Source organism: Phaeacidiphilus oryzae TH49 (assembly GCF_000744815.1).
In the GTDB taxonomy this organism is placed as follows: domain Bacteria; phylum Actinomycetota; class Actinomycetes; order Streptomycetales; family Streptomycetaceae; genus Phaeacidiphilus; species Phaeacidiphilus oryzae.
In genome coordinates, this window is record NZ_JQMQ01000005.1 from 2,393,725 (window position 1) to 3,316,470 (window position 922,746).

Sequence of the window (922,746 nt, forward strand, 5' to 3'; positions counted from 1 at the left end):
AGGGCAGGTCGGAACGCATGGTAGTTTCGTTGTACGGCAGTGGCGGATGTATGCTGCTCCGGTTGCCCGGCCCAGGCCGGGCGTTCATACGCAAGTGCATCTGAAGTCTTTGGAGTTTCCCGTGGCTGCCAACTGCGACGTCTGCGGCAAGGGGCCGGGCTTCGGCAACAACATCTCGCACTCGCACCGTCGCACTCGCCGTCGTTGGAACCCCAACATCCAGACGGTGCGTGCCACGGTCGGGCGCACGCCGAAGCGGCTCAACGTCTGCACCTCGTGCCTGAAGGCTGGGAAGGTCTCGCGGTAACGTCCGCGGGGGTCCTCCCTCTTTTCGGGCTTTCCTGAAGGCCGGTTCCCCTCGCGGGGGGCCGGCCTTTCTGGTTTCCTGCCCCGGCCCCGCCCCTTCCCGTTTCCCGGGGCTGCGCCCCGGACCCCGCTCGGCTGCCCCGGGATGAAGCCCGCAGGGCGAATCCAGGGGCGCGGGGAACTGCGCGCCCGGCCAGGCACTCTGCCGCACTCGGCAACGGAGTTCGGGATGCAGCCCAGTAGCCGTTGGCGAGTGCGGCGCCGTAGCTGGCCGGGCGCGCAGTTCCCCGCGCCCCTGAAGTTGCTGCGCAACTTTGCGGGGCTGCTCAGCGCCAGCGCCAGGCGTGGTCCACCGGGCCGATGCCCTCGCCGAGGGGGAAGCCGGCGGCGATCGCGCCGGTGATGTAGGACTTGGCGGCGGCCACGGCCTCGGGGACGGCGTCGCCGAAGGCCAGGCGGGTGGCGATCGCGGAGGCGAGGGTGCAGCCCGTGCCGTGGGTGTGGCGGTTGTCGTAACGCGGGGAGCGGTACCAGTGGACGGCGGTGCCGTCGGTGAGGAGGTCGGCGGCCTCGCCGTCCAGGTGGCCGCCCTTGATGAGGGCCCAGCGGGGGCCCAGCGCGAGGATCGCCTCCGCGGCGGCGGGCATGTCGGCCTCGGTCCCGACCGTGACGCCGGTGAGCTGGGCCACCTCGTGGAGGTTCGGGGTGACGACGGTCGCGGTGGGGAGCAGCCGGTCGCGGACGACCGAGACCGCCTCGGCCGCGAGGAGGGGGTCGCCGTGCTTGGAGACGCCGACCGGGTCGACGACCACCGGGGCCGGAGAGGCGGCGAGGAGGTCGGCGACGGCGGAGACCAGGGCCGGCGAGGAGAGCATGCCGGTCTTGACCGCCTGGACGCCGATGTCGTCGACCACACTGCGGTACTGCGCCACCACGGCTTCCACCGGCAGCTCCCAGGCGCCCTGCACGCCGAGGGAGTTCTGCGCGGTGACGGCCGCGACCACGCTCATTCCGTGCGCGCCCAGGGCGAGCATCGTCTTGAGGTCGGCCTGGATTCCGGCGCCGCCGCCGGAGTCGGAGCCGGCGATGGTCAGGACGCGTGGTGGCACGGGGGCAGTCATCCCCCCAAGTTAGTTCAGCCCGGTCAGAGGACCGCCTCGGCCTCCCGCCAGCGGTACTCGGGGACGGTCTTGAGCCGGGCGACCGCCTCGGCGATCGGCAGCCGGTGGATCTCCGTGCCGCGCAGCGCGACCATCTGCCCGTAGTCCCCCGCGTGGACAGCCTCGACGGCGTGCCAGCCGAAGCGGGTGGCGAGCACCCGGTCCAGGGCGGTCGGGGTGCCGCCGCGCTGGGTGTGGCCGAGGATCACCGGGCGGGACTCCTTGCCCAGCCAATGCTCCAGCTCCATGGAGAGCCGGTTGCCGATGCCGGTGAAGCGGCGGTGGCCGAAGGCGTCGGTGGCGCCCTGCTCATAGTTCATGGTGCCGGGGGCCGGGTGGGCGCCCTCGGCGACCGCGACGATGGCGAACTTCTTGCCGCGGGCGAAGCGCTCCTCGATCATCTGGCAGACCGCCTCGATGTCGAAGGGCTTCTCCGGGATGAGGATGCCGTGAGCGCCGCCGGCCATCCCGGCCTCCAGGGTGATCCAGCCGGTGTGCCGGCCCATCAGTTCGACCACCATCACCCGCTGGTGGGACTCGGCGGTGGTCTTCAGCCGGTCGATGGCCTCGGTGGCCACGTGGACGGCGGTGTCGAAGCCGAAGGTGACGTCGGTGCCGTCGATGTCGTTGTCGATGGTCTTGGGCACGCCGACCACCGGCAGGCCGTTCTCCCAGAGGAGTTGGGCCGCCGTCTGGGTGCCCTCGCCGCCGACCGCGATCAGGGCGTCGATGCCGAGCGCGGCGGCCAGCTCGGCGGCCCGGCTGGTGACCGCGTCGCGGAGCTTCTCCGGGGGGACCCGGGCCGAGCCGAGGATGGTGCCGCCGCGGGTGAGGAGGCCCTGCACGTCCTCCAGGGTGAGCCGGCGGGAGCGGCCCTCGATCAGGCCGAGGAAGCCGTCCTCGATGCCGACGATCTCGTCCTCGTGGTCCGCGATGCCGCGGTGGACGACGGACCTGATCACCGCGTTCAGGCCGGGGCAGTCCCCGCCGCTGGTCAGAACGCCGATGCGCATGGTCGACTCCGTCGGGACGAGCGGTTCCGGTACGGGGGTCAGACTATGCGGTTCGGCGGAGTTCGTCGCTTTCGCACCGATTGCTCCCGCGCGTCGGGGTGAGTCGGCGCGGGAGGGGCGGCGGGATCAGGGCGCGTTGAAGTGGTCCCAGCCCGCCGTGTCGGTCCAGGCCGCGCCGTCGACCGTGACGCCGCCCTGGCGGGAGAGCCCGGCCGGGCGGGTGACCTCGCCGATCACCCGCCAGCGCGCGGGCAGTTGGACGTCCTGGGGGAAGGTCGCCACCAGGGCGTGGTCCTCGCCGCCGGAGAGCACCCAGACCAGCGGGTCGACGCCGACCGCCTGGCCGATGTCCTTCATCTGGGCCGGGATGTCGAAGAGCTCGGACCGCAGGTCGATGTGCACCCCGGAGGCGACCGCCACATGGGAGAGGTCGGCGACCAGGCCGTCGCTGATGTCGATCATCGAGGTGGCACCGAGCTTCGAGGCGGCGGGGCCCGCGTGGTACGGCGGCTCGGGGCGGCGGTGCGCCTCCACGAAGGCGCGCGGGGAGCGGAATCCGCGGGAGAGGACGGTGAACCCGGCGGCGGACCAGCCGAGCCAGCCGGTCACCGCCACCCGGTCCCCCGGCTTGGCGCCGGTGCGGGTGACCGGGGGCCGGCCCTCCAGGTCGCCGAGCGCGGTGATGGAGACGGTGATGGCCTCGCCGCGCACCACGTCCCCGCCGGCCACCCCGGCGCCGGCCACCTGGCACTCGTCGCGGATGCCGTCCATCAGCTCCAGCGCCCAGGTGGCGGGGAGTTCGGCCGGGGCGACCAGGCCGAGGAGGAGGGCGGTCGGGACCGCGCCCATCGCGGCCACGTCGGCCAGGTTCTGCGCGGCGGCCTTGCGGCCGACGTCGTAGGCGGTGGACCAGTCGCGGCGGAAGTGCCGGCCCTCGATGAGGACGTCGGTGGTCGCCACCACGCGGCCGTCCGGCGCGGAGACCACGGCCGCGTCGTCGCCGGGGCCGAGTTCGACGGCCGACCCGTGCGGCAGCCGGGAGGTCAGCGCCCTGATCAACCCGAACTCGCCCAGCTCCCCCACGCTGCCCTGCATCTGCTGTCGCCGTCCTTCCCACGCGCTCGCTGCGCCCGCGCGCGCCGTTGCCGCTGTGCTGTGTCCTGCCGGTGTGCCGTGTGCTGCCGGTGTGGTGCGTCCTGGTGTGCCCGCTCGCGTTCCCGCGCGCAGCGTACGCCCTGCCGACGCGGGCCGGGTCTCCCCGCCGCAGGCGACCGCGCGGTAGGTTGGCCTCCCGCCGCAAGATCCCCGCTCGTGAGCCGCCGGGAGGACGTCCGTGGTGCAGGCATACATTCTGATCCAGACCGAGGTGGGCAAGGCCTCCGCGGTGGCCGGAGTGATCTCCGGGCTGCCCGGGGTCATCCAGGCCGAGGACGTGACCGGTCCCTACGACGTGATCGTGCGCGCCGAGGCGGACAGCGTCGACGACCTGGGCAAGATGGTGGTGGCCCGGATCCAGCAGGTGGAGGGCATCACCAGAACACTGACCTGCCCGGTGGTGCATCTCTGAGCGCGGATACCATCGGCGGGTGACCACCACCCAGTCCCCCGACACGGCCGGGGCCGCCTCCGTCTCCCCGGCCGACGAGCGCAGGAGTGCCGAACGGCGGCGGCTGCGGAAGTACCTGATCGTCTTCTTCGTGCCCGTCGTCGTGGTGGCGCTGTGGGTCTGCTGGTCCTTCTTCGCCGACCGGCTGCCGGTCGACGCCCCGAAGCTGACCGGCGCGACGGCGAGGACCTGCGCGGCCGTCCACTCGGCGCTGCCGGGGAAGCTGCTCGGCGAGGACTCGCGGCCGGTGAGCGCCGGGTCGGGGTCCGCGGACGCGGCGGCGGCCTGGGGGGATCCGGCGATGGTGCTCCGGTGCGGGGTGGGGACGCCGGCCGTGCTGGACCCGAAGAGCTCGTCGTACGACCCGACGGTTCAGGCCGAGGACATCAACGGGGTGTGCTGGGTGGATCAGAAGGGGAAGGCGGGCGGGACCGTCTTCACCACCGTCAAGCAGCGGGTCTTCGTCGAGTTGACGGTCCCGGCCTCGGCCGCCGGGGGGAACTCTCCGCTGCCGGAGCTGACGTCGGCGATCTCCCGTAACGACCCCGTGGACCCGGCGAAGCAGTTCGACTGCGCGTAGCCGCCGCGGGTCGGGCCGCCGCGCGTCGGCGTCCCCGCCCTGGGCCAATTCCCCGCGCCCCTTCAGCGCGCCTGCGGCGCGAAGGGGCGCGCGGGGTCAGCGGAGGCCGGTGGAGCGGGACAGCGCCGCCTGGAGGAGGCGGTCGATCAGCTCCGGATAGGGCACGCCGGTGGCCTCCCACATCCGGGGGAAGGCCGAGATCGGAGTGAAGCCCGGCATCGTGTTGACCTCGTTGACGACGTAGCCGCCGTCCTCCTGGAGGAAGACGTCGACCCGGGCCAGGCCCTCGCAGGAGAGCGCCTCGAAGGCCTCGACCGCGAGCGCGCGGAGGCGCCCGGTCTCCTCCTCGGTCAGCTCCGCGGGGATGCGGACCTCGTTCGAGTCGATGTACTTGGCCTCGAAGTCGTAGAAGTCGTAGCCCTCGGCGATCCGGATCTCCGCCGGAAGGCTCGCGCGCGGGCCGTCCTCGAACTCCAGGACGCCGCACTCGAGCTCGCGCCCCGCCACCCCGGCCTCGACGATGATCTTCGGGTCGTGCTCGCGGGCGGCCTCGATCGCCGCCGGCAGGTCCTCGACCGAGTGCACCTTGCTGATGCCGATCGAGGAGCCGGCCCGGGCGGGCTTCACGAAGACCGGGAAGCCGAGTCCGGCGATCCGGGAGAGGGTGGCCTCGCGGCCGTCCGCGGTCTCCCACTCGCGCGGCCGGACCACCGTGTACGGGCCGATCGGCAGGCCGAAGGAGGCCAGCACCCGCTTGGTGTACTCCTTGTCCATGCCGACCGCGCTGGCCAGCACGCCCGCGCCGACGTACGGCACCCCGGAGAGCTCGAACAGGCCCTGGACGGTGCCGTCCTCGCCCCACGGGCCGTGCAGCAGCGGGAGGACGACGTCCACCTCGCCCAGCGCCTTGGGCACCGATCCCGGCTCGGTGTAGACGAGTTCGCGGGAGGTGGCGTTGGCCGGGAGGGCCACCTCGCCCTCGGCGGACTCGGCGATCTCCGCGACGCTCGGCAGGCGGCCCTCGGTGATGGCCATCCGGGCCGGCTCGTCCGCGGTGAGCGCCCAGCGCCCGTCCAGGGTGATGCCGATCGGCACGACGTCGTAGCGGTCCCGGTCGATCGCGCGGAGCACGCTGCCGGCCGTGGAGACCGAGATGGCGTGCTCCGAGCTGCGGCCGCCGAAGACCACCGCGACCCGCGGCTTGCGACCGGCGCGGCCGGCGCGGCCGGCGGCCCGGGGCCGTCCCCGGAGGGGGCGCTGTGGGAGGTAGGGGCGTTGGGCTCGTTCGTCATAACCCGGCAGAGACTACCCTGCGGTACTGCCGGGGCCTAGCGTTCGGCCTTCGCCGAGCGTGCCATGAGTTCCTTGACCGCCACCAGCGGCGGCTTGCCCTCGTGGACGATGTCGACGACGGTCGCGGTGATCGGCATGTCCACCCCGTGCCGGTGGGCGAGTTCGAGCACCGACTCGCAGGACTTGACGCCCTCGGCGGTCTGTCGGGTGGCCGCGATGGTCTGCTCCAGGGTCATCCCCCGGCCGAGGTTGGTGCCGAAGGTGTGGTTGCGGGAGAGCGGCGAGGAGCAGGTCGCCACCAGGTCGCCCATCCCGGCCAGGCCGGCGAAGGTGTGCGGGTCCGCGCCCATCGCGATGCCGAGCCGGGTGGTCTCGGCCAGGCCGCGGGTGATCAGCGAGGCCTTGGAGTTGTCGCCCAGGCCCATGCCGTCCGCGATGCCCACCGCCAGGGCGATGACGTTCTTGACGGCGCCGCCGAGTTCGCAGCCGATCACGTCGGTGTTGGTGTACGGGCGGTAGTAGCCGGTGTGGCAGGCCGCCTGGAGGTTCCGGGCGACCGCCTCGTCCCGGCAGGCGACCACCGCGGCGGCCGGCTGGCGGGCGACGATCTCCTTGGCCAGGTTGGGCCCCGAGACCACCGCCACCCGCTCCGGACTGGCGTCCGCGACCTCCGCGATGACCTGGCTCATCAGCTTCGCCGTGCCGAGTTCGACGCCCTTCATCAGGGAGACGAAGACCGAGTCCGCCGGGAGGAGCGGCGCCCAGGCGGCCAGGTTGCCGCGGAGCGTCTGCGAGGGGATGGCGAGCACCGCGAACTCGGCGCCGTCCGCGGCCTCCGCGGGGTCGGCGGTCGGCTCCACCGTGTCCGGCAGCCGCAGCTCGGGGAAGTACTCGGGGTTGGCGCGGGTGGTGCGGATCGCTTCGACGAGTTCGGGCCGGCGGCCGTAGAGCGACACCTGGCAGCCGGCGTCGGCGAGGATCATCGCGAAGGCGGTGCCCCACGATCCGGAGCCGAACACGGCGCAGCGGGTGGTCACTGGGCTTCCTCCTCGGGTTCGCCGGTCACGGTCTCGTCGGGCTTCGGCTCCGCCTCCGAGGGGGCGTCAGCCTGCTGCTCGGGCACGGCCGTCGGGGCCGTCGGGGCGGCCCCCGGCGCCGCGCCGGCACCGGCGCCGGCGCGCGGGACGCGGGTCTTGCGGCGCATGTCCCAGCGGCCCTCGGGGGCCTTCTCCCCGCGCAGCTCCTCGAGGAGCTCGGTGATCGCGTCCATGATGGCGTCGGTGGCCTGGCGGAGCAGTTCGGGGGTGACCTCGCGGTCCTGAAAGCGCGTCAGGTCGACCGGCGGCCCGGCGAGCACATGGACGGTGCCGCGCGGCGGGTAGTTGAACCGGCGGTGGCCCTTCCCGCCCTTGGCGTACGGCGGCATGATCAGGTGGCCGCCCCACTGGGCGATCGGGATCACCGGGGCGCCGGTCGCCAGCGCGACCCGGGCGATTCCGGTCTTGCCGGTCATCGGCCAGAGTTCGGGGTCGCGGGTGAGGGTGCCCTCCGGGAAGAAGGCCACGCATTCGCCGGCGTGCACCGCGTCGACGGCGCCGCGGAAGGCGTCGGTCGCGGCGGCCGTGCCGCGGTACACCGGGATCATTCCGGTGCCGTTCATGACCCACTTCAGGCCCGGCACCCGGAACAGCGCGGCCTTGGCGAGAAGGCGGGCCGGGCGCCCGGTGTTGTACTGGAAATGCGGATAGACCACGGTATCGAGATAGGAATTGTGGTTCACCGCGGTCAGGAAACCGCCTTCGGCGGGGATGTTCTCCAGTCCTCGCCAGTCCCGCTTGGCGATGGCGATCAGCGGGGGCTTGGCGATCACAGCCGCCAGGCGGTACCAGAAGCCGTATCTGCGGCGGGCCACCGAAGTCCTCCTCGTCCTCAGCGGCCGGTCGGGCCGCGCACTGGGGTCCCCCCGGCCCGAAGGCCCGGGGAGCAACCGCACAAGTGTCGCCCCGGTCCGGCCTACTGTCGAGAAAGTGACTCGGCAGCGGGTCCGGGCGTGACGCACAGCACTCGCCGCGCGGTGGCGCGGCCGGTGCGGCCGTGGGCGGCAGGGGTGGCGGTGGACAATGGCGGGGATGAATCCGCAGCCCGCGCGTCCCGCGCCTCCCCCGCACTCCACTGGCGCCGGCGACTCCGTTGGCGGGATCGGTCATACGGTACGCGCCGCGAAGCGCGGAGACGGCGGCTGGGCGCTGGTGCTGCCGGTGAAACGGCTGGCGGTGGCCAAGAGCCGGCTGGCGGCGACCTGGGGGCCGCACCGGCCCGAGCTGGCGCTCGCCTTCGCCCTGGACGCCGTCTCGGCGGCGCTGAGCTGCCCGGAGGTCCGGCGGGTGGTGGTCGTGACGGACGATCCGAGGGCCGCGCCCGAGCTGGTCCGGCTGGGCGCGGCGGTGGTGCCGGACGAGCCCGGGGCCGGTCTGAACGAGGCGCTCGCGCACGGCGCGCGGGAGGCCCGCTCGCTCGGCGTGGCGCGGGGGGTGGCGGTGATGAGCGCCGACCTCCCCGCCCTGCGCGCGGACGAGCTGGGGCGGGTGCTGCGGGCCGCCGAGGCGCATCCGCGGGCCTTTCTGGCCGACGCCCACGGGATCGGCACGACTCTGCTGGCGGCCTCGGCGGCCGGGGTGCCGCTGGAGCCCGCCTTCGGCGGGGAGTCGCGGGCCCGCCATCGGCGGTCGGGCGCGGTGGAGTTGGCGCCGGCGGGCGGGGCGGCGTCGGTACGGCTGGACGTGGACACCGCGGAGGATCTGGCGGCGGCGGAGCGGCTGGGGGTCGGGCCCCGGACCGCCCGGGTGCTGGCGGCCGCGCGGGCGGGGCGGCGGGCGCGGGCGGCGGCGGCGCGGGTGGATAGGGTGGCGGCCATGCAGGCGACGGCTTTCACCTTTGACGCGGCGACGCGCAGCGGCTCTGTGCTGCTGGACGACGGGACGCCGGTGGAGTTCGACGCGGCGGCGTTCGACGCGGGCGGCCTGCGGCTGGTCCGGCCCGGGCAGCGGGTCCGGATCGAGGTCGCGGGCGAGGGCGACGCGCGGCGGGTCACCTTTCTGACGCTGCAGACGCTGTAGACGCCTTAGACGCCGTAGGCCTCTCGGCGCGAAAAGGCGCCGCACCCGGCGACGGTCCCTGGGGTCGGTTGCAACCCCAGACTCCGTCGCCGAGTGCGGCACCTCCGCGCGCCGGCCGCCGGGCGGCCGGGCCCTGCCGTCAGCGCGTGCGCCGAGTGGCGGCCTTCTTCGCGGGAGCCTTCTTGGCGGTGGCGGTGGCCTTCCTGGTGGCGGGGGCCTTCTTCGCGGCCGGGGCCTTCTTCGCGGTGGTCTTCTTCGCCGCCGGGGCCTTCTTGGCGGCGACCTTCTTGGTCACCGTCTTCTTCGCGGCGGTCTTCGCCGCCGGCGAGGTCTTCTTCGCCGTGGTCTTCTTGGCCGCCCCGGTGGTCTTCTTCGCCGCGGGGGCCTTCTTGGCGGTGGTGGTGGCCTTCTTCGCCGCCGTGGTGGTCTTCTTGGCCGCGGTCTTCTTCGCCGCGCCCGACGCCGCGGCGCTCTTCTTCGCCGCCGCGCGCTTCTTCGCCGCGGTGCCGCCGGTGGTGGTGCCGGCGGACAGCGAGCCCTTGGGAGCCTTCTTCACCGCCACGTCGTTCTTCGGCAGCTTCTTGCTCCCGCTGACCAGGTCCTTGAACCCCTGGCCCGGACGGAAGCGGGGCACCGAGGTCTTCTTGACCCGGACCCTCTCCCCCGTCTGCGGGTTGCGTGCGTAGCGCGCGGAGCGGTCGACCCGCTCGAAAGTCCCAAACCCGGTGACGGATACGCGGTCGCCCGCGACCGTCGCCCGGACGATGGCGTCGAGCACAGCATCCACTGCTTCAGCGGCGGTCCTTCGACCACCGAGCTGCTCGGCCACCGCTTCGACAAGCTGTGCCTTGTTCACGTCTTCCCCTTCGGAAACCGATGCCGGATGGTTCGATCCTGGCTTTTTGCACATTAGGCAGGCATAAACGGCAAATCAATTACCAAAGGAGCGAATCACCCTTGTGTCGCAATGGATTCGACTTTCAGGACGGCGGCTGCGGTGGCTGGTCGCCTGCGTCGAGCTCGTCGACAAAACGACTCAACCGCCGTGCCGCTTCCGGCAGATCGCGTTTGGACGCCTCGGTCACCTGAAGCAGGCGGCGGGTCAGCGCCGCCCGCGTCTCGGCCGACACGTCCAGCGCGCGGACTCGCGTGTGTGCCTGCTTCAACCGCTCGGCGACCAGTGCGTAGAGCGCTGCGTCCGCCGGGCCCGCCGGCTCTTCCGGAACCGAGGGGTGGTGCGCGGCCATGGCTTGATTCTCTCAGGTGACCGACCTTCGGCCAAAGCCGGGTGCGGCTGTTCGGGTTGACCGGGCGTCAACGGGAAAGGCCCGCCCCGGCCCCGAAGGGGTCGGAACGGGCCTTTCTGAGCGGCTGTTCGGCCGTTTCGCGAGTTGGCGCCGGATCAGGCCGCAGGCTGCGTACGGGGCTTGAAGGCCGGTCGCTTGGCCTCGTAGGCGGCGATCGCGTCCTCCTGGTCGAGGGTGATGGAGATGTCGTCCAGGCCGTTGAGCAGACGCCAGCGGGCGTTCTCGTCCAACTCGAAGGAGGCGGTGACGCCCTGGGCCCTGACCTCGCGGTTCTCCAGGTCGACGGTGATCTCGGCCTGCGGGTCGGCCTCCACGAGCGCCTGCAGCGCCTCCACGGTCTCGGCCGGCAGAATCACCGTCAGCAGGCCGTTCTTGAGCGAGTTGCCGCGGAAGATGTCCGCGAAGCGCGGCGAGATCACGGCCTTGAAGCCGTAGTTCTGCAGCGCCCAGACGGCGTGCTCGCGGGAGGAGCCGGTGCCGAAGTCGGGTCCTGCGACCAGGACGGTCGCGCCTTTCCGGACCGGGTCGTTGAGGACGAAGGACTCGTCCTTGCGCCAGGCCTCGAACAGGCCGTCCTCGAAGCCGGTGCGGGTGACCTTCTTCAGCCAGTGCGCCGGGATGATCTGGTCGGTGTCCACGTTGGAGCGGCGGAGCGGGACGGCCCGGCCGGTGTGGACGGTGAACTTCTCCATGATGGTCAGGCCTCCACAGCCACGCGGTTGTCGGACAGGTCGGCGGGCGAGGCGAGGTGGCCCAGCACCGCGGTCGCGGCGGCGACCTGCGGGGACACCAGGTGGGTGCGGCCGCCCTTGCCCTGGCGGCCCTCGAAGTTGCGGTTGGAGGTGGACGCGCAGCGCTCACCGGGCGCCAGCTGGTCCGGGTTCATCCCCAGGCACATCGAGCAGCCCGCGTGCCGCCACTCGGCGCCGGCGGCGGTGAAGACCTTGTCCAGGCCCTCCTCCACGGCCTGCAGGGCCACCCGGACCGAGCCGGGGACGACCAGCATCCGTACGTCGTCGGCGATCTGGCGGTCCTTCAGGACCTCGGCGGCGGCCCGCAGGTCCTCGATCCGGCCGTTGGTGCAGGAGCCGACGAAGACCGCGTCCACCTCGACCTCGCGGAGCGGGGTGCCGGCGGTCAGGCCCATGTACTTCAGGGCGTTCTCGGCGGCGACCCGCTCGCTCGGGTCGGCGTAGTCGGCGGGGTCCGGGACGCTCGCGCCGAGCGGGGCGCCCTGGCCCGGGTTGGTGCCCCAGGTGACGAACGGGGAGAGCTCGGCGGCGTCGATGACCACCTCGTGGTCGAAGACCGCGTCCTCGTCGGTGCGGAGGGTCTTCCAGTACGCGACGGCGGCGTCCCAGTCCTCGCCGGCCGGGGCGTGCGGGCGGCCCTTGAGGTACGCGAAGGTGGTCTCGTCCGGGGCGATCATGCCCGCCCGGGCGCCGGCCTCGATCGACATGTTGCAGACCGTCATCCGGGCCTCCATCGAGAGCTTCTCCACGGCGCTGCCGCGGTACTCGATGACGTAGCCCTGGCCGCCGCCGGTGCCGATCCGGGCGATGACCGCCAGGATCAGGTCCTTGGCCGTGACCCCCTCGGGGAGTTCGCCCTCGACGGTCACCGCCATGGTCTTGAACGGGGCCATCGGGAGGGTCTGGGTGGCCAGCACGTGCTCGACCTGGGAGGTGCCGATGCCGAACGCCAGCGCGCCGAAGGCGCCGTGGGTGGAGGTGTGGGAGTCACCGCAGACCACCGTGGTGCCGGGCTGGGTCAGGCCCAGCTGCGGGCCGACCACGTGCACCACGCCCTGCTCGACGTCGCCCAGCGGGTGCAGCCGGACGCCGAACTCCGCGCAGTTCTTGCGCAGCGTCTCCAGCTGCGTGCGGGAGACCGGGTCGGCGATCGGCTTGTCGATGTCGAGGGTCGGGGTGTTGTGGTCCTCGGTGGCGATGGTCAGGTCCGTGCGGCGGACCTTGCGGCCGGCCAGGCGCAGGCCGTCGAAGGCCTGCGGGCTGGTCACCTCGTGCAGCAGGTGGAGGTCGATGAAGAGCAGGTCCGGCTCGCCGTCGACCCGCCTGACGACGTGGTCGTCCCAGACCTTTTCCGCGAGTGTCCTACCCATCGCTTTTCCTTCCGTGGACGCGAGCTGGAGTGAGCTCCGGCCAAGAGTGACGCAAACCTCGGAATCGTGAACTTGCGTCTCGCGATCTGAGATTGCAATATCGGTGCATGGACAACTCTAGCGGCGTCGGCGTTCTCGACAAGGCTGCTCTGGTGTTGGGGGCGCTGGAGTCCGGCCCCGCGACCCTGGCAGGCCTGGTCTCCTCCACCGGTCTCGCGCGGCCCACCGCGCACCGGCTGGCGGTCGCCCTCGAACATCACCGTCTCGTCACCCGGGACATGCAGGGACGATTCATTCTCGGGCCCCGGCTGGCCGAGCTGGCCGCCGCGGCGGGCGAGGACCGGCTGCTGGCGGCGGCCGGGCCGGTGCTCACGCATCTGCGGGACGTGACGGGCGAGAGCGCCCAGCTGTACCGGCGGCAGGGCGAGATGCGGATCTGCGTGGCGGCGGCGGAGCGGCTCTCCGGGCTGCGGGACACCGTGCCGGTCGGCAGCACCCTGCCGATGAAGGCCGGGTCGGCGGCGCAGGTGCTGCTGGCCTGGGAGGAGCCCGAGCGGTTGCATCGGGGCCTGCAGGGGGCGCGCTTCACCGCCACCGCGCTGTCGGGGGTGCGGCGGCGGGGGTGGGCTCAGTCCATCGGCGAGCGGGAGCCGGGGGTCGCGTCGGTGTCCGCGCCGGTTCGCGGGCCGTCGAACCGGGTGGTGGCGGCGGTGTCCGTGTCCGGGCCGATCGAGCGGCTGACCCGGCATCCCGGGCGGCTGCACGCGCAGGCGATCGCCGAGGCGGCGAACCGCCTCACCGAGGCGCTGCGGCGGGCGTAGCCCGACCTTTTTTGGCCCCGGCCCCGCCTGGCTGCCCCGCGAAGTTGCGCAGCGACTTCAGGGGCGCGGGGAACTGCGCGGGCCGCCGCTTACGGTCCGCAGCCGGCAGCGGAGTTCGGGTTGCAACCCGGTGGCTGTTGCCGGGTGCGGCGCCGTAGGGGGCTGGTCGCGCAGTTGCCCGCGCCCCTTACTTGCGCCTGCGGCGCCGCATCCGGGGCGCGGCTCACGCCGTCTTCGTCGCTCGTTGCTTGGCCCACAGGGCCAGGACCGCTGTGGTCGCAGCCGCGAGGACGCAGGTGGTGGCCAGGTGGGCGGCGGTCGGCGCGTGGAGGGTGGTGACCAGGGGGCCGGCCAGGACGACGATCGCCACCCCGGGACCCGCCGCGTACCACGCGGCGAAGAGGAACGGGCCGGCGCTGCCGCCGGGGACCTGGGCCGTGGTGAGCATCAGGTCCTGGCGCGCGGGACCGCGGCACGCGTTGACCAGCGCGGCGGCCACCAGCGGCGGGACGACGGCCACGGCCAGGTAGGCCGCGGGGGCCGCGCCGAGCGCTGTGGCGAGGATCGCGGCCAGCAGCATCCCGGCAGCGGCCGGGAGCAGGCCGTGCCGCAGCATGAGCGCCGGATACGGGTACGGCGACCAGCCGGAGCGGGTGGTGTCGTCCGCCTCCACCCGCGCCGGCTCGGCCAGCTGCGCCACCGAGAGGTAGCCGAGGACGAGCGCGATCACGGTGAGGACGAGGCTGGTGAAGCCCCGTGCGGCGGTGGCCGGGAGGCCGAGGAGCATGGCCGGGGCGGCGAAGGCGACCGCCTTGCCGATCCGGCCGGGCGCGCGCAGCAGGCCCACCGCGTCCCGCCACGGGATCACCGCCCAGGCCCGGCGCGGCGCCGGCAGCCGCAGGCGCGGCGGCCTGGGGACCGCCGTCGCACGGTCCACGGTCTGCCGCGCGGTACGGAGTTCGGTGGTGCGGAGGGAGGCCGCCACGTCGGCCGCGGTGCGGGAGCGGCGGCGGAGCTCGGTGATGCTGATCCGGCCCACCGAGCGGTCGGCGAGGAGGAGGCCGGCCGCGGTGGTCAGCAGAAGGAGGAGAAGGGCGAGTTGGGGCAGCGCGTGGCGGGCGGTGGTCGGCGCCAGGGCGCAGAGCGCCGGCCAGCCCCACGGCCCCGACCACATCTCGGCCAGTTCCGCCGGGCGCAGCCGGTCGCCGGCGGCGGCGAACCCGCTCTGGGCGGCCAGCAGCAGCACCAGCCCGGTGACGTACGGGGTCGCCCGGCCGACGAAGCGGGCGGCGCCCTCGAAGCGCTCCACCCCCAGCGCCGCGGCGGTGGCCAGCAGGGGGACGCAGACGCCGCCGGCCGCGCACCAGCCGAGGGTGAGGAGCGCGGAGGCGCGGTCGGTGAGCGCCAGGAGCACGGTGAGCGCCCCCGTCCCGAGCAGCCCCGGCAGCAGCGCGAGGCCGCAGGAGACCCAGAACCACGGGCGGACCACCGGGGTCCGTTCCACGGGATGGGCCAGCAGCCAGTCCACGGTCGCCCGGGGCGGCACCACCGGTCCGCGCCAGAGGGCGTCCCGCGCGGCCAGCAGCAGGGTGCCGAGGGCGAGGGCGGTCAGCCCGGCGGGCAGCGCGGCCAGGACGGCCTGGCGGTGCACCGTGTAGTCGGCGCCCAGCGAGGCCTTCTGGAAGAGGCCGAGGGCGAACAGGCCGCCCCAGGAGGCGACCAGGAGCAGCCCGGCGTAGAGCGCGTAGCCGACCTGGACCAGGCGGGAGCGGCGCTGCGGGGCGCGCATCTCGCCGAGGAGGCGGAGGGTCTCGGCGGTGAAGTCCTCGACCGGGGCCCCGGCGTCGAGTTGGGGGTTCGTCACAGGAGGAACGCCTTCGGGATGACCTCCTGGGGGTCGCCGGAGAGCAGCACCGCGCCCTCGTCGAGGAGGACCGCCCGGGCGGCGACCGAGAGGGCCAGCTCGGGATGGTGGGTGGCGAACAGGACGGCGACACCGTCGGAGAGTTCGCCGCGCAGCAACTCGGCGAGGCGGTGCCGGGCGCTGGGGTCGAGCCGCTGCTCGGGTTCGTCGAGGATCAGCAGGTCGCGCGGGCGGACCAGGGCCGCCGCCAGCTGCATGGCCTGGAGTTGGCCGGAGGAGAGGGCGGCGGGCAGCGCGTCGCCGTGCTCGGTGAGGTGCTGGAGCTCCAGGATGTGGTCGATCCAGGAGAGGGGGTCGTCCACCCCGTGCGCCACCGCCACCAGCGCCAGATGCTCACGCACCGTCAGATCCGGGTAGTACGCGGTGGTGTCGCCGACGACGGCGACCCGGGCGCGGACGACCGGGTCGTTCTCGTCCATCGGGCGGCCTTCGAAGCGGGCCGTGCCGGTGTTCGGGGTGTCCCGTCCGGCGGCGATCCGCAGCAGGGTCGATTTGCCGGAGCCGTTGTGGCCGAGGAGGGCCACGCACTCGCCGGAGTCGACGGCCAGGTCGGTCGGGTGGAGCGCGGTGCGGACGCCGTAGCGGCGGCTCACCCGGTCCAGCTGAAGCAGCATGCGGACTCCGTCGAGGTGCATGACGTGCGGTTAAGCGTGCGGGGGTGCATGAAGAAGGCCCCCGGTCCCACTGAGGGACCGAGGGCCTGAGCGTACCCCCGACCGGATTCGAACCGGCGCTACCGCCTTGAGAGGGCGGCGTGCTAGGCCGCTACACAACGGGGGCGCGAGAAAGATCCCGAAAGAGTGCCGATCAGGATCCGTACCCCCGACCGGATTCGAACCGGCGCTACTGCCTTGAGAGGGCAGCGTGCTAGGCCGCTACACAACGGGGGCTTTGAGTCTTCTCGCGAGACTCGCGCTGGGCTACCAGGACTCGAACCTAGACTAACTGAACCAGAATCAGTCGTGCTGCCAATTACACCATAGCCCACCGGAACTCAACCCCTCGGCGGGGTTTTCGCTCGGTATACGCTGCTCGGTCGGTCTCGGCGGGGGCTCTCGGCCCTCGCTTCGCTCCCTCCCGGGCGGCGCAGAAAGAACATTACCCGATGGGGGGCTTGGGTCCCAAATCCGTTCCCCGACGGGCGTTCGTGCTGGTCGCGCGGCATGTCGCGGGAACGTTCAGGCCCCCGCGCCCCCGTAACCCGCCTGCGGCGGCGGCTCCGGGGCGCGGGGGCCGATCGCGGCTCAGGAGCAGCGCTCCAGCGCGCCGGCCAGCCTGCGGAGGGTCTCCTCGCGGCCGAGGAGCTCCATCGACTCGAAGAGCGGCGGGGAGACCCGGCGGCCGGTGACGGCGACGCGGAGGGGGGTGAAGGCGTGCTTCGGCTTGAGGCCGAGGCCTTCGACCAGGGCCTCGCGCAGCGCGGCCTGGATGGCGTCCGGGTCGTCGAAGGCCGGCAGGGCCTCGATCGCCTTGATGGAGGCGGCCAGCACCGGGGCGGCGTCCGGGGTGAGCACCTTCTCGGCGTCGGCCGGGTCGAGGGCGAAGTCCTCGGGCGCGACGAAGAGGAAGCCGAGCATCCCGACCACCTCGCCCAGGACCACCATCCGCTCCTGGGTCAGCGGCGCCGCCTTCGCGAGGAGGGCGAGCTGCCCGGCGGTGGGCTCGGCCGGCAGCAGCCCGGCGGCCTGGAGGTACGGGATCAGCCGCCGGACGAACTCCTCCGGCGGGAGCGCCCGCAGGTGCTGGGCGTTGAGCGCCTCGGCCTTCTTCAGGTCGAAGCGGGCCGGGTTGGAGTTGACCTTGCCCAGCTCGAAGGCGTCGACCATCTCCTCGACGGAGAAGAAGTCCCGGTCCTCGGCGAGCGACCAGCCGAGCAGCGCCAGGTAGTTGAGCAGCCCCTCGGGAAGGAAGCCGCGCTCCCGGTAGAGGTTGAGCGAGGCCTGCGGGTCGCGCTTGGACAGCTTCTTGTTGCCCTCGCCCATCACATACGGCAGGTGGCCGAAGGCGGGGACGTGGCCGTCGCTGACGCCGATCTCGCCGAGCGCCTCGTAGAGGGCGATCTGGCGGGGGGTGGAGGAGAGGAGGTCCTCGCCGCGGAGCACGTGGGTGATCCCCATCAGGGCGTCGTCCACCGGGTTCACCAGGGTGTACAGCGGGGCGCCGTTGGCGCGCACGATGCCGTAGTCGGTGACGTTCTCCGGGGTGACCGTGATCTCGCCGCGGACCAGGTCCTCGAAGGTGATCGCCCGGTCGGGCATCCGGAAGCGGACGATGGAGCTGCGGCCCTCGGCCTGGTAGGCGGCGATCTGATCGACCGTCAGATCGCGGCAGTGGCCGTCGTAGCCGGAGGGCCGGCCGGCCTTGCGGGCGGCCTCGCGGCGCTCCTCCAGCTCCTCGGTGGTGCAGTAGCAGCGGTACGCCCGGCCGGCGGCGAGCAGCTTCTCGGCGACGTCGCGGTAGAGGTCCATCCGCTGCGACTGCCGGTACGGCGCGTGGGGGCCGCCGACCTCGGGGCCCTCGTCCCAGTCGAAGCCGAGCCAGCGCAGCGAGTCCAGCAGCTGGTTGTAGGACTCCTCGGAGTCGCGGGCGGCGTCGGTGTCCTCGATCCGGAAGACGAAGGTGCCGCCGTTGTGCCGGGCGAAGGCCCAGTTGAAGAGGGCGGTCCGGATCAGGCCGACATGCGGGTTGCCGGTCGGGGAGGGACAGAAACGGACCCGGACCGAGGGGTCCTTGACGTCAGCCACGCTTGATCACCTTGTTGGCGAGAGTTCCGATGCCTTCGATGCCGACGGCGACCTCGTCGCCGACGTTGAGCGGGCCCACGCCCGCGGGGGTTCCGGTGAGGACGACGTCGCCGGGGAGCAGCGTCATGGCCTCGGTGATGAAGGAGATGAGCTCGCCGATCGGGCGGATCATCTGGGAGGTGCGCCCGGACTGCCGCACCTCTCCGTTGACCGTGCAGGTGATCGCCAGGTCGGAGGGGTCCACGTCGGTCTCGATCCAGGGGCCGAGCGGGCACGCCGTGTCGAAGCCCTTGGCCCGCGCCCACTGGCCCTCGGCACGCTGGGCGTCCCGCGCGGTGACGTCGTTGGCGCAGGTGTAGCCGAGGATCACCTCGTGGGCGCGGTCGGCCGGGACCTCGCGGCACATCCGGCCGATCACCACGGCCAGTTCGGCCTCGTGGCTGAGCTCGCTGCTGAACGGCGGGTACGCGATGTTCTCCGAGGGGCCCACCACGGAGGTGGAGGGCTTGAAGAAGGTGAGCGGGGTCTCGGGGACCTCGTTGCCCATCTCCTTGGCGTGCTCGGCGTAGTTGCGGCCGACCGCGACGATCTTGTTCGGCAGCATCGGCGTCAGCAGCCGCACCTGGGAGAGCGGGTGGTTCACACCGGTGGGCTGCGGCGGCTCGAAGGGGTGTCCGGCGATGGCGTGGACGACGAGCGTCTCGGGCTGGGCGGGGTCTCCCTGGACCACTCCGAAGGAGACGTTCCCCTGGTGGGAGAACCTGGCGATGCGCACGGGCGGATGCAACCCCTGTCTGGTTCCGGTGGGCGTATTGGCTTGTCAGCCAAGGCTACCGGGGGCGGCACGCCGAGCCCCCGACGGCGGTCTTCGCGCCGCCGGGCGCCGGGGTTCGCGCCGCCGGGCGCGGGACGGGGGCGGCCCCTCGGGGCCTAGCTCCGGGGCGTCACCTGCGGCGCGACCATCAGCTTGGTGCGGCGCGGGTTCGCGGTGGCGGCAGGGAGCTCGCCGGCGTCGGGGCGGACCGCGGCCGGCTGCGGCTGGAAGGCGTCCTTCGGCACGTCGGCGAGGGTGGTGCGGCGGGGGTTCGCCGTCGAGCGGGCGGACAGCGTGGACTTCATCTGGCTCAGGCCTCTTCTGCTTCTGCTCTGCTACCGGGACCGGCCTTACGTTAACGGCCCTGACATGCGCCGCATTCCACAACAGCCCCTCGGCGCACCAGATCGCATGCTGTGATTTTGGTCACTCCTGATACGACATTCCGTACTATCTCGGACATTCAGCGGCACTCTGCCACTCCGACATCAGGGCTACTTCGGACAAATCCATCACCCTGCGTCGCGCCACGGGGGTGGCGCAAACCCGTTCGCTGTCCGAAACGTGCGGTATGCACGGAGACGCAGGACACCGACGGTTACCGAGCGCATACGGTACGCACAAGCGGAGAGCCCCGAGTGACGCACCTTGTTGCGGGTCCGGCACTGTGCTGGAATGCCACGGACCGCCGGAGGGCACCCCTCCACCGCGTGCTGATCGTGCTGACCGCGCTGATCGCGACGGTGCTGTTGTTGAAGCGGCGGACTCAGGGGCAGATTCCGGCCCAGTGATCCGGCCAGGGAGGCCGGAGAGGAATGCCTACCGAAACTCGACACCGTCCCGTCCGCCTCGGTGCGGGGGGACGCCTGGTCCAGAGGTTGCGACGCTAGTGCAGGGACGTTTCAAGAGGGGTGGCGGAGCCGGCGATCCGGCCGACGACCGACCCGCTGTCCACCACCAGGCACCGCCGACAGGATCCCCGGTGCCTCCGGGGGACGCCGCCACCGGCCACGCCCAGGACCCGGGTACGGGTGGGTCCGCGGGGCCTGCGCGCGGAAGCCAGGCGGTGGCGGCGGCGGCAGCCCGAATAAGCAGCGCTGCCCCGCCGAAGATCACCGGCATGCGCCGATGGGCGCTCGGCAACCTGCGCATCCGCACCCGCCTGGTGGTGCTGCTGGTACTGCCGGTGGTCGCGGCGATCGTGCTCGGTGCCCTCCGCATCAACACCGCCCTCGCCAACGAGGCGGCGCTGACCAAGGTCTCCGAGCTGTCGAACGTCGCCCAGGCGGCGACCACGCTCGCCGACCAGCTGGAGAACGAGCGGGACGCCTCGGCGATCCCGCTCACCCGCACCGGCAACCTGAACGACGACGGCGTGCGGGCCGCGCAGCAGCAGACGCAGCGCGCCCAGCAGGCCTTCGTCCAGGTGACCTCGTCGATCGACCTGGCCGGCCTGCCCGGTGGCGGTACCGACATCGCCACCGAGCTGAAGGACCTGCAGAAGCTGCCGGACATCCGCAAGTCCGCCTTCCCCAAGGGCGGCGGCAACGGCGGCATCCAGCTGACGGTCAACCAGTACGACTACCTGATCCAGGGTCTGATCTCGCTGACCCAGGACATGGCGCTGGGCTCCGACACCTCCTCGCTGATCACCTCCGGCCGCGCCCTGGAGCAGTTCTCCACGGCCAAGGAGTACGCCTCCATCGAGCGCGCCATGCTGGCCGGCGTGCTGGCCACTCCGGACCAGAAGATCTCCCCCAACGACCTGGCCTACCTGAGCCACGCGAACAGCCAGATGACCAACTCGGTCACGGCGTTCAAGTCGGTGATGGCGAACAGCCAGGCGACGGACATCCTCAACACCTTCGAGAACAACAACAACGTCAAGACCTCGCGGCAGTTCCTGAACGAGGTGCTGACCACCGGCCAGCTCTCCGGCGCCGCCGACGGGATGACCGCGCAGACCTGGTACGACAACGCCAGCACCCAGGTCACCGCGATGACCTCGGCCGAGCAGGACCTGGTCCACCGCCTGGACCTGCAGGCCAAGCAGCTCAAGACGGACGCCCAGGCCCAGACGCTGATCAACTCGATCGTGATCGCCCTGGTCCTGATCGTCGCCGTGCTCGGCGCCATGCTGGTCGGCCGCTCCATGGTGCGGACGCTGCGCCGGCTGCAGAAGTCCGCCGAGGACGTCGCCCAGCACCGCCTGCCGGAGCTGGTGCGGACCCTCTCCGAGGCGGACCCGCAGGACGTGGACGTCTCGGTGGCGCCGATCGGCATCAACAGCCAGGACGAGATCGGGCACGTGGCCCACGCGTTCGACAAGGTGCACAGCGAGGCGGTCCGGCTGGCCGCCGAGCAGGCGCTGCTGCGGGGCAACATCAACGCGATGTTCACCAACCTGTCCCGCCGCTCGCAGGGCCTGATCCAGCGCCAGATCTCGCTGATCTCGGAGCTGGAGAGCCGCGAGGCGGACCCGGACCAGCTGGCCTCGCTGTTCAAGCTCGACCACCTGGCCACCCGCATGCGGCGGAACGGCGAGAACCTGCTGGTGCTCGCCGGTGAGGACCCGGGCCGCCGGTGGACCCGGCCGGTCCCGCTGGTGGACGTCCTCCGCGCGGCCGCCTCCGAGGTGGAGCAGTACGAGCGCATCGAGCTGGCCTCGGTGCCCACCACGGACGTGATCGGGCGGGTCGTCAACGACCTCGTCCACCTCCTGGCCGAGCTGCTGGAGAACGCCACCTCGTTCTCCTCCCCGCAGACCCGGGTGAAGGTCACAGGACACGCGCTGCCGGACGGCCGCGTGCTGGTCGAGATCCACGACACCGGCATCGGCCTCTCCCCCGACGACCTCGCGGACATCAACGAGCGGCTGGCCAACCCGCCGGTGGTGGACGTCTCGGTGTCCCGCCGGATGGGCCTGTTCGTGGTCGGCCGGCTGTCCCTGCGCCACGGCATCCGGATCCAGCTGCGCCCGAGCGACTCGGGCGGCACCACCGCGCTGGTCATGCTCCCGGTGGACATCACCAACGCCGGCCGCCAGCGGGCCGAGAAGCCCGGCCAGGGCGGACCGGGCCCGCTGGGCCGCGGCCCGGCGGGCGGCCCGGCCGGCAACGGCAGGGCGCTGCCCACCCGCGGTGGCGAGGGCGGGGCCGGCGGCCTGGCCGCGGCCTTCGGCGGGGCGGCCGGTGCGCGGGCGAGCCAGGGCGGACCGGGCGCGGGTGCGCCGGGCGGCTCGGCGCTGCCCGGGCGCGGTGCGGCCGGGGCCCTCGGCCCGGGCCGGGGCGCGGACATGTTCGGGGGCGCTCAGAACGCTCCCAGCGCTCCCAACTCCCCCAATGCGCCGGGCGCGCCGAGCGCTCCTGCGCCCTCCTCCGCGCCGGGTGGCGCGGGCGGCGGGCGCGGCGACCTCCCCGTCCGCGGGCGGGAGCTGCCCTCCCGCGGCGGACAGGAGAGCGGGCTGCCGACCGGCGGTCTGCCGACCCGCGGCCAGAACGGCGGCGGCCAGAACGGCGGCGGTCTGAACGGCGGCGCTCCGAGCGCGGGCGGCCTCGGCGGGGACACCGGCGAGTGGACCCGGCCGCAGGACCCGGCGGCCAACGGCCGGGTGCCCGAGCAGGGTTACCCGACCCCGCCGCAGCCCACCGGGTACGCCCCGCAGCAGCCCGAGCAGCCGTCCGAGTGGACCCGCAGGGCCGACCCGGCGCCTGCCGAGACCAGCCCGTTCGCCGAGCGCACCCAGCATGCGGCGGCCGGCCCGGACCCGCGGCAGTCGTCGCCGGAGATCGCCCCGCAGGGGCTGCCCTCCGGGATGCGCGGCTCCCGCTACCCCGGTCAGGACCCGCAGCAGGGCCAGTTCGGCCAGCACAGCCAGGCGGGGCAGCCCGGCCAGGGGGGTCAGCCCGGCCAGCCCGGCCAGCCCGGTCAGCAGCGCGCGGAGAGCACCCTGCAGTTCTCCCGGCCGCTGCCGCCCGCGCCGCCGGTGCCCGAGCCGGCCCAGCCCCAGCAGGCCCAGCCCCAGCAGTCGCAGGCCCCGGCCCAGCAGATGCCGCAGCAGATGTCGCAGCAGACGCCGCAGCAGCAGCGCGCTGCCGAGGAGAACGACCCGCTGACCGGACGGATGGCCCTGCCGCCCGCGGAGTCCGGCGGTTCGCCGATCTTCGAGGCGATGGAGAGCACCTGGTTCCGCTCCGGCCGGGCCGACCGGATGCGTGCCGTCCAGGTCACCTCCGGCTCGGACCGGTCCCAGGGCGACGCCCGCGACCAGCAGTCCCCGGCCGCGCCCAGCGCGCCGGCCGCCCAGTCCGGCGGCGTCCCCAACGGGGCCACCGGCAGCGGCAGCTGGCAGGCCCGGCAGCAGTCGGCCGGGGCCTTCCCGGCGCAGCCCCAGGCGCAGGCGCAGAGTCAGGCCGCCTACCCGGCGGCCGCGCAGGCGCCGGGGATGCAGGACGCGCCCTGGCGGCCGTCGGCCAACGACGACCGCTGGCAGCGCGCCTCGGCGGTGCGCTCCCCCAGCACCTCCGGCACCACCCCGTCCGGACTGCCCCGCCGGGTGCCCAGCGCCAACCTGGTGCCGGGAACGGCGGAGGCGGCCTCGATCGGCGGCACCCAGATCGAGGGCCCGCAGGTCGACCGCTCCCCGGACCAGGTCCGGGGCCGGCTGTCCAGCCTTCACCGGGGTGTCCGGCAGGGCCGCCAGGCCCGCGAGGGCGGCAACGAGTACGGCAACAACAACGGCGGTAACGGTCCGTACGGTCCCGAACGTCAGGAGCGTTGAGTCCGATGACCCAGATGTCCCAGATGAGCCATGCGGCCAGCAACCTGAACTGGCTGATCACCAACTTCGTGGAGAACACCCCCGGGGTGTCGCACACGGTGGTGGTCTCCGCGGACGGACTGCTGCTCGCGATGTCGGAGGGCTTCCCCCGGGATCGCGCGGACCAACTCGCGGCCGTGGCCTCGGGTCTGTCCTCGCTGACCCAGGGCGCCTCGCGGATCTTCGAGGGCGGCGCGGTGAACCAGACCGTGGTGGAGATGGAGCGCGGCTTCCTCTTCATCATGGCCATCTCTGACGGATCGTCACTTGCCGTGCTGGCAGCACCGGACAGTGACATCGGTCTCGTCGGGTACGAAATGGCCCTCCTGGTGGACCGGGCCGGTGATGTACTCACCCCGGCGCTCCGGGCCGAACTCCAGGGCAGCCTGCTCCACTGATCGAAACTGCTCGAACACCGAACCACGGTCGCCCTGGGGACCACAGCCCCGGGGCATCCGCCATCCTCGAGCGGACGTCGGCCGACTCAGCGTTCCAGCGCAAGGAGGATCCATGAGCCCGCTCCCAGGCACGGCCGGTCCGTACGGGGACCCGTACGGCGGCGGCTTCGGTGGCAACGGGTACCGGGGGGGCTACGCGGGGCAGCAGCCCCCGCAGCACGGTCAGCCGCGGCACCGGCAGCCGACCGGCCCCGGCCCGATGAGCGCCGGCGCGGGTGCGATGGGGGCCGGTGCGAGCGCCGGCCAGCCCCCGCAGCAGCCCCTGGTGCGGCCGTACGCGATGACCGGCGGCCGGACCCGGCCCCGGTACCAGCTGGCCATCGAGGCCCTGGTCTCCACTACCTCCTATGCGGACCGCGCGGGCGGACTCCTTCCGGAGCACCAGCGGATAGTGACGCTCTGCCGCGAACTCAAGTCCGTGGCCGAGGTGTCCGCGCTACTCTCCATACCTCTCGGGGTGGCCCGGATCCTGGTGGCCGACCTGGCCGAAGCCGGGCTGGTCGCCATCCACCAACCCGCTGCCGCCGGGGCCGACGCCGGCGGACAGCCCGACGTGACACTGCTCGAAAGGGTGCTCAGTGGACTTCGCAAGCTCTAGCGGCGCAGCCTCGACAGGCTCCGCGGCCGCCGTCCCCGGAGCCCGTACCACCACCTCGGCGAAGATCGTCGTCGCCGGCGGCTTCGGCGTGGGCAAGACCACCCTCGTCGGCGCCGTCTCCGAGATCAACCCCCTGCGCACCGAGGCCGTCATGACCTCCGCCTCCGCAGGCATCGACGACATCAGCAAAGTCGCCGACAAGACCACCACCACCGTGGCCATGGACTTCGGCCGCATCACCCTCGACGAAGACCTCATCCTCTACCTCTTCGGCACCCCCGGCCAGGACCGCTTCTGGTTCATGTGGGACGACCTGGTACGCGGCGCCATCGGCGCCGTCGTCCTCGTCGACACCCGGCGGCTCGCCGACTGCTTCCCCGCCATCGACTACTTCGAGAACAGCGGACTCCCCTTCATCATCGCGCTCAACAACTTCGACGGACAGCAGCCCCACACCGCTGACGAGGTCCGCGAGGCGCTTCAACTCGGGCACCACATCCCGATTCTGAGCACCGACGCACGCCGCCGCGACTCCGCGAAGGCGACGCTGATCACGCTGGTCGAGCACGCGCTGATGGCGCGGCTGCGCTGACCCACTGGCACCGGCGGTGCGGAAGTTGACCGCGGTGCGCAGGAACCGGATGGGTTCCGTCGCTTCCATAACAGTTCGGTAGGCAATTCCCCGGCCTTGATCACCGAGAGCATCCGCAGGTGTGCGGAGGGCTCGGACCAGGCCGGGGTTTCGCCACTCCCGTGGGCCTATGCCCCTTTTGTCGAAGCAATCCGTCCATGAACCAGGTGTTTGGCCCCGCACCGGCAGGCGTGCTGGAATTCGTGCGACCCCAGCACTCGCAGGGCTCGAAACGCCGCTGGGTCGTCGATGGCCGGACCACGGCCGAGAGGTTGTTGTCGTAGTGAGGCAGAAGAAGACAAACTCCGGACAGCGCCAGGTCGACCAGGGGTCGACCGGGCGCGGGTCGCGCCCTGCGCAGGGTTCGGGCCCCGGCTTCGCCCCCTTCGGCGCCGCGCCCGGCGGTTCTGCGTCCTCGGCCCCGGCCTCCGCACGCGGCGCCTCGGCCTCCGGCGCGTCCTCGTCGCCCTTCGGCCCCGGCCCGGCGCCCGGCCCCCGGCCGGGCGGGAGCTCCGCCGCGGCGGCACCGCCCGGACGCGGCTTCCGCAACTGGCGGGTGCGCTCCCGGCTGACCGCGATCCTGATCGTCCCCGTGGTGGCCGGCCTCTCCTTCGCGGGGCTGCGGGTCGCGGACGAACTCCAGACCATGTCCGACGCGGGTAAGAACGAGCAGGTCTCCAACCTGGTCTCGCTCGCCACCACCGTCGTCGACGATCTGGAGCGGGAGCGCGACGAATCCGTCCAGCCGCTGATGAAGGGCAAGCGGAACGACCCCCAGGTCGCCGCCGACCGGCAGCGGACGGACCAGGACATAGCCCGGCTGGACGCGATGTCCGCCCAGGTCGCCGGGACCGGCGGGGGCGCCGGCGAGGACCATCAGCTGACCACCGAGCTGGCCCAGTTCCGCGCGCTGCGGAACGGTAAGGGCAGCATGAAGGTGAGCGGCAAGGACGTCCCGGTCCCCGGCCTCCAGCAGCTCCGCGCCGTCGCGTACGGCAAGCTCTCCCCGCAGGAGACCCAGCTCGCCTACTCGGCCTACTTCTGGCCGCTGATGGCGCTGGACAACGAGCTGTACTTCGGCAGCAACACGGTGAACAGCCGCGGCCGCGAGCTGTACGCCCTCACCCTGGCCAAGGCCTCCTACTCCACCGAGCGCAACCTGGTGATGATCGGGCTCGTCCGCGGGCACCTCACCCAGCAGGAGGCGATCGGGATCCAGGTCGCCAACAAGCTGACCGAGACCGCGATGAACCAGGTCACCACCGGCGGCATCCCGGCCGACCTGGACCTCTACAACCGCGTGGTGAGCTCCCCCGACCTGGCCAGGGCCGACGCCGCGGAGAACGCGATCGGCCTCCTCGGGCTCGGTGGCCGCTCCCTCTCCGCCGCCGGGGTCAGCCCCGACGAGTGGTACCAGCTGGCCTCCGTGCGGGTCGACAAGGAACGCCAGGTCGAGCAGGAGATCACCGACTCGATCGGTTCCGAGGCCAAGCAGGCCAAGACCGACGCGCAGACCCAGGTGTACATCAACTCCGGGGCGGCGCTCTTCGCCCTCCTCCTCTCGATCCTGCTGACCGGCGCCTTCTCCCGCTCGCTTGTCCGCGGCATGCGGACGCTGCGGAACAGCGCCCAGGACATCGCCGCCAACCGGCTGCCCGCGGTCGTCGAGCACCTCTCGCAGAACACCCCGGAGCGGGTCAACACCAAGGTCGATCCGATCCCGCTGACCGGCCGGGACGAGGTCGGCGAGGTCGCCCGGGCCTTCGACGACGTCCACCGGCAGGCCGTACGGCTCGCCTCCGAGCAGGCCATCCTGCGCGGCAACGTCAGCGCGATCTTCAGCAACCTGTCCCGCCGCACCCAGGGCCTGATCGAGCGCCAGATCGCGCTGATCACCGACCTGGAGAACAACGAGGGCGACCCGGACCAGCTGGAGAGCCTGTTCCGGCTGGACCACCTGGCCACCCGCATGCGGCGGAACGGCGAGAACCTGCTGGTGCTCGCGGGCGAGGAGCCCGGCCGGCAGTGGAACCAGCCGATCCCGCTGGTCGACGTCCTCCGCGCGGCGGCCTCCGAGGTGGAGGAGTACGAGCGGATCGAGCTCAGCGGCATCCCGGAGACCGACGTCGTCGGCCCCGCCGTCAACGACCTCGTCCACCTCCTGGCCGAGCTGCTGGAGAACGCCACCTCGTTCTCCTCCCCGCAGACCCGGGTGCGGGTCACTGCCACCCGGCTGCCGGACCAGCGGGTGCTGGTCGAGATCCACGACAAGGGCATCGGGCTCAGCGCCGAGGACTTCGCCGAGATCAACGCCAAGCTGGCGGCCCCCTCCACCCTGGACGCCTCGGTCTCCCGGCAGATGGGCCTGTACGTGGTCGGGCGGCTGGCCGCCCGGCACAGCGTGCGGGTGCAGCTGCGGGCGTCGACCGAGGGCACGGGCACCACCTCGCTGGTGATGATCCCGGACCGGCTCACCCAGGCCCCGCAGCCGATGCCGGCCGAGGAGGAGTTCACCGTCTCCCGGATCGTCGGCGAGGCGGACGCCTCCGCCTACGCCGACCCGACGCGGGATCAGCAGCCGCGTACGGCCGGTGAGTTGGGCTTCGACGAGTCGCGCTGGGCGGCAGGTCAGGCCGGGCAGATGACCGCGCTGGACTCGGTGCGCCGCTCGCTGGAGGTCGACCGCAGGCGGCGGGCCACCACGGACGGCCCGGAGGGGCAGCAGTTCGGCGACCCCCAGCAGTACCCGCAGGAGCAGGCCTACCCGCAGGGGCAGGCGTACCCGCAGGAGCAGCCTTTCCCGCAGGGGCAGCCGTCGTACCCGCAGGGGCAGGCGTCCTACCCGCAGGGGCAGGCCTACCCGTCGGAGCAGCAGCCCTTCGCGGCCGAGTCGCGGTTCCAGCCGGGCACCCCGCAGCAGTCCGAACCGCAGGCCCTGAGCGGGCAGCCGGAGCAGCGGGCGCTGGAGTCCGGCAGCGGCGCCCAGGCCCCGAGCGGGTGGTCCGCGGGCGCCCCGGGCGGCGGGCCGTCCTCGTACCCGGCGCCGAGCGGCTACCCGGCGCCCAGCGCCTACCCGAGCGCCCCCGACCAGGCGGGCGGGTACGAGCAGGGGCAGGGCCTCGGCGGGCAGCGGCCGTACGGTGGCCCGGCCGCCGGCGGCGGCTACCCGTCCGGCGGCAGCGCCTACCCGGCGCCGCAGGCGCCCAGCGCCTACCCCCAGTCCCGCCCCTACGGCTCCGACTCCGAGGCCGAGGAGCGCGAGCAGGCCGCCGGGCAGGAGCCGGCCTCGGCCGCGCTGGAGCGGGCCGAGAACGGGCTGCCGCTGCGGCGACCCGGGCAGACCATCGACGCCGGCTCCGGCATCGGCAGTGCGGCGGACCGTTTCGGCGGGGACGAGCGCGGCGGTGAGCGCGGGGAACCCGCCTCCCCCGCCCAGTCGGTGACGCCGAGTCAGTTCGCCCCGGCGACCCGGCCCGCGACCGGCGGGCCCGCCTCGGGCCGGCCGGCCGGCGGCGGCGGGGGCGGGCAGCCGAACTGGTTCAGCCGCAGCTCCGCCCGGGTGAGCGGCCCGGCCTCCACCGGCGGGTCCGTCGGCTCGTCCACCGGCTCGTCCACCGGCTCGTCCGTGGGCGGAACCGGCGCCGGAGCGGCCGGCGGCCGGGAGGAGAGCGGCTGGCGTTCGCCCGCCGACGACTCCTGGCAGCAGGCCTCCCAGGTCCAGCGGCCGGCCTCCGGCGGCACCACCTCCTCGGGCCTCCCGCTGCGCGTCCCGCGCCAGAACCTGGTGCCGGGCAACGCGCCCACCGTCGAGGAGTACACGGGCCCGCAGATCTCCCGGGACCCCGGCGAGGTCCGCGGCCGGCTCTCCAGCCTGCTCCGCGGCGTCGAGCAGGGGCGCAGCACCAGCGCCGAGACCGAGACTTCATCCGCTTCTCCCGATCAGCACGGCGGCACCGATTACTTCGGCGACCCCCACCCCCAGGAGCGTCAGTGACCCAGATGAGCCAAGCGGCACAGAACCTGAACTGGTTGATCACCAGTTTTGTGGAGAACACCCCGGGGGTGTCGCACACGGTGGTGGTCTCCGCGGACGGACTGCTGCTCGCGATGTCGGAGGGCTTCCCCCGGGACCGCGCGGATCAACTCGCGGCCGTGGCCTCGGGATTGACTTCTCTGACCCAGGGCGCCTCGCGGATCTTCGAAGGCGGCGGTGTCAACCAGACCGTGGTGGAGATGGAGCGCGGGTTCCTCTTCATCATGGCCATCTCCGACGGTTCGTCACTCGCGGTGCTCTCCGCCCCGGACAGTGACATCGGTCTCGTCGGATACGAAATGGCTCTCCTGGTCGACCGGGCCGGTGATGTACTCACCCCGGCGCTGCGCGCCGAGCTCCAGGGCAGCCTGCTCCACTAGGCGCCCGACGGTCCCGGCGCCGCGTGCGCCGGGCCTGATGCACCGTCACCATCGGCGCCCGGCCGGCGCCTTGGCAGCACCACCGTGAGGAGGAACAGTGACACCGCCCGAGGACCAGCACGGTCAGTTCGGCGTCCCCTACCCCGGTGCGGGCCAGGACGCCTTCGGCGTGCCCGGCGCCGACTCGGCCCAGCGGGATTCGCGGTCGCCCCAGGGGGCCCATGCCGCACACGGCGGAGGGCCCGGCGAGGCCCCGCCGTCCTCGATCTACCCCGACGGAGGTTCCGGCCCGAACTGGGCGGACGCCGGCGCGGCCTTCCGCACCCCTCCGCGCGCCGGTGAATCGGCGCAGCTCAACACCGCCGAGGAGTACGGCGGTTGGGACAACGACCCGTGGGGACTGCAGACCGCCCCGGTCTCCGAGCCGCACGGTGAGCAGGAGTCGCTGATCCGCCCGTACGCGATGACGGGTGGGCGTACCAAGCCGCGGTACCAGCTGGCCATCGAGGCCCTGGTGTCCACCACCGCGCATCCGGACCGCATCGGCGGGCTGCTGCCCGAGCACCAGCGGATCTGCGACCTGTGCATGGAACTCAAGTCGGTGGCCGAGGTCTCCGCCCTGCTGCACATGCCGCTGGGCGTGGCCCGGATCCTCGTAGCCGACCTGGCCGAATCCGGCCTGGTCGCCATCCACCAACCCGCTGCCGCCGGGGCCGACGCCGGCGGACAGCCCGACGTGACACTGCTCGAAAGGGTGCTCAGTGGACTTCGCAAGCTCTAGCGGCGCAGCCTCGACAGGCTCCGCGGCCGCCGTCCCCGGAGCCCGTACCACCACCTCGGCGAAGATCGTCGTCGCCGGCGGCTTCGGCGTGGGCAAGACCACCCTCGTCGGCGCCGTCTCCGAGATCAACCCCCTGCGCACCGAGGCCGTCATGACCTCCGCCTCCGCAGGCATCGACGACATCAGCAAAGTCGCCGACAAGACCACCACCACCGTGGCCATGGACTTCGGCCGCATCACCCTCGACGAAGACCTCATCCTCTACCTCTTCGGCACCCCCGGCCAGGACCGCTTCTGGTTCATGTGGGACGACCTCGTACGCGGCGCCATCGGCGCCGTCGTCCTCGTCGACACCCGGCGGCTGGCGGACTGCTTCCCGGCGATCGACTACTTCGAGAACAGCGGACTCCCCTTCATCATCGCGCTGAACGCGTTCGACGGGCAGCAGCCGCACACCGCAGACGAGGTCCGCGAGGCGCTCCAGCTGGGACCGGACATCCCGATCCTCAGCACGGACGCGCGGCGCCGGGACTCGGCGAAGGCGACGCTGATCACGCTGGTCGAGCACGCGCTGCTGGCGCGGCTGCGGTAAGAAGCACACCGGGGGGACGGCCCCCCCGACCCCCAACGGCGCGGCAGTCGGTGGCGGAGACCGGGTTGTGCGACCCAGTGCCCGCCGCCGAGTGCGGCGCCGTAGCCGTTCCGGGCGCGCGGCCTACTCCGCGGGGGTCTGGCCGGCCTTGAGGAGGCCGTAGGTGTAGGCGTCGTCCAGGGCCTGCCAGGAGGCGGCGATGACGTTGGAGCCGACGCCCACCGTGGACCACTCGCTCTTGCCGTCGCTGGTGGTGACCAGGACGCGGGTGACGGACTCGGTGCCGTGCCGCTCCTCCAGGATGCGGACCTTGTAGTCCACCAGCTCGAAGGCGGCGAGCTGCGGGTAGATCCGCTCCAGCCCGGCCCGGAGCGCCCGGTCGAGGGCGTTCACCGGACCGTTCCCCTCCCCCGTGGTGACCAGGCGCTCGCCCTTGGCCCACAGCTTCACGGTGGCCTCGTTGGCCTGCTCGCCGTCCGGCCGCTGCTCGACGATGGCCCGCCAGCTCTCCAGCGCGAAGAAGCGCTGGGGCAGGTCGCCCGACTGCTCCCGGAGGAGGAGTTCGAAGGAGGCGTCCGCGGCCTCGTAGGTGTAGCCGGCGTTCTCCCGCTCCTTGAGGACGTCGACGACCCGGCCCACCAGCTCCCGGTCCCCGCTCAGGTCGAAGCCCAGCTCCTTGCCCTTGAGCTCGACGGAGGCCCGGCCGGCCATGTCGGAGACCAGCATCCGCATGGTGTTGCCGACCAGCTCCGGGTCGATGTGCTGGTAGAGGTCCGGGTCCACCTTGATCGCGGAGGCGTGCAGCCCGCCCTTGTGGGCGAAGGCCGAGACGCCGACGTACGGCTGGTGGGTGGCCGGGGCGAGGTTGACCACCTCGGCGATGGCGTGCGAGATCCGGGTCATCTCGGCGAGCCGGCCGGCCGGGAGGACGCTGCGGCCGAGCTTCAGTTCGAGGGCCGCGGTGACCGGGAAGAGGTTGGCGTTGCCGACCCGCTCGCCGTAGCCGTTCGCGGTGCACTGGACGTGGGTGGCGCCGCCCTCGACCGCGGCCAGGGTGTTGGCCACCGCGCAGCCGGTGTCGTCCTGGGCGTGGATGCCGAGCCGGGCGCCGGTCTCGGCGAGGGTGTCGGCGACGATCTCGCGTACGCCGGACGGCAGCATCCCGCCGTTGGTGTCGCACAGGACGACGACGTCGGCGCCGGCCTCGTGGGCCGTGCGGACGACGGAGAGGGCGTACTCGCGGTTGGCCCGATAGCCGTCGAAGTAGTGCTCGCAGTCGATGAAGACCCGGCGGCCCTGCGCGCGGAGGAACTCCACGGAGTCGCGGACCATGGCGAGGTTCTCGTCCAGGGTGGTGCGCAGCGCCAGCTCCACGTGCCGGTCGTGGGACTTGGCGACCAGGGTGACCACCGGGGCGCCCGAGTCGAGGAGCGCCTTGAGCTGCTGGTCCTCGGCGGCGGTGCCGTTGGCGCGGCGGGTGGAGCCGAAGGCGACCAGCTGGGCGTGGGAGAGGTCGAGCTCGGTCGCGGCGCGGGAGAAGAACTCGGTGTCGCGGGGGTTGGCGCCGGGCCAGCCGCCCTCGATGAAGCCGACGCCGAACTCGTCCAGATGGCGGGCGATGGTGAGCTTGTCCGCGACGGTCAGCTTGATGCCTTCGCGCTGGGCGCCGTCTCGGAGGGTGGTGTCGAAGACGTGGAAGGCGTCGGAGGTGGGCTGGGTAGTCATCGGGGTGCTCCTGTCTCCTGTGCGGAGGGGTGGCCCAAAACAAAAGACCCCTCGCGGGTGCGAGAGGTCTGCGCGCGGGTCTGGGACGCGGTGGGCGGACGGGGTCGTCACCGCGGACCGGCGCGCCTGGCGGTAATAATGCTGAGCCGCTCGGGCATGTTCGGCAGTTTGCCACAGCGCGGCGCGCACGGGGACGCGGTCTCAGTATCCGGTCACCGTGGCGGACGGCCGCCGCAGTTCCCCGCGCCCCTGGATCCGCCCTTCGGGCCGCATCCGGGGCGCGGGGGCCGCCGCGGGCGTCAGGCGATCGGGTGGCGCCAGCCGTGGGGGTCCTCGGCGTTGCCGGTCTGCAGGGAGAGCAGCGCCTCGCGGAGCCGGAGGGTGACCGGCCCGGGCTCGCCGGAGCCCTGCGTCCAGGCGGCGCCCTTGGTCTTCACCTCGCCGACGGGGGTGATGACGGCGGCCGTGCCGCACGCGAAGACCTCGGTGAGGCTGCCGTTCGCGGTGTCCTCGCGCCACTGGTCGACGGAGATCCGGGCCTCCTCGGACTCGTAGCCGAGGTCGCGGGCGAGGGTGAGGAGGGAGTCGCGGGTCACGCCCTCCAGGAGGGAGCCGGTGAGGGCGGGGGTGACGATCCGGTCCCCGTACACGAAGTACAGGTTCATCCCGCCGAGCTCCTCGACCCACCGGCGCTCGACCGCGTCCAGGTAGGCGACCTGCGCGCAGCCCTGTTCGGCCGCCTCGGCCTGGGCCAGCAGGGAGGCCGCGTAGTTGCCGCCGGTCTTGGCGTCGCCCATGCCGCCGGGGACGGCGCGGACGCGGTCCTGGGAGATCCAGATGGAGACCGGCTTGACCCCGCCCGGGAAGTACGGGCCGGCCGGCGAGGCGATCACCAGGAAGAGGTACTCGTTGGCCGGCTTCACGCCGAGCCCGACCTCGGACGCGATCATGAACGGGCGGAGGTAGAGGGAGGCCTCGCCGCCGTGCGGGGGGACCCACTCCACGTCCTGCGCGACCAGCGCGTCGCAGGCCTCGATGAAGGTCTCGACCGGGAGCTCCGGCATCGCCAGGGTGCGCGCCGAGTGCTGGAAGCGGAGCGCGTTGCGCTCGGGACGGAAGAGGGCGACGCCGCCGTCCGGCTGCCGGTACGCCTTCAGGCCCTCGAAGATCTCCTGCGCGTAGTGGAGGGTCATGTTCGCCGGGTCCATCTCCAGCGGTCCGTACGGGACCAGCTGGGCGTCGTGCCAGCCGCGGCCCTCGGTCCACCGGATGGTCACCATGTTGTCGGTGAAGTAGCGGCCGAACCCGGGGGCGGCCAGGCGGGCTTCGCGCTCGGCGGCGGGAAGCGGGTGGGCGGAGGGCTTGAGTTCGATCTGCATGTTCGGGTTCGTCCTTCACCTGTCGTCGTGACGGGACGTGCGCCTGCCGGGGTTTCACCGCACTCGCGCGGGGGCTGGCTGAAACTCTCGGTACTCGGACGTCCCAGTATCCAGGGTCGCATCCCCGGGCGGCAGCCGAACAGCCTCCCCGCCCCGTGGGGACGGCGGAGGAAAGCACGGAGCGGCCCGGAGCGCGGGTCCGGGGAGCCGGGGTCGTGGGATGTGCTGACCAGCCGGTTCGGCCTGCGTAGCTCCGGGCCGCTCGTGGCGGACCCGTGGGGAGGGGATCCCCCCCTCTGCGTGGGCCGGCTGGTCAGCCGGCTACTCGGGCGGCGAGCGCGTCGCCGATCTCGGTGGTGGAACGGGCGGCGGCGCCGCGCTCGGCGAGGTCCGCGGCGACCGCGTTCTCGACCTTCCGGGCCTCCTCCTCCAGGCCGAGGTGCTGGAGGAGCATCGCGACGGAGAGGACGGTGGCGGTCGGGTCGGCCTTGCCCTGGCCGGCGATGTCCGGCGCGGAGCCGTGCACCGGCTCGAACATGGACGGGAACTCACCGGTGGGGTTGATGTTGCCGCTGGCGGCGAGGCCGATGCCGCCGGTGACCGCGGCGGCCAGGTCGGTGATGATGTCGCCGAAGAGGTTGTCGGTGACCACCACGTCGAAGCGCTCGGGCTGGGTGGTGAAGAAGATGGTGGCCGCGTCGACGTGCAGGTAGTCGGTGGTGACCTCGGGGTACTCCTGGCCGACCTGGTCGAAGATCCGCTTCCACAGCCCGCCGGCGTGCACCAGCACGTTGGTCTTGTGGACCAGCGTCAGCTTCTTGCGCGGACGCGCCTGGGCGCGGGCGTAGGCGTCCCGGACGACCCGCTCGATGCCGACGGCGGTGTTGAGCGAGACCTCGGTGGCGACCTCGTTGGGGGTGCCGCCGCGGAGGGTGCCGCCGTTGCCGGTGTACGGGCCCTCGGTGCCCTCGCGGACCACCACGAAGTCGATCTCCGGCTGGCCGGCCAGCGGGGACTTCACCCCGGGGAAGAGCTTGCCGGGACGGAGGTTGACGAAGTGCTCGAAGGCGAAGCGGAGCTTGAGCAGCATCCCGCGCTCCAGCACGCCGGACGGCACCGAGGGGTCGCCGATCGCGCCGAGGAGGATCGCGTCGTAGCCCTTGAGCTCGTCGAGGGTCTCGTCGGGGAGGGTCTCGCCGGTGCGGTGGTAGCGGCGGGCGCCGAGGTCGTACTCGTTGGTCTCGAGCTTGGCGTCCTCCGGGAGGGCTGCGCTGAGGACCTTGAGGCCTTCGGCCACGACCTCCTGGCCGATTCCGTCACCGGGGATCACTGCGAGGCGAATGGTGCGCGACATGGCGGCGAGCCTACTCCCCGTCCCACTTTCTGACATCGCCGGTCCAGCATGCGGACGACCGTTTCGGGCCGCGAAGTCACCCGCCGCACCCGGGTTTTGCACAGGAACCGTACAGGCGGGGTGGGCGTCCGGTAAGTACGGGGATCTGACGCCTGCCTAACTCGTGAGCAATGCGTGAACTGCTCTTACCGCTGCGAGGAACGCGCCGCTCTATCCTTCTTCGGCATCGACCTCTCGTCTCGGGGCAAACCGGGATGTTTCAGGAGGCGCTTGCCCCATGTGGGTGTAACGGGTGTGGGTTCTCTTGGAACGGGGGGGCGGAATGGCGGGACTGTCAGGTCCGCTGACACGGCGTCAGGCGATACGGCTGGGGGGTGGCGCGGCCGCGGCGGCGGCCTGCGCGGGGGGCGCCTGGGCCCTGGTGTCGAACGCCCTCTCCGGGGGCGGCGGGGCGACCGCCGGGTCCGACGGAACCCGGCCTCCGGTGCTGGCCACCGGGGCCCTGGCGGCCGACGGGCGGCACTCCTACGTCCATGTCATCGCCCACGCCGACGACGGCCTCTACTTCCAGAACCCCGAGCTCGAACTGGCGCTGCGCAGCGGCCGGCCGACCGTGACCCTCTGCCTGACCGGCGGCGAGTCCAACGGCATCAACGCCCCGGACCGCCCCGGCGGCCGCCGCCCGCTGGGGGTGCGGGGCAACCGCCAGGCCTTCGTCCGGGCCCGGATGAACGGCATGCGGCGGGCCTTCGCCTGGATGGCCACGGGGGACGAGAACAGTCCCTGGAGCATCGAGACGATCTCGCTGATACCCGGCTTCGAGGCGGAGCTGAACACCCTGCGGGCGGCCCCGCACATCCAGGCGATCTGGCTCCAGCTCTGCGAGGCGCGGGCGGTGGCGGTGCCCAACCCGTTCTCGCTGAAGTCCCTCTGGGTCGGCGAGGAGAACCGGCTGCCGACCCTGCCGCCGGAGGAGAGCCCCGTCCAGCGGGTGCAGTTCTACCGGCGCGAGGACGTGGTGGCCTCGATACGGGCGGTGCTGGACGAGTACCGGCCGACGGTCGTCCGCACCCTCGACCCCAACCCCGAGCACAAGCTGCGGCAGCCGGCCGACTGGGCCGCCCCGCACCACCGCCAGGTGCCGCCGCTGCTGCGGCTGCCGGTCTACCTCGACCACCAGGACCACCAGTACTCCGCCTACTTCGCCCAGGAGGCGCTGGCCGGCTACTGGTCCACCCCGCAGGCCCCGCCCGGGACGGTGGAGCACTACCTCGGCTACGTCAACGGCATCCTCCCGTTCAACCAGGACGCGCCGACCACCCTCCACAAGGAGGGGGTGATGGAGGTCTACGGCTGGGCGGACGGCCACGGCTGCGGAGACCCGGCGGGCTGCGGGGACCGCAAGGTCGGCGTCCGGGGCGCGAAGGGCCCCTGGGCCCGGTCGATCCGCTACCGCGCCCCCGGGTCCAACGGCTGGGTGCGCCGGCTGCGGGACCGCAGGCTGGCGGCGTTCGCGCTGGTCAGCGGGGCCCCCGCGTGCTGGACCGAGACGGCGCCCGGCAGCGGGCGGTGGACCGGCCCGCACCGGCTGCGCGGACCGGCCGGCCCCGGCGGCGGGGCCCTGGAGGGCCAGCTGTTCGCGCTCGCCCAGCCAGACGGCCGGCTGCGGCTCTTCGGGGTGCGCACCGTGCTGGCCGCGGCCACCGCGGAGCACCGCAGGGAGGTGGTCACCGCGCTCCAGACGACCACCCAGAAGCCCGGCGGCCCCCCGGAGTTCGGTCCTTGGACCGGCCTCGGCGCCCCCGACGACGTGATCGGGGGCGAGGCCGCCGCGGTCAAGTCGATGGAGATGGGCTACCCGGTGGCGATCCTCGACGGACGGCACCGGATCCGGCTCTTCGCCAGGAACTGGGAGGGCGGGGTCTCCACCCGCACCGGAACCATCGCCCCCGCAAGCGGAGCGGCCACCTGGGGCCCGTGGACCGCGCTGGCCACCGTCCACCAGCACCGGGCACTCACCGGGGTGATGGACGGCCTGGGTGTCGCCCGGGGCGGCGACGGGCGGCTGCACGTGCTGGCCGCGGGCGCGCGGGGGGTCGTCCACTGGGCCTCCGTGCTGCCGGACGGCCCCTGCGGCCCCAGCCGACGACCGGCCTGCCGGTCTCCGCCGGGCCGATGAACGCCGTCACCCTCTCGGACGGGACCGTCCGTGTGACCTACCGCGAACCGCTGAGTGCCCGAATCGTGATGGGCGACATCGGTCCCGGCAGCAACGGCTGGCGCGTCACCGACGTCTCAGAGGTGGGCGGGTTCGGTCTGGTGGCCGCCGGAGCGGCCGGCCGCAGGACGGTGCTCGCCGCCCGGGACGACCAGGGACTGGTCGCCTTCGGGGCGGGTACCGGCTGGGTTCAGGGGGGTGTGCCGCTGGTCCACACGCCGGGGCTGGCCGAGGACGCGCAGGGCCGGTTCACCGTGCTGGCGCTCGGCCCGGACGGTGTGCTCTACACGGCACGGCAGACGGCCTCCCGGCCGGACGCACCGCTCGGCGCCTGGAGCGCGGCCGCGGTGGCCGCCCGGCTGCCTGGCTGATTTCGGTCCCGTCCAGCACCAGAAGGCACGCCGCGCCACGGAATGGGGGAACGGGCGCGCGGTCGGGGAGCCGAACGGGTCAATCTCACGTGACCGGCGGCACATTCGGGACACCCAGATGAAAATGCGTCAAGGGGCTTGAGGAGAAGGGGGCCTACGAGTGAACGGCTCACAACCGGCTTTTACTCGAAGAGTGGACGATGTCCGGCGGCACCCGGCCGTGGAGGCGTCCGGTGCCCCGGAGAAGCAGGAGTACGGGTTGTGAGCACGACCGCGCAAGGGCGCACGAGCAGCAGCAGCGGCCCCCACCCGGCCGGCCCTTCGGCCGCGCCCGGGGTGCGGGTGCGCCGCCTCGGCCTGCGCCGCCCCGGTGCGGAGTCCGCCGCCGCCCTCCTCGCCGCGCTGGCGGCGATGGCCGCGTTCTGCATCGGCACCGCCAAGCTGAACACCTACCCGTTCGGCTCGCGCGGGCGGGCGATCAACGACCTGGGCAACCAGTTCGTGCCGTTCCACGCCCATCTCTGGGACCTGATGCACGGCGCGCCCGGCGCGGGCGACCTCCTCTTCAACTGGAACAGCGGCTACGGAGTCCCCTTCCTCGGGGACTTCCTCACCTACCTGGCCAACCCCTTCTCCTGGCTGACCTACTTCTTCCCGCGCGACGAGGTCGACCTCCCGGTCTTCCTCACCACCCTCCTCTCGATCGGCCTGGCCGCCGCGGTGATGACCGCGTTCCTGCGCCGGCTGCACCCGGGCTCGCCCTGGCTGCGGGCGCTCCTCGGCACCGGTTACGGCACCTGCGCCTGGGCCCTCAACGACGCCTCCGCGGACCCGATGTGGCTCTGGGGCCTGGTCGCCATCCCCATGCTGGGGATCGTCCTGGACCGGGCGCTGCGCGGGCCGCTCCGCCCGGGTGGGTGGATCGGCGGGTCGCTGCTGGTGGCGCTGGCCTGGTTCGGCAACTTCTACACCGCCTCGATGGCCTCGCTCTGCGCGGTGCTGGTGTTCCTGGTGCGGCTGTGGCTGGCGGGCGGTGACCGGAGGGAGAAGTTCCGGGCACTGCTGCGGGCCGCCGCCCTGATGGCCACCGGACTGGTGCTGGCACTGCCGGTGCTGCTGGTCTGCCTGAAGTCCAGCCGGCTGGCGGTGCCGGGCGGGGTCACCGGCTACAAGATCCTCAACCCCCTGGACTTCGCGGGCCAGTTGCTGCCGGGGACCCGGGCCACGTACGGGGTGCCGTATGTGGCGATCGGGATGCTCGGACTGGTCCTGATCCTGGCCTTCCCGTTCATGCGGCGGATCCGCGGACTCGAGCGGACGCTGTGGTGCGGGCTGCTGCTGGTGGTGGCGGCCTCCTTCGTCTGGAAGCCGACCATCCTCCTCTGGCAGGGCTTCGCCATCCCCAACGGCAGCCCCTACCGGGAGGCGTTCGTCCTCAGCGCGCTGGGCACGATGGTCGCCTGGCTGGCGCTGGCCCGCCGGCCGCGCCCCCTCGAACTCCTCGGCGGGGCCGTGCTCACCGCCGTGGTCGCGCTGGTCGCCGCCACCCGGCCGGACACCAACAAGTACAGCTGGACGGCGGTGCTCGGCTTCGGCACCCTCACCCTGCTGGCGCTGCTCGCCCTCCATCTGGCCCGCGGGCTGCGCTCGCCGCGGCGCCGGCGCTGGGCGCTGCGCGGGACCGGCGCGGTGCTCGGGGTGCTGGTACTGGGCTGCTCCACCCTGTCGGTGTACGGGATCAACGCGCTGCGGAACCGGGTGCCCTTCTTCGCCCCGCACGTCACCATGGACGCCGCCAGCGAGGCGGCCCACAGGTCGCTGCTGGCCACCGACACCTGGCCGAAGGCCCGCACCGAGTCCGGCCCGCATCTGTTCGCGGACAACGACCCGCTGCTGCTCGGCGGCGAGGGCGGCGCCTACTACAGCTCCTATGTGCCGGACGTGACCGCCCAGACCTTCTACGACCTGGGCATGGGCTGGTACATGAACGGGCGTCACCTGCTGAGCCCGACCGACCCCGGCTCCCGGGCGATCTTCGGGGTCTCGCACGCCCTCTACTCCCACGGGACCGCGAAGGAGACCGTGCAGAAGGCCGTCGGCGCTTACTCCCCGCTGGTCACCGTCCACCACGGCGGGGACACCGCCCGGCTGCGGATGGACGACCCGTTCGCGCTGCAGAACCTCCTCCTCGGCAAGGCGGTCTGGCGCGCCCCGGCGGTGGTCCCGACTCCGTCGGCGCCCAAGACCCCCTCGGCCGCCTCGGCGCCCACCGCCACCCGGCTGGCGAACGGCGAGTGGTCGGTGCCGAGCCACCCGGCGGGCGGGCCCTGGGTCCGCTTCAGCGGCTCCTGCGCCGCGGGCGACGGCATCTACGTCAACGCGCCCTGGTACCGCGGGGCCGCGACGGCCAAGTCCACCGCGGGCCGCGTCCTCGGCGAGACCGCGCTGAACGGCCGCGCGCCGCGGATGACCGCCAATCCGCTCCGCCGGATCGGCACCGTGCCGGCGAACGGGCGGTTCACCGTCGCCTTCGGCTCCAACCGGGCGCAGACGGTGCCGGCCCAGCCGGTCGGCTGCCTCTCCCCGCGCGCGCTGTCCGCCGCGACCGCCGCCCAGCACGCGACCGGGGCCACCCAGGTCACCGCGGGCGGCCACGGCATCGCCGCCGAGCTGCCCGCGCACAGCACCGGCACCGCCGTCTTCGCCACCACCGCCGTCACCGGCTGGAACTGCACCACGACCGCCGACGACGGCCGCCGGACGACCCGTCCCGGGGCCTCCTACCACGGCCTGCTGGCGGCCCCCCTGGGCGCCGGCTCGAACGCGGTCTCCTGCTCCTACACACCGCCCGGTCTCCGCACCGGGCTCGCCGGGACCGGGGCCGCGCTGGCCGCCCTGGTCCTGGTCCCGGTCGGCGCGGGACTGCGCCGGCGTCGCGGCGCCGGATCCCCCGGCGCCGCCGCCACCCCCGACTCCGCCGACGCCGCAGCCGCCGGCCCGGCCCCGAAGAAGTGACGTCGCCCATGAGCATGAGACTCTCCATCGTCGTCCCCTGCTACAACGAGGAAGCGGTCGTCGAGCTCTTCGACGCCAGGATCCGCGAGACCCTCGCCGACCTCGACGTCGACTACGAGCTCTGCTACGTCGACGACGGCAGCCGGGACGGGACCCTGGACCGGCTGCGCGCCCTCGCCAAGGCCAGCCCGGACGACACCCGGTACGTCTCCTTCAGCCGCAACTTCGGCAAGGAGGCCGGGATGCTGGCCGGCCTCCGCGAGGCCACCGGCGACGCGGTGGTGCTGATGGACGCCGACCTCCAGCACCCGCCGCACCTGATCGGCCGGATGCTGGAGCTCTACTCCCTCGGCCACGACCAGGTGATAGCCAGGCGGACCCGGGACGGCGACAAGCGGGTCCGCAGCGCCCTCAGCAGGCTCTACTACCGGATGGTCAACCGGGTGGTGGACGTCGAACTGGAGGACGGGGTGGGCGACTTCCGCCTCCTCTCCCGGCCGGCCGTGGACGCCCTGCTGTCCATGCCGGAGTACAACCGCTTCTCCAAGGGGCTGTTCTCCTGGATCGGCTTCGACACCGTCACCTTCGACTACCAGAACGCCCAGCGCGAGGCCGGCGAGACGAAGTGGCGCTTCGGCTCCCTCCTCAACTACGGCCTGGACGGGCTGATCTCGTTCAACAGCCGCCCGCTGCGGCTGGGCATCTACCTCGGCCTGACGCTGGCCTCGATCGCGGTGGCCTACGCCGTGGTGATCACCGCGCTGGCGATCGTCAACGGGCCCACCGCGCCCGGCTACGTCACCCTGCTGGTGGCCGTGGTCGGACTGGGCGGGCTCCAGATGGTGATGCTCGGACTGGTCGGCGAGTACATCGGCCGGATCTACTACGAGAGCAAGCGCAGGCCGCACTTCCTGGTCAAGGAGACCAACGTGCCGCGCTCGGTCTTCCCGGCCGGGAACCGGGTGGATACTCGTGCGGGCGCCCTGCTCCAGCAGGGCGAGGAGACCGGGCGGGGAGAGCGCTGAGGATGCCGACGACCGTGCAGAGGCTGCGCCCGCAACTGGCGCAGATCGTCCGTTTCGCCCTGGTCGGCGGGGTGAACACCGGGACGTTCTACGTCGGCTACCGGCTGCTGCTGCACACCGGGATGCCGTACTTCATCGCGTACACGCTGGCGTTCATCATCAGCATGGTCGGGTCGTTCTTCATGAACACCTACTTCACCTACCGCACCAGGCCGACCTGGCGGAAGTTCCTCTTCTTCCCGCTGACCAACCTGACCAACTACGTGGTCACCAGCGTGGGGACGCTGGTGCTGGTCAACGGGCTCGGCCTGGACAAGCGGTACGCGCCGCTGCTGGCCGCGGTGGCCGCGATCCCCTTCACCTACCTGCTGTCGAAGCGGATCCTGCTGCGCGGCCACACCGACCCGGCCACGCCGGCCGAGGGCGCCGGCCCGCCGGCCACGGTCGCGGGGGCCACCGCCTCGGCGGCCGCCCCTTCCGCGCCTTCCGCGCCCTCTTCGCCTTCCGCGCCCTCCGCAGCCAAGACCAGGGCGTCTACTCAGCCCTGATCCTCCGGGGCGCCGTTGTCCCTGCGGTCGAGGGCGCGCTGGAGGGCGGCGGCGGCGTTGCGGCGGGCCTCGGCGGCATCGGCCCGGCGCTGGTCGTCTGCGTGGTAACGGTAGGGCTTGTGCATGACACGGCTCCCCTCGCGACAAGGCGAAAAAGCGCATCTGCGCGCTGCTGGCGGGAACTGCTGGTGGAGACCGGGTGCGAGGGTGGGCACCGGGAAGCGCCGGATCGCGCCTGTGCGGCGGGCAGCAGGGATCGCCTGCGCGGCATCGCCTGACGGCGTCGGCTTCGCTTTTCTCACGGTACGACGGCGGGCCGTCGCTGTCTGCACAATTACTCGGACTTCCTACTATCCGAGACGGCAATCACCCGGACGGGGCGTGCGGCGCCCCGTCCGGGTGAGTTGAGCGTGCGGCGGACCGGCCGGCTCAGGGCCGGCTCAGTTGGCCAGGTCGACCGAGCGGGCGAACTTGGCGCCGATCTCGCCGACGATCTCGGCCAGCACCGGCTGCGGGATCTCCCGGTCGACGGTCAGCGAGACCAGCGCGTCACCGCTCTCGGTGTCCGGGGAGACCTGCATCCCCTCGATGTTGATCTCGGCGTCGCCGAGGATCCGGCCCAGGGTGCCGACCACTCCCGGCCGGTCCTGGTAGCGGAAGAAGGCCATGTGGTCGGTGAGGATCACGTCCACGTCGAAGCTGTCCACGCCGACGATCTTCTGGATCCGCTTCGGGCCGGAGAGGGTGCCGGAGACCGAGACGGTCCGGCCGTCGTTCAGGGTGCCGCGGACGCTGATCACGTTGCGGTGGTCCGGGGACTCGGAGGTGGTGGTCAGCCGGACCTCCAGGCCGCGCTCCTGGGCGAAGAGCGGCGCGTTGACGTAGGAGACCGTCTCGGCGACGACGTCCTCGAAGACGCCCTTCAGCGCGGAGAGTTCGAGGACCTTGACGTCGTGCTGGGTGATCTCGCCGCGGACCTCCACGTCCAGGCGGACGGCGACCTCGCCCGCGAGGGCGGTGAAGATCCGGCCTAGGCGCTCGGCGAGCGGGAGGCCGGGGCGGACGTCCTCGGCGATGACCCCGCCCTGGACGTTGACCGCGTCCGGGACCAGCTCGCCGGCCAGGGCCAGGCGGACCGACTTGGCCACCGCGATGCCGGCCTTCTCCTGGGCCTCGTCGGTGGAGGCGCCGAGGTGCGGGGTGCAGACCACGTTGTCGAAGCCGAAGAGCGGCGAGTCGGTGCAGGGCTCCGAGGAGTAGACGTCCAGGCCGGCGCCGGCCACCCGGCCGTCCTTCAGCGCGGAGATCAGGGCCCCCTCGTCCACGATCCCGCCGCGGGCGGCGTTCACGATCCGGACGGTGGGCTTGACCTTGTGGAGGGCCTCGTCGCCGATCAGGCCCAGGGTCTCCGGGGTCTTCGGGAGGTGGACCGTGATGAAGTCGGACACCTCGAGCAGTTCGTCGAGGGAGAGCAGCTTGACGCCCATCTGGGCGGCGCGGGCGGCCTGGATGTAGGGGTCGTAGGCGACCACCTTCATGCCGAAGGCCGACATCCGCTGGGCGACCAGGACGCCGATCCGGCCGAGGCCGACCACCCCGAGGGTCTTCTCGGCGAGCTCGACGCCGGTGTACTTGCTGCGCTTCCACTCGCCCTGCTTCAGGGCGGCGGTGGCGGCCGGGATGTGACGGGCCGTCGAGATCAGGAGGCCGCAGGCGAGTTCGGCGGCGGTGACGATGTTGGAGGTGGGGGCGTTCACCACCATCACACCGGCCTTGGTGGCGGCCTGGACGTCCACGTTGTCCAGGCCGACGCCGGCGCGGGCGATCACCTTGAGGTTCTGCGCCGCCGCGATGGCCTCGGCGTCCATCTTGGTCGCGGAGCGGATCAGGACGGCGTCCACCTCGGCGAGGGCGGGGAGGAGCTGGGCGCGGTCCGCGCCGTTGCAGGTGCGGATCTCGAAGTCGGGGCCGAGGGCGTCGACGGTCGCGGGGGAGAGCTCTTCTGCGATGAGAACGACAGGCTTCAACGGTGGTCCTAACCTCGCGGGCGGGTTCTCGCGGTGCGCGCTTCGCCGAGCGCGTACCGCCACAGTAGCCACGAGGGGTGGAACGCTTTTCGCCTGTTTGGCAGGTGCGGAGGGGACGGCCCTGCCGGACTGGACAATCCGCCCCGGCCCCCGGAGGTCAGTGGCCTGCCGAAGCGCGCGGTTCCCCGCGCCCCTTTCCGGCCCTTCGGGCCGCTGCGCCCAAGGCGCAGAAAAGGGGCGCGGGGAACCGCGCGGCCAGCCCGCTACGGCGGGAGAGCGGCCGACGAGCGGTCAGTCGACGCCCGTCACGCCTCTTCGTCGACCCAGGACATCAGCTTGCGGAGCTTGCTGCCGGTCTCGGCGAGGAGGGAGGACTCGTCGGCCTTCTTGTACTCGTTGTACTTCGGGAGGCCGGCCTTGTACTCGGCCATCCAGGCGTTGGCGAAGGAGCCGTCCTGGATGTCGCCCAGGATCTTCTTCATCTCGGCCTTGGTGGCGTCGGTGATGACCCGCGGGCCGGAGACGTAGTCGCCCCACTCGGCGGTCTCGGAGACCGACCAGCGCATCTTCTCCAGGCCGCCCTCGTAGATCAGGTCGACGATGAGCTTCAGCTCGTGGAGGCACTCGAAGTAGGCGATCTCGGGCTGGTAGCCCGCCTCGACCAGGGTCTCGAAGCCGGCCTTGATCAGCGCGGAGGTGCCACCGCAGAGCACGGCCTGCTCGCCGAAGAGGTCGGTCTCGGTCTCCTCGGTGAAGGTGGTCTTGATGACGCCGGCGCGGGTGCCGCCGATGCCCTTCGCGTAGGAGAGGCCGAGGGCCAGCGCGTTGCCGGAGGCGTCCTGCTCGACGGCGACGATGCAGGGGACGCCGCGGCCTTCCTCGTACTGGCGGCGGACCAGGTGGCCCGGGCCCTTCGGGGCGACCATGATGACGTCGACGTTCGCCGGCGGCTTGATGAAGCCGAAGCGGATGTTGAAGCCGTGGCCGAAGAAGATCGCGTCGCCGTCCTTGAGGTGCGGCTCCACCGACTCCTTGTAGACGTCGCCCTGGATGGGGTCCGGCACCAGGATCATGATGACGTCGGCCTCGGCGGCCGCCTCGGCGGGGGTCACCACGCGCAGGCCCTGCTCCTCGGCCTTGGCGCGGGACTTCGAGCCCTCCTTCAGGCCGACCCGGACGTCCACGCCCGAGTCGCGGAGGGAGAGGGCGTGCGCGTGGCCCTGGCTGCCGTAGCCGAGGACCGCCACCTTCCGGCCCTGGATGATGGACAGATCGGCGTCGTCGTCGTAGAACAGCTCGGCCACGGTGGGCGTCTCCTTCTTCTTGCGGTTCCTGCGGGGCAGCGTACGCGCCGCGCGGGGTTGATCGTTCGGGATGGTCGGGTGGTGAGACGAAGCGCGTCGGGCCGAGGCCTGCTGAGCCCCCGTGGCCCTTCCCGCACCGGTGGACCGCGCCTGGCAGGGTGGGCCGGCGGCGGTCTCGGCGGGGTGCCGGCGAGCGGGCGGGTGGCCCCTCGCGCGGCGTGGGTGAGCGGCGTGGGTGAGCGGCGTGGGTTACGCGCTGCGGTCCAGCGCCCGGAGGGAGCGGTCGGTGATGGAGCGGGCTCCGCGGCCGATGGCGACCATGCCGGACTGGACGAGCTCCTTGATGCCGAAGGGCTCCAGCATCCGGAGCATCGCCTCCAGCTTGTCCGAGCTGCCGGTGGCCTCGATGGTGACGGCGTCCGGGGAGACGTCGACCGTCTTGGCGCGGAACAGCTGCACGATCTCGACGATCTGCGAGCGGGTCTCGTTGTCCGCCCGGACCTTCGCCAGGACCAGTTCGCGACGGACCGCCTGCTCGGGGTCGAGCTCGACGATCTTTATCACGTTGACCAGCTTGTTGAGCTGCTTGGTGACCTGCTCCAGCGGCAGGTCCTCCACCGCGACGACGATGGTCATCCGGGAGATGTCGGGGTGCTCGGTCGGTCCGACGGCCAGCGATTCGATGTTGAATCCGCGGCGGGAGAACAGGGCCGCGATCCGGGCCAGCACGCCGGGCTTGTTCTCGACCAGGACGGAGAGGGTGTGCTTGGACATGTTCTGACGCTCTCTCACTCTTCGTTGTCGCCGAAGTCGGGGCGGACGTCGCGGGCGGCCATGATCTCGTCGTTGTTGGTGCCGGCGGCGACCATCGGCCAGACCATCGCGTCCTGGTGGACGATGAAGTCGATGACCACCGGGGCGTCGTTCAGCGAACGCGCCTGCTCGATCACCGCGTCCAGCTGGTCCGGGGACTCGCAGCGCAGCCCGTGGCAGCCCATCGCCTCGGCGAGCTTCACGAAGTCCGGGATCCGGGTGCCCTGGGCCGGCTGCTCCTTGCCGTCGTGCCCGGGGCCGGAGTGGAGCACGGTGTTGGAGTAGCGCTCGTTGTAGAAGAGGGTCTGCCACTGCCGCACCATGCCGAGCGAGCCGTTGTTGATCACGGCCACCTTGATCGGGATGTTGTTCAGCGCGCAGGTGACCAGCTCCTGGTTGGTCATCTGGAAGCAGCCGTCGCCGTCGATCGCCCACACCTCGGTGCCGGGCTGACCCGCCTTGGCGCCCATCGCCGCCGGGACGGCGTAGCCCATGGTGCCGGCGCCGCCGGAGTTCAGCCAGGTCGCGGGGTGCTCGAACTGGATGAACTGGGAGGCCCACATCTGGTGCTGGCCCACGCCGGCCGCGTAGATCGCGTCCGGGCCGACCAGCTGCCCGATCCGCTCGATCACCTGCTGCGGCGTCAGCAGACCGTCCGGAGCCGGGTCCCAGCCCAGGGGGTAGGTCTTCCGCCAGCCGCCCAGCTGCTCCCACCAGGCGGTGTAGTCGCAGGCGCCGGGGGTGTGGTCGAGCTCGTTCTGGACCGCGACGATCAGGTCGGCCAGCACCTCGCGGGCGTCGCCGACGATCGGCACGTCCGCGGCCCGGTTCTTGCCGATCTCCGCCGGGTCGATGTCCGCGTGGACGATGGTCGCGTACGGGGCGAAGCCGTCCAGCTTGCCGGTCACCCGGTCGTCGAAGCGGGCGCCCAGGGCGATGATCAGGTCGGCCTTCTGCAGCGAGGTGACGGCGGCCACCGTGCCGTGCATCCCGGGCATCCCCAGGTGCTGCGGGTGGGAGTCGGGGAAGGCGCCGATGCCCATCAGGGTGGTGGTCACCGGGGCCTTGGTCAGCTCGGCCAGGATCTTCAGCTCGGCCGTGGCCCGGGCCTTGAGCACGCCGCCGCCGACGTACAGCACCGGGCGCCTGGCCTGCGCCAGCAGCCGGGCGGCCTCCCGGATCTGCTTGCCGTGCGGGCGGGTCACCGGGCGGTAGCCGGGCAGCTGGTGCTCGACCGGCCAGCGGAACACGGTCTGCTTCTGCATCGCGTCCTTGGCGACGTCCACCAGCACCGGGCCGGGACGGCCGGTGGCCGCGATGTGGAAGGCCTCCGAGATCACCCGCGGGATGTCCGCCGCGTCGGTGACCAGGAAGTTGTGCTTGGTGATCGGCATCGTGATGCCGCAGATGTCCGCCTCCTGGAAGGCGTCCGTGCCGATCGAGGTGGAGGCCACCTGGCCGGTGATGGCGACCATCGGCACCGAGTCCATGTAGGCGTCGGCGATCGGGGTGACCAGGTTGGTCGCGCCCGGGCCCGAGGTCGCCATGCACACCCCGACCTTGCCGGTGGCCTGCGCGTACCCGGTGGCGGCGTGGCCGGCGCCCTGCTCGTGGCGGACCAGCACGTGCCGCAGCTTCTCGGAGTCCATCAGCGGGTCGTAGGCCGGGAGGATCGCGCCGCCCGGGAGGCCGAAGACGGTGTCGACGCCGACCGCTTCGAGGGAGCGGATGAGGGACTGTGCGCCGGACATGGTCTCGGCGACGGTCGGTTGGGCGGCGCCGGCGTCTGCCGATGCCTCCCCGCGATGGTGGGCGGCGGCCTGCTCAGTCATCTGCCTGTCTCTTCTCGGCTGAGGGTGGCGGGTTCGAGAGGGGGGTGCTGGGGGCTGGGGCCCCGTCGGGATCCGAGCGGTCCGAGCGGCGAGGCTGCGAACCCGTTGGAGCAACAAAAAACCCCTCGTGCCTGAGGCATGCGAGGGGGGCGCGTCGGTGGGTGGTGGTCAGCCGACGCGCTTGCCAAGTACGAGAATTCGGGTGCGCATGGCCTTGACCTTCCTCCTGGCCCCTGGTCGCTGTCAAGCTCATGGGACGCGGATCTCACCATTCGGACCAGTGCGGGGGCAGCGGGGAAGCCCGCGTCCGGGCAGGCGTCTGCGCAGCTCGGCGCAGTGATGAAGGGCACTTTCCGGGGTCTCTCCGCGGGGTCGGCGGGCGGCGCGTCTCACACCCCGTCAGGCGCGGGCGCCGGCCGCGGGGGGCCGGCCGGCCCGCCGGGGTCCACCGCGGGTGCCGCGCGTCCGGGGCTCGCCGTCTCGGGGCTGGCCGTCTCGGGGCCGGCCGATTCGGGGCTCGCCGCTGCGGGGCTCGGCGATCGGGGGCTGGGCGGCCCCGGGTCGGCCGGATCCGCCGGGCCCGCGGGTGGCTCCGCGGCCGACCGGGTCGCCGGGGCTGCCGGGGTCGCCGGAGCAGCCGGCGTTCCGGACGGTGCCGGGGCCCCGTCGGGCTCGCAGGCCGGGAGGGGGAACGGGCGGCCGACCACCGCGGCCAGCCGCGCGTCGTCCAGCGTCCCGGCGAAGAGCCGGCCGGTGCCGCGGGCGCAGCCGGCCGCGCGCAGCACCGCCGCCTGCTCCGGCAGGTCCACCCCGTCCGCGACCGTGGTGAGCCCCAGCTCCCGGCCGAGGCCGAGCAGCGAGCCGGCCAGGCTCCGCAGGAAGCCGGACTCGGCGATCCCCTCCACCACCCCGCGGTCCAGGGTGAGCTGGTCGAGCGGCAGCCGGCGCAGCCCGCTCAGCGGGGCCGCGCCGCCGCCGATGCCGTCCAGCGACAGGCCGACGCCGAGCCGCTTGAGCGCCAGCATCCGGCGCACCAGCTGGTCGAAGTCGCCGACGCCGGGCTCCCCCGGCTCGTTGCCGGTGAGGGCGAGGACCAGGGTGCGCGGGGGCAGCGCGTGCCGGCGCAGCGCCTCCGCCACGGTCTCGACCAGGCCGGGCCCGGCCAGCCGGTAGCCGGGCAGCCGCACGGTCACCGGGTACGGCCGGCCGTCTCGGCGGCGGGCCCGGGCAGCCGCCCTGGCCACCGCCTGCTCGACGCTCCACCGGGCCAGCCGGGCCGCCCGCTCCCCGCCGCCCGCCGTGCGGAGGAACTCGGCCGGGGTGATCAGGCCGCCCTGGGCGGTGCGCCAGCGGGGCTGCGCGGTGAGGCCGGTGACCTCCCCGGTCGCCAGGTCCACCACCGGCTGGTGGAGGAGGGCGAACTCGCCCTCCCGCACGGCCGCCCGCAGCCGCTGCTCCCGCTCGGCGCGGCGGACCAGCTCGGCCCTCAGCTCCGGGGTGTAGACGTGGACCCGGCCCTTGCCGTTGCGTTTCGCCCGGTACATCGCCAGGTCGGCGTTGCGTACCAGGTCGGCGGGCTCGATGCCGCGCTCGGCGTAGGCGATGCCGATGCTCGCGGCCACTCCGCGCTCCTCCCCCGCGATCCAGTACGGGGCGGAGACGGCGGTGCGCAGCCGGTCGGCGATGTCCCGGACCTGCTCCCGGGTGACCCGGCCGCCGATCAGCGCGGCGAACTCGTCCCCGCCGAGGCGGGCGACCGTGTCGCCGGCGCGGACCGTCTCCTGGAGCCGGCGGGCGGCGTGCACCAGCAGCTCGTCGCCGACCTGGTGGCCGGCGGTGTCGTTGACCGCCTTGAAGCCGTCCAGGTCGAGGTAGAGGACGGCGGTCGCCCCGGCGGCGTCCGCCGGGTCGCCGCCCTCGGCGGCACGGATCGCCTCGGCGGCCTCGGCGGCCGGCCGGTCGTCGGCGCGGCGGCCCTTGAGGGCGGCCCGCACCCGCTCGGTGAACAGGGCCCGGTTGGGCAGGTCGGTGAGCGGGTCGTGGTACGCGTTGTGCTGCAACTGGGCCTGCAGCCGCACCCGTTCGGTGACGTCCCGGCTGTTGAAGATCAGGCCGTCCTGGTAGCGGTTGACGGTGGACTCGACGTGCAGCCAGTCCCCGGTCCCGGAACGGATCCGGCACTCGATGCGGGCGGTGGGCTCGTCCTCCGGTCGCTTGGCGAGGTAGCGCTGCACCTCCCACAGCACATGGCCCCGGTCGTCCTGGTGGATCAGGTCGGTGAGCTGGGTGCCGACCAGCTGGCCGGCGTCCCGGCCGTAGACGCCGGTGGCGGCGGCGGAGACGTAGTGGAGGACGCCGTCCGGTCCTGCGATCATGATGACGTCCGACGAGCCCTGCACCAGGGACCTGAAGTGCCGCTCCTGGGTGGCGAGTTCACGGGCCAGGTGGAGGTTCTCCAGCAGCACCACCCCCTGGCGGACCAGCAGCGCGAAGACCACGGTGCAGCCGCAGACCAGCACGAAGCGGTCCATCGGGTGGTCGCCGAGGGCGTTGAACAGCAGCCCGACGGTGCAGACCGCGGCGGCGAGGTACGGGGTCAGCGCACTGAAAACGGTCGCCACCCGCCGACGCGGGGGGAGACCGTCCGACCCGTTCCCGCTGTCCGCGGGATCCGCCGCGGCAGCGGGGCCGGCGGCCCAGGGAACCCCGCGGCCGGCCCAGGGGGCGCGCGCCAGCAGCATGCTGCCGGCGAACCAGCCGGCGTCCAGCAGATGCCCGGAGTGGTACGAGCCGTTCACGGTGGCGTTGGTGAACAGCCCGTCGCAGAGGACGGTCACCGCCAGCGCCAGCGCGACGGTGTGCACCGCGGCCCGGTTGCCGTCCCGGCTGCGGAAGCGCAGCCCGAGGACCATGCTGATCAGCAGGATGTCCAGCACCGGGTAGGCCAGCGCCAGGGCGACATGGAGGGTGTTGCCTGCGCCCGCGGCGGCCCGGGACAGGGCCAGACTCCAGGAGAGGGTCAGCAGCGATCCGGCGATCAGCCAGCCGTCCAGCAGCAGGCAGAGCCAACCGGCGGCGCTCCGCGGCCGGTTGGCCAGCAGAAGGAGGCCGAGGATGGCCGGCGGCGCGAAGAACAGGAAGGCGAAGTCGGCCAGCGACGGGGTGGGGACGGAGACCCGCAGCACCACCTCGTACCAGCCCCAGGCGCCGTTGCCGACGGCGACCATCAGGGACGAGAAGCCGAAGCAGAGCCAGGCCGCGCGGGCCCTGGCGCGCGGCAGGCAGCCGTACGCCAGGCAGGACAGGGCCGCGATCAGGGCGCCCGCGGACAGCCCGAAGTCGCCCATGAAGTCGGCGAGTTCGAGATGGCGGCCCCAGTCCGTGGCGGAGCCGAGGCCGTAGCCCAGGCAGATCAGGAACAGCGCCAGCACGGGCAGGCCGGGGGCTCTGGACGACAGTCGGCCGGCGGGTCCGCGTGGGCGGCGGGACGGGCGGCGGCCGGGGCCGGCGGGGACGGCCGTGCCCAGGACCTGGTCCTGGGCCTGCCCCCGGGCACGGTCCCGGACCTGGTCCTGGCCTTGGGCGGCCGGGGCGTCGGCCGGGTCGCCCAGATAGTCCGGACAGCCGGAGCGGAGCGCGGCGCTGGGCAGCGCGTAGGCGTCCGCGCGCTCCCCCGGAGCCGGGCCGGCCTCGGCGGCGTAGGGCGCCCGCGGGCCGTCGGCGGCGCCGTAGGACTCGGCAGGCGAGGCCGAGCGGGCGGCGGGGACGGCGGGGACGGCGGCGGTCGTGGTCGCTGCGCTGTTCGTCGGGGTTGCTGGGGTCGTCTGTCCGGCCTGCCGGCCGGTGAGACGGCTTGTCGGTCGGCTCGTCGGGACCGTCTCCGCGGCGACACGGCGTTCCCGCCGGGTCTCCCGACGGGAACGGTCGTCGCGGCGAGTCGCGGCGGTCAGCACTGCGTCAGTGGTAGTCACCCGGGATCTCCCCCTCCGGCCCGGGTGTTCGCGGCGCAGGGGACACCGAGAATCCCGGGCCACACTCCTGCGGCCCCTCCTGCGATTGCTCCCCCCGAAGTACGCCTGGCTACGTGCGTTTCGGGCGTGACGCGCGCGACGGATGCGCCGGGCGTGCCTCGTGCTCCGGGGTTGGACGATACACCACAATCGTCACTCAGCGACATGCACACTCAACTCAGAGTAATGGGTAGGTGCACGGGCGCGTCGACCGATCCGGAAAGCGCCGGTTCACCCCCTGGCGACGAGGCCGGGCGGCTCCTCCCCCGCCTGATAGCAGAGCACCTGACGGCGCAGCAGGCGCAGCGCCCGCGGCAGGAAGGCCGAACTGGGGCCCCCGACATGGGGGGTGATCAGCACACCGGGCGCCTGCCACAGCGGGTGGCCGGCCGGCAGCGGCTCGGGGTCGGTGACGTCCAGGGCGGCGCGGAGCCGGCCCGACTCCAGCTCCGCGAGCAGCGCCTTGGTGTCCACGATCGGGCCGCGGGCGACGTTGACCAGCAGCGCCCCGTCCTTCATCGCGGCCAGGAACTCGGCGTCGACGAGGCCGCGGGACTGGTCGGTGAGGGGCAGCACCAGGATCACCAGGTCGGCGTCCGGCAGCAGTCCGGGGAGCTCGGAGATCGCGTGCACGCGCCCTGCGGGTGCTTCGCGCGCGGAGCGTGCGACGCGGACGATCTCCGCGCATTCGAAGGGGCGGAGCCGGTCCTCGATCGCGGTGCCGATCGATCCGTAGCCGACGATGAGCACCCGGCGGTCCGCGAGGGAGGGGTGGAACTCCTGCTTCCACAGGCCCTGTGCCTGGTTGCGGACGAACTGCGGGACGCCGCGGAGGGAGGCGAGGGCGAGGGTCACGGCGAGCTCTGCGGTGCTGGCGTCGTGGAGGCCGCGGGCGTTGCAGGCGGCTACGCCGGGGGGCAGGTGCGGGAGGAGGTCGTCGACGCCGGCGGTGAGGGTCTGCACCAGGCGCAGGGCCGGGAGTCGGGTGAGGAGGGGGACGGCCTTCGCCGTCCTGAGATAGGGCAGGCAGAAGAACTCGACGTGGGCGAGGGCCTCCGGGGCGGGGGGCGGGGTGCTGCCGTCCCATACGGCGACGGGGAGTTCCGGCGGGAGGCCGCCGATCTCCTCGGGAGGGTAGGGGAGAAGGTAGCGGGCAGGTTGATCGGTCGTCATGGGTTCGACTGTAGGACTGCGGCGTGCCGGGTGTTCCTCTTCGCCCCCGTCCCGCCCCGGGTCCTGCGCCGGGCCCCGGCGAGCCCGAGGGGCCCACCGGGGCGGGGTTCAGCGCTTGACGGCGAGGACGCCGTGCAGCGGGAGCGGGGACGTGGGTGTCGGCGCGAGGTCCGGGCGCCACTTCCCGACCGGGACCAGGCCGGGGGCCACCGGGACGCAGCCGGCCAGCAGCGCCAGGACCTCGGTGGGGGTCCGGGGGTGGACGCCGCCGGTCGACGGCCGGTAGATCTCATCGGCCACCGCCGCGGCGGCGGACCGGGGTTCGCCGTCCGGACCGTCCCGGACGCCGTGGCTCAGGACGATCACGCTGCCCCGGGCCAGCGGCCGCAGCAGCCGCTCGACGATCCGGCGAGGCTGCGCCTCGTCCTCCACGAAGTGGAGGACGGCGCAGAGCACCAGCGCGACCGGCCGGCCGAGGTCGATCACCCGGGCCAGCTCCTCCGCGGCGAGGATCTTCTCGGGGTCCCGGAGATCCGCCTGGAGCACCCCGAGCCGCCCGCGCTCCGCGGCGGCCGGCAGCGCCCGGGCGTGCACCGGGACGATCGGGTCGTTGTCGACGTAGAGCACCCGGGCCGCCGGTTCCACGGCCTGGGCGATCTCGTGGGTATGTCCGGCCGTGGGGATGCCGGTGCCGATGTCGAGAAACTGACGAACCCCCAACTCCTCGGCGGCGTAGCGGACCGCGCGCTGCATGAAGGCCCGGTTGGCCACCGCCACCGAGCGCACCTCCGGCTCCGCGGCGAGCAGTCGCTCGGCCGCCGCGCGGTCCACCGGGAAGTTGTCCTTGCCGCCGAGCAGGTAGTCGTAGACGCGCGCCGGGTGGGGGATGTCGGCGCGCAGTTCTGCGGAGGGAGCGGGCCCCGGGAATTCTCCGGAGACCCGCATCCAATCAGTCGACATGTCGGGATCGTAGGGCGAAGCCTTCACAGCAGTGACGACTTCGCGCAAATACCGAGAAGAAGCGGTCGGGATCAGCCAGGAAGCAATCGCAGCCGGTGTGCCAGCGCCGCGGCCTCGCCCCTGCTGCCCACGGCCAGCTTGCCGAGGATGTGGGAGACGTGGACGCTCGCCGTCTTGGGCGAGATGTACAGCTCCTCGGCGATCCCGCGGTTGGACCGGCCCTCGACCACCAGCCGCAGCACGTCCCGTTCCCGGCGGGTGAGGCCGTACCCGTCCAACGGGTCCGCGTCGGCGGCCTCCTGGCGCTCCGCCGGCTTCGGCTGCTGCTCCTCCAGCGGCAGCCGGGTGCGGCCGGCCAGCAGGAGGATCTCGCCCTGGAGGTGGAGGTCCCCGCGCCGGCGCGCGACCTCGTCCGCCCGGCGCAGCAGCCGCGCGGCCTCCTCCCGCCGCTCCTGCCCGGCCGCGGCCTCCGCCTCCGCCGCCCGGTAGAGGGCCTCGCAGAGGGGGTAGAGGAGCCCGGTGGCCTCCAGCAGCTCCACCGCCCGGTGGTAGAGCCCCGGCTCCGACGCGCCTTCCGCGCGGGCGAGTTCGGCGGTCAGCAGCGCCGACCAGGCGACCGTGACCGGCCCGTGCACCGGCTGCGCGGCGGCCGCCTCCCGGATGCGCTCCAGCAGCACGGCCCGCTCCGCCGGTCCGCCCTCGGCGCCGGGCAGGCCCCGGGCGTCGGCCAGCGAGGTGGCGCCGTGCACCAGCAGCGGCCAGGTGTAACGGGCCTGGCGGCCGCGCGGGGCGTAGTCCAGCGCGCGCTCCAGCTCGCCCCGCGCCTCGGCGTACCGGCCCTGGCGGGTGTGCAGCCGGACGGCGACGTCGAACAGCGGCAGCAGATACTGCGCCTGTTGCAGGACCACCGACTCGCGGGCCCGGCAGAGCGCCGCCGCGGCCTCCTCGACGTCGCCGCGCAGCAGCGCCAGCTCGGCGCGCAGCCGCTCGGGGAAGGTGGTGTGCTTCCGCGGGCCGGCCGGGACCTCGTCGCGCGCCCTCTCCAGCAGCACCGCCGCCTCCTCCACCCGGCCCAGGCTCAGCAGCGACTCGGCCTGGTTGCCGAGGAGCACCAGCAGGTCGGGGCTGGACCGGCCGAAGGCGGCGACGTACGCGGCCCCCTCGGCGGCCAGCCTGGCCGCGTCCTCGGAGCGGCCCAGCCCCTCGTAGACGTCGGAGAAGTTGACGTACGCCCTGCTGACCACGTCCGGGTCGGTGGACTCGCGGGCCCGGCCGAGGACCCCGACCAGGTCGTCGAAGCCCTGCACGGCCTGCCCGAAGTGGGTGCGCAGCACGGCCAGGGTGATCCGGGCGTGCAGCTCGGCGCGCTCGTCCCCCACCTCGCGGGCGATCTCCACCGCCCGCTCCGCCGTGACCAGGTCCTCCTCGTTCGGCGCGTCCACCATCTCGCAGGCGGCCAGCCGGCTCAGCACCTCGGACTGGACGGCGCTCGGCGGCAGCGCCGCCAGCAGGGCGCGGGCGCGCTGGAGTTCGGGGCGGCCGTCGCTGCGGCCGGTGGAGCCGGCCATCCGGGAGCGCTGGTACCAGAACCAGGCCGCGCGGACCGGGTCCTCCCGCTCGTCGACCAGCCGCAGGCCCTCCTTGGTCAGCACGTAGCCGCGTTCGCGCTCGCCGGAGAGCCGGGCGGCGACCACGGCCTCGGCGAGGGCGTCCAGGTAGTTGAGGGCGGAGTGGTCGTGCGACGGGTCCTCGCAGGCGCAGGCCGGGTACGACTCGGCGTAGTCGATGTCGCGGAGGCCGGCCAGCACCTCGTCGGGCACCAGGTGCCACAGTTCGAGGGCGCGGCCGAGCATCTGGAACTGCTCGGCGAAGGCGTTGCGGCGGCGGGCCGCGCGGGCCGCGTGGAGGGCGTGCGGAAGGGCGCGCGAGGGGTCGCCGGCGCAGGTCCAGTAGCGGGTGAGCCGGGCGGCCCGGGCGTCGGCGGGGACCAGCGACGGGTCGGCCTCGATCGCCTCCGCGTAGCGCCGGTTGAAGCGGCCGGACTCGCCGGGCAGCAGATCGTCCGCCACGGCCTCGCGGACCAGGGCGTGCCGGAAGCGGTAGCCGGCCCAGTCGTCGGTGGGCCGGATGATGTTGGCGTCCACCGCGCTCCGCAGCGCGGCCGCGAGCCGGTCCTCGGAGAGGTCGTCGAGGACGGCGGCGAGCAGCGCGTACTCCACCGAGGAGCCGCCCTCGGCGAGCACCCGCAGCATCCGCTGGGTGTCCTCGGGCAGCCCCTCGACGCGGACCAGCAGCAGGTCGCGGAGGGAGTCGGTGAGGCCCGATGTGCAGCCCTGCTGGTGGCTGACGGCGAGCTCCTCGACGAAGAACGGGATGCCGTCGGAGCGGCGGTGGATCCTGGCGGCGAGGGGCGCGTCCGGGGCGCTGCCAAGGATGCCGGCGAGCTGGGCGGCGACCTCGGCCCGGCCCAGCCGCGGCAGTTCGAGCCGCTGGACGGTGCGCAGCCGCTCCAGCTCGGCGAGGAACGGGCGGAGCGGATGGCGGCGGTGGAGGTCGTCGGTGCGGTAGGTGCCGACGATGACCAGGCGGTAGCCGGTGCGGATGGAGCGGATGAGGTAGAGGAGGGTCTCCCGGGTCGAGCGGTCGGCCCAGTGGAGGTCCTCCACCGCCAGGACCACCGTGCGGTCGGCGGTGATCCGCTCGAAGAGGCGGGCCAGGTGGTCGAAGAGCCTGGCCCGGCCGTACTGGTCGTGCGGTTCGGCGACCGCCTCGCCCAGCTCCGGGAGGAGGCGGGCGAGATGGCCCTCGCTGCCGGAGAGCGCGGCGTCCAGCTCCGGGCCGAGCGCGCGGTGGAGCGCCCGCAGGGCGGTGACCAGCGGTGCGTAGGGCAGGCCCTCGGCGCCGATCTCGACGCAGCCGCCGAGGGCGACGAACGCTCCCTCGGCGGCTGCCCGGGCGGTGAACTCCTCCAGCACCCTGGTCTTGCCGACGCCGGCGTCCCCGCCGATCAGCAGCGCCTGCGGCTCGCCGGCGGAGGCGCGCTCGCGGGCGGCCTCCAGCGCGGCGAGTTCCGCCGAGCGGCCGACGAAGACGGGGCTGACCGGTATGCGCTCCACGTTCTGGAGCATGCCATACGGGTCCGACAGGGCTCGACGCGTTTTCACGCCCGCAGCCACCTGCGCAGCAGGGGGCGGTGGGAGGGATCCGGTTGGGACTCCGCCGGGGCGCTCCTGACGGGCCGTACGGGGGTCGTGCGGGCCTCGGCGAGGCGGCGGGCCTGCTCGGCGCGGGCGCGGAGCTCGGCTTCCCGCATCCGGAAGTACATGATGTCTGCGGCGACGCTCATGGTGTGGGGTCAACTCCTTGGTCGGTGTCTGGAGTTGATCCTGCTCGCTGAGGTGGGGCCGGCGGATCGGGCGAGATCCCTAAGTTCCCCCCGCGGGGGGCCTTATTCCCCGGGCCCGCCCCTTCCCGAGACCGGGGGGAGGCCCCCCGGACCCCCTTAGGCCCCGGGATCTGCGCAGCAGATCAGGGGCGCGGGGAACTGCGCGGCCCGCGCGCAACGGCGCCGCAGCCGGCGACGGGGGCCGGGTCGCAACCCGTGGTCCGTTGCCGAGTGCGGCGCCGTAGGTATCCGGGCGCGCAGTTCCCCGCGCCCCTGATCTGCTGCGCAGATCCCGGGGCGGGTGCGGGCTAGACGCCGAGCTTCTCGAGGATCAGCTCCTTGACCCGGGCCGCGTCCGCCTGGCCGCGGGTGGCCTTCATCACGGCGCCCACCAGCGCGCCCGCCGCGGCGACCTTGCCGCCGCGGATCTTCTCGGCGACGCCGGGGTTGGCGGCGATGGCCTCCTCGACGGCGGTGGTCAGCGCGCCCTCGTCGGAGACGACCGCGAGGCCGCGCTTCTCGACGACCTCGTCCGGCTCGCCCTCGCCCTTCAGCACGCCGTCGATGACCTGGCGGGCCAGCTTGTCGTTGAGCTTGCCCTCCTTGACCAGGGCGGAGACCCGCGCCACCTGGGCCGGGGTGATGGGCAGGGCGGCCAGCTCGCGCTGGGTCTCGTTGGCGGTCCTGGACAGCTCGCCCAGCCACCACTTGCGGGCCTGGTCGGCCGGCGCGCCCTCGGCGATGGTCGCCTCGATGAGGTCGACCGCGCCCGCGTTCACCGCGGCCTGCATGTCCTTGTCGGAGAGGCCCCACTCGGCCTGCAGCCGGGCGCGGCGCACCCGGGGCAGCTCGGGGAGGCCGGCGCGCAGCTCCTCGACCCACTCACGCGAGGGCGCGACCGGGACCAGGTCGGGCTCAGGGAAGTAGCGGTAGTCCTCCGCCTCCTCCTTCACCCGGCCGGAGGTGGTGGTGCCGTCGTCCTCGTGGAAGTGCCGGGTCTCCTGGACGATCGTCCCGCCCTCGTCGAGGACGGCGGCGTGCCGCTCGATCTCGTACCGGACCGCCCGCTCGACGCTGCGCAGCGAGTTGACGTTCTTGGTCTCCGAGCGGGTGCCGAACTTCTCCCGGCCGATGGGGCGGAGGGAGAGGTTGACGTCGCAGCGCATCTGGCCCTGCTCCATCCGCGCCTCGGAGACGCCCAGCGCGCGGATCAGCTCGCGCAGCTCCGCGACGTACGCCCGGGCGACCTCGGGGGCCCGGCGGCCGGCGCCCTCGATCGGCTTGGTGACGATCTCGATCAGCGGGATGCCCGCCCGGTTGTAGTCCAGGAGGGAGTGGGAGGCGCCGTGGATCCGGCCGGTGGCACCGCCGACGTGGGTCGACTTGCCGGTGTCCTCCTCCATGTGGGCGCGCTCGATCTCGACCCGGAAGACCTCGCCGTCCTCCAGCTGGACGTCCAGGTAGCCGTTGAAGGCGATCGGCTCGTCGTACTGGGAGGTCTGGAAGTTCTTCGGCATGTCCGGATAGAAGTAGTTCTTCCGGGCGAACCGGCACCACTCCGCGATCTCGCAGTTGAGCGCCAGGCCGATCTTGATCGCGGACTCCACGCCGGTGGCGTTGACCACCGGCAGCGCGCCCGGGAGGCCCAGGCAGGTCGGGCAGACCTGCGAGTTGGGGGCCGCGCCGAGCTCGGTCGAGCAGCCGCAGAACATCTTGGTGCGGGTGCCCAGCTCGACGTGGACCTCCAGGCCCATCACCGGGTCGTAGGTCGCCAACGCGTCGTCGAACGACACCAGGTCGACGGTACTCACAGGAAGTGCAACTCCTTCAGATCCTTAGGAGCGGGCTGACGACGGGTCAGTCGGCCAGGATGTCGTCGTTGTTGAGGTTGCGGAGCTCGCGGATCACCAGCAGCGAGCCGGTGATCAGGGCCGCGGCGCCGACCACCGCGTTGATCAGCTTGAGGGTGTCCCGCTCCGACTTCGCCCGGCGGATCTCCTGGGTCGCCTTGAACCCGCTGAAGGCGCTGCCGCCGAGGGAGAGCAGCAGGCCCGGCTTGGAGTGCTTGAAGCCCTTCAGCGCCTGGGCCTTGCCGCCGCTCCTGGAGCCGGAGCCGGCCTTCTCGATGTCGGCGGTGCTGCCGCTGCCGTTGAACTCGCTGTGCTCGCTCTTCACAGTGCCGGTGCCTCCTCAAGCAGGGGGTGTCCCCACTTCTCGGTGAACGCTCGTTCCACCGCCGCACCTACCCGGTACAGGCGGTCGTCGGCCATCGCCGGGGCGATGATCTGAAGGCCGACCGGGAGATTGTCCTCCGGCGCCAGGCCGCAGGGCACGGACATCGCCGCGTTGCCCGCCAGGTTCGACGGAATGGTGCAGAGGTCCGCCAGGTACATCGCCATCGGGTCGTCGGCGCGCTCGCCGATCGGGAAGGCGGTGGTCGGGGTGGTCGGCGAGATCAGCACGTCCACGTCGGCGAAGGCGCGGTCGAAGTCGCGGGTGATGAGGGTGCGGACCTTCTGCGCGCTGCCGTAGTAGGCGTCGTAGTACCCGGAGGAGAGGGCGTAGGTGCCCAGCATGATCCGGCGCTTCACCTCGGGGCCGAAGCCGGCCTCGCGGGTGAGGGCGGTGACGTCCTCGGCGGAGCGCGTGCCGTCGTCGCCGACCCGGAGGCCGTAGCGCATGGCGTCGAACCGGGCCAGGTTGGACGAGCACTCGGAGGGGGCGATCAGGTAGTACGCCGGGAGGGCGTAGGTGAAGGAGGGACAGGAGACCTCGACCACCTCGGCGCCCAGCTCGCGGAGGAGCTCCACCGACTCGTTGAAGCGCTGCATGACTCCGGGCTGGTAGCCCTCGCCGCCGAACTCCTTGACGACGCCGATCCGCATGCCGTCCACGCTGCCGTTGCGGGCGGCCTCGACCACCGGCGGGACCGGGGCGTCGATGGAGGTGGAGTCCAGCGGGTCGTGGCCGGCGATCGCCTCGTGGAGGAGGGCCGCGTCCAGCACCGTGCGGGCGCAGGGGCCGCCCTGGTCCAGGGAGGAGGAGAAGGCGATCAGGCCGTAGCGGGAGACCGCGCCGTAGGTCGGCTTCACCCCGACGGTGCCGGTGACGGCGCCGGGCTGGCGGATCGAGCCGCCGGTGTCGGTGCCGATCGCGAGGGGGGCCTCGTAGGCGGCGAGGGCCGCGGCCGAGCCGCCGCCGGAGCCGCCGGGGATCCGGGCCAGGTCCCAGGGGTTGCCGGTGGGGCCGTAGGCGGAGTTCTCGGTGGAGGAGCCCATCGCGAACTCGTCCATGTTGGTCTTGCCGAGGATGACCACGTCGGCGTCCTTGAGACGCTTGGTCAGCGTGGCGTCGTAGGGCGGGATCCAGCCCTCGAGGATCTTGGATCCGGCGGTCGTCGGGATGCCCTCGGTGGTGAAGACGTCCTTGAGGGCGAGCGGGACGCCGGCCAGGGGGCCGAGCTTCTCGCCGGCCTCCCGCTTGGCGTCCACGGCGCGGGCCTGGGCGAGGGCGCCGTCCGCGTCCACGTGGAGGAAGGCGTGCACCTTGCCGTCGACCGCGGCGATCCGGTCCAGGTGGGCCTGGGTGACCTCGACCGCGGTGACCTTGCCGGCGGCGACGGCCTCGGCGGTCTCGGCCGCGGTCCAGCGGGTGATGTCGGTGGCGGGCATCGGGTGTCAGTCCTCCCCGAGGATCTGGGGCACGCGGAAACGCTCTTCCTCCTGGGCGGGGGCTCCGGAGAGCGCCTGCTGCGGCGTCAGCGAAGGACGCACCTCGTCCTTCCGCCAGACGTTGGTGAGCGGGAGGGGGTGCGAGGTCGGCGGGACGTCTTCTGCGGCGATCTCGCTGACGCGGGCTACCGCGTCGACGATGTCGTTGAGCTGGTCGGCGAAGTGGTCGAGCTCTTCGCTCTTCAGCTCCAGACGCGACAGCCGGGCGAGGTGGGCGACCTCCTCGCGCGTGATGCCAGGCATGCGGCGATTCCTCAGGGTGAGATCTCGGGTGTGGTCCGGCCCCCATCCTACGGACCCGCGGGGGCGGGCTGCGCGGGGCTTTCCCGGGGGTGCCCCGGATGACGCCCGACGGGCGAACCGGCGGCGCCCTACGGGCTCATCGGCGCGCTGTTCGCGCGCACCCGGAGCCAGGCCGTCGCCTGGTCGGCCGGCAGCGCCGCGGAGACCAGCCAGCCCTGGACCGCGTCGCAGCCCATCGCGCTGAGCCGGTCCCAGGTCTCGTCGTCCTCGACGCCCTCGGCGACCACCGTGAGCCCCAGCGAGTGCGCCAGCTGCACCGAGCAGCGGACCACCGCCGCGTCGTGGTCGTCGGCGACCATCCGGGAGACGAAGGAGCGGTCTATCTTCAGCTCGCCCACCGGCAGCCTGCGCAGCCGGACCAGCGAGGAGTACCCGGTGCCGAAGTCGTCCAGGGACATCCCGATCCCGTGCCGGCGGAGCTCCTCCAGGGTGTCGGAGGCGAGTTGCCCGTCCTCCAGCAGGAGCCGCTCGGTGATCTCCAGGAGGAGGGCGCACGGCGGGAGCCCGTAGCGGGCGAGGCGGTCGGCGACCGAGGCCGCGAAACCCGGACGGAGCATGTCGCGCGGTGAGACGTTGACGGCGACCTGGATCGGCAGGCCCTGGCCGTGCCAGTCGGCGAGCTGCCGGACGGCGGCGTCCAGCACGTAGTCGGTGAGGTGCGGCATCAGGCCGCTGGACTCGGCGAGGCCGACGAACTCCTCGGGGCTGACCGGGCCGCGCCCGGCCCGGTCCCAGCGGACCAGCGCCTCCAGGCCGACGACCTGGCCGTCGAAGGCCACCTTCGGCTGGTAGTGGAGCTCGACCTCCGCGGTGTCCAGCGCCCGGCGGAGGTCGCCGAGGAGGCCGAGCCGGAGCGGCGTCTCGGCGTCCCGCTCGGGGGCGTAGCACTCGACGCCGCTGCGGGCGCGCTGCGCCTGGCCCATGGCCACGTCCGCGCGGCGGATCAGGGTCTCGGCGTTCTCGGCGTGGTCCGGCCAGGCGGCGACGCCGGCGCTGGTCTCGATCACCAGGTGCAGCCCGTCCAGGCTGAGCGGGGCGGCGAGTTCGGTGGAGAGCGCCCGGGCGGTGGCCTCCAGGGCCGGCAGGTCGGGGACGTCCGGCAGCAGGACGGCGAACTCGTCGCCGCCGAGCCGGGCGGTGAGCGCGCCGGGGCCGACCGCCTGTCGCAGCCGCTCGCCGATCCTGACCAGCAGCCGGTCGCCGGCCGCGTGGCCGAGGGTGTCGTTGAGGGCGCGGAAGCGGTCGACGTCGAGGAGGATCAGCCCGACCCGCTCGTCCTCCCGTTCCCGCGCCTTGGCGCGGGCCAGCGCACCGCGCACGGCGGCCAGCATCGCCTGGCGGTTGGGCAGCCCCGTGAGCGGATCGGTGAGCTGGTCGCGCGCCCGGCCGCGGGCGATCCACCAGGCGGTGACCAGCACCGCCAGCGGTACCGCGAAGAGCGGCAGCAGGCCCGGCGCCGAGGCGCCGACCACGAGCCCCAGCGGGATCAGCGGCGCCCCGCCGAGCACCAGCACCAGCGCTCCCAGCAGAAGCGGCCCGGTCGCCGTCCCGTCTCCCACACCGTGCACCAGCCACAGCGTCGCCGCCCGGGCCCTTTCCCCGGCAGCCCCCCGAAGTCGCCGCATCCACTGCCTCCGTCCGCCCCCTGCAGCACGCCGCCGTGTCGCCGGGCGCAGCGACGGCTCAGCTGCGCGGCATGCAGCCAGCAGCCGCGCACCGCCCCGTGGGGGCAGGCGACCGAGGACGCCCGGCGGGCGGCGGACGGACCTCGCGGGAGCCGACCGGCCTGCCGGGCACCCGCCGTACTGAGGAGTCCCCGCGCCGGTCCGCACAGCCCGGCGTCAGCCCGCTCGCGACGGGCTGTCTTCAAGCGTAAAGCCGCACTCCCCCGCTGCGCCCCGAATCGGACAGACGCGTCCGAGCGCTGACGCTACCGGCCAGTCGGTCGTAGGATGCGCACCCCACGCGCCCATTTGCCCAGAGGGCGCGCGAAGCAGCGGACGCGGAAGGGGAACTGACGGTTCCTCACCGCGGCCGGGGCGCTACTCGCCGGCCTCGCCGGTGCCCGCCTCGCCGGCCTCGTCGCCGGCCTCGTCGCCGCCGCCCCCGGCGGGCTCCTCCGCCGCCTCCGCGCGCTCCTGGAACCAGGCGAGGGCCGCGTCCGGGCCCTCCTCCAGGAGGACGTCGAACCCGTCGTCGTCCAGCACCGGGCGGCCGAGCTGGACCGCCTTGTCGTACTTGGTCCCGGGGTTCTCGCCGACCACCACGAAGTCGGTCTTCTTGGAGACCGAGCCGGTGACCTTGGCGCCGCGCTGCTGGAGGGCCTCCTTGGCGCTGTCCCGGGTGTAGCCGGTGAGAGTGCCGGTGACCACGACGGTCAGGCCTTCGAGCGGACGGGGCCCGGTGTCCTCCCCCGCCTCCTCCTCCAGGCGTACGCCGGCCGCGCGCCAGCGCTCGACGATCTCGCGGTGCCAGTCCTCCGCGAACCACTGCTTGATGGAGGCGGCGATGGTCGGGCCGACGCCCTCGACCGCGGCCAGCTCCTCCTCGCTCGCCTCGGCGATCCGGTCCAGGGAGCGGAACTCGCGGGCGAGTTCGGCCGCCGCGACCGGGCCGACGTGCCGGATGGAGAGCCCCGCGATGATCCGGGCGAGCGGGCGCTCCTTGGCCGCCTGGAGGTTGTCGAGGAGGGCGGTGGCGGTCTTCTTGGGCTCGCCCTTGAGGTTGGCGAAGAAGGTGACGACCTTCTCCTCGCCGGTCTTCTCGTCCCGCTTGGGCAGGCCGGTGTCCGGGTCGCGGACGACCACCTTGATCGGGAGGAGCTCCTCGATGGTGAGGTCGAAGAGGCCGCCCTCGTCGGTGAGCGGCGGCTCGGCCGGCTCCAGCGGCTGGGTGAGGGCGGTGGCGGCGACGTAGCCGAGCGCCTCGATGTCCAGGCACCTGCGGCCGGCCAGGTAGAACAGCCGCTCGCGCAGCTGGGCGGGGCAGGAGCGGGCGTTGGGGCAGCGCAGGTCGACGTCGCCCTCGGACATCGGGCGCAGCTCCGTACCGCACTCCGGGCACTCGGCGGGCATCACGAACTCCCGCTCGGAGCCGTCCCGCAGGTCGGCGACCGGGCCGAGGACCTCGGGGATGACGTCCCCGGCCTTCCGCAGCACGACGGTGTCGCCGATCAGCACTCCCTTGGCCTTGACCACGTCCTGGTTGTGGAGGGTGGCGAGCTCGACCACCGAACCGGCCACCTTGACCGGCTCCATCACCGCGTACGGGGTGGCCCGGCCGGTGCGGCCGACCGAGACCCGGATGTCCAGGAGCTTGGTGTTGACCTCCTCCGGCGGGTACTTCCAGGCGATCGCCCAGCGGGGGGCGCGGGAGGTGGCGCCGAGCCGGCCCTGGAGGGCGATCTCGTCGACCTTGACGACCACGCCGTCGATCTCGTGCTCCACCGAGTGCCGGTTCTCGCCGTAGTAGGCGATGAACTCCTTCACCTCGGCCAGCGACCCGAGCACCTTGTTGTACGCCGCGGTGGGCAGGCCCCAGGCGCGGAGGAGGTCGTAGGCCTGCGACTGGTACTCGATGTCGAAGCCGCGGCGGGCGCCGATGCCGTGCACCACCATGTGCAGCGGGCGGGTCGCGGTGATCCGCGGGTCCTTCTGCCGGAGCGAGCCCGAGGCGGAGTTGCGCGGGTTGGCGAAGGGCTTCTCCCCGGCCTCGACCAGCTGGGCGTTGAGCCGCTCGAAGTCCTCCAGCGGGAAGTAGATCTCGCCGCGGACCTCGACCAGCTCCGGCACCGGGTGGCCCTGGTCGCCGCGGAGCTGCTCGGGGATCTCGGCGATGGTGCGGACGTTGGCCGTGACGTCCTCGCCGGTGCGGCCGTCGCCGCGGGTGGCGGCGCGGACCAGCCGGCCGTTCTCGTAGACCAGGTCGATGGCGGTGCCGTCGACCTTGAGCTCGCAGAGGTAGTGGAAGCCGGTGCCGGCCAGCTCCTTCTGGACCCGGTCGGCCCAGGCGTCCAGCTCCTCGTCGGCGAAGGCGTTGTCCAGCGAGAGCATCCGCTCCAGGTGCTGGACCTCGGCGAAGTCGTTGGAGTAGGTGCCGCCGACCCGCTGGGTCGGCGAGTCGGGGGTGCGCAGCGGGGGGTACTCCTCCTCAAGCCCCTCCAACTCCCGCATCAGCGCGTCGAACTCGGCGTCGCTGACGGTCGGCGCGTCCCGGACGTAGTAGCGGAAGCGGTGGTCCTCGACCTCCTGCGCGAGCTGGGCGTGCCGCTCGCGTGCCTCGGCGGGCACGTCGGGCATCTCCCGCAGTGCCGAGCCCTTGCCGTCCCCAGCGGCCACCGCTCCTCCTCCGTCGAAAGGATCCTTCACTCGGGCGCGTCCGCGAGGCTGCGCGCCGCCCGCACGCCGTGCGCCAGCGCGCGGCGGGCGTAGGCGGGATCGGCCCCGGCCAGCCCGCAGGTCGGGGTCACCACGACACGGCGCGCCAGCAGCCCCGGGTCCAGCCCGAGGCGCTTCCACACCGTCCTCACACCGCTGACAGTACCGGCCGGGTCCGACAATTCCGCCGCTCCCGGGCCCGGCACGGCGGGCACCACACCCGCGAGGAAGACGGTGCCCGCCTCCACGGCCTCCCCGACGGAGTCGTGGTCGCGCGCGCGGAGCAGCGACCAGTCGAGCGAGACCGCCGAGGCGCCGGCCCGGCGGAGCATCCCGATCGGCACCCCGGGGGCGCAGCAGTGGACGACGGCGGGCACGCCGAGGGCGCCGATCAGCTCGCGCAGCCGCTCCTCGGCGACCGACTCCTCGACCGCCCGGTGCCGCTGCCAGCCGCTGGCCGTCCGGACCGTCCCGGCCAGCACGGCGGGCAGCGAGGGCTCGTCGAACTGGAGCACCGGCCGCCCGCCGGGGATCCGGCGGCGGAGCTCGTCGAGGTGCGCCCGCAGCCCCTCGGCCAGCGAGCCGGCGATGTCCCGGCAGGCGCCCGGGTCGGCCAGGGCCCGCTGCCCGTTGTGGAGCTCGACGCCGGCGGCGAGCGTCCAGGGGCCCACCGCCTGCACCTTCACCGGGCCCTGGTACCCCTGGGTGAACTCCTCCAGGGCGTCCAGGTCCTCGCCGAGGAAGGAGTGCGCCCGGCGGGTGTCCCGGCCGGGGCGGTCGCCGAACCGCCAGCCGCTGGGCTCGACCCGCGCCCACAGCTCGACCAGCAGGCCGAGGCTGCGGCCGATCATGTCCGCGCCCGGCCCGCGGGCCGGCAGCTCCGGCAGATGCGGCAGCGCGCTCAGCTCGCCGGCCACGGTACGGGCGGCCTCGCGCGCGTCTGTGCCGGGCATCGAGCCGACGCCGGTCGCGCCCTCCCCCTCGGCCAGCTGCGGAAACGTACTCTCAGCAGTCACACCGGCAGCCTACGGGAACGACCGGCGCCGGCTCAGCGGCCGGGGCGGACGGTGAGGTCGGTGACCTCGGCGTCGCGCGGCAGGTCGAGCGCGGTGAGGACGGTGGTGGCCACCGACTCCGGGTCGATCCAGGCCTCCGGGTCGTACGAGGAGCCCTCCTGGGCGTGCACCTTCTCCTGCATCGGGGTGGCGGTCCGGCCGGGGTAGACCGAGGTGACCCGGACGCCGTTGCCGTGCTCCTCCGCGCGCAGCGCGTCGGCCAGCGCCCGCAGCCCGTGCTTGGAGGCCGCGTACGCCGCCCAGTCGGGGTTGGCGCGCAGCCCGGCGCCGGAGTTGACGAAGAGGACCTGGCCGCAGGCGGCGCGCAGGGCCGGCAGGAAGAGCCTGGTCAGCTCGGCGGGGGCGACCAGGTTGGCGGCGAGGGTCTCGTTCCACACCTTGGGGGTGAGGTCGCCGACCGGGCCCAGCTCCACCACCCCCGCGACGTGCAGCAGGGAGTCCAGCTCGACCGGCTGCTCGGGCTGCTGGCCGAGGGCCCAGGAGAGGCGCTCGGGCTGGGCCAGGTCTCCGACCAGGGTCCGGGCGCCGGGGAAGCGCTCGCGGAGCTCCGCCGCGCGGGCCGCGGAGCGGGCGAGCAGCCAGAGCTGGTCGCCGCGCTGGGACAGCCGCCGCGCCACGGCCGCGCCGATGCCGGAGCCCGCGCCGGTGATGAGGTGGTTCGCCATGGGGAAGATCCTCGCACGCCCGGTGGGGTACGCGGGGCTGCCGGGTGCGGCGTGGGAGGGGGCTGCGCACGGTGGGGGCGCACCACTAACCTGACAGCGCGTCAACCTAACGATCGCAGGGGGAACTTCACGTGACCGCGCCCACCGGACACATGATCGTCTGCGGAAACGATCCCCTGACCCATCGCCTCGCCCTCGACCTGGTGCACCTCTACAACGAGCGGGTCGTGCTGATCGTCCCCGCGCCGGAGTCGCTGCACGGGCCCCAGCTGATCCAGCTCGCCGACGAGAACCCGGACACCGTCCGGGTCGTGGAGGGCCGCGCGCCCGACGAGGAGGCGCTGAAGGCGGCCGGCATCGCCTCCGCCGCCGCACTGGCCCTCACCATGGACGACGACCAGGAGACCATCCACGCGGCGCTCCTCGCCCGCGGCCTCAACCCGCGGATCCGGCTGGTCCTGCAGATCTTCGACCGCACCCTCGGCCGCCGGGTCAAGTCGCTGCTGGACCGCGCGGCCGAGCGCACCCTCCACCTGCCGCCGGTGGGCACGCCGGGGGCGGCCGCGGCCGGCCTGGACGGACCGGACGCCTACCCGTCCACCGCCATCCTCTCCGCCTCGGCCACCGCCGCCCCGGCCCTGGTCGCCGCCGCGCTGCCGCGGCACCGGCATCTGATCCCGGTGGACGGCGGGATGCTGACGGTCAACCAGTTCCACCCCGGCGAGCGGCCGCCCCCGCGCGACCAGACGATCGCCCTGCTGCTCTCCCGCCCGCACGCCGACTCGGCCACCCCCGCCCCCCGCCTCCTGCCGGACGACGACGAGGCCCGCGAGGCCCTGCGGGCCGGCAGCGCCGTCCGGGCCGCGCTCACCGTCTCCCACTCTGCCACCGCCCAGCCGCCGCGCGGCCGGCTCGCCTTCCCGCTCGGTGCCCTCTTCCCGCGCCGGCTGCGGCTGGCCGCGGCCGCCTTCGCGGTCGTGGTGGTGGTGCTGGCGGCGGCCAACTGGCTGTTCGCCGGGGCCTCGCCGGGCGGCGCGCTGTACCGGGTGCTGATGGACGTCGCCGACATGAGCAATCCGGAGAACGGCGCCTCCCCGGCCCGCAAGCTCCTCCAACTCCTCGCCGCCTACACCGGGATGGCGATCACCCCGCTGATCCTCGCCCTGGTGCTGGACGCGCTGGGCGCCCTCGGCACCACCTTCCGCCACCCGCCGCGCCGGATGACCGGCCACGTCATCCTGATCGGCCTCGGCAAGATCGGCACCCGGGTGCTGGACCGGCTCACCAGCCTCGGCGTCCCCGTCGTCTGCATCGAGCGCGACCCCAAGGCGCGCGGGCTCCAGCTGGCCCGCCGGCGGCAGGTGCCGGTGGTGGTCGGCGACGTCTCCTTCCCCGAGGTGTACGAGCAGGCCCGGATCGGCCGCAGCAGCACGGTGCTCGCGCTGACCAGCGACGACCGGGTCAACCTGGAGGCCGTGCTGTACGCCAGGGACCGGCATCCGGCGGTGGGAGTGGTGCTGCGGCTCTTCGACGACGAGTTCGCCAGCACGGTGTACCGCGCACTGCGGGCCGGTGACCCGCCGCAGCTGGCGGCGGTCCAGCGGGAGGACCGGCCGACGGTCAGCCGCAGCGTCTCCTTCCTGGCGGCCCCCGCGTTCTCGGCGGCGATGCTGGGGCGCCAGGTGCTGGCCTCGATCCCGGTCGAGCGGCAGGTGCTGCTGGTCGCGGTGGTGGACGTGCACGGGCAGCCGGAGCTGGGCGGCCGTACCGTACGGCAGGCGTTCCGGCCCGGGGGCTGGCGGGTGATCGGCATCGTCAGCGGCTCGGACCGGCGCCGGCCGCTGGACGGCTCCGGCCCCGAGGCCGAGGGCGACACCCTCGGCCGTGGGGTGGCGCTGCGCCGCCGCCGGCGGCGGAGCCTCCTCCCGGCGGGCCTCCGCCGCGCGCAGGGGGCGGGGGCGGCCCCGGGGCCCGAGGAGCCGGGGGCCGAGGAGGGGCGGCCGGTCGTCGACTGGCAGCCCTCGCCGGACGAGCGGCTCCAGGAGGACCAGCGGGTCGTGGTCATCGCCACCCGCGAGGGCCTCGGGCATCTGCTGCAGCGCCGCGGGGCGGACGGCCGGACCACGGCCCCGTCGGCGACGCCGCCGCAGCCGGCGTCCTCGGAGCGGGCCCCGGCGCCCGAGCAGGCCCCGGTCCCAGAGCAGCCCGGGCCCGCTGCGGAGCCGGTACCGGCGACCACCGCCGCCGTCGCTCCGGCGACGGGCGCGGCATCGGAGCGGGCGCCGGAGCGGGCGCCGACGGCGCCGGTGGTGGCGGCGCCCGCGGCGGTGTCGGATCCCCGGCTCGGGGCGTGGGGGGCCGGTCCTGGCCCGGGCGCCCGCACCAGTCCCACCCAGCCGCTGGGCGGCGCCGGAGCGGGCACCGGGGCCAGGACCGGCGCCCCACGCCCCGAGCCGGACGCGGAATCGGCCCCGGCCTCCGCGGCCGCCCAGGCCCCCGCCGCAGCCCCGGCCTCCGCGGCGCAGCAGCCGCGGCCCGCACGGCGGTCCCGGTTCCGGCACTCCGAGGGGAGCAGCGCGGTCCTGTCCGGGGGCCGGCAGTCGCAGCGGCCGCCGCAGCCGCAGCCTCGGCCGCAGGCCGCCGAGGCGGAGCACGCGCAGCCCTCGGACGCGGTACCGGCGGCCTTCGCCGGGGCGCCTTCGCGCGCGGAGCGGGAGGAGATCGGCGACCAGCCGACCGTGCCGCTGCCGCAGGCCCCGCGGGCGCTGCCGAGTGCCCCGTACCGGCCGGGCGAGCGCCTCCGCCGGGCGCGGCGGCGGGCGCCGGAGGACGCGGAGCATCCGTTCGCCGCGGCGGAGGCGGAGGAGGAGCAGACGGCGACGGCACCGCCGCCGCCCTCCGACGCGGAGCCGGGCGGCGCCCGGGGCGAGGACCGGCCGGAGGCGGCCGCGCCCTAGCGGGCTCGGCGCGCGGTCCCCGCCCCAGAGCTCAGCCCGAGGGCGCTCAGCCCGCCGGCGTCAGCAGGTCCAGGACCTCGGCGGGGTCGGAGGTGAAGGCCGCCAGCTGCGCGGACGGTATGGGGAGGAAGCCGTCCACGTCCATCCGCCGGAGCTGGGCGCGCAGGCCGTCGTAGAAGCCCTCGGTGTCCAGGAAGACGATCGGCTTGGCGTGGTGGCCGTGCTTCTTGAGCTCCAGGATCTCGGTGACCTCGTCCAGCGTCCCCATCCCGCCGACCAGCACCACGATCGCGTCCCCGCGCCCCAGCAGCTGGCCCTTGCGCGCCCCCAGGTTCGGCGTCACCACCATCTCGTCCGCGCCTTCGAAGGCCTTGTGCGCGAGGAACTCCACCGTGATCCCGACCAGTTTTCCGCCGGCCCCGCGCACCCCCCGGGCGAGATCGCCCATCAGGCCCGAGTCGGACCCGCCCCACACCAGGGTGTGGCCGCCCGCGCCCAGGAGCCGGGCGAACTCCAGCGCCGGCCGGGTGTAGCGCTCCTCGATCTCGTTGGCGGCACAGAAAACGGTGATGTTCATGGCACCACCATGCCCTACCGGTCCGACGGGCCCCTAGGCGGGCGCCGGCGAGGCCGTGCGCCCGGTGCTCGCGATGGTGGCCGAGCCGACCACCCGGGTGCCGTCGTAGAGCACCACCGCCTGCCCCGGTGCGATCCCCCGCGCGGGGCTCTCCAGACGGACCGTCAGTTCGCCGCCGTCGGCCGAGAGTTCGGCGCTGACCGGGATCTCCGCGCCATGCGCGCGCAGCTGTGCCCCGTACCGCCCGGCCGAGCCGGCCGCCGGCGCAGAACCGCACCAGCGGGGCTTGATGCCGGTGAGGAGGTTCACATCCAGCTCCTCGGCCGGGCCGACCGTGACCCGGTTGTCGACCACCGAGACGTCCAGCACGAACCGCGGCTTGCCGTCCGCCGCCGGGCGGCCGAGCCGCAGCCCCTTGCGCTGGCCGACGGTGAACGCATACGCGCCCTCGTGCTCGCCGAGGACGTTGCCCTCGGTGTCGACGATCTCGCCCTTCTCGGTGCCGAGCCGCTCGGCCAGGAAGGCCCGGGTGTCGCCGTCGGCGATGAAGCAGATGTCGTGGCTGTCCGGCTTGCGGGCGACGGCGAGGCCGCGCCGTTCCGCCTCGGCCCGCACCTCCTCCTTGGGGGTGTCGCCGAGCGGGAAGAGGGAGTGCGCCAGCTGGTCCTCGTCCAGCACCCCGAGGACGTAGGACTGGTCCTTGGCGGGGTCCGCGGAGCGGTGCAACTCGCGGCTGCCGTCCGGGAGTTCGACGACCCGGGCGTAGTGGCCCGTGCAGACCGCGTCGAAGCCCAGGGCACGGGCCCGGTCCAGCAGCGCGGCGAACTTGATCTTCTCGTTGCAGCGCAGGCAGGGGTTGGGGGTGCGGCCGGCCGCATACTCCGCCACGAAGTCGTCGACGACGTCCTCGCGGAACCGCTCGGCCAGGTCCCAGACGTAGAAGGGGATGCCGATCACGTCCGCCGCCCGCCGGGCGTCCCGGGAGTCCTCCAGGGTGCAGCAGCCCCGGGCGCCGGTGCGGAAGGACTGCGGGTTGCTGGAGAGGGCGAGGTGGACGCCGGTGACGTCGTGGCCGGCTTCGGCGGCGCGCGCGGCGGCCACCGCGGAGTCGACGCCCCCGGACATGGCCGCGAGCACGCGGAGCGGTTCAGTATGCATGGCGCCTCCCAGGGTACGGGTTCGGCCGCCGACCGCCGCGGGCGGCCGCGTCCTACCGCTGTCCGCCCAGGTACGCCCGGGCCCGCCCAGGGACGCTCGCGCCCGCCCTACCGCCGGGCCGAGGCGTACCCCGCCGCGCGGGCCCGCTCGACCGCCGCGGGCAGCGCCGCCAGCAACGCGTCCACGTCCGAGTCGACCGAGGTGTGGCCGAGTGAGAAGCGCAGCGAGGAGCGCGCCGACCTCGCGTCCCGGCCCATCGCCAGCAGGACGTGGCTGGGCTGCGGGACCCCGGCCGAGCAGGCCGAGCCGGTGGAGCACTCGATGCCCTGGGCGTCCAGCAGCATCAGCAGGGCGTCGCCCTCGCAGCCGGGGAAGGAGAAGTGGGCGTTGGCCGCCAGCCGGCCCTCGGCGGCCGGGTCGCCGTTGAGCACCGCGTCCGGCACGGCCGCCAGCACCCCGGCCACCAGCCGGTCGCGCAGCGCGGCGACGGCCCGCACATGCTCGGCCCGGCGGGCCGCGACCGCCTCGGCGGCGGCGGCGAAGGCGGCGGTGCCCGGCACGTCCAGGGTGCCCGAGCGGACGTCCCGCTCCTGCCCGCCGCCGTGCAGCAGCGGCACCGGGTTCACCCCGCGCCCCAGCAGCAGGGCGCCCACCCCGTACGGGCCGCCGATCTTGTGCGCGGTGACGGTGAGGGCGTCCACCCGGCTCTCCGCGAAGTCCACCGGCAGCTGGCCGAAGGCCTGCACCGCGTCGGAGTGCACGGGGATGCCGAACTCCGCTGCCACGGCGGCGAGTTCCGCCACCGGCTGGACGGTGCCCACCTCGTTGTTCGCCCACATCACGGTGACCAGGGCGACCGTCTCCGGCGAGTCGCCGATGACGGCGCGCAGCGCCTCGGGGTGCACCCGGCCGAGCCCGTCCACCGGCAGCCACTCCACCCGGGCGCCCTCGTGGGCGGCCAGCCATTCCACCGCGTCCAGCACGGCGTGGTGCTCGACCGGGGAGCAGAGCACCCGGACCCGGGCCGGGTCGGCGTCCCGCCGGGCCCAGTACAGGCCCTTGACGGCCAGGTTGTCGGATTCCGTGCCGCCGCCGGTGAAGACGATCTCGCTCGGACGGGCGCCGAGGGCGGCGGCCAGGGTCTCCCTGGACTCCTCGACGACGCGGCGCGCCCGCCGGCCGGCGGCGTGGAGGGAGGAGGCGTTGCCGGTGCTGCCGAGGTGGGCGGTCATCGCGTTGACCGCCTCGGGCAGCATCGGGGTGGTGGCCGCATGGTCGAAGTAGGGCATGGCGCGGCAATTCTATGGTCCGGGCGGCCTCCTTCCCCACCGGCGTCCGCCCCCGGTGCGGACGATCTTCCCAAGGACCGTTGTCCCGGCGTGCGGAGATCCTTAGGATCCGCTCAACGCGGGGGGTCGGAGGGGGGCCGAAGGATGTCGCAGACGGTGGACCGGGCGCTGACCGTGCTGGCCTCGCTGGCCGAGGGTCCCGCCTCGCTGGAGGACGCCGCCCGGCGGATCGGCGTCCACAAGTCCACCGCGCTGCGGCTGCTGCGCACGCTGGAGGAGCACGGGCTCGTCCACCGCCAGCCGGACTACCGGTACCGGCTGGGCGGGCGGCTCTTCGCGCTGGCCCAGGCCGCGCTGGAGAACCTGGACGTCCGGCAGGTGGCGGCCCCCCACCTGGCCGCGCTGAACGAGCGCTGCGGGCACGCCGTCCACCTGGCCGCCTTCGACGCCGACTCCGGGGAGATCCGGTACGTGGACAAGCTGGAGGGGCACTATCCGGAGCGGCTGCCGACCCGGATCGGCCGGCCGGCCCCACCGACTGCCACCGCCGTCGGCAAGGTGCTGATGGCCGACCGCACGGCGGAGCTCACCGGGCCGGCCCGGCGGCTGCTGGCCGAGCGGCTGGAGTACCCCGCGTACACCGCCCGCTCGGTGCGCACCGCCGACGAGTACCTCGCCGAGCTGGACCGGGTGCGGGCCCGCGGCTGGGCCGCGGACCGCGCCGAGCACGAGGAGGCGGTGCACTGCGTGGCGGCGCCGATCCTGGGCACGGACGGCAGGGCCATCGCCGCCTGCTCGGTCTCCGCGCCGGCCGTGGCCGCGTCCATGGACGAGCTCCGGGAGCAGGTCCCGGAGCTGCTCAGGACCACGGCCGCGGTCTCGGCGGAGTACGGGGCGGACGGCTGACGGCCGGCCGGGTGGCCGGCCGGCAGGCTGGCTACTTCTCGACGCCCATGCCGGTGATCGAGACCCGGGCCCAGCCGCGGCTGTAGAAGACGTTGGTGAGCCGGGGGTTGAAGTAGTTGAAGTTCTGCTCGTCCACCTCGGGGATGTAGACCGCCTGGTCCATCACGATGTGGTCGATCTGCTGGTAGTCGGCGGCGACCTTGGCCGGGTCGGTCTGCCCGCTGGCGTCGTCGATCAGCGAGTTGATCTTCGGGTCGTTGATCTCGGCGCCGTTGTAGTTGCCGCTGGGCAGGATCTCCCGGCCGTCCACGATCGGCCGCAGGAAGCCGGACGGGGTCTGGTAGTCCGCGCCCCAGCCGCTGATCTGCAGCCCCCAGCCGTGGGCGCGGACGTAGGCGGGCGTGCCGACGGTGCCGGCCTCCTGCGCCTGGTCGTACTCGTCGACCTGGGCCTTGATGCCGACCGCCTTGAGCGAGGACTGCAGGGCGACCGCGCTGTTGATGCTCTTCTGCTTGTTGTTGCCGGTGACGATCGTCGTGCTGAAGCCGTTCGGCTTGCCGCAGAGCTTCAGCTCCTGCTTGGCCTTGGCCACCTGGGGGTGCCCCTGCTTGAGGTCGTAGGGGTCGTAGGCGTCGTGGCCGGAGAGGGTGCGCGGGAGCATCTCCTGCTCCAGGGCGCCGCCGCCGAGGGGGCCGCCGCGGGCGGTCTGCATGGCGGTCGGGTCCATCGCGTAGGCGACCGCGCGCCGGCAGTGGATGTTGTTGAAGGGCGCCACCGTCTCGTCGATGGTGAGGAAGCGGATGACGCCGGTCGGCACGTCCAGGGTGTTCCGCTTCAGCGCCGGGTTGCTGATCGCCTTGGCCTGGCTGTCCTGCTGCAGGCCGACCTGGCCGATGTCCAGGTCCGCGCTGTTGCTCAGCAGCTGCGAGTCCAGCATGTTGTCGTTGCTGGTGACGGTGAAGTCGATCTCGTTGGGCAGCGCCGGGTGCTCCGGGTCGTCGGCCGCGTTCCACTGGGTGTTGCGGACCATCACCGCGCCCTTGCCGGGCGTGATCGACTTGAACTTGTACGGGCCGCTGGACTCGGGGTGGAGGGCGTACTTCGCCCCGGTGTCCATCTTCGGCTCCACGGGGGCGGACGGACCCATCGTCAGGTAGTACGGGAAGTCCGCGTCCGGCTTGGCGAGGTTGAAGACGATGGTCTGGGCGTTCGGGGTCTGGACCGACTTCAGACCCATCTTGTTCGGGTCCTTGTCCTTGTACGGACCCTGGTACTTCTGGCCCTCGTCCAGCGCCTGCACCAGGTAGACCGGGCCGCCCGGCAGCACATCCTGGGCGAACAGCCGCTCGATCCCGTACTTCACGTCCTGCGAGGTGATCGGATCACCGTTCTCGAACCGCTCACCGGACTTCAGATGGAAGGTGTACGTCTTGTTGCCGTTGCTGATCACCGGCATCGCGGAGGCCAACTCCGGCACCAGCTTGTTGCCCGCCGCGCCGGGGAGGTTGGGGTAGGTCACCAGGGTCTGGGTGAACTGGTGCTCCAGGTCCCAGGCGAAGCCGTAGTAGGAACGGGCCGGGTCCCAGGAGTCGACGTCCTGGTTGGACCAGAGATCGAGCGTTCCCCCCTTCTTGGTCGAAGGGTTGACGATGCTTGTGGATGCCGCCGCCATCGCCTGGCCGCCGGCCGCAGTGCCGCTCGAACCGCCGCTCTTGCTGCTGCAGCCGGCCGTCAGCGCCAGTGCGCCGACGGCCGCCGCCGCGAGCACCGCCCGGGATCTCGTTCTGTCGTGCATAGCTGGAACGCACCTCCGACAACGTTGTTCTGTTGTCGGAGACTGTCTCTCACCGCTGTGATCGCGAAAAGACCTCGGACGTTAAGACTTTTCACTCCTGTCCCGCGGCCACCGTCTCCGTCTTCGCCGCCGACGCCGGGGCGTCGGTGTTCTCCGGGAAGTGGCAGGCCACCTGATGGCCCGTCCGAAGCGCCACCAGCGGCGGCTCCTGGGTCTTGCAGACCTCCTGCGCCTTCCAGCAGCGGGTGTGGAAACGGCAGCCGCTGGGCGGGTTGATCGGGGACGGCACATCGCCCTTGAGCAGGATCCGCTCCCGCTTCTCCCGGCGCTTGACGTCCGGCACCGGCACGGCCGACATCAGGGCGACCGTGTACGGGTGCATCGGGGCCGCGTAGATGTCCTCGCGCGGGGCGATCTCCACCACCTTGCCGAGGTACATCACCGCCACCCGGTCCGAGACGTGCCGCACCACCGAGAGGTCGTGGGCGATGATGACGTAGGTCAGGCCGAACTCGTTCTGCAGGTCGTCCAGCAGGTTGACCACCTGCGCCTGGATCGACACGTCCAGCGCGGAGACCGGCTCGTCCGCCACGATCATCTTCGGCCGCAGGGCGAGCGCCCGGGCGATGCCGATGCGCTGGCGCTGGCCGCCGGAGAACTCGTGGGGGTAGCGGTTGTAGTGCTCCGGGCTGAGTCCGCACAGCTCCAGCAGGTCCTGGACGGCCTTCTTGATCCCGCCCTCCGGCTCCACGCCCTGCAGCCGGAACGGCGCGCCGACGATGGTGCCGACGGTGTGCCGCGGGTTGAGCGAGGAGTACGGGTCCTGGAAGATCATCTGGATGTCGCGCCGCAGCGGCCGCATCTGGCCGGTGCTGAGGTGGGTGATGTCCCTGCCCTCGAACTCGACCTTCCCGCCCGTGGGTTCGAGCAGCCGGGTGACCAGCCGGCCCATGGTGGACTTCCCGCAGCCGGACTCCCCGACGACGCCGAGGGTCTCCCCCGGCATCACCTCGAAGTCGATGCCGTCCACCGCGCGGACGTTGCCGACCTCGCGGCGCATCAGGCCCTTGATGATCGGGAAGTGCTTGGTCAGCCCCGTGACCCGGAGCAGCGGCTCGGCTTCGGAGGCCTGCGGGCTCGCCGCCTCGGTCACGTCCGTGCGCGGCTGCTCCGGCTCCTTGTCCCCAGCCTTGTCGGCGACGTCGTCGGCCATGGTTGTTCTCTCGTCTCCTCGACGTGACGTGCTCGTGCGAAGGGCCCGAGGGCCCGTTGGCCCGCTGGCTCAGAGCCGGGGCGCGATCTCCTCGGTGAAGATCTCGTGCCGGGTCTCGGCGGACAGGTGGCAGGCCACCTGGTGGCCTTCCGCGACGGTCAGCAGCTGCGGGACCTCCGTGCTGGAGGCACCGCCGGTGCGGTCCGCGTACGGGCAGCGCGGATGGAACGCGCAGCCGGACGGCAGGTTGATCAGGCTCGGCGGAGAGCCCTTGACCGGCATCAGCCGCTCCTGGCGCTCCCGGTCGATCCGCGGCATCGAGCCGAGGAGGCCCCAGGTGTAGGGGTGCTCGGGCGACTCGAAGATGGTCTTCGCGGAGCCCTTCTCCACGCACTTGCCGCCGTACATCACCAGGATGTCGTCGGCGAGCTCGGCCACCACGCCGAGGTCGTGGGTGATGATGATGACCGCGGAGCCGAACTCCTCCTGCAGGTCCCGGATCAGGTCCAGGATCTGCGCCTGGACGGTGACGTCCAGGGCGGTGGTCGGCTCGTCGGCGATCAGCAGCGAGGGGTCGTTGGCCAGGGCCATCGCGATCATCGCGCGCTGCCGCATGCCGCCGGAGAACTGGTGCGGGTAGTCGTCCACCCGCCGGTCCGGCTGCGGGATGCCGACGCGGCCGAGGAGGTCGACCGCGTGGGCGCGGGCGGCGCGCTTGGAGGCGTCCGGGTGGTGCACCCGGTAGCCCTCCATGATCTGCTTGCCGACCGTGTAGAAGGGGTGCATCGCGGTCAACGGGTCCTGGAAGATCATCGCCATCTTCTGGCCGCGGAGCTCGCGCACCCGCTTGGCGTCGGCGCTGATCAGGTCCTCGCCGTCGAGCCAGATCTCTCCGCTGACGCGGGCGCTGCGCTCACTGCCGAGGCGGTGGAGACCCATGATGGAGAGCGAGGTGACGGACTTCCCGGAGCCGGACTCGCCGACGATGCCGAGGGTCTTCCCCTTCTCGAGGGTGAAGCTCAGCCCGTCGACGGACTTCACCAGCCCGTCGTCGGTCGGGAAGTGCACCCGCAGGTCGCGCACCGCGAGGAACTCCCGCGGCGCAACGCCCTTGCCCGCGGCGGCGCCGTCCAGCACCACCTCGCCTCCGGCCTCGGCCTTCACGGCCTCCGCCGCGCCATCCGCGACACCCTTCCCGGCACCCGCCTGCGCCTCCGCCTTGGCGGCGTCAGCCTTGCCAGAGGCCTCAGCCTTGACGGCGTCAGCCTGACCGGCGGCCTCAGCCTTGGCGGCCTCAGCCTTGGCGGCGTCAGCCTGACCGGCGGCCTCAGCCTTGGCGGCGTCAGCCTTGCCCGCAGCCTCCGCCTTGGCGGCGTCAGCCTTGCCCGCGGTCTCAGCCTTCGCGGCGTCAGCCTGGCCAGCGGCCTCAGCCTTCACGGCGTCAGCCTGACCAGCGGCCTCAGCCTTCACGGCGTCGGCCTTGCCCGCAGCCTCCGCCTTCACGGCGTCAGCCTGGCCAGCGGCCTCAGCCTTGGCGGCGTCAGCCTGACCGGCGGTCTCAGCCTTGGCGGCGTCGGCCTTGCCCGCAGCCTCCGCCTTGGCGGCGTCAGCCTTGCCCGCAGCCTCAGCCTTCGCGGCATCCGCCTGACCCGCCGCCTCAGCCTTGGCGGCGTCAGCGTTGCCCGCCGCCTCAGCCTTCGCAGCGTCAGCCTTGCCGTTCGTGGCGGCCGTTGCGGTGTCCGCCTTGCCGTTCGTGGCGGCCGTCGCGGCGGCCTTGTCGGTGGTCGCGGGATCGGTCTGGTTCTGGTTCTTGCTCATCCCAGCCTCACCCGGGGGTCGACGACGGCGTACAGCAGGTCAACCACGAGGTTGGCCATGACGATGAAGAACGCGGCGAACAGCGTGACGCCCATGATGGTCGGCACGTCGTTGGTGCTGATGCCCTCCAGGGCCTCGTACCCGAGTCCGCGGAGGTTGAAGGTCTTCTCGGTGAGGATCGCCCCGCCGAACAGCGCACCGAGGTCCAGGCCGAAGACGGTGAGGATCGGCGTCATCGTCGAGCGCATCGCGTGCTTGAAGATGACCATCCGCTCGCTCAGCCCCTTGGCCCGGGCGGTCCTGATGTAGTCCTCGCCCATGACTTCGAGCATGGTGGCCCGGGTGAGCCGCGCATAGGTCGCGGCGTACAGGAACGCGAGGGTGATCCACGGCAGGAGGAGGAACTCCGCCCACTGCGCCGGGTTGTCCGTGAAGCTCACGTACTGCCCGGACGGCAGCCAGCCGAGGTCGTAGATGAAGATCGCGGAGGCGACCAGACCGGTGAAGTAGATCGGCAGCGAGACGCCGGCCAGCGCGGTGACCATGCTGATCCGGTCGAAGATGCTGCGCCGGCGCAGCGCGGAGACCACGCCGGTGGCGGTGCCGAAGAGCAGCCAGATCACGGCCGCGCCGAGGGCCAGCGAACCGGTCACCGGAACGGCGTTGATCAGGGTCGGCCAGACGGGCTGCTCGTTCGCGAACGAGTAGCCCAGGCACGGGGCCGCGCAGTGGGTGACGTCCGGGCCGTTGTTGTAGTCCCGGCCGGCGAAGATCCCCTTGAGGTACAGCCAGTACTGGTCGGGCACGGAGTGGTTGAAGCCGAGTTTGACGCGCAGGCCTTCGATCGCCTGGGGACTCGCGTTCTTCCCGACGTAGAGCATGACGGGATCGGTGCCGCTGATCTTGGGCACCATGAAGAAGATGGCGAAGGTGACGATCGAGATCACCAACAGCATCACGACGACGTTGGCGAGCCGCCGGAGGATGTAGACGAGCACTGCGCGCGGTCGGTCCGCGGCCGGCCGCGCTCCCGGACGACGGGGTTTCCGTCGCCCGGGCGGCGCGGCCGACCGCGACCGGCCTTCACCTGCCCTTCGGACTAACTGTGCTTACGGGGAGGGCGGTTGATCACTTCTGGACGCCGAGGGCCTGGAAGTCGACCATTCCCAGCTCCTGGATGATGGTGACGTTGGTCAGGCGCGGGTTGCGGTAGTTGAGCGCCTGGTCCCACACCGTCGGCACGTACAGCGCGTCATCCATGATCTTGTGGTTGACCTGCTGGTAGAACCCGGCCGCCGCCTGCGGCGAGGTGGCCGCGAGGCCCTCGTCGAAGAGGTGGTTGATGGTCGGGTCGTTGGTCATCGTGTAGTTGTTGTTGCCCGCCGGCAGGATGAACCGGCCGTCGACCAGCGGCTGCAGGAAGCCGGAGCCGGACGGGTAGTCCGCGCCCCAACCGAAGACGATCAGGCCGTAGCCCTTCTTCTTCACGGTCGCCGGGGCACCGATGACGCTGGAGGCCTGGGCCCCGTCGTACTCGTCGATGTTGGCGGTGATCCCGACGGCCTTCAGGGCGGCCTGCTCGGCCTCGGCCGACTTGATCTCCTTGTCCTTGTTGTTGCGGACGGCGATCGTCGTCGAGAAGCCGTTCGGCTTCCCGCAGGCCTGGAGCTCCTGCTTGGCCTTGGCGACCTGCTGCTTGCCGGCCGTCAGGTTGTACGGGTCGTAGTTGTCGTGACCCGGGATGTTCGGCGGCAGCATGTTGCCGGCCAGCGCGCCCGCGGTCGGGCCGCCGCGCGCGGTCTGCAGCGCGGTCGGGTCGGTCGCGTACTCGATCGCCTTGCGGCAGTGGATGTTGTTGAACGGCGCGACCTGCGGCTGGATCGAGATGTACCGGGTGAAGCCGTCCACCGCGTCGTCGGTGTTGGACTTCAGGTCCGGGTGGGTCAGGACCTGGGCCTGGGCCTTCTGCTGCACGCCCACCTGGCCGGCGTCGATGTCGATCTGATTGTTGATCAGACGCGAGTCGAGGTCGTCCTGGTTGGTGGTGACGGTGAAGGTGATCTTGTCCGGCAGCGCCGAGCGGATCGGGTCCGTCGCCTTCGACCAGTTCGGGTTGCGAACCCAGACGGTCTCCTTGTTGGGCGTGTACGACTGGAACTTGTACGGGCCCGAGGACTCCGGGTGCTTGGTGTAGTTCGCACCGGTGTCCATCTTCGGCTCGACCGGAGCCGCCCCGCCCATCGCCAGGATGTTCAGGAAGTCCGAGTCCGCCTTCTGCAGGTGGAAGACGATGGTGGAGGAGTCGGGCGTCACCACCGACTTCAGCCCCATCTTGTTCGGGTCCTTGTCCTTGTACGGACCCTGGTACTTCTGGCCCTCGTCCAGGATCTGCTGAAGGTAGACCGGACCGCCCGGCAGCACGTCCTGCGCGAAGACGCGCTCGATGCCGTACTTGATGTCCTGCGAGGTGATCGGGTCGCCGTTCTCGAACTTGATGCCCGAGCGCAGCTTGAAGGTGTAGGTCTTGCCGCCGTCGGTGACCGTCGGCAGCGCCGTGGCCAGGTCGGGCTGGAGCTTCAGACCCGCCGCACCCGGCTTGCTCGGGTAGGCGACCAGCGTGCGGGTGTAGAGCCGCTCGAAGTCCCAGACGAACGCGTAGTAGCCGCGCGCCGGGTCCCAGAAGTCGGCGTCCTGGTTGCCCCAGAGGTTGAGCGTTCCGCCCTTCGCGGTGGACGGATTGACGATCTTGGTGGCCGCGGCGTTGAATCCGGCGCCCTTGCCCGAGGCGCTGTTGCCGTTGTTCCCGCCGCACGCGGTCAGAGCGATCGCGCTGCAGGCGGCCACGGCCGTCAGGGCCATTGCCTTGCTGCGATGTTTCACTTCTCTGTCAACCTCCGAGATAGCCCAGGTCCCCGCGGTCGGGCCCTGGCAGACGTGGTGTGGACGCCGGACTACGGCTCCACCCGGGTTTTCCGCCGGCCGGTCAGCTGCCCTTCGGGTCGAGCGCGTCACGCAGCCCGTCGCCGAAGAGGTTGAAGGCGAGCACGGTGATGAAGATCGCCACGCCGGGGATGACCATGTAGGCCGGGTCGATCGTGTAGGTCTGCAGGGCGTCCGACAGCATCTGCCCCCACGACGGAGTCGGCGGCTTGACGCCCACCCCGAGGTAGCTCAGGGCCGCCTCGGTGAGGATGTTGGTCGGGATCATCAGGGTGGTGTAGACGAGGATCGGCGCGACCAGGTTCGGCAGCAGCTCCTTGATCAGGATCCGCCCCGGCCGGGCGCCCAGGCTCTTCGCCGCCTCGACGAACTCCCGCTCACGGAGCGAGAGGGTCTGGCCGCGGACGATGCGCCCGATGTACGGCCAGCCGAAGAAGCCGATCACGACGACCAGCACCCCGATCCGGGGCGCGCTGCCGCTCATCCCGAAGACCTTGTCCGGGAGCACGGAGATCAGCGCGATGGAGAAGAGCAGCTGCGGGAAGGCCAGCAGCACGTCCATCACCCGGCTGATCACCGCGTCGATCCAGCCGCCGAAGTACCCGGCGGCGCTGCCCAGCAGCGTGCCGAGGACGACGGCGAGGGCGGCCGCGAGGAAGGCGACCAGCATGGAGACCTGGGCGCCGTAGACGATGCGGCTGAACACGTCGCGGCCGAAGGTCGGGTCGACGCCGAGGAGGTGCTTGCCGCTGATCCCGCCCAGTGCCCCCTTCGGAGTGCCCAGGTTCGGGTCGATCAGTGATCCGTTGGGCTGATCGACCGGGTATCCGAGGAAATGGGTGATCACCGGCGCCAGTACGGCGACCAGGATCAGCAGGATGACCACGGCGCCGCCGGCGAGGGCGACCTTGTCCCGCTTCAGGCGTTCCCAGGCGATTCGTCCCGGGGATCTGCCCGCGATCTTGACGGCGGCCGGGGCCGGAGCTTCTACCGAAGCCTCCAGGGTGGCGCTTCCGCTGTCATGGAGTGGCGCTGTCATGGTGTTAGACCCCCAAGCCGGCGGTGACCGGCACACGGTGCCCGGCCGCCCTGCGGTCGGCGTGCCCGGTCGGGCAGCCCGCCGGCGCGCGCAGGTCGCTGTTCACGATTGGTGCCAGGTTCATCGGTGGTGCGGCAGTGCTCTCTGCTCAGTGCAGTGGTACTCAGTCGTGCGAATGATGCTGCGGTTACGTGCTGGGTACGTGCAGGTTCTGATACTGGATCTGGACTGCTGGTCGAACGTCAACTCTGCTGGTGATGCTCACCGGTGACGCTCCGCCAACTTCGCCGGAGGCACCGGGCCGCCGACGCGGGTACGGCGAAGAGCCGGGACATTCCGCCCCGGCCACGCCGGCAGCTCTCTATTGCGCGGTAACTCTTCAACGGGACCGGGGAGCCCCGCCAGTCCTCCCGGGCAAAGGTTGCCCAACCGTGACCTGCCCGATTTCAAGCCCGCGAGCAGCGAATACCTGCTTTCAGAGCGGGTTCGGCGGCATCTCCCCAGGTGAGGCGCGGTATGCCACCACGGACATGAGTGACAGTCCTCGCCGAAGCCGGTTACGGCCGGCCCGGAGCCCTTTGTGCGGAGAAGTTCTGCGGTGAATTCAGGTAATCACGTTCCGTGACGAAACGGCTCTCACCGGAGTCTCACCCGGCACCGCCGTCCCATCCGGAGGAAAGAATTCCGGCTGCGGCCGGGGACCGTGGAACAGGACTGTCACCGGCGGTAGAACGGCGCCGGTCCGGCGGCCATCCAGAGGGCCACCGAGTCGTCCTCGTCCGGGGCGGCCAGCACCGCCACCCGGCAGTCCGCGGGGGCGGCCTCGGCCAGCGCGCGCCGGACCATCGCCCGGGCGTCGTCGGCTGAGGCGTGCGGATCGTCCAGTTCGAGGCCGATCGCGAGATACGGCTCCCCCAGAGCGGGGGCCACCCAGGCGCGCCGCAGCGCGCGCAACCCGGGGACCGCCCGGGCACCGCGCTTCAGCGCCTCGTAGAAGGGCTCGGCCGCGACGGCCGGTTCGGAGATCTCCAGCGGCCCGGCCGGCAGCCGGTCCAGGCCGAGCGCCACCCTGCGGAGGTCCGCCCAGGGGACGCCGACGCCGCCGCCGGCGGCGTGCGGATCCAGCCACAGGCCCCACCGGCTCGGATACAGCACGGCGGCCAACTCCCGCCCCCCGCAGGCCTCGTGGGCCCGCTGCCAGCCGGAGGCGGCCAGCTGGGCCGGGGAGCTGACGGTCGGCACATAGCCGTAGCCGGCCACCTCCATGCTCCCGTACTGGGCGTCCGGGGAGCCCGGCTCGCCGTGCCAGAGGAGGGCGTAGAGGGTGCCGTCCGCGACGGCGCGCAGCAGCGTCTCGTACGCCTCCAGGCGGGGGCGTCCGGGAGGGGCGGACCTCAGGGCGTCGACCGCGGCGCCGAGGTCGGCCGCCGCCCGCGGCGGTCCCGGCCGTTCGTCCGACGCCACGTCGGGGAAGCGGTCGCCTGCTGCGAGGCCGCCGGCCACGGTCGTCCCCTTCCTCTGCGGTGCGCTGATCCTGCCAGCAGGGTAGCGCCGGGCGAAACCCGGCCCCGGGACCCGTCAGCCGCGCGCGAAGAAAGGCGCCACCTCGGCCAGCAGCCAGTCGCCGACCGGGTCCTGGGCCACGTCAAGCAGCACGATGTTGACCTCCCAGGGCAGCGGGACCGCGCCCAGGGCGCGCCCGAGGGCGAGGGTGGCCGCCTCCTGGTCCGCCGGCTGCCAGCCGTCCAGCTCCACGCCGACGTACATCTTCTCCGGCTCGCCCTCGGCCGAGGCCAGCGCGCGCCGCGCGGTGAGCACCACCGGGACGCCCGCGAACTCGCTCGCCGCGGCCGCCAGGAACTCCACCGGGTCCTCGTGCGAGGCGGGCTGCCGCAGCGACACCCGGGAGCCGCCGCCCGCGCCCGGGCGCACCGCACCCTCCGGGTTCTCGTGCTCCCCGCCGCCGCAGAGCGTCCGCACGCCCTCGGCCGGAATCGGGATGCCGATCACCCCGCCGGGGTTGACCGCGATCCCCACGCCCACCGGCAGCCCCCGGGCGAACTCCCGCACCGGGGCCACCACGAACGGCATCGACGGATCGGAGCTGCCCGTCCGCAGCTGCGTCTCGGAGCTGAAGACCGGCACGAAGAGCTGGCCGGCCAGCTCCATGCTCGGCAGGTTCAGCTGGTCGCTGGCCGGGTCGCCGCCGTTCGGCAGCGGCACCCACACCCGGCTGCGGCCGAGCACCTCGACCACCCGCGGGGTCGCCCCGGGGTCGCCGCTGGCGAGCGAGAGCACCTGCTCCAGCTCGTTCTCCGGCCAGCCGCCGAGGCTGCCGCCGGAAGTGTGGGAACCCGCGTACGCGCCCGCGGGAGCGGCGTGCTGCTGCCCGGGGATGTGCGCGTGGTCGACGGGCATTCCTTCTGGCGGGTAGGTCATAGCGGGCACCCTAGCCCACGTGCAATCATGAGCGCCGTCTTCAATTTCACATAGGCCGCTCGAACCCGTGCGGGAGAGTCCGGACCTCCGCCAGCCCCGCCCGGGGCCGGCCGCGGCCGGCGCCGAAGGAGCAAGTCCTCCCCGGAATCTCTCAGGCCCACCTACCGCACGGGCGAGGCAGATCTGGAAAGCGGAACCGCCTGCGGTTCCCACCCACGGTGCAAGCCCCCGCCCGCCCGGGCGCGCGGTGAAGCTCTCAGGTCGAGACGACAGACGGGGAGCCCCTGCCTACGCATGCCCGGAAACGGCATGCCCCGAGACGGGAGCACCGCCCCGATGAGCACCACCCGCCGTACCGCGCTCGACGCCCGCCACCGGGCGCTCGGCGCGACGATGACCGACTTCGCCGGCTGGGACATGCCGCTGCGCTACGGCAGCGAGCGCGAGGAGCACAACGCGGTCCGCACCCGCGCCGGCCTCTTCGACCTCTCCCACATGGGCGAGATCGCCGTCGCCGGCCCGCAGGCCGGCGCCCTCCTCGACCACGCCCTGGTCGGCTCGCTCTCCCCGCTGGCCGTGGGCCGCGCCCGGTACACCATGATCTGCCGCGAGGACGGCGGGATCCTGGACGACCTCATCGTCTACCGCACCGGCGACGAGGAGTACCTGGTCGTCGCCAACGCCTCCAACGCGCAGACCGTGCTGGACGCCCTCACCGAGCGCGCGGCCGGCTTCGACGCCGAGGTCCGGGACGACCGGGACGCCTACGCGCTGATCGCCGTGCAGGGCCCGGAGGCCGCCGGCATCCTCAGCGGCCTGACCGGCGCGGACCTGGACGGCCTCAAGTACTACGCCTCCCTCCCGGCCACCGTCGCCGGGATCGAGGCGCTGGTCGCCCGCACCGGCTACACCGGCGAGGACGGCTTCGAGCTCTTCGTCGACCCCGCCTCCGCCGAGGCCCTGTGGGACGCCCTGACCGAGGCCGGCCGCGAGGCCGGCCTGGTCCCCTGCGGTCTGGCCTGCCGGGACACCCTGCGCCTAGAGGCCGGGATGCCGCTCTACGGCCACGAGCTCTCCACCGAGCTGACCCCGTTCGACGCGGGCCTCGGCCGGGTGGTCAAGTTCGAGAAGACCGCCAACGAGGGCAGGTTCGTCGGCCGGGCCGCGCTGGAGGCGGCGGCCGAGCAGGCCGCGGCCGAGCCGCCGCGGGTGCTGGTCGGCCTGGTCTCCCCGGGACGGCGGGTGCCGCGGGCCGGCTACTCCGTGGTCACCGCCGAGGACGGCGCGGTGATCGGCTCGGTCACCTCCGGCGCCCCCTCGCCGACCCTGGGCAAGCCGATCGCCATGGCGTACGTGGACGCCGCGCACGCCGCCGCCGGCACCCAGGTGGCCGTGGACATCCGCGGCAGCCGGGAGCCGGTCGAGGTCGTGGCGCTCCCCTTCTACAAGCGCGCCCGCTGACAGCTCCGCATCCCGCAGACTGAACCGGGTCGTACCCGCCGGGCCCCGCCAGCTGACGGGGCGCCATCTCAGGGAGTGGAACACCCCCGCTCCCCGTTTCGTCGTACCCCTCCCCCATCCTGGAGAATTGCCGTCATGAGCAACCCGCAGCACCTGCAGTACAGCAAGGAACACGAGTGGCTGACCGCCGCCGAGGACGGTGTCTCCACCGTCGGCATCACGGCCTTCGCCGCCGACGCGCTGGGTGATGTGGTCTACGTCCAGCTGCCCGAGGTCGGGCAGGCCGTGACCGCCGGCGAGAGCTGCGGCGAGCTCGAGTCCACCAAGTCGGTCTCCGACCTCTACTCGCCGGTCGACGGCGAGGTCACCGAGGTCAACCAGGCCGTCGTGGACGACCCCGCGCTGGTGAACTCCGCCCCCTTCGAGGACGGCTGGCTGTTCAAGGTCCGTCTGGCGGGCGCCCCCGAGGGCCTGCTCAGCGCGGACGAGTACGCGGCCCACACCGGCAACTGACCCCACAGCCAGCCCCCCGGAGCGCCCGAGCGCACCACGGCAGGAGGCCCATCCGCATGTCCGCTTCTTCTTCCCTGCTCAACCAGTCGCTGCACGAGCTCGACCCCGAGGTCGCCACGGCGGTCGACGCCGAGCTGAACCGCCAGCAGTCCACCCTGGAGATGATCGCCTCCGAGAACTTCGCGCCGGTCGCGGTGCTGGAGGCGCAGGGCTCGGTGCTGACCAACAAGTACGCCGAGGGCTACCCCGGCCGCCGGTACTACGGCGGCTGCGAGCACGTCGACGTGGTCGAGCAGCTGGCGATCGACCGGGTCAAGGAGCTGTTCGGCGCGGAGGCCGCCAACGTCCAGCCGCACTCGGGCGCCTCGGCCAACGCGGCCGCGATGTTCGCGCTGCTCAAGCCGGGCGACACCATCCTGGGCCTGGACCTCGCCCACGGCGGGCACCTGACCCACGGAATGAAGATCAACTTCTCCGGCAAGCTGTACGACGTGGTCGCCTACCACGTGGACGCGGAGACCTCGCGGGTGGACATGGCCGAGGTCGAGCGGCTGGCCAAGGAGCACCGGCCGAAGCTGATCGTGGCCGGCTGGTCGGCGTACCCGCGGCAGCTGGACTTCGCCGAGTTCCGGCGGATCGCGGACGCGGTGGACGCCTACCTGATGGTGGACATGGCCCACTTCGCCGGGCTGGTCGCGGCGGGCCTCCACCCGAACCCGGTGCCCTTCGCGGACATCGTCACCACCACCACCCACAAGACCCTCGGCGGTCCGCGCGGCGGCGTGATCCTCTCCACCGCCGAGATCGCCAAGAAGATCAACTCGGCGGTCTTCCCGGGGCAGCAGGGCGGCCCGCTGGAGCACGTCATCGCGGCGAAGGCGGTCGCCTTCAAGGTCGCGGCGAGCGAGGAGTTCAAGGACCGCCAGCGCCGTACCCTGGAGGGCGCGAAGCTGCTCGCCGAGCGGCTGTCCGCGGCGGACGCCCGGGAGGCCGGGGTGAAGGTCCTCTCCGGCGGCACCGACGTCCACCTGGTCCTGGTGGACCTGGTCGACAGCGAGCTGGACGGCAAGCAGGCGGAGGACCGGCTGCACGAGATCGGCATCACCGTCAACCGCAACGCCGTGCCGAACGACCCGCGTCCGCCGATGGTCACCTCGGGCCTCCGGGTGGGCACGCCCGCGCTGGCCACCCGCGGCTTCGACGCGGAGGACTTCCGCGAGGTCGCCGACGTCATCGCCGAGGCCCTGAAGCCGAGCTGCGACGTGGCGGCGCTGCGGACCCGCGTCGAGGCGCTGGCCGCGAAGCACCCGCTGTACCCGGGGCTGTAGGCCCCGCGCCCCGAGCGCAGCGCCGCAGGCGCGAGCAAGGGGCGCGGGGAACTGCGCGGCCCGCGCGCAACGGCGCCGCACCCGGCAGCGGAGTCCGGGTTGCAGCCCGGTGGCCGCTGCCGGCCGCGACGCCGTACACGGCGGGCCGCGCAGTTCCCCGCGCCCCTCACTACGGCCCTCCGGGCCCTCATCTCAACCCACGGGAGGTGCTGACCATGGCGCTCAGCGTTTTCGATCTCTTCTCCGTCGGCATCGGCCCGTCCAGCTCGCACACCGTCGGCCCGATGCGCGCGGCGCGGATGTTCGCCCGCCGGCTCAAGTCCGAGGGCCTCCTCGCCGGCACCGCCTCGATCCGCGCCGAGCTCTTCGGCTCCCTCGGGGCCACCGGCCACGGCCACGGCACCCCCAAGGCCGTCCTCCTCGGCCTGGAGGGCAACTCCCCCCGCACGGTCGACGTCGAGGCGGCCGACGCCGACGCCGAGCGGATCAGGAGCGAGCGCCGCATCCGCCTCCTCGGCGTCCACGAGATCGACTTCGACCCGGACACCCAGCTGGTACTCCACCGCCGCCGCGCCCTGCCGTACCACCCCAACGGGATGACCGTCTGCGCCTACGACGCGGCCGGGGTGCCCGTGCTGGAGAAGACCTACTACTCCGTCGGCGGCGGCTTCGTGGTCGACGAGGACGCCATCGACGAGGCCGACCGCATCAAGCCGGACGACACCGTCCTCCGCTACCCCTTCCGCACCGGCGAGGAGCTCCTCCGCCTCACCCGGGAGACCGGCCTCTCCGTCTCCTCCCTCATGCTGGAGAACGAGAAGGCCTGGCGCACCGAGGCGGAGATCCGGGCCGGCCTGCTGGAGATCTGGCGGGTGATGCGGGAGTGCGTCCACGCGGGCCTCAGCCGCGAGGGCATCCTCCCCGGCGGGCTGAAGGTGCGCCGCCGCGCCGCCACCGCCGCCCGCCAGCTCCGCGCCGAGGGGACCGGGCCGGCGAACGCGATGGAGTGGGTCACCCTCTACGCGATGGCGGTCAACGAGGAGAACGCCGCCGGCGGGCGGGTGGTCACCGCCCCGACCAACGGCGCGGCCGGCATCATCCCGGCCGTCCTCCACTACTTCCAGGACTTCGTGCCCGGCGCCGACGACGACGGGGCGGTCCGCTTCCTCCTCGCGGCCGGCGCGATCGGCATGCTCTTCAAGGAGAACGCCTCGATCTCCGGCGCCGAGGTCGGCTGCCAGGGGGAGGTCGGCTCGGCCTGCTCCATGGCGGCCGGCGGTCTCGCCGAGGTCCTCGGCGGGACGCCGGAGCAGGTGGAGAACGCGGCCGAGATCGGCATCGAGCACAACCTCGGCCTGACCTGCGACCCGGTCGGCGGCCTGGTCCAGATCCCGTGCATCGAGCGGAACGGGATGGCGGCCGTGAAGGCGGTCACCGCCGCCCGGATGTCACTGCGCGGCGACGGCCGGCACACGGTCTCCCTGGACAAGGCGATCAAGACCATGAAGGAGACCGGCGCCGACATGAAGGTCAAGTACAAGGAGACCTCGCGGGGCGGCCTCGCGGTCAACGTCATCGAGTGCTGAGCCGGTCGCGGCGGCGGCGCATGGGCCCTCCGGGCTAGGCCGAACAGGGGGATTTTTCACTTAACCTTCATGTTGTGCCCGGCCCATGACCTTTCGGTGCCCATCATCCGGGGTGTCACCACCCACCTCGGAGGATGAGGAATGACGAGAATCCCTCGGGCCGGGAGGCCTCGAGAACGAGCTGGCATGCCTGCCCCCCGGCAGCGCCGCCGGCTTTCGATCGTCGCCGCCGTCGTCGGCGGCGCGCTCGCGATGACCGGGGCCGCGATGCCGGCCCTGGCCGCCACCGGGGGCCACCTCGGTCACACCCGCCCGGCGACGGCGCACCAGGTCGCCGGCGACACCGCCGCCCACCGGGCGCTGCGCTGCGGACCCGGCTGCGGCGCCGCCGCGCCGGTGCCGATGCCGGTCCCGGTGCCGGCCTCCGGCTGCACCGCCGGCTGCCCCACCGTGCCACTGCCGCCCCTTCCGGCGCCCACCCTCGCGCCGCCGACGGTCCCGCCGGTCCCCTCCGGATGCGGAGCCTGCAACCCGGGCACTCCGCCGCCCACCTCGCCGCCGCCGCTCCAGCCGCACCTGCATGTGCACAAGAGCGCCGACCGCACCGTCGCCTTCCAGGGCCAGGTGGTCACCTACCGGGTGGCGTTCACCAACACGGGGGCGGTTCCGTTCCCGGCCGGGCAGCTGCCGGTGGTCACCGACCACCTCGCGCAGGTGCTGGACGACGCCGACCTGATCCCCGGTTCGCTCTCCGCCTCCGTCGGCAGCGCCTCGTACCACGCGGCGGGCCAGGAGATCGTCTGGCGCGGGCAGATCCAGCCCGCCGAGCAGATCGACTTCACCTACCGGGTGCGGGTGCACAACCCCGACACCGCCGACCTCAGCCTGGACAACGTGGTCGTCGCGCCGCACTCCAACTGCGCGGCCGGGTCCATGGACGACGAGTGCCGGGTGCACATCCCCGTGCCCACCCCGCGCACGCCGGGGCTGCGCGTCCACAAGCAGGCCGACCGGCCGTACTACCTGCCGGGACAGCGCGTCCACTACACGATCACGCTGACCGACACCGGCGCCGCCCCACTGCGGCACGTGGTCGCCACCGACGACCTCACCGGCACCTTCGACGACGCGCGCTACGACAACGACGCGAGGGCCACCTCGGGGACCGTCTCCTTCCACCGTCCCCGGCTGACCTGGACCGGTGACATCGCGCCGGGCGCGACCGTCACCCTCACCTACAGCGTCACCGCGGACAACCCCGACCGCGGGAACCTGCGGATCGACGACGCGGTGACGGTGCCGCACAGCAACTGCTCGGTGGGCACCGCCCCCGGCTGCTCGGTGCACCTCAACTCGCCCCGCTGGGTGGTCGACAAGCGGGAGGACCGGGACGACGTGGTGCCCAACGACGTCATCCACTACACCATCACCGCCCACAACACCGGCACGTTCGACTTCACCGGCGCCTACCAGGCGTCCCTGGAGGACGACCTCTCGCAGATCGTGGCCGACTCGAACTCGATCTACGACGCGGACGCGACCGCGAGCACCGGCTCGATCAGCACCCACCTGCCGTACGTGGTCTGGCGCGGTGACCTGCCGGCCGGCCACACCGTCACCATCCACCTCTCGATCCGTGCCGAGGGACTCCACGCGGGCCAGCGCGAGCTGACCAACATCGTCCGCGCCCTCTTCCCGCATCACGGCGGCACCGACCTGAGCCACCCGCTTCCGGCACTGGCCGCCTCGACGCGGGCACTGCCGGCCGCCGGCCTCAGGTCCATGCCGCTCGCCGCCGCCCCGAGGGCGGCCGCACCGCGGGCCGCCACCGAGCCCGGTGCCACCGTCGACCCGGCCAACGGGCAGATCACCGCCTGCAAGGTGGACCCGGTCACGGACAGCTGCTATGTGGACGCCGACGAGCCGGCCTTCCGGTTCGTGGTCGCCAAGCACGCCGACCGCACCACCGTGCGTCCGGGCGAGACCATCACCTACACGGTGGCCTTCGGCAACACCGGGGTGGACCGCTTCCCGGCCGGCGAGCTCCCCGTCCTCACCGACGACCTGAGCGGCACCCTGTCGGGCGGTCGGCTGGTGGCCGGCTCGCTGCACGCCACCACCGGTGACGTCCACTTCGACGCCGCCGCCCAGGCGATCGTCTGGACCGGGCAGCTCGCCTCGGGCCAGCACGGCAGCTTCACCTACCGGGTGCGGATCGACTCGCCGTACCACGGGCCCGAGACGCTCAAGGACGTCATCGTCTCGCCCGGGTCCAACTGCCCGGCCGGTTCGATGAGCGGCAGCTGCGTCGTGCGGGTGACGGTCACCGGTCCCGGTGCGCCGGCCACCGCCGGCCTCTCCGGGCTGCTCGCCCACACCGGCGCCGACGAGCACTTCGGCGCTCTGCTGTGGGCCTCCGGCGCGCTGACCGCCGCCGGCGGCCTGGCCCTGGCCGGCCGCCGACTCCGGGCCCGCCGCAAGGCCTGACCAGAGGAGACAGCAGCCGACGCGCAGAACGGCGGGGCCCCCGGTGGTGATCCACCGGGGGCCCCGCCGTACGCGTCGGCCGGAAGGTAGCGGTGGGGTAAGAGTCACACGTGAACTCCGGGCCGTCGGACCAAGGTTGGTGTGGCAGCATCCCGCGCCATGACGATCGGGCAGGTGCGGCAGGAGACGGAGGCGCCGGGGCACCCGCGCCACCGGGGGACGAGGGCGGCGGGCGGCGCGGTGAAGGTGCCCGAGGTGACACCCGCGTTCTGGGTCACCAAGGTGCTGACCACCGGCATGGGCGAGGTCCTCTCGGACTATCTGAACCATGTCCTCAACCCCTTCGTCGCGGTCGGCCTCGGCTTCCTCGCCTTCGTGGCGGCGCTGGCCGTGCAGTTCCGGTCGCGCCGGTACCGGGCCGTGACCTACTGGTTCGCGGTGGTCATGGTCAGCGTCTTCGGCACGATGGCGGCGGACGTCCTCCATGTCGTGCTGGGGGTGCCCTACCAGGTGTCGACGCCGTTCTTCGCGGTCGCGCTCGCGGTGGTGCTGGGGCTGTGGCGGTGGACCGAGGGGACGCTGTCGATCCACAGCGTGGTCTCCGGGCGCCGCGAGGTCTGGTACTGGCTCACGGTGCTGTGCACGTTCGCCCTGGGGACGGCGGCGGGGGACCTCACCGCGTACACCCTGGGGCTGGGGTACCTGGCCTCCGCGGTGCTGTTCGCGGTGGTGATCGTGGTTCCGGCCCTCGGGTACGGGGTCTTCCGGCTGAACGCCGTCTTCGCCTTCTGGTTCGCGTATGTGGTGACGCGGCCGCTGGGCGCCTCGCTGGCGGACTGGATGGCGGTCTCCAAGGCGCGCGGCGGGCTGGCCTTCGGCCTCGGCGCGACGACGGCGGCCTGGACGGTGGCGATCGTCGCCTTCGTCGGCTATCTGGCGATGTCCCGCCGCCGCGAGACCGCGTAGCCGCCGGTACCGCTACGGCAGTTCGCGGCGCGGGCGCGGTTCGCGCACCCGCAGTTCGAACCAGACGCCCTTGCCGCGCTGCAGCAGGTCCGCGCCCCAGCGGTCGGAGAGCTGGTCGACCAGGAATAAACCGCGGCCGGCCTCGTCCACCGGTTCCGGCTTGATCAGGCAGGGCAGCGCCCTGGACGGGTCCCGGACCTCCATCCGCAGCCAGCCGAGCCGGCGGGACAGGCTGAGCACCAGGAAGCGTCCGCCGGTGTGCCGGACCGCGTTCGCCACCAGCTCGCCGACGAGCTGCTCGGCGACCTCGCCGTGCGACTTCAGCAGCCCCCAGGACTCCAGCGCCTCCAGGGTGATCCCGCGCGCGGTGGCCGAGGACTCCGGCCGGGCGGCGAGATGGACCTCGCCCACACACGGGCCGTCCCCGTTGAAGACCGCCGGAGGCGCGGTCCGCCAGGCGATCGCCATGCCCACCGCGACCTCCCTTGCGACCTCCGGCGGGCATACGCCTCCGGCCACTGCGCCGGAGGCCAGGTAACGCTGCTGCTCCGCTTCGCCCCGGCCCGCCATGCTCCTATCATGGCCGGTTTCCGGGGCCCCGGGGGAGCGAAATCCAAAAGGATCACCCACTCACGTGGCATATGCCGTGTGTCTTCACGGCAAGTTGACGAACCGTTAGGAGAGCACGTGCAGCCGCCCGTTCGAGTGCACGGGCGGCTGCACGTGCGTGGCGGATCGTCGACGGTCGATCGACGCTCGGTCACGGTTCCGGCCCCGATGGATCAGCGGAACTTGGCCTTCCCGGGACCCTCCTCGACGAAGGAGCGCATGCCGATCTCACGGTCCTCGGTGGCGAACAGTCCGGCGAAGTGGTTGCGCTCGATGGCCAGTCCGGTCTCCAGGTCGGCGTCCAGGCCGCGGTCGATGGCCTCCTTGGCCGCGCGGAGGGCGTACGCCGGCCCGGCGGCCAGGCGCGCCGCGTACGCGTGCGCCGTCCGATAGACCTCCGCCGCCGGGACGACCTGGTCGACCAGGCCGATCCGCAGCGCCTCCTCGGCCTTCACCTGGCGGCCGGTGTAGATCAGGTCCTTGGCCTTGGAGGGGCCGATCAGCCGGGTCAGCCGCTGGGTGCCGCCGGCGCCCGGGATCAGCCCGAGGAGGATCTCCGGCTGGCCCAGCCTGGCGTCGTCGGCGGCGATCCGGATGTCCGCGCAGAGCGCCAACTCGCAGCCGCCGCCCAGCGCGTAGCCGGTCACCGCGGCGACCACCGGCTTGGGGATCCGGGCCACCGCGGTGAACGAGGCCTGGAGCGCCCCGGCGCGCTCGACCATGTCGGTGTACGACATGTCCCGCATCTCCTTGATGTCCGCCCCCGCGGCGAACACCTTCTCGCCGCCCCAGAGCACCACCGCGCGGATGTCCGGGCGGCCGGTGATCTCCTCGGCGAGGGCCTTCAGCTCGTCCTGGAGGACGCTGTTGAGGGCGTTCATCGGGGGGCGGTCGAGGCGGATCGTGCCGATCCCGTCCTCGACGTCGAACTGCAGGAAGCGCTGCTGCGAGCTGTCATCGGTCATGGCTCGCACAGTAACGGGTGTGGCCCGGCTCCCCCCAGGAGAGCCGGGCCACACCGGGCTGATGCTACGTCAGTCGTCAGCTGCCCGAGGTCCACTCCGACCAGGACATGTTCCAGCCGTTCCAGCCGTTGTCCGGGGCCACGGTCTTGTCCGGCGAGTGGACGACCTGGACCACGTCGCCGATCAGCGAGCTGTTGTAGAACCAGGCCGCCGGGGTGGACGGGTCGCCGCCGCCCTGCACGTCGTGGAGGCCGACGCAGCCGTGGCTGGTGTCCTCGCTGCCGAAGACGGAGAGCGGCCGCCAGTAGTTGCCGTGGATGAAGGTGCCGGACGGGGTCAGCCGCTGGGCGTGCGGGACGTCCGGGATGTTGTAGGCGTTGCCCAGGCCGACCGTCCTGGAGTCCATGTTGACGGTCCGGTCCTGCTCCATGATGACCATCTTGCCGTTGTACGTGGTGTGCCCGGGGGCGCCGAGGCTGGCCGGCAGGGTGCGGATCAGCTTGCCTCCCCGGTAGACCTTCACCGTCTTGGTGTGGTCGTCGGCGACGCTGACCTGGCTGCGGCCGATCGAGAAGGAGACGTCCTTGTACTGCTGGCCGTAGGTGCCGCTGGAGGTCTTCACCCCGTCCAGCCTCAGGTGGAGGGTGCCCTTGGTGCCGGGCTGCCAGTAGTTCTCCGGACGGAAGTCCAGGCGCTGGTCGTTGAACCAGTGGCCGACCACCGGGACGCCGTTGGAGGCGGTCACCGTGATCGCCTTGCCGACCTTGCTCTCGTCGTCCACCGGGTACTTGAAGTTGAGCGAGACCTCGATGCCGACGCCGTAGGTCTGGTTCGGGTTGATGTTGAAGTACGCCACGTTGGTACGGCTCGGCTTCAGCGTGGTGAAGCTGGTGCTGGTGCTGGCGGCCAGCCCCTTGGCGTCCACCGCCGTGGCCGAGACGGTGTACTTGGTGGCGGTGCGCAGGGTGCCGCTGGGCGTCCAGGAGGCCTTGTCCGCGGAGAGGGCACCGGGCACCGCGGTGCCGTCCGGCGCGGTCACCGCGACCTTGGTGAACTTCCCGGAGGCGACCGCGAGCTTGACCGCGCCGCTGGTGTCCACCCCCTTCGCACCCGCCCCCGGCTGCACGGTGATCTTCGCGGCGGACCGCTCAGGAGCCGCGGCGTGCTTGCCCCCCGATGTTGTGCTCGCGCTGCTGCTCCCGCCGCAGGCGGCGGTGAGCGCGAGCGCCGATCCGACCACTGCGGACAACAGGCCGCGCTTGACGAGCTTCGCCGATATCAACCGTCTCTCCCCTCCCGGTTCCGGACCCCGCTGCGACGCATCTACTAGAACGCACGGTCGCACCGCGTCAGTTGCGGCTGAGTGCAGGATTCTCGTGCAGACGCCCGCGCTGCCAGTAGACGCCCGGCCAGAACGGCGGGGGGCGTCCCGCGTAGTGCGGTTGCGCTGCGGTGATAGTGAGAATATCCGGCTTTCCCGGGCATGGGGGCGCCGGATAAGCGTGGAGAGGGTTCGGGACCGAGTTGTTACGAATCACGGAAACGGGAGGGCGGCCGGCGAGGCCGGAGGACGGGCGCCGCCCCTCCCGGCCCGGGTCCGCACCCGCGTCTCCGCCCCCGCTTCCGGCCCGCACGCCACCGCTCGGCGACGGCCCGGGGGTGAGGACACGTCAGCGCGGGAACCACTAGGTCACAGGCGGGGAACGGGACCCCCGCGGGCGGAGGACACCGATGACGGCGTGGCAGGGTGCCGAACCCACCGACGGACAGACCCCGGCCGACCGCTCGCCGCGGCCGTCCAGCCCGCCGCTCCCCCCACCGCACCCCCAGCCACCCGCCCGCCCGCAGCTGCCCACCGGGCAGCCCCGGCTGCACCTGGTGCCCCCGGCGGAGTTCGACACCGGCCCCGCCCGGCCGCCCGGCCAGCCGCCGGACCCGTACGCCCCCGGCGACCCGCCGTGGCCGGGCAGCTGGCAGCCGCTCGGCGCCCGCTACCACCTCGGCCCGGACGGCCGGCCGGGCACCAACTTCGCGCTCTGGGCGGCCGGGGCCGAGGAGGTCGAGCTCTGCCTCTTCGACGAGGAGGGCCGGGAGACCCGCTACCCGCTGACCGAGCAGACCTTCCAGACCTGGCATGGGCACATACCCGGGGTGCGCCCGGGCAGCCGCTACGGCTTCCGGGTGCACGGCCGCTGGGACCCCTGGACGGGGGCCCGCTGGAACCCGGCCAAGCTGCTCCTCGACCCCTACGCCCGGGCGGTGGACGGGGACTTCGCCCTGCCCCCCGAGGTGTACGGGCACGTCAGGGACTGGCCAGAGCAGGAGGTCGCGGACACCGTCCGGGACGACCGGGACTCGGCCCCGTTCGTCCCCAAGTCGGTGGTGGTCCACGACGAGGACGACTGGTCGGACGACCGCAGGCCGAAGACCCCGTGGGCCGACACCGTCCTCTACGAGCTGCACGTCCGCGGCTTCACCAAGCGGCACCCGGACATCCCGCCGGAACTCCGCGGCACGTACGCGGGCCTGGCCCACCCGGCGGCGGTCGAGCACCTGACCCGGCTCGGGGTGACCGCGGTGGAGCTCCTCCCCGTGCAGCAGTTCGTCAGCGAACCCCACCTCAGCGAGCGGGGGCTGCGGAACTACTGGGGCTACAACACCATCGGCTATTTCGCCCCGCACGCGAGCTACGCGGCCACCGGCACCCGCGGGCAGCAGGTGACCGAGTTCAAGCGGATGGTCCGCACCCTCCACGCGGCCGGGATCGAGGTGATCCTGGACGTCGTCTACAACCACACCGCGGAGGGCGGCCAGCTCGGCCCGACGCTCTGCTTCCGCGGCGTCGACAACGGCGCCTACTACCGCCTCAACCCCCACGACCGGCGCGGCTACGCGGACTACACCGGCTGCGGCAACACCCTGGACGCCCGGCTGCCGCCGGTGCTCCGGCTGATCACCGACTCCCTCCGCTACTGGGTGGCCGAGATGGGGGTGGACGGCTTCCGCTTCGACCTGGCGGCGGCGCTGGCCCGCGGGCCGCACGAGGTCGACTTCCTCACCCCCTTCATGGCCTCGGTCTCGCAGGACCCGCTGCTCAGCCGGGTGAAGCTGATCGCCGAACCGTGGGACATCGGTCCCGGCGGCTACCGGGTGGGCGGCTTCCCGCCGCTCTGGACGGAGTGGAACGACCGGTTCCGGGACGGGGTGCGGGACTTCTGGCGGGGCGCCCGCCGGGACGTCCGCGAGCTGGGCTACCGGCTCTCCGGCTCCTCCGACCTCTACCAGCTGGGCGGCCGCCGCCCGTACGCCTCGGTCAACTACATCACCGCCCACGACGGGTTCACGCTGCGCGACCTGGTCTCCTACAACCACAAGCACAACGAGGGGAACGGTGAGGACAACCGGGACGGGACCGACGACAACCGGTCCTGGAACCACGGCGCCGAGGGCGAGACCCGCAACCCGGCGGTGCGCGGGCTCAGGCGCCGCCAGCTGCGCAACCTGATGAGCACCCTGCTGCTGGCCACCGGCGTGCCGATGCTGCTGGCCGGCGACGAGATGGGCCGCACCCAGGGCGGCAACAACAACGGCTACTGCCAGGACAACGAGACCGGCTGGATCGACTGGTCGCTGCGCGAGGACCCGGAGTGGGCTGCGCTGCTCGACCTCACCCGGCGGCTGGTCCGGCTCCGCCGGAACCATCCGGTGCTGCGCCAGCGGGCCTTCTTCTCCGGCCGGCCCAGCCATCCGGGAGGGCTCCGCGACCTGGCCTGGTTCACCCCCGCCGGGACCGAGATGACCGAGGAGGACTGGTTCGCGCCCGGCCGGACCATCGGGATGTTCCTCTCCGGCCGGGACATGAGCGAGCCCGATCCGCTGGGGCGGGAGGTCAGGGACCGCTCCTTCCTCCTGCTGCTGCACGCCGCCGCCCACCAGACCCGCTTCACCCTGCCGGACGCCCGCTGGGCGGACGGCTACGAGCTGCTGGTCGACACCGCGCGGGAGGACCAGGCCGAGCCGCCCGGCGACCGCCATCCGGCGGGCGCCAGGATCGCGCTGGCCGCCCGCTCGGCGCTGCTGCTCTGTTCGCTCCCGGCGGCCGGGGACGGCGGAGGAGACGACGGCGCGGCGGGTTGAACCCGAAGTGACCGAGCGGCGTACTGAGGGGCGTGGAACAGTCCGCCGGCAGAGGACCCAACGGCCAGGCCTTCCTGTGCGCGCTCTACGCGCAGCACGGCCGGGTCCTGCTCGGCTATGTCCGGCGGCGGGTCGGCGGCGACCACCAGCGGGCCGAGGACATCGTCCAGGAGACCTTCCTCCGCGCCTGGCAGCACCGCGACTCGCTGGACACCGAGCGGGCCGGGCCGTGGCTGCACACGGTGGCGCACAATCTGATCGTCTCCTCGTACCGGCGGGCGAGCGCCCGGCCGACCGAGACCCCGCTGGGCGAGGAGGAGCCGGGCGGAGCACCGGGCCGGCCGGTCGTCGACGGCGACGAGCAGCTCGACCGGATGCTGGAGGCCTGGCAGCTGTCCGAGGCGCTGCGCGGGCTGCGGCCCGAGCACCGGGAGGCGCTGATCCACGTGTACTACCTGCGGCGGACGGTGGCCGAGACCGCCGAGGAGCTCGGCATCCCGCCGGGGACGGTCAAGTCCCGCTGCTACTACGGGCTGCGGGCGCTGCGCAATGTGCTGGAGGAGAAAGGGGTGACGTCGCGATGAGCACCGGCTACGGCGAGGCGGGCGGCTGCGCGGAGAGTGTCGCGCTCGGCGCGTACCTCCTCGGAGCGCTCTCCCCGGAGGAGCGGCAGCGGATGGAGCGGCATGTCGCCGGCTGCCCGATCTGCCGTGCCGAGATCGTCCAGCTGGCGCCGCTGCCGGGCCTGCTGAGGCACACCCCGTTCGAGGAGCTGCCGGAGGCGGCCTCCGCGGCGGGCGCGCTGCACACCCCGGCCCGGCCGGCCGCGCCGCCACCGGCCGCCGAGCCGGCCGGGCCCGGACCTGGGCCCGGCACCGTCACCGTCGCCACCCCCGGCCCCGGTCCTGGCCCCAGCCAGCACCGGCGACCGGCCCGGCCCTCGCGCCGGGTCCTGGTCGGGGCGGGGCTCGCGCTGGCCGGCGCCGCCGCGGGCGCCGGACTCTTCGCGGGCCTCGCCGGCCACGGCTCGAACGGCAGCCCCGGCCAGGCCGGCGGACGGGTCACCGCGACCCTCACCGGCACCGACCCGAGCACCCACGTCTCCGCGACCGCCGCGCTCTCCCCCGAGGCATGGGGCACCTGGATGAAGCTCACCCTCAACGGCCTCCCCGCGGGCACCACCTGCCACATGGTGGTCCACTCCCGCGAGGGCGGCACCGAGACGGCGGGGACCTGGGGCTCGGGCTACTCCTCGTCGGCGACGGTCCCGGCGTCCACGTCCATCAGCCCGTCCGACATCAGCTCCCTGACCGTCCTGGACGCCACCGGCAGGACCCTGGTGACCCTGCCCCAGACGCCCGCGGGCTCGTAGCGGGCCGGGCCCGCGACCGCGCCGCAGGCGGTCGGCGGCCTCTCAGCCGTCGCTGCGGCGGCGCTGGAGGACGAAGGTCTCCAGCGGGGCGATCGCCCCGTCCGGCTGGGCCACCGTGTAGTAGGTGACGTGCAGCCGAGTGGTGTCCCCCGGCCGCACCCCGGGGTCGAGGGTGAACGCGGCGAAGCCGTAGGAGTGGTCCGCGTCGCGGACGCCGACCCACGGGGCGTCCTCGTAGGTGAAGACCGACGGGCGCTTGCCGTTGGCGCCGACCGGGCCCACCGAGGTGATCACCTTCGCCTTGGCCGGGGAGAAGAGGGTCTGGTTGCTGGGCGCGTTGGTGCCGCCCCCGCCGAGGACCATGTGGACGGTGCCCTTGCCGGTGTCCATCACGTCGGTGGCGGTGGAGACCGGGTCGGGGGTGAGGGTCTCGCTGCCCCTGACCACGCCCCGCACCGGCAGCGAGCGCTCGTAGTGGTGCTCGTGGCCGCAGACCACCAGGTCCACCCCGTACCGGTCGAAGAGCGGGCCCCACTGCTGACGCACCCCCAGGTCCGCGCCGTTGAAGTCGGCGGAGGAGATCACCACCTGGTGCATGCAGACGACCACCCAGTCGATCGAGCGGTCGGCCCGGGCCGCCTTCAGGTCGCGCTCCAGCCAGGCGCGCTGGGCGCCGCCGCTGTACCCGTGGACGTAGGAGTCGCCGGCGTCCTGGAGGGCCACGTCGTCGTTCTGCAGCACCACCACGTGGACCGGGCCGACGGTGAAGGAGTACCAGAGGCCGGCCAGCTCGGGGGCGGTCGAGCCGTTCCCCGGGAGGGCGAACCGGGCCTGGTAGCCGGCGTAGCCGATCGGGCCGTTGCCCTTCTCGTCCTCGTGGTTGCCGGCCGCCGGCATCCACGGGCGGAAGCGGGCCGAGCGGGAGTTGTTGGCGTGGAAGGCCTGCCAGGTGCGCAGCCGGTCGGCGTCCAGGTTGGCGTAGCAGAGGTCGCCGTTGAGGAGGTGGAAGAGCGGGTCCACCTGCTCGATCCCGGCCACGATGTCGGCCGAGGCGGGCGAGCCGATGGCGGTGTCGGTGGCGCTCCAGCCGCCGCTGCCGTTGGACTTCCAGGTGGTGTTGGGCACCGACTGGTCGCCGAAGCTGGTGAAGGTGAACGGCCGGCGGCCGGTCGGCGCGGTGCGGAAGGTGCCGGCGTCGGCCCGGCCGCCGTCGTGGAGCGCCGCATAGGTGTAGTAGGTGTCCGGGCTGAGCCCGGTCAGCCGGGCGTGGTGGAGGTGGACCGTGCGGCCGCTGGCGCCGTCCGTGTAGGTCACCGTCTCGGCGGCGACGGTACGGCCGAACCCGCCCTCCGCGGAGCCGTACCGCACCCTGGGCCGGCGGACCGGGCCGTCCGTCGACCAGGAGGCGGTCATCTCCCGGGCCGGGTCCTGGCCGAAGGTCAGATGGAGGCCCTCCACCGGCGGGGCGCCGAGCGCCTCCGGCCGGGTCAGCAGCAGCGGGCTCCGCGGCGCCGCCGCCTGTGCCGGGCCGGCGCCCGCGGCGACCGCCGCGGCCCCGCCGGCCCCCGCGACGAGCAGCCCGCCCGCCAGCCTCAGCGCGGACCGCCGGTCCGCGACCGACCCGTCCCCCGCGCCCTGCGCGCCCTTCGCGTCCTTCACGTCTTCGTCAGCCACGCCCGTCACGGTAGGAGCGCCGGTGTGAAGGCGGGTGAACTCCGGACGACGTCCGGTCGAACAGCTCCGCCCCGGGAAATTCTGTGGTGACTGTCAGACCCCGGTCGTACGCTCACCAACGATGTCCTCTCTTACGCAGACGCCGCCGCCCGCAGGAGAACCGGCCTCAGAGGGGAGGGACGGGGGAGATGCCCAGAGCGAGGAAGGACGACCGGCCGCCGTAGTCGGCCACGGCCTCACGCCGGAGCAACGCCCGGGCACGGTAAGCGCGTTGCGCAGGCTCGCGCCGTACGCCCGGCCGGCCAGATCCCGGATCCTCGGCTCCGGCACCGCCGCGCTCCTCGCCTCGGCCGCCGGACTGGTCGTCCCGCTGGTGCTGAAGCAGCTGATCGACGGGCCGATCGCGCACGCCGGCCGCGACTCCCTCCACGGGCTGCTGCTGCCCGCCCTGCTGGTGCTGGGCCTCGGGGTGGCGGAGGCCGCGTTGTTCGGCCTCCGCCGGCACCTGACCGCCCGCGCGCTGCCGCGGGTCGAGGCGACCATGCGGCAGGACCTCTACGCCAAGCTGCAGCGGCTGCCGGTCGCCTTCCACGACAAGTGGCCGTCCGGGCAGTTGCTCTCCCGGGCGATCAGCGACCTGGCGACGATCCGTCAGTTCCTCGCCTTCGGGCTGATCTTCCTCTTCGTGAACGGCACCACCTTCCTGATCGGGATCGCCGTGCTGCTCGCGCTGGCCTGGCCGCTGGGCCTGGTCACCACCGCGTTCGCGATCCCGCTGGTGTGGCTGTCCGCGGTCTTCGAGACCAAGTACCGGGTGGCCACCCGGCGCTCCCAGGACCAGGTCGGCGATCTGGCCACCCTCACCGAGGAGTCGGTGCTCGGCATCCGCGTCCTGAAGGCCTTCGGCCGGCACCGCACGATGGCCCGCCGGTTCCTCGCCCAGGCCGAGCGGCTGCGCCGGACGGAGCTGTGGAAGGTCCGGCTGATCGCCTCCATCTGGTGCGTGATCGTGGTGCTGCCGGAGACCGCGATCGGCGTCGCGCTGGCGATCGGCGTCGCCCAGGTCGCCCACGGTGCGCTCACCACCGGGACGCTGGTGGCGTACTTCTCCACGGTGATGGCGCTGCGCTGGCCGGTGGAGTCGATCGGCTGGCTGATCGCCCAGGCGAACGACGCCGCCTCGGCGGCCACCCGCTACTTCGAGGTGCTGGACGAACCCGAGCCGTTCAGCGAGGACGAGGCCTACCAGGAGACCGGCGGCGACGCCTCCACCGCCGGCGCCCGGCGGGGCGTCCTCGCCTTCCACGGCGTCGGCTTCCGCTACCCCGACGCCCCGCCGGACAGCGCGGACCTGCTGCGCGACGTCGACCTGGAGATCCGCCCCGGCGAGACGATGGCCCTGGTCGGCGCGACCGGCTCCGGCAAGACCACGCTCACCTCGCTGATCCCGCGGCTCTACGACCCCACCCGGGGCCGGATCACCGTGCACGGCGCGGACGTCCGAGCGCTGCCGCCGACCCGGCTGCGCGAGCTGGTCTCGGTGGCCTTCGAGGACCCGGTTCTCTTCTCCGCCAGCGTCCGGGACAACGTCGCGATGGGCGCCGCCGACCCGGACGAGAAGGCGGTCCGCAGAGCCCTGCGGATCGCCCAGGCGGACTTCGTGGACGAGCTGCCTGAGGGTCTGGACACCCAGGTCGGCGAGCAGGGGCTGAGCCTCTCCGGCGGGCAGCGGCAGCGGCTCGCGCTGGCCCGGGCGGTCGTCGGCGCCCCGGAGTTCCTGGTCCTCGACGACCCGTTGTCCGCGCTGGACGTCCATACCGAGGCGCTGGTCGAGGAGGCGCTGCGGCAGGTGCTGGCCACCACCACGGCGCTGGTGGTCGCCCACCGCCCGTCCACCGTGCAGCTGGCGGACCGGGTGGCACTGCTGGAGGACGGGCGGATCACCGCGGTCGGCACCCACACCGAGCTGCTGGCCTCCTCGGCGGCCTACCGCACCCTGATCACCACGCCGGAGTCCGGCCGCCCGTCCTCCCCCGACGCTCCCGACTCCCGCGACGCCCCCGGCTCCTCCGACGCCCCCGACCCCCTCACCTCCCTCGCCGACCAGGAGTCCTGACCGATGTCGACCGCCGTCGCCACCGCGACCAACAAGGCCTGGGAGGACCAGGACGTCCCCAAGCGGCGCGGCCTCGCCGGGGCTCTGCTTCGCTCACTGATCGGCCCGCACCGCCGGGCGGTGACCTGGGCGGTGGTCCTCGTCCTGATCGAGGAGGCCGCCGCGCTCGCCGGTCCGCTGCTGGTCTCGCTGGGCATCGACTGGGCGCTGCCCGCGCTGATCCGGCACGGCGACTACCTGCCGCTGATCGCCACCGCCACCGCGTACGTCGCCTGCGGGGTCGGCAGCGGGCTGCTGAAGATGTCCTTCATGCGGCTCTCCGGCCGGGTCTCCCAGGACGTGATGATCGACCTGCGGGCCCGGATCTTCCGGCACGCCCAGCGGCTCAGCCTGGACTTCCACGAGCACTACACCTCCGGCCGGCTGATCTCCCGCTCCACCAGCGACCTGGACTCCCTGCAGACCCTGCTGGACATGGGCCTGGACGGCCTGGTCACGGTGGTCCTGACGGTCGGTTACACGGCGGTCCTGCTGGTCTTCCTGGACTGGCGGCTCGGCCTGGTCACGCTGGCCTCCTTCCTTCCGCTGTGGTTCGCCACCCGCTGGTTCCGCCGCTACACCCGGACCGTCTACCGGCGCAGCCGGGTCGCGGTGGCCCGGGTGATCGTCAAGTACGTGGAGACCATGAACGGCATCCGCGCCGTCCAGGCCTTCCGCCGCGAGCGGCCGAACGAGAGCGAGTTCAAGGAGCTCAACGAGGCCTACGCCAAGGCCAACTCGGACTCCATGGTGGCCTTCGCGGTCTACTCGCCGGCCGTCCGGCTGCTGGGCAACCTCACCGTCACCGGCATCCTGGTCTGGGGCGCCGTGCGGGTGGTCCACGGCTCGCTCGAGCTCGGCACGCTGACCGCGTTCGTGCTGTACATCCGGCGGCTGTACGACCCGCTGGACCATCTGGCGATGTTCCTCAACGCGTACCAGTCGGCCTCCGCCGCGCTGGAGAAGATCGCGGACCTGCTGGCCGAGGAGCCGACCGTGCCGGAGCCGGAGCGCCCGCTCTCGCTCCCGGCCCGCGCGGAGGGCTCGGCGCCCGGCCGCGAGCTCCTCTTCACCGACGTCTCCTTCTCCTACGACGCGGGCTCCCGCGAGACCCCCGTACTCCCCCGCTTCGACCTGCGGATCCCGGCCGGCCAGACGGTCGCGGTGGTGGGCGCGACGGGGGCCGGGAAGTCCACCCTGGCCAAGCTCCTCACCCGGTTCTACGACCCGGTCGAGGGCCGGGTCCTGCTGGACGGCGTCGACCTCCGCCGCCTGGAGACCGCCGAACTCCGCCGCGGGGTGGTGATGGTGACCCAGGAGTCCTTCCTCTTCTCCGGCACCATCGCGGACAACATCGCGGTCGGCCGGCCCGGCGCGACCCGCGAGGAGGTCGTCGCGGCGGCCGCGGCGATCGGCGCCCACGAGTTCGTCGAGGCCCTTCCGGAGGGGTACGACACGGACGTCCGCAAGCGCGGCGGCCGCATCTCGGCGGGCCAGCGCCAGCTGGTCTCCTTCGCCCGGGCGCTGCTCGCCGACCCTGCGGTGCTGGTCCTGGACGAGGCGACCTCCTCGCTGGACATCCCCGGGGAGCGCGCGGTCCAGTCCGCGATGCGCACGGTGCTGGCCGGCCGCACGGCGGTGATCATCGCCCACCGGCTCTCCACGGTGGAGATCGCGGACCGGGTGCTGGTGATGGCCGACGGCCGGATCATCGAGGACGGCACCCCGGCCGAGCTGATCTCGGACCGCGGCGGCCGGTTCGCCCGCCTCCATCGCGCCTGGCGGGAGAGCCTGGTGGCCTGACCGGCCCGGCGGACCGGGCAGCGGCGGCCTCCGGGTGCGGTGTGGGGGGGAGGCCGCCGGTCGGCACCGTCTTGACCATGCACGTCTACGTACATAGCCTGCGTACACATATATGTACAGCGTGGTCTCCGCCCCTCCGTCCGCGCACCACCCCCGGAAAGGACCACCCCGTGGCCGGCACCGCCAAGCAGCCCACCGTCACCGAGTTCTCCGTCCATCCCGTCGCCGGGCACGACTCGATGCTGCTCAACCTCTCCGGTGCGCACGGGCCGTACTTCACCCGCAACATCGTGGTCGCCCGGGACTCCGAGGGCCGGACCGGCCTCGGCGAGGTCCCCGGCGGTGAGGCGATCACCCGGACCCTGCGGGACGCCGAGCCGCTGATCATCGGCTCCCGCCTGGGCGACTACAAGCAGGTGCTCCGGCGGATCGGCGAGCGCTTCGGCGACCGGGACGCCGGCGGCCGCGGCGCCCAGACCTTCGACCTCCGCACCACCGTGCACGCCGTCACCGCCGTCGAGTCCGCGCTGCTCGACCTCCTCGGGCAGCACCTGGAGGTGCCGGTGGCCGCGCTCCTCGGGGACGGCCAGCAGCGCGAGTCGGTCCGCGTCCTCGGCTACCTCTTCTACGTCGGCGACCCCGACCGGACCGATCTCCCCTACCTCCGCGAGCCGGCGGCGGCCGACCTCTGGCACCGGATCCGCCGCGAGAGGGCGCTCACCCCCGAGGCGGTGGTCCGTCTCGCCGAGGCCGCCGAACAGCGCTACGGCTTCCGCGACTTCAAGCTCAAGGGCGGGGTGCTGCCGGGCGCGGAGGAGGTCCGGGCCGTCCGGGCGCTCAAGGAGCGCTTCCCCGAGGCCCGGATCACCCTCGACCCGAACGGCGCCTGGTCGCTCGCCGAGGCGGTCGAGCTGTGCCGGCCGCTGCTCGGCGTCCTCGCCTACGCCGAGGACCCCTGCGGCGCCGAGGACGGCTACTCGGGCCGGGAGATCCTCGCCGAGTTCCGGCGGGCGACCGGGCTGCCGACCGCCACCAACATGATCGCCACCGACTGGCGCCAGCTGACCCACGCGCTGGCCCTGCAGTCCGTCAGCATCCCGCTCGCCGACCCGCACTTCTGGACCATGCAGGGCTCGGTCCGGGTCGCCCAGCTGTGCAACTCCCTCGGGCTGACCTGGGGTTGCCACTCCAACAACCACTTCGACGTCTCGCTGGCGATGATGGCCCACTGCGGGGCGGCCGTGCCGGGGGCGTACAACGCCCTGGACACCCACTGGATCTGGCAGGAGGGCGCTGAGCGCCTGACCACGGCTCCGCCGGAGATCCGCGGCGGCGAGGTCGCCGTCCCCGCGGACCGGCCGGGGCTGGGCCTCACCCTCGACGAGGAGCGGCTGGCCGAGGCGGAGGAGCTGTACCACGCGAAGGCGCTGGGCGCGCGGGACGACGCGGCGGCGATGCGGTTCCTCGTCCCCGACTGGGAGTTCGACTCCAAGCGGCCCTGCCTGGTCCGCTGACGGGCGGCGACCGACGGCACGTCGGCGTCTGCGGCGCCGTAGTCGGTTGCCCGGGCCGTTCCCCGCGCCCCTGACCTGCCCCTCCGGGGCGCGAATCAGGGGCGCGGCGAACTGCGCGGCCCGCCGTCCGCGGCCTCGCAGACGCGCACGGACGGAGCGTTGCCGCCCGTGACGCGCCCACTATCCGCTACCGCAACACCCCCTCCGACATCCCCTCCGTCTCCGGCGGGAACGCCACAAGACCCAGCTCCGCCGGCGACGCCAGCGCCGGATGCGAAGGGAGGATCCGGACGGTGTAGCCGAACGGCCCGGTCCGGTTCAGCTCCAGCGGGCCCTCGTACAGGCAGCGCCCGTCCAGGTCCGGCCGCTCGGCCGCCGGCTTGAGCGAGACGACCGCGCCGTCCTTGATCCGGTCGGACTCGTCCACCCGCCCGGCGACCACCTGCACGTCCACGTCCCCGGGCGTCAGCCCGGCGAGGCTGACCCGCACCCGCAGCGGCAGCGAACTCCCCAGCTCCGGCGAGTCCGAGCCGCCCGCCGACTCCACATGGTCGACCCGCACCCCCGGCCAGGCCGCCCGCACCCGCGCCTTCCACGCGGCCAGCTCGCCCGCCCCGGCGTACCGCTCGGCGGCGAGCGCCCGCTGCGACCGCGCCGCCGGAGCGTACAGCCGGTCGACGTACTCGCGGACCATCCGGCCGGCCAGCACCTTGGGGCCGAGGGTGACCAGGGTGTGCCGGACCATCTCGATCCAGCGCCCCGGCAGGCCGTCCGCTCCCCGGTCGTAGAACCGCCTGGCGACCTGGTCCTCGACCAGGTCGTAGAGCGCGGCCGCCTCCAGGTCGTCCCGCCGCTCGGGGTCGAGGCCGTCCTCGCCGCCCGCGGAGCCGACGTCGATGCCGTTGCCGCCGGCCCCGTCCGGGCCCAGCGCCCCGCCCAGGCCGGTGCCCTCGGCGGTCGGGATGGCCCAGCCGTTCTGGCCGTCGAACCACTCGTCCCACCAGCCGTCCAGCACCGAGAGGTTGAGGCAGCCGTTGAGCGCCGCCTTCATCCCCGAGGTGCCGCAGGCCTCCAGCGGGCGGAGGGGGTTGTTCAGCCAGACGTCGCACCCCGGGTAGAGCCGCGAGGCCATGTCCATGTCGTAGTCGGGGAGGAAGACGATGCGGTGCCGCAGCTCGGGATCGTCGGCGAACCGGACCATCTCCTGGATCAGCCGCTTCCCCCCGTCGTCCGCCGGATGCGCCTTCCCGGCGACGACGATCTGCACCGGCCGCTCGGGGTGGAGCAGCAGCTTCCGCAGCCGCGCCGGGTCCCGCAGCATCAGCGTCAGCCGCTTGTACGAGGGGACCCGGCGGGCGAAGCCGATGGTCAGCACCTCCGGGTCGAGCGCCGAGTCGATCCAGCCCAACTCGGCATCCCCGGCCCCCCGCTGGTGCCAGGAGACGCGGAGCCGCCGGCGGGCCTCCTCGACCAGCTGGGCCCGCAGCCGACCGCGCAGCCGCCAGACGTCCTCGTCGTGGATCCCCTCGATCTCCCGCCAGCTGCGCTCCCCGCCGACGACCATCGCCTCCTCGGCGCGCTCGGCGCCGATCTCGCGGGCGCCCAGCCGCACCACGGCCGGGTCGATCCAGGTCGGGGCGTGGACGCCGTTGGTGATGGAGGTGATCGGCACCTCCTCGGGGTCGAACCCGGGCCACAGTCCGCCGAACATCGCCCGGCTGACCTTCCCGTGGAGGGTGCTGACGCCGTTGGCGCGCTGGGCGAGCCGCAGGCCCATCGCGGCCATGTTGAAGAGCTCGGGGTCGCCGCCCTCCCAGGTCTCCTCGCCGAGGGCGAGCACCTCCTCCACCGGGACGCCCTCCAGCGCGGCGTCCCCGGAGAAGTGACGCCGCACCAGCTCCCGGTCGAACCGGTCGATGCCGGCCGGGACCGGGGTGTGGGTGGTGAACACGGTGCCGGCCCGGACCGCTTCCAGCGCGGCCCCGGTCTCCAGACCGCGGTCGGCGACCAGCTCCCGGATCCGCTCCACGCCGAGGAAGCCGGCGTGCCCCTCGTTGGTGTGGAAGACCTCGGGGGCCGGATGGCCGGTGAGCCTGCAGTACGCGCGGACCGCGCGGACCCCGCCGATGCCGAGGAGCATCTCCTGGAGCAGCCGGTGGCCGCTGCCGCCGCCGTACAGGCGGTCGGTGACGTCCCGTTCGGTGGCGGCGTTGGAGTCCACGTCGGAGTCGAGCAGCAGCAGCGGGACCCGCCCGACCTGGGCCCGCCACAGCTGGGCGGTGAGCCGGCTGCCGCCGGGCAGGGCGAGGGAGACCGTGCAGGGGCTGCCGTCCGGCTCCCGGACCAGGGAGACGGCGAGCTCGTCGGGGTCGAGGACGGGGTAGCGCTCCTGCTGCCAGCCGTCCCGGGAGAGGGACTGCCGGAAGTAGCCGTGCCGGTAGAGGAGGCCGACCCCGATCACCGGCACGCCGAGGTCGCTGGCGGATTTGAGGTGGTCCCCGGCGAGGATGCCGAGGCCGCCCGAGTACTGCGGCAGGGCCGCGGTGATCCCGAACTCGGGCGAGAAGTAGGCGATGGCGGACGGGAGCTCGGTGCCCTCCTGCTGGAGTCTGTCCTGCTGGGCGCGCTGGTACCAGCGCTCGCCGAGGAGGTAGTCCCGGAGGTCGTCGGCGGCGTCCTGGAGGCGCCGGAGGAACCGGCGGTCGGCGGCGAGGGCGAGCAGCCGCTGCGGCGGCACCTCGCCGAGCAGCCGCACCGGGTCCTCTCCGGTGGCGGACCAGACCTCCGGATCGACCGAGCGGAACAGCTCCCGGGTCTCGGGATGCCAGGACCAGCGCAGGTTGAGCGCCAACTCACCGAGCGCGTGCAGAGGTTCGGGCAGGACTGTGCGGACCGTGACACGACGGATAGCCTTCACCCGCCCGAAGATAGCCGTGCCGGGCGGGGGCGGGTCGAGAGTGCCCCGCCGGACGGGGCCCACACCTACACATCCGGCGGAGCCCGCTACCCGCCCATGGGGTGCGCGGGGGCGTACGCCGGGGCGCATTGACTCCGGGCACGCGACCCGAGACGGTGGAGGAAACCTGCTGCGCGGGTCACCGCGCGGTGCGAGGATCAGGAACCGCGGGATCTGTCGCACCGTCGGATCCCCGTACGCCCGTCCGGCCTCGACTGAGCGCAGGACACACCCCGCGTGTCCCCGGACCCGGTCCTCTCGTTTGGCAGTTCGGACGCGCCGAGCCCGGCCCACCCGCCCGGGGTCGGCCCGGTCCGGCCGCGTCCGCGGGCGGCCGGTCGCCGCCAGGGCATGCCGGGACTCCGGGCGTGCGGGCGTACGGGCGTGGGAAGGCTCTCGCAGTAGTCGTGGAGGGACCCTTCCGTACCCCCGTCCGACGTACCCGTCCCCCGGCACTTTCCCGTGCGGCCCGACACGCGGGCCGTGCGGCGGAGTCCGCCGCCGATCCCGGGCAGGAGAGCGGCCATGCAGCGACACCCCCATCAGCGGCCCGCCCATGAGCAGCGCCCGGCGGGCGCCGAGGCCGGACCGGAGGAGCCGGCCGGCGGGCCGGACGCCCCGACCGGGAGCCGGCCCGTGCCGCCGAAGTCCCCCGTTCGGAGGCTCCGGTGACGCTCGGTGACGGTTCGAAGGGCGGAAACGGACGATCGGCGCCAGGGTGTGAGGTAGCTGAAAGACCGGAGCCACCGGACGCGCCGTCGGCCGCACCCAGACCGAAGGCCGCCGGGGCGTCCGAGGAGCCCGCACGAACGGCGCGATCCGCGCGACCCGTGCGGCGGAAGCCCGCCCAGCCCCGGACCGGGGCCGGCGCGCGCTCCCGAAGCCAGTCCCCGACCGGGAGTTCAGCGAGCGCAGTGACCGCAGTGACCGCAGTGACCGCAGTGTCCGGAGCACCCGCAGCCGGCCCGTCCGCCACCCGAGCGGCCAGGGCCGGCCGAGCGGCCTCCGGGAGGCCCGACGACCACGACGACCACGAGAAGACACCCATGATCGGCCGAATCCCCATCCTCGACGTCGCACCGACGATCACCGTCGACACGGCGTCAGGTCCCGCGCCCCGCCCGGCGAAGGCGGTGACCGGCGAGCCCTTCGAGGTCTCCGCCACGGTCTTCCGCGAGGGCCATGACGCCATCGGCGCGAACGTGGTGCTGCGCGACCCCTCCGGACACTCCGCGCCGTTCACTCCGATGAGGGAGCTGGCGCCGGGCACCGACCGCTGGGGCGCGACCGTCATCGCCACCGCCGAGGGCGACTGGACGTTCACCGTCGAGGCCTGGTCCGACCCGATCGCGAGCTGGCGGCACGCCGCCGAGATCAAGATCCCGAACGCGGTCAGCGGAGGCCCGGGCGGAGACGTCGCCGACGCCGAGCTCACCCTCGAAGAGGGCGCGCAATTGCTCGAACGTGCGGCACAGAACGTCCCCAAGGAGGACGGCCGCCCGCACCTGCTGGCCGCCGCCGCCGGGATGCGGAACCGCTCGGACTCCCTCGCGGCCCGGCTGGACGCCGCCCTGGACCCGCGGGTCTCCGGGATCCTGGCCCGCCACCCGCTGCGCGAGCTGGTCACCGCGACCGCCCCGAAGCCGCTGCGGGTGGACCGCCCGCGGGCCCTCTTCGGCAGCTGGTACGAGCTCTTCCCGCGGTCCGAGGGCGCCACCCTGGACCCGCCTCGGAGCGGAACGTTCCGCTCCGCCGCCGAGCGGCTGCCGGCCGTCGCCGCGATGGGCTTCGACGTGGTCTACCTGCCGCCGATCCACCCGATCGGGCAGTCCTACCGGAAGGGCCCCAACAACACCCTGTCCGCCGGCCCCTCGGACGTCGGCTCGCCCTGGGCGATCGGCTCCCCCGAGGGCGGGCACGACGCGGTCCACCCGGACCTCGGCACCATCGAGGACTTCGACGCCTTCGTGGCCCGGGCCCGCGGCCTGCGTCTCGAGGTCGCCCTGGACTTCGCCCTCCAGTGCTCCCCCGACCATCCCTGGGTCGAGAAGCACCCGGAGTGGTTCCGGCACCGCGCCGACGGCTCGATCGCGTACGCCGAGAACCCGCCCAAGAAGTACCAGGACATCTACCCGCTCGACTTCGACCGGGACATGGACGGCCTGGTCGAGGAGTCGCTGCGGGTGCTGCGGCACTGGATGGCGCACGGGGTGCGGATCTTCCGGGTGGACAACCCGCACACCAAGCCGGTGGTCTTCTGGGAGCGGGTGCTCGGCGAGATCGCCAGGACCGACCCGGACGTGGTCTTCCTGGCCGAGGCCTTCACCCGGCCGGCGATGATGCGCACCCTCGCCAAGGTCGGCTTCCACCAGTCGTACACGTACTTCACCTGGCGCAACGACCGGGAGGAACTCACCGAGTACCTCAGCGAGTTGGCCTATGAGACGGCCGCGTACATGCGGCCGAACCTGTTCGTCAACACGCCCGACATCCTCCACGCGTATCTTCAGCACGGCGGGCGCCCGGCATTCGCCGTGCGCGCGGTGCTGGCTGCCACGATGGCCCCCTCCTGGGGGGTCTACGCGGGCTACGAGCTCTTCGAGAACGCGCCGGTGCGCCCGGGTTCGGAGGAGTACCTGGACTCAGAGAAGTACCAGCTGCGCCCGCGCGACTGGGGCGCCTACGAGGGCCCGGAGGCGGAGGGCCGCACCCTCGCGCCGTTGCTGGCATCACTGAACCGGTTGCGCCGCACGCATCCGGCATTGCAGGAACTGCGCAACATCCGTTTCCATCACCCCGACAACGGCCAGATCATCGCCTACTCGAAGCGCAGCGAACGCGGCACGTTCCTGGAGACCCCCGCCGACCCGGTCGCCGCGGCGGCCCCCGCCGGGGACACCGTGCTCGTGGTGGTGAACCTCGACCCGCGGCACACCCAGGAGACCACCTTGACCCTGGACATGCCCGCCCTCGGCCTCGCCGAGGACGACCGGCTCACCGCGCGCGACGAGCTGACCGGTGCCGTGTACGACTGGGGCCGGCAGAACTACGTCCGGCTGGACCCCACCCAGCAGTCCGCACACATCCTTACGGTTCGGAGGGCCCCTAAGTGATCGTGAACGAGCCGGTCCCGGACACCTTCGAGGACACCCCGCAGAAGGACCGCGACCCCGATTGGTTCAAGCGCGCGGTCTTCTACGAGGTCCTCGTCCGCTCCTTCCAGGACAGCAACGGCGACGGCATCGGCGACCTCCGAGGGCTCACCGCGAAGCTGGACTACCTGCAGTGGCTGGGGGTGGACTGCCTCTGGCTGCCGCCGTTCTTCGTCTCGCCGCTCCGCGACAACGGCTACGACGTCTCCGACTACACCGCCGTCCTGCCGGAGTTCGGCGACCTGGCGGACTTCGTCGAGTTCGTGGACGCGGCGCACGCCCGCGGCATGCGGGTGATCATCGACTTCGTGATGAACCACACCAGCGACCAGCACCCGTGGTTCCAGGCCTCCCGCAAGGACCCGGACGGCCCGTACGGCGACTACTACGTCTGGGCGGACGACGACAAGCAGTACGGCGACGCCCGGATCATCTTCGTCGACACGGAGACCTCCAACTGGACCTTCGACCCGGTCCGCAAGCAGTACTTCTGGCACCGCTTCTTCTCCCACCAGCCGGACCTCAACTACGAGAACCCGAAGGTCCAGGAGGAGATGCTGGCCGCCCTGCGGTTCTGGCTCGACCTCGGCATCGACGGCTTCCGGCTGGACGCCGTCCCCTACCTCTACGCCGAGGAGGGGACCAACTGCGAGAACCTGCCGGCCACCCACGAGTTCCTCAAGCGGGTGCGGACCGAGATCGACGCGCAGTACCCGGACACCGTGCTGCTGGCCGAGGCCAACCAGTGGCCGGAGGACGTGGTCGACTACTTCGGCGACTTCGAGGCCGGCGGCGACGAGTGCCACATGGCCTTCCACTTCCCGGTGATGCCGCGGATCTTCATGGCGGTCCGCCGGGAGTCCCGCTACCCGGTCTCCGAGATCCTGGCCAAGACGCCGAAGATCCCCAGCGGCTGCCAGTGGGGCATCTTCCTGCGGAACCACGACGAGCTGACCCTCGAGATGGTCACCGACGAAGAACGCGACTACATGTACGCGGAGTACGCCAAGGATCCGCGGATGCGCGCCAACGTCGGCATCCGGCGCCGGCTCGCACCTCTGCTCGACAACGACCGCAACCAGATCGAGCTGTTCACCGCACTGCTCCTCTCGCTGCCCGGCTCGCCGGTGCTCTACTACGGCGACGAGATCGGCATGGGCGACAACATCTGGCTCGGCGACCGGGACGCGGTCCGCACCCCGATGCAGTGGACGCCGGACCGCAACGCCGGCTTCTCCTCCAGCGATCCCGGCCGGCTCAACCTGCCGACGATCATGGACCCGGTCTACGGCTACCAGGTCACCAACGTCGAGGCGCAGATGAGCAACACCAGCTCGCTGCTGCACTGGACCCGCCGGATGATCGAGATCCGCAAGCTCAACCCGGCCTTCGGCCTCGGCACCTACTGCGAGCTGCCGTCCAGCAACCCGGCGGTGCTGGCCTTCGTCCGCGAGTACGGGGACGACCTGGTGATGTGCGTCAACAACTTCTCCCGCTTCGCCCAGCCGACCGAGCTGGACCTGCGGGTCTACGAGGGGCGCCACCCGGTGGAGCTGATCGGCGGGGTCCGCTTCCCCGCCATCGGCGAGCTCCCCTACCTCCTCACCCTGGCCGGCCACGGCTTCTACTGGTTCCGGCTACGCCGTCCGGAAGCGGGGTAGGCGCCCACACCTCGGGGCCCGGGCGGGGAACAACCGCCGAACGCACCCGCGCGCCGCACACGATCACCCGCCCGCAACGGAGGAAACTGGACAAACTCCGTAAAACCGGCAACGCCCACACCCCGCGGAAGGGGAGCCATGTCGTCCCACACCGACAACCCCCGCACCACCGCCACCGCCACCGCGACCCCCGCGCCACGGCCCCCACCGCCCCGGACACCGGGAGCGAGCTGACCCGCCGGCTCGCTCCCGCCCTCCGGGACTGGCTCCCCGGCCAGCGCTGGTTCGCCGGCAAGGGCGCGCCCGTCACCGCCGTCGTCCCGCTGTCGGCCGGCCGGCTCGGCGCCGGCCTCCAGCACCTGCTGGTCCGCGTCGAACAACCCGGCCGCGCCCCGGAGACGTACCAACTCCTGGTGGCCACCGGCTCGGAGACCCCGCCGGGGCTGCCCGACCGGGCCGTGATCGGCCGGCTTTCGGACGGCCGGCTGGTCTACGACGCCCTGCACAACCCCGCGCACGCCGAGCGGCTGCTCGCCCTCCTCCTCGGCCGGAGCCCGCTGCCGGCCGGCCTGGCCGCCGGGCAGCTGCCCTCCCCGCCGCCCGGAGGGAGCACTCCGCCGCTGCGCGCGGGCGCCCTCGCCCCCCGGGTCAACACGGCCGAGCAGAGCAACACCTCGGTCGTCTACGGGGACCGGATGATCGCCAAGCTCTTCCGCCGGGTCACCCCGGGCACCAATCCGGACCTGGAGCTCACCCGCGCGCTGGCCGCGGCCGGCTCGACCCGGGTGCCGACCCCGCTGGCCTGGCTGGAGACCACCCCGGCCGGCCCGGAGCCGCCGGCCACCCTGGCACTGCTCCAGCAGTTCCTGCGCGGCGGCCGGGACGGCTGGGAACTGGCCCTCTCCCGGGCGGCCGAACTCGCCCCGCAGAGCCCCACACCGGCCTCCGGCACCGCCCCCACCGGGAACTTCGCTGCAGAGTCGTTCCTGCTGGGCCGGGCCACCGCCGAGGTCCACCTCACCCTCGCCCGGGTGCTGCCCACCGCCCTCCTCGGCCCCTCGGACGCCGAGCTGCTGATCGGGGCGATGACGGACCGTCTGAACGAGGCCGCGGAGGCCGTGCCGGCGCTGCGCGAGTACCGCTCGGCGCTCCTCGCCATCTACCGCGACCTGGAGGACCGGCTCCGCTCCGGGCGCCCGCTGCTGGTCCAGCGGATCCACGGCGACCTCCACCTCGGCCAGTCGATGCGCACCCCGCGCGGCTGGGTGCTGCTGGACTTCGAGGGCGAGCCGGCCACCCCGCTGGCCGAGCGCCGCCGGCTGCAGCCGGCCGCCCGGGACGTCTCCGCGATGCTCCGCTCCTTCGACTACGCCGCCGCCCACCGGCTGCTGGGCGAGGAGACCCGCCCCGACCCGGAGGCGGAGCAGCGGGCGGTCCGCTGGTGCGCGCGCAACCGGGAGGCGTACTGCGCGGGTTACGCGGCGGCGGGCGGACGGGACCCGCGCGCCGACCCCGCACTGCTACGCGCCTTCGAGACCGACAAGGCCGTCTACGAGGTGGTATACGAGGCCCGCAACCGGCCCGCCTGGCTGCCCATCCCACTGGCCGCCATCCGCAGGCTCACCGCGGCACGCGGAGCCGCCGCGAAAGAGGGTGCCGGCCCCGCCGCCCCCTACTCGCCGAACGGCCGGCTCGGTTGACCGGCCGTCAGGCCGGCCCGCGGGCCGGCCGCCCCGCTGTCCCCGCCCCTCCGAGGAGGAACCCCAGGTGACCCCGCTCGACCCGCCGCCCACTCCCCGTCCGCTGTCCGGACCGCCCTCCGGCCAGGTGCCTCCGACCTTCCGGGCGACCGGTGCCACGGCCGCCTCCGGCGGCGCCCGGCGACCGCCGGCGACCACCGGTCCGGCGAGCACCGGTCCCGGGGCCGCCGCAACCTCCGGCGAAGAACCGGTTGCGGCCGCCGGCGCGAGCTCCGGCTCGCCCTCCGAGCGTTCACAACCCACCCGCGGCCAGCGCGCCCCCCGGTCCGCGCGCACCACCCACAGCCCGCGGACCCCCCAGTCCCCCACCGGGCCCGGCAGCCCGAGCGGCACCGGCACCGGCGACCCGTCCCCCGCAACCGGCGCCGGCGGGCGCAGCGGCCACAGCGGCACCGGCACGAGCAGGGGCGCCGGCACGAGCACCAGCACCAGCACGATTACCGGCACCGGCGAGCGCGCTCCCGCCCGCCCCCCGCGCGGGCTCCCCCACCCGGCCGACGACGGCTCGGAGCGGATCGCCTCCACCGACCCGGGCGGCCCCACCGGCGGGAACGGCAGCGGCGGCGGCCCCCGCCCCGGCGGCTCCGGCGGCGGCAGCGGCTCCGGCGGCGGCCCCGCCCGCCGCTCGCCCCCGAGGCCCCCCTCCCGCCCGCCGAGATCGCCCGGCTCACCTCCGGCCGGCACCACGACCCGCACAGCCTCCTCGGCCTCCACCCGGCCGCCGACGGCCTCGTCCTCCGGGTCCTCCGCCCGTTCGCCGAACGGGTCGCGGTCGCCGTCCACGGCACCGACTCGCCGTCCGCCCGCTGGGAGCTGACCCACCAGCAGGACGGGCTCTTCACCGGCCTGCTGCCGCTGCCGGCCGCCCCCGGCGGCTACCAGCTGCTGGTGACCTACGACGGCACCGAGCAGGTCCAGCAGGACGGCTACCGCTTCCTCCCCACCCTCGGCGAGACCGACCTCCACCTGATCCGCGAGGGCCGGCACGAGCAGCTCTGGGAGGCCCTCGGCTCCCACCCGCGCACCCTCGACGGGGTGGCCGGCACCGCCTTCGCGGTCTGGGCCCCGAACGCCGCCGGCGTCCGGGTGGCCGGCGACTTCAACTGCTGGGACGGGACCAGCCATCCGATGCGCTCGCTGGGCGCGGCCGGCGTCTGGGAGCTGTTCGTCCCCGGAGTCCACGAGGGCGCCCGCTACAAGTACGAGATCGCCACCCGCGACGGCCGGCTGCTGCAGAAGGCCGACCCGATGGCCCAGGCCACCGAGGAGCCGCCGGCCACCGCGTCCGTCGTCCACGCCTCCCGGCACACCTGGCAGGACGCGGCCTGGATGTCCCGCCGGGGCGCCACCCCGGTCCACGAGGCGCCGTTCTCCGTCTACGAGGTGCACCTCCCATCCTGGCGGCCGGGGCTGACGTACCGCCAGCTCGCCGACGTCCTCCCGGCGTACGTCCGCGACCTGGGCTTCACCCATGTCGAGCTGATGCCGGTGATGGAGCACCCGTTCGGCGGCTCCTGGGGCTACCAGGTGAGCAGCTACTACGCGCCCACCTCCCGGCTCGGCTCCCCGGACGACCTCAAGTACCTGATCGACGCCCTCCACCGGCACGGCGTCGGGGTGATCGTCGACTGGGTCCCGGCGCACTTCCCCAAGGACGACTGGGCGCTGGCCCGCTTCGACGGGGAGCCGCTCTACGAGCCCGGCGACCCGCTGCGCGCCGAGCACCCGGACTGGGGCACCCTGGAGTTCGACTACGGCCGCACCGAGGTGCGCAACTTCCTGGTGGCCAACGCCGTGTACTGGTGCCAGGAGTACCACGTGGACGGCCTCCGGGTGGACGCGGTCGCCTCGATGCTCTACCTCGACTACTCCCGCGAGGACGGCGCCTGGTCGCCCAACGAGTACGGCGGGCGGGAGAACTGGGACGCCGTCGGCTTCCTCCAGGAGATGAACGCCACCGTCTACCGGCGCTGCCCCGGCGTGGTGACCATCGCCGAGGAGTCCACCGCCTGGGACGGCGTGACCAGGCCGACCGACTCCGGGGGCCTCGGCTTCGGCCTGAAGTGGAACATGGGCTGGATGCACGACTCCCTGGAGTACATGCAGCACGACCCGATCCACCGCAAGTGGCACCACAACGAGATGACGTTCTCGATGGTCTACGCCTACTCCGAGAACTACGTGCTGCCCATCTCGCACGACGAGGTGGTGCACGGGAAGCGCTCCCTGGTGTCCAAGATGCCCGGCGACTGGTGGCGGCAGCGCGCCAACCTGCGTGCCTACCTGGGCTTCATGTGGAGCCACCCGGGCAAGCAACTCCTCTTCATGGGCACCGAGTTCGCCCAGGGCGCGGAGTGGGACCACGACCACGGCCCGCAGTGGTGGGTACTGGACGAGGAATGGCCGGCGCACGCCGACCACGAGGGCGTGCGCGAGCTCGTCCGCGACCTCAACCGGGTGTACACGGACTCCCCGCAGCTGTGGCAGCTGGACACCCGGCCGGAGGGCTTCGCCTGGATCGACGGCGGCGCCGCGGACGACAACGTCTTCTCCTTCGTCCGCTACGACGCGGCGGGACGCCCGCTGGTCTGCGTCTCGCATCTGTCGCCCGCCGTACGGGAGGACTACCGGGTGGGGCTGCCGCCCTCGCCGACCGGCTCCTGGCTGGAGATCCTCAACACCGACGCCGAGGTGTACGGCGGTTCCGGGGTCGGCAACCCGGAGCCGGTCAAGTCGGAACCGGTGCCGTGGAACGGGCGGGAAGCCAGCGCGGTCCTCAGGCTGCCCCCGCTGAGCACCATCTGGCTCTGCCCGGCCTGAGCCCCCGGCGCTTGGCGCCGCCATCGAACTGACACATCGTCAACACCCTTGCCCCCGGTCGCGGACGACGAAATCCGCAATCGGGGGCGCCTCATTTTTCGAGATCCGTAGATTCAGCCATCCTGCAAACGATTCTCGCCAAACCGTTGCCCTGGGTGCATGCGATTCGGCAACATTTGGCTGACATTGAGCAGCACTGCGACGCCTGAACCGTACTGAGAGACACGGTAGACGCACGGCAGCACAGCCGAACCGGGGGAACGAGCACCGCACGCGCACCATCGCACCGCCCCGCCCGCGACCGCGTTCCGTCCCCCCGGAGAGGCAAGAGGCACCGATGAGTCCGACCCGCGCTCGCCAGGCGGCGCAGCAGGCCGAGCGCCCGCACAGCCGGGCCCTGCGCGCCGACGTCCTCGGCAGCTTCGACACCATCGTGATGGCCGTCGCCGGCAGCGCCCCGGCGTACACCCTGGCCGCGACCACCGCCGTACTGGTCGGCGCCGCCGGACTGGTCAGCCCGGCCGCCCTGCTCGGCTGCGTGATACCGATGCTGGGGATCGCCTGGGCCTTCAACCACCTCGGCAAGGTGGACGTCAACGCGGGCGCCAGCTACTCCTGGGTGGGCCGGGCGCTGCACCCCTCGCTCGGCTTCCTCTCCGGCTGGGCGCTGGTGGTCTCGGCCACCATCTTCATGGTGGCCGGCGCCCTGCCGGCCGGCTCGTACACCCTCTCGCTCTTCTCCGCCTCCGCCGCCGAGAACACCTGGGCGGCGACCGGGGTGGGGGCCGTCTGGTTCGTGCTGATGGCGCTGCTGGTGCTGGTGGGGGTGCGGATCACGGCCCACGCCCAGTGGATCATGACCGGGATCGAGGTGCTGATCCTGGTCGCCTTCGGCGTCTCCGCGCTGGTGCACGGCGCCGGGCAGCAGCACCCGGCCGCGCTCTTCTCCTGGTCCTGGCTGTGGGGGTTCGGCCACTTCGGCGGGGCGAGCGGCTTCGCCGCCGCGGCCCTGGTGGCCGCCTTCTACTTCTGGGGCTGGGACGTCACCGCCAACCTCTCCGAGGAGACCAGCAACAGCCGGCGCAACTCCGGGCTCGGCGGGCTGGTCGGGGTGGTGATGGTGTTCGCCCTCTTCGAGATCGTCACCATCGCCGTCAACCTGATCCTCACCCAGAAGCAGATCCAGGCCGACTCGGGCGACCTGCTGACCGTGCTCGGCGACGCGGTCTGGCCGGGCTGGGGCGGCAAGGTGCTGGTCCTCGCGGTGATGCTGTCCACCATCGCCACCCTGGAGACCACCCTGATCCAGGTCACCCGCTCGCTCTTCGCGATGGGCCGGGACCACACCGTCTCCCCCGCCTTCGGCCGCTCCCACCCGCGCTGGCAGACCCCGCACATCGCGGTGGCCACCGTCACCGTCGTCTCCCTCGTCCTGTTCATCGCCTCCAACGGCCTCGGCTCGGTGAACACCATCCTCACCGACGCGGTCAGCGCGATCGGCCTGCAGATCGCGTTCTACTACGGCCTGGCCGGCTTCGCCGTCGTGGTCGCCTACCGCAGACTGCTCTTCAAGTCCTTCTCCAACGCGTTCTTCATCGGCCTCTGGCCGCTGGTCGGCGCGCTGTTCATGCTGTGGATCCTGGTCGAGTCGCTGACCACGCTCAGCGGAGAGGTGATAGGCATCGGCATGGGCGCGCTCGCCCTCGGCCTCCTCCCGATGGGCTGGTACTGGGCCAAGGGCAGCGGCTACTACCGTCCGGCGAGGCTGGACGCCGCCAACGCGGCGGCGGTCGCCGCCGAGTACGGCGAGGAACCGGACCTGGTCGCGGCGGAGACCGGCGGCCACGATGTACTCCCCACCGACCTCTGACCCGCCCGACCGGCCGCCCGCCTCCCGGCGGCCGCGACAGCCGCCCCCACGTCACCCTCACCCCCCACACACCGTCTCGCCCATGCCCAGACGACGCCGGCCCCAGCCATCCCGGTACGACCCGACCTTCGGCGACCGGGGGCTGGTCGACGCGCGCCAGGACCTGGTCGTCGGCCGCTGGCAGGGGGCCCGCGACCTCCTCGCCGCGACCGGTTCGGACTGGGACCGGCGCAGCCACCGGGTCCGGCTGCTGGCCGACGTGGCCGCCGGCAACCGGACCGTCGAGACCTGGCAGTCCGGCGAGCCGAAGAACCCGGACGCGCTGGTCGTCCGCGCGGACACCGAGGTGATGCGGCTCTTCACGGCGCTCGCCCGGCAGCGCGAGGACGGCGCCGAGGGCCCGCGCCCGGACACCTCGGCCGACCAGCTGGACCGGGCGCTGCTGGACCGGGCGGCCCGGATCTGCCTCCAGGCGGCGGAGGCCGCCCCCGCCGACCCGATGCCCTGGGTCTCCCTGATGACCCTCTCCCGGCTGTACGGCGGCGGCCACCAGCACACCTGGCACTGGTGGCGGGAGCTGACGGCCCGCGACCCGTACCACCGGGAGGGCCACCACCAGGCGCTGCGGCACCTCTCCGCGCGCTGGCACGGCTCGCACGGCGAGATGTACAACTTCGCCCACGACACGGCGGCCTTCGCGCCGCTGGGCTCGCCGCTGCCGGCGCTCACCCAGGCCGCCCGCGTCGAGCACTACGTCCACCGCGTCGCCACCGAGGGCCGGGCCGCGATCGGACTCACCTACCACTGGTCCCACGACTCCGCCCGCCAGGCGCTGCGCACCACCCTGAACCGCTGGATCACCCACCGCGCACCGGTCGAGCACGCCCAGGACGTCGCCGACCTCAACCTCCTCGTCCACGGCCTGGTGCACGCCGGCATGATCCCCGAGGCCGTGGAGGTCTTCCCCCTCCTCGGCGACCGCCCCACCCGCTACCCCTGGGCCCACACCGGGGACCCGGAGGCCCTCTTCAACCACTGGCGCACCCAGTTGCTGGCGTGACCGTGACCGGTGGGCCCGCGGCGGGAGAACCCGACTCCGAAGGCGGGTCAGACCTCGGCGGACAGGTAAGACAAATGCGAAGGTATGGTCATAGAGACGCGGCGTGCGCCAGCGAAGCCTCGCGCCGGCATCTCCTCCCCCCGAGAAGCCCAGAATCGGAGCACCCCCCGTGGCGCGCAGTGTGTACGTGACCGGTATCGCCCGTGGCGACGGCCGCCAGGCCGTGGAACTCGGCGTCATGGAGCTGCTGACCCGCCAGGTCGACGCGGTCGGCGTGTTCCGCCCGCTGGTCCACGAGGCCCCGGACCCCGCGCAGCCCCCCGGGGACCACGTCCTCGACCTCCTCCGCTCCCGCTACCGGCTGGAGCCGGCCCGCGCCGCCTACGGCATGACCTACACCGAGGCCGCCAGGATCCAGGTCGAGGAGGGCCTCGAAGAGCTGATCTCGCTCCTCGTCGACCGCTTCCACGAGGCCGAGCGCGGCTGCGAGGCGCTCCTCGTCCTCGGCACCGACTTCGCCGACACCGGCATCCCGGACGAGCTGGCCTTCAACGCCCGCCTCGCCAACGAGTTCGGCGCCGGGGTGCTGCCCGTGGTGGGCGGCCACCGCACCCCCGCCGACACGGTCGTCGCCGAGGTCCGCAGCGCCGTCCGCGCCCTCGACGACCTGGGCTGCTCGATCCTCGCCGCGATCGCCAACCGGGTGGCCGGACGCGACAAGCAGGAGGTCGGCCGCCGCCTGACCACCCTCGGCGTCCCGCTCTACGTCCTGCCCGAGGAGCCCGCGCTCTCCGCCCCGACGGTCTCCCAGGTGGTCGCCGCCACCGGCGCCGAAGTGCTGCTCGGCGACGCCTCCGGGCTGGCCCGGGACGTCCGCCGGTTCGTCTTCGGCGGCGCCATGCTGCCGAACTTCCTCGCCGCCCTCTCCGAGGGCTCGATGGTGATCACCCCCGGCGACCGCGCCGACCTGCTGATCGGCGCCCTCGCCGCGCACGCCGCCGGCTCCCCGCCGCTCGCCGGGGTGCTGATGACGCTGGGGCAGCATCCGGGCGAGAACGTCATGCGGCTCGCCTCCCGGCTGGCCCCCGGGACGCCGGTCGCGGTCGTCCCGGACGGCTCGTTCCCCACCGCCGCCGGGCTCTCCACCCTGGAGGGCCGGCTCACCGCCTCCTCCCCGCGCAAGATGGAGACCGCCCTCGGCCTCTTCGAGATGCACGTGGACGGCGCCGAGCTGACCGACCGCATCCAGCTGAGCCGCTCGGACCGGGTCACCCCGATGATGTTCGAGCACGAGCTGCTGGAGAAGGCCCGGGGCAACGGGGTCGACCTCAAGGACATCGTGCTGCCGGAGGGCACCGAGGAGCGGGTGCTCCGCGCCGCCGAGGTGCTCCTCCGCCGCAACGTCTGCCACCTCACCCTCCTCGGCGATCCGGCGGCGATCCGCAAGCGGGCCGCCGACCTCGGCCTGGAGCTCGGCCTGGACGCCGCCGAGAACACCTCGGCGCACAGCACCGGAGGCGCCTCCGCAGGACCCGCCGCCCGGGCCCGGATCATCGACCCGGTGGAGTCCCCGCTCCGCGACCGCTTCGCCGAGCTCTACGCCCGGCTCCGCGCCCACAAGGGCGTCACCCTGGAGCTGGCCCACGACGTGGTCTCCGACGTCAGCTACTTCGGCACCCTGATGGTGGAGGAGGGCCTGGCCGACGGCATGGTCTCCGGAGCGGTGCACTCCACCGCGGCCACCATCCGCCCCGCCTTCGAGATCATCAAGACCAGGCCGGGCGCCTCGATCGTCTCCTCGGTCTTCTTCATGTGCCTCTCGGACAAGGTCCTGGCGTACGCGGACTGCGCGGTCAACCCGGACCCCGACGCCGAGCAGCTGGCCGACATCGCCGTCCAGTCGGCGGCCACCGCCGCCCAGTTCGGCCTGGACACCCGGGTCGCGATGCTCTCCTACTCCACCGGCACCTCGGGCAGCGGCGCGGACGTCGACAAGGTCCGCGCGGCCACCGCCCTGGTCCGCGAGCAGCGCCCGGACCTGCTGGTGGAGGGTCCGATCCAGTACGACGCGGCGGTCGAGCCGGCGGTCGCCAGGACCAAGCTGCCGGACTCCGCGGTGGCCGGCCGGGCCAATGTGCTGATCTTCCCGGACCTCAACACCGGCAACAACACCTACAAGGCGGTCCAGCGCTCGGCCGGGGCGATCGCGGTCGGCCCCCTCCTCCAGGGCCTGCGCAAGCCGGTCAACGACCTGTCCCGGGGCGCGCTGGTGCAGGACATCGTCAACACGGTGGCGATCACCGCCATCCAGGCGCGCGCCGAGAAGCACGCCGACCCGGGGGACGCCCCCGCACCCCCGGCCCGCCCCCCACCGAGGCGATGTGATCCGTCATCAGCACGCCGGCAGCCGCACGAAAGGCACAGCAGAAGTGAACGACGCCACCCGGGTCCTGGTCCTCAACTCCGGCTCCTCGTCGGTGAAGTACCAGCTGATCGACATGGCCGGCGGGGACCGCCTGGCGACCGGCCTGGTGGAGCGGATCGGGGAGCCCGCGGGGGCCCTGGTCCACCGGGCCGGGGACGCCCGGCGGACCGTCGAGGAGCGCTACCCCGACCACACCGCCGCCCTGAAGGCGGTGGCCGAGGAGCTCAGGAGGGACGGCCTCGGCCTGGACTCGCCCGAGCTGGCCGCGATCGGCCACCGGGTGGTGCACGGCGGCACCCGGTTCACCCAGCCGACCCGGATCGACGACGCCGTGCTCGAGGCGCTGCGCGGGCTGGTCCCGCTGGCCCCGCTGCACAACCCGGCCAACATCACCGGCATCGAGGTCGCCCGCGCGCTGCGCCCGGACCTCCCGCAGATCGCCGTCTTCGACACCGCGTTCCACGCCACCATGCCGGAGCACGCCTGGCGGTACGCGATCGACAAGGAGACCGCGGACGCCAACTCGGTCCGCCGCTACGGCTTCCACGGCACCTCCCACGAGTACGTCTCGCGGCGCACCGCCGAGCTGCTGGGCCGGGCCCCGGAGTCGGTGAACGTGATCGTCCTCCACCTCGGCAACGGCGCCTCCGCCTCGGCCGTGCGCGGCGGCGTCTGCGTGGACACCTCGATGGGCCTGACCCCGCTGGAGGGCCTGGTGATGGGCACCCGCTCGGGCGACCTGGACCCGGCGGTGATCTTCCACCTCCACCGCGAGGCGGGCCTGGGCGTGGACGAGATCGACGCCCTGCTGAACCGCCGCAGCGGCCTGATCGGCCTCTGCGGGGCCAACGACATGCGGGAGATCGCCCGCCGAATGGGCGAAGGCGACGCGGACGCCCAGCTCGCCTTCGACATCTACGTCCACCGGCTGAAGAAGTACGTGGGCTCGTACTTCGCCGTCCTCGGCCGGGTCGACGCGGTCGCCTTCACGGCCGGAGTGGGCGAGAACTCGATCGCCGTCCGCGAGGCGGTGGCCGGCCGGCTCTCCGTCCTCGGCATCGAGCTGGACTCGGTGCGCAACGGCGTCCGCGGCGACAGCCCCCGCCTGGTCTCCGCCCCCACCTCCCGGGTGGCGGTGGCCGTGGTGCCCACCGACGAGGAGTACGAGATCGCCCGCCAGGCCTTCGCCCTCCTCCGCCAGGACTGACCTGTCCACCGGCAGTTGATCGAAAATGCCGGGCGGAACCGAACACATAGAATGAGCCATATGCGCCGAGCAAAGATCGTCTGCACTCTGGGTCCCGCGACGGAGAGCCTCGAACAGCTGAAGAAGCTGATCGACGCCGGTATGAACGTCGCCCGTCTGAACATGAGCCACGGCTCGCACGCCGAGCACGAGCAGCGCTACCAGAACGTCCGCGCGGCCGCCGACGCCGTCGGCCGCCCGGTCGGTGTCCTGGCCGACCTTCAGGGCCCGAAGATCCGCCTCGGGACCTTCGCCGATGGGCCGGTCACGGTGGAGAACGGTGACGAGTTCATCATCACCGCCGAGGACGTCCCCGGTGACCAGCACATCTGTTCCACCACCTACAAGGGCCTGCCCGGCGACGTGAAGCCGGGCGACCCGATCCTGATCAACGACGGTGTGATCGCCCTGGAGACCGTCCGGGTCGAGGGCCCGCGGGTCTACACCCGGGTCGTCGAGGGCGGCGTCCTCTCCAACAACAAGGGGATCAACCTCCCCGGCGCCGCGGTGAACGTCCCGGCGCTGAGCGAGAAGGACATCGAGGACCTCCGCTTCGCCCTGCGGATGGGCGCCGACATGGTCGCCCTCTCCTTCGTCCGGAACGCGGCGGACGTCGAGGACGTCCACAAGGTGATGGACGAGGAGGGCCGCCGGGTCCCGGTCATCGCCAAGATCGAGAAGCCGCAGGCGGTGGCGGCGATGGAGGAGATCGTCCTCGCCTTCGACGCGGTGATGGTCGCCCGCGGCGACCTCGCGGTCGAGTACCCGCTGGAGCAGGTGCCGCTGGTCCAGAAGAAGCTGATCACCCTCTGCCGGCGGAACGCCAAGCCGGTCATCGTCGCCACCCAGATGATGGAGTCGATGATCAGCGCGTCCCGGCCGACCCGCGCCGAGGCCTCCGACGTCGCCAACGCCATCCTGGACGGCGCCGACGCGGTGATGCTCTCCGCCGAGTCCAGCGTCGGCAAGTTCCCGATCGAGACCGTCGCCACGATGAGCCGCATCGTCGAGGCGGCCGAGACGGACCTGCTGGCCAAGGGCCTGCAGCCGCTCAACCCGGGGCGCAAGCCGCGGACCCAGGGCGGGGCGGTGGCCCGGGCCGCGGCCGAGCTCGGCGACTTCCTGGGCGGGGAGGCGCTGGTCGCCTTCACCACCTCGGGCGACACCGCGCGGCGGCTCTCCCGCTACCGCTCGCCGATCCCGGTGCTGGCCTTCACCCCGAACGCGGAGACCCGCAACCAGCTGACGCTGAGCTGGGGCGTGGAGGGCTACTGCACTCCGGAGCCGTCCAACACCGACGAGATGATCGCGCAGATCGACGAGGCCCTGATCAAGCTCGGCCGGTTCTCCGTCGGCGACACGGTGATCATGACCGCCGGCTCCCCGCCCGGAGTCCCCGGCAGCACCAACATGGTCCGCGTCCACCACCTCTCGGAGCACCCGAAGGGGGCGTAGCGTCCGCCGACCGCGCGCCGCGGTCGGCAACGCCGCGGCAGAACGCGAACGCCGCACCCGGCAGAGGCCGGGTGCGGCGTTCGCGTGTGGCGGGCGTCAGCTCACAGGTTCGTGGCGTAGCCGTGGATGCCGGGGATGGTGAGGTTCCCGCCGGTCTGGCCGGCCTGGTCGATGTCCACATCGTCCAGGGTCAGCTGGAGCTTGGCGTTGAGGTTGCCCACCAGGTTCCACAGCCACTCCGGCAGCGTGTCCGGAGTCAGCGTGACCCGCAGGATCGGCGGGAGGGGAATCCCCTCGATCCCCGCGATGGTGCCGGTCAGGCTCTCCACGTACATGGTGACCGTGCCGCCGCGCATGGTGGAGGTGGAACCCGGCCCGCCGTCGATGTGCTGGCGCTGGGTGCCCTGCTTCACCGACATCTGCAGGTTGTCGATGTCCACGGCCTCCGCCGTGAACTTCAGCACCCGCTTCGGTCCGCCCGCCGTCTGCACCGTCACCACGCCGTGGAAGACGGCGTTGTGCAGGCGCAGCTGGCTCGCCTTGAGGTTCCAGGCGTCCGCCGGGAACTCGCCCGGCGTCAGGTCCATCGGCGCCGCGACCTTGCTGGTGTCGCAGACCTTGCTCGCGCCCACCGAGTCGATGCCCGCCTGGCCGGTGGCCCGGTTGACGGAGCCCGCCGCGGCACCGGCGGTCTTGGTGACCGCGCCGGTGACCCCGGCCACCGCCTTCTCGGCCCCCGAGACCAGGCCGCCCCCGCTGGACGTGCTGGTCGAGGAGGAGGACGAGGACGGGGAGCTCGCGCTCGACGTGCCGCTGGACGCGCTCGGCGTCGAGGACGCGGAGGGCGTGGCGGAGGACGAGGACGAGGAGGACGAGGAGGACGTGGACCCGGAGAACAGGTGCAGCGGGTCCAGCGCCCCCAGCAGCCCGCCGGAGGACGAGGACGACGAGGAGGCGGAGGACGACGGCGACGACGAGGGAGAGGACGCCGTCGAGTTCGTCGACTGCTTGCTGCTCGTCGGCGCCGACGCCGACGTGGAGGAGCCGGACGCCGAGGGCGAGGACGAGGCCGACGCGGACGGCGTCCTGCTCTTGTCGGCCGTCGCCGACGAGGACGCCTTGGCGCTCGGCGAGGAGGAGGAAGAGGACGCAGAGGACGAAGCCGTGGGGCAGGAACCCGTACCGCTGGTGGTGGATCCCGACGGTGTCGAGGTCGCACTCGCCGTCGACGAGGAGTCGGAGGCCGAGCTGGTCGTCGTCCGCTCGGTGGCGAACGCGGCCCGCGCGGTCAGCGTGGTCCCCATCAGCAGCGCGGTCGGCACCGCGGTCAGCGCGAGTGCCTTGCCGACCGGCATCTGCAGGCGCAGCAGCACCGGCTTGCGCCGGGCGGCGTGCCGGCCGCCCGCACGGCGCGGCTCGGCCGCGGTGCGGAGGTCCCCGGCGGTTCCGTCCTCGAGTGCTCCCCCGTCGAATGGGGCTCCGCTCGACTCACTTGCCATGGCGTCCGCCTCCCGTGCGGCCGCGGGTACCGAAGAAGAACTCCGGCCCGTAGGACTGCTCGTCGCGGTACCGGGGGGCACCGTCCTCGGCCCCGGTGTCCCCGCCGACGACGTCGCCGTCGTCGCGCTGGGGGAGCAGCCCGGGGGCCTGGGCGGCGGGCTCGGCCGTCTCGGGGGCCCCGGCGGTCGGCTCGGAGCCGGCCGCGCCGCGGCGGCGCCGTCCGGTTCCGGGCGGGGGTACGGTTCCGGTCCCGCCGGCGCCCTCCGCGGCGGGTTCACCATCCGTCTTCAGCGGCGCCCAGGCGATGGCGAGAGCCCCGCCGATCAGCCCGAGCAGCAGCCCGAGGAAGAAGCCGCCGAAGTTGGACACCGGAAGCGAGACCAGCGACAGCAGGATCGCGGCGACCCCGCCGAAGATCTTGATCTGCGGCTGGAACCACATGCAGATGCCCAGCACGATCAGCAGGATCCCGATGACCAGGGACCCCGCGCCGGCCGTGGTGGAGATCGCGAGGTTGAGTCCGCCCAGCGACAGATGGAAGTAGGGGAAGTAGAGGATGGGCAGCGCGGCCAGGATGAGCAGCACGCCTGCCCAGAACGGGCGCACCTTGCGCCACATCCGGAACTTCCGCCGCGTCCGGGCAAAGCCGCTTTCGATGTCGTCGGGCCGCGCGTGCGCACTTACGCTCGTCACGTGGCAGCTCCCATGGGGGTAGGCAGGGCATCGGCGGGCGGTGGGGAGAGGGGGACTGGAGGGATCCGCCTCTCCCCACCCCTGGTCCGATCCGGGGACAGTCCTGGGCTCAGAAGCAGTCGTGCTGTCCGGCGGACATGCTCAGGTGCATGCCGGCGAGCGCGAAGGTACCGGCCGAGGTGGCCCAAGCGGTCTGCTTGACACCGGACAGGTCGGCGGAGTCGGACTCCTGCGCGAAGCTGTTCGGATCGACCTTGTCCTGAGAGTTGGTCTGACCCTTCGTCATCGCACCGGCGGCGACGCCGATGTTGATGTTGTGGAAGGTCGCCGTGGACGCCTTCAGGTCAGTCATGTCGATGAACAGATTCTTCGCCGTGACGGGCTGCGACCCGCCTCCGGCCTTGATCTGCATCGTGTAGGTGCCGAGCGGGCCGAGGCTCACCGGAACCGACTGGCAGAGGTTGTGGATGGTCGCGTCCTTGAAGGACGAGACGGCAACCGGAACCTGCTTGCCGTTCTTGGCCACGTCGACGGTGCCGTACTGGCCGAAGCCGTCACCGTGCAGCGAATCGGCGGAGACCTTGAAGCTCTGGCCGGCGATGCTGAACGACGCGGCGAGCGCGCCCTGCGCCATGGAGACGCCGATGGCCGCGGTGGCGGCGACGGACGGCACCATGACGACGGCGAACCGCTTCCAGCGGGTCTTGCCAAACGTCTGGGACATTCTTGTCTGGTCCTCCTTCTCGGACGTACATCTCCGGCCGTGCCCGGGGCGGGTGCTGGCCTGGGATGGGGAGAAGAGCTACGTCCTCGGGAAGGAGAGCGCCGTCTGCCGAAAGTACCGATCGGCCCGTCCGCGACTGTGGGACGCGGGCAGGCTCTTCAAGCGCACTGGTAGCACTGGCGATCACCCCCGAGCGACAACCACCGGCCGCGATGGCTGCGCGGCCGAAGGAGGACAGGCATCACCGTCGAGTGAAGACCCCCCTGCCCTCAAGGAACCGACCGGAGCCGGAACCTGCCCGGTGGGGATTCCGCCGCCGCCCTCCGGCCGGCTGCCGGATGGGTGGGAAACGGACCGAGCGTGCCCGATCGTGCTCGAAACCTGCCCCGGACACAAGTGGTTCATTACCGAGGAGTAAGCGGTCTGTGAAGCAAGTGGATGCAGATGCACGCAACTTGACCATGATCCGTCACCCTCTGTCGATGACTGCCCGTCAGTTTTCCCATCAAAACCGGACAATGCATACGGCCAGGGTCGCTGCTCGCGACCATGGCCGTAACACATCAAGATTTGATAACGCGTCTCGATTGACGACCGAATGTCGTCAAATCGCCCCCCACCCCGACCGTCTCGGACGTCCCGAAAACCCCAGGCGCACCATCGGCCCCAGGGGCGGTCGCCCGCCCCTGCGGCAACAGTCCGCGGCACCGGCCTAGAAGAGCACCCGGGCCAGCGCACCGCGGGCCGCGGTCACCCGCGGGTCGTCGCCGCCGACCACCTCGAAGAGCTCCAGCAGGTGCTTCCGGGCGGTGTCCCGGTCCTCGCCCGCGGTCCGGGCCACGGTCTGCACCAGCCGGTCCAGCGCGTCCTCGACATGCCCGCCGACCATGTCCAGGTCCGCCGCGTCGATCTGGGCCTCGACGTCCTTGGGGGCGTCGGCCGCGGCCTTCCGCACCGCCTGCGGGTCCTTGCCCGAGACCCGCTGCAGGAGCTCGGCCTGGGCGAGGCCGATCTTCGCCTCCAGATTGCCCGGGCGGTCGGAGAGGACGTTCCGGTAGGCCTGGATCGCGCCACCGAGGTCGCCCCGGTCCAGCGCCTCCTGGGCGGCGTCCAGCAGCGGGTCCTCGGGGGCGGCCGGACGGGCCGCCGGGCCGTCCTCGCCGTCCGCCGCGCCCGCCCCGGCGCCGGGCACTCCGGTGATGCCGAAGCGCTGCGCGGCGACCTGGATCAGCTGGTCGAGCACCTGGCGGACCCGCGGCTCCGGCTCGGCGCCCTGGAAGAGCGGCACCAGCTGCCCGGCGACCACGGCCATCACGGCCGGGATGCCCTGGATCTGGAACTGCTGGGCCAGCATCGGGTTGGCGTCGACGTCCACCTTGCCGAGGAGGAAGCCGCCGTCGTACTCCTCGGCCAGCCGCTCCAGCACCGGGCCGAGCTGCTTGCACGGGCCGCACCACTCGGCCCAGAAGTCCAGGACGACCGGAGCCTCCGCGGACCGCTGGACGACCTCGGCCTCGAAGTTGTCGTCGGTTACATCGAAGATCAGCGGGCCGACGGCCGGGGCCCCGCCCTCGGCCGCCTGGCGGGCCCGCTCGGCGCGGGCCTGTTCGGCCTTCTCGGCCGCCTCCGCGGCCTGCTTCACCGCTGCGAGGTCTACCGCCCCGCGCAAGGACATGTTCCGTGGCTGCTGCTGCATGCCCTTATCTTCCCCCGTCCGCCCATCGCTGTGTTCTTCGAGGAGGGTCGAGCCGTCCCCCGGCGAGTACGCGGGTCCCCACCCGCGCGGCGTGGCTGCCGCTCTTTTCGCTACGCCACGTAGCGTATACGCACGTGCGGCCCCGCCGTCCACTCGGACAAGCCCTCGGACCAGTGAACTGCGCCACGTTACGGCGCACCCTTGATCGGATAGCCTGCGGTGCCATGTCCGATTCGCCCCGGCGCCGAGGCCGCCCGCGCAGTACCGACGCGGATGCGGCGATCCTCGACGCCACCCGGCGGGTGCTCGCCGAGGTCGGCTGGGACGGGCTCACCATGGCCGAGGTCGCGGCGCGGGCGGGGGTCGCCAAGACCACCCTCTACCGCCGCTGGCCGTCCAAGCACGAGCTGGTGGTGGACGCCGTGGCGGCGCTCTTCGCCGGGCTGGCGCTGCCCGACCTGGGCTCGCTGCGGGCCGATCTGGAGGAGGTCGTCGCCCGCTTCGCCGCGCTGCTGGCCCGGCCGGAGGCGCAGGCCTCGCTCTACGCCCTCTTCGCGGAGGGGACGCGGGACGCGACGCTGCGGGCGCGGATCCGGGAGGCGGTCATCGCCCCGATGAAGTCCCTGGTGCATCAGGGGCGGGCGGCGGCGCAGGAGCGGGGAGAGCTGCCGCCGGACGGGTCGCGGGCGGCGGCCGCGGCGGAGGCGGACCTCATCTACGACGCGATCGCCGGCACGGTCGAACACCGGGTCCTGGTCACCGGCGAGCCGGCGGACCCGGCGTGGATCCGCCGCTTCACCTCCCTGCTGCTGCTGCCGCTGGGCGCGGGGTGACTGCCCACGCGCCCCGAGCGCGGCGCCGCACCCGGCTGGGGGTCCCCTGCTCGAAGAGCTTGGGGGAGGCCACCGGGTGGCAACCCGAACCCCGCTGCCGAGTGCGGACCGTAAGTTGCGGGCCGCGCAGTTCCCCGCGCCCCTGATTCGCCCTTCGGGCTCATGCGGGGCCCGGGGCGGGAGAACTAGAAGCCCGCAGGCTCCGTGTAGACGCCCCACTCCGCGCGCAGCGCGTCGCAGATCTCGCCCAGCGTCGCCTCCGCGCGGACCGCGGCCAGCATCGGCGGGATCATGTTCTCGCCGCCCCGCGCGGCGGCCATCATCGCGTCGAGGCCGGCCCGTACCGCGGACTCGTCCCGCTGGGCCCGCCGCTCCGCCAGCGCGGCGACCTGGTCCCGCTCGACCTCGTGGCTGACCCGCAGGATCTCCAGCTCCGAACTGACGGAACCGGTGTGGCAGTTGACGCCGACGACTCGCTTCTCGCCCTTCTCCAGCTTCTGCTGGTACTGGAACGCCGCCTCCGCGATCTCCCCGGTGAACCACCCGTTCTCGATCCCCCGCAGGATCCCGGAGGTCATCGGCCCGATCGGGTGCTCGACCCCCGCGCCCTCGCCGCCGCCCATCCGGAGGATCTTCTCGAAGATCTCCTCGGCCTCCGCCTCGATCCGGTCCGTCAGCGCCTCGACGTACCAGGAACCGCCCAGCGGGTCGGCCGAGTTGGCCACCCCGGTCTCCTCCATCAGCACCTGCTGGGTGCGCAGCGCGATCTCCGCGGCCTGCTCGCTGGGCAGCGCCAGCGTCTCGTCCAGGGCGTTGGTGTGCAGCGAGTTGGTGCCGCCGAGCACCGCCGCCAGCGCCTCCACCGCGGTCCGCACCACGTTGTTGTAGGGCTGCTGGGCGGTCAGCGAGACGCCGGCGGTCTGGGTGTGGAAGCGCAGCCACTGCGCCTTCTCGGTCTTCGCGCCGTAGCGGTCGCGCAGCCAGCGGGCCCAGATCCGGCGCGCGGCACGGAACTTGGCGATCTCCTCGAAGAAGTCGATATGGGCGTCGAAGAAGAAGGAGAGCCCCGGGGCGAAGGCGTCCACGTCGAGCCCGCGGGAGAGCCCCAGCTCGACGTAGCCGAAGCCGTCGGCCAGGGTGAAGGCGAGCTCCTGCGCGGCCGTCGAGCCGGCCTCGCGGATGTGGTAGCCGGAGACCGAGAGCGGCTTGTACGCGGGGATCTCGGCCGCGCAGTACTCCATCAGGTCGCCGATCAGCCGCAGATGCGGCTCGGGGCCGAAGAGCCACTCCTTCTGGGCGATGTACTCCTTGAAGATGTCCGTCTGGAGGGTGCCGTTGAGCACGGCCGGGTCGACGCCCTGCCGCTCGGCGGCCACCAGGTACATGCAGAAGACCGGGACGGCCGGGCCGGAGATGGTCATCGAGGTGGTGACCTCGCCGAGCGGGATGCCGTCGAAGAGGACGTCCATGTCGGCGGCGGTGTCGATGGCCACCCCGCAGTGCCCGACCTCGCCGAGGGCGCGCGGGTCGTCGGAGTCCCGGCCCATCAGCGTCGGCATGTCGAAGGCGACAGAGAGCCCGCCGCCGCCGGCGCCGAGGATCATCCGATAGCGCTCGTTGGTCTGCCGGGCGTTGCCGAAGCCGGCGAACTGCCGGATGGTCCAGGCCCGGCCGCGGTAGCCGGTCGGATAGAGGCCGCGGGTGAAGGGGAACTCACCGGGCCAGCCGATCCGCTCGGCGAAACCCGGCGGCTCGTGCCCCGGCTCGGGGCCGTAGACCGGCTCGACCTGGTCGCCGGAGAGGGTGGTGAAGTCCGCGTCCCTCTTCCGCGCCCGGTCGTACCTCTCCTGCCAGCGCCGCCGTGCTTCTTGGGCTTCCATGCCGCACTTCCCGTCGACATACGTCAACTACTCGGACGTCCGACAATTTAGTCGGACGTCCTAGTAGTTGTCGACGGTGCCTGGTCAGGGGCCCGGCGGGCGGGCGCCTCAGGCGCTGACGGTCTCCTCCTCGTCGGCCCCGTCCAGGGCCGCCCCGCGGGCCGCCAGCTCGGCGGAGATCTCCCGGACGACGCGGCGCTCGGCGAAGAACGAGCAGGTCGGGATGGTGCCCGCGAGCAGCACCAGGATCAGCTTCTTCAGCGGCCACTTGAGCTTCATGCCCAGCGAGAACGCGACCACGACGTAGGCCATGTAGGCCCAGCCGTGGATGGTGCCGATGATCATCACGGAGGACGGGGCCACCCCGAAGCCGTACCAGACGATCATCGAGATGCAGAGCAGCACCAGCCCCACGCCGGTGATGTACGCGAGAGCCCGGTAAGCCTTGAGCAGGGGGGTGGAGTTCTTCACGGCGTTCGCCTCGCTCGCCTCAACCGATGGTTCAAGAGGAGAGCGTAACCGCCGCAAAATGGATCACTCGGACCGGCCCGGCGCCGCCGGTGCCCCCTCGCCGTCCGCGAAGTCCCCCGCGGCGATCCGCAGGGGCCGGAGTATGTCGAAGATCTCCCGGCACTGGTCCGGTCCGTAGCCGTCCAGACCGAAGTCCATCGCCATCAGCTCGCGGCTGGCCGACTCGACCACCCGGCGGCCCTCCTCGGTGATCGCCGCCAGCACCCCTCGGCCGTCGTCCGGGTTGGGGCGGCGGGTCACCAGGCCGGCCTTCTCCAGCCGGTCCACGGTGTTGGTGACGCTGGTCGGGTGCACCATCAGCCGCTCGCCGATCTTCGAAAGCGGCAGCTCGCCCTTCTGACTGAACGTCAGCAGCACCAGCGCCTCGTACCGGGCGAAGGTCAGGCCGTAGGGCTTGACCACACCGTCCACCTGCGACAGCAGGATCTGCTGGGCGCGCATGATCGAGGTGATCGCGGCCATCGCGGGCACCTCGCCCCAGCGGTGCTGCCACAGCTCATCGGCGCGGGCGATCGGGTCGAACGGAAGACTCAGCGGCTTCGGCACGCCCTTACCGTACCGTTCAGGCCGCCGAGGGCTGGTCGCCCTCCCGGCCCGTGGACACCGGGGACTCCCCGGTCTCCGCGGGCCCGCCGGCGAGCTCCTCCCGGGCCAGCGTCCGCTCGGCGAAGAACCCGCCGGTGGGCAGTACGGAGAGGATGAACAGCCAGGCGGCCCGGCGGAAGGACCAGCGCTGGGTCTTCCAGCCGTCCAGCCAGAAGAGGACGTACAGGATGAACAGGATCCCGTGCACCCAGCCCATCACCGGCACGGCGTTGAAGCTGGTGGTGGACTTCAGCACCACGCAGACCAGCAGCAGGATGAAGGAGACCGCCTCGGGCATGGAGACCAGGCGCAGCCGGTGGACGGAACCGCTCTTCATGGGGACCTCAGGATCGTTCGGGCGACACACGTCCCCCCAGTATCCGCCGAGGGTCCTGGCAGCCGATCAGCGCCTCCCCCTATCCTCAGGGCTGCCGACCGACCACCGGTCCGACCGTACGGGGGGGCTGCAACGATGGCCTGGAACTGGGACCGCCGCGCGTGCTCGCGCCGCGGGCACGTCACCTACGCGCCCGACGAGGCGCATCTCGTCCCTCGGCTGCGTGCCGAGACCGCGCACGGCGAGGCCTGGCGCTGCCTGCGCTGCGGTGACTTCGTCCTCGGCCCGGCGCGGGCCTCCGGCCCGGTGGCCGGGGCCCCCGAGGTGCCGCGCGGCAAGGCGCTGCGGGACCTCTTCATCCTGCGGGTGCTCTCGGTGGAGCGGGTGCTGCGGGGGCTCTTCATCGTGCTGGCCGCGGTCGCGGTGTGGAAGTTCAGCAACAGCCAGGACTCCGTCCGCGAGTTCTTCGACGACAACCTGGCGCTGTTCCGGCCGATCGCCGAGCACTTCCACTACGACCTGGACAACTCGCCGATCGTCGGCAGCATCCAGAAGACCTTCCACTACCGGCACTCCACGCTGGTCGCGGTGGCGGGGGCGCTGCTGGCCTACGCGCTGATCGAGATCGTCGAGGGCGTCGGCCTGTGGGCGGCCAAGCGGTGGGCGGAGTACCTGACGGTGGTGGCCACCGCGGCCTTCCTCCCGCTGGAGGTCTACGAGCTCACCGAGAAGGTCAGCTGGCTGAAGCTGGTCACGCTGGCCATCAACATCCTGGCGGTCCTCTATATCCTGCTGGCCAAGCGGCTCTTCGGGCTGCGCGGGGGCGTGCGGGCCTTCGAGGCGGAGCGGCGCGGCGAGTCCCTGCTGGACGCCGAGCCGCCGGTGCGGCCGGAGGCCGGCGCGAGGCCCGCGGTGCCCGCCGCGGCGGAGCCGTCCGGGGCCGCCCCCGGGGCCGCTTCAAATGTTGTACAAGATTAAACTTTTCTTGGGTATCCTGGAGACATGAAGACCCGCTCGCCCGAAACCGGCGCTCCCTCGGAGACCCCCTGGCTGACCGAGGAGGAGCAGCAGCTCTGGCGCGCCCACCTAGAGGTGACCAGGCTGCTCGACTACCAGCTGGAGCGCGAACTCCAGCCGCTCGGGCTGGCCCTGAACGACTACACGATCCTGGTCGAGCTCTCCGAGTCGCCCGACCACCGGCGGCGGATGACCGACCTGGCCGCCGCCACCCTGCAGTCCAAGAGCCGGCTCTCGCACCAGATCACCCGGATGGAGAACGCGGGCCTGGTGGTCCGCGAGGACTGCCCGGGCGACCGGCGCGGACTCTACGCGGTCCTCACCGAGCAGGGCATGGAGACGATGCGCCGGGTCGCCCCGCACCATGTGCGGAGCGTCCGCGAGCACTTCATCGACCGCCTCGACGCCGGCCAGATCCGCCAGCTCAGGGACGCCCTCGCGCCGATCGCCGAGCACCTCAGGCGGCTCCGGGGACGGGGTTGACCAGGGCTGACCAGGGCTGACCCCGGTTGAGCCCGGTTGACCCCGTCCCGGGAGGCGCCGGTCAGCCCAGGGCGTCCCGCAGGAGGCGGGCGTTCCTGATCGTCAGGCTCGACCCCTTGCGCCCGGCCACCGCGTCCAGCTCGGGGAACCCGCCCGGCCCGGCCGGGCCGCCAGGGCCGCCCGGTCCGCCCTGCGCCGCCGTCCCGCAGCGCGAGACGCACTCGGCGGCGAGCGCCAGCAGCCCCGCCACGCCCCTGGCCGGCGTCCCGCGCAGGAGGCCCGGCAGCGCCGCGGCCAGCACCGCCCAGACGGTGCCGTACGCGCCCGTCCCGGCCGCCGCGCGGAGGGAGTCGGCGACCCGGTTGGGCTCGGCCCGGCCGGACCGCAGGAGCATGTCCAGCTGCCGGCCGAGCATCCCGGCGTCCAGCCGGCCGCGGGCCGCGAGGACCAGCAGGGCGTCCACCGTCGGCTCGTCCCCGTGCGGATTCATCGCCGTGCCCTCGGCCAGCGCGCGGTGGACGGCGTACCCGGCGGGGCCGCCGGACTCGGCGACGAAGGGCAGCACCCTGGTCCGCCGCCGGCCGCCGGCGTAGACGCTCCTGGTGTAGTCCCGGGCCGTCACCTCGTCGTGGTGGTGCGGCAGTTGGGCCCACCAGAAGGTCATCGGCAGCTCGGACAGGGACCTGCTCGCCCGGGTCGGGCCGACCAGCGCGGCGGCGGCCGGCGGGAACCAGGGGTCGAGGTCGACCCCCGGGCGGGCCGGGGCCGGCGGGGCGTCCGGCGACTCCGGGCGGTACCAGTCGGCCGGCTCCGAGTCCTGGTGCGGCAGCCCGCCCTCGCGCAGCCAGCGGGCCAGCCGCCGACCGGCCTCGGAGCTCAGAGCCTCGGCGGCGGCCGCCACCTCCGGGTCCTCGGGGGGCGTCAGCCGCAGCAGCGCCTGGGCCAGGTCGACCGGGGCCGCCTCGACGCCCAGCCGCTCCAGCTCCGCTGTCCGCTCGACCAGGACGGCGGCGTCCAGCGCGCCCGTGCTGTCGGTCGGCACGGCCAGCAGGAAGGGCTGCGCGCCGGTCTCGACGAGCTCCATCGCCTCGGTGAGCCGGGCCGCGAGGAGCGTGCCGGCCAGCGAGAACTCCTCCGGCCTGTGCCGCTGGTAGACATGGAAGGCGAACTCCCTGGGCGGGTCGCCCCTGAGCGCCGCCGCCACGTCGTAGACGTCGGCGGGACGGCAGTCGCTCCACCCCCGCGACCTGCTGCGCATGATCGGCCGGAGCGCCTCGGCCAGGCCGGCCCGGTCCCGGTGGGCGTGCCGGACCAGGCCGTCCAGGGCGCGCTCGAAGGCGGCCACGCTCTGGTCGCCGGCGGCGACCGCGGCCACCTCCTGCACGACCTCGGCGAGGCTCGCCGCGGGCGCGGGCACCGGTCGGGGCGCGGTATGGCGGGGAGCACCTCGGCGTACTCCGCCCGGGCCGGCTCGGCGGGGCCGCGGTCGGCGCGGTCGGGGCGGTCGTGGTGGCGGACGGGAAGGCGGTCGTGGTGGCGGACGGGGCCGCGGCGAAGAGCTCGGCCGCACGGGCCGCCAGCGCCGGGCTGATCGATTCGGCCGCGGCGCGCAGGCCCGGCAGCACCTCCTCCCCCGCCGCCGGCAGGTGCCGGGCCACCAGGTCGAGGGCGCGTTCCTGCAGCGCGGCGTCCCCGTGCCGGAAGGCCTCCGCCGCCACGGCGACCGTCTCGGCGGCCCGCCCCGGATCCCGCCGGGCGGCCTTGTCCAGCGCCGTCAGCTGGGCCCGGACCAGCTTCTTCTCCGGGCGGAGCAGCAGTCGGCGGCCGGCCTCGGCGAAGGCGTCGCCCTCCAGCAGCCCCGCCTCGTCCAGCCCGGCCAGCACCTGCTGCGCGTGGCCGGCCACCGTCGAGGCCCGGTCGAGCAGCGCGAGGTAGTGGGCGACGCACCGGGCGTTCTCGGCGGCGGTCGGGGCCAGGGCGTTCAGCAGCGACAGCGCCTCGGCGGTCTTCTGCCGGTCCTCGTCCTCAAGGAGCCCGTCGAGGACGCTCTCGACCAGCGCGGCCCGTTCGCGGCTCATCGCCGCGTGCTCGGCCGGGCTCAGTGCCAGGGCCTTGAGCACCTGGGCGGCCTCCCGCGGCCAGAGCTTGGCGTTGGTCCACTCCTTGGCGCTGGTCAGCTGCGAGAAGACGAGGCGGACCAGGGCCTCCCGGTCGATGCCGGCGCCCGCCGAGAGGCGGGTGGCGACCGCCGCCGCCCGGTACTCTCCCGCGCCCACCGCCGGAGGGGCCGACAGCCACGCCGCCACCTCGCCGAAGGCCTCGGCCGGCAGCAGGCCCGCCCCGTCCACGGCGGCCAGCACCTCCGCCGCGTACTCGGCCGCCGCCGGGGTGGAGCGGCGGAGCAGCGTCACGTACTCCGGGACGAGGAGCGCCTCCTCGGCCGGCGTGGGCGCCAGGGCCCGCAGGAAGTCCAGCCGGCCGGGTATCCCCTTGCCGCGCCAGTCGCCGCGGATCCCCTCCAGGCAGTGCCGGGCGAGCGCGGTGCGCTGCTCGGAGAGCCCGGCGTGCTCCTCGGGGGTCAACGCCAGGGCGCCCAGGACGTCCGCGCAGTCCTCCGGGGGCGGGGCGGCCTCGGTGAACTCGGCGAAGATCCGGCGGATCAGGGCCGGGCGGTCGACCGCTCCCTCGGCGGCAAGACAGATCAGCGCCCCCACCTCCATCCGCGGCAGCCCGAAGGCCTCCCGGCAGCAGCGGAAGCCGTGGATGCCGATAGACACCGCCCGGTACTCGACGACCAGTGGGAGCAGCGCGGGGGCGAACTCGTCCTTGCGCAGCCGGTCCAGCAGCTCCTCCCCCGGGACTCCGGCCAGCAGCCCCTCCGGCAGCGTCTGCGGAAGCCGGCGGTCGGTCAGCCAGGCGGCGACGAAGCCCTCGGTGGTCGGCAGCGGGCAGCCGGTGGTCCGGATGACGTGCTCGGCCGGCGGGAACCAGAAGGCCATCCGGCCGTCGGCGATCTCGCCGAGCCGCGCGACCAGCCGGGCCCGCCACTCCGGCGGGTGGAGCTCCAGGAGCGCCACCGTCCGGTCGTGGGCGGGCAGTCGGGTGTTGTGGGCGGTCAGCCAGTCCGCGACCCCCTCCGGGGTGGTCCGGCAGCCGAGGTCGGCGAGCCGCTGCGCGGTCAGCCGCGCCTCGTCGTACTCCTCCCGGGCCGCCTCCACGGCCTCCAGGCGGGCCGTCGACTCCGGGGCCAGGTCCGCCCGTTGGGCCTGGGTCAGGGCGGCCAGGGCGGCCAGCACCCCGTCGGCGTCGCCGGCCTCGGCGAGCTGGAAAAGGTTCATCGCGCGTCCTTCGTCGAAGAGTCCTGGATGATCCGCACCGCCAGCACATGCCGGCAGGGGCCGCGGCCGCCCCGGTACCTGGCCCACCACTGGCAGGTGCAGCCGAGCCGCCCGTTCGGCCGCCCGGCGGCGTCGGCCTCGGGGCGCACCAGGTGGACGCGGTCGCCCGCGCCGACCCGGGCCAGCGGGCCGTCGAACCGCACCGCGCCCGCCGCGACCAGCTCGCGGGCGGCCCGCAGCCGCGGGTTGAACGCCTCCGGATCGCCTGCGGCCCAAGGCAGTTCGCGCCGGAAGTAGGCCTCCTCGGCCAGGTCGTAGCCGATCCGGCCGGAGGCGCCGAGCGCGGTCAGGGCGGCGCGGACGCGGTCGGCGGGCAGGCCCGTGCGGCGGGCCAGCTCGGCCGGGCCTGCCGGACGCTCCCAGTCCGGCAGGGCGGCGAGCAGCTCGGCGTCCTCCTCGGCGGCGCCGGCCGCCAGGTCGTCGAGGACGCCGCCCTCGCCGGAGAACCCGCGGCGGGCGTCCTGGGAGAGCAGCAGGAAGAAGCGCATCCCGGGCAGGCGGAGCTCCCAGCCGACGGGGGTGGGACCGTCCGCCGGGCCCCCCTCCGGCCCGTCCGCCGGGGCGTACAGCCGGACGCTCTCCGCCCGGCGCAGCACCGGCCGCAGCAGGGAGAGCCGTTCGGCGCCGGGGAGGCACACCGCGCCGGGCGCCGGGCGGCTCGCGGGGCGCAGCCCGCCGCCGGCCGGCAGCACCCAGCGGGTCGCGGCGGCGGCCTGGCGGGTGGGCGGGGGCAGCGTCCCCAGCAGGGCGGCGGCCTCGGCCGCCGGGACCTCGGCGCGCGGCACCAGGCCGGCCGCCAGCACCTGCGCCTCGGCGAACCCGCGCAGCCAGCGGCGCGGCAGCGGGACCCGCTTCTCGACGAAGCGGCCGTCGAAGGTGGCGACCTCCAGCGCGTCGGGGCCGACCGTGAGGCGCAGCGGGTCCAGCCCGGCGAGCAGGGCGAGCGCCCGTCGCAGCGGCGGGTTGACGTCCACGTTGGTGGTGCCGCGGCCGGGCTCGCCGCCGTCCAGGCCGGACGGGAGGACGTCCAGACGGGCGTAGACGCCGCCGCAGCCGGAGAAGGACTCCAGCCGCAGCAGGCCGCCGCCGGCCGTCACCACCGGGTCGCGGGAGCCGCCCGGCCCGCGGTCGAAGCGGGCCGCCGCCACCTCGGCGAGGGTCAGCAGGGCCGCCGCGGCCGGGACCGGAGCGGTCAGGAACCCGTCGAAGAAACGCGGATGGCCGGAGCCGCTGGAGGTCTCCAGGGCGATCGTGCGCTCGGCGCCGGCGCCGCGTAAGGCCGAGGGCCGCAGGTAGGTGTATCCGAATGACTGTTCCATGGTCGGCACGCGCAGCACTGTATGGGGCGGCACCGACAGTCCGGCCGAAGACGGAGGCTACTGAGCTTCACGGCGCGATGTCGCGGCCCCGGGACGCAGCGCCGCAGGCGCGCAGCGGGGGCGCGGGGAACTGCGCGGCCGGCGCCGCACGCTGCCGCACCCGGCCACGGCGCCTGGGTTGCAACCCGGACTCCGTACCCGGCGGCGGCGCCGTAAGCCGCTGGCCGCGCAGTTCCCCGCGCCCCTTGCTTGCGCCTGCGGCGCTGCGCTCGGCTCAGTAACGGCCGGTGAGAGCCGCCAGGAGTTGGTCGGCGGCGGCGTACGGGTCGAGTTCGCCCTCCACGACGCGGTGGGCGAGGGCGCCCAGCCGCTCGTCGCCGCCGAGGTCGCCGATCCGCTCGCGGAGCGCGGTGACCGCGATGGTCTCCACCTCGCGGGCGGCCCGGGCGCGGCGGCGCTCGGCGAGCACCCCGTGCTCGTCCATCCAGGCGCGGTGCTTCTCCAGCGCCTCGACCAGCTCGTCCACGCCCTCCTGGCGGGCGGCGACGGTCTTCACGATCGGCGGGCGCCAGTCCCCGGGCTGCCGGGCCTCGCCGAGGCCGAGCATGTGGTTGAGCTCGCGGGCGGTGGCGTCGGCGCCGTCCCGGTCCGCCTTGTTGACCACGTAGACGTCGCCGATCTCCAGGATCCCGGCCTTGGCCGCCTGGATCCCGTCGCCCATGCCCGGGGCGAGGAGGACCACGCTGGTGTCCGCCTGGCCGGCGATCTCCACCTCGGACTGGCCGACGCCGACCGTCTCCACCAGGACCACGTCGCAGCCGGCCGCGTCCAGCACCCGGATCGCCTGCGGGGCGGCCCAGGCCAGGCCGCCGAGGTGGCCGCGGGTGGCCATGGAGCGGATGTAGACCTCGGGGTCGGTGGCGTGCTCCTGCATCCGGACGCGGTCGCCGAGGAGGGCTCCGCCGGAGAAGGGCGAGGACGGGTCCACGGCGAGGACGCCGACCCGCTTGCCGCGTTTGCGGTACGCGGTGACCAGGGCGGAGGTGGAGGTGGACTTCCCCACGCCGGGGGAACCGGTCAGACCGATCACCTGGGCGCGGCCGGTGTGCGGGGCGAGGGCGGCCATGACCTCGCGGAGCTGGGGCGATGCGCTCTCCACGAGCGAGATCAGCCTGGCCACTGCACGCGGCCGGCCGCTGCGCGCGGCGGCGACGAGTTCTGGAACGTCCACCATCTCTCCCGGCTCCTCCTGGATCTCTTCGCCCCGGTCCCGCCCTTTCACCGTTTCCCGGGGCTGCCGCCCCGGACCCCGGTAGTAGGCCCGAAGGGCCACTTCAGGGGCGCGGGGAACTGCGCGCCCAGCGGACTACGGTCCGCAGACGGCTACGGCCACCGGGTTGCAACCCGAACTCCGCTGCCGAGTGCGGCAGAGTGCCTGGCCGGTCGCGCAGTTCCCCGCGCCCCTTGAGTCGCTGCGCAACTACGCCCGCGGCACGCGCAGCAGCAGCGCATCGCCCTGGCCGCCGCCTCCGCACAGCGCGGCAGCGCCCAAGCCGCCGCCCCGCCGCTTCAGCTCCAGCGCCAGGGTCAGCGCCAGTCGCGCGCCGGACATCCCGATCGGGTGACCCAGCGCGATCGCACCGCCGTTCACGTTCACCTTTTCCGGGGACACCCCCAGGTCCTTCATCGACTGGACGGCGACCGCCGCGAAGGCCTCGTTGATCTCGATCAGGTCGAGGTCGTCGACCGACGCCCCCGCCTTCCCCAGCGCGTGCTTGATCGCGTTGGACGGCTGCGACTGCAGCGAGTTGTCCGGACCGGCCACGTTCCCGTGGGCGCCGATCTCCGCCAGCCACTCCAGGCCCAGCTCCTCGGCCTTGGCCCTGCTCATCACCACGACGGCCGCGGCACCGTCGGAGATCTGCGAGGAGGAGCCCGCGGTGATAGTCCCGTCCTTGCTGAAGGCGGGCCGCAGCTTGCCCAGGGACTCGGCGGTGGTCTCCGGCCGGATGCCCTCGTCCTGGCTGAAGACCACCGGCTCGCCCTTGCGCTGCGGGATCTCGACCGGCGCGATCTCGGCCTCGAAGACGCCGTTCTTCTGCGCGGCGGCGGCCCGCTGGTGGGAGAGGGCGGAGAACTCGTCCTGCTCGGCGCGCTGGAGGCCGAGCCGGGTGTTGTGGTGCTCGGTGGACTCGCCCATGGCGATGCCGTCGAAGGCGTCGGTGAGCCCGTCGTACGCCATCGCGTCGAGCATCTCCACCGCCCCGTACTTGAAGCCGCTGCGCGACTTGGGGAGCAGGTGGGGGGCGTTGGTCATGGACTCCTGGCCGCCGGCCACCACGATGTCGAACTCGCCGGCCCGGATGAGCTGGTCGGCCAGCGCGATCGCGTCGAGGCCGGAGAGGCACACCTTGTTGATGGTGAGCGCCGGCACGCTCATCGGGATGCCGGCCTTCACCGCGGCCTGCCGGGCGGGGATCTGCCCGGCGCCGGCCTGCAGCACCTGGCCCATGATCACGTACTGCACCTGCTCGCCGGCGATGCCGGCGCGGTCCAGGGCGGACTTGATGGCGATGGCGCCGAGCTCGGCGCCGGAGAAGCCCTTGAGCGAGCCGAGCAGACGTCCCATCGGCGTGCGGGCGCCCGCGACGATCACGGAGGTGGTGGCGCTGTCGGTCATGATGGTGGGCCCTTTCGTTCGGACCAACTTGAGGGTTACCGCTCACGGTACTGGTGCGTAACGTAGGCGTCACCGGTGGCCCGCCGGGATGTGATCCGCGGCACCCTTCCAACCCGCCTGCGACTGCGGTGGACTTGTTCGCAGGTGAACCTACCCATCCGGCCGGAGGCCAACGTGCTGACCCGTATCGACCACATCGGCATCGCCTGCTTCGACCTGGACAAGACGGTCGAGTTCTACCGCGCGACCTACGGCTTCGAGGTCTTCCACACGGAGGTCAACGAGGAGCAGGGGGTCCGCGAGGCGATGCTGCGGATCAACCGCACCGACGACGGCGGTGCCTCCTACCTGCAGCTTCTGGAGCCGGTCCGGGAGGACTCGGCGGTCGGCAAGTGGCTGGCCAAGAACGGCGAGGGCGTCCACCACATCGCCTTCGGCACCGCCGACGTGGACGGCGACTCCGAGGCGATCCGCGGCAAGGGCGTCCGCGTCCTGTACGAGGAGCCGAGGCGGGGCTCGATGGACTCCCGGATCACCTTCCTCCACCCCAAGGACTGCCACGGCGTGCTCACCGAGCTGGTCACCGCGGCGCCGGGGGCCGCCGAAGACGATCACTGAGTGAGAAAGGCCGGCTTCCCGCTCCAGATCCGGCCTGGTCCATGAGAAAATCCCCCGGTGCCAGGGGCGCGTGACGGCAGCGGCGGGGCGGGCTGGGGCGGGGCGGGAGGCGGACCGCTCGCCCAGGACTCTCCAGGATCTGTCACCATTCTCCAGTACGGCATGAGTTCGCCCCGGAGCTCACCCGGATGGCGGAGGGTTGTCCTCCGGCGTCCAGGCGGCCGCCGGGGCGTTGCAAGGACCGGCTTCTGACGCGCCGCCGACCCACCGTCGGCGGGGGCGCCGAGGAGAGGGCTGGTCGAAGTCGCGACCAGGAGATGGATGGGACCGCGGAGTGCGGGGCTACGACCGCTACGAGGTTGATGATCACCTCTCCAAGTTCGAAGCCGAGATCGACCGGTTTCGCACGGAGCGGGACAAGGCTGTCCAACACGCCGAGGACCTCGCCTACCAGGTGGAGGTGCTCCGGGCCAAGCTGCACGACGCCCGTCGGCAGCTCGCCCAGCCGCGCGCCTTCGACTCCGTCACCAGCCAGGCCGAGCACCTGCTGCGCACCGCGCAGGCCGAGGCCGAGCAGATCCGCGCCGACACCGCCCGGATGCAGGCGGAGGCGCAGCGCCTGGCCGCCGAGACCGCCCAGCGCAGGTCCCGGCTGGACGCCGAGCTCACCGCCGAGGAGACGCAGCGCCGCCGGCTGATCGAGGACGAGCTGGCCGAGCTGCGCCGGAACGCCGAGCGGCATGTCAACGAGAACGTCTCCTGGGCCGAGCAGAACCGGGCCGGCAGCGAGCAGGAGGCCCGGCGGATCCTCGAGGAGTCCCGCGCCGAGGCCGAGCGGCTGGTGGCGAACGCCCGCGCGCAGGCGCAGGCGGTGCTGGACCGGGAGCGGGCCGAGGCCAGGACCGAGGCCGAGAACATCCGCAAGGACGCCGCCGACGCGCTGGCCCGCGCGCAGGCCCAGGCCGAGCGGCTGATCAGCGCGGCCACCGCGCAGGCCGAGGAGGCCGGCGCCACCGCCGAGCGCGAGCGCACCGAGCTGCTCGCCCGGCTGGAGCGGATGCGCAGCGAGCTTCGGGCCGACTCGGAGCGCCAACTCGCCGAGGCGCAGGCCGAGTTGGCCGAGCTGCGAAAGACCGCGGAGATCTCCAGGGAGCAGGCCGAGACGGCGCTCCGGGAGGCCGAGCAGCGCCGGGCCGAGGCCGAGGCGGAGGTCGAGCGGCTGCGCGCCGAGGCCGCCGAGGAGACCGAGCGGCTGCGTACCGAGGCGTCCGAGGACGCCGAGCGGCTGCGCGCCGAGGCGGTCGAGCGGGGCCGCAGCGAGGGCGCCGAGAGCGCCACCATCCACCTCGCCAAGGCGGCCAGGACCGCCGAGGACATCACCGCCCGGGCCGGCCGCGAGGCCGAGACCACCCGGCAGACCGCCGCCGAGGAGGCCGAGCGGATCCGCGCCGAGGCCAAGGCCGAGGCGGAGCGGCTGCGCGCGGAGGCCCAGGAGGCCGTCGAGCAGGCCCAGTCGGTGGCCCTCGACGAGACCAAGGACATCCGGAGCCGTACCGAGGAGCTCCAGCAGCAGGCCGCCCGGCTGCGGGACGAGGCCGAGGAGCAGCGCGCCCAGGCCGCCGCCGAGGCGGAGCGCGCCCGCAGCGAGGCCCGCCGGCAGGCGATGGCGCAGATCGAGGAGGCCGCCCGCAGCGCCGAGGAGCTGCTGGTCAAGGCGAAGGCCGACGCGGACGAGCTGCGCGCGGGCGCCGCCGAGGAGGTCGAGCGGATCCGGACCGCCGCCCAGGAGCGGGCCGCCGAGGTGCAGGGCCGCGCCGAGGCCGTGCTGAGCCGGGCGCGGGCCGAGGCGACCCGGCTCACCGACGAGGCGGAGGCGCTCCGGGAGGAGATCAGGACCGAGGCGGAGCGGAAGGCCGCCGCCCTCGCCGAGGAGACCCGCGCCGAGCGGGAACGCGCCCTGGAGGAGGCCCGTACCGAGGCCGAGGCGGTGCTCGACCGGGCCCGCGGCGAGGCCGACCGGGCCACCGCGGACGCCCGGGCGATCGCGGACCGCACCACCGCCGGGGCCAGGGACGAGGCCGAACGCGAGCTGGCCGCCGCCCGGGAGACCGCCCGCGAGCTCAACTCCCATGCCGAGCGCGAGCTTTCGGACGCCAGGACGGAGGCGGAGCGGCTGCTCGCCGACGCCCGCGGCGAGGCGGAGCGCACCACCTCCGGCGCCCGGGCCGAGGCCGAACGCGAGCTGGCCGCCGCGGGCGAGGCCGTACGCGAGCTCAACTCCCGTGCGGAGCAGGAGCTCTCGGAGGCCACCGCGCGCTCCGAGCAGCTGGTCGCGGAGGCCCGGGACGAGGCCGCGCGGCTGCGCGAGGAGGTGCGCGCCGAGACCGACCGGCTGCGCGCCGAGGCCGAGGCCGGGGCCGACCGGCTGCGCGAGGAGTCGCAGCGGGCCTTCGACGAGGCCGCGGAGGAGCTGCGGCGGCAGCGCGCCGAGGCCGCGGAGAACCAGGCCGCGGCCGAGCTGGCGCGCACCGAGGCCGAGGCGTTCGCGGCCGAGCTGCGCGAGCGGGCCGCCGCCGAGGTCGCCGAGCAGCGCGCGGCCGCCGAGGCGGACCTGGCCGGGCTGCGCGAGGAGGCCACCCGCGACCGCACCGAGGCCGAGGAGCTGCTGACCCGGGCGCGTACCGAGGCCGAGGAGCTGCTCGCCGGGGCCCGCAGCGAGGCCGGCGAGGTGGAGTCGGCGGCGCTCGCCGAGTCCGAGCGGCTGCTCACGGAGGCCCGGGAGGCGCTGGAGAGCGCCCGCGCCGAGGCCGAGCGGACCACCGCGGAGGCCGGGCAGCAGGCCGCGGAGAAGCTGGCCGAGTCCGCCCGCAAGGCGGACGAGCTGGTGGCCGTCGCCGAGGAGGAGGCCGCCGCCGTACGGCAGTCGGTGGCCGGGCTGCACGAGGCCGCCGAGCAGAGCACCGCGCAGCTGCGCGAGGAGGCCGAGCGGGAGGCCGGCGAGACGCGGGAGAGCGCCCGCGCCGAGGCCGAGCGGCTGCGGCGGTCCGCCGCCGAGGAGGCCGAGAGCGTCCGGCAGGAGGCCGAGGCGCTGCGCGAGGAGGCCAAGTCGGAGGCGTCCCGGGTCCGGATGGAGGCCGCGGAGACCGCCGACGAGCTGCTCGCCGAGGCGCGCCGGGAGCGGGCGGCGGCGACCGAGGAGTCCGAGACCCTCCGCGGTGAGGCCGACGCCTACGCGGAGCGGGTCCGCTCGGAGGCGGAGGCGGAGGCCGAGCGCCGCCTGACGGAGGCTCAGGAGTCCGCGGAGCGCACCGCTTCGGAGGCCGAGGCGACCGCGCTGTCCATGGCGGCGGCGGCCGAGGAGCAGGCCGACGCGATGGTCGCGGCGGCCCGCGGGGAGGCCGACCGGCTGGTCGACGAGGCCCGTACGGAGGGCAACGCGCTGGTCGAGAAGTCCCGCGCCGAGGCGGACGAGATGCTGGTGGAGGCCCGCCGGGACGCGTCCGCGATCCGGGAGCGCGCGGAGGAGCTGCGCGCCCGCGCCGACGCCGAGGTCGAGGAGCTCCACGAGCGGGCCCGCAAGGAGGCCGCAGACCAGATGAAGGCCGCCGGCGAGCGGGTCGACAGACTGATCGCGGAGACCCAGGACCAGCTGGCCGAGATGGAGCAGCAGGGCCGGGAGGCGCTGGCCGAGTCCGAGCAGAAGGCGGAGGCCGTGGTGGCCGAGGCGGAGGCGCGGGCCGCGGAGCTCACCGCCCAGGCCGAGACCAGGGCCATGGAGATCTCCTCCGAGGCGTCCTCGGAGGCGAGCAAGGTGCGTCTGGCCGCCGTCAAGCGGGCCGAGACGCTGATCAAGGAAGCCGAGCAGCGCCGGACCGAGTCCGAGAGCGAGGCCGAACGCCGCCTCGCCGAGGGCGAGTCGGAGCTGCGGCAGGCTCGCGAGGACGCCGAGCGGACCCGGTCGGAGGCGACCGAGGAGGCCCGGCGTATCGTCGAGGAGGCGCGGGCCGAGGCGGAGCGGGCGACCGAGGAGGGCCGCCGGGAGCTGGACGAACTGATCCGGCGCCGCGGCGACATCAACACCGAGATCGCCCGCGTACAGGATGTGCTGCAGGCTCTGGAGCAGTTCGAGGCACCGTCACCGGCCGCCTCGGGCAAGGGCGTCGGGTCCTCCGGCAACGGAGGCAACGGGGGCAACGGCAAGCCGGGGCAGCAGCGCGGAGGCGGGAAACCGGGCGCTCCCGCGGGAGCGTCGGCGGGTGTCACGGCGGGAGCCACCCGTGCGGGTGGCAAACGGTCCGAGACACCACCACCCGATTGAGCGGACATTCTCCACTCTTCATCGGGATTGGGTCGATGACACTCCGGTTTCGTGCCAGGATTCCCCCTATCACCTCACCGGGCATACGACAGGAACTCCACCCCCATGAGCGACACACACTCTCCGCACGGCTTCGATGTCGTGCGCCGCGGGTACGAGAAGGCTCAGGTTGACGAGCGCATCGCCAAGCTGGTCGCTGATCGTGACGGGGCGCTGGCACGCATCTCCGCATTGGAGAAGCGGATCGAAGAGCTGCATCTGGAGACCCAGAACGCGCAGGCCCAGGTCCAGGACCAGGAGCCCTCGTACGCGGGTCTCGGAGCGCGCGTCGAGAAGATCCTGAGGCTCGCCGAGGAAGAGGCCAAGGACCTGCGCGACGAGGCGCGGCGCGCGGCCGAGCAGCACCGCGAGCTCGCCGAGGGCGCCGCCCAGCAGGTGCGCAGCGAGGCCGAGTCCTACGCGAAGGAGCGCAAGGCGAAGTCCGAGGAGGAGGGGCAGCGCATCGTCGACAAGGCGAAGAGCGACGCCTCCCAGCTCCGGGCCGAGGCCAACAAGGACGCCGCCGCCAAGCGCGAGGAGGCGGACGCCCTCTTCGAGGAGACCCGGGCCAAGGCCGCGCAGGCCGCCGCCGACTTCGAGACCAACCTGGCCAAGCGCCGCGAGCAGTCCGAGCGCGACCTGGCCGCGCGCCAGGCGAAGGCGGAGAAGCGCCTCGCCGAGATCGAGCACCGCGCCGAGCAGCTCCGCCTCGAGGCCGAGAAGATGCGGACCGACGCCGAGCGCCGGGCCCGTCAGACCGTCGAGACCGCGCAGCGCCAGGCCGAGGACATCGTGGCGGACGCCAACGCCAAGGCCGACCGCATCCGCAGCGAGTCCGAGCGCGAGCTGGCGGCGCTGACCAACCGCCGCGACAGCATCAACGCCCAGCTGACCAACGTCCGCGAGATGCTGGCCACGCTGACCGGTGCGGCGGTCGCCGCCGCCGGCAGCACCTCGACCGGCGTGGACGACGACGCGCTGGGCCGGGGGGTTCCCGCGCAGCAGTCCCGCTGAGGCCTGCCGGCTACGGCGCCGCGCCCGACAACGAGAGCTGGGTGACAACCCGGACTCCGTTGCCGGGCGCGGCGCCGTTTCGCGCTCGGGCTCCGGGGCGCCGGGGCCGAGACGGCGGGGCGCCGGGGCCGAGGCGGCGGGGCCGGCGCGGCCGGGAAATCCCGTCGTAACGCGTGCCCCCGTACCCTGGGAGGCGAAGCCGCGGCCACCGCTGTCCGCTCAGCACATCCCCGGACAGCGTCAGGAGCTCAGTGGCCCGCACCCGTGACCCCGCCCGCACCGCGCCCGCCTGGCTCGCGCACGCCGTGACCTGGCAGCGCGGCCCCCTGCCGTACCGCACCGCCGCCCGGGCGGCGCTCAGCATCGGCCCCTCGCTGGCCGTCGGCGTCCTCGCCGGCAGCCCAGGGCTGGGCGTCCTCGCCGCCCTCGGCGCCCTCTTCGTGGTGCTGAACGACCGGATCGGCGCCCACCGCACGGCCCCCTTCAGGCTCGGCGGCCCCGCGCTCGGCGGCGCCCTCGGCATCCTCTACGGCTCCGCGCTGGCCGCGTACGGCCCGGCGGACTCCCCGCTGGTGGCCGTGGTCGGCCTCGCACTGGCCGGGCTGGCGGCCGGGGCGCTCGGCGCGGTCGGCCCGGTCGCCTCGGCGGCCGGGACCCAGCTGCTGGTCACCGCGGTGCTCGGGGCGGCCATGGCGCTGCCCGGTCCGGGCTGGCTGCGGGCCTCCTCCTTCCTGGCCGGCGCGGGCTGGGGGCTGGCGCTGCGGCTGCTGCCGGCCGTGGCGCTCCCGGGGCGCTCGCTGCTGGGCGCCGAGCGCGCGGCGGTCGCCGCCGCGTACGACACGGTCGCGCGGGCGCTGACCGCCGCCGGCACCGACGGCGCGCAGGCCGCCCGGGACCGGATGGCGGCGGCGCTCAACCATGCCCAGGAGTCCGTGGGCGGCCCCCGGCTGCACCTCCACCGGGCCGCCGAGGAGCGGCTGCGCGCCCAGTTCCGGGCGGTGAACAGCCTGGCCGAGGCGGCCGCCGCGCTGCTCTGGGAGGGGAATCCGGTGCCGGACCGGGCGGTGCTCGGGGTCCGGCGGCTGGCCGCGGCGGTGCGCAGCGGCGAGCGGGTCGGCCCGGTGCCCGCGCCGGTACGGGCGGACGCGGGGCTGCGGGCGCTGGACAACGCCCTGCTGAACGCGGCCCTCTCGTTCGCCGACCCGGGGCCGGAGGCGGGCGCCGCCGGCGGCCTGGCCTACCGCCAGGGCTTCCGGGCCGACCTCCGGGAGGGGCTGCGGCGGGCGCTCGGCCGCTCCGGGCAGGAGTACGGGCTGCGGGTGGCGCTCTGCGTCGCGGCCAGCGCCGCGGTCGCCACGCTGCTCCACCCCGACCACTGGTACTGGATGCCGGTGACCGTGGCCTTCCTGGTGAAGCCGGACCTGGGGCCGCTGGTCTCGCGGGTGGCGAGCCGGGCGGCCGGGACGATCGCCGGTGCGCTGGCCTTCGCCGGGGTGGCGGCCGCGGCTGGCGGCGGGACCTGGGTGCTGCTGGGTCTTGCGGCGGTCTTCGGGACGCTGGTGCCGCTGCTGTCGGCCCGGCACTTCGCCGCGCAGACCACCGCCGTCACGGTCCTCGTGCTGTCCTTCGTCGGGCTGGCCGGGAACCCCGGTCCTGCGGCCTGGACGCGGGTGGTGGACACCCTGGCCGCGTGTGCGATCGTGCTGGTCGTCGGGCATCTGCCGATCCACGGCGGGGCGCGGCCGCGGGTCGCCGTACGGGTGGTGGTCGCGGTGCGGGCGGCCGGGCGCTACCTCGACCACGTGCTGAACCGGCCCGACGAGCGGGAGCAGCGGCTGCTGCTGCGGCGGGCCGCGTACCGGGCGCTGGCCGAGGCGCGGGCGGCGGTCGAGCTGACCGCGGCCGAGCTGCCGACGCTGGCCCGCGGGGTGCCGGGGTGGGCGCCGGCGATCGGGGCGCTGGAGCGGGTGGTGGACGCGACGACGGCCTGCGCGGTGCGGCTGGACGCGGGGGCGGCGGGGGTGCCGGAGCGGGCCGTGCGGGAGGCGCTGGTCGCGGACTTCGACGCGCTGGCGGAGTCGTTCGCGGGCGGCGGGCGGGCGCGGCTGCGCGCGGCGCCGTCCGCGGAGTGCGCGACGCTGTCCGCCGTCGCCGAACACCTCCGCCACGCGGCGCGGGCGGCCTGACCCTCCGGCAGGTGGCGGAGCGGTCCGAGGGGCGCGGGCAACCGGCGCGCCCCTCGGGCCGCTCCGTACTTCCGCGGGACGGCTACGGCAGCTGGCGGAGCCACCCGCGGACGGCGTCGTTGAAGGCTTCCGGGACCTCCAGCGAGGAGAGGTGGCCGGCCCCCGGCAGGATGGTCAGTTCGGACGCCGGCAGCGCCTTCGCCATCGCCCGCGCGTCCGCGACCCCGGTGATCGCGTCGTCCTCGCCGACGACCACCAGCGCCGGCACCGTCACCCCCCGCAGGACGTCCAGCGAGTCCCCTCGCGCGGCCATCGCCCGCTGCGCCCACGCCACCGATTCCGGCGGCGCCGCCTCGGCGATCCGCCGCACATGGTCGACCAGCTCCGGCCCGCGGCGTACCGCCTCGGCGCCCAGCAGCGGCTCGGGCAGCTGCTCCTCCACGACGACCCGGACGCTCTTCTCCTCGGTGACGGTCCGCGCGATCCGCTCCCGGTTCGCCTTGGCCGCCTCGTCGTCCGCGGTGGCCTTGGTGTCGGCCAGGATCAGACCGAGGAGCCGCTCGGGATGCCGGCGGGCGAAGGCCATCGCCGTGTAGCCGCCCATGGAGAGCCCGCAGAGCACCGCCCGGTCGATGCCGGCCCGGTCCAGCATCAGCGCCAGGTCGTCCGCGAGGAGGTCGAGCGAGGGGGCGTCCTCGCCGAGCGGGGTGCCGCCGAAGCCGCGCAGGTCGACGGCGATGACCCGGGCGTCGGTGCCCTCCCGGCCCGGCAGCTCGTCCAACTGGCTCTGCCACATCGACGAGTTGAGCGGAAAGGCGTGCAGCAGGACGAGCGGCGTGCCGGAGCCGGATTCCCGGACGGAGATGCGGTCGGTCATGCCACCACGTTATCGGGGCCGCCAAGGGCGCGCCGGGACCTCCCCGCCGAGCGTTTTGCCATAAGTTAGCACTTAATGTGCGGTTTTGACGGAGTGTCATCGGCGGCGGACGGGAGCGGTGGATGATCGAGCTGGACCGGCTCACCAAGCGCTACGGCGGCAAGCTCGCCGTGGACGCGCTCACCTTCTCCATCCCGCCCGGGGTGGTCACCGGCTTCCTGGGGCCCAACGGTGCCGGGAAGTCCACCACCATGCGGATGATCCTCGGCCTGGACCACCCCACCAGCGGCCGGGTGACCATCGACGGCCTGCCGTACGCCGGGCTGCCGCGCCCGCTCACCTCCATCGGCGCGCTGCTGGAGGCCAAGGCGGTGGAGGGCGGGCGCAGCGCCTACCACCACCTGCTGTGGCTGGCCCGGAGCAACGGGCTCCCGCCGCGCCGGGTGGACGAGGTGCTGGAGCTGGTCGGCCTGCGGGAGGTGGCCAGACGCCGGTCGGGCGGCTTCTCGCTGGGGATGGGGCAGCGGCTCGGGATCGCGGCGGCGCTGCTGGGCGATCCCCGGATCCTGATGTTCGACGAGCCGGTGAACGGACTGGACCCGGAGGGCATCCTCTGGATCCGCAATCTGATGAAGGGGCTGGCGGCGGAGGGCCGCACGGTCTTCGTCTCCAGCCATCTGATGAGCGAGATGGCCCTCACCGCCGACCACCTGATCATCATCGGCCGCGGCCGGCTGCTCGCCGACGTGTCGATGCGCGAGTTCATCGACCGCAACGCGCGGAGCGTCGTCCGGGTCCGCACCCCGCAGCCGGACCGGCTGGCCGGACTCCTCTCCGGGGCGGGGATCCGGGCGGAGGCCGGGCAGCGGGATCAGGCCGCGCTGCTGACCGTCGAGGACGCCGACGAGCGGGTCTCGGCGCGGATCGGCGACCTCGCCGCCGAGCACGGGGTGCCGCTGCACGAGCTGAGCGTCCAGCGCGCCTCCCTGGAGGAGGCGTTCATGGCGATGACCGCCGAGTCGGTGGAGTACCACGCGGGCAGGACGGCCGCGGGCACGGATCTGCTCGGCTCGGCCGATCCGCGGGCGACGCCGACGGGTCTGGGCCCGGGCGCAGGGCCGGCGGACAGCCAGGAACCGGCGGACAGTTCGGGCGCGGCGGGCGGCTCCGGTGTGGCGGGCGGCCCCGGCGCGGCGGGCGGACCGGCGCGGGGCGGCAGCTCCGCCGCTTCGCCGCCGGCCGGCTGGGGTGCGGGCTGGGAGCAGGGCCGCCGCGCAGGCCGGCGGCGTTCGGACGAGGACGAGAAGGACGGTTGACGCCATGTCAGGTGCCACCTCGGCGGCGCTGGCCGCCGAATGGACCAAGTTCCGCACCGTGCGCGGGCCCCGCTGGACCGCCCTCGCCCTCTTCGTCGCCACAGTGGGCCTGGGCGCGGTGATCTGCGTCTTCACCGCGAACGACTTCCAGTCGGTGGTCGGCTCCAGCGGCTACTTCGACCCGGTGAGCACCGGCTTCGGCGGGCTGATGCTCGGTCAGCTGGCCGCGGTGGTGCTGGGCGTGACGGTGATCGGCGGGGAGTACGCGAGCGGGATGATCCGCGTCTCGCTGGCCGCCGTGCCGGTACGCGGGAGGCTGCTCTTCGCCAAGGGCGTGGTGCTGGCCGCCGGGGTCTTCGTGATCGGCCTGATCACCGCGTTCGTGACGTTCTTCCTCGGGCAGGCGCTACTCGGCGAGCACGGCACCACCATCGGCGCGCCCGGCGTGCTCCGCGCGGTGATCGGCTGCGCCCTCTATCTGACGCTGCTCGCCCTCTTCTCGCTCGGCGCGACGACGATGCTGCGCAGCAGGACGCTGGCGCTGGGCATCCTGGTGCCGTTCTTCTTCATGGTGTCGAGCATCCTGCAGGCGATCCCGGGGGTGAAGGCCTTCGCCAAGTACCTTCCGGACAAGGCCGGTCAGCGGATCATGGACGTCCACCAGCCCAGCGACGCGTCCTTCGGACCCTGGACGGGGATCCTGATCACGGTGCTCTGGGTGGCCGCGGCCCTGTGCGGAGGCTGGCTGGTACTGCGGCAGCGGGACGCGTGAGACGGCTGTGACGGATGGGGGCCGGTCCTGCGAACCGGCGGGCGGGCGTGATTGGGTGGACACCTGAAGCATCCACGACATCCGCCAGGGGGAAGGAAGCGACGGATGATCGAGGCACGCGGCCTCACCAAGCGATACGGCTTGAAGACCGCCGTCGAGGATCTGAGTTTCCGGATCCGCCCGGGGGTGGTGACCGGATTCCTCGGGCCGAACGGCTCGGGGAAGTCCACCACGATGCGGATGATCCTGGGCCTGGACGCGCCCACCTCCGGCACGGCGACGGTCTGCGGGCAGCCGTACCGCAGCCTCTCCAACGCGATGCGGACGGTCGGCGCGCTGCTGGACGCCAAGGCGGTGCACGGCGGGCGCAGCGGCTACCGGCATCTCCTCTCGCTGGCGCAGCTCGGCGGGCTCTCCCGGCAGCGGGTGGACGAGGTGCTCGCCCTCGTCGGGCTGAGCGAGGTCGCGCGGCAGCGCAGCAAGGGCTTCTCACTGGGGATGGGGCAGCGGCTCGGGATCGCGGCGGCGCTGCTGGGCGATCCGCAGGTGCTGCTCTTCGACGAGCCGGTGAACGGACTGGACCCGGAGGGCATCCTCTGGATCCGGAACCTGATGAAGGGGCTGGCGGCGGAGGGCCGCACGGTCTTCGTCTCCAGCCATCTGATGAGCGAGATGGCCCTCACCGCCGACCACCTGATCATCATCGGCCGCGGCCGGCTGCTCGCCGACATCAGCGTGGAGGACTTCATCCGGCAGCACTCGGTCGGCGGCTCGGTGCGGGTGCGCACCCGCACCGAGGACACCGAGCGGCTGGCCGGACTGCTGCGGGAGGCCGGCGGGCAGGCGGCGCCGGAGCAGGACGGCGGGCTGGCCGTCACCGGGCTGGACTCGGAGCGGGTCGGCGGGGTCGCCTTCGACGGCGGCGTCCGGCTGCTCGAACTCACCCCGCGGCAGGCCTCCCTTGAGGAGGCGTACATGCGGCTCACCCAGCACGCGGTGGAGTACAGGGCAACGGCGGGCCCGACCCAGCCGGCGGGACCCGCGCCGGCGCCGGCGCCCTGGGGGCCGCCGCAGCAGGCGCCCGTCGGGGGATTCGCGCCCGGTCAGGGGTGGGGCGGCACGGGGGAAGGCGGACGAGGATGAGCACACCACAGCAGCCGCAGCAGCCACAGCAGCCGGGGCAGCCGCAGCCGCCGTTCCAGGGCGGCCAGGGGTGGGGGCCGGGCGTACCGCCGCAGGCGCCCGTCGCGCCGCAGCCGGCCCCGCAACCGCCCTACGGCGCAGGGGGTTTCGGTGGGCCGCCGCCCGGCGGCGGGTTCGCGGGGCAGCCGCCCGCCGGGTACGCGCCCGCGGCGCCCGCGCCCGCCGGTTACGCGCCTGGGGCGCCCGCGCCCGCCGGCGCGCCGGCCGCATACCCACCCGCCGGTTACCCGCCGGCCGGTCACCCGCCCGGGCCGTCCGCCGAGCCCGGCGGCGGGTTCTTCGGCGCGGTCGCCGCCGAGTGGACCAAGCTGTGGAGCGTCCGCTCCACCTACTGGTGCCTCGGCCTGATGGCCGGCCTGGTGCTGGTGCTCGACCTCGGCCTGGGGGTCGCCATCAGCGGGCGCGACAGCTCGCCCTTCACCTTCATCCGGGTGCTCATCCCCGGCGTGCTGCTGGGCCAGCTCGCGGTGGTGCCGCTGGGCGCGCTCAGCATCACCTCGGAGTACAGCACCGGGCTGATCCGCACCACCTTCGTCGCCGCGCCGGCGCGGCTGCGGGTGCTGGCGGCCAAGACGCTGGTGCTGCTGACGGTGCTGCTGGTGCTCTGCACCTTCTGCACCACCGTCGGGATGCTGTTGAGCGCCCTCCTGCTGCCCGGCGACAGCACGGGCGGCGGCGCCGTCCCGACCGGGATGGACCGGCTCGACGCCAGCCTGGGCGCGGGGGTCTTCATGGCCCTCCTCGGCATGCTGGCCTATGCGATCGGGACGCTGATCCGGCACTCGGCCGGGTCCATCACCATCGTGCTGGGGCTGCTCTTCCTCCCTTTCATCCTCGGGCTGATCGCCGTCGGCTTCTCCGGCACCCGGCCGGTGGGCCAGAAGCTGCTGGAGTACTCGCTGCTGGACGGGCTGGTGGCGCAGTTCGGGGTGCCGTTCATCGGCGGCGGCCCCGGGCCGTGGACACTGATCTCGCTGCTGGCGGTGGTGACCGCGCTGGTCCTGGCCGGCGGGCTGGCCGCCACCGCCGCCCGGGACGCCTGAGCCGACCCGGCCGACCCGGCCGGCCGTCAAGTGCCGTACGGCGCCCGGCGTTTCCTTCGGGTGATTCAGTAGCGGGGCGCGTTCCGGGAGCGCTGAACGGCGGCTCCGCGCCGGTCGCGCGCGTTCCAGCACGCGCCGTGCCAGTGCCGCCGGTCCTCCACGCCGGCGTGCTCCGGCCAGGCGACGAGATGGCCGACGCCGGGACGGATCTCCTGCTCACAGCCGGGGCAGCGGTACACCTTGCCGCTGCCCCCGTCCACCGGCCGGACCTTCCAGTCCTCCCCGCGGAAGCGCTCGGTGCGCTCGAGGTACCAGCCGCCGAGCGAGCGCGGGCCGTCCTCGCGGTCCTCCTCGCCCGCCTTCCCGGTGCCGTCGGCCCGCCCTGCGGAACGCCCGTTGCGCTTGGGGGTGTTACGTCGGGGGGACACGAGCGGTTCCTCTCGCCGGAGCTGCGGACCCACCCAGGGTAGGCTGGAGGCGGCTTCGGGAGCGAAACCGGATCAATATCACGGCGCGTCCGATCGCGCCCATGGTTTCGGCGATATGCACTCGAACTCAGGTCAACTCTCCCGACTCGCGTGCCGCTGGCACATGACATGGGTTACTCCGGAGGGGTAGACGCGGGACCGTAGTGCCCCGCGGGACCTAAGGAGTGACACGCCATGTCACTGTCGCCCAGACATGACAACACCGCCCTCGCCACTCCGGTGGCGGCCGGCGCCGTCCAGAGCGCGCAGGCCGCCCCGATCCGCGGCGAGGAGCAACTGCCCATCGGCGTCGGGGTGTTCCTGCTCGCCGCGCAGTTTCCCGGGCAGGGGCACGCGGAGGCGCTGGACCGCGCCGTTTCCGCGGCGGTCGCCGCAGAACAGGCCGGGCTCGCCGACGTCTGGCTGGCCGAGCACCACTTCGTCCCGTACGGGGTCTGCCCGTCCGCGACGACGCTTGCCGCGCTACTGCTGGGCAGGACCCGGCGGATAGGGATCGGCACGGCGGTGAGCGTCCTGCCCAACCAGCACCCGGTGGCGCTGGGCGAACAGGCCGCCCTGCTGCACCTGATCTCCGGCGGCCGGTTCACCCTCGGGGTGGGCCGCGGCGGGCCGTGGGTCGACCTCGACGTCTTCGGCACCGGCCTGGAGGCGTTCGAGAACGGCTTCCCCGAGGCGCTCGACCTCCTCCTCCGCTGGCTGCGCGAGTCGCGGGTGGGGGCCGAGGGTCCGCGCTACTCGTTTCCGGAGGTGGACGTCGTCCCGCGGGCCACCGAGCAGCCGCTGCCGCAGGGCGGGCGGGACGGCCTGCCCGGCGGGGCGGGCGCTCTCGGCGGTCTCAGCGGGTTCGCCGGGGCCGAGTGCCCGACGGGGCCCGAATACGCCCCGTACAAACCGCTGTTGGGCCCGCCCGGGCGGCGCGGCGGCGGCGCGCGGCGCGCGGCCGGCGGTCCGCGCGGGTCGCGCGGGATCGGCAGCCGGTTCCCGCGCCCCGGCCGACCGCCCCGGCGCTCGGGTGCCGGAGGCGCGCCGACCGGGGGCGCCCTGGGCGTCCCGTTCGCCGAACTGGCCGGCCACGGGGCCATCGACGGCATGGAGGGCATCGGCGGGCTCGCCGAAAGCCTGGCCGAGGTGGGCGGATCGGCGTTCCCGCGGGAGTCCGGACAGGCCGGTCCGCCGGTGATCGTGGCCTGCACGTCCAAGCCGACCGTACGGCTGGCGGCCGAGCGCGGACTGCCGATGCTCCTCGGCATGCACTCGGGCGACGACGACAAGAAGGAGATGCTGGCCGCTTACCGCGCCGCCGCGCGGGCCGCCGGCCGGACCCCGGACGAGATCGCGGAGGCGGAGCGGAACCATGTCGCCGCCGGGGTCGCCCAGGTCGGCGACACCGTCGCGGAGGCCCGGCGGACCCTGCTGCGGTCGATGCCGGACTGGTTCGACCACGGCCTCAGCGCCCACCGCACGGTGGACGGCCGGGAGCGACGGATGCGCGACCCGCACGGGTACACCGAGCTGCTGTGCGACCTCCATGCGGTCGGGCCCGCCCGGCACTGCGCGGACCGGCTGGCGGCGACCGCCGAGCGCACCGGGATCCGGCGGTTCGCGCTGCTGGTGGAGGGCACCGGCGACCGCGCCGAGACCCTCAGGAACGTCTCCCGGCTCGGCGGCGAGGTGCTGCCGCAATTGCGATGACCTTCCCCTGGCGACCGATCAGGAGGCGTGGTGGTCCGCCGACCCGTGACGGCCGGCCGCGCGGCTCGGTGATCGGTCCCCGGAGGGCCCGTCGGGGGCGTCGCCGTGCGGCGTCCGGGCCGTTCGGGTGCGCCCGTTCCCCGGCGTGGTCGGCCGGGGAACGGGCGGTGCCCGCCGACTCAGCAGTCCCGCAACTCCGGGGACTGGTTGAGCAGTTGGGCGCGGATGGAGGTGAAACGGGTGTACCGCTCGTCGCTCCGGGGCCCGGGGGTGAAGACGGCCACTCGATGGCAGTTCTGGAAGGCGAGCCGGACGCCGAAGTGACGCTGCAGGGCGCCGCGTATCGCGTCACTGGCCATCGCCCTGAGCAGCTGCCCCCTGGCCTGCTCGGACGGCGGCGGCACCTGGTTGTCCGCGAAATCCGAGCCGTCCACCTTGGTCTGGGCGACCAGTGAGCTGATCAGCTCCCAGGCGTAGGGCAGGGAAGTGCGGACGCAGTCGACGAACTCGCGCTCGTCGACATCGCCTCGCTCGGCCTTGTCGAGCAGGTCCGGTGAGACGTCGAGCGACATGGTTTCTCCTCTCGCGGACCCGGCGACGGCGGATTCCGTCCCCGGGAGGTGCGGTGATCGAATGGCGCTGTGTGCTGCTGCGGACGGGCAGCACTGCGATCCACCGATCCGGCGGCATTGCTTCTGCGTGCTCGTGCAGGTGGCTGCCCCAAGCGGTTCGTGCCGACGTTGAGAACCCTGAGAACCCTGTTTGCCTTGAGACCTCGAGAACTCCGTTGCGCTTCAAAAGCCGCGCGACGCCCGCCTGCCGGGTCCCGACGGCGTCCCCGCCACCCGGGCGGCGTCCCCGCTCAGCCCCGTTCAAGCCTGCCAGGACCGCAAGGCCACCCGGGGCGGAATACCTGACTCCGCTGGGCACGAACCGTCGAGGACCCCCACCTAGCAACGCATCTGACAACCCATCAGCAATCTCCCTCCGAAAGCCTGGCGGCGTGACACACCGTAAGCCAACGTGTACGGGTACACCAGGGTTCGACTACAGGATCCGGCCATCGTCGTTGCGGTCGGTGCACGCGGAGGCGCGTACTCCGCGTACACCACGACTACACCCACCGCTACGTTCCGGCGTACGACTCCCCGCCCCCTCCACGGGGTCGTCGCGAGAATCGCTCCGATTGGCCCCCGTGGGCTAGCGTGGTCGACCGTGCGTCTCGTAATTGCCCGCTGCTCTGTCGACTACGCAGGGCGGCTCACGGCCCATCTGCCCAGCGCCCCCCGGCTGATCCTGGTGAAACAGGACGGCTCGGTCTCGGTGCATGCCGACGACCGCGCCTACAAGCCGCTGAACTGGATGTCGCCGCCGTGCACCCTCCAGGAGGCCGAGGGTGCCGACGGCGCCGAAGCCCTCTGGACGGTCGTCAACAAGGCCGGCGAGAAGTTGATCATTACTCTCGAGGAGGTGCTCCACGACTCCTCCCACGAGCTGGGCGTCGACCCCGGTCTGGTGAAGGACGGAGTGGAGGCGCATCTGCAGGAGCTGCTCGCGGACCGGATGGAGGTGCTGGGGGCCGGCTGGTCGCTGATCCGGCGGGAGTACCCGACCGCGATCGGCCCGGTGGACATCCTCTGCCGGGACGCGGACGGCCGGACCGTCGCCGTGGAGATCAAGCGCCGCGGCGAGATCGACGGCGTCGAGCAGCTCACCCGCTACCTCGAACTCCTCAACCGGGACCCGCTGCTGGCCCCGGTGAAGGGCGTCTTCGCGGCCCAGCAGATCAAGCCGCAGGCGCGGGTGCTGGCCCAGGACCGCGGGATCGACTGCGTCGTCCTCGACTACGACGGCCTCCGCGGCCTGGACGACGACAAACTCAAGCTCTTCTAGCCGCCCGGCGGCGCGGCCCCCCGCGCCCGGCGACGGGGACCGGGCGGCGACCCGGGTGCCGTCGCCGGGCGGGGCGGGCCGCGCCGCCGTGGTGCGCGGCTCCGAGGGCGCTCAAGTGGTGGGCGCCGTCGACGACTTGGTGGTGGTGAGGGAGGGCGCCGCCGCCGTGGTCGGCGAGTTGACCGTCGGATTCGCCGCCGAGGTCGACGGCGTGGTGGTCGGTCCGGCGACGCTCGGCGGGGGCTTCGTGGTGGGCGGCGCGGTGGTCGGCGGCGCCGTGGTCGGAGGCGGAGTGGTCGGCGGCTTCGTCGTCGGGGGCGCCGTCGGCGTCGGGCTCTTGGTCCTGGTCTGGGTCGGGCGCGGCGTCGTCCCGCCCGTCGTCGGACGGACCGTCGTCGGCCGCGATCCGGAGGTCGGCCCCGCCGGCGGCGGCAGCACCCCGCCGGTACCGGAGGCCGCGGGGCCCGTCGTCGGTCCATAACCGCCCGCGCCCCCGCCGCCGAAGGTGGTCGGGTTGCCGGCGCCGCCCGTGGTGGCGCCGTTGCCGGTGCCGTTCCGGCTGCCCGGTGCGGACGGCGAGGGGCTGAGCCCCGGCGTCTTCTGCCCCGGGGTGCTCGCCGAGGGCACCGGCGCGACGTTCAGCGGGGCGTTGTCCGAGCCGTTCCCGTGGGTCCCCGCGCCCAGCGCGACCACCGAGGCGAGCGCCCCCAGCAGTACCGCCCCGGACGCCGCCGCGGCCATGTTCCGGCGGGTGATCAGCCCGTGGCCCCAGCCCGAGGGCTCGGGGACGGCCGGCCCGGGGAAGTCCGGGCCGCCGCCGGGCGCACCCGGCGCACCGGGCCCGCCCGCGCCGGGAGCCGTCCTCGACCCGGGCGCGGGCGGCGGCGCCGGCACGCCCGCGCCGGCGCCCGCGCTCCGGCTCCGCCCCGCGCCCGCTCCGCCGCCCGCGGACTGGAAGACCCCGAGCCGCCGCGTCCGGTGCTGCGGAAGCGACCCCGCCGGCAGCCCCTGGGCGGCCGTGGAGACCCCCAGCAGCTCCAGCACGGTCCTGCCCGCGGCCACCCCGCGGGTGTCGCCCAGCGCCCCGCGCAGCGCCACCGCGGACTCCAGCTCGGCCCGCGCCCGGTCGTACGCCCCGACGCAGAACGCCAGCACGCCCAACTCGTGGTGGAACCAGGCCTCCTCGGCCACCGCGCGGTTGGTCCTGGCGGCCTCCAGGCCGTACCGCAGGGTGCGCTCCCAGGCGCTCCAGCGCAGCGCCAGCGCGAAGCAGGGCGCGGCCGAGCGGGCCAGCCGCACGACCGCCCCGTGGCCGCCCGTGTCCCGCACCGCCTGCAGCGCGGCGAGCAGCACCTCGGCCTCGTCCGAGACCTGGTCGGCCATCACCGCGGAGTGCCCCGTCCACCAGGCGAAATGGCGGACCGCATCCTGGACGGTCCGGACCGACTCGACGTCCTCGACGGCGTCCCCGGCGAGCATCTCGGCCACGCCCTCGGCGAGCCGCAGATGGGTGCCCACGCGGGTGGCGAGGCCGCACTCGACCAGCTCCCGCAGCGCGGCCTCGCCGTGGCCGACCTCGGCCAGCGCGGCCAGGTGCGGGGCGGCGGGGCACTCGCCGCCGAGCGCGGCGGCCAGCCGCAGCGTCCGCCGGGCCTCCGGGCCGAGCCCGGCGGCCAGGCGGAGCGCAGGCGGGGCGCTGTCCGCGATGTCCGGCAGGGGACCCAGCAGGTCCACGGAGGCCGCGGCCGCCGCACGGCCGCCGGAGTCCGCGGCCGCTCCCCCGCCCGGGCCAGGACCGGCCATCGCGTCGAAGAGTCCGCCCGCGAAGCCCTCGGGCACCCCCCGCGCCCGGTAGCCCGCCCGCGGATCCCGCGGCAGCACCGGCAGCGGCCTGGTCGGCCCCTCCGGGTCCACCGCGGCGGCGCTCCGGTCCGCCCGGGCCGCGTCCCGGTGCCGCAGCACCGCCGCGGCCTGGACGAAGCGCAGCGGCAGCCCGCCGGACTCGAACCACAGGTCGGCGGCCCAGGCCTGCTCCTCGTCGGTGAGCGGCCGCCCGGTCCGCTCGGAGAGCAGCCGCAGCGCGCCCTCCCGGGAGAGGCCGCGGAGCACCGCGTCCTCCATCCGGGAGTCGGGCACCGGCGGCGGCACGTCCGGGGTCGCCGAGACCAGGAAGGCGCACTCCGGCGCGGTCTCCAGCAGCTCCTCCAGCAGCTCGCCGCCGCACTCCAGGTCGTCGATCACCACCACCGCGCCCACCTCCCGCAGCAGTACGCGGAGTTGGGCCCGGTCCGGGCGGAAGCGCGGCCGGCCGGGGCTGCCGTCGCCGCGGAAGAGCGGCGGCGCGGTGGCCGCGAAGAGGTCCTGGAGGAGGTCGTTGACCGTGCGCCGGTACCCGGCCAGCCGGACCACCCCGTTGGGCGCCAGCCCCTCCGCCGAGGCGGCCAGGAGGGACAGCACGGCCGACTTGCCGGAGCCGCGCGGTCCGGTGACCCGCACCGAGCGGCCCTGCGCCAGCAGGGTGCTGAGCCGCCGGCATTCGGCGACCCGCTCCAGCAGCGGCCCGTTCTCGGCCTCCGCAGCGCCCGCCACGGCCTGCCCGCGCAGCCCTGGCTGCCCTGGCTGCCCTGGGGCGAGCGCGGGCAGCGGCACCGTCTCTGGTTCCTCCCAGCCGGCCGTGGAGAAGGCGTCGGCGGAGGCACCCGGGCGGCGCTCCGGCGGGCAGGGCTCGACGGTGGTCCCGCCCGGTGTGTCGACGGTGAGCAGCAGGTCGCCTGAGATGACGGCGGCCGGTCCGGTCAGCCCGCGCGGGCCGCCGCTCTCCGCACGCGGGCGCACGGCGGTGACGGCGGTCGAGGTGACCGGCTCGCCGGCGCCGGCGGGTCCGTCGTCGGTGCCGGCGGTGGATTCCGACGGTATGTACTCCCGGTGCTCCGGAAAACCCGATGCGGTCTCGTCCGAGCGCGACTCGTCGTCACGGCCCGCGGCCGACCCGTAAGCCCCCCCGACGGGTTCTCTCCCGCTGTCCCCGGGTCCACCTGTACGTGGCTTCATGATGTTGTTCCGCCCCCCATCCCGCACTCAGCAGTGCCGGGATCCCAACGCTAGACCTACCCGGCGTCCGCACCAAGGGGTGGGAAAGCCGGTACGCCTGTCCCGGTTCCAGTGTGACAGCCCGTCAGACGGGCGGCAGCGAGTTGGCCGGAGAGCGCCGGAGGCGTGGTCAGAGGGCCGCGTGCGCCGCGCCTGCCGGCTGCGGCTCCATCCCCTCGATGGCCAGGATCCGGTGCAGCTTGGTCGCCACGAGCAGCCGCTGCAGCTGCGGCGGCACCCCGCGCAGCACCAGCCGGCGGCCGCTGCGGCCGGCCCGGCGGTGGGTGCCCATGATGACGCCGAGGCCGGTGGCGTCCCAGGACTCCAGCGCCTTGAGGTCGAGGATCAGGTCTCCCTCGCCGCCGTCGACGGCGTCGTGGAGGCGAACCCGCGCGTCGGCGGCCGTGCGGACGTCCAGGCGCCCCTCGATGGCCAGCTCGGCCCGGTCGCCAGTGATCCGCATCCGCTGAGTCCCTCCGCTCGCCACCGTTGTGACCGCCGTGCGCCGTCCCGGGCTCTCCGGCTCTCCGTCCCGGTCCGATCAGCCTGCCGCTCGAATGGCCGACCGTCATCTCATCTCATCCGACGCATGTCTGACGCCGAACCAGGTACTGAGGTTGCGGTACTCGACCAGATCTGGGGCTTTTTCACTCGTCCGAGTGAGAATGCTCGTCCGGTACCGCGAGCGCACTACAACAGGCTGCCCAAGAAAGCGGTAAAACTCCACGGTTCCACGCCGACGTGAGGAAGTTCACTGGGCGCGAGGCGCCCAACCGGGCGATCTCCCGGGGCACTTCCCCCGGCTGAATTCCCCCCGGACACAATCGGCCTCTCGGGTAGAGAATAGAACTCAAGATCCAAACCGACCGGGGGACGACGCCTATGTACACCGACAGTCCGCTGGCCGCTCTCGCCCTGCCGCTGATCGTGGTCGCCGTGCTGTTCCTGCTGCTGCGCTGGACGTGGTCGCGCAGCCGCTCCTCGGTGGCCCACCGGCAGTCGCGGCGCGGCGCGCCGGGCGACTACGGGCTGCTGACGCCGGTGGCCGCGCCCGGGGACGCCGAGGAGGCGCGGCGGATGTCCGGCCGGCTGCGGGCCGCGGGCATCCGGCACACCGTGGCCAACACCACCGAGGGCCCCCGGCTGATGGTCTTCGAGGCGGACGCGGAGCGCTCCCGCGAGGTGCTCGGCCTGGTGGAGCCGGGCGACTCCTGACGCGGCCGGAGCGCCGGACCGCCGGACCGCCGGACCGCCAGTCCTTCGGCCCTTCCGCACGTCAGCCCTTCCGCACGTCAGCCCTTCCGCACGGCGTACTCCAGCACCTCGTCGCTCAGCAGCGACTCCAGTACGTCGAGCCGGTCCAGCGCCGACCGGACGATCTCGTCCACCGGCTCCTCGGCCAGCACCCGCCGCCCGATCTCGCCCAGCACGTCCCGCTGCGCCCAGGCGATCTGACTCGCCACCAGGTCGGTGCGGACGTCCTCCGGCCCGGTGCCGAGCTCCTCGTGCAGCGCGGCGGCGAAGGCCTCGGCCATCTCCCGGCCGATGGTGTGCATCCGCAGACTCAGCGAGTCGGAGGCCAGCACCATCCGCATGAAGTGGGCGAAGTGCCCGCTCAGCCCGAGCGTCGGGTCCCGGTTCTCGATCTCCTCGCGCAGCCCGCGCAGCACCGCGCGGGCCGCCGACTCCCCCGGCCGCCGCTCGCTCAGCAGCCGCACCAGGCGCTGCCGCTGCGCCTCGCCGCGGTCCAGGCAGAGGTCCTCCTTGCTGGGGAAGTAGTTGTAGACGGTGTTCACCGAGACGTCGGCGGCCCGCGCGACGTCCGCGACGGTCACCGTCACGAACCCGCGCTCCAGGAACAGTCCGGTGGCGATGTCCGAGATCCGCTGCCGCGTCTCCCGCTTCTTCCGTGCTCGAAGGCCCTCCTCCATGCCCCCAGCCTAACTGGGATCACTTGAATTTTGGAGTGGTTGCAGTTTTCTTCCGGCTCTGCTTATGTGGTCCCATGGCCCAACTCCGCGCCGCCTCGACCGCCCTCTCCTCCGCTCCACCCCCCGCCCTCGACGTCCACCGCCTCCGCTGGGGCGGCGCCGGGCGGCCGCTGGACCTCCGGCTGCTCCCGGGCGAGGCGGTGGCCGTGGTGGCGGCGCAGGACGAGCCGGAGAGCGCCGAGCGGGCGCGGGGACTGCTGCGGGTGCTGGCGGGGGCCGAGCCGGCGCTGGGCGGCCTGTTCGCGGTGGCCGGCCGGGAGCTCTCCGGGGACCGGGCGGAGGCGCGCTGGCTGACCGGTCTGGCCGGGCCCCCGCCGTACGGCACGGCCGCGTGGGCCGGCGACACGACGCTGGGCGCGGCGCTGGTCTCGCACGGCCAGCTGATGCGCCTCTCCCGCGGCCAGGCCCGGGACAGGGCCGCGGAGTTGGCCTTCGACCTGGAGCTGGTCCCACTGCTCGAACTGGGCTGGGACGAGCTCACCCCGGGCGAGCTGCTGCGGGCGCGGATCGCGCTGGCGATGCTCCACCGGCCGGCCGTGCTGCTGCTGGACGACCCGGCGGCGGGGCTCTCCCCGCAGGAGGGCGAGGAACTGCGGGCGCTGCTGCGGATGCTGCGCGACCCGGCCGGGGCGGACGGCGGGGTCGCCGTCCTCCTCACCACCCCCGACCTCTCCTCGGTGGCCCTGCTGGCCGACCGGGCGGTGCCGCTGCCCTAGGGGGTGGGAACCCCCAGGGGGCGCTGCGCCTCCCCTAGCGGTTCTCCCCCGGGACCCAGAGGACGTCCCCCCGCTCCTTGTTGGCCGTCCTGGCCAGGATGAAGAGGAGGTCGGAGAGCCGGTTGAGGTACTTCGCGGTCAGCGGGTTGACGCCGTCGCCGTACTCCGCGATCGCCGCCCAGGTGGAGCGCTCGGCACGGCGGACGACCGTGCAGGCGAAGTGCAGCTGGGCGGCCGCCGGGGTGCCGCCGGGGAGGATGAAGCTGCGCAGCTTCTCCAGCTCGGCCAGGTAGCGGTCGCAGTCCGCCTCCAGGCGGTCGATGTACGACTGGAGGACGCGCAGCGGGGGGTACTTGGGGTTCTCCACCACCGGGGTGGAGAGGTCGGCGCCGACGTCGAAGAGGTCGTTCTGGATCCGGGTCAGCACGGCGACCACGTCCTCGCCGAGACCCCCGCCGGCGACGGCCACGCCGATGGCGGCGTTCGCCTCGTTGGCGTCCGCGTAGGCGTTCAGCCGCGAGTCGTTCTTGGACGTCCGACTCATGTCGCCGAGTGCGGTCGTCCCGTCGTCCCCGGTCCGGGTGTAGATACGGGTGAGATTAACCATGCCCGACAGCGTATGGCCGCCCGCGATCCACGGCCCCCGTGGGCGGCGGACGACCGCGCGGGACGGACGTGGGCTAGGCGACGTTGACGCGCTGGCCGGGAGGTGCCGCCTCCAGCCACGCCAGGAATCCGGTCAGGGCGTCCTCGCTCATCGCGAGTTCGATCGGCTCGCCGTCGACGCGGGCGCTCAGCACCACCGCGCCGGACAGCAGGGCGAGCTCCTCCTGCCCCTCCGGCGTCCGCCGGGACACCACCTCGATCAGCGGCCGCCGCAGCACCCGCCGCGGCCTCGGCGAGTAGCTGAAGACCCGGAACCACTCCAGGTCGTCGCCGTTGTACCGGGCCACGCCGAAGACCCAGCCCTTGCCGTCCCCCGCCGACGCGGCGGCCTGTTCGGCCCCCGACTCGGGGACGTCCGAGGGCGCCTCCTGCGCGGCCGCCTCGGCGGCGGTCACCGCCGCGATCTCCGCGGCCTCCGGCATCCGCAACCGCAGCGAGCAGTCGAAGGTACCGCCCACCCGCTGGATCAGCCGCCTCCGCACCGCGAAGGCGCTCAGCCCCGCAAGTGCGACCACGACCACCACCGCGGCCACAACCAGGGCGAGGACCATGCCCACCGACCTCCTCGCCTACGCGAACGACCACCGACAACAGATCAACAGACCTACCGCGTCAACCGATGCAGCGGTCCCGGGGTCACTCTCGTGCCCCGGGACCGCTGTTCCGCTCGACTGCCTGTCCGCCTCCGGACGGCCGCTTCGGCGCGTCAGCGCGACGTAGCCACCGCCTACTTGGCGGTGTTGGCCGCCGCCAGAAGCCGCACCTCGGCGCGGCGCTGGGCGCCCGCGTCGGTCTCGGCCTTGGCGCGCTCCAGCGCCCGCTCCGCCCGCTCGACGTTGATCTCGTCGGCGAGTTCGGCGATCTCGGCGAGGATCGACAGCTTGTTGTCCGCGAAGGACAGGAAGCCGCCGTGCACCGCCGCGACCACGGCGCCTCCATCGGCCTGCCGGATGGTCACCGGGTCAGACTCCAGCACGCCCAGGACGGGCGTGTGGTTCGCCTGGATACCGATGTCACCGGACTTGGTGCGCGCCAGGACGATCGTGGCCTCACCGGCCCAGACCTTGCGGTCCGCCGCGACCAGCTCGACGTGCAGCTCAGCCAACGTAGGCTCCTCGGGTACTGAAGCCCGCCCGTGAAGGACAGGTTTCGGGAAAGTTTAGCGGTCCGCCCCGGCCGCCCCGAAAAGGGGAGGCCGGGAACGGGTCGGGTGTCCGGTGGGACTTACTTGTCCAGCAGCTCGCGAGCGTTGCGCTCGAGGTCGTCGATCCCGCCGCACATGAAGAACGCCTGCTCGGGGACGTGGTCGTACTTGCCGTCCGCGATGGCGTTGAACGCCGCGATGGTCTCGTCCAGCGGGACGGTCGAGCCGTCGACGCCGGTGAACTGCTTGGCCACGTAGGTGTTCTGGGACAGGAAGCGCTCGATGCGCCGTGCCCGCTGAACCGTGATCTTGTCCTCCTCGGACAGCTCGTCCATACCGAGGATGGCGATGATGTCCTGGAGGTCCTTGTACTTCTGCAGAATCCCCTTGATCCGCATGGCGGTGTCGTAGTGGTTCTGCGCGATGTACCGCGGGTCGAGGATGCGGGACGTCGAGTCCAGCGGGTCCACGGCCGGGTAGATGCCCTTCTCCGAGATCGGGCGCGACAGCACGGTGGTCGCGTCCAGGTGGGCGAAGGTGGTGGCCGGCGCCGGGTCGGTCAGGTCGTCCGCGGGGACGTAGATCGCCTGCATCGAGGTGATCGAGTGACCGCGGGTCGAGGTGATCCGCTCCTGCAGCTGGCCCATCTCGTCGGCCAGGTTCGGCTGGTAGCCCACCGCGGACGGCATGCGGCCGAGGAGGGTGGACACCTCGGAACCGGCCTGGGTGAACCGGAAGATGTTGTCGATGAAGAGCAGCACGTCCTGCTGCTGCACATCGCGGAAGTACTCCGCCATGGTCAGCGCGGACAGCGCCACCCGGAGACGGGTCCCCGGCGGCTCGTCCATCTGGCCGAAGACCAGCGCGGTCTTGTCCAGAACGCCGGAGTCCTGCATCTCCTCGATGAGGTCGTTGCCCTCACGGGTGCGCTCACCGACGCCGGCGAAGACCGACACACCACCGAAGTTCTCGGCGACGCGGTAGATCATCTCCTGGATCAGCACGGTCTTGCCGACACCGGCACCACCGAACAGGCCGATCTTTCCACCCTGCACATACGGGGTGAGGAGGTCGATGACCTTGATGCCGGTCTCGAACATCTCGGTCTTCGACTCGAGCTGGTCGAACTTCGGCGCCTGGCGGTGGATCGGCCAGCGCTCGGTGACCTCGGCGTTGAACTTCGCCTGGTCGACGTTGAGCACCTCGCCGAGGGCGTTGAAGACCTTGCCCTTGGTGATGTCGCCGACCGGGACGGAGATCGCCTCGCCGGTGTCGGTCACACCCTGGCCGCGGACCACGCCGTCGGTCGGCTGCATCGAGATGGCGCGGACCAGGCCGTCACCCAGGTGCTGGGCGACCTCCAGGGTCAGCGTCTTCTTGCCGGTCCCGTCCGGGGCGTCGATGTCCAGCTTCAGAGCGTTGAACAGGTCCGGCATCGCGTCGACGGGGAACTCCACGTCGACGACCGGGCCGATGACCCGGGCGACGCGGCCCGTAGCCGTGGCCGTCTCAACAGTGGCAGTCATGTCAGTCACTCCCCGCGTTCGCGTCGGCCAGGGCGCTCGCGCCACCGACGATCTCGCTGATTTCCTGGGTGATCTCGGCCTGGCGGGCCGAGTTGGCAAGCCGCGAGAGCGACTTGATGAGCTCTCCCGCGTTGTCGGTCGCGCTCTGCATGGCCCGGCGGCGGGCGGCGTGCTCGGAGGCGGCCGACTGCAGCATGGCGTTGTAGAGCCGCGCCTCGACGTACCGCGGCAGCAGCGCGTCCAGCACGCCCTCCGCCGACGGCTCGAAGTCGTAGAGCGGGAAGGGCCCCTGGACCTCGGCCTCCTCCGCCGCGCGCTCGATGCTGAGCGGCAGCAGACGGGCCTCCACCGGGTTCTGGGTGAGCATGGACACGAACTCGGTCGAGATCAGGTGCAGCTCGTCGACCCCGCCCTCGGACGTCTCGGTGGTGAAGGCGTCGATCAGCGCCGACGCCACCTCCTTGGCGTCCGAGTAGCTGGGCTTGTCCGAGAAGCCGGTCCACGACTGCTCGAACGCGCGTCCGCGGAAGCCGAAGTAGCCGACGGCCTTGCGGCCCACGAGGTAGTGGACCACCTCCTTGCCCTCGGCCTCCAGACGTGCCGTCAGCTCCTCCGCCTTCTTGATGGCGTTGGAGGAGTAGCCGCCTGCCAGGCCTCGGTCAGAGGTGATCAGCAGCACCGCGGCGCGGGTGGCCTCGGGGTTCTCCTGGGTGAGCGGGTGCTTCGCGTTGGACCTGGTCGCGACCGCGGTCACCGCCCGGGTGAGTTCCCGGGCGTAGGGGGTGGAGGCCTCCACCGCGCGCTGGGCCTTCATGATGCGCGCGGCGGAGATCATCTCCATCGCCTTGGTGATCTTCTTGGTCGCGGTGACGGACCGGATCCGGCGCTTGTAGACCCGAAGCTGTGCTCCCATGGGTCAGTTCTCGCCTTTCTTTCGGTTCCGGCCTGCCGTCAGCCCTGCTCGCCCAGGAGCTTGCCGGCCGAGGTGGTGAACTCGCTCTTGAAGGCGGAGATCGCCTCCTTCAGCGAGGTGACCGTGCCCTCCTCGAGCTTCCCGGTCTCCACGATGGTGGTCAGGATGCCCTTGTGCTCGCGGCGGACGTAGTCCAGGAACTCCCGCTCGAACTTGCGGATGTCCTCGACCGGGACGTCGTCCAGCTCACCGGTGGTGCCGGCCCAGACCGAGACGACCTGCTCCTCGACCGGGAACGGCGCGTACTGGCCCTGCTTCAGCAGCTCGACCAGGCGCGAACCGCGGCCCAGCTGGGCCTTGGAGGCGGCGTCCAGGTCGGAGCCGAAGGCGGCGAAGGCCTCCAGCTCGCGGTACTGGGCGAGGTCCAGACGCAGCCGGCCGGCCACCGACTTCATGGCCTTGATCTGCGCGGAGCCACCGACTCGGGAGACCGAGATACCGACGTTCACGGCCGGGCGGATACCGGCGTTGAACAGGTCGGACTCCAGGAAGCACTGGCCGTCGGTGATGGAGATGACGTTGGTCGGGATGTACGCCGAGACGTCGTTGGCCTTGGTCTCGATGATCGGCAGACCGGTCATCGAGCCGGCCCCCAGGTCGTCGGAGAGCTTGGCGCAGCGCTCCAGCAGACGCGAGTGGAGGTAGAAGACGTCGCCCGGGTAGGCCTCGCGCCCCGGCGGGCGGCGCAGCAGCAGGGAGACGGCGCGGTAGGCCTCGGCCTGCTTCGACAGGTCGTCGAAGACGATCAGGACGTGCTTGCCCTGGTACATCCAGTGCTGGCCGATGGCCGAACCGGTGTACGGAGCCAGGTACTTGAAACCGGCCGGGTCGGACGCCGGAGCCGCCACGATGGTGGTGTACTCCAGGGCGCCGGCCTCCTCCAGCGCGCCGCGGACGGACGCGATGGTGGAGCCCTTCTGGCCGACGGCGACGTAGATGCAGCGGACCTGCTTCTCCGGGTCGCCGGAACGCCAGTTGTCCCGCTGGTTGATGATCGTGTCGATGCAGACCGCGGTCTTGCCGGTCTGCCGGTCGCCGATGATCAGCTGGCGCTGGCCGCGGCCGATCGGGGTCATCGCGTCGATGGCCTTGATGCCGGTCTGCAGCGGCTCGTGCACCGACTTGCGGACCATGACGCCCGGGGCCTGCAGCTCCAGCGCGCGGCGCGAGTCGGTCTCGATCTCGCCGAGGCCGTCGATCGCGTTGCCGAGCGGGTCGACGACGCGGCCCAGGTAGCCCTCGCCGACCGGGACCGAGAGGACCTCGCCCGTGCGGCGGACCGTCTGGCCCTCCTCGATGCTGCTGAAGTCGCCGAGGATGACCACGCCGATCTCGCGCGTGTCGAGGTTCAGCGCAAGACCGAGGGTGCCGTCCTCGAACTTCAGCAGCTCGTTCGCCATCGCCGAGGGCAGGCCCTCGACGCGGGCGATGCCGTCCGCGGTGTAGACGACCGTGCCGACCTCTTCACGCGAGGCGGCGTCCGGCTGGTACGACTGGACGAACGAGTCCAGCGCGTCCCGGATCTCCTCCGGCCGGATCGTGAGCTCCGCCATCTGGGTTCCCTGCTCTCCTAGTTGCGATCCTCGGCCCGCCCGTGGAGGGCCGCAAGTATTCGACTCTCGGCCGGCTTCCCGCGGGAACTGCGTCCCGCGGAGGACCGGCCGTCCTTCCCGACCGAGGGTCGGATGCTGCTCCGCTCTCCTGCGGACCTCAGCCCGCGAGTCCCTGTCGTGCGCTGTCCAGGCGCCCCGCGACGGTGCCGTCGATCAGCTCGTCGCCGATCTGCACCAGCACCCCGCCGAGGACCTTGGGGTCCACGTCGGCGTTGATGTGTACCCGCCGGCCGTACAGCTTGGCCAGCGAGGCGCCGAGCCGGTCGCGCTGGGCCTCCGTCAGCGGAACCGCCGTGGTGACCAGCGCCACCACCCGGTCGCGCCGCTCGGCCGCGAGTCGCATGAACTCGTCCAGCCCGGCTTCCAGGCTACGGCCACGCGGACGCGCGACCAGGGACTCCACCAGGCGCACCGTGGCGGGCTTGGCCCGGTCCCCGAGGAGCCGCTTGACCAGCCCGGTACGCGACTCGGCGGGGGCCGCCGACTCGGTGAGCGCGGAGCGCAGCTCCGGGCTGCCGGCGACCACCCGGCCGAAGCGGAAGAGCTCGTCCTCCACGTCGTCCAGCTGGTCGGCCCGCTCGGCACCGATCAGCTCGGCCAGCGCGGCCAGCTGCTCGGCGGTGTCGGCCAGGTCACGGGACTGGATCCAGCGCGAGCGGACCATCCCGGAGACCAGGTCGACGGTGTCCGAGCCGACCTTGCCGTCGAGCAGCCGGGCCACCAGGGCGGCCTTGTCCTGGCCCTCCCGCGAGGGGTCGGCCAGGGTCCGGCGCAGGGCGGCCTCGTGGTCGAGGAGCCCGGTGACCGCGTTCAGCTCGTCCGCCAGCTTGGCCGTGTCGACCGCGGGGCGGTCGGTCAGCGCGGAGAGGTTCTCCCGCGCCGCGGCAGCGGATTCGCGGCTGGCGCCGATCACTTGACGGCACCTTCCGCCGCGTCGGCCTTGGCGTCCAGCTCGTCCAGGAACCGGTCGATGATCCGGCTCTGCCGGGCCTCGTCCTCCAGGGACTCCCCGACCACCCGGCCGGCGAGCTCGGCGGCGATGCGGCCGACGTCCTGCCGGAGCACCGTGGTGACCTGGCGGCGGTCGGCGTCGATCTGGGCGTGGCCGGCCTCGACGATCGCGTCGCGCTGCCGCTGGCCCTCCTCGCGCATCTCCGCGATGATCGTCGCCCCCTGCTCACGGGCGTGCTCGGTGATCCGAGCGGCCTCGTGACGGGCCTCGGCGAGCTGGGCCTTGTACTCCTCCAGCGTGCGGTTGGCCTCTTCCTGGGCCGCCGCAGCGCGCTCCAGGCCACCCTCGATCGCGTCGCGCCGCTCCTCCAGAGTCTTCTGGATGTTGGGCAGGAGCTTCTTGCCGAGAAGGCCGAAGACGATGAAGAAGCAGATCAGGCCGATGATGAGTTCCGGCATGGAGGGCAGCAGCGGATTCTGCGGCCCCTCATCCGCCAAGAACTGAATCATGTCCGAACCTTTCGTCGAGCGTGGCTACTGGTGGTCTCTCGGCCTCAGCTGCTGAAGATGAACGGAACGACGAGACCGATCAGGGCCAGAACCTCACAGAGGGCGAAGCCCAGGAACATGTTGGTGCGGATGATCGGCATGGCCTCGGGCTGGCGGGCCATGGCCTCGATGGAGTGGCCGAAGACCAGACCGATACCGACACCGGGGCCGATGGCGGCGAGACCGTACGCGACCGCACCCAGTCGGCCACCAACGGTGGCGCCGGCGGCGAGCTCAAGAGCAGCAGACATGGTGACCCTTGTCTTCCTTGTGATGCGATCCGATGGGGGGCTTCCCACCGGAAGTCTGATGGTTGGTCAGGGCCTCAGTGGCCCTCGATCGCGCCCTGGATGTACAGCGACGCGAGCAGGGTGAAGATGTACGCCTGGAGGAACTGGATCAGCAGCTCGAACGCGGTCAGCGCGATGGTGAGGACCAGCGACGCGCCGGAGAACAGCGCGAAGACCGAGGGGGTGAGCATGTACCAGCAGGCGGCGCTGAAGATGACGATCAGCAGGTGGCCGGAGAACATGTTCGCCCACAGCCGGACCGCCAGCGTGAACGGCCGGGTGATGACGTTCTGGATGAACTCCAGCAGGACGATCAGCGGCGAGATGCCCTTCGGCACGCCGTCGATCCAGACCAGGTTCTTGATGCCGCCGACGAACCCGTTCTTCTTGAAGGTCAGGAACATGTAGGTGACCCAGACCAGCAGTGCCAGCGCCGCGGGATAGGCGATCCGCGAGGCGACCGGGAACTGCGCGAACGGGATGATCGACATGATGTTCATGATCCACACGAAGAAGAAGATCGACGTGAGGAACGGAACGTACTTCTGGCCCTGCTTACCGATGATGTCGCGAGCGATGCTGCGCGAGATGAAGTCGTAGCCGATCTCGCCGACCAGCTGGAGCTTCCCCGGCACCAGCTTCGGCTTGGCGAACGCCAGCCCGAAGAAACCGACCACGATCACCATGCAGATGAGCGCGAGCAGCATCGGCTTGGTGACGTCGAGGCTGCCGATGGAGAAGATCGGCTTGAAGTCGAAGGAGTTGAGTCCGGGGGCAGGGAAACCACAACCAGAGGGTGTGATGTGACACCCGCTCGCGAGCATCGTGGAGGGGTTACTCACCCTTGACTCCTTCGTCGTGAAGCATCAGAACGGCAACCTGGTGTCTCGGAGCGCCCACCCGCAGCGTTTTCGGCTGCGCGTGATCGCAAGTCGGCACGTGGATGAGGGAGTTGGCCGGAGCGGCGGTGCGGGAACCGTGATTCGACAGGCTCCGCGTTGCGCCGGGCCCCCGGTGATCCGGGTACACCCCAAGCCGAGGCGACGGTGCTCTCCGCACGTCGCTGCCTCGGCCGGATGCGCTTCCGGACCTTAGCAGACCTTTACCTGGGGCTCCGGCAGCACCCTCGTCCGGCGGTCGGGGGCGGGTGCCTCGCCGTCGGCGGCCCCTCATGACGTGGCGCCCGGATCGACGTAGAAGATCTTGGCCTTCATGGTCCAGTAGACCTGTCCGGAGATCCACGCCAGCGCGGTCGCCAGCAGGGTGAAGCCGAACGCCCGCCCGTCGAAGAGGGTGGTGTGCTTGAAGGCGACGGTGAAGATTCCGACCAGCAGGATCTGCACCGCGTAGACCAGCAGTCCGGCCATCATGGCCAACTGCGGGTTGTTGCGGGTGATCCGGGCGAGTGCGGCGAGACCGAGGCCGAAGAAGAGGAAGACGACGACCACGCCGACCACTCCGCCGATGGCGCCCTTCCCGCCGGCGAACACGGCGCTCAGGATGATCCCGATAGCGCCCACGGGCCCAGCCGCCAGGGCGGCACCCCTGAGCATCCGGGCGTCGTTGGACAGCATCGTGGCAGCTCCGTCACGGTGTTGTTGGGTGGAGGTCAGCGATCAAGGCAGGCGACGTATCCACCGCGGCACCTTGGGGGCCACAGGGCCGAAGGCCCTCTCCCATAGGCCATTCGGCGCATCGCCTGATGTCGTGAACGCTATCACAAGGTATTTGGGAGAGTCTTTACCCAGCCGCTGTGCTCCGTGCCACACCTGGCGCGCGAGTAAGAGCTACTGGTGGTTTCGTCCCGGTACGTCCGAATGACGGCGCAGCGCGTGCGAGCCGCTCCCTATGCGTCGCAGCAGGTCCTCGTCGTCCGCGGAGAATTCCCCGCCCTCGGAGGTAAGAACTTCTCTTACCTTTACCGAAGTTGACGCTTCGTTGACCCGCACGTCCTGACGGTCAGTCACCGCATTCGCCTCAGCAGAGAGTCCGGCGCCCTCTGCGCCGCCCTCAGAGACAACGTCCCCGACCGGCCTGCGGTAACGCGGGGGGACCATTCGGGCCAACAGCCGCGGAACGTGCGGCTGGAACCTCGGGATCAGCAGAACCACCAGGCCGACCGCGCAGAGGGCCAGCAGGATCAGCACCGCCATCAGCCCTCCCCCGCTCACCGAGAAGGCCACCGTGCCGAAGGCGATCAGCGCCGCCCAGAAGTACATGATCAGCACGGCCCGGGCGTGCGAGTGGCCGATCTCCAGCAGCCGGTGGTGGAGGTGCTGCTTGTCCGCGGCGAACGGGGACTTCCCGGCCCAGGTCCGCCGGACCACCGCCAGCAGCAGGTCGGCCAGCGGCAGCGCGATCACGGTCAGCGGCAGCAGCAGCGGGATGTAGACGGGCACCAGGGTGTGGACGGCGTCGGTCTGCGAACCGCCGTTCTGCGCGGTGATCACGTCCGGGTCCACCCGGCCGGTCAGCGAGATCGCCGCCACCGAGAGCACCAGGCCGATCAGCATCGACCCGGAGTCGCCCATGAAGATCCGCGCCGGATGCAGGTTGTGCGGCAGGAAGCCGGCGCACATCCCGATCAGGATCGCGCTGAACAGCACGGCCGGAGAGGCGTCCTCGATCGAGTAGCCGTACCAGAGCCGGTACGCGTACAGGAAGAACGCCGCCGCCGCGATGCACACCATGCCGGCCGCGAGGCCGTCCAGGCCGTCGATGAAGTTCACCGCGTTCACGGTGAACACCACCAGCAGCACCGCGATCAGCGTCCCCTGCAGCGGGGAGAAGGAGACGTTGCCGTAGCCCGGGATCGGCAGCCACAGCACGGTGACGCCCTGCCAGACCATCACGCCCGCGGCCACTATCTGGCCGCCCAGCTTCACCAGGGCGTCCACGCCCCACTTGTCGTCCAGCACGCCGAGGATCCACATGATGGTTCCGCCGGAGAGCAGCGCGGCCACGTCGTGGCTCTTGACGAAGGTGTCCCCCGCCGTGTTCAGGTTCCCGGCCACCAGCAGGCCCGCGCAGAGTCCGCCGAACATGGCGATGCCGCCGAGCCGCGGAGTCGGCTCGCGGTGGACGTCGCGCGCGCGGATCGGCGGCATCGCGCCCGCGGCGATGGCGAACTTCCGCACCGGGCCGGTGAGCAGATAGGTCACCGCAGCGGTCACGAAGAGCGTCAGAAGGTACTCACGCACCGGCTGCCTCCCGTGCACCCTCGGCTGAAACTGGTTCGGCGTGCCTCACGGCACCACACCTTATTCAGTTGGACGCGCAGGAGGTGCATTGCGGTTTTGTCGATACGGCGGATTTGTGCCCTCCGCCTCCGGGAACCGCACCCCCCGCACTCCCCTCCGGCACCGTCCCGGGTCAGTCCGCGCTGGTCGGGGCCGCCAGTTCGGCGGCCGCCGCGGCGAGGTCCCGCGCCCGCGAACCGTCCGCGTCCGCCAGCGCCGCCGCCAGCAGTTCGGCCACCCGCGGCATCCGGTCCGGCGTCATCCCCTGAGTGGTGACGCATCCGGTGCCCATCCGGATCCCGGCCGCCGCCGACGGGGGCGCCGGGTCGTGCGGCACGGCGCAGCGGCCGACCAGGATCCCGGCCCGCTCCGCCCGCAGCTCGGCCTCCCGGCCGGTGATGCCGAGCCCCCGCAGATCGGCGGTGACCAGGTGGGTGTCGGTCCCGCCGGTGAGCGGCCTGATGCCGTGCCCGGAGAGCGCGACGGCCAGCGCGTGGGCGTTCTCCACCGTCCGCTCCGCGTAGGCGCGGTACTCCGGGGTGGCCGCCTCGCCGAAGGCCACCGCCTTGGCGGCCACCTCGTTGAGGCTCGGGCCGCCCTGCACGAACGGGAAGACCGCCCGGTCCACCCGCTCGGCCAGACCGGTCGCGCAGAGCAGCAGTCCGCCCCGAGGGCCGCGGAGGAGTTTGTGTGTGGTCGCACACACCACGTGCGCATATGGAACGGGAGACTCCAGAACCCCGGCCGCGATCAGCCCGGTGATCTGCGAGACGTCCGCCAGCAGCGCGGCACCGGCCTCGTCGGCGACCGCGCGGAAGGCCGCCCAGTCGATCGCCCGCGGATAGGAGATCCCGCCGGCCACGATCACCTTCGGCCGCTGCCGCAGCGCGAGGGCGCGCACCTCGTCCATGTCGATGCGGCCGTCCTTCTCCCGCACCCGGTAGCCCTCCCCCGCGCGGAACCACCGCCCGGAGAAGTTGGCGGCCGAACCGCCGGTCAGATGGCCCCCGTCGGCGAGCGCCATCGCCAGGATCCCGTCCCCCGGCCGCAGCAGCGCGGCGTACGCGGCGAGCATCGCCAGCGTCCCGGAGTACGGCTGGACGTTCGCGTGCTCGGCGTGGAAGAGCTCGCGGGCGCGCCGGGCGGCGAGCTCCTCCAGCTCGTCCGCGACGCCGCAGCCGGTGTGGTGCCGCCGCCCCGGGTACCCCTCGGCGTACTTGTCCCCGAACTCCGACCCGAGGGCGCCCCGCACCCCCGCCGATGCGAGGTTCTCCCCGGCCAGCAGCTGGAGCGCGCCGCGACGCCGCGCGCGCTCGGCGCGCACCAGCGCATCAACCTCCGCGTCCACCAGGGCCATGCCGCCAACATAAGCCGGAAACGTCCGGCAAGCGCGTGGGCGCGCCCCGGACGCGGCCGCGCAGAAGCGTTACGGCAGAGCGGGCACCCCGGTCAGCGCCGTCACCACCGCGTCCACCGCGCCGAAGATCTCCTCGCCGCAGGCCCGGAAGACCGGGATCGGCGCCCCGTACGGGTCGTCCACCTCGTCCGCCTCCGGCGTGGCCGCCAGCAGCCAGCCGCGCAGCGCCGCCGCGGCCCGCACCAGCGCCCGGGCCCGCTCGGCGATCTCCCCCGGCGCCCCGCCGGCGGCCGGCAGCGTCGCCGGGTCTATCGCCGCCAGCAGCCGGGTGAACTCCTTCAGCGTGAAGGTCCGCAGCCCCGCCGCGTGGCCCATGGAGATGACCTGCGCCCGGTGGTCCTGAGTGAACGTCAGCACCAGGTCGGCGTCGATGACATGCTCGTCCAGCAGCTCGCGCCCGGTGAAGGAGGAGCTGTCCGCCCCGTACTCGGCGAGCACCGCCGCCGCGTTGGCCTCCATCGGCGCGCCCTCATGGCCCCAGGTGCCGGCGGACTGGACGTCGATGCCGGTCGCGCCCTCCCCCAGCCGCTGCCCCAGCTCGCGCCGGGTCATCCGCTCGGCCATCGGCGACCGGCACACGCTCCCCGTGCACACGTAGAGGATCCGGAAGGCACCGTGGGTCCGCCGGGTCGAAGGTATGCCGACGGACGCCGCCGGGCGCACCAGGGCCCCTGTCACGGCGTTGTGCAGCTGCCCCCGCGGCGGCTGCGTCTGCATCCCGACCCGGTCGGTCAATTCCCGGCCCCCGGAGCCTCCAGGTCCGGTACCACCTCGCGCAGCGTGTCAGCGGTGATCGCGCCGGCCCGGAGGAGGCGCGGGGTCTTCCCGGTCACGTCCACGATGGAGGAGGGGACGGCGTGCTGCGCGGGCCCGCCGTCCAGGTACACCGACACGGCGTCGCCCAGCTGCTGCTGCGCGGCGTCGCAGTCGGCCGGCGAGGGACCGCCGGTCAGGTTGGCGCTCGACACGGCCAGCGGGCCGGTCTCGTTCAGCAGCTCGATGGCGACCGGGTGCAGCGGCATCCGCACCGCGACCGTGCCCCGGGTCTCGCCCAGGTCCCAGCGCAGCGAGGGCTGGTGCCTGGCGACGATGGTGAGCCCGCCCGGCCAGAAGGCGTCGACGAGCTCCCAGGCCTGCTCGGAGAAGTCGGTGACCAGGCCGTGCAGCGTGGTCGGGGAGCCGACCAGGACCGGCGACGGCATGTTCCGCCCGCGCCCCTTGGCGGCGAGCAGCTCTGCCACGGCGTCCTTGGAGAACGCGTCCGCGGCCAGCCCGTACACCGTGTCGGTCGGGGTGACCACCAGTTCGCCGCGGCGGATCGCCGAAGCCGCCTCGCGCAGCCCGGTCTCCCGATCGGCGGCGTCGGCGCAGTCATAGCGGCGGCTCATCGGTACCTCTCTCGGTCGTCTGCTCGGTCTTCTTCTGAGTGGTGCGCCAGCCCCCGCGGTCCGCTCACGGCGCGGCCCGCCGCGCGGTGGCGAACCGGGGGCGGTTGTTCAGATCCCGGTGGTCCGCGGCGTCCACCCAGCCCTGGTCCTCCCGGAACAGCCACGGCACCTGGCCGCCCTGGGTGTCGGCGTGCTCCACCACGACGACCCCGCCGGGGCGGAGCAGCCGGGCGGCGACCCGCTCGATCCCGCGCAAGGTGTCCAGCCCGTCCTCGCCGGAGAACAGCGCCAGCTGCGGGTCGTGGTCGCGGGCCTCGGGGGCGACGTACTCCCACTCGGTGAGGGGGATGTACGGGGGGTTGCTGATGACCAGGTCGAAGCGGCCCGCCGCGGACGGGTCGTCCTCGAAGGCCCGGGTGGCGTCGCCCCGCAGCAGGGTGATCCGGCCGGCGTCCGGGCTGGCCTCGATGTTCCGCCGGGCCCAGCCGTGGGCGCCGTCGTCCAGCTCGACCGCGTAGACCCGGCTGCGCGGCACCTCCTGCGCGATGGCCAGGGCGATCGCCCCGCTGCCCGTGCACAGGTCGACGACGACCGGCTCGGCCACGTCCATGTCCCGCAGCGCGTCTATCGCCCAGCCGACCACGGACTCGGTCTCCGGCCGGGGCACGAAGACCCCGGGGCCGACCTTGAGCTCCAGATACCGGAAGAAGGCGCTGCCGGTGATGTGCTGCAGCGGCTCGCGGGCCTCGCGGCGGGCGATCGCCTCCCAGTACCGGGCGTCGAAGTCGCCGTCGCCCACGGTGTGCAGCTCGCCGCGCTTGACGCCGTGGATGTGCGCGGCCAGTTCCTCGGCGTCGAAGCGGGGTGAGGGCACGCCGGCGTCGGCCAGTCGCTGGGTGGCCTGGGCCACCTCGGCGAGCAGCAGGTTCATCCGGGGTCCCTTCTCAGCCGTCAACTCTGCTGCGCGGCGGCCAGTTTGGCCGCCGCGTCGGCGTCCACGGCCGACTGGATCAGCGCGTCCAGATCCCCGTCCAGCACCTGGTCCAGGTTGTACGCCTTGAACCCGGTGCGGTGGTCGGAGATCCGGTTCTCCGGGAAGTTGTAGGTGCGGATCCGCTCCGAGCGGTCGACGGTGCGCACCTGGCTGCGGCGGGCGTCGGACGCCTCGCGGTCCGCCTCCTCCTGGGCGGCGGCGAGCAGCCGGGCCCGGAGGATCCGCAGCGCCGACTCCTTGTTCTGGAGCTGGCTCTTCTCGTTCTGGCAGGAGACCACGATCCCGGACGGCAGGTGGGTGATCCGCACCGCGGAGTCGGTGGTGTTCACCGACTGCCCGCCGGGCCCAGAGGAGCGGTAGACGTCGATCCGCAGGTCGTTGGGGTTGATCTCGACGTCGACCTCCTCCGCCTCGGGCAGCACCAGCACCCCCGCTGCCGAGGTGTGGATGCGGCCCTGCGACTCGGTGGCCGGCACCCGCTGCACGCGGTGCACCCCGCCCTCGTACTTGAGGCGGGCCCACACGCCCTGCCCCGGCTCCGCGTTGGCCCGCGCCTTCACCGCGACCTGGACGTCCTTGTACCCGCCCAGGTCGGACTCGTTGGCCTCGAGGATCTCGGTCTTCCAGCCGACCCGCTCGGCGTACCGCAGGTACATCCGCAGCAGGTCGCCGGCGAAGAGGGCGGACTCCTCGCCGCCCTCCCCGGCCTTGACCTCCAGGATCACGTCCTTGTCGTCGCTGGGGTCGCGCGGGACCAACAGCAGCCGGAGCCTCTCGGTGAGCTCCTCGCGCTGCGCCTCCAGCTGCTTGACCTCGGCGGCGAACTCCGGTTCCTCGTCGGCGAGTTCCCGGGCGGTCTCGATGTCCTCGCCGGCCGCGAGCCAGGCCCGGTAGGTCTCGGTGATGGGGGTCAGCTCGGCGTAGCGCTTGGACAGCCTCCTGGCGTTCGCCTGGTCGGCGTGGACGCCGGGGTCGGCCAGCCTCTTCTCGAGGTCGGCGTGCTCCGCGAGCAGCTCTCCGACTGCCTCGAACATGGTCTGACCCTTCCCTCTCCCAGCGAAGCGCTCAATGCCGCAGTGTCAACGCGAACGGCGCCGACCGGAGGCGCCCCGGGGGGACGCGTCCGATCGGCGCCGGTTCGTCGCTACTTCTTGCCGTAGCGGGCCTCGAAGCGGGCCACACGGCCACCGGTGTCCATGATCTTCTGCTTGCCGGTGTAGAAGGGGTGGCAGTTGGAGCAGATGTCCGCCCGGATCTCGCCCGAGGTCTCGGTCGAGCGGGTGGTGAACTCGTTGCCACAGGTGCAGGTCACCTTGGTGACCACGTACTCAGGGTGAATGTCGCGCTTCAAGGTCTCTCCTAGGTTCGGGAGGGCACCGGGTCATGCGGCTCGTCTGCACGCATGTGAACCGGGGCCGACGCACCAGTTTGCCAGTTCCGGTGGCGTTCTCCCAAACCGGCCCCCGGCGACGATTATTCCGTGTACATGATCGGCCGGTGCTCAACCCGTGACGGGGTTGGCCGGCTCGTTCCGCACGACCGACTCCGGCACCGGCCGGTCCTGCTTCAGCGCGCCCCAGAGCTGCTTGGCCAGCACCGGGTTCGCCTCCAGCCGGTTCGGGTCGGAGACGGCCGGCTGGGTGGGCATCGTCACCATGGTCAGCTTGCTCGCCGAGATGCCCTTGACGCTCTCCCCGAAGGAGACCAGCGAGGCCACCGAGCCCAGGTCGGAGTCGGTGGTGACGGACCGGGTCGCGTCGTTCGCCAGCGAGTAGAGCTTGCCGGGGTCGCTGAGGAGGCTGGAGGCCCCCGCCTGCTTGGCGATCGCGGCCACCATCTGGTGCTGGAGCTCTATCCGCCCCAGGTCGCTGCCGTCTCCCACGCTGTGCCGGGTGCGGACGAAGGCCAGCGCCTGGGTGCCGTTCAGCCTGTGGGTGCCCGCGGGCAGCCGGAGCTTGCTGTCCGGGTCGTCGATCTGCTTGGTGGTGGTGACCGTCACCCCGCCGATGTCGTCGATCAGCTTGGCGAAGCCGGAGAAGTCCACCTCGACGTAGTGGTTCATCCGCAGCCCGGTCATCGACTCGGCGGTCTTCACCGCGCAGACCGCCCCACCGGTCTGGTAGGCGGAGTTGAACATCACCCCGGCCGCGGCCGGCTCCGGGCTGTGGCCGTCCGTCCCGGTGCAGGCCGGGCGGTTCACCAGGGTGTCCCTGGGGATCGACACCACGGAGGCCGCGCTGTGGTCCCGGTCGATGTGGACGACCATCGCGGTGTCCGAGCGGGCCGTGCCGTCGGTGACCCCGCCGGCCATCGCGTGGTTGCTGCCGGACCGCGAGTCCGAGCCCAGCACCAGGATGTTCTGCGAGCCGTCCGTGGCGGCGGACGGGCGGTCGGTGCCGAGCTGGGCGTTGATGTCGACGCTCTTCAGATTGCCGTCCAGCTGCCAGTACGCGACGCCCGCCGCGGCGCCGACGCCGACCACCACCACGCCGGCCGCCGACCAGGCGGCGATCCGCAGCCGGCGCCGGTAGCGCGGCCTGCGGTGCGCGCCGCGCAGGGCACGGTCACGCGCCGTTCGGTCCTCGTCCATCTCGGGGGTTCCTCATTCAGCTCGGGTGTTCCGTCCTCGCCCCCCTCACCCTCTCGGGCACGAAGAACCGACTGTACGGCACAAGGACGAAAGGCCCGTTTTCCTGTGAAATCCACCACGAGCCACCACCCGAACGGAGCCGGGGACGCCGACGGCGCCGCCCCCGCACGGCCGGTCGGCCGTCGGGGCGGCGCCGTCGGCGGCCGCGATGAGTCGCCCGCTACTCCCCGGGGGCCGGGGTGGTCTTGGCGATCTGCATCAGGAACTCGCCGTTGCTCTTGGTCTCCTTCATCTTGTCCAGCAGCAGCTCGATGGCCTGCTGCTGGTCCAGAGCGTGGAGGACCCGGCGGAGCTTCCAGACGATGGCCAGCTCCTCGCTGCCCATCAGGATCTCCTCCTTGCGGGTGCCGGACGCGTCCACGTCCACCGCCGGGAAGATCCGCTTGTCGGCGAGCTTCCGGTCGAGCTTGAGCTCCATGTTGCCGGTGCCCTTGAACTCCTCGAAGATCACCTCGTCCATCCGCGAGCCGGTCTCGACCAGCGCGGTGGCCAGGATGGTCAGCGAGCCGCCGTTCTCGATGTTCCGCGCCGCGCCGAAGAACTTCTTCGGCGGGTAGAGCGCGGTCGAGTCGACACCACCGGAGAGGATGCGGCCGGAGGCCGGCGCCGCCAGGTTGTAGGCGCGGCCCAGACGGGTGATCGAGTCCAGCAGGATCACCACGTCGTGGCCCAGCTCCACCAGCCGCTTCGCCCGCTCGATGGCGAGCTCGGCGACCGTGGTGTGGTCCTCGGCCGGGCGGTCGAAGGTCGAGGAGATGACCTCGCCCTTCACCGACCGCTGCATGTCGGTGACCTCTTCCGGACGCTCGTCGACCAGGACGACCATCAGGTGGCACTCGGGGTTGTTGTGGGTGATCGCGTTGGCGATCGCCTGCAGGATCATCGTCTTGCCGGTCTTCGGCGGGGCGACGATCAGACCGCGCTGGCCCTTGCCGATCGGGGTCACCATGTCGATGATCCGGGTCGACAGCGCCGTCGGGTCGGTCTCCAGGCGCAGCCGCTCCTGCGGGTACAGGGGGGTCAGCTTGCCGAACTCGGCGCGGCCGCGGCCGTTCTCCGGGTCCATGCCGTTCACCGAGTCCAGGCGGACCAGGGCGTTGAACTTCTCCCGGCGCTCGCCCTCGCGCGGCTGGCGCACCGCGCCGGTGATCGCGTCACCCTTGCGCAGCCCGTTCTTCCGGACCTGGGCCAGCGAGACGTAGACGTCGTTCGGGCCGGGCAGGTAGCCGGAGGTCCGGACGAAGGCGTAGTTGTCCAGGATGTCGAGGATGCCCGCGACCGGGATCAGGACGTCGTCCTCGGAGATCTGCGGCTCGTTGGTGTCGAAGTCGCGCCCGCGGCCGCGGCGGTTGCGGTCCCGGTAGCGGCCCCGGCGCCGGCCGCGGCCGCCGTCGAAGTCGTCGTCGTCCTGGTTGTCGCGGCGGTCGCGGTCGCGGTTGTCGCGGTCCCGGTCGCCCCGGTTGCCGCGGTCCCGGTCGCCCCGGTTGCCGCCGTCGCCGTCCTGGGCCGCGTTGCCGCCGCCGGCGTTGCCGCCGCGGTCCCGGCGATCGCGGCGGTTGCGCCGGCCGCCCTCGCCACGCTGCTGCTGGTCGCCGTCGTCACCGCCCTGGCCGCCCTGGCGGCCCTCGCCGGACTCCGCGTTCTGGCGGTCCCGCTGGTTGCCGCGGTCCCGGCGGTCGCGGCGGCCGCCCTCGCGGGTCTCCCCGTCGCGGGTCGGCTGCTGCTGGATCTCCGTCACGGTCGCGGTGGCGGTGGCGGAGCCCGCCGTACCGGTCGCGGCCGCGGCGCCGGAGCGCTCCGACGGGGCCCGGCGGGCGCGGTGGCCCGGCGGGACCTGCGGGCCGGCGCGGCGGCGTCGCCGTTCGGCTGGCCCGGGATGTCGATCTGCTGCTGGGCCGCGCGCTCGGCCTCATCGGCCGACTCGCGGGTGACCCGCGAACGGCGGGTCGAACGGCCCTCGGACTCCTTCGCGGCCTCCCCGGCCCCGGCGCCGTCCTGCTCAGCCCCCTTGGCGGGCGCGGACCCGGCGGCCAGCGCGGAGTCGGCCACCTCGGCGCCCTCCGCGGCCTTGGCCCGGGAACGCGTCGGACGCTTCGCCGGCGCGGCGGTGTCCGCGCCGGCCGCGAGCAGCGGGTCCCCGCCGCTCTTCTCCTTGATGGCGTCGATGAGCTGCTGCTTGCGCATCCGCCCCGTACCGCTGATGCCGAGGCCGGAGGCGAGCTGCTGGAGCTCGGCGAGCACCATGGCGTTCAGCCCGGTGCCCGTGGTCCGACGGCGCTTCGGCGCCGGGGCGACGGCGGAGTCGGACGCCTCGGCGTCCGGGCGCGCGCCCATCAGATCGGTGGTGTCGCTCACGAAGGGTCCTTCCCTGGAGCGGACGTCGGCCATCTGGCTCGGCGACCGGTTGTGCTGTCCGTTCCTGCGGTTCCTGTTGTTGCAGGCCGGGGTCTGTTGAGCTGAGCGGAGCTTGGGCCCGCCCGCTGGCGGTGACTATGTTCCGCCGGTTGGCGGCGTGTTGACGTGCACGTCTTGCCTGGTCAGGCCGGCGGTGCTCGTCCGGGCCCAGTCGCGCCGGTCCGGCTGGCCCGGCACGGGATTGGAGAGATCACATGCGGGACTCAGACACCGGCACGGCTTCGGGATGCGGCCCCGTACGCGCAGGCAGGCTGCGTACGCGTGGGGGAAGGCTCCCGGAGAATCGTCGTCCCGGCCGAGCAGTCACCCCGGCGGACTAAAGGAGCACGACTGAAAGCGGCTCGGGACACGGAGCACCCGGCCCCGGGGGGCCCTCGGTGCAGCCATGAGGTTAACACTACTGGACCCAACAAACATTCCCCCACCCCGTCGACGTCAATCGTGGGTCATTCCGGCGGAACCCCTAATTCTCCTGGGGCGACGCGACGCCGCCGGCGCCCGTTCCGCCGCCGGTCAGCGGCAGGACGGCGGCTCCGTCGAGATCGATCCCCAGTCGGTGCGCGGACCACTCGCCGCCGGCGAAGCCGAGTACCTTCTCGACGACGGCGTCGGAGGTCTCCTCCCCGCTCCCCCGCTCTCCCCCGAGCAGCGCGAGGACGGTCGGCCCCGCGCCGGAGATCACCGCGGGCACGCCCTCCGCCCGCAGCGCCCCCACCAGCGCGGCGCTGCCGGGCATCGCCGGAGCGCGGTAGTCCTGGTGCAGCCGGTCCTCGGTGGCCGGGTAGAGCAGCCGCGGATCCCTGGTCACCGCCGCCACCAGCAGCGCCGACCGGGCCGCGTTGAAGGCGGCGTCCGCATGCGGAACCTGCTTGGGGAGCAGGCCGCGCGCCGTCTCCGTGAGCACCTCCTGGGAGGGCACGAAGACCACCGGCACCAGCCCGTCCGCCGGCTCCAGGCGCGCCGCGCGGGCGCGCTCCGAGCCGTCGGAGTCCGTCCACGCGATGGTGAACCCGCCGAGGAGGCAGGGTGCGACGTTGTCCGGGTGCCCCTCCAACTCCGAGGCCAGGGCCAGGAGTCCGGCGTCGTCGAGGCGCTCGGGTCCGCCGATGGTGACCGCACGGGCGGCCATCAGTCCGGCCACGATCGCCGCCGAGGAGGAGCCGAGGCCCCTCCCGTGGGGTATCCGGTTGGCGCACACCACCTCGAGACCGCGCGGCTGGCCGCCGAGCAGGTCGAAGGCGGCGCGCATCGAACGGACCATGAGGTGCCGTTCGTCGCGCGGGAGGGTGTCCGCGCCCTCCCCCGCGATGTCCACATGCAGATCGCTCTCCGCGACCCTCACCACCACGTCGTCGTAGAGGCTGAGGGCGAGGCCGAGCGAGTCGTAGCCGGGGCCCAGGTTCGCGGTGGTCGCGGGAACCCGGACCCGTACCGCGGCGGCGCGAAAAGCGGGACCGGCCATGTGTCGTGAACTCTCCTGGAGCGCTCGCCGGAGGAACGGCGGGATATCGGCGGTACTGCCCCCTGGCGGGGCTTTCGGGGATGTGCCAGCGGCGTGTGCGCGGCTGACGGGACTCAGCGTATCGAAGATGGGTTCTGCGGCGGTACACCCCCGCTGACAGCGAGCTTGCGTGTCTGCGCACGGCCGCTGTCGACGGCGGCGCCGGGCGCGGCGCGGCGGGCGGCGCACCCGCCGCGCTGGGCAGCGCAGACGCCGCGCCGGGCGCCGCGGTCGCCGCCGGGCGACCGGCCGCGCCGCCGGGGCGGGAGGCCGCTACACCAGGCCCAGCTGCAGCGCCGCCGCCTCCGCGTCCGCCCGGATGACCGTCGGCTGCGGCGCGCCCGCGACCGCCCAGTCGGGGTCCTTGAGGCCGTTGCCGGTGACGGTGCAGACGATCCGCTGCCCGGGGTCGACCAGCCCCTCCTCAGCCTTCTTCAGCAGGCCCGCCACCGAGGCCGCCGAGGCCGGCTCGACGAAGACGCCCTCCTGCGAGGCCAGCAGCCGGTACGCGGAGAGGATCTGGCGGTCCGTCACCTTGTCGATGAGTCCACCCGATTCGTCCCGCGCGGCCTCGGCGAAGTCCCAGGAGGCGGGGTTGCCGATGCGGATCGCGGTGGCGATCGTCTGCGGGTTGCGCACCGGCGCGCCGTCCACGATGGGCGCCGCGCCATGCGCCTGGAAGCCCCACATGCGCGGCGTACGCGTGGACATCCCGTCCTTGGCGTACTCCTGGTACCCCTTCCAGTACGCGGTGATGTTGCCCGCGTTCCCCACCGGGAGCACATGCAGGCCGGGCGCGTCGCCGAGCATGTCGACGATCTCGAAGGCGGCCGTCTTCTGCCCCTCGATACGCGCCGGATTGACCGAATTGACCAGGGCCACCGGGTAGTTGTCGCTCAGCCCGCGGGCTAGCGTCAGGCAGTCGTCGAAGTTCCCGTCCACCTGGAGGATCTTGGCGCCGTGCACCAGCGCCTGGCCCATCTTGCCCAGGGCGATCTTGCCCTGCGGGACCAGCACCGCGCAGACCATCCCGGCGCGCACCGCGTACGCCGCGGCGCTCGCGGAGGTGTTGCCGGTGGAGGCGCAGATGACCGCCTGCGCGCCCTCCTCCTTGGCCTTGGAGATGGCCATGGTCATGCCCCGGTCCTTGAAGGAGCCGGTCGGATTGGCGCCCTCCACCTTCAGGAAGACGTCGCAGCCGGTGCGCTCGGAGAGGACCTGCGCCGGGACCAGCGGCGTGCCGCCCTCCAGCAGCGTGACCACCGGCGTGTCCTCGGTGACCGGGAGGCGGTCCCCGTATTCGCGGATGAGGCCCCGCCACTGATGGGTGTGCGCCCCGCGGGACGCGTCGACGACGGCGTTCATGGCTGATTCCCTTGTCCGGTTCTCTCAGTTGCTCGGCGTTACTCGCCCTCGACCCGCATGATGCTGGCCACTGCGCGTACCGAGTCCAGCTTCTGCAGCTCGGCGATGGTGGCCGCGAGAGCGGCGTCCTTCGCCCGGTGGGTGACCACGACCAGCGAGGCATCCCCTTGACTGCCCTCGCGTCCCTGCTGGCGAACGGTGTCGATGGACACACCGTGCTCCGCGAAGACCCCGGCGACCTGCGAGAGGACACCGGCGCGGTCGTCCACGTCCAGGCTGACGTGGTAGCGGGTGACCACCTCGCCCATCGGGCTGACCGGCAGCTGGGCGTAGGCGGAGGCGCCCGGGCCGACCGCCCCGGCCAGCTTGTTGCGGCAGACCGCGACCAGGTCGCCGAGGACGGCGCTGGCGGTGGGGGCGCCGCCGGCGCCCGGACCGTAGAACATCAGCCGGCCGGCCGCCTCGGCCTCCACGAACACCGCGTTGTACGCGCCGCCGACATTGGCCAGCGGGTGGCTGCGCGGGATCATCGCCGGATGGACGCGGGCGGTGACCGCCGTGCCGTCGGGGGTGCGCTCGCAGATCGCGAGAAGCTTCATCACGCAGCCCATCTCCTTGGCGGAGGCGATGTCGGCGGCGGTGACCTCGGTGATGCCCTCGCGGAAGACGTCGTCCGCGGTGACCCGGGTGTGGAAGCCGATGCCGGCCAGGATGGCGGCCTTGGCGGCGGCGTCGAACCCCTCGACGTCGGCGGTCGGGTCGGCCTCGGCGTAACCGAGGGCGGTGGCCTCCTCCAGCGCCTCGGAGTACCCGGCGCCGGTGGACTCCATCTTGTCCAGGATGAAGTTGGTGGTGCCGTTGGTGATCCCGAGGATCCGGTTCACCTTGTCGCCGGCCAGCGACTCGCGCAGCGGGCGGAGCAGCGGGATGGCGCCGGCCACCGCGGCCTCGTAGTAGAGGTCGACGCCGGCCGCCGCCGCGGTGGCGTGGAGGGCAGCGCCGTCGGCGGCGAGCAGCGCCTTGTTGGCGCTGACCACCGAGGCGCCGTGCTCGAAGGCGGTGGTGATCAGGGAGCGCGCGGGCTCGATGCCGCCGATCACCTCGACCACCACGTCGATGTCGTCCCGTTTGACCAGGGCGGTGGCGTCGGTGGTGATCAGCTCGGAGGGGATGCCGGGGCGCTCGCGGCCGGCGCGACGGACGGCCACCCCGGCGAGCTCCACGGGGGCGCCGATCCGGGCGGCGAGGTCGGCCGTGTGCGTCGTCATGATGCGGGCGACCTCGGTGCCCACCACACCACAACCCAGCAGCGCCACCTTCAGCGGCCGCGTACGCATCATCCGACTCCGCTCATCCGTTTGCGTGTTCCGACCCAGTCTCGGCGAGGTCGCGTGACGATCTCCGCGCCTTCCAAAATCTGAGACCGGAGGTCTTCTCTAGTGTCCGACGTCCAGGCGCAGCAGGTCCTCCTCCGTCTCCCGGCGGACCAGGACCCGGGACGTGCCGTCCAGCACCGCGACCACGGGGGGCCGCAGGGCGTGGTTGTAGTTGCTGGCCATGGAGCGGCAGTAGGCGCCGGTGGCGGGCACGGCGAGGAGGTCCCCCGGGGCGGTGTCGGCGGGAAGGAAGGCGTCCCGCACGACGATGTCGCCGGACTCGCAGTGCTTGCCGACCACCCTGGACAGCATCGGCTCGGCGGCGCTCCGGCGCGAGGCCAGCGCCACCGAGTAGTCGGCGTCGTAGAGGGCGGTACGGATGTTGTCGGACATCCCGCCGTCCACACTGACGTAGGTGCGCAGGCCCTCCAGCGGCTTGACGGTGCCGACCTCGTAGAGGGTGAACGCGGTCGGGCCGACGATCGCCCGGCCCGGCTCCACCGACAGCCGGGGCGGGGTGAGATCGGCGGCCACGCACTCGCGGCGGACGATGTCGGCCAGCGACCTGGCGATCTCGGCGGGCTCGCGGGGGTCGTCCTCGCTGGTGTAGGCGATGCCGAGGCCGCCGCCGAGGTCGATCTCGGGCAGCTCCACGCCGTGCTCGTCGCGGATCTCGGCGAGGAGGCCGACCACCCGGCGGGCGGCCACCTCGAAGCCCGCGGTGTCGAAGATCTGCGAGCCGATGTGCGAGTGGATCCCGGCGAGCTCCAGGGAGTCCAGGTTGAGGACCCGGCGAACCGCCTCCGCGGCCTGGCCGCCGGTGAGCGAGAGACCGAACTTCTGGTCCTCGTGGGCGGTCGCGATGAACTCGTGGGTGTGCGCCTCGACACCGACCGTGACCCGGATCAGCACCCGCTGGCGGACGCCGAACTGCTGGGCCGCCCAGGCCAGGCGGGCGATCTCCTCGTAGGAGTCCACCACCACGTGGCCGACGCCGGCCTTGACCGCCTGCTCCAGCTCGTGGCGGGTCTTGTTGTTGCCGTGGAAGGCGATCCGCTCCGGCGGCATCCCGGCCGCCAGGGCCACCGCGAGCTCGCCGCCGCTGCACACGTCGAGGCTGAGCCCCTCCTCGTGCAGCCAGCGGACGACCGCCCGGCAGAGGAAGGCCTTGCCGGCGTAGTAGACGTCGGCGCCCTCGCTGCCGGGGCGCTCGGAGGCGAAGGCCTCCCGCCAGGCACGGCAGCGGGCCCGGAAGTCCGCCTCGTCCAGGATGAACGCCGGGGTGCCGTACTCCTCGGCGAGGGCCCGCACGTCGAGGCCGCCCACCTGGAGCGCGCCGCCCTCGGCGGCCTCGCCGCGGACCACGGTCCGCGCCCACACCTTCGGGTCGAGGGCGTTCAGGTCCTCCGGCGGCGCGGCGTAGTGGCCCTCGGGCAGCACGTCTCCGTGCCGGGGCCCGGCGGGGTGGGCGGAGCGGCTCATCTCGGTGAACTCCTGGGTGTTTCGCTGCCGGGCTCGGGGGCCGGCTCGTCGGGCTTCCGGGGTCGGGGTTCGGGGGTCGGGCTTTGGGCTTGGGCCTCGGGCTTTGGGCTTCGGGTTTGGGGCCTCGGGCCTCGCGCCTCGGGCTGGGGTGCTACATCCGCTCGGGGGCGGAGACCCCGAGGAGGTCGAGGCCATTGGCGATGACCGTGCGGGTGGCCTCCGCCAGCCACAGCCGGGCCCGGGTGAGGTCGGTGACCTCCTCGTCGCCGCGCGGCAGGATCCGGCAGTTGTCGTAGAACCGGTGGTAGTCCCGGGCCAGGTCCTCCAGATAGCGGGCGACCCGGTGCGGCTCGCGCAGCTCGCCGGCAGTGGCCAGCACGCCGGGGAACTCGCCGAGCCGGCCGAGCAGCTGGTTCTCCCACTCGCTGCTCAGCAGCTCCGGCTTGAAGTCCTCGGCGGCGCCGCGGTCGATGCCCAGCTCGGCGGCGTTGCGGGCGACCGAGCTCATCCGGGCGTGGGCGTACTGCACATAGAAGACGGGGTTCTCGTTCGACTGGCTGGTCAGCACGTCGATGTCGAGGGTGAGGGTGGAGTCGGTGGGCACCCGGGCCAGGGAGTACCGGGCGGCGTCCACGCCGATCCAGTCCACCACGTCGTCGATGGTGATGATGTTGCCCGCACGCTTGGACATGCGGACCTCCTCACCGTCCTTGAGCATCTTGACGAACTGGCCGATCAGCACCTCGATGTTGTGCGTCGGGTCGTCGCCGGCGCAGGCCACGATGGCCTTGAGGCGGCCCACGTAGCCGTGGTGGTCGGCGCCCAGCATGTAGACGGCGGTCTCGAAGCCGCGGTCCCGCTTGTCCAGGTAGTAGGCGGCGTCCGAGGCGAAGTAGGTGGTGTCGCCGTCGGCCTTGATCAGGACCCGGTCCTTGTCGTCGCCGAAGTCGGTGGTCCGCAGCCAGACCGCGCCGTCCTGGTCGTAGACGTGGCCCTGCTCCCGCAGCCGGTCGACGGCCTTGGCGACGGCGCCGGAGTCGTGCAGCGACTTCTCCGAGAACCAGACGTCGAAGTGGGCGCCGAAGTCGGCCATCGAGCGCTGGATCTCGGCGACCATCAGGCGGAGGCCCTCGGCCCGGAAGCGGGCCAGCTGCTCCTCCTCGGGAAGGTCGAGGAGGCCGGCGTTCCCGGGCTCGGCGAGGATCTGCTGGGCGATGTCGTTGATGTACTCGCCGACGTAGCCGTCCTCGGGGACCGGCCGCCCGTGGGCGGAGGCGAGGAGACTGGCGCCGAACTTGGTGATCTGCACGCCGGCGTCGTTGATGTAGTACTCGGTGGTGACCTCGGCGCCGGAGGCCCGGAGGACGCGCGCCAGCGAGTCGCCGACGGCGGCCCAGCGGACGCCGCCGATGTGGATCGGGCCGGTCGGGTTCGCCGAGACGAACTCCAGGTTGAGCTTCTGGCCGACGAAGGTGTCGTTGCGGCCGTAGTCCTTGCCGGCCTCGACGATGGTGCGGGCCAGCTCGCCCTGGGTGGCGGCGTCCAGGGTGATGTTGAGGAAGCCGGGCCCGGCGATGTCCACCTTCGCCACCCCGGGCAGCTCGCGCAGGCGGACCGCGACCAGCTCGGCGACCGCGCGCGGCGGCTTGCCGGCCGGCTTGGCGAGGACCAGCGCGACGTTGGTCGCGAAGTCGCCGTGGTCGCGGTTCTTCGGCCGCTCGACGTTCACCGTCTCGGGGACGGGGACGGTCAGCTCGCCTGCGTCTACGGCTGCGCTGACGGCGGTCTGGACTGCCTGGGAAAGCTCTGCGGGGGTCACGGTGCAAGGGTAGGCGACGGAGGGGGTCGCCCCGCCAACGGGTTTGACCGGTGAGACGCGCGCGGCGCGGGGAGCGCGCGGGGGGCGCGCGCGGGGTGCGCGCGGCCTACGCGCTCTCCGCGTCCACCGACTCCCGCCCGGCGCCCGGGGGCTGCTCGATCAGCCGGCGCACCAGCTCGATGAGGTCCGCGGGCTCGAAGGGCTTGCCCAGGTACCCGTCCACGCCGACCGACTGGCCGCGCTCCAGATCCGCCTGGGTGCAGGCGCTCACGATGGCTATCCGGACGTCCCGCGTCCGCGGGTCGGAGGCCAGCCGGGCCGCCGTCCGCAGGCCGTCCAGCCTGGGCATGACGACGTCCAGCGTCACCACGTCCGGGCGCACCGTGTGGACGACCTCCAGGCATTCGGCACCATCGGCCGCGGTCACCACCTCATAGCCCTCGAGCTCGAGGTTGACCCTGATCAGCTGCCGGATCACCGCGCTGTCGTCCACAACGAGGACCCGACCGGACAAGCCAGGCACATCACCCAGAGTAGAGACCCGAGGCACCCCCCGTACCCGCTTTCCGAAGATCGGCCGCCGATTCACCCCGGAGGAGACCCACCCGGAACCCGGTCACAACCACCCCTCCCAAGCTGGTAATGTTCTTCCCGTCGCAAGGCGATCGCCGAGCGGACGCCCCCGTAGCTCAGGGGATAGAGCAACGGCCTCCGGAGCCGTGTGCGCAGGTTCGAATCCTGCCGGGGGCACGTACTGGTCAGCGCAGTAATCACGCTGCTGACCTGCACGTGCCGGATGAAGAGAGGGCCGGACCCAGTCCCACTGGGTCCGGCCCTCTCTCGTTGTCTGGCGCTGCTCACGCGTGAGTAGCGAGTGAGTGCACCCCGGGCCGGCCCTACTCGTTCACCATCAGGTGGGCCGGGTAGTAGCAGCTCCCCGTCTCGTTCACGTGCCGCTTCTTCCGTCGTAACAGTTCGTCCAGCGTGATGCGGGCATCAAGCACACAGAAGAGATCCGTCCCCTCCATGGTGAGGAAACAGGAGCCTTCGCTGTAACGGCGCTTGACCCCCTGCGTGAAGCCGCCAACGCTGATGAAAAGCCCAAGGGCGTTCTTCCCCTTGCGGCGCACCTTCTCTACGAAGCTGTCAACCTGCTGGACCTCGATGGGCCCCTTCCACCACTTCGCCTCGACGATGTAGTCATCGGTGTCATACGTGATGGATCCGTCAATCTGCTCTTCTGGGAGCACATAGGACAGTCTCGGCTCAAGGTCAAATAACCGGAAGAGTCGGTTCAGAAAAGACTCAAACTCTCGTCCGGCTTTCTGCCGGTCCGTCTCACCCTCCAGTCTCAGGAACTCAGCCCTGAGACTCTGAAGCCGCTCGGCAAAGCTTCGGCGCGTCTCCATGACTACGCGGTGGGCAGCAAGGTCTTCGACAAACCGTTCCTGCTCGGCCACCAGCCCCCGATGGCGGCCTACGCAGCCCTTGAGCTGGCCTACGGCCTCTCGCGCTTCAGCAAGCAGGGACTCCGCGTCTTCGTGACGCTTGAGCGCCGGGAAGCTGGCCATCTCCGAGATCTCGACCATGAGGCGAAACGTCAGGTCCCCATAGTCGGACTCGTCGGCCTGGAGCCTGTCCACGAACTCATCAGCCGTGGCCCACTTGTAATCGTCGAAGTCGAGGCCATCCAGCAACTCCGGATGCCCCTTTGCCCAGCGACGGATGTACTTCTCCAGGTCGCGCTTGTACCAGAAGATCGATTTCAAGGCTACTGAGAGCGCGCCGTATGCCGCCGGACTGATCGGCTTCGGCTGCATCGACTCAACTGCCACGTCCCCACCGTTTCTCCCGCCGGCCACCCAACATCACCACCCTGGGCAGATAATCATGCCAGTGGATTCCGGAGGCGGGGGGCCATAGCGCCCGAAGTCCCCACCCCGCGAGGAGAGTTCGGAGTACTACAGGCCATCCACCGTCCCATCGCACGGGCGATCCTCTGGTTGTTCGCCCGTCGATGCAACCCTCATAGCGGCGATGGGTGGCCTCCGGCGAGTTCCCTGTGCGCCGCGCGACTTCGACTGTGGGCACTCCGGCGTTGAGCAGGGTCGTGATGCACGCGTGCCGCAGGGCGTACGGACGCCTGCCGAGCGGGGACGCCACCTTGTCCGGCGGCAGCGCATACGCGCGGGCTTCCTGCCAAACGCGCCAGTAGCTCGGTGTGCCGCGCACATCTCCCCGCTCGTTGGGAAACAGCTGGCCGTACGGCGCAGTGCCGAAGTCGGCCGCATGGGAGCGGAGTGGGGCCACCAATGGGGCAGGATGGGTGCCGGGCGGTCCGTGTTCGCCTCGCCGGTCTTCAGCTCCAGATGGTTGTGGCGCTTGCCGGGGTCGGTCCACCCACCCCATCCCACCAAGAAACCCCATCACGATCGGTAAGACAAAGCCGGGAGCCATTCCGAGTCATACGGCGGCCACCCGCCCGCGTCCCGGCACCGGCACGGGCCACGCATCGTGCGCCCCTCCGGCCCCACGCGCACGCAGGGCCCCACCGCCCGGCCCCACCCTCCGTGACCGCAGAAGGCTCCGAGCCAGTGCCGCACCCGAACCTGGCAGCGACCCCAAGGCAGGAGCGCGGGTCAGCGGGTTCCGGTGGCGGTGTCGGGGCGGGGCAGCTCGTCCAAGTCGAGGGTGAAGGTGCGGCCGTCCGCCAGGGGGATCGGGAGCTTTCCGGTGCCGTAGGCGTGGGTGTGCGCGGCGATGTACCCGGCGCCGGTGGGCTGGGTGTGGACGACGACCTCCGCGGCGTACGGATCCACGACGAGGTAGACCGGGATGCCGTGGCGGCCGTACTTGGCGGTGCAGTCGTCGTAGTCCTTGCGCGCTGAGGAGACCGACACCACCTCGGCGATCAGCAGGACGTCCTCGAAGCTGTACCGCTTGCCCTGCCTGCGCGCGTCCTCACGGAGGATGGCGAAGTCAGGGGCCGAGTTCTCGTCTGCCGGAAAGTCGAGGTACACGTCGGAGGTGATCTTCGCGTGACGGCCCAGGGCGAGGGAGTCGATCTGCATCGAGCGAATGGTGCTGGAGTGCTCCTCGCTCTGCGGAGTCATGATCACCTTCCCGTCGGCACCGAAGAAGACCGTGTATCCCTCGGGGAACTCGGTGTGCATGATCGCCTCGACGCTCATCAACGGCTCCTTCCCGTCACCAGACAGAATACGGATCTCCTCGCTTCCGGCGCCGTACGCCCGGCGGGTCGGAGCGGTTCACATCATCTGATGAGTCCGCGTCTGGCCGGGGCTGGGAGCTTGTCGAGTAGCTGCCACAGGGGGTGGGGGCCGGCGGCCCAGCGGGCGAGGAGGCTGCGGTCTACGAGATGGATGCGCTGGGCCTTGGCGAAGGCGGGCGCCCTGGTGGAGAAGCGGCCGTTGGTGACCGCGACGACTACGTCCGCGCCGTGCACCGGGCGGGCGGTGCCGTTCAGGCGCTGCAGGTCGGGCGTGCCGACCGCGGAACCCGCGAGTCCGTCGCGGCGGTGCTTGGCCTGGAATATCCACACCCGCCCCAGCGGGTCGACCGCGCGTACGTCGCAGCCCTGGTCCCCGGCGCCGCCGGTGCGTTCGGCGCGGGCGCCGTCGCGGCGCAGCAAATCGCGTATTGCGTACTCGAAGCCGTCGTGCCGCAGCGCGTCCAGCTCGGCCAAGTGCAGACGCAGCGTCCGCAACTGCTCCGCCGCTCGCGCCCGGCGCTGCCGGCGGCCCTGCCACAGCGCGACGCCCCCACCGCCGGCCGCCAGGCCGAGCAGGAGCAGCAACCACCAGTGCACGAAGAGGAAATGCACCACCGCGTAGGCCAGGACCAGTGCCACCACGCCGGCGATCAACAGCGCCGGCTCCCCCGGTGAACCGGCCGCGGCCCGGCCTCGGCGCCTGCGCCGGGCGGCCATCAGCCGCGCCCCTGCAGCGATACGGCGAAGGCCAGGGCGGTGGAGGCGGGACGCGGCGAGGCACTGCCCGCGGGCGGCACGGTGACGGTGACGTTGTGGCTGGCCATCCCCCACAGGACAGCCAGGAAGACCAGCAGCCCCGCACCGCCACCGGCGGCTGCAGTCCTCGGGGCGGAGCGCGTGTGCGCGCTCACCTGGGTGCTGTCGCGCTTGGTGTAGGCCCGGACGTCGACCATGATCCCCCCTGCTGCGGTTATCGTGATCCGAACAGCCCCTCCACTGCAGTACAGCAGAGGGCACTGACAACGCCGCCCGGGCCCGCAGCCGGGGCGCATCGCGGCGGCAGCGGCAGGCGCACCCGGGCTCTCGGCGGTCAGTCTTCGGCAGGCAGGAGTTGGACCAGGCCTACCCAGGCTGTTTCGCCCAGCTCACTGTGGATGGCGCGGACGTGCCAGGTGCCGCAGTCCTCCCAGTCGGCGGTCTAGTCCGTGAGGAGGGCGTGGGCGGCCGACAGCAGGGGGCCTCCGAGTCGGCTGCGAGCCAGCAGAGGAAGGCGCGGTGTTCCGGCAGGTAGCAGCTGGTCGCCGGCTCGTCCGCCAGGACCAGGGCCTGGGCGGGGCCGTCGCCGACCGCGATCACCCCCGCGAGGCCGTCCACCGTGCAGGCGCGGTCGTAGTCATCGGGGGCAGCGCCGCCGATGACCAGCCCGTGGAGAGTCCCGCCGGCCCAGGCGTCGAGGGCGGAGACCGGGACCGCGATCAGCGGGCCGCCCATCGACTCCACCCAGGCGCGGGTGGGCGGCGGGCATTCGGGACCGGGCGACTTGTCCACGGGGGCATTCTGGCGGGCCCGGGCTGAAGGTTCGTTCACGGCGTCGGGGTGGCGGAGGCTGACGCTGCGCGGAGGGTGCGGTGGGCGGTGGCCGGATCGTCGGCGGCGAGGTGGAGGTGGCGGGCGCGCAGGGTTGAGCTGTCGGCCAGGCGGAGTTCGAGGGGGGCTCGGAGGGTGAGGCGGAGTTCGGCGGTTCCGGTGACGTTGCAGATCACCGAGTCCGCTCGGCCCGGGACGGGACGCAGGCCGCGGCCGCTGACCGAGAGGCGTTCGCGGCGGACCGTCTCGATGTCGGCGAGTGGGACGGTGAACTGGTCGAAGAGGCCCGCGCGTACGGTCAGTGCCGTGGCGGTCAGACGATGCGGGTTGCGGCGGGTGACGGCGCCGAAGGCGATCGTGCCGTCGATCAGCAGGGCCAGCCAGAGCAGGTGGAACGGGCGCCAGGCGGGCGGGAGCATCGAGACGTCCATCAGGCCCTCGACGACGGCCTCGGCGCCCACCAGCAGGTAGGCCATCGTGCGCAGTTCCGCCGAGTGGCCGATGGCGGTCTCGGTCGGGGCCAGGATCGGCCGCCGGGCGTAGCCGGCGAACATGTCCCGCAGCGCGGCGGCCAGCAGCCGCTGCGGACCCTCGGGGCGAACCGTGACCGCACCCATCGGTGCCTCCCAACTGCCGACCGTGCTCACTGGATTACATGCTATTGACGTGCTGTCAGATGAGAAGGGCGGATGTTGGTGGTGCTGCCCTGTGGAGGGCTGTGGTGAGGGCCTGGATGGCCGGGTGGTGGGTGGCGCCGGTGCGGTGGGCGATGTGGGTGCGGCGGTGGAGGGGGAGGGGGGCGAGGTGGACGCCGGGGGGTGGGGTGAGGGCGGCCAGGTGGGGGACGAGGGCGATGCCCTGGGCGGCGGCTGCCAGGGAGAGGACGGTGGCGAACTCGTCGATCTGGTGGCGGATTCGGGGGGTGAAGCCGGCGGCCTGGCAGGCGCGGAGAGTCAGGGCGTGGCAGAGGGTGCCGGGGGTGGCGGTGATCCAGGGGGACTCGGCGGCCTCCGGGGGGAGAGTGGGGGCCGGGGCGGAGAGGGGGCGGCCGAGGCGAGGTACATGGGCTCGGTGAGGAGGTGGGCCGTGGTGATTCCCGGTTCGGGTGGCAGGGGGACGTGGTCGTACTCGTGGACGAGGGCGATGCCGAGGTCGCCGGCGCGGAGGGCGGGGGCGACGTCGGCCGGGTCGATCTCGCGGACCATCGGTTCCAGGCCGGGGTGGTCGCGGGCCAGTCGGGAGAGGGCGGCGGGGAGGAGGGCGCGGGCGGCGGTGGGGAAGGCGCCGATGCGGAGGGGGCCGGAGAGGCCCCGGCGGGTGTCGGCGAGTTCGGCCGCCGCCTGTTCGAGGCGGGCGAGCACCGCCTCGGCGTGGCGGACTAGATTCTCCCCCGCCGGGGTGAGGGCGACGGTCCGGCCGGTGCGTTCCAGGAGGGGGACGCCGGCCTCCCGTTCCAGGGTGCTGAGCTGCTGGGAGACCGCCGAAGGGGTGAAGGAGAGGGCCTCGGCGACGGCGGCGATGGTGCCGCGCAGGGAGAGTTCGCGCAGCAGGCGGAGGCGTCGGACGTCGAGCATCGGCTCAGCTTACGAGTAGAGGAAGGAAAGCGAACTGGACCTGATGGTGGGGGTCGGGCCAGGGTCGGGCCATGGAGAGCTTCGGGATACGTGGGGTGCATGTGCCGCTGGTGACGCCGTTCGGGGTGGATGGGGGTGTGGATCTGCGGGCCCTGGAGGGGCTGGCGCGGGAGGTGCTGGAGGCGGGGGCGGACGGGATCGTCGCCCTGGGGACCACGGGTGAGACGGCCACGCTGGACGCGGGTGAGAAGGCGGCGGTCGTGGAGGTGTGCGGGCGGGTCTGCCGGGAGCGGGGGCGGTGCTGACCGTGGGGGCCGGGGGCAGTGATACCCGGGCCACCGCAAGGGAGTTGGCCGCGCTGGGGAGGCAGGGGGCGGCGGATGCGGCGCTGGTGCCGGTGCCGGCGTTCACCCGGCCGTCGGCGGCGGGGGTGCGGGCGCATTTCGAGCGGCTGGCCGGTAGCAGTCCGCTGCCGCTGATCGTCTACCACGTGCCGTACCGCACGGCCCGGCCGCTCGGGGCGGCGGATCTGCGGGCGATCGGCGCCCTGCCCGCCGTACGCGGGGTGAAGCTGGCCACCGGGGCGATCGACCAGGAGGTGGTGGATCTCCTCGGGGCTCCGCCGCCGGACTTCGCGGTGCTGGCCGGGGACGACGTGCTGCTGTCGCCGATGCTGGCGCTCGGCGCCGCCGGCGGAATCCTGGCCTCGGCGAACCTGGCCGCCGCCCCCTTCGTGGAGCTGGTGGGGGCGTGGCGGCGGGGCGAGGGCGGCCTGGAGCGCGCCAGGGCGCTCGGTGGCGCGCTAGCGCGGCTGTCCGCCGCCGCCTTCGCCGAGCCCAACCCGGCCGTGATCAAGGGCGTGCTGCAGGCCCGCGGGCGGATCCCGACAGCGGAGGTACGGCTCCCGCTGCTGGCCGTGCGGCGGGAGTCGGTGGCGAAGGCGCTGAAGTTGCTGGCGGAGTGGGGCTGGTGATGGTTCGTCAACTGAGGGGACTGAGCTTCGCAGCGTGATGTCGCGGCCCGGGTTGTCGCGGCACAGCCGCACAACCAGGGGCGCGGGGAACTGCGCGCCCAGCGGCTTGCGGCGTCGCAGCCGGGTACGGAGTCCGGGTTGCAACCCAGGCGCCGTTGCCGCCTCCGGCGGCGTGGGCGGCTGGGCGCGCCCACGCGGCGGAGCCGCAGATGGCAGAGCCCCGCGCCTGAGATTCGCGCCTGCGGCGCTGCATCCGGGGCCGCGGGTTTCAGCGCTTGGTGGACGTCGGGCGGGGCAGGTAGCGGCCGTTGGCTTCGCCGGTGACCTTGCCGTCGGCGTAGATCCGGCGGCCGCGGAGGAAGGTGGAGTCGACGGTGGCGCCGATCTCCAGGCCCTGGAGCGGGGTGTACTCCTGGGCGGACTCGGAGTCGGCGGCGTCGACGGTCCAGGAGCGGTCTGGGTCGACCAGCACCAGGTCGGCGTCGTAGCCGACGGCGATCTGGCCCTTGGTGGCGCCGAGGCCGAAGCGCTTCGCCGGGTTCCAGGCGGTCAGCTCGGCGGCCCGCTGCGGGCTGAGCCCGTGCGCGCGGCCGGCGCCGACCAGGCCGGGCAGCAGGTACTCGGTGCCGCCGAAGCCGGACTTGGCGGCGAAGACGTCGTCGGCCGGGTCGCCGAACTTCATCTCCTCCTTGCAGCAGGCGTGGTCGCTGACCACCCAGGAGATGTCGCCGGCCACCAGGTGCTCCCAGAGGGCGTCCACGTCCTCCTGCGGGCGCAGCGGCGGGTTGACCTTGCCGCCGACCCCGGAGGCCGTCTCGATGTTCGCCAGCAGGTGGCCGATGGTGACCTCGCGGCGGAAGTCGACGTGCGGGAAGGTCTTCGCCATCAGCATGGCCGCCTCCACCGCCTTGCGGGAGGAGAGGTGGAGGAGGTTGATGTTGGGCAGGCCGGTCTCGTGCGCGAGGTACGAGGCGATGGTGACGGCCAGGCCCTCGGAGTGCGGCGGGCGGGAGGCGCTGTACGCGGCCAGGCCTTCCAGGCTGCCCTCCTCCTCGACCAGCTTGGTGTAGGCGGTCATGATCTCGGCGGTCTCGCAGTGGAGGGAGAGCGAGATCTCGTCGGCGCGGTCCGGGAAGGCCTCGCGGGCGGCCTGCACCCCGCGCATGACGAACTCGAAGTGGGCGAGGTCGTACCGCTCCCCCGGCGGGATCATCAGGAAGTCGTTCTGCGAGGAGGAGCGGCCGTGCAGGCCGTGGCTGCCGTAGAACATGAAGATCTTGAACGAGGTGACCCCGAACTCCTCGACCAGGCGCGGGAGTTCGTCGATGTGCGACTTCTGCATGGGAGCCAGGTGGAAGCCGTAGTCCACATGCGAGAGGCCCTCAGCACCCTCCAGGACGAGGGGGAAGACCTCCTGGTAGCTGCCGCCGCGGTTCATGTAGTACTGGCCGGTGCGCATGTAGGTGAGGGCGGTGGTGACGCCGCCCTGGGCACAGGCGCGGCTCTCCGAGACGGTGTCATCGGAGAGCGGGTTGTAGATGCCCCAGTGCTGGTGGGCGTCGACGACGCCGGGGAAGGCGAGGAGGCCGCGGCCGTCGACGACCTCGCGGGCGAGCTCGGGGCGGATGTCCGGCTCGATGCGGCGGAAGACGCCGTCGGCGATGCCGATGTCGGTGGCCGGGGTGTCGGGGGCGTCGTGGTGGACCAGGCGGACGTTCTTGACCAGCAGGTCGAACTCGAAGTCGGAGCCGGTAGCGGAGCCGGAGCCGGTGGCGGAGCCGTTGTCGCTCATCGTGCGGTGCCCTTCGTCAGGTGCGGGTTGGGTACGGAGGCGGCGAGGTGGCCGGCCGCGAGCCAGGCCAGGCCGAGTGCGGGGAGGAGGCCGTTTCCGGCGAGGTAGCCGTCGGCGCCGTGGCCGGAGATGCCGTGCGCGGCGCCGCCGGAGGCGTACAGGCCCGGCAGGGGGGCGCCCGCGGCGTCGAGTACGCGGGCGTGCTCGTCGACGACCAGGCCGCCCTGGGTGTGGAAGAGCGCGGGGACGACCTCCACGGCGGCGTACGGGGGTTCGAGGGGGGCCTCGAAGAAGGCGCGGCCGTACGGGTCCTGGCGGCCGCCGCCAGGACCCGTACGGCCGCGCGCGCCGGCGGACTGCTGGGCGAGCGAGGCGCGCAGGGCCTCGGGGGCGCAGCCGATCCGGGCGGCCAGCGCCTCGGCGTCCTCGGCCCAGGTGAGCGCGCCGGCCTCGACGGTCTGCCGGAAGTCGGTGAAGGAGCCGCAGAGGTCCTGGATGCGGCGGTCCAGGACGATCCAGCCGCGGGCCTCCGGGCGGGCCGCGAGGGCGGCGGCGTACTCGGAGTAGCCGCAGGTCTCGTCGCCGAAGCGGGCGCCGGAGGCGTCGACCATGATCGCACCGTGCATGATGGTCGCCCAGCCGACCAGGGTGGCCGAGCGGCGGGCGAGGGCGGCGTGGCCCTGGTAGGCGTCCAGGTAGTCGGCGGCGGCGCCGTGCCGGAGGCCGATCGCCAGAGCGTCGCCCCGGGAGAACTGGCCGCCGTGGTAGGCGGCCTGGGCGATCTCGGGGAGGTGGCGGGCGACCAGTTCCCGGTCGGCGCCGTAGCCGTTGGTGGCGAGGAGGACGGCCCGGGCGGGGATGGTCTCGCGGCGGCCGTCGGGGTACTCCAGGACGGCGCCGGTCAGAGCGCCGTCGGGGCCGCCAGGGCCACCGGGGCTGTCGGGACCGCCGGGGCCGCTACCACCGGGACCGCCGACGCCTCCGCCGCGGCCGTCGGCGAAAACGACGTCGACCAGCCGCGCCGGGATCAGGAAGTCGATCGACGGGCTGCGGCGGGCCTGCTCGTACAGTCCGCGGAGGAGCGCCGAGCCGTGCCGGCCGGGGACGGTGTGGAGGCGGTCGGCGGAGTGGCCGGGGTAGCTGAAGTCGCGGACCAGCTCGATGGGCAGGCCGACCCGGTCGGCGAGCCACTCCACCAGCGGGGCGCCGGCCCGGGCGAGGGCGGCGGCGAGCCGCGGGTCCGCGGCGCCATGGGTCTTGGCCTGGACGTCGGCGAGGAAGCGCTCCGGGTCGTCCTCGACGCCGGCCTCCCGCTGCCAGCGGGAGCCGGGGCCGGGGATCATCGCGGTGGACATCGAGGTGTTGTTGCCGCGGAGGAACTGCTCGTCCGGGTCGACGACCAGGACGCTGAGGCCCTGCTCGGCCGCCCGGAGCGCCCCGGCGAGTCCGCCGCCGGCGCCGGCCACGACCAGGTCGACGGCGTCCTCGTGCAGGGCCGCCGCGACGCTGTCCTCGTTGCGGGTCACAGGGCGGCTCCGGCGGCGAGGAGGGAGAGGGCGAGGGCGGCCGGGTCGACCAGCCGCACCCGGTGGGCGGGTCCGGGGTCCACCGCCGAGCAGCCGTTGACCACGGTGCCGACGCCCCGCGCGGCGAAGTCGTCGAGTGCGCCGCGCACCGCCCGGTGCCAGCGTCCGGCGTCGGCGACCGCGTCGAGTTCGAGGTCGAGGACGGTGACCCCGGCGAACCAGGCGTCGAGTCCGTAGTCGTGGACGCGTTTGGCGAGGGCTGCGGCGATGGCCGGGTTGCGGGTGACGGCGCCGAAGCGCTCACCGCGGGCGGCGAGGTGGGCGGCGGCGATCCGCAGCATGCCGACCGGGCCGACGGTGTCCCCGGCCGGCTCGGCCGGCACCCCGGGATCGAGCACGCAGTCCGGCATCCGTACCAGCCCCGGCCCGGCCGGCTGGGCGTCCAGGGCGGCGGTGACCAGCGCGGTGGAGGCGGCGATGTCGGCGGCGGTGGCGAGTTGACGCGGGCCGTGCGGCGGCAGGGGGTCGAGGGCGAACTCCACGCCGGGCGGGCAGAGCCGGGCGTAGCGCTCTCGCCGCCGTTCGAGTTCCGCCTGGTCGACGACGATGGGGGTGACTGAGGTGATCTTCATCGGGTTCGGATTCCTTCCGCGGCGAGCGGGCGGAGCAGTTCCCCCGCGTCCGGGGCCCCGGGGAGGGCGGTGGCGGCGCGGGCGAAGGCGTCGACCGCCGCGCGGTCCCCCAGCAGCCCTGCCAGCATCGCGGACAGTGCGGCGTCGTCGAAGGGCCGGTGGTCGCTGTCGCCCACCGGATTGGGGGCGCTCAGCCGCAGGCTGCGGCCGTCGGCCAGCCGGGCGTGCAGCTCGGCGGCGCGCCGGTCGGGCAGCTGCGCGGTGAGCGCGGGGTCCTCGCCTACCGCCACCCGGGCGGCCAGCCTGCGCAGCAGCGGGTCCTCCCGCGGTCCGCGGTCGGCGGTGGCCGGGGCGACCTCTCCGTAGAGCAGTGCGGCGGAGACCGCGTACGGGACGGAGAACATCGCCGCGAGGGGGCTGTCCCAGTCGGTGCGGTCCAGTGGTGCGGCCAGCGAGTGGGTGGCGACCGCCAACTCCTCGACGCGGTCCGCGATCTGTTCCGGCGTCAGGCCGGTGAGATGGCGGTCGCGCAGTTCGATGGCGAGGTCGGCGGCGGGGTGGGTGTAGGAGCAGGAGGCGTGCCGCTTGAAGTAGTTGCCGAGGATCAGCCAGTCCGCGCCGAGCCCGGCGGTGAGCCGGTCCGGTGCGAAGCGGCCGAGGAGGGTGCCGAGGGTGAGGGCCGCGGTGCCGCTGTTGCGGACGACTCCGGCCTGGGCGAGCCGGGCGGCGGTGAGCCCGGAGAGGGCGCCGGCGCCGACCCAGGCGTCCCGGACCCGGTGGCCGTCCAGCGCGCTGTCGAAGCGGCCGGCGATCGGCAGGCCGGCGGCGGTGTCGATGGCGGCGGCGACCGCGGCGGCCGGCAGGCCGAGGAGTACGGAGCAGCCGGCCGCCGCCCCCGCGATCCCCCAACTGCCGTGCGGGTGAACGCCGTTGTGCAGCACTGTGGCCCGCCCGAAGCGGGCCGCCACCTCGTAGCCGGCGAGGAGTGCCAGCGCCGTCCGCTCGCCGGACGCGCCGGAGTCGGCGGCCAGCGCCAGGATCGCCGGAAGGCTGTGCGCGGCCGGATGGCCGCGGGCGTACTTGTTGCCCTCGTCGAGCTCGCAGCAGACCAGCGCGCCGGCGTTGAGGAACGCGGCCGCGTCGACCGTGGTCAGGACGCCGGCGCCGAGGACCGGGGCACCGCCCGGCGGTTGCGGCCAGCCGGCCCGGATCCGGGCCTGGTCGGCGGTGCGGGCGCCGGCCGCCGTGACGGCCAGGGTGTCCAGCAGGACGGCGGACAGCCGCTGCCGCACCTCGGGCGGCACCTGCTCCCAGCGGAGCGCTGCGATCCACTCGGCGAGGGCGGCCACCTGCTCGGCGGCGATGCGCTTGTCGGTCCTGAGCGAGTCCGACACTCTGCGCCTCCCCTCTCTCGAATTCGTTCCGGTGAACGGAACGGGAAGATGGAAAGATGATTTCAGGCTATCGGCGGCGCGGTCAATACCCCCTGTCCCCCGATAGGATTCCCGGTGTTTGCAGCAATTTCTCCCCTTGACTGGCCCCGGAAGCGGTGCTTCCCTGATGTACCAGTGAGCGGTACGGCTTCAATTCTCATCCGGAGCCCCGCACACTCGGGCGGATAGGAAAATGAGTCCATGACAACGCCATCCGGAACCGAGACCGCAGGCCGAGTGATCGACGTCCTGCTGCTGTTCACCGACGGACCCGACGAGCTCGGCGTCTCGCAGATCGCGCGCGAGCTCGACCTCAGCAAGGCCGTGGTGCACCGCATCCTCCAGACGCTGACCTCCCGGGGCATGATCACCCTCGATCCGGAGTCCCGCCGCTACCGCCTCGGCTCCACCACGGCGGCGCTGGGAGCGCGCGCACTGCGCGGCCTCGACCTCCGCTCGGCGGCCGCGGGGCCGCTCGACCGGCTGCACCGCACCACCGGCGAGACGGTCACCCTCAGCACGGCCGTCCCCGGCGGCCGCGTCTACATCGAACAGATCGTCAGCACCCAGGAGGTGAAGATGACCGTCGAGCTCGGCAGGCGCTTCCCCCTGCACGCCGGAAGCTCGGGCAAGTGCATCCTCGCCTTCCTCCCCGAGGCCGAGCGCGAGGCCGTGCTCGGCGCCGGACTCGACGCGCTGACCACCACCACGCCCACCGACCCGGAGGCGCTCCGGGCCGAGCTGGCCGAGATCCGGGCCTGCGGTTTCGCCGCCTCCGCCGGGGAACGGCAGGCCGACGCCGGGTCGGTCGCCGCCCCGGTCTTCGGGCTGGACGGCGAGGTGCGCGGCGCGGTCTCGGTCTGCGGCCCGCGCTGGCGCGTCACCTCCGAGTTCGTGCACGACTACGCCGGCGGGGTCGTCGAGGCGGCCGCGGAGGTCTCCACGGCGCTCGGCTGGGCCGGCCCGGCGTCCGAGAGCCGGGCTCCCCTCCCCGCCACGACCCAGGGACGGACATGACCACACCCAGTACCAGCAGCACCGAAGCGCAGCCCCGCCCCGCCCTGTCCGGGATACGCGTCCTGGACGTGGCCACCCTCTTCGCCGGGCCGCTCGCCGCCACCCTCCTCGGGGACTACGGCGCCGACGTGGTCAAGGTCGAGCACCCCAGGGGCGACCCGGTCCGCCACCACGGCGCCAGCAAGGACGGGGTGGGGCTGTGGTGGAAGATGCTCTCCCGCAACAAGCGCGGGATCACCCTCTACCTCGGCAGTCCCGAGGGCCAGGAGATCTTCCGCCGGATGGTCCGGGACGCGGACGTGGTGATCGAGAACTTCCGCCCGGGGACACTGGAGCGCTGGGGGCTCGGCTACGACGTCCTCTCCGAGATCAACCCCCGTCTGGTGCTGGCCCGGGTCACCGCCTTCGGCCAGCACGGCCCGTACGCGCAGCGGCCCGGGTTCGGCACCCTCGCCGAGGCGATGAGCGGTTTCGCCGCCATCACCGGGCAGCCGGACGGGCCCCCCACACTCCCCCCGTTCGGGCTCGCCGACGGGGTCTCCGCGCTCACTGCGGCCTTCGGCATCATGACGGCACTGCACGAACGCGAGCGGACCGGCCGCGGCCAGGTGCTCGACCTGGCCATCATCGAACCGATGGTCACCCTCCTCGGACCGCAGGCCATCACCTGGGACCAGCTGGGCGAGTTGCAGCCGCGCACCGGCAACCGCTCGGCGAACAACGCCCCGCGCAACATCTACCGGACCAAGGACGGCAGTTGGGTCGCTGTGTCGACCAGCGCGCAGTCCATCGCCGAGCGGGTGATGCGGCTGGTCGGCCGCCCCGAGTACATCGACGAGCCCTGGTTCGGCTCCGGCGCCGAGCGGGCGAGGCACGCGGACGAGCTGGACGAGGCGGTCGGCTCCTGGATCGCCCAGCGCACCCGCGACGAGGTGACCTCGGCCTTCGAGGAGGCCCAGGCCGCGGTGGCGCCGATCTACGACATGCGGGACATCTTCGAGGACCCGCAGTACCGGGCACTGGGCACGATCACCGAGGTGGAGGACGAGGAACTGGGCCCGGTCCGCTTCCAGAACGTCCCCTTCCGGCTCAGCCGCACGCCCGGCGCGGTCCGCTCCTCCGGTCCCCGGCTCGGCCGGGACACCGCTGCCGTCCTCGGCGAGTACGGGGTGGACGAGGCGGAGCTCGACGAGCTGCGTACCCGGGGGGTCGTATGAACGGCGAGAGCGCCCCCGTCCGCTCCTGGCTGTACGTGCCGGCCACCCGGCCGGACATGCTGGCCAAGGCGATGGCCGGCGAGGCGGACGCCGTCGTCCTCGACCTGGAGGACGCGGTGCCCGCCGCCCGCAAGGAGGAGGCCCGGCGGTTCGCCGCGCGGGCCGTGCGGGGCGAGTGGCCCAAACCGCTGTGGGTGCGGATCAACCCGGTCCGCTCCCCGGTGGGCACCGCCGATCTGGAGGCACTGGCCGGGCTGTCCCCGGACGGGCTGCGGCTGCCGAAGTGCGAGGCACCGGACGAGGTGGCCGCGGTGCGGCGGTATGTGGAGGCCCCACTGCACGTGCTCATCGAGAGCGCCCTCGGTGTCGAGGAGGCCTTCCGGCTCGCCCTCGCCGACCCGGCGGTGCGGCTGCTCTCCCTCGGCGAGGCCGACCTCAGGGCCGACCTGCGGGTGCGCAGTTCGGCAGGGCTGGACTGGGCCCGGGACCGGATCGTCAACGCGGCCCGGGCGGCCGGGCTGGACAGTCCGGTGCACAGCGTGTGGACGGACGTGGCCGACACCGAGGGCCTGGCCGCCGACACCGAGGCCGCCAGGGACCGCGGCCTCTACGGCCGCTCGGTGGTGCACCCCCGTCAGATCGCCACGGTGAACCGGGTGTTCTCGCCGCGCGGCGAGGAGGTCGCGCAGGCGCACCGGTTGATCCGCTCCCTCCACACCGCCGACGGCGAGGGGACGGGAGCCTGGCTGGACGAGCGCGGCCGGCTGGTCGACCCGGCGGTGGTGGCGCAGGCCCGCTGGGTGCTCGCCCAGACCTCCGGCTGAGCGCCTTGCTGATCGCTGATCGCTGATCGCTGATCCGAGAACCGAAATCCGACCGACGAAGGCAGGAAATGACCGCCAGCAATCCCACCCTCGCGAGCGTCCTGGACGCCCTCACCGCCGAGCCGCGGATCGTCGAACTGGGCCAGCCGCTCTTCACCGGCATGCCCTGCTCCCCCAACCACCCGGGCTTCCGGATGACCCTGGCCCGCCGGCACGGCGACATGGTCCGGCCGGACGGCGGCTCGGCGGCCAACGAAGTCATCATCACCGGCGGCCACGTCGGGACCCATATCGACGCCCTCTCCCACGTCAGCCACGAGGGCCTGCTGCACGGCGGGGTGGACGCCGCCGAGGCCCAGGCCGGCGGCAGCTTCTCGGAGCACGGCGCCGAGCGGACCCCGGCGATGGTCACCAGGGGCGTCCTGCTGGACGTCGCCCGGGCGCACGGGGTGGACACCCTGCCGGGCGGCTACGGGGTGACCGCCGAGGACCTGGCGCAGGCCGCCGAGGCCGGCGGCGCGGAGCCGGGCCGCGGCGACGTCGCCCTGGTGCGCACCGGCTGGGCGCGGAACTTCGGCGACCCGGCGAGCTACCTGGGCGCGGAGACCGGGGTCCCCGGCATCACCCCGGAGGCCGGGTGCTGGCTCGCGGACCGCGGCGTACGGGCGGTGGGCGCGGACACCACGGCCTGCGAGCAGATCCCGCCCGGGGCCGGACACCGGGTGCTCCCGGTGCACCGGGTGCTGCTGGTGGACGCCGGGATCTACATCATGGAGCACCTCGCGCTGGAGGAGCTGGCGGAGACCGGGCAGAGCGAGTTCCTCTTCGTGGTCGCGCCGCTGCGGATCACCGGCGGCACCGGCTCCCCGATCCGTCCGATCGCGGTGATGCTGTGATGAGCGGCCCCGCGATGACCACCGCCACCCCCGCCCAGCGGCTCGCCGGCTTCGCCGTCCAGGTCCGCGACCACGGGCTGCCGGCCGACATCCGGGAGAAGATCACCGGCCATCTGCTGGACCTGCTGGGCAACAGCCTGGCGGCGGGCGCGGAGAAGCCGGGCCAGGCCGTCCGCGCCCTGGTCGCCGAGTGGGGCGGGACGCCGACCGCGACCGCGATCGGGGCGGCCGAGCGGCTGCCCGCTCCTTCCGCCGCCTTCGTCAACGGGACGCTGGCGCACAGCCTGGACTTCGACGACACCCATCTGCCCTCCGTGCTCCATCCCTCGGCGGCCGTACTGCCCGCGGTGCTGGCCGCCGCCGAGGCGGTCGGCGCCTCCGGCAGTGCGGTGCTGGCCGCCGCGGCGGTCGGCGTCGAGGTCACCTGCCGGCTCGGAATGGCCCAGTACGACGAGGAGTTGGGCAACTCCGTCTTCTTCGACCGGGGGCTGCACGCCACCGCGATCTGCGGTGCGGTGGGCGCGGCGGTCGGCGCCGGGATGCTGCGCGGACTGGACGCGGAGCAGCTCTGCTCGGCGATCGGCATCGCGGCCAGCATGGGCTCCGGGATCATCGAGGCCAACCGGACCGGCGGCACGGTCAAGCGGATCCACTGCGGCTGGGCCGCCCACGCCGGGGTGACCGCCGCCGACCTCGCCAGGTTCGGGCTGACCGGTCCGCCCACCGTGCTGGAGGGCCGGTTCGGCTTCTTCCAGGCCTTCTGCGGCGACCGCTTCCACACCGCCCCGCTGACCGAGCGGCTCGGCGAACACTGGGAGACCGCACGGCTGTTCATCAAGCCGTACCCGTGCAACCACTTCACCCACGCCGGGGTGGACGCGGCGCTGCGGCTGCGCCGGCAGGGCGTCGAACCGGACGCGATCACCCGGCTGACGCTGGGCGTGCCGGCGCCGGTGCTGCGCACCATCGCCGAGCCGGCCGAGGAGAAGGCGCACCCGCGCTCCGGCTACCACGCCGCGTTCAGCGGGCCGTACACCGTGGCCGCCGGCCTCCTCGGCGGCGGCGGACTGGGCGTCTTCCACGAGGACTTCACCGACGAGGCGGCCCGGGACCCGCGCCGGCTGGCACTCGCCGCGCGGGTGCGCTGCGAGGCCGACGAGGAGGCCACCGCTCTCTTCCCCCACCAGTTCCCGGCGGTCCTCACCGCCGAGCTGAAGGGCGGCAGGACCGTCACGGAACGGGTGACGGCCAACCGCGGCGGACCGGAGAACCCGCTCTCCGCCGACGAGCTCACCGCCAAGTTCACCGCCAACGCCCGGATCGCGGGGACGGAGAGCGCGGCACTCCGCCTCGCCGACGCGGTCTGGAGCCTGGACCGGGCCGCGGACCTGTCCGCCCTGGTCGGGGCGCTCACCGCGCTCTCGCCCGGCGCGGGCGGGGCGGACGGGGCGGACGGGGCGCCCGGCGCGGGCGGCGCAGGTCAGGCAAGAGACTCCGACACACCGTGAGGTCACGATGAAGAGAACCCGCTACCGGTGGCTGATGCTCGGGCTGATCGTCACCCTGATCGTCATCAACTACATCGACCGCAGTGCCGTCTCGTACGCGATCGAGCCGCTCACCAAGGCGTTCGGCATCGACAGCGCGCAGTACGGCCTGATCAGCAGCGCCTTCTCGATCGGGTACATGGTCTTCGCGTTCACCGCGGGGCCGCTGGTCGACCGCTACGGCCCGCGCCGGATCCTGCTGATCGGGGTGGTGATCTGGTCGGTGGTGACCGCGGTGACGCCGGTGTCCGGCTCGTTCGCCGGCCTGTTCGTGCTGCGGGTGCTGCTCGGGGCGGGTGAGGGGCCCGGGTTCCCGGCCGCCACCCGCATCGTGAGCCGCTGGCTCCCGCAGAAGGAGCGCGGTCTCGCGCTGGCCATGGTCGGCGGGGTGGCGGTCTCCGGCAGCCTGCTGATCGGCGGTCCGCTGGTCACCCAGCTGATCGCCGGGGTGGGCTGGCGCGGGATGTTCTGGGTGCTGGCGCTGCTCGGCGTGGTCTGGATCGGCGCCGCGACGCTGCTGCTGCGGAACACCCCGCAGGACCATCCGCGGGTCTCCGCGGCCGAGCGCGAGCACATCGCGGCCGGCCAGACCGAGGAGGAGCGGGGGCGGGCGGAAGGCCCGGCGCGGATCGACTGGCGGGCGGTGCTGACCAGCCGCAACCTGTGGATCATCGGGATCGGCTACTTCGCCTGGGGGTTCATGTTCTGGGGCTTCATGTACTGGCTGCCGGACTACCTCGGCAAGCAGTACCACCTGAGCATCTCCGCGGTCGGGCTGTTCTCCGTGGCGCCGTGGGCCGCGGGGGTGGTCGGCGCGCTCCTCGGCGGGGTGCTGACCGACCGGGTCTTCGCCCGCACCGGGAGCGTGCGCAGCCGGTTCGTCATCATGGGCGTGGCGCTGCTGCTCTCCGGCGCCTCGCTGATCCCGATCTTCGCGGCGCCCTCGCTCACCGTGTCGGTGGTCTTCATCTCGCTCGGCGTCGGGCTGGGCTTCGTCACCGGCGGGATCTGGTGGGTGGCCGCGATCGACGCGGTGCCCTCCCAGCCGGGCGTGGCGGCGGGGTTCGCCGACGCGGCGTTCGCGCTCTCCGGGATCGTCGCCCCCTCGGTGATGGGCTTCATCGTCTCCGCCACCGGCGACTTCTCCTCCGGCTTCGTCGTGATGAGCGCCCTCGCGGTGATCGGCGCGGGACTGATGCTGACCTGCACCCGCGCCCCGAGGCGCCCGACCGGGACCCGCACGGAGAGCGAGGAGCACCAGCCGGCCTGAGGCGCGGGCGCGGGCGCGCGCGGGTCGGGAAGGATCGGCTCAGCGGTCCTCGCTGCGGCCGAAGCGGAGGTAGGCGAGGAGGCCGAAGAGGCTGCCGAAGGCGCACAGCGCCAGCCAGGTCTGCGGCGGGAACCGGCGGGTGTGCGGGTGGCGGGCGATGTCGGCCATGCAGATCACGGCGGGGACCAGCGCGACCAGCGGCACGAGGACGGCCCAGGGCGCGGGCGGCCCGGAGCCGACGGATCCGATGGCGGCTCGGACGGCGAGCCCGATGGGCCCGCCCCCGGGCCCGGTCGGGAGGTTCGGTAGCGGCATGGTGACGGACCCCCCTCGGTCACGGAGCCTCGGGGGTGAGGAGGAAGAGGCCGGCGACCTTCTCGTCCTGGTCGAAGGCGACCCGGGCCTTCATGTCGCCGGCCTCGTAGTGGAGGGGGAGGTCGACCACGGTGTGGTCCCCGATGCGGCGGACGAACGGCTCCTCGTCGGCGAAGCCCTCGAAGGCGCCGACGAGGCCGGCCACCGTGGCCAGGCCCTGACCCCTGACCTCCTCCGTGAACGCCTCCAGCACCTGGGAGTTGAAGGAGCGCCGGGCCTCGTCCATCCGCCCGTCGAGGACGGCGGCGACGATGGAGCGGGCGCGCTCCGCGGCGTCGGTCATCCGGACCGTCTTGTCCATGGCTTCTCCCGTTCGGGGATCGACGGGCTTGCCGAACCGCTGGAACGCGGCCTGGCGGGTCACGCCGAGCAGGTCCCCGATCTCCTGCCAGGTGTGGCCGGCGTCCCGGCTCTGCTGCACGCAGAGCTTGAGCAGCCGGTCCGCCGACTCGCCCACCTCCCGGGCCTGACGGACCAGGTCCAGGTAGGCGGGCGAGGCCAGCGGACTGCCCACCGCCCCGGCCAGCGCGGCGGCCTGCTCGGCCAGCCGGGCGCTGAGGGCGGAGAGGGTCTGCGGGGAGTCGGGCATACGTAAAGCATCCCTTTACGAGTGGTGCTTGTCAAGGAATGCTTTACGGCTCCGAGGGGTGCTCAGAAGTACTGCGAGCCGCCGTCGACGGAGAGGTGCTCGGCGGTGATGAAGGCGGACTCGGCGGAGGCCAGGAAGGCCACGGCGTCGGAGATCTGGTCGGCCTCGGCGGCGTACCGGTTGAGGAACGGCGTCCCCATGGTGGCCAGCCGCGGATTGGACTCGTGGGCGGCGGCGAGCGCGGACTGCATGTCGCCCGAGCCCATCGGGGTGTTGACGCCGCCGGGGTGGACGCTGTTGACGCGGATGCCGTGCTGCCCGAGCTCGGCGGCGAAGGCCCTGGTCATGCCGGTGACGGCATGCTTGCTGGTGGTGTAGTGGACCATGAACGGCTGGACCTTCTTGCCCGCGTACGAGCTGATCAGGACGATCGAACCGCCGCCCCGGCGGACCAGGTGCGGTGCGCCGGCCATCACCGTGTTCCAGACGCCGGTGACGTTGATGTCCATGGTGTCCCGGAACATCTCCGGGGTGGTGGCGTCCCAGGTCGCCGGGATGCAGATGCCGGCGTTGGCCACCACCACGTCCAGGCCGCCGAGTTCCTCCGCCGCCTCGTCCAGCAGGGCCCGCATCCCGTCCAGGTCGCGGACGTCGCCCTGGCGCAGCAGGGCCCGGCGGCCCTCCTGCCGGACCAGCTTCCCGGTCTCGCGGAGGTCCTCCGGAGTCGGGGAGTCGTAGGGGACCCCGGGCAGCGGGCCGGCCAGGTCGATGCCGACGATGTCGGCGCCCTCCCTGGCCAGCCGGACGGCGTGGGCGCGGCCCTGACCGCGCGCCACGCCGGTGATGAAGGCGACCTTGCCCTGGAGTCTCGTCGTCGACGTCGTCAACCCGGCCATCTCCCTCGTCCTCGGCGGTGAGGATCGTCACACCCGGCGGTCATTCTCGTCGCGGTGCGGGGAAGGAGAAGGCGTCGGTACGCAGATGTGCGCCGGGTCACTCCAGGCCGAGGGCCGGGGCGAGGTCGGCGAGGAGGCGGCGCTTGGCGCGGGCGCCGACCAGCGAGGCGGTGGGCTCACCGTCCCGGAAGACCATCATGGTCGGGGCGGAGAGGACGGCGTACCGCGCGGCGGTCGCCGGGTTGCGGTCGATGTCGAGCTGGACGACCTTGAGCCGGCCGGCGTACTCGTCGGCGATCTCGGCCAGGACGGGGGCGAGTTGGCGGCAGGGGCCGCACCAGTCGGCGGTGAACTCCAGCAGGACCGGGAGGTCGGCGGAGGCGGCGAGCACCTCGTCGGAGAAGTCGTCGTCGGTGACGGCGGGGACGCCGTGGGCGGCGGTGGTGGTCACTTCTGGTCCTCTCGTCGGTCCGGCGGCGGGGCCGGGAAGAGTTCGCAGGAAGGCTCGGGGGCGGCGTCGGCGGCCAGGCTGAGGCGCAGCCGGACGGCGTCCCGGACCTCCTCAAGACGCTCGATCAGCGCGTCCAGCTCGGCGAGCTTGGCGCGGTAGACCTCGCGGGAGGCCGGGCAGGAGTCGCCGGCCGGGTGGCCGGAGCGGAGGCAGTCGACGAACGGCCGGGTCTCCTCCAGCTCGAAGCCGAAGTCCTGGAGCAGCTTGATCTGCTGGAGGATCCGGAGGTCCTCCTCGTCGTAGGCGCGGTAGCCCCGCGAGTCCCGGCGGGAGGTGAGCAGTCCGCGGGACTCGTAGTAGCGCAGCGCCCTGGTCGTGGTGCCGCCGCGTTCGGCGAGTTCGCCGATGCCGATCGTGCCCATGGGGTCCTCGTCCTCCTCCGAGCCGATGGAAGAACCGTAGGCCTTGACGTCGACGTCAACGCCAGCGCGGCGGGAGGGCATCCAGCCAGGGGGCGACCGCGCGGGGGTGGCGGAAGCGGTGGACGGCGAGCGGCCGCTCGCGGGGGGCCGCGGTGCGGCGGGCGATCTCGCGGTGCCGGGGGCCGTGCGAGGACCAGGCGCTCCAGGCCGGGTGGTCCCGGGTGAACCAGGCGGACCAGGTCTCGCGGTTGCCGCCGAACACCGGCTCCCGGGTGAGGCTCCGGCGGAAGGACCGGCGCAGCACCCGGGGCATGACGATCCGGCGCGGGTAGTTCAGCCACAGGACCGTGTCGGCCCGGGACCACAGGAGGTCGCGGACCTCGGGGTAGCCGATGGAGTCGACGACCCAGCCGGGTTCCCCCGCCAGCGCGGAGACCTCCTCGACCAGGCGGGGGTTGACCGCCCATCCCGGGCCGGTGAAGTAGAGGGCGTCCATCTCGTGGTACGGCAGGCCGAGGCGGTCGGCCAGGGCGCGGGCGAGGGTGCTCTTGCCGGAACCGGTCGTTCCGACGACGAGGACTCGTTGCATGCGGGCCGGGCCTCCTCAGGGCTGCGTGACGTCGCGGGGAAATCGTCAGTCGCCTTGCCCGGCGGCCTCATTGAGGGCGTCGAGGAGGAGGCGGAGACGGGGTGCGGTGTGCGAGCCGCGGCGGACGGCGGCCACCACCTGGCGGGTCGGCCGGTCCGCGGGGAGCGGACGGACCGCGACGGCGGGGCGGTGCGGGGCCGTGTCCACCAGGCGCGGGACCAGGGCCACCCCGAGCCCCGCCGCGACCAGGGCGAGGATCGCCGTCCAGTCCGAGGCGGTGTGGGCGGGCTCCGGGCTGAAGCCGGCGGTCGCGCAGGCGGTGAGGGTGATCTCCCGCCAGGGGCCGGCGGCGCCGAAGATCCACGGCTCGTCGGCGAGTTGGGCGAGGCGCAGCGGGGGGCCGGCGTCGCCGCCCGCGGCGGCCAGCGGGTGGCCGGCCGGGAGGGCCAGGTCGAGGGGGTCGGCGAGGAGGGTGCTGCGGGTGAAGCGGCGCCGGGCGGTGGGTCCGGTCGGGGCGCCGGCCGGGGCGAGGGAGAGGCCGAGGTCGATCTCCCCCCGGTCGAGGAGGTCGTAGACCTCGGCGGCCTCGGCCTCGCGGACCTGGACCCGCAGCCCCGGGTGCTCGGCGCGGAGCCGTACCACCGCCGGGGTGACCAGGGCGGGGACGCCGGTGGCGAAGGAGCCGACCCGGATCAGGCCGGTGTCCCCCGCCGTGTAGGCGGCGAGCTCGGCCTCCGCCCGCTCCAGCTCGGCGAAGATCTCGTCGCCGTGCCGCAGCAGCAGGTGGGCGGCCTCGGTGAGGCGGACCCGACGGCCCTGCGGCTCCACCACGGGGCTGCCGATCTGGCGGGCGAGGGCGGCGAGGGACTGGGACACGGCGGAGGGCGTCAGCGACAGCGCCTGGGCGGCGGCCGTCACCGTGCCCTGGCGGTGCAGCTCGCGCAGGATGCGGAACTTGCGGAGGTCCCAGTCGATCATTCAGTTGAGGTTAGCAAAGATCGAGTGATCGGTTAGCTGTCGTGGTCGATGCCTCAGGGGGTAGGGGCGCCGTCTCCTTCAGAGGAGCGGCTGGACGGCGGGGCCGGTCGGATAGCGGCCGAAGTCGTCCGGGACGAGGAGCTGCCAGACGGTGGGGGTGGAGGGGTAGTAGAGCGGGAGGACCGCGAGCTCCTCCGGGTCCTGGACGCGGGTCAGCCGGAGGAGGCGGCCGCCGTCGAGGATGTCGGCGATCTCCATCCCCTCCTCGGGCTGGAGGCCGTCCAGGATCAGCTGGGTGGCGGCGCCGTTGAGGATCCGCCCGGTGTTCGGCGGATCCTGCCCGGTGACCGCCAACTCGTAGTCGCGGCCGGGCCATTGGGCCAGGCCGACGGTGTAGGCGAAGGGCGGGTCGAAGTCGGCCTCGTCCAGGTCGCCGACGGTGTCGAGGGCGTCCGGGTCGTCGGCGTAGGCGTAGGCGGGCGGCGGGCCGGCCGGATGGTCGGCGGGGTACCCGGTCGGGTGGTCGGCGGGATACCCGGCCGGGTGGTCGCTTTGCTGGTCGTAGGCGTGGTCGGAGCAGGTGACCGGGGTGCAGGGGGACACGTACTGGATGGCGTGTCCGTGCTTGGCGATCGTCGCGTTGAGTCGGTCGAGATGACGGCGGTCGATCACGGGAACCTCCCCCCGGGGCTCTCCCCCCGAGGATGTTCGGCTGTGCGCAGGCTCAACGTAGGGCCCGGCTGTGACAGTGCGCGGTCCGGGTCTTCCGAATCGCTCGAACGAGTGATCAGAGTGCTGGTGGGAGGGGTTCAGGAGGTGGCTAGGGTGGTAGTGGCGATCGTCGGGGCAGGGGCCGTGGCGGCGATGCCCGGGTGCTCGTGCGCCGGCGAGGCGGGTCCGGAGGACGCCGGCCGAGTGGGCGTGCGGGCGAGCGGGGCGGCTGCGCGGGTCATGGCGGGTTCCTACCCGGGGGGTGGGGCGTGGCATGCGAAGCCGCTTCGCGGCGGGCTGGGTTCTTGTATTTCCCTACCGGCCCCCTGCCCTCCTACCGGCCCGCCTCTGCCCTCCCCCGCCGGGGCGCCCGCCCTCGGCGCCGCCCGGCTGCCCCGCCGAGTCGCCCGGCGACGTCGGGGGCGCGGGGAACCGCGCGGCCGGCGGCGCGACGCTCTGCCGCACTCGTCCGGGGCCCCTGCGCGAAGAGCCGCCGTTGCCGAGTGCGGGAGCGTTGCGCGCGGGCTGCGCGGTTCCCCGCGCCCCCTGGCTTGCGCCTTCGGCGCTGCGCTTCGGGCCCGCGGCCTCGCTACGGCAGCGTCGCCAGGGTCGAGGCCAGGTCGTCGAGGCCCAGGGAGCCCTGCGAGAGCGCGGCCATGTGCCAGGTGCGGAGGTCGAACTCCTTGCCGGACTTCAGCGCGGCGGACTTCGCGGCCTCGCGGCCGGCCAGCCAGGCGCGCTCGCCGAGCTTGTAGCCGATGGCCTGGCCGGGCCAGCCCAGGTAGCGGACGATCTCGCTCTCCCGCATGTCCGCGGGGCTGCCGTTGTACGCGGCGAAGAAGGCGTCGCCGAGGGCCGGGGTCCAGCGCTCGCCGGGGTGGAACGGGGAGTCGGAGGGGATGCGGAGCCCCAGGTGCATGCCGATGTCGATGATGACCCGGATGGTGCGGAGCATCTGCTCGTCGAGGAAGCCGATCCGGTGCTCGGGGGTGGAGAAGAAGCCCAGCTCGTCCATCAGGCGCTCGGCGTACAGCGCCCAGCCCTCCACGTTGGCGCTGACCGACCCCAGCGAGCACTGGTACTGCGACAGCTTCTCGGCGCAGGCCACCCACTGCGCGAGCTGCAGATGGTGGCCGGGAACCCCCTCGTGGTACCAGGTGCTGACGAGCTGCCAGGTCGGGAACTCGGTGTGCCCCATGGTCGGCAGCCAGGTCCGGCCCGGGCGGGAGAAGTCCAGCGAGGGCGCGCTGTAGTAGGGCGCCGCCGCTCCGCCCGCCGGGGCGATCATCGCCTCGACCTTGCGGACCGGCCCGGTGATGTCGAAGTGGGTGCCGTCCAGCGCGTCGATCGCCTCGTCCATCAACTGCTGGAGGTAGACCCGGATCTGGTCCACCCCGTGGACGATCGGCCCGTGGGCGTCGAGGTGGCGCATCGCGGTGAGCGGCTCGGGGTCCCGGGCGCCGGTGAGGATCCGCGCGGCCTCGACGCGCTGCTCGGCGAGCAGCCGGTGGAACTCCGTCCAGGCCCAGCCGTAGGCCTCGTCCAGGTCGAGGTCGGAGCCGCTGTGCGAGCGGGCCGCGCGAAGGTAGCGCTCGCGGCCGACCGCGTCCGGGGTGCCCTCGGCGGCCGGGGCGTACTCGGTGCGCAGCCAGTCGCGGAAGGCGAGGACGGACCGGGTGGCGTTCTCGGCCCGGGCGTCCAGCTCCTCGCAGAGCGAGTCCGGCACGCCGTTGATCTGCCGGGCCTCGGCGACGAAGTCGGAGAACCAGGGGCTGGGCTCGGCCCACTCGGTGAGCTGCTCGACGACGGTGGCGACCTGGCGGGGCGCCACCGTGCGGCCGGTGCGGGCGCCCTCGGCGAGCGAGGCCCGGTAGGAGTCCAGGGCGCGCGGCAGGTCGGCCAGCCGGCCGGAGGTACGGGACCAGTCCTGCTCGTTCTCGGCCGGGCGCATGGTGAAGATCTCCCGCACCCAGTGCACCGGGGCGGAGATGTTGTTGAGCGACCGGAGGTGGTCGCCGGCCTCGTACTCGGCGAGCTGCGCGGTGAGGCGCTCGCGGAGCAGCCGGGCGCAGGCCCGGTCCGCGCCGACCGCCGAGTCGTCCCGCGCGGTGCCGGGGAGACCGTCCAGGGCGGCGAGGGTGCGGCGGTCCTGTTCGGCCAGGGCGGCGAAGCCGTCCGGGGAGTAGTCGCCGAGGCTCTCGTCCTCCTGGTTGAGGCCGAGGTAGGCGGAGGTCGTCGGGTCCAGGGCGGCGCGTTCGGCGAGGTAGGCGTCGGCGAGCGAGCGTGCGGTGTCTGGCATGGGCCCATCCTGGCCCACCGGCCGCCGGACGGGCGATCCCTTGTCGCGGGCTGTTTTGCCGATGGACCGTCAGACGGCCGGCGGACGGCCCGTCAGGACTCCTTGTCGAAGCCGGCGAAGTAGGTGGCGGCCATGTCCTCGCCGCCGTGGCCCTGGAGCTCGGCCCGGCGGAACCGTTGCGCGGCGGCGCTCAGCAGGTCCATCCGCACGCCCGCGCGCTCCCCCGCCTCGACGATCAGCCGGGCGTCCTTGCCGGCCACCGAGACCGAGAAGCTGGGGGTGTAGTCGCCGCTGAGGATGGCCTCGGCCTTGGTCCGCAGATAGGGGTTGTCCAGCGGGCCGCCTGCCATCGCCTCCAGGAACGAGCGCCCGTCCACGCCCAGCCCGTCGGCCAGGCTGAGCGCCTCGGCGACGCCGCTGACCAGGCTCAGCACATAGGTGTTGGCGACCAGCTTGAGCGCCTGGGCGGCGCCGGACTCGGCGTTCTCGGCCACCCACAGGGTGCGCTGGCCGATGGCGTCCAGCACCCGGTCCACGCCGCTGCGGACGGCCTTCGGCCCGGCCGCGAAGACGGTCAGCTTGCCCTGCTCGGCGGGCTGCCGGGTGCCGAGGACGGGCGCGTCGACGAACTGGATCTCGTGCTCGCGGGCGAGCGCGGCCAGTCCGGCCACCGCCTCGGTGCCCACGGTGCTGCACTGGAGCCAGACCTGGTTGCCGTTCAGGCCGCCCGCGGCGGCCTCGATCACCTCGCGGACCGCGGCCTGGTCGGTGAGCATGGTGATCACGATGCGGCTGCCGCGTACCGCCTCGGCCGGGTCCTCGGCGACCACGGCGCCGGCGTCGGCGAGCGGCAGGGCGCGCTGCCGGCTGCGGTTCCACACGTGCACCGGGAAGCCCTCGCGGAGCAGGCTGCGCGCCATCCCGGCTCCCATGATCCCGGTGCCGAGTACGGAGACCGCGGGGGCTTCTGCGGACTGACCGACCATCACTCATGCTCCTCGGACGACTCGAACGGCTGCAACGGCTGGAACGGGGGGCTCTCCAGCGACGTTACCGCGCCCCGGCGGCCGGCGGCGCCCCGGCATGGCCCGGGCGAACGGGCGAGTCGAACCGCGAGCCTTGTCAAGGGGATTGACGGCCTTGTTGACGCGCAGTCTCATAAGAGACGCCAGCGGAACGAGAGCACCACGGAACACGGGAGCCACGGAACAAGGGAGTCCGCCCCATGCCCACGCTCGAAATCGACCAGCTGCTGAACCGCGAGCAGGTCGCCGAGCGTCTGCTCGACGCCTCGGACAAGCACTCGTTCGACCCGGACGTCGAAGTCGCCTGGGACGCCCTGGAAGACGGCAAGTGGTGCATACCCGAGAAGCTCGTCTCCCTCTACGGCACCCCGATGTGGGAGGCGATGCCGCTGGAGCAGCGGCTCGACCTCTCCCGGCACGAGGCCGCCTCCACCGCCTCGATCGGCATCTGGTTCGAGATCATCCTGATGCAGCTGCTCACCCGGCACATGTACGACCTGGACTACCTCAGCGACCACGTCCGCTACGCGCTGACCGAGATCGCCGACGAGTGCCGGCACTCCAAGATGTTCGCCCGGATGATCCGCCGCCTGGACTGCCCGCTCTACCGGCCGGACGCGCTGGTCCGCTTCCTCGGCCGGTTCATCAAGACCTACGCCACCACCCCCGGGGCCTTCACCGCGACGCTGCTCTGCGAGGAGATCCTGGACCGGATGCAGCGGCAGATCTTCCCGGACGAGTCGGTGCAGCCGATGGTCCGCGACGTCACCCGGATCCATGTGGTCGAGGAGTCCCGGCACATCCGCTACGCCCGCGAGGAGCTGGCCCGGCAGATGCGGGTCTGCGGCCCGGTCGAGCGCCGGTGGACCCGGTTCTCCAGCGGGGTCGCCGCAGTGGTGGTGGCCGAGAGCATCATCTCCCCCGAGGTCTACGCCAACGTCGGCCTGGACCGGGAGGAGGCCCTGCGGCAGGCGAGGGCGAGCGCCCATCGGGGCGAGACCCTGCGCTGGTCCGCGGAGAAGCTCACCTCGTTCCTCCAGGAGACCGGCGTGATCGCCGGGCCCATCGCGACCGGGCTCTGGCGGCGCGCCCGGCTGCTGTGAGCACCCCCCGTTCGGGCCGACCGCGTTGTCAATCCCCCTGCTGTGTACGAATCGTGGAGTCCGCTGGCTAGGGTGGCCGCCATGGAAGCGGACGCTGCGGTCGAGGACGCCCCCACCCCCTCCGCCGGTGCCCCCGGCTCGCCGGGCGGCGGGGCGGCCCGCCCGCGCCGGGCGGCCTACCGGAGGCTGAGCGTGGAGGAGCGCCGGGGCGAGCTGATCCGGGCCGCCCTCGAACTCTTCAGCCGGCACGCCCCGGAGGAGGTCTCGCTGGACGACGTGGCCGTCGCCGCCGACGCCTCCCGGCCCCTCGTCTACCGCTACTTCCCTGGCGGCAAGCAGCAGTTGTACGAGGAGGCGCTGGGCTCGGCGGCGGAGGGCCTGGCGGCCAGGTTCGTCGAACCCCGGGACGGCCCGAGGACCAGGCGGCTCGGGCACGTCCTGGAGCGGTACTTCGCCTTCGTCGACGAGCACGCGGCCGGCTACGCGGCCCTGCTGCGCGGCGGCTCGGTGGCCGAGACCGAGCGGACCGACGCCATCGTGGACGGCGTGCGGCGGGCCGCCCACCAGCGGATCATCGAGCATCTGACGGACGAGCCGGCCGGTCCGCGGCTGCGCGTGCTGGTCCGCTCCTGGGTCTCGGTGGTGGAGACGGCCGCGCTCAGCTGGCTGGACGAGGGGCGGGAGATACCCGTCACGGAGCAGGTGGAGCTGCTGGTGGACCAGTTCGTGGCGATGTTCGCGGCGGCCGCCGTCCACGATCCGCAGTGCGCCCGCCTGCTGCGCCGGGTGGTCGCGGACGAGGGCTTCAGCGGACCGGGCGCCCGGCTCGCGGAACGCCTGGGAGAGCTGCTCGCGGCAGAGGACTGACGCCCGGGATTGATCCCATGTATGGTCCCGCGCATGACGATGGTGATCGATGCACATCATCACTTCTGGGACCCGGGCACCCGGCGTCACGCATGGCTGGACGGCGCCGCCATGGCGCCGCTTCGGCGGCCGTACGGAGTTGCGGAGCTGCGGGACGAGGCCGAGCGCTCCGGGGTGGACGGCACCGTGCTGGTCCAGGTGCTGAACGCGGCCGAGGAGACGGCGGAGTTCCTGGCCACGGCCGAGGCCAGCGAGCTGGTCCGCGGAGTCGTCGGATGGGTCGATCTCCGTGCCCCGGACGTGGCCGACCGGCTGGACCGGATGCGCGAACTCCCCGGCGGCGAGCTGCTGGTGGGCGTCCGCCACCTGGTGCAGGACGAGCCGGACCCGGAGTGGCTGCTGCGGGCGGACGTCCGCCGGGGGCTGCGCGCGGTGGGCGCGGCCGGGCTGGTCGTGGACCTGGTGGTGCGGCGGCCGCAGTGGGACGCGGCGGCGCGGACCGTGCGCGGGCTGGACGAGGTGCCGTTCGTCCTGGACCACCTGGGGAAGCCGCGGATCGCCGAGTACGGCGGGGACTCCCCGGCCGGGCTCGACCGGGAGTGGGCCGACTGGCTGACCGGGCTGGCCGCGACCGGGAACCTGGTCGCGGCGAAGCTGTCCGGCCTGGTCACGGAGGCGTCCTGGCAGGACTGGACGCTGGACGGGCTGCGGCCGTACGCGGACGCGGCCCTGGAGTCCTTCGGTCCGGACCGGCTGATGTTCGGCTCGGACTGGCCGGTCTGCCGGCTGGCCGCCCCGTACGTCGAGGTGGCCGAGGCGGCGGGCGCGTTGACCGCCGGGCTGTCGACGGCCGAGCGGGAGGCCGTGTTCGGCGGGACGGCCCGGCGGGTCTACGGGGTGTAGAAGCCCAGTTCGCGGCGGAGTCCGGCGGGGATCGGGGTGGCCGCGTGCCCGGCGTTGGCCGCCACCTCCGCCGCCGTCCGGCAGCCCACCAGCACCGAGACCACCGCCGGATGGCCGGCCGGGTAGGCCAGCGCGGCGGCCGGCAGCGGCACCCCGTGCGCCTCGCAGGCGCGCGCCAACCGCCGCGCCTCCTCGACCAGTTCGCCGTCGGCGGGCTGGTAGTCGAAGGTCGCCCCGGGCCGCGGGTCGGCCAGCAGGCCGGAGTTGAACGCCCCGCCGACCACCACGCCGGTGCCGCGCTCGGCGCACAGCTCCAGCAGGCCCTCGCGCAGCGCCGAGCGGTCCAGCAGGGTGTGCCGGCCGGCCAGCAGGATCAGGTCCAGATCGAGGTCGCGGACGAATCCGGCCAGCGGCTCGGTGAAGTTCATCCCGACGCCGACCGCCCCGACGACGCCCTCCTCGCGCAGCCGGGCCAGCGCCGGATAGGCCTCGGCGCGGACCTGGCGCTGCTGCTCGGGGGTGTCCGGGTCGTGGACGTAGACGATGTCCACCCGGTCCACGCCCAGCCTGGCCAGCGACTCGTCCAGCGAGCGGCGCACGCCGTCCGCCGAGTAGTCCAGGCGCCGCCGGCGGCGCGGTACGGCGGCGAAGCCCTGCGGCTCCAACTCCTCGCCCGGGTCGGCCGGTTCGAGGAGGCGGCCGACCTTGGTGGAGAGGACGTACCGGTCCCGCGGCAGGCCGCTCGCGGCGAGCGCGCGGCCGAGCCGCTCCTCGGCCAGGCCGAGTCCGTAGTGCGGGGCCGTGTCCAGGTAGGTCCAGCCGGCTTCGAGGGCGGCCGCCACGGCGGCCTCGGCCTCGGCTTCGGGCACCTCGGCGTAGAGGTTGCCGAGCGGCGCCGTGCCGAGACCGAACGGCGGGAGCCGGAAGGGGAGCGGGCGGACGGCCATCAGCGCTCCTGGCGCGGGGGCGCGGACACGGGGGCGGACGTGGGCGCGGGGGCGGCCGCGGGCGCGGGGGCGGACGTGGGCGCGGGGCGGAGGCGGAGGCCCTGCATCCCGCCGTCCACCGCCAGCGAGGTGCCGGAGGTGGAGCCGGAGAGCGGGGAGGCGAGGTACGCGATGGCGCCCGCCACCTCCTCGGCGGAGACCAGCCGGCCGTGCGGCTGGCGGGCCTCCAGCGCCGCCCGCTCGGCGGCCGGGTCCTCGGCGGCGTCCAGCAGCCGTCCCACCCACGGGGTGTCCGCCGTACCGGGGTTGACGCAGTTGACCCGGATGCCCTCCCGGAGGTGGTCCGCGGCCATCGCCAGGGTGAGCGAGTACACCGCCCCCTTGCTGGCCGAGTAGAGCGCCCGCTGCGGCAGCCCGGCGGTGGCGGCGATGCTGCAGGTGTTGACGACGGCGGCGTGCCGGGAGGCGCGGAGCAGCGGCAGCGCGGCCCGGGTGACCCGGACGATGCCCAGGACGTTGACGTCGAGCACCCGGTGCCACTCCTCGTCGGAGTTGTCGGCGACGGTGCCGGCGGCGCCGATGCCGGCGTTGTTGACCAGCACGTCGAGGCCGTCCAGGGTGCCGACGGCGGCCCGCACGGAGGCGTCGTCGGTGACGTCGCAGACCCGGCCGGAGAGCCGGCCGGGCAGGCCGGCCAGGGCCTTCTCGTCCCGGTCCAGAACGGTGACCCGGGCCCCGCGGGCCGCCAGCAGGTTCGCGACGGCGAGGCCGATACCGGAGCCGCCGCCGGTCACCAGGGCGGAGAGGCCGAGGAAGTCCCGGCCGGCGGCGTCGGCGGGCTCGGCGGAGTCGGCGGGCTCGGCGGAGGTGGCGGACGTGGCTGCCTCGGTCATGCGGTGGCCTCCGAAGGCTCGGCGGTGGGGTCGGCGGCGGGCTGGGCGGAGCCGGCGAGTTCGGCGGCCCAGACGGGGCCGTCCGGGTAGCGGTACTCGGCGAGGGTGCGCTCGTGGATCCTGGCGCCGGAGCCGGGTGTCAGTGGCGCCCGGTAGCGTCCGTTCTCGAGGACGACCGGATCGGTGAAGTGCTCATGGAGGTGGTCCACGTACTCGATCCGGCGCCCGTCCTGGCTGCCCGAGACGGCCAGGTAGTCGAACATCGAGAGGTGCTGGACCAGTTCGCACAGGCCGACCCCGCCGGCGTGCGGGCAGACCGGCACGCCGAAACGGGCGGCGAGCAGCAGGTTGGCGATGTTCTCGTTGACCCCGCCGACCCGGGCCGCGTCGATCTGCATCACGTCCAGCGCTCCGGCCTGGAGGTACTGCTTGAACATCACCCGATTGTGGACGTGTTCGCCGGTGGCGACCAGGATGCCGGTGCCGGCCTCGGCGAGGGCGCGGCGGACGGCGGCGTGCGCCAGGACGTCGTCCGGGCTGGTCGGCTCCTCGATCCAGTACGGGCGGAACTCGGCGAGCGCGGTCATCCAGCGGATCGCCTCGGCGCTGCCCCAGCGCTGGTTGGCGTCGACGGCGATGGGCAGGTCCGGGCCGACGGCGGCGCGGGCGAGGGACATCCGGCGGCGGTCGTCCGCGAGGTCGTCGCCGACCTTGAGCTTGATCATCTCGAACCCGTCGGCGACGGCCTGGCGGCTGAGCCGCACCAGCTTCTCGTCGCTGTACCCGAGCCAGCCCGGGGAGGTCGTGTACGCGGGGTAGCCGCGGGCGAGAAGGGCGCGCTCGCGGGCGTCCCGGGCGGGGTTCTCGCGGGCCGCGTGGAGGATCTCCAGGGCCTGGTCGGGGGTGAGGGCGTCCTCCAGGTAGCGGAAGTCGACGCAGTCGACGAGCCGCTCCGGAGCGAGGTCGGAGAGGAGCCGCCAGAGCGGCTTGCGCTCGTGCCGGGCGTAGAGGTCCCAGACGGCGTTGAGGACGGCGGAGACCGCCATGTGGATGACGCCCTTCTCCGGGCCGAGCCAGCGGAGTTGGCTGTCGTTGAGCAGCTCGCGGTTGAAATCCCCGATGGCGGCGAAGAGTTCGCGGGCGTCGCGGCCGACGAGGTGGCCGCGGAGGGAGTCGATGGCGGCCGTCTGGACGTCGTTGCCGCGGCCGATGGTGAAGGCGAAGCCGTAGCCGGCCGGGGTGTCCGGGTCGTCGGTGCGGAGGACCAGGTAGGCCGCGGAGTAGTCCGGGTCCTTGTTCATCGCGTCCGAGCCGTCGAGCTCGCGGGAGGTGGGGAAGCGGAGGTCGACGGTGTCGAAGCCGGTTATGCGCAAGGCCGCGCCTCCGCTCCGCGGGGGCCGATGGCCGGGGTCGAGCCGGTGCGGGGGGCCGGAACCTCACGCGAGTCACCACCTTGCGGGTGTGTGGTCATTACGTCCAACCGTCGGTTAGACATCCGATGTATATCAAGACCACGGATCGGGGTCCAGCGTGCGGCCGCGATCTTCATGCTGTGCACGCGAGCCGTGCGTTGATGCTCCGTCAGTCGTCGGATGACATCGCCCCACCCGGGCGTCGCCGCAGGCGCGATCAGGGGCGCAGGGACTGCGCGGCCAACCCTCTACGGCGTGGCGCCCGGGAACGACTACCGGGTTGCCACTCGAACTCCGTTGTCGAGCGCAACGGACTGCGGCGCTGGCCGCGCAGTTCCCCGCGCCCCTCATCTGCGACGTCGTCGCCGCGCTCGGGGCGCGCTCGGGCCGCGCTCGGGCCGGCCTCGCCCGCGCGGCGGGCTACTCGCCGCCTGCGGCAACCGACGCGCGGAGCCACTCCTCGACGCCGGCGATGTGGACGAGGGCGCAGGCGTGCGCCAGGTCCGCACGGCGGGCGCGCAGCGCGGAGACGATGGCGCGGTGCTCGGCGAGGGTGCGGGAAAGGGCGTCGTCCTCGGTGAGGCCGCGCCAGACCCTCGCGCGCACCGTCGGCGAGCTCAGCTGGACCAGCAGCGCGGCCAGCACTTGGTTGTCCGCGGCCTCGACGATGACCCGGTGGAACTCCATGTCGCACTCGACCAGTTCGGCCGCCGTGCTGCTCGCCTCCGCCGCGTCGACCAGCCGCTCCAGCTCGGCGAGCTGCTCGGCGGTGACGCGTTCTGCGGCCTTCGCCGTCGCCGCCGGCTCCAGCATCCGGCGGACCTCGAAGACCTCGAGGAGCGAGCTGTCGTGCCGGAGCTCCACCATGAAGCCGACGGCCTCCAGCAGCCGCTCCGGCTCCAGGCCGGTGACGTAGGTGCCGTCGCCCTGCCGCACGTCCAGCACGTGGATCAGCGACAGCGCGCGCACCGCCTCGCGCAGCGAGTTGCGGGACAGCCCGAGCATCGCGGCCAGGTCGGCCTCCTTGGGCAGGCGGTCGCCCGGCTTCAGGTCGCCACCGGCGATCATCTCCCGGATCCGGGCGATCGCCTCATCCGTGACCGACACGTCCTGTGCCCTCCCGGCCAGTTGCGGTACGTGCGCCGGGGCGGTCCTCGCCGCCCCGGCGCACGGTAGTCGGCTCATTATGCGGGAGGCCGCACCGGCCGCGTACCGGTGTCCCCGGATCAGAACCGGTTGGGGACGGGATCACACCAGCTTCCCCTTCCGCAGGGTCGCCACCCGCTTCGCGGCCCGGGCGATCGCGGTGTCGTGGGTGACGATGACGAAGGTCAGCCCCCTGGACTCCCAGAGGTCGTTCAGCAGGGCCATGATCTCGTCCCTGGTCTCCTCGTCCAGGTTGCCCGTGGGCTCGTCGGCGAGGAGCACCTTCGGCTCCTTCACCAGTGCCCGCGCGATCGCCACCCGCTGCTGCTGGCCGCCGGAGAGCTCGGCCGGGAGGTGGGTGAGGCGCTCGCCGAGGCCGACGGAGGCCAGCGCGTCCGCGGCCCGTCGCCGCCGGTCGGCGGACTTCACGCCCATCGGGGCGAGCGCGGCCTCGACGTTCTCCTGCGCGTTGAGGGTCGGGATCAGGTTGAACCCCTGGAAGACGAAGCCGATCGTCTCCGAGCGGACCCGGGTGAGTCTGGCCTCGGGGAGGGTGCCGAGGTCGTGGCCGTCGAGTTCGACCATGCCGGAGGTCGGCCGGTCGAGGGCGCCGAGCATCTGCAGCAGTGTGGACTTGCCGCCGCCGGTCGGGCCCTGGATGACGAGCTGCTCACCGTCCTCGATGACCAGGTCGAGTCCGTTCAGCGCGTGCACCGTGCCCTTGCCGCGCTGATAGGTCTTGGTTACTCCGCTGAGTTTGTACATGGCTGGTTCCGCTCCGGATCCGGGTGAGGGGCGCTGGGGGTGGTGTGCCGACGGCCTTGGGGCAGGGGCCTTGGGGCAGGGGGCCGGCTACTCGATCCGGCGGAGTGCGTCCGCCGGGCGCAGCCGGGAGGCCCGCCATCCGCCGAAGCCGCCCGCGACCAGCCCGCCCGCCACCGCGAGGAGCACGGCGAGGAGGATGGCGCCGATCGTCACCGGTGCGGTGAGGTGCACGGTCACCGCCTGCTCGGCGGCCCGGCGGAACCCGCCGAAGCCGCCCCCGCCGCCGAAGCCACCGGCGCCGCCGAAGCGGCCGCCCTGACCTGCGCCGCCCTGGCCGGCGGCGGCACCGCCGGCGGTGGCGCTCAGCGTCGGCGACACCGCGGTGATCGCGTACGCCGCGGCCAGGCCCAGGACGATCCCCAGCACCCCGCCGATCAGGCCGTTCACCACGGCCTCGCCCATCACCTGGCCGATCACCCGGCGGCTGCGCCAGCCCAGCGCCTTGAGGGTGCCGAACTCGCGGACGCGCCGGTTGACCGCGGCCGAGGTGAGGAGCGCGGCCACCAGGAAGGCCGCCGCCAGCACCGCGACGGAGAGCCACTTGCCGAGGCTGGTGGCCAGGCTGGCGGCGGTGGAGAGGGAGCCGGAGACCTCGGAGGCCATGTCGGCGGAGGTGGTGACGGTGGTCCCGGTGACGTTCTTCTGGATCGCCGCCTTGACCGCGGAGATCTGCTGCGAGCTGGTCGCCTTCACATAGACGGTGGAGACGGCGCCGGTGTTGGACGACAGCTTCTGCGCCTCGGCCAGTGGGATGTAGACGTTGGAGCTGGCGGCGCCGGAGTCGGCGGTGGCGATGCCGATCACGGTGAACCGGGTACCGGCGAGGGTGACCGTGGAGCCGGTCTTGAGGCTCTTGGTCTTGGCGTAGGCGCTGTCCACCACGGCCACCGCGGAGGCGGACTGGGCCGTGGTGAAGTCCTCACCGCTGGTGATCTTCGAGGAACTCAGGGGGCCCAGCGCGAGGTTGGAGGTGTCCACGCCGGAGACGGTGAAGGAGTCCAGGTTGAAGCCGGCCGAGCCGGAGGGCGGGGCCGCGCGGCCGCTGCCGGAGCCGCCGCCCTCGCCGCCGCCGAGGCCGCGGGTCCCGCCGAAGCCGCCGGAGGTGCCGGCGCTGCCGCCCTTGAAGGTGAACGAGCCGTTGAACTTGATGTCGGTGAGCGAGAGTCCACCGACCGCCGAGGCCACCCCGGACTGCCGCGCGATGGAGGCGAGTTGGGACTTGCTCAGGGTGCCGGTCCCGCCGGCCACCCGCAGCCGGTCCTGGCTGCTGTCGCTGGTGCCGGAGCCGGAGTGGGAGAACTGGAAACGCTGGGGCCCCTGGCCGCCCTGCTGGTCGGCGGTGGCCGCCTTGGTGACGGTGATGTCCGTGCCGAGGCCGTAGAGGTTGTGGAGCACCTGGCTCTGCGCCTTGTTCATCCCGGCGGACACCGAGGTCACCGTGATGACCAGGCCGATGCCGAGGGCCAGGCCCATGGCGACGACGAGTGCCGCCTTGCGTCGGCGGCGCAGTTCACGCCGCAGGTAGGTGAAGAACATCCGAGTCGTTTCCTCGAATCCTTGAGGCCGGAGGGGGCGGCGCGGTGGCGGTCCTGGGTCGTCTTCGTCCCGCTGCGGCGCGGGACGAAGGTAGGGAGCCGTGATGGAAGGGTGATGAGGGGGACATGAAAGACGGGTGAGAAGCAGACGGGCGAGAAGCGCCCCGGCGAGCTCCCGCCGGTTCGCGGAGATCTCGCTGCACCTTGTCCGCCGAACCGTGATGATCTGCCCGAATTCAGATGATCTGACGTACCGTGGACCCATCCGATCCGATCCGGAGCTGAGGGGCGGCGGAGATGGAGTTCGGCGGACAGCGCCAGCGTGGTTCCGGGAGGAGCCGGCGGGACCAGGTGACCGTGCCGCATCTGATCGGCATGCGGCTGGGCGAGGCGCAGTGGCTCGGGGTGGAGATGAGCCTGGTCGTGCTGCGGGCGGACGGGTCGCCCGCGGGGGACGAGAACGACTGGGTCGTCGATCAGACGCCGTCCTCCGGGCGGTCGGTGGCGCGGTCCACGGTGGTGACGGTGTTCACTCGGAACTCCCCTCCCGGGGAGGGCGGGGTCCGCGAGCCGCGGCGGCCGCTGCCGGGGCCCGGCGGCGTGCAGCAGGAGGCGCCGATCCCCTCCCCCACTCCGCCCCTTCCCGAGACCGGGGACCTGCCCCCGGACCCGCTGGCCCCGCAGGCGCTGTAAGCGCCGCAGGGCGCCGGCGCCCCCTCGACGCCTAGCGCCCAGGCAGGGACGGGTCCGGGTCCGGGTCCGGGTCCGGGTGGCGACCCGGATTCATCGCCGAGCACGGCAGCGTGGGTGCCCCCGGCGCCCCCGGATCCGGGCCGCGACCAGGGCACGTGGCCAAGCGGAGCCTCCTAGTGCGAGGATGGCGGCCGGTGGATCGTATGCAAAATCCGCAGGCGTTGACCGGAGGTTGAGAGCGATGGCCAAGCGAGCTCCCGCGGCGGACCCCGCCCAGGACGTACCGGAAGTATCCGAGCCGCATCACGCTGCCGCGGGCATCCCCGCTCTGGTGCACACCACCAAGATCGCGGCGGCGCAGATGGGTCTCCCCCGCGCCACCCGCACCCTGCTGAAGCTGAACCAGTTCGACGGCTTCGACTGCCCCGGCTGCGCCTGGCCCGAGCCCGACCACACCCACACCGCGGAGTTCTGCGAGAACGGCGCCAAGGCGGTGGCCGAGGAGGCCACCCTGCGGAAGGTCACCCCGGCCTTCTTCGCCGAGCACTCGGTCGAGGAGCTGGCCGGCAGGTCCGGCTACTGGCTGGGCCAGCAGGGCCGGCTGACCCACCCGATGCTGCTGGAGGAGGGCGCCACCCACTACCGGCAGGTCTCCTGGGAGGACGCCTTCTCGCTGGTCGCCGAGGAGCTCGCGGCCCTGGACTCGCCCGACGGCGCCGCCTTCTACACCTCCGGCCGGACCAGCAACGAGGCCGCCTTCGCGTACCAGCTCTTCGCCCGCCAGTTCGGCACCAACAACCTGCCGGACTGCTCCAACATGTGCCACGAGTCCTCGGGTTCCGCGCTCGTGGAGACGCTGGGCGTCGGCAAGGGCAGCGTCCACCTCAAGGACCTCTACCAGGCGGATCTGATCATCGTCGCCGGGCAGAACCCGGGCACCAACCACCCCCGGATGCTCTCCGCCCTGGAGCGCGCCAAGCGTGCCGGAGCGAAGATCGTCAGCGTCAACCCGCTGCCCGAGGCCGGCCTGGAGCGCTTCAAGAACCCGCAGACCCCCAAGGGTCTGGTGGGCAACGGCACCAAGCTCACCGACCTCTTCCTGCAGATCCGGATCGGCGGCGACCTCGCCCTCTTCCGGGCACTGAACCTGCTGCTCCTGGAGGCCGAGGAGAAGGCCCCGGGCACCGTCCTGGACCAGGAGTTCATCGACGCCCACTGCGCCGGCTTCGCCGAGTGGCGGGAGGACGCCCGCAAGAACACCAAGTGGGAGGACATCCGGGAGGCCACCGGCCTCCCCGAGGAGCAGATCCGCGAGCTGGCTGAGCTGGCCCTCGGCAGCCGGAAGACGATCGTCTGCTGGGCGATGGGCCTGACCCAGCACAAGCACTCCGTGCCGACCATCCGAGAGGTGGTCAACTTCCTTCTGCTGCGCGGGAACGTGGGCAAGCCGGGCGCCGGCGTCTGCCCGGTCCGCGGCCACAGCAACGTGCAGGGCGACCGCACCATGGGCATCTACGAGAAGCCCGCCCCCGCCTTCCTGGACGCGCTCGGCCGGGAGTTCCGCTTCGAGCCGCCGCGCGAGCACGGCCACGACGTGGTGGACACCATCCGCGCGATGCGGGACGGCAAGGTCAAGGTCTTCTTCGCGATGGGCGGCAACTTCGTCTCGGCCACCCCGGACACCCCGGTCACCGAGGACGCCCTGCGCAGCTGCCGGCTGACCGTCCACGTCTCCACCAAGCTCAACCGCTCGCACGTGATCACCGGCGCCCGCGCGCTGATCCTGCCCACCCTCGGCCGTACCGACCGCGACCTCACCTCCAAGGGGCCGCAGCAGGTCACCGTCGAGGACTCGATGGGGATGGTGCACGCCTCGATCGGCCGACTGGCGCCGCCGAGCGAGGACCTCCTCTCCGAGACGGCCATCGTCTGCCGGCTGGCCCGCAAGGTCCTCGGCCCGAAGAACACCGTGCCGTGGGAGGAGTTCGCCGCCGACTACGACACGATCCGGGACCGGATCGCCCGGGTGGTCCCCGGCTTCGAGGACTTCAACGCCAAGATCAAGAAGCCGGGCGGCTTCGCCCTCCCGCACGCCCCCCGGGACAAGCGGGCCTTCCCGACCACCACCGGCAAGGCGAACTTCACCATCAACCCGCCGTACGCGCCGGAGCTCCCGGAGGGGCGGCTGCTGCTCCAGACCCTGCGCTCGCACGACCAGTACAACACCACCATCTACGGCCTGGCCGACCGCTACCGCGGGATCAAGGACGGCCGCCGGGTGGTGCTGGTCAACCCCGAGGACGCGGCCGCGCTGGGCGTGGAGGACGGCGGTTACGTGGACCTGGTCGGCGAGTGGGAGGACGGCCTCGAACGGCGCGCCCCGCACTTCCGGGTGGTGCACTACCCGACCGCCCGGGGCTGCGCCGCCGCCTACTACCCGGAGACCAACGTGCTGGTCCCGCTGGACAGCGTCGCCGAGACCAGCAACACCCCGACGTCCAAGTCGGTGGTGATCCGCTTCGAGGCGGACTCCGGCGCCGCAACGGTGATCTGACGGTACGTCACTTATTCTGCGGAGGAAGCGAATAGGAGGAGAGGCCGGCCGAGGCGGGATCCGGCCGGACGGCGCCGAGGACCGGGTCCGCGGCGATCGGCGCCACCTCCACGTACGCGCCGGTGTGCGGGGCCTCGACGACCTTGCCGTCGCCGATGTACATCGCGACGTGGGTGGCGTGGGCGAAGTAGACGATCAGGTCCCCCGGGCGGAGGGCGTTCAGCGGCACGTGCCGCAGCTGCGCCCACTGCTCCTGGCTGGTCCGCGGGATCTGCACGCCGGCGGCCAGCCAGGCCTGCTGGGTGAGCCCCGAGCAGTCGTACGCCTTGGGCCCGTTGCCGCCCCACAGATAGGGCTTGCCGAGCTGGGCGAAGGCGTAGGAGACGGCCTGCCGTCCGAGCGCGGACGGGTTGCCGCCGCCCTTGCCGAGCACCCCGGTGGCCAGGAAGGCCAGCTGGGCCTGGTCGGCCTGCCTCTGCTCCAGCAGCTTGATCTGGGAGAGCTGGGCCCCGGTCAGCCCGGCCAGGCTCCGTTCGCTCGCGGCCAGCTGCTTCTGCACGGCGGCCTTCTGCTGCCGGGCCTCCACGGTCAGCCTGCGCACCTGGGCGAGGCCGGCCTCGGCCTGGGCGGTGGTCGCGGCCAGCTGCTGCTCCTGCTGGTGGAGTCGCCTGAGGAAGAGACCCTGCGAGCGGGCCGCGGAGGCCAGCATCGAGGCGAGGTTCGCCGCCTGGTACGGGTTGTCGCTGAGGATCAGCTCGCCCAGCTGGGAGACGCCCTGGTTGCGGTACTGCGCGTCGGCGAGCCCGGCGGCGACCGTGCGGCCGGTCTCCACCTGCGCCTTGAGCTGGGTGAGCTGCTGCTGGAGCCGGGCGCCCAGCTTCTGCGCGGCGGTCAGCCTCTCGTCGAGGCCGTCGTACTTCTCGGTGGCCGTCTCCACCTGCTGGTACTGCTGCTGAAGCTGGGCCACCAGCGGCTCCAGCGCCTGCTCTTCGGCGGTGAGCCCGCCGCCACCGCCGCCGCCGCCACCGCCCGGCGGCGCGGGGTCGGCGAGCGCCGGCCCCGCCCCCAGCACCACGGCTACGGCGGCGGCGACCGCCACCCCCGCGACTCGACCACCACGCCCTGTCATCGCTCAGCTCCCCCCGGAGGACCGGATCCACGCTCTGCGATCATGCTGCACCGAGCGGCATCCTGCCACGCCCGACTTGCGGCGTTAAGCCCCACCCACCGGATGCACAGGGGATTCTGACGGACCCTCACATACCGGCAACCATCCGGTCGCCTCCGCGTCGCACTCTCCCAGGGGCGCAAGCAAGGGGCGCGGGGAACTGCGCGGCCAACCCACTACCGCGCCGCACCCGGCAGCGGACAACCGGTGGCAACCGGGACGCCGTTGCCGAGTGCGGCGTCGGCCGCGCAGTTCCCCGCGCCCCTGCTTGCGCCTGCGGCGCCGCGCTTCGGGGCGGCAGCCCCGCCGCCTACGCCCCCGGCGAGACCGACGCCAGGTACGCCCCCGCCAGCTCAGGGTCGTAGAACCAGTTCTCGAAGTCCGACGGGTCGTCGAAGCCGTTGGCGAAGCGGTCCGCGACCGGCTGGATCTGCCCCGCGGCCCCGATCAGGTTGAGGACATGCTCCGGCGGCGGCGCCAGCATCGCGTTGGTCCACTTGGTGACGTGCTGCGCCGAGTCCCAGTACCGGTCGAAGGTGGCCTGCATGAACTCCCGGTCGAACGGCCGGTCCCCGTGCTTCCGGATGGCGTCCAGGTAGACCGCCGCGCACTTGGACGCGTTGTTGGAGCCCTGCCCGGTGATCGGGTCGTTGGCGACGACCACGTCCGCCACGCCCAGCACCGCGCCGCCGCCCGGCAGTTCGCCGATCGGGTTGCGGACCACCGGCGCGTACCGCCCGGACAGCACACCGTTGGCGTCGGTCAGCTCGACGCCGCCGAGCGTCCGCTCGTACTCCCAGGGCGTGAACTGCTTCATCAGCTCCAGGGTGAGCCGCAGGTGCTCCTGCGGGTCCTTGACGTCGGCGAAGACGTCCAGCGGCCCACCGGGGACGCCCTCCCAGAAGAGGATGTCGCAGGGCCCGGAGTTGGTCAGGCTGGGCATGATGAACAGCTCGCCGGCGCCCGGCACCAGGTTGCAGCGCACCGCCTGGAAGTCGTACTCCGGCCGCGGCCCCAGACCGTGGACGTACGCCACCGCCAGCGCCCGCTGCGGGGAGTCGTACGGCGAGCGCGAGGCGTCCCGGCCGAACATCGAGACCAGCTCGCCCTTGCCGGCCGCGACCAGCACCAGATCGTAGGAGCGGGCGAAGTAGTCCAGGTCGGAGACGGTGACGCCGTGCACCACGACCTGGCCGCCGCGCCGGGCGAAGGTCTCCAGCCAGCCGGACATCTTCAGCCGCTGGTCCACGGACTGGGCGTAGCCGTCCAGGTGGCCGACCCAGTTGATCACGCGCTGGAACTCGGGACCGGCGACCGAGACACCGAGCCCGTCGATCCTCGGCGCCTGGTCCTCCCAGAAGTTGATGCCCAGATCCCGCTCGTGCTGGAGAGCGGTATGGAACATGCACTGGGTGGACATCACCCGGCCGTCCCGGATCTCCTCCGGCGTGCGGTTGGTCATCACGGTGACGTCGTATCCGTCGGCCTGAAGCCCCAGCGCCAGCTGGAGCCCGGACTGCCCGGACCCGACGACGAGTATCCTGCGCATCCCTGTCAGCTCTCCTGCTCTTCTCTCCTGCCCCGGCCGGCTATTCGACCGGGGCGTGGGCCTGCGCGGCGGGCTGCGGCTCGCGCGCCGCGTCCACGTCGAGCGCGTGGGTGACCAGGGTCAGCAGGGTGTCCACCACCGAGGTCCGCTCGCGCGCGTCGCAGATCAGCACCGGCACCTGGTCGGGCACGGCCAGCGCGTCCCGCACCGCCTCCGCGGAGTACCGGGGGGCGCCGTCGAACTGGTTCACCGCCACGACGAACGGCAGCCCGCAGCCCTCGAAGTAGTCGAGCGCGGGGAAGGAGTCCGCCAGCCGCCGGGTGTCCGCCAGGACCACCGCGCCGATCGCCCCGCGCACCAGGTCGTCCCACATGAACCAGAAGCGCTGCTGGCCCGGCGTGCCGAAGAGGTAGAGCACCAGGTCGGTTTCGAGGCTGATCCGGCCGAAGTCCATGGCGACCGTGGTGGTCACCTTGTCCGGGGTGTCCGTCAGGTCGTCGACCCCGCTGCTCGCCTGGGTCATCAGGGCCTCGGTGGTCAGCGGGGTGATCTCGGAGACCGCGCCGACGAAGGTGGTCTTGCCCACGCCGAACCCGCCCGCGACCACGATCTTCGTGGAGACCGTGGTGCCGTTGCCCAGCGGTATGCCCGGGACCTCCTGCTCGGCGGGTCCGGCGGAACCGGCCCCGCCCGCGTACGACCGCGACTGCATCGACGTCTCAGAGCTTGCGTAGTCCACCCAGCACCCTCTCCAGCAGAGCCCGGTTCGTGCCGCCCAGCAGCACCGGCTCCCCGTCCGCGTCCACCGCCGAGCCGGTCCCGCTCGAATGGGCGCCGTGCACCCGGATCCGTCCCTGGTCGGCGAGGTCGCTGACCAGGACGCGGACCACGCCGAGCGGCATCCGCAGCAGGGCGGAGATCTCCGCGATCGACCGCATGTGGCCACGGCAGAGCCGGCAGATCTCCTCCAGCTCGGGCAGGGCCCTCGACGACGGGTCCGCAGGCCGGTTCAGCGCCGAGACCAGCGTCTCCACCAGCAGCACATGGCCGAACCTGGTCCGCCCGCCGGTGATGGCGTACGGCCGGACGCGCGCCGAGCGGCCGGCGCCCGGCGGCCTGCCGGAGGCACCGGGCTGCCGCCGGACCACCCCCACCTCGTCTCCGGCCCGCTCAGCGGGACCGGGGTCGCTACCGCGCACACCCATACCTTTCATCAGACTCCCCTTGCCCGGCCAGACCCTGACGGCACATCAGCGTGCGCCGCCGGGTCCGCGCCAGGGACAGGAAACGGTCCCCCGACTGCTCTTCGCAACTCGGACTCGTCAACGGGCCGCCATGGCCCGGTGCAGCTCGCTGCGTACCTCGGGAGTGAGAGCGTGTCCGGCACGCTCCACCAACAGGGCCATCTGGTAAGCCACTTGGCTGAGGTCGGAGTCGAGCGAGGCGTTGACGCCCAGGCAACTCCCGTCGCTGATCGCCATGATGATGAGATGGCCGCGGTCCATGGTGACGATGGTCTGCTTCATCCGGCCCATCTCCAGCACCCGGGCCACCCCGGCGCCGAGGCTGACCAGGCCGGACACGATCGCGGAGAGCTCCTCCGCGCGCCGGGTGCGCTCGGCGGCGGCGAGCAGCAGGCCGTCCGAGGAGACCACCACCACGTCCAGCACCCCCGCCACGCCGGAGAAGAAGTCGTGCAGCAGCCAGCGGACGCTGCGCGCCTCCTGACTCGCCGTCGCCGACGAACCGCCGCCCGGGCCTGAACCCGCTGAGGCCGAACCTGAATCGGCGTGCGCCGCGGTCATCCGTGCTCCTCCTCGACCGGAGTGGTGCTGTGCTGCTCCGCCGGGGCCGGCCCGGCGTCCTCCGCCGCCCGCGCGGCGGGCCCGGCCTCGGCCTCGGCCCCGGCGTCCGGGGAAGCGGTGTCCGCGGAGGTGGTCTCGGCCGCCGCACGGCGGAGACCGCTCTGGAAGCCGCCGAGCCGGTTGCGCAGCTCCTCCGCGCTGGTCGCCCGCGCGGGCCTGGCCGCCGCCTCGGAGGCCGGCTGCCCCGCGGCGGCCGCCGCGGGCTCCGGGCCCCGCCCGGGACCTCGCCGGCCCGCGGCATCCGCCGGGGCAGGGCCGGCAGTCCGTCGCCGGCCGGAGGGGCAGACGCCGACGGCGGGGCCGAGGCCTCCGCCCCGGCACGGGCGGTGGGGATCCCCGCCGCCTCTGGGGAGGGTGCCGACCGCGCCTGCTCGGCCGGCGCCGCCGAAGGGGCGGGCACGGGAGGCAGGTTGGGCATCTGTGCGGCCGCGCCGGAGGCGCCGGGGCGACGGCGTACCAGTTCGATGGTGGTGTCCTCCTCGGCCTTCGGATGCCCGAAAGCGGGCCGCGCATGCCGCGCTTCGCCGGCCGGCCCCTCCGCCGGCCCCGACTCGGGCTCCGGACGCGACTCGGGCTCCGGACGCGTCCCGGGCTCCGGACGCGAGGGCCGGGCCTCGGCGCTCGTCACCGGCCGGGTCTGCGGAGACGGCTCCGGCCGCGTCTCCAGGGCCGGTTCCGCCGAGGGCTCCGCCGGGCGGTGGTGCCGGCCGCGCCGGCTCCCTGCGGCGGAGGCGGCCGAGGACTCCGCCGGGTCGGCCGGGCCGCCCGAGGGCTCGCCGCCGTAGGCCGCCCCGCCCGAAGCCGCCCCACCGGGCCCGGCGGGCGTCCGCCGCGGAAGGTTCGGCAGCGCGCCGCCCCCGCCCGCCGGATCGTCCAGCACCGGCTGCCGCGGCCCCGCGGCGGCCGGCGGCTCCGCCGGGAGGTCCAGTCCGGCACCGGCCTCGGGGACTGCGGCGGTCTCCGCCGCCGCTGCCACCTCGCGCTCGGCCCGGCGCTGCTCGTCCAGGTCACCGGGCCCCGCGCCGGTCGGGTCGTCCCGCAGCACGTCCCTCGGCAGCACCACCATCGCGGTGACGCCGCCGCCCTGCGCGTTCTCCCGCAGCTGCACCCGTACGCCGTGCCGGCGGGCCAGCCTGGCCACCACGAAGAGGCCCATGCTGCGGCCGGTGAGCGCCCGGCCGAGCCACTCGTCGGCGTTCCGCCGGCCGCCGCCGGGCTCCTCCGGGGCCGCCAGCTGCTCGTTGAACTCGCGGAGCTTCTCGGCCGGCATGCCGATCCCGCGGTCGGTGACGGACAACATCAACTCCCCGTTGTCCAGCCGCCAGGCGCCCACCTCGACCTTGTCCTGCGGCGGCGAGAAGGCGGTCGCGTTCTCCAGCAGCTCGGCCAGCAGATGGCTGGTGTCGTCGGCGGCCGTCCCGGCCAGCAGCGCGTACGGGAGGAAGCCCAGCTTGACCCGCTCGTACCGCTCGATCTCGGAGACCGCGGCGCGGACCACGTCCAGCAGCGGCACGGTGTCCTTGCCCCGGCGGCTGTTCTCCAGACCCGCCATCAGCAGCATGTTCTCGCTGTTCCGCCGCATCCGGGTGGCCAGGTGGTCCAGCCGGAAGAGGTTCTCCAGCTGGTCCGGGTCGGCCTCCTGGCCCTCCAGCGACTCGATCAGCACCAGCTGGCGCTCGACCAGGGTGAGGGTGCGCATCGCCAGGTTGACGAAGGTGGCGTCCACGCTGCCCAGCAACTCGTCACGTTCGGCGACCAGTTGGTCCCGTTCGGCGGCTGCCGCGTCCCGCTCGGCGGCCCGCGCCTCCAGCTCGGCGAGCAGCCGGTCCCGCTCGACCGCCAGCGTCTCCAGATCGGAGGAGGTGGCGCGCAATTGCTGCTCGCGCTCTGCCCGTTCGCGCCGGAATCCGTCCCGCTCGCGCAGCAGCACATCGCGTTCGGCGGTGAGCGCCCCGCGCTCCCGCTCCCCGCGGCGCTGCTCGCGGACCAGCGGCCGGGCCGTCCGACGCTTCGTCACCACCCCGACCAGCACGGCGAAGACCACCACCGCGAGCACGGTGACCCCCCACCACAGCGGGCCGGGAAGACTGCCGGAACCCGAACCCGCCGTGGTCCCGCAGCCGCTGAGCAGCGCCCCGCCGGCCGTCGCGCCCGCGACCGCGGCCAGCGGCCGCCCGGCCCCGGCGCGCGCGCACGCCCGAGCGCCCCGCGGCTCGCGGCCCGGCGGCATCGCCGCCGATCCGCTCTGCGCGCGGGACGTCGTTCTCTGTCCCCCGTTGCGTTCGCCTTCGCGTTCGACTGTTCGGGCCTCGGCGTCACTGGTACGCCGGGGCCACGCGGTCAACGTCCGCACCGGTACTCGCAATCTCGTCTGGCTTTCCTGGGTGCCCGCCGAAAGCTCGCTGGGTGCTCGCCGCGGCATCGACCGGGCCCGAGGATCCGGCGTTCAGGCGGGAGCGCGCGACTCCGCCGCGCTGGGTCGCCATGCTTCCCCGCGCCCCGAGGCGCGCGCCCTACGATGCCCGCGCGGACACCCGAAAGAGTGAAGCGTACAAGGCACAACAGGGACAAGATCAACTAGCCCTCGCAGTGTGTGGATCTTGTGGACGAAACATGGCCCGCCGGCCGTTTCGCCCCCCTTCGCCATACCGTGCCCGGCCGACTGTGACGCAGCTCTCAACACGATCGCGACAAAGATCCCCATTCCCGCCGAGGGCCCGTAACTTCGCGCAATCCAGCCGCAATCGCCCCACCGTGCGAGGCGGATTGCCCGTCTCCGACGGATAGAGAACCGTGCCGACGGCCTCAGTTCATTCTCCGTTCACCCTGACTCCCTACGTTCATCTCGACGAGACCGCTTAGACGAATGTTTGGTTATGGAACACATCACGTTCCTGGTGACGGTAGTGATCATCACGGCCCTCGCCTTCGATTTCACCAACGGCTTCCACGACACCGCCAACGCGATGGCGACGTCGATCTCCACCGGGGCGCTCCGCCCGCGGCTGGCCGTCGCCGTCTCCGCGCTCCTCAACTTCGGCGGCGCCTTCCTCTCCGTCCAGGTGGCCAAGACCATCTCCGGCGGGATCATCCAGGAGCACGCGGGCATCAGCCCGGTGATCGTCTTCGCGGCGCTCATCGGGGCCATCGTCTGGAACCTCGCCACCTGGCGGTTCGGGATGCCGTCCAGCTCCTCGCACGCGCTCTACGGCGGCCTGATCGGCGCCGCGCTGATCGGTGCCGGGCTGCACGCGGTGGACTTCACCGTGGTGGTCACGAAGATCGTCATTCCGCTGGTGGCCTCGCCGATCGTGGCCGGGATCGCCTCCTGGGCCGCCACCCGGATCTCCGAGTCGATCACCCGGCGCTCGGACCAGGAGGTCGTGGGACGCGGCTTCCGCGCCGGGCAGGTCGCCTCCTCCGCGCTGGTCTCGCTGGCGCACGGCACCAGCGACGGCCAGAAGACGATGGGCGTGATCACCCTCGCGCTGGTCACCTGCGGTGCGCTGCCGGCCGGTTCGGCCCCGCCGCTGTGGGTGATCGTCGCGGCCGGTCTGGCGATGGCGTTCGGCACGTACAGCGGCGGCTGGCGGATCATCCGCGCGATGGGCAAGGGGCTGACCGACATCCGGCCGTCCCAGGGCCTCTCCGCGCAGACCGCCGCCGGCGCGGTCATCCTGACCTCGTCCCACATGGGCTTCGGTCTCTCCACCACCCAGGTCTGCACCGGCGGCATCCTCGGCGCCGGGCTGGGCGGGCAGACCACCATCAACTGGTCGCTGGCGCGGCGGATGGTCTACGCGTGGGGTCTGACGCTTCCGGCGGCGGCGGTGGTCGGCGGGCTCGCCGAGCTGCTGGCCTCCAACGGACCGGCGGGCGTGGCGGCGGTCGGCGTACTGGGCGCGGCGTTCTGCGTCTGGATCTACGTCTCCTCCCGCTCCGGCCGTGTCACCGCGGACAACGTCAACCAGGTCAAGCCGGCGACGACGACTCCGCTGCCGACGGCTCCGGCCGCCGACTCCCTGCAGTCCGCCCCCGCGGCCTGATCCTCTCCTGGAGCAACGCAGATGAGCATCAAATGGGCCGCGCTGGCCGGCACCGCCGGAGTCAGCATCGGCATCACCCTCGCCGTCGTCCTCCTCTTCGCCGTGGGCGTCGCCTCCCTCTCCCGACGGGCGGCGGGCGCCACGGCCGGCGGCCGGGCGCTCGCGCCACTGGCCGTGGCCACCACCTCGTTCGCCGCGTGCGCCGCAGCGATCGCCTACGGCCTCTACCTGATCGCCCTCGGCTGAGGAACTCCGCCGCAGGCGGGGCGCTCGGGGCGCCACGCCCCGGGGGCGCGAGGAACTGCGCGCCCAACCCCCAACGGCGCCGCACCCGGCAACGGCGACCGGGCTGCTACCCCAACTCCGCCGCCGCCAACGGCAAGCAGGTGGCCGGGCGCGCAGTTCCCCGCGCCCCCTGCTTGCGCGGGACGCGCCACGCTCCACACCCACGGCACCCCCCAGGGGCGCGGGGAACTGCGCGACCAACCCACAACAGCGCCGCGCCCGGCACCGGCGACCAGGCTGCTACCCCAACTCCGCCGCCGCCAGCAGCAAACACGTGGCCGGGCGCGCAGTTCCCCGCGCCCCCTGCTTGCGCGGGACGCGCCACGCTCCACACCCACGGCACCCCCCAGGGGCGCGGGGAACTGCGCGACCAACCCACAACCGCGCCCCGCCCGGCAGCAGGCCCCAGCTCGCTGAACCCAGGGCCCCTGCCGAGCGCGGCGCGCCGCCGCCCAGCGGCTCAGTTCTCGTGGGTGAGGGTGAGGTCCAGGCCCTCCTGGCCCTTGCCGGTGAGGGTGACCTGCGTCGCGGTCGGCGCGTAGCCCGCCGCCACCACCGTGTAGGAGTCGCCGTCCAGCCTCGCGAAGGCGTACTCGCCGGAGGCGTCCGTCAGGACGGTCTCGACCGCGTTCCCGGCCGCGTCCAGCAGCGTCACCTTCGCATCGGCCAGCGGCTCACCGCTGTCCCGGTGCCGGACGACGCCCCGCACCGCGGCCGCGGGCAGCAGCTCGGCCTCGACGAGGTCCGCCTGACCGCCCGCCACCTCGGCCGGCACCGCGTTCGGCCGGTAGCCGGCCGCGCTGACCGCCAGGGTGTACGGGCCGGGCACCAGGTCCCCGAAGCGGAACCCGCCGTCCGCACCGGTCACGGCCGAGCCGACGACCTCGCCGCGCGCGTCGGTCGCGACGACCAGCGCGCCCGCGACGGCCGATCCCGCGTCCCCGGCGGCCCGCACCGTCCCGGCCAGCCCGCCGGAGCCGGAGAGCCGCAGGTCGTAGTCGAGCGGAAGGTCGCCGACGGCGATCGTGGCCGCCTCGGGCTGGTGCCCGACCGCCGAGCCGATCAGGACGAACTGCCCGGCGCCCGGGGTGTCCAGGGCGTAGTAGCCGTCGTGCTTGGTGATGGAGCGGCCGATCTGGCGGCCGTTCGGGTCGATCAGGGTGACGGTCGCGCCGACCACCGGCGAGCCGTCCCCCGCCCGGACGGTGCCCTGCACGCCGCTGTCGGTGAGGGTGCCGTACGGCTGGTGGTACGGGGCGGCGCTCTGCGGGTGCTCCACCATCCGGCTCCCGACCAGCGACTCGGAGCCCGCGCCGGCACCGGCCGCAACCGGAGCCGAGGCGGAAGCCGAAGCCGAACTCAGGACCGAAGCGGAAGCCGAAGCCGGAACCGCAGCCGGAACCGCCCCCGCAGCCGCCGCCTCCGGCGCGTCCCCCGTCGCCGCCCGCTGGGTCGCGGAGAGGGTCCGCAGCGGGACCTCCTTGATGAACCACACCACCAGGAAGGCGATGAACGCGCACGGCGCCGCGATCAGGAAGATGTCCCCGATGCCGTGCCCGTAGGCGTCCTCGATCAGCGGCCGCACCGCGGCCGGGATCGCCTTCAGGTCCGGGATCGCCGAGCCCTGCATCCCCGCGATCGCGGACGGCGGCACATGCCCGCTGATCAGGTTGTCCGTGGTGTAGTGGGTGACCCGGTTGGCCAGCACCGCGCCCAGCGCGGAGACGCCGATCGCGCCGCCCAGCGTCCGGAAGAAGGTGACGATCGCCGACCCCGCGCCCAACTCGTGGACGGGGACGGTGTTCTGCACCGCCAGCACCATGTTCTGCATGGTCATACCGACACCGAGGCCGGCCAGCGCCATGTAGATGGCGACCTGCCAGTACGGGGTGTCCCAGCGCGCCATGCCGAGCAGGCCGAAGCCGGCCGTGATCAGCGCCGTGCCGAGGATCAGGAAGACCTTCCACTTGCCGCGCTTGGTGATGATCTTTCCGACCACCGCCGCGGCCAGCGCCAGCCCGATCACCAGCGGGATGGTGAAGACGCCGGACATGGTCGGGGACTTGTCCCGGCCCAGCTGGAAGTACTGGCTGAGGAAGGTGGTCGCGGAGTACATCCCGACGCCGACCATCAGCGAGCCCACCACGGCCAGCGTGACGGTCCGGTACTTGAACATGTTGAGCGGCACGATCGGGTTCTCGACCTTGAGCTCGACCCACACCGCGAGCGCGTAGAGGACGATCGCCCCCGGCACCATCACGAAGGTCTGCCAGGAGATCCAGTCGTACTTCTGCCCGGCCAGGGTGACCCAGACCAGCAGCAGCACGGTGGCGGCGGCGATGACCGCGGCGCCCCAGTAGTCGATCTTGACCTTCTTCTTGCTCACCGGCAGGTGGAGGGTCTTCTGCAGCAGGATGATCGCGACCACCGCGAACGGCGCGCCCACGTAGAAGCACCAGCGCCAGCCCAGCCAGGCGGTGTCCACGATGGTGCCGCCGATCAGCGGCCCGGCCACGGTGGCGACGGCGAAGACCGCGCCGGTGTAGCCGGAGTACCGGCCGCGCTCGCGCGGCGAGACCATCGCCGCGATGCAGATCTGCGCCAGCGCGCTCATGCCGCCGGCGCCGATCCCCTGCACCACCCGGCAGGCGATCAGCATCCCCACGTTGGTGGAGAGGCCGGCCACCAGCGAGCCGGCCACGTAGATGATCAGCGCGATCTGGACCAGCAGCTTCTTGCTGAAGAGGTCGGCGAGCTTGCCCCAGATCGGCGTGGTCGCGGTCAGCGAGAGCAGCGCGCCGGCCACGATCCAGGTGTACGCCGACTCCCCTCCGTGGAGCTTGTTGAGAATCGTCGGCAGGGCGTTGGTGACGATCGTGGAGGAGAGGATCGCCACGAACAGACCCAGCAGCAGTCCGGACATCGCGGAGAGGATCTCCCGGTGCGACATCCCGGCGGGTGAGCTGTTCCTCTGCTCACCTCCCCCCGGTGACGGGGCTATCGACTGGGCTGGAGCGGCCATGCGGGGGTCCTTAGAACGTGAGAAGAGAACGCGAGAAACCAGACAGAGCTTGGTTGGCTACACCAACTATAAATTAAATGGTTGATGCAGGCAAGTTTTCGCTCCCCCTGTCGCGCCCGGCCTCTGACGGAGTGTCCACCCCCGAGGAAAGCTGCGAAAACGTTATAAAAGGGACACCTGCCTTCTTCGAAGCGAGGTGCCCATGGCCACCGCCTCCGGTCGCTCAGCCGCCCCCGGCCGGGGCAGCCCCGTACAGGCCCGGTCGGTCACGGTCACCGGCCGGCCCGGCTCGGGCGTCGACTTCGACGCCGAGCCCGGCGGCCTCCTCGCCCTCGCCGGACCGCGCGGCCCCGAGCGCACGGCGCTGCTGCTCGCCCTCGGCGGCCGGTACCGGCTGCGCGGCGGCAACCTGCGGGTGGGCGGCTTCGCCCTCCCAGGACAGAAGGCCGCGGTCCGCCGCCATGTCGCGGTCGCCCGCGCGCTGCACGCCTTCGGCCCCGACCCGTACGACACCGTCGGCGAGCTCCTCTCCACCGCCGGCGCCTACGCCGGGCGCAGGGCGGACGAGGCCGAGGTCCGCTACGCGCTGGAACGGGTCGGCCTCGACGAACCGCCCCTCCCCCGGGGCGCCCGGTACGGCGCTCTGGCCCCCCTCCCCCGGCTGCTCCTCGCGGTCGCGCTGGCACTGGTCGGCCGGCCCTCCGTGCTGCTGGTGGACGCCGTCGACGACGGGCTGGACGACGACGGCACGCCGGCCGCCTGGCGGGCGCTGCGCCGGGTCGCCGACTCCGGTCCGACCGTACTCGCCACCTGTGACAGCGCGTCAGCCGCGGCCTCGCAGGCCCATCACGTCGTCCCCCTGGAGCCGGCCGCCGTCGGCGTCACCGCCCCCGCGACCACCGGAGGCGAGAGCCGATGACCTGGTTCCGCCTGGCCCGCCAGGAGCTGCTGCGCTTCCTCCGCGGCCACTACATCCGCCCGGCCGGCATCATCGCGCTGATGCTGGTGCCGAGCCTCTACGGCACCCTCTACCTCTGGTCGAACTGGGACCCGTACGGGAGGCTGCACCGGGTCCCGGTGGCGGTGGTGAACGCCGACCGGCCGGTGCGGCTGCCGGACGGCACCCGGGTCGCCGGCGGCCAGCAGCTCACCCAGACGCTGCTCAAGGGGCGGCAGTTCGACTGGCGGCAGGTCTCCGCGGCGGAGGCCGACCGCGGCATCGAGCGCGGCGACTACCTCTTCGGCCTGGACATCCCCGCCGACTTCAGCAAAAGGCTGGCCAGCCCGGCGAGCGGCCACCCGCAGCAGGCGAGGCTCAACCTCGACCTGAACGACGCCAACGGCTTCATCATCAGCAAGCTGTCCGAACTGGTCGGCTCGGCCCTCCAGGCGCAGATCGACCAGGCCGCGTTCACCTCGTACAGCCAGGCCGCGCTGAGCAGGGCGGCCGGCGGGAAGTCCGGCCCCCAGCTGCCGACCAGCGCGGCCGGGATCGAGTCCCTGTCCAAGTCGCTCGGCAACCCGGTCGCCATCACCAGCCACAACCGCAACCCGGCCGGGGTGTACGGGGTGGGGCTGGCGCCGTTCCTCCTCTCCATCGGGCTGTGGGTGTTCGGCATCGCGGTGTACGAGATCCTCAGACCGCTGGACGTGCGGGCGCTGGGGGCGGGCGCGCGGCCGTGGCAGGTGGCGCTGGGCGGACTGGCGCTGCCGCTGGTCATGAGCTGGATCGCGGCCGGGGTGCTGCTGCTGATCTGCCACTGGGGGCTCGGCCTCGATCCGCTGCGCACCGGGGAGACGATCGGGATCATGGTCCTCGGCGCCTCCGCGTTCACCGCGATCTCGCATTTCCTGCGGGCGTGGCTGGGGATCCCCGGGGCGCTGCTCTCCCTGGTCCTGCTGATGGTCCAGCTGACCTCCTGCGGCGGCCTCTATCCGGTGCAGACCACTCCGGCGCCGTTCCGCTGGCTGCACACCATCGTCCCGATGCGGTACCTGGTCGACGCGCTGCGGGTGACCCTCAGCGGGGGCCACGACCCCTACCTCTGGCGCGCGATCTGGGTCCTCCTCGCCGTCTTCCTCGGCTTCGTCCTCCTCCTCGTCTGGCACGCCTCCAGCCGCCGGACCTGGACCCACGAACGCCTCCACCCCGCCTTCGGCCACTTCTGACGCCCCGCGCGAAGCGTCGCCGCGGGCGCGGGTGGGGGGTGCGGGGAACCGCGCGGCCGGTCGACCACACCGCCGCCCCCGGCAACGGCCGCCTGATTGCGACTCAGGCTCAGGCCCCGCAGCCGTCCGCGGCGGAGTGTCGGGCCGGGCGCGCCGTTCCCCGCGCCCCCTGTTCGCGCCCCCGGCGCGTCACACGTGGCGCGTCACACGCGTCGCGTCACACCCAGCGCGTCACCTGCGGCGCGCACGCGGGAGCCCAGGGGCCGGCTCCGCGCCCCGGACCAGCGTGGCGACCTCCGCCCGCAGTGCGACGAACTCCCGCTCGGCCCGCGTGGCGACCTGCCGCCGCCGATGCCCCAGCGGGACGTCGAGGTCGGCGACCAGCCGCCCCGGCCGCCCGGACAGCACCAGCACCCGATCGCCCAGATACACCGCCTCGTCGATGTCATGGGTGACCACCAGCACCGTCATCCCCCGCTCCGCCCGCACCGCCAGCAGCAGGTCCTCCAGGTCCTCCCGCGTCTGCGCGTCCACCGACCCGAACGGCTCGTCCATCAGCAGCAGCCGCGGCACGCAGGCCAGCGCCCGCGCGATCGCCACCCGCTGCTGCATCCCTCCCGACAGCTCCCAGGTCCGCCGCCGCGCCGCCGCCGCGCCCAGCCCGACCGCCTCCAGCGCCTCCTCGGCGATGCCGCGCCGCCGCGCCCGCGACATCCCGGCCCCGGACGACCGGCGCAGCGGCAGCGCGACGTTCTCGCCGACCGTCAACCAGGGGAAGAGCGAGCGGCTGTAGTCCTGGAAGACCACCGCCAGCCCCTCCGGGACCCCGCTCACCGGACGGCCGTCCAGCAGCACCCGCCCCCGGCTCGGCGTCTGCAGCCCGCCGACCGCCCGCAGCAGGGTGGACTTGCCGCAGCCCGAGGGCCCGACCAGGGTCAGCAACTCCCCGTGGGCTGCCTGGAACGCGACCTCGCCCAGCGAGTCCGTCGACTCCCCGGGGTAACGGTGCCCCAGCCCGGAGACGGTCAGCAGCGGCTCAGCTCCGCCCCCGCCGCCGGCCCCGCCCTCACTCGCGCTCATCCTCACGCCTCCGCCTCCCCCGGCGTCTCCCGCCGGCCCAGCAGCAGCCGCCCGGCCAGCACCAGCACGGCGTTCAGCAGATAGCCGAGCACGCCCAGCAGCACGATCACCGCCCACATCCCCACCAGGTCGAACTGGCTCTGCGCATTGACGAGTTCGTACCCGACGCCGCCCGTGCTGCCCACCATCTCGGCGAAGACCATCAGGATCAGCGAGAGGGCCATCGCCAGCCGCAGCCCGGCCAGGATCCGCGGCAGCGCCGAGGGCAGCACGACCCGCCACAGCAGCGTCGCCGGTCCGAACCGGAACGCCGCCGCGGTCTCCAGATGCCGCGGGTCGACCCCGGCCACCCCGTCCGCGGTGTTCAGCAGCACCGGCCAGACCGCGCCGAAGAGGATGGTGGCCAGCTCCATCTGGGTGCCGATCCGGAACAGCACCAGGAAGACCGGGACCAGCATCGGCGTCGGTATCGCCCGGAAGAAGCGCAGCACCGGCTCGATGGCCTCGCGCACCACCCGGGTGCGTCCCACCGCGACCCCCAGCACCACCCCGGCCGCAGCCGCGATCGCGAAGCCGGCCAGCATCCTGGCGATCCCGGGCAGCAGCCCGTGGACGGCGTCCTCGCTGAGCCAGAGCCGGCCGGCGGGCCCGCCCAGCCACAGCTGCCGCATCCTCGGCAGGATCGCGGAGGGCGGCGGGAAGTACGGGTTGCCGGCCCGCCGGGTCGCCGCCTCCCAGGCCAGCACGCAGACCGCCAGCACCGGCCAGCGGACCGCCCACCGCAGGCTCCGGCGGAGCGTCCGGCGGAGCAGCCCGCGCCCGCGGTCCGCCGCGCCGCCCGCCTCCGCCCCGCTCACCGGGCCGCTCAGCGCCCCGCTCATCCGGCCGCTCACCGGGCCGGCTCCCGTACCGCCCAGGCGAAGGCTCGTGCCCGGCCGCGGACCAGCGCGGTGTCGATCAGCAGGCCGAGCAGCCCCGCCCAGACCGCGCAGGCCAGCACGGTGACGGTGCCCTGGGTGCCGGTCTCGGCGCTGGCCGCGTAACCGCCGATGCCGTCCGAGCGGCCGCTGAGGATCTCTGTGCCGACCACCACGATCAGCACGATGGAGGAGGCCAGCCGCACCCCGGTGGCGGCGAACGGGGCCGCACCCGGCACGGAGACCCGCCACAGCACCTGCCACCGTCCGAAGCCGAAACCGCGCAGGGTGTCGGCGGCCACCGGGTCGGTGGCCGCGATCCCGTACAGGGTGTTGAAGAGCACCGGCCAGACGGCGGCGTACGCGCCGAGCGCCGTGGTCAGCCCCAGTCCGGAGCCGAGGAGGAGGGCGGCCAGCGGGATCAGCGCCACGGAGGGGATCGGCCGCAGGAACTCCACCAGCGCGCTCACCGCCGCCCGTACCACCGGAACCGCCCCGAGCAGCGCCCCGAGCACCGCTCCCGCGGCCACTCCGCAGGCCAGCGCGGCGGCCCAGGCGCCGAGGGTGGCGCCGACCGCGCCCAGGAAGTCCGTCCGGCCGGCCAGCGCGGCCGCCCCGGCCAGCACCTCCGAGGACGGCGGGAGGTAGCTGCGGGCGACGATCCCGGCCCTGCCCAGGACCTCGAAGAGGGCGAGGACGACCAGCACGCCCAGCAGGCCCCTCAGCGCCCTCAAGTCCCTCACACCAGCAGGGTCGTGACGTCGAGCTTCCGGCTGAGGAGGCCCTGCGACAGCATCAGGTCGGCGACCTTCTGCAGCTTCGCCGGATCGGGGGTGGCCGGGTAGTCGCCGAGGCTGATCCGGGCCGCGGTGGCCGCGCTGATCTGGGTGTAGGTGGGGAGGATCCGTTCGACCGCGGTGCGGTCGGAGGCGGCGGTGTGCTGGGCCGCGGTGATCGCCCGCTTGAAGGCGGCGACGGTGTCCGGCCGCTTCCCGGCGAACGCCTCGGTGGTGAAGTAGCCGGAGAGCGGGAGGTCCGCGACGGGGCCGCTGCCCTGGTCCACCACGACCCGGGCGCCGAGGGTGCTTCTGGCGTCCGTGACGAACGGCTCGACCAGCGAGGCGGCGTCCACCTGCCCCCGCTGGAGGGCGGCGGCCATCTGCGGGAAGGGGATCTGCACGTACCGCACCCGCTTGGGGTCCCCGCCGGCGGCCTCGACCAGGGCGTTGAGGGTCATCGTCTGGATGTTGTTGAGAAGGTTGACGGCGACCCTGCGGCCGGGCAGGTCGGCGGCGCCGTGCAGCGGCGAGTTCGGCATGGCCAGGCAGCTGAAGTAGCCGTTGGCCGAGCGGCAGGCCTCGGCGATCACCTTGATCTTCAAGGTGCCCTTGTCGTGCGCCTGGAAGAAGGAGACGTAGTTGCCGCCGGCGTCGATGTCGATCTCGCCGCGCAGCATCCCGGGGACGGCGAGGGTGGACTGCTTGAGCGTCTGGATCCCTACGCTCAACTTCTCCTTGCCGAACAGCTTCTGACTCTGCGCCAGGTACAGTCCAGCGTCGTCGGCGACGGCCAGTCCGGCCACGTTGGCATGCCCCGGCCCGCTGCCTCCGCCGCCTCCGCCGCCGGAACCGGCGTTCCCGCCGCCGCCCGACGAGCAGCCGCTCAGCAGCGCGGCCGCCCCCAACCCCAGCAGTCCCCGACGGCTCACGGTCACGACGTGCCCTCCCCACCCCACGACTTGACGCATCGTCAGAATGCCGTGCGGCCGGGCACCGGACAACCCCCGCGCAGCGGCGGCCGGTCGCTCCGGTCGCCTCCGTCACTCCCGCTCGGGCGCTCCGGCCGGCCACTCGGCCGCCCCCGGGTCCTCCAGCACCTGGCGGACCGTCAGCAGCGCCGCCCCGCGCGAGGCGCCGGCCCGGCCGAGGGCCGCCACCCGCACCGCCTGGGTGGCCCATTCCGCGGGGGCCGGCCCGGGGCCGGCGAGCCGCACCGCGACCCGCGCCGAGAGCTCTCCGCGCAGCCCCGGCAGCAGCCAGTCGCCCAGCTCGGCGTAGGCGCCGCCGAGGAGCACGGCGGACGGGTCGATCAGGTTGACCGCCCCGGCCAGGGCCACCCCCAGCGCCTCCCCGGCCCGGCGCAGCGCCCCCGTACCCGCCGGTCCCCGGCCCCGGCGCGCTCGGCCAGCAGCCGCACCCGGTCCAGCGAGGCGTCCGCCGGCACCTCGATGCCGGCCCCGGCGAGCACCGCGGCCTCGCCCGCGTACTGCTCCAGGCAGCCGTGCGCCCCGCAGGCGCACACGGGCCCGCGCGGGTACACCGGCACGTGGCCGAGCTCGCCCGCGAATCCGCGCGCCCCGCGCAGCAGCCGGCCGTCCACCACCAGCGCGGCACCGATGCCGCCCTCCGCCGAGACGTGGACGAAGTCGTCGAGGCCGGCGCCGCCGCCCGCCCAGAGCTCGGCGAGCGCACCCAGGTTGGCCTCGTTCTCGACGGTCAGCGGGCGCTCGCGCAGGCTCTCCGGCAGCAGCTTGGCCAGCAGCTCGCCGACCGGCGCCCGCCGCCAGCCGAGGTTGGGCGCGTGCTCGACGGTGCCCGAGGAGCCGTCGGTGAGTCCGGGCACGGCCAGCGCGGTGCCCACCGGGCGGAGCCCCTCGGCCTCCGCCCGGTCCACCAACCTCCCCGCCAGGGCGGCGAGTTCGGGCATCACATCGACCGCGGAGCGGCCCCGGTTGGGGCACTCCGCCCGCTCCTCCGCGCGCACCTGGCCGCGCAGGTCGACGACGCAGCCGGCGATGTGCTCGACGCCCACCTCCAGGCCCAGCCCGGCCGGCCCGGTGCGGCTGAGCTGGAGGGCGGTCCCGGGCCGGCCGGCCCGCCCGCTGCGCTCGGCCGGACCGGCCTCGTCCAGCAGGCCGCCCGCCATCAGCTCGTCGACCAGGCTGGAGACGGCGGCCCTGGTGAGCCCGGTCCTGGCCGCCACCCCGGCCCGCGAGAGCGGCCCGTGGGCGGCGACGGTGGTCAGCACCAGGGACAGGTTCAGCCGGCGCATCCCGGCCTGGGAGGCGGGCGTCGGGGCGGCCACCCTCAGCGCCCCAGGGGGGCGTCCAGCAGCGGACGGGCGCGTTCGAAGGCGGCTCCGAGCCGCTCCAGCGCCGCCTCGTCCCGGGGCAGCGGGTCCAGCAGCACCCCGCGCCGGGTGCCCCAGCGCCGGGCCACCTCGTCCGCGCGCTCCCCGGTGACCAGCGCCGCGGCCTGCGCCGCCGCGCCGAGCGCCACCAGCTCCTGCGCCTCCGGCACCAGCACCGGACGGCCGGAGAGCCGCCGCACGGTGTCCCGCCAGGCGCGGCCGCGGGCGCCGCCGCCGATCAGCATCAGCGGCTCGTCGGCCCCCTCGTCGCCCTGCACGTCGTGCAGCGCGGCCAGCAGCGCGTACGCGGCGCCGTCGTAGGCCGCCTGGAGGACCTGGCCGGGGGTGGTGTCATGGCGCAGCCCCGCCAACAGCCCCGAGGCGTACGGGAGGTTGGGGGTCCGCTCGCCGTCCAGGAAGGGCAGCAGGACGACCTCGCCGCCCGGCTCGACGTCCTGCCGGTCGCGGCCGAGCAGCGCGGCGACCTTGTCCACGGCCAGGGTGCAGTTGAGGGTGCAGGCCAGCGGCAGCCAGTCGCCGAGGGCGTCGGCGAAGCCGGCCACGATCCCGCTGGGGTCGGCCGGCCGCCGGCTGGTGACCGCGTAGGCGGTGCCGGAGGTGCCGAGGCTGATCACCGGCGCGCCCGGGCGCAGCCCGAGGCCGACCGCCGCCGCCATGTTGTCCCCGGTCCCGGAGGCGACCAGGGCGCCGGCCCGCAGCGGAAGCCCCTGGCCCGCGATAGCGGCCGCGACCTCGCCCGCGGCCTTGCCGGGCTCGACCACCTCGGGCAGCGCCGAGGCGTCGAGGCCGATCAGTTCGAGCACCTCGTGGTCGTAGCCGGCCGGGCTCCACCAGCCGGTGCCGGAGGCGTCGCCGCGGTCGGTGACGCCCTGTCGGGAGCCGATCAGGCGGCTGGTCAGGTAGTCGTGCGGCAGCCGGACGTGGCGGGCGCGGTCGGCCGACTCGGGTTCGTTCTCGCGCAGCCAGGCCCAGCTGGTCGCGGTGAACGCGGCGGTCGGCACGCTGCCCACCCGGCCGGCCCACCAGTCCGCGCCCCGGGCCGCCACCAGCGCCTCGGCCTGCGGGGCCGAGCGGACGTCGTTCCAGAGGGTGGCCGGGCGGACCACCTCCCCGTCCGCATCCAGGGTGACCATCCCGTGCTGCTGGCCGCCGACCGAGACGGCCTCCGCCCGCTCGGCGCGGCCGGTCGCGGCCAGCGCCTCGCCGAGCGCCCGCCACCAGTCGCGGGGGTCGCTCTCCCGGGCCCCGCCGCTGCCGGAGACGGTGTGCGCCGACCGGCCCTCGGCGACGATCTCGCCGGTCTCGACGTCCACCACGACCGCCTTGGTCGCCTGGGTGGAGCTGTCCACCCCCACCACGAGCGGGGCGTTTCCGACGCCGCTGACCACCTGGACCACCTCCGTGCGTACCCCGGGACTTTCCCGATCGGCTTTCGCATACTAATTTGTTTTCTGCCCTGACGAATACCCCCGAGGAACCGAGGAGCTCCCCGTGACGTACACCCCGACCCCCGACGACAAGTTCACCTTCGGCCTCTGGACCGTCGGCTGGCAGGGCCGCGACCCGTTCGGCGACGCCACCCGCCCGGCCCTGGACCCGGTCGAGTCCGTGCAGCGCCTCTCCGAGCTGGGCGCCTACGGCGTGACCTTCCACGACGACGACCTGATCCCGTTCGGCAGCGACGAGACGGAGCGCGAGGGCCACATCAAGCGCTTCCGCCAGGCGCTGGACGCCACCGGGATGAAGGTCCCGATGGCCACCACCAACCTCTTCACCCACCCCGTCTTCAAGGACGGCGCCTTCACCTCCAACGACCGCGGGGTGCGCCGGTACGCGCTGCGCAAGACCATGCGCAACATCGACCTGGCGGTCGAGCTCGGCGCCGAGACCTACGTCGCCTGGGGCGGCCGCGAGGGCGCCGAGTCCGGCGCCGCGAAGGACGTCCGGGACGCCCTCTCGCGGATGAAGGAGGCCTTCGACTTCCTCGCCGAGTACTGCACCGAGCAGGGCTACGATCTGCGCTTCGCGATCGAGCCGAAGCCGAACGAGCCCCGCGGCGACATCCTTCTCCCCACCGTCGGCCACGCCCTGGCCTTCATCGAGCGCCTGGAGCGCCCGGAGCTGTTCGGCGTCAACCCGGAGGTCGGCCACGAGCAGATGGCCGGGCTCAACTTCCCGCACGGGATCGCCCAGGCACTGTGGGCCGGCAAGCTGTTCCACATCGACCTCAACGGCCAGTCGGGCATCAAGTACGACCAGGACCTGCGGTTCGGCGCGGGCGACCTCCGCCAGGCCTTCTGGCTGGTCGACCTGCTGGAGTCGGCGGGCTACGCCGGTCCCCGGCACTTCGACTTCAAGCCCCCGCGCACCGAGGACTTCGACGGCGTGTGGGAGTCGGCCGCCGGCTGCATGCGCAACTACCTGATCCTCAAGGACCGTGCGGCGGCCTTCCGCGCCGACCCGGCCGTCCAGCAGGCCCTCCGCGCCGCGAAGCTCGACGAGCTGGCCACCCCGACCCTCGCCGCCGGCGAGACCCCCGCCACGCTCCTCGCCGACCGCTCGGCCTTCGAGGACTACGACGTCGAGGCCGCCGCAAAGCGCGGCGCGGCCCTCGAGGCCCTCGACCAGCTCGCCCTCAACCACCTCCTGGGCGCCACCGCCTAACCCACCACAGCCGCACCCCCGCCCCCGCCTGCAACGCCACCGGCACGCAAGAGGGGCGCGGGGCCTGCGCGCCCAGCCACCCCCGCCCACACCGTCACCCCCGGCCCCGCACCGTGCGCCGCAGGCGCCCCCAAGGGGCGCGAGGAACTGCGCGACCAACCACCCACACCGCCGCACCCGGCAACGACGACCCCGTCACACCCCGGCCCCGCCCCCCGCGCCGCAGGCGCAACCAGGGGCGCGAGGAACTGCGCGACCAGCCACCCACAGCCCCGCACCCGGCAACGAGCACCCCCCTCGCACCCCGGCGCCGCCGCCGCGCCGCTCACGTGGAGCCCCCCGCCACCCGCCGCACCAGCTGGTCCGCCGCCGACAGCCCCGCGGCTATCAGGTCCGGCCCCTGCTGGCCGAGTACCACGCCGATGACCGTCACCTCCCGGCCGTCGGCTCCCCGCCACCGCGCCCGGAACATGAAGCTCCCCCCGGCCGCCGCATCCGACCCGGTCTTCATCCCGAGGAAGCCGTCCCGCCCCAGCAGCGTGTCGGTGTTGCGCACCGACCCCGCCACCGGCAGGACGTAGTCGCGCGTGGCCATCATCGCCGCCAGCGTCGGATCGCCGGCCGCCGTCTCCGCCAGGCGCAGCTGGTCGAGCGCGGTCGACACCGTCCCCGCGTCGTACCCGCTCGGGTCGGTGTAGGTGGTCCGGGAGATTCCCAGTGCCTTCGCCGTCGCGTTCATCTCGGCGACGAACGAGGCCTCACTGCCCGCGACCTGCCGGGCGACCAGCGCCGCGATGTTGTTCGCGGACGGCAGCAGGACGGCCATCAGCGCGTCCCGCTCGGTCAGCCGCTCGCCGGCCAGAACCGCGACGACCGACTGGTCCTCCATCCGCCGCCGCTCGGTGTCCTCGACATCGCCCCGGCCGACGACGAACACCCGCCCGTCCTCCGTCCCCTCCAGCGGGTCGTGCTTCAGCACCAGATACGCGGTCATCACCTTCGCCACACTGGCGATCGGCACCGGACGCTGGTCCGGGCTCGCCGCCGGCCGCCCCCCGTCGATCGCATACGCCCCCTGCCCGCTCCGGGGCCAGCCGTCCGAGGAGAGCGGGGCGGCCGAACCGCCCTTCCCGCCGAGGACGTGGCCGGCCCCGACCAGCGCCCCGGCGATGAGGAGCAGCGCCAGAACCGCCCCGAGCAGCCTGCGATGGCGCCGACGCGCCCGGTACCGGGTCGGCGTCCCGTACGAGGTCTGAGGATCGATGGCCATGCCGTCAGTCAAGGCCGCGCGGCGTTGTCAGCCCGTATGTGCTTTTCGATACACCGGCGATAGGCCCGCCCGCGGCCGGCCCTCACCACCCCAGCCGCGCCGTCACCGGCAGATGGTCGCTGCCGTTCGCCCCCAGCACCGCCGAGCTCTCCGCCCGCACCCCCCGCACCAGCACCTGATCGATCCGCGCGACCGGGAACCTGGCCGGCCAGGTGAAACCGAAGCCGTCCCCCGCCGTATCCTGCGCCGAGCGCAGCCCCGCCGCGGCGAGACCGGCCAGCGCGCGATCGCCGAAAGTCCCGTTGAGGTCCCCGAGAAGGACCGTCCGCCCACTCCGATCGGCGGCCAGGGCACCGTCCAGCGCCTCCACGCCGATGTCCCGCGAGGCCGTCGAGAAGCCCGCGAGCGGGTTGACCCGCACGGACCCGAGATGCGCCACGTACACCGTCAGCGGCCCGTGGGCGGTGGTCACCGTCGTGCGGAGGGCGCGGTTCGAGGGGAGCTTCTCGGCCGCCGTCTTCCTGGCCGCCAGCGGCCCGTAGTCCGTGACGTCGATCGTCCGGGTGCCCGACAGCGGCCGCTTGCTCCACACCCCGACCGTCCCCTCCACCGCGCGGTACGGGTACGCCTTCGCCAGCGCCCGCTCGTAGCCGCCGGTGGCCTGCGGGGTCAGCTCCACCAGCGCCAGCAGGTCCGCCCCGGAGCCGGCCAGGGCGCGGGCGGTGCCGGCCGGGTCGGGGTTGCCGGCGTCCACGTTCTCCTCGGCCACCGTGAAGTCCCCGCCCTGGTGGGACTTGTCGGCCAGCACGCCGCCGAACAGGCTCAGCCACACCACCGCCGGCACCACCAGCGCGACCGCCGCCGTGGCGGAGCGCCGCAGCAGCGCGAGGAGCAGCAGTACCGGCACGAGCAGCCCGAACCACGGCAGGAAGGTCTCCACCAGGCTGCCGAGGTTCCCGGTCCCCCGGTTCGGAATCCAGCCGTGCAGCAGCAGGAGCAGCGCGAGCAGCAGCGCCCCCGCCGTGAGCACCCGCCCGCGCCGCCAGGGCCCGCCGTCGCCTTCGCGCCCGCGCCCCCGCCCCCGCTCGCGCTCGCGCTCCCGCGCCGCGCGGGCGCCGGCGCCGGCGCCGGTCCCGGCGGCCGTGCTCCCCCTCGTCGTCCCGGCCGTCGTCGTGTCCTGCGGCGTACCCGCCGTCCGCTCCGTGAGCGGGGTGTCGTTCATGCCGCCAGTCGACGGGGCGCGCTGTTGCGGGCGCGTATCGGGTTCTCGATACGCGGACGATATGTCCCGACTCGTAGCATCGGGAGTATGCGTGTGCTGATCGTCGAGGACGAGCCCTATCTGGCGGAGGCCGTCCGCGACGGGCTGCGCCTGGAGGCGATCGCGGCGGACATCGCCGGCGACGGCGACACCGCGCTGGAGCTGCTCGGCGTCAACGCCTACGACATCGCCGTCCTGGACCGCGACATCCCCGGGCCGTCCGGCGACGAGGTCGCCGAGCGGATCGTCGCCTCCGGCAGCGGCATGCCCATCCTGATGCTCACCGCCGCCGACCGGCTGGACGACAAGGAGTCCGGCTTCGAGCTCGGCGCAGACGACTACCTCACCAAGCCCTTCGAGCTGCGGGAGCTCGTCCTCCGGCTGAGGGCGCTCGACCGCAGGCGGGCGCACAGCCGCCCGCCGGTGCGCGAGATCGCCGGCCTGCGGCTGGACCCGTTCCGCCGCGAGGTCTTCCGGGACGGCCGCTACGTCGCGCTGACCAGGAAGCAGTTCGCGGTGCTCGAGGTCCTGGTGGCCGCCGAGGGCGGGGTGGTCAGCGCCGAGGAGCTGCTGGAGCGGGCCTGGGACGAGAACGCCGACCCGTTCACCAACGCCGTCCGGATCACCGTCTCCGCGTTGCGGAAGCGACTCGGCGAGCCCTGGGTCATCGCCACCGTTCCGGGCGTCGGCTACCGCATCGACGCCGAGGCGGGGGCCGGACAGGCCGGAGGAGACCGTGGATAGAGCCCCGGGCCTGGGTGTCCGCCTGAAGTTCACCCTCAGCTACGCCGGATTCGTCATGCTGGCCGGCGCGTTCCTCCTCCTCGTGGTGTGGGCGTTCCTGGAGCGCGCCCGCCACGTCGGGCTGGTCTTCCTGCCCAGCTACCGGCTCGCCGTGCTGCGCGAGTTCGCCCCGATCGGGGTCCTGGTGCTGGCCTTTCTGCTGGCCTTCGGCCTCCTCGGCGGCTGGTTCCTGGCCGGCCGGATGCTCGCCCCGCTGAACCGCATCACCGAGGCCACCCGGCTGGCGGCGACCGGTTCCCTCGCCCACCGGATCGAACTGCCGGGCCGCCGGGACGAGTTCCGCGAGCTGGCCGACGCCTTCGACACCATGCTCGCCCGGCTGCAGGCGCACGTCGCCGAGCAGCGGAGGTTCGCGGCCAACGCCTCGCACGAACTCCGCACCCCGCTGGCAGTCTCCAAGAGCATCCTCGACCTGGCCCGCACCGATCCGGAGCGCCGCACAGGCGAGTTGATCGACCGGCTGCACGCCGTGAACACCCGGGCGATCGACCTCACCGAGGCGCTGCTCCTCCTCACCCGCGCCGAGCAGCGGACCTTCGACCGGGAGCGGGTCGACCTCTCCCTCCTCGCCGAGGAGGCGACGGAGACCCTCCTCCCCCTCGCGGAGAAGCACGGGGTCGCGATCCGGACCTCCGGGGAGTTCGCGCCCGCCCTCGGCTCACCCGCGCTGCTGCTCCAGCTGACCACGAACCTCGTCCACAACGCGATCGTCCACAACCTCGCCGAGGGCGGCACCGTGGCGGTGGCCACCGCCGTCCGCCCCGGCGGCGCCGTCCTCACCGTCGAGAACACCGGCGAGCGGCTCGACCCCCGGCTGGTCTCGACGCTCACCGAGCCGTTCCGCCGCGGCACCGACCGCATCCTCGGCGACCACGCCGGGGTCGGCCTCGGTCTGGCCATCGTCAAGAGCATCGCCGAGGCGCACGACGGGGAGCTCACGATCGCGCCCGGGCCGGCCGGCGGGCTCCGCGTCACGGTGCGGCTCCCCACCGGCTGACGGCGCGCCCGCCCGGCCCGCTACTCCTGCGCCTTGCCGGTGGTCACCCGGGCGATCATCAGCGCGCCCAGGATGATCCCGCCGTAGATCGCCTGGATCCAGAACGACGGCACCTGGGCCAGCGTCAGCATGTTGTTGACGACGCCCAGCAGCAGCACCCCGGTCACGGCGCCGGTCATCGTCCCCTTGCCGCCGTCCATCGAGATCCCGCCGATCACCGCGGCCGCCATCACCGTGAAGATCATGTTCTGGCCCTGGTTGGCGTTGATCGCCCCGACGTACCCGGTCTGGATCAGCCCGCCCACCGCGGCCAGCACGCCCGCCGCCACGTACACGCCCAGGGTGATCCGGTCCACCCGGATCCCCGCCGCCCGGGCCGCCTCCGCGTTGCCGCCGATGGCGTAGAGCGAGCGCCCGACCCGGTGGTAACGGAGGAAGACCCCCGCCACCGCGAAGCAGACCGCGGCCAGCCACACCGACAGCGGGATCGTCAGGAAGGTGTCCGTGGCCAGCGCGAAGAAGCCGTTCTGCATCCCGAAGAGGGTCTTCCCCTTCGTCGCGCCGACCAGCAGCCCGCGCAGCACGATCAGCATGGCCAGCGTGACGATGAAGGAGTTCAGCCGCAGCCGGACCGCCAGCACGCCGTTGAACGCCCCGATCAGCCCGCCGACCACCAGGATCGCCAGCAGCGCCAGAATGAACGGCCATCCGGTGCCCCAGCCGGCCTCCGAGGCGGGCAGCACCAGCAGCGCCCCGATCGCCGGCGCGATCCCGACCACCGACTCCAGCGACAGGTCGATCTTCCCCACGATCAGCACCAGCGCCTCCGCCAGCACCACCATCGCCAGCGCCGCCGACGACCCCAGAATCGAGATGATGTTGGCCTGGGTCAGGAACGACGAGTTGAGCACCGCCCCCAGCACCACCAGCACCACCAGGGCCGGCACCAGCGCCAACTCCCGTGCCCTGCGCAGCAGTACGCCCCTGGCCCCGCCCGGGACGGAGCCGGAGGCCTCCTCCGCGCCCGCCTGGGCGGTCGCCGTATCGGCCGCGGTGTCAGCCACGGTCCACTCCTTCGATCGACGCGATCAGCTCGTGGTCGTTCCAGCCGGCCGTATGCTCGGCGACGACCTCCCCGTGGAAGAGCACCAGCACCCGGTCGCACCGCCGCAGGTCGTCCAGCTCGTCGGAGACCACGACGATCGCCGTGCCGTCCTCCCGCGCGGTGTCGATCCGCGCGAGGAGCGACTCCTTGGAGCGGACGTCCACCCCCGCGGTCGGGTTGATCAGCACCAGCAGCCGGGGGTCCGAGGCCAGCGCCCTGGCCATCACCACCTTCTGCTGGTTGCCGCCGGAGAGGTCGGAGACGGGCTGGTCCGGCCCCTCGGTGCGGATGTCGAGCCGCCGGATCAGGTCGGCGGCGAAGGCCCGCTTGGCGCCCGTCCCCACCAGCCCGTACCGGCCCAGCCGCTCGGTGACCGTCATGGTCGCGTTGTCGCCGATCGACAGGCCGTTGACCAGCCCCTGCTGGTGCCGGTCGCGCGGCACGCAGCCGACGCCCGCGTCCAGATGCCGCCGCACGTCCCCGTACGGCAGCTCCCGGCCGTCCAGCACGGCCCTGCCGGCGGTCGGCCGGCGCAGCCCGACCAGCGACTCGGCCAGCTCGATCTTCCCGCTGGCGCTGCTTCCGGCGAGGCCGACGACCTCGCCCCGGTGCACCGTCAGGTCGATCGGATCGAAGCCCTCGCCGGAGAACCCGGACAGTTCAAGGCGGGTCTCCGCCTCCGCCGCCGCGTCCCCGCGCCCGGCGACCTCGTCGGCCGCCCGCCGCTCCTCGGCGACGGCCTCCCCGGCCATCGCCTCCACCAGGGCGGCCCGGGGCAGTTCGGCCACCGGCGCGGTGGTCACCCAGCGGGCGTCCCGCAGCACGGTGACGGTCTGGCAGACCTCGTACACCTCCTGGAGGTGGTGGGAGATGAAGAGGAAGGTCACCCCGGAGTCCTGGAGGGTCCGCATCCTGGCGAAGAGCCGCTCGATCTCCCGGTTGTCCAGCTGGGCGGTCGGCTCGTCCAGCACGATGAACCGCGCGCCCAGGCTCAACGCCCTTGCGATCTCGACGAGTTGGCGGTCCTCGACCTTGAGGTCGCCGGTCCTGGCGTCGGGATCGACGTGGACGTCCCAGGTCTCCAGCAGCTCCCGGGAGTCCGCCCGCAGCCTCCGCCAGCTGATCATGCCCCAGCGGTTGACCGGCTGGCGGTTGATGAACAGGTTCTCCGCGACGGTGAGTTCGGGCACCACCGTGGAGCGCTGGTAGACGCAGGCCACCCGCTGCCGCCAGGCGTCCCGGTCGGAGAGCGCCGGCGCCGGCTCCCCGGAGAACCGCAGCTCGCCCGTGTCGGCGGGCTGGAGCCCGGTCAGGATCTGCACCAGGGTGGACTTCCCGGCGCCGTTCCGGCCGACCAGCGCGTGCGACTCGCCGGCCCGCACGGTCAGCCGGGCGTCGGCGAGCGCCAGCGTCGACCCGTACCGCTTGCTGACCCCGCTGGCCTCCACCAGTGGGGCCTCCGCCCGCGGTGCCTCCGCGCTCATCGCCGCACTCACTGCGACTTGAGGGTGTTGCCCCACAGCGCGGGGTCGTCGACGTTGGACTTGGTCACCAGCGGGGCCGGCAGCTGGTCCTCCAGGTCGCCGTTGGGCAGCTTGACGATGGTGCTGCCGTGGTCGGTCGGGCCGGGCTTGAAGGTCTTGCCCTGCATCGCGGCCTGGATGTAGTACATCGCCCACTTCGCGTACAGGTCGGCCGGCTGCGAGACGGTTGCGTCGATCTGGCCGGACCGGATCGCCTGGAACTCCTGCGGGATGCCGTCGTTGGAGATGATCGTGATGTGCCCGGCCTGCCCGGCCGGCTTCAGCAGGCCCTTGGTCTTCAGGGTCTCCAGCGTCGGCGCCAGGTACACCCCGCCGGCCTGCATGTAGATGCCCTTGACGTCCGGGTTGGCGTTGAGCACCGCGGCGAGCCCGGAGGCCGCCTTGTCCGACTGCCAGGCCGCGGGCACCTCCAGCACCTTCAGCCCCGGGTACTTCTTCTTGACGCAGCTGTCGAAGGCCTCACTGCGGTCGCGCCCGTTCACCGAGGCCAGGTCGCCCTGGATCTGCACGACCTTCCCCGACTTCACATGCTGTCCGAGGTAGTCGCAGGCCTTGAGGCCGTACGCGACGTTGTCGGCCCGGACCACCATCGCGACCTTGCCCTTGTCCGGGGCGACGTCCACGGCCACCACCGGGATGCCCTTGCGCTGGGCCTGGTCGAGCCCCGCGGCTATCGCGCTGCTGTCGATCGGGGCCACCACCAGGCCCTTCACGCTCTGGTTGGCCAGGTTGTTGATGTCGGTGATCTGCTGCGCCGGGTCGTTGTTGGAGTTGACCGTCGGCAGGATGGCGACGCCCTGCTTCTTCGCCATCTGCGGGACGTAGTTGTTGTACGCCTCCCAGAACGGCGAGGTCAGCATCGGCAGGTCGACGCCGACCTTGCCGGTGCCGCCGCTCTTGCCGCCGGAACCGCCCGCCGTGGCGTTCGTCGTCCCGCAGCCGGAGAGACCGGCGACCGCCAGGGCCGCGGCGGCCGCGACGGCGCCGAGGGTCACCCGAGCGCTGCCCCGTCCGGTTCTGCCGCCGCCCACTGTGCTGCGCACCATGCTGACCGCTCCTCGTCGAGGGGTGAGTGGTTGATCTGTTCAGCTCTGTTGATCTGACGGGCCGTCGCCTGATTACTTATCAGACCTATTCGGCGGCGCAACACCCCCGAGACAGCAAATTCCCGCGATTTGCACGTTGCTGCGGCGGTATTGGTCCGACCACCTCCCTGCCGCTACCCTCCGGATCGTGGACCAGCCGAAGACCTCAGCGACCACCCCGCCCCCAGCCTCCGGCGCCGCCGCGCCACCCCCGGCACCGCCAGCGCCGGGGCCGCGGCCCTCGGTCACCCAGCGGGCCATCGAGCGGATCAAGTCGATGATCGCCGCCGGCGAGCTGGAGCCGGGCCAGCGCCTCCCCACGGAACGGGACCTGGCCGCGCAGCTGGGCCTCTCCCGTTCCTCGATGCGGGAGGCCATCCGGGCGCTGACCGCCCTCGGCGTCCTGGAGGCGCGGCACGGCTCGGGGATCTACGTCACCCGTCTGGAGGCCGGCGACCTGCTGGAGACCTTCGGCGTGGTCGCCGAGATCTCGCGCGGGCCGCGCCTGGTCGAGCTCCTGGAGGTCCGCAGGATCCTCGAGTCCGCCGCGACGGCGATGGCCGCGGCCCGCATCGACGACTCCCAACTGTCCGATGTGGCCGACCACTTGGCCGCGATGGAGGCCACCGACGATCCGGACGCGATCCTCGCCCATGACCTCGACTTCCACCGCTCGGTGGTCGCCGCGGCCGGCAACGAGACCCTCGCGGCGATCATCGAGGGCCTCTCCAACCGCACCTTCCGCGCCCGCGTCTGGCGCGGCTACCAGGAGGAGGGCGCCTTCGCCCGCACCCGGGCCGAGCACGCCCGCATCCACGCCGCCCTCGCCGCCCGCGACCCCGAGGCCGCGAGAGCGGCCGCCGCCGTCCACGTGGCCGAGGTCGAGAACTGGCTCCGCGTGAACACGACGCCCTAGCCCCCACCCCGCACCGCAAGCGCACAAAGGGGCGCGAGGAACTGCGCGCCCAGCCCCCTACGACGCCCCACCCGGCAACGCCCGCCGCCCCGCCGAGCCGCCGCCGCCCCCGCGCCGCAGGCGCCATAAAGGGGCGCGGGGAACTGCGCGCCCAGCCCACTACGTCGCTCCACCCGGCAACGCCCGCCGCCCCGCCGCGCCGCCGCCCCCGCGCCGCAGGCGCCATAAAGGGGCGCGGGGAACTGCGCGCCCAGCCCACTACGACGCCCCACCCGGCAACGCCCGCCGCCCCGCCGCCCCGCCGCCCCCCGGAAACGGTGAAGATCGGGGCCGCGGCGAAAGATCCACGTCACCAACGCATCGTCAACTGTCGCTCTCACCCGGAGGAACGAGATCCCCCGCGCGAAACGCGCCCGCCCGCCCGCACACCCTTACGCTCGGATGGTGACGACCCCCCGCCGCACCCTCCTCCGCGCAGCCGCCCTCGCCCCCGCCGCCCTCACCACCCTCGCCGCCTGCGATTCCGGCGGCCAGAGCGACCAGAGCAGCCACGAGTCGGTGACGGCACGTCGGACCGCCTCCGCGTCCCCGGCGTCCGCCCCTGCCTCCCCCACCCCGGCCGCCGGGGAGGACGCCCTCCCCTTCCACCTCCACACCGGCCCCCGCACCACCCACGCCGTGGCCCTCACCTTCCACGGCCAGGGCGACCCCGCCGTCGCCACCGCCCTCCTCGCCGAGGCCGAGCGCGCCGGCGCCCGTCTCACCGTCCTCGCCGTCGGCAGCTGGCTGGACGCCCAGCCCCAGATGGCCCACCGCATCCTGTCCGGCGGCCACGAGCTGGGCAACCACACCCAGCACCACATCGACATCTCGTCGCTCCCCGCCCCCCGCGCCTACGCCGAGATCGCCGACTGCGCCTCCCGCCTCCACCGGCTCACCGGCTCCATCGGCCGCTGGTTCCGCCCCTCCCAGGCGACGGACTGCACCACCACGGTGGCCGCCCAGGCGGCCCGCGTCGGCTACCGCCACTGCCTCGGCTACGACGTCGACTCACTGGACTACACGGACCCCGGCCCGGACGCCGTGGTCCGCACCGTCCTCCAGAAGGCCCGTCCCGGGTCGATCGTCAGCATGCACTTCGGCCACTCTGGAACGGTCACCGCACTCCCCCGAATCCTCGACGGTCTGCATCAGCGCGGACTCCGCGCCGTCACCACCACGGAGCTGTTCAAGTGAACCCCGCCCGCCGCCTCGTCCTCGCCGCCACCGCCGCCGCCACCTGCGTCCTGGCCTTCTCCGGGTGCAGTGCGAGCCCCGGCCACCAGCAGGCGATCGACTCCGGCGCGAGCAGTTCCGCCACGGCCGCCCCTCCGTCCGCGCCGGCCTCCGCCGCCTCGCCCGCCGGCGGCTCGGACGCGGCGCTCCCCGGGATGCCGCCTCTCCTGGACCCGAACAACATCTACGCGGCCGACGCCGCCGACCGGCTCTCCCCGACCGTCCGGAGCTTCCCGAACCGGATCTACGTCCCCAACACCGAGTCCAACACGGTCACCGTCATCGACCCGGCGACCTACAAGGTCCTCTACACCCTCAGGGTCGGCCGCGAGCCGCAGCACGTCGTCCCCTCCTGGGACCTCAAGACCCTGTGGGTCAACAACGACCTCGGCAACAGCCTGACCCCGATCAACCCGGCCACCGGCAAGGCCGGCAAGCCGGTCTCCGTCCACGACCCGTACAACCTCTACTTCACCCCGGACGGCAAGTACGCCATCGTCATGGCGTCCAACGACCGCCAGATCGTCTTCCGGGACGCCCACACCATGCGGGTGGTCAAGGCCGTCCCCTCGCAGTGCGGCGGGGTCAACCACGCCGACTTCTCGCCCAACGGCCGCTACTTCATCGTCTCCTGCGAGTTCTCCGGCGACCTGCTCAAGGTGGACACCGAGCGGATGCGGGTGGTCGGCAAGCAGAAGCTGCCCGAGGCGCACGCCATGCCGCAGGACGTGAAGCTCTCCCCGGACGGCCGCACCTTCTACATCGCCGACATGACCGCCAACGGCGTCTGGCGGCTGAACGGGGACACCTTCGCCAAGCCCACCCTGCTGTACACCGGCAAGGGCGCGCACGGCCTCTACGTCAGCCGGGACGCCAAGTCCCTCTACATCTCCAACCGCGGCGAGGGCTCGATCTCGGTCCTCGACTTCGCCACCGGCAGGCTGACCGCCAAGTGGCACCTGCCCGGCGGCGGCAGCCCGGACATGGGCGGCGTCTCCACCGACGGCAAGGTCCTCTGGCTCTCCGGCCGCTACAACTCGGTGGTGTACGCGATCGACACCACGAACGGAAAGCTGATCAAGAAGATCCCGGTCGGCGCCGGCCCGCACGGCCTCTGCGTCTATCCCCAGCCGGGCCGGTACTCCCTGGGCCACACCGGCGTCTTCCGCTGACCCCGGCCGGCCCCGCCCCCGGGGCCGGCCGCTAGGAGCCCTGGTTCTCCGCCATATGGGCCCGGATCTCCGCGGTGGAGACGGTCATCGTCTCCGCCGGGTCCGGGGCCGGCTCCAGCTCGATCTTCCCTGCGGCGTCGCTGACCTTGATCATCAAGGCCACCACCAGCCAGTTGGCCACCGTCGCCGATCCACCGTAGGCGAGGAACGGCAGCGCCTTCCCGGTCTCCGGGATCAGCCCGATGACGCCGCCGGCCACCACGAACACCTGCAGCACCAGCACCACCGCGAGGCCGGTGCCGAGCAGCTTCCCGAACGGGTCGTTGAGGGTGATCGCGGACTTCCAGCTCCGCTGCGCCAGCAGGAAGTACAGCAGCAGCATGGCCATCAGCCCGCAGGTGCCGAGCTCCTCGCCGAAGGCGCCGAGGATCCAGTCGCTGCGTCCGGCGAAGCCGATCAGCCAGGGTTGGCCCTTGCCGAGCCCGGTGCCGAGGAATCCGCCGTGGCCGAGGGCGAAGAGCGCCTGCGCGGCCTGGTCCGAGGTCACGTTGGAGCCGTGCCGGAACACGTCCATCGGATGCAGCCAGGCCGTGACGCGCTGGCCCACGTGCGAGGAGGTGGCACCGACCGCGCCTCCGCCGACGACCGCCAGCACCAGGCCGATGAGCACCCATCCGGTGCGTTCGGTGGCCACGTACAGCATCACGATGAAGATGCCGAAGATGATCAGCGAGGTACCGAGGTCGACCTCGAAGATCAGGATCAGCAGCGAGATCGCCCAGATCACCAGCAGCGGGCCGAGGTCGCGCATCCGCGGGAAGCTGATGCCCCAGACCTTCTTGCCGACCAGCGCCAGGGCGTCCCGGTTGGCCATCAGATAGCTGGCGAAGAAGACGATGATGCCGATCTTGGTGAACTCGTCGGGTTCGAAGCTCAGCGGGCCGATCATGATCCACCGCTTGGCGCCGTAGATCCCCGGGAAGAACGCCGGGGCCATCTGCAGCACCAGCGAGACCGCCATCGTGACGTAGGTGTAGCGCTGCAGCGAGCGGTGGTGCTTGAGGAAGACGATCACGCCGACGAAGAGCACCGCCGCGATGACCGTCCACTGCATCTGGCTGCCCGCCTCGGGCGGCGCCTCCTGCGTCCCGGCCCAGAACTTCGCGTACGAGCTGTCCAGGCGATGGATCATCATCAGCCCGAGCCCGCTCAGCAGCACCGCGATCGGCAGGATCAGGGGATCCGCGTACTTGGCCCACTTCCGCACCGCGAGGTGCATCAGCAGCGCCAGAGCGCCCAGGCCGAGACCGGTCGTCGCGAACCCGCCCCCCAGCGAGCCGTTCAGCGCCAACTCCGCGTCGGCCTCCGCGAACAGCGAGGCCAGCACGGCCACGACGACCAGCACCAGCTCCGTGTTCCTGCGGCGCGTGGCGTCCTCCAACGCTCTCTCCACCTCGATCGCTCGGTCCGCCCTGTCGGCCGGTCGGACCCCGCATTCTTGCAGCTTCCGGCAGGCCGCCGACCAACCTACCCCCACCGCCTTCTTACCAGCCGCCCCTACGATGCCGCCCGCCCTCGGCTCGATACGTTCGCGATACCGTCCACTGGGCGTCCACCCGTCATCCGCACGCCCCCCACCGTCACCGCCCGTCCCAACCGTCCCGACTCCCCTGCGCAGAGCGGAGCGTGAGGCATACGAATCCCGCCGACCCCCGAGCCACCGGACGGCTCGCCGGCAGCCCGATACGCCGCCACATCGCCCTCCTCTCGGTCTGGGCGGCGGTGTGGTTCGCGATAGCCGAGCGCCACGGCGGCGTCTCCTGGCACTACCTCAGGTCCGGTCAGCAACTGCTCTTCGGCGCGCCTGGCGGCGGACTGGCGCTGTACGCGAACCACCCGGAGTTGCAGATCGGCCCCGTGAGTTTTCTCGCAGCCGGAATCTTCTCCCCGTTCCGCCCGGGCCTCGGCGAGACCCTCGCCGAGGCGGTGATGTCCGGCCTCGGCCTGGCCATGCTGATCGTGGTCGGCCGCACCGCGGCCCACTACTACCGCGGCACCGGCACCAACCACCACCGCCTCCAGCAGCGGATCCTGATCGCGGGAGCGGCCTTCGTCCCGATGTGGGTCGAGGTGTCGGTCCGCTTCGCCCACCTCGACGACGTCCTGGCGCTCTTCTTCACCACCCTCGCGGTGCGCCGCCTGGTCTCCGGCCACGCGGCCGGCACCGCCGTCTTCCTCGCGCTGGCGGTCGACTCCAAGCCCTGGGCGCTGCCCTTCCTGGCCCTCCTCCTCGCCCTCCCCCGGGAACAGCGGCTGCGCAGCGCGGTGCTGACGGTGACTCTGATCGGCGCCGCCTGGCTGCCGTTCTACCTCGGCGACATCCACTCCTTCGCGGCGGCGAGGTACGCGATCCCCAACCAGCCGGCGTCCTCGCTCCGCTGGCTCGGCGTCCACGACCCCGGCACGCCGTCCTGGGACCGCCCGGCCCAGGTCCTGCTGGGCTTCCTGCTGGGCGCGCTGGCGGTCCGCCGCGGCCACTGGCCGGCGGTGGTCCTGGTCTCCGCGAACGCCCGGATCGCCCTCGACCCCAGCGTCTACACCTACTACAGCGCCTCGGTGCTCCTCGGCACCCTCCTCTGGGATGCGATCGGCCAGCGCCGCCTGGTCCCCTGGTACAGCTGGGTGGCCCTCCTCATCCTGTACGGGACCTCGCTGGCCCTCCCCCACTCCCCCGTCCAGGGCCTGATCCGGCTGGCCTTCGCCACCCTCTCGACCCTGGCCGTCCTCCTGACCCGACGCCCCAAACCGGGCCGCAGCGCGGAAGGCACAGGCCCACGCGCCGAACGCGGCGCCGAGGGCGCCGGTCAGGGGCGCGGGGAACTGCGCGCCCAGCCCACCACCGCCCCGCACCCGGCGACCGCGCCCCCGCCCCACCCCTGGTAGCCGAGCAGGGCCGGGACGCAGAAAAGGGGCGGGCGGGCGGGGAGAACCCCAACCCGCCCGCCCCAGCGCTCCGCGCCTACGCGGCCACCCGCTCGGCCGCCGCCGAGGACGACGCCCCCGCCGGCTCCAGCGCCAGCTCCAGCACCTGCCGCACATCGGAGACCGCATGGACGGTCAGCCGCTCCAGCACCTCGGCCGGCACGTCGTCCAGATCCGCCTCGTTCCGCGCCGGGATCAGCACGGTGCTGATCCCCGCCCGGTCCGCCGCCAGCAGCTTCTGCTTGACGCCGCCGATCGGCAGCACCCGGCCGGTCAGCGAGACCTCACCGGTCATCGCCACATCGGCCCGCACCCGCCGCCCGCTGAGCAGCGAGGCCAGCGCGGTGGTCATCGTCACACCGGCGCTCGGCCCGTCCTTCGGCACGGCGCCGGCCGGCACGTGGAGATGGATCCCGCGCTCCCGCAGCGAGGTCACCGGCAGCTCCAGCTCCGCTCCCCGCGACCGCAGGTAGGAGAGCGCGATCTGCGCGGACTCCTTCATCACGTCGCCCAGCTGCCCGGTCAGCTGCAGCCCGGTGGCCCCGGTCTCCGAGTCGGCCAGCGACGCCTCGATGTACAGCACGTCGCCGCCGGCCCCGGTCACGGCCAGTCCGGTCGCGACCCCCGGCACCCCGGTCCGCCGCTCGCCCGGCTCCTGCGCCGCCTCCGGCGTGAACCGCGGCCGGCCGATCAGCCCGCGCAGGTCGTCCGCCCCGACGACGCGCGGCAGCTCGCCCGTCCCCAGTTCGCTCTCCGCGGCGACCTTCCGCAGGATCCGCGCCACGGCCCGCTCCAGGTTCCGCACCCCGGCCTCCCGGGTGTACTCCCCGGCCAGCTTCCTGAGCGCGTCCTCCTCCACGGACACCTCGTCGGCGCCGAGCCCCGCCCGCTCGACCTGGCGCGGCAGCAGGTGGTCCCGGGCGATGACGACCTTCTCGTCCTCGGTGTACCCGTCCAGCCGCACCAGCTCCATCCGGTCGAGCAGCGCCTCCGGGATGGCCTCCAGCACGTTGGCGGTGGTCAGGAAGACCACGTCGCTCAGGTCGAGTTCGACCTCCAGGTAGTGGTCCCGGAAGGTGTGGTTCTGCGCCGGGTCCAGCACCTCAAGCAGGGCCGCCGCGGGGTCGCCCCGGTAGTCGGAGCCCACCTTGTCGATCTCGTCGAGGAGCACCACCGGGTTCATCGACCCGGCCTCCTTGATCGCCCGCACGATCCGCCCCGGCAGCGCGCCCACGTAGGTGCGCCGATGCCCGCGGATCTCCGCCTCATCGCGCACGCCGCCGAGCGCGACCCGGACGAACTTCCGCCCCATGGCCCGCGCCACCGACTCGCCGAGCGAGGTCTTGCCGACTCCGGGCGGCCCGACCAGAGCGAGCACGGCGCCTCCGCGCCGACCGCCGACCAGCCCGAGCCCCTTGTCCTGCCGGCGCTTCCGCACCGCCAGGTACTCGACGATCCGCTCCTTGACGTCGCTCAGCCCCGCGTGGTCCGCGTCCAGCACGGCCCGCGCGCCCGCGATGTCGTACGCGTCCTCGGTCCGCTCATTCCACGGCAGCTCCAGGACGGTGTCCAGCCAGGTGCGGATCCAGGAGCCCTCCGGCGAGGCGTCGCTGGACCGCTCCAGCTTGTCGACCTCCTTGAGCGCGGCCTCCCGCACCTTCTCGGGGAGGTCGGCGGCCTCGACCCGGGCCCGGTAGTCCTCCTCCTCGCTGCCGCCCTCACCGTCGCCGTTGAGCTCGGAGAGCTCCTTCTTCACGGCGTCCAGCTGGCGCCGCAGCAGGAACTCGCGCTGCTGCCTGTCCATGCCCTCCTGGACGTCCTTGCGGATGCTCTCCGCCACGTCCTCCTCGGCCAGGTGCTCGCGCAGCAGCTCCAGGGCGCGCCTCAGCCGCGCCACCGGGTCGGTCAGGCCCAGCAGCTCGACCTTCTCCTCGCCGCCGAGGAAGGGCGCGTAGCCGAGGTTGTCGGCGAGCTCGCCGGGGTCGTTCATCTGCTCGACCCGGTCGACGACCTGCCAGGCCCCGCGCTTCTGCAGCCAGGTCTCGGTCAGCGCCTTGTATTCGCGGACGAGCTCGGCGACCGCGCCCGGCAGCGGCTCGGGGACGGGCTCGTCCACGGTCGTCGCCTCGACCCAGAGGGCGGCACCGGGCCCGGTGGTCCCGGCGCCGATCCGCAGCCGGCGGACGCCGCGCACCAGGGCGGCGCTCTCCCCGCCGGCCAGCCGGCCGACCTGGTCGATCAGGGCGAGGGTGCCGATCGGCCCGTACTCGCCGTCGGTGCGGGGGACGAGCAGCACCCGCCCCCTGCGGCTGGAACTCGGCGAACTGATCCCCGGTGCCCGTCCCGGATGCCCCGGGCCGGAACTCCGCGCCGCGGCCTGAGCGGCCTCGACGGCCGCCCGGACCTCCGGATCCGAGAGCTCCAGCGGCACCACCATGCCCGGCAGGACGGCCTCGCCGTCGAGCGGGAGAACGGGCAGGGTGAGTGCGGTGGAAGCCGAAGCCATGATCTCTCCTCAGTAAGGGAAGTTGAGTCACCCTGACTAAAGAAGAACCCACCCTCACTTGTTCCTGGGCATTTGTTCGCTCTGAGCGATCGCCACCTGCCGCCGCACCGCCCAGCGCCGCACCGTCGGCCAGAACAGCACCCCGACCAGGTAGGCCAGCGGATGGCCGATCGCGGCCACCGAGGAGTGCCCGAAGAGCGAGGCCGCCACCACCGCGGCGATCCCGACCCCGACCATCCGGCCCTGCCTGCGCAGCGGCACCAGCGCGGCCAGCGCCCCGAGGCAGGCCAGCACCCCGTAGCTGACCCCGAGGTCGATCCGGTGCAGCGCCCCCGGCGCCAGCCCGCCGGTGGCCACCGCCAGGGCTATCGGCACCTCGGTGGCCAGGGTGGCCACCACATGTCCGGCCGCGAACACCGCGAGGGTGCGCAGCCAGCCGAGCCGGCGCTCCAACTGAGCCACCGTCAGCAGGAACACCAGCAGGTACGCCGGCCATACCGCGGCCGGCTCGGCCGTCCACAGCGCGCTGGCGGCCAGCGCGACCTCGGGCCGCTGGAGCAGGTTGGCGGCGTCCGAGCTGGAGTCGGAGAGCATCGCGTGCACCCGCTCCGGCGGGCCGAAGACCTGGTAGAGCGAGCCGGCCAGCAGAACCGCCAGGTAGCAGTAGGTGAAGGGGGCGGTGAGCGGCCCGGGCAGGGCGCCCGGCAGCCCGCGCCACCGGCCCCGCCGTTCCGTCTCCGACACCCCGAGTCCCATCGCCCCGCTCCGTCTCTCCCCTCTGGTCCGCCGCCGCCCCGCCGCCCGCCCCGCCGCGGGCGGCCACTGGACCCGCCGCCGCGAAGACGACCAGGATGTACCAGCACAGGCCGGTCGTCACCACCACGCGCCGGGGTCTCGCAGGTGGGAATCCGGAGAGAACCTCCCCACGGCGGGTGGCCACCGGCAGGTGACGAGGAGTGGAAGGAGCCCGAGCGACCCGATGCCGTTCCCGCAAGAGACGACGCCCCGTCAGCAGCCACCGGCCGAACCGGGGGCCCCCGAGATCCTGGACCGCAGGGAGGGCCCGTACGGCGAGGTGGTGCTGCGGCGCCAGGACGGGCTGCTGCAGATCATCGCCAACGGCTGCTTCCTGATGGACACCTCGGACGGCCGCTCCGAACGCCTGCTGGTCCGCGCCGCGGCCGACGCCCTCGGCGAGCACGCCGACTGCTCCGGGCCCGAGGCCGAGGCCGGGCCCGAGGCCGAGGCCGGGCCCGAGGCCGGGCCCGCCGCCGGCGGCCCGCGGCTGCTGATCGGCGGGCTCGGCGTCGGCTTCTCCCTCGCCGAGGCGGCGGCCGACGAGCGGTGGTCGCGGATCACCGTGGTGGAGCGCGAGAAGGCGGTGATCGACTGGCACCGGGCGGCCGACCGCGCCCCGTATGCGCCGTTCTCCCGAATCTCCGGTCTTGCACTCGCCGATACCCGGGTAGGGATCGCCCATGCCGACCTGCTGGATCACCTCCGCACCACGGAGGAGCGTTACGAGGCGCTCGCCCTGGACATCGACAACGGTCCCGACTGGACGGTCACAGACGGCAACCTCGGCCTCTATGGTGAGGAAGGACTCGCGTTGCTGGAGCGCACCATGGCCCCGGGAGCGGTTCTGGCCGTATGGTCGGCGTCCGACTCGCCCGGGTTCGAGGCACGGTTGCGTGCCCGTTTCATCACAGTGCGTCGCCTCGATGTCCCCGTGGTGAGAGGAACGCCCGATGTCGTGTACCTGGCGTCACAAACGTCATGAACGACCGGTAAGGTTTCGGCCCGTGCCGCCCGCTCCGCACCGCGGGAGGCCCGTGAAGCGGCGCCGGGAGGAAGACCCGGGCACAGCTGTATTCCGACAACGCAGCAGTCAGCACTCATCCAAGAGCAGTTCAAACAGCGACAATCCGATCCCGATCGGCGAGCCGAGCCGGTCGCGGATCGAAGCCCTGGGGGCGGTGGCGTGACCGTGACAGATATGCAACAGGCGCAGGAAGTGAGCGGGCTCGGCTCGCAGCGTCGAGTCCTGGTCGTGGAGGACGAGCCGACCATAGCCGAGTCCATCGCCGCCCGACTGGGCGCCGAGGGCTTCCGGGTCGCCGTCTCACACGACGGTCCGACCGCGGTCGACTGCTTCCAGACCTGGCAACCCGACCTCGTCGTCCTGGACGTGATGCTGCCCGGCTTCGACGGCCTCGAGGTCTGCCGCCGGATCCAGGCCCAGCGCCCGGTTCCGGTGCTGATGCTGACGGCCCGGGACGACGAGACCGACATGCTGGTCGGGCTGGGCGTCGGCGCCGACGACTACATGACCAAGCCGTTCTCCATGCGTGAGCTGGCGGCCCGGGTCAACGTCCTGCTCCGCCGCGTCGAGCGGGCCCAGCTGGCCGCGCGTACGCCGGTGGGCGGCACGCTGCGCCTCGGCGACCTGGAGATCGACCACGTCCAGCGCCGGGTCCGGGTCTCCGGCAACGACGTCCACCTCACCCCCACCGAGTTCGACCTGCTGGCCTGCCTGGCCCAGCAGCCGCGCGCGGTGCTCACCCGCGAGCAGCTCCTCGCCGAGGTGTGGGACTGGACCGACGCGTCCGGAACCCGCACTGTGGACTCGCATGTGAAGGCGCTGCGGCGGAAGATCGGCGCGAGCTGGATCCGCACCGTCCACGGTGTCGGCTACGCCCTTGAGGCGCCGACCCCGTGAACCGGTAGAGCGGAAGCAAGCGGACGGGAGGGGCGATGACGTCTCAGGACCACCTGACTCGGCAGCAGCAGAGCACCAGCGACCCCTTCCCCCGCCGCGATGCGCCGGCGCCCACGCCCCTCGCGCCGGCGCCCGCAGCCCCGCGCCGCGAGCCCCTCACCTCCGACGGGGCACTCCCCACCATGAATGCGAACCCCCTCCCGGGGCGGTCGGAAGACGACCTCCCGGCGATCCCGCGCCAGCCCTCCCGCGAGCCGGCGGCGGCGCCCGCCTCGGCGCTGTCCGCCCCGGCGGTCTCCGGCCCCGAGCCCGACCGCCCGGGGAAGCCCGGCCCGGCGGCCGGCGGCCCGACCACGGCCGGGACGGCGGCGGTCCGCGGACCGCTGCGGTCACCCGTGACACCGCCCGAGGCCGGCGGGTCCGTCCCCGCCCCGCGGGCGACGGACGCCGAGCCGGGCCAGGACGCCGGGGCGCCGGAAAGGGCCCCGGCCGGGGCACCACCGCGGCGCCCGCCGCCGCCTCCGCTCCGGCCCCGGCCTCCGCTCCGGCCCCGGCCCCCGCCCCGATCGCGGCGCCGGTCCGCACCCTGACCATCCGAGGCGGCCGCCGCGTCGGCCGGGCCTGGGACGGCGGACGCCGGATCGGCCGGGCCCTCGTCCACAGCGCCGCGGCGGTCGCGGCCGAGCGCCGCAACCGGCCGTCCCGCGGCTGGGCCGCGCGCTGGCCCGCGGCGGCGGCCGGCTCTGGGCGGACCTCCGCCCCCTCGACCCGATGCGGTCGATCAAGGCCAAGCTGGGCGCGCTGGTGATCGCCTCCGTCTGCATCTCGACGCTGATGGTGGTCGTCGCCCTGAACTCCTCCACCCAGATCCAGATCATCATGGTCTTCTCGGTGGTGGCCTCCCTCCTCCTCACCCAGCTGCTGGCGCACGGGATGACCGCGCCGCTGCGCGACATGACCGCCGCCGCCCGCGCGATGGCCTCCGGCGACTACACCCGCCGGGTCCGCACCTCCTCCCGGGACGAGGTCGGCGAGCTCGCCGACACCTTCAACCGGATGGCCGCCGACCTGGAGGCCGCCGACCGGCACCGGCGCGAGCTGATCGCCAACGTCAGCCACGAACTGCGGACCCCCATCGCCGCCCTCCACGCGGTGCTGGAGAACGTGGTGGACGGCGTGGTCCGCCCGGAGCCGCAGAACCTGGCGGCCGCGCTGGAGCAGACCGACCGGCTCGGCCGGCTGGTCGCCCACCTCCTCGACCTCTCCCGGCTGGACAACGGCGTGGTGCCGCTGGACGCCAAGGAGTTCGAGGTCGAGCCGTTCCTGGCGGGCGTGCTGCGCGGGCTCACGGTGGACGGCTCCACCTCGGCCGGCGCCAGCCGCCGCCGTACCGACGTGACGCTGGAGCTGCACGTCGCCCCGGGGCTCTCGGCCGTCGCCGACCCGGAGCGGCTCCACCAGGTGGTGGCCAACCTGGTGGACAACGCCTGCAAGCACAGTCCGGAGAACGGCACGGTCTCGGTCTTCGCCCAGGCCGGGGATCTCGGCTCGGCCCCCGGCAGCCTCCGCCTGGAGGTGCTGGACCAGGGCCCGGGCATCCCCGAGGAGGACCGGGTCAAGGTCTTCGAACGGTTCCGCAGCGGCACCGCGACCACCGCGGCCGGCCCCGGCAGCGACGGTGGCACCGGCCTCGGCCTGGCCATCGCCCGCTGGGCGGTGGATCTCCACGGCGGCACGATCCGGGTCGCGGAGTCGCCGGTCGGTTGCCGGATCCAGGTCACTCTGCCGGGTAGCCTGCCTGGACAGGATTGACGCAGGATTGCGACAAACCGCGCCAGAGGGCCGAAGTTCGCATCGGCTTACGACCCACGCCTCGCAATTTCGTGCCGATTGCCCGTTTTGCGGGCAATTCTGTTGGCGGCCCGGAACGGGCAATCCGACACCATGCCCCCACGCGAGCCCCGTCTAACGCTGTTTTCGCGCCAATCTTCCCGGGATCACTGTGAGATGGGCGACGCTGGGCCGTCCAGGCCTGCGAGGATCACTGTCAGGGGCGTAGCCTTGTTTTCCGCTGTCCACCAACTTCAGGAAGCGGAAGAGGGCGGTTGCCGCCGTGTCGCCACAGTCCCCCCATACCTCGAGCACCTCGTCGCAAGCACCGCACGACCAACAGTCGCCCGGGTCCGGTTTCGGCCCCAACGAGTGGCTGGTCGACGAGATCTACCAGCAGTACCTCCAGGATCCGAATTCAGTAGACCGAGCCTGGTGGGACTTTTTCGCCGACTACAAGCCGGGGACCGAGGTGACCACCCCGGACCCGAGCCCCGCGCAGTCCCCCGCGACGGACGCCTCGCCGGCGGCCCCGGCCGCACCCGCCGCGGCTCCCGCGGCGGCCCCACCCCGGCCCCGCTCCGGCGGCGGCAGCACCGGCCGCGGCCTCCGTGCCCGCGCCGGCCCCGCCCCGCCGGCACCGGCCGCGCCGGTGCCGCCCACTCCGAGCGCCAACTCCGTTGCACAGCACGTGAACTCGACGAATAGGGACAGCAAGACCGTGGCATCCACGCCGTCCACTGCCGAAGCAGAGACCCCCGCCGGTCCGGAGCTCGTGGCCCTCCGGGGCCCGGCCAAGGCGGTGGCGGCCAACATGGACGCCTCCCTCACGATGCCGACCGCGACCAGCGTGCGCGCCGTCCCGGCGAAGCTGCTGATCGACAACCGGATCGTGATCAACAACCACCTGAAGCGCGCTCGCGGCGGCAAGGTCTCCTTCACCCACATCATCGGCTACGCGATGGTGCAGGCGCTGAAGGCGATGCCGACGATGAACCACAGCTACCAGGTGAAGGACGGCAAGCCGACCCTGGTGAAGCCGGAGCACGTCAACCTGGGCCTGGCCATCGACCTGGTGAAGCCGAACGGCGACCGGCAGCTGGTGGTGGCCGCCATCAAGAAGGCGGAGACGCTCGACTTCTTCGGCTTCTGGCAGGCGTACGAGGACATCGTCCGCCGGGCCCGGCAGAACAAGCTGACGATGGACGACTTCTCCGGGGTGACCGCTTCCCTCACCAACCCCGGCGGCATCGGCACCGTCCACTCCGTCCCGCGGCTGATGCCCAACCAGGGCACCATCCTCGGCGTCGGCGCCATGGAGTACCCGGCCGAGTTCCAGGGCACCTCGCAGGAGACCCTGAACCGCCTGGGCGTCTCCAAGGTGATGACGCTGACCTCGACCTACGACCACCGGATCATCCAGGGCGCCGCCTCCGGCGAGTTCCTGCGCGCGATCCACCAGCTGCTGCTGGGCGAGGACGAGTTCTACGACAAGCTCTTCGAGTCGCTGCGCATCCCCTACGAGCCGGTGCGCTGGGCGACCGACGTGGCCGCGTCCCACGACAACGACGTGAACAAGACCGCCCGGGTGATGGAGCTCATCCACTCCTACCGGGTGCGCGGCCACCTGATGGCGGACACCGACCCGCTGGAGTACAAGCAGCGGAAGCACCCCGACCTGGACGTCATCGCCCACGGCCTCACCCTGTGGGACCTGGAGCGGGAGTTCGCGGTCGGCGGCTTCGCCGGCCACGCCACCATGAAGCTCCGGGACATCCTCGGCGTGCTGCGCGACTCGTACTGCCGGACCACCGGCATCGAGTACATGCACATCCAGGACCCCAAGCAGCGCCGCTGGATCCAGGCCCGGGTGGAGCGCGGCTTCGACAAGCCGGAGCGCGAGGAGCAGCTGCGGATCCTCCGCCGGCTGAACGCCGCCGAGGCCTTCGAGACCTTCCTGCAGACCAAGTACGTCGGCCAGAAGCGGTTCTCGCTGGAGGGCGGCGAGTCGCTGATCCCGCTGCTGGACGCGCTGCTGGACTCGGCCGCGAGCCAGAAGCTGGACGAGGCCGTGATGGGGATGGCCCACCGGGGCCGCCTCAACGTGCTGGCCAACATCGTCGGCAAGTCCTACGCCCAGATCTTCCGCGAGTTCGAGGGCAACCTCGACCCGAAGTCGATGCACGGCTCCGGCGACGTGAAGTACCACCTGGGCCAGGAGGGCAGCTTCACCGGCCAGAACGGCGACCAGATCAAGGTCACCCTGGCCGCGAACCCCTCCCACCTGGAGACCGTCGACCCGGTGGTCGAGGGCATCGCCCGGGCCAAGGAGGACATCCTCGACAAGGCCGGCACCGCCTTCACCGTCCTCCCGCTGCAGATCCACGGCGACGCGGCCTTCGCGGGCCAGGGCGTGGTGGCCGAGACCCTCAACATGTCGCAGCTGCGCGGCTACCGCACCGGCGGCACCGTCCACGTGGTGGTCAACAACCAGGTGGGCTTCACCGCCCCACCGACCGCGGCCCGCTCCTCCACCTACGCCACCGACGTGGCGCGGATGGTCGAGGCTCCGATCTTCCACGTGAACGGCGACGACCCGGAGGCCGTGGTCCGGGTGGCCCGGCTGGCCTTCGAGTTCCGCCAGGCGTTCAACAAGGACGTCGTCATCGACCTCATCTGCTACCGCCGCCGCGGTCACAACGAGGCCGACAACCCCTCCTTCACCAACCCGCAGATGTACGACCTGATCGACGCCAAGCGCTCGGTGCGCAAGCTGTACACCGAGGGCCTGATCGGTCGCGGCGACATCACCCTGGAAGAGGCCGAGCAGGCCCTGAAGGACTACCAGGACCAGCTGGAGAAGGTCTTCGCCGAGGTCCGGGAGGCGACCGCCGCCCCGCTGCCGGCCGCCACCGAGCGCCCGCAGGCGAACTTCCCGGTCTCGGTGCAGACCGGCATCTCCGCCGAGGTCGCCAAGCGGATCGCCGAGTCGCAGGTCAACCTGCCGGACTGGCTGACCGTCCACCCGCGCCTGCTGCCGCAGCTGCAGCGCCGGGCGGCGATGATCGAGGACGGCACCATCGACTGGGCGATGGGCGAGGCCCTGGCCGTCGGCTCGCTGCTGATGGAGGGCCACCCGGTGCGGCTGGCCGGCCAGGACAGCCGCCGCGGCACCTTCGGCCAGCGGCACGCGGTGCTGGTGGACCGCAAGACCGGCCAGGACTACACCCCGCTGCTCTACCTCTCCGAGGACCAGGCCCGCTTCACGGTCTACGACTCCCTCCTCTCCGAGTACGCGGCGATGGGCTTCGAGTACGGCTACTCGCTGGCCCGCCCGGACTCGCTGGTGATGTGGGAGGCGCAGTTCGGCGACTTCGCCAACGGCGCCCAGTCCGCGATCGATGAGCTGATCTCGGCCGCGGAGATGAAGTGGGGCCAGACCTCCGGCGTCACCCTCCTCCTGCCGCACGGCTACGAGGGCCAGGGCCCGGACCACTCCTCGGCCCGGATCGAGCGCTTCCTCCAGATGTGCGCGGACCAGAACATGACGGTCGCCATGCCGACGCTGCCGTCGAACTACTTCCACCTGCTGCGGTGGCAGGTGCACAACCCGCACCACAAGCCGCTGATCGTCTTCACCCCGAAGTCGATGCTCCGGCTGAAGGCCAACAACGACCAGCTGGAGAACTTCACCAGCGGCGGCTTCCGCCCGGTGATCGGCGACACCACCGTCGACCCGGCGAACGTCCGCAAGGTCGTGATCACCGCAGGCAAGTTCTACTACGACCTGGCGGCGGCGCGGGAGGACCGCGGCGTCACCGACACCGCGATCGTCCGCGTCGAGCGGTTCTACCCGCTGCCGATCGCCGAGCTCCAGGAGGAGCTGGCCAGGTACGGCGAGAACGTCCAGTACGTCTGGGCGCAGGAGGAGCCGGCCAACCAGGGCGCCTGGCCGTTCATCGCGCTCAACCTGATCGACCACCTGGACGTGGTCGTCGGCCGCAACGCCAACGGCTCGCGGCTCCGCCGGGTGGCCCGGCCGTCCTCCTCCGCTCCGGCGGTGGGCTCGGCCAAGCGCCACCAGGAGCAGCAGAAGGCGCTCGTCGAAGAGGTCTTCTCGATCTGAGAGGCTTCCCGGTGACACCCGGGCCCGGCACCCTCGCGGTGCCGGGCCCGCCCCGTTCCCCCACAGGAGTAGCACCCGTGTACTTCACCGACCGTGGCATCGAGGAGCTCCAGTCGCGGCGCGGCGACGAGCAGTTCGACTTCGCCTGGCTCTCCGACCGCCTCCAGGAGTTCGTCGACCTCAACCCCGAGTTCGAGATCCCGGTGGAGCGGCTGGCCACCTGGCTGGCCCGGCTGGACGACGAGGACGAGGACTGACCTCGCTCCGCTGACCTCCCGACTCCCCTGACCTCCCGACTCCCTTGACTTCCCGGCGACGCGATATATCGTGAGAACCGAGAACACGATATGTCGGGAGGCCAGCATGTCCGCGTGGACCGTCGACGCGCCCACCAAACTCACCCTGGACGGCGACGTCCGCAGACTCCGCGTCCGCACCGTCGCCGGCGCCGTCAACGTCGTCGCCAGCACGGAGGGCCCACCCCGACTGGAGGTCTCCGAGCTCGACGGCCCACCCCTCCAGGTCACCCTGGAGAACGACGAGCTGACCGTCGGCTACGACGACCTCGGCTGGCCCGGGTTCAACTGGCGCTCCCTCGCCTCCGCCCTGGAGAACTGGGCCGGCCGCTCCTGGAAGCGCCGTGCCGTGGTCTCCCTCGCGGTGCCCCCGGAGACCGCCGTCGAGCTCGGCGCCGCCGTGGCCGACGTCGTCATCTCCGGCATCCGCGGGCGCGTCGGCGCGCACGGCGCCTCCGGCGAGACGACGGTCGTCCGCTGTTCGGGGCCGATCGAGGTGAACAGCGTCTCCGGCACCGTCCACGCCCAGCGGATCGCCGGCAACCTCAAGGTGCACACCGTCTCCGGGGACGTGGTGGTGGCCGAGGCCGGCGACGGCCACGTCCGGGGCAACACCGTCAGCGGCTCGGTCACCGTCGACCTCGACCACCGCGGCGAGACCGACGTCGAGGTCAACACGGTCTCCGGCGAGGTCGCCGTCCGCATCCCGCATCCCGCCGACGCCACCGTGCAGATCGGCTCCACCAGCGGCGAGGTCTCCAACGCCTTCGACGAGCTCAAGGTCTCCGGCGGCTGGGGCTACAAGCGGATCAGCGGCCGGCTCGGCAGCGGCCGCGGCAGGCTCCGGGTGACCACGGTCTCCGGCGGCATCGCCCTGCTCCGCCGCCCGCCGGAGCCGGAGGACGACGCGCCGCAGGACGGCATCCCCGAGGAAGGCACCTCCGCATGAGCCCCGTCTTCGCCCACGGCCGCCTCCGCCTCTACCTGCTGAAGCTGCTGGACGAGGCGCCCCGCCACGGCTACGAGATCATCCGGCTCCTGGAGGAGCGCTTCCACGGCCTGTACGCGCCCTCGGCCGGCACCGTCTACCCCCGGCTGGCCAAGCTGGAGCAGGAGGGCCTGGTGACCAAGACCAGCGAGGGCGGTCGCAAGGTCTACCGGATCACCGACGCCGGCCGCTCCGAACTCGCCTCCCGCGCCGACGAGTTGGCCGCGCTGGAGGAGGAGATCGCGGACTCCGTCACCCAGCTCGCGGACCAGATCCGCGAGGACGTGCGGGACTCCGCGAGCGACCTCCGCGAGGAGATCCGCGCCGCCGCGCAGGCGGCCCGCACCGGCGGCCGCCAGGAGCGGACGCGAGGGGACGACTGGAGCCAGTGGAGCGACTGGCGCCAGGCCAAGGAGCAGGCCAAGGCCGCCAAGGAGGAGGCCCGGCGGGCCCGCGAGCAGGCCCGCTCGCTCAAGGACGAGGTGCGGCGCGCCTGGTCCTCCGGCGACTGGCCGACCGGCCTCACCGAGGGCATCTCCGAACTCACCCGCACCCTCTCCGGCCTCGGCAATCTGGGCGGGGCGAGCGGACCGGGCGGGACCGCCGGGAGCGCCGGCACCGCCGGGACCGCCGGGACCGCGCAGGCGCCGAAGCCCCCGGAGGACCGGCCGGCCTGGGCCCGCACCGATCCCGCCGCGGACCCCGCCCGCGAGCTGGAGCGCCTGCTGGACCGCTTCCGGGACGAGATCCGGGACACCGCCCGGGACCACGGCGTCACCCGCTCCCAGCTCGGTGCCGCCGCCGAGGAGCTGTCCGCCGCCGCGGCCCGGCTCCGCCGCACCCTCCGCGGCGGCTGACCGGGGACGGCGGCGCACTCTCGGCGCGCCGCCGCGACGCGCGTGTGATCGCTGCCTCGTTCCGCCGGGGCGGGGGCCGGGACTAGGGTCGCAGCATGTTCGCTGCCTACGCCGCACGCATTGACCCCGAAGACCCTCTCAGCGGGCTGGAGTTGGGCGAACGCCCAGAGCCCGAGGCCCGCCCCGGCTGGAGCACGGTCACCGTCAAGGCCGCCTCGCTCAACCACCACGACCTGTGGTCGCTGCGCGGGGTGGGCCTGCCCGCCGAGCGGCTGCCGATGATCCTCGGCTGCGACGCCGCCGGCGTGGACGAGGACGGCAACGAGGTGGTCCTCCACTCCGTCGTCGGCCAGAGCGGCCACGGGGTCGGCCCCAAGGAGCCGCGCTCCATCCTCACCGAGCGCTACCAGGGCACCTTCGCCACCCAGGTCTCCGTCCCGACCTGGAACCTCATCCCCAAGCCGGCCGAGCTGAGCTTCGAGGAGGCCGCCTGCCTCCCCACCTCCTGGCTCACCGCCTACCGGATGCTCTTCACCAACTCCGGCACCAAGCCCGGCGACACCGTGCTGGTGCAGGGCGCGGGCGGCGGCGTGGCGACGGCCGCGATCGTCCTCGGCAAGGCGGCGGGCCTGCGGGTCTGGGTCACCAGCCGGGACGAGGCCAAGCGCGCCCGCGCGCTGGAGCTGGGCGCCGACGGCGCGTACGAGTCCGGTGCGCGCCTGCCGGAGCGGGTGGACGCGGTGCTGGAGACGGTGGGCGCGGCGACCTGGTCGCACTCCATCAAGTCGCTGCGGCCCGGCGGGACCCTGGTCATCTCCGGCGCCACCAGCGGCGACCGCCCGAAGGCGGCCGAGCTGACCCGGATCTTCTTCCTGGAGCTGAAGGTCGTCGGCTCGACGATGGGCTCCAAGGAGGAGCTGACCGGTCTCCTCAACCTCTGCGCGACGGCGGGCGTCCGCCCGGTGATCGACTCCACCTACCCGCTGGCCGAGGCGAAGGACGCCTTCGCCAAGATGTCCAAGGGCGACCTCTTCGGCAAGCTGATCCTGAAGCCGTAACCCCCGTGGCGCCGCGCTGCGACGGCGCCGCGGGGTTCCCCGCGCCCCTGAGTCCGCCCTGCGGGCCCATCAGGGGCGCGGGGTCACGTCATCACGCCCGCGCCACGCCGTCCGCGCGCGCTGCCGCCGCGACCGCGTCCGCAACCGCGGGGGCGACCCGCGGGTCGAACGGCGACGGGATGACCTTGTCGGCGGAGAGTTCGCCGTCGACCACGGACGCCAGCGCCTCCGCCGCCGCCACCTTCATCCCCTCGGTGATCTGCGAGGCCCGGACCCGCAGCGCCCCCGCGAAGATCCCCGGGAACGCCAGCACGTTGTTGATCTGGTTCGGGAAGTCCGACCGCCCGGTCGCCACCACCGCGGCGTACTTCGCCGCGACCTCCGGCAGCACCTCCGGCGTCGGGTTGGCCATCGCGAAGATGAAGCAGCCCTCGGCCATGGTGGCCACGATCTCCTCCGGCACGTTGCCGCCGGAGACGCCGATGAAGACGTCCGCCCCGGCCAGCGCGTCGGCCAAGGTGCCGGTCAGCGCCGCCTTGTTGGTGATCCCGGCGATCTCCGACTTCACCGCGGTGAGGTCGGTCCGGCCCGGCTCGACGACGCCCTTGCGGTCGCACAGCGCGACGTCGCCGATGCCCGCGCTGAGGAGGATCTTGGCGATCGCGATGCCGGCCGCGCCCGCACCGGAGATGACCGCCCGCAACTCGCCCAGCTCACGCCCGCTCAGCTTCGCGGCGTTGCGCAGCGCGGCGAGGGTGACCACGGCGGTGCCGTGCTGGTCGTCGTGGAAGACCGGGATGTCCAGCCGCTCCTTGAGCCTGCGCTCGATCTCGAAGCACCGCGGCGCTGCGATGTCCTCGAGGTTGACGCCGCCGAAGGAGGGCGCGAGGCGGGCGACGGTCTCCACGATCTCGTCCACGCCCGTGCAGTCCAGGGCCAGCGGAACCGCGTCCACCCCGCCGAACTGCTTGAACAGGATGGCCTTGCCCTCCATCACGGGCAGTGAGGCCTCGGGGCCGATGTCGCCGAGGCCGAGGACGGCCGTGCCGTCCGTGACCACGGCGACCACGTTCGACTTCCAGGTGTACTCGTGCACCAGTTCCGGCTGCTCCGCGATGCCGGAGCAGACCCGCGCCACCCCGGGGGTGTACGCGAGGGACAGGTCGTCAGCATTGTTGACCGGCACGGTCGCGCTGATCTCCAGCTTTCCGCCGCGATGCAGGCCGAAAGCCGGATCGATGGGTTCGGCGGACCCAGCCGTGCGGGGTTCGATGATCTCCGCTGCCACGATGACCTCTTCGTCGTTCGGGGTGAGGGTTTGCGGTGCTCTCCGGTCGGTGCCGGTGCTGACCCTAGCCGGGACAAAGCCCTCGCACCTAGGGCTTTCCATCCCTTAACGCGTATGTCACGTCGGTCACGCGACCGCCAGGGGGTACTTGGGGTGTCGAGCGGCGGGGGCTACGGCGCGCTTCGGCTGCCGTTCCGGTGCCGTACATCAACGACGGGGGTCACCCGTTACGCAAGTTTGACACATCGAAAGGCCCGCGCGGGAGGCGGGGGGTGGCACAGTATCCGTGCTCAGCCCGCACGACAGCAAGGTCAGCAAGGTCGGCATCCACCTCAGGGAGCTCACCATGGCCCGACGCTCGTCCGCAAGGCTCGCACCTCTCAGCCCCCGCACTCCCCTCTCCGCCCTCGGCGCCCTCGTCGCCGCCGGCGCGCTGCTCACCGTCTCCGCCTGCAGCTCGAACGCGACCGGCTCCGGGGGCGGCGGCTCCAGCAGCTCCTCCGGCGGCGGCGGTTCCTCAACGGCCGCCTCCGCCATCCCCTCTGAGTCCCCGGACACGGCGCTGACCTCGATGGTCCCGTCGGCGCTGAAGAGCGCCGGCGCCATCCGGATCGCCACCGACGCCTCCTACGCGCCCAACGAGTTCAAGGACTCCGGCGGGAACATCGTCGGGATGGACGTCGACCTGGGCACCGCCATCGCCCAGAAGCTCGGCCTCAAGGCGCAGTTCCAGAACGCCACCTTCGACGGCATCATCGGCGGCGTCCTGGCCAGGAAGTACGACATCTCGCTCTCCTCCTTCACCATCACCGCGGCCCGCGAGAAGCAGGTCGACATGGTCAGCTACTTCACCGCCGGAATGCAGTTCGCGGTGAAGGCCGGCAACCCCTCGAAGATCCCGGCGAGCGGCTACCCGACGAACGTCTGCGGCTTCAAGACCTCCGTCCAGACCGGCACCACCGAGGCCGACGACATCTCCGGCCACATCAACCCGGCCTGCACCAAGGCCGGCAAGAAGCCGATCCCGAACGGCGGAGACAAATTCGACCAGCAAACCGACGCCACGACCTCCCTCGCCAGCGGTCGAGATGACGTGATGTACGCGGACTCCCCGGTCGTCGCATACGCGGTCACCCAGTCCCACGGACAGGTGCAGGCCCTTGGCGGCGTGTACGCCAGCCAGCCCTACGGCGTCGTCATCCCCAAGGGCGGCCGGCTCCCCCAGGCCGTGCAGGGCGCGATCAAGGACCTGATGGCGGACGGCACCTACAAGAAGATCCTCGCCAAGTGGCACGTCGACTCCGGGGCGATCGCCACCTCGGCCGTCAATCCCGCGGCGCAGTGATGGCGCCGGACGACACCCCGGCCACCACCCAGCAGCAGCCCCCCGAGGAGATCCGGGCCGTCCCGGTCCGCCACCCGGGCCGCTGGGTGGCGGTCGCGGTGCTCGCCGTGCTGGCCGCGATGTTCGGCCACCTGGTCGCCACCAACAAGGCCCTCCAGCTCTCGGTGGTGCGCCAGTACGTCTTCAACCCCGCCATCACCCACGGCGTGGTCGTCACCCTGGAGTTGACGATCCTGTCGATGCTGATCGGCGTGGCCGGCGGGATCCTGCTGGCCGTCATGCGGCTGTCGCCCAACCCGGTGCTCTCCGGCGTCTCCTGGCTGTACCTCTGGGTCTTCCGCGGGACGCCGGTCCTGGTCCAGCTGCTGGTCTGGAACTTCCTCGGGGCGCTGGTGCCGGTGGTCTCGATCGGCGTCCCGTTCGGCCCGGGCTTCGCCTCCACCTCGTACAACACCCTGGTGCCGACGTTCACGGCGGCGCTGCTGGGACTGGGCCTCAACGAGGCCGCGTACATGGCGGAGATCGTCCGGGCCGGGATCCTCTCGGTCGACGAGGGGCAGAACGAGGCGGCCTCCTCGCTCGGCATGACCCGCGGTCAGACCCTGCGCAGGATCGTGCTGCCGCAGGCCATGCGCATGATCATCCCGCCCACCGGCAACGAGATCATCTCGATGCTGAAGACCACCTCGCTGGTGAGCGTGATCGCGCTGGAGGAACTGACCCGGGCCACCGAGGACATCTACGCCCGGACCTTCCAGAACATCCCGATGCTGATGGTCGCCTGCTGCTGGTACCTGTTCCTCACCTCGCTGCTGACCATCGCCCAGTACTACGTGGAGCGGCACTACGCCCGGGGCGCCAACCGCGAGCTGCCGCCGACCCCCTGGCAGCGCGTCAGGCGCACCCTCTTCTCGCTCCGCCGCCAGCCGGTGCCCACGGCCGCGGCGGCCCAGGCAGCACCACCGGGAGCAGCCAGATGAACGTGATGGTCCGTGCCGAGTCCGTGCACAAGCGCTTCGGCCTGCTGGAGGTCCTGCGCGGGGTCGATCTGGAGGTGTCGGAGCGCGAGGTGTGCTGCCTCATCGGCCCGTCCGGCTCCGGGAAGTCCACGTTCCTGCGCTGCATCAACCACCTGGAGAAGATCAACGCCGGCCGGCTGTGGGTGGGCGGCGAGCTGGTCGGCTACCGCGAACACGGCGGCCGGCTGCACGAGTTGAGGGACCGCGAGGTGGCCAGGAAGCGCCGGGACATCGGGATGGTCTTCCAGCGGTTCAACCTCTTCCCGCACATGACGGCGATGGAGAACGTGGTGGAGGCGCCGATCCGGGTGCTCGGCCGCGGCAGGGCCGAGGCCAGGGAGACCGCGCGGCGGCTCCTCGACCGGGTCGGCCTGGCCGCCAAGGCCGACGCCTACCCCGCGCAGCTCTCCGGCGGCCAGCAGCAGCGGGTGGCGATCGCCCGCGCCCTCGCCATGGACCCCAAGCTGATGCTCTTCGACGAGCCCACCTCGGCGCTCGACCCGGAGCTGGTGGGGGAGGTGCTGGACGTCATGCGGGGGCTCGCCGAGGAGGGGATGACGATGATCGTCGTCACCCACGAGATGGGCTTCGCCCGGGAGGTCGGCGACTCGCTGGTCTTCCTGGACCAGGGGGTGATCATCGAATCCGGCCGCCCGCGGGAGGTGCTGTCCGCTCCGCGCCACGAGCGCACCCGGTCGTTCCTCTCCAAGGTGTTGTGATCGCCGTAATACCCTGTCCCGATAGGCAGTCGTTACCCCAGGATCCAGGACCCGCGAGTGGACCTCACCTCGTACGCCGATCTCGCCGTCCGGCTGGTCAACACCGAGCAGCCGGAGCGCGGCACGGACGCGCTCACCACGGTGGAGGCGATCCGCGCGCTCTTCCCCGCGGGCAGCCGCGGGGAGCGGCTCGCCGACGAGTCGGACCTGCCCCGGCTGCGGGCGGTCCGCACCCGTCTGCGGGCGGTCTTCACCTCGGCCGCGGAGGGCGACCAGCCACGGGCCGTCGCCCTCCTCAACGAGCTCCTCGCGCAGTACCCGGTGAGCGCGGAGATCACCGCCCACTCCGGCGAGGGCTGGCATCTCCACCTCGCGGAGAGCAACACCCCGACCGCGACGGCGATCTGCGCGGGCACGGCGTCCGCGGGCCTCGCCGCCCACCTCACCCGGCACGGCGCGGAACGCCTCGGCGTCTGCGCGGCCGCCCCCTGCCGCAACGCCTACCTGGACACCTCCACCAACCGCTCCCGCCGCTACTGCAGCGACCGCTGCGCGACCCGCCACAACGTCGCCGCCCACCGAGCCCGCCGCCGCGGGTAGCGGCGCCCCGCACGCAGCGCCCCGCACGCAGCGCCCCGAACGCAGCGCCGAAGGCGCAAGTGAAGGGGCGCGGGGAACTGCGCGACCAGCCACCAACGGCGCCGCACCCGGCAAAGGCCCCCGGGTGGCAACCCGGACTCCGTACCCCGCCCGCCGCAGCCCGCCGCAGCCCGCGCCTCCGGCGCGAACGGCGGGTGGGAAAAAGGAACCGCTCAGTTCTCCGGCAGCACCCGCCGGAACAACCCCAGCCGCCGCGCCACGCCCGGGATCCGCTCCAGCGACCTCCGCCACCGCGCCCGCTCGACGAACGCCGGAGGCGCCAGCCACGCCGTCTTGGGCCGCAGCCGGCACAGCACCCGCCCCAGCACCAGCTCCTCCGGCACCACGCCGAAGTCCCGGCTGTCGCCCTCCACCAGCGAGTTGTCCGAGAGCAGCCACCAGCCCCCGATCCGCCGCTCCACCGCCCGCTTCACCAGCAGCAGGTCCTGCCGCAGCGGATGCCGTGCGACCACCACCGAGCCCTCCCGCACCCGCGCCCCGTACCAGCAGACCAGCCGGTCACCGTGGGCGAGCGTGGGAGCCATCGACGGCCCGTCGACGTCGACCACCCCCAGCAGCCCCGGCGCCCGCCCGCCGCCCTCCGGCGGCTCCTCCAGGAGGAACCCGGGTTCGCCGCCCCGGTCGCCGGCCTGCCGCTTCGCTGCCATCCCAACCATCCCTACACACCCGCCACGCTCAGTGCTCTCACGCCCTGACAAGACCTAAGCGGAACGCACCCGCTCCGTCTTCCATCTTCTCGGAGCCGGCCCGGAAGTCCACCGCCCATACCGCTTTTGTCCTAGGACCCGGGGGCAGACGCGAGAAAGAAGCCGATCGAGAGTAGTGTCACCCCGGGAAGACGATCACAGGAAGGACTCCCATGTTCTCTCGACTGTTCGCGCCGCGGGTCACCGTCCACGCTCACTGCGACCTGCCCTGCGGTGTCTACGACCCGGCCCAGGCCCGCATCGAGGCGGAGTCTGTGAAGGCGGTCCAGGAGAAGTACCAGGCGAACGAGGACCCGCACTTCCGTGCGCGGGCCACGGTCATCAAGGAGGAGCGCGCGGAGCTGGCCAAGCACCACGTCTCCGTCCTCTGGAGCGACTACTTCAAGGCCCCGCACTTCGAGAAGTACCCCCAGCTCCACCAGCTGGTGAACGACACCCTCAAGGCCCTGAGCGCCGCCAAGGGCTCCACCGACCCGGCGACCGGCCAGAAGGCGCTGGACCTGATCGCCGAGATCGACAAGATCTTCTGGGAGACCAAGCGCGGCTGAACCGGCCGACACCGCGTCAACCTCCGAGGCCGCATCCGCCCCCCACGGGCCGGGTGCGGCCTCGTCGTTCCCCCGCCCGGATTCCTCCGCAGTTGCTTCATGGACACGATCGCGGTAAAGCTCAGCGCATGGAACAGGGGATCATCGACGCGGGGAGGATCAGACTCCGCCCGTTCAGCGGCGCGGACATCGGTTGGGTGTACCAGGTGTCACTCGACCCCGCGATCCAGCACTACATCCACGTTCCGATCCCCTACGGCCCGCAGGAGGCCAGGTACTTCGTCGAGGAGCTCGCGATCGCCGGCTGGCACCGGCGCACCCGCGTGGAGTTCCTGGTCGAGGACGCCGCCTCCGGTCGGCGCCTGGGCCGGGTCGGGATCGGCCTGGTCACGCCGGGCCAGGGGGACCTGGGCTTCTGGACCGCCCCGGACGCCCGCGGCCAGGGCGTGGCCACCGAGGCGGTGCGCGCGGTCTGCGGCTGGGCGTTCACCGTGCTCGGCCTCGACCTGCTGGAGTGGCGCGGCGAGGTCGGCCACTTCGAGGCGCTGCGGGTGATCGAGAAGACCGGCTTCCGGCTGGAGGCGGGGCTGCGCAAGCGGCTGGTCCACCGCGGCGGCCGGGTGGACGCCTGGGTGGCCTCGCTGCTGGCCACCGAGCTGGTCTGAGCGCGGGTGCCGCGCCGGGGTCCGCCGGCTCTATGCTGATGCACCGTCAACGCCTGTGCGCAGTGGGGGGAGCCGCGATGAGCGACCGGCAGGACAGGGACAGGGACAGGGACAGCGAGCGCAGGCCGGGCCTCCGGGCCTCGGACGCCGAGCGCGAGGCCGTGGTGGACCGGCTGAACGCCGCCGTCGGCGAGGGCCGCCTCGATCTGGAGGAGTTCAGCGAGCGCCTCGATCTCGCCCTCTCCGCGCGCACCCGCGAGGAGCTGGACCCCCTTCTGGAGGATCTGCCGTCGGCTCCTGCCGCGGAGGAGGCCGGGAAGGCCGGGGAGGCACCGCCGCGGCGGCTGGCGGGTGCCCGAGCGCAATCTCCACATCAGCCTGCTCGGCGGGGTCGACTGGGACCTCACCCAGGCCGAGCTGTCCGCCCCGGTGGTCACCCTCCACCAGTACTCGCTGGTCGGCGGCACCAGCATCGCCGTCCCACCGGGGGTCCGGGTGGAGGCCCTGGGCTTCGGGATCCTCGGTGGCCGGTCGGTCGCGGTGGACGAGCGCGGGCTCGGGCCGAACGCGCCGGTGCTGCGGGTGGTCTCGTTCTCGGTCATCGGCGGCATCCACATCCGCAGCAGCCGCCGGCTCTCCCGCGACTACGAGGCCGCCCTGATGGCCCGTGAGGAGCGCCGTGCGGCCCGCAGGATGGTCCGCGAGGGGCTCCGGGAGTCCCGGCGCGAACTCCGCCGGGAACTGCGCTCCCAGCGCCGCGCACGGCGCTACTGACGCCCCGTCACGGAGCCGCTCAGGCGGGGGCGGGACGGCCGGGGAGGCCCAGCCGGTCCGCCGTGTCCTCCACCGTCCAGGCGAAGAACCCGTCGGCGGGGTCGGCGCTGCCGACGAGATGGCCGAAGAGCTCGAAGCCGATCATCCCGATGAGCTGGATCCACACCCCGATCGCCCGGGCCAGCACCGTCCCCGACAGGTTCGGCGCCAGCTCCGCTCCCAGCCGCCTCAGCTGCTCCGCGAACTCACCGCGGACGGCCGGCGGATCCCCCGCCGGCCGCAGCTCCCCGGCGTGCTCCTCCAGCAGCCCGAGCATCAGTACGGGCACCCGGGCGGCCGGCTGCACGGTCTCCTTGGGCGCGGCGTAGCCCGGCACCGGCGTCCCGTAGAGGAGGGCGTACTCGTGGGGATGGGCCTTCGACCAGGCGCGCACCGCCCGGGCCAGCGCCCGCCAGCACCCCCGTACGCCCTCCGCCGCGCGCTCGCGCCGGGCGTGGGCGACCGCCCGCTCCGCCGCCTCGCCCAGTGCGTCGTAGGCATCCATGATCAGCGCCGTGAGGAGCTCGTCCCGACTGGCGAAATAGCGGTACAGCGCGGAGGACGCCATCCCCAGCTCTCTGGCCACGGCTCTCAGCGAGAGGCGCTGCGGGCCGTCGGCGGCGAGCTGGCGGCGCGCCTCCGTCTTGATCTCCTGGGTGAGCTGGGCGCGGGCACGGGCCCTCGCCCCTTCGATCGCCGGTGCCATGCGTACCAGTCTGCCATGAAAACGAGAGCACTGCTCTTGACGCGGAGCAGGGGACGCGTCATAGTCGAGTCAAGAAAACGAGAGCACCGCTCTCGAAAAGGATCACCGCCCTCGGAGGCCGAGATGTCCGACCAGCCCCGCCTGCTCAAGCCGACCGGCACCATGCAGCAGCTGAGCGACCGCTTCTTCCGAGGCACCCTGACCGCCCTGGCCAAGGCCGGCATCGGCACCATGGGCACCCACATCCTGGCCGTCCGCGGCCGCAAGTCCGGCGAGTGGCGCACCACTCCGGTCTTCCCTCTGGAGTACGAGGGCGCCCGCTACCTGGTCGCCCCCCGCGGCCACACCCAGTGGGTCCGCAACATGCGGGTGACCGGCGGCGGCGAGCTCCGGCTCGGCCGCAGGACGGAGGCCTTCACCGCCACCGAACTGGCCGACGACGACAAGCTGAAGACGGACGTCCTGCGCGCCTACCTCACCAAGTGGACCTTCCTCGACAAGCAGTTCTTCCCCGAGCTCTCCCCCACCGCCCCGGACGAGGACTACGCCGCCCAGGCCCCCGGCTACCCGGTCTTCCGCATCACCCCCGCGGCGAGCTGACCCGCCGCCCGGCACCAGGCCGCCGCCCCGGCCACCGCCCCCGACCCGCCCCGCAGTCGGCGCGAGTCCGGGGCGGTGGCCCCCGCGCTGTCAGCCGGAGGCCTTAGGCTGCCACCATGATCCGCACCGCCACCCCGGGCGACGTCCCGGAGATCCACGCCATGGTTCGCGAACTCGCCGAGTACGAGCGCGCGCTGAGCGAGGCTCAGGCCACCGAGGAACAGCTGCACGACGCCCTCTTCGGCGAGCATCCGGCGGCCTTCGCACTGATCGCCGAGGCGGACGAGGGGCCGTCGGCGGGCGCCACGGTCGGCTTCGCCCTCTGGTTCCTCAACTTCTCCACCTGGCGCGGGGTGCACGGGGTCTACCTGGAGGACCTCTTCGTCCGCCCGGAATTCCGCGGCGGCGGCCACGGCAAGGCGCTCCTCGTCGAACTGGCCCGGATCTGCCACGAGCGGGGCTACGGTCGCCTCGAGTGGTCGGTCCTGGACTGGAACGAACCGTCCATCGGCTTCTACAAGTCGCTCGGCGCGGTCCCGATGGACGAGTGGACGGTCTTCCGGCTGACCGATGACGCCCTCAACAGGCTTGCCACGCTGCGTACCTGACGGATTACCATAAGTGACGACCGTCCATGCGAATGCGCCGACCCGCTGTCCGGTCGGCTTCGGATCGCGGTAGCGTCGCGCAGAACAGCAGCACGGCACACGGCATGAGCAGAGCATGCGCGCACAACACCTCGGAGGTGAGGGTGTCCCAGAACGTCGGCGAGCCCGATACGCAGACCCCCGACACGAAGGCTGTAGACACTCAAGACTTCGTCGAGGTCCGGTTGCCCGCGGCGGGGGCATACCTCTCCGTACTCCGCACCGCGACGGCCGGCTTGGCGGCCCGTCTCGACTTCACCCTCGACGAGATCGAGGACCTTCGCATCGCCGTGGACGAGGCCTGCGCCATCCTGCTCCAGCAGGCGGTCCCCGGCTCGGTGCTGTCCTGTGTCTTCCGCCTGGTCGGCGACGCCCTTCGGGTGACCGTCTCGGCGCCGACCACGGACGGCCGGGCGCCCGAGCGCGACACCTTCGCCTGGACGGTGCTCACCGCGCTGGCCGGCGAGGTCGAGTCCTCGGTCTCGGACGATCGGACCGTCAGCATCAGCCTGCACAAGAAGCGCGGTGCGGGCCCCGGCCAGCCGTGACCCCGCCCGCTGGGTGCGGCACGGTAGAGACGCAGACGTAAGGACGCACTGGTGACAGCCTTGGACCGGCCGGGCCCGCCCACGCCTGAACGGCGCTGGGACGGCCCTCGCACGCTGCCCAACCAGTCGTCCCCTTCGGTGGACGAGAAGGCGGAGGAGAGCATGTCGGGCGAGCAGCGGGAGCACCCCGTAGGCCCCGAACGCCCCGAGCAGCGCGAGCCGGCGGAGGCCGCGCCCACCACGGAGGCCGCCCCCGCGGAGGCCGCGACCCCCGCGGAGGTCGCCGAGGCCGCCGAGGTCGTGGCCGCGGCCTCGGCCGTCGGCCGCGGCGGCCACGGCGCCCCGGACCGCGCCGCGGCCCGGGCGCTCTTCGTGCGCCTCAGCGGTCTGCCGGAGGGCTCCCCGGAGCGGGTGGAACTGCGCAATCAGCTGGTGCGGATGCACATCCCGCTGGTCGAGCACCTGGCCCGGCGGTTCCGCAACCGCGGCGAGCCGCTGGACGACCTGACGCAGGTCGCCACCATCGGCCTGATCAAGTCGGTCGACCGCTTCGACCCCGAGCGCGGGGTGGAGTTCTCGACCTACGCCACGCCGACCATCGTCGGCGAGATCAAGCGCCACTTCCGGGACAAGGGGTGGGCGGTCCGCGTCCCCCGCCGCCTCCAGGAGCTGCGCCTCGCCCTGACCAGCGCCACCGGCGAGCTCTCCCAGCAGCACGGCCGCTCACCCACCGTCCACGAGCTGGCCGAGCGGCTCGGCATCTCGGAGGAGGAGGTGCTGGAGGGCCTGGAGTCCGCCAACGCGTACTCCACCCTCTCCCTCGACGTCCCGGACACGGACGACGAGTCCCCCGCGGTCGCCGACACGCTGGGCGCCGAGGACGACGCGCTGGAGGGGGTCGAGTACCGCGAGTCCCTCAAGCCGCTGCTCGCCCAACTCCCGCCCCGGGAGCAGAAGATCCTGGTCCTCCGCTTCTTCCGGAACATGACCCAGTCCCAGATCGCCCAGGAGGTCGGCATCTCCCAGATGCACGTCTCCCGCCTGCTCGCCCGGACGCTGGCCCAGCTCCGCGAGAAGCTGCTGGTCGAGGAGTAGCCCCGGGATTCGCCCGGCGAATCCCGGCGGCGCTACGCCTCAGGCCACAGCGCGCGCGTCGAGCGGGGGTGGAGGAGCAGCACGATGCCGGCCACGCCGACCAGCCCCACCAGGACGCCGATCGCCTTCATCGCGCCCCCGGTCTGCCACCCGAAGTAGGTGACGGCCAGGCACAGGGTGTCGATCAGCACCGCCGGACTCCGCCCCCACCGCCGCAGCCGCAGCAGCGCCCGGCCCGCCAGCAGCGGCAGCAGTCCCATCAGCAGCACGATGACCCCGCCGAACTCGGTCAGCCCGACCCCGGTGTGGGTGCGGCTCACCAGTCCTTCGACTATCTGGTAGACCCCCCATCCGGCCAGCGCCGCGCCCTGCAGGAAGGCCAGCGACGCCCCGGCGACCAGCGTCCACGGCCGGCCGCCGGCGTCGCGCGTGGGGGAGGCGTTCGAACCCGCGGTACCCGCGGAGCCCGCGGTGCCCGGGGAACCGGTAGAGGGGGAGGCTGCGTTGGCGGTCACCCCAGCAGACTACGCTCCCCGACCCCCGCACCCGTCGCCCCCCGGTACCAACCGGTAGGTAATCTGAAGGGCATGCGTGCACTCCTGGTCGTCAACCCGAAGGCGACCACCACGAGCGGGCGGACCAGGGACGTACTCGCGCATGCCCTCGCGAGCGACCTGAAGCTGGAGGTGGCGACCACCGCCTATCGCGGCCACGCCCGCGACCTGGCGCGGGACGCCGTCGCGGACCGGGTCGACCTGGTGGTCTCGCTCGGCGGCGACGGCACCGTCAACGAGGTGGTCAACGGACTGCTCGCGGACGGTCCGCGCCCGAACCTGCCGCGGCTGGCCGTCGTCCCCGGCGGCTCGACCAATGTCTTCGCCCGCGCGCTGGGCCTGCCCAACGACCCGGTGGAGTCGACCGGCATCCTGCTGGACGCCCTCAACTCCGGCCGGGAGCGCGCGATCGGGCTCGGCCTGGCCTCCTCCGAGGGGCTGCCGGACCGCTGGTTCACCTTCACCGCCGGCTTCGGCTTCGACGCCGCCGTGGTCGGCCGGGTCGAGCAGCACCGCAAGAACGGCCGCCGCTCCACCCACGGCCTCTACGTCGACCAGGCGGTGCGGCACTTCTTCGGCGAGGGGCGGCGCCGCAAGGAAGGGCCGATCACCCTGGAGTTCCCGGGCGAGGACCCGGTCCCGGGCCTCTCCCTGGCCATAGTGAGCAACACCTCGCCCTGGACCTTCCTCGGCAACCGCCCGGTCTACGCCTCGCCGGAGGCCTCCTTCGAGACCGACCTGGACGTCTTCGGGTTGACCCGGCTGTCAGTGCTGCGCACGCTCCGTACTCTCCCCCAACTGCTCGACGGCGAGGCGCCCGGACCGCGCGGTAAGTACGTGGTGGCCTACCACGATCTGCCGTCCTTCACCTTGCAATCGCAGGAATCCACACCGTTCCAGGTGGACGGCGACCACCTTGGAGAGCGGAAGAAGGTCAGTTTCACAGGCGTGCGACAGGCACTGCGTGTGATTGTGTGACCGCCAGGGCCTTTCGGCCTTGGACTCGAACGTCCAACCGGGCATCACTCCATCGAAGTACAGGGTGTGACCTAAGCGACACCAAGGATTCAAAATTTCCTTCCTGTAGGGGGTTGTATCCGAGGCCGAGGTTTGCGAACCTCTACATGGCGATCGGGACGGCGACACGATCGATCACAGCGATCGATCGGCAGGCCACCCGAATCGTCCGAATCCACCGCATCGCAGCACGTGCCCAGCCCCCACCCGGGGCCATGGCCCGTCTCCGCGTCCGGATTCGTGAAAGCGTTCACATTCACAAGCCACCATTCAGAGTGTCGTGCGGGAGAGACCCGCCGGCAGGAGGAGTTGGACCACCATGGACTGGCGCCACCGCGCTGTCTGCCGCGAAGAAGACCCTGAGCTGTTCTTCCCGATCGGCAACACTGGTCCCGCCCTGCTGCAGATCGAAGAAGCGAAGGCCGTGTGCCGTCGCTGCCCGGTCATGGAGCAGTGTCTGCAGTGGGCCCTGGAGACCGGTCAGGACGCCGGTGTGTGGGGTGGCATGAGCGAGGACGAGCGTCGTGCGATGAAGCGCCGCGCTGCCCGCAACCGCGCCCGCACCGCCTGACCCGACTAGCCGAACACGCTGACGCGGCGTCAACTCGCCGCAGCAGCGGTCGGATTCGGATCCGGGTCAGATCGGATCCGGCGAACGACAGATCAACAGATCAACAGATGATCGAGGCGAGGCCCGCTGTTCAGGCCCCGCCTTTCGAAGCCCGCCGGGCACCGCGCCGGATCCTGAATCCGGGGCGCGTCCCCGGAGGGGCGACCCGCGCGGCCCCCTGGTGCCGATGGTTTGATACCGTCGGGTACGTAGGGGCGCCCCACGGGGCACCAGCGGGACTGACCCGCACCGAGAGCCCCTGCTCCGGCCGACTCCCCCCGACGGCCGGAGCAGGTTTGAGAGGCCCTGCCGACCCTCCCCCCCGGTCGGCAGGGCCTCGCTTTCGTTCTCCGGGCCCGCAGGCCGCGGGCCGCAGGCCGCGCCCACCAGCCCGCACCACGAGGGCTCGCGGGCACCGGCGCCCTCAGTCCAGCGGCACGTCCAGGACCACCTTGGTGCCGCCCCCGGGCGCCGGGGTCATGTCGAAGCGGCCGAGGAGCTCCCCGGTCACCAGCGTGCGGACGATCTGCAGCCCCAGGTTTCCGGTCCGCTGCGGGTCGAAGCCCTCGGGCAGACCGCGGCCGTCGTCCTGGATGGTGATCAGCAGCCGCTTGCCGCCGCGCTCGGCGGAGACCTCGACGGTGCCGGAGTCCTTGGTCCCGTAGCCGTGCTCCAGGGCGTTCTGCAGCAGCTCGGTGAGGATCATCGCCAGCGGGGTGGCGACCGCCGCCGAGAGGATGCCGAAGCTTCCGCTGCGGCGCGCCCGCACCCGGCCGTCCTGGGAGAGCTCCATCACCATGCCGAGCACCCGGTCGGCGATCTCGTCGAAGGCGACCCGCTCGTCCAGGTTCTGCGACAGCGTCTCGTGGACGATGGCGATCGAGCCGACCCGGCGGACGGCCTCGTCCAGCGCCGCCCGGGCCGGGTCCGACTCCAGCCGGCGGGACTGCAGCCGCAGCAGGGCGGCCACCGTCTGCAGATTGTTCTTCACCCGGTGGTGGATCTCCCGGATGGTGGCGTCCTTGGTCATCAACTCGCGCTCGCGGCGGCGCAGTTCGGTGACGTCCCGGAGCAGCACCAGGGAGCCGATATGGGTGCCCTTGGGCTTCAGCGGGATGGCCCGCAGCTGGACCACCCCGTCCTTGGTCTCCACCTCGGTCTGCCGCGGGGCCCAGCCGCTGGCCAGCTTCACCAGCGCCTCGTGGACGGGGCCGCGGGCGGGCGCCAGCTCGGAGGTGAGCTTGCCCAGGTGGTTGCCGACCAGGTCGGCGGAGAGGCCGATCCGGTGGTAGGCGGAGACCGCGTTGGGGCTGGCGTAGGTGACCACCCCGTCCGCGTCCATCCGGATCAGGCCGTCGCCGACCCGCGGCGAGACGTCCATGTCGGCCTGCTCCCCCGGGAACGGGAAGGAGCCGGCCGCGATCATCTGCGCCAGGTCGGAGGCGGACTGGAGGTAGGTCAGCTCCAGCCGCGAGGGGGTGCGGACGGAGAGGAGGTTGGTGTTGCGGGCGATCACGCCGAGCACCCGCTCCCGGAAGAGGATCGGGATGGACTCGATGCGGACCGGCACCTCCTCCCGCCACTCCGGGTCGCCCTCCCGGACGATCCGGGCCTCGTCCAGCGCGGTGTCCAGCATCGGCCGCCGGCCGCGCGGCACCAGGTGGCCGACCATGTCGTCCTGGTACGAGGTGGGGCCGGTGTTGGGGCGCATCTGCGCGACGGAGACGTAGTGGGCGCCGTCCCGGGTGGGGACCCACAGCACGAGGTCGGCGAAGGAGAGGTCGGCGAGCAGCTGCCACTCGGAGACCAGCATGTGCAGCCACTCGACCTCTTCGCCGGTCAGGTCGGTGTGGTGGCGTACGAGTTCGCTCAGGGACGGCATGGGGGGAGCGTAACCGGGCGGCGCGGGGGCTGCGCGCGGGGCGCGGTCGGGCGGGGCCCGGAGAAGACCGCGTCAAGGGCTGGACAACGCCAATTGGTCTAGTCCACAATGAGCTCTGCACAACTCGAGCGGGTCGGCCGCGTATCTGCCCTGACCGCGACCGGACCGCTCGACACCGTCGGCGCGAAGCGCCGCCGCGCGCGATCAGGCGGGCCCGCACACCCGCCGCGCACGGCCGGCGCGACTGTGGGCGCCGACGAGACCGGGCTGCGGTGCCGCGGAGGGCTGAGGGTCCCTCCTTGGCGCTGCAGCCCGTTGTTTTTGCGGGCCCGTAGTTCCCGCTTCGCGCAGTTCCCCGCGCCCCTGCGTTCGGCGCCGAAGGCGCGAATACAGGGGCGCGGGGAACTGCGCGGCCGACCCGCTACGGCGCCGCAGACGCCATCGACCAGCAGGCCGGAGTCCGTCAGTGCGTCTCCGTCACCTTCGCCAGCGCCCGCGGCGCGTCCGGGTCCTGGCCGCGGGCGATGGTGACCTCGTAGGCCAGCATCTGGAGCGGCAGGATCTCCAGGATCGGCTGGACCTCCTCCGCCAGCCCGCCCGGCAGGGCGAAGCCCGCCGAGGCCTGCGCGACCTGCGCCTCCGAGCCGATGACCACCAGGTCCGCGCCCCGCCCGCGCAGCCGGTCCAGCACCGGCTGCAGCGCCTCGCCGCCGCGGCCCTCGGTGACGATCGCGATCACCGGCGAGACGTTGTCCACCATCGCCAGCGGCCCGTGCAGCAGGTCGGCCCCGGAGAAGGAGAGGGCGGGGATGTAGCTGGTCTCCATCAGCTTGAGGGCGGCCTCCTTGGCCGTCGGGTAGCCGTACCCGCGGGAGGTCAGGACCAGCCGCTCCGCGAAGCGGTAGCGCTGGGCCAGCTCCTTCACCTCGGCGCCGCGCGCCAGCACGCCCTCGGCCAGCTCCGGCAGCTTCTCGGCGGCCGCCGCGTCGCCGCCCCGCAGGCCCTCGACGAAGAGGTAGAGCGCCAGGAGCTCGGCGGTGTAGGTCTTGGTCGCGGGCAGCGCCTTCTCCGGCCCGGCCAGCACGTCGATGTGGAACTCGGAGACCTCGGCCAGCGGCGAGGCCGCGTTGTTGGTGACGGCGAGGGTGATCGCGCCGGCCTCCCGCGCGGCCTTGGTGGAGGCCACCAGGTCGGGCGAACCGCCGGACTGACTGACCGTCACCACCAGGCAGTCGGTGAGGTCCTGCCTGGCGCCGTAGGCGGTGACCGTGGACATCGAGGCGAGGCCGGCCGGCAGGCCGAGCTGGATCTCCAGCAGGTACTTGGCGTAGAGCGCGGCGTTGTCGCTGGTGCCGCGGGCGGTGAGCTGGACGAACCGGGGCTTTCGCGCCGCGATCTCCTGGGCGATCCGCCGGATCTCCGGCGCGCCCTCCTGGAGGATGCGGCGGAGTACGGCCGGCTGCTCGGCCATCTCGGCGGCCATGATGCGGCCGGGCGTCTGGCCGGAGGTTGCGGACACGGGAGCCTCCCGAACTGAGTCGTGCTGGTCAGGGCTGGCGGCCAGTCCGCACACGGGCCGCGTTTCAGCTCCGATCCTAAGGGCCCGTCCCGCCGGGGGCACATCGTCACTCCTCCACCTGGCGGCACCGGCCGGGCCGGCCCGGCCGCCCCCCGTGGACCGCCGCAGGCCGCCGTGGACCGCCGCAGACCATTGGCGCCTGCCGACGGGCCGGGCACGGCGGATCGGGTATCCGCGGACATTCCCCCCGCGAACGGCCTGAACGGGCGTCAGCAGCACATCCGACCAAGGGCGTTGACCCTCGCCCCAGGGCTCCGGTCAAGCGTTGATAACGGACCGCGCGAACCCTTGACGCTCCGCATTGGTACGTGCCAACCTCCGTCCATTGGTCTACACCAATCAACGGAGGATGCCTTGAAGCGCAAGATTGCAGCGGCGGCGGCGATCGCCACCGCAACCGTCCTCTCCGCGGCAGCATGTTCTTCGTCCGGCACCTCCACCACCGGAGCGCAGGGCACGCTGAGCACGGACGGCAAGGGCAAGACGATCACCGTCTGGCTCCAGCAGGACGCCGAGAAGGGCTGGATGGACGTCGTCAAGTCGGCCGAGGACCAGTTCACCAAGGAGACCGGCGCCAAGGTCAGCATCCAGTGGCAGACCTGGCCCAACTACTCGGTGAAGCTCGACACCGCGCTGCTCTCCGGCAACGCCCCCGACGCGGTCGAGTTCGGCAACACCCAGACCGCCAAGTACATAGCGGCCGGGGCGCTGGTCGACCTCACCGGTGTGAAGTCCAAGTTCTCCAACTCCGGGAGCTGGCTGGACTCGCTGGCGGCCTCCGGCCAGAGCCCGCAGGGCAAGACCTACGCCGTCCCCTACTACGCCGGCGTGCGCACCCTGATCTACCGCAAGGACATCTTCGCCGCCGCCGGGGTCACCACTCCCCCCACCACCTTCGCCGAGCTCAAGGCCGACCTGGACAAGGTGAAGGCGAAGAACGCGGGCAAGTCCGGCTTCTCCACCCTCTACCTGCCCGGCAAGGACTGGTACGTGGCCACCGCCTTCGGCGCCGACACCTACGGCACCGACGGCGTCATCGCCAACCAGACCAACGGCAGCTGGGCCGGCACCCTGACCGAGCCCAACTTCATCAAGGGCGTCAAGACCTGGCAGCAGTTCCAGCAGGACTACTCGGTCGGCGGCACCACCGTGGACGAGTCCAACCAGGACCAGCTGATGGCCAAGGGCAACATCGCCGCCATCGTCGGCCTGGGCTACGAGGCCTCCACGGTCAGTTCGAACGCCCCCGGCGCCGGCGGCAACCCCGCCCTCGCCGACAAGCTGGCCACCGTGGCGCTGCCCAGCGCGAGCGGCAACGGCACCATGCCGCAGATGCTCGGCGGCTCGGACATGGCGGTGCCGAGCAAGGCCAAGAACCCCGGCCTGGGCGCCGAGTTCGTCCGGATCTTCACCGACACCCAGCGGCAGACCATGCTGGCCAAGTACGCCATCCCCAACAACAAGACGCTGATGTCGAAGTACGAGTCGGTCTCCCCGGGGAACCAGGCCTCCGGCCAGGCGGCCTCCGGCAAGACCTGGTTCATCCCCAACTCCCAGTTCTGGAGCCAGGCCTCCGACGAGACCGCGCTGCAGAACGCGTACTCGGCGATCGCCGGCGGCGCGGACCCGCAGAAGTCCCTGGCCACCGCGCAGACCACGATCCTGGGCGACCTGAACGGCAGCTGACGGCACTCGGTACGGGTGCGGGGCGCGGAGTCCGGCTACGGCCCGCGACCCCGCCCCGCCCCGTCCCCAGGCCGCGCAGCGCGAGGACGACCACCCCGGGAGGACTGACAGAGGATGACCGCGATCGACAATGGGACCGCCGCCGGCGCACGCCGGGGCGGGCCGGCCGGCGGCCGCCCGGGTGCGGGGCCGGACGGCCGCCGCCGGCGCGAGCACCGGCGTGAACGGCGGAGCGGCGGAGGGCTCCCCTACGCCCTGATCCTGCCCGCCACGGCGGTGCTGCTCGGCGTCGTCGGATACCCGCTGGTCAGACTGGTCCAGCTCGCCCTGCAGAACGCCAACGACTACCTCCACCTGGCCAATCCGGCGCTGATCAAGTACATCGGCTTCGCCACCTTCCAGAAGGTGCTGTCCGACCCGACCTTCTGGACCTCGGTCGAGCGGAGTCTGATCTTCACCGCCGAGGTGGTGGTCGCCTCGATCGTGCTGGCGCTGGCCGTGGCCGCGCTGCTCGGCCGGGTCAGCGGCTGGGTGCGGGTGACCGTCCTCACCGTGCTGATGTTCGTCTGGGCGATCCCGGCGATCGTCAGCGGCACGCTCTTCCGCTGGCTCTTCGCCAACAACGGCGGGGCCGTCGACTACCTCTGCTACCTGCTGGGCGGCAAGGGGATGCTGCACCACGACTGGTTCGTGGACGCGAACCAGGGCCTCTACGTGGTGGTCGCGGCGGTCGTGGTCTGGGGGGCGCTGCCCTTCCTGGTGCTGGGCTTCCACGCGGCGATCGGCCAGGTCCCGCGGGAGCTGACGGAGGCGGCCCGGATCGACGGGGCCTCCGCCTGGCAGGGCTTCCGGCACGTCGTCCTGCCGGTGATCCGGCCGTTCCTGGGGATCGCCACCGCCCTCAGCTTCATCTGGGACTTCCAGGTCTTCCCGCAGATCATGGCGCTGCGGGCGGGCTCCCCCGAGGCCGGCTACCAGGTCATCGGGGTCTACCTCTACGAGAAGGGCGTCGGCAGCTCGCACTACAGCAGCAGCGCGGTGATCTCCATCGCGATGATCCTGCTGATGCTGACCGCCCTGGTGCTGTACATCCGGCAGGCGCTGCGGACGGGAGAGTCGGACTGATGGCTGATCGACGAGCACCGGCCGCCCGGCTCTCCACGGGCTTCTCCGGCCCCGGCCGCAGCCGGGCGATGACCGGGGTGTGGAACACGGTGGCCCTGGTCTTCGCCGCGGTGATGGCCTTCCCGCTCTACTGGCTGCTGCTGACGGCCGTGCAGCCGGGCCGGGACCTGCTGAGCGCGTACCCGAAGTTCTGGCCGACCGGTATCCAGTTCGGCAGCTTCCGCACCGTCTTCGCGGACTCCAACTTCGCCACCGACCTGCTGAACACGGCGATCATCACGGTGGGCGCGATCGTCCTCGGCCTCGCGGTCGGCTTCATGGCCGCGGTGGGCGTCGCCCGCTTCCGGTTCGCCGGGCGCAACCCGTTCGTGGTCGCCATGCTGATCGTGCAGATGGTGCCGCTGGTGGCGCTGGTCATCCCGCTCTTCATCGTGCTGGACCGGGTGGGCCTCTACGACCAGCTGTTCGGGGTGGTGCTGGCCTATCTGGTGTTCACCATCCCGTACGTGGTGTGGACCCTGCGGACCTTCATCGTCAACATCCCGCGGGAGCTGGACGAGGCGGCGATGGTGGACGGCTGCACCCAGTGGGGCGCGTTCTTCCGGGTGGTCCTGCCGCTGACCGTGCCCGGCCTGATCACCACCGGCGTCTACTGCTGGATCCAGGCCTGGAACGAGTTCGCCATCGCCAACACCCTGCTGACCAGCGCGGGGAAGCAGACCTCGATGGTCTGGCTGACCGGCTGGAGCGCCTCGCAGACCCATGGCGCGGACTACGGCGCGCAGATGGCCGGCAGCCTGCTGATCTCGCTTCCGGTGATCATCCTGTTCACCCTCCTGCAGAAGCGCCTGGCCGGCGGCCTGACCGCGGGCGCGGTCAAGGGCTGACGACCCCGGCAGGGCGATCGCACGCCAACCCCACGTCAACACGTACGGAATCCCGCCCGAGGGACGAGGAGTAACGCAAACCATGGATGACCTGCGGAGTGACGCTGGCGCGGTGCTGCAGCCCGGATTCGCCGGGCTGACCGCCCCCGAGTGGGTGCGCAGGGCGATCGGCGAACGCGCCCTCGGCGGCGTCGCGCTCTACGGGCGGAACGTCCGGGACACCGCCCAGGTCGCCGCGCTCACCGGGGAGCTGTACGCCCTCAATCCGGAGATCCTGGTGGCCACCGACGAGGAGGGCGGCGACGTCACCCGGCTGGAGACCGACAGCGGCTCCTCCTACCCCGGCAACCTCGCGCTGGGCGCGGTGGACGACACCGAGCTGACCGAGGCGGTCGCCCGCTCGATCGGCCGGGACCTGGCCGGCGTCGGCATCGGCCTGGACTACGCGCCGGACGCGGACGTCAACTCCAACCCGGACAACCCGGTGATCGGCGTCCGCTCCTTCGGCGGGGACGGCGAGCTGGCCGCCCGGCACACCGCCGCCTACGTCCGCGGGCTGCAGTCGGCGGGGGTCGCGGCCTGCGCCAAGCACTTCCCCGGGCATGGGGACACCGCCGTCGACTCCCACCTCGGGCTGCCCCGGATCGAGTTGGACGAGGAGGCCTTCGCCGAGCACCTCCGGCCGTTCCGGGCCGCGATCGAGGCCGGGGTACGGGCGGTGATGACCGCCCACATCCTCTTCCCCGCCTACGACGAGGCGCTGCCGGCCACCATGTCCCGGCGGATCCTCACCGGGCTGCTCCGCGAGGAGCTGGGCTTCGGCGGGCTGATCGTCACCGACGGCATCGAGATGGCCGCGATCTCCGGCACCCACGGGGTGGCGGCCGGCACCGTACGGGCGATCGCCGGCGGCGCCGACACCATCTGCGTCGGCGGCGGCCTGCGCGACGAGGACGCCTTCACCTATCTGCGGGACGCCCTGGTCTGGGCGGTCCGGGAGGGCCGGCTCCCCGAGGAGCGGCTGCACGAGGCCGCCGAGCGCAACCGGGCGGCGGCGGCCTGGGCGCGCGAGGGGCGCGAGGCGTCGGCCGGAGGCGGGGGCGTGCGCACCGGCGCCAACGGCCACCGGGCCATCGGCCTGACGGCCGCCCGGCGGGCGCTCCACCTGGAGGGGAAGCTGACGCCGCTGCACGGCGTGCCGCACGTACTCGAGTTCACTCCGGTGGCGAACATCGCGGTGGGCGACGAGACCGCCTGGGGCGTGGCCGGCCCCCTCGCCGAGCTGGTCCCCGGGACCACCATGACCCGGGTGACCGCCCCGTCGGGGGGCGGGGCGGTCCCCCGGGTGGACATCGAGCCGCTGGTCGGCGCGGCCGTCGGCCGGCCGCTGGTGGCCGTGGTCCGCGACGTCCACCGTTACGAGTGGATGCGCCGGGCGGTACTGGCGATCACCGAACGCCGCCCGGACACCGTCGTGGTGGAGGTCGGCACCGGCCACGGCCTGCACGAACTGTTCGCGGCCAACGGCACCACGGTGCTGGCGACCCGCGGCAGCGCCCGGGTCTGCGGCGTCGCCGCGGCCGAGGCACTGACCGGGCGCACCCCGGACCCCGCGGGGACCTGAGCCGCTTCCGGGTGAAGACATGCCACCATAGGGCGAACTGGCCAGTCAGAGGGAGAAGACAGCGGGATGACCACCGAAGGGGTCCAGCAGGACGACTCGAACGCCGCTCCCACCGCGGTGGTCAGCGCCCGCGTGCCGAAGTACTACCGCCTCAAGCGGCATCTCCTGGAGATCACCCGGACCCAGGCCCCCGGCACCCCCGTGCCGCCGGAGCGCACCCTGGCCCTGGAGTTCGAGACCTCCCGCACCACCGTCCGGCAGGCGCTCCAGGAGCTGGTGGTCGAGGGCCGGCTGGAGCGCATCCAGGGCAAGGGCACCTTCGTGGCCAAGCCCAAGGTGTCCCAGGCGCTCCAACTGACCTCGTACACCGAGGACATGAGGGCGCAGGGCCTGGAGCCGACCTCCCGCCTGCTGGAGGTGGGCTACATCAGCGCGGACGACCGGCTGGCCGGCCTGCTGGACATCCGCCCGGGCGGCCGGGTCCTGCGCATCGAGCGCCTCCGGCTGGCCAACGGCGACCCGATGGCGATCGAGACCGCCCACCTCTCGGCCAAGCGCTTCCCGGCCCTCCGCCGCAACCTCGTCAAGCACTCCTCGCTCTACGCGGCCCTGGCCGAGGTGTACGGGGTGGCGGTGGCCGAGGCCGAGGAGACCATCGAGACCTCGCTGGCCACCCCGCGCGAGGCCGGGCAGCTCGGCACCGACGTCGGCCTGCCGATGCTGCTCCTCTCCCGGCACTCCTTCGACGACCGGGGCGAGCCGGTGGAATGGGTGCGCTCGGTCTACCGCGGCGACCGCTACAAGTTCACCGCCCGGCTTCGCCGACCGAATTGACGGTTCGTCAGTTCACGCGGAATACCGCGAGGCTTTTCCGGACTTGACCGGATTACGCCCGATGTCGATCGCCCAGAACGCGGGATTATCCGTCGGACCTCGTGACTTGGCGATGCCTTTGCCATAGATTTCCTGCCTCATCAGGATTGCATAAGCACGAGCATTCTCGGAGCCGCGCCATGGCAGAGTCACCGCCGCCCGCCGCCGTTCCTGAGCCGAGGGGCCCGCAGAGCCCCTCCTCAGCGGACGGCCTTCCCGTGATCACCCCCACCAGGGTGGTCGTGGCCATATTGGTCATCGCGCCCTTCGTGGCTCTGCTGTGGGTCTCCTCCTACTCCAAGACCGGTCCCACGCTGGGCGGTTGGCCGTTCTTCTACTGGTACCAGATGATCTGGGTACTGATCTCGGCCGCACTCACCGCGATCGCGTACGTCCTGGTCCGGCGTGAGGAGAAGGCGCGCAAGGCGCTCCGCGCGGCACGCGCCGGCGCCGCCGAAGGAGAGGCCGAGCAGCGATGAACCACGGACTCAACGGAGTCGCCCTCGGCGTCTTCATCTTCTTCTTCGCCCTGGTCACCGTGCTGGGCTTCCTCGCCGCCCGCTGGCGCCGCGCGGACAACGCGCTGCACCTGGACGAGTGGGGGCTCGGCGGCCGCAGCTTCGGCACCTGGATCACCTGGTTCCTGCTGGGCGGCGACCTGTACACCGCGTACACCTTCATCGCCGTCCCGGCGGCGGTCTTCGGCACCGGCGGGGCCGGCTTCTTCGCGGTGCCGTACACGATCATCTGCTACCCGCTGGTCTTCCTCTTCCTGCCGCGGCTCTGGTCGGTCTCCCACCGGCGCGGGTACGTCACCCCCGCCGACTTCGTGAAGGGCCGCTACGGCTCGCGCGGGCTCTCCCTGGCCGTCGCGCTCACCGGCATCCTCGCCACCATGCCGTACATCGCCCTCCAGCTGGTGGGCATCCAGGCGGTGCTGGACACCCTGGGCCTGGGCGGGTCGAGCGGGTTCATGAAGGACCTGCCGCTGCTGATCGCGTTCGCCGTGCTGGCCGCGTACACCTACTCGTCCGGCCTGCGCGCCCCCGCGCTGATCGCGTTCGTCAAGGACACCCTGATCTACATCGTGATCATCGTGGCCGCGATCTACATCCCGATGCGGCTGGGCGGCTGGGGCCACGTCTTCCACTCCGCGGCCGACTCGCTGTCCAAGACCAACCCGGCCACCGGCAAGCCCAAGGGCTCGCTGATCGTCGGCGCGCAGGGCCAGTGGGCGTACGCCACCCTCGCCCTCGGCTCGGCGATGGCCCTGTTCATGTACCCGCACTCGGTCACCGGCGTCCTCTCCTCCAAGAGCCGGGTGACGGTCCGCCGCAACACCGCGGTGCTGCCCGCCTACTCGCTGATGCTGGGCTTCCTCGCCCTCCTGGGCTTCATGGCGATCGCGGCCGGCGTCGGCAAGGGCGTCACCGGCTTCAACGCGCAGCTGGCGGTCCCCGAGCTGTTCGACCGGATGTTCCCGAGCTGGTTCACCGGCATCGCCTTCGCCGCGATCGGCATCGGCGCGCTGGTCCCCGCGGCCATCATGTCGATCGCCGCCGCCAACCTGTTCACCCGGAACGTCTTCCGCGACTTCATCAAGCCGGACGCCACCCCGGAGCAGGAGACCAAGGTCTCCAAGATCGTCTCGCTGCTGGTGAAGGTGGGGGCGCTGGTCTTCGTCCTGGGCATGGACAAGTCCTTCGCCATCAACCTCCAGCTGCTGGGCGGGATCTGGATCCTGCAGACCTTCCCGTCCCTGGTCGGCGGCCTCTTCACCCGCTGGTTCCACCGCTGGGCGCTGCTCATCGGCTGGGCGGCGGGCATGGCCTACGGCACCTGGGGCGCGTACAGCGTGGCGGCGCCGGGCAAGCCGGGCTCGCACTTCGGCGGCTCCAGCGTCAACATCCCCGGCCTGGGCCACACCGGTTACGTGGGCCTGACCGCCTTCGTCCTGAACGCGGTCGTCGCGGTGGTCTTCACCCTGATCTTCCGCGCCCTGAAGGCCCCCGCCGGCCGGGACGAGACCCAGCCGTCCGACTACACGGCCGACAAGGGCGACCCCGAGACCGCCGAGGACCTCCCCCTGGCCCCGACGGCAAGCTGACCCACGCGCCGCGCGCCCCGAGCGCAGCGCCGCAGGCGCAGGCAAGGGGCGCGGGGAACTGCGCGGCCCGCACGCAACGGCGCCGCACCCGGCAGCGGAGTCTGGGTTGCAGCCCAGTGGCCGTTGCCGAGTGCGGCGCCGTTTGCGGCCGGCCGCGCAGTTCCCCGCGCCCCTGCGCGCGCCTGCGGCGCAGTGCCCGGGGCGGCGCCGTTTGCGTCAGTCGTTCGGGACCGTCTCGTAGCCGACCGTCTTCTTCGCCATCTGGCGCATCGCGTCCTTGCGGTCCCGCTTCGACAGCCGGTCGATGTACAGGTAGCCGTTCAGGTGGTCGGTCTCGTGCTGCAGGCAGCGCGCGAAGAAACCGGTCCCCTCGACGCTCACCTCGTTGCCCTCGCGGTCCCGCCCGCGGGCCACCGCGAAGTCCGGGCGGGCCAGGTCCACGTACGCCCCCGGCACGGACAGGCAGCCCTCCGGCGACTCGTCCAGCGTCCGCTCCGCCGGGTCCAGCTCGTCCAGCACCGGGTTGGCCAGCACCCCGACATGCCGGACGCCCTCGTCGTCGGGGCAGTCGTAGACGAAGACCCGCTGGTCGACGCCGATCTGGTTGGCCGCGAGGCCGACCCCGTCCGCCGCGTACATCGACACGAACATGTCGTCGACCAGCGCCTGGAACTCCGCGCCGAAGTCGGTGACCGGCTTGCAGGGGCGGTGCAGCACCGGGTTGCCGACCACCGTGATCGGCCGAACGGTCCCCTTGGAGGTGTCCGGAAGCTCGCCGACCACCTTCTGGTCGACCTGCCGCTCTTCCGCCTGCTGCTCCGCCATCGCCCGTGTCACGCCTTCCTCGACCTGTCCCTTGCGAAGGACCAGGTTACGGGTCCCGGCGGGATGGTTCCGCCTCAGCAGACCTCTTCGAGGTCCCGGTACCCGCGGGCCTCCGGCCGCGCCGCCACCCAGCGGTCCAGCAGCGCCCCGACCAGCTTCGGCGGGGCCGCGAGACCGCACTCCCGCTCCGGCACCCAGGAGGCGCCGAGCGAGCGGTGGCTGAGATGCCCGCCCAGATGCCCGTCGTCATGCGGGTCGTGGTGGCCGGTGAGGCCGTCGTCGATGTCCATCCGGCTCTCCGAGCAGGTGCGGCAGAGCAGCCGCACCGAGGAGGTCCAGTCCTCGGCGGCGTACCCGGCCTCGGAGACCAGCCGCTCCAGCGCGTCCCGGTCCCGCTCCTCGGCGGCCTGCAGCAGCACCACGTACGTCGGCACGGGGGACGGCGCCCACAGCTCGATCTCGTCGAAGACGGGGTACGGCACCCCGTCGGCGACCCGCTCGCCGTGCGGGGCGCCGTCGTGCAGCACCACCTCGCCCCAGCGGCGGCCCGAGGAGGGCAGCGGGATGGACAGCACCTCGACCCGTGCCGGATCGATCCGCCGGCCCCAGACCACCTCGGACTCCCCGGCCGGGGAGAGCCGCACCGGGGTGGTGCCGAAGTCCAGCGCCACCGGGCCCTCGCCGACCGGCACCTTCAGCCCGTACGCCTGCCAGGCGCGGCGGGCCAGCGGCCAGTCCTGGAGGGCGGTGGCGGCGATCCCCAGGTTCCACCAGTCGGGGGCGCCCGGGTGCCGGTCCAGCAGGGCGACGGCGCGCAGCCCGGCGGCCCGCGCCTGCTCCCAGTCCCGCTTGAACTTGTGCAGCAGGGCCAGGTTGTACCAGGAGTCGGAGAGCCAGGGCTCGAGGTCGGCGGCCATCACCAGGAGGGCCCCGGCGTCCTCGTAGCGCCCGTCACCGATCAGCGTGAAGGCCCGGTCGGTCGTCCGCCGCCAAGTGGCGGACGGCCGGTGCCGCGCCCGGTTGAAGATCCTCACGTTTCGGCCTGCCACTGTCTGTCCGCCCGGCGCCTTCCGGCCCGGGTCCCCTGCGGAATGTGTGCGTCCCTGTCTCTCGTGGTCAGCCGCTCACCCCGTTCCCTGCCCAATTGCCAAGGCCCGGAAGCCTTTCGGCGACCCCCGCTCGGCATCCAACCACGACCGGGCCGAACGGCGCTCCCTACGACCGAGTACAGACCCGGGCCAGCGCCTCCACAACCCGGGGATCGAACTCACGAGCGGATCGGAGGCGCAGGCGTTCCAGGACCTCCAGCCGGTCCGCGAGGCGCTCCTGAGCCCCTCCGGCCCCGATCACCCCCGTTCCCCCACCCGCGCCGACGGCCGTCCCCACGGCCGCCCCCACCGCGGCCCCCCGTTCGAGCTCCTCCTCGGCGGTCAGGTCCGCGAAGGCGTTCGCGGCCCGGATGATCCGCGCGGCCAGCGGCGGGGCCGACCGGTGCGGGCCGGGCCGGTACGGCTCCGCCTGGCGGGCCACGATCTCGGCCACCTCGGCGATCTCCGCGCTCGCGCCCGTCCGCAGCACCACCTCGCTGCCCAGCTCCGCGATCCGCCGCTGCTCGTCCTCCGCGAGGATCACCGTGGCCCCGCCCGGCACCGCGTCCACCAGCGACAACTGCCCCAGGTCGTGCATCAGCGCGGCCTGCTCCAGAATCCGCAGGTCGCGCTCGCCGAGGCCCAGCTCGCGGCCGGTGAGCCTGGCCAGGTCGGCCACCCGGCGGGCATGCCCGGGCAGGGTGTAGCCGGCCACCTCGGAGGCCCTGGCCAGCGAGCGCACGGTCTGCCACTGGGTGGCCCGGACCGCCGCGTACCGGCCGAAGGAGGCCTGGGTGAGGAGCAGCGGCACGGAGAAGAGCGGGAGGGCCCACAGCCCCACCTCGCCGACCGCCACCGCCATCACCATCCCGGTGGCCACGATCGCCGAGCCGATCCCGAGCAGCGCCTTCACCTCGTCCCGCAGCGTCCGGCCGAAGGCGGTCCGGCAGCCCGCCCGGCAGTACCGCAGGACGGCCGCGAGGAGGACGTCGCAGATCGCGGCCAGGGCCGCGCAGGCGGCCAGGAAGAGGCCGTAGAGCGGCCCGCGGACGCCCAGCGCGTCCAGCGTCCCGGAGTCGTAGAGGGGCTGGAAGAGCACCGCGATGAAGAGCACCACCAGCAGCCGCCTGGCGTGCACCGCGGGATCCGGCAGCCGCCGCCGGACCAGGTGCGGGACCAGCCCCACCAGGCCGCCGACCCAGGCCACCGCCACCACCTGGAACACCCCGTGGCTGGTCGCCCGCCCCTGGTCCGGGCCCAGCAGGGCGTACGCCAGCGCGCCCGCGGAGCCCAGCGGGGCCTGCTCCCGGTCCCCCGGCAGGGCCGTGCGCACCAGCTCGCCCACGGCGACGAAGGCGCCGAAGGCCAGCGCCACCCCGGGCTGGGCGAGGCCGCGCCAGGCGGTCACCGCCACCGAGACGCAGGCCGCCAGCCCGGCAGCGCCGTACACGCCGGCCCCGACGGCCGCACCGAGGGTGGCCGCCAGGGGGCCGCCGCCCAGCGGCGCGCCCCTCCCGGCCCGGCGCACGGCCTCCGCTACCGGGCCCAGGGACGCCCACCGGGCGATCAGCGGGGGGATCGGGCGCACCGGCCCGCTCATTCAGGCCGCCTCAGCGTCCGCGGCCGGGCCGCCCCGGCCGGGCTGCGGACGGGCGCTCTCGCGGCCCGGACGGGGCCGGCAGCCGTCCTGGAACCGAGCGCCCGCGCCTCCACCCGCTGCCGCTCGTGCTCGCGCCGGCCCTCCCGGTCGGGTGGGTCCGCACGCGCCCACGGGTTCTCCCGCTCCCGCTGGTTCTCGCGCTCCAACCGGTCCGCACGCTCGCCGCCGTCCGCCGGGCCGGCCGGCCGGTCGTCCCCCTGTCCGCACCCGCAACCGCAGCCGCTCAGCGGGGCCCGCTCCAGGCCGCGGTTCTCCGGGAGGCCCAGCGGGATGTCCGGCACCCCCTCCATCTCGGGTCCCGACGGGCCGGGCTCGACCTGCCAGCCGTGCCGGCCGACCGCCGAGACCAGCGCGCCGACCATCACCGGGTCGAACTGGCTCCCCGAGCACCGCCGCAGCTCGGTCACCGCCTCCGCGACCGGGCGGGCGCGCCGGTAGGACCGGGTGGAGGTCATCGAGTCGAAGGCGTCGGCCACCGCGATCACCCGGGCGAACTCCGGGATCGCGTCGCCGGCCAGGCCGAACGGGTAGCCGCGGCCGTCCCAGCGCTCGTGGTGGTGGAGGATGCCGGCGCGGGCCTCCCCCAGGAAGGAGATCCCGCGCACCATCTCGTGCCCGTACTCGGGATGCAGCTCGATCGCCCGGCGCTCGGCCGGGGTCAGCGGGCCGTTCTTGCGCAGCACCCGGGTCGGCACGCCCAGCTTGCCGATGTCGTGGAGGGTCCCGGCGACCCGCAGCGAGGCGATCCGCTCCTCGTCCATCCCCAGCTGGCCGGCCATCAGCACGGCGGCCCGGCCGACCCGCTCCGAGTGCCCGCGGGTGTAGGAGTCCTTGATCTCCACTGCCTGGACCAGGGCCCGGACGGTGGCCGCGTGCGCCGCCTGCTCCCTGGCGTACAGCCGGAGCACCCACGCCGAGACGGTCAGCGGCAGCAGCACCAAGGCCCCCGCGAAGGCCCCGTAAGGTCCCTGCCAGAGCACCACCATCAGCAGCCCGACGAGGCCGTGCGCCAGCGCGGGGAGGAGGCTGCGGCGGAGCAGCCCCCGAGTCGCGGTCCGCCGGTCGACCCCTTCGACCAGCATCCGGGCCCCGGCCACCAGCGCCGCTCCGGTCAGCACATACGCGAGGGTGGCCGGCCAGGCCGGGATCAGCAGGGCCGGCAGCGACAGCCCGCGCCCGCCCTCGACCCCGCCGCCGGGCAGCGCCGCCCGGAGCAGCCGCGGCCCGTCCAGCAGCCGGAAGACCAGGCCCGCGCAGTTCGCGGCCAGCGCCAGCTGGGCCGCGTTCCACAGCGGCCGCAGCACCCGTCGCGGCTCCCCGCCGCCCGCGGACCGCCGGGCGTACACCGCGGCCAGCAGGAGGCCCGGCAGCGGTACCAGTCCGGCCGCCGCCGGGGGCAGCATCAGCACCGCCCCGATGAGCACCGGGAAGTAGGGCGCACCCACCGCCCTGAAGTGTGCTGATTCGTTTTGGCAATTGCCTCGGCGATGGTCCGAGCGAAGTCCGGCCCATTCGCAGCCGAAGGCCAGCAGGGTCAGCACCGCCGCCCGGGCCGGAGCGTCCGGCAGGGGGCCCGCGGAGAGGAGCCGCGCGCCGGGCAGCACCGCCGCCGCGCCGGGCAGCAGGGTGAGCGTGGAGACGGCGGCGAGCGCGGCCGTCGCGGCGAGATAACCGCCGGCGGTGGGTCGCGGGCGCAGCGCCGGCCGCCGCACAACGGCGGTGGACGTCGTGGAAATCTCGGCCTCCCCCTGCCAACGTGCAACCAACGTCTGTCGTCGCCCCACAAGATAAGTCGGGAAGCGGACGCGCAAGGCGTTCTCTGCTCTTTACGCCGTCCGGAGTCGTTTCCCCTCACTCGAAAGGGTGAGACGGCAGCAGAACGGCGTACGCCCCCGGCGACTGATGTCGCGTCAGGGGCGTACGCCGATCGGTATCGCTCGGTCGTCGCTCAGGGGAACCGCGGGTGAACCGGAGAGGGCCGGGAGGCGACTCAGGTCTGCTGGACCGGCTCGTCCTCCTGCGGCAGCCCGGCCCGGATCCGCTCGATCCTGGCCAGCACCTTGCCGCGCAGATCGCTCGGCGCGGTGTCGCAGCCGCAGGAGCGCTTCACCAGCGCCTTGATCGCCTGCTCCAGGCCGTACTTCTGCAGGCACGGCGAGCACTCGTCGAAGTGCTGGCGCAGCTTGGCGTAGTCGTCCTCGCCCATCTCGTTGTCGAGGAACTCATAGAGGTGGTCGAGCACCTCGCCGCAGTCCGTGTCGTGGTGGTTGCCGCAGCTCATGAGCCCGCGCCTTTCCCGTTCTCCCCGGGGCCTCCGCCGGCCGGGACCAGTCCACGGTCACGGGCGTAGTCCTCGAGCATCCCGCGGAGCTGACGCCGTCCGCGGTGCAGTCGGGACATCACCGTACCGATGGGTGTTCCCATGATGTCGGCGATCTCCTTGTAGGCAAACCCCTCTACGTCCGCGAGGTAGACGGCGATCCGGAACTCCTCCGGGATCGCCTGCAGGGCCTGCTTCACATCACTGTCCGGCAGATGATCCAGCGCCTGCGCCTCGGCCGAACGCAGACCTGTCGACATGTGCGACTCGGCGCGGGCCAGCTGCCAGTCCTCGATCTCCTCCGCACCGGTGCGCTGCGGCTCGCGCTGCTTCTTCCGGTAGGAGTTGATGAACGTGTTGGTCAGGATCCGGTACAGCCAGGCCTTGAGGTTGGTGCCCTCGCGGAACTGGTGGAAGGAGGCGAACGCCTTGGCGAAGGTCTCCTGCAGCAGATCCTCCGCGTCCGCGGGGTTGCGGGTCATCCGCAGCGCGGCGGAGTACATCTGGTCCAGGTAGCCCAGCGCGTCCCGCTCGAAGCGTGCGCTTCGCTCGGCTTCGGACTCTTCGGCGGAGACGCGGAACGTCTCGTCTCCTCCGGTCCCCCCGGCTCCCTCGGTCTCGGCGACCGGACCCACCTCCTCGGCGACGAACCCCCGGTCCACGACGGCGGACCGGTCCGACAGGGAGGATATCGGGCTCGCCGCGGAAACGCCCGCGACAGGCCATGCACCCCAGTTCTGCGGCTGGGGGCGAGGCGGGCATGCGGCTGAAACCATGAAGCGCTGCCTTCCACTCGGGCGTTCGGCGGACGTGCCGAACAACCACCCCCGCCCCCGAACCATTCCCGCCGGCCGGAAGCCCCGCCCCGAGCGCAGCGCCGAGGCGCGGGTAAGAGGCGCGGGGAACTGCGCGGCCAGCCGACTGCGGGCAGTCGCCAGCCGGGCGCGCACTTCCCCGCGCCCCTTACCCGCCCTTCGGGCTCACCGGGGTCCGGGGCGGCAGCCCCGGGAAACGGGAAGGGGCGGGGCCGGGGCAGGACGCTAGGCGCGGAGCGACAGGAGCCAGTCGGTAGCGGCGCGGGTCAGCGTGGTCAGGGACTCCTCCTGGGTGACCGGCGCGCGCTTGGGGACGGCGAAGCCGTGGTCGCCCGCCGGCACCGGGACCAGGCGCATGGCGGACGGCAGCGCCGGGAACTCCTCCGGCCGCCCGAACGGATCCCGCTCCCCCTGCAGGACCAGCACCGGCACCCCCGCGCCCAGCAGCTCCTCCGCCCGGGACCTCTCCGGCCTGCCCGGCGGATGCAGCGGAAAGGACAGCGCCAGCACCGCCGACGCCCCCGTCTCCCGCCCGACCCGGCACGCCACCCGCGCCCCCGCGCTCCGCCCGCCGGCGACGACGGTCAGCCCCTTCGTCTCCCCCGACTCCTCCAGCGCGGCCGCGACCGCCCGCCACCCCTCGTCCAGCCGGGCCGGCGCCGGCGCCAGCCGCTTGCCGGCCACCCGCCACGGCTGCTCCACCAGCCCCACGGTCACCCCGTGCGCCGGCAGCGCCTCGGCCAGCGCGACGAGGTCGCGGGCCTCGATCCCGCCACCGGCCCCGTGCGAGACCAGCAGCAGGCACCACGGCTCCCCGACTGCCCGCCGAAAGGTGACCCGCGCCGGACCGGCCGGGGTCTCCACCATGATCTGATCGCTCATCAGAACAGCGTCGCACCCTCCGGGCCGAGGTCCTCGCCTATCCGCCGCTCCAGCTCGGGCCCGTTGTTGCGCACCGAGTTCACCTCGGTGGACACCGGCCACATCGCCATCTGCCCCGGCTGCGGCGGCACCAGCAGCGAGCGCAGCTCGTCCACGTCGTCCACCGACGGGTCCAGCCAGCGGTCCCAGCTGCCGGGCCGCATCACCAGCGGCATCCGGGGGTGGATCCGGCCCAGCTCGTCCTCGGCCTCCGTGGTGATCACGGTGCAGGTCGCCCACCAGGCGGCCGGGTCGTCGTCCGGCCGGGTCCGGTCCCGCCAGAACTCGAAGAGCCCGGCCATCGCCATCACCGAGCCGTCCGCCGGGGAGATGAAGTACGGCTGCTTCTTCGCCTTCTTCCCCTTCCCGTCCGCGGAAGCCGTCTCGTCCGTCATCCACTCGTAGTACCCGTCGGCCGGCAGCAGGCAGCGCCGGGAGGCGAAGGCCCGCCGGTAGGAGGGCTTCTCGTGGACCGTCTCGGCCCGGGCGTTGATCATCTTCACCCCGGTGTCGGGTGACTTGGACCACGACGGGACCAGGCCCCAGCGCAGCAGCCGCAGCTGCCGCCGGACCGCCCCGCCCTCCTCCTTCACCGGGCGCTCCAGGATGGCCGGCACCTGCTTGGTCGGGGCGATGTTGTAGTCCGGGGCGTAGGTCTCGGCGCTGTCCCAGCGCTCGACCTCGAAGAGTTCGACCAGGTCCTCGGGCTTCCGGCTCGACGCATAACGACCGCACATGCGTACCACCCTGCCACCTGCGGTTCGGGCACGGTGTGAATACCGCGTGAACCGGCGACTGTCCTCCGGTCGTCCTCTCGTGGGAGGCTGCGCACCCCCGGACAGCCCAACGACCCCCGACACATCCGCGAGGCACCGACGCATGCAGGCTCAGTCCATCAGCGACGTCTGGCAGCAGGTCACCGGAGTCCAGGCGGCCCCGCCCTCCTGGGCGGTGCTGACCGCCGGCGCGATCGCCCTGGCCGCCGTGCTGCCCACGGCCGTGTGGCGGTACACCCGGAACCTGGTGACCATCGCCCACGAGGGCGGCCACGCCCTGACAGCGGTGCTGATGCGGCGCCGGCTGCACGGCATACGCCTCCACTCGGACACCTCCGGTCTGACCGTCTCCTCCGGCAAGCCGTACGGGCCCGGGATGGTGCTGACCGCCGCCGCGGGCTACATCGCCCCCTCGCTGCTGGGCCTGGGCGGCGCCTGGCTGCTGACCGACGGTCACCTGACCGCGCTGCTGTGGGCCTTCGTCCTGCTGCTCCTCTGCGTCCTGATCGAGGTGCGCAACGCCTACGGGGCGGTGACGGTGCTGGTCACCGGCGCGGTCTGCTTCGCGGTCTCCTGGTTCGGCTCGGCGCTGGTGCAGGCCTTCTTCGGCTACCTCGCGGTGTGGTTCCTGCTGCTGGCCGGGATGCGGCCGGTCGTCGAGCTCCAGCGCAAGCGGCGGCGCGGCGGCGCGCCGGACTCGGACGCCGATCAGCTGGGCCGGTTGACCAAGGTGCCCGGCGTGCTGTGGGTGACTCTGTTCTTCGCGGTCTCGCTCGTCTGCCTCGCCACCGGCGGGCGGTGGCTGCTCCGCGCATAGGGGCCGGGGCTCGGTAGGGTTGGGGCCATGCGAGACGACCTCCACTGGCCTGCCCCGACCGCCTCCCTCCCGGTCGACGCGACCGTCACCGTGCCCGGTTCCAAATCGGTCACCAACCGGGCGCTGGTGCTGGCCGCTCTCGCCGCCGAGCCGGCCTATATCCGCCGCCCCCTGCGCAGCCGGGACACCCTGCTGATGGCCGGGGCGCTGCGGTCACTCGGGGTGACCATCGAGGACATCCCCAACTCCGCCACCAACACCCCCGGCGGCGGCGACGCCTGGCGGGTGCTGCCGACCGGCCTCCACGGCCCCACCCGGGTGGACGTGGGCAACGCCGGCACGGTGATGCGCTTCCTGCCGCCGGTGGCCGCCCTCGCCGACGGCCCGGTCTTCTTCGACGGCGACCCCCGCTCCCACGAGCGGCCGCTGGGCGGGGTGATCTCCGGACTGCGCGCGCTCGGCGCCCGGATCGACGACGAGGGACGCGGGGCGCTGCCGCTGACCGTCCACGGCACGGGTGCCCTGGACGGCGGAACGGTGACCGTGGACGCCTCGTCCTCCTCGCAGTTCGTCAGCGCGCTGCTGCTCTCCGGGCCGCGCTTCAACCAGGGCGTCGAGGTGCGGCACGTGGGCGCCCCGGTGCCCTCGCTGCCGCACATTCGGATGACGGTGGACATGCTGCGGCTGGCCGGCGCCCAGGTCGACGCGCCGGAGGACGGCGGCGAGCCGGACGTCTGGCGGGTCACTCCGGGGGCGCTGCTCGGCCGGGACATGGTGGTCGAGCCGGACCTCTCCAACGCGGCCCCGTTCCTGGCCGCCGCGCTGGTCACCGCCGGCACGGTGACCGTCCGCGACTGGCCGACCCGGACCACCCAGCCGGGTGACGAGCTGCGCCCGATCTTCACCGCCATGGGCGGCTCCTGCGCGTTCACCCCGGACGGGCTGCGCTTCACCGGTTCCGGGAAGGTGCGCGGAATCGACGCGGACCTCCACGAGGTCGGCGAGCTCACCCCGGTGATCGCCGCGGTGGCCGCGCTGGCCGACGGCCCCTCCACCCTGCGCGGCATCGCCCACCTGCGGATGCACGAGACCGACCGGCTGGCCGCGATCGCCAAGGAGCTCAACGAGCTGGGCGGCGACGTCCGGGAGACCGAGGACGGTCTGGAGATCCGCCCGCGCCCGCTGCACGGCGGCGTCTTCCACACCTACGAGGACCACCGGCTGGCCACCGCGGCCGCGGTGCTCGGGCTGGTCGTGCCGGGCGTCGAGGTGGAGAACGTGGCCACCACGGCGAAGACCCTGCCGGACTTCCCCGAGCTGTGGCAGGAGCTGCTGAGCGGCGGCCGGCCGTCCGGGGCCGAGTCGGTCCCCGCCGGCCGGGCCTGACGGTACGTCATGCGCCAGTACGGCAAGGACGCCGACGAGGACGACATCCGGGTCCGCCCGGGCAGGCGCGGCTCCCGGCCGCGCAGCCGGAACCGCCCCAAGCACGAGGACGCCGACGAGGGCCGGGTGCTCACCGTCGACCGGGGCCGGTTCACCGTCCTGGTCGAGGAGGACAGCCGGCGGGAGCGCGCGATCCACGCCGTGAAGGCCCGCGAGCTGGGCCGCAAGGGCGTCGTGGTCGGGGACAGGGTCGCGGTGGTCGGCGACCTGTCCGGCGAGGCCGGCTCGCTGGGCCGGATCGTCCGGGTCGAGGACCGCTCCTCGGTGCTGCGGCGCACCGCCGACGACGACGATCCCTACGAGCGGATCGTGGTGGCCAACGCCGACCAGCTGGCGATCGTCACCGCCCTGGCCGACCCCGAGCCGCGCCCGCGGCTGATCGACCGCTGCCTGGTGGCGGCGTACGACGCGGGGATGGAGCCGCTGCTGGTGCTGACCAAGTCGGACCTGGCCTCGGCGGCGCCGCTGCTGGAGACCTACGCCCCGCTGGGGATCAAGCACGTGGTGACCCGCCACGACCGGTTCGACGAGCCGGCCGAGCCCGGCGACGCGGACGAGGTCGAGCAGGTGCGCGAGCTGCTGCGGGGCCGTTGGACCGTCTTCGTCGGCCACTCCGGGGTGGGCAAGACCACCCTGGTCAACGCGCTGGTGCCGGAGGACAGACGGCGGGCGACCGGGCGGGTGAACACGGTGACCGGGCGCGGGAGGCACACCACCACCTCGGCGATGGCGCTGCAGCTTCCCGGTGCGGACGGGTGGGTGGTGGACACCCCCGGCTTCCGCTCCTTCGGGCTGTCGCATGTGGATCCCTCCCGGGTGATCCACGCCTTCCCGGACCTGGGGCCGGGGACGGCCGAGTGCCCACGCGCCTGCTCGCACGACGAGCCGGACTGCGCCCTGGACGCCTGGGTCGCCGCCGGCCACGCGGACCCCGCGCGGCTGGCCTCCCTGCGCCGGCTGCTGCGGACCCGCGAGGAGAGCGACTAGGCGGAGCCCCCGCCGACGGCAGCGCCCCGCCAAATGGCGGGCCGGGGGCGCGGCGTGGGGGTATCCGGGGGAGCTTGCGGGCACCATGGGCCAAGGTCCGTCACGTCTTCCCGTACGGGGGTTCGCATGGCTTGGCTCGCGGTGATCCTCGCCGGTCTGCTGGAGACCGGCTTCGCGGTCTGCCTCAAGCTGAGCGACGGCTTCACCCGGATCTGGCCGACCATCGCGTTCGCCTGCTTCGCCGTCTCCAGCTTCGGCCTGCTGACCCTCGCCCTGAAGCGGCTGGACGTGGGCCCGGCGTACGCGGTCTGGACGGGCATCGGCGCCTCCGGCACGGCCCTCTACGGGATGATCTGGCTGGGCGACACCGTCTCGGTGCTCAAGATCGTCTCGATCTGCCTGGTGCTCGCCGGCGTCGTCGGCCTCCAGCTCAGCGGCGCGGCCCACTGACCGGGACCGCGACTGATCAGGCGTCAGAGCTCGGTCGGAGCGGTGCTGTTGGCGTCCCGGAGGGCGCGCATCAGCCCCGCCGCCTCGGCCGCCCGGCGCTCGCCGAGCGGGCCGAGGAAGTGCTCGCGGAGCAGCGCGGCATGCCGCCGCCTGCCCTCCTCGGCGATCCGGCGGCCGGCCGGGGTGAGCACCACATACGTCACCCGCCGGTCCGCCGGGCAGCCCTGACGCTCCACCAGTCCGGCCCCCACCAGCCGGTCGGCCAGCTTGGTGAACCCCCCGCTGGTCAGCGAGACCTCGTTGGCCAGCCGGGTCATCGGCAGCTGATGGCCGGGGGTGCGCAGCAGCCGCAGCAGCACCTCGAACCAGGGACCCGGCAGGTCGACCCCCTCGACCGGGCCCACCTGGACCCGCCTGGTGGTGCGGTCGTACGCCTCCACGACCAGCCCCCACCAGGTGATGAGCTCCTCGTCGTCCACCCCGGTCGCCCGCTCCACCGCTGCCATGGGTCCACATTAACCAGCCGCGGGGGGCGGGCGGAGCCGCGCGCGGGGGCGGGGCGCGGTGGTCCCCCGGGGCCCGCGTGTCATAGCGTTCGCCCCATGCCCGACTTCCACGATGATCTGCGGCTGGCCCACGTCCTCGCCGACCACGCCGACTCGGTCACCACCGAGCGCTTCAAGGCGCTCGATCTGCGGGTCGAGACCAAGCCCGATCTGACCCCCGTGAGCGACGCCGACAAGGCCGCAGAGGACGTGGTCCGCAGCGTGCTGAGCCGGGCCCGGCCGCGGGACGCGGTGATGGGCGAGGAGCACGGCGTGACCGGGCACGGGCCCCGCCGCTGGGTGATCGACCCCATCGACGGCACCAAGAACTACGTCCGCGGGGTGCCCGTCTGGGCCACCCTGATCTCGCTCCTCGAACTGGGCCCCGGCGGCGAGGAGCCGGTCGTCGGCCTGGTCTCCGCCCCGGCGCTGGGCAAGCGCTGGTGGTCGGCGAAGGGTTCCGGCGCGTTCACCGGGCGCTCGCTGGCCCGGGCGACCCGGCTGCAGGTCTCCGACGTCTCCCGGCTCTCCGACGCCTCCCTCTCGTACTCCTCGCTGACCGGCTGGGAGGAGCGCGGGCTGCTGCCGAACTTCGTCGACCTGTCCAGGAAGGTCTGGCGGACGCGCGCCTTCGGCGACTTCTGGTCCTACATGATGGTGGCCGAGGGCGCGGTGGACCTGGCCGCGGAACCCGAGCTGTCGCTCTGGGACATGGCGGCCCCCTGCGCGATCGTCACCGAGGCCGGCGGCCGGTTCACCGACCTCCAGGGCCGGCCCGGCGTCCACGGTCCGAACGCGGTGGCGTCCAACGGGCTGCTCCACGAGGCGCTGCTCGGCAGCCTCAACGCCTGACGAACCGTCGGCTCCACTTTCCGGGCGCACTCCGCCGATTGACACTCCGTCACCACGTGCGCGGGTGCTAGTCAGGAGCACGGAAGCATGTGAACATGTGAAAACCCTGCTCGCACCACTTCCGAGGAGGCCTGACGCCATGCTCGTGGCAGACGTGATGACCCCGCTCGCCCTGACCATCGGACCCGCCCACACCCTCCGTGACGCCGCCCGGCTGATGGCCGGCCGCCGCGTCGGCTCAGCCGTCGTCGTCGACCCGGAGACCGCCGGCCTCGGCATCATCACCGAGCGGGACATCCTCGTCTCCCTCGGACTCGGCGAGGACCCGGACCGCGAGACCGCGGACGCCCACACCACCACCGAGGTCGTCTTCGCCGCCCCCGGCTGGACCCTCGCCCGGGCCGCGGACGCGATGCTGCGCGGCGGCTTCCGGCACCTGGTGGTGGTCGACGGGGGCGAGATCGCCGGCGTCCTCTCCGTCCGGGACGTCCTCCGCGGCTGGTCGGCCGCGCGGACGGGCGGGACCGGACTCGGACAGTCCGGGGAACTGGTCGGGACGGGCTGATCAACTCCCCGCCGGTCCAGGTACGGTGGGGGCAATCCGGCCCGACACCCAGCGAGGCTCCATGTCCTGGATCAGCGATCAGCTGCTGCACCTCAACGGCGCTCTCGTCCTGGTCGTCGTCTTCCTCCTGCCCGCCCTGGAGTCCTCGGTCTTCCTGGGCTTCGTGATCCCCGGCGAGACCGCCGTGGTGGTCGGCGGGGTCACCGCCTACTACGGCCGGATGCCGCTGTGGGCGGTGCTCGCGGCGGCCCTCCTGGGCGCGGTCATCGGCGACAGCGTCGGCTACGCGGTCGGCAAGCGCTGGGGGGACGCGGTCCTGGGCCGGATCCCCCAGCGGCTGATCAAGCCCGCGCACATCCGGCAGAGCAAGGAACTGATCGCCCGGCTCGGCGGCCGGGCGGTCTTCACCGGGAGGTTCGCGGCGGCCCTGCGGGCGCTGGTCCCCGGGCTCTGCGGGGTCTCCCGGATGCCGTACCGCACCTTCGCCCTGTGGAACGTCCTCGGCGGGATGGTCTGGGCCACCGGCTTCGTCCTCCTCGGCTATCTGGCGGGGGCCAGCTGGCACAGGGTCGAGCACTACGCCTCGGTGGCCGGCTGGGTGCTGGTGGCCGTGGTGGTGGTCGCGATCGCCGTCCTCCTGCTGCTGAAGCGGCGCCACGAGCGGCGGGCGGCGGCACGCTTCGAGGCGGACCCGCAGGCGGGCGGCGGCGCCGGGGAGGGCGGAGAGGCCGGGGAGGCCGAGCGCGTCTCCGCCTCCTGAGCCCCATCCGCCACTTGGACTTCGTCCAGGATCATACGGTGGCCAAAACCACACCAGATCGGAACTGGCCACCGGGCTGCTAATCTCAATGTCATGAGTGACCTGCTGGAACGACTTCGGGAACGCGGCTGGCGGCTCACCGCGCAGCGGCGGGTCGTCGCCGAGGTGCTCGGTGGGGACGACGCCGCGGACGGCGCCCACATCCACCTGACCGCCGACGAGGTCCACGCGAGGGCGGCCGACCGCCTGCCGGAGATCTCCCGCGCGACCGTGTACAACACCCTCGGCGAGCTGGTCTCGCTGGGCGAGGTCGTCGAGGTCGCGACGGACGGGCGGGCCAAGCGGTACGACCCCAACGCCCACCACGCCCACCAGCACCTGGTCTGCGAGTCCTGCGGAGCGATCCGGGACGTCCACCCCAGCGCCGACCCGATCGCGGCGCTGCCGGACGCGGAGCGGTACGGCTTCACCGTCTCCGCGGCGGACGTCACCTACCGCGGCCTGTGCCCTGATTGCGCTGGGGCGCGCGCTTAGTCGCCTACGGGGGCCTTTCTTCTTCACCGTTCGCGTCTGCGGGTCGGGGGCGGGCGGGCCGCGCAGTTCCCCGCGCCCCTGTTTTCGCGCCTTCGGCGCTGAAAACGGGGCACGGCTGATTCGCGGCCCGAAGGGCCAGGCGAATCAGGGGCGACTGCGCGGCCCGCCGGCCACCGACCCGCAGAAGGCGCGGCGCCCGCTACGCCGTCAGCCCCGTCGCCAGTGACTCGCGCAGCGCGCGCGCTCGTTCGGTGACGCTCTTGGGGCCGGCGGACTCGGCGCGCTCGCACCAGACCCGCGCCTGCGACAGCTCCCCGCGCCGCGCCGCGATCAGCGCCAGCCGCAGCGCCGCCCGCCCGTGCCCGGCGTCCGCCGCGCGGATGTACCAGAGCATCGCCTCGGCCTCGCTGCCCTGCCGGGCCAGCAGCAGCCCGAGGTTGAAGGCCCCGCTCCTGCTCCCCGCCTCCGCCGCGCGCCGGTACCAGACCGCCGCCTGCGCCAGATCGCCCTGCTCGGAGGCGCGGACGCCCATCCGAACCTGCGCCCGGCGGTGGCCCTTCTCCGCCGCGACCGCGTACCAGTGGTCGCGCTCGGCCGCCGGCCCCTCCCCCTGGGTGTGCCGCTCCAGCAGGGAGGCGAGGGCGAAGGCGCCCTCCACCGAGCCGCCCCGCGCGGCCTGGCGGTAGCGCCGCTCGGCGCCCGGCAGGTCGCCGCGCTTCTCCCGGGCGGAGCCCAGCTGCAGCGAGGCCTCGGCGTGACCGCGTGCCGCGGCGCGCGCGTACCACTCCAGCGCGGACTCCTCCTCGCCGCGCCGGGCGTGGAGGATGCCCAGGTTGAACGCGGCGTCCACGCTGCCCGCCTCGGCCGCCTTGGAGAACCACGGCTCGGCGCCCTCCCGCTCGCCGCGTTCCAGCAGCAGCACGGCCAGCGCGTTGCAGGCGTCCCGGTGCCCGGCGTAGGCCGCCCGGCGGTACCACTGCTCGGCGGACTCCATCCGGCCCGCCTCGGCGCAGAGCAGCCCGAGGTTGAAGGCCCCGTTGTGGTCGCCGCAGTCCAGCGCCGCGCGGTACCAGCGTTCGGCCTCGGCGCGGTTGCCGCGGTCGGCGGCCAGCGCGCCCAGCGCGTTGGCCGCGCTGCCGTCGCCGGCCCGGGCGGCCTCCCGCCACCACTCGGCGGCGGCCTCCCCCTCTCCGCCGTCCCGCAGCAGGAAGCCGAGGGCGGTGGCCGCCCGCGGCTCTCCGCCCTGCGCGGCCTGCCGATACCAGTGCCCCGCCTCGTCCGACTCGCCGCGCCCCTCCAGCAGCTCGCCCAGCCGCAGCGCGGCGGCCGCGTGCGAGCGGGCGGCGGCCCGGCGGAACCAGGGCTCGGCGTCGTCCGGCGCGCCGGCGGCCTGCCGCAGCCGGCCGAGCCGGTACGCCGCCTCCCGGTGGCCGGCCTCGGCCGCGGTGCGGAACCAGTGCTCGGCGGCGTCCGGGTCGTGGTGGAGCTCCAGGTGCTCGGCGAGGGCGAAGGCCCCGCCGACATGCCCCTGCTCGGCGGCGTGCCGCAGCCAGTACTCGCTGCCGGGCTCGTCGCCCCGGTCGCGGAGGTGGAGCCCGAGGGCGTGGGCCGCGGGCGCGCTGCCGGCCACGGCCGCCTGCCGCCACCAGTACGCGGCCTCGTCCCGCAGCCCGCGCTGGTGCAGCAGCATGCCGAGGTTGTTCGCGCCGGCTCGCAGCCCCGCGCCGGCGGCCCGGCGCAGGTGCGGCTCGGCCTCGTCCAGCTCCCCGCGGCGGAGCAGCAGCGAGCCGAGGAGGCTCGCCGCGCCCGGATCGCCGGCTTCGGCGGCCCGCCGGTAGCGCGACTCCAGGGCCGCCTCCTCGCGGGCGGCCAGGGCGGCCTCGAAGCCCTCGCGCGAGGGGGCCTCCACGGGTTCCTCGGAGGTGTCGTCGGCGAGCACCCCGGCGTCGTCGTGCTCGTCCGCCTCCTCCATCGCGGGGGCCTCGGCGGATTCCTCGAAGTCGGTGGGCCCCCGGGGGGTCTCGGGGCTGGGACGGGCGCCAGGCCGATCTGACGTTTCGTCAGCAGCCGTACCCTCGGCGGTAGTCGGCGCGGAGTTGGGGTAACCTGCTGCGGCCGCCGCACGAAGCGCGGCCTCCGCCGGCCGGAGCGGAAGGTCCGATCCGGCATCGGTACGCTGTCCCGGGACAGGACTTGACGAGACGTCGGCGGCGTCCGTCTGCTTCGCCGCCGCGCCTGCGCGTCGTCCTGCAATTACCGACATGTCGACTCCCGCGTCCTCCCCCACCTCCCCTTCGGGAGTCGGGGGCGCCCCCAGGCGAGCGGGCACCGGCGGTCCGACCGGGAGCTCGCGACCGAGGCCGACTGCCGCCTGCGGCCGCGCGCTGTCCCCCATGGCTCCATGGTCGCACCACCCGCAACCCGCGTACACCTGGTATACCGCAACTCCCGAGGTTGCTTCAGCGCTTTGTCGATTTCCCGACTCATCCACCGCACAAACCACTTGTCCGGGTGGGAATGTGACGGCGCATCAAAAGATGCTGCGCGCCCCTCGCGCGCACCGCACACCCCGCGCCCATGGTTTGCGCACAGTCGCCGACCACGCACGCAGGACGAGGGCCCGGTTCCGTAGAACCGGGCCCTCGTCCTGATGAGTAGCGGGGACAGGATTTGAACCTGCGACCTCTGGGTTATGAGCCCAGCGAGCTACCGAGCTGCTCCACCCCGCGTCGGTGAAGTTGACTTTACGTCACCTCACCGACCAGTGCAAATCCGTCTCCCCCGGCCTGCCGCCCGTCCGCCCGCGCCGGCGCCATCGCGTTCCGCATCCGGGGCTCCGGCATCCGCAGCTCCACCATCCGCCGCCAGCCGTACGCCTCCTCGTAGAGCCACAGCCCGTAGACGCCGGCCGCCAGCAGCCCGCGCTTCCAGGACGGCCAGCCGAGGATCTCGCCCATCCGCCGCATCACCGCGAGGCCGACCCCCCGGTGGGTGCGGATCTCCGCCTTCGCCGTACGGCGGAGGAGCTCGCGGATGTAGCCGCCGTGGCCGGCGGCGCTGAGCCGCAGCAACTCCTCGTGGCAGTACGCGAGATGGTTGTCCTCGTCGGCGGAGATCATCCGCACCGCCCGGCCGATCTCCGGATCGTCGCCGAAGACCCGCACCATCAGCCGCATGTCCTCGGAGGCCCGCTGCTCGGTCACCCTGCTGTGCACCAGGTAGGTGATCACGTCGCGGTCGGTCAGCGGACGGTCGTCCTTGAGGCGCTCGTGGATCAGGCCGATGCCCTGGCGCTCCAGGAGCATGCAGTAGTCGGCGTCGTCGGGGACGTCCACCGGCCCGACACCGCGCTTGCGCATCAGCCGGTCGAAGATCCGCCCGTGCTTGCGCTCGTCCGCGCCATGCCGGGCGATCTTGGGGGCCAGCTCGCGGTCGCGGACCAGCGAGGCGATCCGCTCGTTCTCCCATCCGCCCTGGTCCTCACCGGACGCGGCGATGCTGCAGAAGAGTTGGTAGGCCCGGTCATCAGCGTAGATCTCTCGGAACACCGATCCCGCGGTCAGCACGATGATCACCCCGTCTCAGCGAGTACACCACCGGCCACGCTAAGCAGGGCTCCGGGGATCCGCACGCGGGATACGACGCCTGGACTACACACCGGAAGCGCCCGGAACGAGGAAAAGGCCCTCCGGATTTCTCCGGAGGGCCTCGTCCCACTTGGTAGCGGGGACAGGATTTGAACCTGCGACCTCTGGGTTATGAGCCCAGCGAGCTACCGAGCTGCTCCACCCCGCGTCGTTGTGTGCCAACCGTAGCACGTACGCCGACGACCAGGGAAATCCGATTCAGGGCGCCCGTTCCAGCACCTGGCGCAGGGCGTCCGGCAGGTCGCCCGCGACGGCCGTGCGGGAGCCGTAGTCGACCCGGACCGAGCGCAGGCGGAGTCCCCGGTCGTCCACCCGCGCGGCATAGGCCGGGCGGATCTCCAGCAGCGCCCCGTCGTACGGGAGTATCAGCTCCCTGCCGTAGGTGATCCCGTCCCCCGCCGGTGCCGCGGTGTCCGTGCCCGCGGGGACCGGGGCGGGCGCCGAGTCGGCCGGGAGCTGGAGGAGGCGCAGGGCTCCGTAGTCCGGGCCGGGCGTGGAGCCCGCGGTCAGGCAGGCCGTCACCCGCCCGTCCGGGCCGGCGAAGCCCGCGGCCAGCGCGTAGCCGCCGGACTGCCCGCCGACCTGCCCTCCGGTGTCTCCGCCGGCCTTCTCCGCGGCCGCCCCGGTGCCGCCGCCCTGGACGGCGCCGCCCTGGACGGCGGCGTAGGCCGGGGTGGAGACCGGCTTCCAGACCTGCGAGCCGGAGAGGAAGACCGCGGGGTCGGTGACGTGGTACCGGGCCAGCACCGTCCGCTGGGCGGCGAACAGGTCGGTGGGGTACCGCAGCTGCGGCAGCAGCCCGGCGGGGATCGCGGAGCGCGGGCGGACGGTGCCGGGGAACGCCTTCATCCAGGTGCGCAGCACCGGGTCCGAGGAGTCCCACTGATAGAGCGTCACCTCGCCGGTGTACGCGTCGACGGTGGCCTTCACCGCGTCCCGGACGTAGTCCACCGCGCGGCCGGTGCCGCCTAGGGCGCTCCTGGTCGCGTCCGGGTAGTCGGTCGCGGTGGTGTAGCCGTCCACCACCCACTCGATCCGCCCGCCGACCAGCGCCGGATACGGGGCGGAGTCGACGGTGAGCCACGGCGCCGCCGCGGCCACCCGCTGCTGCGGGCTGCGGTCGTAGAGGAGCCGCGAGCCGGCGCCGACGGCGCCCGAGAGCAGCAGCCGGGGATCGGCCAGCCGGACGGCGTACGCGGCCCGGGAGAGCGGATCGCCCATCGCCACGCCCGTGCGGCCCGGGCCCGCGGCGGAGCCGGTCACGGCGTAGTCCGCGGCGCCGGTCGCGGAGTAGTACACCCGCCGCTGGTAGTCCCCGGGGACGGCGGTGGCGGTCGCGGCGCCGCCGCTGTCCTGGGAGAGCCGGAGGAGCCCGGTGCCGTAGGTGTCGCGCAGATGCCGGTCGGTCCAGCTGCCGGAGCCGCCGCCGGGGGCGCGGACGGCGAGCAGGGCGCCCTGGTCCACCCCGGCCGAGACCCCGTACGCGTCGGCGGCCAGCGTCGGGTCGAGCAGCTGGATCGACCGCAGCGCGGCCGAGTAGCCGGCCGCCGCCGGCCGGGTGCTCGCCGTGGCGGTGCTCAGCCCGGTGAGTCCGAAGGCCTCCCTGGTGGCCGTGATGTTGCGCTGGACGTACGGCAGCTCGCGGGCGGTGTCGGTGGCCCGGGTGCCGCTGCCGTCGAGCATCATCGGGTAGACCCCGGCCGTGAGGAGGCCGGTCAGGGCCAGCACCGCGACCCCGGTGAGGCCGGGGGTCCAGCTGCGGCCCAGCGGGGTGCCCAGGATCAGCAGCAGGGCGCAGGCCGCGGCCGCGCAGCAGAGGAGGGTCTTGGCGGGCAGCATGCCGTTGGCGTCCGTCCAGCGCAGGCCGGTCCAGCCGGGGGCGGCCTTCAGGGCGGAGGCGCGAACGGCGAGCCCGTACCGGTCCAGCCAGTAGCCGACCGCCTTCACCGCGAGCACCGCGCCGATCAGCGCGCCGAGGTGGTACTGCGCGCAGCGGTCGATCCTGGCCCCCGGCCCCTGGGTGCGGACCGCCCCGTACAGGTAGTGCACCAGCAGCGCGGCCAGCAGCGAGACGAGCAGCGCGGCCACCCCGAAGGCGACCGTGAAGCGGTACCACGGGAGTTCGAAGGTGTAGAAGGAGGCGTCCAGATGGAACTGCGGGTCCCGGGCGCCGAACGGGGTCGAGTGCAGCCAGGCCAGGCAGGTCCGCCACTGGGCGGCGGCGATCCAGCCGGCCAGGCCGCCGGTGAGGAGGCAGACGCCGAGGAGGGTCCCGCCCCGGCGGCCGGCCAGCCCGGTGCGGACCCGCTGCAGGCCGAGCTGCTCGCCGCACATCGCCGGCAGCGGCGGCCGCACCCGGTACGCCACCAGGACGTTCACCCCCACCAGGGCCGCCGCGAAGCCGCCGAACGCGGCGAAGAGGGCGGCCTGCGCGGTCATCCTGGTGGTCAGCACGGAGCCGTAGCCGATCGCCCGGTACCAGAGCCAGTCCGTCCAGCAGACCGCGGCGGCCAGCGCCAGGCCCGCGGCGGCCAGCACCGTGCCGGCCACCGCCACCAGCAGCAGGGCGGTCCGGCGGGAGCGGATGCGCGCGCGCAGGGGCCTGGCGCCCCGGCCGTCATCGGCCGGAGGCATCTGGAACACCACGGCGGCACCTCCTGCGCGGGGCGTGCGTCGTTCGAAACGCCCCGCTGATGCAACTCGACCGGGCGCGGGCGGAGTTCCCGAGAGCTCGGCGTGTGAGGATAGGCGCATGTCAGAAACGCCTTCCGTGCCGCCCGCAGCCACCCCGCTCACCCGGGCCGTGCTGGAGATCGACGCCTTCGCCGCCACCATGGGCTGGGACCTCCCGGCCCGGCTCTTCGCGCTGGTCGACACGGCCGAGCTGGTCCGCAACGAGCCCTCGCTGGCCTCCCGGCTCGGCCTGGACGCCGATGCCCCGAGCGGACTGACGCCCATCGAGCAGGAGGAGCTGCCGGCCGGCAAGCAGCTGGACGAGTTTCTGGCGACGATCGCCTGGCCGGACGCGGTGGCCGGGTGCGCCCTCGTGGTCGAGCGGCAGATGCTGCCGCCGTCGGCGGAGGCGCAGCTGCCGGAGGGGCTGTCCGAGGCGAAGCTGGCCGCCTGGGTCGCGGAGCATCCGGAGCGGGAGGAGGTGCGGATGACCGTCGCGGTGCTGCGGAGCGGCGCGCGCGAGACGGCTCTCCGCCTCCGCTCCAAGGACACCGCCAACGAGGTCCTCACCGGCCCCGACCTGGTCCCCGCGCTGGCGGAGGCGCTGTCCGCGACGTTCGCGTAACGGCGAGCGGCCCGGTGTCAGCCCTTGCAGGCGGGAAGCTCGGAGGTCCTGCCGGACCGGATCCTCGCCAGGTCGTCGAGCGCCTGCTTGAGGGTGTCCACCTTGATCAGCCGCAGCCCCGCCGGGGTGTTCGCGGCGGCCTCCGCGCAGTTGGCGGAGGGGGTGAAGAAGTACCGGGCCCCGGCGTTCCTGGCGGCGATGGTCTTCATCGAGATGCCGCCGATCGGTCCGACCTTCCCGTCGGCGTCCATCGTCCCGGTACCGGCCACGAACCTCCCGCCGGTCAGGTCGGTCGGCTGCAGCTTGTCGATGATCCCCAGCGAGAACATCAGCCCGGCGCTCGGGCCGCCCACCTCGGCCAGGTTGATGTCCACCTTGAACGGGAAGGTGTGCTCGGTCGACGGGACGATGCCCACCATCGCCTTGCCGGTCTGCGGGGACTTCACGGTCGGGACCGGGACCCGCTTGGCCGCCGAGGCCGGCTTGCCGTTCGGGACCACGGTGAACACCACGTCCTGCCCCGGCTTGTGCCTGACCACGAGCGGGGCCACCTTGTCCGGATCGGTGACCGCGGTGCCGTCCACGGCGGTGATCACGTCCCCGGCGTGCAGCCGGCCCTGCGCCGGCGCGCCCTCGACGACCGTGCCGACCACGACCTCGCTGCCCACCTTGTAGCCGAGCTGGGTCAGCGCGGCCGCGGTGGCGGTGTCCGTGGAGGAGGCGAACTCCTCGGCGTTCATCTGCTCGGACTGCTGCTCGGTCTGGTTGTCCGGGTAGAGGGTGGCCTTGGGGACCACGTCGGTGTCCCGGCTGACCCAGCCGACCAGCATCTCGGCCAGGTTCATCCGGAAGTCCGCGGTGCTGACCTGAACCGTCGTCATGTTGAGGTGGCCACTGGTGTCGTACGTCCTGGGGCCGCCGCTGACCTGGATGACCGGCTTGCCGTTCTGCTCGCCCAGGGTGTTGTAGGTCGGCCCGGGGCTCATCTCCGAGTACGGGACCGGCAGCAGAAAGGCCGCGGCGAGCAGCCCTATCAGCAGAAACGTTGAGGCGAGCAGGGTCGCTGACCGACGTGGCATGCCATGACAGTACGGGACGTCGCTGTGCGCCCGCGCGCGGGAACGCCGTACGTCAGGACGAGAGGTCCTGCGGCGGGGCCGACTCGCGCTCCATCGCCTCGCGGAAGCGCTGGTAGCCCGCCACCGACTCGCCGTCGCCGATGGACCGCCGAGCGCGGGAGGCCCAGGTCGCCCACAGGCCGGCGCAGAGTCCGGCCCCGAGCGGAATGATCCACCAGGCGAGTGCACCCATGTTCGTACTCCCAGCGCGTTACGGGCCTATCAGCAGATTAACCACCTGGCCTGTGAACGCGTATCGGGCCATCCGGGTTACTGGCCCGGTGTACCAAGCACTCTGCTGCGTGATGTGCGAACGCCCACTTGACCCGTCCGGGTGGCGCGGAGCTCAGTCGCAGGCGCCGACCCATTCGTCCGCGCCGTCCTCGAAGACCTGGCGCTTCCAGATCGGCACCTCGTGCTTGAGGGTGTCGATCAGCTCGCGGCAGGCCTGGAAGGCCTCGCCGCGATGCGGGCAGGAGACCGCGGCGATCACCGCGATGTCGCCGATGCCGAGGGTTCCGGTGCGGTGGACGGCGGCCAGGGCGCGGACGGGGTGGTCGGCGGCGATCTTCTCCGCGATGCGGCGGAGCTCCTGCTCGGCGGTGGGGTGGGCGGAGTACTCGAGGGAGACCACGCCGGAGCGGCCTCCGTCGTGGTCCCGAACGGTGCCGACGAAGACGGCGGTGCCGCCGGCGGAGGGGTCTCCGACGGCCGCGTAGACCTCGTCGAGGGACAGCGCGCGGTCCCGCAGCGCGAGCAGGCGAATGGGATTGGCGTCCATCAGGCAATCTTCTCCCATGGGGGGCGCGTGGGGGGCCGGAGACGGCGAATCAGGCTCCGGCGGCTGCAGCTGCAGCTGCGCGGTGGCGGTGGCGCGATGGCGGCGGGTCGCGCGGTTGCCCACGCCCCTGATGTGGTGCCCTCGACGTGGAGACCCGGGGCGCCGTCGGTGGGGGTCGGGTCCCGGAGCTGCGACCCGAGGGGCCGGGCCCGCCCACGGCCCCGCCGGAGGGACGCCGAGTACGCCGCGGCCTACCCCCGGCGGCGCCGCCGCGCCCGGCGTACCAGTGCCGCCGTGCCGACCAGCGCGACCGTCGCGCCCGCGGCGCCCAGGGTGGCCCCCGCCGCGTCCCGGCCGCCGAGGCGGCGGCCGGCCACCGCGTGGTGGCCCTCGGTCGAGGCCAGCAGCTCGGCCAGCACCTCCTCGTTGCCGAAGCGGGGGCGCCAGCCGGCCTCGTGCAGCCGGCTGCCGGAGACCACCCAGGGGTACATCGTGTACGCCAGGTCACCGGCCGGGGCCGGGGTGAGGCCCAGCCGGTGGAGGCGCGCGGCCGTGCCGAGCGCCAGCGAGGCCGGCAGTTCCATCCGCCGGATCCCGGAGAGCTCCTCGACCTCCTCCTGCTCCAGCCAGCCGTCGCAGCCGACCGTGACCTCCCCCTCGACCAGCCCGAGCGCCGCGTACTCCAGCGCCGAGGCGAGGTCCTCGACGTGGCAGAACTGCCAGCAGGGCCGGGAGCCCGCCACCACCAGCAGCCGCGGCGCCTCGAAGTGCCTGGTCAGCACGGTGTCCACGTCGCGGCCCACGACCACCGCCGGGCGGAGCACGGTCACCGACATCCCCGGGTGGACCCGGGGGGCGCGGCGGCCGAGGCGCTCGATCTCCAGCAGGTCGCCGACCAGCGTGGCCTCCTCGGTCGCCCGCAGCGGGGCGTCCTCGGCGAGCGGCACCTCGTTGTCGGCCATCGCCCCGTAGACCATCGCCGAGGTGCAGAGGACCACGCGGTGGACGCCGGCCGCGGCGGCCGCGGTCAGCACGGTCTGGGTGCCCCGCACGTTGTACGCCGTGCGGGCCCGCGGGTCGGAGTCCATCCCCAGGTCGAGGGCGAGGTGGACGACGACGTCGGCGCCGGAGAGGCGGTCGGCGAGCAGCGGGTCGCGGACGTCCAGCACCCGCCACTGCACCCCGGCCGTCTCGCCGCGCCGTTCGTCGATCGCGACCACCCGCCGGACGTGCGGGGACGCGGCCAGCCGCTCGGTCAGCACGGCGCCGGCCCCGGAGGCCGCGCCGGTGACGGCGACCACCAGCTGCGGCCCGTCGTAGTCCGGGCTGGGACGCTCGCTTTCGCCGGTCAGCCCAGAGCGAACGTCCGATTGCGGGGAACTCACCGGCTCTCCTCCACTGTTTAGGTTGGGAGCGTAGGTTGGAAGTTGTCTGCTTGGGATCAGCTGCTTGGTATCAGCTGGGGCAGGTTTCGCGACCATCCTGCCGCAACACCAAGTACAAGACTGGCAAGACCATCCCTGCCCGACGCGTAGCGCAGCGGCTGCGGGCGCGCGGGGCCGACGAGATCGAGGAACTCGTGAGCGACATCCCCTTCGGATTCGGAGTACCGCCCGAGGAGCCCGACGACGACAAGCCAGGCCAGCAGGGTGGCAGCGGCGCCGACCGCGACAAGTCCTCCGGCAAGGGCGGCGAGCACGCCCCCACCGGCAAGCACGACGATGAGAACGGCGGCGGCGGGAACGACGGCGGCAAGAAGGACGACGGGAAGGGCGAGCCCGAGAAGAGCGGCAAGGAGGAGGGCGGGGAGACGCCTGCCGGCGACGAGCCGTTCTCGTTCGGCTTCGGCGGTCCGGGCTCCGGCTCCGGCGGGAACCCGCTGGGCGCGCTCTTCGGCGGCCTCGGCGGCCCCGGGGGGATGGGCGGCCTCGGCGGCGCCGGGGACAATCCCCTCGGCGCCTTCGGCAATCTGAACCCCTCCGACCTCGGCGCGGCCTTCCAGCAGCTCGGTCAGATGCTCTCCGGCGCGACCGACGGCGGCCCGGTCAACTGGGACCTGGCGCGGGACATCGCCCGCCAGGCCGTGGTCCAGGAGAACGCGCCGGCGGGCAAGGACCGCTCGGTCGGCGCCTCGGAGAAGTCCGCGGTCGAGGAGGCGCTGCGGCTCGCCGAGCTGTGGCTGGACGGCACCACCGCCTTCCCCTCCTCCGGCGGCGCCACCAAGGCCTGGAGCCGGGCGGAGTGGATCGAGGGCACCCTGCCGGCCTGGAAGCAGCTGGTGGACCCGGTCGCGGAGCGGGTGGCCGGCGCCATGGGCGGCGTGGTCCCCGAGGAGATGCAGGCCATGGTCGGCCCGCTGCTCGGCGTGATGCGCTCGATGGGCGGCGCCATGTTCGGCACCCAGATCGGCCAGGCGCTCGGCGGACTCGCCGGCGAGGTGGTCGGCTCCACGGACATCGGACTGCCGCTGGCCCCCGCCGGGCAGACCGCCCTGCTGCCGCAGAACGTGGCCGCGTTCAGCGAGGGCCTGTCCGTGCCGGAGGACGAGGTGCGGCTCTACCTGGCCCTGCGCGAGGCCGCCCACCAGCGGCTCTTCTCCCACGTGCCGTGGCTGCGGGCGCACCTCTTCGGCGCGGTCGAGGCGTACGCGCGCGGCATCTCGGTGGACACCTCGCGGCTCGAGGACCTGGTCGGCCAGATCGACCCGAGCAACCCGGAGGCCCTTCAGGAGGCCATGGCCAGCGGGATGTTCCAGCCGCAGGACACCCCCGAGCAGAAGGCCGCGCTGGCCCGCCTGGAGACCGCCCTCGCGCTGGTCGAGGGCTGGGTGGACGCGGTGGTGCACGCCGCCGCGGCCCCGCATCTGCCGCACGCCGAGGCGCTGCGCGAGACGCTGCGCCGCCGCCGGGCCTCCGGCGGTCCGGCCGAGCAGACCTTCGCCACGCTGGTCGGCCTGGAACTGCGCCCGCGCCGGCTGCGGGACGCCTCCCGGCTGTGGGCCTCGCTGGCCGACGCCCGTGGGACGGACGGCCGGGACGGACTGTGGGCGCATCCCGATATGCTGCCCACCGCCTCGGACCTGGACGACCCGGACGGCTTCGTCCACCGCGAGGAGCTGGTCGGCGAGATCGACTTCGACAGGCTCCTCCAGCAGGGCTCCGAGGAGTCCGACGCGGATTCGGGCCCGGAGCCGGGCTCGGACGGGCCGGAGAAGAAGCAGAAGCCAGAGGAGCCGGGGGACGCCGCCGAATGACCCTGCACGCCGACGCCGTACGGACGTTGACCGCCTGGACCCCGCCGGCCGCGCTGCCCGGGCAGCGGGAGCTGCGCGCGGAGTACCTGGAGCACCTGGACGACCATCCGGACGGCGTGTGGCGGTCGAACCGCCCGGCGCACATCACCGCGAGTGCGATGGTGGTGGACCCGGAGGCCGGTCGGATGCTGCTCACTCTTCACCCGAAGGTGGGACTCTGGCTCCAGCTCGGCGGGCACTGCGAGCCGGAGGACGTCTCGCTGGGCGGGGCCGCGCTGCGCGAGGCGACCGAGGAGTCGGGTATCGAGGGCCTGACCATCGACGCGGAGCCGGTGAAGCTGGACCGCCACCAGGTGTACTGCGCGGGCCGGCAGGAGCCGCCGAGCTGGCATCTGGACGTGCAGTACCTGGCGGTGGCGCCGGCCGGCGCCGAACCGCTGATCAGTGACGAGTCCCTGGACTTGCGCTGGTTCCGGTGGAACGCGCCGCCGGAGCCCACGGACGAGTCGGTGCGGGTGCTCGCGGAGCAGGCGCGGCAGCGGTACGGCGGCTGAGCCGGCGGGGGGTACGGAGGCTGAGCCGGCCGGGAGTACGGAGGCTGGGACGGCCGGGGCGCGCCGCCCGCGTCAGCCGGTGCTGCGCGGCGACGGGACGTGCGGGAGGCGGGCGGCGGCGACCACGCCCTCCAGATAGCCGCGGGCCCGCTCGGTCTTCGGGTAGGCGTCCAGCAGCGCCCAGAACCCGGGGCCGTGGTCCGGCACCAGCAGATGCGCCAGCTCGTGCAGCAGCACGTAGTCGATGACGTAGTCCGGCATCCCCTGAAGGCGGTGGGAGAGCCTGATGGTGCCCTCACTGGGGGTGCAGGAGCCCCAGCGGCTGTTCTGGTTGGTGACCCAGCGGACGCTGCGCGGGACCGCCCGGCCGTCCAGGAAGCGGACGCTCAAGTCGGCGGCGCGAGCTGCGAGTTCCTCGTCCCCGAAGACCCGGCGGCTCTCCTGTGCGGCGAGCTTGTCGAGCATCAGGGCGACCCAGCGCTTCTCCTCGGCGGCGGACATCCGGGCCGGGATCAGCACGACCGTGCGGTCGCCCTCCCGGTAGGCGGAGACCGTGCGGCGGCGGCGGGCGCTGCGCCTCACCTCGACGTGCTCAGGAGGCCCCTGCACCGCGGGGGCCATGCTCCCGGCGGCAGCCGGGACACGCCGACGCGGCGCCCCAGGGCGGGAGTCCCGTTCGGCGACCACGGGCAAGACGGTACCGAATGGCACCGACAGAAGTCCCTACCGCTGGCCGAAAATCATCCCTCGCACGACGCGGATCACATGGGCAAAAGCGGGTGAACACGGGCGATCGATGCGAACCGGCTGGGGATTAATCCGATGATCACCCACAGCCTGTGGATAACTCTCCGCGCAGCTCACCCCCTTCCGGGCAGACTCGGTGTCCCACCGCAGGGCACTCGGAGGCCGACATGCGACCTTGGCTCAAACCAGCTCTCCGCCGGATCTGGCGGGACCGCCGGACCGTCCAGTTCGGGGTGGGCCCGGCGCACGCCGTGCTGATCCACCCGCGGAGCCCCGGCGAGTCCGCGCTGCTCGACCTGCTGGACGGCACCCGCGAGCTGCCCGAACTGGTCGAGCGGGCGGCGGGGCTCGGGCTGGAGGAGGCGGACGTCCGCCGGGTGCTCTCCGACCTGGAACGGGCCCGGGTGCTGGACGACGCGGACCGGCAGCAGGCCGTCCTGGAGGGAGTTCCGGAGCTGTCGCCGGCCGCCCTCCGCCGGCTCGGACCCGAGCTGTCCGCGCTGAGCCTGGCCCGTCCCGAGCCCGGCGGAGGCGCGGTCGCGCTGGCCGCCCGGCGGGAGGCCTGGGTGCGGGTGCACGGCGCCGGACGGGTCGGCGCCGCAGTGGCCGCGCAGCTGGCCGCGGCCGGGGTGGGCCGGGTCGAGGTGGTGGACGGCGGCCGGGTCTCCCCCACCGATCCCCTCCCCGGCGGCCTCCGCCCCGCGGACATCGGCCGGCTCCGCGCCGGCGCCGCCGCCGAGGCCGTACGCCGCGCCTCCCCGACCGAGGAGGCGGAACGCCGGGAGCGGCGGGGAGCGGGCGGGGCGGCGGCCCCGGCAGCCGCGGCCGGGCGGCGGACGGACGGCTGCTGCTCGTCCGAGGCGAGGTCCGAGGCGACGTGCGAGGCGAGGTCCGAGCGGACCGCCCGCCATGCCGACGGCCGATTCGCGGGCGGCCCGGGCGCCGGCTGCCCGGCGGCGAGGAGGCAGGGCACCGACGGCGCCGGCCACCGGCTGGACGGGTCCGCGGCGGGCGGCGCGGCGGCGAGCGCGGCCGCCGGCCCGGCGGCGCGGGAGGGGGCGGCCGAGCGGCGCGACGGCGGCGGCCCGACGCTGGTCGTCGTCGCCCCGCGCGGACCCGCCGGGGCCTGGGCACCGGATCCGGAGCTGAGCGCCCGGCTGGTGGCGGACGGGACACCCCACCTCTTCGCCGGGGTGGTGGAGACCGTCGGGACGATCGGGCCGATGGTGCTGCCCGGCGCCTCGCCCTGCGGGCGGTGCCTGGCGCTGCACCGGGCGGCCGTCGACCCCGACTGGCCGCGGGTGCTGGCCCAGCTCTGCTCCGCCAAGACCGGCGGCGCGGACGCGCCCTGCGCCGCGGCGCTCGCCGCCGGGGTCGCCGCGCTGGCCGCGCTGCACGCGCTGATCCTGCTGGACGGCGGCTATCCGCCCAGCGTGGGCGGGATCCTCGAACTCTCCATGCTGGACGGCGAGATGCGCCGCCGTCCGCTCTCCGCGCATCCGGACTGCGGCTGCGGATGGACGGTGGACGCCCCTCCGGCCCCGGAATTTCACCGTCCGCACGGCGGCGTCCGCACCGGTGAGCGGGTATGAAGGGGGAGAATGAGGCCGGTGCGCCGGAAGCCACCGCCCCGTCACCCCTGGAGGCAAGCGTGAGCGATCTTCCGCGGAAGGCAGTGACCCGTACGGCGAAGCTGGCGGCCCTGCCGCTCGGGGTGGCCGGCCGGGCCACCCTCGGCCTCGGCCGCCGCCTGGGCGGGCGCCCGGCGGAGGAGGTGGCGCTCGAACTCCAGCAGCGCACGGCCGACCAACTCTTCAAGGTACTGGGCGAGTTGAAGGGCGGCGCGATGAAGTTCGGGCAGGCCCTCTCGGTCTTCGAGGCCGCCCTGCCCGAGGAGTTGGCCGGCCCCTACCGCACCGCGCTGACCAGGCTCCAGGAGGCCGCTCCCCCGCTGCCCGCCGCCTCCGTCCGGGCCGCGCTGGACGAGCGGCTCGGCACCGACTGGCCGTCGCTCTTCCGGGAGTTCGACGAACGGCCGGCCGCCGCCGCCTCGATCGGCCAGGTGCACCGGGCGGTCTGGCGGGACGGCACCCCGGTCGCGGTGAAGGTGCAGTACCCCGGGGCCGGCCAGGCACTCCTCTCCGATCTCAGCCAACTCGGCCGACTGGCCCGGCTGATAGGCCCGCTGGTGCCGGGGCTCGACATGAAGCCGCTGGTCGCCGAGTTGCGGGCGCGGGTCGCCGAGGAGCTGGACTACGCGCTGGAGGCGGACGCCCAGCAGGCGCACGCCCGGGAGTTCGCCGGCGACCCCGACTTCGTGGTGCCGGCCGTGGTCGCCCAGGGGGACCAGGTGCTGGTCACCGAGTGGCTGGACGGCATCCCGCTGGCCCAGGTGATCGCCTCCGGGAGCACCGAGGAGCGGGACCGGGCGGGGCAGTTGCTCACCCGGTTCCTCTACGCGGGCCCGGCCCGCACCGGCCTGCTCCACGCCGACCCGCATCCGGGGAACTTCCGGCTGCTGCCGGACGACGGTCCGGTCTCCGGCTGGCGGCTGGGGGTGCTGGACTTCGGCACGGTGGACCGGCTGCCGGGCGGGCTGCCGCTGCCGATCGGCACCGCGCTGCGGCTGGCGCTGGGGCAGGAGGCCGCCGCGGTACTGGAGATGATGCGCCAGGAGGGCTTCGTCAAGCCGGGCATCCAGCTCGATCCGGACGCGGTGCTGGACTACGTTCTGCCGATCATCGAGCCGGCCGCGGTGCCGGAGTTCACCTTCACCCGCAGCTGGATGCGGGCGCAGGCGGCGCGGATCGCGGACCCCCGCTCGCCGGCCTACGACCTGGGACGCCAGCTGAACCTGCCGCCGGCGTACCTGCTGATCCATCGGGTGACGCTGAGCACGATAGGGGTCCTCTGCCAGCTGGAGGCCACAGTCGGCCTCCGCGCGGAGCTGACCGCCTGGCTCCCCGGCTTCTCCCCTGCGGCGGGCGCGCGCGTTCCGGCCCAGGCGGCACCTGATCCCGCGCCGTTGCCGGGTGCGGCGCCGTAGCCCCGGCCCGCGCAGTTCCCCGCGCCCCTGTTTTCGCGCCCCCGGCGCAGAAAACCGGGGGCGCGGGGAACTGCCCGCCCAGCCGCCTACGGTGCCGCAGCCGCGGCTACAGCATCACCATCGCGGCCAGCGCGCGCCGCAGGCGCATATGCGCTCGGGCCAGGGCTTCTGGCATGAGATGGAGGGTGCGGCGGGCGTGAGCCTGCTCGTCTCGGACGGTCGTGGTCGGGTTCATGGTGATGCTCTGATCCTGGTCGTCATGGTTCTGGAACCGGTCGTGCCGGCGGACTGCGATGGCTCCCGGTCCGGGGCGCCCCCGCTCCATCCGCCGCACCGCGGCGCGTACGGAGCCCTGGAGCCCGCCGACCGCGACGCTCGCGCTCACGCGAGCACCTCGTTCTTCCGCGGACGCCCCCGCGGCCGCTTCCGCGGCACGACGACGCCCTGGACGAAGAGCTCCCCGCCCCAGACGCCCCACGGCTCGCGCCGCTCCTTGGCGCCCTCGAGGCAGGCCTCGCGGACCGGGCAGGTCCGGCAGAGGGACTTGGCGTACTCCACGTCCGCGGGGGTCTCGGCGAAGAAGACCTCCGGGTCGTAGGAGCGGCAGGGAATGGGCACCTCGAGGCTGTCCGCCTCGACGATGGCCGTGAGCTGCATCAGGGAAACCTCCGGCGGGTGAGACTGGTCGGCCTGTTGGTGGTCGGGGACCTGGGAAACGGATGACAACTTCGTCTTCCTCGTCGTCTCTGGCGCTTGTGGAGCGCACTCTCGCTGTCTTCTGGTCGTCGCCCCGGTCCGGCCGGTGGGCCGGTGCCGGGACAAACAAATGGGCCGCGGATCCCGGTGACGGGTTCCGCGGCCCTGGAGGCGCCGACCTGATGCTGACTCAGGTTCGTTCTCTCCAGGGTTCGAGCCCGCGGAAGGCCCGCATCGTCACCTGCATGCCGTCCGTTGCCGGAACGACATACGTGCCCTGCGTGTCCTGCTGATCCTGGTGCTTCGGCTGGCCGAGCTCCGGCTGGGAGTTACCGGCACCCGCGGCGTGCGAGCAGCCGCGCGCTGCGGCTACCGATGCCCCGAGTGCCCATCCCGGTCGCTCGTCGCGGATCTCCGGCCGACGGAGGGAGGCGACCCGCAGCGCAAAGGAACGCGCGGCAGCGGAGGCGGACTCCATACCGAGGGCGGACATGCCGAGAGCGGGCACACCGGTGCCGAGAGCGGCGAAGGCGGAAGCGGACACACCGGTCACTTTGCCGCCGGTGTTGATCATCGTGATGCCAGCCATGTCTTCCGCCCTCCTCTCTCGGTGTCGTGGGGCCTGACGGCCCGCCGGTCGTTCTTCGGTGCTCGTGCTTGGTGCTGGTGTGGAACTGGTGTTGCCGCCGTGACGGATGTGACTCCGTCGGCCCACGGCTTCGTCGCCTCAGCCGTGCACCGGCACGCTAGTGCGCTCGCACCCGAGCGCGCAAACTATTTTTCCGGCGATTTCTCGACCGTCTCACTCCTCGGTTCGCCGACGCCCGTTTCGACTGGGTCTGTCTGGGCATCAGGCTCCCCGCACAACGACAGCACGTCGGCTCCGTACTTGTCCAGCTTCGCTCGGACGACACCGGGGATTCCGGCCAGCTCGGCCGGGCCGGCCGGCCGGGCCTCCGCGATCGCCAGCAGGGTGGCGTCGGTGAAGACGCAGTACGAGGGGAGCTTCTGCTTCCGGGCGCGGTCCTCCCGCCACTTCCACAACCGCTCGTAGAGCCCCTCGTCGAGCTCGGCGGGGCAGTCCGCGCAGCGCCCGAGCTTGCGCTCCACGGCGTCGCCCAGGGTGCGGCCGCAGACCCGGCAGACGGCCGGGCGGAACTCCCGCCGCAGCCGCGAGGTCCGCGCGGGGCCGCCGCCCTCGGCCGCGGCCCCTCCGGACCCCGCGTCCCAGGCGCCCGCCGGCTCCCGGTCCGCCGTCGACCCCGCCGGGCCCGCCGCGCGGGCGCCGGCCGCACGCGGCCCCGTGCCGGGCCGCAGCCCGTCCAGGAAGCGGGTGGGCCGCCGACCGCGGGGGCCGCCCGGGGAGCGGGACTGCGCCCAGGACAGGAAGAGGTGCTCGCGGGCCCTGGTCACCCCGACGTAGAGCAGCCGGCGCTCCTCCTCCACCTGCTCCGCCGTTCTGGCGTAGGAGATCGGCAGCATCCCCTCGGTCAGGCCGACCAGGAAGACGGCGTCCCACTCCAGGCCCTTGGCCGCGTGGAGGGAGGCCAGGGTGACCCCCTCCACGGCGGGGGCGTGCTGGGCGGCGGCCCGGGCGTCCAGCTCCGCGACGTAGTCCGAGAGCGCGGTGGACATCCCCGCGGCGGCGCGTCCGGCCTCGTACTCCTCGGCCAGCCGGACCAGCGCGGCCAGCGACTCCCAGCGCTCCCGGACGGCCCCTGAGCCCCCGGGCGGCTCGGGGGTGAGGCCGACCGAGGCCAGCACCGCCCGCACCTGCTCGCCCAGCGTCTCCGTGCCCTCCGAACCCGCCCGGGCGGCGCCGCGCAGCATCAGCCCGGCCTCGCGTACCTCCTGCCGCTCGAAGAACCGCTCGGCGCCGCGCAGCCGGTACGGCAGGCCGAGGTCGGCCAGGGCCTGCTCGTACACCTCGGACTGGCCGTTGGTGCGGAAGAGCACGGCGATCTCGCTGGCCCGGACGCCGGAGGCGAGGAGCTCCCGGATCCGCTTGGCGGTGCCCTCCGCCTCGGCCGGCTCGTCCTGGTACTCGGTGTACCGCGGCTCGGGGCCGGGCTCGCGCTGCGAGACCAGCTCCAGGCGGTGCTGGGCGGTCCGGCCCTGGGCCTGGCCGAGGAGGCCGTTGGCCAGGTGGACCACCTGCGGGGTGGAGCGGTAGTCCCGGATCAGCTTGACCACCCGGGCCTCCGGCCGGCGGGCCCGGAAGTCGAGGAGGAAGCGCGGGGAGGCGCCGGTGAAGGAGTAGATGGTCTGGCTGGCGTCGCCGACCACGCAGATGTTCGGCCGCTCGCCCAGCCAGAGGTCCAGCAGCCGCTGCTGGAGCGGCGAGACGTCCTGGTACTCGTCCACCGTGAAGTGCTGGTACTGGCTGCGGACCTGCTCGGCGACGTCCGCGCGGTCCTCCAGGACGGCGACGGTGAGCAGCAGGACGTCCTCGAAGTCGATCACGCCGCGCTCGCGCTTGAGCTGCTCGTAGACCGCGTAGACCCGGGCCACCTCGGCGGGGTCGCGCGGGGCCTCCCGCCCGGCCCCGAGCACCGCGGCCGGATAGTCCTCTGGGACGGTCTGGGTGACCTTGCACCACTCGATCTCGCCGGTCAGGTCGCGGAGCTCGGTGCGCTCCAGCCGGATCCGGCAGCGGGCGGCCGCCTCGGCGACCGCCTGGCCCTTGCGGTCAAGCAGCCGGGGCATCTCGCCGCCGATCGCCCGCGGCCAGAAGAACTGGAGCTGGCGCAGGGCGGCCGAGTGGAAGGTGCGGGCCTGCACGCCCTCCGCGCCGAGCTGGCGCAGCCGGCCGCGCAGCTCGCCGGCGGCGCGGGCGGTGAAGGTCACCGCGAGCACCTGCTGCGGCTGCATCACCCCGCTGTGCACCCCGTAGGCGATCCGGTGGGTGATCGCCCTGGTCTTGCCGGTGCCGGCGCCGGCCAGCACGCAGACCGGGCCGTGGAGGGCGGTGGCCACCTCGCGCTGCTCCGGGTCGAGCCCGGCCAGCACCTCGTCCGCGTCGCGGGGCGGGCGCGCGACGCCGAGGGGGCTCGTGGGGCCGGTGGGGAGCTGCTCCTGCATGGGGCCCATCCTCTCAAGCCGGTCCGACGGGACAGGACGGAACCCGGGGTTGTCCACAGCGGCGGGGTTCACCGCCCGGCCTGTGGAAAACCGGCGGAATGTTCATCGGCGCCTGCGCGTTGGGGACATCGCGCATCCCGCAGGAGGCGCAGTCACCGAGAGGGAGTCCCGAGATGTCGGTCACGATGTACAGCACGACCTGGTGCGGCTACTGCCGTCGGCTGAAGGGCCAGATGGACCGCGAGGGCATCGCTTACACCGAGGTCAACATCGAGCAGGACCCCGAGGCCGCGGCCTTCGTGGAGAAGGTGAACGGGGGCAACCAGACCGTTCCCACCGTGCTCTTCGCGGACGGCTCCGCGCTGACCAACCCGTCGCTCGCGCAGGTCAAGGAGAAGGTCGGCGCCTGATTCCGCGCCCCGCGCCGAGGGGCCCGTGCCGAGGGCCCCGCGCCGGGCCCTCGGGCAGCCCCGGGTCAGGCGCCGTCGTCCGCCGGCCGCAGATGCCCGGCGATGTCGCCGAGCTGGTAGACGAGGCGGTTCCGGTCGGCGGAGTACCGCGTCTCGGTGACCCTGACCGGGCCGTCCTTGGAGTAGCCGGTGCGCAGCTGGACCATCAGCGGGACGCCCGGCCCCATCTGGAACCACTGGGCCTCCTCCGGGTCGGGCATCCGCGCGCTCAGCTCGTCCACGCAGGCCGTCTCGACCAGGCCCGCCCCGCGCAGCGCGGCCTCGTCCCCGCCCTCCACCGGATCCGGGTCCATCAGCGGGGTGCCGGCGGCCAGGGTCACCGGGTAGTGGCTCTCCTCGATCGACCACGGCTCGCCGTCCATCTGCCGCAGCACCCGGCGGAGGACGACCGCCTCCGCCGGCTCGATCCGCAGCCGCCCGGTGATGTCGGTGCCGGCCCGTACGATCAGCATCTGGAAGTCGGACGTCAACTCCCGGCCCGCCTGCCCTGCCTCTTCCGTGTAGATGTCGGAAGTGGAACGCAGCGGGGTTCCGGGCCGCGGTTCCGAAGGGGAGCGATAGGCGTGGTGATCGACGACCTGATGGTCTTTCAGATATGTCCCCCGGCCCTGGACCCGCGTCAGTAGCCCCTCGTTGACCAGCATGTCCACCGCCAGCCTGACGGTGTTCCTGGCGACGCCGTAGTGGGTCTCCAACTCGGATTCGACGGGCAGCGGCTCATCGCTCCGCCACTCGCCGACGGCGATTCTGCGGCGCAGATCTGCGGCTAGCCGCTGGTATTTGGGCGCTCGGCCGGGTCCGCGGGAGATGTTCACCCGGTGAATGTAGCGACGGCGGTTGCGGCCATTCCACCCAAAAGCCAATATTCCAGATCCCAACTAGTCGCCGGGGGTCTCTGCATGACTCGCTACACCCGGGGGGCCTGGGCGGTCACGGCCTCCCTGCCGGCCCGCCCGCAGGTGGTGCGGCACGCTCGCCGGATCGCCCGCACCGCGCTGGAGGCGTGGGGCGCGGGCGAGTCCTCCTACGCGGCGGAGACGGTCGTCTCCGAGCTGGTCACCAACGCGCTGCTGTACGGCCGCGGGCCGGTCGACCTGGCGATCGCGCTCACCGACGAGATACTGCGGATCTCGGTCACCGACTGCGGTCCGGCGCTGCCCCTGGCCCGCAGCGCCGGACCCGACGCGCAGTCCGGGCGCGGCCTCCAGATCGTCGAGTCGCTCGCGCTGAGCTGGGAGGTGCTGGCGCGGCCGGACGGCAAGACGGTCAGCTGCGTGCTGCCGGCGGTGCGCAGCCGTCCGGTGGCCGCACCGGGCGGGACGGCGGCGGCCGTCGTCTCGCACGCCGTGCCGGAGGAGCGGGGCTGAGCCCGCGGGCGCGGGCGGGCCGGGGCCGCCGGGGCCGGGCGGGACGGCTCCCGGCGGGGCGGCTCCGGGCGGGCCGCCCCGCGCGGCCGGATCACCAGCGGGCGGCTTCCGGAAGCGGCTCGCCGTACCAGAGTTCGACCAGGCGGCGGGCGATGGAGATGCCGGAGGGCGGCAGCACCGTTCCCGCCTCCATCCCCGCCCGCAGCTCCTCGCGGGTGAACCAGCGGGCCTCGGAGAGCTCCTCGCCGTCCACCTGGATCGCGGTGCCGCCGTTGGCGGCCTCCGCCCGGCCCAGGAAGCCGAGCATCAGGCTGCACGGGAACGGCCACGGCTGGCTGGCCACATAGCGGCAGTCCGCGACGACCACGCCGGCCTCCTCGTGCACCTCCCGGGCGACCGCCTGCTCCAGTGACTCGCCGGGCTCCACGAAGCCGGCCAGCGTGGAGTAGCGGCCCTCCGGCCAGATCGCCTGCCGGCCGAGCAGCGCGCGGTCCTGGTCGTCGGTGATCAGCATGATCACCGCCGGGTCGGTCCGCGGGTAGTGCTCGTGGGCGCAGGCGGTGCAGCGGCGGACGTGGCCGGCCGCGGCCTGCGCCGTCGGATGGCCGCAGCGGGAGCAGTAGCGGTGCGAGCGGTGCCAGTTCTCCAGGGCGACCGCGTGCACCAGCAGCCCGGCGTCCCGGTCGCCGAGCTGGGCGCCGACCTCGCGCAGGCCGGCCTCCCGGGCCTCGCCGTCCAGCCGGCCCGGCAGGCTCTCCGCGGCGACCGCGAAGTACGCGGTGGCGTCCGGCCCCTGGCCCTCGACCCCGAGGAAGTACCGGTCGCCCTCCGGGGCCTCGAAGCTGGACAGCAGGACCAGCTCGGTGCGGCCGTCCTGGGTGTCCACGACCCGGGCCCGGCCGTTCGAGATGACCAGGACGCGGGTGCCGGGGTGGCTCCAGGTGGAGAGCAGCCAGGCCTCGTCCAGCCGGTGCTCGGCGGCCCGGTCGAGGGTCGACCGGGAGAGCGCCAGCGGCCGGGCGGCCAGATCGCCCGAGACGGGGTCGGGGGCGCCGAGGGCGGCAGGAGCGGCGGGCACGGCGGGTCTCGGCACCCGCCCTCCGGGGTCCGCCGCCGTTCCCGACGGCGCGACCGGCTGTTCCTTGCGGGTTTCCGACTTCGGTGTCGTCACGTGCCTATGCCCCATGTCCTTCGCGGTGTCACGCCTAGTCCTACCCCGCCGGCGGCGTGCGGGACCAGCGCGGGAGGGTGTTCCCGATCACCTGGCGGGATCGGTGGGGCGGAGCCCTTCGGCGAGCTCCGACCACAGGTGGGCGGCCGCCTCGACGCCCTTCGACAGCAGGTCCAGTTCGACCTTCTCGTTCACCGAGTGCCAGCCGTCCGACGGTACCGAGATGCCCAGGAAGAGCACGGGCGCGCCGAGGACGTCCTGGAGGTCGGCGGCCGGGCCCGAGCCTCCCTCGCGGGTGAACCTGACCGGCTGTTCGAAGGCCGTCTCCATGGCCCGGGCCAGGGAGGTGAGCGCCGGGTGGTCCAGCGGCGTCAGACAGGGCCGGGTCGCGCCAGGGAAGGTGATCTCGTGCCGGATGCCGTCCGGGATCCGCTCGGCCACCCAGGCGGCGACGGCCTCCCGGACCTTCTCCACGTCCTGCCCGGCGACCAGCCGGAAGGAGAGCTTGAGGTGGGCGTCGGCCGGGACGATGGTCTTGCCGCCCGGGCCGGTGTAGCCGCCCCAGACGCCGTTGACCTCGGCGGTCGGGCGGGCCCAGATCCGCTCCAGGGTGCTGAAGCCCTCCTCGCCGAGGGTCCCGTGCGACTTGGCGGTGCGCAGCCAGGCCTCCTCGTCGAAGGGGAGCTCGGCGAAGAGGGCGCGCTCGCGGTCGGTCAGCTCGACGACCCCGTCGTAGAACCCGGGGACGGCGACCCGGCGGTGCCCGTCGTGGAGCGCGGCGGCGAGGCGGGCGGCCTCGGTGGCCGGGTTGGGCACGGCGCCGCCGAAGGACCCCGAGTGGATGTCCTGGTCGGGGCCGTAGAGGTCGATCTGGCAGTCGACCAGGCCGCGCATCCCGGTGCAGACCGTCGGCGTGCTCTCGGACCACATCCCGGTGTCCGAGATCACGACCACGTCGGCGGCGAGGCGGGCCCGGTTGGCCGGGCGCCGGATCAGCTCGCCGAAGTTCGGGGAGCCGGACTCCTCCTCGCCCTCGATCAGCAGCTTGAGGTTGACCGCGGGGGCCGTCCGGCCGGTGGCCGCGAGGTGCGCGCGGACGCCCAGGGTGTGGAAGAAGACCTGGCCCTTGTCGTCCGCGGCGCCCCGGGCGTAGAGCCGGCCGTCCCGGACCTCCGGCTGGAAGGGGTCGCTCTGCCAGCCGTCCGCCAGGGCCGCCGGCTGGACGTCGTGGTGGCCGTAGACCAGCACGGTCGGGGCGTCCGGATCCGCGGACGGCCAGTGCGCGAAGACGGCGGGCAGGCCGCCGTCCGCGGTCTCCCACACCTCCGTCTCGGGGAACCCGGTGGCGGCGAGCCGCTCCCGCAGCCACTCCGCGGAGCGCCGGACGTCCGGCGCGTGCTCGGGCTGGGCGGAGACGGAGGGGATCCGCAGCCACTCGCCGAGCTCGGCGAGGAAGGGCTCCCGGTGGGCGGCGATGAACTCCCGCACCGCGGGGGTCCGGGACTCGGGGGAAGACGCGCTCATACCCCTGACCCTAATCCCCCGCGGCATGGGGAAACGCCCTGGTCGCCGACTACTGGCCGAGCAGCTTGGAGATGTCGGCGGTCTGGCTCGCCGGAGGCGCGCTGATGGCCGCCGGGGCGGTGCTGAAGTCCGAGTAGTGCATCGTGATGCGGGTGGTGCCCTTACTGCTGGGCATGGCGACGCGCTCCTGGACCGGCAGGTTGTCGGAGTTCAGCCACAGATCGATGGTCTCGGTCTTCACGCCCGCCGCCACCGCCTGCTGCAGCAGCTTCTTGACGTCGGCCGAGCTCTCCTTGGGGATCATCTGGGAGACGTTCACCGTCGCGGTGTAGTGGGTGGTCGAGACGCCGTCCACCGTCTCGCTGCCGACCCGCTTGACCTTCGCGCCCTCGGAGGAGAGCAGCTTGATCTGCTCGGAGGGGTCCTGCGGGCGCTGGGTCGAGGCCTGGTTCAGCAGATCGGCCATGGCCTTCCCCTGCGAGCCCAGCTTGGACATGTCCACCTTCAGCCAGGGCTTGCCGCCGACCTGCTTGGCGAACTCCGGGCCGAGGTTCTCGTACATCACGTTCCCGGCCGAGATCACGCGGATGCTCGACGTGCCCATCGCCTGCTGGAACGAGGGGTTGTGCATGGTGAAGTCCATGGCCACCGGGCGCCACGATATTCGGCCGCCCATGGTCATGTCCCCCGTCGGGGCCTGGACGGTGACCTGGGTCTTGGCGGAGGTGTAGGTCTGGGTGTGCTTGGTCGCGGCGTTCAGCACCTGCGCGACCGTCTGCATCGCGGGCTGCTGGGCCTTGGACGACGAGGAGGCGGACGACGCGCCGCCGCCCGAGCATGCGGCCAGAGCCAGCAGCGCGGAGGAGGCGCAGGCGGCGAGAAGAACGGTACGTGTGCGATGGGTGCGAAGCATGGGACCCCCCTATGACTCAGCGGTGCTCTCACTGTGAACACGGTGGCAAGACGGTACACCCGAGCGGTGACACACCTGTCGCCGGATCAGACACCAGTGCCCGTGCGCGGGTTCGGGCCGCCGGACCAGTACCTTCGGGCAGGTGAGGATCGCGACCTTCAACCTGCTGCACGGCCAGCCGCTCAGCGGCGGGCGCCCGCTGCCGTTCCCCGACCCGGACGGCGAGGGCGGCGCCGGGGCGCCGCTCGCGGAGGCCGTACGGGCCCTGGACGCCGATGTGCTGGCCCTGCAGGAGGTCGATCGGTTCCAGGCCCGCTCGGGCCTCGTCGACCAGCCCGCCGTCGCCGCCGAGGCACTCGGCGCGGCGGACTGGCGGTTCGCCGCCGCGCTGCACGGCGAGCCGGCGCCGGTCTCCGGCTGGGTCCTCGACCCGGACCACGCCGACCTCCGGGTCTACGGGCCCGGGCCCGGGCTCGCGCCGGGGCTCGAGCCGGGGCTCGGGCTCGGCGAGGACCCGGCGGAGACCCCGGTTCCGTCCTACGGCACGGCTCTGCTGACCCGCCTGCCGGTGCGGCACTGGCGGGCCCGGAGGTTCGCCCCGGCCCCGTTCGGACTGCCGCTGCGGGTCGCCGGCCGGGCCGGGCTCACCCCCGTGCCGGACGAGCCGCGGGCCGCGCTGGCGGCCGTCCTCGAGGGCGCGGAGGGGCCGTTCACCGTGGTGGCCGCGCATCTGTCCTTCGTCCCCGGCTGGAACATGGGGCAGTTGGCGGCGATCCGCCGCTGGATCGCCGACCTTCCCGCGCCGTATCTGCTGCTCGGTGATCTGAACCTGGTCGGCGCGGTGCCGCGGACGGTGCTCGGCGGCGCCGAGGTGGTGGACAGCGTGCGCCGGCGCGGACGGCAGAAGCCGGGAGCCTCCGCGCGCCGGCGGGCGCGGTTGCGCACCCGGCGGGCGGAGGCCGCCGCCGGCGCGCCCTTCCCGCTGCGCTCCCGCGGCGTCAACCCCCGTACGCTGCTGCGCGGTTGGCGCGATCTGGCCCGTCTGCCCACCTATCCCGCGCACCGGCCGGCGGTGCAGTTCGACCACGTACTCGCGGTGGGCGTACCCCGCGATGCGGTGCGGGCCGCGCGGACCCCGCCGACGCCGATCTCGGATCACCGGCCGCTGGTCGTCGAGCTGGATCTGTGAGCGGCTCCGCGCCCACCGGCCGGTACTCGATCAGCAGCATGGCGGCGTCGTCGCCGAGCGGGCGGCCGACGAAGCGGCGGAGGTCCGCGTGCACCCGGGCGAGCACCGCCTCCGGTCCGTCCCACCGCTCGTCGCCGGTCCGCCGGGACAGCTCCGGCAGCCGGTCCGGCAGCGGGTAGAAGCGGCCGGCGCGGTCCCGGGCCTCGATGATCCCGTCGGTGTAGAGGAGGATCCGGTCGCCGCGCTGCAACCGGACGCTGAGCACCTGGGGGCACACCTCGCACGGGGGGAGGACGCCGAGCGGGGGCTCGGGATCGGGCGCGTCCAGGGCGCGGACGGGGCCCTGCGCACCGGCGCCCGGCGCGCCGGCGCCCTGCGCGCCAGCGCCCGGCGCGCCGTCGCCCTGCGCACCGGCGTCGACGCCGAGCAGATACGGCGACGGATGCCCGCAGTTGACGACCTCCAGCACGCCCTGCTCGCGCACCCCGATCAGCACCAGGGTGACGAACTCCTCGTCGCAGCGGGCCGTTCCGAGCGGCCCGGACGGCCCGGAGGGATGCTCGCGCAGCGCCCGCTCCAGGCTGACCGCGAGCCAGGCGGCCACCTTCTCCAGCGCGCTCTCCTGGTGCGCGGCCTCCCGGAAGGCGCCCAGCACGTCGGCGGCGGTCTCCACCGCGCCGAGGCCCTTGCCCCGGACGTCCCCGACCACCGCCCGGACCCCGAACCTGGTCTCCACCACCTCGTAGAGGTCGCCGCCGATCCGGGCGTGGGCGGTGGCCGCGGCGTAGTGGACGGCCGCCCGGACGGGGCCGATCCGGTCCGGCACCGAGCGCAGCAGCACCCGCTGCGCCACCTCGGCGATCAACCGGGCGTCCGCCAGGGCCTGTTCCTGCCGGGCCCGCAACCGCACCCCGGCCGCGCCCAGCAGGGCGATCGCCGCCACCGCGAGGACGCCGGCCGCGGCGATCGCGGTCTCCGGCCGGTCGGCGCCGGCGTGCCGCAGGCCGAGGTCGACCGCCGCGGCCACCCCGACGAGCCCGACCAGCGGCGGGTACCAGAGCCGGTGGCCGACCACCGCGGCCAGCGCGGGACCTGCGGTCAGCAGCGGTTCGAGCGGGATGCCGGGCCGGGGGTCGAGTCCGTCGGCGAGCAGCACGGCGACCACCGCCGCCGGCGGAAGCAGCAGCAGCGTGAGCCGGCCGAGGCGTCGGCCCCGGAGTCGCGGCATGCGTGGCGCCGGAATCCCTGGCATCGCGGGCAGCCCTCCTGGGCGGCTGGTCGTCACCCCCGCGGAGGCCTGTCGTCCCGGTCACCCCGCGGCTTGTTCCCCTTGTCCACCGGTATGCCCGTCTCCGGAGGGTTCCACCAGCAGATGTACGAGTTCCGTGCGGTTCGGGAGACGATTGGGGCGGACAACGTTCCCACTGCGGACATAAAGGAACGAAGCGGCGACTTGCGAGACGGGTACGCCCGCGAGCTCGGCCCAGGCCAGCCGGTAGATCGCCAACTGGAGCGGATCGGCGGTCTCCTGACGGTTCGTCTTCCAGTCCACCACCTCGTAGCGGACGCCCTCGGCTCCGTCCGGCGTGCGGTAGACCGCGTCGATCCGGCCACGCACCATCCGCCCCCCGAGCCGGAGTTGGAACGGCACCTCCACCCGGTACGGCGTGCGGTGGGCGTACTCGCTGCGCAGGAAGGCCTCCTTGAGCCGGGCGAGGTCGCGCTCGTCCTCGATGGCCTCGTCCTCCTCGCCGGGCAGGCCGTCCGGCTCCAGCAGCATCAGCGGCTCGAACCGGGACTCCACCCAGGCGTGGAAGCGCGTGCCCCGGCGTGCGGCGGGCTGCGGGGCGCGCGGCATCGGGCGGGCGAGATCGCGCGCGAAGCCGTCCGGGTCCTCGGCCACCCGCAGCAGCTGGGTGGCCGTCAGGGTCTGCGGCAGGGCGACCTCGCGGACCCGGGAGCGGGATCGCAGCAGCTCACCGGCGAGAGCCTCCAGGTCCCGGTCCCAGGAGGCCACCACCCGGGCGTCCTCGGGGACGAGCTCGGACCCGTCCCGCTCTCCGGCGCGTCCCCGGGGCGGCGCCCCTCCCGGGCGCGGGCGCCGGTACGGCAGCGCCGTCGCCGGCCGCCGACTCGCCGGCGGGCGCCGTCTCGCCCGCATGCGCCGGTACGGCAGCGCCGTCGCCGGGCGCCGGCTCGCCCGCAGGCCCCGGTACGGCGGCATCGCCGGACGCCGGCTCGCCCGCGGGCGCCACCGCGGCCAGCCGCGCGCGGACCACCTCCGCGGCCCGGCGGCGGGCCGCCTGCGCCTCCGCGTCGAGCGGGAGCGGCCACGGGTACTCGGTACCGCGGGACAGCGCCGGGTTCTCCGCGTCCTCGGCCGGCCGCTCGGCCCAGTGGTCGATCTCCCCGCCGTTCCCCGTCTCGCAGTACTCGCGCAGCCGGGTGAGGAACTCGGACGGCCCGCGCGGCTTCTTCTGGCTCGGCCCCCACCAGTGGCCGGAGGCCAGCAGCAGCTCCCGCGGGCGGGTGAAGGCGACGTAGCCCAGGCGGAGTTCCTCCACCGCGGCATGCTCACGCATCCCCGCCTCGAAGGCCTTCAGCCCCTTCGAGGTCCACTCCCCGACCTCCGGGAGGGTCCCCGAGTCGCCCCGCAGGGCGTGCGGAAGCACAGAAGGGCGCGCGGTCCATCGTTCGCGCGAGCGTGAGCTCGGGAACGCGCCCTCGACCAGTCCGGGAACGGCCACCACATCCCACTCCAGGCCCTTGGACTTGTGCGCGGTGAGCACCTTCACCGTGTCGTCCCCGCCCGGCAGGGTGTTGTCCAGGCCCCGGTCGAACTCCCTTGCCGCGCGGAGGAATCCGAGAAAGGCGGTGAGCGACGGATCGCCGTCCAGATCGGCGAAGGAGGAGGCCTCGTCCAGGAAGGCGTGGAGGGTCTCCCGCCGGCGCGCGGCCAGCGCGTGCGGCGAGGCGGCCAGCTCGACCTCGAGGCCGGTGACCGAGAGCACCCGGTGGAGCACGTCCATCAGCGGCTCGGCCAGCGAGCGGCGCAGTTCGCGGATCTCCGCGGCGAGCCGGGCGAACCGCTCCCGCGCCTCGTCCGAGAAGGGCAGCTCGGGCACCCCGGACTGGCCGGGGAAGAGGAAGGTCTCCAGCGCGTCGGCGAGCGAGACCACCTCGGTGGGGTCGGTCTCGGCGACGGCGCCCGCCAGCTTGTCGTCCACCGCCGAGGCGTCCTGGCCGGCCGCCGCCACCAGGTCCCTCGCCCGGCGGCCGAGGAGCGCGAGATCGCGCGGGCCGATCCGCCAGCGCGGCCCCGAGAGCAGCCGGACCAGCGCCGCGTTCGCGGTCGGGTCGTCCAGCACCTCGCAGACCGCGACCAGGTCGGCCACCTCCGGCAGGTCGAGCAGCCCCGAGAGGCCCACCACCTCGACCGGGACGTCCCTGGCGACCAGGGCGGCGTGGACGTCCGGAAAGAGCTCGCCGCCGGCCCGGCAGAGGACCGCGATCCGGCCGGGCGGGGTGCCGGTGCGCACCAGGTGCGCGATCCGGTCCGCCAGCCAGCCCACCTCGTCCTCGTGGGTCTCCAGCAGCGCGCAGCGCGAGAAGCCCTCCCGCTCGGCGCCGGGGGCCGGACGGAGGGCGGCGACGCCCTCGTGCATCGCCCGCAGCGGGGCCGCGAGGTCGTTGGCGAAGGCCAGGAGGCGGCCGCCGCTGCGGCGGTTCTCACTGAGCGAGAAGCGGGCGGCGGGGGTGTGGTCGGCGTCGGCCCGCGCGAAGTGCTCGGGGAAGTCGTCGAGGTTGGCGACCGAGGCGCCGCGCCAGCCGTAGATGGCCTGGCAGGGGTCGCCGACCGCGGTCACCGGATGCCCGGTGCCGCCGCCGAAGAGCCCGGCCAGCAGGATCCGCTGGGCCACCGAGGTGTCCTGGTACTCGTCCAGCAGCACCACCGCGAACTGCTCCCGCAGCAGGCGGCCGACCTCGGGACGGGTGTCCGCCAGCCGGGCCGCTGCGGCGATCTGGTCGCCGAAGTCCATCAGCCCCAGCTCCCGCTTGCGGGCGCGGTAGCGCTCGACCAGCTCGACCAGCTGGGCGCGGGCCTCCAGGGTCTCCGGAACCCTGCGGAGGTCCTTGTTGGTCAGCTTGGCCGAGGCCAGCTCGGCGGCGAGACTCTGCTGGTACTCGCGCAGGCCGGCTGGGGAGACCAGATGCTCCGCCAGCTCCCCGTCCAGGCTCAGCAGCTCGCCGATCAGGGTGGCGAAGGAGTGGGTCAGAGCCGGGTACGGGCCGGGCGCGGACCGCAGCACGCGGGCGGCCAGCTGGTAGCGGGTCGCGTCGGCGAGCAACCGGACGTCGGGCTCCAGGCCTATCCGCAGGCCGTGGTCCTTCAGCAGACGGCCGGCGAAGGCGTGGTACGTGGAGATCTCGGGCTCGCCCGGGTCCTCCTCGTCCGGGTCCGGCTCCAGCAGGCCGGCCTTGGCGAGGGCGTGGCGGACGCGTTCGGAGAGCTCGCCCGCGGCCTTGTTGGTGAAGGTCAGGCCGAGCACCTGGTCCGGGCGGACCTGGCCGGTGCCGACCAGCCAGACCACGCGGGCGGCCATCACCGTCGTCTTGCCCGAGCCGGCGCCGGCGACGATCACGCCGGGGGCGAGGGGGGCGGTGATGGCGTGCTGTTGTTCGCGGGTGAAGGGGATCCCGAGGAGTTCGGCGAGCTCCTCGGGACTGCTGAGCTGCTGGTGCACTTTTGCGAGGCTATCGCCCGGCTCTGACATCCGGGGCGGGGGCCCGAATTCTTCCGCCCCAGCCGCGCCGCTTCCCCGTCGCCCCCGGTGCGCCCTCCGGGAGGCACCCCGGCCGGGGCCCGGGGCTAGGGGACCACCCCGCGCCCCTCCGGGTGGGCCGAGCAGGCGCGGCGGAAGGCGCAGCGGGCACAGCCGTCGCCCGGGGTGGGGGTGAAGCGCTCGTTGAGGACGCGGTCGGCGGCCTCGCCCAGCAGGCGTTCGACGAAGTCCCCTTCGCCCAGCGGGTCCTGCGCCTGCACGGCCGGCTCGTCCGGTGCCTTCGCCCCCGCGGTCAACCGCAGGTGCACCAGCTCGGCCCCGCCGCTCCCGGCGCCCGCGTCCACGCCCGGCACCCCGTCCAGCGCGCCCTCCCGCACCGCGAGCTGGTACACGCCGAGCTGCGGATGCTCGGCCACCTCCGCCGCGGTCGGCTTCTGCGCGCCGGTCTTGAAGTCGACCACGTGCACCCGGCCGTCCTCGTCCCGCTCGACCCGGTCCATCGAGCCGCGCAGCTCGACCAGCCGGTCGCCGATCTTCACCGTCACCTCGAACGGATGCTCCACCGCCACCGGCGACCGCCCGCGCGGCGAGGCGTGCCAGCGGAGGAACCGCTCCAGCGCCGCCCGCGCCTCCGCCTTCTCCTGCTCGGACTTCCACGGCGCGTCGAAGGCCAGCGCGTCCCACACCGTGTCCAGCCGGGCCATCAGCACGTCCGCGTCCGGCGGCGTACGCCCGGAGCCGACCTCCTCGGCGAGGACGTGCACCACGTTGCCGAAGCCCTGGGCCGCGCTGGTGCTGCTGTCCGCGCGGACCTCGCGGTCCAGGAACCAGCGCAGGGCGCAGTCGTTGACCTGGCCGAGGGAGCTGCCGGAGAGCCGCAGCGGCTGGTCCGGATCGCGCACCGGGTTGGCGTTCTCCGTACTGTCCTCCAGTCCCCACCAGCGGTCCGGATGCGCGGACGGCACGAGCGGGGTGCCCTCCTCGTCGGTCAGCGCGGCCAGCCGGGCCAGCCGTTCTGCGGCGGCCGCGCGCAGCGCCGGCGCCGCCGCCGGATCCACGCTGGTCGCCCGCAGCTCGGCGACGAGCGCCGGCACCGAGAGCGGCCGGCGCGGCCGGTGCGCCACCTCGGCGACCCGCACCGCCGGCCACCGGTCACCGTCCGGCTGCTCCCGGTAGAGCTCGCGGAGGAAGCGGGAGGGCTCGTCGCCGTCCTCGGCCTGCGCGCGGACGGCCGTCACCACCAGCCGCTCGCGGGCCCGAGTGACGGCGACGTAGAACAGCCGCCGCTCCTCGGCCAGCAGGCTGCCGCGGGCCAGCGGCTCGGAGAGGCCCTCCCGGCCGATCCGGTCCGCCTCCAGCAGCGAGCCGCGGCGCCGCAGGTCCGGCCAGAGCCCCTCCTGCACCCCGGCCACCACCACCAGCCGCCATTCCAGCCCCTTGGACCGGTGCGCGGTCAGCAGCCGCACCGCGTCCGGGCGTACGGCGCCCCGCCGGGCGCTCCGGGCGAGGGTCTCCGCGGCGATCTCCTGGGACTCCAGCTCGGTGAGGAAGTTGAGCGCGCCCCGGCCGCCGACCCGCTCCTCGGCCCGGGAGGCGGCCTCGAAGAGGGCGCAGACCGCGTCCAGATCGCGGTCGGCGTTGCGGGCGCCGGCCCCGCTCCCGCGCAGGGCGGCGGACTCCAGCCGGTTCCGCCAGCGCTCGCTGCCGTCCCAGAGCGCCCACAGGGCCTCCTCGGCGGTGGCCCCACCGAGGAGCATGTCCCGCACCTTCCGCAGCAGCAGGCCGAGGTGGAGGGCCCGGGAGGTGACCGAGCGGTCCAGCGCCACCATCCGCTCGGGCTCCGCGAGGGCGTCCCGGACGAGCTGCTCGGCGGGCCGCGGCGGGCGGGCCGCCTCGCCGGAGGCGCGGATCGCGTTCCGCTCCTCCTCACGCAGGGCGCGGCCGAGCCGCCGCAGCTCGCCCGCGTCCAGGCCGGCCAGCGGCCCGGTGAGCAGCTGGCGGGCGGTCTCCACGGAGAGCGCCGGCCAGAGCGGCCTCTCCGCCGGGCGCGGCTCGTCCGGCTGCTGCCGCTCCCCCGGCTGCGACTCGTCCGGCCGCGACTCGTCCGACCGCAACTCGTCCGGCTGCGCTTCGTCGGGCCGCGGCGGCTCCTCGCCGCCCGCGGTCGGCTCCGCGCACACCCGCAGCGCGGTGAGCAGCGGGGAGACCGCCGGCTCCTGACGGAGCGGCAGCAGGTCGGCGTCCGTCTCGACGGGGACGCCCGCCGTGGTCAGGGCTCGGCGCAGGGCCGGGACGGAGTGCTGCGCCGAGCGCACCACGACCGCCATGTCCCCCCACGGGATCCCGTCCTCCAGATGGGCCCGGCGGAGCAGGTCGGCGATGTTGTCGAGCTCGGCCCCCGGCGTCGGGTACGTGTACACCTCCGCGCGGCCGCCGGGACGTGCGGCCCGCAGCCCCCGGTGCCGCTCCAGCGCGGCCGCCGGCAGCCGGCCCACCGGCAGCCGCCTGGCGACCTCCCGGGAGACCGCGGTCAGCAGCTCCCCGGCGCGCCGGGAGACGCCGAGCACCCGGACGTCCGCCGGCGAGCCGTCCGCCTTCGGGAAGGCGTGCGGGAAGTCGAGGATGCCGTTCACGTCGGCGCCGCGGAAGGCGTAGACGGACTGGTCGGGGTCGCCCACCGCGACCAGGTCCCGGCCGCCGCCGGCCAGCGCCTGGAGGAGGCGGACCTGTGCCGGGTCGGTGTCCTGGTATTCGTCCACGTAGACCACCCGGTGGCTGGGGCGCAGCCGCTCGCCGATCTCCGGGTCCTCGGCGAGCCGTACCGCGCGCTGCACGAGTTCCGCGTAGTCGAGGGTGCCCTGGAGGTCGAGGACGTCCAGGTAGTCGGCGAAGAAGCCGGCCGCAGCGCGCCAGTCGGGGCGGCCCGCGGAGTCCGCGAAGCGGGCCAGCGCCTCGGGGCCGAGGCCCAGCTCGCGGGCCCGGGCCAGGACGGCCCGGACCTCGTCGGCGAAGCCGCGGGTGGTGAGGGCCGCGCGCAGCTCGTCCGGCCAGACCCGGCCGGCGGGGCCGCCGGGCTCCGCCCCGGCCCTGGCGTCCTCGGCGGCGCCGGCGAGGAGATCGCGGACCATCACGTCCTGCTCGGGTCCGGAGAGCAGCCGCACCGGCTCGCTGAACAGCCCCGGCTCCTGGTGCGCCCGCACCAGGGCGTAGCAGTACGCGTGGAAGGTGGTGGCCTGGGGCGCCTCGGCGCCGGCGCCGATCCGGGCGGCGATCCGGTCCCGGAGTTCCACGGCCGCCTTGCGGCTGAAGGTCAGCACCAGGATCTCGTCCGGCGGCGTGCCCCGCTCGATCCGGGCCGCGACCGACTCGACCAGGGTGGTCGTCTTGCCCGTTCCGGGCCCGGCCAGCACCAGCAGGGGTCCGCCGGGGTGGTCGACGACCGCCCGCTGGTGCTCGTCAGGGACCGGCCGTACCGCGGGCTCGACCGGGCGCCGGACCAGCCGGAAGGGCGAGACGGCGGAGAGCGCGGTCGCTCCCGAGAGCGCCGTCGCTCCCGAGAGCCCGGTCACCCCCGGGGTCGCGGTCGCCCCCGAGGGCGCGTAAGCCTGCGGCGCGGCCGCGCGGTGGGCGGGGGCGGCGGCGTCGGCGTCGGCTCGGGCCCGGAGGGGTCGGCGGGGAGGGTCACGGCGCTGGTCCTGGCGGTTCGAGTGGTGCGGTCGGGGTCACATCCGGTGCCCGCGTCGCAGGCGCCCCGGACGTGGCTTCCGGAAGCGAGCCTACGATCCTGCCTCTTCGAACGTGTTCGAGCACCGATTTCCCGAAAGTCCCAGCCGAACGAGGGACGCCGGTGCTACCGGCGCGCGGGACTCCTGCCGCCCGCTGCCGACCCGTCAGCCGCCGTCCCAGCGGGCGCGCCGCATGTCCAGGCGCGGAACGTGGTCGCGGGCCGCGGGGCCGCCCCGCTCGCGCAGCGGCGTGCCCTCCTCGCGGTAGTGCTCCAGCGCCCGCAGCTCGCTGCCGGCCAGCAGGACGCCGTCCGCGCGGACCACCCGCCACCAGGGGACGCCGCCGCCATAGAGCGCCATGGCCCGGCCCACCTGCCGGGGACCGCCCTCGCCCAGGTACTCGGCGACGTCGCCATAGCTCATCACCCGTCCGGCCGGAATCCGCTCGGCGACCTCGAGAACGCGTTCGACATAGTCGGGCAGCTCATCCACTACGACACCCTCCCGCACCGCCCGCCAAGCCCTCGGGGACTTCCCTGAGATCCCCCGGATAACCCTGCACTCCGCCGAGCGTGGGAATGTAGCATCCGCCGAGGGGTCAGCCCGCGCGCCCCGACACCGGCGACCACCGCTCCCCCATGCCACCCTTGACCTCGGTGGTGCGGAATGACCGGAGGACTGGGGACCAGGGATGAGCGGATCGAGCGCAGGAGCCGGGCAGTCGCCCGGCCTGCCTGATTCCCCCTCCGGCCGGTCCTTCGCGCAGGCCGACGGGGCGTCAGGCCGCCCGGTGAAACGGTCCGCTGACGGCGGTTCCGCGGCGGCCTCCGGGGGCGCCGGCACGAACGCGGGCGCGGACGCGGGCGACGACGAGCACAGCGCGAAGGGCGGAACGGCAGAACACGGGGGCGGGACGAAACGCGTGAACCTGGTCAAGACCACCGACGACGAGGCGGGCAGAGGCGAGGGCCGGGAGGGCCGGGAGGCCCGCGGGGCCGGCGCCCGGGACGGCGTCGAACACGGCAGCACCAGCCGGGGCGAACCCGGTGACGGCAGCGGGGCCGGAGGCGACGGCACCCCTGGCGGGGACGGCCTCGACCACGAGGCCGCCGACCTCAGCGGCACCGGGGTCACCGACCCCGAGTCGGACACCCCGGTCCCCACCCACGAGCCGCTGCTCGCCGCCCGGGTGCACCGCCCCGCGGACCTGATGCGGTTCCTGACCGGCATCCTCGCGGTCGCCGCGATCTTCGTGCTGATCGGCTTCGCCCACAACACCACCAGCGGCCTGGAGGACGACATCCTCTCGGCCACCGACCGCATCCCGCGCTTCCTGATCTCCTTCGTCGGCCTGGCGTCCAGCGCCGCCGTCCTGGTCGTCCCGCTGGCCTTCGCGGTCGAGCGGCTGATCAAGCGGGACGGGCTGCGGGTCGCCGACGGCGTGCTGGCCGCCGTGCTGGCGCACGGGCTCTCCCTCGGCATCGACCTGTGGGTGGCCAAGGCCGCCCCCGAGTCGATCACCCTCGCGCTGGCCACCGTCACCCCCGGCTCCACCACCCTCACCGACCCGGTGCACGGCTATCTCGCCCCGGTGATCGCCTATATGACCGCGGTCGGCATGCAGTCCCGGCCGCGCTGGCGGATCGCGCTGTGGGTGGTGGTCGCGCTGGACGCGCTGGCCGAGATCATCGGCGGCTACACCACGCCGCTGTCCGTGGCGGTCACCATCGGCCTCGGCCTCTCGGTGGCCTACGGCACCCTCTACGCCGTGGGGGCGCCGAACGTCCGGCCCACCACCGAGCACCTCCTCACCGGCCTCCGCAAGGTCGGCTTCACCCCGCACACCGCCCACCGGGCGACCGACGGGCCGGAGAACACCCACCGCTACCTGGTCGTCCAGGAGGACGACCGGCCGCCGCTTGACGTCCACGTCATCGACCGGGAACAGCTCGCCTCCGGCTTCTTCTACCGGCTGTGGAGCCGACTCCGGCTGCGCGGAGCCGCCGCCCACGCAGGCCCCCGCACCCTGCGCGCCGCCCTCGAACAGGAGGCGCTGATCTCCTACGCGGCCACCTCGGCCGGTGCCGCCACCCCCCGGCTGATCGCCACCTCCGAGCTCGGCCCGGACGCGGTGATCCTGGTCTACGAGCAGATCGGCGGCCGCTCGCTGACCGCCCTGCACGCCGAGGAGGTCGCGGACCGCGCGATGGCCACCGCCTGGCGGGCCGTCAGCTGCCTCCACGCCCGTCGGATCGCCCACCGCCGGCTCACCGCCGACTCGCTGCTGGTCACCGAGCACGAGGTGACCTGCCTGCTGAACCTGGCCGGCGGCGAGATCGCGGCGAGCGACCTGCTGATGCGGATGGACATCGCCCAGCTGCTCACCACCTTCGGCCTGCGGGTCGGCCCCGAGCGGGCGGTGGACCTGGCCGTGGAGATCCTCGGCGCCGAACGCACCGCCGACTGCCTGGCCCTCCTCCAGCCGGTCGCCCTCTCCCGGGAGACCCGCGCCGAACTCCGCCACTACAACCGGGAGCGGCGGGCCGCCGCGGACGCCGAGCACACCGAGCAGCTCAAGGCCGGGGAGCTCAGCGCGGAGGAGCTCAACGAGCTGCCGCCGACCGACCTCCTCTCCGGGCTCCGCGAGCGGATCCTCGCCAAGGTCCCGCAGGCCCCGGTGGAGCCGGTCAAGCTGGAGCGGCTGAAGCCCAAGACGCTGATCACCGTCATCGCGGCGGCCTTCGCGATGTACTTCCTGATCGGCCAGCTGACCAGCCACCCGCCGACCGAGCTGATCGCCCACGCCAACTGGGGCTGGGCGGCGGTCGCGGTGGCCTGCGCGGTCGCCAGCTACGGCGCGGCCACCATGCAGCTCACCGGGTTCGTGCCGGAGAAGCTGTCGTACCAGAAGACGCTGCTGGCGCAGGTGGCCGGCTCCTTCGTGAAGCTGGTCGCGCCGGCCGCGGTCGGCGGGGTGGCGCTCAACACCCGGTATCTGCAGCGGTCCGGCGTGCGGCCGGGGCAGGCGGTGGCGAGCGTGGGGGCCTCGCAGCTGGTGGGCGCGGTGGTGCACCTCCTCCTGCTGCTCGGGTTCGGCTTCGTCGCCGGGACCCAGTCCACCAAGGACGTCACCCCGTCCCGGACGGTGATCGCCGGGGTGCTGGTGGTGGCGGTGCTGGTGATGGTGGCGGCGGCGATCCCGCCGGTGCGGCGGTGGGTGCTGGAGCGGCTGCAGTCGCTCTTCGCCGGGGTGATCCCGCGGATGCTGGACCTGCTGCAGCGGCCCTCGAAGCTGGTCGAGGGGGTCGGCGGAAGCGTGCTGATCACGCTGACGCTGGCGGCCAACCTGTACTTCTCGCTGCTCGCCTTCGACGGGCATCTCAGCTTCGCCGCGGTGGTCGCCGTGTATCTGGCGGGGAACGCGGCCGGATCGGCGGTGCCGACGCCGGGCGGGGTGGGGGCGATCGAGGTCGCGCTGAGCGCGGGGCTGACGGCGGCGGGGATGCCGTACAGCACGGCGCTGACGGGGGTGCTGCTGCATCGCGCCCTCACCTACTGGCTGCCGGTTCTGCCGGGCTGGGGCGCGTTCGCCTACCTCCAGCGCAAGGGGCTGCTGTAGGGGGCTCGCACCCGGAGGGCGAAGGCCGAGAAGGGCGAATGCCGAGAAGGGCGAATGCCAAGAAGAGCGGATGCCAAGAAGGGCGAACCAGGGGCGCGGGGAACCGCGCGGCCCTGATTCGCCCTTCGGGCTCATCCGGGGTGCCGGGCCGTCAGTAGATCGGCTTCTCCGGCTCGATCTGGTTGACCCAGCCGACGACGCCGCCGCCGACGTGGACCGCGTCCGAGAAGCCGGCGGACTTCAGGACGGCGAGGACCTCGGCGGAGCGGACGCCGGTCTTGCAGTTCAGGACGATCTTCTTGTCCTGCGGCATCTTCTCCAGGGCGTTGCCCATGAGGAACTCGTTCTTCGGGATCAGCGTCGCGCCCGGGATCGAGACGATCTCGAACTCGTTCGGCTCGCGGACGTCGACCAGGAAGAAGTCCTCGCCGTCGTCCTGCCACTGCTTGAGCTGCTTCGGGGTGATCGTCGAGCCCTGGACGGCCTCCTGGGCCTCCTCGCTGACGACCCCGCAGAAGCTCTCGTAGTCGATCAGCTCGGTGACGGTCGGGTTCTCGCCGCAGACCGCGCAGTTCGGGTCCTTGCGGACCTTCACCGTGCGGTACTGCATCTCCAGGGCGTCGTAGATCATCAGACGGCCGACCAGCGGCTCGCCGATCCCGGCCAGCAGCTTGATCGCCTCGTTGACCTGGATCGACCCGATCGACGCGCACAGCACGCCGAGGACGCCGCCCTCAGCGCAGGACGGGACCATGCCGGGCGGCGGGGCCTCCGGGTAGAGGCAGCGGTAGCAGGGGCCGTGCTCGGCCCAGAACACCGAGGCCTGGCCGTCGAAGCGGTAGATCGAGCCCCACACGTACGGCTTGCCGAGGAGCACCGCGGCGTCGTTCACCAGGTAGCGGGTGGCGAAGTTGTCGGTGCCGTCGACGATCAGGTCGTACTGGGCGAAGATCTCCATGACGTTGTCGTTGTCCAGCCGCTCTTCGTGGAGGACGACGTTCACGTACGGGTTGATCTCCTTGACCGAGTCGCGCGCGGACTCGGCCTTGGAGCGGCCGATGTCGGACTGGCCGTGGATGATCTGCCGCTGGAGGTTGGACTCGTCGACGGTGTCGAACTCGACGATGCCGAGGGTGCCGACACCCGCCGCGGCCATGTACATCAGCGCGGGAGAGCCGAGCCCGCCCGCGCCGACACACAGCACCTTGGCGTTCTTCAGCCGCTTCTGTCCGTCCATCCCGACGTCCGGGATGATCAGGTGGCGGGAGTACCTGCGGACCTCGTCGACGGTGAGCTCGGGGGCCGGTTCGACCAGGGGTGGCAGCGACACGGTGGCTCCGATGGGTGTTCGGGTGGCTGTTTCCTGCGGCCAACAGTGCCATGCCGTCGGCTATTCCGGGACGGCGGGTCCAGACGGCGAGACGGCGCGTGAGACGCGCGCCGCCTCGTGAGATCCGGGTCACACCGCTCAGACCCGGCAGGCGATCTCGGTCCAGACGTCCGCCAGGGACTCCTCCAGCGGCACCCGCGGCCGCCAGCCCAGCCGGTCCCGCGCGGTGCGGACGTCCGCCTGCCGCCAGAGCACCTCGCCCGGACGGTCGCCAGGGTCCTGACCTGGCACGATCGGCCCGCCCGAGCGGCCCTCCTCCACCAGCCTGCCCTCGAAGCCGGCCGCCCGGACCAGCAGCCCGGCGGCGTCCCGCAGCCTGGTGCCGCTGCCGCTGCCGATGTTCACCACCCCGGTGGCCGCCGAGAAGGCCGCCGCGTGAACGGCCCGGGCGACGTCCCGGACGTCCACGAAGTCTCGGAATGCGGACAGGTCCGCGGTACGCACCTGCGGCTCGCCGCGCTCCAGCGCGCGGCGCAGGCTCTCCGCCAGCCGTCCGAAGAGGGAGCCGGCCGGGGCCCCCGGGCCGACCGTGTCGAAGACCCGCAGCACCACGGTGTCCAGCCCGGAGGAGAGCGCCAGCTCCGTACCGGCCAGCTTGCTCACCCCGTACGGGCCGATCGGCCGCGGGTCGGCGCTCTCCGGGACGGCCGCCCCGATCGAGACCGGGCCGTACTCGGCGGCGGAGCCCAGATGGATCAGCCGGGCCGGCTCGGCGCTGCGGCGGATCGCCTCGCAGACGGTGGCCACCGCCACCGTGTTGGCGCGGACCAGGTCGCGCTGGGTGCCGTAGGTCGCCCCCGCGCAGTTCACCACCACCCGCGGCATGACCGCGTCCAGGAAGCGGGTGAGCGCTCCGGGGCTGCCGGAGGCGAGATCGAAGCGGATGTCCGCGGAGTCCCGCCGGCCCAGCACGGTGACCTGGAGCTCGGGGTCGGTGAAGAAACGGTCCGCGACACGGCGGCCGATGAATCCATCGGCTCCCAGCAGCAGCACCCTCATGAGGCGCGATTCCTTCCTTGTGCGGGCCCTTCTCTCGGTGGGCCCGGGGTTCTGTGCGAACGGTCTGAGTGGTCGCGGGCGGGCCGCGGTGGTGCGCGGCGCCCGCGCGGCCGGCGCCCGCCGGAGGGCGCGGCGGCGCCGGACCGCGCGTACCGGCCGATGGTCGGGCCGCCGGTACGCCGGGGACGGACGGTCGGGACCCGGCTTCCCGGGCGCGGGGCGGAGGTGGAGGTGGTGGTGGTGGTGAAGGCGCGGGTGCGCCGCCGCGGGGCGCGCGGGGCCGGCACGCTGGGCGCCGGGGCGCTCAGGGCCGCGTCCGGACCAGCGGGAGGTAGTGCGCCTCCGGCCGGTGGAGCACCCACCAGGCGTACGGGAGGAGAACGGCGGCGACCGCTCCGCAGCCGTACAGCTCGGCGGATCCGCTCCGGGCGGCGGCCACCGCCGCCGACCAGGCCGGTATCACCCCGCCCGGCTGCGCCGGACCGCTCGCCGGCAGGCCCGGCAGCACGACGGAGAGCGCGGGCAGGAGGGCCGCGGCAAGGGTGGCGAGCGCTCCGGCGAGGAGGGCCCCGGCGCCGATCCGCGGGCGCCCGCAGGCCCTGAGCGCGGCGCCCGGGAGCATCACCAGGCCGGCCGCGGCGAGCCCGCCCCACACCGGCGGGCCCGCGCCGCCGAAGGGCGCCGTGGGCGCGGCCACCGCCCCCGCCCGCTCCCCCAGCGCGAGGGACGGCACCACCAGCAGCACCAGGCAGACCGCGCCGAGCAGCGCCAGCTGGGCGACCGCGGCCACCGGGAGCACCACCCGCATCCGGGAGCGGAACCCGGACCGGCTGCCGGTCGCCCGCAGATGCCCCCGCCCGACCTCGGCGTACCAGTCGGCGATGACGCCCGCCGTTCCGACGCCCAGCGCGAGGGTCGCGGCGACCACGGCGGCCGGCGTCCTGGCGGCGGTCCCGCCGGCGCCACCGAGGTCGGAGGCGCCGACGATCGCGCCGCTCAGCGGCACCGCCACGAGACCGGCCGCGCCGAGCGCCGCCGGCCAGGCCCAGGGGCCGCGCACCGCGCCCGAGCTCCACAGGACGGCGGCCAGCAGCAGGCCGGCGAGGAGCGCGTCCACCCCCCGCCCACTGCTCGGCGGCCAGCCGCCGCGGGCCGCTGCCGCCGTGCCGAGGCAGAGCGCGGCGGCTGCGAGGGAGCCGCCCAGCGCCCGGCCGAGGAACCGGCCGGAGGCGCTGCGCGGCACTGCGGCGAAGCCGCTGGGGCGGCCGCGCCGGTTCGCCTCGCCGGGCGCCCTGGCGTGCAGCTCCTCGGCCAGCGAGAAGACGTCGGAGTGCCGGTAGCGCGTGGCGGCGCCCGGCCCCAGGCCCTCCGCCTCCAGCGCCGCGGCGATCTCCAGCGGGTCCACCGCCTCGACGCAGAGCCGGTGGTGACGTTCCATCAGCTCGCGTACCGGATCGGCCGTGCTCATTCCTCCGCACCCCCCAGACCCCCGGAACTCCCCGATCCGCCGGGGACCAGCTCGGCGTGCGGCGCCCCGGCCCGCCCGCCCGGCTCCCCCTCGCCGTGCTCCTGGCGCTCTCCGTGCTCTTGGCGCTCTGTGTGCGCCTGGTGTTCTCCGGACAGCCAGAACTCCACCGGGTGGGCGAACGGCCGTGGGCCGCCCGGCGCCCGGCCCGCGCCCGGGAATCCCGGCGCGCGGGAGATCAGCTCCAGGTAGATGTCCCCGAAGGCCTCCACCGCCGCCTGCTCGGCGCAGCGCTCCTGGGCGCGCAGCCGGCCGGCCAGGCCGAGCCGGGACCGCCGTTCCGGGTCCCGCAGCAGCGCGACGCAGGCCGCGGCCAGGGCGTCCGGGTCGCCCGGGGGCACCAGGAGGCCGGTGGGGCCCAGCAGTTCGCGGCTCATTCCGACGTCGGTGGCGACCACCGCCCGCCCGGTCGCCATCGCCGCGGCCAGCTCGTGCGGGGCGGGCCGGTCGTACTCCGGCAGCACCAGCACACTGCCGCCGGCGTCGGCCGGGCCGACCTCGCCGGCCAGCAGCGCCACCGGCTCCGGGCCGCCCGCGGGCCGCGACTCGGTCAGCAGCCCCAGCCGGCGGGCGAGGGCGAGGCAGTCGGCGACGTACCGCTCGTCCCTCCGCAGTGCGTGCACCCGCAGCAGCGCCTCCGGCAGTGCCGCCCGCACCGCCGCGAAGGCGTGCAGCAGGGTCTCGAGGCCGCATCCCGGCAGCAGGCTGCCCTGCCAGGCCAGGGTCGGCGTGGCCGGCTCGGGGCCGGCGGCCGGGCGCTCCACCGAGGGCAGCCCCTCCGGCAGCACCCGCAGCCGGCCCGGTTCCGCCCCGCAGTGTTCGAGCCAGCGGCGGGTGAAGGCACTGCCGGCAGTGATCACCCCCGCGCTGCGGTACGCCTCGCGGGCGAGCATCCGGAGCAGCGCCAGCGGCAGCCGGCGGGCCCCCCGGCGCAGCCCCGCGGCGGCGTCCGCCGCACCGCGCAGCGCCGACTCGAACTCGGTGACCACCAGCGGGATCCCGTACGCCCGGTGGGCCAGCAGGCCCGGCAGCACCGTCCGGCCGCCGCCGACGGAGTGCCACAGGTCCACCGAGGCCAGCTCGCCGCCGAGGACCCGGCCGGCGTCCGCCAGCGGCCGGAGGCAGGCGGCCAGCAACTCGGCGGCGTGGTAGGCGTCCTGGAGGTCCCGGCCGCCCGGCCCGTCCTGGTCGCCGACGGACTCGACGACCGCGACCGCCGCCTCCGGGCGGAGCACCGGGCCCAGCCCGCCGGCCGCCGCGGCCGCGTCCGCCAGCGCGTAGAGCGCCGACCGGAACCGCTCGGCCGCGGCCTCCGCCGCCCGGGTCACCGGGCCCCTGGCCGCCCGGCCCGGCTCCGCGACGGGCGCGGGGCCCGCGGCCGGCACCAGCGAGCGGACCAGCTCCTCGTAGGCGTCCAGGCACCGGCTCCGGTCGCGGCGGCCCATCCGCCCTTCGTGCACCGCGGTCGCGGCGGTCACGTCGGTGATCGCCACATCGTGCCCCGGAAGCCCGCTGCGCAGCCTGGCCGCCCAGGGAAGTGCCTGCCCGGTGACCGCCACCGCGATGCGCATGAGACCTCCCGTCGCTCGGGTCGGACAGCCCGTCGGCGTCGCCTGCCCCTGGCCCCGCACCTCCGGCCTCGCGGTCTCCGCTCCGCCGTACGTCACCCGCGGCACGCTCAACCCCCCACCGGGCAGCGGGAACAGACGCGCCGTCATCCGGTGCGCCGGTCGGCGGCCGTACGCGGGGACTCCTGTTCGGTCCGACGGGCACGAACCTACGACCGCCCTCCGACACTCAGCCGGGCATTCGGCCTCCGGCCACCCAAAGGAGTGAACGGATCGCCGCGCGACCCGTCCGTCACTCGGCGGCGAGCAGCTCCCGCACCGCCCGGGCGACCTGCTCGGGGTGCTCCATCATCGCCACGTGCCCCGATTCGGGGATCACCAGCAGCCGGGAGTCCCGGAAGGCCTCCGCCGCCCGGCGCGCCATCCGGTACGCCACCAGCCTGTCCCGCAGCCCGTAGACCAGCAGGACCGGCGCGGTCACCCGCTCCGCCTGCCGCCACAGCGCCTCGGGACCGCGCTCCGCGTAGGCCCGGACGATCCCGCGGGCCGTGCGCACCAGCACGTCCGAGGCGTAGGGCAGGGCCATCCGCCGCCGGTACTCCTCGGTGGCCAGGTCGCGCTGGGCGGCCGGCACCGCGGCCGGGTTCCCGTAGCAGAGCCGCAGCAGCTGTTCTGTGCGCTGCTCAGGGGCGAGCCCGAGGGCCATCCGCTCGAAGATCCGGAGCACCCCCGGCACCGCCATCAATCCGGTCGGGAAGGCGCTGAGCTGCGGCGGGACCTCGGGGAGGGCGGGCGAGACCAGGGTCAGGGTGCGCACCAGGTCGGGCCGCAGCGCGGCCACCCGGGTGGCCACCGCCCCGCCCAGCGAGTTGCCGAAGAGGTGCACCGGGCCGCGCCCGCTCACCTCCAGGTACGAGACGACCGTGCGGGCCAGCGCGCCCACCGAGAGGTCCCCGTCGTCCGGCGGCGCCGACCAGCCGTAGCCGGGCAGGTCCACCGCCTCGCCGGCCACGGTGCCGGCCAGTTCGGCGGCCAGCCGGTCCCAGTTCTGCGCGGAGCCGCCCAGTCCGTGGACGTAGAGGGCGGGAGGCAGCCCCTCCCGGTCGACGGGCGAGTCGGCCACCGAGAGCCGGGCCCCGGGGACCTCCACGGTCCGGCGGCCGGCCGGGCCCGTGATCCGGGCGGATTCCTCGAAAGCGCGCGCACACTCGGTCATGCGAGACGATGTTAGGACGCGGGCGGACGCCCTCGACGGGCGCCGTCCCCCACGCCGATTCCGGACGTACTGGAGAGGCCATGACAGAGATGCCCGAGCAGGACCGCCCGACCGCCGAGGCCGAGCCGCAGGCCGCCCCGGACAACGCCGAACTGGATATCGAGGCGCCGGAGGCGGACACCGCCGAGCAGCGGCACGACGTCGCGGAGGACGAGAACGGCGACTCCGCCCTCCCGGACCCCGGGGCCGGCTCTCCCATCGAGGCCGATCCCTACGACGCCGCAGAACAGCGCCGGGTGGTGCAGATCGACGAGGACGACTACCGCTGACCGGCGGGCGGCGGAGCACCGTCGCCCGTTCCGTTGGCAGAAGTCCGTTTCGCCCGGCGATCCGTTGTGCGGTCCGCACAACGGATCGCCCGGACTTTCTCCTGACGACCTGGCACACACTCGATTACCCACAAGTAGGATGGGGCAGCTCGAGAAGCACCAGCCCGCCGAGACCGTGAGTGAGGTACGCCGTGACGAGCACCCAGGACACGGACGAGCGCCCACGCCCGGGGAAGCCCAGCACCGGCCGCCTCCCCAGGAGCGCCCGCCGCGAGCAGCTGCTCGGCGCCGCGCAGGAGGTCTTCGTCGCCCAGGGCTACCACGCCGCCGCGATGGACGACATCGCCGAGCGGGCCGGCGTCAGCAAGCCCGTGCTCTACCAGCACTTCCCCGGGAAGCTGGAGCTGTACCTGGCGCTGCTGGACAAGCACTGCGACGCCCTGGTCGAGTCCGTGCGCGAGGCGCTGACCTCCACCTCCGACAACCGCCAGCGGGTGCGCGCCACCACCGAGGCGTACTTCGCCTACGTAGGCAGCGACACCGGCGCCTTCCGCCTGGTCTTCGAGTCCGACCTGACCAACGAGGAGGCCGTCCGGGAGCGGGTCGAGCGGGTCACCCACGACACCGCCGCCCTGGTCAGCAAGGTGATCGCGGAGGACACCGACCTTCCCGAGCAGGAGGCCATGCTGCTGGCCGTCGGGGTCTGCGGACTGTGCCAGGTGACGGCGCGGTTCTGGCTGGCCCAGGGCCGGGAGATCCCGCAGGAGGAGGCGGTCCGCCTGGTCGCCAGCCTGTCCTGGCGCGGCCTCAAGGGCTTCCCGATGCACGCCGGCGAGGCCCCGGAGGTCTGACCCCCGGTTAAGGTGGGCGCACTAGCTAAGGTTGGCGGCGTAACAGCCAGCAGCGCGGAGAGCAGGTGCCGCGCGAGGTCACGACCCCGGAGGGACGTAAGCCGTGGAGGTCAAGATCGGCGTGCAGAACGCGCCTCGAGAGATCGTCATCGAGAGCGCGCAGACTGCCGACGAGGTCCAGAGCGCCGTCGCGGCCGCCCTGGAGGGGAAGACCGGGCTGCTCGCGCTCGAGGACGAGCACGGCCGGCGCATCCTGGTGCCGTCCGAGCGGCTCGCCTACGTCGAGATCGGCGAGCAGGCCCAGCGCAAGGTGGGCTTCGGCGCGCTCTGAGCCGAGCGCTCGCTGAGCGCGGTCCGAGCGTGAGGGACGAACGGCGGCGGCCGGTTCCGGGGTGATCCCGGGGCCGGCCGCCGCCGTTCGGTTCGCTTCCCGGGCCTTCAGGGACCTCTGGTACCGCATGGGCGGGCCGATGCGCGGGTATCGCCTCCAACGAGGTGGCCGCGAGACTGCGAGGAGGTCCGATGATGGTCGGGGTCGAGATCGTCGTCTTCGCCGCGATCGGCCTGGCGGTGGGGTTCGGGGCCGCGCTGCTCCTCCCGGACCTGTTCACCCAGCCGCGCTCGCTCACCGTGCTGACCGGTCTTGCCTCCGCCCTGCTGCTGGGGTGGATAGGGCACACCGTGATCGGACGGCATCTCGGCGAGACGGCGCCGCTGAGCGCGATCGGGACGGCCCTGCTGGTGTCGGTGCTGGCCCAGCCGCGGAAGGCAGCGCACCGGGCGGGGCGGCGGAAGGCGGCGACCCAGTCGCAGCGCCCGCCCAGGGCGCCGCGCCCCGCGCAGGCGCCTGAGCCGCAAGCCCCCGCCGCGCAACGACCCACCGCCCGGCTCTGAGGGGTTCCTAGGCCCTAGGCCCGAGGCCCGAGGCCTGAGGCCTGAGGACTCAGGCCCGGGGCCTGAATCCCGGCGCCCCTAAGGCCGATTTCAGGAGGCCAGGCCCAGCGCGGCCATCCGCTTGGTGTGCGCCTCGGTGATCCGGTTGAACATCTTGCCGACCTCGACCAGGTCGAAGCCCTGCACCTCGGCGCCGCCGATCAGCATGTTGGAGAGCGCGTCCCGATCCGCGACCACCCGCTGGGCCTGGCTGAGCGCCTCGCCCATCAGCCGTCGGCCCCACAGCGCGAGCCGGCCGCCGACCCGCGGATCCTCCTCGATCGCCCGGCGCACCTGGCCCACCGCGAACTCGGCGTGGCCGGTGTCCGCCATCACACCGAGCACCAGGTCCCGGGTGTCGGAGTCGAGACGGATCGCCACCTCGCGGTAGAAGTCCACCGCGATGGCGTCCCCCACGTACGCCTTGACCAGGCCTTCCAGCCAGTCGGACGGCGCGGTCATCCGGTGGAAGGAGTCCACCGGGTCGCGGAACGGCTGCATCGCCTCGGACGGCTCGACGCCGATCTCCACCAGCCGGTCGTGGAGGATCTGGTAGTGGCCGAACTCGGCGGTGGCCATCCCCGCCAGCGCCGCCTTCTCCTCCAGGCCGGGCGCCAGCTTGGCGTCCTCGGCCAACCGCTCGAAGGCGCTGAGCTCGCCGTACGCGAGGGCGCCGAGCAGGTCGACCACGGCCTCGCGGTACTGCGCGTCGGCCGAGCAGCGCCCCCAGTCGCCGATCGGCGACTCACTCGCCACCTGCTCGGCCCCGGCCCCCTGGCCTTCCGACCGCTCGGAATTCTCGGACTTCTGCATGACCCCGAACTCTAGGCCCTGACCGGGACCTACGACCCGGTCAGGTCGGGTCCTGGGACAGGTTGTCGTGCGCGTCACGTGTTCGAGCTGGCGCGTGACGGTATGGTGGTAGCGAGGACAGGCGTATGCGCCGGTCCTCACGTACGCGGATGCCCGGTCGGTAGCACGATCGGCTCCGACCGACCAGAGCTCTCTCCGTCGGAACGGATAGGGCTCGCAGTGGCCGACCCATCGAGGGACGCCGCAGACCGCAAGTCACGCGGTCCCGCGCCGTACCCGACCAGCCGACAGCTGACCGCCGTCACCGTACGCGGCCCCGCACACCGCGGGGCGAGACCGTACCGGCGGAACCCGCCGGACCCGGTTCGCCCGGAGCGGCGGCCCCCGGTGAACGGACCGGGCAGCGGTGGAACGGCCGGGAGGAACAGCGCGGCCAGCGCGCAACCGCCCCGCCCCGGGCAGCGGCAAGCCCGCCCGGGAGCCGCGGGGAGGCGGCGCCCGGAAGTCCCGCCGGTCGGCCCCGCCCACACGGAAGAGGCAGCACCCTGTCCACCAAGACGTTCCGCGATCTCGGGATCATGCCCGAGACCGCCGAGGCCCTCGAGGCCGTCGGCATCATCCATCCCTTCCCCATCCAGGAGCTGACCCTGCCGGTCGCGCTCGCCGGGCACGACGTGATCGGGCAGGCCAAGACCGGCACCGGCAAGACCCTCGGCTTCGGGCTGCCGATCCTGGAGAACGTCGTCGTCCAGGCGGACGTCGACTACGGCCGGTCCTTCCAGGACGAGGTCAGCGACAATCCCCAGGCACTGGTCGTGGTGCCGACCCGCGAGCTCTGCACCCAGGTCGCCAACGACCTCCAGACCGCCGGCAAGGCCCGCAACGTGCGGGTGCTGTCGATCTACGGCGGCCGCGCCTACGAGCCGCAGATCGAGGCCCTGCAGAAGGGCGTCGACGTGGTCGTCGGCACCCCCGGCCGGCTCCTCGACCTGGCCCGGCAGAAGAAGCTGGTGCTCAGCGAGGTCGAGACGCTGGTGCTCGACGAGGCCGACGAGATGCTGGACCTCGGCTTCCTGCCGGACGTCGAGCGGATCGTCGAGCAGCTGCCGTCGGACCGCCAGACGATGCTCTTCTCGGCCACCATGCCGGGCGAGGTCGTCGGCCTGGCCCGCCGGTACATGAACCAGCCGATGCACATCCGGGCCGCCGACCCGGAGGACAGCGGCGCCACCGTCCGCTCGGTCTCCCAGCACATCTACCGCGCCCACTCGATGGACAAGGTCGAGATGATCGCCAAGATGCTGCAGGCCGAGGGCCGCGGTCTGGCGATGATCTTCTGCCGGACCAAGCGGACCACCGCCGCCGTCGCCGAGCAGCTGCAGGACCGCGGGTTCGCGGCCGGCTCCGTCCACGGCGACCTCGGGCAGGGCGCGCGCGAGCAGGCCCTGCGGGCCTTCCGGAACGGCAAGATCGACGTCCTGGTCTGCACGGACGTCGCGGCGCGCGGCATCGACGTGGAGAACGTCACCCACGTCGTCAACTTCCAGTGCCCGGACGACGAGAAGACCTACCTCCACCGGATCGGCCGCACCGGTCGCGCCGGCGCCTCCGGCACCGCGGTCACCTTCGTGGACTGGGACGACGTCCCGCGCTGGGCGCTCATCAACAAGGCGCTCGACCTGGGCTTCCCGGAGCCGGTGGAGACGTACTCGACGTCCCCGCACTTCGCCGAGGAGCTGAACATCCCGGCGGGCACCAAGGGCGTGCTGCCGCGGGCGGCCCGGACCCGGGCCGGCCTGGAGGCCGAGGAGATCGAGGACCTCGGCGAGCCGGGCGGCGGGCGCGGCCCGCGCGGGCGGGACGGCCGCGGGCGCGACCGTGACCGTGACCGTGACGGACGCGGTCGGGACGGGCGCGGCCGGGACCGTGACCGCGGCCCCGGGCGTGACCGGGACCGGGCGCGGGAGGACGAGTCCGGCGAGCGCGAGCGCCGCCAGAAGCGCGACCGGTCGCGCGAGCGGCGGCGGCTGCGCAACGGCGTCCCGATCGAGGGCGCTCCGGAGGCCGGGACTCCCGCGCCCTCCGAGGCACCGACCGCCGTGGCGGAGCCGGCCGAGTCGACCGGTTCGGCCGGTTCGGGGACGCGTGGCAAGCGCGGCCGTAACCGGAAGCGCTCGGGGCAGCACGCGGCGGTCGAGGCCGCCACTGCGGTCGAGCCGCTGAGCCAGGAGCCGGCGGTGGTCGAGGCCGCGCCCGTCGAGGCGCCGGTCGCGACGGTCGTCGAGGAGAAGCCGAAGCGGACCCGCGCGCGGAAGTCGACCGCGCCGAAGGCCGTGGCGGACGAGGTCGCGGAGGCCGCCGAGCCGGTCGCCGCCGCTGACGCCGCCGAGGCTGTCGCCGCCGCACCGGCCGAGGTGGCGGTCGCGGAGAAGCCGAAGCGGGCGCCCAGGGCGCGCAAGACCGCGGCGGCCGCCCCAGCGGACAGCGCCGAGGCGGTGACCGAGGTCGAGGCCGAGGTCAAGGCCGAGGACAAGCCGAAGCGGACCACCCGGACCCGCAAGGCGGCGCCGGCCAAGGCCGAGGCCGCGCTCGCGGTCGCGACCGAGGCGCCGGCCGAGACCGAGGCCGCCGAGGCCCCCGTCGCGGAGAAGCCCAAGCGGGCCACCCGTACCCGCAAGGCCGCCGCGGCCAAGGCGAGCACCGCGGAGGCCGCCGAGGCGGTCGAGGCCGCCGGCGCCGCCGAGGCGAAGGCCGCCGAGGCGAAGCCGAAGCGGGTGCGGAAGACGGCGGCCAAGAAGGCCGTCGCCGCGGTGGACGGCGAGGCCGCCGGGGACGAGGCTCCGGCGAAGCCGGCCCGTACCCGGGCGCCGCGGAAGCGGGCCGCCTCGGTGCCGGCGCAGGCCGGTGCCGCGGACGAGGGCCGGGTGCCGGCGGGCGCTGCCGAGTAGCCGGCAGGCCGATGCGACGCGTGGGGCGTCCCGAAGGTGCGTTGGGCACCATCGGGACGCCCTCGCGATACACGGGGGTAATCAGCGGCGGCTAGGCTTCCGGCTCGGGGGAGCTTGGAAGGAGCGCGTCGCGATGAGTACTCCGCCGTTCGTGGCCCTGCCGGTCGGGGCGCGCGCGCTGCGTCTGGCGACCCCGCGCGGCGAGTTCGCCGCACACGAGGCGCTGCCGGCCGGAGCGCCGCAGGGCACCGCTCTCCTGGTGCCCGGATACACGGGCAGCAAGGAGGACTTCATCGCGCTCCTCGAACCGCTGCTCCGGGCGGGCTTCCGGGTGGTGGCGTACGACCAGCGCGGGCAGTACCAGACCTCCGGGCCGGAGGACGACGAATCGCCTTACGCGCTGGACGAGTTGGCGCTCGACCTGCTGGCCGTGGCAGACGCCGTCGGAGACCGGCCGCATCTGCTGGGGCACTCCTTCGGGGGCTTCGTGGCCCGGGAGGCCGTGCTGCGGGACGCGCTGCGGTGGAGCTCGCTGACGCTGATGAGCACCGGCCCGGGGCAGATCGCCCCGGCCGAGGTCGAGCGGACCCGGATGCTGCTGGACGCGCTGGCCGGAATGGACATGGAGTCCATCTGGCAGGTGATGCAGTCCATGGCGGCCGAGGCCGCGGAAGGTGAACCGCCGCGACTGGGTCCGGGCGTGGCGGAGTTCATCCATCGCCGGTGGCTGGCGAACGTGCCGGCCGCGCTGACGGCGATGGGGCGCCGGCTGATGTCGGAGCCGGACCGGGTGGACGCGCTGGCCGGGGTGCTCGCGGAGGCGGGCCTGGCGGCGCAGGTGGTCTCCGGGGACACGGACTACGTGTGGCCGGTGTCCGCGCAGGAGGAGATGGCTGCGCGGCTCGGCGGCGGGTATGTGCGGGTCCAGGGCGCGGGGCACTCGCCCAACGCCGAGCGGCCGGCAGCGACGGCGGCCGCGTTGGGCGGCTTCTGGGCCAAGGCTTCGGCCACGGCCTCGTAGCCGTCAGGAAAGCGCCGAAACCGCGAGACAACTTTCATTAGCCAAGATAAAATTTTCCATAGCCGGGAATCATCCGGCACGTGCGTCACGTTGGACCACATGTGTCGCGGCCGCGAAGCGGCGGCCGCGGATGCTCCGCACTCCGATGCGCCCCTGGCGCGCGCCCGCTTCGCGACGAGGATCCGTCGGGACCCTTCGGCGTACCCGCCGACCGGCCGACCGGCCGCCGACCGAGGACGTCGCGAACGGCGAGGCTGCGCGGGCGTGCGGACGCGGAGCTGTGATGCCAGCACCGCCCGTACTTCGTCCTCGTACGAGGTCAGGAAGGGAGAGGCCCATGCGTTTTGAGATCATGCGTCTCAGCGAGACCGACGGTTCGGCAACGGATCGCCGGGTCGTGGACGCCGCAGGCGTACGCGAGGCTGTGGACGAAGCAGCGTCCAACGGGGACCGGATCTATATCCGGCCGCTAGCCGTCCAGGCCCTGAAGGCCGTCGCCTGACGCGACCGTGACGGTCCGCCAGGTGATGCCGCGTCAGTGCGGCGTCTCCGCATGACTCATTCGGACCGGGCCCGCGGCCGGCGGGAGCACCATGGTGCTCCCGCCGGCCGCGGGCCTTTCGCATGGGCGGGGCACCCGCCTGGCGTGGGGCTTTGCGAGGTGGTACGGCGCGGACACCGCCGCCACCCGCACGGGTGATCGTCCTTGACGTGGCGCTGAGGACGGAGGACCGTTGGGGCCTATGAGGGGCGAGCCCAGTTGCCCGAGGTGCGGGGGCCGTGTCCGCGCCCCCGGCCTCTTCACCGACACCTGGCAGTGCGACGCGCACGGCGCCGTCCACCCCCTGCAGCCGGTGGTGCCGCCCAGTGTGGAGGCGCTCGGGGTGGCCGTCGCCCGTTCCCAGGTACCCGTCTGGATGCCCTGGCCGCTGCCGGTGGGCTGGCTCTTCACCGGTATCGCCCACGCCGGTGACGACGTGTCAGGAGCACGGGCGACCGCGGTGGCCTGCTCGGGCCCGGGGCCGCTCGGCGGCGCCGGGGAGCTGGTGCTGATCGCCGAGGAGCTGGGCGTGGGACTCGGCGCCCGGTACGCGGGGATCGACGGGCCGGACCCCGGGCCGGAGATCACCGCCAAACGGGCCCCGCAGACCAAGGTGATGGCGGCGGGGCGGCCGACGCCGCTGTGGCATGTGCCGGACGCGCCGGACGACCGGGCGGTCTTCGTCGGCGAGGCCCGGGGGCTGTGGCTGTGGGCCGTCGCCTGGCCCGAGCAGGCCGGGGTGATGATGTACGACGAGCTGGTGCTGACGGACCTGCGGGACGCGGGCGCGGAGCTGGAGCTGCTGCCCTGCGGTGCGCTCTCACCGCGGATCCTCGCCCAGCCGTGGGGTGCGGCCTGATCAGTAGGCTTGCGCGTATGCGCATTGATCTGCACACCCATTCGAACGCGTCGGACGGCACGGACTCCCCTGGCGAGCTGGTGTGGAACGCGGCCGCGGCCGGGCTGGACGTGGTCGCGCTGACCGACCACGACACGGTGGGCGGGTACGCGGAGGCGGAGGCGGCGCTCGGCCGGCTCCCCGAGGGGCGTGGGCTGACGCTGGTGCGGGGGGCCGAGCTGTCCTGCCGGGTGGAGGGGGTCAGCATCCACATGCTGGCGTACCTGTTCGACCCCGAGGAGCCGGAGTTCGCGCGGGAGCGGGAGCTGGTGCGGAACGACCGGGTGCGACGGGCCGAGGCGATCGTGCGCCGGTGCCGCGAGCTGGGAGCCCCGATCAGCTGGGAACGGGTCCTGGAGATCGCCGGGGACGGGTCCGTGGGGCGGCCGCATGTGGCCTCGGCGCTGGTGGAGGCGGGGGTCGTGGGGTCGGTGGACGAGGCCTTCACCGAGGAGTGGCTGGCCAACGGGGGGCGGGCGGACGTCAGGAAGCGGGAGACCGACCCGTTCGAGGCGCTGCGGCTGGTGCGGGGGGCGGGGGGCGTGGCGGTCTTCGCGCACCCGGGGGCGGTCAAGCGGGGGCGGACGGTCTCCGAGGAGACGATCGGGCGGCTGGCGGCGGCGGGGCTGGCGGGCCTGGAGGTCGACCATGTCGACCACGACGCGGAGACGCGGGGGCGACTGCGGGGGCTGGCTGGGGAGTTGGGACTGGTCGCCACCGGCTCCAGCGACTACCACGGCACGCGGAAGGGCGTCCGCCTCGGCGACGAGGTGACGACACCCGAGGCGTTCGAGACGCTGATCGCGGGGGCGACGGGGGCGACGCTGCTGGCGGGCTGACGGGGGGTCTGCGCCGTTCCCCGCGCCCCTGCGGGGGACGCGGCGGCCCCCCGGGACCGGGGAGAGCGGAGTACGGGCGGCAACTCGGGCGGCGTGGCCGGGTGCGGCGCCGAGGGCGGCTGGGCGCGCCGTTCCCCGCGCCCCTGTGGAGGGCGCGGCCCTGCGGGGGCGGTCCCCGGCGCCCGGGGGGAGCGGAGTACGGGCGGCAACTCGGGCGGCGGGGCCGGGTGCGGCGCCGAGGGCGGCTGGGCGCGCCGTTCCCCGCGCCCCTGTGGGGGGCGCGGCGGCCCCCCGGGACCGTGGGGAGCGGAGTACGGGCGGCAACTCGGGCGGCGTGGCCGGGTGCGGCGCCGGCGGTGGCTGGGCGCGCCGTTCCCCGCGCCCCTGTGGGGGGCGCGGCCCTGCGGGGCCTGGATGGCGGGGGCGGGTGCTGGTGTCGGCTTGGGGTGGTGGTGGGTCAGTCGGTGAGGGGGACCTGTTTGCGGTGGGGGTCGCGGAGGTCGGTGGCGTGGGTGAGCCAGCGGTCCTGGAGGGCGGCGGCGCCGTGGACGCGTTTGTGGGCGGCCTCGTTGGGGGTCATCGGGAGGAGCGGAAGGAAGCGCACCGGGTCGGCCGGGGCCGGGAGTTCGAGGTCCTCGACCAGCCCGCCGGGCTCGGCGACCAGGACGGCGGTGAACGGGGTCCCCGACCACAGCGGGCTGCCGGCGTCGAGCGAGGCGCCGGGGGCCACCACAAGACCCTCGACCTGCGGTGCGGCGGCGAAGACGGCCAGCGGGCGGAGGATCTCGTCGACCTTCACGCCGGATCCGGCGCGGACGCTCAGCAGCAGTTCGGCGCGCGGCCCGCGGACCGGGTCCGGGGTGGGGTCGGCGGGGTCGGCCATCGGCGCCAGCGACATGCCGAGGGTGGCGTAGCGGACGACGTCCGACTCGCCTCTCGCGGCCGGGCCGGCCGGGAAGCGCAGGACCTCGATGCGGTCCGCGCCGAGGAAGGTCACGGCGGCGCGGCCGTCCGGCTCGCCCAGCGCGGTGATCAGCCGGGCCTCGACCGCGGCGCGGATCTGTCGGGGGTCGAGCTCCCCGTGGGCGAGTGGTGCGTTGTCGGACATGCGGCGAGGGTAGTCGAGTGGTGTGGGGTGTTCAGCGGTGGCCTGCGTCGCGGGGCGCCCGGTGGGGCGTTCGGCCAGGCGTCCGCCGGGCCGGGTCGCATCACGGACGTGGAGCGGGCGCGTCACGGCCTCGTCCCAGTGGCGGCGGGCGCGGCGGACTGCGCCGGCGGGGGCTTCCTGGCTGGTAGAGTTGGCCGCTGCACCGACAGTGGCAGGTACACACAGCGCCCCGTGGAGGACCGCGTACGGTCCGGAGCCGCGCCGCGCGGAGTCGAGAGACCGCCGCTGCCGAGACGGAGACCAACGCCCCCGCGGGGGCCGGCCCAGGGAGGTGGTTCGCGGGTGGATAGCCGACCTTCCAGTACCAGCTGCTCTCCCGCGCCGTTGCCCCAGGCCGTGGTCCCGCACTCCTGATCACGGCCTGCGTAGCCGCCTCAGCGCGATTTCCGCCGGACTCGGTCCCGGCGTCCTCGACGGCCCTCACCGGCCTCCGTGGTCACCGATCCACCCTGCCCGGCCCCAAGGCGCTGGAGAGCACCTTCACGCACGACACGAAGTGACGTTTCCGCACGGTGGTGCCTGCCCCACCGTGCCCTGACGGTGCGTCACCGGCCGTCCGCCCGGCCGGGGGTCATCCCCGGTACGCGGACGGTGAGGTGGGGCGCCTGTGAAGGAGCCCGTCTTGTCGATGATCCGTGATCTGCGTTCCGCCGTCCGTCCCAGCCGGCGGCGTGATCGCCGTGAGGACCGCCGCGGCCAGGACGGCCACCGCAGCAGTGCGGTGGTGGACTGCGCCGTCTACCGCGACGGCCGGCGCACCGGCGATCGGTGCACCCCGCGCGAAGCCCTGCGCGCGGTGCGCGAGAACGGCGCGCGCGGCGGCGGGCGCCTCGGCGGCGAGCCCGGCACCGGCGGGGACGGCGCCTTCGTCTGGATCGGCCTCCACGAGCCGACCGAGGAGGAGTTCGAGGGGATCGCCCACCGCTTCGGCCTCCACCCGCTGGCCGTGGAGGACGCCGTCCACGCCCACCAGCGGCCCAAGTCCGAGCGGTACGACGACATGGTCTTCACCGTCTTCAAGACGGTGCGGTACATCGAGCACAGCGAGCTGACGCCGGTCAGCGAGGTGGTCGACACCGGCGAGATCATGGTCTTCACCGGGATCGACTTCGTCATCACCGTGCGGCACGGCGGCCACGGTTCGCTGCGCGCCCTGCGGCGGGCGCTGGAGCAGGACGAGGCGCTGCTGGCCAAGGGCCCCTCGGCGGTCCTCCACGCGATCGCCGACCAGGTGGTGGACAACTACCTGACGGTCTGCGACGCGTTGCAGACGGACGTCGACGAGGTCGAGATCGACGTCTTCTCGCAGGACCGGCGGAAGGGGTCGGACGCCGGACGGATCTACCAGCTGAAGCGCGAGGTGCTGGAGTTCAAGCGGGCGTCGGCGCCACTGCTGCGGCCGATGCAGCTGCTCTCCGAGCGGCCGAACCGGCTGATCGACCCGGAGGTGCAGAAGTACTTCCGGGACGTCGCCGACCACCTCGCCCGGGTCAACGAGCAGGTGCTCTCCTTCGACGAGCTGCTCAACTCGATCCTGCAGGCCAACCTGGCGCAGGTGACGGTGGTGCAGAACGAGGACATGCGGAAGATCACCGCCTGGGCGGCGATCCTCGCCGTGCCGACCATGGTCACCGGCGTCTACGGGATGAACTTCACCCACATGCCCGAGCTCCACTGGAAGTACGGCTATCCGCTGGTGCTCGGGTTGATCCTGGGCGTCTGCGTCGCCATCTACCGGGGCTTCAAGAAGAACGGTTGGCTCTGATCACCAGGACGAGGCCGGCCAGCACCATGGCCACCGCCGGGTAGACGGCGGCGGACGGGATCTGGCCGAGCCAGAATCCGGCGATCACGGCGGCGAGCGGGGTCTCCAGCAGGATCGCGGTGGAGACGAGGGGCGCGCCGAGGCTGCCGACCACCCGGTTGCTGAGGGTGTGGCCGACGAACTGGGCGGCGACGGTCAGGCCGACGATCTTCCACCAGTCGGAGGCCGCGTAGCCGGCGAGCGCCTGACCGGAGAAAAGGCAGGTCAGGAGAAGGGCGACGGCGGTCGTCGAGTAGCAGACCGTGGTGTACGCGGTGGTGCTGACGGTCCGCCGGACGCGGGAGCCGATCAGGAAGTAGCCGGCCGCGGCGATGCCGGCGGCCAACGCCATCAGGTCACCGGTGAGCGCCCGGGCCGAGACGGTCAGGTCGAAGCCGGTGAGGACGAGGACCCCGCCGAAGGCGAGGCAGACGCCGATCCAGGTGAGCGCGGGGGCGCGGTGGCCGCGCAGCCGCAGGAACAGGGTCGTCCAGAGTGGGGTCGTCGTGCAGAGCGCGGTCGACGCGGCGACCGAGGTCATCCGGAGGCTGGGCAGCCAGAGGCCGAAGTGGACCGCGAGGAAGAGGCCGGCCAGGCAGCAGAGCAGGAGGTCGCGGCGGCCGTTCCGGAGGAGTCCGGTGAGCAGCTCGCGGAGCTCCGTGCGGTGCGGGCGGCGGAGGAGGGCGATCGGACCCAGGACGCCGGCGGCCATGGCGTTCCGCCAGAAGGCGATCGCCAGGGCGGGTGCGGCGGTCGCGCTGATCAGGGGGGCGGAGGCGGCGACGCCGCTGACCGCGAGGGCGAGGAAGAGGTAGTCGACCGGGGGGACGGCGCGGGGAGTGCCGTGCGGGGAGGGCGCGGGAGCGGTCGCCTCGGGGGCGGCGCCGGGGTTCGCGCCGGGGGTGGCGGGGGTGCCGGCGGCGGGGACGGTCGGGCGGGGCACGGGCGGCTCTCCGGGGCGGTGGGTGGTGCGGTAAGGGGTCTGACGATCGTACGTAGCTGTCGGGGGTGGGGGCGAGTGGGTTGTCGGACAGGTCGGGCGCGGGCGGCGGCGCGGCGCGGGGCAGCGCGGGGCTGGGCGGGGCTGGGCGGAGCGGGGCTGGGCGGAGCGGGGCTGGGCGGAGCGGGACGGGGCGGAGCGGGACGGGGCGGAGCGGGACGGGGCGGAGCGGGACGGGGCGGCGAATAGGGTGGGCGCATGAGCGGTGGCGACGTGATGGTGGACCGGGCGCTGGTCGAGGAGTCGGCGAAGAAGTCCGCGCTGGTGTGGGTGCGGGTGGGCGCGGACGATGGTGCTGGTGGCGTTGATCAGGCGTTGTGGCATGTGTGGCACGACGGGGCCGTCGCGGTGGTGGGCGGGGGCCAGGAGCAGCCGCTGCCGGCGGGGCTGGTGGACGGCGCGGAGGCCGTCGTCACCGTGCGCAGCAAGGACAAGTGGGGGCGGCTGGTCGCCTGGCCGGCGCGGGTGGTCGAGCTGGCGCCGGGCAGCGAGCGGTGGGCGGAGACCGCGGAGGAGCTGAAGGGGAAGCGGCTGAACGCGCCGGACTTCGCGGGGGTGCTGGAGCGATGGGCGGCGTCCTCGCGGGTGCTGCGGTTGGAGCCGGCGGGCGGGATCTCGGCGGGGCCGGGGGCGCAGCCTGCGGGATCGTTGGCGGCGCGGGCGGTCGCGACGGGGGCGACTACGCGCGAGCGGGTTCCGGCGGCGCTGCCGCGGTTGCTGTTTCGCCGGGGGCGGGGGCGGGGGCGGGACGCGAGCTGATCTTTCTGCCCACCCACCCACCCGGCGGGCCGGGGTTTCGCGTGGGGGCGGCAACGGGGGGCGCGTCGGCGGGTGCGGCGCCGTGGGGGTCGGGCGCGCAGTTCCCCGCGCCCCTGGGGGGCGCCGGTGGTGCTGCCGGCGGGGACCTGCGGGTGGGTCTCGCCTGACGGGCGGCAACGGAGGGCGCGTCGGCGAGTGCGGCGCCGTGGGGGGTCGGGCGCGCAGTTCCCCGCGCCCCCAGGGGGGCGCCTGCGGTGCTGCCGGCGGGAACCTGCGGGTGGGCGCCTGACGGGCGGCAACGGGAGGCGCGTCGGCGAGTGCGGCGCCGTAGGAGGCCGGGCGCGCAGTTCCCCGCGCCCCCAGGGCGCGCCTGCGGGGCTGCCTGCGGGGGCGGTGGCGTAGGGAGGCGGAGGCGGGGAGTCTTGTGGAGCTCTCACCCTCGGGTGGGGGATCTTGGGGGGCTGGGGTGGGGGTGGGTGGGTAGCCTGGGGGCCTGGCGAAGCGGGCGGCGTAGGAAGTGAGTCGGATCCATGGCCGGAGCATCGTCCCGGATCTTCATATCCCACCTTGCCGACGCGCCCGTGTTCGATCCGAATGGGGATCAGGTCGGGCGGCTGCGCGATGTGGTGGTGAGCCTGCGTCCCGGCGGGCGGCCGCCGCGTGTCCTGGGGTTCGTGGTGGAGGTCGTCAGCCGGCGGCGGATCTTCATGCCGATCACCCGGGTGACGACCATGGAGGCGGGGCAGGTCATCACGACCGGCACGGTCAACCTCCGCCGGTTCCAGCAGCGCCCCGGTGAGACGCTGGTGCTGGGCGAGCTGCTGGACCGCCAGGTCGCCTTCACCGGCTCCGGCGGCTACGGCGAGCCCGGTGAAGAGGCCGTCGTGCTGGACGTGTCGATGGCCAAGGTGCGGAACCGCGAGTGGGACATCGACAAGGTCTTCGTGCAGCGCGGCAAGAAGCCCGGCCGGCTGCGCCGCGGACGCGGCGAGACGCTGGTGGTGGACTGGTCGGGGGTCTCCGGCTTCTCGCTGAGCGAGCAGGACCAGGGCGCCGCCAACCTGCTGGCGACCTTCGAGAAGCTGCGCCCGGCGGACCTGGCGAACGTCCTCCACCATCTGTCGCCGAAGCGGCGGTCCGAGGTCGCGGCGGCGCTGGACGACGAGCGGCTGGCCGACGTGCTGGAGGAGCTGCCGGAGGACCACCAGGTCGAGATCATCGGCGAGCTGCAGGACGAGCGGGCCGCGGACGTCCTGGAGGCGATGGATCCGGACGACGCCGCCGACCTCCTCTCGGAGCTGCCCCCCGAGGAGTCGGAGCGGCTGCTCCAGCTGATGGAGCCTCAGGAGGCGGAGCCGGTACGCCGGCTGCTCAGCTACGACGAGAACACCGCCGGTGGCCTGATGACCAGCGAGCCGATCGTGCTCAGCCCGGACGCCAGCGTCGCGGAGGCGCTGGCGCGGGTGCGGGAGCAGGACGTCAAGGCGGCGCTCGCGGCGCAGGTCTTCGTCTGCCGGGCGCCGCTGGAGACCCCCACCGGGATGTACCTCGGCACCGTCCACTTCCAGAAGCTGCTGCGGGAGCCCCCGTACACCCTGGTCGGGTCGATCGTCGACGACTCGCTGGACCCGCTCGGGCCGGAGACCGAACTTCCGCAGGTCACCAGCTATCTGGCCTCGTACAACCTGGTGGCGGCCCCGGTGGTCGACGAGCTGGACCACCTGCTCGGCGTGGTGACCGTCGACGACGTGCTGGACCATCTCCTCCCCTCGGACTGGCGGGACTCGGCCGGGCACCACCGGGGGGCGGAGGACGCGCAGAACGTCCAGGGGGCGCAGGAGGCTTACGCGGAGGAGGGGGTGATCGACGGTGGGAGCTGACCGCGACCGCGAGCGCGAGCGGAGGCTGGAGAGAAGGCAGGAGCGCCGGCAGGGGTCGGCGGGCGGGCGGGCGAACGGCAACCGTCCGACGGGGCGTCAGGTAGTGGCCGCGCCCGGCCGGACGCCGCCGCGCGCGGACGCCGTGGCGGCGCGCTCCCGGCGGGACCGGCTGGACCAGCCGCAGCTGCGCAAGCAGCGGATGATGCGGATGCCCTCGCTCGACCCGGACGCCTTCGGCCGGCTCTCCGAGCGCTTCGCGCGGTTCATGGGCACGGGCCGGTTCATCGTCTGGATGACCGTGGTGATCCTGGTGTGGGTCGTCTGGAACGTGTCGGTGCCGGCGGCGCTGCGGTTCGACCAGTACCCGTTCATCTTCCTCACGCTGGCGCTCTCGCTGCAGGCCTCGTACGCCGCGCCGCTGATCCTGCTGGCGCAGAACAGACAGGACGACCGGGACCGGGTCAGCATGGAGCAGGACCGCGACCGCGCCGCGCGGAACATCGCGGACACCGAGTTCCTGGTGCGCGAGGTCGCCGCGCTGCGGCAGGGGCTCGGCGAGGTGGCGACCCGGGACTTCCTCCGGTCGGAGCTGCAGACCCTGATGAAGGAGCTGGAGCAGCGCGGGGAGTTGGACGGGATGGCGGAGTCGGGGGCGGCCCTCCCGCAGGAGTGACGGGGCGCCCGCGGGGAGTCGCGCCAGGAGTGACGCAGACCGCTCGGGGCGGCGGTTCTGGACGGCTCGGGGGCGCCGTACCATCGGGTGCATGGCTTCTGACACGCAGGACGTCCAGGGCGACGGCGCCGCGACGGCTCTCGAGGAGTCGGTGCGTGAGGCGCTGAGCACCGTCCAGGACCCGGAGATCCACCGGCCCATCACCGAACTGGGGATGGTGAAGTCGGTCGAGATCGCCCCCGACGGCGCGGCGAAGGTCGCGGTGTACCTCACCGTCTCCGGCTGTCCCATGCGGGAGACCATCACCCAGAACGTGACGACGGCCGTCGGGCGGGTCTCCGGGATCAGCTCGGTCGAGGTCGAGTTGGACGTGATGAGCGCCGAGCAGCGGCAGGAGCTCTCGCAGATGCTGCGGGGCGGGGCGGCGGAGCGGGAGATCCCGTTCGCCAAGCCCAACTCGCTGACCCGGGTGTACGCGGTGGCCTCCGGGAAGGGCGGCGTCGGGAAGTCCTCCGTGACGGTGAACCTGGCGGCGGCGATGGCCGCCGACGGGCTGAAGGTCGCGGTGGTGGACGCCGACATCTACGGTCACAGCGTGCCCCGGATGCTGGGTGTCGAGGGGCGGCCGACCCAGGTCGAGGACATGATCATGCCGCCGTCCTCGCACGGCGTGAAGGTCATCTCGATCGGGATGTTCACGCCCGGCAACGCGCCGGTGGTCTGGCGCGGGCCGATGCTCCACCGGGCGCTGCAGCAGTTCCTCGCGGACGTCTACTGGGGCGACCTGGACGTGCTGCTGCTGGACCTGCCGCCGGGGACCGGTGACATCGCGATCTCGGTCGCGCAGCTGATTCCGGGGGCGGAGATCCTGCTGGTGACGACGCCTCAGCAGGCGGCGGCGGAGGTCGCCGAGCGGGCCGGGACGATCGCGCTGCAGACCCACCAGAAGATCGTGGGCGTCATCGAGAACATGTCCGGGATGCCCTGTCCGCACTGCGGCGAGATGGTCGACGTGTTCGGCACGGGTGGCGGGCAGACCGTCGCGGACGCGCTGACCCGGGCCACCGGGGCGACGGTTCCGGTGCTGGGGAACATCCCCATCGACGTTCGGCTGCGGGAGGGCGGGGACGACGGGACTCCCGTCGTGCTGTCCGATCCCGGGTCGCCGGCGGGGGCGGCGCTGCGGGACGTCGCCGGGAAGCTGGGCGTTCGGCAGCGGGGGTTGTCCGGGATGTCGCTGGGGCTCACGCCGCGGAACAAGTTCTAGGTCGGGTTCCGCTTCCCGTTCCGGTTGCTGGTCCGGTGGGATGTGGAGCGGGGATGGGGACGGCGGTTCGGTTTCTCCGCGCGCCCCGTCCCTTCGCGTTTCGCCGGCGTCTCGCCCGCCCCGGGGGCCCCGGGGGCTGATGCCGCGCCCCCGCCTTTCGCGGCTGGGCGCGCGGTTCCCCGCGCCCCTGGACTCGCCCTGCGGGCTCGTTCCGGGGCGACGGGGGGCCGGGCGCTAGTCCGCGTAGGCGGCGATGTCGGTGACCGTGGTGAAGCCCAGGCCGTAGGCGCTCACGCCTCGGCCGTAGGCGCCCAGGTGGACGCCGGGGGCGTCGCCGGCCAGGACCCAGCCGTATTCGGACTCGCGGTAGCGGAACGGCTGGGGAGTGCCGTTGACGGGGAGGGTCAGCGGGGACCAGCCCTCGCCCTCCAGGTCGTCGGCCAAGTCCCAGGCCAGCGCGGACTGCTGTTCGAGCCAGTCCTGGCGGAGGCCGCGGTCCAGGCCCTCCGGCCAGGTGACCGCGAGGAGGCCGGAGGCGGCCAGCCAGGCGGCCGAGGAGACCGAGGTGGCCTCCAGGGTTCCGGTGCCGTCGCCGAGCCGGCGCCCGGGGCGCTGGGCGACCGTCACCACGACCACGAACCTGCTCTCGCCCCGGACGGTGTCCATCTGGTGCGCGGGGGCCGGCCGGTCGCCGTGGCCGATCGAGCCGTAGTCGACCGTGCCGTTGCCGCCCGTGCCTTTGCCGCCCCCTCCGCCGGAGTTGCCGACGGGGAGCAGCCAGCGCGGCCCCGTCCAGGCGTCGTCCAAGCTGTACCAGGAGAAGTCCGCACTCAGATAACCGTCGAGCAGGTCGTCCGCGGCTGTGTCGGTGGAGCGACTCGCCGTGTCCATCCTCTCGGCCCTCCTCGCCTGGGAGTCCCCCCGCAGGGGGTACTGCTGCTGAATCGGCTGAAACCGCTGAAACCGCTGCGCGAGGTCCGCAAGGGCGCACGCGGACGCTCGCGCAGAGCAGAATATGCGAAGCCCGGCGGCCGGAGTGATCAGCTGAGTGATTCGTCAGGTGGCGTCGGGGTCGAACGGGGGGCGCTCGTCGGCGTCTTGGCGGCGTGCCGGGCCCGAACCGGAGTCGTCGCGGGTGGCCGTGTCGACACCGCCGGAAGAGGGTGCGGCGTCCCCGTCGGAGGGCGCGGAGGTGAGGGTGCGGACGTCGTCGCGGATGCCGTCCAGATCGAAGCCGTTCCGCAGCTCGCGCAGTTCCTGGAGCTCGCCCGAGGTCTTGATCCTGGGGTTGTCGAGGAGGTTCTTCTTGACGAAGCCGCGCGGGGTGAGGTCGGAGAAGTCCAGGTCCTGGAACTCCGGACCCAGCTCCTGCCGGATGTCCGCCTTGGCGCTGTCGGAGAACTCCCGCACCTTGCGGATGAACCCCATCACCTCGGAGATGACCTTGGGGAGCTTGTCCGGCCCGAAGATGACGACAGCTAGGACCACGAGCGCCACCATCTCGAATGGACCTATGTCGAAGAACACCTTGAGCTCCCCTGGTATCGGTTCGTGGGACCAGGGTAATCGCCGAATCGTTCTGAGGGACCCCGGCGTCTGTGAACCGCATCGGAAACGGGTGGGAATCCCATCCCAACGGATGACCGTAATGGAGGGTTTTGACGGCTCATCGGTGGGGGTGGAGTGTGATTCGGGCCACATGTGGACGCGGGGGCGAGGTGCTGAACGGGAGTCAGGCCGCAAGCGGCCAATCGCCGTTCGGCGGCAGAGCCCGGGGCTGAGCCCCCCGGGCCGTGACCCCGGGGCTCAACCCTCGTCGGGGCCGGTGTCGGTGGCGGTCGTGGCGGTGAGGCGGGCCCGGAGGTCGAGGCTGCGTCCGCCGCGGCGGACGGTGAGCGGGACGGAGTCGCCGGGGTGGTGGGCCCGGACGAAGACCAGCAGGTCGTCGGAGTCGGTGACCGGCTCCCCGGCGATCGCGGTGATGACGTCGCCCGGCCGGACGCCGGCCCGCGCGGCGGCGCCGCCCGGGCTGACCGCCGGCCTCCCGGCGATGGAGGAGAGCGCGACCGCGGCGCCGGCGGACTGGTACGACGTGTTGAGGGTCACACCCAGGACGGCATGCCGGACGCGGCCGTTGTTGATCAACTGCTCGGCCACCCAGGCGGCTTGGTTCATCGGGATGGCGAAGCCGAGGCCGACGCTGCCGGACTGCGCGCCCTGGTCCAGCGGGGCGTCGGCGGTGGCGTCGCCGCCCGAGCGGAGGGTGGTGTCGACGCCGATCACTCGGCCCGCGGCGTCGAGCAGCGGACCGCCGGAGTTGCCCGGGTTGATCGGGGCGTCGGTCTGCAGGGTGTCCAGGTACGAGACGTCGGTGGTGGTCCCCGGCGCCGGGGTGGGAGCGGCGGTGCCGGTGGGCGCTCCGCCGGCGGCGCTCTCGTCGCCGTCGAGGTCGTTCTCGGCGGCGGCGTCCGGGCCGGAGACGATCGGGCGGTCGCGGGCGCTGACGATGCCGGAGGTGACCGTGCCCTCCAGGCCGAACGGCGCGCCGATGGCCATCACCGGGTCGCCCACCTGCACCTGGTCGGAGTCGCCGAGCGGCAGCGGGCGCAGCCCGGAGACGCCGGAGACCTGGATCACGGCCAGGTCGGAGCCGGGGTCCCGGCCGATCAGCCGGGCCTGGTGCTGCTGGCCGGTGGAGAAGGTGACGGTCAGCTGGGCGAGCGCCTTGCCGTCGGGGGCGATGACGTGGTCGTTGGTCAGGATCCGGCCGTGGCCGTCGAGGACGATCCCCGCGCCCACGTCGGCGGGGCGGAGCCGGCTCCCGGGGCCGCCGGGCCGGGCCGGGCCGGTCGGGGCGCCGGGAGCGCTGGAGGCGGGGGTGCTGGCGGCAGCCGGGGCGGCCCGGATGTAGACGACCCCGGGGAGGGCGGCCCGGGCGATTCCGGCCGCGCTGTCGGGGGCCCGGCGCGCGCCGGCCGAGTCCGAGGCGACCGGGCGGAGGGTGACCCGGCCGCCCTGGTTCTCGCCCTGCACCACGGCGCCGACGGTACCGCCGAGCAGCCCGGCCAGCACCGTGATCACCACCCCGCCGACAACGGTCCTGGCGGCGGGGCTCAACCGGGGACGACGGCGGATCGCCCCGGGGGTGACAGGCGGAGGCGGCAGCGGGGGGCGACGGAAGGGCGCGCGAGCGGCGCCGGGGCTGCTGCCGGGGCCGGGGCCGGCGCCGGGGCTGCTGCCGGTGCCGGCGGCAGGGTCCCCGTCCGCCTGCGGGCCGGGACGGCTCCACCAGGCGGGGGCGACGGGCGATGCGGAGTCCCCGGAGGACGCTCGCTCGCCGGCGGCAGCGGCCCGCTCACCGGCGGGCGAGGGGTCCGCGGCAGCGGCCGGCCCGCGGGCAGCTGACGGGCCGTCGGCGGCCTGCTCCGTGGCCGCAGTCTGCTCGCCTGCGGCGGACGGGGCGGCGGCAGCCGAAGAGTCGGGGGTAGAGGAGCGCTGCTCGTCGGCGGCGGCCAGAGCGGCGGCAGCGATTCCCCCGGCGTCAGCCGAAGATCCGGCGGTGCCGGGGGCTGTCGGGGGGTGGGCGGTCGTGGGCTCGGCCGTGGGCTGCTCGTGGCTGCACGGAGGTTCTGGCTTGGCGCGGTTGTCCGCTGTCATCGCTGCGCGCGCTCCACGGTCGTTCCCGGTCGGAAAAGGGCCCCCCGACGCCGATTCAATCAGCGCCGGAGGACCCTCGGCACCCCCCGGGAACGATCTGTCCCGGCGGTCAGCGCCGGTCGTCGAGTGCGGACGGGAGGGCGGTGGCGGACTCGCTCGCCGACGCCGCGGGGACGTCGAGCGGCAGGCCGCTCCGCACGACGGCGGTCTCCACCGGCGCCGGGCCGCCCAGCCCGCCGGCCTCCGCTCCCCCACCGGGGCGCGCGTCGGCGACCGGGCTGACGTTGCCGTACGGTTCCTCGATCGTGCTCTGGCCCTCGGTGGAGCCGAGGCTGCTCAGCGCGCCGGTGATGGCCACCGCGGCCACCGAGAACGCCCCGGCGGCGACGAAGACGAACCGGCGGCCGCGGTGCGGCAGCGCCCGCTCGGCGGGCTCGACCGCGGTCGAGGGCGGGGACGGGGGCGTCGCTCCCGCGGACGGTGCCGCGGAGGCGGAGGCGGCGAGCGGGCGGAGTCCGCCGCGGCCGCCGCGCTCGGCGCGCGGGTCGACGCCCGGCACCGGGCGGTCCGCGCCCAGCGCCCCGCCGCCGAACGAGCCGGCGCCGAAGAGGCTCGACCCGCCGAAGCTGCCGCGGCCGAGGCCGCCGCTGCCGAAGCCGCCCTGCCGGAACATCGACCAGGAGCTGCCCGTACCGGAGCCGGTGCCGCCGGTGGCGGGGCCGTCGCCGAGGCCCGGGAGGCCCTCGGTGTCCGCGCCGGCGCCCGGGGAGCCGGAGTCGCGATCTTCGGGGTCGCCGGCGGCGATGGACATCAGGCGGGAGGTGAAGAGGTCGCTGGGGGAAGGACCGGCGCTGCCGCCGAGGAGGTCCTTCATCCGGCGGTGGTCCTCCGCCTCGGCCAGGCAGTCGGGGCAGGTGGCCAGGTGGGCCTGGACGCGCTCGCGGGAGTCGTGGTCCAACTCGCCGTCCACGAAGGCGGCCAGGCGGTCGCCGAGGTGGTGGTCGTCCGGGACCGGGGCCGGCTCGGCGAGGGCGCCGGACGGGTTCGCGGCGCTGCCGACGCTGCGCAGCGGGATGATCTTGTGGGAGCCGATCCGCTCGGAAGCGCTCTCCGGCTTGGCCGTGCGGTCGGCCTTGTCGGCCCGTTCGGCCTTCTCGGCCCGTTCGGCCTTGTCCGCCTTCTCGGGGTGCTCCGCCTTCTCCGGGCGATCCGGGCGGCGGGAGGCCGCGCCGCGTACCACGGAGAGCCGGCTGCGCCGGGTGGACGGGGCGGCGGAGGCGCCGGCCTCGGTCGGCCGGGCATGCGTACGGGACTCCACTCCGGTGCCGGATTCAGGCTGGGGTTGGGGCTCCGGAGTGAGGTGGGGCTGTTCGCTCACCGCGTCAGCCTCCCACCGGGGCCGCCGCCGTCCGCTCCCGCCAGCACCGAGGCGGCGGTCTGCTCCGCGGCGGACTGCTCGACCACGGGGGCGGGGGCGTCCTGCGCCCCGCCGCGCCGCTCGCGGCCCTCCACCAGGCCCGGCGCACGGTGCTTGAGGGCCGAGCGGAGGTGTGCCCGGCCGCGGTGGATCCTGCTGCGCACGGTGCCGAGCTTGACGCCCAGGGTGGCCGCGATCTCCTCGTAGGAGAGGCCCTCGATGTCGCAGAGGACCACGGCCGCGCGGAACTCCGGGGCGAGGGTGTCCAGCGCGTGCTGGACGTCCGCGTCGAAGTGGGTGTCGCTGAAGTGCTGGGCGGGCGACGGCTCGCGGCTGGCCAGGCGCTCCGCCGCGTCCTCGGCGAGGGCGTCGAAGCGGATCCGCTGCCGTCGGCGGACCATGTCCAGGAAGAGGTTGGTGGTGATGCGGTGCAGCCACCCCTCGAAGGTGCCGGGGGTGTACGTCGACAGCGAGCGGAAGACGCGGACGAAGACCTCCTGCGTGAGGTCCTCGGCGTCGTGCTGGTTACCCGTCAGGCGGTAGGCGAGGCGGTACACCCGGGCGCTGTGCGTCTGGACGATCTCCTCCCAGGAGGGGGGCGTCCAGGAGGAGGCGGACTCCTCGTGGAAGGTCGCGGTGGTCTTCTCGTTTCCGGGAAGCTGCTGCGCGGCCGCCTCAGACTCAGACTTCGACTCGCTCACGGGCTTCGGCGTATGGACCGACACTCGGGCGCGGCCACGGAACTGACGCCACGTCGAGGTGCCGACCTCAGCCACACCTCCTCGTTCGGCTCTTCTGCCAAGCAGGGCCCCTACCATATCCGCCTCGCCCGTCAGGACCGGATAAACAGCCTGCGGCCTGCGCTTTCACGGAGATCACGGTGGGATCACGCGGATCTTCCGGCGCAGGACGCCGACCGTTCGGCCGGTGCGCGGTTCTCTGGAGTGTCATCGGGGCAACGGCCGGGCTCTCCGGGCGGTTCCCGATCCAGCCATTAACCTTTGGCTGAAAGGTGCTGACAGGTGGCGGCCCTCGGCCGACGATGGCGCCATCGAGGGTGTCCGTCGGGCACCGCGGCAACGGCCTTGCGGGGAGGCAGCGATCACCGGTTATCGGGATCCGCGCGGACGGCGTCCGCCGCGCGGACGGGCGGGCCGAGACGAGCACCGCGCCACCCTCTCTGCCGCCGCCTCGCTGGCCGACGCCTTCGCCGCACCGGAGGACGAGGTGCTGCGGCACGCCAGGGCTCAGGCCGAGCGGGCCGGGGTGCGGGCGGTCTCCCCCGGCACCGGGGCGGTGCTGCGGCTGCTCACCACGCTGCTGGACGCCAAGTCGGTGGTGGAGATCGGCACCGGCACCGGCGTCTCGGGGCTCCACCTGCTGCGCGGGATGCGCGCGGGTGGGGTGCTGACCACCGTGGACGTCGAGCCGGACCGGCAGCGGCAGGCGCGGGAGTGCTTCGGCGCGGCGGGCTTCGCACCGAACCGGACCCGGCTGATCCCGGGGGCCGGCCTGGAGGTGCTGCCGCGGCTGGCGGACGGCGGGTACGACTGCGTCTTCGTGGACGTCTTCGACGACGGGTTCGACGAGGAGGGACTCGGGGTGACGAACGGGGGCGGCGACCGGTCCGAGCCGGAGGCCGTCGTGTACCTGCGCGAGGCGCTGCGGCTGCTGCGCCCCGGCGGGCTGGTCTGCTTCGACGGCGTCGGAAGCGCGGGAGAACCGTTCCTGCGCAGAGAACTGGCCCGGGACGCGGACTCCTGGGGCGCCACGGGCGCGCTGCTACCGCTAGGCCGCGGCCTGCTGTGCGCCGCGCGGGGGCGATGAGGACGCGAGGGACGACGGGTGAGGGCTGACGGGCGCCGGGCCGCCCCGACCCCCCGAGCCGCCGGACGGCGCGCAGCGGGCCGAGACGGCCCGGCGAGCCCGATAGGCCGGGCGGACCGGGGCCGACAGCGCCAAGGGCCCGGCAGCGCCAGGGAGCCGTCAGCGCCAAGCGCCCGGCCGGCGACCTGGAACGGCGGCACCGGGCGGATCGGACGGCCCGCCGTCGGCCAGAGAGCTGCGGCCGGATGCCAGCCGAAGCGATGACAGCCGGACCGGACGCACGGGGTGATCCGCCGCTGGGCGGACTCGCAGCCCCGGCGCGCCCCGCAGACCGCGGACCCGGCAGACCGCAAGCCCGGCAGGCCGCAAGCCCGGCGAGCCGGGTAGGCCTGGCGGACCCGGCGGGCCGCAGGCACGGCGGTCCACAGGCCCAGCGAAGCCAGCAGGCCTCAGTCCCGGCGAGCCGCAGGCCCGGCAGACAGCAGGCTCAGCGGCCCCGGCAGACCGCAGGCCCAGCGGACGGGCAGGCCCGGCGGACCCGGCTGGCCGCAGGCCCGGCGTAGCCGGCAGGCCGCAGGCCCGGCGTAGCCGGCAGGCCGCAAGCCCGGCGAAAGCCGGCAGGTCTCAGCCCCAGCAAGCCGTAGGCCCGGCAGACCGCAAGCCCGGCGGACCCGGCAGGCCGCAGGCCCGGCGAAGCCGGCAGCCCACAGGCCCGGCGGACCCGGCAGGCCTGCCGGGCCGGGCGAGCCCCGGCGGACGGGCACGCCCGCAGGCCGGGCAGGCCCGGCGGGCGGGGGCGGCGCGGGCCAGGGGTGAGGCGAACGGGCCCGGCGGCCGCCTCCTGCCGGAGGGGCCGCCGGGACCGGGAGTTCTCAGCCGCAGGCGCTCAGCCGGTGACCTTCTTCAGCTCCTCGCCCAGTGCCGTGGCCTCATCGGGGGTGAGCTCGACCACGAGCCGTCCACCGCCTTCGAGCGGCACTCGCATGACGATGCCCCGCCCCTCCTTGGTCACCTCGAGCGGGCCATCGCCCGTCCGCGGCTTCATGGCCGCCATGCTGGTTCCCCTTCCTGCAACCTGCTGGGACTCGTACCCGCCACCCGTCACCCGGCGGATATCGAACGCATTGATCGGATGCCATTATCCCGCATTCGGCCACCCGATGACCAACATCACTGTTCTCACCCGCCCCGGCCGTCCCCCACGGCACGTTCGAACGCGTGCTTCGCGGTTTCCGACTGCTCTTCAGATCCGTTGTCCGATGGCGAAATCGGCACCCCCGGTCCCAGGGCCCCGAAGGACGCGACACGCGGGGGGAGAGTGTCCCACATCACATCCTTCGGCTTCCGTGCCCTCGGGCATGCTGAGGCCATGGCCGACACTCCCGTCCTGTACCGGCTCGCCGACGGCGTCGCGAGCATCGTCATCAACCGTCCCGAGGCGATGAACGCCCTGGACACCGAGACCAAGGTCGCCCTGCGGGACGCCGCCGCGCGGGCCGCGGCGGACCCGGACGTCCGGGCCGTGCTGCTGACCGGTGCGGGCGACCGGGCGTTCTGCGTGGGGCAGGACCTCAAGGAGCACATCCAGAAGCTGGAGGAGGCGCGGAACGGCGGGAAGGCCGCGCTGTCCACGGTGTCCGAGCACTACAACCCGCTGGTCACCTCGCTGGCCACGATGCGGAAGCCGGTGGTGGCCGCGGTCAACGGGGTCGCGGCGGGCGCGGGCGCGGCGCTGGCCTGGGCCTGCGACTTCCGGCTGGTCGCCGAGACGGCCGGGTTCAACACCTCGTTCGCCGGGGTCGCGCTGACCGCCGACTCGGGGGCGTCCTGGACGCTGCCGCGGCTGGTCGGGCATGCGCGGGCGACCGAGCTGCTGATGTTCCCGCGGACGGTGAAGGCGCCCGAGGCACTGGAACTGGGGCTGGCCACCCGGGTCCTGTCGGCGGCCGAACTCGCCGACCAGGCAAGGGAGTTCGCGGTGCGGCTGGCGGAGGGACCGACGGTGGCGTACGGGGCGATCAAGGAGTCGCTGGCGTACGGCGCCGGGCGGGGGCTGGTCGCCGCGCTGGAGAAGGAGGACGAGTTGCAGACGCTCGCGGGCGCGTCGGAGGATCACGCGATCGCGGTGGAGGCCTTCCTGAAGAAGGAGACCCCGCGCTTTCTGGGGCGGTAGGGCGGCAGGGCGGTAAGGCGGCAGGCGGGGCGGCCGGGTCAGCGAGCCCGCGGGCCGGTACGGCTCAGCGCGCGTGACAGTCCGCCAGGTGGTCGTTGACCAGGCCGCAGGCCTGCATCAGGGCGTACGCGGTGGTCGGTCCCACGAAGCGGAAGCCGTGCCGCTTGAGGGACTTGGCGAGGGCGGTGGACTCCGGGGTGGTGGCGGGGACGTCGGCCGGCGTCTTCGGCGCGGCGGGCGCGGGATCGGGGGCGAAGGACCAGATGAGGGCGTCCAGTTCACCCGCGCCGAGCTCGCGCGCGGCCCGCGCGTTGGCGATCGCGGCGGCGATCTTCGCGCGGTTGCGGATGATGCCGGGGTCGGCGAGAAGCCGCTCGGCGTCCGCCTCGGTGTACTCCGCGACCTCGGCGATGGCGAAGCCGTCGAACGCGCGGCGGAAGCCCTCGCGGCGGCGGAGGATGGTCAGCCAGGAGAGGCCGGACTGGAAGGCCTCCAGGCAGATCCGCTCGAACAGCGCGTCGTCGCCGTGGACCGGGACGCCCCACTCGCTGTCGTGGTACTCGCGGTAGTCGTCGGCGCTCAGCCCCCAGGGGCAGCGGAGCAGTCCGTCGGGGCCGGGAAGCGCGGCGGAGGCGGGGATCATCGATCGCTCTCGTCGGTGGGCTGGGACGCGGTGGGCTGGGACGCGGTGGGCTGGGGGCCGCTGGGCTGAGGACCGGCGGCCTGCGGGCCGGTGGAGGGCTCGGGGCCGGTGGGTCCGGCCGCCGGGGGCCCTGCGGCCGGGGCCCGGCCGCCGGCGCGGGCGGCTGGGGATGGACGGCGGTGGCGCCGTGGTGGCCGGCGCGGGAGCCGGCGAGGGCGATCTCCAGGGCGGCGATCCGCCCGTCCCGCTCCGCCAGCTCGGCGCCGAGCCGGTCCAGGACGGTGTCCACCTCGTCCATCCGGTAGCCGCGCAGCGCCATCGGCAGCCGCAGGCCCTCGACGTCCTGGCGGTTCATCGGGCGCTCGGCGGGCAGCCGCGCCGAGATCCGGTCCGGCGCGGCCTCCTCCAGGGAGCCGCCCGCGCCCAGCGCGACCAGCGCCGCGATGCCCAGCACCACGACCATCACGAGCAGGATCAGCCAGAACAACGGAGGACTCCTTCGTTTTGCCGCGAGCGCTGCGGGATCATGGTGCTCCGGGACCGTGCTGAACGGAGCCCGGACGCCCACCATGATGGACCAACCGGTCTCGTCCATGGTGGACGGTTCACCTGTGGAGGAGGAGAGAACCCTTGGCGCCGCTCAGGCTGGGACAGCGGGAGTTCGGTGACGACGAGCTCGTCATCATGGCCATCGTCAACCGGACGCCCGACTCGTTCTTCGACAAGGGGGCGACCTTCGACGACGAGCCGGCCTTCGCCGCGGCGGCGCGGGCGATCGAGGAGGGCGCCGCCATCCTGGACATCGGCGGGGTGAAGGCCGGCCCCGGCGAGGAGGTCACCGTCGAGGAGGAGCTGCGCCGGACGGTGCCGTTCGTGGCCGAGCTGCGGCGGCGCCACCCCGAGGTGGTGATCAGCGTCGACACCTGGCGGGCGGAGGTCGGGGACGCGGTCTGCGAGGTCGGGGCCGACCTGCTGAACGACGCCTGGGGCGGGGTGGATCCGGGGCTGGCCGAGGTCGCGGCGAAGCACCGGGTGGGGCTGGTCTGCACCCACGCGGGCGGGGCCGAGCCCCGGACGCGGCCGCACCGGGTCGAGTACGCGGACGTGATGGCCGACATCCTGCGGGTCACCCGGGGGCTCGCGGAGCGGGCGGTGGAGCTGGGGGTGCCGCGGGAGTCGGTGATCATCGATCCCGGCCATGACTTCGGTAAGAACACCCGCCACTCGCTGGAGGCGACCCGGCGGCTGCCGGAGATGGCGGACACCGGGTGGCCGGTGCTGGTCTCCCTGTCCAACAAGGACTTCGTCGGGGAGTCGATCGACCGGCCGGTGAACGAGCGGCTGCTGGGGACCCTGGCGACCACGGCGGTCTCGGCGTGGCTGGGAGCGCGGGTGTACCGGGTCCACCAGGTGCGGGAGACGCGGGAGACGCTGGACATGGTGGCCGCGATCGCGGGGACGCGGGAGCCGGCGGTGGCGCGGCGAGGGCTGGCGTAGCGGCGTCGCGTCGCGCGGTTCCCGCGCCACCTTGTTCCCGCGCCCCTGGTTCCCGCGGGGCTACTCCGGCCGGTGCGGCAGTGCCGTCGTGCCGTTCCGGTGTTCGCGGGCCTCGTGGAGGATCTCGACGGCCTCCTCCACGTCGTCGACGACGTGGACCAGGTCGGGGTCGGCGGGGGACGCCTTGCCCTGGCCGACCACCGTGCCGCGGAGCCACTCCAGCAGCCCGCCCCAGTACTCGCGGCCGAAGAGGACCACCGGGAAGCGGGTCACCTTGCGGGTCTGGACCAGGGTCAGGGCCTCGAAGAGCTCGTCGAGGGTGCCGAAGCCGCCGGGCAGGACCACGAAGCCCTGGGCGTACTTCACGAACATCGTCTTGCGGACGAAGAAGTAGCGGAAGTTCAGCCCCAGGTCGACGTAGCGGTTGAGGCCCTGCTCGAAGGGGAGCTCGATGCCGAGGCCGACCGAGGTGCCGCCGGCCTCGTGGGCGCCCCGGTTGGCGGCCTCCATCGCGCCGGGGCCGCCGCCGGTGATGACCGCCCAGCCGGCCTCGGAGATCGCCCGGCCGAGCTTGACCCCGGCCGCGTACTCGGGTGAGTCGACCGGCGTGCGGGCCGAGCCGAACACGCTGATGGCGGGGCCGAGTTCGGCCAGCGCGCCGAAGCCCTCGACGAACTCGGACTGGATGCGCAGCACCCGCCACGGGTCGGTGTGCAGCCAGTCGGCCGGTCCCGCGGTGTCCAGCAGCCGCTGGTCCGTGGTGCCGGCGTCGATCTGGCCTCCCCGGAGGAGGACCGGCCCGCGGTACTTCTCCTGCTGCTGCCGTGGCTTCTGCGCTGCGCTCTTGTCCTTGTCCGTCATGAATGCAGGGTAGTGATAGCCGGGCCAAGTCGCGGTGAACTGGGCGTTTCGTCCCGGCGGCCCGGGCCGGGCCGGTCAGGAGAGCCAGGCGCGGAGGCGCTTCTCGCATTCCAGGACGGCGGAGCGGGAGCAGTGCTCGTCGCGGGTGTGGGCCAGGTTGGGTTCGCCGGGGCCGTAGTTGACCGCGGGGACGCCGAGGGCCGAGAAGCGGGCCACGTCCGTCCAGCCGTACTTGGGCTGGGCGGTGGCGCCGGTGGCGGCGATGAACGCGGCGGCGGCCGGGTGGCCGAGGCCGGGGAGGGCGCCGGGGGCGGTGTCGGTGAGCTCGATCTCGAAGCCGTCCAGCACCTCGCGGACGTGCGCCAGCGCCTCCTCCTCGGTCCGGTCGGGGGCGAAGCGGAAGTTGACGAGGACCGTGCACTCGTCCGGGATGACGTTGCCGGCGATGCCGCCGGAGATCCCCACCGCGTTGAGGCCCTCGCGGTACTCCAGGCCGTCGATGACCGGGTGGCGGGGCTGGTAGTCGGCGAGCCGGGCGAGGATCGGAGCGGCGGCGTGGATGGCGTTCTCGCCGAGCCAGGAGCGGCCGGAATGGGCCCGCCGGCCGCGGGTCCTGACGGCCACTCGGAGCGTGCCCTGGCAGCCGCCCTCGACCTGACCGCTGCTCGGCTCCATCAGCACGGCGAAGTCGGCGGCCAGCCACTCGGGGTGGTCGCGGGCGAGCCGGGCGAGGCCGTTGCGCTCCGCCTCGACCTCCTCGCAGTCGTAGAAGACGAAGGTGAGGTCGCGGTTGGGCGCGGTCATCCCGGCGGCGATCCTCAGCTGTACGGCGACGCCGGACTTCATGTCCGAGGTGCCGCAGCCGTAGAGGAGGTCGCCCTCGGTGCGCGAGGGGACGTTGTCCGCGATCGGGACGGTGTCCAGGTGCCCGGCGAGGAGTACCCGCTCGGCCCGGCCGAGGCTCGTCCGGGCGACCAGGGCGTTGCCGTCGCGCAGCACCTCCAGGTGCGGGAGGGCGCGCAGGGCGGCCTCGACCGCGTCGGCGAGCGGGCCCTCCGCTCCGCTGACCGACGGGAAGTCGACGAGTCGCGCGGTGAGCTCGTCGGCGGGCAGGGACAGGTCCAGATGGGTCATGGCTGACCAGGGTAGACGGCGTGGTCCATGAGCACCGGGAAAGGGCCTGGTGGGAGTGGGGTGGGCATTCCGCCGCCGCGGGCCCGTACGTCCCCTGAGGGGGTCTTCGACTCGGTACCGTTGCCTCCCGGGCTCGGGGTGGTTCCCGAAGAGCCGGGTTGGGATCTGGAAGAAGGACCTCGAGTGAGTCTCAGCGACCTCATGGACGCACCGGACAACCAGGGCAGCAGCGCCGTCTACCGCACCCGCCGCCGCCGGCCCGGCCTGCGACTGCTCGCGGTGCTGGTGGCGCTGGCCGTCGTGGTCGGCGCGGTCGTGCTGGTGCTCGAACGGACCCGGGTGATCCCGGTCACCGTGCAGTGCGAGGTCGACTCGACCACGGGGGTGGTGCAGCTCTCCCCGGACCAGATGGCGAACGCGGCGACCATCTCGGCGGTGGGCACCTCCCGCTCGCTGCCGCAGCGGGCGATCACCATCGCGCTGGCCACGGCGATGCAGGAGTCCCATCTGGAGAACCTGCCGGAGGGCGACCGGGACTCGGTCGGGCTCTTCCAGCAGCGTCCCTCGCAGGGCTGGGGCACCGCGGACCAGATCTCCGACCCGGTGTACGCCACGAACAGGTTCTTCGACGCGCTGGTGCAGGTGCCCCACTACACGCGGATCCCGTTGACCGAGGCCGCGCAGGACGTCCAGCACAGCGCGTACCCGACGGCGTACGCGCAGCACGAGGCGGACGCGACCACCCTCTCCGGCGCGCTGACCGGCCGTGACCCGGCGGCGCTGAGCTGCCAGATGAACGACGTGGGCTCGGTGACGGCCGGTGCGGTGAGCGCGAGCACGGGGCTGCAGCCGGGGGCCGAGGCGGTGGCCTCGGGCCTGCGGAAGGAGTTCGGGGGGACGGTGCGGACCCGGGCGGTGCGGTCGGCGGGCGGCACGGGGTCGGACGGTACGGGGTCGGGCGGCTCCGGGGCCTCGCCCTCGTCGGCGGCCTCGGAGGGGCTGGTGCTGGAGGCCGTGCCGCACGGGGTGTCGGACGACGCCCGGCAGGGCTGGGCGCTGGCGCAGTGGGCGGTGGCGCACGCCGCCGCGCTCCACCTCTCCGAGGTGTCCTGGGGCGGCAAGACCTGGAGCGGCGACCAGTCCACCAAGGGATGGCGGGCGGACCCCTCGGCCGGATCGTCCTCGGTGCGGATGACGGTTGCCGCGGGCAAGGGCGCGCAAGCCTCCTGATGCGCTCGGCCGAGTGAGGGACGGTCAACCGCATTTGACGTGGGGACGGTCCGCGAGCGGTCTTGGCGGCGATCTGTGGAGAAGGCTCCGTGAAGGGCGCAACCTCCCTACCGGGCAAGGGCTGAGACGTTTCTGCACCACCCCCCGCGCCACCCTCCCGAAACGGGGCGAATGGTGACGAAGAGTCAGATCACTTGGTGAAGTCTTTACTTAAACCGGCCGCAACCTTCTCGGCGCTCCGGCGGTAATCACCACGTCCGCCCGACGGACGGGATCTGTCCTCTTCTCCGTTAGGAGCAACATGTCTCACCCCCTCACGCGCCGGATCGCCCAGGCCGCCCTGGTCATGGCCGCCGGAGCGGCTCCGTTGGTCGCAGCCGGCTCCGCCTCGGCCGTGGACCTGCCGCAGACCCCGGATCTGGGTGGGCTCACCAACCTCGACCCGAGCCACCTCGGCGACTCGGTCGACGGCGCCGCTCACGGCGCCGGGCAGCAGCTCGGCTCGACCGCCGGCGACGCGGCCCGCCAGGGCATCCCCACCGTCGCCGACGTCGCCGGGGACGCTGCCCGCCAGGGCATCCCCGCGGCCCACCAGGCGCTCGGCGGCCTGACCGGCAAGACCGCCCAGACCCTGGGCTCCACCGCCGCCACCACCGGTGGTCTGGCCGGGCACGCGGCGCAGAGCGTCCACCGCGGGATCCCGGCGGACGGGGCGGGGGCGAACCCGCTGGGGTCCGTCTCCTCGCTGCCGGGCTCGCTGCCGGTGAACGACCTGCCGCTGAACAGCCTCACCTCGGGGGCCACCCAGAAGTCCATGCCGGCGACCGCGGAGAACCGGCTCGGCGGGGTGCCGGGGCTCGGCGGCGCCCAGGGTGCGGGGCTGCCGGTGGTCGGCGGGCTCCCCGTGGTCGGGGGGCTGACGAAGACGCTGCCGGTCGGCTAGTTCCCGAGCGGAGGGCGGGTGGGTGGGGGTTCGGTATTCCCCGCCCACCCGCCCTTCTCCGCTGACGGGGCGTCAACCAGGCGCCCCGGTTCTCAGCGCCGCAGGCGCGAGAACAGGGGCGCGGGGAACTGCGCGGTGCGCCGCCCGTCAGGCGCCACCGGTCAAGCGGATCACCGCGGCGTCGACGCGTTCGTCGGTCGCGGTGAAGGCGACGCGGACGTGGCGGGAGCCCGCCTCCGCGCCGTAGAACTCGCCGGGGGCGACCAGGATGCCGAGGTCGGCCAGGGCCGCGACGGTGTCCCAGCAGCTCTCGTCCCGGGTGGACCAGAGATAGAGGCTCGCCTCGGAGTGGTCCACGCGGAAGCCGTACGCCTCCAGCGCCTCGCGCAGCGCCGTGCGCCGGCGGGCGTACCGCTCCCGCTGCTCGGCGACATGGGCGTCGTCGCCCAGCGCGACCGCGGCCGCGGCCTGGACCGGAGCCGGCGTCATCATCCCGCCGTGCTTCCGCACCTGGAGCAGCTCGTGGAGCAGCCCGTCGTCACCGAGGAGGAACGCGGCCCGGTAGCCGGCCAGGTTCGACCGCTTGGAGAGCGAGTGGACGGCGACCAGGCCCTCGTAGGAGCCGCCGCTCACCTCGGGGTGGAGGATCGACACGGGGTCGGCCTCCCAGCCGAGTTCGAGGTAGCACTCGTCGGAGACGACCAGCACCCCGCGCTCCCGAGCCCACTCCACGATCTCCCGCAGCCGGTCGGCGGCCAGCACCCGGCCGGTCGGGTTGGACGGGGAGTTGAGCCAGAGCAGCCGCAGCCGGGACACCACGTCGGCGTCCAGTTCACGCGGATCGTCGACGTAGGAGGCGTAGTCGGCGCGGGCCAGTCTGGCGCCCACCTCGTAGGTCGGATAGGCCAGCTGGGGATAGGCCACCACGTCGCCCGGGCCCAGTCCGAGCTGCGTCGGCAGCCAGGCGACCAGCTCCTTGGAGCCGACCACGGGCAGCACGCCGTGCTCGTCCAGCGCGGTCGCGCCGAGCCGGCGCCCGGCCCAGCCGAGGATCGCGTCGCGGTACGCCCGGGTGCCCCAGACCGTGGGGTAGCCGGGGGTGTCCGCGTGCTCCCGCAGGGCCTCCTGGATCAGCGCCGGGACCGGGTCCACCGGGGTGCCGATGGACAGGTCGACGATGCCGTCCGGGTGTTCGAGCGCCCGCTTCTTGTAGGGCTCCAGGCGGTCCCAGGGGAACTGGGGCAGGAGCGCGGAGACGGTCCGCGCCGCCCCCCGGTCAACACCGGAGGACGGCGCGGCCTGCGCGTCGGCGCGGGTCATCACTGGTTCTGCGGCGGAAGCGCGGCGATGAACGCGTGGTCGCGCTCGATCAGGCCGAGCTTGGAGGCGCCACCGGGCGAGCCGAGGTCGTCGAAGAACTCGACGTTCGCCTTGTAGTAGTCCTTCCACTCCTCCGGGGTGTCGTCCTCGTAGAAGATGGCCTCCACCGGGCAGACGGGCTCACAGGCTCCGCAGTCGACGCACTCGTCCGGGTGGATGTACAGGGATCGCTGGCCCTCGTAGATGCAGTCGACGGGGCACTCCTCGATGCAGGCCTTGTCCTTCACGTCGACACAAGGCTGCGCGATGACGTAGGTCACGCTGGTGTTCCTCCTCATTCGGGCTGGATCGCGCGGGGAGCGCGGCGTCGTCGATGCCCGGACCTAGTATCGCGGTTTCGGGTCGTCGAATGCACAGGAGGTACCCCCATGACGGACCACGTCGGGCAGCGGCCTTCGGGCGGGGATACCCGGGGGTTCCCGGACTCCCTCGCCATCACCCCCTCTGACCTGGGGCGACGCGTGTCCGTTCGCCGGGTTCTCGACATCCGGGACGGGCGGCCGGTGTACGGCGACGTCCTCGGCACCCTTCTGGACTGGCGCGGCGGGCGGCTGGTCGTGGAATCACGGGACGGATCCCGGGTGGAGATCGCGGAGGAGTCGGTGGTCGCGGGGAAGATCGTTCCGCCGGCGCCGGTCCGCCGCGGGCGGCGCGCCGTCGCCGCGCATCTCGCCCCCTCGGCCGAGGAGCTCCAGGCGGTCGGCGCGCGGGGCTGGCCGGCGCTCGAGACGGCCCGGCTCGCGGCCCCGGCGGCGCCGTGGCTGCTGCGCGCGGCCCGGGGCTTCACCCGCCGGGCCAACTCGGCGCTGGCGGTGGAGGACCAGGCCGGCTCCGCCGATCTCGGTGCGACCGCACGCCGGCTGGTGGAGTGGTACGCCGACCGCGGCCTCCCCGCGCTGGCGCAGGTGGTGGACGGGAGTCCGGCGGCCGCCGGCCTGGAGGAGCTGGGCTGGGGCGCGGAGGGGCACGCCGTACTGCGGACGGCGCCGCTCAGCGCGCTGCTCACGGCGGGGAGCGAGGGGGCGGCCGGCAGGGGCGTCCGGTTGGAGCGGACGCCTTCGGACGCCTGGCTGGCCGAGTACGGGAAGGTGTCCGACCCGGAGACCGCGCGGGCGGTGCTGGCCGGCGGACCCTCCGTGTGGTTCGCCTCCGTCCCGGCCGGGGAGGCCGAGGGCGGGAACGGCGAGGACGGCGAGGACGGCTGCGCGGCGATCGGGCGCTGTGTGGTGGACGGCCGGTGGGCCGGTTTCGCCGCGGTGGAGGTCGTCCCGGCGGCCCGCCGCCGCGGGCTCGCCAGCACGGTGATGGCGGCGCTCGCCGAGCGCGCCGCCCAGGAGGGCGCGGACCTCGCCTATCTGCAGGTGGAGGCGGACAACGGACCGGCCGCCCGGCTCTACGACAAGCTGGGCTTCGCCGAGCACCACCGCTACCACTACCGGCGGGCCCCGCAGGACTGAGCGGAGGACGAACTGATGCCTCGTCAGCCGGACGGCGCGAGCTGCCCGGGCGAAAGCCCCCCGAGGCCTTAGAATCCGGCGGCATGACGGAGGAGAGCAGGGCGCGGTTCGCCGCACTGGCGCGGAGCCCCGAGCCGGACCTGGCGCGCCTCTGCCTCCTCATCGGCTGCGAGGCCGATCCGGGGCTCTGCCCCGGGGCCGCGCCGGAGGCAGGACCCGGCGAGGAGGCCGCTCCCGGCCCGGCCGCGGAACCGGGCTCCGACCTGCTGAACGACCTGACCGGCGACCTGGCCGGCGGCCTGTCCGGCGGCCTGTCCGGCGACCTGTCCGGCGACCCGGCCGACGACCTCGGCGGCGGCCTGAACGACCCGCTGGGCGCGCCCCCGGCTCCGGCGCCGACTGGGAGCCGGAGCCCGGCAGCGCCTTCGCCCGCCGCCTCGGCGAGCTGGACCGGCTGGCCGCCGCGGTCCGTGCGGCCGGCCCGCCCGGGGAGGCGCCGGCCGCGGTGGCGGCCCGGCTGGCCGGGGTGCTGGCCGGACGGGCCGAGTTCCGCGGCGGCTCCGGGGCGTACCGGCGGCTGGACTCCTCGCTGCTCCACCGGGTGCTGGAGCGGCGGCGCGGGCTGCCGATCCTCCTCTCCGTGGTCTGGGTCGAGGTGGGCCGGAGGGCCGGGCTGCCGGTCTACCCGGTGGCGCTGCCCGGGCACTTCGTGGTCGGGGTCGGCGATCCGGAGGGCGAGTTCGTGCTGGCCGACCCGTTCCACGGCGGGCGGCTCCTCACCACGGAGGACGCGGCGGCGATCTCCGCCCAGTCCGGCACCCGGCTGACCTCCGACCTCCTCTCCCCGGCCGAGCCGCTGGACATCGTGTTGCGGGTGCTGAACAACATCCGGGCCTGGGCCGCCGCCCGGCCGGAGCACGCCCGGGTGCAGCTGTGGGCGGTGGAGCTCTCCCTGCTGCTCCCCCGGCATCCGGCGCAGCTGCGCCTGGAGCGGGCGGAACTCCTGGTCAAGCTGGGCGACTTCCTGACCGGCGCGGCCGAGATGGAGGGGTTCGCCAAGATTCTGGACGCCTTCGACCCGGAGTCGGCGGCGCGGGTCAGGCTGGACGCGAAGGCCGCCCGTCACAGACTCAACTGATTACTGTTCCAGGCCTGTCACAGGAGATCGACTAACCTTCCCTGGGTGGTGGCCTGTCAGGCACCGTTCATCCCGTTCGTTGTACATCGATCTGTTCCCAGGGGGGCCTCATGGCCATGGAGCTACCGCACGCAGTGGTCAAGATCCTCGATGTCATCGGTGTCACCTGGCCAGAGATCAACGAGGACAAGGTACGCGAACTCGCGGACCACGTCAGGGACTTCGCCTCCAAGGTGGACAACTCCCACCAGGACGCGACGGCCACCCTGAAGCGGCTCTCGCAGGGCTACGAGGGCGCCTCCTACGACGCGATGATCGCCAAGTGGGCAACGATGTCGAGCTCCCACATGAGCGAGCTGCAGACCGCCTGCTCCACCGTCGCCACCGCGCTGGACGGAGCGGCGACCGCGATCACCGCGCTGAAGGGCGCCGCGATCGCCGAACTCGCCGCCCTGGGTGCCGCGTTCATCGCCGACCAGGCCGCGGCCGTCTTCACCTTCGGGATCGCCGAGGCGGCCCTGCCCGGCATCGAGCTGGCCGCCCGCACGCTGATGAAGAAGCTGGTCAAGGACCTGGAGGACAAGCTGGTCGGCGAGGTGGTGGAGGCCGCCATCTCGCCCCTGGAGGACACCGTCGCCAAGGCCGTCAGCGGGCTGGTCTACCAGGAGGTGTCGGCCGGGGTCACCGAGGCCGCCGGAGGCGCCGGCAGCGGCTTCCGGATCCACCCGGACATCGTCAGGACCGCCTCCGACACCATGCGCTCGCACGCCGAGGACATCGCCTCGCACGCCCAGCAGCTCTCCACCACGGTGGCCGGAATGAGCTTCGAGTGAGCGAGATCGCACAGATCGTCAAGGACGGCGCCCGGAGGATCGGGAAGTCGCTCGGCGAGGACGCCGGACGGGCCGTCAAGAAGCTCTACCACCAGACCGGGGACAACCTCGACCGGGTGGTCAAGAACCACGTCGAGAACGACGCCAAGCACGCCGACGACCTGCGGAGGCTGCACCGCGGCGAGGAGACCGAGCACGCCCCGAAGTCCCCGCACTCCCCCGGCGGCGGACAGGGCGGCGGCCACGGCGGCGGCGGGAACGGGCACTCCTCGACCCCCGCCGCGCCGAACAAGCCCGCCCCCGGCAGCCGGAAGCCGAAGCTGGACGGCATCGGCCCGGCCCGCAACCAGGCCGAGAAGCCCCACGAGTCCAGTCGCGACGAGGACTCCATCTGCCCCGGCGGCGAGCCGGTGGACATGGCCACCGGCCGGATGTTCATCGAGCAGCTGGACGTCTCCCTGCCCGGCGCCCTGCCGCTGCAGATCACCCGGAGCTTCGAGTCCGGCTACCAGGCCGGTCGCTGGATGGGCCCGCGCTGGGTCTCCAGCTTCGACGAGCGCCTGGAGGCCGACCAGGACGGCGTCGTCCACCTCGGCCGCGACCGCAGCGCCCAGGCGTACCCGCTGCCCCAGGCCGGCGGGCCCGCCGCCCGGCCGGCGGCCGGACCGCGCCGGGAGCTGCGCCTGCTGGCCGACGGCAGCCGCTACCGCCTCACCGACCGGCGCCTCGGCCTGGTACGGGAGTTCACCCCGCTGGCGGGCAGCAGCACGGCGCTCCTCACCCTGGTCCGGGACCGCTCCGGCAACCGCGTCGAGTTCGAGTGGGACGAGGACGGCGCCCCCGTCGCCGTCACCCACTCCGGCGGCTACCGGCTGCTGGTCACCACCGAGCGGGGCCGGGTCACCGCCCTGCGGCTGGCCGGCGCCGACCAGGACGGCCACGACGTCCTCCTGGCCCGGTACGGCTACCAGGACGGCCATCTGACCTCCGTCTACAACTCCTCGGGCAAGGCGCTGCGGTTCGCCAACGACGCCTCCGGCCGGATCACCTCCTGGACCGACCGCAACGGCACCGCCTACCACTACCGCTACGACGGCCACGGCCGGGTGGTGGACCAGGAGGGCTCGGACGGCTCGCTCGTCTTCCGCTTCTCCTACGGCGATCCGGACCCGGAGACCGGGATCCGGGTGCACACCGAGACCGACGGGCTCGGCCACAGCACCGAGTACCACGTCGACGAGCGCGCGCAGATCGTCGCCCAGGTGGACCCGCTGGGCAACACCACCCGCTTCGAGCGGGACGAGCACCACCGCCTGATCGGCCGCACCGACCCGCTCGGCCGGACCACCCGCTTCGACTACGACGCGGCCGGCGATCTGGCCGAGGTGGTCCACCCGGACGGCGAGCGGAGCACCGCGTACTACCTGGACGGCAGCAGCCTGCCGGTGGAGATCACCGAACCGGGCGGCGCCGTCTGGCTCCAGGAGTACGACGAGGCCGGCCGCCGCATCGCGCTGACCGACCCCTCGGGCGCGGTCACCCGCTACGGCTACGACCGGGCCGGGCACCTGGCCTCGATCACCGATCCGATCGGGCGCACCACCCGGGTCCGCTGCGACGCGGCCGGGCTGCCGGTCGAGGTCTCCGATCCGGACGGGGCGACCGCCCGCTACCGCCGCGACGCCTTCGGCCGGGTCGTCGAACTCACCGACCCGGCCGGCGGGGTGACCCGGGTCGGCTGGAACACCGAGGGCCGGGTCACCTCGCTCACCGACACCGAGGGCAACACCGAGCGCTGGCAGTACGACGCCGAGGGCAACGTCGTCTCGTACTCCGACCGGACGGGCCGGATCCGCCGCTACGAGTACACCCCGTTCGAGACGCTGGCCGCGGTGGTGGAGCCGGACGGCTCCCGCCTGGAGTACGCCTACGATAACCGGATGCGGCTGGTCGCGGTCACCGACGGGGAGGGCCGTAGCTGGCGGTACACCTACGACCCGGCCGGCCGGCTGGTGGCCGAGACCGACTTCCACGGGCGCACCGTGGAGTACGAGGTGGACGCGGTCGGCCGGATGACCGCCCGGACGAACGCCGAGGGCCAGCGGGTCTCCTTCGCGTACGACCACTCGGGCAACCTGGTCGCCAAGGACGTGGACGGCGCCGTCACCGAGTACCAGTACCGGGCGGACGGCCTGCTGGTCCGCGCCACCGGGCCGGACACCGAACTGGCCCGCACCCTGGATCCGCTGGGCAACCTCCTCAGCGAGACGGTGGACGGCCGCGTGCTGCGGCACACCCGGGACGCCCTCGGGCGCAGCACCACCCGCCGCACCCCCGCCGGCCACGTCAGCAGCTGGTCCTACGACGAGGCCGGCCGCCGGACCGCCCTCACCACCTCGGCCGGCTCCCTCGCCTTCCGCTACGACGAGGGCGGCCGGGAGGTCGAGCGGAGCTTCGGCGAGCGGCTCACCGTGGCCAGCCGCTGGGACGCCGGCCACCGGCTCGCGGCGCAGACCGTGCGCACCCCGGACTCCGTCCTCCAGCAGCGCGCCTGGAGCTACACCGAGTCCGGCGAGGTGACCGGCCTGGAGGACCTGCTGGCCGGACCGCGGCGGTTCGAGCTGGACCCGGTCGGCCGGATCACCGGGGTCAGCGCCGAGGGCTGGTCCGAGCGCTACGCCTACGACCCGGCCGGCAACCTCACCGAGGCGCACTGGCCGGCCGGCGAGAACACCCGGGAGGCGGTGGGCGAGCGGGAGTTCAGCGACGGCCTGCTGGTCGGCGCCGGCCGGGTGCGGTACGAGTACGACGCCGCGGGCCGGGTGGTGCTCCGCCAGGTCACCCGCCTCTCCCGGAAGCCGGACACCTGGCGGTACACCTGGGACGCCGAGGACCGGCTGACCGAGGTCAGCACCCCGGACGGCACCCGGTGGCGGTACCGCTACGACCCGTTCGGCCGCCGGACCGCCAAGGTCAGGCTGGCCGAGGACGGCGTCACCGAGGCCGAGCGGACCGAGTTCACCTGGGACGGCTCGGTCCTGGTCGAGCAGACCACCCGCGCCGAGTACCTGCCGGCGCCGCACACCCTCAGCTGGGACCACCGCGGCCTCCAGCCGCTGTGCCAGACGGAGAGCGTCCGCGGCCAGGGCGGGGGCGAGGCCGGGGCCGGGGCCGGGGCCGGGGCCGAGGGGCAGGACGAGGTCGACCGCCGGTTCTTCGCCATCGTCACCGACCTGGTGGGGATGCCCACCGAGCTGGTGGACGCGGAGAGCGAGGAGGTCGTCTGGCGGGCCTCCCAGACCGTCTGGGGCAACCTCACCTGGCCCGCGCGGAGCTCCGGCTACACCCCGCTGCGCTTCCCCGGCCAGTACTTCGACCCGGAGACCCGGCTCCACTACAACCTCAACCGCTACTACGACCCGGAGACCGCGCGCTACACCAGCCCGGACCCGCTGGGGATCGCCCCCGGGCCCAACTGCCACGGCTACGTGAGCAATCCGATGGTGCTCTGCGACCCGCTGGGTCTGGCTCCGGCCGACCCGGACGAGCTGCTGAAGAAGGACCTGATGGACCTGGCCAAGGCCCGGGTCAAGCACATCGGCGACACCCTTCCCGAGGGCGAGCGGATGCCGGGCGCCTTCGCCGTGGGGAAGGACCGCACCACCGGTAAGGTCTACTACGGCGAGAGCGGGCCCGAACACGACCACGCGCCGGCCGTCCAGGACGCCCTGCCCGGCGAGTCCAGAATGCCCAACGGCCGCCCGCCGGGCGTCTGCGCCGAACCCCGGATGTTCACCAACGCGATCCGGGACGGGGCGGACCCGAAGAACCTGGACATCGTGACCGTCAACGACCGGGGCAAGAAGTTCAAGATGTGCAAGAACTGCGCCAGTTGGGTCCCGGACTTCACCGGAAAGGTACTGACAGGATGAGCGGCGGACCCGCCCGGGAGGCGCTGGAACGGCTGCGGGAGGCGCTGCCCCCGGTGGAGCGCTTCGAGTACGGCCCGGTGGACGTGCCGGCCGCCTGCGCGCAGTACGCGGAGGCCGGCTACCCCGTCACCGACCAGCTGCGCGGGTTCCTCGGGGACTACGCCGAGCTGGAGTTGGCCTGGCTCTTCGAGGACTGGGAGGAGCTGCTGGACACGACGGTGGAGACCGCGCTCAGCGTGCCGGCCCGGAACGTCCGGATCGACGCCGACCGGGTCGGCAAGCCCCTGCTGCCGATCGGGAGGGCGTTCGACACCGAGGAGGCCGTGCTGCTGGCCCCGGACGGCGAGGTCCTGCTCGGCGGCGACGCCGGAATGCAGCGGGTGGCGTACGGATTCCCGCAGGCCGTCAAGGCGATCGTGACCGGCGAGTGGGACAAGACCTTCTTCTGAGGCGCGGGGGCTGGGGCACCGAGTGAGCGAGATATCCGACATCATCAAGGACGGCGCCCGGAGGATCGGGAAGTCGCTCGGCGAGGACGCCGGACGGGCCGTCAAGAAGCTCTACCACCAGACCGGGGACAACCTCGACCGGGTGGTCAAGAACCACGTCGAGAACGACGCCAAGCACGCCGACGAGCTCCACCGGCTGCACGGCCACGGCGACCGGGCCAAGAGCCCCCACGTCGGCGGGGGCGGCGGCAGCCCGCGCCCCACCGCCAAGGGCGGCAGCGGCAGGGAGGGCGGCGGCGGCCCCTGGCGCGAGAGCCCCTCCCCCCATCTGAAGGACTCCTCCCCCGACCCGCACGGCACCTCGCGCGACCCGAACTCCCGCCGCTGCGTCGGCGACCCGGTGGACGTCGCCACCGGCGAGGTGGTGATGGCGCAGCAGGACGCGGCGCTGCCCGGCGCGCTGCCGCTGCTGCTGAACCGCACCCACGTCTCCTCGTACCGGGCCGGCCGCTGGTTCGGCCCCAGCTGGGCGTCCACCCTGGACCAGCGGGTCGAGCTGGACGAGGAGGAGGCGCTGCTCTCCGGGGACGACGGGACGGTCCTCCACTTCCCGCTGCCCTCCCCCGACCGCCCGGAGGGCGCGGACGGCGTCGAGGAGCCGCTGCGGCCGGTCACCGGACCGAACCGGCGGATGTATCTGGAGGACGGCGGCGAGCGGGTCCGGGTGGACTCCCCCGGTTCCGGCCTGAGCTGGCACTTCGGCACGCCCGACGGCCGCGGGCCGGACCGCTCCGAGCGGAACGTGCTGCGCCTCCCCCTGCTGGCGCTCACCGACCGCGGCGGCGACCGGATCGACATCGCCTACGGACCGGACGGCGCTCCCCAGGAGATCCGGCACTCCGGCGGCTACCGCATCGCGGTCGACACCGACGGGCCGCGGATCACCGCCTTCCGGCTGCTCGGCCGGCCCGACGCCCGGCCGGCGGCGGTCGCCCAGAAGGACACCGACCGCACGGTGATGCTCGACTGGTCGAAGCTGCCCGACCCGCAGGCCGACGATGCGCCCGAGGCGACCGCCTCGGTGGAGCTGGTCCGGTTCGCCTACGACGAGCACGGCCACCTCTCCGCCGTCACCAACTCCTCCGGGCGCCCGATGCGCTTCGAGTACGACGAGGAGGGCCGGCTGCGCCACTGGACCGACCGCAACCGCCGCCGCTTCCGCTACCTCTACGACCGCCAGGGCCGCTGCACCCAGGCCCGCGGCGACCAGGGCCACCTGGACAGCGTCTTCCGCTACGACACCGAGGCGGGCACCACCACCGTCACCGACTCGCTCGGCCGGCAGACCGTGTTCCGCCACAACGAACTCGGCCAGATCACCGAGGAGACGAACGCGGCGGGGCACACCACCCACCGCGAATGGGACGAGCACGACCAGCTGCTCTCCGCGACCGACGTCCTCGGCCGCCGCACCTCCTTCGAGTACGACGCGGACGGCCTCCTCTCCGCCGTCACCCACCCGGACGGCAGCCGGACCACCACCGTCCACAACTCCCTCGGCCTGCCCGTCGAGGAGACCGGGCCGGACGGCACGACCCTCCGCTTCGGCTACGACAGGCAGGGCCGCACCACCTCGGTCACCCGCGCGGACGGAACGGTCGCCCGCTACCGGTACGACGAGCGGGGGCACCTCGCCGAGGTCGTCGAGCCCAGCGGCGCCGTCACCCGGGTCACCTGCGACCCGGCCGGTCAGCCGGTCGAGATCACCGACGCCTTCGGGGCCGTCACCCGCTGTCTGCGGGACGCCTTCGGCCGCCCGGTGGAGCTGGTCGACCCCTCGGGCGGGCGCACCGCCCTCACCTGGACCGTCGAGGGCCGGCCCGACACCCGGACCGGTCCGGACGGCCGCGTCGAGCGCTGGCGCTGGGACCCCGAGGGGAACCTCCTCCGCTACACCGACCGCAACGGCGGCACCACGGTCTTCGAGTACACCCACTTCGACAAGGTCAGCGCGCGCACCCAGCCGGACGGCCGGCGCTACACCTTCGGCTACGACACCGAGCTGAACCTGGTCCGGGTCACCGACCCGGACGGCCGGGAGTGGCGGTACGAGTACGACGAGCTGGGCCGGCTGGTCGGCGAGACCGACTTCAACGGCCGCACCCAGCGGTACCGGCTGGACGCGGCCGGCCAGCGGCTCGCCCGGACCAACGGCGCGGGCCAGACCGTCTCCTCCGGATACGACCTGCTGGGCCGCGAGATCAGCCGCAGCACCGAGGCGGGGTCCTCCACCTACTCCTGGGACGCGGCCGGGCGGCTGGTCGCGGCCGAGGGGCCGGACGGCGTCCGCCTGGAGCGCACCTACGACCCGGTGGGCCGGCTCCTCTCGGAGACCGTGGACGGCCGGACCCTCGTCTTCCGGCACGACGAGGTCGGCCGCCGGATCGAGCGCACCACCCCGTCCGGGGCGAGTACCGCGCTCGCCTGGGACGCCCTCGGCAACCTCACCGGGCTCACCGCCTCGGGCCAGCGGATCGGCTTCGAGCGGGACGCGCAGGGCCGCGAGACCCGCCGGGTCTTCGGCTCCTCCCCGGGGCAGGGGCCGGTCCTCGACACCACCTGGGACCAGCTCGGCCGGCTGCTCGGCCAGACCGTCACCGGCGCCGCCGGCGAACGCCGCCGCACCCACCGCTACCGCGCCGACGGCGTCCCGATCGGCCTGACGGACAGTCAGCGGGGCGAGCGGGAGTATGTGCTGAACCCGATGGGCCGGGTTCTCGCGGTGCTCGGCGAGGACTGGACCGAGAGCTACGGCTACGACCGGGCCGGCAACCTGGTGCACTCCGAGCACCCGCACCCGCAGGCCGAGCTGTCCGGCGGCGAGATCACCTACGAGGGCACGCTGGTGCGCGGCGCCGGCCGCACCACGTACCGGAACGACGAGCAGGGCCGGGTCGTGGAGCGCACCGAGCGCACCCTCTCCGGCAAGACCCGCACCTGGACCTTCAGCTGGGACGCGGACGACCGGCTCACCGAGGTGGAGGTGCCCGGCGGCAGCCGCTGGCGCTACCGGTACGACCCGCTGGGCCGGCGGATCTCCAAGCAGCGGATCACCGAGAGCGGCGAGGAGGCCGAGCGCACCGAGTTCACCTGGGACGGCCCGCTGCTGGTGGAGCAGACCTCCTACGGTCCGAAGCTGCCCGGCCCGTACACCCTGACCTGGGACCACGACGAGTTCCGGCCGGTGCTGCAGACCGAGCGGCTGGGCGCCGCCGCCCGGAACGGCGACGAGGTCGAGCTCGACCGGGGCGAGGTGGACCGGCGCTTCTTCGCCATCGTCTCCGACCTGGTCGGAGCGCCGACCGAGCTCCTCTCGGCGGCGGACGGAAGCACCGCCTGGCGGGCGGACAGCACCCTCTGGGGGATCACCGCCCCCGCCGACGGCGGCGCCAGGACCACCACCCCGCTGCGCTTCCCCGGCCAGTACTACGACCCGGAGACCCGCCTCCACTACAACCTCCACCGGTACTACGACCCGGCCGCGGCCCGCTACCTCAGCCCCGACCCGCTGGGCCTGGCCCCGGCGCCCAACCCCCACGGCTACGTCGGCAATCCGCTCACCACGGCCGACCCGCTGGGCCTCGCCTGCGAGGACCCGGAGACGTTCTACCGGGGGATGTCCACCGGCGAGCTGGAGAACCAGCTCAAGGCCACGGGCACGCTCTTCCCGAAGTACGGCGAGACCTTCGTCACCCAGGACCGGGCGTACATCGAGCAGTTGAGGGCGCGCCACCCCGAGGACTACGAGCATCTGGTGCAGTTCACCATGAAGCCGGGGACCCGCCAGGCGCTCCTCGACGCCGGATCGCGGGACGATCCGGCCTCGGCGTCCATCAAGGACCTCGGTCTCGACCACCTCCCGGTGCTGCAGAAGAGGCAGCCCCACCGGGTGCACATCAAGGCGGAACTCGGATTCCTCAACTTTGGCCTGCGGAGGAAGTCGGCGCATATATTCAACGACCGGATCGAGAGCTACACCACCGTCCCCTGGGGAGAACAGTGACGCCCGAAGAACTCATCGCCCAGCTGCGCGACCCCGGGGTCCCCTTCACGGAACGACGCGACCGGATCGCGCGGCTGCCCGACTCGCGGGCGACCATCGCCGCGGCCCTCGACAAGGCCACCGCCGCGGCCGACTGGGAGGCGGTCGAGTACCTGCTGATGGCCGCCGCCGCGCAGCCCGATCCGGGGTATGTGCCGGCCCTCTCCCGGGCTCTGCGCAGCGGGGAGCGGCAGGTGCCCGTCGAGGACGCCCTGGAGGTGCTGGCGGCGATCGCCGATCCGGGGACGGTCGGCCTCCTCAAGGACGTCGCCCTGACCGAGCACGACTGGGACGAGTTCGACCAGATCGGGATGAAGGCCGTCCGGGCCCTCCGGAGGATCCGCACCCCCGAGTCCACCTCGGCCCTGGCCGAGCTCGCCGAGCGGGGCAGCGAGAACGTCCGGGCACTGGCCGGGGAGACGGTCGAGAACCGCCGGTGATGTCCTCCGCACCGCATTCGGCGGGGCCCGGCCCGCGCGTCCGCGAGATCCGGGCCGCCCATGACGCCGACTCCCTGACGGTCTATCAGGCCTATCCGGCCGCCATCGCCGACGCGGCGCTCGCCGCCGGCACCTTCGTCCCGCCGTTCAAGCGCGAGCGGATGACCTGGATCAAGCCCTCCTTCCGCTGGATGATGTACCGCTGCGGCTGGGGGCGGAAGCCGGGCCAGGAGCGGGTGCTGGCGATCCGGATCCGGCGGGACGGGTTCGCCTGGGCGCTCGCCAACTCCTGCCTCAGCCACCCGGACGGGGAGGTCCACGCCTCGCACGAGCAGTGGAAGCGGCAGCTGGCCGAGAGCCCGGTGCGCGTCCAGTGGGACCCCGAGCGCGACATCCGGCTGCAGCCGCTCCCCCACCGCGCCATCCAGGTCGGCCTGACCGGCGAGGCCGTACGGCGCTACGTGGAGGACTGGATCCTGGACCTGACCGACGTCACCGAGCTCGCCCACGAGGCCCATTCCCTCGTCCGCTCCGGGGAGGCCGGCGCGGCCGAGGCGCTGCTCCCCGCCGAGCGGCCCTATCCGATCTCCGCGGAACTCGCCGCCCGGATCGGAGCGAGCGCCGGCTGACCGGGGACGCGCCGAGGAACGGCGCCGAAGCCCCTCCCGCACCCACCACATCGACTATCGACCGACGGAACGGCTGCCATGGAAACCAGGCTTGAGCAGGAGCCGCGGGAGCGGCGCGACCGGCAGCGGCTGGACGCCCTCGAGGCCGAGCTGGCCGGCGTCCTCACCGGACGGTGGCTGACCGCGGATCAGGAGCCGGACTGGATCGAGCCGGCGGTCCGCGCGTTCTGGCGGCTGGAGAACGACCCGGCCGCGCAGCTGCCCGGGACCGCCGCGCCGGAGGCCGTCGCCGCCTGGGCGGCCGGGCTGCTGGCCGAGCATGGGGTGACCGGCGGCGGCGCCGTCTACCTCTCGACCGGCACCCGGGCGCGGCCCTGGGCCGAGTGCTCCACCGGGCGCCCGGACTGGCTGGTCCGGGTCCGCGCGGCGGTGCCGGAGAGCCAGCTGCTCCTCTCCTCGGACCTGGAGCGGGTGGCCGCGGTGGACGAGCAGGACCACACCTTCGACTTCCATGTCTCCGAGGTCGCGGAGCGGCTCAGGGGCTAGAGCCAGCCCTTCTCGCGGGCGATCCGGACGGCCTCGGCGCGGTTGCGGGCCTGGGTCTTCTGGATCGCCATCGACAGGTAGTTGCGGACCGTGCCCTCGGAGAGGTGCAGCCGCTTGGCGATGTCCGCGTTGACCGAGCCGTCCGCGGCCGCGGCCAGGACGTCGCGTTCGCGGGCGGTGAGCGGGTTCGCGCCCTCGGCGAGCGCCGCGGCGGCGAGCACCGGGTCGATGACCCGCTCGCCGCGGAGCACCCGCCGTACCGCGTCGGCGAGTTGGGCCGCGGGTGCGTCCTTCACCAGGAAGGCGTCGGCGCCGGACTCCATCGCCCGGCGGAGGTAGCCGGGGCGGCCGAAGGTGGTCAGGATGACGATCCGGCAGCCGGGGAGCGCCTCCCGGAGGCGGGCGGCGGCCTCGATCCCCGTCATCCCCGGCATCTCGATGTCGAGGAGGGCGACGTCCACGCTCCCCGCCTTCGCGGCGTCGACGACCTCGTCGCCCCTGGACACCTGGGCGACGACCTCGATGTCGCCCTCCAGCCCCAGAAGCGCGGCGAGCGCCTCGCGCACCATCGCCTGGTCCTCGGCCAGCAGCAGCCTGATCGTCTCGTCCCCGGACATGGCCCATAGCGTACGGGTGCGGAGCGACCCGGGGCCGCCCGCCCCGGGGCCCGGGGCGGGGCTAGACGCGCCTGGGGACCCTCGCCGTGAGGCGGAAGCCGCCGCCCGCCGCCGCGCCGGTCGTCAGCTCGCCGCCCACCGCGGTGAGGCGTTCGGACAGGCCGGTGAGGCCGTTGCCCGCGGACGCCCGCCCGGGACCCGCGCCGTTGTCGGCGACCGTCAGCGTGACGGCGTCAGCGGCCTCGTGGAGGCGGATCTCGCACCGGCTCGCCCCGCTGTGCCGGACCACGTTGGTGACCGACTCCCGCAGCGCCCAGGCCAGCGCCGCCTCCTCCTCGGTGCCCAGCCCGTCCGGGACCGCGACCTCCGCGTCCAGTTCGACCTTGCCGGCCGCCAGCGCCGTCCGCGCCGCCACCAGCTCGACCGACAGCTTCGGCCGCCGGTAGCCGCCGACCGCCGCCCGGACGTCCACCAGCGCCTGCCGCCCCACCTGTTCGATGTCCGTGACCTGCGCCCGCGCCTCCTCCTCCCGCGACTGGTCCATCAGCCGCCCGGTCAGCTCGGCCTTGAGGGTGATCAGCGAGAGCGAGTGCCCCAGCAGGTCGTGGAGGTCGCGGGCCAGCCGCAGCCGCTCGTCGGCCGCGGCCAGCTCGGCCACCGTGCGCCGCGCCTCGCGCAGCTCGTGCATGGTGCGGACCAGCTGCTGGAGCCCCGTCATGGCGAACCCGCCGAGCAGCGTGGAGAAGACCAGCGGATAGAAGGAGCTGCCGTTCGCCCCGTCGGCGGCCCCGGTGGGCACGCCGACCGCGACCGTCAGCGCGGTCACCCCGACCACCCCGCGCATCGCGTACTTCGGCGGCAGGACCGCGCCCATCGCCACCCCGGAGTAGACGAAGAGCGTCACCCACGGGCTGCCCAGGGTGGCCGTGGTGGCCACCGCCAGCGCCGGCATCAGCACCACCGCCGCGATGCTGACCGCCTGCCAGTCCTTGCGGAGCATCCCCCGGACCATCACCAGCGCCAGGTACGAGGCGAGGAAGACCGCCAGCGCCGTCCAGCCCCACACCTGGGCGGCGATCCCGTGCCGGCCGCCGGTCAGATCGGTGATCGGGTACGCCAGATACAGCATCCACAGCAGCATCCAGGCCAGCTTGACCAGCATCTGGCGGCGGTTCTCCGGGGGCCGCCCGATGCCCGGCCCGCTGGCGTAGCCGGGGTCCCCGACGGCCAGGTACGGGGCCGTGACCGGGCGTACCGTGAGCGGTCCCGGGCGGCGTCTGGGCGGTGTCTGGCTGGTCGTCATGGCTGCGCTCTCCCCCGTCGGACGGACACGACTCCGACGTTAACCCCGGAGGGTCAGATCTTCTGCTTGTCCCGCTGGTAGAGCCTGGAGGCGAGGGCGACGAAGACGACCAGGTACCCGGCGAGGGCGGCCATGTGGCCGACGTTGACCGAGCCGCCGGTCTCGATGGTCCGGCCCAGCTCGTTGTAGAGGGCGATCGGCGTCCAGCCGGCGATCCTGCCGAAGGTGCCGGTGATGGCGAACCAGGTGCCGCCGAGGAAGGCCATCCCGATGTAGAAGACCATCACGATCGGCTGCACCCCGTCCGGCGGTGCCATGTACCCGATGGCGACGCCGAGGGCGGAGAAGACGAACGCGCCGATCCACAGCGCCAGCACCAGCCCGATCCAGGTCGGCGCGGAGAGCCGGACGCCCTGGGCCGCGGCCAGGACGAAGACGGCGAGGATCGCCGGCAGGGTGGCCGCCGCCGCGGCACCGATCTTCGCCGCGACATAGCCCCAGCTGGGCAGCGAGGTCAGGCGGAGCTGGCGGACCCAGCCGGCCTTCCGCTCGGTGGAGATCCGCATCGCCGTGTTGAGGGCGGCGCCCACCGTGCCGAAGGTGGCCATGGCCACCATGAAGTAGGTCTTGGCGTCGATCCCGGGCAGCAGGTCGTGGTTGCCGTACGAGCCGGACATGATCGCGAACAGGCCGACCGGATAGACGATGGTGAAGAAGAGGTAGCGGCGGTTGCGGAGGATCCGCAGGACCTCCAGGCGCATCAGGGTCTTCATGGTTCTCAGCGCTCCCCTTCGTTCGTGCTGCTCCTGGCGTCCGCCTCGTCCGCCTCGTCGGTGATGGCGAGGAAGGCCTGCTCCAGGCCGAGCCCGGTGACCTCCAGGCCGCGCGGGTAGAGGCCCGCCCGGTAGATCGCGGCGACCGTGGCGTCCGCGTCGTTGCTGCGGATGCGGACGGTGTGCCCGGCGCCGCCGTCCAGCGAGACGACGCCCGGCAGCTGCTCCAGCGCGCCCGGGGCGGCCGGCTCGGCCAGGTCGAAGCTGATCCGGCGGAGGCCGGCCCGGGCCTTGATCTCGGCCGCGGTGCCGTCCGCCAGCAGCCGGCCCTTGTGGAGCACCAGCACCCGGTCGGCGACCGAGTCGGCCTCCTCCAGGTAGTGGGTGGCGAAGAGGACCGTGCGGCCCGCCTCGGCCTGCTCCTTCATCGACGTCCAGAAGGACTGGCGGGAGGTGACGTCCATGCCGGTGGTCGGCTCGTCGAGGACGACCAGGTCGTTGTCGCCGGCGATGGCGAGGGCGAAGCGGACCCGCTGGGTCTGGCCGCCGGAGAGCCTGTCCACCTTGCGGTCGCCGATGTCGTCGATCCCGGCGCGCTTCATGATCTCGTCCACCCGGTGGCCGCGCGGATGGAGGTCGCAGCCGAGGGCGACCATCTCACGGACCGTCACCTCCGGCATCAGGCCGCCGCTCTGCAGCATGGCGCCGACCCGGCCGTCCGTGATGGCCTGGCGCGGAGTGCCGCCGAAGAGGCTGACGCTGCCGCGGTCCGGGTCGCGGAGGCCGAGGAGGAGGTCGAAGCTGGTCGACTTGCCGGCGCCGTTGGGGCCGAGCAGGGCGACGGTCTCGCCGGCGGTGAGCTCGAAGCCGAGGTCCTGTACGGCGCGGACCTTGCCGAAGCTCTTGCTGACGCCGTCGAAGACGGCGATGGTGCCGTGGGCGCGGGGCGCGCGTGATCCGGTGCCGGCCCCCGTGTGCGGCTGCCGCCCGGCTTCTCGAATCGGTGTGCTCATGGCCACAAGGGTGCGGGAGCGGGGCGTCTGCGGGGCAGTGTGCGGGTTCGTGAGTCCTGCATGACATCCGTCATGTGCGACACCGTGATTTCCCCGTGGCCCTTCCCGCACCGGGGGGAGCGCGTGGGGGCGGCGACGGGCGGGCGCGTCGGCGGCCGCGGGTCCGTGGGGGGCTGGTCGCGCAGTTCCCCGCGCCCCTGATTCGCGCCCCGAAGGGCCAGGCGAATCGGCCGCACAGGCCCCCGCCCCCGAATCGCGGCCCGAAGGGCCAGGCGGTTCAGGGGCGCGGGGAACTGCGCGGCCAGCCCCCCACGGACCCGCACTCGGCCATGGACAGACCGTTGCCGGTCAGACGCCGAGAGCCCGGCGCAAAAAGTCGACCTGCAGGAGCAGGAGGTTCTCGGCGACCTCCTCCTGAGGGGTCATGTGGGTCACCCCGGACAGCGGCAACACCTCGTGCGGGCGGCCCGCCGCCAGGAGGTGGGAGGAGAGGCGGAGGGTGTGCGCCGCCACGACGTTGTCGTCCGCGAGGCCGTGGATCAGCATCAGCGGGCGCTCCAGCCTCGGCGCGTCGGCGAGGAGGGAGTTGGCGCGGTAGACCTCCTCCGTCACGGGGTGGCCGAGGTAGCGCTCGGTGTAGTGGGTGTCGTACAGCTCCCAGTCGGTCACCGGGGCGCCCGCGACCGCCGCGTGGAAGACGTCCGGCCGCCGCAGCACCGCCAGCGCCGCCAGGTACCCGCCGTAGGACCAGCCGCGGATGCCGACCCGTCCGAGGTCCAGCGGGTGGTCCTCGGCCAGCGCCTGGAGCGCCGCCACCTGGTCGTCCAGCGTCGCCCCGGCGAAGTCGCGGGCAACCGACTTCTCCCAGTCCGGGCTGTGCCCGGGGGTGCCGCGGCCGTCCGCGACCACCACCGCGAAGCCCTGGTCGGCGAACCACTGCGAGGTGAGGTGGGCGTTGTGCGAGGCGACCACCATCTGGCCGTGCGGGCCGCCGTACGGGTTCATCAGCACCGGCAGCCGGCCGTCCCGGGCCGGGTCGTAGCCGGTGGGCAGCAGCACGGCGGACGGGATGCCGCGCGGGCTGGCCCGGCCGATCAGCGGGGCCGCGGTGATCACCGGCGGCTCGGCGAGCGAGGCGATCTCGGCGAGCGGCCGGTCGTCCCGCCAGACCGCCGCCTCGGTGCCGGGCCGGTCGAGGGCGGCGGAGAGGAGCACCCGCACCGGCCCGCCGTTCCGCACCGCCCCGTGGTGGCCCGGCCGCCCGCTGAGCCGCACCGCCGGGCCCCCGTCGGGGTCCAGCGGCACCCGGTAGACGTGCACCTCGCCGGTCTCCGGCCGGCCCGCCGCCTCCGCGGCCGGCCCGGCCGAGGCGGTGATCAGGACGTCGGTGTCGCCGATGTCCAGCACCGCCCGGACGTGGAGCTCCGGGCCGGTGCGCACGGCGTCGCCGACGACCAGGGCGCGGACGCCCGCGCCTCCGTCCGCGCCGCCGCCCGAGTCGGGCAGGTCGGCGATCCGCACCAACCGGCCGTCGCCGGTCCAGGCCGGGACGCCGGAGAAGAGCTCCAGCCAGACCGGGTCCTCCTCGTCCAGGACCGTGCTGGTCGAGCCGGTGTCCGGGTCCACCGCCAGGTAGCGCTGGGCGCGCTGGTCGCGGGTCTGGACGAGCAGCAGCGGCGGGCCGCCGGCCGACCAGTGCACCCGGGCCAGGTACGGGAACCGCCCGCGGTCCCACTTCACCTCGGCCCGGCTCCCGTCCAGGCCGAGGACGTACAGCCCGACCTCGGCGTTGGGGGTGCCGGCCGCCGGATAGGCGACCTCGCGGGGCGGCCGGGAGGGGTTGGCCGGGTCGGCGATCCACCACCGCTGGACCGGGGACTCGTCCACCCGGGCGGCCAGCATCCGCTCCCCGTCCGGTGCCCACCAGAAGCCGCGGAAGCGGCTCATCTCCTCCTGGGCGATGAACTCGGCCTGCCCCCAGGACACCCGGCCGCGCTCGGACTCCTCGGGGGCGGCCAGCGCCCGGTCCCCGGTGCCGTCGGCGGCGATCACCCGCAGCTCGCCGTCGACGGTGGCGTACCCGATGTGCCGGCCGTCCGGGGACGGGCGGGGGTCCAGCAGCGGACCGGCGGCGGGGAGCTCGCGGGCGGTGCCGCCCGGGGTGAGGCCGGCCGTGAAGAGGCGGCCGGAGAGGACGAAGGCGGCGAGGGTGACGGCCGCGTCGGTGGCGTAGCCGACCACGCCCGCCGAGCCCTCGCGGCTGCGCTCGCGGCGGGCCCGCTCGGCGTCGGTCAGCGACTCGCCGCCGCTGTCCAGGAGGGCGGCGGGGTCGGCGGCGACCCGCTCGGCGGGGGCCGCGGCGGACCCCCCGTCCGGAGCAGCGTCACCCGGAAGGTCGAGCACCCACAGCAGGTTCGCCCGTTCGGTCCCCCCGCGGGTTCGGAGGAAGGCGACCCGGCTGCCGTCCGGCGAGAGCGCGAACGAGCGCGGCGCGCCCAGGGTGTAGCGGAGCGTCCGGGAGTACTGGCGGGGAAAGGTCGGAGCGGGCGTCACCGGAGTCATGTGCCGAACCCTAAGTGCTCCGGGCCGCGAGGTGCCCCCGTTCGGGTGGATCTAGGAATCGCCCGAGGCCCGGCTTCCGGGACATGATCCACCCGGTCGTGCGCCCCGGAGATGCCTCCATGCTCCGGCATATGCATGCTGACGGAAAGTGATGCATCGGTCACTGTACGGGTATCGATGAGATACCCGCCCGTCCCCAACGGTGCGGCCGTCCCCGCCGCTACCGGTAGCCGATAGAGGTGAGTTGACCAATGGCCTTGACCTTCTCGGCCGTGCTGCTGATGTTGATCGTGGTCGTGCTGCTGATCCGCCGCTCCGGGCTGAAGATCTGGCACGCCCTGGCCTGCGCGCTGCTCGGCTTCTACCTGGCGTCCAGTTCCATCGCGCCCTCCGTGAAGACGTTGACCACCAACGTCGCGGGGATGATCAGCGGCATCAAGCTGTAGCCGGATCGCAGCGGGTGCGGCGCCGTGCCGCGGTCGGCGCCGCACCCGGGCGATCCCTGTCGGCCCCGCCCCGTAGGCTGGCCCGCATGACGACCCACGCACCGGGCCCCGCGCCGGACGGCGCCAGGCGGCTGCTGCTCGTCCACGCGCACCCGGACGACGAGACGATCGGCAACGGCGCCACGATGGCCCGCTACGCCGCCGAGGGGGCCCACGTCACCTTGGTGACCTGCACCCTCGGCGAGGAGGGCGAGGTCATCCCGCCGGAGCTGGCGCACCTCGCCGCCGGCCGGGACGACACCCTGGGCGACCACCGGATCGGCGAACTCGCCGCCGCCATGCGCGAGTTGGGCGTCACCGACCACCGCTTCCTGGGCGGCCCCGGCCGGTACCGGGACTCCGGGATGATGGGCGTCCCGAGCAACGAGCGGCCGGACTGCTTCTGGCAGGCCGACCTGGACGAGGCCGCCGGGCGGCTGGCCGCGGTGATCCGCGAGGTCCGCCCCCAGGTGCTGGTCACCTACGACGCCGACGGCGGCTACGGCCACCCCGACCACATCCAGGCGCACCGGGTCGCGATGCGCGGCCACCGGCTGGCCGCGGACCCGGACTTCCGGACCGGGGACGGCCGGGAACCGCACCGGATCGACAAGGTGTACTGGAACTGCATGCCGCGCTCGGTGCTCGAGGCGGGCTTCGAGGCGCTGCGGGCGGCCGGCAAGGACTCCCCCTTCCCCGGCGTGGCCGGCCCGGACGACGTCCCCGGCGTGGTCGAGGACGCGGAGGTGACGGCCGCCGTGGACGGCTCGGCCTACCGCGAGCGGAAGGCGGCCGCGATGCGCGCCCACGCCACCCAGATCGCGGTGGACGGGCCGTTCTTCGCCCTCTCCAACCACCTCGGCCAGCCGATGCCGGCGGTCGAGTACTACCGCCTGGTCGAGGGCGCCCCGGGCAAGGCGGACCCGGAGACCGGCTGGGAGTCCGACCTCTTCGCGGGCGTGCCCGGCGTCGGGGGGCCGGCGTGAGCGGGGGCGGGAACGGCGGCGGAGGCGGCAAGGGGAACGGCGGGCCGAACCGCGGGGCGAACCGCGGGGGCGGGGCCGCCGCCCCGCGGGTGCCCGCGCCCCGGGCGGCGGCCCCCGCCTTCGGCTTCGGATTCGGCGGCTCGCAGCCGCTGCTCGGCACCGGCGTGCGGTACACCGCCTACGTCCTGCTGCTGCTTCTGGGCGCGGTGGTGGGGATCGCGGGATGTTTCGTACAGGCGCTGTGGTTCCCCGGCGGACTCCTGCTGGCGCTGTTCGCCACCGCGGGCCTCTTCTACGGCGGCACCCGGCTGACCGGGACCAGGCTCGGGGCGCTGGTCCCGGCGATCGGCTGGTTCGTCGCGCTGCTGCCGGCGATGGGCCAGCGGCCCGAGGGCGATCTCCTGCTGACCGGCGAACTAGGCTCGTACGTCTACCTGTTCGTCGGTGCGATCTCGGCAGTGATCTGCGCCACCCTGCCGGGAGGCCGGGGACGGTAGGCGGGGGTTCCGCCTGGGGCCCCAATGTGTGGAAAGCGTCACGATACGGCAACCACCGGACCAAGAGGGGGAAATGCTCGACGCGGCCCCCGCCCGGCGGAGCCCAGTATGGTGGTGCCGCGCACGCCCGGGGGCACGCGGTATCGGTCAGGCACTCACCGGCCCGACCGGGACCGGCAGCCGCCGGGAGCGCGCCGTCTGGGGGGACGGCGCCGGCGGACCCCGAGAAGGAGCAGACGGCTCCGGTGTCCGCGGGCACCGGACAAGACTGGTGTCGGAGCGTCGATCCGGCGGCACGGCGGTAGCACCGGCCGGGCAGCCGATGGGCGCCAACCCGCACCTCGTCCACGCAGGGCGGGGAGCCAACCCGGAGCAGCAGTAGTGAGTCGAGAATCTGACAACGCGTCGCCGAAGCCCCGCGGCGGTGCCGGCGGTGCCGCCGGTGCCGGCAGAGCTGCTAGCGCCTACCCCTCGGGGACCCAGCCGTACGCGCCGGCGTCGCCCGGTGCCGGCGGGGCGCCGGGCGACGGCGAGGACCAGCGGGAGCAGGCGTCCCCGTCCCCGGACGCCGGGCGGACCGAGACCACGCTCACGACCCGGATCCGCATCAACATCCCGGGCTCGCGGCCGATCCCGCCCGTGGTGGTGCGCGAGCCGATGAAGAACGCCGAGGCGGGCGCGGGCGAGCCGGGCGAGACGGCGCCGGAGCGGCCGAGCGGGCCGCGGCACCGGGTGGACAAGACCCAGTCCTCACCCGTGCTGGGCGTGGTGGACGCCGGCGGCCAGTCGACGCCCCGCGTCGATCTGCCCCCGGAGTGGGCCGATTCGGCGTCGGCGCAGCGGCAGTCGCAGCAGCCGCAGCAGCCGCAGGCGCCTCAGCAGTCGCAGCAGGCGCGGCAGTCCGCGCAGGGCTTCGACACCTCGGGGCACGGCCGCCCGGCCGAGGGCGGCTACGGCGGAAACGCTCCGGCCGCCCCGTACGGCTACGACCAGGGGTACGAGAACGGGCCCGAGGGCTCCGGTCCCGGCCGGCCGGGACCGGCCGACGGGCCGTCGACTCCTGGCGGGGCGCAGGGCTTCGAGACCTCGCACGGCGGGTCCGGGCAGGGCCTCGGCGCGGGCGCGCCGGACGGCTCCGGCCCCCGTACCGGCTCCTTCGAGTTCCTCGGCGGGCCGACCGGCATCGGCGTGCGCGGGACCGAGGCGCCGAACCAGGAGCCGGCCGCGAGCGGCGGCGAGGACAGCGGCGAGTGGTTCCGGCCGCGCCGCCGCGCCCAGCAGGGCCCGGGCGAGCAGCCACCGCAGGCACCGCAGCCGCCGGAGGCCGCGCACCGGCGGCAGGCACCGCAGCCGCCGGAGCAGTCCCGGCCGGCGGGTCCGTCCGCACCGGCGGGGCCCCCGGCGCGGGGGCGGGCCTCGGCGGCGGCAGCAGCACCACCGGGCAGTTCGCCGTCCCCGGCGCCCCGGAGGCGCCGGGCGCTCCCGGCGCGGGCCAGGACCCCGCCGCCCCCGCCTCGCCGTTCCCGCCCGCGCAGGGCGGCGCCCACGGCACCAACGGCGGCGGCCTGCCGCTGGGCGAGGCCGCCGCGCTGGGCCGCCCGGCCCCCGAGGCCGGACCGCGCCCGTACGGCGAGGCCGGCACCGACGCCCGGCGCGGACAGGGGCCCGCCGGCCCCGGCCCGGCCGCCGCCCCGCCGCCGCCGAAGACCGAGCGCGCCGCGGAGAGCACCGCGCCCTTCCCGGTCTTCGACCCCCACCACGTCCCGACTCCGCCGCCGGCCCCCAAGTCCGGCGGCCCGGCGGCCGGACCGGGCGCCACCGGCGGGAATCCGCCGTTCGGCGCGTTCCCGCCGAGCCCGCCCCCGGCGGCCACCCAGGCCTCGACGGCCTCGGCCACCGCGGGCGTCGCGCCGACCGCCCCGGGCGTCCGCTCGCCCTTCCCGCCGGGCCCGGGCGGTTCGCCGTTCCCGCCCGCTCCGGGCGGGCCCACCGCTCCCGGCGGGCTCGGCGGACCCGGCGGTCCCGGCGCCCCCGGCGGTTCGCCTTCGCCGTTCGCCCAGCAGAACTCCCCGTTCCCGCCCCCGCCCGGGGCCGACGGCGGCCCCGCCGGCAAGGTGCCGGACGGCTTCGCCGGCGGCATCGGCGGCGTCGGCGAGACGGCCTCCCGCAAGCCGGGAGACGCGCCGCTGCCGCCCCCGCCGAAGCCCACCCCGGCCCCGTCCTCCGGCGGCGCCAAGGCCGGCCGCGGACTGCGCCGCCCGATCAAGAAGGCGGTGTACGGCGTCGGCGGGCTGGTCGCGATCGGCGCGGTGGCGTACGGCGCCGGGCTGATGATGGACCAGGCGGACATCCCCAAGGGGACCACCGTGATGGGCGTCGACATCGGCGGCGACAGCCGGGACGCGGCAGTGAACACCCTGGACGGCACCATCGGCAAGAGCTCGCAGCAGCCGCTGGCGCTGTCCATCGGCGGCCGGACGGTCCAACTCAACCCGTCCGTGGCCGGGTTGACCGTCGACACCACCGCGACCGTGCAGAGCATCTCGCAGCACAGCTACAACCCGGTCTCGGTGATCGGCAGTCTGTTCGGCGGGAAGCACCCGGTCGCCCCGACCGTCGTGGTGGACCAGCAGAAGCTGCGGGCCGCCCTCCAGCAGCTGGCCCCCAAGGCCGGCGGCGGGGCCTCGGCCATGAAGGAGGGCGAGGTCGTCTTCAAGTCGGTGAACGGCGTCGGCGAGACCTCGGTGATCCTGCCGAAGGCCGGCAAGGGGATGGACATCGGCACCGCGGCGACCGCGGTGACCGACGCCTTCGACGAGCGGGCCCGGGGCGCGAACCCGGGGACCGTGACCATCCCGGTGACGGACGCGCAGCCGAAGGCGACCGCGGCCGCGGTCCGGCAGGCCGACGCGACCCTCGGCAAGTGGGCGCTCTCCGGCCTCTTCCAGGTGAAGGCCGGCTCGGTGACGGTGCCCTTCGGGCCGCACACCTTCAGCGAGGCGCTCACCCTCCAGCCGGACGCGAGCGGCAAGCTGGTGCCGGTCTTCGACGCCGGCAAGCTGGCGGCGGCGTACGGCACGCAGTTCCAGGGGGCGAAGACCAAGACCGGGGCCCCGGTCACCACCCAGGACGTGATCACCGCGCTGACCACCCTGCTGTCCCACCCGAACGGGCCCACCAGCATCACGATCTGACGGTCCGACAGACCGACGGGCGGACAGACCGACGGGCGGACAGACCGACGATCTGACGTCCGGCCCCAGGGGCGTGCGGCGCACGAGGCGCCGCACGCCCCTTTCACCCGTTCGGTGAATCGACACCGGGTGATCGTCCGCCCAGGATGATCACGATGAAGACCGCCCTGCTCACGGCCTCCGCGGCGATCGCCGGCTGCCTGGCGCTCGGCGGCTGCACGCCCGGCACCTCGGCCGCCGACCAGCACCTCACCGCGGACTACTCCTACGGATCGCTCCCCGGCCCCGGCTCCGCGTCGCCCCCGCCGGGCGACGCCGCCCCGCACGGCCGGGTGCGGGTCGCCGAGGCCGTCGGCGCCACCCCGGACTGGATCTTTCCGCTCACCCCGGTGGCCAACAGCTCCGTCTACACCATCTACCAGTTCCAGTACCTGAGTTGGCGGCCGGTCTTCTGGTCCCCGCGCGGCTCCATCCCCGACTGGGACTGGAAGCGCTCGATGGCGGACGGCCCGCCCGCCGTCTCGAACGGCGGCCGGACCTTCACCATCCACCTCAACGGCCGCTACACCTGGTCGACCGGGAGGCCCGTCACCTCGCACGACGTGCTGTTCTTCTACCGGCTCTACAAGGCCGCGGTCGGCGAGGACCCGGCGAACTCGGGCAACTACACCCCCGGCCAGTTCCCGGACAACGTGGTCTCCGCGACCGCTCCGGACGACCGCACGGTGGTCTTCACCTTCGACCGGGTCTACAACCCGTCCTGGGTGCTGGGCACCGAGTTCTCCCAGCTGATCCCGCTGCCCGAGCGGGAGTGGTCCCGGGCCTCGCCCGGCGGCCCCTTCCTGGACACCTCGGACCCGCGCTCCGGCGCCCGCCGCGCACAGGCGGTGTACGACCGTCTGGCGCTGCGCTCCCGCAGCCTGTCCAGCTACGGTTCCGACCCGCTGTGGAAGACCGTGGACGGCCCGTACCGGATCGCCGGCTACAACGCCTCCACCAGCGCCGCCGTCTTCCGCGCCAACCCGGCCTACACCGGCCGGGGCCGCCCGGCCATCGACGAGCTCGACCTCCTCTCGTACACGTCGCCCACCTCGGAGTTCAACGACCTCCTCAACGGCAGCCTGGACTTCGGCTATGTCTCCTCGGACGACTTCCCGCAGCTCGGCAGGCTCCGCCGGAAGGGCTACCACCTGTACGGGAAGCCGGAGTTCGGCAACTTCTTCATCGCCTTCAACTTCCAGGACGGGCGCGGCGGTTTCGCCGCCGCGATCAAGCAGCTGTACGTCCGGCAGGCGATGGCGCACCTGGTGGACCAGCAGGGGCTGATCCAGGGGGCGTACCACGGCCTGGCCGCGCCCGGCTACAACGTGGTGCCGGTCAGCCCGCGCTCCCCCTTCGCCCCCGGCAACGCGCTCCACAACCCGTATCCGTACTCCCCGGCGGAGGCGGCCCGGCTGCTCACCGGGCACGGCTGGCGGGTGGTCCCGGGCGGCACCACCCGCTGCGTACGACCGGGCACCGGGGCCGGGGAGTGCGGCTCGGGTGTGCGGTCCGGCCAGTCCCTGGACTTCACCTTCTACTACGTGGACAACCCCAAGGCGGTGGCGGTCAGCGCCACCGCCTTCGCCTCCGCCCTCAAGGGGATCGGGGTCACCGCCACCCTCAGGTCCGACAAGTTCAACAACGTGCTGGAGAACGAGAGCGACGCCTCCTCGCCCGGGAACCGGGACGACTGGGGGATGGCCTACTGGGGCGGGGAGTCCGACAGCATCTACCCGAGCACGGTCAACCTCTTCAACACCGGCGGCTCGTTCAACGCCGGCGGCTTCTCCGACCCCGGTCTCGACCGGCTGATCGAGGACTCCATGCTCTCCCCCGACCCGCGGGCGCTCAGCCGCGAACTGGCCGCCGTCACCGCGAAGATCCCGGTGCTCTTCCAGCCCAACCCGGCCATGGTCTACGCCTGGAGCCCGCGGCTGAACGGCGATCCGGACGGCTTCGCCGCGGCCACCCAGTACATGCTCAACCCCGAGGACTGGTACCTGCGGTGACCGCGAGCTACCTGCTGCGCCGGCTGGGCGCCGCGGCCCTGGTGGTGTTCGGCATCGTGCTGATCACCTTCGTGCTGCTGCACGTGGTCGCGCCCTCTCCGGCGCACACCGTCCTCGGCCCCAAGGCCACCCCGGCGGCCGTCGCCTCCTGGAACCACGCCAACGGCTTCGACCGGCCCTGGCCGGTGCAGTTCTGGCACTACCTGTACGGACTGCTGCACGGCGACCTCGGCTGGTCCTACAAGCTCAACCAGACCGTCGCCTCGCTCTTCGCCGAGAAGGCCCCGCTGAGTGTCTTCCTCTCGGCCAGCGCGCTGGTGGTCGCGGTCGCGGTGGCGGTCCCGCTGGGCATCCGGCAGGCGGTCCGCCGCAACCGCTGGGACGACGTGGCGGCCACCGTCCTCGCCTTCGTCCTCTACTCCATGCCGGTGTACCTGGTGGCACTGCTGCTGATCCAGGTGTTCGCGCTGTGGCTGGGCTGGGTGGACGCAAACGTCCCGCAGGACCAGTCGCTGTCGGGGGCGCTGGCGCGGGGCGGGGACCTGGTGCTGCCGATCGCCTCGCTGGCCGCCACGTCGGTGGCGGCGTACTCCCGCTACCAGCGCTCGGCCTCACTGGACGTGCTGGCGCAGGACTACATCAAGGTGGCCCGGGCCAAGGGCCTGCCGGAGCGCCTCGTCCACTCGCGGCACCTGGTGCGCAACGCCTCGCTGCCGATGATCACCCTGATCGGGCTCTCCCTGCCGGCCCTGATCGGCGGCAACGTGCTGATCGAATACGCCTTCAACATCAACGGGCTGGGCCTGATGTTCGTCAACGCGCTCAACGACGACGACTACAACGTGCTGCTCGCCTACACACTGCTGACCGCGGTGCTGACGGTGGCCGGCAACCTGGTCGCGGACGTCTGCCTGAGCCTCTCCGATCCGCGGATCCGGCTGACCGGCGGGGAGGCGGCCCGGTGACCGCGGTCTCCCAGCCGGAGCCGGGCGCGGGGCCGGCCGCCGGACCGGCCGCCGGGGCCCCGGACGCCGGCGAGGCGGCCGCCGTCACGCCCGGCTGGCGGCTCGCCCTGCGCGAGTTCGCGGCCAACCGGGCGGCCGTCAGCGGGGTGGCGGTGCTGCTCTTCTTCATCCTGTTCTGCTTCCTCGGCCCGCTGCTCCACCCCACCGACCAGGTCGACACCGCGCTCCTGGCCACCAACCAGCCGCCCGGCGCCGTCCACCCGCTGGGCACGGACGCCTACGGCTTCGACGTACTGGGCCGGATCATGCTCGGCGGCCGGACCTCGCTGGAGATCGGGCTGCTGGCGGCCGTGCTGGCCACCGTCATCGGGACGCTGTGGGGGGCCGTCGCCGGACTCCTCGGCGGGCTGGCGGACGCGGCGATGATGCGGGTGGTCGACATCCTCCTCGCGCTGCCCTTCCTGCTGATCGTGCTGATCATCGCCCACCGGTACGGCTCCAACGTCTGGAACCTGGCGCTGATCCTGGGGGTCTTCTCCTGGCTGGTGCCGGCCCGGCTGGTGCGCGGGGAGGTGCTCACCCTGCGGGTGCGGGACTTCGTGTCGGCGGCGCGGGTGATGGGCGCCGGGCGGGCGTACCTGATCACCCGCCATCTGATCCCGAACGCCCTCGGGGTGGTGCTCGTCAACGTCACCTTCCAGATCGCGGACGCGATCCTGGCGCTGGCCGCCCTGGGCTTCCTCGGCTTCGGCGTCCACTACCCGCGGACCGACTGGGGATCGCAGATCTCGGACGCGGCGGAGAACCTCTCCAACGGCTACTGGTGGCTGGTCTTCCCGGTGGGGACGGCGCTGGTGCTGGTGGTGATGGCGTTCAACCTGATCGGCGACGGCCTGCGGGACGCGGTCGACGTACGGCTGCGGCGGAGGTGAGGGCAGGATGTCCGTGCTCCAGGTCGAGGACCTGACGGTCCGTCTGAACACCTCGCGGGGGGCGGTGCGGGCGGTGACCGGGGTCGGCCTGCGGCTGGCCGCCGGGGAGACGCTGGGCCTCGTCGGGGAGTCCGGCTGCGGGAAGTCGATGACCGGGCTCGCCCTGATGGGCCTGCTGCCCGGGAACGGCCGGACGGAGGCCGGCTCCTCGGTGCGGCTGGACGGGCGGGAGCTACTGGGCCTGCCGGAGCGGCAGCTGCGGTCGGTGCGCGGCAACGAGGTCGCGATGGTCTTCCAGGACCCGATGACCTCGCTGGACCCCACCAAGACCATCGGCTACCAGGTCGCCGAGCCCTACCGGCTGCACCGGGGCGCCTCCCGGCGGGAGGCGGCCGAGCGGGCGGCGGAGATGCTGGCGCTGGTCGGCCTGCCGCGGCCGGCGGAGCGGCTGGGCGACTACCCCCACCAGCTGTCCGGGGGGCTGCGGCAGCGGGTGATGATCGCCACCGCGCTGGTCTGCGAGCCCCGGGTGCTGATCGCGGACGAGCCGACGACGGCGCTGGACGTCACCGTGCAGGCGCAGATCCTGGAGCTGCTGGGCGAGTTGAGGGCGCGGCTGGGGATGGCCATGATCCTCATCACCCACGACATGGGCGTGGTCGCCGGCCACGCGGACCGGGTGCAGGTGATGTACGCGGGGCGGACGGTCGAGTCGGCCGCGACGGCCACCCTCTTCTCCGGCATGCGCCACCCGTACACGGCGGGGCTGCTGGCCTCCATCCCCCGTCTGGGAGCCCGGCGGGACGTCCCGCTGCCGACGATCCCGGGGATGCCGCCGGATCTCGTCTCGCCCCCGGCGGGCTGCGCCTTCGCGCCACGCTGTGCGCGCGCGAGCGCGACCTGCGCGGAGGCGCAGCCACCGCTGTCGGGCGAGCCGCGCCACCTCTTCGCCTGCTTCCACCCCGTGGGGGCGGAGCTCCCGGACGCCGGGCCGCAGCCGGACCGCCGTCCCCGCCCGCAGGCCTCTGCCGGGCTGGGCGCGCGGTTCCCCGCAGCCCTGATCTCCGCCCCGGAAGGGCAGGAGATCCAGGGGCCCGAAGGCCCTGGAGGCGGCACCGAAGGCGCCGATCAGCGGCGCGGGGAGCTGCGTGACCGGCCCGCTGCGGGGCCGCAACCCGCCGCCGCCGAGGTCCCGTTGGCGCCCCGGGGCCCGGAACCCCCGCCCCTGCTGGAGGTCGTGGACGTGGTCCGCGAGTTCGGGGCGGGCGGCCGGGGACGGAGGGTGCACGCCGTCTCAGGCGTCAGCCTGACCCTCCGACCCGGCGAGACCTTCGGCCTGGTAGGCGAGTCCGGCTGCGGAAAGAGCACCCTCGGCCGGGTGATCGTCGGCCTGGAACGCCCGGACGCCGGCGAGGTCCTCCTCCACGGCCGGCCGCTCAGCGCCCTCCGCCGCCGCGGCCCCCGCCGCGACCTCCAGATGATGTTCCAGGACCCCTACTCCTCCCTCGACCCGCGGATGCGGGTCGGCGCGATCCTCCGCGAGCCCCTCCGCATCCAGCGCGTCGGCTCCGCCCGAGAGCAGCTGGCCCGGGCCCGCGAGCTGCTGGACGAGGTGGGTCTGCCCGCCCAGGCCCTGGAGCGCTTCCCCCACGAGTTCTCCGGCGGGCAGCGCCAACGCATCGGCCTGGCCCGCGCCCTGACCCTCCGTCCGCGGATCGTCGTCGCGGACGAGCCGGTCTCCGCCCTGGACGTGTCGATCCGCGCCCAGGTGCTGAACCTGATGCAGCGCCTCCAGCGGTCGCACGGCCTCACCTACCTGGTGATCTCGCACGACCTGGCGGTGGTCCGCCACCTCGCCGACCGGATCGGCGTGATGTACCTGGGGCGGCTGGTCGAGGAGGGCACCGGCGAGGACATCTACCAGCGTCCCGCCCACCCGTACACGGCCGGCCTCCTCGCCGCCATCCCCGTCCCGGACCCGGACCCGGCGGCGCGCGCCGCCGGAAGCGCCCCCGCGGCCGCCGTCCGCGGCGAACTGCCCAGTCCCCTCGACCCGCCGTCCGGCTGCCGCTTCCGCACCCGCTGCGCCTTCGCGCAGGAGGTCTGCGCGGCGGAGCGGCCGCCGATGCGGGCCTTCGGCGACGCCGGCACCCACCGGGCGGCCTGCCACTTCCCGCTCCGGCCCCCTACGGGGGACACCGCTCCACCAAGCGCACCAACCCGGGTGTGACCGGCCGCGCCGACCGTGCTCGTTTGGACGGGACGCCCAGCACGACAGCCAGGAGCCGCCATGTCCTCCGGTCCCGCGCCCTCCGGCGGCGCCAGCCCGCTCTCCGGCGGGCCCTCGCCGCGCTGGACGGCCACCGCGAAGGCGCTGGCCAGCAGCCTCTGGTTCCCGGCGCTCTTCTTCTTCGGCTTCCTCTTCTGCTATCTGCTGGCCTTCCACAACCCGACCCCGCAGAACATCCGGGTCGGCGCACCCGCCCAGGCGCGCGCGGAGCTCCAGGCCGGGCTGGACCACTCCGTCCCCGGCTGGTTCCGGATCGTGCCGATCGAGACCGGCGGCGACCCGGACGCCGCGCTGCGGCGGGCGGTGCTGGACCGCCATGTCTCCGGCGCCTACGACCCGGATCCGGCCCGGCCCACCCTCTACACCGCCAAGGCCGGCGGCTTCGAGATCGTGGCCGAACTCCAGCAGGTCTTCACCCCGATCGCGGAGCGGAGCGGCGGGGCCCGGCTCACCCAGGTCGAGCTGGCGCCGACCGCGCCCAACGACGGGATGGGCACCAGCCTCTTCTACCTCTGCCTGGGCCTGACCATCCCGTCCTACATCATGGTGATGATGATGCTGCGGGCCACCGCCCTCGGCCGGTCCAAGAAGATCGTCACCTTCCTGGTGGCCGGCGCGCTGATGTCGGTGCTGGGCTTCTACATCGCCTATGCGATGGGCGCGGTGGTGAACAAGCCGATCTGCATCGCCTACATGTTCCTGCTGACCGCCGCGGTCTCCCTGACCTGCTACGGACTGGTGCCGTTCGTCCGGCAGTTCTTCCCCGGCGTGGCGATCACCCTCTTCGTGCTGCTGTCCATGCCGGCCAGCGGCGGGGCGATCCCGATCCAGATGGTGCCGCCCTTCTTCCGCGCCCTCCACCCCTACCTGCCGCTGGGGAACCTGGTGGACGCGCTGCGCAGCGAGATGTACTTCGGCGGCCGGGAGCTCTTCCGGCCGCTGCTGGCCCTGAGCGTCTGGCTGGCCTCCGGGGTCGCGCTCCTCGTCCTCGGCTATCTGATCGAGCGTCACCGGGTCGCGGTGGCCCGCTCCGGCGGCGACGACGAACTGACCGCCCTCGACCTGGAGGCCTCCGTCCAGGACCCGGCGATCGAGATGCCGCAGCCGATGCCGGTCACCCAGCACCGGCACTACATCGGCGCCTCGGAACCCATGCTGGGCGGCCGCATCCAGGACACCCACTCGCAGCCGCTGCGGGGCGTGCTGATCACGGTGACCACCCCGGACGGCCGCCAGCTGACCCGGACCAGGACCGACGAGCACGGCGAGTACAAGCTGACCGGACTGCCCGAGGGGTATGTCAACGTGATCGCCGGCGGGCCGCGCCGGGTGCCGTCCATCAAGCGGGTCTACATTCAGGAAGGCCATGTGACCCATCAGGACTTCGCTCTCCGCCCGCGTCCCCAGGACCCGGAGGGCACCCCCTCCCCGCAGCCCCCGGGACAGAGCGCGTAAAATAAAATCGGCGGGTCGGCTCCGTTAAACGAGTGTGAATTCGTTACGCCCGAATAAGTCGGGATTCACCCCCTCCGCCAAGGGGTCGTCAAGCTCGTTTCAGGCACGGCTTGGACGATTTTCAGAGAACGATCTAGAAAGCCCACAACTTTCCTATCGCACCCCTTGACGTGGTGGCCCGGCTATTGCCACTCTCCGGTCAACCATTCCACGCAGTCCGCACACGGAGTCCCTGTCGCTCCGTGGGGATACGGGGGCCGCTACGTCATGAGCATGCCGGCACAGGCCATACCGGATCCGTCGGCGCAATCGACCGTCGCGCCCACCGCCGAGGTCGCCGCGGAGTTGATCGGCCGGACGCCCCGGCAGATCGCCTGGGCGAGATTCAAGCGCAACCGCACCGGCATCGTATGCGCCTGCATCGTGATCTTCTATTTCTTGATCGCCGCATTCGCGCCGCTGATCAGCAAGCTCTACGGCAAGGACCCGTACACCACCTACGGGCTCAACGAACCCGGCCTGCTGAATCCCGAGGGGCTGCCGATCAAGCCCAACGGCGGTATATCCGGCGAATTCTGGCTGGGCGTCGAACCGGGCCTCGGCCGGGACGTCTTCACCCTGCTGATCTACGGGATCAGGACCACCCTGGTGGTCTCCCTCTCGGTCGCCGTGCTGGTGATCGCCTTCGGGGTGGGGATCGGCCTGGCCCAGGGGTACCTGGGCGGCTGGTTCGACTACATCGTCGGCCGGATCACCGACCTGATGCTGGCCTTCCCCTCCCAGCTCTTCATGATCGCGTTCACTCCGGTCTTCGCCGCCGCACTGGTCAAGCCGGGGCAGACCGAACCCACCTGGGTGCGGGTCATCGTCCTCATCCTGGTGCAGTTCGTCCTCGGCTGGATGGCGGTCTCCCGGCTGATCCGCTCGCTGGCACTGAGCCTGCGGGAACGCGACTTCATCGACGCCGCACGGCTCTCCGGGGCCTCACCCCGCCGGATCATCCGGCGCGAACTGCTGCCCAACGTGTGGTCCACGGTGCTGGTGCAGTTCACCCTCTGGCTGCCGACCTTCGTCGGCGTCGAGGCCGGCCTCTCCTACCTCGGTGTCGGCATCGTCCTCCCCACCCCCGACTGGGGGCTGCTCTTCCAGGACGCCGCGCCGTACTACCAGACCGACCTCACCTACATGATGGTCCCCGGCATCTCACTGACGGTCTTCGTGCTCGCTTTCAACCTCCTCGGTGACGCCGTACGGGACGCCCTCGATCCGCGCACCATCCGCTGAAGCTGGAAGGCAGGTCGACAACGCGATGAGATCCACGACGGGGAGAGACCCCGGCAGCAGGGTGGCCAGAGCCCGCCGAGCGGGCCCCCACCGTGTGCGGCTGATGCTCGCGGTCGGCGCCACCGCCGCCCTCGCCCTCACCGCCTGCAGCAGCGGCCACAGTGCCGGCGGCAGCAGCGGCGGGGGCGGCACGTCGGACCAGGCCACCGTGCAGAACTGGAGCATGGGCACCGCCGACGACTCCAAGGGCCCGGCCCCGGCGATCTCCGGCGCCAAGGCCGGCGGCACCGCGTACGACCTGGAGCAGAACGGGTTCGACTACCTCGACCCCGGCCAGGTCTATGTGAACGTCTTCCAGCAGGTCGCGATGCTCTACAACCGCTCGCTGACCAACTACAAGATCCTGCCGAACGGCAAGGTGATCCTGGTCGGCGACCTGGCCACGGACACCGGCAAGTCCTCGGACGGCGGCAAGACCTGGACCTGGACCCTCAAATCCGGGCTGAAGTTCCAGGACGGCACACCGATCACCTCCGCCGACGTCAAGTACGGCATCGAGCGGCTGTACGCGCCCTTCGAGACCCAGGGGCCGACCTACTTCCAGAGCTGGCTCTCCGGCGACAACTTCCACAAGGTCTACCCGGGCCCGTACGGCGGCAAGTCGCTGCCCGACTCGGTGATCTCCACCCCGGACTCCAAGACCATCGTCTTCCACTTCCAGAAGGCGCACCCGGACGCCCCGTTCGCGGCCTCGATGGCCAACGTCGGCGCGATCGAGAAGTCCAAGGACACCAAGACCGCCTACAACAACAACCCGAACTCGGACGGCCCGTACCAGGTCCAGAGCTACTCCCCGGGCAAGTCGCTGGTGCTGGTGAAGAACCCCAACTGGGACGCCTCCACCGACCCGGTCCGGCACCAGTACCCGGACAAGTGGATCTTCCAGCTCGGCCTGCAGTCGCAGCCGCTGACGGCCCGTCTGATGGCCGAGCAGGGCAACGACAAGGACGCCCTGACGATGTCCACACCGCCGGACGCCTCCCAGGTGCCGCAGCTGATGAGCGCCCAGTACGCGAGCCGGCGGGTCTCCACGTACCAGCCGTTCGTCGAGGTCATGGACATCAACACGACCCGGATCACCAATGTGGACGTGCGCAAGGCGATCGCCTACGCGCTGCCGGTCGGCCAGATCCAGCAGCTCTACGGCGGCAGTTCGCAGCTGGCCGCGGGCAGCACGCTGATCAGCCCGACCATCAAGGACTGGCAGAAGTTCGACCCGTTCGGCAAGACCGGCAAGCCGATGGGCGATCCCGCGATGGCCAAGCAGCTGCTGGCCCAGGCCGGCCAGCCGCATCCGCACATCAACTACGCGTACGGGAACACCCCGCGCAACCAGAAGATCTCGGTGGCCGTCGCCAACGCGCTGAAGGCGGCCGGGTTCTCCGTCACCACCACCCCGCTGGACCCGACCAGCTACTACACCCTGATCGGGCACCCCAACAACCAGTTCGACCTCTACCGATCCGGCTGGGGCGCGGACTGGCCGGTGGCCAGCACGGTGATCCCGCCGACCCTGGACGGCCGCACCATCGGTGAGGGCTCGCCCAACTACTCGCACTACAACAGCTCCGCCACCAATGCCGAGATCGACCGGATCAACGCGGAGACCAATGAGGACCAGGCCGCCAAGGACTGGGTGAAGCTCTCGGAGCAGATCCTGCAGAACGACGTTCCGCAGGTGCCGTACGGCTACGACGTGCTGACCCAGATCTACGGCAGCGGCCTCGGCGGCGTCCGCGCCGACCAGGTGCTCGGCACCTTCGATCTGACCAGCGTCTACGTCAAGTAACCGGCGGTCCGCGCCGCCGGTCCGGTCCGGCCGCCCCGCACCGGGGCCGGACCGGGCCGGCGCCGCGCGACCCGGCGGAGGTATCTCACCCGATGACCCGCTTCCTCGTCCGACGGATACTCGGCGCCCTAGTCATCCTCTTCCTGATCCTCTTCATCACCTACACCGCCTTCTTCGTGCTGGCGCCCAACCCCGCGCTGCTGTCCTGCGGGAAGAACTGCACCCCGCAGAACATCGCGCTGATCAACCACAACCTGGGCTTCGACAAACCGGTCGCGGTGCAGTTCTGGGACTATCTGAAGGGGATCTTCGCCGGGCGGAACGACCTGAGCGTCGGCCCCTGCCCGGCGCCCTGCTTCGGCTACTCCTTCGCCCAGCAGCAGCCGATCTGGACGATGATCAAGTCCGCCTACCCGACCACCCTCTCGCTGGCCGTCGGCGGCGGCTTCTGCTTCTTCGTGATCGGCATGGGCCTCGGCCTGATCGCCGCCTGGCGGCAGGGCACCCTCACCGACAGCGCCGCCCGGGCGATCTCGCTGGTCGGCCTCTCCACCCAGATCTACTTCATCGGCCCGCTGGCCATCCTGGTCTTCGCGGACAAGCTCGGCTGGGTGAGCGCGGGCGCCGACCCCGACTGGACCCACGATCCGCTGGGCTCGCTGGACGGGCTGATCCTGCCCTGCCTGGTGCTGTCGGTGATCTTCTGGGGCAACTACACCCGGCAGATCCGCTCGCAGATGATCGAGCAGCTCCACGAGGACCACATCCGCACCGCCCGGGCCAAGGGGATGTCCCCCTCGTACGTCTTCTTCCGGTACGCGCTGCGCGGGACGATGGCGCCGATGCTCACCGTCTTCGGCATCGACCTGGGCCAGGTCTTCGGCGGCGCGATCATCACCGAGGTGACCTTCGGCCTCCACGGGCTCGGCCACCTCTCGGTCGAGGCCGTCCTCCAGGCCGACCTGCCGCTGGAGATGGGCGTCACCCTCTTCGCGGCCACCGCCATCATCACCGCCAACGTGATCGTGGACGCCTCGTACGCCCTGCTCGACCCGCGGGTCCGGCTCACCTGACGCCCCATCCGACCAGACGCCCCTGAGAGGACATCAGCGCGCATGGCCCCTTTCCTCTCCGTCCGCGACCTGCGGGTCCGGTTCGCCACCGAGGACGGAACGGTGCACGCCGTCAACGGCCTCAGCTTCGATCTGGAGCGCGGCCGCAGCCTCGGCATCGTCGGCGAGTCCGGCAGCGGGAAGTCCGTCACCAACCTGGCCATCCTCGGCCTCCACGATCCGCGGGCGGCGACCGTGGAGGGGCAGATCCTGCTGGACGGGAAGGACCTCGTCACCGCGGACGAGCACACCCTCAGCCGGCTGCGCGGGGGCAAGGTGGCGATGGTCTTCCAGGACTCGCTGACCGCCCTCTCCCCGTACTACACGGTGGGCCGGCAGATCGCCGAGCCGTACCGGAAGCACACCGGGGCGAGCAAGCGCGCGGCCCGGAACCGGGCGATCGAACTCCTCGGCCGGGTCGGCATCCCGCAGCCGCAGCGCAGGGTGGACGACTACCCCCACGAGTTCTCCGGCGGCATGCGGCAGCGGGCGATGATCGCCATGGCACTGGTCAACGACCCCGAGCTGCTGATCGCCGACGAGCCGACCACCGCGCTGGACGTCACCGTCCAGGCCCAGATCCTCGACCTCCTCAAGGACCTCCAGCGGGAGGCCGGCTCGGCCATCATCTTCATCACCCACGACCTCGGGGTGATCGCGGACATCGCGGAGGACGTCCTGGTGATGTACGCCGGGGAGTGCGTCGAGCGGGGGCCCATGCGGCAGATCCTCAGCCACTCCCAACACCCCTACGGCTGGGGGCTGCTGAGCTCGCTGCCGAGCATCGGCGGGGATCTGGACGCGCCGCTGCGGCCGATCCCCGGCTCGCCGCCGTCGATGCTCGCGCCGCCGGACGGCTGCCCGTTCCACCCCCGCTGCGCCTACCGCGAGCTCGTGGGGGGCACCCGCTGCGCCACCGAGCGGCCGGAGCTGGCGCCGGTCTTCGACGGGCCGGCCGCGAACGGCTCGGCGTCCGCGCCCGGCTCCGGGCATCCGCCGGCCGCCCATGTCTCCGCCTGCCACCTGCGCGCCGACCAGAAGCAGCGGATCTTCACCGAGAACGTCCAGCCCCTGCTGGGAGGCACCGCCCGATGACCGAGACGCTGCTCGAAGTGGCCGGACTGACCAAGCACTTCCCGGTCCGGCAGGGCTGGATCGTCCAGCGCCGGGTGGGGGCGGTGCGCGCGGTGGACGGCATCGACCTCACCATCGGGGAGGGCGAGGCGCTGGGCCTGGTCGGCGAGTCCGGCTGCGGGAAGTCCACCACCGGGCGGCTGGTCACCCGGCTGCTGGAGCCCACCGGGGGGTCGATCCGCTACCGGGGGCAGGACATCACCCACGCCTCCCGGCACCAGCTGCGGCCGATCCGCTCGCAGATCCAGATGGTCTTCCAGGACCCGTACGCCTCGCTCAACCCCCGGCACACGGTGGGGGTGATCCTCACCGGGCCGATGGAGGTGGCCGGGATCGACCCGCCGGGCGGGCGGGAGCGGCGGGCCAAGGAGCTGCTGGAGACGGTCGGCCTCAACCCCGAGCACTTCAACCGGTTCCCGCACGAGTTCTCCGGCGGGCAGCGGCAGCGGATCGGGGTGGCCAGGGCGCTCGCCCTGGACCCCCGGCTGATCATCGCCGACGAACCGGTCTCGGCGCTGGACGTGTCCATCCAGGCCCAGGTGGTCAACCTCCTCCAGCGGCTGCAGCGCGAGCTGGGGATCGCCTTCCTCTTCATCGCCCACGACCTGGCGATCGTGCAGCACTTCTCGCAGCGGGTCGCGGTGATGTACCTGGGGAAGATCGTGGAGACCGGGGACCGGATCTCCATCTACCGGCGCCCGCGCCACCCGTACACCCACGCGCTCCTCTCGGCGGCGCCGTCGGCCGACCCGGACCACCCCTCGGCGGAGCGCATCCGCCTCGCCGGCGACGTCCCCTCGCCGATCTCCCCGCCGTCCGGCTGCCGCTTCCGCACCCGCTGCTGGAAGGCGCAGGAGCTGTGCGCCCAGCAGGAGCCCCCGCTGGTGCAGATCGCGGGCAACGACGACGGCCACCTCACCGCCTGCCACTATCCGGAGGAGGGCACGATCACCGCCGAGAAGGAGGTCATCCTCGACCCCGCCCTCGCCGAGACCGACTCCGTGCCACCCCCGCGCACCCCCTGACCCGAAAACCCCTCCCCGGCCCACCCCGCTTTGGCATGATGCCGATCATGCCGAACCTGGTCCCGCCGGTCCTCCCCCCCGGCACCCTCGGCGCCACGCCCCAGCCCACGCTGCCCCTCGACGGCCTCCTCCTCCGCCCCTGGCGGGCGGCCGACGCCCCCGCCCTCGCGGAGGCCTTCCGGGATCCGGCGATCCAGCGCTGGCACCTCCGCACGGCCGACTCCCCGGCCGAGGCCGCCGGCTGGATCGAACGCTGGCGCGGGAGCTGGCAGGAGGAGTCGGGCGCGCATTGGGCCGTGTCGGACGCCGGGGGCGGGAGGCTGCTGGGGCGGGTGTCGTTGCAGGGGCTGGTGCCGATGGGGGGTCAGGCGGAGATCTCCTATTGGACGGTGCCGGAGGCACGGGGGCGGGGCGTCTGTTCCCGGGCCGTCGCGGGAATCTCTGAGTGGGCTCTGAGCCGGGCCGGATTCCACCGCGTGGAGCTGGGGCATTCGGTGGCGAACGCGGGGTCCTGCCGGGTCGCGGAGAAGTGCGGGTTCGGGCTGGAGGGGACGCGGCGCGCGGCGCTGCTGCACGCGGACGGGTGGCACGACATGCATCTGCACGCGCGAATTCGGGGCGACTGCGGGCCCTGATGCGGGAGGGAACCGCATCGCGCGGGCGGTAATTCGCCTCCGGCACGGGGAGAGAAAAATTCTCCCGCACGGAGAATTGTTATTCACGCCGTTATCCGCGCCCGGGATTCGATCAGCGCTTTCCCGATATCCCGTGATTCGCCCCATACGCGCAATTCGCCCTTTTTGTGAACCGAATAGCGGACGCCTGTCGCTCTCCCCATCCGGCAACGGTCACAAGCTGCCACCCCCGCACGTGGTGTCCTGTAACCCCCGATACGGCCGAGTGTCGATTACCGGTCACCAAAGGCGTTACCAAGCCTTGATCGGGGGGCTCTCGACACGTCTCGTTCATCCGGCCAAGATGAGCTCCAAGCGTTCCAGTCGGCATCTTCAGCCACAAGTCGATTCTTCAAAGGCGGTTGGCCGCACGGGAGATGACGCGTCGCCGCGTGCATCGCCGTGAACGTGGGCGTCGGAGCGCGGAACCGGTCGATCTGCGTCGGCCCGTCAAAAGGGGAGTGGAGTCACAGATGTTGAAGACCAAGCACAGGGTCGCTGCGGGGGTGGCCTTGGCTGCTGCCGGCGCGCTCACGCTGACGGCCTGCGGGAGCGGCGGCGGTTCCTCCAGCACCGGCTCCGCCATGAAGGGCGACTACTCGTACGGTGCCATCCCGGCCGCCGCGGGCAACCCGCAGAGCGGCGGGGTGCTGCACGTCGCCGAGGACGTCGGCGCCGACCCGAACTGGATATTCCCGATCACGCCCAGCGCCAACTCCTCGGTCTACACAAGCTTCCAGTTCCAGGCGCTGAGCTGGCGGTTCCTCTACTACCCGTACCAGGGGACCAACCAGGTCATCGACTACTCGCGCTCGCTGGCGAGCAAGCCGACCGTCTCGGCGGACGGCAAGACCTTCACGGTCAAGCTCAACGGCAAGTACTCCTGGTCCAACGGCGGCAAGGTCAGCGCGCAGGACGTCCTGTTCGACTACTACCTGCTGAAGGCGGCGCTCAAGGAGAGCCCGGCGAACTCCGGCAACTACACCCCCGGCCAGTTCCCGGACAACATCACCTCCGCCAAGGCGGTCGACGACCAGACCGTCCAGTTCACCTTCGACAAGAAGTACAACCCGGACTGGGTGCTCAACTCGCAGCTCCAGCCGGTGCTGACCCCGCTGCCCGCCAAGGCCTGGGCCAAGTCCTCGGCCAACGGCCCGGTGCTGGACTTCACCAAGCCGGCCAACGCCAAGGCGATCTACGACTTCCTGGCCGCCCAGTCGAAGTCGCTGAGCACCTACGGGACCAACCCGCTCTGGCAGGTCGTGGACGGCCCGTACAAGATCAAGACGTACAACTCGTCGACCGGCGCCGCCAACTTCGTGGCCAACACCAAGTACACCGGTGAGGGCACCCCGAAGATCTCCGAGGTGGACCTCCTCTCCTACACCTCGCCGACCGCCGAGTTCAACGACCTCCTCAGCGGCAAGCTCGACTTCGGCTACGTCAAGTCGGACAACTGGCCGCAGCTGAACCGCCTGAAGTCCAAGGGCAAGAACATCTACGGGTTCCCGGACGGCGGGTTCCACCACATGTTCTTCAACTTCAAGGACGGCGCGGGCAACTTCGGCAAGGCGATCAACCAGCTCTACGTCCGCCAGGCCTTCGCCCACCTCCAGGACGAGCAGGCGGAGATCAAGGGCGCGTTCCTCGGCCTGGCCGCCCCGCAGTACGGCCCGGTCGGCGTGGTGCCCAAGACCGCGTACACCCCGTCCAACGCCACCACCAACCCGTACCCGTTCTCGGTGGACGCCGCCAGCAAGCTGCTGAGCAGCCACGGCTGGAAGGTCGTCCCCGGCGGGACCACCACCTGCCAGAACCCGGGCACCGGGGCCAACCAGTGCGGCGCCGGGGTCACCAAGGGCCAGAACCTCAACTTCGTCTTCTACTACACCAGCACGCCGAAGTCGCTCGGCCAGGTGGTGACCGCGTTCGCGTCGAACCTGAAGAAGGTCGGCATCAACGCCACGCTGAAGACGGACACGTTCAACAACGTCATCCAGAACGAGAGCGTCGTCTCCTCGCCGAAGAACGACAACAACTGGGGCATGGCCTCGTTCGGCGGCTTCACCGCCAACGACTACCCGAGCACCAACAGCCTCTTCAACACCGGCGGCAGCTACAACCAGGGCGGGTACTCCAACCCGACCACGGACAAGCTGATCGCCGCCTCGATGACCTCGAGTGACCCGAAGGCCCTGCAGGCCGAGCTCTCGCAGGTGACCAACGACGTGCCGGCGCTGTTCCTCCCCTCCGAGGACTACATCTACTCCTGGAACCCGAAGCTCTCCGGTTCGCAGGACTCCTTCGCCGCCACCACCCAGTTCTTCCTGAACCCCGAGGACTGGTACTTCACCAAGTAAGTCGTCCGGGCGTCCGGGGCGGTGCCGCACAGCGCACCGCCCCGGACGCGTACCCCCACGTTCTCCCACGTTTCCACCCACGCCGACAGCACGAGGAGATCCCGGACATGGCGGGCTATCTCATACGGCGCCTGGGCACGGCCATCATCGTGATCCTGGGCATCATCCTGGTGACGTTCCTGATGCTGCACATCGTCGCCCCGTCGCCAGCGCAGACGGTTCTGGGCCCGAAGGCGAGCCCCGAGGCCATCAGAGCCTGGAACCACGCCAACGGGTTCGACCAACCGTGGATCAACCAGTTCGGCACCTATCTCGACCGCCTCTTCCACGGGAACCTGGGCTGGTCGTTCAAGCTCAACCAGACCGTGGACTCCCTCTTCAAGGAGAAGGCACCGCTCAGCGCGTTCCTCTCGGCCGCCTCGCTGGTGGTAGCGATCGCCGTCGCCCTGCCGCTCGGCATCTTCCAGGCGGTGAAGCGCAACACCATCGGCGACGTCACGGCCACCGCGCTGGCCTTCATCTTCTACTCGATGCCGGTCTTCCTGGTCGCGCTGCTGATGATCCAGGTCTTCGCCCTGTCGCTGGGCTGGGTGGACGCCAACGTGCCCCAGGACCAGTCGCTCAGCGGGGCCATGGGCCAGTTCAAGGACCTGATCCTGCCGATCGCCGCGCTCGCCACCACCGCCGTCGCCTCCTACTCCCGGTACCAGCGCTCGGCCTCGCTGGACGTGCTGGCGCAGGACTACATCAAGGTGGCCCGGGCCAAGGGCCTGGCCGAGCGGATGGTGTACTCGCGGCACCTGGTGCGCAACGCCTCGCTGCCGATGATCACCCTGATCGGCCTCTCGCTGCCGGTGCTGATCGGCGGCAACGTGCTGATCGAGTACGCGTTCAACATCAACGGGCTCGGCCTGATGTTCGTCAACGCCCTGCAGAACGACGACTACAACGTGCTGATGGCCTACACCCTGCTGACGGCGATCCTCACCGTCGTGGGCAACCTGGTCGCGGACGTCTGCCTGTCGCTCTCCGACCCGCGCATCAAGCTGGTCTGACCGCCCGAGGAGCCGAAGTGACCACGACCATTCCCTCCCCGGTGCCGGCCGAGCCCGGCAGCCCGCAGTCCACCGACGCGGGCGACCTCACCGCGCCCGTCGCCGCCGGCTGGAAGCTCAGCCTCCGCGAGTTCACCCGCAACAAGCTCGCCGTCACCGGCGTCGGGGTGCTCGTCTTCTTCATCCTGTTCTGCTTCATCGGCCCGCTGGTCTACCACACGGACCAGATCAACACGAACCTGCTGAACACCAATCAGGCCCCCGGCGGCGCCAACCCGTTCGGCACCGACTCCAACGGCTTCGACGTGCTGGGCCGGCTGATGCTCGGCGGGCAGACCTCGCTGGAGATCGGCCTGCTGGCGGCGATCATCGCCACCGTCATCGGCACCCTGTGGGGCGCCGTGGCCGGGCTGCTCGGCGGGATCGCGGACGCCGCCATGATGCGCGTCGTCGACATCCTGCTGTCGCTGCCCTTCCTGCTGGTGGTGCTGATCATCGCGCACCGCTACGGGTCCAACGTGTGGAACCTGAGCCTGATCCTCGGCGTCTTCTCCTGGCTGGTGCCGGCCCGGCTGGTGCGCGGCGAGGTGCTGACCCTGCGGGTGCGCGACTTCGTCGCCGCGGCCCGGGTGATGGGCGGCTCCCGGACGCACCTGATCTTCCGTCACCTGATTCCGAACGCCATGGGCACGGTGATCGTCAACATCACCTTCCAGATCGCCGACGCGATCCTCGCCCTGGCCGCCCTGGGCTTCCTCAACTTCGGCGTCCACTACCCGCACACCGACTGGGGATCGCAGATCGCCGACGCGGCGGACAACCTGTCCAACGGCTACTGGTGGCTGGTGTTCCCGGTCGGCATCGCCCTGGTCCTGGTCGTGATGGCCTTCAACCTGATCGGCGACGGCCTCCGCGACGCCGTCGACGTCCGACTGCGCAAGCGCTGAGAAGCCGAGAAGCGAGGAATCCACAATGACGACTTCAGCTGCTTCCACGGCGCCGCTGCTCGAGGTCAAGGACCTGACCACGCACATCCACCTGACCAGTTCGGTGGTCCAGGCGGTCTCCGAGGTGTCGTTCAGCCTGAAGCAGGGCGAGACCCTCGGCCTGGTCGGCGAGTCCGGCTGCGGGAAGTCCATGACCGGGCTCTCCCTGATGCGGCTGCTGCCGCCGGGCGGCCGGCTGGTGCAGGGCTCCTCGATCCGGCTCAACGGCGAGGAGCTCGCCGACGCCTCCGAGGACCGGATGCGGACGGTCCGCGGCAACGAGATCGCCATGGTCTTCCAGGACCCGATGACCTCCCTGGACCCCACCAAGACCATCGGCTACCAGGTGGCCGAGCCGGTCCGGCTGCACCGGGGGGTCTCCAAGAGGGAGGCCCTGGACCGGGCCGCCGAGGTGCTCGGACTGGTCGGCCTGCCGCGCCCCAAGGAGCGCCTGGGCGACTACCCCCACCAGCTCTCCGGCGGTCTGCGGCAGCGGGTGATGATCGCGATGGCGCTGGCCTGCGAGCCCAAGGTGCTGATCGCGGACGAGCCGACCACCGCGCTCGACGTGACCATCCAGGCCCAGATCCTCGACCTCCTCGCGGACCTCAAGGACCGCCTGGGGATGGCGATGATCCTGATCACCCACGACATGGGGGTGGTCGCCGGGCACGCCGACCGGATCAACGTGATGTACGCCGGCCGGATCGCCGAGACCACCGACACCCGCACCCTCTTCGCCGAGATGCGGCACCCGTACACCCAGGGCCTGCTGGGCTCCATCCCGCGGCTGGACCAGGACAACACCCAGCGCCTGTTCACCGTGCCCGGCCTGCCGCCGGACCTGTCCAACCCGCCGGCCGGCTGCCGCTTCGCGGCCCGCTGCTCCTACGCCACCGACCGGTGCCGGGAGGAGGAGCCCAGGCTGGACGGCCCCGGCAGCCACCAGTTCGCCTGCTGGCACCCGGTGCGCGGGCCCCTCGACCTCACCGGCCGCACCACCGCCCACGACCGTCCGGCCTCCGCCACCGCGGCCGCCGCGGCCCGGGCGAACGGCGCCGGCGAGGGCGAGGGCGGCGGCGCCGAGGGGAGCGGCTCCGGCCCCCGCCGGCTGCTCGAAGTCCGGGACCTGGTCAAGGAGTTCCCGGTCGGCGGCCGCGGCTTCCGGCGCGACTCCTCGACGGTGAAGGCGGTCTCGGGGGTCAGCCTGACCCTCGGCCCCGGCGAGACCTTCGGCCTGGTCGGCGAGTCCGGCTGCGGGAAGACCACCCTCGGGCGGCTGATCGTCGGCCTGGAGAAGCCGAACAGCGGCGAGGTGACGGTCAACGGCTCCCGGATCGGCGACCTCCGCGGCCGGGCGCTCCGCGAGCACCGCCGCGACCTGCAGATGATGTTCCAGGACCCGTACTCCTCGCTGGACCCCAGGATGCGGGTGGGCTCCATCCTCCGCGAGCCGCTGCGGGTGCAGGGCATCGGCAGCGCCAAGGAGCAGCTGGACCGGGCCAAGGAGCTGCTGGACGAGGTGGGCCTGCCGTCCAGCGCGCTGGAGCGGTTCCCGCACGAGTTCTCCGGCGGTCAGCGGCAGCGGATCGGCCTGGCCCGCGCCCTGACCCTGAACCCCAAGCTGATCGTGGCGGACGAGCCGGTCTCCGCGCTGGACGTCTCGATCCGCGCCCAGGTGCTCAACCTGATGAAGCGGCTGCAGGCCGCGCACGACCTGTCCTACGTGGTGATCTCGCACGACCTGGCGGTGGTCAAGTACCTCGCCGACCGGATCGGCGTGATGTACCTCGGCAAGCTGGTCGAGCTGGGCTCGGGCGAGGACATCTACCAGCGGCCCGCCCACCCGTACACCGCGGGGCTGCTGAAGGCGATCCCGATCCCCGAGCCGGAGGCCGAGCGGGAGAAGCGCGGCGAGGGCGTCGAGGGCGAACTGCCCTCGCCGATCAACCCGCCCTCCGGCTGCCGGTTCCGGACCCGCTGCCCGCTGGCCCAGGACCGGTGCGCCGAGGAGGTCCCGGAGCTCCGCCTGTTCTCCGACGGCCACCAGGCGGCCTGCCACTTCCCGCTGCAGACGCCCGCCCCCGAGTCGGTCGCCGCCGGGGAGGCCACCGCCGCCTCCTGACCCGCCTCCCCGTTCCACCGAGAACGCCGACGGCCGCCGGGCGACTCGCCCGGCGGCCGTCGGCGTGATCTGCCGTGATCTGCTGACGCGACGTCAGGAGGCGGCCGCCACCACGTCCTTGACCTCGGGGAAGTGGCAGGCCGAGGGGTGCGGACCGGGCACGTTCTCCGGCACGGCGAGCAGCGGGACCTCGCTCGCGCACTTCTCCGTCGCCTTCCAGCAGCGGGTGCGGAACGCGCAGCCGGACGGCGGGTTGGCCGGCGAGGGCACGTCGCCGGTGAGGAGGATCCGCTCCCGGCCCTCGCGCCCCTCCGGGTCCGGCACCGGCACCGCGGAGAGCAGCGCCTGGGTGTACGGGTGGGTCGGGCTCTCGTAGACCTGCTCGTCCGTGCCGATCTCGACCATCCGGCCCAGGTACATCACGCCGACCCGGTCCGAGATGTGCCGGACCACCGACAGGTCGTGGGCGATGAACATGTACGCCAGATCGAACTCGTCCTGCAGCTTCTCCAGCAGGTTGACCACCTGCGCCTGCACCGAGACGTCCAGCGCGGAGACCGGCTCGTCGCAGATGATCACCTCGGGCCTGAGGGCCAGGCCGCGGGCGATGCCGATCCGCTGCCGCTGCCCGCCGGAGAACTGGTGGGGGTACCGGTTGATGTACTCCGGGTTGAGCCCGACCACGTCCAGCAGGTCCTGAACGGCCTTCCGCCGGTCGCCCTTCGGCGCCACCTCGGGGTGGATGTCGAAGGGCTCGCCGATGATGTCGCCGACCGTCATCCGCGGGTTGAGCGAGGTGTACGGGTCCTGGAAGACCATCTGGATGTTGCGCCGGACGGCCTTCAGCGCCCGCCCGCTCAGCTTCGAGATGTCCTCGCCCTTGTAGAGGACCTGGCCCGCGGTCGCCCGCTCCAGGTTCATCAGCACCTTGGCCAGGGTGGACTTCCCGCAGCCGGACTCGCCGACGATGCCCAGCGTCTCGCCCCGGTAGAGGTCGAAGGAGACGCCGTCCACCGCCTTGACCGCGCCGACCTGGCGCTTGAAGAGGATCCCCTGGGTGAGCGGGAAGTGCTTCTTCAGGTCGCGCACCTGGAGGATCGGCTCACGCTCACGGGAGCTGAGGTCAGCCATGGAGGGTCTCCTTCCAGAAGTGGCAGGCGCTGCCGCGCCCGGCCAGCGGCGTCCCGTCCGCCTCCGTCACCTGGTGCAGCTCCGGCACCTCGGTACGGCAGCGGTCGGTCGCCATCGGGCAGCGCGGGTTGAAGGCGCAGCCCTGCGGGATGTGCAGCAGGTTGGGCGGCAGGCCCTTGATCGCGTAGAGCTCCTGCCCCTTCTGGTCCAGCCGCGGGATCGAGTCCAGCAGCCCGCGGGTGTAGGGGTGCGCCGGCCGCTTGTACAGCTGGTGCACCGGGGCGGTCTCGACGATCCGCCCGGCGTACATCACCGCGATCTTGTCGGCCACGTCCGCGACCACCCCCAGGTCGTGGGTGATCAGGATCAGGCCCATCCGGTACTCGCGCTGGAGATCCGCCAGCAGCTCCATCACCTGCGCCTGGACGGTGACGTCCAGGGCCGTGGTGGGCTCGTCCGCGATGATCAGGTCGGGCTCCAGGGCCAGCGCCATCGCGATCATGATGCGCTGCCGCATGCCGCCGGAGAACTGGTGCGGGTACTGGTCGACCCGCTCCTTCGCCGCCGGGATGCCGACCTTCTCCATCATCTCGATGGACGCCTTCCTGGCGTCCTTCCTGGACATCCCCTTGTGGACGCGGAACATCTCGCCCAGCTGGTAGCCCACGCTCAGCACCGGGTTGAGCGAGGAGAGGGCGTCCTGGAAGACCATGGCCATCTGCGAGCCGCGGACCTTCCGCCGCTCCTCGCGGCCCATCTTCAGCAGGTCCCGGCCCTTGAACATGATCTCGCCGCCGGTGACGAACCCGGGCGGGGAGTCCAGGATGCCCATCACCGCCTGCGAGCTCACCGACTTGCCGGAGCCCGACTCGCCGAGGATGGCCAGCGTCTCGCCGGCCCTGACGCTGTAGTTCACGCCGTTGACGGCCCTGGCCACGCCGTCCCGGGTCCGGAACTCCACCTGGAGGTCGCGGACCTCGAGCAGCGGAGCGTCCTCCTGCGGCCCGGACGGGCCCGGCGTCGGCGCCGTCATCGTCTCACTGGTACTCACTGTCGCCTCCCTCAGCGGAGCTTGGGGTCGAGGGCCTCACGCACGGCGTCGCCGAGCATGATGAACGCGAGCACCGTGATGCTCAGCGCGGCCGCCGGGTAGAAGAGCATGTGCGGCGCGTTGCGGAAGGTGTCCGCGGCGGCCGAGATGTCGATGCCCCAGGAGACCGTCGGCGGCTTGAGCCCGACGCCCAGGTAGCTCAGCGTCGCCTCAAGGGAGATGTACGAGCCCAGCGCGATGGTCGACACCACGATGATCGGGGCGATCGCGTTCGGCATGATGTGCCGCAGCATCAGCCGCGGGGTGCCGGCGCCGAGCGCCCGCGCCGCCGTGACGTAGTCCTGCTGCTTGGCGGTGATCACCGCGCCGCGGGCGATCCGCGCCACCTGCGGCCAGCCGAACAGCACCAGGAAGGCGACCACCAGCCAGATCGACTGGTCGGGGATGGCGGTGAGCACCACCATCGCACCCAGCAGCAGCGGGATGCCGAAGAAGATGTCGGTGATCCGGGAGAGGATCGAGTCCCACCAGCCGCCGAAGAACCCGGCAAGACCGCCCAGGATCGAGCCGACCACGGCCGAGCCGGCGGTGGCCACCACGCCCACGATGATCGAGTCTCGGGCGCCGTGGATGGTCCGCGAGTAGACGTCGCAGCCCTGGGTGTCGAAGCCGAACGGGTGCCCCGAGGTCGGCCCCATCTGGGAGTGCGCCAGGTTGCAGGAGAGCGGGTCGGTCCCGGTCAGCAGCGACGGGTCGGCCGCCACCACGATCAGGAACAGGATGACCAGGCCCGAGATGATGAAGACCGGGCTGCGCCGCAGGTCCCGCCAGGCGTCCTGCCAGAGGCTGCGCGGCTTCTCGCGCTCGGGCTGCGGCTCCGCCGGCACCTGCCGGTCGTCGGGGGTCAGGGTCGTGGTCGCCTCAGGCATACCGGATCCTCGGGTCCAGGACCGCGTAGAGCAGGTCGACGAGCAGGTTGGCCACCAGGTAGACGATCACCAGGATCGTCACGAAGCCGACCACCGTTGAGGTGTTCTGCTGCACGATGCCCTGGTAGAGGGAGTAGCCGACACCCTGGATGTTGAAGATCCGCTCGGTGACCAGGGCGCCGCCCATCAGCGCGCCCAGGTCGGTGCCGAGGAAGGTGACGACCGGGACCAGCGAGTTGCGCAGCAGGTGGTTGAAGACCACCCGGCGGCGCGGCAGGCCCTTGGCGGTGGCCGTGCGGATGTAGTCCGCGTGGAGGTTCTCGGCGATCGAGGTCCGGGTCAGCCGGGCCACGTACGCCAGCGAGACGGAGGCCAGCACCAGGCCGGGGACGAGGAGTTGGGACCACGGCGTCCCGTTGTCCACGGACGGGCTGATGATCTGCCACTTCACGCCGAGGAAGTACTGCAGCAGGTATCCGATGACGAACACCGGCACCGAGATCACCACCAGGGTGATGATCAGGACGATCGTGTCGGCGGTCTTTCCCCTCCGAAGGCCGCTGAGCACGCCGAGCGCGATGCCGATGATCATCTCGATCAGGAAGGCCACCACGGTCAGCTTGACGGTGTTGGGGAACGCGGTCCCCATCAGCTGGCTCACCGGCTGCCCGTTGTAGGCGTTGCCGAAGTTCCCCTGGAAGAGGTTGGCCATGTAGTGGAGGTACTGCTCCCACAGCGGCCGGTCGAGCCAGAGGTCGTGCCTGATCTGATGGGCCACGGCCGGGTCCATGGCCTTGCCCTGGAACATGGCCGCCACGGGGTCGCCGAGGCTGTAGACCATCACGAAGATCAGGAACGTGGTCCCGATGAAGACCGGGATCATCTGGAGCAGGCGTCGGATGACGTAGCGCCCCATGGTGCCTCCTGGGTGGTGCCGGTGGTGAAGGAAGGCGGGGACAGGCGCCGGGGGGCGCGGACCGCTCTCCGTCGAGCGGCCCGGCCCCCCGGCCTCCTGTCAGCCAGGTAGCGCTACTTCTTGACGGCCCACAGGACCGGGTTCGAGAAGCCGTCCATCTGAACGCCGGAGACGTTCTTGGAGTAGCCCGCGGTGGCGTTGGTGTACCACAGCGGGATCGCCGGCATGTCCCTCACCAGGAGCTGCTCGGCCTGCTGGAAGTACTTGTTCGCCTGCGCGGGGCTGGACGCCGCGTTGCCCTCGGCGATCAGCTTGTCGAACTGCGGGTTGTTGTAATGGGCGTCGTTCGCCGAGCCGTCGGAGGCGAACAGCGGCTGCAGGAAGTCCTCGGCCAGCGGGTAGTCCATCGACCACGAGGAGCGGAAGGCGCTGGTCATCTGCTTGTCGGTGATCTGGTTCCGCAGCGAGGCGAAGGTGGTCACCGGCTTGCCGACACAGGCGGTGTTGTTGCCCAGGACGGTGTTGATGGAGTTGCACACCGCGCTCACCCAGGTGGCGTTCGGGCCGTCCGAGTTGTACGTGATGGTCATCTTGCCGCCGGGGAGGCCGCCGGCCTCCTGGATCAGCTTCTTGGCCTCGGTCGGGTTGTAGGTCCCGTACTGGCCGAGGATCGAGGAGTCGTAGCCGCCCGCGGTGCCGAGCGCGGGCGAGGTGAAGTCCTTCGCCGGCGTGACGGTGTCGTGGAGGATCGTCTTGGCGATGCTGTTGCGGTCGATCGCCATCGACAGGCCCTGGCGCAGCTTGGCGGCCTTGGCAGTGCCCCACTGGCCGTTGTAGAGCGGGAAGGCGATCTCGGAGATGTAGCCCGCGGGAGTGTTGACCACGCGGCCGCCGAGGTCGGAGTTCATGTTCGCCCGGTCGGTCTCCGGGATGTTGTTGTCGAGGAGGTCCAGCTTGTTGGACTGGAGGTCCGAGTAGGCCGAGTTGGGGTCGGTGTAGACCACCAGCTCGACGCCCTTGTTCTGGACCTTCTGGGTGCCGGCGTACGCGGTGTTCGGCACCAGCTTGAGGTTGGACCCCGGGGTGTAGGAGCCGGACACCTTGTAGACGCCGTCGCCCACCGGGTTCTTCGACCAGGCGGCCGGGTCCTTGAAGAAGGACTGCGGCAGCGGGTCGTAGGCCAGGAAGCCGAGCTGCTGCGGCCAGGTGGAGTTCTTGGCGGTCAGCGACACGGTGAACTCGTCGTCGTTGACGACCTTCAGGCCGGACATGGTCTTCGCGGTCGGGCTGCCCGAGGTCGGGTTGACCTTGTCGAAGCCCTTGACCGTGGCGAAGTACGCCGAGTTCAGCTGCTTGTTCGTGGAGAGCGCGGCGTAGTTCCAGGCGTCCACGTACGAGTGGGCGGTGACGGGGGTGCCGTCGGTGAACTTCCAGCCGGGCTTCAGCTTGACGGTGAAGTTCTGCTGGTCGGTCGTGGTGATCGAGGCGGCGTTCTCGTTGATCGCCTTGTTGGTCTTGGGGTCGTAGGAGACCAGACCGGTCAGGATCGAGTCGATCACCTTCGAGCCGTTGACCTCGTTGGTGTTGCCCGGGGTCAGGGCGTTCTGCGGGGTGCCCCAGTAGTCGCTGACGACCCCGGCCCCGTAGGCGCCGCCGGCGCTGGACGAGCCGGACCCGCCGCCGCAAGCGGTCAGCGCGAGGGCGACAGCGGCCGCACCGGCGGCCAAGGTGATTCCACGCGTTGTCTTGCGCATGGAGGCGCCTCCTCAAAGACGTGCAGAGTGAGTTGTCGCTTCCCGCACCCCCCGAACCGGAGCGATGCCTTCCACTATCAGTGACCCCGGGTAGTGATGGGAACCAAATCCGATCTCGTTTTGGTCACGTTTATTCACGTAAATCTCAGTTTTCGGACACACCCATGTCGACCAACCCCGAAACAATCGGACATTGACGATGCATCAGCGAACGCGGTGTCACAAAGATCGGACACTCATCGGGCCTGCTGTATAGATATGCGACTACAGACTGTAGTAATGAATAGGGCAGAAAAACCGGCCGCCGACCTCCGAAAAGGAGGCCGGCGGCCGGTTTCGCCCCTAGAAGCCAAGGACCGGGGTCCTGCGCTCTGAGAGGAGAATCACCCCTTGGCGCGGGACCGGGCCCGCGCCCGGGTCGGCGCGTCCAGGATCACCTTGCGGATCCGTACGGTCTCCGGAGTCACCTCGACGCACTCGTCGTCGCGGCAGAACTCCAGCGACTGCTCCAGCGACAGCGTCCGCGGCGGAACGATCGACTCCGTCACATCCGCGGTCGAGGACCGCATGTTGGTGAGCTTCTTCTCCTTGGTGATGTTGACGTCCATGTCGTCCGCGCGGGAGTTCTCACCGACGATCATGCCCTCGTAGACCTCGGTGCCCGGGCCGACGAAGAGGACGCCGCGCTCCTGGAGGTTGGTCATCGCGAACGCGGTCACCGCGCCGGCCCGGTCGGAGACCAGGGAGCCGGAGTTGCGGGTGCGCAGCTCGCCGAACCACGGCTCGTGGCCCTCGAAGATGGAGTGGGCGATGCCGGTGCCGCGGGTCTGGGTGAGGAACTCGGTGCGGAACCCGATCAGGCCGCGGGACGGGACGATCCACTCCATCCGGATCCAGCCGGACCCGTGGTTGGTCATCGTCTCCATCCGGCCCTTGCGGGTGGCCATCAGCTGGGTGATGGCGCCCAGGTGCTCCTCGGGGGCGTCGATGGTCATCCGCTCGATCGGCTCGTGGAGCTTGCCGTCGATCTCCCGGGTGACCACCTCGGGCTTGCCGACGGTGAGCTCGAAGCCCTCCCGGCGCATGGTCTCCACCAGGATCGCCAGGGCCAGCTCGCCGCGGCCCTGCACCTCCCAGGCGTCCGGGCGCTCGGTCGGCAGCACCCGGAGGCTGACGTTGCCGACCAGCTCGCGGTCCAGACGGTCCTTCACCAGGCGGGCGGTCACCTTGTGGCCCTTGCCGCCCTTGCCGACCAGCGGCGAGGTGTTGGTGCCGATGGTCATCGAGATGGCCGGCTCGTCCACCGTGATCAGCGGCAGCGCGATCGGGTTCTCCGGGTCGGCGAGGGTCTCGCCGATCATGATGTCCGGGATGCCGGCGACGGCGCAGATGTCGCCGGGGCCGGCCTTCTCCGCGGGCTTGCGGGTGAGCGCCTCGGTCATCAGCAGCTCGCTGATCCGGACGTTCTGCACCGAGCCGTCGCGCTTGATCCAGGCGACGGTCTGCCCCTTCTTCAGGTTGCCCTGCTCCACGCGGAGCAGCGCGATCCGGCCGAGGAAGTTGTCCGCGTCCAGGTTGGTGACGTGCGCCTGGAGGGGGGCCTCCTCGTCGTAGGTCGGGGCCGGGACGGTGGAGAGGAGGGTGGAGAAGAACGGCTCCAGGCTGTCCGAGTCGGCCGGCACGGTGCCGTCCTCCGGCTTGGTCAGCGAGGCGATGCCGTCCCGGGCGCAGGCGTAGACGATCGGGAACTCGATCTGCTCCTCGTCCGCGTCCAGGTCGAGGAAGAGGTCGTAGGTCTCGTTGACCACGTCGTCGATCCGGGAGTCCGGCCGGTCCGTCTTGTTGATGCAGAGGATGACGGGGAGCCGGGCGGCGAGCGCCTTGCGCAGGACGAAGCGGGTCTGCGGGAGGGGGCCCTCCGAGGCGTCCACCAGGAGCACCACCGCGTCCACCATGGACAGTCCGCGCTCCACCTCGCCGCCGAAGTCGGCGTGGCCGGGGGTGTCGATGATGTTGATGGTGACCGGGTCGCCACCGCCCTTGGGGTGGTACTTGACGGCGGTGTTCTTCGCGAGAATGGTGATGCCCTTCTCGCGCTCCAGGTCGTTGGAGTCCATCATCCGGTCATCGAGATGCTGGTGCTCCGCGAACGCGCCGGCCTGCTTGAGCATGGCGTCGACGAGGGTCGTCTTGCCGTGGTCGACGTGGGCGACGATGGCGACGTTGCGGATGTCAGAGCGCGTGGGCAAGGGATCTCCCGATCGGGCGGTATGGCGTGCCGGGGCGGTCACGTTTACCACGGCGTGTCCAATGGTACGGGGGGTTGACGCGCGGCGAGTTTTCCCCCGAGCCGACCCCGGTCCCGGACACGGCCCCGCAGGCGCCGGTGCGGGGCGCCCGCGGGTCCCTGCGGAGCGCGGTCCGCGGCTAGCGGGTGAAGCCCAGCTTGGTGAAGTCCGGGGTCTCCAGGCCGAACGCACCGGCGCCGACCAGCCCCTTCCGTACGGAGACCAGCTGCGGCTTCTGGTAGAGCGGAACACTCGGGGCGATCGCCCAGATCCGCTGGTCGGCCTGGGTCGCCGCGTCCGCCGCCGCCTTCGCGTCCGTCGCGGAGAGCGACTTCGCCAGCAGCTGGTCGATCTGGTCGGTGCCGGCCCCGGAGAGGTTCAGTCCGCGCTGGACCGTCCCGTCCGGCCCCACGGCCGGCTTCTCGTACAGCGCCGCCTCGTCCGCGACCGGGTACTCCGACGCCGGCCAGCCGAAGAGGGCCAGGTCGTAGTCGCCGGCGGAGACGTTCTGGGACAGCAGCGCGCCCGCGTCGACCGCCTTCACCCTGGTGTCGATCCCCGCCGCCGCCAGCTGCGCCACGACCAGGTCGGCGACCTTCTTCGCGGTCGCGGAACCGGAGGGGATGACCATCGTCAGGGTGAGCGGGCGCCCGTCCTTGCTCCGCACCGCCGAGCCGGACCCCGCCGCGGAGGCCGAGGCCGCGACCTTCGAGACCGCTGACGCCGAGGCCGCTGCCCCCGAGGCCGCCGTGGACGCCGCCTTCGCGTCCCCCTTCGCCTCGGTGGTCCCGCCGGCGCCGGAACCGGCCCCTGACCCGTCCGTCCACCCGGCCGCCGCCAGCATCTGCGCGGCCCGCTCGGCGCCGCCCGCCAGCCGCGAGCTGTTGTCCGCGTAGCCCTCCTGGTCGGCCATCACCAGATGGTTGCCGAGGGTCGCCGCCGGCAGCCCGAGCGGGGCGAGGACCGCCTTGGCGATCGCCGGCCGGTCGATCGCGGTGGCCACCGCCCGGCGCAGCTCGGGGTCGGCCAGCGCCCCCGAGAAGCCGTTCAGCGTCACCTGCTCGTACGCCGGCGCCGCCGCCCGGTGGAGCGCGTAACCGGGGACCCCGGCCGCCTGGGCCGCGGTGGCCGTGCCGTCCTCGACCGCCGTGCTGAGGTCGGCCACGTCCAGCCGCCCGGCCCGCAGCCCGGCCAGTCGCCGGTCGTCCGGGACGGCCTGGAAGGACACCGCCGCGACATGCGGGCGGCTCCCCCACCAGTGGGGGTCGCGGGTCAGCCGGACCTCGCCGGTCTTCCGGTCCACCGAGGCGAGGGTGAACGGGCCGGCCGTCGCCGGCAGCCCGTTCCGCAGGCCGTCGGTGAAGGCCGTGGCGCTGCTCATCGCCGCCGCCGGGTAGAGCGGCGAGAAGAGGCCGCGCCAGGGGCCGAAGCTCCGGCCGTTCTGGAAGACCACCCGCACGGTGTGCGGGTCCGAGCCCTGCTCGACGGAGGCGATGGCGTCGTAGCCGTCCGCCCGCACCGCGCCGTAGCCCTGCTGCCGGCCGCTGAGCGCCTGCCACTGGGCCTTGAAGTCGGCGGCCGAGAGGGGCTTGCCGTCGCTCCACTTCGCGGCCGGGTTGAGGTGGTACTCGATGGTCTGCGGGGAGTCCGAGACCTGCTTGGCGGAGGCCAGGTAGGCGGGGTCGGCGCTGGACCTGCCGTGGGCGTCCTGGGTGAAGAGCCGCGGCAGCAGGGCGTCGTCGACGATCCCGGTGCCGGCGGTGGCCTCCGGCCGGAACGCGTTGAAGGTGGCGGGCACCGAGTCCAGCGCCCAGCGCACGGTTCCGCCGTCCCGCACCTGGTGGGAGGCCGCCGCGGCGACGTCCGCCGCGGCGGGCGGCACGGAGCCGCCGCCGGAGCAGCCGGCGGCGGCGAGGGACACCCCGAGCGCCAGGGCCGCCCCGAGCGCGGCCCTGGCGGGAGTGGTGTGCGGGTGTACCGACACGGTTGACCGACCTCCTCGTTCTTCCGCCCACCGCCGGATACCGACCGCTGGGCGACGCCGTTGATCGGATTATTCGTATGGAAAGATTTTTCGGTGGTGGCGGAGACCACTGAAAGGCATCCCACGCCCCGGACCGCGGAGACACGAGGCGACGCACCGCTCGCACCACTCGTAAGGAGTAGCGGGGGGCGCACGGATGACGGCCGTCGAGCCGCCATTACCGGTTGATCCGGCGCAAACCCCTTCCCTGCGGCAGTGATCCGCGCCACACTCGCAGCCATCGGCTGACAGTGGATCAGATCTTCCCGCTCCCCCGCCGAACCCGCTCCCCCGCCCGGAGGTGAACGAGCTCGTGGCAACGGAACTCACCAGCGTCACCCGGCAGTTGGACGATCTCGACCGCGCCGTGCTCGCCGCCCAGCAGCGGCACGGCAGCTGTCTGGAGGTCCGCCGCGCCCGCGCCGACCTGGAACATCTGCGGGAGAGCGTGGCTCTGCTGAGCGAACTGGACGGCCCGCAGAGGTCGGCCGAGCCGAAGGACCAGTACCGGCCGGGCGTCCTGCCCGGTGCTCGCGGAGCCGGGGTTCCGGCGACGGATCCGCCGTTCGTCCCCGTTCCGGACACGCCGTACGACCCGTCGTTCTGGGCGGGCGCGGAGGACGAGGGCATCGGAGGGGCTTCCGCGACCCGCTAGCCTGCCGGGCCCCAGAGGAGTATGACGGTGCGTCAGGAACATCACGTGCGATGTCCTCGACGGCCGTCGGAGCCCGCGGCCCGGCGAGGAGTTGGAGGATGAGGAGCAGGTGACCACCGACATCCGGCGCCCCGAGGGGCGAGGAGCAGAAGGCAGCGGGGGGCCCGGCCCCCACCGGGGGGTGCACACCCCGGGCCGGGCGAGCATCGCGGCCCGACATCTGCGGACCGACCGCTGGTGGGTCCCGCAGACAGCCACCCTGGTCGCTCTGCTGGCCTTCATCGGCTACTCGACCTGGCGGGCGTTCGACGGCGCGGACTACTACTCCGCGCCGTACGTGTCCCCGTTCTACTCCCCCTGCCTGGCGGCGAACTGCGCGCGGATCCCGGGCGGAGCCGACCTGGCGGTCTTCGGCGACTGGTGGCGGCTCTCGCCCGCCCTGATCGTGCTGATCTTCCCGCTGGGCTTCCGGCTGACCTGCTACTACTACCGGAAGGCCTACTACCGGGCGTTCTGGTCCTCGCCGCCGGCCTGCGCGGTCGCCGAGCCGCACGCCAGGTACAGCGGTGAGACCCGCTTCCCGCTGATCCTGCAGAACATCCACCGCTACTTCTTCTACATCGCGGTGATCTTCGCGGTGATCCTCACCTACGACGTGGCGCTGTCCTTCCGGGACAGCCACGGGCAGTGGGGGCACGCCGGCCTCGGCACCCTGATCCTCCTCGTCAATGTCGGCCTGATCTGGGCGTACACCGCGTCCTGCCACTCCTGCCGGCACATCATCGGCGGGCGGATGCGGCACTTCTCCAAGCACCCCGTCCGATACCGGATGTGGGGCTGGGTGTCCAAGCTGAACGCCCGTCACATGCTGCTCGCCTGGTGCTCCCTGGCCAGCATCGCGGTGTCGGACCTGTACGTGTACCTCCTCGCCAGCGGTGCCTTCAGCGACCCGCGGTTCTTCTGAAAGGGACGACACAGACATGACCGAGGTCGAACGCCACACCTACGACGTGGTGGTCGTGGGTGCCGGCGGCGCCGGGCTGCGGGCCGCCATCGAGGCCCGCGAGCAGGGCATGCGCACGGCGGTGATCTGCAAGTCGCTCTTCGGCAAGGCGCACACCGTGATGGCCGAGGGCGGCATCGCCGCCTCGATGGGCAACGCCAACTCGAACGACAACTGGCAGGTCCACTTCCGCGACACCATGCGCGGCGGAAAGTTCCTCAACCACTGGCGGATGGCCGAGCTCCACGCCAAGGAGGCCCCGGACCGGGTCTGGGAGCTGGAGACCTGGGGGGCGCTCTTCGACCGCACCAAGGACGGCCGGATCTCCCAGCGCAACTTCGGCGGCCACGAGTACCCGCGGCTGGCCCACGTCGGCGACCGCACCGGCCTGGAGCTGATCCGCACCCTCCAGCAGAAGGTGGTCTCCCTCCAGCAGGAGGACTACAAGGAGTTCGGCGACTACGAGGCCCGGATCAAGGTCTTCCAGGAGCGGACCGTCACCCGCATCCTCAAGACCCGCGACCCCAGCGGCTCCGCCGCGGGCGACCAGGTCAGCGGCGTCTTCGGCTACGACCGGGAGAGCGGGCGGTTCTTCACCGTCGAGGCCCCGGCCGTGGTGCTGGCCACCGGGGGCATCGGCAAGTCCTTCAAGGTCACGTCCAACTCCTGGGAGTACACGGGGGACGGCCACGCGCTGGCGCTGCTGGCCGGGGCGCGGCTGGTCAACATGGAGTTCGTCCAGTTCCATCCGACGGGGATGGTCTGGCCGCCCTCGGTGAAGGGGATCCTGGTCACCGAGTCGGTCCGGGGCGACGGCGGGGTGCTGCGCAACAGCGACGGCAAGCGGTTCATGTTCGACTACATCCCGGACGTCTTCAAGGAGAAGTACGCGCAGAGCGAGGAGGAGGCGGACGGCTGGTACACCGATCCGGACAACCACCGCCGCCCGCCCGAGCTGCTGCCCAGGGACGAGGTCGCCCGGGCGATCAACTCCGAGGTGAAGGCCGGCCGGGGCAGCCCGCACGGCGGCGTCTTCCTGGACGTCTCCTCCCGGATGTCCGCCGAGGAGATCAAGCGCCGGCTGCCGTCCATGCACCACCAGTTCCTCGAACTGGCCGACGTGGACATCACGGCCGAGCCGATGGAGGTCGGCCCGACCTGCCACTACGTGATGGGCGGCGTCGAGGTCGACCCCGATTCCGCGGCGGCGGTCGGCGTGACCGGCCTCTACGCGGCCGGCGAGGTGGCGGGCGGGATGCACGGCTCCAACCGCCTCGGCGGGAACTCCCTCTCCGACCTGCTGGTCTTCGGCCGCCGGGCCGGGCTGCACGCGGCTCGGTACGCCGCCGGACTGGGCGCCCAGCGTCCCGAGGTGGACGACGAGCAGCTGACCGCGGCCCGCCGGGAGGCGCTGGCCGCCTTCGGCGACCCGGCCGGCGAGCCGGCACCGGGCGCGGCGGCGGAGGGCGCGGCGGCGGAGGGCGCGGCGGCGGGGGCGGAAATCCCGGCCCCGGCCGTACCGGAGAACCCGTACGGGCTGCACCAGGAGCTCCAGCAGACGATGAACGACCTGGTCGGGATCATCCGGCGGCAGCCGGAGATGGCCGAGGCGCTGGAGCGGCTGAGCAGGCTGCGCGAGCGGGCGACCCGGGTGGCCGTGGAGGGCCACCGCCAGTTCAACCCGGGCTGGCATCTGGCGCTGGACCTGCGGAACATGCTGCTGGTCTCGGAGTGCGTGGCCAGGGCCGCGCTGGAGCGCCAGGAGTCCCGCGGCGGGCACACCCGGGACGACTACCCGGAGATGCTGCCCGAGTGGCGGAAGACGCTGCTGATCTGCGGCCTCGCCGAGAAGACCGAGCCGGGCGGCGGCCAGATCGAGCTGGTCAGGCAGGACTACCCCCGGTTCCGGGACGACCTGCTGGCGCTCTTCGAACTGAGCGAGCTTCAGAAGTACCTCACGGACGAGGAGTTGCCCCCGCCGGGAGCGGAACCGTCGGAAGCGGAGCCGTCGGCGCCGGTGCCGGGCGCGCGCGAGGCCGCACCGTCCGAGAACCCCGAGGAGAGCGCGAAGTGAGCAGCACACCGACCGAGGCGGCCGAGGAGAAGGCCGCCGGCGCGAAGTCCGAGCAGCAGCCGGCGCCGGGGACGGCCGCCGCAGCGGGCGGCACCCGGGTCTTCCGGGTCTGGCGCGGGGACGCCGACGGGGGACGGCTCACCGAGTTCGAGGTCGAGGTCAACGAGGGCGAGGTGGTCCTGGACATCGTCCACCGGCTGCAGGCCACCCAGGCCCCGGACCTCGCGGTGCGCTGGAACTGCAAGGCCGGCAAGTGCGGCTCCTGCTCGGCGGAGATCAACGGGCGGCCGCGGCTGATGTGCATGACCCGGATGTCCACCCTGCCGGAGGGCGAGCCGGTCACCATCACGCCGATGCGGACCTTCCCGGTGATCCGCGACCTGGTCACCGACGTGTCCTTCAACTACCGGAAGGCGCGCGAGGTCCAGGCCTTCGTACCGCCGCAGGGCCTCGGTCCCGGCGAGTACCGGATGCAGCAGGAGGACGTGAACCGGTCGCAGGAGTTCCGGAAGTGCATCGAGTGCTTCCTCTGCCAGAACACCTGCCATGTGGTCCGCGACCACGAGGAGAACAAGGAGGCCTTCGCCGGCCCGCGCTTCCTGATGCGGATCGCGGAGCTGGACATGCATCCGCTGGACGGCGCCGAGGAGTCCGGCCTCGACCGGAAGACGAACGCCCAGGAGGAGCACGGCCTCGGCTACTGCAACATCACCAAGTGCTGCACCGAGGTCTGCCCCGAGCACATCAAGATCACCGACAACGCGCTGATCCCCATGAAGGAGCGCGCGGTCGACCGCAAGTACGACCCCCTGGTCTGGCTCGGCTCCAAGATCTTCCGCCGCAGCGGAGACTGACGCAGCGGGGCCCGCGAGTTGCGCCGCAGGCGCAAGACGGGGGCGCGGGGAACTGCGCGGCCCGCCGCGAACGGCGCCGCACCCGGCAACGGAGAACGGGTTGCAACCCAGTGGCCGGGCGCAGCGCCGCAGGCGCAAGACAGGGGCGCGGGGAACTGCGCGGCCCGCCGCGAACGGCGCCGCACCCGGCAACGGAGAACGGGTTGCAACCCAGTGGCCAGTGGCCGTTGCCGAGTGCGGCCGGGTGCGGCGCGGGCCGCGCAGTTCCCCGCGCCCCTTACTTGCGACTTCGTCGCTGCGCCCGGGGCGGGCCGGTCAGCCGACCGGTATCGCTCGGCGTTCCGGCGCCGGGACCTCGAACCAGACGATCTTGCCGGTCGGCGTCCGGCGGGAGCCCCAGCGCTCGGCCAGCAGGGAGACGAGCTGGAGGCCGCGGCCCCCCTCGTCCGTCGCCCGCGCCCGCCGCCGCCGCGGCTGCGCGTACCCCTGGTCCCACACCTCGCAGGCCACCGTCCGGTCCCAGAGCATCCGCAGCCGGATGTCCCCGGTCCCATGCCGCAGCGCGTTCGTCACCAGCTCGCTGACCAGCAGCTCGACGGTGTCCACCGCCTCCCCGAGCCCCTGCTCGCGCAGCCACCCGCAGGCCAGCTCGCGCGCCTGGGCGACCGAGGTCGGCTCGGCCGGCAGCATCCAGTCCCCGACCGTGCCCTCCGGCAGCGCCCGCACCCGGGCCATCAGCAGCGCGATGTCGTCCTCGCCGTGGTGCGGGTCGAGCGAGGTCAGCACGTGGTCGCAGACGTCCTCCAGCTGCCGCACCGGACCCGACAGCACGTCGCGGAAGGCCTGCAGCCCCTCCTCCAGCTGGTGCTTGCGCGATTCGACCAGCCCGTCCGTGTAGAGGCCGAGCAGCGCCCCGTCCGGCAGCTCGACGGTGACCTCCTCGAACGGCTCGCCGCCGACACCCAGCGGGATCCCCGGCGGGACGTCCAGCATCAGCGCCTGCTCGCCGTCCTGCACCAGCACCGGCGGCAGATGCCCGGCGTTGGCGAAGGTGCAGCGCCGGGTGACCGCGTCGTAGACGGCGTAGATGCAGGTCGCGAGGTAGACCTCGATCAGGTCGTCGCGCTCGCCCTCGCCGTCGCCCTCCTTGGCGGGGGTCATCCCGACCGTCACCCCCGCGCCGGCGCCGGCGCTCGACCCGGTCGGCACCGGCTCGTCGCCGCTGCCGAGCCCGCGGGCGATCTCGTCCAGCGCGCCCAGCACCTCGGCCGGCTCCATGTCCAGCATGGCCAGCGTCCGTACCGCCGTGCGGAGTTGGCCCATCGCCACGGCCGCCCGCAGCCCGCGGCCCATCACGTCGCCGATGACCAGCGCGGTCCGGTTCCCCGGCAGCGGGATGACGTCGAACCAGTCCCCGCCGACCTCGGTCCCGGACGAGCCGGGCCGGTAGCGGCAGGCGATGTCGAGCCCGGAGGCCGCCGGGTTGCCCGGGGGGAGCAGCGAGCGCTGGAGTATCAGCGCCCGCTCGTGCTCCCGCCGGTAGAGGCGGGCGTTGTCGATGCAGACGGCCGCCCGGGAGACCAGCTCCTCGGCGACGGCCAGGTCCCGTACGTCGAACGGCTCGCTGCCCTTCGCCCGGGAGAGGTGGACCAGGCCGAGCACGGTGCCGCGGGCCGCCATCGGGACCACCACCGAGCTCTGGATCACCGGGTCCGGCTCCGGGGTGCCGGTGCCCCGCAGGTTGAGCGACCGGCCGGTGCGCAGCGCCTTGGCCTGCGGGCTGCCGGCCGAGTAGCAGAAGGTCCCGCCGACCTCGGCGATCCCCACCCCGAAGCCGCCGTCCCCGAAGGCGCCGGCCCCGGCCGTGCTGGCGGCGGCGACCCGGCGCAGCTCGCCGGTTCCGTCGGGCGCGCCCCCGCCGCCGCTCCCGCCGCTCCCGCCGCCCCCTGAGCCGTTCCCGCTGTCGATCGGCGCGGTGTCCGCCGCGAGCAGCCCGGAGTAGAGGTCGACGGTGGCCACGTCGCAGAAGTGCGGGACGGTGACGTCCAGCAGCTCGCGGGCGGTGGTCTCCAGGTCGAGGGTGGAGCCGATGTGCGCGCCGGCCTCGTTGAGCAGCGCCAGCGAGCGCCGGGCGCTGGCCGCCTCGCGCTCGACCCGCTGCTGGCCGGTGATGTCGGCGATGTGCCCGGCGACGCCCATCGACCGGCCGTTGGGGCTCTCCAGCCGGTAGAGCGAGACGGCCCAGCGGCGGCGGCCAGGACGGGTCGGCACGGTCCCGGTGAACTGCAGGTCGACCACGGCGTCGCCGGTCTCCAGCACCTGGGCCAGCGCCTGCTGCAACTGGTCGGCCTCGGGCCGGGGCAGCAGGTCGGTGGCGGTCAGCCCGTAGAGGTCGGCGGCGGCCAGTCCGAGCCCGCGGGCGAACGCCTCGTTCACCCGCTGGAGCCTCAACTCCCGATTGAACAGCACGAATCCGGTGGGCGCCTGGCCGAAGACGGCCTCCGAGGCGGCCAGGTCGGTCTCCACCCGGCGCAGCGCGCGCAGGTCGGCGGCCATGCAGACGGCACCGCGCCGGCCGTCGTCGGAGCGGGCCGGCATCAGATAGACCTCGGCGACGCCCTCCCGGCCGTCCCGGTCGGTGTACGGGCTGGAGCCAACCCATTCGCGGCCGTCCTCCAGCACCTCCTGGAGCCGCTGCCGACCGCGCCGCCAGAGTTCGCGGGGGATGAAGGTGGTCACCGGGTCGGCGCCGGCCGCCTCCTCGGCGGGGATGCCGAAGAACTCCGCGGCCCGGTCGCTCCACTGGCTGATCCGGCCGTCGGCGCCGATGGCGAAGGCGGCGACCCGGATGAAGTCGTAGACCGAGCCGGCGGCGCTGCTGCCCCACTCCTCGGGCGCGGGCGCCGCCCCCCAGCCGCCGATCGGGGCCCCGCCGCTACCGCCGCCTCCGGCGGCACCGGCCGCCCCGGCGACGTCACCAGGCACGGAACCCTGATGCGGCACGGCGTCCGCTGCTCCGTGCGACGTCGCCGATGACGTATCGCTCAACTGAACCGACCCCTCCAGCCTCGGCGTCCGGAATGGCCCCCGCGCTCCTGAGTATTCATCATCCGGCCGGTGGGACGCCTCCCCCCTGCGGATCACGAACCCACAATCCGGGGAGGTTTCGCCGAATCTCCCGATTACCGGGCTGATCTGCGCTTCTCCTCCGCCTCTCTCCCCACCTCTGCCCCAGGGGCGGCCACCCTACTCCCGCCGCCCATGATCCGTAAGGGACCGCGGCGGAGCTCGGCCGGGTAAGTCCGCGCAAACCCGGACGGTCCTGACGGTAGTGCGCCGGCGGTAGCGGACCGGCGGTGGAGCGCCGGCGGTAGCGGGCCGGCGGTGGTGCGCCGCCGGGGCCGCCCGCGGCCTCACCCGGGACGCTCGGCGTCCCCGTGCTGCTCGGCGGGCAGCGAGAGTTCGAACCAGACGACCTTGCCCGGCCCCTGCGCCCTGGTCCCCCACTGGTCGGCCAGCCGGCGCACCAGCTGGAGTCCGCGGCCGCCCTCGTCGGAGCGCCCGGCCCGGCGCTCCCGCGGCGGGTCCGGCAGCGGGTCGGCGACCTCCACCAGCAGCCGGTCCGGGCGGCGGATCAGCCGCAGCCCGATCGGCGCCACCGCGTACCGGACGGCGTTCGTCACCAGCTCGCTCACCAGCAGCTGCGCGGTCTCGGCCGAGGAGTCGTCAAGTCTCCACTCCTGCACGGTGCTTCGCAGCAGCCGCCGGGCGCGGCCGACCGCGCTCGGTTCGGCGGGCAGTGTCCAGCCCGCGGTCCGGTCCTGGGGCGCCCCGCCGAGGCGGGCCAACAGCACAGCCACGTCGTCCGGCTCCTGTCCTTGCTCGAGCGTGCCGATCACCGTCTCGCAGGCCTCCTCCACCGACGCGTGCGGGCGTTCGAGCACGCGGCGCACCCGGTCGATGCCGACGTCGATGTCGGCGGTCCGCGATTCCACGAGGCCGTCCGTGTAGAGCATCAGCAGGTCCCCTGGCGCGACGGTGAACTCGGTTGCGGTGAAAGGGACTCCGCCCACCCCGATCGGCGCGCCGGAGTCCGTGGAGAGCACCCGGGTCCGCCCGCCCGGCAGCGGGCCGTTGAGCGAACCGGGCTCGGTCGGCTCGACCAGCACCGGCGGGGTGTGCCCCGCCGAGGCGATGGTCAGCCTGCGCTGCTCCGGGTCGTAGACCGCGTAGACCACGGTCGCGATCAACGCCTCCTCCGGCCCCTGGGCGAGGTCGTCGGCGAGATCGTGGACATGCTGGAGCAGCTCCGCCGGCGGCAGGTCGAGTCCGGCGAGCGTGCGAACGGCCGTACGCAGCCGGCCCATGGTGGCGGCTGCCCGCAGGCTGTGCCCCATAACGTCGCCGACCACCAGGGCGGTCCGCTCGCGCGGCAGCGGCACCACGTCGAACCAGTCGCCGCCGACCTCGGTGCCGCTGGCCGCCGGCACATAGCGGTAGGCGACCTCGACGCCGGGTGGCTGCGGAACGGTCTGCGGCAGCAGCGAGCGCTGCAGCATCAGGGCCGCCGAGCGCTCCCGCGCGTACAGCCGGGCGTTCTCCAGGGAGGCGCCGGCCCGGTCGGCCACCTCGACGGCGAAGGCCTGCTCGTCCCGGTCGAAGGCCTCCCGGCGGCCGGCCCGGCCGAGCACCAGCAGGCCGAGCGCGATGCCGCGGGCGCGCAGCGGCACCACCAGGGTGGAGTGCACCCCGAGGTCGATGGCGGCCCGCACCCGCGGGTCGTCCTCCCCGCCGCCGGCCAACGAGAGCTGGATCGGCGTCTCCAGGTGCTCGGCCTGGCCGCCGGCCAGCACCCGGGCGAACGCCGAGCCCTCGGCGGCCTCGGAGAGCTCCACGGTCTCGCCGGGCTGCATCATGGTGTCCGCCCGCGAGCTGTCCCGGAAGGCCGAGGTGCCGAGCACCTCGAGCCGGGCCTCCCGGCCGCGCTGGTGCCGGGGCAGGTCCCCGCCCCGGGCGACGGAGTCCAGCAGCATCACGCCGGAGTAGTCAGCGAACCGGGGCACCAGCACGGCGGCCAGCTCCCGGGCGATCCTGGACACGTCCAGCAGGTCGCCGATCCGTGAACCGACCTCGTTGAGCAGAGAGAGCCGCTGCCGGGCCTGCTCGACCCGGGCCATCGCCCGGTACCGGTCCGTCACGTCCATGGTGATGCCGGTGAGGCCGAGCACCCGCCCGGCCCGGTCGGTCAGCCGGCTGTAGGACATCGACTGGAAGGACGCCCCGCGCGGGCCGGCCGCGGCCTGGCCGATGATCAGGTCGACCACCGGGGTCCCGGTGGCCAGCACCTGCCGCTGGATCGCCACCGCCTCGTCGGCGGCCCGCTCGGGGAGGACCTCGCCGCTGGTGCGGCCGATGTGCTCCTCCGGCTCGATGCCGTTCATCCGGGCGAGGGTGCCGTTGACCCGGACGTAGCGGAGGTTCCGGTCGAGGAGGCCGATGCCGAGCGGGGACTGCTCGAAGAGCGCGTCCCGCACGGCCAGGTCCTGCTCCAGCTCACGCAGCGCGCCGGCCTCGGCGAACGCGAACTGCAGGTACGGCACGCCGTCCCCGTCCACCAGTGAGGACACCCGCGCCTCCACCTTCACCGCATGGCCGTCCCGATGGTGCAGCCGCATCGAGCCGATCCAGACCTGACCGCGCATCACCTCCTCGCGAGCCGCGGCCGCCTCGTTCCTGGCGCCCTCGTCGAGCAGCTGCTCGGCGGCCGGGCGGCCGATCAGCGCCTGGCTCGGCCAGCCGAGCAGCCGCTCGGCCTCGGAGCTCCACAGCACCACCCGGCCGGAGGTGTCCAGCAGCGCGATCGCCAGGGACACCGCGTCCAGCAGCGTCCCGCCGCCACCGCCGGAACCCCCCGCCGGGGGCGGCTGGTTCGCCGGAGCGCCGCCGCCGGGGTACGGGCGGACGCCGGTGGCGCGGCGGCGGTGCGGCTGCCCGGGAGGCGGGCCCGACCTGGTCCGGTCGGCGAGGCGGCGCAGCTGCTCGGCGAGGACCCGCGGGGAGCGGACGGGGGCGCCGGGGCCGCCACCGTGCCGGCCCTGCCGCTTCCGGGCGCGGCGCAGCCGGAGGCGGGCGGCGGCGCGCCCCTGTGCGCGCGCGGCACCTGCCGCCCTGCTGCTGACGCGACCCTCCGGCCCCAACCTGAACCCCAGTCACCTAGGCGTGCGCCATTCCAGATACTGAAATACCCCTTCAAACATCCGCATACCGGTCCGTACGGGTCAACTTTCGCGAACGGCCCATCAGCGGGCCGCGCGGGCGAGCAGCTCCCGGACGGCGGGCAGCGCGAACCGGTCCTGTTCCAACCAGTCCACTTCGAGTAGTTCACGCCCCGTCAGCCAGCGCAGCTCGGAATGGTCCTGCAGCGGGCGTGGCGCGCCCTCGATCAGCCTGGCGCTCCAGATGTGCAGCTCCAGCCCCGGGCGGACGGCGGCCGCGCCGGGCAGCCGGCGGCCGGCCTCGGCGAGCACCCCGAGCTCCTCGCGCAGCTCCCGCGCGAGCGCCTGCTCCGAGGACTCGCCGTCCTCGACCTTTCCGCCCGGGAACTCCCACCGCCCGGCCAGCGCAGCGGGCGCGCTCCGCCGAGCGGCGAGCACCCGGGAGCCGTCCGCGCTGATGAGGGCTGCCCCCACGACGATCCTCGGCCTCGGCACCCGGGGATCCTAGCGCCGGGGCCGGCCGCCCGCGGCTGCGGACCCACCGCCTAGTCCACGCACGGGATGCCGCCCATCGTGACGGGGGTGCCGTAGAACTGGGAGGCGGTGGCCGGTGACGAGCCGGCCTCGTCCGGCGCCGCCGCCCGCGCCGAGCCGGCCGCCGTACCGCCGCCGGTGCCCAGGACGACCTGGACGTGTCCGGCCGGCACCGCGCCCGCCGGGGACGCCGTCACCCCGTACCGCCGGGCGATCGCCGTCGCCGCCGCCTCCGCGCCCGCGCCGTAGGTGACCTTCGTCCGCCACCTCGACGCCGCGTTGCCGACCCAGCCGCGCCCGTAGCCCAGCGCCGCCAGCGCCGACGACTCGTCAGCCGCCGCTCCCCGCCTGCCGCTTCCGTTGAGGACGTCGACGACCGCCTGCCCGCCCGAGGCGGACGCGGGAGCGGAAGCGGCGGCGGAGGGCGAGGGCGAGGGCGAGGGGGCCCCGCCGGTGTACTGCGCCACCAGCGCCCGCACCCGCTCCGGGTCGATCAGGTTGACCGCCTCGCCGCCGCGTGTCGCGAACCCCGCCACCGGCAGGGTGTGGAACTCCACGTTCCCGCCGCTCAGCTCCGGGTTCCGCTGCGCGAAGTCCAGCACGTCCCAGCCCGAGTCGACGACCACGTCCTTCTTCACCACGTCCAGCAGGGATTGCAGCTTGCCGATGTCCCCCAGCACCCCGTCCTGCTTGAGCTTGCGCTCGACCGCCGCCAGGAACGCCTGCTGCCGCCGGGTCCGGTCCAGGTCGCCGCCGGCCAGGTTGTGCCGCTGCCGGACGAAGGAGAGCGCCTGCGAGGCGTCCAGGGTGTTCAGCCCGGCCCGGAAGTCCGCCCCGGAGCCCTGCCCGTCGACGGCCGGGTCCCTGGTCGCGTGCTTGAGGCAGACCGTGATCGGCTGGAGGACCTTCGCCACGTCGTAGAAGCCCAGCAGGTTGACCTCGGCGAAGTGGTCGATCCGGACGTCCAGCAGCTTCTGCACGGTGGCCAGGGTCGCCTCCCGCCCCACCTCCCGGCTCCGCCGCTCCAGCTCGGCCGGGTCGGTCACGCCCTGCTGCCGCAGGCCCGGCAGCGCGGCCGCCTTGGCCCGGCCGTAGGCCTCCTTGATCTTGTGCATCCCCTGCTCGGAGCCGTCGGGACCATAGGTCTCGACGTAGTCGTCCCGGGGGATGGAGAAGGCCTGCGCCTTGCCGCCCCCGGCGGGGATGTGCAGCAGGATCAGGGTGTTGGTGTTGTAGCCGCCGATCTCGCTGGACCCGGCGTGGAGCTCGTCGGTGACGAACTGCTTGGGCAGGTCGGCGCCGTTCTGGTCCTTCCGGCTGTCCAGGCCGATCAGCAGGACGTTGACCGAGCCGTCGTCCCGGCTGGGCGGGCTCCCCGGCAGATGGAGGGCGCGCAGCGCGTTCGAGGTGTTCAGCCCGGCGGTGAGGGTGTGGTACGCGCAGGACGAGATCCCGCTGGTGGCCAGGACGGCGAGGGAGAGCCCGAGGGCGGTCAGCCGGAGGTTCCGCCGGATGCGCGCGGTCCGCGAGAGCTCCCGCCCGCTCCGGTCGCCTCGCCCGAATTGTCGGGCTTCACCCGAGAATCGTCCCACCACGGCCGCACTCTAGGGCAGCCCGGGCGTCAACTCCCGGACGCGCGGCCGTCGGCGTCCAGCCTGGCCAGGTGTTCGATGTTCTGCTGGTCGCCGAGCTCCTGGCTGGGCGAGCCGTCGAACCAGGCGTCCAGGATCTCCCGCAGCAGGGCCGGCGAGGTCAGCCGGAGGCTGAGGGCGAGGACGTTGGCGTCGTTCCAGCGCCGGGCGCCGCCGGCGGTGTACGCGTCGGTGCAGAGCGCCGCGCGGACCCCGGGCACCTTGTTGGCGGCGATGCTGGCGCCGGTGCCGGTCCAGCAGCAGACGACGGCCTGGTCGGCGCGGCCGTCCGCGACCTCCCGGGCGGCGGCCTCCGTGCAGTACGCCCAGTCGGGCGAGGCGCCGGGATCCAGCGCGCCGTGGGCACTGACCGTGTGGCCGCGGCGGCGGAGCTGCTCCACCACCTCGCGCGCGACGCCTTCGTCCATGTCCGCCGAGACTGCGATCCGCATACCGGCAGGGTAGCCGCCGGATCCCGGCGCAGGACGGACCCGCACCTCCCGAACGGCGCCCAGCGAACCCTCGCAGCCGGCGCTACGCCCCGACGTCGACGGTGTCGCCGTCCTCCGCGGCGATGCGCTTGGCCTCCAGCAGCGCCGGGTTCAGCCACCCGCTGTTGTAGCCCCAGTAGTAGAACGCGAGCCCGGAGATCACGACCACGGCGATGTCCACGCCGGCCGGCAGCCAGCCCAGCCCGCCGAACTCCTTGCCGCCGACGAGGGAGATGAACGCCATCCAGACCAGGTAGCAGACCAGCCAGGCCCCGGACTTGAGGTTCTGGCCCAGCTGGGTGCCGTTCTTCCACTCGTAGAAGGCGTACACCGGCAGCCCGACCGCCATGATCAGGATGACCTCGCCGGTCAGCGGCCACTTGGCCCAGTACAGCACCAGCGTGCCGAAGACGAAGCCGAGCGGAGCCAGCAGCGGCAGCGCCTTGATCCGCACCGGCCGGTGGAGCTCCGGCGCCAGCTTCCGCAGCACCGCGACCGCGACCGGGCCGGTGACATAGGAGATGACGGTGGCCACCGAGACGATGCTGGCCAGCGAGCCCCAGCCGCGGAAGACGGCCAGGAAGACGAAGGCCACCCCCAGGTTGAGCAGCAGCGCCGGGCGGGGCACGCCGGTCCGCGGGTCGACCTTGCCGAAGATGCCCGGCAGGTGCCCGTTCCGCTGCACGCCGTGGATCATGCGGGAGGTGGTCGCGGCATAGGTCATGCCGGTGCCGGACGGGGAGACGAAGGCGTCCGCGTAGAGGAGGATCGCCAGCCAGTTCAGCATCAGCGCGCTCGCCAGGTCGGCGAACGGCGAGGAGAAGTTCAGTGCGGACCAGCCGCCGTGCGCCAGCGTGGTCGGCGAGACGCCGAGCAGGAAGGCGAACTGCAGGCCGATGTAGATCACCAGCGCGATGGCGATCGAGCCGAGGACGGCGATCGGCAGCGAGCGCTTGGGGTTGCGGGCCTCGGCGGCCATGTTGATCGGCGACTGGAAGCCGTTGAAGGCCCAGACGATGCCGGAGGTGGCGACCGCGGTGAAGACCGCGGAGACGCCCTTCGGCGCGAAGCCGCCGGCCGAGGTCAGGTTCGAGGTGTGGTGCGAGGTGACCAGCAGGCCGACCACCGTCAGGGTCGGGATGACCAGCTTGAAGACGGTGATGGCGGTGTTGGTCTTGGCGAACAGCGACACCGCGAACCAGTTCAGCGCGAAGTACACCAGCATCAGCACGGTGGCCGCGGCCACGCCGGTGAAGGTGAGCTGGCCGCTGCCGGCGTTGTAGAGCCCGTGGGTCCAGCCGAAGCTCCAGGAGCTCATGTACTGGATCGAGGCGGTGGCCTCGCCGGGGATCACCGAGACGATCGCGATCCAGTTCGCCCAGGCCGCCAGGTAGCCGGTCAGCGACCCGTGCGAGTACTGCCCGAAGCGGACCATTCCGCCCGCCTCCGGGAACATCGAGCCGAGCTCGGTGTAGGACAGGGCGATGACGAGCGCGACGACCGCGCCGATGACCCACGCGAAGATCGCCGCCGGGCCGGCGATCACAGCCGCCTTCTGTGCTCCGAAGAGCCAGCCGGAGCCGATGATCGAGCCGAGACCTGTGGCGGTCAGGGCGATGGTGCCCAGTGACCTCCGATAGTTCGAACCGGACACTTCACTCCCAAACCTGCGTGGTGCGGACGTCAAGGCGATGTGGTGATGTATCAGTCTGACACTCCGCCAAGCGAGACAAACGCGAGGAGTCTGTCCGAATAGCGGCGAGCTTGGCAACCCTTCAACAAGAATTCGTGAATGTGGGGTATCCCACGCTTCGCCCGCTTCCGGGAACCGACACGGCCGCTGGAGCGTCACTTGGCGGACCCGATTGCGCCCGGTCGGGGGATGCGGCCGGGGCCCGGGCCGACGCCTCTGGCGCAGCGCCGCAGGCACGAGCAAGGGGCGCGGGGAACCGCGCGGCCAACCCGCTTCGGCGCCGCACTCGGCAACGTCCACCGGGTCGCAACCCGGACTCCGCTGCCGACCACAGACCGTAGACGGCTGGTCGCGCGGTTCCCCGCGCCCCTTACTCGGCCCTACGGGCCTGCGCTCGGGCGCGAATCCCGCAGCGTGTCACCCCCGCATCGCCGGCATCCCCATCAGCACCGGCTCCGCGGCCTCGCCGCGCTTGCAGGCCTCGCCGCACGCGGACTCCAGCGAGCAGCACAGCGAGCAGATGTCGCCCCCGTGGTGCGGGCAGTCGCCCGCCACGTCCGGGGACTCGTACCCGCCCGCGCAGACCACGCACTGCCGGGTCTCCGAACTGTCGTCCGCCGCAAGCGGGTTGGGCCGGGCGAGGTAGTACCGCCCGCGGGTCGCGAAGGCGATCAGCGGGTTCAGCAGCATCGCCAGCGCCAGCGCGACGAAGGGGCTGAACGCCTTGCCGTAGTCCCCGAAGGCGCCGAAGAAGCCGGCCAGCGACACCGCCGAGGCGACGATCATCGCCCCGAACCCGGCCGGGTTGACCGAGCGGAGGTACGCCCGCTTGAACTCGATGTACTTGGGGCTGAGCCCCAGCGGCTTACTGATCATCAGGTCGGCGGCGACGGCGCCGATCCAGGCGATGGCCACGTTGGAGTAGAAGCCGAGCAGCGTGCTGAGCGCGCTGAACATGTTCAGCTCCATCAGCAGCAGTGAGACCCCGCAGTTGAGGAAGATGTACCAGACCCGGCCCGGGTGCCGGTGGGTGAGCCGGGAGAAGAAGTTCGACCAGGACAGCGAGCCGCTGTAGGCGTTGGTCGAGTTGATCTTCACCTGCGAGACGATCACGAAGAGCGCCGCCAGCGGCAGCGCCACCCCGCCGAACCACGGCCGCAGGGCGTGGAGGATCTGGTCGATCGGCTCCAGTGCCCGCGCCTCGCCGACCGCGCCCAGCGCGGCCACCGCCAGCAGCCCGCCGCCGAGCTGCTTGATCGCCCCGATCACCACCCAGCCGGGCCCCGCGGCCAGCACCGCGAGGTTCCAGCGCCGCCGGTTCACCGCGGTCTTCCGCGGCATGAAGCGGAGGTAGTCGGCCTGCTCGCCGATCTGCGCGATGAGCGAAAGGGCGACTCCGGCGCCCATCCCGAAGCCGTACCAGCTGAAGCCCCCGGCCCCGCCGCCCGTCCCGCCGAAGTGCGCGAACCGGGAGTACGCCCCGGGGTCGGCGACGGCCAGCGCGACGAACGGCAGCACCAGCCCGAGCAGCCAGACCGGCTGGGTCCAGGCCTGCATCCGGGCCAGCCAGTTCATCCCCTTGAAGACGATCGGGATCACGATCAGCGTGGTGATCAGATACCCGACCGGCAGCGGCACGTGGAGGGCCCGCTGCAGCGCCTGGGCCATGATCGAGCCCTCGGTGGCGAAGAAGATGAAGGTGAAGCTGGCGTAGATGACGGAGGTCAGTGTCGAGCCCAGGTAGCCGAAGCCGCAGCCGCGGGTCAGCAGGTCCATGTCGATGCCGTTGGCGGCGCAGGCCCGGGCGATCGGTATCCCGGTCAGGAAGATCACCACGGCCGCGGCCAGCACCGAGGCGACCGCGTTGGTGAAGCCGTAGGAGAGGGCGATGGAGGCGCCGATCGCGTAGTCGGCCAGATAGGCGATGCCGCCGAGGGCGGTGGAGGCCACCGCGAGCGGGGTCCAGCGCCGGAAGGAGTGCGGGGCGTACCGCAGCGAGTAGTCCTCCAGGCTCTCGTCCGCGGCCGCCCTGGCGTACGAGCGGCGGCGGCCCTCGGCCTCCGGCGGGGTCCCGGGCTGGGTGGGGGTTCTCGGGATCGTCATGCCGTCGGACGGTAGGGAGGCCGGGTAACACGCTCCGTACCTGCGGCGTTTCGGAGAGGTAAGAGATCCCGCGGAGAAACGTGACATAGGCGCCGATATTCGGAATAGGGGTTACCGATTCCTGAACCGTCCACTAAGTTCTCGCCCCAACGTCTGCGCCGCGGCACCCCCGCGGCGCTGTTGGACGAAGGGAATCGACATGCACTCCCCCGTCACCGCCGGGTCCGCGGACGGCACCACAGCCGCCGGCGACGGCCTCAGGAGCGGGCTGAAGAGCCGCCATCTATCGATGATCTCGATCGGCGGCGTGATCGGTGCTGGCCTCTTCGTGGGCTCCGGCGCCGGGATCAATGCGGCCGGACCCGGAATCCTGATCTCCTACGCTCTCACCGGCCTGATGATCGTGCTGGTGATGCGGATGCTCGGCGAGATGGCCGCGGCGGACCCGCAGTCCGGCTCCTTCTCGGCCTACGCCGACCGCGGCCTCGGCCGCTGGGCGGGCTTCTCGATCGGCTGGCTCTACTGGTTCTTCTGGGTCGTCGTCCTCGCCGTGGAGTCCACCGCGGGCGGCGCGATCCTCCACGGCTGGGTGCCGGGGGTGCCGCAGTGGGGCTGGACGCTGGCCGTGATGCTGCTGCTGACCGGCAGCAACCTGGTGTCGGTGGGCTCCTACGGCGAGTTCGAGTTCTGGTTCGCCGGGATCAAGGTGGCCGCGATCGCGGTCTTCCTGGTGATCGGCGTACTGGCCGCGTTCGGCGTGCTGCCGGGCTCGGACGCCGGATCGCACGCGGTCGGGATGGCCAACCTCACCGGGCACGGAGGGTTCCTGCCGCACGGCTCGGGGGCGATCCTCTCCGGCATGCTGCTGGTCGCCTTCTCCTTCATGGGCAGCGAGATCGTGACGCTGGCGGCGGGCGAGTCCAAGAACCCGGAGAAGGCCGTCACCAAGGCCACCAACAGCGTGATCTGGCGGGTCGCCCTCTTCTACCTGGGCTCCATCCTGATCGTGGTCGCCCTGCTGCCGTGGGACTCCTCGGCCGTCAAGGCCAGCCCGTACGTGGCCGTCCTGAACCACCTGGGGATCCCCGGGGCCGGCCAGGTGATGAACGTGATCGTGCTGACCGCCGTGCTGTCCTGCTTCAACTCCGGCCTGTACACGGCCTCCCGGATGGCGTTCTCGCTCTCGCTGCGCGGGGACGCGCCCAAGTCCTTCGCCAGGACCGGGAAGTCGGGCGTGCCGTGGGTCGCGGTGCTCGCCTCGGTGGTGGTCGGCTTCGTCGCCGTCATCTTCAACTACACCTCGCCGGACACCGTCTTCCAGTTCCTGCTGAACTCCTCGGGCGCGGTGGCGCTCTTCGTCTGGCTGGCGATCTGCGTGACACAGCTGCGGATGCGCAAGGTGATGGAGCGCGAGCGGAACGGCGACCTGCCGGTCCGGATGTGGCTCTACCCGTGGCTGACCTGGATCACCATCGCCTTCATCCTCTTCATCGTCGGCTACATGCTGACCGACTCGACCGGCCGCCCGCAGATGCTTCTCTCCCTGCTGGCCCTGGCCATCACCCTGGCCGCGTCGCTGATCGTCTCCCACCGCGCAAAGTCCCGCGAGCCCAAATCGCTGGACACAGCGACCCCACCAAGGATCGACGCCTGACACCCGCCCCCACGCCCCGGAGGCAGCGCCACCAGGCGCGCCTCAGGGGCGCGGGCCGGGAACTACGGCCCGAAGGCAGTGCCGTCAGGCGCGCCTCAGGGGCGCGGGGAACTGCGCGCCCGGCCGACTACGGCGCCGCAACCGGCCAGCGGCGCTCGCGTGGCAACCCGGTGGCCGTCGCCGGCCGCGGCAGAAGCGCGGCGCCGACCGCAAAAGCTCCCCGCACCCCCTTGAGAGGCGCCTACGGCGCAGTCGCGTCGGTGCCGGCGCGGCCGGCGATCCAGACCGGGGCCGCCGCGGAGGCGCGCAGCGCCGGATCCGGCCGAGGCTCACCCCAGGTGCTCCGCAGCGGCAACACCCCCGCCCAGACCGGAAGTTCGCCGTCCGGCCCGTCCCCGTCCTCCGGCGGCCCGGAGCGCGACTTCACCGAGGCCTCGGCCACGTCCAGCGCCAGCAGCGCCGTCGCTGCCAGCTCCCTCCGGTTCGGCAGCCGGGCGTAGCCCCACTGGCCGGGAGCGGACTGCTCGGTCAGGCAGCGCAGCCCGGCGAGCAGCTCCTCCTCGTCCTCCACCGCCCGCGGGCGCCCGTACACCATCGCCGAGCGGTAGTTGACCCCGTGCTCGAAGACCGAGCGCGACAGCACGAGGCCGTCCACATGCGTCACGGTCACGCAGACCTCGCCGGCGCCCCCGTCGCGCAGCGACCGCGAGGCCACCGACCCGTGGAGGTAGAGGACCCGCCGCTCGCGGTCGTACCCGTACACCGTCGGCACCACCATCGGCGTGCCGTCCACCACCACCCCGAGATGGCAGAGGAAGCCGGCGCCGAGCACCGCGTCGACGTCCTCGGGGGCGTGGCTCCCCTGCTCCCGCAGCCGGCGCAGCCGGGTCCGCTCGCTGGGCGGTGCCGCGTGATTCCGTTCCACCATGGCGCACAAGCTACCGATTCCGCCGCCGAACGGCCATAGCGCAAGCGAATCCGTCGGCGAGGCGGCTGCGGCTGCGACTGCGACTGCGGCTCAGGACCTCAGCTCCATATAGCGCTCGGGCTGGTCCAGCGGACCGAAGCCGCCGATGTCCGCGTAGAGCGAGTGGGCGTCCGAGGTGGCGAGCATGACCCGCTTCAGGCCGAACGGCGCGAGCTCCTCCCGTACGGCCCGGACCAGGGCCTTGCCGACGCCCCGGCCGCGCGCCTGCTTCGCCACGAAGACGTCGGCGAGCCAGCCGAAGGTCGCCCGGTCGGTGACCACCCGGGCGTAGCCGAGCTGGTCCGCCGAAACGGCGTCGTAGGCACCGAAGTTGAGGGAGTTGCGGATGGCCGTCTCGAACGTCTCCCGGGTACGGCCGAGCGCCCAGTAGGACTCCTCGGAGAGCCAGCGGTGGACGCGGTCCACGTCCAGCAGTTCGGGGTCGGTGGAGATCCGGAGATTCGCGTCGGTCATTGGCGGTATCCCTCCAGGAAGCGGCCGATCCGGCTGATCGCCGCCTCCAGGTCGTCTGCCCGCGGCAGGGTGAGGATGCGGAAGTGGTCCGGGCTGGGCCAGTTGAAGCCGGTGCCCTGGACGATGTGGATCTTCTCCCGGAGCAGCAGGTCCAGGACGAAGCGCTCGTCGTCGACGATCCGGTGGACGGAGGGGTCGAGCCGCGGGAAGGCGTAGAGGGCACCCTTCGGCTTGACGCAGCTGACCCCGGGGATGGAGTTCAGGCACTCCCAGGCGCGGTCGCGCTGCTCGCGCAGCCGCCCGCCGGGCAGGACCAGGTCGTTGATCGACTGATGGCCGCTCAGCGCGGCCTGGATCGCGTGCTGGCCGGGGACGTTGGCGCAGAGCCGCATCCCGGCGAGCATGTTGAGGCCCTCCAGGTAGTCGGCGGCGTGCTGCCGCGGCCCGGTGACGACCAGCCAGCCGCTGCGGAAGCCGGCCACCCGGTAGGCCTTGGAGAGGCCGGAGAAGGTGAGCACCACCAGGTCCGGGGCCAGCGCGGCGGCGTGGTGGTGGACGGCCTCGTCGTAGAGGATCTGGTCGTAGATCTCGTCGGCCAGGACCATCAGCTGGTGCCGGCGGGCGAGGTCGAGCATCCCCTCCAGCAGCGGCTTCTGGTAGACCGCCCCGGTGGGGTTGTTGGGGTTGATGATGACCAGCGCCCGGGTGCGGTCGGTGATCTTCGACTCGATGTCGGCCAGGTCCGGCTGCCAGTCCGCCTGCTCGTCGCAGACGTAGTGCACGGCCTTGCCGCCGGCCAGCGTCACCGCGGCCGTCCAGAGCGGGAAGTCCGGTGCGGGGACGAGGACTTCGTCCCCGTCGTCGACCAGCGCGGTGACCGCCATGGAGATCAGCTCCGAGCAGCCGTTGCCCAGGTAGACGTCGTCCACCCCGACGCCCTCGACCCCGCGCTCCTGGTAGTGCCCGGCCACCGCCCGGCGCGCGCTGAGGATCCCGCGCGAATCGCTGTACCCGTGGGCGGCGGGCAGGGTCCGGATGATGTCCTGCAGGATCTCCGGCGGCGCCTCGAAGCCGAAGGCGGCCGGATTGCCCGTGTTCAGCCGGAGTACCGAATGCCCGGCCTCCTCAAGCGCGTTGGCGTGCTCGATGACCGGACCGCGGATCTCGTAGCAGACCTCGGTCAGCTTGCTCGACTGCTTGAACTCCATGCTTGGTTCTACCAAGCCGAAGCTTGGAAAGTCCAACTCTTTGCATAGACTGTTGCCCATGCCACGACGGAGCTACGACCAGTACTGCGCCCTGTCCCGCGCCCTCGACGTCCTCGGCGAGCGCTGGACCCTGCTGATCGTCCGCGAGCTGCTGGCGGGCCCGCGCCGGTACACGGACCTCCACGCGGACCTGCCCGGGGTGAGCACCGACGTCCTAGCCTCCCGGCTGCGCGAACTGGTCTCGGACGGCCTGGTCACCCGCGAGCGGGTGACCAGGCCGGCCACCGCCTCGGTCTACGAACTCACCGACCGGGGGCGGCGGTTGCTGCCCGTACTGACCGCGCTCTCCGGCTGGGGCGCCCCGCTGCTGACCGAGCCGCATCCGACGGACGCGGTCCGCGCCCACTGGTTCGCCCTGCCCATGCTGGACCTGCTGCTGCCGCCGGTGGCCGCGGCCGGCCTGGCCGGCACCGCCGACCTGGTACTGGACGAGGTGGTCTGCCTCCTCCGCCTGGATCCGGCCGACCCCGGCTACGCGGACGCCCCGGCTGAGCGACCGGACGCCCGGCTCCATCTCGACCTGGCCACCTGCCGGGCGCTCGCCGAGCGCCGGCTCACCCCGGCGGCGGCGATCGCCGAGGGCACTCTCCGGATCGAGGGCGACACCCCGCTGGCGAAGGCCCTGCGGGAGGCCTGAGGGGTCGAGCGGCGGGGAAAGCGAATGCCCCGGGACGGAGAACCGTTCCGGGGCATTTCATCTGCGCGCCGATAAGGCGTATATTCGAGGCTTCGTATGCCGGAGGAGACCAAAAGAGTCTCAACTCCCAAGAAACACGATACCGGAGCGGGGCAGAATTGTCAAACACCGAGTCAGGCAGGGATTCGCGGGAAATGCGGTCGGAGCAGGAATTCCTCGACCTGCTCCACGACCGGCTCGACGACCTGCGCGCGGAGGCCGAGGGCAGTCTGAGGTCGGCGCTGCCGGGCGAACCCGGCGGCACCATGCAGGCCCGGCTGGAGCGGGACATCCTGGTCGCGGAGCGGTCCGGCCTGCTGACCGCCCTCGAGTCCGGGGAGAACGGCCTGGTCTTCGGCCGGCTCTGGTTCGGCGCCGATGACGCCGATGACGCCGATGACACCGACGGGAACGCCGGCCGGCACTCCGGCGAGGACCGCCGGATCGGCCGGATCGGAATCCGCGCAGACGACGAGGAACGCACCCCGCTGGTCATCGACTGGCGCGCGGAGATCGCCCGCCCCTTCTATCTCGCCACCGCCCACACCCCGATGGGACTGCGCCGCCGCCGGCACATCGCCACCGAGGGCCGAAAGGTCACCGGCCTCCACGACGAGATCCTCGACCTGACCGACACCCGCCGCACCGGCCACGAGGGCGCCGACGCCGACGCCGTCCTCCTCTCCGCCCTGGACTCGGCCCGCACCGGCCGGATGCACGACATCGTGGAGACCATCCAGGCCGAGCAGGACCGGATCATCCGCGCCCCCGAACACGGCGCCCTGGTCGTCGAGGGCGGCCCGGGCACCGGCAAGACCGTGGTCGCCCTCCACCGCGCCGCCTACCTCCTCTACGCCCACCGCGAGCGGCTGGCCCGCCGGGCGGTACTGATCGTCGGCCCCAACCCGGCCTTTCTGGAGTACATCTCCGAGGTGCTGCCCTCGCTGGGCGAGACCGGGGTGCTGCTGGCCTCCCCCGGCGAGCTCTTCCCCGGGGTCAGGGCCACCGGCTCGGACACCGAGCGGGCCGCCGCGGTCAAGGGCCATCCCGCGATGGCCGAGGCGCTGGCCGCGTACGTCCGCGACCTCCAGCGGCTCCCCGACCCCGAGACGGTGATCGCCCACGAGGACGGCGAACTGGTGCTGGACGCCCACACCGTGCGCGCGGCCCGGGACGACGCCCGCGCCACCGGCCTCCCGCACAACCTGGCCCGCCCGCACTTCGCCTTCCGGATCATCGACGCCCTCACCGACCAGCTCGTGGACCGGATCGGCGCCGACCCTCTCGGCGGCCCCAACCTCCTCGGCCCGGACGACGCCGCCCAGCTCGGCAAGGCCGTCGCCACCAGCCGCGAGGTGCACGCGGCGATCGAGGAGCTGTGGCCGCAGCTCACCCCGGAGCAGCTGGTCGCCCGTTTCCTGGAGGAGCCGGGCCCGCTGCCCGCGCCGCTGACCGGGGCGGACGCCGAGGCGATCCGCCGCGACCCGGCGGATCTCCTCCGCCCCGGCGGCCCGGACGAACCCTGGACCCCCGCCGACGTCCCCCTGCTGGACGAGGCCGCCGAGCTGCTCGGCCGGGACGACTCCGCCGAGCAGGCCGCCGCCGAGGCCGAGCGGCAGCGGCAGATCGCCTACGCCCAGGGCGTGCTGGAACTCAGCTACGGCTCCCGTACCTACGAGTTCGAGGACCGGGACGACGAGGAGTCGGAGCTGCTGTCCGCGCACGACCTGATCGACGCCGAGCGGCTGGCCGAGCGCAGCGAGGAGGCCGACCACCGCACGGCCGCCGAGCGGGCCGCCGCCGACCGCGGCTGGGCCTTCGGCCACATCATCGTGGACGAGGCGCAGGAGCTGTCGCCGATGATGTGGCGGCTGCTGATGCGCCGCTGCCCGACCCGGTCGATGACCCTGGTCGGCGACCCCGCGCAGACCTCCGAGCCGGGCGGCACCGGGAGCTGGGAGGCGATCCTCTCGCCGTACCTCGGCGACCGCTGGAAGCTGGTCCGGCTGGGCGTCAACTACCGTACGCCGCAGGAGATCATGGACCTGGCGGCGGAGATCCCGCGGGCCCTCGACCCGGACTTCGAGCCGCCGCGCTCGATCCGCTCGACCGGCGTGCCGCCCTGGCGGAGGTCGGTGCCGGAGAGCTGGCTGCCGTGCGCGGTCGCCGAGGCGGCGCGCGCGGCCGCGAGCCCGGACCACCGCCACGCGGTGATCGCCCCCGAGCACCGGCTGGTCGCGCTCGCGGCCGCGCTGCCGGAGGCCTCGCACGGCCGGGCGCCCGACCTGACCAGGCCGATCGTGCTGCTGGGCGCACGCCAGGCGAAGGGCCTCGAGTTCGACACCGTGCTGGTCGCCGCGCCTGAGGAGCTGGCGCCGAGCGACCGCTATGTAGCCCTCACCCGCGCCACCCAGCGGCTGGGGCTGCTCGACCCGGAGCCTGCCGAGGGGTGATCGCCGGGGCGGCGGGAGCGGCGGGGGCGGCCGAGGGCCGGGGGCCGGGACGGCGTGACGCTCTCCGGCCGCCCCGCCCGCCCCTTGAGTTGGCACCCTTGACAGGAAACTGACACAGCCTCAGTTTGGTACAGACCAGTCGCTCGCCCCTCGCCCTCGCCCTCGTCCCTCGCCCCGGCCGAGCCAGGAGGCCGCCATGCGCGCTGCCCGGTACCGCACCCGTCTCCTGTCCCTCGCCGCCGCGGCGGCGCTCACCGCCGCCGCCGGCGCCCTCGCGCCCGCCGCCACTCCGGCGCGGGCCGCCACCGCGACCCCCCTCCAGGTCTACGGAGCCTGGCTGTGCGGCAACGACGCCTGCACCTGGGGGTCGGTCCGGGACATGACCGACTTCGACACCGCCAACCACTGGCTGATCGACCGCGGGGACGGCACCCCCTCGGTCAACCTGGTGGTGCTCAGCTTCGTCGACCCGCTGAAGCTGCTGGACGGCACCACCGACGCCACCGACACCGACGGCGTCCCCAACGGCATGACCAGCGCCGTCGTCGACTACTTCACCAGCCATCAGATCCGGGTGATGCTCTCCGTCGGCGGCATCACCTACACCTCCGACTGGGACAGCGCCCTCGCCCAGAACCCCGCCCTCCTGGGCCAGAAGGCCGCCGCCCTGGCGACCAAGCTCGGCACCGGCATCGAGATCGACTACGAGAACTCCTCCAGCCCGAACCTCACCGGACTGCAGAGCTTCGTCTCCGCCTACCGCGCCGCCCACCCCTACGACGCGACCGGCGCCGACCCGGCCGCCCGCCTCACCATCGACCTCGCGGCCGGCGACCGCTGGCTGATCGGCATCGACCAGTACGCCACCGCGAACTGGCTCACCCCCGGGAACCCGGTGCTCGACTACGCCAACGCGATGGTCCCCAGCAAGCAGCCCTCGACCTCCACCGCCGAGTCCAACTGGCAGGAGCACATCGACGGCAAGCCCAACTACAGCCCCGCGATCCCGCCGCTGGCCCCGGCCAAGTTCACCGGCTCGGTCTACATAGACGACGGCAACAACCAGCCGCTGCCGGAGTGCACCGACTTCGCCTCCTCGCTGGAGGACTCCACCGGCTCCTGGGTGGAGAGCGCCGCCCCGAACGGCGCGGGGACCACCCCGGGCCTCCTCGGCTACATGTTCTGGGCCGCGGAGAAGCCCTCCACCCGGGGCATCACCACCGACCCGCCCAACTCCTGCCAGGGCGGCGTGGGCGTGGGCTCCTCCACGTACTCCGTCCCCCTGCCGATGCCGCCGCTCAGGCAGCAGTGACGGACGGGCTCACCGCTCCCCGGCGGCGACGGCCAGCGGGCTGCGCTCGGTCCCGCCGCCGGGCACCGGCTCGGAGGGGTCCTCGCCGAGGGCGAGGATCCGGTTGTCCGCGTCCACATGCACCACCCGCGGCCGCAGCCGCCGGGCCAGCGAGTCCGGCACCTGGGCGTAGCTGATCAGGATGACCAGGTCGCCGGGGTGCACCAGATGCGCGGCGGCCCCGTTGATCCCGATCACCCCGGAGCCCCGCTCCCCCTCGATGACGTACGTCTCCAGCCGGGCACCGTTGCTGATGTCCACGATGTGCACCAGCTCGCCGGGCAGCAGGTCGGCGGCCTCCATCAGCTCGGCGTCGACCGTGACCGACCCGACGTAGTGGAGGTTCGCCTCGGTCACCGTGGCCCGGTGGATCTTCGACTTGAACATGGTGCGGACGATCTCGTCGCGAGACATGCGCGCTCCTCGGAACAGACGGGATGACTCGACTTGCGCCCCGGAACGGGTGCGCAGTGGCCACCACCTCGTCGAGGGTGCCACATCCCCCCGACGAGGTCACCGCCCGTCCGCCCTGCCCCTGCCGGCCCGGCGGAGGCGCTCGGCCCGTCCCAGCTGTCCCGGGCGCCCCGGAAATCGGGATGCCCGGGCGGGTGGGGGCTGGCTAGGGTCGCGGCATGCCGATCACCGACTCCGCTGCCGTCGGCGCTGCCGTCGGCGCTGCCGTCGGCGCTGCCGGCCGTCGTTCCGACGGTCCGTCCGCCGGTCCGAACGCCGGTCCTTCCGCCGTCCTCGCGCGGGCGGCCGAGGTACTGCTGGCGCTCGCCCATCCGCGTCGGCTGGCACTGCTGAACGCGGTGGCCGAAGCGGGGGCGGACGGATCGCCGGCGCGCCTCGCCGACCTCGCCGAGCGCAGCACCGGGCTGGACGCCAGGACGCTCTCCAAGGAGCTCGGCCGCCTGATCGAGGCCGGACCGGTCGTCCGCCAGGACGGCGGTTTCCGCGCCCGGTTCGACTCCCTCTCCGAACTCTCCTCGGAGCTGGGCGAGTTGACGGCCCTCGGCCGGATCGTCCCGCCGGGCTCGCCGCTCCGCCGGTACCTCACCCACGGCCGGCTGACCACCTATCCCCGGAACCCGGCCGACCTGCGGGCCGTCGCCGCCGCGGCCGCCGAACTGCTGCCGGACGACCGGTGCCTCACCGAGGCGGAGGTCAACGAGCTCCTCGCGCAGGCCGATCCGGACACCGCCCGGCTCCGGCGCCTCCTCGCCGACCTCGGCCTGGTGACCAGGACCGGTTCCGCCGAGTACCGCCGTACCGGCCCCGAAGGCCGCGGCGCTACTGGCGCTTGAGCGCCTCCACCGCGAACGCGCCCAACTGCTCGGCCGCCGCCACCGACGCCGGATCCCCGGCCCCGGCGGCCGAGCCGACCGGACCCGCGATGACGTAGTAGGTGAACCGCCCGTAGGCGCCGTGCCGCAGCGCGCAGGGGACCTGGTCCGGGCAGAAGCCCGGCACGCTGCCGCCGTGCAGCGGCTCGACGTGCCCGGCGTACACCGCGTCGGCCGCCTGCGCGGCCGCCGCGTCCGGCAGCACCCCCACCCCGACGGTGACCGCCCGGTCGCCGGAGACCCAGGTGGCGCGCAGCAGTTGGGTGCAGCCGTCGGGCGCCAGGATGTCCCCCAGCAGCCCGGTGGTGGCGAGCCAGCAGGGACTCTTCTCGGCGGCCAGCTCCCGGGTGTACGTCCGCCCGCCCACCTGGATCGTCGAGGCGTACAGCACGTCCTCGGCGCTGAGCGCCTCCGGCCCCGCGACGCGGGTGGGGGTGGCCCCCGGGCTGGGCGCCGAGCCTCCCGCGCCGCCTGTGCCCCCGGCGCCGCCCTGGCTGCCCGTACCACTCCCCGCCGAGCCGGCACCGGCCGTCGCCGAGGCGGGCGGCGAGCCCGCCGCTCCCGTGCCGCCCCCGGAGGAGGCGCCCGGCGAGCCCCCCTTCTCCGCGGCGGAGCCGGCCCCGGCCGCAGCCGCGGACCCCGCCCCCGCGCCGGCGTCCGCCGAGCCCGCGGCGGTGGTCCGCTCCTGGGCGGTCACCCGGCTCCCCGACCCGGACCCGGGCCCGTCCACCAGCTGGGCTATCGCGACCCCGGTCCCGGCCAGCACCATGGCCGCGGCCACCGCCCCGACCACGAAGGTCCGCCTGCGGTGCCGGTGGGCCGAGTCGCCCGTCTCCGCGAAGGCCTGCCGGCCGGACTCCGTACCGCGCGGATCACCCAGGTCACCCAGGCCACGCGGGTCGGGCCCGCGGCCCCCCGGCTGGTAGTACGACAACCCTCACACCTCCCCGGCACCGGACGGCATGCTAGCCGAGCCCGGTCCCCGCGCCCGCCGATCGGCGAAGACCGCGCTTTCCCCCGGCGCCCCTCCTCCTCCCGCCTTTCCACCCCCTCCTCGGCCAAGTCATCCGACGACTATTCCGGAATCCCTTCCTTTAGCCGGGAGCGAACTGCTAACTTGCCGCAACATTCGCCATGTCATCGGACAACCCGTGCACCCCCCACCGTCGAGGACCACCATGACGCGAAGAAAGTCGATCGCGGCGACCATCGCCGACGCCGATGCCGCGAGCACCCGGCTCACCCGGGCCCTGGGGCCGTTGCAGATGACGCTGATGGGCATCGGCGTGACCGTGGGAGCCGGCATCTTCGTGCTCACCGGCACCGCCGCGGCCCGCTACGCCGGGCCCAGCATCGTCCTCTCCTATCTGCTGGGCGCGGTGGCCACCTTCCTGGTCGCGCTCTGCTACACCGAGTTCGCCAGCACCGTCCCGGTGGCCGGCAGCGCGTACACCTACGCGTATGTGTCGCTCGGGGAGCTGGTGGCCTGGATCATCGGCTGGGACCTGATCCTGGACATGACGATGGGCGCCGGAGCGGTGGCCACCGGCTGGTCCCAGTACGTCACTGACTTCCTGGGCTCCTTCGGCGTCCACCTGCCCTCGGCGATCGCCGGCCCCACGGCCACCCTCAACGTCCCCGCGGTGCTGGTGGTCCTGGTGCTCACCGCCGTGCTGGCCGCGGGGATCCGCACCACCGCCCGGGCCAACCTGGTGATGACCTTCGTGAAGCTGGCCGCGGTGGCCCTCTTCCTGGTGATCGGCGTGCAGCACCTCCACAGCGCCAACTGGTCGCCCTTCGTCCCGGCGGGCAAGGCCGCCGCCGCGGGCGGCAGCCTCTGGCAGGAGCCGCTGCTGAGCAAGCTGGGCCTGGGGCTCAACGCCAGCTTCGGGGCGGCGGGCGTCCTCACCGGCGGGGCCATCGTCTTCGGCGCCTACTCCGGCTTCGACATCATGGCCTCCAGCGCGGAGGAGGCCCGCGACCCGCGCCGCACCATGCCCCGGGCGCTCAGCGCCACCGTCGCGGTCTGCGCCCTCCTCTACATGGCGGTCGCCGTCGTGGTCACCGGCATGGAGCACTACACCAGGCTCGACAACGCGGCGCCGATCACCGGTGCGCTGGAGGCGGTCGGCGCCCACTGGGCGAGCCGGGTCATCGGACTCGGCGCGATCTGCGGTCTCACCACCGTGGTGATGATCATGATGCTCGGGCAGTCCCGGGTCTTCCTGGCGATGAGCCGCGACCGGCTGATCCCGGAGTGGTTCTCGCACGTCCACCCGGTCACCCGCAGCCCGCGCCGGGTGGTCTGGCCGCTCGGCATCGCGGTCGCGCTGATGACCGCCCTGCTGCCGATCAACGACCTCGCCGAGCTCGGCAACATCGGCATGCTGATCTCGTTCGTGATCGTCTGCCTCGGCGTCATGCGGCTCCGGCGCACCCAGCCCGACCAGCCGCGGGCCTTCACCACCCCGTGGGTGCCGTTCGTCCCGGTGCTGGCCATCGTGCTCTGCGTGATCCTGGCGCTGAGCCTGCCCCTGGTCACCTGGGTCCGGTTCCTCGCCTGGATGGCCGCCGGACTGGTCCTCTACTACTTCTACGGCCGCCGGCACAGCCGCGTCGCGTCTGCCGAGAACGCAGAGACCGCCGAGAACGCAGAGACGACCGCGTCCGCCCCGCTGTCCGAGCCCCGCCCCTGACCCGGAAACGACAGGGCCCCGCCGCCGAACCTGCCGGCGACGGGGCCCTGTCGTTTCCGCAGGTCACTTCAGGACGACGATCCCGTCCGTCGTGATGGTGGGCCGGCCGCTGGTGCCGACGACCACGATCTTCAGGGTGTGGGTGCCGCTGCTCGACCAGGACTTGGTCCAGATCGCCTGGCGGTAGAGGGTGCTGGCGGACTTCAGGTCCACCGTGGACAGCTTCACCCCGTCCACGTAGACGTAGACCTGCCCGGAGGTGGAGGCCCGGGAGACCACCCAGGCCACCGACCGGCCGGTGAAGGTCCAGCTGATCGAGGCGCCCTTGCTGCCGCTGCTGTACGAGTAGCCGCCCAGGTAGCTGGAGCTCGACCGCTTGGTCCAGGTGCCGGTCCGGGTGGTCGAGGTCTCCTGGACGATCGAGGTGCTGCGGGCCACCGAGGCGGTGGCGTAGTTGCCCGCCCAGTCGGTCGCCTTGAACGCCCAGGTGGTGCTGGCGCCGACCTTGGCCCAGGCGTTCCAGTAGGTGGTGCTCAGCGCGAAGTTGCCGGTGCTCGGGCTGGTCGCGGCGAAGGTGCGCAGCGCGGTGTTGTCCGTCGCCTTCCAGTTCACGCCGACCGGGGCCGAGGTGCTGGAGACCGTGCCGGTGCGCAGGGCCGCGTTCGGCGCGGTGGTGAAGACCGGCTTGGTGGTGTCCGCGACGACGGTGGCCGCCGCCGAGGTGCTGGTCCCGCCGCGGGCGTGCACCGCGCGGACGGTGACCGAGTGGGTGCCGGCCGCCAGGCTGAGCGCCAGCGAGCGGGTGCTCGCGCTCGGGCTGGCCACCACCTTGCCGTCGACCAGCACGTCGAACCTCCGCAGCAGCGCGGACGGCCAGCTCTCCGACCAGGTGACGGTCGCCTTGCCGGTGGTGTACCAGGTGCTGCCGTTCTTGTTCGCCCCGGTCATCCCGGTGACCGCGGGCGCGGGCGCGGGGCCCTCGGCGTAGCTGCGGATGCTCGCCAGCTGCGCGTACAGGTCGTCGCCCGGGCACTCGGTGGCGTAGCCGTCGCGGTGGCCGGAGATCGCCGGGAAGTCGTAGACCTGGCCGGCGACGAAGTGCCGCGGCGTGGTGCTGGTGGACTTGTAGCCGTTGGTCGCGGCGTTCTGGGTGAAGCCGGCCGTCAGGTACGTCAGCTGCGCGGGGTCGATGCCGTACATGCCGAACTTCCAGTCGGCGAGCGCGGCGAGCGAGGTGAGGACGGCGGTCGGGGCGCTGGTGGTGGTGTAGGTGCCGAGGACGGCCACGCCCATCGTGTCGGTGTTCCACCCGTAGGTGTGGGCGCCGATCACCGGCAGGGCCTCACCGCCGCCGTTGTCCAGGCCTCCCCAGCGGCCCTCGAAGATGGTGCCGCACTTGTCGACCATGAAGTTGTAGCCCAGGTCCCGCCAGCCGTTGACCTGCACGTGGTACGTGTAGTCGGCCTGGATCAGGGCGGCCGATCCGTTGGCGTTGGTCGGGTCGGTGCTGCAGACGTAGCTGTTGGTCTGGTCGGTGTGGTGGACCCACATCTCCTTGACGCCGTCCGGCGAGTAGTCCGGCAGCGTCTGCTCGCGCAGGGTCTCGTCGGCGCCCCAGCCGGCCCGGTCCACGATGGGCGGCTTGGGCGCGGTGGAGGTGGGCGCGGGCGGGACGGTCGCGGTGGGGCTGGTGGTGGCGCTGGCGGAGGCGGAAGCGCTGGTGCTGGTGCTCGCGCTCGCCGAACCGGTGTCGCTCGCCGAGGCGCTCGCGCTGGCCGACGCGCTGTCCGTGGCGGTGGCCGAGTCGGTGGCGGAGGCCGAGTCAGTGGCGGTCGCGGTCGCGTCCATCGCGTACCCGGCCGCCTGCATCCCCGATCCGGAGGGCGAGCCGGCGGAGGACGAGTCGGTGCGGGTCACCGTCCCCAGGTCGCCGGAGGAGACCAGGTTGAGCCGCAGCCCCTTGGGCAGCGCCCGGCCCGGCTTGTCGGAGAGCACCCGCACCTCGACGCCGTCGGACGGCCCGGTCCACAGCGGCTCGGTGGAGCCGTGCTCGGTCCGGCCCTCGGCGGCGCCCGGGTCCGGCGCGGTGTCGCTCGCGTCCACGGACTGCCAGTCCGTCCAGGCGCCGGTGGACATGCTCTTGGTGCGGATCTGGACGGTGCCCGAGATCTGCGCGTGCGGGTCCGTCCAGGAGACCCCGACCAGGTTGAACGGCGAGGTCGAGCGCTGCCCGAGACCCGCCGCCGGAGCCCCGGCGTACCGGCCGCCGAGACGCAGCGAGGAGCCGGAGGGAAGATCCGCGAGCGTGGTGGCCGCCAGCTTGGCGGCGACTCGGGCGTGGCCGCGCAGCGCCGCGTTCGCGCCGCTCCCGTCGGTGCCGGCGTAGGCGACGGCGGCGATCCCGCCGCCGGCTACCAGGACCGTGCCGACCCCGATCCAGGCCTTCGCCTTGAGCGGTATGGACCGCCGACCATGTGCACTCCCCTTTGGCATGCCCGTCCTTCACTCCGGTTTCACCGCGTGACTGCGCGGAAACCTGCGCGTGCAGGTACCGCCGGAGCCTACGCACAAAAAAGCAGCCAGGTTCTGTCGTAAACCGTTCCACAGGCCACTGATACGAAAGCGATATCCAACAGCCCCATCCACCCCGTCCGCCGTCTCCGGCCACACCCGTCCCGCGACCCCAACTTCCGCTCCGCCGACCCGACTTGACTGGCCGTCGGGAAATCGCGCAAACCCCTTGCCAGGTGTCCGCCTCCCTCGCATACTCGTCGACAAGTACTCGTGAACAAATAAGAGCGAAGGAGCAGCGGCGATGGCCAAGCGGCGCCCAGTGGCAAACCTCCTCGCCCTCGCGGTGCTGGCCACGGTCGTCCAACGGCCCATGCACCCCTACGAGATGGCCTCCCTGCTGCGCGCCCGCGGCAAGGACGCGGACATGCCGATCAAGTGGGGATCGCTCTACACGGTCGTGCGGAACCTGACCAAGCACGGCTTCCTGGAGGTCGAGGACACCACCCGGGAGGGCGGCCGCCCGGAGCGGACCGTCTACCGGATCACCGAGGCCGGCCACGCCGAACTGGTGGACTGGGTACGCGAGTTGGTCTCCGTGCCGGAGACCGAGCACACCCGCTTCAAGGCCGGACTCTCCGTCCTGGCCACCCTGCCGCCGGACGAGGCGACGGAGCTGCTGCGCCGGCGGCTCGCCTCCCTGGAGCGGTCCACCGCCGAGGCCCGCGCCTCGATGGAGCGGTACGGCAGCACGGTCCCCCGCCTCTTCCTGATCGAGGACGAGTACCAACTCGCCGTCCTTCAGGCGGAGTCGGACTGGATCCGCGGACTGATCGAGGAGCTGGAGTCCGGCTCCTTCCCCCAGCTGGCCGTCTGGCGGACCTGGCACGAGACCGGCGAGCCCCCGGCCGAACTGGCCGAACCGGCAGAACCGGCGAAGCACGGCGGCACGGACTGAACCACCCGCAGACGAGAGAAGGCCCCGGCCAGGTGTTGCAGCACCGAGACCAGGGCCCCTACCCCGAACCGACCCCCGCGGTGAGCGGATCCCGGATCCGAAGTGGCACGGCAAGAATAACCGGGCTCCCTCCCCAGGACGGTTCCGAACCCACCGAAACCGAGTTCGCACCCTGGGAGCAGCAGTGTCCAACGCACCTTCCGTCCCCCCCTGCGTCCGCACCGCGCTGGTCGTCGGCGGCGGCATCGCCGGCCCCGTGACCGCCATGGCGCTGCGCCGCGCCGGCATCGAGGCGACGGTCCACGAGGCCTACCCGACCACCGCCGCGGGCGTCGGCGGGACCCTGGCGATCGCCCCCAACGGCCTGGCCGCGCTCGGCGTCGTCGGCGCCCGGGAGACCGTGGAGGGGATCGCCCTCCCGATCACCGAGACCGCGTTGGCCTTCGGCCGCCGCCGCGAGATGGTCCTCCCCCGGCTCGCCGACCTGCCGCCGCTGCAGCTGGTGTACCGGCACGAGCTGCACACGGCCCTCCACGACCGCGCGGCGGCCGAAGGCATCCGCTTCGAGTACGGCAAGCGGCTGGTCTCCGCCGAGGAGAAGGAGGACCGGGTCGTCGCCCACTTCGCCGACGGCAGCACCGCGACCGCCGACGTCCTGATCGGCGCCGACGGCGTCCACTCCACCGTCCGCACCCTGATCGACCCGGAGGCGCCCGGCCCGGACTACACCGGCACCCTCAGCTTCGAGGCCACTGTGGACCGCGAGGTCCCCACTCCGCCCTGCTCGATGCGGTTCACCTTCGGCAGGCAGGCCTACTACCTCTACTGGCGGCTCCCGGACGGCCGCACCCACTGGGGCGCCAACCTCCCGCAGCCCGAGCCGATGAGCCTCGCCGAGGCGCGGGCCGTCCCGGCCGAGGAGTGGCTGGCCCGGCTCCGCGAGGCCTACGGCGAGGACAGTCCCGCCGGCGACCTGGTCCGGAGCATCGAACCGGGGAAACTGCAGATCAACGGCTCGGCACAGATCATGCCGAAGGTGCCGCACTGGCACCGCGGCCGGATGGCGCTGGTCGGCGACGCCGTCCACGCCCCCTCCAACAGTTCCGGCCAGGGCGCCTCGCTGGCCGTCGAGAGCGCCGTCGAACTCGCCCGCTGCCTCCGCGACCTGCCCACCCCGGAGGCCGCCTTCGCCGCGTACGAGCACCACCGGCGCCCCCGGGTGGAGCGGATCGCCGCCTCCGCCGCCCGGATCAACCACGCCAAGGCCCCCGGCGCGGTGGCCACCGCGCTGATGCCCTTCCTGATGCGCCTGATGCTGGCCACCGCCATGCGTCCGGAACGCAGCCTCGGCCCGGTCCAGCGCCACCGGATCCCCTGGGACACCCCGGCCGAGCCCGCCCCGCGCTGAGCGGCGCGGGTCTGTCCCCCGCCCGGAGCCGGCTCCCGCCAGGGGGCCGGCTCCACCGCGTCGGCACCCGATCCGCACAGCGGAATCGCGGCGTGATCTCCTCAGCTCTCAACATCCCCGGTTAGCATCCTGCCGCCGGGCCACACTGCGGAGCCCGTACGACCCAAGCTCGGAGATCCCGTGTCACGATCCACCCGACAGGCGATACCCACCGCGCACGGGCGGCGCCAGCCGCCCCAGCCGGGCCTCCTCCCGCGCTTCGTGGTGCGCACCTGCCAGCTCGCCCTTCTCTGCGCGGTCTGCACGGTGATCCTCCTCGTCATCGGCGCGGCGGTCGCGGCCGTCGCCTTCGGCGTCTACTCGCTGACCCACTGACGCGCGGGCCGGGCCCGCCTTGACACCCCTCCGGCCCGGGATCACCATGGAAACCATGGAAACGCGATCAGTTTCTGGAGTTTCCTCCGCCGAGGGGGGCGAGCCCGGCGCCGAGCCCCGGGTCGAGCCCCGCGCCGAGGCCATCGTCTCGGCCGCCGACCGGCTCTTCCTCGCACCCGGCTCCGGCCGGGTGAGCATGGACGACCTCGCCCGCGAGCTCGGCATGAGCAAGAAGACGATCTACCGCCACTTCCCGGACAAGCGCAGCCTGCTGACCGCCGTCCTGGACCGCCGGTTCGCCGCCGTTGAGCGCACACTTGCGGCGGCGGAGAGGGAGGCCGAGGAGGGCCCCTTCGAGATCCGGGTGGAGCGCCTGCTGATCGCCGCGGGCGAGGAGATGGCGCGGATCGGCGCCCCCCAGCTCGCCACCGGCCGCGGCGAGACGGAGCTGCGCCGGTACGCGGAACAGCGCCTGGACGAGACCGTCTACCGGCGGCTGGACGAGCTGTTCCGCGAGGGCCACCGGCGGGGACTGCTGCCGGCCCCGCCGGAACTCCTCGGCGAGATCACCCGCGGGGCTCTGGAGCGGCTGCTCAACTCCCACCTGCCGCGCACCCTCGACCGCACCGCGGCCGACCTCCTCCGCGCGACCGTGGACACCGTGCTCCACGGGGCGCTCCGCCGCCCCCGGCCGGACCCCGGGGACGACGACCGGCGGGAGAAGCGCCGATGACCGGGACACTCCACAGCGACAGGGCGGCGCTGGACCCGCTCGCCCGCCACCACAGCCACGGTTTCGAGCAACAGCGGCGCGAGGAACAGCCGCGAGGAACAGCCGGCGTGGACGAGTAGCGCCGACCGACCCGAAAGAGGGAACCACCATGAAGTTCGCAGTCGTAGGCGGAACCGGACTGATCGGTTCGCAGGTCGTGAAGGACCTCGACGCCGCCGGCCACCAGGCCGTACCGCACTCCCTGTCCACAGGTGTGGACATCCTCTCCGGCGAAAGGCTGGACGCGGCGCTCGCCGGCGCCGACGTCGTCCTCAACCTGACCAACTCGCCGACCTTCGACGACGCCTCGCCCGCCTTCTTCCGTACCTCGATGGACAACCTGGTCGCGGCGAGCACGAAGGCCGGCGCCGGGCACTTCGTCATCCTCTCCATCGTCGGCGTGGACCAGGTGCCCGAGCTGGACTACTACCGGGCGAAGGTGCTCCAGGAGGACATCCTCAAGGCCGGCCCGATCCCCTACTCCATCGTCCGGGCCACGCAGTTCATGGAGTTCATGGACGCCACCCTGGCGATGACCACCGAGGGGGACACCGTCCGCCTGCCGCGCACCCCGATCCAGCCGATCGCGGCCGCCGAGGTCGCCGCCGCCGTCGCCGAGGTCGCGGCGGGCAGCCCGCTGAACGGCGTGCGCAACATCGCGGGCCCCGACGTCTACCCCCTCGACGAGCTCGGCCGGCTCACCGTGGCCGCCAAGGGCGACGGCCGCACCGTGGTCACCGACGACTCCGCGGGGATGTTCGCCGTCGTCCGCGGCGACGTCCTCACCGCCCCCGGCGACGCCCACATCGCCGCCACCCACTACACCGACTGGCTGTCCTGAGGCCGTGGACGTCTACCAGGCGGTGTCCACCCGGCGAGCGGTGCGCCGGTTGACCGACCGTGGCCGCGGACGGCGCCTGGGACGGCCCGGGTACGAGAGGTACCCGGGCCCGGCCGTCCTGGGCACCGCAGGATCCGCGCCGGCCGACCGGCCGGTCACTGATAGGCGAAGTTCTCGTCGAGGTGGCCGAGCCCGGTGTAGCCGCAGCTCTTCGAGCCCAGCCACGTCGTGCCGAGGTAACTTCCGGTCGCCGAGCCCGACTTGAAGAGGATGGCGAACTGCACCGTCCGGGACGCGTGGGCGGCCAGGTTGCCGATCCCCGAGTCGCCGCTGATCCAGTACGCGTCGCTGCCGCCCTTGACGGCGGCGTGCCAGGTCAGCGGCATGTAGTGCCAGGTGCCGCCCAGCACGTGCCACCAGATGTCCGGTGCCGTGGTGTGCCGGTTGGAGGGAGCGGCGATCTCGTAGTCGTAGAACACGCCGTTCTGCGCGTAGGCGGTCTCGTTCTTGATGGTCGCCTGCGTCCAGATCTTCTGGTTCAGCTTGCGGGCGACCGGGCTGCCCGAGAGGTTGCCCGTGCCGCCCAGGGTCTTGCCGGTACAGCTCACCGTCGCCGCCTCCGCGCTCTGCGCGGTAGCCAGCGGCACCATCCCGAGCAGGCCCGCCAACACGGCGGCCGTCGCGGAAACACGCACCGCAAGGCGCATCCCCACTCCCCTTCTGACGAATGCTCATGCGATTTCACGAGCCCGGGGAGTCTACGGCCACCCCGCCGGAGGCTGCCCGGCAGCCTCCGGCGGGCGCGGGATCAGCCGACCGGGGACAGTCCGGCGCCGCCGATCCGGTACTCCGGACCGCTGTCCGGCGTCCCGGCGAGCTCCACCACAGCCCTGCCGATCCGCTCCAGGGTGAGGATCGGCTGCCGGCCCTCGATGAAGGCCTCCCGGCTCACCCCCGTCCGGGCCGCGTAACCGGTGACACCGGCCTCGCCGACCCCGCCGGCCGGGGTCATGTCCGGCAGCAGGGTGACGAACCGGATGCCCAGCCCGGCCCGCCGCGCCTCCTCGTCGCCGTACTGGCGCAGGTACCGGATGGCCGCCTTGGCGCTGGCGTAGCCGCCGCTGAGCGGGGAACCCCCCAGAGCGGCTCCGCTGGACACCGAGAGCACCACGCTGCCCGGGGCCAGCGGCGCCCGCAGTGCGGCCCCGGTCCAGGCGAAGACATGGCGGGTGTCGACCTCCCAGTTGCGGCTGAAGGACTCCCAGGTCTGCTCCTGCACGGGAGCCATCGGGGGCGTGGCCCCGGCGTTGAGCACCAGCAGACCGGGCCGGCGGGTACGGATCACCTCCTCGGCGAGGGCGTCGCCGGTGGCGTCCCCGGCGACGGGGGTGAACGCCGGACCGAGCTCGCCGCGCACGGCGTCCAGCTCCGGTCCGTTGCGGGCGATGCCGACGACGTCGGTGCCACCGGCCACGAGCGCGGCGGCGATCGCCCGCCCGAAGCCGCGGCTGGCCCCGGTGACGACGGCGGTCCTGAGGTGGTTCTGCATTCGGGTCTCCACAGTGCCGGTCGGATTCGGCCGCCGAGCAGGGCCCCCGCACATCGGGGGTCTCAGCCGGCGGGGGCGGCTCCACGGCCCCGCGGTCGCCACGGTCCTTGTGTTCCGCGGCGGCCGCGAGTGATCGCCATGGATCGGGCCCGCAAGGAAGAACACCGGATCTCCCGCCGATTCACCGATGAGTTCGGGCCGCCGCCGGGGTTTCACTTCCAGAGGCGCAAGCCGCCGGGCCGGGCGGGCGTCCGCCGGCCGGTGAAAGGAGCGGTGCCATGACCGACACGGCCCTCGCCCGTGCCCGGGCCGGCGACGGCGAGGCGTTCAGCGAACTGGTCGGCCCCTACCGCGGCGAGTTGCAGGCGCACTGCTACCGGCTGCTCGGGTCCGTGCAGGACGCCGAGGACGTCCTCCAGGAGGCTCTGTTGACCGCATGGCGCTCACTCGGCCGGTTCGACGGCCGGGCGCTTCGGGCGTGGCTGTACCGGATCGCCACCACCCGTTGCCTGAACCACCTGCGCGGCGAGTCCCGCCGCCCGCAACGGGCCACTCCGCCGGGGCCGGTGCGGTCCGAGGAGCCGTGGTGGCTGGAGCCCTACCCGGACGATCCGGACGGCGAGACCCGAGGCCCCGAGGCCCGGTACGCGGCCCGGGAGTCGATCGCCCTCTCGTTCGTGGCGGGCCTGCAGCACCTTCCGCCGCAGCAGCGGGCCGTCCTGGTCCTCCGGGACGTCCTCGGCTTCCCCGCCGCGGAGACCGCCGAGATCCTCGGCACCACCCCGGCAGCCGTCAACAGCGCCCTCCTCCGCGCCCGGGGCAACCTGCCGCAGCCGCCCGACCCGCACGAGGTGCCGCTGCCGCGGTCCCCCGCCGAGGCCGCCGTCGTCGAGCGGTTCGTCACCGCCTTCGAACGGCTGGACCTGGACGCACTCGTCGCCACCCTCACCGAAGACGTGCGCCTCACCATGCCGCCGGAGCCCCTCGAACTGCGCGGCCCCGTGGCCGTCGCCGGCTTCCTCCGCCGGACCCACCGGGATCACGACCTCAAACTGCTGCCCACCCGGGCCAACGGCCAGCCCGCCCTGGTCCTCTACCTCCCCGACCCGGCCGCGCCCCTCTGGCGCGCCAACGGCCTGATCGTCCTCACCCTCCGAGGCGACCGCGTCCACGCCCTCACCCGCTTCGGAAACCTGGGACTCCTCCCCCGCTTCGGCTTCCCCCGCACCCTCGACCGGGACTGAGCCAGGCCCTGCCCCTCGCCCAGCCGCACACCCGAGGGACTCAGCCGCTCACCACACCCAGCAGCGCCCGCACCGTCTCCGCCATGGCGTCGCGGCCGGGGGCGAGGTAGCCGCGGGGGTCGGTCAGGTCGGGCTTCTCCGCCAGGGTCTCGCGGACCGCGCGGGTGAAGGCGATGTTGAGGGCCGTACCGACGTTGACCTTGGCGATGCCCGCCCGGACGGCCCGGCGCAGTTCGTCGTCCCCGACCCCGGACGAACCGTGGAGGACCAGCGGTACGGGGACCGCGTCCCGGAGCCGTCCGATCAGTTCGTGGTCCAGGGCGGCCGACCGCTCCGTCATCGCATGGCTGCTGCCGACGGCGACGGCCAGCGCGTCCACCCCGGTGTCGGCGACGTAGGCCGCCGCCTCCCGCGGGTCGGTGCGCACCCCGGCCGCATGGGCGCTCGCGGGGGCGTCGGGCTTGCCGCCCACGTAGCCGAGTTCGGCCTCCAGCCACACCCCGGCGCCGTGGGCCCACTGTGCGGCGGCACGGGTGGCGGCGAGGTTCTCGGCGTACGGCTGGGCCCCGGCGTCGAACATCGCGGAGGAGAAGCCCGCCTCGGCCGCCGTGTGCAGCAGCCGCAGGTCGGTCACGTGGTCCAGGTGGAGGGCGACGTCGACGTCGCAGCCGCGGGCGACCTCGGCCGCGGCCCGGGCGATCGGCGAGACCCGCCCGCCGTGGAAGCGCACGGCGTTCTCGCTGATCTGCAGGATCACCGCCGTCCCCGCCGCCGACGCGCCGGCGGTGATCGCCTCGGCGTGCTCCAGCGTGATCACGTTGAACGCCGCGGCGGCCCGGCCGGCCGCGGCCGCCTTCGAGACGAGATCACGGGTCGGTACCAGGGACATGGGGCGATCCCCTCGCTTTCCTGTCACTTTGACGGTCGGTGGGGTGCGGCCGGTGGGGCGCGGCCGGTGGGGCGCGGTCGCTGGGGCGCGGCCGGTGTCCGCCGGCCGCGCCCCGGGTCGGTCAGAGCCTCTGCGCGGTGGAAGCAGCGCCGGCCGGGGTGTCGTCGTCCAGCGCGCCCGGGGCCACGGGGTCCTCGCCGCTCTTCTCGTCGCTGTAGACCATCAACGTCGAGCCGCCGAGGGCGAGGACGATGCCGATGGCGCCCCAGACGCTGGGCAGCGTCTGGTAGACCGCCAGGGACAGCGCGATGGTCAGCACCGGGGCCAGCGCGTTGGTGATCGGGGCCACCACCGAGGCCTTGCCCCGGCTGAACGCCATCACCAGGAACAGCGCGCCGACCGCGTTGAGGACCTGGGTGACGGCGGTGAGGGTCGGCGCCTGCCAGGGGTAGTGGGTGGGGAACCCGCCCATCATGGCGACAGCCACCGGAACCAGCAGCAGACCGCTGATGGTCATCCAGCCGAAGGTCGTCGCGTCGTTGACGCCGACGAGTGCCGCCTTGCGCATGCAGAAGGCCTGCACTCCCCAGGCGACGCAGATCCCGATCGCCATCAGCAGCCACGGGCCGTGCGCGGTGGAGCCGCCGCCGCCGCCGGGGATGCTCAGCAGCACGATCGCCACCAGCGCCAGCACCACGCCCACGACCGCGAGTCGGGTGATCCGCTCGCGCAGCAGTACCGTCGCCATCAGGACGGTGATCACCGGGGAGAGCGAGACCAGCGGGAAGACCAGGTACGCCGGGCCGTCGGCGAGCGCCCGGAACAGCAGCAGCTGCCCTCCGGCTCCGGTCAGGCCGGCGATCAGCCCGTAGACGGCGGCGATCGGCCGCCGGTCGAATCTGTTGCCGCGCATCGCGAAGTACGCGGGGATGAGCATCGTGAACGCCCAGATGATGTAGATCATCTCGTTGGGGTAGCCGTACCTGCTGTTCGGCTCGCTGGAGAAGGCCCCCCACACGCCCCAGAACAGGACCAGCAGCGACGCGTACAGGATCCAGCTGTTCTTGCCGTTCTTCATCGGTCGTCCTCTCGGGAGGCGGGGGAGCCGGGGATCGCACGCAGCGCGTCGAGCGCGGCCGGCGGAAGCGGGGATCCGGCGAGTTTCGCCGCGTAGAGAGCGGCACCCACGACCGGCTCGTACAGAGGGTGACGCAGTTCGTAGGAGGAGAACCGATCCCGCAGCCCGGCGGTGAACGCCTCCAGGACCGGGCCGGCCCCGAACGTCCCGCCGGAGTAGGAGACCGGGACCGTCTCCTCCGGGCCGAACCCGAGCCGCTCGCGGGTGACGTCGACGAGCCGGGCGAGCTCCTGGCCGGCCTCGCGGAGGATCGCGGCGGCGACCTCGTCGCCCGCCTCGGCCGCCTCGGCCACCGAGCGGCTGAGCGCGGCGATCCGGCCGCGGTCGCCCTGCCACCTGTTGTGGACGACGTCGATCACGTCGAGGTCGGAGGCGAGCTCCAGCCGGCGCCTCAACACCCCGCTCAGGGGGCCCTCCGGCAGCCGTCCGTCGCTCATCCGGGAGAAGGCGTTGAGGCCGCGGATCGCGATCCAGTACGCGGACCCCTCGTCGCCGAAGATCTCGCCCCAGCCGCCGATCCGGACGCCCTCGCCCCGCCGCTCGCCGTACGTCATCGAGCCGGTGCCGCTGATGACGTTGACGCCGTCGACGGCGCCGAGCGATCCCGCCCAGCCGCAGACCATGTCGTTGTCGCACGCGTAGCGGTCGTGCCCGAGCACCTCTCGCGGGGTGGCGTCCAGCACGGGCAGGTCGCCCGCGGCCTCGCCGTAGCCCGGCAGACCGAAGAAGGCGTACTCGAAGTCGCCCGGTGTGAGCCCGGACGCCGCGCAGATCGCGCCCACGCCCTCCTTCAGCACCCGGCCTACGAGGTCGATGCCCTGCGAGAAGTAGTACGAGCCTGGTGCCTCGGCCCTGGCCACCACCTCTCCGGACCGGTCGATCAGGCAGAACGCGGTCTTCGTACCCCCGCCGTCGACGCCTAGGAACATCGTTGTACCTCCGTCCGGCGCACTCGTCTGCGCCGTCTGATCCGTCTGATCTGTCTGACCTGTCTCGGTCGGCCCTGCGGTTCAGTCCTGTGGTTCAGTCCTGTGGTCCAGTCCCGCGGTTCAGTCCCGCAGTTCGTGCAGTGTCACGCCCGCCACGACGCGGTTCACCTCACCCGCGGGGAAGGGGTTGTCCGGGCGCAGGCCCCGGGCCTGGGACGCGCGGAGCGCGATGAGCTGCGCGTACACCACCGCGGACAGCGCCAGGGCCACGTCCGGGACGCCGCCGAGGCCGGGGAGCAGCCAGGCGTCGTCGCCGCTGCCCTCCGTGCCGTCGCCGAGGTCCGCCGAGACGGTGACGACGCTCCGCGGGGGGAGGTTCCCGCGCAGCTCCGCGGCGATGTCCAGGTCGTACCGGCGGGTGTACGGATCGTTCGACAGGTACACGACCGCCACCGTGCGGTCGTTGAGCACCGCCTTGGGACCGTGCCGGAAGCCCATCGAGGAGTCCGCGACGGTCACCAGGGCTCCCCCGGTGAGCTCGACCACCTTCAGCGCCGACTCCTCGGCGAGCCCCTTCAGCGACCCGCTGCCCAGGAAGACGATGCGCTCGGGGGCGCGATCGACGAGGGCGCCCGCGGTGCGGTCGACGGCCTCCTTGCCGGTGATCGACTCGACCGCCGCCGCCAGGCGTTCGGCGACCCCGGTGTACGCCTCACCGCCGAGGGCGAGCAGCGCGGCCAGCGTCATGCAGGTGAAGCTCGACGTCATGGCGAAGCCGCGGTCGTTGGCTGCGGGCGGCATCAGCAGCACGTGGGACGACGGCCGCCCGGTGTGCTCCCGCGCCAGCCGGCCCTGCTCGTTGCAGGTGATCACGAGGTGGTGGACCTCGGACAGCATCCGGTCGGCGAGGACAGTGGCGGCCACGGACTCCGGGCTGTCGCCCGACCGCGCGAAGGAGACCAGCAGTGTGGGCACGTCCTCGGCGAGGCAGCCGCGGGGGTCCGCCACCAGGTCGGTGGTGGCGACAGCGTCCACCCGCCGCCCCAGGTCCCGGGCCAGCGCCGGCTGGAGAACCCGGCCGGCGAACGCGGAGGTACCGGCGCCGGTGAGGACCACGCGCAGGTCACCGCGGGCGGTGAGCGGGCGGAGAAAGGCGTCCAGCGTCTCCCGGGAGGCGGCGACGATCCGGTCGACCTCCCGCCACAGATCGGGCTGCTGGGTGATCTCGCGGACGGTGTGGGCAGCGCCGTCGTCGACGGACAGCGTGCCGGTGGACGTGGTCACACCTGCTCCTTCGGGTTCGGGGTCGGGTTCGAGGTCGGGGTCGGGTTCTGGGCCGGGATTGGGTCCGGGGCCGGGATCGGGTCCGGGGCCGGGATCGGGTTGGAGGCGCGGTCGTAGTCGCGCAGGACGTCGCGGACGTGATCCACGGCCAGTTCGCGCGGCCGGGCGGCGAGTTCGCCGCGGCGGACGCGGGCGTACTGGAGCGGAAGGTGGGCACTGAGCAGTGGCAGCGGGATGTCCACAGCAGAGAGGTTCCGCATCAACCGCCCCTGCGCCTCTTCGATCTCGGGGTCTGGCCAGTAGTAGCGCAGCCGGTCGCTGTAGCTGTAGCGGCGGGCCAGGCGCTGCTCCTCGGCGCTGCCGGGGTAGTAGCCCTGCCACTGGGCGGGCTCGGCGAGCATCCGCCGCTCGACGACCTCGGGAAGCCGGGACCGCTCGGCGACCGGCACCAGTTCGTCCTCGATCGCGGCCAGCGCGAACAGCGCCTCGCGCAGGGCGAAGGTCAGCCCCGGGCCCACCTTGAGGACCGCCCAGTGGTCCTCGACCAGTGCGGTGAGCGCCTCGGGGGTCTGGTAGTCGGTCGAGTGGGCCTCGTAGACCATGGCCGGCTCGCCGTCCAGCACCCGGCGCAGCTCCTCGGTCAGCTCCCGCCGGTAGTCGACGACCCGCAGGTGGTCGAACTCCACGGCCGGCTGGACCACGAGCGCCATGACGCGGGGCCATACCCCTTCGATCCCGTGCTCGGCGAACGCCTTGCGGTGCTGCTCCAGAGTCGCGCGCGCCGCCTCGGGCGCGGTCGGGCGGAGGGCGCCGAGCGTCTCGTGGGCGCCGCCGGGCGTGGGGACCTCGGTGCCGATCACATACCGGATCCGCTCCGCCCGGGCCGGACCCACCGCGTCCTCCACCGCCCGGATCAGCCGCGCGGCCCGGCCGGCGACGATCTCGTCGGTCAGCGGCACGGGGTCACCGGCGCAGGAGAAGCTGCAATCCAAGTGGATCTTCGTGAAGCCCGCCTCGGCGTAGCCGGTGACCAGACCGACGGCCTCCTCCATCGCCTTCTCGGGCGGGAGGGATCGCCACCGGTTCGGGCCGAGATGGTCGCCGCCGAGGATCACCCGGTCCAGTGGCAGACCACCCGCGGTCGCGATCCCGTGCACCAGCTCGCGGAAGTCCGCCGGCCGCATCCCCGTGTAACCGCCGTACTGGTCGACCTGGTTGGAGGTCGCCTCCACCAGCACGTGCCCGCCGGTCTCGCGGGCCTGGCGGACCGCCGCCTCGACGACCAGCGGGTGGGCCGAGCACACGGAGGTGATGCCTTGCGGCTGTCCGGCCTTCTGTCGCCGGACCACCTCGTCCAACGGGCTCTGCATGGTCAAACACCTTGCTTTCGTGCGTTTTGAGCCCTTCTGCCTCATTGGCCCCAAGCTCGCTGGAACCGTAACTGGTCTTTTTGGTGGTCGTCAATAGTCGTCTACTGGTATGCTTCTGGTATGCCCACCTCGGAAACCGTGCCCCCGCGCCTCCCGCAGAGCCTGCTCACCGACGACGCGCTGCCGCTCTACGCCCAGGTGGCGGCACGTCTGTGGGCCGACGTCGCGGCCGACGGCGCCCGCCCCGGGGACCGCCTGCCGTCCGAACGGGCCCTCGCCGCGCGGTACGAGGTCTCGCGCGTCACCATGCGCGCGGCGCTCACCGATCTGGCCGCCCGGGGCATGCTCACCTCGGCCGCGGCCCGGGGCTGGTTCGTGGCGGAGACGGCGGTCCTCCCGGAGGCGGAGGAGAAGCAGACCGGGGCCCCCGAGATCCCGGGCACCGGCACCGGCGTCGGCACCCACACCGTGGAGGGCTTCGCCGACTACGCCGCCAAGCACGGACTCGTCACCCGCGCCCGGGTGCTCCACTCCGTGGTCCGGCCGGCGACCGTCGCGGAGGCCGAGACGCTGCGCATCGGGCCCGGCGCCGCCCTCTTCGAGATGCGCCGGCTGCGGTTCCTCGACGGCCAGGTGGTGGTGCTGGAGCACAACCGGCTGCCGCTCGCGCTATGCCCTGTCCTGGCGGAGACCGACTTCACCGAGGCATCCCTCTTCGCGACCCTCCGGGGCGCCACTCCGGCGCAGAACCCCCAGGTCGCGGACTACTCCGTGGAGGCCCGGCAGCCGGACGCCACCGAGCGCGAGCTCCTGGAGATCACCGACGCCACCCCCGTCCTCGTCGCCTACCAGCTCGCCTACAACCAGGACAGCCGTCCCCTCGAACTGACCCTGGCCGCCTACCGCGGCGACCGCTACCACTTCCGCGCGTCCATCACCTCCTGAGCGGTCCGCTGACGAACCGTCAGACAAGGCGGGGCGACCACCACGCCGAGAACGCCGACCCCCGGGGGCGGGACGCGGCACGGCCCCGGCCGACCTGCGGGTCGGCCGGAGCTACTCGGTGCCGCCGCAATCCACGGGGGCGATCCACGCCGAGCCGACGAGTACGCCCCCACACCTTGCCCAGCGCCCATCAACCTGCGCCGGGAGTACACGAGTTGAGCTGGGTGGTGTCCCTTACGCGTTCGGGTCCCAGGCGAAGAGCCGCTCAAAGATTTCCCGGTCGCCGTCGATCTTCACCGACTCCAGCGGTGTGCGTCCGTAGAACCATAGGACCAGCTCACCGGCCGTGCCCCGGGCGGAGGCGTCGGCCGGGGCCTGGGCCTCGCCCTCACCGGCGGCCGGGAGGCGCACGACGCGGGCGCCGTCCGCCTCGACCGTAAAGCGCCAGGAGCGGCCCTCGGTGGCGTGGTAGTCGACGACGGCCGGCTCGTGCGGCCAGACGCCCGACCACGCGCAGCAGGTGAACAGGAACTCCTCGACGCCGTCCAGCGCCACCTCCGCCGGCAGCGGCTGCGCGGTGCCGACGGTGAGCTGGGCGTCATAGGTGTGCATCGCGACCTCCTGAAGCTGGTGCCGGGCGACGGCACCGCTGGTCCGCGGCGACTGCGAGGCGCCCCACCACGTCCAGCACTCCGCGTCCGGGCCGGCCTCCCGCAGGGTGTCCAGCAGCTCCTGCGTCGACGCGGCCAGCCAGGCCACCAGCGCCTCGCGCTCCCGGGGCGCCTGCGCCTCGTCGCGTGCCGCCACGGCCTCGGCCGGCGGGGCATCGGCCGGACCGGCCTTGACGACGGCGGCCCAGAACGGGCGGCCCGCGCCCAGATGCCGCGCCAGGTCGAACAGCGTCCACTCGGGACAGGTCGGCACCTGCACGTCCAGGCTGGGCGCGGCGGCGATCGCGGCCCGGAAGGCCGCCGCCCGCTCGTCGATCAGACGCAGCAGGTCAGGAAGTTCAAGATTCGTCTGCACTGCGGCTGTCTATCACCACACCCCGGCGCCCGAAAGCGAATTTCCCCTCTCCCGCCTGCCGACGCGGCTGTCCGAACCGGCCGCCGACACCGATCGGGCATCCCGGCCACGGTTAACGGCACCGTCGACGGTCACCTGGGCAAAACGCGGGCACGCACCCCTGGAAGGCCTTCGAAGCGGGCCTTCTCATCGGTCGTCACCACCGTCCGCCCGGTGGCGACCGCCGTAGCCGCGATCATCAGGTCATGGGCGCCACGTGGCTCGCCGCTGACCCGGCAGTGAGCCAGCAACCGGGCATGATGCCGAGCAACGGACAGATCGTAGGACTCGATCGGGATGTCGGACAGCACGCCCTCCACGAAAACCCGCCGCCGATCCCGGACCCTGCCCTCCCCCAGCTCGACCCCCTGCAGCAGCTCCGCCGCGGTCACCGCGGCAATCGCGGCATCGTCCTCCTCCCCGATCACCTGGCTCCACTCCAGCCGCCCCCGGTCCACCCCGGCGATGACCCCCGTATCGAGGATCACTCGCTCCACGGGTCGCCCCCCTCGGTCAGCAGCTCCCGGGTGGCCAACACGTCCTCGTACCAGTCGTCGCCCTCGCCGGCACGCGGCAACCGGGAGAGCGAATCCAGCAGAGCCCTGCCGTTCGGGCGGGCCGTGGGCGGCCCCAGCTCGGCGACGAGCTTGCCATTGCGGATGATCTCGATGTGCTCGCCGGCCGCGGCCCGGTCGACCACCGCGGAGAAGTTCCGCGACACCTCGGAAGCACTCATCACAGCCATGGATTCAGAATATCTGAATCGTGGTTCGCTGCCAATCGAACGGCCTCACCGCGAACGAAGCCCCCACGCCGACCGGGGCGGGAGCACGGCATCAACTGTGCCCAGCGGGACTCCGAGGTCTGCTTACCGGACGGTGCACCCTCGCGCCGCTGCCAGCCCGGCGCCACGGCCACAGCGTCCGCGGCATCGGATTGCGTCAATCCTGAGCCAGGAGGTTGCGGCCCTTGTCCATATCGTCACTCAGCCGCGCACACCGACGAGCACCACCTCGGACAGGAGGCCGATCCGGGCGAGGCGCTGGAGGTCGGTCGTTCGGAGGGACGAGCGGGGGCTGAACAAAAATGGCCGATGCCCGGCCGCGGAGCCCCCCTCCGCGAAGCCGGGCCCCCGCCGATGTTGCGCAGCGGGACGTATTACACGTTGAAGCGGAACTCCACCACGTCGCCGTCCTGCATGACGTAGTCCTTGCCTTCCATGCGGGCCTTGCCCTTGGCTCGGGCCTCGGGGACGGAGCCGAGTTCGACCAGGTCGGCGTAGGAGACGATCTCGGCCTTGATGAAGCCCTTCTGGAAGTCGGTGTGGATCACGCCGGCCGCCTCGGGCGCGGTGGCGCCCTTGCGGATGGTCCAGGCGCGGGCCTCCTTGGGGCCGGCCGTCAGGTAGGTCTGCAGGCCGAGGGTGTCGAAGCCGACCCGGGCCAGGGTGGCCAGGCCGGGCTCCTCCACGCCGACGGACTCGAGGAGCTCCATGGCCTCCGCCTCGTCCAGCTCGGCGAGGTCCGCCTCCAGCTTGGCGTTGAGGAAGATCGCCTCGGCCGGGGCGACCAGTGCCCGCTGCTCGTTCTTGAAGTCCTCGTCGACCAGCTCGTCCTCGTCCACGTTGAAGACGTAGAGGAACGGCTTGGTGGTGAGGAGGTGCAGGTCGTGGAGGAGCGGGCCGGTCTCGCTGTCGGCCGTGATCCCGGCGGAGAAGAGGGTGCGGCCCTCCTCCAGGATCGCCTTGGCCTCCTGGACGGCCTTCACCTTGGCCTGCTTGTCCTTCTGGATCCGGGACTCCTTCTCCAGACGGGGCAGCACCTTCTCGATGGTCTGGAGGTCGGCCAGGATCAGCTCGGTGTTGATGGTCTCGATGTCGTCCTTGGGCGAGACCTTTCCGTCCACGTGGACCACGTCCGGGTCCTCGAAGGCCCGGATGACCTGGCAGATCGCGTCCGATTCGCGGATGTTGGCGAGGAACTTGTTGCCCAGCCCCTCGCCCTCGCTGGCGCCGCGCACGATGCCCGCGATGTCCACGAAGTCGACGGTCGCCGGGACCTTCCGCTCGGAGGAGAAGATCTCCGCCAGCCGGTCCAGCCGCGGGTCCGGCACGCCGACCACGCCGACGTTCGGCTCGATGGTGGCGAAGGGGTAGTTGGCCGCCAGCACGTCGTTCTTGGTCAAGGCGTTGAAGAGCGTCGACTTGCCGACGTTCGGCAGACCGACGATTCCGATCGTGAGCGACACGAGGCGACTTCCCGGAAGGTGAAGAGGGACAACGGGCGATCCCCCAGTCTACGGGTCGCCGCGAGGCCTCCGATCCCGCCGGCCCGCGCCTCGAACACGACTAGCACGACTAGCACGGCTCGCGGAGATGCGGGGCGATTCGGGTGACGCGTTCGCCCCAAGGTGTGTCCGTGGCCCCGGGTGGCGTTCATCGGACCGTACGTTGGTCCCGTGGAACAGCGAGAGATGCCCGGCAGCGGTACCGGCGCGGCGGACGGTTCGCGGCGGGCCGGCCGTGTGCCGCCGCCCGCGCGAGCGTCGGAGCGTCCCGCGGCGCGCGGCTCGGCGGCGCGCGGCTCGGCGGCGCGGCCGCGCGCGGGAGCGGCGGCGTCCGCCGCCGCTGCCGTTTCCGCGTCCACCTCGGCGTCCGCCCCCGCGGCCGCGCCGGAGCGCGGGCAGCAGATGCGCGCTCCCGGCCGGCTCACCGCCTTCGGCATCGCGGTGCTGATGGTCGGCGGGACACTGCTCGGCGCGCTCGTCGACCGCTGGCTCTTCGGCGGGCCGGGGATCCTCTTCGGCCTGGTCTTCGTGGTGACCTGCTTCCAGGCCGCCATCCGGGTCCGCCCGATCGACCTGGCCGCCGCGCCGGTGGCGGGTCCGATCGCCTTCGCGTTGGCCCTGCTGATCTGCGGCCAGCACTCCGGCGGCGGCTTCGGGGCACGGGTGCTCGGCCTGGTCACCGACCTCGCCCTGCAGGCCATCTGGCTCTTCATCGGCACGGGCGTCGCCGCCGCCATCACCCTGGCCCGCCACTTCGCCCTCCGCCGGGCGCGGCGGGCGCGCGCGGCAGGCACGGCGGGCGCGGCGGGAAGGCGCTGAACAGAGCGCACCTGGACGGCTGCTGCGGTGCCGCAGACGCCGCCTGCCAGCGAGTCGCCGCCTGACAGCGAGTCGCCGCCTGCCAGCGAGTCACCACCCGGCAGGCCGCCACCGCCCCCCGCACCCCGGCGCCGCCCGCCTCACAGCGCCAGCGACCGCGCCGCCATCGCCGCCCCCACGATGCCCGCGTCGTTCTGCAGCTCCGCGGGAACGATCTCCGCCCGCAGCGGCTTCAGCAGCGGCAGGAACTTGTCGTGCTTCCGGCTGACCCCGCCCCCGACCACGATCAGCTGCGGCGAGAACAGCGCGTCCACCATCCCGAAGTAGTCGTCCAGATGCTCCGCCCAGTGCTTCCAGCTCCACTCGTGCCGCTCGCGGGCCCCGCTTGAGGCGTGCTTCTCGGCGTCCTTGCCGTGCAGTTCGAGGTGGCCCAGCTCGGTGTTGGGGACCAGCACGCCGTCCGTGAAGAGCGCGCTGCCGATCCCCGTGCCCAGGGTGAGCAGCAGGACGACACCCTTGCGGCCGCGCGCGGCGCCGAACGCCACCTCGGCGATGCCGGCCGCGTCCGCGTCGTTGACCACCGCGGTCTTGCAACCGGTCGCGGCGGCGAAGAGGGCCCGGGCGTCCTGGCCGATCCAGCCCTGGTCGACGTTGGCGGCGGTGAGGGTGCGTCCGTCCACCACCACCCCGGGGAAGGTGATCCCGATCGGGCCCTTCCACTGGAACTTGTCCACCACCTGGCGGACAGCGTCCACGACCGCCTCGGGCTCGGAGGGCTGCGGGGTCAGCACCTTGTAGCGCTCCTCGGCGAGAACGCCCCGATCGAGATCGACCGGGGCGCCCTTGATCCCGGAGCCGCCGATGTCCACGCCGAAGATTTCCATGACAACAGGACAACACGGAGGGCTCCGCTCCGGCTACCGCACACTCACCTTCCGTGGCACGCCGCCGGCCTGACGCCGCCTCACTTCGAGGCGGCCTCCGCGCGCAGATCGCGGCGCAGCTCCTTGGGCAGCGAGAACTGCAGGTGCTCCTCGGTGGAGGTGACGACCTCCGGCTCCCCGAAGCCCCGCTCGGCCAGCCACTCCAGCACGCCCCGGACCAGCACCTCGGGGACGGACGCCCCGCTGGTCACGCCGACCGTGCGGACGCCGTCCAGCCAGGCCTCGTCGACCTCGTCGGCGAAGTCCACCAGGTGGGCGTCCTTCGCCCCGGCGCCCAGCGCGACCTCGACAAGACGTACCGAGTTGGAGGAGTTCTTCGAGCCGACCACGATCACCAGGTCGGCCTCGGCGGCGATCTGCTTGATCGCGACCTGCCGGTTCTGGGTGGCGTAGCAGATGTCGTCGCTCGGCGGGGAGACCAGCGCCGGGAAGCGCTCCTTCAGCGCGTCCACAGTGGTCATGGTCTCGTCCACGGAGAGGGTGGTCTGGGAGAGCCAGACGACCTTGTTCTCGTCCCGCACCTTGACCTTGGCGACGTCCTCCGGGCCGTCCACCAGGTGGATCCGCTCGGGGGCCTCGCCCATCGTGCCGATGACCTCCTCGTGGCCCTCGTGGCCGATGAGGAGGATGTCGTAGTCCTCGTCCGCGAACCGGTTGGCCTCCCGGTGCACCTTGGTGACCAGCGGGCAGGTCGCGTCGATGGTGGCGAGGCGCCCGGCCTTCGCCTCGTCGTGGACGGAGGGGGCGACGCCGTGCGCCGAGAAGACCACGATGGCGCCCTCGGGCACCTCCTCCGTCTCGTCGACGAAGATCGCGCCCTTCTTCTCCAGGGTCTGCACCACGTACTTGTTGTGGACGATCTGCTTGCGGACGTAGATCGGCGCCCCGTACTGCTCCAGGGCCTTCTCCACGGTGATGACCGCGCGGTCCACCCCCGCGCAGTAGCCCCGGGGGGCGGCGAGCAGGACGCGGCGCTCGGCAGTTGCAGTCATGGCCCCATCGTAAGGGTGCGACCCGGGAAGATCGGGGGCGCGCCTCCCCCGTCCGCGCCCCCGGGGCGCGCGCAGGCGTGCGACACGCCAGTGCGCGGCCGAATCACCCGCCCCCGGCCGCGCCCGGCCCGATCATCCCGGCATGGACGCAACCCCGACGCCGCCGCCCACGCCACCCACGCCGCCGACCCCGCCGGCCCCGCCCGGCGCCGGGGCGGGCGGCCTGCCCCCCTCGGAGCTGCGCCGCACCCTCCGCTTCCGCGACCTGGTCGTCTACGGGCTGCTCTTCATCGCCCCGATGGCCCCGGTCGGCGTCTACGGCGTCCTCGACGCCAAGAGCCACGGCGCGGTGGCGCTGGTGTACGTGGTGGCCACCATCGCGATGGGGTTCACCGCGGTCTCGTACGCCCAGATGGTGCGGGTGGTCCCGCGCGCCGGCTCGGTGTTCGCGTACGCCCGGGTGGGCCTCGGCGAGGGCTTCGGCTTCATCGCCGGCTGGATGGCGCTGCTGGATTACCTGCTGATCCCGGCGGTGGCCTACGTCTTCTCCGGGATCGCCCTCAACGCGCTGGTGCCCTCGGTCAACCAGTGGATCTGGACCCTCCTCGCGGTGGTGGTGACCACCGCGCTCAACCTGGCCGGGGTCCGGCTCGCCGCCGTGGTCGGGCTGCTGGTGCTGGCCATGGAGATCGCGGTGCTGCTGGTCTTCGTGGTGGCGGCGGTCGTCGAACTGGCGCGGCACGGCGCGGTGCGGCCGCTGGGCTCGCCGTTCACCGGGATCGGCGCCTTCGACTTCGCGGCGGTGCTCTCCGCGGTCTCCGTGGCCGTGCTGTCCTTCCTCGGCTTCGACGCGATCGCCTCCTTCGCCGAGGAGCACCAGGGGCCGGCCGCCGGGGTGGGCCGGGCGGTGCTGTTCTGCCTGGTCCTGGCCGGTGTGCTGTTCGTGGCGCAGACCTATCTGGCGGGGGTGCTCGACCCGCACAGCCCGCAGTACCTGGTCGCCCATCCGGAGGCGCAGGGCTCCGCCTTCTACGACACCGCGGAGGCGGCGATCGGCGGCTGGATGCACACCACGGTCGCGGTCAGCAAGGCGATCGGCGCGGCCTTCGCGGCGCTGGCCGGGCAGGCGGCCGCGGGCCGGCTGGTCTTCGCGATGGCCCGGGAGCGGCGGCTGCCGCGCATCCTCGGCTCGGCGGACGGCGGGGTGCCGCGGCGGGCGCTGCTGCTCGCCGCGGTGATCACGATGGTGGCCGCGGTGTGGGGGGCGGAGGCCACCAACGGACTCGACCACCTCACCTCGATCGTGAACGTGGGCGCGCTCAGCGCGTTCATCCTGCTGCACGCCTCCGTCCTCGGCTGGTACGCGGTCCGCAACCGCAGCCGGGCCTGGCTTCCACACGTGGTCGTGCCGGTGCTGGGGATCGCCGTCATCGCCGCCGTGCTGTACGAGGCGACGGGGCAGGCGCTGCTGGTGGGCGCGGTGTGGCTGGGTCTGGGCGTGATCGCGCTGGGCGTGCAGCGCGGGACGCGCGGGACGGAGGGACAGCCCCGCTGAGCCGCCCCCGGCGCAGCGCCGCAGGCGCGAGACAGGGGGCGCGGGGAACTGCGCGGCCAGCCATCCACTCTGCCGCACGCGGCAGCGGAGTCCGGGTTGCAACCCGATAGCCGCTCCCGACTGCGGCGCCGTAGTCGCCTGGCCGCGCAGTTCCCCGCGCCCCGTCTCGCGCCTGCGGCGCTGCGCCGGGGGGGCGCGACCCTTCGGGCTCGCCGGGGCTCGCCGGTCCTCAGCGCGCCTCGCGTACCCGGGCGATCGCGCGGATCGGCGCCCCGTCGGCCCGGGGGCCGGCCAGGCGCAGCGGCAGCAGGGCGATCTCCAGGTCCGCCTCCGCCGGGAGCTCGCACAGCGCATCCAGGCCGCGGAGGTTCTCCGCGATCACCGCCCCCGCCCCGCACAGCACCCGATGCGCCGTCAACTCGCGGGCCGGAGTGGCGTCCACGCTCATCGCGTCCACCCCGACCGTCTGCACCCCGCGCTCGACCAGGTACTCGGCCGACGCCCGGGAGAGGTACGGGTGCGCCTGGTACCGCTCGCTCCCCCAGTGCTCGGACCAGCCCGTGACCACCAGCACCAGCACCCCCTTCCGCAGCCGCTCCCCGTACCGGACGAAGTACTCCCGGCCGATCGGCGTCCGCGGCGCGAGGCCGCGGGCGTCCACCACCACGCCCGGCCCGAGGAACCGCTCCAGCGGCAGCTCGTCCAGCCGCGGCCAGCGGTCGTCCACGTGGTAGGGGGCGTCCACATGGGTGCCGGACTGCGAGCCCATGGCCACATGCAGCAGGTTGACGCCGTCCCGGGCGGCGGTCAGGGCCGGTCGCAGGGCCACCTCCGGATCGCCGGGGTAGACGGGCATGCCGGTGCGGACGGGGTGGGTGAGGTCGAACAGCCGCATGCGCTCCAGTCTGCCGCGCGCCGGGCCGAGCTGTCGGCGGCTGGCCGTAGGCTCGTGGCATGCCATTGCAGACGAGCGCCGAGTCCCCGCTGCCCGTGAGCAAGGTGTCCGCGCTGATCGGCGGCTGGATCGACCGGCTCGGGGCGGTCTGGGTCGAGGGCCAGATCACCCAGCTCTCCCGGCGCCCCGGGGCGGGCGTGGTCTTCCTGACGCTCCGGGACGCCTCCGAGGACGTCTCGGTCTCGGTGACCTGCTACCGCCGGGTCTTCGACGCCGTCGCCGACGTGGTCGCCGAGGGGGCGCGGGTGGTCGTGCTGGCCAAGCCCGAGTGGTACGCCCCGCGCGGGACGCTCTCGCTGCGCGCCGCCGAGATCCGCCCGGTCGGCCTCGGCGAGCTGCTGGCCCGCCTGGAGCGGCTGAAGCGCGTCCTCGCCGCCGAGGGGCTCTTCGCGGCCGACCGCAAACGGCCCCTGCCCTTCCTCCCCTCCCGCATCGGCCTGGTCACCGGCCGCGCCTCGGCCGCCGAGCGGGACGTCCTGCAGAACGCCCGGCTGCGCTGGCCGGCGGTCGCCTTCGAGATCCGCAACGTCCCCGTCCAGGGCGTCCACGCGGTCCCCCAAGTCATCGCCGCCGTCCAGGAGTTGGACGCGGACCCAGAGGTGGACGTGATCATCGTCGCCCGCGGCGGCGGCAGCGTGGAGGACCTCCTGCCGTTCTCGGACGAGCAGCTCGTCCGCGCGGTCTCGGAGGCCCGCACCCCGGTGGTCAGCGCCATCGGCCACGAGCCCGACATGCCGCTGCTGGACTATGTGGCCGACCTCCGCGCCTCGACGCCGACGGACGCGGCGAAGCGGGTGGTCCCGGACGTCCGCGAGGAGCAGGCCCGGGTCCGCCAGGCCTGCGAGCGGGCCCGGTACGCGATCCGGTCCCGGATCGAGCGGGAGCAGGCCGGGCTGGACTCGGTGCGCAGCCGCCCGGCCCTCGCGGCCCCGTACCGGATGCTGAACGACCGCGAGGGCGAGCTGGAGCTCCTGCTGGACCGCGCCCGCCGCTGCCTCCACCACCGCCTGGACCGCGCCTCCGGCGAGCTGGAGCACACCCTCGCCCGGGTGGTGGCCCTCTCCCCCGCCGCCACCCTCCAGCGCGGCTACGCGGTCCTCCAGCGGGCGGACTACTCGGTGGTCCGCGATCCGGCCGCGGTGGGCCCCGGCGAAGCCCTCCGGGCCCGGGTCGCCGAGGGCGAGTTCACCGTGGAGGTGACCTCCGCCCCGCCCCGCGGCTAGCGCCGGGGCCTCGGCCGGAACGTCGGTGGGCGGCTCTAGGCTGGGCCCATGGCAGATGAGAAGCAGGATGCCGGCGCGGCCGACGACGCCCTGGGTTACGAGCAGGCCCGTGAGGCCCTGCTGGAGGTCGTCCGGAATCTGGAGGCCGGCGGCAGCTCCCTGGAGGAGTCGCTCGCCCTCTGGGAGCGCGGCGAGCGCCTCGCCAAGGTCTGCCAGCGCTGGCTGGACGGCGCCCGCGCCCGCCTGGACGCGGCCCTCGCCGAGGATTCCGGCGACCCGGAGGAGGCCGACCAGGCCGACCAGGCCGAGGAGAAGCAGGGCGGGGCCACGGCCGCCCGCTGAGCCGGGCCCGGCTCGACGGCCCGGCCCCCCGGCCCCGGCTCGACGTAGTTCAACTTTGTACTACCCTGATCGTCGTCCCACCGAACGATCAGCGAGGTAGCCCCATCATGTCCGACCCCGCCCTGGTACTCGACGAGGCCGCCCAGGACCTCCTCTTCCGCGAGGCGCACACCGCGAGCGCCTTCTCCCCGGAGCCCGTCTCGGACGAGCAGCTGCGCGCCGTCTACGACCTGGTGAAGTACGGCCCCACCGCCTTCAACCAGACCCCGCTGCGGATCGTCCTGGTCCGCTCCGCCGAGGCCCGCGAGCGCCTGGTGGCCCACATGGCGGACGGCAACAAGGCCAAGACCCTGGCCGCCCCGCTGACCGCGATCCTCGCCGCGGACTACGAGTTCCACGAGGAGCTCCCGCGCCTCGTCCCGCACTTCCCGGGCCTCAAGGACGCCTTCTTCGGCGCCCGCGAGGTCCGCGAGGGCTCCGCCGCCCTCAACGCCGCCCTGCAGATGGGCTACCTGATCGTCGGCATCCGCGCGGCCGGCCTCGCCGCCGGGCCGATGACCGGCTACGACGCCGCCGGGATCGACAAGGAGTTCTTCCCCGAGGGCGACCACTCGGTGATCTCCGTGATCAACATCGGCAGGCCCGGCGACGAGGCCTACAAGCCCCGCGCCCCGCGCCTGGACTACGACGAGGTCGTCACCACCGTCTGACGCACCTCGGAAGTACCTCGGAAGCACCGCCGAAGCACCCGGCCGGCCGGCTCGGGTGCTTCGGCTACTTCAGCGCCGCCGCGAACCTCGCCAGCTGCGCCCACGACTCGGTGCCCGTGACCACCACGGTGTCCTTGGCCTCCTGCCGTACCAGCGCCCGGTAACGGTCGCCCTGGTACCTGGCCCACTGCTGCCCGCCGACCGTCTGGGCGCCGCCCGACCTGGCCGCGTTCGTCGTCACGTCGGCGAACCAGCTCTGCCGGTCCGACCCGGCCGGGGCGCCGCTCTGCTCCAGCGCGACGTACTGGCCGCCCGGGTCGATGAAGCCGAGGTGCCAGGTGGAGGCGCTGGGGTCGTAGTCCACCGAGGTCGCCCGGTAGCCGGAGGACAGCCCGGCCGGCTCCAGGATCGGGTACGGCGCGGCCCGCTTCGCCGACAGGTACGAGTCCCGGTACGAGATCTCGTGGACGGCGCTCTTCCCGCTGTGCGGGATGAACGCGTAGATCACCGCGCCGAACGCCAGCACGGCGATCAGGGACAGCACCATGTCCCGCGATGACTTTGACAACATCCCCTTGCGCTTCGGCGGGGTCTGCTCCGACGGCGCCGCCGCCTGCGGGGACTGGATCGCTTCACTACTGGCCACGCCACCATGGTGGCCCATGCCCGGACGAATACCGCACACGGGGTTCGGGTACCGGCGCCGTACCGCCGCCCACCGGCCCGTAGCCGCCCGCGGGTGTGCGCGGCCACAGACGGTCCACGCAGGTCGGCGATACGATCGCAGGACCCTCATTCCGGCCGTCGTCGCTCAGAAGGGCATGAATCGATGACCGCGCAGAACCCGCACCACCTTCCCTCGTCGCTGGAGGTCGCCCCCGAGGCCCCCGACCGCAACCTCGCCCTCGAACTCGTCCGGGTCACCGAGGCCGCCGCGATGGCGGCCGGCCGCTGGGTCGGCCGGGGCGAGAAGAACGGCGCGGACGGCGCCGCCGTCAAGGCCATGCGCACCCTCGTCCACACCGTCTCGATGAACGGCGTCGTCGTCATCGGCGAGGGCGAGAAGGACGAGGCCCCGATGCTCTTCAACGGGGAGCGGATCGGGGACGGCACCGGCGCCGAGTGCGACGTCGCCGTGGACCCGATCGACGGGACCACCCTCACCGCCAAGGGGATGCCGAACGCGCTGTCCGTGCTGGCCGTCGCCGACCGCGGCACCATGTACGACCCGTCCGCCGTCTTCTACATGGAGAAGCTGGTGGCCGGCCCGGAGGCCGCCGAGTTCGTGGACATCACCGCCCCCGCAGCGGTGAACATCCGCCGGGTGGCCAAGGCCAAGGGCTGCGCCCCGGAGGACGTCACGGTCGTCCTGCTGGACCGGCCGCGGCACGAGCGGCTCGCCCAGGAGATCCGGGACGCCGGGGCCAGGATCAAGTTCATCTCGGACGGCGACGTGGCCGGCGCGATCATGGCCGTCCGCGACGGCACCGGCGTCGACCTGCTGCTCGGCATCGGCGGCACGCCCGAGGGGATCATCGCGGCCTGCGCGATCAAGTGCCTGGGCGGCACCATCCAGGGCCGGCTGTGGCCGAAGGACGACGCCGAGCGCGCGAAGGCGGTCGACGCGGGCCACGACCTGGACCGGGTGCTGATGACCGACGACCTGGTCAGCGGCGAGAACGTGTTCTTCGTGGCGACCGGGATCACCGACGGCGAGCTGCTGCCGGGCGTCCAGTACCGCGCCGAGACGGCCACCACCAGCTCGCTGGTGATGCGGTCCAAGAGCGGCACGATCCGGCAGATAGACAGCCGCCACAAGCTGTCCAAGCTCCGCGCCTACAGCCAGATCGACTTCGACCGCCCGGCGTAGCCGGTCGCCCGTGCGGTTCCCCGCGATTCGCCGAGGAGTTCAAGGGGCGCGGGGAACCGAACGGCAGGCCGCCCGCGGGCCGACGGCCGCCCCCGCGCGGCCGGCCCGGCTGGTGGACGCCCCCGTGGCCCCGGAGCGCTCAGCCCGCGGCGGCGATGTGCCGCGCCTCCCGGAGCTCCAGCTCGCGGCGGCGGCGCCGGGCCAGCACCACCCGCCGCTCCGCCGCGGTCAGCCCGCCCCACACCCCGTACGGCTCGGGCATCAGCAGCGCGTGCTCGCGGCACTCCAGCAGCACCGGGCAGCGCGCGCAGACCCGCTTCGCCGCCTCCTCACGGGCCAGCCGCGCCGCGGTCGGCTCCTTGGACGGGGCGAAGAAGAGACCCGCCTCGTCCCGCCGGCAGGCCGCGCCCGCGTGCCAGGGGTTGTCGTCGCCGGTTCGCCCTCCGCTGGGGGTCCCTCCTGCCCGAATGGCTTGGGGGACGGCTCCGTCTGCGGCGCCTCCGGGCCCCCGCTGACTCACCACTCGGGGGCGGGAAGCTTCCTGACGGGCTTCGATCGGATGCAGCACGGCGCACTCCTGACGACGGCTAGGCGAGGGCTGACGTCGCTCCACGGCCGGTTGCAGTCGGTCGAGCGGCTGGAGGGGTTCCGGGGTGCGCCACTCGGCCGCACAGCCTCGCGGACGATGTGCCCCAGAACTACCCCGGCGGAATCTGATTCATGCACACCGCACGGATTTCGATCATCCGGTCAAACGGCCCCGAACGAACACCGTCCGTTTCCCCGCCGGCGTCCGTCCGTTCCCCGCGAAGCCTCCGCCGGGTCGCCGTCCGGCCCCGGCCGGTCACCGCCCGATCGCCGTCCGGTCGCCGCCCAGCCGTCGTCCGCCCCGCGGGCCCCGTCGGCCCCGCGGGCAACCGCCCGCTACTCCTCCAGCTCCCCCCGGCGCTCCCGCCTCAGCTCCTGCTTGCGGCGCTTCCGCCGCTTCATCCGGCCCGCGACCCCGCCGAAGACCGCCGCCCCCTCGATCCGGACCACGGGTGCCGACGGCTCCGGCGCCTCCTCCTGCCGGATGTCGAAGCCGCCGAAGACGCCCGCGCCGCCGCCGTGGAGGGTGACGTCCTCCGGCACCACCACGTTGATCCCGCCGAAGACCGCCACGCACCGGATCACCGTCTCCGGGGCCTCGAACACCGCGTCCGTGAAGTCGAAGTCGATACCGCCGAAGACCGCGACCGCGTTGATGTGCCGCCGTACCCGCCAGCGGCCCTTGCGCTCGGCGCCGCCGAAGATCGCCACGATCTTGGTGGCGGGCCCGTCGCCGGCGTCCGGCCCATACGCCCGCTCGACCTCGGGGCGGGCGGCCGGCCGCGACGCCCCCTCGGTCTGCGCGACATGCTCCTGATGCACCGGCAGGTCCCGGGTCAGCGGCACCAGTTCGCCCTGGGTGCGGGCCGCGTAGGCGGCGTCCACCCGCTCTGCGTGCTCGTCCATGGTGAGCCGCCCCTCGGCGAAGGCGTCGCGCAGCCAGCCGACCACCCGCTCCCGGTCCGCGTCCGAGGCCCGCAGCTCGACCCGCTGCTCCACCGGCTTCGCCGGCCTGTTCGGCTCTTTCTCCGCCTGGTTGTCCACGGGCCCGAGAATAGAGCGATGTGACGTGCGCTACCACGCCCGCCCACCTGCCGCGACCGGAGGGCGTTCTACCCTGTTTTCTGCCCGCCGACGCAGACGGGACCCAGCGACCCCAGTGAGGAAGCGACCCATGCCCGAGTTCGCCTACACGGACCTGCTGCCCCAGGGAGCCGACGAGACTCCCTACCGCCTCGTCACCAGCGAGGGGGTCAGCACGTTCGAGGCCGACGGGCGCACGTTCCTCAAGGTCGAGCCGGAGGCGCTGCGCAAGCTGGCCGCCGAGGCCATGCACGACATCGCCCACTACCTGCGCCCGGCCCACCTCCAGCAGCTCCGCCGGATCCTGGACGACCCGGAGGCCAGCCCGAACGACAAGTTCGTCGCCCTGGACCTGCTGAAGAACGCCAACATCGCGGCGGCCGGCGTCCTCCCGATGTGCCAGGACACCGGCACCGCGATCGTGATGGGCAAGCGCGGCCAGAACGTCCTCACCGCGGGCGGCGACGAGGAGGCCCTCTCCCGGGGGATCTTCGACGCCTACACCAAGCTCAACCTGCGGTACTCGCAGATGGCCCCGCTGACCATGTGGGAGGAGAAGAACACCGGCTCCAACCTCCCCGCGCAGATCGAGCTCTACGCCACCGACGGGGACGCCTACAAGTTCCTCTTCATGGCCAAGGGCGGCGGCTCGGCCAACAAGTCCTTCCTCTTCCAGGAGACCAAGGCCGTCCTCAACGAGGCCTCGATGATGAAGTTCCTGGAGCAGAGGATCCGGGGCCTCGGCACGGCCGCCTGCCCGCCGTACCACCTGGCGATCGTGGTCGGCGGGACCAGCGCCGAGTACGCGCTGAAGACCGCGAAGTACGCCTCCGCCCACTACCTGGACACCCTGCCGACCGAGGGCTCCCCGGCCGGAAACGGCTTCCGCGACCTGGAGCTGGAGAAGAAGGTCTTCGAGCTGACGCAGAAGATCGGCATCGGCGCGCAGTTCGGCGGCAAGTACTTCTGCCACGACGTCCGGGTGGTCCGGCTGCCCCGGCACGGCGCCTCCTGCCCGGTGGCCATCGCGGTCTCCTGCTCGGCGGACCGCCAGGCGGTCGCCAAGATCACCGCCGACGGCGTCTTCCTGGAGCAGCTGGAGACCGACCCGGCCCAGTACCTGCCGGAGACCACCGACGAGCACCTCAACGATGACGTCGTCTCGATCGACCTCAACCGCCCGATGGACGAGGTCCTCGCCGAGCTGACGCAGCACCCGGTGAAGACCCGGCTCTCCCTCACCGGCACGCTGGTCGTCGCCCGCGACATCGCCCACGCGAAGATCAAGGAGCGGCTGGACGCGGGCGAGGAGATGCCGGAGTACCTGAAGAACCACCCGGTGTACTACGCCGGCCCGGCGAAGACCCCCGAGGGGTACGCCTCCGGCTCCTTCGGCCCGACGACGGCCGGGCGGATGGACTCCTACGTCGAGCAGTTCCAGGCGGCCGGCGGCTCCAAGGTGATGCTGGCCAAGGGCAACCGCTCGCAGCAGGTCACCGACGCCTGCGCCAAGCACGGCGGCTTCTACCTCGGCTCGATCGGCGGTCCGGCGGCGCGGCTGGCCCAGGACTGCATCAAGAAGGTCGAGGTCCTGGAGTACGCGGAGCTCGGCATGGAGGCCGTCTGGCGGATCGAGGTGGAGGACTTCCCGGCGTTCATCGTCGTCGACGACAAGGGCAACGACTTCTTCGCCGACCCGGCGCCGTCGACCCCGACGTTCACGACGATCCCCGTGCGCGGCTAGGCGCTGCCGGGCGGGTGCGGGTGCGGGTGAGTGGTGGGCTGGGCGCGCAGTTCCCCGCGCCCCTGATCTCGCGCCTTCGGCGCTGAAATCCGGGGCGCCCGGGATTTGCGGCCCGAAGGGCCAGGCACATCAGGGGCGCGGGGAACTGCGCGCCCGGCCGCTACGGCGCGACTCCCGCCGCGGGAACAAAACCCGCTGCCCACCCCGCTGTGCGAAGCATGAGCGAGTACCGCGTAGAGCATGACTCGATGGGCGAGATCCGCGTCCCGGCGGAAGCGAAATGGCGTGCGCAGACCCAGCGCGCCGTCGAGAACTTCCCGATCTCCGGGCGACCGCTCGACCCCGCCCACATCCAGGCCCTGGCCCGGATCAAGGCCGCCGCCGCCAAGGTGAACGCCGAGCTCGGCGTGGTGGACGCGGACACCGCCGAGGCCATCGCGGAGGCCGCCGGCGAGATCGTCGCCGGCCGCTGGCACGACCAGTTCCCGATCGACGTCTTCCAGACCGGCTCCGGCACCTCGTCCAACATGAACGCCAACGAGGTGATCGCCACCCTGGCCGCCGAGCGCCTCCACCGCCCGGTGCACCCGAACGACGAGGTCAACGCCAGCCAGTCGTCCAACGACGTCTTCCCGTCCTCGATCCACATCGCCGCGGCGACCGCCGTCACCGAGGACCTGATCCCCGCCCTGCGCCACCTCTCCGCCGCCTTCGACCGCAGGTCGGTGGTCTTCGCGGACGTGGTCAAGTCGGGCCGCACCCATCTGATGGACGCCACCCCGGTCACCCTCGGCCAGGAGTTCGGCGGGTACGCCGCGCAGGTCGCGCTCGGCATCGAGCGGCTGGAGTCCGCGCTGCCGCGGGTCGCCGAACTCCCGCTCGGCGGAACGGCGGTGGGCACCGGCATCAACACCCCGCCCGGCTTCGCCGCCAAGGTGATCGCCGAGGTCTCCCGGGCGACCGGGATCGAGTTCACCGAGGCCCGCAACCACTTCGAGGCGCAGGGCGCCCGGGACGCGCTGGTGGAGCTGAGCGGCCAGCTGCGTACCATCGCGGTCGGCTTCCTGAAGATCGCCAACGACCTCCGCTGGATGGGCTCGGGGCCGCGCACCGGCCTCGGCGAGATCAACCTGCCCGACCTCCAGCCCGGCTCCTCGATCATGCCGGGGAAGGTCAACCCGGTACTCCCGGAGGCGACCGCGATGGTCGCCGCGCAGGTGATCGGGAACGACGCGACCATCGCCACCGGCGGGGCCAGCGGCAGCTTCGAACTGAACGTGATGATGCCGGTGATCGCCCGCAACCTGCTGGAGTCGGTCCGGCTGCTGGCCAACGTGGCCAGGCTGCTGGCGGACCGGACGGTGGACGGGATCACCGCGAACGAGGAACGGCTGCGCGAGTACGCGGAGTCCTCGCCCTCGATCGTCACGCCGCTCAACCGCTACCTCGGCTACGAGGAGGCCGCGAAGATCGCCAAGCAGGCGCTGGCCGAGCGCAGGACGATCCGCGAGGTCGTGGTGGAGCGCGGTCACGTCGAGTCCGGCCGGATCTCCGAGGCGGACCTGGACCGGGTCCTGGACGTCCTGTCGATGACGTCCCCCTGAGCCGGGCCGTGGCCCGCCGCCGGCGGGCCGCGACCCCCGCTCAAGCGAGCCCACCCGGCGCGCGCGGAGGGTGAACGCGACCCCCGCGCCCTCACGCGCCCACCCCTGTCCCGCCCGGTGATCGCACGAACCGGGGAAAGCCGTCCCACCTCTCCTCCCTCCCCCCTATGCTCGAAACCGGTCGACATTCCAATCAGTCCCAGCCCACCACTGGCGAAAGGTGCGGCCAGGTCGTGACCACCGCAGACACCGCCCTCGCGGCCCCCGCTCGCGCCCCCGACGCGCCCTTCGACTCGATCGGGCCCCGCTACGACCGGGCGTACCCGGACCGCAAGGGCCAACTGGACGCTGGCGCCTGGCTGTTGGAGCGGCTCCCCGCGGGTTCCCGGGTGCTGGACCTCGGCTGCGGCAGCGGACTGCCGACCGCCCGGCAGCTCTCCGCCGGCGGACTGCGGGTCACCGGCGTCGACATCGCCGGCGGCATGCTCAGCCTGGCCCGCGAGCGCGTCCCCTCGGCCGGCTTCCACCGCCTGGACCTCCGCCAGGTCGGCACCGCCGAGGCGCTCGCCGCCGGCGCCCCGCCCGAGCTCGGCCCGGACGCCCGGCACGGCTTCGACGCGGTCGCCGCCTTCTTCAGCCTGATGCTGCTGCCCAGGGCCGAGATCCCGGCGGTGCTGCGGCGGATCCGCGGCCTGCTGGCGCCCGGCGGGCTGCTCGTCCTCGGCATGGTGGAGGCCGATGTGGACGACTACTCGCTGCCGTTCCTCGGCCGGGAGATCCGCGTCTCCGGCTATCTCCGGGAGGAGCTGGCGGCCCTCCTCACCGCCCACGGCTTCCGGGTCGAGCACCAGGCCGTCTACCCGTACGCCCCGGCGAGCACCGAGGTGCCCCCGGAGGAGCAGCTCTACTACCACTGCCGGACCTGACGACGCGCGCGGCCGCAGCGCGAGGACGGGCATCGCTGTGCACATCCACGAAGGACTGAGCGAGCGGAGCGACGGAACCCCCCTGCCCGGACCGCGTGCGGCCGCGGGCGCCCGGCAGTCCCCCGCCCGCACCCTGACGGAGCCTCAACTCCAGGACCGCATACGGTACTTGGACCGCGCGACCAGACGGATCCACAACGCCCTGGACCTGGACGACACCCTCCACGGGCTGTGCCGGGCCGCGGTCCCCTCGCTGTCCGACGGCATCCTGGTGCACCTCCGCGAGCCCACCCCGCTCCACGAGCCCCCCGCCGGCAGCACCGCTCCCCCCGTCCCGCTGCGGCTGCGCCGGGTGGACACCGCCCCCGGCGGTCCGCCCGGGGCCGGCCCCGCCGAGTGGGCCCCGCGGGAGTGCCGCCCCCGGCGCGGCGGCCCGCTGGACACCGCCCTCCGCCGCTCCCGCACCCTCGGCCCGGTGGTCATCGGCCGCTCCGGTTCGCCACCGGTGCTCGCCCTCCTCGACGAGCTGTACGGGGCGGAGAGCGCCGAGCGGCTGCCGGCCGGCACCTCGGTGGTGGCCGTCCCGCTGCGCGGGCGGTCGACCGTCCTCGGGCTGCTGGTCCTGCTGCGCTGGCCGGGCAGCCCGCCGTTCGAGCAGCTGGACCTGCTCACCGCCGGCCACCTGGCCACCGTGGCCGCGCTCGGCGTGGACACCGCCGTCCGGTACGGCGCCGAGGCGCAGATCGCCGACGAGCTGCAGCGGAACATGCTGCCGGCCGGCCTGCCCGAGCCGGCGGGCGTCCGGCTGGCGCACCGCTACCTGGCCGCCGGGCAGACCGCCCATGTCGGCGGCGACTGGTACGACGCGATCCCGCTGCCCGGCAACCGGGTGGCGCTGGTGATCGGCGACGTGATGGGGCACTCCATCACCTCGGCCGCGATCATGGGCCAGCTGCGCACCACCGTGCAGACCCTGGCCGGCCTCGACCTCCCTCCGCACGAGGTCCTCCACCACCTCGACGAGCAGGCCCAGCGCCTCGGCCACGAGCACATGGCGACCTGCGTCTACGCGGTCTACGACCCGATCGCCGGCCGGCTGGTGCTGGCCGAGGCGGGCCACGTGCCGCCGCTGCTGATCGCCCCGGACGGCCGGGCCGAGTACCTGGACCTGCCGCCGGGCGCGCCGATCGGCGTCGGCGGCGTCGCCTTCGAGTCGGTCGAGGTGCCGGCCCCGCCGGGGACCCGGCTCCTCCTCTACACCGACGGGCTGGTCGAGTCGCACACCCGGGACGTCCGGCTGGGCATGGAGCTGCTGGCGGAGGGGGTGGCCGCGGCCGACCCCGAGGCGGCCCCCGGCGAGGTCTGCGAGCGGGCCCTGTCCATCCTCGGCCCGGGCGACCGGGACGACGACATCGCGCTGCTGCTGGCCCACTGCGACGGCATACCGGCGGAGAACGTCGCCTACTGGTTCCTCGCCCCCGGCCCCGAGACGCCCGGCCGGGCCCGCCGGCTGGCCCGGCACGCGCTCCAGCGCTGGGGCCTCGACGAGCTGCGCGACTCCACCGAGCTGATGGTCTCCCTGGTGGTGACCAACGCCGTCCGGTACGCCACCCGCCCGCTGACGCTCCGCCTGGTGCGCACCGAGACCGGCGGCGCGGACTCCGCGTTCCAGCGCGGCGGCGGGGTGGTGCGCTGCGAGGTCGGCGACGACTCCCCGCAGCTGCCGCGGATGCGCAGGCCGGGGCCGGAGGACGAGGCCGGGCGCGGGCTCTACCTGGTGAGCCGGATGGCGCAGCGCTGGGGGGCGACCCGGCTGAGCACCGGCAAGGTCGTCTGGTTCGAACAGCGGGTGGGCTGATCCCGGGGCGCCGGGCCGCCAGGTCGCCGGGGCATTCGACGGTTCGTAACCTCCTCGTTCGTACCCGGACCTCCGGAGGCCTTACGGTGGGAGTCTCGCGCGGCAGCGTGGCCGTGGCGCACTCGCAATCCTCCGCCGCTGCACCAGACCTTCGGAGTCACCGCTCATGCCCGTGGCGCTCCTCGCGCTCGCCCTGACCTCCTTCGCCATCGGAACCACCGAATTCGCCGCGATGGGCCTGCTGCCGCAGATCGCGGGCGGTCTGCACGTCGGCATCCCGCAGGCCGGCTGGCTGATCTCGGCCTACGCCCTCGGCGTCGTCATCGGCGCCCCGCTGCTCACCGCGGCCGCCACCCGGCTGCCCCGGAAGACCGTGCTGATCGGGCTCTCCGCCCTCTTCGCCCTCGGCAACCTCCTCTGCGCGGTGTCGCCCAACTTCTGGTGCCTGGCCGGCGCCCGGCTGATCACCGGCCTGCCGCACGGCGCCTTCTTCGGCGCGGCCGCGGTGGCCGCCGCCGAACTGGCCGAGCCGCGGCTGCGCGCCCGCGCGGTGTCGGTCGTCTTCTCCGGCCTGACCGTGGCCAACATCGTCGGCGTACCGGCCGCCACGCTGCTCGGCCAGCACCTCGGCTGGCGGGCCACCATGCTGGTGGTCGTCGCGGTGGCCGTGCTCGGCACCCTTGCCATCGCCCGGCTGGTGCCCCAACTGCCGCACCACCACAGCGGATCCGGCGGTGGCCTGCGCCGCGAGCTGGCCGCCTTCCGCAGCGGGCAGCTGTGGCTCGCGCTGGCCACCGTGGTCTTCGGCTGCGGCGGCTTCTTCGCCTGCTACTCGTACATCACCCCGCTGCTGACCGACGTCTCCGGCTTCTCGGCCGGCTCGGTGACGCTGATCCTCGCGCTGTACGGGGTGGGGATGACGCTCGGCAACGTCCTCGGCGGCTACCTGGCCGACCGGGCGCTGCGGCCGGGGCTGGTCGCCATGTTCGTGCTGCTGACCGGCTGCCTGGCGCTGTTCGCGGTGACCGCCCACGCGCAGTGGTCGGCGGCGGTGACCGTGGTCGCCCTGGGCGCGTTCGGCTTCGCCGTGGTGCCGCTCCTCCAGACGGTCGTGATGCGCAACGCCGACAAGGCGCCGACGCTCGCCTCGGCGACCGTCCAGGGCGCGTTCAACCTGGCCAACGCGCAGGGCGCGTACCTGGGCGGCGCCGCGATCGGCGCCGGCCTCGGCTGGACCTCGCCTCCCCTGGTGGGCTCCGCGCTGGCCGCGATCGGCCTGGCCCTGGCGATCGCCGCCTGGACCACCGACCGCGGGGCGTCCTCCCCCTCCCGCATCGTCACCACCAACGAGCCGGCCCGCGACCCCGCGAACGTCTGACGCCCGCCTTGAGCCGAGCTGCGCCCCGGGGCGCAGCTCGGCAGGCGCATGTACGGGGCGCGGGGGGCTGCGCGGCCCGCGCGCAACGGCGACTGGGTGGCAAACCGGACTCCGCCGCCGCGTGCGGCGCCGCACGCGGCGGGCCGCGCAGTTCCCCGCGCCCGTTGTATTCGCCCTGCGGGCTCACGGCGTAGCCAGGTGGACCGGAAGGTCCGCCAGCGCGGCGCGGAGCGCGGTGGCGAACGCGTCGTACTCCGCCTCGCGCGCCGAGCCGCGGCGGTGCGCCAGGCCGACTCGGCGGCCCGGCGCCGGCGGCGCGAAGCGCGCGGCGGTCAGGCGGTCGCTGCGTCCCGCCTCCACCTCCAGCGCCGTGGCCGGCAGCAGCGTCACGCCCATCCCGCCGGCGACCAGCTGGACCAGCGTGGACAGCCCCGCGGCCGTGGTCGTCGAGGCGTCCGCGCCCACCTCGCGGCAGAGGTCGACGGCCTGGTCGCGCAGGCAGTGCCCCTCCTCGAGCAGCAGGACGTCGAGGTCCAGCAGGGCGTCCCTCGGCACGTCGGACCGCCCGGCGAGCGGATGGTCCGGCGGGGTGAGGAGGATGAAGTCCTCGTCGAAGAGCGGGATCTCCCGCGTCGGCGCCGATCCGCCGGAGGGCAGCGCGAGCAGCAGCAGGTCAAGCCGCCCCGCCCCGAGCCCGTCCAGAAGCGAGGAGGTCCGCTCCTCATGGACGTGGAGTTCGAGGTCCGGGTAGGTCCGCCGGACCATCCGCAGCACCGTCGGCAGCAGATACGGCGCCAGCGTCGGGATCACGCCGAGCTCCAGCGGCCCGGTGAACGGCCGGCGGGCGGCCTCCGCCTCCTCACCGATCGCCTGGAGCTCCCCCAGCACCCGGCGCGCGCGCTCGGCGACGCGTTCCCCCAGCGGCGTTATGACGACCCGTCGGGTGGTCCGCTCCACCAGTTGCGCCCCCAGCGACTCCTCCAGCGCCGAGACCGCTCCGGACAGCGCCGGCTGGCTGGTGCCGATGGCGGCCGCGGCGTCCCGGAAGTGCCGGTGCTCGGCGACCGCGGCCAGCGCCCTGAGCTGCGGGACGGTCGGCAGCCTGGGCGTACGGGAGGGGGTCCGGGCAGTCCGGGTGGTGCGGGCGGAGCGGGTGGTGCGGGCGGTACTGATAGCTGACTCCAATCAACGGACGCGATTCTAGCCAGCCGATCGATCAGGATCGGATGGCGGACTCCGTTCCCCCCGCCCGCCGGTCCGGATTACACTCCGTCGGCACCCCTCGACCCGGTTGATCCGTTCGCCTTATCAACTGGAGCACAAAGACCTATTTCCCCTATCACTGCCCGTCAGGCATGCTGCTTGGAGATCCACAAGCACAAGGAGCGTCACGCATGCTGACTGTTGGCGACCAGTTCCCCACCTGGAAGCTCATGGGCGTCGAGGGCCCCTCGGCGGACAAGCTGGAGCTCAAGGAGTTCTCCTCGGAGGACTACAAGGACAGCTGGAAGGTCGTCTTCTTCTGGCCGAAGGACTTCACCTTCGTCTGCCCGACCGAGATCGCTGCCTTCGGCCAGCTGAACGGCGAGTTCGAGGACCGCGACGCCAAGGTCCTGGGCGCCTCCGTCGACTCGGAGTTCGTCCACCACGCCTGGCGGCGGGACCACAAGGACCTGGCCGACCTGCCCTTCCCGATGCTGGCCGACTCGAAGCACGAGCTGGTCAAGGCCGCGGGCGTGGAGGGCGAGGACGGCTTCGCCCAGCGCGCGGTCTTCATCGTCGACCCGAACAACGAGATCCAGTTCACCATGGTGACCGCCGGCTCCGTCGGCCGTAACCCCAAGGAGGTCCTGCGGGTGCTGGACGCCCTGCAGACCGACGAGCTGTGCCCGTGCAACTGGAGCAAGGGCGAGGAAACCCTCGACCCGGTCAAGCTCCTCGCGGGCGAGTGAGCTGATCCGCGATGGCAGTCGATGAACTGAAGGCGGCCCTGCCGGACTTCGCCAAGGACCTCCGGCTCAACCTCAGCTCCGTGGTCGCCAACTCGGACCTCCCGGAGCAGCAGCTCTGGGGCACCGTGCTGGCCACCGCGATCGCCTCGCGCAGCGAGCGCGTCCTGGCGGAGCTGGAGCCGGAGGCGCGGAAGCACCTCTCGGACGAGGCGTACAACGCCGCCAAGAGCGCCGCCGCGATCATGGCGATGAACAACGTCTACTACCGCACCCTGCATCTCCTCTCCGACAAGGAGTACGGGAACCTGCGGGCCGGTCTGCGGATGAACGTCATCGGCAACCCGGGCGTGGAGAAGGTGGACTTCGAGCTGTGGTCGCTCGCCGTCTCCGCGATCAACGGCTGCGGCCAGTGCCTTGACTCCCACGAGCAGGTGCTCCGCAAGGCGGGCGTGGCCCGCGAGACCGTCCAGGCCGCGGTGAAGATCGCCGCGGTGATCCAGGCGGTCGGCGTCACCCTCGAGTCCGAGGCGCGCCTGGCGTAACGCCCGGAGCGCGACGGCGCCGCCCCCGGCAGCGGAGAACGGGTAGCAGCAGCAACCCTTCACCGCCGCCGGGGGCGGCGCCGTCTCAGTCGCGCCGGGAGCGGCGGACGGCGTCCGCCACCCGTCGGTGCGCGGCCTCGTCCTCGGCGGTCTCCTCCTCCGCCGCCGCGTCCTCCTGCGCCAGTTGCAGCGCCTCGCGGACCTCCTCGTCGACCCGGTTGCGGCTGCGGAGGTAGCCCACCACGGTGTTGGTCACGGCGACGATCGGCACCGCCACCACCGCGCCGCCGATCCCGGCCACCACCGAGCCGGTGGCCACCGAGAGCACCACCGCCAGCGGGTGCACCCGCACCGCCCGCCCGAGGATCAGCGGCTGCAGCACATGGCCCTCGATCTGCTGCACCGCGATCAGCACCACCAGCACCATCAGCGCGGTGAACACCCCGTGGGTGACCAGGCCGATCAGCACCGCGATCGTCCCGGTGACCAGCGCCCCGATCAGCGGGACGAAGGCGCCCAGGAAGATGATCACCGCGAGCGGCACCGCCAGCGGCACCCCCAGCAGGTAGATCCCTATCCCGATGCAGACCGAGTCGATGAAGGCGACCAGCACCGTCCCGCGGACGTAGCTGGTCAGCGTGTGCCAGGCGCGCGGGCCCGCGCCGGCCAGCGCCATCCGCGCCCCGGTCGGGAAGAGCCGCAGCACCCAGCCCCAGATCCGGGCCCCGTCGTAGATCAGGAAGAAGGTACAGAAGGCCGCCAGCACCACGCCGGTGAGCACCTCGACCACGATCGAGACGGTGGAGAAGCCGAACTGGGTGATCTGGTCGCTGTTGGTGCCGACCGCCTTGGACAGCTGGGAGGCGAACTGGTTGATCTGGGTGTCGGTCAGATGCAGCGGGCCGTGGATGAGCCAGCCGCGCACCTGGTTGATCCCGGTCTGGAGATGCCCGGTGACCTGGCCGAGGTTGGTGCTGACCTGCCAGCCGACGAACCAGCCGACCAGGCCGATGCCGCAGAGCCCGCCGAGGAAGACGGTCGCCGCGGCCACCGCCCGGGGCGCCCCGGCGTCCCTCAGCCGCACCACGGTGGGCTGCAGCAGCGCGCTGATCAGCAACGCCGCCATGAACGCCAGGGTGACCACCTTCAGGTCGGTGATCACCTTGAAGACGATGTACAGCCCGGCGGCGACCAGCAGCAGCCGCCAGGTGGTGGAGGCCGCGACCCGCAGCCCCCACGGCACCGCCTCGGCCGGGTCGTCCGGCCGGTCCGGGTAGCGGGTCTCGCCGCGGCCGGGCGCCCCGCGCCCCGCGTACGCCGGGCCGGCGTTCCCTGGGCCCGCGGGGGCGGGCCCTCCGGCGACGGGCGCCAGGACGCTCGCACCGCCCGCCGTTCCCCCGGAGGCGGCGGCGGGGGCATCGGCGGCCGCACCGGCACCCGCACCCGCAGCACCGGTGGTAGCGGAGGATTCCGGATGCGCCGGCGCCCGGGCCTCGCCGCGCGCCCGTCCATCGCCCGGGGCGCCCCGCTCCGCGTCCGCCCCGACGGCCTCGTGCTCCGTTCCCGCCGCCGCCCCCGCCTGATCGTTCCGTCCGACGCCGTGGTCCCCTGACCCGCCGTCAGCCCGCCCAGCGGTCCCGGCGGTCCCGGCGGGCCCGCCCGGCGCGGCGGCCGTGGCGCCGTTCTCCGTCCCGGCCGCCTCACCGCCCCCGCCCTCCGGATAGGGGTACGGGTACGGGTAGCCGGGCGGCGGCGTCGAGGGACGCGGCGGGAAGGCCGGTCTCGGCGGCACGGACGGCTTGGGCGGCAGCGGCGCGTGCGCGGCCCGCGCGGCCTCGTCGGCCCGCCGTTCCGCCTCGCGCAGCAGCTCGTCGGCGCGCCTGCGGCGGTTCTCGATGGCCTGCCGGGTGCGGGACACGGCGGAGGCCCCCCACTCGATCGGTCCCCAACGCCCCAGCCGCGCCATCCCCTGCCCTCCCCGTCCCGCCGCCGGCCGCGCCGGCAGTCGGACTGCTCCTGCCCACTAGCTTGCTTTCCCTCTTGCCTTCCCTGCGGGAACCGTACCCTCCCGGACCTCCGTTTCGGAGGTTTGACCGGGTGACGCCAAGGGAAGGCCCAGTTTTGACGGCGTCCGCACACAACGCCGTCCGTCCATCGCCGACCGGCTCCCCCGCTCCGGAAGACCCCTTCCAGCCTTCCGCCCCGGCTCGGAACGGCCCGGGCGATGGCTCTCAAAGGTGGTGGAGAGAACGCGGAAGCCCCCGACCGGACAGGGGTCGGGGGCTTCGGCGTGCCTAGGGCGGTACGCGCGGGTACTACCTCGGGATCAGTACCAGTTGTGCGCTTCCCAGAAGGACTGGGCGGAACAGGGGCTCCCGTAGCGGGAGTTCATGTAGGACAGACCCCACTTGATCTGGGTGGCGGGGTTGGTCTGCCAGTCGGAGCCGGCCGAGGCCATCTTGCTCCCCGGCAGGGCCTGCACCAGGCCGTACGCACCCGTCGAGGCGTTGGTCGCCTTGTAGTTCCAGCCGCTCTCGTGCGAGACGATCCACGAGAAGCACTGGTACTGGGTGCTGTCACCGATGATGGACTGCGCCATCGCCTGGATGCCGGAGACGCTGTAGTCCTGGGTGAGCGCCGCACGGGCCGCGGCCTTCGCCGCCGCCTCCTGCTTCGCCTTCTCCTCGGCAGCGGCCTTGGCTGCCGCGGCCTTCTCCGCGGCTACCTGCTTGGCCTTCGCAGCTTCAGCGGCCTTCTGGCGCGCGGCTTCCGCCGCCGCCTTCTGCGCCGCAGCCTCCGCGGCGGACTGCTGTGCATCCGCCTGCTTGGAGATGTTGTCGCTGACGGTCTGCGCCTGCGCTCCGGAGGGGATGTCGGCGAGGAGGGTGCTGCCTGCCACATCCGCCGTCGGCTGCTCGTTGACGTGCTGCGTCGTCTCGCTTCCCGAGGCGACGCCGACTACGGCGCCTACGGCGGTGACGGCGGTGGCCGAGGCCACTGCGACACCCCGGACCGAGATCCGGTTCACACGGTTTCCTTCCAGCATCGCCCGCATGGTGACCGCACGGACGAACCCCGCCCCTGACACGGGCCTCCCTAGATCTTTCGGGTCACAGGAGGCGCTGGCCCGGTGCGACTCGCCGGTGAGGGCGAAACGCGGTAACTGCTTCGGGCGGCGTACGGCTGGTCCATCTTCAGTTCTCGTTGCACACAAGTCACGCCGTACGCGGGGCCTGACAGAACCCACACACTGCCCGACCGAGACGCGTTCACGCAATTCTCAGTTGCGTGGCAAAGCTCACACGGCGTACAGCAGAGGAGTTTGTGCGATTAGCGGGCGGCGCCCCGGCGGCCGGATTACGATCGGGAAACTTTGCCCTCCACCCCTACCGCACAGGCGTTCTGACGCCTTTTCAGGTCGGCGGCGCGGCCGTGAGCTGCGGTCATCACGGAACGCCGACGCGCGGTCCCCCGAGGGTATCGGAGGACCGCGCGCCGGCCTGCGCGGGGGTCGCCCTTCCTGGGCTGACCCGGTATCAGATGTGCGGCTCCTCAAGCATCTCGGTGACGAGCGCGGCGATCGGCGAGCGCTCCGACCGGTTGAGGGTGATATGGGCGAAAAGCGGATGCCCCTTCAACTTCTCGACCACGGCGACGACTCCGTCGTACCGGCCGACCCTCAGGTTGTCCCGCTGGGCCACGTCGTGGGTGAGCACCACCCGCGAGCCGGTACCGATCCGGGAGAGCACGGTGAGCAGTACGTTGCGCTCCAGCGACTGGGCCTCGTCGACGATGACGAAGGCGTCGTGCAGCGAGCGCCCGCGGATGTGGGTGAGCGGCAGCACCTCCAGCATCCCGCGGGCCACGATCTCCTCGATCACCTCGGTGGCGGTGACCGCGCCCAGGGTGTCGAAGACCGCCTGCGCCCAGGGGCCCATCTTCTCCGCCTCGGTCCCCGGCAGGTAGCCGAGGTCCTGGCCGCCCACCGCGTAGAGCGGGCGGAAGACCATCACCTTCCGGTGCTGGCGCCGCTCCAGGACGGCCTCCAGGCCGGCGCAGAGCGCCATCGCGGACTTGCCGGTGCCGGCCCTGCCGCCCAGCGAGACGATCCCCACGTCCGGATCGAGGAGCAGATCGAGGGCGATCCGCTGCTCCGCGCTGCGCCCGCGCAGCCCGAACGCCTCCCGGTCCCCGCGGACCAGCCGGACCCTCCCGTCCGGGGCGACCCGCCCGAGCGCCTTGCCGCGCTCGGAGGTGAGGACCAGGCCGGTGTGCACCGGCAGGTCCTCGACGCCCGGGACGTCGAAGAGGTCGACCGACTCCTCGGCGAACAGGGTGTCGATCTGCTCGCCGGAGACGGTGAACTCGGACATCCCGGTCCAGCCGGAGGTGACCGCGAGTTCGGCCCGGTACTCCTCGGCCACCAGGCCGACCGAGCTCGCCTTCACCCGCAGCGGCAGGTCCTTGGAGACCACGGTGACGTCGAACCCCTCGGCCTGCAGGTTGCGGGCCACGGCGAGGATCCGGGTGTCGGAGTCCCCGAGCCGGTAGCCGCTCGGCAGGATCGAGGGGTCGGAGTGGTTGAGCTCGACACGCAGTGTTCCGCCGACCCCGCCCACCGGGATGGGCGCGTCCAGGCGCCCGTACTGCACCCGGAGGTCGTCCAGCAGGCGCAGGGCCTGCCGGGCGAAATAACCGAGTTCGGGGTGGTGGCGCTTGGCCTCCAGTTCGGTGACCACGACCACCGGGAGCACGACCTCGTGCTCCTCGAAGCGGGTCATGGCGACCGGATCGGCCAGAAGCACACTGGTGTCGAGAACGTACGTGCGCCGGTCGTTCGCCTTCCGGCGGCTCTTGGTGCTGGCCACAAAGCCTCCCGGGCGGACGGCCTCGTGCCGTCCGCTTTCTCACCGGCACCTGCGGCCCCGGTGGCCGAGGTCACGGTCTGCGCTGAGTATTCCCCTCAGGCGCAGAACGCATGCCCGGCAACGGGAACTGACGCCCCCTCGGTTTCTGGAGTTTGCCCAGGTGAACGGGCGGGCAATAGCTCTTTTCCGGGCAGTTCGCGGCTCGGCGGGCGGGCGGGGCCCGCCGCGCACCGCCCGGCGGGCGGCCGAGGGGGCGTCAACCCCCGTAGCGGCGGTGCCGGTTGGCGTAGTCGCGCAGCGCGCGCAGGAAGTCCACCTTGCGGAAGGCCGGCCAGTAAGCCTCGCAGAAGTAGAACTCGGAGTGGGCGCTCTGCCAGAGGAGGAAGCCGGAGACGCGCTGCTCGCCCGAGGTGCGGATGATCAGGTCCGGGTCGGGCTGCCCACTGGTGTAGAGATGGCGGGCGATGTCCTCCATCTCCAGGGACTCGGCCAGCTCCTCCAGGGTGCCGCCGTTGGCGGCCTGCTCGTGCACCAGGGCGCGCACGGCGTCCCGGATCTCGTAGCGCCCGCCGTAGCAGACGGCGACGTTCACGAGTATCCCGGTGGACTCGGCGGTGGCCTGGCCGGCCTCCTTGAGGACGGTCGCGGTGTGCTCCGGCAGCAGGTCGAGCGCGCCGACCGGGTTGACCCGCCAGCGCGGCGCCGCGGCGGCGAGGTCGCGCACGGCGTCCTCGATGATGCCGAGCAGCGGGCGGAGCTCCTCCTCCGGGCGGTTCAGGTTGTCGGTGGAGAGCAGCCACAGGGTGACCACCTCGACACCGGTCTCCTCGCACCAGCCCAGCAGGTCGCGGATGCGGTCGGCGCCCTTGCGGTGGCCGTCCGCGGTGGACATCCCGGCCTGCTTGGCCCAGCGGCGGTTGCCGTCCAGCATCACTCCGACGTGCCGGGGCACCTGGCGCGGATCGAGGTGCGCCTCGACCCGGCGCCCGTAGGTTCCGTACACGAGGGTCGAGAGACCCGGAGTGCGATAGACGAGATCCCGCAGGCCCATGGTTGCCAACCCCTCCTCAGGGCAGGGGATGCCCTTCGCACAGCGCGTATGTCGGTCAACGCGCACGCAGCATCCGACGAATCCCCGTCGCCCCCGGCGAAACACCATACCGTCCGTGGGGAAACGGTCCGAACGCTCCGCCTCCGGGACCGCGGCGGGCGGGAGCGCGCGGGTGCGCATAGTCTTCCGTGGCGGACCGCGATCAACTGGGAAAGGCGAGACCTCTTCATATGATCCCCACCCCGTACCGCCCGGCCGAGGACCGATACAGCGGCAGCATGGCCTACCGCAGGACCGGCCGGAGCGGTCTCAAGCTCCCCGAGATCTCCCTCGGGCTGTGGCACAACTTCGGCGACGACAAGCCGTTCGAGACGCAGCGGGCGATCCTCCGCCGCGCCTTCGACCTCGGCGTCACCCATTTCGACCTGGCCAACAACTACGGCCCGCCGTACGGCTCGGCGGAGACCAACTTCGGCCGGCACCTGCGGGACGACTTCCGCCCGTACCGGGACGAGCTGGTCCTCTCCACCAAGGCGGGCTACGACATGTGGCCGGGCCCGTACGGCGAGTGGGGCTCGCTGAAGTACCTCACCGCCTCGCTCGACCAGTCGCTGCGGCGGATGGGCCTGGAGTACGTCGACATCTTCTACTCCCACCGGCCGGACCCGAACACCCCGCTGGAGGAGACGATGGCCGCGCTGGCCCGCGCGGTCCAGCAGGGCAAGGCGCTGTACGTCGGCATCTCCTCCTACACCGCCTCGCAGACCCGGGAGGCGGCGCGGATCCTCCGCGAGATGGGCGTGCCGCTGCTGATCCACCAGCCCTCGTACTCGATCGTCAACCGGTGGGTCGAGGACGACGGCCTGCTGGACACGCTGGAGGCGGTCGGCGCCGGAATGATCGGCTTCGCGCCGCTGGCGCAGGGGCTGCTGACCGGCCGCTATCTGAAGGGGATCCCGGAGGACTCGCGGGCCGCGGCGGGCAAGTCGCTCGACCCCGGGCTGCTGTCGGAGGAGAACGTCACCCGGTTGCGCGGGCTGAACGCGATCGCCGAGCGGCGCGGGCAGACGCTCGCGCAGATGGCTCTGACCTGGGTGCTGCGTGACCCGCGGGTCACCTCCGCGCTGATCGGGGCGTCCTCGGTGGCCCAGCTGGAGCAGAACATCGCGGCGCTGAAGGCCGCGCCGCTGAGCCAGGAGGAACTCGCGGAGATCGACGGCTACGCCCTCTCCGGCAAGGTCAACATCTGGGGCTGACGCCCCGGGGGTCGCGCGTGAGCCCGAAGGGCGAAAAAGGGGCGCGGGGAACTGCGCGCCCGGCCACTTACGGTCCGCAGTCGGCAGCGGAGTCCGGGTTGCAACCCGGTGCCCGTTGCCGGGTGCGGCACCGTTCGCGGCGGGCCGCGCAGTTCCCCGCGCCCCTGGATCGCCCTTCGGGCTCACCGGGGCCCGGGGCGGGCAGCCCCGGAAGAAACGGCGAAAGGGCGGGGCCGGGGCTAATGAGAAGAGGCCAGCGCCACGGCCAGCGCCGTCCCCGCCACCAGGAACGGGCCGAAGGGGATGGGATCCCCCAGTCTCGCGCGGCCCGCCGCGACCAGTAGCAGGCCCGCCACCCCCGCCAGCAGGAAGCCCACGAAGACCCCCACCAGCACGGCCCCCCACCCGTACCAGCCCAGCGCGGCGCCCAGCGTCAGCGCCAGCTTCGCGTCGCCGAGGCCCATCGGCGCCACCAGCGCCACCGCCCAGAAGGCGATCCCCAGCACCCCCGCCGCGATCAGCGCCCGCACCGCGGACCCGCTGCGATCGCCGAGCGCCCCGGCCGCGCCCAGCAGCACCAGCGTTCCCAGCGCCCCCGGAAGGGTGAGCCGGTCCGGCAGCCGGCGCTCCCGCAGGTCGATCACGGCCGCCGGCAGCGCGAACCCCGCGCCCCACAGCAACCCCAGGTCATGCCAGGCCCACAGTCCCGACGCCATCGCCCACCCCCTGGTTCCGCCGCCCTCCCGTGGCGAAGAACACGGGGAGGATCCCTCAGCACTCAGTGTGACCAGCCCGTAAAGTACATACGCATGCAGGTGATCCAGTCGTCCAAACTCGCCAACGTCTGTTACGACATCCGCGGTCCGGTGCTGGACGAGGCGATGCGGCTCGAGGCGGCGGGCCACCAGATCCTCAAGCTGAACACCGGTAACCCGGCGCCGTTCGGCTTCGAGGCACCGCCCGAGGTCCTTCAGGACATCATGCGCAACCTCGCCTCGGCCCACGGCTACGGGGACTCCAAGGGGCTCCTCTCGGCCCGCCGCGCGGTGGTGATGCACTACGAGGAGCGCGGACTGCAGGGCCTGGACGTGGACGACGTCTACCTCGGCAACGGCGTCTCCGAGCTGATCCAGATGGCCATGCAGGCGCTGCTGGACGACGGCGACGAGGTGCTCGTCCCCGCGCCGGACTACCCGCTGTGGACCGCCTCGGTGTCGCTGGCCGGCGGCACCGCCGTGCACTACCGCTGCGACGAGCAGGCCGACTGGTACCCGGACCTGGCCGACATCGAGGCGAAGGTCACCGACCGCACCCGCGGCATCGTGGTGATCAACCCGAACAACCCGACCGGAGCGGTCTACCCGGAGGAGGTGCTGCGCGGGATCGTCGAGATCGCCCGCCGGCACGACCTGATCGTCTACTCCGACGAGATCTACGACAAGATCCTCTACGACGACGCGGTGCACGTCCCGACCGCCTCGCTCGCCCCCGACCTCCTCTGCGTCACCTTCAACGGCCTCTCCAAGGCCTACCGGGTGGCCGGCTTCCGCTCCGGCTGGATGACCCTCTCCGGCCGGAAGGACCACGCGTCCAGCTATATCGAAGGCCTGACGATCCTGGCCAACATGCGGCTCTGCGCCAACATGCCGGCCCAGCACGCGGTGGCGGCGGCGCTCGGCGGGCGGCAGTCGATCCGGGACCTGATCCTGCCGGGCGGCCGGCTGCGCGATCAGCGGGACACCACCTGGAAGCTGCTCAACGAGATCCCCGGGATCTCCTGCGTGAAGCCGAAGGGCGCGCTGTACGCGTTCCCGCGGATCGATCCGGCCGTCTACAAGATCAAGGACGACCAGCAGTTCGTCTTCGACCTGCTGCGCGCCGAGCGGATCCTGGTGGTGCAGGGCACCGGCTTCAACTGGCCGGAACCGGACCACTTCCGGATCGTCACCCTGCCGCGCGCGGAGGAGCTGGCGGACGCGGTCACCCGGATCGGCTCCTTCCTCCAGGGCTACACGCAGCCGTAGCGGCGGGCGCGGCCGGATCAACGGGCGCGGCCGGATCAGCGGGCGCAACGGGAGCAGCAGGCGCGAATCGCTTTAACTTTAGACGTCGTCTAAAGTAGGCTGGGCCGCACCGGATGACCCAAGGAGGTCAGCCATGTACGAGCCCATCCGCCACAAGTCCGTGCACAGCAGCACCCACGTCGTCGGTCCTGCGACCGTCGCCGTCGCCGAGCCGGGCCCGGACTCCCTCGGCCGGCAGCTGGCCGGCCACCTCAGCGCGCTGCTGTCCGCGACGCGCCGCCTCCAGGAGATCACCGGTGACCCCGAACTGACGGCTGCGATAGGGCGGTTGGAGTCGCGCCTGGCCGAGCTGGGGCCGGCCGGCCCGCCGGCCAGGGACAGCCGTCCCGCCGGTGGGGGTGCCTCGGCGCTGCACGGCCACGCCCACGACCTGGCCGCACGCGTCCTGGTCGTGGCCGCGGCCCGCCAGGACACCACCACCGCGAAGCTGGCCTGCGACCGCATGGACGCCCACGCGCGCGGCGCGCAGCGCGCGTGATCGCGCCCCACTCGGCAACGGAACCGGGGCGACCCGGTGACCGCTGCCGAGTGCGGCGCAGCGCGTAGTCCGCGTCAGCCCAGGCGCTCGACCAGGCGGTTGTACTCGTCCCACAGCTCGGCCGGGGTGTGCGCGCCGAACCTCTCCAGGTGCTCGGGGATGAGGGACGCCTCTTCCTTCCACACCTCGCGGTCCACGCTCAGCAGGAGTTCGAGGTCCGCGCGGGACAGCCCAAGCCCCTTGAGGTCCAGCGAGTCCTCCGCCGGGAGGATCCCGATCGGCGTCTTCTCACCCTGGGCGATGCCCTCGAGCCGCTCGACGATCCACTTCAGCACCCGGCTGTTCTCGCCGAAACCCGGCCAGACGAACTCGCCGTCGGCGTTCTTCCGGAACCAGTTGACGTAGTAGATCTTCGGCAGCTTGTCCGGGTCCGCCGACGCGCCCAGCCGCAGCCAGTGGGCGAAGTAGTCGCCCATGTTGTAGCCGCAGAACGGCAGCATCGCGAACGGGTCCCGGCGCAGCTCGCCGACCTTGCCCTCGGCCGCGGCCGTCTTCTCGCTGGCCACGTTGGCGCCCAGGAAGACCCCGTGCTGCCAGTCGAAGGACTCGGTGACCAGCGGCACCGCCGAGGCCCGCCGGCCGCCGAAGAGGATCGCCGAGATCGGCACACCCGCCGGGTCCTCCCACTCGGGGGCGATGGTCGGGCACTGGGCGGCCGGCACGGTGAAGCGCGCGTTCGGGTGGGCGGCCGGGGTCTCGGACTCCGGGGTCCACTCGTTGCCGCGCCAGTCGGTGAGCCGGGCCGGCTTCTCGTCGGTCATGCCCTCCCACCAGACGTCGCCGTCCTCGGTCAGCGCGACGTTGGTGAAGACGGCGTTGCCCCAGAGGGTCTCGATCGCGTTGGCGTTGGTGTCCCGGCCGGTGCCGGGCGCCACGCCGAAGAAGCCGGCCTCCGGGTTGATGGCGTAGAGCCGGCCGTCCTCGCCGAAGCGCATCCAGGCGATGTCGTCGCCGATCGTCTCGACCTTCCAGCCGGGGACGGTCGGCTGCAGCATGGCCAGGTTGGTCTTGCCGCAGGCGGACGGGAAGGCGGCGGCCACGTAGCGGGGCTCGGACCCCCCTGGCGGGGTCAGCTTGAGCACCAGCATGTGCTCGGCCAGCCAGCCCTCGTCGCGGGCCATGGTCGAGGCGATCCGCAGGGCGTAGCACTTCTTGCCGAGCAGGGCGTTGCCGCCGTAGCCGGAGCCGTAGGACCAGATCTCCCGGGACTCCGGGAAGTGCGAGATCCACTTGGTGGGGTTGCACGGCCACGGCACGTCGGCCTGGCCGGGCTCCAGCGGGGCGCCGACGCTGTGCACCGCCTTGACGAACTCCCCGTCCTCGCCGAGGTGGTCGAGGACCGCCCGGCCCATCCGGGTCATGGTGCGCATCGAGACCGCGACGTACGCGGAGTCGGTGATCTCGACGCCGCAGGCGGCCAGCGGGGAGCCGACGGGGCCCATGCTGAACGGGACGACGTACATCGTCCGGCCGCGCATGGAGCCCTGGAAGATCTCGCGGAAGATGCCGCGCATCTCCTCCGGGTGCTTCCAGTTGTTGGTCGGCCCGGCGTCCTCCTCGCGCTCCGAGCAGATGAAGGTCCGGTCCTCGACGCGGGCCACATCCGTCGGATCCGAGGCGGCGTAGTAGGAGTTGACGCGTTTCTCGGGGTTGAGCCTCTTGAAGGTGCCCTGCTGGACCAGCAGTTCGCACAGGCGCTGGTACTCGGCCTCCGAGCCGTCGCACCACTCGATCCGGTCGGGCTGGGTGAGCTCCGCGATCTCGTTCACCCAGGCCACCAGACGCGGGTGCGTCGTGGGAGGCGTAGCAAGCTCGGCCGTGGCGGGCACGGCGGCATGGGCAGAGTTCTCGTTCGGCACGACGATCGCTCCGTTTCACGCCGGATCGACTCTGATCCGGCGTCGGTGTTTGAGGGTTGCGCGGATCGTATCTCTCTCACCGCTAAAGCGACATACCGCCCCTGATGGACAGCGCGGTCGAGTGAACGGTTTGTCCGTCGGCACCCGGATCGCCAGGCCGCCCGGGTGAGCAGCACCACGTTGTACTTATGGGTAACCTACGATTCCGTAGGTAGGGTCGTGGGGTATGACCGTCCAGTCCCTTCCCGTGTCCGGCGCCTACCCGCCGGATCCGCCGCTGAAGCCGCATCTGCGCGGGTGGCTGCATGCCGGGATGTTCCCGGCCTCGCTCGCCGCCGGCATCGTGCTGATCGCCCTCGCGGACTCCGCGCGGGCCCGGCTCTCCTGCGCCGTCTACGTCCTGACGGCCTGTCTCCTCTTCGGCGTCAGCGCCGTCTACCACCGAGGCCACTGGGGCGCGCGAGCGGCGGCGGTGCTCCGCCGGCTCGACCACGCCAACATCTTCCTGATCATCGCCGGCACCTACACACCGTTCACGGTGCTGCTGCTGCACGGGACCTCGCGGGCCGTGCTGCTGTCGGTGGTGTGGTCCGGCGCGCTGCTCGGGATCGCCTTCCGGACGCTGTGGCTGGGCGCTCCGCGATGGCTCTACACGCCCTGCTATCTGGCGCTCGGCTGGGCCGCGGTGTTCTTCCTGCCGCAGTTCGCGCGGTACGGCGGGGCGGCGGTGGTGACCCTGATCGTCGTCGGCGGGCTGCTGTACAGCCTGGGCGGCGTGGTCTACGCGCTGAAGCGGCCGAACCCGTCCCCGAAGTGGTTCGGCTTCCACGAGGTCTTCCACCTCTGCACGCTGGGGGCGTTCGCCGCGCAGTTCGTGGGCGTCTCGCTGATCGCCATGTAGCGGGCGCCGACCACTGCGGACAGAACGTCAGTTCCCGCGCCGGACCAGTCTCCGCTGATCGGCGATCGGCCGGTAGCCGAGCCGCTGGTAGAGGGCGTTGCTGGTGGGGTTGGCCAGGTCGGTGAAGAGCAGCACCTCCTCCGCGCCGGCGTCCAGGGCGGAGCGGGAGGCCGCGGCGGTCGCCGCTCCGGCGTAGCCGCGGCCGCGCAGCCCGGCGGGCGTGTACACGGGGGCGATCCGCGCCTGCCCGGCGACGACCTGCGACCGCCCGGCGAAGCAGACCGGCTCCCCGTCGACCTGCCACACGGTCAGCAGGCCGGAGCCGATCCGCCTGCCGGCCCACCCCTCGGGGTCGGCCAGTGGGTCGCCGCCGTGCGCCTCGGCGGTGAACTCGGCCGCCCAGCGGGCCAGCAGCGGGGCGTCCGCCTCCGCGGCGAGCCGGGCGGAGCCCTTCGGGGCCGGCCGCTGGGGCGTCAACTCGCCCAGCCGGTACAGCCGCTGCTCCTGCCGCACCCTCCACTCACCGCCGCGGGCCTCCGCGTACGCCGCCGCGAGCTCCGGGGCTCCGGTCACGGTGTCGCACGGGCGCAGACCGGCCAGCTCCGCCGCTGCCTCGGCCGGTCCCGGGCCGAGGACCACCCCGTGCGGCGGCGTTCGCAGCGCGCCGCCCAGCACCCGGCCGCCGCCGTCCCGGTAGACGCCGAACCAGGCGGGCCGCGGGCCCCACGGGTTGGCCCCGCCGTTGCCGCGGACCGCCTCGCTGACCGTCAGGAGCAGGGTGCAGAGCGCCGGGCGGGCGTGGAGGTAGCCGGCCGCGGCGCCGCGGAAGCGTTCGGCGTCCTCAAGGATCTCCCAGGCCATGGTCGATTCTGGCCCGGCCCGGGGCCGCCGGGCACCTGCTTTTCGCCCCGCCCGGCGACCTGGCTGGCGGGCCGGGCTAGCCGGTCGGGCGGGCCGGGCGGGCGAGCAAGCCGGGCGGGCGGGCGAGCAAGCCGGGCCGGCCTGGCGTCGCGTCACTTCCCGGCGGCCAGCCGCTCCCGCAGCTCGTCCGGCGAGGTCACCGGCAGCTCGCAGGTGAAGCCCCGGCAGACGTACGCCGCCGCCCGGCCGTCCACCAGCGGCCGGCCGGCCAGCAGCGGCACCTCGGCCGCGTCCCCGTCCTCGTCCGCGTCCCCGTCCGCGCCCGCGTCGGCGGCCGGGAGGCCGACCGCGATCGCCGCTCCCGGCGCGCCCGCCGCCGCCAGCGCCACCGCGCGCAGCGCCTCCCGCCCGGCGTCGCCCTCCGCGCCGACGATCGCGACCTCGCGCGGGCCGTCCGCGTACGCGGCGGCCACCGCCAGCCCCCAGCCGATGAACCGGGGGGCGCGCCCGGCCAGCGCGGAGACCACGCCGAGCGCCCGCTCGGCGGCGGTCCGGTAGGCGGCGCCGCCGGTGTAGGCCGCGTAGGTCAGCAGCGCCCCGGCCGCGGCCGTCCAGCCGGACGGGGTCGCGTTGTCGGTCGGGTCCTGCGGGCGGCGGATCAGCTGCTCGGCGTCGTCGGCCGTGTCGTACAGGGCCCCTGACGCCTCGTCGACGAAATGGCCGAGGACCGTGTCGAGCAGCCGGCCGGCCAGCGTCAGCCAGGCGGTCTCGCCGGTCACCGAGTAGAGGGCGAGGAAGCCCTCGGCCACGTCGCCGTAGTCCTCCAGCACCCCGGCGTTCGCCCCGACCCGGCCGTCCCGGGAGGTGCGCAGCAGCCGGCCGTCCTCGGTGAAGTGCAGCGCCACCAGCAGGTCGGCGGCGGCCTTGGCGGCCTCCACGAAGTCCGGGCGGTCCAGCAGCGCGCCGGCCTCGGCCAGGGCGGCGATCGCCAGGCCGTTCCAGGCCGCGACCACCTTGTCGTCCCGCGCCGGGCGGGTACGCCGCTCCCGCGCGGCGCGCAGCCGCTCCCGCGTGCCCTCGAACCAGGACGGGTCCTCGGCGTCCCGCGGAAGCTGGAGGACCGAGGCGCCCTCCTCGAAGGTGCCCTCCGCCGTCACCCCGAAGAGCTCGGCGGCGCGTCGGCCGTCCTCCGCGCCGAGCACCTCGGCCAGCTGCTCCGGCGTCCAGACGTAGAACGCGCCCTCCCGGCCGTCGCTGTCCGCGTCCAGCGCGGAGGCGAACCCGCCCTGCTCGGTGCGGAGTTCGCGGATCAGGAAGTCCCCGGTCTCCTCGGCGACCCGGCAGGCCAGCCGGTCGCCGTCGGCCCGCCACAGGTGGAGGTAGGCCCGCAGCAGCAGCGCGTTGTCGTAGAGCATCTTCTCGAAGTGCGGCACCACCCAGCCGGCGTCCACGGAGTAGCGGGCGAAGCCGCCGCCCAGCTGGTCGTAGACGCCGCCGCGGGCCATCGCCGAGCAGGTGCCGCGCGCCATGTCCATCGCGGCCGGGCCGCCCTCGCGGAGGAGGAACTCCAGCACCATGGACGGCGGGAACTTCGGGGCGCCGCCGAACCCGCCCCAAGCGGTGTCGTACTCCTGGGAGAGGCCGCGCAGCGCGGCCCTCAACTCGACCTCGCCGGGCGGGGTCTGGCCCTCGGCGACCGCGCCGAGGCCGCGCCCGGCCAGGTCGGCGACGATCCGGCCGGCGACGTCGCCGACCTCCTCCCGGCGGTCCTGCCAGGCGGTGGACACCCCGAGCAGCACCTGCCGGAAGGACGGCATGCCGTGCCGGGGCTCCGGCGGGTAGTAGGTGCCGAAGTAGAACGGCTCCCGGTCCGGCGTCAGGAAGACCGTCATCGGCCAGCCGCCCTGCCCGGTCGCCGCCTGCACCGCCTCCATGTAGACGGCGTCCACGTCCGGCCGCTCCTCGCGGTCCACCTTCACCGCCACGAACCGCTCGTTGACCAGCTCCGCGGTCTCCGGGTCCTCGAAGGACTCGTGCGCCATCACATGGCACCAGTGGCAGGCGGCGTAGCCGACGCTGAGCAGCACCGGCACGTCCCTGCGCCGGGCCTCCTCGAACGCCTCCGGCGACCAGGGCCACCAGTCCACCGGGTTCTCGGCGTGCTGCAGCAGATAGGGCGAGGTCTCATCAGCCAACCGGTTCATGCCGTCCAAGCTCTCACACCGGAGCGCGGCGGCCGGTTCGCCCGCGCGGGTGAATCACCCGTTTCCGCGCATATCGCCCCCGCCGCTGGGGATCGTGACCCTGCACGGTGCGGTCACCGTGCGTCACCTTCGGAGGGCCCTGCCTTGAACAAGCGTCAACTCGCGATCGCTGCTGCCCTGTTCGGGCTGGCCCAGCCGGTCGTCGCCGCGGCCCAGCCGGCCGCCGCCCACAACACGGACCGGGTACGCAGCGTGCGGATGCCCTCCGTGCCGGCCGGACATGTGTACTTCTGGCCCAGGCCCGGCCAGATGGGCGCCGCCTGGGACTACTCCCCGCCCGGGTACAAGGAGGCCGACCCGCGGGTGAAGCGCTCCGCGGGGTCCTACGACTCGCACGCCTCCGTGACCGTCTACGCGATCAGCTACCAGCCGGGCGGACAGTGCCTGTACCGGGCGATCTACCCGGACGACTACTCCGACAACTGGGAGTGGGCGGGGAAGTTCGACGGGGTCAGCGACACCACGATGGGGTGCGCGGCGGGCTGAGTCGCACGCGATGTCTCCGCACAAGACGGCCACCGCCCTGCCGGTGCTGCTCCTGGTGGCGGCGCTGCTGAGCGGCTGCGCCCGGGCGCCCGTCCAGCGCCTCTCCCCCGACGACCTCATCAAGGCCGCCACCCAGGTCCTCACCGACGACTGCCTCAGCCGCCGGGGTCTTCCCGCGCCCCGGCCGGACCGCAGTCCGCCGCCCCCCGCCGAGCAACGGCGCGTCTCGGAAGCCCTGTTCGGGACCGGGCCGGCCCAGCTCTCCGTCCGGCTGCCCACCGGGTTCGTCGTCCGCACCCACAGCGACGGCTGCCTCGCCGAGGCCCAGCGGCGGTTGTACGGGGACCAGCGGCGCTGGTTCCGCACCTCCGTGGTCGTCGACAACCTCGGGCCCGAAGCCGTCCGGGCCCGACTCCCGATCGCCGCGGTACGCGCCCGGCACCGCGCGGATCTCGCCGACTGGCGCCGGATGCGCGCCCACGCCGTCACGGCCGCGGTCGACCTGCTCAGCACCTACCGTCCCACGAAAGGAACACCGTCCCGATGAACCTGAAGAAGCCGCCCTCGACCGCCGCCCGGCGGTTCGTCGCCCTCCTCACCGCCTCGCTCCTCTCGGCCGGCGCCGTCCTCGCCACCTCCACCTCCGCACCGGCGGCGGACTGCGGCAGCGGGAACTTCTGCGTCTGGACCGACGCGAACTTCACCGGCCTGAAGATCGAGCACAGCGGCGACGACCACTGGTGGGAGGGCGACATGGCGTGGCACGACTCGTCCTGGGCCGACCACGGGATCTCCGGCCCGGGGGTGAAGGACCACGTCAAGGTCTACTCCGGCCGGGAACTCCTCGGCCACGTCACCATCTGCCTCTCCCCGGGCGAGGAGGTCGGCTACAACGCGGCCGCCAACGACCAGGGCGCCTCCCACACCTGGACGATGAGCTGCTGAGGCCCACCGCCTGAGGCACGCCGCCTCAGGCCGCGGGAGCCGCGCCCGGCCGGGGAACCCCCTGGCCGGGCGCGGTTCGGCGCTCAGCACTCCCCGCCGGCCCCCGTCTCGTAGCGACTCAGCGCCGCCACCTTCGCCGCCGAGGAACTCCCCGGGTCGAAGCGGTGGTCCAGCCACTCGGCGGCGAGCTTGCGGGCCAGCTCCAGGCCGACCACCCGCTGGCCCATGCACAGCACCTGGGCGTCGTTGCTCTTCACCGAGCGCTCCACGGAGTACGCGTCGTGCGCGGTGACCGCGCGGATCCCGGGCACCTTGTTGGCGGAGATCGCCACCCCGAGGCCGGTGCCGCAGACCAGCAGGGCGCGGTCGGCCCGGCCCTCGGCGATCAGCCGGGCGGCGGCCACCCCGATGTGCGGGTAGGCGGTCGCCTCCTCCGCGCCGACGCCGACGTCCAGCACCGCGGCCACCCGGTCGTCGGCCTCGAAGTCCGCCTTGAGCCGCTCCTTGTACTCGAATCCGGCGTCGTCGCAGCCCACGACGATGCGCAGCCGGTCCGTCATGCCGTTCCCACCTCCTCCCTGCTCGGTTCGGACGGGCGGCCCGGTTCCAGCCGGCCGCCCGGCACGGCCCGCCCCGCCGGTGCGGCCAGCAGCTCGCCCACCGCCGTGGCGATCAGGGCCAGCGAGACCGCGCCCGCGTCGGGGGTGCCCAGGCTCCGGTCCGCGAGCGGCCGGGCCCGGCCGATGCGGGGCCGCAGCCCGCTGGTCGCCTCGGCGGCGAGGGTCGCCTCCTCGGCCGCCGAGCGCCAGGCCGCCCCGAGCCCGGTGCCGCCGTCGGTGGCCCGGCTCAGCGCGTCGGCGAACGGGAGCAGCGCGTCCAGCATCGTCTTGTCGCCCGGCGAGGCCTGCCCGAGACCGCTCACCGCGTCGGCGAACGCCCTTACCCCAGCGGCGACTTCGGCCGCCGTGTACGACTCGGCACGGTCGTCGAGGGCGCGCCCGAAGGACTCCAGCGCCGCGCCCCACAGCACACCGGAGGTGCCGCCGGCGTGCTCGGCCCAGGACTGGCCGGCCTGCTGGAGCAGCCAGCCGGCGCCGGCCCCGGCCGCGGCGACCTCCTCGGCCCGGGCGGCGGCGAACTGGGAGCCGCGGACCATCCCGCGCCCGTGGTCCCCGTCGCCGGCGACCGCGTCGATCCGGCCGAGCCGCTCCTCGTGCTCCAGCATGGTGCGGTGGACGGCGGCCAGCGCCTCCCGTACCCGCTGCGCCAACTGCCGTGCGGCCGCGGAGGCTTCGGGGACGGTGGCGGCGGCCGCGGCCCCCGCGGGCCCTTCGGCCGTACGCAGCCCGGCGAGCGGGGCGCGGGACTTGCGGAAGGCCGGGGTGTAGGCGTCGGCGCGCCAACGCGGCTCCAGCTCCTCGTCCAGCCAGATCAGGGTGAGCGAGCAGCCGCCCATGTCGAGGCTGGTCACCAGCTCCCCCACCTCCGGGTCCACCAGCTCGATCCCGCGCCGCCGCAGCTCGGCGGAGACCCGGCCCCAGAGGAGGAAGAGCTCCTCGTACTTGGTCGCGCCCAGGCCGTTGAGGATCGCGCCGACCCGGCGGCCGGCCCCCGCGGGCGCGGCCGCCAGGATCCGTTCCACCAGCAGTTCGGCCAGCCCGCCCGCGCTCGGCACCGGCACCTCCTCGATGCCGGGCTCGCCATGGATGCCGAGGCCGAGGCCCAGATGCCCCTCGGGCACCTCGAACAGCGGCTGTCCGGCGCCGGGCAGGGTGCAGCCCGCGAAGGCCACGCCCAGGCTGCGGGTGGCCGCGTTGGCGGCCCGGCCGAGGCGCTCCACCTCGTCCAGGCCGAGGCCCTCGGCCGCCGCCGCGCCCATCACCTTGAAGACGGTGAAGTCGCCGGCGATGCCGCGGCGCCGGTCCTCCTCCTCGGCGGAGGCCAGGTCGTCGGTGACGACCACGATCCGGCAGTCGATCCCCTCCGCGCGCAGCCGTTCCGCGGCGATCCGGAAGTTGAGGACGTCCCCGGCGTAGTTGCCGAAGCTGAGGACGACGCCCAGGCCCTGGTCGGCGGCCTTCGCCACCGAGTAGACCTGGGCCGCCGAGGGCGAGGTGAAGACGTTGCCCACCACCGCGCCGCTCGCCATCCCCGGCCCCACCGTGCCGCAGAAGGCCGGGTAGTGACCGGAGCCGCCGCCGATCACGACCGCCACCTGCGCCCGCTCGCCGCGGTGGGCGACCACGCCGCCCGGCGCCCCGCGGAGGCGGTCGGCGTACAGGTCGAGGAAGCCGGCGAGCTGGTCGTCGGCGAAGTCCGCCGGGTCGTCGAAGATTCTGGTCACGAGAGTCCCTCCCTACACCACACGACTACAGGACGTCCGCCACCGGGTCACCGGGCCGCCATAGCCCGGCCCCGCTCCCGCTCGGCAGCGCTCTCGCCCTGCCGCACTTCGAGGAAGGACACCATGACGAAGGCGGCGCCGTACAGCACGACGAACGCCCACACGACCCCCGCATTGCCCAGCCCGAGGCCGAGCACCACGGCGACCACCGCGGAGCCGAGGAACGAGGCGCCGCCGGCGGCGGTGGTGTACATCGCCATCGCCGCGCCCTTGGACTCCGGTGCCAGCGCCGGCATGATCGCGCCCATCGGCACGAACCCGGCCAGCAGGCAGCCGAAGACGCAGCCCGCCACCACCGACACCCAGAACCCCCAGGTGGACCCGGCCGGCACCAGTTGCGGCACGTACCACCAGGCCAGCAGTCCGACCGAGGAGCCGAAGACACCGAACCACTGCACCGTCCGCCGCCAGCCCCAGCGGTCGCCGACAGCGCCGAAGAGCGCGTTGACCAGGATGTTCGTCGCGTAGACCAGAACCGTCATGGTCAGCCAGCGGCTCTGGCCCCAACCGCGGTCGTCGGAGATCACTGCGGGCAGGATGATGAACATCCCGTACTGCGGGGCCGTGTTGATCAGCCGGACCAGGAAGCCCATCAGCACCTTCGGCTCGCGCACGGTGAGCCGGACGCCCGCGGAGAGCACCTCCAGCGTGGACCTGTCCGGCGCGGCCACCCGCCGGTCCCCGCGCGGGTCCCGCACCGCGAACTGGGCGATCAGGAAGCCGATCACCACCAGGGCGATGGACGCGCCCATCGCACCGGTCTCGCCTCCGGTCCCGCCGCCGAAGGCCGGGATCATGCCGAGGGCGAAGAGCGAGCCGAGGGTCGGCAGGCCGCCGGTGAACATCACGTAGAACCAGCCGACGGCCGCGCCGTTGCGCTCCTTCGGCGTCACCAGGTTCACCCAGACCAGGAAGGAGAAGGCGAAGAGCGGGTAGCCGAAGCCGCGCAGGAAGTAGGTGACCCAGACCATCGGCGTGCTGCCGGCGCCCAGCGCCAGCAGGAAGAGCACCTCGAAGACGACCCACACCGCGGCGCCCAGCTGCATCACCCGGCGCGGTCCCCAGAGGTCAGCCAGCGAGCCGGAGAGGTAGCTGCCGACCAGCACGGCCACCCCGTACATCGAGATGATGGTGCCGGCGGTGGCGGTGTCGCTGTGCAGGACGCTCTGGATGTGCGGGGCGATGAAGTTGGACTCGGTGCCGTTGCCGGTCATGAAGACCAGCACGGCGAGGAAGCCCCAGCGCAGGGAGTGCGGGATGCCCACCCGGTCGAGGGCGCTGCCGGCGGGGGCGGTTCTCTCGGTCGTCGCGCTCACCGGGCCACCGCCTCCGCCTGGCCGGACAGGCCGTTCGGCAGGATGGAGACCTTCACCGAGGCGCCCGAGGTGTCGCCGACCAGGTCCAGGGCCTTCTGGAAGTCGCTCAGCGGGAACTGGTGGGTGCAGATGTCCTCCACCGGCACCCGGCCGTTCTCCAGCAGCTGGATGGCCGCCGGCCAGCAGTGCGGGCCGAGGTGGGCGCCGCGGACGTCCAGCTCCTTGTCGTCGGAGATGATCGACCAGTCGACCGTCACCTCCGAGCCGAAGACCGAGTACTCGACGTAGCGGCCCAGCTTGCGCAGCAGGTTGAGGCCCTGGCCGACGGCGGCGGTGGCCCCGGTGCCCTCCAGGTAGACGTCGGCGCCGTAGCCGTCGGTGAGCTCCTTGACCCGGGCGACCACGTCCTCCTTGGCGGGGTTGAGGGTGAGGTCGGCGCCGGTCCTCCGGCCGAGTTCCAGCTTGTCGTCGTCCAGGTCGAGGGCGATCAGCCTGAGCGGGTTCTTCTGCCGGGCGCCGGCTATCAGCCCAAGACCGATCGGTCCGCAGCCGGCGACCACCACGACGTCCTCGAAAGTGATCTCGGCGCGCTCCACAGCGTGCAGCGCGCAGGACAGCGGCTCGGCGTACGCGGCGTGATGCGGCTTCAGGTCGTGCGAGACCCGGTGCGCCCGCGCGTTCGGCGGGACCAGCATGTACTGGGCCATCGCGCCGTGGTGGTTGCGGAAGCCGAACATGTCGTGCGGCCCGCACATCCAGTACTGGCCGCGCCGGCAGTAGCGGCACTCCTCGCAGGGCACGATCTGCTCGCAGACGATCCGGTCGCCGACCGCGACCCGGTGCGCGGCCAGCGCGGCCCCGTCGCCGCCGACCACCACCCCGACGAACTCGTGCCCGGGGATGATCCCGCGCTGCGCCCAGGCCGGGCGGTTCTCGTCGCCCCAGAACTTGGCGGCGCCGTGGTAGCACTTGAGGTCGCTGGCGCAGACGCCCACCGCCTCGGTCCGCAGCAGCAGTTCGCCGGGGCCGGGCGTCGGGACGTCCACCTCCTCCAGGCGGTAGTCCTCCGGCCCGTGGACGACCACGGCCTGCATTCTCCTCGGCACGTCGATCACTACTACCTCCGTTGGCAGTCGGGTCTTGCGCGGTGGGGTTCAGCACTCACTCAGGTCAGATCAGGTCAGCTCAGGTCAGGTCAGCTCAGTTCAGGGCGGCGAACCGCACGTTGACGCCGCCCTCGCGCAGCGCCTCCAGCTCCTTCTCCGGGATGCGGTCGTCGACGATCACCAGGTCGAACCCGTCCAGCGGCGCCACCTGGTAGAGCGCCCGCTTGCCGAACTTGGTGTGGTCGACCAGCAGGACGCGGCGCTGGGCGGCGGCCAGCATGGCGCGCTTGACCAGGATCGCCTCCTGCGACTGGTGGTAGCAGTGGCCGTCGGCGACCGCCGAGGTCGAGACGAAGACCGTGTCGGCACGCAGCGGCCTGATGTGGTCGCAGGTCGCCATCCCCTGGAAGGCGTCGTAGTGCGGGTCGTAGCTGCCCCCCGCCGAGATCAGCTCGATGCCCGGCTGCCCGGCCAGCGTGTTGACGACGGCGAGGAAGTTGGTGATGACGGTCAGCGGCCCGTGCCCCGGAAGCTCCCTGGCCAGGGCGAGCGAGGTGGTGCTGTCGTCCAGCAGGACCGCCTGCCCCCGCTCGATCTCCTCCAGGGCCGCACGGGCCAACGCCGCCTTGGCCTCCCGCTGCTGGGTGGTCCGGTAGCGGACGTTGCTCTCGAAGAGGACGGACTGCTGCGCGGTGGCCGCCCCGCGGGTCTTGCGCAGCCAGCCCTCCTCGGCCAGCCGGTCCAGGTCGCGGTGGATCGTCATCACACTGACCCCCAACTCGCGGGCCAGGTCCTCGATCCGGGCGGATCCCAGTTCGAGCACCCGGTCGCGGATGCGGTCCTTGCGCGCCTGCGGGTTCAGCGACTCGGTGGCACCGGGGGTGGGTTCATCGGGGGACACGGCGCTTCCTTCCTGACCATTGCCCGACAAACTAACAGCGGTCGCCTCAGAGTCAACACCCCTCGTGTTAGGAATGTGCCCTAGGCTGTGAGCATGGCGATCGACACCGGGCTCGTCGGCGTGAGCCTCAAACTCCACCTCGGGTACGCGGAGAGCCGCGACTGGCTGCACCGGGTGCGCGCGCTGACCGATGCCGCCGGGGAGACGGGCGGCGCCGAACTCTTCGTCCTCCCCGCCTTCCCCCTGCTGCCGCTGGCCGCCGAGCTCTTCGCCGGCACCCCCGTCCGCTACGGCGCGCAGAACGCCCACAGCGCCCAGCGCGGGGCGTACACCGGCGAGGTCTCCCCGGCCATGCTGGCCGAACTCGGCTGCCACTACCTGGAGATCGGCCACGCCGAGCGCCGAGCGCTCTTCGGCGAGACCGACGCCGTCATCGCCGCCAAGACCCGGGCCGCCGCCGAGGCCGGCCTGACCCCGGTGCTCTGCGTCGGCGAGGAGCGGCCCGGCCCCGCGGCCGCCGCGGCCGACCGGGTACGCGACCAACTGGACGCCGCCCTGGCCGAGTTCCCGGCCCACCGGCCGCTCGTGGTGGCCTACGAACCGGTCTGGGCGATCGGCGCGGCAGCCGCCGCCTCCCCCTCCCACATCACCGCCGTCACCGGCGCCGTCCGCGCCCACCTGACCGACCGCCCGACCCGCATCCTGTACGGCGGCAGCGCCGCCCCCGGGCTCTACCCCCACCTGGCGAAGACCGCCGACCACGCCGCCCACCTCCCGGACGGCCTCTTCCTGGGCCGCTCGGCGCACGACACCACCCACCTGGCGACCGTCCTCCAGGAGGTCGGAGCGCGGTGCGGCGCTGACGGAGGGTCCTGACCGAGAGTCAGACCCGCTCCTCCACCGCCGGGGTCGCGGCCGGGGCGGTGGACGGGCCCGCAGTGGCGGTGGCCGGGGTCCACTTCTCCTCGATGCGGGCGTAGCGCCAGATCAGGAGGGCGACCGCCCAGGTGGCGACGAAGAGGCCGACGATGACGAAGCCGACGTTGTTGAGGTCCAGGGAACCGATCCAACCGACCGCGCCCGTGGTCCAGTTCATCTTCTCGGAGAGGAGGGAGACCAGCTCGATACCGCCGATGATCACTGCCACCGCGACGCTGAGCGCGGTGATGGTGATGTTGTAGTAGACCTTCCGCACCGGGCGGGCGAAGGCCCAGTCGTAGGCGAAGTTCATGAACGAGCCGTCGACGGTGTCGAGGAGGCACATCCCGGCCGCGAAGAGCACCGGCAGGGTCAGGATCGCGTACCAGGGCAGGGCGAACGCGGAGGCGCCGCCGGCCAGGACGAGCAGCGAGACCTCGGTGGCGGTGTCGAAGCCGAGCCCGAAGAGGAACCCGATCGGGTACATGTGCCACGGCTTGGTGACGGCCTTGGTGAGCCGGCCGAGCAGCCGGTTCATGAAGCCGCGCTTGTTGAGCTGCTCCTCCAGCTCGGCCTCGTCGTACTCGCCGGACCGCATCCGCCGGAAGACCTTCACGATGCCGCGCAGCACGCCCAGGTTGATCGCCGCGATCAGCATCAGGAAGACGCCGGAGACCAGCGTGCCGATCAGACCGGTGGTGGCCTGCAGTGTGGAGTCCCCGTTCTCCACCTGTCCGGCCAGCGCCCGCACGCCGAAGGAGAGGAGCAGGCAGAGCGCGAAGACCACCGACGAGTGGCCGAGCGAGAACCAGAAGCCGACCGACAGCGGGCGCTGCCGCTCCCCCATCAGCTTCCTGGTGGTGTTGTCGATCGCCGCGATGTGGTCCGCGTCGAAGGCGTGCCGCATTCCCAGGGTGTAGGCGGTGACGCCCATCCCGGCGCCGAAGGCGGCCGTGCCGACCTTGTAGTGGGCCGGCTGCACGATCGCGAGGAGGGTGATCCAGCCGACCAGGTGGAGCAGCACGATGAACCCCGCCATGCCGCCGAGCCGGCTCCATTCGCGGCGGGTCAGCGCCGCGCGGATCCGACTCATCCTGGTCATGCCCATGGCAGTCCCCTCCTGGCCCGGTGACGGGGGGTCGTCCCCCTGGACCAAGGTAGGAGCCAGCCATATGTAATTGCAAGTCCTTCGCAATAAGCCGCCACCGCCGCGGCGACCTGCTGGTTCAGGCCTTCTTCTGCCGCTTCTCCTCGGCCGCGGGGGCCGAGGAGGCCGCCGGGCCGGACGAGGACGCCGGGGGCGACGAGGGCGCGGGGACGGTGGCCTTCGGGTCCGGCGCCTCCTCGAAGTCCACCTTGTGGAACTGGCGGTTCATGTTCTTGAAGAGCCACCAGCAGGCCAAAGCCAGCACGATGAACACGATGAAGCCGAGGATGCCCGGGGTGACCTTGTTGTCGTCCAGGGCGAGCTGGGTGAGCGCGAGGGCGTGCATGGAGGAGTTCACCTGTCCATGGTCCCCCCGCCGGGCGACGGCGAGGGGACCGGGGTCGGTACTTACCGGGGTGTGTCGGACACCCCGCGGGTCGACAGGCCGTCAGCCGACGACGGCGGTCTCGCGGACGCCCGCGAACAGGTCGTCCTCCGGCAGCGAGGTGTCCACCAGGGAGCGGGCGAGCTCGTAGTCCTCGGTGGGCCAGACCTCCTTCTGGAGCTCCATCGGGATCCGGAACCACGGCCCCTCCGGGTCGATCTGCGTCGCGTGGGCGATCAGCGCCCGGTCCCGCACCTCGAAGAAGTCGGCGCACGGGATGTGGGTGCTGATCGGCCGCTCCTCGCGGCCGGCCTTCTCCCAGCGCTCGATCCACTCCATGTACGGCGACTCCAGGCCGCGCTCCTTCATCGCCGCGTCCAGCGCGCGGATCCGGCCCATCGTGAAGCCGTGGTTGTAGTACAGCTTCTGCGGCTGCCAGGGCTCGCCGGCCTCCGGGTACGCCTCCGGATCGCCGGCCGCCTCCCAGGCCGCGATGGTGATCTTGTGGGTCATGATGTGGTCCGGGTGCGGGTACCCGCCGTTCTCGTCGTACGTGGTGATCACCTGCGGACGGAACGCGCGGATCAGCCGCACCAGCGGCTCCGCGGCCTTCTCCAGCGGCTGGAGGGCGAAGCACCCGTCCGGCAGCGGAGGCAGCGGGTCCCCCTCCGGCAGCCCGGAGTCGACGAAGCCCAACCAGGACTGCTTGACCCCGAGGATCTCGCGGGCCGCCGCCATCTCCTTGGCCCGCACCTCGTGGATGTTCTCCTCGATCCAGGGGTCGCCCTGGAGCTTCGGGTTGAGAATGGAGCCGCGCTCACCACCCGTGCAGGTGGCGACCATCACGTCCACGCCCTCGGCGACGTACTTCGCCATGGTCGCGGCGCCCTTGCTGGACTCGTCGTCCGGGTGCGCGTGCACCGCCATCAGTCGCAACTGCTCGCTCAACGGCCGGTTGCCCTTCGTGTCTTCGATCGGGAGGTTCGGGTCGGGGACGGATCGGTAGTTCCGCCCTCCTATAGTGACCGACTGGGAGTACTGGGAATTCCGCGGTGCCCCAGGAGGAGGCGAAAGTCCGATGAGCGCTACGGCTCGGGTCCCCGGTCCGTCGAACCCGGCGGGCAGGCCGGCCGGCCGGTACGGCGGCGGTCCGCGCGGCGACGCGACGGCCGACCGCAAGCTCAAGCGGATCGGGCTGGTCCTCGGCATCCTGGCGGTCTGCGGGCTGGTCGCGCTGGCGGTCAGCTATCTGCAGGGCGCGAAGGTGAGCGGCGAGGTGGTCGCCTTCCAGGTGACCGGGGACCACGCCGTCCAGGTGCACCTGGGCGTCGACAAGTCCAGCGGCTCCGCCGGCACCTGCACGCTGAGCGCCCTCGACACCGACCAGGCCGAGGTGGGCCGGATCACGGTGCCGATTCCGGCCAAGGGCGACAGCTACGACAGCATCGTGACCATTCGCACCATTCACCGCGCCACCGCCGCTCAGCTCGTCAGCTGCTCGGGCAAGTAGCGGCCGCCGGGCCCCGCGTTGCAGGCTCCGCCGGCCGGGCCTCGCCGACCCGACCTCGCCGACGGCAGCCGCTCCCCCTCCAGCGCGGAAATTGTTACGCTCGTGGTTTCGCCCCTTCCGGGACGCGGCACATCCGGAAGCGGGCGTTGATTTGTAGTACCACCACGTACCTACGAGGAGCACCTGTGACCCAGACCAGCGAGAACGTCACCTGGCTCACCCAGGAGGCGTACGACCAGCTCAAGAGCGAGCTGGAGTATCTGTCGGGTCCCGCACGCACCGAGATCGCCAAGAAGATCGAGGCGGCTCGTGAGGAGGGCGACCTCCGGGAGAACGGCGGGTACCACGCCGCGAAGGAAGAGCAGGGCAAGCAGGAACTGCGCATCCGCCAGCTCACCCAGCTGCTGGAGAAGGCGCAGGTCGGGGAGGCCGCCGCGGACAACGGCACGGTCGGCCCGGGCATGGTGGTGACCATCGCCTTCGACGGCGACCCGGACGACACCCTGACGTTCCTCCTCGGCTCCCGCGAGGTGGCCAACGACGACATCGAGATCTACTCGCCGCAGTCGCCGCTGGGCAAGGGCATCAACGGCCACAAGGTGGGCGACACGACCCACTACGAGCTCCCCAACGGCAAGAAGGCCAAGGTCAAGATCATCGAGGCCAAGCCGTACAAGGGCTGAGCGGTCGCAACACCACCCGACCGGGGGCGCCACGCCCCACCCGCCCCCGCCGGCCACGCTCACCCCGCTCGTCTCGATCACCCGGCCCGCCAGGCCCGGCGCATGCCACCCTGGCGGGCCGCGTCATGCCGCGCCCGGGCCGCTGTCGGCGTGAGCCCCCGGCCCTGAGCTAGGGGCGCCACCGCCACCCGGCCGCCGGCCCCCTGCCTCGATCACCCGGCCCCGGCCCACGCCACCCTGGCGGTCCGCATCGCGCTGCGGCCCCACCGCCCGGCCCGCCGCCGGCCCTGAGCCCCCGGCCTGAGTCCCCCGCCCTGAGCTAGGGGCGCCACCGCCACCGGGCCCCGGCCCCGCGCACCTCGATCACCCCCGGCCCGCCAGGCCCGGCGCATGCCACCCTGGCGGGCCGCGTCATGCCGCGGCCCGGCCGCCCGGTCCTGAGCCCGGTTCCGGCCCCGGTACTCCGCGGCCCGCGGGCGGCAACCCGCCCCGTCCCCCGCACGCCTCGGGTTTGGCGGCCGCTCGGGCCCTGCGCCACGCCCGCCTCAGCCGGTCGAGGAGCGGTACTTGCGGACCGAGAGGGTGGCGAAGACGGCCAGGATCAGCAGGGACCACAGGACCGAGGCGAGGACCGGGTGCTGCATCGGCCAGACGGCCGGAATCGGGCCGGTCGGGTTGCCGAAGAGCTGACGGCAGGCCAGCACGGTGGTGCTGAAGGGGTTCCACTCCGCCACCGGTTGCAGCCAGCCCGGCATGGTCGAGACCGGCACGAACGCGTTCGAGACGAAGGTCAGCGGGAAGAGCCAGACCAGCCCGCCCGAGGTGGCCGCCTCCGGGCTGCGCACGGAGAGGCCGATCAGCGCGCCGATCCAGGAGAAGGCGTAGCCCAGCAGCAGCAGGATCAGGAAGGCGGCCAGCGCCTGTGCCGCGCCGTTGTGGATCCGCCAGCCGATCGCGAAGGCGACCAAGCCCAGCACCACCAGGATCAGCGCGGTCTGCACCAGATCCGCGAAGGTCCGGCCGACCAGCACTGCGGAGCGGGCCATCGGCAGCGAGCGGAAGCGGTCCACCAGCCCCTTCGTCATGTCCTCCGCGATCCCGGCCGAGGAGCCGGCGGTGGCGAAGGTGACCGTCTGGGCGAAGATGCCGGCCATCAGGTACTGCTTGAACGACCCCGGCCCGGCACCGGGCACCTGGATCGCCCCGCCCATCACATAGGTGAACAGCAGCACGAACATCACCGGCTGCATCAGCCCGAAGACCATGATCTCCGGGATCCGGGTCATCCGGCGCAGGTTCCGCTTGCAGACCACCAGCGCGTCCCGCAGCGCGCCGAGCGGCCCGCGCGCCCCGCCGACCGGTGGGGCCATCCCCTGGGTGATCACGGACATCAGCGCGCACCCCTCTCCCGAACGTCCTCCACGTCCCGAAGGTTCTCCACGTCCCGCACCTTCTCGCCGTCGTCCCCGTCCCGCACGGCGGTCGCCCCGCCCTCCCCGCCGCCCCCGCCGTCGGGGTCGTCCGGATCCGCGGACGCCTCCGCCTCCTCCGCGACGTGGCCGGTGAGGGAGAGGAAGACGTCGTCCAGCGTCGGCCGGCGCAGCCCGATGTCGTCGATCACGATCTGCCGGGCGTCCAGCTCCCGGATGCAGTCCGCCAGCACCCGCGCCCCGCCGCTGACCGGCAAAGTGATCCGCCGGGTGTGCGGTTCGACGGCAGGCTCGCCCTTCGCGAACGGCGTCAGCGCCTCGACGGCGGTCGGGATCAGCGTCCGGTCGTGCACCACCACCTCGACCCGCTCGCCGCCGATCATCGCCTTGAGCTCGTCGGCCGTGCCCCGGGCGATCACCCGGCCGGCGTCCACCACGGCGATGTCGTGCGCCAGCCGGTCGGCCTCCTCCAGGTACTGGGTGGTGAGGAGGAGGGTGGTGCCCTCCTTGACCAGGTCCTCGATGACGCCCCAGAGGGCGATCCGGTTCCGCGGGTCGAGGCCGGTGGTCGGCTCGTCCAGGAAGATCACCGGCGGCCGGACGACCAGCGCGGCGGCCAGGTCGAGCCGCCGGCGCATGCCGCCGGAGTAGGTCTTCGCGGTCCGGCCGGCGGCCGCGGTGAGGTTGAACCACTCCAGCAGCTGGTCCGCCCGGGCCTTCGCCTGACGGGACGACATCTGGTAGAGCTCGCCGACCATCTGGAGGTTCTCCCGGCCGGTCAGGTACTCGTCCACGGCGGCGGACTGGCCGGACAGGCCGATCCGTCTGCGGACCTCGTCGGGTCTCTTCAGCACGTCGAGGCCGGCCACCGTGGCCCGGCCCTCGTCGGGGCGGAGGAGGGTGGTGAGGACACGGACGGTGGTGGTCTTCCCGGCGCCGTTCGGTCCGAGCAGCCCGAGGACGGTGCCCTCCGGCACGTCCAGATCCACCCCGTCCAGCGCGCGTACGTCGCCGAAGTTCTTGACCAGTCCTTCGGCGGTGATGGCTCCGGCCATCGGGTCTCCTCGGAGAGTGCGGACGGTTCCTGCTACCGCTGCCTGGTTTCGCTCTCCGCCAGCTTGCCCGAAGGCACTGACAATCGCCCTCCGATTACTCCCGCCCCTGACCGGCCGTCAGACCACCACGTACCCTGCCTCGCGCAGCGCCGCCAGCACCGCCTCGCAGTGCTCCGGCCCCTTGGACTCCAGCCGCAGGTCGACCTCCGCCTCGCCCAGGTTCAGCTTGGGGTCGGTCCGCACGTGCGCCACGTCCACCACGTTCGCGTCCGTCGCGGAGAGCGTCGCCAGCAGCGCGGCCAGCGCGCCCGGGCGGTCGGTGAGCCGCAGCCGCAGCGAGAGGTACCGGCCGGCCGCGGCCATCCCGTGCCGCAGCACCCGCTGCATCAGCAGCGGGTCGATGTTCCCGCCGGAGAGGACGGCCACCACCGGGCCGTCGAACCCCGGCTCCTCCGAGTCCGGGTCGGCGGCCTCCAGGAGGGCGGCCACCGGGCTCGCCCCCGCCGGTTCCACCACCATCTTGGCCCGCTCCAGGCAGACCAGCAGCGCCCGGGAGAGGGCGTCCTCGGAGACCGTCCGCACCCCGTCCGCCAGGTGCTCCACGATCCCGAAGGGGACGTCGCCCGGGCGGCCGACCATGATGCCGTCGGCCATGGTGGCGAAGGAGTCCAGGGTCACCGGATGCCCGGCGGCCAGCGAGGGCGGGTACGCCGCCGCGCCCGCGGCCTGCACCCCGATCACCCGCACGTCCGGCCGCAGCGGTTTGACCGCCGCGCTGATGCCGGCGATCAGCCCGCCGCCGCCCACGCCGACCAGGATGGTCCGCACCTCCGGGCACTGCTCCAGGATCTCCAGGCCGAGGGTGCCCTGCCCGGCCACGATGTCCGGGTGGTCGAACGGGTGGATGAAGACCGCGCCGGTCTCCTCCGCGTACTCCTTGGCGGCGGCCAGCGCCTCGTCCACGGTCTGCCCGTGCAGCCGCACGTCGGCGCCGTAGTCGCGGGTGGCGGCGACCTTCGGCAGGGGCGCCGGCACCGGCATGAAGACGGTGGACCGGACGCCGAGCAGCGAGGCCGCCAGCGCCACGCCCTGCGCGTGGTTGCCGGCGCTCGCGGCGACCACGCCGGCGGCCCGCTCGACGGGGTTGAGGCCGGCGATCCTGACGTACGCCCCGCGCAGCTTGAACGACCCCGTCCGCTGGAGGTTCTCGCACTTCAGGTGGACCGGGGAGCCGACCAGGCCGGAGAGATGGCGGCTGCCCTCCATCGGGCTGCACCGGGCCACGCCGGAGAGCATCTTGTGGGCGCCGCGGATGTCGTCCAGGGTCACCGGAGACTCGTACCGCTCGTTGCGCGCGGAGTGCTGCGTGGGGTGCTGCATGGGCGTCAGCCTATTGCTTCGCGACCGGCCCGCACCGAACGGGCACAGGTGGTACTCACCCTGCTCAACCCCCGATACCCTCAGTCGTTGAACCGGACGGAACGGCAGATCGTGACCAGGATGACGAACGAATCCACCCTCGGTGCCCGCGCCGGCGGCACAGCCGGCGTGTCCGGCGTGTCCGGCGCATCCGACGCGGACGCGGTGTACGACCAGCTCCAGTACCAGGTCGCGATCTTCGCGCGGCGGGTGGAGCAGGTGCGCTTCGGCGGCCTCGGCGCGGTGCGGAACTCGATGGACCGGGCGGCCTTCCTGGTGCTCACCCGGCTGTCCGGCGAGGGCCCGATGGGCGTCAAGGCGCTCGCCCAGTCGATGGGCGTGGACTCCTCCACGGTGACCCGGCAGGTGGCGCCGCTGGTGGAGAACGGCCTGGTGGAGCGGGTGCCCAACCCCTCGGACGGGCGGGCGGTGCTGCTCGACCTCTCCCCGCGCGGCCGCGACCGGCTGAACGAACTCCGGCGCTCCCGCGGCGACTTGATGCGCCAGATGCTCGCCGACTGGCCGGACGAGGAACGGGCGGCCTTCACCGAGCTGCTGACCAAGTTCAACCTCTCGATGCGGGCGTACCGCTCGGGGCGGGACGAGCCCGGCCAGGAGGCGGAGGCCGCGGACGAGGAGCCCGCGGCACGCGCGTAGCGAGGCCGGACCATCCGCTACCAGGCCGGAGCGTCCGCTACCCCAGGGCCTGGGTCAGGTCCGCCAGCAGGTCGTCGACGGACTCGATGCCGACCGACAGCCGCACCAGGTCGGCCGGCACCTCCAGCGGAGAACCCGCCGCCGAGGCATGGGTCATCCGGCCCGGGTGCTCGATCAGCGACTCGACCCCGCCCAGCGACTCGCCGAGGGTGAACAGCTTCGCCCGGTCGCAGACCGCGACCGCCGCCTCCTCCCCGCCCGCCACGCGGAAGGAGACCATCCCGCCGAAGGCGCGCATCTGCTTGACGGCGACCTCGTGCCCGGGGTGCTCCGGGAGACCCGGGTAGTGGACCGCGGTCACCCTCGGGTGCTCGGCCAGATAGTGGGCGATCCGCTCGGCGTTGGCGCAGTGCCGGTCCATCCGCACGCCCAGCGTCTTGATCCCGCGCAGCACCAGCCAGGAGTCGAAGGGACCGGCCACCGCGCCCATCGCGTTCTGGTGGAAGGCCAGCCGCTCGCCGAGCTCCGGGTCCGCGGCCACCAGCCCGCCGCCGACCACGTCCGAGTGGCCGCCCATGTACTTGGTGGTGGAGTGGACGACCACGTCCGCGCCCAGCACCAGCGGCTGCTGGAGGTACGGGCTGGCGAAGGTGTTGTCGACCACCAGCAGGGCGCCCGACTCCCGTGCCACGGAGGCGAGGGCGGCGATGTCGGCGATGCCGAGCAGCGGGTTGCTGGGGGTCTCCACCCACAGCACCCGGGTGTTGGGGCGGATCGAGGCGCGCACCGCGTCCAGGTCCGCCATGTCGACGGCGTCCCACTCCACGCCCCAGCCCGCGACCACCTTGGAGACCAGGCGGAAGGTCCCGCCGTACGCGTCGCCGGGCAGCAGCACGTGGTCGCCCGGCTTGCAGACGGTGCGCAGCAGGGCGTCCTCGGCCGCGAGCCCGGAGGCGAAGGCCAGCCCGCGCCGGCCGGCCTCCAGCGCGGCGAGGTTCTCCTCCAGCGCGGTGCGGGTCGGGTTGGCGGACCGGCTGTACTCGTAGCCGCCGCGGAGACCGCCGACGCCGTCCTGCTTGTAGGTGGAGACCTGGTAGATCGGCGGTACTACCGCCCCGGTCCGGGGGTCGGCCCCGTTCCCGGCATGAATCGCCAGGGTGTCGAAACCGAGCTGCTGCTGACTCTGCTCACTCATACGCCCCGAGCGTAGCCGGGACTCCGCCCCAGGGCGGCGACTCGATAGGGTGCGGGCGTGGCAGCCTCGGGTGGGTCGGCGGTACCGGCGGCGGAGGGCGGTTCCCGGGACTGGGGAGCGCTGAGCATCGCCGAACAGACGCTTCTGCGGCGGGCCTTCTCGGAGGCGCCGCTGGTCTCCTCGATTCAGCACTACGGGATAGCCCTGCGCTGGGAGCGGGTCGAGGGCGCCCCGGCCGCCCGCAGCCTCACCGAGGAGGAGCAGGTGCGGCTGCTGCCGCGGATGGCCGAGGCCGCGCTCGGCCTGTGCGAGGGCGGGTTCCTGCGAGTCGAGGCGCCCGGGGGCTCCCCCGTGGGAACGGACGCTCTTCGAGAGGTGCTGGCCGATCCCGTCAACTGGCTCTGGAGGCCGGTCCCCCCGCCCCGGTACGGGCTCGTCGCCGGCCAGGTCGCCAGGGAGCGCTGGTACGAGGACGCGCTGCCGATCGCGGACACGGGTGGGCTGCCCGGCTGGGCCGAACTGGACGTCCCCCAGCAAGAGGTGCTGGTCTGCGCCGCGGAGGCGAGCGGCATGCTGACGGGTCCGTACGGGATCTGGGACGAGCTGCCGCAGGGGCTGGACGACGAGCGGCGAACGTCCTGGGTGGAACGCCAACTCGCTCCGCTGGTCCCGTTCGTGCGCGCCGGGCTGATCGAGGTCCAGCACTATCCGGACGGCGCGAGCGACGAGTTCTCCGTGATACCGCTGGACGATCTGCACAGCGCCCTCGCCGATCCAGCGGTCCGCTACGAGGGCGCGGACGCGGGCGAGGACTGGGGGGTCGGCGTCGGCTGCGTCTTCACCCATGCCGGGCTGGCGGTCTGGCGGGGCGGCTGGGGGCGGGACTGGAGCGCACGGCTGACCTTCGGGTGAGGGAGACCGTCGCATCACGGTCGGATGGGTGAGGGGACGGGGATGGGGACCGAGGGTGGCTCCGGTTCGGAGGGGGCGGCGGCTGTGGACCTCGCTGCGCTGGGCGCGCTGGCCGTGGGGTATCACGCCCGAGGCGTTCGGCCGGCGGGGAGCAGGCTGGTCGCCGGGCACCTGGTCAAGGTGTACGTGATCGAGGCCCCAGGGCGGGACGTCGGGGACGCGTACCTGCGCCGGGCGGTGGGGGTCGCGGCGGATCATCTGGCGGCGGCGCGGCTGCGGGGCTCGCTGGGGCTCGCCGTGCTGATCGCGCATGCCGGCGGGGACGGCGACTATGTGCTGGTGCACACCTGGATCGAGGGGTACATGTCCGACCTCGCGGTCTTCAGCGGCCCGGCGGGCGAGGCGGATCAGCTGCGGCCGGGACGGGTCGGCCTCGCGCCGTGCGTGTGGGAGGCCGCGGTGCTGGCGCATGAGCGGACCGCCTTCACCACCCAGGTGCTGGACGGCCGCGGCCCGGTCGACGAGCGGCTGGCGGCGTGGCGCGGGGACGTGCTGGAGGGCCCGGCCCGCTGAGGGCCGACCCGACCGGCCGATCCGGCCGCGGCTGATCCTCAGGAGGCGGCCGACGGCCTGCCGGCCGGCGGAAGGACCTCACGGACGGTCGCGCTCATGGATTCCGCCGTGAGGAGGCAGAGGGTGACGCCGGTGAGGTCCAGCACCCGGCGGATGAAGCCCGGTGGGCGGACCAGGCGGATCGTGCCGCGGCGCTGCCAGACCCGGCGGCAGGCGTGGTCGAGGAGGCGCGCGCTGGACGCGTCGAGGAAGTCGACGTGGGTCAGGTCGATGATCAGACGCGGCTCGGGAGCCGCCGTCACCTCGTCCACCTGCGGCAGCAGGGCGAGCACGGCCACGAGGTCGATCTCGCCGTGCAGCTCCAGGACGGTGAAGTCCCCTACCTGGTAGCGGCGGACACGGTAGAGCGGCGACGAGTCGGGCGGCATGGGGTCGTTCTGGATCATGGAGTATCACCGCAGGCGCTGGCGTCGGCCGCCGGTGGGGCGGCGTCGGGAAAGCGGAGCCGACCAGGGTCCAGGGCGGCGGTGCGCAGAAGCCCACGCTAGGCGGGTGGACGCGGCCGCGGGGCGGGGGCCGGGTCCAGGACCCCGTTGGATCCACCACTTCGGGTGAATCAACCGCGAAGCGGCGTCGGCACACGCGTTCGCGGCATATCATCCCGCGCTTCCGAACCTGCCGCCCCGCCACGTCCCCTCGTCTCCCGGCCCGGTCCGCCCCCGATCCACCCCGTCTCACCATCCCCGATGGGGGGCGCTCGGTTCGCCGTCCACGTCCGTCGAGCGCTCCGGCAGCAGGCGTAGGCGATATGCGCATCGGTGAGGGGTCGGAGCACTTTCGATGTTCCCGGCCGATGTCTAGCTTGGTGAGCACGGTCCGCAGGCGGCGGGCCGTCCGGCGCGGGAGAGCGCCGGCAGCGGTGCCCTTGCCCCTGGCCCGCATGGCCCGGCCCGCCTGAACGGCACCGCCCGCACGGCACCGCCCGAACGGCCCGGCCGGCCACCTGCTTCCGTGCTCTGCACGTGTCCCCGGGGGGCTCGCGATGGCCCGCACCGTAAGCATCAACTCCGTTCCGCGTGTGGCCGGTTGGCATCCCCACACCGGATTCCGGCCCCCTCGGCTGGAGGTGCGGCTCGTCCTCGACCGGGCGACCACCTCGGGTGACCCGCTGGGCCCGGTGACCGTGGGCCTGCTCACCGGTCTGGGCGTCTCGTTCGAGGTGGCCCGCCGACTGGGCGACTCCCTGCGGGTGGCGCTGCACTACGTCACCGGACACAGCACGGCCGCCCGGGTGGTGGTCCACCTCCGCTCCGCGGACGAGGGGCTGACCTGCGCCGCGACCGACTACCCCGGCCCGCGGGACGGCGAGCGGGAACCCGTCTGGATGCGGATCCACCGCGACCACCCCCGCCCCGGTTCGGGCCCGGAGGGCGACTGCGAGCCGGCCTCGGAACGCCGGGCGAACCCGGGCTCGCTGCTGCTCTACCGCAGCCTCGACGGCCACATCGACATCGGTCTGCACATCCCGTGGCCGAGCGCGGAGGAGCACTCCGCGCCGGCCCCGCGCACCGGCGGCGCCGGGTGATGGGGGAGGGAGAGACGGCCGACCGGTGTCCAGGGGCATCCCGGCCGGCCGTCCGGTCCCCGCGCCGCCCGGGCCCGGGTCGGCGGCGGCGCTGAACCGCCGACCCGGGTGGCGGCCCGGCCCCGATCCGGGCGGGGCCGGGCCGGACCCCAGCTGATTCGTTCTCTATTTCTTCACTATTGATACACATCTCTTCCCCCGCTATGGCACAGTCTTCTCATCCATGGCTCGTGCTTGTCAGGGGAGGGACGCCATGCGTCGGGGAGTCATATCGGCCGTCGTCTCCATCGCCGCGATCGTGGCCTTCGGGGTCGGCTGCGATCCGGCGGCGCACCCCGCCGCGCAGTCGACCGGGGCGGCGTCCACGGCGGCCCCGGCGAGTACGGCCGCACCCACGCCCGCGGCCACCACCGCCGGGGCCGCGGCTTCGAACAGCCCCGCCCCCGCCCCGCACCGGACGGCCGTGCCGACGGCCCCCGCCACCCACGCCGGCCACACCGCCCGTTCCGCGCCGGTCGCCCCGGCGTCCCACCGGGCGGCCACCGCGCCGACCCACCGGTCCGCGCCGCCCGCGCCCGCCGCGCCGGCGCACAGCTGCGCCGCCCACACCACGGGCAGCTGCGGCTGGACCGCCGGGGTCACGCCGGACAGCCCTTCGGAGACCGCGCAGTGCGCGGACGGCACCGACAGCTTCTCGGCCCACTTCCGCGGCACCTGCTCGCACCACGGAGGAGTCCGATACTGGTTCAGGTGACCGGCCGTCGCACTCGGCCGGTCGGGTGGGGCGCGCGGCGGAATCGATCTTCTTGACCGCGGGCCTACCGCGGACCGGGTAGGCAGGTGGCATGAACGACGAGAGCCCCGAGGACCGTACCGACGCCGTCGGCTCCGGCGGAGACGGGGACGGGGACGGGGACGGAGGCGCGGGCGGAGGCGCGGACGGGGACTGGGACGACGTCGAGCTGGACGAGGTCTTCGTGCTGAGCGCGGAGCGGCACGAGCCGTCCGGCCGGGCCCGGATGCTCAGCGCCCGCTGGAAGCGGAACCCTCCGGAGCAGGAGCCCTGGCGGACCGACGAGCCCCCGGCGGGATGGATCTGGAGCCGGGGGCGCAAGCGCCGCCGGCGCTGACCGCCGGTCAGGTCGCGGCGCCGGCCTTCCAGTCCGCCCAGGACATGTTCCAGCCGTTCAGGCCGTTGTCCGGCTGGACGGTCCGGTCGCCGCTGTTGATGATCTCGACGATGTCGCCGACCATCGACGAGTTGTAGAACTTCGCCGCCGGGGTGGACGGGTCGCCCGCCCCCTGGACGTCATGCATGCCGACGCAGCCGTGGCTGGTGTTCTGGCTGCCGAAGACCGACTCGCCGCTCCAGTAGTTGCCGTGGATGAACGTCCCCGAGGTGGTCAGCCGCTGGGCGTGCGGCACGTCCGGGATGTCGTACTCCCCGCCGAGGTTCACGGTCTGCGAGTTCATCCGGGTCTTGAGGAACTTCTCGGCGATCACCATCTTCCCGGCCCAGGTGGTGTGGCCCGGTCCGCCGCCGCTGACCGGCCAGGTCTGGGTGGTTCTGCCGTCCCGGGTGACGGTGATCCTCTTGGCGGCGAGGTCGACCACGCTGGTCTGGCTGCGGCCGATGCCGAAGACGACGTCCTTCTGCTGGTACCCGTAGGTGTGCCGGGCCCCCTCGACGCCCTTGAGGCGGAGGCTGAGGGTCACCTTGGTGCCGGGCTTCCAGTACTCCTGGGGGCGGAAGTCGAGCCGCTGGTCGCCGAACCAGTGGCCGACCACCTCGACGGCGGGCTCGGCCCGGACGGTTATCCCGCGCTGCACGGCGGCCCGGTCGGTGACCGGGGTGTTGAAGGTGATCGAGACCGGCATGCCGACGCCGACGGTGGCCCCGTGGTCCGGGGTGAACTCGCCGAAGAACACGGCCCCGGTGGTGAAGGCGGAGCTCTTGCCGACGGTCCGCCCGGCGCTGTCGGCGGCGGTCGCGGCGACCTTGAAGCCGGTGCCGGCGGCCAGCCGGCCGGTCGAGGTCCAGCTGGTGCGGTCCTGGCTGAACCGGCCGGCCACGCTGCCGCCGGCCGCGGTGGCGACCTTGACGCTCTTCAGCGTGCCGTTGGTCGCGGTGACGGTGACGGGCCGGCTGGGATCGCCCTTGGCGGTCCCGTCGGCCGGGGATATGGAGATCTCGGCGGGGCGCGGCTTGGAGTGGCCGCAGGCGGCGGTGAGGAGCGCGGGCGCGAGCGCCAGGCCCCCGACCACCGCCCGCCGCGACCAGCGGGGCCCGGTGCCCGAGCCGGGACCGCCGCCGCTGCCGCTGCTGCCGCCACCGCTGCCGCCACCGCTGCCGCCGCTGCTGCCGACGGCGCCGCCGGCCGGTCCGCCGCTCATCTGATTCTGATTCTGATTCTCCGTCACCGTCACGACCGCCTTTCTCGTCGTCGTCACGTCTATCCGGAGCTATCAACATAAGACCAGACAATCCGAGGTGCCCGAGCGGAGCTGCTCAAACGGGTGGAGAGAGGCGCACCCGGTGGCGGTCAGCGCCCCTCGCCCCGGCCCTCTTCGGCGTCGTCCTCGGAGCCGTCGTCGTCCTCGTAGTCGTCGTCGGCTTCCGCGAAGTCGAGGAGGTCCCACTCCTCGTCGTCCGGGTCGTACTCGACCCGCTCGGTCTCCCACGCGGCCTGGGCGAGTTGGACCCCGGGAACGTCCCCGAGGAGCTCGACCGGGTCGACGAAGTGGGCGACGGCCCCGGTCGGGTCGAGCTCGACGGCCTGCAGCGCCTCGGCCCGCTCCTCCGGATCCATCGTCTCGTCGTCCCGCACCCGTTCGACCGCCGCCCGGGCCAGCGCCTCCTGGTCGGTGATCTCGGCGATGAGCTCGATCTGCAGCCGCACGTAGTGGCGGCCGGCCCCGTATTCCGCGTTCTCTGACATGTCGTCGGTCACGGTCCGAGCGTACAAAGCCTGATGGGGCCGGTCCCGTAGGACCGGCCCCATCATCTCCGCCGTGTTCCCCCACCCGGGAACGCGGAGCGCGGAGCGCTGAGCGCTGCGCGGCCGTGCCGCGAGGACCGCCGCACCCTGACGGCCCATCAGGGCCGCAGGGGCGGGACGACGGCGGTCCTCGCAGCCAACGGGACGCGGACACCCGGTCAGGCCCGGGCCTCGCGTCCGGACGGTGGTTCGCTCCGGGAGCCGCTCCGGATCTTCGCCACCGCCTCGCCGGCGTCTTGCCGATGACCAGAACTATGCCGGGGCCGTGTTAACCACGTGCTGCCGATACGTGTCGTGGGCGTACCAGCTGATGCCGTTTCGGATAACCGCTGCTCAGCCCGGGGATCCGGGTCAGCCGCTGCCCTCGGCCAGGAAGGCGAGGAGGTCCTGGCGGGTGATGATGCCGGCCGGCTTGCCGTCGAAGAGGACGACCGCCGCGTCCCGGCCGCCCAGCACCGTCATCAGCCGGGCCACCGGCTCGCCGGAGCCGATCACCGGGAGTGGGGGCGACATGTGCTTGTCCAGCGAGTCGCCCAGCTCGGCCCGGTGCTCGAAGAGGGCGTCCAGCAGGTCGCGCTCCACGATCGAGCCGATCACCTCGCCGGCCATCACGTCCGGGTGCCCGGCGCCGGGGGCGACCACCGGCATCTGCGAGACGCCGTACTCGCGCAGCACCTCGACCGCCTCGCCCACCGACTCGTTGGGGTGGACGTGGACGAACTGCGGGATCCCGGCGTGCTCCCGGGCGTCCTTGCGGGCCAGCACGTCCCGGACGCTGGCCTCGGCGCCGTGCGAGGGCTCCAGAAAGCCGTAGTCGGCCATCCACTCGTCGTTGAAGATCTTGGAGAGGTAGCCGCGTCCCGAGTCCGGCAGGAGGACGACGACCACGGCCTCCGGCGGCAGCTCGCGCGCCACCTTCAGCGCGGCGGCGACCGCCATCCCGCAGGACCCGCCGACCAGCAGCCCCTCCTCGCGGGCCAGCCGCCGGGTCATCTGGAAGGACTCCTTGTCCGAGACGGCCACGATCCGGTCCGCCACCCCGCGGTCGTAGGCGGTCGGCCAGAAGTCCTCGCCGACCCCCTCGACCAGGTACGGCCGCCCGCTGCCGCCGGAGTAGACGGAGCCCTCCGGGTCGGCGCCGATCACCTGGACCCGGCCCTCCGAGACGTCCTTGAGGTAGCGGCCGGTGCCGGAGATGGTGCCGCCGGTGCCGACGCCGGTCACGAAGTGGGTGATCCGGCCGTCCGTCTGCTGCCAGATCTCCGGGCCGGTGGAGTGGTAGTGGGAGGCCGGGTTCTCCGGGTTGGAGTACTGGTCCGGCTTCCAGGCCAGCGGGGTCTCCCGGACCAGCCGGTCGGAGACGTTGTAGTAGGAGTCCGGGTGCTCCGGCGCGACCGCGGTCGGGCAGACCACCACCTCGGCGCCGTACGCCCGCAGCACGTTGATCTTGTCCGTGGAGACCTTGTCCGGGCAGACGAAGATGCAGCGGTAGCCCTTCTGCTGGGCCACGATGGCGAGGCCGACGCCGGTGTTGCCCGAGGTCGGCTCGACGATCACGCCGCCGGGCTTCAGCTCGCCGGACTTCTCGGCGGCCTCGATCATCCGGACCGCGATCCGGTCCTTCACCGAGCCGCCCGGGTTGAAGTACTCCACCTTGGCCAGGACGGTCGCGGAGATGCCCTCCGTGACGCGGCCCAGCCGTACCAGGGGCGTGTCGCCGACCAGCTCGATGATCGAATCGTGGTACCGCACGGGATCCTCCGCGGTGAGTTCCAGGGCTGCCGCGGGGACTGCTCGGGTACGCCGCCCCCGCCGGCCCCAGTATGTACGGCCGCTATCCGCACTCAGCCGAACGGCCGTCCGCGGTTCCCGTGATAGTGGCATCTCGCGGAAGGGTAAGGACATATCGGTACTCGGCCGAACACGAACGGTCATCGAAGGACACCGAGGACGCCATCGGACCAGCTGGCGGGCTAGGGGGCATGCGAATGTCGAGGGCGAGAACGGCCCGGCGGATCGCCGCGGCGGCGGCGTACGGCGGCGGCGGGATCGGACTGGTCGGGGCGGGCGTCGCCGGCCTTCTGCTCACCGAGGCGAGAGTCGCCGCGAAGCGGCTGGCCCTGCTGACCGGCGAGGCGCCGCGCGCGGACGGCCTCTACGGCGCCGTCTTCGGCCACGCCCCGGAGCCGGCCGCCCCGCAGCCGGCGACCGCCCAGCCGGCGGCCGCCCAGCCGACCGCTCCGGTGTCGGCAGCCTCCGAGGCGGCTGCCCCTGAGGCGGCTGCCCCCGAGCCGGTCGCCGCGCCGCCCGCGGCGCCGGCCGCGACGCCGCCCGCTCCCCTGAAGCTCTGCGTGGTCGGCGACTCCACCGCGGCCGGCTTCGGCGTCGAGTACGCCAAGGACACCCCCGGCGCAGTCCTCTCCTCCGCGCTCGCCTTCCTCGCCGAGCGCCCGGTGCGGCTGGTCAACGTCGCCGTCAACGGCGCGCGCTCGGCCGACCTGGAGGCGCAGGTCACCGAGCTGCTGGAACGCGTCCCTGAGCCGGACGCCACACTGCTCTTCATCGGCGCCAACGACATCACCCACGCCGTCCGCCCGTCCGACTCGGTACGCCGGCTCTCCGACGCGGTGCGCCGGCTGCGCGCCACCGGCTCCCAGGTGATCGTCGGCACCTGTCCCGACCTGGGCACCATCGAGCCGGTGTGGCAGCCGCTGCGCTGGCTCGCGCAGCGCGCCAGCCGCCAACTCGCGGCCGCGCAGACGATCGTGACGATCGAACAGGGCGGCCGCACGGTCTCGCTGGGCGACCTGCTGGGCTCCGAGTTCCGGGGACGGCCGGAGATGTTCGCCCGCGACCGCTACCACCCCTCGGTGGAGGGGTACGCCACCGCGGCGATGGCGGTGCTGCCGGCGCTCGCCGCCTCGCTGGCGCTGTGGCCGGAGGACGAGCCGGACGTGTGGCGCGGGCCGACCGTCCTGCCGGTCGCCCAGGCGGCGGCGGAGGCCGCGGCGCACGGCGGTACGGAGGTCTCCGGCACGGCGGTGAGCGGGGCCGAGACGGGTCCGCGGGGGCGCTGGGCGGCCCTCCGCCAGCACCGGCTGCGTCTGCGCGAGTTCCCGCCCCTCCCGAAGCCGGCCATGCCGCACCTTCCGCCGTTCCCCAACCTGGCCCACCTGGGCCGCCGCCACGCCTCCCACGGCAGCACCCTCGCGCCCGAGGCGCCGGCACCGACCCCGGCCCCCGGCGAGGCCCCGGCGGGCGCCACCGCGGTCGGACAGGCGCCGCGGGGGCGGGCCCGCCCCGCGCCGGAACCGGTGGCGGAGAGCGACGCCCCCGGGTCCTCGCCCCTCGCGCCCCGAAGCGGCTGCGAAACCGGGAGGGGCTGCGAAACCGGGAGGGGCTGCGACTAGGGGCGGGGGGACCTGCGCGCCCACGCGCCGGAGCCGACTGTCCAGGTCTTGCAGCTCACACGACGAGACGGGTGACTCCCGCACTACCTGAAGGTAACTTCACTGGCAGTCTTGGCCGTAGTCCCGATTCAGAGAGCAGGGGTATCCATGCCCGAAGCCGTCATCGTCAGTGCTGCCCGCTCGCCGATCGGCCGGGCGTTCAAGGGCTCGCTGAAGGACGTCCGCCCGGACGACCTCTCCGCGCAGATCATCAAGGCCGCCCTGGACAAGGTCCCCGAGCTGGACCCGACGCAGATCGACGACCTGATGCTCGGCTGCGGCCTCCCCGGCGGCGAGCAGGGCCACAACCTGGCCCGGGTGATCGCCGTCCAGATGGGCATGGACCACCTGCCCGGCGCGACCATCACCCGCTACTGCTCCTCCTCGCTGCAGACCTCCCGGATGGCCCTCCACGCGATCAAGGCCGGCGAGGGCGACGTCTTCATCTCGGCCGGCGTCGAGTGCGTCTCGCGCCAGGTCAACGGCTCCTCGGACGGCATGCCCGGCACCCACAACCCGGTCTTCGCCGACGCCGAGGCCCGCACCCAGGCCCGCTCGGCCGAGGGCGCCGACGCCTGGCACGACCCGCGCCAGGACGGCCAGGTCCCCGACGTCTACATCGCGATGGGCCAGACCGCCGAGAACCTGGCCCAGCTCAAGGGCATCACCCGCCAGGAGATGGACGAGTTCGGCGTCCGCTCGCAGAACCTCGCCGAGAAGGCCATCGCGGACGGCTTCTGGGCCCGCGAGATCACCCCGGTGACGCTGCCGGACGGCACGGTGGTCGGCAAGGACGACGGCCCGCGCGCGGGCGTCACCCTGGAGGGCGTCTCCGGTCTGAAGCCGGTCTTCCGCCCGGACGGCACGGTCACCGCCGGCAACTGCTGCCCGCTGAACGACGGCGCCGCCGCCCTGGTGATCATGTCCGACACCAAGGCGCGCGAGCTGGGCCTGACCCCGCTGGCCCGGATCGTCTCCACCGGCGTCACCGGCCTCTCCCCCGAGATCATGGGCTACGGCCCGGTCGAGGCCAGCAAGCAGGCGCTGAAGCGGGCCGGCCTCTCGATCGGCGACATCGACCTGGTCGAGATCAACGAGGCCTTCGCGGCCCAGGTCATCCCGTCCTACCGGGACCTCGGCATCGACCTGGACCGGCTGAACGTCAACGGCGGCGCGATCGCCGTCGGCCACCCGTTCGGCATGACCGGCGCCCGGATCACCACCACCCTGATCAACTCCCTGCAGTGGCACGACAAGCAGTTCGGCCTGGAGACCATGTGCGTCGGCGGCGGGCAGGGCATGGCGATGGTCATCGAGCGCCTGAGCTGAGCCCTCAACCGAGGCCCAGCACCCCCGGGTTGAGGACGCCCTCCGGGTCGAGCGCCTGCTTGGCGGCCCGGAGGGCGAGCGCGTAGGGGGCCGGGATCTGCCGCCGGTAGCCCGGCAGATGGTCGCGGCCCACCGCGTGGTGGTGGGTGACGGTGGCCCCGCGCGCCGCGAGGATCTCCATCGCGGCGGCCTTGATCTCGTCCCAGACGGCGAGCTCGTCGCCGGGCCGGCCGGCCGCGATCACCGTGAAGTACGGCGCCGGACCGTCCGGATAGACGTGGGTGAAGCGGCAGTTGATCATCCCCGGGGAGCCGGTGGCCTTGCGGACCGCCGCGGCCAGCTCCGTGCGGACGGCGTCCAGCAGGCCCGGGAGCCGGTCCCAGGTGCAGGCGGTCTCGAAGGTCTCGCTGATCGCGCTCATCCGGGCCAGCCCGTCCCGGACGTAGGGCATCCGGAGGAAGGCCGAGCGCCAGGCCTCCGCGGCCGAGGCGCCGGAGCCGCCGCCGTCCGCCCCCGCGGGTGCGCGAAGTCGCCCCCCGTGGTCGGCCGCCAGCGCGGTCAGCTCGGCGAGCCGCCCGTCCACCGGGCCGTGCGCCGACTCCACGCCCAGCACCAGGACGCTGCGGCCGTCCCGCGCGGCCCCGGAGAGCGCCGCCTCCCCGGCGTCCAGCAGCCGGCAGTTCGCCGGGTTCAGCCCGGACTGGGCGATGGCCCGGACCGCCTCCGCCCCCGCCGCGAACCCGTCGAAGAGCACCGAGGCCGAGGCCTTGTAGCGGGGCCGGTCCTGCAGTCGCAGCCAGGCCTCGGTGATCACACCGAGGGCGCCCTCGGAGCCCAGGAAGAACCGGTCCGGCGAGGGGCCCGCGCCCGAGCCCGGTACCCGCAGCGACTCCGCCACGCCGGCCGGGGTGACCACCCGCAGCGACTCCACCAGGTCGTCGATGTGGGTCAGGACCGTGGCGTAGTGCCCCCCGGAGCGGGTGGCCAGCCAACCGCCGACGGTCGAGTACTCGAAGCTCTGCGGGAAGTGCCGGAGGGTGAGCCCGTGCGGGCGCAGCCGCTCCTCCAGGGCCGGGCCGAGGACGCCGGCCTGGATCCGGGCGGCCCGGCTGGTGCGGTCCACCTCCAGCACCCGGTCGAGCACGGAGAGGTCGAGCGAGACCACGCCCCGGTGGGCGTCCCCCCGGTACTCCACTCCCCCGACCACCGAGCTGCCGGCGCCGTAGGGGACGACGGCGATGTCGCTTCGCTCCGCCCAGTCCAGGACGTCCCGCACGTCGGCCTCGCCCCGGGGCCGGGCGACCAGGTCGGGGGCCGCCGCGAGATCTCCCCGCAGCGCCCGTACGACGTCCCGGTAGGCCTTTCCGTAGGTGTGGCCGGCGCGCTCCCGCGGGGAGTCGGTCATCGTCCCGGCGAGCGCCGCCGGCGGGCGGATCCGCACCGGGGGCAGCGCCAGGTCCGCGAGCCGCGGGACCGGCAGCGGCCGATCGGGCAGGCCCGGCAGCAGCGCGCCGAGCTCGGCACACTCCGTGTCCGAGAGCGCACGCTCCGGCGCGCCCCAGCCCCACCAGGAGCGCTCCCCCGCCATATGACCCCAACTCCCTTGCCGTAGTCGGGCGCAAGGTATCGCCCCGTTCTAACCCGATCGGGGCAGTCCGCCCCGAATGAGGCGGGGGTCACAGCCGGCGGCCCGGAAAACCCCTTTTTCTTACCCCGCCATTACGGATGATCGACGGTCCGCATCGGCTCGTGTGCGGTGCGTCGAACTTCCGTACCCCGGACCGGAACCGCAGGTTGAGCGTCACATGGGAAAAAGCCGGGCCGTACTGCGCAGACCGGGGCGGGTGGGGCACTGTTGTGGTTGTTCCCCCGTTCAACTCCGCGCAAGGAGTACGTCCCGTGAACGCCGTGCTGATGTGTCTGTCGGTTCTGCTGATCGCGCTGTGCTGCGCCGTGCTGGTCGGCCTGCGCCGCCTGTCCCGCCGCATCGACGCGCGTGCGGCATCCGTCGACGCCGCGGTCGCCGAGGCCCGCGGCCGCAACGCCGCCGTGCCGCAGCAGGCGATACGGGACGCCGTACGTGAGGCGCTGGCCGAGGACCGGGCCGCCGAGCTCGCCGAGGCCCGGGCCTTCTGGGCCGAGCAGGAGGCCCGCGAGGCCCAGCAGCTCGAGGACGGCTTCGCCCTGGAGAGCGCCTTCGACATGGAGCTGGACCCGCAGTTCGCGGAGACCCTGCGCACCGCGCTGGTCGAGGCGGAGCGGGTCGAGTCGGACCCGATGGACCCGCGCCGGCACCCCTCGCACCCGGAGTTCGTGCCGGTCCAGTCCCCCTCACAGGACTGGACGGAGCTGCGGCTGACCGAACTCGCCGAGCTCGCGGTGCCGTTGGCCGACGTCCGGCCGGGCCCGCTGGGCACCCTGGACGTGTACGCCTTCGCCGACGACACCACCCTGTGCGTGGTGCCGGGCGCGCCGGAGGCGGCGGCCCGGATCAAGTCCACCCTGGAGGCCGGCACCCCGGTCTGGCTGCTCGGCCAGGAGCGGTTCAGCGGCGGCCACACCCTGACCTTCGCGCTGGGCGAGGAGTCCGAGGCGGTCTTCATCCTCGCCGACAAGGTCGTCGCCAGCATCTGACGCGGTCTCGGACGCCCTTCGCTGCGGCTGATCCACCGGCTATGCCGGAGGGGTCAGCCGCAGATCCGTGTGGTGGCCCGGATCAGCTCGATCCCGCGGGCGATCGCCGCCGGGTGGTCGGCGCCGAGATCCTCGCAGGCGAGGTCGTGGCCGGCGACGGCGATCTGGTCGCCGACCGCGAACGGACCGGCGTCGGGGAGCTCGACAGGGGCGTGCGCGAGGCGTGCGAGCTCCCGGGCGAGGGCGAGTCCGGCCGCCGCCCGGCTGGGGTGGCCGGGGACCGCGCCGAGCAGCCTGCTCTGCGGCATCGAGCGGAAACGGTCTGCCAGCAGCTTTGCGGCGGCGCGGAGTTCGTCAGCGCCCCGGGCCTCGGCGGCCGGACCCGCCGGACCTGCCGGGCCCTCCGCCGCGCGTTCTGCGGAGTCGTTCATGACTTGAGCGTATACGCGGCGCCACGGCGGGGAAGAGGGCGGGCAAGACGGCCGACCGCGCCGCCGCTTGCAGGGCAGTTCGACGCGCCCCGGGGCTCCACCCCCGCTCCGGATCCTCGCGCCGCACCGGGCGAGGACTGTTGCCAAGCTCTGCAAGCTCAGGCACAGTCGGGTCACGGACCGCTCTACCGGAGGCGCCGATGTCCCTCATGTACTCCGCAGAGACCCACCAGAACCTGCTCGCCCGGATCCCCGCGGTCACCGGCCGCCCGATGGACGACTGGCTGCGAGCGGTGGACGACGGGCCAGGCCTCGTCCGCTGCGAGGAGATGGCCGACTGGCTGAGGCGGGAGTACGGAATCTCCGCCGGCTATGCCAAGGCGATCGTCCACGAACACGAACTCCGCCGCGCGGCAAGGAAGTTGCGCTGACCCGGCCGCCCAGCGGGCGGTCGGCCGGACACCGACGGGGACGCCCACCGGGCACGTCACCGGCTCGCACCTTTGTGAACATGCCAAAGGTTCAACGACTCTGGTGCCCGGAACCGGATTCGAACCGGTACGGCCTTGCGGCCAACGAGGTTTAAGCTCGCCGTGTCTGCATTCCACCATCCGGGCGCAGCCTCGGTGGAGGCATCCTGAGCCTATCTGCCCATCCCGGCCCTCAGTTGCACCAGTCGGCAGAAGTTGTCTTATTTCATTGGGAACTGACGGTCCGTCGGCTGAAGTTGACAGAAACTGATCGGTCGCCGAGGGCGGTCGATCGAACCGTCCGCACACGGGTGCGCCCCGGCCCCCTTTCGGGGACCGGGGCGCTGGAACCCTCCGTCGCGTCAGCGTGCTGCCGGTCTGAGCACCACGGGTCGTGGTCCGGCGACGCTGCCGGCTCCGGACGGCCCTGACTCACTCCACCCGTGATCAGCGGGCGGGGTCAGTCCGTTCTCAGGCGGAGACCTTCTTCGACTCCTCGGCGGGCTTGGCGTCGGCCGGCGCCTTGGCGGCGACCGGCTTCGGCGCCGGAGCCGAGGCCTCGATGAACGGCTCGCGCGGGTTCTCCATCTCCACCAGGGCGATGGTCTCCCGCTTGAGGAACATGGCCAGCGTCCAGTCGGCGAAGACCCGGACCTTGCGGTTGAAGGACGGGACCCGCGCGCCGTGGTACAGGCGGTGGAACCACCACGCCGGGCGGCCCTTCAGCTGGTACTTCCCGAACAGCAGGGCGACGCCCTTGTGGAGGCCCAGACCGGCCACCGCGCCCTGGTTCTTGTGCTTGTACTCGCGCAGCGGGAAGCCCCGCATCTGGGCGAGAACGTTGTCGGCGAGCACCGGCGCCTGGCGGACGGCGTGCTGGGCGTTCGGCGGGCACCAGGCGCCCTCCTTGCCCGCGGCCAGGTCCGGCACCTGGGCGGTGTCGCCCGCGGACCAGACGTAGTCGAAGCCCTGCACCTGCAGCGTCGGCGCGGTGTCCACGTGGCCGCGGGGGCCGAGCGGCAGGCCGAAGTTCGACAGGATCGGGTTGGGGCGCACGCCGGCGGTCCACACGATGGTGGAGGCGTCCACCTCGATGCCGTTCTTCAGCACCACGTGCTTGTCGACGCAGGAGTCCATGGAGGTCTCCAGGTAGACCTCTATGCCGCGCTCCTCGAGGCGCTGCTGGGTCCACTTGCCGAGCTCCGGGCCCACCTCGGGGAGGATCCGGTTGGCCGCCTCGACCAGGATGAAGCGCATGTCCTCGCGCTTCACGCTCGGGTAGTACTGGGCCGCGTCCCGCAGCATGTCCTCGGCCTCGGCCAGGGTCTCCGCGCCGGCGAAGCCGCCGCCGATGAAGACGAAGGTGAGGGCCTGCTTGCGGACCTTCTCGTCGGTGGTCGACTCGGCGCGGTCCAGCTGCGCCATCAGGTGGTTGCGAAGGCTGATCGCCTCCTCCACCGACTTGACGCCGATGCCGTGCTCGGCCAGACCCGGGATCGGGAAGGTCCGGGAGATCGAGCCGGTCGACACCACCAGGTGCTCGAAGGGCAGTTCGTAGGCCTCGCCCGCCGCGGGCTGGATGGTGGCCGTCTTGCGGTCGTGGTCGACCGAGGTCACCGAGCCCGTCAGCACCTCGGCCTGGTTCTTCAGGACCCGGCGCAGCGGCGCAACGAGGTTGCGAGGCGCGACGTTGCCGCCGACCGCCTCGGGCAGGAAGGGCAGGTACGTCATGTACGGCCGCGGGTCGACGACGGTGACGGTCGCCTCCCCGTAGCGCATCTTCTTGAGAAGACGCAGCGCGGTGTACAAGCCGACGTAGCCACCGCCGACGATGAGAATGCGAGGTCGCTCCGTGGTGCTCATATCCGAAAGTATCCAGCACGCCCGCGGGGCACCCGTGTGGGCCCGGTCACAAGATCCGGGGACCCTGGTGCTACACTATGCGGCCCGCAAAACCGCCCGCCGGGAAGCGATCAATCGATCAGCGGGGCGGGCGGATCGGGGAGCCTCCGCCCCTCCCCTGCGGTCACTCCGGCACCGCCTTCGTGAGCTGCAACGATCCCGCCACTCGCGGGGTTCCGGGCCCCGGAGGGAACTCCCGCCGAGGAACCTGACGGCGTCCACGGGGCTCCGCCTGCGATCGGTACGGCGGATCCGCCCGGCGGCCTTCGTCCCGCATTCCGGGACGAACCGGCCCCGGACGCGTCCGTACGCGCGGAACTTCATGTGAAGAAATTCACGAACTTTCTGACGCGCCGTTCCGGCCGGGGCCCCGCGGCCCGGCCGGAAGCGGTCAGCGAGCCGCCCGGGCGGCGCTGAAGGCGATGCCGTCGAGGATGTCGTGCTCGCTCGCCACCAGCTCCGCGGCGCCGGTCCGCTCCATGATCGAGAGCAGCACCAGGGAGCCGGCCGTGATCACGTCTACCCGGCCGGGGTGGATCACCGGGATGGCGGCGCGCTCCTCGTGGGTGGAGCGCAGCAGCCGCTCGGTGACCTCGCGGACCTGCTGGAGCGGGATTCTGGCGTGGTGGATCCGCTCCGAGTCGTACGCGGGCAGTCCGAGGGCGATCCCGGCGACCGTGGTGACGGTGCCGGCCAGGCCGACCAGGGTGGTCGCGGCGTCCAGCGGGACCGTCTCGGCGGCCTCGTCCAGGGCCTTGGCGATGTCCTCGCGGATGGCCGCGAAGTCCGTCCCGTGCCGCTCGGTCAACCGGACGCAGCCGATGTCCACCGAGCGGGCCGCCTGGACCTCGTCGGTGCCGAGGACGAACTCGGTGGAGCCGCCGCCGAGGTCGAACACCAGGTACGGGCCCGGGAGTTCGGGGACGCCGGCCCCGCCGGGGCCGTGCAGCTCGGCGGTGGCGCCGGTGAAGGAGAGCTGGGCCTCCTCCTCACCGGTGATCACCTGGGGCTCCACGGAGAGGATCTCGCGGACCCCGCGGACGAAGTCCTCGCGGTTCTCGGCGTCCCGGGAGGCACTGGTGGCCACGAAGCGGATCCGCTCCGGGCTGAGCGGGACGCCGTACGAGGCGATCGCCTCGGCGTACTCGCGGCAGGCCGCGAAGGTGCGCTCCAGCGCCTCGGGGGCGAGCCGGCCGGTGCGGTCCACGCCCTGGCCGAGCCGGACGATCCGCATCCGCCGGTCCAGGTCGGCCAGGGCCCCGGACTCCGGGTCGACGTCGGCGACGAGCAGGCGGATCGAGTTGGTGCCGCAGTCGATCGCGGCGACGCGCTTTGAGGTCACTCGGCTTCCTCGGGTTCGGGGGACTCGTCGGCACAGACGCAGGGGCCCTTGCGCCACCACTCCGGAAGCGCGGCCAGCGCCTCGTCGCCGAGCGGGTTGGCCCCCTCGCCGGCCGCCAGCGAGTGGGCGACCAGCACGTGGAGGCACTTCACCCGGTCCGGCATCCCGCCGGCGCTGGGGAACCCCTCCAGCACCTCGATCGCGTCCCGGCGCCGGAGGTAGTCCTCGTGGGCGGCGCGGTAGCCGGCGGCCAGCTCCTGGTCCTCGCCGAGCCGGGCCGTCATCTCCTTCATCATCCCGTCGGCCTCCAGGGTGCCGATGAGGGACGCGGCGCGCGGGCAGGTCAGGTAGTAGAGGGTCGGGAAGGGGGTGCCGTCCTCGAGTCGGGGGGCGGTCTCGACCACGTCGGGGAGGCCGCAGGGACAGCGGTGGGCGACGGCGCGGAGGCCGCGCGGGACGCGGCCCAGCTGGGCCTCGATCGCGCGGACGTCCTGCTCGGTGGGTCGCTCGGTGGGGGTTTCGCTGGTCATCGTTCCGGGGGGTGTGGGGGTTCAGCGGGCGGTGGTGCCGGGGGCGGTCGGGCTCGCGGTCGGCGCGGCGTCGGCGGCGTCCAGCGAGTCCCACAGGTTGGCGTACCAGGGCTGGCCGGGGGCGGCCGCCTGGTACGAGGTCCCGGAGGAGCCCGCGCCGGCGGAGGAACCGGACGAGCCGGGGACCACCGCGACGAAGGGGGTCTCGCCGGGGAAGGCGTAGTGCAGCCGCTCGCGCGCCTGGGCGGCCACGAAGGCCGGGTCCTGCCAGCGGGCCAGCTGGCGGCGCTCGGCCTCCAGTTGACGCTTCGCCAGGTCGGCGGCGGCGCGCTGCTGGGAGATCTGCTGGCGCTGGGCGACGAACTGGCGGGTCGGGTAGGCGAGGGCGGCGACGACCGCGCAGAGCACCAGCCCGAGGACGGCGGCGCGGCCGGTCATCCTGGGCCGGCGGGGGCGCCCGGAGCGGGCGACGTTGAAACGCAGCAAGTTCCCCTCCGGGTCGGTTGTCCGTTGGCCGCCAGCGTAGATGCTCGCGGACGACTTTTCCCCGACCCGCTGAGCGGCCCCGCCAAGTCGCGCAGCGACTTCAGGGGCGCGGGGAACTGCGCGGCCGGCCACTTACGGTCCACAGGTCGGCAACGGAGTCCGGGTTGCAACCGAGTGGCCGTTGCCGGGTGCGGCGCCGTAGTCAGCCGGGCGCGCAGTTCCCCGCGCCCCTTACTTGCCCCTTCGGGGCTGCGCTCGGGGCGAGGGCGTCAGCCCTTGAAGCGGGGGAAGGCGCCGCGGCCCGCGTACTCCGCGGCGTCGTCCAGGATCTCCTCGATCCGGAGGAGCTGGTTGTACTTCGCCACCCGCTCGGACCGGGCCGGCGCGCCGGTCTTGATCTGGCCGCAGTTGGTGGCAACGGCCAGGTCCGCGATGGTGGTGTCCTCGGTCTCGCCCGAGCGGTGCGACATCATGCAGCGGAAGCCGTTGCGCTGGGCCATCTCGACCGCGTCCAGCGTCTCGGTCAGCGAGCCGATCTGGTTCACCTTCACCAGCAGGGCGTTGGCCGCGCCGTCCTTGATGCCCCTGGCCAGGCGCTCCGGGTTGGTGACGAACAGGTCGTCGCCGACCAGCTGGACCTTGTCGCCGAGCTGCTCGGTGATGGTCTTCCAGCCGTCCCAGTCGTCCTCGAAGAGCGGGTCCTCGATGGAGACCAGCGGGTAGGCGTCGACCAGCTCGCCGTAGTACGCCGACATCTCGGCGGCGGTGCGCTCCTTGCCCTCGAAGGTGTACGTGCCGTCCTTGTAGAACTCGGAGGCGGCGACGTCCAGGGCGAGGGCGACGTCCTGGCCGGGGGTGTAGCCGGCCTTGCGGATGGCCTCCAGGATGAGGTCGAGGGCCTCGCGGTTGGAGTCCAGGTTGGGGGCGAAGCCGCCCTCGTCGCCCAGACCGGTGGCCAGGCCGCGCTCCTTCAGGACCGACTTGAGGGTGTGGTAGACCTCGACGCCCCAGCGGACGGCCTCGGAGAAGGACTCCGCGCCGATCGGGGCGATCATGAACTCCTGGATGTCCACGTTGGAGTCGGCGTGCGAGCCGCCGTTCAGGATGTTCATCATCGGGACCGGCAGCACATGGGCGTTCGGGCCGCCGACGTAGCGGAAGAGCGGGAGGTCGGAGGCCTCGGAGGCGGCGTGGGCCACGGCCAGCGAGACGCCGAGGATGGCGTTGGCGCCGAGCGAGGACTTGTCCGGGGTGGCGTCCAGGTCGAGCATCGCCTGGTCGATCAGCCGCTGCTCGGTCGCGTCGTAGCCGACCAGCTCCGGGCCGATCTGCTCGATGACGGCCAGCACGGCCTTCTCCACACCCTTGCCCCCGTAGCGCGACTTGTCGCCGTCACGGAGTTCGAGGGCCTCGAAGGCGCCGGTGGAGGCGCCGGACGGGACCGCGGCGCGGCCCGTGCTCCCGTCATCGAGGCCGACCTCGACCTCGACGGTGGGGTTGCCTCGCGAGTCGAGGATCTCGCGGGCTACGACGACGTCGATGGACGGCACGTTGTTCTCCTTCACGGGTACGGGGCCGTTACGACCTGAGCCTAACCGCAACGGCCGCCGCGGCCATCCGGGACATCGGACCCTATTCGGTCCGCGTTCGGTCCATCCTCGGTCCGTCCCGGGCCGCGGCGGCCGCCTACCCACGGGTAGGTCAGGGCCGGTGGACCCTCAGCCGACCTGGAGGCGCTGGCCCGGGTAGATCAGGTCCGGGTTCGAGCCGACCGTGGACCGGTTCTCCTGGTACAGGTGCCGCCAGCCGCCGGAGACGTGCGCCGCCGCGGCGATGCGGGACAGGGTGTCCCCGCTGCGCACGACGTAGTCACCGTGGCCGACGGTGTGCACGGCACTGCCGCCGCTCGCGCTGCTCGTGGTGGGTGTCGAGCCGCTCCTGGTGGCTGTGGAGCTGCTCGCCGGCTGCTCGACAGTCCGCGGGGCGGTGTGGCCCGCGACGCTGTCGGACGAGGCCGTGTGGGTGTGCGAGGCGCTGCTGTGACGGGTCGTGGTGCCGCCTGAACCGGTGCCGACCTGGGCCGGCGAGCCGCCGGCGGCGAGCCCGGCCTTCTGGCTGCAGACCGGCCAGGCGCCCGGCCCCTGCGCGGACAGCACCTTCTCGGCCACGGATATCTGCTGGCCCTTGCTGGCCCGGTCGGCAGTGGGGGCGTACTTGGTGCCCCCGTAGGCCGCCCAGGTGGACCGGGTGAACTGCAGTCCGCCGTAGAACCCGTTGCCGGTGTTGATGGACCAGTCGCCGCCGCTCTCGCACTGGGCGACACGGTCCCAGGTGGAGACGGTGGCGGCGTCGGCGGTGCTGGTGGCGGCGGTTCCGATCAGCGGGATGGCGATTCCGGCGCCGGCCACTCCGGCGGTGGCGACCAGCCGCCTGGTGTGGGAGCTGCGGGGTTTGCGATGACGGCCGGTGCCGCCGAAGACAGCGGTGGGATGCATCGGCTGCTTCCTCTCCGACGCCTGCGAGGTGAGCTGTCGGGTTCGGGCCGTGAGGTAGCCCGGCCGTCTCAGGTCCGCTGAGGCGGCTTCACCCCTAGCCGTGCGCCGGGCAGTTGCCGCGACTCCCTCGCGGCGGCGTGGTCGCTGCTGCCGGTGCTTCGGCGGTGTACGTGGGTCCCCCACTCCTGTCCGTTCGATCTGTCGACGACCCTCGCTCCGGTGGACAGGACTCGGCGTCCCGGGGCTCGGGGTTCGCAGACACGCGAACGTCGTGCAGGCTATGCAGATCGTACGAATGTCCTCAAGTCGCACAATCTCACACCCGAGGCGTACAACCTTTGGGCGGTTCTGAGCGTCGGTCAGTTCGCAAGTGGTGCTTCAGGAGTGGACGGGTGTGAACTCGACCGGGAGTTCGCGCAGGCCACGCATGATCAGCCCGCCGCGCCTGCGAAGCCCCGACGTCTCGGTAGCCAACGCCAGATCGGGTAGACGCGCCAGCAGGGTGGCCAGCGCCGTCCGGCCCTCCAGACGGGCGAGCGGGGCACCGATGCAGTAGTGGATGCCGTGCCCGAAGCCGAGATGCGGATTGTCCCGGCGGGCCAGATCGAGCGCGTCCGGTTCGGCGAAGCGGGCCGGGTCGCGGTCGGCGGCGGCGAGGACGACGAGCACCGGGTCGCCGAGGCCGATCCGCTCTCCACCGATCTCCACCGGCTCGGTGGCGAACCGCCAGGTGGCGAGCTCGACCGGGCCGTCGTAGCGGATGAACTCCTCGATCGCGGTGTCCCACAGGGACGGGTCGGCCCGCAACCGCTCGCGCTGCGCCGGGTTCTGAAAGAGGGCCAGCGCCCCGTTGCCGATCAGGTTGATGGTGGTCTCGAAGCCGGCGAAGAGCAGCACGAAGCACATCGCCGCGGCCTCGTTCTCGGTCAGATGCTCGCCGTGGTCGCTGGCCCTGATCAGGCCGGAGATCAGGTCGTCGCCGAGGTCCGCCCGCTTGCGGTGGATCAGCTCGGAGAGGTACGCCCGCATCCGCTTGACCGCGCGGCCGACGCCGCCGCGCGGGGCGCCGGGGTGGCGGATCATCATCGCCGCCCAGTCCCGGAACGCGTCCTGGTCCTCGGCCGGGACGCCGAGGAGGTCGCAGATGGCGTAGATGGGCAGCGGGAAGGCGAACTCGTGGATCAGCTCGGCGCTGCCGCGGGCGGCGAAGCCGTCGATCAGCCGATCCGTCAACTCCTGCACTCGGGGCGTGAATTCGGCCACCCGGCGGGGGGTGAAGGCCTTGGAGACCAGGCGGCGCAGGCGGGTGTGGTCCGGCGGGTCGATGTTCAGCAGGTGGGTCATCAGGTCGGCGCTGCGCTCGCCGGGGATGCCGATCCGGCCGCTGCGGTGGGCGCCCTCCTCGCCGTGGTGGGCCGGGTTCTTGCTCAGCCGGGGGTCGGCGAGCGCCGAGCGGGCGTCGGCGTAGCGGGTGACCAGCCAGGCCTCCACCCCGCTGGGGAGGGTGGTGCGGTGCACCGGGGAGTGCTCCCGCAGCCAGGCGTACGCCGGGTACGGGTCGGCGGCGAACTCCCAGTCGAAGAGGGCGGGGCCGTCGGAGAGGGCGGGCGCGGGCTGGTTCTCGGGCACGCACCGACGTTAACCGGTCCGGCGTATGGGCAGCATTCGGACGGCGTGCCGGCGGCAAGCGGGCGGCGGGCGGGCGCCACGCGGGCGGCGATCCGGCGGCGTTCCGGCAGGTGGTCAGGGTCTGTCCGCCGCTCGGCCGCCGCTCTACGATCAGCGCCAACCGCGGCGACACGGACGGGCCCGGTGCGGAGCGGCCCGGCGGCGGAGCGACAGAGGGGCGGACGACATGCGGATACGGGACTCCGTGGTGGTCATCACGGGAGCGGCCGGCGGCATCGGGAGCGCGCTGGCCCGCAGGTTCTGCGCGGAGGGCGCGCGCGGGCTGCTCCTCGCCGACCTCGACGGGGACGCCGTCGAGGACCTGGCGGAGGAGCTGGACCGGGAGGGCTGCCGGACCGTCGGCGTGGCCAGCGACGTCTCCCGGGAGAGCGACGTCCGCCTGCTGGTGGAGACCGCGGAGGCGCACCTCGGCCCGATCGACCTGTTCTGCAGCAACGCCGGGATCGGCTCCGGGGCGGGCCTGGAGGCGCCGGACGCGGTCTGGCAGGCCTGCTGGGACATCAACGTGATGGCCCATGTCTACGCGGCCCGCGCGGTCCTCCCCGGGATGCTGAAGCGGGGGCGCGGCTGGCTGCTGAACACCGCCTCGGCGGCGGGGCTGCTGCAGATGCCCGGCGACCTGGCGTACACCGTCACCAAGCACGGGGCGGTCGCCTTCGCCGAGTGGATCAGCACGGCGTATGGGCCGCAGGGCATCGGGGTCAGCGTGCTGTGCCCGCAGGGGGTGCGGACCGGGATGACGGAGAGCCGGGCCACCCAGGAGGTGCTCACCGCCTTCGGCGAGCTGATCGCGCCGGAGGCGGTGGCGGACTCCGTGGTGGCCGCGCTCGCGGAGGAGCGGTTCCTGGTGCTGCCGCATCCGGAGGTGGCCGGCTACGAGCAGGCCCGGGCGGCGGACCGGGACGCCTGGCTGGCGGGGATGCAGAAGGTCGTCGCCCGCCTGCCGAAGCTGTCCTGACCGCCCGCCGGCCGGGTCAGCGCGGGGCCACCGCGCGGATCGCGTCCGTCAGGGACACGTCGGCCGGCGTGGGCAGCAGGGCCGGGACGGGCACCGTCACGCCGTTGTCGGCGTAGCGCTGGACGCCCTCCCGGACCTGCTCCGGCGAACCGTGGACGATCAGCTGGTCCACCAGCTCGTCCGGGATGGAGGCGGCCGCGGTACGGCGGTCGCCGGCCGCCCAGTTCTCCCAGAGCGGCTTGAGGATCTCCTCGCGGCCGAGCCAGCGGTGGAACTCGGCGTACGCGGGGACGGTCAGATACGCCGCGATCATGCGCCGGCCCAGCGCGCGGACGTGCTCGGCGTCCTCCGTCGGGCAGACGAAGATCCGGGCCACCACGGTCTTCTCCGGGGCGGCGAACTCCCGCAGGACGGTCGGGACGTCGTCCGCGGACAGCCAGTTGATGATCGTCCCGTCCGCCTCGCGGCCGGCCAGCCGGAGCATGCCGGGGCGGAGCGCGGCGAGGAGCAGTTCGGGCTGCGTCTCGGGCACGAGTCCGAGGCGGAAGCGGCGGATGGCGAAGGTGTCGAACTCCCCGTCCACCATCTCCCCGCTGAGCGCCCGGCGGACGAAGCGCAGCACGTCGCGCGAGCGCTTGAACGGCTCCTCGTGCGGGATCGCGTTCCAGTCCCGGACGATGGCGGGGGACGAGGCCCCGATCCCGAGGCTGAACCGGCCGGGCGCGGCGGCGGCCAGCGTCGCCGCCTGCATCGCCATCAGCCCGGGGCCGCGGGTGTGCACCGGCACGATCGCGGTCCCGAGGTGCATGCCCGGCGCCCAGACGGAGGCCAGGGCCAGGGGCGTGAAGGCGTCGGCCCCGTTCGCCTCCGAGGACCAGAGGTCGGTGAAGCCCAGGTCCGGCAGCGACTCGACGATCGGCCGCTGCTCGGCGAGCGGCACCCCGTCCAGCGGAATGGTGAGCCCCCAGCGTGCGGGCGTAGCGGACGCGTTCATGATTGCGGCGAACCTCCATCTGCGACGACCCGGCCGATGCCATCACGCACCGGCCCGCGTGACAAGATCCCTGGCCGTACGGCCCGGCGCCCGCCCTCGGTTGGGCTCAGTGTCCGAAGACGACCCCCGGCCCGCCCAGCACCAGCGCGGAGCCGACGCAGAGCGCCAGCGCGGCGAGCCGCAGACGACCGCTCGGCACCGCGGCCTGGACCAGCAGGGTGGCCCAGAACCAGACCCAGCCGAGATGGTCCTCGATGAGATGACCGGCCAACAGAACCGCCAGGCAGAACCCGAATCGGTGGAGCGGGCGCACGGCGCCCCCCTTCCGGCCCCTGGCAGGCAGGAGCCCGGTGGTGGAGGGAGTCCTCGGGGGGCGGCATCGCCGGGCGCCATCGACCGGTGGCCGACCGAACCCCGAGCGCAGTCAAGGGGGGGCCAACGTTCGGATATGTCGGCAACTTGACCACAACTTGGCTACGGTCATGATGCCGACATGACTAGTCAGCCAAACTGACTGTCAGTCAAGTTCAGTACCGCCAGGGGAACATGGCCAGAAGTTGTAGGGTGAGAGGATGAACGGAGAAGCCTCCGTCGACGGAGTCGATCTGCCGCCCATGGAGCGCGTCCTCGCCGCGCTGCGGGCGCACATAGCCGAGCTGCCGCCGGGCACCCGGCTGCCCTCCCAGCACCGGCTCGCCGGCGTCCACGGCGTCGCCCGGACCACCGTGCAGAAGGCGCTGGCCGATCTGCGCTCGGAGGGCCTGATCGAGTCGCGGCAGGGCAAGGGCTCGTTCGTCGCGGAGCCCGGCGGTCCCCGCCCGGCCCCGGGCGGTGCGGCCGCCCCGGAGCCGGCCGGCCTGGTGCTCGGCAGTCATCTGGAACGCGCCTTCGACGCGGACGAGGTCACCATCGACTCGCTCAGCATGACCACCGAGACCCTCTCCATGGCGATGAGCCCGATCCTGGCCCGGCTGCAGACCCAGGGGGACGGCCCGCGCTCCATCCGGATGCGGCTGCTGCTGCCCGACACCGGGATCCGGCTGGGCATCCCCCGCCGGGTGGACGACCCCGAGGATCCCCGCCCGATGGAGCGCCTGGGCAGGCTGGTCGCCGCGAACGCCTTCGGCCTCCGCAACCGGCTGCTCACCCTGCAGAACCTCGGCATCACCAGGACGGTCGAGGTCGAGCTGCGCTCCCTGCCGATCACCCCGCTGCTGAAGCTGTACATCCTCAACGGCCGCACCCCGCTCTACAGCCTGTACGAGGTCGTCGAGCATCCCGCGGCGGTGCCGGACGGGCGCGGCGGCGAGGAACTGGTCGACATCTACGACTCGCTCGGCATGAACGTCGAGCTCTTCCAGCCCGGCGAGGCCTTCCTGACGACGAGTCAGCGGTGGTTCGAGTCACTCTGGAACACGGTTGCGCGCGACTTCACAATGTCGGAGTGAGCCGCTCTTTCGAAACCGGACCGCCTTTGACCGAAGCCGACGCCATCGCCGACCGCCTGCGCCGGGCCGTCTGCGTACTGTTCGACTTCGACGGACCGATCTGCCATCTGTACGCGGAACGACCGGCCTCGGAGGTCGCCCTCTCGATCTCCGAGGCGCTGGGGGTGCGCCCCCAGCGGGACCCGGACGACCCCCACGCGCTGCTGCGGGCACCGCGCAACGGCGACACCCGGGCGGGGAGGACCCCGCCGGCGCCGATGCACGAGATCGAACAGCTGATCACCAGGATGGAGGAGGAGGCCGCCCGCACGGCGGCACCGACCGCCGAGGTCGACGCGGTGATCGCGGTGCTCTCGCAGCACGCCGTCCGGCTGGCCATCACCAGCAACAACGCCCCCGGCCCGATCGCCGGGTACCTGCGGCGGGTGGGGCTGCACCCCCACTTCGAGGACCGGATATTCGGCCGAAGACCCGAGAACCCGGACCTGATGAAACCCGACCCCGACTGCATCGAACGCGCGCTGGCCGAGCTCGCCGTCCGGGAGTCGGACCGGTCGCGCTGCCTCTTCCTCGGCGACTCCGAGGCCGACGCGGCGGCGGCCCGGCAGGCCGGAGTGGTCTTCCTCGGCTTCGTGCCCGACCGCCATGCCGCCATCGCGAGCAGCAAGCGCGAACTTCTCCTCGACGCCGGCGCCGCCTACGTCTTCCAGGGCATGGCCGAACTGCTGGAGGCGTTCTCCCGAACGCCCCTGGACCCCACGTGAGCACCCGTCACACGTCCGGGGTAACAAGGCGGTTGCGTTCGGGCCGACACCCCGGTTCCCCCAGTAGGGTACGGCCAAACGCCGGTATACCCGGGAGCGCGCGCCATCGACAGCCACACTCCCCCATCGAAGACCTGGGAAGGCCTCCGCCGTCACGCCCAGGACAACGTGCTGCCCATGTCCGGCTTCAACAACCGCAACCACGCGGTGCTCCTGCCGGAGCGGCTGGCCCGGTTCGGACCGGTGGAGCCGGGCGCCAAGGTCAAGGTCAGGATCCCCACCGAGCACCGTTCGCTCCCCTTCGACCAGGCCATCTGGCCCGAGGAGGCGGCGGTACTCCGGACGGTCTCCCGGCATCTGCCCAACGTGCCGAAGGTGCTGGCCACCCGGCGGGGGTTCTCCGTCCAGACCTTCGCGGAGGGCACCGAACTGGCCGCGATCTGGGGCTCGAAGCCGAACGTCAAGGGCGGAGTGGTCGAGGGACTGGCCTCCCTCTTCGCCGCCCTCGCCAGGATCCCGGTCGACGAGCTGCCGAAGCCCCCCGCCGGCTGGCCCGCCTTCGGCGACAGCACCGGCTTCATCCACTGCCTGATCGACTACACCCGGACCCGGGTGGAGGCACCCGCCCACGCCCGGTACGGGCCGCTCTTCGGGGCGCTCGGCTTCCCCGCCGACGCCCTGCGGCGGTTCTCCGACGGCCTTCCCCGGGACGGGCTGACCCCGCGTCCGTTCGTCCTGCTGCACGCCGATCTCCACCCGCGGAACCTCATCTACAACGAGGAGGACGGGTCGCTGCACGCCATCGACTGGGAGCTGGCGATGGTGGGCGACCCGGTGCACGATCTCGCCATCCACCTCTGCCGGACCGAGTACCCCAACCGGGGCGAGCGGCAGCGGTTCATCTCCGCCTGGCACAGGGCGGTCCGGGCGGCCAACCTCCCCGCCGTCGCGGACTACCGGCGCGATCTGCCCTGGTACGTGGGCTATCAGCGGGTGCGGTCCGTCTACACCGACGTGATCCGCTCGGTGGAGCTGCTCGGGCCCGCCCCCACCGGGGAGGAGCTCGACGCGCGGGCCGCCGCCGTCTGCCGGGTGCTCGCCCGGGCCTGGGCACCGGTCGGCCTGCCCGGCTCGCCGTCGCTGGGCGGGGTCCGTGCCGCGCTGAGGGACTGGGCCGCCGAGCGGAGCGAACCGGGGCCGCCCCTCGCCGACCTACGGGCCCGGCTCCGGCGTCGGCTCGCGGAGGCCCGGACGGCCTTCTCCGGCTACTTCGCCGGGGCCCCCGCGCCGCTGCCGCCGGACGGCCCGCCGGCCTCCGCCTCGCGGATGCGGGCGCGGTAGCGGAGGGCGGCCGCGCGGAGGGCCTGTTCCGGGTCGATGGAGTGGGCGTCGGCCGTCTTGGCCAGGGCCAGGAGGAGTTCGCCGAGGTCTTCCTCGGCGGGCGGGGCCTGCGGGGTGAACTCGGTCTCCAGAGGCAGGTCGAGGCCGGCCTTGCGGGCGCGGGAGAGCAGCTTGGCGGCCAGGGCCAGCGACGGCTGGCCGAGGGGGACGCCGTCGGTGAGGGACTCGCGCTGCTTCTCGGCGGCCTTGAGCTTGTCCCAGGTGGCCTCCAGATGCTCGGAGGCGGGGACGCCGGCGTCGGCGAAGACGTGCGGGTGGCGGAAGACGAGCTTGTCGACGATGCCGCCGGCGACCTCGTCGATGCCGAACGGGTCCTCCGGGTGCTCCTGGGCGATCCGGGAGTGGAAGAGGACCTGGAGGAGGACGTCGCCGAGCTCCTCGCGGAGGGCCGGGCGGTCGCCCTCCTCGATCGCCTCGACCAGTTCGTAGGACTCCTCGACGAGGTACTTGACCAGGGACTCGTGGGTCTGCTGGGCGTCCCAGGGGCAGCCGCCGGGCGAGCGGAGCCGGTCCATCACCGAGACCAGGTCGAGGAGCCGGGCGCCGGGGACGTCGTACGAGCCGGGAAGGACCTCCAGCTCCGGCGCCGGGGACGGCAGCCCGCCCTCGACGGCGAGGGTGGCCAGCTGCTCGGCGAGCTCCGGCTCGCCGTCGGTGTCCAGGATCCACACGACCGTGCGGCCGCCGTCCGCGGCGGCCGACTCGGCCAGCTCGCGGGCCCGCGCGGGGGCGTCCACGACCTCCACCCGCACCCCCGCCTGGCGGATCGGCGCCAGCTGGGGATGCTCGGGGTCGCCGACCAGCACCCGGTCGGCCTCGCGCAGGGTCTCCCAGGCCGGCCAGGAGAGGAGGCCGGGGGCGATCCGGTGGGTGGTGGCCAGCAGGACCAGTCGGCCGGCCGGGGCGGGGGACGCGGGGTTGTCCACAGGGTCATCGATCTCGGGCACCTCTGAAACCTACCTCTCGTAGGCTCGGGACGAGGATTCCGAAGGGAGGCGGATCGGTTCCTCAGGAGGTGCTGGTCCTGATCCACGGCTGGGTGGCGGCGGCGACGGCCGCCTCCTTGGGGTTCCACCGGCCGTAGCGCGGGTTGACACTCACCGGGTGCTGCTTGGCGGCGGAGTCGAGCATCGCGGTGATCGCGGCGGAGGCGTTCTGGTCGGTCGGGGCGATGCCCTGGGCGGCCAGCAGCTTCTGCTCGCCGACGCTCATCCGGAAGTACTCGTCGATGTCGCCCGGCGCAAGGCCGATCTGCTGCAGGAAGACCTGCTCCAGGGCCTGCTCCGAGCCGGTCTGCTGGATCGCCGAGGCGCGGGCCCGCTCCACCTCCGCGGTGCTCACGGTCAGCCCCTGCGCCTGCAGCTGGTCGTCCACGAGGCGGGACTCGACGAGGAGCTGGAGGGTGTGCCGGACCAGCCCGGCCGCCTCGGTCCCGCCACCGCCGGTCTGCACGGCGGCCGAGCTGAGGGCGCTGCGGTACGCGGTGAGGTGCGAGTCCAGGGCGGCGGTGGTGATCCGCTGGTCGCCGACGATGGCCGCGGCGCCGGGGTGGGCGGTGGCCCCGCAGGCCGTCAGGGCGATCGCGGCCGCGATCCCGAGGGCTCCGAGCGCGGCACGGCGTCGCAGGGCGGATGCGGTCGCTGACGCGGACGCGGTGGGCGCGGGACGCATGGAGCCTCCTGGTGCTGACGAGGTGTCAACTGACGGCCGGTCAAGAGAATAGAGAGCCGCGGTCCGGCACGCCACCATGCGTACGTGGTGGCGCGCCGTGTCCGCGGGTCAGATCCCCTCCGGGGAGGCCTCGGCGGCGTCTCCGGAGACCTCGCCGAACCGGGCCAGGGCCAGCGCGCCGGCGATCGCGACGACGAACCCGAGTACGGCCAGCGGGACCATCCCGGGACGCGTCCGGTCGCCCAGCAGCAGCACGCCGAGGAGGGCCGGCGGCGCCGTCTCGGTGAGGACCATGGCCGCCGTGGCGGTGGTGACCTTGCCGCCGCGGACCGCCTCGGTCATGAAGACGAAGGCCACCGCCCCGCCCGCGAGCAGCGCGTACGAGGCGGGCTCGGTGAAGAGCGGGCCGATGTGCGGCCAGCCGACCGCGGGGAGCACCCGGACGGCGAGTCCGACGACCGCGAAGCCCAGGCCGCAGAGGGCGCCCATCACCAGCGCACGCGCCGGCTCGTGCAACCTCCAGACCGCCCCTCCGATCGCGGCGAGCAGCGCCACCGCGACCAGCAGACCCCAGTGGAAGGCGAAGGACGGCTGCCGGTGGCCCTCCGCCCCCGCCGTGACGCCCAGCACGGCGAGCCCGACGCAGACCGCGCCGACGCCCGCCCACTCCGCCCGGCCGAGCCGCAGCCTGAGGACGAACGCCCCGGCCACCGCGGTCACCGCGAGCGCCGCCGCCAGCGCGGCCTGCACCACGTAGAGCGGCAGCGAGCGCAGCGCGATCAGCTGGGCGATGAAGCCGAGGAGGTCGAGCCCGAGGCCGCAGATGTAGGGGATGTTGAGCATCGCCCGCGCGGTGCCCAGCAGCCCCCCGCCGGCCTCCTCGGAGGCGGGCGGGTGCCGACTGGCGCCGAGTGCCTGCAGCACCATGGCGCAGCCGAAGAAGACGGCGGCGCCCAGCGCCATCACGAGTCCAAGTGCCACCGGCGCAGACTACCGTCAGCGGGGGTGATCGCCCGCAGCGGCGGTCGGGGCCGCTCAGCGGGTGCCGAAGCGCAGGGGCTGGATCCAGTCGAGCAGGGTGCGGATCTCCCGCACCCTCGGGTGGACCGGGCCGAGCCTCGGCTCCAGCTCCATCAGCAGGGTGAGGAGGGTCTCCCAGGCGCCGGCCAGGTCGCGGGTGGTCATCAGCAGCTCGCCGATGTGCAGCCGGATCCGCTCGGCCCGCTCGGGGTCGGTGTCCAGGCCGCGCGCCAGCCGCTCCTGGTGGATGGCAAGCAGCCCGCGGTAGGCGGCGAGGGCGCCGGCGGCGTCGCCGATCCGGGCCTGGCAGCCGGCCGCCAGGTAGCCGCACTCCAGCGCCTCCGGATCGCTCGCGCCCCGCTCGGCCACCAGATCGGTGGCCAGGGCGGTGAACTCGGCCATCGCCGCCGCGAGTTGGCGGTCCCGCATGAGGAGCTCGGCGCGGTAGCGGCGGAGCGCCCGCGACTGGTCGGCGGAGAGCTCGCGGTGCGCGGCCGGGTCGTCGAGCACCGCGCTGAGCAGACCGGCCGCGTCCGCGCTGCGGCCGCTCTCGTAGAGCTCCGCGGCCCGCATCGCGGCGTCGGCGGGCCGGATCCCGCCGCCGGTCGCGGCCCGGGGCGCGCCGATGACGAAGTCGCCGCCGCCCGCGCGCTCGGCTGCGGGCCCGACGGCGGCGCCGGTGACGGCAGCGGGCCGCGCGAAGGCCGGTCCGAAACGCGGACCCGCCGCCGTCCCCCCTCCCCCGGTCACCCGGACGGGGCCGAGCGGAAAGCGATAGGGGACCGTCGGATCGGCCCCGGCGGCCCCGGTCCCGGCCCCGGGCCCGGCCCCCGCCGCCCGCAGCCCCTCCGGGCTCCGCTCCGAGGCCGGGAGGAACGGCAGCAGCCGCGCGTACACCTCCTCCGCGCAGGCCGGCCGCCCGGCGGGCTCCTTGGCGAGGAGGTCGAGGATCAGCCGCTCCAGCGGCGCCGGCACCTCCGGCCGCAGCTCCCGTACCGGCCTCGGCGCGCTGACCAGGTGCTCGTGCATGACGGCCAGCGCCGACCCGCCGGTGAACGGCGGATCGCCGAGCAGCAGCGCGTGGAGGACGCAGCCCAGCGCGTACAGGTCCCCGCGCGGCTCGATGGCCCCGGTGGCGGCCTGCTCGGGCGCCATGTAGGTCGGCGTCCCGACCGGGGTGCCGCTGCGGGTCAGCCGGCTCAGCTCGGGCTCGAAGGCGGCCGCGATGCCGAGGTCGAGGAGCACCGCCCGGCCGTCCGGGCGCAGGATGACGTTGTTGGGCTTGACGTCCCGGTGCACCACCCCGGCCGCGTGGACCGCGGAGAGGGCGCCGGCCAGCTGCGCGGCCAGCGCGGCCGCCCAGGCCACCGGCAGCGGACCGCGCTCGTCGATCAGATCGGCCAGCCCGATACCGTCCAGGCGCTGCATGACGAGGAAGAGCCGCTCGCCGTCCTGCCCGGCGTCGTAGACGGTGACGATCCCGGGGTGGTCGAGGGCGGCCGCGGTCCGGCACTCGCGGAGGAAGCGGGTCCGCAGGTCCGCGGTCTCGGCGGAGTCCGCGAGTACCGGCCCGGCGGGGGCGCCGGCCAGGGTGCCGGCCGAGGCGTCGAGGTCTCCGCGGAGCAGCTTCACCGCGACCGGGCGCCCGAGGCGCTCGTCGGTGGCCGCCCAGACCTGGCCCATTCCGCCGCGGCCGATCGGGCCGTCCAGCCGGTAGCGGCCGGCGACCACCCTCGGTCGTCCGCTCACCTGCCGCCCTCCAAGTCCCGCCCGAGCCTGCGGAGTTCCTCGCCCAGGTCGACGCTGCCGCCGTAGAGGGTGGCGGGCGGCGCGGCCGGGGCCGGGGGCGGGGGCGGCGGCATGACGGGGGCGACCTGCGCGACCGGACCGACCGGCGCCACCGGGCCGACCGGCGTCCACGGCGGCGGCAGCGCCGGCGGCCGGTACCCGGGCACCGGCCGCTGCCGCGCGGACTCCCGCTGCCAGTACAGGAATTCGGCGACGAAATGGGCCGGCGTCCCCAGCAGCGCGAGGAGGACCACCGGACCGAAGAGCCCGAGCGGCGGGGTGGCCCCGCCCGAGCTGCCGGCGACCACCCACTCGGCCACCGTCACGGCGAACGCGCCTGCCGCCCCCCACCAGGCCCGCCGGGTGCGGCGCAGAACGGCGAGCCACAGCGCGGGCACGAACCCGATCAGCCCGAGGGACCCCAGCGGTACCAGCACGAGCAGCAGGGGCAGGTACCGCCACCGGCCGGCCGGGGCGGGGCGTGAGGGGTACGGGTCCGCCATGCGGGGCTCCAGCGGAGTGAGTCGACAGCGGCCTGCATATTATCAACACACAGTGATCACAGGGAACTCATCCATCAACCCGTGACCTCGGCCGATCCCCTGCTCCGAAGGCGTTCTGACGCCCGTTCGACTACGGCAGCCGCAGCCGGCCCTCGGCGACCCCCTCGGTCAGCAGTCGCGCCAGCCGCGCGCCCCCCTCGGCGGCCGCCCGCAGCCGCTCCTCGAACTCCGCGATCCTGCGGAACTCCCGCCCGTAGCCGCGCTGCTGGTCGAGCGGCAGCCTCGGCACCCGGAGCCGGCGGACGTCCCGGCGCGAGAGGGTGGCGGTGGTGCCGGCGCTTCCGGCTGCCGCGGCGGCCGCCCTGAGGAAGCCGGCCAGGAACCAGGGGTCGAGCAACTCCGCCGCGGGCCGCAGCACTTGGCAGCCGCGCGCGGTGGCCTCGGCAGGCGCCGCCTCGCCCTCGCCGAGCACCCGCACCTCCTCGCCGCGGACCAGCAGGTCGCCGGGGCGGCAGCCGGCATCGGCGGGCAGCAGCTCCAGCCCCCCGCCGCGCAGCAGTTCGGCGACGGCGACGGTGGAGCGGGCGCGGTCCCCCGCTCCACCGCCGACCGGCGCCGGAGCCGGCAGCAACCGCTCCAGCGGCGCCAGCCCGGCCAGCTCCTCGGCGACCTTCCGATGCAGCCCCTCGACCGCGTCCAGCGCCTGGTCGACGGAGGGCGGGAGGTGCCGGCCCGGCGTCAGGTCGACCTCCTCGTCCAGCAGGTCGACCAGCGGAACGCTGCGGTACACGCCGGGGCGCGCGACCGGCTGCGAGCCGGAGCGCAGCCAGGCCGCCCAGGCCTCGCGGACCGCCGCGTACGCTCCCTCCGGCGCGCCGGCGTCCACCAGCAGTACCCGCTCCGGTGCGGCAGCCTGCGGCTCCGGACGGCGCAGGACCCAGATGTGCAGCGGCACCGAGGAGGGCGCGGCCAGGCCGGGGGGCAGCGCGACGACGGCCAGCACCGCTCCCCGGCGCAGCAGTTCGGCCCGGATCCGGCGCCCGGAGCGCCGGGCGGCGACCGCGCCGGGCAGCAGCAGCACCGCCCGGCCGCCGGGCCGCACCCGCGCCAACGCATCCTGCGCCCAGGCGAGTTCGGACTCCGCCCGGGGCGGCAGCCCGTACTCCCAGCGCGGGTCGTAGGCGGAGTCCTCGGCGCCCCAGTTGCGGTCGTTGTACGGCGGCCGGCTCAGCACGGCGTCCACGAGGGGCGCCCGGCCGTCCCCGGCCCCGCCGTCCCGCAGCGAGTCGGCCTGCCGGACGTCGATGACCTGGCCGCCGTCGGCCCGCGCCGGCTCGTGGACGGCCAGCCGGAGCCGGGCGAGCGCCGCCGCGGCCGGGTCCGCCTCCGCACCGGACAGCCGGACCGCGCCCGCGCGGCCCGCGGCCAGCAGCAGCGCGCCGGTCCCGCAGGCCGGATCGGCCACGGCGGGCGCGGCGGGCGCGGCGGCTTCGGTGCCGCCGGAGCGCCCCGCCCCCGATGACCCCGCCCCTGACGGCCCGGCCCCTGACGACCCGGTCCCGGCGTCCGCCGCAGCGTCCGCGAGTTCCGCGAGGAGGTCCGCCAGCTCCGCGGGCAGCACCGCGCCCTGCCGGAAGGCGGACTCCGGCGGCAGGGCGAGCAGTTCCTCGGCCGCCGCGTCCGGCCCGACCTCCTCGGCGAGCCGGGCCGCCAGGCGGGCCAGCGAGAGCTCGGTGCTGCCGTAGAGCGAGGGAAGCCCGAGGCCGCGGGCGCCCTGCGGGCCGAGGGCCGCGACCGCGGCCTCCCGCGCGAGGGTCGGCAGCGCGGTCGCGAGCTCCACCGCCGGGCGTCCGGCCAGCTCCCGCCACCGGCCGGGAGCCCGCTGCACCACCAGCACCTGGGCCAGGGCGAGGACGAGCGGGGAGCCGGCCGCGTCCCGCAGCAGGTCGAGATGGCGGCGGATCTCGTCGCGCAGCGGCAGTTCACGCAGCCTGCCGTGGGCCCGCAGCCAGGCGTCGACCTCGGTGAGCGAGAAGGCGGGGCTGGTCTCGCTGCCCCCGACCGGCCGCGGGAAGTCGGCGTGGCGCCGCCGCCAGTTGCTGACCGCGGCCCGGCCGACACCGGCGATACGGGCGATCTCGGCCGCGCTGACCTGGGGAATGGACTCCTGCTCCGGCATGGCGCCGAGCATACCCAGCGACGGCCTCGCGATGCGTACACAGCGTGAATCGCATCAACAATCCAAAGAGTGGTTGACACTATTCACAGCCCATGGTGTTCTTAAGCCGTCGCCGGGCCACGAAGCGGCTCCGGCACCTCAGTCGACCGTGTCTCATCAGGGGGGACAACCATGTCCAGCACTCTTCTGCGCACCGGCCTGGCCGCGTTCACAGGGCTGGCCCTCGCTCTCGGTTCCGCCGCCTGCTCGCCCACCAGTACCGTGAACACCTCGGCCGCGAACGGATCGAGCTCCGGCGCGAAGTCCGGCGGAAGCAAGTCGGGTTCGGGTTCGGGTTCCGGTTCGGGCTCGTCCGGCAAGTCCGGTAGCCACACCGCCGCCGTCGGCGACACCCTCCACCTCAGCGGCATGTCCACCGACGCCGACGTCACCGTCCTGAAGGTGGTGTCCAAGGCCCAGCCGACGGACGAGTTCAGCCAGCCGGACAACGGCAAGCGCTTCTACGCCGTGCAGTTCCGGATCAAGGACACCGGCACCGGCGCCTACGACGACTCACCGAGCAACGGCGCAGAGGTGGTGGACAGCGCGGGCCAGCACTACGAGGCGGACGTCAACGACACCAAGGCCGGCCAGAGCCTGCCGGCCGAGCTGAAGATCGCCCCCGGCGACAGCGCGGTCGGCTTCATCACCTTCCAGGTCCCGGTCGGCACCAGGATCACCAAGGTCCAGTTCGCCCTGGACAGCGGCTTCTCCGACCAGACCGGCCAGTGGAAGGTCGCCTGAGCCTCCCCCGGGGCGGCCGGGGGGACGCCCCGGGGGAGCCGGCCGGCGCCCCCTCCCCCGCCTCCCCGACTCCGCTGCTTCCCCTACTTCCTCGCCGCCGCCAGCTCGTCGAACATCGAGGTCAGGAACTCCGCGCACCAGGCGAGGAGTTCGCGGCCGACCACCGGCTTGCCGCCGATCCTGGCGGTGGTCGGCCGGGGTACCAGCACCTGCTTGACCGCCGGCTTGACCACGGCCCTCGGGTGCAGCCGCTTCAGCCGCAGCTCCTGCGACTCCCGCAGCTCGAACGGGGAGAACCGGATGTTGCTCCCCTGCAGGGTGATGTCGGTGATCCCGCAGCGCCGGGCGAACAGCCGCAGGCCGGCCACCATCAGCAGGTTCTCCACCGGCTCCGGCAGCTTGCCGTACCGGTCCGTCAGCTCCTCGCGGACCTGCTGGATGTCCTCCTCCGAGTTGACCGCGGCGATCGACCGGTAGGCCTGCAGCCGCAGCCGCTCGCCGGGCGCGTAGTCGTGCGGGACGTGGGCGTCCACCGGCAGCTCGATCTTGACCTCCAGCGGCTCCTCCTCCTGGATCTCGCCGCTGGCCAGCGCCTCCCGGTACTCGGCGACGGCCTCGCCGACCATCCGCATGTAGAGGTCGAAGCCGACCCCGGCGATGTGCCCGGACTGCTCCCCGCCGAGGAGGTTGCCGGCGCCGCGGATCTCCAGGTCCTTCATCGCCACGTACATCCCGGCGCCGATCTCGGTGTGCTGGGCGATGGTGGCGAGCCGCTCGTGGGCGGTCTCGGTGAGCGGCTTCTCCGGCGGGTAGAGGAAGTAGGCGTAGCCGCGCTCGCGGCCCCGGCCGACCCGGCCGCGCAGCTGGTGGAGCTGCGACAGGCCGAAGTTGTCCCCGCGCTCCACGATCAGCGTGTTGGCGTTGGCGATGTCGATCCCGGACTCCACGATCGTGGTCGAGACCAGCACGTCGAACTTCTTCTCCCAGAAGTCGACGACCACCTGCTCCAGGGCGGTCTCGCTCATCTGCCCGTGGGCGGTGGCGATCCGGGCCTCCGGCACCATCTCCCGGATCCGGGCGGCGGCCTTGTCGATCGACTCCACCCGGTTGTGGATGTAGAAGACCTGGCCCTCGCGCAGCAGTTCACGGCGGACCGCGGCGGCGATCTGCTTCTCGTCGTAGGGGCCGACGAAGGTCAGCACCGGGTGCCGCTCCTCCGGCGGGGTGGTGATGGTGGACATCTCCCGGATGCCGGTGACCGCCATCTCCAGGGTCCGCGGGATCGGGGTGGCGGACATGGTCAGCACGTCCACGTTGGCCCGCAGCTTCTTCAGCTGCTCCTTGTGCTCGACGCCGAACCGCTGCTCCTCGTCGACGATGACCAGGCCCAGGTCCTTGAACCTGGTCTCGGAGGAGAAGAGCCGGTGGGTGCCGATCACCACGTCCACCCCGCCGGTCCGCAGACCCTCCAGGACCTCCTTGGCCTCGGAGTCGGACTGGAACCGGGAGAGCGCCTTCACCGACACCGGGAAGTTGGCGTACCGCTCGGAGAAGGTCGAGAAGTGCTGCTGCACCAGCAGGGTGGTGGGCACCAGCACGGCGACCTGCTTGCCGTCCTGGACCGCCTTGAAGGCCGCCCGGACCGCGATCTCGGTCTTGCCGTAGCCCACGTCGCCGCAGATCAGCCGGTCCATCGGGACCGTCTTCTCCATGTCCTCCTTGACCTCGCCGATGGTGGTCAGCTGGTCCGGGGTCTCGGCGTACGGGAAGGCGTCCTCCAGCTCGCGCTGCCAGGGGGTGTCCGGCTGGAAGGCGTGGCCGGGGGCGGCCATCCGGGCCGAGTAGAGCTTGATCAGGTCGGCCGCGATCTCCTTGACCGCCTTCTTGGCCCGCGACTTGGTCTTCGCCCAGTCCGCGCCGCCGAGCCGGTGGAGGGACGGGGCCTCGCCGCCGACGTACTTGGTGATCTGCTCCAGCTGGTCGGTGGGCACGAAGAGCCGGTCGCCCGGCTGGCCGCGCTTGGCCGAGGCGTACTCGAGCACCAGGTACTCGCGGGTGGCGCCCTGCACCGTCCGCTGCACCATCTCGATGTACCTGCCGACGCCGTGCTGCTCGTGGACCACGAAGTCGCCGGCGGTCAGCGCCAGCGGGTCGATGGCGTTGCGGCGCCGGGACGGCATCCGGCGCATGTCCTTGGTGGTCGACTTCTGACCGGAGAGGTCGGTCTCGGTGAGGACGCAGAGCCGCAGCGCGTCCGAGATGAAGCCGTACTCGATCGAACCGGTGGAGACATGGGCGACGGCCGGCTCCGGCTCGGCGTCCAGGTCGGCGGAGAGCCGGACGCCGATGCCCTCCCCGCGCAGCACCTCGGCGATCCGGGCCGCCGGGCCGTGGCCCTCGGTCACCAGGACGACCTGCCAGCCCTCGGCGAGCCGGCCCTTGGCGTCGGCGATCGCCCGCGCGGTGTCCCCGCGGTAGGCCTCGACGGCGTGGAGGCTCAGCCGGAGGGTGTCCGGGTCCTCGTCCAGGGCCTCCTCGGGGTTGGACGCGAAGGGGCTGATCGACCACCACGGCAGGCCCTGCTCCTGGGCGTGCTCCCGGACGTCGGCCAGCGACCAGAGCGAGGCCGCCGAGACGTCCACCGGCGCCACGGCCGCCACGTCGATCGGGACGTCCCCGCCGGTCGCGGCCACCGCCCAGGAGGCGTTGAGGAACTCCTGGCTGGTCGCCACCAGGTCGGAGGCCCGGGAGCGGACCCGCTCCGGGTCGCAGACCACGGCGATCGAGCCCTCCGGGAACACGTCCTGGAGCAGCTCCATCTCGTCCACCAGCACCGGGGCCAGGGACTCCATCCCCTCCACCGCGATCCCCTCGGCGATCTTGCCGAGGATCTCGGTCAGCTCGGGGTGGTCGGCGGCGAGGGCGGCGGCCCGCTCCCGGACCTCCGGGGTGAGCAGCAGCTCGCGGCAGGGCGGCGCCCACAGCCCGTGCTCGCTGACCTCCAGCGAGCGCTGGTCGGCGACCTTGAAGTAGCGGATCTCCTCGACCTCGTCGCCCCAGAACTCGATCCGGAGCGGATGCTCCTCGGTCGGCGGGAAGACGTCCAGGATGCCGCCGCGGACGGCGAACTCGCCGCGCTTCTCGACCAGCTCGACGCGGGAGTAGGCGGCGGCCGCGAGCCTGTCGACGACCTCCTCCAGATCGCGCTCGTCACCACGGTGGAGCTCCACGGGCTCCAGCTCGGCCAGGCCCTTGACCTGCGGCTGCAGCACACTGCGGATCGGGGCCACGACCACCTGGAGGGGGCCGGCGGCGGTGTCGCCGCCCTCCTCGGCGGTGCCGGGAACGGCCGGGTGGGCGATCCGGCGGAGCACCGCGAGGCGGCGGCCGACGGTGTCCGAGCGCGGGGAGAGCCGCTCGTGCGGGAGGGTCTCCCAGGCCGGGTACTCCGCGACGGAGTCCGGCGGGAGGAGGGAGGCCAGGGCGGCGGTCAGGTCCTCGGCCTCGCGGCCGGTGGCGGTGACCGCCAGCACCGGGCGGCCGGTGGTCTGCTGCTCCTGGGCCGCCCGGTCGGCGAGGGCGCGGGCGAGGGCGCCGATCGCGAAGGGGCGGGCGGCGGGCGGCGCGATGAGGTCGAGGTGTTGCCGGGCGGCTCGCGGGGTGGCGGCCTCGGCCACCGCCTCGGCGAGCGCCGGGTCCTTGATTACCGCGTCCAGCAGGCCGGTCAGGCTCATGGATTTCTCTGCCCCTCGCGTGCGCGCGCAACGTGACGAGCCCGGACCGCTGCGCGGGCCGGGGGGTTCCAGCGTAACCCCAGCGCGCGCAGTGGCCCCGGAGGAGTCCGAAGGGCGACTCAGGGGCGCGGGGAACGGCGCGGCCAGGCCGCTACGGCGCCGCGTCCGGCGGCGGCGACCGCCGGGTCGCGACCGGAACGCCCCGGTCGGGTGCGGCGGGTCACCGGCTGAGCGCGCAGTTCCCCGCGCCCCTTACGCGCCGGCCCCGGGCGGGAAAGTCAGTCCGTAGGCTTCGCCGGCCGCGGGTAGGCGATCTCGACCGTGCGGTCGTCGACCGGCTCCGGCTGCGGTTCCGGCTGCGGCTGCGGCTGCGGTTCCGGCTGCGGTTCCTGCGCCTGCGGCGCAGGTCGGCGTACCCGCAGCGTCGTCTCCTGCGTCGCCTCGGAGTCGGAGTACCGCGGCAGCACCTCGGTCTCCGCCGCCGCGGGCGGCTGCGCCGGGGGCGCCGGGGGCAGTGCCGGCGTCGCGCCCACGCCGGCACCGGTCAGCGCGGTCAGCGTCTGCCGGATGTGGTCCAGGTGCGACTGGAGTTCGACCCGCCGCGCCTCGTACTCCTCGTACGCCCGCGCGCTCGCGTGGTTGATCCGCTCCGCCTCCCGCCGCGCCTCGTCCAGCAGGCGGTCGGCCTCGGCCCGCGCCCTGGTCTCCAGCTCCTTGGCGGCGGACTGCGCGTCGTCCCTGGCCCGCTCGCCCTCCTCGACGTGCCGGCGGGCGACGCCGAGCTGCTCGCGCTCCCAGGTCTCGAAGGCCTCCTCGCGGGAGGACAGCTCGCGTTCGGCGGCCTTCTGCTGGTGGTCGAGCCACTCATGGGCCTTGCGGGAGGCCTCCGCCGCGCGGTCGCGGATCTCCGCCGCGGTCGCGTCGCCGGCCTCGCGGGTGGCCCGGGCCTCCCGCTCGGCGTCCCGGCGGAGCTGGTCCGCGTACGCCTCGGCCTGCTCGATGGTCTGCTCGTGGTCGGCCTCGGCCGCCGTGCGGACGCGGTCGGCGTGGTCGCGGGCGTCCTCCTGGGCGCGGCGGCCGTCGGAGGCGGCCTCCGCACGGATCGCGTCGACCTCGTTGAGGGCGGCCGCGTGCACCGCCTTGGCCTCGGACTCGGCCATTGCGAGGATCATCGCCGCCTGCTCGCTCAGCTCGGCGTACTGCGGCGGCGGTGCGGCCGCGGCCGCCTCGGCGGCCTCCCGGGCCTGCGCCAGCCGGTGCTCCAGATCCCTCAGCAGGTTCCCGAGTTCGGACAGACGGTGCCAGGCCGCGTCGCGGTCCCGGCGCAGGCTGTGGAAGGCCTGGTCGACCTGGTCCACCGCGTAGCCGCGCCGCACGACCGCGATGCCGTTCGGAGAACCGGCGTCGCTCATGGATCTGTCCCTTTCGTCGGCAGAACGGTCAAACACGAGCAGGTGTATGCCAGTGCTTGTCCCATAGTGCAACGAACCATGCTACGGGCGGACAGACCGACGCTCGGCCACCCCCATCGGGCCCCGGCTCACAGCAGGCCGTCCCACATCTGCTCCAGTACAACGGACCACCAGGTCTCCGGAGTGCCCAGCGCCGCCGGATCGATCGCGATCAGTTGTGCCTGGAAGTCGCTCGTCCAGTGTCCGGCCTGCTCGGGGGTGAGCCCGTAGCGCAGCCGCCACATCCGGCCGAGCATCGCCATGCTGCGGATGAACTCCGGCAGGCCGCTGTTCACGAACCTCGGCTCGTGCTGCTCCGGTCCCGGCGGGATGGACGGCGTGCCCATGTCGACCGCGACGATCGCCGAGGTGCCGTACTGCACGCACAGCTGGCGGCCGAAGTCGTTGCCGATCACCAGGTAGGTGCCGAAGTCCGGGGCCGGCTGCACGCCCCGCTCCATCGCCAGCTCGGCGAGCGTCGGAATGGGCCGCTCCGGCGGCTGGGCCTGCGCCCAGAAGAACGGGCCGAAGTCCAGCGGCACGCCCGCCCAGGCCAGGCAGGTCGAGACCACCTCGGGCACGCCCTGCCGGGAGACCGCCTGCTGGGTGAAGCGGAACACCCCCTGCGGCCCGAAGGCCTGGGTCAGCTCCTCGGCCAGCGCCTGCGGCTGGGCCGGCGGCAGCGGAGGCACGCTGCCCGGCGCGGGCAGCGGCGCGCGCACCGGACGCGAACGCGGCGGCGCGGCGGCCACGGCCTGCATCTCGCCCTGGTGGTCCAGGAGGTGCCGGACGCCCTGCTGCCGGGCGGCCTGCTCCCGGCCGTACGGAGCGGTGTGGGTGATCCGCACGTTCGGCCAGGCCTCGCGGACCATCCGGGAGCAGTAGCCGCCCGGGTGGTCGCAGGACTCCAGCTCGGTGTGGAGCTCCAGCACCTGGTCCGGCGGTACGCCGAGGCGGCGCAGCTCGTTGAGGATCTGCCACTCCGGATGCGGCAGGCCCGGCGCGGAGCGCTGGATCACCTGCTGCTCCGAGCCGTCCCGGCCGCGGTAGCGCAGCACGGCCATGTAGCCGGAGCCGACGGTCGGCACGCCGGAGGGCGCCTCGGCGGCGGGGACCGGCGGCGGAGGCGGCGGCTGGTGCTGCTGCGGCGGCATCGGGGCCTGCTGCGGCATCGGGACCTGCTGCGGGGGCAGCTGCTGCGCCTGAGGCGCCGGCGGGGGCGGCGGAGGCGGCGGCACGGCGGGCCCGGGCGGCGCCTGCGGCGCCTGCGGGGGCTGGTATGGCGGCTGCTGCGGCCCGCCCTGCCGGCCGAGGAGTGACTGCGGCGGGGGCGGCGGCGGTCCGCCCGCGCGCTCCCCGCCGGGGACCCCGCCGGGGGCTCCGCCGGAGGCGAACGGGCGCTGGCCGCCGGAGCCGCTCTGCGAGAGGAGCTCGCTGGGCGGCGGGGGCGGCGGTCCGTCCGGGGCCGCGGCCGGGCCCGGCCGCGACGGGCGGGCCAGCTGCGTCGGCTCGTAGTCGAACCCGCCGCCGGACTCCCACGGACGCTCGCCGGAGGACGCGGCCGCACCGTCCGGACCCGCCTGCGGAGGCTGCGGAGGCTGCGGGGCCTGCGCGACCGGCGGGGGCGGAGGCGGGGTCGACTGCATCGGCGGCACGGGCGGCCCCGGCTGCGCCGCCTCCACGGGCTGCGAGGGCTGCGAGGGCTGCACGGGCTGCGGGGCCGGCGGCGGCTGCGGGGCCGGCGGCGGCTGGAGCGCCTCCGGCTCCGGCCAGCGCTCGGCCTCCGGCTCGCGCTCCGGCTGCCGGATCGACCACGGACGCTCGGCGGAGGAGTCCGACGCATCGTCAGGACCCGGCGCCTGCTGCGGAATCGATGGCGAAGCGGAGGCGGCGCGGCCCGAGGACGGGGGCTCGTCCGGCGGGGCGAGCATGGTCGGGATCTCGGTCGGCGGGCCGTCCGGGATCGGCGGGGCCGTCTGCACGGACGGCTGCTGCCCGCCCTCCCCGTCATCAACAGCGTTCACGGCGTTCGCAGCGTTCGCAGCGTTCACGGCCGCGCTCCCGCCGTCCGCCGCCCCGGAGCCGCCCTCCTCGGCGCCCTCCGCCGGGGCCGGTCCGGCCTCGCGGGCCGCGGCGGCCCGCTCCTGCTCCGCCGCGCGGGCCGCCTCGGCCTCGCGCTTGGCGGCCTCCTCCTCCAGCCACTGCGGCGGAGTGAGGAGGAAGGAGGTGGTCTCCATCGGGTCCATCTGCTCGCGCGGGCGCGCGCCCCCGACCGGGGTGGCCCCGGCCGGCCGGCCGTAGACCTCCTCGTACTGCCGGACCACGTCGGCGATCGGCAGCGCCGGCCACAGCGTGGTGGCCCCGCTGTCCCGGGCGATCACCATCCGGGCCGAGCCGACCGCCGCCGCGCCCGGGCCCGCGCCGGCCGCGCGGCCGCCACCGGGCGGCCCGTCCTCGCGGTCCACCGCCCAGGCCACGAAGCCCAGGTCGAACTCGCGCACCCGCACCTCCCGGCGCTGGTACGAGGGCACGCCCTCGTTCAGCCAGGCCACGGCCCGCTCCTGCGCCTCCGCGTACGTCACCATCTGCGCGTCTCCGCCCCTCACGCCTCGACCCTCATGCCTCGACGGGGACGGCCCGCGCGAAGCCGCCGTCCACCATCAGCTCGGCCACCGTCTCCAGCTCCGGCGGGCTGCCTACCAGTCGCAGCAGGAAGCCGTCGAAGTCGTCGCCGCAGGGCAGCAGCAGCCGCTCGCAGCGCTCGCCCGGGGAGAGCGAGGGGTCGCCGTCGTCCCGCGCGTCGTCGTACGGCATGAACCAGACGGTGCCGACCCGGTCGCCCCTGACCTTGAGCGCCAGCAGCCCGCCCTGGGCGAAGCCGACGCCCAGGTAGTCCTTGGTGAGGTGGTCGCGCAGGCACTTGTTGACGTAGACCAGGTCGTCCACCGCGTACTCCGGACGGATCGTCAGGAACGGCTGGTCGACCAGGATGCCGAGCTCGGTGTCCAGCCCGACGCCGCGCGGGGCGCGTCCGCCGGCGACCTTGAGGAAGGTGCGGTACGCCTCCGGCAGCCGGTAGCCGAACCGCTCCTCGACGGCCGCCACCCGCTCCTCGGTGACGGTCACCGGGTCGCCGCCGTCCAGGGCCAGCGGGAAGTGCACCGGCGGGCGCTCCTGCAGCGGGCGGGTGCCGCGCTTGCCGTGGTCGGCGCTGGAGAGGGCGAGTCCGGCATGGTGCCGCAGCAGCACCTTGACCTCGACCGGGATCAGCTCCATCCGGCGGCTGCCGGGCTGGGCGCCGCCGACCGCGTGGTGCCAGGTCCAGCCGGGCGGGGTGGCCACCGCGCTGTCCAGGTTCGCCCACAGCTCGTGGCCCTGGGTGTAGAGGGCGGCGTTGGCCGAGACGTAGTCGGTCAGCCGCAGTTCGTCGACGCCGAAGCCCTCGGGGGGGTCGGCGACCTCCGCGGCGGCGCGCACATAGGGGCCGAAGTCCGGGTGGCCCTCGGCGTCCATCCGGACGCCCTGCGGGTACCGCTCGGCCCGGATCGGGTCGGGGAAGTGCACGGTCTGCCCCGCGTACGCGCTGTTCGGCGCCTGCGACTGCGACACCGTGCCGCCGCCGGCGGCGGGCGCCCCGGACCGCCCTGTCGTCATCGAGTTGCCCCCATGCCTGCTGCCTGCCTGACTCTGCGATCTGCCTGACTCTGCGATCTGCGTGCTCCGCGGTCCGCGTGCTCGGCGCACGTCGCGCACTCTGCGGGACCAAGACTATGGGGTAGCGGGACGTGGTCGAGAGAGGCCGCAAGTGGTCGGCCGGGACCGGAATCCACCCCATCCACACCACCAACACACTTGCGCCACAGGGACATCATGCGATCCTCATCGCATCGCCATCCGCGCGCACAAGTTCTCACGACCCGTCACATCCGGTGCCGCACAGGCCCCGGACAGGGACTTTGGACCCTGGCGCGAGGGCCGTCACAGACTCGCACGCTCGGCGATCAGTACCCTTTCCCAGTCCGGGCTCGCCCGGAGGCCGGGCGCGAACGCCGCGCCCGGCACCCACGGGGGAACGTCAGGGAGGCTCGCAGCATCATGGAGACCGCTCAACGCAGGGCATCCGGCGAACCGGCAGCGACCGCCGGCTCGCCCGCCGATCCGCGCGGGGCGTACGGGACGTACGAGACGCACGAGGCCGCCTCGACCGTCGTGCCGGGTGCGGCGCAGCAGCCGCCCGCGGGGGTCACCGAGGCCGGGGCCCCGCCCCCGCCGCCGCTGCTGCGGCACCGCCGGGACAGCCTGCTGCCGGCGACCGCCGCCGCGCTCTCGGTCCGCGGCGAGACGTCCACCCACGCGGGCGACAAGCCGGACCGGCAGCCCCCGCTCCACCCGCTGGTCGACGAGTTCCTGGCGGCCCTGCCGGTCTCCCAGCGGGAGCGGTTCACCGGCCGCTGCCCGGAGACGGTGCTCCTCTCGCAGTTCCTCACCGAGGCCCAGGCCGCCCGGCCCAAGCGGCACGCGGACAAGCCGTTCCGCGAGCACGACGCCCGGAAGGCGCTGCGCGGCGCGCGGATGACCACCGTCCGGATACGCGAGGTCGGGGACCCGGAGCACGGCACCCACCAGCCGCCGTGCCGCTCCTGCGCCTCGCTGCTGGAACACTTCGGTGTGAAGGCGGTCACCGTGAAGCCCACGAAATCATCGCGGAAACAGCACGGCTGACCCGCCGCCGGACCGTCCCCCACCCGGCCCGCACACCCAATCTCCGTCATCCCCGCCATCCACGGCACAGCTCCTCCAGGAGGACCCGAACCTTGCAGCCCCGTTTTCCCGACGAGGTCGTGGCCGCTCTGCAGCGGGCCGGGTGGCATCCCGGCCGCCGGCAGCAGGAGCAGGCCGAGGAGTGGGCCCGGGTGCTCCTCGCACACCTCTCGCCCGAGGGGCACCGGCATGTGGTCTTCCCCGCGGCGGCCGACGCCTGGGCCGAGTTCGGCGGGCTCCAGGTGGACCTGGAGGGCCTGGACGAGGCCGGCCACCAGCTGGCGCGGACGCCGTTCACCGTCGACCCGCTGCTCGGGCTGCACCAGCCGAGGACGCTGGCCGATCTCGGCCGGGCCCTGGAGGTCCCGGTGGCGGCGCTCGGCGCCGAGCTGGACGGCCGGGCGCTGCTGGCGATCGACGCGCTGGGGCGGGTGTACAGCCTCGACCACACCGGCGAGTGGTACCTGGGCGAGAGCGTCGACGCGGCGATCACCACCCTGGTGACGGGCGCGCTACCGCGCCGGCTCAACGTCGGCTGACCGGATCCCGACCCGGTCCCGGTCCCGGACCCCGCACCTGGTCTCGGCGCCGGTCTCCACCGGGCCGCCCGGGCCGCCCGGGCCGCCCTGCGGCGCGGGTCAGCGCCTCACGCGCGGCCGGCCCGCCTGGTCACGCCCGGCCCGGCGGCGCACGCCCGGCTCGGCGGCTCACGCCCGGCTCGGCGGCTCACGCCCGGCTCGGCGGCTCACGCCCGGCTCGGCGGCTCACGCCCGGCTCGGCGGCTCACGCGCGGGCTCCACGGCTCACGCGCGGGCCCAGCGGCTCACGCGCGGGCCCAGCGGCTCACCCGCGGGCTCCACGGCTCACCCGCGGGCCCAGCGGCTCACCCGCGGGCTCCACGGCTCACGCGCGGGCCCGGCGGCTCACCCGCGGGCCCGGCGGCTCACGCGCGGGCGAGGAGGCGCGCCTCCACCCGGAAGCCGCCCTCGGCCGTAGGGCCGGCGTCGAACGCGCCGCCCAGCGCGGTCACCCGCTCCCGCATGCCGATCAGGCCGTTGCCGCCGCTCGGCAGCGCCTCCGGGCCGTCCTTCGCGGCCTCGCCGTCCGGGCATTCGTTGGAGACCGCCAGGGCCACCCCGTTCGGCACGTACGCCACGACCACCTCGGTGGCCGCGCCGGGGGCGTGCTTGAGGACGTTCGTCAGCGCCTCCTGGACCACCCGGTACGCGGTCCGCTCGGTCTCCTCGCTCAGCACCCGCCGGGCGCCGCCCACGGTGAGCCGGACGTTCAGCCCCGCCGCGCGCGACTCGTCCACCACCCGGGTCAGCCCGGCCAGCCCCGGCAGCAGCTGCCGTGCGGTGTCGGCGGGGGCCGTCGAGACGGCCGTCGCACCGGACCCGGCGGCCGCGGCCGGAGGCGTCGAACCGGCCCGCCCGGCCGCGCCGGCCTCCCCGTCCAGGCCGCCGGCCGCCGCGCCGTCCACCCGGCCGTCCCCCGCGGGCCCGCGCGCCGGCTCCTCGTCCGCCGAGGAGTCCACCGAGCGCAGCACGCCGAGGATCTGCCGCAGCTCGTCCAGCGCCTGCCGGCCCACGTCGCCCATCAGCCGGGCGCTCTGCGCCGCCTTCTCCGGATCCTTGGCGACGATCCGCTCGACCGCCGCCGCGTGCACCACCATCAGGCTCACCCGGTGCGCGACCACGTCGTGCATCTCGCGGGCGATCCGGGTGCGCTCCTCCATCCGGGCCCGCCGGGCCCGCTCCCGCGCCTGGTCGGCGAGGAGCGCGAGCTCCGTCTCCAGGCCCTCGGCGCGCTCCCGCAGGGACTCCCACAGCCGGCGCCGCGCCCCCACGTACATGCCGATCATCACCGGCGGCACGGTCAGCCCGACCGCGCCCAGACCCGAGATGATCACCAGCACGTACCAGGGCATCGCGTGCACCCGGGCGTTCATTCCGGGCGAGGTCCCGGCCAGCCGGACCACCGAGACGATCACCGTCTCGGCGATCGCCACCCCGCAGACCACCGTCATCAGCCGGCGCATCCCGAACCGGCTGCCCAGCCCGGTCGGCCGGTACGCGGCCAGCGTGTACAGGCCGATCACCAGCTGCATGTAGCCCATCTGGACCGGAATGCAGACCAGGGCCACCAGCACCGGCAGCAGCGGCCAGCGCCGCCGTACCAGCAGGGTCGCCCCGGACGCCGCGCCGAGCAGGAAGACGGGTATCAGCCAGCCGACGCCGCCCAGCCCGTGCCGGGTCGCGAAATCGGCCGACTCCACGCCGTTCTCCACGGCCGCGACCGCCGCGACAGCGATGTCGAACCACATGCTGCGGCGCCGCGACCACCACCGCCCGGTCCGTCCGCGGTCCCCCCGCGACCCCCGGGACTCCTCGTTGTTCCCCTCCGCTACGCCGCTTGGGCCCTCTGGGCCTTCCCCCGGCGACGACATGCTCATGGGTTCAGCGTAAGGGCTCCCCCGCGGGGCAGGTGAGGTCCGGGTCCCGTAACCCGAACGGAGGCCCGCCCTCCCCTCGCGGCACCGTCCCGGGGCCGCCCCCGGCACGCGCCGCGAGGTGTCCGCCATGTGGCCGGTACGTGAGACGGCGGGGGTCACCCACCTATCCTGTGGGCGTCGGACAACGCGGTCCGCGCCCGAGCCGATGCCTTACCCACCTGCAAGGGAGACGCCGTGCCCGTCCCGGTCCCCACCCCGAGCCAGCAGCCAGACGCCGAGGACAACTCCGCTCTGCGCGCCGACATCCGGCGCCTCGGCGACCTCCTCGGCGAGACCCTGGTCCGCCAGGAGGGGCAGGAGCTCCTCGACCTCGTCGAGCGGGTCCGCGCCCTCACCCGTACCGACGGCGCCGCCGCGGCGGAACTGCTGGAGCAGACCGATCTGGCCACCGCGGCCCGGCTGGTCCGCGCCTTCTCCACCTACTTCCAGCTCGCCAACATCACCGAGCAGGTGCACCGCGGGCGGGAGATGGCCGAGCGCCGCGCCCGCGAGGGCTCGCTGCTCTCCCGCACCGCCGACCAGCTGGCCGCCGCGGACACCGAGCACCTGGCCGAGTCGCTGCGGAACCTCTCCGTCCGGCCGGTCTTCACCGCCCACCCCACCGAGGCCGCCCGGCGCAGCGTCCTCGGCAAGCTCCGCCGGATCGCCGACCTGCTGGGCAAGGCGGAGACCGACCCGGGCGCCCGCCGGGCCGCCGACCGCCGGCTGGCCGAGGTGATCGACCTCCTCTGGCAGACCGACGAGCTGCGGATCGCCCGCCCGGAGCCCACCGACGAGGCCCGCAACGCCATCTACTACCTGGACCAGCTGTTCCGCTCCGCCGCCCCCGAGGTGCTGGAGGAGCTGAACGAGGAGCTGGCCCGGGTCGGCCTCACCCTGCCGGACGACGTGCGCCCGCTCACCTTCGGCACCTGGATCGGCGGCGACCGGGACGGCAACCCCAACGTCACCCCCGCCGTCACCTGGGACGTCCTGCTGCTCCAGCACGAGCACGGGATCAACGACGCGATCGCGCTGGTGGACGACCTCCGGGACGCCCTCTCCTCGTCGGTCCGGCTGGCCGGCGCCGGCCAGGAGCTGCTCGACTCGCTCGCCGCCGACCTGGAGAACCTCCCCGAGATCAGCCCCCGCTACAAGCGGATGAACGCCGAGGAGCCCTACCGGCTCAAGACCCTGGCGATCCGGCAGAAGCTGCTCAACACCAAGCAGCGGCTCGCCGAGGGCACCCCGCACGTCGAGGGCCGCGACTACCTCGGCACCCGGCCGCTCCTGGACGACCTGCGGCTGCTTCAGAACTCGCTGCGGGCCCACAAGGGGCAGCTGATCGCCGAGGGCCGGCTGGCCACCGCCCTCCGCACCCTCGCCGCCTTCGGCCTCCACCTGGCCACCATGGACGTCCGCGAGCACGCGGAGGCCCACCACCACGCCCTCGGCCAGCTCTTCGACCGGCTCGGCGAGGAGGCCTGGCGGTATGCGGACATGCCGCGCGAGTACCGGCAGCGGCTGCTCGCCAAGGAGCTCAAGTCCCGCCGCCCGCTGGCCCCCTCCCCCGCCCCGCTGGACGAGGCCGGGGCCAAGACCCTCGGCGTCTTCGCGACCGTCCGCAAGGCCATGGAGCGGTTCGGCCCGGAGATCGCCGAGAGCTACATCATCTCCATGTGCCAGGGCGCGGACGACGTCTTCGCCGCGGCCGTACTGGCCCGCGAGGCCGGTCTGATCGACCTCCACGCCGGGGTGGCCAGGATCGGCATCGTGCCGCTCCTGGAGACCACGGACGAGCTGCGGGCCGCGGACACCATCCTCGACGAGATGCTCCGCGACCCCTCCTACCGCCGGCTGGTCTCGCTCCGCGGCGACGTCCAGGAGGTCATGCTCGGCTACTCGGACTCGTCGAAGTTCGGCGGCATCACCACCTCGCAGTGGGAGATCCACCGCGCCCAGCGCCGGCTGCGCGACGTCGCCCACCGGTACGGCATCACCCTCCGCCTCTTCCACGGCCGCGGCGGCACCGTCGGGCGCGGCGGCGGCCCGAGCCACGACGCGATCCTCGCGCAGCCCTGGGGCACCCTGGACGGCGAGATCAAGGTGACCGAGCAGGGCGAGGTCATCTCGGACAAGTACCTGGTCCCCGAACTCGCCCGGGAGAACCTGGAGTTGACGCTCTCGGCGACCCTCCAGGCGTCCGCGCTGCACACCGCTCCGCGGCAGTCGGCGGAGGCCCTGGCCCGCTGGGACGCCACCATGGACACCGTCTCCGACGGCGCCCACGCGGCCTACCGCAAGCTGGTCGAGGACCCCGACCTGCCGGCGTACTTCTTCGCCGCGACGCCGGTCGACCAGCTGGCCTCGCTCCACCTGGGCTCGCGGCCGTCGCGGCGGCCGGACAGCGGCGCCGGGCTGGACGGGCTGCGGGCCATCCCGTGGGTGTTCGGCTGGACCCAGTCCCGGCAGATCGTGCCCGGCTGGTACGGCGTGGGCTCCGGTCTGGCGGCGGCGCGGGAGGCCGGGCTCGGCGACATCCTGGAGGAGATGCAGGCCGAGTGGCACTTCTTCCGCAACTTCCTCTCCAACGTCACCATGACGCTGGCCAAGACGGACCTGCGGATCGCCCGGCACTACGTGGAGCAGCTGGTGCCGGAGGAGCTGCGGCACGTCTTCGCCCGCATCGAGGAGGAGCACGCGCTGACCCTCAAGGAGGTGCTGCGGATCACCGGCGAGAACGAGCTGCTGGAGTCCAACCCGGTGCTGCGGCAGACGCTGGCCACGCGTGACGCGTACCTCGACCCGATCTCCTACCTCCAGGTCGCGCTGCTCCGCCGGCAGCGGGAGAACGCGGCGAACGGCGAGGAGGAGGACCCGCTGCGGGCCCGTGCGCTCCTCCTGACCGTCAACGGCATCGCCGCCGGCCTCCGCAACACCGGCTGACACCGGCTGACAGCGGCCGGCATCGGCTGACACCGGGGCGCCGCGGATTCGCCGGGCGAATCCGCGGCCCGCGGCTCAGCCGCGGCGGGCCTCAGCCGCGGCGGTACTCAGCCGCGGCGGGCCAGGCGGCGGACGGCGTACAGCGCGCCGCCGCCCGCGGCGACCATCACGCCGGCGAGGATCGCCAGGAAGCCCGCGGAGTCGCCGCCGCCGCTCTCCGCCAGCGCCGCCGGAGCCACCGGCGAGACGATGCCGCCCTTCGCCGCGGCCGCCGCCGCGGCCGACCTGGTCGCCCGCACGGCCGCGCAGCTCCGCCGGGGGATCATCACGGTCTTGACCACCTGGTCGGCGAACCCGCCGGCCAGCGAGACGTGGACGTCCCAGCCGGCTCCCTCGACCCACGGCACCTGGAAGGTGACCGTCCCGGCGGTGGTGGTGCGCGCGGGGACGTTGGTGGTGGGCGTGCCCGCGGGGAAGACCGCGATCCGCGCCAGGCTGCCGGAGGCGTCGGTGTCGGTGACGGTGATCGCTGCCTGGCCGCCGTGCGCCACGGCCGCGCAGGCGACCGTCGCCTGCTGGAAGTCGGCCGGCTGCCCGGCCGCCGCCGCGCTCGGCTCGGCCGCGAACGCACCGCCCGCGGCCGCCAGCACCGTACCGGCGCCCCCGATCGCCGCAGTGACCAGCGCACGCCTGCCTATCACTCTTCCTCCACAGGGGGTGACCGGGGGCTCATCCGTCCCGGAGACACCACGCATCGTCAACTGTGGGGCGCCCATTGTCAATTGACTGTCAATCGGACATCGTCGACGTATCCGGCGGCGTGTATCGGACCAAGAGCAGCAAAGCGGACGAAGCCAACAACTGACCCCGCAGTAACGTTTAAATCACCGCGCTCACTGTCCGCACACGAACGCGGTCACCACCACGCCCGCACCAAGCACGAGTTGACTCCACGCCAACTTCCGGAGACGCAGCACCCCGCCGGTGATCGCCCCGCCGAGGAGCAGCGCGCCGCCGAGCGGCAGCAGGGCCCAGAGCAGGCCGGCCGCGCCGTCCCGCAGCACCTCGTCGCCGCCCGGGCGCAGCACCGTCCCGACGGAGGCCCCGGGCCTGGTCTGGACGTCCGCCAGATCGGTCTGCCGGATCACCACCGACCGGGCGCCGGGGTTGAAGGTGCCCCGGCAGGTCGTCCCGTCGCAGGAGGCCACCGTCAGCGTGCCGCGCTGCCGCCCGCCCGCCAGCGCGTCCCGGCCGAGGCTCCAGCTCGCCCAGCCCGCCGCGACCAGCAGCAGCAGGACCACGCAGCCCACCAGGAGCTGCCGCCCGAGCAGCATCGTCCCGTACATCCGCTCCGCGGACCTGCGCACCGCTGTTCCCGGCACCGTCACTCGCTCCCTGGTCGCACACGTCAGCGGCGCACGGTACTACAAGCGGACGGGATGCCGGGAACGCGACGGCGGGCGGCGCCCGCTCAGGAGTTGAAGGCCGACTGCGCGCGCTCCAGACCCTGCCCGACCAGCGCCTCCACCGCGTCCGCCGCACGGTCCACGAACCAGTCCAGGTCCTTGCGCTCGGTCGCGGAGAAGTCCTTGAGGACGAAGGCCGCCACGTCCATCCGGCCCGGCGGGCGGCCGATCCCGGCCCGCACCCGGAGGTACTCCCGGCCCATCGACTTGGTGATGGACTTCAGCCCGTTGTGGCCGTTGTCACCACCGCCGAGCTTCAGCCGCAGCGTCCCGTAGTCGAGGTCCAGCTCGTCGTGGACCACCACGATCCGGTCCAGCGGCACCTTGTAGAAGTCCCGTAGCGCCGTCACCGGGCCGCCGGAGAGGTTCATGAAGGACATCGGCTTGGCCAGCACCACCCGCTGCTGCGCCAGCCGCCCCTCGACGACCTGGGAGCGCGACTTGTGCGCCTTGAACCGGCCGCTCATCCGCTCCGCCAGCAGGTCGACGACCATGAAGCCGATGTTGTGCCGGTTGCGCGCGTACTCCGGTCCGGGATTGCCCAACCCCACGACCAGCCAGGGGCCGTCCGGCCCGGCGTCCAGCGCCATCTCTCTCCTCGCAGGGGATCGGACAGCACGCTGCCCCGACCTGACGTTACCTCAGGTCGGGGCAGCGGCTGGGAAGTGATCGAACTCTGACGAGCTCGGACGATCAGCCCGGGGCTCAGGCCTCGGCGCCCTCGGCGGCCTCCTCGGCGGCCTCCTCCTCGGCGGCCGGCTCGGCCTGCGCGGTGACGACGTGCAGGACCACGGCGTCCTCCTCGACGTCCAGCTCGGTGCCGGACGGCAGGGCGATGTCCTTGGCCAGCACCGAGGCGCCGGCGTCCAGGCCCTCGATGGAGATGGTGACCGACTCCGGCACGTGGGTCGCCTCGGCCTTGACCGGCAGCGTGTTCAGCACGTGCTCCAGCAGGTTGGCGCCCGGGGCGAGGTCGCCCTCGGTGTGGATCGGGATCTCGACGGCGACCTTCTCGCCGCGGGAGACGATGATCAGGTCGATGTGGCGCAGGAAGCCCTTGATCGGGTCGCGCTGCACGGCCTTCGGCAGGACCAGCTGCTCCTTGCCGTCCACCGGCACGGAGAGCAGCGCGTTCGGGGTCTTCAGCGCCATCATCAGGTCGTAGCCCGAGACGGTCAGGTGGACCGGCGCGTGGCCGTGGCCGTAGACGACGGCGGGGACCTTGTCCTCGCGGCGGATGCGGCGGGCGGCGCCCTTGCCGAACTCGGTGCGGGGCTCGGCGGCGAGGCGGATCTCGGCCATGATCACTCCGTGGGTACGGGGGTGGGGCCGCGGAGCGCACAAGCGAAACCGCCGGGTCCCTCACCTGAATGGAACGGTGGGCTACTCGGCGGTCGAAGAATAGGTTCTGCGAACTGCGCGTCGATAACGGAGCGGAGAACTCCCTCGCCGAGCAACGTCCGCCAGACTACCACGGGATTCCCCCACGCCCTGACGGCGCGGGGGACCCGGCGGCGCTACCGGTCGCCCGGCAGCGGTGTCAGTGGACGCCCTCGAAGAGGCCGGTGACCGAGCCGTCCTCGAAGACCTCGCGGATCGCGGCGGCGATGGACGGGGCGATCGACAGCGTCGTCACCTTGTCCAGGTTCAGCGCGGCCGGCGTCGGCAGGGTGTTGGTGAAGACGAACTCGCTCACCCGGGAGTTCTTCAGCCGGTCCGCGGCCGGGCCGGAGAGGACGCCGTGGGTGGCGGCGACGATCACGTCCGCCGCGCCCGCCTCGAAGAGCGCGTCCGCGGCCGCGACGATCGTCCCGGCGGTGTCGATCATGTCGTCGACCAGCACGCAGGTGCGGTCCTTGACGTCGCCGACGACCTCGGCGGAGGCCACCTGGTTGGCCACGTTCGGGTCGCGGCGCTTGTGGATGATCGCCAGCGGGGCGCCCAGCCGGTCCGACCACTGGTCGGCGACCCGGACCCGGCCCGCGTCCGGGGAGACCACGGTCAGCCGCTCGCGGTCGACCTTGCCGCCGACGTAGTCGGCCAGCATCGGCAGCGCGAAGAGGTGGTCGACCGGGCCGTCGAAGAAGCCCTGGATCTGCGCGGTGTGGAGGTCGACCGACATCAGGCGGTCCGCGCCCGCGGTCTTCAGCAGGTCGGCGACCAGGCGGGCCGAGATCGGCTCACGGCCCAGGTGCTTCTTGTCCTGCCGGGCGTAGCCGTAGAACGGCATGATCACGGTGATGCTGCGGGCCGAGGCCCGCTTCAGGGCGTCGATCATGATCAGCTGTTCCATGATCCACTGATTGATCGGCGCCGTGTGGCTCTGCAGCACGAAGGCGTCCGAACCGCGTACCGAGTTGAGGTACCGCACATAGATCTCGCCGTTGGCGAAGTCCAGGGCCTTGGTGGGAACGAGTTCGACACCGAGCTGCTGGGCCACCTCCTCCGCGAGCTGGGGGTGGGCACGCCCGGAGAAGAGCATCAGCTTCTTCTCGCCGGTCGTTTTCATGCCGGTCGTGCCGGTCGTCCCGGTAGTCACTGAACCGTCTCCTCGTAGAGCTGCCGCCTGCGCTCACGGCTGGGCCTCGGGTCTGGGCCTCCGTGCCCCCCGCAAAGGACAACCGCGCACGGGCGGGCAGCCCGAGACGGTTGGATGACAACCAGGTTAAGGGGCGAGAAGCAGTGCCGTCTCCCCGCCCCTGAGCAGTCACTCCTCCGGAAGCTACGCCGACGGGGCGTCAGATTCCGCCGACCCGTCCCGCCGCCGGGCCTGCGCCGCCTCGGCGGCCCGCGCGGCCGCGGTCCCCGGGCGCTTCCGGGAGACCCAGCCCTCGACGTTGCGCTGCTGGGGCCTGGTCACGCCGAGGGCACCGGCCGGCACGTCCTGGTAGATCACCGATCCGGCCGCGGTGTAAGCCCCGTCCCCGACGTTGACGGGCGCCACGAACATGTTGTCCGAGCCGGTCCTGCAGTGGTCGCCGATGGTCGTGTGGTGCTTGTTCACACCGTCGTAGTTGACGAAGACCGAGGCCGCGCCGATGTTGCTGCCCTCGCCGATCGTGGCGTCGCCCACATAGGAGAGGTGCGGCACCTTGCTGCCCGGGCCGATCTCCGCCTTCTTGGTCTCCACGAAGGTCCCGATCTTGCCCTTGGCCCCGAGCTTGGTGCCCGGCCGCAGGTAGGCGTACGGGCCGACGGAGGCCCCCTCGGCGACCTCCGCCTCGAAGGCTGTGGTGTTGCTCACGCTCGCCCCGGCGCCCACCACGGTGTCGGTCAGCGTCGAGTTCGGGCCCACCTCGGCGCCCTCCCCGATCCGGGTGGCGCCCTTCAGCTGGGTGTTCGGCTGGACGACCGCGTCCTGCTCGTACTCCACGGTGACGTCGAACCAGGTGGTGGCCGGGTCGACGACGGTGACCCCGGCCCGCATGGCCCGCTCCAGCAGCCGGTCGTTGAGGATCCGGCGGGCCTGGGCCAGTTGCACCCGGTCGTTGATGCCGAGGATGTCCTGGTGGTCGGCGGCCACCACGGCGCCGACCCGGTGCCCGGCCTCGCGGAGGATCTGCAGGGTGTCGGTCAGGTACTCCTCGCCCTGCGAGTTGTCCGTGCGGACCTCGGAGAGCGCCTCGCCGAGCAGCTTGCCGTCGAAGGCGAAGACGCCGGAGTTGATCTCCCGGATCTCCCGCTGGGCCTCGGTGGCGTCCTTGTGCTCGACGATGGCCCGGACCCGGCCGTCCTCGCCGCGCAGGATCCGGCCGTATCCGGTGGCGTCCGGCACCTCGGCGGTGAGGACGGTGGCGGCGTTGCCGTCCTCGGCGTGCGCCTGGGCGAGGTGGCGGAGGGTCTCGCCGGTGAGCAGCGGGGTGTCGCCGGTGGTGACGATCACCGCGCCCTCGCCGAGGCGGCCGTCCCTGGCCAGGGCCTCCAGGGCGACCCGGACCGCGTGCCCGGTCCCGTTCTGCTCCTCCTGGACGACCGGCACCGCCTCGGGGAACTCCGCGGCCAGGTGCTCGACCACCTTCTCCCGCAGATGTCCGACGACGACGGCGAGCTGAGCCGGCGCCAGCTCCCGGGCGGCGGCCACCGCGTGCCCGACGAGGCTGCGTCCGGCGATCGGGTGCAGCACCTTGGGGAGGGCACGGGACTTCATACGGGTGCCCTCGCCCGCGGCGAGGACGATGACTGCGGCCGGAGGGGTGAGGCTCACGCGGGTGGCTCCTCGGCGTTATCGGGTAGGTCGGTCGGCCTCAGCGTAAGGCGTACCGCGGCCGGCAACGACCTCCCGTGGGCCCGGGCGCCGCCCGGCGGCCCGCCCCGGGGACCCGATCAGAATTGCTCCGCCGACAGGACTCGAACCTGTAATGAATGGACCAAAACCATTAGTGTTGCCAATTACACCACGGCGGAAAATGGTCAGAACCGGACAACAACTGCCTGGTGACAGCCGGGTCCGGCGCTGCGCACCCCCCTACTATGCCGTACCGCCCCGCCTCGACGCGACGATCTCGCCGCGCGGCCCGGACGGCCCGGCTCCGGATTCTGCCGCACCCGGACAGACCAGCGCAATCCGCCCTTTTCACACAGCTGGCCGATATAACCCCTTCAGTTCCCTTTGGCACGCGCGGGGTTCACAGGAGCGGGGAACCGAACCTACGATGCCGTAGGTTACGGATACGTAGGCGCGCGCTGCGCGACCCGAAACGTTTCCCTCATCTGCGAGGAATGCCCATGACGACTCAGTCCACCGAGGTGCGCGACGCCTCGGCGACAGCGACCGAAGCCGGCGCGCCGCTGCCATCGGCCACCCGCGGCGCAGAGACCAAGGGAACCGTCGAGCAGCTCGCCCTGGCGGGGTTCATCGGCGTGCCCTTCCTGGCCCTGATCGCGGCGATCCCGGTCGCCTGGGGTTGGGGCCTCGGCTGGCACGATCTGGTGATCATGGTGGTGATGTACTACATCGCCCTCCACGGCGTGACGATCGGCTTCCACCGCCTCTTCACCCACGGCTCCTTCAAGGCCAAGCCCTGGGTGCGGGTGGCCCTGGCGATCGCCGGCTCGATGGCGGTGGAGGGCCCGGTGGTCCGGTGGGTCGCCGACCACCGCAAGCACCACAAGTACTCGGACCGGGACGGCGACCCCCACTCGCCGTGGAAGTACGGCGACACCGTGCCGGCCCTCCTCAAGGGCCTGTGGTGGGCGCACATGGCGTGGATGTTCGACGAGGAGCAGACCCCGCAGCACATCTACGCCCCCGACCTCGTCAAGGACCCGGCGATCCGCCGCGTCTCCCGGCAGTTCGCGCTCTGGACCGCGGTGTCGCTGCTGATCCCGCCGCTGGTGGGCGGCCTCTGGTCGATGTCCTGGCAGGGCGCGCTGACGGCGTTCTTCTGGGGCTCGCTGGTCCGGGTGGCGCTGCTCCACCACACCACCTGGGCGATCAACTCGATCTGCCACGCGGTGGGCAGCCGTCCGTTCCGCTCCCGGGACAAGTCGGGCAACGTCTGGTGGCTGGCCGTCCTCTCCGGCGGCGAGTCCTGGCACAACCTCCACCACGCCGACCCGACCTCGGCCCGGCACGGGGTACTGCGCGGCCAGATCGACTCCTCGGCCCGGATCATCCGCTGGCTCGAACTCACCGGCCAGGCCTGGGACGTGCGCTGGCCGAGCCAGGAGCGGCTCGACTCGCGCCGCGCGGCATGATGAGCGTGTGACCCAGAGCAGCAGCGGAAGCGAGAGAACCACCGGCCCCTCGGGCCGTGCGGCGACCGGCAAGGCCCGGCCGGCGAAGGCGCGGCGGGCCGCGCCGCCCCGGGTCCGGATGTCCGGCAAGCAGCGGCGCGAGCAGCTGCTCACCATCGGCCGCGAGCTGTTCGCCGAACGCGGTTACGAGTCCACCTCGGTGGAGGAGATCGCGGCGAAGGCCGGGGTGTCCAAGCCGGTGGTGTACGAGCACTTCGGCGGCAAGGAGGGGCTGTACGCGGTCGTGGTCGACCGCGAGATGCAGCTCCTCCTGGACATGGTGACCGGCTCCCTGACGGGGGGTCACCCCCGGGAGCTGCTGGAGGAGGCGGCGCTCGCGCTGCTGGACTACATCGAGTCCTCCACGGCGGGTTTCCGGATCCTGGTCCGGGACTCGCCGGTGGCCCAGTCGACGGGCAACTTCGCCTCGCTGATCAGCGACATCGCGGTGCAGGTGGAGGACATCCTGGGGCTGGAGTTCAAGTCCCGCGGCTACGACCCGCGACTGGCCCCGATGTACGCGCAGATGCTGGTGGGGATGGTCGCCCAGACCGGCCAGTGGTGGCTGGAGACCCGCCGGCCGAAGAAGGCGGACGTGGCCGCCCACCTGGTCAACCTGGCCTGGAACGGCCTGGACGGCCTGGAGAAGAAGCCCCGGCTGATCAGCCGCCAGCAGCGCTGAGCGACGGCTCCCCCGCGCCGCCGCCGGATCAGTCGACCGGCTCCAGGAACTCCAGCCGGTTGCCGACCGGGTCGTGGCTGTAGAAGCGGAGGTGGCCGGGGAGGTTCTCGTCCCAGACCACCTCGGCGCCGCGCTCCGCGATCCGCTCGGCGAACGCGCGGATACCGGAGACCCGGAGCCCGGGGTGCGCCTTGCGGGCGGGGACGAACGGGTCCTCGACGCCGACGTGGATCTGCACCGCGTGGTCGGCCCCGGTGGCGAACCAGACCCCGCCGCGGGCGGCGAGCACCGGCGGCTTGGGCAGTTCGACCATGCCGAGGACGTCCCGGTAGAAGCCGCGCAGCAGCTCCTCCGAGCCGGCCGGGGCGGCGAGCTGGACGTGGTCGAGTGCGGTGATCATGCGCGGGTCTCCCCGTCGGTCGAGTCGGAGACGGTCGGCCCGGAGTCGGTCGGGCCGGAGGCGGTCGGGCCGGCCTTGACGGCGACCGCGAAGATCCGGCGGAACGGCAGCACCGTCCCGTGCGGTCCGGCCGGGTACGCCTCGGCGAGGCGGGCGGCGTACTCGTCCAGGAACTCCCGGGTGGCCGCGGGATCGTCCGCCAGCGCGGTCAGCACCGGCCGCAGCGCGGTGCCCTTCACCCAGTCCAGCACCGGGTCCTCGCCCTGCAGGAGGTGAAGGTAGGTGGTCTCCCAGACGTCCGCCTCGCAGCCGAGGTCGAGCAGCCGCTCCAGGTAGTCGGCGGGCTCCAGCACCGCGGAGACCCGGTCGGCGCCCTCCGCCAGCCGGTCCGCCCAGCGCGGCGAGGTGCGCAGCTCGCGGAGGATGGCGTGGCTGGGCGCGCCGAAGTTGCCGGGCACCTGGAAGGCGAGCACCCCGCCGGGCGGCAGCGCGGCCACCCAGCCGGGCAGCAGGTCGGCGTGGCCGGGCACCCACTGGAGGAGGGCGTTGGAGACCAGGACGTCGACCTCCCCGGCCTCCGGGACGTACTCGGCGGCGTCCGCGTAGTCGAACTCCAGCCCCGCCCCGGCGGTCTGACGGGCCTTCCGGAGCATCTCCGGGGAGTTGTCCAGGCCGAGGACGCGGGCCTCCGGCCAGCGGGCGCGGACCAGCTGGGTGGAGTTGCCCGGCCCGCAGCCGAGGTCGACCACCCGGCGGGGCTTCTCGGCCGGGATCCGGGCCAGGAGGTCGGCGAAGGGGCGGGTGCGGTGGCCGCCGTGCCGCAGGTACTGGTGAGGGTCCCAGGAGGCGGAGAGCGGTGAGGACATGGCGCCGCCTTTCAAAGTATCTCGACATCAAGATAACCAACGGCTCCACCCTGCTCCGGAACTTTCTTGATGTCAAGAGACTTCACATCGACACACCGCCTATTACACTGATCACCATGGAGGACGAGGTCGATCGGCTGGTGGCTGCGTGGCGCCGGGAGCGCCCGGACCTCGACGTCGAGCCACTGGAGGTGCTGAGCCGGGTGAGCCGGCTCGCCCGCCACCTCGACCGCGCCCGCCGCACCGCCTTCGCCCAGCACGGCCTGGAGCCCTGGGAGTTCGACGTCCTCACCGCGCTGCGCCGGGCCGGCGCCCCGTACCAGCTCTCCCCCGGGCAGTTGCTGACCCAGACCCTGGTCACCTCCGGCACCATGACCAACAGGATCGACCGGCTGGCCAAGAAGGACCTGGTGCAGCGCCTTCCCGACCCGGCCGACCGGCGCGGAGTGCTGGTCCGGCTGACCGAGACCGGGCAGGACCGGGCGGACTCCGCGCTCTCCGGGCTGCTGGAGCAGGAGCGCGCGATCCTCGGCGAACTCTCCCCCGCGCAGCGGGCCGAGCTGGCCGGGCTGCTCCGCCAACTGGTCGCCCCCTTCGACAATCTGAGCGACTGACGGCTCTCCCCCACCCCGCCTCCGGGCGGAACCCACCCCTCCGAACGGCGGGGTGGAGTTCGTGCGCCCGGCGTCCCGACCGGCGGCGATCCCGGTGCCAAGATGGAAGAAGTCACAGAAGGACCGGGATGGCGCGAAAGCGCGTGATGTCCGCGATGCTCCGGTATCGCGCGGTGTTCGCGGGCGCCCCCGGATACGGCGCGGGTGCCGGAGAGGTCGGAGATGCCGGAGAGTACGCGGGAATCGGCCGGTTCGGGCAGCGCGTGCCGGACGGCGAAGGCGCCCGAGCCCAGCAGGGCGTGGACCTACCGCACCGTCGTCTGGTACCTCCGGGTGGTCGCGGTGCTCGACCTGCTGGGGGCGGTCCTCTCGCCCCTCCGCCGGCAGCTGACGGCCCACAACACCGGTGACTTCTTCACCCCCTACCTGGTCACCGCCGGGTTCACGGCGGCCGGACTCGCGGCCTTCCTGTCCGTGATGATGCGCCGCAGGAAGCGCGCGGCCTGGATCTTCAACCTGGTGATGACCAGCCTCTACCTGGCTCTGGTGGTGGTCTCGCTGACCGCCCTGCCGGGCACCAGGCACCACTGGTTCGACTGGCTGTCGGCGGCGATCACGGCGGGCTTCTTCGCCGTGCTGCTGATCGGCCGCCGGCAGTTCCGCGCCCGCGGCGACCGGTCCAACCCGTGGCTGGCGCTCGGCACGCTGATCGTCGGCGGCGCCGCGGGCGCGGTGGTCGGCACCACGCTGGTCTCGCTGACCACCGCCGGCTCCGGCTCGCTGGCGCACCGCTTCCAGTACGCGCTGATGCGCATCTACACCCTGGCCCCCAGCAGCTCGGGTTACGCCGACGTCCTGCCGCCGCGCTGGGTGGACGTGGTGATCAACCTCCTCAGCCTCGGCGTCCTCCTGCTGGTGCTGTACGTCCTCTTCCGCGCCCCGCGCGGCAAGCGCTCCCTCAGCAGCGCGGACGAGGACCGGCTGCGGGAGCTGCTGGACAGGTACGGGGCCGCGGACTCGCTGGGCTACTTCGCGCTGCGGCGGGACAAGTCGGCGCTCTTCTCGCCCAGCGGCAAGGCCGCCGTCACCTACCGGGTGGAGGGCGGCGTCTGCCTGGCCTCAGGCGATCCGATCGGCGACGTCGAGGCCTGGCCGGGCGCAATCGAGGCCTGGCTGGCGCAGGCCCGGGAGCACGCCTGGATCCCGGCCGTGATGGGCGCGAGCGAGACGGCGGGGACGGTGTACGCGCGGCACGGCCTGGACGCGCTGGAACTCGGCGACGAGGCGATCGTCTACGCCGACGAGTTCACCCTGGAAGGGCGCGCGATGCGCACCGTGCGCCAGGCGCACAAGCGGATCGCGCGGGGCGGGCACACGGTGCGGGTGCGACGGCACCGGGACATCCCGGCGGACGAGCTGGCCGCCCTGGTGCGGCTGGCCGACCGGTGGCGGGACGGGGAGACCGAACGGGGCTTCTCGATGGCGCTCGGGCGGCTCGGGGACCCGGCGGACGGGGACTGCGTGATGGCCGAGTGCCTGGACGCCGACGGGGTGCCCAAGGCGCTGCTCTCCTTCGTGCCGTGGGGCACCGACGGGCTGTCGCTCGACCTGATGCGGCGGGATCGGGAGTCCGACAACGGGCTGATCGAGTACCTGGTCATCGAGCTGGTCCGGAACGGCGTGGAGGCGCTCGGGGTGCGGCGGGTCTCGCTGAACTTCGCGATGTTCCGGGCGGTCTTCGAGCGGGGCTCGCGGCTGGGCGCGGGTCCGGTGCTGCGGGCCTGGCGGGCGGTGCTGCTGTTCCTGTCGCGGTGGTGGCAGATCGAGTCGCTGTACCGCGCCAACGCCAAGTACCGGCCCGAGTGGGTGCCGCGCTACCTCCTCTTCGCGCGCAGCGCGGACCTCCCCCACATCGGCTTCGCCTCCATGCGGGCCGAGGGCTTCGTCCGGGTCCCCCGGCTGCGGCTGCCGGCCCGCTCCGGCTGAACGCGTCGCCGGGCTCCGCGCGCTTCGCGCGTCAGCCCGAGGCCGCGTTCGGCGGCGGGCCGAACTCCGCGGGGCCCACGCCGGCCCTTCGGGCCAGGGCCACGGCGGCGAGGGTGGAGTGGACGCCCAGCTTGCCCAGCACGTTCTGCATATGGGTGCGGACCGTGTGCGGGGAGAGGAACAGCCGGTCCGCCACGGCCTGCCGCCCCAGCCCCGCCACCATGCAGCGCAGCACCTGCTTCTCGCGCGGGGTCAGCGTCTCGACCAGCCGCTCGCTCTCCGTCCGGTCCCGCCGCGCGGCGGTCAACTCCCGCACCACGCCGGTGAGCAGCGCCGGCGGGATGTGGGTCTCGTCCCGCAGCACTCCGCGCACCACCGCCATCAGCCGGCCGAGCGAGCTCTCCTTGGCCACCCAGCCGCCCGCCCCGGCCTGCAGCGCGCGTACCGCCCGCCGCGGGTCGTCGTCGCCGGCCAGCACCACCACCCGCAGTCCCGGATGCGCCGCCCGGGCCCGCGCGACCAGCGCGATGCCGTCCGCGGACCCGCCCGGCGCCCGCCCCGGCGCGCCGCCGGGCGCGAGCCGCTGCGTCGGCACCCGGCCGGGGGCGGTGGCCGCCCCGGCCTGCGGCCCCGGCGGGCCGGCGCCGACGATCCGGCGGTACGGGCCCGGTGCGGCGGTGGCGGTCACCGCGCCCGGCGGACGCCGCGGCGCGGCCAGCGGGACGGCCCCACCGCCGGTCGGCACCTGCCTCAACGGCCGTGCCCTGCCCGGGAGTTGAGCCTGCGGCGACGGCGGGACCGGGGCCGGGGCCGGGTCGGCCGACTCCGGCCCGCCCGGGTTGCCACGCACCGGCCCGCCCTCCGCAGGCAGCGCGCCGAGGTCCGCGTCGACCAGCATCACCTGGAAGGCCCGGCCCTCGCCTGCGGCTCGTTCCAGCGCCCGTTCCGCCGCCTGCGCACTGCCCGCCGCGGACACGTCGACATCAGGCTCCGCGGCCAGCGCGGTGGCCAGGGCCTCGGCGAAGATCCGGTGGCCGTCGACCACCAGCACACGAATACGCCCCACGTCATTCCCCCCTGCTCGGGGTCCCCGCCGCCGTTTCCGACAGCCCTGCGACAGCGCCGACCCCCCTCAGGCACCGGCCCCCACCGGTACCGCCCTCAGCGTACGTTCGCCCGCCCCGACTTGACGATGTTTCGGCACGAAACCCCGCGTCCGGGGGCCTACTCAGCGGAACCTGTCCGAAATGCGACAGGCCCAGGCGCCCCGGAGCCCGCAGGCGACTCCGGGGCAGCAGGGGTGCGCCTCAGTCGAGCCGCCGGGCGCCCGCGCTCGGCTTGGCCGAGAAGGCCCGCGGGGCCGGCAGCCCGCGCTCGGCGAAGGCCGCCGCGACCGCGTCGGTGACCGCCTCCGCTCCGGCCTCCTCGACCAGGACGACGACGCAGCCGCCGAAGCCGCCGCCGGTCTGCCGGGCGCCCAGCGCACCGGCCGCCACGGCGGTCTCCACCACCAGGTCGGACTCCAGGCAGGAGATCCGGTAGTCGTCGCGGAGCGAGGCGTGCCCCTCGGTGAGCAGCGCGCCGGTCTCCCGCAGCCGCCCGGCGGCGACGAGTTCGGCTACCCGCTCGACCCGGTGGTCGTCGGTGACGATGTGCCGGACCAGCCGGCGCAGCCCTGGCTTGCCGTCCGGCTCGTCGCCCTCGGGCAGCCGCTCCAGGGCCGCGTCCAGCTCCTCGTAGCGGACGTCGCGCAGGGCGGGGACGCCGAGCAGCCCGGCGGCCCGCTCGCAGCCGGCCCGGCGGGCGGCGTACTCGTTGTCGCCGTGGGTGTGCTTCACCCGGGTGTCGACGACCAGCAGGGCGAGGCCCTCGGCCGCCGGGTCGAACGGCACCTGATGGACCGTCATGACGTCCCGGCAGTCCAGCACCAGCGCCGAGCCCTCGGCGCAGCACATCGCCGCCATCTGGTCGAGCACCCCGCAGGGCACCCCGACGTAGGCGTTCTCGGCGCGCTGGGCGAGCAGCGCCGCCTGCGGGTCGCTGTAGTCGAGGCCGTAGAGCTCGCGGCAGGCCGCGGCGACCGCGCACTCCAGGGCGGCGGAGGAGGAGAGCCCGGCCCCGGTCGGCACGTCGCTGTCCATGTGCACGTCCAGCCCGCCGGCCAGCGCATCGCCGTGGCCGTCCGCGCACAGCGCCCACAGCACGCCGAGGACGTAGGCCGCCCAGCCCTCGCCCTCCCGGCCGGGGGCGAGTTCGGCGACCCGCGCCTCGACGACGCCGTCGGCCTGGGCGCTGTGCACCCGCACCAGCCCGTCCTCCCGGCGGGCCACCGCCGCGCGGGCCGCGTACGGCAGGGCGACGGGGAGGCAGAGGCCCTCGTTGTAGTCGGTGTGCTCACCGATCACGTTGACCCGGCCCGGGGCCTGCCAGACGCCCTCCGGGTCGCGGCCGAAGACCGCCGCGAACTCCTTGCGGGCCCTGTCCTTGGGGGTGTTCTGGTCCTGCGTCACTGTTCGGGGGCTCCTTTGCCGGACACCGAAAGATGGGCGCGGGTGAACTCCCACGCGTCGGAGACGATCTCCTCCAGGCTGGTGCGGGCCGGCTGCCAGCCGAGCCGCTCCCTGGCCCGCTGGGCGGAGGCGACCAGCACCGCCGGGTCGCCGGGGCGGCGCGGACCGGCGTGCTCGGGTACGGCCCTGGCGGTGACCCGGCGGACCGTGTCGATCACCTCGCGGACCGAGAAGCCGCTGGCCGAGCCGAGGTTGCAGACCAGGTGCTCGCCGGGGGCGACGGTCTCCGGGCGCAGCGCCAGCAGATGCGCCTCGGCCAGGTCGGCGACGTGGATGTAGTCCCGGATGCAGGTGCCGTCCGGGGTGGGGTAGTCGGTGCCGTAGACGTCGATGTGGCCGCGGTGGCCGAGGGCGGTCTGCAGCACCAGCGGGATCAGATGGCTCTCCGGGTGGTGCCGCTCGCCCAGGTCCCCGTACGCCCCGGCCACGTTGAAGTAGCGCAGCGAGACGGCGGCCAGGCCGTGCGCCGCGCACTCCCCCGCCAGCATGTGGTCGACGGCGAGCTTGCTCGCGCCGTACGGGCTGGTGGGGGCGGTGCGGGCGTCCTCCGGGATGGGCGCCCGCTCGGGCTCGCCGTAGACGGCGGCGGTGGAGGAGAAGACCAGCCGGCGGACGTCCGCCTTGCGCATCGCGGCGAGCAGCTCGACGGTGCCGCCGACGTTGTTCCGCCAGTACTTCTCGGGGTCCGCGACGGACTCGGCGACCTGCGAGAAGGCGGCGAGGTGGACCACCCCGTCGAAGGACCCGTCCAGGTGCTCCGCGGCGTCCTGGACCCGGCCCGGCACGAACTCGGCCCCGGCCGGCACGGCGTCGCGGAGGCCGGTCGACAGGTCGTCGAGGACGACGACCCGGTGGCCGCTCTCCAGCAGCCGGGCCGCCACCACGCTGCCGACGTAGCCGGCTCCTCCGGTCACCAGGTACTTCACCGTTCACCGACCTCCCGCAGGCGGCGCGCCGCCTGCTCCGGCGACACGTCGTTGATGAAGACGTCCATGCCGGACTCGGACCCGGCCAGGTACTTGAGCTTCCCCACGGTACGCCGGATGGTGAACAGTTCGAGGTGGAGGGCCAGTTCGCCGCCGTCGGCCCCGCGCGCCCGGCCGGGCGTCTGGTGCCAGGCCGCGATGTACGGCGTGGGCGCGGGCCGGCCGGCGTCGGCGGCGGCCTCGTCGCCGGCCCCCTCGCCGGGCTCGAAGAGGCGGTCGAAGCGGCGCAGCAGGTCGAGGTAGACGCGGGGGAACTCGGCCCGCTCGGCCTCGTCCAGGGCGAGGAGGTCGGGCACCCGCCGGTTGGGGTAGAGGTGGACCTCGTACGGCCAGTGCGCGGCGAACGGCACGAACGCGGTCCAGTGCTCGCCCTTGACGACCACCCGGGCCGGGTCCCGCAGCTCGGCCGCGAGGAGGTCGTCGAAGAGGTTGCGGCCGGTACGGCGGCGGTGGGCGGCGGCGGACGCGATCATCCGCTCGGTGCGCGGGGTGATGAAGGGGTAGGCGTAGATCTGCCCGTGCGGGTGGCCGAGGGTGACGCCGATCTCGGCGCCGCGGTTCTCGAAGCAGAAGACCTGCTCGACGCCGGGGAGCGCGGAGAGTTCCGCGGTGCGGTCGGTCCAGGCGTCCAGCACCAGCCGGGCCTGCTCCTCGTCGAGGTCGGCGAAGGAGGCGTGGTGGTCCGAGGTGAAGCAGACCACCTCGCAGCGGCCGTTGCCGGGCAGCGCGCCCTCGACCGCCTCGGGGGCGCCCACGGGGCTCGGGGTGAGCGAGGGGAAGCGGTTCTCGAAGACGGCGACCTCGTAGTCGGTGTCCGGGATCTCGCTGTGCCGGCCGTCCCGGGAGGGGCAGAGCGGGCACTCGTCCGCCGGCGGGTGGTAGATCCGGCCCTGGCGGTGCGAGGCGACCACCACCCAGTCGTCCCGGACCGCGTCGTACCTGATCTCCGAGGAGGTGCGGGTGGCCTCCAGCGGCCGCTGGTCGACGGCGTCGCGCACCCGGTCGTCGCGGGAGTCGTAGTAGATCAACTCCCGTCCGTCGGCCAGGCGCGTGCTGGTCTTCTTCACTGCGTTCTCCTCGGCTCGCTCAATCCGCTGCTCGGTTCACCGCACACCAGCAACATAATCGAACATTACCAAGCACGGGTCAACAGCCAAGAGCATGGAGAAGCGCGTCACCCCTCCCCATCGCCGCGAAATCCCGCCCGGGACTGCGCATGTGTGATCTTGTTCGGAATTGTTGAGCGCTTGTCGCCCCGCTACTCCTCGCGGGACGCCCGCTCCAGCAACCCGGTACGGGCGGCCACCGCCGCCGCCTCCAGCCGGGTGCGCGCCCCCAGCTTCATCAGCACCCGCTGCACATGGGTGCGGGCGGTGCTCGGCGCGATCCCCATCCCGGCGGCGATCGCCCGGGTGTCCTCACCCTCGGCGATCCGCATCAGGACCTCGATCTCCCGCCGGGTCAGCATCCGCAGCAGCCGCAGCGCCTCGTCGTCCGGCTCCGGCGCCGGCTGCAGCAGGTGCTCGAACGCGGCCTGCAGCAGCTCCGGCCAGACCGCGGCCTCGCCCGCGCGCACCCGGTTGAGCGCGCGCTCCACCACCTCGATCCGCTCGTCGCTGCGGACATAGCCGAAGGCGCCCGCGCCGAAGGCCGCGGCCACCCCCTTGAGGTCGCTGACCGGGCCCATCACCACGACCGGCACATCGGGCCGCTCGGCGCGGATCCGCCGCACCGGCTCGCAGGCCCCCGGCTCCCCCGGATGCGCGAGACCCAGCAGGCAGACCTCCGGCCTGCGGTTGACCACCAGTTCCACCGCCGATCCGACCGGCGTCCCGACCGCGAGCACCCGGTGCCCGCGCAACTGGAGCGCCGCAGCGAGCGCCTCGGCCAGCAACCGGTGGTCGTCGACGACGACCAGCCGTACGCCCACGGTGCCTCCCCCCTCCGCCGCCGGCTCACGACGCCTCCGGACTCGGCGGTGACGCCCCATCAGAACGCACTTCGTATGCGGAGCGCCACGGTACCGGGGGGTAGAAGGTGAGAGAAGCACGAGAACGCGGGAGAGAACAGGGAGAAAACGTGCGGAAGACCTCCCGTCACTTGACGGGAGGCCTTCCTGCTGGAGCCCCAATACGGAATCGAACCGTAGACCTTCTCCTTACCATGGAGACGCTCTGCCGACTGAGCTATTGGGGCTGGGCGCGGGAAGAACACTACCCGGTCACCCCGCCGATCACGAAATCGGCCTCCGCCGGGCGTTAGCCCACCCGTTCGGCCAGCTCCAGCCAGTTCAGCTCCAGCGCCTCGCGCTCCGCGGTGGCCTCCCGCAGCTTGCCGTCCAGCTCGGCCACCTTCGCGAAGTCGGTGGCGTTCTCCGCCAGTTGGGCGTGCAGCTTGGCCTCGCGCTCCTCCAGCTTGGTCATCTGCCGCTCGATCCTGGCCATCTCCTTCTGCGCGGCCCGGATCTCCGCCGCGGAGGCCTGGGCCTTCGGCGCTCCCTCGGCGGCCCTGGCCGCCGCCCCCCGGGCCTTCGGCGCCTGCGCCGCCGCCGACTGCTCGGCCATCCGCTGCCGCCGCTCCAGGTACTCGTCGATGCCGCCCGGCAGCATCCGCAGCCGGCGGTCGCCGAGCAGCGCCTGGACGGTGTCGGTCACCCGCTCGATGAAGTAGCGGTCGTGCGAGACCACCACCATCGAGCCGGGCCAGCCGTCCAGCAGGTCCTCCAGCTGGGCCAGGGTCTCGATGTCCAGGTCGTTGGTCGGCTCGTCCAGGAACAGCACGTTGGGCTCGTCCATCAGCAGCCGCAGCAGCTGGAGCCGGCGGCGCTCGCCGCCGGAGAGGTCGCCGACCGGCGTCCACTGCTTGTCCTTGCCGAAGCCGAAGGTCTCGCAGAGCTGCCCGGCGCTGAGCTCGCGGCCCTTGCCGAGGTCCACCCGCCCGCGGACCCGCTCGACGGCCTCCAGCACCCGCAGCGCCGGGTCCAACTCGGTGACCTCCTGGGAGAGATAGGCCAGGCGGACGGTCTTGCCGACCTTGATCACCCCGCCGGCGGGCTGGACGTCGCCCTGGCTCTCCCAGGCCTGCTGCATCGCCCGCATCAGCGAGGTCTTGCCGGCGCCGTTCACGCCGACCAGGCCGATCCGGTCACCCGGGCCGAGCTGCCAGGTCAGCCGCTCCAGCAGGGTCTTCTCGCCGGCCTGGACGGTGACGTCCTCCAGGTCGAAGACCGTCCTGCCGAGCCGGCTGTTGGCGAACTTCAGCAGCTCCACCTTGTCCCGGGGCGGGGGGACGTCCGCGATCAGCTCGTTGGCGGCCTCGATCCGGAAGCGCGGCTTGGAGGTGCGGGCGGGCGCCCCCCGGCGCAGCCAGGCCAGCTCCTTGCGCATCAGGTTCTGCCGCTTCGCCTCCTCGGTGGCGGCCCGGCGCTCGCGCTCGGCGCGGGCGAAGACGTAGTCGGAGTAGCCGCCCTCGTACTCGTGGACGGCGCCGGACTGGACGTCCCACATCCGGGTGCAGACCTGGTCCAGGAACCAGCGGTCGTGGGTGACCACCACCAGGGCCGAGCGGCGCGCCCGGAGGTGCCCGGCCAGCCAGGAGATCCCCTCGACGTCCAGGTGGTTGGTCGGCTCGTCGAGGACCAGCACGTCGTGGTCGCCGATCAGCAGCTTGGCCAGCGCGATGCGGCGGCGCTCACCGCCGGAGAGCGGGCCGATCACGGTGTCCAGGCCGACCGGGAAGCCGGGCAGGTCGAGCCCGCCGAAGAGACCGGTGAGGACGTCCCGGATCCGGGCGTCGCCGGCCCACTCGTGGTCGGCGAGGTCGCCGATCACCTCGTGCCGGACGGTGGCCGCCGGATCGAGGGAGTCGCCCTGGTCGAGGACGCCGAGGCGGAGTCCGCCCTGGTGGGTGACCCGGCCGGAGTCCGGCTCCTCCATCTTGGCCAGGATGCGGGTGAGGGTGGTCTTGCCGTCGCCGTTGCGTCCGACGACACCGATCCGGTCCCCCTCACTGACGCCGACGGTCACCCCGTCGAGGACGGCACGCGTGCCGTACACCTTGCTCACGGACTCGACGGTCGCGAGGTTCACGGCCACTGGCGCTGCTCTCCCGGGGACGGTGGGAACGATCGGTTGGGTCCCCCCAGCGTAGCCCGGGGCCGGAGCGCGAAGAGCCCGGCGGCCTGGGGCCGCCGGGCTCCGCACCGGGCCTCGGACGGGGACGCGTCCGTCGAGCGCCCGGCCGGGGTCAGCGGCTGCGGGCGGTGATGTCGCCGTAGGAGGTGGTGGCGCGGATCCTCAGGCCCGCGTCGGCGCCCTCGGCGTTCCGCAGGGCGTTGTCGATCCGGCCGTAGGAGGTGCCGGCGTCCAGCGTTCCGGAGACCCCGCGGCCGGCCTCCACCGAGATGTCGCCCTTCTGCGTGCTCAGCAGGACCTCGCCGCCCAGCGCCTCGGTGATCCGGATGTCCCCCTGCTGGGTGCCGATCTCGGCGGCCCCGCCCAGCCGGCCGACCGTGACGCCGCCGTCGGCCAGGCTGATCCTGGCGCTCGCTGCCTCGTCGAGCTTCACCGGGCCCTGCGCGCTCCGGTAGGAGACGTCGCCGAGCCGTCCGACGCCGCGGAGTTCGGCGGCGGCGGCCTTCGCCTCGACCCGGGAGCCGGCCGGGAGCTGGACGGTCACCTCGACGGCCCCGGAGTGGCCGAGGACCTTGTGCCTGGCCGGCGGGACGCCGATCCGCAGCACCCCCTCCCCGTAGTCGACCAGGACCTGCTCGGCGGCCTTCACGTCCCGGTTCCTGGCGGGGTTCGCGGGCCGGATCTCCACCACCGTGTCGGCCCGGTCGGCGGCGATGAGCTGGATGCGGCCGGCGGGGATGTCCACGACGGCGGCGATCGGGCTGGTGGTCTCGAACGTGTGCATCGTCCGCTCCTTCGATCTGTTGTTTCCGATGATGGAAACGCTACGTTGCGTTCATTGAACTGGCAACACCTCCGTTGCTTCATGACTGCATAGCGCCAGTTAAACGCCATAAAATCGTTGCAATGGCTCGCGGTTCAACGCAACATACCGCTGTCAGTTCGTTGCAATGGACTGGAAGTGAAGGCTAGAGTCGTCCCGTCGCGGAGCACCGAGGAGGTCGTGATGCCTGGAGGCAGGCTCAGCCAGCAGGAACGTCAGCAGATCGCGCTGGGGCTGGCCGACGGCCTCGCCTACGCGGAGATCGCCCGGCGGATGGACCGGCCGACCTCGACCATCACCCGCGAGGTGATGCGCAACGGCGGCCCCACCTCCTACCGAGCCGACCTGGCACACCGGGCCACCGAGCGCCGCGCCCACCGACGCCGGCAGGGCGGCACCCCGGCGGCCAGGGGCGCGGAGGCGCCCCCCGCCGCCTACGGGCGCGACGCCGAGGCGGTACGCGAGTACGAGGAGCAGTTCACCACCGTCATGATGGCGTCCGGACTGCCCAAGATGATGTCCCGGGTGATGGCCGCCCTCACCCTGGCCGACTCCGGCAGCCTCACCGCGGCCGAGCTCGTCCAGCGCCTCCAGGTCAGCCCGGCGTCCATCTCCAAGGCGGTCACCTTCCTGGAGGACCAGGGCATGCTCAGCCGGGAGCGGGACGACCGCCGCCGCGAGCGCTACGTCCTCGACGACGACATCTGGTACCGCTCGATGGCCGCCAGCGCCCGGGCCACCGCCCGGATAGTCGACACCGCCCGGGAGGGGGTGGACGTCCTCGGCCCGGAGACCCCGGCCGGCGTCCGCCTGGAGAACGTGGCCCGCTTCCTGGACTTCGTCGCCGAGAACACCGCCCGCGCCGCCGAGCAGGCCCGCGCCCTCCTGTCCAAGCCGCCCAAGGCCGAGAACGACGAGAACGACGCGGACGACGAGATGGACTGAACGGAAGGGGCCGAGCGAGGCGATATTCCGGTCTCGCCGCCGAAAACAACAGTTCGTAGGCGGACCGCCGTCTTATGCCGCCTCGCCGAAAGGCCCGGCGGCGCGCCCGGCTCAGCCCGGGACGACGGTCGCGCCCGGGACCGGGCCGGTCGCCCGCCGCACCGAGCGGCAGGTGCCGGAGCGCAGCAGCCCCTCCGCGACGGCCTCCGCCGCCTCGGCGTCCTTGGCCAGGAAGGCGCAGGTCGGTCCGGAGCCGGAGACCAGCGACCCGAGCGCGCCGCCCTCGGTGCCGGCGCGCAGGGTGTCGGCCAGGTCGGGGCGCAGCTGGAGGGCGGCCGGCTGCAGGTCGTTGAAGAGCGCCGCGCCGAGCGCCACCGGATCCCCGTCGGCCAGGGCCTCCAGCAGCTCCTGCGAGGGCTCCGGGACCGGCACGGCGGCGGCGTGCGAGCCCCCGGCGGCGGCCGCCTCCCGCAGCCGGTCGCACTCCCGGTACACCTCCGGGGTGGAGAGGCCGCCCTCGGCGACCGCGAAGACCCAGTGGTACTCGCCGACGGTCTCCACCGGGGTCAGCAGCTCGCCCCGGCCGCGCCCCAGAGCCACCCCGCCGACCAGACCGAACGGCACATCGCTGCCCAACTCCCCAGCCAGGCCCAGGAGTTCGGGGCGCCCGGCGCCGATCCCCCAGAGGGCGTCGCAGCCGACCAGGGCCGCCGCCGCGTCCGCGCTGCCGCCGGCCATCCCGCCCGCCACCGGGATGTCCTTGGCGATGTGGAGATGGACGTTCGGCTCCAGGCCGTAGCGCTGGGCGAGGATCCTGGCGGCCTTGGCGGCCAGGTTGCTCCCGTCCAGCGGCACCTGGTGGGCGTCCGGCCCCGAGGCGGTGATCCGCAGGGTCTCCGCGGGGGTCACGGTGACCTCGTCGAAGAGGCCCACCGCGAAGAAGACGGTGGCCAGGCCGTGGAAGCCGTCGTCGCGCCGCCCGCCGACCGCGAGCTGCACGTTCACCTTCGCGGGCACGCGGACGGTGACGGGACCGGAACTCGGCATGGTCGGGAACTCCTGCTACTGGGGACTCTTGCGGTGCCTCGGGGCGGCGGCGGTCGCCGCGGCTGCCCGGGGCCGACCGGAGATCATACTTGCGCGGGCCGGGGGCGGTGCTCGGCGAGGGCGGCGAACTGCTCGACGGTGAGCGCCTCTCCGCGCAGCCGGTGGTCGATCCCGGCGGCGGCCAGCGCCTCCTCGGCGGCCTGCGGGGAGCCCGCCCAGCCGGCCAGCGCGGCCCGCAGGGTCTTGCGGCGCTGGGCGAAGGCCGCGTCCACGGCGGCGAAGACGTCCCGGCGGGCGGCGGTGGTGGACGGCGGGTCGCGGCGGACCAGCGAGACCAGTCCTGAGTCCACGTTCGGCGCCGGCCAGAAGACGTTCCGGCCGATCGCCCCGGCCCGCTTCACCTCGGCGTACCAGGCGGCCTTCACCGAGGGGACGCCGTACAGCTTGCCGCCGGGCTTGGCGGCGAGCCGGTCGGCGACCTCGGACTGCACCATCACCAGCACCCGCTCCAGCGAGGGGAACCGCTCCAGCATGTGCAGCAGCACCGGGACGGCGACGTTGTACGGGAGGTTGGCGACCAGCGCGGTGGGCGGCGGCCCGGGGAGGTCCTCCGGGGTGACGGTGAGGGCGTCCTGGTGCAGCAGCGCGAACCGGTCGGCGCGCTCGGGGAGCCGGGCGGCGACGGTGGTCGGCAGGTGGCGGGCGAGGATCTCGTCGATCTCGATCGCGGTGACCCGGTCCGCGACCTGGAGCAATCCGAGGGTGAGCGAGCCCAGGCCCGGGCCGACCTCCACCACCACGTCCTCCGGACGGACGTCCGCGGCGCGGACGATCCGCCGCACCGTGTTGGCGTCGATCACGAAGTTCTGTCCGCGCTGCTTGGTCGGCCGGACGCCGAGCGCCGACGCGAGCTCGCGGATGTCCGCGGGACCGAGAAGAGCGTCCTCGGCGGAGGGCGCGGAGGCGCCGGGGCTGGTACTCACGCTGCACAGGATACTTTCTCGAACCCCGCGGCCCCGGTTCCGCCCGCCGGGCTTCGTCCGGGACCCGGAGCGCTCAGAAGGCGAAGGCCCGGGCCGTGTTCGCCGCCACCGCCGCGCACAGCGCGTCCAGATCCTCGCCGCGCACCTCAGCGATCGCCCGCATCGTCACCGGCACCAGGTACGACGCGTTCGGCCGGCCCCGGAACGGCGCCGGGGTGAGGAACGGCGCGTCCGTCTCCACCAGCAGCAGCTCCCGCGGCACCACGGCCAGCGCGTCGCGCAGCGCCTGCGCGGAACCGAAGGTGACGTTGCCGGCGAAGGACATGAAGTACCCGTGCTCGGCGCAGACCTTGGCCATCTCGGCGTCGCCGGAGTAGCAGTGGAAGACGGTCCGCTCCGGCGCGCCCTCCTCGGCGAGGATCCGCAGCACGTCCTCGTGGGCCTCGCGGTCGTGGATGACCAGCGCCTTCCCGTGCCGCTTGGCGATCGCGACGTGCCGCCGGAAGGACTCCTGCTGCACCTCCACGCCCTCGGGCCCGGTCCGGAAGTAGTCGAGCCCGGTCTCCCCGACCCCGACCACCTGCGGCAGCCCCGCCAGCGCGTCGATCTCGGCGAGCGCCGCCTCCAGCGCCTCCGCGCCCCCCGGCTCCCGCGACCGCCCCGACCACTCGTCCGGGTCGCCCAGCACGATCCGCGGCGCCTCGTTCGGATGCAGCGACACGGTCGCGTGGACGTGGGCGAGGCGGCCGGCGACCTCCGCCGCCCACCGGGATCCGGCCAGGTCGCAGCCGACCTGGACCAGGTCCGTCACCCCGACCGCGGCCGCCTTCGCCACCGCCTCCTCGGGCCCGTGGAACTGCGACTGCATGTCCAGATGGGTGTGCGAGTCCGCGACCGGCACCGCCAGCGGCTCTGGGAGCGGAGGCGGAACCGCCTCCTGCTCCCGCGCCCTCTTCGACTTGCCCACGCGCCTGCTCAGCCCTTCGCTTCGTCCTTCTTGGGCTCCTCGAGCCGCGGGAAGAGGACGGCGCCCTTGGTCACCGTCGCCCCCGCCGGCAGCAGGCCCCACTCCGCGACCCGGCCGATCCGCTGCTCGGCGATCGGGCCGAGCCCGGCCGCCTCCGCGCCCAGCGACTCCCACAGCTTGGCCGAGCTCTCCGGCATCACCGGGTTGAGCAGCACGGCCGCCGCCCGCAGGGACTCGGCCGCGGTGTACAGGATGGTCGCCAGCCGGGCCTGCGCCTCGGGGGACTCGTCCTTCGCGACCTTCCAGGGCTGCTGCTCGGTGAGGTAGCCGTTGACGTCCTTGATGAAGTCGAAGACCGCCGAGATGCCGCCGGCGAAGTCCAGCCGCTCGCCGATCGCCTCGTCGGCGGTGGCCGCCGCCCTCTTGAGCCCCTCGGCCAGCGCCTCCTCGGCCTCCCCGGCCGCGGTGGCCGCCGGCAGGGCCCCGCCGAAGTACTTGCCGACCATCGCGGCCACCCGGGAGGCCAGGTTGCCGTAGTCGTTGGCGAGTTCGGAGGTGTAGCGGGCGGAGAAGTCCTCCCAGGAGAACGAGCCGTCCTGGCCGAACTGGATGGCCCGCAGGAAGTACCAGCGGTAGGCGTCCACGCCGAAGTGCTCGGTGAGGTCCTGCGGGGCGATGCCGGTCAGGTTCGACTTCGACATCTTCTCGCCGCCGACCATCAGCCAGCCGTTGGCGATGACGCGCCTGGGCAGCGGCAGCCCGTTGGCCATCAGCATGGCCGGCCAGATCACCGCGTGGAACCGCAGGATGTCCTTGCCCACCAGGTGGACGTCGGCCGGGAAGGTGGACTCGAAGCGCTCCTGGTCGGAGCCGTACCCGACCGCGGTCGCGTAGTTGAGGAGGGCGTCCACCCACACGTAGATGACGTGCGCCGGGTCCCACGGTACCCGCACGCCCCAGTCGAAGGTGGACCGGGAGATCGACAGGTCCTCAAGGCCCTGCTCGACGAAGCGGAGCACCTCGTTCCGCGCCGACTCCGGCTGGATGAACTCCGGGTGGGCGGCGTAGTGCTCGAGCAGCTTGGGGCCGTACTCGGAGAGCTTGAAGAAGTAGTTCTCCTCCTTGAGCATCTCCACCGGCCGCTTGTGCACCGCGCAGAGCTTCTCGCCGTTCTCGCCGTCGATCAGCTGGTCGCCGGTCTTGTACTCCTCGCAGGCGACGCAGTACGGGCCCTCGTAGCCGCCCTGGTAGATCTCGCCCTTGTCGTACAGGTCCTGGACGAACTCCTGCACCCGGTCGGTGTGCCGCTTCTCGGTGGTGCGGATGAAGTCGTCGTTCTGGATGTCCAGATGCCGCCAGAGCGGCTTCCAGGCCTCCTCGACGAGCTTGTCCGTCCACTCCTGCGGGCGCACGCCGTTCGCCTCGGCGGTGCGCATGATCTTCTGACCGTGCTCGTCCGTGCCGGTGAGGTACCACACCTTCTCGCCCCGCTGGCGGTGCCAGCGGGTGAGCACGTCGCCCGCGACGGTCGTATAGGCGTGGCCGAGGTGGGGCCGGTCGTTGACGTAGTAGATCGGCGTGGTGACGTAGTACCGCTTCGCCGCGGTGTCACTGCTTCCGCCGTCCGTCGCCGCCGTGGCCCCGGAGGTGCTGTCGTTCGTTGTGGCCGCCATGGGGAGATCCTAACGGCCGGGCGAAGCCCTCAAGAACCGAGTTCCGCGGCCCCCGGGACCGCTGGGGACCGGGGTGCCCGCACGGGCTCCCGCGACGCAGGTGGGCGGGGATCCGGCGCACTCCCCCGGGCGCGTTCCACCCCCGCACGCCCCTTGTTACGGGATTGGCTCACTACCGACATCCCCGGACGGGCGGCCGAGGTGTTCCCTGGGTAGAAGACGTCGGAGAATAGCGGGGACGGCACGGCGCATCCCGCCCCGCCGCACGAGGCTCAGCAGACTCACAGGGGGAGGGGCACGCCGTGGAGCCCTTGATCGAGCAGGACCCGCGCAAGGTCGCGGGCTACCGGGTGCTGGCCCGGCTCGGCGCCGGCGGGATGGGCCAGGTCTATCTGGGCAGATCGCCGGGCGGCCGGCGGGTGGCGCTGAAGGTGGTGCGGCCGGAGCTCGCCGACGACCCGGAGTTCCGGGCCAGGTTCGCCCGCGAGGTCACCTCGGCCCGGGCGGTCGGCGGCGCCTTCACGGCCGCCGTGGTGGACGCCGATCCGCTGGCCTCTCCGCCCTGGCTGGCCACCGAGTTCGTGCCCGGGCCCTCCCTCACCGAGTTCGTCCGCGAGCACGGCCCCCTGCCGCCGTGGTCGGTCTGGCGGCTGGCCGCGGGCCTGGCCGAGGCGCTGGCGGCGGTGCACGCGGCCGGCGTGGTCCACCGCGACCTCAAGCCGTCCAACGTCCTCCTCGACGTCGAGGGCCCGCGGCTGATCGACTTCGGCATCTCCAAGGCCGCCGAGGCCAGCCAGCTCACCAGGACCGGGATGGTGGTCGGCTCCCCCGGTTTCATGTCCCCCGAGCAGATCGAGGGGAACGCGGCGGACGAGCCGTCCGACGTCTTCTCCCTCGGCGCCGTGCTGGCGTACGCGGCGAGCGGCAGCGGCCCGTTCGGCGAGGGCGCCACCCCCGCGCTGCTCTACCGGGTGGTCCACCGGGAGCCCGAGCTCGACCGGATCCCGGCGGAGCTGCGCGAACTGGTCGCGGCCTGCCTGCGGAAGTCCCCGGAGAGCCGGCCCACCCCCAACGAGGTGCTGCGCAGCGCGACCGACGCGATCGGCGACGCCCCGCCGGACGCCGACTCCGAGCAGACCGGCTGGCTGCCGACCTCGCTGACGCTGGCCGTCGGCCGGCATCCGGCCGCCGACCCGCTGGACAGCCCGCCGCCGGGCTACCGCACCCCCTCCGACTGGCGCTCCACCGGCGCGGCCTGGGCGGACGCGGCGGACGCGAGCGCGACCCCGCCGGGCGCGCCCACCGGTGCGCCGGGGACCGGGGGCACGGGTTCCGGCGCCGGCCGGCGGAACGACGACACCCCGGCGACCGGCGACCCGCGGATCGCCGCGGCGGGGGCGCTCGGCGCGGCGGGCGCCGCAGGCGCCGCAGGTGCCGCGGCAGGCGCCGCGGCGGCCGCCGCGGCCGACGGAGAGGCCGCGACGCCGGTGGCGGGGACGCCCTCGCCGTGGGGCGCTCCCCTCGCCTTCGACCGACCGGCGCCCCGCGTCTCCTGGGGCACCGGCTCCTCCGAGGCCCCGGCCGCCGCCCCCGGCTCCGGCTCCTTGGACGGGCGGCAGCGGCCGTCCTGGGGCGCGGCGGGAACCGGTTTCGGCTCACCCACCGGCACCGGCACAGGTTCCGGCGCCCGTTCCGGCGCCGGGGAGTACCCGACCCCGCCCACCGGGGGCACGCCCGGCCCCACGCCGTTCGGCGTCGCGGGCCTGGCCGCCGCGGCGGCGGCCACCGAGCACGCGGCCTGGCCGACCTCCGCCGCCCCCGTCCCGGCGGGCGTGGGAGCCGGCGGTGGTGGATTCGGCGGTGGCGGCGCGGACGGCTCGGGGAACGGCCCCGGCGGGCGGCATGCCGCCCGCCCGTGGTGGCGCGGCCGGTTCGCCGCGGGCGGCGCGGCGGCGATCATCGCGGCCGGTATCGGGGTCGGCGCTGCGCTGGCCAGCACCGGCGGCCCGAGCACGCCCAGCCCCGGGACGGCGGCCAGCAGCAGCGCCGCCGCCGGCGACGCGAGCGCGACCAGCGCCGCGACCCACGGCAGCGGCCGTTCCGGCGGCTCCTCTGGCGGCTCCGGCGGCTACGGCGGGCCGAGCACCGTGGGCGGCGGCGTAGGCGGCGCCCTTCCCTCGACGGGCGGCGGCACGGCCCACACCCCGGGCGGCGGCTCCAGCCCGACCGTACGGCCGACGACCGGCGGCGGCGCGCCCACCACGCCGACCAGCACCAAGCCCACCACCACCAAGCCGACCACCGCTCCGCCGACCAGCAACCCGACGACCGGCAGCCCGACGACCGGCCCCAGTTCGCCGGCCTCGTCGAGCCCGCCGCCCTCGCCGTCCTCGCCGACGAGCGCCACCCCGACGGCCGTCACCCACAGCGCGTCCGCCCCGGGGACCACCCGCGGCGCCTCCTCCCCAGCGTCCGGCGGCGGAGGCAGCGGCGGGGCCACCGGCGGAGGCAGCGGCGGAACCACCTCGGCGTCGAGCGCCACCGCCTCGGCGACCTGAGCCGAGGGCGCCGGGCCCGTGCTCAGGCCTCCGGGGTGGTGTGGTGACGCCGGAGGCGGAAGTGGAAGGGCAGGTGGAGGCGACGGCGGCGGGCCGGCCGGCGCGGCGCGTGGGCCGCCGATTCGCGCTCCCGCTCCGCACGGGCCCGGTCCGCCCGCTCCTGCCAGGCGCCGCTCGGCCGCACGGCGTGCGAGTAGCCGTCCAGGTTGGCGACCCGGCCGGCGCCCATGATCCGGACGTGGGTACCGCCGCAGCCCGGGCAGGAGGGCTGGCTCAGCGGGGACGGCACGCGGACGCCGTTGGCGTGGTAGTCGCAGACGACACGCCCGTCAGGAGTGGTCCGATGCTCGATCTCGTACGCCTGTTCCCAGCCGTGCCCGCAGTTGAGGCAGACGAACGCGTACGCCTCCTGTACGGCCTCGCTCATGGTGCTCTCCCGATATCCAGGGATTTTCCCTTACCGCTCAAGAAAATCCCCGACAGGGACCCCGGGAATTCCCGTTTCACCCAAGCTTGACTGGGACTTGGCGGGGTTTTGTTGAGGCTTGGCGCGCCTTGGTCTGCATTTGGCGTTCCCTGTACCCGGGTATTTCCCGGAAGGCGCGATCACCTCCGCCGCCCCGGCCGGCGCGCGCCCTTCGCGCGCCTTATGCGCCCCCGCCGCCTCCGTGCTTCGCCGCCACCACGGCGTCGAAGACCTCCCGCTTCGGCAGCCCCGCCGCCTGCGCCACGGCCGCGATCGCCTCCTTGCGCCGCTCCCCCGCCGCCTCCCGCTCGGCGACCCGGCGGGCCAGCTCGGCGGGGTCGGCCGGGGCCGCCTCGGCCGGCGGCGCGCCGTGGACCACCACGGTGATCTCGCCGCGCACCCCTTCCTTCGCCCACTCCGCGAGCTCGCCCAGCGGGCCGCGCCGGACCTCCTCGTAGGTCTTGGTGAGCTCCCGGCAGACCGCCGCCGGGCGGTCCGCGCCCAGCGCGTCGGCCATCGCCGCCAGGCACTCCGCGATCCGGTGGGTGGACTCGAAGAAGACCATCGTCCGCGGCTCGGCGGCCAGCTCGCGGAACCGGGCGGCACGCTCCCCGGACTTGCGCGGCGGGAATCCCTCGAAGCAGAAGCGGTCCACCGGCAGCCCGGAGAGGGCCAGCGCGGTGAGCACCGCGGAGGGGCCCGGCACGGCGGTGATCCGCACCCCCTCCTCGACCGCCGCGGCCACCAGCCGGTAGCCCGGGTCCGAGACGGACGGCATCCCGGCGTCGGTGACCAGCAGCACCCTGGCCCCGCCGGTGAGCTCGGCGACCAGCTCGGGGGTGCGGGCCGACTCGTTGCCCTCGAAGTAGGAGACCACCCGGCCGCGCGGGGTGACGCCGAGCGAGGTGGTGAGGCGGCGGAGCCGCCGGGTGTCCTCGGCGGCGACGATGTCCGCCGCGGCCAGCTCCTCGGCGAGGCGGGGCGGGGCGTCCGAGACGTCTCCGATGGGCGTTCCGGCGAGCACGAGCGTTCCAGTCACGCCCCAATCCTGACAGGCCGCCGGCCCGGCCCCGGACAACCGCCCGGCGGGCGGTCCGTCCCCGGTGGGGCATGTGGGCGGTCTGTGCGCAGAGCGCCCTGTGTAACGGTCTGTCCACAACTGCCGCAGACGACGCATCCGTAGCGCCCGGCCCGCAACTTCTCCGCGTACGATCCCGTTGCCCAGTCCGGCAAGGTGGGCGCTCTCGCGCCACGCCGCATCACCACGCATCCAGCGGAGAGATCATGCAGGACACGCCCGAGACCGGGCAGTACGGCCAGAACGGCCCGTACGGCCAAGGCGGCCCGTACGACCAGACTGGCTCACGCCCGCACAACCAAGCCGGGCAGTACGGCCAGGCCGGGCAGCAGTACGACGGCCAGGGGGCGCAGTACGGCCAGGCCGGCCAGCAGTACGGCGGCCAGCCCGGGCAGTACGGCGGCCAGCCTGGGCAGCAGTACGGCCAGGGCGCCCAGTACGGCCGGCCCGGCCCGTACCAGCAGGCGGGGCAGCAGTACGGCCAGGCAGGGCAGCAGTACGGCCAGGCGGGGCAGTACGACCCGAGCGGCGGCTACGGCCGGCCCGGGCCCGGCGCCGACCCCGGCCAGGACGACGGCGGCCACGGGCGGCCCCCCTCCCGGCGCTTCGGCCTCTCCGGGCTTCCCGGCGGTTCGCGCCCCTGGACGATCGGCGCCCTCTGCCTCGTGCTGGTCTGCGGCGGCGCGTACGGCGCGTACGCGCTGACCTCCGGCTCCGGCGGCGGATCGGGCTCGGACAAGTCCTCGGCGCGGAGCGCGCCCCCGCCGGTCACCACCACCCCCACCCGAGCCCAGGCGGCCGAGGCGGTGACCGCGTTCCTCAAGGACTGGCAGTCCGGGAACCTGGACTCGGCGGCCGGTCGGACGGACGACAAGTCCACCGCCCTCTCGGATCTGACGAACTATCGGAACGGCCTCCACCCCTCGGCGCTGACGCTGGGCTCGGCCACCGTCGGCGCGGCGGACCCCAAGGTGACCCACGCCCTGCGGAGCACCTTCCAGGTGACCGCGACGGTCGCCGGCCACCCCTGGTCCTACGCCGGCGCGGCGGACGTCCTGGACATCGGCGGGAAGCCGGTCGTCCACTGGGCCACCGACGTCCTCCACCCGGGCCTCGCCACCGGCGAGCGGCTGAAGACCGGTTCGACCCCGGCGACCACCGCGAACGTCGTGGACCGCAACGGCCGGGCGCTGACCGCCGCCGCGTACCCGTCCCTGGCCAACATGCTGGCCTCGCTGGACACCACCTACGCGGCCAAGGTGCAGAAGGCGCCCGGGACCGGGGTCGCGGTCACCGACGCCTCGGGCAAGACGCTGCGCAGCATGACCGCCTTCACCCCCGCCAAGCCCGGCACCGTCCACACCACCCTGGACGCCTCGGTGGAGGCCCGGGCCGAGAAGGCGATCAAGGACCCGCACAACAAGAAGATGCCGTCCTCGGTGGTCGCCCTCGACTACCGGACCGGCGAGATCCGGGCGCTCGCCGGGAACGCGGCGATCGGCGGTGCGGCGGCCCCCGGCTCGACGATGAAGATGATCACCGCCTCGGCGCTGATCGACAAGGCCGGGGCGAAGCCCTCGGACTCGGTGCCCTGCGTGGCGAAGACCGTGATCAACGGCCAGACCTTCCACAACATGGACAACGAGAAGGCCACCGGCAACAACCTGATGCAGGACTTCGCGATGTCCTGCAACACCGCCTTCATCAACGAGTCCACCCGGAAGCTGAAGTTCGGCGACCTCAAGGACGAGGCGGACAGCGTCTTCGGCCTGGGCAGCTGGTCGATCGGGGTGCCGAGCGCGGACCCGAGCGTCCCGGTCGAGGACAGCAAGAACATGCAGGCCGAACAGACCATCGGCCAGGGCCAGGTGACGATGAACCCGCTGGTGATCGCCTCCATCGCGGCGACCATCGCGGACAGCGGCTTCCACCAGCCGATCCTCGTCCCCGGACTGAAGCAGGTCACCGCGGCCCGGCCGATCTCGGCGAACACCGCCTCCCTGGTCCGCCAGATGATGGCGGCCACCGCGCAGTACGGCACCGCGGCCCCCCGGATGACCGGGATCAACGGCGGCGCCAAGACCGGCACGGCGGAGACGGCGAACGGCACCAACGGCTGGTTCGCCGCCTACGACCAGGGCAACGGCCTGGCCGTCGGCGCGCTGACGGTCGGCGGCAAGCAGGGCGTCCTCTCGGCGGGCTACGTCGCCCGGGACGTGCTGGTCGGCTAGTCGGCAACCACCGCGGCGCCGCACTCGACCCCGAGTGCGGCGCCGTTCCGCGTCCCGGGAACCCCCTCCGTGCCCGTGGGTAACGGTTTGCACACACCACTCCCACTCCCCGATCAGCCCGCTGGAACATGTGTTTAGGATGCGAACAAAGTCGGGGGGCCGACTGGACGTCTGGGGGGCGTGAAGCGCATGCGGCGTGGTGTGACAACGGGCATCGTGGGGGTCGTCGCAGCGGGGATCCTCGGCTTCGGCGGGTACGGCGCGTACAACATCCTCCACGCCCTGACCGACACCGGCGGAAGCTCCGGCACCAGCATCGGGACGGTCGGCGGCGCGCCCAGCACCTCGCAGGCGACCGACCTGGCCCACAAGTTCCTCGACGACTGGTCGGCCGGGCGGGACGACCAGGCGGGCAGCGAGACGGACAGCCCGCAGACCGCGCAGAGCGCCCTGGACGCCTACCGCTCGGACCTCGGCGTCCAGTCGCTGACGTTCGGTCAGGTCTCGGCGGAGGCCGGCGGCGACACCGACCACCCCTCCGACGTCCGGGTCTCCTTCCAGGCCTCGCTGAAGCTCGGCTCCGGCATCGGCGCCTGGTCGTACGACGGACGCCTCGACATCACCAACGACGCCGGGCAGGCCCGGGTGCGCTGGGACAACGACGTTCTCTACCCCGGGCTGAAGGACAGCGAGAAGCTCATCGCCGGCTCGATCCCGGCCAGCGGCACGGAGATCACCGACCGGCACGGGACCGTGCTGGACACCACCGCCGACCCGTCGCTGGGCCCGATCGTCTCCGCCCTCTCCGACAAGTACGCGGGCCAGCTGAACGGCACCCCGGGCAAGGGCATCGCCGTCGTCGCCGCGGAGAGCTCCAACGGGCAGGGCAGCGCGGTGACCAAGCGCGTCCTCAAGTCCGTGACCCAGCCCAAGCCGGCGACCCTCCGCACCACCCTGGACGCGAGCCTCCAGGCCGCCGCCGAGAAGGCGGTACGGCTCCCCGAACTCAAGGGCCTGCCCACCGCGCTGGTCGCCATCGACCCCTCGGACGGGCAGATCCGGGCGGTGGCGGACCCTAGCGGGACCACGGCGCTGACCGGTCACATCGCTCCCGGGTCCACCTTCAAGCTGATCACCTCGGCCGCACTGCTGGACAAGGGCGGGCTCTCCACCAGCAGTCCCGCCACCTGTACGCCCACCGTCATGGTGAACGGTGAGACCTTTCACAACGTCGACAACGAGTCCGCCAGCGGCTCCACCCTCGCCCGGGACTTCGAGATGTCCTGCAACACCGCCTTCATCCGGCTCGCCGACAACCATCTGGGCATGACCGACATCAAGGACGAGGCGGACGGCGTCTTCGGCCTGGACGGTAACTGGCAGGTCGGCGTCCCCACCCCGGACGGGGCGGTCCCCGACCCCGGCGGCAGCCGGAACGAGCGGGCCGGCGACGCCATCGGCCAGGGCCAGGTCGCGGTCAGCCCGCTCACCATGGCCTCGGTCACCGCCACCGTCGCCTCCGGGACCTTCCGCCAGCCCGTGCTGTTGCCGAGCCTGCCGCAGACCCCGGCCGCCCGCTCGCTCTCCCCCTCCGCCGCGGCCGCCATCCGCTCGATGATGCGCGGCACCGCCCAGTACGGCACCGCCGCCCCGCGGCTCTCCGGCTTCAGCGGGGTCGGCGCCAAGACCGGCACCGCCGAGGTCGGCGACGGCACCAACGGCTGGTTCGTCGCCTACGACAGCCGGATCGCGGTGGCCGCGGTCACCCTCGGCGGCCACACCGGCGCCGACTCGGCCGGCTACGCGGTCAAGTCCCTTCTGAGCTCGGACGGCTGACGGTACGTCAGGGCGGCGTCAAGGCGCGTCGAGGCGGCGGGGCGGCTAGGCGTAGACGCCCTTGAGGTTGTCCCGGGCCGGCCTGGTGTGCCCGGCCGGCCCGGCGGCGAAGGCGCGGAAGAGGTTCTCCGTGGTCCGGGTGACGAAGAGCCTGGTCCGGGCGTCCATCCCGTGGTCGCGGCCGTCGTCCCTGGTCCCGGCCATCAGGCCCTCCACCCAGCGCATGGTGCCGCTGCCGAAGACGCCGGCGCCGCTGCGGGTGCTGTAGTACGCGGAGTCCGAGAAGCTGTGCCGGCCGTTGCAGACCAGCGGCGAGTGGGCCAGCACCTCGATCGGCCGCGGGGTCGGCACCTCCGGGGTGACTCTGTCGTACTCGACACCGACCAGGTGGGCGAAGGAGTCCCCGCGGCGCACCCCGGTGCCCTCGTACAGCCAGTGGTCCGGGGTGTGGACGACGTAGGGGGCGTCCGTCGGGTAGCCCTCGTAGTAGACGCCGGTCATCGAGGACTCCGGGTCGGCGGCCGGGGGCTCGCGGAAGTCGGTGGAGACCAGTTTGCGGTCCCGGAAGTACTCCGGGTCGTTCTGCCAGTCGGTCTTGTAGCAGACGACCGAGCGGTTGGCGCCTCCGCCGCGGCCCTTCTCCAGGCGGACCCGGCGGAAGCAGGTGTTGGCGCCGAGGAAGGCCAGGTTGGTGCCGGCGTCCCGGGCCCGGGTGACGGAGGCCCGCTGCTCCGGCGTCCAGTACTCGTCGTGGCCCAGCGAGAAGAGCGCGGTGGCGCCGTGCAGCACGGTCGGGTCGAGGTGGACGTCGATGCCGGTGGTGTAGGCGAGCGGGATGCCGAGCCGCTCGGCGAGGACCACCGCGGCCCGCTCGTACACCATGAACTTCTCCGCGCCGCTCGAGTCGTACGGCCGGTCGAAGGTGACGGAGAGCGAGCGGGTCGCATATGAGCCGTTCTCGCCCTGGTAGAGGCTGTAGCCGCCCCACAGGTTGTACGCCTGCCAGGTGGCCGGGGCGTGCATCAGCAGGGTGCGGCCGTCGGCGGAGGCCGAGCGCACCACCATCGGCACGTACCGCTGGTGGCCGTGCTCGCCGTCGAGGCGGAGGAGGTAGGCGCCCTCGGGCCAGCCGTCCGTGCCGACGGTCAGGTCCTGGTCCCAGCCGGCGTGGACGGTGCGGGTGGCCGGGAGGAAGGCGGCGGGCGACTGGCGGCGGCCGGCCACCCGGTCGGAGCGCCAGACCAGGCGGGCCTGGTCGCCGTGGTACCAGCCGACCCGGTAGGCGGAGACCCGGAAGGCGTCGGCGGTGGTCGAGACGTGCAGCCCGAAGGGCTCGCCGGGCAGGACGCTGACCTTGTCGGTGTAGCCGAGGATCGCCTCGGCCGGGCCCTGGGAGGTGATCCGCCAGTCGGGGCTGCCGGGGCGGTCGTTCTCGGTCAGCACGGAGGGGCCGTGGCCGGTGCCGGCGGAGGCGTCGCCGGCGGCGGCCGGGCCCTTGTGCCCGCCCGAGTCGGCGGAGCAGGCGGCGATGCCGAGACCGACCGCGCCCGCGGCCACTCCGGCGGCCCCGGCGGCGAGGAACCGCCGCCGCCGAATGCCGCTGGGGCGCGCCGGCTCTTCGTTTCCGGGATTTCCGTCCTGGACCATCTGCCACTACCTCGCGGACCGCTCTCGACGCCGATGCTTTGTCCACCATCCTGCTGCAGGTCAGCGAGGCCCGGCGGCCCGAACTACGCTCACTTACCCAATGCTTGACTGGGAGTCGGGGCGGGAGCGGGCCGGCCTCAGGTCGCCGAGCCGGCGGCGGCGCCGGTGGCGAGTCCGCTGCCCCAGCGGCGGAGGGCGTCCTGGAGGTCCAGCGGGAGGACGCCCGCCCCGCCGTCCGCCGGCCAGTCCTCGCGCGGGACCCGCCACATCACCTCGAACTCGATCCCGTCCGGGTCCTGCGCGTACAGCGACTTGGACACGCCGTGGTCGGACTGGCCGACCAGGGCGTCGCGGCGGACCAGCTCCTCGCGGGCGGCGGTCAGCTCGCCGAGGGTGCCGACCTCCCACGCCAGGTGGTAGAGCCCGACGCTGCCGCGGGAGGGGGCCGGGGCGCCCCCGCCGAGGGCGAAAAGCCCGAGGTCGTGGTCGTTCAGGCTGTCCGGGGCGCGGAGGAAGGCGGCCCGGCCGGGGATCTCGGCGGCCACCCCGAAGCCGAGCACGGCGGAGTAGAACTCCACCGACCGGCGGACGTCCCTGATGTACAGCACGGCGTGGTTCAGTCGGCGCACGGCCATGGTGGCTGCTCTCCTCGGTTCGAAAATCCTCTTCCTAGCAAGATACCTCGTTCACGGGCGGAACGGAGCGGGGCGGAGCGGGCGGAACGGAGTGGCGGCGGCCCCGGAAACCGATTGCCCGGCGGGCGCCCCGCTCGCTACCGTCCCGGACCATGGCAACCTCCCGCACCAACGGCGGCGGTGGCGCCGCCCGCTTCCGGTCCGCCCTGGAGGCCACCGGCCTCAGCCCTGAGCAGCGCTCGTTCCCGGAGTCGACGAGGAGCGCGGTCGAGGCCGCGAACGCGATCGGCTGCGAGCTCGCCCAGATCACCAAGTCCCTCGTCTTCCAGGTGGACGGGGAGCCGGTGCTGGTGCTGATCGACGGGGCGTCCCGGGTGGACCCCCGCAAGGTGGCGGCGGCGCTCAGCGCCGAGCGGGTGGAACGCGCGGACGCGCGGCTGGTCCGCGAGGCGACGGGGTACGCGATCGGCGGGGTCGCGCCGTTCGGCCATGCGACCCGGCTGCGGGTGCTGGCGGACGAGGGGCTCACCCGCCACCAGATCCTGTGGGCGGCGGCGGGGACGCCGAACGCGGTCTTCTCCCTGACCCCCGCCGAACTCTTCGCCCACACGAAGGCCGTACTCGCGGACGTCTCAGCGCTGTGATCCCCCCGCCTCGGAGGCAGGCCCGAAGGGCCGCCTGAGGGCCGCGGGGAACCCCCGCCCAGCCCGCCACCGCAGGGTGGCGCCGCCGCGCGGGGCCACACCAGGAGGACGGCCGGGAGGCCGAGGTAGCCGAAGCGGCCGGCCGGGGCCAGCAGAAAGGCCGCGGCCAGGCCCACGGCGAGGCGGTCGGCCGCCTGCCTGGCGGTGTGCGGCGGCCGGGCCAGCACCCACCAGGTGACGGCCAGGGCGCAGGCGGCCAGCAGGCCCAGCGCCGCCGCGCGCCCGGAGGGCCCGAGTTCCGCCAGCACATGCCCCGGCATCGGGCTGGACGCCGGCGTCCGCACCCCCGCGAGTCCCAGCGGGAAGAGCACCACCTGCCGGTACATCGCCCGCGGCGCCCGCAGCGCCACCGGCACGATCAGCGCCGCCGTCCCCGCCGACGCCGCCAGCCCGCAGCGCAGCGGGTCCCCCCGCCGTCCCCGGAGCAGCAGCAGGGCGATCGGCACCGCCGGCCACGCCGTCCACTTCAGCCCGCAGGCCAGTGCCAGCACCAGCCCGGCCGGCACCGCCCGCCGCCGCGCCGCCAGCGCCGTCCCGAGGCAGCAGAGCCCGATGATCGGCAGGTCCACACCGCCGACTGCGGCCGGTAGCGCCACCAGCGGAGAGGCGACCAGCGCCCCCAGCGCCACCGCCAGCGCCCCGGCCCCGCGGTCGGCGTCCCGCGGCCGCAGCAGGTACCAGGACGCCGCCAGCGAGACCGCGAAGACCGCGAGGAACCACAGCCGCGGATCGCCCACCAGCCCGAACAACGCCATTGCCGGGAAGTAGGGGTGATAGTCCGTCACCCACAGCGGGTGCTCCAGGTACGGCGAGCCGGTGTGCAGCAACAGCCGCGCGGAGTCCCGCACCACCGGCACCTCGGACTGCGCCCAGCCGTTCTGCCGGATCAGCAGGTACGGCACCACCAGCGCCCCGGCCAGCCCGGTCGCCACCGCCGCGCCCGCCGCCCACCGCCGCGGCAGCAGCAGTGCCGCCGCCCCCGCGAGGGCGTACCCCGCGCCCGCCGCCGCCCCCCAGAGCCGCTGCGTGCCGAGGTGGGAGAGCAGCGGGAAGCCGGCCGCCCAGCCGGCCGCCACCGCGCAGCCGAGCACCCAGGGCCCGCGCCCGCGGATCTGCGGCTCCGCGCTCTCGACCCGTCGCCGGCCCGGGACCAAAACCGGAGTGATCGTCACATCTACCGACTCTAGGAAGGAAAGACTGACGAGTCGTCACACCACGGGGGCGTTTCGCCCTCCCTCTCAGGTCTCCTCTCCCGGCGAACCGGTGAGGCCGTTCTCGTAGGCGAAGACCACCGCCTGCGTGCGGTCCCGCAGTTCGAGCTTGGCGAGGATCCGGCCGACATGGGTCTTGATGGTCTGCTCGGAGAGGAAGAGGTGCTCGGCGATCTCGCCGTTGGAGAGTCCGCGGGCGACCAGCCGCAGCACGTCCAGCTCCCTGCCGGTGAGCGCCGAGACGGCCTCCGGCCGCAGGCTGCCGGAGCGGCGGCGGCGGGCCACGTCGGCGATCAGCCGGCGGGTCACGGAGGGCGCGAGCAGCGCCTCGCCCGAGGCCACCACCCGGACCGCGGTGACCAGGTCCCGCGCGGGGGCGTCCTTCAGCAGGAATCCGCTGGCGCCGAGCGCGAGCGCCTCGTAGACGTACTCGTCCAGGTCGAAGGTGGTGAGGATGAGCACCCGGGGGACGCCCTCCCCGGGTCTCGGGGGATCCGAGGCGCCGGCGGGGGCGGGGGCGCCGGCGGCCTGAGCGCCGTCCTTGCCGAGGATGCGGCCGGTGGCGGTGAGCCCGTCCATGCCGGGCATCCGGATGTCCATCACCACCACGTCCGGGCGCAGCCGTTCGGCCAGCGCCACCGCCTGGCGGCCGTCGCCGGCCTCGCCGACCATCTCGATGTCCGGCGCCGAGGAGAGCACCGCCCCCAGGCCGTCCCGCACCATCTCCTGATCGTCGACGAGCAGCACCCGGATCGGCCCGCCGGGCTCGCGTGAGGGCCGCTCAGCCACCGCTTCTTCCAAGTCGCACCTCCGGCAACTCCCCTGCCCCGCCTTCCCTCCGGTCACCGGTCGGCGCCTCGGCCGGGGCCGACTGCCGGGTCAGACGGCCGAGCGCGCCCAGCGCCGAGGTGCCCGCGGCCTCCGGTGACGGACCGTCCAGCGGCAGCACGGCGGTGACCTGGAACCCGCCGTGCTCGCGCCGTCCGGCCGCCAGCGTGCCGCCGAGCATCAGCGCCCGCTCCCGCATCCCGGTCAGCCCGTGGCCCCCGCCCGCGGCGGGGGGCGGCGGAGGCGAGGCCTCCAGGTCCGGGACGGCGGGCACCCCGTCGTCGCTCACCCGGACCAGCAGCTCTCCTGGACCGTGTACCACCTCGACCTCGACGGTCGCGCCGGGCGCGTGCCGGCCCGCGTTGCTCAGCGCCTCCTGGACGATCCGGTACGCGGAGACGTCGACCACCGCCGGCACCGGCTCGTGCCCCGCGGCCAGCGTCAGGTCGACCCGCATCCCGGCCGTCCTGGCCGCCCGCACCATGTCCGGGATCGAGCGGATGCCCGGTTGCGGGGCGCGCTGCACGTCCTGCCCGTCCTCCTCCCGGAGCAGGCCGATCACCCGGCGCATCTCGGTGAGCGCCGTGGTCGAGGCCTCCCGGATCGCCCCGAAGGTGCGCAGCGTCTTCTCCGGCAGCCCCGGCTGCTTGTACGGGGCCGCCTCGGCCTGGATGGCGATCATCGACATGTGGTGGGCGACCACGTCATGGAGCTCGCGGGCGATCCTGGCCCGCTCCTCCAGCACGGCCTGCCGGGCCAGGCCGAGACGGCGCTGCTCCTCGGCCCGTACGAGATGCCGCTCGGCCTCCTGGCGGGAGTGCACCGACTCGCCGACCACCAGCACCAGGGTGACCGCGACCGCGGCCACCGCCATCACCACCGGCGGCAGTCCGACCAGGAAGAACGCCGGGAGGAGCACCCCGCAGGCGGTGAGGAGGTCCATGCCGATGGCGATGTCCCGGCCGTGGGCGAGGGCGGCGCAGAAGACCATCAGGAGGTAGGCGACGCAGCCGCTGATGGTCCACGGCCAGAACGGCGAGGGGGCGTGGCCGACCTCGGCGAAGGTGGTGAGGACCATGCCCACCGAGGAGATCCGCCAGGCGGTCAGCGGCCGCGCCGCGGCCAGCGTCAGCGGGAAGACCTGGAGCGCGGCGAGCGCCCAGGCGAGCGGCCCGAGGGAGCCGAACACCAGGTCGTTGAGCTGGAGTTCGGCCGTCCAGGCGAGGGCGGCGACCCCGGCGATCCCGGCGGCGGCGAGCACCCGCCGGGCGCGCGGGTGCGCCGGGATCACCACCGTGAGCAGCCGCGGCGCCGGAACCGCGCGATCCGGTGCGTACCAGGCCGCGCGGCCCGCGTAGCCGAGGACCCGCCGGGTGCGCGCGGCGGCTCGACGCAGGACTCCTGACGCGGCGGCGGATCCGTCCATGGTGCGTCCAGAGTATGCCGGGAGCGCCCCCGGCGATTCCTCCTCGGGAAGGACACGCCTGCGGGCACCGGCTCAGGAGTGGAGCTTCGCATGGCGCACGCTGTAGCCGAAGTAGACCACCGCCGCCCCCGCGAGCCACGCGCCGAACGCGGCGTACGTCTGCCAGTGGAGGCCGTAGATCAGGTACGCGCAGAACGCGACGCTCAGCACCGGGACCACCGGGTACCCCGGGACCTTGAAGCCCCGCGGCAGGTTCGGCTGGGTCCGCCGCAGCACGATCACGCCGATCGAGACCACCGAGAACGCGACCAGGGTGCCCATGCTGGTGAGGTCCGCCAGCTCGTCCAGCGGGACGAAGCCGGCCAGCAGCGCCACGCCGATGCCGACCACCCAGGTGTTCCAGACCGGCGTACCGGTCCGCGGCGAGACCTCGGCGAAGCGGCGCGGCAGCACGCCGTCCCGGCCCATGGTGTAGAGGATGCGGGTCTGGCCGTAGATGACCACCAGCGTGACGCTGAAGATCGAGACGATCGCGCCCAGCGAGAACATGACGGCCGGCCAGCTCGAACCGGTGACGTTCTTGAGGATCTGCGCCAGCCCCGCGTCCTGCCCCTGGAAGATCGTCCACTTCTGGGCGCCGACCGCGGCCAGCGCGACCAGGATGTAGAAGAGGGTGACCACCCCCAGCGCGATGATGATCGCCAGCGGCATGGTCCGGCGCGGGTTGCGCACCTCCTCGCCCGCGGTGGAGACCGCGTCGAGGCCGATGAACGAGAAGAAGATGCTGGACGCGGCCGAGGTGATGCCGGCGAAACCGAGCGGGGCGAACGGGTGGAGGTTGCCGGAGTGGAACCCGGTGAAGCCGATGCAGACGAAGAGCACCAGCACCAGCAGCTTGATCGCCACCATCACCGCGTTGGCGGTCGCCGACTCCCGCGCCCCGCGCACCAGCAGCAGGCAGCAGAGGCCGACCAGCACCATCGCCGGGACGTTCACCACGCCGCCGTCCCCCGGCGGGGCGGCGATCGCCTCGGGGAGGCTGAAGCCGAAGGCGTCCGAGAAGAACTCGTTGAGGTACTGCCCCCAGCCGACCGCGACCGCCGAGGCGGAGACCCCGTACTCCAGCAGCAGGCAGGCGCCCACCCCGAAGCCGACCGCCTGGCCGAGGGTGGCGTACGCGTAGGAGTAGGAGGAGCCGGAGACCGGGATGGCGGAGGCCAGCTCGGCGTAGCAGAGCGCGGTCAGCCCGGCGGTGATCGCGGCCAGCACGAAGGAGACGATGACGGCCGGTCCGGCCTCGGGGACCGAGGTGTTGAGGACGAAGAAGATCCCGGTGCCGATGGTGGCGCCGATGCCGATCGCCGAGAGCTGGGCGAGGCCGATGGTCCGGCGGAGGTGGCCGTGGCCGGCCTCGCCGTGGGCGGCCTCCTGGGCGGCGGCCGCACCGCCCTCCTCGATGCTCTGGCCGCTCTCCGCGATCAGGGCGGAGATCGGCTTCCGGTGCAGCATCCGGGCGCCGATCCCGGGGGTGGGGACGGGGCTGGGGGCGCCGGGGGTTTCGGTGCTCACGTGCGATGGTCCTCTGAGCCGTGGCGCCGGTGTCGGCGCCGTTTGTGGTGCGTCGGCTCGCAGCCGAGCGCGTCGGGGTCTCCACACGCCGGGTCAAGCCGCCGCATAATATACGCATAGATGTATGAATATAAGAAACGCCGCAGGTCGGGGCGCTCCTGACACATCGTCATGCGGAACCCCGGCTGGTGATCCTCTCCACCTCCTCCCTGGTGGGGAGCGCGGACAGGCCCCGTACGCCGCCGTGGGCCACCAGCGCGCCCGCGGCGCAGGCGAACCTGGCCGCCTCGTGCAGCGGCTCCCGCTCGGCGACGGCGACCGCGAGGCCGGCGCAGAAGGCGTCCCCGGCCAGGGCACCCCAGCGCCCGCCGGCGTCCACCGCGCCGGCCCCCGCGCCGGCCCCCGCGCCTGCTTCCGCACCGGCCGCCGTCCCCGGCGTCGCGGTCGGCGTCCCGGCCAGCGTCGCGGACGGCATCGCGGCCGGCGGGGGGATCAGCAGCACCGCGCCGTCCTCCACCACCAGCGCCCCCTCCGGCCCGAGCCGGACCACCACCGAGGCGGGGCCGCGCAGCGAGCGGGCCGCGTCCGCCACGGCGTGGAGGTCCGGCAGGTCCTCCGGGGCGGCGCCGACCACCGCGGCCAGGCCGTCCCGGTCCGGGACCAGGACGTCGACCATCGCCAGCAGGTCGGCCGGCACCTCGCCGACCGGCCCGGGGATGAGGAGAACCGTTCCGCCGGCCAGCCGGGCGGCCGCGGCGGCGGCCTCGTCCGGAACGCCGGGGGCGCCGGGGTCCGCGAGGGCGCCCCTGGCACCGGCGCCGAACCGGTCGCCCGCGCCGCCGTGCTGAAGGAGCGTCACCTCGGCGTCCCGTAGCAGCGCCCCGGCGGCCGCGCAGTCCTCCGCGGAGAGCTCGGCGTTGGCGCCCGGCGACACCGCGGCGGCCTGCCCGCCGGCCGACTCGCCGTCCGGATGGAGGGTGATCCGCTGGCCCGTCATGACGTCCACCGAGCCCATCAGCCAGGCGACGTCCACGTCCTCCTCGGCCAGCGCCGAGCGGGCCAGCTCGCCGTCCGGGTCCGCGCCCACCCTGCCGAGGATCGCCACCCGTACGCCGCCCAGGCCCCCGGTGCTGCCGACGGCCAGCCGGGCCGCGGCGAGCGCCTGCCGCAGGCCCTGGCCGCCCGGCCGGCGCGCGGCGGGCCCGCCGACCACGGTCTCGCCGACGCCGGGCAGCCGGGGGACCGCCAGCGCGGTCTCCACGGCCACCCCGCCCACCACCGCGATCATGCCCGTCCCCCTTCGGCGCGCGGCAGCTCCGCGCGCGCCCGGGTCTCGGCATCCGCGTCGTTCATCGGCCGTCCTCCGCTGGTCGGTCTGCTGCTGCGATCGATCCTTCCCGAGCCGCTCGGCCGACCGCCAGCCGGTCAGCCGCTCGGGCGGTCAGCCACTGAGGACCGCCTGCATCACCGAGCGGGCGATCGGCGCGGCCAGGCCGCCGCCGCTGACGTCCGCCCGGGCCGCGTTGCTGTCCTCGATCACCACCGCGACCGCCACCGGCGAGCTGGACGCGCCGGACGGCCGCGCCCAGGAGATGAACCAGGCGTACGGCTTGCCGCTGTTGTCCACGCCGTTCTGCGCGGTACCGGTCTTGCCGCCGACCGTCACGCCGGGGATCTGGGCGCTGGTGCCGGTGCCCTTGGCGACCACGTTCACCATCATGTCCTGGAGTTCGCCGGCCACCGTGGAGTCGATCGGGTGGGAGTAGGTCTCCGGCGCGAACCTCTCGATCGCCGTGCCGTCCGACCGGTCCAGCTCGCTCACCAGATGCGGCTTCATCAGCGTCCCGCCGTTGGCGACGGCCGCCGCGACCATCGCCATCTGCAGGGGGGTGGCGGCCGTGTCGTACTGCCCGATCGAGGAGAGGGCGAGGAAGGCCTGGCTGGTCAGGCCGGTCGGGAAGACGCTCTTCGAGACGCCGACCGGGATGGTGAGACCGCCGTCGTCGAAGCCGTACGCCTGGGCCGTCCTCACCATGTCCTGCTCGCCGACCTCGTCGCCGAGCTTGGCGAAGACGGTGTTGCAGGAGACCTGGAGGGCGTACATCAGGGTGGCGTCGGTGCAGGCGTCCTGGGTGGACTCGTTGGTGATCGGGTGGTCGGTGTCCGGCGGGGTGTACGGGTTCGGGCTGGTGGTGGCCGCGTTGACGTCGGTGACCACGCCCTTGTCGAGAGCGGCCGAGGCCGTCACGATCTTGAAGGTGGAACCGGGCGGATAGGTCTGCCGCAGCGCGCGGTTGAGCATGGGGGTCGCCGGATCGTTGTTCAGCGACGTCCACTTCTGCTGGGCGGCGCGGTCGCTGCCGGCGATCAGGGACGGGTCGTAGGAGGGCGTCGAGGCGAGGGCGAGGATCGCGCCGGTGCTCGGGTCGATCGCGGCGACCGCACCGCGCGCGGAGCCGAGTCCGCTGAAGGCGGCCTGCTGGGCCTTGGGGTCGATGGTGGTCTTCACGTTCCCGGCGGCCACCTGCTGACGGGTGATCGCGTTCCACAGCGGGTAGCGGGCGAGCCGGGAGTCGGTGCCGTTGAGGATGGCGTCCTCGACGCCCTCGATCAGCGTGTTGCCGTAGATCTGCGAGGAGTAGCCGGTGACGGGGGCGTAGAGCGGGCCCTGGGTGTAGGTGCGCTGGTACCTGTAGGCGCCGGAGGTGGCCTTGCTGCCGGTGACGGGCTGGCCGGCGACGAGGATGTCGCCGCGCTTCTGGTTGAAGCGCTGGATCGCGTTCCGCTGGTTGGCCTGGTTGTTCTGGTAGTGGTTCGCCTGGACGAACATCACCCGGGTGAGGTTGGCGAGCAGGATCAGCACCAGCACCAGGCAGAAGGCCCCGACCCGCCGCCCGGTACGCGACAGCGACAACCGCCGGGCGCCGGCGGCAAGCCCTTGGCCTTCCGCCCCGTCACCCTTCCTACTCACCCCGCCCCCTCCCCTCGCCGTCCCCGGCAGCCGCCCCACCGGACGCGCCCCCGCCCCGCCGGAGCCGCCACCCGCCTGCGGCGAAGCGCCCGGGGCGGGGTCGCCGCCATCGGATCCGCCGGAACGGCCGCCCGACCGCGACGAGCCCGCCGAGTCCGGACCGCCGGCGCCGGGCGCGGCGGAGCCGCTACCCGCCTGCGGCGAGGCGTCCGGGGCAGGGTCGGTGGTGCCATCGGAATCGCCGGAACGGCCGGCCGGGGTGGGAGCGTCGGCGCCGGGCGCGCCCCCCGGCGGGGTGGGCTCGGTCGGGAGGGGTGGCGGGGTGGGGATCGGGTCGAGGGGGGTGAGGGGGCGGCGGGCGACGTCGCTGAGGCGGATCAGGAGGGCGATCAGGACCCAGTTGGTGACCAGCGAGGAGCCGCCCTGGGCGAGGAACGGCATCGTCATGCCGGTCAGCGGGATGAGGTCGCTCACCCCGCCCGCCACCACGAAGACCTGGAGCGCCAGCAGCGCCGCCAGCCCGATCGCCAGCAGCCGCCCGAAGGGGTCGCGGAGGGCGATCCCGCAGCGGACCCCGCGTCCCACCAGCACCGCGTAGACCAGGAGCAGCGCGGCCAGGCCGACCAGGCCCAGCTCCTCGCCGTAGGTGGCCAGGATCCAGTCCGCGTTGGCGGCGAAGCCGATCAGGTAGGAGTGCCCGAGCCCCAGCCCGGTGCCCAGCAGCCCGCCCGCCGCGAAGGCGAAGAGGGACTGGGCGAGCTGGCTGGTCCGCCCCTGCTCGGTGCCGGCCAGCGGATGCAGCCAGTCCTCCACCCTGCTGTGCACATGCGGCTCCAACCCGCCCACCACCACGGCGAGTACGGCGACCATCACCACCCCGACCGCGATCCACCCGCTGCGCCCGGTGGCCGCGTACAGCATCACCACGAAGAGCCCGAAGAAGATCAGCCCGGTGCCGAGGTCCTGCTCCACGAAGAGCACCAGCACGCAGGCCGCCCAGACGGCCAGCACCGGCCCGATCACCCGCGCCCTGGGCAGCTCGATCCGCCAGATCCGCCGCCCGGCCAGCGCCAGCGACTCGCGGTTCACCGCGAGGTACGCGGCGATGAAGATGGCCAGCAGCAGCTTGGCGATCTCCCCCGGCTGGAAGGAGAGCGGCCCGATCTTGATCCACACCTTGGCGCCGTACACCGCCGGCATCCCGATCGGGATGACCATCAGGATCAGCCCGACCAGGATCCCCACATACGCATAGCGCTGCAGCACCCGGTGGTCCCGCAGCAGCCACACCACCAGGATGAAGAAGAGGACCCCGATCGCGGACCAGACCAGCTGGGTCGGCGCGGCCGAGGTCCCGGCCGCGTGGTCCAGGCGGTAGATCACCACCAGTCCGAGCCCGTTGAGGAGCACCGCGCACGGCAGCAGCAGCGGATCGGCGTACGGCGCCCGCAGCCGCACCGCGAGGTGCGCCAGCAGCGCCAGGACGCCGAGCCCGGCCCCGTACTTGACGGTGTCCAGCGGGACCCGGCCGTTGAGGTTCGCCCCGACGTCGGCGTAGCCGAACGCGGCGACCAGCACCGCGGCGACGGTGAGCACCAGCTCGATCCAGCGCCGCTTCGGCACGGCGGCGGGAGCCGCGGGCTCGGCGGTCGCCGGGGCGGTCATCGGCGGTCCCTTCGTGGCGCGGGGTCTCGCATCCTGAAGGGGAATCTACCGACTGTGCGTCAGTTTGCAGGCGTTTGTCCGATATACACCGGACCGTGTCGCCAGGAGATCCCGGTCTCACACCTGACCCGGCGTCAGTTCCCTCACTCCCCCCGGTACGAGCCCGCCGGGCCGACCGAGAACCCGATCTCCGCCCCTCCGCCCGGCCGGTTGCGCGCGAAGACCCGGCCCCCGTGGAGCCGCGCCACGTCCTGGACGATCGACAGCCCGAGCCCCGAGCCCGGCAGCGAGCGGGCCGCCGTCGCCCGGTAGAAGCGGTCGAAGATCCGCTGCAGATCGTCCTCGTCGATCCCCGGCCCCCGGTCCAGGACGGTCAGCACGGGCCCGCGCACCACCACGGTGATCGGCTCGTCCATCGCCCGGCCGTCCGCCCGCCGCTGCTCCGGCCGGTCGAACTTGGAGGCGTTCTCCAGCAGGTTGGACAGCGCCCGCTGGATCGCCGCCGGCCGCGCGGTCACCGTGGCCTCCGGGTCGCCGGAGACCAGCACCCGGATCTCCCGGCCGTTCCGCCGCGAGGCCAGCGCGGCCACCCGCTCGGCCAGGTCCACCAGCAGGACCTCGACCGGCTCCTCCTCCTCCCGGCGGTCCGCCGCCAGCTCCACCAGCTCGTTGACCAGCGAGCTGAGCTCCCGGGTCTCGCTGGAGAGGTCCTCCAGGAGCGCCGCCCGCTGCTCCTCGGGCAGCCGGTCGTAGTGCTTGAGCGCGGCCAGGTTGGTGCGCAGCGAGGTGAGCGGGGTACGCAGCTCGTGGCCGGCGTCCTGGACCAGCCGCCGCTGGTCGTCCTTGGAGCGGGCCAGCCGGCCCAGCATGTGGTCGAAGGCCCGGCCGAGCCGGCCGACCTCGTCCCGGCCGGCCACCGGCACATCGGTGTCCAGCCGCCCGGTGGAGGCCACCTCCTCGGCCGAGCCGGTCAGCCGGACCAGCCGCCGGGTGATCCGCCCGGCCACCCACCAGCCGACCCCGCCGGCCGCGACCACCACGCAGAGCGCCAGCAGCGCGGTCCGCTCACGCAGGGTGTCCAGCAGGTCCTCGGTGGCGGACATCCGCTCGGCCAGCTGGACGGCGCCCCGGCCGCCACCGAGCGAGACCGTCACCACCTTCATGCTGTCCCCGGAGACCACCGCCCAGCGGTCGTGGATCAGCCCCCGCGAGGACGCCTCGGCGAGCCGCTTCTCCTGGACGCCGACCGGCAGCGGATCCGGCTTGGCCGGCACCGCGATCCGTCCCGCCCTGTCCAGCACCTGTATGGCCAGCCCGCCGTCCAGGGTCAGCCGGTCGTCGAGGCGCTCGCGCTTCTGGTCCGAGGCGGCGAAGTCGTCCGGCGAGAGGGTCTGCTCCTGGGTGGCCGCGACCAGGTTCTCCTGCGCCTGCTGGAACTCCTTCGCCCGGTCGTTCCGGATCAGGTTCGCCGCCGAGTCGTAGGTCAGGCCGCCGACCAGCAGCGCGACCAGGGCGGCCACGCAGGCGAAGGCGACCGCGAAGCGCATCCGCAGCCCGACCACGGGCGTGGCGTCCCGGAGGCGCAGCAGCCGGTCGCGCAGGCGGGCGCGGAGTTCGGTCATCGCGGATCGCTCTTCACAGGGGTTCTGTCAGTCTCCGGGCGGGGCCGCGGCGCACGGCCGCCTACCGCTCACGGCTCGCGCAGCGTGTAGCCGACGCCGCGGACCGTGTGGATCAGCTGCGGGGTGCCCGGCAGGTCGAGCTTCCGGCGCAGATAGCCGATGTAGACCGCGAGGTTCTTGGACCCGGGGCCGAAGTCGTAGCCCCAGATCCGGTCGTAGACCGTGGCGTGGTCGAGGACGATGCCGGCGTTCCTGGCCAGCAGTTCGAGGAGGTCGTACTCGGTGCGGGAGAGCTGCACCTCGGTGTCGCCGCGCCACACCCGGCGGGCCGTCGGGTCGACCCGCAGGTCGGCGACGGTGATCACGCTGTCCGGGACGGCGGAGACCGCGCTCGCACCGCCGTCGACCGCTCCGCCGTCCGAGCCGCCTTCGCCGCCCACCGCCACCGCCCGGCGCAGCAGCGCGCGCAGCCTGGCCAGCAGCTCCTCCGCCTCGAAGGGCTTGACCATGTAGTCGTCGGCGCCGGCGTCCAGCCCGGCCACCCGGTCGGAGGTCTCCACCCGGGCGGTCAGCATCAGGATCGGCGTGCGGTCGTTCTCCGCGCGGAGCACTCGGCAGACCGCCAGTCCGTCGATGCCGGGCATCATCACGTCCAGCACCAACACGTCCGGCTTGGCCTTGTGCACCGCGGCCAGGGCCTGGATCCCGTCGGCCACGCCGGTGACCTGGTATCCCTCCACCGTGAGAAGGCGTACCAGGGAATCGCGGATGGCTCGGTCGTCCTCGGCCAGCAGTACGGTCTGGGTCACGGCGGTGATTCTCTCCGGGGTCGGTGAGAGGGCGGTAAGGACGCCGCGCAGGACGTCCTCAGAGGGTCCACGTTAGAGCACCGGACTTCCCCCGGGACCCTCTCGCCGCCGGCCCGTCCCCGCCGTTCCCTGCGGGCGCCCGGCGCGGCCTACCGGTCGGCGTCCGGGCCCCGCCCGGACTGCGGATCGGGCTGCTCGGTGGCCCCGGCGGGGGCCTCCGCCGGGGACTGCCCGGCGGCGGTGGCCCCGGTGGCGGCCTCGCCCGCGGACTGCCCGGCGGCCGGGGCGTCGGCGTCTTCGCCGGGACGCCCGGCAGCGCCCTCGTCCGCCTGCTGCTCGGCCTGGCGCTCGGCCGCCTCGACGCCGGCCTTCACCTCGTCGGCGGGCCGCCGGGTGAGGGTCGCGCCGTACTTGGCGGCCAGTTGGTCGGCCGGGCCGCGGTCCTCCTCGCGGACCTCGGCCAGCACCGCCTGGGCGTGCTCCGGCAGGTCCACGGCCAGCACGGTGAGCGCCTCCGCGGCATGCCGGTAGGCGACGTCCTCGGCGTAGCCGGCGATCATGGTGCCGGCCACCCAGCCGATCAGCGCCCCCAGCGGGCCGCCGACCAGGCCGATCAGCCCGCCGGCGATGCCGACCCCCACCGTCGGCGCGCCGGCGTCGTGCACCCAGCCCTCCCTGAGCTGGAGCAGCCCCTCGGCGTCCCGCTCCACCCGGGCCGCCTGATGCGTCCCCGGCAGATGCTTGACCTCGGCGAACGCCTGGTCGGCGGTCTCCGCGTCGGGAAAGTCGAACGTCAGTATCAAGTGCTCTTTCGCCACGAGCGCCATCTTCCCCGCCCGCGCGCGCCGACACCTCCGCACCACGCCGAACGGCCGCCGGCCCGTCGACTACGGGCGGGTGGAGTCGAGCTGTTCGAGGAGCTTCTCCAGGTCGGCCGGGGTCACCGCGCCCCCGCCGAAGTTGAGGAGGCGGCCGACCGGAATGGACGCCATCATCCGGACGATGTCAACGCCGAGGGCGTCGGCGCTCCCCTCCTCCGCCTGGAGCGGCACCGGAGCGAGGCCGGCCAGCGCCTTGAGGCCGCCGGGCGCGGCCATCACCTCGCCCAGGGTGGAGTCCAGGGTCAGCGGCAGGTGGAACTCGTCGCCCTCGACCGGGACCACCGCGGTCGCCCGGACGTCCCGGCTGGAGGCGGCGGCCTCCACCCGGTACTCGCCGCCCTCGACGATCCAGCGGTCGAGCCGGACGTCCCAGTAGGCCAGGTCCTCGCGGTCGAGGAGGGCGCTGACCCGCTCGCTCGCCCCCGGCGCGAGGTCCACGCTCGCGTAGCCCTTGAGCTCGCGCGGCGGGCGGACCACCGCGGAGTCCGGCTTGGCCGTGTAGAACTGCACCACCTCCCGGCCGGGCCGGTCGCCGGTGTTGGTGACGGTGACGGACACCGTGACGCCCGCCGGGCCGGATTCGGCCGCCAGGCCGGAGTAGGCGAAGGAGGTGTAGGAGAGGCCGTGCCCGAACGGGAAGGCCACCTCCGCCTCGCGGGCGTCGTACCAGCGGTAGCCGACGAACAGCCCCTCGCCGTACCGGACATGGCCGTGCTCGCCGGGGAAGGACAGATACGCCGGGGTGTCCTGGAGGCGCACCGGCACGGTCTCGGTGAGCCGGCCGGAGGGGTTCACCCGCCCGAAGAGGACGTCCGCAAGCGCCCCGCCGCCGGCCTGGCCGAGCAGCGCCCCGTCCAGGATCGCCGGCGCCGCCGCGGCCACCGGCGCCAGCCGCAGCACCGCGCCGTGCGCGAGCACCACGGCGGTACGCGGCTGGACGCGGACCACCTCGGTGAGCAACTCCAGCTGCTCGGAGGGGAGTTCGATGTCCTCGCGGTCGAAGCCCTCGGACTCCTGGTCGGCCGCGAGGCCGAGGAAGAGCACGGCGGCGTCCGCGGCCGCGGCGGCCCGGACGGCCTCGGCGCGGAGGGCGGCGGCGGTGTCGTCGTCGGTGTCGGTGCCGCCCTCGGTGCTGAAGCCGGGGGCGTAGACGACGGCCGCGTCCCCGCCTCCCGCCTGCGCGCGGATCTCGTCCAGCGGGACGTCCACCGACAGCGGGTTGACGTGCGAGCTGCCGCCGCCCTGGTAGCGGGGGGAGCGCGCGAACTCGCCGATGACGGCCAGCGATCGGCCGCTCGCCAGCGGCAGCACGGGCTCACCGCCGGCCTCCCCGACCGGATCGTTCTTGAGGAGCACCACGCAGCGGGCGGCGGCCTCGCGGGCCAGGGCGTGGTGGGCGGCCGCCTCCTCGGCGGGCACCTCGCGGTCCGGCGACCCGCCGCCGGGAGCGCCCCCGCCGCCCGGCGGCCGGCCTCGGCCCGGGCGGCCAGGGCGGCGACCCTGGCCGCCGCCCGCTCCACCGCCTCGGCGTCCAGTTCCCCGCTGCGGACCGCCGCCACGACCCGCGCGTCGGAGGCACCGCCGGCGCCGGGCATCTCCAGGTCGAGTCCGGCGGCGACCGCCCTGACCCGGTCCTCGACCGCGCCCCAGTCGCTGACCACCACGCCGTCGAAGCCCCACTCCCCGCGCAGCACCGCCGTCAGCAGCCAGTGGTTCTGGTGGGCGTGGACCCCGTTGATCCGGTTGTAGGAGCACATCACGGTCCACGGCCGGGCCTGCCGCACCACCCGCTGGAAGGCCCGGAGGTAGATCTCCCGCAGCGGGCGCGGGTCGACGTCCGAGCTGGAGCGCATCCGGTCGTGCTCGGTGTTGTTGGCCGCGAAGTGCTTGAGCGAGGCGCCGACCCCGGTGCTCTGCAGACCCTCCACCCAGGCGGCAGCGACCGTCCCGGTCAGGTACGGGTCCTCGGAGAAGTACTCGAAGTTGCGGCCGCAGCGCGGATCCCGCTTGATGTTGACGCCCGGGCCGAGGAGTACGTCCACGCCGAGGGCGCGGCTCTCCCGGCCGAGCGCCTCGCCGATCCGGCGGGCCAGCTCCGGGTCCCAGCTCTGGCCGAGGCCGACGGCCGGCGGGAAGCAGGTCGCGGGGTGGCTGGCGGAGACACCGAGGTGGTCGGTCTCCCCGGCCTGGCGGCGGACGCCGTGCGGGCCGTCGGTGAGGGTGAGGGCCGGGACGTCGCCGACCGCCTTGGTGGTCCAGAAGTCGGCGCCGCTGCCGAGCGCGGCCCTGTCCTCGATCGACTGCGGTGTCCTCATCTGAGCTCCCCTTGGTCGGTGCGACGCAAAAACAGTATGCCATTCGGTATTCGTGGACAAGAGTCGCCGGGCGCCCGATAGGGTGCGACGCATGGCTCGACGAGGCTCGTATGCGAAGGGGATCGCCAAGCGCGAGGAGATCCTGACCACCGCGCTCGAGATCGTGGCCCGCGTCGGCTACAGCCGCACCACCGTCCGCGAACTCGCCGCCGCGGTCGGCCTCAGCCAGACCGGGCTGCTGCACTACTTCGGCACCAAGGAGCAGCTCTTCGCCGAGATCCTGCGCCGGCGCGACCAGGTCGACGTCCGGGCCGCCCGGGAGAGCCTGACCGAGTCCCCGGAGCCGGCCGACGACCGGGAGGGCTACACCTGGATCGTCCGGCACAACGCCGAGGTCCCCGGACTGGTCCAGCTCTACTCCCGGTTCTCCTCCGAGGCCGCCGAGGAGGGCCATCCGGCCCACGACTACTTCCGCGACCGCTATCTGACGTCCCGCCGGCGCGCGGGCGAGATGGTCCGCGCCCAGCAGGCGGCCGGCCGCCTCGCCGCCGACCTCGACCCCGACCGCCTCGCCGTCCTCCTGATCGCCCTGATGGACGGCCTCCAGGTGCAGTGGATGTACGACGGGGACGTCGACATGGCGGAGCACCTGGAGTACTTCTGGCGGCTGCTGGAACGCGGCGGGGCGGGCTAGCCGGCCTGCCCGGCCGCGGCGTCCGGAAGCCGCCAGCAATCGGGCCGGGCCGCGCCCACCCTGGAGTCATGACGCAGTTCATGACGAGCCATCAGCCCCTCCCCATCCCGCCCTCGACCCTCAAGGAGCTGCGGGACCTCGACGACTCCGGCCGCCCCTGCCGGCCGTACATCGCGGGCAGCGCCGACGACCCGAACGACAGCGTCGGCTCCCCGCTGCGCTGCTGCCTGCGCCCGGTGGAGGCGGGCGAGCGGATCGCGCTGGTCTCCTACGCCCCGCTGCGCCGCTGGGCGGCCGAGACCGGCGCCGACCCCGGGGCGTACGACGAGGCGGGCCCGGTCTTCGTCCACGCCGGGGACTGCGCCGGGCCGGAGCCGGGCCGCGCGGACTACCCCTTCGCCCGCCCCGGCGTCCGGCGCGCCCTCCGCCGCTACGACGCCCGCGGCCACATCGTCGGCGGCCGGCTCCTCGACTTCTCCGCGGACCCCGCCGACCCCGCCGAATCCGGCGACCCTGTGGCGACCATGGACGCCGCCCTGGCGGAGGCCTTCGCCTCCCCCGAGGTCGTCCTGGTGCACGCCCGGGCGGTCGAGTACGGCTGCTACCTCTACGCGGTGAGCCGCCCCTGAGGACCGGCCGGGCGGACCGTGCGAGCGTGCCGTGCGGGTGGGCCTTGCGGGTGGGCGTCCGAGTGGGCCGTGGTCCCCGATCGCTATCGTCGACTGACTCCGGGTTCCGTCAGCCGGCCCGAGCCCGCCGCCCCGCAGCGAGAGGAACCCGCGCCCGTGCCCGACCTACAGGAGCTGTGCAGGATCGCCGAGTTCCGGCTCGCTCCGGCGGACGCGGGGACGGCCGCCGAGCGGGCGGTCCGACGAGTGCGGGTGCGGGTGGGGGCGGAGGTGTCGACGCCCGCGCGGGCGGAAGAAGCGTCCGAAGGGCCGGGCGCTCTCACCGACACCCTCGTCGTCGCCGACGGCGGGGGGCCCGCCCGGGCGCTCACCGCCCTGCTGGCCGAACTGGCCGAGCGGCAGGCCGCCGGCCTCGCGCTGCACGTCCCGCGGCACGGGGCGGCCGCCGTCCCCGGCACCGTCCGGTCCGCGGCCGGCCGGCTGGGCGTCCCCCTGCTGACCACCACCGCGAGCCTGGCGGAGTGGGCCCGGCTGGCCCCCCGCCTGGCGGACCTCGTCGGCCGCGAGGACCGGCGCCGCGCCGGGGACCTGGCCGCCCTCCTCGACCGGCTGCCCACCCGGCCGTCCGACCCGGACGCCCTCCTCGGCGTCGCCGAGTGGCTGTCGCAGGCCCTGCCGGGCGGGCAGGTCATGGTCAGCGACCCGCTGCGGGGAGTCCTGGCGGCGTCCCCCGCCACCGCCCCGACCGCCCTCGCGCCGCTGCTCGTCCAGCAGGCCGTCGGGGGTGTGGCCGTCGGCAGTGGGCCCCTCCGGGGCGTGCCGGCCGCGGCCGGCTCCTCCGCACGCCTCCACACCCGGATCATCCAGCTGGCGCCGACCGGCGCGACCCTCTCCGCCGCCTCCTGCGAGGCGTTCGGCGAGCGCTCGCGCGAGCTGATGCGCCGCGCGGCCCAGGTCCTGGGCCTGATCGCGCAGTGCGTCGAGGACCGCGCGGAGCGCGCCGGCCCGGCCGGCCGTACGGCGCTGAACGCGGCCCGGCTGGCGGCCTTCCAGCTGCTGATGGTGGGCGACGCGGGCGCCGCCGAGCGCGTGATGGCGGGCATCTCACCGGGACTGCTCAGCCGCGAGGAGGCGTACTGCTATGTGGTCGAGTGCGGCGGCACCGACCGCGAGGAGACCGCGGGGCCGATCGAGAGGGCCGTGGACGACCGGGCGATGCTCGTCCGCTGCCCGGCGTTCGACCACCATCTGATCGTCGTCCACCCCTGCGCGAGCGAGCCCGAGGACCGGCGGCTCCGGGAGGCCCTGGCGGAGATCGTCCGCGCCCGGCCGGGCCACCGCCTGGGCGGCAGCCGACCCGGTCCGCTCGGCGAACTGGCCGCCGCCTACACCTCGGCGGTGACCGCGCTGGTCCTCGCCCGGCGGGCGCCGGACCGGGTCGTCTTCGCCGACGAGCAGCCGCGGCTGATCGACGTCCTCGACCCGGAGCCGGCCCGGCGGTGGGCGGGAACGCTGCTGCGCCCGCTGCTGCGGCAGCCCACCGGCCGGCGCGGGCGGCTGCTGGACACCCTCGCCCTCGGCCTGGAGTTCCGCGCCGCTCCGGCGGCCGCCATCATCGGCTGCCACCGCAACACCCTGGACGCCCGGCTCCGGACCGCGTTCAACCTGCTGGGGCTGGACCGCAATTCGGACTCGGCCCGGGTCCGGGTCTCGCTGGCCGTGCAGATCGCCGGCCAGTGGGGATACGACGAGTCGGACACCGACCCCGAGGCCGACTTCCGGGCGATGCTCTCCGGTCCCGCCGTACGGCAGTGGGCGGCGGGCGTCCTCGAACCCCTGGCCCCCGGCCCCGGCGACGGGCGCGACCTGCGGCGTACGGTACGCGCCTGGGTCACCGAGGCCGACTGCAACGCGGAGCGGGCGGCGGAGGCGCTCGGGGTGTCCACGGCCACCGTCCGCCGGCACCTCGCCGCGGTCGGCCCGCTGCTCCAGCGCGAGCTGTACATCCCCGGCGGCCAGGAGGACCTGGACCTCGCCGCCATCGACCCCCGCCAGGAGGACGAAACCCTCAGCGGCCTCCGCCCGCTGTGGTTCGCGGTCCAGGCCCTCGCCACCGAACAGCCGTCATCTGGGCACGGGTGAACACTCCGGCCCGCGAACTGTGCACGAGACGACAGCCGGCCCCCGCGTCCTGTGGGTGGCCGCGCACCCCGGCCGTCGATCCGTGCACCCCTGCCCTGGCACGGCCCCGGTGCCACGCCCTAACGTGCCGAACACGCCTGCCCGCCCTCGGCAGGGCCGGCGACGACGGGGGCAACGGGGGAACGGGGGCCGAGGCCGCTCCGAGAGCAGCAGCTCTCGGAGCGGCCTCGCACGACACCGACCTGGTGCGAAGGGACTGAGCCCATGACCGCAGACAGCGAATGGTCTCTGCTGGCATCCACCGACCCCCTCGATGCGCACTACCGGCGGGGCGGTCGCTGGAGGCTGCTGCGTGCTGCGGTGATGGTTTCCGGCAGCTGAGGTTGCCGCACTTCGCTGCCGTACCGCTCGCGGACGCCATTCAGGTCCGAGGCCCAGGATGCCAGGGCAGCGAAGTCCTCGGGACACAGACCGGTCCGCGGATCCACCCTGCGCAACAACGCCGGCCCCGGGTGGTGGACGGCCACCCAGGCGCGGTCCGCCTCGGTGATCTCGTCGTCCAGCCAGGCGAACGGCTGCCCGGCCACCCAGGCGACCACCTCCGGGGTCTTCCAGAACACCCCCTCCTCCGGCACCGACCGGGTCGGCTGCCAGGTGATCCACGGCAGCTCGGGCAGCCCCAGCGCGGGCGCCACAAAGGCGTTGGCCTCCTCCTCCCACGTCGTCGCCCACACCAGCTCGAACGGCAGAGCCGTCAGAGCGGGGCCGTGATCGGGGTTGAGCCAGACCCGCAGCGGCTTGGGCCTCTTGTGCGGCATCCCCCACGCGGACAGTCGTGCGCGCTCGGCCGCCACCCAGCGGGGAGTGAGGAAGCGGTGGGTCCGGTAGCCCGCCGGCCGACGGGACGGTGGGGCGGCGTAGGGGTTCAGAGGGCCGTCGACGTCCAGGAGAAGGAACGGCCCCGGGGCGCTCCGGGTCACGCGTGCAATGTACCGACGCGCCGGCGCGGAGATCCTTCGGCACAGCAGGATCGCGGTCTCCCCTCGGAGTCCACGCGGCGGGCGCTGAAGCGGCTCGGGAAGTACATCGAGGGGACGGCGTGGATCAAGGTCCGACGACGTAGTCGCTGCACATCACTGCTGTACAAAACACCAGAGGCCCGCTCGGAAGAACCGAACGGACCTCTGGCCTGGGTGGAGCTGAGGGGATTTGAACCCCTGACCCCCTCGATGCGAACGAGGATTCGACAGACCTGTGACCTGAGCCCTCTACACCGCGGCAGGTCAGAGCGTCGGTCTAAGTTGGTCTCGCCCGGTACGCCAAGGCGCCCCGAACAAGATCCACTCCCCTATCGCTCCCACGACATCGCACCGTGCCGGCCGGACACTCACTACTGCGTCACCATCACGAAGGTAGCACCGTGGCCGACCCCAATACACGCGCGCCGCCCGACGGCCGCTGCCTCCACGACTCCAAGGAACCACTAGAGAGAATCGCCATCTCCAGCTTTCAGCTCGGGATGAGACGCTATAGCCAATGCAAGACTTTCCAAAACCCTCTCGGGAGAGCGCTGAATTTCTGGAAACTTTTCCAAAGCACGGATCTCCATTTGAGAAAGGTTGCGGACAAAAATGGCCGTCTCGCCTTGGATGGGGAATTTGAGAACTAGAATGGAACCCGCGCGCACGGCTGCACGGGGCACCGATACCAGAGCGCCAATGATCCCTCCAACCGCCTGTGCCTCTTTAGAATCGGCTTCTGCCTGCCTCGATTCCACGTACGTGAGTTCGAGCGCACGCTCAACCTTTACCATACGAGTCGCCAGTTCTTCCCGGACCATCCTGGCGCGCCAGCTGCGCCATATTGAACCCGGCTCAGTGTCAACTTCTCCCGTCTGAACGTACCCCATAGATTCGACTAGTTTATCAACTTTTTCGACTATTCGTTCACTGACAGTAGTGTCGTCCGTGTCCAAGTAGATGGCGACAGAGATGCTGCTGGGAATCTCTGGTCCCGGCGGCTTCTCCTCCATCTTTTCCCCAAAAAGAAAATCAAAGTTTTCCTCTCGGTTTGCAATTGCCGCGATAAATCCATCGCCTGGCAGCGAATAGATACCGACGACATCATTTCCATTACGATCCGCGAATTGCTGCGCCCTAGCATCGTAGGCATCAAATTCCGACAGGTACTGTCGGAGCGATTCAAGTTCACGCGCCAACTTGACGGAAACAAGGTCGAGAGTTTCGCCGAGTTTGACCGTGGTTTCGGGGGGATATTGAGAACCTTTATCCATCTGAGCGAGCAGTGCTTGCATCTCATTCAGGAGATCGGAGAGGCGACTGACTCGGTCATACATGTTTTCGTCCATGCCAAGGACGGTAGCGCTGCGCATCCCAAATTCCCAGGCATCCAAGAAAATCTGTTGCCAACGAGAAACTTGAAAACTTCTGCTCGCAGGGTGAATTGCACAAAGGGTTCATTGTCGTACTGGCGCGCACTTCCGCCTATCGGCCTCAGTACATCAAAAATTTCACAATCACGCCAACAGTTGACTGAGTCATGCCTCTGGAATGGTGTGGAGGGCCACGCCAGCAGACGTGGCCCTGGACTGGATCGAGTGACAGGCGTCTTGAGCTTGCAGAACCCGGACAGACTGTCTGGGCTCTGCTTGTTATGCCCCGCAGGCTGGGTAGCACTAGGGAGCAGGTGACGTCTCGCGTCTTGATGCTCCGTCGGTACGGTGAGCACGCCCCTACACAACGGGAGGGCACGCGCATGCGTGGTCTGAGCGATCACATGAGCATCGGCGAGCGGATCGCGTTCTACCGGAAGCGTCGCGGCTACACGCAGGAAGTCTTGGCCGGCCTGGTGGGCCGGAGCACGGATTGGCTGGCCAAGGCCGAGTCCGGCCGGCGGCAGCCGCCCCGGATCGACATGCTCGGTGAGCTGGCCCGCATCCTGCGGGTGCCGCTCGGGGACCTGGTCGGGCAGCCCGTTCTGATGGAGGACGACCAGCAGCAGGACGACGTACCTGCCGTGCGGGAAGCGCTGATGAGCCCGCGTCGGCTCTCCCGCTTGCTGTTCGGGCCGGAGGCTGACGCCCAACTCCCGATGCCGGCCCCCGTCGCGACGACCGTGGAACAGCGGTGGGCGGACTACCAAGGCGGCCGGTTGGGGACGGTCATCGCGGCTCTGCCCGGACTGCTCCAGAGCGCGCAGGAACTGGAGGATCGCGCCTCGCGGTCGGCGACGGAGCGGCGGGACTGCTGGGCGGTCTCTGCGCGGACTCATCACCTGGCTGCGACGACGCTGGCCAAGGTGGGGGAATCCGACATTTCATGGCTGGCCGCCGAGCGCGCGATGCGGGCCGCGGACGAATCCGGGGACCCCTTGGTGCTGGCGTCCGCTGCTCGCTCCGGGACGCATGCGCTGCTCGCCAACGGTCGGTACGACGCCGCCATGGAGCTGGGAGACACCACGGCAGCGTGGCTGACGCAGCGGGTAGAGGACAGCGATCCGGAAGCGCTCAGCCTGCTCGGGATGATCCATCTTCGGGCAGCCATCGCGGCAGCCCGCCAACAGGACCGCGGGACGACGACGAGCCTGCTCAACCGCGCCGAGGAGCTGGCCGATCGGCTCGGCTCGGATGAGAACTACTGGCAGACCGGGTTCGGCCCGACGAACGTGATCCTGCATCGGATCTCCGCCGAGCTGGACTTGGACAACATCTCCTACGTGGTGGCTCATGGGGAGGTGGACGTCGACCACATGCCGCCGGAGCGCGGAGTGTCCCACCGGATCGACTACGCCCGTGCGCTCTCGCTGGCCGGCCGGAACGACGATGCGTTCGGTGAGCTGCGCAAAGCCGAGCGGACTTCGCCCCAGTTGGTGCGCAACAATCCCCGGGTACGCGAGACGCTGCGGGACCTGGTGAAGAACGCGCCGGTTACCGGTGGGGCCCGCTCGTCCGAGCTGTTCACGATGGCGCAACGATGCAGGGCGGTGCAGTGAGTTCAGCAAGTCGCGGTGTGTTGGGAGTCGTTGGCTCGGCGGCCGGCGGAGTTGAGCATTTGAGGACGGGGCTGGTTGAGCCGGCGCTGGCCGAGGGATGGCAGGTCGCGGTGACGCTGACGCCGACCGCTGGCCGATGGCTTCGGGAGTCCGGTGAGCTGGATCGTCTGGAGAAGGTCACTGGCCTACCGGTGAGGGATGCGCCCCGGATGCCGGGAGACGCACGGCCTCATCCACCCGTTGACTGCTACGTGGTGGCTCCGGCCAGCGCCAACATGGTGGCGAAGCTGGCCCTCGGCATCATGGACAACCAAGCGCTCACCCAGGTGGGCGAGGCTATTGGAACCCATGGTCTGCCTGTGGTGGTGTTTCCTCGGGTGAACGCTGCACACGCCCGCCATCCGGCTTGGAAGCAGCACCTCGCCGCCTTGCGCGAGGCAGGGGTGAGCCTGGTCTACGGGCCTGACGTGTGGCCGCTCTATGAGCCGCGGGAAGCCGCACCCGGGCGAGGGCTGCCGTGGAGTGCGATTCTCGCCGCAGCGAATCAGAGCACTATCTGAGGCGCCGTCAACTAGCTTGACCTGCAACGACGATGGACCCGGACATACTGTCCGGGTCCATCGCCTTGTGCGCCCCGAAGCTGGTTGTCATGACGGAGCAGACCAGTCCGGAAGCCATCTGGAGCGGGCTCAGCGCTGCCGAGGCGGCGCTGATCGAAGCGAGCCTGCGACGCCTCAACACCGAAGCTCAGAGCCTCCTCCGGCGAACAGGCGAAGTCAGCGAGAGGCTGTCTAGCCCTTGTCGTCGGCCGCGCGCTCAAGGCGCTCAAGGCGCTCTGACAGGTCGCCCAGTGTCCGGTGGATCGCTGCCAGCTCCTTAGACAGGGCAGCGAACGCGGGACTCCCGCCGTGCTCTTCCCCGACGGGAGAGGCGGGGTCGCGGACGAAGGTCCCCCGCCCCTGCTGGGAGACGACCAAGCCCTCATCCCGCAGCAAGCGGTAGGCGTTCTGAACGGTCATCAGGTGGACGCCCTCCCTCTCTGCGAGTTCGCGCCCGGTAGGCAACCGCTCTCCAGGGCTGAGGGCGCCCCGCTCGATGTCCTCACGGATCTTCGACGCGATGTCCTTGTACGTCGGCCGGGCGTCGGGGCTCTGTGTCATGCCTTCGAGGGTAACTGGCCTAGGTCATTTTCAAACTCCGTCACCGAGACCATTGACAGCTCACATTGACCTAGGTAACTTCATCATCACCCCGAAAGACCTAGGTCAATCGGTAGCTAGTCCGAGTGGCCCGGAGACCGGCGAGAGCCGGTCGAAGGAAGCCCTCGTTCCTTGAGAACTGAAGAGCGTTGCGTGGATCGAAGCCGGGAGTTCCGCATGGGCCCGGCTGGCCCCCAGGTAGGTCCCTGGCTAGGCCGCACGCCTCCGCATGGGGGCCTGTAGGTCCACGTCCGCGCCGCCGCGCCCCTGCCGGGGCGTCTAGGCGTGGCATCTCATCAGCGTTTTCGCAGCCCTCCGGGGCTGTCCGTCGTGCCCGCCCGCCTCGACTGGGGGCGGTCTCGGCGGACGATCCCGGATCGTCCCGTCCGCCTCGCTGCCGGAGGCAGCGACTGATTCGAGGACTCGCCCATGACTGACGTTGAGATCGTCTCGTTCGGCTACTTGCATGCTGACGAGCCGCCCGAGGCCCATCTGACCGTTGACCTCCGGGAGCACTTCCGTGACCCGCACTTCGACCCGCGGTTGCGGCACCTGACTGCGGACGACCCCCGGGTGTACGAGGCCGTCACCACCACTCCCGGGATCGTGGACCTGCTCAGCGGGCTGGCCGGCTCTGTGCTCGGCTTCGTGAACGGCCCGTCCGCAGTGCCCGTCGTGGTCGCGCTCGGCTGCGCTGGCGGTCGCCACCGCGCCCCCGCCATCGCCAAGGCCCTCGCGCTTCGGCTCACCGCGGCTGAGCTGACCGTGGCAGTCCACCACCGCGACGTTGGCCGCCCCGTAGTCAACCGTCCGCAGGAGCACGCCGGGGGACGTCAGGGCTGGCGGGTGCGCCTGCTCGGCGACCCGTCCGCGGTCGCGCGGCATCGGCAGGCCCGCCGGGAACCGGCGCGCGTGGATCGCCGCGACCGGGCGGAGACGCCCGCGTTCCTGGCCGCCAACGACCGCGTGATCCGCACCGAGAAGGTCATCCCCTGGTGGCGCCGCTAAGCGCCCCCACTTCTCTTGCTCGCAGTGGGGCGGCTGCCTCGCCCTGGAATGCACCGGCAGCCGCCCCACTGGAGCCCCACACCTTGGAAAGGCAGACCCGTGAAGAACATCGTTGCTGGCCAGCACGCGGTCACCGACACCGAGTTCAGCGAACTCGCACTCGGCATCGATCTCGGGATCGACCTGGAGCTGTTCACCGGCGTCCCCGGCGAGAGCGAACAGGAACGCGCCGCCCGCATGGACGCGGCCCACGACATCCTGACCGACCTGCGCACGACGGAACCGAAGCTGGCGGAGTTCGCCGAGCAGTTGCTGAGCCTTGCCGCTCTTCCACTGCGCCGCTCGCGTCCGTTCCGGAGGCGTCTCGTTCACGGGGCGGGGGTGGCCGCGTGAACGGTGTTCAGATCCGTTCAGCGGAGCGGGCGCTGTCGGTCGGCACATGGCTGATCGTCTCCGGCGCGATGCTGTATTCGATCCTCACCGTGACCCCGTTGATGGCCTCCCACAGTCCGCATCGGTGGGCGTGGACGGCACCGATTCTGCCCCTGGTCGTGGACGCCGCGGTGGTCATCGTGGTGCGCATGGACTCGGTGCTCGCCCGGCTGGGCGGGCGCGGAGGGCGCTGGCCGGTTGCGCTTCGGTGGATGACCGGCGCCATGACCCTGGCTCTGAATACCGCTGATTCGGCCCTGCGCCGGGACTTGGTGGGGGTGGCGGTCCACGCGGTGGCACCGCTGCTGCTCATCGTGACCGCGGAGACCGGACTCGCCTACCGCCGTGCCATCACCACCGCCCTGGTGGCGCTGGAGGAGCGGCAGCGGGCCGAGCGGGAACTGCGCGAGCTGGCCGAGGAGGAACGCGCGGAGCGGGCCGTTCGGCGGGCCCGGGAAGAGCGCGAGCACGCCGCACTCATGGCCCGTGAACAGCGCGACCACGAAGCCGCCTTGGCCCGCGAGACAGCCGAGCGCGAGGAACGCCGGCTGCGGGAGGAGCGCGAGCAGCAAGCCGCCCGCGAGGCGGCCGAGCGGGAGGCGCGTGAACAACGTGAGCGCGAGCGTGAACAGCGCGAGCGGGACCGTGAACGCGCGGAGCACGAGGCGGCCGAGCAGGCCGAGCGGGAGCGCCGAGCACGCGATCAGGCGCGCCTTCGTGAACAGGCCGAGCGCGAGCAGCGCGCCGAGCGTGAACGCGCCGCCCTACTGGAGCGCGGCCCGGCCGAGACCAAGCTGCCGGAGGAGGAGGCGCGCGCGATCGTGTCCGCCGCCTTCGGCGCAGGGCTACCGGTGAGGGCCGCCGCGGAGCTGTGCGGCTGGTCGGTGGGCTGGGTCTCCGGCCGCTACGCCGAGCACCGCGGTCCGGCGACCGACGGTGCCGAGCTGGCCATCGCCAGCCGTTGAGGGCCGCCGGCCGATGCGCCTTCCACAGTCTGTGGATTGACCGAACGGAGTGAGCGTCATGACCGAAGAGACGATGCATGCCGTGGCCACCCCGCTGGAACTGGTCCGAGCGCTCGCCATGGGCTACCGCGCCGCCTTGGAGCGGGAGCGCGCCGAGGCCGAGGAGGCCGCGGCCCAGCGCGAGCGCGACCGCCGCGAGGGCGAGATCGCCATGGCCGTCTACGAGGCTGACGAGCAGGTGGACATGTGGTTCCCCAACCTGCTCGCCGGGGCGCTGCTGCGCGAGGACTGGACCGGCTACCCCAGCATGGGGCCGCTTCCGCGGCCGGGGCAGGGGGCCGGCTGCGCGGTCGCCCACCTCGGCGAGGGCCTGTGGCTGCTCCGTGAGCAGGCCGGCGCCCGTGAGCTGCCCGGCCTGCGCCTGCTGGTGCCCTGCGCGTGCGAAGGCTTCTACGAGTGCGACCGGTATCACGAGATCGAGATCGGGGAGGACCGGGAGTTGCTGGCCGCCCTTACTCGGATCGAGTCCGGCGCGTGCCTGCGCTACTTCGCCCCGGACCCCCTGTAGTCCCCATCCCCCAGCGCCCGGAGCGGGCCGTGTGCTTGCCGGCTACCAGCCCGCCCCGGACTTCCTCCCCCGGAAGAGAGGCACCCCTCACGATGACAGACACCGTGACCGAGCGACCCGCCCAAGCGGTGGAGCCGGTCCAACCCGAGCCAACCGCTTCCCCGCAGGCCCCCAAGGGGCCGCCGGGCGGTCACACCCCTGGTGGGCTGCCCGCGATCCCGCTGGCAGTGGCCACCGCGAACACGACCATCGGGCTGGCCTCGGCCGGAGCGCTCGTCTCTGGGCCGGTCACCCTGGCAGCCGTCGCTGCCGGTGGCACCCTGGCGGGTGCTGCGCTGGCCCTGCGCCGCCGCGGCAACGCCCGCAGCGCTGGCCGGGCCCGAACCAGCCCTCGCCAGCGCGCTGCCGGCCCCGGCGGCGCGGGACGCGGAGCTGGTCACGGGCATTCCGGCCGCGGGTCTCGCGGTGGCTTCGGCCTGCCACGGCAGTCTCGTTCCGGGGCCGGTCGTAACGGCAATGGCCGCTCCGCGCTGGGCAATACCGGGCTCACGGCGCCCACTCGCGGTCGAACCCCGGCCGGGAGCGTGCGCGGCCTGGCCGGAGGGGCGAGGGGCCGAGGCGCCCATCGCGCCGAGACCACAGCCGCCCGCCGAGCAGGCGCTGCCGGCGGGATCGGACGCCTCGGCGCGGCCCGCGGAAGCGCGGGCGGCGGTCGGGGGCGCATGGGTGCGGTCCGGGACCTGCGCCGTTCCCGCGACCAGCAGGCGCCGACCCGGCAGCAACGCCGTCATCAGCAGCGCGACCAGCGCCGCTCGGTGGCCGATGCCCGCCGTGCGGCCAAGGCGCAGGCCCGCGAGCGGGCCCGCGCTCGCGCCGCCGTCCGCGGCCCGCTCTCCCGTACCGCCCGCGCCCTGGGTGGCAAGAGCGGTGGCCTGGCCCGACGGGCCGCCGCCCGCGCCCGCGGCGCCCTGCGCGGCGCCCGGGACGTGCGGACCGGGCAGAAGGTGCAGGACCGGCGCGCAAGCATCCGCAAGGCGGCCCACCGCCGCCGCGCCCGTATGCAGTTGCTGCGCTCGGCCCTGCGCTTCCACGGCCGGCGGCTGCTGGCCGCGGGTCTGGCCCTGCCGATCGGCGCGCTGGGCATCCCGGCCACCGCGCTGGGCCGGCGTCTGGGCTGGGAGCGCCTGATGTACCCCGGTCGCCGCCTGTACTGGCGGCTGACCGGCACCGCACGCGAGCACCGCATTGCCCGCGACCAGGCCATACGCGAGGCCCGGGACGTTGCCGATGCGCGTGCCGACGCCGACCCCGACAACCCCGAGATCCTGGCGACCGTCCCCCGCGGCCGTCGTTCCGCCCCGATAGGAGTCCCCGCCATGGCCGATGCCGCCCCCGCCGGGTCCGGGCCCGGCTTCCTCTTCGATGAGGCCGCCTCCGAGATGGAGGCCGCCGCCCAGTCCTTCGACCCCGACGGCATGATGCACGTCTTGTCCACCTGCGAGTCCTTCCCCGACGCGCTCAACTCGGTGGCCAACACCTTCCGCATCCTCGCCGAGCGCGCCGACGCCGAGTTCCCCCTTGAGAAGGAGGTGGCCGAGGCCCTGAACGACGTGTTCGTGCAGCTTCTGCGCGCGGTGGACGCCTCCGGCGAGGTGGCCAAGGTCTTCCGCGACGTCCACGAGCAGGACATCGCCCGCCACGAGGACCCGCGCAACGGCATCGAGGCCGAGCGCAAGTGGGACACCACCAACAACGAAACCTGACCCCGCCCCCCGCACCGCCGCGTCCCAGCGGGCCGCCCCGAACCCTCGGGGCGGCCCGCGCCCGTTTCCACCCCCGTCGTCCTCTTGGGAGTTGCCTGATGGCCCCGCAGCAACCCGCACTGAACCTCTCCAGCACCCGCCCCAAGTCCGAGACCCGCAAGAAGCGAGAGCGCGAGGCCAAGCCGACCGCGCTGCCCCCGCTGGACTGGGCCGCGGGCCACGGCCCCATCTCCGGGGCCCTGTCGGCCACCACCGGCGCGGGCGCCGTAGCCATGCTCGGTGCCGCCGCCGGCATGCCCGCGCCCTGGCCCCTCGCGGTCGGCGCGATCGGCGCCCTCGGCCACGGAGTCGGCCACAGCATCCACCGCCGGCTCACCCTGCGCTCGGCGGTCACCCGCGCCACCTCATGGTTGCTCGCCGGCGGCTGGACCAGTTGGGCTCTGGCCGAGGGGCCGCTGCACTGGCCCGTCCTGGGCTCCCTGGTCGCCCTGGGCGTAGGGGTCGGGGCGATGGCCTCGCACGCCGCGGTCCACGAGGAGGCCGCCGAGCAGGAGCAGTTGACTGCCGAGGCTCGCGCGCTGGCCGCCAAGCTCAACGCCGACCGCGAAGACCTCGCCCACCAGTGGCAGGACCGCATCTCCCGGGTCTGCCGGGTGCAGGCGACCGTGTTCGCAGTCGAGTTCTGGCCGAGCGGCGCCGGCTACTCCCTGGCGGTAGAGCTGCCCGGAGACGGCAGTACCTGGGACCGTATCCAGTCCGCCGCCCGCGCGCTGGCCGCGGACGCCAAGCTGCCGCTCGGCTGCACCGTGCATGTGGAGGAGGGCGACCGGCAGGGCCGGGCCGTGCTGGACGTGATGACCACCAACGTCCTGGACGCCGCCCACGACTACCCCGACGACCTCTCCCCGCTCTCGGTGCTGACCGGTATCCCCTGGGGACTGCTGCCCAACGCCAACCCCGTGGTCGTCTACCTGCGCGAGTCCTGCGCGCTGATCCTGGGCCCGCCCGGATCGGGCAAGTCCACCTTCCTGGACGCGGTCCTGTCCGGCTTCGCCCGCTGCACCGACGTACTCACCTGGGTCATCGACCTCAAGGCCGGCGCGGTCGGCCGGCCCTGGGTGCGGCCCTGGCTGGAGGCACAGGGCCACAAGCCCACCCGCGAGGGCACCACGCCCCCGCCCGCGGACACCCGGCCCGGCGTGGACTGGATCGCGTCCACCCCGGCCGAGGCCAAGCGCATGCTCCGCGCGGCCCTGGCCATCAACGCCATGCGGCAGGAGGCCTATCAGGACCTGATGGACGAGCACGACACCACCCTTCTGCCGGTCTCCGCGAAGCTCCCGCAGATTCAGATCGTCATCGACGAGGGCGCGGAGCTGCTGTCCGCCGGGAACTTCCGCAACCAGACGCTCAAGGACGTGCAGAGCATGGTGTGGAGGGTCATGCGCACCACCCGCGCCATGGGCATCCGGTTGGTCCTGACCGCCGTGGACGGCAACGTCTCCGCGATCGGCAACACCCAGGTCCGCAAGTTCTCCCCGGTCGGCGTCGCGCTGACCTCCGGCGAGGCCAACGGGGACAACGCCGGCAAGCTCTTCCGCCGGGTCAAGGTCGATGTCACCCAGCTCACCGCGAAGGGCTGCGGCGTCATCGGCGCCGCCGGCGAGGGCGGATTCGCCCCCACTGGGTTCAAGGGCTGGCGCACCGCCCCCAGCCTCGCCCGCCGGGTCACCCTCGCCACCAACGCCACCCGCCCCTACCTGGACGAGGTCTCCGCGCGCGCCGGCAGCGAGGACTACGCCGGACGCTGGGACGCCGACCGCGCCGGCTGGCTGTGGTCCGGCACGGAGACTGCCGGGCAGCCCACCGACGCCGCCCCGACCGAGCAGCCGGGCACCTCGCCGGATGAGCAGTCCGTCTACCTCACCGACGCCCCGCCCACCGGGGGCCTGAGCCTGCGCGCCCTGAACCCCGACCACCGGCCCGAGCCCGAGCAGGACGACGCGGGAGAGGCGGGAGAGGGGGCCGCCGACGCGTTGGCGGCCCGGTTCATGGCCGAGATCGATGAGGCATACGGCACCACCGACGAACCCGCCGAGCGCGCCGGCGGACTGAACCTGTCCTCGCTCCGCGACAACAGCGCCCCCGCGACCGAGCAGGCGGAAGCCGGGCCGGAACCGGCGGCAGGTCCCGACTGGCTTCCCCGGGCGATAGACGCGATCCGCGCGGCCGGCCCGGACGGCATGAAGCCCTCCGCGGTGGCAGAACTCGTGGGCCGCAGCCGCCTCGCCGTCCGCGCCGCGCTGCGCGCCGCCGTGCAGCGCGGAGAGCTGATCTACCGGGACAACGGCCCGCACTCCGCCTATGTCCACACCGACCACGCCTGAACGTCACACACGGCTACTGGTTAGTGGTTACTGGCCACCTTGCCACTAACCAGTAGAACCCCTCCCGCAGACCCGAACAGCCCCTAGGGAGGGGTTTCTGCGCTTGCCACTGACCACTAGCCACTAACCAGTAATCGCTACGTTGCGTCACAACCGAGCCCCGGGAGGAACCGTGTCCATCCCCATCGCGATAGCCCTGTTCATCGTCGTGTGCATCCTCGTCCGCACCCGCTACGTCGGCCTCGGCGTCGCGGTGGTGCTCACCCTGTTCGGGTTCTGCCTCGCCTCTACCGGACTCGACTCCGTGATCAACGGGCTGCTGCACAGCGCCACCGGCGTGGCCAACCACGTCGGCCACTGACCCGCCTCGCCGCCCGGACGGAGACCGCCATGCGCCGCTCACCACAGATCCAGCCGCTCTCGGCCGTGCACCTGCGCGAGGCCCTGGAAGCCGCCCGCGCCGGCGATGTACCCGCCTCGCTCTACCACGTGATGCGCATCGACAACGAGTCCTGGGACGGCATGCACCAACGCCTCAACGAACTCGGCGCACACCTCACCGCCCTGCTGGCCGACTCCATGAACGGGAGAACACCGTGAACGCCGATGCCCTCATTGCCGCCGGCCTGGCGACCCCGCCGCTTGCCCTAGCCGCCTTCGCCGTCCTGAGCGGTCCCCGGGACCGCCGCCGCGCCGCCATGATCCGCTCCGTCTTCGCCGAGCAGCGCGCCACCGGGGCCCCGACCGAGAGCCACGACACCCCGCCCCCGCCCGACGACGGACACCCCGCGCCGGCCGAAGACCTGGCCCCCGTCATCGACCTGCGCCGCCGCGTCGCCTGAGCAGGAAGGAACCCAGATGCTTCCGATACACGACCTGAACGCGCTGCTCGCCCAGGTCGCCCCGCACATGTACACCGACGCCTACGACCTGCTCCCGCCCCTGAACGGGGTGCTTCTGGAGACCGACGCGAGCCACTTGTACGCGGTCGCCACCGACCGCTACAGCTTCGCCATCGCCCGCACCCGCCCCGCCCGGGAGCGCGGCGCCATACCTGCGGCTCAGCGCTGGCGGGCCCTGCTCAGCCCAGCCGACCTGCGCGCCCTGCGCACCATGCGGCCCTTGGCCGCGGAGGAGCCCGCGGAGTTGGACTACCGCCCCGGCCGGCAGTTGGAGATCCGCATCGGCGAGCAGACGCTGCGCACTGCGGATCGCTCGGAGAAGGCCGAACGGTTCCCCAACTGGCGCTCCCTGCTCGCCCAGACGCTGGAGCGCGAGCCGGAGCTGCCCGACGACCTGGCCCTGAACCCGACCTACCTCGCCCGCTGGTCCAAGGGCATCCCCCGCCAGGACCGGTACGTGCCGCTGACCGTGTGGGCCACCGGCGCCGGCAAGCCCATCGTCTTCGCCCGCGGCGAAGACTTCATCGGCCTACAGATGCCCGTCACCCGGGAACCCTCCGACGACCAGCCCACCGGCCGCGAAGCCGTGCGCCACGCCTGGGCCGCCGACGCGACCGCCGCCGAGCCCCACCGAGCAGCCGCCTGACCACCGGAGAGTCCGCCGTGGACAACCTCAGCCGTGCCGATCTGCTCGCCCTGCTGGACGACATCCGCGCCCGCGTCGCCGCCGGCGACTCCTTCGAGGGCTGGCTCCACTACCTCATCCCCGACAACCCCGACGCCGCCCATCCCTTCGACGTTGCCGCCGCCTACCGCATCGGTAACCGCGACGGCCAAGGCGGCATGCGCCTGATCGGGCACCCCCAGCTCACCGAACAGGAGGCCCACCCGTGAACCACCCCCAGCCGACCATCGCCCCCACCATCCCCGCAGACCTGGCCGCCCTGCTGGAGCGCGCCGAGCAGGACATCGCCGCACAGTCCCACTCCTACCGCACCGAGTCCGACCCCGACCACGCCGACCGCTGCGCCTGGAACACCTGGCGCACCCTCCAAACCCTGGTCCCGGCCGTCCGCGCCCTGCTGGAGCAGCCGAACCCGGCTCCCATTGTTGCCACCCCTCGGCCGAACCTGCGGAGCGCAGCATGAGCGAGCCGTTGAGCCCTGAACTGCGATCGTTCTCCTTCGGCGGTGGTGTGCAGTCCACCGCCGCGCTGGTTCTGGCCGCGGCTGGCCGCTTGGACTACCGCACGTTCCTCTTCGCCAACGTCGGTGAGGACTCCGAGGACCCGGCCACCCTCGCCTACGTCCAGCGCTACGCCCGCCCGTACGCGGCTGACCACGGAATCGAGTTGACCACTCTGCGCCGGGTGATGGTCCGCTCGAAGGAGACCCGGACCTTGTACGGAGAGCTGACCCGGGAAGGCTCGAAGTCGCTGAAGATTCCGGTACGGATGAGCAACGGGGCCCCGGGAACGCGCTCGTGCACCGCGGACTACAAGATCCAGGTGATTGGGCGGGAGCTGAAGCGGCGCGGCGCCAGCGAGATCAACCCGGCCACGGTCGGCATCGGCATCTCCTTGGATGAGATCGAGCGGGCCAACAACCGGCGCTGCGAGAGGCACGAACGCATCGACTACCCGCTGCTCACCCTCGGCCTGCGGCGCATCGACTGCGCCCGCATTATCCGCGGCGCGGGGCTGCCGATCCCGCCGAAGTCCTCGTGCTGGTTCTGCCCGTTCCGCCGGCCGGAGTCCTGGCATGAGATGCGCCGCTCCCGACCGGCCCTGTTCGAGCGGGCCTGCCAGCTCGAAGACTTGCTCAACGCCCGGCGGGATGAGCTGGGCAAGGACCACGTCTACCTGACCCGCTTTGGTAAGCCCCTGCGCCAAGCCATCCCCGACGGTGTCGATGTCCTGTTCAACCTCAGCGACGACGGCGACGGGCAGTGCGACTCCGGGTGGTGCATGACGTAATGGCTCACCAACCGCTCGCTGCAACTCCCACCTGGAACATCGTCATGGAACGTGCCGGTCAGCGCTGCCAGTGCACCGGCCAATGCGGCGCTCGTCACAAAGACGGTGGGGGACGCTGCGAGCACCAGCACAGCAACCGCCCCGCCTACCGGCTGCTCGCTGCTCCGGCCGAGCCCGCCGCACTGCTGCTGCCCGTTCACCAGGTGGCCGCGCTGCCCGCCAGTCGATTGATCGCTTGGTGCCTGGCCTGCCGCGATCGCGCCCAGTGTCGCGCCGCCTCGGCCGCCCGCACATCCGCGACTGAGCAGGGCACCCCCGACGGCCTGTTCGACCTGTGACCCCTGACCGGCGCCTTACGCCCGGCCAAGCGTCGTGCTGCCGCTGAGCCAAGGCGGAACGGCCGAGCCGGCCACGCCTGGGCGCCGAGCGCCCGCCCGGCTCGGCGCCTCACCCAACACCCGCATCAGCTCCGTTCTGCACGCCCTCTCGGAGGCAATCTCATGTCCCTCGGCGAGACCACCATCACCCTGGTTGGCAACCTGACCAGCGACCCAGAATTGACCTTCACCCCGGCCGGCGCGGCGCTGGCCAAGTTCACCATCGCCAGCACTCCGCGGTCCTTCGACAAGAACACCAACGAGTGGAAGGACGGCACCACTCTCTTCCTGCGCTGCACCGCGTGGCGCGACCTGGCTGAGCACGTCACGGAGTCCCTGGCGAAGGGCGCCCGCGTCATCGCCACCGGCCGGCTGCGACAGTTCGACTGGACCACCGAGGAGAACGAGAACCGGTCCATGTTCGTACTGGACGTAGAGGACATCGGCCCGTCCCTACGGTGGGCCACTGCGAAAGTCGAGCGCACCACTCGGTCCAATGCCAACCGCGCCGACGGCAACGGCGGCGCCAACCCGTGGGACACCCTCGGCAGCGTCCCCGCTACGTCGGGTACGGCTGACAGCGCGCCGTTCTGAGACGAACGTCTGTACCGGCCCGCCCCAACCCCCCGGGGCGGGCCGGGGTCTCAGGTCAAGGGGAGCCCCTCGAAGCCCTCCCCGTCCTGGTACACCAGGTGCACGCCAGCCTGATGGATCAGGTCCGTAAGGTCCTCGCTGGGCTCTTCGGGTAGCAGGATCGCGGTGCGCAGATCCTCGCCGGGGATGTGCCTGCGGTAGTCGAGCAACTGTCCCAGCGCCATCCGGATCTCGTTGCGCTTGCTCTTGCTCTTGATCTCGAACAAGACGTGATCAGTCGCGTCGTAGAGATCGACCGGAAAGGGCCGCGACTCGCCCGGGATAGTCAACTGAAAGCTGCCCACCTGATGCCCGAGCGCTTCCAAGTGCTGGGCAAACCGCGAGCGCAGACGCCCCTCGCGCCGATCCACCCTGCGGGGTCCGACGGCCGGGTGCATCTCCGTCTCATCTGCGCCATGGAACTCAACGGGCCCCAACCGGGGCGTCATATCGAAGTCCGGCATGAACAGGGCGTCGCTGGTCTGAGCAGGCTGCTGGGCATCGGACTCGCGCACATCGACCAGAGCCGGATCCTTCGGGCGCAACCGGAACACGTACACCCGACGAGGCAATCTGTCGGCATCACGCCCCAACAACTCCTCATACGGCTCGTCGGGGTCTACCACGAACTCGCCTACGTAGCGGTGCACAACGGCGTCGCGCCCTGGCGCCTTACCCGCGGCTACGAACAGAAAGACCCGACGGTCCTTCTCCCGGTGCTTCAGCAGCTTGGCGTTATCGCCCGACAACTGCTGAGGCCCCCGCGAGCCCGCCCCGGTGTACCAGTACAGCGAGCCGTGTTCATCCGGCTCGGTCCATCCGTCGAAGGTGTAACCGTGCCGTTCGCCCTTGGCAGGGTCAGAGAAGATGCACACCACCTTCGCTGCGACGTTGGCCACGATCCCGCCTTGCCAGGCGGTCGCCCCGGTCTCGAAGTAGGCGGCCAGATCCTCACGCATCGTCAACGTCCCCAGCGGCGGGGGGAACTCCGTGATCGGCATGCCGGGAATCTACGCCACCCCACCGACAACACGCAGAAGGTGAAGCCGTTGCCTGAAATTCTGTTCCTGGCCTTGGAGTTAGCGAGCGCTGGATTGCCAGTGCTGCCACTGGGAGCGCAAAAGCGGCCCGTGGCCAACTGCCCGGCCTGTGCCCACATGGCCTGCGGGGGCCGTCCGAACATGCGCGCCGCCGGGCCGTGCACCTGCCCTGCTCCCTGCCACGGCTGGGCAGCCGCCACCAAAGATCCCGTTGGGCTGACCCATCCGGCCTGGCGCGCAGCGTGGCGGCGGGCCGTGGCAGTCGGGTACTACCCCGGCGGAGCCGGGGTGACCGTGGTGGACCTGGACAGCCCCGCAGCCCTCGACTGGGCCCGCACGACCCTGCCGGCCACCCGCACGGTACCCACCACCCGCGGCCAGCACTGGATCTACCGCGGTACCTGCGACTCCGCCAACGCAGTACAGCCCGGGGTGGACATCAAATCCCATTCCCAGTACGCCCGCTGGCTCGGTCCCGGAACCGGCCCCCTGGCCGACCTACCGGCCGCCATCCCTGCCCTGCTCCATCAGGGCAGGAAAGAAGCCACCCCGCCGCCGGGCGCGGGGGTGGCCTCTTCACCGCGACCGGCCGGGAGTTGGGCTGCGGAAGCCGCCGCCGGTTGCCGTCACACCCCCGGCTACCTGCATACGGGGCTGGAGCGCGGCATGCGCAAGATCCGGGCCTGTGCCGAGTCCGGCGCCGGCTCGCAGACCTTCGGTGTCGCCCGATTCCTGGCCGCCCAACACACACGTTGCCCCGGCCCCTGCCCCCTGGACGAGATCGGGGCGCAGCTCGTGGCCGCCGCCGGCTCGGTCGGTGTCCCCACCGAGTACGCCGAGCGCGCCGTCGCCAACGGCTTCGCCCGCGCCCTGTCCGCGGCCATGCCCGCCTGAACCCCGCACCACCACGAGGAGGTCACCGGATGACACCACCCACCCTCCACAGGCCCCTTCCCCGAGCCGCCGAGCAGTACGGCCCGGCGGCGCCGAGTCGCAGTTCGCCCCGGCTCTTCCACATCAACATCCGCGCGACGGAAGGTGCAGCCGCATGAGCGACCAGACCCCCACTCCGCAGGGCCAGCCGCCCGGTACGGCCGAGGACGGCGCCGCCCTGCTGGACGAAGTCGAAGCCCACCACCGGCGGTTCAACGTCTTCCCCAGCGAAGCGGCCTACGTGGCCGTGACGCTGTGGGACGCCCACGCCCACCTCATGGACTGCTTCGAGGCCACCGCCCGACTGGCGTTCCTCTCGCCCGAGCCCGGGAGCGGCAAGACCCGAGCCCTGGAGATCGTGGACACGCTGGTGCCACGGTCGATGTTCACCGTGGGCATCAGCGCCTCGGCGCTGTTCCGCTCGGTCTCCGACGGGGAGACCCGGCCCACCGTGCTGTGGGACGAGATCGATACCGTCTTCGGCCCCCAGGCCCTCGGTAACGAGGATCTGCGCGGCCTGATCAACTCCGGCTACCGCCGAAGCGGAGGGATCTACCGCAGCGTGCGGGAAGGCGAGAACCACCGCGTCATCAAGTTCCCCGTCTACGCCGCCCTCGCCCTGGCCGGCCTCGGCGACCTGCCCGACACCATCATGAGCCGCGCCGTCATCATCCGTATGCGGCGTCGCGCCCCCAATGAGCAGGTGGAACCGTTCCGCCAGCGCATCCACGAGCCCGAAGGCCACGCCCTGCGCGACCGCCTCGCGGACTGGGCAGACAGCGTGCGCGAGAAGGTGAATGGAGCCTGGCCCGAGCTGCCCGAGGGGGTCAGCGACCGGCCCGCCGACGTCTGGGAGCCGCTGCTCGCCGTCGCCGAGGCCGCTGGCGGGCACTGGCCCGAGCGGGCCCGGGCCGCCTGCCTGGAGTTGGTCAACGCCGCCAAGGCCAACGACAAGGGCTCCCTCGGCATCCGGCTGCTCTCCGACCTGCGCGACGTGTTCGACGGCGCCGAGCGGATGACCAGCGTCGCCATCCTCGAACGCCTCTTGGCCATGGACGACGCCCCGTGGGCCGACATGGACGGACGACCGCTCAACTCCCGCTCTCTGGCGCGCATGCTCGGGGACTACGTCACCGAGGACAACCAACCGATCAAGCCCCGCAACATCAAGGTCGCCGGCTCGGTCCTCAAGGGCTACTACGCCGCCGATCTCGCGGACGCCTGGACGCGCTACTGTCCGCCCCACTCCGAAACGTCCGCTACCTCCGCTACCACCGCTACCGCGCAGGTCAGGCCCCTGTTTTCGGTAGCGGATGAGGTAGCGGTAGCGGATAGGAATCCCGAATCCGCCCCCGCGAGCGAACCCGACCTCACCCCCACCGGCTGAGCCGGGCCATCCGCTACCGCTACCTATCCGCTACCAAAAGACAGGCTCTGACCTGCGCCGTAGCGGGTAGCGCACGGTAGCGGACATCTGGAAGTACCCAACCCAACACCGCGAGCGAAGGCCGTCACGCACCTCTGCGTGACGGCCTTCGCTCGTTCTGCGCCCCGCCCATCGATCGGGAGGACGACGAGCAGTGACATCAGGATCCGTTACCCCCGCCCCCGCGCTGCCGCCCGTCTACAGCGCGGCCGAAGTCGCCGCCGCACTCCGTTGCTCGGAGTGGTGGGTAAAGGAGCAGGCCCGGAAAGGCTGCATCCCCTTCACGAAGCCCGGAGGCACGTACCGGTTCACCGCTGAGCACGTCGCCGAGATCCTGCGGATCTACGAGGGTGGCGCCCCGAGCCTCCCGGCAGCGCCCGAGAGCACACCGAGGGGCTGGCACAAGGCGAGGCCCGAAGCGATCGAGCCTGTACGCCGGTTGAAGGCCAGGCCGCCGCGCCGAACGCCCAAGAACCGAGCCCAGTCCGCAGCATGAATCGCTGCCCACCCGGCCTGCCGCCGGGCGGGCAGCAATAACTCAAGAGGGAGAGACAGTTGGGGTTCGCCGAGAAGCGCGGGGACTACTACCGGGCGCGGTTCTGGATCGCTCCCGGGAAGCTCCGCACAGTCGTTGACGAGTACGGACGGACCATCAAGTTCAAGCGCAAGGCGGAAGCTGCCAAGGTCGCCAACGACATTGAGGCGAAGGTTCGAGCAGGTACGTGGCGAGACCCTGCGGCCGGGCGGATCACCTTCGGTGCCTTCGTGGACCGCTGGTTCGGGATGCAGGATCTGGCCGTGTCCACGATGGAGAACTACAAGACGCACATCGAGTCGCACTTGCTCCCGGCCTTCGAAAACCAGGCGCTCGGCGACATCCAACCGAAGGATGTCGCAGCCTGGCGGAAGGCGAAGCGGGACGCCGGCTATGCCGAGGGGAGCATCAAGACCTGGCGCGGCACCCTGCATCTGATCTTCGAAGATGCCATGGACGAAGGACTCATCCCCTCGAACCCCGCCTCTGTGCGGAGGGGCAGGGGAAAGCGGGCCGGGCGGTCGCGCCACCGTGCACCGGAGAAGGCCGTAACGGACTCGCTCGGCATCCTGCACATTGCCGAGCGGGCCGCCCTGCTCTCCGGCCGGGATGACGAGTTCGTGCTGACGGTCCTCGCCGGGTACACCGGCATGCGCTGGGGCGAAGTCGTTGGGCTGGAACCCTTCTACACGCGCCGGGAGGCCGTCCGGATCGAGTGGCAGCTCTACGAACTCGACTCCGGCAAGCTGCACCGATGCCCGCCCAAGGAGGACTCCTACCGGGACATCGATCTGCCCGAATGGCTCGCCGAACTGCTGGCTGGACACATCGCTCGGACTCAGCCGAAGCCCTGCGCCTGCCATAGGCAGGCGTACGCGTTCCGCGGGCTCGGTACTCCGAAGGGCCCAGGCGCTGCCGCGGGCCCCCGAGTGGCCGACGTCGCCCGGCTGGCCGGGGTATCCGCCGGCACCGTCTCGAACCTGCTCAACCGGCCGGAGCAGGTGTCCGAGCGCAGCAGGGCCAAGGTCGCTCAAGCGATGGAGGAGCTGGGCTACCTCCCCGGCGGTCCGCCGGCCGCGAGCGCCGCGCACTGGCGCCGGAGCGGGTTCGCGCAGCAGGTGTTCCAACCTGCCGCCACGGGGTGGTTCCCGAGGAAGGCGCCACGGGAAGCCTGCCCCGTCCCGCTGAGGGCCGAGCCGTGGCCGGGGACGCCCCTCAGCGGACGGAACTCCCCGGGGAGGGCCAACGCATGCTGGCTGCCCATCGCTCGGGGGCTCACCCCGCACGGCCTTCGCCATACGCACAAGACGGTCATGCAGGAACTCGGCACGCCGCAGAAGCTCCAGGACGAGCGGATGGGACACTTGGACGGCTCAGTCCAGGGACGGTACTCCCACGTCACCACCAGCATGCGCCAACGGCTGCTGAGCGACCTGACAGGACTCTGGGAGGCCGCGTTGACGGCTCGCAAAGAGCTGTCTCCCCGGTCACCAGTCGGGATACTGGACACTCTGCTGACTATCCGTCAGTAGGGACGGCTCGGAAGCGCATTTCCATGATTCAGTTGCCGGCAACGCTCGGCAGACCCAAAAGAGTAGAGCTGAACGCGAGTCCACGTTCAGCTCCGCCGGGCTGACTACTGAGCGTGGCATGCAAGGATGTCCCGGACTACGCTCCGTCGCTACGCTGAACTACGTTCACGGAGCGTAGTCCGGGACATCGGCGCCCACCTGGACTTAACCAAATTGTTATGTGGTCAGTAGGGCCTACGATCGCGGCTTTCAACGAAGGCTGACGCACCCAAAGTCGTGTGCCAGATCTTGCGCCCGGGGACCCTGAGACGTCGGCCGCCTTCCCATCCAGCTGTTTCGATCTTGCAACGCCCCTTAGAGAGCGCCATCTCAAGCGCTGGTTCAAGATCCGTGTCGTGAGTCGCGCAAACCAAGACATCAGCTTCGTGATTCATGGCACGGCTCACTAGTTCCACCGCCAGGAGCACATCGATGCCCTTTTCGCGGGCAGGCTCAGCCGGCCACCTGGGTGGATACCGAAGGGAGCGATAGTGGACGCTCACCCGCGGGTCACGTGTCCACTCTGAGCGCTGACGTTGGCTCGCTGAGTAGAGATCTGGCTGATGCCGGTTGCTGGGAGTACCCCGGTAAACGCATACGCTGGTGAGGATCGCACTGGCAAGCCAAGGGTCGTTCGCCTTGCTTGCTCGGATCGTCAGCAGCTGCTCGGCGAAGCGCAGCGGGTGAACCAACGTATCGCGAGCGGATGTGCCTATGGGGGCATACAGATCGCGCGCGGTGAGATGTATGTTCTGGTAGTCGATCAAGACTCCCAGAGTTGGTTCTGAGGCAGTCAACGTCGACCCCCTGAAGTAAAAACCCCGCCAGTCCCGGAGGACGGCGGGGAGCAAGGACTTCAATGTACGTCGCACGACCAGGAGGGTCAAGCGCTTGGCGCCGCATCGCGCACCGATAGCAGAGCCAAGCCGTGAAGCCCCAGGCGGAGGCCACGGTCAGCCCGTGCAGCATTCCGCCGAGCCCCTGACGTACGGCCAGCGAGGCTCCTTCGCAGGGAAGCACCCTCGCGAGAGACCGCGCGCAAGGGGCCTCTTGCCCTCACGGGAAGCTGTTACTTGCCCCGCCAGCCAAGCCTGATGGGCTGCAAGCCGGCCGGATTTCCTTGATCCACTCCCAGGCGACTCCCAGCGGAACCCCGAAAGCAGCTCAGGGGCCGCTTCCCTGTTTGGGATACGGCCCCTGAGCTGCTCTTCGTTGGTGGAGCTGAGGGGATTTGAACCCCTGACCCCCTCGATGCGAACGAGGTGCGCTACCGGACTGCGCTACAGCCCCAACGAGAAGAAACTCTAGCAGGTCCGGTGGGGTGCTTTCGACCGCCCCCGGGCGGGGCCGGTCACTCGTTGGCGGCAGGGCGGTGGTCGTCGGCGTACTGGTCGAAGAGGGGGGTGCGGGGCGGGCGGCGGTGGTCCGCGCGGGGCTGGGGCTGCGGCTGTTCGGCGCGGGCGGCGCTCCAGGCGTCGGGGGCGCCGAGGTCCAGGGCGTCGGTGGTGCGCTTGGCGACCGGGGCCGTGACATAGGTCGGCAGCGGGACCGGGACGGGCTCCCAGCCGTCGGCGCTGTCGGCGGCCTCGGCGAAGTCGTCCCCGGTCTCGTCCGCGTCCGCGAACGCGTCCAGGTCCCGCGCGGAGGCGGAGGCAGAGGCGGAGGCGGGCTCGCGGGCGGCGGCCCGGGCGGAGGGCGCGTGGACGTGGTCGGACTCGGACTCGGACTCGCGCTCGGGCTCCGGCGCTGGCGCCGGCTGCGGGCGCTCGCGCCGCGGGGCGGAGCGTTCCGCGCGGGGGCGCGGGGCCGGTGCGGGCGCCGGTGCCGGCGCGGGGGCGGGCGCCCGGGCCGGGGCTGGGTCGCTGCGGCGGTCCATCCGGTCCGCGAGGCGGTGGCGCTCCTGGCGGCGGAGATGCGCGATGTACACGCTGAACAGCACCGCCGGGAGCGCCGGCGCCCAGAGGAACGCGGGACCCCACACCCCGGCGACGATCATCCCCAGGGTGAAGGCGACGAAGAGGAAGGTGACCATCCGCCGGCGTCGGGCGAGAAGGTCGGCACGGCGGCGCGCGGCCCCCGTGGCGGGATCGGCGCCGGAGGCGGACGCCCCGGCGTGCGCGCGGGGGCGCACGGGGGCGGGCGCGCGGTCCGGTGCGGCGGTACGGGCGGCGGGCGGCTCCGACGACGGGTCGTCGGGAGCCTCCTCCTCGCCGGTGTCCGCGTCGTCGTCCGCGGGGTCCTGGGCGGACAGCCCCTTGGCGACCTTGCGCTCCATCGCCGCCCGCCCGGAGAGCAGGCGGATCGCCGTGCTGAAGCGTTCCGTCGGACGGCTCTCGTTGAGCTCGTCCTGCCGGCGGAGCCACATGGGCACCAGATAGGCAGCCCAGGCCCCCACGATCACCGCGTAGATGAGGCCGCTACTGCTCACAGGTCACACGGTACGGGCGTCTCGGATCGGCTGGTAGCGATTTCGTCCGGTGTGTCGCCCCAACCTGCTCTTCCTGCCCGCTTCTTGTTACTGCTTCTGTCATATCCCAGCCGTTACCGGCTCCGTTTCAGCAGGAGTCGCGGCGGTTGCGTGGAGCCGCCGTGCCCCCGTCCCGCCACCGCTGGAGCATCCCGTCCGGGACCTCCTCGGCGGTGAGCGCGTACACCAGATGGTCGCGCCAGTCGCCGTCGATGTGGAGGTAGCGCGGGCGCAGGCCCTCCTCGCGGAAGCCGAGCTTCTCCACCACCCGCCGGCTGGGCAGGTTCTCCGGGCGGATGCAGACCTCGATCCGGTGGAGGCCCATCACCCGGAAGCAGTAGTCGGCGGCCATCGCCACCGCGGTCGGGATGATTCCGCGGCCGGCGACCGACTCGTCCACCCAGTAGCCGATGTTGGCCGCGCACATCGAGCCCCAGGTGATCCCGCCCACCGTCAGCTGCCCGACCAGGCGGCCCTGGTAGGTGACGACGAACGGCAGCATCCGGCCCGAGCCGCCCTCCCGCCGCAGGAAGCGCACCATCTGCCGGAAGGTCGGCCGCGGCGGCGCGCTGCGCCCGGGGGCGGGCGGCGGGACGGTGGCCTCCCAGCGGCTCAGCCAGTCCCGGTTGCGGGAGCTGACCTCCCGCCAGTCGCGCTGGTCCCGCTGCCTTATCGGACGCAGCCCGACCGGTCCCTCGGCGAGTTCGACCGGCCAGAACTCGTTCAGTGTGAGCTCCCGGAGGACGCGGAACCGGGGGCGGGCGCGGCCGACGACGACGGGTGGTCCCCGCCGTGGATCTGGTCGACGGCGTGCCGCAGCAGCGGCCCGAGGACGGCGAGCCCGTCCCGGACCCCGCCGGTGGACCCGGGGAGGTTGACGATCAGCGTGCCGCCGGCGACCCCCGCGAGCCCGCGGGAGAGCACGGCGGTCGGCACCTTGGCGCGGCCGTCGGCGCGGATCGCCTCGGCGATGCCCGGAATCTGACGGTCGATCACCCGTTCGGTCATCTCCGGGGTGCGGTCGGTCGGCGAGATCCCGGTGCCGCCCGTGGTGACCACCACGTCGTAGCCCTCGGTCACGGCCTCCCGCAGCACCGCCTCCACCGGCTCCCCGTCCGGCACGACCCGGGGGCCGTCCACCGAGAAGCCCAGCTCCGCAAGACCGGTGACGATCAGCGGCCCGCCGCGGTCCTCGTAGACCCCGGCCGAGGCGCGGTTGGAGACGGTGACGGCCAGCGCGGTGGGGTCGCCGGACGGACGGTCCTGACGCGGCGTCATCGCTGCTCTCCCGCTCGCTCGTGCCCGGCGTCCCGCCGGTGCCAGTCGCCGCTCTTGCCGCCGGTCTTCTCCTCCACCCGGACGTCGGTCAGCTCGGCGGCCTTGTCCACCGCCTTCACCATGTCGATGACGGCGAGGCCGGCCACCGCGACGGCGGTCAGCGCCTCCATCTCGACGCCGGTGCGGTCGGTGGTCCGCACGGTGGCCGCGATCTCGACGGCCTCGTCGGCGACCGCGAGGTCCAGCTTCACCCCCGAGATGGCGATGGGATGGCAGAGCGGGATCAGCTCGGGGGTGCGTTTGGCGCCCATGATCCCGGCGATCCGGGCCACCGACAGGGCGTCGCCCTTCGGCACCCCCTCGCCGCGCAGGAGTTCCACCACGGCGGGGGCGACCTTGACCCGCCCGGTGGCGCGGGCGGTCCTGGCGGTGACCGTCTTCTCCGAGACGTCCACCATCCTGGCCGCGCCGCTCGCGTCGACGTGGGTCAGCCTGTCCACCGCTGCAGCTCCCTCTCACCTGGTGTGCGGTGACACAACCTACCGCTGATCAGTCCTCGGTGAGCAGGACGACGTCGACCTCCGCGCCGGGTTCGAGCCGGGTGGCCGCCTCCGGGACGACGATCAGGGCGTCCGCCCGGGACAGCGGGCCGACCAGGTGGGAGCCTGATCCGCCGACCGGCTCGACGGTGCCGTCCGCCCGGAGGTAGCGGCCGCGGGCGAACTGCCGGCGGCCCTCGGGCGAGCGCAGCCCCTCCGTCAGCTGGGCCCGTACGACGGGACGCCGGACGTTCTCCACGCCGAGCATGGTGCGGATCGCCGGCCGGACGAAGAGCTCGAAGGAGATGTAGGCGCTCACCGGGTTGCCGGGCAGGCCGAAGAACGGGACCCGGCCGTCCAGCAGGCCGAACGCCTGCGGCTTGCCGGGCTGCATCCGCAGCTTGCGGAAGGCCACCTCGCCGCCGCCGGAGAGGGCCTCCTTCACCACGTCGTACGCGCCCACGCTGACGCCGCCGCTGGTCACCACCACGTCCGCGCGGCCCAGCTGGTCGGCGAGCACCTCGCGGAGGGCGCCCGCGTCGTCCGGGACGCCGCCCACCCGGTACGCCTCGGCGCCGGCCTCCCGGGCGGCGGCGGTGAGGGCGAAGCTGTTGGAGTCGGTGATCTGGCCAGGCCCGACCGGGGTGCCGGGGGCGACCAGCTCGCTGCCGGTGGAGAGGACGACGACGCGGGGGCGCGGGCGGACCCGCAGCCGGTCCCGGCCGACCGAGGCGGCCAGGCCGATCTGCGCCGGGCCGAGCCGCACACCGGGCTTCAGGACGACGGTCCCTGACGCCACGTCACCGCCGCGGCGGCGGACGAAGCCGCCGGGCCGGGCGGCCGGGCGGAAGACCTTCACCTCGGCGGGGGCCCCGGCTGCGGCGTCGGCGGAGGCCCCGGCTGCGGCGTCGGAGCCGGCTCGGGCGCGGGACGCGGCGGGGGTCATCCGGTCGACCGGGGTGTCCGAGCCGGTGCCGCCGTCGGTCCACTCGACCGGGACGACCGCCTCGGCGCCGGGGGGCATCGGGGCGCCGGTCATGATCCTGGCGCATTCGCCCGGGCCGACCCGCGGCAACTCGCCCGCGCCGGCGGCGATCTCGCCCACCACGGTCAGCACCGAGGGGTACTCGGCGGTGGCGCCGGCCAGGTCGGCGACGCGGACCGCGTAGCCGTCCATCGAGCTGTTGTCGAACGGCGGAAGGTCGGTGCCGGCCACGACCTCCTCGGTGAGGAGGAGGCCCTGCGCGTCGAGGAGCGGAAGGTCGATGGGTGGCAGGGGGGCGACCCCGCGGAGGATGTCCGCGAGGTGCTCGTCGACCGTCCACAGCCGGTCGCCGCTGCCCGCGCCCGGGTTCTCCTGCATCTCCTGCTGCGCCTGCTCGGTCAACACGACCCCCTGTCGTCGGACGACTCCCCGTCGAGCCTAGCGGCTGCGCCGCGGGCGGCAGCGGGGTTCACCGGCTGGTGCGGCGGCGTCAGTAGCCCATCTCGGGGAGCTCGGTGGTGACGAAGGCGCGGAGCCAGTCGCGGAACTCGGGGCCGAGGTCCTCGCGCTCGGAGGCCAGGCGGACGATCGCGCGGAGGTAGTCCGCCTTGGCGCCGGTGTCGTAGCGGCGGCCCTTGAAGACGACGCCGTGCACCGGGCCGCCCCGGCCCGGGGTCCGCTTCGCCAGCTCCACCAGTGCGTCGGTCAGCTGGATCTCGCCGCCCCGGCCCGGCTTGGTCTCGTGGAGCACCTCGAAGACCGCCGGGTCCAGCACGTACCGGCCGATGATGGCGAGGTTGCTCGGCGCGGCCTCCCGGTCCGGCTTCTCCACCAGGTCGGTGATCCGCACGACCTCGCCCTGGTCCACGCCCCGCCCGCCGGGCCACTCGGCCGGCTTCACCTCGGCGCAGCCGTAGAGGTGGATGTCCTCGGGGTCGACCTCCATCAGCGCCACGACGCTGCCGCCGAGTTCGCCCTGCACCTCGATCATCTTGGCCAGCAGGGGGTCCCGCGGGTCGATCAGGTCGTCGCCGAGGAGGACCGCGAACGGCTGGTCGGCGACGTGCGGCTCGGCGCAGAGCACCGCGTGGCCGAGGCCCTTGGGGTCGCCCTGGCGGACGTAGTGCATGGTGGCCAGCTCGCTGGACTCGCGGACCTTGGCCAGCTTGTCCTGGTCGCCCTTGCCCGCGAGCAGCTCCTCCAGCTCGTAGGCGCGGTCGAAGTGGTCCTCGAGCGGGCGCTTGTTGCGGCCGGTGACCATCAGTATGTCGGTGAGGCCGGCCGAGGTGGCCTCCTCCACGACGTACTGGATCGCCGGCTTGTCGACGACAGGCAGCATCTCCTTGGGCGTGGCCTTGGTCGCCGGGAGGAATCGGGTCCCCAGGCCCGCGGCGGGGATGACGGCCTTGGTCACGGATGGGCGGTGCGCGATCGTCATGGCCCTGACTCTACTGGTGCGCGCTATGTGCTCCGACCGGTCCTCCACAGGCATTCACAGCCCGCACCGAACCGCCGGAGGCCCGGTTGAGGGGCGTGGCGCCCGGCTTGTCCGGTTACGTCATCCGGATTGCAACCCGATAACCCTTTGACCCGACAACCCGACGGCTCGGCGCCGCGGCAGCCCGGCGATCCCTCAGGCGGCGCCCGCCCCGGCGTCCTGCGCCTCCTGGCCGCCGCGGTCCGCGGTCAGCGCCCGGTCCGCCGCGCGCAGCAGTACGGCCGGATGCCGCCCGTCCTCCGGAAGCACCGCGCAGCCGATGGACGCGGTGATCCGGGCGCCCGCCACCTCGGCGTCGACCGCGGCCCCGGCGCGCGGCCGGTGCCGCCGCACCGTCCACCGCAGCCGGGCGGCCACCCGCTCCGCACCCTCGGCGTCCGCGCCCGGCAGCAGCAGCGCGAACTCCGCGCCGACCTGCCGGGCGACGGTGTCCCCGCGCCGGACCTCGACGGCGATCCGGTGGGCGTACTCCCGCAGCAGGGCGTCCGCCTGCTGCCGGCCGTGCGCGCGGCGGACCTCGGCGAAGCCGTCGAGGGAGAGCAGCAGCACGGCCAGCGGCCGGTCCTCGCGCAGCGCCCCGGCCACCTCGCGCCGCAGGGCGAGCCGCAGGGTGCGCTGGTTGCCGACCCCGGTGAGGTCGTCGGTGGCGGCCGTCCGCTCCAGGTCGGACCGGTCGAGTTCGAGCGCGGTGACCCGCTCGCGGAGCTGCTCGGCCTGCGCCTCGGCGGCCCGCCCGCGCCGGCGGAGCAGCACGCCCAGGGCCGCGGTCGCGGCCAGCGCCGCCGGGCAGAGCAGCGCGAGCGACTCGGTGAGCAGGCTGAGCACCATCGGGATCCCTCCGCGGATCGTGGCCGGCCATGGCCCATCATGTCCGCTGGACCGACCGCGTCCCCGCAGGACACACGGCGCGGCCCGACGGCGCATTTGACGGCACAGGGAGTCTGCGATGGGCAACGACAAGACGGCGCTGAGGTCACGCCTCCTCGCCGCACGTGCCGGCTCGATGCCGGAGCGGCGGGCGGCGGCGGCCGCGGCGCTGGCCCGCCGGGGCCTCGGGCTGGCCGCCGAACTGGGCGCCCGCACCGTCGCCGGCTATGTGTCGATCGGCGGCGAGCCGGGGACCCGGGAGCTCCTCGAGTCGCTGCGCCGGGCCGGGATCCGGGTGCTCCTCCCGGTGCTCCTGCCGGACAACGACCTGGACTGGGCCGAGTACACCGGCCCGGACCGCCTGGCCCCGGCCGGCCGCGGGCTGCTGGAGCCGGACGGCCCCGCCTCGGCCCGGACGCGGTGCTCGGCGCCGACCTGGTGCTGCTGCCCGGCCTCGCCGTGGACCGCGCGACCGGCCTGCGGCTGGGCCGCGGCGGCGGCTCCTACGACCGGGTGCTGGCCAGGATCGAGACGGGCGCCCCCGCCGGGCGGGCCCGCCGCCCGTTGCTGGCCACCCTCCTCTACCCGGACGAGCTGCTGGACGGCGTCCCGGCCGAGCCGCACGACCGGCCGGTGGACGCCGTCCTCACCCCGGACGGGCTCACCCGGTGGGGGTGAGCACCAGCTCGTCCCGGGTCGCGGCCTTCACCGCGGCCGAACCGTAGGGCCAGGACAGGTACTTGCCGTCGGCCCACTTCTGGGTCTGGTCGTCGTAGTGGCCCGCGAAGGCGTGCCCGGAGGAGCCGCCCACCTGGATCCACTGCGAGGCGTCCAGGTCGGAGAGGTCCACGACCATCCGCGCGGAGGGCACCCAGTCCACCCCGTAGCCGGTGGCCGCGTCCCAGCCGGAGGCGTCGACCGCCGCGCTGCCGCCGTCCACCTGGTAGGGGCCGCGGTTGAGCACCTTGTGGAAGACGCCGGAGAGGAACGCCTTCTGGTCGTTGCCCAGCATCGGCTCGTTCAGCCGCAGCATGTGCACCTTGCCCCAGGACCAGCCGGAGATCGACTTGCCCATCAGCGAGGTGAGCTCGTACCTGGCGTCCTTCATGGCCTGGGCGAGGAGCTTGTCCCGGTCGGTGGTCTCGCCCTTCTTGGAGCTGAAGTTCCACCAGCTGCTGTTCGGCTGCCCGAGGAGGTCGGTGACCACGGTCATCCACTGCTCGCCGCCGTCCGGCTGCGCCTGGTCGGGCTCCATCAGCCCGCAGACCTTGACCTGCTGCGGCTTCTCGCCGACGTCGTCGCCGGGCAGCACCGCGCTGCTGTTCTGGTCGACCAGCCGGCAGTCGCCCTTGGCCCGCAGGGTCTCCGGGAACTTGTCGCCGAAGGCCAGCTTGAGGAGGTTCCGCCAGACCGCGTTGTAGTAGGCGGCGGCCGCCGACTCGGCGTCCTGCTGGTAGTTCCAGTCCTTGAGGAGGTCCTGCGCCTCGCCGACGTAGCCGACGTCGGAGCCGGACATGTAGTCCTTGAGGTTCACCTTGAGCAGGTACGGCACCAGCGTCTTGGCCATCGTGCTGGTGTCGTCCAGCTGGATCTTCTCCATGTCGTCGGTGGAGATCCGGCCGCCGTCCGCGAACTTGGACTTGATCAGCGCGGTGATCCGGGCCGCCCGCATCCCGTAGTCGGTGTCCGGGGCGAGCCGGTAGGAGGTGCCGTCCGGGCCGGCCGCCTGGTCGGCGGAGACGAGGTAGCCGGAGCTCGGGTTGAGCGCGCTGGGCAGCTCGGACGACGGGACGGTGCCCTTCCAGCCGTAGGCGGAGTCCCAGCCCGGCATCGGGTAGGTGCCGTTGCCGCCGGCCGTCCGTACCGAGGCCGAGCGCTCCGGCACCTCGCCGCTCGCCTGGTAGCCGATGTTGCCCGCGGTGTCCGCGTACACCAGGCCCTGCGCGGGCGAGGTGAACTCGCGGGCGGCGGCCCGGAAGGCGCTGAAGTCGGTGGCCTTGTCCAGGTCGAGGACCGCGTCCATGGACCTGCCGGGGGTGAGCGCGGACCACTTCAGCGCGACCCCGTAACCACCCTTGCGGTCGGGGGCGTTGGTGGTCGGGGCGGGGGCGTACTGGCCGACCGTCTGCAGGGCCGTGCTGTGGTCGGAGAGGAGGGGGCCGTCCACGGTGGTGCGGACGGTGATGTGGCGGTCGCTGCCGCCGGCCACCTTGATCGTCTCCTGCCGGACGGTGAACCTCCGGTCCCTGCCGTCGTAGAGGTAGGTGTCGGAGCCGGTGACGTCCTCCAGGTAGAGGTCCTGGTCGTCGGCGCCGAGCGGGTTGAGGCCCCAGGCGATCGACTGGTTGTGGCCGATCACCACGCCGGGCATCCCGGGCGCGGTGTACCCGGTGACGTCGTACGGGCAGGAGGAGTCGACGCTGTTGCAGTGCAGCCCCATCTGGTACCAGGGCGACGGCATGTTGACCGAGGTGTGCGGGTCGTTGGCCAGCAGCGGCTTGCCGGTGGTGGTGTGCGAGCCGGAGACCGCCCAGGCGTTGGCGCCGATCCCGGAGCCGGGCGAGCCGAGGAGGGCGGGGAGGTCGGTGAGCGCGGTGGAGAGGTCGGGGCTGGTGTTCTGCCCGCCGGTGGGCCCGCCGTTGGAGGTGTCCGCCGTCGACCCGGAGGTGCCCGAGCCCGACCCCGAGCCCGAACTCCCGGACGAGGAGGCCGGCTTGACGACGCTGCCGGCGCTGCCGGCCGAGTCCGGGAAGAGCTGGGCGATCTGCTGCTTGCTGAAGTCCTCGGAGAGCAGCGCCCGTTCGATCTCCTGCTGCATGTTGCCGCTCTGCGTCCAGGCCAGCGCCTTGAGCCAGGCGACCGAGTCCACCGGCGTCCACTTCGCGGGCTGGTAGCCGCCGTGGACGGTGCCCAGCAGGGGGTACTCGACGGAGGCCCCGGAACCGCCCGGGTGGTCGGCCAGCCAGGCGTTCACCCCGTCCGTGAAGGACCGCAGATAGCGCTTGGTCGAGGCGGAGAGCTCGTGGTCGTACTCCTGCTGGGCCACCTGGCGCCAGCCCATGGAGCGGACGAAGGCGTCGGTCTCGATCTCGCGGCTGCCGAACATCTCGGAGAGGGTGCCGGCGGTGATGTGCCGGTCCACGTCCATCTGCCAGAAGCGGTCCTGGGCCTGCACGTACCCCTGCGCCTGGAAGAGGTCCGCGGCGCTGTCCGCGTAGATCTGCGGGATGCCGTTCCCGTCCCGCCGTACGTCCACCGGGCCGGAGAGACCGGACAGATGGATCTGCCCCGAGGTCTGCGGGAAGGACGCGCGCACGGTACGGACACTCAGGTAACCCCCGGCCACCACGCCGAGGACTACCAGGACGGCCACCACGACGACGAGGAGTCGGGTGCGCCGGGACTTCTTGGAGCGGGGCATCAGGGTCCTTGTGGGGCGAGGGCACTTCACCGCCGTGCGCTGCGGAGCGCGGTGGCGGGCCGACGGTAACACTACGGCGCCCGGGCCCCTCCGGACGATCCGCCGGCCGCCCGCGGCGGCCTCCCTCCCCGCCCCCTCCTCGCCGTCCCCGCCTTCGCGGTCGAATGATCAAGAGATGGTAAAATCTTGAACCCGTGACGACTTGAGAGCCGCGAGGTGCCGCTGCGTGTCGATAGACCGTCTCAACGTCCTGCTGCTCGCCGCCTCCGCCGTGCTGCTCGTGGCCGTCGCCGCCGTGCGCGTCTCCACCCGGAGCGGGCTGCCCACGCTGCTCATCTACCTGGGGCTCGGGGTCGCACTCGGGCAGGACGGTCTCGGTCTCCACTTCGACGACGCGCTGCTCACCCAAGTCCTCGGCTACACCGCCCTGGTGGTGATCCTCGCCGAGGGCGGCCTCGGCACGAAGTGGCAGTCCATCAGGCCGGCCGTGCCGGCGGCCGCCGTGCTGGCCACGGTCGGGGTCGGGATCAGCGTCGGGGTCACCGCCCTCGGCGCCCGCTACCTGGTCGGCCTGGACTGGCGGACGGCGCTGCTGCTCGGCGCGATCGTCTCCTCCACGGACGCGGCCGCGGTGTTCTCGGTGCTGCGCCGGGTCCCGCTGCCGGGACGGCTCTCCGGACTGCTGGAGGCCGAGTCCGGTTTCAACGACGCCCCCACGGTGATCCTGGTGGTCGCCTTCGCCGCCACCGGGCACTCGGTGGAGAGCTGGTACGTGCTGGTCGGTGAGGTGGCCCTGGAGCTGGCGATCGGACTCGCGGTGGGCCTGGTGGTCGGCCGGCTCGGCGAGCTGGGACTGCGCAAGATCGCCCTGCCGTCCTCCGGCCTCTACCCGATCGCGGTGATAGCGCTGATCTTCCTGGCGTACGCGGGCGGGGCGATGGGGCACGGCTCGGGATTCCTGGCGGTGTACGTCTGCGCGCTGGTCCTGGGCAACTCCAAGCTGCCGCACGGCCAGGCCACCCGGGGCTTCGCCGAGGGACTGGCCTGGGTGGCGCAGATCGGCATGTTCGTGATGCTCGGCCTGCTGGTCGATCCGCACACCCTGGGCGGGGCGGTGCTGCCGGCGGTGGTGGTCGGACTGGTGCTGGTGCTGGTCGCCCGCCCGCTCTCGGTGGGGCTCAGCCTGCTGCCGTTCCGGCTGCCCTGGGCGGACCAGGGGCTGCTCTCCTGGGCGGGGCTGCGCGGGGCGGTGCCGATCGTGCTGGCCACCATCCCGCTGGTGCGCGGGGCCGCGGGCGCGCAGCGGCTGTTCGACACCGTCTTCGTCCTGGTCGTGGTCTTCACCCTGGTCCAGGGCCCGACGCTGCCCTGGGTGGCCCGGCGGCTGCGGATCTCCGAGCAGGCCCACGCGGACGACCTGGGCGTGGAGTCCGCTCCGCTGGAGCGGCTGCACGGGCACCTCCTCTCGGTCGCGCTGGCGCCGGGCAGCCGGCTGGCCGGTGTCGAGGTCCGCGAACTGCGCCTGCCGCCCGGGGCGGCGGTGACCCTGGTGGTGCGGAACGGCAGCAGCTTCGTGCCCGGCCTGGACACCGTGCTCAGCCCCGGCGACGAGTTGCTGGTGGTGGCGACCGACGAGGTCCGGGACAGGGCCGAGCGCCGGCTGCGGGCGGTGGACCGCGGCGGGAAGCTGGCCGGCTGGCTGGGCACCCGGGAGCGTTACTGAGGGGGCCGGCGGGGTTCCGCGTGAAGTCGCGGCGGGCTGCGGTGGACTAAGGGGCGGGGAATGCCGCATCATGGATCGTCGTTAGCACTCACCAAGGACGAGTGCCAGGAGGATCACGTGCCCACCTACCAGTACCAGTGCACCGAGTGCGGGAACGGCCTCGAGGCGGTGCAGAAGTTCACGGACGACGCGCTGACCGAGTGCCCGGAGTGCAGCGGCCGCCTGCGCAAGGTGTTCTCCGCGGTGGGCGTGGTCTTCAAGGGCTCCGGCTTCTACCGCACGGACAGCCGCAGCTCCAGCTCTTCCAGCTCCACCGGCTCCAGCAAGAAGTCCGACTCCTCTTCGTCCTCGTCGTCGGCGAACTCGTCGTCCTCGTCGAAGTCCTCGGACTCCTCTTCCTCGTCCTCGTCGGGCTCCTCCTCGACCTCCTCCTCGTCGGGGTCCTCGGCCTCCTCCTCGACCTCCGCCGCCTGAGCGGCCTCCGCGAGGCTCTAAGCTGCTCGCCATGGCGAGCAGCAGCACCGCGGCGGAGATCGGCGTCATCGGCGGATCGGGGTTCTACGCGTTCCTGGACGACGTGACCGAGGTCACCGTCGACACCCCGTACGGACCGCCGAGCGACTCGCTCTTCGTCGGCGAGGCGGCCGGGCGGCGGATCGCCTTCCTCCCCCGGCACGGCCGCCACCACCAGCTGCCGCCGCACCGGATCAACTACCGGGCCAACCTGTGGGCGCTGCGCTCGCTCGGCGTGCGCCAGGTGCTGGGCCCGTGCGCGGTCGGCGGCCTGCGGCCCGACCACGGGCCGGGCACCCTGGTCGTCCCCGACCAGCTGGTGGACCGCACCTCGGGCCGGGTGCAGACCTTCTACGACGGGCTGCCGCTGCCGACCGGCGAGGTGCCGAGGGTGGTGCACGTCTCCACCGCGGACCCGTACTGCCCCGCCGGGCGGGACGCCGCGCTGCGCGCCTCCCGGGGCTCCGGCTGGGAGCCGGTGGACGGCGGGACGCTGGTGGTCATCGAGGGCCCCCGCTTCTCCACCCGCGCCGAATCGCGCTGGTACTCCGCGCAGGGCTGGTCGATCGTCGGGATGACCGGGCACCCGGAGGCCGTCCTCGCTCGTGAACTGGGGCTCTGCTACACCTCGCTGGCGCTGGTGACCGACCTGGACGCCGGGGTGGAGACCGGCGACGGCGTCACCCACGAGGAGGTCCTCGCGGTCTTCGCGCAGAACATCGACCGGCTGCGGACCACCCTCTTCGACGTGGTCAAGGAGCTGCCGGCGGCCGCGGACCGGGACTGCCTGTGCGCCCACGCGCTGGACGGGCTGACCACCGGTCTCGAAGGCCTGCTGGAGGACTGAGGCCGAAGGCCGCGACTCCCCAACCTGCCTTGCGGGTGAGGCAGTTATCCACATCTGCGGACTTGTCCACAGGCCGGAGCTGTGCAGCCCCGTACCGCCCGCGCCGCCGGGAGGCTGGTTCCCACGACCAGCTCTCCCCCACCAAGGCGGTGCCCCGATGCGACTCCCCGCCCCCTCCTGGCCCCACCCGGCCTCGCCCACCACGGCGACCCAGTCCCCGGCCGGCTTCCCCGCCCGCCGGGTAATCCTGCCGGCCGGGCCTCCGCCCTCCCCCGCCGAGGTGCCGCCGCCGCCCGCGCCGGGAGCCGGCCGAGGGCCCGACCCGGGGCCCGACGTGGGTCAGTACGGCGGCGACCCCGCCGCGGCGGCCGAGGCCGAGGACTGGGGGTACGGGGACCCCTGCCTACCGTCGCCGGCCGTGAGCGGCGCGCCGGTCGCCGAGGGCTGCTCCGCGGAGTACACCCGGCCGGAAGGCGCGGGCGGCGGATGGGAACTCGACGGAGGAGGCGCCGGCCCACACCCGTGGGGGCGACCGGAGGGCTCCACCGAGCCTCCGCGATACGGCGGCCACGGCCGGACGGAGGGCCCCGGCGCGGGGGGCTGGGCCTTCGCAGGCGGAGAGGCCGCAGCGTTCGCGGCGACCCCTCGGCGCGACACCGGGGGCCAGGCATGGGCCGGGGATGACGACGGCAACGACGGCGGCGCCCCCGGAGCGGACGGAGTGGAGGTCGGCGGCGGTTGGCAGGCCAGCAGGGGGGACGGCAGCGGCGTCGGGGGCCCTGCCGGAGGCGGCACCGAGGGGGCGGCCGGCGGGCCGGAACCGAGCGCGCGCCGGTGCCGGAGGCGCGCATCGTGCCGGGGTTTCCGGCGATCCGCGCCGGCGGGGGGCGGCATCGGATGCCCGCGGCGCTGCGCCGGCGGCCGGGGCCCGTGGCCGCGGGACTGCTGGTCGCGGCGGCCACCCTCAGCGCCGGAGCGCTCCGCTCCGCGAGCTCCCCCGCGTCACATCTGTCCGCCGCGCCACTCGCCACTCAATGTCCCCGCGTTCACTCTCCCGAGTGAGCCGATGATCAGGGAATTCACCAGGACCTTCGGTCAATTGGTACGGTCCTGCCCGACTCGTACCCATCTATTCCTCTGAAGGCGGGGCCATGAACGGCTTCAAGAAGTTCCTGATGCGCGGCAACGTCCTCGACCTCGCGGTCGCGGTCGTCATCGGCGCGGCATTCACCAACATCGTCAACGCGCTGGTGAAGGGCGTGATCAACCCGATCGTCGGGGCCTTCGGCACCACGGACCTGACGAACTACAAGTCCTGCCTGTCGGGTTCCTGCACCCAGGCCAAGGACGGCACCGTCACCCACGGCATCTACATCCTGTGGGGCGACGTGGTCAGCGCCGCGCTGTCGTTCCTGATCACCGCCGCGGTGGTGTACTTCCTCTTCGTGCTGCCGATGAACCGGCTGATGGCCCGCTACATGAAGCCCGCCGAGGTGGTGGAGGAGAAGCCGGTCGAGGCGGAGATCCCGGCCCAGGCCACCGCGGACTCGCGGGAGATCGCCCTGCTGGCGGAGATCCGCGACCTGCTGGAGGCGCAGCGCAACGGTCAGCGCTGAGGCGCGGGGCACCCGTGGCCGTATCGCCCGTGACACCGGTCACACCGGCGACGCCGCTGACGCCGTGCCGGCTCAGTCGCCGTGGTGCGGGGGCCGCTCCCGCAGATACCAGTCCAGCGAGTCGTCCCGCCCCGCCGAGGACGGCCGCTCGCCCCAGCCGCGGTCGGTGTCGTCGGCCGAGACGGCGCTGAGCGGATCGTCGAAGACGATCCGCTCAGCGCGTCGGCCGTCGCCGCTCTGCGGCTTCCTGCCCTTGTTTTCGTTTTCGTCGTTGCCGTCGTTCTTGTCGTTCGTCTGATCCACGAGACCACCTCCAGCGCCGCACCCCGTCGGGCGGCTCAAGGGTACGTCCGACCGGTCAGGCCGCTTCGAAGCCGGCGTGGTCGGCGATCTTGCGGAGCTCCGCCAGGGCGTGCTTCTCGATCTGGCGGATCCGCTCGCGGGTCAGGCCGTGCTGCTTGCCGACCTCGGTCAGGGTGCGCTCGCGGCCGTCCTCCATCCCGTAGCGGGAGCGGATGATGGACGCGGTCCGCTCGTCGAGCCGGTCGATCAGCGTCTCCAGCTCCTGGCGGCGCATCATCACCATCACCGCGTCCTCGGGGGACTCGGCTCCGGTGTCCTCGACCAGGTCGCCGAACTGGGTCTCGCCCTCGTCGTCCACGGTCATGTTGAGGCTGACCGGGTCGCGGGCCCAGTCCAGGACGTCCTTCACGCGCTCCGGCGTGGAGTTGAGCTCGGCGGCCACCTCCGCCGGCTCCGGGTCCCGGCCCAGCTGCTTGTTCAGCTCACGCTGCACCTTGCGGATCCGTCCCAGCTCCTCGACCAGGTGGACGGGGAGGCGGATGGTGCGGGACTGGTCCGCTATGGAGCGGGTGATGGCCTGGCGGATCCACCAGGTCGCGTAGGTCGAGAACTTGAACCCCTTGCGGTAGTCGAACTTCTCGACCGCCCGCACCAGGCCCGCGTTGCCCTCCTGGATGAGGTCGAGCAGCGGCAGACCGCTGCGCGGGTACCGGCGGGCGACCGCGACGACCAGCCGGAGGTTGGAGCGGATGAAGACGTCCTTCGCCCGCTCGGCGTCCTCCGCCAGAGCCCGCAGTTCATCCTCCGTGACCCCGCCGGGCAGGCCGGCCGCCTTCTCGCTGCCCTCGGCCAGCCCGTCCAGCAGGTGCTGGGCGAACACGCCGGCCTCTATCCGCAGCGACAGCTCGACCTCTTCGGCGGCGTCCAGCAGAGGGGTACGGGCGATCTCGTCGAGGTACATGCCGACGAGGTCGCGGTCTGCATCGGCGTTGGTCGGCCTGGCGGTGCTGGCCCGGTCCGCCCTCTCACGAACGACTGCACGGGTCGCCATACGTACTCCCTCGCTCGAAAACCGGATCTTCCAAGAAGTGGGTGCTTCCGGAGCGGCCCGGGGGGCGGAGCCCTCCAGCCCGTTCATAACGATCCAACGAGCAGATTCCGGACATCATTCCCAAGGCGATCACATTTATCTTCGACTTGGTGTACGCTGCGCGCTTTCGCCCCGGCTCCGCACCGAACGTGATCAAACGCACTCAGGGGGAGACGGGGCGGGCCCGCCGCGTTCCACGCGGTCCGGTACGCCTGCCCTGTCTCCCCCTGAGAACACAGCCGGGGGGCTTTTGGTTCCCTCTGGGTCGGTGTGTCCTACACCACCAGGCCGAGCAGCAGGATGATCACGATCGCGACCACCGAGATGATCGTCTCCATCACCGACCAGGTCTTCAGGGTGTCCTTCACGGACATTCCGAAGTACCCCTTCACCAGCCAGAAGCCGGCGTCGTTGACGTGCGAGAAGAAGAGCGATCCGGCGCCGACGGCGAGCACCAGCAGGGCCGTGTGGGGACCGCTCATCCCGGCCGCCAGCGGCGAGACGATACCGGCGGCGGTGATGGTGGCCACGGTGGCGGAGCCGGTGGTGATCCGGATCAGCACGGCGACCAGCCAGGCCAGCAGCAGGGCGGAGAAGTGGAGGTGGACCGCCCAGTCCGAGATCATCTTGCTGATCCCGATGTCGACCAGGGCCTGCTTGAAGCCGCCGCCCGCGCCGACGATGAGGACGATGCCGGCGATCGGGCCGAGGGAGTGCTCCACCACCTCGCTGATCCGGCCGCGGGTGAAGCCCGCCGGGCGGCCGAGGGTGAACATCGCCAGCAGGACCGCGAGCAGCAGCGCGGTCAGCGGCGCACCAAGGAAGTCGAAGGTGCTGCGGAAGGCGTTGTGGCCGTTGCTGTCGAGGACGTCGGCGAGCGCCTTGCCCAGCATCAGGACGACCGGGAGCAGCACGGTGCAGATGGTGGCGCCGAAGCTGGGGCGCCTGGCCGGGGCGTCGCCCTCCTCGGCACGCTCGTCGGCGGTGGTGGCCAGCGCGGCCGGCGGGGTGGCGACGGCCCAGCGGTCGGCGAACCGGCTGAAGACCGGCCCGGCGATGATCACGGTCGGGATGGCGACGACCAGGCCGAGGGCGATGGTGGTGCCGAGGTCGGCGTGGATCGAGGAGATCGCGGCCAGCGGGCCGGGGTGCGGCGGGATGAGGCCGTGCAGCACGGAGAGGCCGGCCAGGGCCGGGATGCCGACCCGCAGCATCGAGTAGTTGCCGCGGCGGACCACCAGCACGACCACCGGGATCAGCATGACGATGCCGATCTCGAAGAAGAGCGGCAGCCCGATCAGGGCCGCGATCAGCGCCATCGCCCACGGGATGGTCCGCTTCGAGGAGCGGGCCAGGATGGTGTCGACGATCTGGTCGGCGCCGCCGGAGTCGGCGAGCAGCCGGCCGAGTATCGCGCCCAGCGCGATCAGCACGCCGGTGGAGGCGACGGTCGCGCCCAGTCCGCTGGCGAAGCTGTCGAAGACGTTGGCCAGCGGGACGCCTGCGACCAGGGTCATCACGCCGGTGCCGACGGTCAGGGCCAGGAACGGGTGCAGCTTCAGCCAGCCGATGACGGCGATGATCACTGCGAAGCCGGCCAGCGCGGCGATGATCAGCTGGGTGTGGTTGTGGGAAGCGGGCGGCGCCGTGGCCGCGTCCGCCAGCAACCTCATGCTGCTAGCTCTCACGTCAACTCTCCGTTGAGTCTCCCGGCCCGATGCGCCGGCGGGGTCTGTGCGGGCCCTGTGGTTCACGAGGGCCGCATGCACTATACGGTCGATAAGTAGTACGTATTCAAGTGTTTAGGGCGTGAACGTAGTATGTAGCCCGTCACAGCGGTGTGGATGCGTGAGTGCGAAGAGGCGGTCACCTGAGATGAGCGGCAGCGGCAGCGGCGGCAACGGCGGCGTCGGCGCGGGCCCCCAGGGCCTGCACGGCAAGGTGCTCTCCACCCTCGGCCCGGCGATAGTCGGCGGGGAGATCCCGGCCGGCACGGTGCTGCGCGCGGAGGAGCTGGCCGAGCGCTACGGGGTCTCCCGGACGGTGGTCCGGGAGGCCGTGCGGGTGCTGGAGTCAATGCGGCTGGTCGGCATCCGGCGCCGGGTCGGGATCACCGTCGCGGCGCGCGAGGAGTGGGACGTCTTCGCCCCCGAGGTGATCGCCTGGCGGCTGGAGGGGGCCGACCGGCCGCGGCAGTTGAGATCGCTGACGGTGCTGCGCTCGGCGGTGGAGCCGATGGCGGCGGAGCTGGCGGCGCGGCATGCGAGCGCGGAGCAGGCGGGGCGGCTGACCGGGCTCGCGATCGACCTGGCGTCCACGGCCAAGGCCGGGGACCTCCGCGCCTTCCTCGGCCACGACATGGAGTTCCACCGGCTGCTCCTGACCGCCTCCGGCAATGAGATGTTCGCCCGGCTGGGAGATGTGGTGGCGGCGGTGCTGACCGGGCGCACCGAACACCATCTGATGCCGGCGCATCCGGCGCCGGAGGCGGTGACCTGGCATATCGCGGTGGCGGAGGCGGTCCGCTGCGGGGAGCCCGCGGCCGCCCGCGAGGCGATGAGCTCGATCGTCTCCCGCGCGATGGACGAGCTCGCCGAGCTGGACGAGCCCAGCTGACCGGCGGCGGCCTGGGGCGGACGGCGCAGTTCCCCGCGCCCCTGGGGCGGCCCTTCGGGCCTGCCTTCGGGCCGCCGGGGCGGCCACCGGGGCGGTCGGCGGGGCGGGCTACTGGCGCGGGGGGAGGTTGCGCGGGCGGGCGAAGCGGACGGTCTCGGAGAAGGGGTCGTCGGTGGTGGGGGCGGGGTCCTCGCGGAGGGGGGTGAGGTCCTCGTCGTCGTCACCGGCCTCGGGGTACCGCACCGCGCGGGCGGTGACCGCCACCGCGAGGCCGGTCACGACGCCGAGGACGACCGTCGCGGGGATCGCCGACCCGGCGGCGGCCGGCAGCGCGGTGGCCGGCTGCTTGGTGCTCTGGGCGAGAGCGGTGAGGACCGCCACCACCAGGTTGGCCACCAGGACCGCCGCGACCGCGAGGTAACACGCCCGCCAGGCGCCGCGGCGTACCTGCCGGGTCGCCAGCAGCCGGAGGAGGATCCAGACCAGGGCGGACTGGACGAGGAGCCACAGCGCCAGGCTCACCCAGTCCCGCCAGGAGGCGCCGCTCAGGTGCCAGGTCCAGGTCCCGGGGAAGGCGACGTGCTGGACCAGCGGCGCCCAGCTGCTGTCCGGCAGCTTCCGCTCGACGGTCTGGTTGCCTGCGGCCAGGCAGGCGAGGGCGACCAGGGCGCCGACCCAGGCGATCCAGCGGGCCTGCCGTGGGTGGTAGCCGACCCCCTCCTCGGGGTCGGGGTCCGGGGCCACGTACTCCTCGGGTTCGGAGGAGAGCGCGAAGAGCCGGCCGAGCACGGCGAAGACCACCGCGGCGACCAGGGCGAGGACCGCGGCCACCGGGCTGCCCACGCCGATCTGGTCGGCGAGGGCGGTCAGGGTCTGGCCGGTGTGGCCGCCGTAGGCCAGCAGCACCGCCGAGCCCGCCAGCGCGAGGACGCCCGTGCCCAGGGCGACGCCCCACGCGGCGAGGAAGGAGGTGAACCAGCGCCCACGGGTCGGCGGAACGATTCTGCCGAGCAGCAGCAGTCCCAGCAGCAGGAGGAGGACGGCTCCCCCGTAGCGCGACCACTCGCCGAGGCTCAGCAGGCCGGTCCGGGCCTGCGCCGACACCAGTGCGTTGTACGGGAGTTGGGAGCTGTGGGTGCCGGCGTGGAACCACACGGTGACCCATAGCGAGGACTGTCGCGGCAGGCCGTGGTAGCCGCCGGCGAGCTTCGCCGCCATCGAGGGTGTGCAGATGGTCCAGAGAAGTCCGGCGTAGACCGCTGTCGCGGCAAATACCGGTATCCAAAGGCGTTTCCAGGACATTGCGGTTCCCCTTTCGGCGGGCACGCCGCCCGAGCGTAGAGGGGAACCGTGATTCAGGAAACCTCGGCGGCCTTTCCGCCGCCTGCTCCGGCCCGCTGCGCACTCCTCCTCGGATGGAAGATCCATACCCGCATGAGGAGGAAACGCACCACGGTGGAAAGGGCGTTGGCGCCGAAGAGGGTCCCCAGGTCGACCAGCCGGCCCGGCCGATGGACGCTCGCGTGCACGACGGCCAGCGCGGCCTCGGAGACCACCAGGCCGATCAGAAAGGCGATCAGGCCTTCCAGTTGGTGGCGTAGCGCGTCCTTGGTGCCGGTGATACCGAAGGTGAATCGGCGATTCGCGGCGGTGTTGGCAATCGCGCACAGGAAGAGCGAGACGGCGTTCGCCAGCCAGGCCGGGGAAATCTGGCGGAGCAGTAGATAGAGGACGAGATAGGCGAGGGTGGACAGCACGCCGACCGCGACGAAGGCCGGTAGTTGGCGGCGGAGGCCGGTGGTGGCGGAGGCCGGTGTGCGGGCGGCCACCGGGACGGTGGGACCGCCGGTGCCCCGGAGGACGCGGCCGGCGACCCGGACCATCCCCTTGAGGTCGTCGAGGACGGTGCGGACGATGTCGACCCGGGAGTCCGGGTCGTCCACCCAGTCGACCGGGACCTCGTGGATGCGGAGCCCGGTGCGCTCGGCGAGGAGCAGGAGTTCGGTGTCGAAGAACCAGGCCTCGTCCTCCACGCCGGTCAGCAGCGCCTTGGCCACCTCGGTGCGGGCGGCCTTGAACCCGCACTGGGCGTCGGTGAACCTGGCCGCCATGGTGGTGCGCAGCAGGAGGTTGTAGGTGCGGGAGATGAACTCCCGCTTGGGGCCCCGGACCACCGCCGAACCGCGGTGGAGGCGGGAGCCGATGGCCAGGTCGCTGTGGCCGGAGAGCAGCGGGGCGACCAGCGGCAGGAAGGCGTCGAGCCCGGTGGAGAGGTCGACGTCCATATAGGAGACGACGTCGGCGTCGGACTCGCTCCACACCTTGCGCAGCGCGCGGCCGCGGCCCTTGAGGTCGAGGTGGACCGCGCGGACCTCGGGCAGCTCGTCGGCGAGCCGGCAGGCGGCCTTCCAGGTGCCGTCCACCGAGGCGTTGTCGGCGACGGTGATCCGGAAGCGGTACGGGAAGGTCTGCTTGAGGTAGGTGTGCAGCCGCCGGACGCTGGCGTCGAGGACGTGCTCCTCGTTGTAGACCGGCACGACGATCTCGACCAGGTGGTCGCCGGCGGGGGGCCCGGGGACCGCCGCCGGGGAGCCGGCCAGGAGTGTGGGGTTGCTGCTCATGACGACAAACGTGGCCACTGAGGCTGTGGCTGACCTGTGCTGGGCGTAGGGCGGGACTGAGACTGCGGGCCGACCGCCGGCGGCGGGGAACCCTTCCCAGGGATGACCTGGACTCCCCCTTCGGCAGGTGGGGGCACCGCCCGGCGGATGCGTACCCTGGATCGGCGGCGGGCGCCCGCGGGGCGCGGGGGGCCGAAGGGGGATCGCGGGTCATGAGTCTGACGGGGACGCCGTTCTTCGCGTTGACCGTACTGTTCGCCGTGGTGTCCACGGTGCTGCTGCTGGTGCTGTGGAACCGGCTGCGCGGGCCGTTGGCGGTCCGGCTGGCCGGGCGGGTGGGGCTCGCGCTGCTGAGCCAGGCGGCCGCGGTGCTCTGCGTGATGGTGTGGGTGAACAACACCCAGGGGCCGTTCTACGAGTCCTGGAGCGACCTGTTCGGGACGGGCGGTTCGGCGCAGGTGGCGCTGCCGGGAGGCGTCCAGGCGCGCGGCATCGGGGGGACCCGGCCGACCGCGGCGGAGCGGCTCTCCTTCACCCGGCAGGCCGGGGGCGTGCTGAAGACGGTCGCGGTGGGGCCGCGCTCCGGGATCAAGGCCGAGCTGCTGGTGTGGCTGCCGCCGGAGTACCGGGAGCCCGGCTACGCCCACCGCTCCTTCCCGGTGGTGGAGCTGCTGCCGGGGTTCCCGGGCGCCCCCTCCACCTGGTTCGGCTCGATGCACGGGCCGCAGGTGCTGGAGCGGCTGGTGGCGGAGCGGAAGGCGGGGCCGGCGATCCTGGTGGCGCCGCAGATGAACGTGCTGGGGCACACCGACCCCGGCTGCGCGGACGTCCCCGGCACGGCGGCCACCGCGACCTGGCTGGGGCGGGACGTGCCGGCGCTGGTGAAGGCCAACTTCCGGGCCCAGCACCCGGCGCGGGACTGGGGCGTGATGGGGTACTCGGCCGGCGGGTACTGCGCGGTCAATCTGGCGGTGCACTATCCGGGGACGTTCCACTCGGCGGTCAGCCTCTCCGGGTACAACGCCCCGATCGCGGGACCGGTGCTCGCGGACCCGGTGCTGGCCGCCGAGAACAACCCGCTGCTGGTGCTGCGCCGGGCGCGGCGGCAGCCCGATGTGACGCTGCTGATGACCGGGACCGACCAGGACGGCGGGACGGTCCGGGACGCGTACGCGATCATGCGGGCGGCGCGGCCGCCGGCCAGGGTGCTGCCGCTGATCGCCCCGAAGGGCGGGCACAACACCGGGGTGTGGCACAGCATGCTCCCGGCGGCCTTCACCTGGCTCGCGCGGCAGACCTGACAGGATGGTGTGCGTGAACGGTGGTGCAGCTTCCCTGAACGGACCCGTCTCGGTCGTGGTGATCGCGTACAACGACGCCGAGCACCTGGGGCAGGCGGTGACGTCCGCGCTGGCCCAGGGGGAGGCGGTCGGCGAGGTGGTGGTCGTCGACGACTGCTCGACGGACGCCACCGGCGCGGTCGCCGACCGGCTGGCGGCGGCCAACCCGCGGGTGCGGGTGGTGCACCGGGCAGAGAACAGCGGCGGCTGCGGGACCCCGCGCAACGACGGGGTGGCGGCCGCGCGCGGCTCCTGGATCGCCTTCCTGGACAGCGACGACGTGCTGCCGACGGGCGCGGTGGACGCGCTGCTGCGGGCCGCCGAGAAGAACGGTGCGGACGTCGCGGCCGGGCTCTGCACCAGGCTGGAGCTGCCGGACCGCCGCGAGATGCCCTGGCAGCCGCAGCTGTTCGAGACCGCCGGGGTCTTCGACGGCCTCGGCGGGCGGCCGGAGACGGTCTGGGACACCCTCTCCGTCAACAAGCTGTACCGGCGCGACTTCCTGCTGGGGAAGGGCATCCGGTTCCCGGACGGCTCCCAGCACTACGAGGACTTCACCTTCTCCGCGCGGGTGTACGCGGCCGCCCCCCGGTTCGCGGTGGTGCCGCGCTCCGTCTACGTCTGGCACACCCGGCCGGGCGCCGCCAACCCGTCGATCTCGCTGCGCCGGGACCGGGTCACCAACTGGACCGACCGGATCGCCGCCCACCGGGGCGCCCTGGAGGCGCTGCGCCGGGGCGGCGAGGAGGGCCTCGCCCGGGCCGCCGAGCTGAAGTTCGCGGCCTACGACGTCCCCATGTACCTCCGCGACCTCCACCGGCGGCCGGCCGAGTACCGGAACGAGTGGTGGCGGACCGCGCGGGAACTGCTGGGCTCCTTCACCGAGGGCTGGCTGGACGGCGCCGACCCGGCCACCCGCTGGCGGACCGCCGTGCTCCTCGGCCGGGAGGACCCGGCGGAGGCCGACCTCGGCCGGCTGGCCGAACTCTCCGCCGTGCCACCGCGCCTGGCCCCGCCGGCCGGCGGCGGCTTCCCCGGCGCGGACGCGGCCTCGGCGCGCTGGGACGAGCGGGAGCCGGCCGTGCCGCTGGCCGGGCTCGCCGAGGTGCCTGCCGCCGAACTGCCGCTCTGCGTCACGGCGGACGTCCGTCCGGGGCGGCGGCTGGGGATCACCCTGCGGCTGGCCGAGCTGTACGGCCGGGTCCGGGAGGCCGGGCCGGAGACCGTGACGCTGACGCTGCGCCACCGGCGTACCGGGGCCGAGCTGCGGCAGAGCGGCGCCTGGCGGCCGGCCGCCGGGCCGGGCCGGCGGGCGCGGGCGGCGCGGGCGCAGGAGGCGCGGCGGGCGCCGGGGCGCGGCGGGCGCAGGAGGCGCCGGGTCCGGCTGGACGGCGGAGTTCTCGCTGCCGGCCTGGGATCTGCGCGATCCCGCGGTGGAGTTGGCGGCCTGGGACGTCTTCGCCGAACTGGACTTCAGCGGCGGTGAGAGCGTCGAGGTCAAACCGCGGGCCGGGGCGGGGCTCGGCCGGACGGTGGTGCTCGGCGTCCACGGCGCGCTGCTGCTCGGTCCGTACGCGACCACCGACCGCTCGCTCGCGCTGCGGGCCGCGGACGGGGTGGCGGGCGGGCGCCGGGTCGCGTCGGGGCGGCTGGCGCGGCTTCGCCGTGGCCACTGAAGGCTTGCGGGGCAAGGCTTCTGACGTTGCGTCAGCTCTTTCGAACGGGTCGGTGGGAAAAACCTCTTTCCTACCCGCGGACGGAGACTCCCCCCAGGGCCGAACACCCCTGGGACACTAATGTGATTCTTCTGTGATATTCGCGCCCCTAAAGTATGGCTACGTCACAGTTGGTTGACGGATCACCGGAAGCACCGCCAGGCGTTGCGCGTCGCAGCGAGAGGACCCCACCCTGTCCACGGCCCCGACGGCGTCGTATCCACCGCCGCGCCGACACCGTACCCGGCGCCGCGCCGACATGCCTCTCCTCGGGGGTGTCCGACCGCCGCTCGCCGCGCTGCTGGTCCTGCTTCTCGTGGTCGCCCTGATCACCCTGTTCGGCCTCGGCCGCATCCACACCGCGGACGTGCCGCAGGCCGTCCAGGACAGCGAGCGGCAGATAGCCGCGGACGCCGCGGACGCCCTCCGCACCTCCATCGACGACCAGGCCGTCTCCCTCCGCCGCAGCGCCCACGCCTGGGCGGCGGCCCCCGGATCCACCACCCAGGCCCCGGCCGCCGCGCTCAAGACCCTGGCCCCCGGCACCGCGGTCAGCAAGGGCGCCGCCCTGGTCGACGCGCACAGCGGCAAGCTGCTCGCGGCCAGCGGGGAGTCGGTGCCGCTGTCCGCCGTGGAGGGGATGGCCGGGCTGCGCGGCGGCACCGCGGACATCGCCCCCCGGCTCGTCTCCGACGGCAGAAACGGTTCGCGGCTGCTGTACTTCGCCCGCGCGATCGTCACCGTGAAGGCCAGTCAGGACCCGAACGCGGACCAGAGCCAGGACCTCAACACCACCGGCACCCGGACCGTGCGGGACTGGCTGCTGGTGGTCTCCGAGCCGGTCACCGCGCCGGCCGTGCACGGCACCGGGCGCGGGGTCCAACTCGTCGACCGGAACGGCGCGGTGCTCTCCGGCGCGATCGCCGCCGAGGGCACCGGAGGGCCCAGCGCGGCCCCGGACGCCAGCGACAACGCCTCCGCGATCACCCAGCAGGACGGCGCGAGCCCCGGCGCGACCCCGACCGGGATCCAGCGGTCGCACGCCACCCCCTCGGCCACCGGCGCTCCCCAACTCGGCCCCGGCGACCGGGCGCTGTCCACCGAGGCCGCCTCCGCCGCGGCGGCCGTGCCGCACACCACCGACGCCACCGGCAGCCTTCTCGGCGACGCCTCCGGCGGGCGGCGTACCGTGGCCGGCTGGGCCTCGGTGGCCGGCGCCGCCCAGGGCAGCAGCGGCTCCGCCACCTCGACCAAGGCCGACACCGGCGACACCGACGCCCTCGGCCTCACCGTGGTCACCTATCGGATCGTCCAGCGCTCCGAGCTGATCGGCGGCGGACCCCAGGACGACTCCCGGTTCGCCCTGGAGGCCGCCGGCATCCTGCTGGTGCTGGCCCTCCTGGTCTGGCTGGCCCTCCTCGCCGTGCTGCAGCGGCCGCTGCTGCGGATGCACCTGGCCGCCGCCCGGCTGACCGGCGCCGTCGCGGAGGAGCCCGCGGGACCGGAGGAGCGCAGGGCCCGCGAGGAGGTGCTGGCCCGCCCGATCGCGGTGCCCCGGTTCGGGGAGCCGCGCCGGGTCGGGCGCGCCCTGGAGTCCATCCGGCGCCAGCTCGCCGAGGGCGGCGAGAAGGAGGGCGGCCGCCCGGTCCCCGGGGTACGGGTCGGCGTCCGGGCCGCGGTGGTCTGCTGCGGCCTGGTGCTCGCCGTCTGGGCCGTGCCGCTGCTCCTCCTGGTCAACCGGGTGGACGCGAGCAGCGCGGTGCCCAAGGACGTCGTCGCCGACCAGCAGGCCCGTACCCAGGCCGCCGCCGACCGGCTCAACTCCTCGCTCCAGCAGGCCGATCTGGAACTCGCCACGGCCGCCAAGACGCTGGGCTCCGGGACCAGGCCGGCGCAGCGGACCGCGCTGCGCAAGCTCCTCGCCCGGCACCACAGGTTCCGCTCGGTCTACCTCCTCGACCAGCACGGCCGCGAGGTGCTGAGGGCCGGCAAGGACCCGCTGCGCACCGTCGCCACCCTGCCCTCGGGCACCGGGATCACCCGGGTGAACACCAGCGGCCGGGTGCCCGGCATCGCCGCCTACACCCCGATCCCGGCCACCGCGGGCGGCGACGGCCGGGCGGTGACGCTGGTCGGCGAGCTCGAACCGACCGTGCTTGACGGCATCCTGACCCGGCCCGAGCTGGGCTCGGTCTACCTCTCGGACGGCGACTTCCGGGTGCTCGCGGCCAGCGTCGGCTTCCGCGCCTTCGAGCAGCTGCCGCAGCCCGGGCTGACCACGCTGGCCAAGCGGGCCCAGGGCGGGGCCGGCACCAAGGGCACCGCGGCCTCCGCGATCATCAGGACCAGTTCCAGCCGGCGGCTCAGCTCAGCCTCCGGGGTGGCCGCGGCGGCGCCGCTGTCCACCGCGGGCACCACCGGGACGCTCAACTGGCAGGTGGTCTCGGTGGAGCCGGCCCAGTCGCTGAAGCTGGCGGCCTACCAGCAGCAGTGGCGGACCATGCTCGCCGGTCTGCTGGCCCTGACCGTCGGCATCGCCTGCCTCGGCTGGCTGTACATCGTCGTGGTGCGGCCGCTGCGCTCGCTGGCCGAGCTGGCGGCGCGGCTCGCCGAGGGCGACCGGCGGACCGTCCTCTACCCCGTCCACCACGACGAGATCGGCTCCGTCACCCGCAGCCTCGAACTGCTCCGCCAGGCGCTCGCCCGGCAGGCCTCGGCCCACCGAGCCGAGCGCGCGACCGGCGCGCTGGCCGGGGTCGGCGGCGGCCCCGGCGGCAGCGATCACCACGAGCCCGCGCTGCGGGACGACTAGCAGAAGGTCATCGGAGTGCTGTTCCTCTACTTCGTCCTGCTGGCCGCATGTGCCGTGCTGCTCGTCGCGGGCGTGCTCGAGCAGCGGCGGCACTACGCCTCGCTGGAGCAGATACCCAGCCGGGTGCTGGTCAACGGCATCCGCGGGAAGAGCTCGATCACCCGGCTGTGCGCCGGGGCGCTGCGCGGCGGCGGGCTGGTCACGGTCGCCAAGACGACCGGCACCGCCGCCCGGTTCATCCACCCGGACGCCACCGAGGAGCCGGTCTACCGCAAGTTCGGCATCGCCAACGTGGTGGAGCAGATCGGCATCGTCCGCCGGGCCGCCGCCTACCGCCCGGATGCGCTGGTGATGGAGTGCATGGCGGTGATGCCGGCGCTCCAGGAGATCAACCAGGAGAAGCTGATCCGCAGCACCATCGGCGTGCTGTGCAACGTCCGCGAGGACCACCTCGCCGAGATGGGCCCGACGCTGGACGACGTGGCCCGCTCGCTCTCCCGCTCGATGCCGGTCGGCGGGATCTGCGTGACCGCCGAGCGGGACCGGCTGCACATCCTCCAGGAGGAGGCGGACGCCCGGGACTGCCGGCTGATCGCGGTGGACCCGGAGAGCGTCACCGACGCCGAGCTGCGCGGCTTCTCCTGGTTCACCTTCAAGGAGAACGTGGCGATCGCCCTCGCGGTGGCCGAACTCCTCGGCGTGGAACGGGACGTCGCCCTGCAGGGGATGTACGACGCGCCGCCGGACCCCGGCGTCCTCTCCGTCGAGCGGTACACCACCCCGAACGGCAAGCGGATCCGCTTCGCCAACGTCTTCGCGGCCAACGACCCCGAGTCGACCCTGATGAACGTCCGCCAGCTGGAGACCCTGGGGGCGATCAAGCGCCCGCTGAACGTGGTCATCAACTGCCGCCCGGACCGGGTGGAGCGGAACGGCCAGATGGGCCAGATCATCCCGCAGCTCGCCCCGGAGAAGGTCTTCCTGATCGGCCACCCGACCAAGAGCGCCAAGGACTTCATCCCCGCCGAGTTCACCGGCGAGATCGTCGACCTGGGCGGCGACAGGCGGGACCCGGTGGAGCTCACCGAGGGCATCATCGACGGCCTGGCCAGGGAGGCGTCCCTGATCGCCATCGGCAACATCCACGGCCAGGGCGAGCTCTTCCTGGAATGCCTGGCAGAACTCCCGCTGGACGAGAGCGAGGAGCCCTGGCCGGCGGCCGAGGAGGCGGCGGGCACCGCGCCGAACCCCGAGCGGGACGCGATCACCGTGCCGATCTCGGTGGCCCGCCCGCCCGAGCCCGAGCCGTACAGCTGGGTCGCGGCGCTGGAGACGACCGGCCCGCTGCGCCAGCTGAACGAGCGGCTGCTCGCCGACCTGCAGGCGCGCGGCGGGGCCGACGGCCTCCCGGACGGGTACGGATACCCGCCGGAGCAGCGCACCGCGTCCTCCGGGCACCGCCCCGGCGACGGGGACGGTACGCCGCCGCGTCCGGAGACCCCGCGGACCAGCTGGGCGCGGACCGAGGAGGACCTCCGGCAGGAACTCGCCGCCGGCGTCTACGACCCGGTCGAGGAGGCCCTGGTGGAGCAGACCCTCGGCGGCGGCGACCGGCAGACCATGGGCCTGCGCATCCCCGGCCGCCGCGAGCTGGCCGCCCGGGCCGCCGCCAGACGCGCGGCCACCCACTACTCCGGCGGCACCCCCCAGCAGCGCGGGCCGTACGAGCCGTACGAGCGGTACCCGTCCGACCCGACCACCGAATCCGAGCCGCGACCGCAGACGAGGAACGACCAGTGATCCCCGCCGCCATCACGCCCACGGTAGCCACCCTGGGCATCGCCCTCGGACTGGTCTTCTCGCTGGTCTGCTACCTCACCACCAACCTCTCCCCGGGCGGCATGATCACCCCCGGCTGGCTGGCGCTGACCATGGTGACGGACCTTCAGCGGGCCGGGCTGATGCTGGCCATCACGGTGCTGACCTACCTCGCCACCCGGGTGCTCCAGCGCAATGTGATCCTCTACGGCAAGCGGCTCTTCGCGGCCGTGGTGCTCTGCGCGGTGCTGCTGCAGTGCACCGTGATGCTGCTGCTCCAGCAGGAGTTCCCGCTGCTGTACACCACGCAGACGCTGGGCTTCATCGTCCCCGGCCTGATCGCCTACCAGCTGGTGCGGCAGCCCGTCGCGGCCACCGCGATCTCCACCACGGCGGTCACCCTGGCCACCTACGTGGTGCTGATCGCCGGCCTGCTGATGGGCGTCATGCCGACCGGCTGAGCCGGCCCCACCCGCTGAGAGAGTCAGAGAGGAGCAGCCCGTGTACTCGCGTCCACCCGAGGCCCCCGAGGCCGCCCCGACCACCGGTGTCGGCGACGGAACGGGCGATCCGGCCGACGCCGCGAACGGTTCGCCGGGCGCGGCCCGGCCGGCGTCCCCCGCGGGCGCGGCGGCGCTCTCGTCCCTGCTCCCCCGCGGGGTGAGCCGGCGGGCGCTGCTCGGCGGCGCCGCGGGCCTCGCCGTGGCGGCGGCCGGCGGCGGCTACCTGTGGACCCGGGAGCGCGGCGGCGGGACGACGGCGGCGGCGGCGCCGACCGGGGCTCCCGTCGGCACCGACGACCTGGCCGGTCCTTACACCTACGAGCGGCTGAGCTCGCCGCCCCGGACGGTGGCCCGCTCGGCCAACGGGACGGTGGTCGGGACCTTCACCGACGGGGCGCGCTCCTGCGTCCTGGAGGGCGTCTCGCGGACCTTCAGCGAACCCCGCACCACCAGCGCCACGGTGACCAGTTCGGCGCACATCCGGCTGATGCCGACCACCTGGTCGCAGGGCCGGGAGAAGACCGCCTGGTTCGCCGAGTGGTTCCCCAGGACCCTCCGGGACACCTCGCCTGACGTCCTCGACATCGCCGCCCAGTACGGCGACAAGGCCCCGTCGAAGTACAACAGGAACGGGCTGCGGTACGCCGGGGACGCCCAGTTCGGCCCGGTGGTGCCCGGCCAGTCCGAGCTCTCCTTCCACTACCACGACGAGAAGTCGGACTTCTACGACTACCTCGGCATCCCGTGGCGGTTCTCGGACGGCACGGTCAAGCAGCCGGAGAAGGACCGGCTGGGCGACGTCGACTGCTCCGGCTTCATGCGGCTGGTGTGGGGCTACCGGATGGGCTATCCGATGCACGCCACCAACACCTCCGGCATCGGCCTGCCCCGCCGGGCGTACGCGATCGCCGCGTACGCCCCCGGGGTGCTGCTGATCCCGGACACCCACCAGCGGCCGACCGACCTCTCCCTGCTGCAACCCGGGGACCTGGTCTTCTTCGCCATCAACATCGGAAAGCCGATCTTCCTGGACCACTGCGGGATGTACATGGGCCTGGACGACGGCGGCCATCCGCGGTTCTTCTCCAGCCGCTCGCAGGCGAACGGGCCCACCATGGGCGACCTCGCCGGCCGGGCCACGCTGGACGGGAACGGCTTCTACGCGGCCGGACTGAGGACGGCGCGACGCCTGTGACTCCTCGCACCCCCCCGCCCCCGCCGCCGCGCAGGCGCGCCAACTCCGGTCCGCAGGACCGGTCCTCGACCCACCCCGACAAGGACTCCGCCACCTCCATGCCAGCCACCGACGCGGACGGCGCACCCGCCGAGCGGGCGAAGGCCGTCGTCTCGACCGGCCCGGTCCGGGTCGCCTGGGGCTCGGAAGGAAAGAGCGGCAGGTCGGCCGGCTCCGGCGGCGGCTCCGACCCGACCGGCGCCGCCGGCGGTTCCGGCCGGACGGACGAGGAGGACCCCGCCGAGCGGACCGCCCGGCTGACCGCCCCCCGCCGGTTCGACGAGACCACGGTGCTGCGCGTCCTGAAGGACCTCCCCAAGCCGGTGACCGGCGGGCGCGCCGCCGCCCGGCGGGCCCGCACCCAGCGTGCCGGGGCCGCGTCCGGCGGCTACCAGCACCCCTGGCAGCGCTGGGAGTCCGGGGCGCTCGCCGGCGTCCTCGCGCTGGCCGCGCTCCTCTACGGCTGGGGCATGGACCACGCCCAGCTCCACCCGTACTACACGGCGGCCGTCCGCTCGATGGCCGCCAGCTGGCACGCCTTCGTCTACGGCGGGGTGGACGTGTCCGGCTCGGTGAGCGTGGACAAGCTGCCCGGCGGGCTCTGGCCGCAGGCGCTCTCGGTCCGGATCTTCGGCCCGCACTCCTGGGCGGCGGCCCTGCCGCAGGTCGTCGAGGGCGTGCTGACGGTCTACCTGACCCACCGCTACGTCCGCGCCTGGGCCGGTCCGGTGGCCGCGGCGATCGCCGCGCTGGTGCTGACCCTGACGCCGGTGGCCGTCGTGCTGGACCGGCACAACATCCCGGACACCCTCCTCACCCTGCTGCTGGTGCTGGCCGCCGGGGCCTGCCAGAAGGCCCTCCACAACGGCCGGTTCGGCCCCCTGCTGTGGTGCGGGGTGTGGGTCGGGCTGGCCTTCCAGGCCAAGATGCTCCAGGCCTGGCTGGTGCTGCCGGCCTTCGCCGCGGTCTACCTCTTCGCCGGGCCCGGCGGGCTCGGCAGACGGGCCCTCCGGCTGCTGCCGGCCGGGCTGCTGTCGCTGCTGGTCTCCTGCTTCTGGATCATCCTGGTGCAGCTGACCCCGGCCGGGAGCCGCCCGTACCTCGACGGCACCTCCAACAACAACCCGTTCACCCTGGTCTTCGGCTACAACGGGCTCAGCCGCTTCGGCTCCGACCCGACCGCGCTGGGCGCGGTGGCCGGCACCAGCGCCAGCCGCACCACCGGCAACACCGGCCTGGGGATGCTGGTCAACCACGTCGTCGGACCGCAGATCTCCTGGTTCCTGCCGCTGGCCCTGATGGCCCTGGTGCTGGCCGTGGTCTGGGGCCGCGGCGAGGAGCGCACCGAGCCGTTCCGCGCCGGATTCCTGATGTGGGGCGGCTGGCTGCTGGTGCAGGCCCTGATCTTCTCGGCGTCCAACGGCAACCACGGCTACTACATGGTCGTGCTGGCCCCGGCGATCGCCGCGCTGGCCGGCGGCGGGCTCAAGCTCTGCTGGAACGAGTACCACTGGGGCGAGGGCCGGGCCAGGCGCTGGGCGCTGCCGGCCGGCCTCGGGTTCACCCTGGTCTGGGCGCTCTGGCTGCAGTCCCCGCACCACGGGTTCACCGACTGGATGCCGCCGCTGGCCGTGATGCTCGGCTTCTGCGGCGTGCTGGGACTGGCCGCCCGCGGGCCGCGCACCCGGCCGCGCACGCTGCGCTGGGCGTTCGCCGCCGGGGTGGCGGCGACCCTGGTCGCCCCCGCGGTCTGGGGCTTCTCCGCGCTCAACCCGGTCTACGCGGGCGCCGACGTCTCGCCGCTGGCGGGCCCGGTGGGCAGCGAGTTCACCGACCTCAAGCACCACGAGGCCTCGGTGAGCACGGTCTCCATGAACAACCCGACCACCCGCGACCGGGCGCTGCTCGGCTATCTGACGGCGCATCGGGGCGGGGCGAAGTACCTGCTGGCGGCGCAGGCGGCGTACTCGGCGGAGCCGCTGCTGCGGGACACCCCCGAGCCGATCCTGGTCCTCGGCGGCTTCACCGGCCTCACGCCGTTCCCCTCGCAGACGGAGTTCGCCTCGTACGTCACCTCCAAGCAGGTCCGGTACGCGCTGCTGACCACCCGGCGGCCGGACACCCCGGCCACCCGGTGGGTGAAGCAGAACTGCGCGATCGTCCCCTCGGAGGCCTACGGCCGGCAGAACCCCGGCTCGTTCACCCTCCACGACTGCGCGACCAAGCCCGCGAAGCCCGCCAAGCCGGCGAAGCGGACCGGGAAGAAGTGACCCCGGGTCAGGTCAGGGAGCGGTCCCAGCTCGGCGACCGCTCCTGGCTGACCACCGGGATCGACCAGGAGACCCGCGCGGCGGCGATCGGCCGCTGCGAGACCGGGTACGCGCGGGCGTCGTTGACGCTCCAGCGGAAGCCGGCGAAGCCGCCGTCCCCGCCGCCCGCGCCGTCCGAACCGGAGTAGAGGACCATGTGGCCGCGGCCCGCGCCGGTGTGCGGGACGGCGTCCACCGCCCGGCCGCCCCGCCTGCCGTAGGACCAGCGGGTGTCCGGGTACTTCTCGTAGAGGTCGAGCGAGCCGTGCTCGGGGTCGCCGTGCGGGGCGTCCGTGCAGTCCAGCACCTCGATGACATGGCCGACCGCGTCCGGTCCCAACTGGCGGTCCACCGGGGCGACCAGGGTGCCCTTGGCCTGCCGGACCATCGCGATATGGCCGGTGTACCAGGCGCGCGGGTCGCGGTAGTCGATGGCGACCAGGTCGCCGGGGCGCAGGTCGGCCGGCCCGCGGACCGCGGTGAACTGGGGGGCGCCGGAGGCGGCGGCGAAGCCGGCCCGGAACTCGGCGGCGTTGGGGTAGCGCTTGCTGCGGTCCCGCAGGCCCTCGGCGGAGAAGAAGTGCTGCCGGAAGTAGGCGTCGGTGGCCCAGCCGTAGGCCGTGCCGGCGCCGTAGACGTGCTGGAGGACGAGGGTCTGGAAGGAGGCGCACTGGGCCAGGACGCGGCTGTCGCTCCCCCAGGAGACCTCGGTCAGGCGGCCGTCGTCGTCCGGCACGGACTTGTAGGAGTTGCGGTCGGCGTCCCAGGGAAGCGCGCTCAGCGCGTCCACGAGCTGCTCGGCGGCGGCCAGGTGGGGGGCCGTCCTCGGCTGCGGGGGCGGGGCGCTGCCGCCCTTCCGGCCGGTCCCGGACGAGCAGGCGGCGAGGCCGAGCCCGAGCCCGGCGCCCGCGGCGGCCAGCAACACCCGCCGACGGCTGAGCTCCACCGGTGCGGCCCTCCCCCTCCACCAACCCACCCTTGCGCCAGGAAGATTACCGCCTGGGCTCGCGGGGCCGACGCCCCGCGCCCCCTCCTCGCGCCGACGGTGCCGCCGCCGCGGCCTGGTTCAGGCCGTGGGGAACACCCGGCGGGCCACCCGCTCGGCCGCCGCGCCGTCGTCGTACGGGCAGAAGCGGGCGCGGAAGGCGGCGCGGAGGCTGGTCGCGGCCGGGGCCTTCGCCGTGCCCGAGCGGAGGGCGTCCGTCAGCTCGTCCTGGGTCGTCGTCACGCTGCCCGGCGGCTCCGCGAAGAGGTCGAAGGTGACCCCACGGATCCGCCGGTAGTCGTCCCAGTCCGGCGCGTACACCACGATCGGCCGGTCCAGCGCCGCATAGTCGAACATCAGCGAGGAGTAGTCCGTCACCAGCACGTCGGAGGCCAGGCAGAGGTCCTCGACCGAGCCGTGGGCGGAGACGTCAAGCACCCGCGCCGCCCCCGGCTCGTCCGCCAGCTCGTCCAGCGCGCCGGAGTAGAAGTAGTGGGTGCGCACCAGCAGCGTGTGCCCGGCCCCCAGCTTCCGCGCCAGCTCGGCGACGTCCAGCAGCGGGACGTAACCCCCGTGCTGCTCGCGGAAGGTGGGTGCGTAGAGGATCGAGGTGTCGGCCTCGGGGATCCCCAACTCGCCCCGGATCTTGGCCACTTCGACCGGGTCGGGGTCGACCAGCCGGTCGTTGCGCGGATATCCGGTCTCCAGCACCTCGTAGTCGCCGGGGTAGACCCGGCTGAACACCTCGGTGGAGTGGGGGTTCGGCGAGACCAGGAAGTCCCACCGCGCCACATGCTCCAGCAGCCGCTGGAAGTCCATCCCGTCCGCCGCCTCGGGGTGCTCGGCGAGGTCGAGGCCCAGCGTCTTCAACGGAGTCCCGTGCTGGGTCTGCACATGCACCGAGCCCGGCCGCTTGGTCATGGTGTGCGGGAAGTTGACGTTGTTCACCAGGTACTTGGCGGTGGCCATGGTCCGGAAGTACGCCGGGGTGCCCTCGACGACGTAGGGGGTGCCCGGCGGCAGCGCGGCCGCCTTCGCCCGGTCCGCGACCACCCACACGCCCTTGATCTGGGGGGCCAGCCGCCGCTGCGCCTCGTAGATCGCGGCGGGGTTGCAGGCGTAGCCGCGGTACCAGTAGGCCGCGTACACCGCGAGGTTCTCGTCCATCGGCAGCCGCAGGCAGGCCTGGTAGTAGCCGAAGCGCGCGGCCGAGCGGCCGAGCCGCCTGACCTTGGGTGTCGCCCGGCGGGCCTGCCGGCGCAGTCCGCCCGCGGCCGGCAGCAGCCGCTCGTGGGCGGCGAAGGCGTCCCGCTCGACCAGCCGGTACTGGGCGCCGCGCATCCCCTTGGGGAAGCGGTAGCCCTCCGGCCGGTGCCGCCGGAAGTGCGCGGAGATCCGGGCGAAGAACTCCCGGCGGAGGTGGTCCGGGACCAGCCCGGGGGTGCCGAGGAGGGTGACCGCCTGCTTGACCGTGCGGTCGAAGACCAGGGTGCGGAGGTCGTCCAGCTCCGGGCGGCCGTCCAGGAAGCGGAAGATCGCCTCGTACTGGCCGAAGGCGTCCAGGTGCTTGGGGGAGGCGGTGTTGGTGATCGCGCCCTCGCGCTGCCGGCGGTAGTGGTAGACGGGCAGGTCGAGGTAGGAGATCCGCTCGGCGGCGAGCAGCAGCGGATAGGTGACCGAGATGTCCTCGTAGAAGCCGCGGCCGAAGGAGACGTTCAGGGACTCCAGGAAGCCGCGCCGGACGATCTTGTTCCAGGCCGACATGATCATCGTCAGCATGGCCGGCCGGTCCCGCAGGGTGAAGACCTCGGGCAGCGGGGGCTCGGTCATCAGCGAGCGCCAGGTGTTGGGCTCGCTGCTGCCGTCGGGGTAGGAGCGGACGTAGTCGGTGACCAGCACGTCCGGCGCCAGACCGGAGGAGTGGAGGGCGGCCAGCCGCTGGAGCACCGCGTCGACGGCGCCGTCGGACAGCCAGTCGTCGCTGTCCACGAACCAGAGGTAGTCGCCCTCGGCCTCGGCGATCCCGGCCTCCCGGGCCCCGCCCAGGCCCTGGTTCTCGGCGAGATGGAGGACCCGCAGCCGGGGGTCGCGGTGGGCGTACTCGTCCAGGATCTCGCCCGAGGCGTCCGGGGAGCGGTCGTCCACCGCCACGATCTCGATGTCCTGCGCGGCCGTGGAGAGCAGCGAGTCCAGGCAGCTCGGCAGGTACGACTCCACCCCGTACACGGGCAGGACGATGCTGAGTCGGGTCGCCACGCGGGTCATCTCTCCAGGGTCGGGGCCGTTCGGTCGGACCCGACTCTACTTCCACGCGATCGGCTCAGGCCGACAGCCGCTCCGCCGCCGGGTCCGGTCCGGGATCCTGCCCGGGGACGGCGCCGAGCGGGAGGGCGGCGTCCGCCTCCGGGTCCGGCTCGCGCCCCGGTTCGCCGACGATCGCGGAGTCCACGTCCGGGTGGATGTCGAAGAGCCGGCGCACCCCCAGCGCCGTGAAGACGCGGTGGACGTGCGCGCTGACCGGCGGCCGCCCGCCGTCCGGCGGCACGTCGGGCAGCACCAGCCGCAGCAGCCCGCCGCAGGAGCGCAGCAGTCTGCGGGCGGCGATCAGTACCCCGACGCCGCTGGAGTCGCAGAACCGCACCCCGGTGAGGTCGAGCACCAGCAGATGGCACCCGTCGGCGACCTGCTCGTGGACGCGCTCGCGAATGACAGCGCCGGAGAACAGGTCGATGTCCCCCGCGACCCGCAGCAGGATCCAGTCGCCCGATCTCTCCGTCGCCACACTCAGAGTCACGTCCGACGCACTCCCGACCACTCCCGAATGCCCTCGAAAACTACCCAACCAGGGAAACTGACTCCTCCTCAGCGTAGTGGGTCGCCCTGTGCGGCGACACCCCGTGACCACCGCACCCGGCACCGGGTGCCGGACCCGGCGTCTACCCGGTGACGGGTTCCGGCAACCCGTCCCCCCGCGGGCAGATGTACGGATAGATTGCCGACAGGTTGAGAACACCCACCTAGCCGTGCGGAGTAGCGAGGAGCGGTGGTACGCATGGCGACACCGGAGAGCCCTGTCCGGTGGGACCGCCAGATCCAGCGGCGGCTGGCCCGGGGGGAGGAGTCCGCTCTGGGCGAACTGTACGACCAGTTCGCCCCGCTGGTGCACGGCCTGGCGCACAGGGTCCTGGACGACCCGGACGCGGCCGAGCAGATCACCCGCGAGGTCTTCGGCTACATCTGGGAGAACCCGGACGCGTACGACCCCGGCCTCGGCTCGATGCGCTCCTGGATCGGCAACCTCACCCACCGCCGGGCCGTCGACCGACTCCGCCAGGAGCACGGGCTGCGGCCGAGCGGCCTGCCCGCGGCGGCCGGCGCCGCTCCGGACGAGGACCGGGCGATCCCGGCCCGCCTCGCCGAGCAGGTGCACGCCGCGGCCACCGCGGCCCGGGTCCAGCTGATCGTGGGCTCGCTGCCGCGCGGGGTGCGGGAGGCGGTGCTCCTCGCCTACTTCCGCGGCCACACCTACGAGCAGGCCGCCGCCGAGCTCGGGGTCTCCCCCGCCACCGCCAAGCACCGGATGCGGCTGGGACTGCAGCTCCTCTCCACCGCGCTGTCCTCCGCGGAGGCCTCATGAGGTTCAGGGGCCGCGGCCTCCCCGGACGCGGGGCCGGCTCCGACTCCGGCAGGACGGGCGGCGGCGCGGGCGGTGCCGAAGGCGCGGGCGGTGTCACCGGCGCGGGCGGCCCGGGATCGGGGGCCCGGCCGAGCGCGGGCGACGAGCACGAGGAGCTGCGCTCCCTCCTCGGCGCCTGGGCGCTGGACGCCTGCCCGCCGGCCGAGACCGCCCGTCTGGAGGCCCACCTCGCCTACTGCCAGACCTGCGCCGAGGAGGCCCGCAGGCTGCGGGACGCGGCCGGCTGGCTCTCCGCCGACGACCCGCTGGACCCGGCCCCGGCCCTCCGCAACCGGGTGCTGGACGGCTGCCTGGGGCTGCGCGATCCCGCCGTGCGGGTGCCCGGCTGGGCCGCCCCGTTCGCCGCCGAGACGGCCAAACTCGACGCCCTCCTCAAGGACCTGGAGTCGGCGGAGTGGCAGGAGCGCGCCGAGGCGCCCTGGCAGGGCGGCAGCCTGATCCTGCGGCCCGCCGAACTGCTCTGCCACCTCGCGGCCGTGGACGGCTGCGCGGCGAAGGTCCTCGGCCTGCCGGACCCGGTGGAGGAGGCCGAGGGCGGTCCCGGCCCGGGGACGGTGATGCGCGGCCCGGACGGGCCGATCGGCGGGGATCCGCTGATGGAGCGGACCCGGCGGCTGATCCAGCACTGGCGGGAGCGCTCCCCGGAGGGCGTCCGGGCGCTCTGGCGGGAGCAGACCCGCGCGCTGGTCGAGGCCGCCGGCCGGGCGGGGGATCCACCGGAGGGCCCGGAGGCCCCTCCGGCCCGGGAGGCACCGGAGGTCGACTACGGCCGGTTCCGGCTGCCGCTGGCGGACGCCTTCCTGGACCGGGCCTTCGAGTGCTGGATCCACGGCGAGGACATCGCGCGGGCGGTGGACTACCCCTACCCGCCGCCCTCCTCCGCGCATCTGCAACGGCTGGTGGACCTCGGCGCCCGGCTGCTGCCGTCCGTGCTGCCGGCCTGGCTCGGGCCGATCCGGCTGGTGCTGGAGGGCGCGGGGGGCGGCATCTGGACCATCGGCGAGGAGGAGCCGGGCGAGGAGCCGGTGGCGGACGTCGTCCTGGACGCGCTGGAGTTCTGCTACCTGGCCGCGGGCCGCCGGCACGCCGACCGCCTGCCCTGCGGCATCCGCGGGGACGAGGAGGCGGCGCAGGCGCTGCTGGCCGCCGTCCCCCGGCTGTCCCGGCCGTAGGCCGCCGCCGAGGCGGGCCCGGGGCTCTACCTACCTACCTACGCGAAGACGACCGTGCGGGAGCCGTCCAGGAGGACCCGGTGGTCGGCGTGCCAGCGGACCGCGCGGGCCAGCGCCACGCACTCGGCGTCCCGGCCGAGGGCGACCAGCTGCTCGGGGGTCACGTCGTGGCGGACGCGGACCACCTCCTGCTCGATGATGGGGCCCTCGTCCAGCTCCGCGGTGACGTAGTGGGCGGTGGCCCCGATCAGCTTCACCCCGCGCGCATGCGCCTGGTGGTACGGCTTCGCGCCCTTGAAGCTCGGCAGGAAGGAGTGGTGGATGTTGATCGCCCGCCCCGAGAGCCGCTTGCACAGGTCGTCGCTGAGCACCTGCATGTAGCGGGCCAGCACGACGAGTTCCACGCCCTCCCGCTCCACCAGGTCCAGCAGCCGCGCCTCCGCCTCGGCCTTGGTGTCCTTGGTGACGGGGATGTGCTCGAACGGGATTCCGTACGGCTCGACCAGCCCCCGCAGGTCGGTGTGGTTGGAGACGACCGCGGCGATCTCCACCGGCAGCGCGCCGCTTCGGGCGCGGAACAGCAGGTCGTTCAGGCAGTGGCCGAACTTGCTGACCATCAGCACGATCCGCATCCGCTCGCCCGCCAGGTGGATCGCCCAGTCCATCCGGAAGGACTCGCCGATCGCCGCGAAGCTGGCCCGCAGCTTCTCGGCGTTGACGGTCCCGTCGGCCGCGAAGTGCACCCGCATGAAGAACAGCCCGGTGCCCGGGTCGCCGTACTGCTGGCTGTCCAGGATGTTGCAGCCGGTCATGAAGAGGTAGCTGGACACCGCGTGGACGATGCCCTGCTTGTCCGGGCAGGAGAGGGTCAGCACATAGCCGGCCTCACCGCCGCCGCCACCGCTTCCGCTACCGCCGCCGACGCCGGACGCGTCGCGCCGCTGCTTCTGCTGCTCCTCGGGCTGCTCGGCCATGCTCTCCGCTGCCTTCCTCACCTGGTGCCAGAGGGACAGCGTCCCACATCAGCCGATGCGGGTGAGTATCGCCAGGGACTCCAGGGAGCGGGGCGGGGCGTCCGGATCGTCCCCGTCGTCCACGGCCAGCCGGATGTGCGCCTCGCGGCAGCTGCGGAGGACCTCCGGCCAGCCCTCGTGGGCGAGGTAGGCGTCGGCGGGCGCGTCCGCGCCCACCGCGTGGAGCACCTGGAGGACGGCGAGGACGGCGGCGTCCACCGCCGCCGCCTCGGCCTGGTCGCGGAGGATGGTGCCGACGTACTTCTCCGCGGACCAGCGGTCCAGCCAGGTGTCCTCGACGAGGCGGTAGACGGCGTCGGTGACGTCGCCGTACCCCTCCTGTCGGGCGACCCAGCAGTTCTGCTGGAACGCGGGGTCGCCGAGCATGTGCAGGGCCGAGCGGACACGGGCCCGCCAGCGCCACCAGGACACGTCAGAGAGCGGCATGCCGCCCATGGTGCTGGAGCGATGGCGCCCGCGGGAAGACTTCACCGAACCTGACATGGGCCCGATCGTACGCGGAAGTCGACATTCCACATCGGTCCGGCCCTACAGCTGGGTGGCCGAGCGCTGCGGCAGCCCGTACGAGGTCGCCAGCGCGTTCCACAGCTGGGCGGCGCGCCGCTTGTCCGCCGTGGCGTGGTAGCTCGCCACGTCGCCCTTGGTCAACTCGCCGCCGGCGCGCGGATGGTGCTTCTTGCCGCACTCGCCCTTCGACTGGGCGCCCCAGTTCGCGTAGTGGGAGTCCGCGTCCGCGGAGGCCTGCCAGCCGCTGCGCAGCGCGGAGACCAGCGCCTGGCCGTTGCTCAGCTGCCCGACCGAGAGGCCGTTCAGCTTGGCGATCAGCCCGCGGCGCTGACCGGCCGCGTCCTTGAGGTCGGCCGAGGCCTGGTCCAGGTTCTGGCAGCCCTTGATCGAGGCCACCGCGTTGACCACCTCGGTACGGCTGTCCGCGGCCGTGCCCAGCAGATCGGAGAGGGCCTGGGCCTGCGACTTGCCGGCCGGGTCGGCGCCGGCCGGGCTGGAGCTCTGGCCGGAGGCCCCGGCGGAGGCCCCGGCCGAGGCGGACGAGGCCGCGTCGGCCTTGCCGCCGCCGCCGTTCAGCAGCGCGGCGGCGCCCACACCGACCACCGCGCAGGCCACCACGACGATGGCGCCGATGGCGAGCGGGGAGGGCCGGCGCCGCCGCGGCGGGAGGTCCTCCTCCATCTGCAGCCCCGCACCGGGGCCGGGGGGCTGGGCGCCGTACCCGGGGGGCTGGGCGCCGTAGCCCGGGGGCTGGGCGCCGTAGCCCGGCGGCTGGCCGCCGTAGCCGTAGCCGGGGTGCTGGCCGGGGGCCTGGCCGAAGGCCTGGGTGGGCGCCTGGTGCGGCGGCTGCGCGGGGCCCGGGCGCGGGCCTCCGGCGCGGCCGAAGCCCTGCCGGCCGAGGAAGCTGCTGTCCGCCGGGGTGTCCCAGCCCGGCTGGCTCTGCGGGGGCATCAGCTGGGTCGGCCGGCTCTCCGGGTCGGCCGGTCCCGGGGCACCGAACGGCGAGCCCTGCTGCGGTGCGCCCGGCTGCGGTGCGCCCGGCTGCGGCGGGAAGGCCTGGGTGGGCGCGCCCGGGTCCGGAAGGGCGCCCTGCGCCGGGTTCGGCGGCTGCCCGGGGCCCTGCTGGTACGACTGCGGGGGGAGCGCCTGGGTGGGCGCGGCGGCGAAGCCGGACGGGGCGCCGAAGCCCTGTCCGGGGCCACCGGGACCGCCGGAGCCACCAGGCCCCGGGCCGGCGTCCGGTTGCTGGGCGCGGGGTATCGCCTGAGTGGCCTCCTCGCCGTCGTGCGCCTGGTACCCGCCGTGCATCGGGAGCTGACCCGCCGTCCGCCCCTGGTCCGGCCCCTGCTGCGGGGACTGGAGGGTGAAGTCGTCGCCTCCCTCTCCCGGGAGGCTCTGCGGGCCGGAGGCGTACGGGTCGCCGGGGCGGGGGGTCAAGTGGCCTCCAGGGAGGGCGTTCTGGGGCGCGGCGCTCTGCCCGCCCGGGTACCGGGTACCGCCCGGCGGCTGCGACGCGGCGCCGTACCCGCCGCCGCCGGCGCCCTGACCGGGCGTCAACTCGCCCTGGGCCGGGGGCGGACCGGCGATCGGCTGGTACCCGTACGGGTCCGGGCCGACCGCCTCCACCGCTTCCTGAGGACCGGGGCCCCACGGCCGTCCGGTCTGCGGGAGCCGGGCGTCGACGCCTGACCCGCCGTCAGTCGACTGTGGCGAACGCCACACCTGCGGCGAGCTCCGCTGGACCACCTCGCCCTGGATCGTCGAGCCCGCTCCGCCGGGGGCGGGAGGCCCGTAGGGCGCGTCGGGGCGCGGCTCTTCCTCGGGGTCGGGGCTGCCGTGGTTCAAGGCGTTTCCTCACTTCGCCCCGCGTCTCCCCCGGCTCGGCCGGGTCCGCCGCGGGACCCTTCTCGGGATCGCGCGCACGGCGACACGACCCCCTCTTCGGAACGACGCCACACGCTACCCGCTCACCCCATGGGGTGACCACGTCCCGGTCACACCTGGTGAGCCAGGACACTTACCTGTGCGTCAGGCATGACCGGGCGGACCGCGGCCCTTTGGCGGGCGCCCCTCAGGCCGCCTCGGCCGCCGCCATCGCCTGGAAGTCGCGGACCGAGCGCTGCCCCTGGAACGGCTCCAGACTCCGCTGGAAGTCGTCCAGGTACTCGGCGCCCCGGTTGGAGCGCAGCCCGGAGAGGAGCTCGACGGCGCGGGCGCCGGTGTCGCAGGCCTCCTCGACCTCGCGCTGCCGCAACTGCGCGGTGGCCAGCAGCACCAGGTCGACCGCCCGCCGCCGGACCCGCCCCTCGGGATGCCCGGCGAGCGCCTCCTCGGCGTACCGGGCGGACTCCCGGGGCCGGTCCAGGTCGCGGTAGCAGTGCGCCAACTCGTCGGCCAGATAGGCCTGGTCGAAGTGGGCGATCCACGGCGGGTCCTCGTCCGGGCGGGAGTGCTCCATCGCGGCGGCGGCCCGGCCGCAGGCGGCTTCGCAGGCCCGGGCGTCGCCCTGCAGCGCGTGTCCGCGGGCCTCGGCCGCGTGGAACATGGCCATCGCGGTCGGCGTCGCGGCGTTCCGGGCGCCCTCCTGGGCGGCTCTCGCCAACTGGGCGATCTCACGCGGGTTTCCGAGCGAGGCGGCGAGATGGCTCATCGAGGCGGCCAGCACATAGCCGCCGTACCCGCGGTCGCCCGCCGCCTGGGCCAGCCGCAGGGCCTGGATGTAGTAGCGCTGGGCCAGGCCCGGCTGCCCGGTGTCCACCGCCATGTAGCCGGCCAGCTCGGTCAGCCGGGAGACGGCGGCGAAGAGCCGGCGCCCGGTCTCCTCGGTGTAGACGCCGGTGAGCATCCCGGAGACCACGCTGTTCAGGTAGTGCACCACCACCGGCCGGACGTGGCCGCTGCCGAACCGGTGGTCCAGCTCGACCAGCATCTCGGTGGTGGCCTGCACCGCGGCCACGTCCGCCCGGCCGACCCGGCCGCGGGCGCCCGCCGACTGCGCGGTGATCCCGCCGCCGCGGGCGACCTGCTCGTCCGGCGGGGTGATCAGCCAGTCCCGGCTGGGCTCCACCAGGGCTGAGGCGGCGACGGCGGCCCCGGTGAGGAAGTCCCGCCGGCCGACGTCGCTCCGCCACAGCTCACAGGCCTGCTCCACCGCGGTGCCGAGGCCGGCGGCGAACTGCAGGCCCACATGGGAGGAGAGGTTCTTGCCGTCGGCCATGCCGATCTCGTCCAGCGAGACCCCGCGGCCCAGCTTGCGGCCGATCGCCTCGGCGATCACCGCCGGCGCCTGCCCGCGCGGCTGCTGTCCGCGCAGCCAGCGGGCCACCGAGGTCTTGTCGTAACGGAGGTCGAGGCCGTGTTCGGCGCCGCAGAGGTTGACCCGCCGGGCGAGGCCGGCGTTGGAGCAGCCGGCCTCCTGGATCAGCGCCTGCAGGCGCTCGTTCGGCTGTCGCGCCACGAGCGGTCTGGCCGCCATGCGTTCCGCCTCCCCCTCTGTTCCGCGCCGTCCGGTCCGTACTACGGTCCGCCGTAGGGCCGTTGACGGCCCGGGTCGGCGCCTGTCGACATATCGAGCATGTCCCGGAGGAGGGAATCGGCACCCGTGCGCCCCCCGCATTGCACCGGTGCGCTCCCGCTCGCGCCGGTACCGAGGGTGGTGCCCGCCATGGCCCGCGAGGGTGCCTGATCCGCCCCTTCCTCACCGGAAAGGGTGAGATCGGGTACTTGCCCCCGGAATTGCCCGACCGACCGTAACCCCCGTGGGCGGCCGGAGTTGGGTACGGCGTGGAAGACACCCTCGGATCCACCCGGTCGGCCCCCGCCTCGGCTCCGGGCCTGCGTGAACCCCTCCTGCAAACCGCCCTCCGGTACGTCGAGGACCGGCACTGGGAGGTCGCCCCCGGCACCTGGCTGGTCGAGGACGACGGCCCCCTCCGCTGCTCCTGCGGGGACCTCGGCTGCCCCGCCCCCGGCGCCCACCCGGCCGGCGCCGGGGCCGCGGCCGGCGCCGGCCGCAAGGGCAGCGCCTCCCCCGCCTCGGTGCGCCGCTGGTGGACCGAGCACCCGGAGGCCGCGATCCTGCTGCCGACCGGCCGCACCTTCGACGTGATCGACGTCCCCGAGGTGGCCGGCTGCCTCGCCCTGGCCCGGATGGAGCGGATGGGCGTCCAGCTCGGCCCGGTGGTCGCGATGCCCGGCCTGGGCACCGCCGGGCGCCGGCTGCTCTTCCTGGTGCTGACCGGTTCACTGGCCCAACTCCCGGAGATGCTGCGGCACTCGGGCTGGCCGCCCGGCCGGCTCGACCTGATCGGGCGCGGCGAGGGCGGCTGGATCGTGGCCCCGCCGAGCCGGGTCGGCCAGTACTCCTTCGCCCAGTGGGCGCGGGAGCCCACGGCGCTCAACCGCTGGCTGCCCGAGGCCGCCGAACTGATCAGCCCGCTCGCGTACGCCTGCGGCCGGGAGGCGCCCGCGCTGCGGCGCGCGCCGCACTGAGCGTTGAGCGCCCCGCACTGAGCACGCCGCACTGAGCGCGCCGCCGGGAGCGCTGGTCAGCGCGGTGACCGCGTATCCGCGAGGACTACCCGTCGCACGCCGCCGGAACGCCCCACCTTCGGGTGACAGGGCTCAAGGATTGCCGGCACGTGCCGAGGAAAGACATCTCGGCGTGACGGACCCGCGGCAGAAGCACAGAGAGAGGGGAGGCGGAACGGGGGCGGCCCGGAGGGGAAGCCGGACCGCAGGCGGGGGGCCGCGGAACGGGGAAGCTCGATGATCGGGAGATCGGGTCCGCGGGCCGGGAAAGTCACAGGTCCCCGCGAGGGGAGCGCCACCCCCGAGGGCTCGGGGTTCGGGGAGGCGCGGGGGTGGCCGGAAGGCCTCGGCGGCTCGGGGAGCGTCCCGCCGGGGCCTTCCGGCCTCAGCTCTTCGCGCCGAAGACGTGGGCGGCGATGTCCTTGTCCAGCTCGGCGGCCTCGCCGCCGGAGGTGACCAGCACGCCGCCGGCGCCCTCGGAGACGCTGATCACCGCGCCCGGCTGCACCCCCGCCCGCCGCAGGGTGTACATCAGCTGGGCGTCGGTCTGCACCGGCTCGCCGATCCGGCGGACCACCACCGAACGGCCCTCCGGCTCGGTCACCCCGGAGGCCAGCTGCTCCAGGCTGACCAGCGAGTCGTCGCCCACCGTCCCGCCCAGCGCGGACGGGGTCTCGCCCAGCTCCTCCAGGCCCGGGATGGGGTTGCCGTACGGCGACTCGGTCGGGTGCCGGAGCAGCTCCAGCACCCTGCGCTCGACCGCCTCGCTCATCACGTGCTCCCAGCGGCAGGCCTCGGCGTGCACCTGCTCCCACTCCAGGCCGATCACGTCGACCAGCAGGCACTCGGCGATCCGGTGCTTCCGCATCACCCGGGTGGCGAGCCGGCGGCCCTCCTCGGTCAGTTCCAGATGGCGGTCGTCCGCGACCCGGAGCAGGCCGTCGCGCTCCATCCGGCCCACGGTCTGGCTCACCGTGGGGCCGCTCTGCTCGAGGCGTTCCGCGATGCGGGCGCGCATCGGGACCACGCCCTCCTCCTCGAGCTCCAGGATGGTGCGCAGGTACATCTCTGTCGTATCGATCAGACCGCTCACAGCCGTCGGCTCCGTTCCTCGTGGTCCTGCTCCCAATTCTTGCGCATGCCGCCGACAACCACGGGACAACGGCGAGCCACCCCCTCCGCCACCGTGTTGACAGCCGTGCCGCCAAGGCCGCAACGTGCCTCCATGACCGATCTCGCCGGCCGGTACTTCGACGCCGCCATCGCCGTCCTGGAACGCGCCCGCCGGGAGGAGGCGAAGAGCATCGAGCGCGCCGCCGAGACGCTGGCCGACGCGGTGGCGGACGGCGGCCGGGTGTTCGCCTTCGGCGCCGGCCACTCCTCGCTGCCGGCCCAGGACGTGGTCTACCGGGCGGGCGGCCTGGCGGTGATGAACCTGCTGGCGGTCCCCGGGGTGATCGGGGTGAACGTGATGCCGGCGACGCTGGGCAGCGCGCTGGAACGGGTCTCCGGCCTGGCCACCGCGACCTTGGACGCCAGTCCCGCGCGCTCCGGCGACGTCCTCTTCGTCGTCTCGCTGTCCGGCCGCAACGTGATGCCGATCGAGCTGGCCGCCCACGCCCGCGGGCGCGGGCTCACCGTGATCGGGCTGACCTCGCTGGACTACCCGGGGAAGGTGGAGTCCCGGCATCCCTCCGGGGGCTTCCTCAAGGACCACTGCGACATCGTGCTGGACTCCAAGATCGGCGTCGGCGACGGCGAGCTGCGCGCGGACGGCGTCCCGACCGGCTTCGGGTCCGTCTCCAGCGTGGTGACGGTGGCCCTGATGCAGGCCGTGGTCGCCGAGGCGATCGGCCGTCTCGCGGAACGCGGCCTGGAGCCCCCCGTCTTCCGCTCCGGCAACGTCGACGGCGGCCGGGAGTGGAACGCCCAACTGATCGCCGACCACCACGACCGGGTCTTCTACGCCTTCTGACGGAGTCGGGCCCGCCGGTCCGGGCGCGCGATGGCGCGGGGACGCCGAGGCGCGGGGACGCCGAGGCGTCGAGCGCCGAGGCGCCGGGCGAGATCACCGCAGGCAGCGGCCGCTCAGCAGGGCGAGGTCCACCGCGGCCGCCGCCCGCGAGGCGACGTCCTCCGCGAAGGCGATGTCCGCCCGATCGAACCGCTGCCGCCCCGGGCCCCGCAGGAAGGTGAGCACCCCCACCGTCCGCCCCCGGCTGCGCAGCGGGGCGCACAGCCCGTGCGCCGTCCCCTCCGGCCACCGGCGGCCCGCCGCCCAGCCCGCGCCCGGGGCCGACGCCTCCGCGCTGATCGCGATCGCCCCGCCGCGCTCCAGCGCCAGCAGCGCGGGGTGCTGCTCCCCGTAGCGGACGGGGATCCCGCCGGGCTCCGGCAGCGCGCCCTGCGCCGCCGCACCGGACGGCGCCGAGGCGGCCCGCAGCAGGCGGCCCCCGCCGGCGCCCTCTTCGCCCCCGGCGCCCTCTCCGCCCTCCGGCTCCCCCGGTGCGGCCAGCACGTCGAGCAGCGCATGGTCGGCGAACCCCGCCAGCACGTAGTCGAGGTAACCGGCCGCCGCCTCCATCGGGTCCTCGCACTCCGCCGCCGCCTGCCCCGCCCGGCGCAGCTGCGTCGAGCGGAAGCGGAGTACGGAGCCCTCCCGCTCGGCCTGCTCCTCGCCCGTGACATCGGTGAAGAGCCAGGCGACGCCGAGCGGCACCGGCTCCTCGCCGAGCGGCGAGCCCAGCCGCACGAACTCGCTGCGCCAGCAGCGGCGCCGGCGCTCCGGATCGGCCCGCGGCACCGCCCACAGCCGTACGCCGGACAGCGGCCTGCCGGTCGCCAGCACCCGCTGCAGCGCGGACTCCAGCTCCTCGACGCCCTCGGCGAGGAGCTCCCCGAGGGGCGCGCCCAGGGCGCCGTCCCGCCCGGTCTCCAGCAGGTCGGCCGCGGAGCGCCCGAGCGCCGCCGGCCGCAGGTCCGCGTCCACCAGCACGACGCCGCTGGGCGCATGGTCGAGCAGCGCCTCGGACAGCCCGAGCGAGCGCTCCAGATCGATCTGCGCCCCCGCCTCCGAGAACGCGAAGTACAGCCCGGGGCCCGCGGCCGCGTCGAGCGGTCCGACCTGGGCGCGGACCAGCATCCGCCGTCCGTCCCTGGTCAGCATCGCGAACTCGTGGAGGCGCCGGCTGCCGGGCGCGAGCGCCCCGCGCAGCTGCTGGCGCACGTATGCCGCGTCCGCCGGGCGCACGGCCCAGCCTTCGAGCCCCGGGCGGCCGACGGCCTCCGCCGCGGTCCACCCGAGCAGCCGCTCGGCCTCCCGGTTCCAGTGGGTCAGCGCCCCGGAGGGGTCCATCGCGGCGAGGCCGACCTCCATGCTGTCCAGCAGCGCGGTGAGCAGCGCCGCGTCCGCATCGCCCCCGTCCGCGCCGGGGCCGCCCCCGCTGCGCTCACCGGACTCGTGCAGAGGCGACCTCGCGCCTCGACCACCGCTCATCGCGTGGGACACCTCCCCCGACAACCAGGGGCCATTCAACCCGCCCCGCCTGGGCCGTACAGCGGTTTCGGGCAATTGCCACCCGATCGTTGGGCGGGGGCGCCGACCGGCAGCGGAAAAAAACCGTTGCCTCCTCCGACCCGGCTGCCTACCGTGGACAGCACACGGAAAGGAGGTGATCCAGAGTTGAGTACTTCTGGGACGCGTGAGGTGGCTGTTTCCTAGCCACTCCGCCCGCTGAGTGACCGCTCGCGGTCGCCTCCTGGACGGAGCAGCGGGAGTAATCCAAGCAGTCACCCGGCCCCCGGGCCCGCCGGACAGTCCTTCCGGCAGCCGCCTTCGGCGGCTAGCGGCCCGGGGGTCGTCCCATGCCCGCACGCGGACCGGCCGGACCGGACGCCGCCGCGGGCACTCTTTTGCTGTCAGGGCGCGTTCGCCACACTTGGCGGTGGACGGGCGACTGGGTGGGGGGCCGATGGTGCGTCAGGATCCGCCGCGACAGCGGGAGCAGACGCTGCTGCCGGACTTCTTCGACTACGCGGACCGGGCCGCGCTGACCGGCCAGCGGCAGGCGATCCGCTGGTACGTCGGGCAGATCATCATGCTGCTGCTCGCCTCCGTGGTGGCGATCCCGGACATCCACGCCAAGGGGCTCAACCTCTCGCCCGCGCTGTCGCTGCTGGCCTTCGTGGGCGCGTACTACTTCTGGGAGCGGCTGCGCGAGGAGCGCCCGCAGGCCGTCTGGTACGCCGGGCGGGCGGCCGCCGAGCTGATGAAGACCCTGGTGTGGAAGTACTCGGTGCGGGCCAAGCCCTTCGACGGGCCGCCCGAGTCCGCCGAGGCGGACGCCGGGTTCGCGGTGCAGATGGGCGAGGTCTTCCAGACCTTCCAGGACACCAAGGCGCTGCGCACCCGCTCCCGCCCGGACATCACCGAGGAGATGCGCCGGCGCCGGGCCTCCCCGCTCTCCGCCCGCCGGGACGTCTACCTCAACGAGCGGGTGCGCGGCCAGCGCACCTGGTACCGCTCGCGGGCCGACGAGTGCGACAGCGAGGCCGCCAAGTGGCAGGCGGTGTCGATCGTGGCGATCATCATCGGCGCCTCCTTCGCGGTCCTGCAGATCTTCCAGATCGTCCCCTGGCACGTGCTGGGCACCTTCACCACCGTCGCCGCCTCGGTCACCGCGTGGACCCAGCTCAAGCAGTACGGCCCGCTCTCCGCGGCCTACCGCCTCGCGGCCACCGAGCTCGACATGCTGGAGGTCCAGCTGGAGCGCCTCGACATCAACGCCCCCGAGGCGGAGGAGAACTGGTCCCGGCTGGCCGCGGACGCCGAGGACGCCATCACCCGCGAGCACACCGTGTGGCGGGCCCGGCGGGACCGTGCGGCGTAGCCACGCCGCGCCCCGGCGGGGGCGGCCGGCTACGGCCCCACCCGCACCGCCGTGTCCACCAGGTCGCGGACGCCGACCAGCAGCGCCCGGGCCGAGGCGACCCGGCCGGGGCGGAGGGTGCGCAGATGGGGGGTGATCCGGGAGGCCCATTCCGGGAAGTGGAGGTCGTCCAGGGCGGCGTCGGTGAAGGAGACCCAGCGGGGCCGGCCGTCCGGGCCGAGGACCTTGCAGGAGTACATCTGCTGGCGGAGGCCGCCGCGCCGGTACTCGGCCAGGTGGAGGGCGGTGGCGACCTCCAGGCCGACGCCCACCAGCAGGTTCTGCGCGTCGAGTTCGTACAGGCGGGCGAGCGGGGAGCGTTCGCCGAGGTGGCTGGTGAGGGCGTGGCCCTCGGTGATCCGGCGGGCCTGCGGGCCGATCGCCGCGAAGGAGGTCTGCGGGTGGGCGCTGCGCAGCGCCCCCGGCAGCCGGCGCACCCGTTCGGAGAGCACCCCCAGGGTGGGCGAGGCGGGGGTGCGCTCCGGATCGTAGGGCGGCATCCGGTCCCACAGCACGGAGGCCTGACGCTCCGTCAGGTGCCGAATGCGGCTACGATGCGCGCGCGAGGTCGTGGAGTTCTCGTCGGTAGCCGTGTAGACCACAAGGGTGCCCTCGGGGCCGAGCACCGCGCGGAGCGCCGCTATCGCGGAGTCGACGCCACCGCTGACCACACCGAGCGCGCGCATCGAGGACTGAACCAGCAGCACCCCGCCCGGCCGGACACCCAACTCGGCGAGTTCGGCGGCCAGTTCGCGCTCCCCCGGCAGCCGTCCGAATTCTGTTCGCATGTCGATGTTCTGTCCCGATCTTGGCAGAAAATCGCGACAGGACCCATCGGATGCTGCGGAACACCCGGTCGCAGACCGTACACTCCACAGCGGAGTGGTATGCCCTGGAACCTGCCGACCTGACTACCTACCCATCCTGAGAGGGTCCGATTCCCATGGAGTTCACGGTTTCCGTCGACCTCCCTGGCAGCGAACCCAGACGCCTCCGGTACATGGACTCGGGCGACCCCGACGGCCGGCCCGTGGTGCTGCTGCACGGCACGCCGGGCAGCCGGCTGGGCCCCTTCCCCAACGAGGCGATGCTGTACCGCAACAGCATCCGGTTGATCACCTACGACCGCCCCGGCTACGGCGGCTCGGACCGGATGGTGAAACGGCAGGTGGGCGACGCGGCCGCGGACGTGGAGAGGATCGCGGACGCTCTCGGGCTCGAACGCTTTGGAGTGGCCGGGCGGTCCGGCGGCGGACCCCACGCCCTCGCCTGCGCGGCCGCGCTGCCCGGCCGGGTGACCCGCTGCGCCTCCCTGGTCTCCCTCGCCCCGTACCGGGCGGAGGGCCTGGACTGGACCGCGGGGATGGTGGAGTCCAACCGCAGGGCGTACGCCGAGGCCGCGGAGTACGGGCTGAGCGAGGTCGAGGCGAGCCTCTGCCAGAAGCGCAGCGCGATAGCCGGCGAGGACCGGAGCGGCGGCGCCACCGCCGTGGCCGAGCGGCCGAGCGCGCAAGCGGCAGCGGCAGCGGCAGAGCGGCCGACCACGGCAGAGCGGCCGGCGGAGCAGCCGCAGGCGGCCGAGCGCTCCACCGTGGACGGCGGCCGGATGCTGCGCCGGATGGACTCCGAATGGCACTCCACCGACCGGGCGGTGGCCATGAACCCGGAGCTGAGCCGACAGCTTCAGGCCACCTTCCAGGAGGCGCTGCGCACCGACACGGCCGGCTGGGCGGACGACGTGATGTCCTTCGTCAGCGACTGGGGCTTCGACCCCGCCGAGATCGACACCGACCGGGTGGACGTGCTCCTCTACCACGGCTCGGAGGACATCTACTCCCCCGCCTCGCACAGCCGCTGGCTGAGCTCCCGGATCAGGGGCTCGCGGCTGTGGATAGAGCCGGGCGTCTCGCACTTCGACAACCTCCGCCGGCTTCCCGAACTCCTGGTCTGGGTCGCCAACGGGGACGCCTGACCCTCCCGGATCCGGCGTCCCCGTACCGCGGCTACCAGGGCTGGAGCTCCAGGATCCGGCTGAGCCGCTTGCGCTTCTGGGCCCGGGTGTACTCGGGGTGGTCGGCGTCCCCGAGCAGTGAGAAGAGCAGGGTCATCGCCTCCTCCCGGGTCCGCTCCGCCCGGTCGGCCTCGCCCAGCTCGGCGAGGACCAGGGAGAGGTTGGCGGCGCAGACCGCCCGGTCCAGGTGGCTCTCGCCGAACCAGGCGGTGGCCCGGTCGAGGGCCAGCTCGCCGATCCCCCGGGCCTCCTCCCAGCGCCCGTGCCCGGCCAGGGTGTTGGCCCAGTTGATGGTCGAGCAGATGGTGAACGGGTGCTGGTCGCCGAGCCGCTCCTCGAGCTGCCGGACGGTGGCGGCGTGGAGGTCGAGGGCCTCCAGCCGGCTCTCCCGGTCCAGGCTCTCGCTGGAGAGGAAGACGGCCAGGTTGTCCGCGCTGCCGAGGGTGTTGGGGTGCTCCGGGCCGAGCTGGGCGGCGAAGAAGGCGTGCACCTCCCGGGCCAGGTCCACGGCCTCCCGGTGGCGGCCGGCCATCCACTCCTCGGCGGCCAGGGTGAGCTGGCTGGTACGGGTGTCCGGGTTGTTCTCGCCGTACTGCTCGCGGCAGCGCTCCGCGGTGTCCCGGATCAGGGTGAGGGCGTTCTCCGACTGGCCCGCCAACCGGTAGGAGACGGCGAGGTTCCGGCAGATCACCAGGGTCCGCAGGTTGTTCGGCCCCTGGGCGTTCGCCATCCGCTCGCGGATCCGCTCCAGCCTGCGGACGGCCTCGGCGATCTGGCCGGCGTCGCGGAGGTCGCGGACCAGGTGGGATTCGGAGATCAGGGTCTCCGGGGCGTCCGCGCCGAGCACCCGGACCCGGCGCTCCCAGGTCTGCTGGTCGAGGCCGCGGGCGCGCTGGTAGTCGCCGAGCAGCCGGTGGTCGAGCGCGACGTTGTTGGCCATCCGCAGGGTGCGGACGTGGTCCGGGCCGAGCCGGTTGGTCAGCGACTGGAGGGTCTGCTCGTCCTGGGTCAGGGCCTCCTGGTAGCGGCCGAGGGCCCGCAGGTCGCCGCCGACGTTGCCGGCCGAGATCAGCGCGTGGACGTGCTCGGGTCCGCTCACCCGGCGCTGCCTGCCCAGGGTCTCCTGGTCCATCTCCAGCGCCTCGCGGTAGCGCCCGGTGCTGCGCAGCACGTTGCCCAGCTCCCGGCGCAGGGCCAGGGTCACCCGGTCGTTCTCGCCGAACTGCTCGCCCCAGGTCCTCAGCAGGTCGCTGCCGATCGTGTTGGCGCGGTCGAACTCACCGCGCAGCCAGAGGTAGCGCACCCAGTCGACCATCAGCTCGCGGGCGTCGTCGTCCCGGCTGGTGCGGGCCTGCGAGGGGGTGAGGTGGGGCCAGATACGGTCCAGCTCCGGCCAGTTGGCCTCGTTGTCCACGTCGCCCTCGATCCGGGCGCGGCCGGCCGTGAGCACCTGGTGGACGCGGCGGCGGCGCTCCTCCTGGGCGTCCTCCTCAAGGCTGGAGCGGACCACCACCTGGACGAGCCGGTGCAGCTGCACGGTGGAGTGCTGGTTGTCGATCCTGGCCAGGGAGTACTTGCCGAGCTGCTCGAAGACCGTGCCCAGGGTCGCCCGGTCGCTGATCGCGTCGTCCACCTGGCTCAGCTCGCGGCGCAGCTCACGGTCGTAGAGGAGGTCCATAGCGATCGGCTCGGGGGCGAAGAAGGCGCACAGCTCCAGCATCCGGGCCGCCGCCGGGGCCTCCTGCCGGAGCGTCTCCACCGAGATGTTCCAGGTGCGGGCGACGGCGTTCGGGTACTCGTTGGCCTTGCCTGCCGCCAGCAGCGGCGGCAGCTCCCGGTGCAGCATGTCCAGGTACTCCGGGACGGGCGTGCCGGTGGTGTCCAGCCAGGCGGCGGACTGCTCGATGGCCAGCGGAAGGTCGCCCAGCTGCTCGGCCACGTCGTTGGCCTGCTCCCGGGTCAGCCGCGGGACGCGGAAGAGGAGGTGGCGGATGGACTCCTCGCGCGGGAAGACGTCCAGGTTGATCGGGTCGGCCACGCCGGACCAGGCCGGGTTGCGGGAGGTGATGATCACGTGGCCGCTGCCGCCGGGCAGGAAGCCGGTCAGGTCCTCCGGCTCGCCCGCGTTGTCGAAGATCAGCAACCAGTGCTTGCTGGGGTAGCCGCGGCGCAGCGCGTCCAGCGCGTAGGCGGCGTTGGGCGCGGCGACCGGGGAGGCGCCGGGCCCCTCCTCGGCCATCCGGTGGGCGTCGATCCGCTGGGCCAGGTTGCCCAGTTCGACCGGGATCAGGTCGCGCTGGTCGGCGGCCACCCACCAGATCACGTCGTACTCGAAGCGGTACCGCCAGGCGTACTCCTTGGCCAGCTGCGTCTTGCCGACGCCGCCCATGCCGTGCAGCGCCTGGGTGGACTGGGACGGGGTGGCCTGGAGGAGGGCGGTCGCCTCGCCGCCCCGCAGCTGGGCGCGGAGCCGGGCGAACTCCTCGGCCCGGCCGGTGAAGGTGCGGTTGCGCACCGGCAGGTTGGTGATCTCCGGTTCCGCGCCCGGGTAGCGGGCGGTGACCCGGGCGGCCTCGTTGCCGGTGAAGTTGTGCCGCGGGTTCATCGCCTGCAGCAGGGCCCGGACCGCGTCCCGCTGGTTCAGCTGGGTGAGGTCGAGGCGCTCGGCGGCCCGCCCGGACTCCAGCCGGGCGCCGCCGACCAGGACCGAGAGCTCCCGGGGGAGCTCGCCGGTGGCGGGCAGCCCGGCCACCCGGGCGCGGAAGCCCTCGGCGGCCGCGGAGTCCTGGAAGGCCCGGGAGACCACGCTGACCACCCGAGGGGCGGACTTCAACTGCTCGTCCGGCTGCACGGTCTCGCCGCCGTTCGCGGCCGGCCGGGCGGCGGCCCCGCCCGGCTGCGCCGGCGTGTCGGGCTGCGGCACCTGGTCGACGATCGGGAGGGTGCTGACCTGGTACTCGCTCTCCTCCAGCACCTCGCGCAGCCACAGCGCCCAGTGCTGGTCCTCGGGCAGATGGGCGAGGACCACGGAGGCGGGCTCGGCGAGCCGCCGGGTGTACCGGCCCCGCCAGGTCAGCCGGAGGTCCTCGTCCATCTCGGGCAGCCGGACCACCTCGCCCTCGGTGATCTCGCCGGTCAGCCGCTCGCAGGCGGCCAGCAGGGAACGGGGGTCGCCGGGCCGGTCGCCGAAGACCGCCGGCATCTCCTCGTAGGCGTAGAACGGCTGGTACGGGAACGGGATGCGGCTCCAGTAGGCGTCCCGTTCGACCGCGCTGCGGCCGGAGGGCAGGCCGTCGAAGCGGTTGCGGGCCAGCGCCTTGCCCGCCTCGGCCTTGTCGTGCTCGCCCTCGTCGATCCGCATCGGCACCGGCAGCACCCGGCGGGTCCGGCTGAGGTCGCGCCGGACGTCGCGGGCCACCTCGGCGGCGCCGTCGATGCCCTGGCCGCTCAGGGTGAAGCAGACCACCAGGGTGTCCGGCAGGTCGAGGGTGCAGATCCCGGCGACGTCGCTGAGCCCGGTCCTGCTGTCGATCAGCACGTAGTCGTACTCGCGGGTCATCGCCTCCCGCATGGCCAGCAGGAACCGCTTGCCGTACTCCCTGGTGTAGAAGACGGTCCAGTTGATCTCGGAGAGCTCCCGGGAGTAGTCCCAGCCCACATGGCCTGCGGGGAGATAGGAGAGCCGGCCGCCGGCCGGGAAGTGGTCCCAGTTGAGGTCGATGACGTGCGGTCCCAGCGCGGTGGACCGCTCGATCAGCTCGTCGGGCGCGCCGGGGCGGCGGCCCTCGGGGGTGACCCCCTTGAGCGCCTCGCGGTAGGCGCTGATCATGTGGATGACACCGCAGCCGGTGCGGGCGGACTCCGGCGGTAGGAAGGGCTCCAGGAACCGGTCGAGACCGGGCGCCTCCAGGTCCCAGTCCACCACCAGCACGCTCTTGCCGCTGGCGGCGAGGATCCAGGCGACGTTGGCCAGCGCCATGGTGCGGCCGGTGCCGCCCTTGTACGAGTAGAACGTGACCACCTGGCCGTTGTGGTCGATGGACTGCGGCGTCATTGCGGGTCCCTCGGGAGCGGTGGAGCGGAACGGAGTGCGGACTCGGCCGGCTTCTGACGGTACGTCACCAGCGGGATGCCTGGCCCGGGTCGGGCCCGAACAGTCGCGGGGGCGGATCGTCCTGCTGCTCGGCCGCGGGGTCGTACGCGGGCTCGAGTTCGGGGTCGGACCGCCGCCTGCCACGGGCGCTGTGCTCCAGCTGGTCCGCCGCCCGGCGCAGCTCCTGGGCCAGGGTCTGCCGGAGCGCGCCGGGATCTGTGACAACGATCGGCAGGCTGCGCAGTTGCGGTTTTCGGCGGCTGAGGAAGGGTTCCAGGGTCTGGTAGAGCCTTCGCCGCCGGTCCTCCTCAGCGTCGGCGTCCCCGCCGTCCACGCCGTCCTCGCCGCCGGACCAGGGCACCAGCACCGCCAGCGGCCCGCCGACCTCGCGGGCCACGAACTCCCGTACGAGGTCGGCGAGTCGGGGGTCGTCCAGCGCCCACGGGTCGATCAGCAGGACGGTCACCGCGTCGGGATGCGGCGGCGGGGGGAGGCCGCCGCCGACGAAGGGGTCGACGAAGGGGTCGACCACGGATCCGTAGCCCTGCCCCTCCAGCATCCGGCGGACCTGGTGGATCAGCGAGTCCGGCGGCTCGGCGTCGCCCTGCGGCGGACGCAGCCCCCAGAGCCGCGCCGACGGCCCGTCCGGCAGCGCCGCCACCAGCAGGCGCACCATCCCGGACGGGTCGAACGCGCTCTCGGTGTTCTCCAGATCGACCACCCCCGTCCTGGCGCCCGGTGCGGACCGGGCGGAGGCCACCACCAGGTCGGCCAGCCGGCGGACCGCCTGCCGGTACTCGGCCCGCCGCAGCGGCGAGCGGCCGAGCGCCAGCATTCCGTCGGAGGCGTACCCGGCGCCTATCCGCGCGTGCTCGAACTCCAGCTCCTCGGCGGCCCTGGGCAGCAGCACGGCCGGCACCGGCCGCCACAGCACCGGGACGATCGGGGGCTTCCACCCGCGGTCCCCGGGCCGGACGAAGCTCTGCGCGAAGGCCTGCCACTCCTTCCCGCAGAAGTCGTTGCGGAAGTACTCCTCGCAGAACAGCGGCACCAGCACCCGGCTGTTCAGCAGGGCGTGGTCGAGCAGCTTGTAGGCGTACGCAGGATCGTCGGAGTCCGCGGGGTCCGCCGCCGCCGGGCCGGCGCCGGCAGCGGAGACGGCGTCCTCGCCGCCGGCGCGGAGGTTGAGCCGGCCGGCCGCCGCCGGCCTGGGCAGTCTGGCGATCTCGGCCACGTCGGCGGAGAGGAGGCGGTGGAAGCCGTCGACGGCCGGGTCCACGCCGGGCGTCGGGGCGAGCGGATAGGGCGCGCTCAGGAAGTAGCTGACCGGCGTCTCCGGTCGGGTGCTCACGGGCGCCATCCGTCACCCGTCCTCTTCCGGGCCGGGGCCGGACAGGGAGCCGGGGCCGGGTTCGCCTTCGGGGCGCCGCTCCCGCCGCTCGGCACGCGGCCCGCGGGCGGCGCCCGCCGTGCCGCTCTTGCCGGCGGGCCGGCGGGCCCGGGTCGAGGCCGCACGCGGGGCCGGCGGACCGGCGGGTCCGGGCGGACCGGGTGGGCCGGGTGGCTCCGGCGGACCGGCGGGCGCCCGGTGCTCCTCCTGACGGGTCTTGAGGACGGTGACGTTCTCCTCCGGGACACCGCTCGGGCCGGCTAACGCCACCGGCCCCTCCACGGCCGCGGAGGCCGCCGCGGACGCGAACGCCGGTGGCGGCACCGCCTCCCCGGCCGCCCCTCCCCGGGCCTCGCCCGCCCCCAGCCGCGGCCCGCGGCCTCGTCCCCGTCGACCTCCTCGGCACGCCCGGCACGCCCGCCGGGGGGCCGCCCGACGTGGAGGAGGGGCGGGCCCGACTCCTCGCCGAAGGCGCTCGGCACGTCGTCCAGGTTCTGCCGCGGCTTCCCCCGGTTGATGCAGTTGCGGTAGGCGACGTCCCGGATCCGCTCGGCCAGCAGGTAGATCGTCTCCTCCCGGTCCTCGCGCATCTTCGGCCTGGCCATCAGGCCGTACAGTCCGGTCCGCTGGTAGCTGGGCGGGAACTCCCCGCTGATGTGCTGGATCTTGGCCGCGATCGCCGGCATCTCCCCCGGCAGCGGCGCCCAGCAGATCGGCACGATCGACTCGGTGTGCTCCCAGCCCGGCCACCGGGGCTCGGTCCTGCGCTCGGAGAAGGCCTTCCACTCCCGGCCGCACATGTCGCTCTTGAAGTACGCCGGGGAGAGCAGCGGCACGAAGACCCGGCAGGTCGCCAGCTGGTCGGCGAGCCAGCGCCCCCAGTCCGTGCCGACCTGGATCTCGCTGTCCACCCAGCCCATCCGGACGTTGTCGCCGGTGACCTCGATCGGGTCGCAGATCTCCCGCAGGTGCCAGCAGAGTTCGGTGTAGAGCTGGTGGACCAGCCGGCGCGGGGTGCTCTCCGGCGGGTCGTCCTCACGCGCGCCCTTGGGGTGCGCGTGGCTCATGAAGAAGTACGGCCAGGAACGCTCTTCGCCGGTCGGCCCCTGAGGCACCATGCCGTGGCCCCCTCACCCCGTGGCCCGCGCGGTCGCCACCGCCATCGGGAAATCACTCTACAGTCGTGATGTGCACGGAGGTTGACGTTTCATCAGCTGAATTCCACTGAAACCGATCGTCCGCTTCCCGCCCCCTCGCCCCCGGCTCCGGGCTCCCCGCACGGCGGCTCACGGAGCCACCCGACCGCGAAGGACCGGCCGAGCCGGCTGAGCGCCCCGCCGGTCAGCAGCGACTCCGTCGCCTCGGCGAGCGCCGCGCGCCAGCGCAGCAGCTGCCCGCGGGCGGCCTCGGCCTGCCCGAGCTCGGCCGGCGACGCCCCGGGCCGCCGGGCCCGCCGCTCCAGGACGCGCAGCCGCGCGGCCCAGAAGTCGACCACGGCGAGATGGGCGTAGATCCCCTGGAGGACGCCCTCCGGGGGCCGCGGGTCCGGCCGCCAGCCGACCTCGACCGGTTCCCCCGCCCGCGCGGGGTCGACCAGTTCGCGGAAGTCCAGCACCGCACCGAGCTTGCTGTGCTGGAACTCGTGGACCAGCTCCCGGGCCAGCGACTCGTGGACGGCCAGCTCCTGCCCCTCGGCCGGCAGGGCGACCGCCGCCGCGCCGGGGGCGGCCCGGGAGGTGGCGCTGAGCCCGTGCCCGGCCGGGTCCGGCTCCAGCGGGGTGAGCACCCGCAGGCCGGCGGCCAGCCCCTCGGCGTAGCCGGTGAGCTCGCGGTCGATCAACCGCCGCGCCTCGGCGGCGGTCTCGGTCCAGCGGCGGAAGGCCGCCCGGTCCAGCCGGGCGGCCGGGCGCAGCAGCGGATCGCCGCCCAGTGCCTCGCCCCGGCAGGGGTCGACGTCGTCCAGCCACAGCGTGCCCGCGTCGCCGCTCCAGAGCGCCCGGACGGGCAGCCAGCCGGGGGTCTCCGGGCCCAGCGCCAACGGCGTCCGGCCGGGGCCGGGGAGGATCACCCGTCCGCCCCCGCTGCCGGTGACCCGCAGCACGGCGCCCCCGGCGGCGTCCCCGGCGGTCTCCTCGCCCCCGGGGATCCGCAGGACGCCCAGCGAGGGCAGCCGCAGCAGTCCACCGGGCCGGGTCCGCACGGCCACCTCGGCCGGGCTGCCCGCTCGTACCACGGCCGCCGCGGTCACCTCGGCCGCCGCGGCGGCCGCGGCGGCCGCGGCGATCGCCGACGCACCCGCCTCGCCGGAGGCCGGCCCGGCCGGAGCGGCGAACCCCAGCCGGCTGTACGGGTAGTCGAAGACCTCGTCGAGCGCCCGCGCGCCGGCCTCGTCCGCCTCCAGCTCCAGCAGCACCTCGCGCAGCGCCTGGTCGGCGGTCCTGAGCAGGCGGACCTTGAACCGCTGGGTGCCGGCCCCGGCCAGCGCGCGGACGGCCGCCGCGCTGCCCCGGCCGGCGGCCAGGCCGCGCCACTCCTCCGGACCGAGCTCCAGCCGCAGCCGGGAGCGCAGCTCCACCCCGTTGATCAGCGCCTTGAGGTCCTCGCAGTACACCGAGGGGTGGTCGAAGCCGCCGGGCGAGCCCGCGCCGTCCGCTCCCGCGCCCTCCGCTCCCGCGCCGTCCGCGCTCCGGTAGCGGTGGGCGTAGAGGCCGCCGCCGCAGCTGCCCACCACCGGGCAGTCGCGGCAGGTCTCGCACAGCCCGGCCAGGCCGAGCTGACGGGCCGTCACCCCCGGGTGCCGGGCGGCCCGTTCGAAGGCCTCCGGGTCGAAGACGTCCAGCCCGGTCCCGGGAGCGCCGTCGTACGCGGTCTTCAGCGAGTCCGCCTGCTCCAGGCTGCCGTCGGTCTCGATGACCAGCAGGTCGACCGGGTCCAGGCCGAGCGCCTCGGTCTCGCTCGGGCCGCCCTCGGCCATGTTCAGCAGCGAGTCGAAGAGCCGCACCGGCATCGGCCGCCCGGTCCGCTCCCACAGGTCGTACACCCTGAGCAGCCAGTCGGCGTACGGCACCGGTCCGGCGCCGGGCGGGCGCAGCGGGGGATGGTCCCAGGTGGCGTGCGGCAGCAGGAAGTCGACCCGCGGCGGCTCGGCGTCGAGCAGCGCCCGGTACACCGCCTCCGGATCGCTGCGGACGTCCACGGTGCAGAGCAGCCCGGCGTAGAGGTGGCGCCAGCGCGGGGAGGCGAGCAGCCGCAGCGCCCGCCTGACCCGGTCGTAGCTGCTGCGTCCGTTGGCGTACCTGCGGTGGAGGTCGTTGGCGGCCCGGTCGCCGTCCAGGGAGACACCGACCTTGATCCGGTGCCGGCTGAAGACCTCGCAGAACCGCTCGTCCAGGGTCAGCCCGTTGGTGTGGATCCGGAGGTCGAGGAGGTCCGGGTCGTCCAGCGCGCCGCGAAGCGCCTCCGCGGCCTCGGCGATCCTCTGCGGTCCGGCCAGCAGCGGTTCACCGCCGTGCAGCACCACCTGGACCTGGGAGAGCCGGTGGACGCGCGCGTGCTCGGCGATCCGCAGCGCGGTCTGCCGCAGGACGTCGGGGCCGGCGGCCCACGGCCGGCCGGCCCAGCTCTGATCCTCGTGCTCGTAGACGTAGCAGTGGTCGCAGGCCAGATCGCACCGGCTGTGCAGCTTCAGCACGAACTGCCGGAAGGGGACGACCGGCGGCCCCAGGGCCGGCCCCGGATGCGGCACCGGCCAGATCAGATCGAGGAGTTGAAGCGGGAGACGGGCGCGGAGGCCGCCGTCGCGCCGCCGTCCTCGGCGGACCCGACGACGGGCGCCGGGGCGCCGGAGAGTCCGGTGAGACGGGCGAGTTCAGTCAGTGAGCCGCGGCGCGCGGCCGGCGCTGCCGACGGCGCCGGGCCGGCTGACCCGGTGGTGGTGGCGGTGGAGCCCGGAGTAATCATCGACCGTCCAGCCTTCGGGGGTTGAGTCAATGCCTACCTGTGCTGTGCGCTGTGCCACCTCATTGTCCGCATGCGGGACGGGGTGCCCGCAAGTAGGTATTCCGTCCATGACCGTCTCCGCCCCGCCCTCCGGACAAGAGGTCCTGAAACACCCGCCTCATTCCCGCCACCCGCCCGCGCGGCGGCTCAGGGGTTGAGCCGCTCGATCCGCCATCCGGTCCCCGAGGCCGCGTCCGCGCGGTACCGCAGCCGGTCGTGGAGGCGGTTCTCCCGGCCCTGCCAGAACTCCAGCTCGTCCGGGACGACCAGGAAGCCGCCCCAGAACGGCGGCACCGGGACCCCCTCGCCCTCCGGGTACCGATCGGCCAACTCCCGGTAGCGGCCCTCCAGTTCGGCGCGGTCCCGGACCACCTGGGACTGCTCGCTGGCCCAGGCGCCGAGCTGCGAGCCGTGCGGCCGGGTGCGGAAGTAGGCCGCGGTCTCGTCCCTTCCGATCCGCTCGGCCCGCCCGCCGACGATCACCTGGCGGCCCAGCGGATGCCAGGGGAAGAGCAGCGAGACCTGCGGGTTCTCCGCCAGCTGCGAGCCCTTGCGGGAGCGGTAGTTGGTGTAGAAGACGAAGCCCCGCGCGTCGAACCCCTTGAGCAGCACGGTCCGTGAGCTCGGCCGCCCGTCCGCGCCGACCGTGGAGACGACCATCGCGTTGGGCTCGGGCAGCCCGCCCGTGCGGGCGTCGTCGAACCAGGCGCCGAACTGCCGTATGGGGTCGGCCGCCAGCTCGCTCTCGTCGAGTCCCGCCGAACGGTACTGGCGGCGCATCCGTGCCGGATCGGCCGGCGCCGCGGGGGTGGTCGCTGACGTCACCCGGACATCATGGCGCATCCCACCGACAGGTCCGCGGCTGCCCGGGGCGCGCCGGGGGCGTGCGGACGATCGCCCACCCCTTGGTTCGCTACGGTCCGCCCACCCCGCCGAGGGGGTGTGCGGAACTTCACGCGAACGAGTAAGGCACTGAGTGCCGCGTCCCCCTGTGCCTTTGCCCCATGGAGTACTAGGGTGTCGCGACACAGTGGTGCGCAGGGATCTGACACTCCGTGCCACCCCAGAAACCGAGGCCTCGGCCACCCGCCGGAGCCCCACTCAGCCGAGAAGCCGCCGCGAGTCGCGGAACGCCCCGCGGAGGCCACCCGACGCAACTCAATGAGGAGCCGCCTGATGTCCGACTTCGTCCCCGGACTCGAGGGAGTCGTCGCGTTCGAGACCGAGATCGCCGAGCCCGACAAGGAGGGCGGCTCGCTCCGGTACCGCGGCGTCGACATCGAGGACCTGGTGGGCCACGTCTCCTTCGGGCACACCTGGGGCCTCCTGGTCGACGGCAGGTTCAACCCGGGGCTGCCGCCCGCCGAGCCCTTCCCGATCCCGGTCCACTCCGGCGACATCCGGGTCGACGTCCAGTCCGCGCTGGCCATGCTCGCCCCCGTCTGGGGCCTGAAACCGCTGCTGGACATCGACGCCGAGCAGGCCCGCGACGACCTCGCCCGGGCCGCCGTGATGGCCCTGTCGTACGTCGCCCAGTCGGCGCGCGGCCAGGGTCTGCCGATGGTCCCGCAGAGCGAGATCGACAAGGCCGAGACCATCGTCGAGCGGTTCATGATCCGCTGGCGCGGCGAGCCGGACCCCAAGCACGTCAAGGCCGTCGACGCCTACTGGACCTCGGCCGCCGAGCACGGCATGAACGCCTCCACCTTCACCGCCAGGGTCATCGCCTCCACCGGCGCCGACGTGGCCGCCGCCCTCTCCGGCGCGGTCGGCGCGATGTCCGGACCGCTGCACGGCGGCGCGCCCTCCCGCGTCCTCGGCATGATCGAGGAGATCGAGCGCACCGGCGACGCCGGCGCGTACGTCCGCGGGGTGCTGGACCGCGGCGAGCGGCTGATGGGCTTCGGCCACCGGGTCTACCGCGCCGAGGACCCGCGGGCCCGCGTCCTCCGCCGGACGGCCAAGGAGCTCGGCGCCCCGCGCTACGAGGTGGCCGAGGCGCTGGAGAAGGCCGCCCTGGAGGAGCTGCGCGCCCGCCGCCCGGACCGGGTGCTGGAGACCAACGTCGAGTTCTGGGCGGCCATCGTCCTGGACTTCGCCGAGGTCCCTGCGCACATGTTCACCTCGATGTTCACCTGCGCCCGCACCGCCGGGTGGAGCGCCCACATCCTGGAGCAGAAGCGGACCGGCCGACTGGTCCGCCCGTCCGCCCGGTACATCGGGCCGGGCACCCGCAAGCCGGAGGAGATCGACGGCTACTCCGAGATCGCCCACTGATCTCCGATCACGCCTCTGACCTGCGATTACACCCGAACACACCAGGGGTGGCCGAGCATCGGGACGCTACGGATCGGCCACCCTGCCGGGTAACTTTTCGCCAGAACGGCGAAATGCCAGCGCGGACCACCCTCTACGCTGCTCGCGTGGCTCAGATCGAAATCCCCAGTGACCTCAAGCCCGCCGACGGCCGCTTCGGGGCCGGCCCCTCCAAGGTCCGCCCGGAGGCCCTCAACGCCCTTGCTGCTACCGGGACTTCGCTCCTCGGCACCTCGCACCGGCAGGCGCCGGTGAAGAACCTGGTCCGCCGGGTCCGGGAAGGCGTCGCGCAGCTGTTCTCCCTGCCCGAGGGGTACCAGGTGGTCCTCGGCAACGGCGGCTCCACCGCGTTCTGGGACGTGGCCGCGCACGGCCTGGTGCGCCGGAAGTCCCAGCATCTCTCCTTCGGCGAGTTCTCGTCCAAGTTCGCCAAGGCGACCAAGACCGCGCCCTGGCTCGCCGACCCGACGATCATCACCTCCGACCCGGGCACCCACCCGGAGGCGGCGGCCGAGGCCGGGGTGGACGTCTACGCGTTCACCCACAACGAGACCTCGACCGGCGTGGCCATGCCGATCAACCGGGTGGCCGGGGCCGACGAGGACGCGCTCGTCCTGGTCGACGCCACCTCCGGCGCCGGCGGCCTGCCGGTGGACATCACCCAGACCGACGTCTACTACTTCGCCCCGCAGAAGAACTTCGCCTCCGACGGCGGACTGTGGATCGGCGCCTTCTCCCCGGCCGCGCTGGACCGCGCCGCCGAGATCGCCGCGGGCGACCGCTACATCCCGGCCTTCTTCGACCTGCCGACGGCGATCGACAACTCGGCCAAGGACCAGACGTACAACACCCCGTCGGTGGCCACCCTGTTCCTGCTGGCCGACCAGCTGGACTGGCTGAACGGCAACGGCGGCCTGGACTGGGCCACCGCCCGCACCGCCGACTCCTCCTCCCGCCTCTACGGCTGGGCGGAGAAGACCGCGTACACCACCCCGTTCGTGACCGATCCGGCGAAGCGCTCCCAGGTCATCGGCACCATCGACTTCGCCGACTCGGTCGACGCGGCCGCGGTCGCCAAGGTGCTCCGGGCCAACGGAATCGTGGACACCGAGCCGTACCGCAAGCTGGGCCGCAACCAGCTGCGGGTGGCGATGTTCGCGGCGATCGACCCGGCCGACGTCGAGGCGCTCACCGCCTGCATCGACCACGTCGTCGAGCGCCTCTGACCAGCTAGCGCCCGACCAGCGCGCCCACCACGACGACGATCAGCAGCACGACGAACGCGCCGGTGACGATACGGGTACGGGTCTTCGGGTCCACGCCCGAAGCTTACCCGCGCCCCAGCGGCCAGCTGCCGACGGCCCGGTACCGCGCCGGGCCGTCGCCCAGCCGGCTGCTCATCAGCACCATCTCGTCGGCGAGCCACGGCCCGCTCTCGAATCCGGCCAGCGCGTCCGCGTAAGGGCGCAGGTCCGTACCCGCGCGGGGGCGGGTACGGGCCAGCGTCAGATGCGCCCGGAACCGTTTCGTGTCCGCCGGGATCCCCGCGCGCCCGGCCCCGGCCCGCACGCTCTGCGCGAGCCGGGCGAGGGCGCGGGTCTCGCCGCGTACGCCCACCCACAGCGCGCGGTCGCCGAACCGCCCGCCGCCGCCGAGCGCCAGCGTCATCGGCGGATGCCGCCGCGCGGCACGCGCGAACCGCTCGCCCAGCTCCGGGAGGAGTTCCTCCCCCACCTCACCGAGGAACGCGAGGGTCAGATGCCGGCCGGCCGCCTCCGTCCACCGCAACTCCCCGTCCCGCAGCGGCGCGACGGCCTCCTCCAGCCGCGCCAGCACCTTCTCCGGCGGCACCACCGCCACGAACAGCCGCACGCCCCCATGATGCCCGGCGGGAGCGCCCCCGCATCCGCGCGTCGGGCCTCGGACCGGGTCCGGCCCTAGGCGGCGGCCACCGGCACCAGCTGGACCCCCCGCCGCGTCACCCGCAGCCGCAGCCGCGCCGTCCGCGCCAGGACGACGCCGACCACCAGCGCCGCCGCCGCCGACACCGCACCGCAGGCGAAGAGCCCGATCCGGGGCCCCCACTGCTCGGTGACCCAGCCCACCACCGGCCCGCCGATCGGCGTCCCACCGGTGAAGACCATCATGTACAGCGACATCACCCGGCCCCGCATCTGCGGATCCGTCGCCAGCTGCACGGTCGAGTTGCTGGAGGTGTTGAAGGTCAGCCCCAGCAGCCCGACCACCGTCAGCATCGCCGCGAACAGCCAGTACCCCGGCGCCCACGCGGTCAGCGCCTCCAGCACGCCGAACGCCAGCGCCGCGACGACCAGCATCCGCAGCCGCACCCGCGACCGCCGCGCCGCCAGCAGCGCGCCCGCCAGCGAGCCGACCGCCATCGCCGTGTTGAGCAGACCGTACTGCCCCGCACCGACATGGAAGACGCTGTAGGCGAACCCGGAGAGGACGGTCGGGAAGTTGAACCCGAAGGTGCCGATGAAGCCGACCATCACGATCGGCCAGATCAGCACCGGATGCTGCCGGACGTACTGCAGCCCCTCCCGCAGCTGGCCCTGCTCCCGCGGCACCCGCGGCAGCGGGGTCAGCTCGGAGGACCGCATCGCCATCAGCCCGGTGATCACCGCCGCGAAGGACATCGCGTTGATCGCGAACGCCCACCCCGAGCCGACCGCGGCGATCACCGCACCGGCGACGGCCGGCCCGATCAGCCGGGCGGTCTGGAAGTTGGCCGCGTTCAGGCTGACCGCGTTCCGCAGCTGCCGCTTGCCGACCATCTCGGCGACGAAGGTCTGCCGGGTCGGGTTGTCCACGACGGTGATCAGGCCGAGGCAGAAGGCCAGCAGGTACACATGCCAGACGTGCACCGCGCCGGTCAGCGTCAGGGTCGCCAGCACCGCGGCGAGCAGGCCCATCCCGCCCTGAGTGAACATCAGCAGCCGCCGCTTGCCGAAGCGGTCGGCGATCACCCCGCCGAAGAGGCCGAAGAGCAGCATCGGCAGGAACTGCATCGCGGTGGTGATCCCCACCGCGAAGGAGCTGCCGGTGAGGCTCAGCACCAGCCAGTCCTGGGCTATTCGCTGCATCCAGGTGCCGGTGTTGGACACCACCTGGCCGGCGAAGTAGTAGCGGTAGTTGCGGACTCCGAGCGAGGCGAACATCCCCACCCGGCGGGACTTCCGCGCCTGCAGGGCCGTGGTGGTGACGGCGGCGGTCGCGGTCTCCGGGACCGGGGTGTTCTCGGTGGTGGATTCGGGTACGGCGGTTCGGTCGACGTCGTCGTTCGCCGAAGTCAAGACGGTCTCCCCTGGATGGTCAGCGCGCTGCGTGATGTTCTCCCCGGTTCGGCGGTGTGCTGTGGTCTCTGTGCTTCCGACTGCCGTCACAACTGCGCGAGGCGCTCCAGCACCGGAGCGGCCGCGCGCAGCTGCGCCCACTCCTCGTCCTCCAGGCCCTTGGCGAGCTCGGCGAGCCACGCGTCGCGCTTCCGCTTGCTCTCCTTCATGATCTCGGCGGCCGGCTCGGTGGCGCTGACCACCACCTGCCGCCGGTCCTCGGGATGCGGCTCCCGGCGGACCAGGCCCTTGTCCTCGAGCATCGCGATGATCCGGGTCATCGAGGGCGGCTGGACGTGCTCCTTCCGCGCGAGTTCGCCGGGGGTGGCCCGGCCGCATCGCGCGAGGGTGCCGAGCACCTGCATCTCGGTGGGACTCAGCGAGCTCTCGATCTGCTGGTGCCGGAGCCGGCGGGAGAGACGCATGACCGCCGCACGCAGGGTGGTGACGGCGGCCAGGTCTTCCTCGGCAGTCAGTTCGGCCATGTTCTTAGCCTATCTCATTAGCCTGTCTAAAGGAAACCCGGGGGTCGACGGCGCGCCGTTCTCGTCGGGGTCTGTGCGTAGACCCCCTACTGGGGTTATCTAGGGGGTATAACCCCGAACGCACCCCAAGGGGGGCTCACAGCCCATGCCGAAGATCAACGTCTATCTGCCGGACGAGCTCGCCGAGGCGGTCAAGGAGACCGGCGTCCCGGTCTCCGCGATCTGCCAGCGGGCGCTGGAGCAGGCGGTCCGGCGGGTCAGCTCGATCCGCACGGTGGTCCAGAGCGACCTCGGCGCCCCCGGCGCGGGCGACCCCGCCCCCCGGCTCTCCCGCTTCACCCGGCGCGCGGGCGAGGCCGTCCGGCTGGGCGTCCAGCGGGCGCGGAAGCGCGGCTCCGGGCTGGTGGAGACCGCGGACCTGCTCTCCGGACTGCTGCTGGAGGGCGGCAACCTGGCGGTCCAGCTGCTGCCGTCCATGGAGGTCGAGCCCGACGAGCTCCGCCACCGCCTGGACGCCCTGCCGCCGCGCTCGGACGGCGAGGCCTCCGGGGAGACCGGGGGCAGCGAGGACGCCGGGAACGCCGGGGAGACCGCCGCCCCGCCCCAGGAGGCCCGCTTCTCCCCCGAGACCGCCGCGGCCCTCGAACTGGCCGCCCACGAGGCCCTCAGCCTGGGGCACAACTTCGTCGGCGGCGAGCACGTCCTCCTCGGCCTGATCGCCGAGCCGGACGGCGCCGCCGGCCGGATCCTGCGCGAGCTGGGCGCCGAGCTGCGGCTCACCCGCCGCACCACCTCCGCCGCCATCGCCGGCTACGCCTACCAGCAGGCGCAGGCCGCCGCCCGCAGCTCCGCCGACCCCGCCGCCGGGGCGGCCGCCGACTCCGTACGGCAGCTGCTGGCGCGGCTGGACCGGCTCGAACAGCGGCTGGACGAGCACCTCGGCGGCGCCCCGAACGCCCAGGGCTGAGCCCGAAGGACCCCGCCCCGGACACCGCCCCGGACGCCGAACGGCGCCGCGGCCGACTGCGCGAGGCAGCCGGCCGCGGCGCCGAAGCGGGGTGGACGCGGGCGGTGGACCGAGCCGGCGTCAGCCGACGCCCAGCGCCTGCTCGATGGGGCCGAGCGCGAAGTAGACCACGAAGATCACGCTGACGATCCACATCATCCACGGGATCTCGCGGACCCGGCCGGTCGCCGCCTTCAGCACGGTGAAGGCGATGAAGCCGGCGCCGATGCCGCTGGTGATCGAGTACGTCAGCGGCATCACCAGCATGGTGAAGAAGACCGGGACGCCGATCGTGTAGTCGCTCCAGTCGATCGACCGGACGTGCGCGGAGAGGATCAGGAAGCCCACCGCGACCAGCGCGGGCGCCGCCGCCTGCTGCGGGACGACCAGGGCGATCGGCGAGAGGAAGAGCGCCAGGGCGAAGAGGACGCCGGTGAAGACGCTGGCCAGACCGGTCCGGGCGCCCTCGCCGACGCCGGTGGTCGACTCCACGAAGGCGGTCGACCCGGAGGAGGAGCTGACGCCGCCGAGCGCGGTGGCCACACCGTCGATCATCAGGACCTTGCTCATCCCCGGCAGGTCGCCGTTCTCGTCCAGCAGCCCGGCCTCCTCGGTGACGCCCATGATCGTTCCCATGGCGTCGAAGAAGGTGGAGAGGAGGATCGAGAAGACGAAGAGGATGCCGGGCAGGATCCCGACCTCCTTGAACCCGCCGAACAGGCTGAGCTTGCCCATCAGCCCGAAGTCGGGCGCGGCGACCACCTTGTGCGGCCAGGACGGGATGGTCAGGCCCCAGGAGTCGGCCGGGATGGTGGCGATGGTGTTGATGATGATCGCGACCACGGTGACCACCGCGATGCTGATCAGCACCGCGCCGGGGACCTTACGGGCCATCAGGACCAGCATCAGCAGCACGCCGAGGACGAAGCAGAGCACCGGCCAGCCGTTGAGGTGGCCGTCCGAGCCGAGCTGGACCGGGGTGGTGGTGTGCGCGGCGTCCGGCACCCGGGAGATGAACCCGCCGTCGACCATCCCGACCATCAGGATGAACAGCCCGATGCCCATCGTGATGCCCTTGCGCAGGCCGTCCGGGATCATCGCCATGACCCGCTGCCGCAGACCGGTGGCGACCAGGATCATGATGCAGATACCGGCCAGCGTGACCATCCCCATGGCCTCGGGCCAGGTGGTCTTGGGGGCGATCTGCAGGGAGACCATGCTGTTGACGCCGAGCCCGGCGGCGAGGGCGATCGGCACCCGGCCGATCACGCCCATCAGCAGGGTGGTGAAGGCGGCGGTGATGCAGGTGGCGGTGACCAGCTGACCGCTGCTCAGGTGGTGGCCGTACTTGTCGACCCCGCTGGAGAGGATGATCGGGTTCAGAACGATGATGTACGCCATCGCAAAGAACGTGACCACGCCACCGCGGAGCTCGCGGCCGACGGTGGATCCGCGCTGGGTGATCTCAAAGTACCGATCGATCCAGTGGCGTGGTGGCGCGTCCTTGGGGGACAACTCCTGGGCGGCTGCCGGCGAAGACATTGGGCTGCTTCCTCTGCAACAGGGTGGCGGGGAGAGGTGCACGGTGGTGCGAAGGGGTGGTGCGGGAACGGGCGCCGGCGCTTGCGTCGACCGGGCGACGCTGGCCGGACCGTGGGCAGCCGACCGCTTCCCGAGGAGTCAGTATGAATAGTTGTCCAGGATTGTGCTATCTGCGCGCGTAGAGATTCACCGGACCGTGCGAGATAAGCTTGCGACGTGAAGGACCGGAAGAGCAGCCTGCGCCCAGCCCCGCCGCCGATCGAGGCCAACGAGGTGGCGATCACCACCGGGGGCACGATCCTCTGGCTGGTCGCCTTCGTCGTGCTGCTGCCGTTCCACAGCGCGCTGTCCGCGCATCACGCTACCTGGTGGCTCTGGACCTGCCTCTGCGGGGCCGCGCTGGGCGCCTACGGCATCCACTACACCCGAGCCCGCCGCGCCGCGCTCGCGCGCAAGCGCGCAGCAAGCGACTCCTAGCCCGAGCGCAGCGCCGCAGGCGCAAGCAAGGGGCGCGGGGGACCGCGCGCCCAGCCCCCTACGGCGCCGCACCGGGCAACGGCATGGGGGGTCCCCCGCGCCCTTAAGGCGTGGGGAGGGTGGCAACCCGGACTCCGCCCCCGCCTGCGGCGGACTGCGCCGCCGGCCGCGCAGTTCCCCGCGCCCCTGGAATCGCCCTTCGGGCTCACGCGGGGCTCGGGGCGGCCGGCCCCGGGAAACGGTGAGAGGTCGGGCCGGGGCAGGATCCCTGGCCGACCCAGCGCGCGAGGCGCCTCCCCGCCGCATAGATTGCCCCCATGGAAGCCACGTCTGACGAACCGTCGGCTCCCACGGCGGGGCCCGAGGCCACCGGACTGTCCGCTCAGGACGTCGCCGACCGCGTCGCCCGCGGTCAGGTCAACGACGTGCCCGCACGCTCCAGCCGCTCCCTCGGCGAGATCCTCCGGGCCAACATCCTGACCCGGTTCAACGCCATCATCGGCTTCCTCTTCGTGGTCATCCTGATCGTCGGCCCGATCCAGGACGGCCTCTTCGGCTTCATCATCGTGGCCAACACGGGCATCGGCATCGTCCAGGAGCTGCGCGCCAAGCGGACCCTGGACAGCCTGGCCGTGATCGGCGAGGCCCGCCCCCGGGTCCGCCGCGACGGCCGCACCCAGGAGGTGCCCACCGGCCGGCTGGTGCTCGGCGACCTGATCGAGCTCTCCCCCGGCGACAAGGTCCCGGTGGACGGCGACACCGTCTGGGCGGACGGACTCGAGGTGGACGAGTCCCTCCTCACCGGCGAGGCCGACCCCGTGCTCAAGCGCCCCGGCGCCCCGGTGCTCTCCGGCTCCTTCGTCGTCGCCGGCGCCGGCCTCTTCACCGCGACCAGGGTCGGCCGCGAGGCGTACGCCGCGCAGCTGGCCGAGGAGGCCTCACGGTTCACCCTGGTCCGCTCCGAGCTGCGCAGCGGGATCGACGCCATCCTCCGCTACATCACCTGGGTGCTGGTGCCGGTCGGGATCGGCCTGGTGCTCAGTCAGTTCTACGTGGACCGCAGCGATCTGCCGGAGGCGATCCGGCGGATGGTGGCCGGGATCGTGCCCATGGTGCCGGAGGGCCTGGTGCTGCTGACCTCGATGGCGTTCGCCATCGGGGTGGTCCGGCTGGGCCGCCGGCAGTGCCTGGTGCAGGAGCTGCCCGCGATCGAGGGCCTGGCCCGGGTGGACACCGTCTGCCTGGACAAGACCGGCACCCTCACCGAGGGCGGGATGGACCTCTCCGAGGTCCGGCCCCTCGGCACCGGGGCAGACCTGACCGGGCCCCGGATCCGCGAGGTGCTCGGCGAGCTCGGCGTCGCCGAGCCACGGCCCAACCCCAGCCTGCGGGCGATCGCCGAGGCCTGCCCGGCCCCGGAGGGCTGGCGGGTGCTGGCCGACGCCCCCTTCTCCTCGGCCCGCAAGTGGTCGGGGGCGCGGCTCGCGGCCCCGGACGGCGCGGAGTCCACCTGGCTGCTGGGCGCCCCGGACGTGCTGCTGCCGGCCGGCCACCCGATCCTCGGCGAGGTGGACGAGCTGGGCGCGCAGGGCCTGCGGGTGCTGCTGCTCGGCCGGACGGACCGTCCGCTGGACGCGCCGGAGCCGGCGGCGGGCCTGCGCCCGGCGGCGCTGGTCGTCCTGCGGCAGCGGATGCGGCCGGACGCCGGGGACACCCTGGAGTACTTCCGCCGGCAGGAGGTCGCCGCCAAGGTGATCTCCGGGGACAACGCGGTCTCGGTCGGCGCGGTCGCCCGGGCGCTGGGCCTGCCGGGTGCGGAGAGCCCGGTGGACGCCCGGCGGCTGCCCGCCGAGCGGGCCGAGATGGCCCCGACCGTGGACGGCCACAGCGTCTTCGGCCGGGTCACCCCGCAGCAGAAGCGGGAGATGGTGGGCGCGCTCCAGTTGCGCGGCCGGCATGTGGCGATGACCGGCGACGGCGTCAACGACGTGCTGGCGCTGAAGGACGCGGACATCGGGGTGGCGATGGGCTCCGGCAGCGAGGCCACCCGGGCGGTGGCCCAGATCGTGCTGCTCGACGACCGGTTCGCGACGCTGCCCGACGTGGTCGCGGAGGGCCGCCGGGTGATCGGCAACATCACCCGGGTGGCCAACCTCTTCCTGGTCAAGACGGTGTACTCGGTGCTTCTCGCCGTGCTGGTGGCGGGCTTCCGGGTGCCGTACCCGTTCCTCCCCCGGCACTCGACGGTGCTGTCCGGGCTGACCATCGGCATCCCGGGGTTCTTCCTGGCGCTCGCGCCGAACACCGAGCGGGCCCGGCCGGGGTTCGTCCGCCGGGTGCTGCGGTTCGCCGTCCCCTGCGGTCTGATCGCGGGGGCGGCGACCTTCGCCTCCTATCTGCTGGCCCGTGCGGACCACAGGACCGGGCGGGTCGCCGACACCAGCGTGGCCACCCTGGTGCTCTTCCTGCTGGCGCTCTGGGTGCTGGTGATCATCGCGCGGCCGTACACCTGGTGGCGGGTGCTGCTGGTGGTGGGGATGGCGGTGCTGTTCGGCCTGGTCCTGGTGGTGCCGCCGGCCAAGGACTTCTTCCAGCTGGACCTGGAGGGCTGGCGGGACCCGTGGGAGGGGGTCGCCATCGCGGCGGCCGGCTGCGCGGCGATGGAGTTCGCCTGGCGCGCGGTCGCCCGCCTCGGCGAGCGCCGCGACGCCGAGCGCGCCCGGCGGGACGGCCGGCGGAGCTCCTCAGAGGACGGCTCGCGAGACGCCTCGCGGGAAACCGAACGTGAGACCGGTCACGAGGTCGAACGCGAGGGCCGCCGCGACGGCTGACGCGGCCCGGGTCCGGCGGCTACGGTGGGGCGCGAACGCCGCCCGGGAGGCCGTAGGCTGCGGATTCCCGAGCGACCCGCTCAGCAGAGCGATCCAGGATTCATGGGGGGATGGTGGGCGCGGTGGCCCGAACGCTGCCGGAGGCCGAGGGCGCCGAGGAGCGCATCGCGGGCCCGCTCCAACGCACCCGGCGGCTGCCCGCCGTGACGCCCCATCTCGCGCTCGCCGCACTGGCCTTCGCCGCGTACGCGACCCTGGAGATCGCCCGCTATCTGCGCTTCGCCCAGATGTCCTGGGACCTGGCGATATTCGTCCAGGAGGTACGCGGCTACGCCGGGCTGCACGCGCCGATCGCGGACATCAAGGGCCCCGGCTTCGACATCCTGGGCGATCACTTCAGCCCGATCGTCGCCCTCCTCGCCCCCTTCTACCGCGCCTTCCCGACCCCGGTGACGCTGCTGGTCGGCCAGTCGCTGCTGTTCGCGGTCTCGGTGGGGATCGTCTCGGCCACCGCGGCGCGCTTCCTCGGCCGCGCCCGCGGGCTCGCCCTCGGGCTGGCCTACGGGGCCTCCTGGGGGCTGCTGAACGCGGTCGACTTCGACTTCCACGAGATCTGCTTCGCCCTCCCGCTGCTCGCCCTGGTGCTGCGGGCGCTGCTGCTGGAGCGCTGGACGGCGGCAGCGCTGTGGTCGCTGCCGCTGCTGCTGGTCAAGGAGGACCTGGGGCTGACCGTGGCCGCGGTCGGCGTGCTGATCGCGGCCCGCGGCCGGGACGACGCCCGGGCCAGGACCACCGGCGCCGGGCTCGCCCTGGTCGGCGCGGGCGCGCTGCTGCTGACCGTCTACGTGCTGATCCCGCACTTCAACGCGGAGGGCAGCTACCCGTACTGGAACAAGCTGCCCGGCGGGGGGCTCTCCGGCACCGGGCCGCTGACGCTGCTGCGCCATCTGTTCTGGCCCGGGGTCAAACTCACCACCCTGGCCTGGACGGTGGGGATCACCGGCTTCCTCGCCCTGCGCTCGCCGCTGCTGCTGCTCGCCGTGCCCACCCTGCTCTGGCGGTTCGCCTCGGACAACGCCATGTACTGGGGCCGGAGCTGGCACTACAGCGCGGTGCTGATGCCGATCGTCTTCCTCGCCCTGGTGGACGGGGTGCTTCGGGCCGAGGGCTCGCGCCTCCCCGCGCTGCGCGGCTACGCGCGGGCGGCGGTGCCGCTCGCCGCCGGGATCGCGGCGGCGCTCTCCCTCACCTCGCCGCTGCACAGTCTGGTCGACCCGGCCACCTACCGCCCCGGGGCGCACGGCGAGGCGGCGAACCGGGCGGTGGCGGCGGTGCCGCGGGGGGTGACGGTGGAGAGCGACATCACGCTGCTCTCGCACCTGGCCGCGCGGGACGACGCCTACTGGGTCGGCGGCAGCACCCGCACCCCGCCGCAGTACCTGGCCCTGGACCTGTCCAGCGGCTGGTCGCCGGGGCCGCCGGACGACCTCCCCGGGTACGCCCGCCAGCTCCACCCGGGCACCCAGTGGTCGGTGGTCTTCCGCGAGGGCGGGCTGGCCGTCCTCAAGCGGACCTCCTGACGGAGCGTCAGCCGGCGGCCCGGTTGGCCTCGTCGACCTCGTCCTCGGCCGCGTTCTGGGCGGCGATCCGCTGCGCCATGGTCATCTTCCCGGGGCGGGACTCCCGCCGCTCCTTCACCCGCTGCACGCCCGTGGTGATCTGCTCGGACATCGCGTTCCGCTGCCGGTTCAGCGCCACATAGCTGATCGGCGCCGAGACCACGGCCGCGATCAGCAGCAGGAAGATGGCCCCGCTCGCCCCGGCCACCGGGATGATGTGCGCCAGCGCCAGCAGCCAGCACACCAGGAAGCAGGCCAGGAAGATCGTCACTCGCATGGACGTGTAGCGGAGGGTGGCATGCCTGGCGCTCACCGGCGCGGCGGCCTGTGCGGTCTCCGTGGCTGCGTCCTTGGTCGTCACTCGCGTCCCCTTCTCAAGGTGTGGCCCTACCAGTCAAGCACGGACGGAACACCCGATCTTGCGGGGGGCCTCAGTCCAGGGCGAGCCACATGTGAACGTCGTCGCGGTCGTCGCCGGGGGCGACGCGTATCGCGCCGGGTATCCGCCCGACCTCCTTGTAGCCGCCCCGGGCGTAGAACCGCTCCAGGCCCAGGCCGCCGCGCAGGGTCAGCTTCATCCCGGCGAGCCCCATCCGGCGGCCGACCCGCTCGACCTCGGCCAGCAGCTGGAGGCCGTAGCCGCGGCCCTGGAAGTCCGGGTGCACCATCAGCCGCTTGAGCAGCCGCCAGTGCGACATCAGCTCGAAGCGCAGATCGGTGACGAAGACCACCGCGGCCAGCCGGCCGGTGCCCGGCTCGCGGCCGATCAGCAGCCGGTCCGGGCCCTCGCCGGCCGCACCGAGCCCGGCGAACTGCCACTCGGCGGTGGGCCGCACCTCCTCCGCCGTGACGGGGGGCACGAAGCCGACCGCCCCGCCCGCGTTGGTCACGTCCGCCCAGAGGGCGGTGACCTCCGCGCGCAGGGCGGGGGTGAGCTCGGGGTCGAGGGTGAAGTCCAGGGGCTGCTGCGACATGCTGCGAGCCTAACCGCCGGCACCCGCGGGCCCTCCGGGACCTCGGTCCCCGATCGATCGGCCCCGCAGCGGTCGGCTCCGCAACGGTCAGACCGGCATCGGTCAGACCGGCAGCGGTCAGACCCGCATCGGCTGCGGGGACTCCCGGCGCGCCGGGTCCGGGCCCTCGTACTCGTTGAGGATCTCGTAGCGGGTGTTGCGCTCCACCGGGCGGAAGCCGGCGTCCCGGATGAGGTCGAGGAGGTCCTCGCGGGACATCTTGTTGGGCGTGCCGAAGCCGTCCGCGTCGTGGGTGATCTTGTACTCGACGACCGAGCCGTCCATGTCGTCCGCGCCGTGGTTGAGCATCACCTGCGCGCCGGCCAGGCCGTGCATCACCCAGAAGACCTTGACGTGCCGGATGTTGTCGAAGAGCAGCCGGGAGACCGCGAAGGTGCGGATCATCTCGGCCCCGGAGGCCATCGTGGTCCGCGCCTGCAGCTGGTTGCGGATCTTGCCGTCCTTGGAGTCCACGAAGTCGTGCTGGTAGCGCAGCGGGATGAAGACCTGGAAGCCGCCGGTCTCGTCCTGCAGCTCGCGCAGCCGCAGCACGTGGTCCACCCGGTGCCGGCGCTCCTCGATGTGGCCGTAGAGCATGGTGGCCGGGGTCTTGAGCCCCTTCTCGTGCGCCAGGCGGTGGATCCGCGACCAGTCCTCCCAGTGGGTGTCGTGGTCGACGATGTGCTGCCGGACCTCCCAGTCGAAGATCTCCGCCCCGCCGCCGGTCAGCGACTCCAGGCCGGCGTCGATCAGCTCGTCCAGGATCTCGCTCGCGCCCAGTCCGGAGATCTTCTCGAAGTGGTGGATCTCGGTGGCGGTGAAGGCCTTCAGGGCGACGCCGGGCAGCGCCTCCTTCAGCGCCCGCAGCGAGCGCGGGTAGTACCGCCAGGGCAGCGTCGGGTGGAGGCCGTTGACGATGTGGAGCTCGGTGAGCCGGTCGTTCTCCATCGCCTTGGCCAGCCGCACGGCCTCCTCGATGCGCATGGTGTACGCGTCCTTCTCGCCCGGCTTCCGCTGGAACGAGCAGTACGCGCACGAGGCCGTGCACACGTTGGTCATGTTGAGGTGCCGGTTGACGTTGAAGAAGACGGCGTCGCCGTTCTTCTCGGTCCGCACATGGTGGGCGAGTTCGCCCAGCCAGGCGAGGTCGTCGGTCTCGTAGAGGGCGATGCCGTCCTCGCGGGTCAGCCGCTCACCGGCGCGGACCTTCTCCTCCAGCTCCCTCTTGAGTCCCGCGTCCATACGACCAGCGCCTCCGCACGTCCGATTCATCAGATACCGCAAACCGCTACGAGGCTACAGCCACCAGCTCCGCCAGCAGCGCCGGGTCGATGTTGCCGCCGCTGACGACGGCCGCGAAGCGGGCGCCGGGCAGCTCGGCGGCGTGGTGGAGGTAGGCCGCGGTGGTGACCGCGCCGGAGGGCTCGGCGACCAGCCGGCCGCGCCGGGCCAGCACCCCGACCGCGTTCCGGATCTCGTCCTCCGTGACGGTGACGAAGTCGTCCACGTACTCCTTGATGTGCGGCCAGTTGAGGAGGCCGACGGCGCTGGTGCGCAGGCCGTCCGCGATGGTCCTGCGGGTCCTGGCGAACTCCCAGACCGCCCGCTCCCCGGCGCGGAAGCCCTCGGTGGCGTCCGAGGCCAGCTCCGGTTCGACGCCGATCACCCGGACCCCCGGCAGCAGCGCCTTCACCGCCGTCGCGACCCCGGAGATCAGGCCGCCGCCGCTCACCGGCACCAGCACCGCGTCCAGCTCCTTGCCACGGGCGTCCTCGGCGAGCTCGAGCCCGGCCGTGCCCTGCCCCGCGATGATGTACGGATCGTCGTACGGCGGGACCCAGACGTAGCCGTGACGCTCCATCAGGTCGCGCGGGGTGGTGTCGCGCTCCTCCAGCGGCACCAGCACCACCTCGGCGCCGAAGGAGCGGGTGTTCTCCACCTTCACGGCGGGCGAGTCGTCCGGCATGACGATGACCGCCTTGATGCCGAGCTCGCGCGCCGCGTACGCGACCGCCTGGGCGTGGTTGCCGCTGGACTGCGCGACCACACCGCGGGCGCGCTCCTCCTCGGTGAGAGCGGAGAGCCGGTTGTACGCCCCCCGGATCTTGAACGCGCCGGTGGGCTGGAGGGTCTCCGGCTTGAGGAAGAGGCGGCGCTCGCCGTCGTCCGCCCACGGGCAGGTCATCAGCGGGGTGCGGACCGCCACCGGCGCGATCCGCTCGGCGGCGGCGCGCAGCTCGTCCAGGCCTATCAGCACGGGCGGTCAGTCCTCCTCGGGAAGTTCGTTGACGCGGTTCTCCCACTTGGTGGAGAGCACCACGGTGGTCCTGGTCCGGGAGACGCCCTTGGTCAGCGACAGGCTCCGCACCACCGCTTCCAGCCCGTCCACGTCGGCCACCCGGGCCTTGAGCATGTACGAGTCCTCGCCGGCGATGAACCAGCAGTCCTCGATCTCGCGGAGATCGCTCAGCCGGACCGCGACCTCCTCGTGGTCGGCGGCGTCCGAGAGCTGCAGTCCGATCAGCGCGGTGACGCCGAAGCCGAGCGAGGCCGGGTCGACCTCGGCCCGGTAGCCGGTGATCACCCCGGCCTGCTCCAGGCGGTTGATCCGATCGGTGACGCTCGGCCCGGACAGCCCGACCAGCCGGCCCAGCTCCGCGTAGGAGGCCCGGCCGTTCTCCCGGAGAGCCTGGATGAGCTGCCTGTCCACCGCGTCCATGTACCTGTGCGCCTTCCGATCGTCGGGCAATCCGGCCGAAGATATCCGGAATCGAAGACTCCCAGCAGAAACGTGCCCTGGTATCGAGGAAAGATACCGCGAGCGGCGGCCCCACGAGTGACCGGGGTCACTCCGCCCGGGCTACCCGGGCCTCGCCGAGCTCCCCGCTCCAGCGCCGGTAGAGGCCGTGCGGGACGCCGGCCGCGTCCAGCACCCGGCCGGCCACGAAGTCCACCAGCTCCTGTGCGGTCGAGCCGCCGGCGTAGAAGCCGGGCGAGGCGGGCAGCACGACGGCGCCCTCGTCGTGGAGCGCGACGAGCTGCCGCAGGGTCACCCCGCTGAGCGGGGTCTCGCGGAGGCAGACCACCAGGCGGCGGCGCTCCTTGAGGGTGACGCTGGCCGCGCGCTGGAGCAGGTCCTTCGACAGGCCGAGGGCGATGCCGGCGACGGCGGCGGTGCTGGCCGGGACCACGATCATGCCCTTGGCCGGGTACGAGCCGGAGGACGGGCCGGCGGCGAGGTCGCCCGCCGGGTGGTAGCGGACGGCGTCGTCCAGCGCGTCCTCCTTCCGGCCCAGCCAGGCGGCGAGGTCCTCGCGCCAGTGGGCGTCGCGGAAGGGGCGTCCCGTCTCGTCGATGAGGGTGAGCCGGGCGGCGCGGCTGACGACGAGGTCGACGCTCTCGCCGGCGTCCAGCAGCCCGTTGATCGTCGCCGCGGCGTAGGGCGTCCCGGACGCGCCGGACACCCCGACGACCCAGGGTTCTCGCTGCTCTTCTCCCACCCACCCACCCTATGCGCTCCCACGCGGGGGGCTACCGCCCCGGCCCCGGCGCCGCAGGCGCAGCTAGGGGCGCGGGGAACTGCGCGGCCGACCCGCAACGGCCCCGCACCCGGCAGCGGAGTCCGGGCTGCAACCCGGTAGCCGCTCCCGGCTGCAGCGCCGTAGACGCCCGGGCGCGCAGTTCCCCGCGCCCCCGACGCGGCCCTTCGGGCCTACTGCCGAGGCGGCCCGGGAAAGGCCGAAGGCGGCCCCCCGCCCAGGGGGACCGCCTTCGGACTGGTGGAACCGTCCGGTCCTTCGCGGAAGCGAGGGATCAGAAGTCCATGTCACCGCCCGGCATCCCGCCGCCGGCCGGCGCAGCGGCCTTCTCCGGCTTGTCGGCGATGACGGCCTCGGTGGTGAGGAACAGCGCGGCGATCGAAGCCGCGTTCTGCAGCGCGGAGCGGGTCACCTTGGCGGGGTCGATGACGCCCTGCTTGACCAGGTCCTCGTAGTCGCCCGTGGCGGCGTTGAGGCCGTGGCCGGCCGGCAGGTTGCGCACCTTCTCCACCACGACGCCGCCCTCGAGGCCGGCGTTGGTGGCGATCTGCTTGATCGGCGCCTCGAGGGCGACCTTCACGATGTTCGCGCCGGTCGCCTCGTCGCCGTCCAGCTCCAGCTTCTCGAAGGCGGAGCCGGCCTGCAGCAGGGCCACGCCGCCACCGGCGACGATGCCCTCCTCGACGGCGGCCTTCGCGTTGCGGACGGCGTCCTCGATGCGGTGCTTGCGCTCCTTGAGCTCGACCTCGGTCGCCGCACCGGCCTTGATGACCGCCACGCCGCCGGCCAGCTTGGCCAGGCGCTCCTGCAGCTTCTCGCGGTCGTAGTCGGAGTCGCTGTTCTCGATCTCGGCGCGGATCTGGTTCACCCGGCCCGCGACCTGCTCGCTGTCACCGGCACCGTCGACGATGGTGGTCTCGTCCTTGGTGATGACGACCTTGCGGGCGCGGCCGAGCAGCTCGATGCCCGCGTTCTCCAGCTTGAGGCCGACCTCCTCGGAGATGACCTGGCCACCGGTGAGGATGGCGATGTCGCCGAGCATGGCCTTGCGGCGGTCGCCGAAGCCCGGGGCCTTGACGGCGACGGACTTGAAGGTGCCGCGGATCTTGTTGACCACCAGGGTGGACAGGGCCTCGCCCTCGACGTCCTCGGCGATGATCAGCAGCGGCTTGCCGGACTGCATGACCTTCTCGAGGAGCGGCAGCAGGTCCTTGATCGCGGAGATCTTGGAGTTGGCGATGAGGATGTAGGGGTCCTCGAGCGAGGCCTCCATCCGCTCCATGTCGGTGGCGAAGTAGGCCGAGATGTAGCCCTTGTCGAAGCGCATGCCCTCGGTGAGCTCGAGCTCGAGCCCGAAGGTCTGCGACTCCTCGACGGTGATGACGCCTTCCTTGCCGACCTTGTCCATCGCCTCGGCGATGAGCTCGCCGATCTGGGTGTCGGCGGCGGAGATCGAGGCGGTGGAGGCGATCTGCTCCTTGGTCTCGACGTCCTTGGCCTGCTCCAGCAGGGCGGCGGAGACGGCCTCGACGGCCTTCTCGATGCCGCGCTTGAGGGCCATCGGGTTGGCGCCGGCGGCGACGTTGCGCAGACCCTCGCGGACGAGAGCCTGGGCGAGGACGGTGGCGGTGGTGGTGCCGTCACCCGCGACGTCGTCGGTCTTCTTGGCGACCTCCTTGACGAGCTCCGCGCCGATCTTCTCGTAGGGGTCCTCGAGCTCGATCTCCTTGGCGATGGAGACACCGTCGTTGGTGATCGTGGGGGCGCCCCACTTCTTCTCAAGGACGACGTTGCGGCCCTTGGGGCCCAGCGTCACCTTGACAGCGTCGGCGAGCTGGTTCATCCCGCGCTCGAGGCCGCGCCGCGCTTCCTCGTCAAACGCGATGGTCTTGGCCATGTGAAGTGGTCCCTCCGGGACTGTCGGATGCTGCTGGACCGCGCTGGCGCCCGCGACGGACGGCCGAACGGACCGAGGCGTCCCTTGCCCGCCTCGACCGCGGCCTCACCTTCCCGGCCCTTTGTCACTCTCACTGCGTGAGTGCTAACGCCAATGATTAGCACTCGCCCCCACTGAGTGCAAGCGTCTACGAAGAAGTTGAGCCCCGGGGGCTCAGGGCACCCCGTCGGCGACCCCCCCCCCGGCCGAGCGCCGGTCCACCCCGGCCGAGCGCCGCCCGAGCGCCGGACGACCGCGCGCCCCCGAGCATGTCCGAGGCCCGCCGCCTCCGGGTGGGAGACGGCGGGCCTCGGAAAGACCACATAGAGCTGCACCAGGCCCCGCGACGCGGGGATCGGCTGAGCAGCGGGTCCTGCTAATCAGCGTTCGCCGACTGAAGAGGTGATTTCGGCCGACTTACGAACCGAACCTCAGGCGAGCACGCGGACCATGTCCGCCTGCGGCCCCTTCTGACCCTGCGAGATCTCGAACTCGACCCGCTGGCCCTCGTCGAGCGAACGGTAGCCGTCCATCTGGATCGCGCTGTAGTGGACGAACACGTCCGCCCCACCGTCGACCGCGATGAAGCCGTACCCCTTCTCCGCGTTGAACCACTTGACGGTGCCCTGAGCCATTCCGAACTCCCCTAGTGCTGGCCCTTTCACGGATCCGCACTGCACGGACCCGGGCTGGCTCGCCGATCAACCGGCTCGTCCGGAAGGGCTCCGAACTACGCACGGTTCCCGCGATGCACCGCGCGAACCGGGCCGCCGCAGCGGAGACCGGAGTGCGCCGAGCGCGCCAACCGCCGCCGAATGTATCCGCATCGATGCCCTGTGCAACAGGCCATAACGGCGAGAAATTATGAGAGCGCAAAAAGGGTCAGCCGACAGCAGAAGACGACAAACCGCCACATATCAGGCCGGGCAAAAGGGATCAGCGGGGCGATTTTGAGCTCGCCTCGCGACGAAATCTGTCGGGGTTCCGTCAGCAGCACCCGCGGGCGCCGGGGAAGGGACTCTCACCGGTCTCAGCTCGTGGGATCCGTGGGGCTGAAACGCATTCCGGTGACTTCCGGCGACCTCGTTGACTCTACAACGAAAGACCCGGCCCACTCGGACCGGGTCCTTCGCTGGGAAAAGCCGTAATCAGCAGCCGCCGGCGACCGCGGGGATGATCGAGACGTTGCCGCCGTCGGCGACCGCGGTGTCCAGCCCCTCCGCGAAGCGCACGTCGTCGTCGTTGACGTAGACGTTCACGAAGCGGCGCAGCTTGCCCTGGTCGTCCAGGATCCGGGCGCGGATGCCGGTGTGGTCGGCCTCCAGCGCGTCGAGGACCTCGGCGAGGGTCTTGCCCTCGGCGGCCACCTCGGCCGCGCCCCCGGTGTAGGTGCGCAGGATGGTCGGGATGCGGACGGTGACGCTCATGCGAGGCCTGCCTCTCGGAACGAGTCAAGGGTGGGGCGGATGATCGCGGTCGGACGGGCCTTGTCCGCGACCGCGTCGAGGGTCTTGAGGCCGTCGCCGGTGTTGAGCACCACGGTCTCGGCGGCGGGGTCCAGCTGACCGCTCTTCAGCAGCTTGCGCAGGACGCCGACGGTGACGCCACCGGCGGTCTCGGCGAAGATGCCCTCGGTGCGGGCCAGCAGCCGGATGGCGTCCACCACCTCGTCGTCGTTCACGTCCTCCACCGCGCCGCCGGTGCGGCGGGCGATGTCCAGGACGTACGGGCCGTCGGCCGGGTTGCCGATGGCCAGCGACTTGGCGATGGTGTCCGGCTTCTGCGGGCGGACCACGTCGTGGCCCGCCTTGAAGGCGACCGAGACCGGGGAGCAGCCGGTGGCCTGGGCGCCGAAGATCTTGTACGGCTTGTCCTCCACCAGGCCGACCTCGATGAGCTCCTTGAGCCCCTTGTCGATCTTGGTGAGCTGGGAGCCGGAGGCGATCGGGATGACGATCTGGTCCGGCAGCCGCCAGCCGAGCTGCTCGCAGATCTCGTAGGCCAGGGTCTTGGAGCCCTCGCCGTAGTAAGGGCGGAGGTTGACGTTGACGAAGCCCCAGCCCTCGCCGGCCGGGTCGCCGATCAGCTCCGAGCAGAAGCGGTTCACATCGTCGTAGTTGCCCTCGATGCCGACCAGCTCGCCGCCGTAGACCGCGGCCATCACGACCTTGCCGGCCTCCAGGTCGTGCGGGATGAAGACGCAGGAGCGCAGCCCGGTGCGGGCCGCGGCGGCGCCCACCGCGCCGGCCAGGTTGCCGGTGGAGGAGCAGGAGAGGGTGGTGAAGCCGAAGGTGCGGGCGGCCTGCACGGCGATCGCCACCACCCGGTCCTTGAAGGAGTGGGTGGGGTTCCCGGAGTCGTCCTTGACGTGCAGCCCGCCGGTGATGCCCAGCTCGCGGGCCAGGTTGTCGGCCTTGACCAGCTTGGTCCAGCCGGGGTTGAGGCTGGGCTGCCCGGCGACGTCCGCCGGGACCGGCAGCAGCGGGGCGTACCGCCAGATGTTGGTGGGGCCGGCCTCGATCCGGGCGCGCAGCGCCTCGGGGTCGCCGGTCGGCAGCTCGTAGGCGATCTCCAGCGGGCCGAAGCACTCCAGGCACGCGAAGGAGGGGCCGAGCGGGAAGCGGGCTCCGCACTCGCGACAGGAGAGCGCGACGGCGGGACCGAAGTCGGGGGTGTCGGTGGAAGTGTTGGCGTCAGCAGTCTGCGCAGCCATGAACGGCGAGGCCCTCTCTCCTCATCTTCCCTGCGACGGCTTTCGCCGCAGGACGGACTTGGCACCTTCCCCGCCGGGGGCCGCGCCGTGGCTGGGCGGACCGGCTGGAGGGTTGCCGGGGCTTCAACGGGCCGTTCCCTCTGCCCCTCTGGATGAGCTCTATGGCGTTGAATCTCCCCTGCCGCGGAAGTACCGCGGCGGGTCAACGCGTTTGTCACAGGAGGACCGTCCCGGTCACGGGCCGGATGCCTCCCTCGTCCATGACTGTAACGGACGTCCCGCATCCTGTTCATAGACGTCCGGAACGCGAGATCGATCACACGCGGGAGTGGAGCAGTGCTAATCGAGGTGACGGAGTGGCTACGCAAGCGGTCCTGGTCCGCAGCCGACCGGCCGCTGCACGAGCTGATCTCCGCCAAGCGCCGGGCCGGCTCGGCCGGCACGGTGAGCGTGGTGCTCCCCGCGCTGAACGAGGAGGCGACGGTCGGCCCGATCGTGGCCGCGATCCGGCGCGAGCTGATGGAGGCCGTGCCGCTGGTCGACGAGCTGGTGGTGGTCGACTCCGGATCGACCGACCGCACGGCGGCGGTCGCGGCGGCGGCCGGCGCCCGGGTGGTGCACCGGGACGCGATACTCCCCCGGATACCGGCCGCACCCGGCAAGGGCGAGGTGCTGTGGCGCTCGCTGCTGGTGACCTCGGGCGAGATCGTCTGCTTCGTCGACTCCGACCTGCGCGAGTTCGACTCCGCCTTCGTCTCCGGGATCGTCGGCCCGCTGCTCACCGAGCCCGGCGTGGACTTCGTCAAGGCGATGTACGACCGGCCGCTGGAGACCGCGGCGGGGGTGGTGCCGGGCGGCGGCGGGCGGGTCACCGAGCTGGTCGCCCGGCCGCTGCTGAACCTCCACTGGCCGCGCCTGGCCGGCTTCGTCCAGCCGCTCGGCGGGGAGTACGCGGCCCGCAGGTCGCTGCTGGAGCGGCTGCCCTTCCCGACCGGCTACGGGGTGGAGATCGGGCTGCTGGTGGACGCGCTGGAGTCGGCGGGCCTGGACGCGCTGGCCCAGGTGGACGTGGGCGTGCGGCACCACCGGCACCAGGACGGGGCGGCGCTCGGCCGGATGGCCGCGACGATCTACGCGACCGCGCTGAGCCGGCTGGGCGGCGGGGAGTTCGACGCCCGGCCGCGGCTGACCCAGTTCCAGCGGGACGCCGAGGGCTTCGCCCCCTACACCACCGACGTGGCCGCGGAGGAACGCCCGCCGATGCGGGACGTCCCCGAGTACGCGGCGAGGTGGGCGCGCACCGCCTGACCGGGCGGGCGGGCGCGGCCTGACCGGGGGCGGGCGCGGCGGGGACCCGCACAGACCAACGGACGTTTGACGCGCCCGGCTCGCGGCTAAGGGGGAACCATGTCTGCACGTCGTGATCAGTCCGCGCCGTCCGAGCAGGAGCGGCCCCAGGCGACCGTACTCGTCGCGTCGAACCGCGGACCCGCCTCGTACTCGCTGTCGGACGACGGGTCGTTGTCGATCAAGCGCGGGGGCGGCGGCCTGGTCTCCGGGCTCTCGGCGATCGGCGGGGCGGACGGGACCGTCTGGGTCTGCGCCGCCCTCGGAGAGGGCGACCGGGAGGCCGCCCGGCGGGCCCCCGGGGGCAGGCTGGACCACCTCGCCGAGGAGTCCGCCCGGACCGACCAGCCGGTGCGGATGCTGGACATCGACGCCGGGACCTTCACCCGGGCGTACAACGGCATCGCCAACTCCACCCTCTGGTTCGTCCACCACCTCCTCTACGACACCCCGGTCAAGCCGGTCTTCGACGACCGCTTCCGCAAGGAGTGGGACTCCTACCAGGCGTACAACCGGGCCTTCGCCGAGGCGCTAGCCGCCGAGGCCGCGCCCGGGGCGACCGTGCTGATCCAGGACTACCACCTGACGCTGACCCCCCATCAACTGCGGGAACTGCGGCCGGATCTGAGGATCGGCCACTTCTCCCACACCCCCTGGGCGCCGCCGGACTACTACCGGCTGCTGCCGGACCGGGTCGCCGCGCAGGTGCTCGAGGGCGTGCTGGGCGCGGACCGGGCGGCCTTCCTCACCCGGCGCTGGGCGCGCACCTTCGCGGACTGCTGCGAGGCGGTGCTCGGCGCCGAGGTCGTCGACCCCGGCCCGGACGGCGGCGACCTGACGATCCGCCACCAGGGCCGCGAGGTGCGGATCGGGGTGCACGGGCTGGGCGCGGACGCCGAGTTCCTGCGCGACCGGGCCCACCAGCCCGACGTGGACTCCCGGCTGGCCGGGCTGCGCACCTCGGTCGGCACCGGGCCGGACGGCCGGCCGCGCCGGACGATCGTCCGGGTGGACCGGACCGAGCTGTCCAAGAACATCGTCCGCGGGCTGCTCGCCTACCGGCATCTGCTGCGTACCCGGGAGGAGTGGCGGGGGCGGGTGGTGCACATCGCCTTCGCCTACCCCTCGCGGCACGACCTGCCGGAGTACCGGGAGTACACGGCGGCCGTCCAGCGGCTGGCCGCCGAGATCAACGACGAGTTCGGGACGGCCGACTGGCAGCCGCTGCTGCTGCACGTCGACGACGACTTCCCGCGTTCGCTGGCCGCCTACCGGCTGGCCGACGTGGCGCTGGTGAACCCGATCCGGGACGGGATGAACCTGGTCGCCAAGGAGGTGCCGGTGGTCTCCGACGAGGGCTGCGCGCTGGTGCTCTCCCGGGAGGCCGGGGCGGCCGCCGAACTCGCCGAGGACTCGGTGATGGTCAACCCGTACGACGTGATCGCCACCGCGGACGCGCTGGACGCGGCGCTGAACATGCCGGCCGGCGAGCGCGCGGAACGCTGCAAGCGGCTGGCCGCGGCGGCGACCGCGCTGCCCCCGCAGCGGTGGTTCCTGGACCAGCTGGAGGCGCTGCGTTGACCGCGGGGACAGGACAGGGCGCCGACGGGACCGCCTGCGCCGCCGGCGCGCTGACCGAGCTGCTCGGCACCCCCGGGCTGCGGGGACTGCTGGCCGAGCCCGAACGCGCCCTGGTGGCACTGGACTTCGACGGGACGCTCTCGCCGATCGTGGCCGATCCGGAGGCCGCCCGGGCACATCCGGCGGTGCTGCCGGCGCTGCGCCGGCTGGCGCCCCGGGTGGGCACGGTGGCGATCCTCACCGGGCGGCCGGCCGAGGTGGCGGTGCGCAACGGCGGCTTCGCCGGCGCGGAGGGCCTGGACGGGCTGATCGTCCTCGGCCACTACGGCGCCGAGCGCTGGGACGCGTCCACCGGCCGGGTGACCGCCGACCCGCCGCCGCCCGGGGTGGCGGCGGTCCGCGCCGAACTTCCGGGGCTGCTGAAGGACCTAGCGGCGCCGGAGGGGACCTGGATCGAGGACAAGGACCGCTCACTGGCCGTCCACACCCGCCGTGCGGCCGACCCGGACGGGGCGCTGGACCTCCTGCGGGCGCCGCTGGCGGCCCTCGCCGAGCGCACCGGGCTGCAGGTGGAGCCCGGCCACTACGTCCTGGAGCTGCGCCCGCCGGGTGTGGACAAGGGGGCCGCGCTGCGTGGGCTGGCCCGCGAGCGCAGAGCGCGCGGAGTGCTGTACGCCGGGGACGACCTGGGCGACCTGCCGGCCTTCCGGGCCGCCCGCGGGCTCGGCGGCTGCACGGTCGTGGTGGGCGATCCGCCCCGCCCCGAACTGGAGGCGCTGGCCGACACGGCGGTCCCGTCGCCCGCCGAACTGGCGCAGCTGCTGGGGGGCCTGGCGGCCGCCCTGGGATGAGGCGGAGGGCCAGCGGCCCTCGGCGGCCCTCGGTGGCCCGAAGGGTCGGTGGTCGCGGGGTCTCAGCGGCCCGCGCGGCGGGTGTCCCGGAGCCTGCGCAGGCGGTTGACCAGGACCGGGGAGTGGGCGAGCGCCTCCTCGCGGTCCAGCAGGGCGTTCAGCAGCTGGTAGTAGCGGACGGGGGCGAGGCCGAGCCGCTCGCGGATGGCGGCCTCCTTGGCGCCCGGCGAGCGCCAGCTCCTCGCCTCCAGGGCGAGGATCGCGCGGTCCCGGTCGCTCAGTTCCCGCTCCACCCGCGCCACCCCCTCCGGGTCTTCGTGGCCGCCTTCCCCGGTCCGACCATACGACCTGTCATTCTGCCCCGTCGGATCCAGCCAGTGTGCGACTGTCCGGCCCGCTGCCCGGGCGGCTAGCGTCCCGCCCATGGACGCCACCGACGCCCCCAGCTCCCCGACCGCCCCGGCGGGACCGAGCGGCCCGAGCGGACCGACCGGCCCCAGCTTCGCCCTCCACGTCGCCGACGTGGAGTTGACGGAGGATCAGCTGGATCCGGAGCAGATCGTCTCCGGCCGTCCGGTGGTCTCCTCCGCGGTCCTGTGGACCTCCGCGGACGGCTCGCAGGAGCGCGGTGTGTGGCAGATCACCCCGGGGGTGGTCACCGACACCGAGGCGGACGAGCTCTTCGTGGTCCTCTCCGGCCGGGCGACCGTCGAGGTGGAGGGCGGCCCGGTGCTGACGGTCGGCCCCGGCGACGCAGCGGTGCTGCGTGCCGGGGACCGTACCCGCTGGACCGTCCACGAGACCCTGCGCAAGGTCTACTCGATCACCGGGCCGGCCGCCGCCGGCTGACGGCGGCCGGTGCGGCGGGCGCGCAGGCCGAGCAGCACCAGCAGCCCGCCGACCAGCACCACCCCGGCGTCCAGCAGCAGCGCGGTGTGGACGCCCGCCAGCACCGAGCCGGTGGCGGCGGTCCTGGCCGCGGCCACCGCGGAGAGCACCGGGATGCCGAGGGTGGTGCCCACCTGCTGGGTCATCGAGGCCAGTCCGGTGGCCAGGCCCTGCTCGCCGGCCGGCAGCCCGGAGGTCGCGGTCACCAGGTAGCCGACGATCGCCGAGACATGGCCGAGGGCGCCGGCCGAGGTGAGGGCCACCAGCAGGGTGACCGCGGCGGCGTCGCCGTGGCCGCCGAGGAGGAAGAGCAGCCCGGTGGCCGCCGCCTGCACCAGCAGGCCGCCGCCGAGCACCGCCCGGTTGCCGAACCGGCCGATCAGCCGGGGCGCGATCAGGCCGCCGGTGAACGCCGTCCCGCCGAGGCCGCAGAAGGCCAGCCCGGTGGCCATCGGGCCGAACCCGCCGACCTTCTGCAGGTAGAGGGTGAGGAGGAAGACGACCGAGCTCTCCATCGCGAAGGTGACCAGACCGCCGAGGTTGCCCCACTTCACGCTGGGCCGGCGGAGCACCTGGACCGGGGCGAGCGGCGCGGCGGCCCGGGACTCGATCCGCCAGAAGGCGGCCAGCAGCACCACCGCGGCACCGAGCGCGCCCAGCGCGGCGGGACTGCCCCAGCCCTGCTGCCCGGCCAGCGTCACCCCGAAGACCAGGGCGAGCAGCCCGGCGGTGACGGCGGACGCGCCGGGGACGTCCAGCGCGGTACGGCGGCCCCGGCTCTCCGGGACGATCCGCGGGGCGAGGAGCAGGATCGCGGCCGCGACCGGGACGTTCACCAGGAAGGCCCACCGCCAGCTGAGCGTCGAGGTGAGGACGCCGCCGAAGACCGCGCCGACGGTGAAGCCGGCCGAGAGGAGGGTGCCGTTCAGGCCCAGCGCGCGGTCCCGCAGGGGCCCTTCGGGCAGCGCGGAGGTGAGGAGGGAGAGCGCCGCCGGGGTGGCCATCGCGGCGGCGAGGCCCTGCAGCACCCGGGCCGCCAGCAGTACGGCAGGGCTGCCGGCCAGCCCGCCGATCAGCGAGCCGGCGGCCAGCAGGGCCATCCCGGCCAGCAGCATCCGGCGCCGCCCGGCGAGGTCGGCCAGCCGCCCGAAGAGGAGGGTGAGCCCGGCCGAGGGCAGCATCATCGCGGTCGAGATCCACTGCAGGTTCCCCAGCGAGAAGCCGAGGCCGCGGCCGATCTCGGGCAGCGCGATGTTCAGGATCGAGAAGTCGATCGCCAGCATGAACTGCGAGCCGAGCAGCAGCACCAGCAGCATCCGCTGACGCGGGGTCATCCGGTCCGCGGTGGGGGTGCGTTCGGAAATTGGCATGTCTATGACAGGCGTGCTCATATGCGTATCCGTTCCTGATCGCCGAGAGGGGCTGGGGGAGGAAGGCGCCGGGGGCTACTTGTCGGCGGTGAGGCGGCCGCCGATCGCCCAGCTCTCGGCGGGGGTCTCCTGGATCCAGACCTGGACGCTGTCGGCCGGGATCTTGTAGGTGTCCACGAAGGCGTCGGTGATCCGCTCGACCAGCTCGCGCTTCAGCTCGACGGTGCGCGGGCCCTGCTGCACGGTGACGATCGGCATGGTGGTCGACTCCCTTGTTCCGGCGGGTACTTCGGCTTCCCCGCTGACAAGGACAAGTTCACTCCGGTCGGCCGCCCGGAACCAGAAGCAGGCCGCGCACCCACCGATCACGAATCGAGATCGCGCCGCTGGGCCGCCACCACCCGCCGGCAGGCGTCCAGCAGCGCCCGGACCGGCCGGGCCGGCCGCCCCTGCCGCACCGCCAGCGCGGCCGGCAGCGCCAGCCCCTCTCCCCGCACCGGCAGGAAGGCCACCCGCCCGGAGTGCGCCAGCTGCTCGGCGTGCGAGGCGTAGACCACGGTCCAGCCGGGCAGCCCGGCGCCCAGCGCGGCCAGGGTGTTCTGCAGCGAGCTGCTCGCCGGGCCCGGCACCGGCTCGAACCCGGCGTCCCGGCAGGCCGACACCACCAGGTCCACCAGCGGCGGATTGCTCCGCCGCCCGGTGAGGTAGAGCGGCATGGCGGCCACCGCGCGCAGATCGACGTCCACGGCGTCCCGCGCGGCCTCGGACCGCGCCGGCAGGGCGACCAGCAGCGGATCACGCCAGACCGGGACCAGCCGCACGCCCTCCGGAGCCTCCTCGATCCCGCGGACGAAGGCGGCGTCCAACTCCCCTGCCGCCACCAGTTCGAGGCGCTCCCGGGTGGGCGCGGTGGACAGCTCGACGGCGATCCCGGGCTCGGCCGCGGCCAGGGCTTCCAGCACCCGCTCCAGATGGACGCCCAGCCCCGTGCTGGTGCCGAGACGCAGCCGGGACGAGCGGTCGGCGGCGTACTCCCGGACCGCGGCCAGCGCCTGCGCCTCCGCGTCCAGCACCCCGCGGGCGCGCGGCAGGAACGCCGTACCGGCCTCGGTGAGCCGGACCGTACGGCCGGAGCGGTCGAAGAGCTCCACGCCCAGCTCCCGCTCCAGCCGCCGTACCTGCTGGCTCACCGCGGACTGGACGATGACCAGCCGCTCGGCCGCCCGGCCGAAGTGCAGCTCCTCGGCGACCGCCACGAAGTACCTGAGTTGACGAAGCTCCACGGCGAGAGCCAACCACAGCCGGCCGGGGGCTACTTCACCGAGCCCGCGGTGAGGCCGGAGACCACCCGGCGCTCGATGAAGGCGAAGAGGATGATCACCGGGATGATCGCGATCACCGATCCGGCGAACATCTGGTTCCAGGCCACCCCGTAGGCGCCGATGAAGCTGTCGATGCCGACGGTCAGCGGCTGGTGGGAGGGGGTGGTGGTGAGGGTCAGCCCCATGATGAACTCGTTCCAGGCCGAGATGAAAGTGAAGATCATCGCGGTCACCACGCCGGGCATGGCCAGCGGCAGGGTCACCCGGAACATCGCGCCCAGCCGGCCGGTGCCGTCGATCATCGCCGCCTCCTCCAGCTCCGCCGGGATGGAGCCGATGTAGGCGGTGAGGATCCAGATCGCGAAGGCCAGGTTGAAGGCGGCGTTGACCAGGATCAGCACCCAGATCGTGTCCAGCAGGTTGAACTGGCTGAACTCCCGGTACAGGCCGACCACCAGGGAGGCCGGCTGGAACATCTGGGTGACCAGCACCAGCAGCAGGAAGAGCCGCCGGCCGCGGTACCGGTTCCGGGCGGTGTAGTACGCCGCCGGCAGCGAGACGAGCAGCACAAGCACCGTCGCGCAGGCCGCCACGATCAGCGTCACCCGCAGGTTGTCGCCGAGCGGCACCTGCTGGTTCTTCCAGACGTCGACGAAGGTGCTCCACTGGAAGTGGTGCGGCAGGAAGGTGTTGTCGCGCAGCTCGTTGGAGGGCCGCAGCGAGGTGATCACCATGTCCAGGTACGGGAAGATGAAGATCACCGCGAGCACCCAGGCCACCACGGTGACGACCAGCGTGCGGAAGCGGAACGGCGGGCGGACCGGAGCCTTCCGGCCGGTGCCGCCCGTGGCGGCGGCGGGGCCCCCCTCGGGGCCGTGAGCCTTGGCGGCGGCGGTGGTTGAGGCCACGTCAGCTCTCCTCGTTCCAGCGGCTGACCTTCAGGAAGACCAGCACCATCAGCAGCACGAGCACGAAGTTGACCACCGACATGGCGGCCGACTCGCCGATGCTCTGCGACTTCAGTCCGTACATGAAGACCGTGGTGGTCGCGTTGGCGTAGTTGACCCCGCCCTCGTTCATCCCCCAGATCACCGGGAACGAGTTGAAGACGTTGATCAGGTTGATCACCAGGCCGACCAGGAAGGCCGGGCGGAGCAACGGCAGGGTGATCCGCAGATACGACTGCCGGCCGGAGGCGCCGTCGATCCGCGCCGCCTCGTAGACCTCGTCCGGGATCGTCTGCAGCCCTGCGAGCAGGGTGTAGGTGGTGAACGGCAGCGAGACGAAGACCGCCACGAAGATCAGCCACGGCCAGGCGGTGGCGGGGTCGCCCAGCCAGTCCTTGGGCGAGTGGATCAGCCCCAGGTCGACCATCCAGCCGTTGAGGACGCCGGAGGTCCGGTCGAGCATCCAGCGGAAGCCGATCGAGGTCATCAGCACCGAGGCCGCCCAGGGCGCGATCAGCGCCCAGCGGGTGACCGTGCGGCCGGGGAAGCGCTGGTTGAAGAGGGCGGCCAGGCCGAGCGAGATCAGCATGGTCAGGCCGACCACGCTGACCGTCCAGATCACCGTCCACAGCATGACGTGGCCGAAGACCGTCTCACCGAAGAGGCGGGTGAAGTTCTTCCAGCCGGCGCTGCCGCGGACGAAGCCGTCCAGGCCGAGGCGCTCGCGCGAGGTGATCACCATCGTGACCACCGGCCAGATGACGACCACCGCGATCAGCGCGATGGCGGGGAGGATCCAGGGCAGGGGGCCGACGGTGAATCTCCGCCGGGTCCTCGGCGACGGAGCCGGCGGGACGGTCGGGGAGGCGGCGCCCGGGGGCGCGGCGGCGGTGTCGGACACGATCGAGAACCCCCTGTTTCGGGACTCGGGGCGATGGTTCAGGTGGTTCGGAGGGGCTCGCTCCGGGGAGCGCGGCGGGCAACGCGCCCGAACCGCCCCGGGCGGGGCGGAGTCCCGCCCGCCCGCAGGCGGTTGTGTCGCAGCGTCGGGGAGCCGGCGTCAGCCGGTGACGTTCTGCTCGTCGGTCTGCGCCTTCTTCTGCAGGTCACCCAGCACCTGCGCCGGGTTGCCCGTGGCCGCCTGGCCGATCTCGGTCTTGATCTGCGCGGAGACGGTGTCCCAGGCCTGGTTGCTCAGCGGGTAGAACTTCGCGCTCGGCAGCTGGGCGATCCACGGCTTGAGGTCGGCGTACTTGGCGTCGGTGGACATCGTCTTGTAGTCGGTCTGGGTGACCGGCATCAGGTTGTACTCGTCGAGGAACTTCATGGTGTTCGCGTCCGAGTACAGGAAGTCGATCCACTTCTTGATCTGGTCCGCGTGGCCGTTGTTCTTGAAGCCCATCATCCAGTCGGCGACGCCCAGCGTGCCGGTCAGCGGGCCGGTCTTGCCGGGGATCGGGGTGACCGCGAACGGCACCTTGGCCGCCTTGAGCTGGGTGACCAGCGTCGGGTGGGCGTTGACCATCGCGGCCTTGCCGGCCTGGAAGTCGGCCCAGGCGCCGGCCGTGCGGTCCACGGTGCCGGGGTTGGGGTAGGTCAGGCCCTTGTCCACCAGGTTGGACTTGATCCACTGGAAGGTCTGCACGTTGGCGGCGCTGTTCAGGGCGAACTTGCCGCTGGTGTCCACCGGCCCGCCGCCGTTGCCCAGCTCCCAGAGGTAGCTCTCGGCCTGCGCCTCCTCCTTGCCCAGGGGGAGCGCGTACGGGGTGGAGGCGAGGCCCTTGGACTTGATGATCTGGGCGTCCTTGGCGATGTCGTCCCAGGTCTTGGGGGCGCTGGTGATCCCGGCCTTCTTGAAGATGTCCGTGTTGTAGACCATCATCCGGGTGCTGGAGTCGAACGGGATGCCGTACTGGGTCCCGCCGACCTTCCCGTTGTTCAGGAACGACGGGATGAAGTTGTCCAGCGTCGACTGGGAGGCGATCTGGTCCGCCTTGTAGAGCAGGCCGTCCGGGACGAAGTTGGCGTAGCCACCGGTCTGCAGCACGTCCGGGTAGTCGTGGTTCTGGATCATCGTCTGGACTTTGGAGTCGATGTCGTTCCAGTTGATGATCGTGGCCTGGATCTTGATCTTCGGGTTCTGCTTCTCGAAGGCCGCGGCCACCTGGTCCCAGTACTGCTGGGAGCTGTTGCCCTTGGTCGGGTCGCCGTAGTCGGCGGCGATGAACTTCAGGGTGACAGTGCCGTCGGCAGAGCTGCCGCTGCCGCCGCCGCTGCTGCACGCCGACAGGGCGAAGACGCCGACGACGCCGATGGCCGAGAGACTGAGCAAACGCCGATTCACCGGTTACCGCCTTTTCACCTGGGGGACCTGAAGGATCGATAGGGCTCCGCCGACGACCCGCTGCTGCGCCGGTCAGTCTTCAACGAGGGGCGGCAAGAGGTCTACACCATTTACCGAATCGCTCGAATTCATTGCAAGGAGTGCAACGGCCAATCGGACATTCACTGCTGATACGCCGTCAAACACCTCAGCCGGCCACGTATGGACGCAGGCGGGTCATACCGTCATCACGCGCACCCCGGCCTCGGTGATCCGCTCCGCCGCCGCGGGCTCCAGTCCCTCGTCCGTGACCAGCACGTCCACCGCGTCCAGCGAGCAGATCCGGGCGAACGCCACGCTGCCCACCTTGGACGAGTCGGCGGCCACCACCACCCGGCGGGCCCGCTCGGCCAGTGCGCGGTTGATCGAGGCCTCGCCCTCGTGGTGGGCCGTGAGCCCGCCCTCCACGTCCACCCCGTTCACCCCGAGGACCGCGACGTCCAGCGCGACCTCGTTGAGGACGCCCATGGCGAGCGGGCCGATCAGCTCGAAGGACTGCGGGCGGGCGACCCCGCCGGTGAGGACGATCTTCACCTGCGGCCGTACGGCCAGCTCGTTGGCGATGTTGAGGGCGTTGGTGACCACCGTGAACGGCTCGTCCCGCAGGGCCAGCGCGCGGGCGGTCTCGGTGGTGGTGGTGCCGCCGGTGAAGCCCACCACCTCGCCGGGGGCGAGGAGTTCGGCCACCGCTTTGGCGATCCGCTGTTTCTCCGGCGCGCGCCGGGCAGTCTTGTACCGGAGCGGGAGCTCGTACGAGACGCCGTGCGCGACCGCGCCACCACGGGTGCGCAGCAGCAGCTGCCGGCCGGCCAGCTGGTCGAGGTCCCGGCGGATGGTGGCGGCGGAGACGTCCAGCGCCTCGGCGGCCTCCTCGACCTCCAGCCGCCCGTCCCTGGCCAGCAGTTCCAGCAGTGCGTTCCAACGATCGTGCCTGGTCACGGAGTTGACCTTCCTCGATGCGCGATGCCTAGTCACTATTGCACGCAGATGCGTGAAACTGCTATCCATCAAACAGAATCGCTCAGACCGAGGAGTCGCCGGATGGCTGCCACCCGCACCGAGACCGAGATCGCCTCCCAGCCGGAGTGCTGGCGCCAAGCAGTCGAGACGGGCGGCGGCCCGGACGCGGCCGCCGCACTGCCGCGGAAGGGTGAGCGGGTGGCCGTGGCCGGCTGCGGCACCTCGTGGTTCGTCGCGCAGTCCTACGCCGCCCTGCGGGAGGCCGCCGGGCACGGCGAGACGGACGCCTTCGCGGCCTCCGAGTTCCCGCGCGGCCGGGCCTCCGGCTACGACCGGATCATCGCGCTGAGCCGCTCGGGGACCACGTCCGAGGTGCTCGCCCTCCTCTCCGAGCTGCGCGAACTCCCCGCCGGGACGGTGGAGCTGTCCGCGATCACGGCCGATCCCCGGACGCCGGTGATGGAGCTCGCGGACCACGGCGGCCGGGTGCTGGTGCTGGACTTCGCCGACGAGGAGTCGGTGGTGCAGACCCGGTTCGCGACCAGCGCGCTGGCGCTGCTGCGGGCCTCCGTGGAGGGCGCCGAGCCGGTGCTGGCGGCCGCCGCGCAGGCCGAGCGGGCGATCGCCGAGGAGCTGCCGGCCGGGACGGTGGACGCCGAGCAGTGGACCTTCCTCGGCGCGGGCTGGTCCTGCGGTCTCGCGCAGGAGGCCGCGCTGAAGATGCGCGAGGCGTCCGGCGCGTGGACCGAGGCGTACCCGGCGATGGAGTACCGGCACGGGCCGATCAGCGTCACCGCGCCGGGGCGGGTGGCCTGGATGCTGGGCTCGCTGCCGGCGGGGCTGTCCGAGCAGATCGCGGCGACCGGCGGGCTGGCGGTCGACGACGCCCTGGACCCGATGGCGGACCTGGTCCGCGTCCAGCGCCTGGCCGTCGCGGTGGCGGAGCGGCGGGGCCTCGACCCCGACCACCCGCGAGCGCTGACCCGCTCGGTGATCCTGCCGTAGCTCGCGCCACGGGCGGTGACTGACGGTCCGTCGGCGACCGCGGGCGGGTGGGTGGTGCCATGCGACCACGTACCCGCCCGCGGCCGCCCGGCGATCGGAAAACCAGCCCTCGAATGGACTAGACCTCTTGGCCCCCGGCAAGGGAGACTGCTGCGCGTGAAGCACGTGATCGCACTGGACGTGGGCGGCACCGTGATGAAAGCCGCGCTGCTCGCCCCCGACGGCGAGGCGCTCCACCAGGAGCGCCGGGCCACCGTCCGGCCGGACGGCGACGGCTCCGACGCCGTCGTCGAGGGGATACTCGGCTTCGCCGAGCACCTCCGCGACGAGGGGCTCCGCCGGTTCGGCGAGGCACCCCTCGCCGCCGGGGTGACCGTCCCGGGCACCATCGACGAGCAGCGCGGGGTGGCGCTCTTCTCGGCCAATCTCGGCTGGCGGGACGTCCCCATGCGGCGCCTCCTCAGCGAGCGGCTGGCCCTGGCCGGCGGCGACGCCGTCGCCCTGGGACACGACGTCCGCGCCGGCGCCCTCGCCGAGGGCCGGCTCGGGGCCGGGCAGGGCGTGGACCGCTTCCTCTTCGTCGCCCTCGGCACCGGCATCGCCGGCGGCTACGGGATCGACGGGCGGATCGAGTCCGGCGCGCACGGCCAGTCCGGGGAGATCGGCCACGTCGTGGTCCGCCCCGGCGGCCCCCGCTGCGGATGCGGGCAACGCGGCTGCCTGGAGACGCTGGCCTCGGCCGGCGCCGTCGGCCGCGCCTGGGCGGAGGCCTCCGGACGGCCCGGTGACGCCGCCGCGGACGCCGCGGACTGCGCCCGTGCGGTCGAGGCGGGCGACCCGCGCGCCCTCGCCGTCTGGCAGGAGGCGGTCGACGCCCTCGCCGACGGCATCGTGATGGCGCACACCCTCCTCGATCCGGCGACCGTGATCCTCGGCGGCGGGCTCGCCGAGGCCGGCGACACGCTCTTCACTCCCCTGCGCGCCGCGGTGCTTGAACGGCTGACGTTCCAGGTGCCGCCCGCGCTCGTACCGGCGATGCTCAAAGACACCGCCGGCTGCCTGGGCGCGGGGCTGCTCGCTTGGGACCTGCTGGAGTCGCGAGCCGAATGAGGAGAACACCGGGAATGCCGGGAATGCTGACAACCGCGGAGCGCACCGTCCTGACCGGGGCCGCTCTCGTCCTGCCCGAGTCGACGCTGGCCGGCGGCCGGCTGGCCGTCGACGGCCGGGGCCGGATCGAGGAGATCGGCCAGGCCCCCGGCCCGGACTCGGCCGACGCCGGCGCCGAGGCCGGCGCCACCGTCCTCGACCTCACCGGGTACACCGTCGTCCCGGGCTTCGTGGACATCCATGTCCACGGCGGCGGCGGCGCCTCGTACGCCTCCGGGGACCCGGAGGAGGCCCTGACCGCCGCCCGCACCCACCGGGAGCACGGCACCACCACCACCGTCGCCTCCACCGTCACCGGGCAGATCGACGAGGTCTGCCGGCAGGCCGCCGTCCTCAGCGAACTGGTCGAGCAGGGCGAGCTCGCCGGGGTGCACTTCGAGGGCCCGTTCATCAGCCGGCACCGCTGCGGCGCCCACGACCCGGACCTCCTCCGCGACCCCGACCCGGCCCTGGTCCGCAAGCTGGTGGACGCGGCCCGCGGCACCGCGCGGATGGTCACCCTCGCGCCCGAGCTGGACGGCGGCCTGGAGTCGGTGCGGATGCTCGCCGACCTCGGGGTGATCGCCGCCGTCGGGCACACCGACTCGGACTACGACCGGACCCTGGCCGCGGTCGACGCCGGCGCCACCGTCGCCACCCACCTGTTCAACGCCATGCCCGGCGTCAACCACCGCGCCCCCGGCCCGGTGGTGGCCCTGCTGGAGGACGAGCGGGTGACCGTCGAGCTGGTCGGCGACGGGGTGCACCTCCACCCCTCGGTGGTCGACCTGGCGCTGCGGGCGGCCGGCCCGGAGCGGGTGGCGCTGATCACCGACGCGATGGGCGCGGCTGGGATGGGCGACGGCCTCTACCCGCTCGGCCCGCTCCAGGTGCGGGTCGAGGACGGGGTGGCCCGGCTGGTCCAGGGCGGCTCGATCGCGGGCTCCACCCTCACCCTGGACGTGGCCTACCGGCGGGCGGTGACCCTCAACGGGCTGGCCCCGCACACGGCCTCCCGGATGATCTCGCTCAACCCCGCCCGGCTGCTGGGCCTCGGCGACCGGGTCGGCTCCCTGGAGCCCGGCAAGGACGCCGACCTGGTGGTGCTGGACGCCGACTGGAACGTGTCCGCCGTGATGCGGAAGGGCGCCTGGGTCACCGGTCGGGACCGGCTCCCCGTCGCGAAGTAGAACCGACTGCTCGTCACGACCCTTGGGGGGAACGACAGATGACGCTGGCCACCACCGGGGAGCTGGTCGCGGCGGCACGTGCGGACGGGCGCGGGCTGCCCGCGTTCAACGTGATCACCCTGGAGCACGCGGAGGCGATCGCCGCCGGCGCCGAGGCGGCCGGCTCTCCGGCGGTCCTGCAGATCAGCCAGAACGCGGTCCGCTTCCACGGCGACCGGCTGCTGCCGCTGGCCCGTGCGGCGGCAGCGGTCGCCGAGTCGGCGGAGGTGCCGCTGGCGCTCCATCTGGACCATGTCGAGGACGCCGGGCTGCTGCGGTCCTCCGCGGAGGCCGGCTTCTCCTCGGCGATGTTCGACGCCTCGGCGCTGCTGTACGACGGGAACGTCGCCGCCACCCGGGAGGCGGCGGACTGGGCGCACCGTCAGGGACTGTGGCTGGAGGCCGAGTTGGGCCGGGTCGGCGGCAAGCCCGGGGACGCCCACACCCCCGGCGTGCGGACCGATCCGGCCGAGGCCGCCGCGTATGTCGCGGCCACCGGGGTGGACGCGCTGGCGGTGGCGGTGGGCAGCTCGCACGCGATGACCGAGCGGACCGCCGTGCTGGACCGCGAGCTGATCGGCCGGCTGCGCGCGGCCGTCCCGGTCCCGCTGGTGCTCCACGGCTCCTCGGGCGTCCCGGACGAGGAGCTGACCGGGGCGGTGGCCGCCGGGATGACGAAGATCAACATCGGCACGGCGCTGAACACGGCCTTCAGCGCCGAGGTCCGCGCCTACCTGGCCGAGCATCCCTCGGTGGTGGACCCGCGGCGGTACCTCGCGCCCGGGCGGGACGCGATGGCGGACACCGTCCGCCGGCTCAGCTCCGTGGTGGCCTCGGTGCCGTCCCCGCGGGAGCCGGCCGACTGATCACCAGCCCCAGCCGCCGTCCGGGGAGCCGCTGGTGTTCAGCGCGAACTGGTCCAGGTTGACGTTGCCCTGGCCGGCGCCGGAGGAGAGGACGATGGTGTTCTGGCCGCTGTTCAGCTGGACCCCGGCCCAGGAGCGGTACCAGGCCTGCGCCCAGTCGCTGGAGTGGGACCAGTTGCTGAGGTCGATCGGCTTGGAGTTGGCCTTGCCGTTCACCGTCACCGTCAGCCCGCTGTCCTTGCCGGCGTTCGCGTAGCGCACCCACAGGTGGTAGAAGCCGGCCTTGGGGACGTTGACCTGCCAGCTCACCGAGGAGCCCGCGGGCATGGTCTCGACGAACTTGCCGTCCTTGGACTTGGCTCCGGCGTGATCGTTGTTGGTGGTCAGCCCAGGGCTGAGGACCAGGGTGTCGGCGTCCACCACGCCCGGCAGCGGGGCGTTGGCCGGGGCGCTCGGCGAGGCGGTGTCGTTGGACTGCCCCGTGGTCGCGCTGCTGCTGGAACCCGCGCCGGCGTTGCCGTGGGAGTCGCCGTTGTTGTTGAAGACCGCGATACCGATGCCGATCACGATCGCGGCGACCACCGCGGCCGCGCCGATCATCACCCCGCGCCCGCCGCCCGGCCCGCGCCGCCCGCTGCCGCGCCCGGCCGAGCGGCCGTGGCCGCCGCCGGGCGGCTGCTGCGCCTGCTGCTGCGGGACCTGGCCGCCGTACGGGCCGGCCGGAGGCTGCTGCTGGTACCCGGGGGCCTGCTGCTGATAGCCGGGGGCCTGCTGCTGGTAAGGAGCGGCCCCGTACGGCGCCGAGGCTCCGTAGGTGGTGCGTCCGACCTGCGCCGTGCCCGCGAAGGAACGCCTCGGGACGCCCTGCTGGCGGGTGGGCGCCTCGGAGCCGTCGCCCGAGGCACCGGATTCGCCGTCCGGACGGTAGAGGTAGCCGAACGGGTCGTCATCCTCGGGCAGACCGTTGTGATCGGCTGTCATCGAGATGTCACTCCCCAAATCTGGCACGGGTACCCCGCGTACCCTACCTCCTACGGGTGAGCGCTCAGGCGCGCCCAGCGCGAGGGCACCCTATCCCGCGCGCCGGTGGGAGCGGCCGCCCGAACGCGAGCGCTTCTCGACGTACATGAGTTCGTCGGCGGTGTGCAGCACCTCGTCGATGCTCATTCCGCAGCCCGCCCAGCCGATGCCCATCGACACCCCGACCCGGACCGTGCGGCCCTCGATCCGGATCGGCGGCACCACGGCGGTGCGCAGCCGGCCCGCGAGGTCCTTGGCCTGCTCCTGGTCCAGGCCGTCCGCGAGGACCACGAACTCGTCGCCGCCCAGCCGGGCGACCGTGTCGTGCTCGCGCACCGCGTGCTGGAGCCGGCGGGCCACCTCGATCAGCACGATGTCGCCGGCGTTGTGGCCGAAGCGGTCGTTGATCGACTTGAAGCCGTCCAGATCGCAGAAGAGGACGGCGAGGCCGCGGCCCCGGCCGCCGGGGTTCCGCGGGTCCTGCTGGTTCGGCGGGACGGCGTGGACGTGGTCGTAGCCGACGCTGGAGTCGAAGTCGAAGGCGTTGAGGTCGTAGCCGTGGCCGCGGGGCGGGGTGTCGCCGGCGATCCAGGCCTCCAGCCCCTCGTGGCGGGCGCTGGAGGAGGCGCCGGCGATGCCCGGCGTCCCGCCGAGTCCGGGGCCGCCGGCCGCGAAGTCGCGCATGGCCGGGCCGGTCGGGGCGTCCGGGCGGGCGCACAGCCGCAGGCTGAGCCGGTTGCGCAGCTCGGCGCCGTTCGGCAGCCCGGTGAGCGCGTCATGGCTGGCCCGGTGGGCGAGCTGGAGCTCGTGGCGCTTGCGCTCCTCGATGTCCTCGACGTGGGTGAGCAGGAAGCGCGGGCCCTCGGAGGCGTCCGCGACGACCGAGTTGCGCAAAGAGACCCAGAGGTAGGCGCCGTCCCGGCGGGCCAGCCGGAGCTCGGCCCGGCCGCCCTCGGCGGAGGTGCGCTCCAGCAGGGCGCGGTCCTCCGGGTGCACCAGGTCGGCGAAGGACTGCCGGCGGAGGGAGGAGCGGGAGCGGCCCAGCAGCCGGCACAGGGCGTCGTTGACGCGGGTCAGCATGGACCGCTGGTCGCCGTGGAGCTCGGTGATCGCCATCCCGCTGGGCGCGTACTCGAAGGCCTGGCGGAAGCTTTCCTCACTGGCCCGGAGCGCCTGCTGCTCCTGCTCCAGGCGGGCCAGGGCGCGCTGCATCTCGGCGCGCAGGCGGGCGTTGTTGATGGCTATCGACGCCTGGAGGGAGAACATCTCCAGCGCCTCGCGCACCCAGGTGCCGGGGCGCCTGCCGTTGCGCGGGCGGTCCACGGAGAGGACGCCGAGGAGCTCCCGGCCGGGGCTGAACATCGGGGCGAAGAGGCTGTCCTCGGGATGCCAGGCGTGCTCGTCGCCGCTCCAGGACTGGCCGCCGACCACCTTGGGGATGTCGGGCTCCCAGGCCCAGGACCGCTCGTGCGGGACGAAGATCAGGTCGCCCCACTGCTCGCCGATGCTCAGCAGCCGCTCCCAGGAGGCGCGGGTGCCGGTCTGGCCGAGGATCGAGCCGATGCCGATCGACGAGTCGGCGGGGACCGAGGAGGATCCGGAGGCGTCGCCGTAGTCGGCGAGCGGCCCGCTGGTCCGCTCGAAGACGGCGGAGACCACCAGATCGCCGTCCGGCCGCACCAGATTGACCGCGGCGGCGTCGAAACCCAGCCCGTTCACCGCCCCCTCGACCACCGCCTGCAGCGTGTCGGCCAGGCTGCGGGCCGCGTTCAGTTCGGCGATGATCCGGTGAAGGGTGCGCAGGGTGGCGAGGCGGACGTACGGCTCCGACTCCGTCTCCATGTACGCACTCCCCTCCCTGCCCGGGCGGCGGAACCACCGCGGCCGGTTGTTGAATGCTCGCCTAAAAATGCTCCCCCCGCTGGCACAACCCACTGAATCACAGCGAGCACATCGCCCGGCACGCTGGGTCAGCAGAAGTTGTACCCTTGTGAGTCAAATCACACCACCGGCAACACGGGACGACCCGAGCATCTCCTCGATTCCCGGACAGAGTACGGCATATGACGCCAACTCAGGTCCTGTTCCGGGCGTTACACGGGACCGTGGTCCCGGTCGGAGATCGGTCCGAGGGCCGATGCGCGCTCCGCGGTGGCGAAGATACGGTTCATCACGTGTACGACGCCGCGCAGACCCAGCCCCAGACCCAGCCCCGGACCGAGAGCGAGCCGGAAGCCGAAGTCTCCCCCGAGGACTTCCGGGCCGCTCTCGGACGGCTCGCCTCGGGAGTGGTGCTGGTCACCGCCCACGACGAGGAGGACGGGCCGCGCGGCGAGGACATCGGGATGACCGCGACCGCGTTCATGTCGGTCTCCCTGGAGCCCCCGCTGGTGCTGATCTCGCTGCGGCAGGACTCCCGGATGGACGAGGCGCTCAGCCGGATCGACCACTGGGCGGTCTCCATCCTCTCCGAGAGCCAGCGCCATATCGCCGGGCGCTTCGCCATGAAGGGGCGGGTCAGCGACCGCCTCCTCTTCGAGGACATCCCGTACCGCCGGGGCGAGGCGAGCGGCGCGCCGCTGGTGGGCGGTGCCCTGGCCACCATCGAATGCCGCACCCACGAGCGGATGCCGGCAGGCGACCACAACCTCCTGGTAGGCCGCGTCCTCCACGCCACCATCCCCAGCCCCGAGGGCACCCCCCTCCTCCACTTCCGCTCCCGCTACCGCGGCCTCGGCTGAACAGCGCCGAAGGCGCAAAAAGGGGGCCTGGGGAACTGCGCGGCCCGCCGACCGCCCAGCACAGCGCCGAAGGCGCAAAAAAGGGGCGCGGGGAACTGCGCGGCCCGCCCACCACAGCGCCGCACACGGCAACGGCCACCCAGCTGCAACCCAGACGCCGCAGCGCCGAAGGCGCAAAAAGGGGGCGCGGGGAACTGCGCGGCCCGCCCGCCGCAGCGCCGCACACGGCAACGGCCACCCAGCTGCAACCCAGACCCCGAATCGGCGCGCCCGCCGACACCGCGGGCTCAGTCCGGATAGCGGCCGGACCGGGAGCGCTTCACGTCGCTGCGGTGCCGCTTCGCGGCCAAGCGGCGCTCCTTCGCCCCGCGGGACGGCCGCGTCGCGCGCCGCGCGCGCGGCGGCGGGGCCACCGCCTCCGTCAGCAGCGCGCCCAGCCGCACCGCCGCGGCCTCCCGGTTCCGCCACTGCGACCGATGCTCGGAGGCCCGGACCGCGACCACGCCCCCGTCGATCAGCCGATCGGCCAGCCGCTCCAGCGCCCGCTCCCGCCACACCGGCGGCAGCGCCGCCGACGCCGCCAGGTCGTACCGCAGCTCCACCGCCGAGTCGGAGGTGTTGACATGCTGCCCGCCCGGCCCCGACGCGCGCGAGAACCGCCAGGCCAGCTCGGCCTCGGGGATGACGACGGTGCCGCGTACGCGCACGGCCATGGGATCGGGCATACCCCCAATGATCCCCGTACGGCCCGGCGAAATCCACGGCGTTTCCGGGGGCCGATCCGCGGCTGGTCTAATGATCGGGTGCTGGAAATCGGCTACTCGCTCTCGCTCCGCTTCCCGGATCCTCCGCAGACGGACTACCGCTCGGCGGACGTCCGCTCGCTGCGGCACGACCTCTTCTCCGGGGACGTCTACCTCGCCGTGGACGAGGACGAGCTCGCCACCTCCTGGCGCTGGGTCCCGGTGCTGGACTTCGCCTGGGCGCTCTGCGACACCGTCGAACTGCTGGACCGCGACCCCGCCGGCGCCCGCGCCGCCCGCGAGCAGTACGCCGAGATCGACTTCACCGAGTCCGCCGACCGGCTGCGCTTCTCCCGCCGGTTCGGCCACGTCGAGATCTCCGCGGACTGGCTTCCGGACGCCCGCCCCCTCGTCGTCCGGCACGCCGAACTCCGGCGCGAGGCCCGGGACTTCCTCCACGACCTGATCGCCGACCTGGTCGACCTCCACGAGGACCTCGCGGACAACCCGGCGATCTGGACCCTCCGCTCCCGCTTCCCCCGGAGCTGAACCGATCCGGCCCCCCGGGCCGGATGTGACCCCCGGCACACGCCACCCTCGTTCGACCCCGTACAGAATGTCCGCATGATGAGGACGTCTGCCCCGGGAAGGTCCGCCGGTATCGCGGTGGCGCTGGTGTCGGCGGTGGCCTTCGGCGGCTCGGGGGTCGCCGCGAAGCCGCTGCTGGACGCCGGAGTCCCGCCGTTCGACATGGTGTGGCTGCGGGTGGCGGGGGCGGCCCTGGTGCTGCTGCCGGTGGCGGCCCGGCACGCCTGGGTGGTGCGGCGGCGCCCCAGGGTGCTGGTCGGCTTCGGACTGCTGGGCATCGCCGGCGTCCAGACCTGCTACTTCTCGGCCATCTCGGACATCCCGGTGGGGGTGGCCCTGCTGCTGGAGTACCTGGCGCCGCCGCTGATCCTCGGCTGGGTGCGGTTCGTCCAGCGCAAGCCGGTGACCCGGGCGGCGGCCCTGGGCGCGGTGGTCGCGGTGGCCGGGCTGGCCTGCGTGGTGGAGGTCTGGGCGGGGCTGGGCGGGCTGCGGCCGGTCGGGGTGCTGCTCGGCCTCGGCGCGGCCTGCTGCCAGGTCGGGTACTTCCTCTTCTCCGAGGCGGCCTCGGACCCCGGGGCGGACGGCCGGACGGTGCCGCCGCTGGCGCTGACCGCGTGGGGGATGATTTTCGGTGCCGTGGTGATGACCGCGCTGGCCAGGCCGTGGGGGTTGCACTGGGCGGTGCTCGGCCGGACGGTGCCGATGGGCGGGCTGCACGCGCCCGCGTGGCTGCTGCTGGCCTGGGTGGTGCTGATCGCCACCGTGCTGGCGTACCTGACCGGGATCGCCGCGATCGGGATGCTCTCCCCCGCCGTGGCCGGGGTGGTGGCCTGCCTGGAGGCGGTGGTGGCCGCGGTCGGCTCGTGGATCATGCTGGACCAGCGGCTGGCCCTGCCGCAGGTGGTCGGCGGGCTGCTGGTGCTCACCGGCGCGCTGATCGCCCAGAGCGGCCCCAACTCCGGTACGCGTCAAGGGGATTGGGCGAACGCCGAGGCGGTGGACCGATTCGGAAGCGGAATACCCGATTCGATTGACAGCGCCCCCGCTCCTCGTCACCATCGTTAGCCGCCGAGGCCAGTCGGCGCGCCTCCGGGAGAGCAGGGACATGACGACCGATCACCTCACCGCCGCCCAGCCCGCCGGGCACGAGTCCCGGCTGCGGCTCTACGGCGTGGGTGACGGGCGTACCGAACTCGTCGTACTGGAAGGCGAGTTGGACATGGGCTCGACCGAGGCGGCGGACCGCGCGGTGGATGCCGCGCTGAGCCGGCGGCCCGAGGCGCTGGTGCTCGACCTCCAGCTCCTCGAGTTCTGCGACTGCTCGGGGCTGAGGTCGCTGCTGCGGGCCGAGGAGCTGGCCCGGGAGGCGGGCGTCCGGCTGCGGCTGCTGACGCCGACGGTCCAGGTCGCGCGGCTCTTACGGCTGGCCGACTGCGGGGAGCTGCTCGCCTCCTTCGACGCGCCTGCCGACGAGCCCCTCGAAGGGCCTCCCGGGGAGCCCCCCGGCGCCCCGCTCGAACGGCCTCCCGGGGAACTCCCCGACAGCCCGCTCGAAGGGCCTCCCGGGGAGCCCCCCGGCGCCTCGCCCCAAGCGCCTCCCGAGGAGCCCCCCGGCGGGCCTCCGACTCCGGGGACGGCGCGGGAGGAGCGCCCCCCGCGCCGCTGAGCGCCCCTGCGCCGCCGAGCCGGGCTCCCGCGCACCGCTGCGCTGAGCGCCCCCGCGCCGCCGAGCCGGGCTCCCCCGCGCCGCTGGGCCGAGCGCCCCGCGCCGCCGAGCCGAGCGCCTCAGTCGCCGGCCACCCGGGCGGCAACCGCCGCCGCCGTGTACCCCAGGGTGAAGGAGCCGCCCATCGCGTCGACCGCCTCGCCCACGGCCGCCAGCAGCGCGTCCAGCTGCTCGGGCGGGAAGCGGTTGAAGCCGCCGAAGGTCGGCACCTGGTCCAGCCACTCGTCGCGGGTGTACTCCCGCTCCCAGTCGTGCCGCCACTCCTGCGGCTCCTCGAAGGCACCGGACTCGCGGATGCCGTTCGCCGCGATGTCCACCATCCGCTGGTAGACGTCGGCGCCGGGCAGCGCCTGGAACCCCTCGGGGAGCCCGGTCAGCGTCCGGCGGTAGGCCGCGGTGAAGGCCTGCTGCACCTCCTCCGAGGCCCGGAAGACGTTCCAGAACACCACCAGCCGGCCGGCCGGCCGCCGCAGCGCCTCCGCGGCGCGTGCCGCCCCGGCCACCGGGTCCACCCAGTGCCAGGCCTGTCCGGCGACCACCGCGTCGAACCGCCGGCCGGCCGGGTCCCACTCCTCGATGGTGGAGACCTCCACCTCGGTGCCCCGCGCCCGGGCGAACTCGGCCATCCGGGCGTCGGGTTCGACCCCGAGCACCCGGCAACCGGCGGACTGCAGCAGCCTTGAGGCGATCCCGGTCCCGCAGCCGACGTCGAGCACGGTGGGCCGCCCGCCGTCCGCGCTGGTGTCGGCCGCCGCGGTGATCCGGGCGATCAGCCGCTGCGGGTATCCGGGCCGGGTCCGGTCGTACCGGGCCGCGTTGGCCCCGAAGCCCTCGGCCGTCTCGCGGGCCTTGTGCGGCTCGGCCCCTGACGGATACTTGCCTGTCGAACCTTCCGAAGATGTAGTGGGCATGCGCCCACTCTAGACCCCGACGCCCCCCAGGAGGTCGTGGAGTGCCCACCGGGACAGCCCTGCGGGACCCCCGCACGCAGCTCTTCGCCGCGGCCGAGCGGATCCTGCTCGACTCCGGACCCAACGCCCTGACCAGCCGTGCCGTCACCACCGAGGCCGGCTGCGCCAAAGGCGTGCTGCACCGGCACTTCGCGGATTTCGACGACTTCCTCGCCGCCCTGGTCCGGGACCGGATCGGCTGGCTGGAGGCGCGGGGACGCACCCTGAGCGGGCGGATCGGCCTCGGCGGGATCGCGGAGAACCTCGCGGACACCCTCGACGAGGTCTTCACCCCGCTGGTGGCGGCCGAGGTCGGCCTGGTGATCGCTCGGGACGGCCTGCGCGCCCGGCTGCGCGAGCTAGTGCCGCGCGGGCTGCCGCTGCTCGCCGAGGCGACCCGGATCGTCCGGCACTACCTCGCGGCCGAGCAGGAGACCGGCCGGCTCGCCCCGGAGGCCGATCCGGCCGTGCTGGCCCCCACCCTGATCGGCGCCGCGCACCTCCTCTACGCCGACCGCGAGTCGCCGCGGCCGGACGCGGCGGCCCTCCGCCGCACCGTGGACGCGGTGCTGGCGGGGGCCGGCGCCGCCGCTACACCCAGTTCCTGACCTGCTCGACGACCTTCGCCGGCTCCGGGCCGACCGGGTTGATGTTCAGCGTGGTCACCCCGGCCGCGCGGTAGGCCTCGATCCGGTCGCGGACGTAGCCGGCCGGGCCGACCATCGTCATCTGCTCCACGAACTCGGCCGGGACCGCCGCCTCGGCCTCCTTCTTCCGGCCGGAGAGGTAGAGGTCCTGGATCAGCGCGGCCTCCTTCTCGTAGCCGTAGGCCCGGGCGATGTTGTTGTAGAAGTTCTTGCCGCGGGCGCCCATCCCGCCCACGTACAGGGCGATCTGAGGCCGCGCCAGGTCACGGGTGCGGCGGATCTCGTCCTCGTCCTCGAGGACCGCGACCAGTCCGCCCGCGGTGATCCGCAGCGGTCCGAGCTCGGCGGGGCGCTTGGCCCTCCCCTCGGCGAGCGCCTCGCCCCAGACCCGGTCCGCCTTCTCCGGCAGGAAGAGGGTGGGGATCCAGCCGTCCGCGATCTCCGCGGTCATCCGGACGTTCGCCGGGCCGAGGGCGGCGATCCAGATCGGCACCGCGTCCCGGACCGGATGAGTGAGGATCTTCAGCGGCTTGCCGAGGCTGCCGCCCTTCTCGGGCGGCAGCGGCATGTCGTAGAGGCCGTGGTGCTCGATGACCTCGCGCCGGAGTATCCGCCGGACCAGGTCCACCACCTCGCGGGTCCGCCCCAGCGGCCGGTCGTACGGGAGGCCGTGCCAGCCCTCGATGACCTGCGGCCCCGAGGTGCCGAGGCCGAGGATGAAGCGGCCGCCGGAGATCGCGTCCAGGCCGGCTGCGGTCTGCCCGAGCAGCGCGGGGGTGCGGGAGTAGATGTTGACGATCGCCGAGCCGAGCTTGACCCGGGAGGTGCGGGCGGCCAGGTAGCCGAGGACGCTGACCGCGTCGAAGCCGTAGGCCTCGGCGACCCAGATGGTGTCCAGACCGGCCTTCTCCAGGTCGGCCGCCTGGTCCGCGGCGGTCCTGGCGTCGGCTGCGTACGGCAGGTTCGCGGCGAGTTCGAGGGCGGCCATCAGGCGTCCTTCCCGGAGTCGGTGGAGTCGGTGGATGCGGCGGAGCCGGCGGAGTCGGTTGATGCGGCGGCCCCGGCGGTCCCGCCGGATGCGGCGGAGCCGGAGGAGCCGGCGGTGAGGCCCGGCACGCCCCAGTCCCGGGCGACCTCCGCGCCGTGCTCGCCGGGGGCGGCGGGCGGCAGCCGGAGGGCGCCGGGGGTCTCGGAGAAGCGGGGGGCGGGCGCCGGCTGGAGGACGCCGTCCTCGGGGGTGAGATAGGTGCCCCGGGCGGCCATATGCGGATGCCCGGCGGCCTGACGGAGTCTCAGCACCGGTGCGACGCAGGCGTCCGTCCCCTCGAAGACGGCGGACCACTCCTCACGGGTACGGGTGCCGAAGCGGGCGGCGATCCGCTCGCGCAGCTCGGGCCAGCGGGAGTGGTCGTGCTGCCCGGGGGCGTCCGGGCCGAGGCCGAGCAGCTCGGCGAACTCGGCGTAGAACTGCGGCTCCAGGGCGCCGACCGCCATGTACTCGCCGTCCGCGGTGCGGTAGACGCCGTAGTAGGGGGCGCCTCCGTCCAGGAGGTTGACGCCGCGCCGGTCCTGCCAGGCGCCGGAGCCCAGGAGGCCCATCAGCATCGAGGTGAGGTGGACCGAGCCGTCCACGATGGCCGCGTCGACGACCTGGCCCCGCCCGGTGGAGCGGGCGTGCACCAGCCCGGCCAGCAGGCCGACCACCAGGTAGAGCGAACCGCCCGCGTAGTCGCCGAGGAGGTTGGCGGGGATCGCGGGCGGACCGTCCTCCTGGCCGATCATGCCGAGGACGCCGGCGGTGGCGAGGTAGCCGATGTCGTGCCCGGCGCGGTCGGCGAGCGGGCCCTCCTGGCCCCAGCCGGTCATCCGGCCGTAGACCAGGGCGGGGTTGCGGGCCAGGCAGTCGGCCGGGCCGACGCCGAGCCGCTCGGTCACCCCGGGGCGGTAGCCCTCGATCAGCAGGTCCGCGCGCTCGACCAGGTCGAGGACGAGACCGGGGCCCTCGGGGGACTTGAGGTCGATCACCACCGAGCGCTTGTTCCGGTTGCTGACGTCGGCCCCCGGCTTCGCCGTGCCGACCGGCGAGGGTCTCGGCCGGTCGACCCGGACCACGTCGGCGCCGAGGTCGCCGAGCAGCATGGCGGCGAACGGGCCGGGCCCGATGCCGGCGAGCTCCACGACCCGCACGCCGGAGAGTGGGCCCTGCTGTGCCGAGGACGGTGTCACATCTGCCTCCCGCGCTGCACGCTGCGTCGGCTCGGACGCTAGCTGAACGAACGTCCGATCGACAAGAGCCACCCGGCCGGCGCGCCCTCATCGACAAGAGCGAACCGGCCCGCGCGCCCCTCAGCCGCCGTCCCGCCCGGCGGGCCGGTACCGCTCCGGAACGTAGTGGGTCGGCTCGCCCCGGCGCGCCCGCGGCGGCAGGTACTTCTCCGGCGTCTCCGGGGGCGGCACCGCCTCCCCCCGCGCCCGCGCCCAACCGGCCCGCGCCCGCGGGTGGTAGCGCAGCCGGAACGGCACCAGCCGCCACACCCCCGCGACCACCCGCCCCAGCAGCCACAGCAGCACCGCGTCCCGCCGCGTCCACCGGTACCCGAGCCGCTGCCGCACCGGCTCCGGCCACAGCCCCACCGCGAGCCAGGCCATCGGCGCCGTCGCCGGCCGCCGCAGCACCGCCCACACCGCGTCCGGCAGCCGGCGGAGCGACGGCGGCGGGCCGAGCCGGCTGACGTCCAGGACCGCCCGGGTCGCCCGGTTGTCCTCCAGCACCTCCCGGCACATCCGGTCGAAGTACTCCTCGAACCCGGCCCAGGTCCGCGGCGCCGCCCGGTCGCTGACGCCGTACAGCCGGTACCAGCGCAGCGCCTCCTGGTAGTAGGCCTCCTTCTGCTCCGGCGTCAGCGGCCGGTCGAAGTGGTCGGTGATCAGCACCGGCAGCATCACGAAGGTGGCGTGCGCCCAGAACCAGGTCTCCGGCTCCAGCGCGCTGTAGCGGCGGCCCTCGGCGTCGACGCCCTTCACCGTCCGGTGGTAGTCCCGCACCTGATGCGCCGTCCGCCGGGCGCCTGGCCCGTCGTACACCACGCCGCCGATCGGGTACAGCGAGCGGAACAGCCGCTCCCAGCGCTCCTCGAAGAACCGCGAGTGCTGCTCGACCCCGGCGCCGAGACCGGGGTGCATGTTCTGCATCGAGCCGGCCCACAGCGCCAGCGGCAGCGACCTCCAGTCCCCGAAGTACCGCCAGGTGATGGTCTCCGGGCCGAGCGGCTCGGGTCCGCGCTCCTCCGACGGCACAACGGCCTCCCTGGATGGGCATACTGTTACAGAAAGTGTTCTTCTGTATCGCGGCCGAGTCAACAGCGCATCACTCGCCGAGTACCGGGTCCGTGGTGGATCATTGGCGGATGTTGTCGCAAGCCGGCTCGGTGAGCGAGCCCTTCGGTCAGGGATGGTCGCAGGTAGCGGAGTTCGCGATCGCCTTCGTCCTCTCCTCGGCGATCGGCCTGGAGAGGGAGATCCGGCAGAAGGCCGCCGGCCTGCGCACCTACACCGTCGTCGGGATCGGCTCCGCGCTCTTCACCCTGATCAGCAAGTACGGCTGGACCGACGTCCTCCACGAGGGGATGATCGTCGCCGACCCCTCCCGGATGGCCGCGCAGATCGTCTCCGGGCTGGGCTTCATCGGCGGCGGCGTGATCTTCGTCCAGCGCGGCTCGGTACGCGGGATCACCACCGCGGCCGCCATCTGGCTCACCGCGGCCGTCGGCTCCGCGGCCGCCGCCGGCCTGCCCCTCCTCGCGCTGACCGCCACCCTCGCCTACTTCGCCCTCGGCTACGTGATCCGGCCGCTGGCCGGCCGCCTCCCGGCGCTGCGCAACCGCGGGATCGGCCTCCGCATCACCTATATCCAGGGGCAGGGCCTGATGCGCGAACTGGTCAACCAGTGCGTGCAGTTCGGCTTCGCCCTCACCGAGCTGTCCACCGTGTCGGAGCGCACCGACAGGTCGTCCCGGCGCCGCATCACCCACCGCAGCCAGGACGGCGAGAACGGGGAGGAGCGCCGCGACGAGGACGAGGACGACGGCGTCGAGGAGCGCACCATCGAGGTGGAGATGACCGTGCAGGGCCGCGGCGACGTGGACGGCCTGGTCGCCCGGCTGGCCGAGATCTCCGGCGTCCTCGCCTGCAACCGCACCGACCTCGGCGACGAGTAATCCACCGTTCGCCGCACCGCACCGCCCCGGCATCCCCCGCCCCGCGTGGAAGGATCTACCCGAACCCGTACCGGGTGGAGGGAGCAGCGATGCGTTCGTCCGTCGATCAGGTACGCCGCCTCGTGGCGACTCCGTTGCCCGGCCCGCCCGGCAAGGAACTGGGCGAACTCCGCCTGCCGCTGCCCTCGGCGCTGTCCCGGCTCGACTGGTGCCCGGCCGCCCAGCAGCCCCCCTGGCCGGACCCCGAGGCCCTGCATGAGGTGCGGAGCGAACTCGCCGGACTTCCCCCGCTGGTCTTCGCCGGCGAATGCGACCAGCTGCGGGAACGCCTCGCCGCGGTCTCCCGGGGACAGGCCTTCCTGCTGATGGGCGGGGACTGCGCGGAGGCCTTCGACGCCGTCACCGCGGACCGGGTCCAGGCCAAGCTGAAGACACTGCTGCAGATGGCCGCGGTCCTCACCTACGCGGCCAAGATGCCGGTGGTGAAGGTCGGCAGGATCGCCGGCCAGTACGCCAAGCCGCGCTCCCGGCCCACCGAGACCAGGAACGGCACCACCCTCCCCGCCTACCGCGGGGACGCGGTCAACGGCCCGGCCTTCACGGCGGCCGACCGCACCCCCGACCCGCGCCGGCTGCTGCGGGCGTACCAGTCCTCCGCCGCCACCCTGAACCTGATCCGCGCCTACACCGAGGGCGGCTACACCGACCTCCGCCGGCTCGACGCCTGGAACCGGGACTTCGTCCGCGACTCGCCGGCCGGCCGGCGCTACCGGCGGCTCGCCCGGGAGATCACCGCCGCCCTGGACTTCGTCCAGGCCTGCGGCGCCGACCCCCGCGAGTTCCGCACCGCCGAGTTCTACTCCTCCCACGAGGCCCTGCTGCTGGACTACGAGTCGGCGCTGACCCGCACCGACTCCCGTACCGGCGAGCTCTACGACGTCTCCGCCCATCTGCTCTGGATCGGCGAGCGCACCCGCCAACTCGACCACGCCCACGTCGAGTTCGCGTCCAGGATCGGCAACCCGGTCGGCGTGAAGCTGGGGCCCTCGACGACCCCGGAGGAGGCCCTCGCCCTGATCGCCCGGCTCGATCCGGAGCACGAGCCGGGCCGGCTGGTGCTGATCACCCGGATGGGCGCGGCCCGGATCCGCGAGGTGCTGCCGCCGCTGGTGGAACGGGTGGCGGCGACGGGCTCGCCCGCGGTGTGGATCTGCGACCCGATGCACGGCAACACCTTCACCGCCGAGAGCGGCCACAAGACCCGCCGCTTCGACGACGTGCTGGCCGAGGTGGCCGGCTTCTTCGAGGTCCACCGGATGCTCGGCACCCATCCCGGCGGCATCCACGTCGAGCTGACCGGGGACGACGTCACCGAATGCGTGGGCGGCGGCCGGGAGGTCGCCCTCGGCGACCTCTCCCGGCGCTACGAGACCCTCTGCGACCCCCGCCTCAACCGCAGCCAGTCCCTCGACCTGGCCTTCCGGCTGGCCGAGCTCCTCGACTCCCCGCCGCCCGCACCCCGGCGGTAGCGCGGACGGCACCGCCGAGCGGCCGACTACCCCGCCGGCTCCGCCGCGAGCTCGCGGAGGGCGTACTTCTGGACCTTGCCGGCCGCGTTGCGCGGCAGCCGGTCGAGCGTCTCCAGCCGTTCCGGCCAGTACTGCTTGGCCATCCGCCGGCCGTCCAGGAAGGTGCGGAGCTGATCCAGCGTCAGCGTCCCCGCGCCCGGCCGCAGGGCGACGAACGCGCAGGCCCGCTCGCCCAGCCGGGGATCCGGCATGGCGACCACCGCCGCCTCCGCCACCGAGGGGTGCTCGTGGAGCAGCTGCTCGATCTCCGCGACCGGGAGCTTCTCCCCGCCCCGGTTGATGACGTCCTTGACCCGTCCGGTGATCCGCAGGAAGCCGCTCTCGTCGACGGCCGCCAGATCCCCGGTGCGGTACCAACCGTCCTTGGTGAAGGCCTCCGCGGTGAGGTCCGGCCGCTCCAGGTAGCCCTGGAAGACCGTCGGCCCGCGGAGCTCGAAGTTGCCCTCCTGGCCGGCCGGCAGCTCCCGCCCCTCGTCGTCGGTGATCCGCAGCCGTACGCCGTCCAGCGCCCTGCCGTCCGTGCCCCAGCGCAGCGCCGGGTCGTCGGCGGGCGAGGCCAGCGCGCCGAGGCAGGTCTCGGTGGTGCCGAAGGCCCCGCAGACCGCGGCGCCGAGCACCCGGGTGGCGCGCTCGGCGAGCCCGCGCGGGACGGCGGCCCCGGTGGCCACGAAGATCCGCAGCGAGCGCACCGACTCCGGCCCGTCCGGCTGCTCCTCCACGGCCCGCACCAGATCGGCCAGGAACGGCGTGGCCGCCTGGACGAAGCTCACCCGGTGCTCGCGGACCGCCCGCAGCCCGGCCGCCGGATCCCACTCCGGCTGCACCACCATCGGGACGCCCAACTCCAGCGCCAGCCACATCCCGTAGAGGAAACCGGTCTGGTGGGCCAGCGGGGAGGGCACCCAGACCACGTCCGAGCGGTCCAGGCCGAGGTGCCGGATCTCCATCGCGGCCGCCCGGCTGAGGGTGCCGGCGGTGTGCAGCACGCCCTTGGGCCGGCCCGAGGTGCCGGAGGTGAAGAGCAGCTGGGCGGGCGCGTCCGGCGCCGGCCGCAGCGCGTCCAGTTCCTCGCGGGTCCGCTGATCGACCGTCACCTCGGCCAGCGCCTCGTCCCAGTGCCGCCAGATCAGGCCGCCGCCGGAGGGCAGCGCGCCCGGCCGGCCGCCGGGTCCCGACGGCAGCACCAGTACCTGCTCAAGGCCGGCCAGTTCGTCCGCCGGCAGCCCGGCGACCTCCTCGGCCGGCCGCCGGCCCCGGTACCCGTCGGCCACCACCAGCACCCGCGCCTGCGAGCGCCGTAGGATGTCCCCGACCTCCCGCTCCCGGAAGATCGGCATGATCGGGCAGCAGACCGCCCCGATCCGCAGCACGGCCAGCGACAGCACGGCGAACTCCAGCCGGTTCGGCAGCTGGTACGCCACCCGCTCCCCCGGCCGCACCCCGAGCCGGCGCAGCAGCTCGGCCGCCCGGTCGCTGCGCTCGGCCAGCTCCCGCCAGGTCAGCCGACCCTCCTCGGCGCCCGCCAGGTCCGCGCGGTCCGCCCGGTCCGCGCGGTCGGCGTGGTCGACGCGGTCGACGCGGTCGGCGCGGACCTCCACCACCGCGGTCTCGTCCGGGCGCGAGCGGGCACGCCGGGCCACCCACTCCGGCAGCCCGATCCCGGCGGCCCTGCCTGGACGCAGCAGCTCCGGCTCCAGTCCGCCGCCGGCGCCGGACGGCCGCTTCCCGGACTCCACCGACATCGGCAGCCCGAGGGCGTTCATCGCCTCCAGGAACCGCGGGTACGAGATCCGGTAGGCGTTGGGGTAGGTCAGGGTGGACGGCCCCTCGGCCCGGGACGCGGCCACCGCGAGGGACATCAGCACCCGGTGGTCGTTGAAGGAGGAGAGCGGCGCCCCCCGCAGCCGGCGCCTCCGCCCGACCCCGGCCACCCGCAGCGCGTCCCCGTCCAGGCGGAGCTCCCCGCCCATGGCGTTCAGCTGGAGCATCGCGGCGGCCCGGTCGGACTCCTTGAGGCGGGTGTGGGCGACATGCCGGAAGACGGTCTCGCCCTCGGCGAAGCAGGCCATCGCGGAGAGCACCGGCAGCATGTCCGGGACGTCCCGGCAGTCCACGTCGGTGCCCTTGAGCGGCGTCCCGTCGTGCCGGATCCGGACCGCCCGCTCCCCCGCCCGGCCCTGGCCGGCGGGCAGGTCGACCAGCTCCATCGGGACGCCCATCCCGGCGGCGAGCTCCAGGAAGTGCACCTCGGGGTGGTCGGCGGGCCCGCCGGTCAGCCGGTCCAGGCCGCGCAGCAGCACGTCCGCCGGGTGGACGGCGGCGGCGGCGATGCCGAAGGCGGCCGAGCCGATGTCCGGCGGCAGGGTCAGCTCGGTGGGCCGGGCGCGCTGGTCCGGCTCGATCTCGAACCGCCGCCAGTCCGCGGACACCCCGACCTCCAGGCCGAACCGGCGCATCATGGCGACCGTCAGCTCCAGGTAGGTCCGCTCGTTGAGCACCCCCTCCACCTCGACCACGGTCGGCCCGGTGGCGAAGGGCGCCAGCAGGATCAGCCCGGAGATCCACTGCGAGAGGGTCCCGGCGATCCGCACCCGGCCGCCCTTCGGCCGCCCGGCCGACACCAGCACCGGCGGGCAGTCGTCCGGCGACTCGACGCCGACGCCCATCTGCCGCAGCCCGGCCAGCAGCGGCCCCACCGGCCGGCGGCGGAAGTACTTCTGCCCGGTGACCGAGACCGGCCGATCGGAGAGCGCGGCCAGGCCCAGCATGAAGTACAGCGTGGTGCCGGAACTGCCGGCCGAGACCTCGGACCTGCGGGGGTGGTAGGTGCCGCCCAGCCCCTCCACCACGAAGGTGTCGCCCTCCACCCGGACCCCCACCCCGAGCCCGCGCAGCAGCCTCACGGTGTACTGCACATGGCGGGCGTCGGAGAGCCCGCGGATCCGGCTGGTGCCGTCGGCGAGCGAGGCCAGGATCAGTGCCCGGTGGGCGTGGTACTTGGAGTTGGGGACCAGGACCTCTCCGGTGACGCGGCGCTCACTGCCGCCGTTGACCAGCAGGTGCATAGACGCTGATGCTCCCTTCACTGATGACTCGGGTACCGGTCAGTTGCCGCCCAGCCGGCTGCTCGCCACTGCCGCGCAGAGCATCAGCGTCCCGCTCGCCAGAGTGGCGGCGAGGCACCGCGCCCGCAGCTGCCGGTAGCGGTCGCCGTACTCCTGGCGCAGTTCCTCGGCCCGGCGCAGCACACCGGAGTTGGCGTCCCGGTAGACCTCGATCCGGTCTCGGACGTAGACCCGCTGCACGTCCTCCCGCTGGCCGGTGGTCAGCCAGGGCAGCTGGGCGGTGAACCGGTCGGCGCCCCGCTTGGCCTCCTCATGGTGGGCGGCGAAGAGGAGATAGCCCTCCAGCTCGACCATCCCCCGCTCGGTGAGGCCCTCGGCGGGCGCCGGCCGCCGGCGCTCCGGTTCGGCCGCCACGGCTCAGGCCTTCGGGCTCTCGCCAGGGCCGCCGGGCCGCTCCGGGCCGCCGTGCGGACCGCCCTCAGGATCGGTGGCTCCGCCGCGAGTGGTGCCGCGGGGAGCGGTGCCGCCGGGAGTGGTGCCACGGGCAGTGGTGCCGCGGGGGCCGGGAGTGGCCTCGCCGGCCGACGCCCCGGCACCCGTGCCCATGCTCGCGCCCGCCCCCGCGTTCGCGCCCGACAGCGCCGGCTCGCCGAGCCCGCGCTCCAGCATGGCGATCTCCGGGTGGTGGAGGTCGAAGGCCGGGGATTCGGAGCGGATCCGGGGCAGCGAGGTGAAGTTGTGCCGCGGCGGCGGGCAGGAGGTCGCCCACTCCAGCGAGCGGCCGAACCCCCAGGGGTCGTCCTCGGTGACCCGCTTGCCGTACTTGGCGGTCTTCCAGACGTTGTAGAGGAACGGCAGCATCGAGATGCCGAGGAGGAAGGACCCGAGGGTGGAGACGGTGTTCAGGGTGGTGAAGCCGTCCGCCGCGAGGTAGTCCGCGTACCGCCGGGGCATGCCGACCACGCCGAGCCAGTGCTGCACCAGGAAGGTGGTGTGGAAGCCGATGAAGAGGGTCCAGAAGGTGATCTTGCCGAGCCGCTCGTCCAGCATCTTCCCGGTCATCTTCGGCCACCAGAAGTGGAAGCCGGCGAACATCGCGAAGACCACGGTGCCGAAGACCACGTAGTGGAAGTGCGCCACCACGAAGTAGGAGTCCGAGACGTGGAAGTCCAGCGGCGGGCAGGCCAGCAGAACGCCCGTCAGACCGCCGAAGAGGAAGGTCATCAGGAAGCCCCAGGTCCACAGCATCGGTGTCTCGAAACTGAGTGACCCCTTCCACATCGTGCCGACCCAGTTGAAGAACTTCACCCCGGTGGGCACCGCGATCAGGAAGGTCATGAAGGAGAAGAACGGCAGCAGCACCGCGCCCGTGACGTACATGTGGTGCGCCCACACCGTCACCGACAGCCCGGCGATGGCGATCGTCGCGGCCACCAGCCCCGAGTAGCCGAAGATCGGCTTGCGGGCGAAGACCGGGATCACCTCGGTGACGATGCCGAAGAACGGCAGGGCGATGATGTAGACCTCGGGATGGCCGAAGAACCAGAAGAGGTGCTGCCAGAGGATCGGGCCGCCGTTGGCCGGATCGAAGACGTGCGCCCCGAACTTCCGGTCCGCCTCCAGCGCCAGCAGGATCCCGGCCAGCGGCGGGAAGGCGAAGAGCACCAGGATCGACGTGATGAAGACGTTCCAGCTGAAGATCGGCATCCGGAACATCGTCATCCCGGGGGCGCGCATGCAGATGACGGTCGTGATGAAGTTGACCGCGCCCATGATGGTGCCGAAGCCGGACATCCCGAGGCCCAGGATCCACATGTCCGGTCCGACCCCGGTCGAGTGCTGGGCGTCGGAGAGCGGGGAGTAGGCGAACCAGCCGAAGTCGGCCGCGCCCTGCGGGGTGAGGAAGCCCCCGACGGCGATCAGCGAGCCGAACAGGTACAGCCAGTAGGCCAGCATGTTCAACCGCGGGAAGGCCACGTCCGGAGCGCCGATCTGCAGCGGCATGATCCAGTTCGTGAACCCGGAGAAGAGCGGGGTGGCGAACATCAGCAGCATGATCGTGCCATGCATGGTGAAGGCCTGGTTGAACTGCTCGTCCGTGAGGAACTGCAGCCCCGGACGGGCCAGTTCGGCCCGCATCAGCAGCGCGAGCACACCGCCGACGAGGAAGAAGCCGAAGGAGGTGATGAGATAGAGCGAGCCGATGGTCTTGTGGTCGGTGGTGGTCAGCCACTTCACCAGGACCGTTCCCAGCTTGTCCCGGGCCGGCGGATGGCCGCCGCCGTCCCCGGCCGGGGCGCGGACAGTCTGATCAAAGGTTGTCATCAATCTCTCCCACCGACACCGACACCGCCGCGCCGGTCCTCAAGTCGCCGACGGCCCTCCGTTGGCCGTCCGTTCCCGGCCGCTTTCGCATCTCGGTGCCACCATCACGTTTCCGACCCGTCCGGCGCACTCCGGCACGGCGTCCCACCCCCCTTGCGGTGGTACGTGTTCACCCGCTCGGCCCTGACCCCGGCGTGCCGTGCTGACAGGCCATCAGCCTTCCGCTGACGCGCCGCCAGTTTCGTTGCCTGACACGTTCGAACGACCCGGTGTCGGATCCAGGAACACCCGGGCGATGGACGGGTGGCGCTCGCGCAGCATCCGCTCCGCCTCGTCGCACAGCCGCTCGATCTCGGCGGCCGTCTCCGCGTCCCGGAAGTCCACCTTGGCCGCGACCAGCACCTCGTGCCGCCCCTGCACCGCCGTGACCAGCTCCAGGACCTCCTCCACCCCCGGGAGGGCCGCCAACTCCCCGGCGAGCGCCCGCTCCATCCGGTCCGGGAGGGCGCGCCCGATCAGCATGGACGCGTTGCTGCGGCCCAGTTCGACGGCGACCGCGGTGAGGAGGACGCCGATGCAGATCGAGGCCACCCCGTCCCAGACCCCCGAGCCGGTCAGCTGACCGGCCAGCAGGCCCCCCGCCGCCAGCACCAGCCCGATCAGAGCGGCCGTGTCCTCCAGCACCACCGCCTTCACCGTGGTGTCGGGGGTACGGCGCAGATGGCGGAGGGCGGGCACGTCGAGGCCGGCGGCCTCGCCGCGCACCTGGCGCACCCCGCGCAGCAGCGAGGTCCCCTCCAGCACGAAGGAGACGGCGAGGACGATGTACGAGACCAGCGGCGAGCCCAGTTCCTCGCCCTGGACCAGGGTGTGGATCCCGTCGTAGAAGGAGAAGACGGCGCCGCCGACGAAGGTGGCGACGGAGGCCAGCATCGCCCAGACGTAGAGCGCCTGCCCGTAGCCCAGCGGATGGGCGTCGTCGGGCGGGCGCTCGCTGGTCTTCAGCGCGGTGAAGAGGAGCACCTCGGTCACCGTGTCGGCGACCGAGTGCGCCGCCTCGGAGAGCATCGCGCTCGATCCGCTGACGATCCCCCCGATCGCCTTCGCGACGGCGATCCCCAGATTCATCGTCCCGGCGAGCAGGACGGTCCCCACACTCTCGGTCTCTTCGGCCACTCCCGCAGTATCCCCGCGCCGGGCGGTTCCCGCCGAGTGGGCCGCGCCCGGAAGCCGGGCCGGGAACCGGACTTGGGGCCGGAACCGGGCTTGGGCCTGGGCCCGGAACCGGGCTTGGGCCCGGAACCGGGCTTGGGCCCGGAACCGCAACCGGCCCGGGCCCTGCGTTCACCGGCCGTACGGCTCACGCCGCCCCGAGGGCCTCCGCGTCCGGCCCGAAGACCTCGTAGTGGATGTCCGCCGGCGAGACCCCCGCCTCCAGCAGCTGCCCGCGCACGGCCCGCATGAACGGCACCGGCCCGCACAGGTACACCACACTGTCCGACGGCACCGCCACCTGGGAGAGGTCCACAAAGCCGGACCGGGCCCCCACTCCCTCGGCGCCGGCCCGGTACCAGACCTCAAGACGGCCGTCCGCCAGCTTCTCGACCAGCCGCGCGACCTCCTCGCGGAAGGCGTGGCTCTCCGGGTCCTCGTCACCGTGGACGACCAGCACCGGACGCCGGGTGCCGGTACCGGCGAGCTGCTCCAGCATCCCCACCATCGGGGTGCACCCGATGCCCGCAGAGGCCAGCACCACCGGCCGCCCCACAGCCCCGGCGGCATCCGCGCCACCGGTCCCGTTCTCGTCCAGCACGATGTCGCCGAACGGGGCACTCAGCTCGATCTCCTGACCGGCCGTCAGCCGGTCCTGCAGCCAGGCGGAGACCTCGCCGTCCCGCTTCACCGTGAACTGCAGCCCGCCCTCGGGCCACCCCGAGAGGCTGTACTGCCGGATCTGCCGCGCCCCGTCCTCCAGCGGCACCCGCACCGAGACGTACTGCCCGGCCCGGGCCGCCGGCACCGGCCCGCCGTCCGCCGGACGCACCACGAAGGTCGTCACGGACGGCGTCTCCGACTGCCGCGCGGCCACCCGCCAGCGCCGCCACACCTCGCCGTCGGCGACCCCGGCCTGCCGGTAGAGCCCCTGCTCGATGGCGATCAGCGCGTTGGCCATCAGCCAGTACACCTCGTCCCAGGCCGCGGCGACCTCCGGGGTGACGGCGTCGCCGAGCACCTCGACTATCGCGGCGAAGAGGTGCTCGTGGACGATCGGGTACTGGTCGGCGGTGATGCCGAGCGAGGCGTGCTTGTGGGCGATCCGCGCCAGCATGGTGTCCGGCCGCCGCTCGGGGTCGGCCACCAGCGCGCTCGCGAACGCCGCGATCGAGGCGGCGAGCGCCTGCCGCTGGCTGCCGTTGGCCTGGTTGCCGCGGTTGAAGAGGTCGCGCAGCAGCTCCGGGTGGGCGGCGAAGAGCCGTCCGTAGAACCGCCCGGTGATCTCCTCGATGGCACCGCCCACCACCGGCAGGGTGGCACGTACGACCTCGGTCGACTTCTCCGACAGCATCCTGTTCCTCCAAATTGTCATTTCAGATGCCGATTTTCCGGCGTTCCGGGCTCCCCCAGAAGGGCCGGCCGGCCCCGCGGGCCCCGCCCGACCGGGCCCTCAGACGCGCACCGGCAGCCCCAGCAGCACGGGGCCGGCCGGCCCCTCCACCAGGTCCGCCAGCGTCACCGCGTCCAGCGAGGCGTAGAAGGCCTCCTGCGCCTTGCGGAGCTCGGCTCTCAGCCGGCAGGCGGCGCGAAGCGGGCACGGGTCCTCGCCCTCGCAGCCGACCACGTCCCCCTCCCCCTCCAACTCCCTCACCAGCGAGCCGATCGCGACGGTCCGCCCGGCCCTGGTGAGGACGAGGCCCCCGCCGCGCCCGCGCGTCGCCTCGACCACGCCGAGCCGCCGCAGTCGCGCGACCACCTTCGCCGCATGCGAGTACGGCACTCCGACCGCCTCGGCCACCTGCTCGGTGGTGACGGTCTCCGGCGCGTCGAGCACCGCCAGGCGCATGGCGATGCGCAGGGCGATGTCGGTTCCCTTCGTCAACCTCACACAGAACATCCTAGATATTCGTCATTTCAGACTCCGATTTGCCCCCCTCGTCCACCCAACCTTCGTAACAGAAGTCCGCCCTATGTCCGTAACCGCTGTTACACTCCCCACGTGAACGCTCATTCCACCGACCCGACCCAGTGGAAGCTGCTCATCCTGCGGCTCCCCGCCCAGCCGTCCCGCCACCGCGTCGCGGTCTGGCGCGAGCTGCGCCGGGTCGGCGCCCTCTCGCTCGGCCAGGGCGTCTGGGCGGTGCCCGAGGTGCCGGTCTTCGAGGCGGGCGTCCACCGGGCGCTCGCCCTCGCCGCGCAGGCCCCGGACGGGGAGGCGCTGACCCTCCGCGCCACCGGCGGCTCCGCGCGGGACGGCGCCCGCCTCGCCGAGCTGTTCTCGGCAGCCCGCGAGGAGGAATGGGCCGAGTTCCTCGCCGACTGCGGCAAGTACCAGGAGGAGCTGGAGAAGGAGATCCGCACCCGGAAGTTCACCCTCGCCGAGCTCGAGGAGGAGGAGCAGAGCCTGGAGCGGCTGCGCCGCTGGCACCGCGACATCCGCTCCCGAGACGTCTTCGGTGCCCCCTCCGCGGAGGTGGCGACCAGCAGGCTCGACCACTGCGCGGACTCCCTCCAGGAGTACAGCGAGCTCGTCCTGGCCCACCTCCACGCCTTCGACCACCCCGCGGACGGACCGTCATGAGCCGCCCCGCGCAGGAGTCCTCCGTCCAGGAGAGGCCGGCCGAGGCGAGGCCGGCCAGGCGGATGTGGCCGCTCTACGCGGCCGGCTTCACCACCGCCTTCGGGGCCCACTCCGTCGCGGCCAACCTCGCCCAGGGCGGCGAGGGGCTGGCCCGGTCCGTCCTCTACCTGGGCGTGCTGCTCGCCCTCTACGACGGCGCCGAGATCGTCCTCAAGCCGGTCTTCGGCACGCTGGCCGACCGGGTCGGCGCCCGGCCCGTGCTCCTCGGCGGACTGCTGGCGTTCGCCGCCGCCTCCGGCCTCTTCCTCGCGGTGCGCGACCCGCAGTGGCTGTGGGCGGCCCGGCTCGGCCAGGGCGCGGCGGCCTCCGCGTTCTCCCCGGCCGCGTCCGCGCTGGTCGCCCGGCTCAACCCGGCGGCCAGGCACGGGCGGGCCTTCGGCTCGTACGGCTTCTGGAAATCCCTCGGCTACGCGGGCGGCCCGCTGCTGGGCAGCGCGCTGGTGTGGGCGGGCGGTCTGCCGCTGCTCTTCGCCGTGCTGACCGCGCTGCCGCTGGCGGTGGCCGGGTGGGTGGCGGCGGCGGTGCCGTCCCTTCCGCCGCTGCCCCGTACCCGTCAGACCCTGCTCGACCTGGCCCACCGGCTCGGCGACGGCGCCTTCCTGCGGCAGGTCGCCGCGCTGGCCGCGTCGACCGCGGCGCTCTCGGTCGGGGTCGGCTTCCTGCCGGCGACCGGCCGCGCGGACGGGCTTCCACCGCTCGCCACCGGCGCGGCGGTCTCCGTGCTCGCGCTGTGCGCGGCGCTGGTGCAGCCGCGGGTGGGGCGGGCGCACGACTCCGGCCGCCTCTCGGCCCGGCAGGGTCTGCTGGGCGGCCTCCTGGCCACCGCGGCCGGACTCGCCGTCGCGGCGGCCGTGCCGGGAGTCGCCGGCCTCTTGTCGGCCGCCGTCCTCACCGGCGCGGGCACCGGCGCCCTCACCCCCATCGGCTTCGCCCGTCTCGCCGCGACCTCCCCGCCGGAGCGACTGGGCCAGACCATGGGCGCCGCCGAGCTCGGCCGCGAGGCCGGCGACGCCGCCGGGCCCCTTCTGGTGGGCGCGGTCGCCTCCACCGCCGGCCTCCCCTGGGGCTACGCCGCCCTGGCGGCAGCGACAGCCCTGTTGATCCCGGTCCTCCGCCGCTGACCCCGGTCCTCCGCCGCCGACCCCGCCGGCGGCGAGCGCCCCGAGCGCGGCGGCGCCCCCTCAGCCCACCGCCGACGCCGTCATCGCCAGCGTCACCGCCACCAGCAACCCGAGATACGTCCACGCGTACACCCGGTCCGGAATCTCCGGCGGCCGCCGCCGCAGGGCGACGATCACCGGCAGCGCCCCCACCAGCAACGCCGCCCCCGCCCCCACGTCCACGGCCCCCAGCAGCAGTACTCCCCCGGCCCCCGCGGCGGCCCCGCCGCCACCCCCGCCCACCAGGAACACCGCCAACGCCGGTGCGCTGATCGCCAGCGTCAGCGGATTCGCCAGCGACGTGGCCGTCCGCATCGCCAACCCCGACCGCCGCAGCATCGGCACGGTCAGCACGCTCCCGCCCAGCCCGAGAAACGAGGCCACCGCCCCGATCGGCACCCCGAACCCGCCGGCGATCCGCCCGCTCCCCCGGCCGGCCGGCACGCCGCCCTCCGCAGCGGGCGCGTCCCGCCCCTCGCGCCAGCGCCCGCGCCCGCTCCCTCGCCCCGCGAAGAACCCCGGTCGCAGCAGCAGATCCACGATCGTCCCCACCAGGTACGCCACGAACCCCCACTGGGTCACCGCCCCCGGCGCCCACCGCGCCGCCACCGCGCCCAGCACTCCCCCGAGGCCCAGCAGCACCAGCAGCGCACGGCTCCGCCGCAGCTCTCCCAGCACGCCACGATCGGTCGCCGCCGTCGCCACCGCCGCGTTCACCACCATCACCACCGAGGAGGTGGCCACCGCCGTATGCGCGGCCTCCGCCCCCAGCCCGGCGTCCATCCACACGATCACCGGCACCGCGACGAAGCCCCCGCCGAACCCGAACAACACCGTGGTCAGCCCGGTGACCACACCGATCGCGACCAGCAACAGAACACTCACTCAGCAGAGTCCAGCAGCCGCCCCGCCCGGCGGGCAATCGATGCACGGCCCGCTACCTTCGATTCTCGGCCATCCCCCAGCCCGGCCGCCCGCCACGGCCGCTCCGCCGCCGCCCCGCCACTCGCCACCACTGCCTCACGCTCCCACCACGCCCCCGACCACCCGCGGCACTAGCCTCAGCCCCGTGCGCAACGTCTCCCTCGACGACTACGACCGGATCGCCCGCCCGGTCCTCGCCATCGGCACCGACTACACCCCCGGCCACGTCCTCGACTGGCACCGCCACCGCCGGGCGCAGCTCCTCTACGGCGCCACCGGGGTGATGATCGTCGAGACCGTGGACGGCGCCTGGACCGTCCCCACCGACCGCGCCATCCTCATCCCGCCGGCCACCCGCCACCGGGTCACCATGCTCGGCGTCAGCACCCGCAGCCTCTATCTCGAACCCTCGGCGGTCGCACCCTGGTGGCCGGCCTCCTGCCGGATCGCCGACGTCCCCCCGCTGGTACGCGAACTCCTGCTGGCCGCAGTGGAGTTGGACCCCGCCTACGACGAGGGCGGACGGGACGGCGCACTCGCCGCCCTGCTGCTCCACGAACTCGCGGCCCTCTCCACCCGCCCCTCCCTGCCGCTCCACATCGACCTGCCGGCCTCCCCCGAACTGGCCGCCCTCTGCCGCGGCTATCTGACCGCCCCCGACGTCCGGCTCCGCAACGAGGACTGGGCCCGCCGCCTGGCCACCAGCGAGCGGGCCTTCACCCGCCGCTTCCGGCGCGAGCTCGGCACAAGCCCGGCGGCCTGGCGGGCCCGCGCCCGCCTGGTCGCCGCCGTCCCCCTGCTCCGCGAGCACAGCGTCACCGGTACGGCGGCCCGCCTCGGCTACTCCTCGCCCGCCGCCTTCACCGCGGCCTTCAGCCGCGCCTTCGGCCTGCCGCCCTCGGTCTTCAACCGACCGGCCCCGTAACCGCCGCCGCGGGCTCCCGGGGCTGGGCTCCCCGGGCCACCCTTTGCATGATGCAAAAGCACGGGAGTACCATGCAGAACCCGGGCCTTTCGGGCCCGGTGACCCGCACGGTCGACGACCGCCCGGCAGGCGGCCGCCACCCTCCGCCACGGGAGGAGCGCGATCACCATGACCGCTGCCACCAGCCGCCCCCGGCCCCGCCCCGCGGACCGGCCGCAGGACCCGGTACGCCCCGAGGCCGAAGAGCTCCACCACCGCCGCATCCTGCTCCTCGGCCAGATCTCCACCGACGGCCTCGCCGGACTGGCCCGGGTGCTCCGCGCCGCCCGTGACGGGGACCCCGCGGCGGCCTCGATGAACGTCGGCTCCGTGCTCCGCGCCCTCCCCGGGATGGGCTGGTTCGGCGCCCACGACCTGCTGCGCTCCGCCGGCCTGCGCGAGCGCGACCTGCTGCGCGACCTCACCGCCGCCCAGCGCGGCGAACTCTGCCTGACCGTCTCCCACCTCCCCCCGCCGCCGAGCTGAGACCCCGGCCGCCCGGCCCTCCCACCAGCCGCCGTCCCCACATGTCGGTCGGATGCGCTTTACTCGTCTCTCACACGGCCTTGACGACATCTCACGATCCGCGGCCCACGGTCCGCGGCTCGGGGAGCGCCGGAGGAGGAGCCGGGAGAGGGAGGGGTGGCGGGGGGCATGGTGCGAACCGCGGCGAGACGCGCGCTCTGCGCGGTGGCGCTGCTGCTCGGCTTCTACGCGGTGGCGGTCGGCACCCTCGCCGCGCTGGCCGCCCTCGACGTCTCACTGCTCCTTCACCCCCGGCCGGGCACCCCGCTGCTCGCCGACGGCAAGGTGATCGCCGGCACCGCGGTGATCGCCGCCCCGCTGGTACGGGGGCTGGCCGCCAGCCGGGTCCGCCGCGGCCGTCCGCCCGGCGGCATCGCGGTGACCCCGGAGGAGCAGCCCGAACTGTGGGCCCGGATCCGGCGGATCGCCGACCAGGTCGGCACCCGACCGCCGTCCGAGGTACGGCTGATACCCGAGGTGAACGCGGCGATCAGCGAGTCCACCCGGCTTCTCGGCCTCCTCCCCGGCCGCCGACGGCTGTATCTGGGGATACCGCTCCAGCTCGGGCTGACCTCCCGTCAGCTGGACTCGGTGCTGGCCCACGAGCTGGGCCACTGCGCCCACCACGACGTCCGGTTCGCCGCCGCCACGGTCCGCGGCCGGACCGGACTCCTCGCCCTGGCCCGCTCCTACCAGGACCGGCAGGCCGGCATCCACCGGCCGCTGCGGGCCTTCTTCTCCTGGTACGCGCAGCTGTACCTGCGCCTCACCCAGTCGGTCAGCCGCAGCCAGGAGCTCGCCGCCGACCGCACCGCCGCGCGGATCGCCGGGACGGAGGCGACCGTCGCCGCTCTGCGCCGGCTGCCGGAGCTGGACGCCGCCTTCGACTACTACGTCAGCCGCTATGCCACCGTCGGCTGGAACGCCGGGGTGCTGCCGCCGGCCGAGGAGCTCTTCGCGGGCTTCCGCGCGCTGCTCGCCGAACCGTCCCGGCAGGCCGAGCTGGCCGCGGTCGGCGAACGCGCCGCGACCGACGCCGAAGCCCTGGACCCCTACGACTCCCACCCGCCGGTCCGCCGGCGGATCGCCGCCCTGAACCGGGCCGCCGCGGAGCGGCCTCCGGCCAGGCCGGACGCCGGCGCCCACCCCGCCGCCCACCCCGGCGTCCCGCGGACCCCGGCGCCGCCGAGGACCCCGACACCCCCGCCATCGCCCTCCTCCGGGACGCCGACCGGATCTGCGCCGCCGTCGCCGAGCACGCCCTGCCCGCCGAGGCGGCCGGGAAGCGCCGGGTCGGCTGGGCCGAACTCGCCCACGAGGCCGGGCGCGAGCGCCTGGCCCGCGAGTCCGGCCCGCTGCTGGCGGCCGCCTCCGCGGTCGCTGGCCGCCCGGTCGCCGGGCTCGCCGAGCTGCTCGACGTCATCGACTCCGCCGGCCTGGACGCGGTGGCCGAGGCGGTCGCCGAGCCGGTCGCCGACGCCCTGCCGCACCCCGCCGGCGGGCGGGCGCCCCGGCCGTCCGCCCGTACCGCCCGTACCGCCCGTACCGCCCGTACCGCCTTCCAGCAGGCGCTGGTGCCGGTGGTCTGCGCGGCCCTGGTGGAGAGCGGGGGCGCGCGCTGGACCCACACCTGGGCGCACGCCCTCCACCTCGCGTACGCGCCCGGGATCGAGGAGCCGACCGAGGCCGCGATGTCCGCGCTGACCGGCGACGCCCCGACCACCGTCCCGCTGCGCGCCCTCTTCGCGCCCCCCGCACACCCCCCGCTGCCCGCCGCGAAGGGCCGAGCTTGACGTAGGACGGCGGAGAGGTCCACCATTCCACTACGCGAATAGTGGAATGAAGGGTGGACAGCTGCCTTGTTCGCCTTCCGGATAGACCGGCGAAGCGGTGTCGCCAGCTATCTCCAGATCGTCCAGCAGGTGCAGCAGGCACTCCGCCTGGGCCTGCTGGAGCCGGGCGACCGGCTGCCCACCGCCCGCGAGGTGGTCGAGGCCACCGCCCTCAACCCCAACACCGTGCTCAAGGCCTACCGCGAGCTCGAGTCCCAGGGCCTGGCCGAGACCCGGCGCAGGCACGGGACGTTCATTGTCGGCACCCTCGGCACCACCTCCGCCGAATCGCCCTGGCGGACAGAGCTGGAGGACGTGGCCGCCCGCGCCCGCGCCGCCGGGCTGGAACGGGACGACCTCGCCGCGCTGTTCACCGCCGTACTCGATGCCCTCTACCCGCCGAAGGACCCCCGATGACGCCATCCGCCAGCGGCTCTGCCCCGGTGCTCGCAGCCCGCGGCCTCAGCCGGAGATACCGCCGCCGGGGCCCCGACGCCCTCAGCGACTGCACCTTCCGGCTGCCCGCCGGGGTGATCTGCGCGCTGGTCGGCCCCAACGGCTCCGGCAAGTCCACGCTGCTGGACACCGTCGCCGGGCTGGACCGCCCGAGCGCCGGCTCGCTGGAGGTGCTCGGCGGACCACCCCGCGCGGGCCACCCGCGGATCTCCCATCTGGCCCAGGGCCGCCCGCTCTTCCCCTGGCTCACCGTCCGCGAGACCCTCCGCTACGGCGCCCGCGCCAACCAGGGCGGATGGAACGCCGAGCTGGCCGAACGGGTCGTCGCCGCGGGCGGGTTCGGCGCCGGCACCCGCATCCGCGAGCTCTCCGGGGGCCAGCGCACCCGGGTCGCCCTGGCCCTGGCCCTCGGCAAGCGCGCCGACCTCCTCCTCCTCGACGAGCCGATGGCGGATCTGGACGTGCTGGCCCGCCAGGAGCTGATGGGCCTGCTGATGGCGGATGTCGCGGAGAACGGCAGCACTGTGGTGATGTCCTCGCACATCATCACCGAGCTCGCCGACGTCTGCGACCATCTGCTGCTGCTCGACAGAGGCCGCGCCCGGGTCTGCGGCGACATCGACGAACTCACCGCCGCGCACGCGGTGGTGACTGTGGCCGGCGGTGCCGAGCAGCTCTCCGGGCACACCGTGGTGGAGTCCCGCGCAGCCGGCCGCGGAACCAGCGCCCTCCTCCGCCCGTCCGCACCGCTGCCGGAGGCCTGGGAGCCCCGCACCCCCTCCCTGGAGGAGCTGGTGCTCGCCTACCTCTCCGCCCCCCAGGCCCTGGACCTCGACCTTTCCCAGCCGCAGTCCGCCGAGGAGACCGCCGCATGAGCACCGCCGCCACCCGCACCGCGACCGCCGGCGACCGCTCCGGCCGCTCCGGCCGCGCCGACCGCGGCGACCTCCCCTCGGCCGCCGGCACCTGGGCCCTGACCAGGACCGCACTGCGGCTGGTGCGCCCGCTCGCCGCCGGCCTGCTCCTGGTCGCGATCGTGCTGGCCGGTGTGCTGGTGCACCGCTACCTGAGCTGGTCGGACGCCGAGCGCCTCCGGGCCCGGGTCGGCGGCTACGCGTACCACTGGGAGTACCTCAGCCACGGCGCGAACGCCATGAACGACGCCCTCCTCCAGGACGGCGGGCGGATCTCCTTCTGGCCGGCCATGTTCGCCGCGGTGGTCGCCGCCCTGATGACCGGGCGCGAGTGGCAGTCCGGCCGCACCGCCCTGACGCTCGGTCAGTCGGTCACCCCGCAGCGCTGGTTCACCATCCGCTGGGCGGTGCTGGCCGGTCTGTTCGCCGTCCTCTTCACCCCCGTGGTGGCGCTGTACCAGGCGAACGCGGCGCACGCCCGCCACCTGGACCTCCTCGCCTACGGATGGTCCCGCAGCGTGGCGTACTACTCGCTCGGTCCGGTGACCGTGGCCTACGTCCTCCTCGGTGTGGCGGCCGGCGCGCTGGCCGGCACGGTGCTGCGCGACCCGCTGCGAGCGGCCGTCGGCGCCCCCGCGCTGACCTGGCTGCTGGCCGCCCTGCTGGTGCGCTCCCGGGCGGCGGCGCTCCTCGACTTCCCGGTCCTCGCCGAGACCCACGGCATCCACCCCGGCGGCATCCTGGGCCTCCAGTTCTACGGCGCCCTGCCGCAGGACACCTACCTCCTCAACTCCCTCCGCCCGGGCGACTACTGGCCCTACCAACTAGCCTCCACCGCGCTGGTGCTGGCGCTGACCGCACTGCTCGGCCACACCGCCCTCCGCGTCCTCCGCCGCCGCACCGGCCACTCCTGACCGCTGACCGCGAAGACCGTTCGCCGGCCGCCAAGTGCGGCCGCAGGCCCCGTACGAACGGCCCGCCGACCGCCTCTGCCGACGGGCCGACCGCCTCTTCCGTCGGGCTACTTCAGCGTCAAGGCGAGGACGATCCCGGCGATCACCGCGGCCACCACCAGCACCATCGCGGTGATCTTCGCCGGACTGTACGGGCGGTCGCCGATCACCTCGCCGGTCCTGGCGTTCACCATCACCTGCCAGCTCTTCCCGGCGTGGAGGTAGGTGAGGAACCACACCGGCAGCAGCATCAGCTTGAACGTGACGTCCGCGTACCGGGTGTCCACCGAGGTGACCCGCTGCTCGTCGCCCCCGATGTCCGACCGGCAGTCCGAGCGGATCTCCCGGTCCATCTCGCCCTTGGCGGTCTCCAGGCCCTGCTCCGGCTCGACGTCGTACCGGACGGTCTGGAAGCCGGCCAGGTACTCCGCCTGGTACGGCACCGCCTCCGCCAGCGGCCACGGCGTGAGCTTCGCCAGCTGCTTGCCGCTCACCCGCCCGGTCGCGGGCACCAGCACGTCGTCGAAGTCCCGCCGGACCGTCCCGGACACATGGTGCCAACTGGTGTGCTGCACCTGCCGGGTCTGCTGTCGGCCGTCGCCGTCCGTGTAGGTCTCGGTGGTGTAGTAGTGGGTGCCGCGCTGCCCCTCGTAGTACGAGGTGGTGGCCGCGTCGAAGGTCCAGTGCGGCAGATAGCTGCCCTTGAACGTCTCCGCCTCGGTGACCTTCTTCAGACCGCCCGGCGCGAACCACCGCGAGGAGGTCCACTTCCGCAGCCGCTCCCGCGCCTCGGCCCGGTTCAGGGCGAACGGGACCACCGCCTCGGGCGCGATCCGCTCGGTCGCCCCCGCGTCGGCGACCAGCGGGGTCGCGCAGAACTGGCAGCGCGCCGAGAGGTCGCCGGTCTCGGTGCGGGCCCCGCAGCCGGGGCAGACGAAGGCCCGCCCGACCACCGCCGAGAGCGGCTTCACCGGCAGCGCCGCCAGCTCCTCGATCTGATGCTCGCGCACCGCGCGCTGCTGCGGCACGACGGCCTGCTCGCTGCCGCAGTACGGACACTTGAGGACGCCCGCCTCCGGGGCGAACTCGACCACCGCCCCGCACGCCCCGCAGGGGTACGACTGCCCGTCGGCGCCCGCCCCGCGCTCCACCATCCTCATCCGCTGCCTCCCCCGGTCAGGACTGCGGCGGCTGCGGCGGCAGCGGCGGCGGCACCGAGCCGAACAGCGCCGCCAGCTCCGGCACCCGCGCGGCCGCCAGCCAGCCGGCCATCCCGTCCTTCCACACCAGCGTCTCCCGGGTGAACCGGCCGGAGCCGATCAGACCCGGCAGCGTCTCCTCCTCGTACGGCCCGTACTGCCGGCCGCCCACGGCCACGAACCACTGCGCGGCCGGCTGCGGCAGCGGCGGCGGCACGGCCCCCTGCGGGGACGGCGGCTGCGGCGGCACGGCCTGCCGCTGCGGGGGCTGCTGCGACGCGGCCTGCGGCTGCGGGGGCTGCGCGGCCTGCTGTCCGGGCGCCGCCGGCTGCGGCCCTGCCGCCGGCTGCGGCCCGAGGGCGTTCGCCAGCCGCTGCCCCATCGCCAGCCCGGCCCCGAGCCCGATGCCCTCGCCCGCGCCGCCCGGGTTGCGGGCCGCCTCGCCGATCGCGTCCGCCGCCTGGAACCGGGTGTACCGGTCGAGGTCGCCGGCGATCCCCATCCGCGAGCGGGTGTCGATCGCCGCCTCGACCTCCGGCGGCAGGGAGATGTTCTCGATGGAGAACCGCGGCAGCTCGATGCCGACCGACCGCAGGTCCTCGCTGAGGATCCCGGCCAGCCGGGAGGCCAGCGAGTCCTGCTGGGTGGCCAGGTCGAGGATGGGCACACCCGCCGTCGCCAGCGCCTGCGAGAGGTGGCTGACGATCAGCGCGCGCAGGTACTCCGCGACCTCCTCGGTCCTGAACTGCGGGTCGGTACCGGCCAGTTCGCGCAGCAGCGCGGCCGCGTCCACCACCCGGGCGGCGCAGGTGCCGAAGGCCCGCAGCCGCACCATGCCGAACTCGGCGTCCCGGACGATCACCGGGTTCGCCGTCCCCCACTTCAGGTCGGTGAACTGCCGGGTGGTGACGAAGTAGACCTCCGCCTTGAACGGCGAGTCGAACCCGTACTTCCAGCCCTTGAGGGTGGACAGCAGCGGCAGGTTCTGGGTCCGCAGGGTGTAGGTGCCGGGCGCGAAGACGTCGGCGATCCGGCCCTCGTTCACGAAGACCGCGACCTGCGACTCCCGGACCACCAGCCGGGCGCCCATCTTGATCTCGTTGTCGTGCCGGGGGAACCGCCACACCAGCGTGTCCCGGCTGTCGTCCGTCCACTCGACGATGTCGATGAACTCGCCGCGGATGGCATCCATGAAGCCCACGGCAGACCCCCCATGGTCGGCCCGCCACCCCACCCGCCTGCCCGGGGCGCCCCCGGACCGGCCAGCCGTCGGCGGATTGCGATCCACTGAGCAGAGCCCCCTGTCGGGTTCGAACCGACGACCTACGCTTTACAAGAGCGTTGCTCTGGCCAGCTGAGCTAAGGAGGCGTGGTACCGGTCCGCGGCTCGCCGCCACGGCCGGACCGTCGGGCAGTCTACCCGTCCGGCCTCGGCCATGGGGAAACTCACTCGCACACAGGTACTGACAAACTCCGGGCCTCCCCGTACAGTCACGGCAGGTCCGCCGCCCGGGTGGACTACACCTTTACTCGGATCGTCCGGCACGTTCCTGCCGGTGAAGGGGAGGGCCAACGATGGCCACGGTCACTTATGACAAGGCGACGCGGATCTACCCCGGGGGCGACAAGCCCGCGGTGGACGCGCTGGACCTGGAGATCGCCGACGGGGAGTTCCTCGTCCTGGTCGGTCCGTCCGGCTGCGGGAAGTCCACCAGCCTGCGGATGCTGGCGGGCCTGGAGGACGTGAACAACGGTGCCATCCGGATCGGCGAGCGGGACGTGACCCACCTGCCGCCCAAGGACCGCGACATCGCGATGGTCTTCCAGAACTACGCGCTGTACCCGCACATGACGGTCGCCGACAACATGGGCTTCGCCCTGAAGATCGCCGGCGTCAACAAGGCGGAGATCCGCAGCAAGGTCGAGGAGGCCGCGAAGATCCTCGACCTGACCGAGTTCCTGGACCGCAAGCCCAAGGCCCTCTCCGGCGGCCAGCGCCAGCGCGTCGCGATGGGCCGCGCGATCGTCCGCGAGCCCCAGGTCTTCCTGATGGACGAGCCGCTGTCCAACCTGGACGCCAAGCTCCGCGTCTCCACCCGCACCCAGATCGCCGGCCTGCAGCGCCGCCTGGGGATCACCACCGTCTACGTCACCCACGACCAGGTCGAGGCCATGACCATGGGCGACCGGGTGGCGGTCCTCAAGGACGGCCTGCTGCAGCAGGTGGACACCCCGCGCAACATGTACGACCGCCCGGCCAACCTCTTCGTCGCCGGCTTCATCGGCTCCCCCGCGATGAACCTGGTCGAGGTGCCCATCACCGACGGCGGCGTGAAGTTCGGCGAGTCGGTCGTCCAGGTCTCCCGCGACGCGGTCGGCGAGGCCGCCAACGCCGGCGACAAGACCGTCACCGTGGGCGTGCGCCCCGAGCACCTGGACATCGTCGGCGGCACCGAGGGCGGAGGCGAGGACAAGGGCCTGGCCGTCACCGTCAACGTGGTGGAGGAGCTGGGCGCCGACGGCTACGTCTACGGCTCGGCCAAGGTCGGCACCGAGACCATCGACCTGGTGGTGCGCGTCGGCGGCCGGGACATCCCGATGAAGGGCGACCAGCTCCGCGTCGTCCCCCGCGCCGGCGAGACCCACGTCTTCTCCACCTCCACCGGCAAGCGCCTCAGCGACTGACCCTGGGCCGCCGGCCGCCGGCGACCGACGCCCCGCTGCCCCCCGACCGGACCGCCGGACGGGGGGCAGCGGGCGTTTCGTCAACTTCCGTCCAAGGAAAAACGGTTCAACGTCACCCATCAGGGTGACTAAATGTCGCCATATCACTACCTATCGCTAGCATCTCGGGCGTGAAGCAGCTTGCCCGCCGTATCGGCCGAACCCTCGCGCTCATGCTCCCGCTGGTCCTGGTGACCACCGGCACCCTGGCGGTGACCAGGGTCCCCTGGGCACCACCGTCCAGCCACGACGAGCAGGTGCTCGCCACCACCTCGGACTCCGGGGCGATCGGCGGCACCGGCACGCCCGCCGGGAGCCCCGCCACCAAGCCGCAGGCCCCCCAGGACCTGCTGCGCAACCGCCTGCTGACGGTCCTTCAGCGGCAGAACCCGGGCGTCGCCCTGGACGAGCTGTCCGCCGCGATGCAGCAGCAGCCCTCGCTGACCCGGTACTGCACCGGCATCGCCCGCGACCTCGGCCGCGCCGCGGTGCGGAAGTACGACGGCAACGTCCGCCGCGCCCTGGGCTACGCCCGCCCGGTCTGCGACGGCTCGTTCGCCGCCGGCAGCATCGGCGGGTGACGCCGCCGCCGGTCCGGTGACGCCACCGCCGGTCCACCGGCTGTGAACCCGGAGCTCATTCGGCACTCACCGCACAGTCGCCACGGTCCTTCCCCAGCACTCACCCCCGAGCCTTAGGGTTTGTGCATGACCACCGCTGACCTCCAGTCGCAGCCGCCTGTGACCCAGGCCGTCATCCTGGCCGGCGGCCAGGGCTCCCGGCTCCGGCCCTACACCGACACCATGCCGAAGCCGATGATCGAGGTCCCCGGCACCGGGGTGCCCATCATCGGCCACCAGCTGGAGTGGCTGGCCGAGGAGGGCGTCACCGATGTCGTGATCTCCTGCGGCCACCTCGCCGAGGTGCTCCAGGACTGGCTGGACCAGACCGACCTGCCGCTCAAGGTGGTCACGGTCGTGGAGAAGGAGCCGCTCGGCCGCGGTGGCGGCCTGCGCTACGCCGCGGCCTCGCTGCCCCGCGCCGACGAGCCCTGGTACGCGACCAACGGGGACATCTGGACCCGCTTCCAGCTGCGCGACATGGCCGCCTTCCACCTGGCCAGGGACGCCCACGCCACCCTGGCGCTGGCCCGCCCCCGCCTGCCCTGGGGCACGGTCGAGACCGACCGCTTCGGCAACGTCCTGGACTTCATCGAGGCCCCGCCCTCCCCGTACCTGATCAACGCGGGGGTGTATGTGTTCTCCGCCGAGTTCACCGGGATGCTGCCGGCCCTCGGCGACCACGAGCGCACCACCTTCCCGCGCCTCGCCCGCGAACGCCGGCTCTCCGGCTACGAGCTGCCGCAGGGCGTCTACTGGCGGGCCATCGACACCGCCAAGGACCTCTCCGAGGCCGCCAAGGAACTCGCCGAACTCCGCTCCCGCGCAGGCAGCTGACCCCCGACGCCCCCGCAGCCCGCGACCCCCGGCCTCCGGCGGACGGCCCGCGACGGACGGAACATCTCCCCTCGCGAGAACGAGACGGGCCCTCCCGCCGATCGCTCGGCGGGAGGGCCCGTTGACGTCCGTACGGCAGGCGGTCAGGCCGTAGCCCGGTCCGGCGGGGCGGGCCGGTCAGGCGGCCGGTCAGGCGGCCCGCCGCTAGCCCAGCAGCCCGCCCAGGGCGCCCCCGGAGGGCGGCGCCGAGCCGCCACCGCCGCCGCCCCCGCCGGACTGCGTGGGCGCCCCCGAGGAGCGGGCCGTCCCGCTGTGGTGGTGGGTGGGCGAGGAGGTGCCGGTCGCCCCGGCGCCCGAACTCGCGGTCCCGGTACCGCTGCCGGAGCCGGTCACCGTCCCGGAGGGCGAGGCGTGCCGGCCGGCGGTCGCGGCCGCCGAGGTCGGCGCACCGGCGCTGGGCCGCGCCGAGGGCCGGTGGACGATCCCGTGCTTCCCGGCCCCCGGCGAGGGCAGCGCGCTCGGCCACACCGGGCTCGGGTACTGCGTCGGCACCGAAGGCTGCTGCGGGTCGACCGAGTTCCGCACCTGGGTGCTGCGCACGGCGGCGCCGAACAGCGCCCCCGCCACCAGCGTGGCGCCGATGACCAGGCTGGAGAGGACGGCCCCGCGACGCAGCACCCGCCGCCGCTGCACGCTCACCGGAGCCGAATTGCCGTACCGCCGCCAGGCGTTCAGCGCCAGCCGGCCGTCCAGGGAGAAGAACGGCGCCCCGGCGATCAGCAGCGGGCTCCACGCGGCCAGGTAGATGATCTGCGGCGCGTCGTACACCGGCACCGAGCGCCAGCTGACCGTCAGCAGCAGCGCGAGGGCCAGCAGCATCGCCACCGCGGAGGCGATCCGGGTCCACAGCCCCAGCATCGCCAGCACGCCGACCACGACCTGGGTGAAGGCCACCCCGAGCCCGGCCCCGACCGGATGGCTCTCGGCCCAGGTGACCAGCGGCTGGGCGAACTCCCAGGGATGCAGCGACTGCAGCCAGTGCATCATCGAGCCGCGCACCCCGCCGTCGAAGTAGACGGGGTCGCAGAGCTTGCTGAACCCGGCGTAGATCGAGATCCCGCCGAGGAAGACCCGCAGCGGCAGCAGCACCAGCCCGAGGTCCACCCGGCGCCCGGGGTACCAGGCGTGCCGCTGCTCGCCTGAGGCCGCGTCCCGGCCGTGGGTGCGGGCGTACTCGGCGTACTCCTCGGCCCCCTCCGGGACGAAGGCCCGCAGCCGGACCGTGTCCAGGTCGGTCTCGGTCGTCTCGTCCCCGCTGCGCGCCCCGGCGCCGGAGCCGTACCAGCCGCGGTCCGGGCCGGGCTGGTGGGTGAGTCCCGCGATCCGGGCCATCGCCCGGGTGTCGTCGTCCGCGCCGACGGGCGCCGCGCCCTGCCCCGGCACTCCCCCGCGCACCGCGTCGACGAGCCCGGAGTCCGGGCTGCCGGTCCAGGTGATCGGGGAGACCCGGCCGGGCCGCCGCGGCGCCTCCGTCTCGACCGGGCCGGCCGCCGCCGCGCCCACCAGCGCCTCGCCCCGGGAGGTCCTGATCATGGTCGGCAGCAGCGTCGGCTGCGCGTCGACCACCAGACGCCGCCCCGTGCGGCCGCCGGTCACCACCGGTCCGACCTGCCAGGGCCGCGCTCCCGCGGCGGCCCCGGCGGCCGCCCCGGCGAAGAGCTCGGGCGGCACCGAGATCCGCGGCTGCACCGGATCGGCCAACCGCAGGCGGAAGCTGGCCGTGGTCGTGTTCAGCCGCGCGGGATCCGACGGCACCTTGACCCGGGCGAGCTCCGGCTCCTCCGTACCCTGCGCGCGCGTTCTGGTGTCCACATACCACTAACCGAGTGACCCGCCCGAAGGACACGGTCACCCGGGCCAGGGAGATCTTCCTTCCGGAAGGCCGGGCGGCCGCCGCGCTACCCGCGCTTGCCGGCCCGCCGGGACGCCGCCTCGTAGAGGACGATCCCCGCCGCGACCCCCGCGTTCAGCGACTCGGCCTGCCCCGGCATCGGGATCCGGACCGTCAGGTCGCAGGTCTCGGAGACCAGCCGGGAGAGCCCCTTGCCCTCCGACCCGGCCACCACGACCACCGGGCCGTCCAGCGCGTCCAGGTCCCGCAGTTCGGCCTCGCCGTCGGCGGCCAGACCCACCACGAAGCAGCCGGCCTTCTGGTACGCCTCCAGTGCCCGGGTCAGGTTGGTGGCCTTGGCCACCGGGATCCGGGCCGCCGCGCCGGCCGAGGTCTTCCAGGCGCCCGCGGTCATCCCGGCCGCCCTGCGCTCCGGCACCACGACCCCGTGGCCGCCGAAGGCCGCCGCCGAGCGCACCACGGCGCCCAGGTTGCGCGGGTCGGTGACCCCGTCCAGGGCCACGATCAGCGGGTCCTCGCCGGCGTCCGCCGCCAGCCCCAGCAGGTCCTCGGGGTGGGCGTACTCGTAGGGAGGCACCTGGAGCACCAGGCCCTGGTGGTTGAGCCCGTTGGTCATCTGCTCCAGCTGCGGGCGCGGGGCCTCCATCAGCGGCACCCCGCGCTCGTTGGCCTGCTGCAGCGCCTCGCGCACCCGCTCGTCGTTGTCGATGAACTGCTGGACGTACAGCGCCGTCGCCGGCACGCCCTCCCGCAGCGCCTCGACCACCGGGTTGCGCCCGACCACCAGCTCGGCCGTGCCCCGCCCGCCGCGGCCGCCCGGACGGCGGCTGCCGGCGCCGGAGCGCGCGGCCGCGCGCTTGGCGCGGGCCTCGGCGGCCCGCTTCTTGGGGTGCCCGGTACGGGCCTCGGCGGGCGGGGTCGGACCCTTGCCCTCCAGGCCCTTGCGGCGGTGGCCGCCGGTACCGACCTGCATCCCCTTCTTGGAACCCGGGTTGCGGCGGTTCCTCCGCTGGCTGTTGCCGGCCATCGCTCAGTCCTGCTTCCTGCTTGCTGCTGCCTGCGTGCGTACGCGTGTGTCTGCCGGTCGTGCCGGGCTCACTCCGAGCGGAGTGTCCAGCGGCTGCCGTTGGGGGTGTCCTCGACGCTGAGGCCGGCCTCGGCGAGCCGGTCCCGGATGGCGTCGGCGGTGGCGTAGTCCTTGCGGCCCCGGGCCGCCTGGCGCTGCTCCAGCACCAGCTGGACCAGGCTGTCCGCGACCTCGAACGGCACTCCGCCGGCCCCGCCCCGCGCTCCGGCGCCGGCCCCGGCCCCGGTCCAGAAGTCGTCCAGCGGATCGAGGCCGAGCACCCCGAGCATCGCACGGACGTCGGCCAGCCGCGCGACCGCGTTCTCCTTGTCGTCCGCGGCGAGCGCCGCGTTGCCCTGCCGTACCGCGGTGTGCACCACGGCCAGCGCCTGCGGCACCCCGAGGTCGTCGTCCATCGCCTCGGCGAAGGCCGGCGGCACCTCGGCCGCGGGCTCCACCACCCCGGCCTGCTCCACCACCCGCTGCGCGAAGCCCTCGATCCGCCCGAAGGCGGACTCGGCCTCGCGCAGCGCCTCCTCGCTGTACTCGATGGTGGAGCGGTAGTGCGGGGCGGCCAGGTAGTACCGCAGCACGATCGGCCGCCAGCGCTGCACCATCTCGCTGACCAGCACCGAGTTGCCGAGCGACTTGCTCATCTTCTCGCCGCTCATGGTCACCCAGGCGTTGTGCACCCAGTACTGCGCGAAGCGGTCGCCGTAGGCCTTGGACTGGGCGATCTCGTTCTCGTGGTGCGGGAAGATCAGGTCGATCCCGCCGCCGTGGACGTCGAAGGCCTCGCCGAGGTACTTGTGCGCCATCGCCGAGCACTCCAGGTGCCAGCCGGGCCGACCGCGGCCCCAGGGGGTCTCCCAGCTGGGCTCCCCCTCCTTGGCCGCCTTCCAGAGGGCGAAGTCGCGCGGGTCGCGCTTGCCGGTCTCGCCCTCGCCCGAGGGCTGCCGCAGGTTCTCCAGCTCCTGGTTGGAGAGCGCCAGGTAGTCCGGGTAGGAGGTGACGGAGAAGTAGACGTTGCCGTCGGCGGCGTAGGCGTTGCCCCGCTCGATCAGGCCCCGCATCATCTCGACCATCTCGGGGACGTGCCCGGTCGCCCGCGGCTCACCGGTCGGCGGCAGGCAGCCGAGCGCGGTGTACGCGTCGTCGAAGGCCCGCTCGTTGGCATAGCCGATCTGCCACCAGGGCGTGCCGAGCTCGCGCTCCTTGGCGATGATCTTGTCGTCGATGTCGGTGACGTTCCGGACGAAGGTGACCTGGTAGCCGCGGTACGCGAACCACCGGCGCAGCACGTCGAAGTCCAGGCCGGACCGGATGTGCCCGATGTGCGGGGCGGCCTGCACGGTGGCACCGCACAGGTAGATCGAGACGCACCCCGGCACGAGCGGGACGAAGTCGCGGACCTGGCGCGTGCTGGTGTCGTACAGGCGAATAGTCACGCGTCAAGACTAGTGGGCGCGGCGGGGTGCCCAGCCCCGTTCCGGGCCCGGAACACCCGTCGGAGGCGGTCGAACGCCCTGGCCGTTTCGACCACCGCGACCCGCGCGCCGGCGGCTAGCCGACCGGGTAGACCAGCGCCGTGGCCAGCGCGGCCAGGCCCTCCGCCCGCCCGGTGAAGCCGAGCGAGTCGCTGGTCGTCCCGGCGACCGAGACGGGGGCTCCGGCGGCCTCGGAGAGCACCCGCTGGGCCTCCTCCCGCCGCTTCCCCACCTTCGGCCGGACGCCGATCACCTGGACGGCGATGTTGCCGATCTCGAACCCGGCCGCCCGGACCAGCCGGGCCGCCTCACCGAGCAGCTTCACCCCGGCGGCCCCGGCCCACTCCGGGCGCGAGGTCCCGAAGTGCGCCCCCAGGTCGCCGATCCCGGCCGCCGAGAAGAGGGCGTCGCAGGCCGCGTGGGCGGCCACGTCCCCGTCCGAGTGGCCGGCCAGGCCGTAGCCGCCGGAGGCCGCCTCGTCCCAGAGCAGCCCGGCGACCCACAACTCCCGCCCGGCCTCGAAGGCGTGGACGTCCGTCCCGATCCCGGTACGCGGCAGCACCGGCCGGGGATCCGTCATCCGGTCAGAAGCCATCGACGGCCCTCCTTCGCGCCAGAACCGCCTCGGCCAGCACCAGGTCCAGCGGGCGGGTCACCTTGAACGCCTCCTCGTGGCCGGGCACCACGACCACCCGGCCGCCGAACCGCTCCACGAGTCCGGCGTCGTCCGTCACCGGCGCCTCGTCCGAAGTCCCCTCCGCGGCAAGGGCCTTGGCGTGGACGTCGACCAGCAGCCGGTGCCGGAAGCCCTGCGGGGTCTGCACGGCACGCAGCCGCGCCCGCTCCGGGGTGCCGACCACCGGCTCGGGCCCGCCCGGCCGGGCGGCCGGCTCGACCTGCTTGACGGTGTCGGCCAGCGGCACGGCAGGCACCACCGCGTCGGAGCCCGCGGCCACCGCGCCGGCCACCGCCTCGATCACCTCGACCGGCACCAGCGGCCGGGCGGCGTCGTGCACCAGCACGACCTCGGTCTCCTCGGGCAGCGCCGCCAGCGCCAGCCGCACGGACTCCTGCCGGGTCTCCCCGCCGGCCACCACCCGTACGTCCTTGCCGAGTTGACCGGGCAGCCCGTGCTCGTCCAGCAGCGCGCGGACACCCGGCACGCCGTCGGCCGGGGCCGCCACCACGACGGTGCGCACGGAACGCGCGCCCAGCAGCGCGCGGACGGCGTGCACCAGGATCGGCACACCACCGAGTTCTCGCAGGGCCTTCGGGGCTCCGGGCCCCAGTCGTTCGCCCCGGCCTGCGGCGGGGACCACTGCTGCGGCGTTCAGGTTTCGTTCCTTCGGGGATGTGGGTATGGCCTTCGTCGTGCGGGGGCGGGACCCTTCCGTGGAGCACCAACCGCCTGCCCCGGCACAGCACCTGAGGGACGGTCGGCACATCACGACGGACGGACCCCGGACAGGGTCCGGAGCTGCGGCTCCGGGTTGCCGGGTGCCACCGGGCAACACCTTGGCACACACCACAGCGCCCGGCGGCATCGCAGTGGGTCGGACTGCGAATCACCGGGCGCTGTACGGCTCAGGCTCTGTGGATGGTTCAGGACCGGAGGCCACCGGAAGGCCTCAGCCTGTCGGGGGGCGGCCCGTCAGGAGGCGAGCACCTCGTCCAGGAGGGTCTCGGCCTTGTCCTCGTTGGTGTTCTCGGCGAGCGCCAGTTCGCTCACCAGGATCTGACGGGCCTTGGCGAGCATCCGCTTCTCACCGGCCGAGAGGCCGCGCTCGCGCTCGCGCCGCCACAGGTCGCGCACGACCTCCGCGACCTTGATAACGTCGCCCGAAGCGAGCTTCTCGAGGTTCGCCTTGTAGCGTCGGGACCAGTTGGTGGGCTCCTCGGTGTACGGTGCACGCAGCACCTCGAAGACCCGGTCCAGTCCGTCCTGGCCGACCACGTCGCGCACGCCGACGAACTCTGCGTTCTCCGCGGGCACGCGCAGTGTCAGGTCACCCTGCTGCACCTTCAGCACCAGGTAGGTCTTGTCCACGCCTTTGATCTGGCGAGTCTCGATGGCCTCGATCAGCGCGGCCCCGTGATGGGGGTAGACCACGGTGTCGCCAACCTTGAACGTCATGTGACAGGTACCCCTTCCGTGGTTTTCCAGAATAACACGACCGCCGCCGTATCCGAAGGGCGTTTCCGCAGGTCAGAGCCAGTCTCAGGGCTTGACAACTGCCCCCGCCGCATGCTGCGACCCCAGTTCGAGGGGCATTTCCCGCAGGTCGGAGCGTTGATCGCGAGTTCTGAAACATGACCGGAACAAGCCACAGATCTTGGATTTCCGCCACGCTCGGGAACTGAAATGATCTTCATCCGTCCGAGCGGAGCCGAGGTGTGGACGGGCGCGCGAGGCGATGCGCACGCACCTCCCAGCGCGCGAGGAACGCCACGCGCCCCCTGGACACCTCACTACGCCCCAAGCCGACCCCAAGGCGCCACGCGCGCCCATGGGGCCCCCTTCTGACGTGCCGTTCGATCCCCCGCGCGGCCCGCCGCCGCCAGGCGACCCGCCGCGACGACCGCGCGACCTGCGCGGAAAGGGCCGGGAACGCGCAGTTCGCGACACGGACCCCTCCCGGTGAGGAGCGGATAAAGAGGCTCGGTAACCTAAGCCCGGCCAGAGGTCCAGGTCTGTACGACGGACCGCCCGAGAATCGTCCAAGGAGAAGCCGCCGCCGTGAGCAGCCGCAGCCTTCGACGCGGCGTAGTCGCCGCCCTCATCATCGCGAGCGCGCCCGTCCTCGCCGCCTGCTCGGCCGGCGGTACCGCCGCTTCCCTGCAGGTGAAGCCGAACAACGTGGCCACCGCGGTCAGCGACAACCTGAAGCTGAACAACGTGGTCGTGATCGCCGACGCGGCCGGTGACACCAACCGCCCGGCCAACCTCAGCGTCGCGATCAGCAACACCGGCGCCTCGGCCGAGACCCTGAACTCGGTCATGGTCAACGGTGCCCCGGCCGATCTGACCAAGGGCGGCAAGAAGGTGGCCGACGTCACCATCCCGGCCGGCGGCTCGGTCGCGCTCAGCGCCCCCGGCCAGGTGCGGGCCCAGGTGCCCAACCTCACCGGCGTCCAGCTGGGCTCCTACACCCCCGTGGTGTTCCAGTTCGCCCAGGCCGGCCAGGTCTCGGTGAACGCCTCCACCACGACCGGCACCGGGTACTACGCCCCGTACGCGCCCACCGCCGCGCCGGCCTCGGCCCCGGCCAAGGCGTCCGCCCCGGCCTCCGCGCCGGCCTCGCCCGGCGGCACCGCCAAGCCCACCGGCAAGGCCACCGCCGGCGCCAAGGCGACCACCACCGCGAAGGCCACGGCCAGCCCCACCCACTGACCGGTGGAACGCGAACAGGCCCCGGAGCGCTCGGCGAGCGCTGCGGGGCCTGCGGCTTCCGGGATCCGGCGGTCGGCGCCGGTCCGGGATCAGGGCTCGAACTTGTAGCCCAGGCCGCGGACCGTCACCAGGTAGCGCGGGGCCCCCGGGTCGGGCTCGATCTTCGCCCGGAGCCGCTTGACGTGGACGTCCAGGGTCTTGGTGTCGCCGACGTAGTCGGCGCCCCAGACGCGGTCTATCAGCTGCATCCGGGTGAGCACCCGGCCGGCGTTCCTGAGCAGCATCTCCAGCAGGTCGAACTCCTTGAGCGGGAGGTCGACCTTGGCGCCGTCGACGGTGACCACATGCCGGTCGACGTCCATCCGGACCGGACCGGCCTCCAGGGCGCCGGGGGCGGCGGTCTCCTCCCCCTCGCCACGTCTGCGGAGCACCGCGCGGATCCGGGCGACCAGCTCCCGCGAGGAGTACGGCTTGGTGACGTAGTCGTCGGCTCCTATCTCCAGGCCGACCACCTTGTCGATCTCGGTGTCCTTGGCGGTGACCATGATCACCGGGACGTTGGAGCGGACCCTGAGCTGGCGGCACACCTCGGTGCCGGGCAGCCCCGGCAGCATCAGGTCGAGCAGTACAAGATCGGCGCCATTGCGTTCGAATTGGTCGAGGGCGTCGGGTCCGGTGGCCGACACGGCCACCTCGAATCCCTCCTTGCGCAGCATGTACGACAGCGCGTCGCTGAACGATTCCTCGTCCTCGACGACGAGCACGCGAGTCACGATCGGGCCTCCGGGGCAGGGACGGGTTCCACGGCCTCGCCGGACTGCGGATCCGGCGCGGCCTCAGGGCCAGTGGGTTCGAGTGGGGACGAGTCGACCGGGGAGCCGGCGGGAAGCCGGAGGGTGAAGGTGGAGCCCTGGCCCTCGACGCTCCACACCGCCACGGTGCCGCCGTGCGAGGCGGCCACGTGCTTGACGATGGAGAGCCCGAGGCCGGTGCCGCCGGTCGCCCGCGAGCGGGCCGGGTCCACCCGGTAGAAGCGCTCGAAGATGCGCTCCCGGTCGGCCGGGGAGATGCCGATGCCCTGGTCGGTCACCGAGATCTCCACCGTCTCCCCCGCACCCCGCTTTCCGGTCGCGGGGGCCTTGCGGGCGGCGATCGCCACCCTGGTGCGGGCGGGGCTGTAGTTCACCGCGTTCTCGACCAGGTTGCCGAGGGCGGCGGCGAGCTGGCCGCGGTTGCCGTGCAGGAAGAGCCCGGACATCCCGCCGGCCGCGATGGTGATCTGCTTGGCCCCGGCCTGGTGCCGGCAGCGGTCCATCGCCTCGGCGACCAGCTCGTCCACCGCGACCGGCTCGGGGTCGATCAGGCGGTCGTCGTTCTGGACCCGGGAGAGGTCGATGATCTCCTGGACCAGGCTGGTCAGCCGGGTGGACTCGATCTGCATCCGGCCGGCGAACCGGCGGACCGCCTCCGGGTCGTCGCTGGCGTCCAGCACCGCCTCGGAGAGCAGGGAGAGCGCGCCCACCGGCGTCTTGAGCTCATGGCTGACGTTGGCCACGAAATCCCGGCGGACCGCCTCGATCCGCCGGGACTCGGTGAGGTCCTCGACCAGCACCAGCACCAGGCGGGAACCCAGGGGGGCGACCCGGACCGAGACGGCCAGCTGGTCGGAGGCCGCGCCGGCCCGGGTGCCGGAGCCGCGCGGTACGTCCAGCTCGGCCTGTCTTATCTCGCCGTCCCGCCGGGTCATGCGGGCCATCAGCAGGATGTCCTCGACGGCCAGGGTGCCGCCGCGGACCAGGCCCAGGGCGTACGCGGCGGAGCTGGCCTTGGCCACCCCGTCGCTCTCGTCCAGCACCACCGCGCAGGAGCGCAGCACGGAGAGGACCGTGTCCACGCCCGGTGGGAGGGCGGGCTCGGTGGGCCGGCCGCCCCCGTCGCCGCCGTCGGTGCGCCGACGGCGGGCGGGGGTCTCCCGGTGCTGCTCGCGTTCGCTCCAGCGGAAGGCGAACGCGGCCGTGAGACCGACCCCGAGGCCGACCAGGGCGCTCGAGGCGGCAGCCGCCACGTCCATGTCCATGCGTTCAGCGTAAGCGCACGCCGGTGACCGGCAGTCGGCCCGAGAGCGAGGCATCCGCCGCCGGTCGCCGAGAATTCACCTTGAGGTCGGTGCCGGTTCACTCCCACTGGGCTCCCGGGACGTTCGGGCCGCCGATCCTGTGGTGGACGGAGGCAGCCGAGGAATCGAGGAGCAGCGATGCGGGACGCCTACCACGAGGAGTTGGACTCGATCGGGGACGGGCTGGTCGAGATGGCCCGCCAGGTCGGGTCGGCGATCGGGCGGGCCACCACCGCCCTGCTGGACGCGGACCTGGAGCTGGCGGAGAGTGTGATCGCCGCCGACGAGAAGGTGGACCGGCTCCACCACGACCTGGAGAACCGGGCGATAGACCTGCTGGCCCGGCAGCAGCCGGTGGCGACCGATCTGCGGATCGTGGTCACCTCGCTGCGGATGAGCGCCGATCTGGAGCGGGCCGGCGACCTGGCCCGGCATGTGGCCAAGCTGGCCCGGCTGCGGTACCCGGAGTCGGCGGTGCCGACCGACCTCCACCCGATCGTCCTGGAGATGGGGCAGCTGGCCCAGCGGCTGGTGGCCAAGGCCGGCCTGGTGATCTCCACCAAGGACGTGGACGCCGCGCTGGAGCTGGAGCGGGACGACGACGCGATCGACGAGCTCCACCGCGAGCTGTTCTCGCATCTGCTGGACGACCGCTGGCACCACGGCATCGAGACCGCGGTGGACGTCACTCTCTGCGGCCGGTACTACGAGCGCTTCGCCGACCACGCGGTCTCGGTGGCGAAGCGGGTGGTGTACCTGGTCACCGGGGAGCACGCGGACGACTTCGTGCCGGACGCCTGAGCGATCGGAGCGGCGGGGGGCGCATGGGGCCCGAGCGGTGGTGCCACCGCGCGCCCGTTGACGCTCCGTCACCGCCCGGGCTTCACTCGACGGGAAGCCACGCCTCGCTGAGGAGGGTCCGCATGACGCACGCCTCGACCCCGCCCGACCCGACGACGTCCGCATGCGGCTGCGGCGCCGGATGCGGCTGCGGCTGCCAGTCCGGCGGCCCGTGCCAGTGCGGCGGGAACTGCGGCTGCAAGCACTGACCGGCCGGCCCGGTCCGGGCAGACCCGACGAGAAGGTGCCGGCGGCTCCCCTGGAGAGGGGGGCCGCCGGCACCTCTTCGTCACCGCCGTCGCGGTGTCAGCTCTTCTTCTTGCCCTGGTTCTTGACCGCCTCGATGGCGGCGGCCGCGGCCGCCGGGTCGAGGTAGCGGCCGCCCTTGGTGACCGGCTTGAAGTCGGCGTCCAGCTCGTAGAGGAGCGGGATGCCGGTGGGGATGTTGAGGCCGGCGATGTCCTCGTCGGAGATCCCGTCCAGGTGCTTGACCAGCGCGCGCAGGCTGTTGCCGTGCGCGGTGACCAGCACCGTCCGGCCCGCGGCCAGATCCGGCACGATCGCGTCGTACCAGTACGGCAGCATCCGGACCACGACGTCCTTCAGGCACTCGGTGCGGGGCATCAGCTCGCTGGGGAGCTCCCCGTAGCGGGCGTCGCCGACCTGCGAGTACTCGGAGTCGTCGGCCAGCGGCGGCGGGGGCGTGTCGTAGGAGCGGCGCCACAGCTGGAACTGCTCGGCGCCGAACTCCTCCAGCGTGGCGGCCTTGTCCTTGCCCTGGAGGGCGCCGTAGTGCCGCTCGTTCAGCCGCCAGCTGCGGCGGACCGGGATCCAGTGCCGGTCGGCGCGTTCCAGGGCGATCTGCGAGGTGCGGATCGCGCGGCGGAGGACGGAGGTGTGGAGGACGTCGGGCAGGAGGCCCTCGGCGGTGAGGAGCTCGCCACCGCGCGCGGCCTCCTTCTCGCCCTTCTCGTTCAGGTCGACGTCGACCCAACCGGTGAAGAGGTTCTTCTGGTTCCACTCGCTCTCACCATGACGGAGGAGCACGAGCCGGTAGGGAGCTTCAGCCATGGCCAGCAGCCTAATCGACGGCCCCGGCGGCGGAGGCGCGGGGCGCGGAACCGCCCGCGGATAACGGTTGGCCGACGGTCCGGACGCCCGCGTAATCTGCGTCTACCGATTTCGCCGATTACCGCCGGTGCCCGACGGCCCGCTGCCCACCTCGCAGCGGCGGCCGCTCCCGCACCGCGCCTCAGGGGGAGCCACCGCCATGCCCGACGCCGCGACCGCGCCCGCGCCGAACTCAGCGGTCTCGGCCCTGCGGCAGACCGTCGGCGGGCTGCCCCCCGCGTACTGGTGGCTGTGGACCTCGACGCTGATCAACCGGCTCGGCGGCTTCGTCGTCCCCTTCCTGGCCCTCTATCTGACCGCCGACCGGGGGTACTCGGCCGGCTACGCGGGACTGGTGGCCGCGCTCTTCGGGCTCGGCGGAGCCGTCGCCTCGGTGGTCGGCGGGGTGCTCGCGGACCGGATCGGCCGCCGCCCGACGCTGCTCGCGGCCCAGCTCGGCACGGCGGCCGCCACCCTGTGGCTGGGCTTCGCGGACGGCCGGACGGCGATCGCCGCGGTGGCCTTCCTGGTCGGGCTGACCAGCTCGGCGGGGCGGCCGGCGACCTCGGCGATCATGGCCGACCTGGTACCGGCGGCCGACCGGGTGCGGGCCTTCTCGCTCAACTACTGGGCGATCAACATCGGCTTCGGCGTCTCGGCGGCGGTGGCCGGGGTGGTCGCCGCGCACGGCTATCTGACCCTCTTCCTGGTGGACGCGGCGAGCACGCTGCTCTGCGCGGTGGTGGTCTTCCTCCGAGTCCCGGAGACCCGGCCGGAGGCGGCGGGGGCCGCCGGGGCCGGCGGCAGGACCGCCCCGGCTTCCGGCGCCGAGTCCGCCGGACTCCGCGCCGTCCTCCGCGACCTCCGCTTCATGGCGCTGGTCGGCCTGACCTTCCTGACCGCGCTGATCTACCAGCAGTGCAACTCGACGCTGCCGGTCAGCATGGGCCAGGACCACATCTCCAGCACCGTGTACGGGCTGGTGGCCGGGCTGAACGGGCTGTTGATCGTCCTCCTGCAGATCCCGCTGACCAGACTGCTCTCCGGCCACGGGCGCGGCGGCCTGCTGTGCGCCGGAGCGCTGGTGACCGGCCTGGGCTTCGGCCTCTCCGCCTTCGCCCACACCGCCTGGGGGTACGCGGCCAGCGTCGCGGTCTGGACGGTCGGCGAGATCGTCAACGCGCCGACCTCGATGGCGCTCACCGCCGAGCTCTCCCCGGACCACGCCCGCGGCCGCTACCAGGGGATGAACAACCTGGCCTGGTCGGCGGCCGCGTTCGCCGGCCCGCTGGGCGGCGGCCTGCTGCTGGAGCAGCTGGGCAGCCGGGGGCTGTGGTTCTCCTGCGCCGGACTCGGCGGGCTGATCGCGGCCGGCTATCTGCTGCTCGCCCGGCGGCTGCCGGCGGCCGGGGCCGGAAGGCGGCCTCAGGTGGTGGACGGCCCGGCCAGGTGGCGGAAGGCCTCCAGGTTGCGGGTGGACTCGCCGCGCTTGGTCCGCCACGCCCACTCGCGCCGGATCGCCGAGGCGAAGCCCAGTTCCAGAAGGCTGTTGAAGGGCTCGTCCGCGTTCTCCAGGACCACCCCGAGCAGCCGGTCCACCTCCTCCTCGGTCACCGAGGAGAGCGGGATCCGGCCGGAGAGGTAGACGTCGCCGAGCCGGTCCAGCGCGTAGGCGACCCCGTAGAGCCGCAGGTTGTGCTCCAGCAGCCAGCGGTAGAAGGCCTCGTGGTTCTCGTCCGGGCGGCGGATGACGAACGCCCGGACGGCCAGCGTGTGGTCGCCGACGGTCAGCGCGCAGGTGGTGGAGAGCTTGCGGGTGCCGGGCAGCTTGGCGACGAAGGTGTCCTGGTCGTCCGCCGGCTGCTCCCATTCGACGCCCGCGGCGTCGAGCGCGGAGCGGACGGTCGCCCGCGCGGACTCGCGGGATTCGGGGTTCTTCAGGCTGGCCATGGGGACGACGTTACGCGGTGGCCCCGCCGCGCCCTCGGTCAGGCGACCGAGACCGGGCCCATCCTGAGCGGGTCGCCCGCCTTGGCGGCCAGGGCCTCGGCGTACACGTCGGCGGTGGCCGCGGCGGAGACCGCCCAGCCGAAGGAGAGGGCGTGCCGCCCGGCCGCCTCGCCGAGCCGCTCGGCGTAGCCGTCGTCCCGGCAGACCTTGAGCAGCGCCTCGGCCCAGTCCCGCGGGTCGTGGCCGTTCACCAGCAGCCCGGTCGCACCGTCCCGGACGGCGACCGGGAGGCCGCCGACCGCGGCGGCGACCACCGGGGTGCCGCAGGCCTGCGCCTCCAGGGCGACCAGGCCGAAGGACTCGTTGTAGGAGGGCATCGCCAGGGCGGTCGCCGCGCGGTACCAGTCCGTCAGCTCGGTCTGCCCGACCGCGGGCTGGAAGCGCACCACGTCCGCTATGCCGAGCCGGCAGGCGAGCTTGTGCAGCCGCTCGGGGGCGGCCAGCCCGGTCCCGGAGAGGCCGCCGACGATCGGGACGATCAGCCGCTCGCGCAGCGAGGGCTGCCGGGTGAGCAGCGCGGCCACCGCGCGGAGCAGCACGTCGGGGCCCTTGAGCGGCTGTATCCGGCCGGCGAAGAGGAGGACGACGGCGTCCCGGGGCAGGCCGAGGCGGGCCCGGACGGCGGCGCGGGACTCCCGGGCCGGATGGAAGATCTCCAGGTTCACGCCGGGGTGGACGACGGCGAGCTGCTCGGGCGAGGCCTCGTAGTGGCGGCGGAGCTCGTCGGCCTCGCCCGCGGTGTTGGCGATCAGCCGGTCCGCGGCCTCGACGACCTGGGTCTCGCCGATCACCCGGGCCTGCGGCTCGGGGGTGTCCCCGGCGGCCAGCCGGGCGTTCTTCACCTTGGCCATGGTGTGCATGGTGTGCACCAGGGGGACGCCCCAGCGCTCCGCGGCCAGCCAGCCGACCTGTCCGGAGAGCCAGTAGTGGGAGTGCACCAGGTCGTAGTGGCCGGGGCGGTGGCCGGCCTCGGTGCGGAGCACCCCGTGGGTGAAGGCGCAGAGCTGCGCCGGCAGGTCCTCCTTGACCAGGCCCTCGTAGGGCCCCGCGGTGACATGGCGGACCAGGACGCCGGGGGCCAGTTCGACCTCCGGGGGCAGGTCGGAGGAGGTCGCCCGGGTGAAGACCTCGACCTCGATGCCGAGCTCGGCCAGGCAGCGGGAGAGCTCGACGATGTAGACGTTCATCCCGCCGGCGTCGCCGGTGCCCGGTTGGTGGAGTGGGGAGGTGTGCACGCTCAGCATCGCGACCCGCTGCGGGCGGATACGGCGGGCGGTGTGCGCGTGCTGGGTCACCGGGGCTCCTCCTCGTGGGCGCAGCTCTTCCGGTAAGTGAACCCGATCAGGCCGCGGTCGATTCCCGGCGCGGCCCGCGTAGGCTCCCTGGCATGTCGGCACGCGGTTCGCAGGGCTCCCCACCTGCTGTGGAGGGGACCGTCACCAGGGGTACCACCAACCCCAACCGGCTGCGCCGGATGGACCGCTGGATCGCCGCGGAACTGGCTCCCGCGCTGCGCCGCTCGGGCCCGGAGCCGGTGGTGGTGGACCTCGGCTACGGGGCCGCGCCGTGGACGGCGGTGGAGCTGCGGGCGCGGCTGGCGGCGGTGCGGCCGGACGTGCGGATGGTGGGGATCGAGATCGAGCCGGAGCGGGTGGCGGCGGCGCAGCGCTACGCCGAGCCGCCGGGGCTGGTCTTCCGGCGGGGCGGCTTCGAGGTCCCGCTGGCCGGCGGCGGTCCTCCGCTGCTGATCCGGGCGGCGAACGTGCTGCGGCAGTACGCGGAGCGGGAGGTGCCGGCGGCCTGGGCCCGGCTGTGCGGGCGGCTGGCGCCGGACGGGCTGCTGGTCGAGGGCACTTGCGACGAGATCGGCCGGCGCCAGGTGTGGGTGGCGCTCGGCCCGGAGGGGCCGCGGACGGTGACCTTCGCGGCCCGGCTGGCCGGCCTGGAGCGCCCGGGTGAGCTGGCGGAACGGCTGCCGAAGGCGCTGATCCACCGGAACGTGCCGGGCGAGCGGGTGCACGCGTTCCTCACCGACTTCGACCGCGCCTGGGCGGCGGCCGCCCCGTACGGGGCCTTCGGCGCCCGCCAGCGCTGGGTGGCGGCGGCGGCCGCGCTCTCCGCCGACTGGCCGCTGGCGGGCGCGCCCTCGCGCCGGCGGCTGGGCGAGCTGACGGTGCCGTGGGCCGCGCTGGCCCCGCGGGGCTGGTGAGCCGAGGCCGGGAGGCCGGGAGGCCGAGGGGGCGACGGGGAACTCGACACGCCCTGTGTCTGTCTCTTTCGCAGTCGCGATGGCACTATGCGTGATCATATGACAGGCCGTCAGATTTCGTGAGGTGTCCGATGACCGTGTCACAAGGGGAGAGCGCCCGACCGCGTCGGCGCGCGTTCCGCGCCGCAGCCCTGGTCCTCGCCCTGGCGGCCGCCACCTCCGGCACGGCCGGGACGGCGGACGGCGCGGGCGCCGAGCCGGCGGCCCCGCCGAGGACGTCGAGCCTCCCCCAGCTGGAGATCCGGGTCCAGCAGCTCTACCAGCGGGCCGAGGCGGCGGGCGGGGAGGCGGTCCAGGCCGGGCAGGCCGTCCGCGCCCAGGAGGGGGAGATCGTCCGGATCGCCCGGCGGATCGTCGCGGCGCAGAACCGCACCGCACAGCTCAAACTGCGGATCGGCAGCTTTCTCGCGGCCCAGTACCGCGGCGCCACCGCGCTGCCGCCCGCACTGCAACTGCTGCTCACCAAGGACCCGCAGCGGTATCTGGAGGCGGCACCGCTGGCCCAGGAGGCCGGCGCCTCGGCGGCCGGGCTCTACAGCGCGCTGAAGTCCGCCCAGCAGCAGGCGCAGTCGCTGGGACAGCAGGCCACGGACCGGCTGCAACGGCTCCAGCAGACCCAGACGCGGGCCCAGCGGGCGGCCGCGCAGGCGCGGTCGGAACTGGCACAGGCGAAGGCGCTGCTCTCGGCACTGAAGGCCACGCAGCTGAGCCGGCTGCGGACGATCGAGAGCGACGACGAGTTCACCGCCCAGGTGAGCTGGCTGCGGTCACTGACGCCGGCCGAGCTCTCCCGGCCGGCGAGCAGGGCGGCGCGGATCGCCATCGGCTACGCCCAGGCGCAGATCGGCAAGCCGTACGTCTGGGGCGGGACCGGGCCGAACGGCTTCGACTGCTCAGGACTGGTGATGCGGGCCTGGCAGGCCGCCGGGCGTTCGATTCCGCGCACCTCGGAACAGGACTGGGCGCGGCTGCCGCACGTACCGGTGAGCCGGCTCCGCCCTGGCGACCTGGTGGTGTACTTCCAGGACGCCAGCCATGTGGCGCTCTACGTGGGGAACGGGGCGATCATCGAGGCCCCGCACCCGGGAGCGGACGTCAAGCTGGCCGGGGCCGGGAGCATGCCGGTACTCGGCGTGGTCCGGCCGGAGTGATCACTCGGCGCTTGATCATTCCTCGCACGCACTCGATTCACTCGAACGAGTTATCGAATTGTAGTGGCGAGTTGACGCCTCATCAGTCCAGCATGGACGCATGCGCAAGCACCTGACGCACCATGCGCCCCTATCGCCCCTTCCGCAGCGCTTCGTCCACTCTCGTCCGCACCGCGGTGAAGGTTCGATAGGCCTCGGCCCCGAAGAGGACGAACCGCACCGCGTCCACCTTCGCCCCCGAGGGCTCGCCGCCGACCTCCGCGACGGTGCTCAGCGCGATCCGCGCGGCATCCTCCATCGGCCAGCCGAAGATCCCGGTGGAGATGGCCGGGAAGGCCACCGAACGCGCCCCCAACTCCGCCGCCACCCGCAGCGATTCCCGATAGCAGGAGGCCAGCTCCCGCGAGCGGCCGGCGAGTTGGGCCTCGCCGCCGTGCGCCCGGCCGCCCGGATACACCGGGCCGACGGTGTGGACGACCCAGCGGGCGGGCAGCCGGCCGGCGGTGGTGGCCACCGCCTCCCCGGCCGGAAGACCGTCCGGATACCGGCCCGCGCGCAGTTCCCGGCACGCGGCCAGGATCTCCGGGCCGCCCGCGCGGTGGATCGCCCCGTCCACCCCTCCCCCGCCCAGCAGCGAGGAGTTGGCGGCGTTCACCACGGCGTCCACCCGCTGCCGGGTGATGTCACCCTCCACCAGCGTGATCTCCATCACCGGTCTCCTTTCCCGCGGTTGCCGGCCCCCTGGCCCCTCCAGGCCCAGGGAAGCCTCCTGACCACCCGCTCGGACCCCTGGCGAACGAGCGGACCAACACAGCTTTTCCACCACGTCAGCGATCATTCTCGACGTCGCCCGCACGTGGAACGCACGTTAGGGTCTGCGGGATGTTCCGGGCGGCGGGTCGGGGACGGGCACTGCCCGGCGTCCTCGGCCGTTGCACTGCCTGGGAGAGGGAGGTTCCTGTGATGGCCGGTGCCGAGCACGCCCGCGAGGCCGAGCCCTCCCCCGCCTATGGCGGGGGGACTGCCACTCCTGCCCACGGTGGGGAGGAGTCGGCGCGGTCCGCCGTGCCCGCGTCCGGCGGGATACCGCGACCGCGCGGAGTCCCGGCGGACGGCACCGCCGCGGCCGGCCGCGAGCGGCCGGGCGGCGGCGGCTCCGGCGGGGCCCCGCTCACCCTTCTCGTGGTCGAGGCGGACCCGGGCACCGCCGCGCTGGTCAAGCAGCTCCTCGCGGCCGCCGGCACGGAGGTGGAGCTGCGCTGGGCGCGCGGCGTCTCGGAGGCCGCCCACTCGATCAGCCGGAACACCTCCTGCGTGCTGCTGGACCTCGAACTCGACCGGGCGCCGACCCAGGGCTCCCCGGAGACCGACCCCCTGGACGGTCTCCGTCGCCTGCTGCGCCGCGCCCCCGGCACGGCCGTCCTGGTGCTGACCGACACCGCCGACGCCCATCTGGGCGCCGCCGCCGTCGCCGCCGGCGCCCAGGACTTCCTGGTCAAACAGGAGCTGGACGGCCATCTGCTGACCAGGGCGCTCCGCTACGCGGTGGAGCGGAAACGCGCAGACGAGTCGCAGCGGCGGCTGGTGGAGTCCGAGCTGCGCGGGCAGGAGAACGCCCGCATCCAGCGGCATCTGCTGCCCACCCCGCTGCTGGACGGGGCCGGCCTCGACTTCCACACCCGCTACCGCCCCGGCCGGCGCCGCTCGCTCCTCGGCGGCGACTTCTACGACGCCGTCCGCACCGGCGACGGCACGGTCCATGTGGTGATCGGCGACGTCTGCGGCCACGGGCCGGACGAGGCCGCCCTCGGCGTCGCCCTGCGGATAGCCTGGCGGACCCTGGTCTTCGCCGGGCTCACCGGCGAGGCCCTCCTCACCACCCTGCAGCGGGTGCTGGAACACGAGCGGCGCAGCGAGGAGATCTTCGCCACCCTCTGCATGCTGGCCATCCATCCCGGCCGGGAGACCGCCGACCTCCATCTCGCCGGCCATCCCGCGCCGCTGCTGCTGCGCGGGGCCGATCCGGTGCCCGAGCTGCTTCCGCACGAGGAGGGCGGGCCCGCGCTCGGCCTCCTCAGCGGGGCCGGCTACTGGCCCGGGCGCACGGTGCGGCTGGGCGCGGCGGACGGCCCGGGCGAGGAGTGGAGCCTGATGCTCTACACCGACGGGCTGATCGAGGGCCGGATAGGCGCGGGCAGCCGGCGCCTCGGGCAGGAGGGGCTGATCAACCTGGTCGGCGACCACCGGGAGGCCGGACTCCGCGACGAGCGTCTGATCGACACCGCGCTGTCCGAGGTCGAGGAGCTGAACGGCGGGGCACTCGCCGACGACGTGGCCGTCCTGCTGCTCACCCGGGGCTGATCCGGGGCTGATCCGGGGCCGCCCCGGCCCCGGATCACCAGGGGCCGTAGGGGCCCATGTGGTTGTCCCCCTTGCCGCGCCCGCCGCCCCGGCGCGGCGGGGTGGCGGCCCGGACCGCGGGACGGACGTCGACCACGTAGGTGGTGGTCGCGACCAGTCCGAGGATCACGATGAAGCTGAAGACGCTGCGCGCGAAGAAGTAGTCCAGGGCCAGCGGGACGGCCAGGATCACCACCCAGAACGGCTTGGTCTGCTTGCCCGCGGCGGGGAACGCGTCGCCGCGCCGGAAGGCGCAGTCGACCAGCGCGAAGAGGTTGAACAGCACGATCACCGCCCACAGGGCGAACAGCACCCAGTTGAAGGCGTCGATCAAGGCGCCGTGCAGCGCCAGTTGGGTCACCATCCCGTTCCTCCTCCTCACCGGCGGTGCGGTTCCCCATCCTGACACGCCGCGCCCGCCCTACGGGCTCCCCGGTACAACGCGTGGCGCCCACGGCTGGTGCCCCGGGCCCGCCAGGGCACCGGGGCACCGGATCGGCGAAGGCCCGCCCGGTCAGCTCTCGGACGAGGGCTTGGCCTGGTTCTGCGCGGGCTTCCGCGGGGTGGTGCGCTTGGCCGCGGGCCGGCTCTGGGCGCCGGGCTGGGCGGCCGGCTTGCCGGGCTGCGTGTCGGAGGCGGCCTTGGGGCCGGCCGCCGAGTCGGCCTCCTTGCCGGGGATCTCGCCGGCCGGGGCGGACTCGCGGTGGCCGCGCTCCCGCTCGACCACGGTCCGGCCGCGCTCGGCCAGCTCGTCGTAGACCTCGCGGGCCTTGACCGCGAGCTCGGCGGCCCGCCCGACCTGCTGCAGGGCGAAGCCCTGAGCGCGCTCCTGGAGCTGCTTGAAGTCGGTGGGCAGAGCGCCGACCTGCTCGGTGACCTTGGCCTGCGCCTCGGTCAGCCGGGCCTGCGCCTGATGCAGCCGCTCGGTGGCCTTCTCCTGCGCGGCCTTGCGGTCGGCCGCCAGGGACGCGGCCAGCTCCGGGACCTCGCGGAGCTTCTCCACGGCGAGGTCGCCGACGCCCGCCAGGGCGTACAGCGGAGTCGCATCGGTCAGCGTCTTGCGCACGTCATCGGTGATGGCCATGGGGTTCCTCCCCCTGTTGGGACGGATCGTGCCGGTTCTTCCCTTCGGCTCCACCCTCCGCACCGACGCCGTTCTCCTTGAGGAAGGAGTCGTAGACGGCGAGCAGCACCTCTTTCTGCCGCTCGTTGATCAGCGGATCGGCGAGGATCGACGCCCGGAGTTCGAGACTGCTCTTCGCCGTCTCCTCCGTCCGCTCGTCGAGGATCCCCGCCTGGACGTACAGCGTCTCGGCCGAGACCCGCAGCGCCTTGGCGATCTGCTGCAGGATCTCCGCACTGGGTTTCCGCAGCCCGCGCTCGATCTGGCTGAGGTACGGGTTGGAAACCCCGGCGGCATCCGCGAGTTGGCGCAGCGAGTACTGCATGTTGCGCCGTTGCTCACGGATGTACTCGCCGAGCGAGCCGACGTTCAGTGAGCCCATGCCGCTATCGTGCACCCTTCTGCTAACTATTGCAAGCACGCTGCTAGCGGGAGCTAGCACCGGGTCTGTGACTGGAAGCCGTAGTTTGCGGTTGGCAGCCGTACCTTGCGGTTTTGGTGCGCGGGTCGGTCACATCACGATGAGTAACGGTCAAGAGCGGTGAAGCGGCCCGATGGGGCGGGTGTCCGTGGTGCTGTGGACAAGTGAGCACTTCGGCGGGGGCCGTGATCCGGTCGGACTTGTGCGGGCTGGACGAGTTGCTGGCCGGGTTCGATGCGTCTGCGGCACGTGACCGCCTGGTACTGGGTGACGGTTGGCTGCGGCGGTGGGTCGGGTCGTGGCGGTTCGACGACGGCGTGGTGTCCTGGCCGCTGCGAGACATGACCTCGGTGCCGTTGGACTTGTCGCGGCCGGTACGGCGGTTCACCTGGCGGGCCCGGCAGCGGCACCGGCCAGGGCTCCAGTTCATGGTCTCCACGGGCCGGCATCACGGCTTCGAGTCGCTGGAGGAACAGCGGCTGCTGCTCGCGCTCGACTTCATGGGCGCGGTGGAGGTACTGCCGCAGCCCTTCGAGTTGGACTTCGAGCATGTCGAGGGCCGCGCCCGGCACGTTCCCGACTTCCTCGGCGGTGATGCCGGGCGGCGGGTTCTGGCTGTTCGACGTCCGCCCGGGGCACCTGGTCGGCGACGTTGACGCGGTGAAGTTCGCCGCCGCACAGGAGGCGGCGTCGGCTTGCGGATGGCGCTACTCGGTGGCCACGGGATGGTGCCCGCACGTGTGGACCTGCCTTGATCACCTCTCGTCCCAGCGTCGTCCGCTGGAGGACCATCTCGGGTTCGAGCGCGAGCTGATGGAGGCGGCGGCCGACGGTCCCCGACCGTTCGCGGACCTGGTCGGGGCGACCCGGCTGCCCGTGCTTGCCCGGGCCCACGCCACGCACCTGCTCTGGCACCGGCGGCTCGGCGTCGACCTGGCCCGCCCGCTGAGCGACGGCTCGATGGTCTGGCCGGCTCCGGCCAAGGGCGCGTGATGGCAGGTCGCGCGCGGCTGCTGGACGTGATTGCCGGGGCGGCGGTGCTGGTGGGCGGGGTCGAGTGGACGATCCAGGCGATCGAGCCGCAGTGGGGCCGCCTGACGCTGGTCGGCCCGGACGGGGTGACAGAGGTCCGTTCGATCAGCTGGCTGATCAACCACCCCGACGTCCGCGCGGCGGCACCGAAGCGGACCGCGAGCACCGCGATCCAGCCCCCGGGTCTGACGGACCTGACCCCGGACCAGTTGCGACGGGCGAGGAACCGGGCCGCGCACGTGCTGGAGGCGGAGACCGGTTTTCGCGGCGGGGACGCATCCCGGGCCAGGCCGGGAGAGCCTCGGCCCGCCTACGATCCAGCCTGCACGACGCTGACCGAGCGGCGCCGGGCGAAGGCGGCCGAGATCAAGGCGATGCCGCCGGAAGAGGCCCACGCCCTGGGCCTGACCGGGCTGGGTTTCCGCACGCTGGAGGGCTTGGCCAAAGTCGCGCGCGAGGACCTGACGCAGGCCTGCGCGGACGGCAGGTGGACCCGCCGCCGCGTCGGGCATCCGAGCGTCACCGAAGAGATCAGGGAGGCGATCTTCGCGGTCCGTAAGGAGTGCGGGCCCCGTTCGAAGATCGGAATGAGCGCGAAGCACCGCCTGCTACATCAGTACGTCCGGGAGCGGTTCCCCGACTACCCGACAGAGAAGGTGCCCGGCAGACGCACCCTGGCGGTGGTCTGGCGGGAGTGGTTCGGGACCGGCGGCGGCCGGCAGCGCTACGAGCGCTCCGCAGCAGCAGCGGCGGAGGCCGGGGTCGGTGCCCGGGTCGTGGTCCACCGGCCGGGCCAGGTGCTGGCGCTGGACTCGACCCCGCTGCCGGTCAAGCTGCGGGAGACCGTGTTCGGTGAGCCGACCGAGGCGACGCTGACGATCGCGCTGGACGTGTTCACCCACTCTGTTCCCGCCTTCCGGCTCACTCCGAAGGCGGACCAGTCCATCGACATCGCGATGCTGCTGCGGGACGTTATGCTGCCGCTGCCGATGCGGCCGGACTGGGGCGAGGAGATGGCCTGGCCCTACCCCGGCGTCCCGGCCGAGATCGTCGCCGGGTTCACCGGGCACCCGGTCGCGGGCCTGCCGTTCTTCGTGCCGGAGACGGTCACCACCGATCACGGCTCCTCCTACAAGAACCACGAACTCGTGGCAGCCCAACGCGAGCTGGGCTGCAACATCCTGCCCGCGCGGGTCTTGCGGCCATCGGACAAGTTCGCGGTCGAGCGGGCCTTCGGCGCGTTCAACACGCTGCTGTTCCAGCAACTGCCCGGGTTCACCGGAGTCGACGTCGCCGACCGCGGGGCGGACGTCGAGGGCGACGCGGTGCTGACCTTCGCGCAGATGGAACACCTGATCGCGACCTGGATCGTCGCGGTCTGGCAGCAGCGCAAACTGGGCGAATACGCGCCGAGCTGGGGGCCAGGCGAGGACCACAGCCCCAACTCGCTGTTCGCCGCCGCCATGCAGCAGGGCGGCTTCTGCCTGAGGGTCCCGGAACCGGAGCTCTACTACCGGCTGCTTCGCCGCCACCACGTGAAGATCCAGCCCCATCGCGGGGTGAAGGTCCTCGGGCTTTGGTATCACGGTGACGTCCTGGACCAGCCTCACTGCCAACTGCCGTCCAACCGGGGCGGGAAGCACGCGGGCAAGTGGGTGGTCGCCAGTGACCGGCGAGACCGCCGCACTGTGTTCTTCCAGGACCCGGACGATCACGACAGCTGGCACACGCTGCGCTGGAACGGGCTGCCGCCCGAGGGCGAGGTCCCGGCCTTCTCCGACAAAACCGCCTCTACGCTGCTCGCGCAGGCCCGCCAGAGCGGGCTCAGCCCCCGCTCGGACGACAAGCTGCTTCCGGTCCTGCTCGACCTGCTGGGCACCGTCGCCCCGGTCGACCAGTGGTCCACCCAGACGACGAAGAAGGACCGCGTCGCCCGTTCCCGCGAGCAGACCAGAGCCCGCGCGGCGGCGGCTGACCGCCCCCGGCCCGGCGAAGCGTCCCGCCAGCCGGCGGCGATGTTTCCGGCCTGGCGCGAGCACGCTGACAGCGTCGACCGCGAGGTCGACGCCGACCGGCGCCGCCGCCGCGAGGCTTCGCTTACCCAGGCCGAGCTGGTCGCCCCGCCGCTGCTGGACGAGTCCTTGGGAGCCAACTTGTTCCTGCTGCCCACCGCATCCAAGACAGCGGACGACGAATCACGGGAGAACGCGTGAGTGCACCCAAGGCAGGCGATCCGCTGGTCGGCTGGCTCTCCAGGGAACGGATCGCCGAGATCGTGCTGAGGCCCAAGCCGCACCGCGACACCTTCGACGGCTGGCAGCACTACCGGCTCACGCGCGGCGAGCTCGTCCCGCCCCCATTGCTGACACCCCGGCAGTGGGCAACCTTGAGCGAGGACCGCCGCTTCGATTACGACATCTTCCGCCGACTGACCAACGTGAACCTGCCGCTCCAGCAGACCCCGATGGCGGCGAAGGTGACCCGGCTGATCAAACGCCGTCTACTCGGCAACGCACTCAAGCAGGACGACCCGACACTGGCCGGCGTCATGGTCAGCGGCTTCGGCCACTACGGCAAGACCGCCACGGTCAGCGCCGTCTGCGCGGCCTTCGAGGACTCCTGGCTGCAACTGCACGACTACCTCAACCCCACCGCCGTCCCCGGGACCGCCGACCTGCACGCACCGGTCGTCTATGTCTCCACCCCGGTCACCGCGACCCCGAAGAGCGTCTGCCAGGCCATCTTGCGGTTCTTCCGAGCCGACATGCGCACGTCGGCGACCCTGCCCCGCCTGGTCCAGCTCGTCGCGGACTCGCTGCGGGACCACGGCGTCCGCGCGCTGGTGCTCGACGACATCAGCCGCCTGCGCATGCACCGCGCGGACGACCAGGACGTCCTCGACCTGATCCGCGCGTTCATGAGCCTGAACGTCACCTTGATCCTGACCGGAGTGAACATCCCCGGCACCGGGCTGCTGCGCGAGGCGAAGTGGAACGCGAAGCAACGGCACTGGGTATTGCCGCCACTGGAATCCGCACGCGTCCACGGACTGGAGGTCACGCAGACCGAGCACCGCTTCGAGCTGGTCGAGATGGACCGCTTCCGCTACTCCACCAGCGAGCAGATCAATGACTTCTTGCGGCACCTGCACGGCATCGAGGTCCACCTGCGACTGCTGAAGGCCAAGTCCGGGATGCTGACCGGCGGGACGATGCCGGAGTATCTGATGCGCCGCACGAACGGCGTCGTCGGCCTGCTCGGCAGGCTAATCGAGGACGGCTGCCAGGAGGCCATGGACAGCGGCCGCGAACGCCTCGATGAGAAGCTGCTGGACGAGATCGTGATCCGACGAGACGACCCGGACCTGACCCAGGACGAGATCGAGCCGCAGACCCCGCCCACGTCCACCCCGCGTCCCGCCCGCGGTCGCAGGCACCGCAACACCGTCTTCGACGACCACGGGCCCGCTGCGGCCGACGCGGCGGGATGACCCATGGCCCGTCCAGACCACCGCATGGCACGATGTCTGGTCCCGCTGCCGGACGAGTCCCTGCCCGGCTTCGCGCTGCGGCTCGGGCACCGCCTCGGCCTGCCGCCCGGTCACGTCATCTGGCGGCTCGGTCTCATCGGCACCAACCCCACCACGTCCCTGGCCACCGCCAGCCACCTGGTGGTCCTCGACCGCGACAGGCGCGAACGACTGGCCCGGAACATCGGCACCACCGCGCGCACGGCCGACGAGCTGACCCTGCGACCGCTGGGCGACCGATTTCCCCCACTGGTCCACGCATTGACCAAGACAGTCGCCGGCCAACCGGTTGTCCGGCGTCTCCTGCCGCCCTGGATCCTGGGTTCCCACAGCCGCTACTGCCCTCGCTGCCTAGCCGGAGACGGCTCACCCATCCAGCAACTTCACGGAGGCCCCTGGCGTCGTCGCTGGCGACTGGCCACCAGCTTCGCCTGCGTCACGCACCGCGTCTTCCTGCAGCACCAGTGCCCCGCCTGCCACAACCCTGCGAGCTTCACCGGGCCGAACACGATCACCTTGCTGGCCTCCCCCGAACTGAAGGATCTCCACCCCGCCTGCTGCCGCACGCGCGTGGCGTTCCGGACGGCCTGCCGCCACAGGCTCGACCCGGTCGAGAGCACCGCCCTGCCTGGCGACCTCGCGGACTTGCAGGCCCGCCTCGACCGACTCCTCGACCCCGACACAGACCCCGGCCATGCCTACCAGACCTTCGCCAGCCTCCAGGTCGTCACCGCGATGATCCTCGCTACCTGGCCGGCCATGGCAGAACTGGTCACCTCCGACCAGGAAGCCGCTATCGACGAACACCTGGCCGCCCAACAGCAACTGCTCGCTACGTTCCGCCCCAACCGCGCTTACCACGACGAGGGCGTGTTCTGGACCCATCTGCCCCGCCACCCCGTCGGCGCGGCAGGAGTCCTGTCCGCCGCGGACCAACTGCTAGCCCTGACTTCCACGGACCGCCGGCGCGAACTGCACCGACTCGTCCAGACTATGCCCGACCGCGAGGAAAAGCGCTGGGGAAAGACCTGGGAGGCCTCGTTCCGCGAGCTCTCATCCGATCTTCGCGCGCTGATCAGCGAGGCGCTGCCGAAGCCGCCGCCCAAGCCACGGCTGCCTCCTGGGACCTGGCACGGCAAGCACCTGGTCCCCTCCGTCCTGCCCCAAAGGATCCTCAAGCTGGACGGATACTCAGCTCGGAACATCCCCCAGGAACTACCCGAACCCTGGTTCCGGATCTGCGAACCAGAAATCACCGACCCCCTTCCGCCCATCACGCGCAGATTCCGCCGCGTGATCTCCATCCAACTCGTCCAAGCGGTCTCCGGAATGGACCCGCAGCAAGCCGCCGAATACCTCGGCCTCCCGATCGGCTCCAACTTGCTCAACGCCGAAGGGCCCACGCGGCCTCCGCTACGGCGCCTCCTGCCCTACATCCGCGAACAGGACGGCAAACTCGCCCGGCTGGCAGAGCACCTGGCCACGCTCCCGCAGACCGGGCACGTCGACTACCAGCAACGTCGCAACCGCTTCGAACTCTGGCACCTGCCCACAGACGACTTCGAGGGCCTCCTTGACCGCCTCGTCACGGGCACCGGCCGCCCCTCGCCCGCACCCCTCGACCGTCTCCACGAAGCTCTCTCCGCGATCATCTGGCATCGGATCACCGGCAGCGAACTGGTCCTGGCGCCCTGCTTCCGCCCGCCGCTTTCCCCAGCAGGACGGACCATCGACCAGCACAGCCCAGCGGTCAGCCTTGCCAGACGGATCCAGCAAGCGACCCACCGCTCGCCCTACCGGACGCTGCTGCCCGCCCTGGACCAGATCACCAACTGCCTCCTGAACGGGCCTGCACCAGCATGCCCATCGCAATCCGTGACCACTGAACGACCGTCAACCGCAAACTAGCGTTGCCAATCTGCCGCAAACAACGTCTGCCAACTGCCCCGGCACAGCAGAGGGGCGCCAGCATGGCTGACGCCCCTCGAAGCCTTAACCCCGGAAGCATGCAGGTCGGCAGGGGCCGCACGGGGTCTTCCCCACCAGACTACCGACGACAGGGACGCGGCGGCTCAGCACTGCCACAGGAACTTCGCACGCCCACACGGCTCACAGGCGAACGCATAGGCGCCGCCGCACCCCCCGAAGTTCATGGCGGTGCTGTGATCCGGGCCTTCCTCCAGCTGGACTACCAGCGGCATGGGAGCGGCGCACGACGGACAGGACGGGGTCTCGTCGTTCTGGATCCAGGCGGGGATCCCGCCGAGCTGACCGAGCACGGCGGACGCGGGACGGTCGTTGCTCGCCGCCCATGCTTCGCGGGCGTCGTCGTAATCGGGCTCGTCCACCTGCTCCAAACTGACCGCCCGAACCGATCCGAGCAGAAGCACGGCCTCGTCGACGTCCCCGTCCGGCAGGGGCAACGGCTCAAGGCCGTCCGAGGAGAAGAGCAGAGCCTGGTTCCCGCCGGAGTCCGGCGCCCAGTCGTCGCACATCCCTGGATCGTTCTGGCACGCGAACAGGGCCAGGACTCCCCAGTCCTTAACTTCCTTCCCGAGATCGTCCAAGACCACTTGGGCCAGGAACTGCATCGGGCCGCTGCACGAGGCACAGCAGGGCCACGGTGTTCCGGCCGGCGCCAGAGGCACGCCGCCGGTCCGCGTCACTGGAGCAGTCGGCACAACCGGACCTGCATCGATCATCAGAGTCGTCACGGCCAGGACTCTAGAACAGAGCAACGACACAACCCGCAGGGCCGAGCAGCAGCGAGGCCGGCGAAAATCGCCTGGCGATGGACACGTTCCCTGGCAGGCTGGGGGCATGGCACCCCTCGATGATCAAGAACTGAGCGCGGCGATTGAGAACGCATCCTCGCCAGCCTGGTCTGTCCGCGGGGAGGCGGGTCGGCAGCTCGCGAGTTCGGACAAGATCGAAGAAGTTGCGGATGTCCTTCACCGCCTTCTCCTGGACGCCCAGGACACCTGGGTCATCCAGGAAACCGCGGATGCTCTGCTCGAACGCAAGGACACCGTCGGCCTGCGCTACGTCCTGCTGGCCTACAGCCAGGCGGGCACGTACGACGCGGTGGATCATCTCGGCGCTGCCCTGGACTGCAACCCCGAATGGATGACCACTGAAGGCGCGGACCGGCTGATCAAGCAGTTGCGCACGCTGGCCACGGACGAAGATGCCGGAGTCCGTGATGAAGCCCAACAGATCCTGGCGAAGCTGCGACCGCGAGAGGAATGGGCGAGCGAATCAGAGGCCGACTCCTGATTCCCGATTGATCAGGGCCGTCTGGGGCCCACATCAGACCGTTAACGCCACTATGGCACCGTCACAGGCGATCACTAAGCTCCCCGCATGACCACCGATCTGGGATACACGTGCTCCTGCTGCGGAGAGCTCCATGCAGAGCTGCCCATGAGTTACTCCACCATGGCGCCCGACGTCTGGGACGAGGGGTTCGCGAACGCGTCCGACAGCATGCTCTCCTCGGACCAGTGCGTCATCGAGGCTCAGCACTTCTTCGTCAAGGGCATGATCGAGATCCCAGTCATCGGCAGCGACCAGGTGTTCTCCTGGGGAGTCTGGGTTTCCCTGAGCCGGGACAACTTCGCCCGAGCCCTGAATGTGTGGGAGACCCCAGGCCGGGAGTCCGAGCCGCCCTACTTCGGCTGGCTCACTACCTCTCTCTCCATCTACTCGCCGAGCACCCTCAACCTGAAGACCAACCTCCACACCCGGAAGGTCGGACAGCGGCCCTTCGTCGAGCTTGAGCCCACCGACCACCCGCTTGCCGTCGAGCAGCGGACTGGCATCACCCTCGACCGGGTCCGCGAAATCGCAGAGTCCGTCCTCCACCCCGGCGCTGCGTGATGAACCCCACCGGAGAAGGCTCGGTCAGGACGCTCTGGGAGATGAGCGAGCGCGAATACCTGGCCAGCGTGGGACGCCGGCCAGGCATGTTCGTGGGCATAGCGTCCTTCCACGCGGTGACCGCGTTCCTGACCGGTTACGACCAGCACGCCAAGCGCCATGGCGGCCCCGGACTCACAGGCTGGCCCGAGTGGGTCGTCCGTCGTCGCGGGCGCAGCTGCAACCACGGCTGGCCCGGACAAGTCCTCCACATCGCTCTCCCCGACGGCTGGGACAACATCTGGAAGCTCCCGCCAGACGACGAGAAGCACGCGATCGAGATGCTCTTTCAGCTACTCGACGAGTTCGTCGCCGAGCGTGAGGCGTCATCGACCGGTGAGATCCCCGATGACTGAGGTTCCGTCCGCTCCGCCTGCGGCGCCCAGCCGCACCCGGTGACGTTGGAGGTCGACCTCGGTGACCTTCACCGTGATCAGCTCGCCCTCTTCGACAAGCTGGCTCGGGCACGATGGGGAGCCTAGTCCGCACTGACCGGTCACGCTTCTCCCTTCACCACGAGCAGTTCAGGCAGAACGGCCTAACCTGCAACGATTGTCGGCGTCACCATAGGTGCAAGAAGCTCCGGACGTCGTCATAGCCGTCAAGGGCCAGACCGTCCACGTCCGATGGGTCCGCCTCGGCACGCACCGCCAGCGATTCTGACAAGGCAAGGGCTTCATCGCCGAGACGCCCGAAGCGCCGAGCAGTGTGACCCAGGCACAGCCCAGCCAGGCCAAGCAGCGGACTGCCCTGCACGGCCCGCGTCCCAACCTGCACGCACCAGTGCTCGACGAAGTCCCCGTCGTCGTCGTTCAATGCGCTCCCGACCAGGACAGTCGCTGCCTCGGCCTCGTGCGATCGGTCACGCAGAGCCCGCTCCAACGTCTCGACCACCACCTCGTGGCCCAGTGCGGGAGGGTTCTCGAAGCTCGGGTGGGAATGCATCCCGTGACACTACGCGTCCCGCGCCAATCGCACTCGGCCTGCAAGATCGCGGCGAACGCTCCGGTTCCGACTCACGTGACCCGGTTCCAACTACCGTGTCGCGGCCCAGCAGAGCCGGTGGCTTTGGATGGCTCACCTTCAGAGAAGCAGGACGCCAACCGCAAACTACAGCTTCCAGTCACAGGTCGTGATCAGGCCTTCGGCTGGCAGGTCGGGCACCAGAAGAGGTTGCGGCCGGAGAGGTCCGCGTGGGCCACCGGCGTGCCGCAGACCAGGCAGGGGTCGCCGGCCCGGCGGTAGACGTAGACCTCGCCGCCGTGGTCGTCCTGGCGCGGCGGGCGGTTCATCGCCTCGGGGGTGTGCTCGGGCCGGACGGTGTCGATCCGGTTGAGCTCGACCCCCTCGTGCATCAGCGCCACCAGATCGGCCCACAGGGACTGCCAGGTCTCGTAGGGCAGTTGACGCCCCGGCAGGTACGGGTCGAGGCCGTGCCGGAAGAGCACCTCGGCGCGGTAGACGTTGCCCACCCCGGCCAGCACCTTCTGGTCCAGGAGGAGGGCGGCCACCGGGAGCCGGCTGCGGGAGATCCGCCGGTAGGCGCGGTCCGGATCGTTGGCCGGATCCTGCGCCAGGTCCGCGGGACGCAGCGGGTCGGGCCCGAGCCGCTGCTGGACGGCCTGCTTCTCGGCGTCGGTGATCAGCGTGCAGAGGGCGGGGCCGCGCAGGTCAGAGTGGCCGGCCAGGGGGTGCTCCAGCCGGAGCCGGACGGTGTCGGCCGGCGGGGGCGGCTGTTCGCCGGGGGCGGGCGGATCGCCGAAGTCGTACCGGCCGATCAGTCCGAGGTGGACGTGCACCCAGCCGGCGCCGGTGGCGGGCTCGTCGAGCTCGGCGCCCTCGGCGGGCCCGGCGCCCTCGGCGCCGAGGAAGCCCAGGAAGAGGTGCTTGCCGTGGGCCTCGGTGGCGGTGAGCTCGCGGCCGTCGATCAGCGCGGCGCCCTCCTGGAACCTGCCCTGGGGACTGGACGCCCGCAGCCGGCGCCCGGCGAACCGCCGTTCGTGCTCGGCGGCGAGCCGGTGGATGGTGTGGCCCTCGGGCAAGGCGCTGCTCCCTTCGCGTGACGGACGGACCGGGCCTCAGTTCTACCCCAGGGGGGTGTGACCCAGAGAACACGGCCCCGCCCCGGAAGCCCGGCATAAGAACCAGGCCCTTGCCCGTTACACCTACCGTCTCCGGTTATGAATCGGAGGCAAGCGAGCCGCCCCGGCGTCATACAGTCGCCCCGATACGACTCACTTCCTTTGAATCTATGGGAGGTGCTTCTCCAATGGCTCTCAGTTCGCGTTTCGCGCTCGACACGGCCGCCGTCGTCGCCGGTGGCTTCCTCGCGGTCTCCGCGATGGCCTTCTCCGCCCCCGTGGCGGGCTGGATCGCGTTCGGTGTCTCCACCGCCGCAGCCGTGACCGGCGCGACCGGCACGGTCTTCGCGCGGCGCGACTCCGCCAGGGCCGGGCACGCCGCACTGGGCGTGGTGGGCCTCTGGTCGCTGATCGCGGCGCTGGTCTTCGCCGGCCCCGTCCTCCACTGGCTGGTCTTCGCGGACGCGCTGGCGCTCGCCGTGGCCGGTCTGGCGGATCTGGTCGCCCACGAGACGAGCACCGAGCGAGTGGTCCACTCGCTGGAGGTCCGGCACACCGGCGGCGCCTCGGCGCTGAGCGAGCCGGCGTCGGAGCGGCACGAGGTCGCCGCCTGACGAGGAACGGAACCACCCAGACCCCGGCCCCATCGCGTGTCCCCCCGTCGCGATGGGGCCGGTCCATGTCCGCCTCCGGCGCCCGCGGGGCCGTCGCCGGCCCGAGGGGCCCTCAGCCGCCCTCCCCGGACCTCTGCCACAGGCCGTGGAAACCGAACGGCACCGCGGCCGGCGCCTCCGCCCGGGCCAGCTCGGTGAACTCGACCGCGTCCAGCGCCAGCAGGAACGACCGCTCCGTCCGCGAGTCGAGCACCACGGAGAGCAGCACCCCCTCCCCCGCCCGGGCCACCGCCTCCGCGTCGGCCGACTCGCCGCCCGGCGCGGGCACGAAGACCGGCTCACCGGGGTAGCAGCCGTCCTCCCGCCACAGCTTGTAGGTGCCGCTCTCGGTGTCCAGCCGCACCAGCTGGTCCAGGAAGTCCCCCGCCGACGCCCCGGAGCGCTCCTGCGAGCCGGCCCCGAAGACCGTCCGGTACGCGCGGCCGTTGTGCCGCCGGTAGTCGATCGCGGGCAGTTCCAGCGGCTCGTCGGAGAGCTCGGCCACGTCCACCCGGCCGCTGTCCAGATCGATCCGGATCCTGGTCGGCAGCGCCGCGGGGACCGGGGCGCCCGAGCGCAGCCGGTCCAGGTAGAGGGCCTCGACCACCCCGGCGTCCGGGTAGGCGCACAGGTCGAGGACGAGCTCCCGCTCGCCGTCCTCGTAGGCGTTGATCTGGTGGAAGGCGAAGAGCGGCCGGGTCGGGTACACCCCGCGCACCGAGCCGTCCCGCAGGTTGAGCACCACCAGGTCGGTGCCCGCCTCCGGCTCCCAGCGGAAGTTCTCCGCGAACGGCCGCCCGCCGAGCAGCAGGGCGAGCGGGTTCACCCGGAACGGGAAGAGGGCGAGGACGGCGTAGTGCGGGGTGACCGCGAAGCTGTGGAGGTAGCTGGGGCGGGCCGTGCGGTACGCCGCCACCTGCTCCCTGGCCGGCGAGCCGGGCCGCTGCCGGTAGACCCGGTAGGTGCTCCGCATCCCGAAGTCCAGCAGCACGTTCACCAGGTCCCCGGTGGCCGGATCGGCGTGCGGGTGGGCGGTGGTGACCTGGCCGCGCAGGTCGTCCCGGTAGCCGGCGACGCCGAGGGTGGCCAGGGTCTCCGGGTCGAAGCGGACCGGTAGCGGGACCTCGGTCAGGGCGGCGTACTCCTCGCCCATCCGCACCACGTTCACCAGCGGATTGGCCGTGGTCGCGGCGCCCGAGCGGAAGATCGTGCGGACCCGCTGGAAGACGCTCGCGCACGGGTCGGTGGCGAACTCCCGCGCGGTGATCCGGCCCTCCTCGCGGATCGCCCGCGAGCCGGGGGTGTCCACATAGCGGCTGGTGTAGTGCACCCGCCCGCCGTGGACGGCGAAGCGGTGGAGCATCGCCTGGCCGTCGAACCAGTGCCGCAGCGGCGTACGGGTCCCGTCCGGGGCCACCGCCTCGAACTTGGCGGGGCCGTTGCGCAGGAGGGCGCCGTCCAGCCAGGGCGGCAGGGCGCCGCGTACCGGCAGTTCGACCGCGGCGGGCGTCTCCTGGTCCAGGCTCTCGAAGCCCCGGGCGTACCGGGGGCGGCCGGCCGGAAGCTCCGGCGAATCGCCGGCCTGCCCGGTATCCGTCAACTCGGCCATGGGCGTCCTCCCCCTGCTCGCCTGGACCGCGGGCGACGACCCCCGACCGCGGCGCAGCCAAGGTGGCGCGACCAGCGTCATGCCGTCAAGCCCCGTTCGCGTCAGCGGTGGTGACGCCGACTCAGGCGGGGCGGCGGGGCGGACGGGGCGCTGCTCAGAAGCCGTCCGGGCACCACGGCCTGGCGTCGGTGCGCAGCAGCCGGTCGGCACGGGCGGCGGCGCCCGGGCGCTCCTCGCGGACCAGGCCCGCGGCGGCCAGCCGGTGGGCGGTCTGGGCTCCCAGATAGAGGGTGCCCAGCTGGGAGACGTCCAGCGCGAGGTCGGCCGGCTCGCCCTCCGCGGCCGGAGAGACCAAACCCCGTACCTCCGCGCCGTCCTGACGGGTCTCCAGCACATACCGGCCGGCCGTGTACCCCATCCGGTCCGCGACGTCCAGGACCAGCCGGCCGGGGGCGTCGTAGGTGCGGGCGGAGAGCGCCGCCGGGACGTCGAGGACGCGCAGCCAGATCCAGTCCGCGACGGTGTCCTCGTGCGGGACGCAGGCCCGCGGGTTGCGGAGGAGCAGCGGCAGCGGGTCGTCCGGGGCGACGTTGGCCGCCTTCACCGTGCTGATCCAGTCCACCGAGAAGAGGTAGCGCCACAGCTCGGTGCGGGCGGTGTCGCCGACGGCGAAGAGGTCCTGGACGGTGAGGGTGTCGTGGGACTCGCCGTGCCGCCAGACGTCGTCCACCGAGTAGAGGGCGAGGCCGTCCGGGGTGCCGTCGGGGGCGCGGTGGAGCACGGCGGCCGGCTCCTTCCAGTCCGGGTGGGCGGGGTGCCGAAGCTCACCGGTGATCTGCCGCCAGACCTCGGACGGGCGGTCGATCGCGCCGACCTGGCCGCGCCGGAACCGCTCGTGGAGCTCGGGCCCGTACTTGCGGACCTCGGCCATCCCGATCAGCTCCAGGCTCCCGGTCGGGGCCGGCAGGTCGGGGCGGAGGCCGCCGGAGCGGCGGACGTCGATGGTGTAGGCGGTCATCCCGGTGCACGGGCCGAAGCCGAAGCGCCCGTAGATGCCGTACTCGGCGGCGTCCAGGATGGCCAGCGCCTCGCCGCGGCCGACCGCGGCGTCCAGATCGGCCCGCATCATCGCGGTGAGCAGCCCGCGGCGGCGGTGGGTGGCGGTCACCGTGACGTTGGTCAAGCACTTTTCACGTGGCATGTCGAAGGCTGGTGAGACTTGCCTAGACTCCCATTGAGCTGCTCACAGGGGTAACACGGCCTCCTGCGCAAGAGGGGGCCGGGCACCCCTCGTCAGGCTGGTCCATTAGGCGCACGATGATCAAAGAGGGCACCCCCAGGTTTCGGGGGCGATCGTCGCCACTTTGCGGCTAAGCTGATTGCGTGAACCTACAAGCACAGATCGAGTTGATCACCAATCCCCAAGATTTCTCCCGCCTCTGTGATGCCGTCCTCCAGGCGGAGTACGGCTCCGACTTTTTGCCCATAGACGACGATCGCCCCGACAAAGGCAACGACGGGTTTCTCAAATCCGAGAAGCGCATATTCGCCGCACACTGTTTCAAGAGAGTTCAAAATAAGGGAATTGATAAGGATATACGTGAAAAAATGTTGGGCGACCTCGCAAAGGCGATCACCCTGAAAGAAAATAGTGATTGGGAAATCGAAGCATGGACATTTTTATCCAACTACCCAATACCAGAACACATCGGCGTGCAAGCTATTTCCCTGGGTCGAGACGCAGGGATCGACGTAAGTTGGCGGGGCCCCAGTTATTTTGCCGAGGTGCTTCAGAAATTTCAGAGCGTTAGGGAGCTATTTCCAAATCTCCTGAGCAACGACCTACTCCGCAAATTGGATGTTATCGCCAATCATATAGGCGCCCTGAAACCACAAGACCCCCTGATCAATTGGCCTCCGAGAAACACTTACGAGCAGCACCTACTTATTTCCCAGAAGCCGCAAGCGTGGGAATACCTACTTTTCGCCGGAGTACTGCTCCAGGGAAAAGAACGGCTAGAGCCAAAGTGGCGTGACTTTCTCAGTGGACACGGGCGACGAACAGGATCGTACCTAAGCGATTCCTCCGCAAAAGACTACCTCCGAGCAGCATTGTCGGACATTCAGCGAATACCTGGAGGGATCCATGGGGTGCTCGAAAGTGACTGGCAGGAAGCGGCATTCGGGCCCCCTGGGACGCCGGGAGACGCGCGGGCAATAGAGCATATTGGTGCCCGCATAATCGAGGCCTATGAAGACCTTCTTGACTGGGCTGCGGAAATGCGGGGAGCCATCTGCCCCGACAGCATGACGAAAGCCTTCGACCTGGGCGCACGAGTTGCCGAAAGGCCCGCGCAGGATTTTCGTAGATTCATAGACCACGCGATTCTTGAGTTCAGTAGTATTCCTGACAAATTGGCCAACGGAGAAAGAGTCGCAATCAGTTTGACACTAAAAGTGGATGCGGACAATGCGGCTCTCGCAAAATTCGTCGAAGAATGCAAGCGATGCTGGTGAGATCGAAGCGGTGGCTGCGCCAACCAATATAGAGCAGGAGCGCCAGAGTAAATTTGTGATCTTTTCCGAATCCCAACTCCGAAAAATCCCTGGCCGCGCAGCCAGGGCCCCTCTCTCGCTCCGAGATGATCCCTCCACCTCAATCCTGTCTGCCCGTTAATCAGGTAGCCCGCGAAGCCACTCTTCAGGGTGAAGGTTAGCTGGCCGGCCCCAGACCCGTTCCTCTGCGGGTTCGAACGCACCTACTACGGCACGGCCGACTCAGCTTCGGCTGCTGATGGGACCGCCCTGGCGAGCGCCTGATGCCGCTGGAGGAAGAGGGAGGCGCCTACGTCTCCCCGAACCAGATCGATAACGAGCTGCGCAGGCTTAGGGACGGGGTGGTCCGGCTCCAGACCCCCGAGTACGACGACCGACTCCGCGCGCTTGAGCGCCGGGGCTGGCGGTCCCCCGGCGGAGCCGCCGCGTTCGGCGCGGTTGCCAGCCACATCATCCAGCTAGCGGCATCCCTCACTGGGCAAAATCAGCCTTGCTGCGTAAACTAGCTTTTATCAAGCGCTCTGACTGAACCGCTTGACAAGCGAGGGTGACCCAGGACCGCTAAGCCCCAGGTCACCCCCTCTTGAATGATGATCTTCGCGCTACTTGCTTGCCGGCTTGCGAGCGAAGATCACGCTCAGCACGTGCTGGGCGCGTGTACGTAGTCGCTCGCCGCCGAATACGGCGGCGAGCACTACGACCCCGACTGAGCCCCCAACGGCTCCCCCCGCTGCGGTCATAAAGTCCACCATCTCTCACCCCCTCCCTTCGAGGAGACAAAATTTTAGTGCACGATCGCATGCGGTGCTAAACACCCGGTGACCTGCAAACTCCTTGATCGTAAAGCGGTTTTTTTGCATCTAGTCACAAATAGTTCGGGGCTCACGTGGTTGTGACTATCCCTCGCCTTGCACAGACGACCATTTTGCGTCCTTTGCCCTGCTATGCGGGTGACCAACATCACTATCTGGGTTGGCGGGGAGTCTCTCGTTAGCTGCGCTCACCTGCAATAACTCTGCTTTGCCATTTTGCCATCTAGTCACTTTGAATGGACTGAGGCGTCGGCTCACTGGGCCATCCCGACCTCCAGCGTCGGGGGTGCCCACCTGCACACGCCAGGGCGCTCACAAAGGACATCAGAGCGCGGCACCGCCGGCCACGGTCAGACCGGCGCCCCAGTTCGCGTGGAATCGATGCCGAGGCTGTCAGCACGCGTACGCGCGCGAGCGGAGTCCGCGAGTACCTCGCCACCGGGATACAGGCAGTGCGACTACACGCCCCTTACGTACCGTCCAGTTCGGCGCCGGTCGCGTGGTCGATGAGCCGGTCATCGAGCGAACGGGCCCAGATCTCCGGACGCACGGCCGAGCGGCACTCAGCCTCGACGCAGTACCCGAACAGACACCCGAGATATTCGTTCCGGGTGCTCAGTAGATCTCGTACGGGTCTCTGCCGAGTACGTCCTTGATGTGAGACAGCGCATCGCGAAGGGAGGCTGGAGCCTTGTCGTAGTTGTCCTCACGCTGCAAGGTCTCGCGCAAGACGTTGAGTGAGCGGGCAGAGCCCGTCTCCCGAACCATTGGCATGATCTCGGCAGCGACTGATGCCGCCTCGCTCCACGCTTGGGCCCGCAAACTGGCGTCGAGTAGACGCACGAGGAAAATTAGTTGATATCCGGTCTCGGACTGATCATGAGCCGAACTCTCCAGCAGTGGGACAGCCTGTTGCATCTCGCCGTGGCGGACCAGGCTCCAGCCGTGGTGCCCGCCAATTTCGCCCCGCGTGACCCACCATGACCAAGCGGGGTCGTCGGCACGCAAGCTCTCCTGCGTCAGAGACTCAGCCCTGCTGAACGACTTTTCTGCCGCGCGCAAATCTCCCAGGTGAGCGAGTCCGCGGGCCTCTCGTACGCGGAACATCGACTCGACTCGCGGCGACAACTTTCCCTGTTCCAGCACAGATCGAGCGACCGCGAGTTCTTCGCTGTACCGGCCGTTCCAGCCGGCCTGCATGGCCATGTTCTGCAAGATCAGCAGCTCCATGGCTCGATCACCCGAGAGCCGCGCCAGGTACAGCGCCTCCTGGTTGAAGCGGCGCGCGGGGCCGTGCTTCTCGGCATCGAAGAGGACCCAGCCGGCGACTTCGGCAAGTTCGCTCGCTGCGGCAAGGGTGTCGCTCCCGAGGTCATCCGGCGCGCTCTGACCTATCCGGTCATGGACCTTCTTGAACGCCCGGACGGCTGCGTCGGCGACGCTCATACCACCGAGCTGGACATCCAGATCCAACAGCTGACGGGACATTCCACGTATCGACTGGGCGAAGTCCTCGCCACCATGTGCCCCGGGATGTGTGCCGTTCGGGAGCGATAGCTGCTTGATGCCTTCGTTTTCCCAAGGGCGTGGGAGCAGTCCTACCATCATCCCGGGTATCCGGAGGCCGTCGCAGATCTCCTTGATCTTGTCGATTGTCGGGATCCTGCCTTTGCCCTTGGCCACGACTCCGACGCGGCTAGGGGTCATGCCACAGGCTTCGGCGATCTGGTTGAAGCTGATCCCGCCCCATTTGCGGGCGAGCTGGAAGAACTCGCCGAAGTCGTGCGCTGCCAGCGCGGACCGGACATCCTCCCGCTCCAATACGTCGGCGGGCAGGGGCCTCGGTGGCGTGTAGCCGGTCATTGCTGCTCTCCCCGTGAGCGCCGACGACCTGACGGAGCGTCAAACTCCCTCGTCACAAGTGTACCCATGCTGCCTATGCCCATCGTGGGGATGGGAACGGCGCGACATCGGAGGACCTTGGTTGCTGTCCGAGGAACGAGCCTCGGCCGGCTGGCAAGGACGGTGGGTCGTGTCATGGAAACAGGAAGGGTCGTGGGCGGTGCGCTCCCGGCGGCGGCGGGCGGCAAAGTCTGGGGTGACGGGTTGGCGGCTGAGGGCCGCTTCCGAGCGCTCTCGCTCCTTGCTGACGCGCGGGACACCCCGCACGCCGCGCGGCAAATGGCGGTCGGCACGCTGATCGCCTGGGACCTGCCCGGGATCGCCGACGAAGTGGAGTTGTGCGTCTCGGAGCTGGTCACCAACGCGGTCCTGCACGCGATCGTGGGGCGGCACCTGTGCGAGCCGGGCTACCGGCCGACCATCACGCTCACGTTGCGGGCCTGGCCGCGCTGGCTGTTCATCGACGTGATGGACGAGGACCCCTCACCCCCCACCCTGCCGATAGGGGATGGGTTCGGCCCGGAGCTGGCCGAGGGCGTGCCGGAAGCCTTGATCCTGGATCACGGGCGGGGCCTGGGGATCGTGCGGGAGCTTGCGGATCAGGTGTGGTGGATGCCGGACGGGGATGGCGGCAAGTCGGTGTTCTGCCGCTTCGATCTGGAGCCGGTGAGGTCATGAGCCGCCGATGGGCCGCGCTGCGGCGGGCGGCGGGCGATGCCGCGTGGTGGTGGCTTCTTCATCGCGACCTGTATCGGCTGCTGAACGCCTACAACACCCAGTTCGGGCGGCGCCACGCCCCCTCGAACCCCTGGGACCTGACGGCCCGTCGGCTGCGCAGGTACTGGACCCAGGTTCGCACGGAGCGCTTCCGCTCCGACCGTTGACCACTGCGCGCCGGAGGGCAAACCGCGCGCGGTGCGGATCCCCCGGCCCTTGGTCCCCGTCCTCGGGGCGGGGGATCACAGACCGACAACCGAAGAGATGAGAACCGGACCACCCCGTCCAGCTTGGCGGCAGAGAAGGGGTGGTCCGGGGGGCGAACCCCGGTGCTGATGGTACCGGGGCCGTCGCCATGTGCATATGCGGCTCTCGGAACAGGAGTTGACGGATCGTCAGCCTTGGGAGGGCTGTTCCTGATGTGCAGCAACGAGAACATGGGCCATGAGCTTCCGGCCGACCTGGACCCCGCCTCGTGGGCCTGGCTGCCGGGCGTGGACTGCCTCACCGGTTGGAAGGGTGCGCGGGAGATCGCTTGGCGGCTCAACGCGGCCTTGTCGGGGGTCGGTCTCCCGGCAGAGCAGATGGACGCGTGCGCCGGGAGCCTCGCGGACGGTCGGGGCGTGGTCAAGCTCGCGGGCACCCCGCAGGCGGCTATGTGGCTGGCCGTGCTCCTGGAGAGCATCGCCACGGAGCACGCGGAGGAGAGCCCCGGGGAGGGCGCGGCGTGAACCGGCTCGGACCGCGCGCGGCCACCTGGGCGCCACTGGTGAGGGGCCGCCCGATAGCTCGCCGCACAAGGAGGCGGGGCGGGCTGTCAAGGGTGACCGGAGGTCATCGGCTTGCCGACGCCGCAGGCGCCCTTGACCGCTCGGCACGGCTCCCATCCTCACGAAGCGGGCGGCCCCGCCCCGTCCCCACTTGCGGACACCCGGGGCCGACCGGGGCCCGCCGGCACTTTCGGGTCGCTCACCTGGGCGGACCTGGTGCGGCCCGGGTGGGCTGTGCGGCTCGGCCTCCGCCGCTCGGGCCGCTCGCACTGGCGCGGGGCGGTGTGCCGTCCGGCCGGGATCGGCGCCCACGCCGCACGCCCGGCCGGGGCGGCAAAGCCGCCCCGCGCGGCGGCGCGCAGCGCCGCCCTTGAGACAGTAAAGAAGAGTTTCGACACCCGGCCCGGAGTGGGCGTCAGCCATTCGGGGGCCGCAGTGGTTCTGGATGCTGTGCTGGACAACCGGGACGATAGGCCCGTTGCGGTGGTGGGCAGCCAGGTACCGCTTCAGCACCAGTCATGATCCCCAATGGACCTGGCACTGGACTCGCGGATGATCTTCGACCCCGCATGCCGTTTGCAGGCAGTCGACACACTGACTTGTCGCCGGGCGCTATCCTGATTCTTCAGGCAGGATTGGGGATGGGGAAACGGTCGATCATGGCAGCCAATGGTGAGCGCAAAGTAAGGGGCCAAATTACCAGCAGGTCGAAGAACCTGGCCCAGATTGACGGAAAATTGGAGGAACTTCGTTCGAGACTGATTATTGATAACCGTACCGGGCACCTTTCTGCTGAGGCTCGCAGTGCGCTTATACGTGAGTTGTCCAGAACCTCAAAGCGCCGTGAAATTCTGCTCAAACAGTTGGAAGTGCGTAGTCCACCTATCATCGTCACGGGTGGCAGTAACGTTATCAATACTGGCCAGACTATCCGCGGTCCTCAAACTAACAGCCCGTCGTCTGCATCTGCTATAAAGATCCAGGGCCAATCATCAGCAGTGCATCGGAAGTCGTCGGACCGACGCGTGGAATTTGTCTATGGGTCGCTTCAGGATGAGCGTACCGAGGCGAAGGTGGCTTTCTGGCTGAGCCTGACTGTCGCCAGTCTGGCGGCGATCATCGCACTGAGTGCAGCCGGTATCGCGCTTTTTCATGACGGAGATCAGAGCACGAAGTGGGTCACAAGTTTCGTCTCAGCGGTCGTCGCCATCGCAGGAGGCGTGTGGCACAAGCAAGCTCGTCAAGCTCGCGACAAAGTCTCTGCACACGTTGAGCGCGTAGAGAAACAGGTTGAGGCGGACGAACGCTACGAGAAAACGAAGGCGTGGATTGATCGCGTCCGTGATCCTGCAATGCGGGACAGGCTCAATGCAGGAGCTATTATCGCCGAATTGGGTTACCAAGCAGATCCGAACATTCTGACTGATCGTCTTCTTGGCAGGCTCGTGGGGGAACCTGAGGCTCTTCCGGGCGACAAGGACACTGGTGGGACCCGAAATCCCGACGCCCGGACATGAATCACTTGGACCGCGTGAGAAATAACGATGCTTACTGGGCTAACCCACGTTGTTGATTCCCGATGGCGTGCGTGGCATCGACGCAGGGGTCACACGCTGCGCGGGCCGTTTCTGGGTGTCTCAGCGGTGATCAAATAGTGCAGAGCGGTGCCGTCGGCGCGGGCGCGCAGTTCTTCCAGAATGAGCGGCCGGCCGTTGGCGGCGTCCCGCGTGACACGGTAGGAGAGCAGCAGCGGCACGGCTTCGGGCAATCCCAGCGCGGTGCGCTCGTCGGGGTGGGGCATGCGGGCGCGGACGGTCTCTGACCACTCCAGCTTCCGCCCACCCTCGGCGAGGATGCTGTACAGCTCGGCGACGGGGCGCGCGGGGTCGTCGATTAGCGCGGTGCCCTCGGCGGTCGCCAGAGGGATGATCACCCGGTGCAGGATGCGGTCGCCGTGCTGGGGGTGGATGAGGGTGCGGTCCACGGTGATGACGGCCTCCTCCTCGACCAGGCCGAGCAGCGGGGCGGTAACGCTGTCCGTGTCGGCGCGGTAGACCGCGGGGGCTTCAGCCTCGGGCCAATCATCCTGCGGGGTGGCGTACTTGGCCCCCGCCTTGGTCACCCGGCGCTTGATGCCGACCGCGTGCGCCGGCGCGGTGGCGCGGACGAAGGAGCCCTTGCCCATCACCACGTCGACCAGGCCCTCCGAGCGCAGTGAAGCGATGGCCTGCCGAACCGTCGGTCGGGAAATCTTGTAGCGCCTGCTGAGTTCGGCTTCGGAGGGGAGCATGCCGCCGGGCGGGTACTCGCCGTCGGCGATGGCCTGCCGAAGGACCTTCGCGGCCTGCTGGTACAGGGGTTCATTGCGGACGATCTCCATGGCGCTCGATGCCTCCTGGAACGGGCCCGACCCAACCGGTGGGCGTCACCTGTCAGCATAGGCACGCGTAGGTAGACGTCAAGACAGGGCAGCATGCCACCTGTCCTGACAACTGATGTCCGCTAACCCCTTGCGCACCCATCTCCGAGGGCGCATACTGCCAATCCCAGCCTGTAATGACAGGTGACGGCCGACCGAGGATGACTGGTCGGCCGGGGAGATCATCCAACGACCAAGGAGTACACCCGTGTTGCGGTCCATCCCCGTGGACATCACCCGACTCGGCCACCTGCGCTGCGTCGGGATCGAGCAGAAGATCGGCGACTACGAGACCAAGGAGCCCAAGTACGACCGCGAGGGCAACCCCCTCTACGTCGTCTCGCTGGCCGCGAAGACGCCCGGTCGGCGGGCCGAGTTGATCGACGTGGTGATCACCGGCAGGCCGGACGTGGAGGAGGGCGCCGCCGTCCACGTCAGTGGCCTGGTCGCCGCGCCGTGGGAGATCGAGGGGCGCTCGGGGGTCAGCTTCCGGGCCGAGGCGATCACCTCCGCCGTCCCGGCCCGGCCGGTCAAGGGCGGTGACGCCGGATGACCAACCATCCCGACTGGCGCGATCTGCGCCGGCTGCTGTGGGAGATAGGCGACCTGGGCGAGGAGGTCGCCCCCGGCATCGCCTGGCCGGAGGTCCAACTCCTGTACCCCTACGTCGCCACCACCTGCGAGCGCGCCGCCGGCATCGCCCGCGACCTGCTCACCGAACACACCAACACCCGGGCCGAGAACGAGCCGACCCCTGCCGCGAGCGCCGCCGAGGTCATCGCCCGAACGGACACCGACACCCCCAAGGAGGACGCGTGAGCACCCATCCCGCCCCCTCGCCCCGGCCGGGGATCATCGGCTCCGGGGCCTACCTCCACCCCGTCCAGCACCCCGCCGGCCCCAGCACGGCCAGCCCGGTCCTACTGGCCCTGGCGGTGCTGTTACTGGCGCTGGCGATCGCCTCGCCGATCCTGCGCTCCCGCGCCCCGCACGCCTGGTGGTACCTGATCGGCTTTCCGCTCACCTGCGTGCGGATGCGGGTCACCTGGCGGCGACTGACGACCCTGACCGACCTGGCCGTCCCCAAGCGCCCCGACCGCCGCATCCTGGGCGATGTGGAGGTCCGCGGCCGGGCCCTGCGGCCCATCCCGCCCACCCTCGGGCTTCCGCGACCCCGGCGCGGCGGTCTGGTGGTCACCGTGCGGCTGCACCCGGGACAGACCCCCGAGCAGTACGCGGCGGTCGCGGACGCCTTGGCGCACGCCTGGCGGGTGCACGCGGTGCGGGTCACCTCACCCGGGCGCGGACTGGTGGAGCTGAGCGCGCTCGGCTGGGACCCCCTCACCGAGACCCGCCCACCCCACGCCACAGGCCGACTGCTGGCCGCGACCGTGGGCAACCGGGAGGACGGACGCGCCTGGATGCTGGATCTGCGAGCGATGCCGCACTGGCTGATCGTCGGCGCCACCCAGTCCGGGAAATCCACCCTGCTGGCCGGGGCGGTCTCCCAGTGGGCCCGGCAAGCCGTCGCCCTGGTCGGCATCGACCTGAAAGGCGGCATGGAACTCTCCCTCTTCCAAGCGCGCCTGTCGGCGCTGGCCACCACCCGCAGTGAGGCGGCCGGACTGCTGGCCCACCTGGTGCAGACGGCCATGGAACGGATGGCGACCTGCCGCGCACACGGGGCCCGCTCAATCTGGGAGCTGCCCGGCAAGCTGCGCCCAGTGCCGATCATCGTGCTAATAGACGAGCTGGCAGAGCTGTTCCTGATGGCCACCCGGGACGAGCGCGATGAGGTCGCCCGCACCTCCACCGCGCTCATCCGCCTCGCCCAGCTCGGCGCCGCCCTGGGCATCCACCTGGTCATCGCCGGACAGCGGGTCGGCTCCGACCTGGGCCCCGGAGCGACCGCGCTGCGCGCCCAGCTCGCCGGCCGCATCTGCCACCGCGTGAACGACCCCGGCACTGCGGAGATGGCCCTCGGTGACCTGAACAAGGACGCGTTGGCGGCGGCGCAGCAGATCACCGAGGAAGAGAAGGGCGTCGCGATCACCTTCGAGGAGGGCGGCGGCTGGATGCGCACCCGCTCCACCCTCACCACCCCCGAGCGCGCACGCGCCATCGCGCAGAAGTACGCCCACCTCACCCCCGCCCTCGGGGACCTGGGGCCGAACGACCACCCGGGGGTGTACGCGTGATGGTCACCCTCCCCGCGTTCGTCCTTCTCGGCATCGTGGTGTTCCTGCTGATCCGCTCCGGCGAACTGCCCGTGTGGATCGCCCTGGTGTGCACCCTGCTCGGTGCCGTGATGTCCGTGCCGCTGCTGGCCGCGCTGCACTGGCTCGTTCACAGCCTCGGCTGACCACCCCACCGAAGAAAGGAAACCCGCCCGTGTTCCGCCGTGTGATCTGCCCGCAGTGCAAGGGCATCCGCCGCACCCGCCCGCACGCCAGCCGGCCGCGCCGCTGCCGCTGCTGCCGGGGCAACGGCACCATCCGCTGACCCGCCCGCTCGCCCTCGTCCACAGGCCGTGGATGAGCGGTCCATCCGATGAACGGAGTGATCCCCATGGAGATCCGCGCCACCGCCCGCACCACCACTCTTGCTGCCGCGTCCGGCCCGCTCGCCTCCTCGGCGGCCGGGCCGGGCCCGGCCCCCACCCCCCGCCCCTGGAGGATGCTTGACCGCGCACTGTGCGCACCCCAACCCCTACGACAGCCCTGCGGCCCGCCGCGCCTTCCTCGACCTGGACGACCGCCTCAAGGCCCTCGACGAGGAAGACCGAGACCTATACCGCATCGCCCACATGCCGGGCCGTGACCGCTGGATCCAGCAGATCCAAGCAACCGGCGGCTGCGCCCACCCGATCTATCTCGCCGGGCAGAGCACCACCTACGACACCGCAACCGGGCTCGTCCTGCGGCACTACACCACCGCCGAGGAACCCGGGGGACGCCTCGCCGTGCGCTGCCGCAACCGCCGCGAGAGCCGCTGCGCCCCCTGCTCCCGCGAATACCAAGGCGACACCTTCCACCTGATCCGCGCCGGCCTGCTCGGCGGCAAGAACGTCCCGGAGAGCGTGAAGGCCAGACCCCGACTCTTCGTCACCCTGACCGCCCCCGGTTTCGGCACCGTCCACCAGGCCGGCGACTGCCACCCCGATCGCGGCGGCCGGTGCCCGCACGGGCAGCGCCGGGCCTGCCACCGGACCCACCACGACGGGGACGCCCTGATCGGCCAACCACTGTGCGCACGCTGCTACGACTACACCGGCCACGTGCTGTGGAACGCCCACGCCCCCGCCCTGTGGAAGGCCTTCACCGACAACCTCTACCACCACTTCGCCGCCGCCACCGGGACCGGCCGGACCAAGATCCGCCGACAGGTCCGCATCTCCGCCGCCAAGGTCGCCGAATACCAGGCACGCGGCGCCGTCCACTTCCACGCCGTGCTACGCCTCGACGGACCCGACGGGCCGGCCACGGAACCTCCCCCGTGGGCCAGTGCCGAACTGCTGGCGCGATGCGTCCCGACCGCCGCCGCGGCCGTCGCCCTGGCCCTCCCACCCTCCGACGCAGTCGGAGACCTGGTGCTGCGCTTCGGCGAACAACTCGACGTCCACCCCATCGACGCAACCGGCCTGCGAGATGATCAGGTGGCGGGGTACGTGGCGAAGTACACGACCAAGAGCGTGGAAGCGGCCGGCGCCCTCGACCGGCGCATTACCGACGGCGACCAGATCCCCCGCCTACGCACCACCGAGCACGTCCGGGCGCTGATCGGAACCGCCTGGCGACTCGGTGAGGCCCCGGAGTTCGCGCACCTACGGCTGCGCGCCTGGGCACACATGCTCGGCTTCCGGGGCCACTGCCTCACCAAGACCCGCGCCTACTCCACCACCCTCGGTCAACTCCGCGCCGCCCGCGCCGAACACGCCCGCTCCGCCAACAGCCCAGACCTGTACCTCATGACGGACGACGGCACCGACACCGTGTCCACCTGGCACTACGTCGGCTCCGGCCACACCCCCGGCGAAGCCCTCATAGCCGCAGGCATCGCCGAAGACCTCGCCCTCATGCGGGAGGTAATCCGAGAAGTCCTCGCCGACGAGCGGGCGGGGGTGAGCTCCTGACGACGCGCGATGAACGCAGATCGCGAGAGGCGGACGCGCGGGAACGGGCCCTCGATCGGGTCTCGGCCCGTTTCCCGACACGCATCTCCGAACGAAGCGCACGGCGCCTGGCGCGCATGCTGAACGCATCGTAATCACAAAGGATTTGGATCGATATCGATGCGGTCATAGTCGAACTCGCCGACAGGCATGGACGACTCGTCGATGATCACGGCGTTGAACAGGAATCGCAGGACCGCGTTCTTGCGCTCGTCGGTGAGCTTCTCGAAGTTCACCTTGGCGTTCGGCCCTGCGATTCCGTCCAAGATGGTCACGGGACGGACCACGGACTTCGACTGCGCCTTGGCCAGCCGCTCCTGGATCACCTTCTTCATCTCCAGGTACTCGCTGGTGAGGAGCTGCTTTCGGGCCCACATCATGTTGAGCTCTCGAAGCTGCTGTTCGTCTTCGGCGATCGCGGTCTGCTCGGCCTCGCGGTTGACTGCGGCGGACGTGTCGTACGTCGAGAGATCGAGCTCCTGGAGCAAGCGGATCGCTGCGCGCTGGACGAAGTCCTCAAGCTTCTCAGCATCGATCCGGCGGTGACACACCTTGTTGTCGAGCCGGACGCTGCGGTTGCACTGGTAGGAGTACGAGCGGAAGTGAGCCCCCTTTCGGTTCCCTCCCTCCGAGCGTCGGCAGCCGCTCATGTGCACTTCGCAGCGCTTGCAGAGGACCAGGCCCCGCAGCAGATAGAAGCGCTTCCCCGGCCTGTTCTCGGCGGCGGCGAGTTGGGCCGCGCGGTACTTGCGGCGCTCGCGCACCTCCTGCCAAGTACCCAGGTCGACTATGGCGGGCCACCTTCCGGCACCGATCTCCTCGCCCCGGAACACATGGATGCCGGCTACGTGCCGAGAGTCGAGGATGCGCAGAACGGTTGAGTTGTTCCAGGTCCCGGCGGACGCGGTGGGGATCTCGCGCTCGTTTAGGTTGACGGCGATCGCCCGAGCTGACTCACCGTCAAGGAAACGCTCGAAGATCTCGCGTATGATCTCCGCCTCTTGGGGGATCAGCGTCATGCGGTCCTTCTGGTAGCCGAAGATTCGCTTGCCCCCGTGCGGGGTGCCGTCCTCGGCCTTCTGGTCGAACTTGTCGCGGATGCGCCGGGAAGCGTCGTCCGAGGAACGGCATGCGTGGGCTACCTCGATGCGGAGGATGAACCGATCGTCGGGGTCGCTGAGATCGCGTCGGTTGACCTGGCCGTGTAGGACAATCTTCTTCTCGTCCGAGATCTGAAGCAGATCTTCGAGATCCCTCGGCTGCCGCATCAGGCGGTCCGGGTGATAGGCGATCACATGGCGGAACTCGGACGCCTGCATCGCGATCAACATGGAGTCCCAGTAAGGGCGCTGTCGATCACGCTTCCACGCTGAGCGATTGTTGTCGATGTACACGTGCTTGGGGTCCACCGTGACCCCCAGCCGGTCAGCGATCTCCCGGCAGATCTCCTCCTGCCGATCAACGCCGGTCTGGTCGTCATCCGCAGCATGCGAGATGCGGCAGTAGATCGCGGCACTCTCGCCTCTGACGCTCTCCTCGGTCCGTCGCCTGCCCCTGCGCCGGGGCTTCTCCGAGGTGGGCTCGCTACCCGACTCCTTGCTCTGGCGCTCCGTCATGTTCCGTACCATACGAGCGTCGTATGACATTGGTGACGGCATCGGCGACCACGGCGGCGCCGCCGGGGACGGTGATGTCCCGGCGCATGCTGCGGAAGGTGCCGACCACCCGGTCCCGGTCGAAGGCGCCCAGGGAGCGGCCCGGTTCGAAGAACTCCCGGCGGAAGGCGAGGTCGAGGTCGCCCTCGGGATGGGACCGCAGGAAGCCGGTGTTGACGGCCCGGCCCCACTCCTCGAGTTCGTCGGCGGTGATGGGACGGATGATCGGGTCGGCGCTCATGATCCGACCGTAAGGGGGCCGGAGGGCGGAGTTCACCTTGTTTTCGGCCGATCGCCCGGCCGACCGGCCCGCTCAGCCGGACGTACCGCCCCCGGCGGCGAGCAGGGTGAGCTCGTCGGCGACCGCGTGGGCGGCCAGGGTGTCCGGGTCGATCAGCGGGTAGTGGCCGGCCTCCGGCAGCAGCGAGAGCCGGACCCGCTGCCCCACGGTGCCGGCCGCGGCGACATAGGTCCTGGCCACCCGCGGCGGCACCTCGATGTCGGTGGCGCCGTGGAGGATGGTGGTCGGGATCCCCGTCGGCACCAGCGCGGCCGGGTCCAGCTGCGGGGAGCGGGCGCGGATGTCGGGCCCCTCGCCGAGCAGTTGGTCCACCGCGTCGTTGCAGACCCGCATGGTGCGGGCGGTCGCGAAGTCGGCTATCGGCGCGAGCGCCAGCACCCCCGCCAGGGCCGGGTCGGCGGCGTCCCGGCGCCAGCGGGAGCCGCGCGGCAGCCGGTGCCGGGCGGCGGTCCACAGGGCGGCGTGGCCGCCGGCCGAATGCCCGCACAGGATGACCCGGCCGGAGTCGACGCAGTCGCTCCACTCCTGCTCGCGGACCAGCGCCGGCAGCAGGTCGGCGGCGGCCGAGAGGTCGTCGAAGGTGTCCGGCCAGCGCCCGGCCCTGGTACGGCCGTTGCCGCGCCGGTACTCCACCGACGCGACGGCGAAGCCGCGGCCGGAGAGGAAGGAGGCCAGCGGGGAGGCGTGCGCCCGGTCGTACGGGGCGCGCCAGGCCCCGCCGTGGAAGAAGAGCACCAGCGGGGCCGACCCGCCGCCCCGGGCGGACTCCGGCGGCAGATAGAAGTCGGCGATCTGCTCCGCGAGTTGGCCGTAGGCGAGGACGGTGTCCGGCGGGACCGCCGGGTGGCTGAAGCAGGCCTCCTCCTCGGCGGCGTTCCGGGCCTCCGCGACCTCGCGCCGGCCGCGCTGCTGATCGCGCTGCGGATCGGGCTGCGGCAGAGGCGGCTGGCCCGCTCGCGTGGTCGGCTCCATCGCTGTTTCTTTCCTCCTCGGCCCCCTGCTGGGGAACCCTACGCGACTAGGCCTCCCCCAGGGCCTCGGCCAGCGTCTTCGCTGCTCGCTCGGCGTCCGCGAAGCGGGTGTAGAGGGGGGTGAAGCCGAAGCGGAGGACGTCCGGCGGGCGGTGGTCGACGACGACCCCGCGGCGCTGCAACTCGGCGGTGAGGGCGAGGGCGTCGGGGCAGCGGAGGGCGATCTGGCTGCCCCGCCGGTCGTGCCGCTCCGGAGTCAGGTTCCGCACGCTGCCGTCGGCGAGGGCCTTCGGCAGGTACTCCCGCACGCAGTGGACGAAGAAGTCGGTGAGGGCCAGGGACTTCTCGCGGATCGCGGTGATCTCCGCGGCCGGCTCGTCCCAGACGTCCAGCGCGGCGTCCAGGGCGAGGAGGGAGAGGATGTCCGGGGTCCCGACCCGGCCCCGCAGGGCGCCCTCGGCGGGGGTGAACTCCGGGGCCATCCCGAAGGGGTCGCGGTGCGAGTTCCAGCCGGGCAGCGGGGAGCGGAAGTCCGCCTGGTGCTCGGGCGCGACATACAGGTAGGCGGGCGCGCCCGGGCCGCCGTTCAGGTACTTGTAGGTGCAGCCGACGGCGAGGTCCACGCCGTGCTCGGCGAGGCCGACGGGGAGGGCGCCGCCGCTGTGGCAGAGGTCCCAGAGCGAGAGGGCGCCGGCGGCGCGGACGGCCGCCGTGATGCCCGGCAGGTCGCGGAGCTCGCCGGAGCGGTAGTCCACGTGGTTGACCAGGGCCACGGCGGTGCGCGGGGTCAGCGCGTCCGGGATCTCCCCGGCGGGCAGCACGCGGAGGGCGCAACCGGTCAACTCGGCGGCGGACTGGGCGATGTAGCCGTCCGTCGGGAAGGTGGACTCGTCGACCAGCACCTCGTTCCGCCGCGGGTCGCGGGCGGCGGCCAGGCGGACGCCGCCGACCACGGCCTTGAAGACGTTGACGCTGGTGGAGTCGGCGACGACGGTGGTGCCGGGGGCCGCGCCGAGGAGCGGGGCGATCCGGTCGCCGACCCGCTGGGGCGCCTCCCACCAGCCGCTCTCGGTCCAGGAGCGGATGCGGAGGCGGCCCCACTCGTGGCCGACCACCTCGGCGAGGCGGTCGGGGACGGAGCGGGGCAGGGCGCCCAGGGAGTTCCCATCGAGGTAGACCTCCCCGTCGTCGACGTGGAAGCGGTCCCGCAGGGGGGCGAGGGGGTCCGCGGCGTCTTTCGCGGTGGCGGCGGTGCGCAGGCTGCTCATGGGGGAATCCTTTCCCCCGCCCCGGCTCACCCGGAAACCGGGGCCGCTGCCGGGGCCGCCGCCGGGGCCGCCGCGGGAGTCACGGCCGGCGCCGCCGGGGTCACCTCCGGGACGCCCGGCTACGTCGCGAAGTCCGCGGGCGGCGGCGTCGGGGCGCCCGGCAGCACGACGGCGGCCAGCGCGCCCGGTTCCGCGCGGTCCATGGTGACCTCCCCGCCGATGTCGCGGACGGTCTGCGCCACGATGGCCAGCCCGAGTCCGGAGCCCGGCATCTGACGGGCCGACGGGGAGCGCCAGAAACGCTCGAAGACATACGGGAGTTCGTCCTGCGGGATGCCGGGGCCGCGGTCCCGCACGGTCAGCCGGCCATCCCGCAGGACGACGTCGATCCGCCCGTCGGACGGGCTGAACTTCACCGCGTTGTCCAGCAGGTTCATCACCGCCCGTTCCAGCGTGTGCGGATCGGCGCGGACGTACCACGGCTGGAGGTCGGTCTCGAAGGTGATCGCCGGTCCGCGCAGCTTCGCCCGGTCCAGCGCCCGCGCGACCAGGTCGTGCCAGGGCACCACCTGCAGCGGGGCGGACCCCTGCGGCCGGCTCGGCCGGGCCAGTTGGAGGAGGTCGCCGATGAGCGTGGACAGCTCCACCATCTGCGCCTTCATGTTCCGGATCAGCCTGGACCTGGTCTCCACGGGGAGGTCCCGGCCGCTCTCCTCGGAGCGCACCAGCAGGTCCACGTTGGTGCGCAGCGAGGTCAGCGGGGTACGCAGCTCGTGCCCGGCGTCCGCGATCAGCTGCGACTGCCGCTCCCGGGAGCTGGCCAGCGCGGTGCTCATGGAGTTGAAGGACTCGCTGAGCCGGGCGATCTCGTCCTCGCCCTCCACCGGGATGGTGGTGCCCACCTCCTCGGTGCGGGCGATGTGCTCGACCGCCTCGGTCAGCCGGTCCACGGGCTTGAGCGCGGTCCGGGCGACGAAGAGGCCGGCCGCCCAGGCGCCCATGATCACCAGGGCGGCGACCGCGATCAGGATCACCGCGAGCCTTCGCAGCTCGGCGGTCACCGGCCCGAGGTCCTGGGTGTAGGCGACGGCGGCGTTCCCGATGTCCTGGCCGGTGGTCCTGTCCACCAGGTCGCCGACGCTCTGTACGTAGACCCGCACCTTGGTGCCGGCCCGGGTGACCCCGTCGTGGTAGCTGGAGACGGCGCCCGGTCCGCGGGTCCCGGAGGCGGCGGCGGCGATCTCGTGGCTGCCCGGCTGGAGGGCGCGGTCGTCCGCGGCCGACGGACAGGCCACCGTGCCGTCCGCCAGGATCAGGGTGGGGGTGGTGGTCGGCGCACCGAAGATCCCCTGGCCGCCGCCCGCGCCGATGGTGCAGGCCTGCTGGATCTTGTGTTCCAGGTCCTGGGTGTTGTTGAGTCCGCTGGCGCTCTGCCGCAGCGTCTGGTCGACCTCTCCGATCATGGCCGATCGTGCGGCGAAGAAGCTGGCGAAGGCGCAGAGCGCCACCGCGATGGTCACCGCGACCGCGGTCAGTATCGACAGCCGGGTGCGCAGCGGGCGCCGGGTGAACCACCCCTGCCGGGGGCGGCCCTCCTCCCGGTCCGCGAGGACCTCGTCCTGCTCCTCCTCCGCAGGCTGCCCGGCCCCCGGCTCCCGCTCCTCCCCCGTGCCCCCGGTCACGCCGACCGCTCGGGCGCGCGCAGGGCGTAGCCGACGCCGCGCACGGTGTGGACGAGGCGCGGCATGCCGCCGGCCTCGGTCTTGCGGCGGAGGTACATCACGTACACGTCGAGGGAGTTGGAGGACGGCTCGAAGTCGAAGCCCCACACCGCCTTGAGGATCTGCTCCCGGGTCAGCACCTGGCGCGGATGCGCGAGGAACATCTCCAGCAGCATGTACTCGGTGCGGGTCAGCTCGATCGACCGGCCCGCCCGGGTCACCTCCCGGGTGGCGGTGTTCATCCGCAGGTCGTGGAAGGCCAGCACCTGCTGGTCGACCGGGTCGGCCTCCGCGGCCGTGGCGCCGACCAGCGCGTTGCGCCGCAGCAGCGCCCGCACCCGGGCCAGCAGCTCGTCCAGCTCGAACGGCTTGGGGAGGTAGTCGTCCGCGCCGACGTCGAGCCCGGTGACCCTGTCCCCCACGGCGTCCCGCGCGGTGAGCATCAGCACCGGCACATGGTCGCCGCGGCCCCGCAGCCGGCGGACCGCGGTGAGTCCGTCGAGCCGCGGCATCATGATGTCCAGCAGCACCAGGTCCGGCTGCCGCTCGGCGATCGCGTCCAGCGCCTCGATCCCGTCCGAGGCGGTGCTGACCTGGTAGCCCTCGAAGGCGAGGCTGCTCTCCAGGGCATCACGCAGGGCCGGCTCGTCGTCCACCACCAGGATGTGGGAACGCCTCTCCGCGTCGCCGTCGCCGGCCTCGGAGAACTCAGGCCCGTAGGGCGCCGTCATCGTGGGACTTCCTTCGTGGGCTTCGTCGGATTCCGGTGCGGCCCGCCGAAGCGTCGCAGGGATCTGCGCCGTCCGGCGGGCTGCCACCATTCTTACTGCGCGGGGCGGGCCGATGCGGTCAGGACGTGATCGAGTGACCGGCCTGGAGTTGCCCGAGCACGGCCTTCACGGAGTCGATCGGGATGGCGAACCCGAGCCCCACGCTGCCCGCCTCGCTGCTGGAGCCGCCGGAGCCGCCCGAGCCGGAACCGGACGAGGAGGAGCTGTACATCGCCGAGTTCAGGCCGATCACCTCGCCGTTGGAGTTGAGCAGCGGACCGCCGGAGTTGCCGGGGTTGAGCGAGGCGTCGGTCTGGATCGCGCTGTAGGTGGCGGTGGTGCCGGCGTCCGAGGAGCCGGAGCCGGAGGACCCGCCGAAGCCGCCGAAGCCGCTGCCGCCGCTGCCCTCGCCCTCGCTCTGCCCGGGCCAGGTCGGCCAGCCGAAGCCGCCGTTGTTCTGCGTGGTCCCCTCGTCCACCTGGACGGTGACCTTGCGGTTCAGCGCGCTGACGATGCCGCTGGTGACGGTGCCGGTCAGGCCGTCCGGGTTGCCGATGGCGACCACCTGGTCGCCGACCTGGACCTTGCCGGAGTCGCCGAGCGATGCCGCCTTGAGGCCGCTGACCCCCTCGGCCTGGATCACCGCGACGTCCAGCTTGGGGTCGGTCCCGACGATCTTGCCGGTGGCGGTCTTGTTGTCGCTGAACGTTATCTTGATCGTCCCGCCGTTGTTCACCGCGGACGAGATGACGTGGTAGTTCGTCAGGATCTGCCCGCCGGAGGTGAGGACCACGCCGGTGCCGGTGTCCTCCTCGCTGCTGGAGGTGACGTCGATCTGCACCACGCTCGGGGTGACGGCGGCGGCGATCGCCGCGGTGGTGTTGGTGGACTTGCTGTCGGAGGTGACCACCGCTCCGGTGGTGTAGGTGCCGCCGCCCGAGTTGTGCGAGGTGATCAGGCCGCCCGCGGCCCCGCCGGCCAGCGCGGCCACCACGGCGACCGCGGCCACCAGCAGCGCGGGCTTGCGCAGCCGGGCGCGCCTGCGCGGGGCGGGCGCCGCGCCCGCGGAGCCGTCCGGCCCCTCGGCGCCGAAACCGGCCCAGCCGCCGCCACCTGGCGTTCCCGGGCCGCCCGCGCCGCCCTGCGGGGCCCCGCCGCCGGCGGCGTTCCCGGCCGCGCCCCAGCCGGCCGCCGCCGAGGCGTAGGGGGCTCCGGCGTCGGAGGAGGCGGGCGCGCCCTCGTGGCCGTCCGCCGCGCGGCTGCCCGGCGCGGGCGGCGGGAAGGCCGCCAGCCGGGCGGTCTCGTCCTCGCCCGCGGCGGACGCCGCCGCGCCGCCGCCGAAGTCCTCGCGGTAGGTGTACGGGCGAGGGGCCTCCGGGGCGCCCTGGTACTCGACGTACCCGGAGCCCGGCCGCTGGTCGGCCTGCGGCCGGCCGGAGTGCTGGTGGCCGGAGTGCTGGTGGTCGGCCGCACGGGAGTCACCGGCGGCGGATGCGAAGTCGTTCGCGCCCGGTTCGGGGGCGCCTGCGGAGTTCCGGTACGGCTCGGTCATGGGACCAAGGTCCCCAGTGAACATGAGAGGTCCCTGAGAGCCTGCTCAGAAGCCCGCGAGAAGCCGGGACGCCGGGTGAGAGCGGCCTGAGCGGCGGTCAGGTCCGCCGCCCGGGGGCCCGGCGGTCAGTCGCCGCAGCCGCAGGAGCGGCGGACCACCAGCCGGCTCGGGAAGCGCCGCACCCGCGGGGTGTCCGACCCGGGCACCAGCAGGGAGTCGTCCAGCACCAGGTCGACGGCGGTGCGCGCCATCGCGTCCCGGTCGGTGGCCACCGTGGTCAGCGGCGGATCGGTGAAGGCCGCCTCGGCGATGTCGTCGAAGCCGGCCACCGCCAGGTCCTCCGGCACCCGCAGCCCCACTTCGCGGGCCGCCCGCAGCACGCCGACCGCCTGGTCGTCGGTGGAGCAGAAGAGCGCCGGCGGCCGCTGCGGCGAGCGCAGCAGGTCGACGGCGAAGCGGTAGGCGCCGTAGCGGTCGAAGGGCGCGTCCAGCAGCCGGCCCTCGGTCGGTATGCCGGCTCCCCGCAGCGCCCGGGCCCAGCCCTCGATGTGGTCCACCACCGGGTCCCCGGGGGCGGGGGACGCGACCGGGCCGCCGAAGCAGGCCACGTACGGGTGGCCGTGGCCGAGGAGGTGGCGGGTGGCCTGCTCGGCCCCGCCGATGTCGTCGGTGACCACCGCCGCGTCGTCGCGCTCGCCGCCGGGCTGCGGGGCCCTGTGCAGCAGCACCACCCGGGCGTCGCCGTGCGCCCTGAACTCCTCCGCGGCCGACTCCGAGGGGCCCTGGCTGACCAGGATCAGCCCGGACACCCGCATGCCGAGGAAGGCCCGGATGTAGTGCAGCTCGCGCTCGCCGGTGTAGTCGGAGTTGCCGATCAGCACGAGCTTCCCGCGCTCGGAGGCAACCCGCTCCACGGCGTGCGAGAGCTCGGCGAAGAACGGCTGCCGGGCGTCCGGCACCACCATGCCGATCAGGTTGGTGCGCCGGCTGGCCATCGCCTGGGCCACGCTGTTGGGCCGGTAGCCGAGCTGGGCGATGGCGGCGAGGACACGCTCGCGCGTGGCCGGGGCGACCGGACGCGGGCCGTTGTTGATCACGTAGCTGACGACCGCGGTGGAGGTCCCGGCCAGTTTCGCCACATCATCCCGCGTCACCCTGGCCACACGCCGAGTCTACGCGGGTCGCGTCGCCCCGGCGCGGGCATGGCGGGCAAGCGGGTGGGGGCTCCCCTGGGGGCTCCCCTGGCGGCTCAGCGCGACTTGCTCGGCTGCCGCCGCGCGGTCGCCGCGGCCCGCGTCTCCTGGTCCGACGCACCGCCGGAGTCCGGCTGCCCGGCCTCCGCCTCGACGGCCTCCGTCCCGACGGTCTCGGCCTCGGCGTCCGGCTTGCCGTCCGCCTTCTCCTTGTCCATCACCACGAAGCGGTAGCCGACGTTGCGGACCGTGCCGATCAGCTGCTCGTGCTCGGGGCCGAGCTTGGCGCGCAGCCGCCGGACGTGGACGTCCACCGTCCTGGTGCCGCCGAAGTAGTCGTAGCCCCACACCTCCTGGAGCAGCTGGGCCCGGGTGAAGACCCGGCCCGGGTGCTGCGCCAGGTACTTGAGCAGCTCGAACTCCTTGAAGGTGAGGTCCAGGACCCGGCCCTTCAGCTTGGCGCTGTACGTGGCCTCGTCCACCGACAGATCGCCGTTGCGGATCTCCATCGGGCTGTCGTCCTGCGTGATCTGCGCCCGCCCCATGGCCAGCCGCAGCCGGGCCTCGACCTCGGCCGGACCCGCGCTGTCCAGCAGCACGTCGTCCACGCCCCATTCGGCGGTCACCGCGGCCAGACCGCCCTCGGTGACCACGAGCAGGACGGGGGCGCCGGGGCCGGTGGAGCGCAGCAGCTGGCAGAGGCTCCGTACATGCGGCAGGTCGCGGCGGCCGTCGACCAGGATGACGTCCGCGCTGGGCGCGTCCATCAGGGCCGAGCCTTCGGCCGGGGCCACCCGCACGTTGTGGAGGAGGAGGCCGAGGGCGGGCAGCACCTCGGCGGACGGTTGGAGGGCGTTGGTGAGCAGCAGCAGAGAACTCATACCCGGTTAGTCCCCTTTCCGGGCGGTCGCGTACGCCGCGGCACGGCCGCCGCCGGCCGGGCGAGAGGAGGGTCGGACCGGCCGACGCCCAGGCTGCGCGGGCAGTCGCCCCCGGTGCCGGGTCGAGGTCCCGCAACCTCGTCCTCTGCAGCGGTGGCGTGCTTCATCGACGGCTGGCTGGTGACGCCGGCGAGTCTGCCCATGCGGTGCCTTCCGGTCGGGGCGCAGCGGGCGGCGGCCCGCGGCTGTCCGGCTAGTGCGCACGGCTGTCCGTTTCCGGTCACCGAAAGCACAAAGGGACCCGGGGGCGACTCTGCCCGGATCCCTTAGCCGGAGAGAATAGCCCACATGAACCCCGCAGCGAAGGCCTCGACCGGCCAAGGAACGCCTGCGCACGGCGCCGATCCGGTCGCCGGGCGCCCCCTCGGGAGCGATTCCGCGGGAGCGCCCGCGCCCTCCCCAGCGCCCTGGCGGACGGCCGCGGAAGCGCTGCTGACCACGGCGGACGGCGTCCGCATCCACGCCGAGCACCGGCCGTACGCGCCGGACCCGGACCCGGACTCCGCGCCGGATTCCGCGCCGGACCCCGCCCCGGAAGGCGGGGAGCCGGAGCGAGCGGCCGCGGACGCAGCCGCGGCGGCGGCCGGTAGCACGGCGATCGTGGTCGTCCACGGCTTCACCGGAGCCGTGGAGCGCCCGGCGGTGCGCCGCGCGGTCGCCGAGTTCCGCCGGCACGCGGGCGTGGTCACCTTCTCGATGCGCGGACACGGCCGCTCCGGCGGGCGCTCCACGGTGGGCGCCCGCGAGGTGCTGGACCTGGACGCGGCGGTCGGCTGGGCGCGCTCGCTCGGCTACCGGCGGATCGTCACCGTCGGCTTCTCGCTCGGCGGCGCGGTCGCGGTGCGGCACGCGGCGGTCTGCGGGGAGCCCGGGCGGGTGTCGGCGGTGGCCGCGGTGAGCGCCCCGGCCCGCTGGTACTACCGGGGAACGCTGCCGATGCGGCGGCTCCACTGGGTGGTGATGCGGCCGCTCGGCCGCGTCGTCGGCCGGCTCGGGCTGAAGACCAGGATCGACGCGGTGCCGTGGCCGGACTCCACCGGCGGCGGCCGGCCCCTGGACTACGAGCCCTCCGTGCGGCGGTACGGCGAGCCGCTGCCGCCCACCGGCGCGGCCGCCCTGCTGCCCGCCCGGGGCGTGCGCCTGCTGGTGGTGCACGGGGACGCGGACCCGTACTTCCCGCTCGACCACCCGCGCTCGCTGGTCGACGCCTACGACCGGCAGGCGGCCGGAGGACCGGCCGCCGAGCTGTGGATCGAGCACGGCTTCGGGCACGCCGAGAACGCCGCCCCGGGGCCGCTCCTGGAGCGGATCGGACGCTGGCTGGCGGGCCCTCCGACGGGCGCGGCGTGACGGGGCCGGGCCCGGACCGCCATGATGGCGGACCGACCGGTGTGCCCGCCGGGCCAGGAGGAGAGGGGCTGAGATGACGGCAGTTCTGCCGACCGGGACGATCCGGTACTGGGCGGCCGCCAAGGCCGAGGCCGGCACGGCCGAGGAGCCGTACCGGGCGGCGACGCTCGCCGAGGCGCTGGACGCGGCCCGGGCGGCGCGGGCCGACCGGCCGGGCTTCGCCTCGGTGCTCAGGCGCTGCTCGTTCCTGGTCGACGGGGTGGCCGTCGGCAGCCGGGAGCATTCGAACGTCGAACTGACCGAGGGCGGCACCGTCGAGGTGCTGCCGCCCTTCGCGGGCGGGTGAGAGATCCAGTGAGCACCGACGACGCCTACCCCCAGCAGCGCGCGTGGGGCGCGCCCCAGGAGTGGCCGCAGGAGCCGCGCCCGGCGGCGCCCGGGGAGGGCTACTGGGGGGCGCCCCAGACCCCGCACGGCCAGCAGGCCCAGGACCCGTACGCGCCCGCGGCCGGCGGCCAGTGGCCGGCGCCGCCGCAGGGCGGGGCGCCGGTCGGCGGGGTGCCGTGGGGCGAGGGGACGCCGTTCTCGCAGGTCGTGCCGGAGCAGCCGGGGCACGCCGGCCCGGGGGTGACGGTGCCCCCGAGGCCGCCGCCGCGCCCGGCGGCCCCCAGGTCGGCCTGCCCTGGGGCGAGGAGGCGGCGGCCGCGGTCGGCGCGGAGCTGGACGAGGCCGGGTACGTCTGGGGGCTCCCCCAGCACCCGCGACAGCAGCAGCACCCACAGCAGCCGCAGCAGTACTCGCAGCAGCAGCACCACCCGTACTCCCAGCAGCAGTACTCGCAGCAGCCGCCGCAGCAGCAGCCGTACCCCGGAGGCCCCGCGGCCGTGGCCGCGCCCACGGCCGGTGCGGGGTACGCCGGGTACGCCGAGAGCCCCGCGGGCGCGGGGTACCGGGAGCAGCCGGCGTACCCGGGCAGCCCGGCGGCCGGACCGGCGGAGTCCGGCGCCGGCTTCGCCTGGGGCCAGGCGCCCACCGCGGCCGGCGGCGGCGCCCCCTCGCCCCGACGGCGGGCCCCGCGACGCCTGCGCAGCCCCCGGCGGCCGGTGGCCGGCGTACCGGTTCGCCGATCATCGACCCGGGGCTGGAGTCCGCCGCCGGAACCCTCCTCCTCGCGGTGGTGCTCTCCGGCACGGCCGCGCTCGGCAGGCCGGCGCTGGCCGTGGGCGTGGTGCTGCTGCAGGCGGTGACCGCGGCCGGCTGGTTCCGGCTGAACGGGATGTGGCCGGCCCGGCAGGGCATCCTGCTGGCCTTCCTCGGCGGCCTGGTCGCGGACGCCGGGGCGCTCTTCGCGGCCGGCGGCGGGGCCGCCCCCGGCGCGCTGCTCGGCGCTCTCGGGGCGTTCTTCCTGCTGGTCCTGGTGCTCCAGGTGTTCCGGCCCTCCGACCCGGACGAGCGCTTCTACGCGCTGACGGTCTGCGCCTCCGCGACCGTGGTGACGGTGCTCGCGGGCGGCTTCCTGGCCGCGCTTGGCACCGCGCACGGAAAGGACACCGTGGTGGTCGGCGCGCTGGCGGCCGCCTTCTCCGCGATGTTCGCCGCGCTGGCCGCGCGGGCGCTGCCGGCCAAGGCCGCCTTCGCGATCGGCTGGGTGGTGGCGCTGGCCGCCGGGATCGCGCTCGCCTCGGCGGCCGGACTCGGCGCGGGCCCCGGCTCGGCGCTGGGCGCGGTGGCCGGCGCCTGCGGACTGCTCGGGCGGCGGGTGGCGGCGTTCGACTTCCCCTCGCGGTTCGTCCACCGCACCGCCGGGGTCGCGCTGCCGCTCGCCTGCGCCGGCCCGCTGGTGCTCCTCCTGGGCGTTCTCGGCTGACCGCCGGGGGTCGCCCGCCGGGTCTGACGGGCCGTCAGCCGCACCGTGGCCTCTCATGGCCATGGTGCATGATGTCGGTCACGCAACCGTCGAGCGTCCGTTCGCCCTCTCTTGACTCAAGAGAACGCACCAGGAACCGAGGAGTCCAGTCCCATGCGGGCCTTGCGCCGTTTGATCATCACCCTGGTCGTGCTCTGCGCGCTGTTCGTGGCGGCGGACCGGATCAGCGTGGCGGTCGTCCAGGGGAAGATGGCGAGCAGGATCCAGGCCGCCGGAAACCTCAGCAGCAAGCCCGACCTCAGCATCAGGGGCTTTCCGTTCCTGACCCAGCTGGTCGCCAAGAAGCTGGACGACGTGAAGGTCTCCGCGAACGACCTGACGCTCAGCGACGGCTCGGGCGCCCAGGTCACGATCCGCTCGATCGACGCGGACCTGCGCGGCGTGCTGCTCCAGAACGGCTACAGCTCGGCGACCGTGCAGAACGGCACCGGGAGCATCCTCCTCTCCTACGCGGACGTCTCCAAGGCGATGGGCCACGGGCTGAGCTTCGCCTACGGCGGCGACGACCGGGTGCGGATCTCCGGGCAGGTCACCTGGCTGGGCATCCAGATCAAGGGCTCCGGCCGGGCCGGCCTCAAGGTGCTCAGCGGGGACTCGGTGGCGCCGACCGACATAAGCGTGGACAAGCTGACCGGCGCGGGGGTCTCGCTGCTGCCCGGCGACCCCAAGTCGGTGGTGAAGCAGCTCTTCGACACCTCCTTCAAGATCCCGAACATCCCCGCCGGGCTGAGCCTGGAGTCGGTGGAGGCCCGGCCGGACGGAGTGCTGGTGAGCCTCTCCGGATCGAACCTGAAGCTCAATCAGTGAGACCGGAATCCTGATTCCGTCCGCATTCCGAGACGCGGCCCGCGCGCCCACCGATCGGCCCCCGTTCCACCCCCGTATGTCCGGGTCCGGCCGCGGATGCCGCGACCTGGGGCGATGCCCGTGAGAGCAGCGTCGGCCCCACTCGTTCCCACATAGTGGATGATTTTGTCTCACCCATCGAACTACCGATGACAGACCGGGCGTTGCTTCCCTAGCATCGGGGTCATGACGCGACAGGCGGATCTGACGAAGCGGCGGGCGGTGGACCTGTGCCGCGTCTCCGCCTGCCTGTGTCGCAGCTTCTGAGTTCCCTCGCGCGGTAGAGCGTCCCGCTGGGACGGGTCCGCTCCCGCAACTCCTTGATCATCCATTGTGCGTTCCGGCATTCGGACCGTCCGGCCCCTGCGGTCGGCCGTTGGCCGCGGACACAGCACCTTCCGCTACTGCCCCGGAGGAGAAGCACCATGAGCCGCAGTGACGTCCTGGTGGACGCCGACTGGGTCCAGGCCCACCTGGACGACCCGAAGGTCGTCCTCGTCGAGGTCGACGAGGACACCGCCGCCTACGACAAGAACCACATCCGCAACGCCGTCCGGATCGACTGGAAGAAGGACCTCCAGGACCCGGTCCGCCGCGACTTCGTCGACCAGGCCGGCTTCGAGAAGCTGCTGTCCGCCAAGGGCATCGCCAACGACGACACCGTCGTCCTCTACGGCGGCAACAACAACTGGTTCGCGTCCTACGCCTACTGGTACTTCAAGCTGTACGGCCACGGCGACGTCAAGCTCCTCGACGGCGGCCGCAAGAAGTGGGAGCTGGACTCCCGCGACCTGGTCGACGGCTCCGAGGTGCCGAACCGTCCGGCCACCGAGTACAAGGCCAAGGCCCAGGACACCTCGATCCGGGCCTTCCGGGACGACGTGGTGGCCGCCATCGGCTCGCTGAACCTGGTGGACGTCCGCTCCCCCGACGAGTTCTCCGGCAAGCTGCTGGCCCCGGCCCACCTGCCGCAGGAGCAGTCGCAGCGCCCCGGCCACGTGCCGAGCGCCCGCAACATCCCGTGGTCCAAGTCGGCCAACGACGACGGCACCTTCAAGTCGGACGACGAGCTCCGCGAGCTGTACACGGAGGAGGGCGTCGACCTGGCCAAGGACACCATCGCGTACTGCCGGATCGGCGAGCGCTCCGCGCACACCTGGTTCGTGCTCCACGAGCTGCTCGGCCAGCCCAACGTGAAGAACTACGACGGTTCCTGGACCGAGTACGGCAGCCTCGTCGGCGTGCCGATCGAGCTCGGCGCCAACAAGTAAGGGAGAACACCACCATGTGCGGTGCGAAGGCCGGAGGCCCCGACCTGGCAGGAGTCGACGTGGCCGGTGAGACCATCATCCAGGGCTCGGTCACCAAGGACGGTCAGCCGGTGAACGGCTACGTCCGGCTCCTCGACGCGGGCGGCGAGTTCACGGCCGAGGTCCCGACCTCGGCGACCGGGCAGTTCCGCTTCTTCGCCGCGCCGGGCCAGTGGACCCTGCGGGCGCTGGTGCCGGGCGCGACGGTCGACCGTGCGGTCGTGGCCCAGCAGGGCGCGCTCGCGGAGATCGAGATCGCGGTCTGAGAGGCGTCCACCGCGCCCCCGAACGGCTCGCCCCCCCGGGCGGCGGTTCGGGGGCGCGGTGCTGTGTTCCGCCAACCGGCCTCCTTCCCACGGGTGTTCCCACCGGCGTGCGCGGCGGCGGTGTTCTCAGGTGGGTGTCTCAGGTGGGTGTCTCAGGGGTGGTGTCATACCGCAGGAGGAGACGCGAGGTGCGGGCGTACCTCTGACGGCTGCCCGGTGAACCAGCACCCCGGCGCATGGATTCGCCGCCGGCGTCCCAGAGGATGGTGACGGTCGAAGTGAACCCTCACCACCGGACTGGAGTGCCGAGTGTCAACGACTCAGCAGCAGGCTTACGCCTCGGGAGCCGCCCGCACAGAGGTCGCCGCCCGCGCCGAAGGACTCACCAAGGTGTACGGCGAGGGCGAGACCCGTGTGGTCGCGCTGGACGGCGTCTCCGTCGAGTTCCGCCGCGGCGAGTTCACCGCGATCATGGGGCCCTCGGGCTCCGGGAAGTCCACCCTGATGCACTGCATGGCGGGCCTGGACTCGATATCGGGCGGCTCCGCCACCATCGGCGACGTCGAGCTCAGCAGGCTCAAGGACAAGAAGCTCACCAAGCTCAGGCGGGACCGGATCGGCTTCGTCTTCCAGGCCTTCAACCTGGTGCCGACGCTCACCGCGCTGGAGAACATCACCCTCACCCTGGACATCGCCGGCCGTAAGCCGGACATGGAGTGGCTGGAGCGGATCGTCGCCACCGTCGGCCTCGCCGACCGGCTGAAGCACCGCCCCGGCCAGCTCTCCGGCGGACAGCAGCAGCGCGTGGCCTGCGCCCGCGCGCTGGCCGGCCGGCCCGAGATCGTCTTCGCCGACGAGCCCACCGGCAACCTGGACTCCCGTTCCGGCTCGGAGATCCTCTCCTTCCTGCGCGCCTCCACCCGCGACTTCGGCCAGACCATCGTGATGGTCACCCACGACGCCGGCGCCGCCGCCTACGCGGACCGGGTGCTCTTCCTGGCCGACGGCCGGATCGTGGACGAGCTGGCGAACCCCACCGCGGACAGCGTCCTCGAGCGGATGAAGCAGTTCGACGCCAAGGGCCGCACCAGCTGACGCTGCTGACGATCCGTCACCCGTCCACCCACCGCTTCCCGCAGAAGGACACCCACCGATGTTCCGCACAGCGCTGCGCAATGTGATGGCGCACAAGCTGCGGCTGCTGATGACGATGCTGGCCGTGCTGCTCGGCGTCGCCTTCGTCGGCGGCACCCTCGTCTTCACCTCGACCCTGGACCAGGGCCTGAGGGACTCGTACGCCAAGAACTACACCGGTCTGGCCGTCTCGGTCTCCGCCGACTCGACCGGCACCAAGGCCGGCCCGGGCGGCGGCCGCGACGCCGGCAACCCGCTCACCACCAAGGCCACCGGCATCGACCAGGCCACCTACCGCAAGCTGGCGGCGCTGCCCGGGGTGGGCTCGGCCGAGCCCACCGTCAGCGGCTTCACCGCGGTGGCGGACGCCAAGCACGACGCGATCGGCAGCGGCTGGGGCACCAAGGGCGCCAACTGGTCACCCGGCGCGGACGGCCAGGACTCCCGCTACGCCTTCACCTCCGGCCACGGCCCGAGCGGCCCGGGCGAGATCGCCCTCGACAGCAAGACCGCGGCGAAGGGCGGCTACCACGTCGGCGACACCGTCGACGTCTCCGTCGACGGCCCGGTCCTCCACGAGAAGCTGGCCGGGATCTTCACCACCTCCGACGGGGCGGTGAAGGCCGGCGGGACGCTGACCCTCTTCGACGACGCCACCGCGCAGAAGCTCTTCCTCGCCCCCGGCCTCTACGACCGGGTCGACCTGAAGAGCTCGGCGGGCCAGCAGCAGCTGCTCTCCGAGGTGGACCCTGTGATCGCGGGCAAGCCGGGGCTGAGCGCCGAGACCGGGCAGAAGCTCGTCGACGACCAGGCGAAGGCGATCTCGTCCAGCATGTCGACGATGAACACCGTCTTCCTCTGCTTCGCCGGGGTGGCGCTGTTCGTCGGGATCTTCCTGATCGCCAACACCTTCACCATGCTGGTCGCCCAGCGCACCCGGGAGCTGGCGCTGCTGCGGGCGGTCGGCGCCTCGCGCCGGCAGGTCACCCGCTCGGTGCTGTTCGAGGCGGTCCTGGTCGGCCTCCTCTCCTCGGTGGCCGGTTACGCGGTCGGCATCGGCCTCGCGATCGGCATGCGGTCGGTGATCAACGCCACCAGCGGCGGCAGCCTGCCGGACAACGCCCCGGTGATCACCGTCGGCTCGGCCGCGGTCTCGCTGGTGATCGGCGTGCTGATCACCGTGCTCTCGGCCTGGCTGCCGGCCCGGCGGGCGGCGAAGATCCCGCCGGTGGCGGCGATGAGCAGCGTGGACGCCCCGCCGAAGCAGCGTTCGCTGATCGTCCGGAACACCCTCGGCCTGGTCGTGGCCTGCGGCGGCGGCGCGCTGATCGCGCTGGGCCTGGCCTCGCACAGCTGGTCCACCAACCGCCAGGCCGCGACGGTCGGCGCCGGGGCGGCGCTGCTGCTGGTCGGGCTGATCGTGCTGACCCCCCTGGTCTCCCGGCCGGTGATCGGCTTCTTCACCCCGCTGCTGGCCGCCTTCGGCGTCTCCGGCCGGCTGGCGAAGCGGAACTCGCTGCGCAACCCGCGGCGTACCGCGGCCACGGCCACCGCGCTGATGATCGGGCTCACCCTGATGAGCGCGATGGGGGTGGTCACCACCTCGCTGAAGAGCGGCATCGCCAGCGCGGCGACCGACGGGATCCGGGCCGACTACGAGATCTCCAACGGCAACTTCCGGCCGCTGGACGGCTCCGTGGTGGCCGCCGTGAAGAAGGTGCCGGGCGTGCAGGCGGCCACCGGGCAGAGCTCGGTGCCGGCCGCGATCGGCGGGCACACCGTGCGGACCACGGCGATGGACACCTCGGTCTTCACCCAGCTGTTCAACGTGACCACGGTGAGCGGGTCGATCTCCGGCCTGAGGTCCGATCAGATCGCCGTGGACCAGAAGGTCGCCACCCGGAACCACTGGACCCAGGGCGAGCGGCTGCCGATCACCCTGCCGGACAAGACGGTGAAGGCCGTGGAGGTCGCCGGGGTCTATCCGCATCAGACCATGTCCCCGGACGTCTACGCGGACAACTCGCTGTTCAAGGGGCATGTGTTCCGGAACACCGTGGACTCGGTGACGGTCAGGGCCGCGCCGGGCAAGGCGGGCTCGCAGCTGCAGAGCGCGATCAAGGCGGCGCTGGGCGACAGTCCGGTGATCCAGGTGCAGACCAAGAGCGACCTGCTGAACAGCTTCGACGCGACCATCGACCGGATCCTGTACATGGTCTACGGGCTGCTCGGGATGTCGGTGATCGTCGCGGTGATCGGCGTGGTCAACACCATGGCGATGTCGGTCTTCGAGCGGGCCCGGGAGATCGGGATGCTGCGGGCGATCGGCCTCGACCGGCGGCGGGTCAAGCGGATGGTGCGGCTGGAGTCGCTGGTCATCGCGGTCTTCGGGGCGCTGCTCGGGCTGTCCGCCGGGACGTTCCTGGCCTGGGCCTGCGGCCGGATGATCACTCCGCACTTCTCGACGTACCAGATGGTGCTGCCGTGGTCGCAGTACGCGGTCTTCGGGGTCGCCGCGCTGGTGGTCGGCGTGGTCGCGGCGATGTGGCCGGCCCGGCGGGCGGCCCGGCTGAACGCCTTGCAGGCGATCAAGACCGACTGACGCGCGGGCGCTCGCGGGGGCGGGGCTCGGGGTTCTCTGTCCCGGCCCCGCCCTCTCGCCGTGTCCCCGCGCCCCTGGATCGCCCTTCGGGCTCACCGGGGCCCGCGGCGTACGGTGAAGGTATGGCCACCAGGAAGCAGGCGTACTTCGGGCTGATGGGCACGTGCATTCTGCTGATCGTGCTCGCGTGGAACGTCGTCCGGTTGTGGTCGGTCACCGCGGCGGTGGTGATGAGCGCGGTCGCCCTGGTCATTCCGCCGGTCGCGGCGATCGTCGCCAACCGGCGCGGGCCGGACGACAAGTGGTGGGACGAGAAGTAGCCGGCGTCAGTAGACGAGCGCCTGGACCTCGTCCGCCATGATCTCGCTGACGAAGACCTGCGCTCCGGCGATGCGGACGCCCGCCAGGACGTCGTCCTGGACGATGCCCCGCCGCGCGGCGCACTGGGTGCAGAGGGTGACCGTGCCGCCGCCGGCCAGGACGGCGTCCAGCAGGTCCGGCAGCGGAGCGGAGTGCGGGAGCTCGAACTCCGCCGCGCGCCCCGGCAGTGCGAACCACGCGGACTCGCCGGTCAGCCAGAGCGACACGGGCACCCCGCTCGCCGCGGCCACCGAGGCCACGGTGAACGCCTGGGAGCAGCGCTCGGGAGCGTCCGCTCCGGCGGTGACCTTCACGACCAGCTTCTTCTGCATGGGCGTCACCCTAGGCCCTGTCCGCCGTGGGCGATCAACCGGCGGCTAGACTTCCGCTGAACCGAGAGCCTGATGACCTCGACGAGGAGTCCGCGCACCATGCCTCTGTCCTACTACTACGACATCCTCCTGGCGATCATGGCCGTGGCGATCATCTGGTTCGCGGTCTACGCCGTCGCCAAGCTCTTCCAGGGCCAGCGCTGACCTTGCCTTCGCGGGCTCGCCCGATCCGCCGGTACGGTTGAGACATGCAGATCGAGATCCCCGACGGCCTCCACAAGGACGTCGTTCCGCTGGCCTTCCTGCTCGGCACCTGGCAGGGCGCCGGCGTTTTCGACTTCCCTGGGTCGGAGAAGTGCAACTTCGGCCAGGAGGTCGTGTTCCGCCACGACGGCCGGCCGTTCCTGGAGTACCGCTCCCGCAGCTGGGTCCTGGACGACCAGGGTGAGCGGGTCCGCCCGCTGGAGTCCGAGGCCGGCTTCTGGCGGATCACCAAGAACGCCGACGGCACCTCCGGCGCCCGGGAGATCGAGTTCTCCTCCGTCCGCGACGACGGCACGGTGGAGATCTGGTACGGCGAACTCGCCGACGGCAAGCCGCAGATCGACCTGGCCACCGACGCGGTCGCGCGGATCGAGGGCGCGCCGGGGTACAGCGGCGGCAAGCGGCTGTACGGTCTGGTGGGCAACGGCGACGAGGCGGACCTGGCCTGGGTCGGCGAGAAGGCCGCCCCCGAGGTGCCGCTGCGCCCGTACATGTCGGCGCAGCTGAAGAAGGTGCTCAACCCGGCGCAGCTGGTGAAGGACGTCGCGGACCTGCCGGACGACGGGATCGCCTTCTTCCGCTGAGGCGGCGCTCGCTGAAGTGCTGGAGTGAGGAGGGGGTGCGCGTGGCAGCCACCGACTGGAAGTCCGACCTGCGCCGGCGCGGATACCGGCTGACCCCCCAGCGGCAGCTGGTGCTGGAGGCGGTCGACGTCCTCGGGCACGCCACCCCCGACGACATCCTCAACGAGGTCCGCAGAACCGCCTCCGGGATCAACATCTCCACCGTCTACCGGACGCTGGAGCTGCTGGAGGAGCTGGGCCTGGTCTCGCACGCCCACCTCGGCCACGGCGCCCCGACCTACCACCTCGCGGACCGGCACCACCACATCCACCTGGTCTGCCGGGAGTGCGGAAAGGTGACCGAGACCGACGTCTCGGTCGCCGACCCGCTGATCCGGGCGCTGCGCGAGCAGCAGGGCTTCGAGACGGACATGAAGCACTTCGCCATCTTCGGCCTCTGCGCCGACTGCGCCGCGAAGGCGGAGGCCGAGGCGAAGGCCGAGGCCGAGGCGGAGGCGCCGGGCGGCTCTGACTGAGCGCCCGCGGGGAACGTACGCTGGGCGCATGAGTGCGCAGAGGAACCCGCAGAGCCCGCTGCTCGGCACGCCCGGTGCGGTACCCGCCGAGGGCCAGGACGACGGGGTCGCCGCCCACTACGGCGACTTCTTCCGCGAGCAGCGCGATCTGGCCGCCGGCAACGCCTTCGTCGACCTGTCGCACCGCGGGGTGCTGACGGTCTCCGGGCCCGACCGGCTCCCCTGGCTGCATCTGCTGCTCACCCAGCACGTCAGCGAGCTGCCGCCGAACCAGGCCGCGGAGGCCCTGGTGCTCTCCCCGCACGGGCACGTCGAGCACGCCCTCTACCTGGTGGACGACGGCGAGACGACCTGGATCCACGTCGAGCCGGGGACGCAGCAGGAGCTGCTGGCGTACCTGGAGAAGATGCGGTTCATGTACCGGGTGGAGGCCGTCGACGCGACGGACGCGTACGCGGTGGTCTTCCTGCCCGCCGGCTCCACCGCCGACCTCGGCCCGGCCGCCGCGGTGCGCGAACTCCCCTACGGGCGCGACCTGTTCGTCCCGCGCGAGCGGCTCGCCGAGGCGGTCCGCGGCTACGGCGGCCCGGCCGGGATCTGGGCCTACGAGGCGCTGCGGATCGAGGCCCACCGGCCGCGGCTGGGCTTCGAGACCGACCACCGCACCATCCCCCACGAGGTCGGCTGGCTGGAGACCGCGGTGCACCTGAACAAGGGGTGCTACCGCGGGCAGGAGACGGTGGCCCGGGTGCACAACCTCGGGCGCCCGCCGCGCCGGCTGGTCTTCCTGCATCTGGACGGCACCGAGGAGAAGCTGCCGCCGCACGGGGCGGAGGTGCGGCTGGACGACCGGACGGTCGGGTTCGTCACCTCCTCCGCCCGGCACCACGAGCTGGGGCCGGTGGCGCTGGCGCTGGTGAAGCGGAACACGCCGGTGGACGCCACGCTGCTGGCCGGGTCCGTACCGGCGGGCCAGGAGGTCGTCGTCGCGCCGTGACGGCGGGGCGGGGCGGGACGCCGGGGGGTGGATCCACCTCCCCTAGAACTCCAGGAGCACCGTGAACGGGCCGTCGTTGGTCAGCGAGACCTTCATGGCGGCCCCGAAGCGCCCGGTCTCGACGGTGGCGCCCAGGCCGCGCAGCTGCGCCACCACCTCGTCGACCAGCGGTTCGGCCACCGGGCCCGGGGCGGCCGCGTTCCAGGTCGGGCGGCGGCCCTTGCGGGCGTCGCCGTACAGCGTGAACTGGCTGACCACCAGCAGCGGGGCGTTCAGGTCGGAGCAGGACTTCTCGCCGTCGAGCACCCGCAGGCTCCACAGCTTGCGGGCCATCAGGGCGGCCTTCTCCGGGGTGTCGTCGTGGGTCACCCCGACCAGGACGCAGAGCCCCGGGCCGAGGATCTGCCCGACGGTCTCCCCGTCCACGGTCACCTGAGCTTCCGTCACCACCTGAGCCACTGCGCGCATGCGGGGTATTCTCCCCGACCGGCCGAGGATCGCCGGACCAGGGTGGCCGCCCGGACGACGGGAGGGGCTTGCGGCGATCCGGTCGCGCCGCAGAGTGCGCCATGCCGCGCCCGCTACCTCCCCGCACGCCGCCGCCCCACCTCGGACGTTGGCCGTACGCAGGGAATATGCGCCGGTCGTATGAAGCGCCCGTTATTCGCCACGGGACCGTTCGGGTGCCGGTGCGGCTGGAGAAACGTGGCGGGGGTGGCACCATGCAGTCGTGGACTACCCGAGCCGAATCGGCGCCGACCTCAGCCTCCTCGGCCTCGAAGAGCTGCGCGCCATGCGCCGCACCGCGGGCGAGGAGGAGGCCGACCTCTCCTATCTGCGCCGACTGCTCCAGGGCAGGCTGGACATCCTGCGCGCCGAACTGGACCGCCGGGCCGGCACCGCCCCCTCCCCCGCCCCCGGCGGGGAGGCCCCGCTGCTCCTCGACCAGCTGCCGCGGATCCTCGCCGACCTGCCCTCCCGGGTGCGCTCCTCCGCCCGGCACGTGACCCTCGGCACCCCGCGCGGGCAGCGCTACCGCGCGCTCGCCGACGCTCTGATGGGGGAGGTCGAGCTGGCCGATCTGGACGGCAGGGACGACGGCGAGCTGCGGGCCGCCTGTGCCCGGCTGAGCGCCTACGAGCGGGAGGTCTCCGGGCAGCGGCAGCAGCTCCAGGGGATGGCGGACGAGTGCGGCGCGGAGATCACCCGCAGGTACCGTGAAGGGGAGGCGCACGTCGACGACCTGCTGTCGGACGGGTGACCTCGCTCCACGTCCACGCTCGTCCGGAAGGCCCCGCGCGCCATGGCACTCGCCCACGCCTACATCTCCGACCTCCCCGCGGCGCCGATACTCGCCGAGGTCGTCCGCTCAGGTTTCGTCGAGGGCTGCCACCGCGGCTCGCTGGTGGCCCTCGCCGCCGACGGCTCGGTCGAGTTCGCCCTCGGCACACCGGAGGCCCCGGTCTACCCGCGGTCCAGCAACAAGCCGGTGCAGGCGGTCGCGGTCCTGCGGACGGGGCTGCGGCTGGCCGGCGAGCAGCTGGCGCTGGCGGCCGCCAGCCACTCTGGAGAAACGTTTCACCTGGAGGGCGTGCGAAAGGTGCTCGCCGACCACGGGCTGACCGAGGACGACCTGCGCAACCCCGTCGACCTGCCGATGGACCCGGTCGAGGCGGAGGCCTGGATGCGTGCCGGGCGGGAGCGCGACCGGCTGGCGATGAACTGCTCCGGGAAGCACGCGGCCATGCTGGCGGCCTGCCGGGGGCGCGGGTGGGACCTGGAGTCGTACCTGGCGCCCGAGCACCCGCTCCAGGTCGAGGTGCGGGCGGCGCTGGAGGAGCTCAGCGGGGAGACGGTGGCCTCGGTGGGCGTCGACGGCTGCGGAGCGCCGCTGATGGCGGTCTCGCTGATCGGGCTGGCGCGGGCCTTCCGGGCCATGGCGCTGGGGGCCGAGGGGTCGGCCGAGCGCCGGGTCGCGGACGCGATGCGGGCCCACCCGGAGTACGTGGCCGGGACGCGGCGGACGGACACCTGGCTGATGCGGGGGCTCCCCGGGGCGGTCGCCAAGATCGGCGCCGAGGGGGTGCAGGCGCTGGCGCTGGCGGACGGGCGGGCGCTGGCCTTCAAGCTGGACGACGGCGCGGAGCGGGCCCGGGGGCCCGTGCTGGCCGCCGCGCTGCGGCGGATGGGGGCCGCCGCCGAGGACGGCCTGCTCGATCGGCTGGGCGCGGCGCCGCTGCTGGGCGCGGGCGCGGTGGTGGGCGCGGTGCGGGCGACGTTCTAGTCCTCCGTCCCGGGCCCTGAGCTGCGCCTGTGGCGCTACCTCCGGGGCGCGGGGGCTGCGTACGCTCGGGGCATGGTTACCGGGATCAGTGAGATCGAGAGCCTCGGCGGGGACGACGTGGCGGGCGTGGAAGCGCTGCTGGCGCGGGCCGCTCGGGAGGATGGGCGGCCCGCCGTCTCCGAGCAGGGGCGGCTGCGGCTGCGGCGGGAGACCGCCGGCGTACGGCATCTGCTGCGGCGGGACGAGGCCGCCGAGCTCGTCGGATACGCGCAGGTCGACGGGGGGACCGGGGAGCTCGTCGTGGATCCGGGGGCCCGCCGGCGCGGGCATGGGCGGGCGCTGCTGGACGCCGCGCTCCAGGCCGGCGGCGAGGAGTTCTGGGCGCACGGCGGCCACCCCGGCGCCCGCCGGCTGGCCGAGGAGCACGGGCTGGCGCTGGTCCGCGAGCTGCGGCAGATGCGGCGGCCGCTGGCCGGCCTGGCGGACCTGCCGGAACCGGTGTTCCCGGAGGGTGTGCGGGTCCGTACCTTCGTGCCCGGTGAGGACGACGCGGCCTGGCTGGCGCTGAACGCCGCCGCCTTCGCCCACCACCCCGAGCAGGGCTCCTGGACCGAGGAGGACCTGAAGGACCGGCTCGCGGAGCCGTGGTTCGACCCCAAGGGCTTCTTCCTCGCCGAGCGGGCGGAGGACGGGCGGCTGATCGGGTTCCACTGGACGAAGGTCCACGAGGAGCCCGGCGAGCCGCCGATCGGCGAGGTGTACGTGGTGGGCGTGGACCCGAACGCCCAGGGCGGCGGGCTCGGCCGGGCGCTGACCGCCGTCGGGCTGCGGCATCTCGCCGGGGACCGCGGCCTCTCCGCCGTTCTCCTCTATGTGGACGCGGACAACACGCCCGCCGTCCGGGTCTACGAGAGAATGGGGTTCACCGTCCACGAGGTGGATCTGATGTACGGACGGCAGTGAGTCGGTAGGCGCGCGGAGCACCCTGTCGCGACCATCCCGGCTTTCCTGTTGGCCACGCCGTATTTACCGTGGATTCAACCGCCGTTGCGAAGATCACGGAATGAGTCTCACCGTGACAGGGAGTCTCCCGCGCCGAACCCATCCGCTGGAGGAAGCCATGGCCGCTCCCGTGCACCCCCCGGCGCATCCGCAGCCGGCCGCGGTCGGGCCGGGGTCCGACGCCGAGCCGCTGCCCGACGACCGCTTCCTGGACCGGGAGCGCAGCTGGCTGGCGTTCAACGAGCGGGTGCTCGAACTCGCCGAGGACGCCGCCACGCCGCTGCTGGAGCGCGCCAAGTTCCTGGCCATCTTCGCGAGCAACCTGGACGAGTTCTTCATGGTCCGGGTCGCCGGGCTGAAGCGCCGGATCGCCACCGGGGTCGCCCAGCGCTCCGCCTCCGGCCTCCAGCCGCGCGAGGTGCTGGACCTGATCTGGACCCGCTCGCGCGAGTTGATGGCCCGTCACGCCGCCTGCTTCCAGCAGGACGTGCAGCCGGAGCTGGCCGCCCAGGGCATCGAACTGGTGCGCTGGGGCGAGCTGACCGACAAGGAGCAGGGGCGGCTGCTCACCCTGTTCCGGCAGCAGATCTTCCCGGTGCTCACCCCGCTCGCGGTCGACCCGGCGCACCCCTTCCCTTACATCTCGGGCCTCAGCCTCAACCTGGCCGTGGTGGTGCGGAACCCGGTCTCCGGGCACAAGCACTTCGCCCGGGTGAAGGTGCCGCAGTCGCTCTCCCGCTTCCTGGAGGCCTCGCCCCAGCGGTACGTGCCGCTGGAGGACGTGATGGGGGCCCATCTGGAGGAGCTCTTCCCGGGCATGGAGGTGCTCGCCCACCACGCCTTCCGGGTCACCCGCAACGAGGACCTGGAGGTGGAGGAGGACGACGCGGAGAACCTCCTCAAGGCGCTGGAGAAGGAGCTGATGCGGCGCCGGTTCGGCCCGCCGGTCCGGCTGGAGGTCGAGGAGTCCATCGACCCGTACGTCCTGGACCTCCTGGTGCGGGAGCTGAACATCAGTCAGGCCGAGGTCTATCCGCTGCCCGGACCGCTGGACCTGACCGGTCTGTTCGCGGTGGCCGGCCTGGACCGGCCGGAGCTGAAGTACCCGAAGTTCGTGGCCGGCACCGCCCGCGGGCTGACCGACGTGGAGTCGGCGTCCGCGCCGGACATCTTCGCGGCGGTGCGCGAGCGGGACGTCCTGCTCCACCACCCCTACGACTCCTTCTCCACCTCCGTGCAGGCCTTCCTGGAGCAGGCCGCCGCGGACCCGGACGTGCTGGCCATCAAGCAGACGCTGTACCGGACGTCCGGTGACTCGCCGATCGTGGACGCGCTGATAGACGCGGCCGAGGCGGGCAAGCAGGTGCTGGTGCTGGTCGAGATCAAGGCGCGGTTCGACGAGCAGGCCAACATCAAGTGGGCACGGAAGCTGGAGGAGTCCGGCTGCCACGTGGTCTACGGGCTGGTCGGCCTGAAGACCCACAGCAAGCTGTCGCTGGTGGTCCGTCAGGAGGGCGACGTGCTGCGGCGGTACGCCCACGTCGGCACCGGCAACTACCACCCGAAGACGGCCCGGCTGTACGAGGACCTCGGCCTGCTGACCTGCGATCCGCAGGTGGGCGCGGACCTCAGCGACCTCTTCAACCGGCTTTCCGGCTACTCCCGGCGGGAGTCGTACCGGCGGCTGCTGGTGGCTCCGCGCTCGCTGCGGCAGGGCCTGGTCTCCCGGATCCACGACGAGATCGACCACCATCTGGCCGGGCGCCCGGCGCGGGTCCAGATGAAGCTCAACTCGGTGGTCGACGAGGCGGTCATCGACGCCCTCTACCGGGCCTCCCAGGCGGGGGTGCCGGTGGACGTGTGGGTGCGCGGCATCTGCGCGATCCGGCCCGGGGTCCCCGGGCTCAGCGAGAACATCAGGGTGCGCAGCGTGCTGGGGCGCTTCCTGGAGCACTCCCGGGTGTTCGTCTTCGCCAACGGCGGCGACCCGGAGGTCTGGATCGGCAGCGCCGACATGATGCACCGCAACCTGGACCGGCGGATCGAGGCCCTGGTGCGGGTCACCGACCCGGCCCACCGGGCCGAGCTGGCCGGGCTTCTGGAGCTGGGGACGGCCGACGACACCGAGTCCTGGCATCTGGGACCGGACGGCAGCTGGCAGCGGCACTCGGTGGACGAGGAGGGGCGCCCGCTGCGCAACGTGCAGGAGCTGCTGATCGAGTCCCGGCAGCGGAGCCGGCGAGTGGCCGAATGGGGCCCGCGTGGCCGCTCGGTCTGAGCGGGCGGTGCGGTACCGCGAGGGGGCGGGCGGGACGACGGACGTGTCGGGCGGGGCGGAAACGGGCGGGACGGAGCGGATGAAGGATGCCAGGCCGGGCGCTGCGGGCGCGCGGATGACCCAGGGGGGCGGCGCCGGAGGGGACGGCGGCACCGTGGGCGAGCTGCTCGGGGGGCGGCTCGCGGAGGCGGCGGAGGCGTTCCTCCGGGCGGCCAGCGCGATGGGCGGGAGCGGGCCCGACGCGATGGCGCTGCGCGCCGCGGTGCGGGGGCTGTCGCCGCTGCTCACGGTCTTCGGGCCGCTGCTCAACCGGTCGGTGGCCGATCCACTCCGCTCCGAGCTGGGCTGGCTCGCCGCCGTCCTCGCGCCGGAGCCCGCGTACACCCGGAAGGCGGTGCGGCTGGCCGCGGCGCTGGACGTGCTGGCGCCGGTGAGCGCGGGCGAGAGGGGCGAGAACGGGCCGGGCGGCCAGGGCGGCGCGGAGAGCACGATCAGGCCGGGGGTGCTGGCCGGTCATCCGGGGGTGCCGAAGGCGCGGGCGCTGCTGGAGCGGCAGCTCACCCTGGCCCGCGCCCGGGCCCACACGGCCGCGCTGCAGGAGCTGCGCTCCTCCCGCTTCCACGCGCTGGCCGACCGGCTCAGCCTGCTGGCCTCCGACCCGCCGCTCGCGCTGCCCGAGAACGCGCCCGGGGACGCCGCGCTGCTGCCCTGCCTGGGCGCGGCCTACCGCTCGCTGGCGGCGGCGGTGCGCGAACTGCCGCTGGCCCGGATCACCGTGCCGTACCACGGGGACGCGCTGCGTACCGCGCCGGAGGACCCGGACGAGCCGCGGTGGCGGCGCACCCGCGACCGGGCGCGGGCCGCGCTGCGGGCCCGGGCGGTGTGCGCCCCGCTGCTGGACGAGCTGAGCAACCGTCACCCCACCGGTCTGGACGAGCTGACCGAGCTGCTGGCGATGGCGCGGGAGGCCGCCGAGGCCGCGGCCGGCGCGGCGGCGGCCGCCACCACTCCGCGGATCACCCCCGCGACCGGCTACGTTCTGGGGGTGCTCCACGCCGACCAGCGGATGGCGGTGGAGGCCGCGCGGTACGCGTTCAGCCGCCGCTGGTCCCACCTGGCGCCGGAGTACGACCGGGCGGACACGGAGATGGCGCAGGGGTAGCGATGACGGACGACGGCGGACCGGAGCTGATCCGGGCGGCGGGGGTGCTGCTGTGGCGGCCCGGCGCCGACGGCTCGCGGGAGATCGCGCTGGTCCACCGGCCGAAGTACGACGACTGGTCGTTCCCCAAGGGGAAGCTCGACCCCGGCGAGGACTGGGCCGCGGCGGCGCTGCGGGAGACCTGGGAGGAGACGGGCCTGACGGTGCGGCTGGGCGCGCGGCTGCCGAGCACCCACTACCTCTCGCGGGGGCGGCCGAAGGAGGTCCGGTACTGGGCGGCGGAGCCGGCCGACGGCGCGTTCCAGCCGAACCCGGAGGTCGACGAGCTGGTGTGGGTGTCCCCCGGCGAGGCGCTGACCCGTCTGACCTACCCGTACGACCGCGCGCTGCTGATCGCGTTCCTGCGGGCCTGAGCGCCGAGCGCCGGTACGCGGGGGGCGGGGCGCGGTCAGGTGCGCAGGAGCCTGGCGATCGCGGCGGTGGCCTCCTCGATCTTGGCCTGGGCGGCGGGGCCGCCCTCCTCCATCGCCTCGGCGACGCAGTGCTGGAGGTGCTCCTCCAGCAGGCTGAGGGCGAAGGCCTGGAGGGCCTTGGTGCCCGCCGAGACCTGGGTGAGGATGTCGATGCAGTAGGTGTCGTCCTCGACCATCCGCTGCAGCCCGCGGACCTGGCCCTCGATCCGGCGCAGCCGGCGGATGTGCTCGTCCTTGCGGGCGGTGTAGCCGAACGGCGGCTTCGGCTCCCCGGGGTCGGGCGCGTGGCACGCCCGGCGGCTCTCGTCGGTCGCCTGCGGCTCGGTCGTCGCCATGGCGCGGCCTCCTCGGGTGTTCGGTTCGGGTTCATGGTAGGCCGAGCCGGGCGTGCGCCGTTCACCGTGCGCTAGTGCGGTTTCGGTCACACTCCGATTGCTGTTACTCCTCTTGCGCGTCGGAAACCTCCACGCGCGCGGGGCGTACGCGAGGATACGAGCGGGTACCACCCGACCGCGTCAACACCCCGGTTTGCGCGATTACTGCACGCAGCGCCTAGCATCGCTTCGACCGCACCCTGTACACCGGAGACCTCTGTGCGCATTCGTCTGACCCCTCGGGAGACGAGCTTCTACGACATGTTCGCCGCATCGGCGGACAACCTCGTGACCGGATCGAAACTCCTGCTGGAACTCCTGGGCGCCGACATCGCCGCGAGGCCGGAAATCGCCGACCGGATGCGGGCCGCCGAACACGCGGGCGACGACTGCACCCACGCGATCTTCCACCAGCTGAACTCGTCCTTCATCACGCCGTTCGACCGGGAGGACATCTACTCACTGGCCTCGTCGCTCGACGACATCATGGACTTCATGGAGGAGGCCGTCGACCTGGTCGTCCTCTACGACATCCAGCAGCTGCCCAAGGGCATCGAGCAGCAGATCGAGGTGCTGGCCAGGGCCGCCGAGCTGACCGCGAGCGCGATGCCGCAGCTGCGCACGATGGAGAACCTCACCGAGTACTGGATCGAGGTCAACCGCCTGGAGAACCAGGCCGACCAGATCCACCGCAAGCTGCTGGCGCACCTCTTCAGCGGTGAGTACGAGGCCATCGAGGTCATGAAGCTCAAGCAGATCGTGGACATCCTGGAAGAGGCGGCGGACGCCTTCGAGCACGTGGCGAACACGGTGGAGACCATCGCCGTCAAGGAGTCCTGACCGCGGTGGAGATCTTCGGACTCGTCCTGACCGTCCTGGTCGCCTTCACCTTCGCCTATACCAACGGGTTCCACGACTCGGCGAACGCGATCGCGACCTCGGTGTCGACCCGGGCGCTGACCCCCCGGGCGGCGCTGGCGATGGCGGCGGTGATGAACCTGGCCGGCGCCTTCCTCGGCGAGGGCGTCGCACAGACCGTCAGCAAGGGCATCATCGACACGCCCTCCGGCAGCCAGGGGATGGTGATCCTCTTCTCCTCGCTGGTCGGGGCGATCGCCTGGAACCTCCTCACCTGGTACTTCGGCCTCCCCTCGTCCTCCTCCCACGCCCTCTTCGGCGGCATGGTGGGGGCCGCGCTGGCCGGTGGAACAGGGGTGATCTGGAAGGGCGTCTGGGAGAAGATCGTCCTGCCGATGGTGCTCTCGCCGGTGGTGGGGCTGATCGTCGGATTCCTGCTGATGCTGGCCATCCTGTGGGTCTTCCGGCGGGCCAACCCGCACCGGGCCAAGCGCAACTTCCGGGTCGCGCAGACGGTTTCGGCGGCGGCGATGGCGCTCGGCCACGGCCTCCAGGACACCCAGAAGACGATGGGCGTCGTGGTGATGGCGCTCACCATCTCCGGGCACTACGGCGGCCACTCGATCCCGGCCTGGGTGAAGGTGACGACCGCGCTGGTGATGGCGCTCGGCACGTACGCCGGCGGGTGGCGGATCATGCGCACGCTGGGCCGGCGGATCATCGAGCTGGATCCGCCGCAGGGGTTCGCGGCGGAGGCGACGGCCTCGTCGATCCTGTACTTCACCGCGTATGTGTTCAAGGCGCCGATCTCCACCACCCATGTGATCACCTCGGCGATCATGGGTGTGGGGGCGACCAAGCGGATCCGCGCGGTGCGGTGGAACGTGGGCAAGAACATCGTGCTGGGCTGGGTGATCACGATGCCGGCGGCGGGGGTCGTCGCCGCGCTGATCTACTGGATCGCCAGCGCGATCGTCCTCTGACGGACCGACACCGACGCGAGGAAGCCCGGGGGCGGCACCGCCAATGCGCCCCCGGGCAGCTTGCGTCCCCGCCCCGGACGAGCCCGAAGGGCGAATCAGGGGCGCGGCGAACGGCTGTTGAGTTGCGGTCCGGTCGCCGTTGCCGGGTGCGGCGTGGCGGCCGACCGGGCAGTTCCCCGCGCCCCTTACCCACCCCGCGCCAGCGGCGCGGCCGGTCAGCCGAAGCGGCCGGAGATGTAGTCCTCGGTGGCCGGGACGGACGGGTTGGAGAAGATCTTCTCGGTGGAGTCGATCTCGACCAGGCGGCCCGGCTGGCCGACGGCGGCCAGGTTGAAGAAGGCGGTGCGGTCGCTGACCCGCGCCGCCTGCTGCATGTTGTGGGTCACGATGACGATCGTGAACCGCTCCTTGAGCTGGTCGATCAGGTCCTCGATGGCGAGGGTGGAGATCGGGTCCAGCGCGGAGCAGGGCTCGTCCATGAGGAGGACGGCCGGCTCCACCGCGATCGCCCGGGCGATGCAGAGACGCTGCTGCTGGCCGCCGGAGAGGCCGGCGCCCGGCTTGTCCAGGCGGTCCTTGACCTCGTTCCAGAGGTTCGCGCCGCGCAGCGAGCGCTCGACCGCCTCGTCGATCATCTTCCGGTTGCGGACGCCGTTGAGGCGCAGACCGGCGGCGACGTTGTCGCGGATGGACATGGTGGGGAACGGGTTCGGCCGCTGGAAGACCATGCCGACCGTCCGCCGGACGGCGACCGGGTCGACCCCGCTGGCGTAGAGGTCCTCGTCGTCCAGGAGGACCTTGCCCTCCACCCGGGCCCCGGGGATGACCTCGTGCATCCGGTTCAGGGTGCGGAGGAAGGTGGACTTGCCGCAGCCCGAGGGGCCGATGAAGGCGGTGACCGAACGGGGCTCGACGGTCATCGAGATGTCCTCGACGGCGAGGGTGCCGCCGTAGTAGGCGTTCAGGCCGCTGACGTCGATGCGCTTGGCCATGGTGGTGACACTTCCTGTGAGTTGACGAGCTGTCTGCGATCGGCGATCGGCGATCATCGGCCGGCGGCCTTGGGGGCCTTCCAGCGGGCGATCCCGCGGGCGACCAGGTTGAGGATCATCACCACCGCGATCAGCACCAGCGCTCCGGCCCAGGCCTTGGCCTCGGACTGGGTGGTCCCCAGGGCGTACTCCTGGTAGACGAAGAGCGGCAGGTTCTGCTGCGGGTTGTTGAACGGGTCGGTGTTGATCACCTGGCTGCCGAAGACCAGCAGCAGCACCGGGGCGGTCTCGCCGGTGATCCGGGCGATGGCGAGCATCACACCGGTGACGATTCCGCCGAGCGCGGTCGGGATGACCACGCGAATGATCATCTTCCAGCGGGGCACGCCCAGGGCGAGGCCCGCCTCGCGCAGCTCGTTGGGGACCAGCCGCAGCATCTCCTCGGTCGACCGGACGACCACCGGCATCATCAGGATGGCCAGCGCGATCGAACCGGCGAAGCCGGAGTACGGCAGGTTGAGCAGGATGATCCAGAAGGAGAGGACGAAGAGGCCGGCGACGATCGACGGCACGCCGGTCATCACGTCCACGAAGAAGGTCACGGCCTTCGCCAGCCGGCTGCCGTTCCCGTACTCGACCAGGTAGACCGCGGTCAGCACGCCGATCGGCGCGGCGATCACGGTGGACAGGGCGATCTGCTCCAGCGAGCCGATCAGCGCGTGGTAGAGGCCGCCGGTGGTGTCGGTGGCCAGCACCCCGTTCATCGAGTGGGTGAGGAAGTCCGCGTTGATGTGCGAGGCGCCCTGCTGGATCGTGTACCAGAGCAGCGCGATCAGCGGGATGACGGCGAGGATGAAGGCCGACCAGACCAGGTTGGTGGCCAGCCGGTCGCGGGCCTGCCGGCGGCCCTCGACGGCGGCGGAGAGCACCCACTGCCCGCCGAGGAAGATCACGACGGCGATCAGGCCCCACTGGATCTTGCTGTGGAGACCGGCGCCGGCGCCGACGGCGATGCCGAGGGCGATCGAGGCGACCGCGGAGAGCCACGGGGTCCAGCGCGGCAGCCTGCGCTGACGGAGCGACAGGCGCCCTTCGGGGGCGAGGGTCTGGGCAACCATCAGGCGTTCGCCCCCGAGTAATCCTTGCGGCGCGCGATGATCAGCCGTGCGGCGCCGTTGACCAGCAGGGTGATGACGAAGAGGACCATGCCGGAGGCGATCAGCGCGTCCCGGCCCATCGGCCCGGCCTCGTTGAACTGCGAGGCGATGTTCTGCGCGATGGTGCCGCCGCCCGGGTCGGTGAGGTGGCCGGACAGCACGAAACTGGGCGACAGGACCACGGCCACCGCCATGGTCTCGCCCAGCGCGCGGCCGAGGCCGAGCATCGAGGCGCTGATCACTCCGGACCGGCCGAAGGGCAGCACCGCCGTGCGGACGACCTCCCAGCGGGTGGCGCCGAGGGCCAGCGCGGCCTCCTCGTGGGCCCTCGGCACCTGGCGGAAGACCTCGCGGCTGACCGCGGTGACGATCGGCAGGATCATGATCGCCAGCACGATGGACACGGTGAAGAGCGAGCGCGGGGCCGAGCCGGGCGACTGCTGGCGGAAGATGTACGTCCAGCCGAAGTACTGGTTCAGCCAGGTGTTCACGCCGAGCATGTGCGGCGCCAGGAAGAGCGCGCCCCACAGGCCGAAGACGATGCTGGGCACGGCGGCCAGCAGGTCGATCAGGTAGCCGAGCGGCTGGGCCAGCCGGCGCGGGGCGTAGTGCGAGATGAACAGCGCGATGCCGAGCGCGATCGGCACCGCGATGACCATCGCGATGGCCGAGCTGACCAGCGTGCCGAAGGCCAGGACCGCGATGCCGAAGTGCGGCGGCGTGAGGTCCGGGCTCCACTCGAAGGTGGTGATGAAGTTGCCGTGGTCGGCCGAGATGGCGTTGACCGCGCGGTAGATCAGGAAGACCGCGATCGCGGCCATGATCACCAGCAGCAGGATGCCGGAGCCGCGGGAGGCGTTGAAGAACAGGGTGTCGCCGAGGCGGACACCGCGCCGGCGGGGGCGGGTGTCGACGGCGAGCGGGGGGACGGCGTCCGGGGCGGCGCCGACGCCGGCGTCCGGGGCGGCGGGCTGCGGCGATGCCGCGGGCGCCGGGGCGGGGGTCGGGGCGGACGGCGAATCGGCCGGCTGCTGCCCGCTGGGCTGCGGGGCCTGCGGGGACTGGGGCCGGTTACCGGTCAGGTCGGCTCCCGGCGCCGGTCCGTGGCGCGAGGGAGTGCGGGGAATCTCCATGGCTTCTCCGGTCGGGTGGGCGCCGGCCGCGCTCCCGCCCCGGGTGGGGGCGGGGGGCGGCGGCCGGCACCGTGGCGGCGGTGCACCGGAACTGGGGAGTGGTGCTGGGTGCTGCTTGCTGCTTGCTGCGGTGCCGCCGGCGGCCGGGCGGCCGGCGGCGGCACCGGCGTCACTTCAGGCTGCTGATGGCGGTCTTGAGCTTGTCGGTGATGGAGGCCGGCAGCTGCATGTAGCCGGCCGAGGTGACGGCCTGCTGGCCGGCGTCGCTGGCGGCGTAGTTCAGGAAGCCCTTCAGCGCGGGCAGCGTCGAGGACTTGTTGCCCTTGTCGCAGACGATCTCGTAGGTCACCAGCGACAGCGGGTACGCGCCCGGGGTCTTGTCGGCGTAGTCGAGCTGCAGGGCCAGGTCGCCGTTGGTGCCGATGACCTTGGCGTTCGCCAGGGACTTCGCGGCGGCCGCGGTGGAGATCGCCACCGGGCTGCCGGAGCCGTTGTCGAGCGAGGCGGTGGTGATGCCGCTGGCGGTGGCGTAGGACATCTCGAAGTAGGAGATGGAGCCGGCGACCTGCTTCACCTGGGCGGCGAGGCCCGAGGAGCCCTGGGCGGCCTGGCCGCCGGGGGCCGGCCAGTTGGAGTTGGCGCCGTAGCTCCAGTCGCTGCCGGCGGCGGCCTTCAGGTACGCGGTGAAGTTGGCGCTGGTGCCGGAGCCGTCCGAGCGGTGGAAGGTCTGGATGGCCGTCGACGGCAGCGAGGCGCTGGGGTTCAGCTTCTTGATCGCCGGGTCGTTCCAGGTCTTGATCTTGCCGCTGAAGATCTTGGCCAGGGTGGGGGCGTCCAGCACGAGGTTCTTCACGCCGGGCAGGTTGTAGCCGATCGCGATCGGGCCGCCGACCATCGGCAGGTTGATCGCCTGGCCCTGGCCGCCGCAGGCGGACTTGGACTTGGCGATCTCGTCGGCCTTCATGGCGGCGTCCGAGCCGGCGAAGGAGAGCTTGCCGGAGAGGAAGCTGGCGCGGCCGGCGCTGGATCCGGTGCCCTGGTAGTTGATGGTGGTGCCGGAGCACTGCTGCTGGTAGTCCCGCGACCAGATGTCCATCGCATTCTTCTGGGCGGTAGAGCCGGCGGCGAGGAGCTGACCGCTTCCACAAGAGGCGCTGGCGGCGCTGCCGGAGGCTGCCGAGGACGACCCGCTGGAGGCGTTGGAGTTGTTGTCAGAACCGCACGCCGCGAGCGTCAGCGAGCCGACGACCGCCAGGGTTCCGATGGCGAGGGCCTTGGTCCGGCCGTTCCGCTGGAGCTTCACCTGGTGTCCCTTTCTGGGTGCCCCGGGTTCGGCTTGGATACGCAGGCCGGGGCGGGGCTGATTGCCGTGGTCGGGCGGCCCCAGGGGCCACCAACACCGGTGACCGTAGGCCGGGCAGGTGAAGCGTCAGGCGGGCACGTATGAACGGAGAGTGAACCTCGATCGGACGACAGGCGTACGCGTCCGGTAGTAACGGTTTCAACACGGCGACGGCACAAACCGGTCAAGACAACCGGCGCGGGGCGCGGGCGCGGGGCGATCGCCCCCGGCCGCGCGGGCCTCGCCGGCGCGGCGGCGCGGCGGCGCGGATGCGCGGTTGCGCAGCGGCGGCGCACAGGGCCCGGCGGAACGGCCCGGCAGCAGCCGAAGGCGGGGCAGCGCAGCGCGCGATCGGCCCCGCGGCAGCCGAAGGCGGGGCAGCGCACCGCGCGGTCGGCCCGGCAGTCGCCGGAAGCGGGGCAGCGCAGCGCGCGATCGGCCCCGCGGCCGCCGGAAGCGAGGAAGCGCACCGCGCGGTCGGCCCGGCAGCCGCCGAAGGCGGGGCAGCGCACCGCGCGATCGGCCCGGCAGCCGCCGGAAGCGGGGCAGCGCACCGCGCAGGCAGCGGCAATTCGGTGTGCGCCGACGCGGGGAGGTGGGGGTCAGGCCGCGGGGTCTCGCGGGGTGGGGACTCTGGCCTCGGGTGGGGATGACGGGGGTTTCGCGTCCCCCACCCGTAGCACCTCGTCGATGCGGTCCTTCGGCAGCCGCTCCTCACCGGTCGCCGCCGCCGCGATCATCAGCTCGCCGTACAGCTCGATCTCGTCGAGGGCCACGGGGTCATGCGCCCCGCCGCGCGGAGAAGCCACGCGCACCGCCTCCTCGTACTCGCCCCCGGGGCGCCTGCACATCCTGGGAAGATCGCCGGTCGGGCAAGACTGGAACGTTGGGTAGCCGACCCCTTACAGCCTAGGGCGCGGCGCGCGACGCGACATGACACATCAGGACCATTTC

At 73.1% G+C, this 922,746-nt stretch carries 785 protein-coding genes, 12 tRNA genes, 19 pseudogenes and 4 riboswitches; of the genes and pseudogenes, 366 read left to right on the top strand and 450 right to left on the bottom strand.

Features of this window, described 5'->3' with window-relative positions; all coding sequences use genetic code 11:
* The first annotated feature begins 121 nt into the window (after nt 1-121).
* Nucleotides 122-307: a 50S ribosomal protein L28 gene (gene rpmB / locus BS73_RS36205; RefSeq protein ID WP_084704061.1), complete on the top strand. Its 186-nt coding sequence runs from the start codon at nt 122-124 to the stop codon at nt 305-307.
* 325 nt (nt 308-632) lie between these two features.
* Here rpmB and thiD read toward each other — a convergent pair whose 3' ends face one another.
* From thiD to BS73_RS14545, 3 genes are all read right to left on the bottom strand, one after another.
* Nucleotides 633-1,427, bottom strand: coding sequence for a bifunctional hydroxymethylpyrimidine kinase/phosphomethylpyrimidine kinase (thiD, locus tag BS73_RS14535; protein WP_037572510.1), 795 nt, complete (start codon nt 1,425-1,427; stop codon nt 633-635).
* A 23-nt stretch (nt 1,428-1,450) separates the two neighbouring features.
* Nucleotides 1,451-2,479, bottom strand: a complete 1,029-nt coding sequence (locus BS73_RS14540) for an ATP-dependent 6-phosphofructokinase (RefSeq protein WP_037572512.1) — start codon at nt 2,477-2,479, stop codon at nt 1,451-1,453.
* A gap of 126 nt (nt 2,480-2,605) precedes the next feature.
* On the bottom strand, nt 2,606-3,574 hold the full coding sequence (locus BS73_RS14545; RefSeq protein WP_037572514.1) for a thiamine-phosphate kinase: 969 nt from the start codon (nt 3,572-3,574) through the stop codon (nt 2,606-2,608).
* Between the two features lie 238 nt (nt 3,575-3,812).
* Here BS73_RS14545 and BS73_RS14550 point away from each other — a divergent pair, with 238 nt between their 5' ends.
* Nucleotides 3,813-4,046, top strand: a complete 234-nt coding sequence (locus BS73_RS14550) for an Lrp/AsnC family transcriptional regulator (RefSeq protein ID WP_037572517.1) — start codon at nt 3,813-3,815, stop codon at nt 4,044-4,046.
* A 19-nt stretch (nt 4,047-4,065) separates the two neighbouring features.
* A complete protein-coding gene (locus BS73_RS14555) occupies nt 4,066-4,665 on the top strand; it encodes a DUF3515 family protein (RefSeq protein WP_051939940.1) in 600 nt (199 codons plus the stop codon).
* A gap of 96 nt (nt 4,666-4,761) precedes the next feature.
* Here the strand turns inward: BS73_RS14555 and BS73_RS14560 are convergent, their stop codons facing one another.
* Genes BS73_RS14560 through BS73_RS14570 form a run of 3 tightly spaced genes read right to left on the bottom strand, consistent with a single transcriptional unit; the run spans nt 4,762 to nt 7,870 of the window.
* The gene (locus BS73_RS14560) at nt 4,762-5,967 is read right to left on the bottom strand and encodes a D-alanine--D-alanine ligase family protein (RefSeq protein ID WP_084704063.1); all 1,206 of its coding nucleotides are present in this window, start codon (nt 5,965-5,967) and stop codon (nt 4,762-4,764) included.
* Nucleotides 5,968-5,993: 26 nt separating this feature from the next.
* On the bottom strand, nt 5,994-6,995 hold the full coding sequence (locus BS73_RS14565) for an NAD(P)H-dependent glycerol-3-phosphate dehydrogenase (protein WP_037572521.1): 1,002 nt from the start codon (nt 6,993-6,995) through the stop codon (nt 5,994-5,996).
* On the bottom strand, nt 6,992-7,870 hold the full coding sequence (locus BS73_RS14570; RefSeq protein WP_063836992.1) for a lysophospholipid acyltransferase family protein: 879 nt from the start codon (nt 7,868-7,870) through the stop codon (nt 6,992-6,994). The genes BS73_RS14565 and BS73_RS14570 overlap by 4 nt, the downstream gene beginning before the upstream one ends.
* 217 nt (nt 7,871-8,087) lie before the next feature.
* Between BS73_RS14570 and cofC the strand changes: the two genes are divergently transcribed.
* Entirely contained in the window at nt 8,088-9,074 is a 987-nt protein-coding gene (gene cofC, locus BS73_RS14575; protein ID WP_084704064.1) for a 2-phospho-L-lactate guanylyltransferase, read from the top strand.
* Nucleotides 9,075-9,213: 139 nt separating this feature from the next.
* Here cofC and BS73_RS36210 read toward each other — a convergent pair whose 3' ends face one another.
* From BS73_RS36210 to leuC, 4 genes are all read right to left on the bottom strand, one after another.
* Nucleotides 9,214-9,930, bottom strand: coding sequence for an HU family DNA-binding protein (locus BS73_RS36210; RefSeq protein ID WP_084704065.1), 717 nt, complete (start codon nt 9,928-9,930; stop codon nt 9,214-9,216).
* A gap of 124 nt (nt 9,931-10,054) precedes the next feature.
* The gene (locus BS73_RS14585; protein ID WP_051939942.1) at nt 10,055-10,321 is read right to left on the bottom strand and encodes an SCO5555 family protein; all 267 of its coding nucleotides are present in this window, start codon (nt 10,319-10,321) and stop codon (nt 10,055-10,057) included.
* Nucleotides 10,322-10,476: 155 nt separating this feature from the next.
* Complete coding sequence (leuD, locus tag BS73_RS14590) at nt 10,477-11,073, bottom strand: 3-isopropylmalate dehydratase small subunit (protein ID WP_037572524.1); 597 nt, start codon at nt 11,071-11,073, stop codon at nt 10,477-10,479.
* Nucleotides 11,074-11,078: 5 nt separating this feature from the next.
* Nucleotides 11,079-12,503, bottom strand: a complete 1,425-nt coding sequence (gene leuC / locus BS73_RS14595) for a 3-isopropylmalate dehydratase large subunit (protein ID WP_037572526.1) — start codon at nt 12,501-12,503, stop codon at nt 11,079-11,081.
* A 107-nt stretch (nt 12,504-12,610) separates the two neighbouring features.
* Between leuC and BS73_RS14600 the strand changes: the two genes are divergently transcribed.
* On the top strand, nt 12,611-13,324 hold the full coding sequence (locus tag BS73_RS14600) for an IclR family transcriptional regulator (protein WP_037572528.1): 714 nt from the start codon (nt 12,611-12,613) through the stop codon (nt 13,322-13,324).
* 223 nt (nt 13,325-13,547) lie between these two features.
* On the opposite strand, the gene BS73_RS14605 is transcribed toward BS73_RS14600, so the two are convergent.
* The 8 genes from BS73_RS14605 to BS73_RS14640 all read right to left on the bottom strand — a co-directional run bounded on the left by BS73_RS14605 (nt 13,548) and on the right by BS73_RS14640 (nt 19,111).
* Nucleotides 13,548-15,188, bottom strand: a complete 1,641-nt coding sequence (locus tag BS73_RS14605; protein WP_037572531.1) for a hypothetical protein — start codon at nt 15,186-15,188, stop codon at nt 13,548-13,550.
* The gene (locus BS73_RS14610) at nt 15,185-15,862 is read right to left on the bottom strand and encodes an ATP-binding cassette domain-containing protein (RefSeq protein ID WP_037572534.1); all 678 of its coding nucleotides are present in this window, start codon (nt 15,860-15,862) and stop codon (nt 15,185-15,187) included. Before BS73_RS14610 ends, BS73_RS14605 begins: the two co-directional genes overlap by 4 nt.
* 93 nt (nt 15,863-15,955) lie before the next feature.
* Nucleotides 15,956-16,028 (bottom strand) — tRNA-Glu (locus BS73_RS14615).
* Between the two features lie 37 nt (nt 16,029-16,065).
* Nucleotides 16,066-16,138 (bottom strand) — tRNA-Glu (locus tag BS73_RS14620).
* Between the two features lie 25 nt (nt 16,139-16,163).
* Nucleotides 16,164-16,235, bottom strand: a tRNA-Gln gene (locus BS73_RS14625).
* 257 nt (nt 16,236-16,492) lie between these two features.
* Nucleotides 16,493-17,992: a glutamate--tRNA ligase gene (gltX, locus tag BS73_RS14630; protein WP_037572537.1), complete on the bottom strand. Its 1,500-nt coding sequence runs from the start codon at nt 17,990-17,992 to the stop codon at nt 16,493-16,495.
* A complete protein-coding gene (locus BS73_RS14635) occupies nt 17,985-18,767 on the bottom strand; it encodes a fumarylacetoacetate hydrolase family protein (RefSeq protein ID WP_037572540.1) in 783 nt (260 codons plus the stop codon). The genes gltX and BS73_RS14635 overlap by 8 nt, the downstream gene beginning before the upstream one ends.
* A 155-nt stretch (nt 18,768-18,922) precedes the next feature.
* A complete protein-coding gene (locus BS73_RS14640) occupies nt 18,923-19,111 on the bottom strand; it encodes a hypothetical protein (RefSeq protein WP_037572543.1) in 189 nt (62 codons plus the stop codon).
* 815 nt (nt 19,112-19,926) lie between these two features.
* Between BS73_RS14640 and BS73_RS14645 the strand changes: the two genes are divergently transcribed.
* From BS73_RS14645 to BS73_RS14680, 8 genes are all read left to right on the top strand, one after another.
* A complete protein-coding gene (locus tag BS73_RS14645; RefSeq protein WP_037572556.1) occupies nt 19,927-23,586 on the top strand; it encodes a nitrate- and nitrite sensing domain-containing protein in 3,660 nt (1,219 codons plus the stop codon).
* Between the two features lie 14 nt (nt 23,587-23,600).
* Nucleotides 23,601-24,023 carry a roadblock/LC7 domain-containing protein gene (locus BS73_RS14650; protein WP_037579637.1) on the top strand — a complete coding sequence of 141 codons (423 nt, stop codon included), beginning with the start codon at nt 23,601-23,603 and terminating at the stop codon, nt 24,021-24,023.
* A 112-nt stretch (nt 24,024-24,135) separates the two neighbouring features.
* A complete protein-coding gene (locus tag BS73_RS14655; protein WP_037572559.1) occupies nt 24,136-24,681 on the top strand; it encodes a DUF742 domain-containing protein in 546 nt (181 codons plus the stop codon).
* Complete coding sequence (locus tag BS73_RS14660; RefSeq protein WP_037572562.1) at nt 24,662-25,273, top strand: GTP-binding protein; 612 nt, start codon at nt 24,662-24,664, stop codon at nt 25,271-25,273. The genes BS73_RS14655 and BS73_RS14660 overlap by 20 nt, the downstream gene beginning before the upstream one ends.
* Nucleotides 25,274-25,595: 322 nt before the next feature.
* Nucleotides 25,596-29,306, top strand: coding sequence for a nitrate- and nitrite sensing domain-containing protein (locus tag BS73_RS40350; protein ID WP_051939943.1), 3,711 nt, complete (start codon nt 25,596-25,598; stop codon nt 29,304-29,306).
* A gap of 5 nt (nt 29,307-29,311) precedes the next feature.
* The gene (locus BS73_RS14670; RefSeq protein ID WP_037579641.1) at nt 29,312-29,725 is read left to right on the top strand and encodes a roadblock/LC7 domain-containing protein; all 414 of its coding nucleotides are present in this window, start codon (nt 29,312-29,314) and stop codon (nt 29,723-29,725) included.
* Nucleotides 29,726-29,822: 97 nt separating this feature from the next.
* A complete protein-coding gene (locus BS73_RS14675; RefSeq protein WP_235215414.1) occupies nt 29,823-30,506 on the top strand; it encodes a DUF742 domain-containing protein in 684 nt (227 codons plus the stop codon).
* Nucleotides 30,487-31,098 carry a GTP-binding protein gene (locus tag BS73_RS14680; protein ID WP_037572565.1) on the top strand — a complete coding sequence of 204 codons (612 nt, stop codon included), beginning with the start codon at nt 30,487-30,489 and terminating at the stop codon, nt 31,096-31,098. The genes BS73_RS14675 and BS73_RS14680 overlap by 20 nt, the downstream gene beginning before the upstream one ends.
* Nucleotides 31,099-31,221: 123 nt before the next feature.
* Here BS73_RS14680 and cimA read toward each other — a convergent pair whose 3' ends face one another.
* From cimA to BS73_RS14695, 3 genes are all read right to left on the bottom strand, one after another.
* The gene (gene cimA, locus BS73_RS14685) at nt 31,222-32,823 is read right to left on the bottom strand and encodes a citramalate synthase (RefSeq protein WP_037572568.1); all 1,602 of its coding nucleotides are present in this window, start codon (nt 32,821-32,823) and stop codon (nt 31,222-31,224) included.
* Nucleotides 32,824-33,122: 299 nt separating this feature from the next.
* Nucleotides 33,123-34,202, bottom strand: a complete 1,080-nt coding sequence (locus BS73_RS14690; RefSeq protein ID WP_037572571.1) for a branched-chain amino acid aminotransferase — start codon at nt 34,200-34,202, stop codon at nt 33,123-33,125.
* Nucleotides 34,203-34,515: 313 nt separating this feature from the next.
* Nucleotides 34,516-35,556: a 3-isopropylmalate dehydrogenase gene (locus BS73_RS14695; protein ID WP_037572574.1), complete on the bottom strand. Its 1,041-nt coding sequence runs from the start codon at nt 35,554-35,556 to the stop codon at nt 34,516-34,518.
* Nucleotides 35,557-36,040: 484 nt separating this feature from the next.
* Here BS73_RS14695 and BS73_RS14700 point away from each other — a divergent pair, with 484 nt between their 5' ends.
* The 5 genes from BS73_RS14700 to BS73_RS14715 all read left to right on the top strand — a co-directional run bounded on the left by BS73_RS14700 (nt 36,041) and on the right by BS73_RS14715 (nt 42,733).
* Nucleotides 36,041-37,735, top strand: a complete 1,695-nt coding sequence (locus tag BS73_RS14700; protein WP_161789669.1) for a PIG-L family deacetylase — start codon at nt 36,041-36,043, stop codon at nt 37,733-37,735.
* Nucleotides 37,732-38,145 carry a hypothetical protein gene (locus tag BS73_RS34675; RefSeq protein ID WP_051939945.1) on the top strand — a complete coding sequence of 138 codons (414 nt, stop codon included), beginning with the start codon at nt 37,732-37,734 and terminating at the stop codon, nt 38,143-38,145. Before BS73_RS14700 ends, BS73_RS34675 begins: the two co-directional genes overlap by 4 nt.
* A gap of 261 nt (nt 38,146-38,406) precedes the next feature.
* Nucleotides 38,407-41,160, top strand: a complete 2,754-nt coding sequence (locus BS73_RS14705) for a YfhO family protein (RefSeq protein WP_051939946.1) — start codon at nt 38,407-38,409, stop codon at nt 41,158-41,160.
* A 14-nt stretch (nt 41,161-41,174) separates the two neighbouring features.
* Complete coding sequence (locus BS73_RS14710; protein WP_084704669.1) at nt 41,175-42,185, top strand: glycosyltransferase family 2 protein; 1,011 nt, start codon at nt 41,175-41,177, stop codon at nt 42,183-42,185.
* Between the two features lie 2 nt (nt 42,186-42,187).
* Nucleotides 42,188-42,733: a GtrA family protein gene (locus BS73_RS14715; protein WP_084704067.1), complete on the top strand. Its 546-nt coding sequence runs from the start codon at nt 42,188-42,190 to the stop codon at nt 42,731-42,733.
* Here the strand turns inward: BS73_RS14715 and BS73_RS40355 are convergent.
* The 18 genes and pseudogenes from BS73_RS40355 to BS73_RS14800 all read right to left on the bottom strand — a co-directional run bounded on the left by BS73_RS40355 (nt 42,724) and on the right by BS73_RS14800 (nt 68,388).
* The gene (locus tag BS73_RS40355; protein ID WP_265736858.1) at nt 42,724-42,858 is read right to left on the bottom strand and encodes a hypothetical protein; all 135 of its coding nucleotides are present in this window, start codon (nt 42,856-42,858) and stop codon (nt 42,724-42,726) included. The genes BS73_RS14715 and BS73_RS40355 overlap by 10 nt on opposite strands.
* Nucleotides 42,859-43,173: 315 nt before the next feature.
* Nucleotides 43,174-44,760, bottom strand: coding sequence for a phosphoglycerate dehydrogenase (serA, locus tag BS73_RS14720; RefSeq protein ID WP_037572577.1), 1,587 nt, complete (start codon nt 44,758-44,760; stop codon nt 43,174-43,176).
* Nucleotides 44,761-45,065: 305 nt separating this feature from the next.
* Nucleotides 45,066-46,064 carry a ketol-acid reductoisomerase gene (gene ilvC, locus BS73_RS14725; RefSeq protein ID WP_037572580.1) on the bottom strand — a complete coding sequence of 333 codons (999 nt, stop codon included), beginning with the start codon at nt 46,062-46,064 and terminating at the stop codon, nt 45,066-45,068.
* A gap of 249 nt (nt 46,065-46,313) precedes the next feature.
* Entirely contained in the window at nt 46,314-46,838 is a 525-nt protein-coding gene (ilvN, locus tag BS73_RS14730) for an acetolactate synthase small subunit (protein WP_037572583.1), read from the bottom strand.
* A 14-nt stretch (nt 46,839-46,852) separates the two neighbouring features.
* Nucleotides 46,853-48,709 (bottom strand): acetolactate synthase large subunit, encoded by a 1,857-nt coding sequence (locus BS73_RS14735; protein ID WP_037572586.1) that lies wholly within the window; start codon nt 48,707-48,709, stop codon nt 46,853-46,855.
* Between the two features lie 389 nt (nt 48,710-49,098).
* Nucleotides 49,099-52,236 carry a putative bifunctional diguanylate cyclase/phosphodiesterase gene (locus tag BS73_RS14740; protein WP_084704670.1) on the bottom strand — a complete coding sequence of 1,046 codons (3,138 nt, stop codon included), beginning with the start codon at nt 52,234-52,236 and terminating at the stop codon, nt 49,099-49,101.
* 714 nt (nt 52,237-52,950) lie between these two features.
* Nucleotides 52,951-53,892 (bottom strand): 2-hydroxyacid dehydrogenase, encoded by a 942-nt coding sequence (locus tag BS73_RS14745; RefSeq protein WP_037572589.1) that lies wholly within the window; start codon nt 53,890-53,892, stop codon nt 52,951-52,953.
* Between the two features lie 108 nt (nt 53,893-54,000).
* Nucleotides 54,001-54,852, bottom strand: a complete 852-nt coding sequence (locus BS73_RS14750) for an SAM-dependent methyltransferase (RefSeq protein WP_063836995.1) — start codon at nt 54,850-54,852, stop codon at nt 54,001-54,003.
* Nucleotides 54,853-54,923: 71 nt separating this feature from the next.
* Complete coding sequence (locus BS73_RS14755) at nt 54,924-57,980, bottom strand: helix-turn-helix transcriptional regulator (RefSeq protein WP_084704068.1); 3,057 nt, start codon at nt 57,978-57,980, stop codon at nt 54,924-54,926.
* Nucleotides 57,981-58,012: 32 nt separating this feature from the next.
* The gene (locus tag BS73_RS14760; protein WP_037572598.1) at nt 58,013-58,198 is read right to left on the bottom strand and encodes a hypothetical protein; all 186 of its coding nucleotides are present in this window, start codon (nt 58,196-58,198) and stop codon (nt 58,013-58,015) included.
* A 347-nt stretch (nt 58,199-58,545) separates the two neighbouring features.
* Nucleotides 58,546-60,048, bottom strand: coding sequence for an Asp-tRNA(Asn)/Glu-tRNA(Gln) amidotransferase subunit GatB (gene gatB / locus BS73_RS14765; protein WP_037572601.1), 1,503 nt, complete (start codon nt 60,046-60,048; stop codon nt 58,546-58,548).
* Between the two features lie 46 nt (nt 60,049-60,094).
* On the bottom strand, nt 60,095-60,412 hold the full coding sequence (locus tag BS73_RS14770; protein ID WP_235215415.1) for a hypothetical protein: 318 nt from the start codon (nt 60,410-60,412) through the stop codon (nt 60,095-60,097).
* On the bottom strand, nt 60,409-61,908 hold the full coding sequence (gene gatA / locus BS73_RS14775) for an Asp-tRNA(Asn)/Glu-tRNA(Gln) amidotransferase subunit GatA (protein WP_037572612.1): 1,500 nt from the start codon (nt 61,906-61,908) through the stop codon (nt 60,409-60,411). The genes BS73_RS14770 and gatA overlap by 4 nt, the downstream gene beginning before the upstream one ends.
* A 6-nt stretch (nt 61,909-61,914) precedes the next feature.
* Nucleotides 61,915-62,211 carry an Asp-tRNA(Asn)/Glu-tRNA(Gln) amidotransferase subunit GatC gene (gene gatC / locus BS73_RS14780; RefSeq protein ID WP_037572615.1) on the bottom strand — a complete coding sequence of 99 codons (297 nt, stop codon included), beginning with the start codon at nt 62,209-62,211 and terminating at the stop codon, nt 61,915-61,917.
* 128 nt (nt 62,212-62,339) lie between these two features.
* Nucleotides 62,340-63,848 (bottom strand): annotated as a pseudogene (locus BS73_RS14785) (putative bifunctional diguanylate cyclase/phosphodiesterase); the annotation flags it as partial.
* Between the two features lie 465 nt (nt 63,849-64,313).
* Nucleotides 64,314-66,569 (bottom strand): NAD-dependent DNA ligase LigA, encoded by a 2,256-nt coding sequence (gene ligA / locus BS73_RS14790; protein ID WP_084704671.1) that lies wholly within the window; start codon nt 66,567-66,569, stop codon nt 64,314-64,316.
* A gap of 65 nt (nt 66,570-66,634) precedes the next feature.
* Nucleotides 66,635-67,600 carry a methionine synthase gene (locus tag BS73_RS14795; protein WP_051939949.1) on the bottom strand — a complete coding sequence of 322 codons (966 nt, stop codon included), beginning with the start codon at nt 67,598-67,600 and terminating at the stop codon, nt 66,635-66,637.
* Nucleotides 67,601-67,695: 95 nt separating this feature from the next.
* Entirely contained in the window at nt 67,696-68,388 is a 693-nt protein-coding gene (locus tag BS73_RS14800) for an SDR family oxidoreductase (protein WP_037572617.1), read from the bottom strand.
* Between the two features lie 131 nt (nt 68,389-68,519).
* On the opposite strand from BS73_RS14800, the gene BS73_RS40360 reads away from it, so the two are divergent.
* Nucleotides 68,520-71,345: an NAD-binding protein gene (locus BS73_RS40360; protein WP_051939950.1), complete on the top strand. Its 2,826-nt coding sequence runs from the start codon at nt 68,520-68,522 to the stop codon at nt 71,343-71,345.
* A gap of 46 nt (nt 71,346-71,391) precedes the next feature.
* On the opposite strand, the gene BS73_RS14810 is transcribed toward BS73_RS40360, so the two are convergent.
* From BS73_RS14810 to BS73_RS14820, 3 genes are all read right to left on the bottom strand, one after another.
* A complete protein-coding gene (locus tag BS73_RS14810; RefSeq protein WP_037572631.1) occupies nt 71,392-71,922 on the bottom strand; it encodes an LOG family protein in 531 nt (176 codons plus the stop codon).
* A gap of 33 nt (nt 71,923-71,955) precedes the next feature.
* Nucleotides 71,956-73,080, bottom strand: a complete 1,125-nt coding sequence (gene mnmA, locus BS73_RS14815) for a tRNA 2-thiouridine(34) synthase MnmA (RefSeq protein ID WP_084704070.1) — start codon at nt 73,078-73,080, stop codon at nt 71,956-71,958.
* 107 nt (nt 73,081-73,187) lie between these two features.
* The gene (locus tag BS73_RS14820; RefSeq protein WP_037572636.1) at nt 73,188-74,369 is read right to left on the bottom strand and encodes a cysteine desulfurase family protein; all 1,182 of its coding nucleotides are present in this window, start codon (nt 74,367-74,369) and stop codon (nt 73,188-73,190) included.
* Between the two features lie 144 nt (nt 74,370-74,513).
* On the opposite strand from BS73_RS14820, the gene BS73_RS14825 reads away from it, so the two are divergent.
* Nucleotides 74,514-75,275: an IclR family transcriptional regulator gene (locus BS73_RS14825; protein ID WP_037572639.1), complete on the top strand. Its 762-nt coding sequence runs from the start codon at nt 74,514-74,516 to the stop codon at nt 75,273-75,275.
* A gap of 31 nt (nt 75,276-75,306) precedes the next feature.
* Here BS73_RS14825 and BS73_RS14830 read toward each other — a convergent pair whose 3' ends face one another.
* From BS73_RS14830 to BS73_RS14865, 8 genes are all read right to left on the bottom strand, one after another.
* The gene (locus BS73_RS14830) at nt 75,307-77,070 is read right to left on the bottom strand and encodes an ABC transporter substrate-binding protein (protein WP_037572642.1); all 1,764 of its coding nucleotides are present in this window, start codon (nt 77,068-77,070) and stop codon (nt 75,307-75,309) included.
* A 91-nt stretch (nt 77,071-77,161) separates the two neighbouring features.
* Nucleotides 77,162-78,283 (bottom strand): ABC transporter ATP-binding protein, encoded by a 1,122-nt coding sequence (locus BS73_RS14835; protein WP_051939951.1) that lies wholly within the window; start codon nt 78,281-78,283, stop codon nt 77,162-77,164.
* Between the two features lie 69 nt (nt 78,284-78,352).
* Nucleotides 78,353-79,423 (bottom strand): ABC transporter ATP-binding protein, encoded by a 1,071-nt coding sequence (locus tag BS73_RS37400; RefSeq protein ID WP_152617863.1) that lies wholly within the window; start codon nt 79,421-79,423, stop codon nt 78,353-78,355.
* A gap of 674 nt (nt 79,424-80,097) precedes the next feature.
* Nucleotides 80,098-81,099, bottom strand: a complete 1,002-nt coding sequence (locus tag BS73_RS14845; RefSeq protein WP_037572646.1) for an ABC transporter permease — start codon at nt 81,097-81,099, stop codon at nt 80,098-80,100.
* 130 nt (nt 81,100-81,229) lie between these two features.
* A complete protein-coding gene (locus tag BS73_RS14850; protein ID WP_037572649.1) occupies nt 81,230-82,960 on the bottom strand; it encodes an ABC transporter substrate-binding protein in 1,731 nt (576 codons plus the stop codon).
* A gap of 124 nt (nt 82,961-83,084) precedes the next feature.
* Entirely contained in the window at nt 83,085-84,080 is a 996-nt protein-coding gene (locus BS73_RS14855; protein WP_037572652.1) for an ABC transporter permease, read from the bottom strand.
* Nucleotides 84,081-84,797: 717 nt separating this feature from the next.
* Entirely contained in the window at nt 84,798-85,583 is a 786-nt protein-coding gene (locus BS73_RS14860) for an enhanced serine sensitivity protein SseB C-terminal domain-containing protein (protein ID WP_235215416.1), read from the bottom strand.
* Between the two features lie 75 nt (nt 85,584-85,658).
* The gene (locus tag BS73_RS14865; protein WP_084704072.1) at nt 85,659-86,519 is read right to left on the bottom strand and encodes an enhanced serine sensitivity protein SseB; all 861 of its coding nucleotides are present in this window, start codon (nt 86,517-86,519) and stop codon (nt 85,659-85,661) included.
* Between the two features lie 60 nt (nt 86,520-86,579).
* Nucleotides 86,580-86,696: riboswitch (glycine riboswitch) on the top strand.
* A gap of 5 nt (nt 86,697-86,701) precedes the next feature.
* Nucleotides 86,702-86,793: riboswitch (glycine riboswitch) on the top strand.
* A gap of 62 nt (nt 86,794-86,855) precedes the next feature.
* Here BS73_RS14865 and gcvT point away from each other — a divergent pair.
* From gcvT to BS73_RS14895, 6 genes are all read left to right on the top strand, one after another.
* Nucleotides 86,856-87,980: a glycine cleavage system aminomethyltransferase GcvT gene (gcvT, locus tag BS73_RS14870; protein ID WP_037572657.1), complete on the top strand. Its 1,125-nt coding sequence runs from the start codon at nt 86,856-86,858 to the stop codon at nt 87,978-87,980.
* Nucleotides 87,981-88,115: 135 nt separating this feature from the next.
* Nucleotides 88,116-88,493 (top strand): glycine cleavage system protein GcvH, encoded by a 378-nt coding sequence (gene gcvH, locus BS73_RS14875; protein WP_037572668.1) that lies wholly within the window; start codon nt 88,116-88,118, stop codon nt 88,491-88,493.
* Between the two features lie 56 nt (nt 88,494-88,549).
* Nucleotides 88,550-89,821: a serine hydroxymethyltransferase gene (gene glyA, locus BS73_RS14880; RefSeq protein ID WP_037572671.1), complete on the top strand. Its 1,272-nt coding sequence runs from the start codon at nt 88,550-88,552 to the stop codon at nt 89,819-89,821.
* Between the two features lie 215 nt (nt 89,822-90,036).
* Entirely contained in the window at nt 90,037-91,407 is a 1,371-nt protein-coding gene (locus BS73_RS14885) for an L-serine ammonia-lyase (RefSeq protein WP_037579669.1), read from the top strand.
* 186 nt (nt 91,408-91,593) lie between these two features.
* On the top strand, nt 91,594-93,894 hold the full coding sequence (locus tag BS73_RS14890; RefSeq protein ID WP_037572674.1) for a DUF7927 domain-containing protein: 2,301 nt from the start codon (nt 91,594-91,596) through the stop codon (nt 93,892-93,894).
* A 159-nt stretch (nt 93,895-94,053) separates the two neighbouring features.
* Entirely contained in the window at nt 94,054-94,860 is an 807-nt protein-coding gene (locus tag BS73_RS14895) for a COG4705 family protein (protein ID WP_084704074.1), read from the top strand.
* 12 nt (nt 94,861-94,872) lie between these two features.
* Here the strand turns inward: BS73_RS14895 and BS73_RS14900 are convergent, their stop codons facing one another.
* The 3 genes from BS73_RS14900 to BS73_RS14915 form a co-directional block, all read right to left on the bottom strand.
* The gene (locus BS73_RS14900) at nt 94,873-95,328 is read right to left on the bottom strand and encodes an ATP-binding protein (protein ID WP_051941433.1); all 456 of its coding nucleotides are present in this window, start codon (nt 95,326-95,328) and stop codon (nt 94,873-94,875) included.
* A gap of 314 nt (nt 95,329-95,642) precedes the next feature.
* Complete coding sequence (locus BS73_RS14910) at nt 95,643-96,434, bottom strand: enoyl-CoA hydratase/isomerase family protein (RefSeq protein ID WP_051939952.1); 792 nt, start codon at nt 96,432-96,434, stop codon at nt 95,643-95,645.
* A gap of 76 nt (nt 96,435-96,510) precedes the next feature.
* Nucleotides 96,511-97,713, bottom strand: coding sequence for a L,D-transpeptidase (locus tag BS73_RS14915; RefSeq protein ID WP_063837147.1), 1,203 nt, complete (start codon nt 97,711-97,713; stop codon nt 96,511-96,513).
* Between the two features lie 452 nt (nt 97,714-98,165).
* Here BS73_RS14915 and glgX point away from each other — a divergent pair, with 452 nt between their 5' ends.
* The 3 genes from glgX to BS73_RS14930 are packed head-to-tail and all read left to right on the top strand — an operon-like array spanning nt 98,166 to nt 101,943.
* Nucleotides 98,166-100,571, top strand: a complete 2,406-nt coding sequence (glgX, locus tag BS73_RS14920) for a glycogen debranching protein GlgX (RefSeq protein ID WP_084704076.1) — start codon at nt 98,166-98,168, stop codon at nt 100,569-100,571.
* A gap of 32 nt (nt 100,572-100,603) precedes the next feature.
* The gene (locus BS73_RS14925) at nt 100,604-101,155 is read left to right on the top strand and encodes a sigma-70 family RNA polymerase sigma factor (RefSeq protein WP_051939953.1); all 552 of its coding nucleotides are present in this window, start codon (nt 100,604-100,606) and stop codon (nt 101,153-101,155) included.
* The gene (locus tag BS73_RS14930) at nt 101,152-101,943 is read left to right on the top strand and encodes an anti-sigma factor family protein (protein ID WP_037572683.1); all 792 of its coding nucleotides are present in this window, start codon (nt 101,152-101,154) and stop codon (nt 101,941-101,943) included. Before BS73_RS14925 ends, BS73_RS14930 begins: the two co-directional genes overlap by 4 nt.
* Before the next feature lie 42 nt (nt 101,944-101,985).
* Here BS73_RS14930 and BS73_RS14935 read toward each other — a convergent pair whose 3' ends face one another.
* On the bottom strand, nt 101,986-103,617 hold the full coding sequence (locus tag BS73_RS14935) for a purple acid phosphatase family protein (RefSeq protein WP_235215417.1): 1,632 nt from the start codon (nt 103,615-103,617) through the stop codon (nt 101,986-101,988).
* 121 nt (nt 103,618-103,738) lie between these two features.
* On the opposite strand from BS73_RS14935, the gene BS73_RS14940 reads away from it, so the two are divergent.
* The 3 genes from BS73_RS14940 (at nt 103,739) to BS73_RS14950 (ending at nt 109,089) form a co-directional block, all read left to right on the top strand.
* Nucleotides 103,739-105,733, top strand: a complete 1,995-nt coding sequence (locus BS73_RS14940) for an ABC transporter ATP-binding protein (RefSeq protein WP_084704077.1) — start codon at nt 103,739-103,741, stop codon at nt 105,731-105,733.
* A gap of 3 nt (nt 105,734-105,736) precedes the next feature.
* Nucleotides 105,737-107,575, top strand: coding sequence for an ABC transporter ATP-binding protein (locus BS73_RS14945; RefSeq protein ID WP_037572689.1), 1,839 nt, complete (start codon nt 105,737-105,739; stop codon nt 107,573-107,575).
* A gap of 239 nt (nt 107,576-107,814) precedes the next feature.
* On the top strand, nt 107,815-109,089 hold the full coding sequence (locus tag BS73_RS14950) for an enolase C-terminal domain-like protein (protein ID WP_051941434.1): 1,275 nt from the start codon (nt 107,815-107,817) through the stop codon (nt 109,087-109,089).
* Between the two features lie 187 nt (nt 109,090-109,276).
* Here the strand turns inward: BS73_RS14950 and glgP are convergent, their stop codons facing one another.
* Nucleotides 109,277-112,006 (bottom strand): alpha-glucan family phosphorylase, encoded by a 2,730-nt coding sequence (gene glgP / locus BS73_RS14955; RefSeq protein WP_037579682.1) that lies wholly within the window; start codon nt 112,004-112,006, stop codon nt 109,277-109,279.
* Between the two features lie 1,085 nt (nt 112,007-113,091).
* Between glgP and BS73_RS14960 the strand changes: the two genes are divergently transcribed.
* From BS73_RS14960 to pyk, 9 genes and pseudogenes are all read left to right on the top strand, one after another.
* Nucleotides 113,092-115,158 carry an alpha-1,4-glucan--maltose-1-phosphate maltosyltransferase gene (locus tag BS73_RS14960; protein ID WP_084704079.1) on the top strand — a complete coding sequence of 689 codons (2,067 nt, stop codon included), beginning with the start codon at nt 113,092-113,094 and terminating at the stop codon, nt 115,156-115,158.
* Nucleotides 115,155-116,858, top strand: a complete 1,704-nt coding sequence (gene treS, locus BS73_RS14965) for a maltose alpha-D-glucosyltransferase (RefSeq protein WP_037572695.1) — start codon at nt 115,155-115,157, stop codon at nt 116,856-116,858. The genes BS73_RS14960 and treS overlap by 4 nt, the downstream gene beginning before the upstream one ends.
* Before the next feature lie 230 nt (nt 116,859-117,088).
* On the top strand, nt 117,089-118,558 hold the full coding sequence (locus BS73_RS14970) for a maltokinase N-terminal cap-like domain-containing protein (protein WP_051941435.1): 1,470 nt from the start codon (nt 117,089-117,091) through the stop codon (nt 118,556-118,558).
* Between the two features lie 251 nt (nt 118,559-118,809).
* Nucleotides 118,810-121,438: pseudogene (gene glgB / locus BS73_RS14975) on the top strand (1,4-alpha-glucan branching enzyme).
* A 337-nt stretch (nt 121,439-121,775) separates the two neighbouring features.
* Complete coding sequence (locus BS73_RS14980; RefSeq protein WP_051939954.1) at nt 121,776-123,308, top strand: APC family permease; 1,533 nt, start codon at nt 121,776-121,778, stop codon at nt 123,306-123,308.
* A gap of 82 nt (nt 123,309-123,390) precedes the next feature.
* Nucleotides 123,391-124,368, top strand: a complete 978-nt coding sequence (locus BS73_RS14985) for a hypothetical protein (RefSeq protein ID WP_037572701.1) — start codon at nt 123,391-123,393, stop codon at nt 124,366-124,368.
* 169 nt (nt 124,369-124,537) lie between these two features.
* Nucleotides 124,538-126,715 (top strand): annotated as a pseudogene (gene pta / locus BS73_RS36220) (phosphate acetyltransferase); the annotation flags it as partial.
* 82 nt (nt 126,716-126,797) lie between these two features.
* A complete protein-coding gene (locus BS73_RS15005; protein ID WP_037572713.1) occupies nt 126,798-128,000 on the top strand; it encodes an acetate kinase in 1,203 nt (400 codons plus the stop codon).
* Between the two features lie 60 nt (nt 128,001-128,060).
* Complete coding sequence (gene pyk / locus BS73_RS15010) at nt 128,061-129,494, top strand: pyruvate kinase (protein ID WP_037572716.1); 1,434 nt, start codon at nt 128,061-128,063, stop codon at nt 129,492-129,494.
* Between the two features lie 101 nt (nt 129,495-129,595).
* Here the strand turns inward: pyk and BS73_RS15015 are convergent, their stop codons facing one another.
* The 4 genes from BS73_RS15015 to BS73_RS15030 form a co-directional block, all read right to left on the bottom strand.
* Complete coding sequence (locus BS73_RS15015) at nt 129,596-130,993, bottom strand: hypothetical protein (RefSeq protein ID WP_037572718.1); 1,398 nt, start codon at nt 130,991-130,993, stop codon at nt 129,596-129,598.
* On the bottom strand, nt 130,983-131,612 hold the full coding sequence (locus BS73_RS15020) for a DUF6114 domain-containing protein (RefSeq protein ID WP_063836997.1): 630 nt from the start codon (nt 131,610-131,612) through the stop codon (nt 130,983-130,985). Before BS73_RS15020 ends, BS73_RS15015 begins: the two co-directional genes overlap by 11 nt.
* A gap of 184 nt (nt 131,613-131,796) precedes the next feature.
* Nucleotides 131,797-132,411 (bottom strand): DUF6230 family protein, encoded by a 615-nt coding sequence (locus tag BS73_RS15025; RefSeq protein WP_037572720.1) that lies wholly within the window; start codon nt 132,409-132,411, stop codon nt 131,797-131,799.
* A 712-nt stretch (nt 132,412-133,123) separates the two neighbouring features.
* The gene (locus tag BS73_RS15030; RefSeq protein ID WP_084704080.1) at nt 133,124-134,107 is read right to left on the bottom strand and encodes a tetratricopeptide repeat protein; all 984 of its coding nucleotides are present in this window, start codon (nt 134,105-134,107) and stop codon (nt 133,124-133,126) included.
* A 224-nt stretch (nt 134,108-134,331) separates the two neighbouring features.
* Between BS73_RS15030 and BS73_RS15035 the strand changes: the two genes are divergently transcribed.
* Nucleotides 134,332-134,940 carry a TetR/AcrR family transcriptional regulator gene (locus BS73_RS15035; protein WP_037572722.1) on the top strand — a complete coding sequence of 203 codons (609 nt, stop codon included), beginning with the start codon at nt 134,332-134,334 and terminating at the stop codon, nt 134,938-134,940.
* A 185-nt stretch (nt 134,941-135,125) separates the two neighbouring features.
* Here BS73_RS15035 and BS73_RS15040 read toward each other — a convergent pair whose 3' ends face one another.
* The 4 genes from BS73_RS15040 to BS73_RS15055 form a co-directional block, all read right to left on the bottom strand.
* Nucleotides 135,126-136,820 carry an acyl-CoA mutase large subunit family protein gene (locus tag BS73_RS15040; protein ID WP_037572724.1) on the bottom strand — a complete coding sequence of 565 codons (1,695 nt, stop codon included), beginning with the start codon at nt 136,818-136,820 and terminating at the stop codon, nt 135,126-135,128.
* A gap of 108 nt (nt 136,821-136,928) precedes the next feature.
* Nucleotides 136,929-137,291, bottom strand: a complete 363-nt coding sequence (locus BS73_RS15045) for a DUF3817 domain-containing protein (RefSeq protein WP_051939955.1) — start codon at nt 137,289-137,291, stop codon at nt 136,929-136,931.
* Between the two features lie 63 nt (nt 137,292-137,354).
* Complete coding sequence (locus tag BS73_RS15050) at nt 137,355-137,897, bottom strand: MarR family winged helix-turn-helix transcriptional regulator (protein WP_037572726.1); 543 nt, start codon at nt 137,895-137,897, stop codon at nt 137,355-137,357.
* 16 nt (nt 137,898-137,913) lie between these two features.
* Complete coding sequence (locus BS73_RS15055) at nt 137,914-138,273, bottom strand: DUF3817 domain-containing protein (protein ID WP_084704081.1); 360 nt, start codon at nt 138,271-138,273, stop codon at nt 137,914-137,916.
* A gap of 135 nt (nt 138,274-138,408) precedes the next feature.
* Here BS73_RS15055 and BS73_RS15060 point away from each other — a divergent pair, with 135 nt between their 5' ends.
* Nucleotides 138,409-139,251: a DUF2127 domain-containing protein gene (locus tag BS73_RS15060; RefSeq protein ID WP_051939956.1), complete on the top strand. Its 843-nt coding sequence runs from the start codon at nt 138,409-138,411 to the stop codon at nt 139,249-139,251.
* A gap of 24 nt (nt 139,252-139,275) precedes the next feature.
* Nucleotides 139,276-139,773 (top strand): MarR family winged helix-turn-helix transcriptional regulator, encoded by a 498-nt coding sequence (locus tag BS73_RS15065; RefSeq protein WP_037572728.1) that lies wholly within the window; start codon nt 139,276-139,278, stop codon nt 139,771-139,773.
* A gap of 61 nt (nt 139,774-139,834) precedes the next feature.
* Here the strand turns inward: BS73_RS15065 and BS73_RS15070 are convergent, their stop codons facing one another.
* Complete coding sequence (locus BS73_RS15070) at nt 139,835-141,190, bottom strand: hypothetical protein (protein ID WP_051939957.1); 1,356 nt, start codon at nt 141,188-141,190, stop codon at nt 139,835-139,837.
* Nucleotides 141,191-141,924: 734 nt separating this feature from the next.
* Between BS73_RS15070 and BS73_RS34685 the strand changes: the two genes are divergently transcribed.
* Nucleotides 141,925-143,142 (top strand): hypothetical protein, encoded by a 1,218-nt coding sequence (locus BS73_RS34685; protein ID WP_152617615.1) that lies wholly within the window; start codon nt 141,925-141,927, stop codon nt 143,140-143,142.
* Here BS73_RS34685 and BS73_RS15075 read toward each other — a convergent pair.
* The 3 genes from BS73_RS15075 to BS73_RS15085 all read right to left on the bottom strand — a co-directional run bounded on the left by BS73_RS15075 (nt 143,108) and on the right by BS73_RS15085 (nt 147,170).
* Complete coding sequence (locus BS73_RS15075) at nt 143,108-144,490, bottom strand: SWIM zinc finger family protein (protein ID WP_037579704.1); 1,383 nt, start codon at nt 144,488-144,490, stop codon at nt 143,108-143,110. The two genes, BS73_RS34685 and BS73_RS15075, sit on opposite strands and share 35 nt — an antisense overlap.
* Before the next feature lie 274 nt (nt 144,491-144,764).
* On the bottom strand, nt 144,765-145,724 hold the full coding sequence (meaB, locus tag BS73_RS15080) for a methylmalonyl Co-A mutase-associated GTPase MeaB (RefSeq protein ID WP_037572730.1): 960 nt from the start codon (nt 145,722-145,724) through the stop codon (nt 144,765-144,767).
* Between the two features lie 246 nt (nt 145,725-145,970).
* Nucleotides 145,971-147,170: an acetyl-CoA C-acetyltransferase gene (locus tag BS73_RS15085; RefSeq protein WP_037572732.1), complete on the bottom strand. Its 1,200-nt coding sequence runs from the start codon at nt 147,168-147,170 to the stop codon at nt 145,971-145,973.
* Between the two features lie 174 nt (nt 147,171-147,344).
* Between BS73_RS15085 and mce the strand changes: the two genes are divergently transcribed.
* The 4 genes from mce to BS73_RS15105 all read left to right on the top strand — a co-directional run bounded on the left by mce (nt 147,345) and on the right by BS73_RS15105 (nt 155,345).
* Nucleotides 147,345-147,788: a methylmalonyl-CoA epimerase gene (mce, locus tag BS73_RS15090; protein ID WP_037579705.1), complete on the top strand. Its 444-nt coding sequence runs from the start codon at nt 147,345-147,347 to the stop codon at nt 147,786-147,788.
* 334 nt (nt 147,789-148,122) lie between these two features.
* Nucleotides 148,123-152,106, top strand: a complete 3,984-nt coding sequence (locus tag BS73_RS15095) for a hypothetical protein (protein WP_037572734.1) — start codon at nt 148,123-148,125, stop codon at nt 152,104-152,106.
* A gap of 105 nt (nt 152,107-152,211) precedes the next feature.
* Nucleotides 152,212-153,159 (top strand): coiled-coil domain-containing protein, encoded by a 948-nt coding sequence (locus tag BS73_RS15100; protein ID WP_037572736.1) that lies wholly within the window; start codon nt 152,212-152,214, stop codon nt 153,157-153,159.
* 251 nt (nt 153,160-153,410) lie between these two features.
* Nucleotides 153,411-155,345: an FUSC family protein gene (locus tag BS73_RS15105; RefSeq protein ID WP_063836998.1), complete on the top strand. Its 1,935-nt coding sequence runs from the start codon at nt 153,411-153,413 to the stop codon at nt 155,343-155,345.
* A gap of 82 nt (nt 155,346-155,427) precedes the next feature.
* Here the strand turns inward: BS73_RS15105 and BS73_RS15110 are convergent, their stop codons facing one another.
* Entirely contained in the window at nt 155,428-156,222 is a 795-nt protein-coding gene (locus tag BS73_RS15110; RefSeq protein WP_037572738.1) for an alpha/beta fold hydrolase, read from the bottom strand.
* Nucleotides 156,223-156,344: 122 nt separating this feature from the next.
* Here BS73_RS15110 and BS73_RS15115 point away from each other — a divergent pair, with 122 nt between their 5' ends.
* The 4 genes from BS73_RS15115 to BS73_RS37405 all read left to right on the top strand — a co-directional run bounded on the left by BS73_RS15115 (nt 156,345) and on the right by BS73_RS37405 (nt 160,556).
* Nucleotides 156,345-157,538 carry an ABC transporter ATP-binding protein gene (locus tag BS73_RS15115; RefSeq protein WP_037572740.1) on the top strand — a complete coding sequence of 398 codons (1,194 nt, stop codon included), beginning with the start codon at nt 156,345-156,347 and terminating at the stop codon, nt 157,536-157,538.
* Nucleotides 157,539-157,542: 4 nt separating this feature from the next.
* On the top strand, nt 157,543-158,310 hold the full coding sequence (locus tag BS73_RS15120; protein ID WP_037572742.1) for an ABC transporter permease subunit: 768 nt from the start codon (nt 157,543-157,545) through the stop codon (nt 158,308-158,310).
* A 105-nt stretch (nt 158,311-158,415) separates the two neighbouring features.
* Nucleotides 158,416-159,453 carry an ABC transporter ATP-binding protein gene (locus tag BS73_RS15125; RefSeq protein WP_084704082.1) on the top strand — a complete coding sequence of 346 codons (1,038 nt, stop codon included), beginning with the start codon at nt 158,416-158,418 and terminating at the stop codon, nt 159,451-159,453.
* The gene (locus BS73_RS37405) at nt 159,450-160,556 is read left to right on the top strand and encodes an ABC transporter permease (RefSeq protein ID WP_063836999.1); all 1,107 of its coding nucleotides are present in this window, start codon (nt 159,450-159,452) and stop codon (nt 160,554-160,556) included. The genes BS73_RS15125 and BS73_RS37405 overlap by 4 nt, the downstream gene beginning before the upstream one ends.
* Nucleotides 160,557-160,621: 65 nt before the next feature.
* Here the strand turns inward: BS73_RS37405 and BS73_RS15135 are convergent, their stop codons facing one another.
* Nucleotides 160,622-160,984, bottom strand: coding sequence for a hypothetical protein (locus tag BS73_RS15135; RefSeq protein ID WP_037572744.1), 363 nt, complete (start codon nt 160,982-160,984; stop codon nt 160,622-160,624).
* 342 nt (nt 160,985-161,326) lie between these two features.
* Here BS73_RS15135 and BS73_RS15140 point away from each other — a divergent pair.
* Together BS73_RS15140 and BS73_RS15145 are read left to right on the top strand one after the other, a co-directional pair.
* Nucleotides 161,327-161,854 (top strand): annotated as a pseudogene (locus BS73_RS15140) (LLM class flavin-dependent oxidoreductase); the annotation flags it as partial.
* Nucleotides 161,855-162,184: 330 nt separating this feature from the next.
* Nucleotides 162,185-162,736, top strand: a pseudogene (locus BS73_RS15145) (LLM class flavin-dependent oxidoreductase); the annotation flags it as partial.
* A gap of 179 nt (nt 162,737-162,915) precedes the next feature.
* On the opposite strand, the gene BS73_RS15150 reads toward BS73_RS15145, so the two are convergent.
* Nucleotides 162,916-163,308 (bottom strand): SCO5389 family protein, encoded by a 393-nt coding sequence (locus tag BS73_RS15150; RefSeq protein ID WP_037572745.1) that lies wholly within the window; start codon nt 163,306-163,308, stop codon nt 162,916-162,918.
* A 643-nt stretch (nt 163,309-163,951) separates the two neighbouring features.
* Here BS73_RS15150 and nucS point away from each other — a divergent pair.
* Entirely contained in the window at nt 163,952-164,629 is a 678-nt protein-coding gene (nucS, locus tag BS73_RS15155; RefSeq protein WP_037572747.1) for an endonuclease NucS, read from the top strand.
* Between the two features lie 111 nt (nt 164,630-164,740).
* Here the strand turns inward: nucS and BS73_RS38245 are convergent, their stop codons facing one another.
* Nucleotides 164,741-167,680 carry an ATP-binding protein gene (locus BS73_RS38245; protein WP_051939961.1) on the bottom strand — a complete coding sequence of 980 codons (2,940 nt, stop codon included), beginning with the start codon at nt 167,678-167,680 and terminating at the stop codon, nt 164,741-164,743.
* Between the two features lie 169 nt (nt 167,681-167,849).
* Nucleotides 167,850-168,182 carry an STAS domain-containing protein gene (locus tag BS73_RS15165; RefSeq protein ID WP_037572749.1) on the bottom strand — a complete coding sequence of 111 codons (333 nt, stop codon included), beginning with the start codon at nt 168,180-168,182 and terminating at the stop codon, nt 167,850-167,852.
* A gap of 419 nt (nt 168,183-168,601) precedes the next feature.
* Between BS73_RS15165 and BS73_RS15170 the strand changes: the two genes are divergently transcribed.
* Nucleotides 168,602-168,934: a hypothetical protein gene (locus tag BS73_RS15170; RefSeq protein ID WP_037572751.1), complete on the top strand. Its 333-nt coding sequence runs from the start codon at nt 168,602-168,604 to the stop codon at nt 168,932-168,934.
* A 77-nt stretch (nt 168,935-169,011) separates the two neighbouring features.
* Here BS73_RS15170 and BS73_RS15175 read toward each other — a convergent pair whose 3' ends face one another.
* Nucleotides 169,012-169,650, bottom strand: coding sequence for a TetR/AcrR family transcriptional regulator (locus tag BS73_RS15175; protein ID WP_037572753.1), 639 nt, complete (start codon nt 169,648-169,650; stop codon nt 169,012-169,014).
* Nucleotides 169,651-169,724: 74 nt separating this feature from the next.
* On the opposite strand from BS73_RS15175, the gene BS73_RS34690 reads away from it, so the two are divergent.
* Entirely contained in the window at nt 169,725-170,426 is a 702-nt protein-coding gene (locus BS73_RS34690; RefSeq protein ID WP_051939962.1) for an ATP-binding cassette domain-containing protein, read from the top strand.
* 34 nt (nt 170,427-170,460) lie between these two features.
* Here the strand turns inward: BS73_RS34690 and BS73_RS15185 are convergent, their stop codons facing one another.
* From BS73_RS15185 to BS73_RS15315, 27 genes are all read right to left on the bottom strand, one after another.
* Nucleotides 170,461-171,033 (bottom strand): cob(I)yrinic acid a,c-diamide adenosyltransferase, encoded by a 573-nt coding sequence (locus tag BS73_RS15185; protein ID WP_037572761.1) that lies wholly within the window; start codon nt 171,031-171,033, stop codon nt 170,461-170,463.
* Nucleotides 171,034-171,106: 73 nt separating this feature from the next.
* A complete protein-coding gene (locus tag BS73_RS15190; protein ID WP_037572764.1) occupies nt 171,107-171,643 on the bottom strand; it encodes a DUF2550 domain-containing protein in 537 nt (178 codons plus the stop codon).
* Between the two features lie 176 nt (nt 171,644-171,819).
* Nucleotides 171,820-172,197, bottom strand: coding sequence for a F0F1 ATP synthase subunit epsilon (locus tag BS73_RS15195; RefSeq protein ID WP_037572767.1), 378 nt, complete (start codon nt 172,195-172,197; stop codon nt 171,820-171,822).
* A 119-nt stretch (nt 172,198-172,316) separates the two neighbouring features.
* A complete protein-coding gene (gene atpD / locus BS73_RS15200) occupies nt 172,317-173,762 on the bottom strand; it encodes a F0F1 ATP synthase subunit beta (RefSeq protein WP_037572769.1) in 1,446 nt (481 codons plus the stop codon).
* 1 nt (nt 173,763) lies between these two features.
* Entirely contained in the window at nt 173,764-174,675 is a 912-nt protein-coding gene (locus BS73_RS15205) for a F0F1 ATP synthase subunit gamma (RefSeq protein ID WP_037572771.1), read from the bottom strand.
* A 38-nt stretch (nt 174,676-174,713) separates the two neighbouring features.
* A complete protein-coding gene (atpA, locus tag BS73_RS15210; protein WP_037572774.1) occupies nt 174,714-176,288 on the bottom strand; it encodes a F0F1 ATP synthase subunit alpha in 1,575 nt (524 codons plus the stop codon).
* A 157-nt stretch (nt 176,289-176,445) separates the two neighbouring features.
* Nucleotides 176,446-177,261, bottom strand: a complete 816-nt coding sequence (locus tag BS73_RS15215; RefSeq protein WP_037572778.1) for a F0F1 ATP synthase subunit delta — start codon at nt 177,259-177,261, stop codon at nt 176,446-176,448.
* The gene (locus BS73_RS15220; protein WP_037572781.1) at nt 177,258-177,809 is read right to left on the bottom strand and encodes a F0F1 ATP synthase subunit B; all 552 of its coding nucleotides are present in this window, start codon (nt 177,807-177,809) and stop codon (nt 177,258-177,260) included. Before BS73_RS15220 ends, BS73_RS15215 begins: the two co-directional genes overlap by 4 nt.
* Before the next feature lie 44 nt (nt 177,810-177,853).
* A complete protein-coding gene (gene atpE / locus BS73_RS15225; protein WP_037572784.1) occupies nt 177,854-178,099 on the bottom strand; it encodes an ATP synthase F0 subunit C in 246 nt (81 codons plus the stop codon).
* Between the two features lie 74 nt (nt 178,100-178,173).
* Nucleotides 178,174-178,962: a F0F1 ATP synthase subunit A gene (gene atpB, locus BS73_RS15230; RefSeq protein ID WP_037572787.1), complete on the bottom strand. Its 789-nt coding sequence runs from the start codon at nt 178,960-178,962 to the stop codon at nt 178,174-178,176.
* 345 nt (nt 178,963-179,307) lie between these two features.
* Nucleotides 179,308-179,712, bottom strand: coding sequence for a hypothetical protein (locus BS73_RS15235; protein ID WP_037572790.1), 405 nt, complete (start codon nt 179,710-179,712; stop codon nt 179,308-179,310).
* A gap of 213 nt (nt 179,713-179,925) precedes the next feature.
* On the bottom strand, nt 179,926-181,338 hold the full coding sequence (locus tag BS73_RS15240) for an MraY family glycosyltransferase (RefSeq protein WP_051939963.1): 1,413 nt from the start codon (nt 181,336-181,338) through the stop codon (nt 179,926-179,928).
* Nucleotides 181,339-181,510: 172 nt separating this feature from the next.
* On the bottom strand, nt 181,511-182,734 hold the full coding sequence (locus BS73_RS15245; RefSeq protein ID WP_037572795.1) for a serine hydroxymethyltransferase: 1,224 nt from the start codon (nt 182,732-182,734) through the stop codon (nt 181,511-181,513).
* A 69-nt stretch (nt 182,735-182,803) separates the two neighbouring features.
* On the bottom strand, nt 182,804-183,529 hold the full coding sequence (locus tag BS73_RS15250) for an arsenate reductase/protein-tyrosine-phosphatase family protein (protein ID WP_265736860.1): 726 nt from the start codon (nt 183,527-183,529) through the stop codon (nt 182,804-182,806).
* Entirely contained in the window at nt 183,526-184,182 is a 657-nt protein-coding gene (locus BS73_RS15255) for an L-threonylcarbamoyladenylate synthase (RefSeq protein ID WP_037572796.1), read from the bottom strand. The genes BS73_RS15250 and BS73_RS15255 overlap by 4 nt, the downstream gene beginning before the upstream one ends.
* A 64-nt stretch (nt 184,183-184,246) precedes the next feature.
* Nucleotides 184,247-185,113, bottom strand: coding sequence for a peptide chain release factor N(5)-glutamine methyltransferase (prmC, locus tag BS73_RS15260; RefSeq protein WP_037572800.1), 867 nt, complete (start codon nt 185,111-185,113; stop codon nt 184,247-184,249).
* 20 nt (nt 185,114-185,133) lie between these two features.
* Nucleotides 185,134-186,210 carry a peptide chain release factor 1 gene (gene prfA / locus BS73_RS15265; protein ID WP_037572802.1) on the bottom strand — a complete coding sequence of 359 codons (1,077 nt, stop codon included), beginning with the start codon at nt 186,208-186,210 and terminating at the stop codon, nt 185,134-185,136.
* A gap of 110 nt (nt 186,211-186,320) precedes the next feature.
* A complete protein-coding gene (gene rpmE / locus BS73_RS15270) occupies nt 186,321-186,527 on the bottom strand; it encodes a 50S ribosomal protein L31 (protein WP_037572805.1) in 207 nt (68 codons plus the stop codon).
* A gap of 150 nt (nt 186,528-186,677) precedes the next feature.
* On the bottom strand, nt 186,678-187,766 hold the full coding sequence (locus BS73_RS15275; RefSeq protein ID WP_037572807.1) for an LCP family protein: 1,089 nt from the start codon (nt 187,764-187,766) through the stop codon (nt 186,678-186,680).
* Between the two features lie 220 nt (nt 187,767-187,986).
* A complete protein-coding gene (gene rho, locus BS73_RS34695) occupies nt 187,987-189,564 on the bottom strand; it encodes a transcription termination factor Rho (protein ID WP_407675010.1) in 1,578 nt (525 codons plus the stop codon).
* Entirely contained in the window at nt 189,561-190,181 is a 621-nt protein-coding gene (locus BS73_RS40950) for a Rho termination factor N-terminal domain-containing protein (RefSeq protein ID WP_407675011.1), read from the bottom strand. The genes rho and BS73_RS40950 overlap by 4 nt, the downstream gene beginning before the upstream one ends.
* A gap of 523 nt (nt 190,182-190,704) precedes the next feature.
* Nucleotides 190,705-191,703, bottom strand: a complete 999-nt coding sequence (gene thrB, locus BS73_RS15290) for a homoserine kinase (RefSeq protein ID WP_037572810.1) — start codon at nt 191,701-191,703, stop codon at nt 190,705-190,707.
* Between the two features lie 312 nt (nt 191,704-192,015).
* Nucleotides 192,016-193,107 (bottom strand): threonine synthase, encoded by a 1,092-nt coding sequence (gene thrC, locus BS73_RS15295; RefSeq protein WP_037572812.1) that lies wholly within the window; start codon nt 193,105-193,107, stop codon nt 192,016-192,018.
* A 38-nt stretch (nt 193,108-193,145) separates the two neighbouring features.
* Nucleotides 193,146-194,447, bottom strand: coding sequence for a homoserine dehydrogenase (locus tag BS73_RS15300; protein WP_037572814.1), 1,302 nt, complete (start codon nt 194,445-194,447; stop codon nt 193,146-193,148).
* 96 nt (nt 194,448-194,543) lie between these two features.
* A complete protein-coding gene (gene lysA, locus BS73_RS15305) occupies nt 194,544-195,965 on the bottom strand; it encodes a diaminopimelate decarboxylase (RefSeq protein WP_037572815.1) in 1,422 nt (473 codons plus the stop codon).
* Nucleotides 195,966-196,116: 151 nt separating this feature from the next.
* Entirely contained in the window at nt 196,117-197,784 is a 1,668-nt protein-coding gene (gene argS, locus BS73_RS15310) for an arginine--tRNA ligase (RefSeq protein WP_037572818.1), read from the bottom strand.
* Nucleotides 197,785-197,890: 106 nt separating this feature from the next.
* Nucleotides 197,891-198,277 carry a response regulator gene (locus tag BS73_RS15315; RefSeq protein WP_407675012.1) on the bottom strand — a complete coding sequence of 129 codons (387 nt, stop codon included), beginning with the start codon at nt 198,275-198,277 and terminating at the stop codon, nt 197,891-197,893.
* Nucleotides 198,278-198,462: 185 nt separating this feature from the next.
* Here BS73_RS15315 and BS73_RS15320 point away from each other — a divergent pair.
* Nucleotides 198,463-198,534 (top strand) — tRNA-Arg (locus tag BS73_RS15320).
* 146 nt (nt 198,535-198,680) lie between these two features.
* Here the strand turns inward: BS73_RS15320 and BS73_RS15325 are convergent.
* The 7 genes and pseudogenes from BS73_RS15325 to BS73_RS15355 all read right to left on the bottom strand — a co-directional run bounded on the left by BS73_RS15325 (nt 198,681) and on the right by BS73_RS15355 (nt 204,177).
* A complete protein-coding gene (locus tag BS73_RS15325) occupies nt 198,681-199,619 on the bottom strand; it encodes a restriction endonuclease (protein ID WP_235215418.1) in 939 nt (312 codons plus the stop codon).
* Nucleotides 199,620-200,423: 804 nt separating this feature from the next.
* Nucleotides 200,424-200,975 carry a Uma2 family endonuclease gene (locus tag BS73_RS15330; protein WP_037572827.1) on the bottom strand — a complete coding sequence of 184 codons (552 nt, stop codon included), beginning with the start codon at nt 200,973-200,975 and terminating at the stop codon, nt 200,424-200,426.
* Nucleotides 200,976-201,058: 83 nt separating this feature from the next.
* A complete protein-coding gene (locus BS73_RS15335) occupies nt 201,059-201,670 on the bottom strand; it encodes a restriction endonuclease (protein WP_322987266.1) in 612 nt (203 codons plus the stop codon).
* Nucleotides 201,671-201,732: 62 nt separating this feature from the next.
* Nucleotides 201,733-201,969 (bottom strand): hypothetical protein, encoded by a 237-nt coding sequence (locus tag BS73_RS15340; protein ID WP_037572829.1) that lies wholly within the window; start codon nt 201,967-201,969, stop codon nt 201,733-201,735.
* A gap of 169 nt (nt 201,970-202,138) precedes the next feature.
* Nucleotides 202,139-202,507 carry an Imm21 family immunity protein gene (locus BS73_RS15345; protein ID WP_322987311.1) on the bottom strand — a complete coding sequence of 123 codons (369 nt, stop codon included), beginning with the start codon at nt 202,505-202,507 and terminating at the stop codon, nt 202,139-202,141.
* 92 nt (nt 202,508-202,599) lie between these two features.
* Nucleotides 202,600-203,250 carry a hypothetical protein gene (locus BS73_RS15350; protein WP_152617616.1) on the bottom strand — a complete coding sequence of 217 codons (651 nt, stop codon included), beginning with the start codon at nt 203,248-203,250 and terminating at the stop codon, nt 202,600-202,602.
* Nucleotides 203,251-203,275: 25 nt separating this feature from the next.
* Nucleotides 203,276-204,177, bottom strand: a pseudogene (locus BS73_RS15355) (LysR family transcriptional regulator).
* Nucleotides 204,178-204,248: 71 nt separating this feature from the next.
* Between BS73_RS15355 and BS73_RS40705 the strand changes: the two are divergent.
* Nucleotides 204,249-204,482: a dihydrodipicolinate synthase family protein gene (locus tag BS73_RS40705; protein ID WP_322987268.1), complete on the top strand. Its 234-nt coding sequence runs from the start codon at nt 204,249-204,251 to the stop codon at nt 204,480-204,482.
* Nucleotides 204,476-205,150, top strand: a complete 675-nt coding sequence (locus tag BS73_RS15360) for a dihydrodipicolinate synthase family protein (RefSeq protein ID WP_322987269.1) — start codon at nt 204,476-204,478, stop codon at nt 205,148-205,150. Before BS73_RS40705 ends, BS73_RS15360 begins: the two co-directional genes overlap by 7 nt.
* 268 nt (nt 205,151-205,418) lie before the next feature.
* On the opposite strand, the gene BS73_RS15365 is transcribed toward BS73_RS15360, so the two are convergent.
* The 4 genes from BS73_RS15365 to BS73_RS15380 are packed head-to-tail and all read right to left on the bottom strand — an operon-like array spanning nt 205,419 to nt 210,494.
* Nucleotides 205,419-206,942, bottom strand: coding sequence for a dihydroorotase (locus tag BS73_RS15365; RefSeq protein ID WP_051939964.1), 1,524 nt, complete (start codon nt 206,940-206,942; stop codon nt 205,419-205,421).
* Complete coding sequence (locus BS73_RS15370) at nt 206,939-208,468, bottom strand: FAD-dependent oxidoreductase (protein ID WP_235215419.1); 1,530 nt, start codon at nt 208,466-208,468, stop codon at nt 206,939-206,941. Before BS73_RS15370 ends, BS73_RS15365 begins: the two co-directional genes overlap by 4 nt.
* A complete protein-coding gene (locus tag BS73_RS15375; RefSeq protein WP_037572835.1) occupies nt 208,465-209,100 on the bottom strand; it encodes an aspartate/glutamate racemase family protein in 636 nt (211 codons plus the stop codon). Before BS73_RS15375 ends, BS73_RS15370 begins: the two co-directional genes overlap by 4 nt.
* A complete protein-coding gene (locus BS73_RS15380) occupies nt 209,097-210,494 on the bottom strand; it encodes an MmgE/PrpD family protein (RefSeq protein WP_037572836.1) in 1,398 nt (465 codons plus the stop codon). The genes BS73_RS15375 and BS73_RS15380 overlap by 4 nt, the downstream gene beginning before the upstream one ends.
* Before the next feature lie 240 nt (nt 210,495-210,734).
* On the opposite strand from BS73_RS15380, the gene BS73_RS15385 reads away from it, so the two are divergent.
* From BS73_RS15385 to BS73_RS15410, 6 genes are all read left to right on the top strand, one after another.
* The gene (locus tag BS73_RS15385; protein ID WP_037572839.1) at nt 210,735-211,550 is read left to right on the top strand and encodes an IclR family transcriptional regulator; all 816 of its coding nucleotides are present in this window, start codon (nt 210,735-210,737) and stop codon (nt 211,548-211,550) included.
* On the top strand, nt 211,547-212,767 hold the full coding sequence (locus BS73_RS15390; protein ID WP_037572842.1) for a CaiB/BaiF CoA transferase family protein: 1,221 nt from the start codon (nt 211,547-211,549) through the stop codon (nt 212,765-212,767). The genes BS73_RS15385 and BS73_RS15390 overlap by 4 nt, the downstream gene beginning before the upstream one ends.
* Nucleotides 212,764-213,591, top strand: coding sequence for an HpcH/HpaI aldolase/citrate lyase family protein (locus tag BS73_RS15395; RefSeq protein WP_037572845.1), 828 nt, complete (start codon nt 212,764-212,766; stop codon nt 213,589-213,591). Before BS73_RS15390 ends, BS73_RS15395 begins: the two co-directional genes overlap by 4 nt.
* Before the next feature lie 68 nt (nt 213,592-213,659).
* Nucleotides 213,660-214,487 carry a cyclase family protein gene (locus BS73_RS15400; RefSeq protein ID WP_037572848.1) on the top strand — a complete coding sequence of 276 codons (828 nt, stop codon included), beginning with the start codon at nt 213,660-213,662 and terminating at the stop codon, nt 214,485-214,487.
* A 14-nt stretch (nt 214,488-214,501) separates the two neighbouring features.
* The gene (locus tag BS73_RS15405) at nt 214,502-215,995 is read left to right on the top strand and encodes an MmgE/PrpD family protein (protein ID WP_235215420.1); all 1,494 of its coding nucleotides are present in this window, start codon (nt 214,502-214,504) and stop codon (nt 215,993-215,995) included.
* 7 nt (nt 215,996-216,002) lie between these two features.
* Nucleotides 216,003-217,304: an MFS transporter gene (locus BS73_RS15410; RefSeq protein WP_037572852.1), complete on the top strand. Its 1,302-nt coding sequence runs from the start codon at nt 216,003-216,005 to the stop codon at nt 217,302-217,304.
* Between the two features lie 39 nt (nt 217,305-217,343).
* Here the strand turns inward: BS73_RS15410 and BS73_RS15415 are convergent, their stop codons facing one another.
* The 10 genes from BS73_RS15415 to BS73_RS15460 form a co-directional block, all read right to left on the bottom strand.
* The gene (locus BS73_RS15415; RefSeq protein WP_037572854.1) at nt 217,344-217,619 is read right to left on the bottom strand and encodes a hypothetical protein; all 276 of its coding nucleotides are present in this window, start codon (nt 217,617-217,619) and stop codon (nt 217,344-217,346) included.
* Between the two features lie 19 nt (nt 217,620-217,638).
* Nucleotides 217,639-218,268: a DUF3887 domain-containing protein gene (locus BS73_RS15420; RefSeq protein ID WP_037572857.1), complete on the bottom strand. Its 630-nt coding sequence runs from the start codon at nt 218,266-218,268 to the stop codon at nt 217,639-217,641.
* A gap of 62 nt (nt 218,269-218,330) precedes the next feature.
* The gene (locus BS73_RS15425; protein ID WP_037572860.1) at nt 218,331-219,164 is read right to left on the bottom strand and encodes a mycofactocin-coupled SDR family oxidoreductase; all 834 of its coding nucleotides are present in this window, start codon (nt 219,162-219,164) and stop codon (nt 218,331-218,333) included.
* Nucleotides 219,165-219,261: 97 nt separating this feature from the next.
* Nucleotides 219,262-219,615, bottom strand: coding sequence for a thioredoxin family protein (locus tag BS73_RS15430; protein WP_037572864.1), 354 nt, complete (start codon nt 219,613-219,615; stop codon nt 219,262-219,264).
* Nucleotides 219,612-220,028, bottom strand: coding sequence for a MerR family transcriptional regulator (locus BS73_RS15435; RefSeq protein ID WP_051941437.1), 417 nt, complete (start codon nt 220,026-220,028; stop codon nt 219,612-219,614). The genes BS73_RS15430 and BS73_RS15435 overlap by 4 nt, the downstream gene beginning before the upstream one ends.
* Nucleotides 220,029-220,092: 64 nt before the next feature.
* Nucleotides 220,093-220,626 carry an AAA family ATPase gene (locus BS73_RS15440; RefSeq protein ID WP_037572868.1) on the bottom strand — a complete coding sequence of 178 codons (534 nt, stop codon included), beginning with the start codon at nt 220,624-220,626 and terminating at the stop codon, nt 220,093-220,095.
* A gap of 45 nt (nt 220,627-220,671) precedes the next feature.
* The gene (locus BS73_RS15445) at nt 220,672-221,604 is read right to left on the bottom strand and encodes a LysR family transcriptional regulator (RefSeq protein WP_037572871.1); all 933 of its coding nucleotides are present in this window, start codon (nt 221,602-221,604) and stop codon (nt 220,672-220,674) included.
* Between the two features lie 78 nt (nt 221,605-221,682).
* Nucleotides 221,683-222,276 (bottom strand): DUF4262 domain-containing protein, encoded by a 594-nt coding sequence (locus tag BS73_RS15450; protein ID WP_037572874.1) that lies wholly within the window; start codon nt 222,274-222,276, stop codon nt 221,683-221,685.
* Between the two features lie 628 nt (nt 222,277-222,904).
* Nucleotides 222,905-224,614, bottom strand: coding sequence for a DUF885 domain-containing protein (locus BS73_RS15455; protein WP_051939965.1), 1,710 nt, complete (start codon nt 224,612-224,614; stop codon nt 222,905-222,907).
* Between the two features lie 92 nt (nt 224,615-224,706).
* A complete protein-coding gene (locus BS73_RS15460) occupies nt 224,707-225,600 on the bottom strand; it encodes an NAD(P)-dependent oxidoreductase (RefSeq protein ID WP_037572879.1) in 894 nt (297 codons plus the stop codon).
* A gap of 239 nt (nt 225,601-225,839) precedes the next feature.
* Here BS73_RS15460 and BS73_RS15465 point away from each other — a divergent pair, with 239 nt between their 5' ends.
* From BS73_RS15465 to BS73_RS15475, 3 genes are all read left to right on the top strand, one after another.
* Nucleotides 225,840-226,742, top strand: a complete 903-nt coding sequence (locus BS73_RS15465; protein ID WP_037572881.1) for an AurF N-oxygenase family protein — start codon at nt 225,840-225,842, stop codon at nt 226,740-226,742.
* Nucleotides 226,743-226,823: 81 nt separating this feature from the next.
* Complete coding sequence (locus BS73_RS15470) at nt 226,824-227,609, top strand: TetR/AcrR family transcriptional regulator (protein WP_084704086.1); 786 nt, start codon at nt 226,824-226,826, stop codon at nt 227,607-227,609.
* A gap of 39 nt (nt 227,610-227,648) precedes the next feature.
* The gene (locus BS73_RS15475; protein WP_037579734.1) at nt 227,649-228,512 is read left to right on the top strand and encodes an amidohydrolase family protein; all 864 of its coding nucleotides are present in this window, start codon (nt 227,649-227,651) and stop codon (nt 228,510-228,512) included.
* On the opposite strand, the gene BS73_RS15480 is transcribed toward BS73_RS15475, so the two are convergent.
* The 6 genes from BS73_RS15480 to BS73_RS15505 all read right to left on the bottom strand — a co-directional run bounded on the left by BS73_RS15480 (nt 228,500) and on the right by BS73_RS15505 (nt 235,271).
* Nucleotides 228,500-229,459, bottom strand: a complete 960-nt coding sequence (locus BS73_RS15480; protein WP_037572884.1) for an aldo/keto reductase — start codon at nt 229,457-229,459, stop codon at nt 228,500-228,502. The genes BS73_RS15475 and BS73_RS15480 overlap by 13 nt on opposite strands.
* Entirely contained in the window at nt 229,459-230,352 is an 894-nt protein-coding gene (locus BS73_RS15485) for an SDR family NAD(P)-dependent oxidoreductase (protein WP_084704087.1), read from the bottom strand. Before BS73_RS15485 ends, BS73_RS15480 begins: the two co-directional genes overlap by 1 nt.
* Complete coding sequence (locus tag BS73_RS15490; RefSeq protein ID WP_037572886.1) at nt 230,349-231,725, bottom strand: enolase C-terminal domain-like protein; 1,377 nt, start codon at nt 231,723-231,725, stop codon at nt 230,349-230,351. Before BS73_RS15490 ends, BS73_RS15485 begins: the two co-directional genes overlap by 4 nt.
* 459 nt (nt 231,726-232,184) lie before the next feature.
* Nucleotides 232,185-232,871, bottom strand: coding sequence for a FadR/GntR family transcriptional regulator (locus BS73_RS15495; protein ID WP_037572890.1), 687 nt, complete (start codon nt 232,869-232,871; stop codon nt 232,185-232,187).
* Nucleotides 232,872-233,012: 141 nt separating this feature from the next.
* Nucleotides 233,013-233,675 (bottom strand): ABC transporter ATP-binding protein, encoded by a 663-nt coding sequence (locus BS73_RS15500; RefSeq protein WP_037572893.1) that lies wholly within the window; start codon nt 233,673-233,675, stop codon nt 233,013-233,015.
* Between the two features lie 87 nt (nt 233,676-233,762).
* Nucleotides 233,763-235,271, bottom strand: coding sequence for an ABC transporter permease (locus BS73_RS15505; RefSeq protein WP_037572896.1), 1,509 nt, complete (start codon nt 235,269-235,271; stop codon nt 233,763-233,765).
* A gap of 350 nt (nt 235,272-235,621) precedes the next feature.
* Here BS73_RS15505 and BS73_RS15510 point away from each other — a divergent pair, with 350 nt between their 5' ends.
* Nucleotides 235,622-235,963: a PASTA domain-containing protein gene (locus BS73_RS15510; RefSeq protein WP_037572900.1), complete on the top strand. Its 342-nt coding sequence runs from the start codon at nt 235,622-235,624 to the stop codon at nt 235,961-235,963.
* Nucleotides 235,964-236,204: 241 nt separating this feature from the next.
* The gene (locus tag BS73_RS15515; protein WP_037572902.1) at nt 236,205-238,517 is read left to right on the top strand and encodes an FdhF/YdeP family oxidoreductase; all 2,313 of its coding nucleotides are present in this window, start codon (nt 236,205-236,207) and stop codon (nt 238,515-238,517) included.
* Between the two features lie 7 nt (nt 238,518-238,524).
* On the opposite strand, the gene BS73_RS15520 is transcribed toward BS73_RS15515, so the two are convergent.
* From BS73_RS15520 to BS73_RS40955, 6 genes and pseudogenes are all read right to left on the bottom strand, one after another.
* Nucleotides 238,525-239,646 carry a C40 family peptidase gene (locus tag BS73_RS15520; protein WP_063837000.1) on the bottom strand — a complete coding sequence of 374 codons (1,122 nt, stop codon included), beginning with the start codon at nt 239,644-239,646 and terminating at the stop codon, nt 238,525-238,527.
* A gap of 349 nt (nt 239,647-239,995) precedes the next feature.
* Nucleotides 239,996-241,234, bottom strand: coding sequence for a styrene monooxygenase/indole monooxygenase family protein (locus tag BS73_RS15525; protein ID WP_037572905.1), 1,239 nt, complete (start codon nt 241,232-241,234; stop codon nt 239,996-239,998).
* Between the two features lie 40 nt (nt 241,235-241,274).
* Nucleotides 241,275-241,946: a GTP-binding protein gene (locus BS73_RS15530; protein WP_084704088.1), complete on the bottom strand. Its 672-nt coding sequence runs from the start codon at nt 241,944-241,946 to the stop codon at nt 241,275-241,277.
* A 7-nt stretch (nt 241,947-241,953) separates the two neighbouring features.
* Nucleotides 241,954-242,439 (bottom strand): DUF742 domain-containing protein, encoded by a 486-nt coding sequence (locus BS73_RS15535; protein WP_084704089.1) that lies wholly within the window; start codon nt 242,437-242,439, stop codon nt 241,954-241,956.
* A gap of 117 nt (nt 242,440-242,556) precedes the next feature.
* Nucleotides 242,557-243,039 carry a roadblock/LC7 domain-containing protein gene (locus tag BS73_RS15540; protein WP_063837001.1) on the bottom strand — a complete coding sequence of 161 codons (483 nt, stop codon included), beginning with the start codon at nt 243,037-243,039 and terminating at the stop codon, nt 242,557-242,559.
* 1,120 nt (nt 243,040-244,159) lie between these two features.
* A pseudogene (locus tag BS73_RS40955) lies at nt 244,160-245,521 on the bottom strand (sensor histidine kinase); the annotation flags it as partial.
* 454 nt (nt 245,522-245,975) lie between these two features.
* Between BS73_RS40955 and BS73_RS15550 the strand changes: the two are divergent.
* Nucleotides 245,976-247,145, top strand: coding sequence for an inorganic phosphate transporter (locus BS73_RS15550; protein WP_037572914.1), 1,170 nt, complete (start codon nt 245,976-245,978; stop codon nt 247,143-247,145).
* Nucleotides 247,146-247,166: 21 nt separating this feature from the next.
* Entirely contained in the window at nt 247,167-247,391 is a 225-nt protein-coding gene (locus tag BS73_RS38250; protein ID WP_037572917.1) for a hypothetical protein, read from the top strand.
* Between the two features lie 499 nt (nt 247,392-247,890).
* Here the strand turns inward: BS73_RS38250 and BS73_RS15560 are convergent, their stop codons facing one another.
* A complete protein-coding gene (locus BS73_RS15560; protein ID WP_235215421.1) occupies nt 247,891-250,452 on the bottom strand; it encodes an MFS transporter in 2,562 nt (853 codons plus the stop codon).
* A 202-nt stretch (nt 250,453-250,654) separates the two neighbouring features.
* On the opposite strand from BS73_RS15560, the gene BS73_RS15565 reads away from it, so the two are divergent.
* Together BS73_RS15565 and BS73_RS15570 are read left to right on the top strand one after the other, a co-directional pair.
* A complete protein-coding gene (locus BS73_RS15565) occupies nt 250,655-251,371 on the top strand; it encodes a P-loop NTPase family protein (protein WP_051939967.1) in 717 nt (238 codons plus the stop codon).
* Nucleotides 251,368-252,621: a YhgE/Pip domain-containing protein gene (locus BS73_RS15570; RefSeq protein WP_051939968.1), complete on the top strand. Its 1,254-nt coding sequence runs from the start codon at nt 251,368-251,370 to the stop codon at nt 252,619-252,621. The genes BS73_RS15565 and BS73_RS15570 overlap by 4 nt, the downstream gene beginning before the upstream one ends.
* A 231-nt stretch (nt 252,622-252,852) precedes the next feature.
* Here the strand turns inward: BS73_RS15570 and BS73_RS15575 are convergent, their stop codons facing one another.
* The 6 genes and pseudogenes from BS73_RS15575 to xylB all read right to left on the bottom strand — a co-directional run bounded on the left by BS73_RS15575 (nt 252,853) and on the right by xylB (nt 259,156).
* A complete protein-coding gene (locus tag BS73_RS15575) occupies nt 252,853-253,701 on the bottom strand; it encodes an ABC transporter ATP-binding protein (RefSeq protein WP_084704090.1) in 849 nt (282 codons plus the stop codon).
* 2 nt (nt 253,702-253,703) lie between these two features.
* On the bottom strand, nt 253,704-254,594 hold the full coding sequence (locus tag BS73_RS15580; protein WP_235215422.1) for an ABC transporter permease: 891 nt from the start codon (nt 254,592-254,594) through the stop codon (nt 253,704-253,706).
* On the bottom strand, nt 254,591-255,361 hold the full coding sequence (locus BS73_RS15585) for an ABC transporter permease (RefSeq protein ID WP_037572922.1): 771 nt from the start codon (nt 255,359-255,361) through the stop codon (nt 254,591-254,593). Before BS73_RS15585 ends, BS73_RS15580 begins: the two co-directional genes overlap by 4 nt.
* On the bottom strand, nt 255,358-256,332 hold the full coding sequence (locus BS73_RS15590) for an ABC transporter substrate-binding protein (RefSeq protein WP_161789670.1): 975 nt from the start codon (nt 256,330-256,332) through the stop codon (nt 255,358-255,360). Before BS73_RS15590 ends, BS73_RS15585 begins: the two co-directional genes overlap by 4 nt.
* A gap of 105 nt (nt 256,333-256,437) precedes the next feature.
* Nucleotides 256,438-257,702: pseudogene (locus tag BS73_RS15595) on the bottom strand (ROK family protein).
* A 2-nt stretch (nt 257,703-257,704) separates the two neighbouring features.
* Nucleotides 257,705-259,156, bottom strand: coding sequence for a xylulokinase (gene xylB / locus BS73_RS15600; protein ID WP_037579754.1), 1,452 nt, complete (start codon nt 259,154-259,156; stop codon nt 257,705-257,707).
* Nucleotides 259,157-259,259: 103 nt separating this feature from the next.
* On the opposite strand from xylB, the gene xylA reads away from it, so the two are divergent.
* Nucleotides 259,260-260,432 carry a xylose isomerase gene (gene xylA / locus BS73_RS15605; protein ID WP_037572925.1) on the top strand — a complete coding sequence of 391 codons (1,173 nt, stop codon included), beginning with the start codon at nt 259,260-259,262 and terminating at the stop codon, nt 260,430-260,432.
* Nucleotides 260,433-260,757: 325 nt separating this feature from the next.
* On the opposite strand, the gene BS73_RS15610 is transcribed toward xylA, so the two are convergent.
* On the bottom strand, nt 260,758-261,702 hold the full coding sequence (locus BS73_RS15610) for a D-alanyl-D-alanine carboxypeptidase family protein (protein ID WP_051939970.1): 945 nt from the start codon (nt 261,700-261,702) through the stop codon (nt 260,758-260,760).
* 82 nt (nt 261,703-261,784) lie between these two features.
* Nucleotides 261,785-262,924, bottom strand: a complete 1,140-nt coding sequence (locus BS73_RS15615; protein ID WP_051939971.1) for an endonuclease/exonuclease/phosphatase family protein — start codon at nt 262,922-262,924, stop codon at nt 261,785-261,787.
* Between the two features lie 87 nt (nt 262,925-263,011).
* On the opposite strand from BS73_RS15615, the gene BS73_RS15620 reads away from it, so the two are divergent.
* A complete protein-coding gene (locus BS73_RS15620; RefSeq protein ID WP_037572928.1) occupies nt 263,012-263,707 on the top strand; it encodes a response regulator transcription factor in 696 nt (231 codons plus the stop codon).
* Nucleotides 263,700-264,764: a sensor histidine kinase gene (locus tag BS73_RS15625; RefSeq protein WP_037572931.1), complete on the top strand. Its 1,065-nt coding sequence runs from the start codon at nt 263,700-263,702 to the stop codon at nt 264,762-264,764. Before BS73_RS15620 ends, BS73_RS15625 begins: the two co-directional genes overlap by 8 nt.
* A gap of 20 nt (nt 264,765-264,784) precedes the next feature.
* Here BS73_RS15625 and BS73_RS15630 read toward each other — a convergent pair whose 3' ends face one another.
* The 3 genes from BS73_RS15630 to BS73_RS15640 are packed head-to-tail and all read right to left on the bottom strand — an operon-like array spanning nt 264,785 to nt 268,459.
* Nucleotides 264,785-265,828 carry an ABC transporter permease gene (locus BS73_RS15630; protein ID WP_037572933.1) on the bottom strand — a complete coding sequence of 348 codons (1,044 nt, stop codon included), beginning with the start codon at nt 265,826-265,828 and terminating at the stop codon, nt 264,785-264,787.
* Nucleotides 265,821-267,353 carry a sugar ABC transporter ATP-binding protein gene (locus tag BS73_RS15635; protein ID WP_037572936.1) on the bottom strand — a complete coding sequence of 511 codons (1,533 nt, stop codon included), beginning with the start codon at nt 267,351-267,353 and terminating at the stop codon, nt 265,821-265,823. The genes BS73_RS15630 and BS73_RS15635 overlap by 8 nt, the downstream gene beginning before the upstream one ends.
* Nucleotides 267,354-267,361: 8 nt before the next feature.
* The gene (locus BS73_RS15640) at nt 267,362-268,459 is read right to left on the bottom strand and encodes a sugar ABC transporter substrate-binding protein (RefSeq protein WP_037572938.1); all 1,098 of its coding nucleotides are present in this window, start codon (nt 268,457-268,459) and stop codon (nt 267,362-267,364) included.
* 298 nt (nt 268,460-268,757) lie between these two features.
* Between BS73_RS15640 and BS73_RS15645 the strand changes: the two genes are divergently transcribed.
* From BS73_RS15645 to BS73_RS15655, 3 genes are all read left to right on the top strand, one after another.
* On the top strand, nt 268,758-269,414 hold the full coding sequence (locus tag BS73_RS15645; protein WP_051941441.1) for a FadR/GntR family transcriptional regulator: 657 nt from the start codon (nt 268,758-268,760) through the stop codon (nt 269,412-269,414).
* 441 nt (nt 269,415-269,855) lie between these two features.
* Complete coding sequence (locus BS73_RS15650; protein ID WP_037572941.1) at nt 269,856-270,650, top strand: polysaccharide deacetylase family protein; 795 nt, start codon at nt 269,856-269,858, stop codon at nt 270,648-270,650.
* On the top strand, nt 270,647-271,861 hold the full coding sequence (locus BS73_RS15655) for a YncE family protein (RefSeq protein WP_407675013.1): 1,215 nt from the start codon (nt 270,647-270,649) through the stop codon (nt 271,859-271,861). The genes BS73_RS15650 and BS73_RS15655 overlap by 4 nt, the downstream gene beginning before the upstream one ends.
* 31 nt (nt 271,862-271,892) lie before the next feature.
* Here BS73_RS15655 and BS73_RS15660 read toward each other — a convergent pair whose 3' ends face one another.
* Nucleotides 271,893-273,302, bottom strand: coding sequence for an FtsW/RodA/SpoVE family cell cycle protein (locus BS73_RS15660; RefSeq protein WP_152617619.1), 1,410 nt, complete (start codon nt 273,300-273,302; stop codon nt 271,893-271,895).
* Between the two features lie 245 nt (nt 273,303-273,547).
* Here BS73_RS15660 and BS73_RS15665 point away from each other — a divergent pair, with 245 nt between their 5' ends.
* Nucleotides 273,548-274,804, top strand: coding sequence for a hypothetical protein (locus BS73_RS15665; protein ID WP_235215423.1), 1,257 nt, complete (start codon nt 273,548-273,550; stop codon nt 274,802-274,804).
* A 76-nt stretch (nt 274,805-274,880) separates the two neighbouring features.
* Here the strand turns inward: BS73_RS15665 and lon are convergent, their stop codons facing one another.
* Together lon and BS73_RS15675 are read right to left on the bottom strand one after the other, a co-directional pair.
* Entirely contained in the window at nt 274,881-277,349 is a 2,469-nt protein-coding gene (gene lon, locus BS73_RS15670) for an endopeptidase La (RefSeq protein WP_037572944.1), read from the bottom strand.
* A gap of 54 nt (nt 277,350-277,403) precedes the next feature.
* Nucleotides 277,404-278,105 (bottom strand): rhomboid-like protein, encoded by a 702-nt coding sequence (locus BS73_RS15675; protein WP_051939973.1) that lies wholly within the window; start codon nt 278,103-278,105, stop codon nt 277,404-277,406.
* Between the two features lie 223 nt (nt 278,106-278,328).
* Here BS73_RS15675 and BS73_RS15680 point away from each other — a divergent pair, with 223 nt between their 5' ends.
* The 8 genes from BS73_RS15680 (at nt 278,329) to BS73_RS15720 (ending at nt 289,223) form a co-directional block, all read left to right on the top strand.
* The gene (locus tag BS73_RS15680) at nt 278,329-279,129 is read left to right on the top strand and encodes a spermidine synthase family protein (protein WP_051939974.1); all 801 of its coding nucleotides are present in this window, start codon (nt 278,329-278,331) and stop codon (nt 279,127-279,129) included.
* A gap of 216 nt (nt 279,130-279,345) precedes the next feature.
* Nucleotides 279,346-280,068 carry a response regulator transcription factor gene (locus BS73_RS15685; RefSeq protein ID WP_037572946.1) on the top strand — a complete coding sequence of 241 codons (723 nt, stop codon included), beginning with the start codon at nt 279,346-279,348 and terminating at the stop codon, nt 280,066-280,068.
* A 771-nt stretch (nt 280,069-280,839) separates the two neighbouring features.
* Nucleotides 280,840-281,880, top strand: coding sequence for a HAMP domain-containing sensor histidine kinase (locus BS73_RS15695; protein ID WP_084704093.1), 1,041 nt, complete (start codon nt 280,840-280,842; stop codon nt 281,878-281,880).
* 301 nt (nt 281,881-282,181) lie between these two features.
* Complete coding sequence (locus BS73_RS15700) at nt 282,182-286,024, top strand: multifunctional oxoglutarate decarboxylase/oxoglutarate dehydrogenase thiamine pyrophosphate-binding subunit/dihydrolipoyllysine-residue succinyltransferase subunit (RefSeq protein ID WP_037572952.1); 3,843 nt, start codon at nt 282,182-282,184, stop codon at nt 286,022-286,024.
* 77 nt (nt 286,025-286,101) lie between these two features.
* The gene (locus tag BS73_RS15705) at nt 286,102-286,281 is read left to right on the top strand and encodes a DUF6104 family protein (RefSeq protein ID WP_037572953.1); all 180 of its coding nucleotides are present in this window, start codon (nt 286,102-286,104) and stop codon (nt 286,279-286,281) included.
* A gap of 106 nt (nt 286,282-286,387) precedes the next feature.
* Entirely contained in the window at nt 286,388-287,269 is an 882-nt protein-coding gene (locus BS73_RS15710) for a DUF4097 family beta strand repeat-containing protein (RefSeq protein ID WP_051939976.1), read from the top strand.
* A complete protein-coding gene (locus BS73_RS15715; protein ID WP_037572954.1) occupies nt 287,266-288,165 on the top strand; it encodes a PadR family transcriptional regulator in 900 nt (299 codons plus the stop codon). Before BS73_RS15710 ends, BS73_RS15715 begins: the two co-directional genes overlap by 4 nt.
* 95 nt (nt 288,166-288,260) lie before the next feature.
* The gene (locus BS73_RS15720) at nt 288,261-289,223 is read left to right on the top strand and encodes a zinc-binding dehydrogenase (RefSeq protein WP_037572955.1); all 963 of its coding nucleotides are present in this window, start codon (nt 288,261-288,263) and stop codon (nt 289,221-289,223) included.
* Nucleotides 289,224-289,314: 91 nt separating this feature from the next.
* Here the strand turns inward: BS73_RS15720 and BS73_RS15725 are convergent, their stop codons facing one another.
* Complete coding sequence (locus BS73_RS15725; RefSeq protein ID WP_037572956.1) at nt 289,315-290,511, bottom strand: NAD(P)-dependent malic enzyme; 1,197 nt, start codon at nt 290,509-290,511, stop codon at nt 289,315-289,317.
* A gap of 286 nt (nt 290,512-290,797) precedes the next feature.
* Here BS73_RS15725 and BS73_RS15730 point away from each other — a divergent pair, with 286 nt between their 5' ends.
* Genes BS73_RS15730 through BS73_RS15745 form a run of 4 tightly spaced genes read left to right on the top strand, consistent with a single transcriptional unit; the run spans nt 290,798 to nt 294,194 of the window.
* Nucleotides 290,798-291,856, top strand: coding sequence for an ABC transporter substrate-binding protein (locus BS73_RS15730; protein ID WP_235215424.1), 1,059 nt, complete (start codon nt 290,798-290,800; stop codon nt 291,854-291,856).
* Entirely contained in the window at nt 291,856-292,836 is a 981-nt protein-coding gene (locus BS73_RS15735) for an amino acid ABC transporter permease (protein ID WP_051939977.1), read from the top strand. Before BS73_RS15730 ends, BS73_RS15735 begins: the two co-directional genes overlap by 1 nt.
* Entirely contained in the window at nt 292,833-293,594 is a 762-nt protein-coding gene (locus BS73_RS15740; RefSeq protein WP_037572957.1) for an amino acid ABC transporter ATP-binding protein, read from the top strand. Before BS73_RS15735 ends, BS73_RS15740 begins: the two co-directional genes overlap by 4 nt.
* Nucleotides 293,595-293,651: 57 nt before the next feature.
* On the top strand, nt 293,652-294,194 hold the full coding sequence (locus BS73_RS15745) for a CGNR zinc finger domain-containing protein (protein ID WP_051939978.1): 543 nt from the start codon (nt 293,652-293,654) through the stop codon (nt 294,192-294,194).
* 212 nt (nt 294,195-294,406) lie between these two features.
* Here BS73_RS15745 and sodX read toward each other — a convergent pair whose 3' ends face one another.
* Nucleotides 294,407-294,901, bottom strand: a complete 495-nt coding sequence (gene sodX / locus BS73_RS15750) for a nickel-type superoxide dismutase maturation protease (RefSeq protein ID WP_051939979.1) — start codon at nt 294,899-294,901, stop codon at nt 294,407-294,409.
* A gap of 212 nt (nt 294,902-295,113) precedes the next feature.
* Here sodX and sodN point away from each other — a divergent pair, with 212 nt between their 5' ends.
* The 4 genes and pseudogenes from sodN (at nt 295,114) to BS73_RS39580 (ending at nt 296,948) form a co-directional block, all read left to right on the top strand.
* Nucleotides 295,114-295,509, top strand: coding sequence for a superoxide dismutase, Ni (gene sodN / locus BS73_RS15755; protein ID WP_037572960.1), 396 nt, complete (start codon nt 295,114-295,116; stop codon nt 295,507-295,509).
* A 128-nt stretch (nt 295,510-295,637) separates the two neighbouring features.
* A complete protein-coding gene (locus BS73_RS15760; RefSeq protein WP_037572963.1) occupies nt 295,638-296,174 on the top strand; it encodes a GNAT family N-acetyltransferase in 537 nt (178 codons plus the stop codon).
* Between the two features lie 77 nt (nt 296,175-296,251).
* A pseudogene (locus tag BS73_RS40960) lies at nt 296,252-296,452 on the top strand (DUF1707 SHOCT-like domain-containing protein); the annotation flags it as partial.
* A 73-nt stretch (nt 296,453-296,525) separates the two neighbouring features.
* On the top strand, nt 296,526-296,948 hold the full coding sequence (locus BS73_RS39580) for a hypothetical protein (protein ID WP_037572966.1): 423 nt from the start codon (nt 296,526-296,528) through the stop codon (nt 296,946-296,948).
* Nucleotides 296,949-296,967: 19 nt separating this feature from the next.
* Here the strand turns inward: BS73_RS39580 and BS73_RS15770 are convergent, their stop codons facing one another.
* Nucleotides 296,968-297,693: a TetR/AcrR family transcriptional regulator gene (locus BS73_RS15770; protein WP_037572968.1), complete on the bottom strand. Its 726-nt coding sequence runs from the start codon at nt 297,691-297,693 to the stop codon at nt 296,968-296,970.
* Nucleotides 297,694-297,816: 123 nt separating this feature from the next.
* Between BS73_RS15770 and BS73_RS15775 the strand changes: the two genes are divergently transcribed.
* From BS73_RS15775 to BS73_RS15790, 4 genes are all read left to right on the top strand, one after another.
* Nucleotides 297,817-298,293: a nitroreductase/quinone reductase family protein gene (locus BS73_RS15775; protein WP_084704096.1), complete on the top strand. Its 477-nt coding sequence runs from the start codon at nt 297,817-297,819 to the stop codon at nt 298,291-298,293.
* A gap of 116 nt (nt 298,294-298,409) precedes the next feature.
* The gene (locus tag BS73_RS15780) at nt 298,410-298,901 is read left to right on the top strand and encodes a GNAT family N-acetyltransferase (RefSeq protein ID WP_037572970.1); all 492 of its coding nucleotides are present in this window, start codon (nt 298,410-298,412) and stop codon (nt 298,899-298,901) included.
* A gap of 143 nt (nt 298,902-299,044) precedes the next feature.
* Complete coding sequence (locus tag BS73_RS15785) at nt 299,045-299,488, top strand: ATP-binding protein (protein WP_051941443.1); 444 nt, start codon at nt 299,045-299,047, stop codon at nt 299,486-299,488.
* Between the two features lie 162 nt (nt 299,489-299,650).
* Nucleotides 299,651-300,583 (top strand): RNA polymerase sigma factor SigF, encoded by a 933-nt coding sequence (locus tag BS73_RS15790; protein ID WP_235215677.1) that lies wholly within the window; start codon nt 299,651-299,653, stop codon nt 300,581-300,583.
* A 32-nt stretch (nt 300,584-300,615) separates the two neighbouring features.
* On the opposite strand, the gene BS73_RS15795 is transcribed toward BS73_RS15790, so the two are convergent.
* Complete coding sequence (locus tag BS73_RS15795; RefSeq protein ID WP_051939980.1) at nt 300,616-301,098, bottom strand: hypothetical protein; 483 nt, start codon at nt 301,096-301,098, stop codon at nt 300,616-300,618.
* 72 nt (nt 301,099-301,170) lie between these two features.
* Between BS73_RS15795 and BS73_RS15800 the strand changes: the two genes are divergently transcribed.
* Together BS73_RS15800 and BS73_RS15805 are read left to right on the top strand one after the other, a co-directional pair.
* Complete coding sequence (locus BS73_RS15800; protein ID WP_037572984.1) at nt 301,171-302,115, top strand: diacylglycerol/lipid kinase family protein; 945 nt, start codon at nt 301,171-301,173, stop codon at nt 302,113-302,115.
* A 358-nt stretch (nt 302,116-302,473) separates the two neighbouring features.
* Nucleotides 302,474-302,725, top strand: coding sequence for a WhiB family transcriptional regulator (locus tag BS73_RS15805; RefSeq protein ID WP_014138019.1), 252 nt, complete (start codon nt 302,474-302,476; stop codon nt 302,723-302,725).
* Between the two features lie 463 nt (nt 302,726-303,188).
* Here the strand turns inward: BS73_RS15805 and BS73_RS15810 are convergent, their stop codons facing one another.
* Nucleotides 303,189-304,646: a sensor histidine kinase gene (locus BS73_RS15810; protein ID WP_037572989.1), complete on the bottom strand. Its 1,458-nt coding sequence runs from the start codon at nt 304,644-304,646 to the stop codon at nt 303,189-303,191.
* A 463-nt stretch (nt 304,647-305,109) separates the two neighbouring features.
* Entirely contained in the window at nt 305,110-306,129 is a 1,020-nt protein-coding gene (locus BS73_RS15815; RefSeq protein WP_051941444.1) for an SIS domain-containing protein, read from the bottom strand.
* A 450-nt stretch (nt 306,130-306,579) separates the two neighbouring features.
* Between BS73_RS15815 and BS73_RS15820 the strand changes: the two genes are divergently transcribed.
* The 7 genes from BS73_RS15820 to mctP all read left to right on the top strand — a co-directional run bounded on the left by BS73_RS15820 (nt 306,580) and on the right by mctP (nt 314,527).
* On the top strand, nt 306,580-307,911 hold the full coding sequence (locus tag BS73_RS15820; RefSeq protein ID WP_037572993.1) for an extracellular solute-binding protein: 1,332 nt from the start codon (nt 306,580-306,582) through the stop codon (nt 307,909-307,911).
* Nucleotides 307,912-308,025: 114 nt separating this feature from the next.
* Nucleotides 308,026-309,036 (top strand): carbohydrate ABC transporter permease, encoded by a 1,011-nt coding sequence (locus BS73_RS15825; RefSeq protein ID WP_037572994.1) that lies wholly within the window; start codon nt 308,026-308,028, stop codon nt 309,034-309,036.
* Entirely contained in the window at nt 309,036-309,923 is an 888-nt protein-coding gene (locus BS73_RS15830; protein ID WP_037572995.1) for a carbohydrate ABC transporter permease, read from the top strand. The genes BS73_RS15825 and BS73_RS15830 overlap by 1 nt, the downstream gene beginning before the upstream one ends.
* Before the next feature lie 82 nt (nt 309,924-310,005).
* Nucleotides 310,006-311,547 carry a glycoside hydrolase family 3 protein gene (locus BS73_RS15835; protein WP_037572996.1) on the top strand — a complete coding sequence of 514 codons (1,542 nt, stop codon included), beginning with the start codon at nt 310,006-310,008 and terminating at the stop codon, nt 311,545-311,547.
* A gap of 66 nt (nt 311,548-311,613) precedes the next feature.
* Entirely contained in the window at nt 311,614-312,381 is a 768-nt protein-coding gene (locus BS73_RS15840; protein ID WP_037572998.1) for a GntR family transcriptional regulator, read from the top strand.
* Between the two features lie 281 nt (nt 312,382-312,662).
* Nucleotides 312,663-312,899: a DUF3311 domain-containing protein gene (locus tag BS73_RS15845; protein ID WP_322987270.1), complete on the top strand. Its 237-nt coding sequence runs from the start codon at nt 312,663-312,665 to the stop codon at nt 312,897-312,899.
* Nucleotides 312,896-314,527 (top strand): monocarboxylate uptake permease MctP, encoded by a 1,632-nt coding sequence (gene mctP, locus BS73_RS15850; protein ID WP_037573002.1) that lies wholly within the window; start codon nt 312,896-312,898, stop codon nt 314,525-314,527. Before BS73_RS15845 ends, mctP begins: the two co-directional genes overlap by 4 nt.
* Before the next feature lie 216 nt (nt 314,528-314,743).
* On the opposite strand, the gene def is transcribed toward mctP, so the two are convergent.
* The 8 genes from def to BS73_RS15890 all read right to left on the bottom strand — a co-directional run bounded on the left by def (nt 314,744) and on the right by BS73_RS15890 (nt 322,893).
* A complete protein-coding gene (gene def, locus BS73_RS15855; protein ID WP_037573013.1) occupies nt 314,744-315,352 on the bottom strand; it encodes a peptide deformylase in 609 nt (202 codons plus the stop codon).
* A 74-nt stretch (nt 315,353-315,426) separates the two neighbouring features.
* Nucleotides 315,427-316,386, bottom strand: a complete 960-nt coding sequence (locus tag BS73_RS15860; protein WP_037573019.1) for a tetratricopeptide repeat protein — start codon at nt 316,384-316,386, stop codon at nt 315,427-315,429.
* Between the two features lie 181 nt (nt 316,387-316,567).
* Entirely contained in the window at nt 316,568-318,028 is a 1,461-nt protein-coding gene (locus BS73_RS40365; RefSeq protein ID WP_265736861.1) for an HD-GYP domain-containing protein, read from the bottom strand.
* An 8-nt stretch (nt 318,029-318,036) separates the two neighbouring features.
* Nucleotides 318,037-319,812, bottom strand: coding sequence for an HD-GYP domain-containing protein (locus tag BS73_RS15870; protein ID WP_063837002.1), 1,776 nt, complete (start codon nt 319,810-319,812; stop codon nt 318,037-318,039).
* A gap of 278 nt (nt 319,813-320,090) precedes the next feature.
* The gene (gene rsrA, locus BS73_RS15875) at nt 320,091-320,381 is read right to left on the bottom strand and encodes a mycothiol system anti-sigma-R factor (protein WP_037573022.1); all 291 of its coding nucleotides are present in this window, start codon (nt 320,379-320,381) and stop codon (nt 320,091-320,093) included.
* A complete protein-coding gene (locus tag BS73_RS15880; RefSeq protein ID WP_084704099.1) occupies nt 320,378-321,196 on the bottom strand; it encodes a sigma-70 family RNA polymerase sigma factor in 819 nt (272 codons plus the stop codon). Before BS73_RS15880 ends, rsrA begins: the two co-directional genes overlap by 4 nt.
* 264 nt (nt 321,197-321,460) lie before the next feature.
* Complete coding sequence (locus BS73_RS15885; RefSeq protein WP_037573024.1) at nt 321,461-322,117, bottom strand: alpha/beta hydrolase family protein; 657 nt, start codon at nt 322,115-322,117, stop codon at nt 321,461-321,463.
* Complete coding sequence (locus BS73_RS15890) at nt 322,117-322,893, bottom strand: SOS response-associated peptidase (RefSeq protein WP_037573029.1); 777 nt, start codon at nt 322,891-322,893, stop codon at nt 322,117-322,119. The genes BS73_RS15885 and BS73_RS15890 overlap by 1 nt, the downstream gene beginning before the upstream one ends.
* Nucleotides 322,894-323,035: 142 nt before the next feature.
* Here BS73_RS15890 and BS73_RS15895 point away from each other — a divergent pair, with 142 nt between their 5' ends.
* The 4 genes from BS73_RS15895 to BS73_RS15910 all read left to right on the top strand — a co-directional run bounded on the left by BS73_RS15895 (nt 323,036) and on the right by BS73_RS15910 (nt 326,632).
* Entirely contained in the window at nt 323,036-323,749 is a 714-nt protein-coding gene (locus BS73_RS15895; RefSeq protein ID WP_037573031.1) for a M50 family metallopeptidase, read from the top strand.
* Nucleotides 323,750-323,776: 27 nt separating this feature from the next.
* Nucleotides 323,777-325,135 (top strand): 3-phosphoshikimate 1-carboxyvinyltransferase, encoded by a 1,359-nt coding sequence (gene aroA / locus BS73_RS15900; RefSeq protein WP_037573040.1) that lies wholly within the window; start codon nt 323,777-323,779, stop codon nt 325,133-325,135.
* A gap of 9 nt (nt 325,136-325,144) precedes the next feature.
* Nucleotides 325,145-326,182 (top strand): ribosome small subunit-dependent GTPase A, encoded by a 1,038-nt coding sequence (gene rsgA / locus BS73_RS15905; RefSeq protein WP_037573042.1) that lies wholly within the window; start codon nt 325,145-325,147, stop codon nt 326,180-326,182.
* A gap of 126 nt (nt 326,183-326,308) precedes the next feature.
* Nucleotides 326,309-326,632 (top strand): DMT family transporter, encoded by a 324-nt coding sequence (locus tag BS73_RS15910; protein ID WP_037573044.1) that lies wholly within the window; start codon nt 326,309-326,311, stop codon nt 326,630-326,632.
* A 23-nt stretch (nt 326,633-326,655) separates the two neighbouring features.
* On the opposite strand, the gene BS73_RS15915 is transcribed toward BS73_RS15910, so the two are convergent.
* Nucleotides 326,656-327,138 carry a MarR family winged helix-turn-helix transcriptional regulator gene (locus BS73_RS15915; protein ID WP_037573046.1) on the bottom strand — a complete coding sequence of 161 codons (483 nt, stop codon included), beginning with the start codon at nt 327,136-327,138 and terminating at the stop codon, nt 326,656-326,658.
* Between the two features lie 96 nt (nt 327,139-327,234).
* Here BS73_RS15915 and hisN point away from each other — a divergent pair, with 96 nt between their 5' ends.
* The 4 genes from hisN to BS73_RS15935 all read left to right on the top strand — a co-directional run bounded on the left by hisN (nt 327,235) and on the right by BS73_RS15935 (nt 329,888).
* Nucleotides 327,235-328,029, top strand: a complete 795-nt coding sequence (gene hisN, locus BS73_RS15920) for a histidinol-phosphatase (protein ID WP_037573048.1) — start codon at nt 327,235-327,237, stop codon at nt 328,027-328,029.
* A gap of 139 nt (nt 328,030-328,168) precedes the next feature.
* Complete coding sequence (locus BS73_RS15925; RefSeq protein ID WP_051939981.1) at nt 328,169-328,594, top strand: CBS domain-containing protein; 426 nt, start codon at nt 328,169-328,171, stop codon at nt 328,592-328,594.
* A gap of 61 nt (nt 328,595-328,655) precedes the next feature.
* Entirely contained in the window at nt 328,656-329,354 is a 699-nt protein-coding gene (locus BS73_RS15930; RefSeq protein ID WP_063837003.1) for a DedA family protein, read from the top strand.
* Nucleotides 329,355-329,447: 93 nt separating this feature from the next.
* A complete protein-coding gene (locus tag BS73_RS15935; RefSeq protein WP_037573050.1) occupies nt 329,448-329,888 on the top strand; it encodes a Fur family transcriptional regulator in 441 nt (146 codons plus the stop codon).
* A gap of 199 nt (nt 329,889-330,087) precedes the next feature.
* On the opposite strand, the gene BS73_RS15940 is transcribed toward BS73_RS15935, so the two are convergent.
* The 5 genes from BS73_RS15940 to BS73_RS15960 all read right to left on the bottom strand — a co-directional run bounded on the left by BS73_RS15940 (nt 330,088) and on the right by BS73_RS15960 (nt 336,181).
* Nucleotides 330,088-331,860 (bottom strand): tetratricopeptide repeat protein, encoded by a 1,773-nt coding sequence (locus BS73_RS15940; RefSeq protein ID WP_051939982.1) that lies wholly within the window; start codon nt 331,858-331,860, stop codon nt 330,088-330,090.
* 683 nt (nt 331,861-332,543) lie between these two features.
* A tRNA-Met gene (locus BS73_RS15945) sits at nt 332,544-332,617 on the bottom strand.
* Between the two features lie 15 nt (nt 332,618-332,632).
* A complete protein-coding gene (locus BS73_RS15950; RefSeq protein WP_051941446.1) occupies nt 332,633-333,454 on the bottom strand; it encodes a ferritin-like domain-containing protein in 822 nt (273 codons plus the stop codon).
* A 152-nt stretch (nt 333,455-333,606) separates the two neighbouring features.
* Nucleotides 333,607-333,683: transfer RNA gene (locus BS73_RS15955), tRNA-Met, on the bottom strand.
* Nucleotides 333,684-333,733: 50 nt separating this feature from the next.
* A complete protein-coding gene (locus BS73_RS15960) occupies nt 333,734-336,181 on the bottom strand; it encodes a UPF0182 family protein (RefSeq protein ID WP_051939983.1) in 2,448 nt (815 codons plus the stop codon).
* Between the two features lie 106 nt (nt 336,182-336,287).
* Between BS73_RS15960 and BS73_RS15965 the strand changes: the two genes are divergently transcribed.
* A complete protein-coding gene (locus BS73_RS15965; protein WP_037573053.1) occupies nt 336,288-336,833 on the top strand; it encodes a PPA1309 family protein in 546 nt (181 codons plus the stop codon).
* A 17-nt stretch (nt 336,834-336,850) separates the two neighbouring features.
* Here the strand turns inward: BS73_RS15965 and BS73_RS15970 are convergent, their stop codons facing one another.
* The 4 genes from BS73_RS15970 to BS73_RS15985 form a co-directional block, all read right to left on the bottom strand.
* Nucleotides 336,851-337,912 carry a YlbL family protein gene (locus BS73_RS15970; protein WP_037573056.1) on the bottom strand — a complete coding sequence of 354 codons (1,062 nt, stop codon included), beginning with the start codon at nt 337,910-337,912 and terminating at the stop codon, nt 336,851-336,853.
* A 52-nt stretch (nt 337,913-337,964) separates the two neighbouring features.
* Nucleotides 337,965-338,144, bottom strand: a complete 180-nt coding sequence (locus BS73_RS15975; protein WP_037573058.1) for a hypothetical protein — start codon at nt 338,142-338,144, stop codon at nt 337,965-337,967.
* A 153-nt stretch (nt 338,145-338,297) separates the two neighbouring features.
* Nucleotides 338,298-338,750, bottom strand: a complete 453-nt coding sequence (locus BS73_RS15980; protein ID WP_037573061.1) for a molybdenum cofactor biosynthesis protein MoaE — start codon at nt 338,748-338,750, stop codon at nt 338,298-338,300.
* Nucleotides 338,751-338,983: 233 nt separating this feature from the next.
* A complete protein-coding gene (locus tag BS73_RS15985) occupies nt 338,984-340,117 on the bottom strand; it encodes an NAD-dependent epimerase/dehydratase family protein (RefSeq protein ID WP_037573064.1) in 1,134 nt (377 codons plus the stop codon).
* Between the two features lie 194 nt (nt 340,118-340,311).
* Here BS73_RS15985 and BS73_RS15990 point away from each other — a divergent pair, with 194 nt between their 5' ends.
* Both BS73_RS15990 and BS73_RS15995 read left to right on the top strand, forming a co-directional pair.
* Entirely contained in the window at nt 340,312-341,985 is a 1,674-nt protein-coding gene (locus tag BS73_RS15990) for a zinc-dependent metalloprotease (protein WP_152617621.1), read from the top strand.
* Nucleotides 341,982-342,539 carry an NUDIX hydrolase gene (locus tag BS73_RS15995; protein ID WP_037573066.1) on the top strand — a complete coding sequence of 186 codons (558 nt, stop codon included), beginning with the start codon at nt 341,982-341,984 and terminating at the stop codon, nt 342,537-342,539. The genes BS73_RS15990 and BS73_RS15995 overlap by 4 nt, the downstream gene beginning before the upstream one ends.
* A gap of 72 nt (nt 342,540-342,611) precedes the next feature.
* On the opposite strand, the gene BS73_RS16000 is transcribed toward BS73_RS15995, so the two are convergent.
* A complete protein-coding gene (locus BS73_RS16000; protein ID WP_051939984.1) occupies nt 342,612-343,160 on the bottom strand; it encodes a M48 metallopeptidase family protein in 549 nt (182 codons plus the stop codon).
* Between the two features lie 293 nt (nt 343,161-343,453).
* On the opposite strand from BS73_RS16000, the gene BS73_RS16005 reads away from it, so the two are divergent.
* Nucleotides 343,454-344,878, top strand: coding sequence for a TOMM precursor leader peptide-binding protein (locus tag BS73_RS16005; protein ID WP_084704102.1), 1,425 nt, complete (start codon nt 343,454-343,456; stop codon nt 344,876-344,878).
* A 59-nt stretch (nt 344,879-344,937) separates the two neighbouring features.
* Nucleotides 344,938-346,332: an ABC1 kinase family protein gene (locus BS73_RS16010; RefSeq protein ID WP_037573072.1), complete on the top strand. Its 1,395-nt coding sequence runs from the start codon at nt 344,938-344,940 to the stop codon at nt 346,330-346,332.
* A 106-nt stretch (nt 346,333-346,438) separates the two neighbouring features.
* On the opposite strand, the gene BS73_RS16015 is transcribed toward BS73_RS16010, so the two are convergent.
* From BS73_RS16015 to BS73_RS16030, 4 genes are all read right to left on the bottom strand, one after another.
* Entirely contained in the window at nt 346,439-346,717 is a 279-nt protein-coding gene (locus tag BS73_RS16015; protein WP_037573074.1) for a hypothetical protein, read from the bottom strand.
* A complete protein-coding gene (locus BS73_RS16020) occupies nt 346,714-347,058 on the bottom strand; it encodes a WhiB family transcriptional regulator (protein WP_051939986.1) in 345 nt (114 codons plus the stop codon). The genes BS73_RS16015 and BS73_RS16020 overlap by 4 nt, the downstream gene beginning before the upstream one ends.
* Nucleotides 347,059-347,218: 160 nt before the next feature.
* Entirely contained in the window at nt 347,219-347,617 is a 399-nt protein-coding gene (locus BS73_RS16025) for a hypothetical protein (protein WP_037573077.1), read from the bottom strand.
* A gap of 185 nt (nt 347,618-347,802) precedes the next feature.
* Nucleotides 347,803-350,109: an ATP-dependent DNA helicase UvrD2 gene (locus BS73_RS16030; RefSeq protein WP_037573078.1), complete on the bottom strand. Its 2,307-nt coding sequence runs from the start codon at nt 350,107-350,109 to the stop codon at nt 347,803-347,805.
* 173 nt (nt 350,110-350,282) lie between these two features.
* Here BS73_RS16030 and BS73_RS16035 point away from each other — a divergent pair, with 173 nt between their 5' ends.
* Entirely contained in the window at nt 350,283-350,519 is a 237-nt protein-coding gene (locus tag BS73_RS16035) for a mycoredoxin (protein WP_037573079.1), read from the top strand.
* Between the two features lie 65 nt (nt 350,520-350,584).
* On the opposite strand, the gene BS73_RS16040 is transcribed toward BS73_RS16035, so the two are convergent.
* Nucleotides 350,585-351,394, bottom strand: a complete 810-nt coding sequence (locus BS73_RS16040; RefSeq protein ID WP_161789671.1) for a GntR family transcriptional regulator — start codon at nt 351,392-351,394, stop codon at nt 350,585-350,587.
* 84 nt (nt 351,395-351,478) lie between these two features.
* On the opposite strand from BS73_RS16040, the gene BS73_RS16045 reads away from it, so the two are divergent.
* Nucleotides 351,479-351,946, top strand: a complete 468-nt coding sequence (locus BS73_RS16045) for an ATP-binding protein (protein ID WP_051939987.1) — start codon at nt 351,479-351,481, stop codon at nt 351,944-351,946.
* Between the two features lie 91 nt (nt 351,947-352,037).
* Here BS73_RS16045 and nudC read toward each other — a convergent pair whose 3' ends face one another.
* The 3 genes from nudC to BS73_RS16060 all read right to left on the bottom strand — a co-directional run bounded on the left by nudC (nt 352,038) and on the right by BS73_RS16060 (nt 355,554).
* Complete coding sequence (nudC, locus tag BS73_RS16050) at nt 352,038-352,973, bottom strand: NAD(+) diphosphatase (RefSeq protein ID WP_037579809.1); 936 nt, start codon at nt 352,971-352,973, stop codon at nt 352,038-352,040.
* Nucleotides 352,974-353,204: 231 nt separating this feature from the next.
* Complete coding sequence (locus BS73_RS16055) at nt 353,205-354,641, bottom strand: dipeptidase (RefSeq protein WP_037573085.1); 1,437 nt, start codon at nt 354,639-354,641, stop codon at nt 353,205-353,207.
* Between the two features lie 49 nt (nt 354,642-354,690).
* Entirely contained in the window at nt 354,691-355,554 is an 864-nt protein-coding gene (locus BS73_RS16060; RefSeq protein ID WP_152617622.1) for a LolA-like protein, read from the bottom strand.
* Nucleotides 355,555-355,696: 142 nt separating this feature from the next.
* Between BS73_RS16060 and BS73_RS16065 the strand changes: the two genes are divergently transcribed.
* On the top strand, nt 355,697-356,743 hold the full coding sequence (locus BS73_RS16065) for an endonuclease/exonuclease/phosphatase family protein (RefSeq protein ID WP_037573088.1): 1,047 nt from the start codon (nt 355,697-355,699) through the stop codon (nt 356,741-356,743).
* Nucleotides 356,744-356,777: 34 nt separating this feature from the next.
* On the opposite strand, the pseudogene BS73_RS36240 reads toward BS73_RS16065, so the two are convergent.
* From BS73_RS36240 to BS73_RS16085, 4 genes and pseudogenes are all read right to left on the bottom strand, one after another.
* Nucleotides 356,778-357,995 (bottom strand): annotated as a pseudogene (locus BS73_RS36240) (PP2C family protein-serine/threonine phosphatase); the annotation flags it as partial.
* 57 nt (nt 357,996-358,052) lie between these two features.
* Nucleotides 358,053-361,488, bottom strand: a pseudogene (locus BS73_RS16075) (UvrD-helicase domain-containing protein).
* Between the two features lie 125 nt (nt 361,489-361,613).
* Nucleotides 361,614-365,027 (bottom strand): ATP-dependent helicase, encoded by a 3,414-nt coding sequence (locus BS73_RS16080; protein WP_063837153.1) that lies wholly within the window; start codon nt 365,025-365,027, stop codon nt 361,614-361,616.
* Nucleotides 365,028-365,417: 390 nt separating this feature from the next.
* Nucleotides 365,418-365,762 (bottom strand): MGMT family protein, encoded by a 345-nt coding sequence (locus BS73_RS16085; RefSeq protein ID WP_037573091.1) that lies wholly within the window; start codon nt 365,760-365,762, stop codon nt 365,418-365,420.
* Nucleotides 365,763-366,174: 412 nt separating this feature from the next.
* Between BS73_RS16085 and BS73_RS16090 the strand changes: the two genes are divergently transcribed.
* On the top strand, nt 366,175-368,871 hold the full coding sequence (locus BS73_RS16090; protein WP_051939990.1) for a flippase-like domain-containing protein: 2,697 nt from the start codon (nt 366,175-366,177) through the stop codon (nt 368,869-368,871).
* A 151-nt stretch (nt 368,872-369,022) separates the two neighbouring features.
* Here the strand turns inward: BS73_RS16090 and moeZ are convergent, their stop codons facing one another.
* The 5 genes from moeZ to BS73_RS16115 form a co-directional block, all read right to left on the bottom strand.
* Complete coding sequence (gene moeZ / locus BS73_RS16095) at nt 369,023-370,201, bottom strand: adenylyltransferase/sulfurtransferase MoeZ (RefSeq protein WP_037573094.1); 1,179 nt, start codon at nt 370,199-370,201, stop codon at nt 369,023-369,025.
* Between the two features lie 138 nt (nt 370,202-370,339).
* Entirely contained in the window at nt 370,340-371,260 is a 921-nt protein-coding gene (locus BS73_RS16100; RefSeq protein WP_037573097.1) for an NAD-dependent epimerase/dehydratase family protein, read from the bottom strand.
* 304 nt (nt 371,261-371,564) lie between these two features.
* The gene (locus BS73_RS16105; RefSeq protein ID WP_037573099.1) at nt 371,565-372,728 is read right to left on the bottom strand and encodes a hypothetical protein; all 1,164 of its coding nucleotides are present in this window, start codon (nt 372,726-372,728) and stop codon (nt 371,565-371,567) included.
* A complete protein-coding gene (locus tag BS73_RS16110; protein ID WP_051939991.1) occupies nt 372,725-374,356 on the bottom strand; it encodes a glycosyltransferase in 1,632 nt (543 codons plus the stop codon). Before BS73_RS16110 ends, BS73_RS16105 begins: the two co-directional genes overlap by 4 nt.
* Before the next feature lie 289 nt (nt 374,357-374,645).
* Nucleotides 374,646-375,569, bottom strand: a complete 924-nt coding sequence (locus BS73_RS16115) for an alpha/beta fold hydrolase (RefSeq protein ID WP_051939992.1) — start codon at nt 375,567-375,569, stop codon at nt 374,646-374,648.
* An 80-nt stretch (nt 375,570-375,649) separates the two neighbouring features.
* On the opposite strand from BS73_RS16115, the gene BS73_RS16120 reads away from it, so the two are divergent.
* The 4 genes from BS73_RS16120 (at nt 375,650) to BS73_RS37420 (ending at nt 377,643) form a co-directional block, all read left to right on the top strand.
* Nucleotides 375,650-375,898 carry a hypothetical protein gene (locus BS73_RS16120; RefSeq protein ID WP_407675015.1) on the top strand — a complete coding sequence of 83 codons (249 nt, stop codon included), beginning with the start codon at nt 375,650-375,652 and terminating at the stop codon, nt 375,896-375,898.
* Between the two features lie 191 nt (nt 375,899-376,089).
* On the top strand, nt 376,090-376,749 hold the full coding sequence (locus tag BS73_RS16125; protein ID WP_037573103.1) for a TetR/AcrR family transcriptional regulator: 660 nt from the start codon (nt 376,090-376,092) through the stop codon (nt 376,747-376,749).
* A gap of 103 nt (nt 376,750-376,852) precedes the next feature.
* On the top strand, nt 376,853-377,080 hold the full coding sequence (locus tag BS73_RS16130) for a DUF3107 domain-containing protein (RefSeq protein ID WP_037573104.1): 228 nt from the start codon (nt 376,853-376,855) through the stop codon (nt 377,078-377,080).
* A gap of 191 nt (nt 377,081-377,271) precedes the next feature.
* Nucleotides 377,272-377,643: a hypothetical protein gene (locus tag BS73_RS37420; RefSeq protein WP_037573106.1), complete on the top strand. Its 372-nt coding sequence runs from the start codon at nt 377,272-377,274 to the stop codon at nt 377,641-377,643.
* Between the two features lie 90 nt (nt 377,644-377,733).
* On the opposite strand, the gene BS73_RS16140 is transcribed toward BS73_RS37420, so the two are convergent.
* Nucleotides 377,734-378,495 carry a ferritin-like fold-containing protein gene (locus BS73_RS16140; protein WP_037573108.1) on the bottom strand — a complete coding sequence of 254 codons (762 nt, stop codon included), beginning with the start codon at nt 378,493-378,495 and terminating at the stop codon, nt 377,734-377,736.
* 578 nt (nt 378,496-379,073) lie between these two features.
* On the opposite strand from BS73_RS16140, the gene BS73_RS16145 reads away from it, so the two are divergent.
* The 5 genes from BS73_RS16145 to BS73_RS16160 all read left to right on the top strand — a co-directional run bounded on the left by BS73_RS16145 (nt 379,074) and on the right by BS73_RS16160 (nt 384,742).
* Complete coding sequence (locus BS73_RS16145) at nt 379,074-381,443, top strand: DEAD/DEAH box helicase (protein WP_051939993.1); 2,370 nt, start codon at nt 379,074-379,076, stop codon at nt 381,441-381,443.
* Nucleotides 381,444-381,576: 133 nt separating this feature from the next.
* Nucleotides 381,577-382,464, top strand: coding sequence for an alpha/beta fold hydrolase (locus BS73_RS16150; RefSeq protein ID WP_037573110.1), 888 nt, complete (start codon nt 381,577-381,579; stop codon nt 382,462-382,464).
* A gap of 337 nt (nt 382,465-382,801) precedes the next feature.
* On the top strand, nt 382,802-382,966 hold the full coding sequence (locus tag BS73_RS38765) for a hypothetical protein (protein ID WP_200886702.1): 165 nt from the start codon (nt 382,802-382,804) through the stop codon (nt 382,964-382,966).
* Between the two features lie 241 nt (nt 382,967-383,207).
* Nucleotides 383,208-383,864: a DUF6758 family protein gene (locus BS73_RS16155; RefSeq protein ID WP_037573112.1), complete on the top strand. Its 657-nt coding sequence runs from the start codon at nt 383,208-383,210 to the stop codon at nt 383,862-383,864.
* A 17-nt stretch (nt 383,865-383,881) separates the two neighbouring features.
* The gene (locus BS73_RS16160) at nt 383,882-384,742 is read left to right on the top strand and encodes a PHP domain-containing protein (RefSeq protein ID WP_037573114.1); all 861 of its coding nucleotides are present in this window, start codon (nt 383,882-383,884) and stop codon (nt 384,740-384,742) included.
* A 457-nt stretch (nt 384,743-385,199) separates the two neighbouring features.
* On the opposite strand, the gene BS73_RS16165 is transcribed toward BS73_RS16160, so the two are convergent.
* A complete protein-coding gene (locus BS73_RS16165) occupies nt 385,200-385,850 on the bottom strand; it encodes a suppressor of fused domain protein (RefSeq protein ID WP_051939994.1) in 651 nt (216 codons plus the stop codon).
* A 682-nt stretch (nt 385,851-386,532) separates the two neighbouring features.
* Between BS73_RS16165 and BS73_RS16170 the strand changes: the two genes are divergently transcribed.
* Nucleotides 386,533-387,675 (top strand): magnesium and cobalt transport protein CorA, encoded by a 1,143-nt coding sequence (locus tag BS73_RS16170; protein ID WP_037573116.1) that lies wholly within the window; start codon nt 386,533-386,535, stop codon nt 387,673-387,675.
* On the opposite strand, the gene BS73_RS16175 is transcribed toward BS73_RS16170, so the two are convergent.
* Nucleotides 387,653-388,657: a DMT family transporter gene (locus tag BS73_RS16175; protein WP_051939995.1), complete on the bottom strand. Its 1,005-nt coding sequence runs from the start codon at nt 388,655-388,657 to the stop codon at nt 387,653-387,655. The genes BS73_RS16170 and BS73_RS16175 overlap by 23 nt on opposite strands.
* A gap of 255 nt (nt 388,658-388,912) precedes the next feature.
* Here BS73_RS16175 and BS73_RS16180 point away from each other — a divergent pair, with 255 nt between their 5' ends.
* The 4 genes from BS73_RS16180 (at nt 388,913) to BS73_RS16195 (ending at nt 393,293) form a co-directional block, all read left to right on the top strand.
* Nucleotides 388,913-389,473: a hypothetical protein gene (locus BS73_RS16180; RefSeq protein ID WP_037573118.1), complete on the top strand. Its 561-nt coding sequence runs from the start codon at nt 388,913-388,915 to the stop codon at nt 389,471-389,473.
* 530 nt (nt 389,474-390,003) lie between these two features.
* Nucleotides 390,004-391,353: a magnesium transporter MgtE N-terminal domain-containing protein gene (locus tag BS73_RS16185; RefSeq protein WP_037573120.1), complete on the top strand. Its 1,350-nt coding sequence runs from the start codon at nt 390,004-390,006 to the stop codon at nt 391,351-391,353.
* 103 nt (nt 391,354-391,456) lie between these two features.
* Entirely contained in the window at nt 391,457-392,026 is a 570-nt protein-coding gene (locus BS73_RS16190) for a DUF1003 domain-containing protein (RefSeq protein ID WP_051939996.1), read from the top strand.
* A 91-nt stretch (nt 392,027-392,117) separates the two neighbouring features.
* Entirely contained in the window at nt 392,118-393,293 is a 1,176-nt protein-coding gene (locus BS73_RS16195; RefSeq protein ID WP_051939997.1) for an Mrp/NBP35 family ATP-binding protein, read from the top strand.
* 234 nt (nt 393,294-393,527) lie between these two features.
* Here the strand turns inward: BS73_RS16195 and BS73_RS16200 are convergent, their stop codons facing one another.
* The 5 genes from BS73_RS16200 to sigE all read right to left on the bottom strand — a co-directional run bounded on the left by BS73_RS16200 (nt 393,528) and on the right by sigE (nt 399,185).
* Complete coding sequence (locus tag BS73_RS16200; protein WP_037573122.1) at nt 393,528-394,184, bottom strand: hypothetical protein; 657 nt, start codon at nt 394,182-394,184, stop codon at nt 393,528-393,530.
* Between the two features lie 165 nt (nt 394,185-394,349).
* Nucleotides 394,350-394,820 (bottom strand): sec-independent translocase, encoded by a 471-nt coding sequence (locus tag BS73_RS16205; protein ID WP_037573124.1) that lies wholly within the window; start codon nt 394,818-394,820, stop codon nt 394,350-394,352.
* 279 nt (nt 394,821-395,099) lie between these two features.
* The gene (locus BS73_RS16210) at nt 395,100-396,410 is read right to left on the bottom strand and encodes a S1C family serine protease (protein WP_037573126.1); all 1,311 of its coding nucleotides are present in this window, start codon (nt 396,408-396,410) and stop codon (nt 395,100-395,102) included.
* Nucleotides 396,411-397,059: 649 nt separating this feature from the next.
* Complete coding sequence (locus BS73_RS34700) at nt 397,060-398,328, bottom strand: anti-sigma factor family protein (RefSeq protein ID WP_084704112.1); 1,269 nt, start codon at nt 398,326-398,328, stop codon at nt 397,060-397,062.
* On the bottom strand, nt 398,325-399,185 hold the full coding sequence (gene sigE / locus BS73_RS16220; RefSeq protein ID WP_235215427.1) for an RNA polymerase sigma factor SigE: 861 nt from the start codon (nt 399,183-399,185) through the stop codon (nt 398,325-398,327). The genes BS73_RS34700 and sigE overlap by 4 nt, the downstream gene beginning before the upstream one ends.
* A 376-nt stretch (nt 399,186-399,561) precedes the next feature.
* Between sigE and BS73_RS16225 the strand changes: the two genes are divergently transcribed.
* Nucleotides 399,562-400,194 (top strand): O-methyltransferase, encoded by a 633-nt coding sequence (locus BS73_RS16225; protein ID WP_051941447.1) that lies wholly within the window; start codon nt 399,562-399,564, stop codon nt 400,192-400,194.
* A gap of 886 nt (nt 400,195-401,080) precedes the next feature.
* Here the strand turns inward: BS73_RS16225 and BS73_RS36250 are convergent.
* Nucleotides 401,081-401,248: a DUF3117 domain-containing protein gene (locus BS73_RS36250; protein WP_152617623.1), complete on the bottom strand. Its 168-nt coding sequence runs from the start codon at nt 401,246-401,248 to the stop codon at nt 401,081-401,083.
* A gap of 315 nt (nt 401,249-401,563) precedes the next feature.
* Between BS73_RS36250 and BS73_RS16230 the strand changes: the two genes are divergently transcribed.
* A complete protein-coding gene (locus BS73_RS16230) occupies nt 401,564-402,367 on the top strand; it encodes an enoyl-CoA hydratase-related protein (RefSeq protein ID WP_037573130.1) in 804 nt (267 codons plus the stop codon).
* A 64-nt stretch (nt 402,368-402,431) separates the two neighbouring features.
* Here the strand turns inward: BS73_RS16230 and BS73_RS16235 are convergent, their stop codons facing one another.
* Both BS73_RS16235 and BS73_RS40965 read right to left on the bottom strand, forming a co-directional pair.
* On the bottom strand, nt 402,432-403,010 hold the full coding sequence (locus tag BS73_RS16235; RefSeq protein ID WP_037573132.1) for a DNA-3-methyladenine glycosylase I: 579 nt from the start codon (nt 403,008-403,010) through the stop codon (nt 402,432-402,434).
* 295 nt (nt 403,011-403,305) lie between these two features.
* Nucleotides 403,306-403,605: pseudogene (locus BS73_RS40965) on the bottom strand (hypothetical protein); the annotation flags it as partial.
* Nucleotides 403,606-403,694: 89 nt separating this feature from the next.
* Here BS73_RS40965 and folP point away from each other — a divergent pair.
* Nucleotides 403,695-404,507 carry a dihydropteroate synthase gene (gene folP, locus BS73_RS16240; RefSeq protein WP_051941448.1) on the top strand — a complete coding sequence of 271 codons (813 nt, stop codon included), beginning with the start codon at nt 403,695-403,697 and terminating at the stop codon, nt 404,505-404,507.
* Between the two features lie 60 nt (nt 404,508-404,567).
* Here folP and BS73_RS16245 read toward each other — a convergent pair whose 3' ends face one another.
* A complete protein-coding gene (locus BS73_RS16245) occupies nt 404,568-405,368 on the bottom strand; it encodes an LOG family protein (RefSeq protein ID WP_037573136.1) in 801 nt (266 codons plus the stop codon).
* Between the two features lie 75 nt (nt 405,369-405,443).
* Nucleotides 405,444-406,502 (bottom strand): succinyl-diaminopimelate desuccinylase, encoded by a 1,059-nt coding sequence (gene dapE / locus BS73_RS16250; protein WP_037573139.1) that lies wholly within the window; start codon nt 406,500-406,502, stop codon nt 405,444-405,446.
* Nucleotides 406,503-406,685: 183 nt separating this feature from the next.
* On the opposite strand from dapE, the gene BS73_RS16255 reads away from it, so the two are divergent.
* Together BS73_RS16255 and BS73_RS40970 are read left to right on the top strand one after the other, a co-directional pair.
* On the top strand, nt 406,686-407,732 hold the full coding sequence (locus BS73_RS16255; RefSeq protein ID WP_051940000.1) for a hypothetical protein: 1,047 nt from the start codon (nt 406,686-406,688) through the stop codon (nt 407,730-407,732).
* A 301-nt stretch (nt 407,733-408,033) separates the two neighbouring features.
* Complete coding sequence (locus BS73_RS40970) at nt 408,034-408,675, top strand: ATP-binding protein (protein WP_407675016.1); 642 nt, start codon at nt 408,034-408,036, stop codon at nt 408,673-408,675.
* Nucleotides 408,676-408,822: 147 nt separating this feature from the next.
* On the opposite strand, the gene dapC is transcribed toward BS73_RS40970, so the two are convergent.
* Entirely contained in the window at nt 408,823-409,995 is a 1,173-nt protein-coding gene (gene dapC / locus BS73_RS16265; protein ID WP_084704115.1) for a succinyldiaminopimelate transaminase, read from the bottom strand.
* Entirely contained in the window at nt 409,995-410,315 is a 321-nt protein-coding gene (fdxA, locus tag BS73_RS16270) for a ferredoxin (protein WP_018956287.1), read from the bottom strand. The genes dapC and fdxA overlap by 1 nt, the downstream gene beginning before the upstream one ends.
* Nucleotides 410,316-410,423: 108 nt before the next feature.
* On the opposite strand from fdxA, the gene BS73_RS16275 reads away from it, so the two are divergent.
* The 9 genes from BS73_RS16275 to BS73_RS16315 all read left to right on the top strand — a co-directional run bounded on the left by BS73_RS16275 (nt 410,424) and on the right by BS73_RS16315 (nt 423,581).
* Nucleotides 410,424-411,512: a GNAT family N-acetyltransferase gene (locus tag BS73_RS16275; protein ID WP_084704116.1), complete on the top strand. Its 1,089-nt coding sequence runs from the start codon at nt 410,424-410,426 to the stop codon at nt 411,510-411,512.
* Nucleotides 411,513-411,699: 187 nt separating this feature from the next.
* Nucleotides 411,700-412,650, top strand: coding sequence for a transglutaminase family protein (locus BS73_RS16280; protein WP_084704117.1), 951 nt, complete (start codon nt 411,700-411,702; stop codon nt 412,648-412,650).
* Nucleotides 412,651-412,760: 110 nt separating this feature from the next.
* A complete protein-coding gene (locus BS73_RS16285) occupies nt 412,761-413,483 on the top strand; it encodes a WXG100-like domain-containing protein (protein WP_037573150.1) in 723 nt (240 codons plus the stop codon).
* Nucleotides 413,480-417,415, top strand: a complete 3,936-nt coding sequence (locus tag BS73_RS16290; RefSeq protein ID WP_051940001.1) for an RHS repeat-associated core domain-containing protein — start codon at nt 413,480-413,482, stop codon at nt 417,413-417,415. Before BS73_RS16285 ends, BS73_RS16290 begins: the two co-directional genes overlap by 4 nt.
* On the top strand, nt 417,412-417,864 hold the full coding sequence (locus BS73_RS16295; protein ID WP_037573153.1) for an SUKH-3 domain-containing protein: 453 nt from the start codon (nt 417,412-417,414) through the stop codon (nt 417,862-417,864). The genes BS73_RS16290 and BS73_RS16295 overlap by 4 nt, the downstream gene beginning before the upstream one ends.
* Nucleotides 417,865-417,886: 22 nt before the next feature.
* Nucleotides 417,887-421,927 carry a DUF6531 domain-containing protein gene (locus tag BS73_RS16300; protein ID WP_051940002.1) on the top strand — a complete coding sequence of 1,347 codons (4,041 nt, stop codon included), beginning with the start codon at nt 417,887-417,889 and terminating at the stop codon, nt 421,925-421,927.
* Nucleotides 421,924-422,406 carry a HEAT repeat domain-containing protein gene (locus BS73_RS16305; protein ID WP_037573156.1) on the top strand — a complete coding sequence of 161 codons (483 nt, stop codon included), beginning with the start codon at nt 421,924-421,926 and terminating at the stop codon, nt 422,404-422,406. The genes BS73_RS16300 and BS73_RS16305 overlap by 4 nt, the downstream gene beginning before the upstream one ends.
* Nucleotides 422,406-423,035 (top strand): DUF4291 domain-containing protein, encoded by a 630-nt coding sequence (locus BS73_RS16310; RefSeq protein ID WP_037573158.1) that lies wholly within the window; start codon nt 422,406-422,408, stop codon nt 423,033-423,035. Before BS73_RS16305 ends, BS73_RS16310 begins: the two co-directional genes overlap by 1 nt.
* 78 nt (nt 423,036-423,113) lie before the next feature.
* Nucleotides 423,114-423,581, top strand: coding sequence for a hypothetical protein (locus tag BS73_RS16315; protein WP_037573161.1), 468 nt, complete (start codon nt 423,114-423,116; stop codon nt 423,579-423,581).
* Here the strand turns inward: BS73_RS16315 and BS73_RS16320 are convergent.
* The 5 genes from BS73_RS16320 to BS73_RS16340 form a co-directional block, all read right to left on the bottom strand.
* Nucleotides 423,578-424,198: a response regulator transcription factor gene (locus BS73_RS16320; RefSeq protein ID WP_037573167.1), complete on the bottom strand. Its 621-nt coding sequence runs from the start codon at nt 424,196-424,198 to the stop codon at nt 423,578-423,580. The two genes, BS73_RS16315 and BS73_RS16320, sit on opposite strands and share 4 nt — an antisense overlap.
* 61 nt (nt 424,199-424,259) lie before the next feature.
* The gene (locus BS73_RS16325; protein ID WP_084704118.1) at nt 424,260-425,501 is read right to left on the bottom strand and encodes a sensor histidine kinase; all 1,242 of its coding nucleotides are present in this window, start codon (nt 425,499-425,501) and stop codon (nt 424,260-424,262) included.
* A gap of 53 nt (nt 425,502-425,554) precedes the next feature.
* Entirely contained in the window at nt 425,555-426,274 is a 720-nt protein-coding gene (locus BS73_RS16330; RefSeq protein WP_037573170.1) for an ABC transporter permease, read from the bottom strand.
* Nucleotides 426,275-426,279: 5 nt separating this feature from the next.
* Entirely contained in the window at nt 426,280-427,203 is a 924-nt protein-coding gene (locus BS73_RS16335; RefSeq protein ID WP_037579853.1) for an ABC transporter ATP-binding protein, read from the bottom strand.
* A gap of 432 nt (nt 427,204-427,635) precedes the next feature.
* The gene (locus BS73_RS16340; RefSeq protein WP_037573173.1) at nt 427,636-429,849 is read right to left on the bottom strand and encodes a prolyl oligopeptidase family serine peptidase; all 2,214 of its coding nucleotides are present in this window, start codon (nt 429,847-429,849) and stop codon (nt 427,636-427,638) included.
* Nucleotides 429,850-430,100: 251 nt separating this feature from the next.
* Between BS73_RS16340 and BS73_RS16345 the strand changes: the two genes are divergently transcribed.
* From BS73_RS16345 to BS73_RS34705, 3 genes are all read left to right on the top strand, one after another.
* On the top strand, nt 430,101-430,295 hold the full coding sequence (locus BS73_RS16345) for a hypothetical protein (protein WP_037573182.1): 195 nt from the start codon (nt 430,101-430,103) through the stop codon (nt 430,293-430,295).
* Nucleotides 430,296-430,381: 86 nt separating this feature from the next.
* Nucleotides 430,382-431,320: an N-acetyl-1-D-myo-inositol-2-amino-2-deoxy-alpha-D-glucopyranoside deacetylase gene (mshB, locus tag BS73_RS16350; RefSeq protein ID WP_051940003.1), complete on the top strand. Its 939-nt coding sequence runs from the start codon at nt 430,382-430,384 to the stop codon at nt 431,318-431,320.
* Complete coding sequence (locus tag BS73_RS34705) at nt 431,317-431,817, top strand: DUF6113 family protein (protein WP_063837004.1); 501 nt, start codon at nt 431,317-431,319, stop codon at nt 431,815-431,817. Before mshB ends, BS73_RS34705 begins: the two co-directional genes overlap by 4 nt.
* Nucleotides 431,818-432,281: 464 nt before the next feature.
* Here the strand turns inward: BS73_RS34705 and BS73_RS38770 are convergent, their stop codons facing one another.
* Nucleotides 432,282-432,557 (bottom strand): hypothetical protein, encoded by a 276-nt coding sequence (locus BS73_RS38770; protein WP_152617624.1) that lies wholly within the window; start codon nt 432,555-432,557, stop codon nt 432,282-432,284.
* A gap of 10 nt (nt 432,558-432,567) precedes the next feature.
* Complete coding sequence (locus tag BS73_RS37435) at nt 432,568-432,747, bottom strand: hypothetical protein (protein ID WP_152617625.1); 180 nt, start codon at nt 432,745-432,747, stop codon at nt 432,568-432,570.
* Nucleotides 432,748-433,067: 320 nt separating this feature from the next.
* On the opposite strand from BS73_RS37435, the gene BS73_RS16365 reads away from it, so the two are divergent.
* The 16 genes from BS73_RS16365 to BS73_RS16440 all read left to right on the top strand — a co-directional run bounded on the left by BS73_RS16365 (nt 433,068) and on the right by BS73_RS16440 (nt 456,308).
* The gene (locus tag BS73_RS16365) at nt 433,068-435,011 is read left to right on the top strand and encodes a hypothetical protein (RefSeq protein ID WP_037573184.1); all 1,944 of its coding nucleotides are present in this window, start codon (nt 433,068-433,070) and stop codon (nt 435,009-435,011) included.
* 155 nt (nt 435,012-435,166) lie between these two features.
* The gene (locus tag BS73_RS16370; protein ID WP_037573186.1) at nt 435,167-437,062 is read left to right on the top strand and encodes an ABC transporter substrate-binding protein; all 1,896 of its coding nucleotides are present in this window, start codon (nt 435,167-435,169) and stop codon (nt 437,060-437,062) included.
* Nucleotides 437,059-438,027 carry an ABC transporter permease gene (locus tag BS73_RS16375; RefSeq protein WP_037573188.1) on the top strand — a complete coding sequence of 323 codons (969 nt, stop codon included), beginning with the start codon at nt 437,059-437,061 and terminating at the stop codon, nt 438,025-438,027. Before BS73_RS16370 ends, BS73_RS16375 begins: the two co-directional genes overlap by 4 nt.
* Nucleotides 438,024-438,959 (top strand): ABC transporter permease, encoded by a 936-nt coding sequence (locus tag BS73_RS16380; RefSeq protein WP_084704121.1) that lies wholly within the window; start codon nt 438,024-438,026, stop codon nt 438,957-438,959. Before BS73_RS16375 ends, BS73_RS16380 begins: the two co-directional genes overlap by 4 nt.
* A gap of 7 nt (nt 438,960-438,966) precedes the next feature.
* Nucleotides 438,967-441,189, top strand: a complete 2,223-nt coding sequence (locus BS73_RS16385; protein ID WP_051940005.1) for a dipeptide ABC transporter ATP-binding protein — start codon at nt 438,967-438,969, stop codon at nt 441,187-441,189.
* Nucleotides 441,190-441,249: 60 nt separating this feature from the next.
* On the top strand, nt 441,250-442,704 hold the full coding sequence (locus tag BS73_RS16390; RefSeq protein ID WP_051940006.1) for a carboxypeptidase regulatory-like domain-containing protein: 1,455 nt from the start codon (nt 441,250-441,252) through the stop codon (nt 442,702-442,704).
* 267 nt (nt 442,705-442,971) lie between these two features.
* Nucleotides 442,972-443,988, top strand: coding sequence for an ABC transporter permease (locus tag BS73_RS16395; protein WP_037573190.1), 1,017 nt, complete (start codon nt 442,972-442,974; stop codon nt 443,986-443,988).
* 103 nt (nt 443,989-444,091) lie between these two features.
* Nucleotides 444,092-445,837 (top strand): ABC transporter substrate-binding protein, encoded by a 1,746-nt coding sequence (locus BS73_RS16400; RefSeq protein WP_037579868.1) that lies wholly within the window; start codon nt 444,092-444,094, stop codon nt 445,835-445,837.
* A 92-nt stretch (nt 445,838-445,929) separates the two neighbouring features.
* On the top strand, nt 445,930-446,910 hold the full coding sequence (locus tag BS73_RS16405; RefSeq protein ID WP_037573192.1) for an ABC transporter permease: 981 nt from the start codon (nt 445,930-445,932) through the stop codon (nt 446,908-446,910).
* A gap of 42 nt (nt 446,911-446,952) precedes the next feature.
* Nucleotides 446,953-448,044: an ABC transporter ATP-binding protein gene (locus BS73_RS16410; RefSeq protein ID WP_037573205.1), complete on the top strand. Its 1,092-nt coding sequence runs from the start codon at nt 446,953-446,955 to the stop codon at nt 448,042-448,044.
* Nucleotides 448,041-449,108, top strand: a complete 1,068-nt coding sequence (locus tag BS73_RS16415; protein WP_051940007.1) for an ABC transporter ATP-binding protein — start codon at nt 448,041-448,043, stop codon at nt 449,106-449,108. Before BS73_RS16410 ends, BS73_RS16415 begins: the two co-directional genes overlap by 4 nt.
* A 47-nt stretch (nt 449,109-449,155) precedes the next feature.
* Nucleotides 449,156-449,743: a GNAT family N-acetyltransferase gene (locus BS73_RS16420; RefSeq protein ID WP_037579872.1), complete on the top strand. Its 588-nt coding sequence runs from the start codon at nt 449,156-449,158 to the stop codon at nt 449,741-449,743.
* Between the two features lie 512 nt (nt 449,744-450,255).
* Nucleotides 450,256-452,142, top strand: coding sequence for an ABC transporter substrate-binding protein (locus BS73_RS16425; protein ID WP_037573208.1), 1,887 nt, complete (start codon nt 450,256-450,258; stop codon nt 452,140-452,142).
* A 107-nt stretch (nt 452,143-452,249) separates the two neighbouring features.
* Complete coding sequence (locus BS73_RS16430) at nt 452,250-453,197, top strand: ABC transporter permease (RefSeq protein WP_037573211.1); 948 nt, start codon at nt 452,250-452,252, stop codon at nt 453,195-453,197.
* Between the two features lie 41 nt (nt 453,198-453,238).
* Nucleotides 453,239-454,144, top strand: coding sequence for an ABC transporter permease (locus tag BS73_RS16435; protein ID WP_051941450.1), 906 nt, complete (start codon nt 453,239-453,241; stop codon nt 454,142-454,144).
* A gap of 25 nt (nt 454,145-454,169) precedes the next feature.
* Nucleotides 454,170-456,308, top strand: a complete 2,139-nt coding sequence (locus BS73_RS16440; protein ID WP_037573217.1) for an ABC transporter ATP-binding protein — start codon at nt 454,170-454,172, stop codon at nt 456,306-456,308.
* Between the two features lie 93 nt (nt 456,309-456,401).
* Here the strand turns inward: BS73_RS16440 and BS73_RS16445 are convergent, their stop codons facing one another.
* The 7 genes from BS73_RS16445 to BS73_RS16475 form a co-directional block, all read right to left on the bottom strand.
* Nucleotides 456,402-457,439 (bottom strand): ABC transporter ATP-binding protein, encoded by a 1,038-nt coding sequence (locus BS73_RS16445; RefSeq protein WP_037573219.1) that lies wholly within the window; start codon nt 457,437-457,439, stop codon nt 456,402-456,404.
* Complete coding sequence (locus BS73_RS16450; RefSeq protein ID WP_037573222.1) at nt 457,432-458,472, bottom strand: ABC transporter ATP-binding protein; 1,041 nt, start codon at nt 458,470-458,472, stop codon at nt 457,432-457,434. The genes BS73_RS16445 and BS73_RS16450 overlap by 8 nt, the downstream gene beginning before the upstream one ends.
* Before the next feature lie 29 nt (nt 458,473-458,501).
* Nucleotides 458,502-459,419: an ABC transporter permease gene (locus BS73_RS16455; protein WP_051940008.1), complete on the bottom strand. Its 918-nt coding sequence runs from the start codon at nt 459,417-459,419 to the stop codon at nt 458,502-458,504.
* The gene (locus BS73_RS16460) at nt 459,412-460,335 is read right to left on the bottom strand and encodes an ABC transporter permease (RefSeq protein ID WP_037573224.1); all 924 of its coding nucleotides are present in this window, start codon (nt 460,333-460,335) and stop codon (nt 459,412-459,414) included. The genes BS73_RS16455 and BS73_RS16460 overlap by 8 nt, the downstream gene beginning before the upstream one ends.
* Before the next feature lie 113 nt (nt 460,336-460,448).
* Nucleotides 460,449-462,089 (bottom strand): peptide ABC transporter substrate-binding protein, encoded by a 1,641-nt coding sequence (locus tag BS73_RS16465; RefSeq protein WP_037573227.1) that lies wholly within the window; start codon nt 462,087-462,089, stop codon nt 460,449-460,451.
* Between the two features lie 383 nt (nt 462,090-462,472).
* Nucleotides 462,473-464,338, bottom strand: coding sequence for a translational GTPase TypA (gene typA, locus BS73_RS16470; protein ID WP_037573230.1), 1,866 nt, complete (start codon nt 464,336-464,338; stop codon nt 462,473-462,475).
* A 178-nt stretch (nt 464,339-464,516) separates the two neighbouring features.
* On the bottom strand, nt 464,517-466,361 hold the full coding sequence (locus tag BS73_RS16475) for an ABC transporter family substrate-binding protein (RefSeq protein ID WP_037573231.1): 1,845 nt from the start codon (nt 466,359-466,361) through the stop codon (nt 464,517-464,519).
* A 352-nt stretch (nt 466,362-466,713) separates the two neighbouring features.
* Between BS73_RS16475 and BS73_RS16480 the strand changes: the two genes are divergently transcribed.
* The 4 genes from BS73_RS16480 (at nt 466,714) to BS73_RS16495 (ending at nt 470,986) form a co-directional block, all read left to right on the top strand.
* Nucleotides 466,714-467,055: a hypothetical protein gene (locus BS73_RS16480; protein ID WP_037579877.1), complete on the top strand. Its 342-nt coding sequence runs from the start codon at nt 466,714-466,716 to the stop codon at nt 467,053-467,055.
* 121 nt (nt 467,056-467,176) lie between these two features.
* Nucleotides 467,177-468,019, top strand: coding sequence for a hypothetical protein (locus BS73_RS16485; protein ID WP_051941451.1), 843 nt, complete (start codon nt 467,177-467,179; stop codon nt 468,017-468,019).
* A 16-nt stretch (nt 468,020-468,035) separates the two neighbouring features.
* Entirely contained in the window at nt 468,036-470,132 is a 2,097-nt protein-coding gene (locus BS73_RS16490) for a fumarate reductase/succinate dehydrogenase flavoprotein subunit (protein ID WP_084704123.1), read from the top strand.
* On the top strand, nt 470,129-470,986 hold the full coding sequence (locus BS73_RS16495) for a succinate dehydrogenase/fumarate reductase iron-sulfur subunit (RefSeq protein WP_051940010.1): 858 nt from the start codon (nt 470,129-470,131) through the stop codon (nt 470,984-470,986). The genes BS73_RS16490 and BS73_RS16495 overlap by 4 nt, the downstream gene beginning before the upstream one ends.
* Nucleotides 470,987-471,301: 315 nt before the next feature.
* Here BS73_RS16495 and BS73_RS16500 read toward each other — a convergent pair whose 3' ends face one another.
* The 7 genes from BS73_RS16500 to BS73_RS16530 form a co-directional block, all read right to left on the bottom strand.
* Nucleotides 471,302-473,971, bottom strand: coding sequence for a SpoIIE family protein phosphatase (locus tag BS73_RS16500; RefSeq protein ID WP_084704124.1), 2,670 nt, complete (start codon nt 473,969-473,971; stop codon nt 471,302-471,304).
* 428 nt (nt 473,972-474,399) lie between these two features.
* Nucleotides 474,400-477,183, bottom strand: a complete 2,784-nt coding sequence (locus BS73_RS16505; protein WP_051940011.1) for a SpoIIE family protein phosphatase — start codon at nt 477,181-477,183, stop codon at nt 474,400-474,402.
* A gap of 102 nt (nt 477,184-477,285) precedes the next feature.
* A complete protein-coding gene (locus tag BS73_RS16510) occupies nt 477,286-477,696 on the bottom strand; it encodes a (deoxy)nucleoside triphosphate pyrophosphohydrolase (protein ID WP_037573235.1) in 411 nt (136 codons plus the stop codon).
* Between the two features lie 50 nt (nt 477,697-477,746).
* A complete protein-coding gene (locus BS73_RS16515; RefSeq protein WP_084704125.1) occupies nt 477,747-479,330 on the bottom strand; it encodes an LCP family protein in 1,584 nt (527 codons plus the stop codon).
* Between the two features lie 26 nt (nt 479,331-479,356).
* On the bottom strand, nt 479,357-479,818 hold the full coding sequence (locus BS73_RS16520; RefSeq protein ID WP_037573238.1) for an RpiB/LacA/LacB family sugar-phosphate isomerase: 462 nt from the start codon (nt 479,816-479,818) through the stop codon (nt 479,357-479,359).
* A gap of 82 nt (nt 479,819-479,900) precedes the next feature.
* Entirely contained in the window at nt 479,901-481,511 is a 1,611-nt protein-coding gene (locus tag BS73_RS16525; protein ID WP_037573239.1) for an APC family permease, read from the bottom strand.
* A 456-nt stretch (nt 481,512-481,967) separates the two neighbouring features.
* Nucleotides 481,968-483,653: a purine-cytosine permease family protein gene (locus tag BS73_RS16530; RefSeq protein ID WP_037573247.1), complete on the bottom strand. Its 1,686-nt coding sequence runs from the start codon at nt 483,651-483,653 to the stop codon at nt 481,968-481,970.
* A 199-nt stretch (nt 483,654-483,852) separates the two neighbouring features.
* On the opposite strand from BS73_RS16530, the gene BS73_RS16535 reads away from it, so the two are divergent.
* Nucleotides 483,853-485,307, top strand: a complete 1,455-nt coding sequence (locus BS73_RS16535; protein ID WP_037573249.1) for an amino acid permease — start codon at nt 483,853-483,855, stop codon at nt 485,305-485,307.
* A 241-nt stretch (nt 485,308-485,548) separates the two neighbouring features.
* Here the strand turns inward: BS73_RS16535 and BS73_RS16540 are convergent, their stop codons facing one another.
* From BS73_RS16540 to BS73_RS16550, 3 genes are all read right to left on the bottom strand, one after another.
* The gene (locus tag BS73_RS16540; protein WP_037573253.1) at nt 485,549-486,235 is read right to left on the bottom strand and encodes a pyridoxamine 5'-phosphate oxidase family protein; all 687 of its coding nucleotides are present in this window, start codon (nt 486,233-486,235) and stop codon (nt 485,549-485,551) included.
* Between the two features lie 90 nt (nt 486,236-486,325).
* On the bottom strand, nt 486,326-486,748 hold the full coding sequence (locus BS73_RS16545) for a GNAT family N-acetyltransferase (protein ID WP_037573256.1): 423 nt from the start codon (nt 486,746-486,748) through the stop codon (nt 486,326-486,328).
* The gene (locus tag BS73_RS16550) at nt 486,745-487,956 is read right to left on the bottom strand and encodes a pyridoxal phosphate-dependent aminotransferase (protein ID WP_037573259.1); all 1,212 of its coding nucleotides are present in this window, start codon (nt 487,954-487,956) and stop codon (nt 486,745-486,747) included. The genes BS73_RS16545 and BS73_RS16550 overlap by 4 nt, the downstream gene beginning before the upstream one ends.
* A gap of 58 nt (nt 487,957-488,014) precedes the next feature.
* Here BS73_RS16550 and BS73_RS16555 point away from each other — a divergent pair, with 58 nt between their 5' ends.
* From BS73_RS16555 to BS73_RS16565, 3 genes are all read left to right on the top strand, one after another.
* The gene (locus BS73_RS16555) at nt 488,015-488,653 is read left to right on the top strand and encodes a winged helix-turn-helix transcriptional regulator (RefSeq protein ID WP_037573262.1); all 639 of its coding nucleotides are present in this window, start codon (nt 488,015-488,017) and stop codon (nt 488,651-488,653) included.
* Between the two features lie 194 nt (nt 488,654-488,847).
* Complete coding sequence (locus tag BS73_RS16560; RefSeq protein WP_037573264.1) at nt 488,848-491,145, top strand: HelD family protein; 2,298 nt, start codon at nt 488,848-488,850, stop codon at nt 491,143-491,145.
* A 196-nt stretch (nt 491,146-491,341) separates the two neighbouring features.
* A complete protein-coding gene (locus BS73_RS16565; protein WP_051940012.1) occupies nt 491,342-492,457 on the top strand; it encodes a glycoside hydrolase family 18 protein in 1,116 nt (371 codons plus the stop codon).
* 9 nt (nt 492,458-492,466) lie between these two features.
* Here BS73_RS16565 and panD read toward each other — a convergent pair whose 3' ends face one another.
* Nucleotides 492,467-492,895 (bottom strand): aspartate 1-decarboxylase, encoded by a 429-nt coding sequence (panD, locus tag BS73_RS16570; RefSeq protein WP_037579892.1) that lies wholly within the window; start codon nt 492,893-492,895, stop codon nt 492,467-492,469.
* 233 nt (nt 492,896-493,128) lie between these two features.
* Between panD and BS73_RS16575 the strand changes: the two genes are divergently transcribed.
* A complete protein-coding gene (locus tag BS73_RS16575) occupies nt 493,129-493,803 on the top strand; it encodes a DUF2087 domain-containing protein (protein WP_037573266.1) in 675 nt (224 codons plus the stop codon).
* Here BS73_RS16575 and BS73_RS34710 read toward each other — a convergent pair.
* Nucleotides 493,790-494,776 (bottom strand): hypothetical protein, encoded by a 987-nt coding sequence (locus BS73_RS34710; protein WP_051940013.1) that lies wholly within the window; start codon nt 494,774-494,776, stop codon nt 493,790-493,792. The two genes, BS73_RS16575 and BS73_RS34710, sit on opposite strands and share 14 nt — an antisense overlap.
* A gap of 244 nt (nt 494,777-495,020) precedes the next feature.
* Here BS73_RS34710 and BS73_RS16585 point away from each other — a divergent pair, with 244 nt between their 5' ends.
* Nucleotides 495,021-496,538 carry an amino acid permease gene (locus tag BS73_RS16585; RefSeq protein ID WP_051940014.1) on the top strand — a complete coding sequence of 506 codons (1,518 nt, stop codon included), beginning with the start codon at nt 495,021-495,023 and terminating at the stop codon, nt 496,536-496,538.
* 63 nt (nt 496,539-496,601) lie between these two features.
* On the opposite strand, the gene BS73_RS16590 is transcribed toward BS73_RS16585, so the two are convergent.
* On the bottom strand, nt 496,602-499,031 hold the full coding sequence (locus tag BS73_RS16590; protein WP_051940015.1) for an N-acetylmuramoyl-L-alanine amidase: 2,430 nt from the start codon (nt 499,029-499,031) through the stop codon (nt 496,602-496,604).
* A 322-nt stretch (nt 499,032-499,353) separates the two neighbouring features.
* On the opposite strand from BS73_RS16590, the gene BS73_RS16595 reads away from it, so the two are divergent.
* From BS73_RS16595 to BS73_RS16615, 6 genes are all read left to right on the top strand, one after another.
* On the top strand, nt 499,354-500,007 hold the full coding sequence (locus tag BS73_RS16595) for a PadR family transcriptional regulator (RefSeq protein WP_037573269.1): 654 nt from the start codon (nt 499,354-499,356) through the stop codon (nt 500,005-500,007).
* Between the two features lie 184 nt (nt 500,008-500,191).
* Nucleotides 500,192-501,415, top strand: a complete 1,224-nt coding sequence (locus tag BS73_RS16600) for an FAD-dependent oxidoreductase (RefSeq protein ID WP_037573272.1) — start codon at nt 500,192-500,194, stop codon at nt 501,413-501,415.
* Between the two features lie 180 nt (nt 501,416-501,595).
* Entirely contained in the window at nt 501,596-501,790 is a 195-nt protein-coding gene (locus tag BS73_RS16605) for a hypothetical protein (RefSeq protein ID WP_037573275.1), read from the top strand.
* Nucleotides 501,791-501,845: 55 nt separating this feature from the next.
* Nucleotides 501,846-502,523, top strand: coding sequence for a TetR/AcrR family transcriptional regulator (locus BS73_RS16610; protein ID WP_051940016.1), 678 nt, complete (start codon nt 501,846-501,848; stop codon nt 502,521-502,523).
* Nucleotides 502,520-502,642: a hypothetical protein gene (locus tag BS73_RS40370; protein ID WP_265736862.1), complete on the top strand. Its 123-nt coding sequence runs from the start codon at nt 502,520-502,522 to the stop codon at nt 502,640-502,642. Before BS73_RS16610 ends, BS73_RS40370 begins: the two co-directional genes overlap by 4 nt.
* 29 nt (nt 502,643-502,671) lie before the next feature.
* Complete coding sequence (locus tag BS73_RS16615; protein WP_037573281.1) at nt 502,672-503,403, top strand: SDR family oxidoreductase; 732 nt, start codon at nt 502,672-502,674, stop codon at nt 503,401-503,403.
* Between the two features lie 155 nt (nt 503,404-503,558).
* Here BS73_RS16615 and BS73_RS16620 read toward each other — a convergent pair whose 3' ends face one another.
* The gene (locus tag BS73_RS16620; RefSeq protein WP_152617628.1) at nt 503,559-504,098 is read right to left on the bottom strand and encodes a hypothetical protein; all 540 of its coding nucleotides are present in this window, start codon (nt 504,096-504,098) and stop codon (nt 503,559-503,561) included.
* A gap of 113 nt (nt 504,099-504,211) precedes the next feature.
* On the bottom strand, nt 504,212-504,952 hold the full coding sequence (locus BS73_RS16625) for an SDR family NAD(P)-dependent oxidoreductase (RefSeq protein WP_037573287.1): 741 nt from the start codon (nt 504,950-504,952) through the stop codon (nt 504,212-504,214).
* A 278-nt stretch (nt 504,953-505,230) separates the two neighbouring features.
* Between BS73_RS16625 and BS73_RS16630 the strand changes: the two genes are divergently transcribed.
* Complete coding sequence (locus BS73_RS16630) at nt 505,231-506,196, top strand: RNA polymerase subunit sigma-70 (protein ID WP_037573290.1); 966 nt, start codon at nt 505,231-505,233, stop codon at nt 506,194-506,196.
* Nucleotides 506,197-506,236: 40 nt separating this feature from the next.
* Here BS73_RS16630 and BS73_RS16635 read toward each other — a convergent pair whose 3' ends face one another.
* From BS73_RS16635 to BS73_RS16655, 5 genes are all read right to left on the bottom strand, one after another.
* Nucleotides 506,237-507,085, bottom strand: coding sequence for a class II fructose-bisphosphate aldolase (locus tag BS73_RS16635; RefSeq protein ID WP_037573293.1), 849 nt, complete (start codon nt 507,083-507,085; stop codon nt 506,237-506,239).
* Between the two features lie 121 nt (nt 507,086-507,206).
* Nucleotides 507,207-508,163 (bottom strand): DMT family transporter, encoded by a 957-nt coding sequence (locus tag BS73_RS16640; RefSeq protein ID WP_037573296.1) that lies wholly within the window; start codon nt 508,161-508,163, stop codon nt 507,207-507,209.
* Nucleotides 508,160-509,152, bottom strand: coding sequence for an N-acetylglucosamine kinase (locus tag BS73_RS16645; protein WP_037573299.1), 993 nt, complete (start codon nt 509,150-509,152; stop codon nt 508,160-508,162). The genes BS73_RS16640 and BS73_RS16645 overlap by 4 nt, the downstream gene beginning before the upstream one ends.
* A 120-nt stretch (nt 509,153-509,272) precedes the next feature.
* Entirely contained in the window at nt 509,273-510,436 is a 1,164-nt protein-coding gene (locus BS73_RS16650) for an SIS domain-containing protein (protein ID WP_037573302.1), read from the bottom strand.
* Nucleotides 510,433-511,806: a D-tagatose-bisphosphate aldolase, class II, non-catalytic subunit gene (locus tag BS73_RS16655; RefSeq protein WP_084704126.1), complete on the bottom strand. Its 1,374-nt coding sequence runs from the start codon at nt 511,804-511,806 to the stop codon at nt 510,433-510,435. The genes BS73_RS16650 and BS73_RS16655 overlap by 4 nt, the downstream gene beginning before the upstream one ends.
* Before the next feature lie 120 nt (nt 511,807-511,926).
* Between BS73_RS16655 and BS73_RS16660 the strand changes: the two genes are divergently transcribed.
* Nucleotides 511,927-512,751, top strand: a complete 825-nt coding sequence (locus BS73_RS16660) for a GntR family transcriptional regulator (RefSeq protein WP_037573305.1) — start codon at nt 511,927-511,929, stop codon at nt 512,749-512,751.
* A gap of 234 nt (nt 512,752-512,985) precedes the next feature.
* Here the strand turns inward: BS73_RS16660 and BS73_RS16670 are convergent, their stop codons facing one another.
* The 4 genes from BS73_RS16670 to ychF form a co-directional block, all read right to left on the bottom strand.
* Nucleotides 512,986-513,777, bottom strand: coding sequence for a maleylpyruvate isomerase family mycothiol-dependent enzyme (locus BS73_RS16670; RefSeq protein ID WP_037573312.1), 792 nt, complete (start codon nt 513,775-513,777; stop codon nt 512,986-512,988).
* 131 nt (nt 513,778-513,908) lie between these two features.
* Complete coding sequence (locus BS73_RS16675; protein WP_037573315.1) at nt 513,909-514,313, bottom strand: PIN domain-containing protein; 405 nt, start codon at nt 514,311-514,313, stop codon at nt 513,909-513,911.
* Nucleotides 514,301-514,561 carry a type II toxin-antitoxin system Phd/YefM family antitoxin gene (locus BS73_RS16680; RefSeq protein WP_037573319.1) on the bottom strand — a complete coding sequence of 87 codons (261 nt, stop codon included), beginning with the start codon at nt 514,559-514,561 and terminating at the stop codon, nt 514,301-514,303. Before BS73_RS16680 ends, BS73_RS16675 begins: the two co-directional genes overlap by 13 nt.
* Before the next feature lie 413 nt (nt 514,562-514,974).
* Nucleotides 514,975-516,063 (bottom strand): redox-regulated ATPase YchF, encoded by a 1,089-nt coding sequence (gene ychF / locus BS73_RS16685; RefSeq protein WP_037573321.1) that lies wholly within the window; start codon nt 516,061-516,063, stop codon nt 514,975-514,977.
* 210 nt (nt 516,064-516,273) lie between these two features.
* Between ychF and BS73_RS37440 the strand changes: the two genes are divergently transcribed.
* Nucleotides 516,274-516,921 carry a DUF6542 domain-containing protein gene (locus tag BS73_RS37440; protein WP_152617629.1) on the top strand — a complete coding sequence of 216 codons (648 nt, stop codon included), beginning with the start codon at nt 516,274-516,276 and terminating at the stop codon, nt 516,919-516,921.
* 140 nt (nt 516,922-517,061) lie between these two features.
* Here BS73_RS37440 and ppgK read toward each other — a convergent pair whose 3' ends face one another.
* Nucleotides 517,062-517,805 carry a polyphosphate--glucose phosphotransferase gene (ppgK, locus tag BS73_RS16695; protein WP_037573323.1) on the bottom strand — a complete coding sequence of 248 codons (744 nt, stop codon included), beginning with the start codon at nt 517,803-517,805 and terminating at the stop codon, nt 517,062-517,064.
* 80 nt (nt 517,806-517,885) lie between these two features.
* A complete protein-coding gene (locus tag BS73_RS16700) occupies nt 517,886-518,857 on the bottom strand; it encodes a 4-hydroxy-3-methylbut-2-enyl diphosphate reductase (RefSeq protein WP_037573325.1) in 972 nt (323 codons plus the stop codon).
* A gap of 142 nt (nt 518,858-518,999) precedes the next feature.
* On the opposite strand from BS73_RS16700, the gene BS73_RS16705 reads away from it, so the two are divergent.
* Nucleotides 519,000-520,412, top strand: a complete 1,413-nt coding sequence (locus BS73_RS16705; protein ID WP_084704129.1) for an APC family permease — start codon at nt 519,000-519,002, stop codon at nt 520,410-520,412.
* Between the two features lie 229 nt (nt 520,413-520,641).
* Here BS73_RS16705 and BS73_RS16710 read toward each other — a convergent pair whose 3' ends face one another.
* Entirely contained in the window at nt 520,642-521,307 is a 666-nt protein-coding gene (locus tag BS73_RS16710) for a cyclase family protein (RefSeq protein ID WP_037573328.1), read from the bottom strand.
* A 59-nt stretch (nt 521,308-521,366) separates the two neighbouring features.
* Between BS73_RS16710 and xseA the strand changes: the two genes are divergently transcribed.
* From xseA to BS73_RS16725, 3 genes are all read left to right on the top strand, one after another.
* Nucleotides 521,367-522,590 carry an exodeoxyribonuclease VII large subunit gene (gene xseA / locus BS73_RS16715; RefSeq protein ID WP_037573332.1) on the top strand — a complete coding sequence of 408 codons (1,224 nt, stop codon included), beginning with the start codon at nt 521,367-521,369 and terminating at the stop codon, nt 522,588-522,590.
* A gap of 48 nt (nt 522,591-522,638) precedes the next feature.
* Entirely contained in the window at nt 522,639-522,932 is a 294-nt protein-coding gene (locus BS73_RS16720; RefSeq protein ID WP_037573335.1) for an exodeoxyribonuclease VII small subunit, read from the top strand.
* Between the two features lie 107 nt (nt 522,933-523,039).
* The gene (locus BS73_RS16725) at nt 523,040-523,642 is read left to right on the top strand and encodes a malonic semialdehyde reductase (protein ID WP_037573339.1); all 603 of its coding nucleotides are present in this window, start codon (nt 523,040-523,042) and stop codon (nt 523,640-523,642) included.
* Between the two features lie 64 nt (nt 523,643-523,706).
* Here BS73_RS16725 and BS73_RS16730 read toward each other — a convergent pair whose 3' ends face one another.
* Complete coding sequence (locus tag BS73_RS16730) at nt 523,707-524,288, bottom strand: DUF4245 domain-containing protein (RefSeq protein ID WP_235215428.1); 582 nt, start codon at nt 524,286-524,288, stop codon at nt 523,707-523,709.
* A 183-nt stretch (nt 524,289-524,471) separates the two neighbouring features.
* Between BS73_RS16730 and glpX the strand changes: the two genes are divergently transcribed.
* A complete protein-coding gene (gene glpX / locus BS73_RS16735) occupies nt 524,472-525,512 on the top strand; it encodes a class II fructose-bisphosphatase (protein ID WP_037573343.1) in 1,041 nt (346 codons plus the stop codon).
* A gap of 139 nt (nt 525,513-525,651) precedes the next feature.
* Here the strand turns inward: glpX and BS73_RS16740 are convergent, their stop codons facing one another.
* Both BS73_RS16740 and BS73_RS16745 read right to left on the bottom strand, forming a co-directional pair.
* Nucleotides 525,652-525,981 (bottom strand): WhiB family transcriptional regulator, encoded by a 330-nt coding sequence (locus tag BS73_RS16740; protein WP_037579907.1) that lies wholly within the window; start codon nt 525,979-525,981, stop codon nt 525,652-525,654.
* Between the two features lie 455 nt (nt 525,982-526,436).
* Nucleotides 526,437-527,144 (bottom strand): DUF1707 SHOCT-like domain-containing protein, encoded by a 708-nt coding sequence (locus tag BS73_RS16745; protein WP_037573346.1) that lies wholly within the window; start codon nt 527,142-527,144, stop codon nt 526,437-526,439.
* A gap of 130 nt (nt 527,145-527,274) precedes the next feature.
* On the opposite strand from BS73_RS16745, the gene BS73_RS16750 reads away from it, so the two are divergent.
* From BS73_RS16750 to BS73_RS16770, 5 genes are all read left to right on the top strand, one after another.
* Entirely contained in the window at nt 527,275-528,927 is a 1,653-nt protein-coding gene (locus BS73_RS16750) for a fumarate hydratase (RefSeq protein ID WP_037573348.1), read from the top strand.
* A gap of 218 nt (nt 528,928-529,145) precedes the next feature.
* Nucleotides 529,146-530,531: a class II fumarate hydratase gene (locus BS73_RS16755; protein WP_037573350.1), complete on the top strand. Its 1,386-nt coding sequence runs from the start codon at nt 529,146-529,148 to the stop codon at nt 530,529-530,531.
* 233 nt (nt 530,532-530,764) lie between these two features.
* The gene (locus BS73_RS16760; RefSeq protein ID WP_037573355.1) at nt 530,765-531,457 is read left to right on the top strand and encodes a class I SAM-dependent methyltransferase; all 693 of its coding nucleotides are present in this window, start codon (nt 530,765-530,767) and stop codon (nt 531,455-531,457) included.
* Between the two features lie 169 nt (nt 531,458-531,626).
* Entirely contained in the window at nt 531,627-533,315 is a 1,689-nt protein-coding gene (locus tag BS73_RS16765) for an ATP-binding SpoIIE family protein phosphatase (protein ID WP_407675020.1), read from the top strand.
* A 166-nt stretch (nt 533,316-533,481) separates the two neighbouring features.
* Complete coding sequence (locus tag BS73_RS16770) at nt 533,482-534,693, top strand: MFS transporter (protein ID WP_037573357.1); 1,212 nt, start codon at nt 533,482-533,484, stop codon at nt 534,691-534,693.
* A gap of 183 nt (nt 534,694-534,876) precedes the next feature.
* On the opposite strand, the gene BS73_RS16775 is transcribed toward BS73_RS16770, so the two are convergent.
* Nucleotides 534,877-535,794 (bottom strand): LysR substrate-binding domain-containing protein, encoded by a 918-nt coding sequence (locus BS73_RS16775; protein ID WP_037579912.1) that lies wholly within the window; start codon nt 535,792-535,794, stop codon nt 534,877-534,879.
* A 293-nt stretch (nt 535,795-536,087) separates the two neighbouring features.
* Between BS73_RS16775 and BS73_RS16780 the strand changes: the two genes are divergently transcribed.
* A complete protein-coding gene (locus BS73_RS16780; protein ID WP_037573360.1) occupies nt 536,088-536,645 on the top strand; it encodes a peroxiredoxin in 558 nt (185 codons plus the stop codon).
* An 11-nt stretch (nt 536,646-536,656) separates the two neighbouring features.
* A complete protein-coding gene (locus BS73_RS16785) occupies nt 536,657-537,187 on the top strand; it encodes an alkyl hydroperoxide reductase (protein ID WP_037573361.1) in 531 nt (176 codons plus the stop codon).
* Between the two features lie 85 nt (nt 537,188-537,272).
* Here BS73_RS16785 and BS73_RS40710 read toward each other — a convergent pair whose 3' ends face one another.
* The 4 genes from BS73_RS40710 to BS73_RS16805 form a co-directional block, all read right to left on the bottom strand.
* Nucleotides 537,273-539,153 (bottom strand): AI-2E family transporter, encoded by a 1,881-nt coding sequence (locus tag BS73_RS40710; protein ID WP_051940021.1) that lies wholly within the window; start codon nt 539,151-539,153, stop codon nt 537,273-537,275.
* 360 nt (nt 539,154-539,513) lie between these two features.
* Nucleotides 539,514-540,215, bottom strand: coding sequence for an aggregation-promoting factor C-terminal-like domain-containing protein (locus tag BS73_RS16795; protein WP_037573363.1), 702 nt, complete (start codon nt 540,213-540,215; stop codon nt 539,514-539,516).
* 508 nt (nt 540,216-540,723) lie between these two features.
* A complete protein-coding gene (locus tag BS73_RS16800) occupies nt 540,724-542,055 on the bottom strand; it encodes a PhoH family protein (RefSeq protein ID WP_037573365.1) in 1,332 nt (443 codons plus the stop codon).
* Between the two features lie 256 nt (nt 542,056-542,311).
* Entirely contained in the window at nt 542,312-543,106 is a 795-nt protein-coding gene (locus BS73_RS16805; RefSeq protein WP_051940022.1) for an isoprenyl transferase, read from the bottom strand.
* Nucleotides 543,107-543,336: 230 nt separating this feature from the next.
* Here BS73_RS16805 and mgrA point away from each other — a divergent pair, with 230 nt between their 5' ends.
* Nucleotides 543,337-544,362 carry an L-glyceraldehyde 3-phosphate reductase gene (gene mgrA / locus BS73_RS16810; protein WP_084704131.1) on the top strand — a complete coding sequence of 342 codons (1,026 nt, stop codon included), beginning with the start codon at nt 543,337-543,339 and terminating at the stop codon, nt 544,360-544,362.
* Nucleotides 544,363-544,601: 239 nt separating this feature from the next.
* Here mgrA and BS73_RS16815 read toward each other — a convergent pair whose 3' ends face one another.
* Nucleotides 544,602-545,078, bottom strand: a complete 477-nt coding sequence (locus BS73_RS16815) for a prepilin peptidase (protein WP_051940023.1) — start codon at nt 545,076-545,078, stop codon at nt 544,602-544,604.
* Nucleotides 545,079-545,171: 93 nt separating this feature from the next.
* Here BS73_RS16815 and BS73_RS16820 point away from each other — a divergent pair, with 93 nt between their 5' ends.
* Nucleotides 545,172-546,386: a pyridoxal phosphate-dependent aminotransferase gene (locus tag BS73_RS16820; RefSeq protein WP_037573367.1), complete on the top strand. Its 1,215-nt coding sequence runs from the start codon at nt 545,172-545,174 to the stop codon at nt 546,384-546,386.
* 133 nt (nt 546,387-546,519) lie between these two features.
* Nucleotides 546,520-546,924, top strand: a complete 405-nt coding sequence (locus tag BS73_RS16825; RefSeq protein WP_037573369.1) for an SCO4983 family protein — start codon at nt 546,520-546,522, stop codon at nt 546,922-546,924.
* 74 nt (nt 546,925-546,998) lie between these two features.
* On the opposite strand, the gene BS73_RS16830 is transcribed toward BS73_RS16825, so the two are convergent.
* The gene (locus BS73_RS16830) at nt 546,999-548,813 is read right to left on the bottom strand and encodes a phosphoenolpyruvate carboxykinase (GTP) (RefSeq protein WP_037579920.1); all 1,815 of its coding nucleotides are present in this window, start codon (nt 548,811-548,813) and stop codon (nt 546,999-547,001) included.
* A 256-nt stretch (nt 548,814-549,069) separates the two neighbouring features.
* Between BS73_RS16830 and trhA the strand changes: the two genes are divergently transcribed.
* On the top strand, nt 549,070-549,744 hold the full coding sequence (trhA, locus tag BS73_RS16835) for a PAQR family membrane homeostasis protein TrhA (protein WP_051940024.1): 675 nt from the start codon (nt 549,070-549,072) through the stop codon (nt 549,742-549,744).
* Nucleotides 549,745-549,771: 27 nt separating this feature from the next.
* Here trhA and BS73_RS16840 read toward each other — a convergent pair whose 3' ends face one another.
* The gene (locus BS73_RS16840; RefSeq protein WP_037573371.1) at nt 549,772-550,605 is read right to left on the bottom strand and encodes a GNAT family N-acetyltransferase; all 834 of its coding nucleotides are present in this window, start codon (nt 550,603-550,605) and stop codon (nt 549,772-549,774) included.
* A 152-nt stretch (nt 550,606-550,757) separates the two neighbouring features.
* Nucleotides 550,758-552,809 carry a thioredoxin domain-containing protein gene (locus BS73_RS16845; RefSeq protein WP_037573373.1) on the bottom strand — a complete coding sequence of 684 codons (2,052 nt, stop codon included), beginning with the start codon at nt 552,807-552,809 and terminating at the stop codon, nt 550,758-550,760.
* A gap of 144 nt (nt 552,810-552,953) precedes the next feature.
* Between BS73_RS16845 and BS73_RS16850 the strand changes: the two genes are divergently transcribed.
* Genes BS73_RS16850 through BS73_RS16860 form a run of 3 tightly spaced genes read left to right on the top strand, consistent with a single transcriptional unit; the run spans nt 552,954 to nt 554,300 of the window.
* Nucleotides 552,954-553,355: a hypothetical protein gene (locus BS73_RS16850; protein WP_037573375.1), complete on the top strand. Its 402-nt coding sequence runs from the start codon at nt 552,954-552,956 to the stop codon at nt 553,353-553,355.
* Between the two features lie 10 nt (nt 553,356-553,365).
* Nucleotides 553,366-553,902, top strand: coding sequence for a hypothetical protein (locus tag BS73_RS16855; RefSeq protein WP_037573376.1), 537 nt, complete (start codon nt 553,366-553,368; stop codon nt 553,900-553,902).
* Nucleotides 553,899-554,300: a peptidase inhibitor family I36 protein gene (locus BS73_RS16860; protein ID WP_037573378.1), complete on the top strand. Its 402-nt coding sequence runs from the start codon at nt 553,899-553,901 to the stop codon at nt 554,298-554,300. Before BS73_RS16855 ends, BS73_RS16860 begins: the two co-directional genes overlap by 4 nt.
* A gap of 83 nt (nt 554,301-554,383) precedes the next feature.
* Here BS73_RS16860 and BS73_RS16865 read toward each other — a convergent pair whose 3' ends face one another.
* From BS73_RS16865 to BS73_RS16885, 5 genes are all read right to left on the bottom strand, one after another.
* Nucleotides 554,384-554,860 (bottom strand): ribose-5-phosphate isomerase, encoded by a 477-nt coding sequence (locus BS73_RS16865; RefSeq protein WP_037573381.1) that lies wholly within the window; start codon nt 554,858-554,860, stop codon nt 554,384-554,386.
* Complete coding sequence (locus tag BS73_RS16870) at nt 554,857-556,644, bottom strand: dihydroxyacetone kinase family protein (RefSeq protein WP_084704132.1); 1,788 nt, start codon at nt 556,642-556,644, stop codon at nt 554,857-554,859. Before BS73_RS16870 ends, BS73_RS16865 begins: the two co-directional genes overlap by 4 nt.
* A gap of 47 nt (nt 556,645-556,691) precedes the next feature.
* Nucleotides 556,692-558,020, bottom strand: coding sequence for an MFS transporter (locus BS73_RS16875; RefSeq protein WP_152617630.1), 1,329 nt, complete (start codon nt 558,018-558,020; stop codon nt 556,692-556,694).
* Nucleotides 558,017-559,135, bottom strand: a complete 1,119-nt coding sequence (locus BS73_RS16880; protein WP_322987271.1) for an alcohol dehydrogenase catalytic domain-containing protein — start codon at nt 559,133-559,135, stop codon at nt 558,017-558,019. Before BS73_RS16880 ends, BS73_RS16875 begins: the two co-directional genes overlap by 4 nt.
* Before the next feature lie 85 nt (nt 559,136-559,220).
* Entirely contained in the window at nt 559,221-560,027 is an 807-nt protein-coding gene (locus tag BS73_RS16885) for a DeoR/GlpR family DNA-binding transcription regulator (RefSeq protein WP_084704133.1), read from the bottom strand.
* A 93-nt stretch (nt 560,028-560,120) separates the two neighbouring features.
* Here BS73_RS16885 and BS73_RS16890 point away from each other — a divergent pair, with 93 nt between their 5' ends.
* Complete coding sequence (locus tag BS73_RS16890) at nt 560,121-560,903, top strand: triose-phosphate isomerase family protein (protein WP_037573390.1); 783 nt, start codon at nt 560,121-560,123, stop codon at nt 560,901-560,903.
* A gap of 7 nt (nt 560,904-560,910) precedes the next feature.
* Here BS73_RS16890 and nicT read toward each other — a convergent pair whose 3' ends face one another.
* The 3 genes from nicT to mca form a co-directional block, all read right to left on the bottom strand.
* Complete coding sequence (gene nicT / locus BS73_RS16895) at nt 560,911-562,047, bottom strand: Nickel transporter NicT (protein ID WP_200886704.1); 1,137 nt, start codon at nt 562,045-562,047, stop codon at nt 560,911-560,913.
* 124 nt (nt 562,048-562,171) lie between these two features.
* Nucleotides 562,172-562,450, bottom strand: coding sequence for a hypothetical protein (locus BS73_RS16900; RefSeq protein WP_322987272.1), 279 nt, complete (start codon nt 562,448-562,450; stop codon nt 562,172-562,174).
* Nucleotides 562,451-562,540: 90 nt separating this feature from the next.
* The gene (gene mca, locus BS73_RS16905) at nt 562,541-563,425 is read right to left on the bottom strand and encodes a mycothiol conjugate amidase Mca (RefSeq protein ID WP_084704134.1); all 885 of its coding nucleotides are present in this window, start codon (nt 563,423-563,425) and stop codon (nt 562,541-562,543) included.
* Between the two features lie 130 nt (nt 563,426-563,555).
* Here mca and BS73_RS16910 point away from each other — a divergent pair, with 130 nt between their 5' ends.
* Together BS73_RS16910 and greA are read left to right on the top strand one after the other, a co-directional pair.
* Nucleotides 563,556-563,987 carry a DUF4307 domain-containing protein gene (locus BS73_RS16910; protein WP_037573394.1) on the top strand — a complete coding sequence of 144 codons (432 nt, stop codon included), beginning with the start codon at nt 563,556-563,558 and terminating at the stop codon, nt 563,985-563,987.
* A gap of 185 nt (nt 563,988-564,172) precedes the next feature.
* A complete protein-coding gene (greA, locus tag BS73_RS16915; RefSeq protein ID WP_037573395.1) occupies nt 564,173-564,670 on the top strand; it encodes a transcription elongation factor GreA in 498 nt (165 codons plus the stop codon).
* A gap of 545 nt (nt 564,671-565,215) precedes the next feature.
* Here greA and BS73_RS16920 read toward each other — a convergent pair.
* The 3 genes from BS73_RS16920 to ilvA form a co-directional block, all read right to left on the bottom strand.
* Nucleotides 565,216-566,061, bottom strand: a complete 846-nt coding sequence (locus tag BS73_RS16920; RefSeq protein WP_037573397.1) for an ABC transporter permease — start codon at nt 566,059-566,061, stop codon at nt 565,216-565,218.
* Complete coding sequence (locus BS73_RS16925; protein WP_084704135.1) at nt 566,061-567,155, bottom strand: ATP-binding cassette domain-containing protein; 1,095 nt, start codon at nt 567,153-567,155, stop codon at nt 566,061-566,063. Before BS73_RS16925 ends, BS73_RS16920 begins: the two co-directional genes overlap by 1 nt.
* 117 nt (nt 567,156-567,272) lie before the next feature.
* On the bottom strand, nt 567,273-568,535 hold the full coding sequence (gene ilvA, locus BS73_RS16930) for a threonine ammonia-lyase (protein WP_037573399.1): 1,263 nt from the start codon (nt 568,533-568,535) through the stop codon (nt 567,273-567,275).
* A gap of 120 nt (nt 568,536-568,655) precedes the next feature.
* Here ilvA and BS73_RS16935 point away from each other — a divergent pair, with 120 nt between their 5' ends.
* Nucleotides 568,656-569,231: a MarR family winged helix-turn-helix transcriptional regulator gene (locus tag BS73_RS16935; protein WP_084704136.1), complete on the top strand. Its 576-nt coding sequence runs from the start codon at nt 568,656-568,658 to the stop codon at nt 569,229-569,231.
* A 37-nt stretch (nt 569,232-569,268) separates the two neighbouring features.
* On the opposite strand, the gene BS73_RS16940 is transcribed toward BS73_RS16935, so the two are convergent.
* Nucleotides 569,269-570,426, bottom strand: coding sequence for a cystathionine gamma-synthase (locus tag BS73_RS16940; RefSeq protein ID WP_037579937.1), 1,158 nt, complete (start codon nt 570,424-570,426; stop codon nt 569,269-569,271).
* A gap of 57 nt (nt 570,427-570,483) precedes the next feature.
* On the opposite strand from BS73_RS16940, the gene BS73_RS34725 reads away from it, so the two are divergent.
* Together BS73_RS34725 and BS73_RS16945 are read left to right on the top strand one after the other, a co-directional pair.
* Nucleotides 570,484-571,338 carry a hypothetical protein gene (locus tag BS73_RS34725; protein WP_051940025.1) on the top strand — a complete coding sequence of 285 codons (855 nt, stop codon included), beginning with the start codon at nt 570,484-570,486 and terminating at the stop codon, nt 571,336-571,338.
* Nucleotides 571,339-571,380: 42 nt separating this feature from the next.
* Nucleotides 571,381-571,911, top strand: a complete 531-nt coding sequence (locus BS73_RS16945) for a hypothetical protein (RefSeq protein ID WP_051940026.1) — start codon at nt 571,381-571,383, stop codon at nt 571,909-571,911.
* Between the two features lie 38 nt (nt 571,912-571,949).
* Here the strand turns inward: BS73_RS16945 and BS73_RS16950 are convergent, their stop codons facing one another.
* Nucleotides 571,950-572,357, bottom strand: coding sequence for an STAS domain-containing protein (locus BS73_RS16950; RefSeq protein WP_051940027.1), 408 nt, complete (start codon nt 572,355-572,357; stop codon nt 571,950-571,952).
* 596 nt (nt 572,358-572,953) lie between these two features.
* Here BS73_RS16950 and BS73_RS16955 point away from each other — a divergent pair.
* From BS73_RS16955 to BS73_RS38775, 3 genes are all read left to right on the top strand, one after another.
* Nucleotides 572,954-573,496 carry a hypothetical protein gene (locus tag BS73_RS16955; protein ID WP_152617631.1) on the top strand — a complete coding sequence of 181 codons (543 nt, stop codon included), beginning with the start codon at nt 572,954-572,956 and terminating at the stop codon, nt 573,494-573,496.
* A gap of 253 nt (nt 573,497-573,749) precedes the next feature.
* A complete protein-coding gene (locus tag BS73_RS37445) occupies nt 573,750-574,250 on the top strand; it encodes a DUF3761 domain-containing protein (RefSeq protein ID WP_152617632.1) in 501 nt (166 codons plus the stop codon).
* A gap of 91 nt (nt 574,251-574,341) precedes the next feature.
* The gene (locus BS73_RS38775) at nt 574,342-574,626 is read left to right on the top strand and encodes an SGM_3592 family protein (RefSeq protein WP_037573403.1); all 285 of its coding nucleotides are present in this window, start codon (nt 574,342-574,344) and stop codon (nt 574,624-574,626) included.
* Between the two features lie 7 nt (nt 574,627-574,633).
* On the opposite strand, the gene BS73_RS16970 is transcribed toward BS73_RS38775, so the two are convergent.
* From BS73_RS16970 to BS73_RS16980, 3 genes are all read right to left on the bottom strand, one after another.
* Nucleotides 574,634-575,890: a L,D-transpeptidase gene (locus BS73_RS16970; protein WP_084704139.1), complete on the bottom strand. Its 1,257-nt coding sequence runs from the start codon at nt 575,888-575,890 to the stop codon at nt 574,634-574,636.
* Between the two features lie 149 nt (nt 575,891-576,039).
* Nucleotides 576,040-576,447, bottom strand: coding sequence for a hypothetical protein (locus BS73_RS16975; protein ID WP_200886705.1), 408 nt, complete (start codon nt 576,445-576,447; stop codon nt 576,040-576,042).
* Between the two features lie 399 nt (nt 576,448-576,846).
* Nucleotides 576,847-578,247: a cystathionine beta-synthase gene (locus BS73_RS16980; protein WP_037573404.1), complete on the bottom strand. Its 1,401-nt coding sequence runs from the start codon at nt 578,245-578,247 to the stop codon at nt 576,847-576,849.
* A gap of 236 nt (nt 578,248-578,483) precedes the next feature.
* On the opposite strand from BS73_RS16980, the gene BS73_RS40715 reads away from it, so the two are divergent.
* Together BS73_RS40715 and BS73_RS16990 are read left to right on the top strand one after the other, a co-directional pair.
* Nucleotides 578,484-579,905: an SGNH/GDSL hydrolase family protein gene (locus BS73_RS40715; RefSeq protein ID WP_063837005.1), complete on the top strand. Its 1,422-nt coding sequence runs from the start codon at nt 578,484-578,486 to the stop codon at nt 579,903-579,905.
* 147 nt (nt 579,906-580,052) lie between these two features.
* Nucleotides 580,053-581,273 (top strand): acetyl-CoA C-acetyltransferase, encoded by a 1,221-nt coding sequence (locus BS73_RS16990; RefSeq protein ID WP_037573406.1) that lies wholly within the window; start codon nt 580,053-580,055, stop codon nt 581,271-581,273.
* Nucleotides 581,274-581,277: 4 nt separating this feature from the next.
* Here BS73_RS16990 and BS73_RS16995 read toward each other — a convergent pair whose 3' ends face one another.
* Nucleotides 581,278-582,861 carry an FAD-binding oxidoreductase gene (locus BS73_RS16995; RefSeq protein WP_037573408.1) on the bottom strand — a complete coding sequence of 528 codons (1,584 nt, stop codon included), beginning with the start codon at nt 582,859-582,861 and terminating at the stop codon, nt 581,278-581,280.
* Nucleotides 582,862-583,172: 311 nt separating this feature from the next.
* Between BS73_RS16995 and BS73_RS17000 the strand changes: the two genes are divergently transcribed.
* Nucleotides 583,173-583,907 carry a hypothetical protein gene (locus BS73_RS17000; RefSeq protein ID WP_051940028.1) on the top strand — a complete coding sequence of 245 codons (735 nt, stop codon included), beginning with the start codon at nt 583,173-583,175 and terminating at the stop codon, nt 583,905-583,907.
* A 53-nt stretch (nt 583,908-583,960) separates the two neighbouring features.
* Here the strand turns inward: BS73_RS17000 and BS73_RS38780 are convergent, their stop codons facing one another.
* A complete protein-coding gene (locus BS73_RS38780; protein WP_152617633.1) occupies nt 583,961-584,338 on the bottom strand; it encodes a hypothetical protein in 378 nt (125 codons plus the stop codon).
* 200 nt (nt 584,339-584,538) lie between these two features.
* Between BS73_RS38780 and BS73_RS17010 the strand changes: the two genes are divergently transcribed.
* Nucleotides 584,539-584,769, top strand: a complete 231-nt coding sequence (locus BS73_RS17010; protein ID WP_037573415.1) for a DUF4287 domain-containing protein — start codon at nt 584,539-584,541, stop codon at nt 584,767-584,769.
* 101 nt (nt 584,770-584,870) lie between these two features.
* On the opposite strand, the gene BS73_RS17015 is transcribed toward BS73_RS17010, so the two are convergent.
* The 8 genes from BS73_RS17015 to BS73_RS17050 form a co-directional block, all read right to left on the bottom strand.
* Nucleotides 584,871-584,955 (bottom strand) — tRNA-Leu (locus BS73_RS17015).
* 324 nt (nt 584,956-585,279) lie between these two features.
* Complete coding sequence (locus BS73_RS17020) at nt 585,280-586,671, bottom strand: NAD(P)/FAD-dependent oxidoreductase (RefSeq protein ID WP_037573417.1); 1,392 nt, start codon at nt 586,669-586,671, stop codon at nt 585,280-585,282.
* Between the two features lie 430 nt (nt 586,672-587,101).
* On the bottom strand, nt 587,102-588,052 hold the full coding sequence (locus BS73_RS17025; RefSeq protein WP_037573419.1) for a Ppx/GppA phosphatase family protein: 951 nt from the start codon (nt 588,050-588,052) through the stop codon (nt 587,102-587,104).
* Nucleotides 588,049-588,582: a DUF501 domain-containing protein gene (locus BS73_RS17030; RefSeq protein ID WP_037573421.1), complete on the bottom strand. Its 534-nt coding sequence runs from the start codon at nt 588,580-588,582 to the stop codon at nt 588,049-588,051. The genes BS73_RS17025 and BS73_RS17030 overlap by 4 nt, the downstream gene beginning before the upstream one ends.
* 21 nt (nt 588,583-588,603) lie before the next feature.
* On the bottom strand, nt 588,604-589,068 hold the full coding sequence (locus BS73_RS17035) for an FtsB family cell division protein (RefSeq protein ID WP_051940029.1): 465 nt from the start codon (nt 589,066-589,068) through the stop codon (nt 588,604-588,606).
* A 269-nt stretch (nt 589,069-589,337) separates the two neighbouring features.
* Nucleotides 589,338-590,618 (bottom strand): phosphopyruvate hydratase, encoded by a 1,281-nt coding sequence (eno, locus tag BS73_RS17040; protein WP_037573424.1) that lies wholly within the window; start codon nt 590,616-590,618, stop codon nt 589,338-589,340.
* Nucleotides 590,619-590,786: 168 nt separating this feature from the next.
* Complete coding sequence (locus tag BS73_RS40720) at nt 590,787-591,563, bottom strand: transglycosylase family protein (protein WP_037573426.1); 777 nt, start codon at nt 591,561-591,563, stop codon at nt 590,787-590,789.
* 3 nt (nt 591,564-591,566) lie between these two features.
* Nucleotides 591,567-591,737, bottom strand: a riboswitch (cyclic di-AMP (ydaO/yuaA leader).
* Nucleotides 591,738-591,941: 204 nt separating this feature from the next.
* A complete protein-coding gene (locus BS73_RS17050) occupies nt 591,942-593,192 on the bottom strand; it encodes a cytochrome P450 family protein (protein WP_037573428.1) in 1,251 nt (416 codons plus the stop codon).
* A gap of 226 nt (nt 593,193-593,418) precedes the next feature.
* On the opposite strand from BS73_RS17050, the gene BS73_RS17055 reads away from it, so the two are divergent.
* Nucleotides 593,419-594,210, top strand: a complete 792-nt coding sequence (locus BS73_RS17055) for an SDR family oxidoreductase (RefSeq protein ID WP_037573430.1) — start codon at nt 593,419-593,421, stop codon at nt 594,208-594,210.
* A gap of 16 nt (nt 594,211-594,226) precedes the next feature.
* Here BS73_RS17055 and BS73_RS17060 read toward each other — a convergent pair whose 3' ends face one another.
* Nucleotides 594,227-595,204 carry an LLM class F420-dependent oxidoreductase gene (locus BS73_RS17060; RefSeq protein ID WP_037573431.1) on the bottom strand — a complete coding sequence of 326 codons (978 nt, stop codon included), beginning with the start codon at nt 595,202-595,204 and terminating at the stop codon, nt 594,227-594,229.
* A gap of 106 nt (nt 595,205-595,310) precedes the next feature.
* Nucleotides 595,311-595,475 (bottom strand): hypothetical protein, encoded by a 165-nt coding sequence (locus BS73_RS38255; protein WP_161789672.1) that lies wholly within the window; start codon nt 595,473-595,475, stop codon nt 595,311-595,313.
* Nucleotides 595,476-595,776: 301 nt separating this feature from the next.
* Here BS73_RS38255 and BS73_RS17070 point away from each other — a divergent pair, with 301 nt between their 5' ends.
* The 3 genes from BS73_RS17070 to BS73_RS17080 all read left to right on the top strand — a co-directional run bounded on the left by BS73_RS17070 (nt 595,777) and on the right by BS73_RS17080 (nt 598,757).
* A complete protein-coding gene (locus BS73_RS17070; protein WP_084704140.1) occupies nt 595,777-596,652 on the top strand; it encodes a winged helix-turn-helix domain-containing protein in 876 nt (291 codons plus the stop codon).
* Nucleotides 596,653-596,678: 26 nt separating this feature from the next.
* Nucleotides 596,679-597,416 (top strand): HAD family hydrolase, encoded by a 738-nt coding sequence (locus BS73_RS17075; RefSeq protein WP_051940031.1) that lies wholly within the window; start codon nt 596,679-596,681, stop codon nt 597,414-597,416.
* Between the two features lie 177 nt (nt 597,417-597,593).
* Complete coding sequence (locus tag BS73_RS17080; RefSeq protein ID WP_037573433.1) at nt 597,594-598,757, top strand: phosphotransferase family protein; 1,164 nt, start codon at nt 597,594-597,596, stop codon at nt 598,755-598,757.
* Here the strand turns inward: BS73_RS17080 and BS73_RS17085 are convergent.
* The 6 genes from BS73_RS17085 to BS73_RS17110 all read right to left on the bottom strand — a co-directional run bounded on the left by BS73_RS17085 (nt 598,682) and on the right by BS73_RS17110 (nt 605,978).
* Complete coding sequence (locus BS73_RS17085) at nt 598,682-599,764, bottom strand: MazG family protein (protein WP_235215429.1); 1,083 nt, start codon at nt 599,762-599,764, stop codon at nt 598,682-598,684. The two genes, BS73_RS17080 and BS73_RS17085, sit on opposite strands and share 76 nt — an antisense overlap.
* Before the next feature lie 61 nt (nt 599,765-599,825).
* Entirely contained in the window at nt 599,826-600,488 is a 663-nt protein-coding gene (locus tag BS73_RS17090; protein WP_051940032.1) for a SurA N-terminal domain-containing protein, read from the bottom strand.
* A gap of 108 nt (nt 600,489-600,596) precedes the next feature.
* Nucleotides 600,597-601,469, bottom strand: a complete 873-nt coding sequence (locus BS73_RS17095; RefSeq protein ID WP_200886706.1) for a DMT family protein — start codon at nt 601,467-601,469, stop codon at nt 600,597-600,599.
* A 54-nt stretch (nt 601,470-601,523) separates the two neighbouring features.
* On the bottom strand, nt 601,524-603,257 hold the full coding sequence (locus BS73_RS17100) for a serine/threonine-protein kinase (protein ID WP_037573441.1): 1,734 nt from the start codon (nt 603,255-603,257) through the stop codon (nt 601,524-601,526).
* Nucleotides 603,254-603,799, bottom strand: coding sequence for a hypothetical protein (locus BS73_RS38260; RefSeq protein ID WP_037573444.1), 546 nt, complete (start codon nt 603,797-603,799; stop codon nt 603,254-603,256). Before BS73_RS38260 ends, BS73_RS17100 begins: the two co-directional genes overlap by 4 nt.
* 130 nt (nt 603,800-603,929) lie before the next feature.
* Complete coding sequence (locus BS73_RS17110) at nt 603,930-605,978, bottom strand: N-6 DNA methylase (protein ID WP_037579962.1); 2,049 nt, start codon at nt 605,976-605,978, stop codon at nt 603,930-603,932.
* A 171-nt stretch (nt 605,979-606,149) separates the two neighbouring features.
* Between BS73_RS17110 and BS73_RS17115 the strand changes: the two genes are divergently transcribed.
* Nucleotides 606,150-606,761 (top strand): DUF4352 domain-containing protein, encoded by a 612-nt coding sequence (locus tag BS73_RS17115; protein WP_051940035.1) that lies wholly within the window; start codon nt 606,150-606,152, stop codon nt 606,759-606,761.
* A gap of 83 nt (nt 606,762-606,844) precedes the next feature.
* Here the strand turns inward: BS73_RS17115 and mfd are convergent, their stop codons facing one another.
* The 4 genes from mfd to BS73_RS17135 all read right to left on the bottom strand — a co-directional run bounded on the left by mfd (nt 606,845) and on the right by BS73_RS17135 (nt 615,600).
* The gene (gene mfd, locus BS73_RS17120) at nt 606,845-610,495 is read right to left on the bottom strand and encodes a transcription-repair coupling factor (protein WP_037573445.1); all 3,651 of its coding nucleotides are present in this window, start codon (nt 610,493-610,495) and stop codon (nt 606,845-606,847) included.
* Between the two features lie 278 nt (nt 610,496-610,773).
* Nucleotides 610,774-611,907 carry a coiled-coil domain-containing protein gene (locus tag BS73_RS17125; RefSeq protein ID WP_037573447.1) on the bottom strand — a complete coding sequence of 378 codons (1,134 nt, stop codon included), beginning with the start codon at nt 611,905-611,907 and terminating at the stop codon, nt 610,774-610,776.
* Nucleotides 611,908-612,035: 128 nt separating this feature from the next.
* On the bottom strand, nt 612,036-614,531 hold the full coding sequence (locus tag BS73_RS17130; protein WP_037573450.1) for an SUKH-4 family immunity protein: 2,496 nt from the start codon (nt 614,529-614,531) through the stop codon (nt 612,036-612,038).
* A 31-nt stretch (nt 614,532-614,562) separates the two neighbouring features.
* Complete coding sequence (locus BS73_RS17135; RefSeq protein WP_037573452.1) at nt 614,563-615,600, bottom strand: SMI1/KNR4 family protein; 1,038 nt, start codon at nt 615,598-615,600, stop codon at nt 614,563-614,565.
* A 441-nt stretch (nt 615,601-616,041) separates the two neighbouring features.
* Here BS73_RS17135 and BS73_RS17140 point away from each other — a divergent pair, with 441 nt between their 5' ends.
* Together BS73_RS17140 and BS73_RS17145 are read left to right on the top strand one after the other, a co-directional pair.
* Nucleotides 616,042-616,668: a YwqJ-related putative deaminase gene (locus tag BS73_RS17140; RefSeq protein ID WP_051940036.1), complete on the top strand. Its 627-nt coding sequence runs from the start codon at nt 616,042-616,044 to the stop codon at nt 616,666-616,668.
* A 92-nt stretch (nt 616,669-616,760) separates the two neighbouring features.
* Nucleotides 616,761-617,246 (top strand): SUKH-3 domain-containing protein, encoded by a 486-nt coding sequence (locus BS73_RS17145; protein ID WP_037573455.1) that lies wholly within the window; start codon nt 616,761-616,763, stop codon nt 617,244-617,246.
* 404 nt (nt 617,247-617,650) lie between these two features.
* Here the strand turns inward: BS73_RS17145 and BS73_RS17150 are convergent, their stop codons facing one another.
* Entirely contained in the window at nt 617,651-619,033 is a 1,383-nt protein-coding gene (locus BS73_RS17150) for a sensor histidine kinase (RefSeq protein ID WP_037573458.1), read from the bottom strand.
* 363 nt (nt 619,034-619,396) lie between these two features.
* On the opposite strand from BS73_RS17150, the gene ppc reads away from it, so the two are divergent.
* Entirely contained in the window at nt 619,397-622,147 is a 2,751-nt protein-coding gene (ppc, locus tag BS73_RS17155) for a phosphoenolpyruvate carboxylase (RefSeq protein WP_037573460.1), read from the top strand.
* Nucleotides 622,148-622,254: 107 nt separating this feature from the next.
* Here ppc and BS73_RS17160 read toward each other — a convergent pair whose 3' ends face one another.
* From BS73_RS17160 to BS73_RS17190, 7 genes are all read right to left on the bottom strand, one after another.
* Complete coding sequence (locus tag BS73_RS17160) at nt 622,255-622,848, bottom strand: hypothetical protein (RefSeq protein WP_037573464.1); 594 nt, start codon at nt 622,846-622,848, stop codon at nt 622,255-622,257.
* Nucleotides 622,849-623,040: 192 nt separating this feature from the next.
* The gene (locus tag BS73_RS17165; RefSeq protein ID WP_152617634.1) at nt 623,041-623,529 is read right to left on the bottom strand and encodes a hypothetical protein; all 489 of its coding nucleotides are present in this window, start codon (nt 623,527-623,529) and stop codon (nt 623,041-623,043) included.
* An 89-nt stretch (nt 623,530-623,618) separates the two neighbouring features.
* On the bottom strand, nt 623,619-624,203 hold the full coding sequence (pth, locus tag BS73_RS17170) for an aminoacyl-tRNA hydrolase (RefSeq protein ID WP_037573468.1): 585 nt from the start codon (nt 624,201-624,203) through the stop codon (nt 623,619-623,621).
* A 115-nt stretch (nt 624,204-624,318) separates the two neighbouring features.
* A complete protein-coding gene (locus BS73_RS17175; RefSeq protein WP_037573470.1) occupies nt 624,319-624,915 on the bottom strand; it encodes a 50S ribosomal protein L25/general stress protein Ctc in 597 nt (198 codons plus the stop codon).
* Nucleotides 624,916-625,153: 238 nt separating this feature from the next.
* A complete protein-coding gene (locus BS73_RS17180; RefSeq protein WP_037579967.1) occupies nt 625,154-626,122 on the bottom strand; it encodes a ribose-phosphate diphosphokinase in 969 nt (322 codons plus the stop codon).
* A 213-nt stretch (nt 626,123-626,335) separates the two neighbouring features.
* Nucleotides 626,336-627,817 carry a bifunctional UDP-N-acetylglucosamine diphosphorylase/glucosamine-1-phosphate N-acetyltransferase GlmU gene (gene glmU, locus BS73_RS17185; RefSeq protein WP_037573471.1) on the bottom strand — a complete coding sequence of 494 codons (1,482 nt, stop codon included), beginning with the start codon at nt 627,815-627,817 and terminating at the stop codon, nt 626,336-626,338.
* A gap of 128 nt (nt 627,818-627,945) precedes the next feature.
* Nucleotides 627,946-628,017: transfer RNA gene (locus BS73_RS17190), tRNA-Gln, on the bottom strand.
* Between the two features lie 321 nt (nt 628,018-628,338).
* Between BS73_RS17190 and BS73_RS17195 the strand changes: the two genes are divergently transcribed.
* Together BS73_RS17195 and BS73_RS17200 are read left to right on the top strand one after the other, a co-directional pair.
* Entirely contained in the window at nt 628,339-629,310 is a 972-nt protein-coding gene (locus tag BS73_RS17195; RefSeq protein ID WP_037573475.1) for an acyl-CoA desaturase, read from the top strand.
* Between the two features lie 7 nt (nt 629,311-629,317).
* Nucleotides 629,318-630,031, top strand: coding sequence for a TetR/AcrR family transcriptional regulator (locus BS73_RS17200; protein ID WP_037573478.1), 714 nt, complete (start codon nt 629,318-629,320; stop codon nt 630,029-630,031).
* Nucleotides 630,032-630,059: 28 nt separating this feature from the next.
* On the opposite strand, the gene BS73_RS17205 is transcribed toward BS73_RS17200, so the two are convergent.
* Together BS73_RS17205 and BS73_RS17210 are read right to left on the bottom strand one after the other, a co-directional pair.
* Entirely contained in the window at nt 630,060-630,431 is a 372-nt protein-coding gene (locus BS73_RS17205; RefSeq protein ID WP_037573480.1) for a VOC family protein, read from the bottom strand.
* Nucleotides 630,428-631,297 carry a trans-aconitate 2-methyltransferase gene (locus tag BS73_RS17210; RefSeq protein WP_063837007.1) on the bottom strand — a complete coding sequence of 290 codons (870 nt, stop codon included), beginning with the start codon at nt 631,295-631,297 and terminating at the stop codon, nt 630,428-630,430. The genes BS73_RS17205 and BS73_RS17210 overlap by 4 nt, the downstream gene beginning before the upstream one ends.
* Before the next feature lie 116 nt (nt 631,298-631,413).
* Here BS73_RS17210 and BS73_RS17215 point away from each other — a divergent pair, with 116 nt between their 5' ends.
* Both BS73_RS17215 and BS73_RS17220 read left to right on the top strand, forming a co-directional pair.
* On the top strand, nt 631,414-631,911 hold the full coding sequence (locus BS73_RS17215; RefSeq protein WP_037573483.1) for a MarR family winged helix-turn-helix transcriptional regulator: 498 nt from the start codon (nt 631,414-631,416) through the stop codon (nt 631,909-631,911).
* Between the two features lie 222 nt (nt 631,912-632,133).
* A complete protein-coding gene (locus BS73_RS17220; RefSeq protein ID WP_051940037.1) occupies nt 632,134-633,897 on the top strand; it encodes a phosphatidylglycerol lysyltransferase domain-containing protein in 1,764 nt (587 codons plus the stop codon).
* A gap of 31 nt (nt 633,898-633,928) precedes the next feature.
* Here the strand turns inward: BS73_RS17220 and BS73_RS17225 are convergent, their stop codons facing one another.
* The 8 genes from BS73_RS17225 to BS73_RS17260 form a co-directional block, all read right to left on the bottom strand.
* Nucleotides 633,929-634,963, bottom strand: a complete 1,035-nt coding sequence (locus BS73_RS17225) for a LuxR C-terminal-related transcriptional regulator (protein ID WP_037573485.1) — start codon at nt 634,961-634,963, stop codon at nt 633,929-633,931.
* 241 nt (nt 634,964-635,204) lie between these two features.
* On the bottom strand, nt 635,205-636,407 hold the full coding sequence (gene galK / locus BS73_RS17230) for a galactokinase (protein WP_037573487.1): 1,203 nt from the start codon (nt 636,405-636,407) through the stop codon (nt 635,205-635,207).
* A complete protein-coding gene (gene galE, locus BS73_RS17235) occupies nt 636,404-637,393 on the bottom strand; it encodes a UDP-glucose 4-epimerase GalE (protein WP_037573489.1) in 990 nt (329 codons plus the stop codon). Before galE ends, galK begins: the two co-directional genes overlap by 4 nt.
* Entirely contained in the window at nt 637,390-638,520 is a 1,131-nt protein-coding gene (galT, locus tag BS73_RS17240) for a galactose-1-phosphate uridylyltransferase (protein ID WP_037573491.1), read from the bottom strand. The genes galE and galT overlap by 4 nt, the downstream gene beginning before the upstream one ends.
* Before the next feature lie 191 nt (nt 638,521-638,711).
* On the bottom strand, nt 638,712-639,383 hold the full coding sequence (locus BS73_RS17245) for a response regulator transcription factor (RefSeq protein WP_037573493.1): 672 nt from the start codon (nt 639,381-639,383) through the stop codon (nt 638,712-638,714).
* A gap of 190 nt (nt 639,384-639,573) precedes the next feature.
* A tRNA-Thr gene (locus BS73_RS17250) sits at nt 639,574-639,649 on the bottom strand.
* A gap of 62 nt (nt 639,650-639,711) precedes the next feature.
* Nucleotides 639,712-641,547, bottom strand: a complete 1,836-nt coding sequence (locus BS73_RS17255) for an ABC-F family ATP-binding cassette domain-containing protein (RefSeq protein WP_037573495.1) — start codon at nt 641,545-641,547, stop codon at nt 639,712-639,714.
* 151 nt (nt 641,548-641,698) lie between these two features.
* The gene (locus BS73_RS17260) at nt 641,699-642,370 is read right to left on the bottom strand and encodes a DUF4097 family beta strand repeat-containing protein (RefSeq protein WP_037573498.1); all 672 of its coding nucleotides are present in this window, start codon (nt 642,368-642,370) and stop codon (nt 641,699-641,701) included.
* Nucleotides 642,371-642,592: 222 nt separating this feature from the next.
* On the opposite strand from BS73_RS17260, the gene BS73_RS17265 reads away from it, so the two are divergent.
* On the top strand, nt 642,593-643,354 hold the full coding sequence (locus BS73_RS17265; RefSeq protein ID WP_037573499.1) for a GbsR/MarR family transcriptional regulator: 762 nt from the start codon (nt 642,593-642,595) through the stop codon (nt 643,352-643,354).
* A 111-nt stretch (nt 643,355-643,465) separates the two neighbouring features.
* Here BS73_RS17265 and BS73_RS17270 read toward each other — a convergent pair whose 3' ends face one another.
* The 4 genes from BS73_RS17270 to metG all read right to left on the bottom strand — a co-directional run bounded on the left by BS73_RS17270 (nt 643,466) and on the right by metG (nt 648,024).
* Nucleotides 643,466-644,401 (bottom strand): 4-(cytidine 5'-diphospho)-2-C-methyl-D-erythritol kinase, encoded by a 936-nt coding sequence (locus tag BS73_RS17270; protein ID WP_037573500.1) that lies wholly within the window; start codon nt 644,399-644,401, stop codon nt 643,466-643,468.
* Nucleotides 644,402-644,484: 83 nt separating this feature from the next.
* Nucleotides 644,485-645,384 (bottom strand): 16S rRNA (adenine(1518)-N(6)/adenine(1519)-N(6))-dimethyltransferase RsmA, encoded by a 900-nt coding sequence (gene rsmA / locus BS73_RS17275; protein WP_037573502.1) that lies wholly within the window; start codon nt 645,382-645,384, stop codon nt 644,485-644,487.
* Nucleotides 645,385-645,457: 73 nt separating this feature from the next.
* Nucleotides 645,458-646,351: a TatD family hydrolase gene (locus tag BS73_RS17280; protein ID WP_037573503.1), complete on the bottom strand. Its 894-nt coding sequence runs from the start codon at nt 646,349-646,351 to the stop codon at nt 645,458-645,460.
* A gap of 8 nt (nt 646,352-646,359) precedes the next feature.
* Nucleotides 646,360-648,024: a methionine--tRNA ligase gene (metG, locus tag BS73_RS17285; protein ID WP_037573505.1), complete on the bottom strand. Its 1,665-nt coding sequence runs from the start codon at nt 648,022-648,024 to the stop codon at nt 646,360-646,362.
* 302 nt (nt 648,025-648,326) lie between these two features.
* Between metG and BS73_RS40380 the strand changes: the two genes are divergently transcribed.
* A complete protein-coding gene (locus BS73_RS40380; protein WP_051940038.1) occupies nt 648,327-650,582 on the top strand; it encodes a serine/threonine-protein kinase in 2,256 nt (751 codons plus the stop codon).
* Nucleotides 650,583-650,604: 22 nt separating this feature from the next.
* Here the strand turns inward: BS73_RS40380 and BS73_RS34735 are convergent, their stop codons facing one another.
* Complete coding sequence (locus BS73_RS34735) at nt 650,605-651,009, bottom strand: hypothetical protein (RefSeq protein ID WP_051940039.1); 405 nt, start codon at nt 651,007-651,009, stop codon at nt 650,605-650,607.
* A 220-nt stretch (nt 651,010-651,229) separates the two neighbouring features.
* The gene (gene rsmI, locus BS73_RS17300) at nt 651,230-652,087 is read right to left on the bottom strand and encodes a 16S rRNA (cytidine(1402)-2'-O)-methyltransferase (RefSeq protein ID WP_037573507.1); all 858 of its coding nucleotides are present in this window, start codon (nt 652,085-652,087) and stop codon (nt 651,230-651,232) included.
* Nucleotides 652,088-652,332: 245 nt separating this feature from the next.
* Here rsmI and BS73_RS17305 point away from each other — a divergent pair, with 245 nt between their 5' ends.
* Nucleotides 652,333-654,357, top strand: a complete 2,025-nt coding sequence (locus tag BS73_RS17305; RefSeq protein ID WP_051940040.1) for a penicillin-binding transpeptidase domain-containing protein — start codon at nt 652,333-652,335, stop codon at nt 654,355-654,357.
* Between the two features lie 216 nt (nt 654,358-654,573).
* Nucleotides 654,574-656,193: a penicillin-binding transpeptidase domain-containing protein gene (locus BS73_RS17310; protein ID WP_051940041.1), complete on the top strand. Its 1,620-nt coding sequence runs from the start codon at nt 654,574-654,576 to the stop codon at nt 656,191-656,193.
* A gap of 45 nt (nt 656,194-656,238) precedes the next feature.
* Here the strand turns inward: BS73_RS17310 and BS73_RS17315 are convergent, their stop codons facing one another.
* Nucleotides 656,239-657,840: a N,N-dimethylformamidase beta subunit family domain-containing protein gene (locus BS73_RS17315; RefSeq protein WP_200886707.1), complete on the bottom strand. Its 1,602-nt coding sequence runs from the start codon at nt 657,838-657,840 to the stop codon at nt 656,239-656,241.
* Nucleotides 657,841-657,977: 137 nt separating this feature from the next.
* Complete coding sequence (locus BS73_RS17320; RefSeq protein ID WP_037573511.1) at nt 657,978-658,475, bottom strand: VOC family protein; 498 nt, start codon at nt 658,473-658,475, stop codon at nt 657,978-657,980.
* Between the two features lie 152 nt (nt 658,476-658,627).
* Between BS73_RS17320 and BS73_RS38265 the strand changes: the two genes are divergently transcribed.
* Nucleotides 658,628-659,119, top strand: a complete 492-nt coding sequence (locus tag BS73_RS38265; RefSeq protein ID WP_161789739.1) for a YbaK/EbsC family protein — start codon at nt 658,628-658,630, stop codon at nt 659,117-659,119.
* A gap of 203 nt (nt 659,120-659,322) precedes the next feature.
* Here BS73_RS38265 and BS73_RS39615 read toward each other — a convergent pair.
* The 12 genes and pseudogenes from BS73_RS39615 to BS73_RS39625 form a co-directional block, all read right to left on the bottom strand.
* A pseudogene (locus tag BS73_RS39615) lies at nt 659,323-659,934 on the bottom strand (glycosyltransferase 87 family protein); the annotation flags it as partial.
* A 483-nt stretch (nt 659,935-660,417) separates the two neighbouring features.
* Nucleotides 660,418-661,179 carry a response regulator gene (locus BS73_RS17330; RefSeq protein ID WP_265736863.1) on the bottom strand — a complete coding sequence of 254 codons (762 nt, stop codon included), beginning with the start codon at nt 661,177-661,179 and terminating at the stop codon, nt 660,418-660,420.
* A complete protein-coding gene (locus BS73_RS17335; protein ID WP_051940043.1) occupies nt 661,172-662,644 on the bottom strand; it encodes a sensor histidine kinase in 1,473 nt (490 codons plus the stop codon). The genes BS73_RS17330 and BS73_RS17335 overlap by 8 nt, the downstream gene beginning before the upstream one ends.
* Nucleotides 662,645-662,716: 72 nt before the next feature.
* Nucleotides 662,717-664,213, bottom strand: coding sequence for an APC family permease (locus BS73_RS17340; protein WP_322987273.1), 1,497 nt, complete (start codon nt 664,211-664,213; stop codon nt 662,717-662,719).
* A 169-nt stretch (nt 664,214-664,382) separates the two neighbouring features.
* Nucleotides 664,383-665,501 (bottom strand): PfkB family carbohydrate kinase, encoded by a 1,119-nt coding sequence (locus tag BS73_RS17345; protein WP_037573514.1) that lies wholly within the window; start codon nt 665,499-665,501, stop codon nt 664,383-664,385.
* A 153-nt stretch (nt 665,502-665,654) separates the two neighbouring features.
* Nucleotides 665,655-667,043 carry a penicillin-binding transpeptidase domain-containing protein gene (locus BS73_RS36290; RefSeq protein ID WP_235215686.1) on the bottom strand — a complete coding sequence of 463 codons (1,389 nt, stop codon included), beginning with the start codon at nt 667,041-667,043 and terminating at the stop codon, nt 665,655-665,657.
* A 489-nt stretch (nt 667,044-667,532) separates the two neighbouring features.
* Nucleotides 667,533-668,849: pseudogene (locus BS73_RS36295) on the bottom strand (FtsW/RodA/SpoVE family cell cycle protein); the annotation flags it as partial.
* A gap of 143 nt (nt 668,850-668,992) precedes the next feature.
* Nucleotides 668,993-670,471, bottom strand: coding sequence for a sensor histidine kinase (locus tag BS73_RS17355; protein ID WP_037573515.1), 1,479 nt, complete (start codon nt 670,469-670,471; stop codon nt 668,993-668,995).
* A gap of 68 nt (nt 670,472-670,539) precedes the next feature.
* Nucleotides 670,540-671,280 carry a response regulator transcription factor gene (locus BS73_RS17360; protein ID WP_037573517.1) on the bottom strand — a complete coding sequence of 247 codons (741 nt, stop codon included), beginning with the start codon at nt 671,278-671,280 and terminating at the stop codon, nt 670,540-670,542.
* A gap of 149 nt (nt 671,281-671,429) precedes the next feature.
* Nucleotides 671,430-672,098 carry a histidine kinase gene (locus BS73_RS34745; RefSeq protein ID WP_152617636.1) on the bottom strand — a complete coding sequence of 223 codons (669 nt, stop codon included), beginning with the start codon at nt 672,096-672,098 and terminating at the stop codon, nt 671,430-671,432.
* 69 nt (nt 672,099-672,167) lie between these two features.
* The gene (locus BS73_RS39620) at nt 672,168-673,580 is read right to left on the bottom strand and encodes a glycoside hydrolase family 3 C-terminal domain-containing protein (RefSeq protein ID WP_235215430.1); all 1,413 of its coding nucleotides are present in this window, start codon (nt 673,578-673,580) and stop codon (nt 672,168-672,170) included.
* Between the two features lie 131 nt (nt 673,581-673,711).
* Nucleotides 673,712-674,569 (bottom strand): annotated as a pseudogene (locus BS73_RS39625) (glycoside hydrolase family 3 N-terminal domain-containing protein); the annotation flags it as partial.
* Here BS73_RS39625 and BS73_RS17375 point away from each other — a divergent pair.
* From BS73_RS17375 to BS73_RS34750, 3 genes are all read left to right on the top strand, one after another.
* Nucleotides 674,568-675,170 (top strand): TetR/AcrR family transcriptional regulator, encoded by a 603-nt coding sequence (locus BS73_RS17375; RefSeq protein ID WP_200886708.1) that lies wholly within the window; start codon nt 674,568-674,570, stop codon nt 675,168-675,170. The pseudogene BS73_RS39625 and the gene BS73_RS17375 sit on opposite strands and share 2 nt — an antisense overlap.
* An 80-nt stretch (nt 675,171-675,250) precedes the next feature.
* Nucleotides 675,251-675,799: a DUF1203 domain-containing protein gene (locus BS73_RS17380; RefSeq protein WP_037579989.1), complete on the top strand. Its 549-nt coding sequence runs from the start codon at nt 675,251-675,253 to the stop codon at nt 675,797-675,799.
* A 156-nt stretch (nt 675,800-675,955) separates the two neighbouring features.
* Complete coding sequence (locus BS73_RS34750) at nt 675,956-677,941, top strand: helix-turn-helix domain-containing protein (protein WP_051940045.1); 1,986 nt, start codon at nt 675,956-675,958, stop codon at nt 677,939-677,941.
* Nucleotides 677,942-678,363: 422 nt separating this feature from the next.
* Here BS73_RS34750 and BS73_RS17390 read toward each other — a convergent pair.
* From BS73_RS17390 to BS73_RS37470, 3 genes and pseudogenes are all read right to left on the bottom strand, one after another.
* Nucleotides 678,364-678,921 (bottom strand): annotated as a pseudogene (locus BS73_RS17390) (hypothetical protein); the annotation flags it as partial.
* Between the two features lie 214 nt (nt 678,922-679,135).
* Nucleotides 679,136-679,213: transfer RNA gene (locus tag BS73_RS37465), tRNA-OTHER, on the bottom strand.
* A 211-nt stretch (nt 679,214-679,424) separates the two neighbouring features.
* The gene (locus BS73_RS37470; protein ID WP_152617637.1) at nt 679,425-680,309 is read right to left on the bottom strand and encodes a hypothetical protein; all 885 of its coding nucleotides are present in this window, start codon (nt 680,307-680,309) and stop codon (nt 679,425-679,427) included.
* A gap of 407 nt (nt 680,310-680,716) precedes the next feature.
* Here BS73_RS37470 and BS73_RS17395 point away from each other — a divergent pair, with 407 nt between their 5' ends.
* Nucleotides 680,717-681,952 (top strand): helix-turn-helix domain-containing protein, encoded by a 1,236-nt coding sequence (locus BS73_RS17395; RefSeq protein WP_037579993.1) that lies wholly within the window; start codon nt 680,717-680,719, stop codon nt 681,950-681,952.
* Nucleotides 681,934-682,512, top strand: a complete 579-nt coding sequence (locus tag BS73_RS17400) for a flavoprotein (RefSeq protein ID WP_200886709.1) — start codon at nt 681,934-681,936, stop codon at nt 682,510-682,512. The genes BS73_RS17395 and BS73_RS17400 overlap by 19 nt, the downstream gene beginning before the upstream one ends.
* Nucleotides 682,513-682,743: 231 nt before the next feature.
* Here the strand turns inward: BS73_RS17400 and BS73_RS17405 are convergent, their stop codons facing one another.
* Nucleotides 682,744-683,112 (bottom strand): GntR family transcriptional regulator, encoded by a 369-nt coding sequence (locus BS73_RS17405; RefSeq protein ID WP_037573520.1) that lies wholly within the window; start codon nt 683,110-683,112, stop codon nt 682,744-682,746.
* A gap of 468 nt (nt 683,113-683,580) precedes the next feature.
* On the opposite strand from BS73_RS17405, the gene BS73_RS17410 reads away from it, so the two are divergent.
* The 15 genes from BS73_RS17410 (at nt 683,581) to BS73_RS17475 (ending at nt 694,122) form a co-directional block, all read left to right on the top strand.
* Complete coding sequence (locus tag BS73_RS17410) at nt 683,581-684,159, top strand: RapZ C-terminal domain-containing protein (RefSeq protein ID WP_063837009.1); 579 nt, start codon at nt 683,581-683,583, stop codon at nt 684,157-684,159.
* 99 nt (nt 684,160-684,258) lie between these two features.
* Nucleotides 684,259-684,552, top strand: a complete 294-nt coding sequence (locus BS73_RS17415; RefSeq protein WP_037573522.1) for a hypothetical protein — start codon at nt 684,259-684,261, stop codon at nt 684,550-684,552.
* Nucleotides 684,549-685,556 carry a hypothetical protein gene (locus BS73_RS17420; protein ID WP_037573525.1) on the top strand — a complete coding sequence of 336 codons (1,008 nt, stop codon included), beginning with the start codon at nt 684,549-684,551 and terminating at the stop codon, nt 685,554-685,556. Before BS73_RS17415 ends, BS73_RS17420 begins: the two co-directional genes overlap by 4 nt.
* A 58-nt stretch (nt 685,557-685,614) precedes the next feature.
* On the top strand, nt 685,615-686,124 hold the full coding sequence (locus tag BS73_RS17425) for a hypothetical protein (RefSeq protein WP_037573528.1): 510 nt from the start codon (nt 685,615-685,617) through the stop codon (nt 686,122-686,124).
* A 722-nt stretch (nt 686,125-686,846) separates the two neighbouring features.
* Nucleotides 686,847-687,887 (top strand): hypothetical protein, encoded by a 1,041-nt coding sequence (locus BS73_RS37475; protein ID WP_235215431.1) that lies wholly within the window; start codon nt 686,847-686,849, stop codon nt 687,885-687,887.
* A 98-nt stretch (nt 687,888-687,985) separates the two neighbouring features.
* Nucleotides 687,986-690,274 carry a hypothetical protein gene (locus BS73_RS17435; protein WP_037573540.1) on the top strand — a complete coding sequence of 763 codons (2,289 nt, stop codon included), beginning with the start codon at nt 687,986-687,988 and terminating at the stop codon, nt 690,272-690,274.
* Nucleotides 690,275-690,446: 172 nt separating this feature from the next.
* Nucleotides 690,447-690,635: a hypothetical protein gene (locus BS73_RS38790; RefSeq protein WP_037573543.1), complete on the top strand. Its 189-nt coding sequence runs from the start codon at nt 690,447-690,449 to the stop codon at nt 690,633-690,635.
* 29 nt (nt 690,636-690,664) lie between these two features.
* A complete protein-coding gene (locus BS73_RS17445) occupies nt 690,665-690,874 on the top strand; it encodes a hypothetical protein (RefSeq protein WP_037573546.1) in 210 nt (69 codons plus the stop codon).
* Nucleotides 690,871-691,116: a hypothetical protein gene (locus BS73_RS17450; protein WP_037573548.1), complete on the top strand. Its 246-nt coding sequence runs from the start codon at nt 690,871-690,873 to the stop codon at nt 691,114-691,116. Before BS73_RS17445 ends, BS73_RS17450 begins: the two co-directional genes overlap by 4 nt.
* Nucleotides 691,117-691,132: 16 nt before the next feature.
* The gene (locus BS73_RS17455; RefSeq protein ID WP_037573551.1) at nt 691,133-691,822 is read left to right on the top strand and encodes a beta clamp domain-containing protein; all 690 of its coding nucleotides are present in this window, start codon (nt 691,133-691,135) and stop codon (nt 691,820-691,822) included.
* A 17-nt stretch (nt 691,823-691,839) separates the two neighbouring features.
* Entirely contained in the window at nt 691,840-692,070 is a 231-nt protein-coding gene (locus BS73_RS17460) for a hypothetical protein (RefSeq protein WP_037573553.1), read from the top strand.
* Nucleotides 692,067-692,324 (top strand): hypothetical protein, encoded by a 258-nt coding sequence (locus BS73_RS17465; protein WP_037573556.1) that lies wholly within the window; start codon nt 692,067-692,069, stop codon nt 692,322-692,324. The genes BS73_RS17460 and BS73_RS17465 overlap by 4 nt, the downstream gene beginning before the upstream one ends.
* A complete protein-coding gene (locus BS73_RS17470; RefSeq protein WP_152617638.1) occupies nt 692,321-693,151 on the top strand; it encodes an adenine nucleotide alpha hydrolase family protein in 831 nt (276 codons plus the stop codon). Before BS73_RS17465 ends, BS73_RS17470 begins: the two co-directional genes overlap by 4 nt.
* 44 nt (nt 693,152-693,195) lie before the next feature.
* A complete protein-coding gene (locus BS73_RS36305; RefSeq protein ID WP_152617639.1) occupies nt 693,196-693,489 on the top strand; it encodes a hypothetical protein in 294 nt (97 codons plus the stop codon).
* A 162-nt stretch (nt 693,490-693,651) separates the two neighbouring features.
* Nucleotides 693,652-694,122 carry a single-stranded DNA-binding protein gene (locus BS73_RS17475; protein WP_037573558.1) on the top strand — a complete coding sequence of 157 codons (471 nt, stop codon included), beginning with the start codon at nt 693,652-693,654 and terminating at the stop codon, nt 694,120-694,122.
* Between the two features lie 50 nt (nt 694,123-694,172).
* On the opposite strand, the gene BS73_RS17480 is transcribed toward BS73_RS17475, so the two are convergent.
* Nucleotides 694,173-695,162: a hypothetical protein gene (locus tag BS73_RS17480; RefSeq protein ID WP_037573560.1), complete on the bottom strand. Its 990-nt coding sequence runs from the start codon at nt 695,160-695,162 to the stop codon at nt 694,173-694,175.
* Nucleotides 695,163-695,489: 327 nt separating this feature from the next.
* Between BS73_RS17480 and BS73_RS17485 the strand changes: the two genes are divergently transcribed.
* From BS73_RS17485 to BS73_RS17500, 4 genes are all read left to right on the top strand, one after another.
* Nucleotides 695,490-696,095, top strand: a complete 606-nt coding sequence (locus BS73_RS17485; RefSeq protein ID WP_407675021.1) for a bifunctional DNA primase/polymerase — start codon at nt 695,490-695,492, stop codon at nt 696,093-696,095.
* Nucleotides 696,096-696,249: 154 nt separating this feature from the next.
* Nucleotides 696,250-697,521, top strand: coding sequence for a DUF3631 domain-containing protein (locus tag BS73_RS17490; protein ID WP_051940046.1), 1,272 nt, complete (start codon nt 696,250-696,252; stop codon nt 697,519-697,521).
* Nucleotides 697,522-697,714: 193 nt separating this feature from the next.
* Nucleotides 697,715-698,056, top strand: a complete 342-nt coding sequence (locus BS73_RS39630) for a helix-turn-helix domain-containing protein (protein ID WP_084704147.1) — start codon at nt 697,715-697,717, stop codon at nt 698,054-698,056.
* Nucleotides 698,057-698,115: 59 nt separating this feature from the next.
* Complete coding sequence (locus BS73_RS17500) at nt 698,116-699,627, top strand: LacI family DNA-binding transcriptional regulator (RefSeq protein ID WP_037573564.1); 1,512 nt, start codon at nt 698,116-698,118, stop codon at nt 699,625-699,627.
* A 224-nt stretch (nt 699,628-699,851) separates the two neighbouring features.
* Here the strand turns inward: BS73_RS17500 and BS73_RS40975 are convergent, their stop codons facing one another.
* The 9 genes from BS73_RS40975 to BS73_RS17540 form a co-directional block, all read right to left on the bottom strand.
* Nucleotides 699,852-700,538, bottom strand: coding sequence for an NYN domain-containing protein (locus BS73_RS40975; RefSeq protein ID WP_407675022.1), 687 nt, complete (start codon nt 700,536-700,538; stop codon nt 699,852-699,854).
* 341 nt (nt 700,539-700,879) lie between these two features.
* Nucleotides 700,880-700,956 (bottom strand) — tRNA-Ala (locus tag BS73_RS17505).
* A gap of 61 nt (nt 700,957-701,017) precedes the next feature.
* The gene (gene sepX, locus BS73_RS17510; RefSeq protein ID WP_037573567.1) at nt 701,018-702,094 is read right to left on the bottom strand and encodes a divisome protein SepX/GlpR; all 1,077 of its coding nucleotides are present in this window, start codon (nt 702,092-702,094) and stop codon (nt 701,018-701,020) included.
* 127 nt (nt 702,095-702,221) lie between these two features.
* Complete coding sequence (locus tag BS73_RS17515) at nt 702,222-702,860, bottom strand: GNAT family N-acetyltransferase (protein ID WP_037573570.1); 639 nt, start codon at nt 702,858-702,860, stop codon at nt 702,222-702,224.
* Nucleotides 702,857-703,411 (bottom strand): MogA/MoaB family molybdenum cofactor biosynthesis protein, encoded by a 555-nt coding sequence (locus tag BS73_RS17520; protein WP_037573571.1) that lies wholly within the window; start codon nt 703,409-703,411, stop codon nt 702,857-702,859. The genes BS73_RS17515 and BS73_RS17520 overlap by 4 nt, the downstream gene beginning before the upstream one ends.
* Nucleotides 703,408-703,869, bottom strand: a complete 462-nt coding sequence (gene moaC, locus BS73_RS17525; protein WP_051941464.1) for a cyclic pyranopterin monophosphate synthase MoaC — start codon at nt 703,867-703,869, stop codon at nt 703,408-703,410. Before moaC ends, BS73_RS17520 begins: the two co-directional genes overlap by 4 nt.
* A 91-nt stretch (nt 703,870-703,960) precedes the next feature.
* A complete protein-coding gene (gene glp / locus BS73_RS17530) occupies nt 703,961-705,313 on the bottom strand; it encodes a molybdotransferase-like divisome protein Glp (protein WP_037580002.1) in 1,353 nt (450 codons plus the stop codon).
* Between the two features lie 112 nt (nt 705,314-705,425).
* Complete coding sequence (gene galU, locus BS73_RS17535) at nt 705,426-706,373, bottom strand: UTP--glucose-1-phosphate uridylyltransferase GalU (protein ID WP_037573575.1); 948 nt, start codon at nt 706,371-706,373, stop codon at nt 705,426-705,428.
* Between the two features lie 195 nt (nt 706,374-706,568).
* Nucleotides 706,569-707,261: a GGDEF domain-containing protein gene (locus BS73_RS17540; RefSeq protein WP_051940047.1), complete on the bottom strand. Its 693-nt coding sequence runs from the start codon at nt 707,259-707,261 to the stop codon at nt 706,569-706,571.
* Between the two features lie 118 nt (nt 707,262-707,379).
* Here BS73_RS17540 and BS73_RS17545 point away from each other — a divergent pair.
* A pseudogene (locus BS73_RS17545) lies at nt 707,380-707,978 on the top strand (5-formyltetrahydrofolate cyclo-ligase).
* On the opposite strand, the gene BS73_RS17550 reads toward BS73_RS17545, so the two are convergent.
* Entirely contained in the window at nt 707,962-710,721 is a 2,760-nt protein-coding gene (locus BS73_RS17550; protein ID WP_037573578.1) for a penicillin acylase family protein, read from the bottom strand. The pseudogene BS73_RS17545 and the gene BS73_RS17550 overlap by 17 nt on opposite strands.
* 271 nt (nt 710,722-710,992) lie before the next feature.
* On the opposite strand from BS73_RS17550, the gene BS73_RS17555 reads away from it, so the two are divergent.
* The 4 genes from BS73_RS17555 to mscL all read left to right on the top strand — a co-directional run bounded on the left by BS73_RS17555 (nt 710,993) and on the right by mscL (nt 715,420).
* Nucleotides 710,993-712,444: a potassium/proton antiporter gene (locus BS73_RS17555; protein ID WP_037580005.1), complete on the top strand. Its 1,452-nt coding sequence runs from the start codon at nt 710,993-710,995 to the stop codon at nt 712,442-712,444.
* Nucleotides 712,445-712,561: 117 nt separating this feature from the next.
* Nucleotides 712,562-712,918 carry an FmdB family zinc ribbon protein gene (locus BS73_RS17560; protein WP_037573581.1) on the top strand — a complete coding sequence of 119 codons (357 nt, stop codon included), beginning with the start codon at nt 712,562-712,564 and terminating at the stop codon, nt 712,916-712,918.
* A gap of 31 nt (nt 712,919-712,949) precedes the next feature.
* Nucleotides 712,950-713,804 carry an S-methyl-5'-thioadenosine phosphorylase gene (locus BS73_RS17565; protein WP_037573584.1) on the top strand — a complete coding sequence of 285 codons (855 nt, stop codon included), beginning with the start codon at nt 712,950-712,952 and terminating at the stop codon, nt 713,802-713,804.
* 1,151 nt (nt 713,805-714,955) lie between these two features.
* Nucleotides 714,956-715,420 carry a large conductance mechanosensitive channel protein MscL gene (gene mscL, locus BS73_RS17570; RefSeq protein ID WP_051940048.1) on the top strand — a complete coding sequence of 155 codons (465 nt, stop codon included), beginning with the start codon at nt 714,956-714,958 and terminating at the stop codon, nt 715,418-715,420.
* A 72-nt stretch (nt 715,421-715,492) separates the two neighbouring features.
* Here mscL and BS73_RS37480 read toward each other — a convergent pair whose 3' ends face one another.
* The 3 genes from BS73_RS37480 to BS73_RS17585 all read right to left on the bottom strand — a co-directional run bounded on the left by BS73_RS37480 (nt 715,493) and on the right by BS73_RS17585 (nt 718,501).
* Nucleotides 715,493-715,723, bottom strand: coding sequence for a hypothetical protein (locus BS73_RS37480; protein WP_037573589.1), 231 nt, complete (start codon nt 715,721-715,723; stop codon nt 715,493-715,495).
* Nucleotides 715,724-715,778: 55 nt separating this feature from the next.
* The gene (locus tag BS73_RS17580; RefSeq protein WP_037573593.1) at nt 715,779-716,774 is read right to left on the bottom strand and encodes a sigma-70 family RNA polymerase sigma factor; all 996 of its coding nucleotides are present in this window, start codon (nt 716,772-716,774) and stop codon (nt 715,779-715,781) included.
* Between the two features lie 314 nt (nt 716,775-717,088).
* The gene (locus tag BS73_RS17585; protein WP_407675023.1) at nt 717,089-718,501 is read right to left on the bottom strand and encodes a GntT/GntP/DsdX family permease; all 1,413 of its coding nucleotides are present in this window, start codon (nt 718,499-718,501) and stop codon (nt 717,089-717,091) included.
* 187 nt (nt 718,502-718,688) lie between these two features.
* Between BS73_RS17585 and BS73_RS17590 the strand changes: the two genes are divergently transcribed.
* A complete protein-coding gene (locus BS73_RS17590; RefSeq protein ID WP_051940049.1) occupies nt 718,689-719,429 on the top strand; it encodes a FadR/GntR family transcriptional regulator in 741 nt (246 codons plus the stop codon).
* Between the two features lie 108 nt (nt 719,430-719,537).
* Here BS73_RS17590 and BS73_RS17595 read toward each other — a convergent pair whose 3' ends face one another.
* Both BS73_RS17595 and BS73_RS17600 read right to left on the bottom strand, forming a co-directional pair.
* On the bottom strand, nt 719,538-720,647 hold the full coding sequence (locus BS73_RS17595) for a hypothetical protein (protein WP_037573599.1): 1,110 nt from the start codon (nt 720,645-720,647) through the stop codon (nt 719,538-719,540).
* A gap of 137 nt (nt 720,648-720,784) precedes the next feature.
* Nucleotides 720,785-722,050 carry a bifunctional glycosyltransferase family 2/GtrA family protein gene (locus BS73_RS17600; protein WP_037573602.1) on the bottom strand — a complete coding sequence of 422 codons (1,266 nt, stop codon included), beginning with the start codon at nt 722,048-722,050 and terminating at the stop codon, nt 720,785-720,787.
* Nucleotides 722,051-722,262: 212 nt separating this feature from the next.
* On the opposite strand from BS73_RS17600, the gene BS73_RS17605 reads away from it, so the two are divergent.
* From BS73_RS17605 to BS73_RS17640, 8 genes are all read left to right on the top strand, one after another.
* Nucleotides 722,263-723,351: an alpha/beta hydrolase gene (locus BS73_RS17605; RefSeq protein WP_051940050.1), complete on the top strand. Its 1,089-nt coding sequence runs from the start codon at nt 722,263-722,265 to the stop codon at nt 723,349-723,351.
* Nucleotides 723,352-723,364: 13 nt separating this feature from the next.
* The gene (locus tag BS73_RS17610; RefSeq protein ID WP_235215432.1) at nt 723,365-724,876 is read left to right on the top strand and encodes a glycosyltransferase family 2 protein; all 1,512 of its coding nucleotides are present in this window, start codon (nt 723,365-723,367) and stop codon (nt 724,874-724,876) included.
* Entirely contained in the window at nt 724,824-725,066 is a 243-nt protein-coding gene (locus BS73_RS39635; protein ID WP_235215433.1) for a hypothetical protein, read from the top strand. The genes BS73_RS17610 and BS73_RS39635 overlap by 53 nt, the downstream gene beginning before the upstream one ends.
* A gap of 298 nt (nt 725,067-725,364) precedes the next feature.
* Nucleotides 725,365-727,917 (top strand): HAMP domain-containing protein, encoded by a 2,553-nt coding sequence (locus BS73_RS17620; protein WP_051940052.1) that lies wholly within the window; start codon nt 725,365-725,367, stop codon nt 727,915-727,917.
* Nucleotides 727,918-727,932: 15 nt separating this feature from the next.
* Nucleotides 727,933-729,717: a poly-gamma-glutamate synthase PgsB gene (gene pgsB, locus BS73_RS17625; protein ID WP_235215434.1), complete on the top strand. Its 1,785-nt coding sequence runs from the start codon at nt 727,933-727,935 to the stop codon at nt 729,715-729,717.
* Nucleotides 729,714-730,196: a poly-gamma-glutamate biosynthesis protein PgsC/CapC gene (locus tag BS73_RS17630; protein WP_037573607.1), complete on the top strand. Its 483-nt coding sequence runs from the start codon at nt 729,714-729,716 to the stop codon at nt 730,194-730,196. The genes pgsB and BS73_RS17630 overlap by 4 nt, the downstream gene beginning before the upstream one ends.
* A gap of 40 nt (nt 730,197-730,236) precedes the next feature.
* Nucleotides 730,237-731,433, top strand: coding sequence for a C40 family peptidase (locus tag BS73_RS17635; protein WP_235215435.1), 1,197 nt, complete (start codon nt 730,237-730,239; stop codon nt 731,431-731,433).
* A 98-nt stretch (nt 731,434-731,531) separates the two neighbouring features.
* A complete protein-coding gene (locus BS73_RS17640; RefSeq protein ID WP_084704723.1) occupies nt 731,532-733,742 on the top strand; it encodes a glycosyltransferase family 39 protein in 2,211 nt (736 codons plus the stop codon).
* 7 nt (nt 733,743-733,749) lie between these two features.
* Here the strand turns inward: BS73_RS17640 and BS73_RS17645 are convergent, their stop codons facing one another.
* The 3 genes from BS73_RS17645 to BS73_RS17655 form a co-directional block, all read right to left on the bottom strand.
* Nucleotides 733,750-734,727 (bottom strand): hypothetical protein, encoded by a 978-nt coding sequence (locus tag BS73_RS17645; protein WP_051940053.1) that lies wholly within the window; start codon nt 734,725-734,727, stop codon nt 733,750-733,752.
* Nucleotides 734,728-734,847: 120 nt separating this feature from the next.
* Entirely contained in the window at nt 734,848-737,031 is a 2,184-nt protein-coding gene (locus tag BS73_RS17650) for a bifunctional glycosyltransferase/CDP-glycerol:glycerophosphate glycerophosphotransferase (protein ID WP_037573613.1), read from the bottom strand.
* 55 nt (nt 737,032-737,086) lie between these two features.
* Nucleotides 737,087-737,560: an STAS domain-containing protein gene (locus tag BS73_RS17655; protein WP_051940054.1), complete on the bottom strand. Its 474-nt coding sequence runs from the start codon at nt 737,558-737,560 to the stop codon at nt 737,087-737,089.
* 258 nt (nt 737,561-737,818) lie between these two features.
* On the opposite strand from BS73_RS17655, the gene BS73_RS17660 reads away from it, so the two are divergent.
* Both BS73_RS17660 and BS73_RS17665 read left to right on the top strand, forming a co-directional pair.
* Entirely contained in the window at nt 737,819-738,403 is a 585-nt protein-coding gene (locus BS73_RS17660; RefSeq protein WP_037573616.1) for a sigma-70 family RNA polymerase sigma factor, read from the top strand.
* A complete protein-coding gene (locus tag BS73_RS17665) occupies nt 738,400-739,635 on the top strand; it encodes a zf-HC2 domain-containing protein (protein ID WP_051940055.1) in 1,236 nt (411 codons plus the stop codon). Before BS73_RS17660 ends, BS73_RS17665 begins: the two co-directional genes overlap by 4 nt.
* 38 nt (nt 739,636-739,673) lie before the next feature.
* Here the strand turns inward: BS73_RS17665 and purU are convergent, their stop codons facing one another.
* The 4 genes from purU to BS73_RS17685 form a co-directional block, all read right to left on the bottom strand.
* Nucleotides 739,674-740,609 carry a formyltetrahydrofolate deformylase gene (gene purU / locus BS73_RS17670; protein ID WP_084704151.1) on the bottom strand — a complete coding sequence of 312 codons (936 nt, stop codon included), beginning with the start codon at nt 740,607-740,609 and terminating at the stop codon, nt 739,674-739,676.
* A gap of 48 nt (nt 740,610-740,657) precedes the next feature.
* Nucleotides 740,658-741,152 (bottom strand): SCO4402 family protein, encoded by a 495-nt coding sequence (locus tag BS73_RS17675; RefSeq protein ID WP_084704152.1) that lies wholly within the window; start codon nt 741,150-741,152, stop codon nt 740,658-740,660.
* A gap of 45 nt (nt 741,153-741,197) precedes the next feature.
* The gene (locus tag BS73_RS34760) at nt 741,198-743,021 is read right to left on the bottom strand and encodes a hypothetical protein (protein ID WP_152617641.1); all 1,824 of its coding nucleotides are present in this window, start codon (nt 743,019-743,021) and stop codon (nt 741,198-741,200) included.
* A 226-nt stretch (nt 743,022-743,247) separates the two neighbouring features.
* Nucleotides 743,248-744,651, bottom strand: a complete 1,404-nt coding sequence (locus BS73_RS17685; RefSeq protein ID WP_037573620.1) for a hypothetical protein — start codon at nt 744,649-744,651, stop codon at nt 743,248-743,250.
* A 308-nt stretch (nt 744,652-744,959) separates the two neighbouring features.
* Here BS73_RS17685 and BS73_RS17690 point away from each other — a divergent pair, with 308 nt between their 5' ends.
* Entirely contained in the window at nt 744,960-745,667 is a 708-nt protein-coding gene (locus BS73_RS17690) for a bifunctional DNA primase/polymerase (protein WP_037573624.1), read from the top strand.
* A gap of 424 nt (nt 745,668-746,091) precedes the next feature.
* Here BS73_RS17690 and BS73_RS17695 read toward each other — a convergent pair whose 3' ends face one another.
* Nucleotides 746,092-746,799: a metal-dependent transcriptional regulator gene (locus tag BS73_RS17695; protein WP_037573628.1), complete on the bottom strand. Its 708-nt coding sequence runs from the start codon at nt 746,797-746,799 to the stop codon at nt 746,092-746,094.
* 132 nt (nt 746,800-746,931) lie between these two features.
* Here BS73_RS17695 and BS73_RS17700 point away from each other — a divergent pair, with 132 nt between their 5' ends.
* Entirely contained in the window at nt 746,932-747,681 is a 750-nt protein-coding gene (locus BS73_RS17700) for a sugar isomerase domain-containing protein (protein WP_037573631.1), read from the top strand.
* A 93-nt stretch (nt 747,682-747,774) separates the two neighbouring features.
* Here BS73_RS17700 and BS73_RS17705 read toward each other — a convergent pair whose 3' ends face one another.
* Nucleotides 747,775-749,202 carry a PAS domain-containing protein gene (locus tag BS73_RS17705; RefSeq protein WP_037573634.1) on the bottom strand — a complete coding sequence of 476 codons (1,428 nt, stop codon included), beginning with the start codon at nt 749,200-749,202 and terminating at the stop codon, nt 747,775-747,777.
* A gap of 475 nt (nt 749,203-749,677) precedes the next feature.
* On the opposite strand from BS73_RS17705, the gene BS73_RS17710 reads away from it, so the two are divergent.
* Nucleotides 749,678-750,595 carry a DUF4231 domain-containing protein gene (locus tag BS73_RS17710; protein WP_037573637.1) on the top strand — a complete coding sequence of 306 codons (918 nt, stop codon included), beginning with the start codon at nt 749,678-749,680 and terminating at the stop codon, nt 750,593-750,595.
* A 29-nt stretch (nt 750,596-750,624) separates the two neighbouring features.
* On the opposite strand, the gene BS73_RS17715 is transcribed toward BS73_RS17710, so the two are convergent.
* On the bottom strand, nt 750,625-751,422 hold the full coding sequence (locus tag BS73_RS17715; RefSeq protein WP_037573641.1) for an aminoglycoside N(3)-acetyltransferase: 798 nt from the start codon (nt 751,420-751,422) through the stop codon (nt 750,625-750,627).
* Between the two features lie 155 nt (nt 751,423-751,577).
* Between BS73_RS17715 and BS73_RS17720 the strand changes: the two genes are divergently transcribed.
* Entirely contained in the window at nt 751,578-752,606 is a 1,029-nt protein-coding gene (locus tag BS73_RS17720) for an alpha/beta fold hydrolase (RefSeq protein WP_037573644.1), read from the top strand.
* A gap of 31 nt (nt 752,607-752,637) precedes the next feature.
* Here BS73_RS17720 and fxsT read toward each other — a convergent pair whose 3' ends face one another.
* The 6 genes from fxsT to pdxH all read right to left on the bottom strand — a co-directional run bounded on the left by fxsT (nt 752,638) and on the right by pdxH (nt 762,970).
* Entirely contained in the window at nt 752,638-756,699 is a 4,062-nt protein-coding gene (gene fxsT / locus BS73_RS17725; RefSeq protein ID WP_037573647.1) for an FxSxx-COOH system tetratricopeptide repeat protein, read from the bottom strand.
* A gap of 64 nt (nt 756,700-756,763) precedes the next feature.
* Entirely contained in the window at nt 756,764-758,089 is a 1,326-nt protein-coding gene (locus tag BS73_RS17730) for a hypothetical protein (RefSeq protein WP_152617642.1), read from the bottom strand.
* Nucleotides 758,090-758,388: 299 nt separating this feature from the next.
* Nucleotides 758,389-759,246, bottom strand: coding sequence for a TIR-like protein FxsC (locus BS73_RS34770; protein WP_051940059.1), 858 nt, complete (start codon nt 759,244-759,246; stop codon nt 758,389-758,391).
* A 92-nt stretch (nt 759,247-759,338) separates the two neighbouring features.
* Nucleotides 759,339-761,873 (bottom strand): FxsB family cyclophane-forming radical SAM/SPASM peptide maturase, encoded by a 2,535-nt coding sequence (locus tag BS73_RS17745; protein WP_051940060.1) that lies wholly within the window; start codon nt 761,871-761,873, stop codon nt 759,339-759,341.
* A gap of 8 nt (nt 761,874-761,881) precedes the next feature.
* Nucleotides 761,882-762,088, bottom strand: coding sequence for a hypothetical protein (locus BS73_RS17750; protein ID WP_037573652.1), 207 nt, complete (start codon nt 762,086-762,088; stop codon nt 761,882-761,884).
* Between the two features lie 186 nt (nt 762,089-762,274).
* Nucleotides 762,275-762,970, bottom strand: a complete 696-nt coding sequence (gene pdxH, locus BS73_RS17755; protein ID WP_084704154.1) for a pyridoxamine 5'-phosphate oxidase — start codon at nt 762,968-762,970, stop codon at nt 762,275-762,277.
* A gap of 333 nt (nt 762,971-763,303) precedes the next feature.
* On the opposite strand from pdxH, the gene BS73_RS17760 reads away from it, so the two are divergent.
* Both BS73_RS17760 and serC read left to right on the top strand, forming a co-directional pair.
* Entirely contained in the window at nt 763,304-764,404 is a 1,101-nt protein-coding gene (locus tag BS73_RS17760; protein ID WP_037573658.1) for a citrate synthase 2, read from the top strand.
* A 146-nt stretch (nt 764,405-764,550) separates the two neighbouring features.
* A complete protein-coding gene (serC, locus tag BS73_RS17765) occupies nt 764,551-765,669 on the top strand; it encodes a phosphoserine transaminase (RefSeq protein ID WP_037573661.1) in 1,119 nt (372 codons plus the stop codon).
* A 103-nt stretch (nt 765,670-765,772) separates the two neighbouring features.
* Here the strand turns inward: serC and thpR are convergent, their stop codons facing one another.
* The 3 genes from thpR to BS73_RS17780 all read right to left on the bottom strand — a co-directional run bounded on the left by thpR (nt 765,773) and on the right by BS73_RS17780 (nt 768,281).
* Nucleotides 765,773-766,315, bottom strand: coding sequence for an RNA 2',3'-cyclic phosphodiesterase (gene thpR / locus BS73_RS17770; protein WP_037573664.1), 543 nt, complete (start codon nt 766,313-766,315; stop codon nt 765,773-765,775).
* A gap of 65 nt (nt 766,316-766,380) precedes the next feature.
* Nucleotides 766,381-767,757 carry an MFS transporter gene (locus BS73_RS17775; RefSeq protein WP_407675024.1) on the bottom strand — a complete coding sequence of 459 codons (1,377 nt, stop codon included), beginning with the start codon at nt 767,755-767,757 and terminating at the stop codon, nt 766,381-766,383.
* An 86-nt stretch (nt 767,758-767,843) separates the two neighbouring features.
* Nucleotides 767,844-768,281, bottom strand: a complete 438-nt coding sequence (locus tag BS73_RS17780) for a MarR family winged helix-turn-helix transcriptional regulator (protein WP_037573667.1) — start codon at nt 768,279-768,281, stop codon at nt 767,844-767,846.
* A gap of 145 nt (nt 768,282-768,426) precedes the next feature.
* Here BS73_RS17780 and BS73_RS17785 point away from each other — a divergent pair, with 145 nt between their 5' ends.
* Complete coding sequence (locus BS73_RS17785; RefSeq protein ID WP_037573670.1) at nt 768,427-769,248, top strand: Clp protease N-terminal domain-containing protein; 822 nt, start codon at nt 768,427-768,429, stop codon at nt 769,246-769,248.
* A gap of 120 nt (nt 769,249-769,368) precedes the next feature.
* On the opposite strand, the gene BS73_RS17790 is transcribed toward BS73_RS17785, so the two are convergent.
* Nucleotides 769,369-770,829, bottom strand: coding sequence for an NCS2 family permease (locus BS73_RS17790; RefSeq protein ID WP_037573673.1), 1,461 nt, complete (start codon nt 770,827-770,829; stop codon nt 769,369-769,371).
* A 216-nt stretch (nt 770,830-771,045) separates the two neighbouring features.
* Here BS73_RS17790 and BS73_RS17795 point away from each other — a divergent pair, with 216 nt between their 5' ends.
* The 3 genes from BS73_RS17795 to BS73_RS17805 all read left to right on the top strand — a co-directional run bounded on the left by BS73_RS17795 (nt 771,046) and on the right by BS73_RS17805 (nt 775,717).
* Entirely contained in the window at nt 771,046-771,306 is a 261-nt protein-coding gene (locus tag BS73_RS17795; RefSeq protein ID WP_037573676.1) for a DUF2530 domain-containing protein, read from the top strand.
* Between the two features lie 317 nt (nt 771,307-771,623).
* Nucleotides 771,624-774,137: an HAD-IC family P-type ATPase gene (locus tag BS73_RS17800; RefSeq protein WP_051940062.1), complete on the top strand. Its 2,514-nt coding sequence runs from the start codon at nt 771,624-771,626 to the stop codon at nt 774,135-774,137.
* 110 nt (nt 774,138-774,247) lie between these two features.
* Nucleotides 774,248-775,717, top strand: coding sequence for a DUF2079 domain-containing protein (locus BS73_RS17805; RefSeq protein ID WP_037573679.1), 1,470 nt, complete (start codon nt 774,248-774,250; stop codon nt 775,715-775,717).
* 7 nt (nt 775,718-775,724) lie between these two features.
* Here BS73_RS17805 and BS73_RS35545 read toward each other — a convergent pair whose 3' ends face one another.
* The 10 genes from BS73_RS35545 to thrC (BS73_RS17855) all read right to left on the bottom strand — a co-directional run bounded on the left by BS73_RS35545 (nt 775,725) and on the right by thrC (BS73_RS17855) (nt 784,957).
* Entirely contained in the window at nt 775,725-776,117 is a 393-nt protein-coding gene (locus tag BS73_RS35545) for a DUF4229 domain-containing protein (protein ID WP_063837011.1), read from the bottom strand.
* Between the two features lie 70 nt (nt 776,118-776,187).
* A complete protein-coding gene (locus tag BS73_RS17815; protein WP_037573682.1) occupies nt 776,188-776,730 on the bottom strand; it encodes a GNAT family N-acetyltransferase in 543 nt (180 codons plus the stop codon).
* Nucleotides 776,731-776,847: 117 nt separating this feature from the next.
* On the bottom strand, nt 776,848-778,011 hold the full coding sequence (mqnE, locus tag BS73_RS17820) for an aminofutalosine synthase MqnE (RefSeq protein ID WP_037573684.1): 1,164 nt from the start codon (nt 778,009-778,011) through the stop codon (nt 776,848-776,850).
* 46 nt (nt 778,012-778,057) lie between these two features.
* Entirely contained in the window at nt 778,058-779,026 is a 969-nt protein-coding gene (locus BS73_RS17825) for a threonine ammonia-lyase (protein WP_037573692.1), read from the bottom strand.
* 6 nt (nt 779,027-779,032) lie between these two features.
* Complete coding sequence (locus tag BS73_RS17830; protein ID WP_037573695.1) at nt 779,033-779,488, bottom strand: Lrp/AsnC family transcriptional regulator; 456 nt, start codon at nt 779,486-779,488, stop codon at nt 779,033-779,035.
* A gap of 127 nt (nt 779,489-779,615) precedes the next feature.
* Nucleotides 779,616-780,269, bottom strand: a complete 654-nt coding sequence (locus BS73_RS17835; protein ID WP_037573698.1) for a UbiX family flavin prenyltransferase — start codon at nt 780,267-780,269, stop codon at nt 779,616-779,618.
* A 313-nt stretch (nt 780,270-780,582) separates the two neighbouring features.
* Entirely contained in the window at nt 780,583-782,205 is a 1,623-nt protein-coding gene (gene groL, locus BS73_RS17840; protein WP_037573701.1) for a chaperonin GroEL, read from the bottom strand.
* 470 nt (nt 782,206-782,675) lie between these two features.
* Nucleotides 782,676-782,879, bottom strand: coding sequence for a cold-shock protein (locus tag BS73_RS17845; protein WP_037573704.1), 204 nt, complete (start codon nt 782,877-782,879; stop codon nt 782,676-782,678).
* Between the two features lie 513 nt (nt 782,880-783,392).
* Nucleotides 783,393-783,671, bottom strand: a complete 279-nt coding sequence (locus tag BS73_RS17850) for a ubiquitin-like small modifier protein 1 (protein WP_037573707.1) — start codon at nt 783,669-783,671, stop codon at nt 783,393-783,395.
* Entirely contained in the window at nt 783,668-784,957 is a 1,290-nt protein-coding gene (gene thrC / locus BS73_RS17855) for a threonine synthase (protein WP_037573712.1), read from the bottom strand. Before thrC (BS73_RS17855) ends, BS73_RS17850 begins: the two co-directional genes overlap by 4 nt.
* 18 nt (nt 784,958-784,975) lie before the next feature.
* A riboswitch (SAM riboswitch) is annotated at nt 784,976-785,116 on the bottom strand.
* A gap of 177 nt (nt 785,117-785,293) precedes the next feature.
* On the opposite strand from thrC (BS73_RS17855), the gene BS73_RS17860 reads away from it, so the two are divergent.
* The 3 genes from BS73_RS17860 (at nt 785,294) to otsB (ending at nt 788,736) form a co-directional block, all read left to right on the top strand.
* A complete protein-coding gene (locus BS73_RS17860; RefSeq protein WP_037573715.1) occupies nt 785,294-786,265 on the top strand; it encodes a glucosyl-3-phosphoglycerate synthase in 972 nt (323 codons plus the stop codon).
* Nucleotides 786,266-786,364: 99 nt separating this feature from the next.
* Complete coding sequence (locus tag BS73_RS17865) at nt 786,365-787,885, top strand: alpha,alpha-trehalose-phosphate synthase (UDP-forming) (RefSeq protein WP_037573718.1); 1,521 nt, start codon at nt 786,365-786,367, stop codon at nt 787,883-787,885.
* Between the two features lie 50 nt (nt 787,886-787,935).
* Nucleotides 787,936-788,736, top strand: a complete 801-nt coding sequence (otsB, locus tag BS73_RS17870) for a trehalose-phosphatase (RefSeq protein ID WP_037580039.1) — start codon at nt 787,936-787,938, stop codon at nt 788,734-788,736.
* A 62-nt stretch (nt 788,737-788,798) separates the two neighbouring features.
* Here otsB and BS73_RS39640 read toward each other — a convergent pair whose 3' ends face one another.
* Nucleotides 788,799-789,029, bottom strand: coding sequence for a DUF3263 domain-containing protein (locus BS73_RS39640; RefSeq protein ID WP_037580041.1), 231 nt, complete (start codon nt 789,027-789,029; stop codon nt 788,799-788,801).
* 130 nt (nt 789,030-789,159) lie between these two features.
* Here BS73_RS39640 and BS73_RS17880 point away from each other — a divergent pair, with 130 nt between their 5' ends.
* Nucleotides 789,160-789,585: a cupin domain-containing protein gene (locus tag BS73_RS17880; RefSeq protein ID WP_051940063.1), complete on the top strand. Its 426-nt coding sequence runs from the start codon at nt 789,160-789,162 to the stop codon at nt 789,583-789,585.
* On the opposite strand, the gene BS73_RS17885 is transcribed toward BS73_RS17880, so the two are convergent.
* The 7 genes from BS73_RS17885 to BS73_RS17915 form a co-directional block, all read right to left on the bottom strand.
* Nucleotides 789,552-790,994: an MFS transporter gene (locus BS73_RS17885; protein ID WP_051940064.1), complete on the bottom strand. Its 1,443-nt coding sequence runs from the start codon at nt 790,992-790,994 to the stop codon at nt 789,552-789,554. The two genes, BS73_RS17880 and BS73_RS17885, sit on opposite strands and share 34 nt — an antisense overlap.
* Before the next feature lie 75 nt (nt 790,995-791,069).
* A complete protein-coding gene (gene dmpI, locus BS73_RS40385) occupies nt 791,070-791,363 on the bottom strand; it encodes a 4-oxalocrotonate tautomerase DmpI (protein ID WP_265736864.1) in 294 nt (97 codons plus the stop codon).
* The gene (locus tag BS73_RS17895) at nt 791,360-792,277 is read right to left on the bottom strand and encodes a LysR family transcriptional regulator (RefSeq protein ID WP_037573727.1); all 918 of its coding nucleotides are present in this window, start codon (nt 792,275-792,277) and stop codon (nt 791,360-791,362) included. Before BS73_RS17895 ends, dmpI begins: the two co-directional genes overlap by 4 nt.
* Nucleotides 792,278-792,306: 29 nt before the next feature.
* On the bottom strand, nt 792,307-793,224 hold the full coding sequence (locus BS73_RS17900; protein ID WP_235215436.1) for a carbohydrate ABC transporter permease: 918 nt from the start codon (nt 793,222-793,224) through the stop codon (nt 792,307-792,309).
* Nucleotide 793,225: 1 nt separating this feature from the next.
* Nucleotides 793,226-794,164 (bottom strand): carbohydrate ABC transporter permease, encoded by a 939-nt coding sequence (locus tag BS73_RS17905; RefSeq protein WP_235215437.1) that lies wholly within the window; start codon nt 794,162-794,164, stop codon nt 793,226-793,228.
* Between the two features lie 159 nt (nt 794,165-794,323).
* Nucleotides 794,324-795,595 (bottom strand): extracellular solute-binding protein, encoded by a 1,272-nt coding sequence (locus BS73_RS17910; protein ID WP_235215438.1) that lies wholly within the window; start codon nt 795,593-795,595, stop codon nt 794,324-794,326.
* Nucleotides 795,596-795,823: 228 nt separating this feature from the next.
* Entirely contained in the window at nt 795,824-796,585 is a 762-nt protein-coding gene (locus BS73_RS17915; RefSeq protein WP_037573730.1) for a DeoR/GlpR family DNA-binding transcription regulator, read from the bottom strand.
* 102 nt (nt 796,586-796,687) lie between these two features.
* Between BS73_RS17915 and BS73_RS17920 the strand changes: the two genes are divergently transcribed.
* The 4 genes from BS73_RS17920 (at nt 796,688) to BS73_RS17935 (ending at nt 800,855) form a co-directional block, all read left to right on the top strand.
* Nucleotides 796,688-797,611 carry an SIS domain-containing protein gene (locus tag BS73_RS17920; protein WP_037573733.1) on the top strand — a complete coding sequence of 308 codons (924 nt, stop codon included), beginning with the start codon at nt 796,688-796,690 and terminating at the stop codon, nt 797,609-797,611.
* Nucleotides 797,612-797,767: 156 nt separating this feature from the next.
* The gene (locus BS73_RS17925) at nt 797,768-798,721 is read left to right on the top strand and encodes an ROK family protein (protein ID WP_037573736.1); all 954 of its coding nucleotides are present in this window, start codon (nt 797,768-797,770) and stop codon (nt 798,719-798,721) included.
* A 14-nt stretch (nt 798,722-798,735) separates the two neighbouring features.
* Complete coding sequence (gene nagA / locus BS73_RS17930; protein WP_037573739.1) at nt 798,736-799,950, top strand: N-acetylglucosamine-6-phosphate deacetylase; 1,215 nt, start codon at nt 798,736-798,738, stop codon at nt 799,948-799,950.
* 38 nt (nt 799,951-799,988) lie between these two features.
* Nucleotides 799,989-800,855 carry a class II fructose-bisphosphate aldolase gene (locus BS73_RS17935; protein ID WP_037573742.1) on the top strand — a complete coding sequence of 289 codons (867 nt, stop codon included), beginning with the start codon at nt 799,989-799,991 and terminating at the stop codon, nt 800,853-800,855.
* Here the strand turns inward: BS73_RS17935 and BS73_RS17940 are convergent, their stop codons facing one another.
* A complete protein-coding gene (locus BS73_RS17940) occupies nt 800,856-801,836 on the bottom strand; it encodes a CBM35 domain-containing protein (protein ID WP_037573745.1) in 981 nt (326 codons plus the stop codon).
* Nucleotides 801,837-801,926: 90 nt separating this feature from the next.
* Nucleotides 801,927-803,717, bottom strand: coding sequence for a diguanylate cyclase domain-containing protein (locus BS73_RS17945; RefSeq protein WP_037573748.1), 1,791 nt, complete (start codon nt 803,715-803,717; stop codon nt 801,927-801,929).
* A gap of 332 nt (nt 803,718-804,049) precedes the next feature.
* Here BS73_RS17945 and BS73_RS17950 point away from each other — a divergent pair, with 332 nt between their 5' ends.
* Nucleotides 804,050-804,616, top strand: coding sequence for a flavin reductase family protein (locus BS73_RS17950; RefSeq protein WP_037573751.1), 567 nt, complete (start codon nt 804,050-804,052; stop codon nt 804,614-804,616).
* A 287-nt stretch (nt 804,617-804,903) separates the two neighbouring features.
* Here the strand turns inward: BS73_RS17950 and arfB are convergent, their stop codons facing one another.
* Nucleotides 804,904-805,341, bottom strand: coding sequence for an alternative ribosome rescue aminoacyl-tRNA hydrolase ArfB (gene arfB, locus BS73_RS17955; protein ID WP_037573754.1), 438 nt, complete (start codon nt 805,339-805,341; stop codon nt 804,904-804,906).
* Nucleotides 805,342-805,419: 78 nt separating this feature from the next.
* Here arfB and BS73_RS17960 point away from each other — a divergent pair, with 78 nt between their 5' ends.
* The 3 genes from BS73_RS17960 to BS73_RS34775 all read left to right on the top strand — a co-directional run bounded on the left by BS73_RS17960 (nt 805,420) and on the right by BS73_RS34775 (nt 807,613).
* Nucleotides 805,420-805,908, top strand: a complete 489-nt coding sequence (locus tag BS73_RS17960; RefSeq protein WP_037573757.1) for a hypothetical protein — start codon at nt 805,420-805,422, stop codon at nt 805,906-805,908.
* Between the two features lie 78 nt (nt 805,909-805,986).
* Nucleotides 805,987-807,012 carry an EamA family transporter gene (locus BS73_RS17965; protein ID WP_084704740.1) on the top strand — a complete coding sequence of 342 codons (1,026 nt, stop codon included), beginning with the start codon at nt 805,987-805,989 and terminating at the stop codon, nt 807,010-807,012.
* A 40-nt stretch (nt 807,013-807,052) separates the two neighbouring features.
* Nucleotides 807,053-807,613, top strand: a complete 561-nt coding sequence (locus BS73_RS34775; protein WP_152617643.1) for an STAS domain-containing protein — start codon at nt 807,053-807,055, stop codon at nt 807,611-807,613.
* A 119-nt stretch (nt 807,614-807,732) separates the two neighbouring features.
* Here the strand turns inward: BS73_RS34775 and BS73_RS17975 are convergent, their stop codons facing one another.
* A complete protein-coding gene (locus BS73_RS17975; RefSeq protein ID WP_037573760.1) occupies nt 807,733-808,584 on the bottom strand; it encodes a class I SAM-dependent methyltransferase in 852 nt (283 codons plus the stop codon).
* Nucleotides 808,585-808,625: 41 nt separating this feature from the next.
* Between BS73_RS17975 and BS73_RS17980 the strand changes: the two genes are divergently transcribed.
* Nucleotides 808,626-809,231, top strand: a complete 606-nt coding sequence (locus BS73_RS17980; protein ID WP_037573763.1) for a TetR/AcrR family transcriptional regulator — start codon at nt 808,626-808,628, stop codon at nt 809,229-809,231.
* Here the strand turns inward: BS73_RS17980 and BS73_RS17985 are convergent.
* The 3 genes from BS73_RS17985 to BS73_RS17995 all read right to left on the bottom strand — a co-directional run bounded on the left by BS73_RS17985 (nt 809,215) and on the right by BS73_RS17995 (nt 812,567).
* On the bottom strand, nt 809,215-810,258 hold the full coding sequence (locus BS73_RS17985; protein ID WP_037573766.1) for an LLM class F420-dependent oxidoreductase: 1,044 nt from the start codon (nt 810,256-810,258) through the stop codon (nt 809,215-809,217). The two genes, BS73_RS17980 and BS73_RS17985, sit on opposite strands and share 17 nt — an antisense overlap.
* Entirely contained in the window at nt 810,258-811,496 is a 1,239-nt protein-coding gene (locus BS73_RS17990; RefSeq protein WP_037573769.1) for a CaiB/BaiF CoA transferase family protein, read from the bottom strand. The genes BS73_RS17985 and BS73_RS17990 overlap by 1 nt, the downstream gene beginning before the upstream one ends.
* 120 nt (nt 811,497-811,616) lie before the next feature.
* Nucleotides 811,617-812,567 (bottom strand): oxygenase MpaB family protein, encoded by a 951-nt coding sequence (locus BS73_RS17995; RefSeq protein ID WP_037573773.1) that lies wholly within the window; start codon nt 812,565-812,567, stop codon nt 811,617-811,619.
* 110 nt (nt 812,568-812,677) lie between these two features.
* On the opposite strand from BS73_RS17995, the gene BS73_RS18000 reads away from it, so the two are divergent.
* A complete protein-coding gene (locus tag BS73_RS18000; protein ID WP_037573776.1) occupies nt 812,678-813,487 on the top strand; it encodes an MgtC/SapB family protein in 810 nt (269 codons plus the stop codon).
* 173 nt (nt 813,488-813,660) lie between these two features.
* A complete protein-coding gene (locus BS73_RS18005; protein WP_051941468.1) occupies nt 813,661-815,016 on the top strand; it encodes a class II 3-deoxy-7-phosphoheptulonate synthase in 1,356 nt (451 codons plus the stop codon).
* Between the two features lie 26 nt (nt 815,017-815,042).
* Here BS73_RS18005 and aroA (BS73_RS18010) read toward each other — a convergent pair whose 3' ends face one another.
* From aroA (BS73_RS18010) to BS73_RS18035, 6 genes and pseudogenes are all read right to left on the bottom strand, one after another.
* Complete coding sequence (gene aroA, locus BS73_RS18010; RefSeq protein ID WP_037573778.1) at nt 815,043-818,141, bottom strand: 3-phosphoshikimate 1-carboxyvinyltransferase; 3,099 nt, start codon at nt 818,139-818,141, stop codon at nt 815,043-815,045.
* A gap of 39 nt (nt 818,142-818,180) precedes the next feature.
* Nucleotides 818,181-818,555: a hypothetical protein gene (locus BS73_RS18015; RefSeq protein WP_322987274.1), complete on the bottom strand. Its 375-nt coding sequence runs from the start codon at nt 818,553-818,555 to the stop codon at nt 818,181-818,183.
* 204 nt (nt 818,556-818,759) lie between these two features.
* Nucleotides 818,760-820,466, bottom strand: a pseudogene (ctaD, locus tag BS73_RS18020) (aa3-type cytochrome oxidase subunit I); the annotation flags it as partial.
* 213 nt (nt 820,467-820,679) lie between these two features.
* The gene (locus tag BS73_RS18025) at nt 820,680-821,642 is read right to left on the bottom strand and encodes a cation diffusion facilitator family transporter (RefSeq protein ID WP_265736865.1); all 963 of its coding nucleotides are present in this window, start codon (nt 821,640-821,642) and stop codon (nt 820,680-820,682) included.
* 184 nt (nt 821,643-821,826) lie between these two features.
* Nucleotides 821,827-823,032, bottom strand: a complete 1,206-nt coding sequence (locus tag BS73_RS18030) for a globin domain-containing protein (protein WP_037573781.1) — start codon at nt 823,030-823,032, stop codon at nt 821,827-821,829.
* A gap of 99 nt (nt 823,033-823,131) precedes the next feature.
* Nucleotides 823,132-823,569, bottom strand: coding sequence for an RrF2 family transcriptional regulator (locus BS73_RS18035; protein WP_037573785.1), 438 nt, complete (start codon nt 823,567-823,569; stop codon nt 823,132-823,134).
* A 111-nt stretch (nt 823,570-823,680) separates the two neighbouring features.
* Between BS73_RS18035 and BS73_RS18040 the strand changes: the two genes are divergently transcribed.
* Nucleotides 823,681-824,262, top strand: a complete 582-nt coding sequence (locus BS73_RS18040) for a Chromate resistance protein ChrB (RefSeq protein WP_037573788.1) — start codon at nt 823,681-823,683, stop codon at nt 824,260-824,262.
* Nucleotides 824,259-825,443: an MFS transporter gene (locus BS73_RS18045; RefSeq protein ID WP_456153927.1), complete on the top strand. Its 1,185-nt coding sequence runs from the start codon at nt 824,259-824,261 to the stop codon at nt 825,441-825,443. Before BS73_RS18040 ends, BS73_RS18045 begins: the two co-directional genes overlap by 4 nt.
* Before the next feature lie 60 nt (nt 825,444-825,503).
* Here the strand turns inward: BS73_RS18045 and BS73_RS18050 are convergent, their stop codons facing one another.
* Nucleotides 825,504-826,367, bottom strand: a complete 864-nt coding sequence (locus BS73_RS18050; protein WP_037573796.1) for a TSUP family transporter — start codon at nt 826,365-826,367, stop codon at nt 825,504-825,506.
* Nucleotides 826,368-826,551: 184 nt separating this feature from the next.
* Here BS73_RS18050 and BS73_RS18055 point away from each other — a divergent pair, with 184 nt between their 5' ends.
* The 6 genes from BS73_RS18055 to BS73_RS38270 all read left to right on the top strand — a co-directional run bounded on the left by BS73_RS18055 (nt 826,552) and on the right by BS73_RS38270 (nt 832,011).
* On the top strand, nt 826,552-827,331 hold the full coding sequence (locus BS73_RS18055; RefSeq protein WP_037573799.1) for an AraC family transcriptional regulator: 780 nt from the start codon (nt 826,552-826,554) through the stop codon (nt 827,329-827,331).
* Between the two features lie 168 nt (nt 827,332-827,499).
* Entirely contained in the window at nt 827,500-827,856 is a 357-nt protein-coding gene (locus tag BS73_RS18060; RefSeq protein WP_037573802.1) for a hypothetical protein, read from the top strand.
* Between the two features lie 168 nt (nt 827,857-828,024).
* Nucleotides 828,025-829,599 carry a M48 family metalloprotease gene (locus BS73_RS34780; RefSeq protein WP_051940067.1) on the top strand — a complete coding sequence of 525 codons (1,575 nt, stop codon included), beginning with the start codon at nt 828,025-828,027 and terminating at the stop codon, nt 829,597-829,599.
* A 155-nt stretch (nt 829,600-829,754) separates the two neighbouring features.
* Entirely contained in the window at nt 829,755-830,144 is a 390-nt protein-coding gene (locus BS73_RS18070; RefSeq protein ID WP_037573804.1) for a GntR family transcriptional regulator, read from the top strand.
* Nucleotides 830,141-831,058, top strand: coding sequence for an ABC transporter ATP-binding protein (locus tag BS73_RS18075; protein WP_037573807.1), 918 nt, complete (start codon nt 830,141-830,143; stop codon nt 831,056-831,058). Before BS73_RS18070 ends, BS73_RS18075 begins: the two co-directional genes overlap by 4 nt.
* Nucleotides 831,055-832,011 carry a hypothetical protein gene (locus BS73_RS38270; RefSeq protein ID WP_037573810.1) on the top strand — a complete coding sequence of 319 codons (957 nt, stop codon included), beginning with the start codon at nt 831,055-831,057 and terminating at the stop codon, nt 832,009-832,011. Before BS73_RS18075 ends, BS73_RS38270 begins: the two co-directional genes overlap by 4 nt.
* A gap of 107 nt (nt 832,012-832,118) precedes the next feature.
* On the opposite strand, the gene BS73_RS18085 is transcribed toward BS73_RS38270, so the two are convergent.
* From BS73_RS18085 to BS73_RS18095, 3 genes are all read right to left on the bottom strand, one after another.
* Nucleotides 832,119-833,210 (bottom strand): hypothetical protein, encoded by a 1,092-nt coding sequence (locus tag BS73_RS18085; RefSeq protein WP_152617644.1) that lies wholly within the window; start codon nt 833,208-833,210, stop codon nt 832,119-832,121.
* Between the two features lie 16 nt (nt 833,211-833,226).
* Entirely contained in the window at nt 833,227-834,441 is a 1,215-nt protein-coding gene (locus BS73_RS18090) for an SPFH domain-containing protein (protein WP_235215440.1), read from the bottom strand.
* A 103-nt stretch (nt 834,442-834,544) separates the two neighbouring features.
* A tRNA-Thr gene (locus tag BS73_RS18095) sits at nt 834,545-834,618 on the bottom strand.
* A 206-nt stretch (nt 834,619-834,824) separates the two neighbouring features.
* Here BS73_RS18095 and BS73_RS18100 point away from each other — a divergent pair.
* The 3 genes from BS73_RS18100 (at nt 834,825) to BS73_RS18110 (ending at nt 837,430) form a co-directional block, all read left to right on the top strand.
* Complete coding sequence (locus tag BS73_RS18100; protein ID WP_037573817.1) at nt 834,825-835,934, top strand: ABC transporter ATP-binding protein; 1,110 nt, start codon at nt 834,825-834,827, stop codon at nt 835,932-835,934.
* 170 nt (nt 835,935-836,104) lie between these two features.
* A complete protein-coding gene (locus BS73_RS18105; RefSeq protein WP_152617645.1) occupies nt 836,105-836,554 on the top strand; it encodes a hypothetical protein in 450 nt (149 codons plus the stop codon).
* Between the two features lie 126 nt (nt 836,555-836,680).
* Nucleotides 836,681-837,430, top strand: a complete 750-nt coding sequence (locus tag BS73_RS18110; protein WP_037573824.1) for a nucleotidyltransferase family protein — start codon at nt 836,681-836,683, stop codon at nt 837,428-837,430.
* 204 nt (nt 837,431-837,634) lie between these two features.
* Here BS73_RS18110 and BS73_RS18115 read toward each other — a convergent pair whose 3' ends face one another.
* From BS73_RS18115 to BS73_RS18140, 6 genes are all read right to left on the bottom strand, one after another.
* Nucleotides 837,635-839,302 (bottom strand): DoxX family protein, encoded by a 1,668-nt coding sequence (locus BS73_RS18115; RefSeq protein ID WP_051940069.1) that lies wholly within the window; start codon nt 839,300-839,302, stop codon nt 837,635-837,637.
* Between the two features lie 86 nt (nt 839,303-839,388).
* Nucleotides 839,389-840,369 carry a 23S rRNA (guanosine(2251)-2'-O)-methyltransferase RlmB gene (gene rlmB / locus BS73_RS18120; RefSeq protein ID WP_037573833.1) on the bottom strand — a complete coding sequence of 327 codons (981 nt, stop codon included), beginning with the start codon at nt 840,367-840,369 and terminating at the stop codon, nt 839,389-839,391.
* Between the two features lie 68 nt (nt 840,370-840,437).
* The gene (gene cysS, locus BS73_RS18125; protein ID WP_037573835.1) at nt 840,438-841,856 is read right to left on the bottom strand and encodes a cysteine--tRNA ligase; all 1,419 of its coding nucleotides are present in this window, start codon (nt 841,854-841,856) and stop codon (nt 840,438-840,440) included.
* A 115-nt stretch (nt 841,857-841,971) separates the two neighbouring features.
* A complete protein-coding gene (ispF, locus tag BS73_RS18130; RefSeq protein WP_235215441.1) occupies nt 841,972-842,490 on the bottom strand; it encodes a 2-C-methyl-D-erythritol 2,4-cyclodiphosphate synthase in 519 nt (172 codons plus the stop codon).
* On the bottom strand, nt 842,480-843,214 hold the full coding sequence (gene ispD / locus BS73_RS18135) for a 2-C-methyl-D-erythritol 4-phosphate cytidylyltransferase (RefSeq protein ID WP_037573839.1): 735 nt from the start codon (nt 843,212-843,214) through the stop codon (nt 842,480-842,482). The genes ispF and ispD overlap by 11 nt, the downstream gene beginning before the upstream one ends.
* A 332-nt stretch (nt 843,215-843,546) precedes the next feature.
* Nucleotides 843,547-844,029, bottom strand: a complete 483-nt coding sequence (locus BS73_RS18140) for a CarD family transcriptional regulator (protein ID WP_037573841.1) — start codon at nt 844,027-844,029, stop codon at nt 843,547-843,549.
* 603 nt (nt 844,030-844,632) lie between these two features.
* Between BS73_RS18140 and BS73_RS18145 the strand changes: the two genes are divergently transcribed.
* Nucleotides 844,633-845,286 carry a hypothetical protein gene (locus BS73_RS18145; protein ID WP_037573843.1) on the top strand — a complete coding sequence of 218 codons (654 nt, stop codon included), beginning with the start codon at nt 844,633-844,635 and terminating at the stop codon, nt 845,284-845,286.
* An 89-nt stretch (nt 845,287-845,375) separates the two neighbouring features.
* On the opposite strand, the gene BS73_RS18150 is transcribed toward BS73_RS18145, so the two are convergent.
* Together BS73_RS18150 and BS73_RS18155 are read right to left on the bottom strand one after the other, a co-directional pair.
* The gene (locus BS73_RS18150) at nt 845,376-846,059 is read right to left on the bottom strand and encodes a response regulator transcription factor (protein ID WP_037573845.1); all 684 of its coding nucleotides are present in this window, start codon (nt 846,057-846,059) and stop codon (nt 845,376-845,378) included.
* Nucleotides 846,056-847,363, bottom strand: a complete 1,308-nt coding sequence (locus tag BS73_RS18155) for a sensor histidine kinase (RefSeq protein ID WP_037573853.1) — start codon at nt 847,361-847,363, stop codon at nt 846,056-846,058. The genes BS73_RS18150 and BS73_RS18155 overlap by 4 nt, the downstream gene beginning before the upstream one ends.
* A gap of 177 nt (nt 847,364-847,540) precedes the next feature.
* On the opposite strand from BS73_RS18155, the gene phoU reads away from it, so the two are divergent.
* Nucleotides 847,541-848,203, top strand: coding sequence for a phosphate signaling complex protein PhoU (gene phoU, locus BS73_RS18160; RefSeq protein WP_037573855.1), 663 nt, complete (start codon nt 847,541-847,543; stop codon nt 848,201-848,203).
* A 345-nt stretch (nt 848,204-848,548) separates the two neighbouring features.
* Here phoU and BS73_RS18165 read toward each other — a convergent pair whose 3' ends face one another.
* Nucleotides 848,549-849,313 carry a phosphoglyceromutase gene (locus tag BS73_RS18165; protein WP_037573857.1) on the bottom strand — a complete coding sequence of 255 codons (765 nt, stop codon included), beginning with the start codon at nt 849,311-849,313 and terminating at the stop codon, nt 848,549-848,551.
* Nucleotides 849,314-849,512: 199 nt separating this feature from the next.
* Between BS73_RS18165 and BS73_RS18170 the strand changes: the two are divergent.
* Nucleotides 849,513-850,766, top strand: a pseudogene (locus tag BS73_RS18170) (MDR family MFS transporter); the annotation flags it as partial.
* 11 nt (nt 850,767-850,777) lie between these two features.
* On the opposite strand, the gene BS73_RS39645 reads toward BS73_RS18170, so the two are convergent.
* Both BS73_RS39645 and mshA read right to left on the bottom strand, forming a co-directional pair.
* Complete coding sequence (locus BS73_RS39645; protein WP_084704161.1) at nt 850,778-851,302, bottom strand: type III secretion system chaperone family protein; 525 nt, start codon at nt 851,300-851,302, stop codon at nt 850,778-850,780.
* A gap of 38 nt (nt 851,303-851,340) precedes the next feature.
* Complete coding sequence (mshA, locus tag BS73_RS18180) at nt 851,341-852,606, bottom strand: D-inositol-3-phosphate glycosyltransferase (protein ID WP_084704746.1); 1,266 nt, start codon at nt 852,604-852,606, stop codon at nt 851,341-851,343.
* 143 nt (nt 852,607-852,749) lie between these two features.
* Between mshA and BS73_RS18185 the strand changes: the two genes are divergently transcribed.
* Nucleotides 852,750-853,571: a methyltransferase domain-containing protein gene (locus BS73_RS18185; RefSeq protein WP_051941472.1), complete on the top strand. Its 822-nt coding sequence runs from the start codon at nt 852,750-852,752 to the stop codon at nt 853,569-853,571.
* Nucleotides 853,572-853,702: 131 nt separating this feature from the next.
* Nucleotides 853,703-854,782, top strand: a complete 1,080-nt coding sequence (locus tag BS73_RS18190) for a C40 family peptidase (protein WP_051940070.1) — start codon at nt 853,703-853,705, stop codon at nt 854,780-854,782.
* 130 nt (nt 854,783-854,912) lie between these two features.
* Here BS73_RS18190 and BS73_RS18195 read toward each other — a convergent pair whose 3' ends face one another.
* Complete coding sequence (locus tag BS73_RS18195; RefSeq protein ID WP_051940071.1) at nt 854,913-855,491, bottom strand: O-acetyl-ADP-ribose deacetylase; 579 nt, start codon at nt 855,489-855,491, stop codon at nt 854,913-854,915.
* 254 nt (nt 855,492-855,745) lie between these two features.
* Here BS73_RS18195 and BS73_RS18200 point away from each other — a divergent pair, with 254 nt between their 5' ends.
* Nucleotides 855,746-857,143, top strand: coding sequence for a PP2C family protein-serine/threonine phosphatase (locus BS73_RS18200; RefSeq protein ID WP_051940072.1), 1,398 nt, complete (start codon nt 855,746-855,748; stop codon nt 857,141-857,143).
* Nucleotides 857,144-857,177: 34 nt separating this feature from the next.
* On the opposite strand, the gene BS73_RS18205 is transcribed toward BS73_RS18200, so the two are convergent.
* From BS73_RS18205 to BS73_RS18215, 3 genes are all read right to left on the bottom strand, one after another.
* A complete protein-coding gene (locus BS73_RS18205; RefSeq protein ID WP_084704163.1) occupies nt 857,178-857,546 on the bottom strand; it encodes a DUF2516 family protein in 369 nt (122 codons plus the stop codon).
* A gap of 150 nt (nt 857,547-857,696) precedes the next feature.
* Nucleotides 857,697-858,266, bottom strand: a complete 570-nt coding sequence (locus tag BS73_RS18210; protein ID WP_037573866.1) for a hypothetical protein — start codon at nt 858,264-858,266, stop codon at nt 857,697-857,699.
* The gene (locus BS73_RS18215; RefSeq protein WP_037573867.1) at nt 858,250-858,687 is read right to left on the bottom strand and encodes a helix-turn-helix domain-containing protein; all 438 of its coding nucleotides are present in this window, start codon (nt 858,685-858,687) and stop codon (nt 858,250-858,252) included. The genes BS73_RS18210 and BS73_RS18215 overlap by 17 nt, the downstream gene beginning before the upstream one ends.
* 203 nt (nt 858,688-858,890) lie before the next feature.
* Between BS73_RS18215 and BS73_RS39650 the strand changes: the two genes are divergently transcribed.
* Genes BS73_RS39650 through BS73_RS18235 form a run of 5 tightly spaced genes read left to right on the top strand, consistent with a single transcriptional unit; the run spans nt 858,891 to nt 865,195 of the window.
* Nucleotides 858,891-859,382 carry a hypothetical protein gene (locus tag BS73_RS39650; RefSeq protein WP_235215442.1) on the top strand — a complete coding sequence of 164 codons (492 nt, stop codon included), beginning with the start codon at nt 858,891-858,893 and terminating at the stop codon, nt 859,380-859,382.
* Between the two features lie 58 nt (nt 859,383-859,440).
* Nucleotides 859,441-859,719: a hypothetical protein gene (locus BS73_RS39655; RefSeq protein WP_235215443.1), complete on the top strand. Its 279-nt coding sequence runs from the start codon at nt 859,441-859,443 to the stop codon at nt 859,717-859,719.
* Nucleotides 859,719-861,971 (top strand): DDE-type integrase/transposase/recombinase, encoded by a 2,253-nt coding sequence (locus BS73_RS18225; RefSeq protein WP_037573869.1) that lies wholly within the window; start codon nt 859,719-859,721, stop codon nt 861,969-861,971. Before BS73_RS39655 ends, BS73_RS18225 begins: the two co-directional genes overlap by 1 nt.
* Nucleotides 861,968-863,248, top strand: coding sequence for a TniB family NTP-binding protein (locus BS73_RS18230; protein ID WP_037573872.1), 1,281 nt, complete (start codon nt 861,968-861,970; stop codon nt 863,246-863,248). Before BS73_RS18225 ends, BS73_RS18230 begins: the two co-directional genes overlap by 4 nt.
* A 3-nt stretch (nt 863,249-863,251) precedes the next feature.
* Nucleotides 863,252-865,195: a TniQ family protein gene (locus BS73_RS18235; protein WP_084704164.1), complete on the top strand. Its 1,944-nt coding sequence runs from the start codon at nt 863,252-863,254 to the stop codon at nt 865,193-865,195.
* A gap of 164 nt (nt 865,196-865,359) precedes the next feature.
* On the opposite strand, the gene BS73_RS18240 is transcribed toward BS73_RS18235, so the two are convergent.
* Nucleotides 865,360-866,001, bottom strand: coding sequence for a DUF1963 domain-containing protein (locus BS73_RS18240; protein WP_235215444.1), 642 nt, complete (start codon nt 865,999-866,001; stop codon nt 865,360-865,362).
* A 106-nt stretch (nt 866,002-866,107) separates the two neighbouring features.
* Here BS73_RS18240 and BS73_RS18245 point away from each other — a divergent pair, with 106 nt between their 5' ends.
* The 3 genes from BS73_RS18245 to BS73_RS18255 all read left to right on the top strand — a co-directional run bounded on the left by BS73_RS18245 (nt 866,108) and on the right by BS73_RS18255 (nt 867,561).
* A complete protein-coding gene (locus BS73_RS18245) occupies nt 866,108-866,563 on the top strand; it encodes a hypothetical protein (RefSeq protein WP_051940074.1) in 456 nt (151 codons plus the stop codon).
* Nucleotides 866,564-866,710: 147 nt separating this feature from the next.
* Nucleotides 866,711-867,166, top strand: a complete 456-nt coding sequence (locus tag BS73_RS18250; RefSeq protein WP_037573880.1) for a DUF2199 domain-containing protein — start codon at nt 866,711-866,713, stop codon at nt 867,164-867,166.
* A 41-nt stretch (nt 867,167-867,207) separates the two neighbouring features.
* Nucleotides 867,208-867,561 carry a hypothetical protein gene (locus BS73_RS18255; protein ID WP_235215445.1) on the top strand — a complete coding sequence of 118 codons (354 nt, stop codon included), beginning with the start codon at nt 867,208-867,210 and terminating at the stop codon, nt 867,559-867,561.
* Between the two features lie 205 nt (nt 867,562-867,766).
* Here BS73_RS18255 and BS73_RS18260 read toward each other — a convergent pair whose 3' ends face one another.
* Both BS73_RS18260 and BS73_RS18265 read right to left on the bottom strand, forming a co-directional pair.
* Nucleotides 867,767-868,150 (bottom strand): hypothetical protein, encoded by a 384-nt coding sequence (locus tag BS73_RS18260; protein ID WP_037573884.1) that lies wholly within the window; start codon nt 868,148-868,150, stop codon nt 867,767-867,769.
* A gap of 191 nt (nt 868,151-868,341) precedes the next feature.
* Nucleotides 868,342-869,247 carry an Fpg/Nei family DNA glycosylase gene (locus BS73_RS18265; protein WP_037573887.1) on the bottom strand — a complete coding sequence of 302 codons (906 nt, stop codon included), beginning with the start codon at nt 869,245-869,247 and terminating at the stop codon, nt 868,342-868,344.
* 227 nt (nt 869,248-869,474) lie between these two features.
* Here BS73_RS18265 and BS73_RS18270 point away from each other — a divergent pair, with 227 nt between their 5' ends.
* Complete coding sequence (locus tag BS73_RS18270) at nt 869,475-869,900, top strand: hypothetical protein (protein WP_037573890.1); 426 nt, start codon at nt 869,475-869,477, stop codon at nt 869,898-869,900.
* Between the two features lie 112 nt (nt 869,901-870,012).
* Here BS73_RS18270 and BS73_RS18275 read toward each other — a convergent pair whose 3' ends face one another.
* Together BS73_RS18275 and BS73_RS18280 are read right to left on the bottom strand one after the other, a co-directional pair.
* Nucleotides 870,013-871,548: a carotenoid oxygenase family protein gene (locus tag BS73_RS18275; RefSeq protein WP_084704166.1), complete on the bottom strand. Its 1,536-nt coding sequence runs from the start codon at nt 871,546-871,548 to the stop codon at nt 870,013-870,015.
* 154 nt (nt 871,549-871,702) lie between these two features.
* Nucleotides 871,703-872,731, bottom strand: coding sequence for a GNAT family N-acetyltransferase (locus BS73_RS18280; RefSeq protein WP_051940075.1), 1,029 nt, complete (start codon nt 872,729-872,731; stop codon nt 871,703-871,705).
* A gap of 200 nt (nt 872,732-872,931) precedes the next feature.
* Between BS73_RS18280 and BS73_RS37490 the strand changes: the two genes are divergently transcribed.
* Complete coding sequence (locus BS73_RS37490) at nt 872,932-874,065, top strand: hypothetical protein (protein ID WP_152617646.1); 1,134 nt, start codon at nt 872,932-872,934, stop codon at nt 874,063-874,065.
* Between the two features lie 1,320 nt (nt 874,066-875,385).
* Here BS73_RS37490 and BS73_RS41115 read toward each other — a convergent pair.
* Nucleotides 875,386-875,535, bottom strand: coding sequence for a YxiG-like protein (locus BS73_RS41115; RefSeq protein ID WP_456153932.1), 150 nt, complete (start codon nt 875,533-875,535; stop codon nt 875,386-875,388).
* Nucleotides 875,532-876,779, bottom strand: a complete 1,248-nt coding sequence (locus BS73_RS18290; protein WP_051940076.1) for a helix-turn-helix domain-containing protein — start codon at nt 876,777-876,779, stop codon at nt 875,532-875,534. Before BS73_RS18290 ends, BS73_RS41115 begins: the two co-directional genes overlap by 4 nt.
* A gap of 192 nt (nt 876,780-876,971) precedes the next feature.
* On the opposite strand from BS73_RS18290, the gene BS73_RS18295 reads away from it, so the two are divergent.
* The 4 genes from BS73_RS18295 (at nt 876,972) to BS73_RS37495 (ending at nt 879,822) form a co-directional block, all read left to right on the top strand.
* Nucleotides 876,972-877,496, top strand: coding sequence for an ATP-binding protein (locus tag BS73_RS18295; RefSeq protein ID WP_051940077.1), 525 nt, complete (start codon nt 876,972-876,974; stop codon nt 877,494-877,496).
* A complete protein-coding gene (locus BS73_RS18300) occupies nt 877,493-877,702 on the top strand; it encodes a hypothetical protein (protein ID WP_037573900.1) in 210 nt (69 codons plus the stop codon). Before BS73_RS18295 ends, BS73_RS18300 begins: the two co-directional genes overlap by 4 nt.
* 252 nt (nt 877,703-877,954) lie before the next feature.
* A complete protein-coding gene (locus BS73_RS18305; RefSeq protein ID WP_063837163.1) occupies nt 877,955-878,266 on the top strand; it encodes a hypothetical protein in 312 nt (103 codons plus the stop codon).
* 698 nt (nt 878,267-878,964) lie between these two features.
* Nucleotides 878,965-879,822 (top strand): TRADD-N-associated membrane domain-containing protein, encoded by an 858-nt coding sequence (locus tag BS73_RS37495; protein WP_152617647.1) that lies wholly within the window; start codon nt 878,965-878,967, stop codon nt 879,820-879,822.
* An 89-nt stretch (nt 879,823-879,911) separates the two neighbouring features.
* Here the strand turns inward: BS73_RS37495 and BS73_RS18310 are convergent, their stop codons facing one another.
* On the bottom strand, nt 879,912-880,685 hold the full coding sequence (locus tag BS73_RS18310; protein WP_037573901.1) for a GntR family transcriptional regulator: 774 nt from the start codon (nt 880,683-880,685) through the stop codon (nt 879,912-879,914).
* Between the two features lie 247 nt (nt 880,686-880,932).
* Between BS73_RS18310 and BS73_RS18315 the strand changes: the two genes are divergently transcribed.
* The 5 genes from BS73_RS18315 to BS73_RS18330 all read left to right on the top strand — a co-directional run bounded on the left by BS73_RS18315 (nt 880,933) and on the right by BS73_RS18330 (nt 884,856).
* Nucleotides 880,933-881,277: an SCO3933 family regulatory protein gene (locus BS73_RS18315; RefSeq protein ID WP_235215446.1), complete on the top strand. Its 345-nt coding sequence runs from the start codon at nt 880,933-880,935 to the stop codon at nt 881,275-881,277.
* Entirely contained in the window at nt 881,274-881,543 is a 270-nt protein-coding gene (locus tag BS73_RS18320; protein ID WP_037573906.1) for a hypothetical protein, read from the top strand. Before BS73_RS18315 ends, BS73_RS18320 begins: the two co-directional genes overlap by 4 nt.
* Nucleotides 881,540-882,922 (top strand): FtsK/SpoIIIE domain-containing protein, encoded by a 1,383-nt coding sequence (locus BS73_RS18325; RefSeq protein WP_322987276.1) that lies wholly within the window; start codon nt 881,540-881,542, stop codon nt 882,920-882,922. The genes BS73_RS18320 and BS73_RS18325 overlap by 4 nt, the downstream gene beginning before the upstream one ends.
* On the top strand, nt 882,922-883,086 hold the full coding sequence (locus BS73_RS38275; protein WP_161789674.1) for a hypothetical protein: 165 nt from the start codon (nt 882,922-882,924) through the stop codon (nt 883,084-883,086). The genes BS73_RS18325 and BS73_RS38275 overlap by 1 nt, the downstream gene beginning before the upstream one ends.
* Before the next feature lie 318 nt (nt 883,087-883,404).
* The gene (locus BS73_RS18330) at nt 883,405-884,856 is read left to right on the top strand and encodes a replication initiator (protein ID WP_235215447.1); all 1,452 of its coding nucleotides are present in this window, start codon (nt 883,405-883,407) and stop codon (nt 884,854-884,856) included.
* Nucleotides 884,857-884,990: 134 nt separating this feature from the next.
* On the opposite strand, the gene BS73_RS18335 is transcribed toward BS73_RS18330, so the two are convergent.
* From BS73_RS18335 to BS73_RS18375, 9 genes are all read right to left on the bottom strand, one after another.
* A complete protein-coding gene (locus tag BS73_RS18335) occupies nt 884,991-886,511 on the bottom strand; it encodes a recombinase family protein (RefSeq protein WP_051940079.1) in 1,521 nt (506 codons plus the stop codon).
* Nucleotides 886,480-886,791 (bottom strand): GNAT family N-acetyltransferase, encoded by a 312-nt coding sequence (locus BS73_RS18340; protein ID WP_037573909.1) that lies wholly within the window; start codon nt 886,789-886,791, stop codon nt 886,480-886,482. The genes BS73_RS18335 and BS73_RS18340 overlap by 32 nt, the downstream gene beginning before the upstream one ends.
* 72 nt (nt 886,792-886,863) lie before the next feature.
* Nucleotides 886,864-887,823, bottom strand: a complete 960-nt coding sequence (locus tag BS73_RS18345) for an alpha/beta hydrolase family protein (RefSeq protein ID WP_037573911.1) — start codon at nt 887,821-887,823, stop codon at nt 886,864-886,866.
* A 46-nt stretch (nt 887,824-887,869) separates the two neighbouring features.
* On the bottom strand, nt 887,870-889,090 hold the full coding sequence (locus tag BS73_RS18350; protein WP_037573913.1) for a kynureninase: 1,221 nt from the start codon (nt 889,088-889,090) through the stop codon (nt 887,870-887,872).
* Nucleotides 889,091-889,209: 119 nt separating this feature from the next.
* Complete coding sequence (locus BS73_RS18355) at nt 889,210-890,772, bottom strand: sensor histidine kinase (RefSeq protein WP_084704169.1); 1,563 nt, start codon at nt 890,770-890,772, stop codon at nt 889,210-889,212.
* Nucleotides 890,769-891,542 (bottom strand): response regulator transcription factor, encoded by a 774-nt coding sequence (locus tag BS73_RS18360; RefSeq protein ID WP_051940080.1) that lies wholly within the window; start codon nt 891,540-891,542, stop codon nt 890,769-890,771. Before BS73_RS18360 ends, BS73_RS18355 begins: the two co-directional genes overlap by 4 nt.
* 118 nt (nt 891,543-891,660) lie before the next feature.
* Entirely contained in the window at nt 891,661-893,133 is a 1,473-nt protein-coding gene (locus tag BS73_RS18365; protein WP_051940081.1) for a S1C family serine protease, read from the bottom strand.
* 125 nt (nt 893,134-893,258) lie between these two features.
* Complete coding sequence (locus BS73_RS18370) at nt 893,259-894,296, bottom strand: LacI family DNA-binding transcriptional regulator (RefSeq protein WP_037573915.1); 1,038 nt, start codon at nt 894,294-894,296, stop codon at nt 893,259-893,261.
* An 86-nt stretch (nt 894,297-894,382) separates the two neighbouring features.
* Nucleotides 894,383-895,207, bottom strand: a complete 825-nt coding sequence (locus BS73_RS18375; protein ID WP_037573918.1) for a response regulator transcription factor — start codon at nt 895,205-895,207, stop codon at nt 894,383-894,385.
* Between the two features lie 489 nt (nt 895,208-895,696).
* Between BS73_RS18375 and BS73_RS18380 the strand changes: the two genes are divergently transcribed.
* Nucleotides 895,697-896,617 carry an alpha/beta hydrolase family protein gene (locus BS73_RS18380; protein ID WP_235215689.1) on the top strand — a complete coding sequence of 307 codons (921 nt, stop codon included), beginning with the start codon at nt 895,697-895,699 and terminating at the stop codon, nt 896,615-896,617.
* 73 nt (nt 896,618-896,690) lie between these two features.
* Entirely contained in the window at nt 896,691-896,963 is a 273-nt protein-coding gene (locus BS73_RS18385) for a MoaD/ThiS family protein (RefSeq protein WP_200886711.1), read from the top strand.
* Nucleotides 896,964-897,063: 100 nt separating this feature from the next.
* On the opposite strand, the gene BS73_RS18390 is transcribed toward BS73_RS18385, so the two are convergent.
* Complete coding sequence (locus tag BS73_RS18390; RefSeq protein ID WP_152617648.1) at nt 897,064-897,429, bottom strand: hypothetical protein; 366 nt, start codon at nt 897,427-897,429, stop codon at nt 897,064-897,066.
* Nucleotides 897,430-897,791: 362 nt separating this feature from the next.
* Here BS73_RS18390 and BS73_RS18395 point away from each other — a divergent pair, with 362 nt between their 5' ends.
* The 8 genes from BS73_RS18395 to BS73_RS18425 all read left to right on the top strand — a co-directional run bounded on the left by BS73_RS18395 (nt 897,792) and on the right by BS73_RS18425 (nt 905,022).
* Nucleotides 897,792-898,484 carry a hypothetical protein gene (locus tag BS73_RS18395; protein WP_051940082.1) on the top strand — a complete coding sequence of 231 codons (693 nt, stop codon included), beginning with the start codon at nt 897,792-897,794 and terminating at the stop codon, nt 898,482-898,484.
* Between the two features lie 162 nt (nt 898,485-898,646).
* A complete protein-coding gene (locus BS73_RS18400; RefSeq protein ID WP_161789675.1) occupies nt 898,647-899,351 on the top strand; it encodes an LmeA family phospholipid-binding protein in 705 nt (234 codons plus the stop codon).
* A gap of 225 nt (nt 899,352-899,576) precedes the next feature.
* Nucleotides 899,577-899,657 carry an Ms5788A family Cys-rich leader peptide gene (locus tag BS73_RS40980; RefSeq protein WP_407675141.1) on the top strand — a complete coding sequence of 27 codons (81 nt, stop codon included), beginning with the start codon at nt 899,577-899,579 and terminating at the stop codon, nt 899,655-899,657.
* A gap of 158 nt (nt 899,658-899,815) precedes the next feature.
* Nucleotides 899,816-900,661, top strand: a complete 846-nt coding sequence (locus BS73_RS18405; protein ID WP_037573926.1) for a sulfurtransferase — start codon at nt 899,816-899,818, stop codon at nt 900,659-900,661.
* Between the two features lie 14 nt (nt 900,662-900,675).
* Complete coding sequence (locus tag BS73_RS18410; protein ID WP_037573929.1) at nt 900,676-900,966, top strand: DUF1416 domain-containing protein; 291 nt, start codon at nt 900,676-900,678, stop codon at nt 900,964-900,966.
* A gap of 309 nt (nt 900,967-901,275) precedes the next feature.
* A complete protein-coding gene (locus BS73_RS18415; protein WP_037573931.1) occupies nt 901,276-902,061 on the top strand; it encodes an ABC transporter ATP-binding protein in 786 nt (261 codons plus the stop codon).
* 58 nt (nt 902,062-902,119) lie between these two features.
* Nucleotides 902,120-904,702 carry an ABC transporter permease gene (locus tag BS73_RS18420; RefSeq protein WP_037573934.1) on the top strand — a complete coding sequence of 861 codons (2,583 nt, stop codon included), beginning with the start codon at nt 902,120-902,122 and terminating at the stop codon, nt 904,700-904,702.
* A 74-nt stretch (nt 904,703-904,776) separates the two neighbouring features.
* Entirely contained in the window at nt 904,777-905,022 is a 246-nt protein-coding gene (locus BS73_RS18425; RefSeq protein WP_265736889.1) for a DUF3099 domain-containing protein, read from the top strand.
* Between the two features lie 6 nt (nt 905,023-905,028).
* On the opposite strand, the gene BS73_RS18430 is transcribed toward BS73_RS18425, so the two are convergent.
* Complete coding sequence (locus tag BS73_RS18430; RefSeq protein ID WP_037573936.1) at nt 905,029-905,394, bottom strand: DsrE family protein; 366 nt, start codon at nt 905,392-905,394, stop codon at nt 905,029-905,031.
* A 248-nt stretch (nt 905,395-905,642) separates the two neighbouring features.
* Between BS73_RS18430 and BS73_RS18435 the strand changes: the two genes are divergently transcribed.
* The 3 genes from BS73_RS18435 to ygfZ are packed head-to-tail and all read left to right on the top strand — an operon-like array spanning nt 905,643 to nt 907,754.
* Nucleotides 905,643-906,242: an FABP family protein gene (locus tag BS73_RS18435; RefSeq protein WP_037573939.1), complete on the top strand. Its 600-nt coding sequence runs from the start codon at nt 905,643-905,645 to the stop codon at nt 906,240-906,242.
* A 41-nt stretch (nt 906,243-906,283) separates the two neighbouring features.
* Complete coding sequence (locus tag BS73_RS18440) at nt 906,284-906,757, top strand: Fur family transcriptional regulator (protein WP_037573942.1); 474 nt, start codon at nt 906,284-906,286, stop codon at nt 906,755-906,757.
* Nucleotides 906,758-906,785: 28 nt separating this feature from the next.
* Nucleotides 906,786-907,754: a CAF17-like 4Fe-4S cluster assembly/insertion protein YgfZ gene (gene ygfZ / locus BS73_RS18445; RefSeq protein ID WP_037573945.1), complete on the top strand. Its 969-nt coding sequence runs from the start codon at nt 906,786-906,788 to the stop codon at nt 907,752-907,754.
* Nucleotides 907,755-907,796: 42 nt separating this feature from the next.
* On the opposite strand, the gene dtd is transcribed toward ygfZ, so the two are convergent.
* Complete coding sequence (gene dtd / locus BS73_RS18450) at nt 907,797-908,222, bottom strand: D-aminoacyl-tRNA deacylase (protein WP_037573947.1); 426 nt, start codon at nt 908,220-908,222, stop codon at nt 907,797-907,799.
* Nucleotides 908,223-908,547: 325 nt separating this feature from the next.
* Between dtd and BS73_RS18455 the strand changes: the two genes are divergently transcribed.
* The 6 genes from BS73_RS18455 (at nt 908,548) to BS73_RS18480 (ending at nt 914,893) form a co-directional block, all read left to right on the top strand.
* Nucleotides 908,548-909,015, top strand: coding sequence for an RsiG family protein (locus tag BS73_RS18455; protein WP_152617870.1), 468 nt, complete (start codon nt 908,548-908,550; stop codon nt 909,013-909,015).
* Between the two features lie 42 nt (nt 909,016-909,057).
* The gene (locus BS73_RS18460; RefSeq protein ID WP_051940085.1) at nt 909,058-910,038 is read left to right on the top strand and encodes an asparaginase; all 981 of its coding nucleotides are present in this window, start codon (nt 909,058-909,060) and stop codon (nt 910,036-910,038) included.
* A gap of 72 nt (nt 910,039-910,110) precedes the next feature.
* Complete coding sequence (gene mshD, locus BS73_RS18465) at nt 910,111-911,001, top strand: mycothiol synthase (protein ID WP_037573950.1); 891 nt, start codon at nt 910,111-910,113, stop codon at nt 910,999-911,001.
* A 100-nt stretch (nt 911,002-911,101) separates the two neighbouring features.
* Complete coding sequence (locus BS73_RS18470) at nt 911,102-913,318, top strand: RNA degradosome polyphosphate kinase (RefSeq protein WP_407675027.1); 2,217 nt, start codon at nt 911,102-911,104, stop codon at nt 913,316-913,318.
* A 79-nt stretch (nt 913,319-913,397) separates the two neighbouring features.
* A complete protein-coding gene (locus BS73_RS18475) occupies nt 913,398-914,480 on the top strand; it encodes a CHAD domain-containing protein (protein ID WP_084704174.1) in 1,083 nt (360 codons plus the stop codon).
* A 2-nt stretch (nt 914,481-914,482) separates the two neighbouring features.
* Nucleotides 914,483-914,893 carry an NUDIX hydrolase gene (locus BS73_RS18480; protein ID WP_037573951.1) on the top strand — a complete coding sequence of 137 codons (411 nt, stop codon included), beginning with the start codon at nt 914,483-914,485 and terminating at the stop codon, nt 914,891-914,893.
* A gap of 35 nt (nt 914,894-914,928) precedes the next feature.
* Here the strand turns inward: BS73_RS18480 and BS73_RS18485 are convergent, their stop codons facing one another.
* Entirely contained in the window at nt 914,929-915,288 is a 360-nt protein-coding gene (locus BS73_RS18485; RefSeq protein WP_037573954.1) for a metal-sensitive transcriptional regulator, read from the bottom strand.
* 258 nt (nt 915,289-915,546) lie between these two features.
* Between BS73_RS18485 and BS73_RS18490 the strand changes: the two genes are divergently transcribed.
* Together BS73_RS18490 and BS73_RS18495 are read left to right on the top strand one after the other, a co-directional pair.
* Nucleotides 915,547-916,167, top strand: a complete 621-nt coding sequence (locus tag BS73_RS18490) for a DUF47 domain-containing protein (RefSeq protein WP_037573957.1) — start codon at nt 915,547-915,549, stop codon at nt 916,165-916,167.
* 5 nt (nt 916,168-916,172) lie between these two features.
* On the top strand, nt 916,173-917,168 hold the full coding sequence (locus BS73_RS18495; protein ID WP_037573960.1) for an inorganic phosphate transporter: 996 nt from the start codon (nt 916,173-916,175) through the stop codon (nt 917,166-917,168).
* Nucleotides 917,169-917,383: 215 nt separating this feature from the next.
* Here BS73_RS18495 and pstB read toward each other — a convergent pair whose 3' ends face one another.
* The 5 genes from pstB to BS73_RS38795 form a co-directional block, all read right to left on the bottom strand.
* Nucleotides 917,384-918,160 carry a phosphate ABC transporter ATP-binding protein PstB gene (pstB, locus tag BS73_RS18500; RefSeq protein ID WP_037573963.1) on the bottom strand — a complete coding sequence of 259 codons (777 nt, stop codon included), beginning with the start codon at nt 918,158-918,160 and terminating at the stop codon, nt 917,384-917,386.
* Between the two features lie 53 nt (nt 918,161-918,213).
* Nucleotides 918,214-919,278: a phosphate ABC transporter permease PstA gene (gene pstA / locus BS73_RS18505; RefSeq protein WP_037573967.1), complete on the bottom strand. Its 1,065-nt coding sequence runs from the start codon at nt 919,276-919,278 to the stop codon at nt 918,214-918,216.
* Nucleotides 919,278-920,450, bottom strand: a complete 1,173-nt coding sequence (pstC, locus tag BS73_RS18510; protein ID WP_084704175.1) for a phosphate ABC transporter permease subunit PstC — start codon at nt 920,448-920,450, stop codon at nt 919,278-919,280. The genes pstA and pstC overlap by 1 nt, the downstream gene beginning before the upstream one ends.
* A 169-nt stretch (nt 920,451-920,619) precedes the next feature.
* On the bottom strand, nt 920,620-921,753 hold the full coding sequence (pstS, locus tag BS73_RS18515; protein ID WP_037573969.1) for a phosphate ABC transporter substrate-binding protein PstS: 1,134 nt from the start codon (nt 921,751-921,753) through the stop codon (nt 920,620-920,622).
* 641 nt (nt 921,754-922,394) lie between these two features.
* Entirely contained in the window at nt 922,395-922,601 is a 207-nt protein-coding gene (locus BS73_RS38795) for a hypothetical protein (protein ID WP_152617649.1), read from the bottom strand.
* Nucleotides 922,602-922,746 lie beyond the last annotated feature (145 nt).

Bases quoted from the DNA above. Each gene is read 5' to 3' on its own strand.
- gatA (WP_037572612.1), bottom strand. From the start codon at position 61,908: ATGCCCGCCACCGACATCACCCGCTGGACCGCGGCCGAGACCGCCGAG.
- BS73_RS37420 (WP_037573106.1), top strand. From the start codon at position 377,272: ATGATGGTCGGGGTCGAGATCGTCGTCTTCGCCGCGATCGGCCTGGCG.
- BS73_RS39645 (WP_084704161.1), bottom strand. From the start codon at position 851,302: ATGGCCAGCCTGAAGAACCCCGAATCCCGCGAGTCCGCGCGGGCGACC.
- cofC (WP_084704064.1), top strand. From the start codon at position 8,088: ATGAATCCGCAGCCCGCGCGTCCCGCGCCTCCCCCGCACTCCACTGGC.
- BS73_RS15530 (WP_084704088.1), bottom strand. From the start codon at position 241,946: ATGCAGTCGCGGTCGTACGCGGGCGGGGCCGGTTCCGCCGGACCCGCC.
- BS73_RS15115 (WP_037572740.1), top strand. From the start codon at position 156,345: ATGATCGAGCTGGACCGGCTCACCAAGCGCTACGGCGGCAAGCTCGCC.
- BS73_RS18100 (WP_037573817.1), top strand. From the start codon at position 834,825: ATGGCCACGGTCACTTATGACAAGGCGACGCGGATCTACCCCGGGGGC.
- BS73_RS18485 (WP_037573954.1), bottom strand. From the start codon at position 915,288: ATGGCGACGACCGAGCCGCAGGCGACCGACGAGAGCCGCCGGGCGTGC.
- BS73_RS17720 (WP_037573644.1), top strand. From the start codon at position 751,578: ATGGAGTTCACGGTTTCCGTCGACCTCCCTGGCAGCGAACCCAGACGC.
- BS73_RS15205 (WP_037572771.1), bottom strand. From the start codon at position 174,675: ATGGGAGCACAGCTTCGGGTCTACAAGCGCCGGATCCGGTCCGTCACC.
- BS73_RS34780 (WP_051940067.1), top strand. From the start codon at position 828,025: ATGGTGCGAACCGCGGCGAGACGCGCGCTCTGCGCGGTGGCGCTGCTG.
- prfA (WP_037572802.1), bottom strand. From the start codon at position 186,210: ATGTTCGAGGCAGTCGGAGAGCTGCTCGCGGAGCACGCCGACCTCGAG.
- BS73_RS14655 (WP_037572559.1), top strand. From the start codon at position 24,136: ATGAGCCCGCTCCCAGGCACGGCCGGTCCGTACGGGGACCCGTACGGC.
- BS73_RS17410 (WP_063837009.1), top strand. From the start codon at position 683,581: ATGACTGACGTTGAGATCGTCTCGTTCGGCTACTTGCATGCTGACGAG.
- BS73_RS15460 (WP_037572879.1), bottom strand. From the start codon at position 225,600: ATGGTCGGTCAGTCCGCAGAAGCCCCCGCGGTCTCCGTACTCGGCACC.
- BS73_RS40370 (WP_265736862.1), top strand. From the start codon at position 502,520: ATGACCGGGACACTCCACAGCGACAGGGCGGCGCTGGACCCGCTCGCC.
- BS73_RS15805 (WP_014138019.1), top strand. From the start codon at position 302,474: ATGGACTGGCGCCACCGCGCTGTCTGCCGCGAAGAAGACCCTGAGCTG.
- BS73_RS18420 (WP_037573934.1), top strand. From the start codon at position 902,120: ATGTTCCGCACAGCGCTGCGCAATGTGATGGCGCACAAGCTGCGGCTG.
- BS73_RS16330 (WP_037573170.1), bottom strand. From the start codon at position 426,274: ATGAAGACCCTGATGCGCCTGGAGGTCCTGCGGATCCTCCGCAACCGC.
- BS73_RS16990 (WP_037573406.1), top strand. From the start codon at position 580,053: ATGCCCGAAGCCGTCATCGTCAGTGCTGCCCGCTCGCCGATCGGCCGG.
- BS73_RS15185 (WP_037572761.1), bottom strand. From the start codon at position 171,033: ATGGTTAATCTCACCCGTATCTACACCCGGACCGGGGACGACGGGACG.
- BS73_RS15935 (WP_037573050.1), top strand. From the start codon at position 329,448: ATGAGTGACCTGCTGGAACGACTTCGGGAACGCGGCTGGCGGCTCACC.
- BS73_RS16550 (WP_037573259.1), bottom strand. From the start codon at position 487,956: ATGGAGTTCAAGCAGTCGAGCAAGCTGACCGAGGTCTGCTACGAGATC.
- BS73_RS17270 (WP_037573500.1), bottom strand. From the start codon at position 644,401: ATGCCGAGTTCCGGTCCCGTCACCGTCCGCGTGCCCGCGAAGGTGAAC.
- BS73_RS18205 (WP_084704163.1), bottom strand. From the start codon at position 857,546: ATGGTGACCCAACTGGCGCTGCACGGCGCCTTGATCGACGCCTTCAAC.
- BS73_RS15635 (WP_037572936.1), bottom strand. From the start codon at position 267,353: ATGAGCGCGGAGGCACCGCGGGCGGAGGCCCCACTGGTGGAGGCCAGC.
- BS73_RS17595 (WP_037573599.1), bottom strand. From the start codon at position 720,647: ATGGCGGCGAAGCTCGCCGGCGGCTACCACGGCCTGCCGCGACAGTCC.
- BS73_RS14900 (WP_051941433.1), bottom strand. From the start codon at position 95,328: ATGGCGATCGCCTGGCGGACCGCGCCTCCGGCGGTCTTCAACGGGGAC.
- BS73_RS15060 (WP_051939956.1), top strand. From the start codon at position 138,409: ATGGCCTGGAACTGGGACCGCCGCGCGTGCTCGCGCCGCGGGCACGTC.
- BS73_RS17110 (WP_037579962.1), bottom strand. From the start codon at position 605,978: ATGCCGGAGCAGGAGTCCATTCCCCAGGTCAGCGCGGCCGAGATCGCC.
- BS73_RS17220 (WP_051940037.1), top strand. From the start codon at position 632,134: ATGCCGGAGAGTACGCGGGAATCGGCCGGTTCGGGCAGCGCGTGCCGG.
- BS73_RS18045 (WP_456153927.1), top strand. From the start codon at position 824,259: ATGAGCCGCCCCGCGCAGGAGTCCTCCGTCCAGGAGAGGCCGGCCGAG.
- BS73_RS16425 (WP_037573208.1), top strand. From the start codon at position 450,256: ATGTTGAAGACCAAGCACAGGGTCGCTGCGGGGGTGGCCTTGGCTGCT.
- BS73_RS17705 (WP_037573634.1), bottom strand. From the start codon at position 749,202: ATGAGCGGTGGTCGAGGCGCGAGGTCGCCTCTGCACGAGTCCGGTGAG.
- BS73_RS38775 (WP_037573403.1), top strand. From the start codon at position 574,342: ATGAACGACGAGAGCCCCGAGGACCGTACCGACGCCGTCGGCTCCGGC.
- BS73_RS16590 (WP_051940015.1), bottom strand. From the start codon at position 499,031: ATGCCAAAGGGGAGTGCACATGGTCGGCGGTCCATACCGCTCAAGGCG.
- nagA (WP_037573739.1), top strand. From the start codon at position 798,736: ATGCCGGGAATGCTGACAACCGCGGAGCGCACCGTCCTGACCGGGGCC.
- BS73_RS15535 (WP_084704089.1), bottom strand. From the start codon at position 242,439: ATGGGTGTGCGCGGTAGCGACCCCGGTCCCGCTGAGCGGGCCGGAGAC.
- BS73_RS16340 (WP_037573173.1), bottom strand. From the start codon at position 429,849: ATGACTCCGGTGACGCCCGCTCCGACCTTTCCCCGCCAGTACTCCCGG.
- BS73_RS17675 (WP_084704152.1), bottom strand. From the start codon at position 741,152: ATGTCAGGTTCGGTGAAGTCTTCCCGCGGGCGCCATCGCTCCAGCACC.
- thrC (WP_037573712.1), bottom strand. From the start codon at position 784,957: ATGGCTGCGCAGACTGCTGACGCCAACACTTCCACCGACACCCCCGAC.
- sodN (WP_037572960.1), top strand. From the start codon at position 295,114: ATGTTCTCTCGACTGTTCGCGCCGCGGGTCACCGTCCACGCTCACTGC.
- BS73_RS15825 (WP_037572994.1), top strand. From the start codon at position 308,026: ATGACCGCGATCGACAATGGGACCGCCGCCGGCGCACGCCGGGGCGGG.
- BS73_RS18345 (WP_037573911.1), bottom strand. From the start codon at position 887,823: ATGGAGCCGACCACGCGAGCGGGCCAGCCGCCTCTGCCGCAGCCCGAT.
- BS73_RS17130 (WP_037573450.1), bottom strand. From the start codon at position 614,531: ATGGTGACGTACGCGGAGGCGCAGGAGCGGGCCGTGGCCTGGCTGAAC.
- BS73_RS16565 (WP_051940012.1), top strand. From the start codon at position 491,342: ATGCGCGCTGCCCGGTACCGCACCCGTCTCCTGTCCCTCGCCGCCGCG.
- BS73_RS15030 (WP_084704080.1), bottom strand. From the start codon at position 134,107: ATGCAGCAGCAGCCACGGAACATGTCCTTGCGCGGGGCGGTAGACCTC.
- BS73_RS16440 (WP_037573217.1), top strand. From the start codon at position 454,170: ATGACGACTTCAGCTGCTTCCACGGCGCCGCTGCTCGAGGTCAAGGAC.
- sodX (WP_051939979.1), bottom strand. From the start codon at position 294,901: ATGGCAGCGAAGCGGCAGGCCGGCGACCGGGGCGGCGAACCCGGGTTC.
- BS73_RS16035 (WP_037573079.1), top strand. From the start codon at position 350,283: ATGTCGGTCACGATGTACAGCACGACCTGGTGCGGCTACTGCCGTCGG.
- hisN (WP_037573048.1), top strand. From the start codon at position 327,235: ATGCCCGACTTCCACGATGATCTGCGGCTGGCCCACGTCCTCGCCGAC.
- BS73_RS17805 (WP_037573679.1), top strand. From the start codon at position 774,248: ATGGTGGGCGCGGTGGCCCGAACGCTGCCGGAGGCCGAGGGCGCCGAG.
- thrC (WP_037572812.1), bottom strand. From the start codon at position 193,107: ATGAACGCCGTCGTCGACGCGTCCCGCGGGGCGCACACCCATCAGTGG.
- BS73_RS16160 (WP_037573114.1), top strand. From the start codon at position 383,882: ATGCGCATTGATCTGCACACCCATTCGAACGCGTCGGACGGCACGGAC.
- BS73_RS14945 (WP_037572689.1), top strand. From the start codon at position 105,737: ATGTCGACCGCCGTCGCCACCGCGACCAACAAGGCCTGGGAGGACCAG.
- BS73_RS17975 (WP_037573760.1), bottom strand. From the start codon at position 808,584: ATGCCCACTACATCTTCGGAAGGTTCGACAGGCAAGTATCCGTCAGGG.
- BS73_RS34675 (WP_051939945.1), top strand. From the start codon at position 37,732: ATGAACGCCGTCACCCTCTCGGACGGGACCGTCCGTGTGACCTACCGC.
- BS73_RS15550 (WP_037572914.1), top strand. From the start codon at position 245,976: ATGGAACACATCACGTTCCTGGTGACGGTAGTGATCATCACGGCCCTC.
- BS73_RS16910 (WP_037573394.1), top strand. From the start codon at position 563,556: ATGAGCGCTACGGCTCGGGTCCCCGGTCCGTCGAACCCGGCGGGCAGG.
- BS73_RS17760 (WP_037573658.1), top strand. From the start codon at position 763,304: ATGTCCGACTTCGTCCCCGGACTCGAGGGAGTCGTCGCGTTCGAGACC.
- BS73_RS17180 (WP_037579967.1), bottom strand. From the start codon at position 626,122: ATGAAAACGACCGGCGAGAAGAAGCTGATGCTCTTCTCCGGGCGTGCC.
- BS73_RS14585 (WP_051939942.1), bottom strand. From the start codon at position 10,321: ATGGCCGCGCACCACCCCTCGGTTCCGGAAGAGCCGGCGGGCCCGGCG.
- BS73_RS16100 (WP_037573097.1), bottom strand. From the start codon at position 371,260: ATGAGGGTGCTGCTGCTGGGAGCCGATGGATTCATCGGCCGCCGTGTC.
- BS73_RS16540 (WP_037573253.1), bottom strand. From the start codon at position 486,235: ATGGTGGAACGGAATCACGCGGCACCGCCCAGCGAGCGGACCCGGCTG.
- BS73_RS17650 (WP_037573613.1), bottom strand. From the start codon at position 737,031: ATGACCCGCGTGGCGACCCGACTCAGCATCGTCCTGCCCGTGTACGGG.
- BS73_RS15815 (WP_051941444.1), bottom strand. From the start codon at position 306,129: ATGGCCGCCGAGATGGCCGAGCAGCCGGCCGTACTCCGCCGCATCCTC.
- BS73_RS15810 (WP_037572989.1), bottom strand. From the start codon at position 304,646: ATGCCGTCCCTGAGCGAACTCGTACGCCACCACACCGACCTGACCGGC.
- BS73_RS16535 (WP_037573249.1), top strand. From the start codon at position 483,853: ATGCACTCCCCCGTCACCGCCGGGTCCGCGGACGGCACCACAGCCGCC.
- BS73_RS14980 (WP_051939954.1), top strand. From the start codon at position 121,776: ATGAGTCCGACCCGCGCTCGCCAGGCGGCGCAGCAGGCCGAGCGCCCG.
- BS73_RS17175 (WP_037573470.1), bottom strand. From the start codon at position 624,915: ATGGCCGAGATCCGCCTCGCCGCCGAGCCCCGCACCGAGTTCGGCAAG.
- glyA (WP_037572671.1), top strand. From the start codon at position 88,550: ATGTCCGCTTCTTCTTCCCTGCTCAACCAGTCGCTGCACGAGCTCGAC.
- BS73_RS15400 (WP_037572848.1), top strand. From the start codon at position 213,660: ATGACCGCCAGCAATCCCACCCTCGCGAGCGTCCTGGACGCCCTCACC.
- BS73_RS15970 (WP_037573056.1), bottom strand. From the start codon at position 337,912: ATGCCACGTCGGTCAGCGACCCTGCTCGCCTCAACGTTTCTGCTGATA.
- aroA (WP_037573040.1), top strand. From the start codon at position 323,777: ATGCGAGACGACCTCCACTGGCCTGCCCCGACCGCCTCCCTCCCGGTC.
- BS73_RS18215 (WP_037573867.1), bottom strand. From the start codon at position 858,687: ATGGGCTCACTGAACGTCGGCTCGCTCGGCGAGTACATCCGTGAGCAA.
- BS73_RS15500 (WP_037572893.1), bottom strand. From the start codon at position 233,675: ATGTACAAACTCAGCGGAGTAACCAAGACCTATCAGCGCGGCAAGGGC.
- BS73_RS40705 (WP_322987268.1), top strand. From the start codon at position 204,249: ATGGAGAGCTTCGGGATACGTGGGGTGCATGTGCCGCTGGTGACGCCG.
- BS73_RS16140 (WP_037573108.1), bottom strand. From the start codon at position 378,495: ATGCAGAAGTCCGAGAATTCCGAGCGGTCGGAAGGCCAGGGGGCCGGG.
- trhA (WP_051940024.1), top strand. From the start codon at position 549,070: ATGACCGTCCAGTCCCTTCCCGTGTCCGGCGCCTACCCGCCGGATCCG.
- BS73_RS14640 (WP_037572543.1), bottom strand. From the start codon at position 19,111: ATGAAGTCCACGCTGTCCGCCCGCTCGACGGCGAACCCCCGCCGCACC.
- BS73_RS18300 (WP_037573900.1), top strand. From the start codon at position 877,493: ATGAGCCGCCGATGGGCCGCGCTGCGGCGGGCGGCGGGCGATGCCGCG.
- BS73_RS17880 (WP_051940063.1), top strand. From the start codon at position 789,160: ATGGACGCCACCGACGCCCCCAGCTCCCCGACCGCCCCGGCGGGACCG.
- BS73_RS15025 (WP_037572720.1), bottom strand. From the start codon at position 132,411: ATGTCCCAGACGTTTGGCAAGACCCGCTGGAAGCGGTTCGCCGTCGTC.
- BS73_RS14690 (WP_037572571.1), bottom strand. From the start codon at position 34,202: ATGCAGATCGAACTCAAGCCCTCCGCCCACCCGCTTCCCGCCGCCGAG.
- BS73_RS15175 (WP_037572753.1), bottom strand. From the start codon at position 169,650: ATGGAGGAGGGCCTTCGAGCACGGAAGAAGCGGGAGACGCGGCAGCGG.
- BS73_RS16725 (WP_037573339.1), top strand. From the start codon at position 523,040: ATGTCCGACCCCGCCCTGGTACTCGACGAGGCCGCCCAGGACCTCCTC.
- BS73_RS17480 (WP_037573560.1), bottom strand. From the start codon at position 695,162: ATGCCGATCACGGAGTTCCCCCCGCCGCTGGGGACGTTGACGATGCGT.
- BS73_RS17565 (WP_037573584.1), top strand. From the start codon at position 712,950: ATGGCGAGCAGCAGCACCGCGGCGGAGATCGGCGTCATCGGCGGATCG.
- BS73_RS14940 (WP_084704077.1), top strand. From the start codon at position 103,739: ATGTCCTCTCTTACGCAGACGCCGCCGCCCGCAGGAGAACCGGCCTCA.
- BS73_RS16285 (WP_037573150.1), top strand. From the start codon at position 412,761: ATGGCCATGGAGCTACCGCACGCAGTGGTCAAGATCCTCGATGTCATC.
- BS73_RS14755 (WP_084704068.1), bottom strand. From the start codon at position 57,980: ATGCTCCAGAACGTGGAGCGCATACCGGTCAGCCCCGTCTTCGTCGGC.
- ilvN (WP_037572583.1), bottom strand. From the start codon at position 46,838: ATGTCCAAGCACACCCTCTCCGTCCTGGTCGAGAACAAGCCCGGCGTG.
- BS73_RS15525 (WP_037572905.1), bottom strand. From the start codon at position 241,234: ATGCGCAGGATACTCGTCGTCGGGTCCGGGCAGTCCGGGCTCCAGCTG.
- leuC (WP_037572526.1), bottom strand. From the start codon at position 12,503: ATGGGTAGGACACTCGCGGAAAAGGTCTGGGACGACCACGTCGTCAGG.
- BS73_RS18085 (WP_152617644.1), bottom strand. From the start codon at position 833,210: ATGAGGATGGTGGAGCGCGGGGCGGGCGCCGACGGGCAGTCGTACCCC.
- BS73_RS16110 (WP_051939991.1), bottom strand. From the start codon at position 374,356: ATGCGCATCGCGGTGGCGGTCACCGGGCAGGCACTTCCCTGGGCGGCC.
- BS73_RS18335 (WP_051940079.1), bottom strand. From the start codon at position 886,511: ATGACGGAGCGCCAGAGCAAGGAGTCGGGTAGCGAGCCCACCTCGGAG.
- BS73_RS15995 (WP_037573066.1), top strand. From the start codon at position 341,982: ATGACCCTGCACGCCGACGCCGTACGGACGTTGACCGCCTGGACCCCG.
- BS73_RS17605 (WP_051940050.1), top strand. From the start codon at position 722,263: ATGAGTCTGACGGGGACGCCGTTCTTCGCGTTGACCGTACTGTTCGCC.
- BS73_RS17800 (WP_051940062.1), top strand. From the start codon at position 771,624: ATGGAAGCCACGTCTGACGAACCGTCGGCTCCCACGGCGGGGCCCGAG.
- BS73_RS16890 (WP_037573390.1), top strand. From the start codon at position 560,121: ATGGCGATCGACACCGGGCTCGTCGGCGTGAGCCTCAAACTCCACCTC.
- BS73_RS18255 (WP_235215445.1), top strand. From the start codon at position 867,208: ATGAGCGAGCGCGAATACCTGGCCAGCGTGGGACGCCGGCCAGGCATG.
- BS73_RS15110 (WP_037572738.1), bottom strand. From the start codon at position 156,222: ATGACCGACCGCATCTCCGTCCGGGAATCCGGCTCCGGCACGCCGCTC.
- BS73_RS15840 (WP_037572998.1), top strand. From the start codon at position 311,614: ATGACCACCGAAGGGGTCCAGCAGGACGACTCGAACGCCGCTCCCACC.
- BS73_RS36250 (WP_152617623.1), bottom strand. From the start codon at position 401,248: ATGGCGGCCATGAAGCCGCGGACGGGCGATGGCCCGCTCGAGGTGACC.
- BS73_RS38780 (WP_152617633.1), bottom strand. From the start codon at position 584,338: ATGAACGACTCCGCAGAACGCGCGGCGGAGGGCCCGGCAGGTCCGGCG.
- BS73_RS15925 (WP_051939981.1), top strand. From the start codon at position 328,169: ATGCTCGTGGCAGACGTGATGACCCCGCTCGCCCTGACCATCGGACCC.
- BS73_RS16865 (WP_037573381.1), bottom strand. From the start codon at position 554,860: ATGACGGACCGGCTGCGCATCGTCGTGGGCTGCGACGACGCCGGATTC.
- BS73_RS15740 (WP_037572957.1), top strand. From the start codon at position 292,833: ATGAACGTGATGGTCCGTGCCGAGTCCGTGCACAAGCGCTTCGGCCTG.
- BS73_RS17090 (WP_051940032.1), bottom strand. From the start codon at position 600,488: ATGCGTCCCGCGCCCACCGCGTCCGCGTCAGCGACCGCATCCGCCCTG.
- BS73_RS16155 (WP_037573112.1), top strand. From the start codon at position 383,208: ATGAGGGGCGAGCCCAGTTGCCCGAGGTGCGGGGGCCGTGTCCGCGCC.
- BS73_RS17205 (WP_037573480.1), bottom strand. From the start codon at position 630,431: ATGATCACCGCACTCGACCACGTCCAGCTCGCCGCCCCGGCCGGCTCG.
- BS73_RS17140 (WP_051940036.1), top strand. From the start codon at position 616,042: ATGGAGACCGCTCAACGCAGGGCATCCGGCGAACCGGCAGCGACCGCC.
- BS73_RS16925 (WP_084704135.1), bottom strand. From the start codon at position 567,155: ATGGCCGGAGCCATCACCGCCGAAGGACTGGTCAAGAACTTCGGCGAC.
- BS73_RS36290 (WP_235215686.1), bottom strand. From the start codon at position 667,043: ATGTTCGTCCAGGCGAACCACTACCAGAACAACCAGGCCAACCAGCGG.
- BS73_RS17665 (WP_051940055.1), top strand. From the start codon at position 738,400: ATGAGGTTCAGGGGCCGCGGCCTCCCCGGACGCGGGGCCGGCTCCGAC.
- BS73_RS17580 (WP_037573593.1), bottom strand. From the start codon at position 716,774: ATGGCGACCCGTGCAGTCGTTCGTGAGAGGGCGGACCGGGCCAGCACC.
- BS73_RS18270 (WP_037573890.1), top strand. From the start codon at position 869,475: ATGGCTCTCAGTTCGCGTTTCGCGCTCGACACGGCCGCCGTCGTCGCC.
- lon (WP_037572944.1), bottom strand. From the start codon at position 277,349: ATGGCTTCGGCTTCCACCGCACTCACCCTGCCCGTTCTCCCGCTCGAC.
- BS73_RS16465 (WP_037573227.1), bottom strand. From the start codon at position 462,089: ATGCGCAAGACAACGCGTGGAATCACCTTGGCCGCCGGTGCGGCCGCT.
- BS73_RS16345 (WP_037573182.1), top strand. From the start codon at position 430,101: ATGGCCTTGACCTTCTCGGCCGTGCTGCTGATGTTGATCGTGGTCGTG.
- BS73_RS17470 (WP_152617638.1), top strand. From the start codon at position 692,321: ATGAGCGAGCCGTTGAGCCCTGAACTGCGATCGTTCTCCTTCGGCGGT.
- BS73_RS17710 (WP_037573637.1), top strand. From the start codon at position 749,678: ATGGTGCGTCAGGATCCGCCGCGACAGCGGGAGCAGACGCTGCTGCCG.
- BS73_RS15695 (WP_084704093.1), top strand. From the start codon at position 280,840: ATGCGGTCGATCAAGGCCAAGCTGGGCGCGCTGGTGATCGCCTCCGTC.
- BS73_RS17685 (WP_037573620.1), bottom strand. From the start codon at position 744,651: ATGGCGGCCAGACCGCTCGTGGCGCGACAGCCGAACGAGCGCCTGCAG.
- BS73_RS36305 (WP_152617639.1), top strand. From the start codon at position 693,196: ATGGAACGTGCCGGTCAGCGCTGCCAGTGCACCGGCCAATGCGGCGCT.
- BS73_RS16320 (WP_037573167.1), bottom strand. From the start codon at position 424,198: ATGTCCGGGGACGAGACGATCAGGCTGCTGCTGGCCGAGGACCAGGCG.
- BS73_RS16625 (WP_037573287.1), bottom strand. From the start codon at position 504,952: ATGCAGAACCACCTCAGGACCGCCGTCGTCACCGGGGCCAGCCGCGGC.
- BS73_RS40980 (WP_407675141.1), top strand. From the start codon at position 899,577: ATGACGCGACAGGCGGATCTGACGAAGCGGCGGGCGGTGGACCTGTGC.
- BS73_RS16180 (WP_037573118.1), top strand. From the start codon at position 388,913: ATGAGCGGTGGCGACGTGATGGTGGACCGGGCGCTGGTCGAGGAGTCG.
- BS73_RS17845 (WP_037573704.1), bottom strand. From the start codon at position 782,879: ATGGCTCAGGGCACCGTCAAGTGGTTCAACGCGGAGAAGGGGTACGGC.
- BS73_RS17150 (WP_037573458.1), bottom strand. From the start codon at position 619,033: ATGTGGTTCGACATCGCTGTCGCGGCGGTCGCGGCCGTGGAGAACGGC.
- rsrA (WP_037573022.1), bottom strand. From the start codon at position 320,381: ATGAGCTGCGGCAACCACCACGACACGGACTGCGGCGAGGTGCTCGAC.
- BS73_RS15415 (WP_037572854.1), bottom strand. From the start codon at position 217,619: ATGCCGCTACCGAACCTCCCGACCGGGCCCGGGGGCGGGCCCATCGGG.
- BS73_RS16310 (WP_037573158.1), top strand. From the start codon at position 422,406: ATGTCCTCCGCACCGCATTCGGCGGGGCCCGGCCCGCGCGTCCGCGAG.
- BS73_RS17135 (WP_037573452.1), bottom strand. From the start codon at position 615,600: ATGACGACAGGGCGGTCCGGGGCGCCCGCCGCCGGCGGCGGCACGGTG.
- dtd (WP_037573947.1), bottom strand. From the start codon at position 908,222: ATGCGCGCAGTGGCTCAGGTGGTGACGGAAGCTCAGGTGACCGTGGAC.
- sigE (WP_235215427.1), bottom strand. From the start codon at position 399,185: ATGGTAGGGGCCCTGCTTGGCAGAAGAGCCGAACGAGGAGGTGTGGCT.
- BS73_RS15835 (WP_037572996.1), top strand. From the start codon at position 310,006: ATGGATGACCTGCGGAGTGACGCTGGCGCGGTGCTGCAGCCCGGATTC.
- BS73_RS16705 (WP_084704129.1), top strand. From the start codon at position 519,000: ATGGACGCAACCCCGACGCCGCCGCCCACGCCACCCACGCCGCCGACC.
- BS73_RS16575 (WP_037573266.1), top strand. From the start codon at position 493,129: ATGCCGATCACCGACTCCGCTGCCGTCGGCGCTGCCGTCGGCGCTGCC.
- arfB (WP_037573754.1), bottom strand. From the start codon at position 805,341: ATGCCCGATCCCATGGCCGTGCGCGTACGCGGCACCGTCGTCATCCCC.
- BS73_RS14710 (WP_084704669.1), top strand. From the start codon at position 41,175: ATGAGACTCTCCATCGTCGTCCCCTGCTACAACGAGGAAGCGGTCGTC.
- BS73_RS16370 (WP_037573186.1), top strand. From the start codon at position 435,167: ATGAAGACCGCCCTGCTCACGGCCTCCGCGGCGATCGCCGGCTGCCTG.
- purU (WP_084704151.1), bottom strand. From the start codon at position 740,609: ATGGCCGAGCAGCCCGAGGAGCAGCAGAAGCAGCGGCGCGACGCGTCC.
- cimA (WP_037572568.1), bottom strand. From the start codon at position 32,823: ATGACTACCCAGCCCACCTCCGACGCCTTCCACGTCTTCGACACCACC.
- BS73_RS17335 (WP_051940043.1), bottom strand. From the start codon at position 662,644: ATGGACGGATCCGCCGCCGCGTCAGGAGTCCTGCGTCGAGCCGCCGCG.
- mshD (WP_037573950.1), top strand. From the start codon at position 910,111: ATGGTTACCGGGATCAGTGAGATCGAGAGCCTCGGCGGGGACGACGTG.
- BS73_RS18195 (WP_051940071.1), bottom strand. From the start codon at position 855,491: ATGGAGATCACGCTGGTGGAGGGTGACATCACCCGGCAGCGGGTGGAC.
- BS73_RS14610 (WP_037572534.1), bottom strand. From the start codon at position 15,862: ATGCTGCTTCAGCTGGACCGGGTGAGCCGCCGCTACGGCGTCCGCACC.
- BS73_RS17640 (WP_084704723.1), top strand. From the start codon at position 731,532: ATGCCAGCCACCGACGCGGACGGCGCACCCGCCGAGCGGGCGAAGGCC.
- BS73_RS17550 (WP_037573578.1), bottom strand. From the start codon at position 710,721: ATGCCCCGCTCCAAGAAGTCCCGGCGCACCCGACTCCTCGTCGTCGTG.
- BS73_RS16655 (WP_084704126.1), bottom strand. From the start codon at position 511,806: ATGCAGAGCCCGTTGGACGAGGTGGTCCGGCGACAGAAGGCCGGACAG.
- BS73_RS15120 (WP_037572742.1), top strand. From the start codon at position 157,543: ATGTCAGGTGCCACCTCGGCGGCGCTGGCCGCCGAATGGACCAAGTTC.
- lysA (WP_037572815.1), bottom strand. From the start codon at position 195,965: ATGAGCCGCTCCGCCCACCCCGCCGGGCCCCGGCACGGAGACGTGCTG.
- BS73_RS14645 (WP_037572556.1), top strand. From the start codon at position 19,927: ATGCGCCGATGGGCGCTCGGCAACCTGCGCATCCGCACCCGCCTGGTG.
- BS73_RS17405 (WP_037573520.1), bottom strand. From the start codon at position 683,112: ATGACACAGAGCCCCGACGCCCGGCCGACGTACAAGGACATCGCGTCG.
- BS73_RS16120 (WP_407675015.1), top strand. From the start codon at position 375,650: ATGACAGAGATGCCCGAGCAGGACCGCCCGACCGCCGAGGCCGAGCCG.
- BS73_RS18310 (WP_037573901.1), bottom strand. From the start codon at position 880,685: ATGGAGATCGTCCGCAATGAACCCCTGTACCAGCAGGCCGCGAAGGTC.
- BS73_RS18110 (WP_037573824.1), top strand. From the start codon at position 836,681: ATGACCACCGCTGACCTCCAGTCGCAGCCGCCTGTGACCCAGGCCGTC.
- BS73_RS16400 (WP_037579868.1), top strand. From the start codon at position 444,092: ATGCTCGCGGTCGGCGCCACCGCCGCCCTCGCCCTCACCGCCTGCAGC.
- BS73_RS18030 (WP_037573781.1), bottom strand. From the start codon at position 823,032: ATGCTGTCGGAGAAGTCGACCGAGGTCGTACGTGCCACCCTGCCGGTG.
- BS73_RS17815 (WP_037573682.1), bottom strand. From the start codon at position 776,730: ATGTCGCAGCAGCCCCTGGACTTCACCCTCGACCCCGAGCTCACCCCC.
- BS73_RS16055 (WP_037573085.1), bottom strand. From the start codon at position 354,641: ATGAGCGCGTCTTCCCCCGAGTCCCGGACCCCCGCGGTGCGGGAGTTC.
- BS73_RS16935 (WP_084704136.1), top strand. From the start codon at position 568,656: ATGACGAACGAATCCACCCTCGGTGCCCGCGCCGGCGGCACAGCCGGC.
- BS73_RS15910 (WP_037573044.1), top strand. From the start codon at position 326,309: ATGGCTTGGCTCGCGGTGATCCTCGCCGGTCTGCTGGAGACCGGCTTC.
- BS73_RS18435 (WP_037573939.1), top strand. From the start codon at position 905,643: ATGCAGATCGAGATCCCCGACGGCCTCCACAAGGACGTCGTTCCGCTG.
- mnmA (WP_084704070.1), bottom strand. From the start codon at position 73,080: ATGCATACTGAACCGCTCCGCGTGCTCGCGGCCATGTCCGGGGGCGTC.
- BS73_RS17490 (WP_051940046.1), top strand. From the start codon at position 696,250: ATGAGCGACCAGACCCCCACTCCGCAGGGCCAGCCGCCCGGTACGGCC.
- BS73_RS14950 (WP_051941434.1), top strand. From the start codon at position 107,815: ATGCTGCTCAACCTCTCCGGTGCGCACGGGCCGTACTTCACCCGCAAC.
- BS73_RS17195 (WP_037573475.1), top strand. From the start codon at position 628,339: ATGACGACTCAGTCCACCGAGGTGCGCGACGCCTCGGCGACAGCGACC.
- BS73_RS17010 (WP_037573415.1), top strand. From the start codon at position 584,539: ATGTCCCTCATGTACTCCGCAGAGACCCACCAGAACCTGCTCGCCCGG.
- phoU (WP_037573855.1), top strand. From the start codon at position 847,541: ATGCGGGACGCCTACCACGAGGAGTTGGACTCGATCGGGGACGGGCTG.
- BS73_RS14715 (WP_084704067.1), top strand. From the start codon at position 42,188: ATGCCGACGACCGTGCAGAGGCTGCGCCCGCAACTGGCGCAGATCGTC.
- BS73_RS15165 (WP_037572749.1), bottom strand. From the start codon at position 168,182: ATGCGGATCACTGGCGACCGGGCCGAGCTGGCCATCGAGGGGCGCCTG.
- BS73_RS14895 (WP_084704074.1), top strand. From the start codon at position 94,054: ATGACGATCGGGCAGGTGCGGCAGGAGACGGAGGCGCCGGGGCACCCG.
- BS73_RS34770 (WP_051940059.1), bottom strand. From the start codon at position 759,246: ATGGTGCCTCAGGGGCCGACCGGCGAAGAGCGTTCCTGGCCGTACTTC.
- BS73_RS15885 (WP_037573024.1), bottom strand. From the start codon at position 322,117: ATGAGCGATCAGATCATGGTGGAGACCCCGGCCGGTCCGGCGCGGGTC.
- BS73_RS16555 (WP_037573262.1), top strand. From the start codon at position 488,015: ATGCCACGACGGAGCTACGACCAGTACTGCGCCCTGTCCCGCGCCCTC.
- BS73_RS15770 (WP_037572968.1), bottom strand. From the start codon at position 297,693: ATGGCACCGGCGATCGAAGGGGCGAGGGCCCGTGCCCGCGCCCAGCTC.
- BS73_RS18165 (WP_037573857.1), bottom strand. From the start codon at position 849,313: ATGGCTGAAGCTCCCTACCGGCTCGTGCTCCTCCGTCATGGTGAGAGC.
- BS73_RS16825 (WP_037573369.1), top strand. From the start codon at position 546,520: ATGTACGAGCCCATCCGCCACAAGTCCGTGCACAGCAGCACCCACGTC.
- BS73_RS18185 (WP_051941472.1), top strand. From the start codon at position 852,750: ATGTCGGCACGCGGTTCGCAGGGCTCCCCACCTGCTGTGGAGGGGACC.
- ligA (WP_084704671.1), bottom strand. From the start codon at position 66,569: ATGCCCGACGTGCCCGCCGAGGCACGCGAGCGGCACGCCCAGCTCGCG.
- BS73_RS15405 (WP_235215420.1), top strand. From the start codon at position 214,502: ATGACCACCGCCACCCCCGCCCAGCGGCTCGCCGGCTTCGCCGTCCAG.
- BS73_RS16970 (WP_084704139.1), bottom strand. From the start codon at position 575,890: ATGAGCGGCGGACCGGCCGGCGGCGCCGTCGGCAGCAGCGGCGGCAGC.
- BS73_RS17590 (WP_051940049.1), top strand. From the start codon at position 718,689: ATGAGCGGCAGCGGCAGCGGCGGCAACGGCGGCGTCGGCGCGGGCCCC.
- ilvA (WP_037573399.1), bottom strand. From the start codon at position 568,535: ATGCAGCACCCCACGCAGCACTCCGCGCGCAACGAGCGGTACGAGTCT.
- BS73_RS40710 (WP_051940021.1), bottom strand. From the start codon at position 539,153: ATGGCGCGGCTGGGGCGTTGGGGACCGATCGAGTGGGGGGCCTCCGCC.
- BS73_RS14855 (WP_037572652.1), bottom strand. From the start codon at position 84,080: ATGACAGCGCCACTCCATGACAGCGGAAGCGCCACCCTGGAGGCTTCG.
- BS73_RS15940 (WP_051939982.1), bottom strand. From the start codon at position 331,860: ATGGAGGAGGCGGACGAGCACGACGACGCCGGGGTGCTCGCCGACGAC.
- BS73_RS16315 (WP_037573161.1), top strand. From the start codon at position 423,114: ATGGAAACCAGGCTTGAGCAGGAGCCGCGGGAGCGGCGCGACCGGCAG.
- BS73_RS15680 (WP_051939974.1), top strand. From the start codon at position 278,329: ATGCCGTTCCCGCAAGAGACGACGCCCCGTCAGCAGCCACCGGCCGAA.
- BS73_RS15830 (WP_037572995.1), top strand. From the start codon at position 309,036: ATGGCTGATCGACGAGCACCGGCCGCCCGGCTCTCCACGGGCTTCTCC.
- BS73_RS16945 (WP_051940026.1), top strand. From the start codon at position 571,381: ATGGGGACCGAGGGTGGCTCCGGTTCGGAGGGGGCGGCGGCTGTGGAC.
- BS73_RS16385 (WP_051940005.1), top strand. From the start codon at position 438,967: ATGTCCGTGCTCCAGGTCGAGGACCTGACGGTCCGTCTGAACACCTCG.
- BS73_RS18245 (WP_051940074.1), top strand. From the start codon at position 866,108: ATGGCACCCCTCGATGATCAAGAACTGAGCGCGGCGATTGAGAACGCA.
- BS73_RS15340 (WP_037572829.1), bottom strand. From the start codon at position 201,969: ATGGTCGACGTCCGGGCCTACACCAAGCGCGACAGCACCCAGGTGAGC.
- BS73_RS14745 (WP_037572589.1), bottom strand. From the start codon at position 53,892: ATGACGACCGATCAACCTGCCCGCTACCTTCTCCCCTACCCTCCCGAG.
- glpX (WP_037573343.1), top strand. From the start codon at position 524,472: ATGACCGCGCAGAACCCGCACCACCTTCCCTCGTCGCTGGAGGTCGCC.
- BS73_RS17020 (WP_037573417.1), bottom strand. From the start codon at position 586,671: ATGAGCACCACGGAGCGACCTCGCATTCTCATCGTCGGCGGTGGCTAC.
- BS73_RS15375 (WP_037572835.1), bottom strand. From the start codon at position 209,100: ATGAAGATCACCTCAGTCACCCCCATCGTCGTCGACCAGGCGGAACTC.
- BS73_RS15245 (WP_037572795.1), bottom strand. From the start codon at position 182,734: ATGGCCCTGGTGGACGCGGAGGTTGATGCGCTGGTGCGCGCCGAGCGC.
- BS73_RS14650 (WP_037579637.1), top strand. From the start codon at position 23,601: ATGTCCCAGATGAGCCATGCGGCCAGCAACCTGAACTGGCTGATCACC.
- BS73_RS15170 (WP_037572751.1), top strand. From the start codon at position 168,602: ATGTACACCGACAGTCCGCTGGCCGCTCTCGCCCTGCCGCTGATCGTG.
- BS73_RS18210 (WP_037573866.1), bottom strand. From the start codon at position 858,266: ATGGCCATCACCGATGACGTGCGCAAGACGCTGACCGATGCGACTCCG.
- BS73_RS18365 (WP_051940081.1), bottom strand. From the start codon at position 893,133: ATGACCGAGCCGTACCGGAACTCCGCAGGCGCCCCCGAACCGGGCGCG.
- BS73_RS17345 (WP_037573514.1), bottom strand. From the start codon at position 665,501: ATGATCGCGGTGGTGGGCGGGGTGGCCGTGGAGACCGCGCTGGCGGTC.
- BS73_RS17780 (WP_037573667.1), bottom strand. From the start codon at position 768,281: ATGGCCGAACTGACTGCCGAGGAAGACCTGGCCGCCGTCACCACCCTG.
- mctP (WP_037573002.1), top strand. From the start codon at position 312,896: ATGAACCACGGACTCAACGGAGTCGCCCTCGGCGTCTTCATCTTCTTC.
- BS73_RS38265 (WP_161789739.1), top strand. From the start codon at position 658,628: ATGGCAACCTCCCGCACCAACGGCGGCGGTGGCGCCGCCCGCTTCCGG.
- BS73_RS17320 (WP_037573511.1), bottom strand. From the start codon at position 658,475: ATGGCCGTGCGCCGACTGAACCACGCCGTGCTGTACATCAGGGACGTC.
- def (WP_037573013.1), bottom strand. From the start codon at position 315,352: ATGGCGGAGCAGCAGGCGGAAGAGCGGCAGGTCGACCAGAAGGTGGTC.
- fxsT (WP_037573647.1), bottom strand. From the start codon at position 756,699: ATGACGCCGCAGTCCATCGACCACAACGGCCAGGTGGTCACGTTCTAC.
- BS73_RS17700 (WP_037573631.1), top strand. From the start codon at position 746,932: ATGACCGATCTCGCCGGCCGGTACTTCGACGCCGCCATCGCCGTCCTG.
- folP (WP_051941448.1), top strand. From the start codon at position 403,695: ATGGCCATCGTCAACCGGACGCCCGACTCGTTCTTCGACAAGGGGGCG.
- BS73_RS37495 (WP_152617647.1), top strand. From the start codon at position 878,965: ATGGCAGCCAATGGTGAGCGCAAAGTAAGGGGCCAAATTACCAGCAGG.
- BS73_RS14825 (WP_037572639.1), top strand. From the start codon at position 74,514: ATGTCGCAGACGGTGGACCGGGCGCTGACCGTGCTGGCCTCGCTGGCC.
- BS73_RS16145 (WP_051939993.1), top strand. From the start codon at position 379,074: ATGCCCGAGACCGCCGAGGCCCTCGAGGCCGTCGGCATCATCCATCCC.
- BS73_RS14960 (WP_084704079.1), top strand. From the start codon at position 113,092: ATGATCGGCCGAATCCCCATCCTCGACGTCGCACCGACGATCACCGTC.
- BS73_RS16595 (WP_037573269.1), top strand. From the start codon at position 499,354: ATGGCCAAGCGGCGCCCAGTGGCAAACCTCCTCGCCCTCGCGGTGCTG.
- BS73_RS17030 (WP_037573421.1), bottom strand. From the start codon at position 588,582: ATGACCAGCGAAACCCCCACCGAGCGACCCACCGAGCAGGACGTCCGC.
- BS73_RS38260 (WP_037573444.1), bottom strand. From the start codon at position 603,799: ATGGCGGACCCGTACCCCTCACGCCCCGCCCCGGCCGGCCGGTGGCGG.
- BS73_RS16520 (WP_037573238.1), bottom strand. From the start codon at position 479,818: ATGCGGATCGCAGTCTCGGCGGACATGGACGAAGGCGTCGCGCGCGAG.
- BS73_RS16780 (WP_037573360.1), top strand. From the start codon at position 536,088: ATGCTGACTGTTGGCGACCAGTTCCCCACCTGGAAGCTCATGGGCGTC.
- BS73_RS15055 (WP_084704081.1), bottom strand. From the start codon at position 138,273: ATGAAGAGCGGTTCCGTCCACCGGCTGCGCCTGGTCTCCATGCCCGAG.
- BS73_RS37470 (WP_152617637.1), bottom strand. From the start codon at position 680,309: ATGGACGAAAACATGTATGACCGAGTCAGTCGCCTCTCCGATCTCCTG.
- BS73_RS15015 (WP_037572718.1), bottom strand. From the start codon at position 130,993: ATGGCAAGTGAGTCGAGCGGAGCCCCATTCGACGGGGGAGCACTCGAG.
- BS73_RS15775 (WP_084704096.1), top strand. From the start codon at position 297,817: ATGTCCGACCAGCCCCGCCTGCTCAAGCCGACCGGCACCATGCAGCAG.
- BS73_RS17750 (WP_037573652.1), bottom strand. From the start codon at position 762,088: ATGATTACTCCGGGCTCCACCGCCACCACCACCGGGTCAGCCGGCCCG.
- atpA (WP_037572774.1), bottom strand. From the start codon at position 176,288: ATGGCGGAGCTCACGATCCGGCCGGAGGAGATCCGGGACGCGCTGGAC.
- pyk (WP_037572716.1), top strand. From the start codon at position 128,061: ATGCGCCGAGCAAAGATCGTCTGCACTCTGGGTCCCGCGACGGAGAGC.
- BS73_RS16060 (WP_152617622.1), bottom strand. From the start codon at position 355,554: ATGCTTCGCACCCATCGCACACGTACCGTTCTTCTCGCCGCCTGCGCC.
- BS73_RS16195 (WP_051939997.1), top strand. From the start codon at position 392,118: ATGGCTTCTGACACGCAGGACGTCCAGGGCGACGGCGCCGCGACGGCT.
- BS73_RS17940 (WP_037573745.1), bottom strand. From the start codon at position 801,836: ATGACAGCCGATCACAACGGTCTGCCCGAGGATGACGACCCGTTCGGC.
- BS73_RS17080 (WP_037573433.1), top strand. From the start codon at position 597,594: ATGTCCGGCTTCAACAACCGCAACCACGCGGTGCTCCTGCCGGAGCGG.
- BS73_RS14735 (WP_037572586.1), bottom strand. From the start codon at position 48,709: ATGACTGAGCAGGCCGCCGCCCACCATCGCGGGGAGGCATCGGCAGAC.
- BS73_RS15065 (WP_037572728.1), top strand. From the start codon at position 139,276: ATGAAGACCCGCTCGCCCGAAACCGGCGCTCCCTCGGAGACCCCCTGG.
- BS73_RS15345 (WP_322987311.1), bottom strand. From the start codon at position 202,507: ATGGGCGGCCCGCTGATCGCGGTCCCGGTCTCCGCCCTCGACGCCTGG.
- BS73_RS16700 (WP_037573325.1), bottom strand. From the start codon at position 518,857: ATGACTGCAACTGCCGAGCGCCGCGTCCTGCTCGCCGCCCCCCGGGGC.
- BS73_RS14760 (WP_037572598.1), bottom strand. From the start codon at position 58,198: ATGAGCGTCGCCGCAGACATCATGTACTTCCGGATGCGGGAAGCCGAG.
- BS73_RS17620 (WP_051940052.1), top strand. From the start codon at position 725,365: ATGCCTCTCCTCGGGGGTGTCCGACCGCCGCTCGCCGCGCTGCTGGTC.
- BS73_RS15895 (WP_037573031.1), top strand. From the start codon at position 323,036: ATGCAGGCTCAGTCCATCAGCGACGTCTGGCAGCAGGTCACCGGAGTC.
- BS73_RS15220 (WP_037572781.1), bottom strand. From the start codon at position 177,809: ATGATTCAGTTCTTGGCGGATGAGGGGCCGCAGAATCCGCTGCTGCCC.
- glp (WP_037580002.1), bottom strand. From the start codon at position 705,313: ATGCAGGAGAACCCGGGCGCGGGCAGCGGCGACCGGCTGTGGACGGTC.
- BS73_RS14890 (WP_037572674.1), top strand. From the start codon at position 91,594: ATGCCTGCCCCCCGGCAGCGCCGCCGGCTTTCGATCGTCGCCGCCGTC.
- BS73_RS18235 (WP_084704164.1), top strand. From the start codon at position 863,252: ATGGCCCGTCCAGACCACCGCATGGCACGATGTCTGGTCCCGCTGCCG.
- BS73_RS15410 (WP_037572852.1), top strand. From the start codon at position 216,003: ATGAAGAGAACCCGCTACCGGTGGCTGATGCTCGGGCTGATCGTCACC.
- BS73_RS18475 (WP_084704174.1), top strand. From the start codon at position 913,398: ATGAAGGATGCCAGGCCGGGCGCTGCGGGCGCGCGGATGACCCAGGGG.
- BS73_RS15445 (WP_037572871.1), bottom strand. From the start codon at position 221,604: ATGATCGACTGGGACCTCCGCAAGTTCCGCATCCTGCGCGAGCTGCAC.
- BS73_RS14835 (WP_051939951.1), bottom strand. From the start codon at position 78,283: ATGGCCGACGACGTCGCCGACAAGGCTGGGGACAAGGAGCCGGAGCAG.
- BS73_RS15425 (WP_037572860.1), bottom strand. From the start codon at position 219,164: ATGGCCGGGTTGACGACGTCGACGACGAGACTCCAGGGCAAGGTCGCC.
- BS73_RS16710 (WP_037573328.1), bottom strand. From the start codon at position 521,307: ATGCGGCTGTTCGACCTCACCCACCCCGTCCGCACCGGCATGCCCGTC.
- BS73_RS15620 (WP_037572928.1), top strand. From the start codon at position 263,012: ATGCGTGTGCTGATCGTCGAGGACGAGCCCTATCTGGCGGAGGCCGTC.
- BS73_RS18190 (WP_051940070.1), top strand. From the start codon at position 853,703: ATGACCGTGTCACAAGGGGAGAGCGCCCGACCGCGTCGGCGCGCGTTC.
- BS73_RS15575 (WP_084704090.1), bottom strand. From the start codon at position 253,701: ATGAGCGCGAGTGAGGGCGGGGCCGGCGGCGGGGGCGGAGCTGAGCCG.
- pstB (WP_037573963.1), bottom strand. From the start codon at position 918,160: ATGGCCAAGCGCATCGACGTCAGCGGCCTGAACGCCTACTACGGCGGC.
- BS73_RS17790 (WP_037573673.1), bottom strand. From the start codon at position 770,829: ATGTCTTCGCCGGCAGCCGCCCAGGAGTTGTCCCCCAAGGACGCGCCA.
- mscL (WP_051940048.1), top strand. From the start codon at position 714,956: ATGAACGGCTTCAAGAAGTTCCTGATGCGCGGCAACGTCCTCGACCTC.
- BS73_RS17210 (WP_063837007.1), bottom strand. From the start codon at position 631,297: ATGTCCTCACCGCTCTCCGCCTCCTGGGACCCTCACCAGTACCTGCGG.
- BS73_RS17475 (WP_037573558.1), top strand. From the start codon at position 693,652: ATGTCCCTCGGCGAGACCACCATCACCCTGGTTGGCAACCTGACCAGC.
- BS73_RS18480 (WP_037573951.1), top strand. From the start codon at position 914,483: ATGACGGACGACGGCGGACCGGAGCTGATCCGGGCGGCGGGGGTGCTG.
- BS73_RS15020 (WP_063836997.1), bottom strand. From the start codon at position 131,612: ATGTGGCGCAAGGTGCGCCCGTTCTGGGCAGGCGTGCTGCTCATCCTG.
- BS73_RS15685 (WP_037572946.1), top strand. From the start codon at position 279,346: ATGCAACAGGCGCAGGAAGTGAGCGGGCTCGGCTCGCAGCGTCGAGTC.
- BS73_RS17520 (WP_037573571.1), bottom strand. From the start codon at position 703,411: ATGACGCCGCGTCAGGACCGTCCGTCCGGCGACCCCACCGCGCTGGCC.
- BS73_RS17260 (WP_037573498.1), bottom strand. From the start codon at position 642,370: ATGCACACGTTCGAGACCACCAGCCCGATCGCCGCCGTCGTGGACATC.
- BS73_RS15800 (WP_037572984.1), top strand. From the start codon at position 301,171: ATGCGTGCACTCCTGGTCGTCAACCCGAAGGCGACCACCACGAGCGGG.
- BS73_RS15385 (WP_037572839.1), top strand. From the start codon at position 210,735: ATGACAACGCCATCCGGAACCGAGACCGCAGGCCGAGTGATCGACGTC.
- BS73_RS16410 (WP_037573205.1), top strand. From the start codon at position 446,953: ATGGCCCCTTTCCTCTCCGTCCGCGACCTGCGGGTCCGGTTCGCCACC.
- BS73_RS16395 (WP_037573190.1), top strand. From the start codon at position 442,972: ATGAGCATGCCGGCACAGGCCATACCGGATCCGTCGGCGCAATCGACC.
- BS73_RS18385 (WP_200886711.1), top strand. From the start codon at position 896,691: ATGACGGCAGTTCTGCCGACCGGGACGATCCGGTACTGGGCGGCCGCC.
- prmC (WP_037572800.1), bottom strand. From the start codon at position 185,113: ATGAACCTGCTGCTCGCCGAGGTGGCCCAGGCCACCCAGCGACTGGCC.
- BS73_RS16940 (WP_037579937.1), bottom strand. From the start codon at position 570,426: ATGAGTGAGCAGAGTCAGCAGCAGCTCGGTTTCGACACCCTGGCGATT.
- BS73_RS18290 (WP_051940076.1), bottom strand. From the start codon at position 876,779: ATGACCGGCTACACGCCACCGAGGCCCCTGCCCGCCGACGTATTGGAG.
- BS73_RS15475 (WP_037579734.1), top strand. From the start codon at position 227,649: ATGGTGATCGATGCACATCATCACTTCTGGGACCCGGGCACCCGGCGT.
- BS73_RS16275 (WP_084704116.1), top strand. From the start codon at position 410,424: ATGACGGACCACGTCGGGCAGCGGCCTTCGGGCGGGGATACCCGGGGG.
- BS73_RS16105 (WP_037573099.1), bottom strand. From the start codon at position 372,728: ATGAGCACGGCCGATCCGGTACGCGAGCTGATGGAACGTCACCACCGG.
- BS73_RS15980 (WP_037573061.1), bottom strand. From the start codon at position 338,750: ATGGGAGAAGATTGCCTGATGGACGCCAATCCCATTCGCCTGCTCGCG.
- groL (WP_037573701.1), bottom strand. From the start codon at position 782,205: ATGGCCAAGACCATCGCGTTTGACGAGGAAGCGCGGCGCGGCCTCGAG.
- BS73_RS38250 (WP_037572917.1), top strand. From the start codon at position 247,167: ATGAGCATCAAATGGGCCGCGCTGGCCGGCACCGCCGGAGTCAGCATC.
- BS73_RS17265 (WP_037573499.1), top strand. From the start codon at position 642,593: ATGCCTGGAGGCAGGCTCAGCCAGCAGGAACGTCAGCAGATCGCGCTG.
- BS73_RS16150 (WP_037573110.1), top strand. From the start codon at position 381,577: ATGAGTACTCCGCCGTTCGTGGCCCTGCCGGTCGGGGCGCGCGCGCTG.
- BS73_RS16405 (WP_037573192.1), top strand. From the start codon at position 445,930: ATGACCCGCTTCCTCGTCCGACGGATACTCGGCGCCCTAGTCATCCTC.
- dapC (WP_084704115.1), bottom strand. From the start codon at position 409,995: ATGACCCGCGCCGACGCGCAGGCCGCGCCGTCCTCCGGTGTTGACCGG.
- pstA (WP_037573967.1), bottom strand. From the start codon at position 919,278: ATGGTTGCCCAGACCCTCGCCCCCGAAGGGCGCCTGTCGCTCCGTCAG.
- BS73_RS16490 (WP_084704123.1), top strand. From the start codon at position 468,036: ATGACCGAGGTCGAACGCCACACCTACGACGTGGTGGTCGTGGGTGCC.
- BS73_RS17395 (WP_037579993.1), top strand. From the start codon at position 680,717: ATGCGTGGTCTGAGCGATCACATGAGCATCGGCGAGCGGATCGCGTTC.
- BS73_RS16660 (WP_037573305.1), top strand. From the start codon at position 511,927: ATGCCCACCTCGGAAACCGTGCCCCCGCGCCTCCCGCAGAGCCTGCTC.
- BS73_RS16860 (WP_037573378.1), top strand. From the start codon at position 553,899: ATGAACCTGAAGAAGCCGCCCTCGACCGCCGCCCGGCGGTTCGTCGCC.
- BS73_RS17785 (WP_037573670.1), top strand. From the start codon at position 768,427: ATGCCGAAGATCAACGTCTATCTGCCGGACGAGCTCGCCGAGGCGGTC.
- BS73_RS16025 (WP_037573077.1), bottom strand. From the start codon at position 347,617: ATGGCTGGCATCACGATGATCAACACCGGCGGCAAAGTGACCGGTGTG.
- BS73_RS16390 (WP_051940006.1), top strand. From the start codon at position 441,250: ATGTCCTCCGGTCCCGCGCCCTCCGGCGGCGCCAGCCCGCTCTCCGGC.
- BS73_RS34775 (WP_152617643.1), top strand. From the start codon at position 807,053: ATGACGACCGATCACCTCACCGCCGCCCAGCCCGCCGGGCACGAGTCC.
- BS73_RS16645 (WP_037573299.1), bottom strand. From the start codon at position 509,152: ATGTTCCTAGGCGTCGACGGCGGGGGTACGAAGACCGCGTTCTGCCTG.
- BS73_RS16615 (WP_037573281.1), top strand. From the start codon at position 502,672: ATGAAGTTCGCAGTCGTAGGCGGAACCGGACTGATCGGTTCGCAGGTC.
- ygfZ (WP_037573945.1), top strand. From the start codon at position 906,786: ATGAGTGCGCAGAGGAACCCGCAGAGCCCGCTGCTCGGCACGCCCGGT.
- BS73_RS15465 (WP_037572881.1), top strand. From the start codon at position 225,840: ATGCCCACGCTCGAAATCGACCAGCTGCTGAACCGCGAGCAGGTCGCC.
- BS73_RS15560 (WP_235215421.1), bottom strand. From the start codon at position 250,452: ATGGCCGCTCCAGCCCAGTCGATAGCCCCGTCACCGGGGGGAGGTGAG.
- BS73_RS17455 (WP_037573551.1), top strand. From the start codon at position 691,133: ATGCTTCCGATACACGACCTGAACGCGCTGCTCGCCCAGGTCGCCCCG.
- BS73_RS16420 (WP_037579872.1), top strand. From the start codon at position 449,156: ATGCCGAACCTGGTCCCGCCGGTCCTCCCCCCCGGCACCCTCGGCGCC.
- BS73_RS17355 (WP_037573515.1), bottom strand. From the start codon at position 670,471: ATGACCGAACTCCGCGCCCGCCTGCGCGACCGGCTGCTGCGCCTCCGG.
- BS73_RS18000 (WP_037573776.1), top strand. From the start codon at position 812,678: ATGTTGTCGCAAGCCGGCTCGGTGAGCGAGCCCTTCGGTCAGGGATGG.
- BS73_RS16415 (WP_051940007.1), top strand. From the start codon at position 448,041: ATGACCGAGACGCTGCTCGAAGTGGCCGGACTGACCAAGCACTTCCCG.
- gcvH (WP_037572668.1), top strand. From the start codon at position 88,116: ATGAGCAACCCGCAGCACCTGCAGTACAGCAAGGAACACGAGTGGCTG.
- BS73_RS14795 (WP_051939949.1), bottom strand. From the start codon at position 67,600: ATGCCCGGCACAGACGCGCGCGAGGCCGCCCGTACCGTGGCCGGCGAG.
- BS73_RS16755 (WP_037573350.1), top strand. From the start codon at position 529,146: ATGAGCGAGTACCGCGTAGAGCATGACTCGATGGGCGAGATCCGCGTC.
- BS73_RS15100 (WP_037572736.1), top strand. From the start codon at position 152,212: ATGAGCGACACACACTCTCCGCACGGCTTCGATGTCGTGCGCCGCGGG.
- gatC (WP_037572615.1), bottom strand. From the start codon at position 62,211: ATGCCTGGCATCACGCGCGAGGAGGTCGCCCACCTCGCCCGGCTGTCG.
- leuD (WP_037572524.1), bottom strand. From the start codon at position 11,073: ATGGAGAAGTTCACCGTCCACACCGGCCGGGCCGTCCCGCTCCGCCGC.
- BS73_RS15965 (WP_037573053.1), top strand. From the start codon at position 336,288: ATGTCAGAAACGCCTTCCGTGCCGCCCGCAGCCACCCCGCTCACCCGG.
- BS73_RS16430 (WP_037573211.1), top strand. From the start codon at position 452,250: ATGGCGGGCTATCTCATACGGCGCCTGGGCACGGCCATCATCGTGATC.
- BS73_RS17540 (WP_051940047.1), bottom strand. From the start codon at position 707,261: ATGGTGCTCAGCCTGCTCACCGAGTCGCTCGCGCTGCTCTGCCCGGCG.
- BS73_RS16530 (WP_037573247.1), bottom strand. From the start codon at position 483,653: ATGACGATCCCGAGAACCCCCACCCAGCCCGGGACCCCGCCGGAGGCC.
- BS73_RS18375 (WP_037573918.1), bottom strand. From the start codon at position 895,207: ATGAGTTCTCTGCTGCTGCTCACCAACGCCCTCCAACCGTCCGCCGAG.
- BS73_RS17315 (WP_200886707.1), bottom strand. From the start codon at position 657,840: ATGGTCCAGGACGGAAATCCCGGAAACGAAGAGCCGGCGCGCCCCAGC.
- BS73_RS16005 (WP_084704102.1), top strand. From the start codon at position 343,454: ATGCGACCTTGGCTCAAACCAGCTCTCCGCCGGATCTGGCGGGACCGC.
- BS73_RS18075 (WP_037573807.1), top strand. From the start codon at position 830,141: ATGACGCCATCCGCCAGCGGCTCTGCCCCGGTGCTCGCAGCCCGCGGC.
- BS73_RS15675 (WP_051939973.1), bottom strand. From the start codon at position 278,105: ATGGGACTCGGGGTGTCGGAGACGGAACGGCGGGGCCGGTGGCGCGGG.
- BS73_RS15710 (WP_051939976.1), top strand. From the start codon at position 286,388: ATGTCCGCGTGGACCGTCGACGCGCCCACCAAACTCACCCTGGACGGC.
- BS73_RS16545 (WP_037573256.1), bottom strand. From the start codon at position 486,748: ATGACCGACGCGAATCTCCGGATCTCCACCGACCCCGAACTGCTGGAC.
- gcvT (WP_037572657.1), top strand. From the start codon at position 86,856: ATGAGCACCACCCGCCGTACCGCGCTCGACGCCCGCCACCGGGCGCTC.
- BS73_RS15150 (WP_037572745.1), bottom strand. From the start codon at position 163,308: ATGTCGCTCGACGTCTCACCGGACCTGCTCGACAAGGCCGAGCGAGGC.
- BS73_RS18155 (WP_037573853.1), bottom strand. From the start codon at position 847,363: ATGGACATGGACGTGGCGGCTGCCGCCTCGAGCGCCCTGGTCGGCCTC.
- BS73_RS17920 (WP_037573733.1), top strand. From the start codon at position 796,688: ATGGCTGCCACCCGCACCGAGACCGAGATCGCCTCCCAGCCGGAGTGC.
- BS73_RS15485 (WP_084704087.1), bottom strand. From the start codon at position 230,352: ATGACCGAGGCAGCCACGTCCGCCACCTCCGCCGAGCCCGCCGACTCC.
- atpE (WP_037572784.1), bottom strand. From the start codon at position 178,099: ATGTCTGCTGCTCTTGAGCTCGCCGCCGGCGCCACCGTTGGTGGCCGA.
- BS73_RS14810 (WP_037572631.1), bottom strand. From the start codon at position 71,922: ATGAACATCACCGTTTTCTGTGCCGCCAACGAGATCGAGGAGCGCTAC.
- thrB (WP_037572810.1), bottom strand. From the start codon at position 191,703: ATGGCCGGTCCCGCTTTTCGCGCCGCCGCGGTACGGGTCCGGGTTCCC.
- BS73_RS15075 (WP_037579704.1), bottom strand. From the start codon at position 144,490: ATGGAACAGTCATTCGGATACACCTACCTGCGGCCCTCGGCCTTACGC.
- pstC (WP_084704175.1), bottom strand. From the start codon at position 920,450: ATGGAGATTCCCCGCACTCCCTCGCGCCACGGACCGGCGCCGGGAGCC.
- BS73_RS17425 (WP_037573528.1), top strand. From the start codon at position 685,615: ATGACCGAAGAGACGATGCATGCCGTGGCCACCCCGCTGGAACTGGTC.
- BS73_RS16030 (WP_037573078.1), bottom strand. From the start codon at position 350,109: ATGCAGGAGCAGCTCCCCACCGGCCCCACGAGCCCCCTCGGCGTCGCG.
- BS73_RS16445 (WP_037573219.1), bottom strand. From the start codon at position 457,439: ATGGCTGACCTCAGCTCCCGTGAGCGTGAGCCGATCCTCCAGGTGCGC.
- BS73_RS16295 (WP_037573153.1), top strand. From the start codon at position 417,412: ATGAGCGGCGGACCCGCCCGGGAGGCGCTGGAACGGCTGCGGGAGGCG.
- BS73_RS34735 (WP_051940039.1), bottom strand. From the start codon at position 651,009: ATGAGCGAGGCCGTACAGGAGGCGTACGCGTTCGTCTGCCTCAACTGC.
- BS73_RS16840 (WP_037573371.1), bottom strand. From the start codon at position 550,605: ATGGCCTGGGAGATCCTTGAGGACGCCGAACGCTTCCGCGGCGCCGCG.
- dapE (WP_037573139.1), bottom strand. From the start codon at position 406,502: ATGACCCATCTGGACCTGTCCCTGCCCGCCGACGAGCTCACCGCGCGA.
- rlmB (WP_037573833.1), bottom strand. From the start codon at position 840,369: ATGGCCGGCAACAGCCAGCGGAGGAACCGCCGCAACCCGGGTTCCAAG.
- BS73_RS15455 (WP_051939965.1), bottom strand. From the start codon at position 224,614: ATGCCAGACACCGCACGCTCGCTCGCCGACGCCTACCTCGCCGAACGC.
- BS73_RS15515 (WP_037572902.1), top strand. From the start codon at position 236,205: ATGGCCAAGCGAGCTCCCGCGGCGGACCCCGCCCAGGACGTACCGGAA.
- BS73_RS18250 (WP_037573880.1), top strand. From the start codon at position 866,711: ATGAGTTACTCCACCATGGCGCCCGACGTCTGGGACGAGGGGTTCGCG.
- BS73_RS17715 (WP_037573641.1), bottom strand. From the start codon at position 751,422: ATGCGAACAGAATTCGGACGGCTGCCGGGGGAGCGCGAACTGGCCGCC.
- BS73_RS18340 (WP_037573909.1), bottom strand. From the start codon at position 886,791: ATGAGCGCCGACCCGATCATCCGTCCCATCACCGCCGACGAACTCGAG.
- glgX (WP_084704076.1), top strand. From the start codon at position 98,166: ATGACGGCGTGGCAGGGTGCCGAACCCACCGACGGACAGACCCCGGCC.
- BS73_RS15365 (WP_051939964.1), bottom strand. From the start codon at position 206,942: ATGAGCGACAACGGCTCCGCCACCGGCTCCGGCTCCGCTACCGGCTCC.
- BS73_RS17435 (WP_037573540.1), top strand. From the start codon at position 687,986: ATGGCCCCGCAGCAACCCGCACTGAACCTCTCCAGCACCCGCCCCAAG.
- BS73_RS17375 (WP_200886708.1), top strand. From the start codon at position 674,568: ATGGCTCGACGAGGCTCGTATGCGAAGGGGATCGCCAAGCGCGAGGAG.
- BS73_RS15640 (WP_037572938.1), bottom strand. From the start codon at position 268,459: ATGGTGCGCAGCACAGTGGGCGGCGGCAGAACCGGACGGGGCAGCGCT.
- BS73_RS40720 (WP_037573426.1), bottom strand. From the start codon at position 591,563: ATGCATCCCACCGCTGTCTTCGGCGGCACCGGCCGTCATCGCAAACCC.
- BS73_RS38275 (WP_161789674.1), top strand. From the start codon at position 882,922: ATGGTCACCCTCCCCGCGTTCGTCCTTCTCGGCATCGTGGTGTTCCTG.
- BS73_RS16115 (WP_051939992.1), bottom strand. From the start codon at position 375,569: ATGACCGAGTGTGCGCGCGCTTTCGAGGAATCCGCCCGGATCACGGGC.
- BS73_RS15420 (WP_037572857.1), bottom strand. From the start codon at position 218,268: ATGCCCGACTCCCCGCAGACCCTCTCCGCCCTCAGCGCCCGGCTGGCC.
- BS73_RS15040 (WP_037572724.1), bottom strand. From the start codon at position 136,820: ATGGAAGCCCAAGAAGCACGGCGGCGCTGGCAGGAGAGGTACGACCGG.
- BS73_RS16680 (WP_037573319.1), bottom strand. From the start codon at position 514,561: ATGGCTGTGATGAGTGCTTCCGAGGTGTCGCGGAACTTCTCCGCGGTG.
- BS73_RS15480 (WP_037572884.1), bottom strand. From the start codon at position 229,459: ATGGCCGTCCGCCCGCTCCCCTTCCGGCTCCCGCCGTTCGGTCTCGGC.
- galU (WP_037573575.1), bottom strand. From the start codon at position 706,373: ATGACGATCGCGCACCGCCCATCCGTGACCAAGGCCGTCATCCCCGCC.
- BS73_RS18460 (WP_051940085.1), top strand. From the start codon at position 909,058: ATGGCACTCGCCCACGCCTACATCTCCGACCTCCCCGCGGCGCCGATA.
- BS73_RS15190 (WP_037572764.1), bottom strand. From the start codon at position 171,643: ATGGTCCTCGCCCTGGTTGTGGCCGCGGTGGTGGTCGTGGTCGCACTT.
- mgrA (WP_084704131.1), top strand. From the start codon at position 543,337: ATGATCCCCACCCCGTACCGCCCGGCCGAGGACCGATACAGCGGCAGC.
- BS73_RS16165 (WP_051939994.1), bottom strand. From the start codon at position 385,850: ATGTCCGACAACGCACCACTCGCCCACGGGGAGCTCGACCCCCGACAG.
- BS73_RS17985 (WP_037573766.1), bottom strand. From the start codon at position 810,258: ATGGCCGCCCTCGAACTCGCCGCGAACCTGCCGTACGCAGCCGACGCC.
- BS73_RS17660 (WP_037573616.1), top strand. From the start codon at position 737,819: ATGGCGACACCGGAGAGCCCTGTCCGGTGGGACCGCCAGATCCAGCGG.
- BS73_RS17060 (WP_037573431.1), bottom strand. From the start codon at position 595,204: ATGAACGCGTCCGCTACGCCCGCACGCTGGGGGCTCACCATTCCGCTG.
- mshA (WP_084704746.1), bottom strand. From the start codon at position 852,606: ATGCTGAGCGTGCACACCTCCCCACTCCACCAACCGGGCACCGGCGAC.
- BS73_RS16045 (WP_051939987.1), top strand. From the start codon at position 351,479: ATGACTCGCTACACCCGGGGGGCCTGGGCGGTCACGGCCTCCCTGCCG.
- BS73_RS14695 (WP_037572574.1), bottom strand. From the start codon at position 35,556: ATGTCGCGCACCATTCGCCTCGCAGTGATCCCCGGTGACGGAATCGGC.
- BS73_RS18275 (WP_084704166.1), bottom strand. From the start codon at position 871,548: ATGGCCGAGTTGACGGATACCGGGCAGGCCGGCGATTCGCCGGAGCTT.
- BS73_RS15390 (WP_037572842.1), top strand. From the start codon at position 211,547: ATGACCACACCCAGTACCAGCAGCACCGAAGCGCAGCCCCGCCCCGCC.
- BS73_RS16770 (WP_037573357.1), top strand. From the start codon at position 533,482: ATGCCCGTGGCGCTCCTCGCGCTCGCCCTGACCTCCTTCGCCATCGGA.
- BS73_RS15255 (WP_037572796.1), bottom strand. From the start codon at position 184,182: ATGAGCCGCCGCTATGACTGCGCCGACGCCGCCGATCGGGAGACCGGG.
- BS73_RS16235 (WP_037573132.1), bottom strand. From the start codon at position 403,010: ATGATCCCCGCCTCCGCCGCGCTTCCCGGCCCCGACGGACTGCTCCGC.
- BS73_RS15760 (WP_037572963.1), top strand. From the start codon at position 295,638: ATGGAACAGGGGATCATCGACGCGGGGAGGATCAGACTCCGCCCGTTC.
- BS73_RS14885 (WP_037579669.1), top strand. From the start codon at position 90,037: ATGGCGCTCAGCGTTTTCGATCTCTTCTCCGTCGGCATCGGCCCGTCC.
- rsgA (WP_037573042.1), top strand. From the start codon at position 325,145: ATGCGCCAGTACGGCAAGGACGCCGACGAGGACGACATCCGGGTCCGC.
- BS73_RS15715 (WP_037572954.1), top strand. From the start codon at position 287,266: ATGAGCCCCGTCTTCGCCCACGGCCGCCTCCGCCTCTACCTGCTGAAG.
- BS73_RS17850 (WP_037573707.1), bottom strand. From the start codon at position 783,671: ATGAGCGTCACCGTCCGCATCCCGACCATCCTGCGCACCTACACCGGG.
- BS73_RS17215 (WP_037573483.1), top strand. From the start codon at position 631,414: ATGGAGGACGAGGTCGATCGGCTGGTGGCTGCGTGGCGCCGGGAGCGC.
- ispF (WP_235215441.1), bottom strand. From the start codon at position 842,490: ATGGCTTCTGACCGGATGACGGATCCCCGGCCGGTGCTGCCGCGTACC.
- BS73_RS18060 (WP_037573802.1), top strand. From the start codon at position 827,500: ATGACCGCTGCCACCAGCCGCCCCCGGCCCCGCCCCGCGGACCGGCCG.
- BS73_RS14750 (WP_063836995.1), bottom strand. From the start codon at position 54,852: ATGTCGACTGATTGGATGCGGGTCTCCGGAGAATTCCCGGGGCCCGCT.
- BS73_RS18090 (WP_235215440.1), bottom strand. From the start codon at position 834,441: ATGGATGCCATCCGCGGCGAGTTCATCGACATCGTCGAGTGGACGGAC.
- pdxH (WP_084704154.1), bottom strand. From the start codon at position 762,970: ATGCGCCATGATGTCCGGGTGACGTCAGCGACCACCCCCGCGGCGCCG.
- BS73_RS14800 (WP_037572617.1), bottom strand. From the start codon at position 68,388: ATGGCGAACCACCTCATCACCGGCGCGGGCTCCGGCATCGGCGCGGCC.
- BS73_RS17070 (WP_084704140.1), top strand. From the start codon at position 595,777: ATGAACGGAGAAGCCTCCGTCGACGGAGTCGATCTGCCGCCCATGGAG.
- BS73_RS15565 (WP_051939967.1), top strand. From the start codon at position 250,655: ATGGCCACCGCCTCCGGTCGCTCAGCCGCCCCCGGCCGGGGCAGCCCC.
- BS73_RS17055 (WP_037573430.1), top strand. From the start codon at position 593,419: ATGCGGATACGGGACTCCGTGGTGGTCATCACGGGAGCGGCCGGCGGC.
- BS73_RS15505 (WP_037572896.1), bottom strand. From the start codon at position 235,271: ATGTTCTTCACCTACCTGCGGCGTGAACTGCGCCGCCGACGCAAGGCG.
- BS73_RS18320 (WP_037573906.1), top strand. From the start codon at position 881,274: ATGACCAACCATCCCGACTGGCGCGATCTGCGCCGGCTGCTGTGGGAG.
- BS73_RS37475 (WP_235215431.1), top strand. From the start codon at position 686,847: ATGGGTGCGGTCCGGGACCTGCGCCGTTCCCGCGACCAGCAGGCGCCG.
- BS73_RS16955 (WP_152617631.1), top strand. From the start codon at position 572,954: ATGGCCCGCACCGTAAGCATCAACTCCGTTCCGCGTGTGGCCGGTTGG.
- BS73_RS15880 (WP_084704099.1), bottom strand. From the start codon at position 321,196: ATGGTTTCAGCCGCATGCCCGCCTCGCCCCCAGCCGCAGAACTGGGGT.
- BS73_RS15275 (WP_037572807.1), bottom strand. From the start codon at position 187,766: ATGGACGAGGACCGAACGGCGCGTGACCGTGCCCTGCGCGGCGCGCAC.
- BS73_RS15615 (WP_051939971.1), bottom strand. From the start codon at position 262,924: ATGAACGACACCCCGCTCACGGAGCGGACGGCGGGTACGCCGCAGGAC.
- BS73_RS38270 (WP_037573810.1), top strand. From the start codon at position 831,055: ATGAGCACCGCCGCCACCCGCACCGCGACCGCCGGCGACCGCTCCGGC.
- BS73_RS16325 (WP_084704118.1), bottom strand. From the start codon at position 425,501: ATGACGACCAGCCAGACACCGCCCAGACGCCGCCCGGGACCGCTCACG.
- BS73_RS16750 (WP_037573348.1), top strand. From the start codon at position 527,275: ATGCCCGAGTTCGCCTACACGGACCTGCTGCCCCAGGGAGCCGACGAG.
- BS73_RS16450 (WP_037573222.1), bottom strand. From the start codon at position 458,472: ATGACGGCGCCGACGCCGGGCCCGTCCGGGCCGCAGGAGGACGCTCCG.
- BS73_RS15650 (WP_037572941.1), top strand. From the start codon at position 269,856: ATGGTGACGACCCCCCGCCGCACCCTCCTCCGCGCAGCCGCCCTCGCC.
- BS73_RS16635 (WP_037573293.1), bottom strand. From the start codon at position 507,085: ATGTCCCTGGTACCGACCCGTGATCTCGTCTCGAAGGCGGCCGCGGCC.
- BS73_RS15735 (WP_051939977.1), top strand. From the start codon at position 291,856: ATGGCGCCGGACGACACCCCGGCCACCACCCAGCAGCAGCCCCCCGAG.
- BS73_RS17380 (WP_037579989.1), top strand. From the start codon at position 675,251: ATGACGAGCCATCAGCCCCTCCCCATCCCGCCCTCGACCCTCAAGGAG.
- BS73_RS14545 (WP_037572514.1), bottom strand. From the start codon at position 3,574: ATGCAGGGCAGCGTGGGGGAGCTGGGCGAGTTCGGGTTGATCAGGGCG.
- BS73_RS15235 (WP_037572790.1), bottom strand. From the start codon at position 179,712: ATGCTGTCCAACGACGCCCGGATGCTCAGGGGTGCCGCCCTGGCGGCT.
- BS73_RS34690 (WP_051939962.1), top strand. From the start codon at position 169,725: ATGGCCCAACTCCGCGCCGCCTCGACCGCCCTCTCCTCCGCTCCACCC.
- BS73_RS17965 (WP_084704740.1), top strand. From the start codon at position 805,987: ATGAGGACGTCTGCCCCGGGAAGGTCCGCCGGTATCGCGGTGGCGCTG.
- BS73_RS17445 (WP_037573546.1), top strand. From the start codon at position 690,665: ATGCGCCGCTCACCACAGATCCAGCCGCTCTCGGCCGTGCACCTGCGC.
- BS73_RS16245 (WP_037573136.1), bottom strand. From the start codon at position 405,368: ATGACGGACAAGGACAAGAGCGCAGCGCAGAAGCCACGGCAGCAGCAG.
- BS73_RS17400 (WP_200886709.1), top strand. From the start codon at position 681,934: ATGCAGGGCGGTGCAGTGAGTTCAGCAAGTCGCGGTGTGTTGGGAGTC.
- BS73_RS14910 (WP_051939952.1), bottom strand. From the start codon at position 96,434: ATGACCGATGACAGCTCGCAGCAGCGCTTCCTGCAGTTCGACGTCGAG.
- atpD (WP_037572769.1), bottom strand. From the start codon at position 173,762: ATGACTGCCACTGTTGAGACGGCCACGGCTACGGGCCGCGTCGCCCGG.
- BS73_RS15930 (WP_063837003.1), top strand. From the start codon at position 328,656: ATGTCCTGGATCAGCGATCAGCTGCTGCACCTCAACGGCGCTCTCGTC.
- BS73_RS18410 (WP_037573929.1), top strand. From the start codon at position 900,676: ATGTGCGGTGCGAAGGCCGGAGGCCCCGACCTGGCAGGAGTCGACGTG.
- BS73_RS16845 (WP_037573373.1), bottom strand. From the start codon at position 552,809: ATGAACCGGTTGGCTGATGAGACCTCGCCCTATCTGCTGCAGCACGCC.
- BS73_RS16460 (WP_037573224.1), bottom strand. From the start codon at position 460,335: ATGGGGCGCTACGTCATCCGACGCCTGCTCCAGATGATCCCGGTCTTC.
- BS73_RS15890 (WP_037573029.1), bottom strand. From the start codon at position 322,893: ATGTGCGGTCGTTATGCGTCGAGCCGGAAGCCCGAGGACCTGGTCGAA.
- BS73_RS37445 (WP_152617632.1), top strand. From the start codon at position 573,750: ATGCGTCGGGGAGTCATATCGGCCGTCGTCTCCATCGCCGCGATCGTG.
- BS73_RS18225 (WP_037573869.1), top strand. From the start codon at position 859,719: ATGGCAGGTCGCGCGCGGCTGCTGGACGTGATTGCCGGGGCGGCGGTG.
- BS73_RS18430 (WP_037573936.1), bottom strand. From the start codon at position 905,394: ATGCAGAAGAAGCTGGTCGTGAAGGTCACCGCCGGAGCGGACGCTCCC.
- BS73_RS16720 (WP_037573335.1), top strand. From the start codon at position 522,639: ATGGCAGATGAGAAGCAGGATGCCGGCGCGGCCGACGACGCCCTGGGT.
- BS73_RS18455 (WP_152617870.1), top strand. From the start codon at position 908,548: ATGCGCCGCACCGCGGGCGAGGAGGAGGCCGACCTCTCCTATCTGCGC.
- BS73_RS15780 (WP_037572970.1), top strand. From the start codon at position 298,410: ATGATCCGCACCGCCACCCCGGGCGACGTCCCGGAGATCCACGCCATG.
- BS73_RS15975 (WP_037573058.1), bottom strand. From the start codon at position 338,144: ATGGGTGCACTCGCCTGGTGGATCATTCCGCTCGGGGCCGGACTCTGC.
- BS73_RS18305 (WP_063837163.1), top strand. From the start codon at position 877,955: ATGTGCAGCAACGAGAACATGGGCCATGAGCTTCCGGCCGACCTGGAC.
- BS73_RS18140 (WP_037573841.1), bottom strand. From the start codon at position 844,029: ATGACGTTCAAGGTTGGCGACACCGTGGTCTACCCCCATCACGGGGCC.
- BS73_RS17885 (WP_051940064.1), bottom strand. From the start codon at position 790,994: ATGCCAATTTCCGAACGCACCCCCACCGCGGACCGGATGACCCCGCGT.
- pth (WP_037573468.1), bottom strand. From the start codon at position 624,203: ATGGCGCTGGACGCCGGGCCGGACGGCCCCTGGCTGGTCGTGGGGTTG.
- BS73_RS16455 (WP_051940008.1), bottom strand. From the start codon at position 459,419: ATGCCTGAGGCGACCACGACCCTGACCCCCGACGACCGGCAGGTGCCG.
- BS73_RS17830 (WP_037573695.1), bottom strand. From the start codon at position 779,488: ATGGACGCGGTGGACAGGCAGCTCATCCAGGCTCTCCGGGAGAACGGC.
- BS73_RS15300 (WP_037572814.1), bottom strand. From the start codon at position 194,447: ATGATGCGTACGCGGCCGCTGAAGGTGGCGCTGCTGGGTTGTGGTGTG.
- moaC (WP_051941464.1), bottom strand. From the start codon at position 703,869: ATGGTGGACGTCTCGGAGAAGACGGTCACCGCCAGGACCGCCCGCGCC.
- BS73_RS16920 (WP_037573397.1), bottom strand. From the start codon at position 566,061: ATGTCCGTGATCACCCAGGGGATGGCCCCACCGGTCGGCGGGGCGCGC.
- aroA (WP_037573778.1), bottom strand. From the start codon at position 818,141: ATGCACCTGCTGGTCAACGGCGGCAGTGAGCGCCGCGTCACCGGAGAG.
- BS73_RS15330 (WP_037572827.1), bottom strand. From the start codon at position 200,975: ATGAGCGTCGAGGCGATCATGCACACCGAGTTCCCCGAGGGATACACG.
- BS73_RS16995 (WP_037573408.1), bottom strand. From the start codon at position 582,861: ATGGCGGGGGAGCGCTCCTGGTGGGGCTGGGGCGCGCCGGAGCGTGCG.
- BS73_RS17125 (WP_037573447.1), bottom strand. From the start codon at position 611,907: ATGAGCGACGCCGGTTCTCCGAACGGCATCGCGGTCGTGCGGCGCGGC.
- BS73_RS18350 (WP_037573913.1), bottom strand. From the start codon at position 889,090: ATGAGCAGCCTGCGCACCGCCGCCACCGCGAAAGACGCCGCGGACCCC.
- BS73_RS17600 (WP_037573602.1), bottom strand. From the start codon at position 722,050: ATGAGCAGCAACCCCACACTCCTGGCCGGCTCCCCGGCGGCGGTCCCC.
- BS73_RS17945 (WP_037573748.1), bottom strand. From the start codon at position 803,717: ATGGAGACGGAGTCGGAGCCGTACGTCCGCCTCGCCACCCTGCGCACC.
- ppgK (WP_037573323.1), bottom strand. From the start codon at position 517,805: ATGGAAATCTTCGGCGTGGACATCGGCGGCTCCGGGATCAAGGGCGCC.
- BS73_RS15395 (WP_037572845.1), top strand. From the start codon at position 212,764: ATGAACGGCGAGAGCGCCCCCGTCCGCTCCTGGCTGTACGTGCCGGCC.
- BS73_RS15085 (WP_037572732.1), bottom strand. From the start codon at position 147,170: ATGACCGACAGCGCCACCACCTCCGTGATCGTCGCGGGCGCCCGCACG.
- BS73_RS15610 (WP_051939970.1), bottom strand. From the start codon at position 261,702: ATGGCCATCGATCCTCAGACCTCGTACGGGACGCCGACCCGGTACCGG.
- BS73_RS14670 (WP_037579641.1), top strand. From the start codon at position 29,312: ATGAGCCAAGCGGCACAGAACCTGAACTGGTTGATCACCAGTTTTGTG.
- mqnE (WP_037573684.1), bottom strand. From the start codon at position 778,011: ATGGACGCGGGACTCAAGAGGGAGCTGGAGGAGAAGGTCCGCGCCGGT.
- BS73_RS37405 (WP_063836999.1), top strand. From the start codon at position 159,450: ATGAGCACACCACAGCAGCCGCAGCAGCCACAGCAGCCGGGGCAGCCG.
- BS73_RS17935 (WP_037573742.1), top strand. From the start codon at position 799,989: ATGACGCTGGCCACCACCGGGGAGCTGGTCGCGGCGGCACGTGCGGAC.
- BS73_RS16815 (WP_051940023.1), bottom strand. From the start codon at position 545,078: ATGGCGTCGGGACTGTGGGCCTGGCATGACCTGGGGTTGCTGTGGGGC.
- BS73_RS15440 (WP_037572868.1), bottom strand. From the start codon at position 220,626: ATGCAACGAGTCCTCGTCGTCGGAACGACCGGTTCCGGCAAGAGCACC.
- BS73_RS16185 (WP_037573120.1), top strand. From the start codon at position 390,004: ATGGCCGGAGCATCGTCCCGGATCTTCATATCCCACCTTGCCGACGCG.
- BS73_RS15470 (WP_084704086.1), top strand. From the start codon at position 226,824: ATGGAAGCGGACGCTGCGGTCGAGGACGCCCCCACCCCCTCCGCCGGT.
- BS73_RS14540 (WP_037572512.1), bottom strand. From the start codon at position 2,479: ATGCGCATCGGCGTTCTGACCAGCGGCGGGGACTGCCCCGGCCTGAAC.
- BS73_RS40355 (WP_265736858.1), bottom strand. From the start codon at position 42,858: ATGCACAAGCCCTACCGTTACCACGCAGACGACCAGCGCCGGGCCGAT.
- mshB (WP_051940003.1), top strand. From the start codon at position 430,382: ATGACGACCCACGCACCGGGCCCCGCGCCGGACGGCGCCAGGCGGCTG.
- BS73_RS14850 (WP_037572649.1), bottom strand. From the start codon at position 82,960: ATGGCCCTGACGGCCGTGGCCGCCTGCAGCGCGATCGCTCTGACCGCG.
- BS73_RS40715 (WP_063837005.1), top strand. From the start codon at position 578,484: ATGTCGAGGGCGAGAACGGCCCGGCGGATCGCCGCGGCGGCGGCGTAC.
- thiD (WP_037572510.1), bottom strand. From the start codon at position 1,427: ATGACTGCCCCCGTGCCACCACGCGTCCTGACCATCGCCGGCTCCGAC.
- BS73_RS40970 (WP_407675016.1), top strand. From the start codon at position 408,034: ATGTCTCACCCCCTCACGCGCCGGATCGCCCAGGCCGCCCTGGTCATG.
- BS73_RS18360 (WP_051940080.1), bottom strand. From the start codon at position 891,542: ATGACGGCGCCCTACGGGCCTGAGTTCTCCGAGGCCGGCGACGGCGAC.
- BS73_RS14830 (WP_037572642.1), bottom strand. From the start codon at position 77,070: ATGCACGACAGAACGAGATCCCGGGCGGTGCTCGCGGCGGCGGCCGTC.
- BS73_RS15915 (WP_037573046.1), bottom strand. From the start codon at position 327,138: ATGGCAGCGGTGGAGCGGGCGACCGGGGTGGACGACGAGGAGCTCATC.
- BS73_RS18405 (WP_037573926.1), top strand. From the start codon at position 899,816: ATGAGCCGCAGTGACGTCCTGGTGGACGCCGACTGGGTCCAGGCCCAC.
- BS73_RS16805 (WP_051940022.1), bottom strand. From the start codon at position 543,106: ATGGGCCTGCGGGATCTCGTCTATCGCACTCCGGGTCTCTCGACCCTC.
- BS73_RS16610 (WP_051940016.1), top strand. From the start codon at position 501,846: ATGGAAACGCGATCAGTTTCTGGAGTTTCCTCCGCCGAGGGGGGCGAG.
- BS73_RS16585 (WP_051940014.1), top strand. From the start codon at position 495,021: ATGACGCGAAGAAAGTCGATCGCGGCGACCATCGCCGACGCCGATGCC.
- BS73_RS14930 (WP_037572683.1), top strand. From the start codon at position 101,152: ATGAGCACCGGCTACGGCGAGGCGGGCGGCTGCGCGGAGAGTGTCGCG.
- metG (WP_037573505.1), bottom strand. From the start codon at position 648,024: ATGGCGGCCACAACGAACGACAGCACCTCCGGGGCCACGGCGGCGACG.
- BS73_RS15125 (WP_084704082.1), top strand. From the start codon at position 158,416: ATGATCGAGGCACGCGGCCTCACCAAGCGATACGGCTTGAAGACCGCC.
- xseA (WP_037573332.1), top strand. From the start codon at position 521,367: ATGCCATTGCAGACGAGCGCCGAGTCCCCGCTGCCCGTGAGCAAGGTG.
- BS73_RS16640 (WP_037573296.1), bottom strand. From the start codon at position 508,163: ATGAAGAACGGCAAGAACAGCTGGATCCTGTACGCGTCGCTGCTGGTC.
- BS73_RS16560 (WP_037573264.1), top strand. From the start codon at position 488,848: ATGCGGTCGGAGCAGGAATTCCTCGACCTGCTCCACGACCGGCTCGAC.
- nicT (WP_200886704.1), bottom strand. From the start codon at position 562,047: ATGACCAGGATGAGTCGGATCCGCGCGGCGCTGACCCGCCGCGAATGG.
- BS73_RS14985 (WP_037572701.1), top strand. From the start codon at position 123,391: ATGCCCAGACGACGCCGGCCCCAGCCATCCCGGTACGACCCGACCTTC.
- BS73_RS15570 (WP_051939968.1), top strand. From the start codon at position 251,368: ATGACCTGGTTCCGCCTGGCCCGCCAGGAGCTGCTGCGCTTCCTCCGC.
- BS73_RS38765 (WP_200886702.1), top strand. From the start codon at position 382,802: ATGCGTTTTGAGATCATGCGTCTCAGCGAGACCGACGGTTCGGCAACG.
- BS73_RS14600 (WP_037572528.1), top strand. From the start codon at position 12,611: ATGGACAACTCTAGCGGCGTCGGCGTTCTCGACAAGGCTGCTCTGGTG.
- BS73_RS15035 (WP_037572722.1), top strand. From the start codon at position 134,332: ATGTCCGATTCGCCCCGGCGCCGAGGCCGCCCGCGCAGTACCGACGCG.
- BS73_RS18200 (WP_051940072.1), top strand. From the start codon at position 855,746: ATGGCCGGTGCCGAGCACGCCCGCGAGGCCGAGCCCTCCCCCGCCTAT.
- BS73_RS14865 (WP_084704072.1), bottom strand. From the start codon at position 86,519: ATGACCTACCCGCCAGAAGGAATGCCCGTCGACCACGCGCACATCCCC.
- BS73_RS16000 (WP_051939984.1), bottom strand. From the start codon at position 343,160: ATGGCCCCCGCGGTGCAGGGGCCTCCTGAGCACGTCGAGGTGAGGCGC.
- BS73_RS15720 (WP_037572955.1), top strand. From the start codon at position 288,261: ATGTTCGCTGCCTACGCCGCACGCATTGACCCCGAAGACCCTCTCAGC.
- BS73_RS16950 (WP_051940027.1), bottom strand. From the start codon at position 572,357: ATGATCCAGAACGACCCCATGCCGCCCGACTCGTCGCCGCTCTACCGT.
- BS73_RS18470 (WP_407675027.1), top strand. From the start codon at position 911,102: ATGAGTCTCACCGTGACAGGGAGTCTCCCGCGCCGAACCCATCCGCTG.
- BS73_RS15520 (WP_063837000.1), bottom strand. From the start codon at position 239,646: ATGACAGGGCGTGGTGGTCGAGTCGCGGGGGTGGCGGTCGCCGCCGCC.
- BS73_RS16855 (WP_037573376.1), top strand. From the start codon at position 553,366: ATGTCTCCGCACAAGACGGCCACCGCCCTGCCGGTGCTGCTCCTGGTG.
- BS73_RS15540 (WP_063837001.1), bottom strand. From the start codon at position 243,039: ATGACCGCGGCGCACGCCGATTCAGGTTCGGCCTCAGCGGGTTCAGGC.
- meaB (WP_037572730.1), bottom strand. From the start codon at position 145,724: ATGGTGGACGTTCCAGAACTCGTCGCCGCCGCGCGCAGCGGCCGGCCG.
- BS73_RS15790 (WP_235215677.1), top strand. From the start codon at position 299,651: ATGTCGGGCGAGCAGCGGGAGCACCCCGTAGGCCCCGAACGCCCCGAG.
- BS73_RS38245 (WP_051939961.1), bottom strand. From the start codon at position 167,680: ATGAAGCCACGTACAGGTGGACCCGGGGACAGCGGGAGAGAACCCGTC.
- BS73_RS16630 (WP_037573290.1), top strand. From the start codon at position 505,231: ATGACCGACACGGCCCTCGCCCGTGCCCGGGCCGGCGACGGCGAGGCG.
- BS73_RS17305 (WP_051940040.1), top strand. From the start codon at position 652,333: ATGCAGGACACGCCCGAGACCGGGCAGTACGGCCAGAACGGCCCGTAC.
- BS73_RS16820 (WP_037573367.1), top strand. From the start codon at position 545,172: ATGCAGGTGATCCAGTCGTCCAAACTCGCCAACGTCTGTTACGACATC.
- BS73_RS14820 (WP_037572636.1), bottom strand. From the start codon at position 74,369: ATGCCCTACTTCGACCATGCGGCCACCACCCCGATGCTGCCCGAGGCG.
- BS73_RS16230 (WP_037573130.1), top strand. From the start codon at position 401,564: ATGGCCGACACTCCCGTCCTGTACCGGCTCGCCGACGGCGTCGCGAGC.
- BS73_RS18260 (WP_037573884.1), bottom strand. From the start codon at position 868,150: ATGCATTCCCACCCGAGCTTCGAGAACCCTCCCGCACTGGGCCACGAG.
- BS73_RS16785 (WP_037573361.1), top strand. From the start codon at position 536,657: ATGGCAGTCGATGAACTGAAGGCGGCCCTGCCGGACTTCGCCAAGGAC.
- BS73_RS17865 (WP_037573718.1), top strand. From the start codon at position 786,365: ATGTCTGCACGTCGTGATCAGTCCGCGCCGTCCGAGCAGGAGCGGCCC.
- atpB (WP_037572787.1), bottom strand. From the start codon at position 178,962: ATGCTCGCGAGCGGGTGTCACATCACACCCTCTGGTTGTGGTTTCCCT.
- BS73_RS16200 (WP_037573122.1), bottom strand. From the start codon at position 394,184: ATGGACACGGCGAGTCGCTCCACCGACACAGCCGCGGACGACCTGCTC.
- BS73_RS17115 (WP_051940035.1), top strand. From the start codon at position 606,150: ATGTCCAGCACTCTTCTGCGCACCGGCCTGGCCGCGTTCACAGGGCTG.
- mfd (WP_037573445.1), bottom strand. From the start codon at position 610,495: ATGAGCCTGACCGGCCTGCTGGACGCGGTAATCAAGGACCCGGCGCTC.